This window comes from Microbacterium sp. SORGH_AS_0862 (assembly GCF_030818795.1).
Lineage (GTDB): Bacteria > Actinomycetota > Actinomycetes > Actinomycetales > Microbacteriaceae > Microbacterium.
This window is the reverse complement of sequence record NZ_JAUTAY010000001.1, coordinates 57,672-980,417: the sequence shown is the minus strand read 5'-3', so window position 1 is coordinate 980,417 and position 922,746 is coordinate 57,672. Positions and strand designations below refer to the sequence as shown.

The following is a 922,746-nucleotide window of genomic DNA, read 5'->3' as shown; positions in this document are numbered from 1 at the left end:
GCTTGCGGGCGCGCAGCACGGCGTGGCCGAGCCCGAGCGGATCTCCCTGGCGCACGAAGTGCACGTCGGCGAGCCGGCTGGCCTGCATGACCTTTTCCAGCTTGGCGGCGTCGCCCTTCCTCTCCAGCGTGTGCTCGAGCTCCGCGACGCGGTCGAAGTGGTTGGCGAGGGCGTTCTTGTTGCGCCCGACGATGACCAGCACGTCGTCACTACCCGCGGCCACCGCCTCCTCGACCACGTACTGGATCGCCGGCTTGTCGACGACCGGCAGCATCTCCTTCGGCATCGCCTTCGTCGCGGGCAGGAAGCGGGTGCCGAGTCCCGCGGCGGGGATGACGGCCTTGATCGGTGCGTGTGCCATGCGCCGAACATTAGGGATCCTTCATGAACACGGTGTTTCCGGTTGAGCAGTTCTTCGCGTCCACGAAGGGGGTGAATCACCGGGCGAAATCACACGATCCGCAGAGCGTGCACCCCGGCGGCGCCGTCATGATGGAGGCTGCAAGGTCCCCGCGAAGGCTCTTGCGCGGTGGGTCCCGGTCCCGAACATCCGGGGCCCGCCGCTCATCTCGGTTCGACATCGATCGCATCAGATCCGTGCGCGGACCGCGCCGGGGAGTAGTCTTCCCCTGTACACCTCATGTGTCACGTCTGATGGGCCACCCCGACCCCTTCTGAACGCGGCACGATCCGGGCCCTTCGTGCCCGGGTGCCGTAGCGGAAGAGGAAGCGTCATGGACCTGATCGTCTGGGCACGCGACAACCCCGTTCTCGTCGTCACCGCCGTCGCGATCGCTGCCCTCGTCGTGGTGGCGTTGCGGATGGCGCGTGTCCCCGACGCCGCCGAGGAACCGCATCCGACGGATGCGGAACGCCCCACGATCGAGCGGACGGCGCCCGCGCGCACGCCCTCGACGAGGCCTGCGCCCGCGCCGGCGCCGCGGTCGGCCGTTGTCGCCCCGCCCTTCGCGCATCCCGCGTCGCAGCCCTCCCCCGCCGGCTACGTGCCGCTCGAGGTCCCCGAACTCTGGGAGCCTCCGGCCCGGTACCTCGGCGACGCGGGCGCGCCGTCCTTCCTGCCGGCGGCGCCCGTGCGCGCCGCAGCCCCCGCCCCGTCCGTGCAGCCGGGTCATCCGGTGAGGTATCCGCGCCGCGCCGCGCCGTTCGTGCAGCCCGCTCCCCGCGCTCAGACGCCCCCTTCCGCACCGCCCGCCCCGAGCCGCACGCCGCGGTCGTTCGACGACCTCCGCCGCGGCGTGCTCGCGGGGCGTTCGTTCGAGTCGCTGCAGCAGTTCGCCGTCGCCGCGGTGGTCGAGGCGGGGCACCCCGTCGTGATCGTCGCCCGGATCTTCCGTGTGCCGACCTGGAAGCTCGAGAGCTGGGTTCGAGGAGGCCTTCCAGGCTGTCCCGGCCCCGACCCGCCGACCGTGGCGGGGCACGATGCCGCGGCCGGCGTGAGCTGGGTCGGGTGAATAGTCCTCGCGGAGGACGTGAAACATCCTCCCGACGGATGTGAGAGATGGGCTGGGTCGCCAGGCTTGAGCCATGACCACCGAGAACCTCCGCACCCTCGCCCTGCAGCCACGGCTTCGCGCTCGCGGTGAGGGCGGCATGGCGGTGGTGCTGGTGGTCCTGGGGTGGATCGGCGTCATGGGTCTCGTGGCGGTCTCCGTCGCCGCCCCCGTCGTTCTGGCCGGGGTCTGGCTGCTGACGCAGCTGATGGGGCGTTGACGCGTGCCACCTGTTCAGGTGAGTCCGAGTCGCCGGGCGGCAGCCTCCGCCTCCTTACGAGAGGCGACACCGAGTTTGCGGTACCCGCTGCTGAGCTGTGTTTTGACGGTGTTGGGGCTCACGAAGAGTCTGTCGGCGATCTGGGCCGTCGTGGCGCCCGTGGTCAGCTCGCGCAGCACCGCCCGCTCCCTGGCGGTGAGCGAGGGCGCCGATGCAGCCTCGGGGAAGCCGGCTGATGCGCGAATGTGTCGGACCAGCGCGTCGTCGGCCAGCCCCGCCGTCTCCACCAGCAGATCGAAGTCGCTGCGAGCCACGGTGGACATGCTGCCGGCGAGGTCGTACTCGCGTGCCAGACGAAGCGCGTGCCTCGTGGCCTCTCCTGCGTTGGTCGGCTCGCCCAGGCGCAGACTCGCGACGGCCGCGGTCATGAGAGCTTCCACCAGCAGGCGAGGCCGGGAGCTCGCCTCCTCGATGAGGGAAGTGAGAGTGGCGACGGCGCGGCGATGCTGACCGGCGGCGGACTCCACGCGCCCTCGCGCGAGCGTCAGATAGCCGGGTTCCACGGGCCAGAGGTCGAATCCGTCGAGGCGCGAGCTGCGAGAGATCGCTTCCTCGGCTTTCTCGAGTACCGCGGTCGCTCGCGTCAGCGCGCCCAGGCGCAGCAGCAGGTCGATGCGCGCGCCGGCCACGAGCTCGGCGATCAGGCCCGTCTCGCTCAGTGGTCCGGGGCGTGAGGCCGCGGCGATGTCGATCTCGGTGAGCAGCGCTGCCGCGTCAGCCGCCGAAGCGAATCTCGCCCTGGCATGCAGCACGTGGGCCCAGTGCTCGCCTAGCGCAGCGTGATCGATCGCCCTGAGAGCGCGCTCGGCATCCTCGTTGCGCAGCTGATCGCCGTGGTGCAGCGCCTCGGCCAGTCGAGCCGGCACGCCGTACTTCACGGCCGCGGTGCTCAGCAAGCAGGACTCGGCGATACGCAGCCAGTGGAGTGCGGCCGAACGGTGACCCGCGAGCGCGTGGATGCCGGCCAGGGAGGAGGATGCGGATGCGCGGATGAGAGGGTCTTCCATCAGGACGGCGAGGTCGTACGCGTCCTGGTACTCGGTCACGGCCTGGTCGACCTGACCGGCGAACTCGCGCACACGCGCCCACTGCGCGTGGAGGTGGGGCAGCGCCGACTGTGCCGTCTCGACCGCTTCGCTTGCGGCGGCCTCGAGTGCGTCGCGGCCGCGTTCGACGTGGACGAGGGCGGCCCTGACATGGCCGGCACTGCGCTCGGCGGCCGCGCGACTCGTGTGCTCGACGAGCACGTCCAGCAGTGCGTCGGGCCGTTCGAACGCCGAATGCCGGTAGCGATGGACGCTTCGCTCGCCGTGGGAGAGGTGGCGCAGGTACGTGCGTGCGGCGACGTAGCGGGGCTGTGCGGCGAGCGTCGACGGCGGCAGCCGCTCCAACGCCGCCAGGAGCGTCGGGGCGTCGTGAAGGATGAGCTCCGACCAGTGGTCGGCGATCACCCTGGTGACGCGCTCCCAGTCCTCCTCGTCGACGGCGGCGGTCAGGGGGCAGGGTGGTTCACGGGTGACGTCGCTCACGATCTGCGTGGCCTCTCGGGTCTGCGGTGACGCGGGGATCGCGTTTCCTGACAGGAGAGATGCGTCTCACGCGGTTTCGTGACGCGGTTTGCGAGATCTTCGGATCAGAACGGGAAGCAGAACCATCCCCACGGCCACGGGCATCCCGGTTCCGTCGGCTCCGTGGGCCCGCTCGGCGAGGGCGAGGGCGACGGCGATGCGGTGGGCGACGGTGACGCGGTGGGCGATGGCGACGCGGTGGGCGATGGCGACGCGGTGGGCGACGGTGACGCGGTGGGCGTCGGTGATGGCGACGCGGTGGGGGTCGGCGACGGTGAAGGCGAGGGCGACACGGTGGGGGTCGGCGACGGTGATGACGATGGCGAGGGCGAGCGTGTCGGCGAGGGAGAAGCCGCGGGCGTCGGGCTCGGTGAGGGCGTGACCGAAGGCGAAGGACGGGTGGCGGCGACCGAAGGAACCGCTGCGGGCGCCTCGGGTACGCGAGGGAGTGTCGCGCGCGGGGTGCGCGTGGTCTGCGGCGTCGGCTCCGGACTCGGCGCGCTCGTCGGGGTGGCGGAGGCATCCGGGGTGACATCGACCTCGGGAGTCGAGACCACCGGTGTCTCACTCGTCGTCGACGACTCGGCGGCCGTGTCCACCGGAGCGATCGCGGCGGGCGCGGGCGCGGCGAGCAAGCCGCCGAGACCGCCCGTCGCAGCCCACGCCACGCCGCCGGCCACGACGGCGACCGCGGAGACGGCGACGACGGTGGTGACCTGCCAGGAACTGCGTCCTGCGCCGCGCGGGCGGAGGAAGCCGAGCAGTCCGCCGCTCGTGTTCGAAGCGGCCTGTCCGCTGCCCGCAGCCATCGCGACGGCGGCGGCCTGCGCGCCGCCGGACTGCGCCCACGCGGCGTAGCTCGCCGTCGCCGAGACTCCCACCACGAGCGGGATGAGCACGAGGGCGAGTCGCGACGCGACATCGCGGGCCTCGCTCCATGCGAGCGCGCATCCGGTGCAGGTGGCGAGGTGGGCGTCGACGCGTCGGGCGTCGCGTCGCGAGAGGGCGCCGCGCGTGTGTGTGCCCAGCAGGGGGAGCGTCTCGTGGCAGTCCGGACCGCTCGGGTTGCGCAGCTGCGCGGTGACCCACGCGTCACGGAAGCCGCGGCGGGCGCGGATCACGAGGGCGGAGGCGGCATTGGGGGCCAGGCCCATCAGCGGCGCGAACTGCCGCGGCTTGAGGCCGTCGACCTCGCTGTACCAGAGCGCTTCCTGCCATCTCGTGGGCAGGCTGCGGAACACATTGGCGGTCGTGCCGCGCTCGAGGGCGGACAGTGCGGAGTGCTCCGCGTCCACCGATGCGGCAGTGGCCGCATCCTCCAGATCCATCGCGTCCGCTCTGACCTGGCGGGATCCCCATTCCGCGGCGACGTTGCGCACGGCGGTCAGGAGGTACGGGCGGAAGCCCATCACGGGGCCCTGACCGCGTCCGATCGCGGCGAGGATGCGGGTGAAGGCCTCGGCGACGACGTCGTCGGGGTCGAGGGAGGTGAACGCGCGCGCGACGGCGTGGGCGGCGGCGGAATGGCGCAGCCACAACTCGCCGTAGGCGCGGGAGTCGTTCGCGCGGACGCGCTCGACGAGATCGTCGTCAGACAGCTCGGGCATCGGTGTTCGGGTCTTCGGGCTTTGTGAGAAAGCTCTCATGTTCGGGTCTTCTCAGACTAGGGCCTCGGCGAGCGATGGGTGGAGCTCCCACGCATTCTGGGCAGAATCGCCGATGGACTCGAAGTTGCGCAGGTGACGCACGAGATCGGCGAACGCGTCGTCCGTGAACGCCCGGCAGTCCAGGACGCAGGGCGTGGTTCCCAGGACCGACACCAGGATGCAGTGCCGAAGACGCCGGCCCATCCCCGCATCGCCCGCACGCGGGACGCAGAAGCCCACGAGCCCTCGCCGCCAGATGGCGGTGTCCTGTCCGTGGTAGATGTGCACGAGCGGCCCGCGGATCACGATCCGATCGGGCATGATCCTCGCCGTGGAGCCTGTCGTTCGCCGCGGCATCCAGCGCCGCCATGCGCGACGGGGCGGAACGGTGAACTCGGTGTGCGCGGGGTGCATGTCTGAGAGATGCGGGAGCCGTCGGATCGTGACGCGATTGCACGGACTTGCTCAACCGACATGTTCCGCGCCGGATCTGCCGCCCGCGATCGGCGGATCCGGGCGGCCATGCCCGGTGCCGCGGCGTTCGTCAAGGGCCCCACGTGAGCACGAGCCGCAACGCAGACTGAAGACATGGTCGGAATCGCTGTTCTCTTGGTCATCATCGGAATCGTTCTGCTGCTGCTCGGCGTGTTCGTGGAAGCGGTGAAGTTCCTGCTCTGGGTCGGGCTGGTCATCCTCATCATCGGGATCATCGCCGCCCTCATGCGTTTCATCCGACGACAGGCATAGCTCGTCGGGATCCCTCACACCGCGGGGCAGAGGGCGATGCCGTCGGTGCGGTCGCCCTCGCGCGGTGCTCCGTTCAGTGCCGCGACGACGCGCACCGCGCGGTCCCAGAACCGCGCGTAATGCAGCGGGTCCGCGTTGACCTGCGTCTCGTGCGCGACCTGCGTGGGATCGAGTGCGGCCCGGTCCGGCACCCGCTCGGCCATCGCGCGGAAGAAGATCGTCGCGGCCGTGTACGGATCGAGGCGCTCCTCACGCGTGCCCCACGAATCCTGCTGCTGGAACAGGCCGATCGAGGTCGTCGGCGATCCGTCGGGATTGGTGACGCCGTTCGTCTCCCAGTCGCCGTAATCGAGGTTGCGCAGTGAGGACTCGCCCATCGCCGTCATGATCGCGATGGTCTGATCGCGCTCGTCGAAGCCGAGATCGCGGCCCGCCGCCAGGATCGTGCACGCGTTGGCGAGCTGGCCCGAACCGTAGCCCGCGATGCCCGGCTCGGCGATGCCGGGCGGCCGGGGCGCGTCGTCGACTCCGATGTCGATCCGGTCGTCGGCATCGAAGGCGCTGATCGCCGCGCTGCCGGCGGCGATCAGCGCCACGACAAGGACGAGAGGGGCCGCGACGAGAAGGACGACGGCGGCGACGAAACCGCCGCGCACACCCCGTCGTCGAACGGAACGGCCGTGCCGATGACGCGGGCGTCGCCGGGCTGGAGGGCGGCGCCTGGGGGCGGCCGAGGGGCGTCGGGACATCGCGGTCAGGGTAGAGGGCGCACCTGGAGTTTCCCCCGGGCTCGGCCGAGGGTCGCCGCCACGTCGTCCCACCACAGCGATGCCCGCGAGCGGTGCGCGTCGAACCGCTCGGCCGCGGCATCGCGCAAGGATGCGGCGCGAGAGACCAGGGCGGGCAGCAGAGCGGATGCGGCCGCGGCGTCGTCGATGTCGACCACGCTGTCCTGGCCCCAGGGCCCGAGCGCGCCGGTGAGTTTGATGCGCGTGTACTCGTCTGCCGCGAGGGCGAGCACGGGCACCCCGGACGGTGCGGCGAAGACGACGGGGTGATAGCGGGAGCTGATGAGCAGGCGCGCGGAGCGGGCGAGCGCGACGGCATGCGCGGTGTCCGCCGTCGTCTCCAGCCTGCTGGCGGTGCGCAGATGGGCGCGGACGCGTTCGTGCACCACGACGTCACCGCGTACGTCGCCGTCGGTGAGGGGACCGAAGTGCGCGTGGAACACGACGGGTGCGCCGGTGATCTCTGCGGCCGTGTCGATCATGCGGGCGAGGGCGGCGTCGACCGCATCCGACGGGCGGTGCGCGTACCAACCCGACAGGCTCACGAGCAGCGGGCCGGATCCGGGGAGGACCGCGGCGGCGTCGAGGAAGGAGGCGTCGTCGACCTGCCGCCGAGGGTCGAGCCCCCACGAGCGCACGAGCGCCTCGCTGGTGCCCTCGCGCACGCCGACGAGGGCGGCGGTGGCGAGCGCTGCCCGCAGCCGGATCTCGTCGCCGGCGGCCAGGTCGGGTCCGAAGGTCTGGCCGCTGAAGGCGACCGGCAGCCCGCGTGCGGCCGCCATCCGCGTGAGCGCCGTGCGCTCGTAGATGTGCACCGGCCACCGGGAGGCGAGATTGCCGCCGCCGGTGTGCAGCACGCCGGTGACCGTGCCGAGCGCGTCGAGGACGCCCTGGGCCACATCGTCGGCGGCGAGCTGGATGCTTCCCGTCGCCGCATCCACCAACTGCCCGGCCCGACGGGCGGCTGCCTCGCGATCCAGTCCCGCGAATCCCAGTCGGTCGACGGCGTCGATCCCGTACCTCTCGCGCGTTTCCGCGGGCGCCGAGGAGACCCCGATGGTCGCAAGACCGCGACGACGCAGTTCGATCACGGCGGCGTCGAACATCGCCTCGTCGCCGACATGGAACAGATCGTCGACGACGCCGACGTCGCCGATGGCAAGAACGCTCACGCGGGCTCCGGGATCGTAGCGGGGGAAGGGGTGCGGCTCAACGCTAGCCTGCCGTACAGACGTGTTCTCTACGATCGATTCGCTCGTGGCCGTCCGGCGACGGTGAAGGGAAGTGGGACGTGGGGATTCAGACGTCCATGGATGCGGTGCAGAGCGCTCCGACGATCGTCGATGCGCTGCGCCGGGCCGAGGAACTGGCGTTCGAGGCGGGCCGGGAGCCGGGCGTGCGGTCGCTGCGCCATCTGGCCGCGGCGCTCGCGAGCGAAGACGATGTCCGCGCCCTCGCGGCGGTGCATGCGCTGGGGGCGATGACCGACGAGGAAGCCGGACGGATGCTGGCGGCGCTGCTGTCGGATCGTCGCGCGTACGTGCGCGAGCATGCGGCGTGGGCGTTGTCGCAGGGGCTGCCGCGACTCGACGCGGTCGGGCGCCTGATCGCGATGGTCGCCGCCGGTGGATTCTCGGCCATGCTCGCGCAGCGCACCCTCGAGGGGTGGTCGGTCGCCTCGGGCGAGGTGCTCGCCGTCGCCCTGGAGGCGGCACTCGTGTCCACCGACGACCCCTCCGCCCGGGCGCGTCTCGTCGAGACCCTCGGGCTCGTGCGCGCGCCGCTCGCGACGAGGCCGCTCGTGGCGATCGCCCGCGACGAGGCGGAGGACGACGCGGTGCGCGAGGCCGCCATCGCCGCGCTCGGTCAGCGGCCGGGGCAGCCCGGTGTCGAGAACACGCTCGACGCGCTCATGGCGACCACGGGCCGGCTGGCGTCCGTGGCGCGGCTGGCGCTGCTGGATCTCGTCCCGCCGCGGCCGGATGCTGCCGACGCGCCCCGCACGATCGCGCAGTTGTTCCTGCACGCCGACATGGACGCGCAGCTGGCGACGGCGGGCGCCGGCGACAACGGCGGGATCGCGACCCTGCTCGTGCGGCTCGGCGACGCGCTGGTCGCGGACGGCTCCGGGCTCGTGGAGCGCGTGATCACCCTCGGGCGCGGCAGCATCGATCAGGCCGCGAGCGATCTTCTCGACGTCGCGGGCACCCGCGGCGGGCACCGCTTCGGGCGTGTGCCCATGGCGCCCTCGCCGGTTCCCTCCGCTGCGGCGTGGGGGCTGCGCGTGCAGGCGCGTCGCGGCATCCGCCGGGTGCTGCGCGCGGCGGGTCGCGTGGACGTGCTCCACCTGCGTATGGCGGATGTGGGGAGTCTCGCGGCGGCGGATGTCGCGCGCGAGCTCGGCATCCCCACGGTGTTCACGCTGGCTCCCGACCCGCATTCCGTGATCACGTCTCTCGAGGAGTCGGGCCAGCTCACGCGCGAGGGGTTCGGCGAGGCCGACCTCCGCGAGCACTACTGGTTCCGTGCCCGCCTCGTGCAGTCGCTGGCGGCGGGCGCCGAGCACACGGTCCTCTTCCCCCGGCCGACGCTCGCCGACGACATGAAGCGGCTCGTGGGAGTGGACATCACCACGCACGCCGAGCGGCACACGGTCGTCGCCGAGGGCGTCGACCTCGCCGTCGTCGACGACGCCGTCTCCCGTGTCGCCGCCTCTGGTGCCGAGGGCGAGGTGCCTGCGGGCCTGGCCGAGCTCGAGCGCCTGCTGGCTGAGCTGCCACCCGAGCGCCGCGGCCTGCCCCTGCTGGTCAGCGTGGGGCGCCTGCACCGCGTGAAGGGCATGGCCTCGCTCGTCGAGGCGTGGCGCACCTCTGCGCTCGCCGAGCGCACGAATCTGCTGATCATCGGGGGCGACCTCGCGCATCCGTCGGTCGACGAGCGGGAGCAGCTCGAGCGCATCGACGCCATCGTCCCGGTCGCCGAACGCGCCGCGCGGGGCCTGCTGCTTCCCGGACATCGGCCGAACGGCGTCACGGCGTTGTGGCTGGCCGCCGCCCGCCTCGGACTGCCCGGTCTCGCCGCGCCCGCGGGCGTCTACGTCTGCGCGAGCATCAAGGAGGAGTTCGGCATCGCCCTGCTGGAGGCGATGGCGACGGGGCTGGTCGTCGTGGCGCCGGATGCCGGCGGCCCCGCCACCTACGTCGAGCCCGGCCGCACCGGATTCCTCGCCCCGACCTGGGACCGGGAGCGTTTCGTCGCCGCGATCACCGACGCGCTCGCGCACGCGAAGCTCGACCCGGATGCGGTCGCCGAGCGTTCGCACGCGATGGTCGCCGAACGGTTCACGATCCAGGCCATGGCGGCGACGCTCGCCCCGTTGTACCAGGCCGTGGCCTCGCAGGACGCGGACCTCGCCCGGCTGGCGGTGCTGCCCTCGTGAGGCTGCTCGTCATCAGCCCGGACTACGCCTCGCACCTTCTGCCGCTCGCGACCCTCGCGACGGCCTGGCAGGACCGCGGGCACGAGGTCACCGTGGCGACGGGTCCCGCGACGGCGCCCATCGTCGCGGACGCCGGTTTCGCGCACGTCGAGCTGTCGCTCGGACGGGGCGCGAACGCCGGTGTCATGCGCACCGCGCAGCAGCAGGCGGACGAGGCGTCCTCGCTCGAGGGGTTCTTCTCCGCGACGCGCCGGGGGATGGTCGAGACGCTCACCTACCAGGCGCGGGAACGGCTGACGGATCTGATGTGGGACCCGGTCGGTCGCGGCCGGCAGACGCTGGAGATCGTCGAGCGGGTTCGGCCCGACCGCATCCTCGTCGACCACCTCGCGTTCAGCGCGCGGATGGCCATGCAGGCTGCCGGCGTCGCGTACGGGGACGTCGTGCTGGGGCACCCGACCGCCCTGCCGGTGCCGGGGGAGCTCTACGGAGTGCCGCCGTTCTGGCCCCGGGTGTTCGACCCGGATGCCGAGAGCCTGGGCGCGTTGCGCCTGCTGGCGGCGGAGGTGTCGGAGCGATTCACCGCGCAGTGGAACGACGCCGCATCCGAGATCGATCCCGCGGCCCCCTCCGTGGCCGACGCCTTCGCGTCGCACGGCGCCACCGTGCTCTACAACTACCCCGAGCAGCTCGCCGCCGGCGACGGCCGGGCGATGCACCCCGGGACCTTCCTCGGCTCCACGCTGCGCGAGGAGGCCGTCGATCCGTCGATCTCGCGCTGGATAGACCAGGGTGAGCCGTACGTGTACGTGAGCTTCGGCAGCTTCCTCTCGGTGCGCGACGACGTGCTGGCCCGGGTGGTCGAGGCGCTGCGATCGCTCGGCGTGCGAGCCGCGGTCGCGACCGGCGCCGCTGACACCGCGGCGTGGGGCGAGATCCCCGCCGACTGGCTCGTGCGCGAGTACCTGCCGCAGGTGCGTCTATTGGGCTCCGCGGCGGCCGCGATCACCCACGGCGGCAACAACTCCGTCACGGAGGCGTGCGCGCAGGGTGTGCCGCTGGTGGTGCTGCCGTTCTCGACGGACCAGTTCGCGGGCGCTGGGGCGCTGGAGCGCACCGGGGTGGGTGTCGCGTGCGATCCCAATCGCGCGACCGCGGCCGAGCTGGCAGAAGCCGTCGCCCGCCAGCTGCGACCGGATGCGGCTGCCCCGGCACTGCGCGACCGGATGCGGCGCGACGGCCGCGAACGCCCGGGGCCGCTCCGGGCCTTCGACGCGCTGGCCTGAACCAGCTCCGGGTCAGGAGATGCCGACGAGGCGCGCGATGGCGCCGGGGTCGGAGGCCGCGGCGCGGTAGAGCCCCATACGGGCCTCGTTGGCCTCGTAACCGGCGCCGACGCGCTGCTCGGCCGCGTGATGCAGCGCGTAGACGCGTCCCTCGTGGCGGCGCGGCGGTTCGCCGAGCACGGCCTGGTGGGTGAGGTACCAGGCGGCGTCTTCGAAGCCCCATCCGCGGAACGCCTCGTCCTGACCGCCGTGCGCGAACCACGTCTGCGGGGTCGCGACGTACACGCCGGAACAGGCCCCCTCGACGTACTGCTCGACCGTGCAGTCGATGAGCGGCGTACCTGCTGCGTACTCGGCCGAACCGTTCGCGCCGAGCCAGCGGTACTGGTCGTAGGGCAGGTGCACGCGTCCGCTCGTGCGGGCCGCGGCGATCGCGGCGCGCAGCGGCTCCGCCTCGGGGAGGGTATCGGCGTCGCCGATCACGACGACCGCATCCGGATGCGCGGTGCGCATCGCGAGGTTGCGGCAGGCGGCGAGGACGAACACGTCGTCGTCGGTGTCGATCGTGCGCACCGACGCCTCGGGCAGATGGGTCTCGTACCAGCGGCGGACGAGAGCGAACGGTGCGCGGCGAGTCGGCGCGTCCCGCCAGGGGATCACGACCTCGACGGGGGGAACGAGAGCTGTGGACATCGCGCTCAGCATAAGTCCCCGCCGAGCCCCCGCCGACCCCTTGCACGCGCCCGTCTCCCGCATCCCGGGCACCTCCCGCATCCCGTGCGCTTCGCGCATCCCGGGCGCTTCCCGCATCCCGGGCGCTTCCCGCATCCCGGGCGCTTCCCGCATCCCGGGCGCTTCCCGCATCCCGGCGGTCGGAGAATTGCGCGAACGTCGGAGGATGTGGCCTGAAACCTCCGACGCGGGGCGTTTTCTCCGACGTTCGGGTGTGCTCAGGATGCCGGTGCCCGGGTAGTGTGCAGCTGGCGGCCGTGGGGGCTGCATGCAAACTCTGGGGGAGAGATGGCACGCGTGCCCGTGCGCAAGCGATTCAGTCTGGGAACGATCGTCGGTTGAGCGCTCTGCGCTCTGCTGCTGGTCATCAGTCTGTTCAGCTCTGGAATCGGCGGATTCCTGATGATGGCGGGACTCGTCGCCCTCGTCACGGGCGTGTACGTGGCTGTTACGCGTCGTCCGAGCTGGGTCGGGCTCCCCGCGCCGCGACGGGTCGGTGCCGCCGTCGCGGCGGGCGGCTTTGTGGTGCTTCTCGCGGGATCGGCCGCGTACGGAGCCATGAATCCGCGCGAGCTCGATCCGGCGACCCCGGTCGCGACAGCGAGCCCCGGGACGCAGGAAGTCACGCGGCCGACTTCCCCGCGCACGTGCCGCCCGTGGTCAGCGCCGAGTCCCTCGAGCACGCGCTCGTCGTCCGTCCCGCCTGAGGGGCAGAGATCGCCGGCATCCGTCGCATCCGACGAGGCGAGCGGGCTGGAAATCCCGGCCGGGTCAGCGGCGATAGCGGGCCGCGGGGTGCCAGTCGGGGAGGCGCGGGCCGTCGGCGTCGGTGAGCATCTCGCGGAGCGTGCCCGTGCGGGGCGTCTCGGGCAGCAGGCCTCTGCGGCGCAGTTCCGGCATGAGCTGGTCGGTGAACTCCGTGTAGCCCTCGATGCCGCCGTACCAGTTCTCGACGAGGAAGCCGTCGACGTCTGTCTCGGCCACGAACGCCTCGACCTGGTCGGCGACCGAGGTGACGGTGCCGGTGAACTTCATGCCGCCGAAGGTGGCGGGCAGCGAATCGAGGATCTCGCCGATGGTCGGGCTCGTGCCGTCGGGGTTTCGCCACATGGCGAGCATCGTGTGGCCGACCTCCGTCGAGACGTCGTCGAGCGTCGCCTCGGGGTCGAGCTGGGCGAGGTCCACACCCGACCACCCCAGGAAGAGCGCTGCCGTGGCCTCGCGGGTGGCCGTCGTGTTGAGCTCGGCGCGCAGGCGCTGCGCTTCTTCCTCGGTGTCGGCGATGATGAACGACGCACCGTTGACGACCTTGATCGAGGAGGCGGGGCGGCCCGCATCCACCGCCTTCTGACGCAGGCGGGCGATGCCCGCCGCGAGGCGCGCGGCGTTGCGGTCCTGCGTGAACACGCATTCGGCGTACTGCGCGGCGAACGTCGTGCCGGCCTCCGAGGTGCCCGCCTGGAACAGCGTGGGCGTGCGTTGCGGGGAAGGGGTCGCGGGGAAGTAGCCGTCGAAGGTGAAGTACGTGCCGTCGCGACGGATGCGGTGCACCTTGCTCGGGTCGGCGAAGACCTTGTTCTTCTTGTCGGCACGGACGGCGTCGTCTTCCCACGCGCCCTCCCAGAGCTCGAGGTCGAGGTCGACGAATTCGGTCGCGGCGGCGTAACGCTCGTCGTGCGGGGTGACCTGCGTGCGGCCCAGCAGCCGCACGAGCGCCTGCTGGTTGTCGCTCGTGACGATGTTCCAGCCGATGCGTCCGCCGGTCAGGTGGTCGAGCGTCGTGAAGGTGCGCGCGTTCAGCAGGGGCTGCTGCGCGGTGGTGGATGCGGTCGCCACGAAGCCGATGCGAGGAGTCGCCGCCGCCAGCGCCGACATGATCGTGAGCGGATCGTGCACGGGGAACTGCACGGCCTCGCGGATGACGGCCTCCGGCACCTCGCCGGCGTCGTTCATGGGGTAACCGATGGCCTCGGCCATGAAGAAGAAGTCGAAGCCCGCCGCATCCAGCTTCTTGACCATGTCGGTCCAGAACTCGAGCGTGGCGAAGGCGGCGGTGTCGCCGCGCTCGTGGTGCCAGCTGTTGCCGATGAAGTTGGGTGTGAACTCCTCGAAGGCGCCGAGGACGAGCTGTTTGGTGGGCATGCGGCCACGCTAGGAACCGCGTGTTTCGCGGGTGTGACCGCCGCTCGCCGTCAATGTAACGATTCGTGTGAGTTATCGCTCGGTGCTGGCGTCAGTACTGGTGCCGTGGCGGTGCGTCGCGCCCGCGGCGGTGATGAGCAGGAGCTCGGTCATGCCGAGCTGCGCGGCGGGCACCATCCAGGAGTGCGCGCTGCGCGCGTCGACCCAGAGGGTGTCGCCGGGGTGAAGCTCGACGTCGTCGTGGTCCGCGTAGCGGTACACGAGGGAGCCGGAGAGCACGTGCACGATGTCTTCGCCGTCGTGCGCGTAGGTCACATCCTCGTATCCGGCCGTGAGCTCGAACCGGTAGGCCCCGAGCTGACGCCCGCGCGCCCCGGCGATCAGCTGCGTGTAGGTCTCCCGGTCGCTGCTCTTGTCGCCGTCGCTGTCGCGCATCGGGATGCGGGAGCCGCCGCCGGCGCGGACGACCTCCAGGCGGATGGGCTGCTCGGGCAGCAGCGCCGCGGCCGAGACGCCGAGGGCGCCGGCGAGGCTGTAAAGGGAGGCGATGCTCGGCATCACGCGGCCGTTCTCGACGTTCGTCAGGAACGGCTGCGAGACCCCGGCGGCGGCCGCGAGCGCGCGCGTCGAGAGTTGACGGCGCGTGCGCTCCTCACGCACGGCGCGGCCGATGGCGGCGGCGGTGGGTGAGGGCTGCTCGCTCATGCGCCCAGCCTAGGTGAGGCGGGGCGTGCGATTCGTCGCCGCTATCGGTTCAGTGCACGGCGTAGAGCACGACATCGTCCAGATAGCGCCAGACGGTGCCCGTCTCGCGAAACCCTGCGCTGCGCAGAGCCGCGATGTGGAACTCGAGCGATACCGTCGGCGGTGCGACGTGCAGTTCGTCGCCCCAGACCCGCTTTCGCGCCGCGAACGCGTCGCGGTAGCGCTCGACGGATGCGGCCGCCGCCCACCAGGCGTCCCACGTGTCCACTTTCGACTCCGCGGGGTCGCCGGTGAAGGATGCGTGCTGCATCGCGGCGTCGTCTTTGGCCGCGATCTCGCGCAGCGTCGGCTCGGTGGCCGCGTCGTACGAGAGGTGATCGCCGTTGAGGACGATGCCGCCGGGGCGCACCAGTTCGGCCAGCTCGCGATACACCCGCACGAGCGTCTCGGGCTGCAACCAGTGCAGTGCTGTCGAACTGACGACGGCGTCGAACGGTGCTGCTGCGACGGCGGGAGCCTGCGTCCATGCCGCATCGGCCAGATCGACCGCGACCACCTCGGTGTGCGTGTCGCCCGCGAAGATGTCCGCGGCGATCTGCAGCAGGACGGGGTCCTTGTCGACCACGACGAGGTGACCAGCGGGTACCTCGGCGCGCACGGCACGGGCGAGGGATCCGGGCCCTGCGGCGAGGTCCAGGATGCGTGGTGCGGACGCGCCGTCGACGACGGCCGCCACGACGCGCGCGATGGTCTGGAAGCGCTCGGCGCGGTGGCGGATGTACCCGGTCTGTTGCGCGTCCCAGCGGGCGAGCAACGTGCGGGCCTCGGCCAGTTCGGCGGGGGATGCGGAGACGGTGGCGAGAGTCATGCGGGCTCCTTTTCGTGGAGGGAGTGGGCTGTGGGCGAATGTCTGCGGAACGCGAGGGCGGTGTCGCCCTCGCCGGTCGGGAGCTCGAGGGTGCGGACGCGATAGAGGGGATCGATGACGGCGGCGGTGAGCACGTCTGCCGCGGAACCGGATGCCGCCACTCGCCCTTCGTCGAGTACGAGGACGTCGTCGCACACGTGCGCGGCGAGTTCGAGGTCGTGGAGGACGACGACGACCGTGTCGGCCACGCGCCGCAGGAGCGCGCCGATCTCGAGACGGTGGTGGATGTCGAGATGGTTGGTCGGCTCGTCGAGCACGGCGTGCGATGCGCCGTGGGCGATTGCGCGGGCCAGACCCACGCGCTGCAGCTCGCCGCCGGACAGCTCGGCGACGCGTCGTCGTGCGTGCGAAAGAAGTCCGACCGCGTCGAGGGCGTTCACCACCCGGCGGTCCGTCTCGGCTGCACCGCGCACGCGTGCCGACAGCGCACCGAGTGCGACCTCGTCGCTGACGCGCATCGAGGGATCGGGGTCGACGTGCTGACCGACGAAGGCGATCCGCTCTGCGGCCCACCGGCGTGATCGGCGACGCAGCCCGGTGCCGTCCAGCGCGACGGCGCCGCTGCGCGGAATGTGGGCGCCGACCAGGCAGCGAACGAGGGTCGACTTGCCGCTGCCGTTCGGCCCGACGATGCCGGTGACCCGGCCGGTGCGAGCGGCCAGGTCGACGCCGCGCAGCACGGTGTGCCCGCCCAGCTCGACGACCAGGCCGCTCGCGGAGATCACGGCAGTTCCGCGAGGAGCTTGCTGAGCTCGGCCGGCCCGCGCGTCGAGAGCACCGACGGCGGGTCAGTGTAGGGGAACGCGAGGGCGACGACGCGGCTGTCCTTCACAGCGGAGAGGCCCGAGACGCCGGGTGCGGAACGGAACGCATCGATTGTGGCCTGCGGGTCGCCGCCGGAGTAGAGCAGCACGATGGTGTGCGGGTCGCGCGAGAGGAGGTCTTCGAGGCTCGCGTCGAACACACGCTCCGGAGTGTCGGTGTAGACGTTGTGCAGCCCGGCTGCCGCGAACACGGGGGTGACCATGCTGGGCCCGCCGTAGGGCGAGAGCGTCGTACCGCCCGACGACACGTACAGTGCTGCCGCGGTGCCCTTATCGGCGACGTCGGTGCTGCCCAGGTCCGCCTGTGCGTCGGCGATGGCGGACGCGGCGAGCTCGGGCACGCCGAGCATGGCGCCGAACGTCGTCAGCTCGTCCCAGACGCGCTGGAAGGTCGCTGTCTGCGTGTACGCGGGCGGCGGGTTCTGGCAGTACGCGCTGGGGCTGTAGACCGGAATGCCCGCCGCGGTGAGGGCGCCCCGGTCGACAGCGCTCTCCGGGGCGATGACGAGGTCCGGTTGTGCCCCCAGGATGCTCTCCTGGGAGACGATCGAGCCGCCGGTTGCGTTCTTTTGCGTCGAGAGCACGGAGAGCTTGTCGATCATCGCGACCGTGGCGGGTTGGTACAGCTCTGCCTGCGGGGTGGCAGTGACGGCGACGACGCGGTCGACCGCATCCAGTGCCTCGAGCGTGGCGAGCGCATCGTTGTTGACCATGACGATGCGCTGCGGTGCGTGCGTGAGTGTCACGTCGGATCCGCAGTTGTCGATCGTCAGCGGGTACTGCGCGTCCGCCGTGGGGGAAGCGAGGGCATTCGATGCCGTGGATGCGCTCGTGCACGCGGTGAGCGATGCGGCCGCCACGACGACGGCGATCAATCCCGCGATACGGGGAGGGTGGGCTTTCATGGGGTCCTTTCGGGTGGGGACGGGACGGGCTCAGCTGTGGCTGCGGCGGAGCAGGAGGAGGAGGACGGGGGCGCCGAGGGCGCCCGTGATGACACCGACGGGGATCTCCTGCGGAGCGAAGGCGGTGCGCGCGACGGTGTCGGCTGAGACCAGGAGTGCGGCGCCCAGGGCTGCGGCGGCGGGTAGCGCGAAGCGGTGCCGCGCTCCCACGAGCGCGCGGGCGGCGTGGGGGACGATGAGCCCGATGAAGCCGACGCCGCCGACGCCAGAGACGACGACCCCCACCATCGCCGATGTTCCGGCCATGAAGGTGAACCGTGAGCGTTCAGGATCGAGGCCCACGGCTCGGGCCGAGTCGTCGCCGGAGGCGAGTGCGTCCAGACGCCCGGACAGCAGGGAGAGCAGCAGAAGGCCCACGAGGGTGGCGATCGCTGCGGCGGTCAGAACCGTGGGCTGCACACTCGTGAGCGAACCCAGAAGCCAGAACAGCACGGATCGCGCCGCCTCGGGGGAGTCGGTCCAGAACAGCAGGAAACTCGTGACGGCTGTCAGCGCGTAGCCGACGGCGAGCCCTGACAGCACGAGCCGGGAGGGTCCGCGCATGGCGGCGCCCCCGGCGATCGCGAGCACGAGGACGGTCGCCAGGACCGCGCCGGCGAGAGCCGCTCCCGAGAGTGCGAGGCCTGTGGCCGCGCCCGCCACGAGCACGACGAGTGCGACACCGGCGGATGCGCCCCCGTTGATGCCGAGCAGGTATGGATCGGCGAGCCCGTTGCGGGTGAGGGACTGCAGCACGATGCCCGCGACGGCCAGCGCTGCCCCGGCCACGACGGCCATCGCGATGCGGGGCGTCCGCGTCATCCAGACGATCTGGTCGGCCATGGGCGGGATGTCGGCGGGCAGCGCCGATCCGGTGACGTGTGCGGCGATGATGCGCACGATCATGGCGGGGTCGACGGGCACCGGCCCGATGCCGAGCGCCGCGATGGCGACGATCAAGGCGGTGAGCCACAGCACGCCCACGGTCGAAAGGGCATGCCGGCGCGATGCTGCCAAGGCGACGAGGACGCGGGTCCGCGTGGGAGGCGCCGCTGTTGCGGTGGCGTCGAGCACGGAGATTCACCTGTCTTATTGAGAACCATTCTCAACTATACGGGATGTGGGGCAACGGTCCTGACCGTGCCGCATCCGTACACTCGACCCGTGACCGATCCGCCCGCCGCCGACGACGCGTTGCGAGCGCAGGAGTCGCGGATGCGGATGCGGCACAGGACGCAGCTGCTGTGGACGCTGGTGGGGGTGTGCGTCGTGGCGAGCGCACTCATCTGGGCGCTGTGGGTGGTGCCGGTGTCGCAGTCGGTCGCGGCGGCGCAGCCGGTGCCGCTGGGGCAGAGGGTGGAGCTTCCCACGGAGGGGGTGACGGGGGTGTGGGCGTCGGGCGCCGCGCCGCTGCTGGGGCTCGTCGAGTGTCGGGCCGAGACCGCCGACGGGAGTTCCCTCGGCACTTGGTCGGTGCCGTCGCCGGGATGGGACGACACGCTGTGGTGGATGACCCACGGCGGCGGCTTCTCGCCCGTGCTGAGTATCGCGGATGCGGGCGGCGCCGCCGCATCCGTCACGTGTACGTCGCGGATCGACACGTACGACGGGGAGTTCCTGCTCGCAGGCGACGTGACCGCCGGCGGTGGTGGCGTCGGCCTCGGGCGGATGGGCAACGTCGACTATCGCACCGGGACGCTTCTCGCGCTCGGGGCCGTGGGGCTGCCGCTGTTCGCGTTGCTCATGACGATCGTGCTGCTCGTGCAAGGCGTGCGGTCCCGCCGCGCGGCCCGATAGCCTCGATTGGTATGAGCGCCGTCACCTACTCCTGTGTCGAGCCGGACTGCGGATGGCGTCAGGCTGTGCCTTCGCGCCGCGCGCGTTCGGCGGATGCGGTGCGCGAGCGCACCGAGCACGGTGGTGTCCACGGGCATGACGTGACCTTCACAGTGCGGGAGCGCTGGGCGTGGCTGTGGCCCCTGTTCGCCCTCAACCTCGTGTGGCTGGCCGTGAGCGTGTACGCGGCGGTGAGCGGTGACTTCGCCGTGAGCGTCTTCGCCCCTCAGGTGGCGATGCTCCAAGCCTGGTGGATCGCGGCGATCGAGGTCGTGCTCATCGCTGTCGGCACCTTCTCCTACGCGTCGACCGTGCCCGCCGGTGCGTCCTTCTGGCGTCGCGCGTTCGCGGGACTCACGATGTCCGCCTTCCTCGTGATGATCGGCAACGCCGTGGCGGCCTTCGCGCTTCTGTTCTTCATCGGCTCGTTGTTCGCGTCCTCACCGTGACAGCCGAGTCCGCACCCGTCGTCGACGTGCGCCGCGTCGCCTGCGGCACGGCCTATACGCGCGTGTCCTCCATCCGGGCGGAGGGGGAGCGCTCCTTCGTGCTCGTCGCGGGAATCGGCGTCGCGGCGACCTACTTCGAGCGCCTCGCTCCGCAGCTGAACGAGTTCGGCGCGGTGCACGCGCTCGACCTGCCCGGGTTCGGCGGCGTGCCGCATCCGGAGTCCGCCATGTCGATCGCGCAGTACGCGGATGCGGTGGAGGCCGTGCTCGACGAGCTCGCCCTCGAGGATCCCGTGCTTGTCGGGCACTCGATGGGCACGCAGATCGTGAGCGAGGTCGCGCGGCGGCGTCCGCAGATCTCGACGCTCGTGCTCATCGGCCCGGTCGTCGACCCCGAAGCGCGACGGCTTCCGCGGCTCGCGCTGCGGTTCCTGCGATCGACGTGGCATGAACCGCTCAAGATCAAGGTGCTGGCGGTGGGCGCCTATCTGCTGTGCGGCCCGCGATGGTTCCTGCGGGTGCTGCCGGAGATGATGCGGTTTCCGATCGAGGAGCTCTTCGCCGACATCCGCGCCCACACGCTCGTCATCCGCGGCGAGCACGACGACGTGGTGCCGCGCGCGTGGGTCGAGCGCGCGGCGCGCGAGATCCCGTTCGCGTCGACGTGGGAGATCGGAGGTGCGGCGCATTCCGTCATGCACGGGCACGCGGAGGGCGTCGCGCGGCTGTGCGTCGCGTTCGCGCGGACGCCCCGAGACACCGACGGCGAACTCAACCGCATGCCGGATGCGGAGGCCGAGACGCCCGAGCCGCGCGCGGCCGGCGTGGCGGCCGCCTTCCGCGCGTTCGCGGCGCGGTTCGTCGAGTTCATCGGCGTGCTGCGCCGCGACGATCGCGAGGTCGCGCGCGGGAAGACCGCGCACGCGCGCGTCATGAAGAAGGAACAGGACTGAGGTCGGCGACGACCTCGGCTTTGAAGCCCGCAGAGTTCTCCAGCCAGCCCGCGTAGTGATCGGCGCCGCCGGCGTGCGGATAGCGGTCGTGGTACAGCGGACGCCAGCCGTGCGCCTCCGCATCCGCCATGATCGCATCGACCTCGGCGGTGCTGTCGACGGCGAAGGCGAGGTGGTTCACCCCTGCGCGCCGGCGGTCGTGCGCGGCGTCGCTGAGCGAGGGTGAGGTGGTCAGCGTCAAATAGCTCCCGCCGAACGACCAGGACTGCCCGTTCGCCCACTCGCTCTGCGGTGCGGAGCCGAGACGTGTGAGCAGCCACGCCCACTCCGTCAGCGCCTCCCGCAGATCGGCGACCCAGATCTCGATGTGATGGATGCGTGCCACCCGACCATTCTCGCCGGGCCACCGACGATACTGGTCGGATGTCAGTCTTCGACGGTTCGCCCGAGCGGGCCCGGCGGACGCCGGAGGCCGTGACGCAGCTCGCCGACGACGAGGTGTTCGTGTTCGGCAGCAACGCGAGCGGTCACCACGGTGCGGGGGCGGCGCGCGCCGCCTTCGAGGAGTTCGGTGCCGAGTGGGGCGTGGGCGTCGGGCCGACCGGGCGCTCCTACGCGGTCGACACGATGAGCGGCTTCGACACGATGATCGAGCACATCGCCGACTTCCTCGACTACGCCCGCGCGCATCCCGGCACGACCTTCCTCGTGACCCCCGTCGGCACGGGCATCGCCGGCCATCGCGTCGCCGACGTCGCGCCGCTGTTCGCTGCGGCGCCCGCCAATGTCGTTCTTCCGCAGGCGTTCGCCGAGGAGCTCGGTGCACCGTGAACGTGCGTTTCTTCCACGACCTCGGTGCCGGTCGCAGCCTCGCCCTCCGCACGTGAACGCCCGACCTCCCCGCCGCCGGTTCCGGCCGCCGCCCCTCGTGCTGTGGCGGCTGTTCGCGATGCAGATGTGCGGCGTCATCCTGATCGTGGTGGGCACGGTGATGCGTGTGCACCTCGCGGTCGTGTTCATGGCCGCCTTCCTCGTCGTCGTGAGTCTGCTGCGCGTGTGGTGGGAGCCGTTGCCGATGACCCGTTGGATGGCGTGGATCTCGCCGCTGTTGCTGGTCGCGGCCGTCATCGTCTGGCTCGTCGCGACCTGAGCGCGGACCGGCCGCATCCGTCGCCTGGGGAGGCGCGCGGTTGTCGGAGACGCGGACCGGCTAACGTCGGTATGCATGGCCGTCATCGCGTACGCATGCACCGCAGCGGGATGCGGATGGGTGCAGGAGAGCCCGGCGAAAGAGGCCGGAACCGAGGCCGTCGTCGACGAGCGCGTCGCGCACAACGCGCAGACGCATGCGGGCGAGGCGGGGTTCACCGTGCGAGAGACCTGGCCCTGGCTGGTGCCGCTGTTCATCGTGAATCTGATCTGGCTGACGGTCAGTGTGATCGCGCGCCTCGGCGTCTGGAGCGTCGCTGCGGTGTTCGCTCCGCAGGTCGCGATGTTTCCAACGGCACCGTGGTTCGGGCTCATCGAGATCCTGGCCATCGGGCTGATCACCCTGTCTTACGCGAAGAAGGGTCCCGAGGGTGCATCCGTGGCTCGGCGTGCCTTCGCCGGGCTCACGATGTCGGCGTTTCTCGTGATGCTCGGCAACGTGGTGCTCGTCTTCGTGCTCTTCGCCTTCGTCGCCTTCGCGTTCAGCGGCTGACGCCGAGGGTGCACGTCGCGCGGGCTGCCCGCATCCGTCGGTCGGAGGTTTGCGCGTTCGTCGGAGGATCCGCGCGCAATCCTCCGACATCGCGCGCTTTCTCCGACGAACAGGAGGGGGGAGTCCGTGCGCGACCGTTGCGCTCGGCTGCTCACTGCGGCACGTTGGATGCATGCCGATCCTCGCGCTGCTCATCTTCGCCGTCATGGTGGTCGCGCTCATCGACGCCATCACGCGCCGCGACGATCAGATTCGGTTTCTGCCGAAGGTCGCGTGGATCTTCTTCATCGTGCTGCTGCCGCTCGTCGGCTCCATCCTCTGGTTCACGCTCGGTCGCGAGTGGAGCGGCGAGCGCGAGGCCATGAGCTTCGGCGACCCGCGTCGCTGGTCGAAGGACGAAGCAGCGCCTGCTCCCGCGCCGCGTCCGCGCGACACGCGCACGACCGAGCAGCAGCTCGCCGACCTCGAGCGCGAGGAGCGTGCGGCTGCGCTGGAGGCGGAGATCCGGCGCCGTCGGGCGGCGAAGGACAGCGGCGCCGCGGGCGCGTGAGCGGTACAGGGGTCTTCTTCCGCACGCGCTGAGGCGTGCCGAACTCCTGGAGAGTCCGGCGCTCGCCCGGTTTCGTCATCAGGTTCGGCCGGATCTGCAGGAGTTCGGGCCGGCGGCGGCCCGACTCGATGGGCTGGCGAGGCGTGGCTCAGTCCTGGCTGACGGTGTAGGGGTGCTGGGGAACGTCGAGCGTGAACGTGGTGTGTGCGCCGTGAACGCTGTCGATGTGGATGTGGCCGCCGTGCGCCGCCACGATCGCGCGCACGTTGGTGAGGCCGAGCCCGAATCCCTGAATCGCCTGGGCGCGCGCAAACGGTGCGCGGTAGAAGCGATCGAATACGCGGCGCTGTTCAGCCGGCGTGATGCCGTGCCCGGGGTTGGTGACGGCGATCGTGACGCGGTGCCCGACGAGGCCGTAGCGGATGGCGACGACGGCGCTCTCGTCGCCGAACTTGATCGCGTTCGTGAGCAGTTCGGTGATCGCGATCGTCAGCTGCTCGCCGTCTGCGAAGACCGGCAGGCTGTCGGGCCCGGTGACCTGCACGATGACGTCATTGCGGTCGGCGAGACTGCGCGCCCGCTCTACGGCCTCACCGACGAGCGACGCGGTGTCGTTGTTGGTCCAGTTCGGCGACTTGGCTCCGTCGTTGGCGGCGAGCAGGTCCCGTACGCGGTCGAGCAGGTCGTTGGTCTTGCGGGTGACGATGTCGATGTAGCCGTGAACCTTCGTGTCGGCGGGGTCGACGGCGTCGTCGATGAGGTCGAGGAAGCCGGTGATGCTCGTGATGGGGTTGCGCAACTCATGGGAGACCGTGCGCAGAAACTGCTCCCGCACCTCGATCGCATCCGCCAGCTCTGTCACGTCGTAGGCCACGACGACGGTTCCGAGCAGCACGCCGTCCTCACGGTGCACGCGTCCCGAAGAGGCGATGATCGCGACCTGTGAGTCGGGTGGCCCGATCCACTCCAAGTGGTCCTCGATCGTCTCTCCGCGCAACGCTCGCGGGATGATCTGCTCGTCGTCCGGGATGCGGGTGATGCGGTCCGCGGTAAACGCGTTCTCGCCGCTGTAGGGCGGGGTGTCGAGTCGGAAGCCCGCGATCTCGGTCATCCGGCGGGCTATGGTGTTCGCCACGTTCAGCCGGCCGTCGGCGTCGTAGAAGGCCACCCCCGCCGTGACGGTGTTCAGGATGCCGAGGGCGATCGCTTCGGCATCCTTTGCGTCGCGGAGCGATTCGGCCTGCGCGCGCGCAGCATCGGCCAATCTTCTGCTGTTGCGGCGCAACTGGTTCGCGGCGATGTACACGATGACGGCGACCCCGAGGATGAGCACGGGAAAGGTGACGACGTTCGCCCACTCGACAGGGCTCGACGGCCACCGCGAGATGTACACGAACTGGAATGACGTGATGAATGCCGCACCGATGACGGCGACGGCCATGCCGTACCAGCGGAATCCGTAGGCCAGCCACAGCAGAGGGAAGAACGACAGGATCGTGACCGCGGGTACCGACGGTGCGAGTTCTGCGCGCAGGAGCGCGACGGTGACGAGATCGAGCACGGCGATCGAGATCATGGCCGACGGATGCAGCCGCTCCCAGGGGACGGCGACGGCCGCGCACGTGGCGACGGCGGTGAGTGCGAAGCCCGTGATCATCGGCCAGCGCTCCAGCAGGGAGAGATCGACGAGTGCTGCGACGACGGCGATGAGAACCGCGCCGAGGGCGAAGGGCAGCTGAGTGCGCCCGAAGACGCGGAGGCGGCCCTTCGGGCTCGCCTCCATCTCGAACAACGGCATTGCTGCTCCTCGGGTGACGCCTTCTAAGATGACCTTGCCATTGTGAGGGCTTCGAGCGCCACAGTCGTCCTGCCGCCCGAGTCCGCGCTAGGGGTGCTTCGGCTTCGGGTAGGCGGCGCGGAGGTAGTCAGACTGCAGGTAGTCGGAGACGCCGATCAGAAGGATGGCGAACACGATCTGCTCGCTGATGACCCACCAGGGGTAGAGCCCCGGGATCGCCGCGAGCACGAGCGCGACGATCGGGAAGATGCGGCTGAACAGTTGCAGGCGACGGACCGCCCAGTACCAGCCGGCGCGCGCCCGCCACAGGAAGTAGAAGAGGGTCGTGGTGATGCCGAGGACGACGAGGCACCGCATCCAGACGGCGAAGCCGACGTCCTCGCCGGATGCGGTCAGCCAGGCCGACGTGGCGACGGTGGCGATGCCGAGAAGGAAGCACGCGACGAGCAGGATCGTGATCGCCCGGAAGGCGCGGCTCACACGGGGGTCGTCGGGGCTGTCGACACGGTAGCCCGCCATGCGGCCGCCGGCCAGGCGGTCGATCCGGAGGAGGAAGGTCTCCATACCATCAACCTTACGCCTTGCTGAAGGTGCGCGCCCCGCCCACCGAAGCGGAGCGGGGCGCGCGGTGATGGCCGTGTCGGTGCTCAGCCCGCGAGGTCGGGGAAGAGCGTCGTCGGCCGGCGGTGCTGTGTCTGCTGCTCGTACGCGTAGGCGAAGCCCAGCAGCTTCGACTCGGAGTACGGCTCGGCGAGGAACTCCAGCCCCATCGGGAATCCGCTGTAGCTCGTCTCGTCGAGTGTCGAGTCGGCGAAGCCCATCGGCACCGAGATCGCGGGGTAGCCGCTGAACGCGCTGATGCGGTTGTTGCTGGCCGGGGAGCCGACGGTCCCGCCCGTGCTCGGGTAGATGACCGCGTCCAGGTCGTACTGCGTCATGAGCTGATCGACGCGATCACGCATCGCCTGCTGGGTGCGGCTGAAGTTCGGGTAGGCCGCATCCCGGGTGGCGTCGCTCGTCGAGGCCCAGCCGCGCACGGTGGCCGCCGACCAGGTGGAGAGGGTCGGGCCGCCGCTGTTCGCCGCATCGGTGACCCGCTGGGCGAGGTCGGCGAACGTGTAGCCGGGCCGGTAGTAGGCGTTCAGGTACTCGTTCATGTCGTGGGTGAACGAGGAGCTGCCCGGCAGGCTCCCGAGCCCGTATCCGTTGACGCTGCCGAAGCTCCCGACGTCGATCACGGTGGCGCCGGCGGCCTCCAGGTCGGTGAACGCGCCCCGGACGAGGCGGAATCCGACGGCGTTCTGGTTGCCGGAGACGAGCCCCGAGATGTATCCGATGCGCTTGCCCTCCAGCGCCTTCGGGTCGAGGGCCTGTGCGTACGACGGCGGCTTGACGCCGTCTGCGCCGGCGGTGACCGCATCCATCGGATCGGTGCCGGCCAGGGCGTCGAGGGCGAGTGCCGCGTCCGAGACGGAGCGGGCCATCGGGCCGACGGTGTCGCGGTAGAGATCCAGCGGGATGACGCCCTCGCGGCTCACGAGTCCGATCGTGGGGCGGATGCCGACGAGCGCGTTGAAGGAGGACGGGACGCGCACGGAGCCGCCGGTGTCGGTTCCGAGTCCGAAGACGCCGAGGTTGGCGGACACGGATGCGCCGGTGCCGCCGCTCGAGCCGCCCGGGTCGCGTCCCAGCCCGTAGGCGTTGCGGGTCGTGCCGTACTTGCTGATCGAGGACGCCGTGGACTGGGCGAACTCGGACAGGTTGGCCTTGGCGATGACGATGGCACCCATCGCCTTCAGCCGCTCCACGGTCTCCGCGTCGGTGGAGGTGCGGTTGTCCGCGAGGCAGGCGCAGCCGGCGGTCGTGGCCATGTCGACCGTGTTGATGTTGTCCTTCACCAGCACCGGGATGCCGTGCAGGATGCTGCGCGGACCGGTGGCGGCCCGTTCGGCGTCGAGTGCCTTCGCCTCCGCCATCGCGTTCGGGTTGGTGGCGACGATCGCTTCCAGCATCTCGGCCGGGGCGGCGGGGTCGATGCCGGCGACCCGGTCGTAGGCGGCGATGCGGGAGAGGTACTCGGCGGTCAGCTGCTCGGAGGTCAGGACTCCGGCGGTCATCGCCTTCTGGACGGCGACGACATCGGTCTCCAGGATCTCGAACGGGTCGTCGTCGTAGAGATAGGCCTTGGAGAGCGCGGCGACGTCGAGGACGGTGATCACGCCGTCGCCGTCGGCGTCGGCTGCGGCCACGGTCTCCCAGTCCGCGTCGTCGGACGTCATGCCGACGGCGGTCATCAGGATGGCGAGGTCGTCGGTGTCGACCTTGTCGTCGCCGGTGAGCTCGCCGGCCTGGTACTCCGGTGCCAGGTAGCTGACCGAGTCATCGGCGGCGTAGGCGGGTGCCGCGCCGGCGACGAGGATGCCGACGGTGGCGAGGCCGATCCCGGCGAGCAGCGTCGCGCGGCGTACGGGGGCGATGGATGCGTGCGTCATTCGCTCTTCTCCTTGCTGCGGTTGCGGGACATCACGAGGGCGATGACGGCCGCGATGAGGACGACGACCAGTGCGACGACGATCCAGATCCACCAGGCCATGCCGCCGGAGGAGTCGGCGGACGATGCCGCATCCGTGTCGACCTCGGGGGCGGCGGTGGCGGATGCGGTCGGGCTCGCCGTCGGCGCCGGGGATGCGGTCGCCTCCGCGATCGTGATGGGCAGGGTCGCCACCACGGCGTCGTCGGCCAGGACGACGATCTCGTGCTCGCCGGTGGGGGCGGTCTCCGGGATCGTGGCCGTGAAGGTGAACGAGCCCGCCGCGTCGCTGACCGCGGTGCCGAGCACGATCGGGTCGGAGTGAAGCTCGATGCGGTGCGCCGTGTTCGCGGCGAGGCCGGTGACCGTCAGCTCGACGGTGGCGCCCGGCGCGGGCTTCGCGGTCGACGCAGCGATCTGCGCCGTCTGGTTGGTGGGCGCGGCGCTCGATTGCGGTGCCGCGACGACCGAGCCCGAGGAGGGCTTCGCGACCGTCGTGCCGTAGCCGCTGGCCGCGATGACCGTCGGGCTGTTCGGGGTCGCGGGCGCGTTCGGTGCGGTGGGTGCGGCGGGTGTCGTCGGCTTCGTCGGCGTCGAGGGCTCCGCGGGTTCGGTCGGCGCCGTCGTCGGCTCGGTCGGGGCAGTGGTGGGTTCGGTGGGGGGAGTGGTGGGCTCCGTCGGCGGAGTCGTGGGCTCCGGGGGTGCGGGAACGCGGAACGTGAGGGTGGTTCCGGGCTTCTGCTCGATCCGGCCGAGCTCGCTGTCGACGAGGGTCACGGCGTCGATCGTGATGGCGGCGTCGCCCCAGGCGGTCGAGGTGAAGCCGAGCTCTCCGAGCGAGAATTCGCCGACCGCTCCGCTCGAGGTGCCGAGTCGCGTGAGGGTGAAGTCGAGGTGTCCTTCGTCGCCGGCGATCTCGCCCACGACGCTGTACATGCCGGGGAAGTCGCTGGTGAGGGCGTCCTCGTCGAAGGTGAGGCGGGACGCGTCGAAGCTCAGGCTCACGGCGGCGGCGTAGACGTCGTCGGCATCGGTCGTGTCGAGCGTCAGGGTGAGGGCGTCGCCCACGACGCCGTCGGTGGCCGACAGTGTGGCGATCGCGGTGGCCTTGGCGTTGGCCGAGACCGCTGTGGCGACGGCGGTGGCGGTGAGGGGGGCGATCACCAGACCGACGAGCGCGGCGATGATCACTGGTCGTCGGAGGCGGGGGCCGCTGCGGGCGCGGCGGGCGCGGGAATCGGGCATGGGTGTACAGACCTTTGCTGCCGGGGCGTTCGGGTGACGGTGTCGGTGGAGCGGCCTCACGGTGCCATCGCTATGTGTCCCTTGTGTTTCCGCTGGGAGTGGCGAGGTTTCGATCGGCGCCTCGCGTGACGCGGTGGGTACGAGTGTGTGACGCGGAATACAGTTCCCACCGGGACTTCCAGCGGCCACGACGCTCGTTCCGGCGCGGTGCGTCGCGGAACGCGTCACGGCGCGGATCGATCCTGCGCGCGCTCCCGGAACTGAGCAGTTCTACGTGATCGCGATGCCCGGGCATGCCGCCGACCGGCGGGATCTCATCGGGCACGACGTGCACCGAATCACGAGGGACAGGCTCCCCGCATCCCTCAGAACAGGTCGAGGATCATCGACACGAGCCCGAGCGCGATGAACGCCGCCGGCACGATCGTCGAGGCGACCGCTCCCCACGAAGGACGGGCACGCAGGCGGCGGCCGGGGATCGCGATGGCGGTTTCCGCATCCGCGTGCTCGTCGCGATACAGCTCGGTGCGGGTGCGCATCTTGCGTCCGACGAGGTCGACGAGCGAGATGAGTCGCGTGAAGCCGCGCGGGGTCGAGAGTCGCCAGGGGCGCCCGCTGTAGAGCACGAGCCAGCCGTCGAGCAGCTCGGCTTCGCAGTCGGATGCGAGATCGATCATGAGCGCCATGAGGTCGGGCGTGAAGATGTAGAGCGCGCCGGTGGTGCGCAGCACGCGGGCGCGACGGTTCTCGAGCACGATGTGGGGCGTCTGCCGGTCGAGGGAGATGGCGGTGAAGCGGGGGAGGCCGTTGTCCGGAGCTCCGCCGCTCAGCACGTCGGTCGTGACGACGAACGCGTCGGTGCTCGCCATGACGGAGCCGGGCAGTCGCAGGCCGACCGCTCCGCGGTCGCTGTAGGCGAGCTGGTTCGCGCGGGCGGTGCGGAAGATGCGCGCGGGGCGCGCGGCGTTGCGCCAGATGATGGCGCCGAGCACCAGCGCGTATATCCCCGTGAAGACGAGGAAGCCGCCGTACACCGCTGTCACGCCCGCACAGATGCGGCCGAGGCGCCTCGTGTGTGCGAGCGTGACAGCGTCGGTCACGCCTTCGCGAGCTGGGCGGAAGGGAGCATCGTCGCGAGATCCAGGTTCAACACCAGGGCGAGCGAGACGAGCGTGTGCAGTCGCGGATTCGCCGGGCTGCCCGGGTTGGACTCGCCCTTCTCGAGCTTCTGGTACGTGAAGGTCGCCAGGCCCGCCGCGCGAGCGACCTGCTCCTGACTCAGGCCGAGCGCCGCGCGCGCCGTCGAGAGGTTCTCTCCCAGCATCCGGCAGTACGTGGTCCACTGCTCGCTGACGGTCATGGTCATGGATCAACTCTGAACCATTTGCCCACATGAGGAAACTGCGGGAAGCGGCTGGGATCGACCGGGGTGTGTCCCCGTGGCCCGTCCGCGAAGGATGTGCTGGCTCCCCTCTGCGATGCGAGGGGGTGAAAGCGTGCAGAGGGGAGCCAGGCGTTGCGCCCCACGGAGACCGCAACGCGCCTCTGGATTCCCATGCCCAGAGACCCTCGCTGTGCCGCCGCTCGGGAGGGTGACACCATGTTTACATGGTACATCGCTGCGATTGTGGTGATCGCGCGGTCCTGTGACTAGTCTTGCGCGGGTTGCGTCCCGCCGCGTTCACGCCCGGTGCGAGCGAGGCGCAGGATGTCGCTCAGTGCGTTCTGCAAGCGATGGGCGCTCTCGGCGCTCAGGGCGAGGCCGCGTCTCGCGTCGTCTTCGGGGCCGATCCACACCCAGAGCTCTCCGGAAGACTTTTCGAGCCCGACGATCAGGTTCGCCGTTGTTGCGCGAGGGGTGCCGCGCGCGGGGTCGTCGACGCACTCCACGGCGGGTACGGATATCGCTTCGCTGCGGTGTGCCAGTCGGAGGTCGTCCGAAAGCTCGTGATCCCCGGTGCACCATGTCGGGCAGAGTGCGTCGTCGCCAGCGAAGTAATCGCGCATGTGGCAGTCATCCTCCTCCGGGTCGGGGCCGGGTGACGGGTTCACCCGGTGGGGTGGGAAGTCGCGGTGTTGCTGCGGCGGTCGGGTGCGTTTGTCGTCGTGCTTCACACCATGTATACATGGTGTCGTAATGCAATTCTCGTGCGAGCTCGGACGGAGTCGCCATGGCCGGTGTGTTTCACAGGGTCGACGGGGCGAGGGTGCTTGACGAATATGTTGGCATGGCCTGGCGCCCGGTCGATGAACGGGTGCGCTTATCTCACGACGTCGCGCTGGCTATGCGTGCGCGCGGGGTGACGATGGTGCGCGTACGCGTGGGCTGGAACCACGTGCGGGAGGTCTCGCTTCGTTGGTACCTCGACGCCGCGATCGTGCGGGTGCGCGGCGAAGGAGGCTGACACGTGCTCGTGGGGCCCCTCCCGCGAGGTGCGGAAGGGGCCCACGATGCCGGCTCAGCGGCGCCGAGCTCGACGCACCGCGCCCACGCCGAAGGCGAGTGCGCCGAGTCCTGCCCCGATGAGCAGCACCAGGGATGCGGCTTCGATCCCGGTGATCGGCAGTGCCCCCGATGCCCCCGGACCCGCGGCGACCGGGGCCGTCGGGTCGGGGACGGGCACGGGGTCCGTGCCGATGACGGGTGCGCTGATGAGCACGTTGCTCCAGCCGAGGATCGTGCCGTCCGCGGTGTAGACCGCGAGCCGGTGCACCCCGAGCGGAAGGGATGCGGGGGTCACGAGGCGCAGGGAGCCGCCGGTGACCGTCGACACTCCGAGGCCGGTCGGCTGGGAGAAGAGGAAGGCCGAGAGCTCCTCGCCCTCGTGTCCTTCCGGCACGCGCACGCTGATGGCCTGGCCCGGCACGAAGTTCTCGGGCGTCACGGTGATGAGGCCCTCGAGGCTGTCGGTCAGATCGCTCTCGACGGGACTCCAGGCGGTGTTCTCACCGATCGTCAGGGTCGCCTCGAAGGGCTTGCCGGAGCGGGTGCCGATCGCCTGGGTGAACGCGAAGGTGTGGGCGCCGGAGCCCGCGACGGGTGCGTCGAGAGTCGCCTCCCAGCTGCCGTCCTGCGCGACGACGGCCTCGCCGAGGCGAGCCTGTCCCGCCGTGACGGTGATCTTCGCGCCCGGGAAGCCGGTTCCGGTGAACTCGGTGATCTTCGCGTCGTGTGCGAGGACCGTGCCGGTGTCGGTCGTGAGCGCGAAGTTCGCGCCCGTGCCGTCGATGTCGACGCGCTCGGTGAGGAACTCGCTCTGCGAGAGGGCGTGATCCACGATGCGGGTCTCGCCGACGCATCCGTTCCAGCCGTGGTCGGGCTCGGTGTCCCACGTCGACGTGCCGATGATCCAGGGCATGAAGTCCGCAGCCATCATCCCGCCGACGTTCGACGCGTTGCGCAGCACGGGCACGCCGTCGACGTACATGATCACGGTGCGGGCGTCGGGGTCGTTGACGATCGCCACGTGGTGCCACGAGCCGGGCATGATCTCGCCCGACCAGTTCGTGTACGAGTTTCCGGTCGTTGTGTCGCCGGCGGAGTACTGGTACTCGCGCAGGCTCGAGATGCCGAGCCACGCGGCGCCGGCACCGGGATCTGCGGAATCGTGGATGCCGGTCCACTCGCGCGAGCCGCCGCGGGTGATCGCCGCGCCCCATCGGTTGGCGGTCTCGGTCCAGCCCTCGTCGAGCTGCAGGAAGCTCTCCAGCGTGTAGCCGGTCGAGGCGGTCAGGTCGGCGAAGGTCGCCGGTGCGCCGTACTCGGTCGACAGGAACGACAGGTTGTCGGGGCCGGAGGCGTTGCGGTAGACGTTGCTGAAGCAGACCGCGCCGAAGTCGGACGAGTAGTAGGCGTGGTTCTCATGCGAGACCTTCACGTCGTCGAGGGCCTCGTTCGCGTCGGTCTGATCGATCGCGTTGCGGTACATCGGGCTGTCGCCGGCGACGTCGGGGATCACCGAGTTCTCGTCGACGACTCCCTCGGGCACGCCGCCGAATCGCCAGTGCGCGACCGTGCCGTCGACCTGGATGTAGTCGTTGGAAGCGCCGGCGACGGCGCGAGCGGTGCCGCCGTTCGACCCGTTCCAGCCCTTCGACACGATCGCCTTCGCGCGCGCCGAGAGGTCGACGTCGTCCTCTTGGGACGGGTCGATCGTCCACCCGAAGCGCGAGCGGAAGTCGAGCGGCATCGTGAGGCTCTGCCCGGAGCCGGTCAGCACCGGAGCGTCGGTGGAGGCGACGGAGTTCGCGTGCTTCTTGGGCACCCACGGCGAGATGGTCGACAGGGTGATGTCGCCGCCCGAGAGGTTGAACTCGAACAGGCTCATGATGCCGTTCCCGCCGTCGGCGGCCATCTGGTAGTCGGTGAGCACCTGGTACACCGGGTGGCCGGCGTCGTTCGTACGCGTCTGCGACGTGGAGCCGTGGAAGTGACCGTTGACGGTGAGGATGATCTCGTCGTTGCTCTTGATGAGGCGATTCCACAGCTCCTCGCCCCACCACCAGGATGCCGGCGACACCTGGTCCTCGGCGATGCCGATGATGGCGTGCGAGGAGAGGATGACGGGGACGCCGGGGTGCGCGTCGAGCACGCCCTGCGCCCACGCGAAGGTGTCGTCGGAGGCGTTCCACGCGATCGCGAGCGACATCCACGTGTGGCCCTCGGCCTGAAACAGGTAGGCCGAGGAGAGCCCGTTCTGGAAGGTGCCGATCAGGCCGTCGCCCGCTTGGGCGCGCAGCTGGGACTCTCCGAAGCGGGCGAGGTAGTTGCCCGAGATGCCGACGGAGGAGCGGGCGTTCATGTCGCTCACGTCGTGGTTGCCGGGGAGCACCGAGTACTCCATGCCGCCGTCGGTGAGGATCTTCATGGCCTTGGCGGCCGCATCCCACTCGCCGCTCTGACCCTGCTGGTCGACGACGTCGCCCACGTGCACCGTGAAGGGCATGTTGAGCTCGTGCTGGTTGTCGACGATCCACTGCGTCTGCACCTCGAAGGGGTTCGTACCGTACTGGGGCACGAACTGCGATGCGCTGTAGCGGGAGTAGAACTGCGTGTCGGGCAGCACGGGCACGACGAAGCTGGAGCGGTCGCCGACGGAGTCGGAGCCGGCGGTGCCCGGTGCGGGGGCGGTGGTCGTGGTGCTCGGTGCGGCGGTGCTCTGCGTCGCGGCGGATGCGGCGGTGCCGCCCAGCAGCGCCGAGCCGGCGATGGCGGTGATGGTCGCGACCGTGACGGCGCGGCGGGTCGTTCGTGACATGAACGAGGTCTCCTTGGTGGATGCGGCGGCGAGGGGCGCAGCGGAGCGGATCATCGTGCGTCTCCCGCCGTGAGACCCGAGACCTCGATCTCGGAGAGGGTCATCCACGTGCTCGCGGACTTGTTGGTGATGATGACGCGCACGCCGGTGGCGATGACCGGTTCGTTCGTGACCTCGAGGCTGAGATCGGCGGTGGGGTTGGTGACCGGCCAGGCGGTGCCGGGCAGGTTCGCCCAGCCGCCGGTGAGCGTGCGGTACTGCACCGTGACGGTGCCGACGTTCCGCTTTCCGGCGATGTCGAACACCGCCGCGCCGGTGACCTGCTGGGGTTCGTCGAGGAAGAAGGTGATCGTGTTCGGGTTGACGCGGTTGGATGCGCCGCCCGATCGCCAGTCGGAGAAGCCCGAGACGTTACGCACCCCGTCGGTGAGCTGGAAGTTCGAGCCGTCCATGTGGGTGACGGTGTGGTGCACGCCGGCGCCGCGCAGGATGTTGGCGGCTGCGGCAGGGGTCACCGTGATGACGAGGTTGGCCGTGAACCCGCTCTTCGCAGCGGCGGGCACGGTCACGGTGCCGGGGGCGGCGAAGTCGGCGTCGGTGACGCGCGACCAGTCCCAGGTGACGGGTGCGTCGACGGTGGCCTCGGAGCCCGAGACACCGCGGACGACGGTGCGGGGTGCGCGCATCTGGAGCTCTTTGATGAGCACGCCGGCGAAGGTCGTGTACGTGGCGTCGGCGCCGTCGGAGAGCGAGCCCACGAGGTAGCGAGCCTCGACGGGAACCTGCTCGCCGAAGTAGCCGATGCCGGTGCCGGTCACGGTGACGTTGCCGTCGGTGGTCCACACGTTCTCATCGGGCAGGTTCCAGGTGAGGGTCGTCATCTCGAACCGGGTGCCCCAGCCGTAGGCGGCGCGCAGCAGGGTCGGCAGCTGGGGTGCGGCGCCGGGCTGGATGATGACCGTGTCGGATGCGACGGCGGCGGTGAGGGGGTGGATCTTCCACTTCTGCACGGCGGCGCCGCTGAAGGTGTAGGTCTGCACCTCGGAGGCGTCGGCGGTCTTCCAGTTGTAGAGGTCGAGGGCCGCGATGGCGCCGCCCGCATCCCGCTGCACGTTCTGCAGCGAGACCTCGCCGTTTCCGGCGTCGACGGCGGTCCACTGCGCGTAGGGGTCGGCGGCGGCGTCGTCGATCGTGCGCTCGGTGAGCTGCAGGTAGCGGAAGTCGCTCGCGGCGTTGTCGCGGCGCGAGAGCACGCGGCCGTCCTGGGTGGAGATGACATAGGTGTCGGCCCGCGCGGTGACGGGGGAGAACACGACGGCCTGCTTCTGCGTGAGGGCGGCGACGCCGGAGATCGTGAACACGGCGGCAGCGGCGGGGGAGGTCGCACCCGTCGGGCCGGTGGGCTGGGCGGCGGGGTTGCCGAGCTCGATGACCTTGCCGGGCGCGTAGGACGACTCGATGAGGCGCAGCCGGCCTTCGCCGACGAGGGCGGATGCGGGTGCGACGCGTGCGGCGGTCGCTGTCGGGGTTGCGGCGACGACGAGGCCGCTGGTGACGGCCGTGACGATCGAGTCCGCGGGGGCGGCGACCGTGATCAGGCCGGTGGCGGGAACGGGCGTCGCCGGCGTGGCGACGAGCTCGCCTGCGGCGCTGGTGGTGTGCACGGTGGTGGCCGCGGCGGTGTGATCGGCGAAGGAGCGCACGTCGATCTCGAGGGTCGCCTGGGTGCTGGAGGTGTTGGCGAAGACGACCGTCGCGGTGTCGCCGGCGAGGGCGATGAGCGTGGTGTCGTCGGGGGACGCGAGCAGCGGGGTTCCGGCGGCGATGAAGTCGGCGAAGTGCGCACGGACCGTGTTCGCGGCGGCGGGGAGGGTGTCGCCCGCGAGGACCTGCGCGCCCGTGCGGGCGGTGGCGATGACGGATGCGGCGAGCTCGCTGGCCCGGCCGGAGCCGGTCGCGGTCGGGTCGATCGCTGCGGGATCGATCGAGGGCCACGCGGGAGCGGCGACGGAGGCGGCTGCGGGGGTCGATGACGACCGTGCGCGAGGGTGTCTCGGCGACGGACGGCGCGGCCGCGGCTGCGGAGATCAGCGCGAGTGCGGCGGCCACGGCGGCCGCGCTCCACGCGCGTCGGGTCGGGTGCTTCATGAGCTGTGAAGATCCTTTCGGCGGCCTCGGGACGGGCCGAGAAAAGATCTATCCGGGTGAGGGTCGTCGACGGTGTGCACCCGGTGAACCGGCTATGAACGCGGGCGCGCCGGGTCGAGAACACGGCGGGCGGTCCGGCCGTCGGCTGCCGGCGCACGACCCTCGGCGCACGGGCGACCGGGCTACGGGCATCTCCGCAAAGGCGCGCGGTTGACGGCCGGGGACTCTCTCAGGCTGGGGACGATGCGCGAGCGGTCGTACGGCGCACGCGCAGTTCGACGGGGATGAGCTCCGGAGGGATGTCGGAGCGTGCCTCGGCGGTCTCAGCGCTGTCGATCAGTTCGATGAGCAGCTCGCAGGCGCGCACGCCCATCTCGATTGCGGGCTGGTGCACGGTGGTGAGCCCGAGTGCGTCGGCGACGATGCCGTCGTCGAACCCGGTCACCGACATCTCGTGCGGCACGTCGATGCCGGCTTCGCGGAGTCGGCGCAGAACGCCCAGTGCTTGGTCGTCGTTACCCGTGGCGACGCATGTGAAGGTGAGCCCGCTGGCGAGCGCTTCGCCGACCAGGCGGTAACCGGACTCAGCCGTGAAGTCGCCGCGCAGCACGAGCGCCGTCGGAAAGCTCTCGCGGATGCCCACCACGCGAAGAGAGGACGAACCGAGAGATTCGGGGCCCGCGATGATGAGCGCCTGCCGATGGCCGAGCTCGGCGAGATGTTCGCCGAGCAGACGTCCGCCGCGGAGATTGTCGGCCGTCACGGTGGGAATGCTGGTCGCGGTGGCGAGGGCCTCGTCGGCTATGACGACGGGGTAGTCCGCCGACAGAGCGACGATCTCGCGGTCGATCTGTGGATCGTGCGAGAGATGGACGATGCCGTCGACGGTGCCGTCGCGAACGAGGTCCAGGTGTCGACGGGGTGCGTTCGTCGACACGCTGCAGACGATCACGCCCAGCCCTGCGGCATCTGCAGCCCGCTCCACGCCCTTGGCCACGTGGGCGAAGTACGACACGGTGAGATCGGGGACGACGAGCGCGATGAGCCCGCCGCGACCGTTCTTCAGCCTGCGGGCAGCCGAGACGGGCACGTAGTCGTACTGCTGGATGACCGCGTGAACTCGTTCGGCCGTCCTCGGGCTCACGGGGCGATTTCCCGAGAGCACGTGCGACACGGTTGTGACGCTGACCCCGGCGATGCGCGCGATCTGCTGCATCGTTGGCCGGCGCTTACGTTGCGCGTCCAAATCTCATCCCCCGCATTGGTTGGAGTGTGCAATCCGTTTGCGGGACCAGTCTATGCGCGGCCCGGAGCAAGCGAGGGGAAGGGGTGGTGTTTCGTGCCGATTTCTCCGCTCTGAAGATACTGTTTCGTGGTTCTTCGGGGCTCGAGCGCCTCCATATGATCATCGCGTGATGTTCTTGTCGACGAATGCAAATCGATTGGCATTTTCCGGAGTGCAACGATGAAGGACCTGGATCTCGCCCGCGCTGCGCAGCGGATCTCCGTACCCGTGATCGCGGTGATCGTCGCGCTCGTCATCGGTGCGGTGCTCATCGCCGCGGGCGGTGCGTCACCCGGCGAGGCGATCGGAGCCATCGGCCAGGCCGCCTTCACCTGTGCGCCGCAGTTCTGCAACTTCGCGACGGTGCTGACGACGGCCGCGCCGCTGATCATGACGGGGCTCGGCGCGGTGATGGTTCTGCGGGCCGGCCTGTTCAGCATCGGGCAGGAAGGCCAGTACGCCATGGGCGGTCTGGCCGCGGTCGTGATCGGGTACATGGTGCCGCTGCCCGGCGGGCTCCATCCGGTCATCGCGCTGCTGGGCGGCGCTGTCGCCGGCGCACTCGTGGGTATCGTGCCCGCATTGTTTCGCGTCTACCTCGGTGCGAACGAGTTGATCGTCAGCATCATCGTCAACTCGATGGTCGCGCTGCTGCTGTCGTATCTGGTCAACTACCCCCTGCGCGAAGCGGGAGGGAGCGCATCCTTCACCCCCCAGATCGACGAGACGGCGCGGCTCGCGGTCTTCGACCCGGCGACGAAGCTCGGCATGAACATCGTGATCGCGCTCGTCTTCGTCGTGGTGACCTACATCTACATGAGCCGCACGACCTGGGGCTACGAGCAGCGCATGGCCGGCGAGGCGCCGGTGTTCGCCCGCTACTCGGGGATGCGCACACGCAACGCGGTGATCCGCGCAGCAGCGTTGGGCGGCGCGCTCGCAGGGATCGGCGGAGGCATCCAGGTTCTCGGCATGAACTACCGCGTGATCGACGGATTCATGGACGGAACCGGATTCAACGGTCTGACCGCGGCGATCCTGGGAGGCACGACCGTGATCGGCGCGAGCATCGCCGCGGTCGTGTTCGCGTCGATCTCCATCGGAGCCATCAACGGTCTGCAGATCCTCATGGGCATCCCGCGTGAGATCGGCTCGGTCATCCTCTCGCTGATGATCGTGCTCGTCGCGATCCAGACGCCGCTCGCCCACCGTCTCGAGCTGTGGCTCAGCAAGCGGCGCGGCGCGAAGGAGATCGAACAGCGCGCCGCACAGGCACCGCCGCCCGATGAACCGGAACCGGTGTCGGTGAGCGGTTCGACCACGACCACGGAGGAAGAGCGCTGATGGACTTCCTGTCCTCCTTCTTCACGCCGGAGATGTTCTCGAACGGCGTCAGACTGACGACGCCGATCCTCTTCGGCGCCATCGCATCGGCGCTCAGCTCGCGTGCGGGCGTGCTGAATCTCGCGATCGAGGCGAAGATGCTGGTCGGGGCGTTCGTGGGACTTCTCGCCCTCTCGATGTCGGGATCGTCGATCGTCGCGGTGATCGCCGCCGCGCTCGCCGGGGCTCTCACCGGCGCGATGATGGCCGTCGCGCACCGGATCGGAGTCGACCTGATCATCTTCGCGATCGGGCTGAACATGCTCTTCCTCGAGCTGTCGGTGTACCTCATGCGGGTGCTGTTCGGGGGGACAGGAGTCTGGCGGCCCGACGTGACGATCCTGCCCGATCTGCAGATCCCCCTCGTTTCTGACGTGCCCGTTCTCGGCACGATGCTCAGCGGCTACAACGCCCTGGTCTACCTGGCTCTCGTGCTCGCGATCGGCTACGGCCTGCTCTTCAAGTTCCGCTCCGGGCGGCACCTCTTGGCGGTCGGCGAGTCGCCCGTGGCGGCGCTCAGCGCGGGCCTGTCCGTCTCGAAGGTGCAGACCTGGAGTCTTGTGGGCGCGGGGGCGGTGGCCGCACTCGGCGGCGCTTTCCTCACGGTGGGCGAACTGGGGCTCTTCGCCCGCGACATGACCGAAGGCGCCGGCTGGATCGCGATCACCGCGGCGCTGCTCGCCATGAATCGCCCCCTCTTCCTGGTTCCCGCGGCGCTGCTGTTCGGATTCTCGGACGCCTTCGCCATCCGCCTCCAGAGCACCACCGACCTTCCCAACGCCATCGTCCAGGGTCTGCCGATGATCGCCACTCTCGCGGTGCTCGGAATCGTCGGGTACCGCGGCACGCGTCGCGCGCGCACCTACCGGCCCTCGCGGCGTCGCCGCCGCGTGCCCGCTGCGGCCGTGTGATCCGGCGACGTCTCGACCAGCTCTCCCACCCGCGCAACACCCAACCCGAAGGAATCACCATGACGCACAGCAGAAAGATCGTCGCCGTCGCCGCGGGAGCCGTCGCGCTCTCGCTCTCCCTCGCCGCCTGCAGCGGCTCGTCGTCGGGCGGCACTGCCTCCCCGGGCGGATCGAGCGACTACCGGGCCACTCTCGTCGGGGGCGTGGCGGGCGACCTCTCGTACACCGACTCGGCGATCGCCGGCTTGACCTCGGCCGCCGACGAGTTGGGAGTGACGACGAACCACATCGAGGCGCCGGATCCGGCGCAAGGCGAGACCTTGCTGCGTTCAGCGATCCAGACGTCGCCCGATCTGCTCCTGAGCATCACGCTGCCTCTCGACACCGTCATCTCCATCGCCGAGCAGTATCCCGATCAGCTGATCGGCATGCCGGATCAGTCGAGCGAGGACAAGGATCTTCCCGACAACCTCGAGCTCTACACCATCAACACGCACGAGGGGAGCTTCTTGGCGGGCCTCGTGGCTGGCACGATGAGCACCTCGAAGAAGGTCGGTCAGGTCGTGGGCGGCGATTCTCCCGCACTCAACCAGTTCGCCTACGCCTACGAGCAGGGCGTGAAGACCGCGTGCGCCGACTGCACGGTGCAGACGAGCTATCTCAACTTCGTCTTCGACGACCCGGCGCTCGGCAAGGCGACTGCGCTCGACATGATCAGCGACGGCGTCGATGTGATCTACCAGGTCGCCGGTGGCACCGGGACCGGTGTGATCGAGGCCGCCAAAGAGCAGGGCGTGTACGCGATCGGCGTCGACTCCAACCAGGACGACGTCGCGCCCGGTACCGTCATCACCTCGATGATGAAGCACGTCGACGCGAGCGTTCTTGAGATGATCTCCCAGGCCAAGGACGGCAACTTCACCTCGGGCGTCAAGCTGGTGGGGCTGGCCGAGGGAGCGACGGGCCTGTCGTGGGATGAGGGATCGACCACGTTCGTGAATGCTCACCCCGAGCTCGCTGACACGGTCGCGGCGGCGCAGGCTGCCGTCGAGAAGTATCGGGCGTCGATCCTCGACGGCTCGTTCGAGGTCTGTGACGCGCTGAACGCGCCCGACTCAGAGGCTTGCGCCTCGCTCGGTTGACATCGTGCGGGGCGGTCGCGTCGTGCGGCCGTCCCGCACAGCCGCACAGCCGCACATCATTCAGAGGAGATGACGCAATGAGTGAGTTCCTGAGACTCGAGGGATTGCGGAAGTACTTCGCGTCGTCGGGCGTGCTGGCCGTCGCCGACGTCTCGCTCTCGGTGGCTGCCGGCGAGGTCGTCGCGCTGGTCGGTGAGAACGGCACCGGCAAGACGACGCTCATGAACCTGCTGTTCGGAGCGTTCCCGATGGATGAGGGCCGCGTCTTCATCGACGGTGAAGAGGTGCAGATCCGTGGGGCGGAGGATGCGATCTCGCGCGGTATCGGCATGGTGCAGCAGCACTTCGCGCTGGTGCCGAGCTTCACCGTCGCACAGAACGTCATGCTCGGGCGCGAGCGCACGAGGGGCGGGCGCGTCGACGACAGGGCCGCCGAGGAGTACGTGCGCGAGCTCGGGCTTCGGCTGGGGTTCCCTCTCGATCCGACGGATGTCGTTGCGACGCTTCCCATCGGGCTGCAGCAGCGCGTGGAGATCCTCAAGGCGCTCGCCGGGGATACGCGACTGCTGATCCTCGATGAGCCGACCGCCGTGCTCACCCCCGCGGAGGCGCAGGAGCTCATCGTCGCCGTGCGCCAGCTCGCCCGATCGGGCACGGCCGTCGTGTTCATCAGTCACAAGCTTCCCGAGGTCATGGCGGTCGCCGACCGCATCGTCGTGATGCGCCGCGGACACGTGGTCGGCGAAATGCCGGTGGGCGACGCCAGCCCGGCGAGGATCGCGCGGCTCATGGTGGGTCGCGAGGTACTGTTGCGGGCCGAGATCGCCGATCGTGAGCCCGGCGAGCCGATGCTCGTGGTCCGCGACCTCGTCGCCCACCAGGTGAGTGCGGGCGATTCCGGTCTGGCCGGTGTCGACCTGGAGGTGCGCGGCGGTGAGATCGTCGGTATCGCGGGGGTGAGCGGCAACGGGCAGGGCAACCTCATCGACGCCATCGCCGGCCTACGCAAGGTCGACTCCGGCGAGGTATCGATCGCCGGTCGGATCGTGACCAACAGGGGCCCTCGGGTGGCCCGGTCGGTGGGGCTCGCCCACATCGCCGAAGATCGTATGCACGTGGGGCTGAACCGCGAGGCGACGCTGGCCGAGAACGCGGTCTCCGTCGCCTACCGCCAGAGCCGCTTCTCGAGGTGGGGGTTCTTGAAGGGCCGCTCGATCTATGAGTTCGCCCGTGAGGTCATCGAGGACTACGTCGTGCGAGGCGGAGCCCCGCGCCGCGTGATCGGCAACCTGTCCGGCGGCAACCTGCAGAAGATCGTCATCGGCCGCGAGCTCGACGGAGACCCCGCGGTGATCATCGCCAACCAACCCACCCGGGGTCTCGACGTCGGCAGCATCGAGTTCGTGCATCGCGCCTTGCTCGATGCACGTCTGCGCGGCGCGGGGGTGCTGCTCGTATCGGCCGAGCTCGAGGAGATCATGACGCTCGCCGACCGCATCTTCGTAATCTACGACGGCGCGGTCACGGGGCCGTACGCCCGCGGCGAGCTCAGCAATGTCGAGATCGGTGCTCTCATGGCGGGGCGGAGCGCGCACGATGTCCGCGGCGCGGAGGATGCCCGCGGTGTCGAGAGCGCGGCGATCGGATGAGCGCGCTCTCGATCGTCGCCGATCATGTGGTGGTCGGAGGGGCGACGCCCGAGGTGATCGAGCCCGGCGTCGTCATCGTGGAAGACGGGCTGATCGTCTCGGTCGGTCCGGTGCGCGGCGCGCGGCCGCGCGGGCGAGATGTGGTCGACCTGGGGGCCAGCGTGCTGATGCCCGGACTCGTGAACGCCCACGCGCACGCCCCGATGATGCTGTTGCGCGGTGTGTCGGAGGGGCACTCGCTGCTCACCTGGGAGGGATGGCTGGGCTCCATCCGCTCCAAGGAGCTGCACCTCACGCCCGACCTCCTCGCCGCATCGACCCTCGTCGGCTGCGCCGAGATGATCGGATCGGGCACCACCTCCTTCGCAGACCAGTACCTGTTCGCCGACGCCTACGTCGACGCCGTCGCGTCCACGGGGGTCAGAGCCAGCGTCGCCTACGGCATCGTCGATCTGGGCGACGACGATCGCCGCGATGCATCGCTCATCGCGGCCGAGGCGTTCGTGTCCGCATCCGACGACGGTCTCGTGGATCGATGGATCGGCCCGCACGCGTTCTTCGTCGACAACCGCATCGACACGGTGCGGGCGGAGTTCGCCCTCGCCCGCCGCTACGGTGCGGGACTGCACGCCCACTACGCGACCTCTACGGAGGAGGACGACGTCTGCGAGGAGCAGTTCGACCGATCGGCCCTGGCGATGCTGAGCGAACTCGGCATCGCAGATGTGCCGGTGCTGCTCGCGCACGCGAACGATGTGCGCGTGCAGGATCTGGACTTGCTCGCTGCGACGCGGGCGAGCCTCGCCGTCGCCGCGAGCGTCGCGATGATCAGCGGAGCCCACGCGGCGCCGGTGCGTGCCGCTCTCGACGCCGGGGTCAACGTCGTGATCGGCACCGACAACGTCTGCGGCAACAACAACGCCGACATGTTCGAGGAGCTCCGCACGCTCGGCAAGCTCGTGGCCTTCGCCGAACAGCGGCCGCACGCCATCACGCCGGTAGAGCTGCTCGGCATGGCGACCTGGCGGGCCCGCGACGCCATGGGCGGAGCCGCCGGTGACGGTGTGCTGACCGAAGGCGCCATCGCGGATCTCATCGCGCTCCCCGTCGCCGCCCTGCATCGCGGCCCCGTCGGGGCGCAGTCGGTGCACTCCGCCCTGGTCTACGGCGCTTCCGGTTTCGACACGACGCACGTCATGACGGCGGGACGCTGGCTCAAGCGCGAGGGCGAGCTGACCACGATCGATCTGCCCGCGGCGCTCGCTCGCCGTCAGGCCGACTTCGACACGCTGATGGCACGCATCTCCGCAGCCTGAGCGCCGCGGGATCTTCCCCATCCTCTGCCCGACAGCCCCTCTCCGAAGAAAGAAGAGCACGCCATGCCCGTTCCGCACACCCAGGATCCGTGGACGCGGGTCGTCTCGCAGCGCGGCTACGCCGCCGACGAGCTCATCTCCACCCTGCAGAAGTCGATTCGCCGCGGCGACCTCCGCCTGGCGCTGCTCGTGGGTCGCGAGCTGTATGAGACGAGCGCCGAGCTCGAGGCGGTGATGTGGTCACGCCTCAGCGTCATCTCGGCCGAAGACGTGGGCGACGGCAGCTTCCAGGAACCCGTCGTGATCAACGCTCTGTTCCAGATGCATGAGCGCATGGAGCGTTCAGCCGGCGATCGGTGGTTGTTCGCCGTGCACGCGATCCGCTTCCTGGCAGAGCGGGTCAAAGACCGCACCTCCGACGAGTGGGCGAATCTGGTGCTGCATCTCATGGCTGCCGAGGAGCGCCCCTTCGAGATCCCCGACTACGCCCTCGACGTGCACACCCGCCGCGGTCAGGAGGCCGGACGCGACGTCGACGGGTTCTGGACCGATGGATCGAAACTCGAGAACGAACGCCCCGGACGCGACACGCAGGTGCGCGAGGAGATTCTGCGCATCCGCGCGGAGGGGGCCTGGCGGGGCTGAGCCTGCCCTGATCAGCCCCAGCCGGGGAGGACCAGTTCGGCGCGGATGCGCTCGAGCGCCTCGGCGGGGCCGAAGGCGGCGTCGAGCGCGTCGAGCGTCGAGCGTCGCAGCTGCGCGTGCGACCACCCGAACGCGCGCACGACCGCGCGCATCTCACCCGTGACGCTCGTCTCGCTCAGCATCCGGTTGTCGGGATGCAGCGTCACGCGGATGCCGGCGGCGGCCAGCAACGCGACCGGGTGCTGCGCGATGCTCGCGACGACGACACCCTCGGAGTTGGAGGTGGGGCACACCTCCAGCACGATCCCCCTGTCGAGGATCTGCGTGGCGATCGGCCCCGGCAGGAGCGAGGAGGCCAGCGAGCCCGCCGCTTCCCAGGCACCGACGGCACTGTGCACGTCGTGCGATTCGCCCGAGATGGAGATGTCTTCGACCAGGCGCGCGCCGTGGCCGATGCGCTGTGCGGCGCACGTCTCGACGGCGTCGGCGACGCTTGCGGCGCCGGCGGCCTCGCCGGCGTGCACGGTGCGCCGGATCCCTTGCGCTGCGGCGCGTTGGAAGGTCGCCGCATGCTCGTGAGCGGGGCGGCCCTCCTCGTGTCCGGCCAGGTCGATGCCGACCACGCCGATGTCTGCGGCGCGCAGGGCGGTGTCGAGCACCTGCTGCCCGGCTGAGCCGGTGCGCATGACGGAGAGGACCTGGCGCACCTCGACGCGGTGGCCGAGCTCGAAGACGTCGGCAACGCCGCGGGCGAGTCCCTCGGCGACGGCTTCGACCGCCTCGTCCATCGTCAGCCCGCCCGCGAGATGCTTCTCGGGCGCCCACCGGCTCTCGGCGTACACCACGCCGTCGGCGGCCAGCGTATGCACATACTCGCGGGCGACGCGTCGCAGCTGATCTCGGGACTGCATCACCGAGGTGCTGAGCCCGAACAGGTCTTCCCAGTCGCGGCCGGGTTCGAGCTCGGCGAAGTTGCGCAGCCAGTGCTGCAGGGCGGCCGGTGTCGTGCGGGGGAGGGCGATGCCGGCCGCTGTTGCCAGCTCGATGAGCGTCTCGGGGCGAAGCGAGCCGTCGAGATGGTCGTGCAGGGCGATTTTGGGCAGCCGCGCGAGCGGGTCGGTCGCGTCGATCCACGTCGTCGCCGTGCTCATCTGTTCTCCGATCGGGGATGGCCGCGATGGCGGTTGCGGCCGCGTCGGGCGTGGGCGGCGAGGTCTGCGGCGACCGCGTCGAGCGAGGTGCCCGCGACAGCGGGCAGCAGGTGTCCGCGCACCGCGTCGAGCTCGGACCAGTGCTCCGGTGCAGCACCCCCGCCCAGCGCGCCGCAGAATGCGCCGACGAACGCCGGGAGCGAGTCGGCCTTTCGTGCGATCGCGAGGCTCAGAGGGATCGCGCGCGACGCCTGGGCCTCGGCGAGCATCGTCACGGCCAGGGCGAGCGGCAGCGTCTCGGCCACGGTGCCCGCGTGGGAGTACATCCGCGGGCTCAGCTCTCGAATGAGGGCGGGGAGGGCGTCGCGGGCGGCGTTGCGCTCGGCGCTGCGGGCGGCGACCCCCAGCCAGGCGTCGCGGTCGGCGTGGATGGCCAGCCAGCGCGCGAAGAGGCCCGCATCCGTGCCTGCGTCGGCTGCGAGCAGGCAGATCGCGGCGGCCACCGCCTCCTCGGTGTCGTCGGTGGCTGAGATGCCCCGCGCATCATCGAGGGTGGGGGCGAAGGGCAGCAGCGGGCGACTGACGCGTTCGGCGTCGAGCTCTGCGCTGCCCGCCCAGAGTCGCCCGCGCACCCACGGCGTGCGGACGCTACGGTGCACGTCGGCCGGGGCGCCCAGGGCATCGCCGATCGCGAGGCCGAGCAAGACCGCCCGGGCGCGCGCCAGAAGAGCCGAGTCATCGAGCATGGGCGGCCTCCGCGAGTCGATCGGCCAGTTGCATCAGGTCGACGCCGCGCGTGGCGGTGATGCACACCCCCGCCACGCGACGCACGCGATCGGCCCAGCCCGGTGGCACCGCCGCCATTCCGTGCACGGCGCCGCAGATCGCGCCGGCCATCGCGGCGATGGTGTCGGAATCACGCCCCATGTTCACGCCCGCGAGCACCGCCCGTTGCAGGTGCCCCCGGTGTGCGGCGATCAGTCCGAACGTGAAGGCGACCGCCTCCGGAGCCGCATCCGCCCACGGATAGTGACGGAGGGGGAGGGCGTCGGAGAGCATCCTCTCGGCGTGTTCGGCATCGGGCGCGGCATCGACCAGCTCGAGTGCATGTGTGATGCCGCGCGCCGTCCACGAGTCGGTGGGGATGGCGGCGAGACCGGCTGCCAGCGCCGCCTCCCACCCCGCGCCGCCCGCACCGGACGCGATCGCCGCCGCGACCGTCTGTGCGGCGAGAACACCGTCGTCGCTGTGGCTGACCACGGCGTCGATCGCGGCCAGTCGTGCCGCTTCGGTCGGGTCGCCGGGACACAGGAGTCCGAGCGGTGCGACGCGCATGGCAGCCCCGTCGCTCCAGCGTTCGTAGCTGCGTCTTCCGCTGTGAGGCGGGCGCAGCCCGCTCGCGAGCCCCGCGAGGGCGACCATCTCGGAGAAGCCCGCGCCGGAGAAGCCGCCATCTTGCATCGCGAGGGCGCGCAGCCACAGATCGGCGACGTCGTCGGAGGTCAGCGCCGAGCCGTGCGCGAGCGCCGCCTGAGCCGTGAGAACCGCGTACTCGGTGTCGTCGGTGCCTGCGGCATCGGCGGTGAGGAACGTCTCCACGCGCCCGAATGCCGCCGCGATGCCCTCGCGCGTCATGCCCTCGGTCGGAGCGCCCAGCGCGTCGCCCGCGGCGAGGGCGATCAGGCATCCGCGGGTGCGGTCGGCGTAGGTCATGAGGAGGCTCCGAGGTCATCGGGCGGTGTGGTAGCGCGAGCCTACGGTAAATCGTTTTGCATCGCACATAATGAACCATGCCGATTCGCTCCGTTCTCTTCGACACCGACCTCGGGACCGACGTCGACGACGCTCTCGCGCTCGCCGTTCTGCTCGGCGCGCCGGAGGTCGAGATCCGCGCCGTGACCACCGTGTACGGCGACACTCTGCTGCGCGCCAGGCTCGCCTCGCGCTACGCGGGCCTGGCGCGGCGTCGGGTGCGGGCCGTCGCAGGAACGGGTCCGACGCGCTCCGGGCGCGAGGTGTGGTGGGCTGGGCACGAGGGAACTCTGCACGAGCGGCTGGAAGACGAACCGGTCGACTCGGAAGATGCGGTCGACGTCATGGTCGACGCGGTGCTCGCCGAGCCCGGCGCGATCGACATCGTCGCCGTCGGCCCCCTCACCAACGTCGCCGCCGCGATCGACCGCGATGGCGCGTTCGCCCGCTCGGTACGCCGGCTCTGGCTCATGGGCGGCTCGTTCGAGAGCGACGAGCCCGAGCACAACGTGCGCAGCGACGTCGACGCCGCCGCGCGCGTCTTCGAGTCGGGCATCCCGACGACCATCGCCACGCTGGAGGCGACGCGTCGCGTGCGGCTCGAAGCCGAGCAGATCGAGGTGATCGCGCGCAGCGGCCCTCTGGGTGCTGCGCTCGAGCGCGACATCCATCAGTGGTGGGCGTTCTGGAATGAGACGTGGAACGTGCCGCACGATCCGGTGACGGTGCTGGCGCTCACGCAGCCCGGTCTGTTCACGCTCTCCGAGCCGGGTCGCGTCGAGGTGTCGCCGGTCGGGGTGACGCGTTTCGTTCCGGATGCGACGGGCTGGGTGCAGTGGGTTGTCGGGCTCGACGAGGCCGCCGTCGCCTCGGCGATCGTCGAGGGCGTGTTGGCTGCGCAGCTCTGAGGGCTGGGGGAGCTCAGCCGGCCGGCGACGGGCTGTCTATCGCGTCGATCACCGCGCTCGGGGTGGGCGGGGTCAGCGCCATGATCCCTTTGAGGTAGGCGAAGAAGCGCTCTCCGTCGATGCTCGTGGGTGCGGTGGCGTTCGGTGTGGTGGAGCGCCAGCCGAAGACCGTCGCGCCGAGCGTCGCGGGGCCCGAGGTCTCGACTGTGACCTCGAAGGGGGCGGCGTCGATCATGAGGTCCTCGTCGAGCGAGAGGGCGACGGACAGCGAGTCGGGATGCGTCGATCCGTCGATACCCGCGCGCAGGTCGAAGTCGAAGGTCGCCTGGTTGGCGCGCACGAAGAAGCGGGCGAGTGGAGTGTCGAGCGCTGCGATCTCGGCGACCCGCGCCCGATCGAAGACGGCGTCGTTCAGTGTCACCGGATCCCACGTCACGAAGCGCAGATCGGCGAAGCCCGCGCCCAGCGTGATCGCGGCGGCTTCGGGGTCGACGTAGATGTTGAACTCGGCGGCGGGGGTGATGTTGCCGCGGCCGTTGATCGAGCCGCCCATGATCGTGAGTCGGTCGATGCGCGCGGCGAACCCGGGATCCAGCCGCACGGCGAGTGCGATGTTCGTCAGGGGGCCGATGGCGACGATGCGCAACCGCCCCTCGTGCTCGCGCGAGAGTCGGATCAGCGCGAGCGCCGCGTGCTCGTCGGCGGGGGCCTGGCCGTCGTCGGGGCGGGTGATCCCTCCGACGCCGTCGCCGTGGACGTCGACCGCGTCGACCCAGGGGCGCAGCAGAGGACGGTCGGCTCCGAGGTATACCGGCACCTCTCCGGCTCGGCCGGCGAGGGCGATCGTGAGTAGGGCGTTGTGCACCTGCTGTGTGAAGCCGACGTTGCCCGCCACCATGGTGACGGCGCGAAGGTCGGCGCGAGGGTCGAGCAGGGCGACGAGCAGGGCGAAGCAGTCGTCGGCGGCGGTGTCGGTGTCGACAACGAGAGGGATCATCGGGCGACCCTATCCGTGCGTCCGACGCGTCGGCGCGGTCGGCCACGCCGGCGCGGCGCAGAATTCACGAACTCGTAACGGGAGGCGCGAACAAGCGGAAAGCAAATGCATTTGCATGGTGTCTATGACGCGCATCCTGCTGGTCGGAGAGTCGTGGTTCGTGCACTCGATCCACCAGAAAGGCTTCGACACCTTCACCACCTCGGAGTACGAGACAGGAGGAGTCGAGTTCGTCGCTGCGTTGCGGGAGCGAGGGCACGTCGTGATCCATGTGCCTGCGCACCGCGTCCCCTTCGATCTGCCGACATCCGCATCCGGTTTTGCCGAGGTCGCGGACGTCGTCGTGGTGTCGGATGTGGGTGCGAACACCTTTCAGCTGCCGCCCGCCGTCTTCTCGTCGTCGCTCCCGGTGGCGGACTCGATCGCAGCGCTGGTCGAGTTCGCGGCGAACGGCGGTGGCCTCCTCATGGTGGGCGGCTACATGAGCTTCTCCGGGATCGACGCGAAGGCGCGATGGGGGCGAACCGCGCTCGCCGACGCGCTGCCTGTTCGGATGCTCGACCGCGACGACAGGGTGGAGCTGCCGTCGGGCGTCGAACCGTGCGTGGCGGCGCCGCATCCGATCGTCGCGGCGTTGGATGCCCGGTGGCCGGCACTTCTCGGGCTCAACGAGGTGAGCGCAAAGCCGGATGCCGCGGTGATCGCGGCGGCGGGGGAGCACCCGCTGCTGGTCGTGGGGGCCCACGGGGCGGGCCGTACGGCCGCCTTCACGTCGGATCTCGCACCGCACTGGGCGACTCCGGCTTTTCTCGCGTGGGACGGCTATGGAGTGCTGTTCGATCGTCTGGTTCGCTGGTTGTCAGGAGAGGAACTCACATGAGCACACCGCACATCGCCGCGTCCCCGGAGCAGATCGCGTCTCGCGTGATCATGCCCGGAGACCCGTATCGCGCACGCCGTATCGCCCAGACTCACCTGCAGGAGGCGGTGCTCGTCACCGAGGTGCGCGGCATCCTGGGTTACACGGGCATATACGAGGGCGAGCCACTCACGGTCATGGCGTCGGGGATGGGGGCGCCGTCGATGACGATCTACGCGACAGAGCTTGCGCGCTTCTACGGCGTGCGTCAGATCGTGCGTGTGGGCACCGCGGGCGGCATTCACCCCGATGTGGCTGTGCGCGACGTGGTGATCGCGACGGCGGCGCACACGGATTCGGCCATGAGCGCCGCGCGCGTGCCGGGCGTGATGTTCAGCCATGTGCCCGACTTCTCGCTCGCGCGCGCGGCGGCCGCGGCGGCGGACGGGGCGGGCGCACGGGTGCACGCCGGGGCGGTGTTCAGCTCGGACCACTTCTACGGCACGCCCGAGGGGCTGTTCGACCGGCTCGCCGCTCATGGTGCGCTGGCCGTCGAGATGGAGGCGGCCGGGCTGTATGCGGTGGGCGCGGCGGAGCGGGTGCAGACTCTCGCGGTGCTGACGGTCACGGACGTGCCGGCGACGGGTGAGTCGCTGTCTTCGCACGAGCGGGAGATCTCGTTCGACGCTGCGCTCGCCGTGGCGCTCGCCGCTCTCGGCTGACCTCGCCCGGCGCTGCGCCGACGAGGCGCGTGGCGCCGCGCGGCGGGCGGTGACGGTGCTGCGTGCAGAGGTGGTGCGTGTGCAGAGGGGTGCGCGAGTCGGATCTCCCTCCGTCCGCCGGCGGGATGGAGCCGGTGGGCAGGGGGATCGGTGGGCAGGGGGATCGGTCGGTGGGGGAGAGGCAACTCGCGATCGACGACGACGACGACGGCGACGGGTTCGACGGGATGGATCGCGGCAGACGGCACGAGCGGTCGCGACGGACGGTCGTGTCAGATCGGCGGATCATCCGGATGCTGCGGCGTCGGTCCTGGCGGCGGAGCCGCGGGTCGGGGCGGCCGGCGGGCAGAGTCCTCCCAGGGCGGTGGGTCGTCGGGTTCGCTCGAGAACGCGGTATCGCGGATCGGATGCAGATGGATGGGCGCGCCGGGGGAGGCTGTGCCGGCGAGCGGCTCGTCGCTGAAGAAGACGATCGGGGGCGAGGCGTGATCGGTGTACGTCTGTCCGAGTGGGGAGGTCCACGAGATCACACCGTGATCGAGCAGCGAGACTCTCCAGGCCGTGAACTGCTTCATCGAGTGGTGACGCTGGCAGAGCGCCTGCAGATTGTCGACGGCGGTCGGGCCGCCGCGCGCCCACTCGACGACGTGGTCGATCTCGCAGCGGATCGCCGGGGTGGTGCAGCCGGGGAAACGGCAGTGCTGGTCTCGCGCCTGCACCCACTGGCGGAGATCCTGCGGGGCGAGGCGCCGATCGCTGGCGAGCACCCGACCGTCGATCGGGTCTGTGAGGATGCGGCGCCACTCGGCGTTGCCGCCGGCCAGGCGTCTGGCGGTGTCGGCGTCGATCGGCGACCGCCCGGCGAGGTCGGCAGCGTGGTCGTCGGCGCCGATGAGCGACAGTGCGGGCACGACGACCTGGATCTGGGCGCGGATCGCGCCCAGTGTGCCCGCGCCGTCTCCGGGGAGGGCCGCATCCGCTCCGGGGTTGCCGGTGAGAAGGAGGTCGGCCATGAGATCGGCGCGCAGCTGGTCGGTGGTGCGTGTGTCGGAGGCGAGGGTGAGGTCGGCGGGGTCTGGTTCGCGTCCCGAGGCGCGCGCGTCGCGCACCCGCGCTGCTGCTTGCGCGCGGAGGTCGAGCAGCGCGCGGGCCATGCGGGTGGCGCGATCGTAGGCGCCGTCGACGAGCACGGTGGGGGCATCGATGCCGAGGTGGCTCATGCCCCCGCCGAGAGGGGTGATCGACACCCCGCGTCTCGCCCGCGCCTCGAGGTGACGCTCGGTGAAGGGGCGGGGATGCAGGCGCTGGGCGAGCATCTCGATGGCACGCTTCGCCCGCCCGGGAGTCTGCGCTTCGCAGTGGGGGAGCGCGTGGGTCTCGAAGACCGCGCGGGTCTCGGCGGGGAGGATGCGGCCCGCATCCGTGATGATGCGGGCGTGACCCATGTGGATGCGGCCCGACTCGAGTGCGGCGAGAGTGCGGGGGTAGTCGGAGGCGAGCTCGGCCGCCGCATCCATGCGCCGCTGGACGGCGCGGTCGGAGAGGCGCAGAGCGGCGGCCATCTCGGACGAGACGGCGCGCTCGGCCATGTCGCGGGCGCGCACCTGTGCGGGTGAGGATGCCGCGACCTCGCGTGCCAGTTCTCGCGCGTCGGCGAGTGCCCGCATCATGCGGGCTTGGGCCGCGGCGAGGGCCGCATCCGCTGCTTCGACGGCGTGCACGACCTCGGCGAACCGCGCATTCTGCGCGTCGCTGAAGCCGATCACCTCGTCGCGTGCCATGAGTGCCACCCCTGGTTCGGACGCGCTCGCGCGCGACCTGTGATGCCGGGGCACTCGGCGGGAACAACAGTCGAAGACCAGGTGATCTTCGACCTGTAAAGAGTCTGCCACCGACCTCAGACATCGAGCCGGGGGCGTCTTCTCCGGCCGGAAGCTGCGGCTTCCGACGTGAGATGAGCATCGCATGCACCTCGGACATCGACTGCGGTGCCGGGAGGCGGCGGACGGCAGGGTGTCCGGTGTCGGTGTGAAGCTCGTGGATAAGGTGGGTCGGTGTGAGGCGACGGCGCGGTGCGGCAACGACGAGTGGACGGTTGTCCGCCGTCGCGGCGGCGCTCGCGCTCACCGTCGCGCTGGTGTCGGGTTGCACGGGAGGACGGCGAGGCGGGAGCGTTCGCGACGGAGTTCGGTGACGATCCGGCGGTGGCCTCGGTGGAGCTCACCAGTCATGAGAATCAGCCGTTCACCGGGGGTGTGAGCGGGCAGGTCGTGGCGCGTGACGGGCTCGCCGATCGTGAGGTTTCCGCGCTCGCCGACCGGCTGAGCTCGTACACGCGGGAGAACGGGGAGCGGATGCGGGGACTGGTGTCGCTGCTCGCGGACGATGTCGAGCTGATCGTCACCGGACATCTCGAGACGGATGCGGCCGCCGTGGGAACGGCGCTCGCTCTCCGCGCCGATGAGCGCGTGGTGTCGGCGGAGATCGCGGAGTCGTTCATCGCCCTCGTCGGTGCCGACGTGGGCGATGCGGTCGAGCTGATCCGTGGCCTGCCGGAGCTGGCGGCGACGGCTCCGCCCGAGGCGCGCTCGGAACTGTTCGTCCGCACCGAGGATCGCGTCGTGGATGTCGGGGATGCGCCACCGCGGGTCGCGGGCGCGCTCGCCGCCTGGGACGCCCTCGTCGCCGAGGTGCCGCTGACGGGGATGAGGCTGCGCGACGATGCGCTCGTGATGACGCTGGCGCAGGAGGCCGACTACGCGCGAGCTGCAGAGCGCGCCCGCATCCTGCTGCCCGAGGCCGAGCCTCGGCTGGCGTTCGCGGGCGAGCTCATTCGGCTCGGCGAGGCGGACGGGGCCCGTGCCCGCGACCTCGTCGGGCGGCTCGATGCCTCCGAGCTGGAGCGCATCGCGTACGTATGGGAGTCGGGTTCGCGCCTACAGATCGCAGTGACGTCGAAGCATCACCTGGATGAGGTCGCCCGTTCGGTCACCGCGGCGCTGCCCGAGGGAACAACTGAGGCGTGGGTCGTGGTCGACGGCGACGCCGAGTCGCGGGTCGACCTCGTCGTGCCGTAGGGGGCTTGCCCTGATCGGTCGCGCCTGGGCGGCAATCTAAGAGGCTACGTGAAGCGCATTCGGCAGAGGAGGCGTGGACGAGGCGAGGTCGAAGAACCATCCCGTTGAACCTGCAACAGCGAGTGCAGCAACGAGCGCGAACGCGAGCGCGTAGCCCCATTGGCTGGCGCCGAAACGCGCTGCGCGTCTCACGATGAACGCCCGAGGGACGACCCCCTGTGCGAGGCGAATGTAGGAGAGCCAATCGAACACGGCCGCTGCCGTGAGGATGAGGAGGGTGTTGGATGCTAGGACGGCGAGTACAAGGAAGGCGATGAAGTAAGCGCCTTCCATGCCATAGACCTCGACCATGGTGCTCGCTTGTTGCGGAAGCGTCATGAGGGATCTCACCCACAGAGGCTCGGGCCCGTCCGGAGCGGGTTGAGTCGTCGCGGCGTTGATGGCCGTCAGCGACATGTTGCCGCGGCTGGAGGTGTAGACGCCGATCCAGACGGCGACCGTGACGATGGTGCTAGCTACGGTCTCGATGGCTGTGACAACCGCCGGTGCGGGCCAGCGACCGAGGAGTTGCGTGGTGCGAAACGACGCGTAGATCGCGCCCGCGAGCAGTGCCGCCGCGATGCCAATCGACAGAGCGAAGAGGTACGGGTGCAGGTGCAGAAAGAGCGCGGCGGACACGACAATGGTGACCAAGGCCCCCACGATCACAGCGCCGGGGCCGGCCGGCTCACCGGAGCGAACGCGCGAGGTCGGCGGCAGCTGCGTGACAGATTGAGCGATGTTGATCTGAACCTGTGTAGTCGAGACAGTGTGCCCGATGTGCATGCCGGCGGCGTTCGCCGGACCCTTCGTGCGGTCGATGAAGGCCTGCGCGAGAAGAACGATGAGCCCTGAAGCTACACCGACACTGACCTGGCCGATCCATGACGTGGTGTCCATTGCCTCCCCTTCTGTTGGGGCTGCAGCTTAGGGAGCAGCTCAGACGTTGACGTCGGCGCACATGGACCGCGCGCCCTCGAGCGCGGGCGCGCGGTCACCCGTCGTCGCTCGCGCAGGGCGTCGCAATCGCCTTTACGAAGGCACCCGTCTGATAGGCGAACTGATGAACCCAGTCCTCGAAGCGAAGGTGCTCGTCGACGGGGATGACCTGCACATCGATATCGGGGGAGCACCTGGCGAAGATGTAGCGCGTACGCGCAACGTGCGGCGTGACGGTCAAGACGACGACCTTGTGTACCTCGTGCGTCTTCGCATACTCGTTGAGCAGGAGCGCCTCGCCCTTCGTGGTGGAAGGGATCGGGTGCTCACAGATGACGTGAGGCTCTGAACAGGCCGGCATCTGCGCGGCAGCGAGCTTGGTGGTGTTGCCAGCGGAGACTGAGATGAGGAGGTCTTCGCGCCCCGTGGAGTGGATGATCGACTGTGCCACGTCCATGCGCGTGCCGGTGGCCGGTCCGATGACATACACGAGGTCGGCGTCCGTCGGGTCTCCCGACGGCGGGAAGCAGTAGACGACCACCATTCCACCGACGGCGACGGCGAGAGCCGTGCCGACGACCAGGACCGCCCGTCGAAGCCGGACAGGCCATGATCGGCGGCTTCGGCGTCTCGTCTCAGACGGTTGCGTGGCCGACGCCGCGTTCATGCGGTCACCTTACGAGGCCATCGTGAACGTCGCGTTTCGTCCATGCGCGCTCGTCGGCGGAGGTAGGGCGAGCACCCGGGCGAGAAGTCGACACGGCGCGCTCGAGAGGCGCTCGCTACGGCCGTCCCATCCCCAGGTAGGTCCACCCCGCCGCGCGCCACGCTGCCGCGTCGAGCCCATTGCGGCCGTCCACAACGACCCGCCCCGCGGCGAGCGTCGACGCGTGCTCGGGATCGAGCTCACGGCGGTACTCGTCCCACTCGGTCACCATGATGACCGCATCGGCACCGCGCAGTGCTTCGTCGCGGTCCTCGACGTAGTTCAGCTGCGGGTGCACGCGACGGGCGTTCTCGATCGCCGCCGGATCGGTCACCGTCACCCAGGCGCCGAGTCCGTGCAGGCGCACGGCGACGTCGAGGGCGGGCGAGTCGCGGATGTCGTCGGAGTGCGGCTTGAACGCCGCGCCGAGCACGGTGACGTTCTTCTTGAAGACCGACCCGCCGAGCCCCTCGACCACCAACTGCACAGCACGCTCACGGCGGCGGAGGTTGATCTCGTCGACCTGGCGGAGGAACGCCACCGATTCGCCGCGGCCGAGCTCCTCGGCACGGGCGCTGAACGCGCGAATGTCCTTCGGGAGGCAGCCGCCACCGAAGCCGATGCCGGCACCGAGGAATCGCCGCCCGATGCGGGCGTCATGTCCGATGGCGTCGGCCAGTTGCGTCACGTCAGCGCCTGTGACCTCGGCGATCTCGGCCATCGCGTTGATGAAGCTGATCTTGGTCGCGAGGAACGCGTTCGCTGAAACCTTCACCAGCTCAGCCGTCGCGTAGTCGGTGACGATGAAGGGCGTGCCCTTCGCGACGGAGGGGTGGTAGATCTCGCGCAGCACGGATGCCGCGCGCTCGCCTTCATCCCCGGCGGGCACACCCGCGACGAGGCGGTCGGGGTCGACGGTGTCCTGCACGGCGAAGCCCTCGCGGAGGAACTCGGGGTTCCACACCAGCGTCGCGCCCGTGGCAGTGACCCGCGGTGCGAGCCCCGCGGCAGTGCCCACAGGGACGGTGGACTTGCCCGCCACGATGTCGCCCTCGGAGAGGTAGGGGAGCAGGCCATCAACCGCCGCATTCACGTAGGTGAGGTCGGCGGCGTAGCCGTCTTTCTGCTGCGGGGTGCCGACGCCGACGAAGTGGACCTTCGCCCCCTGCGCGGCGGCCATATCGGTTGTGAAGCTGAGATTGCCGGACGCGATCCCTTCGGTGAGGATCTCCTGGAGGCCGGGCTCGAAGAACGGCGCCTCGCCCTTCGACAACGCGTCGATCTTGCGCTGGTCGACGTCGATACCGACCACTTCGTGCCCGATCGATGCCATCGCCGCCGCGTGAACGGCCCCGAGGTAGCCGCAACCGATGACCGAAAGCTTCATGAATCTCCCCGTAGATTGAGCTTGCTGTGTGTCGAACCGAACGACGAGCCCGTGGTTATCCAGCTAATCAGTTCCTACCAGACGCGTGTTTCCGATCGGAGACGTGGAGAGGGGTATGACGTTGAGCTACCTGCCCGCAGACCTCTACCTGCAGATCGAGCAGTCCATGCCGATCGCCTGTGTGGATTTCGTCCTCGTGCGGACGACGGATGCAGGTGTTCGCGAGGTCGGCCTGATCTTGCGCGAGTCGCCTCACGGGCAGGTGTGGTGCCATCTCGGCGGCCGTATCCAGCACGGCGAGACCATCGCCGATGCGATTCGGCGGCACGCGCGCGAAACCATCGGGATCGAGCCGGCGCTGCAGCTCAACCCGCAGCCGGACTACGTCTACGAGTGGTTTCCGCCCGCGGTCGCACCGGTCGATGGCACGGTCTTCGGGGATGACCCGCGAAAGCATGCCATTGGCTTGTCGTTCGTCATCGGTATCGATGACGACATCGAGGCGATGAATGAGGCGCTCCGATTTGAGTACTTTCCCGTGAGCTCGCTGCCGTCGCCGCTTTGGCCGGGTTGCGCCGAGCTCCTGCAGCGCCTGGGAATCAGCACCGCTCAGGCGATGTAGTCGCCGTTCCACCAATCGGCGATGCGCGACAGCTGCTCCGCCACGTGCACGTGTTCGGGGTGGATGCGAAAGCCGTCGAATGCGTGGCGATCCGCGAACGTCGCATCTTCTACGATCACCCGCCCTTTGCGCGCATCGAGCGATACCTCAACGCGCCAATGCGTGACACCCGGCAAGACCGAGAGTGACCGAAGCGCGTCGATCGCTTCGGTCACTCGCTCGTTTGCGACGTCCTCATAGACGCGGAACAGCACGATGTGTCGGAACACCCGCTACTCCCGGATGGAGTCCACGTGGTCGCGGTACCAGGCGACGGTACGCTCCATGCCCTCCTCGAGCCCGATCTTCGCGGTCCACCCTGCTTCTGCGAGCTTCGACACATCAAGGAGCTTCTGCGGCGTGCCGTCCGGCTTCGTCGTGTCCCATTCAGTCTCACCCGAGAACCCGGTGACCGTCGCGATGGTTTCAGCGATCTCGCGAATCGTGACGTCGGAGCCGGTGCCGACGTTGACCTGGTCGGGTCCGTCGTAGTGCTCCATCAGGTGCAGGACCGCGTCTGCCATGTCGTCGGCGTGCAGGAACTCGCGCCGGGGTGTCCCCGTTCCCCAGTTCGTCACGGAGGACGCCCCCGCCTTCGCCGCCTCGTCATACCGGCGGATCAGGGCGGGCAGCACGTGCGAACCCTTCGGGGAGAAGTTGTCGTTCGGTCCGTAGAGGTTGGTCGGCATCGCGCTGATCCACGGCAGGCCGTACTGGCGACGGACAGCTTGGGTCTGGAGGATGCCGGCGATCTTCGCGATCGCGTACGCATCGTTCGTGGGCTCGAGGTGACCCGTGAGCAGCGAGTCCTCCCGGATCGGCTGCTCAGCGAACTTCGGGTAGATGCAGGAGGATCCGAGGAACAGGACCCGCTCGACGTCGTTCGCGAGCGCCGCATCCAGGACGTTCACCTGGATTCGCATGTTGTCGCTCAGGAAGTCGACGGGATAGGTCGAGTTGGCCATGATGCCGCCGACCTTCGCCGCCGCCAGGACGACGTACTTCGGCTTCGTCTCGCCCATGTACTCGAAGACGGCGTCGCGGTTCTTCAGATCGAGTTCAGCCGACGTCTGACCCACGATGTTCTCGAAGCCCGATGCTTCCAGCTTGCGCCAGATCGCCGAACCCACGAGCCCTCGGTGGCCTGCAACGTAGAACGTCGCGTCACGGTCGAGTTCCGCGGGCGTGTACTGCACTCCGTCGACGGCAGTGGTCACTTCGTGCCCCACGAAGCCAGCTTCACGGTGTCGATCCAATCTGAGCCGTGCTCCAGTTCTTCCACGTCGGCATCAACCATGAGCTTGGCGAGTTCCTTCCCATCGATCGTGGGAACCCATCCGAGCTTGTCTGCCGCCTTGGCCGGGTCGCCGATCAGCGCGTCGACCTCGGTCGGGCGCAGGTACCGCTCGTCGAACTTCACGAACTCCTGCCAATCCAGCCCGACATGACCGAACGCGGTCTCCAGGAAGTCCTTGATCGTGTAGCCGACACCGGTCGCGAGCACGAAATCTTCAGGCTCGTCGGCCTGCAGGATGCGCCACATGCCCTCGACGTACTCGGCGGCGTAACCCCAGTCGCGGATCGAGTCGAGGTTGCCGAGGTAGATGTCCTTCTGCACACCCGCCTTGATACGGGCGACCGCACGAGTGATCTTGCGCGTGACGAACGTCTCACCGCGACGAGGAGACTCGTGGTTGAAGAGGATCCCGTTCACGGCGAACATGTCGTACGCCTCACGGTAGTTCTTCGTGATCCAGTACGAGTACAGCTTCGCGGCCGCGTACGGCGAACGCGGATAGAACGGCGTCGTCTCCGACTGAGGAGGCGGAGTCGCGCCGTACAACTCCGACGTCGACGCCTGATAGAACCGCGTAGAAATACCCGACAGACGCACCGCCTCCAGCAGACGAATCGTCCCAGTACCGGTCGTGTCAGCAGTGTGCTCAGGCTCATCAAACGACACCCGAACATGCGACTGCGCGGCCAAGTTGTACACCTCGTCCGGGTTGATCTCACTCAACAGCGTCACCATACGAGCACCGTCAGAAAGGTCGCCGTAGTGAAGGAACAGCTTCGTGTCCGGGTTGTGCGGATCGGTATACAGGTGATCGATCCGATGCGTGTTGAAGGTGGAGGCGCGGCGGATGATGCCGTGAACCTCGTACCCCTTCGAGAGCAACAGCTCGGCGAGATACGAACCATCCTGGCCAGTGATACCAGTGATGAGAGCGCGCTTGGTCAAGGTAGAGCTCCATTCAGGGGGCTAAGCAAGGTCTGCTCGTGGCGCCGCTCAACGTCCCCCGTTGGTGAGCAGCGTGAGTAGGTTAGCGAATCGATCGATCGCGAATGTTTCGTCGAGCACCGTCTCTCGGTAACGCTTTCCGCTCGCTCCGAGGTCGGCCGACGCTGTCGGATCGCTGCCGAGTTGCACCGCGCCGTCGAGGAGCGCTTCGGGAGATCCTGCCGCGACCACGACTCCGGCGCCCGCCGTTCGAACTTCCTCCGCGGTGATTCCGCTCTCGTCCGTGGCCGCTAGGACAGGTCGGCCGGTCGAGAAGTAGGAGGTGAGCTTGCTGGGGACCGCCATCTCGGCGACGCCCGGAAGCTCGTTCACCAGGAGCACATCGGCCGCCGCGAGGGCCTGCGCGAACTCGGCATCCGGGAGCGGGTCGATGAACTCCATACGACGGATACCCGCTGCCGACGCGCGCAGTCGATCGCGTTCGCCGCCGTTGCCGAGCAGAACGAACCGGACGTTCTCCTCGCGTTCGTCGGCCAAGCGGGCCGCCTCCACGACGTTGTCCAGCCCCTGTTTGACTCCCATGTTGCCTGCGTGGAGCACGACGGTCTCATCGCCCCAGCCTCGTGCTCGCCGCGCCTCGGTGCGGTCGCCGTCAGGGGCGGGCGGGAGGTGGGTCCAGTTACGGACGACCTCGATCCGGTCAGGCCGGACCGCGAAGTCCTCCGCGACACGTCGGGCGAACCGGTCGTGGATCACGACGACTCTGTCGGCTCGGCGCAGCAACCAACCCTCGGCGCGCTGCATGATCTTTCCGACGAGGCCTGAGCCCTGGCCCGTTTCGGAGAGGCCGAGGCTGTAGAGGTCCTGAACCCAGACGATCGTCGGGCGGCGACGGTGGAAACTACGTGCTTTCAGCATTGCGATGCACGAGGAGAAGAGCGCGGGAGAAACGAAGACCACGGCGTCGGGTGAACCCCATCGGGCTGCGGACGCCCTCAGCCCGAATGTGATCTCCGAGACCAATCGCCGGATGCCGGTGGGCGGTTTGGGAACGTAGTGGAGCACCCGATGCACATGGACCCCTGCCAGAAGTTCCTTGCGCGACCACTGCCCGTAACCTGCCGAAACTTGCCACTCCGGATAATGAGGATGCGCTGTGATGGCTCGGACGCGGACTCCGCGTTCAGCCAGACCTCGGGCCATCGCTCCTGTGTAGGGGGAGATACCCGTGGGCTCGGGGGGGAAGTTGAGCCCGACTACAGTGACAGCGGGGGCAGGGGTTGACATGCACCCGACCATATAGCGGACATGGTTACCCGCTCGTTTCGAAAGGTGGACGGTGTCTGACATCCCGGTGATCGACCTGTCGAAGGCCCCCGGCGAGCGGGCGGCGTGGGATCGGCCTGCGTGGAAGGTCTACCTCTGGGCAATCTGCGAGCTTCTGTTCGTCACGAACGCCTGGCAGATCAGTTCCGGCCTTCGAATCCGAGTGCTCCGCATGTTCGGAGCTGAAATCGGGCAGGGAGTCGTGTTCCGCCCGCGCACCCGCGTGAAGTTCCCATGGAAGCTTCACATCGGAGACCGCAGCTGGATCGGTGAGGGTGTGTGGTTTCATAACCAGGATCACATCTACATCGGGCGTGATGTCGTGATCTCCCAAGAGACGTTCCTGACGACAGGCAGCCACGCGATGCGGCGGGACATGGCGCTAGTTACTCGCCCTATTGCCATTAGTGACGGTGCTTGGGTCACCAGTCGCTGCATGGTCGTTGGTGGGGCCGAGGTTGGTCGATCAGCTGTCGTGAGACCCATGACTGTCGTTCGTGGAGCTGTTCCGCCAAACGCAGTATGGGGACCCGATGGATACCTTGGGGATCGGTTCTCATGAGAATTCTGCACGTCGTCACATACATATCCTCGGATGGAGCATTCGGTGGGCCCGTTCGCGTGGCTCGCTCCCAGGCTGCCGAGCTCGCACGCAGAGGGCATCAGGTGACTGTCGTTTCGGCAGCGCCGCCCGCCGAAACCACAGACATCATGGTCGACGGGTACCGGCTTCGCACATTTCCTGGTGCTTTGATCTCCCAACGGTTTGGTTTCGCCGGCATGCGGTCGGCTGCCTTGAATCGCTTTCTGCAAGCGGAGATAGGCCGTTCGGACCTGGTGCATATTCACCTTGCCCGAGACCTGATTACGCTACCTGCCGCGCTGGCGGCCAAGAGAGCATCCGTACCGTATGTGCTTCAACCCCACGGGATGGTCGATGCTTCGGACCGGCTACTGGCGGGCCCCGTGGACCTTGTCGCGACGAGGCCAGCACTACGTCATGCGGCGATGGTGCTGGCGCTCACATCGGAAGAAGCGACAGATCTGAAGTCGGTCTGCGCGGCCGCACAGGTGCATCAGATCAAGAACGGCCTCTCGAGAGGAGAGGCCGTCGATGCTGTTTCGGGGTCGCCCAGCGACACGAAGAGTATGGCGGGCCGCGTCCTGTTCCTCGCGCGATTGCATTCTCGGAAGCGGCCTGTTGCGTTCGTCCAGATGGCTACGCTTCTCCACGCCAGAGGCAGGGACTACGAGTACATAATCGCGGGCCCAGATGAAGGTGAGGGCGAGACGGTAGCGTTGGCGATATCGCGGTCGCCCGCGCGAATCAGGTGGATAGGGCCCGTCGACCCGAATGGTACGGACGAACTCATGAAGAGCGCTGAGGTGTACGTGCTTCCGTCCGTGGGGGAAGTCTTTCCGATGTCGATCTTGGAGGCGTTCCGTGCACGGACGCCCGTCGTTGCAACCACGTCTTTGGGTATCGCGGAGAAGTGCGCGGAGTACCGTGCCGCAGCTCTCACCGACGGGTCGCCACAAGAACTAGCTGACGCGGTCGATCTCATCATTCAGGATTCGAATCACCGAGATGAGCTTCGAGCTGGAGCGCAAGCCTACTTTGAAGCAGAATTAGGTATCGAGGCAGTGGTTGACGAACTAGTGGAACACTACTCCCGTGCGGTGACGGCCGAACCTAACAGGAGCTGAGAACGTGCCTCGACTTACAGTTATGATGCCGGCATATAATGCGGCAGGGCATATAACAACAGCAATCCGCAGCACTTTGCGGGCGATGCCCCGTGATAGCGAACTTCTCGTCCTCGACGATTGCAGCACCGATGACACCATCAAGATCGTTGCGAGGTTTGGTGACTCTCGGGTTCGCCTAATTACATCGGATGAGAACGGCGGTGGGGGGGCCGCGCGTATCCGCATGCTCCTTGAGACGGACAGCGAGTTCGTTGCCAGCATGGATGCGGACGATGTCGCTTTCCCGTGGAGATTTCGGATGCAGCTTGATGCTCTCAAGAGGCATGACGTGGTTTTTGGTTCTGCCATTCGATTTGGTGGAGGTCCGGGTCGGGTCAGACCTTCGTCAGTCGTGCCGCTTAATTCCGACGAGTCGCCAAGCGCTCTGCTCTTTCACAACCCCTACTTTCACCCAACTATGGCGGCGCGAAGAGACTGCCTGCTCGCTGTCGGAGGATATCGACCGCTGCGGGTTGCTCAGGATTACGAGCTGTGGTTGAGGCTTGCTACAGCGGGCTTCCGGCTGCGCCGAATCTCCGTGCCGCTAATTGGATACAGGGAGAGCCCGTCCCAAGTTACGCGGGGCCAGGACTACCTCGATCGGGTGAGGCACAGTCCTGAGCTACGAGAGACATATGTTGCGCACGCCCGATCTCGAGGCCATCTGGACGTCACGGCGGAAACTCCGCGGAGTAACCTATCCCGTCTACTAAGATCGGAGTGCTCCCACATGACTGTCGGGAACCGATGGCGTTATCGCAGACTAGCTGATCGCCCCGACCTGCCGGTGCCGCTCCCGTGAGTGCGCTCGGCGTCGCCTGGCGGGGAGTCAGAGCTGACCAAGAACTCTTGGCTGAGATTGGTGGTTCTGCCTATCGAAGAAGATCGCGTTTGATCGCGATCCTCGCAGATGCGGGACTCGGGGCAGCCTTCTTGATGAGGCTCGCGACTGCGGCGAAATCGCGGGCGTCCTACGTTTTCATTCGGTCAGCTCTAGTTCGGCACTTTTCGTGTGACATAGCCGCAACCGCAGAGATCGCGGGCGCAATTTACCTCCCGCACCCGATCGGTATTGTCGTCGGAGCCGGGGTGAAGGTCGGGAACGGCGCCCGAATCTACCAGGGTGTCACTATTGGCATGGGCCGAGGAGGCTACCCCACGCTCGGAGAAGGCGTCACCGTTCTGCCCAACTCAGTCGTGGTCGGCGGCATCTCTCTGGGGGATCGATCGCGGGTTGCGGCCGGAGCCTTTGTGGACGCTGATGTGCCGCCCGGGGCGACTGTAGGGCGAGTACAGGGTGGCAGGGGACTTGCGTAGCGCTTGGGCGGCGATTGAGCGGGTGGTCCCTCGTGGCTTACTTGCGCTAACGAGTCTGATCGTCGCTGCGGTCACTTCCCCGCAGCAGGTGGGGATCTATGCCTGGGCGATGCTCGGGCTGACCTTTCTGCAGTCGTTGACGGACCAGCCTGTGCGGCAGATTGCAGTGAATCTGGTCTCGTCGCGGAACGGGCGTCGGTTCATTCGACGCTACGTGCTCTGGAGCAGCGTGGGTGGCGCACTCTTCATGCTCTGCGTGGTTGGAGTGCTCAGCTTGACCCTCAGCTTCGACGATTGGGTATGGACATCCACAGCTCTGCTGCCACTGGCTGCTGTCCCATGTTTTACCTGTCTATCAACGGCCGACATGGCACGGCTCCAACTGGCTGGGCATTGGCGATACGTCTCTGGTGCTCGCGCGGTCGCGGCAGTCGTTGCTCTTGTGGGCGGTGTCCCAGTTGCGGTGTTGAGCAGATCGGTTCTTGGTGCGAGCGTCACTCTGCTCGTGGCGGAGACCGCGTTCTGGTTGCTTGTGCGACGGTCTGTGCAGACCCGGAGGGACGTCGTCACAACGGTCCGGGGGCAAGAAGCGCGGTCTGCCTTTAAGAGCATGCAGGCCTACAGCCTTCTCGCCTGGATTCAGGGCCAAGCAGACCGAGTCTTGATAGGAGGCTTCGCGGGAACTGTCGCGCTCGGTTTGTACTCGGTCGCCGGATCGATAGGACGAAGCGCGGGGGATTCAATCGCAGCCGCTCAAGCCAGTGTGCTCAGGGTCGATCTAACGAACGTCGGTCGTGACCAAAGTAAGATCCGAAGTGTCGTAGGTCGGCATGTGCGATCTGGAATGCTGCTCAACGCGGCGGCAGCTGCACCCGTCCTTGGGGTGAGCTTTATCGTTCTCGCACCGATCCTCGGGCCCAGCTGGGCAGAGGCCCTCCAGATTGTCCCGGTTATCGTGATTGCGTCGATCCCGTCCGCGTTGTCTTGGTGCGCTGCCCCAGTGCACATTCATCTTGACCGGAGTCGTCGAGCGCTTTGGGCGCCTATCGCCGGACTGATGGTTGCTCCGCTTATCGCACTCGCGGCATTCAGTTCGCTTCAACTCGCGGCGTGGGCAGTGCTGGGGCGCGAGATTGTTGTCGCCCTGACGCAGCTGCTGCTCATGCAGAAAGCGGCACCGTGGAGAGAAGCGGCGATAATGGGTGCCTTGATTGTCGTGTCCAGTGCGTGTTGCGTTGCGCTGGGTGTGTGAGAAGGAGGAAACGTGTTCCATAGGCTCTTGCCCGCAGCGTCGTTAATTGACCGGTTTAGTCAAGAACGCTATCGAAAGTTGAGTTCCTACTTGCTATCGCGGTCTGGTGTTGATATTGAAGGGCTCCCATTGTGGGTTAGTCCTCGCGCCTACTTCGACATTTCATTTCGAGGCGCAATTCACATCGGCGATCGAACAGTTCTCAGCCACTATGTGAAGGTGCTAACGCACGACTTCAGCCTCGATCGCGCTGTCGAAGATCTGGGCCTGGCAGCTGCGCCGGATAGCGAGTATGTTAAGCGCTCAGCCGTTTGGATCGGTAGTCGAGTTTTCGTCGGAATGGACGTGATGATTCTCCCCGGTGTGACAATCGGCGACGGCGCGATCGTCGGCTCGGGCTCGGTAGTTACGCGCGACATTCCCGCGCGCGCTGTTGCTGCCGGGAACCCAGCGAAGGTGATTGGTGATACGGAAGCATATGTCGCCAAACGCATCACGGACTTCGAAGTCAGTCGTCGGCGTCGCTGAGTTTGTTTTCGGAGTGTGCGAATGAATGCCGACAGATCCACGCGTATGCGTGTCCTGAGCCGCGCTGCGCATGATGAGATGTTCTGCCGCAGGGACTTCGCCCTGGAACTTCATGAAAGAATCGGACTCGGTGGCAGTGGCTCGATGGGTGTGTGCGCCCCCGCCGACCCGAACAGCGCAGAGCGGGGTGCTGATCGAGCGTCAGGTAAGGACTCGTACAGCAGATCTTTGTCGGAGGTGTCTACCCGAAGTTACAGTTATGTTGTGCTGTTCGTGAGGGCAGCTAGTTGTAAGTTCGCGGCTTTCGTCACGAAGCCGCGGGCATGGAAGCCAGAGGGCGTGTTCTGCTTGTTTCTAGCTGGTGCCAACATCGCGTCGGGAGTCGAGCCTTCGCGATGGGCGACCAGGGCGACTCTGATCGCCAAGCGGCGCTGCCGCGTGAACGTAGCCGGATCTTTCGTAGATAGTGAGGCACGCGGCGCATGCGTTTAATAGCTTGGCTCCTCGGAGTCATTGGCCTGTCTCTTTTTGTCGCTTTCGTTCTTGGCGGCGCCGAACTTGCGCCAGCTTCACTGCTGATGGCGCTCCCATTCGTATCCTGGTTTCTCGTGCGGAGGCGACTTAATCCTGCATACGCGTCGCCGGTGTCGATTGTTCTCTTCGTGTTCGCTTCAATTGCCGCGCTGGGTTACTCTCTCCGGCACGAACTGGCCAAGGAGACCGCGGGCGTCAGCATCATAATTGACTTGCCGGAAGATGTGGCTTGGCGCACTCTGATTCTCATCAGCGTGAGTGCTTCAATTATGGTTCTCAGTGCCGGCGTGTGCCTTAGCTTGTTCCGAGGTGGTAGGGCCAGGCCAACGGCGATCACCTGGCAGGCGCGGCCCGCGAACATCTGGGTGCTTTTGGCTTCAGCGGTACCGTTGGCGATGTTCCTTTCTGATGTGCCTCTTGCCGACTTCTTTGAACGTTCCTACTACCTGGTTGGAGCGCGCGGAGGGATCGTGGCGAGTCTCGGCGCGCAGTTGGCGGTTGTAGCGGTGGTTGTGTTGGGATACGTCGCTGCGACGGGCTCTCTCGGGCTCAAGCTGGGTTCGTACCCGTTACTTGCTTGCTACGTAATGCTCATGCTGTCGTTCGGTTCCCGGCGCTTCGCGCTCTTGCCTGTGTTGTTCGCGTTGGGGTTTTTTCTCGCACGCAATACAGCCGGTACGCGTCGGGGGCTCTTGCTGGGTGGAGTTCTTTCTCTCCTCCTGTTGCCGTTGCCGCTTGAGTTCAGGTCCAACTCCATGCACGGGATTATCCCCTACGTCGCAACGCTCTCGCATCTTGACTGGGAGGATATTGACTGGTTCGGCGCGGTAAACAACGTTCTAGTTTCGTTTCCAATCATCGGCGAGTCTGCCTACGGTGGCCATCCTGTCTACCTGTCTGATCTTCTGGTGGCGCTCAATCCGCTCCCCGGGGATGCCGCGGGTTTCTACGACTCGTATCAGCGATTGCGCTTGAATTTCTTTACGCCGATGGCTGGAATCGGCGAGCTTGGCGCAATTGGCTGGACGGCGGTCGCCCCGTTCTTTGCCGGCCTGGGGGCGGCTCTTGCCTGGATCGAGTTGTCGGTACGGCGGCAGCTTGTAGGGGGAAGTCTCATCTACGGTGGGCTGCTGATCGCGTTGACCGCGCTTTTCTCATTGCAGATGGTCCAGTACAATCTGAGATCCGCTGTCCGGCTGCTGTTCTACGCGATCGTGATTGAGATCGTCCGCAGGATGCTCGCGGTTGTCGTACGCAAGCGTCAGGGTTCCGCGGTGCCGCGAGGTGGTCGCGTGCGGCCGGTCGCGGACCGGGCGTGAGGAGCAGATCGGTGACTGCTTAAGAGCAGGGGGCGAACGACTCCACTAGCTTCGCCTTGCAGTTGACGGGTGCCAGTCGCTGGAGGGATCGCCGGCCCGTCGGCTGCGCTGTTTCGGTTTGTCCCAAGAGCGCAACCATCAGCCGCGCTTCTTTCGGTGGCTCACGGTTAAGCAAGGAAGTTCGTCGGCAGCAGTGACCAGAGCAGGTCTACAGTCCCGCTGCCCGCGGCCGTGTCGATGTAGTTCATCGACTCGAGCTCGTCGTGCTTGCCTGAGTTCGCAGGCCACGGCTCAGCCTCGGAGCTGGTCTACCTCTGTCAGCACACATGATGCTTGCAGCCCTCGGTCGATAGGTTGATTGGCTTGCAAGTCGATCGAAGCGGACGGACTCTGATCGGCTCAACAGCAGGAGTTCGACCTCTCCAGTGCGTTATCCGTGATGTCCGCAAGCCTGAACCGGTTTAACGCTTCGGGCGCGACTCGACCCGCGCGGTCGTTGAATGCAGGTGATGCCGCAATCTCACCCTCAGCCTGCCCGTGGTTCTGTGTTGGTGCCTGACACAGATTGCCAGGACTAGCGCGTTGCGCTCCTTCTCCCACTAGGCCTCTCGACTCACGGAGTTGCGTTCTGCGACGCCTCCGTCAGTCGTTGCCGCGCCTCTGTGCGAAGTAGTTGGCGTGCCACTCAACGAACGCGCGCACGCCTTCGCCCACAGATGTCGATGGAACGGTGCCGATCAACTGGCGCAGCAAGGTCGGGTCCGATGAGGTGGCTACGACGTCGCCCGGTTGCATCGGGAGCAGGACCTTCTCAGCTGTCGTCCCGAGGGCTCTCTCCACTGCTTCGATGAAGTCCATCAGCGCGACAGGCTGGCCGCCGCCGAGATTGACCACTCGGTGGGGAGCTACGGGACTCAAGGTGTCTACGGGAGAGACGGTCGAACCCGCATAGGGGATGGTGGTGCTGAGCGCGACGATAGCGGCTACAAGATCGTCGACGTACGTGAAGTCCCGAGCCATCTTTCCATGGCCGTAAACATCGATGGGACGCCCGGCCTCGATGGCGCTCACAAACTTGAAGAGCGCCATGTCCGGTCGGCCCCACGGGCCGTACACAGTGAAGAAGCGAAACACCGTCGTCGGAATGGACCATAGGTGCGAGAAGGAGTGCGAGAGTGCTTCAGTCGCGAGCTTCGTCGCCGCATAGAGGGACATTGGTGATCGAGTGGAGTCCAACTCAGAGAACGGCATCGACGTGTTGCCCCCGTAGACCGAAGATGTGGACGCGATCATCAGGTGCTTGGGTTTTAGGTCGCGCGCCAACTCGAGTAGCCGCAGCGTGCCCTCCACATTCGAGGAGATGTAGGCGTCCGGATTCTCCAGGCTGTATCTGACACCTGCCTGCGCGGCTAGATGGATAACCACCTCCGGGGCAAACTCCTCAACGTCGGGTCGAGCATCCGCAAGGTTCTCAAGCATGACGGTGGTGTGGGTAAAGCCGCCGAGTGCCTCCAGAACGGCCAGTCTGTCGCGCTTCAACTGCGGATCGTAGTAATCGGTCATTCCGTCGAGGCCGAGGACCTCATGACCCTGGTTGACAAGCAATCTGGAAAGGTGAAAGCCGATGAAGCCAGCGTCGCCTGTGATGAGATACCGAGTCAAGATCTACCAATCCTCAAGGTGCTGCAGGGGCGTTCAGTGGGCCGTCTCGCCGGGGGCGAGCGCGGCTTTGGCGGTCTTGGTGAGGATGACAAAGTCGCCGAGCATTGACCAGTTCTCGACGTAGGAGAGGTCGAGACGTACGGTCTCTTCCCACGAGAGGCTGGAGCGGCCGCTCACCTGCCAGAGGCCGGTGATGCCGGGCTTCACGAGGAAGCGGCGGTGCACGTGCGTGGCGTACTGCTCGACCTCGTTCGGCAGCGGCGGGCGCGGCCCGACCAGCGACATCGAGCCGCCGATCACGTTGAATAGCTGCGGCAGCTCATCGAGGCTGAACTTGCGCATGACGCGCCCGATGGGCGTGACGCGCGGGTCGTTCTTCATCTTGAACAGCACTTCGTTGCCCGAATCGATGCCCTCTTCGCGCCGCTGGCGCTGCAGATTCTCGAGCAGCTCCTCGGCGTTGGTGACCATCGAGCGGAACTTGAGCATCGTGAACTCGCGACCGCCGCGTCCGATGCGCGTCTGCCGGAAGAGCACGGGGCCCTCCGACGACAGACGGATGCTCATGGCGAGGAAGGCGAGAACAGGACTGAGCAGGACCACGCCGATCGTGCTCGCGAGGATATCGACGGTGCGCTTCAGGAAGAGCTGGCCCTTGCTGAAGCGCGGCGTCTCGACGTGGATCAGGGGGAGTCCGGCGACGGGGCGGGTGTGCAGGCGCGGGCCTGCGATATCGACGATGCTCGGCGCGAGCACCAGGTGCTGGCGGCCGGCTTGCAGCCCCCAGGAGATCTCTTTCACTTTCGTGGGCGGCAGCTCGTCGGTGCTGGTGACCGCGACGGTGTCGGCGCCGGCGCGCTCCATGGCGCGGTCCACCGCGTTCACGCTTCCCATCATCGGGATGTCGGTTCCCGGCACGAGCGCGCCGACCTTGCCCGTGGGAGTGCACGCGCCGACCACCTTGTAGCCGGCGCTCGGCGTGCGGGCGAGCTCACGAGCGATGTTTGCCACCGACTCGACCGAGCCGACCAGCAGCACCCGGGCCGCGTACTCGCCCACAGACCGCTGCGCGATCAGCCACTGCCGCCAGAGCCAGCGCACGACGAGGAGGACGAGGATGCCGAGCGGCAGGCTGATGAGCAGGAATCCTCGGGCCAGGTCGATCTGTAAGAGGAAGGCCACGATCGCGACTGCGCCGAACAGGCGCAGGCTCGAATCCGCGACGCGCACATACTCGGAAGAGCCGGTGCCGAACACGCGGGGGCTGCGGGAGTCGCTCCACGACAGGGCGCCCATCCAGGTGATCACGAGGATGGCGGAGAACACCCAGTAAGAGAGGTCGGTCCAGCGAGAGTCGTGGGCGATGACGAGCTGGGCGTTGCCGAGGCCGAACCAGGCGATCTGGGTGCCGAAGACCACCCAGACGACCGCAAGTAGGTCGCTGACCCACAGGCGGCGCTGATAGCCGCGGCGCCAGTTCTTCGGCACCCGATCGGGTGTCGGGATCGGGCCGGTCGTGAGAGCTTGGCGGGCCGCATCCGAGATGACGGGCTGCTGAGCCGTTGCCGGAGTCTTGGGGAGCAGGAAATGGTCGGGAAGAGACGGTGACGCGTTCTTCGCTATCCGCGACTCCGTCGTCGCGTCGACCTCGAAATCGGTCGACACATCCTCCCCCTTCATCAGTCGTACCTTGCTGACGGGCCGCACGTTATCAGGTGAATGTGACGGTGATGTGTCGGGTGATTCATCTGGATTCATGGGGCGCGTCTCTGCGTGCGATGTTACGGTGATCGGTTCGTTGGACACAGTCCACCGAATGGGGGACAAGCACATACTGTCCTGATCCCGCGCGGAATGGGGACGTATTGCGGTTTGGGCGTGGGTGAGTAGTTCTGCGTGGTGGGGGCGTTTCGTCTCGCTGCGCTCGCTCAACGAACGGGAGGGTGTGGGGCGTTTCGTCTCGCTGCGCTCGCTCAACGACCGGAGGGGTTTCCGGCGGGCGGGAGGGAGTTGGCGAGGTGAGTGAGCTGGGTGGCGACCCAGGTGCCGTACTGCTCGTCGGACCATCCGCGCGCGTGCGTGAAGTGGAGATAGGTCGCCGGGCCCGTCAGGTGCCCCAGCACGTCCGCCGCCACATCCACCGCCGCCTCCGGGATGCGACCACGCGAGGCGAACCACACCGCGCTCAGTCGCATGTCGCGCTGGCGCCGTTCCTCGAGCTCGAGGTAGGCCGCGCGAGCCGCGGCGTCCGCATCCGCCGCCGCCATCATCGCCTGCACTATCGCCGCCGAACGCCGGTTCGCCTCGGTGAGGAACGCGACATAGCGATCGAGCGCGGTCTCGAACTCCGGCTCGGCCATGATCTCGGCGATGAGAGGACGCTCGGTGAGCGAGTGCGTCCCCTCGTCGCCGGCGAACGACGTCTCGAACGCGGCGATGAGAAGCGCGTGCTTCGGACCGTGCAGCTGCACCGTCTGCGCCGAGACACCCGCCTCCGCGGCGATCGCCTTCATCGACGTCGCCGCGTAGCCATCTCGGATGAACAGCCTCGCCGCCGCCGCCACGATGCCCGCCCTCGTGGCCGCCGCCTCGGCCTCGCGGCGGGGGGAGTGGTACGCGCGGGGCATCCTCAGACCGTACCGCCGCTCGCGGCCGGACGCGCAGCCAGGAACACCACACCGACGACGATCTGCGCCACGCACGACGAAACGAGTGCGATCGTGACGGTCGCCACGTCATCGCTCGCCGAGGCGATACCGCCGGTGACGGCGACGACCGCGGCCAGCGCCAGCAGTGCCCACCGCGCCGCGCCGGTCGCGATTCCGGCACGCACGGCCCCCACGGCGCCGACGATCAGCAGCACGAGCTGCACGATCCCGAGGGTGAGCGGCAGCCATCCGAGCGCCGCGTCCGCGCCGCCCGGCGTGCCGTAGGTCATCACGTAGTAGACGAGCTGATTCGCGAGGAACACGGCCCCGAAGCCGAGCAGCGCGAAGGTTCCCCGCACCCGGCTCCCCGTGATCCCGTTCGCCGCCATCGTGCCCAACGCGAGGGGCAGCATCGCCGCGGCGAGGATCGCCGCGCTCGCCAGGAACAGCACGGCGAACAGCGGCAGGGCCGGCCCGGTCGGTTCGGTGCGGAGTGCGACCTCGACCACGGTCGCCGCGAGCAGAAGTGCGCCGCCCGCCGCGATCAGGCCGCCGCCCCATCGCGCCCATGCCCTCGCGTCCGTCTCGGCGAAGGCGGGATGCTTGGTGGTCGCCGGCGTGGTTACTGTGCTCATGATCGGTCCTCCCGGATCTGTTGGTGTGCCTCAATATCCATTAGTGTGGCGAACATGTCAATTACGAATCGGTCCGCGCTGCTCTGCGCGATGCCCGCCGTGGGCCACGTCGACCCGATGCTCGTCGTCGGGCGGGGAGCTGCTGCGCCGCGGGTGGCGGGTGCGGATGCTGACGGGCTCGCGCTACGCGGAGCGCGTGCGGGCTGCGGGCGTCGACTTCGTCGCCCTCCCGGCCGAGGCGGACACCCTCGACTCCGTGGGCGCCACCGGACGCAACCGTGGGATCGCGACCATCAACGCCGGCGTGGAGGAGGCCTTCGTGCGCCCGGCGCTGCCCGCCGCGCAGAAGCTCGACGCCCTCCTCGCGGAAGAGCCCGTCGACGTCGTGTTCCACGACATGACGTTCCTCGGCGTGCAGGGGCTGCTCGCGCGCCCCGCATCCGAACGGCCGCTCGTCGTCATGTGCGGCGTCGGCCCCGCCGGGTTCTCCAGCCGCGACTGCCCGCCCTACGGGCTCGGTATCGTGCCGGCGCGCTGGCGCGGCATCGGACGGATGCGGGATGCGGTGCTCAACCGCTCAGCCCGCTGGGTATTGTCGGGCGCCCATCGCGCGCTCGACGACCTGCTCGCCCGGCTCGACGCCCCGGGGCTCGACGGTGCCTTCTTCATGGACGTTCTCGCGCGCAGCGACCTGCTCGCGCAGTTCACCGTCGCCGAGTTCGAGTACCCGCGCAGCGACGCGCCCGCACACCTCCGCTTCTACGGCCCGATGGCGGCGCCCGCCGCATCCAGCGGATCCGCGGGGGAGCTCATCGACCGGCTCGACCCGGACGTGCCCGTCGTGCACGTGACGCAGGGGACCGTCGCGAACACCGACTTCTCCGAGCTCATCGGTCCGTCGCTGCAGGCCCTCGCTGACCGCCCGGTGCAAGTGGTGCTCACGGCCGGCGGCAGGGCCGCATCCGATCTGCCCCCGTTGCCGCGCAACGCGTTCGCCGCGGACTACCTGCCCTACGACCGCCTGCTGCCGCGCACGAGCGTCTTCGTCACGAACGGCGGCTACGGCGGCCTGCACCAGGCCATGCGTCACGGGGTGCCGATCGTCGTGGCCGGCGACAGCGAGGACAAGGTGGAGACGTCGGCGCGCGTGCAGTTCTCCGGCGCCGGTCTCAGTCTCGGCACCGGCCGGCCGTCGCCGTCGCAGATCGCCCGCGCCGTCGACCGTGTGCTGGCCGATCCGCGGTACGCCGCCGCATCCCGTCGGATCGGCGAGCGGATCGCGATGGCGGGCGGTGCGCCGGCGCTCGTGGACGACGTGGAGGCGATGCTCTGGGCATGAAGCCCGGCGTTTCGTCTCGCCTGCGGCTCGCTCAACGACCGGTGGGCGTTTCGTCTCGCCTGCGGCTCGCTCAACGACCGGGGAGGGTGGGGGTGTTTCGTCTCGCCTGCGGCTCGCTCAACGACCGGGGAGGGTGGGGGTGTTTCGTCTCGCCTGCGGCTCGCTCAACGACCGGAGAGGGCGGGGGCGTCTCCTCTCGCGGTCGGCTCGCTCAATGACCGAGTCGTTCCGCGATCCAGGCGGCCGCGCGGGAAGGCGCGAACCGCGCGTGCATCGTGCCGGAGTGGTGCGTCGGCCACCAGTGCGAGGTGATATCGACGCCCGCCCGCCGGTACCGGCGCAGGAGCGCGCCGGTGAGGGGAGCAGGCGCCACCTCGTCGAAGGCCGCCGCATCCACCCGCACCGGCGCGCGAAAGCCACGCAATGCGGCAACGTCGTTGTCGCGGAAAGACGCGAGCAAGCGTGAGCGGAGTTCTCCTCCCGAGGTTCCGAGAATCGCCGCGGGCGCGATGCCGCCCCACGAGGAGCGGCGCGCGAGCTCGGTGAGCGAGAGACTGCCGAGGCCCGGCCACAGCGCCCGGGCACGCGCACTCAGCCCGTCGCCCGCACACAAGTGCGCAAGGTCGGCGTCGACCGTGGCTGCGCCGCGCACCATGAGCCCGATCAATGCGGAGATAACGCCGCTGCCGGGTGCCGTGATCGGCACTCGCAGCGCTGCGCCGATGCTGAGATCCATCCGGGTGACCGGCGCGAAAGCGCACGTTCCGACCAGACGAGAACGCTCGTCGGGCTCGGGGGAGACCGACGCCCACAACGCGCCGACGGCGCCCTCCGAATGCCCCGCCGCGAGCCACGTGTCACCGAGGGGAGCCGCGAAGAGCGTGCGGGCGCGCGCCATCGCGATCATGGACTCGGCCAGCGACGGGCCTATCAGATACGGGTGGATGCCGGGACCGCCGATCCCCTCGTAGTCCGGGCGGAGCACCGCGATCCCCCGCGCGAGCAGCGCGTCGCACAGGACATCGCCCTGCGACATCCGGCGCCACTCCGGATGCGTCGGATCCGCCGTGCTCGGCGCGGAACGGGGACCGCCGCCGGTCGTCATATGGCCGTAGACCGCGATCGGGAAGCCGGTCGCCGGAGCCGGCAGGTGCGGAACATGCACGAGACCCGTCTGCTGCTGCAGCGACCCGTCGATGCCGGTGGCGGGGAAGGCGACGCGGCAGGTCGTGCCGTGGCGCATCACCAGCGCCCGCGGGGCAGGAGCAGCCGCAGGCGACGCGGAAGGAATCCGAGCAGACCGCCTCGGCGGGCGTCCGCGTCGTCGATGACGCGCGCGAAGAACCGCGCGACCGGCACCAGCTGCGTGCGGTCGATGCGTTCGATCGTGTCGGCGTCGTCGTAGAGGTATAGCGGCCCTGAGATCAGGCTCACCGTCGGAACTCCGCTGACCAGGGTGAACGACGCGTCCGTAGGGATGCCGTTCGCGAAGAACTCGAGCGCCGTCGCGTCCAACAGGGTCGTGCTGTGCATTCCGTTCTCGCGCACCGCGCGTGCGATCCGCAGGGCGAAGGCCGGGTTCACGTTCAGGAAGATCCCGCGCGGCTCGGTCTCCCCGGTGTCGGCGAACCCGCCATCCGCGCCCGCCACGGCGCGTAGGCCGATGTGCTCGATGGTCGTGTTCAGGACGATTCGCCACGGCGCGCCGCGCGAGAGCACGAAACGTCGTGCGAACTCCTGATGCGCCTGATACCCGGTGAAATGCGTGTCGAACGTCACGAAGATCAGCGTCTTCTGCCGCGTCGCGGGGTCGCGCGCGGCGAAGTGCTCGGCCAACGCGATCACCTCCGCCGTGCCCGAGGCATCCTCCACCGCCCCCGGACCGACGGAGTCGTGATGAGACTGCACCATCACCGCATCCGTCGTACGCCCGGGCAACACGCCGATCACGCTGCGCGAGGTCACCCTGCGACGCTCGACGGTGAGCGTCAGGGCTGCCTCGGACGGGGACGAACCGAGCAGACGCCGCAGCCGTCGCCCCTCCGCGCGCGTCACCCACGCGCCGGGCAGCGAGAACAACGTGCGGCGGTAGTACTCGTTGTGGTACCTGAGCGAGTCGGGGTAATCGCGCAGAACTCCGATGAGGCCGACCGCGCCCGCGGCCGCCGCATCACGCATCACCCGCGCGAGGGACGTCACGTAGGGGTTGCGGCCGGCGAGCACGTCGCGGCGCAGCATCCGCCGGTTCGGATCGTGGATGTAGCGCGCGAGAGGCAGAGTGTGCGCCAGCGTCATGTCGAACGTGAGATCGAACAGCACGATCGCCCCGCGCACGTCGTGTGCCGCCACCCGACCGGATCCGATGTCGACGATGGGGGCGACGAGGCGGTGGGAGGCACTTCCGGTCCACTCGTGCGACACGAGCCCGGAATGCAGGATGGGTGCGCACGCGATCGTCTCAGTCCCGAGATCGAGTCGGCACTCGTTCGCCTCCCATCGGAAGGAAGGAACCCGCAGCTCCTGGGTCGCGAGGCCTGCGCGCTCGAATCGGCCCCGGACATAGTCCGCAGCCGCGTCGCCTCCCGGGGTTCCCGTTGCGCGAGGGGCGAGGGCGACCAGACTCCGAATCGTCTCCATCATCGCCGATTCCGTCATCGTCATGCGGAACACGCTACGTAGAGTCCATCGCCCGAGGCTGTGACGCCATCTATTCGTCACAGGGGTCCTCATTCGTGAGAATATTCGTCGCATGTCCGACTCGCTCAGCGAACTCGATCTTGCGATCGTCCACGCGCTGCAGATCGACGCCCGGGCGCCGTGGGCGCGAATCGCCGCAGCCGTCGGAGCAGACACCGGGACCGTGACCCGCCACTGGCAGGCGCTGCGCGCAGGCGGGCTCGCCTGGGCCACGATCTGGCCGACGCCTGAACGGTGGGCACGAACGACCGACGTGGCGCTCGTGTTGATGGACGCGGATGCGGCGGTGCGCGACGCGATCACGCTGATGCCCTGGGTGATCGCGCTCGACGAGACGTCTGCGGGCGTTCTGGCGGTCGTCGCCGAATCGGGCGGACTCGAGGCGATCGGCGCGCGCGTGCGCGCGATCGCGGGGCTGGGCGCCGGCATCCGGCGCACCGACGTCGCCGCATCCATCGTGCAGGAGGACTCGACGTGGCGGCTGCAGGCCCTCTCGCGCGCACAGCAGCGTGTGCTGGTTGCGCCCGCAGGTGCGCGTCGCGACGTGCGGCCGCCGTCGCCCGAGGCCACCGCGGAGATCGCGGCGGCGCTCGCCGACGATCCTCGACTCGCGGTGCTGACTCTGGCGAGACGGTTGGGTGTGTCGGAACCGACGATGCGCCGAACCCTCGATCGGTCGATCGCCGCCGGGGTTCTGCGCTTCGGTTGCGACCTCTCCATGGCGGCGGCGGGTCTCGGGCGCGCGGCGGTCCTGTGGGCGCGCGCACGGGACGTCGACGCCGCAGCGGATCGCGCGGGTCTGCTCGCCGAGACGCACCGGGCGGGTATCGTCGTCGGCCCCTCACCCGTGTTCGCGAGTGTGCGGATGCGGACCCTCACCGCTCTGCCGTCGATCGAGCATCGTTGGCAGGATGCCGCCGCCGTCGAGGTCGCCGACCGGTGGACCGTGCTGCGCACGTGGAAACGCAACGGTCATCTCCTGGACGGTGAGGGGCGTTCGATCAGGCGGATCCCGGTGGAGTGGTGACCGCTTCTCGCCGCAGCCGGGCATCCAGCGTGTAGCGCGAGAGCGGCAGCAGACTCACGGCGCACAGGAATGCAGGTATGAGGGAGATGCCGATGATGATCGCCGCTTTGGCTGCATCCGTCTGCGGGAGATCGATCTGCGTGGAGGCGACGTAGCCGCCGATGCTCATCGTCACCCCGAGCAGCGCCGGGCCCAGGGCGTAGCCGAGCAGTTCGAATCCCGACCACACGCCGGCGAGCATCCCGATCCGGTTCAGACCGGAACGCTTCGCGTCATCGGCGGCGATATCCGGAAGCATGGCGAGAGGAAAGAGCTGGCCGCCCGCGTAGCCGACGCCGACGACGGCAGCGGCGGCGAGCAGCATCCCTTGCCCCATTCCCGCAGCCACGAACAGCCCGATGAAGCCCGCAATCTGGACCACAGTGGCGACCGCGAACCCGTTGCGCTTTCCGTTGCGCCGCCCGAGCGCCGCCCACACCGGAGTCAGCAGAATGGCCGGGGCCACGAAGCAGACGAAGCAGGTCGTCGCCAGGGATGCGTCGTCGAACACATGCCGTGCGACGTAGATCACGCCGCTGAGCACCATGCCCATGGCGATCGCCTGCAAGACGAAAGGGATGACGAGAAGGCGGGCATCCGGGTTGCCCAGCACGGCCGCCAGCTGCGTGCGCAGTCGCCCGCCGGCGGGCTCGCTGCGCACGCGAGCGGCGCCTCGGGTTCCCCACCACACGCCGACGGTGCCGACGAGGATCAGCGCCGACATCGCCCCCGCCATGATCCGATAGCCGGCGAGCCCGCCCGCCGCTTCGACCAGTGCGGGAGCCGCGGCGCCGGAGACAAGGATCGCCAGAGTGAAGACGATCACGCGCCAGGTGACGAGGCGTGTGCGCTCGCCGTAGTCGTCGGTGATCTCTGCCGACAGAGCGAGGTAGGGCACCTGGAAGAACGCGTACGCCGTCGCCGAGGCGACGAAGAGCGCGAGCACCCAGAGCGCGCCGGCGACGGGGGGTGCGCTCGGGCCGAAGAACATGGCGGCGAAGGTGAGCGCCAGGATCACGCCGGCTCGCAACAGGAAGGGGCGGCGCCGGTCCGGACGCCGGGAGCGGTCCGACACGCGGCCGGCGATCGGGTTGAGGAAGAAGTCCCACGCCTTGGGGATGAACACGATGAGCCCGGCGACCGCCGCCTCCACCCCGAGAAGATCCGTGAGGTACGGCATGAGGATGAGTCCCGGCACAGTGCCGTATGTGCCGGAGGCGATACCGCCCAGCGCATACCCGAATCGCGTCGTCGCCCGCATCCTGATCATCCCCGGATGCTAAGCGGTTCCCTCGCTTCGGTCGGGACTCAGCGGCGCTATTCGTCGTGGCGGCGCTGCGGCATCCGCGTATTCGTCACGAGTGCGGCGCTTCGTCTCGCCTTCGGCTCGCGGGGCGGCCGGGGGCGGGCGCTCGCGGGGCGGCGCCGGAAAAGGGTCACGCCCGCAGGGCCCCGGGAAGGGCGCCTGCGGGCGTGAAGGAGGGTGGGTCAGTGACCGCTTCGGGTGCGGCGACGCCACCCGGCCAGGATGACGATTCCTGCGCCCAGCAGGAGCATCACCGCGGCCACGCCGCCGGCCGCCCACGGCACCTCGCTACCCGTGATCGCCAGCGGGGGCGCGGGAGTGCGAGCGTGGAACGGGTCGTCGTCGGTGAAGACGATCGGCGAGCCGGAGCCGTCCTTCGCGATCACCGGGCTGCCGGAGTCGTCGAGCAGCGGCTCGGTGGTCGGCAGGCCCGTCGTCGGGTCGGGCTTGGGGACGACGAGCGTTCCCGTCACCGTGACCGTGTCGGCGTGCGTGTCGTTACCCGGCAGCTTCAGCGTGCCCTCCGCGAAGAAGGACGCTCCCGGCGGGAAGAGTCCGGCCCACGCCCCGTCCTTCACGAAGGAGTAGTCGGACGGGCCGCCGAAGGCCGAGAGGTCCGCCGTCCAGTCGCTGCCGATGGCGGGAGCGTCGGAGGTGACGTCGACCAGCGTCAGGTTCGTCAGCCACGTCTTGCCCGTGTTGGTGACGACCCAGCGCACCTTCTGCGCCGTGTCGACCGGGTACGCGACCGCGGTCTGCGGCGTGTTCGCGTCCTGCGCCTCGTTCACCAGCGGCTTCGTCGGAGCGATCCAGCCGCCGGGACCGCCCACGAGCGGGTCGGGCTTCTGACCGTCGTACTTGATCACCTGGATGCCGCCCGTGAAGGAGTTGTACGGGTTGTCGTCGCCGACCGTCTTGCCCGAGAACGCGCCCTTCGCCGACACCGACGCGATGTCCTGGTGCGGATCGTCCGAGCCGTTCATGGTCAGCGTCGCGGTACCCACGATGACGTCGCCCACGGCCCAGGTCGTCGTGCCCGGTTCGAAGGTGGCGCCCCACGCCGCGCTCCAGGTTCCGGATGCGGCGTCCCACACCGCATCCGTCGACGAGAGGTCGGGGAAGCTCCACCGCAGCGACGTGATCGCGCCGCCCGCCGTCGTGAGATCGCTCAGGTCGACCTCGCGCAGCGGCTCGGGGCCCGTGTTCGTCACGCGGATCACGATCGATCGGGTCTCGCCCGGACGGTACGCCTCACCGGTGTCGACCGAGTCGGCCTCGTGCACGATCGTGGCCGAACCCGCATCACCGTCGCCCTTGGTGAGCTTCACGCTCGGGGTGACGTCGGTGGGGTTGTCCACGACCACCGCGACGGTGCTGTCGGCACCGATCGTGAGGGTCGCGCCGTTGGGGGCGTCGGCCCCGTCGATCTCGAGCGAGGGCGTGCCCCAGCTCGCGCCGTCCGGCAGGCCGCCGGTGGGAGCGCCCTCGGTCACGGTCACGACCGTGCCCGTCGGGAGTGCGGGGGAGGACCACGGGGTGCCGTTGGTGAGGTTCACCGTCTGGGCTCCGCCGGGCTGACCGGGGTAGCTGAAGGTGACCGGGAACACCGTTCCCGCAGCCAGCAGCGGCTCGCCCGGACCCGTGACGTCCTTCAGCAGCGAGAACTGTCCGTTGCTCGGCTCGGTCGGGTTCTCGAGCAGCACGTGCACCTCGCCCGCCGTACCGATCGTGAGCGTCGCCGGCTGACCGGGCGTCACGCCGGTGCCGCTGAACACCGGCGTCTGCCAGGTGACGTCCGCGGGACCGGTGGGAGCGAGCTCGCGCACCTGCACGACCGTGCCGACGCGCAGGTTCTGCGGGCCGTCCACCGTCTGGCCGTCGGTCAGCTGCAGCGGCGCCCACGTGGTGCCGCCGTCGACGCTGTACTCGAGCGTGAAGGTGAAGTCGTCCGGCACCCGATCGGCGCCGGAGCCGGTGACGTCCTTCAGCACGTCGAACCCGCCGGTCAGCACCGTGATGTCGTTCGTCAGGGTGAGGGCGGTGTTCGCTCCTTCGCCCACGACGATCTCGGCCGTGCCGTCGCCGTCCGCGTCGCCGGTGCTCCACGACGGCGTGCCCCAGTCGGCCCACACCGGGGAGCCGGTCTCGCCGGTCTCGGTGAGTGTGATGCGCGTGCCCACCGGGTAGGCGCCGGAGGAGTACGCGAAGCCGTTCGCCGACGACAGCTGCACCGTGCCGGCCGCGGTCCCGTTGACGCCCACGGCGACCGTGAACGTCGTGGCGCCCAGCTCGCTCAGCGACACCGACGGGTCATCGAGCGCCTTCGCGATCGAGAACGTGCCGGGCTGGCGGAGCGTGTTGGTCACCTCGATCGGCATCGGAGTCGACCCCGTGCCGACCACGAGTGCGAACCCATCCGCATCCGGGGTCTGGGTACCGTAGGTCGCGACGTAGGAGGCGATCGAGTCGTCGCCCGACTCGCTCACCCGCACCTTCGTGCCGATCGGAACCGTGATCGAGGGCGAGCTGGCATCGGCCGCGAGGTTGACGGACGCGGGTGCGACCGCGTAGTCGAGACCGCGGAAGTCACGCCCGACCACATCGATCATGAACGTCTGCCCCGCCAGCGGCGCCGGGCTGCCCGCGGCGATGCGCTTGGTGACGGTGAACGTGACGTCGGCCACGAGGCCGGCATCGATCGTGTGATCGTTCTGACCGGGTCCGCCCACGGCGACCGTGGCGACACCAGAGGAGTTCACGTTCGAGTCGATCGCGGGGTTCGATCCCTGCGCCTGGTCGCTGAACGAGAACGCCGTCCACGGCACCTCACCGAACGTCGACCCGCCGTCCCACGTACCCGTGGTCGGTGTCGCGAAGGTCACCGTGTACGTGCGGTTCGGCACCAGATTGCTGAAGAAGTACTCGCCGGCGGGACCCGTCACAACCGGTGCCACCGGGTTCCCGTCGGCGTCGGTGACCGGGTTGCCCGACGCATCCGTCAACGACACCGTCACGCCCGCGACGGCGGGCTCGTCCGCATCCTGAATGCCGTCCTGGTCGGCGTCGAACCACACGCGGTTGCCGACCTCGACCGGAGCAAGCCGCGCCAGCACCGCGACGCCGCCGAGGCCGCCCGCCTTGGCGAAGCCGACACCCTCCACGACGTTGGCCTGCCTCATGCTGCCGTCGGAGGCGCGCGACCACCCGAGGCCGGACGTGCCGTCCTGCAACTCGTACGGCGGGTTGCCGGAGAGGTTCGGTACGTCGACGACCGTGCGCATCGTGAGACCCAGACCGGGAACGGCCGCCGTGGCCCCCGACATGATCTCCTGCTGCGCATCGGTGGCGCCTGCGCCGTGACCCATCGCGTAGTCCTGCACGAACTCGCCACCGCCCGGACCCTGACCGTTGCCGGCACCGGCCGAAACGGGGCCTGCCCAGGCGGCCGTGCGCCCGCCGACGGTGCCGTCGGACTCGAGGACGAACGCACCCGTGCCGTCGGGGGCGGCCACGAGAGCGTCACCCGCCGAGTAGGTGCGGTAGGTGGCAGGGTCGGACTCGGCCGGGTCGGGACGGTAGTTGTTCTGACCGTTCTGCGCGCCGAACCGGTCGCTGAAACCCAGCTCCATCTCGCCGTAGGCGTTGAAGCTCATCGACGCGAAGATCGGCTGCGGGAAGGTGATCGCGTCACCGCTGGTCGCGATGAGGCTCGCATCCCACCCGTCCTGCCACACGTTCCAGTGCGTGGCGTTGGGGCCGCCGTTGCCGTCGCCGAACGCAGAGCCACGCGCGTAATCGAGCGGTACCGAGAGCACCGGCGTCCAGGTTCCCGCCGAGGCGGCGGGCGAGGTGTAGGCCAGCGCGCTCAGGCCGGAGCGGTCCGTGCCCGCATCCGGGCTCGTGACGCCGCCGACATAGACGAGCCCACGGTGCACGCTGACCGCCCAGGGATGCCAGCTGGATCCCGCGGCCGCGGGCGAGGGCAAGGGGGTCGTCGTGACATCGGACGCCGTGGGGGCGCCGCCGCCGGCCGGAAGCGCGATCGACAGGAGCGTGTTCTCGTGCACGTTCACGACGAACAGGCGGCCCAGCTCCGCCGAGTACGCGATGCCGCCGATGCCCGTCTTGCCGACAAGGCCGTAGACCTCGTGGTCGTACGTGGCGACGTCGGGGTCGGAGACAAGGCCCCTCGCGGCGTTCTGATCCGCCGCATCCGCCGTCGGCGCCAACCCGAGGGCCGCGCTGAGGTCGGCGGCGCCGACGTCGATGCCGAGCTGCTCGAGGTCTGCCAGGAGGGTGGTCTGTCCGGTCGCGCGATCCGTCGCGTACACCCCGCCGAGCCCGCCCTCGCCCAGGCCGGCGAACCGGCGCAGCACGGCGGACGAGTAGACGACGTCCTTCTTCGCGTCGTAGGCGAGGCCCCAGATCGCACCGGTGCCGGTCCCGGCGACGGTCGTGTCATCGATCTTGGCGAGCGAGGAGGAAGAGCTCGCCCACCAGTCGACGCTCACGATGCCGTTGTAGTCGGTGCTGCCGCGGCCGGACGGGTCGCCACCGATCTGTGCCGCCACGGCGACCTGCGGTGCGGGCTGGATGTAGTCCTCCGGCACGAGGGCCGCGAAGTCCACATCCGTCGCTCCCAGCTGCACGAACTGCACGCTGGTGCCGCTGTCGGCGCCGTGCGCGCCGGGGAAGTATCCCTCCGACAGCTGCGCCGCGGAGAGGGCGAACTCGACGCGGACGCTGTCCGTCGCTGCTCCCGAGACCGCCAGTGTGTAGGCGCCCGACGCGTCGGTGGTGGCGGTGGCCACGACGGTGCCGTCGCGGTCGACCGCGGTGACGCCGACGCCGGCAAGCGGCAGATCGTTGGCCAGGCCGCTGCCGGCCGAGTTGCCGGTGTCGTACACGCCGTCGGCGGCGAAGTCGCGGAACGCGAGGCCGCTGACCGTGCCAGAGGTCGAGCCGGCCGCGGACGCGGCGCTCGCGCCGGCCAACGTGCACAGCGCAGCCACGACGGCGACCGCGGTGGTGCCCGCGGTGAGCCGCACGGCGGCGGGACGGGGGGGAGGGTGATCGCATCGCGAGCCTTTCACAAGGGACGGAATCCGGGGCCGCGCGTTCCGGGAACGCGTGGATGCCGGGCAGACGCGCGCCTCGTACACGCCGTCCGGCACGCAGTCTGCCGGGGCGCCGGCCGCATCCATCGGGTCGCTCGGCAAGATCACCCCGCCCGTCACCTGACCTATCCGCGATGCGTCGATCGCGGCGTCGATCGGGTGAGGGTAGGTGAGGGAGGCGGCGGATGCGGCCCGCCGGACTCACCCGAGGGTTAACCCGGGCAGGCCGGCTGGGCGCGCCCGAACTCCTGCAAAGCCGGGTTGCGGGGCCCGGGCGGGCGGCCACCGGCCGATCCTGCAGGAGTTCGGGCGCGCAACGCCGCCGATGGCGCGGCCGGGGTGTGGCCGGGTCGGCCTCGGGTGTGCTGCGGCAGAGCGGTGTCGGATGCGGTGTCGGATGCGGAGGCGGCGTCAGCGGGCGTCGAAGGGGACGTCGTAGAAGCCGACGGACTCCAGCATCCGCACCGCGCCGCGGCGCTCGTGGGCGCCGACCTTGGCATAGAGCGTCTTCAGCTGGGTCTTCAGCGTGTTGACCGACAGGTGCAGGGATGCTGCGAGCTCCGCGTTCGTCGCGTGGCTGCTCGTACGCAGGGCGTAGGCGACCTCGCGCTCGCGGCGGGTGAGCAGCAGGGGCGGCGTCGCCGTGCGCACGGGTGCGCGCGTGCCGGTGTCTGCCCGGGCCAGGATCTGCGCGAAGCGCTCCTGGAGCGCGGGCCTGCGCACGAGCGTCGCCGCGACCGGGGCCACCTCCCGTAGCGGAAGGAGGGGCGAGACGAAGGCCTCCCGGGTGTCGGTCCACACGTTCAGTGCGTCTTCGAGCGACGCTGCTGCCGCGTCGCGTCTTCCGAGCCGCTCGAACACCAGCGCGCGCGTGAGCAGCACCCGGCCGAGGGTCCGGTGCGAGTGGCGTGCGGCGCCGCGCATGCACGGTGCCGTCGCGCGCAGCGCCGCCGAGAGATCGCCCAAGTGGAGGTAGGCGCCCGCGCGCAGTCCATCGAGGCAGACGCAGTGATCCATCGTCGAGGACTCGCCGTCGAGCATCGCGAGCGCCCGCGAGGGTTCTCCGCGCAGCACGAGGGCATCGGCGTGGGCGCCGAGCGCGAAGCCGCGCAGCGCGGGCGGTGCGCTGCCCGCGGCGACGGTCGAGGTCACCTGACGCGAGTGCGCGATGGCGGCGGCGCTGTCGCCCTCGAGCAGCGCCGCGACCGCCGACACCGCCCACGACGAGAGCAGCCAGCGCACATCCGACGCCGAGCCCCGCATCTCTTCGGCCACGGCCCGCAGGTCCGCCGCATCCCCCCGCGCCTCCGCGCGCAGGGCGCGTGCGAGCAACAGGTGGTAGGCGGTCTCCGAGGTCGGCCAGCCGTAGCGATCGGCGAGGCCGGAGGCGCCGGCGATCACATCGGCCGCCGCCGCGTGCTCGCCGCTCATGGCCAGGGCGAGCGCGACGATCCCCTGCGCGCGGTAGGCCGACGCGTCGCGGCCGTGCTCGTGCGCCATGTGCGCCGCCGCGTCCGCGTATCGGTGCGCGCGCCGGGTCTCGCCGACCGCCAGCAGACCGTCGCCGATCGCGCTGTACACGTCCGGCAGCAGCGAGGGCGCCGTGTGCGCCCGCAACTCGTCCGCCTCGGCGGCGAGTTTGGCGGCGGTCTCCGCGGCGCGGGAATGGCGTCCGCTGCCGAGAAGGGCGACGATCGTGCCGGCGGAGACGACGAATCGCGCCCCGGGGATGCCGGGCGGCAGGGAGGACGCGGCGAAGAGTGCCTCGCGATCGGATGCCGCCAGGATCGGCTCGCCCGGCAGCGGTGACAGCAGGGCCCGCACCGCAGCTTCGTACGCGGAGACAGGCTGCGCCCGGGTCGCCGTTTCCGGTGTCATGGCTGTCTCGAATCGTCTGGCCGCCGGAGAAGGAGGGGTCGACGAGTCCAGTGGGGTGAGGCGTCGCTGCCCCACCCCACTGCCCCCAGTCCGGAGCGAATTCTGGGCCGGTGCGTCGGGTGCGTCCGGCGACGTGAACGTAACCCGGCTTCGCGCCACCGGATGCGGGAGTCGCCGCCTTTTCACCCGCCGATTCGCCCACCTCCTCGTCGTCCGCCCCGTCGGTGCCGCGACATGTGCACGGCGGGTGGGGCGTGTGGGGGCACATGAGGCTCGTGAGGTGCCCGGCGGGCGACCGGTCGTGCAGACGTCGCGGGGCGGGGTGTGGATGGAGGTCGAGAGTGGGCGGCAAGGTTGGTTAGGCTGTGCTTACCTGCTCGTCGCGGCGCGACGGCGGGGTCCCGAACGCATCACCCGAAAGGCGGCCGCATGCCCGCTCGTCCCCGTTCCCTTGCAGCCCTCGCGCTGGCCGCGGTCGCGGCTCTCGGCCTGGCCGGCTGCTCGGCCGCATCCGCCGAGCCCGCCGCGTCCACTCCGGCCGCCGCCTCCACGCACGAGGTGACGCACGCGCGCGGCACGACCGAGGTGCCCGCCGACCCGCAGCGGGTCGTGACCCTCGAGCCGCTCGAACTGGACACGGCCGTCGCCCTCGGCATCACCCCGGTGGGAGCGGCCGTCGCGAGCAACGTGTCGGGCATCCCCGCCTACCTCGACGCCTCCGGCGTCGAGCCGGTCGGCACCGTGCCGGAGCCCGACCTCGAGGCGATCGCGGCCCTCAAGCCCGACCTCATCCTCGGCACCGAGGCGCGCCACTCGAAGCTGTACGACCAGCTCAGCGCCATCGCGCCGACCGTGTTCATCGCGACCCAGGCCGACCCCTGGCGCGACAACGCCCTGCTGATCGGCGACGCGCTCGGACACAAGGACGAGGTCCAGACGCTCCTCGGCGACGTCGACGCGCGGTGCGACGAGATCGGCGAGGAACACGCCGTCGGCGGCCAGACCGCGCAGCTGATCCGTCCCCGCGACGAGACGACGCTGAGCCTGTACGGTCCCACCTCCTTCGCGGGCAGCCTGCTCGAGTGCGTCGGCTTCACCATTCCCGACCAGGACTGGGCCGACGGCATCCAGGCCGACATCTCGCCGGAGAACATCCTGCAGGCGAAGGCCGACCACGTGTTCGTGACCGCGACCGACGTCGCCGACACCTCGCTGATCCCCGCCGCCATCGCGCAGAACTCCGCGGAGTTCCCTGACGTCACTCTGGTCGACACCAGCTACTGGGTCTCCGGCGTCGGTCCCAAGGGTGCGATGAAGGTGCTCGACGACATCGAGAAGTACCTCTCGAACGCTCGGTGACCCTCACTCTCGCGGCCCGCTCACGGCGGCGCGCACGGCCTCGAAGCCTGCGCGTCGCCGTGAGCGCGTTCGCGCTCGTAGGCGCCCTCGTCGCCGCGATCCTGCTGTCACTGGCGCTCGGGGCGAACCCCCTGTCGCCCCGCGTCGTCCTCGACACGCTCGCTGGCGGCGGCACCCCCGAATCGCAGTACATCGTGTGGCAACTGCGGGTGCCGCGCACGCTCGCCGGCATCGCCGCGGGTGCGGCCCTCGGCGTCGCCGGGGCCCTCATCCAGGCCTTCACGCGCAACCCGCTCGCCGATCCCGGCATCCTCGGGGTCAATGCGGGCGCGGCGTTCGCCGTCGCCCTCGGCGTCGCGTTCCTCGGGATGCGGGATCCCGCATCCTTCGTCTGGCTCGCCTTCGCCGGGGCTCTCGTCGTGACGCTCGGCGTGTACGTCATCGGGTCGTCGGGGCGCGGCGGCGCCGACCCGATCCGCCTCACCCTCGCCGGCGTCGCGCTCGGTGCCGTGTTCTCGGGGCTCGTCACCGGGATGACGCTGAGCAACCCCGACGCCTTCGACGCCATGCGCAGCTGGCACGCCGGGAGCCTGCTGGGCGCCGGAGTCGACGCGCTCGTCGCGATCGTCCCCTTCATCGCCGTGGGCCTGATCATCGCGTTCGCCGTCGCGCCGGGACTCAACGCGCTGGCCCTCGGGGACGACGTGGCCCGGTCCCACGGAGCGAACGTGCGCCGCATCCGCGTCTTCGTCGTCATCGCCGTCACCCTGCTCGCGGGCGCGGCCACGGCGCTCGTCGGCCCGATCGCGTTCGTCGGGCTCATGGTGCCGCACGTCGCACGGTGGGTGTTCGGCGTCGACCAGCGCGTCATCCTGGGCGTCTCGGTGGTGCTCGCCCCGGTCGTCGTGCTCGCCGCCGACGTCCTCGGCCGCGTGCTCATCGCCCCCGCCGAGATGCCCGCCGGCATCGTCACCGCCTTCGTCGGCGCCCCCGTGCTCATCGCCCTGGCGATGCGCCGTCGCGTGAGCGGGCTCGGATGAGTGCGCTCGCGGATGCCGGCTACCGCCGGCTCGAGGTCGGATACCGGGGCTTTCGCATCCGCCTGCGCGCGCGGAGCGTGGTCGTGGGGATCGCGCTCGCCGCGGCCGTGAGCACGCTCGCCGTCGTCTCGCTCGGTCTCGGCTCGTACGCGCTCGATCCGGGGCAGGTGCTCACCGCGTTCGCCGGGGGCGGGACGGACCTCGATCGCACCGTCGTGCTCGAGTGGCGGCTGCCCCGCACGCTGGCGGCCGTCGCGCTGGGAGCGCTGCTCGCCGTCAGCGGTGCGCTCTTCCAGACCGTCACGCGCAACCCGCTCGCGAGCCCCGACATCCTGGGGCTGTCCAACGGAGCCTTCGCCGGCATGCTGCTGACCCTCACCCTCGTCTCGAACAGCTGGCCCGCTCTGACGATCGGTGCCGTCGTCGGCGGCGTGAGCGTCGCGCTCGTGATCGGTGCCCTCGCCCGACGCGGCGGCGTTCAGGGCTTCCGGCTCATCGTGATCGGCATCGGCATCTCCGCCATGCTCGCCTCGCTCAACACGTGGATGCTCCTGCAGGTCGAACTCGAGACCGCGATGTTCGCTTCCGCCTGGGGCGCCGGCTCGCTCAACGGCATCACCGCCGCTCCACTCGGCGGCGCGCTCGCCTGCGCCGTGCCGCTGCTGATCGCCGCCGCGGTGCTCGTGCCGCGCCTGCGCCAGCTCGACCTCGGCGACGACGTGGCCGCCGCGACCGGGGCACGCCCCGCCCTCGTGCGCAGCGCGGCACTGCTGCTGGGAGTCAGCCTCGTCTCGATCGCCACCGCCGTCGTCGGCCCCATCGCCTTCGTCGCGCTCGCGGCGCCGCAGATCGCGCGGCGTCTCGCACGCACGCCGTACCTCTCTCTGACGCTCGCCGCCCTCGTCGGCGCGCTGCTGTTGCTCGCCTCCGACGTGATCGCGCAGCATCTGCTTCCCGTCGTGCTGCCCGCCGGTGTCGTCACCGTCACCCTCGGTGGCATCTACCTCGTCGTCACGATCATCCAGGAGATCCGTCGCCGTGCCTGAGTCCCCGCATCCGTCCGCCCCGCGCCTTGCAGCCGACAGGGTGAGCCTCGCGTACGACCGCCGGACGGTGGTGTCCGATCTCACCGTTAGCGTTCCCGACGGCTCGTTCACGGTGATCATCGGCCCCAACGCGTGCGGCAAGTCGACGCTGCTGCGGGGGCTCTCGCGCCTGCTCGCGGCGCAGTCCGGAAGCGTCGTGCTCGACGGGCGGGCGATCTCCGCCTACCCCGCGAAAGAGGTCGCGCGGCGGCTCGGGCTCCTGCCGCAGACCGCGATCGCCCCGGAGGGGATCACGGTCGCCGACCTCGTCGCCCGCGGTCGCTATCCCCACCAGGGACTCATCCGCCGCTGGTCGGATGCGGACGAGCGCGCGGTCGACGACGCACTCGACGCGACGGGCACCCGCGAGCTCGCATCGCGCCCGGTCGACGAGCTCTCGGGCGGGCAGCGCCAGCGCGTGTGGGTCGCGATGGTGCTTGCGCAGCAGACCGACCTGCTGCTGCTCGACGAGCCCACCACCTTCCTCGACATCGCGCATCAGGTGGAGCTCATGGAGCTCTTCGGGCGGCTGAACCGCGCGGGGCGCACCATCGTCGCCGTGCTGCACGACCTGAACCACGCCGCCCGCTACGCCAGCCACATCGTGGCGATGCGCGACGGCGCTATCGTCGCCGAGGGGACACCCGCCGAGGTCGTGACCAGCGAACGGGTGGAGCAGGTCTTCGGCCTGCCCAACATGGTGATCGCCGACCCGGTGACCGGCGGACCCCTCGTCGTGCCGCTCGGGGGTGCATGATGCGGCCCTGGGAGTACAGCGCCTTCGCCGTGACCGTGGCGGATGCGCGCGCCATCGCGCCGGGATGGCGGCGGCTCACGCTCCGAGCACCCGAACTCCGCGACTTCGCTCCGTGGGGTCTGGATCAGCGGATCAAGCTCGTGCTTCCCCTGCCGGACGGGGGCCTCGCCGATTTCGGGCTCATGGCGCAGCCCACCCCGCATCCGTCCCAGTGGTACGCGCGCTGGAAGGCGCTGCCCGAGACCGAGCGCAACGTGCTGCGCACGTACACGCCGTCGGCGATCCGCCCCGAACAGGGTGAGATCGACGTGGATGTGCTGCTGCACGATCCGCCCGGTCCCGCATCCGCGTGGGCTGCGGGAGTGACGCCGGGGGAGCGCCTGTGGATCACCGGACCCGACCGGCGCAACGGCTGGACCGGCTACGGCCTGCACTGGCAGCCGCCTGTGGATGCGGTGCGGTGGCTGCTGGTGGGCGACGAAACCGCCTTCCCGGCGATCGCCAACATCCTGCGCACCCTGCCCGAAGGCGGCCGTGCGGAGGTGCTGCTGGAGGCGGGGGACGCGCGTGACGACATCGTCAGCCCCGCGGCGCCCGCCGGCGCACGCGTGCGGCTCGTGGCGCGCGCGGCCGTCGCCGGCGAGGCGCTCGAGGCGGCCGTGCGCGAGGCGCGCGTGGCGGATGCCGAATACGTGTGGCTGGCGGGCGAGGCGGGGGCTGTCGCCCGCATCCGCCGCCACCTGACCGCCGAGCGGGGGCTGCCGAAGGACCGCGTCTCGTTCCTCGGGTACTGGAAGCTCGGCGGCCCGCTCGTCGGGTAGGTGCTGTCGCGGGGTGCCCTGTTCGGATGCCCGAGTTGCGTCGCAGGTGCGCAGATGCGACACCTTTGCGCAGGTGCGCCAGGCAATGACTGTGGCGGATGCGGAGAAGTGTGGCCCGTCGGGTCCGGGCAGGGTTCCGTCGGGCCCGGGCGGGTTTCCGTCGGGCCCGTGCGGGGTTCCGTCGGGCTGCCATACGGCGACGTCTGCACGATCGGTGGTGCGGGTGATGCCGCGTGTGGACGCTGAGGTGTGCTGTGGGCGATCGGTCGTGCAGACGTCGGGGATAGGACGGCACGGTGAAGCACAGGTGGACAGCGGGTGGACTGAGCAGTTCTACGCGGCGCCTCGCCGCCGGTGACGGATGCGGAGCAACTCGCTCGTAGTGTCGGAACACCCCGCGCGCACTTCTGTTCCTACGCGCGCGCCCGGGATCGAGAGGCTCCAATGACTGATACACCCCTTCTCGGCGTGCTCGCGCGCGCCCCTCGCCGCCGCGCATGGCGGCGCGTCGCGGCCGGCGTCACGACGGCGGCTCTGGCCGCATCCGCCGCGCTCGCGGCGACGCCGGCGTACGCCGCGGGGCTCGCCCCCGAGGTGACGGCCACCATCGCCGTCGGCTCGACGCCGACCGCGCTCACCATCTCGGCCGACGGGTCGCGCGTCTACACCGCGAGCTACGCGTCGCAGGGCGTGTCGATCGTCGACACGGCTGAGCAGAAGCTGCAGACCACCATCGCCGGCGGCTCGGCGATGATGGGGATCGTCGTCACTCCGGATCGCACTCGCGCCTACACCGCCGACTGGAGTGGGGGCGCCGTCAAGGTCTTCGACCTCGTCGACAACACGCTGATCGGCAACGTCACCGGCTACACGGGCTACAGCCCCCATGGCATCGCCATCTCGCCCGACGGTTCACGGGTGTACTCGGCCAACGGCGGCTCGGTCTCGGTCATCGACACCGCGACGAACGCGCAGATCGGCACGGTTCCGACGCTCACCGGCTCCCTCCCCTGGGGCGTCACCGTCTCTCCCGACGGCAAGCGTCTGTACGTGGTGAACTACGGGTCCGAGGACCTCGCCGTCGTCGACCTGGCCTCGCAGCAGCAGATCGCGCGGATCCCCGTCGGCGACGGCCCCCGCCGCGTGGCGATCTCGCCCGACAACACCCGCGCCTACGTCACCAACGGCGACACCGACACCGTGAGCGTCATCGACACCGTCGCGTTGACCAAGATCACCGACCTCACGGTGGGGAGTCTGCCCTACGGCGTCGCGGTGACGCCCGATGGATCGCACGTCCTCGTCGCCAACTCCCGCGATTCCAGTGTGACGGTCATCGACACCGCCGACACCGACACGCGAGCCACCGTCTTCGTCGGCTCCGGCCCCTACGAGCTCGCCGTGTCGCCCGACAGCACGACCGCGTACGTCGGCAGCCTGAACACCAGTACCGTGTCCGTCATCTCGCTCGTCGCACGGCCTGAGATCTCGCCCGCGACCCAGACGCTGAACGCTACCGTCGGCAGGGCGATGCCCGCATCCTCCGCGTTGACGGCGGAGAACTTCGACGGCACGGTGACGTACACGATCGCCCCGGCCGTACCCCAGGGACTGACCTTCAACGGCTCCACAGGCGTTCTGAGCGGCACGCCGACGACGGCGCAGGCGGCGACGGAATACACGATCACGGGAACGGATGGCGACGCCACGGCGACGGCGACGATCTCGCTGGCCATCAAGCCCGCCCTCGCCCTGGCCACGGCCATCGTCCAGGCGACGCGCGGAACGGCCATCGATGCGACGCCGGCCCCCACCGCATCCGGCTTCCCGGGCTCCGTCGCCTACTCGGTCGAGCCGGCACTGCCGAACGGCCTGACGCTGGACGCCGCCACCGGCGTGATCTCCGGAACACCGCGTGAGGCGATCGAGCGCACCGTGTTCACGCTCATCGCGAGCGACGGCACGTTCACGGCGTCGCAGCAGTTCGGGATCGTGGTGGCGGGACTCTCTCCGTCCGATCAGCCGCTCGCCGTCGTGCACGGGCAGGCCATCGAGCCGACCTCGGCGCTGACGGCGACAGGCTTCTCGGGGTCGGTCACCTACGCCGTGAGCCCCACGCTGCCCGCCGGACTGTCGCTCGACGCGAGCACCGGCGTGATCAGCGGAACCCCGACGGGCGACGCGATCGACAAGACGACCTTCACCATCACCGCCACCGGTGCCGAGGCGGGCACCGCGACGTCGACGGTCAAGATCCGCATCGACGCCGTCGCGCCCACGGCCCCCGAAACCGTGAACGCGGTGCCGGGCGCCTTCCAGGCTTTCGTCTCGTGGCCGGCATCCGAGGACGACGGCGGCGCGGGACCCGTCAGCTACACCGTCACCGCGGTGCCCAGCGGGCAGACCTGCACGACCACCGAGACCTCGTGCGTGATCACGGGGCTGCCGGCCGGAGCGATGACCTTCTCGGTCGTGGCGTCCACGTCGGTCGGAGCAGCCGAGCCGGCGGTGTCTGCATCCGCATCCGTGCTCTCCAACGCCGCGCCCGAGACGGTGCCGGCTGCGACCCAAGGCACGAGCGTGCGCTTCGTGGGCGCGTCGGGCAATCCCGTGAGCTCGGTCACGCCGGGGCAGAAGGTCACCGTGGAGGCTTCCGGCTTCCTCGGGGGATCGAACGTGCAGGCCTTCGCGTACTCCACGCCCACCCTGCTGGGTGCGGCGGTGACGGATGCCGACGGTGCCGCGTCGTTCGAGGTCACGGTCCCCACGGATCTCACCCCCGGTGAGCACACCCTGGTGGCCATCGGCTTCGGCGCGGGCGGCTCCACCGCCGTCGCGACGTCGGCGCTCGTCGTCGCCGCGCCCGGTGTGCCGGTGGCGCCGGGTGCGCCGGTGGCCGCGTCGCTGCCCGCGACGGGTGTGAACCCGCTGCCCTGGGCTGTGCTGGCGGCGGGCCTGCTCGCTGTGGGGGCTCTCGGGCTGCTGATGTCGCGGATGCGCCGCCGGGCCTGAACCGAGCCGAAGAAGCGGGGTGGGTCCTTCGGGGCCCGCCCCGCTTCGACGTACCCGGGGCCGGGGCGCCCGAGTTGCGTCGCATGTGCGCAGATGCCGCAGGTTTCCGCATCCGCGCCCGTCCACGTCTGTGGCGGGTGCGCAGAAGTGTGGCGCGTGCGCGCCGGAGCGAGCGGATGCGGGTGCCGGTCACCGGGGGAGGGTGCCGCGCGGGCAGGGTGCCGGGGGCGCCCGAACTCCTGCAGATCCGGCGCGGGCGGTGCCGGCGGGTGGTGTGCGGGCTCGATGTGCAGGAGTTCGGGCACGGCCCGACCGCAGCCGGCGGCGCCACACCCCACCCGAAGCCCCCTCGGCGCCACCCGAAAGCCCCCCTCGGCACCACCGAACCTCCCGGCGCGCCCGAACTCCTGCAGATCCGGCGCGGGCGGTGCCGGCGGGTGGTGTGCGGGTTCGATGTGCAGGAGTTCGGGCACGGCCCGACCGCAGCCGGCGGCCCAACGCCCCCCGCCCGAATCTCCAACGCCCCGCCCCAATCCCCAACGCCCCAATCCCCAACGCCCCGCCCCAATCCCCAACGCCCCGCCCCAATCCCCACTCCCCGCCCCAATCCCCAACGCCCCGCCCCAATCCCCAACGCCAACGCCCCAATCCCCAACGCCCAAATCCCCAACGCCCCGCCCCAATCCCCACCGGTACCACCCGAATCCTCACCGCCATCGCCCGAAGCCCGCGCCACCACCCGAATCCTCATCGGCGCGGATGCGGCCGGCGCCGATGCGCGTGGCTAGCCTGTGGGGATGACCTTCGAGCATCGCCCGGCCGGCCTCATCGACGTGGCTGCACGTGCCGGGGTGAGCGTGTCGACGGTGTCGCGGGTGATCTCGGGGCGTACGCCCGTGAGCGCGCGGCTGCGCGAGAAGGTGATGGCCGCCGTCCGGGAGCTGGACTATCGGCCGAACGCCGCGGCGCAGGCGCTGGTCAGCGGCAAGCGGTCCACTGTGGCCGTGCTGGCGCGCAACACGATCCGGTTCGGATACGCGGCGACGCTGCAGGGCATCGAGGAGGCCGCACGGGCGGCGGACTACGTCATCCTCATCGCGGTCGTGGAGAGCGACGACGAGTCTGCGATCCAGCGGGCGATCGCATCGACGCTGTCGCAACCGCTCGCGGGAGCGATCGTCATCGAGTTCGACGAGGTCGGTGTCGCGACCCTCGACGCCATGCCTGAGAACCTGCCGGTCGTGGCTGCCGCGGGTGCGAGGCGGGCTCGGGGCGACCGACCGCACGCATTCCTCGACGACGAGGCGGGCGGCTACGAGGCGACGCGCTACCTCCTCTCGCTCGGGCATCGGAGCGTGCATCACCTCGCGATTCCCGCGACGCGCGACGGCACCGGACGCGAGTGGGGGTGGCGACGTGCACTCGAGGAGGCCGGCGCGCCCGTTCCCGATGTCGTCCGCGCCGCGTACTCGCCGATGTCTGGTTACGAGGCCGCGCTGACGATCGCCGATGATCCCGCCGTGACGGCGCTCCTGTGCGGCAATGACGAGCTCGCCATCGGCGCGGCGCGGGCGCTGCAGGAGCGGGGACGAAGGGTGCCCGAGGACGTGAGCGTCGTCGGCTTCGACGATCAGCCCTTCGCGCAGATGTGGGTGCCCGCCCTGACGACCGTGGCGCAGGATTTCACCGATCTCGGACGGCGCACCTTCGCCCTGCTGGAGGAGTGGATGCTCAGCGGGCACGCGCCGGAGGACTCCGCGGTGCTCCCGCGCCTCGTCGTGCGTGAGAGCGCCGCAACCGTCCGCTGAGCGCCGCCCCCGCGCATCTCGACGCCGTTCGGGCGCTGCGGGGTCGCCGTGGACACAATTCTGACCAACGTTTGCAGACGCTCGCCGCTGCATGCTACGTTCTGACCAACGTTTGCAGACCAATGGTGGGAAGAGGCGAAGACGCTGTGACGATGCAGGTAACCGACGAGGGCGACGCCGCTCCGATCTCGATGAGCGAAGACGTCAGGTTCGTCGCAGGGGGCGTCGGGCTCGTGGTTTCCCTTCCCTCCGGATCCCTGCCGCGCATCGTGCACTGGGGCTCGGACGCGTTCGACGATGCGGATGCGGACGAGCTCGCCCGCCATGCCGTGCCGCCGCGGGCGACGAACGGCGCCGATGTGCCGGTGCGGGTGTCGCTCATCCCGGAGAACTCGGCGGGGTGGACCGGAACGCCGGGTGTGTCCGGTCATCGCGCCGGCCGCGCGTGGTCGCCCTCGTTCGTCCCGGTGTCGACGGAGGTCGAGCACCGCCCGGCGGGCGGCCGCATCCTGGTCGTCGCGCGCGACGAGCTCGTCGGTCTCGAACTGCGGCTCACGATCGAGCTGCTCCCGAGCGGACTGGTGCGCCTCGCATCCGAACTGAAGAACGTCGGCGCCGACGTGTACACCCTCGACGGCCTGACCTCCGCGATGCCGGTGCCCACCCGTGCCGATCTGCTGTTCGATCTCGCCGGACGGTGGGCGAAGGAGCGGGTTCCCCAGACGCGTGCGTTCACGGTCGGCACTCACCTGCGCGAGGGCCGTCACGGTCGCACGGGAGCGGATGCGGCACTCGTGCTGATGGCGGGAACGCCCGACCTCGACTTCGACCGCGGCGAGGCATGGGGGCTGCATGTCGCGTTCAGCGGCAACCACCGCACGCTCGCCGAACGCGCGTTCTCCGGCGAGCGACTGCTGCTCGGCGGCGAGCTGCTGCTGCCCGGGGAGATCGAGCTCGCGCCGGGCGAGTCCTACAGCGCGCCCGCAGTGTACGCGGCCTACGGCGCGGGCCTGGATGCGGTCGCCGCACGCTTCCACACCCATCTGCGCTCCCGGCCGCATCACCCGCGCTCAGCGCGCCCGGTCGTCATGAACGTCTGGGAGGCCGTGTACTTCGACCACGATCTCGACCGTCTGCTCGAGCTCGCGGATCTCGCGCAGAGCGTCGGAGTGGAGCGGTTCGTGCTCGACGACGGCTGGTTCGGCAGCCGTCGAGACGACACCTCCGGCCTCGGTGACTGGGTGCTGGGGGAGCAGGTCTGGGGAGACGGCCGGTTCCGGCGCCTCGTCGACGGCGTCCGCGCTCGCGGGATGGAGTTCGGACTCTGGTTCGAGCCCGAGATGGTGAACCCGGACTCGGATCTCGCGCGCGCGCATCCGGAGTGGATGCTGCAGGTGCCGGGAAGGCTGCCCATCTCGTTCCGGCATCAGCAGGTGCTCGACCTGACGCATCCCGGTGCGTTCGCCCACGTGCGCGACCACGTCGTGGCGCTCGTGCAGGAGTACGGCATCTCTTACATCAAGTGGGACCACAACCGCGACCTCATCGACGCCGGCTCCACGCGCACGGGTCGTGCCGGGGTGCACGCGCAGACCCACGCCGCGTATCGGCTGTTGGATGAGATCCGTCGGGCTGTGCCGGATCTCGAGATCGAGTCGTGCTCGTCAGGCGGCGCGCGCGTGGACCTCGAGATCCTCGAGCACACCGACCGGGTGTGGGCCTCGGACTGCATCGATGCGCGCGAGCGTCAGCAGATCCAGCGGTGGACGGCGCAGCTGCTGCCGCCGGAGCTCGTCGGCAGCCACATCGGCGCCGACCGCGCGCACACGACGCGTCGACGCCTGGACCTCTCCTTCCGCGCGGCGACGTCGCTCTTCGGGCACTTCGGCATCGAATGGGACCTCAGTGCCGCGACGCCCGAAGAACGGGACGAGCTGGCGGAATGGGTCGCGTACTACAAGCGGATGCGTCCGCTCATCCACGGCGGAACCACCGTGCGCCGGGCGCTCGAAGACGGTGACCTCTGGCTGCACGGTGCGGTCGCCGTCGACCTCAGCGAGGCGCTCTACCTCGTGACGTTGCGGGAGCGTCACATCACCTGGCCCGTGGGGCGGGTCCGTCTGCCCGGCCTGGATCCCAGACGGCGCTACCGGCTGCGGGCCTCCGGGCCCGCGCTCGAACCGTACGACGAGCGCATCCATCCCTCCTGGTGGATCGACGGCACGGTTCTGACGGGCGCGGCGCTCGCCGAGGTCGGGGTGCACGTCCCCGCTCTGGATCCCGACCAGGTCGCTCTGCTGTACGTGGAGGCACTGTCATGAGTCGGAGCATCACGACCCGCGCACTCGACACCCGCGCGATCATCGCGCCCGGGTCGCGCCGCCGGCATCGTGGCGACTTCCGCGTCGCCATGCTGTTCATCGCGCCCGCCGCCATCGGCTTCCTGGCCTTCTACCTGATCCCCTCGCTGCGCGGCGTGTGGTTCAGCTTCACCGATCAGAACCTCATCGGCGCGGGCGAGTTCATCGGCACGGAGAACTACGAGCGGATGTTCCAAGACCCGCTGTTCTGGAACGCCCTCGGGGTGACGGCGGAGTACGTCGTCATCAACATCGGCGTGCAGACGGTGCTGGCGGTGGGCATCGCCGTGCTCATGCACCGCCTGACCCGCTCCGCGGTCATCCGCGGCATCATCCTGCTGCCGTACCTGGTCGCGAACGTCGTCGTCGCCCTCGTCTGGTTCTGGATGATGGACTACTCCACCGGCATCATCAACGTCGTCTTCGACTGGCTCGGGACGGATCGCGTCGCGTTCTTCGGCAGCGAGCAGTTGGCCATCCCCACGATCGCCCTGATCAACGTGTGGCGCTACGTCGGCTACACGGCGCTGCTCATCTTCGCGGGGCTGCAGACCATCCCCACCCAGCTGTACGAGGCGGCGGCACTCGACGGCGCATCGGAGACGCGGATGTTCCGTTCGATCACGCTGCCGTTGCTGCGCCCCGTGCTCGCTCTCGTGCTGGTGATCACGGTGGTCGGCTCGTTCCAGATCTTCGACACCGTCGCCGTCACCACGCAGGGCGGCCCGGTCAACGCGACGCGCGTCATCTACTACTACATCTACCAACAGGCCTTCGAACGCTTCGACCTGGGATACGCGTCGGCGATGTCGGTCTTCCTGCTCGTCGTCCTCGCCGCCGTGGCGTGGGCGCAGCTGAAGATCATGCGATCCAACCAGTCGGACCTCGCCTAAGGAGCCGCCATGACCGCTGTGATGACGCCGCGCCCGGCGGCGACCGAAGCCGCATCCCCCGTCCGACGCCGACCACGGAAGCCGCTGCCCGTGGGTCGCATCCTCGCGTGGGCGGCCCTGGGGGTCCTTCTCGTCGTGACGCTCTTCCCGTTCTATTGGATGCTGCGCACGGCATTGTCCACGAACACCGCGCTGTACACGAACGCGGGCAGCCTGCTGCCGGTGGAGTTCAGCTGGGGCGGCTTCGCACGTGTGCTGGGGCTTGCGACACCCGAGCAGGCGGCGGCAGAGGGGGGAACCACCGGTTCGATCGATTTCTGGCTGTACCTGCGCAACACCGTCATCGTCGCCACCGTGATCACGCTCGGGCAGGTGCTGTTCTCGTCCATGGCTGCCTACGCCTTCGCGCGGCTGCACTGGCGGGGGAGGGAAGCGGTCTTCTTCCTCTTCCTCACGGCGCTGATGATCCCGCCGATCTTCGTGCAGCTCCCCAACTTCATCCTGATCCGCGACCTGGGGCTGCTCAACACGCTCGCCGGCATCATCCTGCCGTTCTTCTTCATGACGCCGTTCGCGATCTTCTTCATGCGGCAGTTCTTCCTCGGCATCAGCCGCGAGGTCGAGGAGTCGGCGAAGATCGACGGCGCCGGCCACTTCCGGATCTTCTTCCGCATCGTGCTGCCGATGTCGTCGACGCCGATCTTCACGCTCGCGCTGCTGACCTACATCACGGCCTGGGGCGAGTACTTCTGGCCGTTGCTGGTCGGCCGCGCCGACGAATCCCGTGTGCTCACCGTCGCCCTCGGCATCTTCCGCTCGCAGACGCCGCAGACCGGGCCCGACTGGGCGGGACTCATGGCGGGAACCCTCGTCGCGGCGCTGCCCATCTTCGTGCTGTTCGTCCTCTTCGGACGAAAGCTCGTCGACAACCTGGGCTACTCGGGCATCAAGTAGCCGCTGTACGCCTGACCGACGGCGCCGTCGCTCGGTCGACCCGAAGAAACACCCTCACGAAAGGCATGTCATGCGTCATTCTCCTCGTGTGCGCCGCACCGTTGCGGTCACCGCGGTCGCCGTCGCCGTCCCTCTCGCCCTCGCCGGATGCGCCGGGGGCGGTGACGCGGCAGGCTCCGACGACTCCATCACGTACTGGCTGTGGGACAGCAACCAGCAGGCCGCCTACCAGCAGTGCGCGACCGACTTCGAGCAGACCAGCGGCATCAGCGTCAAGATCGAGCAGTTCGGCTGGGCAGACTACTGGCAGGGCTTGACCACGGGCTTCGCCTCGGGGACCGCGCCGGACGTCTTCACCGACCACCTCTCCTACTTCCCTCAGTTCGTCTCCCAGGGTCAGCTGCTCGACATCAGCGACAGGGTCGAAGCCGACTCGATCGACCTCGACATCTATCAGGACGGGCTCGCCGAGCTCTGGACCGACCAGGAGGGCGGTCGCTATGGCCTGCCGAAGGACTTCGACACCGTCGCCACCTTCTACAACCAGCAGATGGCGACGGATGCGGGCCTGACCGCCGAGCAACTGGGATCGCTGGAGTGGAACCCCGCCGACGGCGGCAGCTTCGAGGCCGCGCTCGCGCGACTGACGGTCGACGCGAACGGCGTCCACGGAGATGAGCCCGGCTTCGACAAGTCGAAGGTGGCGGTCTACGGTCTCGCGCTGAGCGGCAACGGGCTGAACGCGAGTGGTCAGCAGACCTGGGCCCCCTACGCGCTCGGCAACGACTGGTACTTCGGTGACAAGACACCCTGGACCACCAGCTGGAACTTCGACGACCCGTCGTTCGTCGAGACGATGACCTGGTACAAGAGCCTCGCCGACAAGGGCTACATGCCCAGCGTCGACATCGCGCTGTCCGAGCAGGACCCGCTCAACGGCTACCTCGCGGGTCGCTACGCCATGGTCACGGACGGCAGCTGGATGACGGCCTCGTACCTCGGGCAGACGGACACGCCCACTCTGGTCGTGCCGACGCCCATCGGCCCCGACGGGGAACGCGCCAGCGTCTTCAACGGGCTCTCGGACGGCATCTGGGCGGGAACGAGCAAGCCGGATGCGGCATGGCAGTGGGTCAGCTACCTCGGCTCCAGCGCATGCCAGGACGTCGTGGCTGACGCCGCCGTCGTGTTCCCGGCGATCCAGAGCTCCACCGAGAAGGCGGAGACCGCGTTCGCCGAAAAGGGCTGGGACGTCAGCGGCTTCACCGTCCAGGTGACCGACGGCACCACCAAGCTCCTTCCGATCGCCGACCACTGGTCGGACGTCAACGACACCATGACCGCGACGATCGAGTCGTTCCTGAAGGGCGGCGCGGACGCGGGCGCCTTCACCAGCGCGAACGACCAGATCAACGCACTGTTCCGATGACACCCCGGTGGGCGCCGCGGCACGCGGCGCCCACCCCCTTTCCGCATCCCCTCACGACAAGGACGTCACGATGACACTCGCCTCACCACGCCTGCGCAGCCGCGCCGGGCGCTCCCTCCGCCGGGCGGTCGCGACCGCCGCCTGCGCCGCCCTGGCCCTCACGGGCGCGGCCGTGGCCACACCGGCTGCCGCCGCATCCGCGGACACGGTTCAGATCGACTTCAGCGAGCGCACGGGCCCGTTCCGCGGTGGCGCCTCCGGCATGCTCTACGGCCTCGGCGACGAGGGCGTGCCCACCGACGCGATCATCGCGGGTGCGCGTCCCTCGAACGTCACGCAGAAGGCCCCGCGCGGTGCGCAGCACCCGAACGGAGACCCGCTGGAGGTGGAGGGCTCCTTCTTCCGCAACGGCGGCGACTACCTGATGGTCAACATCCAGGACTACTACCCGGACTGGCCCTACAACGGTGGGAAGCGCCCCGAGGACTTCGAGTCGTACCTCGACATCGTGCGCACCGTCGTCACCGACATCCGCGACAACTCCGCCTATCCGGAGCGCTACGTCTTCACCCCGTTCAACGAGCCCGACGGCATCAACTGGTACGGCCAGTGGGACCAGATGAAGGATCACTTCTTCTCCGACTGGGACGCCGCCTATCGCACGATCAAGGAGATCATGCCGGAGGCGCGCATCGCAGGTCCGGGCGACGCCTGGTGGCACGGCGGGAGCACGCGGGAGATCCTGCAGTCGGCGAAGGCCTCGGGCACCCTGCCGGACATCTGGACCTGGCACGAGCTCGGCGTCGAGAACCTCAGTACCTTCCGCGGTCATCTGGCCGAGTTCCGACAGATCGAGCAGGAGGTCGGGGTGGGGCCGCTCCCGGTCAACATCACCGAGTACGCGATGCGTCGGGACATGTCCGTTCCGGGCCAGATCGTGCAGTGGCTCGCGATGTTCGAGGACGCCAAGGTGGACGCGCAGACCGCGTACTGGACGTTCGCGGGGAACCTCAACGACAACATGGCCAAGGGCGGTGCCGCGAACGGCGCCTGGTGGCTTCTCAAGTGGTACGGGGATCTCTCGGGCGACACCGTTCAGCTGACCCCGCCGCAGCTCAACGCGGTGGACACGGTGCAGGGGATCGCGACGATCGACGACGAGCGCCGGCAGGCGACCGTGCTGGTCGGCGGCGGCTCCTCCGACATCCAGCTCGATCTCGCGGGACTGGACCCCGATGTGTTCGGATCGACCGTCGACGTGCAGGTGCGAGAGAGTACTTGGACGGGCCAGGAGGGCGAGGCCCAGGCGCCGCGAGTCGTCGCGGCGGAGCGGGTCACGCTCGGCGACGCGCTGGCGGTGACCGTGCCGAACGATGACAGGCAGTCCGCGTATCAGGTGGTGATCACCCCCGCGCTCGGCGAGGAGCCGGTCGTCGACGACACCTGGCGAACCGAGATCGAGGCGGAGGACGCGGAGCTGCGCTCGCTGCAGGTGAACGACCGCCCCGCCAACGACGCCTGGGTGTTCGCCGCATCCGGTCAGAAGGACGTCACCGGGTTCACCCGCGCCGACGCGTCGGTGAGCTGGGACGTGGAGGTGCCCGAAGACGGCGACTACCGCTTCGCCGTGATCGTCGGCGTCGGCGGTCCGGGGAGCCACGCGGTCTTCGTCGACGACGAACCGGCGGCAACCCTCGCATACGAGCCCGGCTTCAACACCACCTACCGCGGTCGTGCGGAGGCGACGCTGACGCTGGATGCCGGCGCGCACACCATCTCGGTGCGCGCGAGCAGCGACGGCTCCTCGGTGCTGCCGGGCGCCGATGTGTCGCTCGACAGACTGGAGCTCGAGCGGGTTGACGGCGCGGAGACGCACGACTACCCCGCCGTCCTCGCGCGCACGGATGCGGCGCCCGCCGCATCCGGAACCGTTGCGCTGTCGCCCGACGCGGGGGCCACGTTCTTCTTCTCCGCGCGGGAGAGCGGCTACCACGACGTCGAGGTGCGGTACGAGACCGACGGGCCCGCATCCGTGCAGGTCTCGCTCAACGGGCGTGCGATCGAGGGCGCGGCCGCCGAGTACGCCGGGCGCTGGACCTCGACCCTGCGGGTGCATCTGCGGGAGGGGATCAACCAGATCTCGGTCGCGGCGGATGCGGCGCAGCTCGCGGGTATCCGCACGACCCGTGTCGCCGAAGCGGATGAGGCCGTGACGCGGATCGAGGTCGAGGACGCGGAGCGGGTGACGCTCGCGGGCGGTGTCCGACGCGAGAACGTCTCCGCACCCACGAATGTCAGCGGTCAGCAGATCGGCTGGCTCGGCGGGGGTGCCGCCAACACGGCGACCATCGCGCGCGGCGACGCGCTGCCGGCGGGCGACTACGACTTGCAGGTGCGCTACTCCAACGCTGAGAAGAACACCGGTCACGCCTACAACGCCGACATCATCACGCGGTTCCTCGACGTCAGCGAGGTGGGCGGCGAGACGGCGCGGGGATCCTTCCGCCACAACTACTCCTGGAAGGGGTTCTGGACGCACAGCATGCCCGTCACGCTCTCGACGGAGAGCGGAGACATCGTGCTCGGCAACGCCACGTCCTACGCTCCGAACCTCGACTGGGTCGCGCTCGCGCCGCTCTCGCTCGCGGTGACGAACGTGCCGGCACCGCCGTCGGAGTCCGCCACCCTGGAAGTGGTCTCCCCGCCGGTCAAGACGCGGTACGTCATCGGCGAGGTCTTCGCCGCGGAGGGGCTCGCGGTGGCGGTGCGAGACGGCGAGCGGATCATCCCGCTGGCGGACGACGCCTATTCTCTGCAGGGCTTCGAGTCGACGACCGCGGGGCAGAAGACGATCACCGTCGCCGCCGAGATCGCCGGTCGCTCGTTCACCACGACCTTCACCGTCGAGGTGGTGGAGCCGGAGCCGGGGGTCGACCCCGCGATGTCGCTGTCGTCGCCGACGGTGGCGCAGGGAGGGACGATCACCGTCACCGGCAGCGGGCTGCCTGCATCCGCCGCCGCCGAGGTGTGGCTGCACTCCGACCCCGTGCTGCTCGCGACGATGACGACGGACGCCGACGGCGCGCTGTCTGCCACGGTCGCCATCCCGGCGGGCACCTCCGTGGGCTCGCACGAGATCGTCGTGCGGGTCGGGGCAGTGGAGCTACGTGCCGCCCTCACGGTCACCGCCACCGGAGGCGGCGCCGGAGCGGGATCGGATCCTGCGGCCGCGGGAGGCGACCCGCTCGGTCTCGCGAACACCGGCGGACAGATCATGTGGGGCGCGGGCGCGCTCGGCGCGCTGCTGCTGGCCGCAGGCGGCATCCTGATCGCTCGACGTCGCCGGAGTGTCATCGAGCACTGAGCGGAAGCGGAGGTGGAGGGCGAGATCGGTGCGCCCTCCACCTCCGTGGCGACCCGAACTCCTGCAGATGTGCGCCTGGGGTGATTCGGGGGGCGGTGAGCGGCGGGTATTGCAGGAGTTCGGTCCCACCTCGCCGGGACCGGATGCGGCTGGGTCAGGGAAGCGCGCGGACGGTGTCGCCGGCCCAGAGCCACAGGGTGTCGGCAGACGTCGCGAGGGCGGCGGGGGCGGCGGGGGCGTCCGCGAGGCAGGTATCGCCGACGATCAGGCCGGCGCAGGAGGGGTCCGTGCGCGCGACGCGCGCACCGTCGGTCGTCCAGACGGCGGCGACAGCGCGTTCCGCCACGGCCTGCCAGGCGCTGCCGTCCCACTGCTGAGCGATGCCGTCGCACACGATCGTGAGCGCGCCGGCGTCGCCCTGCGCGCCCCAGGGTGCTGCGCACGGCGCCTCGATGCGGCCGGACGGGGTCACGATCACGGTGGACGCCGCAGGGTCGACATAGGTCGCCGCGGCGAGGGTCGCCGCATCCTGTTCCCAGAAGCGTCCCTGTGTGAAGGTGCGCAGCCCCTGCGTCTCGCAGGCGGCACCCATGCGCGCGACGATGCGCGCTTCCGTTCCGACGAACGCCTCGACGTGCAGGATCTCGCCGATGCCGAGATAGCGCGGCGTGACGTCGCTCCAGGTCTGGCCGCCGTCGATGGATCGCTCCAGCAGGGGTGCGGTCGTTCCGCAGTCGCCGGCGGACGCCCGCCACATCGCCTGCTCACCCACGGCGAGGAACCGCTCCGCGGCGCCGGGCGCCGCAACCGGCGCGAGCGGTGCAGACGAGGCCGACGCGGCGGGGGACGGCGAGGTCGACGGCGAAGCGGACGGCGTGACGGACGGTGTCGTCGTGCGAAGCGGGCGCGTCTCGGGCGGCGTACGCGGCGTCAGCGCGAACACCGCGAGTGCGATCGTGGCGACCGCCAGGACAGAAACGAGAACCCCCGTCAGCGCGCGGCTGACGGGGGTGGAGCGATGAATCGGGCGACGACGTGAGGACATCGCACGAACGCCTCTCTGCTCAGGAGCCCTTCACGAGCTCGTCGAGGCCGGCGTCGTCCTCCGGCGCCCGCTTGCGTGAGTTCTTCGCCTTCGCCGGTGCCGGCTCCGGAGCCGTGCCGTACGTCCCGTAGCCGCCGTATCCATATCCGTATCCGTACCCGTACGCATCCGGTCCGCGGGTGGGGACCATGCTCATGACGATGCCGCCGACCTTCGCGTCGACCGTCTCGAGAGCCGTCAGTGCCGCGGTGAGCTGACCGGTCGTCGTGCGACCCGCCGCGACGACGAGGATCGCCGCCGTCGTCTCACGCGACAGGATCGCCGCATCCGTCACCGGCAGCAGCGGGGGAGCATCCAGAAGCACCACGTCGAAGTCACGGCTGATCGCCTCGAGCAGCTGCGCCATCTGACGCGAACCGAGCAGCTCGCTCGGGTTCGGGGGCACCTTGCCCGCCGGCAGCACGAACAGCGGGCGCTTGCCCCAGGGCAGCATCACGTCGCCGACCTTCGCGCGACCGATCAGTACATCCGTCAGACCCGCTCCGCCCTCGATGCCGAGGTACTCGGCGACCTTGGGCTTGCGCAGGTCCGTGTCGATGAGAGCGACGCGCTTTCCGGCATCCGCGAGTGCGATCGCCAGGTTCACGGTCGTGGTGGACTTGCCCTCGCTCGGGATGGAGGAGGTGATCACGAAGGAGTGACCGCCGTCCATCTCGATGAACTGCAGGTTGGTGCGCAGGGCCCGGAAGGACTCCGAGCGCGTGTTGTACGGATCGGCCTGGATGATGATGGGCCGCTCCGCCGCCTTCGCGTCGAAGGGGATCGCACCGAGGATCGGGCGATCGGTGATCTGGTTGACATCGCGGATGGTGCGGATACGGGTGTCGAGGACGGTCCGCAGCACCGCGATGCCGATGCCGACCGCCAAACCGATAAGCGCCCCGAGCGCGAGGTTCAGGGGGACGTTCGGGCTGACCGGCACGTTCGTGGGGATCGCCGTGCGCGCCGTCGTGAGGCGCACCGGGCTCTCGCCGCCGGTGGACGGCTCGATCTCCTCGACCGCGAGCGGGAGCTGGCTCGCCACGGCGTTGGCGATGTCGGCGGCCTGGACGGGGTCGGCATCGGTCACGGCGATCGTGATGAAGGTCGTGTTGAGGGTGCTGCTGACGTTCACGCTCTTGGCCAGAGCGCCGGCGGTGACGTCGAGTCCGAGATCGCGGATCACCGGATCGAGAACGAGCGGGGTGGTGGCGACGTTGACGTAGGTCGCCACACGCTGCTGGGTGAACGTCGAGCCCTGCGAGATTTCCTGCACGCTGCCGCTGGACTGCGTCGAGACGACCACCGAGGCCTGCGACTCATAGAGGGGCGTGCGGGTCAGCGAATATCCGGCGGCCGCCCCCAGCCCGACGAGAGTTGCGACGACGATGATCAGCCAGTTCTTCCGCAGAACCCGGATGTAGTCGCTGAGTTCCATGGTGCCTCTCAGATCGGGAGTATCGCGCACCATCCTGCCACAGGCCTTATTTCGGGCCGGTGAACGATAACGCTCATCGGACTTCCCGGATGTCGGCGGCGCCGGGGGAAACTACTCAGCCGCACACTCCCGCCGGCCGCGTCGAGGCTAGGTTCGTCACGGCGGTCTCCTGGGGGAGTCGCCTGTCTGGGGAAGGACGTGCGATGTCTCTCGCTAATGCTGCCGCATGGGCGGCCACGGCGACACAAGGTCTGCCGTGGGTCTGGGCGGCGCTGGGCCTGGTCGGATTCGCCACGCTGGTGACCATCGTCGTGCGCGGGCGTCGCGAACGAGAGTGATCGCGCCCACCTCCGACAGATGGATCCGCCGTGCCCGCCGCGTCGGATCGGTGACCGTCTCCCCGGCGGCAGGGGCGGCCGCATCCGAGGAGCGCGCGCTCTCGCGCATCATGGTCGGCGCGACCGCGCTCGTGGCGGGCCTGGGTGCGGTGCTCGCCAGCGTGCAGGCGGTGCTCGTGCTCGGGGTCGTCTCGGACGACATGCGCCACCTCGCTCCGGACCCGTTCTCCGAGATCGCGCTGCGCTGGGCGTACAACTTCACCGCCGTCGCGATCGTGGTCGGCGGAGCGTTCCTGCTGCATCCGGAACGGCGCGGCACGCGCGCGCGGCTCGTCATCGTGCTCTCGCTCGCCGTCACAGCCGCTGTCATCCGGTCCGTCTTGCAGGTGGTCAGCGGGGTGGTGGATCCGGGGTCGGCGAGTGCGGTGCGCGTGGTCGGTCTGGAGACGGCGATGACCCTCCTCCTGGCACTGCTCGCGCTAGGCAGCGGACTCCAGTTCGCGGATGTCTGGCGCCGCGCCAGAGAGGCGGATCTGACCCGCATCGAGGCGCAGGAACGGGCGCTGACCCTTATGGACGATGTCCGTGCCGAGGAGTTGCGGGTGCGCAAGGACGTCGCCGCCACGATCCACGGCTCGGTGCAGGGAACGTTCGTCGTGCTCGAGGCAGAGCTGCGCGACATCGCCGCGGGGAGCCCATCGCCCGAGCGCATCACCGAGGTGGCAGACACGCTCGCCCGCCTGCGCGAGCACGAACTGCGCGCTCTGAGCGAGCGGCTGTACCCCGTCGATCTCGACCGGGGCCTGGCGCCCGCGGTGCGTGCGCTCGCCGCCCGCACTCCTGCGCACGTCGAGATCGTCGACGACGCGTCGCCGATGCTCGCCGTGCTCGACGCCCGCATCGACAAACGGATGCGGATCGTCGTGGTACGGGTGTTGGAGGAGGGGCAGACGAACGCGCTGCGCCATGGCGGCGCGCGCCGCATCCGACTCGCCGCGCGTGTGAGCTGCGGCGTGCTGCTGCTCGAGGTCGTCAGCGACGGTGCCTCGCCCTCCTGCGACGCCCGGATGTCGGGACTGGCTCGGCTGCGCCAGCAGCTCGATGTCGTCGGGGGGAGCCTCGAACTCGCCGCGGGCGCGACAGGCGGTGCGGTTCTGCGCGCGCGACTGCCGCTGATCTGAGCGGCGCGACACCCTACCCGATCGGATGGGACGGATGCGCGGCGTCTTCCCAGATGGGAAGACGTTATGTGATCCCTAAGCTGAGCATGTGCGTCGTCGCATCGGCGCCGGTGATCCTATGGGGGAATCATGGTTCGTTCACGCCTGCTCGCCATCGCGCCTCTCGCCGTTGTCGCGGCGCTCGCTCTCACGGCATGCTCGGCCGCGGACGGAGACAAGGGCGATGACCGCCCGGAGTCCCCGCTGTCGGCCTATCTGTCCTCGGTCTGGGGCGGCGATCTGTCCACCGAGGAGCAGGAGGCGCGCTTCACCGAGCAGCAGAAGAAGTCCGAGGAGCTCGTGGCGCAGTGCATGTCGGAGGAAGGCTTCGACTACACGCCCAACATCCAGTCGGTGTCGTTCAGCAGCAGCAGCGACGTCGAGTGGAAGCCGGACGACCGTGACTGGGTGACCCAGTACGGCTACGGCATGATCAACTTCCCCGGCCGCGACGAGGCGCCCACGGACCAGGAGGAGTACGTCGACCCGAACCAGGATTACGTCTCGAGCCTGTCGGAGTCGGAGCAGACGGCGTTCTACGAGGCCCTGTACGGTCCCTCTCCCAGCGAGGAGGAGCTGAACGAGGACGGCTCCTACGAGTACGACTGGACGAAGGCGGGCTGCCAGGGCTGGGCGCAGCACGAGTCCGGCGCCAACCCGATGATGGACGAAGAGTTCCAGTCCATCAACGACGCCATCAACGATTTCTACACGAAGATGGCCGACGACCCGGGCTTCGTGAAGATCGACGCCGAGTGGGCCTCGTGCATGGCGGATGCGGGCCACTCCGGCTTCGCAAAGCAAGGCGATGCGCAGACGAGCATGTCCGACAAGCTGAACGAGTACTACAGTTCACAGACGGACTACGTCGAGGACGACCCGAAGCTCAAGGAGCTGGGTGAAGAGGAGATCGCGCTGGCGATCGCCGACCTGGATTGCCGCGAGGCGACGAACTACCGCGACGCGTACGAGAAGGTGCAGTTCGCGCTCGAGGAGCAGTTCATCGCCGACAACAAGGCCGACCTCGACGCCCTCAAGGCGGCCGCCGAGCAGGCGAGCTGACCGAGGTGGCACGGAAGGAAGTCGAGCCCGTCCCCGACGACGCCCCGGACGATTCCGCGCTCACGCGCGAGCTGCTGGGCGAGGATGCGGCTGATGCCGCGACCGAGGCGGAGGATGCGGGAGCTCCCCGCGACCGCTTCGCCGCCCTGCGCGGGTGGGGGCGCGTGTTCCGCGGCAACCGTCCGCTGTGGATCACGTCCGCCGTCGCGGTGGCGAGTCTCGTGATCGGACTGCTCGTGGGAACGTTCGTCGTCTCGCCGGTGGAGGCCGCATCCCGCGCCGACGCACCGGAGCCCGGACTCATCACGGTTCCGGTAGAGTTCGGCGAGCTCAGCAACGATGTGACGATCCGCGCCGACGTCGGCTACGCGGATGCGGTGGAGGTGACCATCGACACGGCCACCCTGTCGGGACCTGCCGTCGTCACCGGACAGGTGCCCGAGGTCGGCGCCGAGCTGAACTCCCTGTCGATCGCTCTGGAGGTCGCCGGACGCCCCGTGATCGTGTTGCCGGGCGACCTGCCCGCCTACCGGAGCCTGCGCTTCGGCGTCTCGGGGCCCGATGTCGTACAGCTCAAGAACGCGCTGCGCAGCGTCGGAATCGACGGCGGCGACCCCGCCTCCAACGTGTTCGACGCCCAGACAGCCGCGGGCATCACGGCGCTCTACGCGGCCGTCGGCTACCCCGCCCCCTCCGGCGATGAGGGCGCCGCCCAGGCCGTGAGCGCCGCCGAGGCGGGCGTGCGCTCGGCTCAGCAGGCCGTCGCCGCAGCCCGGGCCGATCTGGACAAGGCGCGATCGGGGGCCGACGTCGTCACCGTCAAGAGCGCCGACAACGCGGTCGCGGCGGCCCAGCGTGCCGTCGACGACGCGATCGCGGCGAACCGACCCGCATCCGAGATCGCCGATCTGCAGGACACGCTCGCGCTGCGCCGGCTCGAGCGTCAGCAGCTCGATGCGCCCGCCGACACCTCTGCCCAGCGCGCGGCCGTCGACGCCGCGAACGCCCAGGTGGAGCAGGCGCAGCAGGACCTGCAGCGTGCCCGCGAGGGGTCCATGGCGTTCCTGCCCTCGTCCGAGGTGCTGTACCTGACGGGCCTGCCGCGCCGTGTCGACACCGTCAACGTCGCCCGCGGTGCGGTTCTGCAGGGCGCGGCGATGACGGTCTCCGGCGCCACCGTGCGCCTCACCGGATCGGCGGGCGAAGCGGATGCGGCCCTGTTGCAGGTGGGAGGCGAGGCCAGCTTCGATCTGCCCGATGGAACCCCCCACCGCGCCGTCATCACCGCTCTCGCTCCCAGCACGAGCAAGGACTCGACGGGGCGCTGGTCGATCGAGCTGGAGCCCGACCCGCTGACGCCCGAGCAGATCCAGCAGATGCAGGGATCCAACGTGCGCGTCGCCATCCCCGTGGGTGCGACCGAGGGCGAGGTCCTCTCCGTCCCCGTTGCCGCCCTGACAGCAGGACCCGGCGGCGAGGCGCGGGTCGAGGTCGTCGAGGGCGACCCCCGCGACCCCGACGCGAAGACCCGCCTGGTCACGGTGAAGACGGGCCTGGCCGCCAGCGGAGCAGTGGAGATCACCCCGCTCGAAGGCGTGGTGGGCGAGGGCGACCTGGTCGTGGTCGGGCGATGACCCGCACCGCGGCCGCCACGGATGCGGCCGGGATCGACGCGGGGCCGGAGGCGCCCCTCGTGCAGCTGCGCGACGTCACCCGGTCCTTCCCCGGCCCTCCGGAGGTGCAGGCGCTCAAGGGGATCAACCTCACGGTCGAGCGGGGCGACTACGTCTCGATCGTCGGTCCCAGCGGCTCCGGCAAGTCCACGATGCTGAGCATCCTGGGTCTGCTCGACAGGCCGAGCGTGGGGGAGTACCACCTTGACGGCGTGCTCACCTCATCCCTGGACGAGGACAGCAGGGCCGCCGTGCGGGCGCGCCGGATCGGGTTCGTGTTCCAGGCCTTCCACCTCATGTCACGGCGCACGGTGCTCGACAACGTGCTGATGCCGATGCTCTACAGCGGCGTGCCGCGCGGTGAACGCGAGGACCGAGCTCGTGCGGCGCTCGAACGCGTCGGGCTGGGCGGGCGCACCGGCTTCCTGCCGGGGCTGCTCTCCGGCGGTGAGCGCCAGCGCGTCGCCGTGGCGCGCGCGGTCGTCAGCCGTCCGAGCCTGCTGCTCGCCGACGAGCCCACCGGAAACCTCGACCGGCGCACCTCCGACGAGGTCATGGACCTCTTCGACGAGCTGCGCGCCGACGGTCTCACCCTCATCGTCATCACGCACGACGACGCCGTCGCCGCGCGGGCGAGCCGCCGCGTACGGATCGCCGATGGCCGCCTGAGCGAGGTGGCATGAGACGCCGTCGCACCGCCGCCGCCCGCGAGCGCGTGGACCTCAGCGCTCTGGTGCCGCCCACGCCCCGTGCCGACCGGTTCACGTCGCAGGACCTCGTCGCCGAGGCGACCGCAGACATCGGATCGCGCCCCGCGCGGCTCATCATGACCATCGCCGGCACCGTGCTCGGCATCGGCGCCCTCGTGGCGACCCTCGGGTTCGCGCAGACCGCCGCGGGCCAGATCGCCCGCCAGTTCGATCAGGCGGCGGCCACGCGTGTGGAGATCACCCCGGCCGAGGCGCGCACGCAGTCCGGCGCCTCCGTCGCCACGGCGCGCCTGCCCTGGGACGGCGCCGAGCGTGTCGAACGGCTCGCGGGCGTGGTCGCCGCGGCGACCCTCGCCGAGGTGGCGCTCCCCTCCGGCTCCGCGATCACGGCGGTGCCCGTGTACGACCCGTCGGCCGCATCCGCAGCTCCCGCTCCGGTCGTCGCCTCATCCTCGGGTCTGCTCGAATCGCTGGGCGGACGGGTCACCGCGGGGCGCATGTTCGACGCGGGACATGATGTGCGCGGCGATCGCGTCGCCGTGCTCGGCGCCCGCGAGGCCGATCGGCTCGCCATCAATCGCGTCGACAGCCAGCCCTCGATCTTCATCGACGGTCTCGCGTACGCCGTCATCGGCATCGTCGACTCCTTCGAGCGGCGCGCGGACCTGCAGGACGCGGTCATCATCCCGATCGGCACCGCGCGCGCCGACTTCTCGCTGGCCGCTCCCGGCAGCATCCAGGCGCGCGTCGACGTCGGCGCGGGGCCGCAGATCGGCGAGCAGGCACCCCTCGCCCTGGCCCCTGACGCGCCAGACCAGATCAAGGTGGCCGCTCCCAGCGGACGCAGCGATCTGAGCCAGAACGTGCAGGCCGACGTGAACGTCGTCTTCATCGCGCTCGGCGTCATCGTGCTGCTGGCGGGCGGACTCGGCATCGCCAACGTCACCCTGCTCTCGGTGATGGAGCGCACACCCGAGATCGGACTGCGCCGGGCGCTGGGGGCGACCCCGCGCCAGATCGCGGGGCAGTTCATCGCGGAGTCCGCGATCATCGGGATGCTCGGCGGGATCATGGGCTCGGCGGTGGCCGTTCTCTCCGTCGTCCTGGTATCGGTGATCGCGGGGTGGAGTCCGGTGATCAACCCTCTGGTCGCCGTCGGTGGAGCCTTCCTCGGCGCCGTCGTGGGACTTGCCGCCGGCTGGCTGCCCGCCCGCCGCGCCGCCCGCATCGAACCCATCGCGGCTCTCAGGGGATGACACGCGCGTCCCGGACGTGGCGCGCGGTGAGCGTCGTGGCGGCCGTGCTCGTGGTCGGGGTCGCGGTCTCGGCGGTCCTGCTGGTTCTGGCCGACGGCATCGCCGCGACCTTCGCGGGCTCATACGGCGCCCCCACGGTCGTCGGATCGGCACGGAGGGCGCAGCGGAGCGCCCAGACCCTGCAGACGGCGGTGCTCGTCCTGGGTCTCGCGCTCGTCGGCGTGCTCGTGCTGTTCGCGATCGTGCGCCGGCGTTCTCGCCGGCGGCGGCTGACGTCGATCATCTGCGGCGTGCTGCTCTCGCTCGCCCTCGTCGCCGAACTCGCGGGGATACCGGCGACGATCGGGCAGGCGGCGGACGAAGCCGCCCGCCTCGCGCAGGCACTGCCCGTGCCCACCGCCGACCCGGCGCCGACGCCGGCCGCTCCCGCAGCACCGTCGGCACCGCGCGCCGACGCGGTACGCGCCGAGATGCGGTCCCTCATCGAACGCAGTGTCGCCGCGGCGGGCGGCACGGCACTGGGCGCGGACGGCGCGGAGCTGGCCGCATCCGATATCCCGTTCGACGCCGCGCCCTGCGGCGAGACCGGCACGCGGCTGAGCGCCCAGTTCTCGATCCGCGCCGCTGACCCCGACGAGGCCGTCGCGCGGCTGCTGCGGATCTGGGAGGACGCGGGGTACGCCCCCGACCGGGGGATGCAGCAGGACGCCCGCTACAGCGAGACCCTCCTGGTGGAACGCATGAGCGTGCGCGCCGCGAGTCCGATCCGCGTGTCGGTGGAGGGCGCTTGCGCTGTCCCCTGACCGAGTGGGGCAGCGGCCGTGCCCGAACTCCTGCAGATCGGGCGGTTCGGGGTGGGATGTGGCCGCGGGTGGCGGGTTTTGCAGGAGTTTGGACTGCGGGGCGGGCAGCAGCCGGCGGCACGCGGCTGTCCGGTCCGGCCGGGGTTCGGTGCGGTGTGCTGCACCGGGGGTGGGGCAGCGGCCGTGCCCGAACTCCTGCAGATCGGGCGGTTCGGGGTGGGATGTGGCCGCGGGTGGCGGTTTTGCAGGAGTTCGGACTGCGGGGCGGGCGGCAGTCGGGGCCATGCCCGCCCGGCCCGGCCGCGGGTGGGCACGAAACCGGGGCGACACACGCGCGGCGTAGCCTCCGGACATGCCCGCAGACACCTATCTCGCTCAGGTCGGCAGCCAGCAGATCACGCTGCCGATCATCCCTGTCTCCGACGACCTGTCCATCGCGTTGATGATGGTGATCGATCACGGGGTGCGCTTCGCCGAGACCGCCGGGCGCGAGCTGGCCGAACACTTCGCGGATGCGGGCGTCGACGTCGTCGTGGCCCCGGCGACCCTCGGGATCCCGGTCGCGATCGAGGTCACTCGCGCGCTCGGCCTCGACGACTACGTGATCCTGCAGAAGACCCGCAAGGTGCACCTCGGCGACGCGCTGGAAGAACCCGTGCACGCCATCACCAGCACGACGGGGGCGGCCCTGCTGCTGGATCGGGCGCGCCTGTCGGCGGTCGCGGGCAAGCGGGTGCTGTTCGTCGACGACGTGATCTCCAGCGGCTCCTCGTCGGGTGCCGCATTGCGCCTGCTCGAGAGGGCCGGTGCCGAGATCGTCGGGATCGGCGCGTTGCTGGCCGAGGGGGAGGGCTGGCCGGCGGCGCTCGTGCCGTACGTGGATCGGATCGCGGTGCTCGGCCGCATCCCCGTGTTCCCGCGCGCGTGAGCGCCGTCGACACGGTCATCGACGACGCCGTCGTCGTCACGATGGATGCGGCCCGGCGCGTCGTCCGGGGATGGGTCGCGATCCGTGACGGTGTCGTCGACGCCGTGGGCGAGGGGCCCGCGCCGGCGGCGAGCGAGCGGATCGATGCGCGCGGCGGCATCGTCCACCCGGGATTCGTCAGCGCACACACGCACTCCATGGATGCGGCCGCGGCCGGCTCGCTGGATGCATCCGTGCCGTTCTTCGAGTGGCTGTTCGCCACGTACTACCGCACCGTCCTCGCGCTCACCCCGGCGGATGCGGCGCACGCCGTGCGCAGCCTCGGGGCGGATGCGGCGCGTGCCGGCATCACGACGGTGCTCGACTGCTGGGGAGTCGGCGACGTCGGCACGCGTCGCGCGGACGAGGCCTTCGCCGCGAGCGCGACGGCCGCCCGGGCGTCCGGGATCCGTTGGATCCTGGCGCCGATGGTCTCGGATCGCCTGCCCGCGCCGTGGAGCCCGTGGCTCGATGCGGCGGAAGGTGCGGGCGGCTTCCGACGCGACGCGCTGGTCGCCCCCACCGAGACGGCGCTGCGTTTCGCCGCGTCCGCGCTGGACGTCGCGGCGGGGCGGGTATCCGTGTTCGCCTGCACGGAGCTGCCCGAGATGGCCTCCGACGCGCTGCTGGTGGGGCTGGGAGCTCTCGACGCCCCGGGCATCACGACCCACTTGTGCGCGTCGGATGCGGGGGCCGCCGGCATTCCCGACCCCGAGGGAAGGCCCGAGCGGGCGGTCGCCCGCCTGCGGCGGCTGGGGGTGCTGGGTCCGCGCCTGGTGGGAGCGCATCTGAGCGCGACCGACCCGGACGACAGGGCGCGGCTGGCGTCCGACGGATGCGGCGGCGTGCACTGCGCGGCGTCCTCCATGTACTCCGGTTCGCGCCGCAGCGCGCTGGGTGAGCTGCGGGAGTCCGGCATCGTCATGGGTCTCGGCCTCGACAATCGCAGCCTCAATACGCCCCCGGACATGGTCGCCGAGATGAGGCATGCCCTGGCCTTCGACCGGACCGCCGGAACGGGGGATCGGCGGGTGACCGCATCCGATCTGCTGGCTCACGCCACGATCGACGCGGCCAGGGTCCTGGGCATGGGCGAGGTCATCGGCTCTCTCGAGCCGGGCAAGCGCGCCGATTTGGTCGTTCGCGCCGCGTCCGACGGCCCGCCGATGTCGCCGGAGGCACGGATCGTCTTGGCGTCTCGTCCGGAGGACGTGCAGCTGGTGCTCGTGGACGGCGAGGCGTTGTTCGCGCGGTGACACGATCGCGCCCGGACCTTCGAGGGCCCGGGCGCGACGGGTCAGAGTTCGACGGCCTCGTTCTCACCCTCGACGCGGTGGCCGGTGAGGGCGGCGACGGCGCGGACGATCTTGCCGCCGGGCGCCGTCCAGTACTCCGCGCTGTCGGCGCGGAAGCGCAGCAGACCCGCGGCCGGGTCCTCCGGGCCGCCCTCGAACCAGGCGTCGACGGCGGGACTCCACAGCTCGGCGAGCTTCGCCCTGTCGTCGACCATCTGGGCCGTTCCCGACAGTGACACCCACGTGTCGTCGCTGCTGAGCGACACGTTCACGCGGGGCTCGCGCGCGACGTTGACCGCGGCGGAGGTCCCCGTGCCGACGATGAACCACAGGTCGCCGTCGAACTCCGCCTCCTGCACGGTGAGCGGGTGTGCGACGAGCTTGCCGTCGGCCTCGGCGGTGGTGACCATGGCGAACCGGAACTTCTTGATCAGTCCGGCGAGTTCCTCGTGTGCGTTCTCGGACATGTCCGTCTCCTCCTCTGCGGATGCGTGTCGCCATCGTCATGCGCGCCGATCCGCTCGGTCGAGGCCCCTCCTCCGCGAGAGCGGATGTGATAAACGCGCGCCGTGGGGTGCTGTCAAGCCGGCCGCCGGCGGCGAGACGCCGATGCAACATTGACCACATGAGCAAGCGGCTGAGCGTGGGCGACCGAGTGAGTTGGAACACGTCCCAGGGGCGCACCCGCGGGCGGATCGTCGACGCGCGTACTCGTGACTTCACCTTCGACGGACAGCGCTTCACCGCCTCCGCCGAAGAACCCGCGTACATCGTCGCCTCGGAGAAGACCGGTGCCGAGGCGGCTCACAAAGGCGCGGCGCTGCGCAGACTCGCGTCGTGAGCCGTTGAGTGGATGCGGCGGGGGCGCGTTTGGGGCAGAATCCAGATGACGCGTACCCGACGCCTCGAACCGACGAGCGATGAACTGATCGACGTCCCGATGGGAGCCGATATCTCCGAGTCCGAATCCTCCGCAGCGCCGTCGTTCGACGAGGCGCCCGCCGCCGCCGCGCCCGCATCCGGTGTCGGCCTGCCCGTTCCCGTCGCCGCCGTCCCCGCGGACGCCGCGACGGGTGCGCTCGTGCAGGACTGGACCGCGCAGGTCACCTCCGTGGCCATCGTGCACCTCGACGTCGAGGCTCGGGTGGTGGGGTGGAACCCCGGCGCCGAGAAGTTGAAGGGGTACGCGCCCGAGGAGATCCTCGGCTCCTCCTCCACGCGCTTCTATCGCGAGGAGGACCGCCTGCGCGGTGTGCCGCTGCGCCTGCTCGCGATCGCTGCGACGCGGGGATCGGTCGAAGACAACGGCTGGCGGGTGCGTGCCGACGGCTCGCTGTTCTGGGCGCACGTCATCATCACGGCGCTGCGCGACGACGCGGGAGAGGTCGCAGGCTTCGTGAAGATCGTCTCCGACCTCACCGCCGCCAAACAGCGCGAGGATGCGGAGCTCGACTTCCTGCGTGCCTTCGCGCACGACTTCCTCTCGCCGATCACCGCCCTGCGCGGCTACGTGGACCTGATGGCCGAGCCCGGCGGCAACACGACCGCCGCCATCGAGCGGATCTCCGCCGTCACCGACCATCTCGCCACGATGATCCAGGACCTCTCGGCGCGGCTCGTGCCCACCCGCCCGCGCCAGGCACGGAACCGTGCGGATGCGTCCGTCACGGTGCGGGAGGCCGCCGAGCTCGTGCTCCCCGGCGACGCGTACGGACGCATCCGCTATCGCTCGCCGCGTTCGGTCGCGGTGCAGGCGGATCCGGTGGCTCTGCGGCGCGCGATCGCGAATCTCGTCGACAACGCGGCGAAGTACAGCGAGGGCCCCATCGAGATCTCGGTCGAGATCGACGGTTCCCAGGTGCGCATCGCGATCTCGGATCGCGGGCGCGGCATCGCCCCGGAGGACCTGGAGCGCATCTTCGACCCCCTCGAACGCGGGCGGCTGTCGAACCCGGATGACGGCGGGACGGGCATCGGGCTGGCGAGCACGAAGGCGCTCATCGAACGGCAGGGCGGCGAGGTGCTGCTGTGCAGCACGGTGGGCCAGGGCACGACGGCCACGATCACGCTTCCCGTCGACGACGACGGCGGGCGCGCCCCGGGTGACGCGTCGGGCGCGGCTGTGCGCGACATCCGCGCCGCCGGCGACCGGCGCGCCACCGACGGCGGCGGCTCGGTGCGTGAACGCGTGGCGCGTCCCGCCGCGTGACGATAGCTCTCGGTAATCGGTTGATCGCCGTCAGGCATCTTCACTCCCGCGTAAAGCCCGCGTAACACCGGCTTCGTAGCGTGGCTGTGCACCCGCGGACTGCGCTGGACGGGTGCGAAGGAGAGCCGCAATGACCTGGAACCACCCGTGGGCGCAGATCGTCCCCGGACCCGACGGGATCGCCCGTACCGTCCTGCCCGCCGCCCCCAAGGACGCGGATGCGGTACGCGACATGTTCGCGCAGCATCCCACCGGGATCGCGGCGATCTGCGCGCTCACCTCGGAGGGGCCGCAGGCGATGGTGGCGACCTCGTTCGCCCTCGGCATCTCGTTCGACCCGCCGCTCGTGCTCTTCTCCGCGCAACAGTCCTCTCGCACCTGGCCGCTGATCGCCGGCGCGGCACGTATCGGTGTCTCGGTGCTCGGTGAGGAGAACGCGGCAGCGGTGCGCACGCTCGCGTCGCGGTCGGGGGACCGGTTCGCCGGCCTCGTCACCGCGCAGACCGACGGCGGCGCCATTCTCATCGACGGCGCGCGGATGTGGCTCGAGTGCCGCGTGCACAGCGACGAGCCCCTGGGCGATCATCGACTCGTCGTGCTGGAGGTGCTCGGCGGATCGAGTCATCGCGGCACGGCGCCGCTCGTCTACCACGACGGAGGCGTGGGGAGCCTGGCCGCATCCTGACGCCGTCCGCGGGCCGGTCGTCTCGCGGTGAGGGGGCGATCGGCATCCCGAGCCCCGCCCGCCCCACCGCGACACGACCGGCTCGACATCGAACCACTCGGACCGCTGCGGCGGCGTCGAGACGCGACGCAGCGGTCCGAGTGCGGGTGCAGAGCGTGACCGGACCCGACGTCTGCGCTTGTGCGGGTACCGACGAACACGTCACGACACGGAAGCTGTGTCGGGGGGAGAGACCGCCAACCCACCGCAGGGGTCTGTCTCCACCGGCACCCGTGTCGCACTCTCTGCGTCCACGTGCCCTACTCAACTCCCTTTCGCCGCGGGGAATCCGCGTCGCAGACCGTGAATAAAGAACGCTGGATGCGAGGGCCGTCGGCAGGGCACGAGAAACGACGAGGGGCCGCATCCGAAAGGATGCGGCCCCTCGCGTTGCGGGGTCTCAGTAGCTGTTCATGTTCACCGCGGCGACGCCGGCGGCGATGGCGACGATCCAGAGGATGACGCCCAGGCCGAAGAGCACGGCCCCGATGATGATCCCGACGAGGGCGGGGGTGTTCTTGTAGCCGGCCTTCTTCGACTGGTTGAAGGCGATGGCGGAGATGATGAGGCCGATGACGTTGAAGAAGATCGCGACGACCAGGCCGACGACCCCGAGAGTCTTGCCCGGGTAGTCGACGCCGGGAGCGGGCTGCTGAGTCATGAGGAGTCCTTTTGCTCGAGACGGGTTGACCGCACCACTCTGGCAGAACTCTGGGAGTTGGCGCAGAGCACTTGACGCAATCGGTTGAAAACTCTAATGAGGCGTCATGGACGCACGGCGACCGCGAGAAGCCGTACCGTCTCGCCCAGCGCAGGCATCAGTTCGGACGCCATCTGCTCGTACACCTCCCACTCCCGCCGGTACGGATCGACGACGTCGTCGAGCGAGGGATCGGCCGGAGTGTCGATCTCGCCGCGCACCGAAACGAGGTGTCCGAGCAACGCATCCAGCCGGGCGCGCGGATCGGAGCCCGCCGCGCCGGCCACCGAGCGGGCATCGTCGTCCGACACGTGCGCGGCCAGGCGAGCGAGCTCGCGCACGGTGAAGGTGCGCCGGGTCGCCGCGGGAGCGAGCTCCACCGCCGCTCTGCGGTGCTCCCGCGTCATCGCCAGCACGAGTGCGGGGGTGCGCAGATGGCTCTCGTTCAGCCAGCGCGCGCGATGCGCACCGATCAGATCCTGCGGAACGCCGTACGCCTGCGCGAGCGCCGCCGCCTCGGGCGTCATGGGCTGGTCGACGAGTGCCTTCACTCCGGCGCTCGCGGCCGTGACGCCCACCCGGCCCAGTTCGTCGCGGAGGATCACCTCGGCGAACGGCGAGCGGCAGATGTTGCCGGTGCACACCGTCAGAACCTCGAGCATCGCGGGTGTCTCCTGTCCGCCGGGCCCTGCCCGGTAACCTGGCTCCTGTGAGCGATCCTACCGAGCCCGACCGCGGCGAGTCCGGCGCCTATCGTTCCTCGCGCTTCGAGCGCGCCTCGGACGGAGCCTGGACCGCTCACCGCCGGGATGCGGCGGAGGGCGTGGGGCGATTCGGGAACCTCGGTCTCGTCGAGGCGGAGATCGACGAGCAGCCGGAACCCGAGCGTCGTCCCCGCCGGCGGCGTCCACGCGCACCGCGTGTCTGGCTGCAGGGCGGCAGCACGACACAGCGGTGGAGCTGGCTGCTGGTGGGCGGCGCGCTCATGGGGCTCGGCGCCGGTCTACTGATCGCGACGGCGGCGTCGACGCTGATCGGCGGAACGCTGGGCGGGTGGGTCGGCAGCATCGTGCTCTGGGCCTCGATGATCGTGCCCGTCGTGATCGCGTACTCCCGCTCGGTGCCGCGGGGTCTCCTGCGCTTCCGCGCGACGGACCTGCTCTTCGGGCTGATCCTCGGACTCGGCCTGCGCGTCATCAGCGGCTGGTTCGAGCAGGCGGAGCGCGGCACCGCGCTCTGGCCTGCGCTGTCCACGACCAACGGCGGTCTCTCGGGTGTGGACTGGCTCGTCGACGCCGTCGTGCCCGTCGTCATCTCGCCCGTCGTGGAGGAGTTCTTCTTCCGCGGGTTCTTGCTGGTCGCGCTGTACACCGTGTTCCGTCGCCTCACGCGCTCGCCGTCGGTCGCCGGCGCGGGGGCGGCCCTGATCAGCACGGGGATCTTCCTGCTGCTCCACCAGTTCACCGGATCGCTGTCCGACGGCGCGGCCGGCGCCGCATCCATCGCGCTGTTCGGACTCGCAACGTCCGTGCTGGTGCTGGTGACCGGCAGATTCTGGGCGGCGCTCGTCGCCCACATCGTCTTCAACGGCTCGTTCGTCGCGCTCGCCGTCGTCGGCACCCTCGCGGGTCTGAACGGGGGGATCGTCGCGGCCTGAACGGGCCGGCGTGAAGCCACGGGTGAAACCCGGCGTCGGGGTGTTCGCGGCACCGTGCGCCGAGGTGAGCGTCTGTTCACCCGATCCCGTCTGTCGGACATCGACGCTCGGCCGTCGGTCTCCGATAGCGCCGCACCCTCACCGCCCGGAGGCCCCCATGCCCCGCTCCTCCCGCGCCGCTGTGCGCCTGGCCATGCTCGGTCTGACCCTCCCTCGTCCTCGCGGCGAGCGTCCTGCTCTGCGCGATCGCCGTCATGCGCGGCACCCTTCCGCTCTGACGCTCAGCGACCCAGGCCCGGACTCTCAGCGACCGAGGCTCGCGCCGAGGGCGCCGTCCGTCCGCCCCGGAACGATGAGGAACGACGCGGATGCGGTCGGCGTGGCGAACGTCATCAGGTCGTCCGTCTCGTCGAGGCGATGCTGAGTGCGCACGAAGTCGTCGAGCTCCCGCTGGAAGCACATGAACAGCAGGCCGTCGTCGGGCTCCTGTCCGGGGCCTGCGGCATTGCTGTACGCGTACCCGCGCCGGAGCATGAGCCGGCTGCCCGTGAACGAGGGGTGGGCCGCGCGCACGTGCGAGCGCGACGGCACGAGATAGCTGCCGTCCGGGCTCTTCGCCGTCAGGTCCGCCTCGGCCGTGGGGCCACCGCCGGACAGGGGATCGCCCGTGGCGCGCACGCGGCCGACGACCGCATCCTGCCGCTCGCCCGGCAGTGCGCCGAACCCGGCGGTGTCGAGTCGGAGGCGCCGGATGACCGCGATCGTCCCTCCGGCTGCCGGGCCGTCGGCGATCCAGACGTTCTCGTCGAGCTCGTCGCCTGTGTGCGGCACGATGATCCCGTCGTGGTACCCGAGCGGATTGCGCACGATGGTGCCCTCGCCGGCGCCTCGGACGCAAGGCTGCGTCCACCGGCGGACGGCGCCACCTGCGGCGGCGAGGACATCGGCGATGCTCGCGTGCAGCGCACCCGCATCCGACGCATAGGCCGAGATCAGCAGGTCCCCGCCGCGCATGTCATCGGACAGTGACGCGTCGCTCGCGAAGCGCGGGAGCGTCGCCGCTCCCGGGAGCGACGTGTCGATCGCGGCGACCAGTCGAGGACCGATGCCGACCGTGATCGTCAGGTCGCCGGGGCCGTCCGGCAGCACGACGCGCTCGGTGGCTGCGGGATCGGTGAGAGCGTCGATGCGGTCGCCGAGCGATGCCAGCATCGCGAGCACTCCGTCCGCCGTGGTGATCTCGGGGGTGTCGGCGACGACCACCAGTCCGTTGCGCTGCGGCGTGGCCGGACGAGCGATGCCCGCCTGCGTGCGCCCCCGCGAGGGAACGGTCGCGGTTCCGGCCGTCGGAGCAGCATCGGGAACGGGCGCCGCGCTCTGCGCGAGCGCCCACCCACCCGCGGCGCCGAGTGCCGCGCCGCCGATTCCGATGCCGCCGCCCAGCAGCAGTGCGCGCCGGCTGATCCCGGATGCGGGTGTCTCGCTCACGGCGTCGTTCCCGCCGCCGCGGTGAACACGTCGGGGAGCGAGACGCCGTCGGCATCCGCGAACGTGACGGTCGTCCACTCCGTGGCTCCACCGAGGCGCACATCGAGCCGGCGCAGGAGTGACGTGCTGTCGAGCCAGTAGCGGACGGTGGCTGCGGCGGGGTCGGCGGCGGGTGTCGCGGCGACCTGATCGCTCTCGGGTCCCGCGTAGACCGTCAGCGTCTCACCGTCGACCTCTCGCGTGCCGAGCCAGAGCGCTCCGCCCTGCTGCAGCAGCAGCGGGTTGTCCGGGCGATCGGCGCCGAGCTGCGCGATGACCGACAGGAGGGCGTCGCGGCGGGAACCGCTGGGATCCAGTGCCCCTCCCGCCCACGCCGTGTCGAGTTGATCGGCGTCGGGGATGGGCAGCGGCGCGGGGCCGTCGTCGCCGGACGGCGTCGCGGCCGAAACCGGATGCGTGCCCGCGACCTGCGTGTTCCACACCAGCAGTTGCGGATCGGCGCTCTGCCACCGGCCGTAGCCGATCGCCGTCGCGTAGTCGTACCAGCCGTCGAAGCGCGCCTCGCTGCCCTTCTCGGTGAGCGAGAACGAGATCGCGCGAGCGCCGGTGTCCTGGTTGCGCAGCCGCATCGTCGCGAGATCCTGCGCCTCCTCGCTCGTGAGGGGACGTGCATCGCCGGCGGCGAACTCCTCGGACGACGCGGCGGCGCACCCGGTCAGGGTCGCGATCGCGACGGCGGCGACCGCGAGCGCGGCCGCGAGGCGGCGTCTCATCCGCGAGCCCCGGCGGCGAGCAGATCGGCCGCCGGAAGCGCGTAGCGGCTGAGGTCGGGAGCGCCGACGGAGGCGGGGAGCGAGCGTGCGGGCGCCTCGGGGTCGGGAAGCTGCGGCTGCGGTGGCGGCGGCGGCACCGCGCGGAAGCTGACGCCCGGCGGTGCGACGGATGCGGGCAGCTCAGCCGAGGTGGCGGCGGGCTGGTCCACCCCGCTCGCGCAGTCCGCGGCGAGGGTGTCCGGCAGCACCGTGGTGGCGTCCGGGTCGACGCAGTTGCCCTGTGCGGGCGCCCGCGGGCCCGAGACGTTGGCGGTGTCGACGCCGTTGCCCTCGAAGGCGTTGCCGGTGAAGACATTGCCCTGCGCCCGCAGGTCCTCGGTGCCCGCCAGGAGGACCCCGGCCCGGGCGTTGCCGACGATGCGGTTGTCGCGGATGTCGTTGTTCGTGCCGCCGCTGATGCCGATCCCGATCCCGAACCCGCCGTCGGCCTGCACGGGGGACGTGGGTTCGACGTTGTCCGAGACGAGGTTGCCGACGACCGTGTTGCCCGACTGCGGGACGAAGGCTTCCTGGTAATTGGAGATCAGTGTCAGGCCGACACGGTTGCGGCTGAAGCGGTTGCCGACGATGTACACGCTGTCGGAGGCGTTCGCGTTCTCGAAGCCGACGGCGTTGTTCTCGGCGATGTTGTCTCTGACGGTGATGTCGCAGTCGCGGCACTGTCCGACGTAGATCCCGCTGTCGGCGGAGCCGGACGCGTAAGAGTTCGAGATGACGCCGTGCTGGGCGTCGAAGGCGTACAGACCGTACAGGCCGTTGTTGTAGGCCGTGACGTGATCGATCGAGAAGCGCTGCACCGGGGGGAACTTCTCCGGGTCCAGGTGCGTGTATCCGCCGCCGCCGTGCGCCGTGGGCCCGTTCTCGTCGTGGAGTCCCGTGACGAGCACGCCGTAGAAGGTCGCTCCCGTCACCGTCAGGTTCTCGACGCTGATGCCGTCGGCGATCGCGACGATCCCGTAGGGGCGCTGCCCCTCGCCGTCGACGACGGTCTCGTTGCGATCGAGGCCGCGCACGGTCACGCCCGGCTTGTCGACGAGCACCTGTTCGGGATAGACGCCCGGCGAGACGAGGATGAGCCCGCCTTCGGCGACCCGCGCCACGGCATCGGAGATCGTGGGGGCATCCGCCGGCACGGCGACCGTCTCGAGTGTCGCGGGTTCGGCGGCGCAGGCGGCGAGGGCGGATGCGGCCAGGGCGAGGGCAGCGAGAGCGGCCGCGAGACGGCCCCTCGAGGAAGCAGGCATGACCGGATACTAACCGTGCAGAGCGCCGGTGCCCGTGTTGGCATCGGATACGGGTGAAAGGGCGGGTGAAATACCCGACTCACCCGGCCGCGCGCTCGGTCGGAACGAGAGCCTGAAGATGCTCCCCTGCCCGAGGGGGACTTCCCCTGTTCTCGCACGCTCGCCCGAGACTCCGCCGGAGGACTGTCATGCTCACTGCACTTGCCCGCCCTAGACACGCTCGCCGGCGTCTGCTCGGCGCAGCGATGGCGTGGACGCTCGCCCTCACCGGCGCAGGCCTCGCCGCCGCGGCACCCGCTTCGGCCGCGCCTCAGGACGAGGTGCGCGGGACCGTCTTCCGTGACTTCAACGGCAACGGCTTCTTCGACACCGGCAACGCCGCGGGAACCGGGCAGGCGAACGACCGCGGGCTCGCGGGCGTCACGGTCAGGGTCGTCGACGGCGCCGGCACGCTGCTGGGCACGACGACCTCCGCGGCGGACGGCACCTACGCGATCGACGCCTCGGATGCGTTGAGCTCCGACGTGCGCGTCGAGTTCTCCGGCTGGCCCACCGCGTACGAGCCGAGCGGCACGAGCGCCGCGGGCACCAACGGCACGAGCGTGCAGTTCGCCGAGGTCGGCCAGTCCGGCGTGGACTTCGCCCTCAACCAGCCCGGCGACTACTCCCAGGCCAAGGCGCCGATCGTCACCTCCATCCAGCGGGCGGGCGCCCCGACGGCGGCGCAGGGCGGCTCGCCGGCAGCCATCAACGGAGCGGCGATCACGGCATTGCCGTACGAGGCGAGCTACTCGGGCGCGCAGCCGGCCGGATTCGCGAACCTCACGACCCTCGCGACCTTCGGCGAGGTCGGTGCGGTCTCGAGCGTCGTCTATCAGCCGCAGTCCAACAGCGTGTTCGCCTTCGCGACCTACAAGCGCCAGAGCGGGCTCGGATCGCTCGGCATCGGCGGCCTCTACCGGGTCAGCGACGTGCTCGGCGCCGACGGCAAGCCCTCGGCCGCCGGCTCTGTCACGCCGTGGCTGGATCTGACGGACCTGGGGATCGATCTCGGCACGGCCGCGACGAACGCCTCCCGCGGGCTCACCTCCGCGACGACGGCGAGCCACGACGTGGATGGTTTCGAGAAGGCCGGCAAGATCGGCGTGGGCGGCGTCGCCCTCTCCGCCGACGGCTCGACCCTGTTCTTCATCAACCTCCACGACAAGAAGCTGTACTCGATCGACGTCTCCGACCCCTCCGTCACGCCGACCGGTTACACGTCCTGGGATCTGGGGCTCGGCGACGGCCAGCGTCCCTGGGCCGTCACGGTGCACAACGGCACGATCTACGTCGGCTACGTCGACTCCGGCGAGACCGCGTCCGGTCCGCGGCCCGGGCTCTCCGCCGCCGCGGCAGGCATGTCGCTGCACGTGCTCTCCACGCCCGCAGGCGCGCCGGGAACGTGGACCGAGGTGCTCTCCTCTTCGCTCGGTTACGCCAAGGGCGACGTCGCGCTCGGCGCGCTCAGCACCCAGGCCAAGCGCTGGAACAGCTGGACCGACACCTGGACGTGGTCGGGCGGCTCGGTCAGCGAGACCAACGGCGGCTGGCACATCTACCCCCAGCCCATCCTGTCGAGCCTGTACTTCGACGACGAGGGCTACCTCAACCTCGGGCTGCTCGACCGTACGGCGGTCCAGGGCGGTAACCGCAACTGGGGCACCGTCAGCACCGGCTCCTACGAGACCGCATCCGGCGGCGACCTGCTGATCGCCGCGCCCAACGGCGCGGGCTTCGTCATGGAGAACAACGGTGTCGTGGGCACCCGCACCGCCGCCGTGGGTGCGACGCCCGAAGGGCCCGGCGGGCGCGAGTTCTACGACGACCGCCAGAACCTCGGCAGCGGAACCTATCACCGGGAGAACACCCTCGGTTCGGTCATCGGCATGCGGGGCACGGGTGAGGTCGTCGCGACGACCTACGACCCGCTCAGCGGCATCCGTTTGGGCGGTCTGCAGTGGTTCAACCAGAACAACGGCCGCTCGCTCTCCGGTTACGAGCAGACCGCCGACGGCGGCGGCTCGCCCTCGGCCGACGGGACGTTCCAGAAGGGCGGCGGCCTCGGTGCCGTCGCGCTGGTCGCACGGGAGGCGCCGGTCGAGATCGGCAACCGCGTGTGGTTCGACGCCGACCAGGACGGCATCCAGGATGCCGACGAGCCTTCGATCGCGGGTGTGACGGTCGAACTGCGCGACAGCACCGGAACCGTGGTCGCCACCAAGGTGACCGCCGAGAACGGCGAGTACTACTTCCGCTCCGACGCCGACGGCTTCGCGACCTCCGGCTCCTACACGGTGACGTTCGTGAAGCCCGCCTCGGGCACCATGGACCTGCGCGGGCCGAACGCGACGAGCTTCGGTGCCGTGCGCTGGCAGGACGCGTCGTTCACGAAGACCGTCCAGGGCGGTGACCGGGCGATCGACTCCGACGCCGACGCATCCGGCCAAGCCTCGGTCACGATCGCCGGAGCCGGATTCAACGACCACACGATCGACGCCGGTTTCATCGCGAACGTTCCGTTCACGGTCGAGAAGGACATCGACGCCTCGGGCGGCGCCGCCACCGACGGTCAGCAGTTCACGATCGATCTCGCCGCACGCGACTTCCGCGGCGGATCCCTCTCGCCGCCGCTGACCCAGAACAGCGTGACGCTCGAAGCAGGTGAGGTCTCCGGCACGTTCACCGTGCCCGTCGGAACCCGCATCAAGCTCTCCGAGAGCGACCCCAAGGTGAAGTCCTACGCCGTGTCCGGCGCAGGTGCAGCGGATGCCGACGGCTACCACGCGCTGACCGGGACGGGCACGACGCTCGCCCTCGTCGTGACGAACACCCTGTTCGCGCCGGGAACGATCACGGTGACCAAGCAGGTCACCGGCGACTTCACGCTGGCCTCGGACCAGCTCGAGGACGCCGTCTTCACGGTCGCGTACTCCTCGGCCGCCGGCAGTGGGACGCTGGAGCTGAAGAGTGCAGCGTGGAAGGCGACGAGCCTTCCGCTGCCCTACGGCACGGTGGTGACCCTCAGCGAGCCCACCATCACAGGCGCCGATCCGAGCGTCGCCTTCGCGACTCCCACGTGGAGCGCCGGTGACAACGGCGACGGCACGGCCACGGTGACCGTCGGCGACGGCACCGACACCGCGCTCACGCTCACCAACCCCTCGACGCTGCTGACCGGGAGCTTCTCGATCACCAAGGACGTCACCGGGCCCGGCGCGTCCCGGGTGCCCGCGGCGACGGCCTTCGTCGCCGAGTACTCCACCGACGGCGGCACGACGTGGACCGACCTCGCCGAGGTCGCCGACGGCGAGACCGTCACCGGACCCGCGGCGCTGCCCACCGGGTCGACGGTCCTGGTGCGGGAGAAGACACCGCCGACCCTGCCCGACGTGGCCTGGGGTGCGGTCGCCTTCTCCGGAACGGGCGTCGTGGACAACGGCGACGGCACGGCGACGGTCACCATCGGCGACGGCACGACCGTGCAGGTGACCATGCAGAACCCGACCACCCCGCTGAACGGCCAGTTCTCGGTGACGAAGGACGTGACGGGACCGGGCACGACGCTCCTCGACCCCGACACCACGTTCGACATCGACTACACGTGGTCGGGCGGTGACGGCACCCTCACGGTGCGCAACGGCGAGACGGCGACCTCGCCGGCCCTGCCGACCGGGACCGTCGTGACCGTGACCGAGGTCGCGCCGACGACGGGACTGCCTGCGGGCGCCGCCTGGGGCACGCCCACGCTCACGATCGGCGGCACCCCCGCTGCGAACGGGGCCACCCTCACGATCGGCGACGCCACGACCATCGCCGTCGTCGTCACCAACCCCACCACCGTCACGCCCTCGGTCGAGATCCACAAGGGCGATGGCAACGGGGCTACGGGCGCCATCGTCCACGAGGCCGACAGCGTCACGGACGGTCAGGTGTATGGCCCCGACGAGTCGCGCAGCGTCGTGTTCCGCGTCGTCAACACCGGCCCCGAGCCGCTGCGCAAGGTGGCGCTCACCGACGCCACGGTCGCCGGAGGCGCCGTGACCCAGCTGAGCTTCGCCTTCCCCGACGGCTCGACGACATCGGCGGACTACGACGCCGCCACGGGAGTGTGGACGGCCGAGTGGGCCAACACCTTCGCCCCGGGCGCGACCGAGTGGGCCGTCGGCGACGTGATCGTCGGTACCGCCGTGCTGACCCCTGGCGTCGGTGACGGCGCGCACCAGGACGTCGCCACGGTCACCGCCGAGGGCGCGCTCTCCGGCCAGCCGGTCGACGACGAGAACGGCTACAACGCCTTCACGGGGGCGATCCAGGTGATCAAGTACGACGGCAACCTGCCCGACCCGGCGGTGACGGACACGGCCGGCGACTGGATCGTGCCGGCCAAGCCGCTCCTCTCGCCGGCGCAGGACGCGAACACCGAGGCCACTGCGGTGACCTACCCGGTGCTCACGCCGCAGAAGGTGCGGTGGGTCGTCACCAACACGGGTGACACCTGGCTGACCGATCTCTCCCTGGTCGACCTCACCCAGGACGGTCCCGCCGTTGGCGACGACTGGACAGCGGACCTGTCCGGCGTCGGCGGCCCCGCGGACTACTCGTTCACGAGGGACGGCAACTGGCAGGGGCTTCTCGCCCCCGGCGCCTCGTTCTTCGCCGAGGGCACGCTGACGCTGCCGGCTTCGACCACTCACGCCGACCAGGTGACCGTGGTGGGCACGGTCGTCGTCCCCGAAGCGGATGCGGACGGCAAGCCGACCGATCAGCCCGCCACCTCCGGCGGCACGCCGGTCACGGCGAAGCGCGACGACGGCACCCCCTTCACCGTGACCGACGAGGACCCGTTCCACGCCAAGACCGGGGTCGGCCCCATCGTCGACATCCAGAAGGGTGACGGATCGGGGACGACCATCGCCCACGAGGCCGACACGATGGCCGACGGCGAGGCGTACACGCCGGGCGAGACGCGCACGATCGTGTTCCGCTCCACCAACACCGGCGACGAGCCCCTCGTCTCGGTCGAGCTCGGCGACGTCACGATCGCCGGCGGCGCCGTGGTCTCGATGAGCTGGACCCTGCCCGACGGCACACCGCTGCCGGCGACGCAGGACCCCGCCACCGGTGCCTGGTCGGCGTCGTGGGCAGGCCCCTGGCAGCCCGGCGACGTGATCACCGGCACGGCATCGCTGACCCTGGGCACCGCCTCCGAGGCCCATGTGGACCGTGCGAGCGTCGACGCCGTCGGTCAGCTCTCCGGCATCCCGGTGTCGGACTCGAACGACTACAACGCGTTCACGGGTGCGATCCAGGTGATCAAGTACGACGGCAACAAGCCCGACCCGGCCATCACCGACGACGCGGGAGCGTGGGTCACGCCCGCCAAACCCCTCGCGGATGCCGCGCAGGATGCGAATGACGCCGATCACGCCGTCGAGTACCCGATCGGTGTGGCCGAGCCGGTGCGCTGGGTGGTCACGAACGCCGGAACGACGTGGATGACCGACATCACGCTGACCGACACGACGGATGCGGGTCCCGCCATCGGTGCCGACTGGACGGCCGACCTGTCGGCCTTCGGCGGACCGACGGACTACTCGTTCGCCGAGAGCGGTCCGTGGCGCGGCCTGCTGCCGCCCGGGGCCTCGTTCTTCGCGCAGGGAACTCTCACCCTGCCCGCGGAGCAGTCGCACGCCGACACGGTCGACGTCGCCGGTACCGTCGTGGTGCCCGCGGTCGGGACCGACGGGGTGACCCCGAACGGCCAGCCGTTGATCGTGGACGGGGACGCCGTCCGCGCCACCGTGCCCGACCCGTCCGACCCGACCCGGCGCGTGCCGTTCGTGCTGACCGACGACGACCCCTTCCACGCCCGCACGGGCGTCGGCCCCTACGTCGACATCGAGAAGGGCGACGGTGAGGGCACGACGATCGCGAACGACGCGGACACGATGGCCGATGGCCAGAACTACGAGAACGGCGAGACCCGCACGGTCGTGCTGACCGTCACCAACACGGGCGATGAGGATCTGCACCGTGTGGTGCTGAGCGACGAGCACCTCTCGGGCGCCCGGATCCAGTCTCTGGTGTGGACGCTGCCCGACGGCTCGACGCTGGCGGCCACGCAGCAGGACTCCGGCTGGAGCGCTCGGTGGGAGCAGACGTTCTCGGGCGATGCGGTCTGGCGCCCGGGTGAGGTCATCACGGGCTCCGCGACCCTCACGCTCGACGGGGGAGAGCCCCACGTCGACCGTGCGGTGGTCGAGGGCGAGGGCGTCGCCAGCGGCATCCCGGTCACGGATCGTGACGACTACAACGCGTTCACGTCCGGCATCCAGGTCATCAAGTACGACGGCGACAAGGTCGATCCCGCGGTGAAGGACGCCTCGGGCGGCTGGGTCGTGCCCACGAAGCCCCTCGTCGACGACGCTCAGGATGCGAACGACCGCGCTCACGCCGTGAAGTACAAGGCGGGCAGCGAGCACAAGGTTCGCTGGGTGGTCACGAACACCGGTTCGACGTGGCTGACCGCGATCGACCTGACCGACGCCACCGCGACCGGTCCCGACGTGGAGCGCTGGACCGCCGACCTGTCGGCGTTCGGCGGGCCGGCGGCGTACGACTTCGTCGCGAGCGGAACCTGGCACGGGTTGATCCCGCCCGGTGCGTCCTTCTTCGCCGAGGGAACGCTGCGCCTCGGCGAGGGCGTCACCCACGCGGACACGGTCAGCGTCGGCGGTACTCCCGTCGTGCCGGCCACCGACGGCAACGGCGTGCCGACCGGGCAGCCGCAGGTCGACGGATCGGGCACGCCGGTCCCCGTGACCGATGCTTCGGGAGCGCCCGTGCGCCTGACCGACAGCGATCCCTTCCACGCGTACGCGCCGGAATCGCTCGCGGTGACCGGAATGACCCTGTCGATCACGGGCGCAGTGCTCGCGGCACTGCTGCTCATGACGATCGGCCTCATGGTCGTGCTGGTCGGGCGAGGGCGGCGTCGGGCCCGCGCCTGATCGCCGCGTGGCCATCCCGTCCCGTGCGGGGTGGCCACGCGGAGCCGATGCATGCCGTACCCGGTGAGCACACGCCCGCCCCTGTCCGCTGATGCGGACGGGGGCATCGGCGTGCCGCCGTCCGCCGTATCGGTCCGACGTCCGTGCGGCGCCGTAGGGTGGAGTCGGCGGCGGGGTTCGGGTCACCCGGGCACGTCGCCGGAGACCACCCGATGAGCCTGTCCGCTGTGCCGCGTGCCGGCGTCGGCGTCCTCGCGCGGCCCCGTCTGGTGGCCGCGCTCGATGATGCGGCGCCGCTGGTCGTCCTGCACGCCCCGATGGGGTATGGCAAGACGGTCGCGATGGCGCAGTGGACGCGCAGCACCGCGTACCGCGGCGTCTGGATGCGGGTGCGCGACGGCGGCGGTGAACCGCGCCCCTTCGTCCAGCAGCTCGCCGCGCAGCTCGCGGATGCGGGACTCCTCGACGACGGCAATCCGCTCCGCACGGCCGCGGAGACGCTCGCCGTCGACGACGACCCCTGGGGTCTGCTCGCCCGCGGGCTCCGGCGCCGGACCGGCCCGCTCGCGGTCGCCCTCGACGACGGTGACCGGCTCTCAGAGGCGACCGTGCGAGGGCTCGTCGACCTCCTCGCGGACGTCCCCGAGCCGTCCTGCGCGTCGCCGTCCGCCGCGCGTCCCTCGTGACCGAGCCGAGTCTCGCGGTCGTGGCCGACGCGGTCATCGTGGGCAGAGCGGAACTGGCCCTCACCGCATCCGAGGCGCTCGCGCTCGCCGGCGACGCCGCGACCGCTGACAGGATCGTCGCCGCCGCAGGCGTCCCGGCCCTCGCCCGCATGCTCGCTCTCGGCGATGTGGGCGCCTCCGAGGCGAACGTCGAACGGGCTGCCCGGTCGCTGCTGCGGTTGCGCGGCGGGCACTGGGACGACGCGTTCGTGGGGTTCCTCGAGACGGTGGCCGTCGCCGACGCGCTCGACGTCCGTCTGGCCGAGGCGATCACCGGCCGATCCGACGCGCTGCGATTCCTCGAGACGGCGGAGGCGGAGGGGCTCGGTTCCTGGGAGACGCCCGGCCCGCGTGACGCGTCCGCCGTGTTCGTCTTCTCGCCGTTCCTGCGTCTGGCCGCGGAGGAGAGCCTGCGTCGCGAGCGTTCGCGACCCGAGGTGCGCGAGATCAGCCGACGGGTCGCGCGCTGGGAGCTCGAGCGGGGTCTGGCGTTCTCGGCATTGCGGCGCGCGGCCGAGATCGACGATGCATCGCTCGTCGACGAGGTCCTGCGTCGCCATTGGAACGAACTGCTCTCCTACCGGGGCCGTCTGACCGAGCTGTTCGCCCACGTGCCGTTGTTGTCGCTGCGCACGCGACCGCTCGTGGCGATGGTGCTGGCGATCGTCGCCAATGCGAGCGGCACCCAGCGTCTGCGGGCGCTCGAGTACTTCGGTCTGGCCATCTACGGCGCCAGGATGCAGCGGGCCACCGCGCCGCCCGCCGATCGCGTGCTGCTGCGCGCGATCGAGACCACCTCCTACCGTGTCTCGGGTCGCTCCGGAGCGCTCGTCGCCGCCCGCGACGGGTACCGTGCGCTGCAGGAGATGGACGCGGCTGAGCGGGATCGGCTGGGGCGCAACGAGCCCACCGTGTACAACCAGATCGGCACCTCGCTGTTCTACGGCGGCCTCACCGCCCAGGCGCTCGACTGCTTCCGCCGCTCGACGGCCGTCAGCGACGCGAAGGGACTGTTCGCGGGGCTCCAGGGGCTCGCGCTGACCGCGGGGACGCTCGCTGTGACGGGCGAGGTCGACGAGTCGCGGGAGGTGATCGATGAAGCGCTCTCACGCGTCTGGCCCGAACGCTGGATCGAGGGGTATCCGGGCAGCTTCCTTCAGCTGGCGCGCGGCTTCGCCGCCCTCGAAGACGGCGACCCGGATGCGGCGGACACCGCCATCCGCATCCTCGATCCCCACCGCGCGACGATCGAGCACTGGCCGCTGCTGACCCACCTCGACGTCCTGATCGCCCTGGCGCGCGGGCAGGCGGGTGCGGCGCACGCTGTGCTCGCGAACGCCCTGCGCACCCAGCAGGCGCGTCACGCGACGTCCGAGTTGACGCTGAGCAGACTGCGGCACACGCGCGCTCTCGTGCTGCTCGCGGCGGGCGACGCCGCCGGGGCGGAGCGCGTCGTGGCCAAGGACAAGGACCCCGCGCGGCGCGGGGTGAGCCTCGGACGCATCGCGCTGGCCGCCGGCGACGTGGAAGGCGCCGTGCGTCTGCTGCAGGCATCGGCGGGCATGGCCGCCTCCGCTCGCATCGACGCCGAGCACCTCGCGCTCACCGTGGGCGCGCTCGCTCTGGGCGGTGCCGACCGGGACGGGGCGCGGCGGATGCTGGGCCGTCTCGCGGCTGAGCTCGGACAGCGCGGTCTGCTGGTTCCGCTGGCGATGGTGCCGACCCATGCGCTCGAGGCCATGGCCGAGATCGCGGTGGATCCCCACGAGCAGGAGCTGATCGCGCGCGCCGGGCGGATCGGCATGGTCCCGGCCACCCGCCGTCGCGTGCAGCTGACCCCTCGCGAGATCGCGGTGGCCGACGAGCTGACGCGCAGCGAGACGGTCGCCGAGATCGCGGCTGCCCTGGTCGTCTCGCCGAACACCGTGAAGTCGCAGCTGCGCAGTCTCTACCGCAAGCTCGGCGTCAGCTCGCGTGCCGACGCTCTTCGCGCCCTCGCAGCGCTGGATCTTCGGGGGCCGGAGCGCTGACGGGTCGGCGGGCGTAGGGAGCGACGAAGCGCAGCAGCACCAGTGCGAGCAGCGCCACCGCCGCCGCGGTCACGTACAGCGCGACGTAGTCGCCGCCGCGCCCACCGAGCGGGTCGCTCCCCGTGGCGAGCAGCGCCGCGGCCGCCAGGGGCCCGACGACCTGCGGAATGGTCTCGGTCGCGTTGAGGACCCCGAGGTAGGCGCCCGTGCGTTCGGCGGGGATCGTGCGCAGCGCGAGGGCGAAGTCGACGGCGAAGAAGGCGCCCATGGCGAGCCCGCCCACGAGCGCACTCGTCCACAGCTGCACGTGCTCCATGGCGAACGCGCGCAGGAGGGCGGCCGCGATGAGACCGACGATGGCGGCCGCCAGGAACGGCCGGTAGTCGCCGCGGCGACCGGCGAGCAGACCCATCGTGACGGCGGCGATGACGATGGCACCGCCGCCGAGCACCGTGGACAGGGACGTGACGCTCGTGGCGGAGGCCTGGTCGCGCAGCATGCGGTCCATCACGAAGTACAGGGTGAAGGCGGTGGTCAGCGAGAACGCCGACTGCAGCAGAAGTCGTTGGACCCACACGAGGGTGAAGCCGGGGGCCGGGGCGAAGCGACGACCACCCGGGGACCGGGAGGGCAGGTCGATGTCCGCGACGGTGGCATCCGGCACGAACAGGACGCACAGGACGACCGCGATCACCGCAGCGGCGGGCATGATCGCCGAGGCGAGCACCAACTGGGTGGGGAGGGCCGCCGCGATCACGAGCGGGGGGAGGGTGCCGAGGAAGGCGGCCGCCGCGAAGATCCCCGACGCCCCCGCGCGCCATCTCTCCTCGACGGTGTCGGCGAGCTGGGCGGCGGCGGTGGACAGCACCGCGTTGTAGCAGACCTGCATCCCGACCCACGCGAGCACCAGGGTGAACAGGTCGGTCGCGCTCAGGAGCCACCAGGCCGCCAGCGGCCCGGCGACCGCGCCGGCCAGCATCCACGGGCGGCGCCTGCCCCACCCGGCACGCGTGCGGTCCGAGAGGAATCCGACGAGCGGGTTCGCCACGATCGCGGCGAGTGCGCCGGCGGCGATGATCACCGCGAGCGTGCCTGCGCGATCGGCGGCGGGGACGAGGTCCGCCACCCGCACCGGGAGCCCGACGACCGCGGGCGCGGTCAACGCTCCGAGAGCGGCGAGGTTGACGGCGGCGAGGAAGGGGACGCTGCGCAACGCGCGGACGGGGGCGACGGCGTCGGGCATCACAGCCGTACGTTACGGAATGCCCGCGCACCCGGCCGCGTCGGCGGGCGATCTGTGGGCGGGCAGTCCACGGGTGTCACGTCCGGGCAGCGGCGTGCTCGGCCCGCCACGCCGGGAGGTAGCAGAGCGCGCCGAACACGCTGAAGGCTCCCGCGGCGGCGAAGGCGATGCCCGTACCGGTGTGCTCCGCCAGCACGGTCAGGGCGAGCAGGCCCGCGCTGTAGACGCCGCCGGAGACCATCGCGTTGGCGGAGAGCACGCTGGCGCGCGTGCCGCTGTCCGCCTGGCGGTGGAGCAGCGTGTTGTGCATGGGGCTGGCGGCTCCGTGCGAGAGGTACGCGGCGCCGTACGCGGCGAGCAGGCCCACGGGCCCGGCGACGACGCCCATGACGACCACGAACGCGCCGTTCAGGATGCGGGCCAGCGCCGCGGTGACGGCCACGCCCCATCGCCGTGCCGCGCGCCCCGCCAGAAGCGAGCCGAGAGCGAAGAGCCCCCAGGCGGCGGCGGATGCGGGGCCGAACAGTGCACCCGCCGCGTTCTCGCCGCCGGCGAGTTCCGCCAGCCGCACAGGTGTGAGCGTCTCGAACGCGACCATCGCGACGGCCCAGAAGACCTCCACCGCCAGCAGCGCACGCAGGACCGGGGAACGGCGGACCAGCCGCAGTGCCGCGAGCAGTCCCGAAGAGTCTGTGGCCGCACCGTGCTTCCGTCGGCGCGGGCGTGCCGGCTCGACCACGAGGATCGCTGTGACGACGACGCTCGCGGCGGACAGCGCGAGGCTCACGAGGAACGGCAGCACGAGCGCGGACGCGCCGGGAAGCGGTCCCCATGCCACGAGCAGTCCGCCGCCGAGCGCTCCCGCCGCGATCGAGACGCCGAGCACCGTGGCGGCGCGGGCGAGCCCCTGCTCCACGGCGGCGTCGGGATCGGCGGCGTGCGTCGTGTCGACGTACCAGGCCTCCAGCGGGCCGGAGTCGAGCGTGCGGAACACGCCCTGCAGGAGCATCGCTATCGCGAAGGCCGCGACGTCCTGCGCGAGCACGAACAGCACGGTGGACGCGAGGCCGATCACAGCCGCGATCAACAGCACCGGCCGGCGACCCAGGGTGTCGGCGAGCCCGCCGGTCGGCAGCTCCAGCACGAGCGCGACGATCCCTTGCAGCGACAGGATCGCGCCGACCTCGACGAGACTGAGACCGCGCTCCAGCGGAAGGAGCGCGGTGAGTCCGAAGGTGACCCCGACCGGCAGCCAGCGCAGCGCCGTCAGCCACAGCAAACGGCGCTGGGCGCCCGCGGCGTCGATCACGCGTCGTCCAGGTCGAGGGGTCTCGCGAACGAGCTGACGTGGATGCGGCGCGCCCGCGGATCGGCCGTGCCCGCATCGCGGTAGCGCGCCATGAGCTGCGCCAGCTCGGCGGAGAAGGCGGCGGTCTGCTCGGGCGTCACGGTCAGGAAGCCGTCGGACAGGCCCAGCACGTCGACCCATTCCGTGGGCCAGTGCTCGGCCGCATCCAGCCATCGCTCGGCGCCCACCGCGAACTGACGCACGTAGTCGCGGCTCAGCCATGCCAGTGCGGTCCGGGCGTCCTCATCGCCGGCGAAGTCGGAATCGACCCATGAGTGACGCTCGCTCGCCGCGCGCCACTCGCGGCGGCGTCCCTCGCCCTCTCCGGTGTCGGTCACCAGCCCCACCTCACCGAGAGCACGCAGGTGGTAGCTCGTCGCGCCCGTATTGGTGCCGAGGGCGGCTGCGAGCTCGGTCGCAGTGGCGGGGCCGCGAGTGCGCAGGCGACTCAGGATGCGCGAGCGCAACGGATGGGCGAGCGCGCGCACGGCGCGGCTGTCGAGGCGGATGGTGCTGTCGCGGCGAGGCTCGTCCATGCTCCGACCCTAGCCATGCACAGATCCTTTGCACAACTTCTGTGCATCGAGATGGTGATCTCGCAGAGAGGTGGATGCCGGGCGGGGGACTCCGACGTGCTAAGCTTCTCGTTTGGTGCCGCATCCCTGCTGGTCGGCACCACGAACGTGAGCCCTCCACTGGCGTCTTCCTGCGGGAAGCACCCCGGAGCGGGATTCACGAACCTCTCCGTTCGATCAAGAAAGCAGCACTAACGTGACGCGCACTTTCACCCCCAAGGCTGGCGAGATCCAGCGCGAGTGGCTGGTCATCGACGCGACCGACGTCGTCCTCGGGCGCCTCGCCTCGCACGCGGCCACCCTTCTCCGCGGCAAGCACAAGCCCACCTTCGCCAACCACGTCGACACCGGTGACTTCGTCATCGTCATCAACGCCGACAAGGTGGCCCTCACCGGGCAGAAGCTCGAGCAGAAGAAGGCGTACCGCCACTCCGGTTACCCGGGCGGCCTCAAGTCCGTCACCTACTCGGAGCTGCTCGAGAAGAACCCCGTCCGCGCCGTGGAGAAGGCCGTTCGCGGCATGCTCCCCAAGAACAGCCTGGGTCGCCAGCAGCTCTCGAAGCTGAAGGTCTACCGCGGTGCGGAGCACCCGCACGCCGCGCAGCAGCCCACGGCTTACGCCTTCGACCAGGTCGCCCAGTAAGCGCCGCTCAGACTAAGGACACTCTCGTGGCGAACATCGAAGAAACCACCAACTACTCGACCGAGACCCCGGCCGACCTCGAGGCTGCGGCCGTCGAGCGTCCCGTGCTCTCCGTCCCCGGCGCCGCCGTCGGTCGTCGCAAGCAGGCCATCGCCCGCGTGCGCATCGTCCCCGGCACCGGCAAGATCACGATCAACGGCCGCACGTTCGAGGACTACTTCCCGAACAAGCTGCACCAGCAGCTCGTGACCGACCCCTTCACGATCCTCAACCTCACCGACGCGTACGACGTGATCGCCCGCATCCACGGTGGTGGCCCTTCGGGTCAGGCCGGTGCGCTGCGTCTGGGCATCGCCCGCTCGCTCAACGGCATCGACGAGGAGAACAACCGCCCGACGCTCAAGAAGGCCGGCTTCCTCTCGCGCGACGCTCGTGTGAAGGAGCGCAAGAAGGCTGGTCTCAAGAAGGCCCGCAAGGCTCCTCAGTACTCGAAGCGCTGACACGCCGAATGGCGTTGTTCGGTACGGACGGCGTGCGGGGGCTGGCGAACGGCCCCCTCACTGCCGATCTGGCGCTTTCCCTGGCCCAGGCGACCGCTGTCGTCCTGGGCCAGGGCCGTTCTGCGGAGGCCCGGCGTGCGGCGGGCAAGCGGCCCACCGCGGTCGTCGCGCGGGATCCACGGATCTCGGGAGAGTTCCTCGCCGCGGCCGTGGCCGCCGGCCTCGCATCCTCGGGAGTCGACGTCCTGGACGCCGGTGTGCTGCCCACGCCTGCGGCCGCCTTCCTCATCGGCGACATCGACGCCGATTTCGGAGTGATGGTCTCGGCGTCGCACAACCCCGCTCCCGACAACGGGATCAAGATCTTCGCGCGCGGCGGCGTGAAGCTGCCCGATGCCGTCGAGCAGCGCATCGAGTTCGCGCTCGCGGGCCCGAAGCTCCAGCCCACGGGTGCCGAGGTCGGCCGCATCCGTCGCTTCGCCGACGCGGAGGACCGCTACGTCGTCCATCTGCTGCAGTCGCTGCCGCACCGCCTGGACGGCCTGCACGTGGTGCTCGACTGCGCCCACGGCGCGGCCGCCGGCGTCTCTCCCGAGACGTTCCGGGATGCGGGCGCGCGCGTCACCGTGATCGGTGCCGATCCCGACGGGCTCAACATCAACGACGGCGTCGGCTCGACGCACCTCGATCATCTGGCCGCAGAGGTGCTGCGGGTCGGTGCCGACCTCGGCATCGCGCACGACGGCGACGCCGACCGTTGCCTCGCCGTGGATGCGGCGGGTCGCGTGATCGACGGCGACCAGATCATGGCGATCCTGGCCGTCTCGATGCGTGATCGCGGCGTCCTGCGTGACGACACCCTCGTCGCCACCGTGATGAGCAACCTCGGACTCCACCGCGCGATGGCCGCCAACGGCATCCGCGTGCTGCAGACGGCCGTCGGAGACCGCTACGTGCTGGAGGAGATGAACTCCGGTGGGTACGCGCTGGGCGGCGAGCAGTCGGGTCACGTGATCATGAGCGATTTCGCGACCACCGGCGACGGACTGCTGACAGGGCTGCACCTGATGTCCGAGATGGCGCGCCAGGGGCGTTCTCTGGCGGAGCTCGCCTCGGTGATGACCGTCTTCCCGCAGGTGCTCATCAACGTCAAGGATGTCGACCGTACCCGCGTCGCCGATCCGGGCGTCGCCGAGGCCGTCGCTGCCGCCGAAGCCGAGCTCGGATCGAGCGGACGCGTGCTCCTGCGCGCGTCGGGGACGGAACAGCTCGTGCGCGTCATGGTCGAGGCGGAGGACGCCGAGCAGGCCCAGCAGATCGCCGAGCGACTGGCAGCCGTCGTGCGCGAGCGTCTCGCGCTCTGAGGCGTCTCAGCCGCGCGGCACTCGGGCGACGAGTTCGGCTCCGGGGTCCGTCGCCGTCAGCGCGAGGCCTCCTCCCAGGCCCTCCAGCCGGTCGGTCAGACGGCGCAGCCCGCTCAGCGTCGCGGTCGGGTCCACTCCGACGCCGTCATCGCGCACGCTGAGCGTCAGCTCGTCGAGGCCGACGTGCAGCACGATGTCTATCCGGGCGGCGAGCCCGTGACGCAGCGCGTTCGAGACCCCCTCCTCGGCGACCCGCGCGAGCGCGAGACGGCGGCCGAGGTCGAGTTCGGGCTCGGCTCCGGTGGGGACGACCACGAAGGACACGTCGATCGCGGCGGGGACGCGGGAGACGAGTGCCCTGAGGGCGGCGACCACTCCGCGATCGATGCCTTCGGGGTAGAGCGTGGCGCTCACGGTCCGCAGCTCGTTCTCGCGCAAGGCGTCCAGCTCCTCGCGGATCCGGTCGATCCGGTCACGGGGGAGGCCGTCGAGCCCGGAGGCCACATCGCGCAGGTCGGCCTGCAGCATGACGACGCGACCCTGGAGCGTGCCGTGGAGAGTGTCCGCGATCTCCCGTCGGACGTGGAGTTCCTCGTCCTGAAGTGCGGCCAGCGCCGCCGTCGCCTGGGCGGCCTGCGCGAGCCGGGCACGCTCCGCCTCGCGCGCTCGGCGGCGCGAACCGACGCTCTGCAGGGCGAACACGAACGTTCCCGACAGGAGCAGCGTCGCGATGCCCGCATCCGCGAGCGCGAGCATGGCGGAGGGATAGATCCCGACGAGGATCTGTGCGGCGGCGCGGCACGCGGCCGCCGCGCCCGCGCACCCGAGCAGCACCGCGATGCGGATGATCCCGGTACGGAAGATGAGGCCGGCACGGGTCGCGAGCAGCGTCGCGATCGCGACGCCACAGAGGTTGATCGCGACCCGGATGACGAGATCGACGAACGGCGATGCGTCGGTGCCGCGCAGAGACACGGAGTTGATTCCGAGCAGGAGCACGGCCTGAGCGCTGATGGCCAGCGAGAGAGTGCCGCCCAGAGCCAGCGCGACGAAGGAGAACTGCCGCTGGTCCGCGGCCCGATCCACAAGAGCGAACTCGCTCGGGGGATCTGCGCTCACGCGCTCTCCTCGAGGAAGATGCGTACAGCGCTCACGCGCGGGTTGCGCTCGGCGTCCCCGCCGAGTCCCAGTGCACTGTAGACGGCGTTGACGTGGTTGTCGACAGAGCGGTCGGCGAGATTGAGCCGGCGGGCGATGGCGGTGTTCGTCAGTCCCTCTGCCAGGAGAGTCAGCACCTCGAACTGACGTGTGCTGAGGGCGGCCAGGCGGCCCCGCGGGCGGGCGCGGCGACGCTCGACGAGCTCGCGATCGAGCACGCTGCGTCCCCCCGCGCTGGCGCGGAGGGCGGAGACCAGCGAAGGCGCCGACAGCGCGGAGGTCTTGGAGAGGTAGCTCCATCGGCGACGCTGCTCCTCCGGTACATCGAGGAGAGTGTTGAGGCGGTCGACGGCCGACAGCAGCACGATCGACAGGGAACTCTGACGCTCCTGGAGCCGACGGCCCACCTCGATCCCGTCGCCGTCGGGGAGGGTGATGTCCAGCAGTGCGACATCGAGATCGCGGGGGAAGCCCGCGGTCTCGGCGGCAGAACCGGCGGCGACGACGAGGTCGAAATCGGGGACGGCGCGCAGGAGGCCGACGAGCATGTCGCGATAGAGCGGCTGGTCCTCGACGAGTGCGATGCGCAGTCTCGCCACAGATCTTCCTTCGCAGACAGGATGGATGTTGCGCGCTGAGGGTGGGGGATGGGCGCCCCCGTATCTTATCGGCTCGCCCGGACGCGCTCAGGCCGTATGACGGGGTTCTCCCACCGTGCGGGTCAGGCCCATCAGCAGCGACCAGAACGCCAGCGCCGGCAGCTCCCACGGAACCTCCTCGCCGTCGATGCCTTCGCGCAGCACCACGTCGTCGATGCCCTCGATGCCGACGAGGCGCTTGCTGGCCATGCCCTCGATGAGCGATGCCCCCGCCGCGGCGATCTGGAGCCACGTGACTCCGGGGACCGGCTCCCGCTCGACACGGGCGAGGACCCGCTGGTAGATGTCCGCGATCTCCGCCAGGAACCGGGTCTCACTCGCCGCGAGCGCACGGCGCACCTCCGTCTGCTGTTCGACGGGGAGCGAGCCCACCGAGACGGAGAGCGCCATGTAGTTCTTCCACTCGGTGGAGGCCATCGTGTCGAGCACGTTCTGTCCGATGGCTCGGCGCACGGACTCCTGCAGGACCCTCTCGGCGCCGACGGGGTCGGGCGCGCCGTCCGCGTCGACCAGGTGGTCCGCGTACTGCTCGAAGACCGCCGTCGCGATCTGAATCGTGGCGGCGGAGTAACCGATCGGATGCGGTCCGCGCGGCTCCAGCAGGCGCAGCATGAGCGCGGAGAGCAGTTGGTCCTTGCCGCCGAACGCCGCGAACGCCGAGCTTCGCGGCACACCGACGCGTCGGATGAGCTCCTCCATGTTGAGCTGGTGCAGTCCCACGCTGACGGCGCCGTCAGCGAGCAGATCGGCCGCCGCATCCAGGACGCGCCGGCGCAGCTCGTCGCGCGGGATGCGCCGCGCGCGGCCCGTCTGCGACGAATCGTTATGGACTCTGCGTCCAGAGTCTTGTTGTTCGTCCTGAGTTGGCATATTTTCGTTCCTACCGACGGAAGGTCCTGCTCTCGAGTTGACGGCGGCCGCCAATGGGGGGACGTCGGTACCGTGATCCGCGGGACGGGTGCAGATGACCCCCCCCGCGGATCACGGCGGTCAGTCTATGGTCGCCCCGCCGCTGGGGGCTACGGGCCGTCAGCCCCAGGCCATCGCCTCGATGTACCGCAGCAGCACGCCCTCCCGCAGCGCCCATGGGCTCACCTCGAGCTCGTCGATGTCGAGCGTGCGCATCGCCGTGTGCAGCACGACCGCGCCCGCCACGATCTGGAACGTGCGGTCGGGGGTGATCCCGGGCAGCTCCTGACGTGCGCTGGCGGGCAGGCGCGCCAGGCGCGGGATCCAGGAACCCAGTGCCTGACGCGGCAGCAGGAGTCGTTCGCTCCCGGACCATCCCGGCACCGGGTACCCCGCGAGTCGTGCGAGCGAGCGGATGGCCTTCGACGAGCCGGCCACGTGGTCTGGGCGCTGCAGCGCCTGGAACCCGGCGGCCACGGGAGCGAGCACCTCCGCGGCGTGCGCGCGCAGGCGCTCGACCGCATCCTCTCCCGGAGGATCCTCCGGGAGATACCCCACCGTCATCCGGCCGGCGCCGAGGGGAACGGATGCGGCGCGCTCGGGGAGCTCGTCGGAACCCGCCGCGATCTCCAGCGAGCCGCCGCCGATGTCGAAGAGCAGGATCTGGCCCGCCGACCAGCCGAGCCAGCGCCGGACCGCGAGGAACGTGAAGCGGGCCTCGTCCTCCCCGCCGAGGACCTGGAGAGGCTGGCCGAGGGCCTCCTCGATCCGGGCGATGACGAGCTCGCCGTTGGTGGCATCGCGCACCGCGGAGGTCGCGGTCGCGAGCAGCTCCGCGACGCCCTCGCGCCGCGCGGTCTCGCGCGCCTCGGCGACCGCATCCTCGAGCGCGCGCACACCCTCCTCGCTGATCGCACCCGCGGGGGTGAGGTAGCGCATGAGGCGCAGGACGGTGCGGTGACTCGTCGTCGCGAGCGGCCTTCCGCCGGGGTGTGCATCCGCCACGAGCAGATGCACGGTGTTGGAACCGATGTCGAGAACTCCGAGCCGCACCCGACGAGAGTAGCGGCGTCCGGCTTTGCCCGCGCTGCGAGGGGAACGCCGCGCCGGCGCGTCGCCACTACGATGGGCGGGTGCCAGAGGAGACCACCCTGCCGGCGGCGTCAGCCGAATCCCTGTACCGCGAGATCGACCGCTCCGACTGGGCGCGATTGGCCCGCGGCATGGACCAGCCGCTGACCGAGGCTGAGGTCGTGCAGCTGCGGGGCCTGGGCGACATGCTCGACGTTACCGAGGTGCGCGAGGTGTACGTTCCGCTCAGTCGGCTGCTGTCGCTGCGGGCATCCGCCACCAAGCGCCTCGGCGCCGAGGAGAGCACCTTTCTGGGCGAGCCCGATGAGACGACGCCGTTCGTGATCGGCGTCGCGGGCTCCGTCGCGGTCGGGAAGTCCACGATCGCCCGGCTGCTGCGCGAGCTCCTGAGCCGGTGGCCGGGCACCCCCCGCGTCGAGCTGGTGACCACCGACGGCTTCCTCTATCCGAACGCGGAGCTGGAGCGCCGCGGACTGATGGACCGCAAGGGCTTCCCCGAGTCCTACGACCGCCGCGCGCTGATCGCGTTCCTCACGGCGGTGAAGTCGGGCGCCGCCGAGGTGCACGCCCCGTACTACTCGCACATGCGTTACGACATCGTCCCCGATGCGCATACGAGCGTGCACCGACCGGACGTCGTCATCGTGGAGGGTCTCAACGTGCTGCAGCCGCCGCCCGTGCCGCACGACGTGGCGGTGAGCGACCTGTTCGACTTCTCGATCTACGTGGACGCCGACCCCGAGCACATCCAGCGCTGGTACACCGATCGTTTCCTCGCGCTGCGCGATGCCGCGTTCAGTAACCCGAACTCGTTCTTCCGGGTGCTCGCGGACATCTCCGACGAGGAGGCGCGTGAGCGCGCCGCGTACTACTGGAACAGCATCAACCTGCCGAATCTCATCGAGAACGTGCTGCCCACGCGGCACCGCGCCTCGCTCGTGCTGCGCAAGGGCGCCTCCCACGCCGTCGAGACGGTGCTCCTGCGCAAGCTCTGACGCCCGCCGCCCTGTCGGGTTCCCCGTGCCCGAGTTGCGTCGCAGGTGCGCAGATGCCACACCCTTCCGCATCCGCCACAGTCATTCACTGGCGCGGATGCGGAGAACTGTCGCCCTTGCGAGCGGCGCGCCTGCCCCGAGCGGCGCGCACTTGCCCCCGCGGCGCCTGGGCGCTCCGATTGCACGGCTCGGCGCCGGGCGGGTTCACGGCTGGGCCCATCTACGATGGAAACCATGTGTGGCATCGTCGGATATGTCGGCCCTCGGCCGAGCCAGGACATCCTGATCTCGGGTCTGGCCCGTCTCGAGTACCGCGGATACGACTCGGCCGGCATCGCGGTGATCGGTGCCGACGGCGACCTCGGGATGCGCAAGCGCGCCGGCAAGCTCAGCGTGCTGCGCGACGACCTCGCACGCGTGCCCCTCGCTGACGGCACCACGGGCATCGGCCACACGCGCTGGGCGACCCACGGCGGTCCGACGGATGCGAACGCGCACCCGCACCTGGCCGACGACGACAAGCTCGCCGTCATCCACAACGGCATCATCGAGAACTTCGCGGCCCTCAAGGCCGAGCTCGTCAGCGAGGGCTTCACCTTCCGCAGCGAGACCGACACCGAGGTCGCCGCGGTCCTGATCGGCCGCGAGTACGCGGCATCCGGAGACCTCATCGCCGCCTTCCGCGCGACCGTCGGCCGCTTCGAGGGCGCCTACACGCTGCTCGCGATGCACAAGGACCACCCGGGTCTCGTGGTCGCCGCACGCCGCAACTCGCCGCTCGTGATCGGCCTCGGCGAGGGCGAGAACTTCCTCGGCTCCGACGTGGCCGCCTTCGTCGAGCACACCCGCAACGCGCTCGCGATCGGCCAGGACGAGATCGTCGCCATCACCCCCGATGGCGTCGAGGTCACGGACTTCGCCGGCAACGTCGTGGAGCCCGAGCCGTTCGAAGTGACCTGGGATGCCGCCGCCGCCGAGAAGGGCGGATGGTCCTCGTTCATGGCGAAGGAGGTCTCTGAGGAGCCCGAAGCCGTCGCCAACACCATCCGCGGCCGCATCCGCGACGGCGTCGTCGTCGTCCCCGAACTCGACGGTCTGGACGAGCTCTTCGCCGACATCGATCGCGTGGTCATCATCGCCGCGGGCACGGCGGCGTACGCCGGGCAGACCGGCAAGTACGCGCTGGAGCTGTGGACCCGCATCCCGGTCGACGTCGAGCTCGCGCACGAGTTCCGCTACCGCGACCCGGTGATCGGTCCCCGCACGCTCGTCGTGTCGATCAGCCAGTCGGGCGAGACCATGGACACCCTGATGGCGGTCAAGTACGCCCGCGAGCGCGGCGCACGCACGCTCTCCATCTGCAACACGCAGGGCGCCACCATCCCGCGCGAGTCGGACGCGATCGTCTACACGCACGCCGGCCCCGAGGTGGCCGTGGCCTCGACGAAGGCCTTCGTCGCGCAGATCACCGCGATCTACCTGCTCGCGCTGCACATCGCTCACGTGCGCGGATCGCTGACGGCCGCCGAGATCGCCGACCACGTGCGCGAGCTCGAGTCGGTGCCCGGCAAGATCAGCACCATCCTCGAGACGCAGCAGGAGCGCATCACCCAGCTCGCGCACTGGATGGCCGACACGCGCTCGGTGCTGTTCCTCGGTCGCCACGTCGGCTACCCGATCGCGCTCGAGGGTGCCCTCAAGCTCAAGGAGATCTCCTACATCCACGCGGAGGGCTTCGCCGCCGGCGAGCTGAAGCACGGGCCCATCGCGCTGATCGAGCCCGGTCAGCCGGTGTTCGTGATCGTGCCGTCGCCGCGGGAGTCCTCGGTGCTGCACGACAAGGTGGTCTCCAACCATCCAGGAGATCCGGGCTCGCGGTGCCCGCGTCATCGTGATCGCGGAGGAGGGCGACGCGAGCGTCCTGCCGTTCTCCGACGAGGTGCTGCACATCCCGCTCGCCGGGCCCCTGTTCGAGGCGCTGCTGGCGGTCGTCCCGCTGCACATCTTCGCGATGGGCCTCGCGACGGCGAAGGGTCTGGATGTGGACCAGCCGCGCAACCTGGCCAAGTCCGTCACGGTCGAGTAAGGGCCACACTTCTGCGCAAGCGCGCCTGTGATGAACAGGCGCGCTTGCGCATTTCTGAGGCAGTCGCGCAACGGCGACGCATCTCGGGCATCCGGGGCGCGGATAGGGTGGCGGATGCGGCGAGCCGCCGCATCCGGGAGGGCACATGATCGTCGGAATCGGCGTCGACATGGTCGACGTGCCGCGGTTCGAGCGCACGCTCGCGCGCACCCCTGGCCTGCTCACCCGCCTCTTCTCGCCGGCGGAGCGCGTGCTGAAGCCGCGGTCTCTCGCCGCGCGGTACGCCGCGAAGGAGGCGCTGATCAAGGCGCTGGGTGGGTCGGACGGCGTGCACTGGGTCGAGATCGAGGTGGCGTCGGAACCCTCGGGCCGGCCGATCTTCACGCTGACGGGATCGACGGCCGAGATCGTCTCGGCACGCGGCATCGTGGCGCTGCACCTGTCGATGAGCCACGACGCCGGACTCGCAACGGCGTACGTCGTCGCCGAGGCGGCGCCGGCATGATCGCGCGCGTCGCCGTCTACACCGGCTCCGCCCTCGGCGCCTCGCCGGCCTACGCCGAAGCCGCCGCCGCGGTGGGGGAGGCGCTCGCCGCATCCGGCGTCGGACTCGTGTACGGCGGTGGGCGTGCCGGACTCATGGGGGTCGTCGCGGATGCGGCCCTCGCCGCAGGCGGGGAGGTGCACGGGGTGATCCCGCAGGCTCTGGTGGATGCGGAACTCGCCCACCCCGGCCTCACCCGGCTCGAGATCGTCACCGACATGCACGAGCGCAAGACGCGGATGGCGCAGCTCGCCGACGCATTCGTCGCCCTCCCCGGCGGGGCGGGCACGCTCGAGGAGCTCTTCGAAGCCTGGACCTGGCTGCAATTGGGTCTGCACCGCAAACCAATCGCGCTCTACGACGTCGACGGCTACTGGGCGCCCCTGGGGGCGATGCTGGACGCCATGGTCGAGGCCGGCTTCCTGACCCCGGCCTTCCGCGACACGCTCGGGATCGCCGTGGACCCGGCGGCGCTGCTCGCGGGGTTCGCCGCATGGCAGCCTCCCGTGCCCAAGTGGCGGCGCTGAGCGTCCCGCGTCACCCGGTACCTTGGATGCGGCGACGGGAGGTCCCATGAGTACGCTGCCGGCCGGGGTCATGCGAGAAGCGGTGATCGATGTCGAGGCGATCGCCGACAACGTGCGTCATCTGCGGCGACTGACGGGTGTCGAGGTCATCGCCGTCGTCAAGGCCGACGGGTACGGGCACGGAGCCGCGCGCTCCGCCGCGGCGGCGCTCGCCGGCGGCGCGACGCGCATCGGTGTCGCCGACGTCGCCGAGGCGCTGGCGCTGCGGCGCGCCGGGATCGACGCCCCCATCCTGGCCTGGTTGCACGCCCCTGGCGCCTCCTTCGGCGAAGCGGTCGAGCGCGGCATCGAGCTGGGGATCTCGAACCTCGATCAGCTGAACGCGGCGGCCGCCGCTGGAAGCGGCGAGCGACCCGCCGTGCTGCACCTCAAGCTCGAGACCGGACTGGGGCGCAACGGCGCCTCGCCCGCCGACTACGCCGCGTTGTTCGCGGAGGCCGCCCGGTGGGAGCGGCTGGGTCGGGTGCGCGTGATCGGCATCTTCAGCCACCTCTCCAACGCCTCCGCCGAGGACGACCTGGCGGCGCTCGCGCGCTTCGAGGATGCGGTCGCCGCTGCATCCGCCGCGGGACTGACTCCGCGCCTGCGTCACATCGCCGCCACCCACGCCGCGCTCGCCCTGCCGCAGACCCGCCTGAACTGCGTGCGCATCGGGATCGGCATCTACGGCCTGTCGCCTTTCGACGATCGCTCCTCGGCCGATCTGGGCCTGCGCCCGGCCATGACGCTGCGCGCGGCCGTCGCGGCCGTCAGGCGCGTCCGGGCGGGGCAGGGCGTCTCGTACGGGTACGACTACCGCACCGACGGCGACACGACGCTCGCGCTCGTGCCGCTGGGGTATGCCGACGGGGTACCGCGCCAGGCTTCCGGCGCGGGGCCGGTGCGCATCGCGGGCGAGCGTCATCGTGTCGCCGGACGCATCGCGATGGATCAGTTCGTCGTCGACGTCGGCGACGCCGACGTGCACGTGGGCGATGAGGTCGTGCTCTTCGGCGATCCGACCCTCGGCGTACCCTCCGCGACCGACTGGGCGATCGCCGCAGGCACCATCAACTACGAGATCGTCACGCGCATCGGTGCACGTGTGCCGCGGCACCAGCTCGAGCGATGAGCGGGCATGAATCCGGCACCGCCGGTGTTCCACACGGCATGACGAACAAGGTCGGTGAGCCGGCGATGGACGAGTTGCTCGGCGAACGGGAGATCGTCTCACCGCACGATATGGAGCAGCTGGGCCGGCAGATCGGGGAACGTCTGCACGCGGGCGACGTCGTCGTGCTGACGGGGGCGCTGGGGGCCGGCAAGACCACCCTGACCCGCGGGATCGCCGCGGGTCTCGGCGTGCGCGGTCCGATTCAGAGCCCCACGTTCGTGATCGCCCGCACGCATCCTTCCCTCACCGGCGGGGCGCCCCTGGTTCACGTGGACGCCTACCGGTTGGGTTCGGCGGCGGAGCTCGACGACCTCGACATCGACCTGCCGGGCTCGGTCGTGGTCGTGGAATGGGGCCACGGCCTCATCGAGGCGATCGCGGACTCGTGGTGGGAGGTCGAGCTCGACCGCGAGTGGGACGGCCGCGGCGTGGACAGCGCCTGCGGCACGTATCAGCGCCACAACGACGACCTGGATGCCGAGACGCCGCGTCTGGTGACCATCACGCACCACACGGTCTGAGCACCGCGACGCTGCCGCATTACCCTGGAGGGGTGTTCCTCGGCATCGACACCTCGCTCGGAACGGCGCTCGCCGTCATCGATCCCGACGGCGTCGTGCGCGCCGAGGTCTCCAGCGACAACCCGCTCGGCCACGCCGAGGTCATCGGCGACCTGCTGCTCACGGTGACGGAGGCCGCGCGCACCACGGCAGCGCACGGCTCGGGGCTCGGCGCGGCCGATGATGCGCGCATCACGCATGTCGTCGCCGGTATGGGCCCGGGCCCCTTCACGGGCCTGCGGATCGGCATCGCCGCCGCACGCGCGTTCGCGCTCGCCCGCGGGGTGCCGGTGGTGCCCGTCGCCAGCCACGACGCCGTCGCTCTGGGAGTGCTCCTCGCGGCGGCGATGGAGGATGCCGACGCCGGCACGTTCGCCGTCGTCACCGACGCACGGCGTCGGGAGTACGCGTACACGATCTACCGCGGCCTCGACGACGACGGCCTGCCCGCGCGGGTCACCGGTCCCGCCCTCAGTCCGCGTGACGAGCTGGACGACCGGCTCACGGCGCTCGGGGCTGCGCGCATCGACGCGACGGCGATCCCCGCCACGGTGCTGGCCCTGTGCGGCGCGCGGGCCGTCGCCGCCGGCCGCACGATCGCCGCGGACGAGCCGCTGTATCTGCGTTCTCCGGACGTCACGAGCCCGCACGCGCCGAAGCGGGTGGGGTCGTGATCCGTCCGGCGACACCCGCCGACCTCGACGCGATCATGCGGCTGGAGCGGGCGAGCTTTCCCACGGACGCGTGGAGCGAGGCCATGATGCGCGAGGAGCTCGCCTCCCCGCACGGGCACTACGTCGCACTGGAGCACGGCGGCCGGCTCGTCGGCTACGCGGGATTGCGCGCGCCTGAGGGAGCGCGCGACGGCGACATCCAGACGATCGCTCTGGACGCGTCGTCCCGCGGACGGGGCTTCGGACGGGCCCTGTTGCGCACGCTCCTGTCGAAGGCCCACGAACGACGCGTACGCGAGGTGTTCCTCGAGGTGCGCGACGACAACCCCGTCGCCCGGGGGTTGTACGCCTCGGAGGGCTTCGTCGAGGCGGGCCGGCGTCCGCGCTACTACCAGCCCGACGATGTCGACGCGATCGTCATGCGCGTGGACGTGCCGGCGTGGGCGGCGGCGCGCGGCGAGGATGCGGTCGCATCCGGTGTGAACGGAGGATGGTGCTCGTGAGCGGACCTCTCGTGCTCGGCATCGAGACAAGTTGCGACGAGACCGGCATCGGCATCGTCCGCGGCCGCGAGCTGCTGACGAACACGATCGCCAGCTCCATGGACGAGCATGCCCGCTACGGCGGCGTCGTCCCCGAGGTCGCCGCGCGCGCGCACCTCGAGGCGCTGCAGCCCGCGATCCGCGCAGCGCTCGCCGAGGCCGGCGTCGGCCTTCACGACCTGGATGCCGTCGCCGTCACGTCGGGTCCGGGGCCTCGCCGGCGCACTCATGGTCGGCGTCGGGGCGGCGAAGGCGCTCGCGGTGGGGCTCGGCAAGCCGCTCTACGCGGTCAACCACCTCGTGGGCCACATCGCGGCCGACATCCTCGATGCGGATGCGGCGCCCCTGGAGTACCCGACGGTGGCGCTTCTCGTCAGCGGCGGCCACACCTCCCTGCTGCTCGTGCGCGACCTCACCAGCGATGTGGAGCTGCTCGGCGAGACGGTGGACGACGCCGCAGGAGAGGCGTTCGACAAGGTCGCGCGGATCCTGGGCCTGCCCTACCCGGGAGGCCCGCAGATCGACCGCGCCGCCGCCGACGGCGATCCGACCGCGATCCGTTTCCCCCGTGGGCTCTCCCGCGCCTCCGATATGGCCGAGCATCGCTACGACTTCTCCTTCTCGGGACTGAAGACGGCGGTGGCGCGTTACCTCGAGCAGACGCCGGATGCGTCCGTGCCCGACGTCGCCGCATCCTTCCGCGAGGCTGTCGTCGACGTGCTCGTGACGAAGGCGCTGGATGCGTGCGCGCGCCACGACGTGCCGCGCCTGCTGCTGGGCGGCGGTGTGATCGCCAATCGCCGGCTGCGCGACGTGGCTCTGGAGCGCGGCGCCGCGGCCGGCGCCGCGGCCGGCGTCGCGGTCCGCATCCCGCCGCTGAGCCTGTGCACCGACAACGGCGCGATGATCGCGGTGCTGGCCGCCGAGCTCATCGCCGCAGGGCGCGCGCCGTCGACGCTCCGCTTCGGCGCGGACTCGACGCTGCCGGTCACCGAGATCCAGGTGGCGGAGCAGCGGTGAACCGCGAACGGGGGGAGGGCGCGCCGGACGAGCCGGAGGCGTTCTCGTTGTCGTTCCCGCCGGACGAGGCGGCCGCGCAGCCGCTGCTGGCCGCTGCTGCGGCTCTGGATCCCTCGCCGCAGCCACCCACCGCCGAGCCGTGGCCGGTCGCCGCGCGTGTCGAGTCGCCGTCGGACGACGTCGTCGTCCCGACGCAGGCCGCCGACCTCCCGGGCACGCACCGCGGCGGCTTCACCCGCCCGCCGACGGCGCCCGTCGACGTGCAGGAGCAGGTCGCCCAGCATGAGGAGCTCCCGGCGACGACCGCAACCCTGCCGACGACGGATGCGGCGTCGCCCGCGAACTTCGCGACGCTGTCCCTCGGTTTCGCGGTGGTCGCTCTCATCGTCGCCATCGTGGTCGGCTGGGGCTTCCCGATCGGCGTGGGAGCCGTCGTGCTCGGGCTCATGTCGTTGCGCGGGTGCGTGGAGAGTCGCCCGATCGCGGCGTGGGGTGTCTCGCTCGGTGCGCTCTCGTTGATCTACAGCGCGGGATGGCTCATGTACGCCGGCATCCAATCGGGGTGGATCGGCTGATTCTCCCGATGGGAGACGCGCACTCGGCCCCGGCGGGCTTGATATGTTCGCAGACATGGGGATCGAGTGGGGACGAATCAACCCTGTGGTCGTGGTCACGGCCGGGGTTCTGGCCTGCATGCTGGTGCCGAGCGCGGTGTTCATCGCTGTGTCGGCGTTTCTCGCGGGCGATGCGCTCTGGGGGGCGGTGGCGGTCGTCGCGGCGGGTGCGATCGTGATCGCGGCCGCCGTCGCGTTCGTGTACGCCGCGGCGATGTTCCGACGACGCAGGGTCGTCGGCGAGGGCTGATCAGACGCGATCCGCCAGGATCGCCGTCCGCTTGTCGCCGATCCGCGTCAGCAGCAGCGTCGCCGACGCGTCGCCCGTGAGCTTGAGTCGGGTGCGCAGCTTCGCCGGGTCTACATCGACGCCGCGTTTCTTGATCTCGAGCGTCCCGACACCGCGCTCGCGGAGGGCGCGGGCGAGCTTCTTCTCATCGGCGGGGAGTTGTTCGCGCACGCGGAAGCTCTGCACGAACGGGCTCGTCACCGGCTGGTCCGAGGTGAGGTACGCGATGCGTTCGTCGAGCGTGCCCGCATCCAGTGAGCGGGCGACGTCGCCGATCAGGCGGGAGCCGGATCACGGCGCCGTCGGGCTCATGCAGGAAGGCGCCGAGCGGGCGGGGGTCGACGTCCTCGGCGTCGTGGGCGGATGTGAGCTCGTGCACCTGGTCGCCGCGGACGACGAGCGCTGCGCGCCGTACGCCGTCGCGGGCCAGCTCCCGGGAGAAGAGCACGAGCTCGATCGTCGAGCCGTCCACACTGATCCACTGCGCCTCGACATCCCGGGGGATGCTGTCGCGGTCGAAGCCGGGACCCAGCTTGATGCCGGTCGGGATCCGCTCGGCGATCTCGAACGCCCAGTTGAGCGCGGGGCTGTACTCGTCTGCGCGCAGCCGATCGCTGTGGGACCCGCCGACCGGGCGGCGTGCAGGGTCGAGCCACACCGCATCCCTGTCCGCGAGATCGACATCCTCTGCGCGTGCGTGCGAGACCGTGACGGTGTCGGCGAAGGGCGCCAGGTTGTAGGCGGCGACGGCCGCGGTCAGCTCGTCGGCGTCGACGGCGGTGACCTCGAGCCCGAGGGCTGCGAACCCCAGGGCGTCGCCGCCGATGCCGCATCCGAGATCAGCGATCCGGCGGCGTCCCGCATCCCGGAAGCGTCCAGCGTGGCGGGCCGCCACGCTCAGGCGCGTGGCCTGCTCGAGGCCGGCGGGAGTGAAGAGCATCCGCCCGGCGAAGGGCCCGAACTTCGCCGCGGCACGGGAGCGGAGTCGCGCCTGACTGACCACGGCCGAGACGAGGTCGGGACCGTGTCCCGCGGCGCGGAGCCTGCTCACGGCCGCGGCGACCGCGGCCGTCGACTCGATCGGCCCCGTCTCATCCAGCAGGCGCAGGCCTTCGGGGGTGAGAAGGGCGCGCAGCTCGCTCATCTCCATCGCTCCAGCCTAGGCGTGACGTCGTGTTGGCACTCGCGTTGCACGAGTGCCAGGACGCCTCTAGACTTGCCATTAGCACTCTCGGTGTGAGGGTGCTAACTGAGTCTTCCGTTTCACGAAGCGAGAAAGAAGAGGTAGACCGTGTCGGTTTCCATCAAGCCGCTCGAGGACCGCATCGTCATCCAGCAGGTCGAGGCCGAGCAGACCACCGCTAGTGGCCTGGTCATCCCCGACACCGCCAAGGAGAAGCCCCAGGAGGGCGAGGTCGTGGCCGTGGGCCCCGGCCGCATCGACGACAACGGCAACCGTGTTCCGCTCGACGTCGCCGTCGGCGACCGCGTGATCTACAGCAAGTACGGCGGCACCGAGGTCAAGTTCGGCGCCGACGAGTACCTCGTGCTCTCCGCGCGCGACGTGCTCGCGGTCGTCGTCCGCTGACATCGCCTGCTCGAAGCCCCCGGCCGTTCGGTCGGGGGCTTCGTTCGTTGCGGGCGCGCGCCACTGCGTGCCCGCGGTTCTAGGCTGGATCGGTGAACCCGCGCACTCCCACCGAGCAGAGCCTCGCCGGCGGCCTGTATGCCTTCTCCGCATACCTGCTGTGGGGCGTGCTGCCGCTGTACTTCCTGCTGCTGGCGCCCGTGGGCGCGTTCGAGATCGTGGCGTGGCGCATCCTGTTGTCGCTGGTGTTCTGTGCGCTCCTGATCGCGGTGACGCGCTCGTGGCGGCGCCTCGGTGCGATCCTGCGCCAAGGCCGGCCCGTCGCCCTCACGGTGCTCGCCGGCATCCTGATCTACGTCAACTGGCAGACGTATCTCATCGGCACCCTGAGCGGCCACGTCATCGAGACGAGCCTCGGGTACTTCATCAACCCGATTGTGACGGTGTTGCTGGGCGTGCTCGTGCTGCGCGAGCGGCTGCGTCCGACGCAGTGGGTCGCGATCGGTCTCGCCACCGCCGCGGTCGTGGTGATCGTGGTCGGCTACGGCGCCATGCCCTGGATCGCCCTCATCCTCGCGTTCTCGTTCGGTTTCTACGGGCTCGTGAAGAAGAAGATCGGCCCATCCGTGGATGCGGTCAGCGGGCTCACGCTGGAATCGCTCTGGCTCACCCCTCTCGCCCTCGTGCAGCTCGTCGTGGTGGGCCTGACGACGGGACTGGGCTTCGCTTCCGCCGGCGTGGGCACCACCGTGGCCCTTGCGCTGGCAGGCGTCGTGACGGCCGTTCCGCTGCTGCTGTTCGCCGCGGGTGCGCGCCGGGCGCCTCTGACGCTGCTCGGCATCGTCCAGTTCGTCGCGCCCGTGCTGCAGTTCCTCATCGGGTGGTGGGTGCTGGGCGAGCCGATGACGGCCGGACGGTGGGCGGGCTTCGCGCTCGTGTGGGCGGCGCTCATCCTGCTGAGCGCGGATTCGATCGTCGCCTCGCGCCGTGCGCGCAAGAGCGCAGGATTGCAGAACGCTCCGTCCGACGTGGCCGAATTGACGTAATGCGTCGAAAAGCGGCGCGATTCATAACGATTTCGTCGCGAAAGGGTGCGGAGACTGTGCGCGACGCGCGCCTACAACACACTCGTAACAATGCGCGGCTAGCTTCTGGCGCAACGCGGCGTCCAGGTCGCGCATTGAAGAGTGAAAGGACGGAACCAGATGGTTCACTCCAAGAAGGCGTGGTTTGCCGCGACCGCCCTCGCGGGCGTCTCGGCGCTTGCGCTCGTCGGGTGTGCCGGCGGGGGCGAAGCAGCGCCCTCCGGCAGCTCAGACGCAGGTGGCGACTACACGGCGCAGAACTGTGCCGACGGCACCACGAGCGCTGACATCCTGAAGGTCGGCACCCTGCTGCCCACCACGGGAACCCTGGCGTTCCTCGGCCCGCCCGAGATCGCCGGTGTCGGCCTGGCTGTCGATGACATCGTCGCCGCTGGCGACAAGGCATGTACGTTCTGGACCGACTCCGGTGACAGCAACGACATGACCGTCTCGTCCGCCTCGGCCGACGAGCTCATCAACGCAGACGTCTCGATCGTGATCGGCGCCGCATCCTCCTCGGTGTCGCTGAACGTCGTCGACAAGCTCACCAAGAGCGCGAGCCCGATCGTGCAGATCTCGCCCGCGAACACGGCGGCCTCCCTCTCGGGCTACTCCGACTTCTACTTCCGCACCGCTCCGCCGGACACGGTGCAGGGTTCCGCGCTGGGTCAGCTCATCACGAGCGACGGCAACGCGAACATCGCGTTCCTCGTCTTCAACGACGCTTACGGCACGGGCCTGCGCGACGTGATCGAGGAGACGGTCACCGGCGCGGGCGGCTCGGTCACCTACGGCGCCAAGGGCGCGGGCCAGGAGTTCCCTCCCGGTCAGACCACCTTCTCGTCCGAGGTGACGGCGGCGCTGGCCACCAACCCCGACGCGATCGTGATCATCGCGTTCGATGAGACCAAGGCGATCATCCCCGAGCTCGTGTCGCAGGGCTGGGACATGTCCCGCACCTACTACACGGACGGCAACACGTCGGACTTCTCGTCGGACTTCGAGCCCGGAACGCTCGAGGGCGCGCAGGGCACGATCCCCGGTGCGAACCCCGCCGAGGACTTCAAGGAGCGGGCCTCGGCCTGGCACGAGGCGGTCGAAGGCTCGGCGCTCGACGACTACTCGTACTCCGCTGAGTCCTACGACGCGGTCATCCTCTCGGCCCTCGCGGCCCTGAAGGGCGGCGCGACCGACCCGGCCACCATCCAGGCGAACCTGGCCGCGGTGTCGGGTGCGACCGGTGGCGAAGAGTGCTCCACGTACGCCGACTGCAAGGCTCTCATCGCCGACGGCAAGGACATCCACTACACGGGTGTCGCCGGCACGGGGCCGTTCAACGACAAGAACGACCCCTCGAGCGCCTTCATCGGCATCTACAAGTTCGACGGTGACAACAAGCCCGTCTGGCAGAGCGCTGTCGAGGGCAAGTCTTGATCTGACTGCTCACGCACACGAACGCCCCCGGGTCCGCCCGGGGGCGTTCATGTGTCCGCGGGCGGTGCGCGTGCGAGCGTCTCGCCTCGGCCCGTCCGCCCACCGTCCGCCCCCCGGACGCTCGTTCCCCGCCTGTGCTCGTTCCACCCCCCTGCTCGCCTGTCACAAATCGCGGCTATCGGCGCGATTTGTGACAGGCGAGCAGGCGGTCCACGGGCCGGGGCGCCGTGCGGGCCGGGGCGCCGTGCGGGCAGGGCGGAGGGCGGGGACAAGGAGGGGGGGCGGATGCGGGTGCATCCGCCCCCTTCGGAGCGCTCAGGCGGCGTGTGGCGCCGCGCGGGTTTCAGGCCTTGCCGGCGTCGGGCTCCGCACCGGGGTCCGACATGGGCTCGGCTGCCGGCGGGAGGTCTTCCGCCGCGCTCGAGCCGGCCGTCACGGACGTCGGAACCTGCTCGTCCGGGGCCACCGTGCCGGCGGGAGCCGGTTCGGCCGTGGCGGGTGCTGCGGCGGATGCGGCGGACTTGTCGGCATCCACGTCGGCTGCGAGCGTGCCGAGGTAGAGCTGGATGACCTTCGGGTCGTTCGCGAGCTCGCGTCCCGTGCCCGTGTAGGCGTCGCGTCCCTGGTCGAGCACGTACGCGCGGTCGCAGATCTGCAGGCAGCGTCGCGCGTTCTGCTCGAGGCCATGATCACGCTCACGCCCGCCTTGTTGATGCGGCGGGTGCGGATGAAGGTCTCGTCCTGACGGACCGGTGACAAGCCCGCCGAGGGCTCGTCGAGCAGCAGCACGGACGGGTCCATCATGAGGGCGCGCGCCATCGCGACGGACTGGCGCTCACCGCCCGACAGCGAGCCTGCCCGCTGATCGCGACGGTCGGCGAGCACCGGGAAGATCTCGAAGATCTTGTCGAGCTGCTCCCGGAACTTGCGCGGCTTCTGGTAGATGCCCATCTGCAGGTTCTCCTCGATCGTGAGCGAGGGGAACACGTTGTTCGTCTGGGGCACGAAGCCCACTCCGGTCGAAACCAGCTTGTTGGGCTTCCATCCGGTGATGTCGGTCCCCTTGAGTGTGACGGAGCCGCCGCGGATCGAGACCTGGCCGAACACCGCCTTCAGGAACGTGGACTTGCCCGCGCCGTTGGGGCCGATGATGCCGATGAGCTCGCCCGGGTGGGCGACGATGTTCACGCCGTTGAGGATGTTGACCCCCGGCAGGTAGCCGGCGTGCAGGTCCTTCGCGACGAGGACCGGTTCGGTCGCGTTCGTCATGAACGGTTCTCCTTTCCGAGCGCCTCGTCGATCTGCCGCTCGGCGGCCGCATCCGCAGCCTCCGCCTCGGCCTCGAGCTGTTGGATGACCGACGTGTCGAGCAGCGAGTCGTCACCGAGGTCGGTGTCGTGGTGCGCGCCGAGGTAGGCATCCACGACCGCCTGCTGGCTCATGACCTCGCCCGCGGGGCCTTCGGCGACGATGGCGCCCTGTGCCATCACCACGACCCAGTCGGAGATGTGACGCACCATGTGCATGTCGTGCTCGACGAACAGCACGGTGGTGCCGTCGTCGCGGAGCGCCTGGATGTGGCCGAGAAGCGACTGCGTGAGGGCCGGGTTCACGCCGGCCATCGGCTCGTCGAGCATGATCATCTTCGGGTCGCTCATGAGCGCCCGCGCCATCTCCAGCAGCTTCTTCTGCCCGCCCGAGAGGGAGCCCGCGAGGTCTTCTCGCTTCTCGTACAGCTTGAAGCGCTGCAGGAGATCCATCGCCTTCTCGGTGATCTCCTTCTCCCGCTTGCGCCAGAGCGCGGGGATGAGGGCGACAGCCATGTTCTCGCCGGGCTGGTCGCGCGCGCCGAGCAGCATGTTGTCGAGCACCGTCATGCGCGAGAGCGCCTTCGTGAGCTGGAAGGTGCGCACCATGCCGCTGCGGGCGACCTTGGATGCGGCCGTGCTGCCCAGCGTCCGGCCGTCGAACGACCACCTGGCTGCCTTGTCGGCCGGCGGGCCGCCGAAGGCGCGCTTCGCGCTCGTCGGCTTGTCGAAGCCGGTGATGAGGTTGAAGAAGGTCGTCTTGCCGGCGCCGTTGGGCCCGATGAGGGCCGTGATGGCGCCGCGCTGGACCTCGAGGTGGTCGACGTCGACGGCGGTCATGCCGCCGAAGCGGCGGATGATGTTGTCGACGACGAGGATCGGGTCGGGCTTGGGGGCACCGGGCGTCTGTGCGACGTGCGACGAGCTCTCCTGCGCGGCCGCCTGGGCCGCCGTGATCGGCTCAGACATTGAAGCTCAGCTCCTTCTTGCTGCCGAGGATGCCCTGTGGTCGGAAGATGACCAGGAGCATCAGCGCGATACCGATCACGATCCACGAGAACTGATCGGTCTGCTGGGTCGACATGATCGAGTCGGGCACGACCATGTCGGTGATGCCCTGGATGAAGATGCGCACCGCGAAGAACAGGATCGATCCCAGCACGGGTCCGAAGATGGTCGCGGCGCCGCCCAGCAGGAGCGCGGTCCAGATGAAGAACGTCGTCGAGCGTCCCAGTGCGTCCGGCTGGACGGAGGACGGGAGGACGTAGATGATGCCGGCGAAGGCGCCGAGCACGCCGCCGAGCACCAGCGCCTGCATCTTGTAGGAGTAGGCGCTCTTCCCGAGGCTGCGCACCGCATCCTCGTCCTCACGGATGCCCTTGAGCACACGGCCCCACGGGCTGCGCATGAGCAGCCACACCAGCACGAGGAATACTGCGACGAGCGCCCAGGCCACGATGCGGATCCACCATCCGCTCACGCCGTTGTTCTCGTACGTGAACCAGAGGATGGTGGTGGAGCCGTCCGGCAGGAACGACAGCTCGTTGAACGGGTCGCGGTAGGTCGCGCCGGGAAGACCGTTCGAGCCGCCCGTGATGGGACCCATGATGGACGAGCGTCCGACCATGCGCACGATCTCGGCGGCCGAGATCGTGACGATGGCGAGGTAGTCGCCGCGCAGCTTCAGCGTGGGGATGCCCAGGATGAGGCTGAAGATGACGACCGCGATGATCGCGATCAGCAGCGAGGGCCAGAATCCCAGGCCTGCGCCGATCGACACGGCGAAGCCGTAGGCACCGAGCAGCATGAAGCCCGCCTGGCCCATGTTGAGCAGGCCCGTGTAGCCGAAGTGGATGTTCAGGCCGATCGCGGCGATGGCGAAGGCGGCCGTGGCGGGCGAGATGGCGCTGGCCGCCATCTGCGTGAGCAGGTTCAGGAATTCCATGTGTCAGCCCACCCGTTCCTTGCGACCGAACAGACCCTGAGGTCGCACCAGCAGCAGCAGGATCAGCAGCAGCAGGGCGGTCGCGTACTTGAAGTCGCCCGGCAGCCAGATGTTCGTCAGCTCGACCGTCATGCCGATGATGAGGGCGCCGAAGAGGGCGCCGAAGGCGGTTCCCAGACCGCCGAGGGTCACCGCGGAGAAGAGCAGCAGCAGCAGCTGCATGCCCGTCATCCAGTTGATGCCGTTGAGAACGAGACCGAGCAGGATGCCGGCGAGGCCCGCCAGCGCCGCGGATGCGGTCCAGATCAGGCGGATCACCCCGTCGACGTTGATGCCGGATGCGGCGGCCAGCGCCGGGTTGTCGCTCACGGCGCGGGTCGCGCGTCCCACGCGGGTCTTGACCAGGAAGAGGCCGACCGCGACGAGGACGACGACGGCGATGCCCATGGCGATCAGCGAGTCCTGGCTGAGCGAGACGGGCCCGATCTGCACGGGCTTCGGGTTGGCCATGACGATGCGCACGGTCGATGCGCCGATGAAGAACTGGAACACGTACTGCAGCGCCAGCGACATTCCGATCGTGACGATCATGAGCTGCGTCAGCGAGAGCCTCTTCTTGCGCAGTGGCTTCCAGATCGCGAGATCCTGCGTGTAGCCGAACGCGGCGCACAACACGATCACGATGAGGCCGGCGAGCCAGATGTTGAGCCCCAACAGGTTCGCGAACACGAAGGCGAGGAGGCCGCCGAGGGTCACGAGCTCGCCGTGGGCGAAGTTGGAGATGCCGGTCGTTCCGTAGATGAGGGAGAGCCCCACGGCGGCGAGTGCCAGGAGCAGTCCGAGCCGCAGGCCCGATGCCGCTTGCTGAGCGAGGCGGTCCCAGTTGAAGCCGGAGTCGGCCGTCGTGGTGCCGCCGCCCGTGGACCCGCCGCCGCCGTCGCCCGCCGATTCGAGCGAGAACAGCGCGGCGGTGTTCGCACCGAGCGTCACCGTCCGCACCTGCGGTTCGTCGCTTCTCAGGGTGACACCGTCGGGCAGCGTGTCGGCGTCGACCGTCACCGAGTACTCGCCGGGCTGCTCGACGCTCAGCGACCAGCGGCCGTCGTCGTCGGTCTCGGTGGAGACGGTGCCGCCGGGACCGGTGGCCGAGACCACGACTCCCTCTCCGGCGTCGCGCAGCGTGCCGGAGAGGCAGCCGACGGTGGCGCTGGGTGCGCAGACCTCGGTCTGCTTGGCGCTCTCATCGGTCGTCTCGGCGTGAGCCGCGGTGGGGGTAAAGGTCAGCAGCGCGACGATGAGCGCGGCGAAGAGGAGAAGAATCCCGGGTAGGGATCGTCTCTCGGTCGCAGTGGTGGAAACCACGGAGCCTCCAGTCGGGGACACGCACCCAGGATGCGGTCGGCATCGGCAATGACGACGACGCTACGAGCGTATTGTGTCCGCCGTGTTTCAGCGAGGACACGCCCCGGCCACGATCGCCTTATCGACGGATTCCGTCACCGGGTGCCGTCTGAGCCTACGTAATCCGCAATCGGCCATCCTGCGTCGTTCGTCCCTGTGGAGACGCGGGAGCTCGCGGCCGGGCGCGCGCGATAGCGGATGCGGGAACAATCCGCATCCGTGGCCGCTTACAATCGACAGACGACGGGAAACCCTCACTCTGGCCGTGATCGGCCGGTGTTCGAGGCCTGCTCCCGCGTCTGACGTCTAGGGCGACCCGCCGCATCCGCGAGTGCCGGCGGGGGAGGAGAGCGCGATGGAAAACCACGACCCGTTCGGCTTCGTCGGACTGACCTACGACGACATCCTGCTGCTTCCCGGGCACACGGATGTCATCCCGAGCGAGGCCGACACGTCGTCGCGCGTGACCCGCCGCATCACGGTGGCGACGCCCCTGATCTCGGCCGCGATGGACACGGTGACCGAGGCGCGCATGGCGATCGCGATCGCCCGCGAGGGGGGCCTCGGCATCCTGCACCGCAACGCCTCGATCGCGGATCAGGCCGCGATGGTCGATCGCGTCAAGCGCAGCGAGTCGGGCATGATCTCCGACCCTGTTACCACCACCCCTGACGCCACGGTCGAAGAGGTCGACGCCCTGTGCGCGCAGTACCGCATCTCGGGTCTGCCCGTCGTCGACGAGGAGGGGCACCTCGTCGGCATCATCACGAACCGCGACATGCGCTTCGTCTCCGGCTTCGAGCGTCGCACGACCTACGTCCGCGACGTGATGACGAGCGAGAACCTCATCACCGCTCCGGTCGGCGTCAGCGCCGGCGACGTGATCGCGGCGTTCGCCAAGCACCGGGTCGAGAAGCTGCCCCTCATCGACGAGGAGGGCAAGCTCGCCGGTCTCATCACGATCAAGGACTTCGACAAGAGCGAGAAGTATCCGCTCGCCACGAAGGACGACCAGGGGCGCCTGCGCGTCGGCGCCGCCATCGGCTTCTTCGGCGACGCGTGGGAGCGCGCCGAGGCGCTGCGCGACGCCGGCGTCGACGTGCTCGTCGTCGACACCGCCAACGGGCAGTCGGCAGGCGTCATCGACATGGTGCGTCGCATCAAGGCAGACCCCTCCTTCGCCGACATCGACGTGATCGGCGGCAACGTCGCGACGCGCGAGGGCGCGCAGGCGCTCATCGACGCCGGCGTGGATGCGGTCAAGGTCGGCGTCGGCCCCGGTTCGATCTGCACGACCCGCATCGTCGCGGGTGTCGGTGTGCCGCAGGTGACGGCGATCTGGGAGGCGTTCCAGGCCGCCCGCGAGGCCGGTGTGCCGGTCATCGCCGACGGCGGCCTGCAGTACTCGGGCGACATCGCCAAGGCCCTCGTCGCCGGCGCCGACACCGTGATGCTGGGGTCGCTGCTCGCCGGCACCGACGAGTCGCCGGGTGAGATCGTGTTCCAGGGCGGCAAGCAGTTCAAGCTGTACCGCGGCATGGGCTCGTTGGGCGCGCTGCAGACGCGCGGCAAGAAGACCTCCTATTCCAAGGACCGCTACTTCCAGGCCGATGTCCCGAACGACGACAAGCTGATCCCCGAGGGGATCGAAGGCCAGGTCGCCTACCGTGGTCCGCTGTCAGCTGTGGCCTACCAGCTGGTGGGCGGCCTGCGGCAGTCGATGTTCTACGTCGGTGCGCGCACCGTCGAGGAGCTCAAGGCCAAGGGTCGCTTCGTGCGGATCACGCCGGCCGGGCTCAAGGAGTCGCACCCGCACGACGTGCAGATCGTGGTCGAGGCGCCCAACTACAAGCGCTGATCGAGCGCGCTCGAAACGCCGCATCCCGTCGGGGTGCGGCGTTTCGCGTCCCGGGGCTACGCTGACGCACGTGATCCGGCGACGTCAGCATCCCGAGGCCACCGTCTCCACCAGGCGGCTCGAGGCGTACACCGACGGCGTGTTCGCGATCGCGGCGACGCTGCTGGTGCTGGATCTGACCGCCCGCACCTTCGCGGGGGTGCGCACCGACGCCGATCTGTGGGCGGCGCTGGTCGGCATGGCGCAGCCGTTCTTCACGTTCTTCATCAGCTTCCTGATTCTGAGCCTGATGTGGCGGGCGCACGTCGAGCAGTTCGAGCACATCTCCCGCATCGACACCCTCGGCACGTGGATCAACTCGGCGCGGCTCTTCTTCATCGTGCTCGTGCCCTTCACCTCGACGATCAACAACGAGTTCACCGACCTGGTGCTCGGACGTATGCTCCTGCCGCTCAACTTCCTGCTGGCGATCGGATGCAGCTGGGCACAGTGGGCGTGGGCGATGCGCACCCACGACCGGTCGATGCCCGATCTCCCTCTGGCCGAAGCCCGCGCGCAGGGCGGCGGAGCGCTGAGCGCTCTCATCATCTCGGCGGGTGTCGTGGCCCTCAGTCCGCTGGCCGGCTCGCTCGCCTTCCTGCTGTTCCTCGTCGACGGGCCGCTGACCCGCCCTGTTGTCGCGCCCGCGCGCCGCGGAAGAGGGCGGCGCGCCGGCGCCGGACGACGTCTCCGCCGCGTGACGGCGCGACCGAACTCCTGCAGCCGCGCCTGATTCCCCGGGGTTGATACCGCAAGGGCGCAGTCTGCAGGAGTTCGGGCCGCGCTCAGGCGCCGACGCCGACGCCGATCTCCTCGCGAGCGGACGCCGATGTGGATGCGGAGTCAGTCGCGGTGCCTGCGTGCGCGGAGCGCCCCGCCGGCAGCCAGAGTGCCGCGACGGCGGCGACCACCAGCACGGCGGCTCCGACGTAGACGGCGGGCCTGGCCGCATCCACGTACGCGTCGGGCAGGAGCTGACCGCCCGCGCCCACAAAGATCGCCGTCATGACGGCGGTTCCGAGCGCAACGCCGATCTCGCGAAGGGTCGAGTTCACGCCGGACGCCTTCGCGTGGTCGACGAGTCCGAGCGTGGCCAGCAGCGCCGTCGCGGACGGGGCGAAGACGAGTCCCATACCGATCCCTGCGAGCAGGAACGGTGCGATGAGCGAGGGGTAGTCGAGCGTGGTCGAGAGCATCGCGGCGATCCACGCGAGAGCCACGGCCTGGAACGCGAGCCCGGCGACCATGAGCGCCCGCGTGCCGATACGTCCCGAGAACACTCCCGCGAGCGGAGCGACGAACATCGGGGCGATGGTCCAGGGTGTCGTCTGCAGCGCGGCCTCGAGCGGGGTGGATCCTTGCACGACCTGCATGTACTGGATGAGGAGGAAGACCGCGCCGAAGGTGCCGAAGCTGAACGCGAAGCCCACGACGTTCGTCAGCGCGAACGAGCGGTCTCGATAGAGCCGGAGGGGCATGAGGGGAGCCTTCGCGCGCCACTGCCACACGAGGAAGAACGCGATGAGAGCAGCCGCCACGGCGATCTCGCCGACAACGGATGTGGAACCCCATCCGTCGTCGTTGCCGCGGACGATCGCGTGCACGAGGGTGAGTACGCCGACGCCCGACACGAGCGTGCCGATCACGTCGATGCGGGCGCGCTGGCCGCGGTCGTTGCCGAGTGCGAAGAGGGCGAGGGGGATCGCGACGATGGCCACCGGCACGTTCAGCCAGAAGATGGCCTGCCAGTTCCAGCCCTCCATGACGGCGCCGCCCACGAGCGGGCCTACCGCGACGCCGAGCCCGGAGACGCCGCCCCAGATGCCGACGGCGAGCGGGCGGCGCTGCGGGGGTACTCCGCCCGAGAGCAGCGCGAGGGAGAGGGGAAGGACGCCGGCGCCGCCGAAGCCCTGGACGGCTCTGGCGATGATGAGCTGCGTCGGGTCCGTGCTGAGAGCGGCGAGCACCGACCCGATACCGAAGACAGCGATGCCGACGAGGAAGACCGATCGTCGGCCGAGCCGGTCGCCGAGCGCGGCGGCGAGCAGGATCGTCGAGGCGAAGGCGAGGGTGTAGGCGTTGACGAACCACTGCAGCTGCTCGACGCTCGCGCCGAGTTCGGTGTGGAGGACAGGGAGGGCGTTGGTCATGACCAGGTTGTCGAGGGTCGCCATGAACATCGGGAGCGATGTCGCGGCGACGACGAGGGCGAAGGGGCGTGGGGGAGCAGACACGAGAAGTCGTCCTTTCGTTTTGTAATCGAATGATTACTAAGCTCAGGCGACTTTAGTTATCGACTGATAACATGTCAACATGGCTTCCGAAACAACGTCGTCCAAGAAGCGGTTGAGCTCCGACGAGCGCCGGGCGCTGATCCTCACGGCGGCAATCGCCGTGTTCGGCGCCAAGGGGTACGTCGGCACGACGACGGATGACATCGCTCGCGCGGCCGGCGTGTCCCAGCCCTACGTCGTGCGACTGTTCGGCACGAAGGAACAGCTCTTCCTCGCCGCGCTGGACGAGACGCTCCGGCTGCTGTTCGAGGCCTTCGCGCGCGCAGCCGATGCAGGAGTCGACGACGAGATCGAGGCGAGGATGGGCCACGAGTACGTCGGCCTGCTGAACGTGCGCGGGCTCCACCAGAGCCTCTCGCACGCGTTCCTCCTCGGCGCGCATCCTGTTATCGGGCCCCGCGCACGCGACGGATTCGCCCGTGTCTGGGAGTACCTGCGCGAGCTGGGCTTTTCGGCCGATCGTGCGCAGGGGTTCCTGGCGCAGGGCATGATGATCAACACGATGATCGGCCTGCGACTCGCCGACGACTCCGACGCCGATCCGCGCATCACCGACCTGTTCGCGGCGTGCTTCCCGACAGAGAAGGCGACCGTGCTCGCCCTCGCCCCGCGGGTGGACGAGCCGTGGTGAGGTCCGAAGTGGCGGCTAGGCTGGTGGGGTGAGCATGGACATCGAGATCGGCCGCGCCAAGCGGGCCCGGCGCGCATACACCTTCGACGACATCGCCGTGGTCCCCTCGCGTCGTACGCGCAACCCCGAGGACGTCTCGACCTCGTGGACGATCGACGCCTTCTCGTTCGACATCCCCGTGCTCGGCGCTCCCATGGACTCGGTCGTGAGCCCCCGCACTGCGATCATGCTCGGTCAGCTCGGCGGGCTGGGCGTGCTGGATCTCGAGGGTCTGTGGACGCGCTACGACGACCCGGAGCCGCTGCTGGCCGAGATCGCGACGCTCTCCGCCGTCGACGCGACGCGCCGGATGCAGGAGCTGTACGCCGAGCCGATCAAGCCCGAGCTCGTGCGCGACCGCCTCGCGGAGATCCGCGCCGCGGGCGTGACGGTGGCGGGCTCGCTGACACCGCAGCGCACGCAGGACCTCTACGAGACCGTCGTCGCCGCGGGCGTCGACCTCTTCGTCATCCGCGGCACGACCGTTTCGGCCGAGCACGTCTCGTCCGTGGACCAGCCGCTGAACCTCAAGAAGTTCATCTACGACCTCGACGTGCCTGTCATCGTCGGCGGGGCGGCCACGTACACCGCCGCGCTGCACCTCATGCGCACGGGGGCGGCGGGGGTGCTGGTCGGCTTCGGTGGGGGAGCGGCGTCGACCACGCGCGCGACGCTCGGCATCCACGCTCCGATGGCCACCGCGGTCTCCGACGTCGCCGGCGCGCGCCGCGACTACCTGGACGAGTCCGGCGGCCGCTACGTCCACGTGATCGCCGACGGCGGCGTGGGCACGTCGGGAGACATCGTCAAGGCGCTCGCGATGGGTGCCGACGCCGTCATGCTCGGCGTCGCTCTCGCCCGGGCGACGGATGCGCCGGGCCAGGGCTTCCACTGGGGCCCCGAGGCGCACCACCCCAAGCTGCCGCGCGGCAACCGCGTCAAGGTCGACCAGGTCGCCTCGCTCGAAGAGGTGCTCTACGGGCCCGCGCCGGTCGCCGACGGTACCGCGAACCTCATCGGGGCGCTGCGCAAGTCGATGGCCACCACGGGATACTCCGACCTCAAGGAGTTCCAGCGGGTCGAGGTCGTCGTCGCCCCGTACGGACGCTGAGGCCGGCCGTCCCATCGTGAGTGCCCCCGCATCCGACGATCTTCCCGAGGTCTTCCCGCCGACCCTGCGCGAGGTCATGCTGCGCGGCCGGTGGATCGCGATGCTGGTGCTGTGTCTCGCCGTCGCGGCGGTGTTCGCGTGGCTCGGGCAGTGGCAGCTCGCCCGGGCGATCGATACGGCTCCGCGGGAGGAGGGCGCGACCGAGCAGGTCATGCCGATCAAGGACGTCGCCGTTCCCGGCGAGTACCTGACCGATCCGCTCATCGGCCAGCGCGTCGAGGTCAGCGGCACCCTCGTGCCCAGCGACTTCGTCGTCGTCGCCTCGCGATACAACGGCGGCGTGGAGGGGTACTGGGTCACCGCGCACCTGCGCGCCGTCGATCCGGATGCGGCGCTGGCGGTCGCTGTGGGCTGGGCCGCCTCGCAGGACGACGCGGATGCGGTCGCAGACGCGCTGGCGAAGAGCACCGACCCGAACGAGGTCGTCACGCTCACGGGGCGGATCGTCGCCGACGAGGGCCCTGTGCCGCCGCCCAAGAGCGATCCGTGGGAGATCACGCGGATGTCTCCCGCCGCGTTGCTGAGTCGCTGGCAGGAGATCGGCGACACCGACGTGTACCGGCAGTTCGTCGTGGCGGACGACCCGATGGGCGGCCTCGCCGACATCGATTCGCCGGCGCCGGATGCGGGATCCTCCGTCAACTGGCTCAACATCTTCTACGCCGCCGAATGGGTGATCTTCGCCGGCTTCGCGTTCTACCTCTGGTACCGCCTCGCGAAGGATGCGTGGGAGAAGGAGCTCGAAGAGCTCGCTGACGCCCAGACCGTCGACGCCTGAGCCCCCGGATGCGGCCATTCGCGTGAACAGCGGGTGGCCGTGGCATTGCCGTGCGGCGGGCTGCATGTCACGCAGCGGTGCTTGCTGAGCACAAACACTCAGCCGTATGTGAACGGCCTGAGAATGCTCTTCGACATCGCCGATCCCGCGCGTCTCGTCCCAGAAGAATCAGCGAGGGCCCGCACCCTCCGCGGGTCTGCGCTTCGTGCGCGCACCAATGCCGGCACCCGAACCGGCTCGTCGAGAGGTGACACACCCGTGCCACGAATTCCCCGACCCGTCCTGCTCACGGCCGGCTGCCTCGCCGTCGCCGTGGGCCTCAGTTCCTTCGGCGGCGGCGTCGCCGTCGCCGCCGGAGGCGGACTGGCACCGCCCGCGGTCGATCCCGCATCCGTGCATCGTCCCTCCGCGATGCCGGACCGGATCGTGCTGACTCCGACGGCGACCCCCGCGACGAGTCAGTCGGTGACCTGGCGCACCGGGACCGAGGTGACCGAGCCGCAGGTGCAGTGGGCGCCGAGCGGGCCGAGCCTGGTCTCGGGCGCTCAGTCGCTCGCCGCCTCGACACGCACCGAGTTCGACACCAAGCTGGGCTACTCCGTCGTGTTCCACTCCGCGACCATCGAGGGGCTCACCGCAGACACCTCGTACGTCTACCGCGTGGGCGACGGCGAGACCTGGAGCGAGTGGTTCGAGTTCCGCACGGCGGACGACGCCGTCGGCGACTTCAGCTTCATCGTGCAGGGCGACGCGCAGAACGACAACAAGGCGTACACCTCGCGCGCCTTCCGCGCGGCCTTCGAGGCCCGTCCCTACGCGCAACTCGCCGTTCACCTGGGCGATCTCGTCGACACCGAGACCAGTGACGCCGAATGGGGGGAGTGGAATGAGGCCGGGGAGCTGGTCAACCAATACACGAACCTCATCGCCACGACCGGCAACCACGAGTACTACCCGGGGCCCGATCTCTCGCAGTACTGGCCCGCGCAGTTCTCGTTCCCCGAGAACGGTCCCGAGGTGGGAGCCCACCCCGAGACCGTCTACTACGTGGACTACCAGGGCGTGCGCTTCATTTCGCTCAACAGCAACCTGCAGGATGCGGACGCCATGCGCACGCAGTCCGCGTGGCTCGACGCGGTGCTGACCGAGAATTCGCAGCCCTGGACGGTCGTGAGCTTCCACCACCCCGTGTTCTCGGCCAGCGGAGACCGTGACAATGCGCTCATCCGCGACGCGTGGCTGCCCATCCTCGAGAAGCACGACGTCGATCTCGTGCTGCAGGGGCACGATCACACGTACGCGCGTGGCAACCTCGTCTCCAACGAGCAGAACCTGCCCGCTGGCGCGGACCCCGCCACGGATAACGCGGGCCCCGTGTACCTGGTGACCGTCGCCGGCCCCAAGGATTACGGGCTCTCGCCCGACGGCAACAACAACTGGACGCAGAACGGCGCTCACCGTCGGATCGCGGCCACCAACCAGCAGATGTACCAGACCGTCGATGTGACCTCTGACGGGCGCATGCACGTCGAGGCACGCACTGTCGACGGTGCGTTGTTCGACGCGTTCACGATCGACAAGGAGCCCGACGGCGCGAAGCTCGTCACGACCGACGGCGCGTGGCCCGGTGGTCCCGGTTCGAGCCGCGACGGCGTCAAGGCGCCCGTCGGGCCCAGCCCGGAGCCCAGCCCCGAGCCTTCGGTGTCGACGGAGCCCAGCCCGGACCCCTCGTCCACAGTCTCACCCGAGCCCTCGCCCTCAACGTCGATACCCGAAACGGGGGGCTCTCCCGCCGTGACGATCGGCGCCTCGCGAGCGATGCCGGGCGATTCCTTCACGGTCGCCGGTAGCGGCTTCATGCCCGGCGAAGAGGTGGTTGTCGAACTGCACTCGGCGCCGGTCGTGCTCGCTCGTACGACGGCCGATGCCAACGGAGCTGTGGCCGTGACGGTCACGATCCCGGCGAGCACCCCTGCGGGCGCGCACGAGATCGTTCTCGTTGGCACCGGGTCCGGCCGTACCGCCCGCACACCGTTGACCGTCGGCGCCTCCGCGGCGCAAGCCGGCGCCCTGGCCGCCACGGGAGCGCCGTTGCCGGTCTCGCTGATGATCTTCGGCGGTGCGCTCACCCTCGGCGGTGGTGCGATCGTCGCACGCACCGTTCTTCGCAACCGAAAGGCCTCCTGACCATGGCTCGCCTCCGTACTGCCGGGCGCGTCCTCGCCGCCGGTCTCGCGTTCGGTGTGATCGCGACCGGCGGAGTGGTGGCTGCGGCCGCCCCCGCCACAGCGGCCACCGTGTCCGCCGCGGCGCACTACGCCCCCTCGCGGGTGCCCGATCGCATCACGCTGGTTCCGGGTGCCGACCCCACCACGCAGCAGGTCGTGTCGTGGCGGTCCTCGACCGCCGTGACACAGGGCGTCGTCGAGTACCGCAACCTCATCCCGACCCCGTATCCGAGCGGCGTCACGGTGCTCAACGCGCAACAGCGAGTCGAACAGGCAGCCGACCTCGGATACACGAACGTCGTGCACACCGCCACGATCTCGGGGCTGCAGCCCAGCGTCGCGTACCAGTACCGGGTCGGCGACGGCACGAACTTCAGCGAGTGGCAGGACTTCCAGACCGCATCCGCGGGTGCCGACCGCTTCTCGTTCGTCTACCTCGGTGACGTGCAGAACGGCATCCGCGCGGACGCCTCGCGCGTCATCCGCAATGCCTTCCGCGACCGGCCCAACGCCGACCTCGTGGTGCAGGTCGGCGATCTCGTCAACGACGCCGCGTCCGATGAGCAATGGGGCGAGCTGTACGACGCGTTCTCGTACGGCCTGGGAACGCAGCAGCTGCTGACGACGCCCGGCAACCACGAGTACGAGGGTGGGCTGTCGCCGCAGTGGGACACGATGCTCACCTACCCGGACAACGGTCCGGAGGGCGAGGGTGCGCTGTACGACCAACTCGACGGTACGGTCTACTACACCGACCATCAGGGTGTGCGCTTCATCTCGCTCAACAGCAATGTCGCGGACACCGAGGGGCTCCGGGTACAGGGCGAGTGGCTCGAGGGTGTGCTCAGCGAGAACCCGAACCAGTGGACCGTGGTCTACTTCCATCACCCCGTGTACTCGCTCGATGAGGGACGCAACAACCTCGGTATCCGTCAGTCGTGGGGTCCGATCCTCGAGTCCCACAACGTGGATCTCGTCCTGACCGGGCATGACCACGCTTACGGCAGGGGAAATCTGCTCGTCAACGAGCAGAATCTGCCGGCCGGAGCCGATGCGACGATGAGTTCGACCGGGCCGGTGTACGTCACGTCGAGCGTCGGGTCGAAGTTCTACGACGCAGGCCCTCGCCACTGGAACGAGAACGCCGGGCATCTGCGTCGACTGGAGTCGGGCATGCAGACCTACCAGCTCATCGATGTGAGCAGTGGCACGCTCCGCTTCGAGTCCCGCACCGCCGACGGCGAGTTCTTCGACGGGTTCACGATCACCAAGAGCGGAGGTGCGAAGCTCGTCGTCGATGGTGTGGCCCCGCAGGAGATCGATCCCGGCACTCCTGCTCCGTGCCTCGGCTGCAACCCGAACCCCGATCCCGGTCCCGGTGAGCCGACGGAGCCCACGGATCCGGTGGGGACCTTCGACTACGAGCAGACTGCTCTGCTGGACGCTGTCATGCCAAACAGTGTGGGAGGGGCGCATACGGCGGCTCTGCCCGCCGGTGTCGTGTTCGACCAGTCGCGGGATGTGCTCTATCTGGGGGATCAGAACAGTCGGAAGATCTTCGAGATCGATCCCGACACGGATGCGGTGCTGCGTGAGTTCACGGTTCCGGAGAACGTGCGCGATCTGGGCATCGACGAGCAGAACCAGTTGCTGTATGTGGGCCAGCAGAACCGGAACTGGGTGGTCGTGTCGATCGCGAACGCCGACTTCGGGCAGGTCAAGCGCGGCCCGTATCCGATCATCGAGTCGAACCGTTCGATCGACATCGACCCGGTGAACGACTACGTCTATGCGGCTGTTCCCGCTCGAGGTGTCGAGGTCTTCCGCGCATCGACCGGTGTGTCGCTCGGTGTGGTCAACGGGACCGCGGACGCGTACTACGTCGCGGCGGACCCGGGCTCCGGCTGGCTCGTCACGACGTCCTTCACCGATGTCGCGGGGCAGAAGGGCATCCAGGCGTTCGATGCGACCGACGGCTTCGTCAAGAAGTGGGAGCAGGAGGTGCGCCCCAACGCCCGCCAGCTCGATATCGACAGCGCGCATGGGCTGCTCTACATCGGCTACACGGGCACGGCCGCCGATCGTGGCGGGTTCTCCGTGCACAGCCTGGCGACGGGCGCGCTGCTCGTCGACAAGCAGGGGCCTGCGCACGGAAAGGACGGATACGGGATCGCGGTGGATGAGAAGAAGGAGCGGGTGTTCGTGAGCAACCGTGACTTTCGTCTGAACCCGCCGGGCGAGGAACTCGAGCCGAAGGCCGTGACGGTCAGCATCCGGATGCCGGATGAGTCGACCGAGCCGACGGAACCGACCGAGCCGACGGAACCGACCGAGCCGACCGAGCCGACCGAGCCGAGCCAGCCGGTGGTCGAGCCCTACACCGCGAAGGCGCTGGGAGCGATCGCCGCTGAGGCCAGTGACCCTGAGATCCGCCCGGTCGGCTCCGCGATCGATCCCGCGACCGGCTACGTGTTCGTCGCCGATGAGATGCGCCCGGCGCGGGTGCACGTCATCGATCCGGCCAACGACACCGTCGTGCGTGTGCTCACGGTGCCGACGGCCGCTCCCGCCGAGGACGGCATGCGCGACCTCGCATACGACATCGCGAACGGCAGGCTTACGGTGGCCTACGGCAGCAACTGGCTCGTCATGGACGCGCAGTCCGGGGCGTTGGTCGCAGGGCCCTTCGCCTTCGGCGGCGGCGTCCGCGGCATCGATATCGACCCCGCGGGCGGCCGGGTCTTCGGCGCGCTGCGTGGGACCGGATTCGAGGTGCGTGACGCGTCGACCGGAGCGCTCGTCCGCACGGTCGACGGGCCCACCGACGGGGGAGCGTGGCGTAGCCACGGCATCGCCTACGATGCCGCCGCCGGTCGGATCTACCTCAGCAACAGCGATGCGTCGGGTTCGACGGAGGGCATCCGGGTGTACAGCGGTGCCGACTACGAGCTGGTCGCCCGTCTCGCGGTGAGCGCGGCGGACTACCGGTCGATCGCCGTCTCGGACGGAGTGGTGATCGTCGGGCATCAGACCGATCTCTTCGAGAAGTCGGGCGTGACGGTATATGCGGCGCCGGATCTCTCACTGATCACCCGTCTGTCGGCGCATCGGTTCGGGAACAAGGTCTACGGTGTCTCGATCGATCCGCAGCGCGATCTGCTGTATGTGTCCGCACGTGAGCGCTTCCCCGCGGGCCTTGTGCAGGTGACTCTCCCGAAGAACTGAACCGCCCCTCGACGCCGCCCTCTCCGTCCGGGAGGGCGGCGTCGAGGGGCTCGGGCGAGCGCTCTGCGGCGCGACTAGACTGGAGCCATGCCCGCCCCGAAACTCGCCACCTTCCCGGCGATCCGCAAGGCGCTGCGGTTCTACCAGATCTGCTCCGTGATCACCGGCATCGGACTGCTTCTGCTGGTCACCGAGATGATCCTGAAGTACACGCCGTCGCTCGCGGTCGAGCTCTTCCTCGGCGGATCGGGCGGATTCCTGTGGTTCGCACCCGTCGTGCCGGGTCCCGAGGGCGACCTGATCTCCACCGGCGACGGCGTCAATCTGTCGCTGGGCATCCTCATCGTGCACGGCTGGTTCTACGTCGTCTACCTCATCGCCTGCTTCCGCGTGTGGAGCCTCATGCGCTGGCCGCTGTGGCGTCTGCTGCTGCTCGCCGCGGGTGGTGTCGTGCCCTTCCTCTCCTTCGTCATGGAGGCGATCGTCGCCCGTGACGTCAAGCGCTACCTCGCGGTCCGTGAAGCCGCCGAGGCCCGTCCCGCATCCGCCGACGCGACAGAGAGCAGCCGTTGACCGAGCAGACCGATACCTCCCAGCGTCCCGTCCTGGTCGTCGATTTCGGCGCCCAGTACGCGCAGTTGATCGCCCGCCGCGTGCGCGAAGCCGGCGTCTACAGCGAGATCGTCCCGCACACCGCATCCGCCGCAGACATCGCGGCGAAAAACCCGGTCGGCATCATCCTCTCCGGCGGGCCCTCGTCGGTGTATGAGGACGGCGCGCCGGCACTGGACACGGAGGTCTTCGATCTGGGCGTGCCCACGCTCGGCATCTGCTACGGCTTCCAGGTCATGGCGCAGGCACTCGGCGGCGAGGTCGCGAACACGGGGCTGCGCGAGTACGGCGCGACCGACGCGACGATCGTCACGGAGGGGACGCTGCTCGACGGCACCCCTGCCGAGCAGAACGTCTGGATGAGCCACGGCGACCAGGTCTCCCGCGCCCCCGAGGGCTTCGACGTGCTCGCGCGCACCGCGGCGACGCCGGTCGCCGCCTTCGCGAACGACACGCGTCGTTTCTACGGTGTGCAGTGGCACCCCGAGGTCAAGCACTCCGACTACGGCCAGACCGTGCTCGAGAACTTCCTCCACAAGGCCGCGGGTCTGGGCGCCGACTGGAACAGCGGCAACGTCATCGCCGAGCAGGTCGAGAAGATCCGTGCGCAGGTCGGCGAGGGCCGGGTCATCTCGGCGCTGTCCGGCGGTGTCGACTCAGCGGTGTCGACGGCGCTCGTGCACAAGGCCGTGGGCGACAAGCTCACGGCGATCTTCGTCGATCACGGACTGCTGCGAAAGGGTGAGCGGGAGCAGGTCGAGAACGACTACGTCGCCTCGACCGGTGTGCGCCTGATCACGATCGATGCCCGCGAGCAGTTCCTCTCCGCCCTCGAGGGCGTGAGCGACCCCGAGCAGAAGCGGAAGATCATCGGGCGCGAGTTCATCCGCGCCTTCGAGACGGCCGAGCGCGACCTCGTCGCCGAGGCGGCCGCCGACGGCGAGCCGATCCGCTTCCTCGTGCAGGGCACGCTCTACCCCGACGTCGTCGAGTCGGGCGGCGGTACGGGCACGGCCAACATCAAGAGCCACCACAACGTGGGCGGCCTGCCGGAAGACCTGCAGTTCGAGCTCATCGAGCCGCTGCGCACCCTGTTCAAGGACGAGGTGCGCCAGATCGGCCGTGACCTCGGACTTCCCGAGGCGATCGTGGCGCGCCAGCCCTTTCCGGGCCCCGGCCTCGGCATCCGCATCGTGGGCGAGGTCACCGCTGACCGCCTCGAGATTCTGCGGGACGCCGACGCCATCGCGCGTGCAGAGCTGACCAAGGCGGGCCTCGACGGCGAGATCTGGCAGTGTCCGGTCGTGCTGCTGGCCGACGTGCGTTCGGTCGGCGTCCAGGGCGACGGACGCACCTACGGGCATCCGATCGTGCTGCGCCCCGTCTCCAGCGAGGACGCCATGACGGCGGACTGGACGCGTCTGCCGTACGACGTCCTGTCGAAGATCTCGAACCGCATCACGAACGAGGTGCGCGACGTGAACCGCGTGGTTCTCGATGTCACGTCCAAGCCCCCGGGGACCATCGAGTGGGAGTGAGCTCGGGGGCGCTCTCTCCCTCGAGGTATCGAGAGAAGTGATCGCCTCGTGAGCGAGACGCTCGAGGGCGTGACCGCGCTCGTGCTCACCTCGCGGCTCATTCCCGGGCTCGACGGTGGCTACACGGTCGCGACGCTCCAGCGCGCGCGGCTCCTCGCCGACGCGGGAGCCCAGGTCCACCTGCTCAGCGTCGACCCCGGAACGGCGACCGACCACGCGGCTCACCGCGAGGCGTTCGTCGCCGTCGGCGCCGCCGCATCCGTCGATGCGTTCCGCAACCTCTTCGACGACGCGGCCACCGATCCCGGCTGGCTGATCGCCGCCGCGATACCCGGCACGGCCACGGCGGGAGTCGAGTACCGCGAGGTCCCGGATGCGGCGGGCCGACCGCTCCTCGCGCTGCCGGTGATCCACGGAGATCCGGACTGGCACCTCACGAACGCGGCGGTCGTCGTCCACGCGCCCGACGGCGACCGCATCCTGCCCGGCTTCGGCGGCCTGTACCGTGCGTGGCTCGCCCATGTCGTCGCCTCTCTCGCGGAGCCGGTCGTCCTCTTCTGCGAGTCGCGTCAGCTCGGTGAGCTTCTCGCGGAGGATGTCCCGCAGGGTGTGAAGATCGTGCACACGATCCATACGACGCACCTCTCCCCGCCCTATGGTCCGGATGCGCCGGTCAACGACCTCTGGCGCCGGTGGTTCGCCGTCGCGGGGCGCTTCGACGCCGTCCTGTGGCCGACCGAGCAGCAGCGCGCCGACGCCGAAGCGCGGTTCGGCGCGCATCCGGGGGCGACCGTGCTGCCGAACGCGGCGCCTTCCGCCGTCGACGAGCCGGCACCGACCGACCCGCACCGCGTCGTCCTGCTCGGGCGTCTCGCCCCGGGCAAGCGCATCGATCACGCGATCCGGGCATGGCGGCGCGTGGTCGCCGCCGTCCCGGATGCCCGGCTCGAGATCTGGGGCGACGGGGCGCTCCGCGACGATCTGCAGCGCCTGATCGATGAGCGCGGGCTGGCCGCATCCGTCACGCTCGAGGGGCGCAGCGATGCGGGTCCGGCGCTGTTCGACGGCGCGGCGCTCATGGTGCAGACGACGGCGTTCGAGGGGCAGGGACTCGCCGCGCTCGAGGCCATGAGCCGCGGCGTCCCGGTGGTGTCATACGACGTGCGGTACGGCCCGCGCGACCAGCTCGGCACCGGCGGCGGCGTGCTCGTGCCGGACGGCGACGAGAACGCGTTCGCGGATGCGGTCGTCGAGCTGCTGCAGGACCCGGTCGCACGCGAGCGCGCGGCGCGGATCGCCCTCGAGCGTGCCGGCGACTTCGCCCCGTCCCGCATCCGCGACGCCCTGGCCGGCCTCGTCCGCCGCATCCTCGCGCCGCGCTGACCTGCCCGGCCGTCGCGGCGCCCTCCGCCACCCCGCTTCGCCTGTCACAGATCGACGCGGATGGCGCGATCTGAGACAGGTGAGCTTCGTTCGTCCCACTTCGCCTGTCACAGATAGACGCGGGCGGCGCGATCTGTGACAGGCGAACAGAGCCTCCAACGACGAAGGGCCGCCCCGAGGGGCGGCCCTTCGATGCGCGGAAGCGCTAGTTGTTGCCTCGGAGGATCGCGATCATGCGAAGGATCTCCAGGTACAGCCAGACGACCGTCACCATGATGCCGAATCCGCCCATCCAGGCGAACTGGCGGGGGGCGCCGTTGCGAACGCCCTGCTGGATCGAGTCGAAGTCGAGCACCAGCGAGTAGGCGGCGAGGATCACGACGAACACACCCAGGATCAGTCCGAGCGGGACGCCGAAGATCAGCTGGCTGCGCAGGCCGAACATCTGGCCGGCGGGGAAGACGCCGAAGAGCATCAGCACGACGTTCAGCAGGCTGAACACGAGGTAGCCGACCATCGCGATGAGGAAGATCTTCGTCGCGCGCTTGGATGCGCGGATCTTGCCGCTCGCGAAGAGGGCCAGGGTCACACCGACGACGGCGACGGTCGCGAGGGTGGCCTGGATGACGATGCCGGGCCACTGCACCTCGAAGAACGCGGAGATGGCGCCGACGAAGATCCCCTCGAACGCGGCGTACGCGAAGATGAGCGCCGGGCGCACCTTCTTGCGCGACGTGAAGATGATCACGAGCGAGAGCACGAAGCCGACGAGCGCACCGAGAATCATCGGCGCCACCACGAGGGTCGTGGCCTCACGCGGCAGCAGCGTGCCGCCGAGGGTCACGAACCAGCCGGCCACAGCGCCGATCAGGAGCACGGCGAACAGCGCCGCCGTCTTGTGGACGGTGTCCTCGACCGTCATGCGGCCGGTGTCGGCGGCGCCGGCCGGCGGGGCCGCGAACGCACCCTCGAGGCCGGCCTGCTGACCGGGCGTCACCGTCGATGCGGGGGGCGGCGTCAGACCGATCCCCGCCGCGTTGGAGCCACCGGGGTAGCTCTTGACGGCACGCGGGTCCTGGAATGCAGGGTTGTTGAACGCGGGGTTGGACGAAGCCATCGGCAGGGTCACACTCCAGTGTCAGGTGGCGGCACGGTGCCGCAGGACCCACGATATCCCAGTGTTTCCGCGGGTGGGGAGGGTATCGCTGTGAGTGAACTTTGAGCCGGACACGAGCACGTCGCTGTCGGCGTCCGAGGCGAGCGGATGCGGTTAGCCTGGGCGCGATGTCTCCTCTCGTGATCGGCCACCGCGGTGCACCCGGCTATCTGCCCGAGCACACCCGTTCGTCCTACGAACTCGCCATCGCCCAGGGGGTCGATGCGCTGGAGCCGGATGTGGTCGCCACGCGGGACGGCGTGCTGGTGATCCGCCACGAGAACGAGATCTCCGACACCACGGACGTCGCGGACCGTGCCGAGTTCGCCCATCTGAAGCGCACGAAGCAGTTCGCCGGTCACTCGATGACCGGTTGGTTCACCGAGGACTTCACGTGGGACGAACTGTCGACCCTGCGCTGTCGTGAGCGACTGCCTCTCATCCGAGCGCAGAGCGCAGCGCACGACGGCTCGGAGCCGATCCTGCGATTGGTCGATCTGCTCGGGATCATCGGCGCGGCATCGCGACCGATCGGCCTCGTCCTCGAGATCAAGCACGCCGCCTACTTCCAGGCGATCGGGCTCGATCTCGTCCCGCTCCTCGAACACGACCTGAAACAGGCGGGCTGGCTGGATGCGGGCGCACCCCTGACCTTCGAGTCCTTCGAGCCGACCGTGCTCACCACGCTCCGCGAGCGGGGCGTTCCCGGCACCTACATCCACCTGATCGAGGCCCAGGGCTCGCCCGTCGACCTGCTCGTCTCCCGCGGGCTCGACGCGCCGACCTACCGCGACATCGTCTCAGCGCGAGGACTCGACGCCCTCGTCGGCAGGTTCGACGGCATCAGTCTCGACAAGAAGCTGATCCTCGTACCCAACGCCCTGGGACGCATCACCCGGCCCGCGCCGGTAGTGGCGGAGGCGCAGCAGCGCGGTCTGCGGGTGTTCACCTGGACGGCCCGACCGGAGAACCGTTTCCTCGCGCGGCAGTTCCGCGTCGGCAGCGAACCGGCGCGTTTCGGCGACTACGAGGGCGAGTGGGAGCTGTTGCGCCAGGCGGGTCTCGACGGCGTCTTCGTTGATCACGCCGATCTCGGTGTCGCCTTCTTCCGCTGACACGCGTGCGGGCGGGTTCGACCGCCCCGTAGTGTCGGAGCATGACCTCGACCGGCATCGTCGCGAGTGACGTCACCCGTTCCTTCGGCCAGGTCCAGGCGGTGAGGGGCGCCACGTTCGTCGCCGAGCCGGGGCGCGTGACCGGGCTCGTCGGCCCGAACGGAGCCGGCAAGACCACGCTGCTGCTCATGCTCGCGTCGCTGTTGCGTCCCGATTCCGGCACGATCAGCATCCACGGCGTCGATCCCGTCGAGGATCCCGCGGCCGCGAGGAGCATCCTCGGCTGGATGCCGGACGCGCTTGGCGCGTGGGGTGCGCTGACGGCGCGGGAGACGCTCGTCATGACCGGGCGGCTCTACGGGATGACGAAGGCGGATGCGGGCGCGCGCGCCGACGCCCTCCTCGACCACGTCGGTCTGGGGCCGCTTGCGGGCGCACCGGCCCGGGTGCTCTCGCGCGGACAGAAGCAGCGCCTCGGTCTCGCCCGGGCCCTGGTGCACGACCCGCAGGTGCTCCTTCTGGACGAGCCGGCTTCCGGACTGGATCCGCAGGCGCGCATCGATCTGCGCCGGCTGCTGCGCGGTTTCGCCGCTGCGGGGCGCACCGTGCTCGTGTCGAGTCACGTCCTGGCCGAGCTCGAGGAACTCGTCGACGACGCCGTCTTCCTGCGCGACGGCACCTCCGTCGCCGCGCCGAGCGCGTCGGCGGCGGTGCGTCCGTGGCGGCTGCGCGTGTGGGGGGAGCCGCCGACACCCGTCGCGTTCGCCGCGGCGCTCGGGCGCCGCCCGCAGGACATCGGCCGGGACCGCGACGCCTTCGTCGTCGGGTTCGCCGGAGAGGCGGACGCCGCCCACGGGCTCCGGGCGATCCTGGATGCCGGCATCGCGGTCACCGAGTTCGCTCCGGCCGTCGGGCGTCTCGAACAGGCGTTCATGGACCTCCGACCCGGCGAGTGGTCGCCCCCGCATCCGAGGAGGAGGGCGCGTGAACGCGTCGAGACTGTGGACGATCACCGTCCTGGAGCTGACCCAGCGAGTGCGGTCGGTGGCCTGGTACGTGCTGCTGGGCGTGTTCGCCGTCATCCTGCTCGGCGTGACCGTCCTCTCCTTCGTGGCCTTCGGGATGTGGTCGGGCACCGACGGGCCTGGAGGCGCGATCTACTCGGTCATCGTCTACATGGTGCTGCTGCTGGTGCTGCTGGTGGCGCCGACGGTCGCGGGCAACGCCGTGAACGGCGACCGGGAGTCGGCGACCCTCGCGGCCGTCCAGGTGACGCGGGCCACCACGGCCGAGATCGTCTTCGGAAAGCTCCTCGCCGCCTGGGTCACCGGGCTCGCGTTCCTCGCCGTCGCCGTGCCGTTCCTCATCGCCGCGACGATCGCCGGCGGCGTCGCGCCCGCATCCCTCGCCGTGTCGCTGCTGGTGCTGATCCTGGAGATCGGCATCTTCGCCGCGATCGGAGTGGGACTCAGTGCCCTGCTGGCGCGTCCCCTGTTCTCCGTCGCATCGACCTATCTCGTCATGGCCGCGTTCGTGGTCGGGACCCTCATCGTTTTCGGCCTCGGCGGCATCTCCACCCGCACCGAGGTGACGACCTCATCCCGATGGGGCATGGAGTACGACATGAGCGGCGGGGTCCTCTCGTGCAGCCCGTGGGAGACGTACACGACCGAGGTGCCGCGCTTCGACCGGGTGTGGTGGGTTTTCGCCGCCAACCCGTTCGTCGTGATCGCCGACGCGACCCCGACGGTCTACGACCGCAACGGGTACACGCAGGACCTCTTCGGCCAGATCGCCTCGGGCGTGCGGCTCGCGCAGATCCCGCCGGAGACCGAGGTGCGCAACGACGGCTGCGAGAACCCGGAGCAGCCCTACCCGAGCACCCAGGAGCAGACGGCGGGGCTCGCGCCCAGCTGGTTCGTGGGCCTCGGCGTCCAGCTGGTGGTTGCGGGTCTGCTCTTCTGGGGCGGTTATCGCCGGACACGGACGCCGGCGCGGTCGCTGCCGCCGGGCACGCGCGTGGCCTGAGCGACGCGGGCGCCGGGGCAAGTGGACACCCCGTGTTCACCGGCCCGTCGCCGACCGTGCCCTCTGGCGCCATCTGCTCTCGATGACCTGGGGTGACCCGCACCCTGCCCCAGGAGAGCCATGTCCCGCCTGTCCCCACTCCTCGCTGCGGCCGCGGCCGGCGCGCTCGCCGCGACCGTCCTGATCGCCGCGCCGTCCGCCGCCGTCGCCGCCGAAGCAAGCATCCGTATCAATGAGGTCGAGTCCGACGGCGGAACGCCGGGCGACTGGATCGAGTTCTTCAACGCCGGTTCGACGGCCGTCGAGCTCGACGGCTGGAGCGTCAAGGACAACAAGGACGAGAACGTCTGGGTGATCCCGACGGGAACGAGCCTGGCGCCCGGAGCATTCCTCGTCATCGACGAGCTCAAGGGCGGCGCCGGCCAGTTCGACTTCGGACTCGGGAAGGACGACGCGGTGCGTCTGTTCGACGCGACGGGAGCCCTCGTCGACGAACGGGCGTGGAGCAGCCATGCCCCCACGACATACGGGGTCCTCTCGTCGGGGTGGGGCGTCACGGCGCAGCCGACCAGGGGTGCCGCCAACGACGTCGTGGTACCGGCGATCCCCGGCTCGGTTCGGCTGAGCGAGGTGGACTCGTCTCCGGCCGACTGGGTGGAACTCACCAACGCGGGCGAGAGAGACCTCGACATCTCGGGCTATGAGTTGCGCGACAACTCCGACGATCACAGCTGGCGTTTCACGCCCGGAACCGTGATCGCGGCCGGACAGTTCGCCGTGGTGGACGCGGGCACCGTCGGTGTGGTCGGCGGGGCCGCCGCGGCCTTCGGCACAGCGATCGGGATCGGCAGCACCGACGAGATCCGTCTGTTCGACCCCGCCGGGTCACTCGTCGATCGCACCGGGGCATGGCAGGGCCACGCAGCGCTGAACGGCTCGGAGGCGGATGCGACCCTGGCCCGCTGCGCCGGTGGCGATGCAGATTTCGTGCTCGCACACCCGACTCCGGGCGCGACCAATTCCTGCGTCATGCCGGATGTGGCGATCAACGAGATCGAGTCGAACGGCGATGCGACCGACTGGGTCGAGATCATCAACCATGCGGCGTCGCCGGTCGACATCTCGGGCTGGAGTGTCATGGACAACGACCCGGTCGGCCACGCCGGCGAGGCGACGCCGCTGCCGGTGGGCACGGTGCTGGCGGCAGGCGCACGGTTCGTCTTCGACGGTGGCCGCGACTTCGTCTTCGGGCTCGGCAACGGCGACACGGTCACGCTGCGGGATGCCTCCGGGCTCACGGTCGACGAGCACGTGTACGCCGCGCACGCCGACGGTGTGCTCGCTCGCTGCCCCGAGGGCACAGGGGACTTGGTCGACGTCTCCACTTCGACCAAGGGGTCGCCCAACGCATGCGGCAACCCGGTGCGCATCAACGAGGTGGAGTCGGACGGCGGCGCCCCGGATGACTGGATCGAGCTCGTCAACCCGACCGATGCACCGCTCGACGTGAGCGGGATCGTCGTGAAGGATGACGACGATGCCCACGCTTATGCGCTGCCTGCAGGACGCTCGATCGCCGCGGGGGGCTATCTCGTGATCGACCGCGAGCAGCTCGGCTTCGGTCTGGGCGGCGGCGACCGGGTGCGCCTGTTCGACGGCGCCGCACTCATCGACGAGACGAGCTGGGGAGCTGGGCACGCGGCGACCACCTGGGGACGCTGCCCCGATGCGACGGGCGCCTTCGCCACCACATCCGAGCCCACGAAGGGGGCGTCGAACCTGTGCCCCGGTGCGCTTCCTGTCGGAGCGTGGCCCGGCTCCGCGGAGGTCCGCGTGCTGGATCCTGCCCCGACCTTCCTCGAGGACAGCTCTGGCCTCGACGTCCAGGACACTGCCGACGGGGCCTTCCTCTGGGCCGTCGACAACGGCACCGGCACGTTCTGGAAGCTCGCGATCGCGGCCGACGGCACCACGTCGTTCGCGCCCGGCTGGGATCAGGGCAAGCGGGCGCGATTCATCGCGGATGCCGGCTCGCCCGAGAAGGCGGGCCCCGATGCCGAGGGCATCACGGTCGACGGATCGGGACGGGTCTTCCTCGCTTCCGAGCGCGACAACGCGGCCAAGGGCGTCAACCGAAACACGATCCTGCAGGTCGATCCCGCAGCACCCGGGCCGGATGTGGTCGCGAGCGCGCAGTGGGAGCTCAACGACGTGGTCCCGGGCCTGGGCGCCGTGGCCGCGAACGTCGGGCTCGAGGCCGTGGAGTGGGTGTCGGACGATGACCTCGCGGGCGCCCTCGTCAGCACGACAGGTGTCGCCTACGATCCCGCGCTGTACCCCGGGCACGGCGACGGGTTGTTCTTCGTCGCCGTCGAGGACACCGGGCTCGTGCACGCCCTCGCGCTGCTGCCCGGAGGTGAGGCCCACCTCGTGGCGACGCTCGACCCGGGCCTGCCGGGCGTCATGGCGCTCGACTACGACACCGTGCTCGGCGTGCTGTGGGCCGTCTGCGACAACGGCTGCGGCGGCACCGCGGCGCAGATCACGCTCAACGGGACGGCTTCGCCGTCGGTGGCGCACGTGGCCCGCCCGGCGGGCATGCCCGACCTGAACAACGAGGGTTTCGCGACCGCCCCGGCATCCCTCTCCCTCGGCGGCATGCGGCCGGCGTACTGGTTCGCCGACGGGTTCGCCGTCGAGGCGTTGTGTATGGGCTCGCTCCCGGGCGGTCCGGAACCGACCGAGCCGGGCAATCCCGGGACCGAGCCAGGTGGCCCGGGCGCGCAGCCGGGTCTTCCGGGAACGGGTGGCGGCTCGCCGGGTGTCGGCGTCACGCCTCTCCCCGGTGACGCGCTTTCGCCCGAAAACCGTGGCGGCGTGAGCGCCCCGGAGCGCGTCGAGCGCGGCGCGATGGTGACGGTGTCGGTGGGCGTCCGGCATGCGGGCGCCGCCGTCGAGGTGTGGCTGTACTCCACGCCGCAGCGGATCGCCGCGGGCACGGTGGATGCGGCGGGCGCCGTCCGCGCGCGCATCCCCGCCGACGCGCCACTCGGCGAGCACCGCCTTGTCGTCTACGCGGCGGACGGCACTCTGATCGGCTGGGCTCCGGTGCGCATCGTGGCAGCGGGCACGCTCGCGGCGACCGGAACCGAAGCGCCGTACGGCGGCCTCGGTGCCGCCGTCGCGCTCACGCTGCTGGGGGCGGCTGCGCTCGTCTTGCGCTCGCGCCGGCGCGCAAGCTGAGCCTCGCGGCGGCCGGCCGCTCGGTCGCTGATCGAGGGCGTTCGTCCGCGCGGATGCGGCAGGCTGGTCTCGTGCGCGGATGGGGTGAGTGGGCGGAGCGCCATCAGGTCGTCCTCTATCTGGCCGCCATCGCGCTCGGCGTCGTCGTCGGTCTGACCGCGCCCGCGAGCGCGCCGGCACTCGAAGCGACCATCACACCCACCCTGGGCGCGCTGCTGTACGCCACGTTCCTCGCGGTGCCCTTCGCTCGCATCGGGCAGGCGCTGCGCGACGGGCGCTTCCTGGCGGCGGTGCTCGTCCTGAACTTCGTGCTCGTGCCGATCGTCGTCTTCGCCCTGTCGCGCGTCGTGGCCCACGATGCGGCTCTGCTCGCGGGCGTGCTGCTCGTGCTGCTGACGCCCTGCGTGGACTACGTGATCGTGTTCGCCCACCTGGCCGGCGGTGCGCGGGAGCGCCTGCTCGCGGCGACACCGTTGCTCATGCTCGCCCAACTCGTGCTCCTGCCCGGTTATCTCTGGATCATGGCGGGTCCCGAGCTGGTCGGCGGGATCGAGCCGGGTCCGTTCGTCGAGGCGTTCGGGCTGCTCATCGTCCTGCCGCTCGCGCTCGCCGCCGTCACCCAGCTGCTCGCGCGCCGTCTGCGCGCCGTCCGCGCCCTCGAGGCCGGGGTGCTCCGCGCGATGGTGCCGCTGATGATGCTCGTGCTCGCGGTCGTCGTGGGCTCGCAGGTGCATGCGGTGGGGGAGCGCCTCGCCGATCTCGCCGCCGTCGTCCCCCTGTTCACCGCGTTCGCCGTCATCGCGGCCGTTCTGGGCGTGCTCGTGGCGAAGGTCGTCCGGATGCGGCGCCCCGAACGGATCGCGACGGTGTTCAGCGGGGTGACCCGCAACTCGCTCGTGGTCCTCCCGCTCGCCTTGGCGCTGCCCGCGTTCCTGTCGCTCGCGCCGCTCGTCGTCGTGACGCAGACGCTCGTCGAGCTCGTCGCGATGGTCGTCCTCGTGGCGATGTTCCGGCCGCGTGCGGTCCGCGCGCACTGACCGCGACGGATTTCGCACGGTCGTCGTGCTGGTGCGGATGGGGGTCGGCATGCTCGGATGAGAGCAGCGGCACGCCGCGCCCCCACCGCCCCGCCCCGCACGAGGAGTCGCTCCATGACCCGCATCGGCATCGTCTCGGAGGGTGACGGTGAGAACCGCGTCGCCGCCACGCCGCAGACCGTCGGCAAGCTGATCGCCCTCGGCTACGAGGTCGTCGTCGAAGCGGATGCCGGCGCGCGGGCGGCGTTCCCCGACACGTCCTACCTCGACGCAGGGGCGGCGATCGGAGACGCGCCCGACGCCTGGGGTGCGGACATCGTGCTCGGCGTCGACGCGCCGCGCGAGGACGAGATCGCCCGACTGCGTGCGGGTGCGGTACTCATCACCCAGCTCGCCCCCGCGCTGAATCCCGACCTCGTCGACCGGCTGGCGGCGCGGGGCGTGACGGCGCTCGCGATGGACGCGATCCCGCGGATCTCGCGGGCCCAGTCGATGGACGTGCTCAGCTCCATGGCCAACATCGCCGGCTACCGGGCGGTGGTCGAGGCGGCGAACGAGTTCGGTCGCTTCTTCACCGGTCAGGTGACCGCCGCGGGCAAGGTGCCGCCGGCCAAAGTCCTCGTCGCCGGCGCGGGTGTCGCCGGCCTCGCGGCGATCGGAACCGCATCCAGCCTCGGCGCCATCGTGCGCGCGACCGACCCGCGCCCCGAGGTCGCCGATCAGGTGCGCTCCATCGGCGGCGAGTACCTTCCCGTGACGGTGGTCGCCCAGACCGTCTCGAGTGACGGCTATGCGCGCGCGACGAGCGAAGAGTACGACCGCGCCGCAGCCCAGCTCTACAGCGCGCAGACGGCCGAAGTCGACATCGTCATCACCACCGCGCTCATCCCGGGGCGCGCCGCGCCGCGGCTGATCACGGCGGAGGATGTCGCACGGATGCGGCCCGGCAGCGTGATCGTCGACATGGCGGCAGGGCACGGCGGGAACGTCGAGGGATCGGTCGCCGACCGACGGGTCGTGACCGAGAACGGCGTCGTGATCCTCGGTTACACCGACCTCGCGGGACGTCTGCCCGCGCAGTCGTCCCAGTTGTACGGGACGAACGTGCTCAACCTGCTGCGCCTGCTCACGCCCGGCAAGGACGGCGTTCTCGTGCTGGACCTCGACGACGTCGTGCAGCGTTCCGTGACGGTCGCGACGGGAGGCGAGGTGCTCTGGCCGCCGCCTCCCGTCGCCGTGTCCGCGGCGCCCGTCGCGGCGCCGACGCCGGCCGCATCCGTCGCCGAGCCGCCGCCGCCGAGACGTGGGCGGAAGCTCCTGCTGCTCGTGCTGGCCGCCCTCGCGCTGTTCGCGGTCGTGACCTTCGCGCCGGCGCCGCTGCCGCAACACATGACCGTGCTCGCGCTGTCGATCGTCGTGGGCTACTACGTGATCGGCAAGGTGCACCACGCCCTGCACACCCCGCTCATGAGCGTGACCAACGCCATCTCCGGGATCATCGTGGTCGGTGCCCTCACACAGCTCACGGTCCCCGAGCCGGTCGTGCAGATCCTCGCCGCTGCCGCCGTGCTGCTGGCCAGCATCAACGTCTTCGGAGGCTTCGCTGTCACCCGTCGCATGCTCGCGATGTTCTCGAAGGGGACGAACCGATGACCGTTGCCGCCGTCGCGAACGCCGCCTATCTGGTCGCGGCGATCCTCTTCATCCTGAGCCTGGCGGGCCTCAGCCGCCACGAGACCGCACGTGCCGGCGCCGTGTCGGGCATCGCCGGCATGGCCATCGCCCTGGCGGCGACGGTCGTCGCCACCGTCACGGGCGCGTTCGCGTCCGGCGCCGCGGCCCTCGGGTTGCCACTGCTGGTCGCCGCGGTCGCGGTAGGAGCCGCAATCGGACTCTGGCGCGCCCGCTCGGTCGAGATGACCGGGATGCCCGAGCTCATCGCACTGCTGCACAGCTTCGTCGGCCTCGCCGCCGTGCTCGTGGGCTGGAACGGGCACCTGCACGACGGCGGACTCACGGGCGCGCTCCGCGACATCCACCACGGCGAGGTCTTCGTCGGGGTGTTCATCGGCGGGGTGACCTTCACCGGGTCGCTGGTCGCGTACCTCAAGCTCTCGGGCCGGATGCCGTCGAGGCCGCTCATGCTGCCGGGGCGCAACGTGCTCAACCTCGGCGCGCTGCTCGTCTTCGCCGCGCTCACGGTCTGGTACATCGTCACCCCGACGCTGGCGCTGCTGATCGCGGTGACAGCGCTCGCCCTGGCGCTCGGCTGGCACCTCGTCGCCTCGATCGGCGGCGGCGACATGCCCGTCGTCGTCTCTATGCTCAACAGCTACTCCGGTTGGGCGGCGGCCGCCGCGGGATTCCTCCTCGACAACGACCTGCTGATCATCACCGGTGCTCTCGTGGGATCCTCCGGCGCGTACCTCTCGTTTCTCATGTGCAAGGCGATGAACCGCTCGCTGCTGGCCGTCATCGCGGGCGGCTTCGGTGCGCCGGCCGCATCCGGAGCGTCGGTCGCGGCCGGCGAGCATCGCGAGACGGATGCGGAGGCGGTGGCGGAGATGCTCGCCGACGCCGACAGCGTCGTGATCGTGCCGGGTTACGGAATGGCCGTCGCGCAGGCACAGTACCCGGTCGCCGAGCTCGTCGAGCGGCTGCGGGCGAGAGAGGTCGAGGTGCGATTCGGCATCCACCCCGTCGCCGGCCGTCTGCCCGGGCACATGAACGTCCTCCTCGCGGAGGCGAAGGTGCCGTACGACATCGTGCTGGAGATGGACGAGATCAACGACGACATGGCGCACACCTCGGTCGTGCTCGTGATCGGCGCCAACGACACCGTGAACCCCTCGGCGGCCGAAGACCCCTCGAGCCCCATCGCGGGGATGCCGGTGATCCGGGCCTGGGAGGCACGCCAGGTCGTCGTCTTCAAGCGGTCGATGGCGTCCGGTTACGCGGGCGTCGAGAACCCGCTGTTCATCCGAGAGAACACGCAGATGCTGTTCGGCGACGCGAAGCAGCGCGTGGAGGACATCCTGCGCGCGCTCTGATCAGGCTTCGACGGGCCAGGCCGGCAGCGGGTCGGTGAACCGCTCCCAAGCCTCGGGGCCGGCATCCATCTCCGCATCCGTCAGGGCGGCGTCATCGAGGGCCCGAGCCACCGCGCCGGCGTTCAAGTCGAGTCCGGTGACGGCGATCTCCTGCCCGATGCAGCTGTAGGCATCGCGGGCGTGGAGGGGGTCGAGCCACATGGCGGATCCGACCTGCTCCCAGCGCGCGAGCATGCCCTGGCGGGTCGCCAGGCGGCAGAAGCCGACCGAGCGCAGCACGAGTCCCCAGCGCCGCGCGTCGATCTCGTCGTCGAGCGCGCGCACGAGGCGCTCCGGGTGGAAGGGGCGCAGCTGCTCGTACCGGAAGGTCGTCACGCGGCGATCCGTCATGTGCGGGTCGTGCTCGTCGTTCAGCATCCGCACCCATCCGGCGCGCTCGCCGACGGGGGTCGACGTGTCCGTGGCGAGTGCTGCGCGCACGTCCTCGTGAGGATTACGCGTGAGACGGATGCGGGCCAGGGGATTCAGATGCGAGGCGAGCGCCATGAGCATCGCGAGCCTCGCCGTCTCGACGCCCTCCCAGTTGACGAACGCGATGACGTGCGCGCTCTCGATGAACGCCGCCGCCTGCCGTGCGCGGGCACCGTGATCGCCGCGGTCGTCGCCGGGAGGAGCGTCCGCGCGCAGTGCAGAGCCGTCGCGCAGGTCCTGGACCATGTGCGGAGCGTCGATGACGCACACCAGCGCGGGCGGGGTGTCGAAGGCGCCGCTGAAGTGCAGCGGATCGAGGTCGGTCGCGCAGTCGAAGAGGGCGAGCTGATCGCTCCCGCCGGCCCAGAATCCCTGCGGGCGGTGCGATGTCGTGTGTCGCGGGCCGCCGTAGGCCCAGACCAGACGGCGGCCGAGAGCCGCGGCGGCGCGCTCGGCGAAAAGATGGCGTTCGGGGGCGCACACCCCGGTGATGGCGACAGGGATCGATTCCATGCCGGTCCTCTCCAGTTGCTCGGGCGGAGCACTCAGCATAACCTGTTGTTGAGAACCGTTATCAATAAGGAGTCGCTGTGAAAGTTCGTGCCTCGCTCAAGTCCCTGAAGAACCAGCCCGGCGCCCAGGTCGTGCGTCGGCGTGGCAAGGTCTTCGTCATCAACAAGCTCAACCCCCGCTTCAAGGGCAGGCAGGGCTGAGGCGGGAGCGTCAGTATCCAACGGCCGCTAGGCCGGCGTTTGCCTGCTCTGGCGTGAACCCCTCGCCATACTCGCTCGTGAGCTGGTCGTAGAGGCCATCTCTGCTGAAGGCCATCATGTCCAGATAGGACTGCGCTGCCTCAGCGGCCTCGGCGTTCCAGTCGACCTTGCCGGCCTGCTCGAGGGCCGCGATCGCGAACTCCGCATCCTCCGCGGGGTAGCCCTCGCCGTACTCGCTCGTCAACTGCTCCAGAAGGCCCGCACGGCTGAAGTGCATGAATCCGAGGTATTGCGTCGCCGAGCGCAGCGCATTCTGTTGTCCGAGCGAGAGCGCGGGTTTCTCCTCAAGCGTGAGCCGGACGGTCGCACCTGCCGCCGCTTGGCTGCCGCCCGCAATGTCCTGCGTGACGACCGGCATCGTGGGGTCTCCGCCGCCGAGATCGACGGTGAAGCCGGCGGCTGACAGTGCCGAGGTCGCTTCGGCGCCGGATATCCCGACCACGTTGGGAACGGTGACAAGCGGCTCGGGTGTCTCGGTGAGCTTCTCCGCACCGGCCTCGGAGGCGAGGGGTTGTGACGCGACCGGCGTGATGTCCGATCGGCGTGAAGAGCCCAAGGCGACCGACAGTGATGAGATGACCACCACGCTGGCGGCGACCGCCACAGGAATGATGATCGCCTTTCGCGCGTACCAGCGGCGCGGAGCCGCTGCCGGTTCACCGGCCGCTCTGGGGGTGTCGGCGGTCTCATCGACGTGCGTGGGAGCTGCTCCGCCGGCCTCTGTTGGCCTTGTGTGTTGCGTCCACGCGGCGCCGTCGAACCACCTTTCGAAGCCCGGCGCCGTGGTATCCGGATACCACCCGGGTGCATAAACGGGTCGTGCGTCGTCCATCTTTCCCCCAGTCGCCGGAAGCTCGGGCGGCCTCCGTGCTCCACGCGCCCGTTCCCCAACTGATAGCGCGTGTGCTCACGCTAGCGATCGGAGGTGGCCTGCGCTAGTGCCGGATGGGGGAGGGGTCAGGCCAGCGGTGCTAACCGAGCGGGCTCAAGGGTGAAGCTTTCGAGCGCTTGTGCCGCCGACCTCAACGTTGGTGGCGGCCCTGGCCCACGACGTACTTGGAGCTTCGATACGCCTGCGCGTTGCTGTCGCCGCGGGAGGCGACAAAAGCGGACCCACTTGAGGTCAGCGCGCTCAAGCGAGCACCGCCAAATCCCTGTGACGATGCGCTTGAGTTGCGGCTACCACTTGACTCAGTCATGCTGCCCTGCCCCGTTGTTCTCTCGTTGCACCCATCGCGTGACGAATCCGATCATACTCTGGACCTTCGACATGAGGCGTGGCAGAAGTAGGAAGCCGGCCGCCGCCGCGTTCAGTAACAGTAGGGCTGCCCATAGCCAGTCGAGATACGGCTGATGCAACTGACCGACGATGCTCGTCGCAACTAGCAGCAACGACAGCATCGAAAGCAACAGCAATGAGCGAAGAAAGTTGAGCGCGCTCAGAACCAGAGAGTGCTCTCTTCCCGCAGCCAGGTAACCCACCAGTAGCGCCGCGGCGGCGATCAAGAGCGCTGACGCCGAGTCAGGCGAGTTGACCCAGGTCTCCTTCGCGTAGGGAAGAAACCGCATCAACCCAACCAACACCGCGGTCAATCCGGTGATGAGAAGGGCGGTTAGCCACATGCCGCGCGCGGGGACCGACAGATGAACCTCCGCCGGGCCCGCCGGGGCGGATGTGTACGACAGGAATGCATGGGCGACAGGTTGCGCGGCCGTATCAACGTATCCGTGGACGTCTGGCGCGGACTCTGGCGGCGGCAGAAGAACCTTCGTGCACCGTAGTTCTCTCGGGACTACAAGTTCCAAATGGTACGACGCTGCGGCATCGGCCATATGGGGAACGACCTCGAGGATTCGCGGCCCCCAACCGGCGGCAACAAGCGGGGCTGTCAGACGACTCTTCCAAGAATTCTCGACATACCAAGCGTGCGAGTACTTAATGAGTTGCCGAGTACCTACATAGCGAGCGTCGATGAGCGCAATGAGTAGGAACCTCTGGGCCGTGGTCTGGATCGCGGCCGAAGTCAACTGGCTGGGTGGTCTCGAGCCCGCCCAGGCGACAGTTCCCCGCCAGCGGCCGGTGGCGAGGAACTGAAGCACCTCGGTCCGGTCTGCAGAAGAGGTCGCTGGGCCGGCGATCTCGCGAAGCGCAGGCAGCGTGTGACTCGTGAAAGTGACTCCGTCGACGCGCAGCATTCTTTCCATCATCGCCACAACGATTGGGATTGACTCCGACATCCCCAGGACGGGCAACGAGCCACCCTCGCCTGTGCGCGCGTCGAATCGACGCAACGGGCCTTTTTCGATGTACGCGAGAGGTAGCATCACGCGGCCGTTGACCTTCGTGATCTTCTTATGGCGACGTTCCCCTGGCTCGTATGCGAGCCGAGGGTCTGGGGGAGGTGTGCAATCGACCGAGTACCTGCGGTGACCGCGCTCGTCATCCAATGGTTCGATGCTGTCAACTCGACGGAAGCACCACGCATCCCAGTTCAACGTGGCGTCCAACATGGCCTCGGCCGCGGCTGCAACGTGCTTCGGTGTATGTGAACTCACAGTTCCCCCCCCCCCGTTCTCCCCACCTCATCGTGCGCGATATCGGGTGCGCGTTGCTAATGATGCCGGGAAGCTGGCTATGCATGCGAGGTCGGAGGCTGGGTGTGCATCCCCCTGAATCGCGCCCCGGGATCCGGCTGGCCGGGCTCCGCTGAGCCGGCGGGCCGCATCCGTGATCGGAGCGAGGTAGACGCGACGGCGGGAGTCGAACCCGCAACGCTTCCGGGTATGAACCGGAGCCCGGGACCACCCGGATCGCCGCGATGCCTCGACGCTAACCCGGGGTTCCGACTCGCGCCAGTGCATGTCGCAAGATGACTCTGTGCGTCACCGCGTCACGAGATGGCGGGCTGCCGCACGGCCCGTGCGCCGCAGCATCCGCTGCGACATCTGCACGATCGGTGGGGCTGGTGTGGTCGCATGGGGCGGATGTGGCGACCCGCCCGCGATCGGCCGTGCAGATGTCGCGGTTCCGACGCGAGTGACGAATGCCGAAAGGGCAGGCGCGACCGCTGACCCGGGCGGGTGTCGGCGGTCGCGCCTAGACTTGAGGGGACATGACCGACGCCTCCACGCCCCTCATCATCGGCGGTGACGGCGCTCGCCCCGCCGGCGATTCCGCACGTCCCGACGCCGACCTCCTCGCCGGCCTCAACGGTCCGCAGCGGGAGGCCGTCATCTACCGCGGGCCGGCGCTGCTCATCGTCGCCGGCGCCGGCTCCGGCAAGACCCGGGTGCTCACCCACCGCATCGCCTCGCTGCTGCGCTCGCGCGAGGCGTGGCCGAGCCAGATCCTCGCCATCACGTTCACGAACAAGGCGGCGGGGGAGATGCGCGAGCGCGTCGAGCAGCTCGTGGGCGACAGCGCGCGCGGCATGTGGATCTCGACCTTCCACTCCGCCTGCGTCCGCATCCTCCGCCGTGAGGCGCAGCAGTTCGGGTTCACCAGCTCCTTCACGATCTACGACTCCGGTGACTCGCGGGCGCTCATCAAGCGGCTCGTCAAGGAGCACGAGGCCGACGCGTTCGGTCTCACCCCCGCCGCCGTCCAGAGCCGTATCTCCAAGCTCAAGAACGAGCTGCAGGATGCGGAGGGCTACGCGCGTCAGGCGAACATGAGCGACCCCGCCGAACGGGTGTTCGTGGAGGTCTTCGGCGACTACCAGCGCGCGCTCCGCCGGGCCAACGCGTTCGACTTCGACGATCTCATCGCGCAGACCGTCTTCCTCTTCCGCGCATTCCCGCAGGTGGCCGACACGTACCGTCGCCGGTTCCGCCACATCCTCGTCGACGAGTACCAGGACACGAACCACGCTCAGTATTCGCTCATCCGCGAGCTGACCCGCCCGGTCTCGGGCGAGGGGGAGTCGTATTCCGCGGGCGGCATGATGATCTTCGAGCCCGACAAGGCGCCCGAGGTGGAGGCCGCATCCCTCACCGTGGTGGGCGACTCCGACCAGTCGATCTACGCCTTCCGCGGCGCCGACATCCGCAACATCAGCGAGTTCGAGCGCGACTTCCCCGGCGCGAAGGTCGTCCTGCTCGAGCAGAACTACCGCTCGACCCAGAACATCCTGTCGGCGGCCAACGCGGTCATCCGCAACAACTTCGACCGGCAGGACAAGAAGCTCTGGACCGATGTCGGCGCGGGCGAGCTCATCGTCGGCTTCACCGGCTACTCGCAGCACGACGAGGCCCAGTTCGTCGCCGACGAGATCGAGAAGATCCACCGGGCCGGCACCGCGTACTCCGACATCGCCGTCTTCTACCGCACCAACTCGCAGTCCCGTGCGCTGGAAGAGATCTTCATCCGCTCCGCTCTGCCGTACAAGATCATGGGCGGCACGAAGTTCTACGAGCGCGCGGAGATCAAGGACGCACTGGCCTACCTGATCGCCGTCGCCAATCCCGCCGACGAGATGGCGGTGCGCCGCATCCTGAACAAGCCGCGTCGCGGCATCGGCGATGTGACGGAGACGGCCATCGCGCGCTTCGCGGAGGACAACCAGATCACGTTCCGCGAGGCGCTCGCCTCGCCGGAGGCGCTGGGCGTCGGGCCCAAGATCCAGGCGGCGATCGCGCAGCTCGACCGTGTGCTCACGGAGGCGACGGCGCTGCTGCTGCCCGAGGGGCAGGATGCGCCGCCCACCGCGGTCGCCGAGGCGCTGTCGCTGCTGCTGAGCAAGAGCGGCTACTCCGATGCGCTGCGTGCCAGCCGCGACCCGCAGGACGAGGCCCGCCTCGAGAACCTCGACGAGTTCGTCGCCGTAGCGCGCGAGTTCGCCCGCAACAACCCGCAGGGCACGATCAGCGACTTCCTCACCGAGGTCGCGCTGGTCGCCGACGCGGACGACCTCGACGACGCGTCCGGTTCCGTCTCCCTCATGACGTTGCACACCGCGAAGGGCCTCGAGTTCGACGCCGTCTTCCTCACGGGAGTCGAAGAAGACCTCATTCCGCACCGCATATCGGCGAACGAGCCCGGCGGCCCCGCCGAGGAGCGTCGCCTGTTCTACGTGGGCGTCACCCGGGCGCGCAAGCTCCTGCACCTGACGCTCGCGATGACCCGCGCACAGTTCGGCGAGGTGACGGTCGCGATGCCGAGCCGGTTCCTGCAGGAGATCCCGACCGAGCTCATCGACTGGCGCCAGTCTCCCGGCGACGTCAACTCGCGCGGCGGCTCGCAGTCGCGCGCCCTCAACGCCCGCCGTCCCGGCGGGTGGGGCTCGCGCCGCGACGACAACCCGCCGCTGCTGCCCAAGTCGACCTCGCTCGAGCGCTTCGCGAACAAGATCCCCGCGAAGGTGCGTGACAACAGCGAGCTCGAGCTGGCAGCGGGGGACCGCATCCGGCACGAGGACTTCGGCGAGGGACGCATCGACGCGGTGACGGGCGAGGGGGCCAAGCGCATCGCGCACGTGCGCTTCGACAGCGCCGGCGCCAAGAAGCTGCTGATCAAGATCGCACCGATCGAGAAGATCTGAGTCACACCCCGGCGCGCGCGGCGCCGCGCGATTAGGCTGGCCCGATGGCACTCTTCTCGCGCCGACCCAAGCCCTCCGAAGAACCCGAACGGGATGCGGACGCGTCCGCTGTGCCCGAGGCGACCCCGGAGGCGCCGGCCGAGAACGTGCCGCACGTGCCGATCTCGGTCAGCACCTTCGGTGAGAACCGCACACCGGATGCCGCGCCGGCGATGCCCGACGGTGTCTCGGCCATGGCAGCCGCCAGACCGCCGCACCTCGCCTCGCCCGCCGCCGAGGCGTCGAAAGACCTCGAGGCCGTGCCGGGCCTGCGCGACAACGTCCTGCTGCGCGATGCCCTCGCGGCCCTCCCCGAGAAGGCGCAGCCGGTCGAGCTCATGAACGTCGCGCGCCAGCTGCTGCAGGGCCACGTCTACATCCGCGTGCAGGGCGATGCCCGCGAACTCCTCGCCAAGGGCGACAACCTGCCGACCTCGGTTATCACGTACCAGGAGCAGAAGTACATGCTGGTGTACTCCAGCGGCCGCGCGCTGCAGGATGCGGTGCGTGCCGACGGCGACGCGTCCACCTCTGCGCTGGCCCAGCCCGTCATCAGCCTGCTGCGTCAGATCGTCGCGGGCGAGTTCGGTGGCATCGCCGTCGACCACGCGTCGCGCCCCGGCTCCGCCATCCTGCCGAAGCCGCTGATCGAGAAGGCCCTCGCCGACCTCGACCCGCACCTGGCAGTGAAGACCTTGCTTGCCGCCGACCGTACCGACGAGACGGCCGGCGATATCGCCGACGCGCTGACCTACGCGCCCGTGTGGGTTGCCGCCCGCCGCGGCGAGGGCGACCGCATCGGCATCGCCGAACTCCGCACGACCGAGGGCGAGCGCATCCTCGAGCTCTTCTCCCACCCGCTGGAGCTCGTCGCTCTCGGCCGCGGAGACCAGCCGGCGAAGGTCACACCCGAACAGCTCGCCCGCGCGCTGCGCTCCGACGACGGGATCTCGGGCGTCATCGTGAACCCCGCCGGACCCTGGATCCGTCTCAGCCGGGCGCAGCTCGCGCCGGTGCTGGCCCTCGGCGCCTGACGCCCGCATCCGCACCTGCCCGGGACTGCCCCAAACACCGGCTGGGGCGCGCGCCGACCCCGCGCGCAAGGGGATGCGGGGCGCGAGCCTGCGCCCCTAGGGTCGGGGTCATGGCGAGCGAACGCACCACCGTGATCGTCCCCGGGCCCGACGGCGACCGGGAGGTCTCCGTCTCGAGTCCGTCCCGCGAGGTGTGGCCGGCCGCGGGGATCACCAAGCGCGAGCTCGTCGACTACATCCTGGCCGTGTCCGAGCCGTTCCTGCGCGCGAACGGGCACCGTCCGGTGTCGCTCGAGCGCTTCCGTGACGGCATCGACGGTGAGGCGTTCTTCTCGAAGAACCCGCCCAAGGGCACCCCGGACTACGTCGATGCGGTCACGGTCACCTACAACAGCGGGCGCAGCCATCCGCAGGTCGTGCTCACCGAGCCTGCAGCGCTCGTGTGGGCCGTGCAGATGAACACGGTCGTCTTCCACCCGTGGGCCTCGCTGGCCGCCGACCCCGACCGCCCCGTCGAGCTGCGGATCGATCTCGACCCCCAGCCGGGCACGGACTTCTCGGATGCGGCGGCCGTCGCGCCCCTCATGCGCGAGGTGCTGGCGGAAGCCGGCCTCGACTCCTGGATCAAGACGAGCGGGAACCGCGGCATCCACCTCTTCTGCCCGATCGAGCCCATGCACGAGTTCCTCGACGTGCGCCACGCCGCGATCGCCGCGGGCCGGGAGCTCGCCCGTCGCGCACCGGATCGGGTGACGATGAACTGGTGGAAGGAGGAGCGCGGGCAGCGCATCTTCGTGGACTTCAACCAGACCAACCGCGACCGGACGATGGCCGGCGCGTACAGCCCCCGCGCGCTTCCCGACGCGACGGTGGCGACCCCCATCACCTGGGACGAGCTGCCCACCGTCGACCCCCACACCTTCACCGTGCGCACGGTGCCGCGCCGCCTCGCGGAGATCGGCGACCCGTGGGAGCACATCGCCCGCAACCCCGGACGTATCGACACCCTGCTCGAATGGTGGCAGCGGGACCTCGACGACGGCCTCGGGGAGCTGCCCTTCCCGCCCGAGTTCCCGAAGATGCCCGGAGAGCCGCCGCGCGTGCAGCCGAGCCGTGCGCGTTCGGAGGAGTGATCCGTCAGTCCAGCACGTCGCCGAGATCGTAGGCCGACACCTGCTCGAGCTGCGAGAAAGTGCAGGATGACGCCTCGCGGTCGGGACGCCAGCGCTCGAACTGCACGGTGTGGCGGAACCGCATCCCCTCGAGCTGGTCGTAGCGCACCTCGAGCACCCGCTCCGGGCGCAGCCGCACGAACGACACGTCCTTGGACGCGGCGAATCGCGACCGCTCGGTCTCGCCCGTCACCGCCTGGCCCTTCTCGTCGCGCTCGACCAGCGGCGCCAGCTCGTCGACGAGCTCCCGCCGCCGCGCGTCCGTGAACGCCGACACGCCGCCCACATTGCGCAGGCGTCCCTCGTGGTCGTAGAGCCCCACCAGCAGCGAGCCCACCCCGACGCCGCTCTTGTGGACGCGGTAGCCGAGCGCGACGACGTCGGCGGTGCGGGCGTGCTTGATCTTCAGCATCGTGCGCTTGTTCGGCTGGTAGGCGTCGTCGAGTCGCTTGGCGACGACGCCGTCCAGACCGGCGCCTTCGAACTCTGCGAGCCAGCGTTGCGCGGTCGCGGGATCGGCGGTCGTGCGGGTCAGGTGAACGGGAGGCTCGACACCCGCCAACAGGTCCTCGAGCTCGGCGCAACGCTCGGCGAAGGGGGCGTCGCGCAGATCACGGTCGCCGCGAGCCAGCAGGTCGAAGGCGATGAGCAAGGCGGGCGTCTCGTCCGCCAACTTCGTGACGCGGGAGGCCGCGGGGTGGATGCGCTGACTCAGCGCCTCCCAATCCAGCCGCTGCGCGCCCGGGGGTCCGGTCGGGATGACGATCTCGCCGTCGATGAGGCATGGCTCGGGCAGCACTCGCGGCAGTGCCTCGACCAGCTCGGGGAAGTACCGGGTGAGTGGCTTCGCGCCCCGCGAGCCCAACTCCACGCTCTCCCCGTCCCACGCGGCGAGCACTCGGAAGCCGTCCCACTTGGGCTCGAAGCTCCACCCGGCCGCATCCGGGACGTCCTTGACCGCTTTGGCGAGCATGGGAGCGGGGATCTCGTACCGCACGGGGTCCTCCTCAGGCTGTCGCGTCGCCCGCCGTGACGCGCTGCTCGCGCTTCTTGGGCCTCGCCCACTTCGCCGGGGTGTCGGGGCCGTCCCACACCTGGATGATGCCCCAGACGACCGCGGTCAGCGGCACGGCCAGCAGTGTGCCGAGGATGCCGCCGATCGCGGTGCCGCCGGCGAGCACGACCAGCACGACGAACGAATGCAGCTTCATCGACCTGCCCATGAGCACCGGCTGCAGGAAGTTGCCCTCGAGCTGGTTGACGGCGACCACGACTCCCACGACGATCAGGGCGACGACCGGCCCGTTGGCCACGAGCGCCACCAACGCCGCCAACGCACCAGCGGTCACGGCGCCGACGATCGGGATGAAGGCGAGCAGGAAGACCAGGACCGCCAGCGGGATGGCGAGCGGGACCTGCAGGATGAGCAGTCCGATCAGGATGCCGACGGCATCGACGAAGGCGACCGCCGCCGTGCCGCGCACGTAGGAACCGAGAACCTGCACCGACTTGTCGCCGATCCGCCGCGCGCGCACGTACGACGTGCCGTGGAACGGGCGCAGCAGGAACTCCCACATCCGCGGGCCGTCCTTCAGGAAGAAGAAGAGGATCACGACCATCAGGACCAGGCCGGTGACGAAGCTCGCGACGGCGCTCACGCCCGCGAGGGCGCCGCTGCCGAACTGCGCACTCGTCACGAAGTCGCCGAGCTGCCCCATCCACTCATCGATCTGCGCCGACGTCGGGGCGAACGGCAGCGTGTTGACCCAGTCGAGCAGCTGCTGGAAGCCGCCTTGCGCCTGCGACGAGAGGTCGTCCCACTGGTCGCGGACCGCCCACACGATGATCCACCCGAGTCCGGTGAGCAGCACGACGACGGTGAGCAGCGTCAGAAGCGTAGCCAGGATCGAGGGCACGCCCTTGCGTCGCATCCACGTCATGACCGGTGCGAAGGCCGAGGCGAAGATGAGCGCGAGGATGAGCGGGATGACGACGACCGTGACTTGGCGGATGCCCCAGATGGCTCCGGCCAGGATGGCGACGATCACGATGATCTGCAGCCCGCGGATCGCGAGGCGTCCGAACGCATCGCCCCAGAGGCTCCACGGAGCCCGGTGTGCGGTGAGCTCGACCTCGCGGGAGGTGAGCGTCACCTCCTGCGGTGCGCGGCGGAACAGTCCCATGCGACGACCGTATCGGCCGCATCCGTCCGGCGTCTGCGTCTTGACGCGCGGATGTCGGAGCGGCAGCAGGCTCAGACGAATGCGCCGGTGCCCGTGATGTCGCGGCCGATGAGCAGGGCCTGCACGCTTTCGGTGCCCTCGTAGGTGTGAATGGCCTCGATGTCGGCCATGTGCTGGATCACGCGGTTCTCCAGCAGGATGCCGTTGCCGCCCATGAGATCGCGTGCCGTCTGGGCGATGCGGCGTGCGGCGCGGGTGTTGTGGTACTTCGCCAGGGAGGCCTGTGTCGGTCGCAGGGCTCCCGCGGTCTCGAGGTCCGCCATGCGCCGGCAGTAGAGCTGCATCGCCGTGAGCTCGTCGAGCATCTGTGTGAGCCGCTCCTGCACCATCTGGAACTTCACGAGGGGCTTGCCGAACTGCACCCTCTGCTGCGCGTACGAGAGCGCGGCCTCGTAGCAAGCCGTGGCATGCCCGAGTGCCGACCAGGCCACGCCGGAGCGGGTGGAGTACAGCACCGTCGACGCGTCTTTGAAGCTGCGGGTGCCGGGGAGCACCGCATCCGCCGGCAGGCGCACGTCGTCGAGGGCGATGTGCGCCTGGTGGATGCCGCGCAGCGACGCCTTGCCCGCGATGACCGTGCCTGCGTAGCCCGGAGTGTCCTGCGGGACCAGGAAGCAGCGGACCGCACCGTGCTCGTCGGCGGCCGCATCGTCCACGCGTGCCCAGACGAACGTGATGCCGCCGGACGCTCCGTTGCCGATCCACTTCTTCGCGCCGCGCAGGACCCATTCGTCGCCGTCACGGCGGGCGACGGTCTCGAGGGAGACGGAGTCCGACCCGTGGTCGGGCTCCGTCAGGGCGAAGGAGCCCAGCACCTCGCCCCGCGCGAGCGGCTCGAGCCACCGTTCCTGCTGCGCGGGGGAGCCGAACAGGGCGAGGGTGCGCAGGGCGAGACCGCCCTGCACCGCGATCACCGTGCCGAGCGATCCGTCGCCTCGCGACACCTCCATGTTGACCAGGCCCGCGGCGAGCGGCGAGAAATGCGTGAGCGAGGGGTGCTCGATGCCGTCGCTGAACAGATCGAGCTCGCCCAGACGGGCGACGAGGTCCAGGGGGTAGGAGCTGTCGTCCCAGGCGGCGACCATGCGATCGCCGACCTCGTCGACGTAGCCCTTCGCGCGGTCCCAGACGGCGCGGTCGGCGGCGGGGATGTCGGCGAACACGGCGTAGTAGTCGGTGTCCAGCCGTCCGGTCACGTCGTAGGCGGCGGCGGTGTCGCCCGGCAGAGAGGTCATGCGCACACGATAGTCGCGTGGGACGCTGTGTCGCCAATCCTGGGACTCAGTTTCACGCGCTCGGATGAGGGGCTGCCGCGCGTTAGCCTGAGCGGGTGCCGGCCCTCAGCGACCATCTGCGATCCGTTCCTCCCAGCGGCATCCGTCGCATCTTCGAGATCGCGCTCACGCTCGACGACGTCACCATGCTCGCGGTCGGCGAACCCGACGTCCCCGTGGCGGCGCACATCATCGCTGCGGCCACGCGCGCCTGGGAGGCGGACGAGACCGACTACGTGGCCAATGCCGGCATCCCCGCGCTGCGCCAGGCGTTCGCCGAGCGCTTCAGCGCGAACCACGGCGCGGCCCTGTCGCCGGAGCGGGTCTGGGTCACCGTGGGCGGCACGCAGGCGCTGCACCAGGCGATGGGCCTGGTTCTCGGGCCGGGCGACGAGGTGCTCGTGCCCGACCCCGGATACACGACGTTCTCGATGAGTCCGCGGATGCTGAGCGCCGTGCCTGTGCCGTACCCGTTGCGTCCGGAGGTCGGCTTCCTGCCCGAGCTCGACCGCATCGAGGCGCTCATCACGCCGCGGACGCGGGCGATCGTGGTGAACTCGCCGTCGAACCCGCTCGGCACGGTCATCGACGGTGGGCTCGCGCGGGGGATCCTGGAACTCGCGCGCCGCCGTGACCTCTGGATCATCAGCGACGAGGTGTACGCGGAGCTGACGTGGGGAGATCCGCACGTGAGCCTGACCGCGCTCGACGCGCTGAGCGACGAGCCGAGGGTGCTGGGCGTTTTCTCCCTCTCGAAGTCGTACGCCATGACGGGGGTGAGGGTCGGATTCCTCATCACCCCGCTCGGCATGGATCAGATCCTCCGCACGGTGCAGGAGGCCATGATCGCGTGCGTGGCCGTGCCCGATCAGCGCGCGGGCGTGGCGGCGCTCACCGGTGACCAGAGCAACATCACCCTCGCCCGTGCCCACTATCGTCGGAACCTGGATGCGGCGACCGCGCTGCTCGACGAGCGGGGCATCGCCTATCGGGTGCCCGACGGCGCTTTCTACCTGTGGATCGACCTGCGTCACGCGACCGGCGGGGACGTCGGGGCGTGGGCGGAGGAGTTCCTGCGCACGGAGCGCGTCGCTCTCGCGCCCGGCTCCGCCTTCGGTGCTTCGGGCGAGGGGTGGGTGCGAGTGTGCGCGGCCGCCTCGCGCGGCGACCTGCTCCACGGGCTGTCACTGCTGCCCGCCCCCTGAGTGCCGCCCTTCCGGCGCCCTGTGTCCCGCGCCGGATACCGCGACGTGTGCACGGCGGATGCGGGGTGGACCGCCGCATCCGTCACGTCACGCCACTCCCGCACCACGGATCGTGCAGATGTCGCGCCGCGCGGCGCGGCTCAGTGCAGGTCGTCGCGGAGGCGGCGCGCGACCTCCGCGGCCGGCATGCGCCGGGGGAAGACGGCCACCACGACGTCGTCGGCTGCGGCTGCGGTCCGCTCGCCGACCCCGAACTTGTCGAGGCAGTCGTCGAGGGCTCGGCGCAGCGCCGAGGCGGGAACCTTCTTGGGGCCGCGCAGGAGCCGACGCAGCACGTGGTTGTGCACGGCGGTGACGAGGGCTGCGAAGCTCACCGCGTCGAGGGGGTCGAGCCCGGGAAGCGCCGTGCGCAGGTACTCGTCGAAGAGCCGCTCGTAACGGAAGACGGTCACGATCTCGCGGTCGCGCAGCGCCGGCACATCGCGCACGACCGTGTAACGGCGCCGGGCGAGCTCGGGGTCCGCCGCGAAGTGACGGTAGACCTGCATCGATGCCTCGCAGACCGCTTCCCACGGATTCTCGTGCGGCCGGGCGAGGTAGGTGCGCAGCCTCTCGAGCAGGAGCTCGTGATCGGCGAAGACGACATCGTCCTTGCCGCCGAACTGGCGGAAGAACGTGGAACGCGAGATACCGGCGGCCTGAGCGATCTGGTCGACCGAGGTCGCCTCGAAACCCTGCCGCGCGAACAGGTCGAGGGCCGCGGCGACGACCTCGTCACGCGCGGCTGAGGGGGAAGCTGTCTCACTCATCTGCGCAGCCAGCCTAGACCTGCTCCGGTGCCGTCCCGTCGACGTCGCCGCCGTGTCAAGCCCCGCGGACATCGACCGCCGGACGCGTTGACTGCGCCGCATGGATCCCCTCTGGAAGCAGCACGCTCGCACGGTCCCCACGACCCCGTTCGTCCCCGGTGCGCACGAGATCGTCGTGGTGGGCGCGGGCATCACGGGTCTCGCGACGGCGGTGCTGCTCGCCGAGTCCGGGCACGAGGTCGTGGTGCTCGAGGCGCGCGAGGTCGCCGGACTCGCGACGGGCGCGAACACGGGCAAGGTCTCGCTGCTGCAGGGGACGCAGCTGTCCACGCTGCGCGCCCACCACTCGCCGTCCCTCGTGCGCGCCTACGCGCAGGCGAACCTGGACGGGCAGCTCTGGCTGCGATCGTTCGCCGATCGCGTGGGACTGCCGTACGTGGCGCGCACCGCCTTCACGTACGCACAGCACGACGCCGGGCGCTCCCGTGTGCGTGAGGAGTTCGAGGCAGCTCGAGAGGCCGGCCTGCCGGTGCGGTGGGCCGCGGCGGAGGAGCTCGAGCTGCCGTTTCCCGCCCGCTCCGCCGTCGCGCTGGACGGTCAGTTGGGGGTGGACCCGGATGCGGCGGCGCACGCCCTTGCGCTCGCCTTCCTCGCTGCGGGCGGCACGCTGCACACCGGCGTGCGGGCCACGGGGGTCTCCACCTCCCACCGACCGACGGTGCACACAGCCCGCGGCGACGTGACGGCCGAGAGCATCGTGCTGGCGACGGGCGCGGCGGTGCTCGACCGCGGGCTGTACTTCGCCAAGGTCTCCGCGATGCGCTCCTATGCGGTGGCCTTCGCCGTGCCGGACGAGGTGGGCCTCCCGGAGGGCATGTTCCTCTCCGCGGACGCCCCGAGCAGATCGGTGCGCACCGTGTCCGAGCGCGATGGGCGGTGGGAGCAGACGCGGTTGATCGTCGGGGGCGGCGGACACCCGGTCGGGCGCGCCGCATCCGAACGCGCGCGCGTCGCGGAGCTGATCGCCTGGACCCGGCGCCACATGCCGGAGGCGGTGCCGACCCACCGTTGGTCGGCACAGGACTACACCTCCCACAACCTCATCCCCTTCGCCGGAGTCATGCCCCGCACCGGCGGCCGGGTGCGCTTCGCGACGGGCTACGCGAAGTGGGGCCTCACCAACGGGCCCGCGGCCGCTCTGCGGATCGCCGCGGAGATCGAGGGTGTCGGCGAGAACGAGCGTGCCGACTGGATGCGCCGGCTCGGCACCCGCATCACCGTGCCGGCCGACCTCGCCAAGGGTGCGGCGGAGAACGCCAAGGTCGGCGGACAGGCTGTCCAGGGCTGGGCCGACGCGCTCCGGCATCCGACCCGCGTCCCCTCCGAGGGCAAGGGTGTCGTCGGTGCGGATGCGGGACGCCCCGTCGGTGTCTCGAGGGTCGACGGCGAGGTCCGCGCCGTCTCCGCGGTCTGCCCGCATCTGGGAGGCGTACTCAACTGGAACGACGCCGAGTGCACGTGGGACTGCCCGCTGCACGCCTCGCGCTTCGCGCCCGACGGGCGTCGGATCGAGGGTCCCGCACTGTCGGATCTGCGGCGTGTGAGGCCGCCGTCGTCTGCACAGGCGTGAACGGAGCACTCGCGCACGGGGAGTAGGCTGGGGGACTGGTCGATATCTCGACGTCGAGACGTTTTGCGTCACCCTCCCTCGGACCAGCGAAGGAAGCCCAGTGGATCTGTACGAGTACCAGGCACGAGACCTTTTCGAGAAGTACGAGGTGCCGGTGCTCGCCGGCATCGTCGCGGACACCTCCGAGGAGGTGAAGGCGGCAGCCGAGAAGCTCGGCGGCGTCGTGGTGGTCAAGGCGCAGGTCAAGACGGGCGGCCGCGGCAAGGCGGGCGGCGTCAAGGTCGCGAAGACCCCCGACGAGGCGTACGAGGCGGCCAAGGCCATTCTCGGCCTCGACATCAAGGGTCACGTCGTCAAGCGCGTCATGGTCGCCGCGGGCGCATCCATCGAGAAGGAGTTCTACTTCTCGGTGCTGCTCGACCGCTCCAACCGTTCCTACCTGTCGCTGGCCAGCGTCGAGGGCGGCATGGAGATCGAGCAGCTCGCGGTCGAGAAGCCCGAGGCTCTCGCACGCATCGAGGTGAACGCGCTCACCGGCATCGACAAGACCAAGGCCGTCGAGATCGCCCGCGCGGCGAACTTCCCCGAGGAGCTCGTCGAGAAGGTCGCCGACGTCTTCGTGAAGCTCTACGCCGTCTACACCGGCGAGGGAGCGACGCTCGTCGAGGTGAACCCGCTGATCCTCGACGGAAGCGGCAACATCATCGCCCTCGACGGCAAGGTCACCCTCGACGACAACGCGACCGAGGTGCGCCACCCCGAGCACGAAGAGCTCGAGGACAAGGATGCGGCCGACCCGCTCGAGGCGAAGGCCAAGGCTGCGGGCCTCAACTACGTCAAGCTCGACGGCCAGGTGGGCATCATCGGCAACGGAGCGGGTCTCGTCATGTCGACGCTGGACGTCGTCGCCTACGCGGGGCGAGAACCACGGCGGTGTGAAGCCCGCGAACTTCCTCGACATCGGCGGCGGCGCCTCTGCCACCGTCATGGCGGCGGGCCTGGACGTCATCCTCGGCGACCCGCAGGTCAAGAGCGTCTTCGTCAATGTCTTCGGCGGCATCACCTCGTGCGTGGCCGTGGCGGAGGGCATCGTCAAGGCGCTCGAGATCCTCGGCGACACCGCGACCAAGCCGCTCGTCGTGCGCCTGGACGGCAACCAGGTCGAAGAGGGCCGCGCGATCCTCGCCGCGGCGAACAACCCGCTCGTGACCCTCGCCGCAGGCATGGACGAGGGCGCCGACAAGGCCGCCGAGCTGGCCGCCGCCTGATCGCCCGCATCGGATAAGGACACAGACATGTCGATCTACCTCAACAAGGACTCCAAGGTCATCGTCCAGGGCATCACCGGCGGCGAGGGCACCAAGCACACCGCTCTGATGCTGAAGGCGGGCACCCAGGTCGTCGGCGGCGTCAACGCACGCAAGGCCGGCACGACCGTTTCGCACACCGACAAGGACGGCAACCCCGTCGAGCTGCCGGTCTTCGCGAGCGTCGCCGAAGCCATCGAGGCCACGGGCGCCGACGTCTCCATCGCCTTCGTGCCGCCGGCGTTCACGAAGGACGCCATGATCGAAGCCATCGACAGTGAGATCCCGCTGCTCGTGGTCATCACCGAGGGCGTGCCCGTCGGCGACTCCGCCGAGGCGTGGGCCTACGCGATCGAGAAGGGCAACAAGACCCGCATCATCGGCCCGAACTGCCCCGGCATCATCACCCCCGGTGAGTCGCTTGTGGGCATCACGCCCGCCAACATCACCGGCAAGGGTCCCATCGGTCTCGTGTCGAAGTCGGGAACGCTGACCTATCAGATGATGTTCGAGCTGCGCGACCTGGGCTTCTCGACCGCCATCGGCATCGGTGGCGACCCGATCATCGGCACGACCCACATCGACGCGCTCGAGGCGTTCGAAGCCGATCCCGAGACCAAGGCGATCGTGATGATCGGCGAGATCGGCGGCGACGCCGAGGAGCGCGCCGCCGACTACATCCGCGCCAACGTCACGAAGCCCGTCGTCGGCTACGTCGCCGGTTTCACCGCGCCCGAGGGCAAGACGATGGGCCACGCCGGCGCGATCGTCTCGGGCTCCGCGGGCACCGCGCAGGCCAAGAAGGAAGCGCTCGAGGCAGCGGGCGTGAAGGTCGGCAAGACGCCGTCCGAGACCGCCGCCCTCATGCGCGAGATCATCCAGGGTCTGTAAGACCGCTCACGAAGGGCGGATGCGGGCGGCCGAGGCCCCCGCATCCGCCCTTCGTCGTATCGCGCCGCAGTAGCCTGGACGCATGCCGCTGACAGGGGAGTACAAGCCGAGCACGTCCGAGTGGGCCCGGTCGCAAGCCGAGCTCTACGAAGCCACCAACGGTGCCGAGGGCGGTGAGCTGCGCGGTGTTCCGATCATCGTGCTGACCACTGTCGGCGCCAAGAGCGGTGGCCTGCGCAAGACCGCGCTCATGCGCGTCGAGCATGACGGGGACTACCTCGTCGTGGCCTCCAAGGGCGGGGCACCCGACGAGCCCGCCTGGGGCAACAACATCCGCAAGCACCCGCACGTCGAGCTGCAGGACGGCGCCGTCAAGCGCGACTACACCGCGCGCGAGCTCGAGGGCGACGAACGCCAGCTGTGGTGGGACCGCGCGGTGGCCGTGTGGCCCGACTACGCCGTCTACCAGACCAAGACCGACCGCCAGATCGCGATCTTTGTGCTGGAGCCGCGCGAGGCCTGAGCGCCCGCACACACGCGAACGAGCATCCGTTCGCCGAGTGAGCACCCCATCGAGTGCTCACCGGACGAACGGATGCTCGCTCGGCGTCGAGGTGGTGGCTCAGCCGCCGAGGGTCGCCTCGATCGGTCCGCGTACGAAGAACACGACGAAGCCGGCGGCGACGATCCACAGCAGCGGGCTGATGCGGCGGGCGTGTCCCGACAGCGAGCGGATGACGACCCAGCTGACGAAGCCCGCGCCGATGCCGTTGGCGATCGAGTACGTCAGCGGCATGACCGTGATGGTCAGGAACACCGGGATCAGCACCGAGACGTCGGTGAGATCGACGTGACGGATCTGGCTCATCATGAGTGCGCCGACCGCGACGAGGGCCGCCGAGGCGACCTCGCTCGGCACGATGGTGGTCAGAGGCGTCACGAACATCGCGAGGAGGAAGAGCGCACCGGTGACGAGGTTCGCGAGGCCCGTGCGGGCGCCCTCACCGATGCCGGTGCCGGACTCGATGAACACCGTGTTGGAGGACGACGAGGTCAGTCCGCCCGCGACGGCGCCGATGCCCTCGACCACGAGTGCGGAGCGCAGGCGTGGGAAGTTGCCCCGCTCATCGGCGAGGTTCGCCTCGCGCGAGAGTCCCGTCATGGTGCCCATCGCGTCGAAGAAGTTCGTGAACAGCAGGGTGAACACGAGCATCGCGGCTGCGAGCACCCCGATGCGATCGAAGGCGCCGAAGCTGACCTGACCCACGAGGCTCAGATCGGGCAGGCTGAAGATCGATGCCGGGATCTCGGGCACGCTGAGTCCCCAGCCGCCGGCGTTGCCGTCGGCGCGCGCACCGAGGTGCCAGATCGCCTCGACGATGACCGCGACGACGGTGCCGCCCGCGAGACCGATGAGGATGGCGCCCTTGACCTTGCGGGCGAGAAGGATCGCGATGGTCACGAGCGTCAGCACGAACAGGAGCGTCGGGACGGTGGCGATCGAGCCGTTCACGCCGAGACCGACGGGAGGCGACGCGAGGCCCGTGCTCTGCACGAGTCCGCCGTCGACGAAGCCGATGAAGGCGATGAACAGACCGATGCCGACCGTGATGGCGGTCTTCAGCGCCATCGGAACGGCGTCGAAGATGAGCCGGCGCAGGCCGGTCACGGCCAGGAGCACGATGAGCAGGCCGTTGATGAGCACCAGACCCATGGCCTCGGGCCAGGTGACCTCGCCCACCACGCTGACGGCGAGGAACGAGTTGATGCCGAGGCCCGCCGCGAACGCGAAGGGCAACCGGGCGACGAGGCCGAAGAGGATCGTCATCGCGCCGGCGGTGAGCGCTGTGGTCGCCGCGACCTGGGCGAAGCCGAGGGCATTGCCGGCCACATCCGTTCCGCCGGACAGGATGATCGGGTTCAGCAGGACGATGTAGGCCATCGCCACGAAGGTGACGATGCCGCCGCGGATCTCGCCGCCGACGGTGGCGCCGCGCGCCGTGATGCCGAAGAAGCGGTCGAGGCGGCCGGGGGAGGACGGTGAAACGCTGGTGGTACGGGGGTGGTGCACCCGACGAGAGTAGTCGGACGCGGCCCGCTGCGCGACGCGGGAGAGCCGTGGCAGATGCGGGCGGCGTGGGGGACGGCCACGCCAAGGTCCGCTGGGTAGGGTCAGGGGGCCATGCAACGCGTCCTCGTCCTTCTCCTCTCCGCCCTCGACGCCGTCGTGGCGGCGGCCGTCGGTCTCGCCGTCGCAGGCGCGCCGCTGATGGTCTTCTGGTTCGTCGCGTTCGGTTCAGGAGATCTTTCCGCCGTCTGGCAGAGCGCTGCGACCATCTGGCAGTTCGGGCACTCGGTTCCGGTCGCGATCACACTTCCCGACGTCTACGTCGCCGAGCTGGGCGTCGATCCCACCCTCGCGAGCTTCACGCTCTCGCTCGCCCCGCTGGCCTTCGCCGCGTTCACCCTGCTCTTCGGCGGGCGCTCGGGAGCCCGGGCCGGTCGTGCCGGGGCGCCGTGGAGCGGCGCACTCACGGGAACACTCGTGTTCGCCGCGCTCGCCTCCGGCATCGCCGTCACGTCGCAGGCACCGTTGGCAGGCACCGACCTGTGGCGCGCCATCTGTTACCCCACCGCCTACTACGCCGCCGGGGTGCTCGCGGGCGCCCTGCATCGTGCGTGGATCGACGGCGACGACGGGCCCGTCGACGCCCTCCGCGCCCGGCTCGACCGCGCCCGGGGTGCCTGGCCCGAGGTTCCCGAACTCGCCGTGCGGGGCACGGCGATCGCCGTGACGGGTCTGGTCGCGGTGGGCGCGGCCGTCCTCGCGCTCGGGCTCATCGTGCGCGCTCCGAACATCGTCGCGCTCTCCCAGGCCGGCAACCTGGATGCGGGTGGCGCGGCCGTCCTCGCGCTCGCCCAGCTGCTCTATCTGCCGACGCTGCTGGTCTGGGCGCTGTCCTTCGTCGCGGGGCCCGGCGTCGGGCTCGGCGCGGGGAGCGTCGTCTCGCCGGCGGGCACGCAGCTCGGCGTGCTGCCGGGCGTGCCGATCCTGGGCGTGCTGCCGGAGGGGGCGAGCAGCTGGTATCTGCTGCTGGCACTCCTTCCCATCGCGGTCGGAGCCGTCACGGGCTGGGCGACACGATCCCGCCTCAGCCCGCGCGGCTCGACGGCGGATGCGGAGAGCACCGGCATCCTCGTGACACTCACGCTGTCCATCGCCGCCCTGGCCGCCCTGGCCACGGCACTGATGGCGCTGCTGGCGAGCGGAAGCATGGGGCCAGGGCGGCTGTCGGCCGTAGGCCCTGACGCTCTCGCGGTGGGCGTGGCCGTCGGCGTCGAGGTGGGTCTGGGCGCGGCGATCCTGTTGCTCTCGCCGCGTCGGCGCAGCGACGAGGTCGCCGCGACCGGATCGGGTCCGGGGGTGTTCGCGCGCCTGTCGGGCGGGCGCGGGGACGCGGGCGACACCCCCGAGCGGACGGATGCGGCGCGCGACTAGACTGTGCGGGTGCTCACGGTCGCCGTCCTCATCTCCGGCACCGGCTCGAATCTGCGAGCCCTGCTCGAGGCCGCGGCGGAAGCCGATTTCCCGGCCCGTGTCATCGTGGTGGGCGCCGACCGCGAAGCCTCCGGTCTCGCACACGCCGAGGAGTTCGGCATCCCCAGCTTCGTCATCCCCTGGCAGGGCGCCGACCAGCGCGAGGCGTGGGGTGAGGAGCTCGATCGGCAGCTGCGTGTCTGGCGGCCCGACCTCGTCGTGCTCTCGGGGCTCATGCGTCTGCTCCCGCCGTCGGTCGTCGCCGCGTGGAGTCCGCACCTGATCAACACGCACCCCGCCTACCTGCCGGAGTTCCCCGGCGCCCACGCCGTGCGCGACGCGATCGCGGCGGGCGCCGCCGAGACCGGGGCGAGCGTGATCGTCGTCGACGACGGCGTCGACACCGGTCCGATCCTCGCCCAGGAGCGCGTCGAGGTGCACCCGGGCGACGACGAGAACGCGCTCCACGAACGCATCAAGCCCGTCGAACGACGTCTGCTCATCGACGTCGTGCGCCGTATCGCCACCGGCGAGCTCGACCTCGCCGCATCCGCCGTCTGACCCACCGCAACCGCCCCACCCCGAGGAGTCCCATGGCCGGGCCCAGCCACGATCCGTCCCTCTACCGCGACCGCGATGTCGTCCCCGTCCGCCGCGCGCTCGTCTCGGTCAGCGACAAGACCGACCTGCTGCGTCTGGCCGAAGCGCTGGTCGCTGCCGGCGTCGAGATCGTCTCGACCGGCTCCACCGCGCAGACCATCCGCGACGCCGGGTACGACGTCGTCGACGTCTCGAGCGTGACCGGGTTCCCCGAGTCGCTCGACGGGCGCGTGAAGACCCTGCATCCGGGGGTCCACGCGGGCCTGCTCGCCGACCTCCGCCTCGCACACCACGAGGAGCAGCTGACCGATCTCGGCATCTCGCCCTTCGAGCTCGTGGTCGTGAACCTCTACCCCTTCGTCGAGACCGTGGCATCCGGCGCATCCGGCGACGCCGTGGTCGAGCAGATCGACATCGGCGGGCCCGCGATGGTGCGCGCGTCGGCGAAGAACTACGCCAACGTCGCGATCGTCGTCTCGCCCGAGTCGTACCCCGCGATCATCGACGCGATCGCCGCCGGCGGCACCTCGCTCGCCCAGCGTAAGGAACTCGCGGCGCGCGCCTTCGCCCACACGGCGAACTACGACCGCGCGGTGGCGACCTGGTTCGCGGACGAGACCCTCGCCGAGGGCGAGCAGCTGCCCGCGCACCTGACGATCAAGGCCGAGCGGCTCGCGACGCTGCGCTACGGCGAGAACTCCCACCAGCGCGCGGCGATCTACACCCGCACCGGCGGGCACGGCATCGCCCAGGCTCTGCAGCTGCAGGGCAAGGAGATGTCGTACAACAACTACGTCGATGCGGATGCGGCACTGCGCGCCGCCTTCGACATGGTCAAGCCCGCGGTGGCGATCATCAAGCACGCCAACCCCTGCGGCATCGCCGTGTCGGCACCCAACGCGCTCGACGAGATCGCGAGCGCGCACCTGCGGGCCCACGAATGCGACCCCGTCTCGGCGTTCGGCGGTGTGATCGCCGCGAACCGCACGGTCACGCTGAAGATGGCGGAGAACCTGCGCGACATCTTCACCGAGGTGATCGTCGCCCCGGCCTTCGAGCCGGAGGCGCTCGAACTGTTCCGTCTGAAGAAGAACCTGCGCGTGCTGCAGCTGCCGGCCGACTGGCAGCAGGAGCGTATGGACGTGCGTCTCGTCTCGGGCGGTCTGCTGCTGCAGGACGCCGACCGATTCCCGGACGACATCGAGTCCGTCGCGACCGACTGGGAGCTCGTCGCGGGCGAGCGCCCGGTCGGCGAGGAGATGACGAACCTCATCTTCGCGTGGAAGGCGTGCCGCGCCGTCAAGTCCAACGCGATCGTGCTGGCGAAGAACTCCGCGACCGTCGGCATCGGGATGGGGCAGGTCAACCGCGTCGACTCGTGCCGACTCGCCGTCGAGCGTGCCGGAGATCGCGCGGTCGGCTCCGTCGCCGCATCCGATGCCTTCTTCCCGTTCTCGGACGGACCGCAGGTTCTGCTGGATGCGGGAGTCTCCGCCATCGTGCAGCCGGGCGGCTCCGTGCGCGACGACGAGACGATCGCCCTCGCCCGCGAACGCGGCGTGACGATGTTCTTCACGGGAGAGCGCCACTTCTACCACTGAGTCCCGGCGCTTCCGCTGGACAGCGCCGCCCCGCAGGACGATTCCTTCCGGATCGTCCTGCGGGGCGGTTGTTCTCCTGCGGGAGGAGGCTCAGGCGCTCGGGCGGCCGTACGCCTCGAGCAGCCGCAGCCACACCTCGCTGAGCGTGGGGTAAGACGGCACGGCGTGCCAGAGGCGGGTGATCGGCACCTGGCCGACGACGGCGATCGTCGCCGAGTGGAGGAGTTCGGCCACATCCTCGCCGACGAACGTGGCGCCGATGATCGTGCCCGCATCCTCATCGACGATGGCGCGCGCCTGACCCCGGTAGTCATCGGCGCGGGTGGCGGCGCCGGCGATCCAGGAGAGGTCGTAGTCGAGGACCCGGATGCGGCGGCCCGCGGCTTTCGCGGAGGCCTCGGTGAACCCGATGGACGCCACCTCAGGATCGGTGAAGGTCACCTGCGGAACGGCCTCGTGGTCGGCGGTTGCGACGTGCGCGCCCCAGGGGGCGTCGTCGACCGCGCCGCCGGTCGCACGCGCGGCGATGACGTCGCCCGCGGCACGCGCCTGGTACTTGCCCTGGTGTGTGAGCAGGGCCCGGTGGTTGACGTCGCCGACCCCGTACAGCCAGTCGGTGCCGGACACGAGCATCGTGTCGTCGACGGAGAGCCACTCGCCCGGGACCAAGCCCACCGCACCCAGGCCGAGATCCTCGGTGCGGGGGGCCCGTCCGGTCGCCACGAGCACCTCGGCCGCGCGGATGCGGGACCCGTCCGACAGCTCCAGCTCCTTCTCGTCGCCGACACGCTGTGCCGACACGACGTTCGTGTGGCGGAGGATGCGCACGCCCCGCTCCTCGAGGGCGCGACCGACGAGCTCACCGGCGAAGGGCTCGTTCGCGGCCAGCAGTGCGCCCCGGACGACGAGAGTGACCTCGGCGCCGAGGTCCGCGTACGCGGTCGCCATCTCCGCGGCGACAACTCCGCCGCCGACGATGGCGAGGGATGCGGGGATCTCCTGCGCGCTGGTCGCCTCGCGGCTCGTCCACGGCGCGATGTCGGCGAGACCGGGGGTGTCGGGGAGGAGGGCCGCGGTGCCCGTGCAGACGGCCACGGCGTGCCGGGCGGTCAGTCGGGTGACGGCGCCGTCCGCATCCGTCACCTCGACCTGCTTGACGCCGACGAGGCGGCCGTGGCCGCGCACGAGGTCGATGCCCGCGCCCGTGAGCCACTCCACCTGCGAGGAGTCGTTCCAGTCGTGCGTGAGCGTGTCGCGACGGCGGAGGACGCCGGCGACGTCGAGGGAGCCCGACACGGCCTGCTTGGCACCGTCGACGTCGCGCGCCTCCCGCAGCACAGCGCCCGCGCGCAGGAGCCCCTTCGACGGCATGCACGCCCAGTAGGAGCATTCACCCCCGACGAGTTCGCTCTCGACGATGACGGCGGTGAGTCCGCCCTGCACGGCGCGGTCGGCGACGTTCTCGCCCACCGGGCCGGCGCCGATGACGATGAGGTCGTAGGTCTGCTCGCTCATGCTGCGACGCTACTCCGTCACGTCCTCCCCGGGGCCGCCGCTTGCTCCCCGGCGCCGCCGCTTGCGCTCCCGGCCTCGCCCTGGTCCGTGTGCCTGCCGCCGCACCGGCGCGGCCTATTGCCCCGTTGCCCGTTGCCCGTTGCCCGAGTTGCGTCGCATGTGCGCAGACGCGCCACCTTTACGCAGATGCGCCAGAGAATGACTGGCGCATCTGCGCAAAGGTGTGGCACCACCGGCCGCTGCGGGAGGTTCACTCGCTCCGGGTGCCTGCGCCGCATCCCTTCTGGGGGCGAACGGGAAGCCCCGCATCCGCCACCATGCCGGTCACCTGGGCGGGCCCGGCTCCCAGCATCCGCTAGGTGTACCCGGTCATGAGGTTGGTGACACCCGGCTGATTGGGGGTTGGCCGCCGCAGGCGGTGTGTGCTCGAGCGTAGTTGTAGTGCTCGAGCCAGGGCGCGAGCGCTTCGGAGCGGTGCTGGTTGGAGACGTAGGGGGCCCGGTAGGCCCAGTGTTCCTGCATGGTCCGGTTGAATCGTTCGGCTTTGCCGTTCTGCCAGGGGCAGTGCGGCTTGGTGGTGATGTGCCTCGCGTTGAGGAGGGACAGCTGGCCTTGGAACGCGGCCGAGACGGTGTAGTTCTTGGCGTTGTCGGTCATGACCTCACGGATGTGGATCCCGTGACGGGTGAAGAACTCGGTCGCGGCGGCGAGGAACGCTGCGCAGGTGGTGCCCTTCTCGTCCGGCAGGATCTGCGCGAACGCGAGGCGGGAGTGGTCGTCGACGGCGACATGGACGTAGTCAAAGCCAAGCCTGACCTTCCGGTCCCGACCGCTGTGATGGTCGATCGTGGCGGGGCCTTGGACGCGCCAGCCGCCGCCTTCGGGGATGCGGCCGAGCTTCTTCACATCGATGTGGATCAGATCCCCTGGGGCGTCACGCTCGTAGCGGACCTGGGTGCGCCGTGACGCGCGCAACGCGATGCCGGTGACCGGATCCAGCTCGTGCAGCGCCGGCAGCCCCGCCTTCGCGATCAGCCGGGAAACGGTGCGCGGGCTGGCCCCGCAAGCGCGGGCGATGTCGTCGCGCCCGAGCCGCTCACGCGAGCGCAGCTCAACGACGGCGGCTGCTGTCGCGGCGGCAGTCGCCGTCGGAGACGACACCGGACGCGAAGACCGATCGGACAGCCCTGCTTCGCCCGCAGCGCGGTAGCGGGCCAGCCAGCGATGAGCGCACTGACGCGAGACGCCCATCTCCTTGGCAACGTGCGAGACGGGACGTCCGCCGAGAACCCGGCGCACGAGAATCAGACGACCCGCGACAGTGAGCCGCGCATTACGGTGGACCAAGAGAAGGCCTCCACTTCGGTGACGTTAGACACCACCAATCGTGGAGGCCTTCTCCCTATCCGAATGTCACCAACCTCATGACCGGGTACAGCTAGGCGGGCCCGCCCAGCTGCCTCGGATCCGCCGCACCTTTGCGCGGATGCGACAGTGAACGTCTGTCGCGGATGCGGAAGCCTGTCGCACTTGCGCACATGCGACGCAACTCGGGCAGGAAGAGACAGCACCCCGCGCGGCACGGGGCGCGCCGCCTCGGGCACAGCGGTACGGGCCCTGCTGCGGCGTCCGAAAACCGCGAGCCCGTGTCGTGGAGGCGTGACAGGCTGGGGACGTGCCCATCTCCGCGATGACCTTCGACGAGCGCTACCGTGCGATCGACGCGCGGGACGCGCGCTTCGACGGCCAGTTCGTCACCGCGGTGCACACCACCGGCATCTACTGCCGCCCCAGTTGCCCCGCGCGCACACCCCGCGCCGAGAACGTCACGTTCTATCCCACGAGCGCCGCCGCGCACGAGGCGGGCTACCGCGCCTGCAAGCGCTGTCTGCCCGAGGCTGCGCCCGGCTCGCCGGAGTGGGACCTCCGCGGCGACGTCGCCGGGCGCGCCATGCGTCTCATCGCCGACGGCGTGGTCGAGCGCGAGGGCGTGCCGGGGCTCGCCCGCCGGCTCGGCTACTCGTCGCGGCAGCTCGGCCGCATCCTCACCGCCGAGCTCGGCGCGTCACCGCTCGCACTCGCGCGGGCCCACCGCGCCCACACGGCGCGGATGCTCCTCGTCGGCACGGACCTCCCTGCCGCAGACGTCGCCTTCTCCGCGGGCTTCGCGAGTGTGCGGCAGTTCAACGACACCGTCCGCGAGGTGTTCGGGATGACGCCGCTCGCGCTGCGCGCGCGGCGGAGATCCGAGAACCGTGCGACTCCCGGTGAGATCGATCTGCTCCTCGCGCACCGGCGTCCGATCGACGACGACGGCATCTTCGCGTGGATGACGGCCCGCGCGCTGCCGGGCGTGGAGACCGTCACGACGACGACCTTCGCGCGCACCCTGCGCCTGGCCGGCGGCTCCGCGTGGTTCGAGGTGCGCCGCGACGGCGACGCGCTCCGCTTGCGCGCCCGCCTGTCGCAGCTCGCAGATCTGCCGCAGCTGGTCACGCGGGTGCGTCGGCTGTTCGATCTGGATGCGGATCCGCTCGCCGTCGATCAGGCGCTCGCAGCCCACCCGGAGCTTGCCGAGCGTGTCGCCGCGCTTCCCGGCATCCGCGTCCCCGGCGCCGCGGACCCGCACGAGATGCTCATCCGTGCGATGGTGGGCCAGCAGATCACCGTCGCCGCGGCGCGCACGGCCCTCGCCGCTCTCGCGCAGCACCTGGGGGAGCGGGTGCCCGCCCACGAAGGCACCGACCTGCTCTTCCCGACCATGGCGGCGATCGCCGAGCGCGGCGCAGAGGTGCTGCGCGGCCCCGCCGCCCGCACCCGCGCCATCGTCGGTGCCGCCGCGGCGCTCGCCGACGGCTCGCTGGTGCTCGACGCCGGCGGCGACGCCCACGATCAGCGCGCGGCCCTGCTCGCGATGCCCGGGATCGGACCGTGGACCGCGGACTACGTGCGGATGCGGGTCACGGGCGATCCCGACGTGTTCCTTCCCGGTGACGTCGCCGTGCGCACCGGCGCCGCCCGGCTCGGGCTCCCCGCGGAGCCCCGTGCCCTGACCGCGTGGTCCGTCCGCGCCGCACCCTGGCGCAGCTACCTCACCGCGCACCTTTGGGCCGCCGTCGCCGGCGTGCCCGCGCAGATCCCCCGTCCCGCCCGCCTCCCGAACGAGAGCCGCATCGCATGACCGCGCACATCGCCACCATCGCCACCCCTGACGGAGCCTTCACCGCGCTCGTCGACGATCGGCAGCGCGTCCTCGCCTCCGGCTGGAGCGCCGACCACGAGGTCATCATCGCCCGCGTGCGTGCGGCGGATCGACCCGCCGAGATCGTCGAGGGCGCGGTCGACGCCCTGGATGCGGTCGCCGCCTACTACGGCGGCGACGTGCGAGCCATCGACGAGGTCGAGGTGCACCAGACGGGCACCGCCGGACAGCTCGCGGGCTGGCGGATGCTGCGCCGCATCGAGCCGGGCCAGCCCCTCACGTACGCGGAGTTCGCCGCAGCGTTGGGAAGTCCTCGCGCGGTGCGCGCCGCCGCATCCGTCTGCGCGCGCAACGCACCGGCCCTTTTCGTGCCGTGCCACCGCGTGCTCCGCACCGGCGGCGCGATGGGCGGCTTCGCGTGGGGCGTCGAGGTCAAGCGCAGCCTGCTCGCCCGCGAAGCCTCTTGACCCCACGCGCGGGAATGCCCGCGCGGAACTGATCGTTGCACTCAGCGAACACACAGCATAGTCTGGAGGGCTGTCGCGCGCACTCGCCGCGGCATCCGTGCACTCGAGGAGGACGATATGACTCAGGCATTCGCCATTGCGGAAATCCCCGCCGTCCTCGCGGTGCCCGCGCGCTCCGCGTAGCCACCGCTCCGCCGCTTCCACGCGGCCCTCTCCCTCTCCGAGCCGCCGCACCTCTGCGTGCGAGTTCACCCTTCAGCGGCGTCGCCGCCGCACGCTCTCCTCGAGGATCATGAGTTCCACACCTTCTCGTTCGTCCACCGAACCGTCCACGCTTCGCGCCCTCGCGCGGCTCCTGCCGTTCGTGCGCCCTGTGCTGCGTCCGCTCGTGCTCGGCGCCGTCAGCGCGCTCGCCGCCAGCGTCGTCGCCCTGATGATCCCGCTCGTGCTCGAGGGCGTCGTCGCGGGGCCGATCGCCTCCGCCGATCCGACGCAGATCCTCTGGGGCACGCTCGCCGTCATCGGGCTCGGGCTCGCCGAGGCCGCTCTCGTCTGGGGTCGGCGCTGGTTCGTGCTCGCGCCTTCGACCAGGGTCGAGTACGCCTTGCGCACCGGCTTCGCCGCGCGCCTGCAACGACTCCCCGTCGCGTTCCACGACCGGTGGCAGTCCGGTCAGCTGCTCAGCCGCATGATGCAGGACATCAGCCTCATCCGACGCTGGCTCGCCTTCGGCGTCATCCTGCTCGTCGTCAACGTGCTGACGATCGCGCTGGGGTCGGTGCTGCTGTTCCAGTGGCACTGGGTGCTCGGCACGATCTTCCTGCTGTGTTCGGCTCCCCTCTGGTACGCCGGGTATCGCTTCGAGAAGCAATACGGGGTGCTCGCCCGCCAGAGCCAGGACCAGGCGGGCGATCTCGCGACCGCCGTCGAGGAGAGCGTGCACGGCATCCGCGTCCTGAAGGCGTTCGGGCGCGGATCCCACGCTCTCGCGAAGTTCGCGCGCCAGGCCGAGACGCTGCGCCAGACGGAGCTGCGCAAGGCCACGGCCATCGGCCTGATCTGGTTCTGGCTGGTCCTGCTGCCCGAGATCGCCTTCGCGCTGTGTCTGGCGGCGGGGATTGTGCTCGCTCAGCTCGGCCAGCTCTCGGTCGCCCAGTTGTTCGCCTTCTTCGCGATGGCGACGGTGCTGCGCTGGCCCATGGAGTCGATCGGCTTCCTCTTCTCGTTCCTCCTGGATGCGCGCACCGCCACCGACCGCGTGTTCGAGGTGTTCGACGAGCAGGTCACGATCGACGATCCGGACGACCCGGTCTCGATCGAGAACCCCCGGGGCCGGCTCGTGTTCGAGAACGTGCACTTCCGCTACCAGGACGCGCCGGACGCGCAGCGCGATCTGCTGGACGGGATCGATCTCGCCCTGGAGCCGGGGGAGACGATGGCGCTCGTGGGCCTCACCGGTTCGGGCAAGACGACGCTGACGACCCTGCCCACCCGCCTGTACGACGTGACCGGCGGGCGCGTCACGCTGGACGGCGTCGATGTGAGGGATCTCACCCTGGCCGAGCTGCGCACGCACATCTCGATGGCGTTCGAGGAGGCGACGCTCTTCTCCTCCTCGGTGCGCGAGAACGTGCTGCTCGGACGCGACGACCTGGATGCGGCCTCGCCGGAGGGCGAGCGCGTGCTGCGCGAAGCGCTGGACGTCGCCCAGGCCGAGTTCGTCGAGCGGCTGCCCGCCGGCGTCGACACCGTCATCGGGGAGGAAGGACTGAGTCTCTCCGGAGGCCAACGCCAGCGTCTCGCCCTGGCCCGCGCGGTCGCCGCGCGGCCGTCGGTGCTCGTGCTCGACGACCCGCTGTCGGCTCTCGACGTCGACACGGAGGCGCGGGTGGAGGAGGGGCTGCGTGGGGTGCTGGCCGACACGACCGCCCTCATCGTCGCGCATCGGCCGTCGACCGTGGCCCTCGCGGATCGCGTCGCTCTCCTGGAAGACGGGCGCGTCACCGCGGTGGGAACGCACAGCGAGCTGATGCGTTCCTCGGCGCACTACCGGCACGTGATCTCGAGTCTGGACGAGAAGGAGGAGGTGCGATGAGTACCGTCACGGGAACCAGCGGCGAAGACCGCTCCGACTACACCCGCGCCGAGAGCCGGGAGATCCGGCGCCGCTCGATGCGACTGCTCGGTTCACTCATCGCTCCGCTGCGCGGCAAGCTCATCCTCGCCGCCGTCGTGCTCGTCGTCTCGACGGCGCTGAGGGTGGTCGGTCCGGCGCTGATCGCATTCGGTATCGACAACGCGCTGCCGGCGGTGCTGAACGAGCTGGACTGGCTGCCCACGATCGGCGTGGTGGCCGTCTATCTCGCATCCGGGCTGCTGGGTGCCGCCCTCATCGGGTGGTACGCGGTGGTCGCGGCACGCCTCACGCAGGCGGTCATGCTCGACCTGCGCACCCGGATCTTCCGCCACACCCAGCGGCTGAGCCTCGAGTTCCACGAGTCGTACACCTCGGGACGCATCATCTCCCGCCAGACGAGCGACCTCGACACGATCCGGGAGCTCCTCGACGGCGGCCTCAACGAGCTCGTCTCGGGCGTGCTGTTCGGTGCCTTCACGCTCATCGCCCTGCTGCTGCTGGACTGGCAGAGCGGGGTCGTGCTCATCGTCATGGGCATCCCGCTCGGCCTGCTCATGCGCTGGTTCTACCGCCGCTCGCAGATGGTCTACCGAGAGTCGCGCGTGATCAGCGCGAAGGTCATCGTGCATTTCGTGGAGACGATGACCGGCATCCGCGCGGTCAAGGCGTTCCGCAAGGAGAAGCGCGGCGACGTCGAGTTCGGCGAGCTGAGCGAGCAGTACCGCGACGTGAACATGCGCTCCATCCGGCTGTTCGGCACGTTCGAGCCCGGGCTGATGGCGATCTCGACACTGAGTCTCGGTGCGGTGCTGCTCCTGGGCGGCATCCGTGTCGCCGGCGGAGCGCTGGAGATCGGGGTGCTGCTGGCCGCCGTGCTGTACGTGCGCAACTTCTTCTCGCCGCTGCAGGAGGTGGCGATGTTCCTGAACTCCTACCAGTCGGCCGCAGCGGCACTGGAGAAGGTGTCGGGCGTGCTGGAGGAGGAGCCCACGGTTCCCGAGCCCGCGCATCCCGTGGCACTGGAGCGCCCGCGCGGCGCCATCCGTTTCGACGACGTGGCGTTCGGTTACGGCGACGGGCGCGTCGTGTTGCCCGACTTCTCGCTGGACGTTCCGGCGGGTCAGACGATCGCCCTGGTCGGCACGACGGGGGCGGGCAAGTCGACGCTGGCCAAACTCGTCTCCCGCTTCTACGACCCGACCCGCGGATCCGTGACGCTCGACGGCGTGGACCTGCGGACGCTCGGTTCGGCCGATCTGCGCCGCGCGATCGTCATGGTGACGCAGGAGGCGTACCTGTTCAGCGGAACGGTCGCCGACAACATCGCGCTGGGGAAGCCGGACGCGACCCTCGACGAGGTGCGGGATGCGGCGATGGCCGTCGGTGCACACGCGTTCATCGAGGCACTCCCCGACGGTTACGACACGGACGTGAACAAGCGCGGCGGCCGTGTGTCGGCGGGACAGCGCCAGTTGATCTCGTTCGCGCGCGCCTTCCTGGCGAACCCGGCGGTGCTGATCCTCGACGAGGCGACCGCCTCGCTCGACATCCCGAGCGAGCGTCAGATCCAGTCGGCTCTCGGGACGCTGCTCGCGGATCGCACGGCCATCATCATCGCCCACCGCCTCTCGACGGTCGCGATCGCGGATCGCGTGCTCGTCATGGAGCACGGGCGCATCGTCGAGGACGACGCGCCCGAGGCGCTCATCGGCGGCACCGGCACGTTCGCGCGCCTGCACGCCGCCTGGCGCGACTCGCTCGTGTGACGGTTCGGGATGCGGCGCTCCGCCGCATCCCGAACTCACACGCGTGCGGCGAGGAACTCCGCCTGGGCGAACCACTGGTACATGAGACCGCCCTCGTGCTGGTTGTGGGGATAGACCTCGATGTCCGCCTCGCCCGCGTAGTGGTTGCGGGCGGCGAAGACCGTCGAGGGCGGGCACGTCTGATCGTGCAGCGCTGTCGAGAACAGGGCGGGAGCCTCCGAGCGGCGCGCCATGTTGACGCCGTCGAAGTAGGACAGCGTGGTGAACACGCGCTCCTCGGTGTGGCGGTGCACCGCGAGGTAGCGCACGATCTCCTGGTAGGGATCCGCGTCCGTGAGCCCGACCGCCCGTTCGAAGTGGCACAGGAACGGCACGTCGGGCATGACCGCGACAAGTCCCTCCGACAAGGCGCCCGCGGCCAGCGCGATCCCGCCGCCCTGGCTGCCTCCGCACACCGCGACGCGGTCGGCGTCGACGATGTCGAGCGTGCGCGCCGCATCCACCAGGCGCACCGCATCCGTGAACACGCGACGGTAGTAGTACTGCGCCGGATCCTCGATGCCGCGTGTCATGAAGCCGCTGACCGACGGACCGGTGCCGTGAGGGTCGGGGGTGTCGCCGCCGGTTCCCCACATCGAGCCCTGACCGCGGGTGTCCATCAACAGGTGCGCGTAGCCGGCGTTGGCCCAGCCGAGGCGCTCACCCGCGAGCCCCCGTCCGCCGCCGTAGCCGTTGTACTCGACGACCGCCGGCAGCGGCTCGTCGGCGCCGGCCGGTGCGGTCAGCCAGGCGCGCACCGGTTCGCCCGCGTAGCCGCTGAAGGTGACGTCGTAGACGTCGACCAGGGTGAACGGCGACGCGACGCGCTGATAGCGCACCTCCTCGCCCGCGGCGCGGGAGGAGGCGATCGTCTCGGCCCAGAAGGCGTCGAAGTCGGCGGGCTCGCGCACCTCGGGCCGGTACTCGCGGAGGGCGTGAGGATCCATGTCGAAGCGCGGCATGAGCATCACGATAGGGGTATCGGGGTCCTCGCCGCGGCACCTCGGCCGGAGAATCAGGTGCTCATCGGCGAGAGCGGTGCTGCGGCCGCATCCCGCCCCGTCGCTATGATCGCGATCGGGGAGGTGCGCCATGAGCGACACGCAGAGACCGGTGGACGCGCGGCCCGAGGCAGCAGCGTGGTGGGCGATGGATGCCGACCGCGTGGCGGCCGAGCTCGGTGGGGATGCTGCCGAGGGGCTGTCCGACGAGGAGGCGGCCGGACGACTGGCCGCCGACGGCCCGAATGCGATCGCCGCGCCACCCTCGCCGAGGGCGGTGACCATCGCGCTGCGTCAGCTCGCCGACCCGATGAACCTCATGCTCATCGGCGTCGTGGTGGTCAGCATCCTCATCGCGCAGCCGTCCGTGGCCGTCGTGGTGGCATTGCTCGTGGGGCTGAACGTGGTGCTCGGCACGCGTCAGGAGCTCGCGGCGCGTCGCAGCGTCGATGCCCTCGCCCAGCTGCAGATCCCCCAGGTGCGGGTGCTCCGCCAGGGCACGCTGCGCCAGATCGACGCGACGGATGTCGTCGTCGGGGACGTCGTCCAGCTGGAGGCGGGAGACCTCGTCCCGGCCGACGGCCGCATCCTGCGCAGCGCGACCTGCGAGACGCAGGAATCGGCTCTGACGGGGGAGAGCGCCCCGGTGCCGAAGGATGCGGAAACGCTCGCCGACGACGATGTCGCCCTAGGCGACCGCGAGAACATGCTCTTCCAGAACACGAGCCTCACGCGGGGCACCGCCGCGATGGTGGTGACCGAGACCGGGATGCAGACCCAGATGGGCCGCATCGCGGGGATGCTCACGGCGGTCGTCGGCACGCGGAGCCCTCTGCAGCGGGAGCTGGACGGGCTCACGAAGGTCTTGGGACTCATCGCGTGGGGCGCCGTCGCGATCATGATCGTGCTGGGATTCGCCCGCGGCGAGTCGATCCAGACGGTCCTGCTCGTGGGGATCGCCATGGCGGTCTCCGCCATTCCTTCCGGTCTGCCTACCTTCGTGCAGGTCATGCTCTCGTACGGCGCCAAGCAGCTCGCCGAGCACCGGGCGGTCGTCAAGAACCTGAGCGACGTGGAGACCCTCGGTGCCACCTCCGCGATCAACTCGGACAAGACCGGCACACTGACGCTCAACCAGATGACCGCTCGCCGCCTCTACGCCCGCGGCCAGTGGTTCTCGGTCGAGGGCGAGGGATATCGCAAGTCAGGAGCGCTGCGTCATGCCGCCGGCCTCGAGGTGCCCGACTTCACGGCGCTCGCGTACGGGCTTTGCCTCAACAGCGACGCGACGGTCTCGGATGCGGGCACGGTGGTGGGGGATCCGACCGAGGCGGCCCTGGTGGTGCTCGCGGCCAAGCTCGGCGCAGATGCGGAGGAGACGCGGCGACTGTATCCGCGCGTCGCCGAGGTGCCCTTCGACTCGGCGTACAAGTTCATGGTGACCTGCCACGACGTGCCGTGGGACGGCGACAGCGCGTTCGTCGCGACCATCAAGGGCGGACCGGATGTGGTCCTCGATCGCTGCACGCACGCGCTGACCGCGGAGGGCGTGGTGCCCATCGCCCGGGCACACGACGACATCCTCGCGGCCAACGCCCGACTCTCGGGCGAGGGACTGCGCGTGCTGGCGTTCGGCTACCGCATCCTCGACGACGAGCGGGAGGCGGCGATCGTCGATCCGATGGCCTTCTCGGAGGCCTTCGTGTTCGTGGCCCTCGTCGGCATCGTCGATCCTCTGCGGCCCGAGGCGATCGAGGCGGTGCGGATCGCTGCGGGCGCCGGCATCGAGGTGCGCATGATCACGGGGGATCACGCCGTCACGGCGGCCGCGATCGGCGACGAGCTGGGGCTCGGACCCGGGGCCATCAGCGGCTCCGAGCTGCGCGAGCTGAGCGATGCGGAGCTGTCGGCCCGCCTGCCTGAGCTGCACGTGTTCGGTCGCGTCACCCCGGAGGACAAGCTGCGGGTGGCGCGTCTCCTGCAGGAACGCGGCGACATCGTCGCGATGACCGGCGACGCGGTCAACGATGCCGCCGCCCTCAAACAGGCCGACATCGGGGTGGCCATGGGCTCCGGGAGCGAGGTCACGAAGCAGGCGGCGCGCATGATCCTGACGGACGACGACTTCGGGACGCTCGTCGAAGCCATCCGGCTGGGACGCGGCATCTACGAGAAGATCGTCGGCTACGTGCGGTACCAGATGTCGACGCTGTTCTCCCTCGTTCTGCTCTTCCTCGCCGCCAGCGTCTTCGACATCAACAACGGTGTGCCCCTCACGCCGCTCATGGTTATCTTCCTCAGCACCTTCATCACGTTCTTCCCCGTTCTGACCATCACGTTCGGGCCCGACCCCGACGGCATCATGTCCCGACCGCCTCGCGACGTCCGCCAGACCCTCGCGAACCGCGGCTCCATCACGCAGTGGCTCGTGTACGGCGGCACCATCTTCGCCACCGCGCTGGCCGCGCTCCTACTGGCCCCCGGCGAAGCGCGCACCACCGAGGCCTCGGTGCCGGTCACGATGGCCTTCGTCGTCATCAGCCTGGGATCCGTGCTGGCGGGCATGGCGATGCGGCGGGACCCCGCATCCGGATTCACGGCGCCGTGGGCGGACGCCCTCAAGTGGATGTGGATCCCCGTCGCCCTGACCGTCGTCTGCGTGGAGGTCGGGTTCGCCCAGAACCTGCTGATGACCACGAGCCTCAGCGGCGGCGAGTGGCTGCTGGCGCTCGCGCTGTCGGTGATCCCCGCCGTCGTGGTGGAGGCGGACAAGGCCTTGCGTCGCGCCCACGCTCGCCGCTCCTGACTCGCGTGGTTCCCATGCACCTTTCTCGGAGATCGGCGCGTTTCTCGGAGGATGCGGCTGTAAACCTCCGAGACTCGCGCGCATTTCCGAGATCAGGATGCTGTCAACGGGCGAGGTGGAGGCCGGCGGCGATGGCGCGCGCGATCGTGCGCTCGACGCTCGGCCAGTCGTACACGACCTGCGCATAGTCGAAGCGCAGCACGGTGAACCCGCGCAGGCGCAGTTCGGCATCGTGGGCGATGTCCTTGCCCCGCTGTGCGGACGTACGGTGATGGGTGTAGCCGTCGATCTGCACGACCAGGCGCTCGCCGATCAGGATGTCGACGCGGCGGCCCGCCACGACCGCCTGCTGCGTCATGGGTACGCCCCAAGGACTCAGCCGCACGATGACCTGCGTTTCGAGGCCGGAGTCGGAAAGGCCGCGGACCTCGAGCGCGAGCGCGACGGCCTCGGGGGAACGCCAGCGCACCCGTCGCAGCGTGTCCAGGGAGATCCCTTCCGTGCGGACCGCCGACTCCCATACGACCCGCGCGGCCTCGGGGGACAGGCAGCGTGCGATATGGCGCAGCGCGTCCTCGGTCGACTCGAGCAGACTATGCGCCGCCGGTGGGGCGAGTGGAATGCTCCAGTGGGCGACCGCATCCGCGGGCACGCCGTCGGATGCGGCGTGGGGCCGTAGATGCAGGTGGGGCCGATCGACGAGCAGGGGCGGCAGCCACCAGCCGCGATGCCGAGCGACCGAGACGCACGCCAGTCGTGCTCCCGCCTGCGCTGCAGCCAGCAGGTCCGGCGGTGCGGACGATGTGGCGATCCAGGACCTCCGGACGATGCGGATGCGGCCGGCGGCAGCCTCGGCGCGGACGGCGCGCACGCCGAATCCGGCCTCGGCGGCGACCGCGCGATGGGCGAGCCCGCCCTGTGCGGCGAGCCAGGGAGTGAGGGACATCCCGCCATGCTGCGTCGACGTCCGCATCCCTGCTGTGCCGTGGAGCGACGTCTGTGGCAGACCCGCCGCGCTGCTCGGGCGGGGGAGGAGGTGCCACTGTCTCGGAGATCGGCGCCGAACTCGGAGGCTTCGGACCGAAACCTCCGAGAAGTGCGCGGAGCTCCGAGAACCGCGCGACGAGCAGGCAGCTCAGACGAGCAGAGAGCTCAAGCCGCCCCGACGCGCGCCGTGCGCGTCAGAGCGAGATGCGGGCGACGACCTCGCCGAACTCGGTCTCGCCGACAGGCTCGAAGCCGACCCGGCGGAAGAACGCCTCGGGACCGCCCTCGCCCGCCTCGTAGATGACGTCGACATGGTCCATGCCGCGCTCGCGCGCCTCGTTCATGAGACCTTCGATCGCGAAGCGGCCGATGCCCTGGCCCTGGTCGTCGGCGTCGACGTTGATGCGCCACAGGACGGAGCGGAACCACTCCTGCGTCTCGTGCTCGTCGAAGTTCGCGCTGACGAACCCGACGACGTCGTCGCCGGCGAGCACGACGCGCTGCCAGCTGGTGCGCGGGTCGATCACGGTCGCCGCGACCCCGTAGCTCACCGGGGCGAGGAACTGTTCCTGCCCGGGTTTGAGCGACATGTTGTTCACGGCGACGATCGTCGCGGCCGACAGCTCTTCGAGGCGCAGTTCGGTCATGGTCACAGGCTAACGCCTGCCGCCCGCCCGCGGGGAGGGATGCGCGCCGTGTGAACTCTCGGGCCCGGATGCCGGACGAACCCGGCCGTCGGGTGGGGGAGATATCTCGACATCGAGATAACCGGACCGGGTGCGATAGGCTGGCGGCTGACCCTCGACGCCTCTATGGAGAGACAAATCCGTGCCTGATTCCACGATCATCTACACGCACACCGACGAGGCTCCGGCGCTCGCCACCGCATCCTTCCTTCCCATCGTCCGCGCCGTCGCCGGCCAGGCGGGGGTGGAGATCGCGACGCGCGACATCTCGCTCGCCGGTCGCATCCTCGCAGCCTTCCCGCAGCGGCTCACCCCCGAGCAGCTCGTCGGCGACGCGCTCGCTGAACTCGGCGCGCTCGCGACGCTGCCGGAGGCGAACATCATCAAGCTGCCGAACATCTCGGCATCGATCCCGCAGCTGAAGGCCGCCATCGCCGAGCTGCAGGCGCAGGGCTACGACATCCCGAACTACCCCGACGAGCCGAACGGCGTCGAAGAGGAGAGCGTCCGCGCACGCTACGACAAGATCAAGGGCTCGGCGGTCAACCCGGTGCTCCGCGAGGGCAACAGCGATCGCCGCGCCCCGGGTGCGGTGAAGAGCTACGCGCGCAAGCACCCGCACCGCAACAAGGCGTTCACCGAGGGGTCGAAGACCCGCGTCGCGACCCTGGGCCACGACGACTTCCGCTCGAACGAGATCTCCTGGGTCTCGCCCGACGACGACACCCTCACCATCCGCCACGTGGATGCGGACGGCACCGAGACCGTGCTGAAGTCCGGCCTCAAGGTGCTCCCGGGCGAGATCGTGGACGCCACGTTCCTGTCGGCGGCCGCGCTGGACGCCTTCCTCGCCGAGACGCTGGCGACGGCCAAGGCCGACGATGTGCTGTACTCCGTGCACCTCAAGGCGACGATGATGAAGGTCAGCGACCCGATCATCTTCGGCCACGTCGTGAAGGCGTTCTTCGCCGATGTGTTCGCCCGCTACGGCGACGAGCTCGCCGCGGCGGGGCTCACCGCCAACGACGGCCTCGGCGCGATCCTCTCCGGGCTCGCCGGCCTCGAGAAGGGCGGCGAGATCGCCGCCGCGTTCGAGCAGGCGATCTCCTCGGGGCCGCGCCTGTCCTACGTCAACTCCGACAAGGGCATCACGAACCTGCACGTGCCCTCCGACGTGATCGTCGACGCGTCCATGCCGGCGCTGATCCGCAACGGCGGCAAGCTGTGGGGCGTCGACGGCGGCGAGGACGACACGCTCGCGGTCATCCCCGATTCCTCCTATGCCGGCGTCTACCAGGCCGTGATCGAGGACGTCATCGCGCACGGCCCGCTCGACCCCGCCACGATCGGCACCGTCCCGAACGTGGGACTCATGGCGCAGGCGGCCGAGGAGTACGGCAGCCACGACAAGACGTTCGAGATCGCCGCCGCGGGCGTCGTTCAGGTCGTCACCTCCGAAGGTGAGGTCGTGCTCGAGAGCGCGGTCTCGTCCGGCGACATCTGGCGGGCCACCCAGACCAAGGACATCGCCGTGCGCGACTGGGTGAAGCTCGCCGTCACCCGCGCTCGCGCCACCGGCGTGCCCGCCGTCTTCTGGCTCGATGAGGGCCGCGCGCACGACGCGCAGCTCATCGCCAAGGTGCGCACCTACCTCGCCGAGTACGACACCGAGGGCCTGCAGATCGAGATCCTCGCGCCGACGGACGCGACGCTGTTCTCGCTCGAGCGCCTGCGCGCAGGGCAGGACACCATCTCGGTGACCGGCAACGTCCTGCGCGACTACCTGACGGATCTGTTCCCGATCCTCGAGGTCGGCACGAGCGCCAAGATGCTCTCGATCGTCCCGCTGCTCGCCGGCGGCGGACTGTTCGAGACGGGCGCCGGCGGCTCCGCGCCCAAGCATGTGCAGCAGCTGCTCGCCGAGGACTACCTCCGCTGGGACTCGCTGGGCGAGTTCTTCGCGCTCGCCGCATCCTTCGAGCACTTCGCGACCTTCACCGGCAACGTCCGCGCGCAGGTTCTCGCGGACACGCTGGACGCCGCCACCGGCACCTTCCTCGAGAACGACAAGTCGCCCGGCCGCGCCCTCGGCACGATCGACAACCGCGGCAGCCACTTCTACCTCGCGCTCTACTGGGTGCAGGAGCTCGCCGCGCAGTCGGCGGATGCGGAGCTGGCCCGCGCGTTCGCGCCGATCGCTCAGGAGCTCGCCGCAGCCGAGGAGACGATCGTCGCCGAGCTGCTCGCGGTGCAGGGCAAGCCCGTCGACATCGGCGGCTACTACCACCCGAGCCCGCGTCTGGTCGAAGAGGTCATGCGTCCGTCCGCGACGCTGAACCGCATCATCGACGCGATCTGACATCGCACGAAGAAGGGGTCGGATGCGGATGCATCCGGCCCCTTCTTCGTGCGTGCGGCTCAGTAGTGGACTGAGACCTCGGACCCCTTGGAGAGGAACTCGTAGGCCCAGGCCGCCTGATCGATCGGCATGTTGATGCAGCCGTGGCTCATCGGGTGGCCGAAGTTGTTGTGCCAGTAGGTGCCGTGGAAGCCGATGTCGGGGGCGAAGTACGTGACCCACGGGACGTCCTTCGTGCAGTACGTCGACGTGGGCGTGCAGCCCATGTCCTGCATGCGCACGTGGGCGAAGACGGTGAACTCGCCCGTCGGCGTGGCGTTCGCGCCGAGACCCGAGGAGATCGGCCAGCTGTTCACGACCTGACCGTTCTCGTAGAAGGTGGCCCGCTGCGTGCTGAGGTTGACGTCGGAGTAGCGGTGGAGGGCGGTCGTCGTGAACGGCGCTTCGGTCACGGGCAGCTGGTACGCCGCGTCGCCGGCGGCGAGCTGAGCGGCGAAGTCGTCGGCCACCTGGGAGGTGTCGCCGAGCGTGCGCCCCACCGCGCCCGGCGTGAGGTCGCGAAGTACCTCGCCCGCGGCGTTCGTGACGACGGTGGCGTCGACGGGCGCGCGGTCGACGAGCGGACCCAGCGTGTCGACGGTCTTCTGGATCGCGTCGGCATCGGCCGAGAGGGTGAGCTTTCCGTCTTCGGTTCCGAGCTTCAGCCAGGATGCGGCCAGTGCGCGGTCCACGGGGACGGTGCGCTCGTCGCCGACGTAGAAGCCGATCGTGTCGAGGATGCCGTTCAGCCGCGCGACCGACGTCTCGGCATCCGCTGTCGTCACGGCGGCGTCCACCGGCACGATGGACGCGTCGATCGTGATGCGATCCCCGCCCGATGAGAAGGCCTCGGCGAGGGCGGTGCGCACCTGCTCGAGGTCGATGCCTTCTCCGGCCGCTGCGGGGGTGGAGACGTAGGAGGCGCTGGCCGCATCGAACGTGACCGTCGCGTCGGTGGGGTCGGTGTAGGCGCCGGGAGCCGCCTCGCGAAGCGCCTCGGTGGCGATCGCAGGATCGAGCGTCACGTCGGCGACGAGCGGCTCGGAGTTCCACTGGGTCACGTTCCAGAGGGGGTGGGCGTCGAAGGCCTGCTCGGCGATCGTGCGCGCGTCGATCGATGCGCCGAGCTCGGCGCCGGTGACGGTGACGTCGCCGTCGGGGGTGTTCAGCACGACGGTGGCGCCGGCGAGGCGGGAGGTCAGTGCGTCGGCGGCGCCGCCGACGGTCATGCCGCCGATGGGAACGCCGGCGACGGCGGTCCCGGGGGCGATGAGCACGAGCGACGCCGTGACGGCGGCCACCGCGAGGACGCCGGAGGGGATGCCGATCCAGAGGCCGAGGTGGCGCTTGCGCGGCTTGGGCTCTTCGGGGGCCCACGCGTAGACGGGCGTCGTGCCGTCGCCGGACCCGGCGTCGGTCTCGTCCGCCGCCGTGTCGTTCTGTGCGTGCGGTCCGGTTACCAGATCCGTCACACCATCACCCCCGTGCATCGTGTGCTGTGTCTCCCCAGGGTACGCGAGCAAGTCTGATAAAGGCGTGGTCAGAGTCCGATCTCCGACAACGTTCCGATCACGGCGCCGTGTAACAGTCGTGTGACGAGCGCGCCGAATGCTTGCGTCATGTTTGTTCGTAAGGTGTACTAACAAACATGACTGCATCGGAAGTGCAGCGCGGCGCTTCTCTCTCGGAGCCCGCGCACACCCACACGACCTCTCGTGTCGGCGCCTTCGCCCCCGGCCGCGCGCTGCGCGCCGGAGTGAAGGTCCTGCCCGAGCACGCGCGCGGACACAACCGCTCGCTCGTGCTGCAGACGCTCTTCCACCGGGGAGCGATGAGCCGCGCCGACCTGTCGCGGGAGACCGGGCTCACCCGTGTCACGATCTCGGACCTCGTGGCCGAGCTGATCGGTGATGGATTCGTGGTCGAGAAGGGGATGCGCGAGGGCAGCCGCCCCGGCAAGCCGGCCATGCTCGTCGACGTCGACCGCGCCGGTCACCGCATCGTCGGGCTGGACCTCTCCGGCAGCGATGTCTTCATCGGTGCGGTGCTCACGCTCGACGGCGACATCGTCGCGCGCGCCGAGACCCCGCATCCCGCCGCCGCATCCGAGGTTCTGGCGGCCGTCATCTCGCTCGCCGAGCGGCTGGTGGCGGACGCGAAGGCGCCCGTGCTCGGCGTCGGGGTCGGTACTCCCGGCGTGATCGACGATCGCGGCACCGTGCTCACGGCGCCCAACATGGGGTGGGCCGGATTCGATCTCGAGGGCGTGCTGAGCGAGGCGCTCGGGCTCGAGGTGCTCGTCGCCAACGACGCGAACGCCGCCGTGCTGGCGGAGTACACCTTCGGCGGCTCCGGCGACGACGTACTCCTGGTGAAGGTCGGCAGCGGTGTCGGATCGGGCCTGCTCGCGGGCGGCCAGCCGATGCGCGGCAGCCGCTTCGCCGCGGGTGAGATCGGTCACGTGACCGTCGGCACCGACGGCGGTCCGCTCTGCGCGTGCGGCAAGGTGGGCTGCCTCGAAGCGTGGCTCTCCGTCCCGGCCCTGACGGCCAGAGCGGATGCGGCCGCCCCGAGCGAGCGCGACACGGTCCTTCGGGACGCCGGAGAGCGCCTCGGTATCGCGCTCGCCCCCGTCGTGGGTGCGCTCGACCTGTCGGAGATCGTTCTCTCCGGCCCCCCTGAACTCCTCGGCGGTGTGCTTGCGCAGGCCACCGCCGAGGCCCTCCGCACGCGGACACTCGCCCCCTTCCACGAGGGCGTCCGGGTGCGGATGACGGAGCAGGGCCAGGACATCGTCCTGCGCGGTGCGGCCGTCATGGTGCTGTCGGCGACGCTCGGCGTCTCCTGACAGCGCCTCCCCGTCAGCGCCGCCGGCGCTCACGGTCTCATCATCAAGAACAGAGGACAGCACATGAAGAAGTTCCTCCCAGCCGTCGCCCTGATGGGCGCATCGGCGATTGCGCTTGCCGGATGCGCGGGGACAGGAGGCGGCTCGTCGAGCGGCGGCAGCGCGGAGATCCGTGTCTGGCTCGTCGGAACCGACACCCCTCAGGATGCCCGCGACTATCTCGTGAAGACGTTCGAGGACCAGAATCCGGGTTCCACGCTGGTCATCGAGGAGCAGCAGTGGACCGGACTCGTCGACAAGCTCACCACGAGCCTGTCGTCCAACGACAGCCCCGACGTGGTCGAGATGGGCAACACCCAGGCTCCGGCGTTCACCTCGAGCGGAGCACTGCTGAGCCTGGCCGACATCGAGGACGAACTCGGCGGCTCGGACCTGCTGCCCGGATTCGTCGAAGCGGGCAGCTGGGACGGTGACCTGTACGCCGCGCCCTACTACTCGGGCTCCCGGGTCGTCTTCTACAACACGGCGCAGTACGCGCAGGCCGGTGTCTCGGTGCCCACGACCCTCGACGAGTACGTGTCGAACGGCGTGACCCTCGCGGCGGCCCTCCCCGGTGTCTCGGGCGTCTACTTCCCCGGTAAGGACTGGTATAACGGCCTGCCCTTCATCTGGGAGAACGGCGGCGAGATCGCCGTGCAGGCGAGCGACGGCAGCTGGGACGCCCAGTTGTCCAGCCCGGAGTCGATCGCCGGCCTCGAACAGGTGCAGGAGCTGATGACGAAGGCGTCTCTGGCGCCGAAGGACGGCGACGAGACCGAGGGATGGGTGCCTTTCCGCACCCAGCAGTCCGCGACATACTCCGCGCCCAGCTGGGCGTATTGGTCGATCGTCGCCGATGAGGACAAGCAGGCGACGGCGGTCGCCGAGACGACCGGCGAGTTCGCCCTCCCCGGTGCCAAGGGTGGGGCGGCGCAGGTCTTCGCCGGCGGCTCCAACGTCGGCATCGCGGCCAAGTCGAAGAACCCCGAGCTGGCGAAGTCGGCGCTGGAGATCATGCTGAGCGACGAGTACCAGACGATCCTGGCCGAGGCGGGTCTCGTCCCCGCGAAGACCTCGCTGGGTGACAAGGTCGCCGCCGCCACGCCGGAGCTCGCCTCGGTGATCGCGTCGGCTGCGGCCAACGCCAAGCTCACGCCGGCATCGCCGAACTGGGCGGATGTGGAGGCGAAGGGCATCATGCAGGACCTGTTCGTCAACATCGCCGGCGGGGGCGACATCGCCTCGCTCGCGGCTGCCGCCGATGAGCAGATCGAGTCCATCCTCAACGGCTGATCCACCCTCAGCGACGAGTCGAGACTCGCCTGTCGTCTCGGCTCGTCGCTGCGTTCTCCGTGGGGTGCCCGCCACCGGGCGCCCCACGGAGAAGCGCCCCTATCCGTTCTAAGGAGTCACCGTGGCCGTCGCCACCGAGCTGCCCGTCGGCACCGTCGCCGTGTCCGGGCCTCCCCCCGCCCCGCGGCGCCGCCGTCGCCGCGCGCTCACCCCGCTTCTGCTCCTGTCGCCCGCTCTCGTCATGCTCGCCGTGTTCATCGGCTGGCCGCTCGTGCAGATGGTCGTCATGTCGTTCCAGGAGTTCGGCCGGGCGCAGATCTTCGGTGCCCCGCCGTCCTTCGTCGGGCTCGACAACTACATCGCGGTCCTGACGGATTCGGGATTCTGGCAGGTGCTCGCGCGCAGCGTGGCGCTCTGCGTGGTCTGCGTCGCGGCGACCATGGTGCTGGGCGTCCTCGTCGCGCTGCTCATGACGAAGCTCGGGCGCGTCATGCGCACCGCCGTCTCGGTCGCACTCCTGCTCGCCTGGGCGATGCCCGCGCTGACCGCCACGATCGTCTGGGGCTGGATCTTCGACACCCAGTACGGCCTCGTCAACTACGCACTCACCCAGCTGACCGGTACCGACTGGACCGGACACAGCTGGCTCATCGATCCGATCAGCTTCTTCGCCGTGGCGGCCATCATCATCACATGGGGCGCGATCCCCTTCGTCGCCTTCTCGGTGTACGCCGGACTCGGGCAGGTGCCCGACGAGGTCCTCGAAGCCGCCCAGCTGGACGGAGCGGGTGCCTTCTCGCGCTTCCGTCTCATCGTCTTCCCCTACCTGCGCTCGATCCTCATCGTGCTGTTGATCCTCCAGGTCATCTGGGACCTGCGCGTGTTCGCGCAGATCTACGCCCTGCAGACGATCGGAGGCGTCCGCGCGGACACCAACACCATCGGCGTGTACATCTACAGCGTCTCGATGGCCTCCGGCGACCTCGGCTCCGGCGGCGCGATCTCGGTCATCCTCGTGGTGATCATGCTCGTGATCTCGGGCTACTACATCCGCTCGATGCTCCGTCAGGAGGAGGCATGACCACGCGAGCACGCACCCGTACCGGTCGGGTCCTGCTGAACCTCTGCGCCCTGGTGGTGATCGTGTGCGCGGTGTTCCCCGTGTACTGGATGATCAACACCTCGCTGCTGCCCGCATCCGCCGTGCGCGGCGCGACGCCGCACTTCTGGCCCGACCAGTTCACGCTGCGCAACTACGCCACGGCGCTGGGTGAGGGCGGCTTCCTCGGCGCGCTCGGCACCTCGGTGACCGTGACGGGCATCACCCTCGTCGCAGCTCTGCTGTTCGCGTTCCTCGCGGCCGTCGCGCTCTCGCGCTTCCGGTTCCGCAGCCGCAAGAGCATCGTCGTCGCGATCCTCGTCGTGCAGATGATCCCCGCGGAAGCCATGATCATCTCCACGTTCCGCGTGCTGGACGGCTGGGCCCTGGTCAACACGATCGCCGGCCTCAGCCTCGTCTACATCGCGATCGTGCTTCCGTTCACGATCTGGACGCTCCGCGGATTCGTGGCGGGAGTGCCCGCGGAGCTGGAGGAGGCGGCGATGATCGACGGCTGCAGCCGCACGGGCGCGTTCTGGCGGGTCACGTTCCCGCTGCTCGCCCCTGGCCTCGTCGCCACCGGTGTGTTCGCGTTCATCCAGGCCTGGAACGAGTTCGTGTTCGCGCTCGTCATCCTCACCCGTCCCGACCCGCAGACCCTGCCCATCTGGCTGCGTGCGTTCGTGCAGGTGACGAAGGCGACCGATTGGTCCGTCGTCATGGCCGCATCCACCCTGATGGCCTTGCCGGTCGTCGCGTTCTTCCTGATCGTGCAGCATCGCATGACCGGGGGACTGGTCTCGGGCGCGGTGAAGGGATGAGGGTCGGACTCGACGTCGGCGGCACGAAGACGGATGCGGTGGTCGTCGACGCCCGGGATCGGGTGCTCGCCTCCGTGCGGCTCGCGACCCTGTGGGGTCCGGTGGGCGTGGTGGAGACCGTCGCCGATGCCGTCGCCGCCCTCGGTGCCATGGCGGGCATCGACGCCGCGCAGTTCTCGTCGGTCGGAATCGGAATGCCGGGACAGGTGCGTCCGGGGTCGGGTCGTGTGACGCACGCACTCAACCTCGGCGTCGCGGATCTCGATGTCGCCGCCGCCGTGGCGCCTCGATTGGGGCTGCCCGTGCACGTCGAGAACGACGTGAAGGCGGCAGCCCTCGGAGCCGCGGCGCTGGATCGGCCCGGAGCGAGCCTGGCGTTCTTGAACCTCGGCACCGGCGTCGCAGCCGGCATCGTTCTGGGCGGGCGGCTCTGGCGCGGCGCCGGCGGGTCCGCCGGCGAGGTCGGCCACATCAGCATCGATCCCGCCGGACCGCTGTGCCGTTGCGGAGGTCGTGGATGCATCGAGGCGCTCGCCGGGGGAGCGGCGATCGCCGACCGCTGGGGACGCCCCGCAGCCCTCCCGGTGCGTGACGTCTTCGACGCCGCGGACGCGGGTGATGCCCTCGCGACGGTCATCCGTCGCGATCTGGCCCGCGCGGTCGCAGCGGCCGTGCGCATCCTCGTGCTGACGGCCGACGTGGAACGGGTCGTCATCGGGGGAGGACTCACCGCGCTCGCCGACCGGATGGTGCCGGAGGTGCGCGTCGAACTGGAGCGCAGCGCCGCCGCATCCCCGTTCCTGCGCTCGCTCCGGCTCCCGGACCGGATGCAGGTGCTGCCGGCGGGGTCGCCGGTCGCGGCGATCGGTGCGGCGATCGGGGGAGGAACCACAATCGAGCAGGAGGTGAGCGCACGTGGCTGAAGTGGTCATCGTCGCATCGGAGCAGGAGGGCGGCGCGATCGTCGCCGACGAGATCGTTCGGCTGATCCGGAATCGGGAGGACACCGTTCTGGGACTCGCCACGGGCTCGACGCCGCTCCCCGTGTACGAGGCGTTGCGGGAGCGCGTCGGAGACCTCGACGTGTCGCGGGTGTGCGGGTTCGCGCTCGACGAGTACGTCGGGCTGGATCCGTCGCACCCCGAGAGCTACCGCTCGGTGATCGCCCGTGAGGTGGTCGAGCCGCTGGGCCTGGACCCCGCCCGCATCCACGTGCCCGACGGCCGCGAGGCGGGCAGCGCCACGGCGGGCGAGGAGTACGAGCGCGCGATCCGGGAGGCGGGCGGTGTGGATCTGCAGATCCTGGGGATCGGCACCGACGGGCACATCGGCTTCAACGAACCCGGGTCGTCGTTCGCGTCGCGCACGCGCGTCAAGACCCTGACCGCGCAGACCCGCGAGGACAACGCCCGCTTCTTCGCCGATGCCTCCGAGGTGCCCCGTCACTGCATCACGCAGGGGCTCGGCACGATCCTCGAGGCACGGCACCTCGTGCTCCTCGCCTTCGGACAGGAGAAGGCGGATGCCGTCGCCGGGGCTCTGGAGGGCCCGGTCACCGCGATGCTCCCCGGCTCCGCGGTGCAGCTGCACCCCCATGTAACCGTCGTCGTGGACGAGGCCGCCGCATCCCGTCTGCGCCTGACGGACTACTACCGCGCCAGCTGGGAGGGCAAGCCCGCCTGGCAGGGGCTCTGACCACTCCATGTCCCAGGTGCCGCAGAGCATGTCCCACTTGCCGCAAGAAACCGGCGTCGAAGTTGCGGCAAGTGGGACATGCCCGTGTCAGTCGGCGAAGACGACGCCGGGATTGAGGATGCCGGTGGGATCGAAGACGCGCTTGATGTCGCGCTGCAGCTGCCACTGGCGTGCGCCGAGCTCGTCGCGCAGCCACCGGCGCTTGAGCACGCCGATGCCGTGCTCGCCGGTCAGCGTGCCGCCGAGGCGCAGTGCGGAACGGAACAGGTCGTCGGCCGCGCGCCAGACGACGTCCGGCACCTCGGGGCCGGCGAAGACGAAGTTCGGGTGGAGGTTCCCGTCTCCCGCGTGGGCCACCGTCGGGATCGTGAGTCCGTAGTCGCGCTCGATCCGCACGATCTCGTCGAACATCGCAGGCAGTGCCGATCGCGGCACCGAGACGTCCTCGATCAGCGTCGTGCCGAGTCGCTCCATGGCCGGATGCAGCGACCGCCGCATCTGCAGCAGCGCCTCACCCTCCGCGTCGTCCGCGGCGACGCGGACCCGGCCGCCCGCATGCTCGAGCACCTGCGCGATGCGGGCGGCGTCGTCGGCGGCCGTGGGGCCGTCGGTCTGCACGGTCAGCAGGCTCGATCCACCGGTCGGTGCGGGCAGGGAGAGGAGCGCGTGGACGGCGGAGAGGCTCGCCGCATCCATGAGCTCCATGATCGCCGGTTGCACGCCGGACGCGGTGACGGCGGCGGCGCCCGCAGCGGCGGCGCGCACGTCGCTGAAGGATGCGGTGAGTGTGCGCGTCTGCCCGTCGACGAGGCGCCGCAGCTTGAGGGTGGCGCCCACGACGACCCCGAGCGTGCCTTCGGACCCGATCATGAGCGACGTCAGATCGAGCCCGGTCACGCCCTTCACGCTGCGATGCCCGAGACGGACCAACTCACCGTCGGCGAGGACGACGTCGACGCCGAGGACCGCGTCGCGCACGACGCCGTACTTCGCGCACAGCAGCCCGCCCGCACCGGTGGCGATGTTGCCGCCGACGGTCGAGATGGCGCGGCTCGCGGGGTCGGGCGCCCACCACACCCCGTGGCGGGCGAGCTCGGCGTTCAGCTCGGCGTTGATGACGCCGGGCTCCACGACGGCGAGCAGATCGTCGGGGCGGATCTCGAGGATGCGCCTCATCCGCGCGAGCGAGAGCGCGATCCTGCCGGTGCCGACGTTCGCGCCTCCCGCGAGCCCGGTGCCCGCGCCCCGCGGCACCACCGGCGTGCCGGTGGCATGTGCGATGCGCAGCGCGACCCGCACGTCATCGACGCTCTCGGCGTGCACGACGGCCAGGGCGCGGCCGTCGGCGGCATGTCCGGACTTGTCGGCGCGGAAGGTCTCGAGGGTCGCCTCGGTCGTGTCGATCCGGTCGCCGAGCGCCTCACGCAACTGGTCGACGACCGACGCGGTCATGCGAAGCGGCGGCGTCCGACGACCAGGCCCACCGTGACCGCGACCACGGCGTAGGCGATGCCGATCCAGGTGAGACCGAGGGACCACAGGGCGGCGGTCGCGGCGGCGTAGACCAGGAGCTCAGCGATGGCACGCACGAAGGGGTGCACCGCGAAGACGGCGCGCGGTGAGACGAACAGCGCCCACAGCACGATCGCGGCGGCGGGGGTCAGGATGCCGACGACGAGGTTCCACGGGAACGGCCACGTCGCGAAGCCCCAGATCGCCAGGGCGACCATGCCGCCGATCTCGCACAGGAACGCCACCACGTCGAGGGCGGACAGTGCGGGGCGCGTGCCGGCGGGCAGGGGCGCGGACGAAGGGGTGCTCACTCAGCCATTCTACGCGGGCACCCGGCGCCTCCTCGCGGAGAAGCAGCCCGGCGGGGTCAGGCCGGTTCGCCGTCCCGCCACACCCCGGCGACGCGCAGGTCCGGAGTCAGCAGCACCGCGTCGGCGAGGCGCCCCGGCTCGAGGGCTCCGAGGTCCTCCCGTCCGAGCACGCGCGCGGGGGTCTCGGTGAGCGCCCGCACGGCCACCGCCAGAGGAACCCCCGCCCCGACAGCGACGCGCAGCGCTGCATCCTGCGTCAGGGTGGACCCGGCGATCGTGTCGGTGCCGGCCACGTGCGCGATGCCGCCCGCGACCTCGACATCGAGCGCGCCCAGGCGGTACGTGCCGTCGGCGGGGCCCCGGCGGCGGCCATCGCGTCCGTCACGAGGGCGAAGCGATCTGCGGCGGCGGATGCGGCTATGCGCACGACATCGGGATGCAGGTGCACGCCGTCGGCGATGATCTCCAGCACGATACGGTCGTCGGCGAGTGCCGCCCCCACCGGCCCGGGGGAGCGGTGGTGGAGACCCGGCATCGCGTTGAACGCGTGCGTCACCACGCGCGCTCCCGCGTCGAAGGCCGCGGCTGCGAGGGAGGCGTCGGCGGAGGTGTGTCCGACGGCCGCGACCGCGCCCGCCTCCACGACGCGGCGGACGGCGTCGAGGCCGCCCGGGAGCTCCGGGGCCAGCGTCACCTGGCGCACGGTGCCGCCGCCGGCTGCCAGCAGGGTGTCGAGGGTGTCCGGGTCGGGCTCGCGAAGGAGATCTCCGGCGTGCGCTCCCCGGTGACTCGGTGCGAGGAAGGGGCCTTCGAGATGCGAGCCGAGGATGTCGGGATCGGTGCGGGTGAGGGCCGCGATCATCGTTAGTCGGTCGACGAGATCGTCGAGCGTCGCCGTCGCGAGCGACAGGACGGCACGTGTGGTGCCGTGCGCGAGGTGCAGTGCGCGGGCGGCGCGCACCGCATCCGGTCCGTCTTCATACGAGTGGCCGCCGCCGCCGTGCCCGTGCAGGTCGATGAATCCCGCCGTGAGCGCGGCGTCGCCGCCGGCGTGCGCGCGCGCATCGACGATCGTGTCGCCCTCGTGCGCGCGCCAGCCTTCCCCCGTGCCACGGTGCGTGATGCGGCCCACATCCCAGCGCACCCAGCCGTCCGGCGTCTCGCGGCCGCCGTCGACGATACGCGCGGAGTGGACGATCACGCTCATGGTCGCCGCCACGGAACGTCGTCGATCCGGCGATAGGCGAGTCCGTCGGCATCCCACCGCGTCGCGAGATCCGCGAGGCGTTCGCGGAAGCTCTCCCACGATCGGGATGTGCTCGCCGACCACGCCACCTCGGCCGCCGCGGCGAGGCGTGGGAACACCATCTGCTGGATGTCGTCCTCGGTGCGGATCGTCTCGGTCCACAGCGCCGCTTCGATACCCAGGATCTGCTCCTCGCGGATGCCGGAGACGACGTCGGCGGGCTCCCAGGCGTACGCGCGGCGCAGCGGCGTCGGCCCGTTCGCCCAGGTGAGGCCCAATGGGCAGTCGGCGTTGTCCTTCATGTCGAGGTACACCGCGTCGGCGGGGGAGAGGATGAGGCGTCCGCCGCCCTCGACGAAGCCGCGCGCCTTCTCATCGGCGCCGTCCACGGGGTGCACGAAGCCCCAGTACTGGCCGATCGTGCCGGCCGCGAGGTTCGTCGCGGTACCGGCCTCGTGCCAGGCGACGGGGGTTTTCCCCAACGAGGTTACGAGCGCGGTCACCTCCGCGATCGCGGCGTCGTAGTCGTCGCGTGAGGTGCCGAGCGCTTCGTCGCCGCCGATGTGCACATAGGGTCCCGGCGTCAGAGCGGCCAGTTCGGTGAACACGTCTCGCAGGAAGGCGCTCGTCTCGCGCTCGCCGATGCGCAACGAGGAGAACCCCACGCCGAAGCCGGTGTAGGCCTGACCTGCGACGGGAAGGTCGCCGCCGAACTCCGCGGCCGTCTGCTCGAGCTCGGCCGAGATGACGGGAGGCCGGACGATCTCCGGGTACGCGAGCCCGACGGCATGCGTGTGGCCAGGCACGTCGAACTCCGGGATCACCGTGATGTGACGCGAGGCCGCCGCATCCAGGATTCGTCGCCAGTCGGCGCGCGAGTAGCAACCGCCCGCATCGCCCAGGGCCGCCGAGCCCGAGGCGGTCTTGGCCAGGCGGGGCCGCGAATCCAGGGCGAGTCGCCAGCCCTGATCGTCGCTGAGGTGCAGGTGCAGCACGTTGAGCTTGAGCTCCGCCATCCGCTCGAGAAGACGTTCGACGACGTCGACGGCGAAGAAGTGACGGGCGACGTCGAGCATCAGCCCGCGGTGGGCGAAGCGCGGGGAGTCATCGATCGTGACGGCGGGCCACACCCACCCCTGCCGCGTGGGGGCCACGAGCTGCAGCAGCGTGTGCACGCCGTGCTGGAGGCCTGCGGCATCGGATGCGGTGAGTTCGACCCTGCGAGCGTCGACCGCGAGTCGGTACGACTCCGCGGCGCCCTCGCCGTCGATGCGCAGGCGGATCGCGGCGCTCGGGGTCGCGGGGAGCGAGAGGCCCGTGCGCCGGTGCAGCCGCGCGATCAGGAGCGCGACCGCTTCCGCCTCGCCGGTGATCGAGACCGCATCCGTCAGCGCGAAGGCGCCGTCGCCGAGGGCCACGGACGACGGTCGCGGGATGAGGCCGGTTGACATGTAAGGAACCTTAACAAACCCGTTCCCGGCGCACCATGCGTTCGTCCGAGCGGCACCGTGCGTTCAGATGTCCCCGGTGTCCGCTTCCGGTATGCTCGATGCCGTCGCGACTGGCGTTGAGGTGGATGACCACCGGGGAGCGACCGACACGGTATTCGGCCGTACGCCTGGGCCGATACGGAACCCATCTGTCCGAAACCGTCGTCAGGGAGAGTCATGACCGACCCGTACTTCAACGCCCCCCTCGCAGAGGTCGACCCCGAGATCGCCCAGGTTCTCGAGCGTGAACTCGAGCGTCAGCGCGGGTATCTCGAGATGATCGCGTCCGAGAACTTCGTGCCCGTCTCGGTGCTGCAGTCGCAGGGCTCCGTGCTCACGAACAAGTACGCCGAGGGCTACCCCGGTCGCCGCTACTACGGCGGCTGCGAAGAGGTGGACGTCGCCGAGGAGCTCGCGATCGCCCGCGCGAAGTCGCTGTTCGGCGCCGGCTTCGCCAACGTCCAGCCGCACTCCGGTGCCTCTGCCAACGCCGCGGTGCTGCACGCGATCGCCCGCCCCGGCGACACGCTGCTCGGCCTCTCGCTCGACCAGGGCGGCCACCTGACGCACGGCATGAAGATCAACTTCTCCGGCCGGCTCTACAACATCGTCGCGTACGGCGTCGACCCGGAGACGAGCGTCATCGACATGGAAGAGGTGCACCGCCTCGCCGTCGAGCACAAGCCGAAGGTCATCATCGCCGGCTGGTCCGCATACCCCCGCCAGCTCGACTTCGCGCGCTTCCGCGAGATCGCCGACGAGGTCGGCGCGTACCTCTGGGTCGACATGGCGCACTTCGCAGGCCTCGTCGCCGCGGGTGTGCACCCGAACCCGGTCCCGCACGCGCACGTCGTCTCCTCGACCGTGCACAAGACGATCGGCGGCCCCCGCTCGGGCTTCATCCTCACGAACGACGAGGAGCTCGCGAAGAAGATCAACACCGCGGTCTTCCCCGGCCAGCAGGGTGGTCCGCTCATGCACGTGATCGCCGCCAAGGCGACCGCGTTCAAGCTCGCCGCGACTCCCGAGTTCAAGGAGCGCCAGGAGCGCACGGTGCGCGGCGCGGCGATCCTCGCCGACCGTCTTGCGCAGCAGGACGTGAAGGATGCGGGCATCGCGGTGCGCTCGGGCGGCACCGACGTGCATCTCGTGCTCGTCGATCTCCGCGAGGCGGCCATCGACGGCAAGCAGGCCGAGGACCTCCTCCACGACATCCACATCACGGTCAACCGCAACGCGGTGCCCAACGACCCGCGTCCGCCGATGGTCACCTCGGGTCTGCGCATCGGCACGCCGGCGCTCGCCACCCGCGGGTTCGGCGACGCGGAGTTCACCGAGGTCGCCGACATCATCGCGCTCGCGCTGCTGCCCGGCGCCGACGTCGAGGCGCTGCGTACCCGCGTCGCGGCCCTGACCGCGGCCTTCCCGCTGTACCCCGACCTCCAGCAGTGATCGGAACGGATGCGGCAACACCGGGTGTTGCCGCATCCGTATCCCTACGTGCATAGTGATTGAGTACCCTCGGTCGCGACCCTGCGCTCATCGCGCAGATCGGCGCGTGCTCGGGGCGGGCTCGAAGAGGAGACGACAATGACCGCGATCACACTCGACGGCGTCCGCACCGCGGCCGCGATCAAGGAAGAACTCACCGCGCGCGTGGCGGCACTGGCCGAACGCGGCGTGGTCCCCGGCATCGCCACGGTGCTCGTGGGGGCCGACCCTGCCTCGCAGCTGTACGTGGGCATGAAGCACAAGCAGTCCGTCGCGATCGGGATGAACTCGATCCAGCGGGAGCTGCCGGCGGACGCCACGCAGGAGGACGTCGAGGCATTGATCGACGAGCTCAACGCCGACCCGACCTGTCACGGGTACATCGTGCAGCTGCCGCTGCCGAAGCATCTCGACACGGATCGCATCCTCGAGCGGATCGACCCCGACAAGGACGCCGACGGACTGCACCCCACCAACCTCGGCCGTCTCGTGCTGAACGTGAACACCCCGATCACCTCGCCGCTGCCGTGCACGCCGCGCGGTGTCATCGAGCTGCTGCAGCGCAACGGCTACGACCTGGCCGGCAAGCACGTCGTGGTCGTCGGCCGCGGCGTCACGATCGGCCGCTCGATCGGACTCCTGCTGACGCGCCGCGACATCAACGCCACGGTGACCCTGACCCACACCGGTACGGCGGACCTCCCGTTCCACCTCGCCCAGGCGGACGTCGTGGTCGCGGCCGCCGGCGTCAAGCACCTCGTTCGGGCCGAGCACCTGCGCGCGGGCGTCGCCGTGCTGGATGTCGGCGTCACGCGTGAGACGCATCCGGAGACGGGCAAGAGCATCGTCTACGGCGACGTGCACCCCGACGTCGTGGAGGTCGCCGGTTACGTGTCGCCGAACCCCGGCGGCGTGGGGCCCATGACCGTGGCCCTGCTGCTCACGAACGTCGTCGAGGCCGCGGAGCGCGCCGCGGGTCTCTGACCGGCCAGTGCCCGGCACAGCTCAGGCGGATCGGGTGCCGCCCGCATCCGTCGTGCGCAGATGCGAGATTCCGCCTGAGCCGTGCAGTCTGTGCCCTCACGCCGTATGGGCGGTGTTCTCCTGCGGGTCGAAGCGGTAGGCCCAATCCTCGATCGCGCGCAGCGCCGTCCCATCCACACGATGCAGATGCCGGTGGGACTGTTTGCTCATCACGATCAGGTCAGCGGCGCGGAGAACGCCGAGATGGTGCGACGCGGCGAATCGGCTGATGCCGCTCGCCTCGGCGAGTTCGAGCACGCCCGCCTGTCCACGGCGCGCGCACCGCAGATGCTCGAGCATGGCGAGTCGATCTTCATGAGCGAGTGCACGGAACACGTCCGCCATCCCGGTGGCCATGGCGCTCAGGCTGCCTTGAGTCCGACGTCCCGATGGAGCCGGCGGGCGTTCTCGATGAGCTCAACGCCATCGGGCCCCCAGAGCAGGCGCATGATGCGTGCCTCGTTGGCAGCGTTCTGGATGTCACGGATATCGTGCTCTCTGCGTCGGAGCACGTCGTCGGACTTGGCCACCTGCTCGGCGGTAAGGCCTGCGGCCCGCTGCAGCCGCTCAGGCAGGGCGGCGTTCATGACGTCGTGCCACTGCTCGTACACCTCGGTCAGTGCATCTGTGGCGAGCGCATGGCTGGGATGCCAGTTCCGCTGGCCCACCAGCTTGTACTGCTGGATCATGTGGATGCCCGTCTCGCGGTCGCGGAAGACGCTCTCTCGCATCCCGAAGTACGGACTGTAGGTGTCGTAGAGTGCGTCAAGATCGGCCATGTTGCGGGGGATCTCCGACTCCTCCGCCCCGACGAGGCGCAGGTACGCGCTCATCTCGCGCACGTACTGGTCGCGCTGGGTCTCCGTGAGCGCGTGCGGGGGCTCGTCGCCGTGCCAGGCGAGCTTCTCGTAGACGAAGAGCATCGCGTGCATCTCGGTGATGGCGGCCCACATCGCATCCCGCGGTTCGGCCGCGGCGTAGCCGCCCAGCGAAGGATCTTCAGGGTCGATGACATCGCCGTGAACGTGGCCGTGGATGCGATGGAGGTGCGCCGCCATCTTCGTCGCCGTGGTCGTGTCGCCGAGCCACATGGGTGCGTGCATGCCGGAGTTGCGCTGGAACCGCTCGAAGAACTCGAACATCGTGAATCGTCCGGATCGCGCCCGACGCGAGATCGGATCAGCGTCGCGGATCCCCGCGGTGATCGGCTTGTACATGAACTGCACGGTGCCCTGGGCGGCGGTCTCGAAGACGATGGTCGCCGGGTGCAAGATCACCTCCCACGCGATCGAGCCGGGGCCGAAGAGACCGTAGTCGGGGGATCCGTCCGGCTTCTGCGAGTGGCCGGCCGGGACGACCTCACCGAACCGGCGCCACCGGGCGGCATCCCCGAGTAGCAGCTCTTCGGTGAGGACCAGCCCTGCCGATCCCGAATCGACCGGCGCAGCAGTCGTGTCCATGTGAGACTCCTTTGTCGCAATTACGTACGTGAACCGTACGAAACGGAGATTAGCGTCGGCGCGATGCATGCGCAAGAGTCGGATGCGACCTCCGTGGCCGCTTCGACCGGGCGCACTTGTCGGTATCGTGAGGGTCGAGCCGAGACCGGGGGAGGGTGTGAGCGCAGGAGTGGATCGTCAGAGCGGGCGCCCCCGCGACCCCGAGATCGGCGCGAAAGTGCTCCTCGCCGCGCAGCGCGTGTACATCCGCGCGGGAAGAGCAGGCTTCACCTTCGAGGCCATCGCGCGCGAGGCCGGCGTGGGCAAGCCCGCGATCTACCGCCGTTGGTCGTCCGCGGAAGAACTGATGCGCGACGTCCTCGGCTCGCACGTCTTGGTGCCCGCCCATAGATCCGACTCCGGTATCCGCGAGCAGTTGTTCGAGATCGCGCTCGCGACGCTTCGGCTCGTGCAATCCGAGCAGGGGACATTCATCCTGCGCGTGAGTGCCGAGCGCCAGACGCAGCCCGAGCTGTTCGACCGGTACTTCGATCGCCTGCGCGAGGTCATCCACACGCAGAACCGCGATCTCGTCGAGCAGGCTGTCAGGCGGGGCGAACTGGCAGGGGATTGTGACCCGGACGCTCTGCTGCTCTCGATCACCGGCGCCATGCTGGTGGGGGCGCTCATGGGTTTCGCGCCCGATCCCGCCGTCGCCCCCGCTGCCGCGGCGCAGTTCTGCCGGGCGGCGGTCGATCAGACCCTCGCAGGGGTGCTCTCCGACGCTCCGTCGAGCCACAACGGCTGATCGGCGACGAGGGGCCCGAGCGTCCACCGCCGGCGCACAACTCAGTCGAGCGGGCTGCTTCCGGCCGGATCCGATTCGACGGATGCGGCTTCTGACTGAGTTGTGGCTGCGCCCGCCGCCACGCGACTCAGTCGGTCCTCGCGGTGAGGAAATCGCTGGCCACGCGCCGATCGATGTCGTCGGGCACGCCGTGCACGCCGTCGGCGGCGAGACCCTGCGCGACCGCTGCGAGGGAGCGCGCCTGCAGGGTGAGGCCGAGATCCATCGCCTCGATCGGGTTGCCGAGTCCGGCGACGAGATTCACCATCCGGTTGTCGGCGACGACGTGGATCGTCCGACCGTCCGCTGTCGTGTAACTCGCGTGGTACGCCTCCGACGCCACGGGTGAGCCGAGGGCTGCAAGCTCCATCTCCCAGGCGTGGTGGCCGACGCCCGCGATGCACACTCCGTCGGGCAAGTGCGCGATCTCGGCGGCGCCCACCACTCCGGGAGCGCCCGTGGCGAGAAAGAGCAGCTGCGCGTTGGACAGCGCGCGAGTCATGTCGGCGACGATGAAACCCTCGAGCGACGCCTCCAGCGCTCGGTAGGGGTCGGTGTCCACGACTGTCACGAGCGCGCCGAGCTGGCGCAGCGTCTGGGCGGTGCCCCGGCCGCACGGCCCGTAGCCGAGCACGGTGGCTCTCGCCCCGGGGACCATGAGGTTCGTGGCGTTCATGAAGCCCTGAACGACGGACTGGCCCACCCCGAAGCGATTCTCGACGAGCAGCTTGAGCGGGCTGTCGTTGATGACGATGACCGGATGGCGCACAGCGTCGGCGCGACGGCGCAGCAGGATGCCGCCCGTCGTGGTCTCCTCGGTGCCGCCGATGAGGCTCGGTGCGGGGTACCCGTCGAGGACGGCGAGGAAGAGGTCCCCGCCGTTGTCGAGGATCAGATGGGGGTCGTGCGCAAGGACATCGGCGACACGGGGAGCCGCGTCATCCCGCGCCGCGTGCACGGTGACGCCCGCGCGGCGGAGGTCCTCCACCGTGTCGTCGCGCGTCGTCCCGGGGGAGCCGGTGAGGGAGATGTCTGCGCCGGCGGCGGCAAGCAGCCGGACGAGGACGGCGGTCTTGGGTTCGACGTGCAGGCACATCGAGATGCGGAGCCCGCCGAACACGCGAGCGAGCTCGTGCACGGCGGTGCGGGTCAGGGGCATGTGCGTCTCGGCCCAGTCGAGGCCGGGCGCGGGCAGGGTCGGGTAGCGAGAGGAAGACATGGGGATTCCGATCGATCGAGTGAGAAGAGGGCGTGCGGCGTCGACCGCACGCGTCACTGATACAGATCGGCTCGGTACGAGTGATCGCCGAAGAGCACCGCGCCGCGCGGGTCGTCGGAGACCGGGATCGTCATGGCGGCAGCCTAGGGCATCGCCCGCGGTAACGTGCCGGTGATCTGCGACTGAGACGATCGCGTCATGCTCACCCTGCGCGGCGCGCGCCGCATCCTCGTCGACCGTCGCACGGAGCGCGACGGCAACCTCGTTCTCGACGGCGCCGTGGTGTCGGCGGCGGCCGAGGCACCGGGCGAGCAGCTCGACGTGTCCGGCTGCGTCGTGACACCGGGGCTCATCAATGCGCACCACCACCTCCTGCAGACCGGCTTCCGCACGCTGCCCGGAACCCGCGGCGTGCCCATGCGGGACTGGCTGCCGGCGATGGCCGCGGCATATGCGGGCGCCGGCATCGACGCCTCCCTGACCGGCGCCACGGCCGCCGCAGGCATCGCCGAGTCGCTGCTGAGCGGGGTGACGACGGTGGCCGATCACCAGCTCAACTGGCCGGATCCGTCGCGCTCACCGCATCCCGTCGACGACACGGTCGCGATCGCCCGGTCCATAGCGGATGCGGCCGCGGAGCTCGGCGCCAGGCTCGTCTTCGTCCGTGGCTCGGCCCGGGACGCCCCCGAAGCGGCCGAAGCGAGCGCGCGTGCCATCGCCGCCCACTTCCTCACGCCGGATGCGGGCGGGGTGAGCTCAGACGGGATGCTGCAGCTCGCGGTGGGGCCGGCGGGCGTGCACTCCGACGGGGAGGAGACCTTCCGTGCGCTCGGTGCCGTCGCGCACGAGTACGGCCTCCGCCGTCGCACGCAGGCGAACGAGCAGGTCGACACGCAGATCGCGTTGGATCGCTACGGCCGGCGACCCCTGGACCTGCTGGAGGAGTGGGGCTGGCTCGCGCCCGATGTCACGATCGCCCACCTGTGCGATGTGACCGACACCGAGATCGACCGCCTGGCCGCGGCGGGGGTCGCAGCGACGCATGCCCCCGGTTGCGACGTGCCGATGGGATGGGGAATCGCCCCCGTCGCACGGATGCGGGAAACAGGCATCGAGGTGGGGCTCGGCACGTCCGGCGGTGGCTCCAACGACGCCGGGCACCTGCTGGCCGACGCGCGGCTGGCCCTGCAGGTCTCGGCGCTCGTGGGTCCGCAGCTCGACGCGCGTGACGTGCTGGAGATGGCGACCGCGGGCTCGGCGGCAGGGCTCGGTCGGCCCGAACTCGGTCATCTGAGGCCCGGAGCCGCCGCAGATGTGTGCGTGTGGGACGTGGACTCGGTGGCGGATGCGGGCGTCGCGGACCCCGTGGCGGGGCTGCTCTGGACCGCCCCCGGGCGCCGGCCACGCCACGTGATCGTCGCTGGCCGTGTGGTCGTGAGCGACTACCGTCTCGTGAGCGGCGACGAGCGCGACATCGTCGAACGGCTACGCACACGGGTCGGTCGGTGACGGGCGTGGCGCACTCAGAGATCGAGCACGATCCGTTCGCACGCCGCGCGCGAGACGCAGACCATCATGACGGTCGAATCGCGCTGCTCGATCGGAGTGAGCACCGAGTCCCGGTGCTCGATGTCGCCCTCGAGTACCGGGACCTCGCACGTGCCGCAGGTGCCACGGCGGCAGCTCGACAGCACGAGGGTGTCGGGCGACTGCTCGCGGATCGCGTCGAGCACCGACTGCTCGGGCGAGACCACGACGACGTCGCCGCTCATCGCCAGCTCCACCTCGAACGGGCCCGGCCACACCGGCTCCCCGAACTCCTTCGCCTCGAAGCGCTCCACGTGCAGCGCGCGCTCGTCCACGCCCGCATCCAGGGCGTCCAGCATCCGCTTCGGGCCGCACGCGAACACCGCTGTGCGGTCGTCGAGGGACGCCGTCAGCGCGTCGATGTCGAGGCGAGCGCCCTCGTCGGCGGCATGGATGCGAACGCGGTCGCCGAAGGCGTCGGCGAGCTCCGTCGCGAAGGCCATACCGGACCGCGTGCGCCCGGCGTAGTCCAGCTCCCACCGGGCACCGGCGGCCTCCGCCGCGACGGCCATCGCTCGGATCGCCGTGATGCCGATCCCACCCGCCACGAACCGGTAGCTCGTGCCGGGGGTGACCTCGAACGGGAAGTGGTTGCGGGGACCGCGGACGCGTACGCGTGCGCCGACCGCGAGCTCGTCGTGCACGCGCACCGATCCGCCGCGCCCACCGGTCTCGCGCAGCACGGCGATGCGCCACCGGCCACGCTCTGCGGTGTCGCCGCACAGCGAGTACTGGCGTTCCACCGGGCCGGTGCCGTCGGCATCCGGGAGGATCACATCGAGGTGGGAGCCGGGGGTCCAGGCGGGCAGATCACGCCCGTTCGGAGACGCCAGATCGAAGGCGAAGATGTCGCCGGTGAGCGCGGTGCGCTCCACCACGACGAGATCGCGTTCGACGTCGCTGAAGTAACTCACAGCGCGCCACGCTAATCGGCCCGTGTGACGAGCAGATGACGACGGGTGCGTTACCGGCGGGAAATGCGCGACGGATACGGTCGGCGCTGGCGCCGGACAGCGCCGGAGAGAGAGCACCATGACCGAGTCGCCGCAGATCACGATGATCGATCGGATCGCGGGTGCCACGCTCGCGGACGGCTCCCGCGTCGACGTCACGATCGCCGACGGCCGGATCGCCGCCGTGACGCCCGCGACCGCCGTCCCCGCGACCGGCGCGCACGATCTGTCCGGCTACATGCTGCTGGGCGCGGCGGCCGAGCCTCACGCGCACCTCGACAAGGCGCTCAGCTGGGACGCCATCCGCTCGCCCATGGGCGATCTCCGCGCGGCCATCGCCGCCTGGCGCGTGTACGCCGAGACGATGACCGTCGCCGACGTCACCGAACGGGCTCGCACGCAGGTGCTCCGGATGCTGCGCAACGGCACCACCGCCATCCGCACGCACGTCGACGTGCTGCTGGGCGACGCGCCCCTTCGCGGCGTCGAAGCTCTCGTCTCGATCCGGGAAGAGCTGGCCGCTCTCGTGGACATCGAGATCGTCGCCCTCGCCGGTCCCGACGTCCCGACCGCGCACCTGGAGGCGGCGTTGGATGCGGGTGCCGACGCCGTCGGCGGAGCCTCCCACCTCGCCGACGACCCGATCGCCGATCTCCACCGGCTGCTCGATGTCGCCGAGCGCCGCGGCGTGCCCGTCGATCTGCACACGGATGAGGGGCTTGCGGCAGCCGTGACCCTCGACGCCTACGCGCGCCGCACCCGTGGCTGGTCGCAGAACCGTTCCGCGGGTCACTGTGTGCGGCTCGGCACCCTCGATGAGCCGGTGCGCGACGAGGTGATCGCGGAGGTCGTCGCGTCGGGGGTGGGCATCATCGCCAACCCGATCACGAACCTGTCGCTGCAGGGGTGGGGCGTCCCCGTCGCGACCCCGCGCGGCATCGCGCCTGCCCGGACGCTCCTGGGGGCGGGCGCGCGGTTCGCCGCCGGTGCGGACAACGTACGCGACCCGTTCAATCCGCTCGGCCGCGGTGACGCGCTCGAGACTGCGATGCTCCTCGTCGTGGCCGCGCACCTGACGGCGGACGAGGCGTACACCGCGGTCTCCGCCGGGGCGCGCGAGGTCATGGGGCTGCCGGAAGCGGGAGTCCTCGTCGGTGCGCGCGCCGACCTGCTCGCCGTGCGGGCGGACTCGCTCGTGCAGGCGATCGCGGAGGCGCCGGCCGACCGTCTGGTGATCCGCGGTGGGCGGGTCGTGGCGGCCACGACGACCGAGGGCTGGGTCGCCGCCCCCTGATCGCAAACCGCGTGTTGCGTGCGCGAAACATGAACGGCGCATGATGATCGCGGGCCACGGCCTCTGCGCGGCGAGTGACTCATCACCCGGCTCGTCGCGCTCCTTCGTCGGGAGATGCACGCGAAGGAGGATTCCCATGACCGCACCCGACTACGCCGCCCTCGAGGGGGAACTGCGCGAGCTGCTGGGGCCCCGCGGCGTCTCCAGCGACATGCGCCAGCGCGAGAAGGCATCCGTCGACGGTGCGCGGATGTCGCCGATCATCGCCGAGATGCTGCCGCTGGGGATCGCCGACCTCGTCGCATTCCCCACGACCGCGCAGGAGATCGCGCAGGTCGTCGGCCTCGCCGCGCGTCGTGGCGTGGCCATCACGCCACGAGGCAAGGGGACCGGCAACTACGGGCAGGCGATCCCCATGCCGGGCGGACTCGTGCTCGACACCTCGCGCGCCCGCACGATCGTGGAGGTGGGTGACGGCTGGATCACGGCGGATGCGGGTGCGCCGATGAACGCCCTCGAGGCCGCCGCCCGCGCGGCCGGTCAGCAGCTGTGGATGTACCCGTCGACCGTGCACACCACGATCGGCGGGTTCCTGGCGGGCGGATCCGGCGGAACGGGAACGATCGCGCACGGCTCGAACGACGCCGGCTTCGTGGTCGCGCTGGAGGTGGCGACGCCCGCATCCGAGGGCGCTCTGCGGCATGTGGAGGGCGACGAAGCGCAGGGCTACGTGCACAACTACGGCACCGCGGGCATCATCGCCCGGGCCACCGTTCGTCTCGAACCGCTGCAGGACTGGCGCGGCCTCTACGCGTCGTTCCCCGACTTCTCCGGAGCCCTGTCCGTGTTGCGAACCCTCGGCCGGATGACGCCCGCGCCGCGGCTCGTGTCGGCCGACACCCCGCACATCACCGCGCAGCTGCCGCCGGACGAGGCTTTCCCGGAGGGGCGCAGCTCACTGCGCATGATCGCCGACGCCCGCATCCTCGACGAGGCGGTCGCCGTCATCGAGCAGGCCGGCGGGAGGGTCGAGGACGTGCGGGAGGGGCCGGGCGTCAGCGCCGCCATCTCCGTGCTCAGCTACAACCACCCGATCGAGTGGCTGCAGAAGTCCGAGCCGGGCGTGTACTTCCACGTCGAGGTCTCCGGTGACGCTCTGGTGGAGCGCATCGACGAGGTCCACGCCGTCTACCCCGGTGGTCAGCTGCACATCGAGGCGGGCCACACTGTCCCGATCGGGATGCTGGCGGGTGTCTACGAGAGCCCGGAGGCCGTCTACGCCGGCATCGAGCGGCTCGGCGAGCTGGGCGTCGGCGTGCACAACCCCCACCAGTGGAACGTCGACTTCCGCCTCGGCGAGACGGTGGAGCTGGCGCGGCGCACCGACCCGCAGGGACTGCTGAATCCGGGCAAGCTCAACCCCGACTACGCCGGCCCGACCAAGGGGGCGATCCGATGACGGCGACCACGAGGCGATGGGACGACCTCTCGGGGCCCGCGCTGGTCGCGGCCACGAGCGACCGGTCGATCGCCGTCGTGCCGATCGGAGCGATCGAGCATCACGGTCCGCACCTGCCGCTGCGCACCGACACGCTGATCGCGGAGGCGGTCGCCACCGCTGCCGTCGAGCGCGTCGCGGCGCAGGGAGTGGATGCGTGGCTTCTCCCGACGCTCGCGTACGCCAAGTCCGATGAGCACTACTGGGCTCCGGGAACGCTCTGGATGGAGGGGACGACCCTGCTTCAGCAGCTCATCGAGATCGGCCGCGCCATCGCGCAGACACCCGTCCGCACGGTCGCCTTCGTCAACAGCCACGGCGGCAACGTCATGCTTCTCGGCTGCGTCAACCGGGAGCTCCGGCGCCGATTCGGGCTCCGCTCGTTCTCGATGGGCTCGGGTGCGGGCGTCGCGGGCGACGGAGGCGACGGTCGTCCGGACGAACTCGGACAGGGCATCCACGCCGGATGGGGCGAGACCTCGGTCGTCATGCACCTGGCGCCGCACCTGGTGGCGAAGGAGCTGCCGCCGCGCAACGTGCCCGAGCGCATCGCGGGGCTGACGCACATCGGCTTCAATGCGAAGCCCGTGATGTTCGGCTGGACGAGCGACGACTTCGGTCCCGACGGCGTGATCGGGGATCCCACCGGTGCGAACGCGGAGGACGGGCGGCGGATCTTCGAGGCCGGCGTCGACTTCGTGGCGGAGGCCCTCACCGAGATCGACGGATTCGAGTTCGCATGACCGGTCCTCCCGCATCCGACGTCGTCGCCCTCAGGGTGCCGCGCATCGACGTGGCCACCGACCCGGTGCACGCCGACGACCCGCCACGCGATCCCCTCGCCCTCGCGGCGTCGTGGCTGCCCGGGGAGGGCGAGGAGCGCGCCCTCATGACGCTGTCCACGGTCGACGAGGACGGCTTCCCTCGCGCCCGCACGGTCATGCTGACCGAGTTCGACGGGGAGCGCTTCTTCTTCCACACGGATGCGGCGAGCCGGAAGGTGCGCGAACTCAGCCTCAATCCGCGGGTCGCGCTGACCGTGCTGTGGCCCGGATTCACGCACCAGCTCGTCGTGCAGGGGACTGCGGCCGTGGCGGAGGAGGACGAGATCGCCCGCGCCTACGCGGACCGTTCCGACTACCTGCGCCAGCTCGCCTGGCTGAACACCGCCGAGTACGCCCGCCAGCCGCGTGCGCGCCGGGAACGGCAGTGGGCCGCGTTCGCCGCCGCGAACCCGCATCCGGCGCAGCCCGACGGCTGGATCGGCTACGCGGTGCGCCCGCGACGCATGCTGTTCTGGACCTCGCATCCCGCAGCCGCGAGCCGCCGCCTCGAATACGTCCGCGAGGACGGTGGCGGCTGGATCTGTCGGCACCTGCCCGGCTGAGTCAGCGGCCCATGCCGGCGCCTGCGGGTGCGCCGGTCGGAGAATGTACGCGATGTCGGAGGATCCGCGCCGTATCCTCCGACATTCGCGTGAATCTCCGACCGAGAGAGTGCCCGGGCCGGTCAGACGCCGGCGCCTGCTCCGGCTCCGGCTCCGGCTCCGGCTCCGGCCCCCGCGCCCGCGGGCATGCGGCGCCGGTGCAGGCGCCCCGCGTCCTTCGCGCCCAGGCGGGCCGCCTCGGCGATCCACGCCCGCCGTCTCTCGTCGCTGCGGTGGCGGACCTGATCGAAGCGGGTCACGCCGATCGTGCGCACGCCGCAGTAGCCGAGCACGGCATTGCGCAGACTCGTCTCCGCCGCGTGGCGGTACACGACCGCGTTCCACACGCGCGGCGAGTCCATCGTCATGACGATGCGGGCGGTGCGGCCGGTGAGGAGCTTGTCCCACAGGGGCCCGCTGGGGCGGTAGCGGAACGCGAACCCCGAGAGGAAGACACGGTCGATGAAGACTTTGAGGGCGCCGGGATAGGTGCCCCACCATTGCGGGAAGAAGAACACGAGATGCTCGGCCCACGCGATGTCCTCGATCGCTCGCGCGGCGACCGCATCCAGGGGTGCGTCGTCGGGCGTGCGGGGCATCCGCACCTCGCCCGCCGTACGCGGATGAGCGGGGGCGTCTTCGGCGGCGAGGTCGATCACGCGGACGTCCGCCCCCGAGGCGCGGGCCGCATCCGCATACGACGCGGCGAGGGCGTGGGTGAGGGTGTCGGGCAGCGGAGTGCCGACGATGACGACGATCCTGGTGCTCACGGTGTCTCCTTCTCTCGGACGAGCTCCGTCAGCACCTCCAGCTGACGGGCGAGCACAGCGCGATCGACTCCGGTGTCGATCAGGCGCGGATCGTCGAAGAGACTCATGAACTCGGCGTCGAGCTCGCCGCCGGCGCGCTCGACGAGGCTCGCGCCCGCATCCGTCAGCCCGACGAGGATGCGGCGCCCCGGACCGTTCGAGGTTCGCACCCACCCGGCCTCGGCGAGGTGCGGCATCCGCTTGCTGACGGCGGCCTTCGTGACCATGAGGCACCGCGCCAGCGAGGTCAGATCGAGCGGTTGCCGATCGGCGATCGTGGCGAGGTAGATGAAGTCGCCGATCGAGATCCCGTAGCCGCCGCGCAGACGTGCATCCGCGAACGCGTCGACGGTCGCGACGAGTTCGTGCAGGGTGAAGGAGATCCGCTCGGCCACACTCCGAGTCAACCAGTTGACACACTTCGAGTCAACCAGTTGACATGTCTCGGGCGTGCGACGTCGGAGAATCCGCGTGCCGTCGGGGGATGCGCGGCGAATCCTCCGACGGGCGCGTGAATCTCCGACCGACGGCGCGGCGACAGCCGAGGCTGCAGCGGAACCCCTCGCTGTACGCGACGGCGAAGCGGGATGCGGGGGCGCGCCGCGCGGGCGAATGCTCGGGGCTTCGCGGCGGATGAGAATGGGCAGGTCCCGACGGCGGGACGACCTGACCGAGGAGAGCCGAGATGACCGCACTCACCGAGACCGACCTGCTCGCCCGCGTCCGCCCGCAGCTGTTCATCGGCGGCGAGTGGCGCGACGCATCCGACGCCCAGACACTCGACGTGCGCGACCCCGCCACCAACGCGGTCGTGAAGACGATCGCGAGCGCGACGGTCGCCGACGGTGCGGCGGCGCTGGATGCCGCGGTCGACGCGTTCGAGTCGTGGTCGCGGACCCCGGCGCGTGAGCGGGCGGAGCTGCTGCGCCGTGCGTTCGATCTGCTGCAGGAGCGCAAGGAGGAGTTCGCGCTGCTCATGACGATCGAGATGGGCAAACCGCTCGCGGAGGCCCGTGGTGAGGTCGTCTATGGCGGCGAGTTCCTGCGGTGGTTCAGCGAGGAAGCCGCCCACGTGCAGGGGCGGTACGGCGCCAACCCCGAGGGCACCGGCCGCATGATCGTCTCGCAACATCCCGTCGGGCCGTGCTACCTCATCACCCCCTGGAACTTCCCGCTCGCGATGGCCACGCGCAAGATCGCCCCGGCGCTCGCCGCGGGCTGCACGGTGGTCATCAAGCCGGCGGAGCTCACGCCGCTGACGACGCTGTACTTCGCCCAGCTGCTGCAGGATGCGGGTCTGCCCGACGGTGTGGTCAACGTGATCACCACCTCGCAGTCGGGCGCCGTGTCGGAGCCGATCATCCGCGACCCGCGCCTGCGCAAGCTGTCGTTCACGGGCTCCACCCCGGTCGGTGTGAAGCTGCTCGAGCAGGCAGCGGGCGGGGTGCTCCGCACCTCGATGGAGCTGGGCGGCAACGCGCCCTTCCTCGTCTTCGACGACGCCGACCTCGACAAAGCGGTGGAGGGAGCGATGCTGGCGAAGTTCCGCAACATCGGTCAGGCGTGCACCGCCGCCAACCGCTTCCTCGTCCATCGCGGCGTCGCGGAGGAGTTCGCGCGTCGCGTCACCGAGCGGGTGCAGACGATGCGCGTCGGTCGCGGCACCGAGGACGGCGTGGCGATCGGTCCGCTCATCGATGACCGCGCCGTCGCGAAGGCGGAGGCTCTGGTCTCGGATGCGGTCGCGCGTGGCGCGAGCGTGCGCACGGGCGGCGCGGCGATCCCGGGGGAGGGCACGTTCTTCGAGCCGACGGTCGTCTCCGACGTCGCGGCGGGAAGCGACATCCTCCGCGAGGAGATCTTCGGCCCGGTGCTGGCGATCGCTCCCTTCGACACCGAGGACGAGGCCGTCGCCCTCGCCAACGCCACCGAGTACGGACTGGTGTCCTACGTGTTCACCGAGAACCTCGCACGCGGCCAGCGCATGATCGAGCGCCTCGAGACCGGGATGATGGGACTCAACGTGGGTGTGGTCTCCAACGCGGCCGGCCCGTTCGGAGGGTGGAAGTCGTCCGGGCTGGGGCGAGAGGGCGGCGCCGAAGGCATCCACGAGTACCTGCAGACCAAGTACACGCTCACCCCGAACCCCTTCGCCTGAGCCGCGGAGGACCGGCTCTCAGCGCACCGCGCCCGAGGTGAGCCCTCCCACGAGCCACCGCTGCAGGAACACGGCGGCCGCGAACACGGGGATCACCCCGATGACGGATGCGGCAGCGATCTTGCCGAAGTGCGGGGTGCGCTCGCCGTAGAACAGCGAGAGCACGACCGGCAGAGTCTGCGCGTCGGGGGACTGTGTGAGGAAGGTGGCGAGCAGGAACTCGTTGTAGTTCAGGACGCCCGCGATGATGCCCACCGCGACGAGGGCCGGGGCGACCAGCGGGGCCACGATGGACACCAGCACCCGTACGGAGCCGGCGCCGTCGATCCTCGCCGCCTCCTCGATCTCGATCGGGAGTTTCCGCAGGAACCCTTCCAGCAGCCAGATCGCGACCGGCACGTTGACCAGGGCATAGACCAGCGTCAGCCCCCACAGCGTGTTGTTCGCGCCGAGCAGGCGCAGCAGAGTGAACAGCGGCACGACGGCGACGATCGGCGGCAGCAGCCAGGGGCTCATGATGGTGCCCGCGAGGGTCGCCCCGCCGGTGCGGAAGCGCACCATCGCCCAGGCGCCCGGCAGTGCGATCAGGAGCGAGACGACGGCGCCGCCGATCGCCGCGATGAGGGAGTTGGCGACGCCTCGGAGCAGATCGGACTGCGTGAGCACATCGACCCAGTTGGAGAACTGCGGCACCGCGGGCACCAGCACGCCCTGACCGGTCTCGTTGCGGCCCATCAGCGACACCGAGACCAGGTAGAGCAGCGGCACCACGAAGAACAGGACGAGGACGGCGAGGACGACGGTGGCCAGGATGCTGCGCCGGGGTGCACGCGGACGCCGGGGCGCGAGGAGCTCACTCATGATTCGCCTGCAATCTGCGCGCCGCGAGCGCGAAGGGGAGGGTGACGGCCGTGACGAGCACGGCCAGGAGCAGGGTGATGACGGCGGCCTTGCCGAGGTCGAACTCACGCAGCGCCGCCTGGTAGATCAGGTAGGAGGTCGTGGTCGTCGCCTGCCCCGGACCGCCCGAGGTCATCATGAAGACGAGATCGAACACCTTGAACGCCAGCACGAGACGGATGAAGAACGCCGCCGCGACCACGCCGGAGATCGCCGGCAGGGTGATGTGCCGGAAGAGACCGAACCCGTGCGCGCCGTCCAGGCGCGCCGCCTCGAGAGTCTGCGCGTCTTGCGCGAGCAGCGCCGTGAACACCAGCAGGGCGACCAGGGGCGTCCACTCCCACACATCCGCGAGTGCGATCCCGGGCAGCGCCCAGGCGGTGGAGGAGAGCGGAGCGATCGCGTCGCGGGGGGCGCCGAAGAATCCGAGCACCGTCGCGAGCAGCCCGCCGCCGGGGTTGTACACGAGCTTCCACAGCGTTCCGACGATGACCGGCGGTGTGATGAGGGGGAGCAGCAGGAGCGTGCGCACGACGGAGCCGCTGCGAACGGCTCCGTGCAGCGCGAGCGCGGCGACGACGCCGAGCACGAGGCTCGCCGCCGACACCCCGAGCGCGTAGACGAGGGTGCGGCCGAGGGTGGCGACCGCATCCGCATCCCCGAGCACCTTCTCGATGGTCGCGGTGCCCACCCACTCCTGGAAGGGGCGACCCAGCGAGGACTCGGTGAACGCCGCCCCCACGATGAACAGCAGCGGATACACGCCCAGCACGACGAGGGCTAGTACGCTCGGTGCGACGAACGCGCGGTGCGCCCACGCCGGTCCCCGAGGGGCACGGCGCGGGCGCACGCGCGCGAGGGCGTCAGCCAAGGAGCTCTTCCCACTCCGCCTGCGTGGCGTCGAGGGCCTCCTTCGCCGTGACCTCGCCGGCGACAAGCTTCGCCAGCTCGTCCGTGAGCACCTCGGCCGCCTGGGTGGCGTTCTTGCCCGTGGGCCAGGCCAGTGCGCCGTCGAGCGTCGCACGGTTCACACGCTGCAGATCGGGGTACGCCGTGCCGTAGGCCTCGCTCTCCAGCGAGGAGATCCGGTTGGGGTCGATCCCGGTCTGCGGGTCGGCGACGAGCAGCTCCTCGTTCACCTCGCTCGAGGACGCCCAGGCGATGAAGTCGCGCGCGAGATCGGTCTTCGCGGTGTTGGCTGCGACGACCCAGGTGAAGCCCGCGACGAGGGAGGCTCGTGAGGTGGTGTTCTCGCCGCCGACCGGCAGCAGTGTCACGCCCCACTTGTCCTTGACCGTCGAGTCGGGATTGGTCTGCGAGCCCACGCCGAGGTCGGTCCAGTTCTCGATGAAGGCCGCGTTGCCGGCATACCAGGCAGAGTTGCCCTCGCCGAAGGCGGTCTCTGCGGGCGTCGGGTAGGCGGAGGCCAGGGAGTCGGCGAGCGACTGCGCGGCCTCGATCGCCTCGGGTGAGTTGATGACCGGCTTGCCGTCGGCGTCGACGAACTCGCCGCCGAAGCCGGCGAGACGGTTCGCGAAGCTCGCGCCGAGGATGAGCGGCGACTTCTGACCGAAGATCACGTTGCCGTAGACCCCGTTCGCGCTCTCGTTCGCGGTGATCGTGCGGGACTGCTCGACGTACTCGTCCCACGTGGCGGGCGGCTGGGTGAAGCCGTTCCGCGCCAGGATCTCCTTGTTGTAGAACAGCACGTGCGTGTCGCCGTCGAACGGCAGGCCGTAGCGGCGTCCGTCGACCAGGCTGTACGGATCGTAGATCGAGGGGATGAAATCGTCGGTCTTCAGGTCGGCGTCGCTGTCGATCCAGTCGGTGAGGTCCTGGATCGCGCCGGCATCGGCGAGGTCGCCGATCGACACGTACCAGGGCGCGGCGACATCGATCGTGTTCGCGCCCGACTGCTGATCGAGCGCGAGGGTGTTGCCGATCTCGTCGTAGGGAACGATGACGGGGTTGATCTTTACCCCCGTCTCGGCCTCGTAGCGCTCGGCGAGCAGCTTCGACGCGCCTTCGTGGGACGAGATCAGCAGGACGGTGAGCTCCTGGTCGTCGCCATCCGCGGAAGCGGAGCCGCTCGCGCAGGAGGCGAGGGCGAGGGCGGTGACGGCGAGCGTGGCGGGGACGGCGAGCCGGCGCAGGATGCGACGGGAGGAAGCGGACATGGCGGGCCTCTCGGGTGGGGGAGAGTGCGGGCTGTGGACCGCACGGTCCGTCATCCTGCACGGGGATCGGAGGCTCGCGCACCGCGGGTCGTAAGGAAACGTCATCCGCCGCGGCTGCATGAACGCGTGTGTCGGATGGGTGTGGGCGGCCCCGCTCCGCGCTGCTAGCTTTCCGCCCGTACGGCGCCCGCCGGCAGGAAGGACGGACGATGAGCAAGCCCCTCATCCTCAACGCGTTCGAGATGAGCTGCGTCACGCACCAGGCCCCGGGGCTCTGGCGTCACCCGGACAACCGAGCCGACGAGTACAACCGGCTCGAGTACTGGATCGAGCTCGCTCGGCTTCTCGAGCGCGGCGGTTTCCACGCGATCTTCCTGGCCGATGTGCTCGGCGTCTACGACGTCTACCGCGATTCGGCCGCCCCCGCGCTGCGCGACGCCGCGCAGATACCGGTGGGAGACCCCCTGCTGCAGATCCCCGCGATGGCTGCCGTCACCGAGCGGCTGGGGTTCGGCGTCACGATCGCCTCGACCTACGAGCAGCCGTACGCCCTCGCGCGCACGCTGACGACCCTCGACCACTTCACGGGAGGGCGGGTCGGCTGGAACGTCGTGACCTCGTACCTCAACAGCGCCGCGCGAAACCTCGGGCTCGGCGACCAGATCGCCCACGACGACCGGTACGGCATCGCCGACGAGTTCCTCGATGTCGCCTACAAGCTGTGGGAGGGGTCGTGGGAGGACGGCGCCGCCGTGCGCGACCGCGCGGCCGGAGTCTTCACCGACCCCGAGAAGGTGCACCCCATCCGCCACCACGGCCCCCACTTCGACGTCCCCGGCATCCACCTCGGCGAGCCTTCGCCCCAGCGCACGCCCGTGATCTTCCAGGCGGGCGCGTCACCGCGCGGACAGGAGTTCGCCGCCCGGCACGGCGAGGCCATCTTCATCAACGGCCTTACGCCCGAGCTGACCCGGCGCACGACCGACAGCATCCGCGACAAGGCTGCGGCGATCGGACGCCCTCGCGACTCGGTGAAGATCCTCACCCTCGCCACCGTGGTCGTCGCCGAGACCGACGAGCTCGCCCAGCAGAAGTACGCCGACTACCGCTCCTATGTCTCGCTCGAAGGAGCACTCGCCCTCTACGGCGGCTGGTCGGGTATCGACCTGTCGACGCTGGACCCGGACGAGCCGCTCACGTACATCGACACGGATGCGGCGCGCTCCGCTCTGTCGATCTTCACGAAAGCGGACCCCACCCGTGCGTGGACGCCGCGCGACATCGCCGAGTACGTCGGCATCGGAGGCATCGGCGCCGTGATCGTCGGCAGCCCCGCCACCGTCGCCGACGAGCTGGAGCGATGGATCGAGGTGGGTGGTGTCGACGGGTTCAACCTCGCGTACGTCGTGACGCCGGGCACCTTCGAGGACATCGTCGAACTGCTCGTCCCGGAGCTGCGCCGGCGCGGACGTCTCGACGACGGCGGCCGGGTCGGCGGGACACTCCGCGAGCGGCTCACGGGCGACGCCGTCATCGCGCCGTGGCACCCCGCCCACGCGTACCGCGGCGCATACGTCGGCGCGCCGAGCGCCGCCGACAGCCCCGCATCCCTCGTCTCCACTCCCGTCTGAACAGGAACAGCCATGACGACACAGACTCTGACCCCTGCCCGCACCCATTTCCACGGCACCGCGGATGCGGCGGAGCTCGCCCACTGGGATGCGGTCGCCGCATCCGTCGCCGAGCGACTCGCCCTCGACGCGCTCGCCCGCGACCGAGCGAACGCCCAGCCGTTCGCCGAAGCGCGGCTTCTCAAGGACGCGGGCCTGACGACCCTGCTCGACCCCGCGGAATACGGGGGCGGCGGAGCGCACTGGGAGAGCGCATTCCGCGCGGTGCGCATCCTCGCGCGCGCCGATGCCTCCATCGCGCAGGTGCTCGGATACCACTACGTGAACGAGGCCAACATCGCCCTCGTCGCGCCCGCGGCCGAGCGTGAGCGATGGTTCCGCGCCACGATCGCCGGACGCTGGGTCTGGGGCGACTCGGTGAACCCCGTCGACCCGAATCTCACTCTGACGGTCGACGGCGACGGCTATCGACTCAACGGCTTCAAGCGGTACTCGACCGGATCCGGTGTCGGAGAGGCGCTCCTGATCAATGCCGTCGTCGAGGACGGCCCGGATGCGGGTGCTTTCGCCTTCCTCGTGCTGCCCTACGGGCACCCCGGTGTCGAGCTGGTCGACGACTGGGACAACCTCGGCCAGCGACTGTCGGCGAGCAACACCGTCACCTACCGCGACGTCCGGGTGGAGCCCGAGCACCTGCTCGGCTTCGGCACGGAGGAACCGATCCAGAGCTTCGTGACACCCGCCATCCAGCTCGTGTTCGGCAACCTCTACCTCGGGATCGCGCAGGGGGCTCTGGCGCAGGCGCGCGAGCTGACCAACGCCAGGCCCAACTCCTGGTTCCTCTCGGGGGTTCCCACCTACAGCGACGACCCGTTCGTGCGGCGGCTGTACGGCGAGCTCGTGTCGCGCACCGCGGCGGTCGAGGCGTTGGCCGACCGTGTGAACCGTCGCTTCGACGAGGTCATCTCCCGGGGCTCCGACGTCACGGCCGAGGGCCGCGCGGAGATCGCGATCGAGATCGCGCAGCTGAAGGTCGTCGCCAGCGACACCGCGACCGATGTCGCCCACCGCGTCTTCGAGGCCACGGGGACGAGCTCGACGGCCAACCGCGTCGGCCTCGACCTGCACTGGCGCAACATCCGCACCCACTCCCTCCACGACCCGGTCGACTACAAGAAGCTCGAGGTGGGGGCGCACTTCCTCTCCGGCGCCGTCCAGCCGATCTCCCTCTACACATGAGCACCGCATCCGTGGCGGCCGAGGTCCGCACCCACATCGACGACCAACTCTGGGCGCGGTTGCCCGTCGAGATCGAGGCGCGGTTCCGTCCGATCGTGGACGTCGTGGCGGAGGGGGCGGGGGAGCGGGACCTCACGCGTGAGCTTCCCCGTGACGCCGTCGCCTGGCTCCGCGAGGCGGGGCTCGGACGCGCCCGCCTGGCCCTCGCCGACGGCGGGCTGGGGCTGGACTGTCCCACGTTCACGCGCCTACTCGTGGCGATCGCAGCAGCCGACGCGAACATCCCGCAGATCCTGCGCGGTCATGTCGCGCTTGTGGAGCAGGCGCTGACCACGACGGATGCGGCATTCGCGCGGCGCTGGATCGACCGCATCGCCGCGGGCGAGATCAGCGGCAACTCGTGGAGCGAGGCCACCGGCTCGACGACGTCACGAGCCGGTGCAGAGCTCTCGACGGATGCCGACGGCATCCTGCGTCTGAACGGCCGCAAGTTCTACACGACGGGCAGCATCTTCGCCGAGTGGACCGACACCGTCGCCCACCGCCTCTCCGACGGCGTGGACGTCGCGGCGCTCGTGCGACTCGACCAGCCGGGGGTCACCGTGATCGACGATTGGGACGGCTTCGGTCAGCGCCTCACCGGAACGGGGACCATCGTCTTCGAAGACGCCGTCGTTGATCCCGCGGACGTCCTGCCGGTCGCCGAACGGTTCGCCTACCAGACAGGCCTGTACCAGCTGGTGCTGCTGGCCGTGCTGGCCGGGATCGCGCACGCATCCGTCGCCGACGCGGCCGCCGCGGTGCGCGCACGGTCCCGCGTCTACAGCCACGGCACCGCCGCCAGGGTGCAGGACGACGCACAGATCCAGGCCCTGCTGGGGGAGCTGGCCGCATCCGCCTTCGCCGTCGATGCGAGCGTCGCAGCCGTGGCGGAGGCGGTCGAGGACGCCTACGGGGCCGCGCTCGCCGCGCGCGATCGGCCCGACGACGAGGCGGCCATCGACCGTGCGCGCCGGCTCGCCGGGCTCGCGGAGATCCGAGCCGCGCAGGCGCAGTCCTTCGCGACCGGCGCGGTACAGCAGCTCACGTCACGCCTGTTCGACACCCTCGGCGCCTCGGCCACGGCGCGCGGTGCGCACCTCGACCGGCACTGGCGAAACGCCCGCACCGTGTCCAGTCACAACCCGGTGCTGTACAAGAACCGCTGGGTGGGCGAGTGGGTGCTGCACGACCGGTTGCCGCAGGCGCTCTGGGCGGTCGGCACGCCTTCCCCTGCCAAGTGATGCTCGCTCGCGCGGCGGATCAGGCGTGCCGGTCGAGGAAGTCGTAGACCTCGCTGTCGTCGACGCCGGGGAAGGCGCCGCGGGGCAGCGGCGTGAACATCTGCATGTGCACGCGTGCGCTCGGCCAGGCGCGCCCTTGCCAGCGTTCGGCGGCCTGGCTCGAGGGTCGGCGGCAGCACGACTCGTCGGGGCACTGCGAACTCGCCCGTTTCGCCGTCTCGCGGCCGCGGAACCACTTCGCGTCGTCGAACGGCACGCCCACCGTGATCGAGAACTCGCCGTCGTGGGTCGTGCCGGTCTGCGTGGAGCACCAGAAGGTCCCGGAGGGGGTGTCGGTGTACTGGTAGTGCTCCGTCGTGCGGTTCTGCTCCGCGAAGGCTGCACGGGCGGCGAACTTGCGGCACACGATCTGTCCTTCGACCGCGCCCGTCACATCCATCGGCAGCGGCAGGTCGTCGTTCTCGTAGACGCGTGAGATCGCGCCGTCGCCGGCGACCCGCAGGAAGTGCAGGCGGATGCCGATGTGCTCGGTCAGCAGGTTGGTCATCCGCATCCCGGCGGCCTCGTGCGTCACCCCGAACGCATCGCGGAAGTCCTCGACGGCGAGGTTGCGGTCCTTCTTCGCCTGCTGGAGGAACGCGACCGCCGGCGCCGGCGGCATGAGGCACGCCGCGGCGTAGTAGTTGATCTCCAGTCGCTGCTGCAGGAACTCGGCGTAGTCCTTGGGTGGCTGGTGCCCCAGGAGCCGGTGCGCCATCGCCTGCAGCGCCATCGACCGCAGTCCATGGCCGCCCGGGATGGACGCCGGCGGCAGGTAGATCCGCCCGTTCTCGAGGTCGGTGATCGACCGGGTGGATGCGGGCAGATCGCCCGCGTAGATGAGCTCGAAGCCCAGCTGCTCGGCCATGATGCTCACCGTGCGGTGCGTGAGAGCGCCGGAGGTGTGACCCGCCGACTTGAGCTGCTTCTCGGCGAGCTTCTCGATGTCGGGGAGGTGATTGTTCATCTCCCTCATCCGAAGCCGCATGTCCGTGTTGGCGCGGCGGGCCTCTTCCGGGGTCGCAATGGCCTCGCGTTCGCGGCGCTGCAACTCGCGATGCAGGCCGAGCACGGTCTCGATCGTCTCGTCGCTCAACGCCTTCGTGACCCGGATCGGAGGCAGCCCCAGCTGCCGGAACGCGTGCGAGGTCTGTGCGCGCTCGAGCTCGATCTCCAATGCCGCGCGCCGGTTCGGGGGTTCGGTGGACAGCAGCTCGGCCAGCTGGGTGCCGGTGGCCGCCGCGATCTCCTGCAGCAGCGACAGCTTGGGCTCGCGCTTGCCGTTCTCGATGAGGCTGAGGTGGCTGCCGGCCACCCCCACGGCAGCCCCGAGCTCGTCGAGGGTGAGCCCTGCCGCCGTGCGGAAGTGACGGATGCGGTGGCCGAGCGTGGCCAGCTCGATGGTCGTCGAAGGCATGTTTTGAGAATAGCGAAAGAAGCGACACTCTTTCGAGATGCGATCCGTGAAAAGGGTGGTCGAGGAGCGTCATTCTTGCAGGGAACCCACGTTCTGAACGCCGCCGATGCCGACTGGAGTGATCATGGCCCTTGCTGAGAGCTACACCTCGAGCGCCCCCGCGCGCTCCACCGCCGCACGCGCGGCGACGTCCTACGGAGCTCGCCCGACCGCATCCGGACCCGGTATGGCCGCGCTGACCCGGTGGGTCGACGAGATCGCCGCCCTCACGCAGCCAGACCGCATCCACTGGGTCGACGGATCGCAGGCCGAGAACGACATGCTGCTGCGATCGATGGTGGACGCGGGCTCTCTCATCAAGCTCAACCCCGAGTGGCGTCCGGGGTCGTACCTCGCGCGCTCCCACCCGAGCGACGTCGCCCGCACCGAGGGCCGGACGTTCATCGCCTCCGAGAAGGAGGAGGATGCCGGTCCCACCAACAACTGGGCGGAGCCCGACGCGATGCGCACCAAGCTGGATGCGCTGTTCGCGGGCTCCATGCGCGGCCGGACGATGTACGTGGTGCCGTTCTCGATGGGCACCGTCGGCGGTCCTCTCTCGCACATCGGCGTGCAGGTGACGGATTCACCGTACGCCGTCGTGTCGATCAACATCATGACGCGCGTCGGATCCGCCGTCCTGCAGCAGATCGCGGACGGCGCCGACTGGGTGCGCACCGTGCATTCCGTGGGGGCTCCGCTGGCGCCGGGAGAGGCCGACGTCGCGTGGCCTTGCAACGACGACAAGTACATCGTCCACTTCCCGGACACGCTCGAGGTCTACTCATACGGGTCGGGCTACGGCGGCAACGCGATCCTTGCGAAAAAGTGCTTCGCGCTGCGCATCGCCTCGGTCATCGGGCGCAACGAGGGCTGGCTCGCCGAGCACATGCTGCTCATCCGGGTCATCAGCCCCGAGGGCAAGCGCTACCACGTCGCCGCGGCGTTCCCGTCGGCGTGCGGCAAGACGAACCTCGCGATGCTGCGCCCCACCATCCCGGGATGGCGCGTCGAGACCCTCGGGGACGACATCGCGTGGCTGCGGCCGGGCGAAGACGGACGCCTGTGGGCGATCAATCCGGAGGCGGGCTTCTTCGGCGTCGCGCCGGGCACGGGCATCTCGACCAACGCCACGGCGGTGGAGACGCTGTGGGGCAACACGATCTTCACGAACGTGGCGCTGCGCCCCGACGGCGACGTGTGGTGGGAGGGCCTGACCGACGAGGCCCCCGCCGAGCTCATCGACTGGGAGGGAAACCACTGGACCCCCGCGTCGGGCCGACCCGCCGCGCACCCGAACTCGCGCTTCACCGTCGCCGCCGCACAGTGCCCCCAGGTCGCGGATGACTGGGAGACGCCGGAGGGCGTGCCGCTGGACGCCATCCTGTTCGGCGGTCGCCGCGCCACCAACGTGCCGCTCGTCGTCGAGGCCACGGACTGGGCGCACGGCGTGTTCCTCGGAGCGACGATCTCGTCCGAGCGGACGGCCGCCGCCGAGGGGACCGTCGGCGAGCTGCGCCGCGACCCGTTCGCGATGCTCCCGTTCTGCGGTTACAACATGGCCGACTACTTCGCCCACTGGATCAAGGTCGGCGGATCGCTGCGCTTCGACCGCGCGCCGCGCGTCTTCCAGGTGAACTGGTTCCGCCGCGGCGCCGACGGCCGGTTCCTCTGGCCGGGCTTCGGTGACAATGTGCGCGTGCTGGAGTGGATCGTGCGTCGTCTCGAGTCCGAGGTGCCGGCCGAGCCCAGCCCGATCGGCCGGCTGCCCCGCCCCGAGGACCTCAACCTCGAGGGGACCGACGTCACGGATGCGGATCTGGCGGAGCTGTTCGCGATCGACGCCGAGTCGTGGCTGGCGGAGGCGGAGCTGACCGAGGAGTTCTTCGACACCTTCGGCGACCGCATCCCTTCGGCTCTGCGCGCCGAGCTCGCCTCCCTGCGGTACCGCCTCGCGCGCGCCTGACCGCCGCCCGGCCGCGGGCGTCAGACCAGGAGCTGGTGCTTGGCGAGGTCGCGGTACAGCGGTACGTCGGTCACGAGCTCGGAATGCGTGCCCGCGCCGACGACCCGGCCGTGGTCCATCACCACGATCAGGTCGCTGTCGACGACGGTCGACAGCCGGTGCGCGATCACGATGAGGGTGCGCCCCTCGGCGACGGCGTCGATCGCCTCCCGCATCCGCTGCTCGTTCAATCCGTCGAGCGACGAGGTCGATTCGTCGAGCAGAAGGATGGGGGGAGCAGCCAGCAGTGCGCGGGCGATCGCCAGGCGCTGACGCTCACCGCCGGAGAGCATGACGCCGCCCTCGCCGACGGGCGCGGCGAGGCCCTCGGGTGAGCGGTCCAGCACCTCGCCGAGGTTCACGGCGCGCAGGACGGCCTCGCACGCCTCGTCGCTCGCGTCGGGCGAGGCCAGACGCAGGTTGTCGCCGAGCGTGCCCGCGAGCGTCGGGGCGTCCTGCTCCACGTAGCCCAGCTGCGCGCGCAGTTCCCCGCGGTCGAGGGTCCGGATGTCGCGACCCCCGAGCAGGATGGCGCCCGCGGTCGGGTCGTAGAACCGCTCGATGAGGGCGAGGGTCGTGCTCTTGCCCGCGCCCGACGGGCCCACCAGTGCGACCCGCGAGCCCCGTGGCACGCGCAGCGAGACGCCGCGCAGCACGTCGCCGGCGTCATCTGCGACCGCCTCCAGTGCCGACGTGTCCACGCGGGCCACTTCGAGGAGCGCACGCGCCTCCGCCTCGGTCTTGGCGCGCGCTGCGGCGACGGCCGCCGGGTAACGGAAGTGCACGTCGCGGAACTCCACCGCGATGTCGGCGGCGTCCACATCCGTCGCCGGGATGGCGTGGGCCGCGATCCGGGCGTCATCCTGCGTCTCGGTCGGCAGATCCAGGACCTCCTGGATGCGGCCGAGCGCGCCCAGCGCCTGGCTCACGGAGGTGATCGCGCCGAAGAACGAGCCGAGCGGCTGCACGAGGAAGAAGAGGAACATCACGAAGGTGACGAGGCTCGCGATCGTGATCGCGCCCGACGCCACGCGGAAACCGCCGACGCCCAGGACGACGAGAAGCGAGAGCTGGAGCGCGACGCCGGCGACCGGCACCACGAGCGCCGAGGCCTTCGCGACACGCACGCCGCTGCCGTACGCGCGCTTCGCGACCCCTTCCAAGCTCGCCTGCTCGCGGTCGCCGGCGCCGGCTGCGCGCACCGTGCGGATCGATCCGACCGCGCGCTCCACGCCCGAGGCGAGCTCGCCGACCGTCTCCTGCTGCTCACGGGTCGCGCGGCGGATGCGTCCGCTGAGGACGCCGACGACGGCGATCGAGGCGCCGATGACGACGAGGATGAGCAGGAGAAGCAGGGGATCGATCAGGAGCATCGCGATGACCGCGCCGACGAAGATCAGTACGTTGCCGACCGAGTCGGCGAGTCCCTGCGTGAGCACCGCGTAGAGCAGCGTGGTGTCGGTTCCGACCCGCGAGACGAGGTCGCCGGTGCGCCGGGCGTCGAACTCACGGATCGGAAGGTGAAGGATGCGGGCGATGAGTCGGCGGCGGCTCGAGAACACGACGGCCGTGCCGGTGCGCTGCAGCAGGTAATGCTGATAGCCGGACACCAGCGACGATCCGATGACCAACGCGACCAGCCCCCACACCAGCAGCCCGAGTCCCTCGTTCGCCTGCACGCGGGCGATCAGCTCGCCCACCAGCAGCGGCTGACCGAGCGTCGTGACCGCGGCCACGATGCTGAGCACGGTGACCACCACGAGCACCCGTTTGTGCTCGAAGAGGAACGGGAGCAGCTGGCGCAGGCTGGCGCGCGGTCCGTCATCCTTCTTCGGGCGCGCGAACGGACTGCGACGGGCGGGAGCGGGGCTGGACATGGGCGACCTCGATCGGCGGGATTTCCTCCCTCGACCGTACCTCCGCTCGCACGCCGCGGTCGCCGCCTCGGTGTACACACCGCGAGACTGCATTTCGAGCACGAGATCACGGGTAAACCCCGTGATCTCGTGCTGAAAGTGCAGTCTCGCGGAGGAGGAGAGGGATGCGGCGGCTACAGCGAAGCGGTCTCGCCGAGGCCGAGGTTCTCGTCGTAGTCGATGTCGCGGGTCTCCTTGGACAGGATCAGGGCGATCAGTGTCAGCACCGCCGACCCCGACAGATACAGGCCCACGAGCCACGGCTGACCACCGGCGGCGGTCCACAGCCCGAGCGCGATCGACGGCGCGACGGCCGCACCGAGGATCGAGGCGACGTTGTACGAGATCGCGGAGCCGGTGTAGCGCACGTTCGTCGGGAACAGCTCCGGCAGCAGTGCCCCCATCGGCCCGAACGTGGCGCCCATGAGCATGAAGCCGAACACCAGGAAGGCCTGTGTGAGCGCGCCCGTGAACTTCGGGTCGGTCATGGGCAGGAGGAACAGGTTGAACGTGAGCCCGAACACGATGATGGCGGCCGTGATCCAGATGAGGAGCTTGCGGCGTCCGATGGCATCGGCGACAGGTCCCGACAGGAGCGTGAAGATCCCGAAGAACACGACGCCGATGATCTGCATGATCACGAAGTCGATGTACCCGAAGCCCTGACCCGCGACGTACACCCCCGCGTCGAACGCCGTGCCGGATGCCTGTGCCGCCGCTTCCGCGCCCGCGAGGGTGGGCTTGGTGCCGTAGGTCAGGGTGAAGTTCGTCATCAGATAGAACAGCACGTACGTCGCGAGCATGATGAACGTGCCCAGGATGAGGGCACGCCAGTGCCCGCGGATGACCTCGCCCAGAGGGAACCTGCGCAGCGCGCCCTTCTTCTCCGCCTTCTGGAAGGTGTCGGATTCGACCAGGCGCAGACGCACCCAGAGGCCGATGATCACCATGACGGCCGAGAACAGGAACGGCACGCGCCATCCCCAGGCCAGGAACGCCTCGGAGCGCTGCGCGGTGCCGTCGGGATGCGGGAGCGCGAAGTTGATCGCCAGGAAGATGGTGTTGGCGATGATGAAGCCGATCGGGGCGCCGAGCTGAGGGAAGGTGCCGTACCAGGCGCGCTTGCCCTTCGGTGCGTTCTCCGTCGCGACCAGCGCCGCGCCCGACCACTCGCCGCCGAGTGCGAAGCCCTGCGCCAGGCGCAGCACGAGCAGCAGAAGCGCCGCCCACCATCCGACCACCTGGTAGGTGGGCAGGCATCCGATGAGGAAGGTCGCCACCCCCATCGTGAGCAGCGAGGCGACGAGCGTCGCCTTGCGGCCGAAGCGGTCGCCGAAGTGGCCGAAGACGAAAGCCCCGATCGGACGCGCGATCATCGCCGCGCCGAAGACGCCGAACGAGGCGAGCAGGGAGGTGGTGTCGTCTCCGGTCGGGAAGAAGAGGATCGGGAAGACGAGGACGGCCGCGGTCGCGTAAGCGTAGAAGTCGTAGAACTCGATGGTGGTTCCCACGAGGCTCGCGGTGATGACGCGGGCGCGGGAGTTCGCGGGAGCCGTTGCAGTGGCAGAAGACATGGGGGGAGGACAGACCTGTCGGAAGAGCGAGAGGCGTCCTCGTGGGAACGCGCCGGCGGCGAGTGCTCGGGCGGGGGTGGTGCACCGGGCGTCACATCGCTGGGTCACCGGGGCGTCGGCGGTGTGGCCGGCGCACGAACACTCAGTTTACGCCCAGGTTCGCGTCCCGGCGCCGTGGCGGGCCGGGACGCGAACCTCTCAGCGCCAGAGGACCGCGATGGCGGCGTTGGCGAGGGTGAGGACGCCGATCGGCCAGAAGATCGCCGCGGGCAGCGAGTCGGTGCGACGCTGACGGGCCGAGCCGATCCCCAGAAGCGCGGCGATGACCAGCAGCACGACGAGCTTGACGCCGATCTTGACGTAGTTCATGTCGTGATCGGTGCCCCACGGTGCGGCGAGGGCGAGGCCGGCGACCGCGGCGATGGTCATGCCCAGGCTCATGAGTCGGGTGATGCGGATGCGGCGGCTCGCGGCCTCCACGACCCATGCTCCGAAGAGGATGGCGAAGCCGACGAGGTGCACGAGGACGACGATGTGACGCAGGATCTCCATGCCCGCCACCATACCTTATGTATTACTGAAGGTTGGTGCCCCGGTGCCGTTCAGCCGCGGAGTTCGCGCACCGTGAGGGCCGTGCGCAGCGCCGCATCCGCCGCCTCCGCACCCTTGTCCTCCTTCGAGCCGGCGAGCCCCGCGCGATCGAGTCCCTGTTTCTCGTCGTCGAGCGTCAGCACCCCGAAGCCGACCGGCTTGCCGGTGTCGAGGGCGACGCGGGTCAGGCCGTCGGTCGCCGCGGACGAGACGAACTCGAAGTGGGGCGTGCCGCCGCGGATGATCACACCGAGGGCGACGACCGCGTCGGCGCCGGATTCCAGCGCCGCCTTGGCGACGACGGGGAGCTCGAAGGACCCCGCGACGCGCACGAGCGAGTAGTCGGCGCCGGATGCGGTGAGCACCCGCTCCGCGCCGGCGATGAGTCCGTCGCTGATCGTCTCGTGCCAGGTGCCGGCGACGATGACGACGCGAAGGCCGCGGGCGTCGATCTCGGTCTGCTGGGGGGCGCCGTGGCCGCTCATCGGTTCTCCTTCATCTGCGCGAGCGCTTCGGTGAGGTCCTCGTCCGCGATGATGTGTCCCATCCGGTCGCGCTTGGTTGCGAGGTACTGGTGGTTGTTGGGGCCGACGCCCACGAGCAGCGGAACCTGCTCGACGACGTCGAGGCCGAGGGCGCGCAGCTGCGTGACCTTGTCGGTGTTGTTGGTCAGAAGGCGCACCCGCTCGACGCCGAGGTCGGCGAGGATGCCTGCGGCGGCGGCGTAGTCACGCGCATCGGCGGGAAGGCCGAGCGCCAGGTTCGCGTCGACCGTGTCCAGACCCCGCTCCTGCAGGTTGTAGGCGCGCAGCTTGTTGATGAGACCGATGCCGCGGCCCTCGTGGCCGCGCATGTACACCACGACGCCGCCGTCTTTCTCGATGCGGTCGAGCGCCGCATCCAGCTGCGGCCCGCACTCGCACTTCAGCGACCCGAAAGCCTCGCCGGTCAGGCATTCCGAGTGCACGCGCACGAGCGGCGCATCCTCGAGCTCGCCCTTGACGACGGCCAGGTGATCCGTGCCCGTCACGCGGTCCTTGTACGCGAGGAAGCGGAACTCGCCGTGCGAGGTGGGCACCGTCGCCTCGGCGCGCAGGCTCACCCGCCGGCGGTGGAACGCAGCGGCCGAGGGCTCCTCGCGCGGGTCTACGTCGTCCAGGTAGCCGACGAGCTGCTCGATCGTGATGACGGGGATGCCGTCGCGCTCGCCGAGTGCCATGAGACCGGGAAGGCGCATCATGCTGCCGTCCTCGTCGACGATCTCGGCGATCGCGCCGACGGGCTCGAGTCCCGCAAGACGCATGAGGTCGACAGCCGCCTCGGTGTGGCCGCCGCGCTCGCGCACGCCGCCGTCGACCGCGCGCAGCGGCAGGATGTGGCCCGGACGGTTCACCGCGGACGGCGCGGATGCGGGATCCGCCAGCACGTTCAGCGTGTGCGCGCGGTCGGCGGCGCTGATGCCCGTCGAGACACCGGATGCGGCATCGACGCTCACCGTGTACGCGGTGCCGCGCGCATCCTGGTTCACCTCGACCATGGGAGGAAGATCCAGGCGGTCCGCCCACTCCGCGGGCATGGGCGCGCAGATGAAGCCGCTCGACCAGCGCACCGTCCACGCGATCCACTCGGGGGTCGCGAGCTGTGCCGAGAGGATCACGTCGCCCTCGTTCTCACGGTTCTCGTCGTCGGCGACGATCACCGGGCGACCGGCGGCGAGGGCCTCGAGGGCCTCGGGAATGGAACTCAGACTCATCGCGAGCCACCTTCCGTTGCGGGGGCGAAGGCCAGCAGCCGCTGCACGTGGCGCGCCAGGATGTCGGTCTCCAGATTGACGACGTCGCCCGCGACGCGCTCGCCGAGCGTGGTGGCGGCGAGCGTCTCGGGGATCAGCGACACCTCGAACCAGGCCTCTTCGACCGACGGGTCGCTGGCGGCGCTCACCGTGAGGGAGACGCCGTCGAGGGCGATCGATCCCTTGTCGACCACGAGAGGGGCCAGGTCTCGGGGCAGCGAGACGCGGATGACCCGCCACTCGGTGCCGGGGCGCACCTCGAGCACGCGGCCCCGTGCCGTCGACGTGACCCTGCACGATGTGGCCGCCCAGGCGTCCGCCGGCGGCCGTCGCGCGCTCGATGTTGACGGGCGTCCCCGCAGCGACACCGCCGATCGCGGTGACGTCGAGCGTCTGGCGCATGACGTCGGCCGTGAACCAGTCCTCGCCCTGATCGACGACCGTGAGGCACACGCCCGACACGGAGATCGAGTCGCCGTGCGCCGCATCCGATACCGCTCGAGGGGCGGTGACCGTCAGGCGTACGCCGTCGCCCGAGGGCTCCGTGTGCGTGACGGTGCCGATCTCTTCCACGATCCCGGTGAACATCAGTGGGCTCCTTCTCGATCGGAGGCGGATTCGTCTGCGGATGCGGCGGGCCGCGAGATGAGCAGCAGATCGTCGCCGAGTCGGCGGGTCTCGATCAGCTGCAGACGACGCGCCTGGGAGATGTCGGCGACGCCGAGGTCGTCGAGGGCGACGCGGTCGCCGCCGAGCAGCACGGGAGCGACGTAGGTCAACAGTTCGTCCACGAGGCCCTCGCGCAGCAGAGCGCTCTGCAGGTGCGGGCCGCCCTCCACGAACACCCGTTGGATGCCACGCTCGTGCAGGGTGGCCAGGACCTCGTGCAGATCGCGCGTGCGCAGATGCCAGGGCTTCTTCGGGTGGCGGTGCACGGCCGCGTCGGCGGGGATGTCGCGTTCGCCGACCACGACGGGTCGCGGCTGGGTCGGCCGTAGCTCGCCGTCGGGTGTGCGCGCTGTCAGCGCCGGGTCGTCCGCGAGGACGGTGCCGGTGCCCGCCATGATCGCGTCGGCGCCCGCGCGCCTGCGGTGCACGTCCTCGCGAGCCTCGGAGCCGGTGATCCACTGGCTGGAGCCATCGGCCGCCGCGGCGCGGCCGTCGAGACTCTGCGCCCACTTCAGGGTGACGTGCGGGCGTCCCAGTTGCTGCGCTTGTGCCCACGAGGCCAGCAGTTCCTGCGCCTCGTCCGCGAGCACGCCGGACTCGGTCTCGACGCCGGCCGCGCGCAGGCGCTCGGCACCGCCGGATGCGGTCGGGGTGGGATCGCTCATCGCGTAGACGACCCGGGCGACGCCCGCCTCGATGAGCGCGAGTGCGCACGGTCCGGTGCGGCCGGTGTGGTTGCACGGCTCGAGGGTGACCACGGCGGTCGCGCCGCGCACCGCATCCGGATCCGCCTGCGACAGCGCGTCGACCTCGGCGTGGGCCGTTCCGGCGCCGTGGTGCCAGCCCTCGGCGATGACGTCCCCGTCGGGGGAGAGGAGCACGGCGCCCACCTGCGGGTTCACGCCGATGGGGCCTCGCCGGGCAAGCTCCAGCGCTCGCGCCATGGCGCGTTCTTCGGTCTCGCTCACCGGCATGTCTCGGGCCTCCTGATCGGCGGGCTCCGGGTAGCCGTCGCGGCGCTCGCGGACACGCCGCTGAGCGCTCGTGCGCCTCCCATCCGGACTCGCGACCTTCGTCGCATCACCGTCGGTCCCGGAATTCCACCGGATCGGCGATCCCCTCCTCGCGGAGGATCACGCTCGCGGACTGTCACCGCCGGTTCGGATTCTCACCGACCCCGGAGCACGTTCTGCACTGAGTCTAGTCAACGCCGGATGGTCCGTTTCATTCCCGGACATGCACCGACACGTCCCTCACTTCAACAGCCGCGACAGGCGCCGATCCGCCAGCACCTTGCCGCCGGTCTGGCACGTGGCGCAGTACTCGAGCGAGTTGTCGGCGAAGAACACCGACCGCACGACGTCGCCGCACACCGGGCACGCCTCGCCATGCCGGCCATGCACCCGCATCCCACGGCGCTTGGCGTCTTTGAGCTCGGCCGGCGGTTTTCCGGATGCGGCCTCGACCGCATCGCGCAGGGTCTCGATCGTCGCGGTGTACAGGGTGTCGATCTCGGCATCGCCGAGCGTGGCAGCCAGCGCGTACGGCGAGAGCCGCGCGACATGGAGGATCTCGTCGGAGTACGCGTTGCCGATCCCGGCGATGATCGATTGATCCCGCAGCACCCCCTTGATCTGCGTGCGGCGTCCCGCGAGAAGCGCCGCCAGCGCGTCACGCGTGAAGGCGGGGTCCAGCGGATCAGGGCCGAGTCGGGCGATGCCGGGAACATCGGCGGGGTCGCGCACCACCGACACGGCGAGCGACTTCTTCGTGCCGGCCTCGGTCAGATCGAACCCCGAGCCGTCGGCGAAGCCCACTCGCAGTGCGATGGGGGAGCGGCCCGGTTTGATCACGGTCGTCGGCAGGGTGTCGTGCCAGCGCAGCCAGCCCGCCTTCGCCAGGTGGAAGACGAGGTGCACTCCCGCATCCGTCGCGATGTCGACGAACTTGCCGTGGCGGGCGACCGATTCGACGTGGGCGCCGACGATGACGTCGATCGGCGGGTCGTAGGTCTTCAGCGCGGAGATCGCACTGACCCGGGCCTGGGCGATCGAAAGGCCCGTCAGGCGCGCGCCGAGGAAGTCGACGAGTCCCTGGACCTCCGGCATCTCGGGCATGGCGACATCCTGCCATGCACCGCCGACGGCGTCAGAGGGCTATCGGCCACTCCTGCCGCGTGCGATCATCCGTCGCCAGCAGACTCGCGATCCACCCGTCGCTGCGCTCTCCGTGGCCGTTGCGCAGTGCCTGGCGCAGAGTCCCCTCGAACCGGAAGCCCAGCGCCTGGGCAGCCCGAGCGGACGCCGTGTTCCCCACGGCGGCGCGCCACTCCAGGCGCACGAGCGCGAGCGCGTCGGTCGAGAAGCCCCAGTCGATGACGGCCTCCGACGCCTCCCGCACGATGCCGTGACCGCGCGCCTCGGCCGTCACCCAGAAGCCGAGCTCCGCAGATCCCGTCTCGTGCAGATGGTGCAGGCCGATCATCCCCGACAGCGCGCCATCGAGGCGGATCGCCCACGTGGCGTGCGAGAGGTCGTCCCAGCGTTCAGCGGTCTGCGCCACGAATTCGTCGGCGTACGCGCGCAGGTACGGCGAGGGCACGGTCGTGAAATGCCCGATGGCTGGATCCTGGCACGCGTCGTAGATGGCCTGGGCGTCGGATGCGGTCGGCACCGAGAGCTCGAGGCGTGCGGTGCGGAGGACGACGGGCTGCATCCCGTCACGCTACCGTGCGCGTCAGACCCGCACGTCGCTCGCGGCGCGCGGTGTGAGGCGCTGCAACTGGGTCACGTGAGCCGGTGTCAGCTCGGCGAGCTCGCTCACCTGGAGCAGCTTCATGGTGCGCTCGACCTGCTCTGCGAGGATGGCGATCGCCCGGTCGACACCGGCCCGACCGCCCGCCATGAGCCCGTAGAGGTACGCCCGCCCGATGAGGGTGAACTTCGCCCCCATCGCGATCGAGGCGACGATGTCGGCGCCGTCCATGATCCCCGTGTCGATCGCGATCTCGGTGTCGCGGCCGACCTCGCGCACCACCTCGGGCAGCAGATGGAACGGGATCGGAGCCCGGTCGAGCTGGCGGCCGCCGTGGTTCGACAGGACGAGGCCGTCGACGCCGAGATCGACGAGCCGCCGCGCATCCGGAACGTTCTGCACGCCCTTGATCACGATCTTCCCCGGCCACAGTGAGCGGATGACGTCGAGGTCCTCGAAGGAGATCGACGGGTCCATCGCGTTGTCGAGCAGTTCGCCGACGGTGCCGCCGGTGGTGGTCAGTGACGCGAACTCCAGCTTCGGCGTGGTGAGGAAGTCGAACCACCACCAGGGACGGGGGATCGCGTTGACGATCGTGCCGACGCTCAGCTGCGGCGGGATGGAGAATCCGTTGCGCTTGTCGCGCAGGCGCGCACCGGCGACGGGGGTGTCGACGGTGAAGAACAGGGTGTCGAAGCCCGCCTTGGCGGCCCGCTCGACGAGGCCGTAGGAGATGTCGCGGTCGCGCATGACGTACAGCTGGAACCAGTTGCGGCCGTTCGGGTTGGTCGCCTTCACGTTCTCGATCGATGTCGTCCCGAGCGTCGAGAGGGTGAAGGGGATGCCGGCGGCACCGGCGGCGGCGGCGCCCGCGTACTCGCCCTCCGTCTGCATGAGCCGCGTGAAGCCGGTCGGCGCGATGCCGAAGGGGAGGGCGGAGGCGCCGCCGAAGATCGTCGTGCTGGTGTCGACCCGTGACACGTCGCGCAGGATCGAGGGGTGGAACTCGATGTCGCGGAACGCCTGGCGGGCCCGCTGCAGCGAGATCTCACCATCCGCCGCGCCGTCGGTGTAATCGAAGGCGGCCTTCGGGGTGCGGCGCTTCGCGATCTGCCGGAGATCGTCGATCGTGAGGGCCGCGGCGAGACGGCGACGCTTGGAGTTCAGATCCGGCTTCTTGAACTGCATGAGTTCGAGCAGTTCGCGCGGATCGGGGAGCTGTCGGCTGACGGGGCTCATCATCGTCCTTCGAGGTGGATTACGCGGCGCAGAGGGCGTATCGATTGGTCTGACCTCTGCGGTACAGTAGACCCCGGCCTCGGCGACGTCAACCCGCCGGTTGCGTTCGGCTCGAAGGCGAGAGGATACCCCGGTGACAGATCAGCGCACCCCGGAATGGACACCCGTTCAGCGCAGTCGCGCGCACGAACTCGTCATCCAGGCGATCGAGGACCAGATCATGTCGGGGTCTCTCCAGGTCGACGACCCGCTCCCCTCGGAGCGCGAGCTCGCCGCACGTCTGGGGGTGAGCCGCGCGGGCGTCCGCGAGGCCGTGCGCGTGCTCGAGGGGCAGGGCGTGCTGCGCGCCCAGGTCGGTGCGGGCGCCGACGCGGGGACGTTCGTCGCCGCGCTGCCGGACGCCGCGCTCACCCGCTTCCTGCGGCTGCACGCCGCTCTCGCGAACTACCCCTACCCCGACGTCATCGAGGCACGCATCGTGCTCGAACGATCGAGCGCCGAACTCGCCGCGCGGAACGCGGATGCCGAGGCGATCGCAGCGATCCGCACGGCGCTCGACGCGGGCGCCGTCGCCGGGCTCGGTCCTGCGGAGTACAACGACACCGACACCGCCTTTCACGTCGCGATCGCACAGGCCGGCGGCAACCGTCTCGTCGCCTCGATGACCGTGGCAATCCGGGAGTCGCTGAGCAGCCGCATCCTCAACGCCCTCCGCGACTACCGGGACTGGGAGGGGCTGGCCGCGATCCTGCACGCGCAGCACGTGGAGCTGCTCGACGCCATCGAGCGACACGACGGTGCGACCGCCGCCGACCTCGCCGAGCGCCACATCCGCTTCGCCGTCGACGCCCTCGCCGGCGGCTGACCCCCGCCTGCTGCTGACCCCGCCACGTCTACCGGCCCGGGCGGGCACGCATCGCGCACGGCGCCGCATCACGACCCGAACTCCTGCACATCCGGCGTCGGCGGCTCCCGCCGGCCTCGCCCGGCGGGTTTTGCAGGAGTTCGGGCCGAGCCGGCTCCCTCAGGCGCGCGTTGGGTGCCGCCGTCCCCTCCGCCCGCTGCTCCGTACCGGACTCCTGCACATCGGGCGTCGGCGGCTCCCGCCGGCCTGGCGCGGCGGGTTTTGCAGAAGTTCGGGCCGAGCCGGCTCCCTCGGGCGCGCGTTGGGTGCCGCCGTGCCCTGCGCCCGCTGCTCCGTACCGGACTCCTGCACATCGGGCGTCGGCGGCTCTCGCCGGCCTGGCGCGGCGGGTTTTGCAGGAGTTCGGGCCGAGCGGGCTCTGCCATCGAGACCGTTCTGCGCTCGGAGAGTCCTCCACGGGCCGTGCCTTACGGCGAGTTCCTCGCACCACGGGCTCTCGTCGACGAATGGTCGGCGCGTGCGGTGAGGCTGTCGACATGCTGCTGTCGTCGCCCACATACCTGCGCACCGCCGAGCTGCGGCTGCGTGGCTACACCCGTGCGATGATTCGGCGCGCGGTCGACTGTGGCGACCTCATCCGGGTACGACGCGGTCGGTACGTCTGGGGCGGCATCGATGAGCGACACCTGGTCGCTGCCCGCGCGGGTGGACGTCTCGACTGCTTGTCGCTGCTCGGTGCGCTCGGCGTCTTCGTCCTGTCGGACGGCGAGACCCATCTGCAGTTCGATCGTGCGGACTCGCGCTTGCCGCGCCGTCACCGCGACATACGTGCGCACTGGCGTGAGTCCGCGTGCGCGCGGGCGGATCTCCACGCCGATCTGGTGGAGGCGCTCGCCCAGGCGTGCTGCTGTCAGTCGCCCAGAGTCGCCGTCGCGAGCCTCGACAGTGCGCTGCATCTCGGGCTGATCGGTGCTGACGAGCTCGACGCGATCTTCGACCGGCTTCCGCGGCGCTACCGGGCTCTGCGCGCGCTCGTCGATGCTCGGGCCGAGGCGGGCACGGAGACGCTCGTGCGGCTGATGCTGCGGAGCCTGGGATACCGCCCCGCGCTGCAGGTCCGGCTTCGGGGAGTGGGGAGGGTGGACCTGCTCGTCGATGAATGGCTCATCGTGGAGTGTGACAGTCGCGCGTTCCACGGTGACGTCTCACAGCAGATCCGCGATCGGCGCCGAGACCTCGCCGCGGCCGAGTTGGGCTATGTGACGATCCGAATCCTTGCAGAGGACGTCTTCCACCGCCCGGATGCGGTGCGCGCCGCTCTCCGCGCGGTACTCGCTCGTCAGCGGCGCGGGGGTCGCAGCAGAGGGAACGACTGAACGACGCCATTCGTGATGCGGCGAGGCGGACGCAGGCTCGCAGGTGACTGTGTCGTCGCCCGCATCCGCCGCGCGAGGCGTGAGGTGCCCGAACTCCTGCAATCCGTCGCTTTCGCCGGTCCAGCCGGGCCGGCGGCGCGGTTCTGCAGGAGTTCGGACCGGATGCGGCCATCGCCGCGCTGCGCATGCGACGACCGAGCCGGTGCCCGTTCCGGTTACTCGGGGCTCGCCGCCGTGTGCCCGAACTCCTGCAATCCGTCGCTTTCGCCGGTCTAGTCGGGCCGGCGGCGCGGTTCTGCAGGAGTTCGGGTCGTCAGGCAATCCCGCATACCGCCGCCCGCGGCCGTGCGCGGGCGGCGGGGGTCAGCTGCGGCGGAGCAGGCCGATGCGGTCGTAGACGTCGCCGAGGGTCTGCTCAGCCACGGCCGAGGCCTTCTGAGCGTTGACGGCCAGGGCGCGGTCGAGTTCGGCCGGATCGTCGAGCATGGCCAGGGCGCGCTCGCGCACCGGGCCGAACTCCGACACGACGACCTCCGCCAGCGCCTTCTTGAAGTCGCCGTAACCGCGGCCCGCGAACTCGTCCTCGATGGAGGGGATCTGCCGGCCCGTGAGAGCGGCGAAGATCACGAGCAGGTTCGACACACCCGGCTTGGTCTCGCGGTCGTAGCGCACCACACCCTCGGAGTCGGTCACCGCGCGCATGATCTTCTTCGCGCTGACCGCCGGATCGTCCAGCAGCCACAGCACACCCGCATCGGACTCCGCCGACTTCGACATCTTCGACGTCGGGTTCTGCAGATCGTAGATGCGAGCCGTGTCCTGCTGGATGACGGGCGTCGGCACCGTGAACGTCTTGCCGTAGCGCGCGTTGAAACGCTCGGCCAGGTCGCGGGTCAGCTCGACGTGCTGCTTCTGGTCGTCTCCCACGGGGACCACGTTGGTCTGGTACAGCAGGATGTCGGCCGCCATGAGCACCGGGTAGGTGAACAGGCCCACATTGGTCGCGTCGCTGCCGTAGCGCTGCGACTTGTCCTTGAACTGCGTCATCCGCCCGGCCTCGCCGAAGCCGGTGATCGTCGACAGGACCCACGCCAGCTCGGCGTGCGCGGGAACGTGCGACTGCACGTACAGCGCCGACTTCGACGGCTCGATTCCGGCGGCGATGTACTGAGCGGCCGTGCGCCGGGTCTTCGCGCGGAGCTCTGCCGGGTCGTTCGGCTGGGTGAGCGCATGCAGGTCGACGACGGAGAAGAACGCGTCGTACGACTCCTGCAGGTCGCGCCACTGCAGCAGGGCCCCGATGTAGTTGCCGATCTGGAGAGAGTCGGCCGAGGGCTGCATTCCGGAGTACAGGCGCGCTTTGCTCACCCGTCGATTCTACGGACCCGGATGCGGTGCGCCGTCGCCCCTCAGTCGCCCAGGCGGTAGTCGGCCACCACGGGAGCGTGGTCGCTCCACCGTTCGGCGTACGACGCGGCACGCGCGACCCGGTAATCGGCCACACGCGTCGCGAGGGCGGGAGTGGCCATGTGGTAGTCGATCCGCCACCCCGTGTCGTTGTCGAACGCCTGGCCGCGGTTGGACCACCAGGTGTAGGGGCCGTCGACCTCGCCGGCGAACCGGCGCCCCACATCGACCCAGCCGAGACCGACGCCCTCGACCCCGTCGACGCCGGTCACCAGAGAGCCGGCATCGCCGAAGAAACGGTCGAAGTACGAGCGCTCGCGGGGGAGGAATCCCGCCTTCTTCTGATTGCCGCGCCAGTTCTTGATGTCGAGCGGGCGGTGCCCGACGTTCAGGTCTCCGGTGACGAGCGCGAGCGCGTCGTCCTGCGCCAGCTCCGCGAGGCGGACGCTCATCGCGTCGAGGAATCCGTACTTCGCGTCCTGGCGGGGAGTACCGTCTTCGCCGGAGTGCACATAGGCGCTGACCACCGTGAGCTGCTCGCCGTCGACCTCGACGTCGGCCTCGATCCAGCGGCCGCGCGAGTCGACGTCCTCGTCGCCCAGCTCGATGCGGGATGCGGTGATCGGGATGCGGCTGGCCACCGCCACTCCGGAGCGCCCCTTGCTCAGCGACTCGTCGTGCACGAGCTCCCACCCCGGCAGCGCGCTCTCGAGGTGGGTGAGCTCGGCGCGTACCTCCTGCAGGGTCAGGATGTCGACTCCCGCGGTGTCGAGCCAGCCGGCCATGCCGTTTCTCACCGCGGCGCGGATTCCGTTGACGTTGACAGAGGCGATGCGGAGGGTTCGTGACACGTCTTTCAGCGTATCCGGAGCCACCGACACGGATGCTCAGTCGAGGAGGTGCCGCAACCCCGGCCGCGTGGTGAGCGCCGCGACGGCGGCGGCGGCCGCATCCCGTTCCTGCGCTGCTCGCTGGACCCGGCGTCGGGCGGCGGGGCGTTGCCACCACGACGCGTGACGGGCGCGCTCGCGCGCCTCGCGCAGGCGCACCTGCGCGGCGACCGACAGCGCGTGCACTTCGAGTGCTTCGCGCTCGGCGTCGCTCAACTCGACCAGCGGCAGGTCGCGGTCGGAGGTGGACACCGCGATCCATGCCGCCGCCACGAGGATCACGATGCCGGTGATGCGGAACCACAGAAGGAAGCCGATGAAGATGGCGAAGGTCGCAATGAGCGGATTGCTCGGCGTGTAGCGCAGCAGGAGGCCCGCGCCCACCTGCAGCAGGGCGAGAGCAGCGCCGCCGAGGATCGATCCCGGCCAGATGCGACGCCAGCGCAGCGACGTACCGGTGAGGAAACGGAAGAGAAGGGCGAGTGCGACGGCGTTGACCAGGAACGCGACTACCAGGCTGAGTGCGCGCGCGAGGATGGTCGACCACGTGGAGTCCGGCTGCCACTGCAGGATGCCGGCCAACAGGTCCAGTGCCCACGTGGTGATCTGCACGAGCACCCAGCCGGCGAGCAGCGCGATGCCGAACAGTGCGGCCGCCAGGAGGTCCCGAGCCTTCAGCATGAGGTAGCTGCGGGAGTCGAAGGGGAGGCCGAACGTGTCCCGCACCGCGCGGCGGGTATAGGTGATGAAGCCGATGGCCGTCCAGATGACCACCACGAGAGCAATGGCCCCGGTCACCGGCAGCAGCCCCCCGCTGCTCTGCGAGGCGACGGCCTCGACCTGGCTCGGTTTGATGAGCCCGTTCTCGCTGATGAGGGCGGGGATGTAGCTGTTGACGATGTCGATCAGCTGGTGCACGGCTGCGTCGTCGCCGCCGAGCCAGAGCCCGACGGCGGCCGCTGCGAGATAGATGCCGGCGAAGATCGCGAACAGGGACTGGTAGCTGACGCCCGCCGCCAACAGGAAGCCGTTGTGCTGGAGGAAGTGCCGCCAGACCCGGATGGGGAACCAGGCGAGGGTGCGACGGGTGAGTTCCGTCGCCTTCTCGATCGGCTCATCGAGACGTTCGCGCAGGTTCGCCTGCGCCGAGTCCCACCGCTCCCGCAGGGAGCTCTCGTCTTGGGGCAGCACAAATCGCGCGTCGGCGTCGTTCTCCGCAGCTCGCCTCACGCCCTCACCCTAGCGAGATCGGGCGGTGAGGCCCCGCATCCGGTCAGCCGCGAAGGACCGCCTGCTTGACCTCGGCGATCGCCTTGGTCACCTGGATGCCGCGGGGGCACGCCTCGGTGCAGTTGAAGGTGGTGCGGCAGCGCCACACCCCCTCCTTGTCGTTGAGGATGTCCAGGCGCACGTCGCCCGCGTCGTCGCGCGAGTCGAAGATGAAGCGGTGCGCGTTCACGATGGCGGCGGGGCCGAAGTATTGGCCGTCGGTCCAGAACACGGGGCACGACGAGGTGCACGCGGCGCAGAGGATGCACTTCGTGGTGTCGTCGAAGCGCTCGCGGTCGACGATCGACTGCACGCGCTCCTTGCCCTTCTCGGGCGTGGAGTTCGCGATGAGGAACGGCTGCACCTCGCGGTAGGACGCGAAGAAGGGCTCCATGTCGACGATGAGGTCCTTCTCCAGCGGCAGGCCCTTGATCGCCTCGACGTAGATCGGCTTCGAGATGTCGAGGTCCTTGATCAGCGTCTTGCAGGCGAGGCGGTTGCGACCGTTGATGCGCATGGCATCCGAGCCGCAGATGCCGTGTGCGCACGACCGGCGGAAGGCGAGCGAACCGTCGACCTCCCACTTGATCTTGTGCAGGGCGTCGAGCACGCGGTCGGTGGAGTACACCTCGACGTCGTAGTCGACCCAGCGCGGCTCCTCGTCCAGCTCCGGGTTGAACCGGCGCACGATGAAGGTGACCAGGAACGCCTGGATGCCGGAGTCGTTGGTCTCCTGCACCTGGGAGGCTTCGGTGGTGGTCTCGGCGATGGCGGTGGCGGCCATGCTCAGTACTTCCTCTCCAGCGGCGGGTAGCGCAGTTCCCCGGCCTCGTTCTTGGTGAAGACGACCGGCTTCCAGTCGAGGCGGATGTGGTCCTCCGGGTGGGAGGAGTGCGCATCGCCCGACAGGTAGGACATCGTGTGCTTCATGTAGTTCTCGTCGTCGCGCGTCGGGTAGTCGTCACGCATGTGACCGCCGCGGCTCTCCTTGCGGTTGCGCGCGGCGACGGCGACGACCTCGGCGATGTCGAGCAGGAAGCCGAGCTCGACCGCTTCGAGCAGATCGGTGTTGTACCGCTTGCCCTTGTCGTCCACGTGGATGTTCTTGTAGCGCTCGCGCAGCTCGGCGATCACGAGCATGACCTCGCCGAGGGACTGGTCGGTGCGGAACACCTGGGCCTTGCGGTCCATCTCGTCCTGGAGCGTCTTGCGCAGCACCGCGATGCGCTCCGTGCCGGGGTTGTTGCGCAGACCCTCGATCATCTCGCGCACCTCGCGGGCGGGGTCCTCGGGCAGCGGCACGAACTCCGCGCCGCTCTGCACGTACGTCACCGCGTTGCGCCCGGCACGCTTGCCGAACACGTTGATGTCGAGCAGGGAGTTGGTGCCGAGACGGTTGGAGCCGTGCACCGAGACGCACGCGCACTCACCCGCGGCGTAGAGACCGGGAACGACGGTGTCGTTGTCGCTCAGGACCTCGGCCTCGATGTTGGTCGGGATGCCGCCCATCGCATAGTGCGCCGTCGGCATGACCGGCACGGGCTCGACGACCGGGTCGACGCCGAGGTAGGTGCGGGCGAACTCGGTGATGTCGGGGAGCTTGGTCTCGAGCACCTCTGCACCCAGGTGCGTGCAGTCCAGGAGCACGTAGTCCTTGTGGGGGCCGGCGCCGCGTCCTTCCTCGACCTCCTGCACCATGCAGCGGCTGACGATGTCGCGTGGGGCGAGGTCCTTGATGGTCGGTGCGTAGCGCTCCATGAAACGCTCGCCGGAGGCGTTGCGCAGGATGGCACCTTCACCGCGCGCTCCCTCGGTCAGCAGGATGCCGAGACCGGCGAGGCCGGTCGGGTGGAACTGGAAGAACTCCATGTCCTCCAGCGGGAGTCCCTTGCGCCAGACGATGCCGACACCGTCACCGGTGAGGGTGTGGGCGTTGGAGGTGGTCTTGAAGATCTTGCCGAAGCCGCCGGTGGCGAAGACGACGGCCTTCGACTGGAAGACGTGCAGATCGCCGGTGGCCAGCTCGTACGCGACGACGCCGGCGACCTTGGTGGTGCCGCCGTCTTCGACCGTGACGAGATCGAGCACGTAGAACTCGTTGAAGAAGTTGATGCCGAGCTTGACGCAGTTCTGGAACAGCGTCTGCAGGATCATGTGCCCGGTGCGGTCGGCGGCGTAACAAGCGCGGCGGACCGGGCTCTTGCCGTGGTCCGCGGTGTGGCCGCCGAAGCGACGCTGGTCGATCTTGCCGTCGGGGGTGCGGTTGAACGGCAGGCCCATGTTCTCGAGGTCGATGACGGCGTCGATGGCCTCCTTGGCGAGGATCTCCGCCGCATCCTGGTCGACGAGATAGTCGCCGCCCTTGATCGTGTCGAAGGTGTGCCACTCCCACGAGTCCTCTTCGACGTTCGCCAGGGCCGCGGCCATACCGCCCTGCGCGGCACCCGTGTGCGAGCGGGTCGGGTAGAGCTTGGAGATGACGGCGGTCTTCGCGCCGGGGCCGGCCTCGATCGCCGCACGCATCCCGGCGCCGCCGGCGCCGACGATCACGATGTCGAACTGGTGGTAGTAGACACCGTCCTTGACGACGGTGTCCGCGGTGGAGTGAGTGCTCACAGGTGGGATTCCTCTTGTCTGTTCTGATCCGTGGGATGCGGCGTGCCTACTGGCACACCTCCCACATCACGCTGTCGCTGGTCACGCCGAGGCAGGGGTCGAAGGTGAAGACGACGAGCGTGCCGAGCAGGATCAGGAAGGCCGACACGATCCAGATGGCCCAGACCAGCACGCGCCGGGTGGTGGCGTGCGTGACGTAGTCGTTGACGATCGTGCGCATGCCGTTGCCGCCGTGGATGAGGGCGAGCCAGAGCATCGCGACATCCCACCACTGCCAGAACGGCGAGGAGAGCTTGCCGGCGACGAAGGCGAAGTCGATCTGGTGGATCCCGTCGCCCGTCATGAGGTTGACGAAGAGGTGTCCGAAGATCAGCACCACGAGCACCAGGCCCGAGGCGCGCATGTACACCCAGCCCCACTTCTCGAGGTTCGGGCCCCGGCGCCGCGGGGCGGAGAAGGGACTGCGGGGATCTGCGATCGTCGCGCTCATCAGTGACCGCCTCCCGTCGCGGCGAAGACGTTCATGAGGTGGCGGGGGGCGAAGCCCAGCATCGTGACGGCCCACAAGCCCAGCACGACCCACCAGAGCTGACGCTGGTAGCGCGCGCCCTTCGACCAGAAGTCGACGACGATGATGCGCAGACCGTTGTAGGCGTGGTAGGCGATCGCGGCCACGAGCACGACCTCGCCGATGCCCATCACGGGGTTCTTGTAGGTGCCGATGACCGCGTCGTACGCCTCGGGGGAGACGCGGATGAGGGCGGTGTCGAGCACGTGCACGAGAAGGAAGAAGAAGATCGACACACCTGTGATTCGGTGCAGGACCCAGGACCACATGCCCTCGTTGCCGCGGTACAACGTTCCGCGCGGCGTCTTGGACGTCGTCTGAGCGAGCGATGGTGTGACGCGTGCCGGTGCAGCCACGGTCGTCCTCCCTGATCGAACACGGTGGGGCAGGCGTTGCCCTTCGGGGTTTTTGCTGGTCCCCTGCGTCACGCGGGCGCTGCCGACAGTGTATTCGCCGCAGCACGACGGCGCCCTTAAGGCGAACCTAACAATCTCGACGTCGAGATAAATCGGCGCGTGGCCCTCCTCGGTGCCGCGTCGCCGCGGCGACATTCGCCCGACACAACCGGCGGATAGGGTGTCCGGTATGGGGAATGAGATCGAGGGTTTCTACGCCGTCATCCCGGCAGGCGGCATCGGCAGCAGGCTCTGGCCGCTCTCACGGGCCGACGCGCCGAAGTTCCTGCACGATCTGACCGGCTCCGGACAGACGTTGCTGCGCGACACCTGGGACCGTCTGGAGCCGCTGGCCGGCCACGACCGGATCGCGGTCGTCACCGGGCGTGCGCACCGCGCTGCCGTCGAGAAGCAACTGCCCGGCATCCCCGACAAGAACGTGTTCCTCGAATCCGAGCCACGCGATTCCACCGCGGCGATCGGCCTCGCCGCGGCCATCCTGGTGCGGCGCGAGCCCGACGTCGTGATCGGCTCGTTCGCCGCGGACCACGTGATCCAAGGCTCTCGGGTCTTCGACTTCGCGGTGCGCCAGGCGGTCGCGGTGGCTCGGGCCGGATACATCTGCACGATCGGCATCCAGCCGTCGGAGCCCTCCACCGGGTTCGGCTACATCAAGAAGGCCGACGAACTCATCATCGACGGCGCCCCGGAAGCGGCTCTCGTCGAGCGCTTCGTCGAGAAGCCCGATCTCCCGACGGCCCGGGAGTACTTCACCGACCGCGCCTATTCGTGGAACGCCGGCATGTTCATCTCGCGCGCGGATGTGTTGCTGGCCGAGATCGAGGCGAACGAGCCCGGGCTGCACGCGGGTCTCATCGAGCTCGCCGAGGCCTGGGACGATCGCGAACGCCGCGGCCCCGCCGTCGATCGCATCTGGCCGAGCCTGAAGAAGATCGCGATCGACTACACGGTCGCCGAGCCCGCGGCCGCCAAGGGCAAGCTCGCCGTCATCCCCGGCCACTTCGACTGGGACGACGTGGGCGACTTCGCGAGCCTCACCAAGCTCGTCTCGAACGGCAGGAAGAACGACCTGGCCGTGCTCGGCGAGCACGCCCGCATCCTCTCCGACGCGTCCAGCGGCATCGTGGTGACGCAGACGCAGCGCGTGATCAGCCTCATCGGCGTGCAGGACATCGTCGTCGTCGACACCCCCGATGCCCTGCTGGTCACCACGACCGAGCACGCGCAGCGGGTCAAGCAGGTCGTCGACGCGCTGAAACTCACCGGCCGAGGCGACGTGCTCTGAGAGCGGATGCGGCGGCGCGCCGCACCCGAGCGAGACCCGCGTCACGGGCCGTTTGTAACCATTGCGTTGCGGCCTGCCGATCGGCCCGTCGTGCGCGCGTCACATTAGGTAACGTTGCCGCATCCGTCCCCGGAACAGCCGGGGCATTCCCACGTCTCTTGATGGAGGACTCGTGAAGAAGACGACGACCAAGGCGCTGCTCAGCGGCCTGGCGATCGCGGCCACCGCGGCGCTGCTGGCCGGCTGTGGCTCCGCCCCCACGACCGAAACGACGAGCGGCTCCGCATCCGACGTCGTCGACGGCTTCAAGCCGTGTCTGGTCTCCGACGCGGGCGGCTGGGACGACAAGTCGTTCAACGAGTCGGCCAAGAACGGCATGGACAAGGCGGCCAAGGAGCTCGGCGTCACCCCGCTCGAGTTCGAGTCGACCAACGACAACGACTACACGCCGAACATGCAGACCGCCATCTCTGAGGGCTGCACCCTCGTGATCGCCGTCGGCTACAAGCTCGCCGCCGCGACCGTCGAGGCCGCCAACGCGAACCCGGATCTCGACTTCGCGATCATCGACGACTACGCCGACACGGACTTCGACGGCAAGACCGACGCGCCCAACATCAAGCCGCTGGTCTTCAACACGGCTGAGGCTGCGTACCTCGGTGGCTACGCCGCAGCTGCGTGGTCCGCGAAGGACGGCGTCAACAAGGTCGGCACCTTCGGCGGCATGCAGATCCCCTCGGTCGCCGTCTTCATGGACGGTTACGCGATGGGCGTCGAGAAGTACAACGAGGACAAGGGCGCGAACGTCCAGCTCTTCGGTTGGAACGTCGACACGCAGGAGGGCTCGTTCACGGGTGGCTTCGACGCCAACGACACCGCGAAGCAGACCGCTCAGGGCGTGCTCGACCAGGGCGTCGACGTGATCCTGCCCGTGGGCGGCCCGATCTACAAGAGCGCCGCCGCGGCCATCTCCGACAGCGGGAAGAACACGCTCATGCTCGGTGTCGACAGCGACCTCGCCGTCGCCGACGACAGCGTCGCCGACATCACGCTGGTCTCGATCATGAAGGCGATCGACGTCGCCGTCTACGACGCGACCGTCGCCGCGTCCAAGGGCGAGTTCGACCCGACCCCGTACGTCGGCACGCTGAAGAACGAGGGCGTCAAGCTCTCGAGCTTCCACGACTTCGAGTCGCAGCTGCCGGAGGGCCTGACCGACGAGCTGACCAAGCTCCAGGACGACATCATCGCGGGAACCATCACGGTGACCTCGAAGAACTCTCCCGCCGGTTCTTGATCTGAACCGCACCACCTCGGGGCGAGCGGCTTTCCAGCCGCTCGCCCCGAGTCCCGTTCCGACGCCTTTCGACAGGCATTTTCTCCCCAGGTAGGGTGCATCTATGAAGCTCGAGCTCCGCGGGATCACCAAGAGATTCGGCAGCCTCGTCGCCAACGACCACATCGATCTGGTGGTCAGGCCCGGCGAGATCCATGCGTTGCTGGGGGAGAACGGCGCAGGCAAATCGACCCTCATGAACGTGCTGTACGGCCTGTATCGCGCCGACGAGGGCGAGATCCTTCTGGACGACGTCGTCCAGAACTTCCGCGGCCCCGGCGACGCCATGGCCGCGGGCATCGGCATGGTGCACCAGCACTTCATGCTCATCCCCGTCTTCACCGTCGCCGAGAACGTCATGCTCGGGCACGAGAGCACCAAGGCGCTCGGACGCCTCGACCTGAACGCCGCCCGCGCGCACGTGCGCGAGGTCGCGCAGCGATTCGGGTTCGAGATCGACCCCGACGCCCTCGTGGGGGATCTTCCCGTCGGCGTGCAGCAGCGCGTGGAGATCATCAAGGCGCTCTCGCGCGACGCGAAGGTCCTCGTCTTCGACGAGCCCACTGCGGTGCTGACGCCGCAGGAGACCGACGAGCTCATGGCGATCATGCGCCAGCTGCGCGACGAGGGCACCTCCATCGTCTTCATCACACACAAGCTGCGTGAGGTCCGCGAGGTCGCGGACCGCATCACCGTCATCCGGCTCGGGAAGGTCGTCGGCGAAGCGTCGCCGACCGCCACCAACACCGAGCTCGCCTCTCTCATGGTGGGGCGTGCCGTCGAGCTCACCGTCCAGAAGGAGCCGCCGACGCTCGGGGAGGGGGGCCTGAAGGTCAGCGGGCTGCGAGTTCTCACCTCCACCGGTGCGATCGTCGTCGACGGCGTCGACTTCGACGTGCGCCCCGGCGAAGTGCTCGCGGTCGCCGGCGTGCAGGGCAACGGCCAGACCGAGCTCGTCGAGGCGATCGTCGGCCTCGCGGCGCGCGTCGAGGGCTCGATCAGCCTCGATGGCACCGAACTGGTCGGCAAGAGCGTGCGAGCGATCCTCGACGAGGGTGTCGGGTTCGTGCCGGAGGACCGGAAGGGAAGACGGCCTGGTCGGCGGTTTCTCGGTCGCCGAGAACCTCGTGCTCGATCGTTCCTCCGATCCCGCCTTCGCCCGCGGCGGCACGCTGCGCCGCCGCGCGCTGGATGCGTTCGCGCGCGACCGCATCCAGGAGTACGACATCCGCACCCGCGGCCCGGAGACTCCCGCGGGCACGTTGTCGGGTGGAAACCAGCAGAAGGTGGTCATCGCGCGCGAGATGAGCCGCGACCTGCGCCTGCTGGTCGTCGCACAGCCCACCCGCGGCGTCGACGTCGGCTCCATCGAGTTCATCCACAAGCGCATCATCGAGACGAGGGATGCGGGTATCCCGATCGTCGTGGTCTCCACCGAGCTCGACGAGGTCAGCGCCCTCGCCGACCGCATCGCCGTCATGTACCGCGGCACCATCGTCGGCATCGTGCCCGGCGACACGTCCCGTGACACGCTCGGCCTCATGATGGCCGGCGCAACCGACCCGGAGGTGGCCGCATGAGCGGTTCGACGCCCACGAGCGACGGAGCCGCCCGCAAGAGCGACGGCGACGCCGAGCTCCCCCGCGCAACGGGGCCGCTGACCGGCGAGGAGATCCCGCCGACACGGTCCGGCATCTTCCTGCGCGAGCTGATGCGCGGAAGCGCCGTGACGACGCTGCTCGCGATCGTGCTCGCGATGATCGTGGGCGGCATCCTGATCGCCGTCACCAACGAGAACGTGCAGGCCGCATCCGGGTACTTCTTCGCGCGCCCAGGCGACACCTTCGTGGCCATCTGGCAGGCCGTCTACAACGGCTATGAGGCGCTTTTCCGCGGAGCGATCTTCAATGCGCGCGGTGCGGACTTCGCCGCGCAGATCCGACCGCTCACGAACGCACTCGGCTTCGCGACCCCGCTCATCGCCGCCGGCCTCGGCGTCGCGCTCGCCTTCCGCGCGGGACTGTTCAACATCGGTGCCCGTGGTCAGATGCTCATCGCGGCCATGTTCGCCGGGCTCTTCGCCTTCAACCTCGACCTGCCGCTGTGGCTGCACCTGCCGATCACGCTGGTCGCCGGCATCGTGGGCGGTGCTCTGTGGGGCGGCCTGGTGGGTCTGCTGAAGGCGCGCACGGGTGCGCACGAGGTGATCCTCACGATCATGCTCAACTACGTGGCGTACTACCTGCTGCTGTGGATGCTGCGCACACCGGGGCTGCTCCAGATGGAGGGCACCAACCAGCCCATCACGAAGCCCACGCCGGAGTCGGCGCAGTTCCCCGACCTGCTGGGGCCGCAGTTCCCGCAGCTCAACTGGGGCTTCGTCGTCGTGATCGCCGCGACCGTGTTCGTGTGGTGGCTCATCGAGCGCTCCAGCCTGGGCCTGCGTCTGCGCGCAGTGGGAGAGAACCCTCACGCTGCGCGCGCTGCGGGCATGAGCGTCGACCGCCTCTACATCTACGCGATGCTGTTCGCCGGTGGCCTTGCGGGGCTCGCGGCGATGAACCAGATCCAGGGCACCGTGACGACGGGATTCGGCGCCACGATCGACGCCGGCATCGGCTTCGACGCGATCACGGTCGCCCTGCTCGGGCGCAGCCGCGCGTGGGGGACGTTCGCCGCGGGCATCCTGTTCGGTGCGCTCAAGGCGGGGTCCTTCTCCATGCAGGCGCAGGGCATCCCGGTCGACATCGTTCTCGTCGTGCAGTCGCTCATCGTGCTCTTCATCGCGGCGCCGCCGCTGCTGCGCGCGGTGTTCTTCCTGCCCAAGTCCGATGCCGAGAAGGCCGCCAAGGCGCGAGCCAAGGCCGCGAAGAAGGCGGTGGCCGCGTGAGCGCTCCGATCCACGACAACGCCACCGCGCAGCTCGAGCAGAGCGACGGCACCATCCATCTGGCGGTCGTCAAGCAACGCCATTTCAAGGCCCCCGTCGTGCTGGCCGCGGTCGTCGCCCTCTTGGCCGCGCTGTTCGGTCTCTCCCCGCGTGACGGTACGTCCTCGTTCCGCCTCGGCGACCCCTCCCAGGCTCTCGCGCTGGCGGATGTGGGCGTGCCCACGGCGATGACCTCGTGGCTGGTGTGGGCCGTGCTGGTGGTACTGACCCTCGTCGCCTTCTGGCTCGCGTGGTCGTATCGTCGTCAGCCGCTCTGGCTCACCATCGCGTTCAGTGTCCTCGGGGTCTTCGCGTTCCTCGTCTGGGCCGGCGCCGACGGACTCGTGCCCGTTCCCAGCCTGCTCTTCGGCGCCGTGTCACTGTCGGTACCGCTGGTCTTCGGTGCCCTCGGCGGCGTGATCGGCGAGCGTGTCGGTGTCGTCAACGTCGCCATCGAGGGCCAGCTGCTGCTCGGAGCGTTCTCCGCGGCGCTCCTGTCGAGCATCACCGGCAACCCGTTCATCGGGCTCGTCGGAGCGATGATCGGCGGCGTCCTGGTCTCGTTCGTGCTCGCCGCATTCGCGATCAAGTACCTCGTGGACCAGGTGATCGTCGGTGTCGTGCTCAACGTGCTCGTCACGGGCCTGACGGGATTCCTCTACGGGGCCCTGCTGGCGCCGAACGAGGACCAGCTGAACCGCCCCGAGCGCTTCACCCGCCTGCAGATCCCCGGCCTCAGCGAGATCCCCGTGATCGGACCGGTGCTGTTCAACCAGACGTTCATCGTGTACCTGATGTTCATCACGGTCGCCCTCGTCGCCTGGGGTCTGTACCGCACCCGCTGGGGTCTGCGGTTGCGTGCCGTCGGGGAGCACCCGCAGGCGGCCGACACCGTGGGCATCAAGGTCAACGCCTCACGCTTCTGGAACGTCTCTCTCGCGGGTGCCATCGCCGGCATCGGCGGCGCGTACTTCACGCTCGTCTCCGTGCCGCAGTTCGGCAAGGACATGACCGCGGGCCTCGGCTTCATCGCCCTCGCCGCCGTGATCTTCGGCCGGTGGGATCCGATCCGCGCCACGCTCGCGGCGTTGCTGTTCGGGTTCGCGACGAACCTTCAGAACCTGCTGACGGTGCTCAAGACGCCGATCCCCAGCGAGTTCATGCTCATGCTGCCCTACGTCGTGACGATTCTCGCCGTCGCAGGGTTCGCCGGGCAGATCCGGGGCCCCGCCGCCGCCGGCAAACCGTACATCAAGGGCTGACGCCCGCATCCGCTTCTTCGAGAGGACACCGTGACCGACATCGACTGGGACGAGCTGCGCACCGCCGCGACCGAGGCCATGCAGCGCGCCTACGCGCCCTACTCCCGTTACAAGGTGGGAGCCGCCGCCCTCGTCACCGACGGGCGGATCGTCTCGGGGTGCAACGTCGAGAACGCCTCCTACGGGGTCGGGCTGTGCGCGGAATGCGGCCTGGTCTCGGAGCTGAACATGACCGGCGGCGGCCAGCTCGTGGCGTTCGTGTGCGTGAACGGCGACGGACAGACCATCATGCCGTGCGGGCGCTGCCGCCAGCTGCTGAACGAGTTCGCTCTGCCCGGGATGCTGCTGGAGACGGTGTCGGGCATCCGCACGATCGACGAGGTGCTGCCGGACGCGTTCGGCCCCCGCGATCTCGAGGAGTACCGCCGATGAGCGCGGTCGAGCCGTTCGACGCCGTCGATGTGATCCGCGCCAAGCGCGACGGCCGCCCCGTCGATGAGCCCGCGCTGCGGTGGATGATCGATGCGTACACGCGCGAGTACGTGACCGATGCGCAGATGTCGGCGTTCGCGATGGCCGTGCTGCTGAACGGCATGAGCCGTGACGAGATCCGCGTGATGACCGACGCCATGATCGCCTCGGGCGAGCGGATGAGCTTCACGGCGCTGTCGAAGACCACGGTCGACAAGCACTCCACCGGCGGCGTGGGGGACAAGATCACCCTTCCGCTGGCACCGCTGGTGGCGGCCTTCGGCGTCGCCGTGCCCCAGCTCTCCGGACGCGGCCTCGGCCACACGGGCGGCACGCTCGACAAGCTCGAGTCGATCCCCGGATGGCGGGCTGCTCTGTCCAACGACGAGATGTTCGCTCAGCTGGACGATGTCGGCGCGGTGATCTGCGCCGCGGGCTCGGGGCTCGCCCCGGCGGACAAACGTCTGTACGCGCTGCGCGATGTGACCGGGACGGTCGAAGCCATCCCGTTGATCGCGTCGAGCATCATGTCCAAGAAGATCGCCGAGGGGACCGCATCCCTCGTTCTCGACGTGAAGTTCGGGTCGGGCGCCTTCATGCAGGACATCGACAAGGCTCGAGAGCTGGCGCGCACGATGGTGGCGCTCGGCAACGACTCGGGCGTCGCGACGACCGCACTGCTCACCGACATGAACAGTCCGCTGGGTCGGGCGATCGGCAACGCGAACGAGGTGCGCGAGTCCGTCGAGGTGCTCGCAGGCGGCGGCCCCGCCGACGTCGTGGAGCTGACGGTCGCTCTCGCCCGCGAGATGCTGGCGCTGGCCGGTCAGCCCGACGCCGATGTCGAAGCGGCGCTCAAAGACGGGCGAGCCATGGACGTGTGGCGCCGCATGATCGTGGCGCAGGACGGCGACCCGGATGCGGCGCTGCCGGCGGCCCGGGAGGCGCACACGGTGCTGGCGCCGAGCTCGGGCGTCGTGACGCGGCTGGAGGCGCTGCCGTTCGGCATCGCCGCGTGGCGGCTGGGCGCCGGACGCGCGCGTCCGCAGGACGCCGTCGTGCACGCGGCGGGCATCGACCTGCACGCGCAGCTCGGGGAACGCGTGGAGGCTGGTCACCCGCTGTTCACCCTGTCGGCGGAGGATGCTGCCCGCTTCCCGCGCGCCCTGGAGGCGCTCGAGGGGGCATGGGAGATCGGTGATGCGGCACCGACCGCATCCGCCCGCGTCGCCGAACGCATCACCGCCTGAGTCCACCGCGATCCGCGAGGAGCACCCCTTATGCCCATCGACCAGCACGGCGACGCCACCCTCGACGGAGTGTCGCTGCGGAGCCTGCCGAAAATCTCCCTGCACGACCACCTCGACGGTGCCGTGCGCCCCGACACGATCGTCGAGCTCGCCGACGCCGCGGGACTTCCCGTGCCGGAGAGCGACGGCGACGACCTCGCCGACTGGTTCGCCGAGTCGAGCGACTCGGGCTCGCTCGTCGAGTACCTGAAGACCTTCGATCTCACGACGTCGGTGATGCAGACGCGGGAGAACCTGACGCGGATCTCGCGGGAGTTCGTCGAGGACCTGGCTGCCGACGGCGTCATCTACGGCGAGGTGCGTTGGGCGCCGGAGCAGCACCTGTCCGGCGGGCTCTCCCTCGAAGAGGTCGTGGAAGCGGTGCAGGAGGGTATCGAGGAGGGCGAGGACGCAGCAGCGGACGCCGGACACGACATCCGCGTCGGTCAGCTCGTCACCGCGATGCGCCACACCGACCGTTCGCTGGAGATCGCCAAGCTCGCCGTCGCCTTCCGCGATCGCGGGGCGGTCGGCTTCGACATCGCGGGCCCCGAGGATGGTTTCCTGCCCTCGCGTCACCGCGCCGCTTTCGACTACCTCGCCGCGCAGTTCTTCCCGGTCACCGTCCACGCCGGCGAGGCGGCAGGTCTCGACTCGATCCGGTCGGCACTGCTCGACGGCCGTGCGCTTCGTCTCGGCCACGGCGTGCGCATCGCTCAGGACCTCGAGGTCGTCTCGCGCGAGGGCGATGTCGTCGAGGTCGTCTTCGGCGATCTCGCGCGCTGGGTGCGCGACCGCGAAATCCCGCTCGAGCTCTCGCCGAGCTCCAACCTGCAGACCGGCGCGATCGCGGCGTGGGGCAACGAGATGGCGGATCACCCCTTCGACCTCCTGTACCAGCTGGGCTTCGCGGTGACCGTGAACGTCGACAACCGCACGCAGAGCCGCACGTCGCTCACGCGCGAGCTGGCGCTTCTCGCCGAGGCCTTCGACTACGGCCTCGACGACCTCGAGACGTTCCAGATCAACGCCGCCGCGGGCGTCTTCCTGCCGGTCGAGGAGCGCGAGGAGCTGATCGACCTCATCAGCGACGGCTTCGATCGCTGAGCCTCGGCGCCGAGGCCGCCGGTAGGGTGCTCGTCGGCCGAACGCTCGTCCACTCCGCGTCTCAGTGGTTCACGTTTTGGGGGCGTCGGGCGTGAACGTGTGAGACGCGGATGCGGGTGTCGGCGGCGCGTGTCTCGATTGTTCACCGTTTCGGGGCGTTGGGCGTGAACGTGTGAGACACGGGTGCGGGTGCGTGTGCTGCGTGTCTCACTGATTCACCTTCAGCGCCTCTCGATCGTGAACGAGTGAGACACGGCGTGTGGCCGGCGGCAAGATGCCCCCTCCCCAACTCCGGCTGACCGGCGGGTCGCCGACGATGCGAGTGAGCGAGCAGAGACGCGGCGCCTTCCCGTGATGGCATCTGTGGGATGACCGACGCGGCGTTCCCGGCATCCGCCTTCTCGTATCGATCCGCACGTGAGGCGGGGATCGGGCGCGGTGTTCTCCGCGGGAAACGCTTCATCGCCCCGTTCCACGGGATACGGGCGGAGCCGCCGGACCCGCATCGGGAGATGGACGAGCTGATGCGCCTGTGCCACTGGTACCTGCCCCGACTGCGCGAGGGTCAGTTCTTCAGCCATTCCACCGCGCTGGCGCTGTACGGGGCCGCGGTGCCGCCGCAAGATGCGCTGGCTGTGCACGTCTCGGTGCACCGGCCGTCCTCTCCGCCACGCACACGCGGGGTGTCCGGCCACCGACTGCAGCAGCGCGATCCCGACGTTCACCTGCTCGGCGAGCTCCCTGTGGAGGCGCCGGAGAGAGCGTGGGTGCAGGCATCCCGAACCTGGATGACGGACGACCTCGTCGTCGCCGCGGAGCACCTCGTGCGCCGTGACCGTCCCCTCACCACCATCCACGCGCTGACGACCGAAGCGCTGCGGATGCGGGGCGACGTCCTCGGTGAGCCGCTGTCGCTCATCCGGGAGGGCTCCGAGTCGGCGCGCGAGACGCTGTTGCGTCTGGTGCTGGTGCGCGCGGGACTACCCGAGCCCGAGCTCAACGTGCCGCTTCGGGACGCGCAGGGACGCGCCATCGCACGCCTGGATGAGTCGTTCCCCGCGTACCGCGTGGCGGTGGAGTACGACGGGCGTCAGCATGCCTTCAGCGTTGCCCAATTCCGCCGCGATGCCGATCGATGGGATGCCATTCGGGATGCCGGATGGCACCTCGTCCGCATCCTCGATCACCACCTCTCGCCGGATCCGGCGGTTGCTGTCGCCAAGGTGCGTGCCGCCCTCATCGCGCGGGGCTGGAAAGACCCTGGGGCGCGCTCCGCGCTCTGACCCCGACGTTTGCGGCGCGTGTCTCAGGTACGCACATCGTCGTGGCGCGGAGCGTGAAGGAGTGAGACACGGTGGCAGTTGGGTGCGCTGCGTGTCTCAACCGTGTACGGCTTCGAGGCGTTCCAGGTGAACCGCTGAGACACGAAGGTGGCGGGGTGCCCTGCGTGTCTCAGGAGTTCACGCACTCGGGGTCCGGAGCGTGAAGCAGTGAGACACGGAGGCGACGGGATGACCTGCGTGTCTCAGGAGTTCACGCACTCTTAGCACGGGACGCGGGACGGGGTGCGCGGCGGGGCGGGGCGGGGTGCGCCGCCCGACGCACTGCCGCCACCGCGCTCGGAGGTCAGCGAGGGAGGGATGTGGCGAAGTCGGCCACGATCTCCGTCAGGCGCGCCGTCATCTCAGCCTCGTCGATCGATGGCGTGCCGTCTCCCGCCTGCGGTCCGTAGGCGCCGAAGGACGCATGGGACGCGCCGTCGATCTCGACGAACTCCGCGTCGGACGGAAGGAGGTGTGCGGCATCCCGGATCTTCGCCGGGGTCGAGAGGCCGTCCTCGCTGCCGCCGATGCTGAGCACGGGCAGTCCCGTCGCCGACACGTCGTTCGCGCAGTAGGAGGCGAAGAGAACGAGCGCGTCGGCGTCCGTCGCGAGCTGGCAGGCGCGGACTCCGCCGAGCGAGTGGCCGCCCAGCATCCACGTCCGGACACCGGGCGCGAGGGAGGTGAACGCATCCAGCGGGCGCGGGTCGAGGAAGGCGAGGTTGTACCAGGGGCGGGTGATCACGACGGTGATGCCGTCGTCCACGAGACCTGAGAGCGTGGCCGCATACGCGATCGGTTCGACCTTGGCGCCCGGGATGAAGACGAGCCCCACATCGGACGAGCCGGATGCGGGTGAGAGGACGATCGCGCCGGCCTGTTCGTCGACCGTGACGGCGGTGTCGGCCCGGACCGCCGCAAGCGGCTCGGGCTCGGCTGCCATGACCCCCACCTGACCCCAGACGAGCACGCCCAGAACGGCGGCCACGACGAGTGCGCCCAGGCTGCCGAACGACCATGCGAGAATCCGTCGGATGCGGCGAGGGCGAGAAGGCGCGGGGTCGGTCACCCGTCCAGGCTAGAGCGCGCCGACCGTGAGAATGCAGCGAGCCCCACACCCGTCATGGCCGACGGAGGCGGGGCTCGCGAGCAAGGCTGCTCAGGCCGACTGGTGCGCCGCGACGACGTCACGCACGGCGGCGAACAGCGGATGCTGCGGATCGAGCCCCGTCACCTCCGTCGTGAACGCGGCGGCGCTCTTCGTGCCGAGCAGACGCTGCAGCTCAACCGCTTCCGGATCCTCGGCGGAGGAGAAGGACAGTGCGGCGCCCATCGTGGCGACCAGCGCCTCGGTGGAGAGGCCGCGCTCAGCCGCCTCCGCGGCGGGGCCGACGAAGCGCTCGTGCCGGGAGAGCTTGCGCAGTGGCTGCCGGCCGACGCGCCATACGGTGTCGGGGAGCGCCGGGTTGCGGAAGCGGGAGAGGATCGTCTCCCGGTAGCGAGCGAGCTCATCGGGGGCGAACTCGTGCTTCGCGATGAGCACGGCCGATGTCTCGGCGAGTGTCGCCGAGACATCGGCCGCGATCTCCGGTTCGGCCAGCGCATCCGAGATCCGCTCGATGCCGGCGCGCGCGCCGTAGTAGGCGGTCGCGGCGTGGCCGGTGTTCACCGTGAAGAGCTTCCGCTCGATGTACGGCGCCAGGTCGTCCACGAAATGCGCACCCGGGATGCGGGGCAACTCACCGCCGAAGGGCGCCTGCTCGATCGCCCACTCGTAGAAGGGCTCGACGACGACGTCGACGCCCGCCTCCGCCGGCTGACCCGGCACGATGCGGTCGACGGCGGTGTTGGCGAACACGGCACGCGCGGACAGCGCCGCCCAGTCATCACCGGCCTGCTCTTCGATGTGCGCGCGCAGCTGATCGGTCGCGCCGATCGCGTTCTCGCAGGCCATGACCTGCAGGGGTGCGAGGGTCTCGTCCCGCTGGGCGAGCCCGGCCCGGATGAGGGGTGCCACGAACTTCAGGATCGTGGGGCCGACCGCGGTCGTGACCACATCCGCCGACGCGATCTCGTCGACGACCGCCTGCGGGTCCTCGGCGCTGTTGAGCGCGCGGAACCCGGTGACCACGACGTCCGTGCCGCCGTCGCCGACCTCGTGAACCGTGTAGCTGTCGACCGCGTTGATCGCATCGACGAGCCCGGCCGACACATCGGAGAACACCACTTCGTATCCGCCCTCGTGAAGGAGGAGGCCGACGAAGCCGCGTCCGATGTTGCCGGCGCCGAAGTGGACGGCCTTCATGCGTTCACCGATGCGAGCAGTTCGTAGAGCTCCTCGGGCGTCGATGCGGCCTTGAGGCGCGCGACGTCGTCCTCGTCGGAGAAGAGCAACGCGATCTGCGACAGGATGTCGAGGTGCTCGTCGCCCTTGCCGGCGATGCCGATCACGAACGAGACGGGGTTGCCGTCCCAGTCGACGCCGCCGTCGTAGCGGACCACCGAGAGGCCGGAGGCGAGGATCTCGTCCTTCGTCTCGTTGGTGCCGTGCGGGATCGCGAGCTCGTTGCCCATGTAGGTCGACACCGCCTGCTCACGCTGCTGCATGGCGTCGAAGTATCTTCCGGTGACGGCGCCGGCGGACTCCAGGATGCCGGCCGCTTCGCGCATGGCCTCATCGCGGGTCGCGCCGCCCGAGTGGATGCGGACCTGTCCGATACCGAGAACTGCCATGATTCTTCCTTTCCGTTCCTGCCGCGTGCTGCCTGCTCGCGGCGCTGCGGGCACCTCGTGCCCGCCGGACACGGATGCGGGCCGCACGGTGTGTGCGACCCGCATCCTGTGGGGTCAGCCCTGATGACCATCCTTCTGCTGATCGACGACCAGGTCCACGACCTCTTCGTACTTCGGAGAGTTCATGAAGTTGTCGACCGAGACGTGCATCGCGCCGGGCGTCTGCTTGCGCGCGCGGTCGGTGAGCTGGTTCTGCGTGATGACCAGGTCCTCGCTGCCGTCCAGGTTCGCGATCGCCTTGTTGGTGACCGTGACGCCTTCGACGCCCGCCTTCTTGATCTTGTTGCGCAGCACGCTCGCGCCCATGGCGGAGGAGCCCATTCCGGCGTCGCACGCGAAGACGATGTTGGTGACCTTCGTGGTGGTCAGCAGCCCGCCGTCGGCCCGGCCGCCGGTCTCCGGCTCGGTCTCGAGCTTGTCGAGTGCCTCGTTCGCGTCGCGCGCGGCAGCGTCATCCGAGGAGCTCGAGGCGCGCAGGGCGTCCATCGCGGCGGAGGACTTGCCCTTGTTCGCCTCGGTCTGGGCGATCGCGGCGCCGAAGGTGTCGGCCTCGGCGGCGAGGTCCCGCTTGCGCGAGGCGCGGAGGATGATCGCCGTCAGGATGAAGGTGACCGCCGCGGCGATGAGCACCGAGAGGAACACGATCAGGAGGTTGCCGATGCCCGGGCCGATCGCCGCAGCTCCCACGGCGATGATGCTGCCCGGAGCCGCCGGGAAGGCAAGACCTCCGCCGAGCACCATGTTGGTGGTGACGCCGGCCGCACCACCCGCGATGAGCGCGAGGATGGTGATCGGCTTGCTCAGCGCATACGGGAAGTAGATCTCGTGGATACCGCCGAAGAACTGGATGATCGCCGCACCCGGGGCGGACGCCTTCGCGGCGCCGACACCGAAGAACGTGAAGGCCAGCAGCAGGCCGATACCGGGGCCGGGGTTCGCCTCGATGAGGAACAGGATCGACTTGCCCGCGTCGGTGGCCTGCTCGATGCCCAGCGGCGTGAAGACGCCGTGGTTGATCGCGTTGTTCAGGAACAGCACCTTGGCGGGCTCCACGATGATCGACACGAGCGGCAGCAGGTTCAGCGAAACCAGCCAGTTCACCGCTTCGCCGAGGCCGTCGCTGATGGCCAGGAAGACCGGGCCGAAGGCGAAGAAACCGATGATCGCGAGGATCATGCCCAGGATGCCGGCGGAGAAGTTGTTGACCAGCATCTCGAAGCCGGGCTTGATCTTGCCGTCCCAGATCTTGTCCATCTGCTTGGTGATCCAGGCCGCGATCGGGCCCATGATCATCGCGCCGAGGAACATGGGGATGTTGGTGCCGAGGATGACACCCATCGTGGCGATGGTGGCCACCACGCCGCCGCGCTCGCCGTAGACCATGCGGCCTCCGGTGTTGGCGATCAGCAGCGGGAGCAGGTAGGTGACCATGGCGCCCACGAGGCCCGCGTAGGCCTGGAAGGTGCCGCCGTCGCCCTGGGCGAGCGCGGTCATGGCGCCGTTCCAGCCGATGATGGCGGAGTCGCCGCCGCCGCCGATGATCTCGGAGACGGGGTACCAGTGCCAGCCGAAGGGGCTGTCCGCGCCGAAGAAGCCGGCGGGGATGAACAGCATCGTGATGAAGCCCCACGCGATGAAGGCCGCGATGTTGGGCATGATCATGCCGGAGAGGAACGTGCCGAATCGCTGGACCGCGATCCGTGCTCCTCCCGGCTGCTTGACGGGAGCTGACGTCGTCGTCATGAGGCTGTCTCTTTCTACTCTTTGTGGGACGGGTGTTACAGGGCGGGGGTTGCCGCTGCGCGTGCGGCGTCGCGTGCGGATGCGGCGTCGTCGGCGGCCAGGGCGGCCTCGGCGATGCGGCGGGCATCCTCGAGGCTGTACTTCAGGAGGGTGGCGCGCACGTCGGCCAGGGCGGTCGGGGCCATCGAGAGGCTCGTCGCGCCGAGGCCGACCAGAACCACGGCCAGCAGCGGATCGGCCGCCGCCTCGCCGCAGATTCCGACGGGCTTTCCGAGCTCGCGTCCCGCCCGACCCGTGGTGCCGATGAGCCCCAGGACCGCGGGGTGCCACGGGTCCTGGAAACCGGCGACGGAGCCGAGCAGACGGTCGGCGGCGAGCGTGTACTGGGTCAGGTCGTTCGTGCCGATGGACGCGAAGTCGGCGTGCTTCAGCACCCGGTCGGCGAGAAGCGCGGACGAGGGGACCTCGACCATGACGCCGGCGGTCTTGATGCCGAACTCGCGGGCGAGCTCCACGAAGTAGGTCGTCTCCTCGACGGTGGCGACCATCGGCGCCATGACCCAGAGGTCGGCGGGCTCACCGGATGCGGCGACCGCAGCGTCCGCTTCGCTCAGCGCCGTCAGCTGCTCGCGCAGGATGTCCTCGTTCGCGCGGAGGGCGCGCAGGCCCGCGGAGTCCGAGCGCCGGGTTCTCCTCGTGCGCGTCGTTGAGGAACGCGAGCGGCTTGTCCGCGCCCGCGTCCAGTGCGCGGACGACGACCTTCTTGCCGCGGAACGCCGAGAGCAGGCGCGTATACGACTCCTTCTGCTGCGCGACCGTGGGCGCGTTGGCGGAGCTGAGGAAGAGGAACTCGGTGCGGAACAGGCCCACGCCCTCGGCGCCGAGCGCGACGGCCTCGGCGGCGCCCTCGGGGTTGCCGAGGTTGGCCAGAAGCGGCACCGCGGTGCCATCGGAGAGGGCGCCGGGCGTGATCGGTGCGGACGCGGCTGCGGCGCGCGCATCGGCGCGGTTCTGCGCGCGGCGCAGCTCCTCCTCGGACGGTTCCGCGGTCACGACGCCCGCAGCGGCGTCCACGATGACGACCTGATCGTCGACGAGGTCTGCGGCGCCGGCAGCGCCCACGATCGCCACGATGCCCTTCTCGCGGGCCAGGATCGCGGTGTGCGAGGTGGGACCGCCTTCGCTCGTGACGAGCGCGAGCACCTGGTCGAGATCAAGCAGCGCGGTGTCGGCGGGTGCGAGGTCGGTGGCCACCAGCACATAGGGATGACCGGGCTCGGGGAGGCCGGGAGCCGCGACACCCCGCAGGCGGGCGATCACGCGCTGGGCGACGTCGTCGAGGTCCGCGGCGCGCTCGCCGAGGTAGCCGCCGACGGCGACGAGGGTGTCGCGGAAGCTCGCGAAGGCGTCGTACACGGCGCGCTCGGCGGTGGCGCCGGCGGCGAGACGCGTGTCGACCTCGGACTCCAGAGCCGGGTCCTCGGCCATCATCGCCTGGGCCTCCAGGACGTCCTGTGCGGCGCCGCCCGCGGTGGCGCCGCGCTGCTCGAGTTCACGCGCGACGGCCGCGACGGCCTCGCGCACGCGCGCGGTCTCGGCGGCGACATCGAGCGTCGAGGGCTCGTCGGCGGGGGCGGGAAGCGGTGCAGCCATGCGGGCGACGGGGCCCTGCGCGACGCCGAGTCCGATACCGACTCCGGGAACGGTGGTGCTCATGGTGATTCTCCTCAGGCGGCGTCGTGGTCGGTGGTCAGCAGGTCGGCGAGACGGTCGAGGATGGCCTCGGCGTCGCCGCCGTCCACGGTCAGGGTCACGTAGTCGCCGTAGTCCAGACCGAGCGAGATGACGCCGAGGATGCTGGCGGCGTTCGTCGCCGCGCCCGAGTCCTTCGCGATCGTGACCGGGACTCCCGCATCCTTGGCCGCCTGGGCGAAGAGCTTCGCGGGGCGGGCGTGCAGGCCGTGCGACGAGCCGATGCGCACAGTACGGGTTGCGAGGGACATGTGGGTGCCTTTCCTTCTCAGGCCGTGGGGCCGGGCAGCGACGCGGTCGCGTTCGTGATCAGGTCGAGCGTTCGCCGACCGTCTCGGTCCGTGAAGATGTCCTCGGGCAGGACGATCACGGAGACTCCGTGGCGCGCCGCATCCTCTCGGATGCCGTCGACCACCTGGGTCAGATGCGGTCCGATGAGAACGAGCTCCGCCTCGCCGATCCGCGCCGCCAACGCGACGTGCGCTACGGCTTCGGCCTGGAGATCGAGCCCGGCGGACACCGCCGCTCGCTGCAGCCGCTGTGCCACGAATGTGCTCGACGCACCGGCGCCGCACACCACCAGGATCCTCATCGACCCGCCTCCTTCCTCTCCATCCTGTGAACCTCCCGAGAGCGCGGCAACCAGAGGTTCTTCCGCCCCGAGCGGAAATCGCCGCGGCAGGGTGGGCCGGCCCCGCCGCCCGCATGGTGGAATGGAGTGCCGGTGCCAGCCGGGATCTCGGAGGGTGACGTGACGCGAGCGCGACAGGACAGGGTGCTGGGCATCCTGGTCCGCGAGCGCGATTGGATCACCGCAGGCACGCTCGCCGACCTGCTCGGGGTGACGCCGCGCAGCATCCGCAGCTATGTCACCGCGTTGAACGCGCGGGCGTCCGGGGCCGTCGAGTCAGGGCCGCTGGGCTACCGCGCCGGCGCCGAGGCGGCCACCACGTTGCGCGCGCACACGACGGATGCGGGAACCCCCCGCGATCGGCTCCACACGATCGTGCGGGCGCTGCTCGCCGGCGATGAGGGCATCGACGTCTTCGAGACGGCCGACCGGCTGTTCGTCAGCGCTGCCACCCTCGAGTCCGACCTGGCCCGGGTGCGCGGCCTCCTGGGGGGCACGGATCTGGTCCTCGAGCGTTCCGCGTCCAGAGCGCGTCTCATCGGTTCCGAGGCCGCACAACGCCGGCTCCTCAGCCGCCTCGTTCACGACGAGATGGATGAGGGGGCTTTCGACCTTTCGGCGCTCCGGCGCACGCTGGGGGAGGAGTCCGTGGCGCCCCGCGCGTTCGGCGAGTTCAAGGCGCAGCTCGTCGCGCAGTTGAGCGAGCTGGGCTACTACGTGAACGAGTTCGGCATCGCCGACGTGCTGATGCACATCGCGATCTCGGCCGACCGGGTCTCGCTCGGTCCGCGCGCTGGACGAGGCAGCGACGACGCCGACCGATGCGCAGGCCGCGATCGCCCGGGTCATCGACGAGCTCGCGCAGGAGCATCTGGGCGTGCGCCTCGGCACGGGAGACACGATCCACCTCGCGACCATCGTGCTGACCCGCATCGTCGCCCCCGGCGCCGCCGACTCGGCGCGGACGCCCCTGGACGCCGAGGTGGAGCAGGTGGTGAGCGAGGTGGTGGCGGAGGCCGCATCCGAGTTCCTCGTCGACATCCTCGCGCCCGAGTTCGTGCAGCGCTTGAGTCTGCACGTGCAGAACCTGCGGCTTCGCGCTCGGGAGAAGGCGTGGTCGCGCAACCCGCTGACGCGCTCGCTGAAATCGACGTACCCGATGATCTTCGACGTCGCCGTCTACATCGCGAGCCGCTTGCAGGAACGCCTCGACATCCCGCTGCTCGACGACGAGATCGCCTACATCGCGATGCACGTCGGCGGGCAGCTCGAGCGCAGCCGCCGCTCCGACAATCTCTTGACGGCCACCATCGTGTGTCCCGGATACTACGAGCTGCACGAACTGCTCCGCTCGAGCGTCGACCGCTCGCTCGGCCAGGCGATCGAGGTGGTGGACGTCGAGACGCGGGTCGACCCCGACTGGGCCGCGATCGACACCGACCTCGTCCTGACCACCATCGATGCGCCCGTGGCGGGGGAGCGCTTCGTGCGGATCCAGCCGTTTCTGACCCCCAGCGACATCGAGCGCGTGCAGGCCGTGGCCGGCCGCATCCGCCGTGGACGTCGCCTCGCGCGCCTGCGCGCCGAACTGGAGCGCTACTTCGACGCGTCGTCGTTCGTGCGCGGGCTCGATGCGTCCCAGGGCGAGGAGGGCGTCATCCGTCAGCTCGGCGGTCTGCTGGTTCAGCGCGGCGTCATCGACGCGGACTACGTCGAGCGCGCCATCGAGCGCGAGCATCTGTCGTCGACGGCGTTCACCGACGCGCTCGCCGTGCCGCACGCGATCGGGATGACCGCGGTGCGCACGGCCATCGCCATCGGCATCGCCGATCCTCCGATGCCGTGGGGCGACTCGCGGGTGCAGGTCGTCGCGCTCGCGGCGTTCTCCGAGACCGACCGTGAGGCGTTCCAGACGGTGTTCGAGCAGTTCGTGGAGGTGTTCAGCGAGCGCGATTCCGTGCAGCGCATCGTGCGCCGCGGTGCCGACTTCTCCGCCTTCCTCGACGAGCTCGTCGCCGTCATCGACGGCTGACTCCGGCTTCCCGGGTACGCGCCCACCGGGGGTATTCCTCCTGCGTGTCTCACTTGTTCACGTTTCGGAGCCCGCGCGCGTGAACGTTCGAGACACGGACGGGCGCGGGGGTGGTGCGTGTCTCAAGGGTGCACGTTATTGTGCGCCGCGGCGTGAACAATCGAGACACGGGCGGGGTGCGGCTGGCGCGCGGATGCCCGCGGTGGGTTCGTGTCTCACTCGTGCAGGGTACGGGCGCGATCCGCGTGAACGAGTGAGACACGGAGATGCCGCCCCCGGAGAGATGCCGCCCCCGCAGGGACGCCGCGGCCGGACGGATGCGGCGCGTGAGCGGATGCGGGCGGTCAGCGGTGGCGGAGACGGGCGGTCAGCGCCGCGCGGACCGTGGGCCACTCGCCGTCGATGATCGAGAAGACGACGGTGTCGCGCATCGTGCCGTCCGACCAGACCGTGTGGTTGCGCAGCACACCGTCCTGTTTGGCGCCGAGCCGGGCGATCGCGGCGCGCGACTGATGATTGTGCCAGTGGGTTCGGAACTCGACCGCCCCGCACCCGAGCTGGTCGAACGCGCGCTCCAGCAGCAGCAGTTTCGCGGCCGGGTTGATGCCGACGCCCTGCGCGGCGCGCCCCATCCAGGTCGAGCCGATCTCGAGCCGGCGGTTGGTCTCGTCGAGGTTGAGGTAGGTCGTCATGCCGACGGCGCGGCCGTCGCGCACCGACACGATCGCCCAGGGGGCGACGAGGCCGGCCCGCTGTCGTTCGAGTCGACTCTCGATCTCGTCCCGCATGCCGTCCGGCGACGGGATGCGGGTGTACCAGGTGCGCCAGAGCTCGTCGACCGCGACGGCCGCCGCGAGGTCGTCGGCGTGCTCGGGCCCCAGCTGCTCGAGACGCACGTGGGCGTTCTCGAGCAGCGGGGCGTCGGACCAACCGCTCACGAACGGGCGTCCAGCAGGGCGCGCACTCCGTCGCTGAGAGCCGCGATGCGCTCAGCCGCATCCGTCGCCGAATCCCCTCGGACATCCAGGTACGCCTTGAGCTTGGGCTCGGTGCCCGAGGGGCGCACGATGACGCGCGAGCCGCCCTTCAGGGTGTAGCGCAGCACGTCGCTCGCCGGGAGCGTCTCCGACCCCTGGCTGAGGTCCTCGACCGCCTTCACCTTCACGTCGCCGATGCGCGCCGGGGGATCCGCCCGCAGGCTCGTCATGATCGTGCCGATGATGGAAAGGTCCTGCACCCGCACCGAGATCTGGTCGCTCGCGAAGAAGCCGAACGTCCGGTCGAACTCATCGAGCAGATCCTGCAGGCTCTTCCCGGCGCCACGCGCCTCGCTCGCCAGCTCGAGCGCCGCGACAGCCGCAGAGATGCCGTCCTTGTCGCGCACGGTCTCGGGGTTCACGAGGTAGCCGAGGGCCTCCTCGAAACCGAAGATCAGCTCGGGCGCGCGCGAGATCCACTTGAAGCCGGTGAGGGTCGCGGTGAAGCCCAGGCCGTAGTGCTCGGCGACGGTCTGCAACCCGGGCGAGGAGACGAGCGAACAGGCGAGCGTCCCGGATGCGCCGGCCTCGGCCGTCTTGCGCGCCGCGCGCCAGCCGAGCAGCAGCCCGATCTGATTGCCGGTCAGGCGACGCCAGCCGCCCTCCGCATCCGCATCGGGCACGGCGACGGCGAGGCGGTCGGCGTCGGGGTCGTTGGCGATGATGAGCTCCGCATCCGCCTCCCGTGCCGTCTGGAAGGCGAGGTCCATCGCGCCGGGCTCTTCAGGATTCGGGAAGGCGACCGTCGGGAAACGCCCATCGGGCTCGGCCTGCGCGGCCACCTGAACGGGTTCGGGGTACCCGGCCGCGGCGACGATGCGCCCCAGCGTCTCGCCGCCCACGCCGTGCATGGCGGTGTAGACCCAGCGCAGTCCCTCGGCACCCGCAGGAGCGGGCCCGACGGCGGCGGTCGCGGAGACGTACGCCTCGACTACTTCCTCGGATGCGGTGCGGTATCCCAGCGAGCGGGGGATCTCGCTCGCCGAGACCTCTGTCGCGATGCGCGAGATCTCCGCCGCGATCTCACCGTCGGCGGGAGGAACGATCTGCGATCCGTCGTCGGCTCCGCCGAGGTACACCTTGTAGCCGTTGTCGTTGGGCGGGTTGTGGCTGGCGGTGACCATCACGCCCGCATCCGCATCCAGATGCCGGACGGCGAAGGCGAGGACCGGAGTGGGCAGGAGCCTCGGCAGCAGAACGGCGTCCAGCCCGGCACCCGCGAAGATCTCCGCCGAGTCGCGCGCGAAGACGTCCGAGTTGCGGCGTCCGTCGTAGCCCACCACGACGCGAGGCGTGTGGCCCTCGGCGGCGTTCGCCGCGAGGTAGGCGGCGAGCCCTGCGGCGGCCTGCGCGACGAGGACCCGGTTCATCCGATTGCTGCCCGCACCGAGCTCGCCACGCAGTCCCGCCGTGCCGAAGGCGAGGCGGGCGCCGAAACGATTCTCCAGCTCGGAGAGAGCGGATGCGTCGCCCGCATCCGCCGCGGTGAGCAGGTCGGTGAGCTCGTCGCGCGTCTCGGGATCGGGGTCCTGCGCGAGCCACGCGCGGGCGGCCTCCACGACGTCGCTCACAGCTGGCCGATCACACGGGCGAGAAGGTCGGAGATCACGGGCTCCGCCTCGCGGCCGGCCTCGATCACCTCGGCGTGGCTGAGCGGGGTGGGGGAGATGCCCGCGGCGAGGTTGGTGATGAGCGAGAAGCCCAGCACCTCCATCCCGGCCTGGCGCGCGGCGATCGCCTCGAGCGCGGTCGACATGCCGACGATGTGTCCGCCGATGATCTTGGCCATCTGCACCTCGGCGGGCGTCTCGTACTGCGGTCCGCGGAACTGGCAGTAGACGCCCTCGTCCAGGCCCGGATCGACCGTGCGTGCGAGATCCCGCAGGCGCGAGGAGTAGAGGTCGGTGAGGTCGATGAACGTCGCGCCCTCGAGCGGCGAGTCCGCCGTGAGGTTGATGTGGTCGCTGATCAGGACGGGCGTCCCGGGCTTCCAGTGGTCCTTGATCCCGCCGGCACCGTTGGTGAGCACCATGGTGCGTGCACCGGTCGCGGCGGCCGTGCGCACGCTGTGCACGACGCGGCGGGTGCCGTGGCCCTCGTAATAGTGCGTTCGCGCGCCGATCACTAGCACGTGCGTGCCGGAGGGTGTGCGGACGCTGCGAAGCGTGCCGACGTGACCTTCCAGCGCCGGCTTGCTGAAGCCGGTGACCTCCGGCGCTTCGATCGTCGCGACGGTCTCACCGATGAGGTCCGCGGCCTTGCCCCAGCCGCTGCCGAGCGTGAGGGCGATGTCGTGCTGGGCGACGCCGGTGAGGCGCGCGATGTCGTCGGCGGCGCGGCGGGCGATCTCGAACGGGTCGGCCGCCGGGTCGTCGAGCGGGTTGAGGGGGGTCGTTGCCATGTCCCCACCTTATGAACCCGACGCCCCGCGGGCCACATCGACGCTCTCCGCGCCCGCCGATTCGTCGGCGCGCGCCGTCGGGGGAGAGAATGAGCACCATGTCTGCGAGCTTCGAGAGCGCCCAGCGCGTCGCGATCATCGGTGGTGGCCCGGGCGGCTACGAAGCGGCGCTGGCGGCGGCCCAGCTGGGAGCCGAGGTGACGCTCGTCGAACGCGCCGGTGTCGGCGGGTCGGCGGTGATCACGGACGTCGTTCCCTCGAAGTCCCTCATCGCCACGGCGGATGCGGCTGTCGCCATCGCCGGAGCCAGCGATCTGGGCGTCCAGCTCTTCGCGAAGGACGGCACCGGCAAGCCCCTGCAGCCGCAGGTGGCGATCAACCTCGCGGCCGTGAACAAGCGGCTCCTCTCCCTCGCCCGTCAGCAGTCCGACGACATGCGCGCGTCGCTCGTGACGGCGGGCGTGCGCATCATCTCGGGCCATGGTCGCCTCGACGGGCCCGGCGCGGTGGTCGCCTCCACCGGTCCCGGCGGCACGGACTTCGACCGGGTGGAGGCTGACACGCTCGTCGTCTCCGTCGGCGCCTCCCCGCGGCAGCTCGCCACCGCAAAGCCCGACGGCGAACGCATCCTCACGTGGACCCAGCTGTACGACATGAAGACCATCCCCGAGCACCTCATCGTGGTGGGCTCGGGGGTGACGGGCGCGGAGTTCGCCTCCGCCTACATGAACCTCGGCGCGAAGGTGACGCTCGTCTCCAGCCGTGACCAGGTGCTTCCGGGTGAGGATGCGGATGCCGCGGCCGTGCTCGAGAAGGTGTTCGCGCGCGGCGGCATGACGCTGCTGGCCAAGGCGCGCGCAGAGCGCGCCGAGAACACCGGCGACGGCGTCCGTGTGACCCTCGCGGACGGCCGCACCATCGAGGGCAGCCACTGCCTCATGGCCGTGGGCTCCATCCCGAACACGGCGGGCATCGGCCTCGAGGAGGCCGGCGTCGAGACGACGGAGTCCGGCCATATCCGGGTGAACCGCGTCGCGCGCACCTCCGTGCCCAACATCTACGCGGCGGGGGACTGCACGACCTTCGTCCCGCTCGCCTCCGTCGCCGCGATGCAGGGGCGAACCGGGATCTTCCACGCCCTCGGCGACGTCGTCATCCCGCTCGAGCAGCGACGCATCGCGGCCAACATCTTCACCGCCCCCGAGATCGCGACGGTCGGCTGGCAGGAGAAGGACATCCGCGACGGCGCGATCAACGGCGTCGTGTGCAAGATGCCGCTTGCGGCCAACCCGCGGGCAAAGATGATGGGCATCAAGGACGGCTTCGTCAAGATCATCGCGCGCGAGGGAAGCGGAACCGTCATCGGCGGCACGATCGTCGGCCCGCGTGCATCCGATCTCATCTACCCGATCGCCATCGCCGTGGAGCGCCGTCTGACCGTCGACCAGGTGTCGCGCGTGTTCACCGTGTACCCGTCGCTGTCGGGCTCTGTGACTGACGCGATGCGAGCCATGCACGTGATCGAGCCGGCCACCGAAGACGAGGACTGATCCGGATGCGGCGACGCGCCGCATCCGGAGACGTCACCGCGCCGCGCTCTCGCGTCGTTGCCGCCACACTTCTGCGCGCCCGCCACAGGGAATGACTGTCGCATGTGCGCAGAAGTGGCGCAGCTGCGCACATGCGACGCAACTCGGGCATCCGGGCGGGCGGCCCGGGCGGGTCAGTTGATGGTCAGGAGCTGGTGCCCCGCGGAGACCGTGGTGCCCGCGGCGGCGTTGATCGCGCCGACCACGCCGTCCTTGTGCGCCTGGATCGGCTGCTCCATCTTCATCGCCTCGAGGACGACGACGAGGTCGCCCTTGACGACCTGCTGACCCTCCGAGACGGCGACCTTCACGATCGTCGCCTGCATCGGCGCCTTGACGGCATCGCCGGAGGCGCCCGCGTTGGCGGTCGTCTGGTGCGAACGGCGCGAGGGGGGCACGGCCGCAGGGCGACCTGTCTGCGCCGGGGCCGCGGCGATCCGGTCGGGCAGGCTCACCTCGAGACGCTTCCCACCGACCTCGACGACGACTGTGTGCCGCTGCTCGGGCTGCGCGATGTCGCCGAGCTCGCCGTCCCACGCCGGGATCTCGTTGACGTACTCGGTCTCGATCCAGCGCGTGTAGACGCCGAAGACGCCGTCTTCGGCGGTGAACGCCGGCTGACGCACGACATCGCGGTGGAACGGGATGACGGTGGGCAGGCCCGCGACCTCGAACTCGTCGAGGGCGCGACGGGCCCGCGCGAGCGCCTCCGCGCGGTCGCGCCCGGTCACGATCAGCTTCGCCAGCAGCGAGTCGAACGCGCCCGAGACGACATCGCCCGCGGTGACGCCCGAATCGAGACGGATGCCGGGGCCGCCGAAGGTCTTGAAGACCTTCACGGGGCCGGGCTGGGGCAGGAATCCGCGTCCCGGGTCTTCACCGTTGATGCGGAACTCGATCGAGTGGCCCACGGGAGCCGGGTCGTCGTAGCCGATCAGCTCGCCCTCGGCGATGCGGAACTGCTCGCGGACGAGGTCGATGCCGGTGACCTCCTCGGAGACGGTGTGCTCCACCTGGAGGCGGGTGTTGACCTCGAGGAAGGAGATCGTCCCGTCCGCGCCGATGAGGAACTCGCAGGTGCCCGCGCCGAGGTAGCCCACCTCGCGCAGGATGGCCTTGGAGGACTCGTACAGGATGCGGTTCTGCTCCTCGGTGAGGAACGGCGCCGGAGCCTCTTCGACGAGCTTCTGGTGGCGGCGCTGCAGCGAGCAGTCGCGCGTGGAGATCACGACGACGTTGCCTGCCGCATCCGCCAGGCACTGCGTCTCGACGTGGCGGGGCTTATCGAGGTACTTCTCGACGAAGCACTCGCCGCGTCCGAACGAGGTGATCGCCTCGCGGGTCGCGGACTCGAAGAGCTCCGCGACCTCGTCGAGCTCGCGCGCGACCTTGAGGCCTCGGCCGCCTCCGCCGTAGGCGGCCTTGATGGCGATGGGCAGTCCGTACTGCTCGGCGAAGGCGATGACCTCGTCCGCGCCGGAGACGGGACCGGGGGTCCCCGGGGCGAGCGGTGCGCCGACCTTCTCGGCGACGTGGCGCGCGGTGACCTTGTCGCCGAGCGCCTCGATGGCGTCGGGCGAGGGGCCGATCCAGGTGGCGCCTGCGCCGATCACCGCGCGGGCGAAGTCCGCGTTCTCGGCGAGGAATCCGTAGCCGGGGTGCACCGCGTCCGCACCGGCGCGCCGCAGGACCGACAGGATCTTCTCGATCGACAGGTAGGTCTCAGCGCTCGTGGTGCCCTCGAGGGCGTACGCCTCGTCGGCGAGACGCACGTGCAGCGCATCCCGGTCCTGGTCGGAGTAGACCGCGACGGAAGCGATCCCGGCGTCACGGGCGGCGCGGATGATGCGTACGGCGATCTCGCCGCGGTTCGCGATGAGGACCTTGGCGATGCGAGGCATGAGTGCCAGCCTAGCGAGAGGTTGCCGTGTCTTTTTGACCGAACTCCACAAGAACAAATAAATCTGTTCGGGAGAACCTACAACAGTCCCGACGTGGGTTCAGTCGGTGGAGGGTCCCCACAGATCCGTCCACACCACGCCGAGCTCGCGGCACAGCGCTCGCAGCGTGGAGAGCGACATTCCCACCACGGTCGACGGGTCGCCCTCGACGCGCGTGATGAAGGGCGCGCCGAGGCTGTCGACCGTGAACGCGCCGGCGACGAGCAGCGGCTCGCCCGTTGCCACATAGGCGGAGATCTCCGCATCCGTGACATCCGCGGCGAAGCTCACGGATGCCGCCGCGACGGCGTGCGCCTCGATCGGCGCGGCGCCGGGGGCGAGGCGGATCACGCTGTGCCCGGAATGCAGCACACCTGTGCGGCCGCGCATGTCGCGCCACCTGGCCGTGGCGGCCTCCGGCGTGTAGGGCTTGCCCAAGATCTCGCCGTCGAGCTCGAACATCGAGTCGCCGCCGATGACGACGCCGTCGAAGTCCTCGCCGTCCTCCTCGAGCGCGGCGACGACGGCCGCCGCCTTGCGCCGCGCGAGCAGCAGCACGTGCTCCGTGGGGGTGAGTGTGCGCCCCTCCGCGGCCTCGACGGCGGCGATCACCGCCTCCTCGTCGACGTCGGGAGCAGTGGTGCGCGGTTCGATCCCGGCCTGGCGAAGCAGCATGAGCCGGGCGGGCGATGTCGAGGCGAGGAGCACGCGCATCCCTCCACGGTAGCCCGTCGTCCGTGCGCGCCCGCCGGAGCGGGGGTCGCCGCCGGGCGCCGGGGAGCGGGCGTGTGCGAAGCTCGAAGGATGGATGCCGGAACGCACCTCGACCTGGAGATCACCGACGTCGCCCACGGCGGCGTGTTCGTCGCGCGGCACGGCGACGAGCGACGCGTCGTCTTCGTGCCGGACACGGTGCCGGGCGAACGGGTGCGGGTGCGCCTCACCGACACGTCCAAGAAGTCCTTCTGGCGGGCGGAGGTCGTCGAGGTCCTCGACGCATCGCCGCACCGGCAGCCGCATGTCTGGTCTCAGGCAGATCTTTCGGTGCCCGCCGAGAACCGCCCCGGCGGTGCGGACTTCGGTCACATCGTCCTGCCGGAGCAGCGGGCGCTCAAGCTCCGCGTGCTCGAGGACGCCCTGGCCCGCATCGGACGGCTGTCGATTCCGGCGACGATGGAGGCGGCGCACACGAATGCGAGCGGTGAGACCGAGAGTGCGGACGGCACCGGCTGGCGCACGCGGGTGAGCCTGCACGTCGACGCGGAGGGGAACATCGGTCCCTTCGGCGCACGCAGCCATCGGGTCGTGCCGGTTCGCGAGCTGCCGCTGGCGACCGCGGCCATCGGGGATGCGGCGGAGGCGCTCTCCGGAGCGCAACCGGGACGCGTGGAACTGGTCCAGCCCGCCGACGGCCGCGTGCGGGTGATCGCGCGGCCCGACGCACGTGAGCGTGCCGCGCGGCCCGAGGTCGTCACCGAGCGGGTCGGCGAGCGAGCGTTCCGTGTGGATGCGGGCGGATTCTGGCAGGTGCACCGACTGGCGGCCGGCACCCTGACGACACTCGTCGGCGACGCGCTCCACGAGGTCGGCGCGGATCCGGAGGGGTGGCATCTCGACCTGTACGGAGGCGTCGGGCTGCTCGCGGCGGCGATCGGGGACGCCGCAGGGCCCTCGGCCCGCATCACGAGCGTGGAGTCCAACGCCCGCGCCACCGAGCACGCGGGGCACAACCTGGCGCAGTGGGTGGGTGCACGGGCCGAGACGGCGCGCGTGGAGCGTTGGGTGGCCGACCTCGCGAACAACGCGAGCGGCGATCAGCGAGCGAGACTCGCCCGTGGCGTGGTCGTGCTCGATCCGCCCCGTTCGGGGGCCGGTAAGGACACGGCGCGCGCGATCGCCGGCCTGGAGCCGGATGCCATCGTCTACGTCGCGTGCGACCCCGTGGCGCTCGCGCGCGACCTCGCGGAGTTCCGCCTGCACGGCTACGAGGCCGAGGCGGTGCGCGGGGTCGATCTGTTCCCGCACTCCCACCACGTCGAGGCGGTCGCCACTCTGCGGCGGGCGGGCGCACGGCTAGCATGAGCGCATGACGCGCGTCGCCTTCATCGACGACCACGAGTCGGTGCGGCTCGGGGTGGAGGCCGCCTGCGCGCGCACCGGCACGACCGATGTCGTGTACTCCGGAGCATCCGTCACCTCCTACCTCGCGTGGCGCGCGGGGGGAGGCGAGCAGGCCGACGTCGTGGTGCTGGATCTCACGCTCGGCGACGGCACCACGGTCACCGAGAACGTCACCCGGCTGACGGGCGACGGGTCGGCGGTGATCATCTACAGCGTGGCCGACCGGCCCGCATCCGTGCGCGAAGCCCTGCTCGCCGGAGCGGCCGGCGTCATCAGCAAGGCCTCCCCGATCTCGGACGTCGTCGGAGCGATCGCGACCGTCGCCAGAGGGGACGTGCTGAACACCGTCGAGTGGGCCAGCGCGATCGAAGGGGACCGCGCCTTCGCCGACGCGCAGCTGTCGACGCGTGAACGCGAGGTGCTGAAGCTCTACGCCGCGGGACTCCCGCTGAAGATCGTGGCGGATCGCCTGGGCATCGCCTTCTCGACGGCGAAGGAGAACATCACGCGCATCCGCGTGAAGTACGTCGAGGTGGGCAGACCCGCTCCCACCAAGGTCGACCTGCTGCGGCGCGCGCTGGAGGACGGACTGCTCACGGAGCAGTCGGTGGGCGCCCATGACCGATAGCCGACCGTTACGGGTCCTCCGCGAAGAACTCGAGAGCACCGGCATCCCCGGCATCGCCTCGTTCACACGGGAGCGCGTGGAGCGAGTCATGGCGGTGTCGGTCGCCCTCGCCTTCGGCGCACTCGGTGCGCAGGCCTTCTTCGCCGCCCTCGGCGCGCAGGACGTGCGGGAGGGGTGGGAGCTCGCTCTCATGCTCGTGGTCTTCGTGCCGTTCGTGGTCATGGAGGTCACGTTCTTCAGCGGGCGGTTCACGCTCTTCGGCGGGCGCTTCTTCGTCGTTGCCTACACCGCATCGCTCGCCGTCTGGCCATGGGCCACGGCCGGGTCGGAGACGGCGATCACGTATCAGCCGTGGATCTACTTCCTGGTGACCGTCGCCACCGTGGCGAGCGTCATCGTCTTCCCGCGGCCCGTCCACGTCGCGATCACCGTGCTGCTCCCGTTCGCCTACGGACTCGTCCGGATGATCGAGCTGCGCTTCGTGGCCGATGCGTGGATCGCGGTGTCCTTGGACACCTCGTTCTCCCTCATTCTGGGCAGCGTCCTGATGATGCTGGCGTGGACGTTCCGCACCGCGTCCTCGACGATCGACGAGCGGCGCCTGCGCGCCGTGAGTTCGTACGCCCAAGCCGCCGCCGTGAACGCCACCGAGCGTGAACGCGTCGCGGTGGCGGCGCTCATGCACGACAGCGTGCTCGCGGCGCTGCTGGCCGCCGAACGCGCGGAGACGCCCCGTGAGCGCGATCTGGCGGTGTCCATGGCCCGCGAGGCGCTGACCCGATTGGCCAACACCGACCGCGATGTCGGCGAAGGCAGCGACGCCCCCGTGTCGGCGGAGGCGATCGTCGCCGACATCCGGCGGACGATCGATGACGCACGGTGCCCCGCCGAGCTCGTCGTCGACCTCGACCCCGACACCCCGGAGGTGCCCGGCCGGGTGGCGCGGGCGCTGGCTCTCGCAGCAGCCCAAGCCATCTCCAATGCGGTGGAGCACGCCGCGGGAGCCGGACTGATAGTGCGGGTGAGCGGCAGCGCCGAGCCCGGCCGCGTGGTCATCGTCGTCGCCGACAGCGGGCCCGGTTTCGACATCGACGAGGTGCCCGCGGATCGGCTCGGGATCCGCGCCTCCATCCTGGCCCGCGTGAGCGCGTTCGGCGGGAGCGCAGAGGTGGTCTCCTCCAAGGACGGAACCCGGGTCACGATGACGTGGCGGGCGGTGCGCCCGTGATCAGCATCCGCTTCGTCGTCATGATGCTCGGCCTCGCCTTCACGGGCTTCCTCGTCGCGCGCGCCTCCTGGATCACCGGCCCCGTCAGCGAGCCGCCGCTGCTGTGGACGGCGCTCATCCTCTTCCTCGTCGTCGCGTGGTTCTGCATCTTCTGGGGGATGACCTCCGGACTGCGCACGCGCAGCCAGGAGATCACCGTCGCGCGCGGCAGCAACCGGCTTCCCATGTGGCTGTGCGTGGCGGCGCTGCTGGTCTCCATGGTGCTCCCGCCGCTCATCTCCGCGGCGATCCCCCTCGAAGCCCGCACCGAGCAGTACGCCACGTGGTACATCGGAGGCCTGGGTGCGCTGATGACGATCCTCGTCATCCGCCGCAGGCCCTGGGCGGCGTGGAGCGGCACCGCGGTGCTCACCGGATGGTCGATGGTGCTCCTGGGCCCGATCCCCGCGCTCGGTCTCGGGTTGGTCGGTTCGGTGGTCTGGGTCACCGGAGCCCACTTCTTCACGTTCGCCCTGGACCGCGCGGCGCGCGACACCGAACGGCTCGGCGAACTGCAGCGCACCGCATCCGCCGTGCAAGCGGCGCAGGGGTCCCAACAACGGGAGCGTCGCATCCAGGTGCAGCGCGCACTCGCTGTCGCCGGTCCCGTGCTGGCGCGCACGATCGCGACGGGCGGGCGCCTGTCGGAGGACGAGCGCACCGATGCCCGCATCGCCGAGGGGCGGCTGCGCGATGAACTGCGCGGACCGCGCCTGCTGGACGCCGACGTCCGCGAAGCGCTGGATGCGGCGCGCCGGCGCGGTGCCATGGTCACCATGTTCGACGAGGGCGGGCTCGACGGGCTGGCCGAGGAACAGCTTCACGTCATCCGTGCCGAACTCGCCCAGACACTGCGCTCAGCGCGATCGGAACGCCTCTACATCAGGACATCGCCCGATGAGCGGGTCGCCGTCACCGTCGTCGGGCGCGCCTCGTCGACGCTCGGCCTGTCCGACGAGGACAGCGTCGACCTGTGGCGCGAGATCGAGCATCCGGCGGGCTGAGACCCGTGCTCCTGCACCCGGGCGCACGCGCACCGGGAAAAGGAAAGGAGACGAGGGGCGGCGAGTCGCTCGCCCCTCGTCTCCGGGCGAGTGGTTACCCGAAAACCACCCGCAAGATCGAACCCGGTTGGTGCACCCTGACGGTCAACGGGCCGATCGAACGCGAAGATGCGTTCCAGCTCCTCCAGTATGCGAAGGGGGTGCTGAGGTGTCTGTAGGTACTTTGGGGGACACCTTCGTGGGCGCTCCTTTGGGGGCGGCTCAGCCGCTGTATCCGCCCCATCCGGCCTCACGCCGCAGGGGCTGCCGGAGTCCGCGCTGAGACAGCGACCACGCGGAGCGGCGGATCGGATCCGCGGCCACCGCGCCCTGCTCCTCCTGCCGGTAGGCGGCGGCGACGACCGCGATCGCCGCGGCGAGTTCCACGTCGTCCGGGTTTCCCCGGCGCACGTCGATCCGCAGCGCCTCGCCGGAATCCTCGAGGGTCATAGCGGGATGTTCCCATGCTTCTTCGGCGGCAGGCTGGCGCGCTTGCCGCGCAGGGAGCGCAGCGCCTTCGCGATCGCGACGCGCGTCTGAGCGGGCTCGATGATCCCGTCCAACTCGCCGCGTTCGGCGGCGAGGAAGGGCGATGCCACGTTGTAGGTGTACTCGCTCGCCAGCCGGGCGCGCACGGCGGCGACGTCCTCGCCGGCCTCCTCGGCGCGCTTGATCTCGCCGCGGTAGAGGATGTTGACGGCTCCCTGCCCGCCCATGACGGCGATCTCCGCGGTCGGCCAGGCCAGGTTGATGTCCGCCCCCAACTGCTTGGAGCCCATCACGATGTAGGCGCCGCCGTAGGCCTTGCGCAGGATCACGGTGACGAGCGGGACCGTCGCCTCGGCGTAGGCGTAGAGCAGCTTGGCGCCGCGGCGGATGACACCCGTCCACTCCTGGTCGGTGCCGGGCAGGTAGCCCGGCACGTCCACGAGCGTCACGATCGGGATCGAGAACGCGTCACAGAACCGGACGAAGCGGCTGGCCTTCTCTCCCGCGTCGATGTTGAGCGTGCCCGCCATCTGCGACGGCTGATTCGCGATGACGCCGACCGTGCGGCCCTCGACGCGGCCGAAGCCGATCACGATGTTCGGGGCGAAGAGAGGCTGGACCTCGAGGAACTCCCCGTCGTCCACCACGTGCTCGATGACCTGATGGATGTCGTAGGGCTGATTCGGCGAGTCGGGGATCACCGTGTTGAGCGCGCGGTCCGCATCCGTCGTCTCGAACTCGAAGGCGCCCTCGTAGCCCGGGACCTCCGACATGTTGTTGTCGGGGAGGAAACCGATCAGGGTGCGGGCGTAGTCGATCGCGTCGTCCTCGTCCTCTGCGAGGTAGTGCGCGACGCCGGAGCGGGTGTTGTGCGTGAGGGCCCCGCCCAGCTCCTCCATGCCGACATCCTCGCCCGTGACGGTCTTGATGACGTCGGGTCCGGTCACGAACATCTGGCTCGTCTTGTCGACCATGATCACGAAGTCGGTGAGGGCGGGGGAGTACACGGCACCACCCGCGGCGGGGCCCATGATGAGCGAGATCTGGGGGATCACGCCGGACGCCGCGGTGTTCAGGCGGAAGATCTCGCCGTACTTGCCGAGGGCCACCACGCCCTCCTGGATGCGGGCGCCGCCCGAGTCCAGGATGCCGATGCAGGGGCAGCCCGCGCGCAGCGCGAACTCCATGATCTTGATGATCTTGTCGCCCGCCACTTCGCCGAGCGAGCCTCCGAAGGTGGAGAAGTCCTGCGCGTACACGGCGACGGTGCGGCCGTGGATGGTGCCGGTGCCGATCACGACGGAGTCGCCGTAGGGGCGCGAGCGCTCCATCCCGAAGGCCGTCGTGCGGTGACGCACGTACTCGTCCATCTCCACGAAACTGCCGTGATCGACCAGCAGCTCGATGCGCTCGCGCGCCGTGAGCTTGTCCTTCGCGTGCTGTTTCGTCTGCGCGTTCTTCTCGGCGTTGACGACCGCTTCCTGGTAGCGCTGGCGCAGGTCGGCGATCTTGCCTGCGGTGGTCGAGAGGTCGGGGCTGTCCGTCACGCGTTCCACCCTATCGGCGCCGTCTCCCCTGGCGTTGGAGGGTGTCGACAGGGGTGTGCCGCATCCGCTGTCGTCTGTCTCCGATGCCGTCGCCGTGAGGGGAGAGCCCCGGCTGTCAACGGGGGAGTCCGATCCGGGGCCGCGAGTAGGGTGTGGGCCATGCCGATCCCCGCCGATGGATACCCGCTCGCCGCCGCCGTCAGCCCCCGGGTGCAGGTCGTCGAGACGACCGACTCGACGAACGCGGATGCGGTCGCCGCCGTCCTGGCGGACGATGCCGGATGGCCGCACCTGTCCGTTCTGGTCACGACCGACCAGCGCCGAGGCCGCGGCCGGCTGGATCGCACCTGGGTCACGCCCGCCCGCACGGCGCTCGCCGTCTCCGTGGTGGTGCGCGTGGGCGCTCTGCCCGTTCATGCTCGGGGGTGGATCCCGTTGATCGCGGGCGTCGCGATGACGCGCGCGATCGCCGCGCAACTGCATGGCATCCCCCAGGCGGTGGGGCTCAAGTGGCCGAACGATGTGCTCGTGGAGGGGCAGAAGATCTGCGGCATCCTGGCAGAGGCGGTGCCCGGCGAGTTCGACGCGGTCGTGGTCGGCGCGGGGGTCAACACGCGGATGCCGCGCGTCGATCTGCCCGTGGCGACGGCGATCTCCTTCGCCGCTCTCGGACAGGAGGCCGATGAGGACAGGCTGCTCGCCGACTATCTGAGCGGTCTCGACCGTCTGCTCACGGATCTCATCGACGCCGAGGGCGACGCGGTCGCGGCGGGCGTGCTGTCCGCCGTCGAGAGCGTCTGCACGACGCTGGGCGGCGACGTCGTGGTGTCGCTGCCGGACGGCACGACGCTCGAAGGTCGCGCCGAGCGCATCGATGCGCAGGGGCGATTGGTCGTCGCCGCGGGCGGTGCGGAGATCCCGGTGGCCGCAGGAGATGTCACGCACGTCCGATAGACGGCGCACCCGTCGCGGGGTGGCGGGCGTGTGAGCCGCGTGCGCGCGGCGCTGCAGGGCACAATGGGAACGTGACGCAGCCGACCGGATTCGGGGTCCGCCCGCCGACACCCGCTCCCGGTGTCGCGGCGCCGGAGCGTCGTATCGTGCGCACCCGCAGGCATGCCCGGCGGCTCCTGTGGTGCGCCCTCGTGCTCATCGGCGTCTCCGGAGCCGTCGGCTACCTCCTGGGGAATCTCCCGGCGCCGTTCGAGGACTGGATGCTGGTGCTCGCCGCGGCGCTCGTCGTCGTCGTGCTCGTGGTCGTCCCCTTTCTCGCCTGGCTCTCGCACACCTACACGGTCACGACGCGTCGCGTCATCGAGCGCTCGGGCGCCTTCGGGCGCCGCTCCCGCGAGCTCAGCCACGTCCGCGGGTACCGCATCACGGTGCGCAGAGGGCCGCTGCAGCGGCTGTGGCGCACCGGGACCTTGATCCTCGATGACGGCGTGGAGGAGCCGCTCGTCATCCGCCGCATCCCGCAGGTGCAGTTGCTGCACGAGGTGCTCGTCGACCAGGTCGAGGTCAACCAGATCCTCGCCCACCGCGACGCCCAGCCGCTTCCCGCGCCGCCCGGCGCCCCCGCCTGATCCGCCGACGCGCGTGCAGCGCCCGCCCCGGTCGCCCGCGTGAGGAAGAATGGTCAGCGTCCGGAAGGGGAATCATGGCGGTGCGTGTGGGAGTCGTGGGCGGCGGACAGCTTGCCCGGATGATGATCGCCCCGGCAGCGGAGCTCGGTCTCGAGATCCGCGTGCTGGCCGAGTCCGAGGGGATGAGCGCGGCGCTCGCCGCGACGGCGGTGGGCGATTACCGCGACCTCGAGACGGTGCGCGCCTTCGCCCGCGACGTGGATGTGCTGACCTTCGACCACGAGCACGTGCCGCAGGACGTGCTGCGCGCTCTCGTCGCCGACGGCATCGCCGTGCATCCTGGCCCCGACGCGCTCCGGTTCGCGCAGGACAAGCTCGAGATGCGAGAGCGACTGGCGGAGCTCGGCATGCCCCAGCCCGACTGGGCGCGCGTGGAGAACACCGACCAGTTGCAGGAGTTCCTCGATGACCACGGCCATCGCGCGGTCGTGAAGACGCCGCGCGGCGGCTACGACGGCAAGGGTGTGCGCGTCGTGTCCGCGGCGACCGAAGCGCAGGACTGGTTCACGGCGCTCGCCGAGGATGCCCGCGGCGGAGCTCTCCTGGTCGAGGAGCTCGTCGACTTCCGCCGCGAGCTGGCGCAGCAGGTCGCGCGGCGGCCCTCCGGCGACATCGTCGCGTACCCCGTCGTCGAGACGGTCCAGCGCGACGGCGTCTGCGCCGAGGTCGTGGCTCCCGCGCCCCGTGCGCAGGGCCGCCTGGCCGCGGAGGCCGAGCGCATCGGCGTCGCGATCGCGGACGGCCTCGGAGTCACCGGGATGCTGGCGGTGGAGCTGTTCGAGACCACCGACGAGCGGCTGCTCGTCAACGAGCTGGCGATGCGTCCGCACAACAGCGGCCACTGGAGCCAGGACGGCGCGGTCACGAGCCAGTTCGAGCAGCATCTGCGCGCCGTGCTCGATCTCCCGCTGGGCTCGGCAGACGCGCGCGCGCCGTGGTCGGTCATGATCAACATCTTGGGCGGGCCCGCCGACGGGACGCTCGAGGACCGCTTCGATGCGGCGATGTCCGCGCATCCGGCGGCGAAGGTGCACACCTACGGCAAGGCGCCGCGCCCCGGTCGCAAGGTGGGGCACGTGAACGTCGCCGGCGACGACCTCGACGACGTCGTCTACGAGGCGAGGGCGGCCGCCGCGCACTTCCTGGACTGACGGCTCCGACCTCGCGCGCCGTTGCGGTGATCTTCCAGTGATGCCGCCTAGCCTTGACGGGTGACCCGGCCGCTGCATTCCTCCGAGGCGCCTCTGGTCGGCGTCGTCATGGGCTCCGATTCCGACTGGCGTGTGATGAACGAGGCTTCGGCCGCTCTCACCGAGTTCGGTATCCCGCACGAGGTGGAGGTCGTCTCGGCGCACCGCACACCCGAGAAGCTGCATCGTTACGGCGTCGAGGCGCGATCGCGCGGCCTGCGGGTCATCATCGCCGGCGCGGGCGGAGCCGCGCACCTGCCCGGAATGCTCGCATCCGTGACACCGCTGCCCGTCGTCGGAGTCCCCGTCCCGCTCGCGACGCTGGACGGGTTGGATTCGTTGCTGAGCATCGTGCAGATGCCGGCCGGGATCCCGGTCGCGACCGTCTCGATCGGTGGGGCGCGCAACGCCGGAATCCTCGCGGCGCGGATCCTCGGTGCATCGGATCCCGGCATCGCCGATCGCCTCGAGTCGTACGCGCGCGAGCTCGAGCAGGTCGTCGAGCAGAAGAACCAGCGGCTGAAGGACTCGTTGTGAGCGCGGTGAGCCCGCCCCGCCCCGGGCGGCGCCAGGCCGCCGCACCGGTGGTGAACCCCTATCCGCTCCGATATCCGGACAGCTCGTCACGTGCCGTGATGACGCGACGCGCATGGTGGCTCGTCGTGCTCAACTTCCTGGTTCCGGGCTCCGCTCAGGCACTGGCGGGCAACCGGAGGCTCGGACGGTTCGGCCTCGGCGCGACGTTGCTGCTCTGGGCACTCACGCTCGTGTGCGCGGTGATCGCGCTGGTCGATGTCGGGACCTTCGTCGACCTCGCGACGGGGGCCTGGGTGCCGGGATGGCTGGTACTGCTCCGGCCGGTGCCCATGCTCGTCGTGCAGGGGATCCTGTTCCTCTACGCCGGGCTGTGGATCGTCCTGACGATCGACACCCTGCGTCTCGTCCGGCTCGTGAAGATCCAGCCCTGGGCGCGGCTGGCCACCTCGATCGTCGCCATCGCCGCACTGGTGCTCTCCAGCGCGGGGGCGGTCTGGGCATCGAACTCGGTCGGCGCTGCGCGCGACGCGCTCGGCTCGGTCTTCACCCAGACCGGGCCCGCTGTGGAGCCGGTCGACGGCTACTACAACATCCTCCTGCTCGGCGCCGACAGCGGCGAAGGCCGCGACTCCATGCGCTTCGACAGCATCTCGGTGGTCTCGATCAACGCCGACACGGGCGCGACGACGATCTTCGGAATCCCGCGGGACATGCCGAACTTCCCGTTCGCCCCGGGGCCGATGCAGGACAAGTACCCGAACGGCCACGAGTCCCACCCCAGCTCCACGTGCGGGTGGGGCAGCGGCATCAACCAGCTGCGCACCGAGGTCGAGGTCTGCCAGGACGGCAATTCGATCTATCCGGATGCGGTCGCCAACGGCTCCGAGCCCGGGGTCGAGGCGACGAAGGACGCGGCGGAGGGGATCCTCGGCATCCAGATCCCGTTCTACGCGTTCATCGATATGGACGGTTTCGCCGCCCTGATCGACGCCCTGGGTGGTGTCGACATCAACGTGACCGAGCGTCTGCCGAAGGGCGGCGGTCCCGCTTACGAGGGACAGAGCGCCGAGGAGTGGGCGATCGGGTGGATCGAACCCGGCGAGCAGCACATGGATGGCGACACCGCCCAGTGGTACGCCCGATCGCGCTACACCACGAACGACTGGGACCGCATGCTGCGTCAGCGTCAGCTGCAGGAGGCGATCCTCGCCCAGTTCACCCCGGGCAACGTCCTCAGCAGGTTCCAGGATGTTGCGGCGGCCGGCACGCACCTCGTCAAGACGGATGTCCCGCAGACCATGCTCGGGTACTTCGTGGAGCTCGCGATCAAGGCGAAGGAGCAGCAGGTCACCTCGATCGAGCTGACCCCTGAGGGCGGTATCGATGATCGCCATCCCGACTACGACAAGGTGCACCAGATCGTTCAGCAGGCGCTGTACCCGCCCACGCCGTCCCCGGCTCCGCAGGGCTGAGAGCCTACCGGCGCGGCGAGCTCCCAGAAGCGGGCGTGAACGGATGGGTAGTCTCGAAGGATGACCGTCACGCTCCGCCTCGTGCTCGATCAGCTGATCGATGTGGTCGATCCGGACGCCGCCGAAGCCGCGCGGGAGATCGCCGCAGCTCTCGTGAGGACCGCGCCACGCGGATGCGCCGTGGGTGCGATCGTGCCGGCGGGGGCGGAGAACGCCGCGGCTGAGATCGCGGGACTGGCAGACGTCTGGCGCGCCCCCCTGGCGCGACCCGCTTTGGCTGCGTCCTGGCAGCTCGGGATCGCACCCGGGATCGGCGGAGGACTCATCCATGCGCCGGGGCCGCTCGCGCCGCTGGTGCGTCACGATCGCGTCAACGACAACGATCAGACCGTCGTGACGCTGTGGGAGCTGTGCGCGTGGGAGATCCCTGGCGATCTTCCGCGCGGCGCAGTCGCCGCCCAGCGGGCCCTCATGAGACGCACCGAGAAGTTCGCCGACGCCGTGGTCGTCCCCACCCACGCGCTCGCGGCGAAGCTCGGCGAGGTCGCCCCGCGACTGGCCGGTCGTGTGCGCGTCATCCCCGGAGCCGCGCCCCAGGGCTTCACGGTTCCGTCGGACGCGGTCGGGCGGCGTCGCGAGCTCGGCGTCGCGGAGGACGTCATCGTCGTGGCAGGTTCCCGGTGCGACGACGCCGCCTTCGCGGCGGCCTTCTCGGCGATCGGCTCCCGCGGATGCGATCGCGGTGTCGTGGTGATGGACGCCGCGGCGGAGGAGAAGGGCCGCGTCCGGGATCTCGCGTCGGCGGCCGGGCTCGCCCCCGAGCGGGTCAGCGTGCACGCCCATCTCAGCGCCGGGGGACCGGGCGTCCGTGCTGGATACGGCGAGCGCACTCGTCTCCCCGTCCGCGCTCAGCGCATTCCCGTGGCGGGCCGTCGAGGCGCTGGCCCTGGGCGTGCCCATCGTGGCGATGGCGTCGGCGGTCCACGAAGAGGTGCTCCTCGACGGCGCGCTCATCGCCCCCGTCGAGTCGCTTTCGGATGCCCTCGGGCAGGTCCTCGCCTCAGAGGAGAGCCGGAAGCGGTACGCGGTCCGCGCCGCTGATCGCGGCCGCGCATTCTCCTGGCGCGATCACGCAGAGCGGGTCTGGGCGCTGCACTCCGAGCTGTAACGGCGGGGCGCGGCAGCAGGGGACGACGCGCGTGTGAGAGTAGTCCGGGGCGTGCTGCGCCCCGGCGCTCCGCGCCCCCCGCACAACCTTGGTGAACATGCGTAACTTGCGTCACACTCGTCACATGCGTCCCGTCGGCCTCGAGCCCAGTCGTAGCCGCTGGGTTGCGATCCCAGCCTTGATCGCGCTCGCTGTGGGGCTGCTCCTTCCCGCGACGTCGACGACGGTCGCCGCGGCGGCGGAGCCCGCGGCATCGAGCGCGAGGGCGGCGGGTGTGGCGCAGGAGGCGGTGGCGGCGGGGATCGTGAAGGCCGCGGATCTCAGCCAGTTCGATCCGACCAACATCATCTCCGACCGGTTGTTCTTCGACGGCAACGCCATGACGTCCGCCGAGATTCAGACGTTCCTCGACCAGCGCATCGGCACGTGCTCCAACGGCAAGTGCCTGAACGTTTCGACAGCCAGCATCTCGTCCCGCGACGCGCGGGTGTCATCTTCCACCGGAAACCTCATCTGCAGTGCGATCCAGGGCGGCACCATGCGGGTGTCGGAGCTGATCTACCGCGTGCAGATCGCCTGCGGCATCTCCGCCAAGGTCATCCTCGTCACGCTCCAGAAGGAGCAGGGGCTGACCACCAGTCGCGCTCCGAGCGACTGGAACCTCAACGCGGCAATGGGACAGGCCTGCCCCGACACCGCGCCGTGCGACCCGGCGTTCAAGGGCCTCGGACCCCAGATCGTCGGCGGCGTCACTCAGCTCAAGACTTACTCGGCTGCCCGCTTCGGCAAGCAACCGGGGTCGAACTACATCCAGTACAACCCGAACGCGGGCTGCGGTGGAACGACGATCAACATTCAGAACTGGGCCACGGCGTCGCTGTACACCTATACGCCGTACCAGCCGAACGCCGCCGCGCTGCGCGCGGGGTACGGGCTCGGCGATGGCTGCTCGAGCTACGGCAATCGCAACTTCTACCAGTACTACGTCGACTGGTTCGGCTCCACGCGCGGCGGCTACGCCAGTCTGTTGCGCGACCCGGCCAACGGCGACATGTATCTCGTCTCGGGAACCACCAAGTACCGGTTCTCCACGGCCGAACGCGCGGGGCAGTTCCAGTGGATCGCAGGATCGCGCAACGCGGCCTCGGGAGAGCTCGCGACGTTCACGGACGGCGGGATCGCGCCCCGTGCCGTCCGCACGGACAACGGAGAGCTGTATCTGCTCGATAGCGGACGCAGGCTCCGTATCGCCTCGTGCGGGGTCGCCAGCGAGTACGGATGGGACTGCGCCTCCTTGCCGCTGGTGCTCCAGGCGCAGGTGGAGAACTATCCGAACGGCGGATTCCTGGAGCGCGCCGCCGTCACGCTGGGCGGAACCTGGCTCATCCAGGGCTCCACGCGGCGTCAGATGACAGACCTCGGGATCCTGCCGCGATACGGCATCCCTGCGGTCGCCACCGCCGTTTCCGACACGATGGGCGCCGAGTACGCAGTCGGAGATCCCGTCCTCGACCCTGGGATCTACACGGATCCGAGCGGCAAGATGGTCGCCGTCACGCGTGGCGGAAACTACTCCGTCCCCGCTTCATCTCGCGTCGCGGGTTTCACTGCGGCCGCGAAGCCTCTCGCCGCTGAATCCCTCTCCAGGATCGGTGTGGGAGCCGACCTTCCCGCCCGCACAACGGTCGACGGCGCGCAGTATCTCCTCGTTGCCGAAGGCTGGCTACAGGTCGACGCCTACGGATCGCTCGTCACCTTCAGCCCCCTGGCGTCGGGATCGGCCGACGGCATCCCGCGTGCGGGAGCCGCGACCGGACCGCATTTCGTGCGAGAGCAGTCCGACCCCACGGTCTATCTGATCTCCGCGGGGACCCGCCAAGCGGTCAGCGCTGCGGAGCAGAACTGGATCGTCGCCGCATACGGGGTGAACTCGCGCGTCTGGGTGACACTGGACGGTTCGCTGGGGCTGCCGCCCGTCGCGATCACTGACGCCATTGTGAAGAACGCGGCAGGAGCCGTGTTCCTCATCGATGGAGGCCGTCGTTATCAGTTCCTCGACTGCGCCCAGGTGGCCGACTGGGGCGCGCAGTGCAGCACGGCTCCCGTGAAGACCGCCGCGCAGCTGCAGGCGATCCCCCTGCAGGGTGCGCTGGAACGACTCGTTCGCAAACCCGATGGCAGCACCTGGCTCATCCAGTCCGGAGGGCGCCGGGAGGTTCCGGATGCACGCGTGCTCGCCCCCTACGGCATCGGATCCGCGTCGAGCGCCGTCACTGGTGCCACGATCGACGCCTTGTCGATCGGCACCCCCGTCATCGGTTCCGGCGCGTTCTCCGACGGCAACGGTCAGTACGCGCTGGCGACGCCAGGCGGCGCCTACCGGCTGACGGACGCGACCCGCCTCAGCGTCGTGACCGCGGGCATGCGCACGTTGACGAAGGGGAGTTTCGCGCTCCTCGGCGCGCAGCGTGATCTTCCGGTTCGGATGCTGAGCGACCGCCGGGCCTTCATCCTCACCGAGCTCGGATGGCTCGAAGTCGATCCGGCTCAGTACGGCGGTATGCAGCTGTTCACCGAAGTCGGAAGCGCGGGGTGGCTCGGGGTGCGACTGTACTCGTACGAATCCCGTCCGCACTTCATCCGGGAACGCAACTCGGGGCAGGAGTATCTGATCTCCGGCGGTTACGCGCAGTCTGTCGCCGACGCGGCCACCCACGCGTGGATCGTGGCGCGTTACGGGGTGCCCTCGTACACCTGGACCCTTGCCGCGGGCGGTGCGAGCGGGCTCCGGCTGCCGGTCGGTTCGCTCGTGAAGGATCCGAGCGGTGCTGTGGCGCTGGTCGACGAGGGTGCCTTCTACCGCCTCACCAGTTGTTCGGTCGCCGTTGACCTCGGCCGCGATTGTGCGGCTGCGACGACGATGAGTTTCGCGCAGACCGGTCTGAACGACCGCGGAACGCTGCAATCGCTCATCGTCTCCGGCTCGGGCAACAAGTGGCTCCTTCAGGGAGGGGTGCGCCGAGAGGTTCCTGACCCGGCGGTCCTCGCGCCCTACGGAATCGGTGCCAACGCGACCGCGGTGAGCAACACGCTCCTGCAGTCCTTCGCCGTCGGCGCCCCCGTCGTCGGCGCGGGGGTCTTCACCGATTCGGCCGATATGCGCATCATCACGGGCACGGGACGTGTCGTCGATGTACCGAGCGCGGCTCGGGTCGATGCAATCCGGGCGCGGGCGGTGGCGTTGAGCAGCGCGTCCCTCGCCAAGCTGCCGGCCAGCGCAACGCTTCCCTCTCGGGCCTCGTCCAACGGCGCAACCCTCGTGCTCGCGACGAACGGGTGGCTCCGCGTCAACGCGACGGACTATGGCTCGCTGGCGTTCTCCGCCACCCCTGCCGACGTGGTCGCGGCAGTCACCACCTCCGGAGCGGCGACCGGCCCGCATTTCGTGCGTGAAGCATCCGCCTCGCAGGTCTATCTCGCCTCGGGAGGATTGTCTCCCATGGATGAGCAGCAGCGCGCCTGGGTTACCGCCACCTATGGAGTTTCACCGACCGTTCAGATCGTGGCGGACGGCGCGCTTCGCTGACATCCGCGCCAGACGACAACAAGAACGCGGCGCACCACCCGGGAGGGCAGGTGCGCCGCGCTCTCGTTGCGAATCAGACGCCGAATCGCATCGGCACGACGTCGACGAGTCGAGGATGCGACCGATCCTTGTCGGACAGCTCGGCGTCCCCCAGCGGAATGGGCCAGGGGATCTGAACAGTCTCGTCGGCCAGATTCAGGAAGGTGTACTCCGCCTGCGCGGACCAGTGCTCGTTCACGAGATACGAGTATGCGGTGGCCGGCTCGAGCGTCTGGAACGCGTTTCCCACGCCCCGGGGGACGAAGACAGCGACCGAAGGGGAGATGACCGTCGTGTAAACCGAACCGAAGCCCGGACCTTCGCGCAGATCGACCCACGCGCCGAACACACTGCCCGTTGCGACGGAGATAAACTTGTCCCAGGGCTCAGCGTGAATGCCTCGCGTCGTTCCTGCGGCCGTGTTGAAGGAGATGTTGTTCTGGACAGGGCCCAGATCGGGCAGACCCAGACCCACCATCTTCTCCCGCTGCCAGTTCTCTTTGAACCATCCGCGGTTGTCGCCGTGCACCGGTACGTCCCAGCGCTGCAGTCCGGCGATGGTCGTCTCGTGGCGAGCGAGGGGCAATCCGAAGCGGAGAGCGTCGCTCACTGACCGACCTCCGCGTACTTGCGCTCGGTCTCCGCCTTCTGCGGGCGCCACCACTGCTCGTTCGCCACATACCAGTCGATCGTCGCGCCGATGCCCGACGCGAAGTCGGCGAACTGCGGCTGCCACCCCAGCTCATCGCGCAGCTTGGACCAATCGATCGCGTACCGCTTGTCGTGGCCGGGGCGGTCGGTAACCAGATCGTACGCGTCAGCGTCGCGGCCCATCCCCACCAGGATCATCTCGACGACCTGGCGGTTCGTCTTCTCCCCGTCGGCGCCGATGAGGTAGGTCTCGCCGATCCGGCCTGCATCGAGGATGCGAAGCACAGCCGAAGAGTGGTCATCCGCGTGGATCCAGTCGCGCACGTTGAGGCCATCCCCGTACAGCCGCGGGCGGACGCCGTCGATGATGTTCGTGATCTGGCGGGGGATGAACTTCTCCACGTGCTGACGGGGACCGTAGTTGTTGGAGCAGTTGCTGATGGTGGCCTGCACGCCGAACGAGCGCACCCACGCGCGAACGAGAAGATCGGAACCCGCCTTCGTGGACGAATAGGGGCTCGACGGGTTGTACGGCGTGCTCTCCGTGAACCGTTCGGGATCGTCAAACTCCAGGTCGCCGTACACCTCGTCCGTGGAGATGTGGTGGAAGCGTACGCCGGTGCGGCGCGCCGCTTCGAGCAGCGTGAACGTGCCGACGAGATTCGTCTGCACGAACGGGGCGGGGCCGGAGAGCGAGTTGTCGTTGTGCGACTCCGCGGCGTAGTGCACCACGGCGTCGTGCGCGTCGAAGAGCGACCCCACGAGATCCGCGTCGCAGATGTCGCCGTGCACGAGCCGGACGCGCTCGCGCGGGAGTCCGTCCAGGGAGCGACGGTCCCCGGCGTAGGTGAGCTTGTCGAGGACGGTCACCTGGTCATCGGTGTGCTCGAGAACGTAGTGGACGAAATTCGAGCCGATGAAACCGGCGCCGCCCGTCACAAGGAGTCTGCGCATGTATCCACGATAGTGCGTGACCGGTTTGGACCCCGCAGCAAGGTGAGCGAGACTAGAACCCATGCGTGGCATCATCCTGGCCGGTGGAACCGGTTCGCGCCTTCACCCCATCACGATGGGCGTATCGAAGCAACTGGTCCCGGTGTACGACAAGCCGATGATCTACTACCCGCTCACGACGCTCATGCTGGCCGGGATTACCGACATCCTGGTGATCACGACGCCGCACGACGCCGACCAGTTCCAGCGTCTGCTGGGTGACGGCTCGAGGTTCGGTGTCTCGTTGACGTACGCGCAGCAGCCGTCCCCCGACGGGCTCGCTCAGGCGTTCACGCTCGGTGCCGAGCACATCGGGAACGAACCGGCCGCGCTCGTGCTGGGCGACAACATCTTCTACGGCCCGGGAATGGGCACCCGTCTTCGCCGCTACACGCAGCTGACCGGTGCTGCCGTGTTCGGGTATTGGGTGGCGGACCCGACCGCGTACGGCGTTGTGGAGTTCGACGAGGCCGGCAGAGCGCTCTCGATCGAGGAGAAGCCCGAGGTCCCGAAGAGTCACTACGCGATCCCGGGGCTGTACTTCTACGACAACGACGTGGTGGAGATCGCCCGCGAGCTCAAGCCGTCCGCACGCGGAGAACTCGAGATCACCGATCTGAATCGTGTGTATCTCGAGCGCGGGGAGCTTCGCGTGGAGATCCTTCCGCGCGGCACAGCGTGGCTGGACACAGGCACCTTCGACTCCCTGAGCGAGGCCACGGAATTCATCCGCACGGTTCAGAAGCGGCAGGGGCTGTCGATCGGCTGCCCCGAAGAGGTCGCCTGGCGCATGGGCTGGCTCACCGATGACGAGTTGCGCGAACGTGCGGAGCCGCTGCTGAAGAGCGGCTACGGTCGCTATCTGCTCGAAGTGTTGCAACAGGGGCCCGTCCGCTAGAGACGTTTACAATCGTGGAGGCGCCGCGTACGCGTCGCCGCCACGGGCGGCCTGGGCGTCCCCGACGAGGAGTGAGATTGCAGACCGAGCAACGTGTCGAAGAGTTGTCGGCGCCCACGTTCCCCACAGACGGCAGGCGAGTCGTCTTCTACCTCCTCTACGACAAGCGGGGTGAGGTGGACGATTACATCGTCTACAAGCTGGAGCGATTGAAGGAGCACGCGGACCACCTGTTCGTCGTCTTCAACGGAATGCTCGGGGACGAGGGACGTTCGCGGCTCGAGTCCGTCGCCGACACGGTGTGGGAACGACCGAACGTGGGCTTCGACGTCTGGGGCTACAAAGAGGCGCTCGCTCACTTCGGTGAGGAGAGCCTCGCCGAGTACGACGAGCTCATCCTGATGAACTACACGTGGTTCGGACCGGTCCGCCCGTTCGCGCCCCTGTTCACGCGCATGGAGTCAACGCCGGCGCATTTCTGGGGGATGACCGATTACCCCGAGCAGGAGCCGAACCCGTACACCAAGAAGGGCATCCTGTACCGTCATCTGCAATCGCACTGGATCGCGGTCCGGCGCGAGATGTTCACGGGCGATGCCTGGCGTGCCTACTGGCGGGACATGCCGCAGATCACCACCTACGAGGACTCGATCCTCTCGCATGAGTCGCGTTTCACGCATCATTTCGAGGAGCTCGGGTACACGTCCGCGGTCGCGTTCTCGCACGAGGACTACCCGTCCGAGCATCCGGCGCTCCTCAACGCGGACCTGCTGATGGACGACGGTTGCCCCGTCCTCAAGCGACGAGCGTTCTTCCACTTCCCGCCCTACCTCGACCAGCACGCGGTCATCGGTCGTTGGACGATCAAGCGGGCCGAGCATCACGGGTACCCCGTGCGCCTGCTCTTCCAGAACCTGGCACGCAACTCCAAGCCCCGGGACCTGCACGCGGACGCGTCGATGCTCGAGATCCTGCCCGACGTCGACGTGTCGTTCGACCGAGACAACCCACCTCGCATCGCCGCCGCGGTGCACATCTTCTACGAGGAGATGACCGATGAACTGATGGATCGGTTGGTCATGCTTCCAGTGCCGTTCGATCTGTTCATCACCACGACCGACGACGCAAAAGCCGACCGGATCCGCGAGGTGCTCGATCGGCGGGGCGATGAGAAGGTCTCCTCCAAGGAAGTCCGGGTGCTTCCCTCCAACCGGGGTCGGGATCTCAGCGCCTTCTTCATCGGTTCGAAGGATGTGCTCGAACCGGGTCGCTACGACCTCGTGGTGAAGATCCACTCTAAGCAGACGGTCCAGAGCTCCTTCAACGCGGGTCGGTATTTCAAGCTTCAGCAACTGGATAACGTGCTGAACTCTGCCGGATTCGCCGCGAACGCCGTAGCGCTCTTCCAGAAGGAGCCCGGGCTCGGGATCGTGTTCCCTCCCATGATCCACATCGGCTTTCCCACCATGGGACGAGGCTGGTACGCGAATCGCGCACCGGCCGAGAAGCTCGCAGCGGAGCTGGGAATCAGGGTGCCTTTTGACGACGTGTCGCCCTTGGCCCCGTACGGATGCATGTGGATCGGTCGGCCGGAGGCTCTGCGTCTGCTCGTCGAGCATCCGTGGAAGTACACCGACTATGCTCCTGCGAAGAAGCACTTCGACGGCAGTCTCGCCCACGTCCAGGAGCGCCTCATCGCATACGCGGCGGCCGAGCTGGGCTACCACACCCGTACGGTGGCCAGCACCGAACAGGCCTCGATCAGCCACACCGCCCTCGACTACAAGCTCGATCAGATGGGCGCGACCATGCCCGGCTACTCGATCGATCAGATCCAGTTCCTGCATCGGGCGGGGTGGCTGGGCCATGGCGGCATCGTCGCCCTCACCCGGGTGTACCTGAAGCTCAACCATCCGCGTCTCGCGAAGCTGCTGAGCCCGTTGGAGCGTCCGGCGCGCACCGTGCACCACTGGTTGTGGCGCCTGCGCCACTGGGAGGAATGGAAGCGTTACCGGGAGGAGGCCGAGGATGACGTCATTGAAGGAGAGCTTCGATCCGAGAAATAACGCCATCGGGTTCCTGCGCTGGTTGCTGGCCTTCGCGGTCATCTTCTCCCACGCCGGCCCGCTCGCGGGTTTCTACGGAGGCCACGACCTGGGGACGCAGTTCAGCGACGAGCAGTCGCTCGGCGGCGTCGCCGTCGCGGGGTTCTTCTTCCTCTCGGGATTCCTGATCACGAAGAGTCGGCAGGGGCGAGCGTCGACGGGGCGGTACTTCTGGCGACGCATCATGCGAATCTTCCCCGGCTGGTTCCTCGTTCTGCTGGTGACGGCGTACGCGCTCGCACCCCTCGCCTGGATCCGAGAGCGCGGCTCGATCGACGGCTTCTGGACGGCCACCACCGACTCGCCCTTCACCTACTTCTCGAACAACATGTGGCTGCCCCTTGTGCAGCACAACATCGCCGGTATGGGCACCAGCCTGCCGTTCTACCAACTGCATGGCGGGTACGAATGGAACGGCTCCGCCTGGACGCTCGGATTCGAGTTCGCCGCATACATCATCGTCGGCGTCCTCGGTATCGCCGGTGGGCTGGTGCATCGCGCGATCGGCGGCGCCGTGGCGGCCGGGATCATCGGGCTCGCCATGATGCAGTGGTTCGGTTTCGGCAACGTGACCCAGGTCACGCCCGCATTCGGCGACTATCGGTTCCTGCTGCTGCTCGCCCCGTTCGCCTTCGGCATGATCTTCGCCCTCTTCGGCGAGAAGATCCCGATCGACAACAGGCTGGCCGTGGTGTGCATCGCGGTCGCAGGATGGACGTACGCCAAGGGCGGCTGGCTCGTCGTCGGACAGTATGCCTTCTGCTACGCGATCATCTGGTTCGCGATCAAGGCGAAGAAGCTGAACAACTGGGACAAGCACGGGGACTTCTCCTACGGGATCTACATCATCGCGTGGCCGCTGATGCAGTTCGCGGCGTTCTTCGGCCTCCAGAGCGCGGGTTGGCTGGTCTACCACCTCGTCATCGTCGCCGGCTGCCATGCTTACGCGTACCTGAGCTGGCATCTGGTCGAACGTCCCGCACTGCAGCTCAAGGACTGGACGCCGAAGTGGCTGGCCGTCGCGCTCGACCGAACGCAACCGCTGCGTCTCCGGGTGCTCGGGCGATTCGATCCCACCTACCCGGGCCGCGTGGCAGCGCGAACGCGGGCATTGTCGCTCAAGACGGGAGGTGCCGCGTGAGTGCGACGGGTGGTGCGGACGTCGTCCATGGTGCGCGGGTGCCGACGCCGAGATGGTGGCGTCCGTACCGCGATGTCCCTCTCGTGATCGTCGGCATCGCATCGCTCGTCGCTGCGATCGTCGGGTGGACGGTGCAGGCGCGTCTCGACGCCGATGCGGCCGTGATCGCACCGGTCACGAGTGACGACGCAGCGACGCTGGGCGGAGCCGCCTGCCGTCCCGCGTCGGAAGCCCCGGCCACGGAGCCATGGATCAGCGATCCGTCTGCCGCGAACGATGTCTGGCGACAGAACGCCGATGCGCTGGCGGGACCCGTCGTGAGCGGATTGGACGGATGGGCGTTCTACAACGACCAGGTCGAGTCGAATTTCTCGCAGGCCGTCGGACGCCGACTGCTGACCGTGACCGAGGTCGCGGCGTGGCGCAACTACTTCGCATCCATCGCGAAGGCCCTGGACGCGCGCGGTATCGAACTCAGCATCCAGGTGACGCCCTCGGCGTCGAGCGTGTACCCGGAAAAGCTGCCGGAATGGGCGCAGGGAGTGCGCGGCTCGACTCCGCTCGATCAGCTTCTCGCTGCATCGCCAGACCTGCCCATGGTCGACTTCCGACCCGAACTGCGTGACGCAGCGCGTGACGACGCCGTTTTCACACCCGTGAACAGCCACTGGACCGATTGGGGCGGATACGTCGGCTGGCAGACATATGCGCGTTGTCATGCTGCCCTGTATCCCGCAGCGCCCGCCGTGACCGTGCCTGAGACGGTCGGTGTGGAGTCCACCGGCATCTTCAACGAGTACGCCTCGTACGGGATCCCGGATGCCGGACCTGCGTGGACCGCACCCCGGTACGCGACGGAGCCGACTCCGATCGACGTGACGGACGGCGTCGGTGCGACGACGAGCGTCACCGGCGCCACTCCGATCGATCTGCTTCGGCTACCCGCGACGACGCGCGCCGAGAACCCGGCGTCGGCCCAGACCGCCCTGGTGTTGCGGGACTCGATGGGCAATGCCCTCTCGAGCCTCTGGGCCCATCAGTATGCCCAGACGTGGCAGATTCAGCATCGCTACGACGACTGGTCGAATCCGCCGAACTTCGCGACCCTGGTCGATCAGTACAAGCCAAACGTCGTCATCATCCAGCTCGCCGAGCGGCATCTCGTGAACGCGCCGCCCACCGGCAGCGGGTTCTGACCAGACCGGTCAGCCGCGCGACATCACTTCGCGGATGACGGTGGCGTCGCCCCAGACTCCGGGCGAATCGTAAGGGCGGTCAGGGAAAGCGCCGTACTCGAGCTTCAGGGCCAGAGAGTTCTCGGCGATGAACTCCTCGACCTTCGCGGCCAAGCTGACCGGAACACCCGTCGAGCAGTTGAGGGTGCCGACGACGTCTACGGCGTCGGTGAGCGCGGCCAGTTGCCGGCCGAGCTCTTCGACCCGGATGAAGTCGTACTCGTTGCGGCCCGATGTGAAGGGGAAGGTGCTGCGTCCCTCGTCGGCGGCTTCCAACAGCTTCGTGAAGATCGACTTGTTGCGGCGATCGTCGCCATAGATGTAGTACGCGCGAGCCCACGCCAGGCTGGTCCGCGGCGCGACGTCCACCTCGAGGGCTCGACGCAGAGCGTCCTTGGCGATGCCGTACAGCGACTTCGGGGCCGTCGGAGTGTCCGCCTCGATCGCGCCCTCCCAGTAGCCGATCTCGTGCATCGTGCCCAGCGCGACGATGCGGGCCACATCGGCGTCGGCCAGGGAACTGAGCAGCCGGTAGTGGGCGGAGAGCTGCTCCATGTGCGCGCGCGAGTTGTGGGTGAAGCCGTCCTTCCACGCGAGGTGAACGACCGCATCCGAGCGACCCCATGAGGGGATGTCGAACTCCGGGGCGAGGATGTCAGCCTCGAAACGGGTTGCGCGTGCATCGAGCAGGGTGGTCGAACCGGGTCGCACGACGGCAACGACCTCATGCCCGCGGTCGGCGAGTGCGCTGACCACGTGCGGCCCGAGATAACCGCCTGCGCCGGTGACGATGGTGCGTGGGGTGGGTCCGGTCACGATGCCTGTTCCTGTCGTTTGCGATACCAGTCGGCGTAGTCGCGGAGGCCGTCCTCCCAGTCGACGCGCGCCCGCCAGCCGAGATGCTCGGACGCCTCGTCCACGGTGCACCAGGCGTGACGGATGTCTCCCTCGCGGAACTCCCCGGTGATCACCGGGGACGGAGCACCGAAGCTCGCGGCGAGTGCGGAGGCCATCTCCAGCACCGTCGCCGGCCGGCCCGTGCCGATGTCGAGCGTTCGGACGCCGGGTTCGGTATACCCGTCTCCGACGACAGTGGCGAACGCGCGTGCCACGTCGTCGATGTGGACGAAGTCGCGGAGCATCTGACCGTCCTCGTAGACGCCGATAGGTATTCCCGCGGCCGACTGGCGCACGAACAGCGCCAGGATGCCGGTGTAGGGGTTGATCAGCGACTGGCCCGGGCCGTAGACATTCTGCAGTCGCAGGATAGTCAAGGCGACGTCGTACGCTCCGCACCACGAGCTGAGCAGCCCTTCTTGAGCCAGCTTCGTGACGCCGTACACATTCGTGGGGTGCTCGCGGGTGACACCCGCGCGCGTGACGACCGGCGACGCGTCGGGGAAATCCCATTGGCCTTGCTGCAGCTGCTGTCGACTGCGCTGGGGACGTGGCCCCGCTGCTCCGGTGCGTCGGTCGGTCCAGGTTCCTTCGCCGTAGACGGCGCGCGAGGACGCGACCACGATGCGGCGGGGACGAGCGTCGTGGCGGTCGAGTGCTTCGAGCAGTTGTGCCGTGCCGTCCACGTTGGTGCGGGTGAATCGTGTCGGGGAGGTCAGCGACAGCCCCGTATCCGTCTCTGCTGCGAGGTGGACGACGGTGTCGGGGTGCCAATCGTCCAGGACCTCGTCCCAGGCGCGCTCATCGACGATGTCGCCGACGACCAGTTCGGCGGCAGGGTCGAGGGCGGGCGGGCGTCCGGGAGTCTCGTGGATGCGGCGATTGAGCGAGTCGAGCGCGACCCAGCGCGCGGCGCTGGGTGCGGCGAGTCGTGACAACGCACTGCCGATGAAGCCTGCTCCGCCGGTGACGAGCACGCCGCCGGTTCGACGAGAGGGCATAGATCTCCTGGTTCGGATGAGCAGGGCGTTCGGCGAACCAGCCTAGCGGACGCGGTGTCCGGCTACGGTGCGGGCTCAGTTATAGTGGCTTGGTTGGCCTTGACGATAGTGGAGCACGTGGACACGACGGCCCGATTTTCCCGACTCGCGGCATCGCCCTTCACCCGGACGGATGCGTCCGGACTTGCACTGCCGGTCAAGGGCGGCAAGATCAGGGAGATCTTCGAACGTCGCGAGCTGCTCGCGCTGCTGGTACGACGAGACCTCCAGTCGCGCTACCGCGACAGCGTCCTGGGTTTCCTCTGGACACTCATCCGCCCGATCATCGTCTTCGTCATGTACTTCGTGGTGCTCGGCAAGTTCCTCCGAGCCGCGGAGGGCGTCCCGGACTTCGCCGTCTATCTGTTCTCGGGTCTGACCCTTTATGCCTTCTTCTCGGAGATGGTGGTCGGTGCGACGAGCTCGATTCTGGCCAACTCCGGCCTGGTGAAGAAGATCTACCTCCCGCGTGAGATCTTCCCGCTCGCGAGTGTCGGCGGCGCGGGGTTCATGTTCCTCGTCCAGTGCCTGGTACTGCTGGTCGCGGCCGTCGCGCTGCAGGCGCTGCCGGCCCCCGTCGACATGCTCTGGTTCTTCCCGTCGGTGGCGCTGATGCTCGTCTACGGAATCGCAGTGGGTCTGCTGCTCTCGGCGCTGAACGTGTATCTCCGCGACATCCAATACCTGACCGACCTGCTCGTGATGCTCGCCATGTGGGGCTCTCCCATCGTCTACACCTGGACCATGGCGTCGTCGGCGTTTCAGTCGATGCGCGTTCCGGGCTGGGTGTTCGAGATCTACATCAACAACCCGATCACGCTGGGAGTGCTGGGCTTCCACCGCGCCTTCTGGGGCGGCGGAACGGCGGCCGACTACCCGCCGGAACTCGGACTGCGGATGCTGATCGCCGGCCTCATCGGTCTCGTTCTCGTGTTCTTTGCACACCGGGTTTTCACCCGGTTGCAGGGCAATTTCGCGCAGGAGCTGTGATGGTCGTCTCCACCGAACCCGGTCCCGACGTCGTCCGCGTCGAGGGCGTATCCAAGACGTTCACCGTCCGCAAGGACAACACCCTCAAGGATCGCCTCTTCCACCTCGGCAAGCTGGGGCGCGAGCACAAGCAGCTCTACACAGCTGTGGATGATGTGTCGCTCACCATTCAGGCCGGCACCACCGTCGGGCTGCTCGGCCCCAACGGGTCGGGCAAGAGCACGCTGCTCAAGCTCATCGGCGGCATCGTCTCGCCGAGTTCCGGGCGCGTACTGACTCGTGGTCGGATGGCGGCGCTGCTCGAGCTCGGTGCGGGATTCCATCCGGACCTGAGTGGGCGTGAGAACGTCTACCTCAACGCTTCGATCATGGGGCTCAGTCGCGAGGAGACCGAACGGCAGTTCGATGCCATTCACGAGTTCAGTGGCATCGGCGATTTCATCGACACCCAGGTGAAGTTCTATTCATCCGGCATGTTCGTGCGTCTGGCCTTCGCCGTCGCGGTGCACACCGATCCCGACGTGCTGCTCGTCGACGAAGTGCTCGCGGTCGGTGACGAGGCGTTCCAACGCAAGTGCATGGAGCGCATCGCGAAGTTCCGCACGGAAGGGCGGACCATCATCCTGGTCTCGCATTCCGCAGCACAGGTCGCAGAGCTGTGCGATCGCGGCATCGTCCTCAAAGACGGCGATCTCGTCTTCGACGGCACGGCGAACGACGCCATCGCGGCCTTGCGCGATGTCCTCGAAGGTCGCCGCGTGGGGGAGAAGCCTCCGCCAGAGCCGGAGAAACCCATCGAGGTGAAACGTATCCAGGTACTGGACGCACAGGGCGCCCCGGTCAAGATCATCCGGCCCGGAGAACCGATCACGGTGCGCCTGCACGTGCGTGCGCGTGGGCCTATGCCGCGCTGGGCAACAGGCTTCAGCATCGACACCCCCACGGGGCAGATGGTGCTCGCCTCGAATACCGAACGACTCGGCATCGATCTCCCTCCGCTGGAGTCCCGCACCGGATACATGGACTTCGCCATCGAGAGTGCCAACTTCGGCCCGGGGCAGTACTTCGTCAATGCGAATGCGTCGGAAGTCATAGACATCGACTCGCACGTCCTGTGGCAGGGTGCGCGTTTCACCGTGAAGGACGACAGCGCCAATCTCGGAACCGTCGCGGCGCGGATCACCGCGAGTTAGCGCCGCACGCGCTCTCGCATAGGGTGGAAGACGTGTCTGCCTCCGTTGCTTCCGCCGTGCCCGCTCAGCGATCGTCGACGCGCCGAACCATCTGGATCACGTGGATCCTTGCCTTCGTCTTTCTGGGCTCGTGGTCGTTCGCGAGCCCGCACATGGCTTCTCCCGATGAGCCGGCCCACGCTGCCAAGGCGGCTGCGACCGTGCGAGGCGACTTCGTCGCCGATGAGTCGGACTACAACCCCGGCCGCGGGACCTTCGCGTTGCCGGATCTGTTCCAGCAGGCGTGGGCCCAGGCCTGCTACGCATTCCAGCCGGATACGCCCGCCAGTTGCGCCGCGCCCATCGCCGGCGATCTGAACGAGACGGTGGAAGTGGCCTCGCACGTCGCTCGTTACAATCCCCTGTACTACGCGATCATCGGTATCCCCTCGCTCTTCCCCCTCTCGGAGTGGACCTTCACCGCCATGCGGCTGATGAGTGCTGCTCTCAACGCCGGACTCGTCGCGCTCACCTTCGGCGTGCTGAGCACTCTGCGCCGCCGAGCACTGCCCACGGTGGGCGTGTTGGCAGCGATGACGCCAATGACCTTCTTCATCGGCGGGTCGATGACGCCGCAGGGGCCCGAGATCTTCGGTGCGATCCTCGTCGCCGTCAGCCTCTTGAGCATCGTCTTCGAGCCGCATCCCGGCCTGCTCCGAGTGCGTTCGTGGAGCCTCGTGGCCGGCGCCGCCTTCTTCGTGCTCGCGCGCGGGCTCAGCCCGCTCTACGTCGCCCTGATCGTCGCGCTGGTCATGCTGGCTGCGCCTCGGTTCCGCGTCATCGCCGATGTCGTCCGAGACAGAAAGTTCTGGCTCCCCTTGGCTGCGTGCGTCGTCCTCGGGGTCACAGCGCTCGTCTACACGCTCGCCTCCGGAAGCCTGGCCCTCGGCATCGTCTACCCTGATCCCACCCTGACCGCGCGGGATGTCGTGTCGCAGATGGTGCACAACACCGACTACTACCTCGAGCAGATCCTCGGCACCTTCGGGTGGGGAGACGTGCACCTTCCGGTGTGGCTGCTGGTGCTGATCGGCGGAGTGAGTGTGACCATAGCGATTCTCGGGCTGTCGTTCGCCGGTTGGCGCGGACGTCTGGCCGTGGCCCTCGTCCTCCTGCTGTCGTTCGCGCTTCCGATCGTGGTGCAGCTGGGGAGCTTCCACCAGTCGGGCATGGTGTGGCAGGGCAAGTATGTGCTGCCTCTGGCCGTTCTGGCGCCGCTGCTCTCAGGATTCCTCGCCGCCCGGACTTCGGTGCTGGATAGGGCATCGGGGGCCATCTTGCGAGTGGTCGTCGTCCTCGTCGGCGCCTACCAGATCGTGGCTCTGGCCTTCAACCTGCACCGCTACGTGAACGGCGCCAACGGTCCGTGGGTCAGCCTCATCGCAGACCCCTGGCTCCCGTTGATCCCGATCGCGCTCATCCTCGCGGCAGCGCTGGCCAGTTGGATCATCACCGCCGTGCTGCTCACAAGAACCTCTCGCCGAGACGCCGTCGACGCCCCGCAGCCGCTGTCCGCGACCTGAGGCCTCGTCAGTCTTCGCCGAGCACGGCGGCGTGAGTGAGGTAGTTCAAGCGGCTGAACTCGCGACGCGCCTTGAGCACGCCGTCGAGGATCAGTCCGATCGTCCAGGACAGAAAGGCCAGGATCGCGATGCCGACGCTGAGGAGGGCGGAAGGAAGCCGGGGGACGAGACCTGTCTGGAAGTACTCCGCTACGACAGGTGCGCCGATCAGCAGAGCGACCAGCGCAAGCAACACGCCCACGATTCCATAGAAGAGGAACGGGCGCTCGTGACGGATGAGGCCGATGATGAGCGAGAGGATTCGGAACCCGTCGTGGTAGGTTCTGAGCTTGCTCTCGCTGCCTGCGGGGCGATCCTTGAATCCGACGGGAACCTCGACCTGCGGAACACGCAGGCTCATGGCGTGCACCGTGAGCTCGGTCTCGATCTCGAACTCGCGCGACAGCGCCGGGAAACTCTTGACGAAGCGGCGGGAGAAGACGCGGTAGCCGCTGAGCATGTCTTCCACGCGCGACTTGAAGACGCGGCTCACGAACCAGTTAAAGCCCTTGTTGCCCAGCTCGTGCCCCGGCCGGTAGGCACCGGCCGTCTCTTGGCGACGCACGCCGAGAACATGGTCGAACGGGCCGGAACGGAGTGCATCGATCATGCGGGGCAGGTCGCGCGTCGCGTACGTGTCGTCGCCGTCGATGAGGACGTAGATGTCGGCCTCCACGTCGGCGAAGGCACGACGTACCACGTTGCCTTTGCCCTTGGTGGACTCGTGCCGCACGATCGCGCCCGCCTCGCGGGCCACGCGCGCCGTCTCATCCGAACTGTTGTTGTCATAGACGTAGATGGCCATCTCGGGCACGGCTTCGCGCAGATCAGCGACGACCTTGCCGATCGCGAGTTCTTCGTTGTAGCACGGCACGATGGCGGCAATAGACGGCGTGTGGGACGGGGGCATTTCCGCTCCTCCAGGTGCTTTCGGCGGACCCCGGCTCCGGGTTCACAACGCCATCCAAGTTATCATGATGGCGGCCCGGCAAACGGGGGGAAGAGGCGCACGTGACGGAACCGGGCAGACTGGGAGCACTTGCGCGCCGTGGCGGCGCGTTCCTGGTGGTCGGCGGTGCGGCGTTCCTGGTTGACGCCGCCGTCTTCAACCTCCTGGCCTTCGGGCTGACCGGAGTGGGCCCGCTCTACGACGTCCCCTTGATCGCCAAGATCGTCGCGATCACCGTTGCAACGGTCGCGACGTACGTCGGCAACCGCTACTGGACATTCGGGTCTCGCCACATCGAGCGCCGCTTCAACCGGTACGTGATCTTCGTCATCCTCAATCTGGTGGCGATGGGGCTGCAGCTCGGATGTCTCGCTTTTTCGCGGTACGTGCTGCATCTGGAGGGGCCGCTGCCGGACAACATCTCCGGCACGCTCGTTGGACAGGCGCTCGCCACGATCTTCCGTTTCTTCACTTACGACCGATGGGTCTTCCCTGACGCTCGCCCGAAGGCTGCCGCCGGCACGGAGGGCGCTGGCGTCTAGCTGTACCCGGTCATGAGGTTGGTGACATTCGGATAGGGAGAAGGCCTCCACGATTGGTGGTGTCTAACGTCACCGAAGTGGAGGCCTTCTCTTGGTCCACCGTAATGCGCGGCTCACTGTCGCGGGTCGTCTGATTCTCGTGCGCCGGGTTCTCGGCGGACGTCCCGTCTCGCACGTTGCCAAGGAGATGGGCGTCTCGCGTCAGTGCGCTCATCGCTGGCTGGCCCGCTACCGCGCTGCGGGCGAAGCAGGGCTGTCCGATCGGTCTTCGCGTCCGGTGTCGTCTCCGACGGCGACTGCCGCCGCGACAGCAGCCGCCGTCGTTGAGCTGCGCTCGCGTGAGCGGCTCGGGCGCGACGACATCGCCCGCGCTTGCGGGGCCAGCCCGCGCACCGTTTCCCGGCTGATCGCGAAGGCGGGGCTGCCGGCGCTGCACGAGCTGGATCCGGTCACCGGCATCGCGTTGCGCGCGTCACGGCGCACCCAGGTCCGCTACGAGCGTGACGCCCCAGGGGATCTGATCCACATCGATGTGAAGAAGCTCGGCCGCATCCCCGAAGGCGGCGGCTGGCGCGTCCAAGGCCCCGCCACGATCGACCATCACAGCGGTCGGGACCGGAAGGTCAGGCTTGGCTTTGACTACGTCCATGTCGCCGTCGACGACCACTCCCGCCTCGCGTTCGCGCAGATCCTGCCGGACGAGAAGGGCACCACCTGCGCAGCGTTCCTCGCCGCCGCGACCGAGTTCTTCACCCGTCACGGGATCCACATCCGTGAGGTCATGACCGACAACGCCAAGAACTACACCGTCTCGGCCGCGTTCCAAGGCCAGCTGTCCCTCCTCAACGCGAGGCACATCACCACCAAGCCGCACTGCCCCTGGCAGAACGGCAAAGCCGAACGATTCAACCGGACCATGCAGGAACACTGGGCCTACCGGGCCCCCTACGTCTCCAACCAGCACCGCTCCGAAGCGCTCGCGCCCTGGCTCGAGCACTACAACTACGCTCGAGCACACACCGCCTGCGGCGGCCAACCCCCAATCAGCCGGGTGTCACCAACCTCATGACCGGGTACACCTAGCCGCGCGGGACGTGTCCTCAGCGACGCCGGTGCACCGTGCGGTTGTAGACGACGACCTCGAGGCGTCTGATGGCAAGCAGGAGAGCGCACCAAGCGCGCGCGCGGAGACTGAGTGACCGATGGAGGCCGCGCACGAGCGCATGGTCTCGCTCGTACTGCTCGCGTTCTTGCGGGGTGCGCGCGCTGCGCTTCTCGTAGGAGAGCGCCGTCAACCCGTAATAGGCGCGCGCCGGTGTTATGCCGGCCCGCTGCGCAACGCGGAATGAGGCCGCGTGGGCGGTCACGATGTCGTGGTAGTAACCCGCTGACCGCAGGGAGTGCGACACGCTGTCGCCGCGCTGCAGCCAGTAGTACAGCTCATCCTCGCAGGACGCCACGGTGTGCATCGAGGTGTAGAGATCCATCGCGACGGCGACATCCTGCGCATAGCGGCCTTCGGGGAACCGGACGCCGTCGAAGAGGGAGCTCCGGTAGAGCTTGCCCCAGTTCGCTTCGCTGAAGTACTTCAGTTCCTGGCCGGTCGCACGACGCAACGCAAGGCTGAAGACCGACTGGTAGCTGCGCGCCGGGTCGTCGAATACGATCCAGCGCCCGGGTGGATCGTCACGGTGCGCCTCGAGTTCGCGCTCCGCCACGCTCGCCCCGACATTGCGCCAGCGGCAGCAGCTCATATCCGCACCGGATTCCATCATGATCGCGACGAGTCGCGTAATGAGGTGGGGGCTCATGAGATCGTCGTTGTCGCAGAAAGTGATCAGCTCACCGGCTGCCGCATCCAGTCCCGCGTTCTGCGCGGCGCCGATCCCGCCGTTGCGCTGGTGGATGGCGAGGACGCGGGCATCTTCGCGTGCCAGATCGTCGCAGAGCTGCGCCGACCCGTCGGTGGATCCGTCGTCCACGAGGATGAGCTGCAGGTTCCGGTGCGTCTGCCGCAGGATCGACTCTGCGCAGGCGCGCACAAAGGCCACGGAGTTGTATACGGGCACGATGACCGATACCAGTGGGGCGGGGGCGGGGGCGGTGTCCGTCACCGACTCATGGTAATCGGTCGCCCTCTCGGTCCGCGCGGCGCCAGGAGCGTGACTTAAGTTGGAGAGTATGGATCTCCTCATCGTCGGCTCTGGCCTGTTCGGTCTGACGGTCGCCGAGCGTGCGGCCGCGGCCGGTCGGAAGGTGACCGTTCTCGAGCGGCGGCATCACATCGGCGGGAATGCTTACTCTGAGGTGGATCCCGCCACGGGGATCGAGGTCCATACCTACGGTGCCCACCTCTTCCATACTTCGAACGCCACGGTCTGGCAGTACGTGAACCGCTTCACCGCGTTCACCGACTACGTGCATCGCGTCTACACAACACACCGGGGCATCGTCTACCCGCTGCCGATAAACCTCGGCACCATCAATCAGTTCTTCCAGTCCGCCTACACCCCCGGCGAGGCGCGGGCGCTGATCCAAGAGCTGGCGCGCGAGTTCGATCCGAAGCGGGCGCAGAACCTCGAGGAGCGCGCCATCGGGCTGATCGGGCGTCCGTTGTACGAGGCATTCATCCGGGACTACACCGCGAAGCAGTGGCAGACCGACCCTCATGAGCTGCCCCCTGAGATCATCTCGCGACTGCCCGTGCGCTATACCTACGACAATCGCTACTTCAACGACACGTGGGAGGGCCTGCCCGTCGACGGCTACACGGCATGGCTCGAACGGATGGTGGAGCACCCGAACATCGAGGTGCGCCTCGACAGCGACTTCTTCGACACGTCGCAGCCGATCAACAAACGCGACGTCGTGGGTCAGGTACCCGTGGTCTACACGGGGCCGATCGACCGCTACTTCGATGACGCGGAGGGCGCACTATCGTGGCGCACTCTCGATTTCGATCGGGAAGTGCTGGACATCGCGGACTTCCAGGGAACGAGCGTCATGAACTATGCGGACGCCGATGTGCCCTTTACCCGCATCCATGAGTTCAAGCACTTCCACCCCGAGCGGGTCGACCGTTACCCGAAGGATCGCACCGTCATCGTCCGAGAGTTCTCTCGTTTCGCGACGCGCGAGGACGAGCCGTACTATCCCGTGAACACCCCACAGGACCGTGCGGGGCTTCTGGCATACCGAGAGCTGGCGAAAGGGGAACGCGACGTGCACTTCGGCGGACGGCTCGGGACCTACCAGTACCTCGACATGCACATGGCGATCGGTTCCGCGCTGTCGATGTGGCACAACACCCTCGCCTGATACGTGCCCCTAGACTCGACGACGATGAGCTCAGCCGCTGTCGGTGCCCCCGGATCCCGGCGGCGCTACCTCCACTCGCTGTGGCTCCTGTCGGCCCGCGACCTGAAGGTCCGATACGCGACCAGTGCACTCGGCTATCTGTGGTCCGTGCTCGATCCACTCGTGATGAGCGCCATCTACTGGTTCGTCTTCACGCAGGTCTTCGGGCGGGATGTGGGCGAGAAGCCCTACATCGTCTTCCTCATCACAGCGCTGCTGCCCTGGGTCTGGTTCAACGCGGCGGTCACCGACTTCACCCGCGCGTTCAACAAGGACGCCCGACTCGTGAGGTCCACGGCCATCCCGCGGTCGATCTGGATCAATCGCATCGTGCTGAGCAAAGGCGTCGAGTTCCTGTGCTCGATGCCCGTGCTCGTGCTCTTCGCGGTGTTCGCAGGAGCGACGGTCGGATGGGGCCTGTTCCTGTTCCCGGTCGCGGTGTTGCTGCAGGTCGCCTTGCTGGTCGGGCTGGGACTCATCGTCGCACCGCTGTGCGTGCTCTGGGGAGACCTGGAGCGTACGACCCGACTCATCCTGCGGGCTCTCTTCTATGCCTCGCCGATCATCTACGGGGTCTCGGACCTGCCCGCGGGCTTTCGCGAGGTCGCGGCGTTCAACCCGCTCGCGGGCATCTTCACGCTGTACCGCGCGGGGTTCTTCCCGGACCAGTGGGATACCCTCTCCGTGGTCACCGGCGCGGTCGTGAGCCTGGCGATCCTCGGGCTGGGCGTGCTCGTGTTCCGACGCCTCGAGCGACCCGTGCTGAAGGAGCTGTGATGGCCGCGGACGTCGCGATCGATGTGCAGGAGCTTGGCGTCCGGTTCCGGCGCAACCGGCGGGGGCGGCGCAGCCTCAAGGACCTGTTCGGCGGCGCATCCCGGCGCGCCCGCCCGGGCGAGTTCTGGCCGCTGCGGGACGTCACCTTCACCGTCGCCCCGGGAGAATCGATCGGTGTCGTGGGACGCAACGGGCAGGGCAAGTCCACGCTCCTCAAGCTCGTCGCCGGCGTCCTCCTGCCCGACGAGGGCTCCGTTCGCGTCCTCGGTGGCGTGGCCCCGCTCATCGAGATCACCGGCGGCTTCGTCGGCGACCTCACGGTGCGCGAGAACGTCCGTCTGACCTCCGGGCTGCACGGCATGAGTCGCGCCGAGATCTCGCGGCGCTTCGACTCGATCATCGATTTCGCCGAGCTCCACGATTTCGTCGACACGCCGTACAAGCACCTGTCGAACGGGATGAAGGTGCGGCTCGCCTTCGCCGTCGTCTCCCAGCTGGAGGAGCCGATCCTGCTCGTCGACGAGGTGCTCGCCGTGGGCGACAAGGCCTTCCGGGAGAAGTGCTATCGCCGTATCGACGAACTGCTCGCCGACGGACGGACGCTCTTCTTCGTGAGCCACAATGAGAAGGATCTGCGCCGTTTCTGCACGCGCGGCCTCTATCTCGACAGGGGTGCGCTGAAGATGGACCGCGCCGATCGGCGAGGTCCTCGAGCGCTACAACGCCGACTACGCGGCGGGCTGAGGCTGCTGCGTGAGCGGCGGCATCGGCTTCCACGACCGGTCGCGCGCGATCTTGCGACCGTCGCGAAGGCCGCGGAACAGGTTGCTCGTGCCGCGCACCTTGCGTTCGACGACCACCAGTCGGATGAGCTCCTTGGCGAAGGTCATCGCGGTGCCGAGGCCGAACAGGAACGGGTTGTACACGCCCAGCTCGCGGTAGTAACGCTTGATGTAGGCGCGGTTGCGCATGATGTAGTAGCGGTACGCGTCGCTCGAGGCGTTCATGTGGCGGATGCCCATGTCCCACTGCTTGATCTCGCGCGTTCGGCGAAGCACGAATTCGTCGACGATGACCGAGGTCGTGACGCGTGAGGCCAGCCAGCCGTAGAGCTGGTCGTCCCAGTAGATGAAGAACCGGGGATCGGGGAGCCCGATCCGCGACACGATGTCGCGATGGATGAACATCCCCTCGAAACAGCCGGAGTTCATCTCCTTGAACCCGGAGGCGTCGAAGCCGGCGGGGGCGAAGGGGATCGGGATGCCCATGCGGTCGGCCACGCGGTACTGCCAGTAGAACTCGCTGCCGTCGTAGTCGTAGCGCCTGCCCTGGATGCTCTTGAAGCGCGGGGCCCACTTCCCCATGCGTGCCAGGCCGTCGGGAAGCACCTCGACGTCGTCGTCCATGAGCCAGATCCACGCGGAGCCGAGCTCGTAGGCGGTGCGCATCCCCTCGCTGAACCCGCCGGAGCCGCCGGTGTTCGTCTCGAGACGGCGATACACGACCTGCGTGTTCAGGCGCGGGCGGAACTGCTCGATGACCTCGGCGGTCTCGTCGGTCGAGGCGTTGTCGATCACGACGAGGTGGCCGGGAGCGGGATCCATCGCCGCCACGCTGGTCAGCAGCCGCGTCAGCAGAGCGGAACGGTTGTAGGTGACGACCACGATCGTGGCGGATGCGGGATCAAAGGGGGTGTGGGAGGGCACGTCGGGACTCTCGGATGCGGCGGCCATAGCGACCCGATACTACCCCGCGCGTCTCGGAACCGACTGGACGCATCAGCGGGCAGGCGCCTCCGGCAGGACGGGCGCGACCTGATCACCGCCGTCGAGGCGATCCCGCCACGAGCGGGACTGCCCGGCGCGGCTGGCGCACACCACCAGAAGCAGCCATCCGTATCCGAACAGGGTGAAGCTCTCGAACACCGAATCGACGAGCAGCGCGGTGAGGATGAGGGGGGTCCAGGTGTATACGACCGCTCGCCGGTTGCTGGCCTCGAGCCACGACCGCACGAGCGCGATGGCACAGAACCCGGCGAACAGCAGCAGGCCGAACCATCCCACCTGCAGGAGGATGTCGAAATAGGCGTTGAGCGCCGAAGCGTGCCGCTCGCCGAGGTTCACGTTGATGGAGAGGAAAGGGAACTCGGTCGTCGACCAGGTGCCGTACCACCCCCATCCCTGTACCGGGTGGTACCGGACGTAGTCCAGGATCGTGTTCCACAGATCCGCGCGGGTCGAGAAGTCGCTGCCGGCGCCGAGCATGGCGATGATCGGGCCGCGGGCGGCGTAGGCCACCGCCAAGGCGACCACCACGATCCCGGCAAGCGTCGCCTGCAGCATGGGCCTCGACTCGGCTCGGGTGTGGCGCACCACCATGAGTGTCAGGGTGGCCAGGCCCACGATGAGGGCGATCACGATCACGGTGGGGGAGTCGCTGAGGACGGCCATCCCGCCCGCGAGCAGCACGGAGACGACGGCGAGCCCGGGGCGCACGGACTGGGTGCGCCACTCGACCAGGAAGGTGATGAGCGCGAGCAGCGCCACGAAGCCGAGCGCGTTACGGGTGCCGAAGATCCCCTGTACGGGGCCGAGCTCGGCGATGAGACCCTGCACTCCCAACAGCGGGAACGGCATGTCGATGAGGATGCCGAAGAGGATCTCGACGCCCAGGGAGACCGCGAGCAGCCACCGCATGACGTCCCCCAGCGCCCGGGCGGTCTGCAGGGTGTCGCGCACGTGGGCGATCGTGACGCCCAGCAGCGACAGCGCCGCCAGTGCCACCCAGCCGATGAGGGATTTGGGCTGATCGGTCGACCAGAAGACGCTCACCAACGTCCACCCGAGGAAGAGGGCGAGCGTCGCCGAGGCCAGTCGCAGCGGCGACAGCTCCCCGCGGCGCGCGACGAGCATGGCGACGGCGAGGGCGCACAGTCCCGCGACCATCGTCACGTAGGTCACCCGGCCCATGAGGCGTTCGATGGCGAAGGCGCCGAAAGTCGTGCCGAAGACGACGAGGGTGAATGCGCGCGCCATCCGGGCCGAGCGCAGCAGTTCGCCCGCACTGGAGGCGGAGGCGGCGATCATCCCTGTTCCGACACGGGGTCGCCGCGTTCGATACGCCACGACGTCTCCGCCGGGCCGACGCCGAGCAGCGGCGACTGCCGCACCTTGAGTCCGAGCAGCACGATGAGCATCCAGCCCCACACCACCAGCGGGCCGGACTCGGCGAGACCCTGCACGAGCAGGACGGTGGCGACGAGCGTGGGCAGCAGCGTCAACGGCGAGTACGGTCGGTCATCGCGCAGATCCCATCGGGGGCGGTCGATCGCGAAGAACCAGGCGCGCCAGATGAAGGTCGCGTAGGCGCCCGCCATCAGGAACACGCCGATCACGCCGAGCTGCAGGAAGACGTCGATCCACATGTTGTGCGCCTGCATGACCGTCTCGCCGTGGTCGACGATCCAGCCGTCGAAGTGGCTGTCCCACGGCAGCCACGGCGAGGCGAAGCCCCATCCGATCACGGGGTGCTCGACGGCTCTCGCCAGCACCTGCTCCCAGATGCCCTCTCGGCCGGTCAGATCCGCCGACCGGCCGAGAGCCGCGAAGAGCGTGTCGCGCGCGAAGAAGAGGACGGCGGCACCGGCGAGAGCCACGCCGGCGTAAGCCGCGTAGTACACCGTGCGTCCACCCGGCTTCGTGACGGTCCGCATGAGGAGCACCGTCACGAGCACGACGAGGACGGCCGCCGCGGAGAGGTAGGCGGTCGCGGAGCCGGCATGGACGAACAGCAGCGCTGCGATCGCGATCCACACGATCGCGGACGCCCGCCGCTCGGCGTGCGCCGCCCAGCGGACGGAGAAGACGATCAGCCCGAGCAGCGCGATGACCGCGAGGAGGTTGGCGTTGCCCTGGATGCCCTGGATGCGCCCGTCGAGATCGAAGAGGTTGTTGCGCGACCAGTAGACGATCGGGTCGTACTTCACGCCGCGTTCCGGAAGCACCCAGCCGGGAAGGAGGGGGCGTCGGACCAGCAGCGACACGACGAGCTCGAAGGCGAGCGACAGTCCGAGCGCCCACTTCAGCGCCGCCGAGACGGCGGCGACGATCTCGCGCCAGGTGAGCATCGCCGCCACGAACAGGCCCTGGCCCGTCGTGATCAGCCACAGTGCCAGCGTGGTGCCCGTCGTCGCCGGCCACGCCGACCAGATGAGCGAGGCGGTCGCCCAGATGCCGTACGCGAGGACGAACCACGGCAGGCGGCGCATGTCGACCGGCGGTCGGACGAGGAGCCACACGACGAGGGAGACGACCGCGGTGGCGACGACGATCACGGTCGATACGGTCACGCCGAAAGCCAACGTCCACGCGGTGCCCGCGATCGCCTGGAAGACGACGAAGACGCACCACGCGCGCAGCAACAGGTGTCCCGTGCGCTCACGCAGCGGCGGTGCGGGCGCGGGACCTGCCGGATGTTGGGTTCGGACGGCCATGATGCCCCCAGATTATCCCGGGACCCTTCTAGGCTGGGGGTGTGCTGGCGCAGCTGACCAACGTCCCCCGTGACTACTCGTGGGGCTCTTCCCATCTCATCGCAGAACTGCAGGGCCGCGAGCCCTCCGGTGCCCCTGAAGCGGAGGTGTGGTTCGGCGACCATCCCGGATCACCCGCCCAGCTCCCTTCCCTCGGGATGACCCTGGACGCCTGGTTCGACGCGCAGGACGCGGATGCGGGCCGGGCCACACGACTGCCTTACCTGCTCAAGCTGCTGGCCGCGGGCTCGCCCCTGTCGATCCAGGTGCACCCCTCGCGAGCGCAGGCCGTCGAGGGCTTCGCGCGGGAGGAGACGGCCGGTGTCGCTCGGGATGCGGCGCACCGCACCTATAAAGACGACAACCACAAGCCCGAGGTGATCGTCGCTGTCAGCGACCGTTTCGAGGCGCTCGCGGGGCTCCGGCCTCTGACGGCGACGCGGGACATCCTCGCCGTTCTTCCGTCGAATGACGGCGTGACGGCGCTCGGCAAGGCACTCGAGGGGGCAGACGAAGCCTCGACGCTGCGCGACGTCCTGGGCTGGCTGCTCTCCGGCCGGGCGCAGAGTGTCGTCGACGAGGTGATCTCCGCGGTGCGGGAGGCGGCCGAGGCGACGCCCACCGACCACTTCGCCGCGCTGGCCAGGATCGCCGACGCCTACCCGTCGGATCCCGGCGTCGTGGTGGCGCTGCTCATGAACCACGTCGTGCTGGCGCGAGGCGAGGCGATCTTCGTACCGGCCGGCGTGCTGCACGCCTATCTCGCTGGCCTCGGCGTCGAGATCATGGCGGCCAGCGACAACGTGCTGCGCGGGGGGCTGACCCCCAAGCACATCGACGTCGACGAGCTGTTGCGCATCCTCGACACGACGCCCGGAGACGCGCCGAGGCTGCCCGCGATCGTGGGGGAGCCGGGCGTCGACGTCTTCGCTCCCGGCATCCCCGACTTCGAGCTGCTGCGTGTGACGGTCGATGAGGGCGAGGTGCGTCGTGTCCGTCTTCGCGGACCCGCCATCGCCGTGGCGACCGCCGGCGCGCCGATCGTGTCGGCCGCGGATGCGCGGGTGCAGCTCACGCCCGGTGCCGCGGCGTTCGCCACGCCCGACGAGCAGCACCTCGAGGTCACCGGTGCGGGGGAGTTGTTCCTCGCGATGCCGGGGACGTTGAATCGCCGCGTCGTAACGAATCCGCTCCATCGACACGCCGTCGGCGCGTCGTGAAGATTAAAGCGTGGGTTGAGGGTTTACGATCTGCGACTTGCTTTCCTCGAATCACACCTGTGTAATTTAGGCACCCGCCCACCGCGGGACGTGATTTCGAGATCGTGGGGAGAGCACATGGCGAGCGCACCGTACCGCTCAGGCGTTCCCGACAACTGGCACGTCGACCCGGTCTTCCTCGGGGTCCCCGGCGTCCGTCGCGAAGCTCCGGCGGAGGACGACAATCCGCTGTCCTGGCAGACGGATGCCCTGTGCGCACAGACCGATCCGGAGGCGTTCTTCCCCGAGAAGGGCGGCTCGACCCGCGATGCGAAGCGCATCTGCACGACCTGCGACGTCCGCGACGAATGCCTGGAGTACGCGCTGCGCAACGACGAGCGGTTCGGGATCTGGGGCGGGCTCAGCGAGCGCGAGCGTCGCAAACTCAAGCGTCGTGTGAGCTGAACGCCCTGTCGAGATCATCGATTGCGGCGCGTGCACCTCGCGCGTCGCGAACCCGTGCTTAGGCTGGCTCAGTCATGTCGGCCCGTGTCCACGCTCTCCTCGTCGTGCGCCCTGAAGGGCGTACGGCCGCCGCGGCGCATCTCGAGCGCACGCTGTCCGCCCTCGCCGCCCAGACCCGCCAGGTCGACGCGCTCACGATCGTGCTCTGCGGCGGGGACTCCGCCCTCACGCAGTTGGTCACCGCATCCGGCGCCGAGGGCGTGATCACCGCCGGCGCCTCGACGTCGTTCGCCGACGCGGTGCGGCTCGCGTCGGTGCGCATCAGCGGCGAGTTCGTGTGGCTTCTCGCCCAGGACACCGCACCCGAACCGGACGCCCTGCAACGCCTGCTCGCCGGGCTCGAGCGCGCACCCTCGGTCGCCGTCGTCGCGCCCAAGCTGGTGGAGTGGGACGACCCGGACCGCATCGTCTCGCTCGGCGTGACGATGACATCGTTCGGCCGGGCCGTCGAGATGGTGCAGGACGAACTCGACCAGGGCCAGCACGACGGTGAGGAGGACGTCCTCGGAGCCGATGTGCGCGGCGTGCTCGTGCGCGCCGACCTGTGGCGCACTCTCCGCGGTGTCGATCCCGCACTCGGCGGCGCCGACGAGGGCCTCGATCTCGGCGTACGCGCCCGCCTCGCGGGGCACCGGGTGAGTCTCGTGCCCACCGCGCGGGTGGCTGTCGCCGGCGACGGCGTGGCCGGCCTGCCCGCGGCCGCGACCGGGCGGGCCCGGCGCCGTCGCGCCTATGCGCGCCGACTCGCCCAGATCCACCGCCGTCTGGCTTACGCACCGGCTGCGGCCGTCCCGCTGCACCTGCTCTCACTCATCCCGCTGGCCCTCTGGCGCGCGGCCGCGCTGCTGGTGGCGAAGCAGCCCTCGCGGGTGCTGCCCGAGTGGGGCGCATCGATCGTCGCCTTCTTCCGGTGGGGCGCGATCGCCGCATCCCGCGGTGTCATCCGTCGCTCACGAACGGCCTCGTGGTCCCAGCTCTCCCTGTTGCGCATCACCAGATCGGCGCTCCGGCAGCGCTTCGATGCGGATGCGGACGCCGACGCGATGAACCGGCCGGTGCGCGGCGAGCTCCACTTCTTCACGGGCGGCGGCGCGTGGCTCGTGCTGGCGGGGCTGGTCGTCTCAGCCGCCGCATTCCCCGCCCTCCTGGCGTGGCCGGCTCTCGGCGGCGGCGCACTCGAGCCGCTGCGGGCGACGCTCGGGCAGCTCTGGGCCGACGCCGCGTTCGGCGCCCGGGCGACCGGGCTCGATGCGGCGGGGCCGGCCGATCCGTTCGCCGCCGTCGTGGCGTTGCTCGGCTCGCTCTGGCCCGCGGATCCGTCGCGGATCCTCATCGTGCTGTGGCTCTCCGCGCTGCCGCTGGCGGTACTGGGCGGCTGGTTCGCCGCGACACGCCTCACGTCCCGGTCGCTGCTGCGCAACACCGCCGCGATCGCTTGGGCGCTCGCGCCCACCTTCTGGACGGCTCTCGTCGACGGCAGGCCCACGGGCGTGATCGTGCACCTGTTGCTGCCGTGGCTGTTCTACGCCGGAGCCGTCGCGCATCGGTCGTGGGCTGCGGCGGGGGCGGCGTCCCTGTTGCTGGCGGGCGTGCTCGCGTGTGCCCCGTCGCTCGCACCCGCTCTGATCATCGTCTGGATGCTGGCGATGATGCTCGTCGTGGTGGCACGCGGCGGACGAGGGGCGGGACAGATCGTCTGGACCGGTGTCCCCGCCTTGGCGCTGTTCGCCCCTCTCATCTGGGCTCAGCTGCACGGCGGCACGGTGTGGGGCCTGCTCGCCGACCCCGGCCCCGTATGGGCGGGCGCGCAGGCGGGTGCCGACGCGGCCGGGCGGTTCGCGTTGGCGGCGGGGTTCCCGACGACGGACTTCGCCGGGTGGGCCGGTCTTCTCGGTTCCACGACGATCGGACCGTTCGTCACCGCGGTGGTCGTCCTGGTCGCGCCGCTCGCGGTGCTCGCCCTGCTGTCGCTGCTGACCCCGCGCTGGATGGTCGCCGGCGTGCTGCTCGTGATCGCGCTCCTCGGCATCGCCACGGCGTTCGCCGCCGTCGGCTTCGCCGTCTCGGTCGACACGCGGGGTACGCCTGTCGCCCTCTGGCCGGGCGCGGCTCTCAGCCTTGCCTGGCTGGGGATCGTCGCGGCCGCGACGGTGACGCTCGATTCCGGTGTTCCGGCACGCGCCGGCGGACTGCGCGTGTTCGGCGCCGTCGCCGTCATGGGCACCCTCGTGCTCCTCGCCGTTCCCTCCGTCACCGCGATGGGACGGGGACAGAGCGGGCTGCAGAGCGGTTCGCCGTCCACGCTGCCGGCCTATGTCGCGGCGCAGGGGCGCGATGACTCGAGCGTCGGCACGATCGTGCTCTCACCTCTGGCCGACGGCTCCGTCGCGGCCCAGGTCGTATGGGGCGGCAGCGAGACGCTGTCGGGCGTCTCCACGCTGGACGCGACCCGCACCGTCGCCTCGAGCTCCGACCAGGAGGTCGCCGAGCTCACCGCGGACCTCGTCACGTCGACCTCGGAGGACGTCGTCGCACGCGTCGCGGCGGCGGGGATCCGCTTCATCGTGGTCGCTCCCGAGACCTCGGACGAGAGCGACGCGGCGCGCGCCTTGCGGCTCTCGGCCCAGACGGCTCTCGATCAGCGCGACGACCTCGACGTCGTCGGCGCGACGCCGAAGGGCACGCTCTGGCGGGTGACGACGGATGTGGCGGAGCGGCCACTGCCGAGCACGGAGATCGTGCGCCAAGGGTGGATCGTCACGGCCGTCCAGCTCGTGGTCGTCGCGATCGCCCTGTTGCTCTCGTTCCCGACCGCCGCATCGCGCCGCGAGGCCCGCCGCACCCCGCGCACCGTCGGTCCGCGTTCGCGGGAGGAGCAGGCATGAGTAGGCAGCGGATGTGGCGCTGGGCCGCCACGAGTACGCGGCTCGTCGTGGGCGCGGCCCTCGCGGTCGGCATCGTCGGATCGGTGGGCGTCGGTGTGGCCGCGAACTGGCCCACCCATACGCACGATCCGCTCGCCGTAGGCGTGACCCCCACGCCTGCGGACACGGTGCTCGCCTGCGCCGGCGGGCTGCTCGCCCTCGGCCGCGACGCCACGCAAGCCGACCAGATCGCCAGCGCTGCGCCGACGGTGACCGTGTCGGGGTCGGACGGCGCGACGCTGACCCAGACGACGGAGCCGACCGCCCCCGATGTCGTCGGCTCCGACGGGCACCCCGTCTTCGTCGCGCCTCCGGTCGACGAGAAGCGATCGGATGCCGCCGCGGCCGCGAGCGGCGCGGTCGCCGCCGAGGACCTGCGCGGCTTCGCCGCCTCCGCGTGCCAGCCGCCGCTCATCGAGTCGTGGCTCGTCGCGGGCGCGACCACCACGGGCTCGGCCGACGTCATCCTCCTCTCGAATCCCTCGGATGTGGCCGCGACCGTCGATCTCACCCTGTACAGCGCGACGGGTGCCTCGACCCCGCCCTCGGGGAGCGGTCTCCGCGTCGACGCCCACACCCAGCGCCTCGTGCCGCTGGCCGCGCTGGCGGTCGGCGAAGGAGCCCCGGTGGTGCGCGTCACCGCTTCCGGGGCGCCGATCGCCGCCGCTTTGCAGTCCAGTCTCTCGCGGACCCTGCTGACCGGCGGCGTCGAGCAGAGCGGGGCGATCGTCGGTTCCGCGACCCAGCAGGTGATGCCGGGAGTACGCGTTCCGCAGACCGCGGTGGATGCGGCTTCCGCCGGCGCGACGACCCTCCTGCGGCTGCTCTCACCGGGTGCCGACGCGACGGCCGCCGTCACCGTGCAGGACGACACGGGGCGTATCGCGCTGACGCAGGAGGTTCCGCTCGGTGCGGACCTCCCCACCGAACTCGACCTCGCCGGTCTCTCGGCCGGTACGTACACCGTGCGGGTCGACGCGACATCGGCCGTCGTCAGCGCCGTGTGGCAGACGACGAACTTCAACGACGGAGCGGACTTCGCCTGGTACACGGCGACCGAGCCCATCGTCGGCCCGAGCGTGATCGCGGTACCCGACGGGCCGTCGCCTCTGCTGGTGGTCGCGGGGTCGGCGGCCGGGTCCGCCGATGTCGTGCTGACGCCGCTGAGCGGGGCCACCGAGACGGAGCGATTCCGCGTGGCGGCCGGTGACACCGCATCCGTGCCGGTCGAGCCGGGCGCCGTGTACCGCATCGAGACGTCCAACCCGGTGCGGGCTTCGGTGAGTTATCTCGGAGACGGCGCGATCAGCGCGTTCCCGGTGTGGCCGGCGGATGCCGCCGCGGCGGAGCTCATCGTCCGCCCCTGAGTCCGCTCAGAGGAATCGGAAGCGATCCGGTCCCAGGTCCCACGGGTCGCGCCCGAGGAACTCTGCTGCCGCTCGGAAGACGCAGCTCTCGATCATCATGCGCCGATGGGCGTCGTCGTTGCGGTGCAGGTGAGCGAGACGTTCGATGGGCAGCCGGTAGAGCACGATGCGCTTCTCGTCGGGGAGCACGCTCCAGCGGGGGATGCCGTCGGCGTCCGCGGCCGGGGGCATGTCGGCCATCTCGAAGCGCACCTCGCGCAACTCCGGCCAGGCTCCGCGGAGGAACTCCGCGACCGAGCCGACGGCCAGATCGAACCGGTCGACGCGCGTCTCCAGGGGCGGCAGCGGCGGGCGCACCACCGCGCTCCGGCCCTGTTTGCCGTGGCGCCCGTGGCGTTCAGGACGCGGGGCTGCGGGTGCGGGGCGCGACCGGCGGCGGATCATCTGACCATCCTAGGCGCGGCGCACGAACGGTGTCCGCGGGGCGCGTTAGGGTCGCACCGTGCAGGAACGTCAGTGCTCCAAGGTCGCGTGCGCGCGTGAGGCGGTGGCGACGCTCACCTACGACTACGCCGACCAGATGGCAGCGGTCGGCCCGCTGGGTCGGGCCGGGGACCCCCACGCCCACGACCTGTGCCAGGTGCACACCGAGCGGCTGTCCGTCCCGAAGGGCTGGCTGGTCGTGCGTCACGAGACGCTTCGCGCCTCCTAGCCCCGGCGCGTCACGGCGTTGGGCAGCAGTGCCGCGGCCCGTGCATCGCGCGCCCGGACGGCCGTCAACTCCCGCTGAAAGCGCAGCGCCGCCACAGCCCGGACGAACAGCTCCGGATCTGCGGGCGGGACGGGGGAGACAGAGGCGGCCGCCTCGGCGGCCAGCTGCGCTGCGAGCATCCGTCGCGCCTGCGGCTGGAGCTGCTCCGCCTGCCTGACGAATCTCGCGAGACGTCGCGCGACCGGCGCCGGCAGCGGCGCCACATCGGCGATGCGGGCCCACTCGACGAGGGGCGCGGGCGCCTGCGGCTCGAACGAGGCGAGACGCCCGGTGCGCGTGCGTTGGCTGAACGTGCCCGCCATCAGGTCGCCCAATCGCTGTGCGCGCGGCGTGAACATCCCGGTCAGCGCCGCGACGGCGCCGAGGGTGAACCAGACCTCCAGGACTCCGACGAGAGCCCGGATCAGCGCCTGTCGGAAGCCCGCCGCCCCGCCGTCGGCGCGGACGATGCGGGCGCCGACGATCAGCTTGCCGAGGCTGCGTCCGCGCGTGGCGGTCTCGATCGTCGTGGGCGCGACGACCAGCAGGACGACCGCCAGCAGGATCGAGACGATCGTGCCGAGCCCCGAATCCGCGGAGAACGCTCCGGTCAGCCCGAGCGCCAGCATCACCACGAGGGCTGCGGCCACCGTCACAATCATGTCGATCGCGGCCCCCGCCAGTCGAAGGAAGAATCCCGCCGGTTGCACGTCGAGCGCGACGGCTTCGCCGGTGAGGATCTCATCCTGGCCGATCTCGACCAGCGTCACGGCGGAGGGCATGGCTACAGTGAAACACATGGACCTCGACGCGCTCACGGCCGCTCACGGGTCCGAATGGGAACGTCTGGACGAGCTGGCCGGCCGACGGCGGCTGAGCGTTCCGGAGGCGGACGAGCTCGTGATGCGCTACCGGGCGGCGTCCGCCGATCTTGCCGAGCTGAAGACGGCGGCGGGGCGCAGCCTGCAAGCCGATCACCTCTCGCTCGTGCTCGCCCGCGCCCGCCTGCGGCTCACCGCGGGCGACGGCAACCTGCTGCGCCGGATCCCCCAGTTCTTCCTCGATCAGCTGCCGGCGGCGCTGTACCGGGTGCGCTGGACGACCCTGGCCGTCGCGGGCGCCTTCTTCCTGGCCGCGGCGCTGGTGGCGCTGTGGATCTCGTCCGATCCCGCACTCGTGGCGACCCTCGGCCCCGAGGCACAGCTCTCCTCGTACGCGAACGAGGAGTTCGTCGCCTATTACTCGGACAACCCGGCGGCTGTGTTCGCCGGCACCGTGTGGACGAACAATGCCTGGATCGCGGCCCAGTGCGTGCTGTTCGGCATCACCGGCATCTGGCCCGTCTCCGTCGTCATCCAGAACGCGATCGGCCTCGGGACGGCGGCCGCGGTCATGGGTTCCTTCGGCCGGCTCGACGTGTTCTTCGCGTACATCCTGCCCCACGGTCTGCTCGAGCTGACGAGCGTCTTCGTCGCGGCGGCGGCAGGGCTCCACGTCTTCTGGGCATGGGTCGCGCCCGGACCGCGCTCCCGTGGCGAGTCGCTCGCCGCAGCGGGTCGCTCACTCGCGACCGTCGCGGTCGGTCTGGTTTTCGCCCTCGCCCTGTCGGGGGTCGTCGAGGCCTATGTCACCCCGCAGCCGTGGCCCTGGCCCGCGAAGATCGTGCTCGGCGCCCTCGCCCTCGGTGTCTTCCTCTTCTACATGCTCGTGGTCGGGCGCCGGGCCGTACGCCGCGGTCAGACGGGGGATCTGGACGAAGACGACATCGGCCAGACCGAGCTCGTCGCGGGCTGACACCGGACGGGTTCAGCGATCGTTCATCCGCGCGTGGGCGTGTCGTATTTTTGAATAGATCAAAACAATGACAGGATGCGGGAGTGGCCCCCGCATCCGTCGAGACAGAGATCGCCCTGCGTCACGCGGGCCTTCGCGTCACCGAGACGCGGCGCGGGGTCTACGACGCGCTGCACGCGCTCCCGCACGCGCGGGCGGACGAAGTCTTCGCCCGGGTGCGCGAGCGTCTGCCGGCAACGAGCATGCAGTCGGTCTACAACGCCCTCGGCGATTTCGTCGACGCGGGGCTCGCCCGACGCATCGAGCCCGCGGGGCATCCCGGGCTGTTCGAGCTGCGCGTCGCCGACAACCACCACCACCTCGTCTGCCGCGGCTGCGGACGTGTCGAGGATGTGGACTGCGTCGCGGGAGCGGCGCCGTGCATGCATCCCCAGCAGGCGCATGGCTTCTCGGTCGAGGCTGCCGAGGTGACCTTCTGGGGCATGTGTCCGGCATGTGCCGCCCAGAGTGAATGACCCCCACGAAAGGAAACAGATGTCCGACATCACGACGGGTTGCCCTGTACCCCACGACGGTGCCGACGAGACGCGGTTGCCCGTCGGGCCATCGCCGGTCGACGCCGAGCCCGACGGTGTGCTGCCGCATCCCACCGCCGGATCCGCGAACCGCGTGTGGTGGCCGAAGAAGCTGAACCTGCGCCTGCTGGCGAAGAACCCGGTCGTGGGCAATCCTCTCGGCGAGGACTTCGATTACAAGGCCGCCTTCGAAGCGCTCGATCTCGCGGCCGTCAAGAAGGACGTCCTCGAGGTCCTGACGACCTCGCAGGACTGGTGGCCGGCCGACTTCGGTCACTACGGGCCGCTGATGATCCGCATGGCCTGGCACAGTGCGGGCACGTACCGCGTCACGGACGGGCGCGGCGGCGGCGGGCAGGGGCAGCAGCGTTTCGCGCCGCTGAACAGCTGGCCGGACAACGTCAATCTCGACAAGGCGCGTCGCCTGCTGTGGCCGGTCAAGAAGAAGTACGGCCAGTCGATCTCCTGGGCGGATCTCATGATCCTCGCCGGCAACGTGGCGTTGGAGTCGATGGGCTTCAAGACCTTCGGATTCGCCGGTGGACGTGCCGACGTCTGGGAAGCCGACGACGACGTGTACTGGGGCCCCGAGACCACGTGGCTCGGCGACGAGCGCTACTCGGGCGACCGTGAGCTGGAGAAGCCGCTCGCGGCCGTCCAGATGGGGCTCATCTACGTCAACCCCGAGGGCCCGAACGGCGAGCCCGACCCGCTGCGCTCGGCGCGCGACATCCGCGAGACGTTCGCCCGCATGGCGATGAACGACGAGGAGACGGTCGCGCTCATCGCCGGTGGTCACACCTTCGGCAAGACGCACGGCGCGGCATCCGATGAGAACGTGGCCGAGGACCCCGAAGCCGCGGGCATCGAGGACCAGGGGCTCGGCTGGAAGAACGCACACGGCACCGGCAAGGGCGACGACACCATCACGAGCGGGCTCGAGGTGACCTGGACCTATCACCCGACGCGCTGGGACAACGAGTTCCTGCACATCCTCTACGCGTACGAGTGGGAGCTGTTCAAGAGCCCGGCCGGCGCATGGCAGTGGCGTCCCGCGAACGGTGCGGGCAGCGACATGGTGCCGCTGGCACACTCGGACGGTCGCCGTGAGCCCCGCATGCTCACGAGCGACATCGCCCTGCGCGTCGACCCGGAGTACGGCAAGATCACCAAGCGGTTCCTCGAGAACCCCGACGAGTTCCAGGACGCCTTCGCCCGCGCGTGGTTCAAGCTGACCCACCGCGACATGGGGCCGAAGGTCCGCTACCTCGGCCCCGAGGTGCCGGCGGAGGACCTCATCTGGCAGGATCCGGTGCCCCCGGTCGATCACGAGCTGATCGACGCGGCGGATGCGGTCGCGCTGAAGTCCCGCATCCTCGACTCCGGGCTGAGCGTGTCCGAGCTGGTCTCGACGACGTGGGCGGCCGCATCCACCTTCCGCGGCAGTGACAAGCGCGGCGGCGTGAACGGCGCCCGCATCCGTCTGGCGCCGCAGAAGGACTGGGAGGTCAACAACCCCGCTCAGCTGCAGAAGGTGCTCGCTGTCCTCGAAGAGGTCAAGGCCGAGTTCGAGGCGGCGGGTCGTCGGGTCTCGCTCGCGGACCTGATCGTCCTCGCCGGCAACGCCGGTGTCGAGCGCGCTGCGGCCGACGCGGGTGTGATCGTGGAGGTTCCGTTCCGGCCGGGACGCACCGATGCGACGGCGGAGCAGACGGAGGAGCACTCCTTCGCGTTCCTCGAGCCGGGTGCCGACGGCTTCCGCAACTACCTCAAGGGACGCCCGTCGCTGCCCGCCGAGTACCTGCTCGTCGATAAGGCCAACCTGCTCACCCTGAGCGCACCGGAGATGACGGTGCTCGTGGGCGGTCTGCGCGTGCTCGGCGCGAACTGGGACGGATCGCGCTACGGCGTGCTGACCGACCGCGTGGGTGTGCTCACGAACGACTTCTTCGTGAACCTCCTCGAGCTCGGCAACACGTGGAAGCCCCTCGACCCCGGATCCCACGCGTTCCAGGGCACGAAGGACGCCACCGGCGAGCTGGTCGGCATCGGCACGCGCGCGGACCTGGTGTTCGCCTCGAACTCCGAACTGCGCGCGCTCGCGGAGGTCTACGCCTCGGATGACGCGACGGAGAAGTTCGTCGCGGACTTCGTCGCGGCGTGGACGAAGGTCACGGAGCTCGACCGCTTCGACCTGGCCTGACCCGAACGAGGAACGCCCCTCCGCCGCGTGCGGAGGGGCGTTCCTCGTTCGCGGTGCGGCGCGCCGGCGCGGACTTTTCCCCTGTCACAGATCGCGCCTTCCGCGTCGATCTGCGGCAGGCGAGTGAGGGTACGGACCGTTCCCCTGTCACAGATCGCGCGTTCCGCGTCGATCTGTGACAGGGGAAGGGGGAGCGCGCACTCGGCCGGCAGCGGCCCGGGGGCGATCTGCGTGCGCGAGGGTCAGAGCAGGCCGCGCAGCTTGAGCGCGAGGTAGTGGTCGGCGACGCGCGGCGGGAGGGATGCGGCATCCGCCGTGACGGCGACGGCGCCCGCGCGTCCGATCGCCGCGCCGACGCGCTCGCCGCCCTGACGCGCATGCTCCGCCGCCGCCCAGGTGTAGGCGGCGTCCGCATCCGTCATCGCGGTCTCGTCGTCGGTGTCGCCGACGGTGGATGCGGAAGCCACGAGCACCCGCGATCGTGCCGTCAGCGTGGGCAGCGCGGCGAGGAAGCCACGCGCCGCGGCGGGGTCGTCCTGCGCCGTCAGCAGCACCACGAGCGCCGGGCGCGCGGTCAGCCGGCGCACCAGGGACGCGACCTCGCTCCAGTCCGTGTCGATCAGCTGCGCCTCCACCGGCGCCATGGCGTCCACCAGCGCGGGGACGAGTGCCGCGCCGTCGACGCCGCTCACCCGGGCCCGCACGAGGCGGTCCATCATCACGAGGTGCACGTGGTCGCCGGCACGGGCGGCCAGCGCGCCCAGCAGCAGCGTGGCCTCCATGGCGGCGTCGAGCCTCACCCCGTCGTCGACGCGGGTCGCGGCGGTGCGCCCGGTGTCGATCACCACGACGATGTGCCGGTCGCGCTCCGGCCGCCAGGTACGAAGCATCGTCGTGGCTGAGCGCGCCGTGGCGCGCCAGTCGATCGCACGGACGTCGTCGCCGCGGACGTACTCGCGCAGGCTGTCGAACTCCGTGCCCCGGCCGCGCACCTGGACGCTGGTCTCGCCGTCGAGCTCCCGCAGGCGTGCCAGGCGGGAGGGCAGATGGCGGCGCGAAGAGAACGGCGGCAGGACACGCAGCACCCCGCGGGCGTCGATGCGCTGCTGGCGTCCGGCGAGGCCGAGCGGGCCGAGCGCGCGCACGACGACGAAGTCGGTCGTGAGCTCACCGCGTCGGCGCGGCATGAGCGACGCGCGGAGCGTGATCGTCTGCCCGGACGGGACATCGATGCGTGCGCGAGCCGCGGGAGCCCCTGCGGTCGGTTGCCAGGCGTCCCTGACCCATCCGCGCATCCGGCGGCGGGCGGTGTTCGTCAGGCGCAGCTCGCTCAGCGCGACCTTGCCGCGCCGGGCGCGCGCGGGCAGGGTCCGCGCGACGCGCAGGTCGGCGGGGCGCGGCGCGAGCGCGGTGTCGACCGCGACCGCCGCGATGACGAGGAGGAGCCAGGCGCCGAACACCGCCCACGCCGGTATCCCCGCCGCGGACAGCAGCACCAACGGGATGAGACCGCCGGCGACGACGATCGGAAGACGGCCGGTGACGAACACGTCAGATCGGAACCCTCGTCTGAGCGAGGACCGAGGCGAGCATGCCGTCCACCGTGACGCCCTCGAACTCCGCCTCGGGGTTCAGGCGGAGCCGGTGGCGCCAGGTCGGAGTGAGCATCGTCTGGACGTGATCCGGCGTGATGGCCGGGTAGCCGCCCAGCCAGGCCCATGCCTTCGCGGTGGCCAGCAGCGCGGTCGCGGCTCTGGGGCTCGCACCCAGCTGCACCGAGGGAGCGTCGCGGGTCGCCCGCGCGAGGTCGACGATGTAGCCGAGCAGGTCGTCGGAGGCCTCGACGGATGCGGCGGCCCGCTGCGCGGAGGCGATGCCTGCCGCGTCGGTGGCCGGCATCACGGCCTCGAGCGCGCGCGGGTCGAACCCGTCGGCGTGGCGGCGCAGCACCTGGACCTCGGCCTCCCGCTCGGGCACATCGACGCGCAGCTTGAGCAGGAACCGGTCGAGCTGCGCCTCGGGCAATTCGTACGTGCCCTCGTGCTCCACGGGGTTCTGCGTGGCGGCCACGAGGAACGGGACCGGCAGCGGGCGGGTCACGCCGTCGGCGGACACCTGCCGCTCCTCCATCGCCTCCAGCAGCGCCGACTGCGTCTTGGGCGGCGTGCGGTTGATCTCGTCCGCGAGCAGCACCTGCGTGAACACCGGACCCTCACGGAACTCGAACTCGCCGGAGCGCGCGTCGTAGATGAGCGAGCCGGTGACATCGCCCGGCATCAGGTCGGGGGTGAACTGCACGCGGTGCGTGTCGAGTCCGAGCGCGCGGCTGAACGCGCGCACGAGCAGCGTCTTGGCGACGCCGGGCACTCCCTCCAGCAGGACGTGGCCGCGGGCCAGGAGCGCGACCAGAAGCCCGGTGACGACGCCGTCCTGGCCCACCACTGCCTTGCCGATCTCGGTGCGCACGCCGTGCATCGCCATCCGCAGAGCGTCGTCGGAGCTGTCGGTCATTGCGATTCCTTTCGCGGGCGGGAGGGGGTCACTCGCGCCTCGAGGGCGCGGAGATCTGCGGCCAGGCGGGCGAGCGCGCGGTCGTCGGGGACGGGGCCGTCGCCGAGCAGAGCGCGGCTGCGAGCCGGGGGGATGCCGGTGGCGGCGGCGACGGCATCCGCGATGGCCGTGATGTCGGCGCTGCGGGGCACGGACAGCGCGGTGGCGGCGCGCTCGCGGGCGCGCTCGCGCAGGAGCGCCGCGGCATGATCGCGCGCGCCGGCACGAGCATAGAGCCGGCCGAGCCCGCGCGTGGTCTCGCCGGCGCGCACCGTGACCGGGAGTCGCTCGCGGACGAGGGGGCCGAACCGCCGGCCGCGCCAGATCGCGGCCGCCAGAGCCGTCGCGCCGAGCAGGACGATCGCCGGCGTCACCCACGGCGGGGTCAGCTCGCCCAGCGTCGCGCCCGTCGTGCCGGAACCGGCCGCGAGCGCGGGCACGAGCCACACCAGGCGATCGTGCGCGCCCAGCAGGCCCAGCGCCAGAGCCGCATTCCCATCGGAGGCGAGGTGCTCGTTCGTGAAGACGACCGATCCGTCCACGGCGGCGCGCGTCGCGTCCCCTCGCTGCTGCCAGAGCAGCCCGAACGCGTCGTCGACCGGGTAGCAGCCGACCGCATCCGGAGCCGTGAAGGTCGCGCCGACGCTGACGTCTCCCGCGCGCTGCGCCACCGGCAGGTCGCAGTCAGGTGCGACGGGGGCGGCGGTGCCGTATCCCTGGATCCGGCCGTCGAAGAGCAGCCGGATCGAGCGCGCACGCGGGTCGGACACGACCACCGCGTCCGCGCGTTGCGCCAGTGCGGTCAGCTGCGCATCCGACAGCAGGGGCGAGTCGGGCAGGACGAGCGTGTTCTCTCCCTCGCCGAGAGCAGCCTCCGCGGAGGCGACGTCCCGCGTCACGATGACATCGATGCCCTGATCGGAGAGGATGCGGGCGAGGGCGCGCATCCCGTCGGGACCGGGGTCGTCCGGGTCGAATCTGTCGTATGCGCTGAAGCGCATGTTCGCGGAGATCACCGCGCCGATGATGCCGACGACCACGATGACCGCGCCGATCACGGCCCACGTGCGCGCGCGGGCGAGGCGAGGGCGCCCGCTCATCGGTGCGTCACCGGCGCGCGGGACAGCCGATCGTCCAGGTCGCGGACACGTTCGTAGGCTTCGCGGCTTCCCGGTCGGCGGAGGTAGCGGACGTCATCGAAGTCGTGCGCCGCCTCGATGAGCGAGGAGGCTTCGTCGGGGAACACCGCGCCCGCGGACCGTGCGAAGGAGGTCACCGTGGCACCGGGAGCCACCGTGACGTGCTGCCGCTCCTCGAGCCCGCGCGCCAGGGCACGCACGGCGGCCACGGTCGCCGCCTCCCAGTCGCCTCGATCGGCGAAAGCCGCTGCGGTGCGCCGCAACTCGCCGGACCCGGCGCCCACGTCGTCGCCGAAGAGCTCGCCGCGGACTGAGCGGACGAGGCCTCGGGAGCGCGGGCGGCCCCAGATGAGAACGGCCAGCACCACGAGGAGCACGACCAGCAGCAGCGCGCCGACGGCGGCCAAGGGGGCCCACGCCGCATCCACGTCGCCGGTGAACAGCTTGGCGATGCCGTCACCGATCGCTCGCGCGATGCGGTCGAAGGGGGTCGGCTCCGCCGCTCGATAGCTCGGATCCGCGAGCTCCCTCTCGGCGAGACGTCTGGCCTCGTCGCCGTCGGGAATCAACGGCGCGGCCGCGGCGAGGATCACCGCCGTTCCGGACCCGCCTGCGGCGGAGCCCAGTCGGTCGCCGGAGGCGTCGTCGGCTCGTCCGCAGGTCGATCCGCGGCGGGCTGCGTCGAGCCGGTCGGCGGTGCGGATGCGTCGGGCTCGGGCGGCGTGTATGCGGGCGACGTGTACGCGGGCGGCGCGCCATAGCCGGATGCCTCGGGAGCCGGGTAGGCGCCCGGCCACGGGGCGGGCTGCGGCGGCCAGGAGGCGGGCTGCGGTGCCGCGGTCCGGCCGATGTGCCAACGGTAGGGATCGGCGACGCCCGCGCCCATCTGGCGCTGATCGACGTAGGACTGCAGATCGAGATCGAGGCCCTCGGTGCGCATTCGGGCGTCGACGTACACGAGACACGCCGCTGTGGCGTTCACCACGAGCGCGATCGACTGCACCAGCAGAGTCAGTATCTGGATGACGAGGCCGAGGAGGAAGATGCCGATGAAACCGGCGACGTCGGGGTCGCCCGTGGGGGAGAGGACGCCGATGAACATGCCGCTGAAGAGGTTCAGCGGCACGCCGATGATCTGCGTGATGACGTAGAAGCCGACCATGATGACGAGCCACGTCGCGAGGGTGCGCCAGAATCGGCCCCGGGTGAGGCGCCAGGACCGGGCGATGGCCGCGAAGACACCGGAACCCTCGAGGACCAGGATCGGCGTCACGAGGAACAGTCGCGTCGTCAGCCAGAGAGAAAGCGGGATGGCGGCGAGGAAGAACAGGACCGCGGCGACGATTCCCGCGGCCAGGGCGAGCAGGCCGAGCGCGAAGGCGGCGGCGGCCAGGACCGCCACGGCGACGAGCACGGCGCCCGAAGACAGCAGGGTGTAGCCGAACAGGCGCCAGAACGCGGGCCGGATCCGCCGCCACAGGGCGCCGACCGTCAGCTTCTCCGCGACGACGCCGTGTGCCACGTCCGCCACGACCACACCCTGGACGATGACCGTCAGCGCGGAGCTCGCGATGCCGAGCACGAGGCTGGAGATCACGGTGATCGCCGTCGCCCCCGCGAACAGGTCGAGATAGTCGGGGCTCGACACCGGCACGGTCGCCAGGCGCGAGAAACTGGCGAAAGCGATGCCTCCGACGGCGACCAGCAGCACGAGATACGTCGCCATCTGCATGCCCAGCGCGAACCCCAGCAGCACGCGAGGGTTCTGCCGCAGGGCGACGAACGAGCGCCCCAGCACGGTTCCGAACGTGAGCGGATGCAGCGGAACGATTCCCGCGCGTGGAGCGGGCGTCCATCCGGGTTGCGCCGTCGTCATGATCTCCTCGCGGTCGTCATCGTCTTCATCGTGACACACCTGGGCGGCCGCTCGTGGGCCCCGGCCGCCGTGTGGACTACTCTGAAGGGGCGCACGGGGGCATCGGTGGAACCCGGCCGCCGAGCGGACGCAAAGGAAGAACGCGTTTCATGACATCACGCATTCTCGTGGTCGACGACGACACGGCCCTGGCCGAGATGATCGGGATCGTGCTGGACACCGAGGGCTTCGAGACGGTGTTCTGCGCCGACGGCGCGCAGGCGGTCGAGGCCTTCCGTGCCGAGCGGCCCGACCTGGTGCTGCTCGATCTGATGCTGCCGGGCATGGACGGCATCGAGATCTGCACGCGCCTGCGTGCGGAGTCCGGCGTCCCGATCATCATGCTGACAGCGCGTACCGACACCGCAGACGTCGTCGCGGGACTGGAATCGGGTGCCGACGACTACATCGTCAAGCCCTTCAATCCCAAGGAGCTGGTCGCCCGCATCCGCACGCGCCTGCGTCCGGCCGCGACGGATGCGGGGGAGAGCCTGCGCATCGGCGACCTGACAGTGGACGTGGCTGCCCACGAGGTGCGCCGAGGATCGACGCCCATCCCGCTGACGCCGCTGGAGTTCGAGCTGCTCGTCGCGCTCGCCTCGAAGCCGCAGCAGGTCTTCTCGCGCGAGATGCTCCTGGAGCAGGTGTGGGGCTACCACTACAAGGCGGACACGCGCCTCGTGAACGTGCACGTCCAGCGGTTGCGTGCGAAGGTCGAGCTCGACCCGGACAACCCCAAGATCGTCACGACGGTGCGCGGCGTCGGATACCGCGCCGGCGCCGCGAGCTGAGGATGTCCGCCGCGACCGCCCCCCGGCCGGCAGTCCGCCTGCGGCGCGAGCTGCGCGCCTGGCGCACATGGCCGTCGCGGGTGCTGGGGTCGTGGCAGCGCTCACTGCGCTTCCGCACGCTCGTGCTCACGATCGCGCTGTCGACGCTGGCGATCCTCGTGGCGTGCGTCTGGATGGCGCTGGCGATCCAGAACGACCTGTTCCAGTCGCGCCGCGATCAGGTCCTGGGTGATGCACGCCGCGCCACGACCGCGGCGCAGGCCACCCTGGACTCGGCGCTGCAGGGCGACAGCGCCCAGGTGCGCAACGTCGTCGACAGCGTCATGGCCAGCCTCGGGCGTCAATCCGACTCCGATCTGGTCGCGATGTTCCGCGTCGACCAGACCCCCTCGGCCACCGCGCCGCAGGACTTCGCGCTCGGCGGCGGCAACTGGGACGGCCAGATCACGGACGCGTTGCGCGACAAGGTGCGCTCGGACGCCGACGTGCAGTGGTGGCAGTCGATCGCCCTCACCGACGCGTCGGGGCGCGTGGTGCCCGGGATCGCGGTGGGACAGCAGCTGAACGTCGCGGGCGTCGGCGCGTACGAGCTCTACATCGCCTACGATCTGGCCGCGGCCGATCAGACGCTCGGCTTCGTGCAGGGGACCCTCTGGCTCGTGGGGCTGGCCCTCATCGCGATCATCGCGGGGATCTCGTGGTTCGTCCTGCGGTCGGTGACGGTGCCGATCGGCGAGGCGGCGCACACGTCGGCGGAGCTCGCGGCGGGTCGACTCGACGTGAGACTGGACGTGCACGGCGAGGACGAGATCGCCACGCTCGGTCGTTCCTTCAACGCGATGGCCGACAGCATCCAGGCGCAGATCAAGGAGCTCGCGGAGCTCTCGCTCGTGCAACAGCGCTTCGTCTCGGACGTCTCCCATGAGCTGCGCACGCCGTTGACCACCATCCGTCTCGCCGCCGACGTGCTCAACGACCATCGGGAGGCCTTCGATCCGGTGAGCACGCGGGCCGCCGAACTGCTGCACGCGCAGGTGCAGCGATTCGAGACGCTGCTCACCGACCTGCTGGAGATCAGCCGCTACGACGCCGGATCGGTGCAGCTCGAACTCGAGCCCACGAGCCTCGCGCATCTCGCCGAGGACGTCGTCGCCCAGATGCATCAGCTCGCCGAACAGCACGGCAGCGACGTGCGCCTCGTGGCGCCGGGCGGTTACTCGCCCGTCGAGATGGACCCTCGCCGGGTGCGAAGGATCGTGCGCAACCTCCTGGGCAACGCGATCGAGCACGGTGAGGGCCGGCCCATCGTCGTGACCGTGGACTCGGATCAGGATGCGGTCGCGGTGGGTGTGCGCGACTACGGGATGGGCATGCGGCCCGAAGACCAGGAGCGCGTCTTCGACCGTTTCTGGCGCGCCGACCCGTCGCGCAAGCGCACGATCGGGGGAACGGGACTCGGTCTGGCCATCGCGCTGGGCGACACCCGCCTGCACGGCGGAACGCTCGGCGTCTGGTCGTCGCTCGGACTCGGCACCAACTTCGTGCTGACCCTGCCGCGCCGCGCCGGCGCAGAGCCGGCCTCTTCGCCCCTGTCGCTCGCGCCGGAGGGCGACGGCCTCGACGACCTCGGGCTCACGCAACCGATCGACGTCGACAGCGCGCTGCGAGGCAAGGAGTCCACATGAGACGGATCCTCATCGCTCTGCTGGCGGCTCTCGCGCTCGTGCTGACGGCGTGCGCCGGCCTGCCGACGACCGGAACGGTGCAGCCGGGGCCTCAGCTGGGATCGGACTCCGCCGCGCCCGACGTGATCTACCGTCCGGACGGTCCGCAACCCGGCGCGACGGCCAGGCAGATCGTGGACGGGTTCGTGCGTGCCGCATCCGGACCGCAGGACAACTGGCAGGTGGCCCGGCAGTTCCTGTCGGAGGGCTACCGCGATCAGTGGAAGCCGGAGGCGGGCGTGATCGTGGACGTGCTCGCGGACCGCAGCTACGCCGAGATCGATGACGAGATCGTGCTCGATGTCACCCCGCAGGCGACGATCGACGAAGCCGGCACGTACACGCTGTCGGATGAGGGAGCGAGCGTCCCCCTGCCGTTCGCACTCGCCCAGGGCGCCGACGGCGAGTGGCGCATCACGCACGCTCCCGACGGCATCGTGCTGGACGAGGACCTGTTCCGCAACGTGTTCCGCTCGTACGACGTCATGTACTTCGATCCGACGTGGCGCTACCTGGTTCCGGACGTCCGCTGGTTCCCCACCACGAATGCGCTGACGCGGATCGCTGCGGCCGTCGTCAACGGCGAGCCCTCGCCCTGGCTCGCCGCATCCGTCGTCTCCGCTTTCCCCGACAACGTCACGCTCGTCCCCTCCGTCCCGTTGTCCAACGGCGTCGCGCAGGCGCAGCTGAGCGAGCAGGCGCTCGGGTTGGATCAGGTCACCCTGGACCGGATGCAGACGCAGCTCTCCGCGAGCCTGGTCACCGCCCAGGTCACCGCGGTCGAGATGCAGGTCGACGGCGCCCGGGTGAATGCCTCGAAGATCCCGACGCGTTCGACTCTCGTCGACTCCCGGGCGCTGGTGCGCGACGCGGACGGCTTCGGGTATCTCCTCTCGGGCGAGCTCACGCCGCTGCCCGGCCTCTCGCCCGCTCTCCTCGAGGTAGACCCGAGAACCGTGCAGCTCGGGGTCGGTCGTGCCGTCGCGGCCGTCCTGCTTCCGGACGGTTCGGCGGCGGAGGTCGCCGACGACGGCACCAGTCGCGTCGTCGACGAGCGCGCGGGCGTCCTCGCCCCCACGATCGACCCGTTCGGCATGATCTGGACCGTCCCCGCCACCGATCCTTCCCGCGTGCGTGCGACCGGGGCGGACGGCACCGTGCTCGAGGTGCCGTCCGCGTGGGGGGCGAGTCGCATCGACGCGATGCAGATCTCCCGCGACGGCAGTCGGATGGCTGCCGTGCTCACCGCGGGCGGTCGCTCGATGCTGGTGGTGGCCGGCGTCGAGCGGGACTCGGCCGGCGTTCCCAGCGCCCTGGGCCCTGCGGTGTCGCTCACGACGCTCGATGGGCCCACGCGCGGGTTGGCGTGGCTCGACACGACCACGATCGGTGTCGTGTCGGGGGATGCGGCGGCACCGGCCTTCGTGCAGCAGGTCGTGGGCGGTGCGGCGACCGTCGTCGACGCACCCGTGGATGCGGTCGCCATCTCCGGCGCCAATTCGCCGGCGGCGGTGCGCATCCTCGCGGCCGACGGAACGCTGTATGTCCGGCGCCAGTCGAACTGGGTGCAGACCGCGACCGGGGTCCAGGTGCTCGCCACTCAGCAGGGCGACGCCGACTGAGTCGTCCTCCTCAGGGGGCCGACGCGGGCGCGTCGCGTCCACCGGCCCCAGTGCCGACCCCGCGCCGGGCCGTGCGAGCAGCAGAGTGGCCGGGTGTTCGCCGTGCTCTCCGATGCCCTCGCCCTCATCCTGCCCGTCGACTGCGCGGGATGCGGCGCCCCGGACAGCGCTCTGTGCGAGACATGCGCCGACCTGCTCGCCGCGCCGCGGCCGCTGCGCCATGTGCTGGCTTCCGGGCTCGTCGTCCACGCGGCCTTCGACTTCGCCGATCGACCGGCCCGCGCGCTGCGCGCCCTCAAGGAGGAGGGGCGCACCTCACTCGTGAAACCGTTCGCCGCAGCGCTGGCCGCCGCGGCGCGGGCAGGCTTCCCGGATGCGGGGACGCTGTTCGTTCCGATGCCCACCTCTGCGGCGGCCTTCCGCCGGCGGGGACATCGTGTGGTGGAGGCGATCCTCGATCGCAGCGGCCTGCCGACTCTGACGGTGCTGCGCCGCATCCGGAGCACACGCGATCAGCGGGAACTCGGCCGTGTCGAGCGGACGCGGAACGTCGCCGGAAGCCTTCTCGCCCGTCGGCGACTGGACGGCCGACGGGTCGTCGTCGTCGATGACGTCGTCACGACGGGGGCGAGCGTGAGCGAAGCCGCGCGGGCGTTGCGCGAGGCGGGCGCCGAGGTCATGGGAGTCGCATGCGTCGCTCATACACGCCGCTCCGGATTGATCCGTGACACGGACCTGAACCCCGGCTAGCGTGGGGGTGACAAGGCGACGAAGGTCCGCCCTTGACCGGGTGGACCGGAACAAGGAGGTCAAGGATGGAAACCAACATCGTCGGCGTGGGCGTCGGCATCTCGGACCGTTTCCGCTCTGTCGTGGACGAGAAGTCCAGCCGCATAGAGAACATCGCGCCGCGGGCCGCCGGGCTTGAGGTCAAGGTCACCCATCGGGCGTACCGCAACGGTGCTCACGAGGACTCCACCGTCGAATTGACCCTCACCGGCAAGGGGCCGGTCATCCGCGCGGAAGCGGTCGACGGCGACAAGTTCACCGCCCTCGATCTCGCCGTCGACAAGCTGTGCGAGCAGGTGCGCCGCGCCAAGGAGAAGCGCGTCGACGCCCGTAACCATCCGCGCGGAGCCCACTACGAGAAGGGCACGGGCGAGATCGCCGGAATCGATGTGCAGCCCGCATCCGTCGACGTGCTCAAGGCCGTCGCCACGGGCGAGGTGCCGGTGCTCACCGGCGCCGAGGACGAGCAGGACTACACGCCGGTCGTCATCCGCACCAAGCAGTTCGACGCCGAGTGGATGAGCGTCGAGGACGCCGTCGACCGGATGGAACTGGTCGGGCACGACTTCTTCCTCTTCATCGATGCGCGCAGTGACCAGCCGAGCGTCGTCTACCGCCGGAAGGGATGGGACTACGGCGTGATCGCGCTGGACACCCTCGCACAACCGGCGCGCGTCGCCTCCTGACGACGAACGGGAAGGGGTCGCCTCCGAGAGGCGGCCCCTTCCCCCGTCGCGCGGGCGTCAGTCGAACATGTCTCCCAGGAGGCCGCCGATGACCAGACCCCCCAGGATGCCGCCCATGGCGTCTCCCATCCCGCCGCCGCGGCCGCCGCGGCCGTAGCCGCCCCAGTCGTCGTTGCGCGGGCGGGAGGAGTCGATGTCGCGCTGGGCGAGCTGCAGAGCCTCGCTGGCGAGCTGTCCGCTGCGGCGCGCGAGCTGCAGGGCGCTCTCGCGGGATTCCTCTTCGTCGGGGAGATCGGCGATCTCCAGCCGCACGCGCTCCGCCTCGGCGAGACGCGTGCGCGCGTCGGCGCCGATCCACCCGCTGTGACCGTTGATGAGGCTGCGGGTGATCGCGATCTGACGGTCGGCGTCATCGACGGCGTGGCTGACCTGCGCGGGGCTGGGCAGGGGGTGCTCGGCACGGCGTCGCGCCTTGGCGACCGCCTCATCCAGTGCCGTGTTGGCGCTGCGCAGTTGCGAGAGCTGTGTGAAGGGGTCGGCGGGGCTGCCGGCCGGCGGGAGGGCGGCGAGCGCTCTCTCGAGGTCCGTCATCGCCTGCTGGATCTCGGGGTTCGTCGGCAGTGAACGGGCGCGGATGATGTCGTCCCGCGAGTCCGCGATGACCTCGGCGAGCGTGGACTCCGCGCGCAGCGCCTCGATCTCGAAGTCCTCCACGCTGTCCAGGAGCGACTCGGCCCGCCGCACGGCCTCCGTCGCGGCCTCGAGGGCCATGTTCGCCTCCTCGGCGCGATTCGCCTCGCGGCGGCGTACCGACACCTCCGCGCTGTGCGTGGCGAAGGTCAGCACCTGCTCCGCCTCGGCGGGGGCGTTCTCGACCTGGCTGAGGGCTGCGGGGGAGTAGCGCCGGTGCAGGCGCTCGACGACCTCGCGCGCGCCGGGCACGCGTTCGCGCAGCCTCTCGGCATCCGCGCGGACACCTGCGAGCACCTGTGGCGCCTGTCGGATGCGGGCGACCGCCCCCGCCAACGCGGAGGTGCGGTCGTCGAGGAGGTCCTCGGCCCACTCGCAGAGCTGCACGATGCGCGCATTCCGGGTGCGCAACTCCTCCGGGGTGTCGGGGATCTCGTCGTGATTGAGCTGGTGCAGTTGGAAGGCCTCGCCGAGGTGGGTGCGCACGGCCTGCAGCGCCTCGCGCAGCTCCTTCGTCGAGCGCTCGCCGAGTTCCGCCTCGGCGAAGGCGAGCTCTTCCGTCGTCGCGCGGATGCGCTCGTCCGCGGCGACGAGACTCTGCTGCGCGCGTCGGGCGAGATCGGCGTCCTGCGCGTCGATCTCGGCCTGCTGTTCACGCTTTCGCTTACCCCAGAAACCGGCCATGGCTCGATCCTAGGCGCGGTGGATGTGCCCGTTCCCAGCCGGAACGGATCGGACGCTCACGCGATCCGCGCGGGGCGTCCCCGGCGCGGGCGGAATTGCGAGAGCGGCTGGACACGGGACGCCTCGGGGGTCTCCGCCAGCCTCTCGAGGACGCGGTCCAGCCACCGCACCTGCGCCTCCGCGCCCGCCACGTGCGCCTCGTGGGCGATCGACCGCGCGAGATCGTGCTCCTCGGTCGCGGCTGCGCGCGCCTGTGCGAGCCGGTCGGCGGCGGCATCCCGTTCGGCGCGGGTCGCCGCTTCCGCATCCACGCCGGGCAGCGTCGCCGCCAGAGCGATCTTGGTAGCGACCTCGTCTCGCGAACCTCTCGCGGTGGGAAGAGGCCGGAGGAGCCACCCCGACACGGACGCGACGCCCGCCTCGGTCGCGGCGTAATAGACGTGGCCCTGCGCGTCGACGGCGCCCTTGACCACCAGACCGTCACGCTCGAGCCGATCGAGCGTGTTGTAGATCTGGCCGACGTTCACGCTCCAGTCCGATCCGCTGCGTCGCTCGAGTTCGGAGCGCAGCTGATAGCCGTAGCACGCGCCCTGCGCGAGGATGGCGAGCAGCGACTGCCTGACCGACATGGGGCTCCTTCCGAGGCGGCGGGGGACGCATATATGCATACCGGGAAAGGTTCCGGGCATCCTCGCGGCGCGCCGCGGGGCCGCGGCTGGGTGGGCAATGGCTTTGAACCCGTCGTTCGTCGTGCTCTGAGAGGTCACAGACGGATAACATGGGGGCGGTGTGCCCGGGTTCCGGGTGCGACTGGGCAGAAGCACGCCCACCCGACAGATGGAGATGCCACGTGGCCAACCCTCTCGAGAAACTCCTCCGTGCCGGCGAAGGCCGCGTCATCCGCCGCCTGCAGCAGGTCGTGAAAGCCGTCGGTGCGCTCGAAGAGGAGTACACGCAGCTCACGGACGAGGAGCTCCGCGGCGAGACGGCGGAACTGCGCGCGCGCTATCAGGCGGGGGAGACGCTCGACGAGCTCATGCCCGAAGCCTTCGCCGCCATCCGCGAGGCCGCCAAGCGCACGCTCGGCCAGCGCCCCTACGACGTCCAGATCATGGGTGGTGCGGCGCTCCACCTCGGCAACATCGCCGAGATGAAGACCGGTGAGGGAAAGACGCTGACCGCGACCTTCGCGGCCTACCTCAACGCCATCGCGGGTGAGGGCGTCCACGTCATCACGGTCAACGACTTCCTCGCCAGCTATCAGGCCGAGCTGATGGGACGTGTGTATCGCGCGCTGGGGATGACCACGGGCACGATCGTCTCCGGCCAGACGCCCGAGGTGCGCCGGGAGCAGTACAACGCCGACATCACCTACGGGACGAACAACGAGTTCGGCTTCGACTACCTCCGCGACAACATGGCGTGGCGCAAGGAGGACCTCGTCCAGCGCGGCCACTTCTTCGCGATCGTCGACGAGGTCGACTCGATCCTCATCGACGAGGCCCGCACACCGCTCATCATCTCCGGGCCCTCCTCGGGAGAGGCCAACCGCTGGTTCGCGGAGTTCGCCAAGATCGCGCGCACGCTCGAGGCCGGCGTCGACTACGAGGTGGACGAGAAGAAGCGCACGATCGGTGTGCTCGAGCCCGGGATCGAGAAGGTCGAGGACTACCTCGGCATCGACAACCTCTACGAGTCGGCCAACACGCCCCTCATCTCGTTCCTGAACAACTCGATCAAGGCCCTCGCGCTCTTCAAACGCGACACCGACTACGTCGTCATGAACGACGAGGTCATGATCGTCGACGAGCACACGGGCCGCATCCTCGTCGGACGCCGCTACAACGAGGGCATCCACCAGGCGATCGAGGCGAAGGAGGGCGTTCCGGTCAAGGCCGAGAACCAGACGCTCGCCACGGTGACGTTGCAGAACTACTTCCGTCTGTACGACAAGCTCTCCGGCATGACCGGTACCGCCGAGACCGAGGCGGCCGAGTTCATGTCGACCTACAAGCTCGGCGTCGTCCCGATCCCGACGAACAAGCCGATGATCCGCAAGGACCAGCCCGATCTCGTCTACAAGAACGAGCAGGCCAAGTTCGCCCAGGTGGTCGAGGACATCGCTGCGCGCCATGAGAAGGGGCAGCCCGTGCTCGTGGGCACGGTGAGCGTCGAGAAGAGCGAGTACCTCTCACGCCTGCTCGCCAAGAAGGGCGTCAAGCACGAGGTCCTCAACGCCAAGAACCACGCCCGCGAGGCGGAGATCGTCGCCCGCGCCGGACGCCTGGGTGCGGTCACGGTCGCCACCAACATGGCCGGCCGAGGCACCGACGTCATGCTCGGCGGCAACGCGGAGTTCCTCGCGGTGCAGGAGATGAAGAGCAAGGGCCTGGACCCGGTCGAGACTCCCGAGGAGTACGAGGCCGCGTGGGACGAGGTCTACCAGCAGGTGCGCGACACCGTCGCGGCGGAGGCCACGAAGGTCGTCGAAGCCGGCGGCCTGTACGTGCTCGGCACCGAGCGCCACGAATCGCGACGCATCGACAACCAGCTGCGCGGTCGTTCGGGCCGTCAGGGCGACCCCGGCGAGAGCCGCTTCTACCTGTCGCTGACCGACGACCTCATGCGACTGTTCCAGTCGGGCGCGGCGGAGGCGATCCTCGCGCGCACCAACTTCCCCGACGACGTCGCGATCGAGTCCGGAATGGTCTCACGCGCGATCAAGAGCGCGCAGGCGCAGGTCGAGGCTCGCAACGCCGAGATGCGCAAGAACGTCCTGAAGTACGACGACGTCCTGAACCGTCAGCGTGAGGCGATCTACACGGACCGCCGCCAGATCCTGCACGGCGATGACATCCAGGAGCGCGTCACGAAGTTCATCGAGGACGCGATCGACGCGATCGTCGACGACCACACCGGCAGCGGGCACACCGAGAGCTGGGACTTCGATGCGCTGTGGACCGAGCTCAAGACGGTCTACCCCGTGGGCGTGACGATCGATGAGGTCGTCGCCGAAGCGGGCGAGAAGGGTCGCGTGACCCCCGGCGGCCTCAAGCGTGAGCTGCGCAGCGACGCATCCATCGCGTACGCCGCGCGCGAGGAGCAGCTGGGCGAGCAGGCGATGCGCGAGCTCGAGCGTCGCGTCGTGCTGCAGGTGCTCGACCGCCGCTGGCGCGATCACCTGTACGAGATGGACTACCTGAAGGACGGCATCGGACTCCGGGCGATGGCTCAGCGCGATCCGCTCATCGAGTACCAGCGCGAGGGCTACGAGATGTTCCAGGCGATGATGGGGCAGATCAAGGAGGAGTCCGTCGGGTTCCTCTTCAATCTCGAGGTCGAGGTGCGTCGTCCGGACGGCGAGCACACCGAGGTCGAGGCCAAGGGCCTCGTCGCCCCTTCGGTCGAAGGTCAGCGGCTCGAGTACAGCGCCCCCACCGAGGACGGCGACGTCGAGGTGCGCAACGACCGCGGCCAGGTGCAGAAGGCGGCCACGGGCCGTGCGCGCCAGGCCGCCGCTCCCGCCGCCGCAGCGCCGCCGGCCGCCGAGGCCCCGCGCGGTGCGTTCGGTCAGCGAACCGAGGCCCCCCAGCCCGAGGCGCAGAACCGCGCACAGCGCAGAGCGAAGAAGAAGTGAGATCGGCGAGCGCCCCGTAGGATGCGGGGCGCTCGCTCGTTCAGGGGGTGCCCCAGTCGAAGGACTGCTTGCGCACCTCGAGGTAGACGAACGTCTCCGAGGAGATGACGCCGGGGATCGTGCGGATGCGGGCGTTCAGCAGTTCGGCGAGGTCCTGATCGGATGCGCAGACCACCTCGATGAGGATGTCGAAGCTCCCCGCGGTGAGCACGAGGTAGTCGACGGCCGAGATCTGCTCGAGCTCGGCGGCCACGGCACGGCTGTCGCCACTGACGCGCAGGCCCACGAGCGCCTGGCGGTGGAAGCCGAGGCGCATGGGATCGGTGACGGCGACGACCTGCATGATCCCCGAATCCGTCAACCGCTGCACCCGCTGGCGTACGGCAGCCTCGCTGAGCCCGACGGCTTTGCCGATCTCGGCGTAGGACCGGCGCCCGTTCTCCTGAAGCTGTTCGATGATGCGTTTGGAAGTGTCGTCGAGGCGATCGCGCGCGGCCATGGAAGTCCTTCGGGTAAGGGGTGTTACCCCTTCACCGTATCGGCGGCGATTGTGTGAGAACCGCCGAATGACGTGCGCGAACCGCCAGTCGTGCCAGCGGATGCGGATTGGCCCGGCCGAGGCCGGACTATCCTGATCGGATGAGCTCGCTGCGCCCCCTCGACCAGTCCCGGAAGCTGAAGGATGTCCTCTACGAGATCCGCGGCGAGGCCCTGGTCGAGGCCGACAGGCTCGAGGCCGAGGGGCACACGATCCTGAAGCTCAACACGGGAAACCCCGCGGTCTTCGGCTTCGACGCGCCCTTCCAGATCGTGCGCGACATGATCGATGCGATTCCCTCCGCGCACGGCTACAGCGAGAGCAAGGGCATCATGTCCGCGCGCCGCGCCGTCGTGTACCGGTACGAGCAGGAGCCGGGATTCCCGCCTTTCACCCCCGATGACGTGTACCTCGGCAACGGCGTCTCCGAGCTGATCACGATGACGATGCAGGCGCTGCTGGACGAGGGTGATGAGGTCCTCATCCCCGCACCGGACTACCCGCTGTGGACGGCCATGACGAGTCTGGGCGGCGGTACGCCGGTGCATTACGTCTGCGATGAGCAGAACGGCTGGCAGCCCGACATCGAGGACATCCGTTCCAAGATCACCGATCGCACCAAGGCGATCGTCGTCATCAACCCGAACAACCCCACCGGTGCCGTCTACACGCGCGAGGTGCTGACCCAGATCGTGGAACTCGCGCGCGAGCACTCGCTCCTCCTGCTGGCCGACGAGATCTACGACCGCATCCTCTTCGACGACGCCCGCCACATCCCGCTGGCCACGCTCGCGCCCGATCTGCTCTGTCTCACCTTCAACGGCTTGTCCAAGACCTACCGCGTGGCCGGCTACCGCAGCGGCTGGATGGTCATCACCGGACCCCGCCACCATGCGAGAGGCTTCCTCGAGGGCATCAACCTGCTCGCGTCGACACGGTTGTGCCCGAACGTCCCCGCGCAGCACGCGGTCCAGGCGGCGTTGTCGGGCGTTCAGTCGATCGATGCGTTGATCGCTCCGACCGGTCGCCTGCACGAGCAGCGGGATGCGGCTTGGGAGGGCCTCGAGGCGATTCCGGGTGTGTCCTGCGTCAAGCCTGCCGGCGCGCTGTACGCTTTCCCGCGGCTGGATCCCGAGGTGCACGAGATCCGTGATGACGCGAAGCTCGTACACGATCTCCTCGTTGCCGAGCACATCCTCCTCGTGCCCGGAACGGGGTTCAACTGGCCGACCCCGGACCACCTGCGGATCGTGACGCTTCCCGAGGCCCGCGTGATCGCGGAGGCCATCGAGCGCCTCGGGAACTTCCTGTCGTCCTACCGCCAGTAGGCCGGTCGGCGGTCAGGGGCGGGCGGTCAGCGGACCGCGGGCGATGAGAGCATTCTCACAGGAGGGCGAGCGAGGTCGCCCGCCAACGGCGGTCCATACCCTCCAGGCGGATGGCGACAGCGCGCGTGCGCGCGGGACCGGCGACGACCACGACGGCCTCGACGACGCCGTCGGCGGGCTCCGAGTGGTGCACGCTGAGGATCGAGTGCACGGGGCGGGCCGCGGCGACGCCGCGCGCGCTGCGGGCGCGGGTGGCGAGGTTCACACGCGTGAGAAGGGCACGGTAGGTGTCCTCGGTCATCCACCGTGCCAGCTGATCGATGTCACGGACCCCGGCAAGGGCCTCGAGCACGCCGTTGGTGAGGTTGCGCACGAGCGGCACCGGATCCGGCAGCTCGGACGAGGGCGTCGGCTGCGGCGCGAAGAAGTCTGCGGACAAGCGCATGAAGCTGCGTTCGGGGCGCGTCGCGCCGGTGGCGATCTGAACCATCTGGGCCTCACATGAACGGGGATCCTGAGCGGGATCAGTAGAGCAGTTCGGCCAGGTCGGAAACGGTTTGTGGAAAACTTCTCATGATTGCGGGGGCATCGGTCTAATCTCGCGGCGTGCGCTGGGAACGCTTCTTCGAAGACCTGCAGGGGCAGTTCGATGCCGAGTGGGAAGCGGAGCGCGCGGTCTTGGACACGGAGGCCGAGCGGCTGCGATTGTCACGCGTGACGCTGCGGGAGAGGCTTCTGGTCCTCGCTCGCACGGATGAGACGCAACGCCTCGACCTCACCGTCGATCTGCTCGCTGCGGATGCCCTGATCGGCGTTCTGACCGCTGTCGGCGCCGATTGGATGGGACTCGAGATGCAGCGGCGCAGTGTGCTCGTCCCGGTCGCGTCGGTGTCCTCCGTGGGCATGGGGGAGAGCGACCTCCTGCGCACGGCGCGACCGCATCCTTCGCCGCGCGTGGGAGTGTCGGAGCGCATGGGGATGGGCTTCGTCCTTCGCGACCTCGCACGTCGACGCGTTCCCGTGACCATGCAGGTGGGAACGCGCGCCGTCGCAGGGACGATCGATCGAGCCGGGGCCGACCACCTGGATCTCGCGTTGCACGACATCGATGAGCCGCGTCGCGCCGCGAGCATCCGCGGTTACCGTCTGGTTCCGTTCACCGCAGTGTCCTGGGTGCGGTGGGAGGGCGTCGACGTGCTCTGAGCCGTTCAGTCGGGATTGCGCACCCGGCCATGACCCCAGAGCTCCGGGAAACTGGCGGCGTTGGACTGCCGCCAGAGCGCCATCCGGCGGGCGTCCTCGGCTTCGTCGTCGAGGTAGTCCGACACACTGGCCTCTTCGATGCGCCACTGGCGGCTCTCGCCGACGCGGACGCCGCGCAGTCGCCCTTCCATGACCAAGGCGATGACCTCGTCGACCGACACCGACAGCGCCTCGGCAACGGATGCCGGGGGGAGGAGGCGGCCCTCGGGCGGGGTCGTGTCGGGCATGCCCTCAATTATGCGGTGCCGTTCCGACACCTCGGCGCGGTGGCACGCCATGTGGATAAGAGCGCTGTGGATAAGATCCGACGGCCCGACACCGCCTCGGTCAGCATGTACGCCATGACAGCTCAGGTCGCGCCCCGCCAGCGCCCCCGCGCACTGTGGGCGGACGCGCGCTTCGTGATCGGCGTCGTGCTCGTCCTCGTCTCCATCGCCGGCGTCTGGTTCGTCGTCGCATCCTCGCGGCAGACCGTCCCGGTGTACGCCGCGACGCGAACTCTGCTGCCCGGCGAGAGCATCTCGCCCTCGGAGCTGCGCGTCGTCGACGTCGCGCTCGGGTCGCTCGAGGGCGCCTACGCGTCGGGCGACACGCTCCCGCCGGACGCCGTGGTGACAAGAACGATCCCCGCCGGCGAACTCATCCCCGCGGCCGCCGTGGGTGCCGCGTCCGAAGTGCGCACCACTGCGATCGTCGTCCCCAGCAGCACCGCTATCCCCGCCTCCGTCGAGGTCGGGACGCCCGTGGAGGTCTGGGCCGCGCCGCTCGACGGCGAGGGCGTCCGGCAGGCTCCCCGCATCCTCGTCGCCGATGCGGCGGTCGCGGCTCTTCCAAGCAGCGACTCTGTGATGGCGGCCGCGGCACCATCCATCGAACTCGTCGTGCCGCGCGAGTCCGTGGCGGACGTGCTGTCGGCGCTCGCGGGGGAGGCGACGCTGTCGGTGGTCCCGGCGCAGGGGGTGTCGTGATCGCGCGCGTGGTGCTCGTCCTCCCGAGGCCGTTCGCTCTCGGACTGCGGGAGCAGCTCCTCCTCGAGGGCGCCGCCGAGGTCGCGATCTATCCTCCCGACAGGTTCGCGGCCACGGTCGCGTTCGGTCATGGGCCGGATGCGGAACTGGAAGCACTCCTCGGCGCGGCCGACGCTCTGGTGCTCGCCGCGCGCGTCGAGCAGCTGACCGCTCACACCGTCGCCCTCGCGGACGCCCGTGGTGTGCGCATCCTCCCGCTCGGCGATGATGCGGGCGCCGCTCGTCTCGCCGCCGCCTTCGGGCTCTCCTCTCCCGTTCCGGTGACCGGCTCGGCCCGGGATGCGGCGGCCGCCCTCGCCACGGCGTCCGCATCGCCCGTGAGCATCCGACCCGCTGTCCCCGGCCCGCGCCTGGTCGCCGTCTGGGGGCCGCACGGTGCTCCCGGGCGATCCACCATCGCGGTGGGCCTCGCCGCCGAGCTCGCCCGCGGCGGGCGTCACGTGGCTCTGGTGGATGCGGACGCCCACGCGCCCTCCCTGGCCATGGCCCTCGGCCTGCCCGACGAGGGGCCCGGATTCGCGGTCGCCTGTCGCCAGGCCGAGCTGGATGCATTGGACGACGTCGAGCTCCAGCGCATCGCGGTGGCTCTCGGCGGCGCCGATGTCGACGTGCTGACCGGTCTCAACCGCCCGTCGAGGTGGCCGGAGCTCAGCGAGAAGCGCGTGCGTGCCGCGCTCGCCGCCTGCGCCGGATGGGCCGAGCACACCGTGGTGGACGTCGCCGCATCGCTGGAGCGGGACGAAGAGATCGTGAGCGATGTGGTCTCCGGGCCCCGCCGGAACGCGGCGACACTGGCCGCGCTCGAGAGCGCCGATCACATCGTGGCGGTCCTCGCCGCCGATCCGGTCTCCGTCGCGCGATTCCTGCGGTCGGTGGGGGAGCTGCGGGCGATCGTGGGATCCACGCCGCTGACGGTCGTCGTGAACCGGCTCCGCCGCGGCGGTGTCGGCATCGATGCCCGCGGACAGCTCCGTCGCACGCTGGAGCGCTACGCCGACATCCGCGAGATGTGGTTCGTGCCGGAGGACCGCAGGGCGGCGGATGCAGCGATGCTCGCCGCACGGCCGGCCGCCGAGGTCGCCGGTCGGTCGGCGATGGTCTCCGCCATCCGCCGGATCGTCGGGGAGGCGCTGCTGCCTCCGACGCCCGTCGCGACCACCCGACGCGAACGCCGCAGCGGTCGAAGCCCGCACGAACGGTGGGCCGCCTCCGCATAGGGTGGAGTGGTGTCGACCCTCAGCGATCTCGTCTACGCGCACGGCTTCTCCGATCCCGCAGATGTGGAGTGGCTGCACCGGCTCGCCGGAGACGGACAGCTCCTGGCGGATCTCGCCTTCGCGGACATCGTGCTGTGGGTGCCCACGGAGGACGACTCCTTCATCGCCGTCGCGCACACGCGTCCCTCCGGCGCGGCGACGCTCTTCTACCGCGACATCGTGGGCGACCGTGTGCGACCCCAGTGGCGCGCCCAGGTGCGCGAGGCCTTCACCACCGGTCGCATCGTGGATTCCGCGTCGCCGGACTGGTTCGAGGAGACCCCCACGCGCGTGCGCGCCGTGCCCGTCGTCCGCGCCCGCTCGGGGGCGGATTCGCACGCCCGCGTCCTCGGCGTCCTCACGCGTCACACGAACCTCGGAGAGGCCCGCACGCCGTCGCGTCAGCAGATCACCTTCAACGACTGCGCCGACGACCTGTTCGGAATGGTGGCGACGGGCGAGTTCCCCGACGTCGCCGCACCCGCGTCACCGCGCCGAGGTGCGCCCCGTGCGTCCGACGGCCTCATCCGGATCGACGTGGACGGACTCACGACGTTCGCGAGCCCGAATGCGCTCTCCGCGTTCTACCGGATGGGATTCGAGGACGAGCTCGAGGGCGAGCCGCTCGTGGAGGTCATCACGCAGATCCTCCCCGAGAAGCGGCAGTTCGACGAGTCGCTGCCCGTCGTCGCCACCGGCCGCGCGCCGTGGCGCGTGGACATCGAGGCCAGGGGGGTCACGGTGGCGCTGCGCGCCATTCCGTTGCGCGATCACGGCAACCGCATCGGTGCGATCGTGCTGTGCCGCGACGTGACCGAGCTGCGTCACCGCGACCAGGAGCTGATCACCAAGGACGCGACGATCCGTGAGATCCACCACCGGGTCAAGAACAACCTGCAGACCGTCGCCTCGCTGCTGCGCATCCAAGCCCGTCGCACACACTCGGACGAGGCCCGCGACGCCCTCACGCACGCCACGCGGCGCGTGTCGGCGATCGCCGTGGTGCACGACACTCTGTCGGAGGGCCTCACGCAGAACGTCGACTTCGACGAGGTCTTCTCACGCGTGCTGAAGCTCGTGGCCGAGGTGGCGGCCGCGCCCACGACGCGGGCCCGCACCCGCAAGACCGGTTCGTTCGGAACCCTGCCCAGCGAGTACGCGACGCCGCTGGCGCTCGCCCTGACCGAACTCGTCACCAACGCGGTCGAGCACGGCCTGGCGGGGCAGGAGGGCGAGGTGGAGATCGCTGCGGAGAGGTCCGAGGACAACCTCGAGGTCCGGGTCCGCGACACCGGCGTCGGCCTTCCCGAAGGTCAGGTGGGCCGCGGGCTGGGCACGCAGATCGTGCGCACCCTGATCCAGGGCGAGCTGGGCGGCACGATCGACTGGCACACGATCATGGGTCGCGGCACCGAGGTCACGATCGACATCCCGTTGCGCTACATCGACCGCGGCGAGGTGTGAGAACGACGCATCCGCCGCACCTGGCGCCCGTGGGCGCCGGAACGGCGGATGCGGAGTTGAAATGCGATTCCGTGCGCTCAGGAAGCGCGACGGGCGCGCGCGGCGCGACGCTTGAGGGCGCGGCGCTCATCCTCGGAGAGGCCTCCCCAGACGCCCGAGTCCTGGCCGGTCTCGAGGGCGTACTGCAGGCAGATCTCCGTGACGGTGCAACGCGCGCACACGGATTTGGCCTTCTCGATCTGGTCGACTGCCGGACCGGTGTTGCCGACCGGGAAGAACAGCTCCGGGTCTACGGTCAGGCAGGCTGATTTGTCGCGCCAATCCATGTGATGTTGCTCCTCAGGCGTCGGAAAAAGGTCAGAACGGGTGGGTTGTGAAAGAGCCCGGATCGGGGTCCGGTACCCTGTGTGATGTGCGAGCTTCAGCTCGCCCCACGCCGCTGTGGGAGCACACGACGTCGTCAATCGTTCCATAGTCACCAGGGTGAATCAAGGGTTCACCGGTTGTTTTGTGTCCCGTCACCAAACGCATGCGCCCGAATACTGTCCGATCCCACAACTCCGGAGATGTCATGCGAAACGACCTGCTGAGCCTGGTGGCGGGTGGACTCGTGGTCCTGGAAGGCGTCTCGCTCGCGGGGCTCGCGGTCTGGCAGCTGATCGCACTCGCGCAAGGCGACACCGCATCCACGGCGACGGCGATCGCACTGATCGTGCTGACGCTTCTCGGTGCCGCGCTGGTCGTCGCATTCGGCGTCGCGGCGGCGCGCGGCCGATCGATCGGTCGCTCGGGGGGCATCGTGGTCCAGCTGCTGGTGCTCGCTGTCGCGATCGGAGCCGTGACGGGGACGTACGGACACCCGCTCAACGGGCTCCAGCTGGGCGTTCCCGCGTTGATCGTGCTCGTGCTTCTGATCTCGGCGGCGCGCCGGGCGGCGCAGAACGCCCGGCGCGAGGACTGATCCTCAGCCGTCGATACCGAGGAGCTTGCGGAGTCGGGCGACGTGGCCGGTGGCCTTGACGTTGTAGAGCGCCTGCTCGATGCGTCCGTCGGCGTCGAGCACGAACGTCGAGCGGAGCACTCCCTCGACGGTCTTGCCGTAGTTCGTCTTCTCGCCCCACGCGCCGTAGGCGTCGTGCACGGCGTGATCGGGGTCGGACAGCAGCGGGAAGGTGAGGCCGTCGCGCTCACGGAACGCCCGGAGCTTCTCGGACGAGTCCCGTGAGACGCCGAGCACGGTGTACCCGGCTGCGGTGAGCGACGAGAGGTTGTCGCGGAAGTCGCACGCCTCGGTCGTGCACCCCGGGGTCATCGCCGCGGGATAGAAGTAGAGGATGACGGGTCGGCCGCGGAACTCCTCGAGCGAGACGGCGTCGCCGTCCTGGTCGTGGAGGGTGAAGTCGGGGGCGAGGTCGCCGGGCTGCAGCTGAGTCATGATTCCAGCGTAGGCGCTCAGCGGCCCCCGAACGTGGTCAGCAGTCGCTGCAAGGAGTCCAAGCGGGCGGGACCGCTCGGGCCCAGCTTCCCCTCGGCGACCGCAGCGATGATGGCGCAGTCCGGGGCGTCGGGCAGGTGGGTGCACCCCCGGGGGCAGTCCTCGGCGACAGCGGCCAGGTCGGTGAAGGCGCGCAGGATGTTCGCGGGATCCACATGGCCGAGGCCGAAGGAGCGGACGCCCGGTGTGTCGATGACCCAGCCGGATCCCCCGTCGCCCCGATAGCGCAGCGACACCGTCGAGCTCGAGGTGTGACGCCCGCGTCCGGTGACCTCGTTGACGTGGCCGGTCGCCCGCCCCGCGCCCGGCACGAGCGCGTTCACGAGCGTCGATTTGCCGACGCCGGAATGGCCGACGAACACGGTCGAGTGTCCGATCAGGGCTGCGCCGATGCGCTCGACCGGCATCTCGCCGCGGGCGCTCGTGAAGACTTCGAAGTCGATGCCGTCGAAGTGCGACAGGAACGGGGCCGGGTCTGCGAGGTCGGTCTTGGTCACCACGAGAAGCGGCCGGATCCCCGCGTCGAGCGCGGCGATCAGATAGCGGTCGACCAGGCGCGCTCGCGGCTCGGGGTCCGCGGCAGCCACCACGACGAGCATCTGGTCGGCGTTGGCGACCACGACGCGCTCCACCTGGTCGGTGTCGTCGGCGCTGCGTCGGAGGAGGGTGGTGCGGTCCTCGATGCCCACGATCCGTGAGAGCGTGCCCTCCGTCCCGCTCACGTCCCCGACCACGCGGGCACGGTCTCCCGTGACGATGGGGGTGCGTCGCAGCTCCCGTGCGCGAGTGGCCACGATCTCGCGTTCGGTGGACTCGTCCTCGTCCACGAGCACCTGGTAGCGCCCGCGGTCCACGCCGAGCACTCGCGCGATGCGTGCGTCGGCGTGAGCCGGTCTGCGCTTGGTGCGCGGCCTGTTCGCTTTGGGGTTCGGCCGTGCGCGGAAGGCGGACTCGTCGTAGGCGAGGTCGTCCTCGTCGTCGTCCGGGGGAAGCCAGCTCACCCGGCGGACTCCGTGCCCGCGAGCATGCGCTCCCACAGCTCCGGGAACTCGGGCATGGTCTTGGCCGTCGTGCCGATGTCGTCGACGACGACTCCCGGTACAGCGAGCCCCACCAATGCACCGGTGGTGGCCATGCGGTGATCGTGGAACGCGCGCCAGAGTCCGCCGGAGAGAGGCCGGGGGGCGACGCGGATGCCGTCTTCGAGCTCTTCGGCATCGCCACCGAGGGCGCGGACGTTGTGCACGAGCGCCGCGAGGCGATCGGTCTCGTGGCCGCGCAGGTGGCCGATGCCCACGAAGGTGGAGGGTGCATCGGCCAGCAGGGCCAGTCCCACCAGAGTCGGCGCGAGCTCTCCCACTGCCGAGAGATCGAGATCGACACCGGTGATGGCGTCGCCGCCGGTGACCGTCAGGTCTCCGTGGCGGCGGCTGCTTCGCGCTCCGAATGCGCCCAGCAGCTCCGGCAGCTGAGCGCCCGGCTGCGTCGAGTGCGCGGGCCATCCGCCGACGGTGACCTCGCCGCCGGTGATCAGTGCGGCCGCGAGGAACGGAGCCGCGTTGGAGAGGTCGGGTTCGATCGCGATGTCCTTCGCGCGAATCGATCCGGGCGGGACGATCCACTCGCCCGGTGCCGGGCGCTCCACGTGCACGCCGCGATGCGCGAGCGACTCCACGGTCATATCGATGTGGGGGATCGAGGGCAGACGCGCGCCCTCGTGGCGCAAGTGGAGTCCCACGTCGAAGCGCGCCGCCGACAGCAGGAGGCCGGACACGAACTGGCTCGACGCGCTCGCGTCGATCGTCACCTCGCCGCCGCGCACGTGCCCGCGCCCTCGGACGAGGAAGGGCAGGGACCATGTGCCTGCGTCGTCGATGTCGACACCGACCTCGCGGAGCGTTCGGATCATCTCGCCCATCGGACGGTGCAGCGCGCTCTCGTGAGCCGTGACGGTCACGTCGCCCCGTGCGAAGCCGGCCATCGGGGTGACGAAGCGCATGACGGTGCCGGCCTGGCCGCAGTCCACGACGACGTCGGCGGGAGCGGTGGTCGCGGGCGTGATCCTGAGGTCGTCGCCGAAGGGACCCGACCCTTCGATCCGTTCGATACCCACACCGAGGGCCGCGAGGGCGTCGAGCATCCGCGCCGAGTCGTCGGAGTGCAACGGTGCGCGCAGGATGCCGGGGCCGTCGGCCAGGGCTGCGAGGACCAGTTCGCGGTTGGTCAGCGACTTGGAGCCGGGCACGTGGACGATCGCCCGCATCGCCGCGGGCGCGCTCGGTGCGGCCCAGCCGGCGAGATCGGGGGAATAGCGCTCGTCGCTCATCGGTTCCACCCTACTGAACCGTTCCGATCGACGGTGAAGGAAGGACGCGTATGAATGCCGTGCTCGAGCGCCCGAAGGCCGCTCGTGGGCAACGCGTAGGATTGCCCACGATGGATGACACCAGCTCTGCCGTGGACACCCGCTCTCAGTTCGAGGAGCAGGCGCTGCCGTTCATGGACCAGCTGTACGCGGCTGCGATGCGCATGACGCGCAACCCCTCGGATGCAGCGGATCTCGTGCAGGAGACCTTCGTCAAGGCGTTCTCCTCATGGGCGACGTTCACGCAGGGAACGAATCTGAAGGCCTGGCTGTACCGCATCCTGACGAACACGTACATCAACGTGTATCGCAAGAAGCAGCGCGAGCCCTATCAGGGCGCCATCGACGACCTCGAGGACTGGCAGCTCGGGGGCGCAGAGTCGACCACCGCCACCAGCACCCGTTCCGCCGAGGCGGAGGCGATCGATCACATGCCGGCGTCGATCGTGAAAGAAGCGCTGCAATCGATTCCCGAGGACTTCCGGTTGGCGGTGTACCTCGCCGACGTCGAAGGTTTCGCCTACCAGGAGATCGCCGACATCATGAAGACCCCCATCGGCACGGTCATGAGCCGCCTGCACCGAGGCCGGCGCATGCTTCGTGACCTGCTCGCCGACTACGCGAAGGAACGGGGCATCGCCTCGTCTGCACCCAGGAGCAAGAAATGACCGACTGCGGCTGCGAGAAGGCCCGGCGCGACCTCGAGGAGTATCTCCGCAACGAGATGTGCCACGTCGAGCACAGCGACATCCGCGAGCACCTCGAGACATGCGCGGAGTGCCGCGATGAGGCGCTCGTCGCGACCACGCTCACCGAGGTCGTCGCGCGCGCGTGCAAGGAGACGGCGCCCGACAAGCTCCGCGACCAGGTTCTCGAGCGGCTCCGCGCCGCACAGGCGACTCATCACTGACGCACAGCGTTCCGCGCCTGCGCACGGTCCCCGATCGATAGGGTAACGGCGGCACTCTGAGTTCGTGGGAGGTCGCGTGTCACAGGCGGACCCGTCGCGCACCAGGCGCCACGTGCTCACGGCAGCACAATGGCGCCGGTACGCCATGCGGCATCCGGTCGCACTGGGCCTTGCCGTCGTCGTCGTGGGCGCCTCGATCGCCACCGGCTCGCTCTGGGGCGCGGATGCGACGGCCTGGGGCAGCGGTGCGGCCGCGCTGGCGGACGGCCGATGGTGGTCGGTCGCCACGGCACTGGTGGTGCCCGACTCGACGGTCGAGGTCTTGCTCAGCGTTCTTCTCGCGCTGACCGCGTTCGCATACGCGGAGTCGTTGCTGGGCCACCTCCGCTCCGCGGTCGTCTTCGTGTGCGGCGGTGTCGTGTCGATCCTTCTCGGCGCGCTCGCGCACACCGTCCTGTGGGGATTCGACGATCTTCGCCCCCTGGAGTCCAACGATCCCGTGCTCGATCCTTCGATGGGGATCTTCGCGGCGGTGCTGGCCGCATCCGCTCTCTCCTCCGCGCTCTGGCGACGCCGGATCAGGCTCGTCGCGCTCGCCACCGTCGTCATGTTCGCGTTGTATGCGGGCGACGCCGACTCCTGGTACCGGCTGATCGCGGCCCTGCTGGGCCTGGGGGCGGGATCGCTCATGGCGAGGCGCGCGCCTCGGTCGGACTGGCATCGATCCTCCTCGCGCGAGGTGCGCGCGCTGATGGCGGTGCTGGTCGCGATCACCGGTCTCGGGCCCCTCGCCGCGGTGATCGCCGGCGGGGGTCGGGGGCCGTTCTCCGTGGTGGCCTCATCCTTCCTCGCTTTCGACGAGCACCTCGTCGATCGGTGCGAGGTGAGCTATCGGCCCGTATGCGATCACGAGTTCGCGCTCGTGCTCACGCGCGGGGTCGGTCCGGTGCTCCTCGCCCTCGTGCCGCTCGCGCTGCTGATCGTGGCCGCACTGGGTCTTCGACGTGGACGCCATGCCGGCCTCGTGCTGGCCGTCTGCGTACAGGGTGTGCTGGCCGTCCTCGCCCTGTACGCGGTGCTCAGCGGAGAGCTCGCCATCGAACCGTGGGCGGACGGGTCGGGACTCGAGTACGTGCTCTGGGGTGTCGCCTCGATCGGTGTGCCCGTCGCGAGCGCCTCGGCGCTGATCGTCGTGCGTCGGCGGTTCCCTGTCCGCGCCACGCGTCAGGCGGCCCGAACCTTCGCGGCGACGGTGCTGATCGCTTTCCTCGCCTGCGGTGCTGTCTTCGTGGCGAGCGAGACCCTGCTGCGGCAATCGTTCGATGTGACTCCGACGCTCACCGACATCGTCGTCGAGTCGTGGCGCCGGTTCGTGCCTCCTGCCTTCCTGCAGGGCATCGGCCAGCCGCCGTTCCCGCGTCACGGTGCAGCCCTCTGGATCTACCAGTGGGTCGGCGTCGTCTTCTGGGCGATCGTCGTCTTCGCCCTCGTACGCCTCTACCGCAGCGTCCGTCGCCCCGAGGATGCGGATGCCCGCCTGTACCGGGATCTGCTGCGCCGCGGCGGCGGAACCCTCTCGTTCCTGGGGACGTGGCGCGGGACGAGCTACTGGTACAGCGCCGACCGCGCCTGCGCCGTGGCGTACCGTCTCGTGGGAGACGTCGCTCTCGCGGTCGGCGACCCGCTCGCGCCGAGCGGAGAGCAGGAGCGTGCGATCAGGGGCTTCGTCGACTTCTGCGGCGAGTCGGGGTGGACGGCGGCCTTCTACAGCATCCACGACGACGCTCTTCCGGTCTTCGACGAGATGGGATGGAAGTACCTCTCCGTGGGGGAGGAGACCGTGCTCGCCGCCTCCGAGGTCACCCTCGAAGGCAAACAGTGGCAGAAGGTGCGCCAGCCGGTGATGCGCGCAGAACGCGAAGGCATGACGGCGGTCTGGACGCGGTGGGCGGATCTCAGCGCCGCGGAGCGTTCGCAGATCCGCGAGATCGACGAGCAGTGGGTCGCCGACAAGGCCCTGCCCGAGATGGGGTTCACCCTGGGCACGCTGGAGGAGATCACGGATCCGGAAGTGGCGCTGCTGCTCGCGGTCGACGACGCCGGACGCATCCAGGTCGTGACGAGCTGGATGCCGTCCTGGCGCGGTGGCGTTCGCAGCGGATGGACGCTCGATTTCATGCGCCGTCGGGCCGATGGGCCCAACGGGCTCATGGAGTTCGCGATCGCGCGCGCGGCGCAGCAGGCTGCCGCAGACGGGGTGGCGGAACTCAGCCTCTCCGGGGCTCCGATGGCGGTGAAGCCCGACGTCGAGGCGGCCGGCGACACGACGATCCTCTCGAGCGTGCTGGGCTGGTTGGCTCAGACCCTCGAGCCGGCGTACGGCTTCGACTCGCTCTTCCGTTTCAAGCGGAAGTTCCACCCCCGCTATCGCACGATCTGGCTGGCGTACGGTGACGCGGTCGACCTCCCGCGGATCGGTACCGCCATCGGTCGGGCCTACCTGCCTGACGCTACTGTGCGTGATGTGCTGACGCTGCTGCGCAGCGCTCGAGGAGGAGACAAATGATCCAGTGGCTGCTGACGCTCGAACTCATCAACAGCCCGCTGCGATGGGTGGTCTGGTCGGTCGCTGTCGTGTTTGCCGTCGTCGTGCTGGTCGTGCCGCCGCGCCGCATCCGTCGTCTGCTGATCATCGCCGCGGCGGGCGCCGTGATCGGCTACGCCGGCGCCCACCTCCTGGAGGCGTGGGACGTCTTCCAAGGACCCCTTCCGGTGCACGCCGCCGTCTGGATCGCCGCGGGCGTCGCCGCCGTCGCCATGGGAGCGGCGGGAGTGTTCGTCCGTCCGTGGTGGCGTCGCGTGGTGGCCGCGTCGCTGATCGTCGCCGGCGCGATCGGAATGGGCGTGAGCGTCAACGCCGCCTACGGTCTCACCGGCAACCTCGCGGCGATCCTCGGCATACAGGCGTTGGACAGCGCCCCGCTGCCGGGGACCTCGGCCGCTTCGGGCGACGCGGCGACCCTGTACCAGACGTGGTCACCGCCGGCGGGCATGCCGTCGAAAGGCCGCGTGAGCGCGTTGTCGGGCGATCAGAAGATCCCGGCCACAGGGTTCCAGGCGCGCGATGCGGCGCTGTACCTGCCGCCGGCGGCCCTCGTGCCCGACCCGCCGCGCCTCCCGCTGCTGGTGTTCATGATGGGCCAGCCCGGCACCCCCGATCCGACGGTGCTGGCCAAGAGCCTCGACGCCTTCGCGGCCGCCCACAACGGCCTCGCCCCGATCGCGATCGTCGCCGACCAGCTCGGCTCGGTCGACGTCGACCCGGCGTGCGCGGATTCCGCGAAGTACGGCAAGGTCTCCACCTACCTCAACGTCGATGTCCCGGCCTACGCGCGCGCGCACCTGAACATCGTCGACGACCCCGACTACTGGGTGATCGGCGGCTACTCGAACGGGGGAGCCTGCGCCTTCACCTACGGCGCCCAGTTCCCCCAGACCTGGGGCAACATCATGGACATCTCCGGCAACGAGTACCCCGGCTCCGAACACGTCGATCAGACGGTCAAAGAGGTCTTCGACGGGAACCGTGCGGCCTTCGACGCGGCGAGCCCGGCTGCTCTGCTCGCCGCGCATCCCGGGCAGTACGCGGGGCATGAGGCCGTCTTCACCCACGGTGAGCAGGACGCACAGTTCGGCCCGGGACAGGTGGCGAATGCCTCGCGTGCGCACGCGGCCGGATTCGCGGTCCTCACGCAGACCATTCCGGGGGAGGGGCACACGGGACCTGTCCTCCAGAAGGGGCTGGACTACGCGATCGGCGCACTCGCGGCCCGTCTCGGCCTGGCGGCTCCCGCCACGGGCTGAGGCCGGGGACGTGTGAGGGCGGGCTCCGGCATCCCGGAGCCCGCCCTCACACGTGACGTCTCAGAACGTGAGCGCGCGGCGCAGCAGCTCCGCCTGCTCGATCTGGTGCATCTTCGCGGAACCGGCCGCGGGGGAGGCGGATGCGGCCCGCGAGACGACGCGGATCGTGCGGTCGTGCAGGTGCTTGACGACCTCGAGGGCGATGAACGGCCAGGCGCCCTGGTTCTCGGGCTCTTCCTGGACCCACACGAGCTCCGCGTTCGGATAGCCGTCGATGACGGCGTTGAGCTCGTCGATCGGCGCGGGGTAGTACTGCTCGAGACGCACCAGAGCCACACGGTCGTCGGGGTTCTTGTCGAGCTCCGAGCGCAGGTCCCAGTGGATCTTGCCGGCGTGCAGCAGCACTCTCGTGACGGCGTTCTTGTCGCCGCCGCGCTCGTCGTCCAGCACCGGCTCGAACTTGCCCTGCGTGAACGCCTCGACGGGGCTGACGGCGTCACGCAGACGCAGCATGGCCTTCGGGGTGAACACGACGAGCGGACGGCGCGGCTGGGCGTAGGCCTGGCGGCGCAGCAGGTGGAAGTAGGAGGCCGGCGTCGAGGGGCGCGCGACCGTCATGTTCTCCTGCGCGCACATCTGCAGGAAACGCTCGATGCGAGCGGAGGAGTGGTCGGGGCCGGCGCCCTCGTATCCGTGCGGCAGCAGCAGCACGACACTCGACTGCTGACCCCACTTCTGGTCGGCCGACGACAGATACGTGTCGATCACGGTCTGGGCGCCGTTGGCGAAGTCGCCGAACTGCGCCTCCCACAGCACCAGCGCGTCAGGGCGCTCCACCGAGTAGCCGTACTCGAACGCGACGGCCGCGTACTCGCTCAGCAGCGAGTCGTAGACGAAGAAGCGTCCCTGGCCCTCGCTGAGATTCGTCAGCGGCAGCCATTCCTGACCGTTGTCGCGATCGTGGAAGACGGCGTGGCGCTGCACGAACGTGCCGCGACGGGAGTCCTGGCCCGCCAGGCGCACCGGCGTTCCCTCGACGAGCAGCGAGCCGAACGCGAGCAGCTCGCCGAAGGCCCAGTCGATTCCGCCCGAGCGGCTCATGGTGTGCCGCTTGTCGAGCAGCTGCTGCAGCTTGGCGTGCACCGTGAAGCCGTCGGGCTTGTTCACGAAGGCGTCGCCGATCAGCTGCACGACATCGGTCGACACTCCTGTCGTCTCCGGCTCGCCGACGGCCCGCTCGACCTCGACGCTCTCGGCGACGACGGGATGCGTGCCGGTCTCGGCCTCGTGCGTCTCGGCGAACGCCACCTCCAGGCGATCCTGGAAGTCGCGCTTGGCCTGCTCGTACTCCTCCTCGGTGATGTCGCCTCGGCCGACGAGCGACTCCGTGTAGAGCCGGCGGACCGAGCGCTTCGCCTCGACGAGGTTCGTCATGAGGGGCTGCGTCATCGACGGGTCGTCGCCCTCGTTGTGACCGCGGCGGCGGTAGCTGACCAGGTCGATGACGATGTCGCGGTGGAACTCCTGGCGGTACCGGAAGGCGAGCTCGGCGGCGCGCACGACGGCCTCGGGGTCATCGCCGTTCACGTGCAGGATGGGGGCCTGGATCGTCTTGGCCACATCCGTCGCGTACACGGAGGTGCGTCCGTCGACGGGCAGCGTCGTGAAGCCGAGCTGGTTGTTGATGACGACGTGCACGGTGCCGCCGGTGCGATAGCCGCGCAGCTGCGACATCTGCAGCGTCTCCACGACCACGCCCTGGCCGGCGAAGGCCGCGTCGCCGTGGACGAGGATGGGCAGCCATGCGAAGGTGCCGATCGGCTTGCGGTCCTGCTTGGCGCGCACGATGCCCTCGAGCACGCCGTCGACGGTCTCGAGGTGCGACGGGTTGGCGGCGAGGATCACCGGGAGCTCCGTGCCCGCATCCGATTGGAACGTGCCCTCGGTGCCCAGGTGGTACTTCACGTCGCCCGAGCCGCGCTTGTTGCCGGGAAGGCTGGTGCCCTCGAACTCACGGAAGACCTGGCCGTAGGTCTTGCCGGCGACGTTGGTCAGCACGTTCAGGCGCCCGCGGTGCGCCATGCCGATGGCTGCGCCGTCGAGGCCCGCCGAGGCCGCACCCTGCAGGATCTCGTCGAGCAGGGGGATGACCGATTCGCTGCCCTCGAGGCTGAAGCGCTTCTGGCCGACGTACTTGGTCTGCAGGAACGTCTCGAAGGCCTCGGCCTGGTTGAGCTTGGAGAGGATGCGCAGCTGCTCGTCGTGGCCGGGCTTCTGGTACTTCACCTCGACGTTGTCCTGGAACCACTTGCGCTGCATCGGGTCCTGGATGTGCATGTACTCGATGCCGAGGGTGCGGCAGTAGGAGTCGCGCAGCACGCCCAGGATGTCGCGGAGCTTCATCTGGCGCTTGCCGCCGAAACCGCCGACGATGAACTCGCGGTCGAGGTCCCAGAAGGTGAGCCCGTGGCTCTCGATCTCGAGATCGGGATGCGTGCGCTGCACGTACTCGAGCGGATCGATGTCCGCCATCAGGTGCCCGCGGACGCGGAAGGAGTTGATGAGCTCCTGGACGCGGGCACCCTTGTCGATGCGCTCCGCGAGGTCGACGTTGATGTCGCTGCCCCAGCGGATGGGGGCGTAGGGGATGCGCAGCGCCGCGAAGATGCCCTCGTAGAAGTCGCGCTGCCCGATGAGCAGCTCGTGGACCTTCTTGAGGAACTCGCCGGAGCCGGCGCCCTGGATCACGCGGTGGTCATAGGTGCTCGTCAGCGTGATCGTCTTGCCGATGCCGAGCTCGACGAGCGTCTTCTCGCTCGAGCCCTGGAACTCGGCGGGGTACTCGAGGGCGCCCGCGCCGATGATGCAGCCCTGACCCTTCATGAGACGGGGCACCGAGTGCACGGTGCCGATGCCGCCCGGGTTGGTGAGCGAGAGCGTGGTTCCCTGGAAGTCGGCCGCCGTCAGCTTGTTGGTGCGGGCGCGCTTGACGAGGTCTTCGTAGGAGGCGAGGAACTCGTTGAACGTGAGCGACTCCGCCCGCTTGATGCTCGGCACCATGAGCGCGCGCGTGCCGTCGGGCTTGGGGAGATCGATCGCGATGCCCAGGTTGATGTGGGCGGGAGCGACGACCGAGGGCTTGCCGTCGACCTCGGCGTAGAAGACGTTCTGGCTCGGGAACTCCTTGAGCGCCTGGATGAGCGCCCACCCGATCAGGTGCGTGAAGCTCACCTTGCCGCCACGGGTTCGCGCCATGTGGTTGTTGATGACGATGCGGTTGTCGATCATCAGCTTCGCCGGCACGGTGCGAACGCTCGTCGCGGTGGGAACGGTCAGCGACTCGTCCATGTTGGCGGCGAGGGTCTTCGTCATCCCCTTGAGGGTCGTGACGACGTCCTCCCGCACCTCGCCCGCGGGGTCGGACGGCTGTGCCTTGGGGGCCTGCGCCGGGATCGGCTGCGGCTTGGCCGGCTTGCCGGTCGTCCGTGCCACCGGCTGCGAGCCGATCACGGGGATCGGCGCCGTCACCGGGTGGGGCTCGGATGCGGCGGCCGCCGCCTTGGGAGCGCCGCCCGATCCGGCCTGGGAGTGGTAGGCCTCCAGGACCGGCCACCAGGACTTGTCGACCGAGTTACGGTCGACAAGGAACTGTTCGTAGAGTTCCTCGACGAGCCACTCGTTGGCTCCGAACTCTCCTTCGTTCGATACTCCGACGCCCGTCACCTGGCTCGACACTCTCGATCGCCCGCTTTCGTGAGATTTATTCGCAATGCGGGGCCGTCGTGGGCCCACACGCACGACACGCAAGCCTAGTCGAGTATTCCGGCGTTCGCTCCCGGCGCGTCGCGGTTGACAGGCCCGGCGGAGTATGGGCGGCGTACGCTCTGCAGACATGGAGTTCTACGGCGCGCAACCCGAGACCGACCTCACCTACTCCGACGTGTTCCTGGTGCCTCGACGTTCCGGGATCACGAGTCGTCTGGATGTGGACCTGTCGCCGCGCGACGGCACGGCGATGCGCATTCCGCTGGTCTCCGCCAACATGAACTCCGTCACCGGCGCGCGACTCGCGGCGACTCTCGCTCGACGCGGCGGCCTGGGCGTGCTCCCGCAGGACATGCCGCTGCAGGAGCTCGATGCCGCCATCCGGTGGGTCAAGCGTCAGCCGGTGCGTTGGGACACCCCGATCGTGCTGCCTCCGACGGCGACCGCGTCGGACGCCGCCAAGCTCCTGCCCGCGACAGAGGGGTACGGCATCGTCGTGGCGGATCCCTCGGCCGCATCCCTCGACCTGGCCGATGTCGTCGGGGTCGTGCCGGCCACGCGCCTCGCGACCGCGCTGCCGGACGCGACCCTCGGGGACCTCGTGCGCGCCCGGCCGCTCGCGATCGATGCCGACGACGTGACGGATGCCCGTCACGGGTTCGACCTGCTCGTCGCGGCGGATGCGGAGACGGTGTGCGTCGTCGAACGCGGTCACCTCGTCGGTACGCTCTCCCGGCGCAGCGCGCTGCGTTCGACGCTGTACAGCCCGGCGGTGGACGCCGACGGGCGCCTGATCGTCGCCGCGGCCATCGGCATCAACGGTGACGTCGCGGCCAAGGCACGCGCCTTGGCCGCCGCCGGTGTCGATGTGCTCGTGCTCGACACCGCCCACGGGCACCAGGAGGGCATGCTGCGCGCCCTGCGCGTCGTGGCGGACCTGGGCCTCGGGCTGCCGCTCGTGGCGGGCAACATCGTGACCTCGGACGGTGTTCACGACCTCGTCACCGCGGGCGCTTCCATCCTGAAGGTCGGGGTGGGGCCCGGTGCCATGTGCACCACGCGCATGATGACCGCCGTGGGGCGGCCGCAGTTCTCGGCCGTGCTGGAGACTGCCTCGGCGGCACGCGAGCTGGGCGCGCACGTGTGGGCGGACGGCGGCGTCCGCTATCCGCGTGATGTGGCGCTCGCGCTGGCGGCGGGTGCCGCATCCGTCATGGTCGGTTCGTGGTTCGCCGGGACGATCGAGGCGCCCGGCGAGCTGTTCGCGGATGAGCAGGGACGGGTCTACAAGGAGTCCTGGGGCATGGCCTCGACGAAGGCGGTGCACGCGCGGTTCGGCGGGCTCGACGCCTACGAGCTCGCCCGCAAGGAGCTGTTCGCCGAGGGGATCTCGTCGTCGAGGATCTACCTCGACCCGCTGCGGCCGGGGCTCGAGGACCTGCTCGACATGATCACCTCGGGCGTGCGGTCCTCGTTCACCTACGCGGGGGCGGCGACCGTGCCCGAGTTCCACGAGCGAGCACTCGTGGGCCTGCAGTCGGCGGCCGGCTACGAGGAGGGCAAGGCCCTTCCCGTCAGCTGGTGACGCCGTCCCGGTCCTCCCTCCCTGTGCCCGAGTTGCGTCGCATCTGCGCAGATGCGCCACTCTTCCGCATCCGCCACAGAGATTGACAGGCGCAAGTGCGCAAAAGTGTGGCGGGAGGGGGCTAGCTGTACCCGGTCATGAGGTTGGTGACATTCGGATAGGGAGAAGGCCTCCACGATTGGTGGTGTCTAACGTCACCGAAGTGGAGGCCTTCTCTTGGTCCACCGTAATGCGCGGCTCACTGTCGCGGGTCGTCTGATTCTCGTGCGCCGGGTTCTCGGCGGACGTCCCGTCTCGCACGTTGCCAAGGAGATGGGCGTCTCGCGTCAGTGCGCTCATCGCTGGCTGGCCCGCTACCGCGCTGCGGGCGAAGCAGGGCTGTCCGATCGGTCTTCGCGTCCGGTGTCGTCTCCGACGGCGACTGCCGCCGCGACAGCAGCCGCCGTCGTTGAGCTGCGCTCGCGTGAGCGGCTCGGGCGCGACGACATCGCCCGCGCTTGCGGGGCCAGCCCGCGCACCGTTTCCCGGCTGATCGCGAAGGCGGGGCTGCCGGCGCTGCACGAGCTGGATCCGGTCACCGGCATCGCGTTGCGCGCGTCACGGCGCACCCAGGTCCGCTACGAGCGTGACGCCCCAGGGGATCTGATCCACATCGATGTGAAGAAGCTCGGCCGCATCCCCGAAGGCGGCGGCTGGCGCGTCCAAGGCCCCGCCACGATCGACCATCACAGCGGTCGGGACCGGAAGGTCAAGCTTGGCTTTGACTACGTCCATGTCGCCGTCGACGACCACTCCCGCCTCGCGTTCGCGCAGATCCTGCCGGACGAGAAGGGCACCACCTGCGCAGCGTTCCTCGCCGCCGCGACCGAGTTCTTCACCCGTCACGGGATCCACATCCGTGAGGTCATGACCGACAACGCCAAGAACTACACCGTCTCGGCCGCGTTCCAAGGCCAGCTGTCCCTCCTCAACGCGAGGCACATCACCACCAAGCCGCACTGCCCCTGGCAGAACGGCAAAGCCGAACGATTCAACCGGACCATGCAGGAACACTGGGCCTACCGGGCCCCCTACGTCTCCAACCAGCACCGCTCCGAAGCGCTCGCGCCCTGGCTCGAGCACTACAACTACGCTCGAGCACACACCGCCTGCGGCGGCCAACCCCCAATCAGCCGGGTGTCACCAACCTCATGACCGGGTACAGCTAGCCCAGCGGACGCGGGCGGGACGTCGGGAGTCCGGCACCGCGGAGGATGTCGTACAGACGCCGCGGGTCGTCGAGATCGCCGGTGCGCCACCGCGAGAACCCGCCAACCAGACGCCGGAGCGCATCCTCCCGATCCTTCTCCGCGGCGAGAGCCTGGACGGGCGTGAGCCCGGTCTCACGGGCGAAGGCGAAGTACTTGCCGAGGCCGTCGAACTCGCCGATATGGTCGTGACGCGGCCAGAAGAAGTCGGCGACGTACAACGCGCCGTCGGCGAGGCGGATGCGGTGCTGGATCTCCGGCTCCGGGAACCCGAGTTCCACGATCAGCACTCTGCTTTGACTCTCCCTCACGTTGGCCGCCCCGACGCGCGCGAACGCGAGAGCACGGTGGATGCGGGCGAGCCCCCGCCGCCGGCGCGCGGCCGCACGTTCGCGCAGCTGCGGGACGGTGGCGAGCGCCCCACCGGGACGTCCGCCCCAGATCGCTTGGTCGACGGCGGCGACTCCCTCCACGAACGGAAGGGATGCGGCGAGATCGACCGCGGTCTGCGCCGGGCTGGTGACGAAGCAGTCGCCCCACGGCAGGAGCTCCGCCTCCGCCATCGCGCGCGTGTGCCGACGCATCAGCCCGGTTGAGCGCCCTCCCGCACCCGCCTCGACGGAGACGTCCAGCCGCGCGGGCCAGTCGCCGAGCGTGTCGATGCCGTGCAGCGCGGCCGCGGCGTGGTGGCTGAAGACCGTACCCGGGGTGACGCGGAGCGAGGCTTCCCAGACACGTTGCGCGTGGCGAGCCATCGGCGGCAGCCGGCGCCAGTGGGCGCCGTCGACGAAGACCCCGGGCGCGGCGCGCACGACGGTCCCGGCCTCGATCTCGCGTCGCAGCCGGCGCTCATCGGGCCGATCGAAGGGCTCGTCACGTCGTCGGCGGAGGCCGGTGAGCGGGGGAGCGTCGCGCCACGTCATGCGGCCATCGTGCGGCGCTCCGGGCGAGCGGATGGGGCCGCATCCGTCCCCGTGGGAGGACGCGCCGCATCCGTCGCCCCGGGGAGGAGGGAGCACACGTGCCGCCGCACGGCAGGTGGGCCGCGGGTGGGGTGACAGATGTGCGCAACTGCGACAGTGATGATCTGTCGCAGTTGCACAGAACTGTCGCGGCTGCGCACATGCGACGCAACTCGGGCAAGGGCAACCGGAGGGGGGAGCGGTGGGCGCCGGGTGGGCGGCGCCCACGGAGTGCACAGGAACGGGACGCAGGAGCCGGGGCTCCCGTAGACTGTCCGGCACGATGGACGACCCTCCCAGTTGCAGACGATGGCCCCACCGACCCGCCTCCCTCGAGGGAGGTGACGTGTGATGGATTACGTCATGCTGGGCGTGGGGCTCTTGCTCACGATCGGAACCGGTCTGTTTGTCGCCAGCGAGTTCGCGCTGGTGAACCTGGACCGCGCGGACCTCGAAGCGCGCAGGGATGCGGGCGAGTCGCGACTCGCGATGACCATCAGCGCGCTGCGCATCACCTCGACGCACCTGTCGAGCGCGCAGCTGGGCATCACGCTGACGACCCTGCTCACCGGCTACACGATGGAGCCGGCGATCTCCAACCTCCTGCGCCCCGTGCTCGCGGGCTGGGGTGTGCCGGAGGCGATCGTGGTGGGGCTCGCGGCCACGATCGGCATCGCGATCGCCACCGTCTTCTCGATGATCCTGGGCGAGCTCGTCCCCAAGAACTTCGCGCTCGCGATCCCGCGGCAGACGGCCAAGCTCGTCATGCCGTTCCAGGTCGCGTTCACGACCGTGTTCCGTCCGGCCGTCTCCGTGCTCAACGGCAGTGCCAACGGCATCCTGCGCTCCATCGGCATCGAGCCGAAGGAAGAGCTCTCCGGCGCCCGCACCGCCGAGGAGCTCTCCAGCCTCGTGCGCCGATCCGCGAGCGCCGGCGTGCTGGAGGAGGACACGGCGTCACTGCTGGATCGCAGCCTCACGTTCGCGCGTCTGACAGCCGACGACGTGATGACGCCGCGTCCGCGCGTGCACGCGGTCGCCGCGTCCGACTCCGCCGACGACGTCATCCAGCTCGCCCGGAAGACCGGTCACAGCCGCTTCCCCGTGTTCGGCGATTCCATGGACGACATCGTCGGCATCGTGCACCTGAAGGCCGCCATCGGTGTGCCGCGCGAGCGGCGCACCGATGTGCCCGCCGCCGCCCTCGCGACCGAGCCGCTCCGGGTGCCGGAGACCGTGCACCTCGATCAGCTCGTCGCGGAGCTCCGCGCCCGTGGCTACCAGATGGCCGTCGTGCTCGACGAGTACGGCGGAACGGCCGGCGTGGTGACGCTCGAGGACCTCGTCGAGGAGATCGTGGGCGAGGTGCTCGACGAGCACGACCGTCGCCGTGCCGAGATCGTGCGCGGGGCGGACTCGCTCACCGTGTCGGCGGCTCTGCGCCCGGACGAGGTGCTCGATCGCACCGGCATCCGCGTTCCCGAGGGCGAGGTCTACGACACGCTCGGCGGCTTCCTCATGGCCGAGCTCGGCCGCATCCCGGCCGTCGGCGACGAGGTCGAGATCGAAGACGGCACGCTCGCCGTCGTGCGCATGGACGGCCGCCGCGTCGACCGGGTGCGCTTCACCCCCAGACCGGTCCCGGAGGATGCGGACATCGACGAGCAGGAGCGGACCCGATGAGCGACTGGGCGGGAATCCTCTGGCTGGTCGTGCTGCTGGTGTTCAACGCGTTCTTCGTCGGTGCGGAGTTCGCCGTGATCTCCGCGCGGCGCTCGCAGATCGAGCCGCTCGCGGAGAAGGGCTCGCGCTCCGCCAAGACCGCGTTGTGGGCCATGGAGCACGCGACGCTCATGCTCGCGACGTGTCAGCTCGGAATCACGATCTGCTCGCTGCTGATCCTGAACGTCTCGGAGCCGGCGATCCACCACCTGCTGGCCGTGCCGCTCGAGCTGACCGGCTGGGGCGAGGCCGCGGTTGATGTCATCGCGTTCATCGTCGCGCTCGTGCTGGTGTCCTACCTGCACGTGGTGTTCGGCGAGATGGTGCCGAAGAACCTGGCCTTCTCCGTACCCGACCGTGCGGTGCTCATGCTTGCGCCGCCGCTGGTCGGGGTGTCGCGGGTGTTCCACCCCGTCATCGTCACGCTCAACTGGATCGCCAACCACGTCGTGCGGCTGTTCCGCGTCGAGCCCAAGGACGAGGCCGCCTCGACCTTCACGCTCGAAGAGGTGGCGACGATCGTCAACCAGTCGCGTATCGAGGGCGTCCTGGAGGATGCGGCCGGGACGGTGTCCGCGGTCGTCGAGTTCACGGACAAGGACGCCGGCGACGTCGCCGTCCCGCTCGAGGATCTGGTGACGCTGCCGCAGCTGACCACCCCGGACGAGATCGAGCGCGCGGTCGCCCGACACGGCTTCTCGCGATACGTGATCGTGGACGACGAGGGGATGCCGGTCGGCTACGTGCACCTGAAGGATGTGCTGCGCGTGGCGGAGGACGGCGTGGACCCCTCTGTCGACCGTCCGATCCCGACCAAGCGGATCCACCACATGGTGCAGGTGCAGGAGACGACCGACCTGGAGGACGCGCTGGCGGCCATGCGCCGGGCGGGGCGTCACCTGGCTCAGGTGCGCGACGCCCAGGGCAACACGACCGCCGTCCTGTTCCTGGAGGACGTCATCGAGGAGCTGATCGGCGAAGTGCAGGACGCGACGCGCCGCGGCCGCTGAGTCGCGGGACTCAGCGGTGGCGCGCGGCGCGCTCGTACTGCGGCGGCCAGGGGCCGACGACGCCGAGCTCATCGGCGGCGCGGAGGGCGAAGTGCGGATCGCGGAGCCATTCGCGTGCTGCCATGATCGCGTCCGCGTCGCCGTCCTGCAGCACCTGCTCGGCCTGCGTGCCGGTCTCGATGAGCCCGACGGCGCTGACGGCGAGCCCCTCGTCGCGCACACGGCGGGCGAGCGGCACCTGGTACCCGGGGCCGACGGTGATGTCCTGGTGGGCGACGAGTCCGCCGGAGGAGATGTCGAAGAAGTCGGCGCCGGCCTCTGCCGCCCAGACGGCGACCTGCGCGGTCTCCTCGATGTCCCAGCCGCCTTGCGCCCAGTCGGTACCGGAGAAGCGGACGAATACGGGAAGCTCGCCGGCGGCCTCACGCACCGCGGCGACCACCCGCAGCAGGAGGCGCGCGCGGTTCACCAGCGGACCGCCGAACTCGTCGGTGCGGTGGTTGGACAGCGGCGAGAGGAACTCGTGCAGCAGGTAGCCGTGTGCGGCGTGCACCTCGAGGACGTCGAAGCCCGCCTCGACGGCGCGGCGGGCGGCGGAGGCGAAGGAGGCGACGAGCGCGTCGATCTCGTCGAGGGTGAGCTCGCGGGGGGTGGCATACCCCTCGAAGGCGATCGAGGAGGGGGCGACGGTCTCCCACCCGCCGGCCTCAGCCGGCACGGTGCCCCGGTGCCCGGAGAAGGGCGAGTAGGTCGACGCCTTGCGCCCGGCGTGGGCGAGCTGGATGCCGGCGGCCGCACCGCGGGCATGGATCGCCGTGACGATGGGTGCCCACGCGTCGCGCTGCTCGTCGGAGTAGATCCCCGTGTCCTCGGGCGAGATGCGCCCCTCGGGCGAGACCGCGGTCGCCTCGCTGATGACGAGACCGGCTCCGCCGGACGCGAACTGGGCGAGGTGCACGTGGTGCCACTCGCCGGGGAAGCCGTCCCTCGCGCTGTACTGGCACATGGGTGCCACCCACAGCCGATTGCGGAACTCGACGCCTCGGATCGTGTAGGGGCTGAACAGCGCGGTCACGGTACTCCTTCGCGGATAGGGTGGCGCCATGACGGCGATCGAACAGGATGCGGCGCGCACCGCGCGCATCCTTCGCATGCCAACGGCGGACGATGACAAGTATTCCCGTGGGGTGGTGGGCCTGCGCACCGGCTCGGCGGACTATCCGGGCGCGGCGGTGCTGGGAGTGAGTGCCGCGTGGCACGCCGGATGCGGCATGGTTCGCTACATCGGACCTGCACGGGCGGCCGACATGGTGCTGGCACACCGTCCCGAGACCGTCACCGCGCCCGGACGCGTCCAAGCCTGGGTGATCGGCTCGGGAACGGATGCCGCGTCTCGCGACCCGTCCGAGACCGAGGCGCTGCGCGACGTGCTCGCCGCTGGAGATCCTGTCGTCGTGGACGCCGGTGCTCTCGATCTGGCGCCCGAGGCGACGGCCCCGATGATCCTCACCCCTCACGCCCGGGAGTTCGCGCGGCTTCGTGAGGCCCTCGGGCTCGCGCCGATGGGCGAGAGGGAGGCAGAGGCCCTCCAGACCTCTCGTGAGACGGGGGCCGTCGTGCTGCTGAAAGGCGCCGTGACGCTCGTCGCGGATCCCGGCGGCGGGCTTCGCCGGATCCGCTCCGGTGTGCCCTGGCTCGCCACCGCCGGGACCGGGGACGTGCTCGCCGGTGCGCTCGGCGCGGTCGTGGCGGGTGCGGTTGCCGCGGGCGATCCCTCGCCGGAACATCTCGCGGATGCGGCGGCCGCTGCTGCGTGGCTGCACGGACGTGCCGGCGCGCTGGCCGCCGCACGGTGGGGGAGTCGGGGCGGTCCGATCACCGCGTCGGATGTCGCAGACCACCTGCCGCGGGCGGTCGGGGAGACCCTCGCGGCCCGCCGCTGATCAGGAAGCTCCGTGGCGCGCCACGTAGGATGAGGCCCGTGTCGAGACGGGCTCTGTTGTGGATCGCTTTCCTCGTCGTCCATATCGGGGTCTCCGTTCTCGGATGGGTCATGCCCAACGAACCCATGGGCGACGTCTATCGGGTGTACGAGCCGTGGTCGGGCGCATACCTCAACGGCGGCTGGTGGCCGCAGACCGACACGGCCACGGGTCAGGAGGTCAGCGCCTACTACGGCTTCGTCGGACTGACCGACGCATGGGTCTATCCGCAGCTCGCGATGCTTCCGATGCTCGCCACCTGGCTGTTCGCCTGGGCGGTGTCGTACACGCCGGCGTGGGCGATCATGGTGGGCCTCGTCGATGCTGCCGCGTTCGCCGTCCTCGTGGGCCGCGGACGCTCGCGCGGACGCGTCACGGCGGCTTGGTTCTGGCTCGCGTTCATCGCGCTGATGGGCCCGGTCGCGCTGTACCGGCTGGATGCCGTGACGGTGCCGCTGGGCATCATGGGAGCGCTGTGGCTGGTGGGCCGTCCGTGGCTCGGTGCCGGTCTTCTCGCCGTGGCGACGTGGATCAAGGTGTGGCCGGCGGCCCTCCTGGCGGCCGCGGTCATCGCCGTCCGTCGCCGTCTCGCCGTGATCGGCGCCGCCGCCGCCGTCAGCGGCGTGACACTCGGCGCGGTCCTCCTGATGGGCGGCGCGGCCTACGCCTTCGGGTTCGTCAGCGACCAGACCGGTCGCGGACTGCAGGTCGAATCGCCCGTCAGCACCTTCTATCTGTGGGACGCGATGCTCGGCGGTCCCTCGCAGATCTTCTACGACCCCGACCTGCTGACGTTCGAGGTGTCGGGCCCCCGCCGTCAACCCGGTGATCGCCGTGATGACGCCTCTGCTCGCCGTCGGCGTGCTGGGCATCGCGGCGCTGGGTGCGTACAAGATGTGGCGCGGCGCCCACTTCAGCGCCGTCTTCCCCACCCTCTCGCTCGCGCTCGTCGCCGCCTTCATTGCGCTGAACAAGGTCGGCTCGCCCCAGTACATGGTGTGGCTGAGCGTGCCGCTCGTGATCGCGCTGGTCCTGGACCGCAAGCGCTGGTTCGGACCCGCCGTTCTCGTGCTCGCGATCGCGGGCGCGACGCAGATCATCTATCCGATGGTCTACTTCGACCTGCTGGTGGCGCTGCCGTTCCCCGTCGTGGTCATCACGGTCCGCAACATCCTGCTCGTCGTGATCGCCGTGTGGACGGTCGTCAAGCTCGCTCGGGTGCGCACGCGCTCGAGCTTCACCCGCACGCCCCACGTGCTCACCGCCTGACGAAAGGACCGCGATGCTCGTCGCTTTCTCCGTCGCCCCCAGCGGCACCGGCCGCGCGGACGGCTCCGTGCACGACGCGGTCGCAGCGGCCGTGAAGGTCGTGCGTGAATCGGGGCTCCCGCACCGTACGAGTTCGATGTTCACCGAGATCGAGGGGGAGTGGGACGAGGTGTTCGCCGTCGTGAAGGCGGCCACCGACGCGGTGCTGCCGTTCGGCTCGCGTGTCTCGCTGGTGCTGAAGGCCGACATCCGCCCCGGCTACACGGGCGAGCTGGACGGCAAGATCGAGCGCCTCGAGCGGGCGATCGAGGATGCCGCCTCTGCCGACGCCGCATCGGCGTGACGATCCGGCGGGCGAAACGATTCGGCGGCCGCGGCCCGCGTGACTAACATGGCCCGGTGACCTCTTCGACCCAGACGAAGGGGGCGGCGATGTGGGCGCTCCTCTCTCTCGCCATCGGCAGCTTCGGCATCGGGATGACCGAGTTCACGGTCATGGGGTTGCTGCCGGACATCGCGGGCGCGCTCCTGCCGAACCAGTCGGCGGCGGACCCGGATGCGGCCATCGCCCAAGCGGGTTGGCTCATCAGCCTCTACGCACTCGGCGTCGTCGTCGGCGCGCCGACGATCGCGGGGCTCGTCGCGCGGTTCCCGCGCCACCGCGTCATGGTGGTCCTCGCCCTGGCGCTGACCGTCTTCAACGCCCTCACCGTGATCGCGCCGAACTTCGAGCTGGTCGCGGTCTCGCGCTTCCTGGCGGGGCTGCCGCATGGCGCGTATTTCGGGATCGGGGCGCTCGTGGCGGCGGACGTGCTCGGGCCGGGGCGGCGTGCCCAGGGTGTCGCCTTCGTGCTGACCGGCCTCACCGTCGCGAATGTGGTCGGCGTCCCCGCTGGGACCTACCTCGGGCAGCAGTTCGGGTGGCGCGTCGCGTTCGGCGTGGTCGCCGCCATCTTCGCACTCGCCACGATCTGCATCGCCGTGTTCGTGCCACGCGCTCCTGGGCGGCCGGGACGCACGCTTCGCGCGGAGCTGGGCGTGTTCCGCATCCCGCAGGTGTGGTTCACGCTGGGGATCGGATCGATCGGGTTCGGCGGCTTCTTCGCGGTCTACAGCTACGTGGCGCCGCTGGTGACGGAGGTCGCCGGTGCGCCGCAGGCGGTCGTGCCGCTCGTGCTCGTGGGCATGGGGCTCGGGATGACGGTCGGGAATCTGCTGGGCGGACACCTCTCCGACGTCAACCTGCGCCGCACGCTGCTGCTCGGTCTCGCGGTGCTGGCGGTGTCGCTGGCCGTTCTCGCCGTGACGGCCGTCTGGATCTGGGCGCTCGCGATCATGGTGTTCGTCGTGGGCGCGGTCTCGTCGGCGCTGAGCCCCGCGATCCAGACGCGGCTCATGGATGTGGCGGGCGACAACCAGTCGATCGCCGCGGCGCTCAATCACTCCGCTCTCAACATCGGCAACAGCCTCGGCGCCGCCCTCGGCGGTGCGGTGATCGCCGCGGGGTGGGGCTTCGTCGCGCCGCCCTGGGTCGGCGCCGCCCTCGCCGCGGCGGGGCTCGCGATCGCGTTCACCGCGTACGGGGTCGAACGCCGCCGGGGCGTCCCGATCGTCTACGCGCACTCCTCGACCTCCGCCGAGTGACGACGGCTCCTACGCGTCGAGCAGTCGGCCCAGGTGGTGGGCGACCGCATCCGTCTCGATGAGGAAGCCGTCGTGGCCGTAGTCGCTCGTGATGACGGCTGCCTGGTCGCCGTCGAGCGTGTCGCGGATGCCGTGGGCGATGCGGTGCTGCCCCTCGACCGGGAAGAGGCGGTCGCTGTCGATGCCGAGCACGAGCGTGCGTGCGGTGATGCGTCCCAGAGCGTCCTCGACGCCGCCCCGCTCGCGTCCCACGTCGTGCGAGTTCATCGCCTCCACGAGGGTGAGGTAGCTGTTCGCATCGAAGCGGCGCGTGAACTTGTTGCCGTGGAAGTCGAGGTAGGACTCCACCGCGAACCGGCCGCCGCGCCCGAGCGGGCTCACCCCGGACTGCCAGGAGCGCTGGAAACGCAGGTTCAGCTCCGTCGGGCTCCGATAGTTCAAGAGCGCCATCCGCCTGGCCAGGGCGAGTCCGCGGTGGGGGCCCTCGCCGGCTGGTGCGTCGTAGTAGTCGCCGCCCGCGTAGCCCGGGTCGATGCGGATGGCCTCGAGCTGCACCGAGTTCAGGGCGATCTGATCGGCCGTGGTCAGCGGGGGAGCCGCCAGAACCGCCAGACGCTCCACGCGACCGGGGTAGGTCGCCCCCCACTCGAGCGCGTGCATGCCGCCCATCGAGCCGCCGATGACAGCGCGCCAGCTGCCGATGCCGAGCTCGTCCGCCAACAGGGCCTGGGCCGCGATCTGGTCGCGGATCGTCAGGTACGGGAAGCGCGCGCCCCATTCGGTGCCGTCGGGGGCGATGGTCGCGGGACCGGTCGAGCCCTGGCAGCCGCCGAGCATGTTGGGCGCGACGACGAACCAGCGATCCGTGTCGATCGCGGCCCCGGGCCCGACGATCTCGTCCCACCATCCGTCGGTGGGGTGGGCCAGGCCGGCCTCCCCGCGTACGTGACTGTCGCCTGTCAGCGCGTGCAGGATGAGGACCGCGTTGTCGCCGGCGGGCGACAACTCGCCCCAGCTCTCGTAGGCGAGACGCGCGGCGGGCAGGACGGCGCCGTTCTCGGTGCGGAAGCCGCGGAAGGCCGCGAACCGGCGATCGCCGGCCGGGTCGCCGTCGCGCCACGCGCCGCTTGCGGGCGGACGGCCACGGGCGAGCCGGGCGTCGGCCTCCGTGACCGGAGCGCTCGGCACCGTGTCCTCGGAGGTCTGCCAGTCCATCGCTCCATTCTCCCGGCGTCCTCGCCTCCTCGCGCCCGTGTTACGTCACAGCGGCCGCGCCGAACGCACGAACGCCCCGGATGCGGCATCCGGGGCGTTCGTGCGTTGCGGCTCAGGCGCGTGCGGCCTCCGAGGCCTGTCGCGCAGCCGACAGCGCGTTCTCGAGGTCGGCCTTGAGGTCGGCGACGTTCTCGAGGCCGACCGACAGGCGCACGAGGCCCGGCGTGACACCGGCCGTGAGCTGCTGCTCGGGGGTCAGCTGCGAGTGCGTCGTGGATGCGGGGTGGATCACGAGCGAACGCACGTCACCGATGTTGGCGAGGTGGCTGAACAGGGTGAGGTTGTCGACGAAGGCGCGTCCGGCTCCCACGCCGCCCTTGAGCTCGAACGAGAGCACCGCGCCGACGCCCTTCGGGGCGTACTGGTTGGCGGCGGCGTACCAGGGCGAGGTCGGAAGACCCGAGTAGTTCACCGAGGCGACGTCGTCCTGGTTCTCGAGCCACTCCGCGATCTCCTGCGCATTCTGCACGTGGCGCTCGACGCGCAGCGAGAGGGTCTCGATGCCCTGCAGCAGCAACCACGCGCTGATCGGAGCGATCGCGGCGCCCAGGTCCCGCAGCAGCTGCACGCGGGCCTTGGTGACGTAGGCGACGCCGTCACCGAGCGCACCGGTGTAGCTGAGGCCGTGGTACGAGGGGTCGGGCTCGGTGAGCTCCGGGAAGCGGTCGACGTGCTGCGACCACGGGAAGCGGCCGCCGTCGACGATGACGCCGCCGATCGTCGTGCCGTGTCCGCCGAGGAACTTCGTCGCAGAGTGCACGACGATGTCGGCGCCGAACTCGAAGGGGCGGATGAGGTACGGGGTCGCGATCGTGTTGTCGACGATCAGGGGCACACCTGCCTCGTGCGCGATGTCGGAGACGGTGCGGATGTCGAGGACGTTGATCTTGGGGTTTCCGACCGTCTCGGCGAAGAAGAGCTTGGTGTTCGGGCGGACCGCGCGACGCCACTCCTCCGGGTCGTCCTGGTTCTCGACGAACGTCGTCGTGATGCCGAGCTTGGCGAGCGTGTACTTGAACAGGTTGTACGTGCCGCCGTAGATCGAGCTCGAGGAGACGATGTGGTCGCCCGCCCCGGCGATGTTGAGCACCGCGAACGTCTCGGCCGCCTGACCCGAGGCGACCAGCAGCGCCGCTGTGCCTCCCTCGAGCGCGGCGATGCGCTCCTCGACCACGCTCTGCGTGGGGTTGATGATGCGGGTGTAGACGTTGCCGGGCTCGGCGAGCGAGAAGAGGTTGGCCGCGTGGTCGGCGTTGTCGAACACGTACGACGTGGTCTGGTAGATCGGCGTCGCGCGCGCCTTGGTGGTGGGATCCGGTGCGGCGCCGGAGTGGATCTGCTTGGTCTCGAAGAGCCAGTTCTCGGGTGCGGACATCACGTGCTCCTAAGTCTGCGGGTGCCGCGGCGGCTGTCGCGAACATGACGAGGCTAGAGGGGCGCGCTGCGGGCGACAACGTCCGAGAAACGCGGGGTAACAAGGGCGCGGGGCGGGTGTGTAACACCGGGTTCACGGCGAAGCCCTAGCGTGGGTGCATGGCGAACAGACGAGCAGTGGTGACGGGTGCGAGCACGGGGATCGGTGAGGCGACCGCACGGCGCCTGCGCGCCGACGGCTGGGAGGTCGTCGCGGTCGCGCGTCGTGCCGAGAGGCTGGCCGCGCTGGAGGCCGAGACCGGTGCCGTGGCGTACGCCGCCGATCTGACGGTCGAGGCCGATGTGCAGGCGCTCGCCGACTGGCTCGCCTCATCCGGTCCCGTCCACGCTCTCGTGCAGGTCGCGGGCGGCGCGCGCGGCGTCGACGACGTCGCCGACGGCGACCCGGACGACTGGCGATGGATGTACGAGGCCAACGTGCTGTCGACCCAGCGCCTGGTCGCGCTGCTGCTGCCGCAGCTGCGGCGGGCCGCCGCATCCGACGGCCACGCCGACACGCTCTTCGTGACCTCCACCGCCGCCCAGGTCGCCTACCAGGGCGGCGGCGGGTACAACGCCGCGAAGGCCGCGGAGAGCATGCTGGTCAAGGCGCTGCGGCTCGAGCTGAACGGCGAGCCCATCCGCGTGAGCGAGGTGGCTCCGGGGATGGTCTACACGGAGGAGTTCTCGCTGAACCGGCTCGGCGGCGACCAGGATGCCGCGGAGGCCGTCTACCGCGGCGTCGAGAACCCTCTCACTCCCGACGACGTCGCCGACGTCATCGCGTACGCGCTGAACGCCCCCGGTCACGTGAACCTCGACCTCGTGACGGTGCGACCCGTCGCACAGTCCGCGCAGCACCTCGTCGCTCGCGAGCCCCTGCGCGTGCGCGAAGGCTGAGCGCGTGAGCGAGGCGAGCGCACCGACGCTCGTCGTCGACGCGCTGACCGCGCGGCCCGGCGGGCGCGAGCTCCGTCGGTTCTGGCGAGCCTTCGCGACAGCGAACCCGCAGGTGGTCTCGCCCGGCGAGCGGGTCCGTCGGATCGTTCTCGCGATCGGTGCGGCAGTCAGCTGGCTCGGGCTGCTGGCGATGATCATGGGAACGGTGTCGAACCTCACCCGTGGTCGCGCCGTGGAACCCGATGACGCGGTCGGCATGATCGTGATGACGGTGCTCTTCGCGATAGCGTTCCCCGTTCTGGTGTGGGCCGCCGTGCGCACCGGGCGACGGAGGATGCGGCCACGGCAGCATTGGGCGCTCGCGCGCTTCGCCGCCGACAACGGCTTCGTCTACCTGCCGGGACCGGCTCGAGGAGATCTCCCTTCGTGGAGCTATCGCGGCTCTCTCACCAAGGCGCGTGCGATCCGGGCCCGCACGGCGCAGGGGCGCCCCATCGAGTGGTGCGACTACGAGAATCGGTACGGCAACAGCGCGTCGCAGCACACGCAGTTCGGCGGGTGGATCCGCGTCGGCCTACGGCGCCCGCTCCCGCACATCGTCTTGCGTGCCGCGCAGCGCGGCGCGCGGGCTCTCTCGACGTCGTCCGTGCCCGATGCCTCGCAGCGTCTGTCGCTCGAGGGCGACTTCGACCGCCACTTCACGCTGTACTGCCCGAGCGGCTACGAGCGGGACGCCCTCTACCTGTTCACCCCGGATGTCATGGCACGCGCAGTCGATGATGCCGGCGGGTGGGACATCGAGATCGTCGACGACGTTCTGCTCATGACCCGCTCGCGCGACGTCGTCACGACCGATCCCTCGGAGTGGTCCGAGATCATCCGCACGACTGTCGCGTTCGCCGGCAAGATCGAGCAGTGGGAACGGTGGCGCGACGACCGTGCCGAGGCGGAGCCGGCCGGTGCGACGGGCCTGCCCGTCGCGGGCGTCGGGGTGGCGGCCGGAGGGCGACGGTTGCGCACGGCGTGGAGCAGGGCGACGTGGGTGTGGATCGGCCTCGGCGCGGCGCTGATCGCGACGGTCGTCATCGCGAACCTGCTCTGAGCCTCAGCGCGCGGTCGTGCCGCCGGAGGCAGCGGCGTGCGCCGTGGCCTCCGCGTCGGTGTCGGCGAACGCCACCTTGGGCACCACGACGAGCACCGCCGCCGCCGCGAACCCGCCTGCGGCGCACACGATCCACACCGTGATGTAGCCGCCGAGGGACGCCGCCGTCGAACTCGCTACCGCCCCCACGCCGACCGCGAGCACGACGCCGAACACGGCGGAGGCGAAGGTGCCGCCGATCGTCTTGGTCGTGTTGGTGAGCGCGGAGGCGATGCCGGTCTGGCCGCGCGGGGCGGCGGCTGCGGCGGCTGCGGGCAAGGCGGCCACGAGGGCGCCCGACCCGAGACCCGCGATCGACAGGTTCATGAGAACCTGCCACAGCTCGCGATGCAGCGGCAGGAACAGCAGGTAGCCGACGCCCACGAGCAGAGCCGCCCCGATGAGCACGATGCGGGGGCTCGCCCGCCGCGAAGTGATCGAGAAGATGACCGCGCCGACGATCAGGGAGACGAGGTACACGCCGATCACGTTGGAGCGGCCGGTCGCGTCCAGACCCAGTCCGTAGCCGAGCGAGGAGTCGGTGCCGGCGTAGGTCGACAGGGGGCCCTGCGCGCCGAGCAGGCTGATGCCCACCAGGGCCGCCGTGGCCTGCACGGGCCACATCTCGGGCCTTCGCAGGACGCGGATGTCGACGGCGGGGTCCTCCTGGCGGAGCTCGAAACGCACGAACCACACGAAGGCGGCGAGACCGGCCACCAGCAGCAACCACGTCCACACGAATCCGGGTCCGTTGATGCGGAGGAAGGTGAGGGCGCCGGTGACGAGCAGGAGCGCGACCGCGAGGATGACGAAGCCGCCCGCATCCAGTCGTCGTCCCGCAACGGGCTCGGACTCTGGTACGCCCAGCCAGATGACGATGCCGATGAGGGTCACGGCGACCGCCGGCAGCATGAGGGTCAACGGAAGGTTCTCTGCGGTCGCGGCGAACAGCCGACCGGCCGCCAGCGCACCCACGATGGCACCCGCCTGGAGACCGACCACGAGAAGACCGGCCGCGCGGCGGGTGGCGGAGACCCCGCGGCCCTGTCTGCGCCCGCGCTCGAAGATGAGCGCGATCTCGAGCGGCAGCCACACGACGTAGAAGCCCTGCAGCGCCCACGCGATCAGGAAGCTCCAGAACGAGCCCGCGAACGCGATCCACCAGGTGGCTCCCGCCGTGAGGATGGTGGCGATCAGCAGGATGCGCTTGTGTCCGTACATGTCGCCGAGCTTGGCCATCACCGGTACGACGAGGGCCGACAGCAGCAGCTGCGCCGCCTCGAACCAGTTCACGTCCGCGTCGTGGACGCCCAGGTGCACCACGATGTCGCTGAACAGGGGCACGTAATAGCCCTGCAGGATGCCGCTGACGATCTCGACGAGGATGAACCAGCCGATCAGGCCGGCCGTGATGCCGAGCGCCGATCGACCGGGCGCGCGGGTGCCGGTCATGGCGAAACGCTACACCGCGCCGCGCCCTAGGCTGGGACGGTGACGAACGAGGAGAGCGCCGTGGCGCCCGAACGCGAAACTCTGACCTGGGACCTCTTCGGTCAAGCGAGCCGTGACATCGCCCGCGACGTGATCGCCGCCGACTTCGTGCCCGAGGTGGTCGTCGCGATCGCCCGCGGCGGGCTGCTGCCCGCCGGAGCGATCGCGTACGGACTCGGGGTGAAGAACTGCGGCGCGATCAACGTCGAGTTCTATACCGGCATCGGCACGGTGCTCGATGCTCCGGAGCTGCTTCCTCCCGAGCTCGACATGACGTACCTGAACGGGCGTCGCGTGCTTCTCGTCGACGACGTCGCCGACAGCGGTCGCACGCTCGATCTCGCCGTGCGCCTGCTCATCGAGCGCGGGGCGGACGTGCGCTCGGCCGTGATCTACACGAAGCCGACGACGATCATCCAGCCGGACTTCAGTTGGAAGAACACCGATCTGTGGATCGACTTCCCCTGGTCATGGCAGGGCTCGGTCCTCGAAGAGGACCAGGGTCTTCCCGGCTCCGCCTGACGTATGGCCAAGACGTTGCCCGAGCTCGCCGCCGCGGGCCTGATGGATGCGGGGTGGGCCGAGGCTCTCGCCCCGGTCGCCGACGACATCGCCGCGCTGGGGGAGCGCCTGCGCCGGGAGACAGCCGCGGGGCGTGCCTACCTGCCCGCCGGCGACCGGGTCCTGCGCGCCTTCCAGCGGCCGCTCGCCGACGTCAAGGTGCTCATCGTGGGCCAGGACCCCTATCCGACGCCCGGCCACCCCATCGGTCTCTCGTTCGCCGTCGACGCGCACGTGCGCCCGATCCCGCGCAGCCTCGCGAACATCTATCGCGAGCTGAAAGACGACCTGGGCATCACGCCGGCCGTCCACGGCGATCTCTCCGCGTGGAGCGAGCAGGGTGTGATGCTACTGAACCGGGTCCTGACCGTCGCGCCGGGGTCCCCCGCATCCCACCGCGGATGGGGATGGGAGAAGGTCACCGAGCACGCGATCCGCGTCCTCGCCGAGCGTGGCGGCCCTCTCGTCGCGGTGCTGTGGGGGCGGGATGCGGCAGGCCTCACGCCGATTCTCGGCGAGGTGCCGAGCATCCAGTCGCCGCATCCGTCGCCGCTGTCGGCCAGCAGGGGATTCTTCGGTTCCCGACCGTTCTCCCGCGTCAACGATCTGTTGACGGCGCAGGGCGGCACGGGCATCGATTGGCGGCTTCCCGCGTAGGCTGGGCGCCATGCTCGAAGAGGAATACCAGCGCCGTCGGCGGCTTCCGCGACACCTGCGTCGCCAGGCCCCGCCCGAGCGCGGCTTCGAGTTCCACATCCGCGAGGCGACGACGGCGGACATCCCCGACATCCGCGAGATCTACAACTACTACGTGACCAACTCCGTCGTGACCTTCGACGAGAAGAAGTGGTCGCTGACGAAGTGGCGGGAGAAGTTCGATCACCTGCGCAAGCTCGAGCTGCCGTTCCTGGTGGCGGAGAGTCCGTCGGGGCAGATCCTCGGATACGCGCTCGTGCAGCCCTGGGCGGGCAAGTCCGCCTACCGCTACACGGTCGAGGACTCGATCTACCTCGGACAGGCGGCCTCGGGCAAGGGCCTGGGAACGGCTCTGCTGGCGGCGCTGATCGAGGCCTGCGAGGACAAGGGCATCCGGGAGCTCGTCGCGGTCATCAGTGACAAGGGCGCCGAGGGCTCGATCCGTCTCCACGAGAAGCTCGGCTTCACCGAGGTCGGGCGCATGGGTCGCGTCGGTTTCAAGTTCGGGCGTTGGCTCGGCACGGTGTACCTGCAGAAGTCGCTCAAGCCCAAGAAGAAGCGCGGTCTGTTCTCGCGCTGAAGCCCCCTCAGGCCCCGGGGAGCGTGGGGACGGCGGCGAGCAGCCGCTGCGTGTACGCGGCACTCGGGTGGCGCAGCACACGCGAGGTCGGTCCCTCCTCGACCGTGCGGCCGTCCTTCAGGACGATCACGCGGTCGCAGAGCGCCTGTACGACGCCGATATCGTGCGAGACCATCAGGAGGCTGAGTCCGTCGCGGCTGCGCAGCCGGTCGATCAGACCGATGATCTGAGCGCGCACCGTCACATCGAGCGCCGACAGCGGTTCGTCGCCGACCAGCAGGCGCGGGCGGTGCACGAGGGCACGGGCGAGAGCGATCCGTTGGCGCTGTCCGCCCGAGAACTCGTGCGGATAGCGTCCGGCGGCGTCGGCGGGAAGGTCCACGTCGGCGAGCACCTCGGCGACGCGCGCCTCGCGGTCGCCGGGGATGCCGAGCGCCCACAGCGGCTCGGCGACGATACGGCCGACCCGCATCCGCGGATCGAGCGACGCGTACGGGTCCTGGAAGACGATGCCGGTCTGACGCCTGAGCCAGTGCAGCCGACGCGCGGAAGCGGCCGGATCGACCTGACGACCCTCGAAGCTGACGGTGCCGGCGGTGGGGACGTCGAGTGCGAGAAGGAGGCGGATGAGCGTCGACTTGCCCGAACCCGACTCGCCGATGATGCCCAGCGACTCGCCCTCGTGCACATCGATGTCGACCCCGTCGAGCGCGTGCGTCAGCGCCCGCGGCGCGAGATGGGCGGTGCGCGGTGCTCGGTACGTGCGCGAGAGACCGCGGCCGGAGAGCAACGCCGTCATCGCTCCTCCTTCTCATCGGGACGCCACAGCGTCGCGCGTGCGTCCCGGAGGAGCCCCTGAGTCGCCGGCGAACGCGGAGCGGTGAGCAGCGTCGCCACCGGGCCCTGCTCGACGATGCGGCCGCTCTCCATCACGACGGCGTGCGTCGCGATCTGCGCGAGCACCGCCAAGTCGTGCGTGATGAACACGAGCGACATCCCCGCATCCGTGACGAGTGCGCGCAGCAGGTCGAGGATCTCCGCCTGGATCGTCACATCGAGCGCGGTCGTCGGCTCGTCGGCGATGAGCAACCCCGGATCCAGGGCGAGGGCCATCGCGATCGCGACGCGCTGACGCTGGCCGCCCGACAGCTGATGCGGATAACGGTCGATGATGCGCTCCGGCTCGGGAAGCCCCACACGCCGGGCGCCGGCGACGGCGACCTCGCGCCGCGCGGCTCGGCCCAAGCCTCGGTGGATGCGCGGCGACTCCGCGATCTGGCGGCCGACCGTGCGGATCGGGTTCAGGGCCGTCTGCGGCTCCTGGAACACGATGCCCACCTCGTCGCCGCGGATGCGGGCGAGCTCGCGCTCCGTGGCGCCGATCACTTCGCGGTCGTTCAGCCGGATGCTGCCGCTCGCCGCCGCGCCTTCGGGGAGCAGGCCCAGGATGGCGAGCGCCGTGAGCGATTTTCCCGACCCGGACTCGCCGATGATCCCGAGCCGCTCGCCGTCGGCCACCCGGAAGCTGAGCCCGTCGACGACGCGCACCCCGTCGATCTCGATGACGAGGTCGGTTACCTCGAGGCTCATGCGACGACCTCCGGCAGGTGGGTGCGGGCCCGGCGGGCCGAACCGCCCCGCGTGCGCAGCGTCGGGTCCGTGGCATCGCGGAGCCCATCGCCCAGCAGGTTGAACCCGAGCACGGTTGCCGTGATGGCGAGACCGGGCCACAGCACCGACAGCGGGTAGACGGTGAGGTATTGCTGGAGCTGGGACAGCAGCACCCCCCAGGACGGATCCGTCACGGGGGCCCCGAAGCCCAGGTAGCTGAGCCCCGCCTCGGCGAGCACCGCGACGGCCATCGACCAGGACAGCTGCACGATGAACACGGGAGCCACGTTGGGCAGCAGGTGCCGCGTGAGGTTCTGCCATCCGGAGAGCCCGGAGGCGCGCGCCGCCACGACGAAGTCGCTGTGCAGCACCCGACGCAGCTCCGGCCGGCTCACCCTGGCGATGTTGACGCCGAAGCCGATGCCCACCGACCACACGACGACCGCGAGCGATCCGCCCCACACCGCCGAGATCATCATGGCGATCAGCAGCACGGGGAAGGCGACGAGCATGTCGATCAGGACCGCGACGGACTCCCGCACCCAGCGGTGGGTGAGAGCGCCCAGAGCGGCCAGGGAGAGGCCCACGGTGGTCGCGATGACACCCGCGCCGGCGGCCACCGCGACCGTCGTGCGCGCGCCCGCCATGAGGATGCTCAGGATGTCGCGGCCGGTGGCGTCCGTTCCCAGCAGATGCGCGGGGCCGGGCCCGGCCCAGCGGCCCGCCACATCCGCGGTCTGGGGATCGTAGGGAGTCCAGAACGTCGCGAGCGCGGCGACCGTCAGCAGCGCGAGCACGATGACCACGCCGGTGAGACCGGCGGGGTCCGACAGCAGTCGGCGCCACCACGGGACGCGCGCCCCGCTCATGCCGCCGACTCCCTCTGGCGCGGATCGATCAGGCGGTGCACCAGATCGACGACGAAGCCGACCAGCAGGACGAAGGCGGTGAGAGCGAGAAGTTCGCCCTGCACCATGGGCAGGTCGCGCGCCGACACGTCGCGCACCAGCATCCGTCCGATCCCGGGCAGCGAGAACAGCTGTTCGATCACCACGGCGCCCACGATGATGCCGGCCACCTGCAGCCCCAGCACCGTCACCACCGACAGGCCCACGTTGGGCAGCCCGTGCCGGATGAGCGCCCGGGTGCGGGTGAGCCCCTGCGAGGCGGCGGTGCGCACGTAATCCTGTCCCATGGCCTGCAGCGTGGCGCTGCGCACGAACCTCAACAGCATCGCGCCCTCCACGACGCCGATCGTCAACGCCGGCAGCACGAGCGAACGAAGCGCCGCCCCCGGATCGCTCCAACCGTCACGGGGAAAGCCCTGCGCCGGAAGCACGCCCCACCAGACGGCGAACACGACCACGAGCATCATGCCGGCCCAGACGACGGGAACCGCCGCGAGCGTCTGCGCGCCCACACCGATGACGGTGCCCCCCAGCCGGGAACGGCGGAGCGCGGAGACCACGCCGAGGGGGCCGGCGAACAGCAGAGCGATGGTGAGCGAGAGCGCGCCGAGCGGAAGGGTGATCTGCGCCTTCTGCGCGAGCTCTGCGGCGACCGGGGTCCCGGTCAGCAGCGACGCGCCGAGATCGCCGCGAAGCACCCCGCCGACCCATTCGAGGTACTGAGCCGCGAGGGGAGCATCCAGATGCAACCGGTCACGGATCGCGGCGATCTGCTCGGGGGTGGAATTCGTGCCGCCGATCAGCTGCGCCACGTCGCCCGGAAGGATGCGGAGGGTGAAGAAGATGATCACGCTGGCGACGACCAGCCCCGCGGCCAGCAGGGCCAGTCGCATCAGCGTGTATCGGATCACCCGTCGCTCTTGCCGAGCTCGGTCACGTTGAGCCGCTCGTTGACGTTCACCGAGGGGAATCCGGACACGTTCGTGCCGACCGCGACGACGCTGGCTCCGTTGTACAGCCAGTCCGCGGCCGCGTCGTCCGAGACGATACGGGCGGCCTGGGCGAGGAGCTTCGCGGCCTCCTCGTCGGAGGTGGCCGCGCGCGCCTGCGTGTACAGCTGGGTCACCTGCGGGTTGTCGTAGGTGAAGTAGTACTCCGGGTTCGCCCAGTTGATGAAGTCGCGCGCCTCGGTGTGCAACACGAAGCTCAGCTCATAGTCGTGGTTCGTGTAGACGTTCGTGAGCCAGGTCGGGAAGTCCACTGAGTCGACCTGGAGGGTGATCCCGACGTCGTTCAGGTCCGAGACGAGCAGCTGCGAGATCGTCGGCGGGTAGAAGGAGGGAATGGTCAGCGTCAGCGTGGTGTCCGCGGCCCCGGCATCCGCGAGGAGCTTCTTGGCGGCGTCGGGATCGTACGGGGCGACTTCCGAGAGGTCCTCGTAGCCCGGGTCGAGGGACGGGATCGGGCCGTACATGGTCTTGCCCGCACCCAGCGCCTCCACGAAGGCGTCGTGATCGATCGCCTGGCGGATGGCCTGACGCACGCGCTTGTCCGCGAGCGGTCCCGAGGTCTGGTTGAAGGCGAGGGTGCCCTTGTCGGTGGAGTCGCCGACGACGAGCGAGAAGTCGCCGTTCGCCTCGATCTGCGTCTTCAGGTTCGCGTCGAAGCCCGTCACCACGTCGACCTCGCCCGCCAGAGCGGCGTTGAGCGCGGCCTGGTTGTCGGGGATGTAGTCGAAGACGACCTCCGCCGCCTTCGCGGGCGTGCCCCAGTAAGCGGGGTTGCGGGCGAACGTGATGTTGTCGCCGCGTGTCCAGCGTTCGAGCGTGAAGGGGCCGGTGCCGTTGGCTGCCGTCTGGTAGTCGACGCCGTCGCCCTCCTTCAGGATGATGCCCGCCCGTCCGCTGAGGTTCCACAGCAGCTGCGAGTCGGGCTCGGAGAGGGTGAGGGTGATCGTCTGGCCGTCGGCCGTCACTCCTGTGACGTTCGCGAGGGTTCCGGCGTCGACCCATCCGGCGTTGTCGCGGTGCTGCGTGAGCGAGAAGACGACGTCCTCGGGGGTCAGCGGCTGACCGTCGTGGAAGGTGACGCCCTCTCGCAACGTGAAGGTGTAGGTCAGCCGATCGTCGGAGACGGTCCAGTCGCTCGCCAGCGCCGGCACGATCTCCTGCTCCGGCGTGCGGGCGACGAGGCCCTGGTACACGTTATCGATGAGGATCTGATCCAGTGCGGAGCCCGAGGTCTGACGGATGTCGAGGTTCGTGGGCTCGAGTGCGAGCCGGACGACGACGGAGGAGTCCGCATCCGGGGAGCCCGACGGCGTCGGCGACGTCGAGGGCGCGCAGGCAGAGAGGGAGAGAACGGCGGCGGCCACGAGCGCTGCGAGGGCGAGGGGCGTTCGGCGGTGCATGGGGAGTCCTTTCCGCGGACGCGGGGCATGGAGGGAGGACAGGGGTCGGTGCGGTGTACCAGCCTAGATCGCCGTCGCGGCTGCGGGAGTCCGCGTCACGTCACAATTCGACTGCGTCATGCGGCTTCGACGATCCGACCCAGCAGGGCCGCGAGACGATCCGGGATCTGCTCGTGCACATTGTGGTGGGCCGGCACGACGACCACGTCGGCATCGGGCCGGCGCCGGCGGAACTCGTCCGCATCCGCTTCGGTCACGTACCCCGCGTCGCCGCGCACGAGCGTGACCGGCGTGTGCACGGCGGCGAGGTCGTCCCAGCCGCTCGCGGCGAGGAGCTCTCGCATGGCGTCGGGCGCCGAGGCTCCGGCGTCGGATGCGGCGGCCGCCGCGGCGAGATGGGCGAAATGGTGCTTCCACTCCACGCGCCCGTCGGGACGCACCCGCGAGTTCAGGTACACGCCCCGGGTGGCTGCCTGGCGCGAACCGCCCAACCCGAACGACAGCGCCCGTTCCACGAGTTCCTCCCGGTCGGCCCAGTCGGTGGGGCCGGCGAAGAACGCGCGCATCTGCGCCGGGCCCGCGGTGGGATCCACTCCGGGAGTGAGGTCGATGAGCACGAGGCTTCGTACGAGGTCGCCGCGTGCCGCTGCCACGGCGGTCGCGGTGAGCGCCCCGAGGGAATGCCCGACGAGCACCTGAGGGGCCTCGGTCCACGCCTCGAGGGCGGGCCCCACATCCTCGGCGAGCGTGCGTGCGACGTAGCGCGCGTCATCGCGCCAGGAGGAGTCGCCGTGCCCGGCGAGGTCTATCGCCAGCGCGGGCCGTCCGAGGGCGAGGATCGTCGTGTCCCAGGTGTGTGCGTTGAGCCCCGCGCCGTGGAGGAACGTCACGACCGGGGGCTCGTCGCCGTAGCGGAGGGCGGAGAGGGTCCTGCCGTCCGCGAGGGTCAGGCTGTGCCGCTCGGTCGGGGGCAACGGGGTCGTGAGTCCGAGGCTCTCGGCCTGGGCGGGCAGGAAGGAGAACTCGTCGAAAGCGTCGTCGGTCACCCCCGAATGCTACGGCGGGAGAGCGGCTCCTGGTCTCCGACGCGTCTCATTGCGCAACCGCCCCGCGCCGTCCCGAGCGTGGGTAGGGTGGGCCGCATGGGTGAGGAGCGGCGTGTGCACCTGTCGAAGGCGGCACCGGAGGTCTATCAGGCGATCGATGCGATGGCCAAGCAGGTGGGATCTCTCGCCGCGGATGCCGGCGTCGAGCCGCGGCTGAAGGAGCTCGTGCAGCTGCACGCGTCGCAGCTCAACGGCTGCGCCTACTGCGTGCGTGTGCACCTCGACCGCGGGATGAAGGCGGGGCTCGACGTCGACACGGTCGCCCAGTTGCCGACGTGGCGCGAGTCGGGCGTCTTCACGGAGCGCGAGCGTGCGGCGCTGGAGCTCACCGAGTCGCTCACCTTCATCCACGAGGAGGGCGTCTCCGACGAGGTCTACGACCGGGTCGGCTCCGTCCTCTCCGAGGCCGAATACGTCGCGGTGAGCTGGATCGTGATCTCGATCAACGCGTTCAACCGTGTGGCTATCGCCGGGCGGTACCCGGTGCCGCCGCGCACCGCGCCGACACCGTGAGCGAGCCCGGCGGTCTCGTCGCCGGAGCCGTGAACTTCCGCGACATCGGCGGGCTGCCCGCCGGCGAGCGGGTGACCCGCAGCGGCGTGCTGTTCCGCTCGGGCAACCTCGCCCGCCTGGACGAGAGCACCCGCCGCCGCATCGCCGAGCTCGGCCTGCGGCGCATCGTGGATCTCCGCGACGACGACGAGGTGCGCACCGATCCCAGCTTCCTCGGGCCGGATGCACCGGCGACCGTGCGCGTGCCGCTGTTCCTCGGATCCGTCGCGTCCTTCTTCGCCGAGGACGTGAGCCTCTCCGAGATGTACGACCGGCTCGTCGACGACGCCGCGCCGGCGCTCGCCGCCGTCGCTCGAGCGGTGGTGGAGGAGCAACCGGTCCTCGTGCACTGCACGGTGGGCAAAGACCGCACCGGCGTCTCGATCGCGCTGATCCTCGCGGCGGCGGGTGTCGACGAGGACGCCGTGGTCGCCGATTACGCCCGCACCGCCGCATCCTTGCCCGCCGAGAGGAACCGTCAGGTGGTGGCGTGGCTCCGCGCGGCCCACCCGGAGGCCCGCCACGCCGTGGAACTCGCCACGGCGTCACCTGCGCCGGTCATGCGGGCTTTGCTCGGCCGACTGCGTGCACAGTACGGGTCGGTCGGCGACTACCTCTCCGCCGCAGGGGTCGGCGACGCCGAGCTGGTCGAGCTGCGCCGTATCCTCATCGCGTAGCGAACCTGGCAAGGTGAGGCATACCTTCCTTGGTCGGCGTATACTCACCTCATCATGCCCGAGAACGACGTCCACAACGCGAATGCGTGCCGTGCGTCCAAGCACGCCCGCGCGCAGCACCTGGTGACCGCCGACGAGTCGTCGCTCGACGACCTGGAGATGCTGCTCGCCACGCTGCCGATGTGTTCGACCGGTCGGGTGTTCGTCGAGGTCCCCGATGCGGCCCACATCGCCGAGATCCGTGTCCCGGCCCGCATGACGATCACGTGGTTGACCCGCGACAGCCGCTCCGGGGCGCCCGGAACCGGACGCTCGTGCGCGCCCGGCGAGGCGCTCAGTCGGGCGGTCGTGGCCTGGGCCGACGAGATGCTGTGCGACGACGGCGGATGCGATACGTCGGTCACCCTGCTCGGGGGCTATCTCGGCACCGCCGACATCTTCGACCACCTGGTCGAGCGCCGTGGCATCGATGCGGCCCGCCTCCACACGCCCGCGCGCTTCGGGCTCGCGACCGCCTGAGCGCCCGACGCCCCTGGTCGCTGAGCGAGCGGTCGAAACGGGTGACGGCTTCCGGTCGTTGAGCGAGCGGAGCGAGTCGAAGCGTGAGTCAGCGGGGGATGTAGTTGCCGTCGGCGAGGCCGGCCTCGATCTCGAAGCGGTTCTGCAGCGGATCGCGCCCGGCGAGGCTGTAGAGGATCGGCATCAGCATCCCGAACCGGCGCCACTGGCGCTCGTGCACGGACTCGTGCGCGAGCAGCCGGTCGTCGATGCGGCCGTCGCCGGTGAGGAAGCAGTGGCCCACGCACACCCCGCCACGCGGGAACGCCCACGACGGCATCCCGCGGAACACGTAGAGACGCCCGCGCCGCTCGATGCGCCCGCGGCTGAGGAGTGTTCCCCAGATCCAGCCGACCGTGCATCCGTAGGCGTAGCCCAGCGCGCTGATCGGCGAGTCGACCAGGAAGGAAGGGATCCAGCGTTCCACGGCACGTGATCGCGCCACGGCGCGGTCCGCGCGCTTCTGCCAGCCGGCGGGCGGTCTCGCAGGACTCACGCGAGGGCTCCGACCAGTCGCAGGAGAGTGCCCATGTCATCGCTCGCAGCGGCGGGGGATGCGGGAGCGAACCCCGCGAGCGAGGAGCCGGCCAGCGGCACCGCCTCCCGCAGTGCCTTCAGAGCCGTGACCAGCTCGGCCAGCGAGGCGCCGAACGGCTCGGAGTCCTTCACGCCCGGCATCTCGGCGGGATCGAGTGCGTCGACATCGATGTGGACGTGGACCGCGTCGACGCCGAGCCCCTGAACCGTCTGCGCGAGCAGACCGGGATCCGAGAGTGCCGCCGCACCGATCACGGTGACGTCGTGCGCATCGATGTACTCCTGTTCGGCTTCGTCGATGGCACGCGCGGCGACCAGCACGACGTCGGCCGGGGCGACGGTGCCGGCTGGCAGGGCGAGATCGGGAGCACCGTCGCCGAGAACGGCGCGCAGCGCCATCCCGCCGAACGCGTGCGAGGGGGAGGATTCCGGCGTGTGAAGATCCGGATGCGCGTCGACCCAGACGACCGCGATGCGTCCGGCCCGTGCTGAACGCTCCACAGCGGCGACGCCGACGGTGCAGTCGCCGCCGACGGTGAGCGGTCGCTCGTCGGATGCGGCGAGAGCCTCACGCAGGTCGTGCTGCACCTGGCGCAGTGAACTGTAGCGGTGCACGCCGGTGTCGAGGGCTTCGCCCGCTCCGAGCGGAACCGCCACGCTCGTGCACGCCGCGCGCGGCAGGTCGCCCGCGATGGCCTCCGCGCCGTCCACGAGCTGCATCGCGCGCGCGGAGGGCGAGCCCTGCCACACGGGCGTGATGAGGAACCGTGTCATCTCGACTCCCGGATGGGGGAGGGGCCGCGTCGAACGCGGCCCCTCCGTCGTCTCACTGCTGGTGCTGCTGCGGCAGCTGCTGCTGCTGGCCGAGCTCGTCGCCCGCGGCGCCGGCGCCGAGGGCACCCTGCGTGGACCCGCCCGCCTTCAGCGCGGCCAGGCGCGCCTCGACCTCGGTCAGCTCCCCGACGTCCTCGAGGCTCTCGAACTGCGCATCGAGGCTGGATGCGGCGAGCTCCGCCTTGCCGGCGGCCAGCGCCTCCTGGCGACGGATCTTGTCCTCGAAGCGGCCCAGTTCGCTCGTGGGGTCGAGCACGTTGACGCTCTTGATGGCGTCGTGCACCTTGTTCTGCGCCTCGGCGACCTTTGCGCGGGCGAGGAGCTCGCTGCGCTTGGAGCGAAGCTGCTCGAGCTTCTGCTTCATCCCGTTGAGGCCGTCTTTGAGCTTGTCGACGACCTCGGTCTGCGCCGCGATCTGCGGAGCGGACGCCTTCGCCTCGTTCTCCTCGGAGATCTGGCGCTGTAGGGCGATCTTGGCGAGGTTGTCGAACTTGTCGGCGTCGGTCGTGTTGCCGGCGCGGCGCATCTCGTCGGCGCGGCGGCTGGCGGCGAGTGCCTTGCTGCCCCACTCGGCGGCCGCCTGGACGTCCTCCTGGTGGTCGCGCTCGAGGAGGCGCAGGTTGCCGATCGTCTCGGCGATCGCCGCTTCCGCGTCGGCGATGTTGTTCGTGTAGTCGCGGACGAGCTGGTCGAGCATCTTCTGCGGGTCCTCGGCCTGGTCGATCATCGCGTTGATGTTCGCCCGGACGAGGGTGGAGATGCGTCCGAAGATGGACTGCTTTGCCATCGTGTTTCCTTTCGTCGTGGTTCGTGAAGTCCGTCAGAATCTGCCGCCGCTGCCGCCGCGGGAGCCCCCGCCGCCGAAGCCACCGCCGCTGCCGCCCCGGAAGCCGCCACAGCCGAAGCCGCCGCCGCCGAAGCCGCCGCCGCCGAAGCCGCCGCCGCCGAAGCCGCCGCTGCGCCGGCGACCGCCGCCGAGCGCGGAGCCGATGAGGATACCGCCGAGCATTGCGCCGAGATCGCCCCCGCCGCCGGCTCCACCGGAGAAGCCCGAGACGTCCGATTGCGCGGCGGAGATCGCGTCGGCCGCGAGACGTGCGGCGCGTGAGGCCGCATCCAGTGCCTGCTCGGGGGCTGCCTGGGCCTGCTGCTGGGCCAGGCCGAACGATGCGCGGGCGTCTGCCAAGCGGGTGCGGGCAGTAGCTCCCACCGCCCCGCGCCGAGAGGAGATGAAGTCCTCCGCGGCTCCGATCTGGGCCTGCGCGTGTGCGAGCGTGGGCGGCAGAACCTGCCGCGCGTGCTCGGCGCGTGCGGCCGCGTCGCGAGCCGAGCTCAGCAGCGCGTCGAGTTCGTCGTCGACCCGCTGCAGTGCCGAGAGGGCCGCCGCCGGGTCCTCGTCTGCCGCGTCCAGTTGCGCGCGGGCGGCCGCGGATGCGGCGGAGAGCCGGCCGTCGGGGTCCGGCAGCTGCTCAGCCGCGGCGATGTCTCGCACGAGTTCGGCACGTAGCGCGGGGATCTCCGCCTTGGCGGCGGCGAGGCGATCGCCGTGCGCGCCCACCGCATCGGCAAGCTGGCGTGCCTGTGCCAGGGCCTGCTCGGCGGTGTGCAGCGCGACGGCGGCTTTGCCCGTGTCGCCGGCGTCGGCCGCGGCGTCGGCCGCGGCGAGCTGGGCATCGGCGAGAGCGAGCCGGTCGGTGGCCTGCGCGGCGTTGTCGACGATCGTGCTCAGCGCGGCGGCAGGGTACAGGGCGGCCAACTGGGTGAAGCGCTCCTGGGCGCTCTGTTGGGCGGCGGCCGCCTCGGCCCGTGACGAGCGGAGTCGTTCCTGTGTGGCGGGCAGGTCCTGCTCGATCCGCCGGAGGTCGGCGAAGGCGTCCAGCTGTGCCTGCACCCGCGCAGCGGCGGCGGAAGCGAGCTGCAGCGTCTGCTCGTGCCAGGCGCGCGCCTGCTCATCGGTGTCGGGGATCTCATCGTCCAGCTGCTGGCGCAGCGTGAAGGCCTGATCCAGCTCCGCACGCGCCGTCGTCAGCGCCTCACGCAGACCTCTCGTCGCCTCCTCGCCGAACTGCGCGGCGGCGAAGCCGTGCTCCTGCTCCGCCTCGCGCAGGGCGTCGTCGGCGGCGACGAGGGCCGCAGCCGCGCGCTTGCCGAGATCCTCTGTGCTCTCCGCGGGGCGGGATGCCGCGCGCCGCCGAGCCGCGCGGATGACGAAGTACGCGGCGACGGCCGCCAGCGCCAGAACGGACACGACGATGATGACGATGCCCACCGCGCCGCCGGAGCCGGAACCGGAGGAGCCCACGCCGGGCGCGCCACCGCCACCGCCGGAGTCCGCACCGCCGTCTGCGCCGCTACGGGCGGCGGACATCCCGTCGGCGGCGGCGATCGCGGCACCCGCCCAGTCGCCCTCGCGGAGAGCCGGATACACCCAGTCCTGATCGACGGCGGTGATCTGGTTCTCACTGAGCGGGCCAGAGGTATCGCTGGAGATCCAGTACTGACGCGCGTCGACGGCGATGGCCAGCAGGTACTGATTGGGGCCCAGGCCGCCCTGCTCGGCGGTCTGGGTCGCCCAGTCCTTCGCGTCCGACGGGCTGCTGAAGCGATCGACGTAGACGACCCACAGGTTCAGGTTGTCTGTCTCGGCGAGCCGCTCGAGGCGGTCTTCGACCTGAGCGCGCTCCGCGTCGCCGAGGACGCCCGCCTCGTCGCTCACGTACGACGCGCCGAGTTGCACCGGCGGTGTCGCAGCGGCCGGTCCTGCGACCAGGAAGACCGCGGCAAGCGCGGCCACCAGTGCATATGCCCAGCGCGGTCGCATCGATGGCCTCCCTCGGGGGCGGACTCCGCCCTCGTCCGAGTCTATTGAGGGCGAGTCTGTGTACGCCATGGATGCGGGTCGCTCCCGGATATGTGCGTGCGCGCTGGTTACGCTGCTCGGCGTTATGGATGACCGGTACCCCACGGATGTGCTCGCCGCCGGCTGGCGGGAGCGGAATGCGAAGGCCCTCGCGGAGGTCCCCGCCCAGCGCGACACGGTGGTCGAGGTCGCCGAGGACGGGTTCTGCGGCGCGGTGACGTCGGTCGAGGGCGGACTCGTCGAACTCGAGGATCGCACCGGTCGGCGACGCATGTTCTCGCTCGGCCCCGGCTTCCTCATCGACGGCGAGGCCGTCCGCCTCGTGGCGCCGTCGGCGGTGCCCGCCGCCGTCGGGCGCGCCCGCACCGCATCCGGGTCGTTCGCGGTCGCAGATCAGCGTGCCCGTATCGCCCGGCCGAGCCGCATCCTCGTCGAGGGCAAGCACGACGCCGAGCTCGTCGAGAAGGTGTGGGGCGACGACCTGCGCGTGGAGGGCGTGGTCGTGGAGTATCTCGAGGGCATCGACCTGCTTTCCGACCTGCTCGAGGCGGAGCCGCCGACGGCCGAGCGTCGATACGGCGTTCTCGTCGACCACCTCGTCGCGGGGTCGAAGGAGTCGAGGATCGCGGCGGAGGTCGCGCGCGGCCGACACGGCGACCACGTGCGCATCGTCGGTCATCCGTTCGTCGACGTGTGGCAATGCGTCACGCCGCGCGCGGTCGGGATCCCGGGGTGGCCGGAGGTGCCGCGGGGCATCGACTGGAAGACGGGCGTGTGTCGCGGGCTGGGCTGGCCGGCGCGCGACAAAGCCGACCTCGCGCGTGCGTGGCAGCGCATCCTCGCGAGCGTCCACAGCTACCGCGACCTGGAGCCTGCGCTGTTGGGGCGCGTCGAGGAACTCATCGACTTCGTCACGGCCTGAGGCGCTTCGTATCCTGGGGGGATGACCGATCCCGCATCCGGCGTCTTCCGCGATCGCCCCGTCTCGTTCGTGCGCCGCAGCGGGAGGATGTCGGAGGCGCAGGAGCGCGCCTGGGCCGAGCTCGGCCCGCACCTGCTGCTGCCGGTGACGCGTGAGAACGCCGCCACCTCGGTCGCTGCCGACGCGCAGATCGATGTGTCGACGGTGTGGGGCCGGCAGGCTCCGCTGATCGTCGAGATCGGCTCCGGGCAAGGCCACGCCATCGTGCACGCGGCGACCACGCGACCCGACATCGACTTCCTCGCGGTGGAGGTCTTCCGCGCGGGACTCGCGCGGACCATGCTCGACGCCGACCGCGCCGGCGCGTTCGCAACCTGCGCCTCGTCGAGGCGAACGCCCCCGAGGTGCTGGAACATCTCCTGCCGGCGGGTTCGGCCGATGAGGTCTGGATCTTCTTCCCCGACCCGTGGCACAAGAAGAAGCACACGAAGCGGCGGCTGGTGAAGCCGGACGTCGTGCCGACGCTCGCGCGCGCGCTCCGCCCCGGTGGGATGCTGCGCCTGGCCACCGACTGGGAGGACTACGCGCTGCAGATGCGCTCCGTCCTCGATGAGGCGACGGCGTTCGACCGGGCTTTCGAAGGCGAATGGGCGCCGCGCTTCGAGGGGCGTGTCGTCACGGCGTTCGAGCGCAAGGGCGAAAGGGTAGGGCGCGCGATCCGCGACCTCGCCTATCGGCGATCGGGCGGCTGAGGTGCCCGCCGCGCAAACGACCAGCCGTATCCCGCTGCGGATGCGGCCGCTCGCGGCCTCCCTGCTGGTCGCGCTCGCCGCACCGGCGTTCTTCGTGCTCCTCACTCCCTGGCTGGGGTGGAGCATGCTCGCGGCGGGGCTCGTCACGGCATGGTGGGCGGATCGCGGCCAGCCGGGCGACACATCGCTGCTTCGCGATCTGTCACTGATCTCCGCCGGGATGCTGATCGTCAGCGCCATCCCGCTCGCGGCAGAGCTCGACAATGCCGCGATGGTGCGATTCACCATCGCGCTGGGCGCGGCCGTCGCCGTTCCCTATGTCGTGTCGAGGTTCGTCTATCGCGACCGCGCCATCCGCTTCCCGTGGCGCGGGGGCGGCCGATGGAGCCGGTTCCAGTGGATGTGGCTGGTGGCGGTGCTCGTGCTCGGGTGGCTCATCCTGCCGTTCTACTTCATCAGCTCGGGCGTCTATCAGAACTGGCCCGTGGTGGACACCCCCGATCTCATCGCCCGCCTGTTCATCGGCGTCGGAGCCGTCGGGATCTGGGACGAGCTGTTCTTCATCTGCACCGTCTTCGCGCTGCTGCGTCGGCACCTGCCCGATCTGACCGCGAATCTCGTCCAGGCGATCGTCTTCGTCTCGTTCCTGTGGGAACTCGGCTACCGCGCCTGGGGGCCCGTTCTGACCGTTCCGTTCGCGCTGTTGCAGGGGTACATCTTCTTGCGCACCCGCTCGCTCGCCTACGTCGTCACGGTGCATCTGCTGTTCGACGCGGTCGTGTTCGGGGTGCTCGTCCACGCTCACAACCCGGGTCTCGTCGACGGCTTGTTCCTCCTCTGAGCTGCTGTTCGGCCACGTCCGATAGGGTCGTGCCGGGTCCCGACCGGACCCCCGGACGACGGATCAGTACCCGGAGAGCGACAAGACTGGCCGAAAGGCACGTCATGTCGTGGGTCGTCCTGATCGTCTCCGGAGTGCTCGAAGCCGTCTGGGCCAGCGCTTTGGGCCGGTCCGAGGGGCTGTCGAAACCCCTGCCGAGCATCGTCTTCGCGGTGGCGCTCGTGCTGAGCATGGGCGGTCTTGCGCTCGCCATGCGCGAGATCCCGACCGGCACCGCCTACGCGATCTGGGTCGGGATCGGAGCCGCACTGACGGTGATCTGGGCGATGGTCACCGGCGCCGAGCCGTTCACGATCGTGAGGCTGCTGCTGATCGCCGGGCTCGTGGGCTGCGTGATCGGGCTGAAGCTTACGGGTGACGCTTCCTGAGCGCACAGGCTTTTGCTCGGCGCTCGAAGATGGGAGCATCCTGTGGGGGCCGGCATAGCCGCTTCGCCTAGGATCGCTCGCGCCACGCGGGGAGAGGAAAGTCGTGACGGTGACCGGTTCGCAACTGCATGCCGATTCTGAGAACACGCGCACGCCGCGATGGCGGCGCGTGGCGACGGCCATACACGGCTGGGTCGACGACGCATCCCGACCTGATCCCCGCGTACGCGCGGTTCGGCGGATCGAACTCGCCCAGGTGCTGGGCTATTGGGCCATCGCCCGCGGTGTGAACCTCGCGTTCCTGCTCTTCTGGTACCTGGTCTCGACGGGCGCGGGATGGGGCTTCGGCGCGCAGGACCGACCCGTCGGCACCTTCGCCGCCTTCCTGACGGGGTGGGACGCCGACCGTTACGGTCGCATCTCGCTGATCGGCTACCCGCCCGTCATCCCGATCGGTCCCAACGGCAACGTGCTCGAGAACGACTGGGCCTTTCTGCCGATCTATCCGTGGCTGGAGCGCCTGGTCGGAGACCTCGTGGGCTCCGACTGGCGTGCAGCCGGGATCGGACTCAGCATCTTCTTCAGCGCCACGGCGACCGTGCTGCTGTTCCTGCTGCTGCGCGCGGTCACCTCGCCGCGCCAGGCCAAGTGGGCCGTGATCTTCTTCTCCTTCGCGCCGCTGTCGTTCGTGTTCGTCATCGCCTACGCGGAATCGCTCGTGCTCACGCTGACCTTCGCCGCGCTGCTGCTGGCCGTCAAGCGCAAATACGTGTGGATCACCCCGATCGCGCTGATCGCGGCGTTCACTCGACCCGGCGCCCTCGCTCTCGCTCTGGCTCTGGGCATCGTCTTCCTCGTGCGCTGGCGGCGTCGGGCGGTCGACCCGTTCCCGCGCCGCGAGGTGGTGGGGCTGCTCGTGGCCGGCGGTGTCACCGCGCTGGCCGGGCTCGCCTGGTCGTGGATCGCGGATGCGTGGACCGGAACCCCGCACGCCTACCTCCTCACGGAGACGGCCTGGTGGCGTCCGTTCGTCGGCAACGGCGAGTTCATGCCCCTCACGCCGTGGTTCCGTTTCATGGGCGAGTACCTGAGCGTGTTCGGCTGGCTGCTCGTGATTGCGCTCATGGTGGGCTTCGCCCTGTTGATCTGGTCACGGCCGGTGCGCAAGCTCGGCATCGTGGTCGCGGCGTACGGGCTCAGCTACGGGCTCTACATCTTCGGCGTCTTCCTGCCGCAGGCCAGCACGTTCCGCCTGCTGATGCCGATGTCTCCGCTTCTCGCGCACGAGAAGCTGTCCGCCTCCAAGCGCGCACGCAACGGCATCCTGATCGGCCTCGTCGTGCTGCAGTTCTTCGCCGTCTACGGCCTCTGGACCCGCGGATACCCCTGACCCGTCGTCACGGGGCCGGAGCGGGCGGTGATAGTCTCGATCGGTACGCCTCCGTAGCTCAGGGGATAGAGCGCCGGTTTCCGGTACCGTAGGTCGGGGGTTCGAATCCCTCCGGGGGCACGGCGTACAAGAGGCCTCGATCCTTCCGCGGATCGGGGCCTTCTTGATGCCCGGTGTTCGAGCTCAAGGCACCCCCGCCGAGCCTCGGCGGGCTCAACGGCGGCGCAAGGCCTGGCACGCCCTCTTTTGTCGCGCTAGCTCCCTTGCAGCGCCTGAGTAGCCATGTACTCTTCGGCAGCGGGGTCGAGCTTGAAATCTAGAAGCTCGACGGACTGCGCCTTCAGCACCTCACGCACTTCTGTGGGCGTTGCACGGAAGTATTCGCGGCGCAGGTTGACTTTGTTGATGCGGCGATCCGCGAAGTGCTGGTGCAGCATGGCTTCGATGCCGACGGCGTCGTCGGCGAAAAAGAGGGCGTGGACGTCGAAGCGGAAGGGCACCGATGCGTCGCCGAGTTCATTGACGCGGTCCATCGGCTCGAGTCGACGGGTAAGCCCGATCTTGACGACGTCCGGACCGAACGAACCGACATTACTGATGACGTACACGTAGCCCGCTCGGATGTTGGCTGCTCGGTAGTCGACATTCTCAATGGCATGCTCGACGTCCGCGAGGCGCGCTCGCATACGTTCAGCGCCTTCGTGGTCACCATTGGCTTCTAGGGCCGCGATCGTATTCGCATAGTGTCCGCGTTCCTTCTCCAGTTGAGCTTTCTCCGCGGCGAGTTCTCTCTCAGCCTTTCGCTGTTCTCGGAGCTCCTCGCGGTGCGCGCGGTCCGCTTCCTTCTCCGCTTGGACGGCCTGGAGGTGCCGGTTGGCAAGTTCCAGTTCGCGCAGACGCAGCTCATGGAAGTACGCGGTGATGCTCAGATCGATCATGGTCCCGAGTCGGGCAATCTGTTCCATGGCTGTTGTTAGCCGCTTTTGAGCGGTGTGCAGGTTCCCGGCACGAACAGCCTTGACGCAGTTCTCTGCTTCTGCGTTGTAGGAGCGGAGCATAAGCTTGGACATGTCACGGACGAACTTCGCTCCTTTGGCTGTGCTGTTGTTGAAGGTGAAGTTGCTCTTCGCGTCCGTAGCGCGCCCCATACGGACAGCCGACTTGATATCCGCACGTAGCGCTTCGAGTTGCGTGCCGAGGGCGACGGAGTCTTCGGCGGGATGCTCATAGTCATACAGGCCGAGTTCTTGCACTTCGACAGCGCCTCGAAGATCGAGCAGAGTCGCTTCTGCCGTCGCAATCTCAGCCTGTCGCGAACGCAACTCGGTCGCCGCAACCGAAACCTGCGCCCGGGCGCCCTCAACCTCCCGCGCGAGATGATGCTTCATGTCATCCAGGGCTGCGACTTCCGGGAGCCCGTATTGATCAATGAGTCCCTGCAGCCGCGCCACCTCTGAACGGAGCTTTTCGGCGTGTTTGCGCACGCGGACGAGCGGGATCTTCTCAAGAGCCAGCTGGTTGTCATCACTTCTTGCTGGAGGTGCCGGTTCCGTGGATTGTGTGTTCCCGGTCGTGTTCTCCGGCTGACTGACGTCCTGCGCGGGTCGGGAAGCTAGGGCACGAGCCTCCGCGCGGCTGCGGGCGATCGGTGCGACAGATTGGAGGCCCCCAGCGAACACATGTTCCGTCCAGTTGGAGCCGTCCCAATACCGCTGCTCAAAGTGGCCCGACGGATCTGGATGCCATCCCGCCTGCATAGAATCGCTGGTCATTTGCACAAACTAGCGCACGGGACAAGGCTCATCGATACGTGCCCACTCGATTCAAAGCGGAGCGACTTCGCCTAATCCTGTCGCTGACCTTTGCCTTCGCCTCACAGCTTCGATTGCAGTTGAGTTGGCCTTGCCTTGTGCCGCGGGCCCCTGCGCTTGAGCCGCTAGTCCGGTATCGGGGCCTGCTTCATGCCCGATCGTCGAACTCACGACATCCCCACCGACCTTCGCAGGTTCAGCGGCGGCGGAGGACCCGCCGCGCGACCCAGAAGACGCCGAGCCCTCCGGCGAGCCACGGTCCGGCGACCAGCAAGGGGTCGATCCAGGCGTGGCGCATGTCGACGCGCCCCGTGCGGGATGCCACCGGTGCGTGCCGGAACTCGGCGGCGATGCCGGTCTGGGTGACGGGGTTGTCCGGTCGCGCGGTGACGAGAGAATGCACGTGCGCTCCGGCGGCCTCCACGCGGTCGGCGCCGATCAGGAGGAGCCAGTGCGCGGCGCGCGCCTCGCTGAAGCGGGCGTAGGCGTAACGCCTGATGGCTCCGGAGAGACCGTGCAGCGGCTGCGCGGTGCCGAAGACGGCGGGAAGGCGTTCGTGCTCGATCGAGCGCTCCCGTGGCGCGTTCTCCTTCTGGCGTTCCGGCTCGTCCCACCAAGCCCCGGTCTCGGCGAGGGCGTCGATCTCCTGGGGGACGGACGGGCGATCGGCGTGGTCGAGGTCGGCACCCCATCCCGGGATGCGGTCGCGGAGCTCATCGGAGGAGGGGACGGGCGGGTGGGCGGCGGTGTAGGGCATCAGTCGTCCTTTCACGACGTGGGCGGCAGGATGACGGCCTTCACGAGACCGTCGAGCTTCGCCGAGACCATGTGGTAACCCTCGGCGATGTGCTCGAGGGGGATGCGGTGAGTGATCATGTCGCGCGGCGAGATCCGTCCCGCCCGGATGTGTTCGATCAGACGCGGCCACTGACGCTTCACGGGTGCTTGGTTCGTGCGGATCGTCACGCCCTTGTTCATCGCGTCGCCGAACTTCACCGCGCTGAACATCGGACCGTAGGCGCCCATGACGGAGATGCGCCCGCCCTTCCTGACGCTGTCGATGGCCCAGTTCAACGCGATGGGGGAGCCGCCCTGCAACTTGAGTTTGGCGGAGCTCACATGCTGCACGAGATGCCCGTCCGCCCTCCGCTCCGACGGCATCGATGACCACGTCGGCCCCGAGGCCGTCTGTGAGCTTCTTGAGGGCGACGACGACGTCCCTGTGCTCGCGGAAGTCCACGGTCTCGGAGAAGGCGAACTCCTTCGCCTTCTCGAGTCGGAACGGAACGTGGTCGACGACGATGACCCGCGCCGCACCCATGAGCCATGCCGAGCGCGCCGCCGCGAGACCGATGGGACCTGCTCCGAAGACGACGACGGCATCGCCTTCGGAGATGTCGCCGAGCTGGGCGCCGAAGTAGCCGGTGGAGAATGCGTCCGTGAGCAGGAGTGCATCCTCGTCGTGGAGTCCCTCGGGGATGACCGACGGGCCCACATCGGCGAAGGGGACGCGCACGAGCTCCGCCTGGCCGCCGTCGAAACCTCCCGCGGTGTGCGAGTAGCCGTAGATCCCGCCGACGGCCGTCGCGTTCGCGTTCACATTGTGGCAATTGGAGAAGAGGCCGCGAGCACAGAAGAAGCAGGTGCCGCAGAAGATGTTGAAAGGCACCATCACACGGTCACCGACCGAGATGTTGCGCACCGAGGGGCCCACCTCTTCGACGCGTCCGATGAACTCGTGTCCGAACGTGTGCCCGATGCGCGTGTCGGGGAGCATGCCGTGGAACAGGTGGAGATCCGACCCGCAGATCGCGGCGCGTTCCACCCGTACGATCGCATCATCGGGGTGCTCGATCCGCGGATCGGGCTTCTCTTCGACGCGGACCTTGTAGGGGCCTCGGTAAGTCATCGCTCGCATGCGCCCCACCCTGCGACCGGTCATGATCGAGGCCGACGGGGTTGTCGCAGCGCGCGGGGCCTGGTAGCGCGTACCCGGGCGCGTGCGAAGGTGCGCGCGCCGCACCGTCAAGGCCCGTCCGAGGATCGCGGTGCCTGCTTACGGTCGGGGGATGTCTCGCCCCGCGCTCGCCGTGCGCCGCCGGTTGTCCGAGTTGGTGGAACCGCCGCGTCTCCTTCTCGCGGCGAAGGTGGCCGGTGCCGCCGCCATCGCCTGGACGCTGGCACCCTTCGTGCCGTTCACCGACAGCGAGTACTCGTACTACGCCCCGTTGGGTGTGCTCATCAGCATGTACTCCACGCTGGCGGGCTCGATGCGCGCAGGTCTCGAGACGCTGGCAGGACTCGCCGTGGGGATCGCGTGGGGCTTCGTGGGTATCGCTCTGCTCGTCGCCGGAGCGCCGAGTCTGGTGGCGGTCGCGCTCGTGACGGGAGCGGGCACGATCTGCGCCGGTCTCACGCTGCTCGGCACCGGCCGGGACTGGATACCCATCGCCGCGCTGTTCGTCCTGCTCGTCGGAAACGCGGACGCCCAGAGCTACTCGTCGTCGTACTTGATCACCACCGCCTTCGGCGTGCTCGTCGGTCTCGTGGTGAATGTGCTGGTCGTGCCTCCGCTCTACATCCGGCGGGCCACGGCGCGTTTGAACGCGTTGCGTGACGAGATCGGCGAGGTGCTGCACGATGCGGCTCACGCTTTGGGTGAGCGCACGGTCGACACCGAGCGTCTGCGGCACCGGATCGCCGAGCTCACCGCGACGGCCGACGCCGTGGCGGGCGAGGTGGCGGAGGCGGTCAGATCGCAACGCGGGAATCCCCGGGCGCGCCACGCGCGCGCAGATGTGGAGACCGGTCGGAGGCGTCTCGAGGCGTTGCGTGCCGTCGCGGCGGCTACGGGTCAACTGGCCGAGGCCCTCACCCGCCTGACGCTCGATGCCGAACTCGGGCGTGCGCAACGTCGTGCGCTGGCCGACGCCGTCGCGGCGTGCGCCGAGCACACCGCGACGCCGATCGACGATTCCGCGTTCGCGGCCCGTCTGAGCGCAGCGGATGCGGCGCTCGCCGCCTATCGCCGCCGCATCCGGCATGCGTCGGGATCGAGCGCGCTCGATCGGTGGGAGGCAGCGGTGTCGCTGCGGCGCATCATCGACGCCTCGCGTCCGTTCGCGCGGGCCGACTGACGTGGGTGATGGCCAGGGCCACGCGAAGAAGCCGTGCATCCCACCTCGACGAGCCCACCCCTGCGACATCCATGCCGTCCGAATCCGCGAGCGAGCTCGCCCACACCCAGGAGGGAGCATGCTGTGGGGCAGGACGGCGGGATGACGTCGCAAGGTGGCATTCCTGCGCCGTCAGGGCTTCTTGCCGTTCCCGTTCCCGTTCCCGTTGTTGTTGCCGGGGCCGCGATTCGAGCCGTTGTCCGATGCCGGCCCCGGTTGCGGGTCCGTGACCGGCTCCGGCTGCGGCTCGGTGGACGGCTCCGGCTGGGGGGCGTCGGTGCCGGTGTCGGCCGGCTCCACGGTCTGGTCGTCGGACTCGACCGTCTCAGCGGGGGTCTGTTCGGATCCGTCGTCTGCCGGGACGGTGTTCAGCTGCACGGGAACGACGGACTCCTCGGTCACCGGCGCCGGCGCGAGGACGGTCGTGATGCCCACGGCGACGGCGGCGACGATGAGAACGGCGGCCGCTGCGGTCATGGCGACGATCCCGTGGCGTCGCCGGCGAGACGACGGAGCCGCGATCGGGGCATCGATCGGTTCGGTGACCTGCGGTGACGCAGCGGAGACGGCGATCGGCGACGTCGTGACGAGCAGTGCGTCATCCAGAGGGACGGTGGCGGCCGTCGTCGTGGCGGAGGGGACCGCCCGGACCCGATCGAGGACCTCGCTCGCGCTCGGGCGGGAAGCGGGATCGTGCACCGTCATCGCGGTGAGCAGGGAACGCCACGCGTAGCCGATGCCGGCGGGCACGTCGGGCTGACGGGTGAGCCGGACCAACAGCATGCTCGCCGCCGGCGCATCCGCGAAGGGATGTCGGCCCGTGATGGCCTCGATCAGGAGCAGTCCGAGGGAGTAGACGTCGGACGCGGGAACCGGCGCATGACCGCGCACCTGCTCCGGCGCGATGTAGGCGGCCGTGCCGATGACATCACCGGGCGTGGTCAGCCTCGTGGAATCGAGGAGATGCGCCACACCGAAGTCGGCGAGCACAGCCTGATAGCCGAAGCCGGCTCCGCGACCGCGGGCACGGAGCATGACGTTGGAGGGTTTCACGTCCCGGTGCACGATGCCCGCGGCGTGGACGGCCTCCAGCGCCGCGGCGAGGTCGTTCGCCATGACGGCGGCCTCATCGAGCCCCAGGGGTCCCTCCACGAGACGCTGACGCAGGGTCGGACCCGCGATGTACTCCATGACCAGGTAGCTCGGAGCCTCGGTCCCCATGCACGCGTCGAACAGGGTGACCAGGCACGGATGCGAGAGCGAGGCGAGCATCGTCGCCTCGCCGACCTTGCGACGGTCCTCGACGCCGTCCGCCTGCTCGGAGTGGAAGAGCTTGACCGCGACATCACGGCCGAGCAGTTCGTCCCGAGCGCGGTAGACCGTGCCCATGCCGCCGCGGCCGACGCGCTCGATCAGGCGGTAGCGGCCGGCGAGGAGGGAGCCGGTCCCGGCGGGAACGGCGTCGAGAATGTCGGACACGTACTCAGGCGAGAGGTTCGCCGTTGTCCGTGGTGCGACGCGTCGTGACACGCTCGCCGCTGGCGGGGTCGACCGCGGTGCGCGAGGTGGAGACGCTCGAACGACGACGCATGACGAGGATGAGGCTGATCAGGAAGACGAGGACCCCCGCGCCCATCAGGATGTACCCGATGAGACTCAGGTTGACGTAACCGCCGAGGTCGACGTTCACGGCGAACGCCAAGATCGCTCCGATCACGAACAGCGCGATTCCGCTTCCAATACCCATGTTCACGACTCCTGCCCGGGACCAGCCCGATAGGTGGGTTCCCGGACGGTGACGGTGGGGCCGGCGCTCGGGCACGGGCGCGGCGGGTCGCCGTGCCCCCGGCGTTCACGTTAGCCAGCAGAGGGGCCGGGGCGGCTCCGGTGGTTCTGCTCGCCGAAAGGGTGCATAATGCCCGCCTGCACCGGAGCTCAGTCGGAGCGCAGGCCCTCGAGCGCAGCGGTGAGCCGCTCTGCGAGGTAGGCGTGGCCTTCGGTGGTGGGGTGATGCCGCCCGACCGGTCCGCTGTCGATGATCCACGCGTAGTTCTCCGGCGTGATCCACCGTTGACCCACAGGGGAGATGTATGGCCAGCCGCGCACCGCTGCCGCCCGGCTCAGCCGTTCGTCGATCTCGGCGGTCGCCGCCTCGACGGGAAGGATCTGGGGAGCGGGTCCGAGGATGACGACCTGCGCCTCCGGGTACAGTGCGGCGAGCGCGTCCCAGGCCCCGCGTACGGCTTCGTCGTAGCCGTCGAGAGGAACCTTCCGATCGTTGATCGAGCCCTGTACGACGATCAGATCGGGATGGTCGGACGCATCCAGCTCGGCGACGCGCTCGCCGAATGTCCCGCCGTCGATGCCGGGAACGAGGTAGCCGCTGCCCCGTGAGCCGTTCACGTTCGTCTCGCCGCCCATGAGCGGACCGAGGAGGTAGGCGTAGCCCAGCGTGGGTGCGGAGGCGGCGGAACCGTAGGTCCAGGAGTCGCCGAGAACGAGGATGCGGGGGTGATCGGGCAGCGAGATGGACGCCACCGGAGCGGGCGCCGCGCCTCCCGCATCCGCTCGGCTGACCGGTAGTGCTCCTGTCGCCCAGGGGCGCGTCAGCGCGAGTGCGCAGATGCACGCGATCGCCGCCGCCAGCGTCGCCAGGACGGCGATCGCGCGGCGCGGCGAAAGCCGGGCGGATCGGGTCATGGCTCGAGCGTACGGTGTGGCGGGCCGGAGCGGGTTCGCGAGAGGGATGCGGCGGGCCTCGGCCCTCGATCCGCATGCGAGGATGGGCCGGTGCAGCGCCAAGTGAGAGCCGAACTCGACCTCGAATTGGGCTCCTCCGTCGACCTCATCCTGCAGATCGCGGTGGCGCGATCTGCGGGGGTCGTGAGCGAGCGGTTGAGCCTGGTGCAGGACGGCCGCGAGGTGCTGCCGAGGGAGCTCGTGGATGCGGCCGGCAACCGCCTGCACCGCCTGACGGGTGAGGCCGGGCTCCTCCAGGTGCGCTACGAGGCGGTCGTGGGCGCGGGGGTCGAGTCTGCGACGACGGAGATCGACACGATCGCGGCTCTGCGTCCGAGCCGGTACGCCCAGTCCGACGAGGTCTTCGCCACCGCGCGCCGACTCTTCCGGGGGTTGAGCGGTCGGGCACTCGTGGAGGCCGTCTCCGAGTTCGTGGCCACGAGCGTCACCTACACCCCGGGGATGAGCCTCGGCACCGACAGCGCGGTCACGACCCTCGCCAGCGGGCAAGGCGTCTGTCGCGACTACGCCCATCTCGTCATCGCGCTGCTGCGTGCCATGGACATACCCGCGCGGTATGTCGCCTGCTACGCGCCCCAGCTCGATCCCATGGACTTCCACGCCGTCGCCGAGGTGCTCGTCGAGGGCGAATGGAGCGTCATCGATGCCACCCGGCTCGCGCCGCGCTCCTCGCTCGTGCGTATCGCCACCGGCAGGGATGCGGCGGACTGCGCATTCCTGAGCTACCACGGCGGATACGTGGGACTGGACCGGCTCGAGGTGGACGCGACGGTGCAGGACGCGCCGGGTCCCGCCGACGATCATGCGGCGCTCGTTCCGATGGCCTGACGCCCCGACAGGCGGGCCGGGCCGTCGCGGCGGACGAACGTAGAATGGGACGCCTATGGATCCCGAACAGCTCTCCGCCGCCCTGCACGCCGTCGTCGCACCGATCGTCGAGGCGCGACGCCCCGGTGTCGAGGTCGCGGTGTCGGACGTCGTCCTCGAGCGTCCGAAGAATCGCGACCACGGCGACTGGGCGTCCAACATCGCTCTGAAGCTCGCCAAGCAGGTGGGCGCGAATCCGCGGGAGCTCGCCGCGGAGATCGCGGGCCCCCTCGGTGAGGTTCCCGGTGTCGCCTCCGTCGAGATCGCCGGTCCCGGGTTCATCAACATCCGTCTGGATGCTGCGGCCGCCGGTGCCCTCGCGCGCGTGATCGTCGAGGCGGGGGCGGCATTCGGCTCCAACACCACCCAGCGCGGCAACTCGATCAATCTCGAGTTCGTCAGCGCGAACCCGACCGGTCCGCTCCACATCGGCCACACCCGGTGGGCGGCGCTCGGCGATGCCATCGCCCGTCTGCTCCTGGCCAGCGGTGCCACGCTCGTGCGCGAGTTCTACATCAATGACGCGGGAGCCCAGATGGAGCGCTTCGGACGCTCCGTACTCGCCGCGGTGAAGGGCGAACCGGCTCCGGAGGGCGGCTACGTCGGCGCCTACATCCAGGACCTCGCCGAGCGCGTGCGGGCCGCGGACTTCCACGGCGAGCCCGGCGGCGTGCTGTTCGCCTCGCCTGAGGAACAGCTGGCGTTCACCACCGAGCTCGCCTACGCCCTGCAGCTGGGTGAGATCCAGGCCTCTCTCGAACAGTTCAACGTGCACTTCGACGTCTGGTACTCCGAGCGCGTACTGCATGACGGATCCCCGAGTCTCGTCGATGAGGCGGTCGAGCGTCTGCGGGAGCAGGGTCATGTCTTCGAACAGGACGACGCCGTCTGGGTGCGTACGACCGACTTCGGTGACGACAAGGATCGTGTCATCCGCCGCTCGAACGGCGAGTACACCTATTTCGCGGCGGATGCGGCCTACTACCTCAACAAGGGCGACCGCGGTTTCGCGCACAAGATCTACCTGCTCGGCGCCGACCACCACGGCTACGTCCACCGGCTCAAGGCGCTCGCCGGTGCGGCCGGCGACGACCCCGAGAAGGACATCGAGGTGCTGATCGGCCAGCTGGTCTCGGTCAACGGTGCCCGCCTCTCCAAGCGCGCGGGCAACATCATCGAGCTCGACGACCTGCGCGCCTGGCTCGGCACCGACGCCCTGCGGTATTCGCTGGCGCGTTATCCCGCCGACTCGCCGCTCACGCTGGACCCCGAGGTCCTGCAGAAGCGCACGAACGACAACCCCGTCTTCTACGTGCAGTACGCCCACGCGCGCACACACAATGTGGCGCGCAACGCCGCCGCATCCGGGGTGGAGCGCACCGCATTCGCCCCCGAACTGCTCACCCACGAGACCGAGTCGGCGCTGCTCGGCGCGCTGCAGGAGTTCCCGCGCCTGGTCGCCTTCGCCGCCGACCTGCGCGAGCCGCATCGCATCGCCCGGTATCTGGAGGAACTCGCGGGGCTCTATCACCGCTGGTACGACAACTGTCGCGTGATCCCGCTCGGCGACGACGAGGTGACCGACCTTCACCGCACGCGTCTGTGGCTCAACGACGCGACCGGCCAGGTCCTGCGCAACGGCCTGGACCTGCTGGGCGTCGGCGCACCCGAGCGGATGTGACATGAGCGAGGTGATGGGGCTGTTCGAGGACCACGACGACGCGCCCCGCACCGTGCGCCGACGCCGCCGGTGGCCGTGGCTCGTCGCGGTGCTGGTGGTTCTGGTTCTCATCGTCGCCGCGTTCTTCGCGGGGGAGTGGGTGGCGCGCGACCTCGTGACGAAGGCCGTGAAGCAGCAGCTCGTCTCGCGGCTCGATCTCGCCACTGATCAGCAGATCGATGTGGACATCGCCGATCCTTCGCTGCTGCTGGATCTCGTGCTGGGCGAGGTGGGTCAGGTGCGCATCTCGGCCGACGACGTGACGATCGGGGACTTCACCGGCGACGTGTCGGTGACCCTCCGCGATCTCGGCATCCGCGCACCTTTCACGCTGGGCTCCGGCGAGGCGACGGTATCGCTGGATGCCGAGCAGCTCCGCCCGCTGCTGGCCGAGGCGGCGCCGGTGTCCGTCGACGGCCTCACGATCGCGCAGCCCGATGTGAGCGCGTCGACACAGCTGTCGGTGTTCGGCCTCGCGGTGCCGGTGGACGTCGCGCTCACCCCGTCTTCCGCGGACGGGCAGCTCGTGCTCACCCCGGTGTCGCTGAGCGTCGCCGGCGCGGAGGTGACCGCGGACGGCCTGCGCGCGCAGTTCGGCTCCGTCGCCGACCCTCTCCTCGCCGGGTATCGGGTGCGCGTCGCGCAGTACCTGCCCCGCGGGCTCACCCTGAGCCGGGTCGCGGTGCAGGGTGATCGGCTCGCCGCCGACTTCGACATCGCGGGTGAGCTGCTCACCGATGCCGGTGCGCGGGAGAAGGGCAGCTGCGCCTGACGCATGGCGGGAGCGGCATAGGCGGTGCCCTAGACTTCAAGGGACTCGCGTCGGGGTGTCGTGACGGCTCCGCCGCCGCTGAGAATCCCGCCGCCCTTCACCACCGATTGGGTCTCGTAGTGTCCTCCTCGCACGACCGCGCTGCCGCCGAAGAGTGGCTCCCCGTGCCGGACGACGCGAACGATCTCGCGCCGGTCGTGTGGCCCGGATCCGCGTCGCGTCGCGACGGCCGTCTGCAGATCGGTGGAGTGGATGCGGGCGAGCTCGCCGCACGCTTCGGCACTCCGCTCTATGTCCTCGACGAGGACGAGGTGCGGGGCCGCGCCCGTCGAATCCTCGCCGCTTTCCGGCAGGCGGCGGCCCGGTACGGTGCCGAAGCGCGCGTCTACTACGCGGGCAAGGCGTTCCTCTCCGCGGCCGTGGCCCGGTGGGTGCTCGAGGAGGGGCTGCGCATCGACGTCGCGAGCCCCGGCGAGCTCGCTGTGGCGTCGGCCGCGGGCGCTGATCCGGCGCTGCTCGGCCTGCACGGCAACAACAAGTCCGCGAGAGAGCTGGCGCGGGCCGTCGAGATCGGGGTCGGGACGATCGTCGTGGACAGCGTCGACGAGATCGTGCGCCTCGCGTCGGTGACCGATGGTGCCTCCCGTCGGCAGCCCGTGCTGATCCGCGTCAACACCGGGATCCACGCCGAGACCCACGACTTCCTCGCCACGGCGCATGAAGACCAGAAGTTCGGCTTCTCCCTCGGCGGTGCGCGCGAGGCGGCGGCCCTCCTGCGCGCCATCCCCGGCGTCGAGCTGGTCGGATTGCACTGCCACATCGGATCCCAGATCTTCGGGTCGGAGGGCTTCGCCGCATCCGCTGAGCGTCTTGTCGCCCTCCACGCGGAGCTGGGCGGTCTGGACGTGCTCAACCTCGGCGGCGGTTTCGGCATCGCCTACACGCGCGACCAGCAGCCCGCAGTGATCGAGGAGCTCGCCGACGCCATCGTGGACGCGGTCGCCGCCACCTGCGCGCGCCTGGACGTGCCCGTGCCGACCCTCGTGTTCGAGCCGGGACGAGCGATCGTCGGAACGGCCGGTGTCACGCTGTACGAGATCGGCACGGTCAAGCCCGTCGCCCTCGGCGACGGTCTCGTGCGCACCTACGTCAGTGTCGACGGCGGGATGAGCGACAACGCCCGTCCGGCGCTCTACGGCGCCGACTACTCCGCGCGTATCGCCTCCCGAGTGAGCGATGCGGCACCCGCCCTCGTGCGGGTGGTCGGCTCGCACTGCGAGTCGGGCGACATCGTCGTCAACGCCGAGTATCTCCCCGCCGACGTCGCCCCGGGCGACCTGCTCGCGGTGCCGGCCACCGGCGCGTACTGCTTCTCGCTGTCGAGCAACTACAACTACATGCCGCGTCCCCCGGTGGTCGCGGTACGTGACGCCGAGGCGCGTGTCATCGTGCGCGGCGAGACGGTCGACGACCTCCTCGCCCGCGACGCCGTCCTCGCGCAGAAAGGTGATTCATGATCGACCATCGCCACCTCCGGGTCGCTCTGCTGGGAGCCGGCGCCGTCGGGTCGCAGGTCGCAGCTCTCCTGCTCAAGCACGGTGACGAGCTCGCGGACCGCGCGGGAGCCAGCCTCCAGCTCGCCGGCATCGCCGTGCGCGACGTCGACGCCCCGCGCGATGTGGATCTTCCGCAGGAGCTCTTCACGACAGACGCCGAGTCGCTGATCGTCGGCGCCGACATCGTGATCGAGCTCATCGGCGGCATCGAGCCGGCGAGGACCCATCTGCTGCAGGCGATCAATTCCGGCGCGGACGTCGTGACGGCGAACAAGGCCCTGCTGGCGACCTACGGCTCCGAGATCTTCGACGCCGCCGACCAGGTCGGGGCGCAGGTCTACTACGAGGCGGCCGCGGCCGGCGCCATCCCGATCATCCGCCCGCTGCGCGACTCGCTCGCCGGCGACCGTGTGCAGCGCATCATGGGCATCGTCAACGGGACGACGAACTACATCCTCGACCGGATGGACACCGAGGGTGCGGAGTTCGCGGATGTCCTGGCGCAGGCGCAGGCGCTCGGCTACGCAGAGGCCGACCCGACGGCCGACGTGGAAGGCTACGACGCGGCGCAGAAGGCCGCCATCCTCGCCTCGCTCGCCTTCCACACGGCCGTTCCGCTCGAGTCCGTCCACCGCGAGGGCATCACGGAGATCACGACGCAGATGATGGATGCGGCGCGTCACGCCGGCTACGTCATCAAGCTGCTCGCTGTCTGCGAGCGGCTGACCGGACAGGACTCGCCCACCGGCGAGGCGATCTCGGTGCGGGTGTACCCGGCGCTGGTGCCTCGCTCGCACCCCCTCGCCAGCGTCCACGGCGCCAACAACGCCGTCTTCGTCGAGGCGGAGGCGGCCGGTTCGCTCATGTTCTACGGTGCCGGCGCGGGCGGCGTGCAGACCGCATCCGCCGTGCTGGGCGACGTCGTCTCGGCGGCACGTCGCCACATCGCGGGCGGCGTGGGTGTGGGGGAGTCCACGCGCGCGAACCTGCCCGTCCTGCCGATCGGCCACGCGCAGACGCGCTACCAGATCACGCTCGAGGTCAGCGACCAGGCGGGCGTGCTCGCCCACATCGCCGGGACCCTGAGCGACGGGCACGTCTCGATCGCGACGGTCGAGCAGACGGTCATCGCCGACAACGGCGCAGACTCGGGCCGGGCGCGCCTGGTCATCGGAACGCACAAAGCACGCGAGCAGGATCTCAGCGACACGGTCGATCGACTCGCGGACAGCGACGTCGTCGAGCGGGTCGTCTCGGTCCTGCGGGTAGAAGGAGACTGACATGGCACACCTCTGGCGCGGAGTCCTCCGCGAGTACGCCGACCGCCTCGGCGTGACCGACGCCTCCACGGTGGTCACCCTCGGCGAGGGCGGCACCCCGCTCATCCCGGCACCGGCTCTGTCGCACCGCACCGGTGCCGAGGTCTGGGTCAAGTTCGAGGGCATGAACCCGACCGGCTCGTTCAAGGACCGCGGCATGACGGTGGCGCTCTCGCGCGCCGTCGAGCACGGGGCCAAGGCCGTGATCTGCGCGTCGACGGGCAACACCTCGGCGTCGGCCGCCGCCTACGCCGCGCACGCCGGCATCACCGCCGCCGTGCTCGTGCCCGAGGGCAAGATCGCGATGGGCAAGCTCAGCCAGGCCGTTGCGCATGGCGGCAAGCTCATCCAGATCCGCGGCAACTTCGACGACTGCCTCGAGATCGCCCGCGAGCTCGCCGCGAACTACCCGGTGCACCTCGTGAACTCGGTCAACCCGGACCGCATCGACGGTCAGAAGACCGCCGCCTATGGTCCGCCGCCTATGAGGTCGTCTCCCAGCTGGGCGACGCCCCCGACTTCCACATCGTGCCCGTCGGCAACGCGGGCAACTACACCGCCTACACGCGCGGCTACACCGAGGAGGCCGAACGCGGCGCCTCCACCAAGGTTCCGCGGATGTTCGGACTCCAGGCCGCGGGCTCCGCCCCGCTCGTGCGCGGCGAGGTCGTCAAAAACCCCGAGACGGTGGCCAGTGCCATCCGCATCGGGAACCCCGCGTCCTGGCAGTTCGCCCTCGAGGCGCGCGACGCCACGGACGGTTGGTTCGGCGCCATCGAGGACGACCGCATCCTCGCCGCGCAGAAGCTGCTGAGCGAGACGGTCGGCGTCTTCGTCGAGCCGGCCTCCGCGATCTCCGTCGCGGGTCTCCTCGACCGCGCGGAAGCCGGAGTCATCCCGGCGGGTGCCCGCGTGGTGCTCACCGTCACCGGTCACGGTCTCAAGGATCCGCAGTGGGCCTTGCGCGACGCATCCGGCGGCGAGGTCGCTCCCACCGTCGTCGACAACTCCGTCTCGGAGGTCGCCTCGGTGCTGGAGCTCGCCCCGCAGGGCTCTCAATGACGATCGCCGTGGGCCGCGCGGTGACGGTGCGCGTGCCCGCCACGAGTGCCAACCTCGGTCCCGGCTTCGACACGCTCGGGCTGGCGCTGAGCGTCTACGACGAGCTCGAGGTCGAGGCCCTCGAACCGGGCCTGCTGGAGATCGAGGTCGACGGCGCCGGCGCCGACCAGGTCCCGCGCGACGCGTCGCATCTCGTGGTGCGTGCCATCGCCTACGCCTTCGCGGATGCGGGTCTGCCCATGCCGGGCCTGCGCCTGCGCGCACGCAACGTCATTCCGCACGGACGGGGGATGGGCTCCTCCGGCGCCGCCGTCGTCTCCGGGCTCTTGGCCGCCAAGGGACTGCTCGAGGGTGAGGCGGATCTCGACGCCGACACGCTGCTGCGGCTCGCCACGGAGCTCGAGGGCCACCCCGACAACGTCGCGCCCGCCCTCTTCGGGGGTCTCACGATCGCGTGGGTCGACGAGAACGGTCCGCAGCACAAGAAGCTGCTCGTGCACCGCGGTGTGTCCCCGATCGTCTTCGTGCCCGAGTTCACGATGTCGACCTCGGTCGCGCGCGGTCTCCAGCCCGATCAGTTCTCGCGCGCGGACGCGGTGTTCAACGTCTCGCGCTCGGCGCTGCTGATCGCGGCGCTGACGCAGAGCCCCGAGCTGCTCATGGCCGCCACCGAGGACAAGCTGCACCAGAGCTATCGTGCGGCAGCGATGCCGGAGACGGACCGCCTCGTGCAGGCGCTGCGTCGGGAGGGATTCGCGGCGGTCGTCTCCGGGGCGGGGCCCTCCGTCCTCGTGCTCGCCGACGGTCCCGGACGTCGTCTGGAAGCCGCTCAGCTGGTGGCCTCGCACGCGGACACTCCGTGGGAGGCGCTCATGCTCGCGGTCGACTTCAAGGGTGGTACAGTGAGGGACAACGCGGAGGGTGCCACGTCACTGACGTGAATCTGGCCTCCGTCGCAATCTGCGAACCGGCCGCGTGACCCCTGCACTCATACCCGCGCCACATCCCCGCGATGTGGTCGCGCGTATCCCGAGCATGCGCTGGGTGTAGACGGATGCCTGTCTGTTGGGCCTTCTGTGCGGTCACGCGCTGACACACGTTTCATCAAGGGAGTACTCGTGGAGTCCATCTCCGAGATCCAGTCCACCGACGCCAACGTCGACGCCAACGTCGCCGAGGCCGTCCCCGCAGCCGAGGCTCCGGCATCCGACGCGCCTGCAGCCGAGGCTGCGGCATCCGAGGCTCCGGCGAAGGCGCCGCGCAAGCGCGCGCCCCGTCGAGCCAAGAGCGCAGAGGCCCCCGCCGCGGACGCCGCTGCCGCTGGTGAGGTCGCCGAGGAGGCACCTGCCGCCGCCGAGGCTCCGGCCGCCGAGGCACCCGCCGACGCCGCCCCCGCCGCGGATGACGCGGCAGCCGCCGAAGAGGCGCCCGTCACGAAGGCTCCGGCCAAGAAGGCCCCGCGTCGGGCTCGCAAGTCTGCAGCAGCTCCGGAAGAGGCACCGGCCGAGACGGCGGAGGCCGCTGCCGAGCCGCCGGCGGCGGAAGCCGCTGCCACCGATGTCGCGTCGACGGATGCGACATCGACCGAGACCGAGACCGCGCTCGTGCCTGCCGAGGCAGCCGACACGGCGCCCGTCGCCGAAACCTCCGGCGAGAAGGCCTCCGATGCCTCCGGCGAGGAGAACGCCGAGGGTGAGCAGAGCGGCCGCAGCCGTAGCCGTAGCCGTAGCCGCAACCGCAACCGTCGCGAGAACGCTCAGGGTGCAGCCGGCCAGAACGGCCAGCAGAACCAGGGCCAGACCGCCGCTCCCGCCGCGGAGGACGACGAGCAGCAGTCCGGTCGCGGCCGCCAGCGCAACAAGCGCCGTGGCCAGGGCCAGGGCGACGAGTTCGAGACCGAGATCGGCGAGGACGACGTCCTCATCCCGATCGCCGGTGTGCTCGACGTGCTCGACAACTACGCGTTCGTCCGCACGACCGGCTACCTGCCGGGTGCGAGCGATGTGTACGTCTCGCTCGGCCAGGTCAAGAAGTACAACCTCCGCAAGGGCGACGCGGTCGTCGGCGCGATCAAGCAGCCCCGCGAGGGCGAGCAGTCGGGCCGTCAGAAGTACAACGCGCTCGTCAAGGTCGACGCGATCAACGGCCTCTCGGTCGAGGATGCGGCCGAGCGCGTCGAGTTCGGCAAGCTCACCCCGCTCTACCCGCAGGAGCGTCTGCGCCTGGAGACCGCGCCCGAGAAGCTGACGCAGCGCATCATCGATCTCGTCGCTCCCATCGGCAAGGGCCAGCGCGGCCTCATCGTCGCGCCGCCGAAGGCCGGAAAGACGATCGTGCTGCAGCAGATCGCCAACGCGATCGCGCACAACAACCCCGAGGTCCACCTCATGGTCGTGCTCGTGGACGAGCGCCCCGAAGAGGTCACCGACATGCAGCGCACGGTGAAGGGCGAGGTCATCGCTTCGACCTTCGACCGTCCGGCAGAAGATCACACCACGGTCGCCGAGCTCGCCATCGAGCGCGCCAAGCGCCTCGTGGAGCTCGGTCGCGACGTCGTCGTCCTGCTCGACTCGATCACCCGCCTGGGTCGCGCGTACAACGTGTCGGCGCCCACGAGCGGGCGCGTGCTCTCCGGCGGTGTCGACGCCGCGGCCCTCTACCCGCCCAAGCGCTTCTTCGGCGCCGCGCGCAACATCGAGAACGGCGGCTCGCTCACGATCCTCGCGACCGCGCTGGTAGAGACGGGCTCCAAGATGGACGACGTCATCTTCGAGGAGTTCAAGGGCACCGGCAACAGCGAGCTGCGGTTGAGCCGTCAGCTCGCCGACAAGCGCATCTTCCCCGCGGTCGACGTGAACGCGTCCAGCACGCGTCGCGAAGAGATGCTGCTGTCGGCGGACGAGGTCAAGATCACCTGGAAGCTGCGGCGTGCGCTGGCGGGCCTCGACCCGCAGCAGGCCCTCGAGGTCGTGCTCGGCAAGCTCAAGGAGACCTCCTCGAACGTCGAGTTCCTCGTGCAGATGCAGAAGTCCATCCCGGCTCCGGCCTCGGGCGGGCACTCGCACGGCCACGAGAACAACATCCGCTGATCCTGTCGGCCGTGTCCGATTCCGGCATGTTCGAGTCCGTCCGCGGGCTCCTCGACGAGCACAGAGCGGTCCAGGAGGAGCTCTCCGACCCCGCCGTGCACGCCGACGCCGCGCGCGCGAAGCGGGTGAACCGGCGCTACGCCGAACTCTCCCGCATCGTGCACGCGTACGAGGCGTGGCAGGGGGCCGTGGACGACCTCGCGGCCGCCCGTGAGCTCGCGGGCGAGGACGCGGCGTTCGCCGATGAGGTCCCCGCGCTCGAGGAGCAGCGCGACGCCGCCCAGGAGCGGCTGCGGCGCCTGCTCATCCCGCGCGACCCCGACGACGCACGTGACGTGATCATGGAGATCAAGGCCGGCGAAGGCGGCGCCGAGAGCGCGCTGTTCGCGGCAGACCTGTTGCGCATGTACGTGCAGTATGCGGCATCGCAGGGGTGGAAGACCGAACTGCTCGAGCGCAACGAATCGGACCTGGGCGGCTACAAGGACGTCCAGGTGGCGATCAAGGGCGCCAGTACCGACCCCGCGGCCGGTGTCTGGGCTCACCTCAAGTACGAGGGCGGCGTGCACCGCGTGCAGCGAGTGCCCGCGACCGAGTCGCAGGGCCGCATCCACACGTCGACGACGGGTGTCCTCGTCTTCCCGGAGGTCGACGAGCCGGAGGAGATCCAGATCGATCAGAACGATCTGAAGATCGACGTCTTCCGCTCGTCCGGCCCCGGCGGTCAGTCGGTCAACACCACGGACTCGGCCGTGCGCATCACCCACGTGCCCACCGGCATCGTCGTCTCGATGCAGAACGAGAAGAGCCAGCTGCAGAACCGCGAGGCGGCGATGCGTGTGCTGCGCGCCCGCCTGCTCGCCAAGCAGCAGGAGGAGCGGGACGCCGCCGCATCGGACGCCCGCCGCTCGCAGATCCGGGGCATGGACCGCTCCGAGCGCATCCGCACGTACAACTTCCCCGAGAACCGCATCGCCGACCACCGCACCGGCTACAAGGCCTACAACCTCGACCAGGTCATGGACGGTGCGCTGGGGCCCATCATCGACTCCGCCATCGCGGCGGACGAAGAGGCACGACTGGCGGCGCTCGCGGGGGAGTGAGCGCCCTTCGTCACCAGGCGGGCGGATGCGCCGGCGTGCCGCGGTGCTCTTCGAGCTGCGTCGCCAGCGACAGGATCGCGGCCTCGCCACCGGGCCGTCCGACCAGCTGTACCGACACCGGGTGCCCCGACGCGGCGACCCCCACGGGCAGTGTCACCGCCGGCAGCCCGGCGACGTTGACGAAGCTCGAGTACGGCGCGTACTCCACCTGCAGGGCGAAGGTTCGGAGCGGGTCGTGCCCGTCGTACCAGCCGATCGGACGCGGCGTCTGTGCGAGGGCGGGCATCAGGACGGCGTCGTAGGGCGCGAAGGCGGCGACGGTCTGACGTTCGAACGCCCGGGCGGCGCTCAGCGTCTCCAGCGCCTCGATGCCCGAAAGTGCACGCCCCTCCTGCACGAGCCACGCGGTCAGCGGTTCGACGAGATCGCGGTCGGCGTCCGAGAGCGGGATGCGCGCGGCGCTGACCCGCCACAGTCGGCGGAACATGTCCGGGTATCCGCGCGGGCGCCACAGGGCGTCCTCGACGTGATGCCCGTCGCCGGCGAGCCAGGATGCGGCGCGCTCGAGAGCCTCGCGTGCGTCGGGATCCAGGCGGATGTCCTCATCGCCGTCCCACGGGGAGACCGTGGTGACGCCGATCCGGGCCGGCTGCGGCATCCGTCGCACGGCGTCGAGGAGGCTGCCCGTTCCGGGGGCTGTGGTCGCGTACGGGTACGGCGCGAGTCCCGCCAGGACGTCGAACAGGTAGGCGGCATCGGCGACCGTGCGCGCCAGGGGACCGGTGACGGCCAGCTGATCGGGGGAGTCCAGACCCGATCCGATGGGCAGGCGGCCGCGCGACGGCTTGAGTCCGACGACGCCCACGGTCGCCGCAGGGATGCGGATCGAGCCGCCGCCGTCGGAGCCCACGGCGGCCGGCAGCAGACCCGCGGCGACGGCGACGGCCGCGCCGCCGCTCGAGCCGCCCGCGCCGTTGGCCGTGTCCCAGGGATCGCGCGCCGGGGAGCCGGTCCGCGGCTCCGTGTAGCCCGTCAGACCGAACTCGCTCGTCGCCGTCTTGCCGACGTTCACGACGCCCGCGGCGTCGAGGGCGAGCGCCAGCGGGTCGGACACTGCCGGGGTGTGATCCGCGCGGGCGCGGGAGCCGTAGCGCGTGGGGACGCCCGCCCGCGCCACGAGGTCCTTGTCCGCGTGGGGGATCCCGTAAAGGGGGCCGCGCGCCGTGGTGCGGGAGAGTCGTTCCGCACGCTCGAGCGCAGCCTCGCCGGTGACCTCCGCGAACGCACCCAGCTCCGCGTGCGCCGCGATGCGCGACAGGTAGTGTCTGGTGACCTCGAGCGGGTCCAGATCACCGCCGCGCAGCATCCGCGCCAGCTCGACGAGGGACAGCTCGTGCAGCTCGCTCATCCTCCGAGCGTACGGTGCCGCGACGTGTGCACGACCAGTGGTGCGGGAGTGCCCTGGTGGGGCGGATGCGGCGCCGAAGCCCGAGCTTTTCGTGCAGACGTCGCGGGCTAGATCGAGTACTCGGGTGCGGTCAGCAGCGCGCGGGTGTCCTCGTTGCGCCCACGGGGGCGAGCCTTCGCGGGCACGCCGACCAGCACGCTGTCGGCGGGGGCGTCGCGCGTGACCACCGCGTTGGCCCCGACGACGCTGTGCGCGCCGATGTGCACGGGCCCCAGGATCTTGGCGCCCGCGCCGACCGCGACACCGTTGCCGAGCGTCGGGTGCCGCTTGCCGCCTTCGCGCTGGCGGCCGCCGAGGGTGACGCCGTGGTAGAGCATGACGTCGTCGCCGACCTCCGCCGTCTCACCGATGACGACGCCCATGCCGTGATCGATGAAGAAGCGGCGCCCGATGCGCGCGCCGGGATGGATCTCGATGCCGGTGAGCCATCGCGTCACCTGCGAACCCGCCCGCGCGATGAAACGCACGCGCCGACGCCACAGCGCGTGCCAGACGCGATGTGCCCAGATCGCGTGGAGACCCGGGTACAGCAGGGCGATCTCCACCCCGCCGCGCGCAGCGGGGTCCCGCATCCGTGCGGCGGCGATGTCCTCCCGGATGCGGCGAATCACGGCGACCGGCATCAGTCCTCGCGGAGGTCTTCGAACAGAGCGGTCGTGAGGTAGCGCTCGCCCGCCGACGGGATGATGACGACGATGTTCTTGCCCGCTGCCTCGGGGCGCGCGGCGATCTGGAGAGCCGCCCAGATCGCGGCGCCGCTGGACATGCCCACGAGCACGCCGTCCTTGGCGGCGGTCTCCCGAGCGACGCGGATCGCGTCGTCGAACTCGACGTCGATGACCTCGTCGATGATGTCGCGGTTCAGGATGGCGGGGACGAAGTTCGGCCCGATGCCCTGGATCTTGTGCGGTCCCGGGTGTCCCTTGGTGAGGATGGGGGAGTCGGCGGGCTCGACGGCGACGATCTTCACGTCCGGCACGCGCTCCTTCAGCACCTCGCCGACACCCGTGATCGTGCCGCCCGTGCCGATGCCCGCGACGAAGTAGTCGACCTTGCCGTCGGTGTCGCGCAGGATCTCCTCGGCGGTGGTGCGACGGTGGATGGCGGGATTCGCCTCGTTCTCGAACTGACGGGCCCAGACGGCGCCGGGCGTCTCGGCGACGATGCGCTTGGCCTCGTCGACCGCGAACGACATGCCCTTCGTCGGGTCGGTGAGCACGAGCTCGGCGCCGAAGGCCTTCAGCAGGATGCGGCGCTCCTTCGACATCGATGCGGGCATGGTGAGGATGACGCGGTACCCGCGGGCGGCTCCCACCATTGCGAGGGCGATGCCGGTGTTGCCGCTCGTGGACTCCACGATCGTGCCGCCCGGCTTGAGCTCGCCGGACGCCTCCGCGGCGTCGACGATCGCGATCCCGAGACGGTCCTTCACGCTGGAGGCGGGGTTGTAGAACTCGAGCTTGGCCAGGACGACGCCGTCGACGCCCTCCGTCACGCGGTTCAGACGCACGAGAGGCGTCTCGCCGAACGCGGAGGTGATGTCGGAGTGGATGCCGGGCATGACGCGACCTTTCGAGTCGGGGACGAGGTGCGCCCAGCCTAGGGGAGCAATCCCGCCGGAGGCCGAGTATGACGCAGCGGGTAGGCTGGGCGGGCCCATGTGCCCTTCCACGCCTTCCGACCAGGATGTCCACGCGTCCGCGACATCGCGGATCGACGTCGTCCTCGGCGACGTCTCGGCGCGCTTCGCCCGTGCCGGCATCGTCGACCCGCGCGTCGATGCCGAGCTGCTCCTGGCACACGTGCTGGGGATCGGTCGCGGGGAGGTGCAAGCTGCGGCCATTCGCGCAGCCGAGCTCGACACCGCCGCGCGCGAGCGCCTCACGCGTCTCGTGGAGCGCCGTGCGGCACGCGAGCCGCTGCAGCATCTGACGGGCGTGGCGCCGTTCCGGCATCTGGAGCTCTCCGTCGGTCGGGGCGTCTTCGTGCCGCGCCCCGAGACCGAGATGGTCGCCCAGCTGGCCATCGACGCCCTGCGTGCCAGTGCATCGCCCGAGCCGGTCGCGGTCGATCTCGGGACCGGTTCCGGCGCGATCGCGCTGTCGATGGCGACCGAGGTGCCGCATGCGCGGGTGCACGCCGCGGAGAACTCCGTCGACGCCTACATCTGGGCCAAGGAGAACTTCGCGCGAGTGAACGCGCCGAACGCTCGGCTCGTCTTCGCCGACCTGTCGGACGCGTTCGGCGATCTCGACCAGAGCGTCTCGGTCCTGGTGTCCAACCCGCCGTATGTCCCCGCTGAGGCGATTCCGCGCGACCCGGAGGTCCGCCTCTACGATCCGCCGCAGGCGCTGTACGGCGGCGAGGACGGCCTCGACGTCGTGCGTGTGCTCGCCCAGGTCGGCCTGCGGCTGCTGCACCCGGGGGGCACGATCGTCATCGAGCACGCCGAGGTGCAGGGAGCGTCGGTCCGCGAGGTCTTGACCACGGCGGGGTGGCGATCGGCCGCCACGCACCCCGACCTCACGCTGCGTGACCGCGCCACCACCGCGATCCGACCCTGATCCCGTGACGTGAGCGCCGCCGCACTCCCCGGCAGGCGGCCGCCTCGCACGTAGAATGGAGCCGACATGTCCCCTCTCTACGACTGCCGCGACGAGTCGCAGCTCCTGGCCGGTATGCGCGCAGCCCGCCAGGCGATCGCACGCGGCGAGCTCGTCGTCCTGCCCACCGACACCGTCTACGGCGTCGCCGCTGACGCGTTCAGCCCCTCCGCGGTCGCTGCGTTGCTCGCGGCGAAGGGCCGGGGACGCCAGCAGCCTCCGCCCGTGCTCGTCGCAGGCCTGTCGACCGTGCGTGCGCTCGTGAGCGACCTGCCCGAGCCCATCGAACGCCTGGTCGAGGCGCATTGGCCGGGCGGGCTCACTGTCGTGCTGCCCGCTCAGCCCTCGCTGTCCTGGGACCTGGGGGAGACCCGCGGCACGGTGGCCGTTCGGATGCCGGCGCACCGGCTCGCCCTGGAGCTGCTCGAGGAGACCGGTCCGCTGGCCGTCTCGAGCGCGAACCTCACCGGCAAGCCCGCCGCGATCGACGCGCACGGCGCGTTCGAGATGCTCGGTGACAGCGTGTCGGTGTACCTCGACGACGGTGCGAGTGATCGCGGCGTGCCTTCGACCATCATCGATGCGACGCCGCTCGCGTTCGGCGGCATGGGACACGCCCGCATCCTCCGCTACGGAGCCGTCGACCGCTCCGAGATCCTGGCGGTGCTGGGCGACCGGCTCGAGCCGGAGCCGGAGCCGGATGAGGGCGCGGGCGACTCCGCGTGACGCAGTACCTGCTGATCGCCGTCGTCACGGCGCTCATCACGGCGGCGCTGTCGTGGACGGTCTGGCGTGTCGCCATCCGGTACAAGCTCCACCCGGCGATCCGCGAACGCGATGTCCACACCCGCCCGACGCCGCGCCTGGGCGGGATCGCGATGTTCCTCGGGGTGCTTGCGGCCTTCGCCATCTCCTCCACGAACCCGTTCTTCTCGATCTTCTGGATCGACCCGTGGCCGATCCTCTCGATCCTTGCCGCGACGCTGTTGATCGTGCTCGTCGGCATCGCGGACGACCTCTGGGACCTCGACTGGATGATCAAGCTCGGTGCCCAGTTCGTCGCGGCGGGCATCATCGCCTGGTTCGGGCACATCCAGATCTACGCCTTGCCGATCGGCGGGGTCACCGTGGGCTCGAGCTGGATGAGCATCGTGCTCACGGTGTTCTCGATCGTCATCGTGATGAACGCGGTCAACTTCATCGACGGACTGGACGGTCTCGTGGCGGGGGTGTGTCTGATCGCCAACGGCATCTTCTTCGTCTACGCGTACGTCCTCACCCGCGATGTCGGTGCCAGCACCTACTTCAATCTGTCTTCCTTCATCGCCGTCGTCCTCATCGGCGCGTGCGCGGGTTTCCTGCCGTTCAACTGGCACCGCGCGAAGATGTTCATGGGCGACTCGGGCGCCCTGATGCTCGGACTGCTCATGGCGACCTCCGCTGTCTCGATCACCGGCAACCTGCCTCCGGCCGCGTTGGATCCCGACCAGCTGGGTCGATCGCAGCTGCTGGGTGCCTTCATCCCGATCCTGCTGCCCATCGCCGTCGTCATCCTGCCGCTGCTGGACTTCGGGTCCGCCGTGTTCCGCCGGATGCGGGCGGGCAAGTCACCGTTCTCACCCGATCGCAAGCACCTGCACCATCGGATGCTCGACATGGGCCATTCCGACCGCGATGCCGTGCTCATCTTCTACGCGTGGACGGCGATCATCGGGATCACTTTCCTGCTGATGTACATCGCCACCCGTGAGGACTGGTTCGGCCAGTACTGGATCGGAGTGGCCTTCGGCGTGGTCGGCGTCGCCGCCTGCCTCGTCGTCACCTTCCTGCCCGCCCGCCGTTCGAGATCCACCACAGCCCCCGACGAGATCGCCGAGGAAACTCCATGAATGCCCCCACCCCCGTCTCCAGTACGCCCTTCCTGCGCACCGCCCTGCTGTGGTTCGCGGCGGTGATCGGCGTCCTGCTGGTCGCCGGAGCCGTCGGGGGACTGCTCGTCGCCGGCGTCGAGGGACTGATCAGCGCGCTGGTCGGCGTGCTGATCTCCGCCGTCTTCCTCGGGATCACCGCCGGCAGCATCCTCATCGCCAACCGCTGGTTCGGCGACCCGCTGTACGTGCCGATCTTCTTCGGCATCGTCCTGGGCGGGTGGATCCTCAAGCTGGTCGTGTTCGTGCTGGTCATGCTCACGCTGCGCGGGGCGGCCTGGATCGTGCCGGGCGTCTTCTTCGTGGCTCTGGTGGTGAGCGTCATCGCCTCGCTCGTGGTCGATGTCGTCGTGCTCATGCGCCGCCGGCTGCCGCACGTCTCGGACACCACACTGCCCACCGACCCGGAAGAGGGGGATCGCACCGATGACGCCCGCCCGTCGGGGTCGATGTGACTGGCGACCCTGGGAGTTTGATAGGCTGTTCCGGCACCCGACCACGAGCGCCAGAGTGCCCGAGCGCGGTGTACATCATCCATCGTCGCAACGGTTTAGACCGGTGCCCCGAAGTTGGAGCAAGCGCTGTTTAGTCAAGCTGCGACCCTGATCGTTTCCGCCGAGGAATCCGGCCCCGAGTTCCATGCGCCCTCCATCTGGGAATTCTTCCCGGATGCGATCCTCTTCGAGGGATCGCCCTTCGCGATCACGCGGATCAACCTGATCCAGATCCTGGCCACCGTCGTGCTCGTCGTGCTGTTCCTGGTCGGTACGCGACGGATGCGTCTGATCCCCACCCGCTTCCAGAGCGTCGTGGAGATGGGGCTCGATTTCGTCCGCGTCAACATCGCGCACGACCTGCTGGGCCGCAAGGACGGCAACCGCTTCCTGCCGATTCTCACGACCATCTTCTTCATGGTCCTGTTCATGAACATCACGGGCATCATCCCGGGTCTGAACATCGCCGGTACGAGCGTCATCGCGGTTCCGCTGCTGCTCGCCGTCGTGGCGTATGTCACCTTCATCTACGCAGGTGTCAAGAAGAGCCCCGGCAAGTTCTTCAAGAACTCTCTGATGCCTTCGGGCGTGCCGTGGCCGCTGTACATCATCATCATCCCGCTCGAGTTCCTGTCGACCTTCATCATCCGGCCGGTGACGCTCACCCTGCGTCTGCTGATGAACATGATCGTCGGACACCTCATGCTCGTGCTGTTCTTCGCCGCGACGCAGTTCTTCGTCTTCGGGCTCAGCGGATTCTGGACGCTGCTCGGCGCCGGAACACTCGCCTTCGGCTTCGCCTTCACCCTCTTCGAGATCCTGGTGGCCTTCCTCCAGGCATACGTCTTCACCATCCTGACCGCGGTCTACATCCAGCTCGCTGTCGCTGAAGAGCACTGATCGGGACGGCACCCGCCGCCCACAACGAAAGGAAACATCCGTGGACGCAACTACGGTTCTCGCCCAGGTGACCGGATCTGTCGCGACGATCGGCTACGGCCTCGCCGCCATCGGCCCCGCTATCGGCGTGGGCATCGTCGTCGGCAAGACGATCGAGGGCGTCGCTCGCCAGCCCGAGCTCGCCGGCCGCCTGCAGGTCCTCATGTTCATCGGTATCGCCTTCACCGAGGCGCTCGCCTTCATCGGTATCGCGACCGGCTTCATCTTCGGCGCCTGAGCCCCATCGACCAAAGTAAGGAGACAGGATGCTGAACGCTCTTGTCGCCCGCGCCGCCGAGGAAGGTGGCGCGGCAGCCCCGAGCCCCCTCATCCCGGCGGTGTACGACATCGTCTGGTCGGCGGTGTGCTTCGTCGTCATCCTGTTCGTCTTCTGGCGCGTCGTGCTTCCTCGGATGCAGGAGCTCCTCGACAAGCGGGCCGCCGCGATCGAGGGCAACATCGCCAAGGCCGACGAGGCACAGCGTCAGGCCGAGGCCGCGCTGGAGGAGTACACCGCTCAGCTCGCCGAGGCGCGCAAGGAAGCCGGTGAGATCCGTGAGGTCGCCCGCGAGGACGGCAAGAAGATCGTCGCCCAGGCACGTGAGGCCGCGTCGACCGAGGCTGCCCGTGTGAGCGCCCAGGCGCGCGCCCAGATCGAGGCCGAGCGCCAGACCGCCCTGGTCACGCTGCGCGCCGAGGTCGGCACGCTCGCTCTCGATCTCGCCGGCGGCGTGATCGGCGAGAAGCTGAGCGACGACAAGGCCGCTCAGGGCGTCGTCGACCGCTTCCTCGAAGAGCTCGAGGCCTCTGAGAAGGCGGCCAACTAATGGGAAGCGCCACCACGCACGCCCTCGCGGTGACCACCACCGCTCTGGGTGAGGCATCCGGTGTGGATCTCGAGGTCGCGGGCGAGCTGTTCCAGGCCGCCCGCGTCCTCGGGTCCTCGTCCGCGCTCGCGGGTGCGGTGTCCGATTCCGCCGCGGCCGGCGACGCCCGCCGCAAGGTCATCGCGGACGTGTTCGGCCCGAGGTTCTCCTCGGTCGCCGTGCAGCTGCTGGAGACCGTGGTGGTGCAGCGCTGGTCTTCCGCCGACGAGCTCGTCGACGGCGTCGAGGAGCTCGCGGTGCGGGCCGCGTCCGTCGCGGCGTCCGACGCGGACCTCGAGGGTGAGCTCTTCGCCTTCTCCCGCACGGTCGCCGAGAACCCCGAGCTCGAGCTCGCCTTCGGCTCGCGCATGGGCGACAACACCGCCAAGGGCGCGCTCGTGGAGAAGCTCCTCGAGGGGCGTGCGAGCGCGGCGACGGTCCTGGTGGTGTCCGGTCTCGTGCAGCAGCCGCGCGAGCGTCGGGTCCGCCAGGCGCTCACGCGTGCCCTGTCATTGGTCGCGGCGCAGCGTGGCCGAGTCGTGGCCACCGTCACGGTGGCGACACCGCTCAGCGATGCGCAGAGCGAGCGTCTCCGCTCCACCCTGTCGGCACGGTACGGCGCCGACGTGGCGTTGAACACGGTCATCGACCCGTCGATCGTCGGTGGACTGCGTGTGCAGATCGCCGACGACGTCATCGACGCGAGCGTCTCCGCGCGTCTCGCCGATCTCCGTCAGCGGCTCGCCGGCTGACAAGACTTCCCGCCGCAACGGCGGAGACTTCGGGGCCGAGGCCCCATGAACCGAAGGAAGACAATGGCAGACATCTCCATCAGCCCCGACGTCATCCGTGACGCCCTGAAGGACTTCGTCGCAGCATACGAGCCGACCGGCGCCGCGACGGCAGAGGTCGGGTCCGTCATCGACGCCGGTGACGGCATCGCGCACGTCGAAGGCCTCCCCGGCCTCATGGCGAACGAGCTCGTCGTGTTCGAGGATGGCACCCAGGGCCTCGCGCTGAACCTCGACGAGAAGGAAGCCGGTGTCGTCGTCCTCGGCGACTTCGCCGGCATCGAGGCCGGCCAGCCGGTCACGCGCACCGGTGAGGTCCTCTCCGCGCCCGTCGGCGACGGCTTCCTCGGCCGCGTCGTCGACCCGCTCGGAAACCCCATCGACGGCCTCGGCGCCATCGAGGCCGAGGGTCGTCGTGCTCTCGAGCTCCAGGCGCCCGGCGTCATGCAGCGCAAGAGCGTGCACGAGCCCCTGCAGACCGGCATCAAGGCCATCGACGCCATGATCCCCGTCGGCCGCGGCCAGCGCCAGCTCATCATCGGCGACCGCCAGACCGGCAAGACGGCCATCGCGATCGACACGATCATCAACCAGAAGGCCAACTGGGAGTCGGGCGACGTCAACAAGCAGGTTCGCTGCATCTACGTCGCCATCGGCCAGAAGGGTTCCACGATCGCCTCCGTGAAGGGTGCGCTCGAGGACGCCGGAGCGATGGAGTACACGACGATCGTCGCCGCTCCCGCCTCCGACCCCGCCGGCTTCAAGTACCTCGCCCCCTACACGGGCTCTGCCATCGGCCAGCACTGGATGTACGGCGGCAAGCACGTCCTGATCATCTTCGACGACCTGTCGAAGCAGGCCGAGGCCTATCGTGCCGTCTCCCTGCTGCTGCGCCGCCCGCCGGGCCGCGAGGCCTACCCGGGCGACGTCTTCTACCTGCACTCGCGTCTGCTCGAGCGCTGCGCGAAGCTGAGTGACGAGCTGGGCGCCGGGTCGATGACGGGTCTGCCCATCATCGAGACGAAGGCCAACGACGTGTCGGCCTACATCCCGACCAACGTGATCTCCATCACCGACGGCCAGATCTTCCTGCAGTCCGACCTGTTCAACGCCAACCAGCGTCCCGCGGTCGACGTGGGTATCTCGGTCTCGCGTGTCGGTGGTGACGCCCAGGTCAAGTCCATCAAGAAGGTCTCGGGCACGCTGAAGCTGGAGCTCGCGCAGTACCGCTCCCTCGAGGCGTTCGCGATGTTCGCGTCCGACCTGGATGCGGCCTCGCGTCGCCAGCTCGAGCGCGGTGCGCGCCTGACCGAGCTGCTGAAGCAGCCGCAGTACTCGCCGTACCCGGTGGAGGAGCAGGTCGTGTCGATCTGGGCCGGCACCAACGGCAAGCTCGACGCGATCGCGGTCGAGGACGTGCTGAAGTTCGAGCGCGAGCTGCTGGACCACCTGCGTCGCAACACGCAGATCCTCGACACCCTCCGCGACACCAACGTGCTCGACGACGCGACCGTCGCCGAACTCGAGAAGGTCACTGACGAGTTCATCCTGGAGTTCACCTCCGGTGGCGCCAAGGCCATCGGCGCCCCCGGCAACGAGCAGTTCGCTGCCGCCGAGGTCGAGGACATCAACCAGGAGAAGATCGTCAAGGGCCGTCGCGGCTGACGTACGGAACCGTAAATCATGGGCGCTCAACTCAGGGTCTACAAGCAGAAGATCGCTTCTGCTCAGACGACCAAGAAGATCACGAAGGCGATGGAGCTCATCGCGGCTTCGCGCATTCAGAAGGCGATGACGCGCGTGCGCGCATCCTCGCCCTTCGCGCAGGCCGTGACGCGGGCCGTGTCGGCCGTCGCGACGTACTCGAACGTCGACCACCCGCTCACGCGTGAGCCCGAGGTGATCCGCCGCTCCGCCGTCGTGATCTTCTCGTCCGACCGCGGATTGGCGGGGGCGTTCAACTCGCAGATCATCCGCGCGGGCCTGGAACAGGGCGAGCTTCTGCGCAGCGAGGGCCGCGAGCCGGTGTTCTACCTCGTCGGCCGCAAGGCGGTCGGGTTCTTCCAGTTCCGCAAGCTCGAAGCGGCCGGGGAGTGGACGGGTGACACCGACACACCGCACTTCTCGACCGCCGAGGAGATCGCGGACACGCTGCTCGAGGCCTTCCGCCGCGGCGGCGGAGCGGGCGGGGTGGACGAGATCCACCTCGTGTACAACCGCTTCGTGAGCATGATGACCCAGAGTCCGGAGACGGTGCGTCTCCTCCCGCTCGAGGTCGTCGAGGCGGCCGAAGAGGCGTCGTCGTCCGCGGCGGCGGTCTACCCGCTCTACGAGTTCGAGCCGGATGCCGAGGCCGTTCTGGACTCCCTGCTCCCGGTGTACATCCAGAGCCGCGTCTTCAACGCCCTCCTGCAGTCCTCGGCGGCCAAGCACGCCGCCACGCAGAAGGCGATGAAGTCGGCTAGCGACAACGCCGACAAGCTCATCACCGACTACACCCGCCTGCGCAACAACGCGCGTCAGGCCGAGATCACGCAGCAGATCGCCGAGATCGTCGGCGGCGCCGACGCCCTGGCGTCCGGCAAGTAGAAAACGAGGAAGACACCATGACCACCACCGCAACGGCCGATCAGGCGTCCGTCGCCGTCGTCGGGCGCGTCGCGCGCGTGACCGGCCCCGTCGTCGACATCGAGTTCCCGCACGACGCGATCCCCGACATCTACAACGCGCTCAAGACCACGATCACCATCGGCGAGGAGTCGACGGAGATCACGCTCGAGGTCGCCCAGCACCTGGGTGATGACCTCGTGCGCGCCATCGCCCTGAAGCCCACGGACGGCATCGTCCGCGGCCAGGAGGTGCGCAACACCGGCGGCCCGATCACGGTTCCCGTCGGCGACGTCACCAAGGGCAAGGTCTTCAACGTGACCGGCGACGTCCTCAACGCCGCGCCCGGCGAGCAGGTCGAGATCACCGAGCGCTGGGGCATCCACCGCCAGGCGCCGAGCTTCGACCAGCTCGAGTCGAAGACGGAGATGTTCGAGACCGGCATCAAGAGCATCGACCTGCTCACCCCGTACGTGCAGGGCGGCAAGATCGGCCTGTTCGGCGGTGCCGGTGTCGGCAAGACCGTCCTCATCCAGGAGATGATCCAGCGCGTCGCGCAGGACCACGGTGGTGTGTCGGTGTTCGCCGGTGTCGGTGAGCGCACCCGTGAGGGCAACGACCTCATCGGTGAGATGGAGGAGGCAGGCGTCTTCGACAAGACCGCCCTCGTCTTCGGCCAGATGGACGAGCCGCCGGGGACGCGTCTTCGTGTCGCGCTGTCGGCTCTGACGATGGCGGAGTACTTCCGCGACGTGCAGAAGCAGGACGTGCTGCTGTTCATCGACAACATCTTCCGCTTCACGCAGGCCGGTTCCGAGGTCTCCACGCTGCTGGGTCGTATGCCCTCCGCCGTGGGTTACCAGCCGAACCTCGCCGACGAGATGGGTGTGCTCCAGGAGCGCATCACGTCGACCCGCGGACACTCGATCACCTCGCTGCAGGCGATCTACGTTCCCGCCGACGACTACACCGACCCGGCTCCGGCGACGACGTTCGCGCACCTCGACGCGACCACCGAGCTGTCGCGCGAGATCGCGTCGAAGGGCCTGTACCCCGCGATCGACCCGCTGACCTCGACCAGCCGCATCCTGGACCCGCGCTACATCGGTGAGGACCACTACCGTGTGGCCACCTCGGTGAAGCAGATCCTCCAGAAGAACAAGGAACTGCAGGAGATCATCGCCATCCTCGGTGTCGACGAGCTCTCCGAAGAGGACAAGATCGTCGTGTCGCGTGCACGCCGTATCCAGCAGTTCCTCTCGCAGAACACCTACATGGCGAAGAAGTTCACCGGCGTCGAGGGCTCCACGGTCCCGATCAAGGAGACCATCGAGTCGTTCGACGCGATCGTCAAGGGCGAGTTCGACCACGTGGCCGAGCAGGCCTTCTTCAACGTCGGCGGTATCTCCGACGTCGAGGCCAAGTGGGCGCAGATCCAGAAGGAGAACGGCTGATCATGCCGCTCAAGGTGAGTCTGGTCTCCGCGGATGCCGAGGTCTGGTCCGGTGAGGCCGACCTGGTCATCGCGAAGACCATCGAGGGCGAGATCGGTTTCATGACCGGTCACGAGCCGGTGCTGGCGATCCTCGCCGAGGGGCAGGTGCGCATCACCGAGCCCGGTGGGAACAAGATCGTCGCGAATGCGCACGACGGCTTCATCTCCGTCGAGCACGACCAGGTCACGATCGTGGCCGGCAACGCGGCACTCGTCTCCTGACCCGCATCCCGTACACACGCCGTCCGCTCTCGCGGGCGGCGTGTGTCGTTCTCCTGGAGTGACCATGCTCGTGCTGCTGCCACCGTCCGAGACCAAGCGCGCCGGTGGTGCGGGCGCACCGTGGAGCTCGGCGGCCCTGCGGTTGCCGCAGCTCACGCCGCAACGCGAGGCGGTCGTGTCGGCGCTCGTGGAACTCTCTCGCGACGAGGATGCGGCCGCGAAGGTCCTCAAGCTGAGCGCGCGCCAGCGGGGGGAGGTGGCGGTCAACGCCGCGCTGCGGTCATCTCCCACGATGCCGGCGGTCGACCGTTACACGGGCGGTCCTGTTCGACGCCCTCGACGCCTCATCTCTCGATGCGCGGGCGCGACGGTGGCTCGGAGAGCATGTGCTGATCCACTCCGCCCCCTTCGGGCCGGTCGGCGCTCTCGATCCGCTCCCGGCCTATCGGCTCGGGGCCGGCGCGTCCGTGCCGGGCCTCGCTCCGTTGCGCCGCCATTGGGCCGCGCCGGTGACCTCCGCTCTGGGCCAGGCCGATGCGCGCTTCATCCTGGACCTGCGATCCGAGGCGTACGTCGCACTCGGTCCGGTTCCCCACGACGGCGCGTCCGCCTACGTCCGCGTCGTCACCAGGGGTGAGGGCGGCGAGGTACGGGCACTCAACCACTTCAACAAGCACGCCAAGGGAGACCTTGCCCGTCGGCTCGCCCAGGAGCGCCCGCGCATCGCATCCCGCGGTGCCTTCCTGCGTTGGGCGGAGGGGGCAGGATTCGCGGTCGCCGACGCCGAGAACGGTGAACTCCGCCTCACGGTATGAGGGTTCATCCCCAACTTCACGCAAGCCCCTGTCAGGCAACACTCAGGCTCGCTACGATGTGAGCCGCGGGACGGGTGGTTCCGCGAGGCCACCATGCCTCTGACCCGAGAGGATTCCCCGTGAACCCTTATGCGTACGACTATGACTACGGCTATTCCGGCGCTGCGGCGTTCGGGATCTTCTTCGCCTTCCTCGGCGTCTTCCTTCTGATCGGCGCCGCCGCCTACGTCGTCTCCTCGATCTTCTACAACAAGCTCTTCGAGAAGGCGGGCGTCGAGGGCAAGTGGCGCGGCTGGGTTCCCGTCTACCGCGAGATGATCTTCGTGAAGCTCGGCGACCTCAACCCGTGGTGGCTGCTCGTTCTGTTCGGCGCCGCCTTCGTGCTGAACCTCATCCCGTACATCGGCCCGCTCCTCGGATGGATCCCCTCCATCGCGGCCGCCGTCTACAGCGTCCTCGCCGCGTACCGCGTCGGGCAGAAGCTGCAGAAGGAAGGCGCGTGGGTCGTTCTCTACTTCTTCCTCAGCATCGTCTGGCTCGGCATCATGGCCTACGACAAGTCGCGGTGGAACCCGCAGATCCCGCCGGCGCCGTGGAGCCGCAGCTTCCTCGCGGACAACGTCGTGTGGTCCGGCATCCCGGTACAGCCGGGAGCTCCCGCTCCGCAGGGTGCCTACGGCGCTCCCGGCGCCTACCCGCCGCCCGCCGGCTACACGCAGCCCGGCGGCTACCCGCAGCAGCCCGGCGCGTACCCCCCGCCGGCGCAGCAGGGCGGCTACGCGGCCCCCGGTGCCTACCCGCCGCCGGCTGCCCCGCAGCCGGGCGCGTACCCGCCCGCAGCGGCCCCGCAGCCGGGCGCGTACCCGCCCGCAGCGGCGCCGCAGCCGGGCGCGTACCCGCCCGCAGCGGCGCCGCAGCCCGCTGCGTACCCGCCGCCGGCGTACACCCCTCCTCCCGCCGACGGCGCTCCGGCGCCGAGCGACCCGGCGGCCCCGCCGGCACCGCCCACGGCTCCGCCGGCGCCGCCGGCGACGCCCGGATCCGATGAGGCCGAGCCCCCGCGCGGCTGAGCGATTCCCTCGGCGAGCCTCCGTTCCCGTGAACGGAGGCTCGCCGCATCCGGCCCGCCGCATCCGATCCGCCGGGCGCAGTCGTTAGGATGTGAGGACCGCGTCGACATCGGCGTGCCCGTATCCCCCCCGATGGAAGGACACCGCGTGCCCGAGGCTGCGACCCGGCGGCGCACTGTGCCGCTGCCGCAGGGATCGATCGAGCTCGCCTGGGCGGCTCTGACGGATGTCGGACGCCGTCGTGAGGTCAATCAGGACGCTGTGTTCGCCGAGTATCCGCTGTTCGTCGTCGCGGACGGTATGGGCGGCCACATCGGGGGAGAGATCGCCAGCTCCAGCACCGTGAACCGCCTCGAGGCCGTCGTCGGCTCCGGTTCCGTCACGCCCAAGACCATCGAGAAGGCCCTCGCGAAGGCCGTCAAGGACATCGCGTCGCACCCCGAGGCCACCGATGACGGCACGGGCACGACCGTGACGGGCGTCTTCCTGGAGCTCACCGGGAACGAGCCGCACTGGGTCAGCCTGAACATCGGCGACTCGCGGGTGTATCTGCTGCGCGACGACACCCTCGTGCAGATCACGACGGATCACTCCGTCGTCCAGGAACTGGTCGCAGCCGGCCGACTGAGCCCCGAGGAAGCCGAGCATCACCCCTATGGAAACGTGATCACGCGTGCTGTGGGGCCCAGTGACAGCGTGCGTCCGGACTACATCCGGCTCGACGTGCTCGACGGCGATCGTTTCGTCGTCTGCTCGGACGGCCTGACCAAGGAGCTGACGGACTACGGCATCCAGCACTTCCTGCGCGAGCACGAGGATCCGGCCGAGGCAGCGGCTGCCATGATGGATGCCGCGCTCGAGAACGGTGGGCGCGACAACGTCACCGTGATCGTCCTGAACGTCACCCGCACCGACTGATTCTCCACAGGCGCGCCTCTGGCGTTCTGGATGCCCCCACGGCGCCGGGCCCGGCCCGCCGCGCCCGGCGCGGTTCCACACTGGGGTGGTGTTCACCCCTCAGCCCGGCGCCGGTCCTGCCGCTACGCCGCCGGCGCACCTGACCCTCCCGCCGCCCGATTCGCCCCGCCGCCGCCCGCCGATCCCGTGGCTGGCCTCGCTGGCCCCCGTCCTGGGGGCGGTCGTGCTCTGGCAGGTGACCGGCTATGCGGGGGTCCTGTGGTTCGCGCTGCTCGGGCCCGTGATCGCGGTCGCCGGTGTGATGGATGCCTCGCGGGGCGCCCGCCGCGACGCGAGAGAGCAGGAGCGGAGCCGGAATGCGCTCGCGCTACGCATCCGCGACGAGATCGACGAGCGGCACATCCGGGAGCGCTCGGAGGCGTTGCGCGCAACGCCCACGCTCGACGGATACCTCGACGGACCGGGGGAGCTGTGGCGGCCGCATCCGTCGCGCAGCGGGATACTCGTCGTCGGGCGCGGCGATGTCGTCAGCGACGTGAGGATCAGTGCGGCGGACGACGAACTCTCCCGCGAGCTGATCGCGCACGCCGGGACACTCGCGGACGCGCCCGTGACGGTTCCCCTCAACGCGGGGATCGCCGTGCGCGGTCCGAGGGTCATCGCGGGCGCAGTGGTCCGGGCACTCGTGCTGCAGCTGTGCTGCGCCCATCCGCCCGGTTCCCTCCGGGTCGTGGCGGAGGCAGCGGACCCGTGGATCGCCGCACTGCCCCATCACGTGGACTCCGGCGTGCGGTGTCACCTGGACGTCGACGCGGCGCAGGCGCGGGGGCCGGAGGATGCGGCGGTGCTCGTCGTCGAACCGCACCAGCCGGTTCCGACACGTTGCGCGGCTGTTCTGACGCTCGACGACGTCGCCCGTGGCCGCCTCGAGTACGCCGGGCGTGCCGTCGATGTCTGCCTCGACGTGTTGTCGGCCGCTCAGGCCGCGCGGCTCGCGTCGGCGCTCGGCGAGCGGCACCGCGCTCTGCCGGGCAGGCGTGAGCTGCCGCCGATCGTCATGGCGAGCGAGCTCGCGCATCCGCCGGCGGGGCGTGGTCTCGCGGTGACGATCGGCGCTGACGGGAGCGGACCGGCGGTCCTCGACCTCGTCGCCGACGGTCCGCACGCCGTCGTGACCGGGATGACCGGCTCCGGCAAGAGCGAGCTCCTGGTCACGTGGGTGGCGCAGCTGGCCGCGACCCGCAGCACGCGCGAGGTCACGTTCCTGCTGGCGGATTTCAAGGGCGGAACCGCGTTCGACGCGCTCGCGGCGCTGCCGCACGTCGCGGGCGTACTGACCGACCTCGACCGGCATGCGACGCAGCGCGCGCTGGAGAGCCTCAGGGCGGAGATCCGGCACCGCGAACGTACTCTCGCCACCGCGGGCGCGCGCGATATCGCCGACGCCGGCGTCGAGCTGGCGCGTCTCGTGGTCGTGGTCGACGAGTTCGCAGCCCTCCTGGACGCCCACCGCGAACTCGGAACGCTGTTCGCCGACCTGGCCGCGCGTGGGCGGGCGCTCGGCATCCATCTGATCCTCGGCACCCAACGTGCCGCGGGCGTCGTCCGGGACTCCCTGCTGGCGAACTGCCCGCTGCGCGTGAGCCTGCGGGTCGTCGACGAGGCGGACAGTCGCTTCGTCATCGGCACCCACGCCGCGGCCGAGATCCCGGGCGACCCCGCATCCCGCGGCACCGCCTTCGTCCGGCGCGCCGGAGACGCCCAGCCGCACGCCCTGCGGGTGGCGCGGACCACTCCGGCCGATGTGGCGACCATCTGCGACCGCCGTCGCGCGGAGCCCGCGCCGCGTCGTCCCTGGCAGCCTCCGCTTCCGCAACGCTGGCCGCTGTCCGAGGCGCCGGTGAGCGCTGAGCGCCCCGTCGTCGGGCTCGTGGACGAGCCGGACAACCAGCGTCAGCGCGCTGCGCGGCTGGAACCGGACGATGCCGGCGTGCTCGTCCTCGGCGGTCCTGGAAGCGGGCGCACCACGGCCCTCGCGGCCCTCGCCGCGCAGACCCCTGCTCGGTGGCTTCCCGGCGACCCCGAGGGACTCTGGGATGCGCTGTGCGAGCTCGATGAGGCTGACGGCGCCCTCGTGGTGCTGGACGATCTGGATGCGGTGTTGGCCGGTCTCCCACCCGACTACGCGGCAGCGGCCCTGGCCATGATCGAGCGCGCCTGTCGGTCCGCGCGCGCCCGCGGGCGGCGCTTCGCGATCTCCAGCGGACGGGCCATCGGTCCGCTCGCACGCGTCGCCGATCTCCTTCCGAGGCGGGTGCTGCTGCGGATGCCGAGCAAGATCGACCATCTCGGTGCGGGCGGGGCGCCCGAGCTCTTCGATGCGCAGGCGCCGGCCGGCCGAGGAGCTCTCGACGGCCGTCTGATCCAGCTCCCGTGGGTCGAGCCGCCTCAGCGGACGGCCACCGCGGAACCTCCTCCCTACTCCGGCGGTACGGGCTCGGTTGGCGTGGTCATTCGCGACGGGATGCAGGCGCGCCGGGTCGCGGCGGCTCTCGCCGCCCGGGGGTGCGACATCGTCGCCATGGCGGATGCCGACCGCGCGGGCGCGGGCGCCGCGCGTGCGATCGTCGCGGATCCTGAACTGTGGCAGCGGTCCTGGCCCGTGCTGCAGACGGTACGGGCGCGCGGCGACCTGCTCGTGGACGCGGATTGCGCCGCGGAGTACCGGATGCTCACCGGCGACCGCGCGTTGCCGCCCTTCTGCGCCCCCGGACGGGGCCGAGCGTGGCTGGTGCGGGAGGGGTCCCTGCCCGTGCGTGTGCAGCTGCCGGGCATAGATCCGGTCCGTGCGCGGCGGATTGCTTGACCGTCGATGGATCCGACCCCTAACGTCTGGGCATGACAACCACCCCCATCCACCTGCAGCGCCCCGACGGGAAGGGGCTCGCGGCGGGAACGCTGGGGCTCTGGGGTTCGACCGTCATCGGGCTCGCGTCCACGGCTCCGGTGTACTCGCTCGTGGCCACCCTCGGTTTCGTCGTCCTCGCCGTGGGCGCCCAAGCGCCCATCGCCTTCATCATCGCCTTCATCCCGATGCTGTTCATCGCCTTCGCCTACCGCGAGCTGAACCGCGCGGTGCCCGACTGCGGGACGACCTTCACCTGGGGCACCAAGGCGTTCGGTCCCTGGGTGGGCTGGATGGGCGGATGGGGAGTCGCGGTCGCCGGGATGGTGGTGCTGGCCAACCTCGCCCAGATCGCCTCGATCTACTTCTGGGCGCTGTTCGGACTCGAGTTCGAGAACAACGACTGGCGCATCCTTCTGGTCGCGGTGGCGTTCATCGCCGCGATGACCTGGGTGAGCTGGCGCGGCGTCGAGATCGGCGAACGCATCCAGAACATCCTGCTCGCGGTCCAGTACCTCGCGCTCGCGATCTTCGTGGTGGCGGCTCTCTGGCAGTTCTTCGCAGGCTCAGCCCCGAACCCGACGCCGTTCGACATCTCGTGGCTCAACCCCTTCGGCTTCGCCGACTGGAGCGGATTCACCGAAGCGGTGCTGCTGGCCCTGTTCATCTACTGGGGGTGGGACACCTGTCTCGCCCTGAACGAGGAGACCAAGGACCCCAAGCGGACGCCCGGCCGCGCCGCGCTGTTGACCACCGTCATCCTGCTCGTGACCTATGTCTCGGTCACGATCGCGGCCATGATGTACGCGGGCCTCGGTGAGGACGGTGTGGGGCTGGGAAACGAGAGCAACGCCGACGACTTCTTCCTCGCCATCAAGGACGGACTGCTCGGGCCCTTCGGATGGGTGCTCGTCGTCGCCGTCCTCATCTCCTCCGTGTCCTCGACCCAGACCACCATCCTGCCGACCGCGCGCGGCACCCTCGCGATGGGGGTCTACCGTGCGCTTCCCGCACGGTTCAAGGACGTGCACCCGGTCTATCGCACGCCGTCGTTCTCGACGCTCGTCATGGGGGTGGTCGCGGTCGTGTACTACGTGGGGATGTCGCTCATCAGCGACAACATCCTGCAGGACTCCATCCTGTCGCTCGGCCTCGCGATCGCGTTCTACTACGCCATCACCGGATACGCCTGCGTCTGGTACTTCCGGCGGGAGCTCTTCCGCTCGACGGGTGCGTTCGTGGTCAAGGGGCTCCTTCCGCTGCTGGGCGCCCTCATGCTGACCTACGCGTTCATCCAGTCGGCGATCGACATGTGGGATGTGGACTACGGCTACACGGTGCTGCTGGGGATCGGCGGCACCTTCGTCATCGGGATCGGCGCGCTCGCCGTCGGCGTCGTGCTGATGTTCGTGTGGTTCCTCTTCCCGCGTTCGAAGAGGTTCTTCCGGGGCGAGAGCCTCAACCGCGACACCGAGGTCCTCGTCCCGGATGAAGGCGACTACGGGCGCTCGGTCGACGGCGGCCTGATCTGAGACAGGAGAACAGCATGCGCATCCTCATCATCGGCGCCGGCGGCGTCGGTTCCGCGGCGGCCCGGATCGCCGTCCGTCGCGGACTTCTTCGACGCGGTGGTCATCGCCGACTACGACCCGGCCAGGCCCGAGGCGCTCGTCGCCGAACTCGCCGATCCCCGCTTCAGCGCCGCCCAGGTGGATGCGTCGGATGCGGCGTCCGTCGCGACGCTCGTCCGCGACAGTGGTGCCACGCACGTGCTGAACGCGGTGGACCCCCGCTTCGTGATGCCGATCTTCACCGGCGTCTTCGATGCCGGTGCCACCTACCTCGACATGGCGATGAGCCTGTCGAAGCCGCATCCGGAGAAGCCGTACGAGCTGCCGGGGGTCAAGCTCGGCGACGATCAGTTCGCCGCCGCCGAGAAGTGGCGCGAGGCGGGGCGACTGGCGCTCGTGGGCATCGGTGTCGAACCCGGGCTGTCGGACGTGTTCGCTCGCTACGCGCAGGACGAACTGTTCGACGAGATCGACGAACTCGGCGTGCGCGATGGCGCGAACCTCGTCGTCGAGGGGTACGACTTCGCACCCTCGTTCTCCATCTGGACCACGATCGAGGAGTGCCTGAACCCGCCCGTGATCTACGAGAAGGACCGAGGGTGGTACACGACCGCTCCGTTCTCGGAGCCGGAGGTCTTCGACTTCCCCGAGGGGATCGGGCCCGTGGAATGTGTGAACGTGGAGCACGAGGAAGTCCTCCTCATGCCGCGCTGGACGAAGGCGAAGCGCGTCACATTCAAGTACGGCCTGGGGGACGAGTTCATCCAGGTTCTGCAGGTGCTGCACAAGACGGGCCTCGATCGCACCGATCCGGTGAAGGTGAAGGGCGTCGAGGTGTCTCCGCGCGACGTCGTGGCGGCGGCGCTTCCCGACCCCGCGACGCTCGGCGACCGCATGACCGGCAAGACCTGCGCGGGCGTGTGGGTGCGCGGCACAGGCAAGGACGGCACGCCGCGATCGACGTACCTGTACCACGTGGCGGACAACGAGCAGACGATGCGCCAGGACAATTCGCAGGCCGTCGTCTGGCAGACCGCGATCAATCCCGTGATCGCCCTCGAGCTCCTGGCGCGGGGGGATTGGACGGGGGAAGGGGTGCTCGGCCCGGAGGCTTTCGACGCGAGGCCGTTCCTCGACCTGCTCGCCGAGCCTGCGCCCGCGGGTTACGGCTCGCCGTGGGGGATGGTGGAGAAGGAGATCACACCGTCGGACGGATGACGCCGACGATCGCGTCGCCGCCGTGGACGGCGAGCGAGAGGTCGCGCCGCGCCGCATCCGCCTCGGACGTCGCGAGCGCACCTGCGCGCTCGAGCAGACGCAGACCCACCGTGGCCGTGGCGCGCGAGGAGCCGTCGAGCATCTTGACGGCTGCCGTGGTGCCGTCCGGGGCCACCATCACGACGAGCCCTTCGGCGCCCGTCTTCGTGAACACGCCGGTGCGCTCGATGATGACGGTGTCCGGGCGGCCCGGGCCGTCGATCGTCCACGGGTTCTCCCGCACGGCGGCCATGAGCGTCGCGGCGCTGCGGTGCAGGGCGAAGGGGGAACGCTCCGATGACGTCCCCATACGGTGCAGGGCGCGCGCCAGGCCCGTGAGCGTCAACGCCGGCACGGGAGCACCGCATCCGTCGACCGCCACGGCGACCGGACGCTCGCCGGTGAGACGCTCCACGACCTCGCGGATGTGCTGCTGAAGCGGGTGCGCGGGATCCAGATAGCCGTCGGTGTCCCAGCCGGTCGCGCGGCAGGCGAGCAGCATCGCCGCGTGCTTGCCGGAGCAGTTCATCCGGATGCGGGACCGCGTCGCGTGGTCGCGCACCATCTCGTCCCGTGTGGTCGTGTCGGCGGGCCAGGCCGGCGGGCAGCCGAGGTCGTCCTCGGTGCAGCCGGCGTCCTCGAGGATGGAGCGGACCACGGCGACGTGCCGCTCGGTGCCGGCGTGGCTGGCGGTGGCGAGGCCCAGCCTCTCGCCTTCCAGCGCAGCCCCGGCGGTCACGCAGGCCAGGGCCTGGAGCGGCTTGAGGGTGGAGCGAGGGAGCACGGCGGATGCGGGATCGCCGTGCGCGGCGAGCACGGTGCCGTCGGGCGCGAGAACCACGGCGGAGCCGGTATGGCGGGACTCGACGAACCCGCTGCGTTCGACGACGGCGAGCTCGACGGCGGCGGTGGCGGAGAACGTCTCGGGCATCCTCTCAGCGTAGTCGGCGCCCGCATCCGCCATGACAGACTGTGCCCATGCCTGGCACCCACCACTACCGTCTGAACGCCCTCTGGACCGGCAACCGCGGCACCGGGACGAGCGGCTACCGCGACTACGACCGCGACGTCACCCTGACGGTCGACGGCAAGCCGGAGCTGCGAGGGTCCGCCGACAAGCCGTTCCGGGGGGACCCCGAGCGGTGGAACCCGGAGGACATGCTCCTCGCCGCGCTCAGCCAGTGCCACCTGCTGTCGTACCTCCACGCGTGCGTCGTGGCGGGAGTGGTCGTCGTCTCCTACGAGGACGCCGCCGAGGGGACGATGACCGACGACGGATCGGGGGCGGGCCGCTTCACCGATGTGCTTCTGACACCCCGCGTGGTCGTGGCGGACGCGTCGATGATCCCCGCCGCCGAGGCCGCGCACGCGACCGCCCACGAATGGTGCTTCATCGCGAACTCGGTCAACTTCCCGGTGCGGCACGAGGCGCTGGTCACCGCAGCCGGCTGAGAGTCGTCACGGACGACGAGATGCCCCGCGGGCCGGAACCCGCGGGGCATCTCGTCGTTCAGAGGATCAACGCACGTCGTCGTCGACCCAGTCCATGGACTTGCTGACGGCCTTCTTCCACAGCCGCAGTTGACGGTCGCGCTCCTCGGGATCCATGTTCGGCTCCCAGCGCTTGTCCTCCTGCCAGTTGGCGCGCAGGTCGTCGAGGTTGTCCCAGAAGCCGACGGCCAGGCCTGCAGCGTACGCAGCGCCCAGAGCCGTGGTCTCGGCGACGACCGGTCGCACGACCGGGACGCCCAGGATGTCGGCCTGGAACTGCATCAGGGCGTCGTTCGCGGTCATGCCGCCGTCGACCTTGAGCTCGGTGAGGTCGACACCGGAGTCGGCGTTGACCGCGTCGAGCACCTCGCGCGACTGGAAGGCCGTCGCCTCGAGGGCGGCCCGGGCGATGTGGCCCTTGTTCACGTATCGGGTCATGCCGACGATCGCGCCACGGGCATCCGGGCGCCAGTACGGAGCGAACAGGCCCGAGAAGGCCGGCACGAAGTACACGCCGCCGTTGTCCTCGACGCTCTCGGCGAGCTTCTCGACCTCGGGTGCGGAAGAGATGATGCCGAGCTGGTCGCGCAGCCACTGGATGAGGGAACCGGTGACGGCGATCGAACCCTCGAGCGCGTAGTGCGCCGGGCCGTCGCCGAGCTTGTAGCCGAGGGTCGTCAGCAGCCCGTTCTTGGAGCGGACGATCTCCTCACCGGTCTGGAAGATCAGGAAGTTGCCGGTGCCGTACGTGTTCTTGCTCTCACCCGGGTCGTATGCCGCCTGACCGAAGGTGGCGGCCTGCTGGTCGCCCAGGATGCCGGCGACCGGGGTCTCACGCAGCAGCGAGGAGGACTCGGCGGTGCCATAGACCTCGGAGGAGGAGCGGATCTCCGGCATCATCGAGCGCGGCACGCCGAAGTCGGCGAGGATGTCGTCGCGCCACTGCAGCGTCTCGAGGTCCATGAACAGCGTCCGGCTGGCGTTGGTGACGTCGGTCGCGTGCACGCCGCCCTCGGTACCGCCGGTGAGGTTCCAGAGCACCCACGTGTCGGTCGTGCCGAAGATCAGGTCGCCGGCCTCCGCCTTCTCGCGCGCACCCTCGACGTTCTCGAGGATCCACACGATCTTGGTTCCGGAGAAGTACGTGGCCAGCGGCAGGCCCACGATGTCCTTGTAGCGGTCGGTGTCGCCGTCGGCGAGACGGTCGACGATCGACTGCGTGCGGGTGTCCTGCCAGACGATCGCGTTGTAGACGGGCTTTCCGGTGTTCTTGTCCCAGACCACCGCGGTCTCACGCTGGTTGGTGATGCCGATCGCGGCGATGTCGTGGCGGGTGATGTCGGCGCGGCTCAGCGCGAGGCCGATGACCTCCTGGGTGTTGCGCCAGATCTCGGCGGGGTCGTGCTCGACCCAGCCCGCCTTCGGGAAGATCTGCTCGTGCTCCTTCTGCCCGACGGAGATCACGCTTCCCTTGCGGTCGAAGATCATCGCGCGCGTCGAGGTGGTTCCCTGGTCGATGGCGAGGACGTAGTCAGCCATTGGATGGACTTCCTTGTCTGTTGGTTCGGATGGTGGGGAGGGTGGGGGCGCACGGATGCGCCGCCCACCCGGGAGTGGGACGGATCAGGCCGCGACGAAGCCCAGCAGGAGCGGTGCGAGCAGGCCGGCGAGCGTGCCGCCGATGAGCGGGCCGACGACCGGCACCCACGAGTACGACCAGTCGCTGGAGCCCTTGCCCTTGATGGGCAGGATGGCGTGAGCGATGCGCGGGCCGAGGTCGCGCGCAGGGTTGATCGCGTATCCGGTCGGGCCACCGAGCGAGGCGCCGATGCCGACCACGAGCAGGGCCACCGGCACGGCGGCGAGGCCGCCGAGGCCACCGGGAACGCCGATGTCGGCGACACCGTAGTCACGGAATCCGAAGATGACGAACACGAGCACGAAGGTCGCGATGATCTCCGTCATGAGGTTCCAGCCGTACGAGCGGATCGCCGGGCCCGTCGAGAAGACCCCGAGCTTGTTCGCAGGGTCGGGCTCGTCGTCGAAGTGCTGCTTGTAGGCGACCCAGCACAGGACGGCACCGATGATCGCACCCAGCATCTGGGCGAGCACCGCGATCGCGAACTGCACACCGCTGATGTCGCCGTGCACGAGAAGACCGATGGACACGGCCGGGTTCAGCTGTGCACCGGAGTACGCTGAGGCGATGACGCCGGCGAAGACCGCGAGGCCCCAGCCCCAGTTGACGAGGAGGAATCCGCCGCCGTTGCCCTTCGTCTTCGCCAGAGCGACGTTCGCCACCACACCGCAACCGAGCAACAGCAGCATCGCCGTTCCCACGGTTTCGGAGAGGAAGTACAAACCGAGATTGACTTCGTTCATGTCTTCATTGACCTTTCAGTGATGCCCGCCTGTCGCCCTTCGTGCGGCGGGATATCGGGTTGCTCTGAAACTAGAGCGGGTGTGCGGGCGCGCACCAGAGGGCGCGCCCGCACGTTCTCTCAGGAAGCCAGTCGTCCGCCCTCAGCGAGGTCGATACGGTGGTCCTCCCGAAGAACCTGGGTGGCGTGAGCGACCTCTTCGCTCACGCGGGCCTCGTCCCACCCGAGCGGCTCGGCGATCGCCTCGGCGGCCTCCTGGAGGGTGGCCGAGCTCACCCCGCCCACGAACGCGATGTCGGTGCGGCGCAGCAGCAGGTCGATGAGGTGGACGACCTGCTCGGTGCGCGCGAGGTAGGCGAGTTCCTCGCGGAAGTAGCCGTGCGCGTGCTCGAGCTCAGTCGGCTGCGCCGGGAGGTCCGCGAGGACGGCCTCGGCGCGCGTGCCGTAGCGGTCCAGCAGACTGAGCACGAGGGATGCCGAGTGACGTCCGCTACGCTCGGCGACCCACGCGCGGCGGGCCTCCGGGGTCATCGGGTAGCCCTTGCCGCCGCCGATCGCCAGGCCCTGCGTGCTCACACGGTGCGTACGGCCGAGCTTCTCGAGTGCACGGGTGCTGAGGTGCTCCGCCAGGGCGCGGAAGGTGGTCCACTTGCCGCCGACCAGGCTCAGGGTCGGGGTCGTGCCCAGCGTGCCGTCGACGATCCGGTAATCACGGGAGACGAAACCGGGAGCCGTGTCGTCGTGACGCGGCAGCGGGCGGATGCCGGAGAAGGTGTAGACGATCTGAGACCGGTTGACCTCGATCGTCGGGAAGACGTGGCGCACGAGATCGAAGAAGTACTGGATCTCGTCGTCGGTGCAGGTGACCTTTTTGGAGGGGTCTGCGTCGATGTCGGTGGTGCCGACGAGCACGCGGCCCTTGAGGGGGTAGATCAGCACGATGCGCCCGTCCGAGTGCTCGAAGAAGATCTCCCGACCGCGCGTGGCCGCAAGCAGCTCCGGGTTGTCGAGGACGATGTGCGAGCCCTTGGTCCCACCCATGTAGCGGGTCGGGGTGCCGAGGGCGGCGTTGGTGAGGTCCGTCCACGGTCCCGACGTGTTGAGCACGACCTTGGCCGCCACGGTGAACTCGGTGCCGGTGACCTCGTCGCGCAGCAGGACGCCGCTCTCGTCCGCGCCGATCGCCGTCACGTAGTTCGCGGCCATCGCGGAGCCGTCCTCGAGCCCGTCCGAGAGCACATCCAGCGCGAGGCGCTCGGGATCGTGCATGGAGGCGTCGTAGTAGGTGGCCGTGTAGGCGAGCCCCTCGTTCATCTTGGGGAAGTCGGCGAGCGACTTCTTCTTGCCCACGAACCGGTGCCGCGGGACGGAGCCGCCGTCTCGCGAGAAGGTGTCGTAGATCACGAGGCCGATCTTGATCAGCAGCGCACCGCGCTCGTTGGGCTTGCCGCGTCCGTGTGTGACCAGCAGTCGGAAGGGCGCGGACAGGATCCCCGAGAACGTCTTGAAGATCGGGATCGTCGTCGGCAGCGGCCGGACGTAGTGCGGGGCCGTCTTCAGGAGCGCGTTGCGTTCGGTGACCGCCTCCTTCACAAGGCGGAACTCGCCGTTCTCAAGGTAGCGCACGCCGCCGTGCACCATGTGGCTGGATGCGCTCGACGCGCCGGAGACGAAGTCCCCGCGCTCGACCAGGGCAGCCTTGACGCCCTGGAGCGAGAGGTCGCGGAGCGTGGCGATGCCGTTGATCCCGCCGCCCACGATGAGAACGTCGAGATCCTGAGCGTCGCGGATCTGTGCGACCTGAGGCCGCAGCGAGGGAGAGAGCGACATGTCGTCGTCGACCTTTCGTATCGATGGAACCTTGGCAGGTTGCATGGAAATGGGAACTCGTCGCAAGTTCTCTGCACAAACGTGCAGAATGGGGTGACGGGCGAAGGGGTGATCATGGCGGAGGCCGGGTCGATGAAGGTGCGCGACGCGCTGCGCGCAGCACAGCTGTACTACCTGCAGGACCTCACGATGGAGGCGATCGCGCGGGAGATGCACACCTCGCGCTCCTCGGTCTCCAGGTTGATCTCCCACGCGCGCGACACAGGCCTGGTGTCGATCTCGGTGCACTCCCCGCTCGCGGCGCGCAGCCAGATCGAGGAGCGGCTGGCGGAGAGGTTCGGTATCACGGTGCACATCGTGCCGACCACGAGTCACATCGGCGAGGCCGAGCGTCTCGATCGCACCGCGCTGTCGGCCGCGCGCATCCTGAGCGAGCACGTCGACTCCTCGATGACCGTCGGCATCGCGTGGGGATCGACGCTCTCGGCCATCGCCCGCCACCTCCCGACCAAACGCACCCACGACACGCATGTCGTGCAGATGAACGGGGCTGCAAACGGACACACGTTCGGTGTGCCGTACGCCGGCGAGATCCTCTCGCGATTCGGCGCCGCGTGGTCGGCTTCCGTGCACCATTTCCCGGTGCCCGCGCTCTTCGATGAGGCGGCGACGAAGGAGGCGATGTGGCGGGAGAGGTCGGTGCGTGCCGTCCTGCAGATGCAGCGTCGCGTCGGCCTGTTCGTATTCGGGCTCGGATCGCCCCGCGCGGCCGTCCCCTCCCACGTCTACTCCGGCGACTACTTCGATCAACGCGATCTGGCGTTGATCGAGCAGGAGGGCGTCGTCGGGGACTGCGCGACCATGTTCTACCGCATCGATGGATCCTCCGACATCCCGTCGCTGAATCTGCGCTCCAGCGGCCCGGACCTCGACGATGTCCGCCGCATCCCCCGGCGCTTCTGCGTCATGTCGGGTCTGTCGAAGATCGACGCGCTGCAGGGCGCCCTGGCCGCGGGGCTCATCACCGACCTGGTGCTCGAGGAGACCGTCGCCCGCCGACTGATGAGCCTCTCGCGCACCAGCCCTCGGGCGGTTCAGGCCTCGCCGAAGCCGTCTTCGACGAGGGCGCGCAGCGCGTCGATCGCCGGCTGAGCCTCGCGCCCGCGAGCACGTACCCGGACGCGGGCCCCGCGTCCGATGCCCAGCGCGATGAGCGCGAGCAGGCTCGCCGCGGACACCGGCCCCGACCCTGCATCGACGTTCTCGATCTCCACGAGGGCGTCGAACCGCGCCGCCGTCTTCACGAACGTCGCGGCGGGCCGCGCGTGCAGCCCCGAGGGGTTGATGACGACCGCCTCGAAGGACGCCTCGTCGTCGGCGGGAGCGCGTTCGGGCGCAGACGGTGTCGGTGCCGACTCGTCGGATCCGACTTCCAGGTGGTGCGCCTTCTGCGCGTATGCGCCGCCGAGCTCGGCCCGGATGCTCGTCCAGTCGGCCCCCGTCGCGGCGAGCACGACGGCCGCCACGAGCCCCTCGACGAACGGAGCAGGACTCAGATGCACGCGATCCGGCCGCTCGACGAACTCGAGCGCCATCTCGGCGCTCAACACGGCGGAGCCGAGATCCATCAACACGACGACGTCTTCGGACGCGTCGAGCCGGTCGATGGATGCGGCGATGGCTGCCGCATCGGTGCCGAATCCGCCGTCCGCGGAGCCCGCGGCGATCTCGATCGGGGGCGGGCACTCCGCCACCATCTGGGTGGCGAGGGCCACAGCGGCCTCCGCGAGCGGGCGGCTGTGGGAGACGACGACGAAGCCGATCATGCGGCCGTCACCGCGTCCCGGAGCGTCATGAACAGCAGCGCCGTGGAGGTCGCCCCCGGATCCTGATGGTCCGCGCTCCGTTCGCCGAGATAGCTCGCGCGACCCTTGCGCGCCACGAGCGGGATCGTGGCGTCACGGCCGGCCTCGGCCGCATCGGCCGCCGCGGAGGCCGCGGCCGCGAGATCCGATCCCGCTGCCACCGCCGTCTCCCAGGCGTCGACGGCGGGAAGCATCGCATCCAGCATCGTCTTGTCGCCGGGCTCGGCCTTGCCGCGCGTGCGAACACCCTCGGCGCCGGCGCGCAGCGCCGCACCGAGGGTGGCGGCGTCCAGGTCGGAGGTGGCGCCCGCGGCGCCCCCGAGGCGGAGGAAGAACGTGCCGTACAGCGGCCCGCTCGCCCCGCCGACGGTCGAGACCAGCGTCATCCCGACGGTCTTGAACAGCGCCGCCGCATCCGTCGGCGGCGTGGCCTTCACCGCCGCCACGACCGCCTCCATGCCGCGCGCCATGTTGGAGCCGTGATCGGCGTCGCCGATGACGGAGTCGAGTTCGGTGAGCTCTGCCTGGTGTTGGACGATCTGATCGCGGAAGCCGGAGATCCACGCGGTCAGGGTCTCGAGGTTGGCTGCGGTCATCGCGCGCTCACGCTCCCCAGCGCAAGCCGGGCGTGACCACCGGAGCATCCCACAGGCGCACGAACTCGTCATCGGCACGCACGACGGTCAGCGAGGCACCGGCCATGTCGAGGCTCGTGATGTAGTCGCCGACCAGCACGCGGCGTACGTCGAAGCCCGCCGCCGCAAGCAGGGGCGCGATCTCGCCGTACAGGAGGTACTGCTCGATCAGCGGAGTGGCGCCGAGGCCGGACAGCAGCACGATGGCATCGCCGCGCGCGTCGCCGAAATCGTGCACGATGGGGTCGACGAGCATGCGGGCGATCTCGTGGGCGCTGGCGAGGGGCACGCGCGAACGTCCCGGTTCGCCGTGGATACCGACGCCCACCTCCATCTCGTCGTCCGGGAGGTCGAAGGTCGGCTTGCCCGCCGCCGGCACGGTGCAGCTGGTCAGCGCGACGCCCATGGAGCGCCCGCTCTCGCTGACGCGGGTGGCGAGAGCGGCGAGGGCGTCGAGGTCCATGCCCTCCTCGGCAGCGGCGCCCACGATCTTCTCGAGCACGACCGTCGTGCCCACGCCCCGTCGCCCCGCCGTCCACGTGGAGTCCTGCACCGCGACGTCGTCGGCGACCACCACGGACGCGACGCGCACACCCTCTGCCGTGGCGAGTTCGGCCGCCATCTCGAAGTTGAGGACGTCGCCGGTGTAGTTCTTCACGATGTGCAGGACGCCGGCCCCGGAATCGGCCCCGACGGTGGCGGCGAGGATCTGGTCGGGAGTGGGGGAGGTGAACACCTCGCCCGCACACGCGGCGTCGAGCATCCCCGTTCCCACGAACCCGCCGTGCATGGGTTCGTGGCCGGAGCCGCCGCCGGAGACGAGTGCGACCTTGCCGGGGCGCGTCGCCTCGGCGCGGAAGATGACGCGGTTGGCGGAGTCGACTCGCAGTTCGGGATGGGCGAGTCGGATGCCGGCCAGAGCATCGGAGAGTACCTGGGTCGGGTCGTTGATGAACTTCTTCACGGATGCCTCCTCATTGTGGCTTCGCAGACGCTCCGAATCTCCACCCGGTGCGGCCGAGCGTCAAGTGCCGGAAGCCGTGAATGAGAAAGTGTGCCGTCAGAGGCGCTCGTGAGGCAGGACCCGCTTGATGCGTTCGATGGCGCCGTGCGCGGGCACCTCGTTGTACGTGCCGGCCAGCTCCTGCCCCGAGAGGGCGTGGATCGCCGCCATGAGCTCGTCGGTCGCCGCGCGACGCGCACGCCCGGAGCTGGCTGGCCCGTGCGCCGAGAGATCGAGCGGCTCCCCGAAACGGATCGTGACGCGCGGCTTCGTGCGGGGGAACTTCGCCCCCACGGGCATGGCCTCGTTCGTGCCGATGAGACCGACAGGCACCACGGGCGCGCCGGTCTGGAGAGCGAGGAAGGCGACGCCGGTGCGTCCCTTGTAGAGCCTGCCGTCGAGTGAACGCGTGCCCTCGGGATACAGCGCGATGGCTTTCCCGGCCTCCAGCATCCGCTTCTGCTGGTCGAGTGCGTCCAGCGCCGCCTGTCCCGCGCCCCTCTCCACGGGGTTCGCCCCGAGCCCGAGGAAGATCTGCCGCGAGAGCCAGCCCTTGAGCCCCGGTCCGTCGAAGTAGCTCGACTTCGCGAGGAACTGGACCGGTCGGGGGGCTGCCATGGGGATGGCGAAGGAGTCGATGAACGAGAGGTGGTTCGCAGCGAAGATGACCGGCCCGGTGCGCGGCACATTCTGGCGCCCCTCGATGCGCGGCCGGTATGCCACGCGTGCCAGAGGGGCCAGCACGCGGCGCCCGAGGAAGTACGCGAAGCCGACATCCGTCACGGGCTTGGATTCGGATGCGCGCGGATCGGGGACGTTCTCCGCGTCGCGGCTCTGCGCATCTGTCACCGTAAGAGGCTACTGCGGATTCCATTCCCTCCGGCGCATGAGGGCTCGCCCGGGGCCTCTCAGCGAGGGCATGGGCGGATGCGGGATGATGGGTCAGCCCCGCACCGATTCTGGAGGTTCCCGTGCGCCGTCCGCTCTACATCCTGTCCGCACTCGCGGTCAGCGCCCTCGCGCTCGCCGGATGCTCCGCCGCATCCTCGCCGGACGCGACCTCTGCCCCCTCCGCGACCGCGGCAGCAGATCTGTGCGCCGACGTCGCCTCCTCGGGTGCCGCCTCCGACGCGGTCAGCGTGTCGGGCGAGTTCGGCCAGCAGCCGACCGCGACCTTCACCGCTCCGTTGGACATCTCCGACGTGGAGCGCACCGTGGTCACGGAGGGCACCGGCACGCCCATCGCCGCGGGCGATTACGTCACCTACGCGCTCTCCGCCTTCGACGCGGCCACCGGGCAGCTGCAGGGATCCGTCGGTCACGACGGCACGCCCGTGCAGCCGCAGCCGGTCGCGGCCGAGAGCGTGCTCGGCAAGGTCCTCGGCTGCGCCACCCCCGGAACCCGCGTCGTCGCGACCCTGCCCGCGAGCAGCAACAGTGCCGCGCAGGTGTTCGTCGTGGACCTCCTCTCCTCGACGCCCGAGGCCCAGTGGTGCCAGGCGGAGCCGTTCGCGGGCGAGGCGCCCACCGTGACCTTCGCCGACGACAAGCCCACGATCACGATTCCCGCGTCGGCCCCCGAGGACGGCGTTCGTGTGGAGGTGCTCAAGGAGGGCGACGGCGACACCGTGGGCGCCGGCGACACGGTCGAGGTCAACTACGCGGGTGTGAAGTGGTCGGACGGCTCCACGTTCGATTCGAGCTACGACCGCGGCCAGACCGCGAGCTTCTCCACCGACGGCGTCGTGGTCGGCTTCAAGCGGGCGCTGGAAGGACAGAAGGCCGGTTCGCAGGTCCTGGTGTCGATGTCGCCCTCGTGCGGCTACGGCGAGGCCGGATCGTCGCAGCAGCAGCTGGCAGGGGAGACGCTCGTCTTCGTCATCGACATCGTCTCCACGAAGCCGACCGAGGGCTGACCCCGTGCGGCGCGTCGTCGTCCTCGGCTCCACCGGGTCGATCGGCACCCAGGCGCTGGAGGTGATCCGGAACAATCCGGACCGCTTCCGCGTCGTCGGTCTGGCCGCGGGCACCGACCGCGCGGGTCTCGAGGCGCAGGCGGCGGAGTTCGGCGTCGCCGACACGGCGCTCGGAGCCGCCGAGGCGGAGTCGCTCGTCCGAGGCGTGGACGCCGATGTCGTCCTCAACGGCATCACGGGCTCTGTCGGGCTCGGTCCCACCCTGGCCGCCCTCGAGGAGGGGCGCACGCTGGCGCTCGCGAACAAGGAGTCGCTCATCGTCGGCGGCGAGCTGGTGACCGCGCTGGCTGCGCCGGGACAGATCGTCCCCGTGGATTCCGAGCACTCGGCGATCGCGCAGGCCCTGCGGTCGGGAAGGCCCTCCGAGGTGCGCCGGCTCGTGCTCACCGCATCCGGCGGACCGTTCCGTGGACGTACCCGTGAGCAGCTCGCCGCGGCCACGCCGGCCGAGGCTCTCGCCCACCCGACGTGGGACATGGGGCGCGTGGTGACCACCAACTCGGCGAGCCTCGTGAACAAGGGACTCGAGGTCATCGAGGCCCATCTGCTGTTCGGGGTCCCCTACGCGCAGATCGACGTGGTCGTGCATCCGCAGTCGATCGTGCACTCAATGGTCGAGTTCGTGGACGGATCCACGATCGCGCAGGCGTCGCCCCCGGACATGCGCCTGCCCATCTCGCTGGGGCTCGACTGGCCGCACCGCGTGAGCGGGGTCGGGGCGCCCCTCGACTTCACCCGTGCGTCGACCTGGACGTTCGAGCCGCTCGACGAGGCGGCGTTCCCGGCAGTCGCCCTCGCCAAGAGCGTGGGCGAGGCGGGACGCACGTATCCCGCCGTGTTCAACGCGGCCAACGAGCAGGCGGTCGATGCGTTCCACGAGGGACGGATCGGATTCCTGGACATCCTCGACATCGTCCGCCGCGTCGTCGACGCGCACGAGGCCCCCGCAACGCTGAGTCGCGAGGGCCTGGCCGATGCGGAGAGCTGGGCGCGCCGTACGGCGGATGCGGCTGTGGCGGCGTCCGGTCAGTAGACCGTCAGCCCTTCCGCCGCGAACTGTCCGCGCACGCGTTCGATGAGCTCCTTCTCGGGCGCGGGAGTGTCTTCCAGGGGATAGGTACGTCCCAGCTCGTGCCACTTGTCGCGACCCATCTGGTGGAAGGGCAGCACCTCGACACGGGTCACGGTGCCGGGGCGGATCTCGTTCAGAGATGCGGCGTAGCGGGCGACCGCGGCGACGTTGTCGACGTCGTCGGTCAGACCGGGGACGAGGACAAAGCGGACCCACACCTCGACGTCGCCGCGGCGCGCCAGGCGCTCGCCGAACTCGAGGGTCGGCTCGAGCTCGCGGCCTGTGACACGGCGGTACGTGTCGGGGTCGCCGGACTTCACGTCCAGCAGGACCAGGTCGGTGTCGGCGAGAAGCTCGTCGGTGGCGTGCGCCCCCAGGTAGCCGGACGTGTCGAGCGCTGTGTGGATACCCATCGCCTTGGCGCCGCGGACCAACCGGGCCGCGAAGGCGGGCTGCATGAGCACCTCGCCTCCGGAGATCGTGAGACCCCCACCGGTGGCGCGGAAGACGCCGAGATAACGGCGGAGGCGCTCCAGAACCGCATCCGCCGTCACCGGGACGCCGTCCTTCATGGCGAACGTGTCCGGGTTCTGGCAGTACAGGCACCGCAGTGGACAGCCGTTGAGGAAGAGGGTCAGGCGCGTTCCGGGGCCGTCGACCGCCGTGACGAGCTCCCACGAGTGCACGGAGCCGAGCTCGCCGGTGCGCATCGCGGCGAGGCGTCCGGCGCGGTCGATATCGGCGACGTCGAGGCCGTGGAGGCCGGCACCACCGCGACGGGTGGTGCCGGCCTCCTCGACCGGAGCGTCGAGCTGCACCGCATCCCGGGGGAGCGGCGTGCCCAGCAGCACGGTCATGGCACTCTCACATCCCCCCGTGGAACGTGCGGGACAGCACGTCGAGCTGCTGCTCGCGCGTCAGTCGCACGAAGTTCACGGCGTAGCCGGACACCCGGATCGTCAGCTGCGGGTACGCCTCGGGGTTCTCCATGGCGTCGAGCAGCGTCTCGCGGTTCAGCACGTTGACGTTCATGTGGTACCCGTTGGAGCTGAAGTACGCGTCCAGCAGGCCCGCCAGGTTGCGCGAACGCTCATCGGCTGTGCGGCCGAGGCCGGCCGGCACGATCGTGTTGGTGAGCGAGATCCCGTCCTGTGCCTCCGTGTACGGCACCTTCGCGACCGAGAGGGCCGAGGCCAGCATCCCGTGCGTGTCGCGTCCGTTCATCGGGTTGGCGCCCGGTGCGAACGGCTCGCCGGCCCGGCGTCCGTCGGGGGTGTTCCCCGTGGCCTTGCCGTAGACGACGTTCGAGGTGATCGTCAGCACGGACTGCGTCGGCAGCGCGTTGCGGTACATCGGGTGACGGCGAAGCTTCGCCATGAACCGTTCGACGAGCTCGACGGCGATCGCGTCCGCCCGGTCGTCGTCGTTGCCGTAGGCGGGGAAGACGCCCTCGGTGCGGTAGTCGACGACGATGCCGCGCTCGTCGCGGATCGGAGTGACGGTGGCGTACTTGATGGCGGAGAGGGAGTCCGCGGCGACCGAGAGCCCGGCGATGCCGAAGGCCATCGTGCGCAGCACGTCCTTGTCGTGAAGCGCCATCTCGAGACGCTCGTACGCGTACTTGTCGTGCGACCAGTGGATGCAGTTCAGTGCCTCCACGTAGGTCGCGGCGAGCCAGTCCATCATCCTGTCGAAGCGTGCGTCCACATCGGCGTAGTCGAGGGGGCCGTCGCCGACGGGCGTCTCCTCGGGAGCGATCTGCTCGCCCGTGACCTCGTCGCGTCCGCCGTTGATGGCGTACAGGAGCGTCTTGGCGAGGTTCACGCGGGCGCCGAAGAACTGCATCTGCTTGCCCACCCGCATCGGGGACACGCAGCACGCGATGGCCGCGTCGTCGCCCCACTGGGCGCGGATGAGGTCATCCGACTCGTACTGGACGGCCGAGGTGTCGATCGAGACCTGCGCGCAGAAGTTCTTGAAGCCCTCCGGCAGCTGCTCGCTCCAGAACACGGTCATGTTCGGCTCGGGTGCGGGACCCAGGTTGTAGAGCGTCTGCAGGTAGCGGAACGAGGTGCGCGTCACCAGCGGACGACCGTCCTCGCCGACGCCGCCGATCGTCTCGGTCACCCAGGTCGGGTCGCCGGAGAACAGCTGGTCGTACTCGGGAGTGCGAAGGAACCGCACGATCCGCAGCTTGATGACGAAGTCGTCGACGATCTCCTGTGCTTCGCTCTCGGTGAGCAGCCCCCGCTCGAGGTCGCGCTGGACGAACACGTCGAGGAACGTCGAGGTGCGACCGAGCGACATCGCCGCGCCGTTCTGCTCCTTTACCGAACCGAGGTAGGCGAAGTAGAGCCACTGGACGGCCTCGCGGGCGGTCGTGGCGGGCCCGGAGATGTCATAGCCGTAGGAGGCTGCCATCTGCTTCAACTCGCCCAGGGCGCGGATCTGTTCGGCGTGCTCTTCGCGGGCGCGCACGACGTCCTCCGTGAACGGTGTCGTGTCCAGGCCGAGCTTGTCGATCTTCTTCGCGGCGATGAGCGCGTCGACACCGTAGAGCGCCACGCGGCGGTAGTCGCCGATGATACGGCCGCGGCCGTAGGCGTCGGGCAGGCCCGTGATGATGTGCGACCGGCGAGCGGCGCGCACCGAGGGGGAGTACACGTCGAAGACGCCCTCGTTGTGGGTCTTGCGGTACTGCGTGTAGATCGCCTTGAGGGTCTCGTCGACCTCGTAGCCGTAGGTCTTGAGGGCGCCCTCGACCATCCGCCATCCGCCGTTCGGCATGATGGCGCGCTTGAGAGGCGCATCGGTCTGCAGCCCGACGATCAGCTCGTCGTCCTTCGCGATGTAGCCGGGCTGGTGGGCGGTGATCGCGGCGGGCGTGTAGGGGTCGATGTCGTAGACGCCACGCTCGCGCTCCTCGGGGAACATGGCGGCCAGCGTGTTCCACACCCGCGTCGTCCGCTCGGTGGGACCGGCGAGGAAGGAGCCGTCGCCGGTGTACGGGGTGTAATTGCGCTGGATGAAGTCGCGCACGTCCACGCCGTCCTGCCACGGGCCGGCCGTGAAGCCGTCCCAGGCCTGCGGTTGGGCGTCCTGTGCGTCGCGGGATACTCCTGCGGGGGTGACGATGCTCATGATGTCGCTTCCTTGTCCTCGTGGGGCCGGTCGCGTCGGGGTGGTGCTCGTCGTCGGGCGCCCGCCCGGCGGGCCTGTTGTCACGCTAGACCCGGGCTGCGGCGGTGTTCGGAGCGTGCACGCCGTGAATAATCAGAGAGGTCAGACCACTGACTTCCTTGTGTGGGAACAACAAGGTTTCGGGCGCGCCAGGGACCAAGGTCCCGCGCTCGGCAGGAGTCGCCGCGGAGCGGACGGATGCGGGTTCAGTCCCCGTAGGGAACGGGCCAGCGCGGCTCGGGAACCGGCCACCCGGCGTCCCGCAGCGCACGGCGGGCGAGCTCGCGGGCGGAGTACGGCGTGCGCTGCCCGCGGATGTCGCGGTAATCCTGGTGACCGGGTCCGGCCCAGAGGATCGCGTCACCCTCGCCGACCAGAGCGACGGCCTCGACGATGGCGCGCTCGGGCGGTGAGAACTCGTGGATCTCGGCATCCGGACGCGCGCGGCGAGCCCCCTCGATGAGGGTCGCCCGGATCGAGGTCGGTTCCTCGAAGCGCGGATGATGGTCGGTGATGACGAGGATGTCGCTGCCCTCGACGCCGGTGCGCCCCATGTCGTGGCGCTTCGTGGTGTCGCGGTCACCGTCGGCGCCGAACAGCATCAGCACGCGGCCGGGGGTGACGCGACGGACGGCGGCGAGGGTCTTCTCGAAGGCGTCGGGCGAATGCCCGAAGTCCACGTAGACGGCGGGGCCGGCATCACCCGAAACCCGCTCGGTGCGACCCGGCAGGTAGGCGTCGATGCGTGAGCCGTCCAACGTGTCCACGAGACGCTGCCACGGATAGCCGCCCTCGTGCATCATGACGATCGCGAGTGCCGCGTTGGCCGCCATGTGGCGACCGATGACGGGCACCACCGTCTCGAGGCGCTCGCCGGCAGGGCCGTGCAGCGCGAACCGCGTGCCTTCCTGGCGCTCGTCGATGATCTCGACGCGCCACTGAGCTGTCTCGGCGAGCTCGGCGTCCGCGGCGATGTCGGGCGTCGCGATGGTCGTGAAGGGGATCTCGCACCGTGCCACGACCTCGGACGCCGCGGCCGAGTCGAGCGAGATGACGGCGCGACGGGCGCGGTCGGGGCGGAACAGCGGGAGCTTCGCCTCGAGGTACTCCTGCATGTCGGCGTAGTCGTCGAGGTGGTCGTGGGTGAGGTTCGTGAAGGCTGCGACGTCGAAGACGATCCCGTCCACGCGGTGGCGGCTGAGCGCCTGCGCGCTCACCTCGACCGCGACCGCCTCGACGCCCCGCTCGCGCATGAGCGCGAGGAGCGCGTGGAACTCCGACGCCTCGGGTGTCGTCAGGCGCGAGACGATCACCTGGCCCGCGATGTGGCGCTCGGCGGTGGAGGACAGTCCGGTGACGACACCGAGCTGCGACAGCATGCCTTCGAGGAGGTGGGAGACGCTCGTCTTGCCGTTGGTGCCCGTGGTGGCGAACAGGAGCGGGAGGTCGTCGTCGACGCCCGTGCCGTAGACCCACGCGGACAGCTCGCCCATCCGCGCCCGCGGGTTGTCGAGGACGAGCACAGGGACGGCGGGTGTGCCGATGAGATCGGCGCCCGCCGCATCCGTGATGATCGCGACCGCGCCGCGTTCGATCGCCTGGGCCGCGAACTCCGCGCCGTGGCGGTTCACGCCACGGAGGGCGACGAACGCCTCGCCCGGGCGGAGGTCGGCGGTTGCGAGCGTGATCCCGTGCAGCGAGACGCCCCGCGCATCGCCGCGGACCTCTGCTCCGAAGCGGTTCGCGAGGTCGCCCAGGGCCCGCGTCGGAGGGTTCTCTGGGCGCAGGACCGGGGGGAGATTCGCGGGCGATGACATGGCCCTCCATTCAATCAGACACGATCCGCACTCGTGGCTCGTCGGGGCCGTGCACGGCTCGTTCAAAGCCGTCGCCGCTACGGTGGTGCGGTGACGATCCTCGCCTTCGTGATCGGTGTCGTGGTGCTCATCGTCGGCCTCGCCGTCTCGATCGCCCTCCACGAAATCGGTCATCTCGTACCCGCCAAGGCATTCGGTGTGCGCGTCGGTCAGTACATGATCGGCTTCGGCCCGACGCTGTTCTCGCGCCGCCGCGGCGAGACGGAGTACGGCGTCAAGCTGCTGCCGCTGGGCGGCTACATCTCCATGGCCGGTATGTATCCGCCCGCGCCCGCCGTGGACGAGGATGCGACGGACGCCGGGGCGGCTCCCGGTCGCGCGGCTCGGAGACGGGTCTCGTCCCGCTTCTTCCGCACGCTCGTGCAGGATGCGCGCGAGGCCAACGCAGAGACGCTGATCGGCGCCGAGGAGCGCACCTTCCACCGGCTCCCCGTCTACAAGCGGGTCATCATCATGCTGGGCGGGCCCTTCATGAACCTGCTGCTGGCGATCGTGCTCTTCACGATCCTCTTCAGCGGATTCGGCGTACAGACGGCGACGACGACCGTGTCCTCGCTCAGCGAGTGCGTGCCGGCGTCCTCCACGTCCCAGGAGTGCGCATCCTCAACGGCGCCGGCCGCCCAGGCCGGCCTCGAACCGGGAGACACCATCGTCTCGATCGACGGTCAGACGGTGGCCGACTTCGCCGAAGCGACCGCGCTCATCCAGGCTTCGCCGGGCCGGGCGATGAACTTCGTCATCGACCGGGACGGCACGCAGCGCACCGTGACGATCACGCCCGCAGCCGTCCCCAAGACGGACGACCCGAACTCGGAGATCGGCTTCATCGGTGTGCGACCCACCGGCGCGTTGGTCGCACAGCCGCTGTGGGCGGGACCCCAGGCGGCGATCGAGAACGTGGGCGCGGTCGCCGGCATAATCGTCAAGCTGCCGGTGATGGTGGCCGAGACGGCATCGACGCTCGTCACGGGCGCGGAGCGCGATCCGAACGGCCCGCTGAGCGTCGTGGGTGCGGGGGTGATCGCCGGGGAGATGGCGTCGTCATCCTCTCCGATCGTCAATCGCGTCGCGGGGATCGTCGGGCTGCTGGGTTCGCTCAACATCGCGCTGTTCGTCTTCAACCTCGTGCCCTTGCTGCCGCTCGATGGCGGTCACGTCGTCGTCGCCCTCTGGGACGGCATCAAGAGGTGGTGGGCGCGCATCGCGCGCCGCCCCGCACCCCGACCCGTGGACGCGACCAAGCTCGTCCCGCTGACGTTCGTCGTCGTGGCGGCGCTCGCGGTCATGGGCGGCGTGCTGATCCTCGCCGATCTGATCAACCCGCTGTCGCTGATCTGAGACTCAGGCGACCGGCGCTCCCAGCGCGGCGGAGATGAGGCGCTCCAGGGTCCGCATCCCGTCACGGGACAGGATGGACTCGAGGTGTCCCTGCACCGAGGCGAAACCCGCGCCGCGGAGCGCATAGACGTCGCCGGACACGAGGTCGGCCGACACCTCGACCTCGCCGACGACCGAGGTGCCCGGCGTGACGCGTGCGGTGAAGGTGTTGTAGAAGCCGATGGATGCGGGCTCCCCGAAGACGTCCACCTCGAGCTGCAGACCCTGGTGCGGCCGCGCCAGCGGTGCGAGCGCGATGCCGAGGCGATCCGCGAGGATCTGGTGGCTCAGGCACACGGCGAGCAGTGGCCGCCCGGCATCCACGCGGGCGCCGACGATCTCGCGCATCCGACGGATGCGGTCACTGTCGTCGTCTCGGGGGTCGCCGGGGCCGGGGCCCGCGATCACGAGGTCGGCCGCATCGAGCGCGGCGGTCTCCGCGACGCTCCAGTCGACGATCGTCGTCTCGAGCCCGAGGTGTCGCAGCTGGTGCGCGAGCATCGTCGTGAAGCGGTCTTCCGCGTCCACGACGACCGCCGTGCGACCCGCGAACGGGCCGTCGGAGGAGCCGCTCTGCGGATTCAACCAGAACGCCGCGAGGCGGGCGTTGCGCGACGCGAGGAGTGCGGAGATCCCCGGGTCGTCCGCGAGCGGGCGAGCGGCGGCGGGTGCGTCGGGGTCTGCGACCCGCGTGCGGGGGACGGCGCCGATCGCGCCCAGCACGCCCGCGGCCTTTCCATGGGTTTCGCCGACCTCGCCGTCCGGGTCCGAGTGGCGTACGAGGGTGGCGCCCACCGGTACCCGCAGGCGACCGTCGACGAGGTAGGCGGTGCGGATGAGAATCGGTGCGTCGAGGTCGTGGCCGGTGCCCGCCGCATCCGTCGTCGGGGTGAACAGTGCCGCGACACCGGAGTAGTAGCCGCGCGGCTCGGTCTCGTGCCGCGCGATCACGGTGCAGGCGTTCTGCATCGGCGAGCCGGTCACCGTCGGCGCGAACATCGTCTCGCGCAGGATCGTCCGAGGGTCCAGTCGCGACGAGCCGCGCAGCATGTACTCGGTGTGGGTGAGCCGCGACATCTCCTTGAGGTGCGGACCCGTGATGCGTCCGCCGTCCGAGCAGACGGCGCTCATCATCTTGAGCTCCTCGTCGACGACCATGAAGAGCTCTTCGGTCTCCTTGGTGGACTCGAGGAACTCGGCCAGCGTTTCGACCGTCGCTCCGGTGTCGGGATGCCGGAAGGTGCCGGAGATGGGGTTCATCGTGACGATGCCGCCCTGGGCGCTCACGTGGGCCTCGGGGCTCGCGCCGACCGCGACGTGACCGTCGGTGACCACCGCGAACGTCCAGTACGCGCCGCGCTCGTGCTCGAGCAGTGCCCGGAACCAGGTGAGCGCGGTGACGCGCGGATCGGCCGCCACCGACGCGGTGAAGTCCCGCCGGATGACGAAGTTGGCGCCCTCGCCGCGACCGATCTCATCGGCGATGACGGTGCGGACGATGTCCGCGTACGTCTCGTCCGACATGTCGAAGCCCGCGTCCTCCAGGGGGATCGGGGCCGTGGGAAGGGCCGCGAGCACCTCGTCGCGAGGGAGCGAGCGGTGGTCGGTGACGACGAGACAGCGCAACGGCGCGCCGTCGTCGTGGCAGACGAATCCGCGCTCGCGCACCTGCCGGTACGGCACCAGCGCCAGCACCTCGCGGGGAGTGCCGTCGGCGTCGTGCAGCGGAATGTCGGCGAGCAGCTCGACATCCACGACGTCGCCGGTGAGCACCTCGACGGTGTGCGCATCGCGCGCGATGAGCGCGAACGGCGCAGTGGATGCGGTCAGGTCGCTGAGCAGGGAGGCGGCGTTGTCCATCTTGGTCGTTCCTTCGTCCAGAAAGCGGCCGCCTCATGAAGAAGGACCGCCCGGGGGCGGTCCGTGTCGCACACGCACACCGCCTACGCGGTGTGCCACCAGGTGCGGTTCGTGTGCATGGCGAGAAAGTACCACATCCGCCCATGGCCCCTCGGCGATGGCGGGCCGACGCGGGCGCAAGCCTCGGTCCCCACACAGCAGCGGGCGCGTAGGCTGATCGGGTGCCAGCCGTGAACCTCGGGATGCCGCGCGTCCCGGAAATCCTCGCCCCGCGCCGCAAGAGCCGCCAGATCCGCGTCGGCAAGGTGCTCGTCGGTGGGGATGCGCCCATCAGCGTGCAGTCGATGACGACGACCAAGACCACCGACATCAACGCGACGCTGCAGCAGATCGCTGAGTTGACCGCATCCGGGTGTGAGATCGTGCGTGTGGCCGTTCCCAGCCAGGATGACGCCGATGTGCTGCACATCATCGCCAAGAAGAGCCAGATCCCCGTCATCGCAGACATCCACTTCCAGCCGAAGTACGTGTTTCAGGCGATCGATGCCGGCTGCGCCGCGGTCCGGGTGAACCCGGGCAACATCCGCCAGTTCGACGACAAGGTGGGCGAGATCGCCAAGGCCGCATCGGCCGCGGGCGTGTCTCTGCGCATCGGCGTCAACGCGGGCTCGCTCGATAAGCGTCTGCTGGAGAAGTACGGCAAGGCGACTCCCGAGGCGCTCATGGAGAGCGCGGTCTGGGAGGCGTCGCTGTTCGAGGAGCACGACTTCCACGACTTCAAGATCTCGGTCAAGCACAACGACCCGGTGGTGATGGTGAAGGCGTACCGTCTGCTCGCCGAGCGGGGCGACTGGCCCCTGCACCTGGGCGTCACCGAGGCGGGTCCTGCCTTCCAGGGGACGATCAAGTCGGCGACAGCGTTCGGCATCCTGCTCTCCGAGGGCATCGGCGACACCATCCGGGTTTCGCTCTCCGCGCCGCCGGCCGAGGAGGTCAAGGTCGGCCACCAGATCCTGCAGTCGCTGAACCTCCGCGAGCGCAAGCTCGAGATCGTGTCGTGCCCGTCGTGCGGGCGCGCCCAGGTCGACGTCTACACCCTCGCCGACGACGTCACCGAGGGGCTGAAGGACATGACGGTGCCGTTGCGCGTCGCCGTCATGGGCTGCGTCGTCAACGGACCCGGCGAGGCGCGCGACGCCGACCTCGGTGTCGCGAGCGGCAACGGCAAGGGACAGATCTTCGTCAAGGGCGAGGTCGTGAAGACCGTGCCCGAGAGCGAGATCGTCGCGACGCTGATCGCGGAGGCCAACCGCATCGCCGCCGAGATGGGCCCCGACGCGCCGCTCGGCACCGCCCAGGTCGTCACCGCCTGATCCGCCCTCATCCGCTCGCCGCGTTCTGCGGTGATCGCGGCGTTCGATTGCCCGAGTTGCGTCGCATGTGCGCAGATGCCACAGGTTTGCGCAGATGCGCCTGTCAATGACTGGCGCGGTTGCGCAACTGCGACGCAACTCGGGCAAGGATGGTGGTGCTCGCCGCGCCGCGCCGCGTCAGCTCCAGAGGGAGTGGTAGGCGTTGATCGCCGGCTGTCCGCCGAGGTGCGCGTAGAGCACCGTGGAGTCCTTGGGGATGTCGCCGGATCCGACGAGATCGATGAGACCCGCCAGCGACTTGCCCTCGTAGACGGGGTCGGTGATCATCGCCTCGAGCTGAGCGCCGAGGGCGATCGCCTCCATGGTCGAGTCGACGGGGATGCCGTACAGCTCACCCGCCCAGCCTTCGAGCACCTGGATCTCGTCGTCGCGTAGGTCGCGCCCGAGTTCGATGAGTTCGGCCGTCGCACGTGCGATGCGCCCGACCTGGTCGCGCGTCTTGGTGAGCGTCGCGGATGCGTCGATGCCGAGCACCCGGCGCTTGACACCCGCGAGGTCCTCGAGCGCCGCGAAGCCCGCGATCATCCCTGCGTGCGTGGAGCCGGTCACCGTGCACACGACGATCGTGTCGAAGAACACGCCGAGCTGCTTCTCCTGCTCTGCGACCTCGAACGCCCAGTTGGCGAAGCCGAGACCGCCCAACGGGTGCTCCGATGCGCCCGCGGGGATCGGATACGGCGTGCCGCCGGCATCCTCCACCTCCGCGAGAGCCTGCCGCCACGAATCGCGGATGCCGATGTCGAAACCGGCGTCGTCCAGCCGCGAGTCGGCCCCCATCATGCGTGAGAGCAGGATGTTGCCGACCTTGTCATTGGTGGGGTCGTCCCAGGGGACCCACTTCTCCTGCACCAGGCGCGCCTTCAGACCGAGGTGCGCGGCGACCGCGGCGACCGCTCGGGTGTGATTCGACTGGTAGCCGCCGATCGACACGAGGGTGTCCGCTCCCGATGCGAGCACGTCCGGGACGATGTACTCGAGCTTGCGCACCTTGTTGCCGCCGAAGGCGAGTCCGCTCGACACGTCTTCGCGTTTCGCCCATACCTGGGCACCGCCGAGGTGCTGGCTCAGGCGCTTCAGGTGCTGCAGCGGGCTGGGCCCGAAAGTGAGCGGATGGCGGGGGAACTGGTCGAGCTTCATGCGGAGGGCTCCTCGGGTGTGGCGGTGTCGGGGTTCGGGAACGGCTGGTCGATGGTGAGGCTCTGCCAGGTCTGCTCCGCGAGGGCGGCGGCGCCCGCGACGTCGCCGGCAGCGCACAGCTCGATGAGTCGCGCGTGGCGTGCAGTCGAGGCGTGTCCCTCGGTCGAGCCGAAACGGAGGCGCTCTGCGCGTTGGAGGACGGGCTCGTACTGCCCGAGAACGGTCCGCACCGCGGCATTTCCGGATGCGGCGATCGCGACGTCGTGGAACGCATGATCGGCGGCGAGGGCCGCCTCGACGTCACCGACGGACTGCGCGGCGGCGAAAGCGGCGTTCGCCTCCCGCATCCTCTCGATGTCGTCCGCGGTCAGGCGCGGAATAGCGGTCTCGATCGCCAGTCGGTGCATGGCGGCGACGACCGCCTGCGCGTCGCGGACGCTCTGCGGGTCGATAGGCGCGACGACGGTGGAGCGACCCGGGAGCGCGCGAACGAGCCCGGATCGACCGAGCTCGAGCAGCGCTTCTCGCACAGGGGTCCGGCTCACTCCGAGCCAGGCGGCGATCTCCGTGTCGCGCAGCTGCTCGTCGGGCGCGAGGGTGCCGTCGACGATCGCATCGCGCAGACGCACGTAGACCTCGTCGCGCAACAAGGACCGAGGTGGAAGAGTCTGCGGGGGGATCGGCATGCAATATATTGCGCACGGTAGACGCCGTTAGGTCAAATCGGCGCGCCGTCCCGCGACACCTGCACGACCAGTGGTGCAGATGTGAACACGAGGGGCCCGTGGGGCATGCATGAGTGGCTTCGTCGTGCAGACGTCAGGGGATGCGGATGAATCTGTTCGGTTCGGGAACCGAACGCGTGATGCCGGACACTTCAGAGTGTGAGAGATGCTGAAGCCGCGTTGTGGCAACGGGTGCGTGGCGGCGATGAATCGGCGTTGGGGGATGTGTTCGATCTGCATCAGGAACGTGTGTTCCGGCATGCGTTCCGGTTGCTCCGCGATCATGCGGATGCGAAGGATGCGGTGGCGGTGGGCTTCTTCGAGCTGTGGCGCAGACGCGCCGCCGTGCGGGTCGTGGACGGATCGGTGCTGCCCTGGCTGCTGGTGGCGGTGGCGAATGCGGCGCGGAACCTCGAACGTTCGACGCGCCGATACCGCCCGTTGCTGGCGCCCGTGCCGGCGAGCCACGGCGACGCCGAGCCGTCAGGTTCGAATGCCGGCGCGGTCCTGGAGGCTCTGGGGAAGCTGCCGGCGAGCGAGAGGGCTGTCGTGGTTCTGGCGGTACTCGAGGGGTTCTCGGAGCGCGATGTCGCTTACGCGCTCGACGTGCCGCCGGGAACGGTGAGGTCGAGGTTGGCGCGGGCGAGAGCAAGGCTGCGCGACGAGATGGTCGAGATGGAGGCGTCATGGGAGTGAACGACGACCGGCTCTCCGCCGGCGAACAGAACGAGCTGCGCGCGTTGGTGACTGCGGGAGCGGGCCGGATGCGTGCCGCGAAGCGGCGTCGGATGCAGGCGATCACCGGCGGTGCCGCGGTGCTGCTGGTCGCAGCGGTGGTGGGCGCGGTCGCACTGACGGCGCTCGGCAGCCCGGACCGCGTTGCGGCACCGGTCGAGACCACCGTGACGACAAACACCCCCACGCCTCAACCCACTGAACAGACCGAGGATCCGGCTGCGGTCGTGCGAGGTGTCGCACCCTTCGGCGGAGAATGCGCGAATGCGCTCACCACAGGAGCGGTCGGCGACTTCTACGGCGTCCAGATGACGCTGATGGCGGATGCCTGGTCAGACGGCTCCGTCGCCTTGCAAGGGGGATTGAGCTGCACGTGGAGCAATGACCCCGGATACGGCGAGCAGAAGCTCACCTTGTGGGCATACCCCCTGAGTGTCGTCGAGCCCTTCCTCGCCGGGCTCGAGGAAGCGCCGGGCTGCGGTGCGGCGGCCTCCTACTGCGCTCGGAGCGAAGCCCGCGACGGGCTGTGGGTTTACGTCCGCGCGTCGGCGGTGGGGAGCTCGCCGGACCCGACTGACGTGATGAACGCGGCTTTCGAGAACGCGGCGCAGTGGCCGGGTGCTGCACCCGCCGCCCCCACGGCTCAGTGGTGGCCGCCGGTCACCTGTGATGACCTCACCGCGTCAGTCGATATCGCGGGTGCTCTCGGGATGCCGGTGAGTGTGGCTGAGGTGTCGCCGCCTCAGGGACAGTCTCCGACGGAGATCTCACCCGGCCAGATCCCGGGCAAGCGTGGAGCTGCGGGTGGTTGTGCCTTCGTCGCGAGTCCTATCCACGACGTGTCTGTGAAGACGGTCTCCGGCGGGGCGGCCTACGCGACGTGGTTTGCTGCCGTCGACGGTGCATCGCCGTTCACCGTGCGCGGCGGCTACGCGGCGTGGACGCTGCCCGACTACGACCCATGGGAAGGACACAACAGGTACGTCGTCGTGTCCGACGGAGTCAATCTCGTTCGCGTCGGTACGAGCCTCGTCGACGGCTCGCCGAGCGACGATGCGCTGGGGGAGCTGGGTGTGCGGGTCATCGAGGCGCTGAACGGAACGGTGGGTTGAGAGAGATGGGTGAGGCCGACGTGACGGATGCGGCGCAGGGCCGAGAGAGTGCTGCCTGGCAACGGGTGCGTGCCGGCGATGAGTCGGCGTTGGGGGATGTGTTCGATCTGCACCAGGGGCGGGTGTTCCGGCACGCGTTCCGACTGTTGGGGGATCACGAGGACGCGAAGGACGCGGTGGCGGTGGCGTTCTTCGAGTTGTGGCGCAGGCGGGGCTCGGTCCACGTGGTGGACGGGTCCGTGTTGCCGTGGCTGCTGGTGGCCGTGGCGAATGCGGCGCGGAATCTGGAGCGGTCGGCGCGGCGCTATCGGGCGTTGCTGGCGAAGACTCCCGCGGAGCGCCATGTCGATGCGCCGTCGGCGTCGGATGAGAGCGGGGTGCTCGCCGCGCTGAGGAAGCTGCCGGAGCGCGAGCGCGCCGTGGTGGTGCTGGCGGTGCTGGAGGGGTTCTCCGAGCGGGAGGTCGCCGAGGCGCTCGGCATCGCACCGGGGACGGTCAAGTCGAGGTTGTCGCGGGCGAAGGCGAAGCTGCGCGACGAGATGGTCGAGGTGGAGGCGTCATGGGCGTGAACGATGACCGGCTCTCCGCCGGCGAACAGAACGAACTCCGCGCTCTGGTGACGGCGGGTGCGGGGCGGATGCGTGCCGCGAGGCGGCGTCGGATGCAGGCCATCACGGGTGGGGCGGCCGTGCTGTTGGTCGCGGCGGTCGTCGGAGCGGTCGCGCTGACCGCGATGGGGAGTCCCGACCGGGTCGCCACCCCCATCGAAACCACTACGAGCCCATCGCCCACGCCGGACCCAACGGCCACAACCGACGCGCCGGCCGCTGCGGTCGCGGCGTTTGACGGATCGTGCGCCAACGTGGTGGCCAGCAGTTGGCTGACCGAGCGCGTCGGTAGGCAGATGGAGGAGTTGCCTCTCGCTTGGCCGGTCCCGCAGATCGAGTTCTCCGGTGCGCTCAGCTGCTGGTGGCACGCGCCGGGGGCGTACGCGGTTCCTCGAGTCGAGATCGATGTCTCGCCTGCCGACGCGATCGACGGCTCGCCGCTGGCGACGAACGAGCTCTCCTGCACCGAACGTGACGCCATGTGTGGGCGGTATCGATCGCGGCGAACGGCGCCTGGATACAGATTCGCGCATACGGTGAAAACTCGAACGAATGGGTGGCGCAACTCGCGGAGGACGTCGCCGAGCGCGCATTCCAGTTCGCCCCGCCTCAGCGGGCCGGACGGGACGGGCCCGACGCCGGCTGGTGGGCCCTGCGTGACTGCGACTGGGTCGAGACCATTGCCGTCCCGGACGGGGTGACAACGCCGCCCGAGCCTAGCGGGGCCGACTCCGAACTCGTCGGCCTCTACGCCGAGGTCAGGCGCGGGCGAGCAGGGTTCTCCACGGATTGCACGTGGCACGTTCTGGTGGGGTCGGAGCTAGGCAGCGTCGCGGGTGATGTGGGCGTGAGCATCGTTCCCGGGGGTGCTCAGTTCTTCGATCGAATCGCTGCGAGCGACGGCGCGCAGCTCATCTCCGTCGACGGCGCAGATCGGGCAGCCACCGTTCGTGGGCTCGAACGTCTGGAAGGCTATGACACACGCCTGGTCGTCGCCTCGGGGGAGAACCTGCTCATGATCTCCGGCGACAACGGCGTTCCGCCGGAATCCCTGGCGTACCTCGTGGAGCCATACCTCACGGCCCTCAACGCGACGCTCGGCTGAGCCCGGGCCGCCGTGGGTGATCGCGCTCACGGCGGCCCGCCGCATCCGTAGACTGGGAATCGTGGTCACACGTCTGTCAACGTTCTTTCTCCGCACGCTCCGCGAGGACCCCTCCGACGCCGAGGTCGCCAGCCACAAGCTGCTGATCCGCGCCGGTTACATCCGACCGCAGGCGGCCGGCATCTTCGCGTGGCTCCCGCTGGGGCTGCGCGTGAAGGCGAAGATCGAGACGGTCGTCCGTGAGGAGATGGCCGCCGCCGGTGCGCAGGAGGTGCACTTCCCGGCGCTCATGCCCCGCGGCGCCTACGAGGCCACGGGTCGCTGGGACGAGTACGGCGACCTGCTGTTCCGGCTTCAGGACCGGAAGGGCGGCGACTACCTGCTCGCTCCGACGCACGAAGAGGCCTTCACATTGCTCGTGAAGGACCTCTATTCGTCCTACAAGGATCTTCCCCTGACGATCTACCAGATCCAGGACAAATACCGCGATGAGGCCCGCCCGCGCGCGGGTCTGCTGCGCGGCCGCGAGTTCACGATGAAGGACGCCTATTCGTTCGATGCGACGGATGCGGGACTCGACGCCTCCTACCAGGCGCAGCGCGACGCCTACGAGCGCATCTTCCAGCGGCTCGGTCTCGAGTACGTCATCGTGCAGGCGGATGCGGGGGCCATGGGCGGATCGCGCTCCGAGGAGTTCCTGCACCCGACTCCCGTCGGCGAGGACACGTTCGTGCGCTCGGCGGGAGGGTACGCGGCCAACGTCGAGGCGTACACGACGGCGGTGCCCGAGGCGCGTCCGATCGACGGTCTGCCGGAGCCGGTCGTCTTCGACTCGCCGAACACCCCGACGATCGCCGCTCTCGTCGACCACATGAACGCGGTGCTCGAGGGGGAGTACACCGCTGCCGACACGCTCAAGAACGTCGTGCTCGCGCTCACGCACCTCGACGGTTCGCGCGAGCTCGTGGTCATCGGACTCCCCGGCGACCGCGAGGTCGACGACAAGCGCGTGGAGGTCGCCTTCGCGCCGGCCGAGGTCGCGCCCGCCACCGAGGCGGACTTCGCCGCCCACCCGCTGCTGGTCAAGGGCTACATCGGCCCCTGGTCGCCGGAGGGTGCCGTGCTCGGCGAAGAGTCCGCCACCGGCATCCGCTACCTGCTCGACCCCCGGGTCGTCGACGGCACGAGCTGGGTGACCGGCGCCAACATCGACCAGAAGCACGTGCACTCGCTCGTCGCGGGCCGCGACTTCTTCGCCGACGGCACCGTCGACGTCGCGAATGTGCGCGAGGGCGACCCCGCACCCGACGGCTCGGGCCCTGTCACGCTCGCGCGCGGCATGGAGATCGGGCACGTGTTCCAGCTCGGCCGCAAGTACGCCGAGGCGTTGGGTCTCAAGGTGCTCGACGAGAACGGCAAGCTCGTCACCGTCACGATGGGCTCCTACGGCATCGGCGTGACCCGCATCCTCGCGATCATCGCCGAGCTGAACAACGACGAGAAGGGCCTCATCTGGCCTGCTTCCGTCGCGCCGTTCGACGTACATGTCGTGGCCGCGGGTCGTGATGCCGTGGCATTCGAGCTCGCAGAGCAGATCAGCGCAGAGCTCGAGTCCCGAGGATTCGACGTGCTGTACGACGACCGGGCCAAGGTGTCGCCCGGTGTGAAGTTCGGCGACGCCGAGCTGGTCGGCGTCCCGCGCGTGGTCGTCGTCGGCCGTGATGCTGCCGAGGGACTCGTCGAGGTGTGGGACCGTCGCACGGGCTCGCGCGAGAAGGTCGCTCTCGACGCGGCGTACCGGCTGCTGCAGGAGAGCTGAGTCTCAGCTCTCGGATGCGGGCTCGCCCCGCAGCCACGGGCGTCCGAGGGGCAGCACCCGGCGGTGCATCGTGCGCCACAGGAACTTCTCGACGAGCATGTAGAGCGCCAGTGCGGATGCGGCCAGCAACAGCACCGATCCGACCGACCCCAGAGCCGGCTCTCCGGTGAAGGCTCCGGCGGACTGCAGGCCGAGCCCGCCGGCGACGCAGACCAGGGTGATGGGGAGGACCCTGTTGTGCAGCGCTCCCGGCACCGCGAAGAGGAGCGCCAGCACCGCGAAGATCAGCGAGAAGAGTCCGCGCGCCTGCGCGGTCACCTCGAAGAAGCCGAGCTCCTCGCCCAGGAGGAAGCCGGGCACGACGATCCAGTACCAGCCGAAGGCGTTGTAGACGATGAAGTGGAAGTCGTCGCCGATGAAGTAGGAGAGCATTCCGGCCGTCACCTGCACGACGCCGCCGAACGCGGCCCCGATCCAGAACACAGGGTTCTCATCCTGCAGTCCGAGATGCGCGAGCTGCGCGGTCAGCGTCGCGATGACGAAACCGAGCAGCCCGATGAGTCCGGGATCTGCGGGCTGGAACGGGTAGCCGCGGAAGGCGGGGGAGGACGACATCTCGCTCCTTGGTCGACGGGTATCGTGCCAGCTTGCCGTCCCCGCGCGGACATCGGCAACACCGCGGTCCGACCGGGGGCGCCTCAGAGGCGCGCGTACCGTGCGCGGAACAAGCAGAACAGCCCGTAGGCGATCAGCCCGCCGCCCACCGCGATCGCGATCAGCGGGCCGGCGGGCAGTTCGAGCAGAGACCGCACCGCGCCGTCCAGGCCGCCCGCCTCCTGCGGATCGACGCGGATCGCAGCCACTCCCAGCAGGATGCCCACCGTCGCGAGCGAGATGCCCTTCGCCACATAGCCGACCACGCCGAGCGTCACCACCAAGGTCCCCATGGCCCCGGCCGGCACCGACAGCTTCTTCCGGAAGCTCCGCCTGCCGCCGATGACGCCGAAGACGATGCCCGCCACGAGGACTCCGGCCCCCACCGCGCCGAGGATGAACGGGCCGCCCGGGATCGAAAGGACTCCGCTGCTCGTCTCCTTGACGCTCTCGTCTCCATCCGATCGGCCGCCGACGGCCACGACGATCGCGATGACGCCGAGTGCGGCGAATGCCACGGCCTGACCTGCCTCGGACAGGCGTCGAGACCACGGGCTTTTCTCGCCGGTACCGGCGAGCGCGGCCACCGCGTGCCAGAGTGCGAGAGCGAACAGTGCGAGGGCCACCGCCCAGAGCGCGACGAGCCCCGCGGGCGAGGCCGCCAGTGCCCGGAACGCCCCCGACTGGTCGGCGTCGCCGTCTCCGCCGAACGCGACGCCGAGCACGATGCCGCCCAGCAAGACGTGGACGAGGCCGGTCGCCGCGTAGCCCGTCTTCGCGAGCGCACGCAGACGCGGGTCGCTCTCGAGACGCCGGGCGGTCTTCTTCGGGGTGCTCATCGACGCAGAATACGATCTCCCGCCGCAACAGCCGAGGGGTTGCGGAGCGTGCCCGCCCCCGGGTGCCTCGCGCCTACAATGTCCCGGTGCCCGAACACGTTCCGCTGCGCCGCCGACTGCGGGTCAGCGCTCTGCCGGGTCTGCTGGATGCGGCTCCCGCACGTGTCGTGCTGCTCATCGGGGTCGTCGTGGTCGTGCTCGGCCTGCTCATCGTCATCCGCCCGCTCGCCTCGCTCGTGCTGCTCGGACTGTACGTCGGGCTGAGCGTCATCGTCTCCGGCGTGCTCGAACTGGTGTCCCGCCGCGCGGGCCCCAGATGGTGGACACGTCTGATCGCGCTGTTGTGGATCACGGGCGGGATCGTCATCCTCGTCTGGCTCGGCCGCAGCATCGAGTTGCTGCCGCCGACTCTCGCGGTGCTGCTCGTCGTCGGCGGTCTGGCGTCCATCGGTGACGCGCTCGCCCGGGGCGTGGTCAGCGTTCGCGTGCTCTCGGCCGTCTGGGGCGGCGCACAGGTCGCGTTCGGCGTCCTCTCGCTGACCTGGCCCGACGTCACGCTGCTCGTCGTCGCGGTCGTCTTCGGTGTGCGAACGATCGTCTTCGGCATCGGACTCATCGCCCGCGGAGTCCGCACCCGGAAGGGCCGCACGCAGGCCGATGATCGGGTGCGGCCGGCTCCTTCACGCCGACGCCGGATCCTCCGTGCGGCCGGCCGCTACGCGTTGTCGTTCGTACTGGTGGCAACCACGGTGGGCGGGTTCGGTCTGAACGACTGGCTCCGTGAGGGTGCGCCCGTCGTGGACGCCTTCTACGATCCTCCTGCGCACGTGCCCGAGGGCCACGGACAGCTGATCCGGGTGGGCGAGTACGGCGGCCGTGAGCCCAGTCGCGGCGAGGTGCAGCGCATCCTCTACACGACGCGCTCGTCGACGGGAGCACCCGCAATCGGCAGCGGAATGGTGATCATCCCCGATGACCCGCCGCCCGGCCCGCGTCCGGTGCTGCTGTGGAACCACGGCACGACGGGCGTGGCGCGCGGCTGCGCCCCGAGCCTCGCCGACGGCACGGCGACGAAGTGGGCGATCCCCGCCCTCGAGCGCATGCTGGCCCGCGGCTGGGTCGTCGTCGCACCCGACTACAGCGGTCAGGGCGCGCCCGGTGAGTTCCCCTACCTGATCGGTAAAGGCGAAGCGCGTTCGGCTCTGGATGCGGTGCTGGCGGCAGGCGAGATCGAGGATCTCGTCCTGTCGCCCGAGACGGTCGTGTGGGGGCATTCGCAGGGTGGTCATGCGGCGCTGTGGACGACCATGCTCGCGCCGGAATACACGCCGGGTGTGGACGTGCTCGGGACGGCCGCGTTCGCTCCCGCCGCCGACCCCGTCGCTCTCGCAAGCGAGCTGACAGGCGGCGACGCCGGCGCGATGCTGACAGTGCTCGTGTCCTGGGTCATCGTGCCGTACGCCGACACGTACTCGGACGTCCGGCTCGAGGACTACGTGACGACGGGGGCGCGTTCCTTCATCCGAGAGATGACGCAGCGGTGCCTGAGCGAGCCGGGTGTGATGGTCTCGGCGCTGACCGCGCTGGGGCTGAGCGAGGACACCCCGTTCGACACCGCCGAGCTCACACGCGGCGCGCTCGGACGCCGTCTGGCGGAGAACGTCCCGACCGGGCCCTGGGGTACGCCCCTGTTCATCGCGTGGGGCACGAACGACGAAGTCCTGCCGACGAAGACGCAACGCGAGCTGGTGTCGAGGCTGTGCGACGCGGGGGAGCGCGTACGGGCCGTCCCGGTGGCGGGGCGTGGGCATCAGGACATCCTGCAGCCGCGTTCCGGAATGCTGACCTCGCTGGTGCGCTGGACGAACTCGCTGCGCGCCGATGTGGTGCCGGAGAGCGTCTTCGACGACTGCGGCGGATGAGGTCGGATCGGGTAACGTAGGGGGGATGCGGCGGCGTCGCCCGCCGCGAAGAGCTGAATATAGGAGGTCACCGTGGATATCGATCTCGGACTGCTGCGTACCGTCGAGCGCGAGAGGGAGATCCCCTTCGACGAACTCGTCGCCATCATCGAGCAGGCGATCCTGACCGCCTACGCGAAGCACACCTCGCCGACCGGCGAGCTGCCCGAGGGTGCTCGCTCTCACCTCGACCGCAAGACCGGCCACGTCGGGGTGTTCGTCCCCGTGCGCGACGAAGAGGGCGCCGTCGTCGGCGAAGAGGAGAGCACGCCGGAGGACTTCGGCCGCATCGCCGCGTTCGCCGCGAAGCAGGTCATCAATCAGCGCCTGCGCGACATCGCCGACGATGCCGTGCTGGGAGAGTTCCGCGGCAAGGAGGGCGACATCGTCGCCGGCGTCATCCAGCAGGGCCCGAACCCTCGCATGGTCCACGTCGACCTCGGCGCCGTCGAGGCGATCCTGCCGCCCGAGGAGCAGGTGCCGGGCGAGGAGTACCGTCACGGTTCCCGCATCCGCGTCTACGTGACCTCCGTCGCCAAGGGCACGAAGGGGCCGGCGATCACCGTCTCGCGCACGCACCCGGGCCTCGTGCGCAAGCTCTTCGCACTCGAGGTGCCCGAGATCGCCGCCGGGGTGGTCGAGATCGTGGCGCTCGCGCGCGAGGCGGGACACCGCACCAAGATGGCCGTGCGCACCGACGATCCGTCGATCAACGCGAAGGGCGCCTGCATCGGCGAGCTCGGCCGTCGTGTGCGCGCCGTCACAGAGGAGCTGAACGGCGAGAAGATCGACATCGTCGACTACCACGCCGATCTCGCGACCTTCGTGGCCAACGCGCTCTCGCCGGCCAAGGTGACGTCCGCATTCATCCTGGATCAGAGCACCAAGGCCGTCCGCGCGCTCGTTCCGGACTACCAGCTCTCGCTGGCGATCGGCAAAGAGGGACAGAACGCCCGGCTCGCCGCGAAGCTCACCGGCGCGAAGATCGACATCCAGCCCGACAGCATCCTGGAGAGCTGACGCGTCCCTGACCCCCTCGGTCGACAGGTGTAAGATGGAACCCGTACGAACGTGCGTCGGATGTCGCACGCGTGCTCCCCGGAAAGACCTTCCTGCGGGTGGTCTGCGTGGATTCCGCGCTCGTCATCGACGAGCGCGGGGCACTGCCGGGCAGAGGCGCGTGGGTCCACGAGACGCCCGAATGCATGGATGCCGCCCTGAGGCGCCGTGCGTTCGTGCGGGCATTGCGTGTGTCAGGCCCGCTTGACACGCAGACCATCGAGAAACGGCTGAACGGCTATGGACACAAAGTGAACGGCTCGAAATGAGACCCGTCCGCGACTAACGGTCTGCCCTGTCCTGGGTAGGCCCCCAAGACAGGAGAATTGTGGCAAAACCACGCGTGCACGAGATCGCTTCCGAGCTCGGCGTCGACAGCAAGGTCGCGCTTGCGAAGCTGAAGGAGCTCGGCGAGTTCGTCAAGAGCCCCTCATCCACCATCGAGCCCCCGGTGGCTCGTAAGCTCCGTGCTGCCCTCGAGGCAGACGGGGTCGCGGCGCCCGCCGCCGCACCCAAGCCCACGAGCGGTGCCCGTCCGGGCCCGGCTCGTCCCGCGGCACCGCGCCCGCAGGCTCCGGCACCCGCGGCTCCGGCTGCTCCGGCCGCCGAGAAGCCCGCCCCGGCACCGGCGGAGTCCGCGGCACCCGCCGCATCCGCACCGGCTGCTCCGGCGGCTCCCGCCGCACCCGCTTCGGGTGCGACGCCCGCTGCAGCGACCCCGGGCGCCCCCAAGCCCGGCGCTGCTCCCAAGCCCGGCGGTGCAACCCCGCCGCGTCCGGGCGGTGCGCCGCGCCCCGGCAACAACCCGTTCGCGAGCGCGCAGGGCATGGGACAGCGCCCCGCGGGCCCGCGCCCCGGCAACAATCCGTTCGCGAGCGCGCAGGGCATGGGCCAGCGCCCCTCGCCCGGCAACATCCCGCGTCCGCAGGCACCGCGCCCCGGCGCCCCCCGTCCCGGCGCGCCGCGTCCGGGCGGTGCCGGTCGTCCCGGCGGCGGCGGTCGTCCCGGCGCTCCGTTCCAGCAGCGTCCGGGCGGTCCCGGTCGTCCCGGCGGTGCCGGTGGCTTCCAGCGCCCCGGTGCTCCCGCGGGCGGCGGTTTCGCCGGTCGTCCCGGTGGCGGCGGTGGCCGCGGCCGTGGTCCCGGTGGCGGCACCGCAGGTGCCTTCGGCAAGGGCGGCGGCAAGTCGCGTCAGCGCAAGTCGCGTCGGGCGAAGCGGCAAGAATTCGAGATGCGGTCGGCGCCGGTCGTCGGCGGCGTCAACGTCCAGAAGGGCAACGGCGAGATCATCCGCCTCCGTCGCGGTGCCTCCATCGCCGACTTCGCGGACAAGCTCGAGGCGCTGCGCGGGTACACCGTGCAGCCCGGCACGCTCGTGACGATCCTGTTCAACCTGGGTGAGATGGCGACCGCGACCGAGTCGCTAGACGAGGCCACCTTCGAGGTGCTCGGCGAGGAGCTCGGCTACAAGATCCAGATGGTCTCGCCCGAGGACGAGGACAAGGAGCTCCTGGAGGGCTTCGGTCTCGACCTCGAGGCCGAGTTGGAGGCGGAGAGCGAGGACGACCTCGAGATCCGTCCTCCGGTGGTGACCGTCATGGGTCACGTCGATCACGGTAAGACGCGACTGCTCGACGCGATCCGCCAGACGAACGTCGTGGCGGGCGAGGCCGGCGGCATCACCCAGCACATCGGTGCGTACCAGGTCTGGACCGAGCACGAGGGCATCGAGCGCGCGATCACCTTCATCGACACCCCGGGTCACGAGGCGTTCACGGCCATGCGTGCCCGCGGTGCGCAGGTGACCGACATCGCGATCCTCGTGGTCGCCGCCGACGACGGCATCATGCCGCAGACGGTGGAGGCCCTCAACCACGCGCAGGCCGCTCAGGTGCCGATCGTCGTGGCCGTCAACAAGGTCGACAAGCCCGACGCCAACCCGGCCAAGGTGCGTCAGCAGCTCACCGAGTACGGGCTCGTCGCCGAGGAGTACGGCGGCGACGTCATGTTCGTCGACGTCTCGGCTCGCCAGGGGACCAACATCCAGGAGCTGTTGGACGCCGTCCTGCTGACCGCGGATGCCGGCCTCGACCTCACGGCGAACCCGAACAAGGCCGCGCGCGGTGTCGCGATCGAAGCGAAGCTCGACAAGGGCCGCGGCTCGGTGGCGACCGTTCTCATCCAGTCCGGAACGCTCCGTGTGGGCGATGCGATCGTCGCGGGCACGGCCTACGGCCGCGTGCGCGCCATGATCGACGAGAACGGCGACCCGGTGGAGGAGGCCTGGCCGTCCCGTCCGGTGCAGGTGCAGGGTCTGAACTCCGTCCCGCGCGCCGGCGATGTCTTCATCGTCACCGACGAAGACCGTCTGGCCCGTCAGATCGCCGAGAAGCGCGAGGCCGCCGAGCGCAACGCCCAGCTGGCCAAGGCCCGCAAGCGCATCTCGCTCGAGGACTTCACCCGCGCGCTCGAAGAGGGCAAGGTCGAGTCGCTCAACCTCATCATCAAGGGCGACGTGTCCGGTGCCGTCGAGGCGCTGGAGGAGTCGCTGCTCAAGATCGAGGTCGACGACTCCGTGCAGCTGCGGATCATCCACCGCGGTGTGGGTGCGATCACCGAGTCGGACATCAACCTGGCGACGATCGACAACGCGATCGTCATCGGCTTCAACGTCCGTCCCGACACGAAGGCCCGGGAGCGCGCCGCTCGCGAGGGTGTCGACGTCCGCTTCTACTCCGTCATCTACAACGCGATCGATGACGTCGAACAGTCCCTCAAGGGCCTGCTCAAGCCGGAGTACGAAGAGGTCCAGTCGGGTGTCGCGGAGATCCGCGAGGTGTTCCGTTCCTCGAAGTTCGGCAACATCGCCGGTGTCATCGTGCGCTCGGGAACCATCACCCGCAACGCGAAGGCCCGCGTCATCCGCGACGGCGTCGTCATCGCCGACGGTCTCGCGATCGAGTCGCTGCGCCGCTTCAAGGACGACGTCACCGAGGTGCGCACGGACTACGAAGCCGGTATCGGCCTCGGCAAGTACAACGACATCCAGATCGGCGACGAGATCGAGACGACCGAGATGGTGGAGAAGCCGCGCGGCTGATCCGTCGGTTGCTACGGACTCGGATGTCCGTCCTCGGCAAGAACGGGGCCCCTACCCCGATTGCCTCGGACGGATATCCGAGTCCTCCGCAGTCTCCGAGTCCACGCCGGTGGGTTGAGAGAGGGAGAAGAAGGACATGGCCAGTGAACGGCAGGCGAGGCTCGCCGACCGCATCCGCGTGCTCATCGCCGAGCGGCTCGAGAAGGGGCTGCGCGACCCGCGCCTCGGCTTCGTGACGATCACAGACGTGCGTGTGACGGGGGACCTGCAGCACGCGTCGGTGTTCTACACGGTGCTGGGCAGCGAGCAGGAGCGTCTCGACTCGGCTGCGGCTCTGACCGCTGCGACAGGCATGCTGCGCAGCGAGGTGGGCCGCAAGCTCGGCGTGCGGTTGACGCCCACGCTGGAATTCATCCCCGACGGCGTCCCCGAGAACGCCGGTCACATCGAGGACCTGCTGCGCGAGGCGCGCGAGCGCGACAGCGCCGTGGCAGGGCTGGCGGCATCGGCGCAGTACGCCGGTGACGCCGACCCCTACGTGTCCCGCGAGGACGACGAGGACTGATTTCTCACTGGGGCGCGGTCAACGCACGTCCCCACGCGAAGGCCCGTTCGAGCTCTCCCTGCTCGAGCGGGCCTTCGCGCGATGTCACCACGAAGTCGGCGGTCTCGGAGACCACGAGCGCATGATGCTTGGCCGCGCGCGCGATCGACTTCGCCGCCGAACCGACGAGGAACGAGCGACCTTGACGCGTGTCGAAGGCCGCGACTCGAGGCGGAGGGACCGCGACGGTGATCGTCGCGAGCCACTCGCGGATCCCCGGTACGTGCGAGATCGCGGCGCCATGGGAGCGCGCCTCCGCGCGGCTCGACGGGGTCGGCAGCGTGAACGCGTGGGTCGGTGCGCCGATGATGAGCAGCCCCAGCGACGCGGCGAGCGATGACGGCGCGTCCGCGACCGCGCACAGCGTGAGAGAGTCGGAGTGCTCCTGCGCACCGCGGGCGATCTCCTCCGCCACCTGGCGGGTGTTGCCCCAGAGTGATTCGTAGACGATCAGGGTCTCCACGTCCCGCACCGTACGCCCGCGCGATGCGGAGCGCCCGCTCGCCGGGCCGGGATTAACAGGGTGGACCCTGTCAGCGCGGGAGGCGGAGCTCGCCGTCGACGGCCTCGGCGAGCCCGTCCGCAATCAGCGAATCGATGGCACGATCGCGCTGCAGGGCGTCGGGCCAGTCCGCCACCACCTTCTCGACGGCTACCGAGTGATCGGAGGCCTCGCGCAGCTGCTTGAGCACCGCGCCGCGCGCCTGACGGTCGCTGCCCTCATATCGCGCCTGTCGACGGCGGGTGTCGCCCGTGTCGGGGTAGCCCGCCGCGCGCCACGCGCACATCGTGCGGAGCGGACACTCGGTGCACCGCGGGCTGCGTGCCGTGCACACGAGTGCGCCGAGTTCCATGGCGGCAGCGTTCACCACCGCCGACGTGGCCGCATCCGCGGGGAGCAGCGCGTCCATCGCCGCCAGGTCGCGCCGCGAGGGCTGGCCCGGCTGGGCCTGGCCGTCGATCGCACGAGCGAGGACGCGTCGCGTGTTGGTGTCGACGACGGGGTGGTGATCGCCGTATGCGAAGACGGCGACCGCGCGCGCCGTGTAGTCGCCGATGCCGGTGAGAGCGAGGAGCTGGTCGACCTCGCGGGGCACGACGCCGTCATGCCGATCCCGGATCTCGACGGCCGCACGGTGCAGCCACAGCGCTCGGCGGGGGTACCCCAGATTCGCCCACTGCCGGACGGCGTCGGCTGGCGCCGCCTTGGCGAGTGCCGCGGGCGTCGGCCACAGGGCGAGCCAGGCATTCAGGTGGGGGATCACTCGGTTCACGGGGGTCTGCTGCAGCATGAACTCGCTGACGAGCACGCCCCACGCGCCGAATCCGGGCGCGCGCCAGGGAAGATCGCGCGCGTTGTCGCGATACCAGGCGACGAGCGCTGGGGCGAGATCCGGCATCCCTCCAGCCTAGGCTGGAGACATGCGCCCACCGATCTCGCAAGAACAGGAAGCGCTGCTCGGCGAGCTGCGTGCGGAGCTGCGCCAGCACCACCGTCGGGGTCGGCTGCTGGTCGCGGTGGACGGTCGGGACGGTGCGGGAAAGACCCTCTTCGCCGACGCGCTGGCGGATGTCCTGCGCGAAGACGGCTCGACGGTCTTCCGTGCATCCGCGGACGACTTCCACCGCCCGCGTGCCGAGCGCCACGCCCGGGGTCGGACGTCCGCGGAAGGCCACTACCGCGACTCCTACGACACCGACGCGCTGCTCGCGCGGCTCCTGCGGCCGTTTCGGGCGGGCGCACCCTTCGTGACGGCCACGCACGACCTCGATGAGGATCGTGCCGTCGATCTCGCGGCCGAGTCGGCACCCGCCGACGCGATCCTCGTGGTCGACGGCCTCTTCCTCCTGCGCCCGGAGCTGCGTGACGTCTGGAACTGGTCGGTATGGCTGGATGTGCCCCTCGACGTGGCGTTCCGGCGCATGGCGGAACGCGACGGCAGCGATCCCGACCCTCTCGGGGCCTCGAATGCGCGCTACCGCGAAGGCTTCGACCTGTACCTCCAGGACGGCGACCCGCGTGGTCGCGCGAGCGTGATCCTCGACAACACCGACCCGCGGCACCCGGTCCGCGTCTTCCGGGACTTCTGCTGATGGCCCGCGAGGAAGCGCCCACCGGCGTACTCCTGGTCGACAAGCCCGGTGGGCTGACGAGTCATGACGTGGTCTCGCGCACGCGTCGCGCGTTGAACACGCGCAAGGTGGGCCATGCGGGCACACTCGATCCGATGGCCACCGGACTCCTCGTCCTGGGTGTCGGTGCCGCGACGCGACTGCTCACCTACGTCGTCGGACTGGACAAGACGTACGAGACCACCATCCTGCTCGGAGCGAGCACGGACACCGACGACGCCGATGGCTCGGTCGTGAGTCGTGCGGACGCGACGACGCTCGCCGCCGTGACGGACGAGGAGATCCGTGCGGGCATCGCCGATCTGACGGGAGACATCGAGCAGGTTCCGAGCACGGTGTCGGCCATCAAGGTCGCGGGAAGGCGCGCCTACGACCTCGCGCGGGCGGGCGAGGAAGTCGTGCTGGCCTCGCGTGCCGTGACCGTCTCGCGTTTCGACGTGCTCGCGATCCGCCGCACCGAGGCGTCGATCGAGCTGGATGCGGTGGTCGACTGCTCCAGCGGCACCTACATCCGTGCGCTGGCGCGGGATCTGGGAACCGCGCTGACCGTCGGCGGGCACCTGACAGCACTGCGGCGAACCCGCATCGGCTCGTTCGATGTCGCAGCCGCCGTCGACCTCGAGCACATCGAGCCGACCGCGCTGCTGCAGCCCGCGGCCGCTGCGGCTCTCGCGCTGCCCACTCTCTCCGTCAGCGACGATGAGGCGCGCGATCTGCGCCACGGCAAGCGCCTCAGCGGAGCCGCTCCGCGAGTGGCGGCCACCCCGGCGGCGGCGATCGGTCCGGATGGCGCCCTGATCGGCGTGCTGGAGCGTCGGGGCGCGGATCTCAAGAGCGCCATGAACATGCCGGAGGACCACGGATGATCCTCTGGTTCGCGCTGGTGCAGGTCGCCGTCGCCGCCGTCGCCGCACTCGTGTGCGTAATCCTGGGACTGGCCGGTCGGCGACCGAGCGACGTCAGCGTCGGCGCGCTCGCGCTCGTGGAGCTCCTGCTGATCGCGCAGATCGTCGTGGCGATCGTGGCGCCGTTCGCGGGCAACCCCATTACCGGCAGCACGCTCGAGTTCTGGGTGTACCTCGTTTCGGCGGCGTTGCTTCCACCGGCGGGCGTCTTCTGGGCGCTTCTGGAGCGCAGCCGCTGGAGCACGGTCGTGATGGGCGTGGCCGCGGGGTCCGTGGCGGTCATGGTCTGGCGGATGCAGGTGATCTGGAGCGGGATCGGCGCCTGAGTCGGGCGCCCCGCGCCTCGATCTAGGATTGTGAGGTCATGGCACCCGCGAACCGCCCCCGCATCACCGGCCTCGGCCGCGTGCTGGTCGCGGTGTACGCGGTGCTCGCCCTCGCAGCCACGGGCCGATCGCTCGTGCAGATCGTGGAGCGCTTCGATGCGGCGCCGCTGGCGTTCACGCTGTCGGCGATCTCCGCGGGGGTCTACATCCTCGCGACCGCGGCGCTCGTCTTCTCGCACTCGCGCTTCTGGTACGCGGTCGCGTGGGTCGCGATCGTCTTCGAGATGATCGGGGTGCTGGTCGTCGGCTCCGTCAGCCTGTTCCGGCACGATCTGTTCCCGGAGGAGACGGTCTGGAGCTGGTTCGGCTCGGGCTACGTCTTCGTACCGCTGATCCTTCCCTTCGTCGGTGTCTGGTGGCTGTACACCCACCGGCCCGGTCACGAGGCGACCGCGCCCGCTCCCGCCCGCGTCGAGAGGTCCGTCTGGTGATCGTCTTCCACGGACCGCATGAGGTTCCTGCAGGCTTCGGCCCGTCCGTCGTCGCGATCGGCAAGTTCGACGGCGTGCACGCGGGGCACCGCGTGCTCCTCGAACGCGCGAAGGTGGAGGCGGCGGCGCGCGGCGCGAAGGTCGTCGCCGTCACCTTCGACCGCAATCCGCTCGCCCTGCTGCGCCCGGATCGCTGTCCGGAGAACCTGGTCGGCGTGACGCAGAAGCTCCGGCTGCTCGCCGAGACCGGTATCGACGCGGCGATGGTGCTCACCTTCGACGCTGCGCTGGCTGAGCTGGAGCCGCGAGAGTTCGTCCGGGGCATCCTCGTGGCGCCGCTCGACACGTGCGCCGTCCTCGTCGGCAACGACTTCCGGTTCGGCCGCGGGGGAGCAGGAGACCCCGCGATGCTCGAACGGCTCGGCGAGGAGTTCGGTTTCAGCGTGGGCGTCGTCGACGACGTCAGCGCGATCGACGGCGGTCGCCGGGTGTCGTCCACGTGGGTGCGGGAGCTGCTCGCCGTGGGTGATGTGGAGGGGGCCGCGAAGCTGCTTGGTCGTCCCGCATCCGTGCGCGGCGAGGTCGTTCACGGCCTGAAGAGGGGACGCGAGCTGGGTTTCCCGACCGCGAACCTGAGCCCGTCGTTGGAGGGATTCGTGCCCGCCGACGGCGTCTATGCCGGATGGCTCGTCGATGAGGCGACGGGGCTGCGTTCGGGGACGCGCTATCCCGCCGCGATCTCCGTGGGGACGAACCCGACTTTCGACGACGTGCCGACGCGCCAGGTGGAGGCGCACGTGCTCGACGAGCACGGGATCGACCTCTACGGCCACGAGGTCGACGTACAGTTCGTGCAGCGCGTGCGAGGGATGGTGGCGTTCGAGGGGATCGATGCGCTGATCGCCCAGATGAACGACGACGTCACGCAGGTGCGTCGGATGCTCGGCGCGTAGCCGAGTCCGTGCCGCCGCGGATCCCGAGCCCGGACGCGACGGCGCCCACGCCCATGAGCACGGCGACGAAGACCATCGCGGTGTGAAGACCCGCCAGATCCAGCGCGTCGCCGACCACCACTCCGATGGCCGCAACGGCGAGGAGGCCCGCCACGCGTGCGACGGCGTTGTTGACCGCGGAAGCGATGCCCGAGCGCTCGGAGGTGACGGAGCCCAGCACTGCGGCGGTGAGCGGCGCGACGGTCAGCGTCAGGCCGATCCCGAACAGCAGCATGCCCGGCAGCACCTGTGTCAGGTAGTCGAAAGGCTGACCGACGCTCAGCAGGAGGAGTGATCCCGCCGCCATGACGGCCGGCCCGACCGTCATGAACCACCGTGGCCCGAGCTTGCCCGTCCAGGCTCCTGCCCGTGAGCTGAACGCGATCATCAGGAGCGTCGGAGGCAGGGAGGCGAGTCCCGCGACGGTCGCCGAGAGGCCGGCCGTCTGCTGGAGGTAGATGGTGAGCACGAGCCCGTTGAGCGAGAGACCCGCGTAGACGAAGAACGTCGTGAGGTTGCCCGCCCAGAAGTTGCGCGCGCGGAACAACGACAGCGGCATGACAGGGGAGGGGGCGACGCGCTGTCGCCAGATGAATCCGGCCAGCAGGAGCAGTCCGCCGATGGCCCCCGCCCAGACCCATGGGGATTCTGCTCCCAGCCGCGGCTGCTCGATGAGCGCGAACACCAGGGCTCCCAGACCCGCCGTGCTGAGCGCGGCACCCAGCACGTCGATTCGCGCGCCGGGCGTGCGCAGCTCGGGGATGCGGGTGAGCAGCAGGAGGGTGGGCAGAACAGGCAGAACGGTCACCGCGAACACCCAGCGCCAGGTGAGGAGATCGACGAGGAGCCCGCCGGCGAGGGGGCCGATGAGGGTGGCGACCGTGGTCGCACCCGTCCAGATCCCGATCGCGCGAGAGCGCTCTGCGCCCTCGAAGCGCGCGGTCAGCAGCGCGAGCGAGCTGGGAACGAGGAGCGCACCGCCGACGCCCTGGACCGCTCTGAGCGCGATGAGCCAGCCCGCGCTGGGTACAAAGGCCAGAGCAAGCGACGATGCGCCGAAGATCAGCAGCCCGATGCGCAGGATCCGCACTCGACCGAAGGCGTCGCTCAGGGAGCCGGCAACGAGGATGAACGCCCCCAACGTCACCAGGTATGCATCCACCACCCACTGTTGCGTGGCCAGGCCGCCCCCGAGTTCGCGTGCGATGGCCGGCAGCGCGACGTTGACGATGGTGCCGTCGAGGAAGGACACGAACGAGGCGAGAACCGCCACGCCGATGACCACGGCGGCGCTCGCCGGGCTGTTCGGACGGGTCACCATACCGCACACGCTACGCCCTCCCGCAGACGCCGGGCCGATCTCGCGGAATACCCTAGGGGGGTATATCGTTGCGGAGGGCGAGGAGGATGGCATCATGCGCGACAACGACGGAACCACCCGGGAGGCGGTCCTGGATATCGACGGCATGACCTGCGCCAGCTGCGTCGCGCGGGTCGAGAAGCGGCTGGGGGCCGTTGCGGGCGTCGCCGCCTCGGTCAACCTCGCCACCGAGTCCGCTCGCGTCACCTACCCCGCCGATCTTCCGGAGGAGAGGCTGGTGCAGGCGGTCGCGCAGGCCGGTTACACCGCCCGCATCCGACCCCTGTACACGCACGGCGACCACGAAGCGGGCCACGTGCACGAGGTGGAGGACGCACCCGGTGCCACCCCGCTTCGCACGCGCCTGATCGTCGGCACCGTGCTCGCGATCCCGGTGGTCGCGCTCGGAATGGTGCCGGCGTGGCAGTTCCCGGGATGGCAGTGGCTGTCGCTCGTCCTGACGGCTCCCGTGGTTCTGTGGGGCGGATGGCCTTTCCACCGCGCGACGTTCGCGAACCTCCGCCACGGAGCCCTGACCATGGACACGCTCATCACGATGGGCACTTTTGCCGCTTTCGGATGGAGCCTGTGGGCCCTGCTGTTCGGATCCGCCGGACGGTGGGGCATCCGGCACGAGGTCGTCCTGATCGGTCCGGTGCACGACGCCACCTCGCTCGTGTACTTCGAAGTGGCCGCCGCCGTGACGGTCTTCCTGCTGCTCGGCCGCTACATCGAGCAGCGGTCGCGCCGCGCGGCCGGAGCGGCGCTGCGCGCGCTCGGCGAGCTGAGCGTTCCCGAGGTGGAACTCGCCGACGGGCGCACGGTGCCGCTCGAGGCGCTGCAGCCGGGGGATGTGTTCGTGACGCGTCCCGGCGCGACGCTGGCCACCGACGGCACGGTCGTCGACGGCCGCGCGGATGTGGACGAGAGCATGCTCACCGGCGAGGCGGTTCCGGTGCCGGTCGTGCCGGGCTCCGCCGTCACCGGAGGCACGATCGTGCACGGCGGTGCGCTGAGGGTGCGTGCGGATGCGGTCGGCGCAGACACGCGTCTGGCGCGCATCGCCCAGCTCGTCGAGAACGCGCAGATGGGCAAGAGTCGCGTCCAGCGGCTGGCGGACCGGATCTCCGCGGTGTTCGTGCCGATCGTCATCGGGCTCGCGGCGCTCACCCTCGTCGGATGGCTGCTTTCGGGCGGATCGGTCGCCGAGGGATTCGTCGCGGCGGTCGCCGTGCTGATCATCGCCTGCCCGTGCGCCCTCGGGCTCGCCACTCCCGTCGCGATCCTCGTCGGCACCGGTCGCGGTGCGCAGCTCGGCATCCTCGTGACCGGCCCCGACGCCCTCGAGAACGCGCAGCGCATCGACACCGTCGTGCTCGACAAGACCGGCACGGTCACCACGGGGCAGATGCGCGTGCGCCGACTGGTCGTCGCGGCCGGCATCGAGGAGGCGAGGGCGCGTCGCGTCGCGGGCGCCCTAGAGGCCGGCTCGGAACACCCTGTCGCCCGCGCGCTCGCGGTAGCCGACGCCCCCGCCGTCGCCGACTTCGCGGCCGTCCCGGGACGCGGCGTGGTCGGCGACGTGGAGGGAGTCCGTGCATTCGCCGGGAACGCCGCGCTCGCCGCGGATGTGGGAGTGCCTCTCCCGACCGAACTCGCCGCCGCGCTCGAGGACAGCATCGGAACCGCCGTCATCGTGGGCTGGGCCGACGGTGATGGACGCATGCACGCCGCTGCCGTGTTCGAGCTCGAAGACGCCGTGCGCGAGGATGCGGCCGAGGCCGTCGCCGAGCTGTTCGAGCGGGGAATGCGTGTCGTCCTGCTCACCGGCGACGCCGAGCCCGTGGCCCGTCGGGTCGCGGCGGAGGTGGGCATCCGCGAGGTGCGGGCGCACGTCAGCCCCGAGGGCAAGCTCGCCGCCGTCACGCAGCTGCGTGCGGAGGGGCGCCGGGTCGCCATGGTCGGTGACGGTGTGAACGACGCAGCGGCGCTCGCCGCATCCGATCTGGGGATCGCGATGGGCGCCGGAACGGATGCCGCCCGGCATGCCGGCGACATCACGCTGACAGGGTCCCGGCTCACCCAGGTCGGAACGGCTCTCGCGCTCAGTCGTCGAGTGATGTCGGTCATTCGCGGCAACCTGTTCTGGGCCTTCGCGTACAACGTCGCCGCCCTGCCGCTGGCGGCATCAGGGCTCCTGAATCCGATGATCGCCGGTGCCGCGATGGCCTTCTCCAGCCTGTTCGTCGTGCTCAACAGCCTTCGGCTGCGCCGGGCCGGCTGACGACGGCGCGGCTGCGGGGGAGGCCGCGACGCTGCGTCTAGGGTCGAAGCTGTCTCACTCCCGGAGGTTGTCGTGATCCGCACATCCCGTTCTCTCAGCGCCGCCCTCGGCTTGTGCGCCGTCGCCCTGGCATTGACTGCGTGTGTACCCGAGCCGGCGGCGATGACGTCGCCATCTGGCTCATCGGCGCCCTCCGAATCATCCACCCCCGGCTCACCATCGTCGTCGGCCTCGCCCTCCTCGTCGCCCCGCCCCCAGGCGCAGGAGATCGAGCTTCCGGCCTCGTGTGACGCGCTCTACTCCGCGTCGATGCGCAGCCGACTCGACGCGGAGCTGCCGCCTCTGAACGACGGCAGCGTCGATCTGGCCGCCACGCGGGTCGAGTCCCTGCGGGGCCTGATCGACTCGGGTGTGCCGACCTTGCGCTGCACGTGGGGTGCTGCTGCGGGCTCCTCCCTCGCGACGAGCGTGACGGTCGTAGATCCGGCCGATGCGCCGCGCATCCAGGACATGTTGGCCACGGCCGGCTTCGTCTGCGCCGACAGCTCCGGCGGTATCCTGTGCACGAGCGGCAACGAAACAGACTTCCTGCGCGGCAACGGTTGGGTTGCGACCTCATGGACTGCGAGCGCGCCGGAGGGGTACACGGAGGACGTCGCCGCCACACTCTGGGGCTGAGACTGCGCCGCACCCCGCGATGCTCTAAACTGTCACCGTCGGCCCGGATCCCTGCATCCACGTCAGGCCCGGTCGACTCTCTCGCGTACGAGCCGGCACCGAGCCGCCCGTGAGACTCGAAACACCGGTCGACGGTCCATTGCGGACCCGACGCTCAGGAGGAGCATGCCGACCACGGCACCGGCGGCGCAACGCCGTAGAAAGTCCTCGTCCGCCAAGCGCGACGACGAGGCCCCCGTCATCCCGATCCTCGCGCGCAAGGTGCGCGAGGTCGAGGCGAAGGCCCAGCGCGGCAAGCTGGGCCCCACCAACCGCGTCAAGTTCCAGGTCATCGCCTTCCTGGTGCGCGAGGAACGCGCCCGCGTGAAGTCCGACACGACGCTGAGCGACGCGTCGCGCGCCGAGCTGCTCAAGCGACTCGACGGCGTGGCGACGATCCTCGCCAAGACCGCCGCGCGAGACACCTCCCTCATCCAGTTGCTCGAAGTGGACCAAGCGACCTCGCCGGTCGCGAAGCGGATGCGGCGGGACTGGCTGCTGGAGTCCGGTGCCGAACTCGCCCCCGACGAGCTGATCATCACGGATGCCGCACCTGCCACGCCCGTCGCGGTGATCCCCGCGGCGGCCGCATCCCGGCAGGTCGTACCGCCGCAGGTCGAGGCGCGCCAGATGGCGAACCCGTTCCTGGCGCCCGATCTGACCCCGCGCTCCACCGGCAGCACGCCGCGTCGTCGTCTGGATGACTGGGAGCTCATGGGTCCGCTGTACAAGGCTTTCGAGACCGGAGCCGGCGGGGGAGCGGCATCCATGGACCTGCCGCCCGTCCCGGAGTTCGACCGCCTCTCGCCCAAGGGGCTCGAGGTCATGGCGCACCAGTCGCGCTTCCTCGAGGCGGTCCGCGAGGGGCACCGGAGCTTTCTGCTCGCCGACGAGCCCGGTCTCGGCAAGACGGCCCAGTCGGTGCTCGCCGCATCCGTCGCGAACGCCTATCCGCTGCTGGTCGTCGTGCCCAACGTCGTCAAGATGAACTGGGCGCGCGAGGTGCACCGGTGGACGCCGCAGCGGCGCGCCACCGTCATCCAGGGCGACGGCGAGAACATCGACGCGTTCGCCGACGTGTTCATCGTCAACTACGAGGTGCTCGACCGCCACCTGTCGTGGCTCAGCACCATCGGTCTCGGCGGCATGGTCGTCGACGAGGCGCACTTCATCAAGAACCTCACCTCGCAGCGCTCCCGCAACGTGCTGGCACTGGCCGGCCGCATCCGCGAGGCGCGACGGGACCCGCTCATGCTGGCGCTGACGGGCACGCCGCTGATCAACGACGTCGAGGACTTCGACGCGATCTGGCGCTTCCTGGGCTGGACGAACGGCGAGAAGCCCGGGCCCGAACTCATGGCGAAGCTCGATGAGACCGGACTGACCCCCGCCGACAAGGCCTTCTACCCGCAGGCGCGCAGCGCCGTCATCTCCATGGGCATCGTCCGTCGGCGCAAGACGGACGTCGCGGCGGATCTTCCGGACAAGCTCGTCGCGGATCTGCCTGTCGAGCTGGACGACGAGTACGGCCGCTCGATCCGCCACGCCGAGCGCGAGCTGGGCGAGCGTCTGGCGGCGCGGTATCGCCGCATCATCGAAGCCCGTGGCGAGCGCGCCCTGTCGGTCGGCGAGATCGACGAGGACATCGTCCGTCTGGTCGCGCAGCACGAGCTCGACGAGTCCAAGGCCGCTGCATCCGGCAGCGAGAACGTCTTCACGATGGTGCGCCGCATCGGCCAGGCCAAGGCCCTGCTCGCTGCCGATTACACCGTGCAGCTGCAGCGCTCCGTCGGCAAGGTGGTCTTCTTCGCGAAGCACATCGACGTCATGGATGCGGCCGAGGCGCACTTCGCCGCGGCCGGCCTCAAGACGGTCTCGCTGCGCGGCGACCAGACGGCCATCGCGCGCCAGGCCGCCATCGACGCGTTCAACTCCGACCCCGAAGTCGCCGTCGCGGTCTGCTCCCTGACCGCCGCGGGTGTCGGCGTGAACCTCCAGGCGGCCTCCAACGTCGTGCTGGCGGAGCTGAGTTGGACCGCGGCCGAGCAGACGCAGGCGATCGACCGCGTGCACCGCATCGGACAGGACGAGCCGGTCACGGCGTGGCGCATCATCGCCGCGCACACGATCGACACGAAGATCGCCGAGCTCATCGACGCCAAGCAGGGCCTGTCCCTCCGCGCGCTCGACGGCCACGCGGTCGAGCCCGGTTCGAGCGACTCGGTGCAGCTGTCCGCGCTCATGCATCTGACGCGGTCCGCGCTCGGCGGCTGACCCGCATCCATATGCACGGCCCCGGGTGTGCGCCCGGGGGCTCCGGGGCGATAGTGTCGGTGAGGCAGCGTCGCCCCATTCCCCGGAGCACCATCACCCGGAAAGCAGGGACTCCAGCATGAAGATCGGTATTCTCACCAGCGGCGGCGATTGCCCCGGACTGAACGCGGTCATCCGCGGCGTCGTGCTCAAGGGCACCACGACCTACGACCTCGAGTTCGTCGGCATCCGTGACGGATGGCGCGGTGTGGTCGACGGGGACTTCTTCCCGTTGACGCGGCACGAGGTCAAGGGTCTGTCGAAGGTGGGCGGCACGATCCTCGGCACCAGCCGTACGAACCCCTACGAGGGTCCTCGCGGCGGCGCCGAGAACATCGCGAAGACGCTGTACGGGCACCGCATCGACGGCATCATCGCGATCGGCGGTGAGGGCACGCTGGCGGCCGCCAACCGCCTCGCGAACGACGGCATCAACGTGCTCGGCGTCCCCAAGACGATCGACAACGACCTGCGGGCGACCGACTACTCGTTCGGCTTCGACACGGCCGTCAACATCGCCACCGACGCCATGGACCGGCTGCGCACCACCGGTGACTCGCACCAGCGCTGCATGGTCGCCGAGGTCATGGGCCGCCACGTGGGCTGGATCGCACTGCACGCGGGAATCGCCGCGGGCGCGCACGTGATCTGCATCCCCGAGGTCCCGATGTCGATCGACGAGATCGTCGACCAGGTCAGCCGCGCACACGACCGCGGCCGCGCGCCGCTCGTCGTCGTCTCGGAGGGCTTCAAGCTCACGGGCATGGACGAGGCCTTCAGCGACAAGGGCCTCGACGCCTTCAACCGACCGCGTCTCGGCGGCATCAGCGAGGTCCTCGCGCCGGAGATCGAGCGCATCACCGGCATCGAGACCCGCGCGACGGTGCTCGGCCACATCCAGCGCGGTGGCTCTCCCTCCGCCTTCGACCGCGTGCTCGCCACCCGCCTGGGCTTGCACGCCGCCGACGCGATCGTCGACGGCGCATGGGGTCAGATGGTCGCCATGCGGGGCACCGACATCGTGCGCGTGCCGTTCGCGGAAGCGCTCGGCGAGCTGAACACGGTTCCCCAGTACCGCTACGAAGAGGCCGCTGCGCTCTTCGGCTGAGCCGCCGCACACCCCTTCGCCAGGAGATCTCCGTCCCACAGGACGATCCGCGTCGGATCATCCTGACGGGCGGGGATCTCCTGCGTTACGGCGTCGTCTCCTCACGCCGGAGGTCCCGGCGTGTCCCACTTGCCGCAGATCATGTCCCACTTGCCGCAGTTTCGGCAGCCGAATCCTGCGGCAATTGGGACATGGATGGCGGGTCATTGCCGCCAGCCGGCGCGCGCGAGGGCCTGCCGGACCTTGTCGACCGCCACACGGCCGTCGCCACGCATGTGGTGATTCAGGATGCGGACGAGCTCCCAGCCCTCGGCGCGGATCGCGTCCCAGCGGTCCGCGTCCTTTGCGAACTGGCGCGCATCCTCCGCGTGCACACGCCCGTCGTACTCGACGCCGACACGCCAACGCCGGTATGCGAGGTCGAGTTCGGCGATATGCCGGCCGCGTGGGTCGTAGAGCGTCCAGTTGATGTCGGGCTCGGGGAGACCGCCTCGCTGGAGCAGCAGACGCAGCCGCGTCTCTCGGGGCGAGCGGGCGCCGGAGCGCACATCTCGTAGGGCGGCGGAGAGGCGGCCTCGCACGTCGCCCATCGCTTCGATCTCGTCCCTCAACTCAGCCGCGCTCGAGAGCGGCCGCGATCCCGATATGAGAAACTCCGCCGCGCAGATGAGGTCGTCGATCCGCCACGTGGTGGCGGCCTGGCGCCATGCACGTGCCGGGTGCTCGACCGGGAGTCCCGCGTGCTCGCGCGTCGCCGGTTCGCGGTGCTGAAGACGGTGACCGGTGACGCCGGCGATGCGCGGCTCTCTCGCAGGCCGGTGGGCGCAGACGTGTATGCCCGTGGCATGGGGCCATTCGGGGACAGGTGCCCCGTAGAGCGCGAGCGCCGTCTCTCCTCCGAAGAACTGCCACGGCCGCATCCGCGGCGCGTACTCCTCGCACCGCCCATGGATGTCGTCTCTCGCAGCCGCATCCGCAACAGAACGCACGCCGCGATAGGGGACGCGCAACGCTGACCGGCGAAGCCGGTGAGGCGAGTGCCCGAGCGCCACCGCGTCGGCGACGGCGAAGTGAGGCGGAAGGTCCGGGGGAAGGGGATCGGCCGGCGACATACTCCGAGCATCCGGCGCGCGGACCGTCGGGCAGGGGCTGCGCACAGCGTTCGCGGCTCTCACCCAGCCTGTGGAGGAGCCTTCCGGCAAGCATGTCCCACTTGCCGCAACTTTCGGTGCCGAGAGGTGCGGGAAGTGGGACATGCCCTGCGGGAAGGGGGACACGCTGGGGGCCAGGCCCCGGGACAGGGCAGGGCGTCGCCGGTCGGCGGCCGGACGGGTCAGGCGAGGCCGAGGACGTCCAGCATCCAGGCTTGTTCGTACGCGCGCTCGCGCCAGGCGTTGTACCGCCCGCTCACGCCGCCGTGCCCTGCGACCATCTCGCACTTGAGCAGCGCATCCGCGCCGACCTCCCGCAGCCGCGCCACCCACTTCGCGGGCTCCACGTACAGCACGCGGGTGTCGTTGAACGAGGTGACGGCCAGGATGCGGGGATACGCCACGCCCTCGCGCACGTTCTCGTACGGCGAGTAGGACTTCATGTAGGCGTAGACCTCGGGATCATGCAGGGGGTCGCCCCACTCGTCCCACTCGATGACCGTCAGCGGGAGCGAGGGGTCGAGGATCGTCGTCAGGGCGTCCACGAACGGCACGTCGGCGAGGATGCCGGCGAACAGCTCCGGCGCGAGGTTCGCGACGGCGCCCATCAGCAGTCCGCCGGCCGAACCGCCCTCCGCGACGAGGAGATCGGGCGACGTGTAGCCGTGACCGATCAGGTGCAGGGCGCAGTCGACGAAGTCGGTGAAGGTGTTGCGCTTGGCCAGCAGCTTCCCGTTCTCGTACCACTCCCGGCCCATCTCGCCGCCGCCGCGCACGTGGGCGACCGCGAAGATCACGCCGCGATCGAGCTCCGACAGGCGCGCCACCGAGAACGCGGGCTCTATGGAGTGCTCGTACGAGCCGTAACCGTACAGATGCACCGGACGAGGCGCAGCCCCCGCATCCCCGAACGACCTCTTCCACACCAGCGACACGGGGACCTCGGTGCCGTCCTGCGCGGTGGCCCAGACACGGGCCTGGGCGTAGTCGGCGCTGTCGTAGCCGCCCAGCACCGGCTGCTGCTTGCGCACGAGGCGCTCGCCGGTGGCAGGGTCGTAGTCGAAGACCGTCGACGGCGTCACGAACGAGCCGTAGCCCAGACGGATGAGGGGAGGCGCCCACTCGGGGTTTCCGGCCGTCCCGACGGAATAGAGCGGTTCGTCGAACTCGACCTCGGCCACTGTGCCGTCGGCGTAGTCCAGCATGCCGAGTCGGGCCAGTCCCTCGCGCCGGTACGCGAGCACGGCCCAGTCGCGGAAAGTCGACAGCCCCAGCAGGCGGCGGCCGCCCCGGTGCGGCACGACGACGTCGCGCGCACCCTGCGGATCGGATGCGGACACCCGAACGAGCTCGAAGTCCACCGCCTGGTCGTTGTGCAGGATGTAGAGCACATCCTCGCCGTCGACCACCGCGTGGTCGCTGTCGTACTCGACGCCCTCCCGGCGCGGCCAGATCACGCGCGGCTCGCCGCGCAGATCGTCGGCCGGAAGCAGCCACTCCTCGGAGGTGATGGAGGAGCCGACGCCGATCACGAGGAAGCGGTCGCTGCGGGTGAATCCGGCGCCGACCCAGAAGCGGTCGTCGCTCTCGTGGAACAGCAGGGCGTCGTCGGCGACCGGGGTGCCCAGTTCGTGAAGCCAGACCTTGTCGGGGCGCCACGCGTCGTCGACGGTCGAGTAGACGATGAAGCGCCCGTCGGGCGACAGCGAGGCGCCCGCGAATGTGCCCTCGATGACGTCCGGCAGCGTCGTGCTCGTCTCGAGGTCGCGCACGCGCAGCGTGTACCGCTCGTCTCCTGACGTGTCGACGCCGTACAGCAGCAGCCGACCGTCTGTGGAGACCTCGAAGGTGCCGAGGGAGAAGAACTCCTCCCCGTCGGCCTCCGCGTTGCCGTCGAGCAGCACCTCTTCGCCGTCGAGAGAGCCCTCGGGGACGGGGGGTGTCCAGTCGTCGGGCGAGGCGAGCGGTGCGCGACAGTGGATGCCGTACTGCTTGCCCTCCTCGGTGCGGGAGAAGTACCACCACTGGCCGCGGCGCGTCGGCACGGAGAGGTCCGTCTCGAGCGTGCGCCCCTTGATCTCCTGGAAGATCTGCTCGCGCAGGCCCGCGAGGTGCGCGGTGCGCGCATCGGTGTAGGCGTTCTCGGCCTCGATATGCGCCACGACGCTCGCATCGTCCTTGTCGCGAAGCCACTCGTACGGGTCGTCGAACACGTCGCCGTGGTGCGAGCGGGAGCGGACCTTTCGGGCGGCGTGCGGGGGTGCGGGGATGGCGGAGTCGGTCACCGTTCCACGCTAGTCGGATGCGGGCGGCTCGTGCCCCGACGAGCGGGTCAGCCCTCGAGCTTGCGTGCGATCGCGCGCGCCGCGCGCACCGCCGTGACGGTGCCGGCCGCCGTGATGTTGGCTGCGACCGCCCCCGGCAGGACTCCGTTGCCCGCGACGAAGAGACCCTCGGTGCCCCACACGGCACCGTCGCGGTCCACGACGCCGGTGCCGTCATCGGCCTCACTCATGCGCACCGTGCCCGAGTAGTGCAGCGATGAGCCGGGCGGCAGCAGGAGCGTGTTGCCGACGGCGTCCGGTCCCGCGACCGCCTCGAACGCCACCCGCTGCTCGCGGGTCGCGCGTTCGATGAGGGCCAGGTCGGTGTCGCTGTAGTCGTAGTGGATGCGGGCGCGCGGCATGCCGAGCGCGTCCGTCTCGGTGTCGGAGAACTCGATGCGCGATGTCTCCCTGACCTCGGTGGGGACGTAGACGCTGATGCCGACCGCCATCGCCACCGCCTCCTGGAGGTCTTCGGAGAAGAGCGGTCCGACGCTGATCTGCCAGTGGAAGGGCTGCGCGTCGTCGCTGTGCGGCAGCCAGAGCGAGTCCGTCATCCACTCGCCCTCGCCGAGCGGCGGCACCTCGTCGATGCCGAGGTGGTGCGGCTCTGCGAAGACCCTTCCGGTGATGAACGCGTGTTCATTGAGATAGCGACCGAGTGCGCGGGGTCGCACCCCGGAGGCGAACAGGAGCTGCGGGCTGCGCAGGGCGTCCGCGGCGACGACGACGTGGTCCGCGCGGAGTTCGCGGCGCTCGCCCGTGCGCAGATCTTCGGCCTCGACTCCCACGGTGCGCTGTCCGTCGAGAAGAACGCGCCGCACGAGCGTGCCGGAGAGCAGAGTGACGGTCTCCGACGATCCGTCGAGCTCCGGGAGGATCACCCCGGGGTCGGTGCGTCGACGTTCGACCCCGTCGGCGCGGAAGACGCCCATGGGCATGATCTGCGGCCCGCGTCCGGGGGCGCTGACGTCGCCGAACGCCCGCGCGAGTGCTTCGAGGACGGCGGTGCCGGCGGGCGTCGGGCCGAATCGGTCGGACCCGATCCGCAGGATGCTGCGCACGCGCGCGTAGTCGGCATCCCACTCGGATGCGAACGCCGCCGGGATCTCGCGACCCCACGGCGTGGGGCACGCGGCGGTCCAGTGGGAGCCCATCCCGCCGACGTTCCACGCGCTCGCGGCTGCGGGCATCTCGGTCGCGTCGTGTCCGAGTGCGGCGAAGTCATACAGCCCGAACGCCGATGCGCTGCGGGCATCGAAGGCACCCGCCGTCGCGGCGCCGACGTACATGGACTGCACGCCCGCCGCGACGTGGGCGTGATAGGCGTCTCGTGTTCCCGCATCCGCCGAGTCGTGGAGATGACGTGCGGGGGTGCCCTCTCCCGCCGGGCCGGCCTCGACGATCGTGATGCGCGTCCCGGGGCGCAGGCGGCCCACCTCGGCCGCCACGGCGGCACCCATGATGCCGCTGCCCACGATGAGTACGTCCGCGTCCACGGCTCCTCCAGATATGTCGATGATCGATATAAGATGACTATTGCGAAACAAAAGACGCCTGATGCGTGGGGAAAGTTTCGCGCTCGTAACGAATTCTTGTTCGTTGTGACGCCGATGTTAATTCTGTCAACATCGGCCGGAACGGCTTGCGACGTGCCCATAGCCTGGCCGCGGCTCGGCATCTGCCGCCGGCGCCCCACCCGCTCCACGGGCGCACCCACCCGCATCCCGAAAGGCCGTACCACCATGTCTGCACTGCCTTCACGTCCACTCCGGCGCACGCTCCTCGTCTCAGGAGTCGCCCTCACTGCTGCAATCGTCCTCGCCGGATGCGGTCGGGCGTCCGGCGATTCCGAGGCGGCGTCCGACACCGTCGTCGGCGACGACGCCGCGACCGGAACCATCGAGTTCTGGGCGGCCGGCGCGGAGGGGGAGGCGCTGCCGGCCTTCTTCGAGGAGTTCGAGAAGGAGAACCCCGATGTCACCGTCAACGTGACCTCGATCCCTGAGTCCGAGTTCGCCACGAAGGTCTCGGCGGCGGTCGCGGCGGGCAACGTCCCCGATGCGACGTTCCTGCTGTCACAGTCGCAGGCGAGCATGCTCGCCACCGACGCGTTCGCCACCGTTCCCGACGGTCTCGTCGACGGCGATGCCTTCTTCGACAACATGTGGGACGCCGCCCAGTACGACGGCGCCGCACACGCCGTGCCCTGGTACACCTACGCTCAGGCGTTCTACTACCGCAAGGACCTGGCGGATGCTGCCGGCGTCGAGCCGCCCGCGACGTGGGACGATTACGCGGCGTTCGCCAAGGCCATGCAGGCGCAGGGAGTGAAGTTCCCCATCGGCCTCTCGGTGGAGTGGAACGAGTACACCGCGCAGCAGTTCAACGACTTCAGCATCCAGGCCGGCGGTTCACTCATCTCCGATGACCACACCGAGTGGACGATCGACACCCCGGAGAACCTCGCGGCGCTGGAGACCTTCACGAACCTGATCCTCGACGGGTACGCATCGCCGGACGGCCCGACGTTCCTGGACACGGTGCCGTGGTTCACGTCGGGGCAGATCGGCGCCTACGTCAACGGGCCGTGGTTCCCGGCGTGGCTCGACGAGGCCAATGGCGAAGGCTGGTCGAGCGAGAACCTGGGTGTCGCGCTCAACGCCGCCGGTCCCGGCGGCAGCACCTCGGCGATCGGTGGCGGAAGCCTCGCCGTCTTCGAGGACGCCAAGAACGCGGATGCGGCGTGGAAGCTGGTGCGCTGGATGTCGCAGCCCGAGACCCAGGTCGCCTGGTACGAGCGCTTCGGCAACCTGCCCGCCGTCGAGGCGGCATGGGACGAGCCGGTCATCGCCGACGACCCGTTCCTGACCGTCATCAAGGAAGCCATCCCGATGGCGAGCGCGGTGCCCGCTGTCCCGGGCTGGCTCGAGGTCTCCGCAATGCTGGGTTCCGAGATGGAACGCGCCGCACGCGGCCAGGCCACGCCCGCCGAGGTGCTCGCCGCCGCACAGGCCAAGGCCGACGCGATCGGCACCGGCGTCGAGTGAGCGCCGGACGACGATGACGAGTTCCACACTCACCCGCGGGGAGACGCGCACGAGCCGTCTCCCCGCGGGGGGCGCCCGGTCGCACGGCCGTCGCGGCGCGCGGCCGCGTCAGAGCCTCGTCGCCTGGATCTTCCTGGTGCCGACGCTCATCGTCGTCGGCCTGTTCACGGTCGTTCCGGGGCTGTTCGCGCTGGCGTTCAGCTTCACCGACATCGGACTGCGCGACATCCGCGACCCCCTCCAGGTCGAGGTCGTGGGCACCGAGAACTTCACCGCGCTGCTGGCCAACCCGGACTTCCTGCGCTCGATCGGCAACACGGTCCTCTTCGTCGTGATCGGCGTCCCGCTCACGATCGGCATCGGGCTGGCCCTCGCGATCCTGCTGGGCAGCGGCATCCGGCGTCTGCGCCCGGTCTTCCGAGCGGCCATCTACCTCCCGGTCATCGCGAACATCGTCGCCGCATCCGTGATCTGGAAATACGCCCTCACCTACGAGGGGCCGGTCAACGAGGCGCTCGCCGCGATCGGCATCGCGGGACCCAACTGGCTCGGGGACCCGGCGTGGGGTGTCACCTCGGTGATCCTGCTCACCGTCTGGCGCAACGTCGGGACGGCGATGGTGCTGTTCCTCGCGGGACTCCAGGCAGTGCCGGAGGAGGTTTACGAGGCGGCTGCCATCGACGGCGCAGGACCCTGGCGGCGGATCGTGCACATGACCCTGCCGCTGCTGCGTCCGACGACGCTGCTGGTGACGGTGCTCATCACCGTCATGTACATGAACATCTTCGAGGAGCCCTACCTGCTCACCGGCGGCGGCCCCTTGGACTCGACGAGATCGATCTCCCTCTGGGTCTATCAGCAGTTCGGCTACGGGAACATCGCCGCCTCCATGGCGGGCTCCTTCGTGCTGATCCTGTTGGTGGCCGTGGTGAGTGTCGTGCAGTTCCGGATGCTGAGGCCCAAACACTGATGCGTACCTCCCGACTGGGCAGCGCGCTGCTCTACCTGCTGATCACCGTCGTGTGCGTCGCGATGCTGATCCCGTTCGTCCTGGTGTTCTTCGGCGCGTTCAAGACGCAGGGGGAGTTCACCGCCAACCCCGGCGCGTGGCTCCCGGAATCCTTCGGCAACCTCGCCAACTTCGCCACCCTCTTCGAGCGCGGCTTCGGCCAGTACTTCCTGAACGGTGTCATCGTGTCCGCGCTCGTCGTCGCAGGCAACCTCGTGTTCAGCTCGCTCGCCGGATACACGCTCACGAAGCTGCACTTCCGCGGTCGTGGGTTCGTCTTCGCGCTGGTGCTGGCCACCATGATGGTTCCGATCGTCGCGATCTTCGTGCCGCAGTTCATGGTCGCCGTCCAGCTCGGGCTCGTCGACACCCTGTTCGGAATCGCGCTTCCCATGCTCGTCCTGCCGATCGCCGTGTTCGTGGTCCGCCAGTTCGCCCACTCGATCCCGGAGGACCTCATGGAGGCGGCCCGGCTCGACGGGGCGGGTGAGCTGCGCATCTTCGGGCAGATCTTCCTCCCGCTGCTCGCACCGGCGCTCGCGACGGTGAGCGTGCTCACGTTCCTCGCCTCGTGGAACGCCTTCATCTGGCCCCTGGTCATGGCGCAGTCGCAGAGCGCCTACACCCTGCCCGTCGGGCTCGCCGTCGCCGCCCAGGCCAATCGGACGACCGAGTTCGGCGTGCTCCTGGCGGGTGCGGTCGTGGTGCTGCTTCCCGTCCTGATCCTGTTCCTGTTCCTGCAGAAGTACTTCGTGCAGGGCATCGCCGCCACCGGTCTCAAATGAGTCCGCGCTCCCCGCTTCGAAAGGTCCTCGCATGACGATCCGTCGCTCACAGGTCGCCCTCAACCCCATCCAGTGGACCAACCTGCCGCCCGATCCCGCCGTCCCCGGAAGCACGGGGCGATGGCGATACGGAGAGCCGTCGTTCGTGGCCGACTACCCCGAGGTGCTCGCCGCCGTGGCGGAATCCGGGTTCGACGCCACGATGATGGAGGTCCTGGACACCCAGACCCTCCAGAGCTATGCGGCGATGATCGAACGCGCGGGCCTGCGTGTCGCGCCGGGTTACGCCTCCATCGGGCTGCCCGAGGACGAGGGGCTGGAGATCGCTCCCGGCAGCGCCGAGTGGGCGCGCTGGTTCAATCCGGTGCGGCGCAAGGCGGAGGAATCGCTCTACTTCGGCCTGGACACGGTCTTCCTCGCCCCGATGGTCGACTACCGGCTGCCGCGCTGGTCCGAGCGCGCGGCTGTCGGATACCTCGCCGACCGCGACCGGCTGCTGCGGCAGGCCGACATGCTCGCCGAGGCGGGCCGCATCCTGCGCGCGGAGGGTGTCCGGGCGGGGCTGCACAACCACGTGGGCACCTGGGTCGAGACCGAGGAGGAGATCGAGACCGTGCTCGCCGAGGTCGACCCGCAGGTGCTCGGTGCATCGTTCGATCTGGGGCACCTGGCGTGGGCGGGCATCGATCCGGTGGCGATGGTCGCGCGTCACCGTGACCGCGTGATCGACCTGCACATCAAGGACCACTCCACAGCCCTCCTCGCCGAGAGTCGAGCGAACCCGGGCCCGTACGAACGCGTGGCCTCGCAGCCGTTCTTCCTCGAGCCCGGCAGTGGCGACATCGACATCGCCGGGGTGCTGGCGCAGCTGCGGGACGACTTCGACGGCTGGCTGGTCATCGAGGTCGACCAGTTGCACGGCGATCCGGATGCGAGCGCTCGTCGCAGTCGCGGGTGGGTCGAGCAGACCTTCGCCGCGTGAGCGCACTGCGCGTCGCGATCATCGGGACCGGCATGATCGCGGAGGTCCATGCGCGCGCGGTCCGCACGGTCGGGGGGCGGCTCACGGGTGTGCTCGGCTCCCGCCCGGAGCGGGGCGCGCAGGCCGCGGAGCAATGGGGCGGTCGAGGCTATCCCGATCTCGAGGAGCTGCTGGCCGACAGCCCGGACATCGTGCACGTGTGCACCCCCAACGCGACCCATGCGCCCTACGTGCGGGCGCTTCTGGCGGCCGGCGTCGCGGTGGTGTGCGAGAAGCCGTTGGGGCTCGACGGCGCCGAAGCGCATGAGTTGGCAGAACTCGCCCGACGGGCGGGGGTCGTCGCGACGGTTCCCTTCGTGTACCGCTACCACCCGCTCGTGCGCGAGATCCGCTCCCGTGTGGCGCAGGGCGCGTTGGGACGAGTCCTGCTGATGCACGGCACCTATCTGCAGGACTGGATGCTCGACGCGCGCACAGCGAACTGGCGCGTCGACCCCGCGCTCGGCGGCAGCTCGCGCGCCTTCGCGGACATCGGTTCGCACTGGTGCGATCTGGTCGAGTTCGTCAGCGGGGAACGCTTCGACGCCGCGTCCGCCCAGTTCGCGCTCGCGCACCCCGAGCGTCCCGTCGGCAGCGATCACGCCTTCGGTGGCGCGGGGACGGCCGAACGGCCGAACGCCCCGGTCGAGACCGAGGACGCGGCGATCGTCGCGTTGCGCACGCGCTCGGGTGTTCCCGCCAGCGTGGTGGTGTCGCAGGTGTCCGCGGGACGCAAGAACCGGCTGTGGTTCGAGATCGACGGCACCTCTGCCAGCGCCGTGTTCGACCAGGAGACGCCCGAGACGGTGTGGTTCGGCACGACGAACGGGGCGAGCATCCTGCGGCGCGCCGAGGCACAGCCCTCGCCGGCACAGGCCCGTCTGAACGCGTTTCCCGCAGGGCACGCGCAGGGATGGGGCGATGCTTTCGCGACGTTCGTCGCAGACACCCACGCCGCCGTGCGGGGGGAGGCTCCGGACGGCCTTCCCACGTTCGACGACGGCGCACGTGCCGCCGACATCGTCGACGCGGTGCGCGCGTCGGCGCTCTCCGCCTCATGGGAGGCCGTCGCCACGCCCTGAGGGTGCGCCCACGACGATCGGGCGGAACGCATCGGCGCGGGTGAACGGTTACGCCCGGCGCACTGAGTTGACCGAGAGGGCGGGCGATGTAAGGATTCCGTGTGGTCGGGTTAACGAATGCCGACTTCACGGTGAACTGTTCGTTCGCGCCGCCGTTCGCTCGGCTCTCCCTCCTTCTCCCTCTCCCCGAAAGCGAACGGTGGAAACCGCAGCACTGATCGTCGTCCTGATCATCGGACTCGCGCTCTTCTTCGACTTCACCAACGGATTCCACGACACCGCCAACGCGATGGCCACGCCCATCGCGACGGGTGCCCTGAAGCCGAAGGTCGCCGTGCTGCTCGCGGCGGGACTCAACCTCGTCGGTGCGTTCCTGTCGACCGAGGTCTCCAAGACCATCTCGCACGGCATCGTGCGAGAGGATCAGATCTCACCCGGAGCCTTCCTCCCGCTGATCTTCGCCGGGCTCATCGGAGCCATCACCTGGAACATGCTGACGTGGTTGCTGGGTCTTCCCTCGAGCTCGTCGCACGCGCTGTTCGGCGGTCTCATCGGTGCGACCCTCGTGGGTATCGGCGCCTATGCGATCGACTTCGGCGTCGTGCTCAGCAAGGTCATCCTCCCGGCCCTGATCGCCCCGGTGACCGCGGGTGTGATCGCCTTCGCCGCGACCAAGCTCGCCTACGCCGTGACCCGTCGCTACGACGGCAAGCCGGACGGCCGCGACGGCTTCCGCTGGGGGCAGATCTTCTCCTCCTCCCTCGTCGCCCTCGCCCACGGCACCAACGACGCGCAGAAGACGATGGGTGTCATCACCCTGGCGCTGATCATGGCCGGCTGGCAGGACTCGGCCCACGCCGATCCCCAGCTCTGGGTCATCTTCGCCTGCGCCTTCACGATCGCCCTCGGCACGTACATGGGCGGCTGGCGCATCATCCGCACGCTCGGCAAGGGGCTCACCGACGTGAAGCCGGCCCAGGGATTCTCCGCGGAGAGCTCCACCGCCGCCACGATCCTCGCCTCCAGCGCCCTCGGCTTCGCCCTGTCGACCACTCAGGTGGCGTCCGGCTCGGTCATCGGGTCGGGGCTCGGTCGCCGCGGCGCGAAGGTGCGCTGGCGGACGGTCGGTCGGATCACGATCGGATGGCTGCTCACGCTTCCGGCCGCCGGCATCGTCGGCGCGGCAGCGGCCCTCATCGTCGCCTGGCTCGGTCCGTGGGGCATCGCGATCGACGCGGTCCTCGCCGTGATCATCGTGCTCCTGCTCTTCCTGCGTTCGCGCCGCGACGAGGTCACCGCCGCCAACGCCATGAGCGAGGTCGCCGACTCCGGTCGCGCCGTCAAGGTCAAGCGCAACCCGCCGCCCACGCGTCGTCAGCGTCGCCTGGAGCGAGAGCGGGCCCGTCAGGAGAAGGGACAGCGCTGATGGACGTCCAGATCGATTGGCTCGCCTTCGTGCAGGTCTTCTTCGCCGCCCTCATCGCGGCCGTCGCCGTGGTGGGAAGCTACGCGCTCGGACTCCGGATGCTGGTGCGTGCCGGACGTGCACCGGTGGTGGCGCCGGCGGAGTTCACCGACGCGATCACCGTCATGACAGACAAGCAGCGCGCCAAGGCCGAGAAGGCCGCGGCGAAGGCGGCCAAGCGCTCGCCGCTGACCGACGCGCAGAAGCGGCTGGCTTTCGCCGTCGCGTGCGCCGCCTTCGGTTTCTGCGCGCTGGCGGTGCTGTCGGGACTTCTGCTCATCGTCATCGGCCACTGATCGCTGCGTCGGCGGCCGGCCGTAGGGTGGCGGTATGAGTGCCGCACCCGCCGCCGTGCAGTTCGGGCAGCATCCGCCTGCTCTGCGTACGATCGTCCACCTGAGCGACACGCACTTCCTCGCCGGCAACGCGGCGCTGGGCGGGCGCTACGACACGCTGGCCAACCTTCGGCGAACCGTCGCCGCGATCGATCGCACCCGCATCCGCCCCGACGCGGTCGTCTGCACGGGCGATCTCACGGACCTGGGCGAGCCCGAGGCCTACCGTGCGCTGCGCGAGGTGCTCGAACCCGCGGCCGGACGGTGGGGTGCGCCGCTGGTCTGGGTCGCGGGCAACCACGACGAACGCGCGCCGCTGCGCACCGAACTGCTGGGCGGTGCGGCGAGCGACGAGCCCATCACCGCCGTCCACGACCTCGACGGCCTGCGTCTGATCGTGCTCGATTCCACCGTGCCGGGCTGGCACCACGGCGAGATCGACGATGCGCAGTTGGCCTGGCTGGCCGAGGTGCTGGCAACGCCCGCGCCGCTGGGGACGCTGCTGGCTCTGCATCACCCGCCGCTGCCCAGCCACATCCCGTTCTTCGACATCCTCGAGCTGCGTGAGCAGCACCGGCTGGCCGACGTCGTCCGCGACAGCGATGTGCGCGGCATCCTCGCCGGGCACCTCCACCACTCGACCTCCGGGACCTTCGCCGGGGTACCCGTGAGCGTGGCCGCTGCGACGTGCTACACGATGGATCTCGCCCGCCCCGCGGACGAGGTCAACGGAATGGATGCGGGGCAGTCGTTCCACCTCGTGCACGTCTACGACGACACCGTCACGCACGCCGTCGTCCCGGTGGTCGACGCCGAGACGGCGGACTTCTTCACGCCGGAGTGGGTCGCGGAGATGGCCGCTCTCACGCCCTCGGAGAGGCTGGACGCCTTCTCGCGCAAGCGTCCCCGCTGACGCTCGCCGCCCGGGAGGGTACCGGGTCCGGGGTGTACGCCGTGTCCGGTGGCACGCGGGAGCACGGCGATTAGGCTCGGTCACGCAACCGGCCGACGACCCACAAGGACAACGCATGCCAGAGCACGCAACGACGCGTACCCGCACCGAGACCGACTCCCTCGGGAGCCTCGAGATCCCCGCCGATGCCTACTGGGGCATCCACACGGCCCGGGCCCTCGAGAACTTCGACATCTCCAAACGCCCGATCTCCGTCTACCCCGACCTCGTGGTGGCGCTCGCGATGGTCAAGCAGGCCTCTGCCCGAGCGAACCGGGAGATCGGGGTGCTCGACGCGGAACGCGCGTCGCTCATCGATCGAGCCGCGCAGGAGGTCATCTCGGGCCGGCACCACGACCAGTTCGTGGTCGGTGTCATCCAGGGCGGCGCCGGCACCTCGACCAACATGAATGCGAACGAGGTCATCACCAACGTGGCGCTCGAGCTCGCGGGTCGACAGAAGGGCGACTACGCGTTCCTCTCGCCGATCGATCACACGAACCGCAGCCAGTCGACGAACGACGTGTACCCGACCGCCATCAAGGTCGGACTCTCGCTCACCCTGCAGAGCCTCCTCGTCGAGCTCGACCTGCTGCGCGAGGCGTTCCTCGACAAGGCGCGTGAGTTCCACGACGTGCTCAAGGTCGGCCGCACGCAGTTGCAGGATGCGGTGCCGATGACACTCGGGCAGGAGTTCCACGGCTTTGCCACGACGCTGGGGGAGGACCTGCACCGGTTGCGGGAGAACGCCTGGCTGCTGCACGAGGTCAACATGGGTGCCACCGCCATCGGCACGGGCATCACGACGCATCCGGACTACGCCCCCGCCGTGCTCCGCCACCTGCGCGAGATCACCGGACTGGACCTTGCGACGGCCGACGACCTCGTCGAGTCCACGAGCGACACAGGCTCGTTCATGTCGTTCTCGTCCTCGCTCAAGCGCAACGCGATCAAGCTCTCCAAGATCTGCAACGACCTGCGGCTGCTCTCCAGCGGTCCGCAGGCGGGCCTGGGTGAGATCAACCTGCCCGCACGTCAGGCGGGCTCCAGCATCATGCCCGGCAAGGTCAACCCCGTCATCCCCGAGGTCGTGAACCAGGTGGCGTTCGCCGTCGTCGGAGCGGACATGACGGTCACGATGGCGGTCGAGGGCGGCCAGCTGCAGCTGAACGCCTTCGAGCCGGTGATCGCGCACTCGATCTTCCAGTCGATCACCTGGATGCGGCAGGCGATGTGGACGCTGCGGGTGAACTGCGTCGAGGGCATCACCGCCAATCACGACCGCCTGGGCGCCATGGTCGGCTCCTCGGTGGGTGCGATCACCGCTCTGACGCCCTTCATCGGATACGCGGCCGCGGCGGCGCTCGCGAAGACGGCGCTGCTCACCGGCCGCAACGTCGCCGATCTCGTGGTCGAGGCCGGCCTCATGCCGCGCGACGAGGTGCTCAAGCAGCTGTCACCCGCTCGACTGTCGGGGCTCGAGGCCATCACGGCCGCCATCCCTATCATCGATACGAGCCTCACTCCGACCCAGGACTGAGTGTCGTCCGTGCGGCCGCGTGACGCAGCCGATAACGTCGGAGCGCGCACCGTGCCCGCGCCGAATCAGGAGGAATCATGACCGACCCGACCGGATCGCCCGAGAACACCCCGCCGGTCCCGCCGGCCTACCCCGCCGCGCCGCCGGCGTATCCGACGGCGCCCCCGGCCTACGAGGCGGCGCCGCCCGCCGCCGGTCCCGTGCCCGGCCAGGTTCCCGGCCAGCCGACCCCCGGCGCACCGGTGCCGGGCAAGACGCTCGGCATCGTGGCGCTCATCGTGGCGTTCTTCGCGCAGCTGATCGGCCTCATCCTCGGCATCGTCGCGCTCGTGCAGAGCCGCAAGGCCGGCGTGCGCAACCTTCCCGCGGTCTGGGCCATCATCGTCAGCTCCGTGCTCATGGTGATCGGGATCATCGTGGGGATCATCCTCATCGTGAGCTTCGTGAGCGTCTTCGACCAGGCGATGCGGTACTGCTTGGAGAATCCCAACGGCTCGTACCAGATCAACGGGGTGACGCAGTCCTGCCCCTCCCGCTGAGTCGATGTGCGACGACGATGGCCCCCACCTGCCGGTGGGGGCCATCGTCGTTCAGTCGAGGATGCGGCAGTGCGTCGTGAGTGCGCCGATGCCGTCGATGCCGACCGTCACCGTCGAGCGGTCGCGCAGGAAGATCTGCGGATCGCGGGAGTAGCCGGCGCCGCCCGGGCTGCCCGTCGAGATGAGTGTGCCCGGCAACAGCGTCACCGACTGGGAGAGGTGGGACACGAGAGCCGACACGGGGCGGATCATCTGCCCGGTCGAGGCATCCTGCACGGTGTGGCCGTCGACGACCGTCCAGATGTGGAGGTCCTGAGGGTCGGGCACCTCGTCGGCCGTGACCACGAAAGGACCGGTCGGGGTGAAGCCGTCGAACGACTTGCAGCGCGACCACTGCGCCTCGGAGAACTGGATGTCGCGCGCCGTGACGTCGTTGACGACCGTGTAGCCCCACACATGCTCCAGCGCGGTCTCCGGGGGGACGTCCTTCGCGGGGCGGCCGATGATCACACCGAGCTCCGCCTCGTAGTCGACGGATTCGCTGAGGCTGCGCGGCCAGCTCGTGGTCTGCTCGTGTCCCGTGAGCGAGTTCGGCCACAGCACGAAGACCGTCGGGGTCTGGTCGGTCTTCAGACCCAGCTCGCCCGAGTGTGCGGCGTAGTTGAGGCCGACCGCGAGGATGACCGGCGGGGCGAGGACGGCCGACGCGAACTCCGTTCCCGCGAACCCGAAGCGCTCCACCGCAGGCGACGCCGCGGCATCCCGCACGCGGGCCAGCAGGTCGTCTCCGCCGAGGATGAGCTGCTCGAGCGTTCTCGGGGCGTCGGGGAAGAGGGCGTCGACGAAGGCGGCGGAGTCCTCGTCGACGACGACGAGTCTCGGCTCCGGATTCGCAGCGGTGCGGAGGTGGGCGAAGCGCATACCCTCCACGCTACCGGCGGCGACCGTAGGCTGAGGGAATGACGACCCCCGACGGCCGCCCGACTCTCACCCCGCCGGCCTTCGACTCCGCGCTGGCGCAGCCGGTGCACGCGGTTCCCGCCCCGATTGCGGCTCCCGCGACCTCGCAGCCGCCCGTCGGCGCACCGGTCCGGCGCGCGTGGGGGCTCTACATCTGGGTCGGCGCGCTGCTGGTCGTCCTCCTGGTTGTGCTGGTCGGGTACTTCCTGGAGGCGATCGGTCCGGTCGCCTCGCTGCTGGGGGCGATTCTCGCACTGCTGCCGCTGGCGGGCGTGCTGTGGGCTCTGCGCATCGTGGACCGCTGGGAGCCGGAGCCGAAGGGTCTCGTCATCCTCGCGCTCGGCTGGGGAGCCATCGCCGCGGTGGCGCTGGCCCTCGGTGTCGATCTCGTGCTGCTGCTGACGTTCGGTCGCGGTGACTCGCAGCTCGCGCTCCTGCTGCAGTCGGTCGTGCAGGCACCGATCGTCGAAGAGATCGGCAAGGGCCTCGGTGTGCTCCTGATCTTCGCGGCGGCGCGACGGTTCTTCGACGGGCCGGTGGACGGCATCGTGTACGGCGGGCTGATCGGCGCGGGATTCGCCTTCACCGAGAACATCCAGTACTTCGCGAGCGCCTTCATCGAGGGCGGGTTCACGCAGGCCTCCGCCACGTTCTTCGTCCGCGGGATCCTCTCGCCCTTCGCCCACGTCATGTTCACCGCGGTCACCGGGTTCGCGCTGGGTCTCGCCGCACGCCGAGGCGTCCGACTCGGCGGCGCACTCGGGCCCTGGCTCGTGGGGCTCGCGGGTGCCATCGCCCTGCACGCGCTGTGGAACGGGTCCGCCCTCCTGGGTGACTTCTTCGCCCTCTACGCCGCGCTCCAGATTCCCCTCTTCGTGATCTTCGTCGTCGCGATTGTCCTCCTGCGGCGCGAGGAGGCGCGCCTGACGCGGGCGCGTCTGGGCGAGTACGCCGCCGTCGGCTGGTTCACCCCGCAGGAGGTCGACATGCTCGCGACCGCTGCCGGGCGCCGCACCGCTCTCGCCTGGGCGCGCACGCTCACCGGCAACCGTGTGCCGATCATGCGCACCTTCATCGCCGATGCGACCGCATTGGCGATGGCGCGACAGCGCGCGATCAGCGGGCGAGACCCGCGAGCGAGCGCGGAGGAGAGCGCGCTGCTGCAACGCACGGTCGCCGCCCGCGCCGCCCTGTTCGCGCTCTGACCTCCGGCGTCATCTGAGCGAAACACCGCGTCGCTATCGTGAACCGACCAGTTCACTCGACGTCAGGAGCGTCCATGGCCGACTCGGCCCTTCGCGATCTCGCCGCCCTCCCCAAGGGGCATCTCCACGTCCATCTCGAAGCGGCCATGAGGCCCGCGACGCTCGCCGAGCTCGCCGAGGAGATGTCGGTCGAGATCCCGCCGGTCACCGGCTTCTCCGGCTTCACGGCGTTCGCCGACATGTACCAGGGGCTGCTCGCGGTCCTCGCGCGCCCCGAAAACCTCGTGCGGTTGATCGACGAGGCCGTGGCGGATGCGGCATCCGACGGCGCGGTGTACGTCGAGTTCGGCGTGAGCCCCCAGTTCTATCTCGCGGCCTTCGGAACCGTCGAAGCGGCGCTGGACGCGCATCTCGACGCCGTTCGCATCGCCGGCGAGCGTCACGGCGTCGAGGTGGGCCTCATGGTCACGGTCGATCGCACCGAACCCCTCGCCGAGGCGATCGCGCTCGCGAACGCGGCAGCGGCGCGCGCGGGTCGTGGCGTCGTCTCCCTCGGGCTCGCGAACGAGGAGCGGGGCTATCCCGCCGCCGACTTCGCTCCCGCGTTCGACATCGCCCGCGCCGCAGGCCTGCAGTCCGCGCCTCACGCGGGCGAGCTGGTGGGCCCGGAATCGGTGTGGCAGGCCATCGACGACCTCGGCGCCGCGCGCGTGCTGCACGGCGTGCGGGCGATCGAGGATCCGGCGCTCGTGGCGGAGCTGGCCCGCAGGGGAATCTGCCTCGACACCTGCCCCACCTCCAATCTGCTGCTGGACGTCGTCGACGACCTCGCCCGCCATCCGCTCCCGCAGCTGCTGGACGCCGGGGTGCGGTGCTCCATCAACGCGGACGATCCGATCCTGTTCGGTCCCGGCATCCTCGACGAGTACGTCGTCGCGCGCGAGCAGATCGGCCTGACGGACCGGCAGCTCGCCGCGTGCGCGTGGAGCTCGATCGAGACCACGCTGGCGGGCGACGCGCTCAAGGCGCGCGCGAAGGCGGACATCGAGGCATGGCTGGGGGAGTCGCTGTGACCGATCTCCACTTCGGCGTCTTCGAGGTCTACGCCCCGCAGGTCGGGGGTACCTACAGCTGGGCGCACCCGCTCTGCGACGCCGCGGACTACCTCGACCCCGAGCGCTGGGTGCGCATGGCGAAGATCATGGACCGCACCGGCTACGACTTCCTCTTCTTCGCCGACGGCTTCGGCTACCCGATGCAGAACGGCGACATCAGTGCGGCCTGCCTGTCCGCGGCCATCAACTTCTCCGGTCTCGATCCGTCGACCATCATCCCGATCCTCGCCCGAGAGACGGAGCAGCTGGGATTCGTCGTGACGGCGACGACAGGAATGGACCACCCCCTGCCTCTGGCGCGCCGGTTCAGCACCCTCGACCACCTCACCCGAGGGCGCATCGGCTGGAACGTGGTCACCGGTGCCTCGCAGAACGCCGTCGCGGAGCTCTTCGGGCACCCGGAGATGGTGGCGCACGACACCCGATACGAGATGGCGGAGGAGTACGTGTCCCTCGCGCGCAGCTACTGGGAGCAGTCCTGGGACGACGACGCGCTCGTGGCGGATGCGGCCTTCGGCGTCTACATCGACCCGTCCCGCATCCATCGCACCCAGTTCGAGGGTGCGCACTACCGCTCGCGCGGTTACTTCGGCGCCCCGCCGTCGCCGCAGCGCACCCCGGTGATCTTCCAGGCCGGGACCTCTCCGAAGGGTCGCGCGCTCGCGGCCTCCCACGCCGAGGGCGTGTTCGTGCAGGCCACGACGCCCGAGCACACGGCGGCGGCGGTCGCCGACATCCGCCGCCGTGCCGCCGAGGCGGGGCGCGATCCCGAAGACATCCGCATCATGGCCGGTCTCACCGCTATCGTGGACGAGACGCAGGCCGGTGCCGAGCAGCTCTGGCGCGAGTTCCACGGCATGCAGTCCGACGAGGTCGTGGCGGCGCTGTACGCGGGGAACACCGGCATCGATCTGCTCACGCTCGATCCCGACAAGACCCTCGCGGAGGTGGTGGCCGCCGGCGGCGTCGTCGGTCAGATGGGCACGAGCAACATCGAGCGCTTCCTCGGTCGCGACGGCTCGCCGGCGCCGACCGTCCGCCAGATCCTCGACGATCTGCGTGGCAAGGGCACGAGGGGCTTCCGGATCGTGGGGGATGCCGAGCACGTCGCCGACCGCGTCGAGGAGCTCGCCGATCAGACGGGCCTCGACGGGTTCCTGTTCGAGCCGGTCTTCGGAACGCGCGATGTCGAGGCGTTCGGGGAGCTGGTGCTCCCGCGCCTTCGCGAACGAGGCCGACTCGGCACACCTGCCGGTCCGACGCTGCGCGAGCGGATGCGGGAGCGCCCCGGCGCTCGTCTGGGCTGACGGAAAAGACTCAGCGCCCGGTGCCGCGGCGATGCCTGCGTGACTCCCGAGCGCTGAGTTGTTCTGCTGTCAGGATCCACCCCTCGCCGGGCGCTGTCAAGAGGGCCGGCCGCGCCTCGCAGGCGGCGGTGACGTGCTTGGATGGAGACATGACTGACAACCGCACGAAGCCTGAGTTCGACGCTCCCGCAGGACCCGCTCCCACCGAGCTCGTCATCCGCGACCTCATCGTCGGAGACGGCGAAGAGGCGAAGCCGGGCGACAACGTCACGGTGCACTACGCCGGCGTCGAGTACGAGTCCGGCGAAGAGTTCGACTCCTCCTGGGGACGTGGCGAGAGCATCCAGTTCCCGCTGCGCGGCCTCATCCAGGGCTGGCAGGACGGCATCCCCGGCATGAAGGTCGGCGGTCGCCGCGAGCTCGTGATCCCGCCCCACCTGGCGTACGGTCCCGCCGGCGGTCACTTCCTCGGTGGCAAGACCCTCATCTTCATCATCGACCTGCTGAAGGTCGGCTGACACGACCTCGCGAAGGGCCCCGGACACCCGGGGCCCTTCCTCATCGGTCCACCGGAAGTTCTTAAGACTCTCGTCAGAATTTTGCATGCAAGGGAATACGTTTCCGTGGGATGCGGTTGACTGGACTCGATGCCGCGAAACGCGCGGCCCTGGTTTTGGAGCGAACATGACCGACACGAACGCAATCGAGATCCCCGGATACAAGGCCGGCACCTGGACGCTGGACGCCTCGCACAGCGAGGTCACCTTCGCGGTGCGCCACATGATGATCTCGAAGGTGCGCGGCACCTTCGGTGTGAAGAGCGCCACGATCATCGCGCCGGAGAACCCGCTCGAGGCGAAGGTCGAGGCCACGGTGGACGTCGCCTCCATCGACACCAAGGACGAGGGCCGTGACGGTCACCTGCGTTCGGCCGACTTCTTCGACGTCGAGAACTACCCCACGATGACCTTCGTCTCGACGGGTGTGCGTTACGAGAAGGGCGACTTCCTCGTCGACGGCGACCTGACCATCAAGGACGTCACCAAGCCCGTCACGTTCGAGCTCGAGTTCGGCGGCTTCGGCACCGACCCGTGGGGCAACTACAAGGCCGGCGCCACGGCCAAGACGGTCATCAACCGCGAGGAGTTCGGTCTGACCTGGAACGCCGCGCTCGAGACCGGCGGCGTGCTCGTCGGCAAGGACGTCACGATCGAGCTCGACCTGCAGGGCACGGTCGCGGCCTGATCGCACGCGAAGGGGACGGATGCGGCCGCATCCGTCCCCTTCGTCATGTCCGGGCTCGGCGCCGCAGCCGGTCCTGCGCGAGGAGAATCCCCAAGAAGACGACGAGGGCGCCGGCGGGCTCGTTCCACGAGACCGTCTCGCCGAGCACGATGGCACCGAGCACGACGCCCACGACGGGCGTGATGTACGTGACGGTCGAAGCGCGCGTGGGCCCCCAGGCGCGGAGGACGTTCTGGTTCCAGATGTAGGCGACGCCGGTTCCGAGGCAGCCGAGGAGCACGAGGCAGCTGACGATCGCCGCATCCAGCCGTACGGGCGTCAGCGCGATCAGCGGTGTCAGAGCGAGCATGATCACCGCCGCGATCCCGATGTTCAGGAATGAGAAGACCAGGGGGCTCATGCCGCTGTCGGATGTGAACCGGCGCATGTAGGCGAGGCTGAAGCCGTAGCAGGCCGTGGCGCCGAGGATGGCGAACTGGGCGATGAGGCTCTGATCGGGGGCGAGGCCCTGCCAGGGCGCGATGATGACCATCACCCCGAGGATGCCGATGAGGATCCCCGCGATCTGGATGAGGCGCAGCTTCTCGACGCGGAAGACGGCCCAGGCCATCACAGCCGTCATGATCGGGGTCGTCGCGTTGTAGATGCTCGCAAGGCCCGAGGTGACGTGCTGCTGGGCCCATGAGAACAGCAGGAACGGCACGACGCAGAACGAGAGTGCCAGCACGAACATGTGCGCCCACACCACGAGTCGCTCGGGCAGTGTCTCGCGGCGCACCGCCACGAAGATCCCCAGCGTCACCGCTCCGAGCACAAGCCGTGACCATGCGACTTGGGCGGGGGAGAGGCCGCCGAGCGCGACCTTCATGAACAGGAAGCTCGAGCCCCAGATGATGCCGGTGAGCACGAACTGCACGGCGATGACCGCCTGGCGAGGGGGAGCGAGCGGGCGGGCGACGGTGAGCACGCACCGACTCTAGTGACGGCCGCGGACGTGGCGGCCCGGCTGCGGATGCGGTGTCCGAAAGCCGTCGCAGAACGGCAGCGAGCCGCCGCTCAGGGAGTGGGGTTCAGCGCGTCGTACGCGCGGAAGCCGGGGCTGAGGCGCACGAGGACTCCGACGAGCGCGATGATCACGATCCCGCCGATGAGGGGCGGGAACCACAGGGCCGTGAGAGTCGCGAGTCCGCCGGCATACAGCGCGCCGACCCGTGGTCCGCCAGCGACCACCACGATGAAGATCCCCTGCAATCGGCCGCGCATCGTGTCGGGCACAGCGGACTGCATCATCGTCGCGCGGAAGATCGCGCTCACGTTGTCGGCAGCCCCGGAGACGGCCAGGACGACACAGGCGGCGGCGATCAGGACGACGTTGACGTCTCCGTCATCGAACCAGCCGAGGGCGGCGGCCACCAGGACGAGCCCGAACAGCGCGATCGCGCCGCCGTACACCTGGATCGCGCGCTCGATCCCCACGCCGTGCCGACGCACGCGTCCGATGGGGCCCGAGAACAGGCTCGACAGGAAGGCGCCCGCCGCCACTGCGGCGGTGAGGATGCCGGTCGTGACCGGGCCTCCTCCCAGCAGCACGGCGCCGATACCGGGGAACAGGGCGAGCGGCTGCCCGAAGGTCATCGCGATGATGTCGAGGACGTACTGCATCCGGATGTTGCGCGCGCGCCGGAGGAAGGCCCAGCCGTCACGAAGCGACGCGAGCCCCGGCCGCACGATCTCGCCTTCCGGGCGAAGCCTCGGCAGGGTCCACAGGCCCAGGAACAGCGACGTCATCAGCACCACGTCGATCGAGTACGTCCAGGCATAGCCCGCGGTCGCCACGAGCACCCCGGCGAGTGCGGGCCCGGCCATCACCATGATCCCGATCGTGACGCCGTTCAGGGCGGCTGCCGCGGGCAGCAGCTCCCGCGGCAGCAGGCGCGGCGTGATGGCCGACTTCGTGGCCATCACGACGGAGTTGGCGGCGGAGTTGACGATGCTGAGCGCGTAGAGCCACCAGACCGTCTCGTCGCCGAACCACGCGAGAGCAGCCAGCAGAGCCGTCGAGGCGAAGGTGATGCAGGCGGCGACGAGGGCAACGACCCTTCGGTCGAACGCGTCGGCGAGCATCCCGCCGTACAGACCCGCCAGCACCATGGGGATCAGGCCTGCGACGGCGACCATCGCCACGGCGAAGTCGGAGCCGGTGAGGGCGTAGACGTGCAGCATCACCGCGACGATCGTCAGCTGACCCCCGAGGCCGGCGAGCGTGGACCCGATCCACATCCGCGCGTACGGCGCGCTGGTCGTGAGGGGGCGCACGTCGATCAGGTGGCGCGCGATCCGCATCCGACTCACTCCGCGACCTCGATGCGCTTGATGCGGGCGGCGTGCCCGGTGCGGATCGTGATGTCCGCGCGGCGGACCCCGAGGTGCGCCGCAAGCGCCGCGATGACCCCGGCGTTCGCTGCGCCGTCGGCCGCCCGCTCACGCACGTGCACAGTCAGGGAGCCGTCCGCATCCGACTCGACGAGGGGGCCGCGTCGACTGCCGGGCTTGACGCGGACGGTGAACTGCACGGGTGCGAGCGTACCGCGGTGGGAGCGGTTGGGGTCGGCGCCGAACGCTGGTAGACTTTTGAGGTTGCCGTTCGATCGGCCGCGGATAAAGAGAGCCCCCGGATCAGCCGGAGGGCGCCGCGCAACGAGGAGAAAGGGGATCCCATCTATGGCACTCGAGAACGACGTCAAGAAGGCGATCATCGAAGAGTACGCGACGCACCCCGGTGACACTGGATCCCCCGAGGTGCAGGTCGCGATGCTGACGCAGCGCATCAAGGACCTCACCGAGCACCTCAAGGAGCACAAGCACGACCACCACTCGCGTCGTGGCCTGTTCCTCATGGTCGGTCAGCGTCGTCGCCTGCTGGGCTACCTGCAGGACATCGACATCAACCGCTACCGTTCGCTCATCGAGCGTCTCGGTCTGCGCCGCTGATCGCAGCGCGATCGCGTATATCGCTTTCTTCGAAGGCCGCCCCACGGTGTGGGGCGGCCTTCGCTTTTGTGTGCCGGCCGCATCCTGAACCCACCTCGCTCCCCGATGACCGCGAGACCGCACTTCCGGCACGAGATCACGGGTAAACACAGTGATCTCGTGCGAAAGATGCAGTCTCGCGGCTAAGGGGTAGGGGAGGGGCGGATGCGGCGCATGCGGGCACCCCGCGAACGGCGGATCAGGCGCGGGCGGCCAGGAGGTCCGCGTGGTGGATCGCCGCCACATCCGGGTGCGCGCGCAGCCGCGACTTCAACGCGTTCTCGCCGTAGCGGGCGTAGATCGGGTTCGTGGGGTCCTCGGTCACACCCCGCGAACGTGCCGCGAGCTCCGGCGGAAGCTGGATGAGGGGCAGCTGGGCATCCAGCGCCGGGTTGAAGAAGAAGGGCACCGAGATGCGGTCCTCGGGGTAGCGGGGCGAGACGACGCGGTGGTTGGTGGCGATGAGATACCCCTGGGTCGCGTACTCGAGCAGCTCGCCGATGTTGACGACGAACGCACCGTCGACCGGCGGCGCGTCCACCCAGCCGCCGTCGCGCTCGACCTGCAGCCCGCCCTTGCCCGGCTCGACCCAGAGGAGCGTCAGGACGCCGGAGTCCTTGTGCGCGCCGACGCCCTGCTGCGGCTCGGGCTCACGGCTGCCGGGGTAGCGGACGATCTTGATGAGCGTGCCCGGGTCCGCGAAGTACGGGTCGAAGAAGTCCTCCGCCGCGCCCAGCGCCAGCGCCCACTGGCGCAGCAGCGTGATCGCGACCTCGCTCAGCCGGTCGTGCCACTCCTGCACGACCTCTCGCAGTTCAGGAAGAGCCTCGGGCCAGAGGTTGGGGCCGGTGAGGCGGTCGAAGTCGGGAGCGTCGGGGTCGGTCACGGCCTCGCGCTCGGGGCCGATGTCGATCTGCTCGCGCCAGTCGACCTGGCCCTGCGTGCGCTCGCCGCCGATGCGCGTGTACCCGCGGAAGTGCGGGCTGTTGACGTTCTCGATCGCCAGTTTGTCGGCGTCGGGCAGCGCGAAGAAGGCGCGGGCGACCTTCTCGAGGCGCAGCGCCAGGTCGTCGACGCCGGTGCCGGTGAGGTAGAAGAAGCCCACCTCATGGGTCGCGCGGCGCAAGTCGTCGCGGAACGCGGCGGCCGCATCCGGGCCGCCGGACAGGCGGGAGAAGTCGAGGACGGGAAGGGATGGCGTGCTCATGCACCGAAGGTACGTCCCGGCGTCGCCGGGCGGAGAAATATTGCTGAGCGTTACCGCACGGCATGGAATTTGCCTCCGGTCGTAACAGGAGTAATCTCGCTCCGGGCTTAGGTAAGCCTTACCAGAAAGAAGGATGCCCGGTGCTGTCGAGTCTGCTGATCGGCCTGCGTGAAGGCCTCGAGGCCGCCATCGTCGTCGGCATCCTCGCCGCCTATCTCTCCCGACTCGGCCGGCGCGACGTGCTGCCCCGGCTGTGGATCGGCGTCGGGCTTGCCGTTCTCCTCTCGCTCGTGGTCGGAGCCGTCCTCACGTTCGGCGCCTACGAGCTGACCTTCCAGGCCCAGGAGATCCTCGGCGGCGGTCTCTCGCTCGTCGCCGTCGCGCTGGTCACCTGGATGATCTTCTGGATGCAGCGGGCCGGCCGTGGGCTCAAGCGGGCGCTCGAGGGCGACATCGACCGAGCCCTCGCGACCGGCGCGCTGTGGGGAATCGTCGTCATCGGCTTCATCTCCGTCGCCCGCGAGGGACTCGAGACGACCCTGCTCCTGTGGTCGATGGTGCAGTCCTTCGGCAACGCGCCCGCCGCACTCGGCGGCGCCGTCCTGGGCCTCGCGCTGGCGGTCGTGCTCGGCGCGCTCATCTCGCGCGGCATGATCCGTCTCGACCTGCGGGTCTTCTTCACCTGGACCGGCGCGCTCCTGATCGTCGTGGCCGCCGGCGTCCTCGCGTACGGCGTGCACGACCTTCAGGAGGCGGGGGTGCTGCCGGGGCCGTTCTCCGACGCCGCCACGATCGATGCGGTGACCGGAGTCGTGGGGGTGGGGCTCGCCGGCTTCCCGTTCGGGTGGGCCTTCGACGTGTCGTCGGCCATCGCCCCCGGGGGACCCGTCGCCGTGCTGCTGCAGGCCACCGTCGGGTTCATGCCGCAGATGACATGGCTGCAGATCATCGCATGGGTCGTCTACATCGCCGTGGTCGGCATCCTCTTCTTCCGCGGTGCGCGTCCGCACCCGCGGTCCCACCGAGCGCAAGAAGCCGTCGCTCCCGCACATCAAGGAACCCCATGACAGCTCCCCGTCTGATCGGCGGCGCCGCAGCGCTCGTCATCACCTCGCTCGCGCTCGCCGGATGCGTCGCCAAGGCCGACGTGGCCGCATCCGACGCCCTCACCGTCACGGCGAGCGACTCCGCATGCGATCTGCCCACGGCGACCGCCACGAGCGGCACCCTGGCCTTCGACGTCACGAACACGGGCTCGGAGGTCAGCGAGTTCTACCTGCTCGCCGAGGACGGCCTCCGTATCGTCGGCGAGGTCGAGAACATCGCTCCGGGCGCCTCGCGCACCCTGACGGTGGTCGCGCAGCCCGGCAACTACTTCACGCTCTGCAAGCCCGGCATGGTCGGTGACGGCGTCGGGCGGGCGGGCTTCACGGTCACCGGCGAGACGATCGCCGCGTCCGGTGACGACGCGGAGCAGAAGCAGCAGGCGGTCTCCCTGTACGCCGCGTTCGTGAAGGACCAGGTCGAGCAGCTCGTCCCCGCGGTCGCCGCCTTCACCGCCGCCTACGCCGCCGGCGACGACGAGACCGCCCGCACCTCCTTCCCGCAGGTGCGCTCCTATTACGAGCGCATCGAGCCGGTCGCCGAGTCCCTGGGCGATCTCGACCCCAAGATCGACTACCGCGAGGTGGATGCGGTCGCGGAGGGTCTCGACTGGACGGGATTCCACCGCATCGAGAAGGACCTCTGGGTCCCCGCTCAGGACGCGCTCAACGCCGATGGCGCGACCCCTGCCTGGCAGGACTGGACGCCGTCCACGCCCGAGCAGCGTACGGAGCACGCCGACCAGCTCGTCGCGGATGTGGCGCAGCTCAACGACTACGTCCACTCCGACGAGTTCGTGAGCGCGCTGGACGCGCAGGGCATCGCGGGCATCTCGAACGGTGCCATCGCGCTGCTCGACGAGGTCGCCAACGGCAAGATCTCCGGCGAAGAGGACTGGTGGAGCGGCACCGACCTCTACGACTTCGCCGCCAACGTCGAGGGCTCCAAGATGGCCTACTCGCTCGTCCGCGACTTCGCCGAGAGCAAGGGCGCGGACGGGCAGAAGCTCGTGACCGCCATTGACAAGGGATACGCCGATCTCGAGGCTCAGCTGGCCACGTACGGCAGCGCGGACACGTCGTTCGTCGCGTACTCGACGCTGACCGAGGCCGACAAGCGCACCCTGACCGATCTGATCAACGCGCTCGCAGAGCCGCTGTCGCGTCTGACGGTGACCGTCCTCTCGTGAGCGAGCAGCAGTCCGCCGCCCAGCCGGCTGAGCCCGCCGAAGTGCCGTCCGGGCTCAGTCGGCGGGGTCTGCTCGGCCTGCTCGGCGCCGGTGCCGCCGGCCTCGCCATCGGCGGGGCCGGCGGCACCGCGGTCGCCACAACGGTCGCGGGCGCCGCATCCGCCGCTGACGCCGACGGCGTCCACGCGTTCTTCGGCGAACATCAGGCGGGGATCACCACTGAAGTGCAGGATCACCTGCACTTCGCCGCCTTCGATCTCGACGACGATCTGACACGCGACGACCTCGTCTCGCTCCTGCAGGACTGGTCGTATGCCGCCTCGCGCATGACGCAGGGGCTCGATGTCAGCGCGTCGGGGGCGGTGGGCGGTTCGCCTCAGGCGCCGCCGGACGACACGGGAGAGGCGCTCGGTCTGCCCGCGAGCTCGCTCACCATCACGTTCGGATTCGGGCCCGGGCTGTTCGAGCGCGACGGCGTCGATCGCTTCGGGATCGCCGATCGTCGCCCCGATCTGCTGACGGTGCTGCCGCGCTTCGTCGGCGACGACCTCGACCCGCTGAACTCCGACGGCGACCTGTGCATCCAGGCCTGTGCCGACGATCCGCAAGTGGCCGTCCACGCCATCCGGAACCTCAGCCGCATCGCGTTCGGTCGCGCCCGCATCCGCTGGGCGCAGCTCGGCTTCGGCCGCACGTCGAAGACGAGCGCGGCGCAGACCACGCCTCGCAACCTGTTCGGCTTCAAGGACGGCACGGCCAACATCCTCGCCACCGACACCGCGGCGCTCGCGGAGCACGTGTGGGTCGGGGATGAGGGCCCCGCCTGGCTCGCCGGAGGCAGCTATCTGGTCGCACGCCGCATCCGGCAGACGATCGAGACCTGGGACCGGCTTCGGCTCATGGAGCAGGAGCGCACGATCGGGCGCGACAAGCGCGAGGGTGCCCCGCTGTCGGGAGGGGACGAGTTCACCGCGCCGGACTTCTCCGCGACGGATGCGTCCGGCACCGCCCGCATCGACCGTGCCTCGCATGTCAGCCTGGCCCACCCCGACAACAACGGCGGCGTGCGCATCCTGCGTCGCGGCTACAACTTCGTCGACGGCAACGACGGGCGCGGCGCGCTGGAGGCGGGTCTGTTCTTCCTCTCCTACCAGCGCTCGCCCGAGCAGTTCATCACGCTGCAGAAGGCGCTCGCGCGGGATCTCCTCACGGAGTACCTGCGCCACGTCGGCTCGGGCATCTGGGCTGTGCCCGGGGGTGTCCGAGAGGGATCGTTCGTAGGAGCCGAGCTCTTCGCCTGAGCGGGTTCAGCGGCGCTCGGGAGCGCGGCGCGAGCCGGTCGGGTCGCTGCGGTGCCCCTCGCGGCGTGCGAGGGTGCGGTCGGCGAACAGCCACGACCACCGCGGCTCGACGAGGGGGCGGAACACCCGGCGCACCGGCGCCGTCGCGAGTCCCAACGCGATGAGCACGGATGCGGCGCAGACCACCGGCAGCCAGAACCAGGTCGGGTCGAGTCCGCGCAGCACGCCCGACTCCCGGAACGGGTAGAGCACGAAGGAGTGCAGCAGGTACACGTACATCGTGTACTGCCCGAACGGCGTCCACCAGGCGGCCCGCCTCGGAACGAGAGTGAGGAAGGCGGCGGTCAGCACCAGGGCGATCGCCATGAGCGCGAGCCGGATGCCGCCGGCCCACCACTGCTCGCCGCCCAGGTCGGAGTAGGCGTCCTCGTAGAAGAGCCACGTGCGCAGATCGATCGCCCGCCAGACGTCGATGAAGATCCACGCGACCGCGCCGGCGATCACCAGCACCGCCGCGGCGGCGACGCGGCTCCACCACGGCCGGGCCAGCAGCGAGAAGCGCTCGACGATGTCGTGCTCGCGCAGCCACCAGCCGAGGGTGAAGAAGAACAGCAGCCCCATCGTGCGCGACAGTGACAGCGTGGAGTCGATGTTCGGCAGATAGCCCACGCCGATCGACACCAGCAACGTCCACAGCAGCGGCCAGCGCAGGAGGGCGAGGTAGGGCAGGACGACGCGGAACATCCCGAGCGCGAGCAGGAACCAGAGCGTCCACGAGGGCTGCGTCGGGTTCGGATTGGCGGGCGCCCTCCACGAGGAACTTGGTGAACGTCCAGAGGGTCTCGAAGATGAGGTAGGGCAGCAGGATGTCGGTGATGACGCGGGCCATCTGACGCTTGCCCGGAACGCCCGCCTTCGAGAAGTAACCCGAGATGACCGCGAAGGCCGGCATGTGGAACGCATAGACGACGAGGTAGAGCGCGAGGGCCGCATCCGAGTCGTAGATGAGTCGCTGCGTGGCGTGCCCGAGCACGACCAGGACGATCGACGCGAAGCGCGCATTGTCCCAGAACGGCACCCGGCGCTTCGGGCGCGCGGGCGCGGGGGTCGGCGGAAGGCTCATCGCGTGCGACCCTACCGGTGCGCGTGGTGCGCCCGTCGCCCGTTCGCGGAGGCAGTAGGGTGTGGCCACCGGTGAGGGGGTGTCGATGGTCGTGCGTGAGGATGCTGCCTGGCAGGACCGATCTCTCGGCGACGTGGACTGGCAGGTGTTCCCGCCGGATGCCGTGCGCGACGCCGTCGCCGCGCCGTCGGGGTCGTTGGCCCGCGTCTCGCTCGGCCCCGCGGACGGCCCCAGGGTGCTGCTCGTTCCCGGGGTGACCGGGTCGAAGGAGGACTTCGTGCTGGTCATGCCGCTGCTCGCCGCAGCCGGCTACCGCGTCGAGTCCTACGATCTGGCGGGTCAGTACGAATCCGCTGCGGCGGGGCCGGAGAATCTCGTGCCGCCCCGGCGGCACTACGACTACCCGCTGTTCGTGGACGACATGATCGCGGTGCTCGAGACCGGATCCGCCCCCGTGCACGTGCTGGGGTACAGCTTCGCCGGCCTCGTCGCCCAGCTTGCGCTCGTCGCGCGCCCCGACCTGTTCGCGACCCTCGCGCTCGTGACCTGCCCGCCGGCCACGGGACAGGTCTTCCGCGGCGTCAAGCGCATCGGACGCCTCTCGGACGCGGCGGGGCCGCGCGCGGGCGCCGGCCTGATGCTGTGGGGGATCCGCAACAACCTCAACCGCGTGCCGCCGGGACGACTCCGTTTCGTGCGCGAGCGGTTCGCATTGACCCGCCGCTCGAGCGTGACCGACATCGTGGGCCTCATGATGGCGATGCCGGATGTCACGGCCGCCGTCGCAAGCCTCGATCTGCCCAAGCTCGTCGCCACCGGCACGCACGACCTGTGGCCCGAGTCCGAGTACCGCGACTACGCGTCGCGGATCGGCGCGCGGGCCGTCGTCTACGACACCGGCCATTCTCCGAGCGAGACGGTGCCCCACCAACTGAGCAGGGATCTGCGTCATCTGTACGAATCGGCGTCCGGTCGCCGGGAATAACCTCGACCCCGACGCGTTATAGGGGATATATTCAATCGCATAGAAACGGATGCGGGCACGCATCCGGGAAGCGGAAGAGGAATCGTGAGCGAGAACACCACCTGGCCGGGAATGCAGTTCGGCATCTTCACGGTCTCGGACATCACCCAGGACCCGGTGTCGGGTCACACCCCGAGCGAAGCGGAGCGCATCCGCAACACCATCACGATCGCCAAGCACGCCGAGGAGGTGGGCCTGGACGTCTTCGCCCTCGGCGAGCACCACAACCCGCCCTTCTGGTCGTCGTCGCCCACCACGACGCTCGCCGCGATCGCCGCGCAGACCGAGCGACTGCTCGTGTCGACCGCCACGACGCTCATCACCACGAACGACCCGGTGAAGATCGCCGAGGACTTCGCGATGCTGCAGCACGTCTCGAACGGCCGCACCGACATCATGCTCGGCCGTGGCAACACCGGCCCCGTGTACCCCTGGTTCGGCAAGGACATCCGTCAGGGTCTGCCCATCGCGCTGGAGAACTACGCCCTGCTGCACAAGCTGTGGCGCGAGGACGTCGTGGACTGGGAGGGCAAGTTCCGCACCCCGCTGCAGGGCTTCACCGCCACGCCGCGCCCCCTCGACGGCGTGCCCCCCTTCGTGTGGCACGGCTCGATCCGCACGCCGGAGGTCGCCGAGCAAGCCGCGTACTACGGTGACGGCTTCTTCGCGAACAACATCTTCTGGCCGGCTGAGCACTACCAGCGCCTGATCGCGCTGTACCGCCAGCGTTACGCACACTACGGACACGGAACCCCCGAGCAGGCGATCGTCGGCCTCGGCGGGCAGGTGTTCATGCGCGCGAACTCGCAGGACGCCGTCAACGAGTTCCGTCCGTACTTCGACAACGCCCCCGTCTACGGACACGGCCCGTCGATGGAGGACTTCACGCAGATGACACCCCTCACCGTCGGCTCGCCCCAGCAGGTCATCGACCGCTACGCCGGTATGCGCGACCTGTTCGGCGACTACCAGCGCCAGCTGTTCCTCATGGACCACGCCGGCCTGCCCCTGAAGATCGTGCTCGAGCAGCTCGACATCCTGGGTGGCGAGGTCGTGCCCGTGCTTCGCAAGGAGCTCGCGAAGAACCGTCCCGCCGAGGTGCCGGACGCGCCCACCCACGAGAACCTGGTGCGCAAGATGTACGGCGACGCCGAGCCGCGTCAGGCGACCCCGCGCGCCAACCGCGGTGACAACCTGACCTCGGGTTCGCCCTACCAGGACACCCCGCAGCCCGTCGGTGCCGCCTTCGGTGCGGCCGCCACGCGGAGCGCCTGATGAGCACCCGTCGTATCGCCGTCGTCTCGGCGGGCCTGTCGAACCCGTCGTCGACGCGGATGCTGGCCGACCGCCTGCTCGCCGCCACGGCGCGCGAGCTGGCGGAGCGCGATATCGAGATCACCGCCGACGTGTTCGAGCTGCGCGACTACGCGCACGACATCACGAACAACCTGCTCACCGGATTCGCGCCCACGGCACTGGAGACGATGATCAACACGGTGGTGTCGGCTGACGCGCTCATCGTCGTGACGCCGATCTTCTCCACCAGCTACTCGGGACTCTTCAAGTCGTTCATCGACGTGCTCGACCCCGATGCGCTGCGCGGCAAGCCGGTACTCATCGGAGCGAACGCGGGCACCGCCCGCCACTCGCTGGCGATCGACTACGCGATCCGCCCGCTGTTCGCCTACCTCCACGCGGATGCGGTCTCCACCGGCGTGTTCGCGGCCTCGGCCGACTGGGGTGGCAGCGGAGACCAGGTCGCGACGCTTTCCAGCCGTGTGGACAAGGGGGCGTGCGAGCTGGCCGAGGCCATCGCCCGTCGCAGCCCCGTCGTCGACGCCGACCCGTTCGACCCGGCGAACTACCTCGGGGAGGGCCGTTCGTTCGGCCACCTGCTCGGAGGTCTCTCGGGGGAGTGACATCTCCTCATCGAGTGAGGGCGCCGCGTCACCGCGGCGCCCTCACTCGTCTCGCGGCGACCGCATCCACGGCGAAGCCCAGGCCCAACGCGAGCACGATGGAGACGATCACCGCGACGACGGGACCGCCGGGCACGATGGCGCCAACCGCCGCGCCGATCAGGCTCTGGTAGGCCGCCCAGCCCAGCGCCGCGAGTCCGCACGCGCCCAGGAACCTCGCCGGCCGCACGCGTGTGGCCCCCGCCGTGAGTGTGACGGCGACGCGCGCGAACGGGATGAAGCGCGCGGTGAACACGACCGTCGCGGCGCTGCGCTGCAGGCGCCCCCGCGCCCATGCGAACGCCGCCGCGACGCGGGGATGCCGCATCCAGCGCCAGCGCTCGATCCCGACCGTGCGCCCCAGCAGGTATCCCGCGGCGTCTCCCGCGAATGCTGCGGCGGCCGCGACGGCGACGACCGCGACGATCGGGGGCCGGCCGGTCGACACCGCCAGCGCGCCCATGGCCGTCACCGCGACCTCGCCCGGGATCACCACCAGGAGCGCGTCGGCGAACACGAGCAGGGCCATGAGCGGCAACGCCCACGGACTCGATGCGAGATCGGTCAGGAAAGGCTCCGCCACCGGTGAAGCATCCCAGCGGCGGGTGAACGGCGACCCAACGGGGCACGTCCGGTGACGAGCCGTGGTGCATCGGGTGAACTCTCGACGATCCACCCGGGTTCACGGCATTCGGGCGCGGCTCCGGGAGCACCCTGGTCTCGTGAGAGTCGCGCTGATCGCCGAGTCCTACCTTCCGCACATGAACGGGGTGACCGGCTCCGTCCTGCAGGTGCTCCGCCACCTCGCCGCCGACGGTCACGAGACGCTCGTGATCGCCCCTCGCTCCACCGAGTCCGTCGACGCGGTCGCCGCCTCCCGCACCGAGCTGCTCGCGTCGCTCCCGCTGCCGTCGTACCCGCAGGTGCGGGTCGTCTTCGCACGGGTCGCGCGCATCGCGGCGATCCTCCGCGAGTTCCGCCCCGACGTGGTCCACCTCGCGTCGCCCTTCGTGCTGGGGTGGCAGGGCGTGAACGCCGCCGAGTCGCTGCGCACCGCATCCGTCGCGATCTACCAGACCGATGTCGTCGCCTACGCGGAGCGCTACCGGATGCCGCAGGCTGCGGCGCTCGCCGCCGGGCACGTCGCACGGCTCCACCGCCGGGCGACCCTCACTTTGGCGCCCTCGACCCCGTCGGTCGCGCAGCTGGAGCGGATGGGAGTGGATCGCCTGCGGATGTGGGCGCGTGGCGTGGATGGCGAGCGATTCCGGCCGGAACGTCGGAGCGAGCAGTTCCGCCGACGCGTCGCACCGGGCGAGCACATCATCGGCTACGTCGGGCGCCTCGCCCCGGAGAAGCAGGTGGAGGATCTCGCGGTGCTGGCGGGGGTCGAAGGTGCGCGGCTGGTGATCGTCGGAGACGGTCCGTCCCGGGCCCAGCTCGAGCGACAGCTCCCCGGCGCGGTGTTCCTCGGGCATCTCGGGGGCGCCGAGCTCGCAGAGGCGATGGCGTCGTTCGACGTCTTCGTCCACCCCGGCGAGAGCGAGACCTTCGGCCAGACGATCCAGGAGGCCCACGCGAGCGGCGTCCCGGTCGTCGCCACGGGGACGGGCGGACCGGTGGACCTCGTGCGCTCGAGCATCGACGGATGGCTCTACCGCCCCGGCGACCTCGCCGACCTCCGCGCTCGCGTCGGTGACCTGCTGGGTGACGACGCGAAGCGTCAGGCCTTCTCGGTCGCCGCACGCGACGCGGTCGCCGAGCGCACCTGGGCGTCGCTGTACGGTCAGCTCCTCGGGCACTACGACGAAGCACGGGAACTGCGCCGGATCGACGATCGGCTCCTGGCCCGCGGCGAGACTCGTCCCGCTATGCCTGCGCTGCTTCCCGCGCCGCGCCGGTGGGCGAGGTTCGTCGCGCTCGGCGACTCGCTCACCGAGGGCCTGTGCGACACCTCACGCGCCCCTCACGGTCAGTATCGCGGCTGGGCCGATCGTCTGGCGCCGCTGCTGGCGCAGCAGCACCGCGGTCGCGAGCCCTTCCGCTACGCCAATCTCGCGGTCCGCTCGCGTCGCGTGCGCGATCTCACGACGACGCAGATCCCGCGGGCGCTCGAGCTGCGCCCCGACCTCGTCTCGATCCTCATGGGCGCGAACGACCTCGTCGGTCACGGCGCGGCCCCGCGCGCGCTCGCCGCCGAACTGGAGGAGGGCGTCGTGGCGCTGCGGGCGGCGGGCTGCGACGTTCTCCTGGTCACACCTTTCCTGCCCCACCGTCGGGCCGCGGGACTGTTCGCGCGCCGGTTCGCCCAGTACGCCTCGGAGCTTCGCCGCATCGCTCGTGTCCACGGCTGCATGCTCCTCGACCTGGACGCGCTGCCCGAGATCGGTGCGCTGGAGATGTGGGCCGACGACAAGGTCCACCTGCGTTCACGGGGTCACCGCTTCCTCGCGTATCGCGCCGCGGAGGTGTTGGGCATCCCGGATGCGGAGGCTCTGGGCGACCTGGACGCGGCCCTCCACGACGACGAGCCCGCTGCGGGCGGCTGGCTGCGTCGCGATGCGCTGCCCTGGCTGTGGCGTCGAATGCGGGGGCGCACCGCCGGTGACGGCCTGGATGCCAAGCACGACGACTTTGTCGAGATGCCCGGCGCCGGGCGCTCCCGCCGCGCGTCCTCGTCTGCCTGAGCGCGCAGAAGCGAGGCGCTCAGTACCAGCCGGTGGCCTGGGAATGGCCCCACGCTCCGCAGGGGGAGCCGTAGCGGTCCGAGATGTACGACAGGCCCCAATTGATCTGCGTGGCGGCGTTCGTGCGCCAGTCGGCCCCTGCGGTCGCCATCTTGCCGCCGGGCAGCGCCTGCGGAATGCCGTAGGCACCGCTCGAGGGGTTGAGTGCATCGGCGCGCCAGCCGGACTCGCGGTTCCACAGTGACACGAGACACTCGAACTGGTCCTGCCCCCAGCCGTAGGAGCCGATCGCGCCGCGCGCGTACTCCCTGGCCCCCGCGGGGTCGACGACGACGGCACCGCCCGCGGGAGGGGTGGGTACGGGCGGCGCGGGGGGCGCAGGAGAGCCGGGTGACGGGGATGTGGGTGCCGGATTCGCCGGTTGTGCCGCCACCTGACTCGCCAACCGGTACCGGCGCTCCAGATCGGCCGTCGTGCCTTTGAGTGTCGCCAACTGCGCGTAGAGAGTGTCGGCCTGCGTGGTGAGCTCCGTGACCGCCGCGGCCTCCGCGTCGGCGGCGGACTGCGCGTCGGCGGCGGCGCGCTCGGCCGCCGCGGCGGCGTCCTCGCGTGCGACATGTGCGGCGGTGGCCTGGTCGTCGAGCGCCGCCAAGACCTGCGCCGCGCCCTGCACCTGCGCCGCACGGCCGGCCCAGGCCGTTCCCATCGTCTCGAGAAGCCCGAGACGATCGAGCAGGTCGTCCGGGTCGGCGGCGGTCAGCAGTCGGGCGACGAGGGGACCGTCGGACTGCAGCCGGTACATGGAGGACGCGAGTGCGCCCGTGCGAGCGCGCTGCGCCTCGGCCTCCGTCCGGGCGGCGTCCACCTGCGCATCGAGTGCAGCGGAACGCTGCGCGGCGTCGTCCGCGCGTCGGCGGGCGTCCTCTGCGACGCGCGCCGCATCCAGCGCTGCGGTGGCGGAGGCTGCACTGCGGTCCTGCGCGGCGTCGAGCTCGGCCTCGATGCGGGCGACGAGCTCGGCGGCGGCGGCCCGGTTGTCGCGTGCGTTCTGCACGTCGTTCCACGAAGGGGTGTCGGCAGCCTGGGCGGGTGCGCCGGACCCGGCGAACAGCGCAACGATCGTGACGGCGACAGCGAGCGCGGCCGGGCGCAACGCCCGCGGGCGTTGCGTGCGCTCGACGGTCATGCGGAACACGCTATTGCGTCACAGGCATCACACCAACCCCACGAGTCACACGGACCAGCGGTACTCGCTCTCGGGGCGGCCCGGGCGACCGTGGCGCGCACGTCGCTCGGCGGCACCGATCTCCACGAGGTGCTCCAGGTAGCGGCGCGCCGAGACGCGCGACAGACCCAGCAGACGTGCCGTCTCGACGGCCGAGAGCGCGTCACCCTTGCGCAGCGCCCGGCCCACCGCGTCCAGCGTGTCCGGCGAGATGCCCTTGGGCGTGACCGGGATGGGAGCCGTGCGACCGGCCCCGAGCAGCGCATCGATCTCGGCCTGCGTCGCCGGTCCGCGCGGAGCCCGCAGCTCGCGGGCCTGTGCGTACTGCTCGAGCCGCTCCCGGAACACGCCGAAGGTGAAGGGTTTCACGAGGTATTGCACGACCCCGAGGCTGGCAGTGGCCCGCACGGTCTCGGCGTCGCGCACGCTGGTCACCGCGATCACGTCCACCGTGCTGCCCGCGGCGCGGATGCGGCGCAGCACATCCAGCCCGCTCCCGTCCGGCATGGTCATATCCAGCAGCACGAGGTCGACGACGGGCCTCGGCGCAGGCCCGATGAGCGCGCGCAGCGCGGCCGACGCTCCCGCGCACAGTCCGCTCACCTCGAAGCCGTCCAGGCGCCCGACGTACTGTCCGTGCAGCTCGAGGGTCAACGCGTCGTCGTCGACGACCAGGACCTGGATCATGCCCGCCCCTTCAGCAGCACCTCGAAGCGGCTCGGATCGGCGTCGTCGATGCGGATGCTGCCGCCCGCCGCCGTCACGATGTCCTGAACGAGGGCCAGGCCCACGCCGCGACCCTCCGCCCCCGCGGGCTTCGTGCTGAATCCCATCTCGAACACCCTCTCGCGCATCTCCGCGGGGACTCCGGCGCCCGAGTCGGTCACCGTGAGCATCAGGTCTCGCCCCGACCGCGTCATCGTGAAATCGACGGTGCGCGGCGGGGGGCCGGCGGCCGCCGCATCCACGGCGTTGTCGAGCAGGTTACCCACGACCGTGACGGCGTCGACGGCGGAGAGCACCGAGCGGGGTGCGTCGGGAGCGATCTGCGTGCGCAGGAGCACCCCGCGTTCGGCCGCCTGCGACACCTTGCCGAGTACCAGGGCGCCCACGGTGGCGTCGCCGTCGGTGCGCGCCGTGACCTGATCGACCAGCTCCTGCGAGGCCTGGGCGGAGTCGGTGAGCAGAGCGATCGCCTCTTCGCGCCGATCCATCTCGAGCAGGGCGACGGCGGTATGGATGCGGTTGCCGTGCTCGTGCGTCTGCGCTCGCAGCGCCTCGCCGAGGGTGCGCATCGACTCGGCGCTCGAGAGCGTGTCGCGGATCTCGGATGCGGCCAGATCGCCCGTCACGCGCCGCGCCTGGCCGCGCGCGAGCACGGCGCCGACCAGACCCGCGGCCAGCACGATGAGCGCGACCGCCAGCGCGAACGGCAGCCGGGCAGCGATCCCGTCGCCGATGCTGCCCAGCGTCACCCCCGCCGACACCCACCCCACGACCTCGTCGCCTTCGGTGACCGGGGCGATCGTACGAACGGATGGGCCCAGCGTCCCCGCACGTTCCTCGGTGAGAGATTCGGGGGCTGCGGGGATCGTCCCGATGTAGCGCTCGCCGATTCGGGCGGGATCCCGGTGGGTGAACCGCACGCCGTCGGGCGACATGATCGTCACGAAGTCGAGGTCGCTGGCGGCCATGACCGACTCCGCGAACGGCTGGAGGACGGCGGAGGGGTCCTCGGAGGTGACGCCGCTTCGAACGAACGGATCCTCGGCGAGGGTGCGCGCGACGATCTGCGTCACGCGCTCCGCCTCCGCACGCTCCGCGCGCTGCGCGTCCAGCACGAGCACCGCGCTGAGCGTCGCCGCCGCCGCGACAGCAGCGGCGGCGATCAGCAGGAACAGGCGCGTGGCCGCGCTCGTCGGGAACTTCGTCGGTCTCACCGCATCCTCCGTGATCAATACGACCACAACTCGACCCCGTCCGTCAGCGGGGACGAAGGTACGAGCGTGGCCACGACGAGGCGGCCCGATCGAGAAGGAGACGACGATGGCTCTGCGACTTCCCCGCACGACGACGGTGACCCTGCCGCGGCTGACAGGCCGCCCCGGTCGCAAGAAATGGGACAAGCACACCTGGCTGTACGTCTCGGTGATCATCGCGGTGGTCGCCGGCGCCGTGGTCGGGCTGGTCTTCCCCGAGTTCGCAGTAGGCCTGAAGCCGCTGGGGACCGCGTTCGTGTCGCTGATCACGATGATGATCGCCCCCATCATCTTCTGCACGATCGTGGTGGGCGTGGGCTCGATCGCCAAGGCGGCGACCGTCGGCAAGATCGGCGGGCTTGCCCTGGTCTACTTCCTCGGCATGTCGACCTTCGCACTGGCGATCGGCCTCGTGGTCGGCAACATCATCCACCCGGGCGAGGGACTGGACATGTCCGGCTCCACCTACCAGGCGACGGGCGAGGCGACCTCGACGGTCGACTTCCTGCTGCACATCGTGCCCGAGTCCTTCTTCGCGGCGTTCACCGGCGGCAGCGTGCTGCAGGTGCTCTTCATCGCGCTCCTCGTCGGCTTCGCGCTGCAGGGGCTGGGGGAGAAGGGCAAGCCGATCATGACGGCGGTCACCCACCTGCAGACGCTCGTGTTCCGCATCCTGGGCATGATCCTCTGGCTCGCTCCCGTCGGCGCATTCGGTGCCATCGCCGCCGTCGTCGGCTCGACCGGCGTCGCCGCGATCCTCGGGCTCGGTCTTCTGATGGTGGCCTTCTACATCACGTGCTTCGTCTTCATCGCCGGCGTGCTGGGCTCGCTGCTGTACGCGGTCGCACGGGTGAACATCTTCTCGCTCATGAAGTACCTCGGCCGTGAGTACCTGCTGATCGTGGGGACGTCGTCCTCGGAGTCCGCGCTGCCCCGGCTCATCGCGAAGATGGAGCACCTCGGCGTCTCGAAGCCCGTCGTGGGCATCACGGTTCCCACCGGCTACTCCTTCAACCTCGACGGCACGGCGATCTACCTCACGATGGCCTCGCTGTTCATCGCGACGGGCATGGGTGCTCCGATGTCCATCCCGGAGCAGATCGGCCTCCTCGTGTTCATGATCATCGCCTCGAAGGGCGCAGCGGGCGTCACGGGCGCGGGTCTCGCGACCCTCGCGGCGGGGCTCCAGACCTACCGCCCCGACCTGGTCGGCGGTGTGGGGGTCATCGTCGGCATCGACCGTTTCATGTCGGAGGGGCGTGCGGTCACCAACTTCACCGGCAACGCGGTGGCGACCGTGCTGATCGGCACCTGGACCCGGCAGATCGACAAGGCGCGGGTGCGCGAGGTGCTCTCCGGCGCCCGCCCGTTCGACGAGTCCACGCTGACCGGCGGACACGGTGCGGATGCGGGGGAGAAGGCGCCCGCCGCAGAGGGGGTGGATACGGCCCCGAAGCCGATGGCGACCACTGCCCACTGAGACACGCAGAGAGAGGGCCCCGGCACGCGATGCGTGCCGGGGCCCTCTCTTCCGTCTCAGCCCTCGATGCCCTGCTCGAACCCGTCGAAACGTATCTCGCGCTCGAGCTGCGCCTGCAACTGCGCCTCTTCGCGCGGGTCCGGCGTCTCCGGGGTGCCGTCGAGCAGACCGTCCTCGACCAGCTGCTCCTCGCCGGAGGCTGCGGGCTCGGTGCCCGGCTCGGCGTCGCGGTCGGAGCCGGGGGTGGTGTCGTAGGTCATGACCTGTCCTCTCGTCGGTTCCGCTGTCGCGGGTGTGCGTTCCACGATAGGCGGCGCCGACCGGCGTGAGAACGGGTTGCACTGGTAGGCTGAGGCGGATCGCTCTCTGCGATCGCCCAACTCCATACGAGTTCACGGAGCAGGCCGGCGGGAAGCTGGTCCCCTGTGGTGGGTTCCTCGTCGTGCGTCGCACGCCGGGTGGTCTTCTACTGGTGGCCAGCGCAGGCTCTCTGCAGTCATGCCGCGCGCCCATAACCGCAGCCCTGCTCCTTCGCATGTCCGCTCGTCGCCCACACGGGGTGGCGAGCCTAAACAAAGAAGGAGGGACCTCTTGGAAGGTCCGGAAATCACCGCCGCCGAAGCCGTTCTCGACAACGGCCGATTCGGCACCCGCACTGTCCGGTTCGAGACCGGGCGACTGGCGCAGCAGGCACAGGGTGCCGTTGCCGCCTACCTCGACGAGGAGACGATGCTCCTCTCGGCCACGAGCGCCGGGAAGCACCCTCGTGAGGGTTTCGACTTCTTCCCGCTGACCGTCGACGTCGAGGAGCGCTCGTACGCCGCCGGCAAGATCCCCGGTTCGTTCTTCCGCCGGGAGGGTCGCCCCTCGACCGAGGCGATCCTGGTCTGCCGTCTGATCGACCGTCCGCTGCGCCCGTCGTTCGTCGACGGCCTCCGCAACGAGGTCCAGATCGTCGTCACGGTGCTCTCGATCGCGCCGGGCGAGTTCTACGACGCTCTCGCCATCAACGCGGCGTCCCTGTCGACGCAGATCTCGGGTCTGCCGTTCTCCGGTCCCATCGCCGGTGTGCGCCTCGCGCTCATCCCCGGTCACGGCGAGCACGCCGACCAGTGGATCGCCTTCCCGAAGGCCGAGCAGCTGCAGGAGGCCGTCTTCGACCTGATCGTCGCCGGTCGCGTCCTGGAGGACGGCGAAGTCGCGATCATGATGGTCGAGGCCGAGGCCACCGAGCACAGCTGGGACCTCATCAAGGCCGGTGCCACCAAGCCCAGCGAGGAGATCGTCGCGCAGGGTCTCGAGGCCGCCAAGCCCTTCATCAAGGAGCTCGTCGCGGCGCAGAACGTCGTGGCGAACACCGCGGCGAAGGAGATCCAGCCCTACCCGGTCTTCCCGCCCTACAGCCAGGAGACGTACGACTTCGTCGCCGAGCGCGCCTACGACAAGCTCGTCCCGATCTACCAGATCGCCGACAAGCAGGAGCGTCAGAACGCGGACGACGCGGTGAAGGATGCCGTCAAGGCAGAGCTCGTCGCAGCCGTCGAGGCCGAGCAGCTGCCTGCCGCGGCGACGCTCGAGTTCTCCGCAGCGTACAAGTCGGTCACGAAGAAGATCGTGCGCGGTCGCATCCTCGCCGAGGGTGTCCGTATCGACGGACGCGGCCTGGCCGACATCCGTGCGCTCGACGCCGAGGTGCAGGTCATCCCGCGCGTGCACGGTTCGGCGATCTTCCAGCGCGGTGAGACCCAGATCCTGGGCGTCACCACGCTGAACATGCTCAAGATGGAGCAGCAGATCGACTCGCTGAGCCCCACCACGAGCAAGCGCTACATGCACCACTACAACTTCCCGCCCTACTCGACCGGTGAGACCGGCCGCGTGGGTAGCCCGAAGCGTCGCGAGATCGGTCACGGCTTCCTGGCCGAGCGCGCCCTCGTTCCGGTGCTGCCCAGCCGCGAGGAGTTCCCCTACGCGATCCGCCAGGTCTCCGAGGCTCTCGGCTCCAACGGTTCGACGTCCATGGGCTCCGTGTGCGCCTCGACCCTGTCGCTGCTCAACGCCGGTGTGCCGCTGCGCGCGCCTGTCGCGGGTATCGCGATGGGTCTCGTGTCGGATGAGGTCGATGGCCAGACGCGCTACGCCGCGCTGACCGACATCCTCGGTGCCGAGGACGCGCTGGGCGACATGGACTTCAAGGTCGCCGGTACGAGCGAGTTCGTCACGGCGATCCAGCTCGACACGAAGCTCGACGGCATCCCGTCGTCGGTGCTCGCCGCCGCGCTGACGCAGGCCAAGGACGCGCGTCTGACGATCCTCAACGTGCTCAACGCCGCGATCGATGCTCCCGACGAGATGGCGCCCACCGCGCCCCGCGTCATCAGCGTCCAGATCCCCGTCGACAAGATCGGTGAGCTGATCGGCCCGAAGGGCAAGACGATCAACGCGATCCAGGACGAGACCGGTGCGCAGATCTCCATCGAGGAGGACGGCACCGTCTACATCGGCGCGACCGACGGCCCTTCGGCTGAGGCGGCCCGTGCCCAGGTGAACGCGATCGCCAACCCGACCAACCCCGAGGTGGGCGAGCAGTTCCTCGGCACCGTCGTGAAGATCGCCACGTTCGGCGCCTTCATCTCGCTGCTGCCCGGCAAGGACGGCCTGCTGCACGTCAGCGAGGTCCGCAAGCTCGCCGGCGGCAAGCGCGTCGAGAACGTCGACGACGTGCTCAGCGTGGGTCAGAAGCTGCTGGTCAAGATCACGAAGATCGACGACCGCGGCAAGCTGTCGCTCGAGCCCGTGCTCGAAGAGGCTGCGGACCAGGAGGGTCGCGACGCGGCCAACCCCGGTCCGGAGGCTCCCGCAGAGGGCTGATCCCCCGACGCTGCAGAGGCCCCCGTCGCGATATCGCGACGGGGGCCTCTGCCGTTCGCGGGCAGGCCGTGACAAAAGAGTTATGCAATGTTTATCGATCTATCGCCGTGGCGGAATCCGGTGACCGCGCGCTCACTTACTGTCTAAGTACGCGTCGAGCCACGCGGGAGATCCACGGTTTCCGCGTTCCGCGACACGAGAATGCGGAAGGGGTGCGCGTGAGAATCTTCGGAATCGGCACGGCGACGCACCCGGTTGCGCCCACCGACGTGGCAGAGATGCACCCGTCTGCCCCCATCCCCGTGCAGGGCCCCGGCGTCGGCTCCGGTATCCGCATCGATCTCGGTGAGAGCGGCCAGCGCATCTTCCCCCTGATCCTGGGCGGCGCGGAGTTCGGCTGGAACGTCGACATCGACACGAGCCACACGATCCTCGACGCGTACGTGGAGCGCGGGGGGCAACGCCGTGCACACCGCGGACAGCTTTGCGGGCGGACGCAGCGAGCACATCATCGGCGAGTGGCTGCGCAAGCGCCGCGTGCGCGACGACCTCGTGCTCATGACCCGCGTCGGCGCTCATCCCGACCACCCGGGCCTCGGCCCCGTCAACCTGATCCGCTCGGTCGAGGCCTCGCTCGTCCGTCTCGGCACCGATCGCATCGATGTGCTCTACATCGACGGCACCGCAGGAGTGGGATCGCTCGAGAACACGCTCGCCACGCTGGAGTGGCTGATCGAGGCCGGCAAGGTACGGGCCATCGGCGCGTACGGCCTGCGCGCGGAGCAGCTGGTGGAGGCTCGCATCCTCTCGTCGGCCGGACTCCCGCGGTTCACGGTGCTCGACGTACCCTACAACGTGTTGCGTCGGAAGGACTTCGACGGCGACCTGCGACTCGTCGCCGGTGCGCAGGGGGTCGCGGTGACACCCTCGCATCCGCTGGAGCACGGGTTCCTCGCCGGCGCCCGGCGCACACGCGACAAGGCCGTCACCTCGGTCCGAGCGGCCCAGCTGGCTGGCAGCCTCACCAAGCGCGGCAGCCGCACGCTGAAGGCCCTGGACGCGGTGGCGGCGGAGTTCGGTGTGCCGGTGTCGGCGGTCGCGGTGGCGTGGCTGCTCGCCCAGCGGATCGTCGCCGCACCGATCGCGAACGCCTACGCGCCCGATCACGTCGAGGAGGTGCTGCAGGGAGTGGGGCTCCGTCTCACCCGCAGCCAGCTGTCGGAGATCGCGCGCGCGTCGGAGTAGCGGGTTAGGGTGGATGAGACGCCGATGAGGCGTTCGACCTACTCGACGGAGCGACAGGCGTGACTCACTATATCTATCTCGTCCGCCACGGCGAGCATCAGGATGCGGAGCACGGCATCGACGACGGACCGTTGTCGCCGCGTGGCCGCCGCCAGGCTGAGCTGCTGGCCGACCGACTCTCGGGCGTTCCGTTCGATGCCGTCTGGCACTCGCCGCTCGTGCGCGCCGCAGAGACGGCCCGCGCGGTGGCCGAGCGTATGCCGTCGATCACGCCGGAGGCCTCGTCACTGCTGTTCGACTGCGTTCCGACCGGGATGACGGAAGAGACCCCCGCGGTCTTCGAGCCGTTCTTCGGCGGTATCACGGAGGCCGCGGTGGATGCGGGGCGTGCGCAGATGGCCGACGCCCTCGCCGCCTTCCTCGTGCGCAAGCAGGGCGACGTGCACGAGCTGATCATCACGCATAACGCGGTGATCGGGTGGTTCGTGCGCGAGGTGCTGGGCGCGCCCGACTGGCGCTGGATGACGCTCAATCAGGCCAACGCGGGACTCACGGTCATCGCACAGCGCCACGGGCGTCCGTGGACGCTCGTCTCGCACAACGACCTCGCCCACCTGCCGTTCGAGCTGCGCACGGGCCTCCCCGAGGTCCCACCCGTCTGACGCGTCCGGGTCCAGGCCGGATCCTCGGGTCGCCAGGCGTCGACACGGCCCACGGCTGCCCGCCATCCCCAGACCTGGACACGTGAACCGATCCCGGTATCCCGGAAGTTGTTGGGCAGGGATGTGGGCGTGAACGGTGCGTTGGCGGTGACCTGAAGTCCGCCCTCACGGAAGAGCGCCGTGCCCACCAATGCCTGCTCCACGACGGCCAAGCCCGCGACATCCGGGGCCTTCGGGGTGTGGGCGCCGCGCCACGGCAGGACGCCCGCGATGAACGACACCCGGCTGGTCACGCCCGATCGGCGCAGGTCCACCACGTGCAGCGCACCCCAGAGGCCGTCTGTCCGGGGGATCGCGATGACGTCGCCCACCTCGAGGGACACGGTCGTCTTCGGAACGAACGGGAACTCCGAGGGTCGCGCCACGTCACAGCGCCTTGCCGTACCAGCGCGTGGCGTTCTGGTTGTCGTTGTACGGCTCGATGGCGGTGAAACCGCTGCGCGCATAGAGAGAGCCGGCTGCCTCGAGCGAGTGATGGGTGTCGAGCACAAGCTCTGCCGCCCCGAAGCCCCGGGCGCGCTCCTCGAGCTCGGTCACGAGCAGCCGTCCGCCGCCGCTGCCGCGCGCCTCGGGCCGGACGAACAGATGCTTGAGCTCGTAGCGGACGCCCGTGGGCCCGTCGGCGATGCGACGGATGCCGCCGCAACCGATCGCCTCGCCGGCGTCGTCGAAGAGAACGAGGAACACGCCGTTCGGCTCCTCGAAGGCTGCAGGGTCGGGGAACACCGTGCGGTATCCGCCGCCGGGGAACCCCTCCGCGCGGCGGGCGAAGTACAGGGTGAGCAGCTCGTGACTGACGGGGTCGTCTGCGGGAAGGGCACGCAGGGTGGGCATACCGCGAGCGTAGCCGGGGTACGCCTAGGGTGGAGACATGACGACGCGTGTGGCCATCGTGGGAGCAACCGGCAAGCTGGGAAGCATCATCCGCGGCGTGGTCGAGGGCGAAGAGGGCTTCGAGCTCGTCGCCGCTCTCTCGTCGCGAGACGACATCCAGGCCATCGACGATGCGGACCTCGTGATCGACGCCTCGATCCCCGCCATCTCCATCGACGTCGTCCGCGCGGCCATCGAACGCGGCAAGAACGTGCTGATCGGCACGAGCGGGTGGTCGGCGGAGCGCATCGCGCTCGTGCGCCCCCTGGCGGATGCGGCCGACGTGGGCGTCGTGTTCGTCCCGAACTTCTCGCTCGGCTCCGTGATGGGCTCGGCGCTGTCCGCTGCCGCGGCTCCCTTCTTCGATTCCATCGAGATCGTCGAGGCCCACCGGGAGACCAAGATCGACTCGCCCAGCGGAACCGCGGTGCGCACGGCCGAGATGATCGCGGCCGCCCGCCAGGGCACAGGCCCGGTCGAGGCGCCGCACGTCGACCAGCGGGCGCGCGGACAGCAGGTGGCCAGCGTCCCGATCCACTCGCTGCGTCGCCCCGGCGTCGTCGCGCGTCAGGAAGTCATCCTCTCGGGGGCGGGGGAGTCCCTCTCGATCGTCCACGACACGATCGAGCCGGCGTTGGCATACGCCCCCGGCATCCGCATCGCGCTCGCCGCCGCCCGCGACGCCCGTGGCGTGCACGTGGGACTCGACAGCTTCCTCGACATCGGAATCCGCCTGCCCGGAACACGCAGCACAGGCGCCGGGGTGACCGACGGCGCCGCTTCCGGCCAGATCGCTGCGACCACTCCGTGAGCGCGCGCATCGGCGTCGCCGTCATGGTGGCGGCCTTCGCGCTCTACGCCGTGTTCGTGGGCCAGCGCGCCTGGCTGCTCCTGACCAGCGGGATGCCGCTGGGCGTCGCCGCGGGTGTCGCACTGCTGGTCCTGCCGGTCATCGCCGTGTGGGCTGTCGGGCGGGAGCTGTGGTTCGGCGTGCGGGCGCAGGCGCTCGGCCGCCGGCTGGAGGCCGAAGACGCACTGCCCACCGAGGCGCTGGAGACCCGGCCGAGCGGGCGCGTGCTGCGCGATGAGGCGGATGCGGTGTTCCCCGCCTACCGCCACGACGTCGAGGAGGCGCCGGACGACTGGCGCGCCTGGTACCGACTCGGGCTCGCCTACGACGGATCGGGCGACCGGCGTCGCGCTCGCGCCGCGGTGCGCACCGCGATCCGGTTGGAGCGGCGCGACCGCGGCTGAGCGTCAGGCGGCGGGAACCGCCGCGGCGACCGCATCCTCCACCGTGGGATGCGTGAAGCGGTAGCCGGTGGAGGTCAGAACCCCCGGCACGAGGTCGACATCGTTGGTGAGCAGCGCCTCGGTGGCGTCCGCGCCGAGCGCCGCGCGAACCGCCCACTCCGGGGCGCGGAGAACGTAGGGCCGGTTCATGCGTCGCGCGAGCGCGAAGCCGAGATCGTTGGCGGTCGCGCGAGTCGGTCCCGTCAGGTTGACCGGCCCGGTGATCTGCTCGGCGAGGATGTGGCGGATGGCCCCCACCTCGTCGTCCAGCGAGATCCACGGCCACGCCTGGGTGCCGTGACCGATCGGGCCGGACAGTCCGAGCTTGGTGAGCAGCAGGAGAGGCTTGAGCACGCCCTGCTCGTGCACCACCGGGGCCGTGCGCAGGAGCGTCACGCGGGTCTCGTCGCCGGCTTCGCGCGCGGCCTGCTCCCAGTCGACGGTGAGCCGCGACAGGAAGCCGTCGCCCGGACCGGAGCTCTCGTCCTGGCGCACGCCCGGAGCCGATCCGTAGTAGCCCACGGCGGAGGCGGAGACGAACGCGGGAGCATCCGGTCCGAGCGCGCGCAGCGCCCGAGTGAGCGTCCGTGTCGGCGTGAGGCGGGACCACAGCAGCGTGCTCTTGTACGACCGTGTCCAGGGGAAGCGTCCGACGCTCGCGCCGCTCAGGGACACGACGGCGTCCGCCCCCGCGAGGACGGCCGGATCGAGCGGTCCTGCATCCTGCAGCCACGGCACCTCGTCGGCGCTCTGCGCCGGACGGCGCACGAGTGTGGTCACCCGCACGCCGTCCGCGCGCAGCGACGTCACGAGGGCGCTGCCGATGAGCCCGGACGCGCCGCTGACGACGACGTGGCGGGGCTCAGGCAAGCGTCGCCTCGAGCGTGATCTCGATGCCCGCCAGCGCCTGCGAGACCGGGCATCCCGTCTTCGCCTCGGCGGCGATACGGGCGAAGTCCTCGGACGACAGGCCGGGCACGCTCGCGTTGACGTTCAGATGGCTGCCGCTGATCCCGGTGCCCGGAACGAACGTGACGGATGCGGTCGTCTCGATGCTCTCGGGAGGGGTGCCGTTCTCGGTCAGTGCGTGCGAGAGCGCCATGCTGAAGCACGACGAGTGCGCCGCGGCCAGCAGTTCCTCGGGCGTCGTGACCGACGTCGAGCCCTCGCTGCGAGCCTTCCAGTTGACGGCCAGGGGGCCCTGGTTGGAGGACTCGAGGGCGACCTCGCCCGATCCCTCTGCGAGGCTTCCCTTCCAGCTGGTGCTGGCTTCGCTGGTGACACTCATGGTCGTCTCCCTCCGGCCGCGTTTCGGCCCTCGTCGCACAGCGTATCCAGCGGATCTTTGTGCGGGCTCTGGCCTTGACAGCCGTGCGGGCTCAGACCGGGCTGGCGGTTCGGATGATGCCCGCGCGGGCGAGCAGCAGGTACAGCTGGCAGCCGAGGCACAGGCCGAACACCGTGTTCAGAAAGGCGGCGATGAACGCGGCCGCTGCAGCGATCGGCAGCGCCCACGGCACGCCGATCAGGTGCAGCGCCACGCCGACGACCGTGACGAACAGGCCCACGCCCTGGGCGAACCGCGGCGGGCGCGGGTCCTCGAACTCCCTCGCCGGCTGCAGGCGCGGCTGCACAAGCTTTCGGTAGAGCACACCCCAGGGGGCGGTTCGTGGCGACACCACGCCCCACAGGAAGAGCGCCGCGATCACAGCCAGCAGGATGAAGCCGGGATCGGCCGCCCGGTATGCGAGGATCGCCCAGGGTCCCGGCGAGAAAGCCTCCTGGGGGGCGAGCGGTTGGTAGGCGAACCAGCCGTACGCGCCCCCCGGAGGGGTCCGCCGAGGCACCCGTGAGCCCCAGCAGCACCGCGATCAGCAGGAGCACAGCGGTGATGGACGCGGCGAAGCGGGGGCCGCGCACATCGATACGGGCAGGTGAGCGATCAGACACGGGTCGACTCCTCGGTCACTCGGGCGAGTTCCAGTTCCACCACGTCGCGGCGAGGTGTTCCGCCGAACCGCGTGCGCACGGTGCCCCGATGGTCGAGGATCAGCGTCGTGGGCGTCTGCAGCACACGGAAGTGCTGGGCGATGTCGGTGCGGTGCGTGAGATCGACGTCGAGGTGCACGACCCCTTCGCGGTCGGCGGCGATCTCGGAGAGCGTGCGGTGCACGCCGGGGCAGCGCGCGCAGAACTCGGTGCTGAACTGCAGCAGCGTCGCCACCTCGCCGAGCGCGGGAGCGCCGAGACGCGCCGGATCCACGACCTCGTCGGGATCCACTCGTCGCGGACGGTTCTGCCGCCAGCGAAGGGCGAGGCCGAGGCCGACGGTCGCCGCGAGCAGCGCGGCCAGCACGGCGACGGCGATCAGGGGGTCCACGACATCCCAGGCTAGACCTGCGTGCATGCGCGGGCATCGATTCTGCCGAAGATGACGCATGTACGTAACACAGCGCCGGGATACGCTGAGGGGGTGAGTGACGCGTCCAGTGCCGAGATCCAGTTCCGCAGCGACGTGACGGTCGAGCTCGTCCGTTCCAGTGCCTCCGACTCCGACGTGCTCTTCGCCGCACGTGTGTCGACGCAGGGGGAGCAGACGCTCGAGTCCGCCGCATCCGGTGACCAGGCGACCGCGCGCGATCGCGGACTCATCAACTACCTCATGCGCGACCGTCACGGCTCGCCGTTCGAGCACAACTCGATGACGTTCTACGTGCAGGCGCCGATCTTCGTCTTCCGCGAGTTCATGCGCCACCGGATGGCCTCGTACAACGAGGAATCGGGCCGCTACCGCGAGTTGCGTCCGGTGTTCTATGTGCCGGCCCGCGAGCGCAATCTCATCCAGGTGGGCAAGCCCGGCGCGTACGAGTTCCTCGCCGGCACCGACGAGCAGTTCGACCTCGTCGATGAGGCAACCCGCGCCGCCAGCATCCAGGCCTTCGAGGCGTACCAGCGGATGCTGGATGCCGGTGTCGCCCGCGAGGTCGCTCGGATCGTGCTGCCGCTGAACATCTACTCCTCGATGTACGTCACCATGAACGCCCGCGCGCTCATGAACTTCCTGTCGCTGCGCACCAAGGTGGAGGGCACACACTTCCCGTCGTTCCCCCAGCGCGAGATCGAGATGTGCGCCGAGAAGATGGAGGCGTTCTGGACCGAGCTCATGCCGCTCACCCACGCCGCCTTCAACGCGAACGGCCGCGTCGCGCCGTGATCAGTCCTCGTCGATGGTGACGAGGTACCCGACGAGATGGCGCCGGATGTCGCCATCGGCGGGATCCGCCTCGCGGGGCGCCGGCTCGGCGTCGTCGTCCTCGACGGCGCGGCTGACACCTTCGAGCGGCTCCGACTGCGCGGTGCCGATGAGTTGCTCCGAGGTCAGCACATACGGAGTAGGCCGCACCTCGATCGCCCATTCCGCGCCCGGCGACGAGAAGCGCGTGATGCCCGGCGCGGGTTGCCGCCGGGGAAGGCGCATCATCCGATGAGCCACGGTGAGCGCCGCCACAGAGCGCACGACGCCCGAGATGCGGAGCTCAGGTTCCCGCTCGTGGTGCGTTTCGACGAACACGGGATCCGCCGCAGGCGCACACAGCTCGCGCACCCCTTTCTCCGCGTCCACGACCCCGAACTCGACGCGGTCGCCCACGGCGAACGGCTCGCCGCAGCAGGCCCATTCCCATTCCCAGAGCAGAACGTCCACCATGGGTTCACGATAGGCGTCGGCGCGTAGGCTTCGCGCATGGCGAAGACGGCCCTCATCACCGGTGCCAGCTCCGGACTCGGCGCGGAGTATGCACGACAGCTGGCCGCGCGTGGTGCCGATGTCGTGCTGGTCGGGCGCGACTCCGAGGCGCTGGAGTCAGTCGCCCGCGGGGTGCGTGCTGCATCCGGTGGCGCGGCGGAGGTGCTGCCCGCGGACCTGCTGGATGCGGGGGAGAGGCAAGCGGTCGTCGACCGGCTGACGGATCCGCAGCGGTCGATCGAGATCCTCGTCAACAACGCCGGATTCGGTCTCCCGCTCGACTTCGAGCGCAACGACGTCGAGGACGAGGTACGTCATCTCGCCGTGCACGTCGAGGTGCCGATGCGGCTCATGCACGCAGCGCTCGGCCCGATGCTCGCGCGTGGCAGCGGCCGCATCCTGAACATCGCGTCCATCGCCGCTTTCATCCCGCGCTCCACGTACGGAGCATCGAAGCTGTGGCTCGTGTCGTTCAGCCGCTGGGCCGATGCGTCCTATGCGACGCGGGGTGTGACGGTCACGGCGGTGTGCCCGGGCTACACGCACACGAACTTCCACGAGCGGCTCGGTCTTGCGCCCGGTCAGGAGGGCATCGCCGGCTGGATGTGGTTGAACCCCGCCGACGTGGTCACGCCGTCGCTGCGCGATGCCGCACGCGGCAAGGCCGTCTCGGTGCCCACCCTTCGCTACCGCGCGCTCGCCGCGCTGGCGAGCATCGCCCCCGATCGACTCGCGTCGAAACTCGGTCGCCGGGGCCGCTGAGTCAGACGAAACGGCCGAGCCGGATGCCGGCGTACGCGATCGCTGCGACGGTCTCGCCATCGCTGATGCGTCCGTCCGCGACCATCGCGAGGGCCTCGGCGAAGGAGACGCGCACCACCTCGTCGATGCCCTCCTCATCCTGCGCGAGGGCGCTGTCGGGTGCGGGGGAGAGGCCGCGCGCGAGGAACACGTGCTCGGGCGCGACGGCGACGCCGTTCAGCGCGTTCATGGTGCCGAGGTGTTCCCAGTCCGCCGCGACCAGGCCCGTCTCCTCGGCGAGTTCACGCTGGGCGGCGAGGAGCGGATCCTCGCCGTCACTGCCTCCCGCCGGCACCTCCCACGAGGGGCCGGTGGTGTAACGCTGCATGGAAACGAGACAGACGTGGTCTTCGTCGTCCAGCGCCACGATGAACACCGCGGGATGCTGCATCTCGACGACGCCGTAGATCCCCTCGCCGTCGGGGCCGGTGACGTCGTCCTCTCTCACCCGGATCCAGCGGTTCTCGTAGACGACGCGGCTTGCGGACGTGTGCCAGACCATGCGCCCACCTTACGGCGGGTCCCACGGCGGCTCCCCGTCGCCGCAGGGCCGCGACGTCTGCACGGCGGATCGGTGAACGGTCGCACCACGCGCCCCATGGCCCGACGCCAGCACCACGGATCGTGCAGATGTCGCAGGATCGGCCAGGGTGCGTGACCAGCCGGCTCCGCCGTGCCATCGCGTACGTCGGCGCTCAGGTTCTCGTGCGCCCGCGAGCTGTCGCGCAGCGTCTCGGCGCGACATGTGCACGGTGGATCGCCGCTTGGGCGCCACACGGGTCGCACCAGCGCAAACCAGCACCACCGATCGTGCAGACGTCGCGCCGCGGCGCTCGAGAAGTCGGACCCGCGCCCGCCGAGCGGAGCCGTCCTCGTCCGCTGCCGGGGCCGGGGCCGGCCACCGCGAGGCGCGACATGTGCACGGCGGATCGGTGGACGGTCGCACCACGCGCCCTATGGCCCGACGCCAGCACCACGGATCGTGCAGATGTCGCAGGAACGGACGGAGGCGAGCTCGCGGTGTGCGCGCGACCGCACCTCCCCACGCGCTCGCGTCCCGTGAGTCATCCCGCGTCGGTGGGACGGGGCCCGACTCGCGCCACGTACCGCGGGAGGGTGGGCGCATGGACTCCGTGAAGATCGCCGACCGCCTCCGCGCACTGGGCGGTGTCGCGCGTGCCGGCCAGCTCGGCGCATCCCGCAGCGCCCTCGCGCGCGCCGCCGATCGCGGAGCCATCGAGCGCGTGCGGAAGGGCGTGTACGCGCTCGGTGCGCACCCCCGATGTCCGGGACGCTGCGGCCCACGGCGGTGAGCTCGCCTGCGCGGCGGCGCTTCGGGTCCATGGCGTGTGGGTGCTGGAGGCGCTCCCCACCCTGCACGTCTGGCTCGGACCCGACGGTCGATCGCATCCCCACCGGTCGTGCGCGTGCATCGTGCATCGGGATGCGGGTGCCTCCGCGTTCGGCGTCGTCTCGATCGTGCAGGCGCTCGTGCAGTTGCCGGCCTGTCTCGGCGCGGAGAGCTTCTTCGCGGCGTTCGAATCGGCCTGGCGCCTGGGCCTGATCGACCAGGCCGATCGGGCACACGTGCGAAGGCGCCTCCCGGCAAGGTTCCGCTGGCTCGTCGACCTCGCGCGTCCCGACGCCGACAGCGGTCTCGAGTCCCTGCTCAGGTTGCGGTTGCGTCTGCTCGGCATCTCCCTCGAGTGTCAGGTCCTCATCCGCGGGATCGGAGTCGTGGACTTCCTGGTCGACGGGCGGCTCATCATCGAGGTCGACGGCCGACTCAATCACGATGGGGTCAGCCTGCGCCACAAGGATCTGGTACGCGACGCGGAGGCCGCGGCGCAGGGGTACGAGACCCTGCGCTTCGACTATGCACTCGTCGTGCACGACTGGCCGCGCGTGCAGCGCGCGATCACGGCGACGTTGTCCCGGATGCGGATCGTCTCGCTTCAGTGACCGGACATCTGCACGACGGCTGACTCTTCCGGAGCCCCACGCGTCCCGCCAGGTCACACCAGCCCCAGCGGTCGTGCAGATGTCGCAGCATCCGTGCGCCGCGCGCGGAGGACGATCGGCGCTCATGCGGTGGGGCCGCGGCGGCCGGAACCGATAGCCTGGGGACATGACGCACACGGGCAACCCCTTCGGACAGGTGCTCGTCGCGCTGGTCACTCCCATGACCGCCGACGGCGAGGTGGACTGGCCCGCCGTCGAGAAGCACATCGACGACGTCATCACCGCCGGTGCGGACGGCATCGTGGTCACCGGGACGACGGGGGAGACCTCGACGCTGACCGACCCGGAGAAGCTCCGTCTCGTCGAGGTCGGAAAGAGTGTCGCGTCCGGTCGGGCGAAGATCATCACGGGCGGCGGCTCGAACGAGACCGCTCACGCGATCGAGCTGTACCGGGCGAGTGAGAAGGCCGGCGCGGACGGCATCATGATCGTCACGCCGTACTACAACAAGCCGACCCAGGCCGGCATCCTCACGCACTTCCGCCTCGTGGCAGACGCGACGGATCTGCCCGTCATCCTCTATGACATCCCGGGCCGTACCGGGGTGCCGATCAAGTACGAGACGATCCTGCGCCTCGCCAAGCACCCCAACATCCTGGCGATCAAGGATGCGAAGGGCGACTTCAGCGAGGTGAGCCGCGTGCTCAACCAGACCGACCTGATGTACTTCTCGGGCGACGACGCGAACGTGCTGCCGCACCTCGCGATCGGAGCCTCCGGGCTCATCGGCGTGACCGCCAACATCGCCGCCGCCCCCTACCGCACGATCGTGGATGCGGTGAACCGCGGCGACCTCGCCACGGCGACCGCCGAGCACAAGCGGCTCGAGCCGCTCGTCCGGGCCGTCATGACGCACGTGCCGGGCACCGTGAGCGCGAAGTACATCCTGCACGGCCTCGGCCGCATCTCCAGCCCCCGCGTCCGCCTGCCCCTCGTGGGGCCGGAGGAGTGGGAAGCCGCCCTCATCGAAGACGAGCTCGCCCTGGTGCGCGACGTCCCCGGTGCCGATTTCTCCAACTTCCGTCCCGACCGCAACGCCGCCGCCGGCGGCGCGCTGCCCAAGGTGCACGGAACCACACGCTGACAACCGCTCGCCACGAGGCGAGCCCCATAGCCCGCTCCTTCACATCGGCGGGCAGAACACGGATGCGGCGCAGGCCGCATCCGGAGAGGTACGTATGGCCAACACCGTCTACGATCCGCCCGCACTCGCTCAGGGGACGCTGCGCGTCACACCCCTGGGAGGACTGGGCGAGGTCGGTCGCAACATGACGATCTTCGAGTACGACGGGAAGATCCTCGTCGTCGACTGCGGCGTGCTCTTCCCCGAGGAGCACCAGCCGGGCGTAGACCTGATCCTCCCCGACTTCGCGCCCCTGCGGGACCGGCTGGACGACATCGTGGGCATCGTGCTGACGCACGGCCACGAGGACCACATCGGCGCCGTGCCGTACCTGTTGAAGCTCAAGAACGACATCCCCCTCATCGGATCGGGGCTGACGCTCGCCCTCGTGGAGGCCAAGCTCAAGGAGCACCGGGTCAAGTCGTACACGCTGACGGTCGCGGAAGGCCAGCGCGAGCAGGTCGGACCCTTCGATCTCGAGTTCGTGGCGGTGAACCACTCCATCCCCGATGCCCTGGCCGTCGCCATCCGCACGCCCGCCGGCATGGCGCTGGCCACGGGTGACTTCAAGATGGACCAGCTGCCGCTCGACGGCCGCCTCACCGACCTCCGCGCCTTCGCCCGCCTGGGCGAGGAGGGAATCGACCTCTTCCTCGTCGACTCCACCAACGCGGACGTCCCCGGGTTCACCCCCCTGGAGCGCTCCATCGGTCCCGTGCTCGACCAGGTCATCGGTCGTGCACCGCGCCGGGTGATCGTGGCGAGCTTCTCGAGTCACGTGCACCGCGTGCAGCAGGTCATCGACGCGGCGGCCGCCCACGGACGCCGCGTCGCCTTCCTCGGCCGCAGCATGGTGCGCAACATGACGATCGCGCAGGACCTCGGCTACCTCAAGGTGCCGGACGGCGTCCTCATCGACTACAAGAAGGCGCGCGATCTGCCCGACGACCGCATCGTCTACATGTCGACCGGTTCTCAGGGCGAGCCGATGGCGGTGCTCTCGCGGATGGCCAACCTCGACCACGAGATCGAGCCCGGCCCCGGCGACACCGTGATCCTCGCCTCCAGCCAGATCCCCGGCAACGAGAACGCGATCTACCGCGTGATCGACGGGCTGACCAAGCTCGGCGCCAACGTCGTCCACAAGGGCAACGCGAAGGTGCACGTCTCCGGTCACGCCGCCGCGGGCGAGCTGCTGTACTGCTACAACATCCTGCAGCCGCGCAACGTCCTGCCCGTGCACGGCGAGTACCGCCATCTGATGGCCAACGCGAAGCTCGCACAGGACACCGGCATCCCCGCCGAACGGACGATCCTCGCCGAGAACGGCACCGTCATCGACCTCAAGGACGGCGAGGCTCGCGTCGTCGGTCAGCGCGACATCGGGTTCGTCTACGTCGACGGTTCCACTGTGGGCGAGATCACGGACGCAGACCTCAAGGACCGCCGCATCCTCGGCGAAGAGGGCTTCATCTCGGTGATCGTCGTGGTGGACGCCTCCACGGGCCGGATCATCACCGGCCCGGAGATCCACGCGCGCGGTTTCGCCGAGGACGACTCGGTGTTCGAGGACGTCAAGCCGAAGATCGCCGCGGCGCTCGCGGAGGCCGCGGGCTCGGGCGTGCGCGACACGCACGCGCTGTCGCAGGTCGTCCGCCGCACGATCGGCCGATGGGTGAACCAGCGCCTGCGGCGGCGTCCGATGATCGTGCCGCTGGTGATCGAGGCCTGACCGCTTCATCGCTATGATCCGGGCATGCCCGCGAGCTTCCGGATCCGCCCCGCCGAGCAGGCGGACGGCGTGTTCCTGGCGGACATGGTGGTCGAGGCCGCGAACTGGCGTCCCGGTGCGGCACGTCCGCGGCATGAGATCCTCGCGACCCCGGAGCACGCCCGTTACATCTCGGGGTGGAAGCGCCCGGGTGACACGGGCTTCGTCGCCGTGAGTGCGGAGGGCGACGCGATCGGTGCCGCCTGGTACCGGATGCTGCCGCGCACCGAGCCGGGGTTCGGCTACATCGGCACGGGGGTGCCGGAACTCGTGATCGGCGTGCGTCCGCTCTGGCGCGCCCACGGCGTGGGACGCGCCCTGCTGCAGCAGTTGGTGGGGGCGGCGCGCGCCGAGGGCTACGCGCGCGTCTCAGTCTCAGCGTGGAGCGCGACAACTTCGCCGCGACCCTCTACCGCTCCGAGGGCTTCGCCGTCACGTCGCCCGCCCACGGGCGCGACACCATGGTGCGACGCCTGCGCTGAGGCCCTTCGCCGCGTGGCTACCGGCCGCTGTCGCGGGTCGGATCTAGCGTGGGAGTATGGCACGCAGTACCGCCTCGACGCGTCGCGCCCCCGCGAAGGGCGGTTCCTCGCGCGCGCGGAAACCCGAACCCGCCCCCAAGCGCTACGTGGGCGAGGACGATCGCCCCTCTGTCGCCGTCCGCGCGTGGATGGGGCTCGCGCACCTCACGGGCGGTCTGTTCCGCACGTTCGGTCCCGAGACGCTGGAGAAGGACCAGCGCCGCGACGGGTTCCCGTTCCTGCTCGTCCTTCTCGCCGTCGCCGGGGCCGTGATCGAGTGGTTCTTCATCGGCACCGAGGTCTCGGCGGCCATCAGCGCGTACTCGATCGGCGGACTCGTCGGCCGGGTCTCCTTCATCCTCCCGGTCTTTCTCGTGCTCCTGGCCGGTTGGCTGTTCCGCCACCCCGCGTCCGTGCATGACAACGGCCGCATCGGAATCGGCTTCGCGCTCTTCATTCTGACCATCGCCGGCTTCTGCCACGTTCTCGGGGGTCGCCCGCAGCCGTCGTCAGGCCTTCCGGCGCTCAGCACCGCGGGCGGTCTCTTCGGCTGGATGGCGGGGGAGCCCCTCGCGCTGCTGCTCCAGCCGGTCGGCGCGGGGATCGTGCTGACCCTGCTGGCAGTGCTCAGCGTGCTCATCCTCACCCGCACACCCCCGAACCGCATCGGTCGCCGCCTCGGCGACCTGTACGCGTGGATGTTCGGCGCCGAGCGGCAGGAGCCGGCCGAGCGCGCGAAGGACGCAGCGGGCTCTGTCGCCGGCGACGACGATGCGACGGAGGCGATGCCGTGGTGGCGTCGCAACAAGACCGGCCGTGAGCAGGACCCCGACGACGGCGCCGGCTCGCAGGATCTGACCGAGCTGCTGTTCACCGACGCGCCGGTCGCCGGCGGTTTCGAGAACGCGCTCGAGCCCGCGCGCCCCGCGCCGCCTCTGCCGGGCGCACCGGATGCGCTCACCGAGGTCATCGATCCCTCCGTGATCGCCGCTGCGGAACGCGCGGTCGCGGACAGCCGCGCCGCTGCGGGTCTGCAGGACGACGGGGACTCCGGCCCGCAGCCCACCCTCGACGGCATCGAGGGCTTCGGCGGCAGCGGCGATCGCGTTCCGCCGGCCGCCTCATACTCTCTGCCCTCGGTCGCGTCCCTCGCCGCGGGATCGGCGCCGAAGACCCGCTCCGAGGCCAACGACGCGGTCGTGCGCGCCATCATGGGCGTGTTCGAGCAGTTCAAGGTGGACGCGAAGGTCACCGGCTTCTCGCGCGGGCCGACCGTCACGCAGTACGAGGTCGAGGTCGGGCCCGGGGTGAAGGTGGAGCGCATTACCGCGCTGACCAACAACATCGCGTACGCCGTCGCCTCCAACGAGGTGCGCATCCTCGCGCCGATCCCCGGTAAGAGCGCCATCGGTGTCGAGATCCCCAACACCGACCGCGAGATCGTGACGCTGGGTGATGTGCTGCGATCGCAGAACGCGCTGCAGTCCACGCATCCCATGACGATCGGTGTGGGCAAGGACGTCGGCGGAGGCTTCGTCGTCGCCAATCTCGCGAAGATGCCTCACCTCCTGGTCGCCGGCTCCACCGGCTCCGGAAAGTCGAGCTTCGTCAACTCGATGATCACGAGCCTGCTCATGCGCTCGAAGCCGTCCGAGGTGCGGATGGTGCTCATCGACCCGAAGCGCGTCGAGCTCACCTCCTACGCCGGCGTCCCGCACCTCATCACGCCGATCATCACGAACCCCAAGAAGGCCGCAGAGGCGCTGCAGTGGGTCGTGAAGGAAATGGACATGCGCTACGACGACCTCGCGTCGTTCGGGTTCCGCCACATCGACGATTTCAACAAGGCGGTCGTGGCGGGGCAGATCCAGTTGCCCCCCGGCAGCGAGCGCGTGCTGAAGCCGTATCCCTACCTCCTCGTCGTCGTGGACGAGCTCGCCGACCTCATGATGGTCGCCCCGCGCGACGTCGAGGACTCCATCGTGCGCATCACCCAGTTGGCGCGTGCGAGCGGCATCCACCTGGTGCTGGCGACGCAGCGCCCGAGCGTCGACGTCGTCACGGGCCTCATCAAGGCCAACGTGCCCTCGCGCCTCGCCTTCGCCGTCACGAGCGTCACCGACTCCCGCGTCATCCTCGACCAGCCCGGCGCCGACCGGCTCATCGGGCAGGGAGACGGACTCTTCCTGCCGATGGGCGCGTCGAAGGCGATCCGTGTGCAGGGCGCCTGGGTCAGCGAACCCGAGATCGAGAAGGTCGTGCAGCACGTCACCGGCCAGGCCCGTCCCGAGTACCGGGCGGATGTGGCGGCCGTCACCGAGAAGAAGGAGATCGACGCCGACATCGGCGACGACCTCGAGCTCTTGCTCGCGGCGGCGGAGCTCGTCGTGGGAACGCAGTTCGGATCGACCTCGATGCTGCAGCGCAAGCTGCGCGTCGGCTTCGCCAAGGCGGGACGCCTCATGGACCTCATGGAGTCGCGCGAGATCGTGGGGCCGTCCGAGGGTTCGAAGGCTCGCGACGTGCTGGTGACGCCCGAGCAGCTGCCCGGTGTCCTCGCCCGTCTCCGCGGCGAGGACCCGCCCGCAGGCGGGGCCGTCGACGACCGCTACGGGCCGGATGCGGTGGACTCGCAGTTCGACGGACTCGAGGTGGTCGACGGCGACGAGGGCTCCGAGGACGCCTGGAGCCTCACCGGGCGCGACTGAACGCCTCCCGCTCGCTAGGCTCGCATCGTGGCGGTACCCCGACAGCTTCCCAACGCGATCACGATCGTGCGCATCCTGTGTGCGCCGGTCTTCCTCTGGCTGCTGCTGGCCGACGCCGGCGAGGGCGGTGCGATGCGATGGGCGGCGACCGTGCTGTTCGTCGTGGCCATCGCCACGGACGGCATCGACGGCTACCTCGCCCGGCGCTACGAGATCGTCACGGACCTCGGCAAGCTCCTGGATCCGATCGCGGACAAGGCGCTCACGGGGTGCGCCTTCGTGGGTCTGTCGATTCTCGGTGAGCTGCCATGGTGGGTGACCATCGTGGTGCTGGTTCGCGAGGTCGGCATCACCGTGTACCGGTTCGCGGTCGTCAGCGACCACGTACTCGCCGCGGCCTGGATGGGGAAGCTGAAGACGGTCGCTCAGGCCGTCGCGCTCTCTCTCGCGCTCGCGCCGTTGGCCCCGCTGGTCGGGGAGTGGATCCACGTCGTGAACACCGTCACGATGTGGATCGCCGTCATCCTCACGATCGCCAGCGGAATCGACTACGTCATCAGCGAGGTGAGGGGACGCCGGGCGCGCCGTCCGGGAGGCGAACATGTCGGATGAGCGCTTCATGGACGACAGCACGCTCGATGAGCAGACCTCGATCGTCGGGGGGCGACGCACGGACGCGGAGCACATCGTCCAGCGGCTCGGCGAACTCGGGTGGACCATCGGCATCGCCGAATCGCTGACCGGCGGCGAGGTGTGCAGCCAGCTGGTCGCGATCGCCGGCGCATCGAAGGTCGTGCGCGGCGGCATCGTCGCCTACGCCACCGGGCTCAAGCAGAGCCTGCTCGGCGTCGACCAGCTCGTGCTGGAGCTCGGGGGACCGGTGCAGGCGAAGGTGGCGCGTCAGATGGCCGAGGGGGTGCGGGAGGCGGTCGCCGTGGACGGCGTCGGCGCGGATGTCGGCGTCGCGACGACCGGGATCGCCGGACCCACGTCGTCCGACGGTCAGCCGGTCGGTACCGTGTTCGTGGCGGTGTCGACGCCACTGGGCACGAGAGTCGAGCTGCTGCAGCTCGACGGTGACAGGGAACAGATCCGTCAGCGTACTGCGCGGCGCGCGCTGCGCATGGTGCTCGAGGCGCTCTGAGGGAACAGAACGGGTTACCACTGGGTTACGTTGTGCGATTCTCATCCGTCACCCAGCGGCGCGGGATTAGATTGGCCGCACGCACTGTTGTAGCGTTATGCACCCGGTGCACGACGGATTCGGTAAAAGGAGGGCTCGAAATGATCCTGGTACGTCATGAGATCGGCGAAGTCCTTCGTGAGCTCCGCCAGCAGAAGGGCCGCACCCTTCGACAGGTCGCCAGCCGCGCGAGTGTCGCCCTGGGGTATCTGAGCGAGGTCGAGCGCGGGCAGAAGGAAGCCTCGAGCGAGATCCTCGGCGCCGTCGCCGAGGCGCTGGATGTTCCCATCTCCACGATCATGCGCGAGGTCTCTGACCGGCTCTCGGTGCTGGAGGGCATCAACTCCTTCCCGGACGTCGTTCCGGACGAGTTGGTCGCGATGGCCTCTCCCGAACTCTCGCTGCGCTGAATGCGCCGCAGCGAGTTCGATCGCGCCGTCCGAGACGAGTTCGGCCCACGCGGGGCGTATCTGGTCGATGACCTTGTGCTCGGCGGTGCGGGCGATCGCACCGCTGCGCAGGCGTTGGCCGCGGGAGAGCCGACGCGTGACGTGTGGCTCGCCCTCTGCGCGGAGATGGATGTCCCGCCGAACCGGCGGTACGGAGTGGGACGGCTCGAACCGCGTCGATGACGACGGCGTGTCGTCGAAGATCTGTTCGATTCGCGCGTAGTGTTCTGCACAGACGGAGTCCGAGGGATGTCTGTCCACGGATGCGGAGCATCTCGACGCGATGTCGGAGGGCCTGCCTACCGTGGGAGATGTCGCAACGACACGTACGCCTTGCCGCCGCAACCGGACCCTGTGCCGGGTGGAGCGGCAGCCTACAGGCGACCGACATCGAGCAGAAGGAACCCTCATGCCCTCACCCGCAGACCGCGAGAAAGCCCTCGAATCGGCACTCGCCCTGATCGACCGGCAGTTCGGAAAGGGCTCGGTGATGCGACTGGGCAGCGAAGACCGCGCCCCGGTCGAGATCATCCCGACCGGTTCCATCGCGCTGGATGTGGCACTCGGCGTCGGCGGCCTGCCGCGCGGACGCATCATCGAGATCTACGGACCGGAGTCGTCCGGTAAGACCACGCTGACCCTGCACGCGATCGCCAACGCGCAGCGCGCGGGCGGGATCGCCGCGTTCATCGACGCAGAGCACGCGCTCGATCCCGACTACGCCAAGAAGCTCGGTGTCGACATCGACCAGCTCCTGGTGTCGCAGCCCGACACGGGTGAGCAGGCGCTCGAGATCGCCGACATGCTGGTGCGCTCGGGTGCCATCGACCTCGTCGTCATCGACTCGGTCGCCGCCCTCGTGCCCAAGGCGGAGATCGAGGGCGAGATGGGTGACAGCCACGTCGGTCTGCAGGCGCGCCTCATGTCGCAGGCGCTGCGCAAGCTGACGGGTGGTCTGAACCAGACGAAGACCACCGCCATCTTCATCAACCAGCTCCGCGAGAAGATCGGTGTGTTCTTCGGATCGCCGGAGACGACCGCGGGTGGAAAGGCGCTCAAGTTCTACGCGTCGGTCCGCCTGGACATCCGTCGTATCGAGACGCTGAAGGATGGCACGGAGGCGGTCGGTAACCGCACCCGCGTCAAGGTCGTCAAGAACAAGATGGCGCCGCCCTTCAAACAGGCGGAGTTCGACATCCTGTTCGGCACCGGCATCTCCCGTGAGGGGAGCCTCATCGACTTCGGTGTCGACCAGGGCATCGTGAAGAAGTCCGGTTCCTGGTTCACCTACGACGGCGAGCAGTTGGGACAGGGCAAGGAGAACGCCCGCAACTTCCTGCGCAACAACGCCGACGTCGCCGCGGAGATCGAGCAGAAGATCAAGACCAAGCTCGGTATCGGTCCCGTCGTAGAGGCATCGGTCGAAGACGAGCTGGCTCAGCGACGCCCGGCATGACCCCCGAGGACGACCGGGGCGAGGCGGACGCCCTCGCCCCGGTGATCCCACTCTTCGGGGCACGCTCGGCTGACGCCGCGAGTACTCGCGGGGAGTCGGTCTCGCGGGGGCGCGGCCCGTTCTTCGCCCTCGACCCGGAAAGCGCGGGGGACGCCCCGGCGGCCGATGTCTCGCACGATGCCGACACCGATCCCGAGGTGGATGATGCGGCGCTCGCGCAGGCAGCGTCCGACGCGTTGCTGCGCAAGCTCCGGTCGCGCTCGCTCTCCGAGCGAGAAGCTCGCACCTTCCTCGCTCAGCGCGATCTGTCGCGCGACGCCGTCGAAGAGATCGTGGCGGACTTCCTCCGCCTGTCGTATCTCGACGATGCGGCCCTGGCTGAACAGCTGGTGCACGTCGGCGTCTCCCGGAAGGGCGAAGGGCGCGTTGCGATCGCGCAGGCGATGGCGCGCCGCGGCGTTCCGCGCGACGTCGCCGATGCCGCACTGGGCGCGGTGGGCGACGATGACGCCGAGCGCGCTCTGGAGTTCGCACGGCGTAAAGCGGCCTCGATCGGCGGTCGCGACGACGACGCCGCACTGCGCCGACTCGTCGGGCAGCTCGCTCGCCGCGGCTACCCGTCGTCGGTCGCGATGACCGCGGCGCGACAGGCGCTCGCGGAGGCGCGGCGTCCGGCGGCCCGCGGCCCGCGCTTCGACTGAACGGTTCAGGTCAGGCGGTCGGTGCCGCGCGCCACGGATCGTTCTGCGGTGACAGTCCGCGCGTGACGAAACGGCCGAGCTCGCGACGCGTGCGCGCGCCGACCTTCCTCCGTGCCTGGAAGATATGGGACTCGACCGTTCGCACCGACAGGAACAACCGGTTCGCGATGTCGCGATTGCTCATCCCCTCGTCGATCAGATGGGCGATCTCGCGCTCACGTCGGGTCAGGACGACGAGGGTCCTCTTCATGCTCGACGTGACCGGCGCCGTCGTCGCCCCGGCCCCCGGCGTCGAGCCTGCCCACGCGACCGTGCGTCGCAGGAGGTCGAGAGTGTCCGTCGCGGCCCCTTCGCCGGAGCTGCGGGCGAGCACGGCGAGACTCGCGACAATGGCGGCGTCCGACCCCGCCGCCGCAGCTGTGATCTCGCGTCGCATCCGGTCGGGCTCGATTCCCAGCACGATCGCGCGGTAGAGGTCTCTCACCCGCACGGGTGGAGCGTTGAACCGAGTGGAGAGGTCGAGAGCGCGTCGCGCAGCGTCGCGCGCGAGATCGGTCCGCCCCGCGGCGAGGGAGACCACGCTCTCGGTCGCCGCGAAGGATTGCTCGAGAACCGGAGAGCCTGTGCCCCACACCGCGCCTATCCGAGCGAGGATCTCCTCCGCCATGTCGACGCGACCGTGCAACGCCAGGAGATGCGCGATGCACAGCTTCAGGAAGGGAACCAGCGGATCCTGCGGAGCCGGGTGGAGCCGACGTCGCGCCATCCGTACTTCCGTCACTGCCGCGTCGGCGTCGGCATCGAGCGCCAGGGCCAGCGCGGTCGCGAGCCCGGTGAGCGCGGCGAGTCGCCGACAACCGGTGCGCACGGCCAGTCGTCTCAGTTCGGCGATATGCGGGCCCAGTGGTGTCGGGTCCTCGCCCACGATCTGTGCGGCCATGAGAGCGCTGCAGAGAAGCGAGGCGCGGGCGATACCGTCGACCGGCCCGTCGTGATCCGTGTCCAGGACCAGTCGGACGCGTTCCATCTCGCGCCGCGTCGCGCCGCCGTCGCCGCGCATGGCGGTGGCCAGGACGAGAGTCATCAGGGCGCGGACGCGGACCCCGACCTCTGCTGGAGCATCGACGATGACCGCCTCCGCTGCGCGGACCCCGTCCTCCCACCGCATCTCGGCGGTCGCTCGTTGCGCCTCGAGGAGTCGGTGCTCCAGGTACTCCGCTGCAGAGTTCTCTGCGCCGGTGGCCGTATCCGCGAGAGCTCGCTGGAGTTCATCCGCCGCCGTGTGCCGGCTGAGGGCCGCAAGGCGAGCCCGGAGCATCACCGCGCGGACGCGAGCCGTGCCCGACACCGCGCCGACCGAGCGCGGCGCGTTCACTGCGTCGGCGAGCATCGTCCGCGCACAGAAGTGCTCGACCCGCAAGCGTTCCGAGTCGCCGCCTTCCAGTCCCAGTGCGGCGTACGCCGCGGCGATTCCGTAGTCCTCGTGATCGTTGGCGCTGCGCGCCGCGCCGACGAGCACCTCCTCCCTGGTCTCCGAGGCGAGCGCGGCTGCCGCGTGCGGATGAAGGAACAGCTGAGACGCGACGGCATTGGCGAGTGCTTCGTCCACCGGCTCTCCCGCACGGGGCAGGAGATCAGCGACGCTGCGGTCGGCCAGAGCGATCGCGTATTCTCCGCCCAGTCGACGCGCTGCCGCGCGGGCGAGAGGCGTCACGGCGTGCAGACGACGCACGGCTGATCCGTCCTCGGTGAGGAACCCGCTGGCGAGGAGACCGTCGAGCGAGGCTCGTCCGACGCAGCGTACAGCGTCGCCGTAAGGGAGACCCGGCGCGCGATCGATGAGGACGAGCGTGCGCATTCGGTCCACGTCCAGCTCGCGTATGTGCGCGTCGGCCGCCGCGGAGAGTCCACCCTGCGCGGGGGCCGATCGGATCGCCTCCAGCGGGTCTACGTCGGATTCGACGGCGGCCACGGCCGTCCGGGTCAGCTCGCGCAGGAGGGTGCGGGAGCCGTTTCCCTGCCAGACGATCGCCTCCGTCGTGATCTGATCCAGCAGTCCGCGGGACAGGCGGTCCACGATGATGCGCGCCCGCCGCTCCGAGACGGGCTTGAGGTCGATGCGCTGCGCGAAGCCGCGCAGCCAGAGATCGAGGATGGTCGTCGTCGCCGCACCTGCACCCGCCCCATCGGCGACGCGCGGGACCGAGAGCGCGAACAGCACGACTGCTCGCCGTGCGTAGACAGCGCGGGACAGGGCCGTCACCGATGCCTCGTCCAGATCCTGCGCATCATCGACCAGCACGACGGTGCCCGCGGGCGTTGCACCGCGGCGGACGAGTTCGGCCCGCTCGTCGTTGGCCGCATCGAGCGCCTCAAAGGGAACGTCGGCGGGAAGAGGAGCGGGGTGAAGGAGCAGCGGCTGGCATCCTCGCTCGACCAGGCGTTCCCCCAGTCGACGCGTCAGCACGGTCTTCCCGGTGCCGAGCGGGCCGGCGACGACGACGCTGACCCCGGCCTCGATCGATTCCGCCGCCTCGTCCAGCTCCCGCCGATCCCCGGATTCCGTTCCGGATGCGGCGTCATCCGCTGTCTCGTCTCGCACGGCTCTCCCCCCAGGACACCGGATATGGCGGGCGCCGGGGATGCATCAACTCCGACGCTCGCCCTCCACGATACCGAGGCCGGCGGGCTCGGCAACCGAGGTGCCGCTGAGGCCACTACGCAATTGTCGTGCCGGCACTACGCAGAGCGGATCTGCGGGGCGGCAGCCGAGGCCTCTCCGATACCGGCGGACTGCGCAGCCCAGTACCGGCATCCACCCGCTCCGGGCGACAGCCCCGCAGGTCGCGTCTTAGCGTCCGGAGTGGATCTGCGGGTCTCCCGGACGCGACGACGCTTCCGGCGCACACACGAAGAGGTTGGGGTCGAAATGCAGACGCAAGACAAGCGCAGCCAGACGCGGCGCAAGGTGTTCGCGATCACGGCGGGAGCGGCAGCCCTCGGGCTCGGCGTCACCGCGACTGTCGCGGCTTGGACGGACACCGAGTGGGTGTTCGGCGGCGATGGCGCGGGCGGTCCGGGGGTGGGGACATCGACCTTCTCCGTCCAGCAGAACACCGTCGCCCCGTTCGGGGCGGGCACCTGGACGGATGAAGCGGACAACCCGGGCGGAGAGATCGTCTTCGAGAACACCGGCATCGACGCGACAGCGCTCACGCCCGGAGACAGCGTGTACGCGCAGGTGGCCTTGCGCACGTCCACGACATCCGTCGCCGGCGACGTCGACCTGCAGCCGGCCGTTCCGGCCGCAGGCATCGCCGCAGACGATCCCGCCGGCCTCCTGTTCGCCGCGCTGGACGTCCGCGTCGTGACCGACGACGCCGCCTTCACCTGTGATGCCTCCGCCTTCAGCGGCGCCCCCGGTGCGCCCGCTCTCATCGCCGACGGCCCGCTCGCCACCACCGGCGGTTCTGCCGCGCAGGCTCTCGCGGCGGCCGCGGGCTCCGTCCAGTACTACTGCTTCGAGGTCACCCTGCCCGACCCGGTCCCGCTGGCCGGTGGCGCGACGATCGACGACTACATGGGCCTGTCGATCGCGCCCGCCTGGGAGTTCCAGGCCGAGTCCTGAGCGAGCAGGACACGACCGCCATGACGACCGCACCCCGTCGCTCACGCGCGACGCTCATCGCCTCCGCCGGCGACGACGGGGCCGGGGCGGAGCCTGCGGGCTCCGCCCCGGAGCGGCCGCGCCGCTTCCGTGATGCCCTGCTCGCCGCTCTGGGCGTCCTCGGCGCTCTCACGCTGCTCTGGCTCGCGGTGTCCTCGATCCTGTCGCTGTCGGTCATCGTCTTCGTCACGGGGTCGATGAGTCCGACGATGCCTACAGGCGCTGCTGCGGTGGTGCAGCGGGTCGCCGCCGCCGAGCTGAAGGTCGGAGACGTCGTGACGGTCCTGAAGGAGGACGGCGTGACGCCGGTCACCCACCGCATCGTCGAGATCGACGACGTCGCGGGACGGCCGTCCGCGCGGGAGCTCACCCTCCGTGGAGACGCGAATTCGTTCGTGGACTCCGCGCGCTACATCGTCGAGGAGGCGCCGCGCGTCCTCGTCTCCACCCCGTACGCGGGGTGGGTCATCATCTGGGCCAAGTCGCCTCTCGTCAGCATCGCCCTGGCCATCGGTCTCGCCGCGGCGATCGCCTGGGCGCTGTGGCCCTCCGCATCCCGCCCGCCGCGCGGAGATCCGGATGCGGCCGTTGTTCGAGACTGAGGAGTTGTCCGTGTCACAGGTCTTCCCACCCGCGTGGCGACGATCGGTCGGCGTGCTCGTCGCCGTTCTGTCCGCTGCGCTCATGGTCGCCGGCGGGGTGCTGCTGGCCGCCAGGGCCAACGCCGCACTGATCGATGTTCCGCCCACTGGCGCTCCGGGACGCCTCGTCCTGTCGAGCGAGCCCTATCCCGCGGAGTTCCTCGACATCAGTCCCGGGGAAGCAGCGTTCTGGCAGGTGGGAGCACGTCTCGAGGATGCTTCGCGCGCGACCCTCGCCCTGGAACTGCGCAAGGAGGGTGAGCTGGTGGAGCACCCGCGCGGGCTGACGATGTCGGTCGCCGTCTGCGACGTGCCATGGAGTTCGCTCGATTCGGCGCCCGTCTGCGCGTCGGGCGAACGAGCCGTCGCCGTCGCCACCCCGGCGGACGACTTCACCGCCTCCTCTCCTGTCTTCGAGCTGCGCCCGCTCACGCCCACCTCTCCCGAGTACCTGCTCGTCACGTTGTCGGTCGACGACGACGCGGCAGCGCGCGCGGACACGACTCTCATGGGGCTCACGGGGCGCATGGGCGTCGGTCTGACCGCCGTGGCGGTGGACCGGCCCGCTGACCCCCCGGGCGCGGGAGGGCTGGCGACCACCGGCGCGGATGCGGGAATGCTGCTGGCCGTCGCCGCCATCGCGGCAGGGCTCTTGGGCTTCGGCGCGGCACTGCGGCTGAGCCGTCAGGAGGCGGGGGCATGAACACGCGGAGACTGGTGCCGTTGTCGGTCGCTGCGTCGACCGCTCTTCTGATTCCGTCGAGCATCACCGCGACGTCGGCGTCGTGGACGGACGCCGAGTGGGTCCACGCGGACGACGTCGGCACGTCGTCGCTGATCTGCGGCCAGGACAGCGGGTTCGAAGCGACCTCCTACGGACGCTTCCTGTCGGGAAGCCTTCTCGGAACGAGCCTCGATCCGGTGGCCGATCTCGAGCAGATGACACTGGCACTCGACGAGGACGGGGCGGATATCTCGCCCGCGGATGCGGTCGATCTCGGCTCCATGCCGCCCTCGAGCTATGTCTATGCCAATCCCTTCGACCTCTCGCTGCTGAGCATCGTCGGTGTGAATCTGACCGGATTCTCCGTCCCGCTCCCCGGGGCCGCGCTGGGTGCGGCGAACCAGTACTCCCGCGTCGACACCTTCGGCTCGGCCGCAGGGGCGTCCGGTCTCATCAACAACTCCGGGGCCGTGCAGGTGTCGGGCACGACGCCTCCCGCGGATCTGCCTTCGCCCGCGACAGTGCGCATCGGGCAGCTCCTCCCGTCGATCGCCGGCATCGCCGACGCCCAGCTGCAGGTGGGAGCGGTCGCTGCGAGTTCTGTCCTCGACGGATGCGCGGCGCTGCGCGAGCAGCTGTGGGGCATCGCGCCGGTGACGCCGGTCGCGACGCGCGCGTACGGCATCGCGGGACTGGGGCTGAGGCTGGACTCCCCGGCGGTCTCCGCGCTCGTGACGAACGTCAATTCCGGGGTCAGCTCGATACAGGCGGCGGTGGACTCGCTGACCGGTTCCTCAGGTGTGCTCTCGAACGCGCTCGGAGCAGGACTCGACCTGGCGCTTCCCGGTGTGCTCACGACCTCGGTCGGCGGGACGGTCACCGTCACAGGACTGAATCTCGCGAACTCGGTGAGCGGATTGCTCACGACGCCCCTCACCGATGGTGTCGTGACGGTCGACCTGCAGTCCGGCCGGATCGATGTCGATCTGGATGCGCTGCTGCCCTCGCTGAACAACGCGGCACCCAACACCGAGGTCGTGCTGAACAACACCGTCCTCAACCCCATCGTGACCAGAGTCGGCACTCTCCTGAACAACTGGAGTTCGCAGGTCGTCGCCGCCTTGACCGCCGCTGTGCGTGCCGCCACTCTGACCATCGATCTGGATGCCGTCGTCGCGGCGCCGGGCGTCACCGTCCCCTCGGTTCCGCCGCTGCCTCCCGTGGTGCTGCCCGGCCTGAACGTGCTCAACGTGGGCATCGACTTCACAGGCACGATCGGAGCCGTGCTGGACGGCACGGCGGCCTTCACGGTCTCCGCCGCTGCGGCGGGCGTGACGGGGCCGATCAACACCCTTCTCGCCGCATTGGGGCTGCCGACGGTGTCCTCGCTCATCTCCACCGTGACGGCGCTCGGGCCGACGTTGGTGACAGTGGCGGCCAATTCGATCACGACCACGGTGCTCGCCGCGATCACGACGCTGGGCACCACGCTCTCGACCGCGGTCAACGCCGTCCTCACCGCGGTGGGGAGCGTGGTCAACGCCCTGCCGTCCGTCCTTTCGATCATGGTCAACGTGCAACCCGACCAGGCGAACGCCCCTCCGGGCGTCGGCTACATCGCCGCGGGGCCCGATTCGACCGCGCAGTACCGCGTCTCGGCCCTGCGCCTCGGACTCGCGCCGTTCGCCACCCCCGCGAGCATCGCGACCGTCACTCTGGGCACGGCATCGGCGGGACCGGTGGCCGCTCCCTGAGCGCGGGGATGCGGGAGACGGCGCCACGTGTCCCGCATCCCTCCGGGCGGGAGCGCGAACGTAGAATGGCTCCCATCATGACGATCCCCTCGAGCGCTCCGACCCTCATCGCCGCCTCGCCCGCCGCGCTCGACGCCGACGGCCGCGCGCGGACCTACGAGGTGCGCACCTTCGGCTGCCAGATGAACGTGCACGACTCCGAGCGCCTCTCGGGATCGCTGGAGTCGGCGGGCTACGTTCCCGCGGAGCCGGGTACCGAGGCAGACGTGGTCGTGATCAACACGTGCGCCGTGCGCGACAACGCCGCAGGCAAGCTCTACGGCACCCTCGGGCACCTGAAGTCCCGCAAGAGCACACATGCGGGGATGCAGATCGCCGTCGGGGGCTGCCTGGCGCAGATGGACAAGCAGACGGTCGTCGAGAAGGCGCCGTGGGTCGACGTCGTCTTCGGAACCCACAACATGGGCTCGCTGCCGAAGCTCCTCGAGCGGGCGCGGCACAACGAGGAGGCCGAGCTCGAGATCCTCGAGTCCCTCGATGTCTTCCCGTCGACGCTGCCCACGAAGCGCGACAGCGTGTACAGCGGTTGGGTCTCCATCTCGGTGGGGTGCAACAACACCTGCACGTTCTGCATCGTGCCGAGCCTGCGCGGCAAGGAGAAGGACCGTCGCCCGGGCGACATCCTGAGCGAGATCCGCCTGCTCGTCGACGACGGCGCGATCGAGGTGACGCTGCTCGGACAGAACGTGAACTCGTACGGGGTCGAGTTCGGCGATCGCCAGGCGTTCGGCAAGCTTCTGCGCGCCGCGGGAGAGATCGAGGGACTCGAACGGATCCGCTTCACGAGCCCCCACCCCGCCGCGTTCACGGACGACGTCATCGACGCGATGGCCGAGACTCCCGCCGTCATGCCGCAGCTGCACATGCCGCTGCAGTCCGGGAGCGACCGCATCCTCAAGGCCATGCGCCGTTCCTACCGTTCGGAGCGCTTCCTCGGCATCCTCGATCGGGTGCGCGCGCGGATCCCGAACGCCGCCATCTCCACCGACATCATCGTCGGCTTCCCCGGTGAGACCGAGGAGGACTTCCAGGAGACCCTGCGGGTCGTCGAGCAGGCGCGGTTCGCGAGCGCCTTCACCTTCCAGTACTCGATCCGCGAGGGCACCCCCGCCGCAACGATGGCGGACCAGGTGCCGAAGGAGGTCGTGCAGGAGCGTTACGAGCGCCTCGTCGCCCTTCAGGAGCGCATCAGCCTCGAGGAGAACCAGAAGCAGGTGGGTCGCCGTCTCGACGTGCTCGTCTCGGCAGGTGAGGGCAAGAAGGATGCGGCCACGCGCCGTCTCACCGGACGCGCCGAGGACAACAGGCTCGTGCACTTCGAGGTGCCCGAGGCCTCGCCGGTGCCGCGCCCCGGTGACGTCGTCTCGGTCGTCGTGACCCACGCGGCTCCCTTCCACCTCCTGGCGGATTCGCCCGACGGTGCTCCGCTCGTGATCCGTCGCACCCGTTCGGGTGACGCGTGGGACCGCGCGGAGGCCGACTCCTGCGGTGTGCCCGCACCCGCGGGCTCCGGCCCGAAGGCGGTCTCCCTGGGGCTGCCGTCGCTTCGTCGGGAGCAGTGATGTCCGCGCCCCGGCTGTGGATCGTGGCCGGGGCCACCGGCACCGGAAAGACCGGGATCTCGCTCGCGCTGGCCGAGGAGCTCGGCGCACGGGGGCGTGCGGCGGAGATCGTCAACGCGGACGCCATGCAGCTGTATCGCGGCATGGACATCGGAACGGCGAAGCTCCCCGTCGCGGAGCGCCGAGGCATCCCGCACCATCTCTTCGACGTGCTCGAGGTGACCGAGGAAGCCGCCGTGGCGGAGTACCAGCTGCGCGCCCGGCAGGCGATCGAGTCGATCAACGCCCGTGGTGCCGACGCGATCCTCGTCGGAGGCTCGGGGCTGTACGTCTCCGCGGTCGCCTACGATTTCCGCTTTCCGCCGCGGGACGAAGCGCTGCGCCAGGCGTTGGAGGCGGAGTTGGACGAGCTCGGCCCCGGAGTGCTGTATGAGCGCCTCCGCGCTGTGGACCCGGTCACGGCCGAACGCGTCGATCCGCACAACGGGCGGCGGATCGTGCGGGCGCTCGAGATCCTGGCGCAGGGTGCCGCGACGCACGGTGCCGCGCTGCCCGAAGATCCACGCCTCTGGCACCCGCGCACGAACCTGCTGATCGCGCACGAGGAGCGCGACGTGCTCGTGCCGAGGCTGGACGCCCGCGTCGATCAGATGTGGCGCGACGGCCTCCTCGACGAGGTCGCAGCCCTGCGCGCACGGGGACTCGACGGCGGCGTCACGGCGCGGCGGGCCATCGGCTACGCGCAGGCTCTCGGGGAGCTCGACGGCCGGCTGAGCCGGGAGGAGGCGATCGCGCAGACACAGGCGCTCACCCGGCGATACGCGAGGCGCCAGGTGTCCTGGTTCCGCCGCTACACCGCCGCCCGCCGTGTCACCGCGGGTACGGCGGTCGCGGATATCGTCGAAGCGTGACGACGCTTCGTATCCGCCCCTTCGCCACCCGCCGACACGGAGTCCGTCGTCGCGCTCTGGCGCGAGGCGGGGCTGACCCGACCGTGGAACGACCCCTACCGCGACATCGAACGCAAGCTCACCGTGCAACCCGAGCTGTTTCTCGTCGCGGTGCGCGAGGAGCGCGTCCGCGGCTCGGTCATGGCGGGCTACGACGGTCACCGCGGCTGGCTGTACTACCTGGCTGTCGATCCTGCCGACAGGGGGACGGGAATCGGCCGTCGGCTCGTGCGAGAGGCAGAAGAGCGGCTGTCAGCCATGGGATGCCCGAAGGTCCAGCTCATGGTCCGGCCCGAGAATGCTCGCGCGCGCGGGTTCTACGCGGCCCTCGGGTACGAAGATGTCGACACCTGGGTCACCGGCAAGCGGCTGATCGCCGACGAACCGGCCCCGCCCCGCCCGTAGACTGGCGGCATGTCGCGCACGCTCTCGTTCACCAAGGGCCACGGAACCGGGAACGACTTCGTGATCCTGTCCGATCCGGACGGAGAACTCGATCTCAGCGACGACCAGATCGCTGTCCTCTGCGATCGTCGGTTCGGCATCGGTGCGGACGGACTCCTGCGCGTCGTGCGTTCAGCGCGGATCCCGGAGGGAGCCGATGCCGCGCGGGTCGGTGCCGAGTGGTTCATGGACTACCGCAACGCGGACGGCTCGAAGGCCGAGATGTGCGGCAACGGCACGCGCGTGTTCGCGCGCTTCCTCGAGGAGCAGAACCTCGCGTCGCTCGACGCGCCGCTGCGCATCGGCACCCGTGCCGGTGTCAAGACGCTCACGCGCAGCGAACGCGGCTTCGAAGTCGATCTGGGGGAGTGGATCGTCGACGAGTCCGACGTGCTCGTGCGTGCCCGCGGCCTGGATGTGGCGCGTCCGGGCCAGCCGGTGGATGTGGGCAATCCCCACGTCGTCGTGGCGCTGTCCTCCGAGGCCGAACTGGAAGCGCTCGACCTGACGGTGCAGCCCCTGCTCGACCCTCAGCCGCCCGCCGGTGCGAACATCGAGTTCGTCGTTCCGAGCGACCCCCTCGTCGTGGGTGGCGTGGGCGGCATCCGGATGCGGGTCTTCGAGCGGGGCGTCGGCGAGACGCTCAGCTGCGGCACCGGCGTGGCCGCCGCAGCGCTCGCGGTGCGCCACTGGGCAGGCCCGGCCGCGCCCGAGGCGTGGGTCGTGGACGTGCCCGGCGGTACGCTGGGCGTTCGCATGCATGACGGGCACGTGCTGCTGTCGGGGCCCGCGTCACTGGTCTTCCACGGCGAGGTGACGCTCGCCTAGCGGGATGCGGGGCGTGCTCCGCCCCTCGCGGACGCGGCGCCCACCACACCCATCACGAGCAGGACGAGCGTCGCCGTGACCACGGGCGCGAACCCCGCGGCGGCTCCCAGGTTCTGCGCGAGGAGCCCGGACAGTGCGGAGCCCGCGGCGATGCCGAGCACGATGCCGCTGGTGGTGAGGGTCAGCAGGATGCCGGCGCGCCCTTCGTCGGCGGCGTCGCCCACGACACGGAAGATCGTCAGCAGCAGGGGACCCTGGAACGCGCCGGCGACGAGTCCCGCGCCGATGATCCAGACGACGTCGTCGGCGACGAGCATGAGCGACGCGCCCAGGGTCATGCCGCAGGCGGCCACGCTCCATCGTGTCCAGGTGCCGATCCGCTCGGGGACCAGCACCATCGACAGCGTCGTGATCGCCGAGCCCACCGCCATGACGGCGTACAGGAGCGCACCCGCATCCGGGATGCCGATGCGTTCCGCGAAGGCGGTGAGACCCGTCTGGCTCGCGCCGAAGAACGTGCCCATCGCCAGCATTCCGACCAGCGCGGTGACCAGCAGGGTCCGGCGCCGGGCGGGGGCTGCTGCCCGCGGCGGCGCCTGTCGCCGCCGCGGCACGCTTCGGTGCGTGCGGTGCACGGCGAACTGCGTCGCGAAGGCGACCACGAGCGCGCCGGCGAGCAGCGTGGCCGCCTGCGGTGACACGAACGCGGCGGTGAGGCCCACGATGGCGGGTCCGAAGATGTAGGAGATCTCGTCGACGACGCCCTCGAAGGCGAACGCGGTCGGCAGATCGTCCGGCGCGAGCGAGAGCCACCGTGTGCGGGAGAACGCGCCGACCTGCGGAAGGCTCAGCCCGATCCCGGCGGCAAGAGCGACGGTCCCGGCGTCGGAGACGTGCCCTGCGCCCCACGTCAGGACGAGGAGCAGTGCGACGTGCACGACGACGCCGACGAGGAGCACCGGACGTTGCCCGATGCGGTCGGCGATCGCCCCGGAGGAGGGAGCGCCCACGGCCTCGCCGATCGCGGCTGCTGCGGCGGCGAAGCCGCCGACGGCGATCGACCCCGTGGCAGAGGTCACGAGCGTCAGGACGGCGAGCGGGACCATCGACAGGGGAAGGCGGCCCAGGCTCGTGGCGACGAGATAGTCCCAACCCGCGATGCGCGGCAGGGCGCGGTACGAGCGGATGCCGACGGAGGAGGAAGAGGGCATGGGGGAACTCCGATCGGCGCATCCCCCGCCCGAACTGCGCCCTCAGCCCGTCAGTCGTTGTGAGGCGAGCGTATCACCGTCAGGGCAACGTGATGGGAGCGGTCGCCTCGGCTCCGTGGCGACGGATTTTGAGCACGCGGAAACCGCGTGCCGTCGCTGTGCGGTGCACGCTGAAGCCGGCGGGAAAGGATGCGGCGAGCCAGCGCTGCAGCGAATCGGCGCCGAGGTTGCGGGCGACGACGAGCCACGCGTCCGAGCGCTCGTCCAGTCGGGGGATCCACCGTTCGAGCATGCCGTGCAGTTCGTTCTTGCCGACACGGATCGGGGGGTTCGAGCGGATGGTCCGGAAGGCGATGTCCTCGGGAACATCATCGGGGGTCACAGCGTTGACATTCGTGAGGCCGAGGTTCTGCGCGTTGCGGCGGACGAGATCGAGGGCGCGCTGGTTGACATCGACAGCCCACACCGTGGCGTGTGGCGACGAGAGTGCCAGCGAGATCGATATCGGTCCCCAGCCGCATCCGAGGTCGAGGAAGTGGCCGCCGGCGGGAGGCGGCGGCGTGTTGCCCAGCAGCACCGCGGTGCCCGCATCCAGTCGATCCGGGCTGAACACTCCGCCGGCCGTCGTCACGTCGATGTCGCGACCGGCCACGGTGACACGAATGGTGCGGAGGTTCTCGGGACTGGCGGGTGACGCGGTGAAGTAGTGGTCACTCCCCATACACGAAGCGTAGCGGTAAGTCTCCGAAGGCGGGAGGCTAGAGTGAGCGGGCGCGAGACGCCCCGAAAGGAAACGATGACAGAAACACCCCCGTCCACCGACGAGCAGCGGCTCGACGACGTCGACCGGGTGCTCTCGCGAGCGGATTCTCGCGCACGGATGCGCGGCCCTCTGGCCGGAGCGCAGGCGCTGCAGGATGCGGCGACCGTCGCGGACGGCTTCGGCGACGGTGAGCAGTTCGACCGCGAGGAGCGTCAGGCGCTGCGCCGCGTCGGCGGCCTGTCCACTGAGCTCGAGGACGTCACGGAGGTCGAGTACCGCCAGCTGCGGCTCGAGAACGTCGTCCTCGTGGGTGTCCACCCGCAGGGTGCGACCGAGGACGCCGAGAACTCGCTGCGTGAGCTCGCGGCCCTCGCCGAGACGGCAGGCGCCGTCGTGCTGGACGGCGTGCTTCAGCGCAGGCCGCATCCTGACCCCGCGACGTACATCGGCCGCGGCAAGGCGGAGGAGCTGCGCGACATCGTCGCCGCCGTCGGCGCCGACACCGTCATCGCCGACACCGAGCTCGCCGCGAGCCAGCGGCGTGCGCTCGAAGACGTCGTCAAGGTCAAGGTGATCGATCGCACGACGGTGATCCTCGACATCTTCAGCCAGCACGCGAAGAGCCGTGAGGGCAAGGCCCAGGTCGAGCTCGCGCAGCTCGAGTACCTCCTTCCGCGTCTGCGCGGTTGGGGAGAGTCGATGAGCCGGCAGGCCGGTGGCCAGGTCGGCGCCGGCGGCGCAGGCATGGGTTCCCGCGGCCCCGGTGAGACGAAGATCGAGCTCGATCGCCGCCGCATCCGCACCCGGATGGCGCAGCTGCGTCGTCAGATCCGCGACTTCGCTCCGGCCCGCGACGCCAAGCGCGCAGAGCGCAAGCGCAATACGATTCCCGCTGTCGCGATCGCCGGATACACGAACGCCGGCAAGTCGAGCCTCTTGAACCGCCTCACACGCGCCGGCGTCCTCGTCGAGAACGCGTTGTTCGCCACGCTGGATGCGACCGTCCGCCGCTCGGTGACCGAAGACGGGCGGATCTACACGCTGACCGACACCGTCGGCTTCGTCCGCAACCTCCCGCACCAGCTGGTCGAGGCGTTCCGTTCCACGCTGGAAGAGGTCGGGGACGCCGATGTCATCGTGCATGTCGTCGACGGCTCGCACCCCGATCCCGCGGCTCAACTCGCGACCGTCCACGACGTGATCGGCGATGTGGGGGCGCGTGACACGCGTGAGATCGTCGTGTTCAACAAGGCGGACCTCATCGACGACGACGCGCGGCTGCTGCTGCGGGGCCTCGTGCCGTCAGCCGTGTTCGTGTCGTCTCGCACGGGCGAGGGCATCGACGAGCTCCGGCAGGTCATCGAGGATGCGCTTCCCCTGCCGGAGGTCGAGTTGCGGGTGCTGCTGCCCTACGATCGCGGCGACCTCGTCTCGGCCGTGCACGAGCACGGGATGATCTACGAGGAGACGCACGAGGCGGAGGGCACGGCCCTCCACGCCCGCGTCGGCGCCGCGCTCGCCGGCAGGCTCGAGGCCTTCCTGGCCTGAGAGTGCGTCATTCCCCGTCGAGGGCGGGGAGCAGGACGAACAGGTCCGGATCGTCCGCCGTCGCCGTGAAGCCCGCCCCTCGCAGGGTCTCGGCCCAGCCAGAGGTGTGCGGGCGGGCGAAGAGCGGACGCAGGGGCTCGCGCGAGACGACCACGCGCAGGTCGCGCTCCGCGTGCACGGTGTCGCTCTCGGGGTCGATGCGCACCGTTCGCCCGTCCGGGCCGTCGGCGATGCGCAACGCGCCGATCGACAGCGGCAGCTCGGGTGCGTCCGTGGCGAAGCCGAACACCTCGCCGAGGAACGCGAGCTCAGACGTGAGCGCGTCGATCGTCGTCTCGCGGCGACGGAACCCGTGCCCCTCGCCGTCGTACAGGACGTACGCGTGGGGGACCCCCTGGTGGCGCAGAGCGTCCCGGATGGCCTCGGCCTGCGCGGGCGGGACGACGCGATCCTCCGTGCCTTGGAGGATCAGCAACGGCACACGGAAGCGGTCGGGGTGCGTCAGCGGCGAGCGTTCGATGTAGACGTCAGCCGTCTCCGGCAGGGGGCCGATGAGCCCGTCGAGATAGCGCGACTCGAAGTCGTGCGTATCCGCGACGAGGGCGCGCGCGTCGCCGACGCCGTACCGCGAGACGCCTGCGGCGAAGACGTCGCCGCGCGTGAGGGCCGAGAGCACCGTCCAGCCGCCCGCGGATCCGCCTTCGATCGCGAGCCGTTCCGGATCGGCGAGACCTGCCGCGGCGAGGTGTCGGGCCGCCGCGATCACGTCGTCCACGTCGGCGACGCCCCACTGGCCGCGCAACCGCTCACGGTAGGCGCGCCCGTAGCCGGTCGAGCCGGAGTAGTTGACATCGAGGACCCCGATGCCGCGGCTCGTGAAGTACGCGATCTTGCGGGACGCAGCGGGACCCACGTGCGCGGTCGGACCGCCGTGCACCCACACGAGGCAGGGGGCGAGCTCGTCGTCGGGCCCGCGGAGCTCCGGATGCGTCGGCGGGTAGAAGTAGGCGTGCACGGGACCGTGGACTCCGTCGGCGGTCATCGCGCGGGGTGCGGGCAACCACGCTTCGAGTGCGGAGAGGTCGTCGCCGGCCAGCCGTTCCGGCGGTGCTGCGCCGTCCGCATCCACGAGCCAGAGTCCGAGCGGGGCGGATGCGGAAGCCGTCGTGACGAGCAGGCGCGTACCGCGCGCATCCTCGAGGAATGTCTGGGAGGCACCGTCCACGCCGACGGAGCGGATCGTGCCGTCGGCAGGATCGATCACCACCACCGAGTCCTCGCCGTTCGTGCGCACAGCGACGATCCGTCCGTCCTCGAGCGGCGCGAACCACCGCATCCCGAGCGTCCACAGCGCGCCGCCCGTGTCGGCGTCGTCGTGGGTCAGGACGCTGCGCTCCCCGGTATCGGGTCGCACGCGCTGCACCTGCCAGCGGCCGGACGTGTCATCGAGGTAGAGCAGCTCGTCGGAGCCGGTCCACAACGGCTGGAGCGCCGAGGCGGCGCCGTCCGTGACGCTGATCTCATCGAAGACCACGCCGTCGCGCAGACGTGCGACGTGCAGACGGGTGCGGTCCCACGGCAGATCGGGGTGATTCCATCCGATCCATGCGAGACGGCGGCCGTCGGGAGACAGCGCCGGCTGGGCGACGAAGTCGTCACCGCGCGCGACGACCCGAGCACCGGCGCCGTCCAGCGAGATCTCGACGATCGCGCGCTCGCCGCCGGATGCGGCGGCGCGCTCGCGCACCGCGAGCAGTCGGCCGGACGCCCACACAAGGCCGCCGAACGCCGTGCCGACCTCCTCTGCCGTGAGCGGGGTCGGGGCGCCGTCCGTGCCGAGGAGGTAGACGCGCTGATCGCTTCCTTCCACGAAGAACAGTCGCCCGTCCTCAGCCGCGCACCACGCGCCGCCGCCGTACTCGTGCACCCGGGACCGGGCGCTCCAGGGAGCGGGAAGGACGTCCGCAGTCCGGCCGTCGCGCCGGCGGCGCACCGCCATGCGGCCGCCCTCCTCCGGCACCGACTGCGCCCACCAGATCTCCTCGCCGATGAACCGCGCACCGTCGAAGCGCGTGGAGGCGCTCGCGACATCGGCGGCGGAGACGGGCGAGGGCCAGGAACCGTAGGGGATGGGGGCGGTCATCCCCCCACGCTACGCGGCAGCCCGGGGCCCGCCCAGCCGAACGGGCGAGAGTCGGCGACTCAGACCGCGCGCATCAGAGCGACGACCTTGCCGAGGACGACGGCATCGTCGCCGAGGATCGGCTCGAAGGCCGTGTTGCGCGGCAGCAGCCATACGTGTCCGTCGCGGCGCCGGAACGTCTTCACGGTCGCCTCCCCGTCGAGCATCGCGGCGACGATGTCGCCGTTCTCCGCCGTCGGCTGCGAACGGACCACAACCCAGTCGCCGTCGCAGATCGCGGCGTCGATCATCGAGTCTCCCGACACCTTCAGCATGAACAGATCGCCCTTGCCCACGAGCTGGCGGGGCAGTGGGAAGATCTCTTCGACGTGCTGGTCGGCCGTGATCGGCACACCCGCCGCGATACGCCCCACGAGCGGAACCAGCGCGGCGTCGCCCACGGCGGGTGCGGCGTCGGCCGGGTTCTCGGCGGCGGTGCCCGGCAGATCGATCAGGACCTCCATCGCACGCGTCTTGCCGGGGTCGCGCCGGAGATAGCCGGAGAGCTCCAGCTGGTTGAGCTGGTGCGTGACGCTCGAGAGCGACTTCAGCCCGACCGCATCCCCGATCTCGCGCATGCTCGGCGGGTAGCCGTGGCGTGCGATCGAGTGCTGGATGACCTCGAGGATCGCGAGCTGCTTGTCGCTGAGGCTCTTGCGCCGGCGGGTCTGCGGCTTCTGGTTGGTGGCCATGCGGCACTCCCGTCGGGTCTGTTCCGTTCGAATGTCGGAGGTCGGTGATTCGGTCTCTTCAGCGAAACCGTAGCGGGGATCGGCGGGGATCCCGCCCTTCTGAAGGGCGTGTCGTCTTCGAAACTCGACCGGCTTCGCGATCGCTTGACAGTACCGTAAATCGAAGATAGCTTCGGAAGAGAAGTTCGTACCCGGCTGTCCCGGCCGGAGGGCCGGGTACGAATCTCTTCCCGTCCTGAAGGAGTCGTCATGAGCACGATCGAGTTCGCCGCCCCCGTCGCCACCCGCCTGCGCCTGACGGCGCGCGGTCGTCGGGTGCTCGCCTGGCTCGTCGCTCTGCCCGTCATCGCGGCGCTGGCCGTCGGAGTGATCAGCGGCGGATCCGCTCTGGCCTCCCACGAGCCCGGAGCGGCCGCCGGTTCGTTCGAGATGGTCACCGTGATGGCGGGGGAGTCGCTGTGGTCGATCGCGGAAGAGGTCGCCCCGCAAGACGACCCGCGCGATGTCGTCGACGCGATCATGCGGCTCAACACCCTGCCGGGCGCGCAGGTGAGCGCGGGCCAGCGTCTGGCCATCCCGGCGGAGTACACCTCGGGCGAGTGAGGTCCCGCTCGGTTCTACGATGGACCGCGTGACGATCAGCCTCGACGATTTGCCGATCCGCGACGACCTGCGCGGACTCAAGCCCTACGGTGCACCCCAAGCGCCGCTCCCGGTGGCGTTGAACGTCAACGAGAACACGCATCCGGTCCCGGCAGATGTCGCGTCCGACATCCTCGCGTCGATCGGCGCCGCTCTCGAACAGGTCAATCGCTACCCCGATCGCGAGTTCACCCGCTTGCGGGAGGCTTTCGCAGGCTATCTCGGCGGCGGTCTCGTGGCGGAGCAGATCTGGGCGGCGAACGGGTCCAACGAGGTCCTGCAGCACGTCCTGCAGGCTTTCGCAGGTCCTGGGCGCACCGCCTTCGGCTTCGCGCCGACGTACTCGATGTACCCGCTGCTCACCCGCGCGACGGGGGCGGACTGGGTCGCAGGCACCCGGGCCGCGGACTACAGCCTGAGCGCCGCGTCCGCCGCAGAGCAGGTGCGTCGGGCGGACCCGGATGTGATCTTCCTCTGCGCGCCGAACAATCCGACCGGCACGCCCATGACGCTCGACGTCATCGAGGCGGTGTACGCGGCCAGCCGCGGCATCGTGATCGTCGACGAGGCTTATCAGGAGTTCGCTCCGCGTGACACCGCGTCGGCGGTCTCGCTCCTGCCCGGACGCGAGCGGCTCGTCGTCTCCCGGACGATGAGCAAGGCGTTCGCCTTCGCGGGCGCGCGGGTCGGCTATCTGGCTGCCGACCCCGCCGTCGTCGACGCTCTTCGCCTGGTGCGGCTGCCGTACCACCTCAGCGCGCTGACCCAGGCGGCCGCGGAGGCCGCGCTGCGTCACGCCGACACGATGCTCGGCATGGTCGATGAGATCGTCGCCCAGCGCGATCGCATCAGCCGCGAGCTGGCCGCGATGGGGTACCGCCCGCACGAGTCATGGACCAATTTCGTCCTGTTCGGCGGTGTCGCCGACCCCGCGGCCGTGTGGCAGGCGCTGTACGAGCGCGGCGTCCTCATCCGCGACGTCGGCATCCCCGGCCACCTGCGCGTCACCGCGGGGACGGAGGCCGAGACGACGGCGTTCCTGGCGGCCATGGCGTCGATAGACTCGCAGGCATGACCGCGCAGCCCGTATCGCACCGCACCGCAGAGCTCAGCCGGGCCACGAGCGAGTCGCAGATCGAGCTCTCGCTCGACCTCGACGGCACCGGGAAGAGCTCGATCTCGACGAGCGTCCCCTTCTTCGACCACCTGCTGACGGCGTTCGCGAAGCACTCGCTCACCGATCTGACGGTGCGGGCCACGGGTGACACCCACATCGACGCCCACCACACCGTGGAAGACGTATCGATCGTGCTCGGTCAGGCGATCCGTGCCGCTCTGGGAGACAAGAGCGGCATCGCACGCTACGGCGACGCCCTCGTGCCGCTCGACGAGGCGCTCGCGCAGGCGGTGGTGGACATCAGCGGCCGTCCCTACCTCGTGCACGACGGCGAGCCCGACGGGTATGCCTTCCACCTGATCGGCGGTCACTTCACCGGGTCGCTCGTGCGCCACGCCTTCGAGGCGATCGCCTACAACGCCGCTCTGACGGTGCACGTGCGCGTACTGGGCGGCCGTGACCCGCACCACATCGCCGAGGCGGAGTTCAAGGCGTTCGCACGTGCGTTCCGTCAGGCCAAGGCTCTCGACCCCCTCGTCGACGGCATCCCGAGCACGAAGGGCGCCCTGTGAGCGACGCGCCGCTGGTCGCCGTCCTCGACTACGGGTCGGGAAACGTCCACTCCGCAGTGAAGGCTCTGGCCGCAGCCGGCGCCGACGCACGGCTCACCGCCGACCGCGGACTCATCCAGGATGCCGACGGACTGCTCGTGCCGGGCGTCGGAGCGTTCCGTGCGGTGGCGGAGTCGCTGCGCGCGAGCAAGGGCGACGAACTCATCGGGCGGCGGTTGGCGGGCGGACGAGCGGTGCTCGGCATCTGCGTCGGTATGCAGGTGCTCTTCGAGCACGGCGTCGAGCGCGGTGAAGCGACCGACGGGCTGGGGGAGTGGCCGGGCACGGTGACCGAGCTCGACGCGCCCGTTCTGCCGCACATGGGCTGGAACACGGTCTCGCCGGATGCGGGCTCGCGCCTGTTCGCGGGGCTCGAGGAGGAGCGTTTCTACTTCGTGCACTCCTTCGCTGCGCAGCAGTGGACGATGCCGCCCCAGGCACCGTTCGCCGAGCCGGTGCTCACATGGGCCACGCACGGCTCCCCGTTCCTGGCTGCGGTGGAGAACGGACCGCTCAGCGCCACGCAGTTCCACCCCGAGAAGTCGGGGGCTGCGGGCATCCGTCTCCTCGCCAATTGGATCAGCACGCTGCGACCCCAGTAGTCTCTTACCTCGTGCCGCACGCCGGAGATCCGCCGGGTGCGCGAGCGCACGAGGAGCCATGAACGATTTCGCGTCCACCCCTGAACTCATCCTTCTGCCGGCGGTCGATGTCGCCGACGGGAAGGCCGTCCGCCTCACCCAGGGGGAGGCCGGTAGCGAGACCAGCTACGGCGACCCGGTCGACGCTGCCGTCGAGTGGGCGCGGCAGGGCGCGCAGTGGATCCACCTCGTGGACCTCGACGCCGCGTTCGGCCGCGGCAGCAACGCCGCCGTGATGCGCCGGGTCATCAAGCAGGTGAAGGGCGTCCAGGTCGAGTTGTCGGGCGGGATCCGCGACGACGAGAGCCTCGACGCCGCGCTCGAGTCGGGAGCGACGCGCATCAACCTCGGCACGGCGGCGCTGGAGAACCCCGAGTGGGCGGCGGATGTCATCAGCCGTTACGGCGAGGCGGTCGCCGTCGGGCTGGACGTGCGTGGCACGACGCTCGCGGCACGCGGCTGGACGCGCGAGGGCGGCGACCTCTGGGCGGTGCTCGACCGCCTCGAGGACGCGGGCTGCAGCCGCTACGTCGTGACCGACGTCACCAAGGACGGCACGCTGCGGGGGCCCAACGTGGAACTGCTGCGCGAGGTCACGGCGCGCACTCCGAAGCCGGTCGTCGCCTCGGGCGGGATCTCGAGCCTCGACGACATCGCCGCGCTTCGCGAGCTGGTGCCGTTGGGCGTCGAAGGTGCCATCGTGGGCAAGGCCCTTTACGCCGGCGCGTTCACGTTGGCCGAGGCACTGGATGTCGCAGGACGCTGACGCGAGCTGCGGACACGACTCCGCGGGGGTCCCCTGGGAAGGGCGTCGCTTCCAGCCGAACACCCACGCGGGTGACGACGGCGCGGCGGATGCGGCACTGCTGGCCGCGCTGACGGCCTTCCGCGCGGGTGAGGGCGACGCTGTCGCCGTCGTCGACGCCTATCGCCGTGCGCGCCTGCTGATCCCCCTCATCGCCGAGAAGGGGGACGAGGGCACGGCCCCCAGCGGACTGCGCGTGGACAAGACGCAGGAGTTGTCGATCGTCACCGTCGCCGGACCCGACGGGCGCCGCGTCCTGCCGGTCTTCAGCTCCGTCGAGACCATGGCCCGGTGGGATCCCAGCGCGCGGCCGGTGCCTGCCGACGGCATCCGCACGGCGCTCGCTGCCGCGGGCGACGACACCGATCTGATCGTGATCGACCCGGGCTCGCCCACGGAGTTCGTGCTGCGCCGGCCTGCTGTCTGGGCCATCGGTCAAGGGCACGCCTGGGAGCCGAGCCCCGTGTCGCCCGAGGTGTTCGCGGGGCTGCAGGAGAGCATCGGCGGGGAACTCGCCGTGCTCGACCTCTCGGTCGCCGCCGGCGACCCCGACGCCCGCCTGCGGGGTCCGGAACTCATCGTCGAGCTGCACCTCATCGACGGACTCGACAAGGAGCAGCTCGATGCGGTCCTCGCACGTCTCGCCCGCCGCTGGTCGGTCGATGACCGCATCGCGGTCCTCGTCGACTCGCTGACGGTCAAGCTCCGCCGGTCGCGCTGAGGCGGCCGCATCCGCTCAGGTGACGGGGCCGGTCCACTTCTCGCCGGGCCCCTTGCCGATCGGGTCGGGGATGACGGATGCCTCGCGGAACGCGAGCTGCACCGAGCGCAGGCCGTCGCGCAGCGACCGCGCGTGCATGTCGCTGATCTCGGGGGCCCCCGCGGTGATGAGGCCCGCCAGGGCGTTGATGAGCTTGCGCGCCTCGTCGAGGTCGGTCTGGGTCTCGGGGTCGTCCGCGAGGCCGACCTTCACGGCGGCGGCGCTGAGCAGGTGCACGGCGGTCGTGGTGATGACCTCCACCGCGGGGACGTCTGCGATGTCGCGGGAAGCGGCATTGGCCGCCTCCTCCTGACGCTCCCAGCGCTCCTGGTTGGCGCGCGCCTGCGCGTCGATGTCGGCGGCCTGGTCGTACGGAGTCGAGTCCACGTTGCTCTTTCTGCTAAAGTGGGCGAGCACCGGAGCGTCTGCTCCGATCGAAAGAGGATCACATCCCACCCGCGCTTGCCGCTCCAGGCTACCGGGTCATTGCACTCCACCTCCTCGCGAGGGGGTCGTCAGGGTGCGAGAAAGCCGGCGCTTCGCGTCGTGCCGGGTGGCGTGGTCTTCTTCCGCCCGGGAATGTCGTCGACATCCCGGTGGCCCCATCCGCTACGTCAGAGGAGTTCCGCATCAGCGATCCCCGCACCAACGACCGCATCCGCGTTCCCGAGGTCCGCCTCGTCGGACCCGCGGGTGAGCAGGTCGGCGTCGTCCGCATCGAGGTGGCGCTGCGCCTGGCCCAGGAGGCCGACCTCGATCTCGTCGAGGTGGCCCCGAACTCGAAGCCCCCCGTGGTCAAGATCATGGACTACGGCAAGTTCAAGTACGAGGCTGCGCAGAAGGCCAAGGAAGCGCGTCGCAATCAGGCCAACACCGTCCTCAAAGAGGTGCGTTTCCGCCTGAAGATCGAAGCTCACGACTACATCACCAAGCTCAAGCGCGCCGAGGGCTTCCTGCAGGCCGGCGACAAGGTCAAGGCCATGATCCTGTTCCGTGGCCGCGAGCAGTCGCGTCCCGAGCAGGGCGTGCGTCTGCTGCGCAAGTTCGCCGAGGACGTCGCCGAGTTCGGCACCGTGGAGTCCAACCCCACGATCGACGGACGCAACATGGTCATGGTGGTCGCCCCGCACAAGAACAAGTCCGAGGCGAAGGCGGAGCAGAACGCTCAGCGCGCGGCGAACAAGGAAGCCGCCCGTCAGGCACGCACCGGGGACGCCCCGGAGCCTGCCACCGCAGACGCGGCCGAATAAGGCCACACACCTGGTCCCGCGCCACGCGGGAGTCACAACGAAGGAAGAGAAGATGCCGAAGCAGAAGACCCACTCGGGTGCCAAGAAGCGCTTCAAGCTCACCGGAAGCGGAAAGCTCATGAAGCAGCAGGCGAACATGCGCCACAACCTCGAGGGCAAGTCGAGCCGTCGCACCCGTCGCCTGAACCAGGAGCAGGTCCTGGCTCCCGGTGACGCCAAGCAGGCCAAGAAGCTCCTCGGTCTCTGATCGCAGACGCACGTAAGTAAGGGAAAGAAATGGCTAGAGTCAAGCGGGCAGTAAACGCCCACAAGAAGCGTCGCGTCATCCTCGAGCGCGCCTCCGGTTACCGCGGTCAGCGTTCGCGCCTGTACCGCAAGGCCAAGGAGCAGGTCACCCACTCGCTGGTCTACGCGTACCGTGACCGTCGCAAGCGCAAGGGCGACTTCCGCCGCCTCTGGATCCAGCGCATCAACGCCGCCGCTCGCCAGAACGGCATCACGTACAACCGCTTCATCCAGGGCCTCGGCCTCGCGGGTGTGCAGGTCGACCGCCGCATCCTGGCCGAGCTCGCCGTGAACGAGCCCGCCACGTTCGCGTCGCTCGTGGCGACGGCGAAGGCGGCTCTGCCGACCGACGTCAACGCCGCCAAGGCCTCGGCGTAATCAGAACACCACGAAGGGGCGTCCTCCTGACGGAGGGCGCCCCTTCGGCGTGCCCGCGTCACCCTAGACTGGGAACGTGCTGGAGAATCCCCGATCCCCACGCGTTCGCGCCGTCGCCAAGCTCGCCAAGCGGGCTGCCCGCGACGAGACGGGCCTGTTCCTCCTGGAGGGCCCGCAGGCCGTCCGTGAAGCCCTCGCCTTCCGGCCCGAGAGCATCGTCGAGCTGTTCGCGACCCCGACCGCTCTCGAGCGCCACCAGGATCTGCGCGATGCCGCGGCCGAGGTCGGGCTCGAGATCGAGTACACCGCCGAACCGGTGTTGGAAGCGATGGCCGACACCGTGACGCCGCAGGGGATCGTCGCCGTCGCCCGGCAGTTCCCCACCTCGCTGCGCGATGTGCTGGCCGCGGGCCCGCGCCTGCTGGCGATCTGCGAGGAGGTGCGCGATCCCGGGAACCTCGGCACCATCATCCGAGCGGCCGACGCGGCGGGCGCCGACGCGGTGATCCTGACCGGCCGCACGGTCGATCCCTACAACCCCAAGGTGGTCCGCGCGACCACCGGATCGCTCTTCCACATCGCACTGTCCCGTGCCGGTGAGCTCGCCGGTGCCGTGACCGCCATCCGTGGAGCGGGGCTGCGAGTCGTCGCCGCCGACGTCAAGGGCGACGACCTGCTCGAGGCGCGGGCGGCGGGTCTGCTCGGACAGCCGACGGCGTGGCTGTTCGGCAACGAGGCGCGAGGCCTCGAGGACACGGCGCTCGAGCTTGCGGATGCGGCGCTGCGCCTTCCGATCTACGGCAGTGCAGAGTCCCTCAACCTCGCGACGGCAGCGAGCGTCTGCCTGTACGAGTCGGCCTTCGCGCAGCGCAGCTGACGCCTCGCCCCGGCCGGGCGAACGTTAGAAGTCGGTGAGAGATCCGTCAAGAGTCCCCGACGTGCGCTGGGGCGATTCATAGTCTGTCCTGATGACGCCCTCGGATGCCGCGCCCCCGACTTCGAACATCACCGTGCGTCGCGGCGACCCGCTCGTCGTGCTCACCGACGTTCAGAAGCACTACGGCGATTTCCAAGCGCTGACCGACATCGACCTCACCGTCAACCGCGGCGAGGTCGTCGTGGTGATCGGGCCGTCCGGCTCCGGCAAGTCGACGCTTTGCCGGACGATCAATCGACTCGAAACGATCACCAGCGGGACGATCACGATCGACGGGGAGAAGCTCCCGAGCGAGGGGAAGCAGCTCGCGGCCCTCCGGGCGGATGTCGGCATGGTCTTCCAGTCGTTCAACCTCTTCTCGCATCTCACGATCCTCGAGAACGTCACCCTCGGCCCGATCAAGGTGAAGGGAATGAAGAAGGCGGACGCCGAGCGCGAGGCGAAGACGCTGCTCGAGCGCGTCGGCGTGGCGCATCAGGCGAACAAGCTCCCCGCCCAGCTCTCCGGCGGCCAGCAGCAGCGTGTCGCGATCGCGCGTGCCCTGGCGATGACGCCGAAGGTGATGCTCTTCGACGAGCCCACCAGTGCGCTGGACCCGGAGATGATCAACGAGGTCCTCGACGTCATGACCTCGCTCGCCGAGTCCGGCATGACCATGATCGTCGTGACGCACGAGATGGGCTTCGCGCGCAAAGCCGCCGACCGGGTCGTCTTCATGGCCGACGGACGCATCGTCGAAGAGGCCGCACCCGATGCCTTCTTCACCTCCCCGAAGAGCGAGAGAGCGAAGGACTTCCTCTCCAAGCTCATCACCCATTGACCTCCGCACGTTCTTCCCGCACCAATCCCCCCACAGCAAGGAGAGAGAAATGCGCACCACACGACTGACCGCCCTTCTGGGACTCGCGGCCGTCGCCGCCCTGGGCCTCACCGCGTGCAACAGCGGATCGCCGACTCCCGGCGGCGCCGGCGGCTCGGAGGGCACCGACGAGAGCTCGGTCTGGTTCGAGACCGCCACCGACGTCTCGCTCGAGGGCAGCCCGACCTTCGACCGCATCACCGAGCGCGGCGGCGTCATCGTCGGAGTGAAGGAGGATCAGCCGGGCCTCGGCTTCCTCGATGTGACCACCAACGAGCGCACCGGATTCGACATCGACATCGCCCGCTGGATCGCCGCATCCCTCGGCTACGGCGAGGAAGACATCACCTTCCAGCCGATCGCCTCAGCGAACCGCGAGCAGGCGATCGTGAACGGGGACATCGACTACTACGTCGGCACGTACTCGATCACCGACAAGCGCAAGGAGCAGATCGACTTCGCCGGACCGTACTTCATCACGGGTCAGGGCCTGCTCGTCGCCAGCGACAGCGACATCTCCAGCGAAGCGGATCTCGGCCCCGACACCAACGTGTGCTCGGCCACCGGGTCCACGCCGATCCAGAACATCAAGGCGAACTTCCCGGGTGTGCCCACGACGGAGTTCGACGTCTACTCCGCCTGCGTCGAGGCGCTGCTCAACGGCCAGGTGGATGCGGTCACCACCGACCAGGCGATCCTGATCGGCTACGCGGCCCTGTACCCCGACGAGCTCAAGGTCGTGGGCGAGCCCTTCAGCGAGGAGCGCTACGGCGTCGGCCTGGAGAAGGGTGACACCGTCCTCCTCGAGCACATCAACGAGATGTTCACCGACGGCGGAGACATCTGGCAGGCCATCTTCGACAAGAACCTCGGCGCGTCCGGGATCACCGTCGAGCAGCCGGCCGTCGACGCGGCCAGCTGACAGAACCTGAGGTGAGGGCGGTCTCCCCGGGGGGATCGCCCTCACCGGATCACGGTAAGGACCTCTGAGATGAACGTGATCGTCGACAACCTCGACATCTGGGGCATCGCGCTGCGCAACACGCTGCTGCTCTTCTTCGCGGGCGCTCTGATCGCGCTCGTGCTGGGCACGCTCGTGGGCGCCATGCGCGTCTCGCCGGTGCCGATCGCCCGGGCAGTCGGCACGGTGTACGTGAACATCGTGCGCAACACCCCCCTGACGGTCATCTTCTTCTTCTTCGCCTTCGGATACCCCGCGCTGGATCTGCCGAACCCCGGTTACACGGTGCTCGCGATGTGCGCGCTCGGGATCTACACCGCCACGTACGTCGCCGAGGTCCTGCGCTCGGGGATCAACACGGTGCCGGTCGGTCAGGCGGAGGCCGCCCGCGCGCTCGGGCTGACGTTCGGCCAGGTCATGACGCTCGTGATCATGCCGCAGGCGTTCCGCTCGGTGGTGCCGCCCATGATGAGCGTGCTCATCGCGCTGCTCAAGAACACGACCATCGCGGCGGGCTTCTCCGTCGCCGAGCTCGGCGTCATCCGCGCGAACCTCAGCGAGCGCGGCGAGAACGCGCTGGTGGTGCTGCTGTGGGTCGCAGTGATCTTCATCGTGATGGTCCTGGCGCTCTCGCTGATCCAGCGACGACTCGAGAACCGATGGAGGGTGGCGCGATGAGCTCCGTTCTGTACGACCTGCCGGGCCGTCGCGCGATCATCCGCAACCGGATCATCGGCGTCATCACCGTGCTCGTCATCCTCGGTCTCGGTGGATTCGTCGTCTACCGATTCATCGAGACCGGTCAGTTCTCCGCCGAGAAGTGGTACATCTTCACCTTCACGACCGTCTGGGAGCAGATCCTCGCGGCCACGGGACGCACGCTGGCCGCCTTCGCCGCCGCCGCCGTCGCATCCGTTCTCCTCGGGTTCGTCCTGGCGCTCGGTCGCATGTCCGATCACGCGTGGGTGCGCTGGCCCGTCACGTGCATCATCGAGCTGTTCCGCGCGGTGCCCGTGCTGATCCTCATGATGCTGCTCTACTACGGCCTGCCCGTCGTGGGTGTGAGGCTGGAGGCGTACTGGGCCGTCGTCATCGCGCTCGCCGTCTACAACGGTTCGGTGCTCGCCGAGGTCATCCGCGCCGGGGTCGAGTCGCTGCCGCGCGGTCAGAGCGAGGCCGGGTACGCACTGGGGTTGCGCAAGGCCGGCGTGATGCGCCTGATCCTGCTTCCGCAGGCAGTGCGGGCGATGCTGCCGGTGATCGTCGCCCAGCTGGTCGTGACGCTCAAGGACACCGCGCTCGGCTACATCATCACCTACAACGAACTGCTGTACTACGCCCGGCTGATCGGCACCCAGGCGCAGTACGACCGGCCGATCCTGCAGGCCGGGATGGTGGCGGCCGCGATCTACATCGCTCTGTGTCTCGTGCTCGCGGGCATCGCCAAGTGGGTCGAGGTCCGGATGCGCTCCTCGCAGCGCGCGGGCCGGGGCGCGCAGGCCACCCCGTCGGGTCGCGCGACGACCGACACGGAGGTCATCGCGGCCCAGCGCGGTGCCGGGAAGTTCGACTCCAGCGCCCTCTGAGCTCAGCGGACGCCGCGTGCGGTCAGGGCATCTCCGAGTTCGTCGGCGTGCTTGAGGGCGAGGATGAGGAAGGGCACGACGAAGGAGCGAATGCCGCGCCCCGCGCCGCGGGCACGCTGCGCCTCGCGCACCTGATGCGCCAACCTGACGAGAGTGGGGACCGCGCCGAACGCGACGACCAGCAGGAGCGCCGCCCGGCTCGGATCCCGTCCGAGGAGGCGCAGCGGCGAGAGTGCACGCTCGAAGACCTCCCACAGGGCCGTGACCGACGTCGTCAGGGCGAGAAGTGCTGCCAGCACGACGGCGGCCGTGATGCGCACCGTGCCGATGGTCGCCGCCTCGAGACCGAGGAAGATCACCTGCCCGACGAAGCTCATCGCGACGAGCAGCCGAAGGACCCAGATCTGGTGAGCCAGCCGCGTCCAGCCCGTCCCCGGTGCGGCGTAGCAGAGCAGGGTGAGACCCGCGGCGACGGCGCACGACAGCCAGGTGGCGGGCAGAAGCGATACCCCGAGCACGAGAGCGAGCAGCAGGAGCGTCTTGCGTCCGGCCGGCATCCGGTGCCAGGGCCCATCACCCGGTCGGTACAGGCTCAGCATCCGAGGCTCGCCGCGTACGAGCGCACGACGTCCCGCGCCTCTCCGACGGCGACCACGCGGCCCTCCGCCACGTGGACGGCCGCCTCGCAGCGTTCGGCAAGGGCGAGGTCGTGGGTCACCAGCAGCAGACGATGCCCGGTGTCCGCCAGGAGGTGGTCGGCCACGATCCGGGCGTTGCGGCCGTCGAGATAGGCCGTGGGTTCGTCGGCGACGACGAGTTCCGGTCCGCGCACGAACGCGCCGCACAACGCCAGCAGCTGCTTCTGCCCTCCCGACAGATCGTGCGCCGAACGGTCGCCGAGCTCGGCGAGCCCGAAACGGGTCAGCGCGTCCGCCACCCGTTCCGCCCGCTCGACACGACTCATCCTGTCCCCGCGCAGCGAGAAGGCGACGTCCTCCGCGACGGTCGGCATGACGATCTGGGCGTCGGGGTTGCTGAAGACGATCGCCACGCGGCGGCGGAGCTCGGAAGCGTCGCGGACCGGGTCGAGCCGCAGCACCCGGGCTGTTCCGGCGGACGGTGCGACCAGCCCGCCGACCACGCGCGCGAGCGTCGACTTGCCGGAGCCGTTGTCGCCCACGACGGCGACCGTGCGGGCATCGAGATCGAGATCGAGGTCGCGGAGCACCTCGGTGTCGCCGAGTCCTACTCCGAGCCGCTCGAGTCGGATCGCGCTCACCTCACCACCTCGACGACCATCGCGATACCCAGGCCGCCGCTCACGGAGGCCGCGGCGACACCGATGCTCCCGGACGGGCGCCCGGCGCGCACCAGGCGCGAGAACAGCCGCACGAGCGCGACGGCGCCGCTCGCGCCCCACGGATGTCCGAGCGCAAGAGCACCGCCGTCGGCGCACACCCGCGCGTCGTCGTCGGCGAGGCCGAGACGACCCAGCACCGCGAGTGACTGTGCCGCGAACGCCTCGACGATCTCGAAGGCGGCGACGGCCGCGACCTCTGTGCCGGACGCGGCCAGCGCCGCCTCGATGGCCGGTGCCGCACCGAGCCCGGGGTACGCGGGGTCGACGCCGACGACGGCGTGCGCACGGACGACGAGTCCCGGTGTCTGTGCGTGCCGCGCTGCGCTGACGAGGGAGACAGCGGCTGCCCCGTCGCCGATGCGCGTGGCCGTGCCCGCCGTCACGGTGCCGTTCTCGCGCAGGGGCGTGAGCCGGGGGAGCAGGGCCAGAGCCCCGCCGACGGCGTCATCGGCGCTCACCCCGTCGATCGGGACGATCTCCGCCGCGAAACGCCCCGACTCGCGGGCCGCGGCGGCGCGCCGATGGCTACGGGCGGCTGCGGCGTCCTGGCGGTCACGGTCGATGCCGTCGAGACGGGCGAGCGCGTCGGCGGCGTCGATCATGTCGGGGTCCGGCCAGCCGGCGGGGACGAAGGGTGCCCGCTCGAAGGAGACGCCCCGGATGCGTCGTTCCGGTGCCGTCGAGGCGCTCTCGACCCCGCCCGCCAGTCGGGGGCGTTCATCGCCGGCGGCGATCGCCCGTGCGGCGTCGATGATCGCGGCCAGCCCGCTGCCGCACTGCCGGTCCACCGTCGCACCGGGAGTGTGCGCGCCGAAGCCGGCGGCCAGTGCGGCGAGGCGGGCGGTGTTGCCGCCCGGGCCGCGACAATTGCCGAGGACGACATCCGCGACCTCGAACGGTGCGCCGGTGGCGCGCGCGGCGTCGTCGGCGGCGGCGCGCAGCACCGGCGCGGCGAGACGGTCGGCGCTCACCCCCGCCAGCGCACGGCCGCGCGTCGTGAGCGCGGAGCGGCGCGCCGACACGATCAGCACGTCAGACACGAGGCACCTCTCCCGACGCCAGTCGTCGCTCCACCTCGGCACGAGCGATCTTGCCGGACGAGGTGCGGGCAATCGTGCCGGCGAACCACAGACGCGGCCGGTGGGCCGGCGCGAACAGGTCCGCCGCCGCGGCGCGGAGCGTCGCCGCATCCAGACAGCCGGGTCGTACGGGCTCGATGAGGGCTGCCACGAGCCTGCCGACACCGGGCGCGGGCAGGCCCACCACGGCGGCGTCCGCGACGCCCTCCAGGGTGCGCAGGGTCCGTTCGATCTCCGACGGGACGACGGTGGCACCCGCCGTCTGGATCGCCTCGTCCGCACGGCCCGTCACCCGCAGCCGGTCGTCCCGGAGCTCGCCGCGGTCGCCGACGCTGACCCACGCGCCGTCGCGTCGGAGCGGACCGGGCGCGCCCAGATAGCCGAGAGAGATGTACGGGGAGCGGGCCCAGATGACGTCTCCACGCACCGCGATCTGGACGCCCGGGAACGCGCGCAGACCTGTCCCGTCATCGTCGAACGCCACGAACGACAGCTCTGCTGCGCCGTAGTACTCCACGACGCGGATGCCGCGGGCGAGGGCTTCGACGCGGATGTCGGCGGGGAGGGTCATCCCTCCGACGAGCGCGGCGCGCAGCCGCGGGGCGCCTCCGGAGGCGAGGACCGCGGCGAAATGAGTGGGAGTGCCGTGGAAGAGAGTGGCCCGGGAGCTTGTGGCGGCAAGTTCGGGTGCAGGACCGCGCTCCAGCGCGTGGGCCAAGGAGAAGAGCGTCAGCGATGAGCTCGGTGGTGCCGGCAGCAGCACGACGTCGTCGGGGAGCGTGCCGAGCAGCCGCTCGACGGCGGGGAACGACCGGGCCCAGGACGCATGCGTACGCACCACGACGCGGGGAGCGGCCGAGCTGCCGGAGGTGAGAGCCGCCCACTCCGCCCCGTCGGGCGCGGGCGTCTGCGCGAGGAGCGAGAGGATGTCGGCGCGTACCTGTGCGGGCCAGCGCTCATCGAGCACAAGGGGAACGCGCCCCGATCGCCTCAGGACGGCGAGACGCGCCGGCGCCTCACGCGCCTCGATCGGGACGACGAAGGCGCTCACGCGGCGGTGGTCGGGCGAGTGCGCCATTGACGCCGGAAGGCTCGCGGATACCCGCGCACGAGGGTGTCGACGATCAGCGTCGTCGCGACGACCTTGAGGAGATCGCCCGGGAGGAACACAAGGCTCGACAGGGCTGCCTCGCCGAGCCCGATCCGCAGCACGAGAGCCTGCACCGGGATACCGACGGCGTAGACCACCAGCACACCGCCCGCCAGGGTGCCCAGGAAGGTACGCCACCAGACGGGCCGGCGGCCGGCGGCGTGCACGATGAGACCGATGACCACGACCCCGAGGAGCCAGCCGAGCAGATAGCCGCCCGTGGGCCCGAAGAAGACCCCGATCCCACCGCGTCCGCCCGCGAGGAGCGGGAGGCCCGCGGCGACCAGTGCCAGCACCGCGGTGACCGAAAGCGCCCCGACGGCAGGGCCGAGGATGGCGCCCGCGAGCATGACGCCGAGCGTCTGGGCCGTGATGGGCACCGCACCGAAGATGGTGAACGCGCCGGGGAGGCCGAGCACGGCGATGACGGCGGCGAAGACGCCGGCTCTGGCGATGTCGGTGGCGTCGAGTCGGCGGTGCAACGAGGGGGCGAGCACGGTCATGGATCCTCCTGAACGGCGTTCATGTGAACACTGTTCAGGTACAGTACCCGCATGGCGGCCGACGGCTCAAACTCCCCCCGCGCGCCCCGGCGCTCGAAGACGGACGTCGTGGATGCGGCCCTCGCGCTGCTGGACCGCGTGGGGCTGCCGGATCTGTCGATGCGCCGGCTCGCGGACGAGCTCGGCGTCCAGCCCAGTGCGCTCTACTGGCACGTGGAGAACAAGCAGGAACTGCTCGCCGCCGTCAGCGCCCGCATCCTCGCCCCCGTGGCCGCCGGTGGCGCGCTCGGCGCGGCACTCCCGCTGGGCGAGGCCGCCCGGATGCTGGGGGAGCGCCTGCACGAGCGACTCCTCGCGCACCGGGACGGCGCCGAGGTCGTGTCCAGCTCTCTTGCGCTCGGACTGGTGCCATCGCCCCTTCACCTCGTGCTCGCCGAGGGCTATCAGGATGCCGGGCACGCGCCGCAGGTCGTGGCCGACGCCGTCACCCACTTCGTCGTCGGCTACACCTTCCATGAGCAGCAGCGCACCGCAGCAGACGCCCTCGGAGTCGCCGCCCGCGCGGCCGCGCTCACGCCGGACGACGTGACGAGCCGGAGCCCGGATCCCTTCGCCGCAGCGCTCGCGCTCATCACCGCGGCGGCGGATCTCCCGGCCGCTTCGAAGCCCTCAGCGCCCCGGTAGACTCGATCACCGTGTCCGACGCACCCCAGAACGAGATCACCCCCGATGCGGTGAGCGCCGCGGTAGACGAGGCCCTGGCCGCCATCTCCGCAGCCGCCGACTCCGCAGCCCTCAAGCTCGCGCGCAGTGCGCACGCCGGAGAGGGCTCGCCGCTCGCGCGCCTGAACGCCCGCCTCCGTGACGTCCCGAACGAGCGCAAGGCCGAGTTCGGAAAGCTCGTCGGTCAGGCGCGGGGCCAAGTGAACCAGGCGCTCGCCGCGCGCGACGCGGAGATCGAGACCGCCGAGACCGCGGCGCGTCTCGAGGCCGAGCGCGTCGACATCACGGCGATCCCGGTCCGCACGCGCGTCGGCGCGCGGCATCCGCTGACCCTCCTGCAGGAGCAGATCGGCGACATCTTCGTCGGAATGGGGTGGGAGATCGCGGAGGGACCGGAGCTCGAGCACGAGTGGTTCAACTTCGACGCTCTCAACTTCGACGTCGATCACCCCGCGCGCCAGATGCAGGACACGTTCTTCGTCGACCCCGTCGATCGCCACCTCGTCATGCGCACCCACACGAGTCCCGTGCAGGTGCGATCGATGCTCGAGCGCGAGCTCCCGATCTACGTCGCGTGCCCCGGGCGGGTGTACCGCACCGACGAGTTCGATGCGACGCACCTTCCGGTCTTCAGCCAGTTCGAAGGACTCGTCATCGACAAGGGGATCACGATGGCGCACCTGAAGGGCACGCTCGACCACGTCGCGCGCCAGCTGTTCGGACCGGAGGCCAAGACGCGCTTCCGCGCCAACTACTTCCCCTTCACCGAGCCCAGCGCCGAGCTCGACCTCTGGCACCCCACCTTCAAGGGCGGGGCCCGATGGATCGAGTGGGGCGGCTGCGGCATGGTCAACCCCAACGTGCTGCGCGCCGCGGGCATCGATCCGCAGGAGTACTCCGGCTTCGCCTTCGGCATGGGTATCGAGCGCACCCTGATGTTCCGCAGCGATGTCCAGGACATGAGGGACATGGCCGAGGGCGATGTGCGATTCAGCGAGCAGTTCGGGATGGTGGTGTGATGCGCGTTCCGCTGTCGTGGTTGCGTGAGTTCGTCGAGGTTCCTGCCCAGGCCTCTCCCGAGGACGTCCTGGCCGCCTTCGTGCGGGTCGGATTCGAGGAGGAGGACATCCACCGCTTCGAGCTGCAGGGACCGATCGTCGTGGGCGAGGTGCTCTCGTTCGAGGAGGAGCCGCAGTCCAACGGCAAGACGATCCGGTGGTGCCAGGTGCGCGTGGCGCCCGAGGGTGAGACGGCGGCCGACGGCGGGGCCGACGTCCACGGCATCGTCTGCGGTGCCCGCAACTTCTTCCCCGGTGACAAGGTCGTCGTGACCCTGCCCGGTTCGGTGCTTCCCGGGCCCTTCCCGATCGCTGCGCGCAAGACCTACGGCCACGTGTCCGACGGCATGATCGCCTCGGCGAAGGAGCTGGGGCTCGGCAGCGAGCACTCCGGCATCCTCCGCCTCGTCGAGCTCGGGATCGACGCACCCGTCGGCACCGACGCGATCTCCCTGCTGGGGCTCGACGACGTCGCCGTCGACATCAACGTGACCCCGGATCGCGGGTACGCGCTCTCGATCCGCGGTGCGGCCCGTGAGTACTCGCACGCGACCGGCGCCGCCTTCCACGACCCCGCCGAGCGCCCGCTCGACGAGCCCGGGACGGGGTTCCCGCTCGCCGTGTCCGATGAGAACCCGATCCGCGGCCGCGCGGGTGTCACGGAGTTCGTCGCCCGCGTCGTGCGCGGCGTCGACGCTTCCCGACCCACACCGCCGTGGATGATCACGCGTCTGACGCTCGCCGGCATCCGCTCGCTCGGCATCCTGGTCGACATCACCAACTACGTCATGCTCGAGCTCGGCAACCCGATCCACGGCTACGACCTCGACAAGCTGACCGGCGGGATCACCGTGCGCCGGGCTCGAGCGGGGGAGAAGCTCGAGACCCTCGACGGGACCGTCCGCACGCTCGACGCCGAGGACCTGCTGATCACGGACGACTCGGGGCCCATCGGCCTCGCCGGCGTCATGGGCGGCGCTGCCACCGAGATGAGCGACGCAACGACGAACGTGCTCATCGAGGCGGCGATCTTCGATCAGATCTCGATCGCCCGCACCGCGCGTCGCCACAAGCTGCCGTCGGAGGCGTCACGCCGCTTCGAGCGCGGGGTCGACCCGGCGGTCCCGTACGCGGCCGCCCAGCGCGTCGTCGAGCTGATGGTGCAGTACGCCGGCGGCACCGCCGACGCGACCGGCGCGGCGCTCGGGGCGGAGCTCGAGCGCGAGGCGATCGCGCTCGAGTACGACTTCGTGCCGGGCCTCATCGGCGTCGACTACACGCGTGAGCAGATCGTCGCCGCCCTCGAGCTCATCGGTGCGACGGTGCACGACACCGGCTCGGTGTGGTTCGTCGACGCGCCGACGTGGCGTCCCGACCTGACCGACGCGTGGACGCTCGCGGAGGAGGTCGCCCGCATCGAGGGATACGACCGCATCCCCTCGGTGCTGCCGGTCGCCCCCTCGGGACGCGGCCGGACGCCGGCGCAGCAGGGTCGGCGTCGCGTCTCGAATGCGCTCGCCGCCGCGGGATACGTCGAGACGCCGTCGTTCCCGTTCGTCGCGCGCGAGCAGAACGATCTCCACGGCAGTGCCGACGGGTCCTCGCTGCCGAGCATCAAACTCGCCAATGCGCTCGACTCGCAGGCGGCGTATCTCCGCCGCTCGCTCGTGCCCGGCCTGCTCCAGGTCGCCCACCGCAACGTCGCGCGCGGACTCGTGGATCTGAGCCTCTTCGAGACAGGGTCGGTGTTCCTCCCCGAGCCCGGCGTCACGTACGGCACGTCCTTCGTCCCGCCGCTCGCGGTGCGCCCGGATGCGGCGACGCTCGCTCAGCTGGACGGCTCCATCCCGCCGCAGCGACGCCACGTGGCCGTGCTCGTGGCGGGCGCTGTCGCGCCCAAGCAGCCGGGGCGCCCCGCCGAGGCCGCGGGACTCAGCGAGGTGCTGGACGCGGTGCGCGTGATCGCGGCCGCAGCGGGTGTCGAGGTGACGATCGCGCAGGGCCGGCGCGCGGCACTGCACCCGGGCCGCAGCGGCATCGTGTCGGTCGACGGCACCGATGTGGGTTACGTGGGAGAGCTGCTTCCCGCCGTCTCCGAGGCCGCCGACCTCCCGGGGCGTATCACGGTGGCCGAGCTGGACCTCGACCTCCTCATCGAGATCGCGGGTTCGCGTGTCGTCGCCGCTTCGCTGTCGGGCTATCCCGCGGCGACTCAGGACGTCTCGCTCGTGGTTCCCGCCGACGTCGCGGCCGCGGACGTCCGCGCCGCGCTCGTCGACGGAGCCGGAGACCTGCTCGAGTCCGCGCGGCTCGTGGACGACTACCGGGGTCAGGGCGTGGACCAGGGATCGAAGAGCCTGACGTTCGCGCTGCGCTTCCGTGCCGAGGACCGCACGCTGACCTCGGCGGAGGCGACCGACGCGAAGCTCGCGGGAGTCGCGGTAGCGGGCGAGCGGTTCGGAGCCGTCCTGCGCGACTGAGCGGAGCGCCTGAGCCCACGCGCTCCGCTCAGCGGCTTCCCCAGTTCCATGGGGGGACGTCGAGGAAGCCCTGCCCTTCGACGATCGTGCCGTCGGAACTGCGCGCCAGACGGTGGGCCAGGGCGCCCGCATCCGCCAGCCGGCGTGCGAGCTCGGCCGCATGGGTCACCACGATCACCTGGGTGCCCCGCGACGCGGACACGATGAGTTGCGCCAGCGGGGCGAGCAGACTCTCGTGCAGACTCGCCTCCGGCTCGTTGAGCACGATGAGCGGCCCCGGGGCCGCGGGCAGGAGCGCGGCGCACAGCAGCAGATAGCGCAGGATCCCGTCGCTGAGTTCGGCGACGTCGAGCGCGCGCAGCAGTCCGGGCTGGCGAAGTCGCAGCCGCAGTCGCCCGTCCTCCGCGTCGATCTGCACGCGCATGCCCGGGAATGCGCGATCGATCTCCGCGTCGAGGACGTCGCCCGCGCCCGCTTCGCGCACGCTCGCCCAGAGCGCCGCGATGTTCTGCCCGCCGTGCGCAAGGGCGCGCGTGCGCGTGCCCACCTGCGGGGAACGTGCGGGAGCATCCGCATCCACGCGGAAATGGTCGTAGAAGCGCCAGCTCGCCAGTGTCCGTCGCAGCGTCAGCAGCTCGGGACCGGTGTCGCCGTCGGCGAGGTCGAGGAGGATGCTCTCGAACGGTGCGAGCGACTGCCGAAGCGTGGTCCAGGACCCCTCGCGCACGCGCGTCGCCGGGCCCCGCCGATCGATGAGCAGCGTCGAGGGCTTGGCGACCGTGCCGGCGAAGACCTGCTCCCGCTTGATCTCCGGGTCGCGGGAGAACAGGCTCGCGCTGCCGATCTGCGGCAGACCGAGATCCACCAGATAGCCGAGCTCGTCGGAGGCGAAGCCCAGCCGCACGGCCACGGGGTCACGCCGCAGGGTGCCCTCGCCGCCGCCGTCCTCGGGGCCGGCCCACAGCAACGACGACAGGCCTCCCTCACGCGCGACCGCCTCGACCATGCCGCCGGTGGCGGCTCCCGCGAGCAGGCGCAGGGCGCGGTACAGGTTCGACTTGCCGGTCCCGTTCGCGCCGGTGACGACGGTGAGCCCGTCCAGCGGCACGACGACGTCGCGGAGCGACCGGTACCCGGAGACGGCGATGGTCTGCAGCATCGCTCCAGTCTGGCGGGAGTGTCCGACGCGCGCCGAGTTGCGGATGCGGCGTGCGCGCCGCTATCGTCGGCGCATGTCCTCGGCCCGGTTCCACAGCGCGCAGCGCGTGGTCGTGCGCCGACGTCTGGGAGACCGCCGAATCTAGGCGATGCGTGACGCACCGGTCCGGGTGCGCGGGCGTCGCCGATGCCGCCGGTGCGCGCGAGCGCACAGCTCCCAGACTCTAAGGTGGAACCCATGCCCTATTCGGTCGCCGTATCCGGCGCGTCCGGCTATGCGGGAGGCGAGATCCTCCGCATCCTCTCCGCGCACCCCGACGTCGAGATCCGCACGGTCACCGCGCATTCGAATGCCGGAACCCCGCTGATCTCGCAGCAGCCGCACCTGCGTTCGCTCGCGCACCTCGAGCTCCAGCCGACCACACCGGAGGTGCTCGCCGGTCACGACGTCGTCGTGCTCGCGTTGCCGCACGGACAGTCCGGTCAGTACACCGACGTCCTCGCCGACGTCCCGCTCGTCATCGACGCCGGGGCCGATCACCGGCTCACCTCGGCCGATGCGTGGGCGGCCTTCTACGGCGGCGACTTCCACGAACCGTGGACCTACGGCGTGCCGGAGCTGATCGTCGACGGCGCCAAGCAGCGCGAGCGGCTCGTCGGAGCCTCGCGCATCGCCGCTCCCGGCTGCAACGCGTCGACCGTCTCGTTGAGTCTCGCCCCGGGTGTCGCGGCCGGTGTCATCGATCCCGGCGACATCGTCAGCGTCCTCGCCGTGGGGCCCTCCGGTGCCGGGAAGAGCCTCAAGCCGAATCTGCTCGCGAGCGAGATCCTCGGGACGGCGAACCCCTACGCCGTCGGCGGCACCCATCGCCACATCCCCGAGATCCAGCAGGCGCTCGTCGCAGCCGGCGCCCCCGGCGACGTGCGCATCTCCTTCACGCCCGTCATCGTGCCGATGTCGCGCGGCATCCTCGCCACCTCGACCGCGCCGATCGCGCCCGGCGTCACCGACGCCGAGATCAGGGCGGCGTGGGAGACGGCCTACGGGGACGAGACGTTCGTGCAGCTGCTGCCGGAGGGGGCGTTCCCCCGCACGGCGGATGTGTTGGGTGCGAACACCGCGCTGCTCGGGCTCTCCATCGACCGCGCGGCGAACCGCGTCGTCGTCGTCGCCGCCGTCGACAATCTCGTCAAGGGCACGGCGGGTGCCGCCGTGCAGTCCATGAACATCGCGCTCGGTCTTCCCGAACACCGCGCGCTCACCGTGAACGGAGTCGCGCCGTGACCGTCACCGCACCCGCAGGATTCGAGGCCGCCGGTGTCGCCGTCGGCCTGAAGTCGACCGGCAAATCCGATGTTGCCGTCGTCGTCAACCGCGGACCGCTCAAGGTCGGCGCCGCGGTCTTCACCTCCAACCGGGCCAAGGCCAACCCCATCCTGTGGTCGGAGCAGGTGATCACCGACGGCATCGTCGAGGCCATCGTGCTCAACTCCGGCGGCGCGAACTGCTTCACGGGCTCCTTCGGGTTCCAGACGACCCACCAGACGGCAGAGAGGGCGGCCGAACTGCTCGGCGTCGCGCCCGGCGACATCCTGGTGTGCTCGACCGGTCTGATCGGAACCGGCGACGAGGCGTTCCGCGCGAAGGTCCTCCAGGGGGTCGAGGCGGGTGTCGCCGCACTGTCCGCCGACGGCGGTCTGGATGCCGCGCACGCGATCATGACCACCGACTCCGTCGCGAAGACGAGCGTGTACGCCGGCGACGGCTGGACGATCGGGGGCATCGCGAAGGGTGCGGGCATGCTCGCACCGGGTCTTGCCACGATGCTCGTCGTCATCACCTCGGATGCGGTGCTGACCGCATCCGAGGCCGACGCGCACCTTCGCGCCGCGACCCACGTGAGCTTCGACCGCCTCGACTCCGACGGCTGCATGTCGACGAACGACCAGGTGAGCCTGCTGGTCAGCGGCGCGAGCGGCATCGAGCCGGATGCCGCGGCGTTCCGTGCGGGGCTGGTCGCGCTGTGCGACGACCTGGCGCGGCAGCTGCAGGGCGACGCCGAGGGCGCGAGCCACGACATCACCATCAGAGTCGTGCACGCCGCATCCGAGGAGGACGCCGTCGAGGTGGGGCGCTCCATCGCCCGCAACAACCTGTTCAAGGCGGCGATCTTCGGCAACGACCCGAACTGGGGGAGGGTGCTGGCCGCGATCGGCACCACCCGGGCCGCCTTCGACCCCTACGACGTCGACGTCTGGATGAACGGCGTGCGGGTCTGCTCCGCCGGCGGCCCCGACGCCCCGCGGGAAGAGGTAGATCTGACTCCGCGCGCGACCGACCTCGTCGTGGACCTCAAGGTCGGCGACGTCGAGGCGACCATCCGCACCAACGACCTCACGCACGACTACGTCCACGAGAACAGCGCGTACTCCTCATGACAGGTATCGATCTGCAAGACACCGACCCCGCCGCCGCAAGCGCCAAGGCCGAGACTCTCATCGAGTCGCTGCCGTGGCTCAAGCGCTACCGCGAGCAGATCGTCGTCGTGAAGTACGGCGGCAACGCGATGGTCTCCGACGAGCTGCAGGATGCCTTCGCCGCGGACATCGCCTACCTCCGTTACGTCGGGGTGAAACCCGTCGTCGTGCACGGCGGTGGACCGCAGATCTCCAACATGCTCGACCGGCTGGCGATCCCGAGCGAGTTCAAGGGCGGCTACCGCGTCACCTCCACGGAGGCGATCACGGTCGTGCGCATGGTGCTCACCGGTCAGATCAACCCGCAGCTGGTCGCCAAGATCAACGCGCACGGACCCGTGGCCACCGGCCTCTCGGGCGAGGATGCGGGGCTGTTCGGTGGACGCCGCCGCGGCGTCGTCGTCGACGGTGTCGAGCACGACCTCGGTCGGGTCGGCGATGTCGTGTCGGTCGACCCGCAGCCGATCATCGACCAGCTCGAGGCGGGACGCATCCCCGTCGTGTCGTCGATCGCGCCTGATCTCGACCACACCGGCCACTCCCTCAACGTGAACGCGGATGCGGCCGCGGCGGCGCTCGCCGTGGCGCTGGGCGCCGTGAAGCTCGTCGTGCTGACCGACGTGCCCGGCCTCTACGCGGATTGGCCGAACCGCGATTCCCTCGTGTCGCATCTGACCTCCGCGGAGCTGGAGGAGATGCTCCCGCGTCTGGAGTCGGGGATGATCCCGAAGATGCAGGCGTGCCTCGACGCGGTCACGGGGGGCGTGCCCACCGCGGCGATCATCGACGGACGAGTGCCGCACTCCGTGCTCGTCGAACTCTTCACTCAGAAAGGCATCGGAACAGAGGTGGTGGCGTGATGGCCGAACAGACTGTGACCCCGTGGCAGGACGACGCCGGACGCGACCTCGTCCGCAACGTCGGCGACCGTATGGCGCTGTTCGTGCGCGGTGAGGGCGCCTACCTCTGGGACGACGAGGGTCGACGCTACCTCGACTTCCTCGCGGGCATCGCCGTCGACGCCCTCGGCCACGCCCACCCGGTGTTCGTCGACGCCGTCGCCTCGCAGGCGGCGCGTCTCGCACACGTGTCGAACTACTTCGCGACCCCGCCCCAGCTTGCGCTCGCGGCGCGGCTGAAGCGCTTGTCGGGTGCGGGCGAGACGGGACGGGTGTACTTCGGCAACTCCGGCGCCGAGGCCAACGAGGCGGCGTTCAAGCTCGCCCGCCTCCATGGCGGCACAGAGCGCCCCCGCATCCTGGCGCTCAACGGCGCGTTCCACGGCCGGACGATGGGAACCCTGGCGCTCACCGGGAAGCCCGCCATGCAGGAGCCCTTCCTGCCGATGGTGCCCGGCGTCGAGTTCCTCGACTCGACGATCGAGGCGCTCGAGGCGGCGATGGACGAGCGCGTGGCCGCCCTGTTCGTCGAGCCCATCAAGGGCGAGGCGGGCGTCCTGCCGCTGCCTGCGGGCTACCTCGAGGCGGCGCGGGAGATCACCGCGCGTCACGGCGCTCTGCTCATCATCGACGAGATCCAGACCGGTGCCGGCCGCACCGGTGCGTGGTTCGGATTCCAGCACGCGGGTATCACCCCCGACGCGATCACGGTCGCCAAGGGCATCGGCGGCGGGTTCCCGATCGGCGCGCTGATCACCTTCGGCGCGGCCGGCGACCTGTTCTATCCCGGAACGCACGGCTCGACCTTCGGGGGGAACGCCCTCGGCACCGCCGTGGCCGGCGCCGTGCTCGAGGAGATCGAGCGCGCGGGCCTGGTGGAGGCCGCAGCCCTGCGCGGCGCGCAGCTGCGGGAGGCGATCGCGGGGATCGAGTCCGACCTCATCGAGGGCGTGCGCGGGCAGGGGCTGCTCCTCGGCGTGGCGCTCACGCATCCCGTCGCCTCGGCGGTCGTCGCCGCGGCCCAGCAGCACGGCCTCGTCGTCAACGCGCCCAACGATCAGACGATCCGCATGGCACCGCCGCTCACGATCGGCGATGTCGAGATCGACGAGTTCATCCGGCTCTTCTCCGCCGCGCTGGCCACGGTGGCCGACGCGCTGCTGCTGGAGAGCGCATCGCCCGACACGGAGGCCCACGCATGACCCGTCACCTGCTGCGCGACGACGACCTGACCAGCGCCGAGCAGGCCGAGATCCTCGACCTGGCCCTGGAGCTGAAGGCTGACCGCTGGGCGGCGAAGCCGCTCGCCGGTCCGCAGACCGTGGCGGTCATCTTCGACAAGTCCTCCACGCGCACGCGGGTCTCGTTCGCGGTCGGCATCGCCGATCTCGGCGGCTCCCCGCTGATCATCTCGACAGCCAACAGCCAGCTCGGCGGCAAGGAGACGCCCTCCGACACGGCGCGCGTGCTCGAGCGCCAGGTGGCGGCGATCGTCTGGCGCACCTACGCGCAGGCGGGGCTCGAGGAGATGGCCCGCGGCACCCGCGTGCCCGTCGTGAACGCGCTGAGCGACGACTTCCACCCCTGCCAGCTGCTCGCCGATCTGCTGACGATCCGCGAGCACAAGGGCGAGCTCAAGGGGTTGACCCTCGCGTTCTTCGGCGACGGCCGCTCGAACATGGCCCACTCGTATGCGCTGGCGGGTGTCACCGCCGGGATGCACGTGCGCGTCGCGTCTCCTGAGTCCTACTCGCCCCGCGAGGACGTCGTGGCCGACGCCGACCGCCGCGCCGCCGAGACCGGGGGATCGCTCACCCTGCTCACCGACCCGCTGGAAGCCGCGGCCGGTGCCGACATCGTCGTCACCGACACGTGGGTGTCGATGGGCAAGGAGGAGGAGAAGCTCGCCCGCCTTCGCGACCTCGGCGCCTACAAGGTGACCGAGGAGACGATGGCCCTCGCCGATCCCGGCGCGATCTTCATCCACTGCCTTCCGGCCGATCGCGGCTACGAGGTGGACGCAGCCGTGATCGACGGACCGCAGAGCGTCGTGTGGGACGAAGCCGAGAACCGGTTGCACGCCCAGAAGGCGCTGCTGGTCTGGCTGCTGCGTCAGAGCTGATCGGACCCGCGGGATGAGGCGGGCGCTGGTGCGGCTGAACGGAGCCGACCGGCTCGGCGGGATCGATCTCGCCCGCGGTCTCGCGGTCATCGGGATGCTCGCCGCCCACCTGTTGACGATCGAGGAGCCCTTCGACCTGACGCGCCCGGAGACCTGGCTCGACATCGTGAACGGACGATCGTCGATCCTGTTCGCCGTCCTCGCGGGGGTGTCGATCGCCCTGACGACGGGCGGAACGTCCCCCGCCTCGGGCGAGCTGTTGCGCGTGGCACGCGGTCGCCTGCTCGTGCGGGCGGGTCTCATCTGGGTGCTCGGCATCCTGCTGATCCTCACGGGTGTGCCGGTCTACGTGATCCTGCCGGCCTACGCCGTCCTCTTCCTGATGGCTCTGCCCCTTCTGCGGCTCGACGCCGGGACCCTGTTCGCGGTCGCCGCGGGGCTGCTGGTCGTGATGCCTTTCGTTCAGGCGGCGCTCGGGCTGCTGCCGTTCTGGGACACCCCGGCGGGGGAGAGCGTCGCGCTCGTCATCGGCTGGGCCTACCCGTTTCCGTTGTGGATCGGATTCCTGGTGCTCGGCCTCGCGCTCGGGCGCGTGGATCTGCACGATGCACGCGTCGCGGCGATCCTTCTCGTGATGGGAGTCGGGACCGCGCTGTTCGCCTACGGTGCGGGCGGCCTCGCCGCGCACATGACCGTCGCGTCCGACTACTGGAGCGTCGCGCTGAGCACACACCCCCACTCGGGCGGCCTGCCCGAGGCCATCGGCGGTGCGGCCACCGCGATCGCGGTTCTGGGTGGATGCCTGATCATCGCTCGCACCCCGCTCACGTGGGTGCTTCTGCCGCTGCGCGCGACCGGGGCGATGCCGTTGACGGCGTATACGGCGCAGCTGCTCGTCTGGGCCATATGGGCTCTGGTCGCACTCGGTGACACCGGAGCGCTGTGGGAGTTCCGCGAGCTCCAGCCGTTCTGGCCCTTGACGATCGCGGTCGTCGCCGGCTGCACGGTGTGGGCGTTGACGATGGGTCGAGGGCCACTCGAGCGACTGTTCGCCTGGGTCGCGCGCCGCAGCGTGCGCACCACCGCCGAGCGTGCTCGGTAGGCTGGTCGGGTGAATGACGCGCCCCACGACGCCACCCACCGCGGTTCCCTGTGGGGAGGCCGTTTCGCTTCCGGCCCCTCGCCCGAGCTCGCAGCTCTCAGCCGGTCGACGCACTTCGACTGGATCCTCGCGCCGTACGACCTCGCCGGGTCGCACGCGCATGCCGCCGCCCTGGAGGCCGCAGGCTACCTCGACGCCGACGAGGCGCGACGCATGCACGAGGGGCTGGACGCCCTGGCCTCGGCCGTCGCCGAGGGTCGGCTGGTGCCGGCCGAGGGCGATGAGGACGTCCACGGCGCCCTCGAGCAGGCGCTGATCGCCGAGGTCGGCCCCGAGCTCGGCGGCAAGCTGCGTGCCGGTCGCAGCCGCAACGACCAGATCGCCACTCTCGTGCGTCTGTACCTGCTCGATCACGCAGCCGTCATCGCCCGCGATCTCGTCCGGCTCATCGACGCGATCGTCTCCCAGGCCGAGGCGCATGCGGATGCGGCCATGCCCGGACGCACGCACCTGCAGCACGCCCAGCCGGTGCTGCTCGCTCACCATCTCCAGGCGCACGCCTGGCCGCTCGTGCGCGATCTCGAGCGCCTCCGGGACTGGGGCGTCCGCGCGCGCGTGTCGCCGTACGGCGGAGGAGCGCTCGCCGGCTCGACGCTGGGCCTCGACCCGCAGCTGGTGGCGGAACACCTCGGGCTCGACCGGCCGGCGGAGAACTCGATCGACGGCACGAGCTCGCGCGACGTGGTGGCCGAGTTCGCCTTCATCACGGCGATGATCGGCGTGGACCTTTCCCGCTTCGCCGAGGAGATCATCGTCTGGAACACGCGCGAGTTCGGCTTCGTGCGGCTCGACGACGGCTTCTCGACGGGCTCGAGCATCATGCCGCAGAAGAAGAACCCCGACATCGCGGAGCTCGCGCGCGGCAAGTCCGGACGGCTCATCGGCAACCTGTCGGGTCTGCTCGCGACCCTCAAAGCACTGCCGCTGGCCTACAACCGCGACCTGCAGGAGGACAAAGAGCCGGTGTTCGACTCCGTCGCCACCCTCGAGCTCGTGCTGCCCGCCTTCGCCGGCATGGTGGCGACCGCGCGCTTCGACACGGAGCGGATGGCGGAGCTCGCACCTCAGGGATTCTCGCTCGCCACGGATGTGGCCGAATGGCTCGTCAAGCGCGGCGTACCGTTCCGCGAGGCGCACGAGATCTCGGGTGCGCTCGTGCAGGCGTGCGAGCAGCGCGGCATCGAACTGCATGACGCGGACGACGCGATGCTGGCCGCGGTCTCGCCTCGGCTGGAGCCCGGCGTGCGCGAGGTGCTGACCGTGCCGGGGTCGCTGGCCAGCCGCGACGGCGTCGGCGGAACATCGCCGCGACGCGTGGCCGAGCAGCGCGGCGAGCTCGTCTCCCGCACGCAGACGCTCGCGCGCGACCTCGGTCTCTGAGCGCGTAACCCCTTCACCGCCCGCTCGTCGTCCGCCGTTCATCCGGCGGATGCCGGACGTCGACCTCATCACGTCACGCTTCCCACGCGCTCTCGCCAGGAGAGCCCGTAGGAGACGACGATGCCCGCGCACTTCCTGTACGCACGATTCCCCGCGCGGTCCCACCGGTCCGCCGCCGACTGGATGCGCGCGGTCGACGACGCCGTGGCCATGCACGGGGACCGCTACCGCGTCGCGCGTTTCGAGGAGGGCGTCGGCGAGGCGGTCAGCGGCTGGCGGCTGCTGACCGAGAACCACCGAGAACTGGGGCGCGGGACGCGTTTCGCGGCATCCGAGGCGGTGATCCGTGAGGACATCCGCCGCATCGTCCGGGCTGCCGATCAGCTGATCGTCTCGGCGTCTGCGGAGACGGGACTGCGCACGACGGGATGGTTCGCGGTGCTGGAGGACGAGATCGTCATGATCGGTGCGCGACGGTACGAGAACCGTTCCGTCGCGCGAAATGCGGGAGCGCTCGCGGTGCGGCTGCTGCAGGGGATGCAGACGGCGGAGAAGGGGACGGTCGCGACGAGCGCGGCGGGCGAGTACGTGCCGTGACCGGACGGCTTGTGGCAGAGCGCTTCCGGCTGCGCGAGCTGCTGGGCAGCGGAGGCACGGCGGCCGTCTACCGTGCGTTCGACACGCGCCGTGGACACGAAGTGGCGCTCAAGCTGCTGCATCCGCATCTCGCCGCCGATGCGCCGATGCGGGCGGCGTTCTTCGAGGAGGTGCGCGCCGCGCAATCCGCGAACCACCCCGCGCTCGTCGAGATCCACGACTCGGGCGTCGCCGAACTGGATCCTCCCGTGGTGTGGATCGCGCTGGAGCTCGTCGCCGGCGTCACGCTGGCCGACTACGTGCGTGCGAATTCCGCCGTGCCGTCGGGGGCTGTCGCCGTGCTCGCCGACAGCCTGCTCCAGGCGCTCGACGCGCTGCACGCCGTCGGCGTCGTGCACCGGGACGTCTCGCCCCAGAACGTGATGTTCGATCCGGAGGCCATCGCAGACCGCGAAGCGCTGGCCGCGAGCGTGCGTCTGCTCGATTTCGGCCTTGCGGACGTCGCGGGTCGCACCACACGCGGGACGGATGCCCTCCTCAGCGGCTCCGGCATCGGTGACGGCGTCGTCGCCACCGTCGCCTACGCCGCCCCCGAGCAGCTGCTCGGCCGTCCCGTTGAGGTGGCGAGCGACATCTATCAGGCGGGCGCCACGCTCTTCGTGGCGCTCACGGGCACCGACCCGTTCTTCGGCGATGTCTCGGCGATCACACGCGCCCACGTGGCTGCGCCGCCGCCGGTGCCCTCCGCCCGGCGTCGCGGCATCCCGCGTGCCTGGGACCGGGTGATCACCACCGCGATGCTCAAGGATCCCGACGACCGCTTCCCCGATGCCGAGGCGATGAGGACGGCGCTCGCGGCGGCGCTCGGGCCCGTTGCGACGCGAGTCCGTCCCGAGGTCGAACCCGCACGCACCGCGGCGACGCGTCCGTATCGGCCCGTCCCGCCCGTCTCCCGTGCAGCCGATGCGGTGGCGGGGCCAGGCGCGCCGCCGCCGGTCCCGGAGCTTCGTGCTCGTGCATCGCCCTGGCCGGCGTGGATCGCCGCAGGCGTGGGTGTCGCGGCGATCGTCGGTGTGGTGGCGCTGTCGGCCGCAGCGGGATCGGCGCCCTCGGCGGTTCCGACCCGCGCCGCGACCACCGTTCCGGTCGCTGCGCCACCGGCGTCGCCGGCGTCGTCACCGTCGCCGAGCGCGGAGCCGGTCTGGCGCGAGGTGCCCCCGCTCGTCGGTCGCACACTGGCGGACGCGCGGACGGCCCTGGAGGCGGCGGGCCTCGTGACCGGAACGATCACGACCGAGAACGGGCCCCTGCCCGCCGATACGGTCCTGGGCTCGGATCCGCAGACGGGCACGGCTCGCGCGAATGGCGCGGCCGTCGCGCTGCGGATCGCCAGCGGCGTCAATGCGGTGCCGGATGTGAGGGGTCTGTCGCCCGCGGAGGCGACGGCGGCGCTGGTGGGCGCGGGATTCGCCGTTGCGACCAGGCAGGAGGATGCGGCATCCGCGTCGTTCGTGACCGCCACCTCCCCGTCGCCGAACCAGATCGCACTCGTCGGATCGATCGTCACGATGACGATCCCGTCCGCCGTGCCCGTCACACCGACGCCGAGTCCCGTGGCCACGCCCGCTCCGACCGAGACGGCGACCGGCGGGCCGACCGCACCCGGCACGCCGTGACCGGCGGCACGCGCGCAGCATCAGCTCGACACGTCTCGGACACTCCGGCTGCAGCCGTCGTTCACCGACCGCCGCGACGCTGTGGCTGAGCATCTGGGGTGCTCGCGCATGTCCAGAACCCGGAGGAATGCATGACCGACGCCGTGACGGAGATCATCCCGCCACGCGAGACGAAGACGTCCACCGCGCCTCGTCGATCCCTGCGATCGCTGCCGGTGTTCTCCGATCGCGTGTTCCGCGCCGTGTGCTTCGCCGCGGGCGGCGTCACCGTCGCCATCATGCTGGCCGTGGGCGTGTTCCTGTCCGCCCGCGGCGGCCAGGCTCTCGCATCGGCGGGGCCGTCCTTCCTCTGGGTGCAGGAGTGGAACCCGCGCGACGGCGTGCCCGATTCCTTCGGCATCGCCGCGGTCCTCTTCGGCACCGTCACGATCGCCGTCATCGCGCTGCTCCTCTCCTTCCCACTGGCGTTCGGCACGGCGCTGCTGATCAGTGAGATCCTCCCGAGCCCGGTGAAGCGCGCGATGGTCACGATCGTCGACCTCATGGCGGCGGTCCCCAGCGTCGTCTTCGGTCTGTGGGGCGTGCAGTACCTGCAGGAGAACGCCGTCCCGGTCGCGCAGTGGATCTCGTCCACGTTCGGATGGATCCCCGTCTTCGCCGTCACGGACTCCGATGGAGCATCACTGACCGAAGCGAGCGCCTTCACGTCATCGGCCTTCATCGCCGGCATGGTGGTGGCGCTGATGGTGCTGCCGACGCAGACGTCGATCATGCGAGAGGCGTTCTCGCAGGCCCCGATCGGGGAGCGCGAAGGTGCTCTCGCACTGGGGTCGACGCGGTGGGGGATGATCCGCACCGTCGTGCTCCCCTTCGGACGCGGCGGCATCATCGGCGGCACGATGCTGGGACTCGGCCGCGCTCTGGGCGAGACCATCGCCGTCTACATGATCATCTCGCCGATCTTCACGATCAACTGGCAGGTTCTCAAGACCGGGACGAACTCCGTGTCTGCGCTGATCGCACTGCGCTACGGAGAATCCAGCGAGTTCGGACTCTCCGCGCTCATGGCGGCGGGACTCGCGCTGTTCCTGATCACCCTGGTGATCAACTTCACGGCATCATCGATCGTCGCGCGCTCGCGCTCGGGGGCGGAGAGCAACGGATGAGCGTCGTCGACGCGCAGGAACGGCTTCGGGAGACGCCCACCGATGCGGTCTCCCGCGGAGGCGGACGCACCCGCATCCCGACGGCGCCCGCGGGACGGGCCCGCCCCGAGCGGCGCAGGCCCGGCGCGGCGGCGCTGGAGGACGGTTTCGATCTGGGTGGGGCGCTGCTCGCGGGCATCTGCGTCGCGACCCTGCTGTTCGGGTGGATCGCGCCGCTGTCAGGGATCATCGGATGGATCGTGGTGGCCTACATCGTCTTCGTGGCGGTGTACGCCGTGTTGGTCGGCCTGCGCGCGGATCGCCTCGCCGTGGCGAACCGTCTGGCCACCGTTCTCATGGCCACCGCCGGGATCGTGGTCCTGACCGCGCTCGTGTTCGTCGTGCTGTACACCGTCGGGCGGGGGATCCCCGCCCTGTCGCACTCGAACTTCTTCGTCGAGACCATGCGCTTCGCCGGACCGCTCGACCCCCTGGATGTGGGCGGAATCGCGCACGCGGTGGTGGGCACCCTCATCCAGATCGGCATCGCCCTGGCGATCACGGTGCCGCTGGGGATCGTCACCGCCGTCTTCCTCAACGAGATCGGCGGCCCGTTCGCACGTTTCGTGCGCACCGTCTCCGATGCCATGACGGCTCTGCCGTCGATCGTGGCGGGCCTGTTCGTCTACGCCGCCCTGATCACGCTCGTCACCAAGGAACGTTCGGGATTCGCCGCCGCGGTCGCGATCACGGTCATGATGCTGCCGATCGTCATCCGCTCCGCCGACGTGGTGCTGCGTCTCGTTCCCCATCACCTGCGTGAAGCCTCCTACGCTCTGGGGGCATCGCGCTGGCGAACGGTGTGGACGGTCGTGCTGCCGACCTCCCGGTCCGGGCTCGCCACCGCCGTCATCCTCGGCACGGCACGCGGGATCGGAGAGACCTCCCCGGTTCTGCTCACCTCCGGCGTGACGGCGGAGATGAACACGAATCCGTTCTCCGGGCCGATGATCTCCCTCCCCGCTGCAGGTGTTCACCTTCGTCCAATCGCCCGAGCCGCAGATGGTCGCCCGAGGTTTCGGCACCGCGGCGGTGCTGATCCTGCTGGTGCTGAGCCTGTTCGTCGTCGCCCGTCTCATCGGAGGGCGCGGCGCGGGGGTGCTCTCGGACGGCCAGCGCCGTCGCGCGACGCACCGCTCGCAGCACGACCTCATCCGCATCACCCACCGCACCCGTACGGACTCGCCGGCGATGCCCGGTGCGACGACACCCACGCAGGAGAACCCGTGATCGCCCGTTCCCGTCGCCCCCTCGCGGCCCTCGTCGCAGCCGTCGCCGTCGCGGCGTCGCTGATCGCGACCTCCGTCCCCGCCTCGGCGGCGACGTACGTGGTGGTCTCCGGGTCGGGCTCGACGTGGTCCTCGAACGCGCTCGACCAGTGGCGGCGCAACGTCGCCAACAACTACGGGATGACCGTCAACTTCTCGGGCACGGGTTCCTCCGCGGGACGAGCGGATTTCATCAAGGGAACGGTGGACTTCGCGGTGAGCGAGATCCCCTTCCAGGCGGCGCCCGAAGACGGGTCCGCCCCCGAGCGGTCGGATCGTCCCTATGCGTACCTGCCGATCGTCGCCGGGGGCACGGCCCTCATGTACAACCTGGTGATCAGCGGCAAGCGGGTCACCGATCTGAAGCTCTCGGGCGAAGTGGTCACGAAGATCTTCACCGGCCAGATCTCGCGATGGAACGACCCCGCCATCCAGGCGTTGAACGCGTCGCTCACACTGCCGGACATGAAGATCGTGCCGGTCGTCCGTTCGGACGGATCGGGCTCGACGGCGCAGTTCACCAAATGGATGTCGACGCAGTATCCCGGCATCTGGACCACGGGCATGACGTCGCAGTTCCCGGCGGACAAGCTGCCCGACGCGAAGCGCCAGAGCGGGTCGCTCGGCGTCTCCGGCTACGTGGGCAATGACAACGGGGTCGGCTCGATCACCTATGTCGAGTACTCGTACCCCAAGGGCATGGGCTTTCCCGTCGTCCAGGTGCAGAACGCGGCGGGGAACTTCGTGGGACCCACGGCGGAGAACGTGGAGATCGCACTGCGACTGGCGCGCATCAACGAGGACCAGTCCTCACCCGACTACCTGACCCAGATCCTCAACGACGTCTACAGCAACCCCGATCCGTCCGCGTACCCGATGTCCAGCTACTCCTACATGATCGTGCCGACGGCGGTCGGCGGCGTGTTCACGACGGAGAAGGGCTACACGCTGGGCGAGTTCGTCAAGTACGTGGTCTGCGACGGGCAGAAGCAGGCCGGGGCGTTGGGGTACTCGCCGCTGCCGATGAACCTCGTCAAAGCCGCCTTCCAGCAGATCACCCGCATCCCCGGCTCGGCGGTGGGGGAGTTCAACGCCGACTCGTGCAACAACAAGGGTGCCGCCGGTGAGGCGCAGGCGGGCGGCGGGGGCGGCTCCGCGGGCGGCGCAGCCGCGTCCGGGAGCGCCGCGGCTGCGACCGCCGGCGATGCCGCAGCGGCGGCGACGTCGACCGAGCCCGTGTACGACGCGAACGGCAACCTGGTCTCGGGCGCCGCCGGCGCGGGCGGGGCTGCCGCCGTGTCGAGTCCGTTCACGCTCGCCGCATCGGGCTTCGGGGCGTCCCAGGTGGGCATGCTGATCGCGACGATCCTGTTCGTCGTCGCGGTCCTGATCCCGCCCCTCCTCGTGCGCCGCGCACGCCGTCGCTGACCCGCGTCACCCGCCGTTCACCGGCCGCACCACGACTCGACCGCGGCGAGATCCTGCCGTTCCCAGCCGCGACAGAGCCGATTCGTCGCGACTTCCTAGCTTTAGCACTGCCGCCTTCGCGGCGAGATCCAAGGAGTATGACGTGGTCCGATTCGGGCGATGCGCCACGGCGGTGCGCGCAGCAGCGGCGGGTGTCGTCGTGTTCGCCGCCGTGCTCTCCCTCTCCGTGATCGGTGCAGCCGCCGCACGGGCGGAGACCGACTCCGTCGTGATCGTGTCGGCGCACGAGCAGGACGCCGACTATCAGAACGCGCCGTTCCCGGCGCTCGAGCTCCGCGTCTCGCAGACGAAGAACCTGGGGGCGCAGGCGGTGCGCGTCTCGTGGCGGGGCGCGGTCGCCTCGACGGTGCCCAACAGCCAGAACGGCGGAGAGAACTACCTGCAGCTCATGCAGTGCTGGGGCGACACGCTCGAGAACGGCGTGCTCGCACCGGATCGCACGACCTGCCAGTTCGGCGGCACGAATGCCGAGGGCGCCCGCCGTGACCGCAACGTCGACTCCGTCGACGCGATCGCCCCCGCCGATCAGCAGTACTCGGTCACCACCGGCGATGTGCCGTACACCGGCATCCCCTTCGTCTCCGCGATGAAGAACCCGGAGACCGGACGCAACGACACCGTGGCGCGCGTGGTCGACGGCAAGATCGTTCCCGGCGTCGACCTGAACACGAACAAGTACTTCACGCAGTACACGACCAACGAGGTCGCCTGGGCCGGCTCCTCCGCCGACGGAACCGGATCGGTCACCTTCGAGACGCAGACCGTCATGCAGTCCCCGGGGCTCGGATGCGGCTCGCCGCAGACCGCCGCCGACGGTTCCGTGACCGGCAGTTCGTGCTGGCTGGTGGCCGTGCCGCGCGGGCCGGGGTACAACCGGGACTCGCCGCTGTTCTGGGACGAGTGGAAGCACCGGTTGGCCGTGCGCCTGGACTTCCTCCCGGTCGGCAACCACTGTGCGATCGGTGTGGGCGAGCAGCAGCTCGCGGGCACGGAGCTCATCGCCGATGCCGTCTCGTCGTGGCAGCCGCAGCTGTGCGGCTCCGACGGCGGCGACATCTACACGCTGATCACGACGACGGACGCGGATGCGGCGGCGAGCGCCAACACCTCCGCCGATGCGCCCCTGGCGCTCACCTCGAACGCGCTCCGGCCTGCGGAGGGCCAGACGGACGGACTGATCTACGCACCGCTCGCCCTCACGTCCGTCGCGGTGACCTTCGCCGTGGACAGATATCCCTCCGACTCCGCGGGCCCCGAAGAACAGGCCATGGCGAGGCAGCCGTTCACCGAGATGAAGCTCACCCCCCGACTCCTCGCGAAGCTGCTCACCTCCTCCTACACCGATGCGCTGCCCACCAACTCCGACAAGCAGGGACTGGGCGCGAACCCGCAGAATCTCCTCTTCGATCCTGACTTCCGTGCGCTCAACCCGGAGTGGGCCGATCAGTCGATCGTGAGCCCCGCCGTCGCAGACGTGATGGTGCCGCTGGGACGTTCGGAGTACGCCCGGGCGGTCTGGGAGTACATCGTCGCCGACGCGGAGGCCCGGGACTTCCTCGCCGGCGTGCCCGACCCGTGGGGGATGCGGGTCAACGCGTGGGCGTCGACGAATCCCGAGATCCATCCCAACGGCGTGGGGATGACCGTTCCGCGCGACAACTTCCCGAAGGTCGACCCGGCCGAGGCGTACAGCGGCACGGACAAGGCGCTGAACACCGTGACCTGGCGTCCGTACACCAACGACCTCGCCGCCGGCGCCTACAACGCGTTGCGCGGGGACGGGCTGAACGTGGGGGAGTGGGACCCGATCAGCGTGCCGGCCAAATGGCAGCGCAAGACGCGCGATCTGACCGGTGAGCGCAAGGTGCTCGCCCTGACCGACGGTTCCTCGGCGGAGCGGTATCAGAGCGTCACGGCATCGCTGCGAAACGCGGCGGGCGAGTTCGTGCGTCCCACCTCGGAGGCGATGCTCGCCGCCGCCGCCGCCATGACGGCCTCGCCCAGCCAACCGCAGGTCTACGCGCTGGATGCGGCATCCGCTGCGGTCCGTGAGGCTCCTTCGGCCTACCCGCTCACCCTGCCGGTGTACGCCGCGACCAATCCGACGCTCCTCTCCAGCGCGGTCCGTCAGAGCTACGCGCAGTTCATCCAGTACGCCGCTCGCGACGGGCAGACACCCGGCGACGCGTTCGGTCAGCTGCCCGCGGGTTACGCGCCTCTTCCGGCGAGCTGGCGTGAGCGGGCGCTGGTCGCGGCCGCGGCGATCTCGGCGGCCGGCCAGAACGCGACTCCGCCCCCCGTCGCCGCTCCGGCGGCAGCAGCGCCTCCCGCCGGAGCGCCCGCAGCGAACACCGGCACCGTCGCTTCCGCGACGGCTCCTGCCGCTGCCGCACCCGCCGCCACCGGTGCCGTCGCCGCGGCGCTGTCCGCGGGCGCGACACCAGATGATCCGGACAACGGTCCCCTCGTGAGCGCCCTGCCGCTGAGCGCGCTCGCCGGCGCGCTCGCCGCAGGCGCCGTGCCCTTCGTCGGCCGACTCGGCCGGCGTCCTTGAGCTCCCCTCGCACCTTCCAACCCGAACAGAAAGAGCAATCCATGAAACTGAAGCGCCTTGCCGCGATCACCGCGGCGCTCGGCGTCGTGGTGGCCGGTGGCCTCGTGGCAAGCTCGGCGAACGCCGAGGTCGTCTCGAACAGCTACGTGCTCGTCGGCTCCGACACCCTGCAAGATGCGGCCAACGCGCTGGCGAACGGCACCAGCATCACCGGCACGCGCGTGCGTGTGACGGCGGGCGGCAACACGATCGGCTCGTTCGACGCGTTCCCCTCGACCGGCACGGGCAGCCAGATCCAGACCAAGCCCGGCGGCCCTTACTTCCAGCGCCCCTCCGGCTCGGGCAACGGCGTCTCCGCGCTGCGCGCCTCGATCACCGGCGGTGCGTGGAACGGCAAGACCATCACCGGGCAGGTCGACATCGCACGCTCGTCCTCCGGTCCGGGTGCCAACCAGAACCCGGACGGCAAGCTGGCCTACGTTCCGTTCGGCCGTGACGCCGTCTCCTACATCTACAAGGGCGGCACCGCCGCGTGGGCGAATCTCACCGCCTCCCAGCTCAAGCAGGTCTTCGAGGGCACGCTCACCTCGATCGACGGCGTCGCCGTCAACCCGCGTCTGCCGCAGTCCGGGTCCGGAACCCGCTCGTTCTTCCTCAGCGCCATCGGCAACCCCACGCTGAAGGCCGGGATCGACACCAACAACACCACGGCGGAGAACGACGCCACGGTGCTGAACGAGGGAGAGATCATCCCCTTCTCGGTCGCGAGCTGGACGGCCCAGGTCACAGGAGCCGCCGGCGTGAACACGGTCGCCGCCGCGTCCGGAGTCACCCTCGGCAGTGCGGTCGCCGGAGTCGCGGCGGTGTCCGGCTCGGGAGCCACCACCGTCCCGAACTCCACCTACTACGCCAACACGACGTTCGGACGCGACACCTATCTCGTGGTCGAGCGTGCGCGCATCACCGTCGGCGACGCGAAGTACGACCCGACGCTGGCGGGCCTCGTGAACCCCTCCGTCAGCTCCAGCCTCACCAACTTCACCTCCGGCGTCTCGGGTTCCCCCCGTCGCGTGAAGGAGAAGTTCGGGTTCCTCGCGCCGTCCCAGACGGCTCCCATCTACGCGTACGCGTCGCTCTGACCCGCACTCTCGAAAAGGACATCAACCTCATGAAGATCAACCTCACGCGCGCCGCGGCCGCCGGCCTCGCCGTCGCCATCGGGATCGGTGTCGTGGGTCTCGGCGCCACGTCGGCCACCGCGGCCGTGGGCGAATGGACCCCCAACGGCACCCCGGAGCCGTACTACATCTACGACTTCGACGGCGTTCTGCAGAACGGCACCACCGTTCTTCACTACGACGACGGATTCGTCGCCTCGCCTTCGCCCACGGATGTCGAGGCCCGCTTCGCAGCGGCGCCCGCCGACGCCGAAGGCGTCTGGGTCTTCATCGCCCCCAAGGGCAAGGAGACCTCTATCGCCGACTGGTCCTCGAAGATCGACTTCGGGCTGCTGGTGCCCGGTCCCGACAACCGGGTGCTCCAGCCCACGGCGAGCATGGCGCAGTTCCCCGCGACGACCTTCGGAGCCGTCAAGGCCGCGGGCGGCGACTACAGCCTCGGTTTCGCGTTCACCAAGAACAACGGCGTGACGTTCGTCGGAATGGGCGCGTACAACACCGTCCACGTCGTCGCGGGCACGGGTGACTACACCTACGACGTGCCGCAGCAGATCCCCGGTGGTGGCGGCAGCGACCCCGTGGGTGGCAGCGGAGAGATCGGCATCACGACCGCCGTCGCCGGGCCCGTCGACGGCGCGCTCTCGCTCGCCGTTCCCAGTGGCGCCACGGCGACGCTCGGCAACCCCACGCTCGACGCCGACGGCCGCTCGATCTCGACCGGGACCCTGCCGACCTTCTCGGTCACGGACGAGCGTTTCGTGAGCAAGCCGGGCTGGACGGTCAACACCACGGTCGCCGACTTCGCAAGCGGCTCGAACAGCGTCCCCGCGTCGGCGCTCGGGGTCGTTCCCTCCATCGGCGCATCGAGCACGTCGTCGGGGGTGAGCAAGGCGACGTTCCTGGCCGGGGCGCAGAACTCGTCGCTGTTCGCCGAAGCCGTCGCCGGTTCCGGCATCGGTCAGACCGACCTCTCTGCGGCGCTGACCTTCACGGCGCCGAAGGGCACGCCCGCCGGCACCTACACCTCGACGATGACGGTCACGCTCGTCTCGAAGTGAGTTCAGGCGGGCGATCAGCGCCCGCCCCGGGGTGCCGTGTCCGAGCAACGCTCGGGCACGGCACCACCGGTCCTTCCTCGTTCGTCTCGCGTTCAGCTCCGGTACGCGAGGCGGACAGCCCGATATGGAGTGAATTGTCCGTGCACGCAACCCGAACCCGAACGGGTCTTCCTCTCCCTCTGCGCGCGGGTATCGCCGTGCTCGTCGTCGCGGTCGCCGCAGTCCTCACGATCGCCGGCACCCCCGCATCCGCTCGCGCCGACGACACCGAGTCGATCGCCGGTGCGCCCTGCGCCGACGACGGCACCGTCGACGGTCGTTCTCGCTTCTCGTATGAGGCGGCTCCCGGTCAGCAGGTCTCGGACTGCTACTCGGTCGCCAACACCGGCTCGACGGTGCAGCGCGTCTCGGTCTACGCGACCGACGCCTTCAACACCGAGAGCGGGGACTTCGCTCTGCTGGACGCGGATGCAGCGCCCTCCGACGCGGGCTCATGGGTCGTGCTGGAGGACGGGTCCACCCGCATGCAGTTCGACCTGGCACCCGGGCAGTCGCGACCGGTGCGCTTCACGATGACCGTCCCCGCCGATGCGGGGCCCGGCGACCACGCGGGCGGCCTGCTGGTGTCGGCCCAGACGCCGTCGGACCAGATCCTGGTCGACCGCAGGGTCGGCACCAGGCTCTACGTGCGCGTGCCCGGCGAACTCCAGTCCTTGCTGAACATCACCGGGATGACCGCGACGTACAACCCCACGCTCAACCCGTTCGAAGGTTCGACCGCTGTCACGCTCACGGTCACCAACCAGGGCAATGTCGCGCTCGCCCCCGCACTGGTCCTGGTGGTCAAGAGCTTCTTCGGCACCGAGCTCACCGACCGCCGGCTGGAGAATCTCGACGAACTGCTCCCGGGCTCCAGTCGCACGGTGACGTACGACATCGGCCCCGTCGGGCAGTACGTCTTCGTCGAGGCGGCCGCCTCGCTGTATTCGCGGGGCGATGCCAGCGGCGCGAGCGACCAGGCGCCGCCGGCGCCGCAGATCGACCGTGCCGCCGGCGCATGGGCGCTGCCGTGGATCCTCATCGTCGCTCTGGCGCTCGCCGCGGCCGTCGTCGTGTTCGCACGCTGGCGCCGTCGGCGCGACGAAAAGCGTGCGGCGGAGTGGATCGCCTTCACGCAGGCCGAGGCGCAGCGCGCGGCCGCCGCTCGAGGCTCCGATGTCGGTGCGGGTGTCTGAGGTGTCGTCACGCCGCATGCATGCCGCGCGGATGTGGGCGGCGACGGGGCTCGCGATGCTCGTGCTCTCCTTGCTGGCCACGCCCGCTCAGGCGCAGGACACGGATGCGGACGGCATCGGCATCAGCGTGCCCGTCATCGGCCCGACCCCGGCGGCCGTCCCCGCGAACGCCGCTCCCAGCGGCACCGGCCGCGGTGGGATCACCCCTGCCGCGCCGGCGGCCGTCGCCGCGAACGCCGCGGCCCCCGAACCCGCCGCCGGCGACATGCTCATCGCCGGCGGGCTCTACGTGGGCGACATCAACGGCGGATCACGTCCGACGATGAACCCGTGGGGAGGTGTCGCGGACGCGTGGATCACACTGCGCAACCTCTCGTCCGAGACGATCGATCTCTCGGCCGACTTCAGTCTCGCGACCGTGACGGGTGCGCGTATCTCGGGCGACGAGGTCGATGTGCGCGCACTGAAGCCCGGCGAGACGCGCGTCGTCGGCACCTCTCTCGAGGGCACGGGGCAGTGGCCGTTCGTCGTGGCTCGGGTCACCGTCGTTCCTCCCGAGGTCATCGCCGGCTCGCAGACGGCGCCGGTGAGCAGGGCCGGGATCATCTACGTCTTCCCCTGGCTCGGAGCCATCGGGCTCGTCGTGATCGCCGTCGCCATGGTGCTTCTTCGTGTCGCTGTGCGACCCCGGGCGACGGCGACGATCGTCGCATGAGCGCCCCCGCAGCCACCCCCGCCTCGTCGCGCATGACGCCCCGGCCACCTCGGCCGCCGCGCCGCGCGCCGCGCGCCGCGCGTCCGCCGCTGACACTGCCGCAGGCGATCGCCCGCGGCATCCTGGTCATGGTCGCTTCTCTGATCGTGGCGTTCCTGACGACGCTCGTGCTCGTGGGCAACGTGAGCTACCACGCCGCCCAGCAGCAGCTGACCGACCGATTCCGCGGGGAGCTGGCCGGGGGCACGGCCCCGGTCAGCGAGGGCGACTATCTGGATGTCCTTCTTCCCGACGGTGCGCCGGTGGCGATCATCGACATCCCGCAGATCGGTCTGTACGACACGGTCGTGGAGGGAACGTCGTCCGGCGTCCTGATGAGCGGTCCCGGCCATCGCCGCGACAGCGTGCTTCCGGGGCAGCGGGGTGTGAGTGTCCTGATGGGGCGCGCCCTGGCGTACGGCGGCCCGTTCGGGGGGCTCTCTCGGCTCGCGCCCGGAGATCGGTTCTCGGTCACTACGGGGCAGGGCGCGCACACCTTCGAGGTCATGGGCACGCGGTACGCGGGGGATCCGGCGCCCTCGAATCCCCGACCGGGGGAGAGTCGGCTGATCCTGATGACGGCGCGGGGCGGTCCGCTGACCCCGGTCGGAGTGCAGTACCTGGATGCGGTGATGGTGGGGGAGTCCCAGCCCGCGGGAGTCCGGCAGACGACGCGCCTCACGCTGCCCGTCCAGGACGCTCCGCTCGCGACCGACACGCGCACCGTCTGGGCGCTCATCTTCTCGCTCCAGCTCCTCGTCGCCGGCGAGATCGGCGCCGTGTGGTCGCTGCGGCGCTTCGGCTGGCGCAAGTCCTGGGTGGTGTTCTTCCCCCTCTTGGTCCTGGCGAGCCTCCTGACCGCCACCCAGGTCGCCTTCCTCCTTCCCAACCTCATCTGAGCGGAGAGCCTCCATGTCGACACCCCCAGATTCCCCGGCTTCCGTGCCCGACGAGACGATCACCGAGGTCGTCGTCCCGACGCGGGGCACCGCCGATCAGGGCGACGCGACCGGCGGGTCGGCCGGGCCCGCCCGCCGGGCCGGGCGTGTCGTCGGCCCCCGCTTCCTCGGGCGCGCCGTCGGCGCCGCTCGGGATGCGACGACGACGATCGTTCCCGTGGCATCGCCCGCGGCCGCGGTGGGCGCCACGGCCCCTGATCCGGCGCCGGCCCCGGCCCAACTGGATGCGCGCCTGATCTCGGCGTGGTTCGGGGAGCATCAGGTGCTCCAGGACGTCTCCCTGACGATGCCGTCCGGGATGGTGACGGCGCTCATCGGACCGTCCGGATGCGGGAAGTCGACGTTCCTGCGCATCCTCAATCGCATGCACGAGCTCGTTCCGTCCGCGTCGCTCGCAGGCGAGGTGCTCCTGGACGGCGCCGACATCTACGAACCGACGTTGCCGGTCGTCGAAGCGCGCAAACGTATCGGGATGGTCTTCCAGAAGCCGAACCCATTCCCCGCGATGTCGATCTACGACAACGTGCTCGCCGGACTCACGCTCACCGGCGTGCGAGCGGATCGCGACCGCAAGGACCATCTGGTGGAGAGCTGCCTCACGAAGGCGGGGCTCTGGACGGAACTCAAGGACAGACTGCGGTCGCCGGGCGGGGGGTTGTCCGGCGGGCAGCAGCAGCGTCTGTGCATCGCCCGCTCTCTCGCCGTGCGGCCGCGCGTGCTGCTCATGGACGAACCCTGCTCGGCGCTGGATCCCACCTCCACGCGCGTGATCGAGGAGACGATGCTCGAGCTGGCGCAGGAGGTGACGATCGTGATCGTCACCCACAACATGCAGCAGGCGCAGCGGGTGTCCCAGCAGTGCGCGTTCTTCCTGGCGTCCCAGGGCCAGCCGGGGCACATCGTGGAGTATGGCGACACCGACGCCATGTTCGCCGAGCCCGTCGACCCGCGGACGTTCGACTACGTCAACGGACGTTTCGGGTAAATCAGCTTTTCGCTTATTTTGACGCCAGATTAGCTAAACGCTTATCATTTGGACATGATCAGCGTCGTGACCGCCGACATCGTCGGATCCCGAGACCTCGCCGACCGAGCCGACGCGCAGCGGGTCATCGAGGAGGTGCTCGCTCGCGTGCACACGGACCTCGGCGTCGCCGAGAGCGTGCTCGAGCCGACGGTGGGAGACGAGTTCCAAGGGCAGTTCCCCGATCTGTCCGCCGCGTTGCAGAGCATCCTGCTCATCACCCTCGCGCTGCCCGACGGACTCGCACTGCGCTTCGGCGTCGGGGTAGGACCCGTCTACACGATCCCCGCACGCGGTACCGAGCTGCCCGAGGGGCCCGGGTGGTGGGCGGCCCGTCAGGCCATCGACACCCTCCACGCGAAGCAGGTGCGCGCCATGCCGGCCGTGCGCACCTGGATCGCCGCCGCGGAGGACGAGGATGCGACGGTGCATGAGCACGTGCGTCTGGCGAACGCATACGTGTGGGCGCGCGACGAACTCGTGAACGCGATGGGGGAGCGGGCGCGCCGTCTGGTCTACGGACGATGCATGGGTCTGACCCAGCGGGAGCTGGCGTCGCGCGAGCAGATCACGCAGTCCGCGGTGTCGCAGCTGCTCACCGCATCCGGAGCCGCAGGCCTCGTCGAGGGCTTCGCGCAGTGGCGTCGGTGAGACGCCTCAGAAGATAGCGAGGCGCACGAGTGCGCCCACCACTCCCGCCCACAGGAGACTGGCGAGCGTGCCGACGATGAAGCGTTCGCGGGCGGCCGAGGTCGCGAGCTCGGAGAAGCGGCCGATGCCCTTGATCGCGACGACGACGGCGATCGCCTCCGGGAACCCGGCCAGCAGCGACAGCACGACCGCGAGCCGCTCGAGGTAGCCGATCGTGGTGCCGCCGCGCAGCACTTCCTCCAAGCCGGACTCCGTGCCCTCGCCGGTGCGCGATCGGAACACGAGGATGCCGCCCGCATCCCCTTCCCGGACCTGACCGTGCGTGGCGATGTCGAGGATGCGGCGGGTCACGGGGTCGCCGCCGGTCACCGCGAGGGCCGCGCCGAGCAGGGCGAGGGGGAGTCCGATGATCAGCGGGATCTGCACGGGGAGCACGACGACGCTCACGAGCCCCACGAGCACCAGCCCGGTGGCCACCGCGAGGGCGGCGTCGGCGGGACGGCGGCGCGCGACGAGAACCAGGATCAGCGCCACCGCCAGGGCGAGCAGCAGCGCGAGGCTCGTGACGCCGGCGACGAGCAGCTCGGGAGAGAGGGCGAACATGGAGTCAGTGTTCCAGTCGCCTCCGACTCGTGCCGACCTCCCGCGCCGTGAGACGGCGCACCCCCGGCCAGTTGCTACGCTGGCACGCGTGTCTACGCCCGTCGTGAGCGCGACCGCTCCCGCCAACGACCCCTCGTTCTCGAACGTGTGGGACGAACTGGTCTGGCGCGGCTCCGTGCATGTGTCCACCGATCCCGAGGCGCTGCGCGCCGTGCTGGGCGAGGGGCCGATCACGTATTACTGCGGCTTCGACCCCACGGCACCCAGCCTGCACCTCGGCAACCTCGTGCAGCTGATCGTGATGCGCCGGCTGCAGCTCGCGGGCCATCGCCCGCTCGGGCTGGTCGGAGGATCGACGGGCCTCGTCGGAGACCCGCGCCCTTCGGCCGAGCGCACGCTCAACACCCGCGAGACCGTCGAGGAATGGGTCCAGCGCCTGCGCGCGCAGGTCGAGCGCTTCCTCAGCTTCGACGGCGAGAACGCGGCGCGCATCGTCAACAACCTCGACTGGACCGCGCCGCTGTCGGCGATCGACTTCCTCCGCGAGGTCGGCAAGCACTTCCGCGTCGGCACGATGCTCAAGAAGGACGCTGTCAGCGCGCGCCTGAACTCCGAGGCGGGCATCAGCTACACGGAGTTCAGCTACCAGATCCTCCAGGGGCTCGACTACCTGGAGCTGTACCGCCAGTACGGCTGCGTCCTGCAGACGGGCGGATCCGACCAGTGGGGCAACCTCACCAGCGGAACCGACCTCATCCACCGTGTGGAGGGAGTCTCGGTCCACGCGATCGGAACGCCGCTGATCACCAACAGCGACGGCACGAAGTTCGGCAAGAGCGAGGGCAACGCGGTCTGGCTGGATGCCGAGATGTGCAGTCCCTACCGCATGTACCAGTTCTGGCTGAACACCGACGACGCCGACGTGATCGATCGCCTCAAGGTGTTCACGTTCCTCACCCGTGAGGAGATCGACCGGTACGCAGAGCAGGTGCAGGCCGAGCCCTTCCGCCGGGCGGCGCAGAAGCGCCTTGCGCTGGAGGTGACGGCGCTCGTGCACGGACTCGAGGCGGCGGAGGCGGTCGTCGCCGCATCCGAGGCGCTGTTCGGGCAGGGCGATCTCACCGCTCTGGATGCGGTGACGCTGCGCGCGGCGATCGACGAACTGCCCAACGCGGAGATCGAGCCGGAGATGACCGTGGCGCAGGCGCTGGTGGCCACGGGGCTCGTCGCCTCGCTGAGCGAGGCGCGCCGTGCGGTGGCGCAGGGCGGGGTCAGTCTCGACGGTGAGCGCGTCAACGACGAGTCGGCGACGATCCGCGCCGGCCTTCCGGGTGGCGTATCGATCATCCGCCGCGGCAAGAAGACACTCGCGGGACTCGTTCCGCGCGGCTGACCCATGCCGTTCACGCCGAGCCACGCGGTCGTGGCGTTGCCGTTCGTGCGAACGCCGCTCGTTCCCGCCGCGATCGCGGTGGGGGCGATGACGCCGGACCTGCCGTTGTTCGTGCGCGGGCTCCCCGTGACATACGGCCTCACGCACGACCTCCGATGGGTTCCGGTGACGGTGCTGCTGGCGCTCGCGCTCCTGCTGCTGTGGCGCGCTCTGCTGCGCCCGGCCGCTCGGGAACTCGCGCCCGGACCGTTGGCCGAGCGCCTGCCGGTGGCGTGGGATGCGCCCGTGCGCACGATCTGGCGGGAGACGTTCGGCGTATCCGCGGGCGCGGTGCTGCTCCTGGTGGCATCGCTGGCGATCGGGGTCGCGAGCCACATCGCCTGGGATGCGTTCACGCACGAGGGGCGACTGGGCTCGGAGATCTTCCCGGCGTTGGAGGAGCAGTGGGGCCCGCTCGCGGGTATCAAATGGCTCCAGCACGGCTCCAGTGCCATCGGGCTGGCGATCATCGCGGTATGGGCGCTGCTGTGGTTGCGTCGTCGCCCGCGTGTTCCGCATCCGTCGCGCACCCCGCGATGGGTGGGCGTCGTCTGGCTGGCGGCGCTTCCGGTCGTGCTGATCGCGGCGTGGGTGATCGGGCTGGCGGTCTACGGCCCGCTCACCTCCGAGTTCACGATCGCCCACCTGGCGTACCGCGTGCTGCCGCAGGCCTGCGCCGTGTGGGCCGCGGCCACGCTCGTGCTCTGCGCGGTCGTCGTCCGGCGTCGTTCTCGCGGCACGGCGACGCGATAAGGAGCAGAATCGAGGCGTGACCGCCGCGCTGCCCGCCCTGACCGAGATGCCCGACCCCCGCTATGTGATGGTGGGCGAAGGGCATCGCATCGCCACCTACTCCTGGGGGGAGCCGGACGCGCCGACAGCGGTCGTGGTGCACGGCTTCGCCTCGAGCACGCGCGACAACTGGGTCAGCACCGGATGGGTGCGCGACCTGCAGCGGGCGGGATTCCGCGTGGTCGGTCTGGACCAGCGCGGGCACGGCGCGAGCGACAAGCCGCACGAAGCGCGCGACTACGACCTCCGCGAGCTCGCCCGTGACGTCGAGGCCGTGATGGACACCTACCTGATCGACGACGCGGTGTACGTGGGGTACTCCCTCGGTGCGCGGGTGGGGTGGGAGGTCCTCCGCGATCTCCCCGAGCGCGTGCTGCGGGCAGTGCTGGGCGGCGTCCCCGACGGCGTCCCGCTCGCCCGTCTCGACCTGGACCAGGTGAGCGCCCTGATCGAGGACGGGACGCGCGGTCACGGATCGCGTCACCCAGAACTACATCGCCCTCACCGAGCGAGTGCCGGGAAACGACCTGCGCGCCCTGTGGGCGATCGCACAGGGGCTGCGGTCCTCGGGGACCGCCGACCCGGATCCTGCGGTGGCGCCGACGCAGCCCGTCCTGTTCGCCACGGGGACCCAGGACGCGATCATCGAGGGCTCACGGGCCCTGGCCGCTGCCGCCCCGCACGGCACGTTCCTGGAGATCCCGGACCGGCACCACTTCAACGCTCCCGGTTCACGCGTGTTCCGTGCGGCGGCGATCGAGTATCTGACAGGGGAGTGACCCCGCCCTCGGCCGCGGAAAGACGCGCGACACGCCCGGGAGGCGCGCTCGAGTTGGCAGATGGCCGGAACCCACGTAACTTATTACCTGTTCGCCCCACAGGGAAGAGCGGAGAGGCCGAGAGGCCCGGCGCCCCCTCAAGCGGAGAACCACCCCTCATCCTGAAGATCTCGACTTGAGATCTTGTCGCAGATGCGAGTAGGATGAGGATCCCGAACTCCACGAGTCAGATCTTGGGACCACTGCTCTGTCAAGAGCGAAGCGCCGATCCGACACCGAGTCGGGAGAAACGAATAGTTGCCCCATGGTGACGACCGAGAGGTCCGATGGTGGGAGCATCCGTTCCTTGAGAACTCAACAGCGTGCACTTGTCAAATGCCAAATAACCTCGTTCCAGCTTCGGCTGGGTGAGATTCCTTTGGATCAAGTCCAACCCTTTGGGGTTGGCGTTATGGATTGTCAGTGATGGCATCCTTTTGGTCAGTTCAAACTCGCTGCGCACTTCTTTTTCCGTTGTGTGTATGCATTTTTCTTTTACGGAGAGTTTGATCCTGGCTCAGGATGAACGCTGGCGGCGTGCTTAACACATGCAAGTCGAACGGTGAAGCAGAGCTTGCTCTGTGGATCAGTGGCGAACGGGTGAGTAACACGTGAGCAACCTGCCCTGGACTCTGGGATAAGCGCTGGAAACGGCGTCTAATACTGGATACGAGACGTGGCCGCATGGTCAACGTTTGGAAAGATTTTTTGGTTCAGGATGGGCTCGCGGCCTATCAGCTTGTTGGTGAGGTAATGGCTCACCAAGGCGTCGACGGGTAGCCGGCCTGAGAGGGTGACCGGCCACACTGGGACTGAGACACGGCCCAGACTCCTACGGGAGGCAGCAGTGGGGAATATTGCACAATGGGCGAAAGCCTGATGCAGCAACGCCGCGTGAGGGATGACGGCCTTCGGGTTGTAAACCTCTTTTAGCAAGGAAGAAGCGAAAGTGACGGTACTTGCAGAAAAAGCGCCGGCTAACTACGTGCCAGCAGCCGCGGTAATACGTAGGGCGCAAGCGTTATCCGGAATTATTGGGCGTAAAGAGCTCGTAGGCGGTTTGTCGCGTCTGCTGTGAAAACTGGAGGCTCAACCTCCAGCCTGCAGTGGGTACGGGCAGACTAGAGTGCGGTAGGGGAGATTGGAATTCCTGGTGTAGCGGTGGAATGCGCAGATATCAGGAGGAACACCGATGGCGAAGGCAGATCTCTGGGCCGTAACTGACGCTGAGGAGCGAAAGGGTGGGGAGCAAACAGGCTTAGATACCCTGGTAGTCCACCCCGTAAACGTTGGGAACTAGTTGTGGGGACCATTCCACGGTTTCCGTGACGCAGCTAACGCATTAAGTTCCCCGCCTGGGGAGTACGGCCGCAAGGCTAAAACTCAAAGGAATTGACGGGGACCCGCACAAGCGGCGGAGCATGCGGATTAATTCGATGCAACGCGAAGAACCTTACCAAGGCTTGACATATACGAGAACGCTGCAGAAATGTAGAACTCTTTGGACACTCGTATACAGGTGGTGCATGGTTGTCGTCAGCTCGTGTCGTGAGATGTTGGGTTAAGTCCCGCAACGAGCGCAACCCTCGTTCTATGTTGCCAGCACGTAATGGTGGGAACTCATGGGATACTGCCGGGGTCAACTCGGAGGAAGGTGGGGATGACGTCAAATCATCATGCCCCTTATGTCTTGGGCTTCACGCATGCTACAATGGCCGGTACAAAGGGCTGCAATACCGTGAGGTGGAGCGAATCCCAAAAAGCCGGTCCCAGTTCGGATTGAGGTCTGCAACTCGACCTCATGAAGTCGGAGTCGCTAGTAATCGCAGATCAGCAACGCTGCGGTGAATACGTTCCCGGGTCTTGTACACACCGCCCGTCAAGTCATGAAAGTCGGTAACACCTGAAGCCGGTGGCCTAACCCTTGTGGAGGGAGCCGTCGAAGGTGGGATCGGTAATTAGGACTAAGTCGTAACAAGGTAGCCGTACCGGAAGGTGCGGCTGGATCACCTCCTTTCTAAGGAGCATCTGAAGTCTTCGGACTTCCAGAACCCAGTTCGAAGGCACACGTTCTTCGCTGGGAGCTCATGGGTGGAACATTTGACGAGGCATCAGGGTCTGAGGGTTCTGCTGAGTACGCCGTTTGCGGTTGGAAAGGTGGGGTCGGAGGAGCTTGGTGCGTGCACGCTGTTGGGTCCTGAGGGACCGGGTGTGACTCCTTTGGGGGTTGCGGCTGTACCTCTGGGCCTTCTTCTGCTGCTTGTGCAGTGGGGGTTGGTACCGCCCGTACTTTGAGAACTACACAGTGGACGCGAGCATCTTAGAGATGAATCTTCGGATTCATTTCACAGGTGATCTTTTTTAGATCATTTACTCAATTTTCGAGTTGACGATTCAAACTCATGTGATTTCAAGTCTTTAAGAGCAAACGGTGGATGCCTTGGCATCTGGAGCCGAAGAAGGACGTAGCAATCTGCGATAAGCCTCGGGGAGTGGATAAGCACACTTTGATCCGAGGGTGTCCGAATGGGGAAACCCCGCTGGGCGGCGTGCCGACCTAGTGACTCCCGCCTGAATATATAGGGCGGGTAGAGGGAACGTGGGGAAGTGAAACATCTCAGTACCCACAGGAAGAGAAAACAACCGTGATTCCGTGAGTAGTGGCGAGCGAAATCGGAAGAGGCTAAACCTAGCGTGTGTGATAGCCGGCAGGCGTTGCACGTTGGGGGTTGTGGGACTTTCTTGATCATCCTGCCGGGTGATCGACGTGACAGAAGCGTATAGACGAATGGTCTTGAAAGGCCAGCCATAGTGGGTGCCAGCCCCGTAGTCGAAATGCGTGTTCTGGCGTGGAGAGTATCCCAAGTAGCACGGGGCCCGAGAAATCCCGTGTGAATCTGTCAGGACCACCTGATAAGCCTAAATACTCCCAGATGACCGATAGCGGACAAGTACCGTGAGGGAAAGGTGAAAAGTACCCCGGGAGGGGAGTGAAATAGTACCTGAAACCGTTTGCTTACAAACCGTTGGAGCCTCCTTAGTAGGGGTGACAGCGTGCCTTTTGAAGAATGAGCCTGCGAGTTAGCGATACGTGGCGAGGTTAACCCGTGTGGGGTAGCCGTAGCGAAAGCGAGTCTGAATAGGGCGATTCAGTCGCGTGTCCTAGACCCGAAGCGAAGTGATCTATCCATGGCCAGGTTGAAGCGACGGTAAGACGTCGTGGAGGACCGAACCCACTTAGGTTGAAAACTGAGGGGATGAGCTGTGGATAGGGGTGAAAGGCCAATCAAACTTCGTGATAGCTGGTTCTCTCCGAAATGCATTTAGGTGCAGCGTTGCGTGTTTCTTGCCGGAGGTAGAGCTACTGGATGGCCGATGGGCCCTACAAGGTTACTGACGTCAGCCAAACTCCGAATGCCGGTAAGTGAGAGCGCAGCAGTGAGACTGTGGGGGATAAGCTTCATAGTCGAGAGGGAAACAACCCAGACCACCAACTAAGGTCCCTAAGCGCGTGCTAAGTGGGAAAGGATGTGGAGTTGCTGTGACAACCAGGAGGTTGGCTTAGAAGCAGCCACCCTTGAAAGAGTGCGTAATAGCTCACTGGTCAAGTGATTCCGCGCCGACAATGTAACGGGGCTCAAGCACGCCACCGAAGTTGTGGCATTGACATTATTGGTAGGCCTTCGTGGTCCAGCCGTGTTGATGGGTAGGAGAGCGTCGTGTGGCCAGCGAAGCGGCGGTGTGAACCAGCCGTGGAGGCTACACGAGTGAGAATGCAGGCATGAGTAGCGAAAGACGTGTGAGAAACACGTCCTCCGAAAGACCAAGGGTTCCAGGGTCAAGCTAATCTTCCCTGGGTAAGTCGGGACCTAAGGCGAGGCCGACAGGCGTAGTCGATGGACAACGGGTTGATATTCCCGTACCGGCGAAGAACCGCCCAAGCTAATCCAGTGGTGCTAAGAGTCCTAGCCAGGAATGTGTGGATCCCTTCGGGGTGATGCCGTCTTGGTGAACGCTCGACCCCATGCTGGTGCGGTTAGCGTATTAACAGGTGTGACGCAGGAAGGTAGCCCAACCCGGGCGATGGTTGTCCCGGGGCAAGTGCGTAGGCTGAGTCGTAGGCAAATCCGCGACTCGTTCGGCTGAGACACGATGCGGATAAAAAGTGGGTGATCCTATGCTGCCGAGAAAAGCATCGACGCGAGGTTCTAGCTGCCCGTACCCCAAACCGACTCAGGTGGTCAGGTAGAGAATACCAAGGAGATCGAGAGAATCGTGGTTAAGGAACTCGGCAAAATGCCCCCGTAACTTCGGGAGAAGGGGGGCCATCCACTTATACGGACTTGCTCCGGAAAGGGTGTGGTGGCCGCAGAGACTAGTGGGTAGCGACTGTTTACTAAAAACACAGGTCCGTGCCAAGTCGCAAGACGATGTATACGGACTGACGCCTGCCCGGTGCTGGAAGGTTAAGAGGAGCGGTTAGCGTAAGCGAAGCTGCGAATTTAAGCCCCAGTAAACGGCGGTGGTAACTATAACCATCCTAAGGTAGCGAAATTCCTTGTCGGGTAAGTTCCGACCTGCACGAATGGCGTAACGACTTCCCAACTGTCTCAACCGCGAACTCGGCGAAATTGCATTACGAGTAAAGATGCTCGTTACGCGCAGCAGGACGGAAAGACCCCGTGACCTTTACTACAGCTTGGTATTGGTGTTCGGTGTGGCTTGTGTAGGATAGGTGGGAGACTGTGAAGCAGACACGCCAGTGTTTGTGGAGTCATTGTTGAAATACCACTCTGGTCACTCTGGATATCTAACTTCGAACCGTAATCCGGTTCAGGGACAGTGCCTGGTGGGTAGTTTAACTGGGGCGGTTGCCTCCCAAAAAGTAACGGAGGCGCCCAAAGGTTCCCTCAACCTGGTTGGCAATCAGGTGGCGAGTGTAAGTGCACAAGGGAGCTTGACTGTGAGACTGACAGGTCGAGCAGGGACGAAAGTCGGGACTAGTGATCCGGCAGTGGCTTGTGGAAGCGCTGTCGCTCAACGGATAAAAGGTACCTCGGGGATAACAGGCTGATCTTGCCCAAGAGTCCATATCGACGGCATGGTTTGGCACCTCGATGTCGGCTCGTCGCATCCTGGGGCTGGAGTAGGTCCCAAGGGTTGGGCTGTTCGCCCATTAAAGCGGTACGCGAGCTGGGTTTAGAACGTCGTGAGACAGTTCGGTCCCTATCCGCTGCGCGCGTAGGAAGTTTGAGAGGATCTGACCCTAGTACGAGAGGACCGGGTTGGACGAACCTCTGGTGTGTCAGTTGTTCCGCCAGGAGCACCGCTGATTAGCTACGTTCGGGATGGATAACCGCTGAAAGCATCTAAGCGGGAAGCCGGCCTCAAGATGAGACTTCCATACCTTCGGGTGAGAGGCTCCCAGCCAGACTACTGGGTTGATAGGCCAGATGTGGAAGCGCAGTAATGCGTGTAGCTGACTGGTACTAATAAGCCGATGACTTGATAACACTTCGTTTGAACTGAAGCTGTTCGCGTCCACTGAGTGGTTCTCGATGTACGGTCGAGAACCGCAGACAACATTCTTTTGTTGTGTGCATGACTTGAAACATCAATAGTGTTTCGGCGGCCATAGCGAGAGGGAAACGCCCGGTCCCATTCCGAACCCGGAAGCTAAGCCTCTCAGCGCCGATGGTACTGCAGGGGGGACCCTGTGGGAGAGTAGGACACCGCCGGACTCCTTTTAGAAATGGCCACCCAAAGCTGGGTGGCCATTTCTGTTTTTCCAGGGGTTTACGTCGCGAGGAGAGAGCGAATGACGAACAACGACGACAACGAGCAGCGTCGGGAGTCTTCGCGCGCCCGCGGCGGAGGCCGTCCGCATCAGAGCGGCGACCGTTCCTACCGTCCTCGTCAGGACGGCCAGGGGTCGGAGCGTCCCCGCCGCGACGGCGACCGTCCATATCGTCCGCGTCAGGACGGTGACCGCTCCTATCGTCCGCGGGATGGCGCGCAGGCTGACCGCCCGCGCCGTGACGGTGACCGCCCGTACCGTCCGCGTCAGGACGGTGACCGCTCCTATCGTCCGCGGGATGGCGCGCAGGCTGACCGCCCGCGCCGTGACGGTGACCGCCCGTTCCGTCCTCGCGAGGGCGGCGATCGTCCGTACCGTCCGCGTCAGGACGGTCAGGGTTCGGAGCGTCCTCGTCGTGACGGTGACCGCCCGTTGCGTCCTCGCGAGGGCGGCGATCGTCCGTACCGTCCGCGTCAGGATGGCGATCGTCCGTACCGTCCCCGTGACGGCGCGCAGGCCGACCGCCCGCGCCGCGACGGCGACCGCCCCTTCCGTCCGCGTGAGGGTGGCGACCGTCCGTACCGTCCGCGTGAGGGTGGTGACCGCCCGTACCGTCCTCGCGAGGGCGGCGATCGTCCGTACCGTCCGCGTCAGGACGGCGACCGTCCGTACCGTCCCCGTGAGGGTGGCGACCGTCCGTACCGTCCCCGCGAAGGCGGCGACCGGCCCTATCGTCCGCGTGAGGGTGGCGACCGTCCGTATCGCCCCCGCGAGGGTGGCGACCGTCCGTACCGTCCCCGCGAGGGTGGCGACCGCCCTTACCGCGGCGGCTACGACTCCGATCGTTCTTCGCGTCCCCCGCAGCGCGATGCTGTCCGCGCCGCCAAGGTCGCAGAGCCCGAGGTCCCCGAGGAGATCACGGCGCGCGATCTGCACCCCAGCGCACGGAACGAGCTCAAGACGCTCAGCAAGGAGAACGCCGAGGAGGTCGCCCGTCACCTGGTGATGGCCGGGCGCCTGATCGACGAGGACCCGCACCGCGCGCACGAGCACGCCCTCGCGGCATCCCGCCGTGCTGGTCGCATCGCCGTCGTGCGCGAAAGCGTCGCGATCACCGCCTACGCGACCGGCGATTACGCGCTCGCGCTGCGCGAGTTGCGCACCTACCGTCGCATTTCCGGCAACGAGGACCAGATCGCCCTCATGGTTGACAGCGAGCGCGGTGTCGGGCGTCCTGACCGTGCGATCGAGGTCGGTCGCGCCGTCGATCGGAACACGCTTCCGGTCGCGGTGCGCGTGTCCCTCGCGATCGCGCTGTCCGGTGCCCGTCTGGATCTCGGTGAGACCGAGCGCGCCCTCGCCGAACTGGACATCCCCGAACTCGACCCCGACCGCGCCTTCGAGTGGAGCCCCGCTCTGTTCGCAGCCCGCGCGGCGGTGCTCGAAGAGCTGGGTCGCGACGAGGAAGCTGCCGAGTGGACGCGGCGGGCGGACATCGCCGCCGAGGCGCTCGACGAGGCAGCGGGCAACGGATCCGACGAGGAGATCTACGTCGAGGAGATCTTCGACGAGGAGTTCGTCGAGGCCACCGACGCCGAGGGGTCGGACGCGGACGAGGATCCTCAGGCCGAAGCCGACCAGGACGGCGACGCCGACGAGGACGACTACTCGATCGCTGCGGAGGTGGAGGAACTCCTCGCCGCCGCGGATGCGGCGGCCGACGCGCAGAGTTCGACGACCGCAGACGATGACGAGGACCAGGAGCGCTGATGGCACTGTTCGGTCGCCCCGCTCCCACCCCGCTCGACGGTGTGGACACCGTGCTGGCCGACCTCGACGGCGTCGTGTACGCCGGCGCGGGAGCGCTGCCGTACGCGGTCGATGCGCTGAACACCGTCGCGGCGACGCGTCGACTCGGCTTCATCACCAACAACGCGTCTCGCACCGACGCCAGTGTCGCCGCGCACCTCACCGAGCTCGGTCTGACGGTAGCCGCCGACGATGTGGTCACCAGCCCGCAGGCCGCGGTGCGACTGCTGCGCACCCGCGTGCCCGCCGGGGCGACGATCCTCGTCGTCGGGGGAGAGGGCCTCGTCGTGGAGCTCGAGAAGGCGGGCTTCGTCGTCACGCGCTCGGCCGAGGACAACCCGGCCGCCGTCGTTCAGGGCTTCGCGCCGCACGTGGGATGGACGGATCTCGCCGAGGCCGCCTTCGCGCTCAAGACGCCGGAGGATGAGGGCGGGATCCCGTGGATCGCGACCAACACCGACTGGACCATCCCGCAGTCCCGGGGCATCGCGCCGGGAAACGGCACACTTGTCTCCGCGGTCCACACCGCCATCGGCCGACTCGCGGTGGTTGCGGGTAAGCCCGAGACGCCCATCTTCGAAGAGGCGCTCGCTCGGTTCGACGCGCGCCGCGCACTCTTCATCGGCGACCGGCTGGACACGGACATCGCGGGCGCACAGGCCGCCGGCATCCCCTCGGCACTCGTGCTCACCGGCATCGATCGCCCCAAGCACGTCCTCGCGGCGCCCTCGACCTCGCGTCCCGACTTCATCCTCGGCGACCTCCGCGAACTGCACGAGCCGTATCCGCAGACCAAGGTCAAGGGCGACGTGACGATCGTCGGCGACGCGCGCGTCGCGGTGGACGGAGCGGACCTCCGCATCCTGTCCGCGGGCTCGCGTCCGATCGACCTCGTGCGCGCGGGTGCTGCGGCGATCTGGTCCACAGGTCGAGCGATCTTCGGGTTCCGGGTGCCGGAGGAGCTGTACGCGGATCCGTTCCATCGGCCGTGACGCGCCGTCCGTGTGGAGGGTGAGCCGTATCCTGGGGTGATGCACGCAGAACCCACGGAGCCGGCCGATGATCTGCTGCCCGCACTCGAGGTGATCGAGCAGCAGCCCCTCGGCGATCGTGCCGCAGCCTATGCGGTCCTGCTCGACAACATCGCTCGCCGCCTCGACTCGGGACCGCACGCCGGATGACCGAGCGCCTCGACGCCGCGATCGCTGCGCGCGGGCTCGCGCGCTCACGCACGCACGCCGCGACGCTCATCGCGCAGGGTCTCGTCTCGGTCGACGGCACCGCCGTCGTCAAGCCCTCGCATCGCGTCCCCGACTCCGCCGAGATCGCCGTCGCCGCATCCGACCACTACGTGAGTCGCGCCGCCCACAAGCTGCTGGCCGCGCTCGACGCGTTCGGGATCGACGTCGCCGCACGCACCGCGCTGGACATGGGCGCCAGCACCGGGGGATTCACCCAGGTGCTCCGCGAGAGGGGCGCCGATCCGGTGCTGGCCGTCGACGTCGGGCACGATCAGCTCGCCGAGGGCGTGCGCCGGGATCCCGGCGTGATCGTCGTCGAGGGTTTCAACGTCCGCTTCATGGACCCCGCTTCCCTCGCCGCCGCCGCGGGGATGCCGTACACGCCCGAGGTCGTCACGGGAGATCTGTCCTTCATCTCCCTCTCCCACGTGCTCGGGCCCGTGCGCTCGGTCGTCACCGAGACGAGCGACATCGTGCTGCTCATCAAGCCGCAGTTCGAGGTGGGCCGCACGGCCGTGCGCGGCGGCCTCGTCACGGATCCCGCCCAGCGGGCGGAGTCGATCTCAACGGTCCTCTGGCAGGCGTGGGATGCGGGCCTGCAGACGGCGGGCCTGATCGCTTCTCCCGTGGTGGGAACCCACGGGAACCAGGAGTATCTCGTGCACCTCGGGCGCACCGGCGGGCGCATTCCGTCAGAATGGGAGAGCACTGTGACCGAGCTGACGGGAGTGCGATGACCGATCCGCGCCACATCCTCGTGGTGGCCCACGCGCGCCGCGCAGACACCGTCGAGGCGGCCGATCGGGTGATCTCGGCCCTGCGCGCCGCGGGAGCCACTCCCGTGCTGGCAGAAGACGATCGCGATGAGCTCGCTGAAGTGCTGCCGCGCTGCGCCGACCTGGCCGTGCTGGGCGTCGATGTGCCCCTGCACGAGATCGAGCTGGCGATCGTGCTCGGCGGCGACGGCACCATCCTGCGTGCGGCCGAGATGGTGCGCAGCGGCACCGCGCCCGTGCTCGGCATCAACATGGGCCACGTGGGCTTCCTCGCCGAGAGCGAGCGAGACGACATGGACGAGGCGGTGGCGCGGGTCATCGCCCGCGACTACCGCGTCGAAGAACGCCTCGCCCTGTCGGTGCGGGTCAAGGACGCCTCGGGGCAGGTCATCTACAGCACCTGGGCATTGAACGAGGCGACTGTCGAGAAGGCGAGCCGCGAGCGGATGCTCGAGGTCGTCATGGAGATCGACGGGCGGCCCCTGTCGAGCTTCGGATGCGACGGCGTCGTCATCGCGACCCCCACCGGCTCCACCGCCTACAACTTCTCCGCCGGCGGCCCGATCATCTGGCCGACCGTCGAAGCCATCTCGGTCGTCCCGCTGTCGGCGCACGCACTGTTCGCGAAGCCGCTCGTGGTCGGCCCGGAGGCCGCGGTCGCGATCGAGGTGCTGGCCCGGACGCACGGCACCGGCATCCTCTGGTGCGACGGCCGCCGCTCGCACGAACTGCCACCGGGAGCTCGGGTCGTCGCGCGCCGCTCCTCGGAGCCGGTGCGTCTCGCGCGCCTGCATCCGCCGGCATTCACCGAGCGTCTCGTGCAGAAGTTCCACCTGCCCGTCACCGGATGGCGGGGACCGGCGGGCGAGGTCACCGCGTGATCGAGGAGATGCGCCTGCGAGAGCTCGGTGTCATCGCCGATGCGACGCTGCCCATGGGGCCCGGCTTCACGGCCATCACGGGCGAGACCGGTGCGGGCAAGACGATGGTCGTCACCGGGCTCGGGCTGCTGCTGGGCGCGCGCGCCGACTCGGGGGTCGTGCGATCGGGTGCGGCCGCCGCGGTCGTCGAGGGCGTCTGGATCGTGGACGCCGACGGTGCCGCCGCCGAGCGCGTCCGCGAGGCGGGCGGGGACCTGGACCCGGTCGCAGGCGACCGCGCCGAGCTTCTGCTCGGTCGAACCCTGAGCGCCGAGGGACGCAGCCGCGCCACGGTGGGCGGCAGAACGGCACCGGTGGGCGTCTTGACCGACCTCGCCGCTCTCCTCGTGGCCGTGCACGGGCAGTCCGACCAGCTGCGCCTGCGCTCCGGCGCGGCCCAGCGCGACGCCCTTGATCGTTATGCGGGACAGAGCGTCGCCGGGTCGCTGGAGGAGTACCGACGCGCGTACGAGCGGACGCGTGAGCTGGACGCGGAACTCGCCGAGCTGGTCCAGCGCCGCGACGAGCGGCTGCGCGAGGCGGAGCAGTTGCGCGCCGATCTCGCCGCGATCGAGGCCGCATCACCCCAGCCGGGGGAGGACGCGCAGTTGGCGGCGCGCGCCGAACTCCTGGCCAACGTGGAAGAGCTTCGAGCCGCCGCCGCGCTCGCGCACGAGGCGCTCGCCAGCGAACACGACGCGCCCGATGCATCCACCCTCGTCGCCGAGGCCCGTCGCGCCCTGGAGCGCGTGTCCGATGCCGACCCCGCCGTCGCGGCGATAGCCGAACAGGCCGCCGAGATCTCGTACCGGATCGTCGATCTCGCCGGCACCGTCGCCGGCTATCTCGCCGATCTCGACGAAACGGGACCGGCCGAGCTCGCCGCCGTCGAGGAACGCCGCAGCGTGCTCGCCGGCCTCGTGCGCGCCCACGGCAGCCTGGAGGCCGCACTCACGCTCGCCGCGGACGGCGGCGACCGCTTGGCCGAGCTCGACGACGACGACTCGCGCGTCGAGCGGTTGAGTGCCGAGCGCGCGCAGCTCGTCGAACGCCTCGACGCCGCGGCCACCGCCCTGACCGCGGCGCGCCGCGAGGCGGCGGACCGGCTCGCGGCCGATGTCACGGAAGAACTCCACGCCCTCGCCCTGCCCGACGCCCGCGTCGAGGTGCAGGTGAGCGAGGCGCCCGCATCCGCCGCGGGACGCGACGAGGTCGCGATCCTCCTCGCCCCGCATCCTGGGGCTGCCCCGCGTCCCGTGTCCAAGGGGGCCTCGGGCGGCGAGCTCAGTCGCGTGATGCTCGCGATCGAGGTCGTGATCGCCGCGACCGATCCCGTGCCCACGTTCGTCTTCGACGAGGTGGATGCGGGAATCGGCGGCGCCGCCGCGATCGAGGTGGGGCGGCGCCTGGCCCGCCTCGCCGAGACCTCGCAGGTGATCGTCGTGACCCACCTCGCCCAGGTGGCGGCGTTCGCGACGAACCACCTCAGCGTCGTGAAGCAGAACGACGGCTCCGTCACCCAGTCCAGCGTCCGGCGTCTGACGGGGGCCGAACGGGAAGCGGAGATGGCGCGACTGCTGTCCGGTTTGGCAGACTCCGACGCAGCACTCACACACGCGCGGGAGTTGCTCGCCCTCGCCGGTCCGGCCCACTGATAGGATAGAAGCCCGTGACGAACTCTTCCGGCTCAGGCCTCTCCCACGGTACGAACAACGACGACACCACCAAGCACATCTTCGTGACGGGCGGTGTCGTCTCCTCATTGGGTAAGGGGCTGACCGCGGCCAGCCTGGGCAATCTGCTCACCGCTCGGGGCCTGCGCGTCGTCATGCAGAAGCTCGACCCGTACCTGAACGTCGACCCGGGAACGATGAATCCGTTCCAGCACGGCGAGGTCTTCGTCACCGACGACGGAGCCGAGACCGACCTCGACATCGGGCACTACGAGCGCTTCCTCGACATCGAGCTGAGCCAGGCCGCCAACGTCACGACCGGTCAGATCTACTCCCAGGTGATCGCCCGCGAGCGCCGCGGCGAGTACCTGGGCGACACCGTGCAGGTGATCCCGCACATCACCGACGAGATCAAGCGACGGATGCGGCTGCAGGCCAGCGAGTCGCCCAAGCCCGACGTGATCATCACCGAGGTGGGCGGCACGGTCGGCGACATCGAGTCCCAGCCGTTCCTCGAGGCGGCGCGTCAGCTGCGTCACGAGCTCGGCCGCGACACGGTGTTCTTCGTGCATGTCTCCCTCGTGCCCTTCATGGGCGCGTCGGGGGAGCAGAAGACCAAGCCCACGCAGCACTCCGTCGCCGCTCTCCGCTCGATCGGCATCCAGCCCGACGCCCTGGTGCTGCGCAGCGACCGTCCCGTCACCGACGCCAACAAGCGCAAGATCGCGCTCATGTGCGACGTCGACGTCGAGGGCGTCATCAACACCGTCGATCTGCCGAGCATCTACGACATCCCCTCCACCCTCAACGAGCAGGGCCTGGACGCGTACATCGCCCGCCGGCTCGGGCTCAGCGAGAAGGCGGCGGAGGTCGACTGGTCGCGCTGGCAGCAGGTTCTCAACGCCGTGCACAACCCCAAGCACGACGTCACGATCGGACTGGTCGGCAAGTACATCGACCTTCCCGACGCCTACCTGTCGGTGACGGAGGCGCTGAAGGCCGGCGGCTTCGCCCACGAGACCCACGTGAACATCCGGTGGATCCCCTCCGACACCTGCGAGACGCCCGAGGGCGCCGCGGCCGCGCTCGCGGACGTCGACGGCATCGTCGTGCCCGGCGGATTCGGCATCCGCGGCATCGAGGGCAAGCTCGGTGCTCTGCGCTTCGCGCGTGAGCAGGGCATCCCGACGCTCGGCATCTGCCTGGGCCTGCAGTGCATGGTCATCGAGTACGCCCGGACGATGGCGGGCCTGGAGGGCGCGTCCTCGAGCGAATTCGACCCCGACACCGTCCACCCGGTCGTCGCCACGATGGCCGAGCAGGTCGACATCCTCGACCACGGCGACCTGGGCGGCACGATGCGTCTCGGGCTGTACCCGGCCGACCTCGCCGAGGGCTCGATCGCGGCGGAGGTCTACGGGGCGAACCGCGCCTCCGAGCGGCACCGCCACCGCTACGAGGTCAACAACGCGTACCGGGAGCAGCTCGCAGAAGCGGGGCTCGTCTTCTCCGGCCTGAACCCCGACCTCGGTCTGGTCGAGTACGTCGAGCTGCCGCGTGACGTGCACCCGTACTACATCGCGACACAGGCACACCCCGAGCTGCGCTCGCGGCCGACCGCGCCGCATCCGCTGTTCCGCGGACTCGTCGGCGCAGCGCTGGACCGTCACCGCGCGAGCGAGCTGTTCGACGTCGAGAACGCGTGAGCGGGGCGCGGCCGTGATCGAGGACGAGCGGTTCGACGGCGAGGTCGTCGACACGAGCGTGGTCTTCCACGGCCGCGTCTGGGACGTGCGCTCGGATGTGGTGCGCTACGGCGACGGCGAGATCGTCCGCGACTATGTCGACCACACCGGGGCGGCCGCCGTCGTGGCCATCGACGACGAAGGGCGAGTCCTGCTCATCCAGCAGTACCGGCATCCGATCCGTCGCCGCGACTGGGAGATCCCGGCCGGGCTGCTCGATGTGGCGGGGGAGACGCCCGCCGAGACCGCTCGCCGGGAGCTCGCGGAGGAGGTGGATCTCGCTGCGGGCAGCCTCGAGCCTCTCGTGAGCCTGTTCACGAGCCCCGGCGGCAGCGACGAGATCGTCCACGTCTTCCTCGCGCGCGATCTCGTCCAGCTCAGCGCCCACGAGCGCACCGACGAAGAGGCGGACATCGTCGCGCAGTGGGTGCCGCTGCCCGAGGTCGTCGGAGCGATCCTCGCGGGCAGCCTCCGCAACGGGATCCTGATCTCGGGTGTGCTGGCCGCGGCCGAACGGCTCCGCCGGGACGACCTGGCCCGCTGAGATGCGCATCGGCCGCGCGGTCGAGGTGTACCTGCGTCATGTGACGATCGAACGCGGACTGGCCTCCCACACCGTCGACGCGTACCGCCGCGACCTGGCGACCTACGTGGCGTGGCTCGCGGAGCGCGGCGTCGACGGCGTCGACGAGGTGGATGCGGCGATGGTCGCCGCGTTCGCCGCGGAGAGGGCGGCGGCCGAACCGCGGCCCGCGGCATCCAGCCTCGCCCGACTGCAGTCCTCGGTCCGCGGGTTGCACCGGTTCCTCGTGCGCGAGGGGATCCGCGAGGACGATCCGGCGCAGGATCTCCGACCGCCCAAACTCGCGCAGCGGCTCCCCAAGGCGCTGACCATCGATCAGGTCGAGCGGCTCCTCGACGCGGCGGGTCCCGCGCCCGGGCGGGCCGATCAGGCCACTCCCGTCGAGCTCCGCGACCGGGCGCTCGTCGAGCTGCTGTACGCGACCGGCGCCCGCGTCTCGGAGGTCGTGCAGCTGGACGTCGACGATCTCGCGCACGGCGAGGTCCTTCGGGTGCGGGGAAAGGGATCGAAGGAGCGGATCGTGCCGGTCGGCTCCTACGCCCGCGCCGCGGTCGACGCCTACCTCACGCGTGCCCGCCCCGAACTCGCGCGCCGCGGCCGGGGCACGCCGCGCCTCTTCCTGGGGGTGCGGGGAGCGGCGCTGTCGCGGCAGAGCGCGTGGGCCGTTCTGCAGCAGGCGGCGGAAGCCGCGGGGCTCGAGGCGCACGTCTCGCCGCACACGCTGCGCCACTCGTTCGCGACGCACCTGCTGCAGGGAGGCGCCGACGTGCGCGTGGTGCAGGAGCTGCTCGGCCACTCCTCGGTGGCGACGACCCAGATCTACACGCACGTGAGTGTCGACGTCCTTCGTGACGTCTATGCGGCGGCTCATCCGCGGGCCCGCTGAGTCGGACACCCTCTCGATTCCCGCCTCACGGGCATAGTCACGGCTCCGCCGGACGCGGCGCGACGTGCGCCCGCGGATCATCGGAGGGGTGAGGAGACTGCGCCGCACCCCGGCGGGGGAGGATGCCGCGGATCGTCCCGGCTTCGCCTACCTGCCCGCCGACACCGTGTATCTGGATGCGGCCTGCCAGTCGATGCGGCCCGCGCCCGTGATCGAGGTGTTCGACCAGTACTTCCGCACCCGCAACGCGTGCGGCGGCCGCGCCTCGTACGAGAGCGCGCGCCAGGTGGATGCGGGCGTCGCCGACACGCGCGCCGCGGTGCTGCGCACGCTCGGGCTCACCTCCCGCACGCATGCGGTCTCGTTCACGTTGAACACCACGTACGGGCTGAACCTCCTGCTGGCGCAGATGCCCGCCGGCCGATTCCGCAGAGTCGTGACGACGGTCACCGAGCACAACGCGGTCTTTCTCAGCACCATCGCCGTCTCCCGCGCTCGCGGGATCGATCGCGTCGTGCTGGAGCGCGATGCCCTCGGCGCCCTGATGTACCGCGACGCCGACCTCACCGACGCCCTCGTGGTCGTCTCGGCGCAGAACAACGTGGACGGCGCCGTGACCGCCGATCTGCCGGGGCTCGTGGCCGACGCCCACCGTCTCGGCGGGACGGTCATCGTCGACGCCGCGCAGGCGATGGCCCACGCGCCCGAGGTCCTGCGCTCTCTCGCGGCCGACGCGATCTGCTTCTCGGCCCACAAGGCGTACGGGCCATCCCTGGGGGTCGTCGTCGCGACGCGGGAGCTTCTGATGTCTCTCGAGGTCGGGTTCGTCGGCGGCGGTCAGGTGGCGGAGGTCTCCGCGGACGACTTCGTGCTGCTCGACGAGCCGCACACCCGCCTCGAACCGGGTCTGCAGGCGTGGGGCGAGATCCTCGCCTTCGGCGCGGCGCTGCGGTGGCGCGAGGCGTACCCGCGCACCGTGGGGGAGTCCGTCGAGCAGCGTGAGCGACGCCTCACGCGTGCGCTTCGCGAGGGGTTGGCCGAGATACCGCACCTGACCGTCTTCGGTGATGCCGACGGCGCGCTCGTGCCGTTTCGCGCCCATCGCGTCGACAGCAACCGACTCGCGGTCTTCCTCTCGAAGGCGGGGATCTCCGCGCGCAGCGGATACTTCTGCGCGCACTACTGGCTGCGCGAACGCGAACGGGTCGAGCCGCTGCTGCGCTTCAGCGTCGGCGCGCACAACACCGAGCGGGACGTCGAGCGCTGCCTCGACGTGCTCGGCCGGATGCTGAGGGGTCTCTGAATGCTGTGCATCGCCGCGTTCCTCGTGCTGCTCGTCCTGGCGGCGGTCTCCGCCAAGTACCGGCGCCTGCTCGGCACGGCATGGCGATGCGTCACCCGACGCGTGACGTTCCGCCCCTGCGACACGTCGTTCCGCGAGGATGTGAAGAACAGCATGCTCGCGCCGCTCGCGGTCCGGGCGCCGAGACTCGTGAAGCCGGCGAGCATCGCGATCGAGGTGACCGCCTGGATCATGGTGCTCTCGCTCGTCGTGAGCCTCTACATCGTCGGCAAGAGCGGGCTCAACCTCTTCGTCTACGGCACGTGCAACCCGCAGGACACACAGGCCTGCAGCCTCTCCGCGGGCGCGTGCAGCATCGACGCCGGTGCGGACGACTTCGGCTCCGCGCTGGCCAAGGGGGATGTCGTCGGCGCGTTCGCGGCGGAGTTCCGCTCGCTCGGCAAGACCTTCGACGCGCTGCCGAGCCGGCTGAAGGACTGGGACGCGCGCGAGTACCTCCCCGAGGCGGCGAGCTACGCCGGCGGATACCGCGATGAGCTCCCGGTGGCGGTCGAAGTCATCGACCCGGGCTGCCGCTTCTGCGCCGAGCTCTTCCGCAACATCGAGAGCGCGGGCTTCGCCGACCGACAGAACCTCGCCTACATCCCGTATCCGATCGGCCCGGATGCCGCCCCGAAGTTCACGAACTCGCCGCTGATCACCGACTACCTCACCGCCATCCGCCTCACGGAGCAGGCCGATGTCCCCGCGCAGGGAGCAACGGACTGGCGGATCCTCGAGCACATCTTCACCGGGGAACGCGCCGACGGCGTCGCCTGGCAGATCTGGTTCAACGAGCAGGCCTCGACGGAGCAGGCCGAGACCCAGCTGCAGGAGTGGCTCGCTGAGGCGGGCTACGACGACGCCGACATCCAGGAGATCGCGCGGCTCGCCGCATCCGATCGGGTGCACGACATCGTCGCGGACGGCAAGCGGATCGTCGAGGAGGAGATCCGCACGGCGACCGTTCCCACGCTCATCGCGAACGGCGCCCTGCACCCCGGCGTCGTATCTGTCGACCAGCTCCAGGGGATGCGGTGAGCCGGACGTATTAGTCACGGCCGCCGCGCCCCGTGAGCCGGACTCCTCGCGCGCACACTGAGCGCATGAGCGTTCCCACCGCGCCCCCTGCACGCGCGCTCGCCGTGTTCTGGATCGTCGCCGGCGTGCTCGGCTGGGCGGTCTCGTTCCTGCTGTACCTGGAGTAAATCGGGCAGCTGCGGGGCGTCGACCCGCTCGTGTCATGCCAATTGAGCGTGATCGTGACGTGCGGGCCCAACCTGCTCTCGCCCGGCGGCAACCTCCTCGGCTTCAGCAACTCCCTCCTCGGCGTCGTGCTGTTCCTCGGGCCGATCTACGCCGGCGTGACGGCGCTGGCCGGTGCGAACGGCCTCAGGAGCTGGTACTGGCGCACCTACCTGGCCTTCATCGCCGCCGCCTTCGTGTTCGTGCACTTCCTGGCCTACCGGAGCGTCTTCGAGTACGGCTCGCTCTGCCCTTGGTGCATGGTCGTGTGGCTCGTCACCATCCCGCTGTTCTGGGTCACGCTCGGCTGGAGTGCGCGTGCGGGGCTGTGGGGCAGCCGGATGCGGCCGGTCGGTCGGTGGCTCGCGAGCTGGGCGCCGCTGGTCGCCATCCTCGACGTCGCGCTGATCGCCGTCATCGCCCAGCTCAGGCTGGACGTCCTGGGCTCGCTGTTCTGAGCCGACTCCGCGGGTGCTGTGTGCGCCTCCCGCGTCGCGTTACGAACCTGTGAATTGTCTAAGCGATCTTCGCCGAATCCGACTAGCGTCGGGCGCACCGGGGAAACGCGAGAGGACATCAGGTGAGGACATCACAGCCACGAGCCACCCGTATCGGAATCGGAATAGGCATCGGCGCGGCTCTGGCGGTGACCGCCGGCATCGCGCCGGCCGCTGCCGTCGACCCCGCCGATCTGGAGGAGCGGGTGACGGTGGACGCCGTCGTCGGCCACCTGCAGCAGCTGCAGGGCATCGCCGACGCGAACGGGGGCAACCGGGCGGCGGGCACCAGCGGCTATGAGGCCAGCGCGGCTTACATCGAGCAGGCGCTGACGGCCGCCGGGTACACGCCCGAGCGCCAGTACTTCGACGCGGACCTGCAGACGATCGACGCCTACACGTTGACCATCGACGGGTACAGCCCCGCCGACCCCTTCGGCATCCCGATGGAGTTCACGCCGGGCACGCCCGCGGGCGGGCTCACAGACCTGCCGTTGATCGCCCCGACCGTGCCGCTGGGATGCACCGCGGACGACTGGGCGGGCACCGATGCCGCAGGCGCCATCGCTCTCGTCTCGCGCGGCAGCTGTTCCTTCGCGGAGAAGTCGGCGGCGGCCGCTGCCGCCGGCGCGGAGGCCGTGATCATATACAACAACGAGGATGGCCCCCTCCAGGGCACCCTCGGCGCGCAGACGCCCGACCTCGCACCGACGGTCGGCATCCTGCAGAGCGAGGGTCAAGACCTCCTCGCCGCGCTCGCCGACGGACCGGTCCTGGCGGATCTCGATCTGCAGCAGCACGTCGACTCCGTCGAGACGTTCAACATCATCGCCGAGACGCCCACTGGTCGCGACGACAACGTCGTCATGCTCGGCGCGCACCTGGACTCCGTCGAGGACGGCCCCGGCATCAACGACAACGGCTCGGGCTCGGCGGCGATCCTGGAGGTCGCTCTCCAGCTGGCCGCATCCGGTGAGCTGGAGAACACGGTCCGCTTCGCCTGGTGGGGCGCGGAGGAGATCGGGCTCTTGGGATCGGCGCACTACGTGGAAGAACTGACCGAGGCCGATGCGGACGCGATCGCGACGTATCTCAACTTCGACATGGTCGCCTCTCCCAACTACGTGATCGCCGTGTACGACGCCGACCAGTCCACGTACGAAGCTCCGGTGGAGGTGCCTGAGGGCTCGATCGCGACGGAGGCGGCGTTCACGAGCTACTTCGATGCGATCGGCCAGCCCTGGATCGACACCGCCTTCGACGCCCGCAGCGATTACAACGCGTTCATCCTGGCGGGCATCCCCGCATCCGGGCTGTTCACCGGTGCCGACGACGTCAAGACGGCGGAGCAGGTCGCTCTGTTCGGCGGCACCGAGGGCATCATCATGGACCCGAACTATCACACGCCAGCCGATGACATGTCGAACATCAACACCGAGGCGCTCGGGATCATGCTCGGCGCGATGGCCAGCGTCACCGCGGCGCTGGCGAACGACACATCCGCCATCAACGGTGTCGCGCCCATCGTCGACCCGGTCGTTCGGCGCCCGAGGTGACCGAGGAGGGCGACCACCTGCTGGCCGCCTCCGGCTCGGAGATCTCCGGCGTATGGCTCGGCGGCGGCGTCCTGGCGCTCCTCGCGGGTGCCGTCGTGCTGGCCGCCGCCGCACGTCGCCGGCGCACCGTGTGAGCGCGGTTCGGGGAGGGGGCTCGGTGCGCCCTCCCCGAACCCGCCGCCTGCCGTCGCTAGAATCGATCGAACGACCAAGCAGAGCGGGAGTACGGTGGCGGAGCGCGCAGTGAAGCAGGCGGGTAGAGGCACGAAGGGCGATGTGCCCCTCGGCCCGACCGGTCGCCCCTATCAGGGGTTCGCGACACCGCCGGCGCTCGCTGCCCACGGCCCCGCGCGTATCATCGCCCTCTGCAACCAGAAGGGCGGGGTCGGCAAGACGACCACGACCATCAACCTAGCCGCATCCCTCGCGCACTACGGCCGCAAGGTGCTGGCGGTCGACTTCGATCCGCAGGGCGCGCTGTCCGCGGGCCTGGGCATCACCACGCACGATGTGCCCACGATCTACGACCTGCTGCTGGACACGAAGCGCGACCCGCGCGAGGTCATCGTGAAGACCTCCGTCGACGGTCTCGACGTGCTCCCGGCGAACATCGACCTCTCCGCCGCCGAGGTGCACCTGGTCAACGAGGTGGCGCGCGAGACGATCCTCGCGCGCGTGCTCCGCCACGTGGCGGGGGAGTACGACGTCATCCTCATCGACTGCCAACCCTCGCTGGGGCTGCTGACGGTCAACGCCCTCACGGCGAGTCACGGCGTGCTCATCCCGCTCGAGTGCGAGTTCTTCGCGCTGCGCGGGGTCGCCCTGCTGATCGAGACGATCGACAAGGTGCGCGACCGGCTGAATCCCTCGATCACCCTCGACGGGGTGCTCGCCACGATGTACGACCCGCGCACGCTCCATTCGCGCGAGGTGCTCGAACGCGTGGTCGAGGCGTTCGGCGACGACGTGCTGGAGACCGTGATCGGGCGCACCGTGAAGTTCCCCGACGCGTCGGTGTCGGGGATGCCCATCACCGAGTTCGCTCCCGAGCATGCCGCGGCGCAGGCCTACCTGCGTCTCGCGCGGGAGCTGGTCGCCCGTGGCGCCGTCGCCTGAGCCGCAGGACGCGGCCACCGACGGATTCCGGGTATCGCTGGGCGTCTTCGACGGCCCGTTCGACCTGCTGCTGACCCTCATCTCGCAGCACGAGCTCGACATCACGGATGTGGCGCTCAGCGTCGTGACCGACGAGTTCATCGCGTACCTCCGCCAGCTCGGGCCGGATGCGGAGCTCGACGAGGCATCCGAGTTCCTCGTCGTCGCCACCACCCTGCTCGACATGAAGGTGGCGGGGCTGCTCCCGCAGGGCGAGCTCGTGGATGCGGAGGCGGTGGCTCTGCTCGAAGCGCGCGACCTGCTGTTCGCCCGGCTGCTGCAGTACCGTGCCTTCAAGGAAGTGTCCGCCTGGTTCGCGCGCTCCCTGGAACGCGAAGAGAGGCGGCACGCGCGCAGCGTCCGCATCGACGAGCGGTACCGCCAGGCCGCGCCGGAGCTCGTCTGGACGCTCAGCACCGAGGACTTCGCCGCGCTCGCCATGCTGGCGATGGCGCCGAAGGAGATCCCGACAGTCGGGCTCGATCACCTGCATGCGCCGCTGGTCAGCATCCGCGAGCAGGCGGCGATCGTGGTGACGCTGCTGCGCCAGCGCGGCACGCTCACCTTCCGCGAACTGATCGCCGGAGTGGACGCCTCCGGCATCGTCGTCGCACGATTCCTCTCCATCCTCGAGCTGTACCGCCACGCGGCACTGTCGTTCGAGCAACTGGAGCCCCTCGGCGAGCTGACCCTGCGCTGGAGCGCGGAACGCTGGTCCGAGGAGAACCTCGCCACCCTGGGAGCCGACTATGACCGATGACATCCGCACCGAGGAATCGGAGACGACCGCCTGGCCGCAGGATGTGGGCTCGGTCGCGCGCCGGCTCGAGGCCGTGCTGCTGATCCTGGACGAGCCGCACAGCGTGGTCGCGCTCGCGGCCGCCGTCAGCGCGCCCGTCCCGGCGGTGCGCAAAGCGATCGCGGCGCTCGTCGCGGACTACGACGGCGAGGACGGCGGTCCGCGACGCGGCTTCGAGCTGCGCGAGGTGGGCGGCGGATGGCGCCTCTACGTGCGCGAGGAGTACGACCGCGTCATCACCGAGTTCCTCGGCACCCAGCAGCCGGCTCGCCTGTCGCAGGCGGCGCTGGAGACCCTCGCGGTCATCGCCTACAAGCAGCCCGTCACCCGTGGTCAGGTCGCGTCGATCCGCGCCGTCAACGTCGACTCGGTCGTGCGCACGCTCGTGGGTCGAGGCCTCATCACCGAGGTCGGACACGACGGGGAGACCGGCGCCATCCTGTACGGCACGACCGATGCACTGCTCGAGAAGCTCGGCATCAACGCGATCGACGAGCTTCCGCACATCTCACCGCTGCTCGATGACGGCAGCACCGGCTTCGAGGAGACCGCACGATGACCGACACCGAGGGCGTCCGCCTGCAGAAGGCGCTCGCGAACGCGGGCGTCGCCTCACGCCGCGTGGCGGAGCAGTACATCGTCGAAGGGCGGGTGCGCGTGAACGGCGCCGTCGTCACCGAGCTCGGCAGCCGGATCGATCCCGAGGTCGATCTCGTCGACGTGGACGGCGTCGCCGTCGAGTTCGACCAGTCGAAGCGATACGTGATGCTCAACAAGCCCACCGGTGTCGTCAGCTCGATGGGGGACGACCGCGGGCGCCGCGACCTCCGCGAGTTCACCCGCGACTTCGAGGAGCGCCTCTACAACGTCGGTCGCCTGGACGCCGACACGTCGGGCCTGCTCCTGCTGACGAACGACGGAGAGCTGGCCCACGTGCTCGCTCACCCCTCGTTCGGGGTCACGAAGGTCTACATCGCGAAGGTCGACGGCCGGGTGTCGGCGCAGACGATCTCAGCCCTCACGCGCGGTTTCGAGCTGGAGGACGGCTTCATCCGGGCGGACAAGGCCCGCCTTCTCGATGCCTCCGCCACGAGCAGCCTCGTGGAGCTCACGCTGCACTCCGGCCGCAACCGCATCGTGCGTCGCATGATGGCCTCGGTCGGCCATCCCGTTCTCGAACTCGTGCGCCGGCAGTTCGGGCCTCTCCACCTGGGAACACTCCCGGCGGGACGGATGCGGGAGTTGACTAAGATCGAGCGGGGTGCGCTTCTCACGCTCGCGCGCCGTGACCAGGTGTCCGACCCGCCCGGAGAGCAGGAGAACCAGTGAGCGAGTCGAACGGCACCAGCGCGCCCGCGCGGGTCGCCGCGCGCACCTCGGGTACCGTCCGCGTCGTCGGTGCGGGCCTGCTGGGCGCCAGCATCGGTCACGCCCTGCGTGCCCTGGACGTCGACGTCGTGCTCGACGACACCTCACCCGCCCAGCTCCGCCTCGCGATCGACTACGGCGCCGGACGCGCCGCGGCCCCCGACGACGCTCCCGGCCTCATCGTGGTGGCGGTGCCCCCCGACGTGATCGCCGACGTCGTCGAACGAGAGCTCGCCGCCTACCCGGGGGCGGTCGTGACGGACGTCGCGAGCGTCAAGGGACAGCCGCTGCGCGCGCTGCGCGCGCGCGGGGTGGACCTCACGCGGTACATCGGCTCGCATCCCATGGCGGGCCGCGAACGCGGCGGCGCCATCGCGGCACGCGCCGACCTGTTCATCGGCCGGCCGTGGGTGGTCTGCCGCGACGAGGAGACCACCGCCGCCGATCTGGCGCTCGTGGAGGGACTTGCGCTCGATCTGGGTGCGACGCCGATCGAGATGGCCCCCGAGGAGCACGACCGCTCGGTCGCCCTCGTCTCGCACGTGCCGCAGCTCGTGTCGAGCCTGCTCGCCGCGCGGCTCACGGCAGCGCCCGAGGACGCCCTGCGCCTGGCCGGGCAGGGCGTTCGCGACACGACCCGGCTCGCCGCGTCCGCACCCGAGCTCTGGGTGCAGATCCTCGGCGCCAACGCCGCTCCGGTCGTCGACGTGCTCGACGCCTTCGCCCAAGATCTCGCCGCCGTCGCCGACGCGCTGCGGGAGCCGGATGCGCCGGGCTCGCGTCGCGGTGTCGCCGACACGATCCTGCGCGGCAATCAGGGCGTCGAACGGCTGCCCGGCAAGCACGGTCAGAACCGTCGCTTCGAGACCATCGTCGTCATGGTGGACGACACTCCGGGCCAGCTCGGCCGTCTGTTCGGCGAGCTCGGCGAGCTCGGGGTGAACGTCGAGGACCTGCGCCTGGAGCATTCTCCCGGCGCCCAGTTCGGCCTGGCAGAGATCAGTGTCGTTCCCGCGATCGCCGCACCCGCCGTGGCGGGCCTCGAGGCGCGCGGGTGGAGGATTGCGAGCAGTGCCAATGAGTGATTCCGCCGTCACGATCGTCGCCGTCGACGGCCCCGCCGGCAGCGGCAAGTCCTCGGTCTCGAAGGAAGTCGCCCGACGCCTCGGCTACGGCTACCTCGACACGGGCGCGGTGTACCGCTCGCTCGCGTGGCACGCGCTCGACCGCTCCGTCGACACCTCCGACGCCACCGCGGTGCTCGAGGCGATGGGCGACTTCGACGGCAGCATCTCGCTGGATCCGGACGACTACTGGGTGCGGGTGGGCGACGCGGACGTCACCGAGGCGATTCGCGAGACGCGCGTGACCGAGGCGGTCAGCAGCGTCGCGCGGGTCCCCGTCGTGCGCCACACCGTGAACGCGCGTTTCCGTGCCCTGGTCGCCGAGTCCGGCCGGCCCGGTGTGGTCGTCGAGGGACGCGACATCACCACGGTCGTCGCTCCCGATGCGCCGGTGCGCATCCTGCTCACGGCGGCCCCAGAGGTGCGCGCCGCCCGGCGCAGCGCCGAGGTCAGCGGACAGGATGCGGCGTCGGTCGCCGATTCGCTGCGGCGCCGTGACGCATCAGATTCCACCGTCGTCGACTTCATGTCGGCGGCCGAAGGGGTCGAGGTCGTGGATTCCACGCACCTCGACTTCGATGAGACAGTGGCGGCCGTTCTCGCGGTCGCCGAGAAGATGCAGGAGGTGCGCGATGCGCGCTGAGGACGAGTACGAAGCCGGACCAGATCAGCTCGAGGAGACCCTCGCCGGGATCGACGACACACTCGCGGAGCAGCGTGCGATCGCGCTGCGGGCGTCGCTCGAGGACTACGACCTCGACGACGACGACGCCGAGGTGCTCGCGGGGCTCGTCGGCTCCGGGGACGGCATCGAGTACCTGCCGGCGCTGCCGGTGGTCGCGATCGTCGGTCGTCCGAACGTCGGCAAGTCCGCGCTCGTGAACCGCATCCTCGGACGCCGCGAAGCCGTCGTCGAGGACACCCCGGGTGTCACGCGCGACCGGGTGACGTACAAGGCGGAGTGGCTCGAGCGCCGCTTCTCGCTCGTCGACACCGGCGGCTGGGAACCCGACGCCAAGGGCATCGACCGCTCGGTCGCCGCGCAGGCCGAGGTGGCGATCGACCTCGCGGACGTGGTGCTGTTCGTGGTCGACGCGATGGTGGGCGCCACCTCGACCGACGAGCACGTCGTCAAGCTCCTGCGCCGCAGCGGCAAGCCCGTCATGCTCGTCGCCAACAAGATCGACGACGCGCGCCAGGAGCCCGAAGCGGCGGCGCTGTGGAACCTGGGCCTCGGCGAGCCGCATCCGGTCTCCGCCATTCACGGCCGCGGGGTCGCGGACCTGCTCGACGAGCTCGTGAAGGTGCTGCCGGACGTCTCAGCCGTCGCCAAGCACGAGATCGGCGGCCCGCGCCGCGTCGCGATCCTCGGGCGCCCCAACGTGGGCAAGTCGTCGCTGCTGAACAAGGCGGCCGGCGAGGAGCGCGTCGTCGTCAACGAGCTCGCCGGCACCACCCGCGACCCGGTCGACGAGATCGTCGACCTCGGCGGCAAGCTCTGGCGTCTGGTCGACACCGCCGGCATCCGCCGCCGCGTGCACCTGCAGCAGGGCGCGGACTTCTACGCGTCGCTGCGCACCTCGGCGGCGCTCGAGAAGGCCGAAGTCGCCGTCGTCGTGCTGGACGTGTCGGAGCCCCTGAGCGAGCAGGACGTGCGCATCATCGACATGGTGCTCGAGTCGGGCCGCGCGCTCGTGCTCGCCTTCAACAAGTGGGACCGCCTGAACGACGACGACATGGCGAACATCGACCGTCGCCGGTACCTCGAGCGCGAGATCGAGCAGGACCTCGCGCACGTCGCGTGGGCCCCGCGCGTCAACATCTCCGCGCGCACCGGTCGCCACCTCGAGAAGCTCGTCCCGGCGCTCGAGACGGCCCTCGAGTCGTGGGACCAGCGCATCTCGACGGGCAAGTTCAACGCCTTCCTCTCCGAGCTCGTCGCCGAGCACCCGCACCCCGTGCGCGGCGGCAAGCAGCCCCGCATCCTGTTCGGGACCCAGGCGGGTACGCGTCCGCCGACCTTCGTGCTGTTCACGACAGGCTTCCTGGACCCCGGCTACCGCCGGTTCATCCAGCGCCGCCTGCGTGAGCTGTACGGCTTCGAGGGCACGCCCATCGTCATCAACATGCGGGTGCGCGAGCGCCGCCAGCGCTGAGCTCAGCGCACCGCGAACCGCGCGAACCGCTCACCCGGCACCGTGTCGAGCGAGACCTCGTAGGAGGCCTCGCCGACACGGGGCAGGGGGATGCGGGTGCCTTCGCTGCGGAAGCGCTGCAGCGTCCAGCAGGTGACCCCGGCGTCGGCGAGTCGGTGTCCGAGCACGGCGAGCTCGGCCGCATCCGCCGCCTCCGGGTGAACCGTCGTGCGCACTTCGTAGTCGAGCGGGCGGTTCGTCTCCGCGCGCGCCGCCGACTCGGCCAGCACGACCGACAGCGAGCCCCAGGAGCGTTCGGCGCTGTTGGAGAAGCCGGTGACCTTCTCGTAGAGCCGCTTGCTCGTCTTGATGTCCAGGCCCACCCAGTCGACGTAGGGCAGGATGCGGGCGAGCGCCGCCGGATAGATCCCCGCCGTGTGCAGTCCGACCGCGAACCCGAGCTGACGCACCGCCGCGATCGCCGCCGGCAGCGCGGGCTGCATCGTGGGCTCGCCGCCCGAGAATACGACGCCGTCGAGCAGTCCCCGCCGCTTCTTCAGGAACGCCCGCAGCGTCTGCCAGCTCATCGCCGCGGGCGCGCGGGGAGCGCGCAGCGCAGGGTTGTGGCAGTAGAAGCAGTCCCAGGGGCACCCCTGCAGGAAGACGGTCGCGACGAGCCTGTCGGGCCAGTCGACCGTGGACAGACGCGTGAGACCGGCGATGCGCAGGGTGGCGGGATCGATCGCGGCGGGGATCACCTCACACCGCCGCGGCGGCGAGGGAGCGCGACTCGGCGAACGCGACGCGCTCGGCGGCCTCGCCCTTCTTGCCCACGTTGAACGACGACACGGGGCGGAAGTAGCCCATGACCCGCGTCCACACCTCGCAGTCGGCACCGCACTCGGGGCACACGGTGTGCTCGCCCGAGCGGTAGCCGTGGCGGGGGCAGATCGAGAAGGTCGGCGTGATGGTGATGTACGGCAGCCGGAACTTCTCGAGCGCGCGACGCACGAGCGTCCGGCAGGCAGCCGCCGAGGAGACGGCCTCGCCCATGTAGAGATGCAGCACCGTGCCGCCCGTGTACTTCTGCTGCAGGTCCTCCTGCAGCAGAAGGGCCTCGAACGCGTCATCGGTGTAGCCGACCGGCAGCTGCGACGAGTTCGTGTAGTACGGGTTGTCGTCGGTGCCCGCGTGGCGGATGCCCTCGTAGCGGGCGATGTCGCTCTTCGCGAAGCGGTACGTGGCGCCCTCGGCGGGCGTCGCCTCGAGGTTGTACATCGTGCCGGTCGCCTCCTGGAACTCCACCATCCGGTCGCGGATGTGATCCAGGATGCGGGCGACGAGGGCGTGTCCCGCCTCCGAGGTGATGTCGTCCGTGTCGCCGGTGAAGTTGCGCACGAGCTCGTTGAGCCCGTTGACGCCGATCGTGGAGAAGTGGTTGTCGAGCGTTCCGAGGTAGCGCTTCGTGTAGGGGAACAGGCCCCCGTCGATGTGGCGCTGGATCACGACGCGCTTGGCTTCGAGGCTGTCGCGGGCGATCTCGAGCAGCTCGTCGAGGCGGGCGATGAGACCCGCCTCGTCGCCCGGGTGCAGGTAACCGAGGCGTGCGCAGTTCACGGTGACGACGCCGAGGGATCCGGTCTGCTCCGCCGAGCCGAACAGGCCGTTGCCGCGGGCGAGCAGCTGGGTGAGGTCGAGCTGGAGGCGGCAGCACATCGACCGGATCATGTGCGGGTCGAGGTCGGAGTTCACGAAGTTCTGGAAGTAGGGCAGCCCGTACTTGGCGGTCATGGCGAACAGGGCATCGACGGCGGGGTCGTCCCAGTCGAAGTCCTTCGTGATGTTGTAGGTCGGGATGGGGAAGGTGAAGGCCCGTCCATCGGCGTCGCCGGCGGTCATGACGTCGATGAACGCCCGGTTGATCATCGCCATCTCGGGGGCGAGGTCGCCGTACGTGAAGTCGCACACCCGGCCGCCGATCATCGGTCGCTGGTCGGCGAGGTCGTCCGGGCACGTCCAATCGAGGGTGAGGTTGGTGAAGGGGGTCTGGGTGCCCCACCGGGAGGGGACGTTGAGGTTGAAGACGAACTCCTCGATCGCCTGCCGGACGGTCTCGGCGTCGAGGGCGTCGAGGCGCACGAACGGTGCGAGGTACGTGTCGAACGAGCTGAACGCCTGGGCGCCCGCCCACTCGTTCTGGAGCGTCCCGAGGAAGTTCACCATCTGTCCGAGCGCGCTCGAGAGGTGCCGGGGCGCGGCGGAGGAGACCTTGCCCGGCACCCCGTTGAACCCCTGCTCGAGCAGGGTGCGCAGCGACCAGCCGGCGCAGTATCCGGCGAACATGTCGAGGTCGTGGATGTGGAGGTCGCCGTCGCGGTGCGCGGCACCCGCCTCCGGCGCGTAGACCTGGTCGAGCCAGTAGTTCGCGATGACCTTGCCCGACGTGTTGAGCATCATGCCGCCGAGGGAGTATCCCTGGTTGGCGTTGGCGTTGACGCGCCAGTCTCCGCGGGAGAGGTACTCGTCGATCGTGGGGGCGACGGGGATCGAGCGGGCGGTGGTGGACGTGGACATGCAGGCTCCTTCTAGCCGTGGGGTGAAGGTGATCTGCGGTGGTGTGACCACTGTATGTAGGGCTGTGGCGCGGTGTCGAACCCATATGTTGTGGAATAACAGTCCTCACCGGATTTCCCTGCCACGGGCGTTGTGGGTGCCCACAGTCCCGCGCGTCGGTCCCTGCCCCAACCCTGGTGCGGGTGTATCCGGCGGGTCGGCTTTCCCGAATGTGTCGACGGGCGCGTCGGCATCCTCGCGGTGTGCGAGGCTGTCAGCGTGACGATCGAACCCCCCGCCCCCGGAGAGCCGCGCCGGCCGCTGGGGCCGCGGGATCCGGGGGATGCCTGGGTCGTCGCGCCCACGGGAGAGCGCTACTGGGGTCGCTTCGGAGCCGCGGGGCTGCTCGCGGTCGACCCGGTGCGCGGCGTGCTGCTGCAGCACCGGGTGTCCTGGAGTCACCACGGCGGCACGTGGGCGCTGCCCGGGGGTGCGCGCCACGAGGGCGAGTCGGCTCTCGACGGTGCCCTGCGCGAGGCGACCGAGGAAGCGGGCGTTCCCGAGGGCGCGGTACGACCGCGGCTCATGAGCGTGTTCGACCTCGGCTACTGGTCGTACGCGACGGTCGTCGCGGATGTCGTGGACGCCTTCGATCCGGTCATCAGCGACCCCGAGAGCGTGGAGCTGTCGTGGGTGCCGGTCGCGGACGTCGACGACTATCCGCTGCATCCCGGCTTCGCTGCATCCTGGCCGCGGCTGCGTGAGCTGCTGGCCGTGCGGCCGAAGATCGTGGTGGATGCGGCGAACGTCGTCGGCTCGGTGCCGGACGGCTGGTGGAAGGACCGCGCGGGCGCGGCTGAGCGGCTCGTCGAGCGGCTTCGCGGCCTGGCCGTGCGCGGCATCGCCGGCGATGCCCTGGGATTGGCGGAGGACCGCTGGTACCCGGAGATCAAGGTCGTGCTGGAGGGGAAGGCCCGCGAAGCCGCGCCGGGCGGGGAGGTTCTCTACGCCGCCTCCTACCGGACTCCGGACGTGCTGGTGATCCGCGCCGAGGCCGCGGGCGACGACGCGATCGTCTGGACGGCGCGCGAGGAAGCGGAGTGGGGTGCTCGGGTCACTGTCGTTTCGAGCGATCGCGAGCTCGCAGCGCGCTGCGAGGCCGTCGGTGCCTCTGTGCGGGGAACGCGCTGGCTGCTGGACCTCCTCGAGGACTGAGCGCCGGTGAGTGCTGCGCGGGATTCCGTCTCCGTCGCACACGTGGTTGCGGCCACCCGGGATGTCGTCTGGCGCGCACTCACCGTCGATCGGGCGACGTGGTGGCCGGATCTGCGTTTCGACGCGGTGATCGGCGCGCCGCTCGTCGAGACCTGGATCGAGGCGGGGCGGCAGCGGCAGGCTCATGGGGTCGTCACGCGCTGCGAGGAGCCGGAGCTGCTTGCGTTCCGTTGGCGGGAGGACGGGTGGTCGGCGCCGCTCGAGGTGACGTTCCGTCTGGAACCTCATGGTTCGGCGACCTCCGTGACGATCACGGAGAGGGGCTTTCGTCTCGCGGATGTGCCGCCGACGCTCGCCGATGAGCACGAGGAGGGGTGGAGCTACCACCTCGCGCGACTGGCGCGGACGTGCGGAGCGCACGGAGACGAGTGATTCACCACCTCGTGCGGCTGGCGCGGGCGTGAAGAACATCGGATGATCGAGGCGTACCGACCCCGGATCGAATGGACCCCATGAACGATCAGCCCTCTGCTCTGCTGCGCGCGGTTCGTGCCGCAGGCCTGCTCGCCGATCCCGTCGAGGAGGAGGGAGTCGTCCGCGGACCCGCGCGCCTTACCGCCGCCGGCTACGACGTGTCGATCAATCTCGGCCCCGAGCCAGAGTTCGATCCCCTCGACGACGAGGTGGGCACCGAGTCCGTCGACCCTGCCTCGCTTATCGCAGCGGCGGAGGCGTTCCTCACCATGAGTGCCCCACAGTGGAATCGCCTGCTCGACGAGATCCTTGAGGAGATCGAGGAGGGATTCGAGACCGTGGTCGGGCGTCGGGTGGGGCGCGACGACCTCGCGATCGAGTGGGTGGCGGTCGTTCCGGACGTGTACCTGGTGTCGTTCCCCGTGCCCCGCGAATCGCCCGAGGCCTTCATCCGCGCGCAGCTCGACGCCGACTTCCGGCTCGACGAGCTGTACGTCGACGACGGCCCGGATGATGACGACGACGCGGACGACGATGACGATGACGACGACGCGGTCGAGTTCGCCTCGCTCGAAGCGCTGCTCGATGAGCTCAACGGCAAAAACGGTGCCGACGGGAGGAAGGCCTGATCGCACGCCGCGACACGCTCTCCGTACCCGTACCCGTACCCGTGAGCGTGTCCGTGCGCGGGCGACCGTGAGTCTCGTCCTACGGCTTTCGGGCCCGTTGCGGGCTGGACCTCTCTTCATCATCAGGGCGCCACCGGGCTGACCTTCGCTAGAACGGCGGGTCGGCCGCATCCGTGAAGACGACGCGGGATGCGGGGGAGTCGCGGTGCTGTCGGCCCTGCGGGCTGGTCCACTCGAGAACGCCGTCGGGCCCGAGCCTGACGCGCCACGGTGTGGCGTGTTTGAGCGAGTGATGTCGGCGGCAGAGGTGCGCGAGATTGTCGACGTGCGTGGTTCCGCCGTGCGCCCAGTCGACCGTGTGGTCGATGTCGCAGCGGTGGGTGGGCATGCGGCACCCGGGGAAGCGGCACCGCTCGTCGCGCACCCGCAGCAGGCGCCGCTGGTCTTCGCTGGGCCGGTACCGGTCGACGCCCTCGACGTTGCCGGTGACCGGATGCGTGAGAACCCGCGTCCATGCGGCGGCACCCCCGGCGAGGCGGCGGGCGCTCTCAGCGTCGACGGGGCTGACCCCGACGAGCTCGGCGCCCGCATCCGTCGTGCCGAGGAGCGTGGTGGCGGGGATCGTGATGCGCACGTGCGCGTGCACGGCGTCGATACCCGGGTGTGGGGCGTCGGCGGTGTCGGCGGCGGTCGAGGTGAGCAGGAGATCGCTGAGGATGTCGGCGCGCAGCTGGTCGATCGTGCGCGGATCGGTTTCGGGGTCGTGGGCGTCGCGCACGAGGTGCGCCATCCGCGTGAGGCGATCGTGGGCGCCGTGAGCCTCGATGACGGGCAGGACGGCGGTGAGCTCGGCCATGCCGTCGGGGAGGTCGCGTACGAAGACGCCGCGCTGCATGCGGGCCTCGCGGTGGCGTTCGGTGAGCGGACGCTGCTGCGCCTGCTCGGCCAGCCGGCGGAGGATCGGGCGCAGACGGTTGACGGACATCTCGGAGGCGGCCGCGGCGGCACGATCGTCGTATGCCGTGAGCTCGCGTCCGTCGAGCCCGGCGGACGCCTCGTGGATCGCGCGCAGGTGCCGGCGCGAGATGCGACCCTCGGCCAGGGCGGCGAGGGAGCGCGGCAGCCGGCGGGCGATGTCGGCGGCGTCGTGCAGCTCGTTCTGCATGCCGCGGTCGTTCGCGTGCAGGGCGGTCGCGAACTCCGCGGCGATGTCGCGCAGCGGCATCTCGTGCGCTCGGGCCGACGGATCGGACAGACGAGAGGTGCGGTCGGCGGCGATCTGGCGGGCGGTCGCGAGCAGGTTCAGCTCGAGTGCTTCGAGCGCGGCGATGGATGCGCGGGTCTTCTCGAGACCGGCGAGCAGGCCCTCGAGCATCGCCGCTTCGGCGTCCTCGGGGCTCATCGCCGCTGCATCCTTCATGCCTGAAGTCTGGCACCGACCTCCGACATCGCCGGGGCGTGATCAGTCGTCGGCGGAACGCCCCCGCAGCCGGTCGATATCGCGCCGTTCGCGCTTGGTCGGACGCCCCGCGCCGCGGTCTCGGACCGGGACGAACGCGGTCAGCTCGCGCGGCGGAGGCGGGGGAGTCTTGTCTTCCGCGGCGAGGGCGGCGAGGGGTGCGCTGACGCGCTTCACGATGGTCTGACGCACGACGAGAATGCGGTCGAAACCGGCGATCCGCACGCGCACCTCGTCGCCGGGGCGCACGAGCTGCGCGGCCTTGGCGCGGTCGCCGCCGATGCGGACGTGGCCGGCGCGGCAGGCGGTCGTGGCGGCGGATCGCGTCTTGTAGACGCGGACGGCCCAGAGCCACGAGTCGACCCGAACGGGGGATGCCGCATCCGTCATCCCTCCATCCTGGCGGATGCGGGCTCAGCCGAGGTCGAGCGCGACGATCGGCCGGTCGGCGCGGGGTCGCGCGGTCTCGACGAATCCCGCCTCGAGGAATGTCGTCAGCGCACCGTGGAAGAGTTCATTCGACGAGGTCTTGGTCTCGGCGGTGTCGACCGGGTAGGCCTCGACGAGGCGCGCGCCGTTCTCGCGCGCGAAGGCGACGGCCGCGTCGAGGAGGCGACGGGTGAGGCCCTGCCCGCGGAACTCTTTTCGCACGGAGAAACAGCTGATGGCCCAGGTGCTGGCGTCGGTCCAGGGTTCGGGGGAGGTCTTGCCGTAGAGCTTCGTGCGCGCGAGCCGTTCGTGGTCGGGCCGGAGCCCCACGCGCACCCAGCCCGCGCCGACGCCGTCGACCGTGGCGACGAGCCCCGGCGGGGTGGATGCGGCCGTCTCCTCACGCAGGAGGTCGGTCTTCTCCTCGACGCTCAGCGCGCTGAAGCGGCTGCCCGGCATCATCCACCACTGGCATTGACACGCCCGGCCGTCGCCGCCGCCGGTGAGGGCGTTCTCGACCTCGTCGAAGCGTGCGCTCGTCGCGGGAAGCACCTGGATCTCGCTCATGCCGCGACCGTACTCCCGGCCGTGGACACACATCCAGCGCTTGCGCCGCCCGCCGCGTTCGCGGCACGCTCTCGGACCGGCTAAGATGGTTGAGTTGCCCGCGCGCGGGCGGCTCCGGGATGTGGCGCAGCTTGGTAGCGCACTTGACTGGGGGTCAAGTGCGGTAACGGCTGTTTCCGGCCGAAAAGTGAACAACGGGATGTGGCGCAGCTTGGTAGCGCACCTGACTGGGGGTCAGGGGGTCGCAGGTTCAAATCCTGTCATCCCGACGGAAAAGCCCTGATGAGAAGCCAATTCTCGTCGGGGCTTAGTCGTTCGTCTTGGAGGGTGTACGCGGACCGTGAGTGGCTGAGGCGCCCGCCGTCGTGATGCTCTCGAAGCGCCCTGTTACGAAGCGCCGGGACACCGCCGGGACACGGATGCCGTGTGGGTGCTTCGTGAAGTGGATCATCGGCCCAGTGCCGGACGCCCGACGCCTCGTGTCCGGGCAGGGCTTGGGTGCCGTTCTTGAGCGTCGAGGAAGGCGTTGGCTTGCGCGGCGGCGGAGGTGAGGTGCCGGGTGTCTGGGTGCAGGTAGCCGCGGGTGGTCTCGATGGATTTGTGCCCGACGATGCGTTGCGGCACGTGCAGGGGGATGCCTGCGTCGGCCCATCCAGGTCGCGCCGGCGCGCCGGAGCCCGCATCGAGTCAGTGAGGGCAGGCCGCGCTTGGCGGCGAGGTCGTCCCGCCTGGTTGCGTCCCGCACGCCCGCTGTGGTGAGGACGCCGACTCAGGGGCCGCGCAGCAGTCTTTCGTCGGGCCCGCGGTCCGTTGTCAGACGCTCCAGCACTGGCGAGTGAGCGCGTGAGCGCGTTCACTCGCTTCGAGCAGGATCGTGCGCGCCGTGAACGATGGTCTACGGACACCCTCAGTAGTGCGACACGATCTCCGTCGTGCTCGACACGAGGTGACCGGCGGGGAAGACCTGCTTGCGCAACCCATCCTCTTCGAAGACATGTGCGGCTCCTGGGAACGCCTCGAAGGGAAGGGGATTGAGTGCATTCGGATTGTGGAAGACGGTGAAGCCGTCGATCCAGTCTTCCTCGTAGCCGGGAGTCACCATCTGCGAGAAGGCTTCCTCAACACCCGTGTTGTCTTTCGAGAAGCGTCGCCCCTCGTGCTTCACCGCCACACTCGGATCGCCCATGCCCGCCGCGATGCCCATGCGGTTGAACTTGGTCAGTGTTCCAGCCGCATTGAATGCGACAGCGCTGACGTGCTCCGAGTCGGGCAACTTGAAGAAGCCCGAAGGGAACTCCTTCGTACCCCACTTAATCTGAACAACCGGCACTTCAACCCTTCGCATCTTGCCCTCGCTCTCCACGTCTTCGATGCGCACACCGTACAGGTACTCATAGAGGGCCGATTGGCTCCAAGTCATAGAGAGAGGATGGTGGAAATCTTGGATCGCGATGACGAACGGGAGGGTCAGATCCAAGCCCTCGCGGGTCCAGTACCCTTTGTCGTTCAGCTTCTCCCACAGCCGACCCGAGAACCGAGTCGGCAGGTAGTTGTGCACGTACTCGAAGATGTCCTCCTCGGTCACGGGGAGCGGGACTACCTGATTGGTAGGGGGCGGGTTCGAGGTGGTTGCCTCCACGTAGAAGTCGCCGATGATGCCTCGTGCCAAGAAGTCAGGCGCAGGCTTAGGCTGCTCTACCCGGTGGCCCGCCTCCCTCAGCACGGCCCACAAGTAGAGTTCCCAGACCCGCGCATCGAAGCCGGTCGTCTGAAACTGCTCGATGTAGGAGCCGTCCTGGTTCTCGTACCAGCGCATCGCGACCTCGATCAGCCGCTTCGCCGCAATGGCATTCCGGCTGTCACGAAGGTACTTGAAACGTTCGTGCAGCTTGCTCTCCTTCGCCACCTTCGCAAAGAAGTCCACCGAAGGCTTCTCATCGCCCTGTGCTCGCTCGTCGTCGTAGTCGTTGTGAACACGAGCCATGCTCGCCGCAGTCCGCTCTACGGCCTCACGGATGTCCGCGTGATCCTGAAGGATCTCCACGCCGCGGTACCTGCCAGCGAGGTCCGGAGCGATGACGGCGCTGTGTAGATCCTTGTCGGTGAGGTCCAGAAAGATCGTCCCGAAGACTCGCGCGGGTTCAATCTCCAGCCACTCAACCTCTTTGATCGGCGGCAACCCTCCAGGTCCGCGCGCCCAGACCACGTGAGCGTTGAACCGCTGCTCGGACACGGCTCGAATCTCGACGGGCTCTACTTCTTCGTTCCCCACCGGGCACCCCCTTGTTGGTCACCTTAGGCTGCGGCGGGTTGGGCCACCTGTCGGTGCCCGCACTTCGACCTGTGCCTGTTCCAAAACGATCGTTGTCGGCGGGCTTGATGAGAGCAACGCCCAGGTGCGCGACACGCCGAAGAGTAGTCCGCCGAAACCGCCTGCCGAAACCGAATCGCGCCGGAACACTGGCAATACCGTTTTTCGGCATGGCACATGGAGTCGGCTACGCGCGGGGCGAAGGTTCACATCTTGTCATCCCGACGGAGATGCCCCGAGGAGACGTTATTTCTGGTCGGGGCTGCGTCGTTCGTACCGGATGGTTGACGCGGACCTCAATGAACTGAGCTCCGTCGCCTCGCGACGTCGAGGCTGAGGCGCGTTGCCAAGCGCCGGACACCGCCGCCGGGACACCAGAGCGGAACTCGCGACCCGTGGAGTTGGTCAACGCTGCGGTGAGCGCCGTGTCTCGGGAGCGCGCTGCGCGGATACTGGCTGCTGTTCTTGAGCGTCGAGGAATGCATTGGCCTGCTTGGCGGCGGAGGCGAGGTGCCGGGTGTCGGGGTGGAGGTAGCCGCGGGTGGTTTCGATGGATTTGTGCCCGAGGATGCGTTGCAGCACGTGCAGCGGGATGCCCGCGTCGGCCATCCAGGTCGCTCCGGTGTGGCGGAGCCCGTGCCGGGTGAGTGAGGGCAGGCCCAAGCCGGTGACGAGGTCGTCCCATTTGGTCGCGTCGCGCACGCTCGCTGTGGTCAGGACCCCGCCGCGGGGGCCGCGCAACAGGCGTTCATCTGGCTCGCGATTCTCCGTGAGGCGTTCCAGGACCGGCTTGAGTGCGTTAAGGATGGGCACCGGGCGCCCGGCTCGTCCTTTCGTCTGCTTGGTGACCAGTCCGCCGGAGCCGGGGTAGGTTTGCCGCTCGATGGTGACGATGTTCGTGTCCCAGTTGACGTCGCCGACGCGGAGGCCGGCGATCTCCGACCCGCGGGAGGCGAGCAGCGCGCTGAGCATGACGAAGTCCGAGTAGCTCTGGTGCACGAGGCCGCACGCCTGGGCGAGCCGGTTGAGTGTTGCGAGATCCGGGAGCGCGTGCGCGCGGGGCGAGGTTTGTTCGGCGGGGACGATCAGCGCCGATTTGCCGAGGCTTCGTCGGGAGCGGTTGCGGGCGGGGTTGCTGGCGAGCACGTCGTCGCGCACGGCTTCGTCGAGGACTCGCACGAGCGGGGCGATGGTGTTCTTGATCGTGGAGGGGGAGTGCGTCTTCTCCCAGTCGTCGATGGTGCGGTCGATCATGCCCGCGGTGATCTGGGAGAGCGGCAGGTGCCCGAGCGCGGGGAGGACGCGCAGCCGCAGCCCGACCTTGTATCCGTCGGCCGTCGAGGTCGGGTCCAGACCGCGTGTCCATCGGTCGCCGATCGTGGCGAGGTAGTCGGTGAAGGTGATGCGCCGGTCGATGCCGATCTCCGAGGAGCGCCGCAGGTCGTTGAAGAATGCTTCGGCGGCGTCTTCGTCCGGCACGACGAGCGCGCGGACGACACGTCGCCTCGTCTGCGGGTCGATCCACCGTGCGCGGGCACGGATGCCGGAGGCCCGGTACTCAAGATCGGTGGTGACCTTCACCCCGAACGGCGGGACCGGCGGCGGTGCACTCTCAGCGCTGCTCATCGGCGAGCAGCGCTGAGAGCCACGCGTCGACGGCGTCGAGCCGGTACCGGATGACCCCACCGCCCAGGCGCAGGAACGGCGGGCCTTTCTGGTCGGTGCGCCATCGGGACAGGGTCGACTCCGAGACCTTCAGGTAGGCGGCGACCTCTCGGCTGTCGAGCAGAGGCGACACGAGCGCCGGCCCGGGGTCCGTGTCGTTCATGGTCGATCGCTCCAGTCCGTGTTCACGATCTCCTGGACCGTTGCGGCCTGCTCCTGCTGGCGGGCTTTCACCTGCTCCTCGACGAACGCGAGGAAGTCGTTGGTCCGCGCGGTGACGGGCGTCTCGGCCGTGACTTGCTCGGCCCAGTTTTCGGCTTCTCCGCCGGGCCAGGGGGTGATGCGGGTGGGACGGTCGCGGTCGAGTCTCGTCCCGGAGATGGTCACCCAGTCCCGCAGCCGCTCCCGGGTGGTGGCGAAGTCGTGGTGCCACGCGAGCGCCTGGTTGCCCTTGGCTTGCGGGTCGTAGCAGAAAAGCCAGTGCTGCCGGAGTGCGGAGAGCTCCCAGAGCAGCTCGGGGTGGCGGTGCCACATGGGCGGGATGATCTGGGCGGGCAGTCCGTACTCGTGGCGGAGCCAGTCGACCCAGGCGTTGATCTCGAGCAGTTCATGCTCGAGATCGTCGGGCGGCAGGGTGCGCCAGTTGATCGGTCGGGGCACTTCACCGAGGACGTCGTTGATGTGCTGGGCGTACTGCTGCTCGACGATCCGGCGCACCTGGTCGCCGGGATCGTCCGCAAGCGGCATCTCGGGGTCATTCTCGTCGGGCATGTCGATCCTTCACGTCGAGAGGGAAGCGGGAAGGGTGCCGCCGGCGGGTGGCTGCGGGGCCGCCGGCGGCACCCGGCTCATCGGGCGACCGCTGCGCGATCGACCTGGGCGGCACCACCGTTTCCGGCGGCGGCCTCGGTCTGGAGGGCCTGCTCGCGCTGTGCGAGCGCGACGGCAGCCGGGTCCCTTTCCCCGGCCGTCCGCTCCGGCGCCTCACGGTCCGCGCCGGTGCGCTCCTGGCGGGACCGGTCGACGGTGTAGGTGGTGCGGTTGTTGTCGTGGCCGATGCGGGAGGCGATGAACTGTTCGCGCTGCTCGCCCTGGTACTCGCGGGTGTTGCTGCGGCCCTCGGCGATGAAGTTGTCGCCCTTCTGGAACTTCTCCGCCGCACGCTGGGCGGCCCTGTCGAACATCACGAGGTCGGTGAACTGCGAGTCGAGTTGCGTGAACGAGCCGTCCTCGTTGCGCTGGAACTGCTCGATGCCGACGCGGGCGTAGAAGCGGTGCCCGCCGCCGGTGGTCTCGGTCAGCTGCGGATCGGTGGCGATGAACCCCGACAGGGCCTCGCGCGTGGGAATGGCCATGAACCCTCCTTCAAGGTCTTGATCGGTCGCCCGCTGATGCGGGGTCACCAGTCAGGTACGCCTCGCGACCGGCAGGTCACGCTCCTGCCCGAAGGAGCCGTTCCACCGCTGTGCGGTCCTGGTTCAGCTGCGCGGCGTCGGGTCGCCGCGGCCAGGGACGCAGGGTGGTGATGATCGGGCGGGCGGTGCGCAGCATGACCACGCCGGTACCGAACGGCAGGGTGCGCAACACGTCGGGCGGGAGGATCGGCACACGTCGCACCGACCGCTGCATGGAGTGCGCCCCGTACGCGTCGGTGGTCACGCTGTCGGTGGTCTCGTCCCGATCTCCGATGAGGGTGGACAGGTCTTGCAGATCGCGGGAGTTGGACGCGCCGCCGAGGATGACTTTGACGATGGACGCGTCCCAGATCGCGTTGGCGGCGTTCTCGCCCCATCCCTCCCGCGCCTGGGCGAGGGACTGGAGCACGGGGAGGGTCGTGATCCCGGTGCCGCCGCCTTCGGCCATCAGCGTGGGAAGGCACGGCAAGGGCGACAGGTTGCCGATCTCGTCCAGAGCGAGCAGCAGCGGCGGGTCCATCCGGGCGCCAGGCGAGCGTGCGGCGATCTTGCGGGCCGCCTCAACGAGGTCCTCGATGAACGCGGCCACCAGCGCCGCCGATGCTCCCGCACCGGCGCCGGTGGCGAGCAGGTAGAGGGTGCCGCCGGCGCGCAGGAAGGATTCCGGGTGGAACTCCTCGCCGACGGCTGGGGACACGGCGTCCAGCACGCGGGGGTCGGCGAGGGCGGCGAGGGCGAGAGAGACGCCTTGCCAGATCGAGTCGCGGGTGCGGGGATCGGCTTGCACCATCGCGTCGAGGGAGTCCGCCCACCCGTCGGCGGCGCCGGGATGCGTGGACAGGATGCGGACGGCATCTCCTGCCAACGTGGGGTTCAGTGCCCACTGGTAGAGCGTGCGGGCGTCACGGCCGTCGAGCGCGGCGGCGTGGAGCAGCGCCTGGATGGCGGAGGTGGTCTTGCCTTCCCAGAAGCCGGCGTCCTGGACCCCGCCGAACCCGGTCGAGGTCGCCAGTCCCTTGGCGCGGATCATCGCGGTGAGCGGGTCCTGGCAGCCGCGCACCGGCGACCATCGCATCCCCGCCGACAGGCCGGGCGCCAGTTGCTGCGGGTCGAACACCGCGACCGGACCGGTGCGCTCTCGTGCGCGCAGGGTCGCGGTGAGGTTGTCGGGGCGCGTGGAGGTCGTGATCACCGCGCCGGGCGCGTCGAGGATGCTGTTGATGACCACATGCAGGCCCTTCCCGGATCGGGGCGGGCCGATGAGCAGGATGCTGTCTTCCACGGTCGCCCACACCTGCCCGCCCTTGCTCGTCCCGAGCAGGTAGCCGACATCGCCCGGCTCTGGCTTGCCGGTCAGAGACGGGCGGAGCGTGTTGGCGCGCTCGACGAGGGCTCTCCCGGAGGCGACGCGGGCGACCTCGGCGCCGGTGGCGGTGCCGGCGAGGTGGTGCGGGTTGGTCGCGGCGCGGGCGCGGCTGATCGCGCGCCACGCGAACACGCCTGCCGCCGTCAGGATGCCCAGCAGCAGGAGCACGACGGCCCAGTACGCGAACGGGTTCAGGCCCGGCGTCCCGAGCGCGGTGCCAGGGTCCGCCGGGGTTGCGAGAACGCCGAGCCCGTCGGTGATCCCGGCGGTGGGTTGTGGCTGCCCGGTGAGGAATGCGGCGATGCTGCCGGAGAGGCCGAGCACACCGCCGAACGCGACGACGGCGAGCAGGCCGCCCAATGCGATGTTCACGAACGCGTCGTTGGCGGGACGAGGCTGGGCAGGAGGCATGGCTGGGTGTCCTTCCTGACCTCGCCGCGTGTCGGCGAGGTCAGGAGCCAGGTGCGGACGTTCAGTCGATGGGCCGCACCGCGGTGGTGCCGGAGATCCGTCCGAGCAGGACCAGCTCGCCGGTCACCGTGGCGTGTTCGGCGCGGTCCAGCAGCGCCCGGGCGGTGCCGTTGCCGGCCGCTGAGGTGTGGCGCAGCACGAGCGCGATGGCGACGTCCTCCCCGGGCACGAAGCCCTCCGCAGTGAACTCGACGAGCTCCGGGCGCGCCCGGTCGAGTGTCTCGTCGGGTATAGCCGGATCGTTCGGTTCGGGGGTGAGGATGTCGGCGTAGACGCTGCCGTCGAGCTCACGCACCTCCACTCGGGTCGGGCTGGCGAACCGGGCGACGAGCTCGGCGATCACCGCTCCCAGCCCGTCTCGGCGCGTAGGCGTCGCCGGGAGCCGCTTGCCGTTCACTGTCAGGAGGACATGCTCGGCGGAGACGACCTCGGCGATGATCTGCGGCAGCACCGGCGGGACCGGTCCCGCCGGCTTGGGCTGGCGTCGGCGCCCGATCACTGGTCCCTCCCTGCACCGCCATGGAGCGGTGCCCGGACCGGCCGGTCGTCGGTGGGATCGAGCATCCGGGACCGAGTGTCGAAGGCTTGCAGCTCAGCGGGATGCAGTTGATGCTGGACGACGAAGGAGGATTCCTTGATGCGCCACAGCCCCTGCCCGGTGCCCAGCGAGGGCAGCAGTTTCCGTTCTGTTCCGGTGAGCCCGAGTGCCTGCGCGGTCGCGCCGAGCTGGTCGGATTCCTGGCGGTAGATGATCCTGGTCTCGGCGTTCGCGAGCAGCGAGGACGCCAATGCGCGCATCGCCGAGCCTTGGTCGCCGACGTTTTCGAGGTCGCTGAGCTTGTGGAAGATGAGCAGGTTGGCCAGGCCGTAGTGCCTCGCGAGCCTCCAGTGGGCGTCCATGCGGCGCAGCAGCGACGGGTGGGACATGAGTCGCCACGCCTCGTCGTAGACGACCCACCGTTGCCCGCCGTTCGGGTCCAGCAGCGCGGACTCCATCCATGCGGACGAGCACGTCATCAGCACGCTGATCAGCGTGCTGTTCTCCACGACGCGGGACAGGTCCAGCGAGAGCATCGGCAGCGACGGGTCGAACCGGACGGTGGAGGGTCCGTCGAACAGGCCGGCGAGGTCACCGGCGACCAGGCGTCGCAGTGCGTGTCCGACCAGCCGTCCGTCCTCACCGAGGCGCCCGTCATCGTCGTCGGTCCGGTCGGGGGCGAGGATGCGGTCGACCACCATGGGCAGGATCGGTACCGAGCTCTGCGAGACGGTGGCGCGTAGGGCGACGTCGATCGCGGTGTGCTCCAGCGGCGTCAGCGACCGCTCCAGGACCGTCTCCGCGAGCGCGCCGATCAGATCCCTCCGGCGGGCGGCGACTGTCGTGGCCCACTCGTGGTCGGCGATCCCGGCTGGCCGGTAGCCCTCGTCGAGGGGGTTGAGGCGGGCGCCGAGTCCGTGGCCGAGGATGATCGCCTTCCCGCCGGCCGCTTGCGCCACGGGGGTGTGTTCGCCTTTCGGGTCGCCGGGGACGTACACGCGCCTGCCGAACGCGATCGACCGTGTATAGAGCGACTTCGCGAGGCTGGATTTGCCGCTGCCGACGATCCCGGCCAGCACGAGGTTGGGGGCGGTGATGATGCCGCGCTGGTAGAGCACCCACGGGTCGTAGACGAACGACCCGGAGCTGTAGAGATCCTGACCGACGAACACCCCGCTGGAGCCGAGACCGCCCTCGGCGAGGAACGGGTACGCGCCCTGCAGCGTGGCGGAGGTGTCCTGGTGCGCCGGGACACGGAACCGGCGCGGTGAGCGCAGCGCTGCCGGCCCTGACTCGCCGCTGCGCGGCAGGTAGGTGGTGGCGCGAGCTTCGGCCCGCTCGGTCTCGTACCGTGCTTTCGCTTCGGCGCGGGTGGTGGCCTGGTCCTGGGCGAGGACCTGACGGGCGGCGCGCTGCCGCTGCCGCCGCGCCTTCCGGTCGCCCTTGCCGGTCTCGACCAGCACGGTCGAGTACAGCTTCCTGCGGGTGTCGTCCGTGCCCATGCGTCCACCGTTCCTTTCGCTCCCTGTGATTGCGGGGGTCAGGTGCGGCTCACAGACCGCGGCCGAGCGGCAGCGCTGCGGCGACGAACGCCTGTGCTTGCTGGCCGACCAGCAGGCGGGTCTCGCAGGAGGCCTGGATCGCGGCCTGTTCGATCGCGGCGACCGCGGCGTCGAGCTCGTCCACGCTCGGTGCGGAGATCGCGATCAGCCCGGTGTAGCGCAGCACCCCGTGTCCGGCGGTGAGGTCCGCCTCCTGCTGCAGCACGTCGGCGTACTCCGCGGACTGCGAGGCGTCCTCGATCTGCCCGATCCGTTGCCGCTGGGCGGCATCGGAGACGTACTCGGTCTTCTTCTTGCGGATGTCCCGTGCGGCCTGGTCGGAGCGGACCGGGTCGTACAGCAGCGTCACCGCGCGGCGGATGCCGCTGGAGAGCAGGATCGGGGCAAGGAACCCCGGGTAGACCTGGGATCGGGGCCACTGCGACACCCACAGCACCGCGTGGTGGGCGGAGTCCGATCGCAGCCTGCTCCAGGTCTCCTCGACCGCGACAGGGCCGGCGGTGGCGAGGTCACGGCCGATCTCGGCGGCGCGGTCAAGGGTGGCGGCGACCTGCGGGTCGTAGGCGGTGCGAAGCATCACCGCGAGATCACCGGGCGTGTACCGGTCCGACGGTTTGAGGTCGGCGGCGCGCAGCGCGGTGGTCAGGGTGTGCATCTCCTGCCGCAGCACTTCGGCGGCGCCCTTGATGCCGCCCCCAGCGGCGCGGATCTGCCGTCCGGCGGCGCGCATGTCCAGGGCGAGCGAGAGGGTGGTGATGTGGCGTTCTCCGGCGGGACCGGCGCGTTCGATCAGCTCGGCGTAGGTCTGCGCGACCCAGGAACCGTCGTCGCGGCCGTGCTCGCTCCACCACTGCGACAGTCCGGAGCCGGAGTCGGGGACGGTGCGCTCGAGGACCTGCACGCGGGCGATCCGACCGGACCGGCACACCGTGGACAGCACCCGGCCCCAGCCGTGCACGCGCCGCTCCTGCTCGCGGGGGTCCATCAGGACGAACGCGGAGTGGGTGACCTCGAGGATCGCGGTGAGGGTCTGCGCGTGCGGGTCGTGCACCATCACGGCCCCGGACTCGGGATCCTCGTACTGCCGCAGGGGCGCCGCATCGCCGGGCAGAGCCAGGGTCCCCGCGGGGCGCGGTTTCACGATCCGGCGCCGGTATGCGGTCTGGCGTGCGGCTTTGCGCCAGACCCAGTGTGCGGTGATCGGCACCCACTCGATCAGCTTCCGCCCGCCCACGCCCACGACGGCCAGCACGGCTGCGGACAGCCAGACCGGTGCCGTGTACAGGGCAGCGGGGCCGCCGGTGTAGAGCGCGGCGATGAACACGACCGCGCCGGTGGCCAGGGCGATCACCTGCGGCAGGGATAGTCCCAGGATGATCCCGCGGGTGGTGAGACGGGAGAACTTCACCGGGCTCAGCTCGTAGTCGGTGGCGGCCATGACGCTCCTTCGGGCGACGGTGTGGTCGTCTGGCAGGTACGGACCACCTACGATCTCCGCGACATGTCTTCGTTCTTCGTCGCGGTTGGGCGGTCATGCGGTCCGAGGCAGCCTGCCGCAACGGAGGAGGAGAGGCAGGGGCTCCTCTCGCTACAGTGAGAGCGACGGTCCGCGTGCAGGCCTAACCCAGTGGGCGCTTTCGGAATCAGTACATCCGACGTTGTAGTCGGGACTCGTGGAGAGAAAATTGCTTGTCGTTGTCGACGCCAACGTGATCATCAAGGACCCGCTCTTGCGTGACCGCAAGTGGCAGGTAGCGCGTGATGCCATTAGCGCGGACCGTCTGCGGCTGGTGATGCCAGATGTTGCTCGACTGGAGGCAGTCGGAGGATACCGCCGTGACCGTCAGGAGAAGGTCCGACAGGTGAAAAGCATCATCCGGCAATCGACTGATCGAGCGAAAGCTGCGGCGGAAGGGCTCATCCAGGTCTATCTGGAAGAGAGCAACAACTACGAGTCGATCCTGGATGACCGCCTCCGCGAGGTCGGGTTCGAGATTCCAGGGCCCTCTGAACGCACCCACCTCGAGATCGCCGAACGCGCAGTGAACCGTCTGCCTCCGTTTGATGAGAGTGGGGGCGGATACCGCGACACGTTGCTCTGGCTCACTGCTCTTGAGCAGATCGCCGAGCCACCGTTTGACAATCTGATCCTCGTGTCCGATGACGGTGTATTCACGAAGCGAATGAGCGCCCTTGCCGAGGAGCTACAACGCGAGACCGCGGCCGAACTGACTGTGGTGCGCTCTATCGGTAACGTCGAGTTCCCTGGGGAGTATGAGACCGGCGACTTTGACCTGTCTAGCATCGACGTCGATACCTCAGAGATTGTCAAGATGATCAAGGATGGTCTCCCGGGTATGGACATCACGCGATGGAGCCCGCCGGGCCCCGACCACGCGGAAGTCCAGCAAGTTGATCGCGTAGATCTTCTGGCCGGAACCATCGACGTCAGGAAGCGCTACGGCTCCAGTGTTTACGAAGTCAGCGCCGATGCGATCGCAGACATCGACGCTCGAGTACTCGTCATCCATGACAGCTACGGCCAGGATGTGGATTTCTCAGAGATGTCGGCGCGATGGGATCTGCATGTGCGTTGGCGAGGTGAGACTGAGGGCGAACGGACGCGGCTTAGTGAGGAGAGCACCGTTGAGGTGATCGGACTGGACGAGCGCAGGAGCCCAGGGCGCTGATCGCACCGTGCTCCATGGATTTGTCATGTCGAAGCTCTGAACCTTTGGTGGCCGGCAATCGGATCTTCCGCTGCGGTCGCGATGCTCTCTGACCAATAACAACGGAGGCGGCGGCGCCCGGGCCGGGTCAGGTCGCTACAGCTGACCGGCAGGGTGCCGCCGCTTCCGGGCGGGCGAGCTCACCTCCTCTCAACGCGGCAGGTGGGGCGGTTACCGCTTACCCGGATCCGACGGGGGCGGCGCCGCTGGTGGTGGTGAGGTGCGTGACTCCGGCGGCGCCGGCGGCGGCGCGGCCGGCGGCTGCTGTGGCGGCGATGCGGGCGGGGACGTGCGCTGCGAAGCGCCCGGCCGCTGCGCCGGGGGCTGCGACTGCGCGGTCGCCGGAGGCTGGGCTCCGCGCGCGGCGTCCGCCGGTGGCGTCGCCTGCTGACCCGCAGCCGCTTGCTGGGGCGGAGCCGCCGCACGCGACGGGTCGGGCCGTTGCTGCTGGCCCGCCGGCGGCGGAGTCTGACCTTCCTGGGCCGCCGACGCGTGACCTTCCGCGCTGCGGCCGATCGCACCACCGAGCTTCGGTCCCGTTTCCGCGGCGCCCTTGGCGACCTTCGCGCCCGCGACAGCCGCGATGCCGATCGGTCCGGCAGCCGCACCAGCACCGGCACCAGTGCCTGCGGCCGCGCCGCCTCCCGCGGCGCCACTTCCTGCGCCTGCCGCTGCTCCGCCGGTGGATGCCGCTCCCGTAGACCCGGCACCTGCGGCTCCTGCCCGGGCGGATGCCGGTGAACCCGGTGCACCTCCGCCGCCTGGCGGCGGGGGCGGAGGTCCGCCAGGCCCGCCACCACTGTTGCCGCCGGGGCCCTGATCGCCGGCGCCGTCGAGGACCTGCTTCGGTGCCGGACCGTCGGGCTTTCCCGGCATGGGCAGCGGCCGGTTCATCGACTGCTTGGCCTCTTGCTCTGCGGACATGACGTGGTACGTGTCGAAGCCGACGAAGGAGATGAACTTGTAGACCATGTAGGGCGCGAAGGCCGCGACGAACATGAGCACGATGCCGGCGACGGGGTCGGCGATCGAGGCGAGGTCGAAGTCGATCGGGGCGTTGGTCTGGTTGATCGCCACCAGGAACACCACGGCGATGACGAGCTTGGAGAAGATCAGCGCGAGCACGAAGCTCGCCCACTTCCCGAACCACCCCCGGGTGGCATCCCATGCCCCGCCGGACAGAGCGATCGGGGCCAGGACGACGCCGACGAGGATCAGCGCCTTGCGGATCAGCAGGCTGAACCAGACGATCGCCGCCGCGGTGAGAGCGAGGAACGACAGGAAGATCGTGATGATCGCCCCCGCGCCCGGTGCGGTGAGGTTGATGGCGGTCAGCCCGGCGACCAGGAGCCCGATCTTGACCCCCATCTCCTCCAGCGTCGTGCCGGTGGCCTGGATGACCCCGATGGTGAGCTGGTCGACGACCTCCAGCAGCGTGGTGGTCAGGGTGAGCACTAGGAAGGATCCGAGGACGCTGCGGGCAAGCCCGAGGGCGGCGCGCGACAGGGCGGACGGGTCGCGGCGGATGAGCCCGGTGATCAGTTGCAGGCAGAAGAAGATCAGCATGATGAAGATCGCGATCCCGAACATCACGTTGTAGACGGTGATGTAGCCGGGTGCGGTCAGGTCGACCAGGGTGGTGGTGTCGAACAGCCACCACACGCCCTGGAACATCCAGGACGCGGCCTGCCCGATGGCCTGGGCGAGCCAGTCGAATGGGGCGCTGATCAGCGTCGCGGCGGTCTCGCCGGCGACGTCGCAGACGTTGCTGATGATGGGGACGTCACAGATTCCGTCCATACTGTTCCCCTCCTCTCATGAGTCGAAGGGGGTAGGTCAGGACACGGTCTGGCCGACGTTCCAGAAGAAGTTGATGAGCGTGACCGCAGCGCCGGTGATGATCGCGGCACCGCAGGAGATCAGCACGCCGAGCTTGCCCCGGCTGGCCAGGTGCGGGTTGGAGCTGTTGGCGCCGAAACCCCAGACCACGGCGCTGATGATCAGGGCGAGGACGGACAGGATCAGGCCGACCGTCATCACGGCCCCGACGATGGTGCGAAGCGCGGCGATGCCCGGCAGGCCGGAGTCGTTCGGGTTGATGTCGATCTGCGCCGGCAGCACCGCGGGTGCGAGGGCGAGCGTGTCGAGGATGAGGGTCATGCGGGGCTCCTTCACGATGTGCGAGCCCTGCCCGGTGCGGGGCTCATCGCGTCAGGTGCGGACCCGCCTTCGGTTACAGGCCCAGCCGCCGCGCTGCGGACGCCGTCCGCGACACGCCTGCCTCGTCGCTGCGCGCGGCGGTAGGGTCCGGGTCGAGCTGCGTCGCGCGTGCGGCGAGATGCTCGGTGAGCCGGGTCGCCCGGTGTGAGGCGTGCACGGCATCGCGAGCCAGCGCCCCGACCGCCGGTCCGCTGCGGGTAGTCGCGTGGTCGTCGGCGAGGTCGCGTTCGTTCTCGTCGTGGAACGCACCGATCACGGCACGCAGCTCGGTGATCGAGAGGACCTCGCTGAACGGTTCGACCTCGACCCAGGCCCGTTGCCGGGTCGACCAGACCTCCAGTTGCCAGGTGTACCCGTCGATGGAGCCCATGAAGTTCGCTTCGTCCCAGAAGGTCAGCCGCAGCCTGCCGGGGTACTCAAGCACGTTGCCGTACACGTCGTTGAGGTAGGAGCGCCAGTGGGCGTCCGGGTAGCCGGCGGTGATGCGTTCGGCCAGCTCTTCGGCCAGCGGATACGTGGTCAGCGGGAGGGGTTCGCCGGTGTTCTCTTCGTCGATGAACGTCGCGGCGACGCCGATCATCTCCTCTGGGGTGGCCGCCGACCCCGTGCCCCGGGGACGGGCCGGTAGGTCTCATCCCGCCCGTCCCACTCCTCGACGCCCCACACGTAGCCGGCGTCGCCTGCCGCGGTGGTGATGCGCAGCAGGATCCGTTCGGGGAACACGATGGCCGGGCTGGGCGACCAGTCCGGGTCGGCGTGATAGATCCACGCCCCGCCGGGACGGTGCTCTTCTTCGAGGACCTGGACGAGCTGGCGGCTCGTGGGCTGCGGCTGCGTGTCGTCGACCATGTCGCCTCAGAGGGTGGTTCCCACGCGCAGCAGGAAGTTCAGCCACGCGACCCCGGCTCCGGAGAGAGCCGCGGCGCCGACAGCCACGAAGACCCCGACGCGGCCGCGCGCGGCGGCCGCGGCGTTTCCGGTGGAGGACGAGACGGCCCACACGATGGCGCAGATGACCAGCATCAGCACCGCGACGATCAGTGTGATCGTCAGCAGGGCGCCGACGATGGCGATTAGGGTCGAGCGGCCACCGACGGCGTCGAAGTCCGGGTACACGTCCACAGCGGGTTCCTCTCCGTCACAGCAGGCTGGTCACCGCACAGGTGCGCACCCGGCCCGGGCGGTGCGGTCCTAGAAGGCGCAGCCCGGTCCGCCGCCGGTGGGTACGTCGAGGCCTTCCACGCCGTGCTCGGCCAGCCACGGGATTGCGTCCACCGGGGAGGCGCCGGCGCCGCCGGGGTGCAGCTGGAAGTGCAAGTGGGGGCCGGTGGAGCGGCCGCTGGATCCGACGTCGCCGATGTGCTGCCCGGCGATGACCCGGTCGCCGGCTTGGACGTGGATGCCGTGCGCCCACATGTGGATGTACACGCTGGCGATGCGTTCGCCGTCGATGGTGTGCTCGATCGTGATCTGCCCGGAGGTGCCCCCGACCATCCCGGCATAGGTGACCACTCCGTCGGCGAGCGCGAAGATCGGGGTGCCGTCGGCTGCTGCCCAGTCGGTGCCGGCGTGGAAGCTCCGCTCGCCGGTGAACGGGTCGCTGCGCCATCCGAAGTCGGAGGTGTGGGTGTAGGTGCCGTTGGGTAGCGGGAACACCAGTGCGGTGGTCTCCGGGATGTCCGCGTCGCCGGGCACTCCCGACCCCGTCCCGCCTCCGGCGGTCAGGGCCTGCAGGATCGTCCGGGCGGTGGGCTCGTAGTTGCGGTAGCGATCCGGATACGCGGACACCTCGACCGCCTGCGCGGCCTCGCCCTTGTCCATCTGCTGCCAGCCTGGGATGTCGAGCAGGCCGCGCGGCGAAGGGTGGTTCGGGCCGTCCGGCCCGCCGTAGAACGCCCGGGCCTGGTAGCTGGTGTCCATCAGCTCGGCGACGGTGCCCCACCCGGTGGCCGGGCGCATCTGGAATAGCCCGAGAGAGTCGTGATCGGAGCCGTTGCCGTCGTTGGGGAAGTCCCCGGATTCGGGGTACGCGCCGGTGTTGGCGAGCTGGCGCAGCGTGGACTCGGTCAGTGCGGCCATCAGCGCGATGGTGATCCCGTCGCGCCCGATCCCGGGTGTGCGGGCGCCGGTCTCGATGATCGTGGCGGCGTGGGTGAGCTGCTGCCGGTTCAGCGTGAACGTGGTCCCGTCCGCGGTCGTGACCTCCAGCTCGTCTGGGACGGGTCCGAGGATCACGCCGCTGGCGATGCACATCGCCTGGTTGGTCACCGCGGGGTTGATCAGCACCCCGACACCGATCACAGCGAGCATCGGGGCCAGCAGCATCCCGAGCAGCAGCGTGACAAGGGCCTTCTTCATCGCCTCGGCCCCCGTTCAGCGCAGCGGGTTGTCCAGCTGCGATAGGCGCAGCAGGACGCACCGGTCGGTGGCCGGCGGGCAGGACAGGAACATGGTGAAGGCGACCGGATGCTCCGAGGCGACCTGCTCGTCGAACCAGACCCCGGCGCGGTGCCGGGTGCCCTCGACCGTGTAGGCGACGAGCCCGTCGGCGAGCTGCCCGTCCGCGGCGGCGACGGCCTCGTACCACTGGTCCGGGACGTAGAGCCGGTCGATGTCGATCCACTGGGCGGTGCGGTACTCCTGCAGGTCCCGCCAGGTGGCGTCCGAGGGCAGATAGTTGGACAGGTCGCCGATCAGCCCGGGCGTCTCGGCGCCGGAGGGGTCCGCGGCCTCCAGCAGCATCGTCCGGTGATCGTCCGGGCTGAAGGCGGTGAACGTGTCCCAGACGAACAGGGCGTCCGCGACGGCCTCGGCGAACCGTTCCGGGCTCCTCGTCTTCGGCAGCGGCTCGAGCTGTGTCGTCCCGGGCGTCGGAGAGGTCGGTGAGGGGGTGGCCGGCGTCGACGGTCCCGTGGGTTCGCTGGGTTCCGGGCGCGGGCCGGTGACGAGCCCGTAGATGCCGATGCCGGTCAGCACGGCGAGGATGAGGCCGGCGGCGGCGAGGGAGATGATCAGCCGGAGCCGGCGGGTGCGGTCCGGGCCGGTTGTGGCGGGGTCGGTCATGACGGGGTGCCTCCTGTCCGAGTCGTCTGGCTCTTCTCAGGTGCGCACCCCGCACGGGTCACTCCAGCCGGCGTCCCCTGTCCTCGCGCGCCTGACCGGGCGCCGGAGCCCCGGCGTCCAGAGCCTCGGAGCGCTCCGCGAGTGCCTGATCGAGAGGGTTGGGGACGGGTTGCCAGGCGATCCGACCGTTCTCGCTCTGTGCGGTCATGACGAGCTGGACGACCTGGTCCAGCGATGCGGCGGCGATCGTCAGCCAGCCCGACGCCTTGGCCGCCTCCTCCTGCCCGGCCGCGTAGTCGCCGTCGTCGGTCGCCGCGAACGGGCTGTGCTGCTGGTGCCAGTGCGCCAGCTGCCGAAGCGACTGCTGCACGCTCGTGAGCGCGGAGTGCATCGAGCCCAGCACCCGGTAGGTGTCCTCGGGCACGGGGATGCGGCGCGTGGCGTATGCCAGGCCGCGGGCGGCCTCGCCGAGCTCGTCGGCGTCCTTGGCCGGATCGTCAAACGTCGGCATCCGTCGTCTCCTCTCGTGCGGTGCGGGCCTTCTGAAGGAACGCGTCGGACTGGGCGATGTAGGTCTCCACGAGCTCCCACTGGTCCGCCTCGGCGTGGCGTCCGAAGTCGGCCGGGTCGAACCGGTCCCACCATCCGTGCTCGCGGCGCAGCCGGTCGACGAGCTTGCGGATCTGGTGGCGCTCGCGCAGCAGCGGGTCGGTGTCCTTCCATCCGATTCGCTCGGTGGTTCCGGCGCTGTCACGCAGCTGCGTGAGGCGGGCCAACGCGAGCCCGGACTCCTTGACGATCTCGGCGGGCCGTTCCAGCCGCTCCAAGGTCTGCAGCTCCTGCGTCGCTGAAGCGCGCACCGGCTCCGGGGCGTCGGGGTCCTCGGCGGCGCGGCGGATCCCGGCGAGGTTTTGGACGGCCTTGACGTGCAGGTAGCGGCCGTTGACCTTTCCGTCGGCGTTCAGCTCGATCAGCGCCTCGGCTGCCTCCTGCCGCACGTAGGGGTCCTCGTCGTCGGCGGCGGCGATGCGGCGCAGTTCGTTGATCTGCTCAAGCATGGTCCGCGAGTCCCGGCCGGTGACGGCGCGGGCCGCCTGCGTCCGTGCTTTGACGAAGCCTGACGGGGGTGCCGATTCGGCACCCCCGTGCCGCAGGTCGGCTACCCGGGCGTCACGGTCAGGAGATCCGAACCTGGTGGCGGCGTCGCGGCGTTGCGCGTCCTCGGCGTAGAGGGTCTTCAGCTCCTCGTACAGTTCCGCCTGCTCCAACGGTTTGAGGGCCTTCTGTAGGGTTTGCTCGTCGCGGATCGCGAGGACGTAGGAGAGCGTGTCGGACACGTTTGGGACCACCCACACCGGGGTGACCCGCCAGCCGAGGCGTTCCATCGCCGCCAGGCGACGGTTCCCGGTGATCAGCACCCCGTCCTCGGTGATCGCCGGCGGGTTGAGGATCCCGACCCGCTCCAGCGATCCGCACAGCTCGTCGAGGTCCTCGTCCGGGTCGCGGCGGTACTGCGCGCCGCGGCGGATCTGGTCGATCGCCTGCTCGAGCACCAGATGCCCGCGCGCCATCGCTGCTCACCGCCGTTCCCGAACGTCAGGCGCGGGTGCCATCCGACGCACCACGTCAACCAGTGCCGTGTCGGAGAGCAGGTCGGCGACGTCGTCGCCGAGTAGCACCCGCGCGAGCAGCCCGTACCGGCCGGCGCGGCGTCGGCCGGCGGGGATCCCGACGAGCAGGCGCACGAGCTCGGCCCACTCCTCGCGCCGGTACCCGAACCGGACCGCGATGCTGAGGTCCTTGGAGACGATCTCCATCGCGGAGCCGCCCGAGGACAGGGACGCGACGCGGTGGGCGATGTAGTCCACGGCCTGCTCGACCTGTCGGGCAGGCCACCCGGCGACGACGAGGAACACGCACACCGTGCGGATCACCGGGTCGGCCGAGCCATCATCATCGCGCCCCGCGCCGCCGGCGAGCTCGGTGGCGTGCGGATGGACGTCGTAAAAGAACTCCTCGTAGTGTCCGGCGCGCACCGGCTCCTCGCGGGGACGTTTAGAGGGGCGGCGGGCCTTGTCCTGGCTGGTCATGTCGCGGTCGGCGTGCGCCTCGGCGGCGATGCCGAGCGCGACTGCGCGGGTCACGACAGCCCACGGGTCGTCGGCCTTGACGGTGGTGGACTGCCGCATGGCGATGAACGCCTCGTATGCGGCGTCGGCCGGGTCGCGGTGCCACGCGCGGGCCACGGGGGTGTACTTCTCGGTGGCGTAGACCATGAGCTCGGCGGCTACCGAGCTGCTCGCCCACGCGTTGTGGGTGTTCAGGTCGAGGAGGACCTGGCGCAGGCCCTCCGGTGTGGTGAAGTCCGGACTCGTCTGGTCCGGGACGGATTGATCGTGCATAGCGACTCCCTGGGCGGATCTGGGTGTAAGCGAGGTATGAACCCGCATCCGCGAAAGACCCGCCGCGCCCTGCCCGAGGGCTGTTCCTCTGGGCGGGCGCTGGTTTCAGGCGTCACTGAGCCGCGCCGCGACGCACAACGTGTGGTCGCGGTCAGCGGTGCCGTGCCGATCAGGCGGCGGCGAGGTGGTCGGTCAGGAGATGGATGCGGGGCCGGGCGTCGGGTTGCTGCCCGGGCAGGTAGAAGTCACCGGCTCACCCCCTGCCTGCCCAGTACGGGCTGGGCGGGGCTCGTGGACACGTCTGGGACGAGGTCCGCCTCACGGTGCGAGAGGGCACGGCGGATACGGGCGGCCCCGCCTCGTGAGGCCTGGCGGACGAGCTCGTGAACGTCCTGGTTTACGTCCGCGGTCTTCTCCAGGACCCGCGCGCCTGCGCGCGCGGCCACGTCCGTGGGACGCACCCAGTCGACATGGGTCTGGGCATGTCCTGCCGGCGGGCCCGGGCGGCTGACGCTGGGGTCGCCGTGGCGAGCGATGACATGCGCGCCGTCGGGGCGGGCCGGGCCGGGCGGGGCCGCGTCGCCGGCGGGCTCGGAGGATGTGGGGTCGGTCATGACGGGTCGCCTTCCTTGTCCTCGTCAGGTGTGGCAAGCCACCGGCCGATCGTGGTCGGGTGCTTGCCCAGCTGGGCTGCGATCTGCCGTTGCGAGACGCCGTCGGCCGCGAGTCGTGCCGCCTGCTCCTTGCTCGCTGGGTCGCCCCGAGGCCGCTTCCGCTGCGTGGTCGACGAGCGGGGATGGGACGGGAGCGTCACCGGCGGCTCGGCTAGTCGTGGAGGAAGGACCTCGTGGTGGGTGGGTGCCGCGTTGCGGGTGAGCTCGACCGTCAGGTGGGTCATCGCTAGCAGCACCAGCGGTGGCACCGAGGCGACCAGGGCGGCGACCACGGCAGGGACGCGGGCATCCGCGGCGACGATGGCGTGGGTGATGTTCGCCGCGACAGAGACCCCCGCGCCGGAGGCCAGCAGCAGCCAGGCGTAGCGGCGTGCTGCCGGGGCTTGGTTGCGTAAGGCGACGACGGAGATCGTGGCCTCGAGGATCACGCCGTCCACGATCAGCGGCCATACCCACGCCTGCCCGTCGGGGATCCCGGCCATGATCGCCAGGTCCTGCAGGGTCGTGAGTGACAGCCAGAACGCCCCAAGGGCGAGCACGAGGGTGCCGGTGACGCTGCTGGCGATCACCAGCCGCGGCACTCCGGTGCCGGCGCCGGCCACCCGCGCGTCCGCCAGTTCGGCGGTGCGGGGCGCGGCGGGCGTGCTCATCGCCTCACGCCTCCTCGCACCGGATTCGCCCCTCCGCTGCTGGTCCCCGCGGTGGGGGTGAGTTGCACGGTGCGCCAGGCGGATCGGATCGTCGCTTCGACCTCCGGGTCGCCCAGGCCGATCGCGGACGCGGGCCGGTCCAGCAGGTCGTGGATCGCCCGCTCGTCGATGCCGTGCTCGACCAACCGGCAGGCCGCCCAGAACAGGCTCGCGTTGCGGTTGCCCTCCACTGCACCGCCGAGCCAGCGGGCAAGCCCCCCGGCGTCCAGGCGCGCAGCGTCGCTTCGGGGTGTGGTGATGCGGGGACGGATCGGAGTGAGCAGCTCGCGGATACGGTCGCCGTCGACCGGGCGCGGGTCGGCGTTGAGCGTGAGGATCGTGTAGCCCGCGCTCCGGCTCGGACCGGTCACGGTCGATGGCGGGGCGAGGACGTACCCGCCGGTGCCGCGGAAGTCGACGTGCATCGTGCCGCGCGACCAGGTTCGCTGCGGACGATCCGGGTCGGACGGGAAGTACAGATGCGTGCCACCCGACGGGGTGCGCACTGCGGCGAGCGCACCGGGCACCAGGTCCGAACGGTGGAGACGTTCCAGGATGCGGTAGCCGTCTCCGGCGGCGTGGACATCGATATCGAGTACGTCCAGGCCGTGTCCGGTGGCGATGCCGATGTTCGCTTGGGGTTGCCATGCCCACCACCCGCGGATGCGTCGGGCGCCGGTGGTCGCGTCGCGGTAGCCCCGCTCGGTCAGCGGCTGCTTCCCGCCGGGGACGCAGGGGAACACGGCAAGGCCCGTAGCAGCGTAGGTCAAGGCGGCATCGCGGATCGTGCCGGTGTGTGCGCGGACCGCGCTGAGCGTCTCGTACAGGTCCGTAGTCATGCTCGCCCCCTCCCGCGGTCCAGGCGATGCACGCCCGAACCACGAAAGTCAGGTGTGCGTCACCAGCCGCTAACCTGAACTGAGACAGCCGTCGAGTTGCCTTCAAGACCTGGTTGCGGCGTCTACTGATCCGAACCCGAGAGTTAAATCGCTGTCTAGCGTTTCGGCTCAGGATGCGTGTTTGAGCAACGAATGCGCGCGTCCCGGTCACATCTCGTGCGGGTTCCGGCGGGTACCGTCCTCGGTCGCGACGAATGTGCCGACAGTCTCGGTCGGGCGAGCGTCCAGCACGCGCATCTCGGATAGCGGGTCGGAGGCCAGATAAATTATGCCGGATATTTCTGGCTGACGGAAGGCGCTCCTGCTCGTCAGCGTAGGAGGGTGTCCTCCTCCTCCGTCCCATCGTCGTGGGAGGAATACGCCAAAGCCCTCGGCATCGAACTGCAGCGTCGTCGGATCGCGTTGGATGTCACGCAGGAGAACCTCGCCCATCGAGCTGGACTCACGCGTACGCACTACCAGCAGCTCGAGCGAGGGTTCTGGAAGCCGGGGTCTCCCGCGAACCCCTCATTGAAGATCCTTGTGCGCTTGGCTCAGGCGTTGCAGCTCGAGGTCGGTGAGCTGCTGCCGTCCGGTCGCAGCGTCGAGTGGCCGGGGGAGTAGCCCAACGTTCCGCGCGGCGTCTCCGCTCTTCATCCGTCACCGCGGCGCATCGCGACGCGGTCGATGCGGGACGCGATCAGCGGGACGAAGCTCGCATCCTTCTCGATCGCGACCACCCGCATTCCCTCGTCCAACGCAGCCTCGACGGTGGCGCCTGAACCGGCAAACGGCTCCAACACGAGGCCACCGCGCGGAGTGAGCAGCCGTATGAGCCACCGCATCAGTGACAGCGGTTTTACCGTCGAGTGCGAGACGCCGAACGCACGAGGCCGCTCGGGTTCCGGAGCTTTGTTCTCGTACCGGAAGATCGGGAACCGTGCCGAGGTCGGAGCGCTGCGCCGTGACCCGGTCAGCAGGTCCAAGGTCTCAGCCTGAGCGGCGTCCAATGCGACGTTGGTGGGCCACCGCTCATCGCCGAAGCGTGCGGCATCGATGTTCAGCGCACCGGTGCCGTGGGTTAAGACGTTGTCGACCACAGTCCCCGGGATCGGCTTGCGGGCGATGATGATCGGCTCGAACGACGGGCGCAGACCAGTGCCCCATCCCGCCCACTCCTTGGCGTTATCGCTGACCGGTGCGCCGTGCTGCACTACCCGTCGCGTCGCGCCCAGCACTCCCTCGCGTTCGGACTCCTGCACCACCCGGTCCGGGCGCAGCACTCCGTTGCGCTTGTCCAGTGCGTGGGAGAGGTCCATGCTCTTGGGCATCCCCGACGAGTACAGCCACGCAATCTGATCGCGTACCTCGAAACCGGCGCTCTCGATCCCGCGCACCATCCGGTGCCAGGTGCGTGTGCCGCCGAACGCGGCGAGGTGCGCACCGGGCTTCAGCGCGTGCATGGCTCCGCGCGCCCATGCTGCGCACCATGTTTCGAATACCTCCGGTGGGGTCATCGTCGACACATCCAGGCACGGCAGGGACTCCGCGAACCCGGTGGTGCCGTCCCAGGCGTGCCCGTTGAACTCCAGACCGTATGGCGGGTCGGTGACCAGCGAGTCGGCGGTCCCGGCGGCGAGTCGGGGGAGGACCGCGACTGAGTCACCTCCCAGCACCAGGGCCCCGTCCCGGTCGAGTTCAACAGGGAGCTGACCGGAGCCGTAGGCGTGCGGGACATCGTGCGGCATGGGTACCTGCTCTCTGAGCATGTTCGCCGCCGTTGCCCGACGAAGCCCGATGCCAGCCAGGTACGGGCTCCCGGGCGCCGACCGAGAAGCAGAGCGACCGGCATCCGCTTGCGCGACTTCGGTCCTGCCCTCGCCGGCAGCCGGGCCCCGTTCGAAGTGCTCCACACGATCGGCAATCGACGGCGCGGCGCGCATTCCGACTGGCTCACCGTCCCGAGCTGCCGGGTGCTCGCGCGATCGAACACCCCCGGAGAGCGTCTATGTTCTGAGGGGGAGCTGCCGCGCGTGTCGCGCATAGGTAGCCGGACATACGGCGTAACGGCGCTTGAATGCCCGCGCGGCTGCTGTCCGACTCGACCACCCGGTTTGCTCGGCAGCTTCGCTGACAGTCATAGAATGGGCCGTCAGCAGATACGCCATCCTGTCTAGACGCGTCCTCCAGATTAGAGCTGAGGGTGTGATGCCAAGCGTCTTCTTCAGGATGCGGGTAAGTTGCGAAGTCGATAGCGAGGCGCTTCTAGCGAGCTGATGCACTGTCCAGGGGTGCTGGGGAGATGTCTCCAACTTATCTAATGCCTCGGCAACTTCCTGGGGGACGCTGGATCGCAATAGAGCGAGTGGTGGAGACCCGCGTACTCTTCGGCGAAGCTGGGGTGTCGACAGGTGATGCAACACGTGTGCCGCCAGCGATAGCATTTGGAGCTCATCCCCGTCGCCCCAGCTGCGACTGGAGAGCAGATATAATGGCGCGGCAAGGCGCTGCATAACGTGCCTTCCAACGTCGAACGCGTACGCAGGTGCGCTCGAAAGAAGCGCGCGCGCGAACGGAGTGGACATGGCGCTGAGGGCAAGCCAGCGAGCTTGTTCGTGAAGGAAAGTGGCGTCAAATCTAACGTTCGCCTTACGGACTTCGACGGCGGGCACTGTCTCGTACCAGGAATGTCCGGGAATGGCTACCGCGGTTCCTGTGGTCAGATTGAAAAGTTCAGAAGGCGTCCTCAATACGCCGACCCCGGACATCACCAATAGAAGGGTGGGATGGGTCACGTCGACCCGTATGGGCTCGCCCGTACGGCAGACGATTCGCGACGCGACAGGCGCGGCTGCTATCGACGCGGGTAGTCGGTTGTGGGGCGTCCAACGATCGGTCTCGCACCGAGGCGGCTGAGAGGCGCATCCACCCCGACTCGCGGTCCCGAGGCGTCCTCCAGCTCCACCGGCCGTCGAACGCGATGTCATGACGTGCCGCTGAAACGGTCGTCTCGCGCGGGCGGCTTAGCGACACACCATTCGCTCGGGCTAGTCACACGGAGGCAGCTTTTGAATCTCATCAACGAATGGTCCACGATCGAAGTTCTTCGATACAAGCTTTGGATTTGCCGATCTCTGGAGATGTGGTGGGCCGACCCAATACGAGCGATACAGCTAGGCGCCGGGGGCTTCACTTGAGCGGGACGGTTGTATCGAACTGTTTCGAGTTTGCAAGCTCGGACCATGACGAAAATTGTTCTGTATTACGTGGCGGCGGTGGCGTTCTTCATCGCTGCAGGAGCTAGCGCGCTCGGGGCCCAGTGGGTTCTTACGGGTTCCTTCGCAGCGATCGGGGCCGCCTTCTTGGTCATCGCGATCCGTTCGGGTCGAATGACGCCACCGACACAGTAAGCGGGCCCGCGCGCCGGTCGACTTCTCTGGTGAAGCCCGGGGCATTGCGTCGAAAAACTTCGACTCTCACACTGATCCTCGGCGGTTCCGCCTCAACGATGAGGAGTCGATCGAATGACCACAAGTGCCCGTTCTTCCCGCAAGGTTGCGCGGCGGCTCATAGCCGCCACAACTGCGTTGTCCGCATTCGTGACCGTGATTGTCTCATCGCCCGCCGCGGCACATGACGTGGTGTCCTCAAGGGCGGCAGAAACCGACGAGGGCTCGTCCGTCGGTTGGGATGCAAGCCTCTATATCCCCGGCGTCACGGCGGACGGGAACAGCTGCGTTCTCGCGGCCACATTGTCCGCGCCGGATGGCGTGGACGCTGCACATCCGGCGCCGACGGTGATTCTCGGCCACGGCTACGCGCAGGATCGCTCGTCGATGACACCAATGGCAGACCTCCTGCAGCAGCACGGGTACGTGACGCTGACATTCGACGCCCCCGGATTCGGGCAGTCCACATGCGGTGTGGGTCTCGCGGATCCGGCTGTCGATGGAATGCTGATGCGCTCTCTGGTCGATGTCCTGGGTGGAAAGCCTGGAACGGCATTTACCGATCCGGCTGCGCACACGCCGGCAGGAGCCGTCGACTTCGTCGTGCGAGATGATGACCTGGCCTCAGCCACGTACGACCCTCGTGTGGCGGTCCTGGGGGCCAGTTACGGCGGCGGCCTGGCATTCGCGGTGGCGTCGGTCGACCCACGGGTTGACACCATTATCCCCGCTGCGACGTTCAATGACCTTGAGTACTCGCTCTTTCCTCAAGCCGCCGGTCTCACCGAGGGGGTGCGAGCCCGTTCCGTGGGCGTCGCCAAGACAACCTGGGGGCTGGGGTTGGTGGCCGGCGGCCAGGTGATGTCCACGTTGCAGGGTCTCGGGATAGATCCAGGACGCGCGGTTCGATGCCATTTCGCCCGTGCAGAGACCTGCGGAGACATGATCGCGGCCGCTCTTCGCGGATTCCCGGATGAGGCGTTCCGCGCCTATCTCGATCAGATATCCCCACACGCGAGCATCCCGCGCATCACCGCCCCCGTGCTGCTGATCCAAGGCGAGTTCGACACCCTGTTCACCTTCAACGAGGCCTTGGCTAGCTACCGACAACTGCAGGCGCAGGGAAACACCGTTCGCCTCGTGTGGGGGTCGCTGGGGCACAACGGTGGGTCCTCGCTGGACTACGACGGTGCCTCGCCCTCGACGTCTCAGCCCATCGTCGCCCGGATCATCGGCTGGCTCGGCCACTGGCTAAAGGACGACGGATCGGACTTGGGTGAGCCGTTCACGTTCACCAAGACCTGGGAAGCGGCACCAGAGTCGGGCACCGCAGCGGACCCTGACGCTCTCGCGCGCATCACGATGCACCTGGGCGCAGCCGGGACCCTTGCCGACGCTCCTGCGACACCGACTGCGCCGAACAGAAAGCAGACGCTGCTGGCGAATGTTCTGGCGCTTCCGACGGGTGTCGGCCACGTCGATGCCGCGAGCATCGACCACGAGAACGGCGTATACGCCGACTACTCTCTTCCGGGTACCCAGGCGTATTGGCAGGGACAGGTGCTGGGTACTCCGGTCGACGTGGTGGGAGTGCCGAGGGCCACGCTCTCGGTGTCGACGCCGTCGGGGGCGTGGCGGGCGCAGCCGGGGAACATAGCTTCTCAGGTGACGCTGTATCTCAAAATCTATGACGTCGCTCCCGACGGCAGTCGCAGCGTGGTCGGTGCGGTGTCGACCCCGGTTCGGGTGGACGATACGCGGAAACGGGTCGACGTTGAGCTGCAGGGCATCGTGCATCGCTTCGCCGCAGGTCACAGGATCGGGTTCGCCGTCGCGGGGGGTGACCTCAACTTCCGTGGCGGCATCACCCCGGCGCTGGTGACGATCGATGCCGGCGTCGACGGGCAAACTCTCATCCTGCCCGTCGCGGAGTGACCTCACCGATGTCGCGGGCCGCTGTCGTGCTCCGGTTGACGATGAGACGAGGGGCGAGAGTCAGGACCGACAGGGATGAGTGTTCGCCTTCGAGGACCTGCATCAGCAGGCCGAAAGCGGCACGACCCGATTCTTCGAACGGCTGCCATACGGTGGTGAGGCCCAATGCCGCCGCCAGGGCGCTCCCGTCGTAGCCGGTGAGGGGGAGGGGGGCATCCTGTTGGGCCGGGGTTGCGGCGATGGCTGCGGCGAGGGCATCGTGGTTGGCTGCTATCGCCGTGATCGATGAATCTCTGTGAATGTCCGCGACGACGGATGGGAGGTCGTCGGCGGGCTTCACAGGAATGCTGACACATTCCAGGTGCGTCGCGATTCCGCGGGCGCGCAGCATGCCTGCGGAAAGGTAGTCGGGGGATCGTTGTTCTTCGTGGAGGAACGCGACGCGGGTATGACCCAGACTGGCGAGGTGTTCGCCGAGCAGCGCCCCGCCGCGGTGGTCGTCGATGAGGACTGTCGGGATGTCGGGATGACGTTGCGTGTTGTCGGGGACGTCCACCAAGACCACGGGGGGGCCGGGGAGAGCGGGCGATTCGGTGGCGTGCGGGGACAGGGGTGCTCCCATGACGATGATCCCGTCGAGATCGGCTTTCACCGGCAACGTGTCCAGAACCGGGGCATCCTCGGCCGCCGTGGAGGGCAGGTCGTGGACGATGATGTGCGCGCCGACGGACGCGTTCGCCGCGAGGATGCCGGTGAGCCGGGTGTAGTAGGACGGGTAGCTGGAAAAGGGCGCGGCGACCGCGATTCTTTGCCCGGTTGCGACCTGTGCGCCCCGGTAGCCCATTTCGACCGCGACGGCGATGATCGCCCGGCGGGTGACCTCGTTCACGCGGTGAGGGTGGTTGATGGCCAGGGACACCGTGGACACGCTCACCCCGGCCTGCTTTGCAACCTGGGTGATCGTCGCCCGCCCGCCCATTGCCGCTCCCATCGGTGATGAATCAAATCTTGTATCGAAATATTTCGATTGCGCACACTGTAGTCGAGAGGACGGTGAAACTGTGTGGGAGAGAACGAAGACCGATCCGTTCGTCGTGGAACTCGATCGTCGCCTCGGGGCCGGCGGGGGAAGGATGCCGACGGATCCGGTTGCTCGCCGCGAGCACGTTCGCGAAGCGGATGCTCGTGCGACAGCGCTCATGCAGATCGACGCGCCGGACGTGGCGAGCGAGGACCACGCCGTTCCGGTAGAGGGTCATCCCGCGGTGCGGGTGCGTGTGTTCTGGCCGTGGCCTGCGGTGAACCGGGACGAGGCGGTGGAGCCGCTCCCCGTCTTGGTGTACTTCTTTGGCGGATCGTTCACGATGGGCGGCATCGATTGGGCCGGATGGGACGCGGTCTACCGTGCTCGTGCCGCGGACGCACGTGTGATCGTGGTGGCGGGGGAGTACGCGCTCGCTCCGGAGCATCGGTTTCCGACGCAGCCCGAGCAGTGCTGGGCGGTCTTCGAATGGGTCCACGCCCACGCCGCAGGGCTTGGCGGTGACGCCGACAAGATCGCTATTGGGGGTGCGTCCGCGGGAGCGAATCTCGCCGCCGCGGTCGCCCTGATGAACAGGAACCGCAACAACCGCCCGGTCCGGCTTCAAATGCTGGAGGTGCCGGTGCTCGATCTGACGCTGCGCCACGTAGATCCTCGGGCGATCTCCCCGTTCCTTCCGCAAGTGGCCGTCCGCCACAGTGCCCGACAGATCATCCGCGACTATCTCGGACCAGACCCGGCCACTCGTTATGATCCGTACGCGTCGCCCCTGCTGGCCCCCGAACTCGAGGGTCTTCCGCAGACCGTCATCTACACCGCCGAGAAGGACCCGCTTCGCGGCGATGGGGAAGCCTACGCGCGCGCACTGCTCGCCGCCGGAGTGCCCACGACATGCGTGCGTTATCTGGGGCAGACCCATGGCTCCGGGGGATACCGACGGAACACGGCCGCCGCCGACCATCTGCATCGAGACATCGTGGCTTCACTGCGCGCGATGAGAGAACCCGCCCCGACCTACCCGCGCGCACCATCCATCACATGGGCCGTTCGCTCATGACGACGCCCACAAGGCTCGACGTGGCGATCGTACGGTGGGCGGGACGCATCGAAGAGCTCGCCGCCGACCTCCCGGACCTGGCCAGCACAGACTTCTCCGCTCGCCGCGTGGCTGAGAAGACTCTCTCCGATGAAGTGGCCCGAGAGTTCACCGCTCCGGCAGCGCCCGAGGTGACAGTGTCGGCCGTCGAAATCCCCGTCGCGAGAACTGCCCCGATTCGGGCCCGACTCTATCGACCCGAGCACCTCCTCGGCAGCGCGCCGACGCAGGTGTTCCTTCACGGTGGAGGCTTCGTATCCGGGACCGTCGATGAGCTGATCAATGACCGACTCCTCACCTTCCGTGCCCGAGCCGCCGACATCCAGATCCTTTCCATCGAGTACCGCCTTGCTCCCGAGCATCCGTACCCGGCGGCGGTCGACGACGTCCTCGCCGTGCTCACCGCCCTTCGCGACAACCCGGGGTTCCTGTCCGTTGATGCGACCCGCGTGGGTGTCGGCGGTGCATCGGCGGGTGCGAGCATCGCCGCCAGCGTCGCGCTGCGCGTGCGTGCGGACGGCGGGTTCGCGCTCCTCCATCAAGCCCTGGAGGTGCCCGCCCTCGCCCTGCGCCCGATGGGGGAGTCAGCGGCCCTGTACGCGCGCGGATACGGGCTGGACGGGTACGAGCAACTGGGGGCGCTCTATCTCCCCGATCCGAGCCCGCCGGACGCCTATGCAGAGCCCGCTCTGCTGACGGATCCGATGGATCTGCGGGGACTGCCCGAGACCTGGATCCAGGTAGCCGAACACGATCCGCTGCGAGACGCGGCACTGACCTTCGCGGAGAGTCTGCGACGCGCCAATGTACCCGTCACCGTCGAGGTCGGCGAGGGTCATGTTCACGGATCGCCGGGGTTGACCGCCGTGTTCGAACCCGCCCGCAGGTGGCAGCGCCACCTCGCCGCTACCCTCCGCCGCGCCTATCACCCCACTACCTGACCAAACCAGCCACAACTCTTGGAGACGATGATGTTTTCCGCCACACCCGCACCGACGCCCGCGCCTCGAGCAGCCACCGACACCTCCTCTCCGTTGCCGGAGGACGCGCCTGGCGTCCGGCAACCACGTCTGTTCCTGCCGCTGTTCATCTTGGCGTGGTTCGGCGTCACCTTCGCCCTGGGCACGATCAGCGGAGCGTCGATACCCAAAGCCCTTGCCTACCTCGACGACGCCGGCAAGGCCACGAACCTGTCCGTGATCGCCGCGATCGGTGGGGTCGTAATCATCGTGACGACGCCGCTGTTCGGACGGCTCTCCGACCGGACGATCTCGCGAGCCGGAATGCGTAAGCCCTGGTTGGTCGGCGGCACCCTCGTGGCGGTCGTCGGGGTCGTCATCCTCTCCACCACACAGGGGGTGGCGTGGACGATCATCGGGTGGGTGACGGTGCAGACCGGATTCAGCGCCACCAACATGGTTATCCACGCCCTCCTCGCCGATCAGATTTCGGCCCGCATCCGTGCGCGCGTCGCCGCTGCCGCGGGGGTGGCCACCGGGCTCGGGCTGATCATCGGCGCGCAGGTCATGGCGATGCTGCCGAACGACGCCCAATGGACGTGGTTCGCGATCCCCGGGCTTGTCGGCGCGTTGCTCAGTCTGATGATGATCTTCAGCTTCCGCGATATCGTCCGCACCGAGCGCGCTCCCCGCATGCGGTGGGCGGACGTGGTCTCCACGTACTGGCTGAACCCGCTGCGGTATCGCGACTTCTTCTGGGCGTGGGCATGCCGGTTCCTGGTAACAATGTCCATCACCGCCATCTCCACCTACCTGCTCTTCCTCATCCTCGACCGCCTGGACATCCCCATTGAGGACGCCTCCGGTGTGCAGGCGATGGCACTTCTCATTTTCAGCGTTGGCAACATCGTCACCGCGATCCTGTTCGGCTGGATCTCCGACCGCACCGGCCGACGCAAGATGATCGTCCTCGCCTCGAGTCTGTTGAGTGCAGCGGGGCTGGCGATCGCAATGATCGCCCCTGACGTCGGCGTTTTTCTCCTTGGCATCGGGATCGTCGGAGCCGCTCAGGGTGCCTACGTCTCGGTCGATGTCGCCCTGATGACCGAGGTGCTGCCCAGTTTCGCCGAGGCAGGCAAAGACCTCGGAATCGTCGCCCTGTCCTACCAGATCCCGCAACTCCTGATCCCCATTCTGGCTCTACCTCTCCTCGCTGCAGCGGGGGGCAGTTACGACCTGTTCTTCATCGCCGCGATCGTCCTGGCGATCGCCGGCGGGCTCGCTGTCATCCCTATCCGATCCGTCCGCTGAGTCGGGTGTGCAGATAGCGCCTCAACTCAGGTAGCACTGCCGTCGATGAAAGGAAGAACACCATGACCATTCCTGCGACCGGTCGATTCCCAAGCGACTTTCTCTTCGGTGTAGCCACCGCCGCTTACCAGATCGAAGGTGCCGCCCACGAGGACGGCAGAATGGACTCCATTTGGGACACCTTCGCACGACTCCCCGGAGCTGTTCTCGAAGGAGCCACCGGAGACGTCGCCTGCGACCACTATCACCGCTACCGAGAGGACGTCGCGCTCATGGCCGACCTCGGAGTGAACGCGTACCGGTTCTCCACCTCCTGGGCCCGAGTGTGCCCCGACGGCACCACCCCCAACCCGCGAGGGATCGACTTCTACAAACGCCTCGTCGACGAACTCTCTGCCTCGAGGCATCACGCCGTGGGTCACCCTCTACCATTGGGATCTCCCGCAGACACTCCAAGACCGGGGCGGGTGGACCAGCCGCGACACCGTCGACGCGTTCACCGCCTATGCCTTGACGCTGCAAGACGCGCTCGGCGACAGAGTGGAGCACTGGACCACACTGAACGAACCCCAGTGTTCCGCCTTCGTCGGCCATGTCGCCGGCCAGCATGCTCCGGGCCATACCTCCGTCAGCGAGGGCCTCCTCGCCGCTCACCACCTTCTCCTCGCCCACGGGCGCACCGTCCGAGCGCTTCGAGACCGGGACGACACCCTGCGGCTGGGCATCACCCTCAATCTGACGGTGGCCGACCCGGTCGACCCCGACAGCACGGCCGACCTCGCCGCCACCAGACGATTCGAAGGCCAGTTCAACCGCTGGTTCCTCGATCCGCTCTTCCGGCGCCGTTATCCGAGTGACATCTGGAACGACATCGCCGCCGCGGCTCCCACCGCCATCGACGAGCTCACCGCGGCGATCCACAACACCGATCTGGAAGAGATCGCCGCGCCTCTCGACGTGCTGGGCGTCAATTACTACCAGGGAGCTTTCGTCAGCGGTCACCCCGCGTCCTCGCCGCCGCCTAGCGGAGACGCTCCCACGACGCGGCCCACAGCCTCCGCCTGGCCGGCAGGCGACGGAATCTACCTCCACGATCGCGGACTCCCGCGCACCGGAATGAACTGGGAGGTGAACCCCTCGCTGCTCACCCGCCTACTGAGCGACCTCCACACCAACTACACCGCTGCGCCCGGCACCCGGCTCGTCGTCACAGAGAACGGGGCGGCTTACCCCGACACTCTTACCCGCGACCATGGTGACGTCCGCGTCCTCGATCACGACCGGGCTCGCTTCCTCCGCGGGCACGTCGATGCCACGGCCGCCGCGATCGCGGCCGGCGTCGACGTCGCCGGTTACTTCGCATGGACCCTGCTGGACAACTTCGAATGGGCCTGGGGGTACACCCAACGATTCGGACTCATCCACGTCGACCACGACACCCAGCAACGAACCCTCAAAGACAGCGCCCGTGTCTACCGCGGCATTGTCGCCGACGAACGCCGGCGGGCGACGCGGAACACCGGGGGAGCCGTCGGACAGCATCGATAGGTCTGGTCCAGACGGCCCAGCCCCACCAGAGAGCAGTAGATGGAGGGGGTGAGGTCCCGCCGGATGCACGCCGGGAGCGGGGCGGACAGGCCCGCAACGAGGACCCGGCCCACCTCGCCGCGGATGCGTCGCAGATCGATCCAACGTATGTGAGGTGTGGCTCGGGATGCCATGGACCCCGACACGTCGGGCGCGTCGGGGGCCATGGGTGGGGGCCGCCTTGGTAGCTTCCGCTCTAGGCAGGCCGCGTCGTCCTCACGCGATGGCGGTGAGCAGGACCTTACCGCGGACGCCGCTCGCCGACATCCGCTCCATAGCCGTCTGAGCGTCGGTGAGCGGCCAGCGGCTGTCGATGTCGAGCTGAAGCGTGCCCTGCTCGACCAGCCGAAGCAGGACGCCGAGATCGTCGGCATCCTGCAAGGGGTCCTGCACGTAGGAGAAGTAGGTCGAGATCGAAACTCCTTCGTGGCCGACGAAGTCGTAGATGGACAGGGCAGTCGGCTCTGCGCTGCCCGATCCGAACCACACCACTTTGCCCCCGGGGCGGAGGGACCCGACGACGGCACGGAGCGTGTCGCCCCCGATGGCATCCAGCGCCGCATCGAATGCGCCACCGTCGCCGAGGTCGCTGACGAAGCCGCTTTCAGACTCTCCCGAACCCGGCGCGCGAACGAGCCCGGTGACATCGGCGCCGCCGAGGCGGGCGAGCTGCACCTGCAGAGATCCGACCCCGCCGCGAGGCCCCGTGACGAGAACCTTCGCGCCCAGAATGCTTCCCAGGCTTCGGACGGTTCGCAACGCCGTCAGACCGGCCATCGGCAATGCCGCGGCTGTCTCCAACTCCACGTTCACGGGGACTTCGGCCAAGCGAGATGCACGCACGGCGACGCGCTCGGACCACGCCCCCTGTTCGGCGAGCCCGACGACTCGGGTGCCTCTCGCCGGCCCCGATCCGTCCTGCGCGGCCGCGGCGACGACACCCGCCACGTCCTGCCCGGGGCGCCACCCCTCTCCGCGCATCGCGATGAGGGCGAGCTCGCCCCTGTTGACGCTGCTCGCCAGCACCTCGACCACCGCCTCATCGGGCGCGGGTACGGGCTCGGGCACCTCGCGTGCGGTGAGACGACGATCGGCTGCGACCTGAACACTGAGCATGTTTCCTCCTTCTGTGGGAACGGGACTCATGCCAGCGTGCGCCTTGCGCATTCATCTCGAAAGTAGGTACCAAAAAGTGCGTTAGATGCCAAAATGGCAGCATGACGACCCGTACCGCCGCCCAACGCCGCGACGAAGCTCGTGCGGAGTTCGAGAGCTTCCTCGCGGAATGCCCCTCGCGCGAGATCCTGCAGACGATCGCCAGCAAGTGGACCTGTCTCGTGCTGGCCTCGCTCGCGGACGGGAGCATGAGGTACAACGCGCTCGCGCGCCGCATCGCGGGCATCAGCCCGAGGATGCTGACTCAAACCCTTCGTACCCTCGAGCGAGACGGCCTCATCTCCCGTGACGTCACGCTGGCGGTGCCCATCGAGGTGAGGTACTCGCTCACCGAACTCGGCACCGGACTGCTCGGAGTCGTGCTGCAACTCAAGACATGGGCGGAAACGCACGTCGCGGCCGTGCGCGCCGCTCGAGTCAGCTATCGGGAGTGAGCACTCCCGAGGCGTGATCCGCCGGCCGCTCGTGGGTTCGCACGCCCGCGGATGCGTGGCGTGATCCGTGACGCGGACGATCGGCGGTCACGGTGCGTCCAGCACGGCCTGCAGAGCGAGGGCGAGTCGATGCTCCACTGCGTCGTCGTCGGCATCGACGAGAGGCGGCAGCTGAACGACGTAGCGGCTGAACGCGAAGCCGATGATCAGCGAGCTGACCATGCCCGCCCGCAGCGCGGCATCCTGTCCGCCGGGGGGAAGGAAGGGACGCACCTGGCTCTCGAAGATCGAGCGCACGCGGGCCGCGGCCTGAGGATCGTGTGCGGACGCGCGCAGCAGGATGCGCAGTGCCCGGCCCGGGTTCTCGCTGCCCCACAGCTCGATGGCGTGACGAGCGAGGGCTGCCCCGAGATCGCGCGCCTCGACGGCTTCGGCGTGGGGGATGTCGATCGTCGGCGTGGTCGCTTCGACGAACAGGCGTTCCTTGCTGGCGAAGTAGCGCACCACCATCGCGGGATCGATCCCGGCGTCGGTGGCGATCGCGCGGATGGTGGTGCGTTCGAAGCCATCGGCTTCGAAGCGGCCGGCGGCTGCGCGGAGGATCGCGTCGCGTGAGCGTCGGCCTTTGGCGGTGAGCGCGGGTCTGTCGTCGGTGGGCACGACCCCAATTTAGCAACAAGCGTTGACTTTCGCGGGGGCGTCTGGGATTGTCAACGCATGGTGACTTCTACTCCTCCCCAGGTCGACGTTCTGATCGTCGGCGCAGGTGCCGTCGGTTTGACCGCGGCCGTCGCTCTCCGTCGACGCGGTGTCCGCGTCCGAATCGTCGACGCCGCACTCGCGGGGGCCACGACGTCGCGGGCTGCGGTGATCCATGCCCGGACCCTGGAGGTCCTCGACGAGATCGGGGTCGCCGCGCGGATCCTCGACGAGGGCGTGGTCGTGCCGGACTTCACCGTCCGCGAGCGCGCGCGGACGCTGGCGCACATCGATTTCCGCGGCCTCCGCACGCCGTACCCGTTCACCCTGATGCTGTCCCAGGCACGTACCGAGGAGATCCTCGACGCCGCGCTCATCGGCCACGGCTGCCGAGTGGAGAGAGATGTCGAGTTCGTCTCGTTCGCCGCCCCGGGGCCGGGGGAGCGCGCGCTGCTTCGTCATCGCGACGGAACCCTCGAGACGGTCGCCGCTCGATTCGTGATCGGTGCGGACGGGCTGAGAAGCCGCGTCCGCCAGGAGCGGGCCATCGCCTTCGACGGGGACGAGTACGAGGCATCCTTCGTCTTGGCGGATGTCTCGCTGAGCTGGCCGCTTCCGGCTGCGGAGGTTCAACTGTTCTTCGGGGAGCGCGGCCTCGTCGTCATCGCCCCCCTCCCGGGTGGGCGGCACCGCATCGTCGCCACGATGGACGACGCCCCGGCGCAGCCGACCGTCGCCGACGTGCAGCGCATCCTCGACGACCGCGGACCGGGTGAAGCCGTCGTCCACTCGGTCGTCTGGAGCTCACGTTTCCGTGTGGCGCACCGGCTCGCGGCGAGGTTTCGGGACGGGAACGTCTTCCTCGCCGGTGATGCCGCCCATGTGCACAGCCCGGCGGGCGGTCAGGGGATGAATCTCGGGATTCAGGATGCCGTGGCTCTTGCCGCGTTGCTCGCCGATGTTCTGGTGGGCAGCCGCGCCGACGAAGACCTCGCCGAGTACGAGCGCACGCGACGAGCCGCGGCGCGGCGCGTGATCGCACTGACCGACCGGATGACGAGGCTCGCAACTCTCCGCAGCCCGATCCTCCGATCGGTTCGCAACGCCGTGATCGGCGTACTTCTGCGCTCGCCCCGCCGTCAGACCGCCCTCGCGCGACGGATCGCCCAGCTCGATGGGCCCGTCGAGGCCGCCCCACCTCGACGGGGGTGAACGTCCCGGGCCGTCGCGTTCACGAGAGCGCACTCGAGAGCGCCGGGAGGCCGAGGCCGATCACATCGAATGCCCAGTGCCCGAGGATGAGCGCACCGAGCGTGACGCCGCGGGTTCGCATGATGCCCAGGGCGAGGCCCGCCACTCCCGTGGCGATCACCCGGACGACGGCCTCGCCCGGGCTGGTCGCCGACAGTGGCGCGTGCTGGAGGCCGAACGCCACGGCGCAGACCACGACGGCCACCCCGGGATGCCATGCGGCGGTCAACCGCTCGGGTGCCCAGCCGCGGTAGAGCAACTCCTCGGCGAGGGCGACCGTCACCGGCATTACCAGCAGAGACCACAACCCGAGCCACAACGGCACATCAACACCGGAAGGTGACGCGGGCGGAGGGCCGGCGAAGACGAGCGCATTCCCGACCAGCGTCCCGAGGCCGAGGCTCACGAAGAGCACGAACATCGTCACCCCGGCGAGAGGGATGTCTCGCCGCGCGACGAAGCGTCCGACGAAGCGGCGCACACTCCCGTGACTCTTGCGGATCAACCGCCCTGTCACGACGATAGTCGCGATGTCGACACCGACGATGACGACGTTCAGGAAGATACCGGCCCCCGCGGGAATCAGCAGCACCGCCGCCACGGACAGGACGGCACCCCGGGCGAGAAGGAGAAGGAGAACACCGGCGATCGCGCGGTTGCTCATCGTGGCTTCCTTTCCATCGAGGACGAAGACGAGGGGGGGAGCCCGGTGAGTAGAAACCGCGTCGCGGTGGCTCCCCTCCTTCCACTGTGCGCAATCGAAATCTTTCGATACAACGGTCGCGGCGAGGACGCGTCGAACGCGCGTCGGTCACCTCGGCTCTCGAGCTCCGAGCCCGCGAAGCGCGACGGAGCCCCGCGACGTCTGACGCGCGATCAGTAGATCATCCCCATCGCGGTTCGCACCTGCACGAGCGTCGCGGCGGCGATGTCTCGTGCCCGTTCGGCACCTTCACGCAGGACCTCCTTCGCATCCTCCGTCGTCAGCGTCGTCAGACGCCCACGATGCTCGGCGAGGAACTCGTTGACGGCCTCCGTGGTGAGGTGCTTCAGCGCGCCGGCGCCGGACGCTCCCAGGTCGTCGGCGATGCTCTGCGGGGTTCGTCCGAGAACGGCCGCGGCCGTTGCCAGCAGGCCGGACACGCCCGGCCGATTCTCCGGGTCGTAGGTGATGGCGCGCTCGGAGTCGGTGCGGGCGCGCTTGATGATCGCGGCGGTCTCATCGGCCGTCATGCTCAAAGCGATGGAGTTGCCGTAGCTCTTCGACATCTTCCGCCCGTCGAGACCCAGGAGCTCGGGGGCGTCCGTGAGGAGCGCGGCCGGCTCGGGAAACACGTGTCCGTATCGTTCGTTGAATCGACGCGCAATGACGCGGGCGACTTCGACGTGCGGCAGATTGTCCTTTCCTACCGGAACGAGGTTGCCCTTGCAGAACAGGATGTCGGCGGCTTGGTGCACGGGGTAGGTGAGAAGGAGCCCGCTCAGTGCGCGACCGGAAGCGGCCAGCTCCGCTTTGACGGTGGGATTCCGATGCAGTTCGGCCTCGGTCACCATGCTGAGGAACGGCAGCAAGAGCTGATGGAGGGCCGGTACCGCGGAGTGCGCGAAGATCGTCGTAGTTCTCGGGTCCAGGCCTGCAGCGAGATAGTCGAGGACGGCCCCGTAGACGTTCTCCCGGACGTTGCCTGCCGCGTCTCGGTCGGTGATCACCTGGTAGTCGGCCAGGACCACGAAGGTCTCGACCCCCGACCGCCTGCAGCCGGACGCGCTCCTGGACGGTTCCGAAGTAGTGGCCGAGGTGGAGCCGTCCCGTGGGTCGCTCCCCGGTCAGAACGCGAAAACGCTCGGGGTGCTCGGCGATCTTGATCCGAAGCTCCGGCATACGGGCTGCGGTCGTGGTGAATGAGTCCATCTCTGCTCCTCAATCGGGGGAGCTGCACCGACCGTCGAGGCGCGGGGACTCGCGGGCTGTCGTGCAGCCCGCGCGTGAATACGTTACGGCTGCTCGTGCAGCCACCACCAGGACGAAACGGCGAAACGCATACGACAGAGCTTACAGAGGCACCGGACACGCGCGGACCTCGCGATTGATCCTTCGGATCTGCCATCGGCGCGTGCAAATCATGGGGAGTCACGTACCTGATCTGTGTGACGGTCTCCATCCGTGTGATGACAGCGGGTCAGGGCTACCGCTACTTACTGAGGTCTGTTGTCACAGGGGATCATCACAGTGATGCCGCGGCGGCGATCTCGCGCTACTACGCAGAACCCGGGACGCCGCCAGGCATATGGATCGGAAGGGGCCTGATCGGACTGAACACGTTGAGGCAAGGTGACGAGGTGTCCGAGCAGCAACTGCGACGGATGATCGGTCACGGTCAGCATCCGGACACGGGAGAGGTGCTCGGGCGCCCATACCGACGGTTCGCGACCCCCGCGCAACGAATTGAACGACGCGTGGAGCTGCTGCCGAAGCACATCGCTGAGGCTGAGCGTGCCGCACAGGTCGCAGCGATTACCGCGGAAGAAGCCCGCAAGCCCACCGTTTCCCCCGTAGCGGGCTTCGATCTCACCTTCTCCGCGCCCAAGTCCGTCTCCACGCTTTGGGCCCTCAGCGACGCGGGCACCCAGGCACTCATCGCTGAGGCTCACCATCAGGCGATGACCGACGTTCTCGACATTGTCGAACGCGACGTGGCGATGACGAGGATCGGGACGGAGGGCCTACGCGGCGCGGTCGCGCAGGTCGAGGTCCGTGGCGTGGTTGCCGCGGCCTACGACCACTACGACTCGCGAGCGTCGGATCCGCAGCTGCACACCCATGTCGTCATCGCCAACCGGGTCCAGGGCGTCCATGACGGCAAATGGCGCACCCTCGACTCCCGGGCGCTGCACGCCGCGGTCACGGGGTTGTCAGAGCACTACAACGCCGTGCTCTCCGACCATCTGACCCGCCTTCTCGCCGTGTCCTGGGAGGAGCGCGAGCGCGAGACCGGACGGATGGCCCGGTGGGAAGTCGCGGGCGTGCCGCAGACGCTGATGGATGTGTTCTCCTCGCGCACGAAGGACATCGAACAGGTCAAGCAGCGACTGGTGGACGAGTACGCGGCAAAGCACGGGCGTCAACCGTCCCGGACGCAGCTGTGGCAGATCCGCCAGCAGGCGACATTGGAGACACGGCCGCCGAAAGAGCTGCGTTCACTCCACGACCTGACCCGGCAGTGGCGGGACCAGGCCACCCAAGTGCTGGGCACGGACGCGGTGGCATGGGCGCGAGACCTTGTGGAGACCGGGGCGAGCGAGCCGCTGCTGCGCGCGGACGACATCTCGCTTGACTGTGTCGACGAGCTAGCTGCTGAGGTCGTCGCGCAAGTCGCGCAGCGTCGGGCGACGTGGCGTCGGTGGAACCTCCACGCTGAGGCCGTGCGCCAGACGATGCCGTATCGGCTCGCGTCCCCGGCGGACCGCGATGCGCTCGTCTCGCTGATCGTCGATGCTGCGGAGGCGGCGTCGCTGCGCTTGACACCGCCCGAGCTGGCCACCAGCCCGCGCGAGTTCCAGCGCGCCGACGGGTCGAGCGTGTTCCGCCCGAAGGCGTCTACTGTGTACTCGTCCGAGACCGTTCTCGCCGCCGAAGACCGCCTCCGAGAGGCCGCGGCGCGACGAGAGGCGCCCACCGTCGACCTGGACCTGATAGCCCGGGCCGCACGTCCGCGCATGCCCGGTCAGCGCGCACTCGGTGCCGATCAGCAGGACGCGATCGGGAAGGTCGCGGTGTCGGGGCGTGTCCTCGACGTGCTGGTGGGCCCGGCCGGCACGGGCAAGACCACAACGCTGCGAGCGCTGCGCCGAGCATGGGAGTCCCGGCATGGCGACGGGTCTGTTGTTGGGCTTGCTCCGTCCGCTGCCGCCGCCGCGGTGCTTGGTGAAGAGCTCGACGTGCAGACCGAGAACACCGCCAAATGGCTGCACGAGCACACCCGGGGGCGGTGGGATCTGCGGGCCGGGCAGCTGGTCATGATCGACGAGGCATCCCTGGTCGGCACGTTCGCGCTGGACCGCATCACCGCGCACGCCAGCCAGATCGGAGCGAAGGTGCTGCTCGTCGGCGACCACGCCCAGCTGCAGGGCGTAGACGCCGGCGGCGCATTCGGCATGCTGGTGCGCGACCGGGACGACGCCCCGGAACTGTCCGACGTGCGCCGCTTCCGCAACGACTGGGAGAAGCACGCCTCCCTGCAGCTCCGGCTAGGGAACGCCGACGCCATCGACGCGTACTTTGACCACGACCGGGTCGCCGGCGGTGAACACGACGAGATGCTCGACACCGCCTACCAGGCGTGGTCGAGAGACTTGCGCGCGGGAAGAACGTCGGTGCTGATCGCGGAGACGACCGAGACAGTCACAGATCTCAACGAGCGAGCGCACTCGGACCGCATCCTCGCCGGGCACGTCGCGGACGGCGGAGTGCGACTGCACGACGGGACCCGCGCGGCGACCGGTGACGTCGTCGTCACAAGGCGGAACGATCGTCGCCTCGCACTCGGGCGCGGATGGGTCAAGAACAACGACCGGTGGATCGTCACCGACACCCACGATGACGGTTCACTCACGGTCCGCCGGGAAAGGTCGAGGTGGCGCAGCACGATCACCCTTCCCGCCGGCTACGCCGCCGAGCACGTCGACCTCGGATACGCGATCACCGCTCACCGCGCCCAAGGCGCCACCGTCGACACCGCACACGCGCTGGTCGCCAGCCCTCAGATGACACGCGAGGCTCTCTACGTCGCCCTCACCCGCGGGCGAGATGCGAACAGCGCCTACGTCGTCACCGACCAGCACCACCTCGAGCAGCACCAGCACCGCGACGACCTGCAGAAAACGGCCCGGTCCATCCTCTACGGCATCCTCCAGCACACCGGCGCCGAGCTCTCCGCCTATGAGACCATCACCGCCGAGCAGGACGAGTGGGCATCGATCCGCCAACTCGCCGCCGAATACGAGACCATCGCGCAATCCGCCCAGCACGACCGGTGGCTCGGCCTCCTGCGCACAGGCGGCCTCGACGACACCGCGATCGATGAGCTCGTCAGCTCCGAGGCATACGGTGTCCTCAGCACCGAACTGCGCCGCCTCAACGCCGAAGGACACGACGTCGACACCCTGCTGCCACAGGTCGTCCAGGCGGGCAACCTCGACGACGTCGACGATCTCGGCTCGCTCCTGCGATACCGGATGCAGAAAGTCACGAGCCGGTTCACACCATCCACTCGGCGGCGGCAGCTCATCGCCGGCATTATCCCCAAAGCCAGCGGGCACATGGATCCCGAGATGGCACGAGCGCTCACCGAACGCGAGAAACTCATCACCGAACGTGCCGTCGCACTCGCCCATCAAGCCGCGGGGGAGGGGAACTCATGGGCGACCCGCGCGCTCCCGCCCGGAGCCGACGCGATCTCCGGAGACTTCCTCGAGCGGTTAACGGTGGTTGCGGCCTACCGCGACCGGTACGGGGTCACCGGCCCGGACCCTCTCGGCGCCGTCCCGGATGCCGACGCTCAACGCGTGGACTACGAACGCGCCCGCGCCGCGCTCATTGCGCTCCGTGACGCGCACGACGCGCCACCCGACTCCGCAGCCCCATCCCGCCGGGGTCCCGTGCGGGACGCGCGCTGACAGCCCGCGCCCTTCCGGTCGTCAGCAGACCGGCGTAGCCTGGGGGCAGCGGCAGGACAATCGTTGGCCGACCCCGTTCCGGCGGGCGACTCAGACCCCTTGGGGACCTCAAAGCTCAGGACCACGCCGCACCAACCGTGTTGGCCTGAAAGCGAGGACCCCTGATGCTCATCCGCACCCTCTGGACACTTAGCGTCCGTACGCGCACCTTCCTGCGCCGATGGATGCCCACCAACATCCTGCTAGACCGACTCCGTACTAGACGTGGTCTCAAGTGGGGCGTTCCCGCTATGGGGCTCGGCATCGTCTACTTCTTCGGCGCCGCGGTGAGCATCGCGCTCATCAACGGAGGCTGGTCGCCGTGGCTCTACGTCGTCTTCGCCATGTGTTTGTGGAATGCGCTGAAGTTCGTTCTCTTCGGCCCGATCAGCCTGCTGCTCCTGGCGAGGGCGCGTGTCCATGAACACCAAGCGAGACGTAACCTCCGACGACCGTCCTCGGAGACAGCGGAAGCGTAGCTCGCGCCCGGCGATCGAGCGCGTGGGCCGCGATCGACGATGATCGGCAGACTGGAGGGATGCCTTCTCCACACCGCATCCGCCGTCACCGCGTCGTAGCTTCGCCGAACCGGACTCACGTTCACGCGAAGACGGGGGAGCGCTCGCTTCGTGGCTAGACCTCGCACCCCGATCGGCACCTACGGCACCATCTCCATCCGACGTCAGCCCAGCGGGCGATACGCGGCGCGCACCCGCTACCGCGACTGGGACGGCAAGAGCCGAGAGGTCCAATCCACCGCCACTACGAGGCCCGCCGCGGAACGCGCGCTGAAGAAGAAGCTCGCCGATCGCTCGCTATTCCACCCCGGTTTCACCGGGATGAGCGCCGACAGCGCGTTCACCGCGCTGGTCGGATACTGGCTGGAGGACATGGAACTCGAAGACCGCCTCTCCCGCACGACACGGCAACTCTACGAGCGGAACATGCGTACCCTCGTGCTGCCGTTCTTCCGGGACGTCACCCTCCGCGAGATCGGCGTGGCCCGCTGCGACTACTTCCTCAAGCAACTCGCGAAGCAGAGCTACAACCGCGCACGCCAAGCCCGCGTCGTTCTCCGTCTCGCCCTCGGACTTGCCGTCCGCCACGAGATCCTCCCGCGCAATCCCATGGACCACGTCTCGCGTCTGCGGAGACCCACGCGCAGTCCCGACGTGTTCACCTGGGACGAGATCACCGCCATCCGCGCCGCGATCCGCGACTGGGAGAACCGGCCCATCCTCGCCGGTCCCCGCCCCGACGGACAGCTCGGTCAGATCGTCGAGGTCATGCTCGGTACGTCCGCCCGTATCGGCGAGGTCCTCGCGATCCGCGTCGCTGACCTCGACCTCGACGCACCCGTTCCGATGGTCCGCCTAGCCGGGACGATCGTCAGCCGCAAAGGTGAGCCCACACATCGGCAGGATCATCCGAAGACCGCACGTTCGGTCCGCCGCGTCGCTCTCCCCGGGTTCGCACTTCGCGCGGTCCGCGCTCGGGTCCGCGGCCTGCGCTTCGCCCGCCCGGAGACGCTGTTGTTCGCTACACGCGTCGGAACACCGCACACGACGAACAACGTCCGCCGCCAGCTCCGCGACGTCATGGACCAAGCCGGCATCGAGGACGTCACCCCACATCGGTTTCGCCGCACCGCCGCCACCGCGATCAACGACATCGGAGGGCTCCAGCTCGCCTCAGAGCTCCTCGGCCACAGCGACCCCGCGATCACCCGCGAGCACTACATCCGCCGCAACGAGACCGTGAACCCCGCCACCGCCGATTTCCTCGAGCAAGCCTTCGGGAGAGCGGGCTGACTAGAACGCCTTCCGCGAGTCGACATGGTTTGGCCTCCCCGGCCAAGCCATGCGTCTCCGCGGCCCATGACCGTGTGATGGGGGATGCCGTCGCTACGATGACGCGTATGGCCCCAGCGACCCAACGCTCGTTCGAGATCACTGTTCTAGGTAGGACCCTCGAGCATCTCGGCACTCAGATGTACAAGCGTCGCGATGTCGCAATTGCTGAGTTGGTCGCCAACGCGTGGGACGCGGGAGCCACGGAAGTACAGATCCAAGTTCCCCAGGCGTCCGTGTACAACCTCGAGACGAGCGTCATTTCCGTCACCGACAACGGTATGGGAATGTCTGCCGACCAGGTCGATGAGGACTACCTCGTCATCGGACGCAACAGGCGGGCAGATGGCCAAGAAGCGCCCGCAGGCCGATCCATCATGGGGCGTAAGGGAGTCGGCAAGCTCGCGGGCTTCGGACTAGGTCGCACTATGAGCATTCTCACTTGGCGCGACGGTGTCGCGACTTCGGTCGACCTGGACGGCAAGAAGCTGAAAGCTGAGGGAGGTCAGAGCAAGAAACTCGAACTCTTGGGAACAGTCGGCGACGTACCATCGGACCTGCCGTATAGCAGCGGTACGCGGATTTCGATGAAGGCACTGAAGCACAAGACTCCTCCTGATGTCGCAGGCCTCCATCAAGCGCTCGCTCGTAGATTCAGCAGAACCGTTGTCGGCAAGATGCGTATCGCGATCAACGGCGAAGATCTCCGCCAGCCCACTTTGAGCCTCACCCTTCGCGAGCCCATCAGCGGCGAGCAGGAGGTCACCCTCGACGACGGCAATAAGGTCACCTGGTGGGCCGGGTTTTCGTCCACGGTTCTGGCCACTGAGCTTCAAGGCTTCACGGTTCTCGTGAACGGCAAGACCGCACAGGCTCCGCCATACTTCTTCGGGGTCGAGGGCACCGCAAGCGGACAGCACGGTACGAAGTACCTCACCGGAGTCATCGAAGCCGACTTCCTCGACGAGGGAGTGGACGACGACTCGGATCGCATCTCCACGGATCGTCAAGAAATCGACTGGGATGACGAGAGCACGCTCGCCTTCAAGGCATGGGGAGAAGCACTCACACGTCGACTCCTCCGCGAGCGAACCAAAGCCCGAGGGGAGCAAGCTGAGAAAGCGGTGCTGAGCGACGAGACACTCGCCCTCCGCCTGAACCAACTCGATAAGCCGTCGCGGGACAAGGCGAAGAAGTTCATACACTCCCTCGGAAGCTCCGATACGCCTCCGGAGAAGATCCTTCCCCTCGCCGACACGATCATCCAAGCGTTCGAGTACCGCCAGTTCCACGACTACATTTCTGAGCTCGATGACGCTTCGGAAGACCCCGAACAGTTCGCAAAAGCCGTCTCGTACATTCATGGGTGGCGCATGCTTGAAAGTCGCGCCCTCCTCGAGGTGATCAAGGGGCGAATCGAAATCGTTCAGAAGTTCTTCGGGATGATCGTGAACAACGCCGCAGAGACGGCGCATATCACCGGTCAAGACAACATGCATGACCTCGTAGCGCGATACCCATGGCTTCTCAATCCAGACTGGCAGGTCCTGTCGGAGGAGACAACGATCAGCAAGCAGCTCCGCGAGTGGGGAGCTGAGGATTCGCCCGCGCGGGATGACACAAGGTACGACTTCCTCGCTCTCTCGGGAGACGGTCAAACCGTGGTGATCGAAATCAAGCGAAGCGAACACCCCGCAACACTCGAGGACCTTCAGCAACTCGAGCGCTACGTCAACAAGCTCGGACAAGCTCGCTCCGATGTTCGGGGAGCCTTCATCACGGGCAAGCACTACGCCATGACACCGACCACGCTCGAAACCTGGCAACGGCGCACCGACATCGAGCTGCTCACTTGGGGCGATGTCCACGCTCGCACCGCGAAGCACTACGAGAACTACCAGGCCATCCTCGAGGGTGATCTTTCTGCCGACTCGTTCTCAAGACGTGCTCGCGAGGTCGCGATGACTCGGGAAGTCCTTCAGCAGGGCACCTCCTACCGTCAGCGCTCAGAACGCCGAGAAGGGATAGGACCGCAGGACAACGACTTCGGAGCTGATTATTGACTCATAAAACACAGTCAGATTCCCGCTGCAGCCGACACGGTCCTCGAGGAAGACACTCAGAGCGCGCGCGCAAGAACGTCAGCTACGGCGGCTCCCAGCGCAATGGGAACGGCGTTACCGATTTGGCGGGCGATGGCTGTGCGTGAGCCGACAAAGCGGTGATCAGCGGGGAAGCCCTGCAACAGAGCCGCCTCGTAGTGGGTGATCGCCCGGTCCTCCGTCGGATGGAGGTACCGCCCCTTCTCGGGCTTGAAGAACTCGGTCCTGATCGTCACGGAGGGTCGCTCCCAACGCAGCCGTCCCATGACGTCCGCCGATCCCGTCTTATGGTTTACCCAGCACGGTGCCAATAGGTCTTCTGGCAGGTTGAAGCGGTTCCCGCCCTCGGGGATCGCGGCGAACCGCCGGCGGGAGATATCGGCGTAGTTGCGGCTCCAATGCAACTGTCGCGGATGGAACGAGCCGGCGAAAGTCTTGCCCGAGAATGTCGTCCTGTACGTGTCGAACTCATCGTCCCGGTCCGGCACGAGGGGAACGCCTGCCAGGGCATCGGCGACGGTTCGGTACGGGAGCTTGCCGTCCGTCTCCGGTGAGGCACTGTGGCTGGGCGTGGGGAATCCGGGAAAGCCCAGGTCGCGTCTGTAGCCGATCAAGACGGCGCGTTTGCGCGCTTGTGGGGCGCCGAAGTCTGCGGAGTTGAAGATGGCGTGGCGGAAGCTGTAGTCGCGCAGTTTCCCCTGGCCGTATGTTGCCCGCTTGAATCGCTGGAACTGTGGTGACCGTGCGAATTCGGCGACGTTCTCAACGATGAAGTACTTGGGCTGCGTGCGAACGATCGTAGTGGCGTACTCGCGCCACAAGTGGTTGCGTTCGTCCTCGATCTCGCGTTTGCCCAGTGTGGAGAACCCTTGGCACGGAGGGCCGCCGACGATCACATCGATCTCCGGTGACTCGCCTGTCGCGAGCCAGTCCTGGATCGAGCCCGCATACACGATGCCTTCGCCGAATGTGGCCTCGTACGAGGCTGCGGCAGCGAGGTCCCACTCGACCGCTCGAACCGAACGGAACCGTTTGGACGCCTGATGGAACCCAGCCGTGAGCCCTCCCGCGCCGGCGAACAGATCGAGCACGCGGATCGCGCCTTCGCTCGGGGCGTTCTCGGGCACGGTGGTGTCGCCATTCGAAACGGCGGCATCATACGCCAGAGGGGTGCTCATTCTAGTGAGTTTAGCCGGCTCGACCCGAGCCTCAGACATCATGATCTCCATCCGGCGTGGCGCGGCGTAGACGCCGGATCAGAGACCGTTTGACGAGGACGGGTCGGCTCGGGTGGTCGAGGAGCTGCCAGGCCACAGCGAGCGGTGTTCTGCCCGTGTCCTGAGCGATCCGCGCGATCGGGGTTCCTGACCGGTACGCGGCGACTATCCGTTCCCGTTCCCCGGGCGTGTAGACCAAACCGTGCCGAGGAGACAGGGATTCGTCATCCAGCGGCTCGTCCAGACCGAGTACATGCAGACACAGGACACGGGCGACCGCGCGGCCATCCACGGCGAGCTGCTGCGCTGTCTCAGCGATCGTCGCACCCTTGCTGTAGAGCTCCGTGATGACCGAAGGGTCAGCTCTCGTGACTTCGGGAGAGCTCTCCGTTGTCTCGTCGACTTGTTCCGGCGGGACCGCCGGTACGGCGTAATCGGCTGGCTCTGCCGAGTCGGGGACGCCATCCGATGCGGCGGGGGTGAGATGCCCGACTTTGTCGAGTCCGCGAAGCGGTGACGGCGAGGCATCGTCATCCACTGATGGGGTGCTTCTGTAGCCGTCCGCACCGATCTGCTCGAGCAGAGCGTCCATCAGGACGGACTGCCAGGCTTCGATCTCCTCCTTCGTGCCTCTTCTCACATGCTTGCTGGCGAAGCGGTCCTGGAGCAGGAGGTAGGTCAACGTCTTCAGCAGCGGCGCGTCACCGGTGACACCGCCGATCGCGGTCCGGTAGCCGTCGTTCAGCCAGATCGTGCGGGCGTCCGGGTCGAAGAGGAACACCCGTCCCTCTTCGAGCTGACGCCATCGCATCGCGATGGGCTGGACGTCTTCGCGCTCGCCGATGCGCTCTCGAACCTTCTCCGTCAGGCTCTCGGAGAGTCCTTCGCTCATCGGGATGAGGGGCTTGATGCCGGTCCTTCGCTTGTTCGCGCGTTGGAACGTGTCTCGCGCATCCTCGAGGAACCGTTCGAAGCCGATCCCGTTGGTCGATCGTGCTCGTTGGAGGGCGAGTCCGAATCCCTCGAGAGGCCTTACGCCGTGCTTCTCGTGGTTGATGCGGAGGTGGGTCTCGAGGGCGGGGGTGAGGTCGATTGCTACGCGCGCGAGTTGGAGTCGGCGATCGGAGTGGGCCTGCTCCAACCATCCCGCGGCGTGGAGGAGACGATCGTTCCGGTAGATGTAGAAGCCCTGCCATTCCCGCCGAGGACGCCCGAGCAACTCGGCCGAGGCCGACTTCGAGTTCGGCGGAAGTATGTTCAGGGCCGCTATGAGCTCACATCCGTCGTCCGTCACCCCGGTCACAGAGACCGGGTAGTCGGCGTGGCCCGAGGTCTGGAAGCCGAACGGATCGACCGGTTCCACATTCCGTCGCACGCCGACGAGTGCGACGGCGTCGTCGAACACCTCCACACCGATCCGCAGACGACCACAGGACAAGAGCCGGTGGAACGTGAGCCCGAGTTCGGTGCGCAGCGAACCCACGAGCCGTTCGAGCCACATCTGCCGTTCGGTCGGACTCGACGCCCGGGACACGTTCTCCACGCCGCTCCACTCGACGACCGTTCCGGTGCTGTCGAGCGATCCGGGGTCGTCCTCGAACCCGTTCCATGCCGCCTGGTCCGTCAGCACCTCGCCGTGGAAGCCTTGCCGTCCGATGCGTATCGCGCGCGGTACGTCACCTTCGCCCAATGTGAACACGGTCAGTGTTCGCGATTGACTGAGGGAAGCGGCCTTCAAACCCATCCCGAAATGACCGTGGTCGGTGGTGGCGTACTCTCTGCGTTCACCGAGACGCATCGCGAGCTGAAGCTCATCGCCGGACATCCCGTCGCCGTTGTCCCGCACTCGAACGGTGTGCAGTAGCGAGTCGGTCGTCACCATACGGATCGTGACCGTGTCCGCATGGGCGTCGATGCTGTTGTCGATGAGATCCGCGAGCGCCGTGGTGAGGGTGTGATCGCGGCCGATCGCTGTCAGCACGCCCTTCTCAGGGGGCAGCTCGACCACGCGCGACACGTCGTCTGCGCGGGTCGTGCTTCGTTCCCCCAGCATGCTTCGTCATGGTACCGCCCACCGGCGACATGCCCTGTCCGCCCCGCTCCACACGTGTGCCAGCCCTCTACTCTGGATGGTGTGGGCGACGGCGCCCGCGCCTTACCTCCCGGGTCGCCCCGACTGCAGCCCTCGGCGGGGTCAGAGTGCGATAGAGACCGCGACGAACGAGGTGGAGCAGATGATCGGTGGAGACGAGGTCGGCCACCTCACCGCCGATGACATCGAGAAGTACTTCCACCAACCCCTTCCGGCGGTTCGCAGGCTGTCCGCACAGCCACCCACCTACCTGCTGATCGACCCCGCCACTGAACGGATCCGACTCAGAGTCCCGCCGGAGTCCGGAGCTCCCGACGTAACTGCTTTCGATCGGATCACGTTCGACGTCGTCCAGGAGCTCGGTGAGGACGATGAATGGTTTGAGCTCACCATCGACGCCACGGAGAATCATCACGAGGCGTACCTGGTGATCGCCGCGATCGTCGATCTCGTCGTCAACGGGACCTCATTCACCGACGCCGTCGCTGACGGTCTCCGTTCGTTCCAGGAACTGTTGCTCCGCAAGCGACGGCTGACGGACGAACAACAGATTGGCCTCTTCGGCGAACTGCTCTTCCTCGAGCAGGCCATCACGCACGTCACCGCGCCCAATGTCGTCAACGCATGGGCCGGCGCCGACCGGGAAGAACACGACTTCCTGTTCGACGGGTTCAGCGTCGAAGTGAAGTGCACCCGAAGCGAGAGCAGAATCCACCTCATCGCATCGGCGTCACAGCTGCAGCCCTCGCCGGACCGTCCCCTGTACCTCGTTTCCGTCCAGGTCACCGCCGCAGGTGCCGCATCGCAAGGGAGAGCGCTAGGCGACGTCGTCGCCAGCATCCGAGACGATCTCTCCGAGGAGAGCAGGCAACTTTTCGACAAGAAGCTCAAGGACGTCGGCTGGCGCCATGACGACACCGAGCTGTACCAACGACGCTGGTCCCTGCGTTCGGTCCCGCGCACGTTCCTCGTCGACGACGATTTCCCCGCGCTCACCCCGAAGCGCATCGCCGACATCGTGCCTCAACCATCCCATGTCGTCGGTGTGCAATACCGTCTGGACCTCACCCAGTTTGAAGCCGCGACCGCAGTCCCCGAACTCCTCGACGAGTTCTGCAAGGAGCCACAACCATGAGCGACGAAGCACTCAGACCCGCGATCGAGGGCGCGCTCGCCGGCATGGCACCGCTCGGCCCGCGGGCACTCCTGGCGGACGTGAACCGCAACCTGGAGCCCTTCCAGACCGCGCTCGACGAAGACGCTCTGCTCGAACGGATCCTGGCGGAAGGGGCACCAGAGTCCACCACCTTCCACCTGCAGCTACTCCAATGGGACGCGGCCGAGGCCACGATCTGGACCGGCGAGACCGCCAAGGACACCGTCGAGCGCCGCTCGCTGATCTTCGATCGCCTCGGTCTGAGCCAGACCGCACGAACACATATCGATGAGACCTTCCCCGTGCGAGGACTCGGCGCCGTGCTGATCGCCAGCCCGGAATGGCAACCCTGGTACACAACCGAACGAGCCACCCGTCACCAGTTCTACTGGAACGCGTACAAGAGCACGTTGACCATCCCCGCTGAGTCGATCAAGGAACTCGATGCCGCGACAACGGCCGTCGTGGCACGACTCAACGACCCAACGTCCGCGTCCCCCTACCAGAGCAAAGGGCTCGTCGTCGGGCACGTCCAGAGCGGAAAGACCGCGAACTTCACCGGTGTGATCGCCAAAGCCATCGACGCCGGCTACCGGCTCATCATCGTCCTCACCGGCACCTACGACATCCTCCGCAACCAGACCCAGCGACGACTCGACAAGGAACTCATCGGCCGGGAGAACATCCTCGGCGGCGTCGACGAGAAGGACACCGCCGCCATCATCAAGGTCGACTACGCGAACACCGAAGACCGCGACTGGCTCGAAGACAAGTTCCTCCGACACGGCGTCCGCCCCATCGACGTGCCCGACGTGCCATCCATCCGCCGGCTGACGACCTCCTCCGGCGACTACAAGGCGCTCGCCGCGGGCCTGCCAGCCCTCGACTTCCAGCAAGGGCATGAGATCCAGCACCGCGCGAAGCCGCTATGGCATGCCGACAACCTCTTCGGCACCGACGTGCGATTGGCCGTGGTCAAGAAGAACAAGGGCGTCCTAGAGAAGCTCGTCTCGGACCTGACCAAGCTTCATATCAATCTGGGTGACATCCCCACGCTGATCATCGACGACGAGGCCGATCTCGCGTCCGTCAACACCACGATGCCCGGCAAGATCGACGCGGAGGGCCGACAGGCTCGTACCGCGATCAACAAGAAGCTCTCCGAGCTGCTCGCGCTGCTCAAGAGAGCGCAGTACGTCGGCTATACCGCGACCCCGTTCGCCAACGTGTTCGTGGACCCCACCGACGCCGAAGACATCTTCCCCCGAGACTTCATCCTCTCTCTCCAGCCGCCGCCGCAGTACATGGGTGGCGTGTCCTTCCACGACCTCCGCGCCCTACCGGAGGGCAGCGAGGACGATCCCGCCATTTCGAACCGTGCCGCGTTCGTGCGGGACCTCGACGACAGGGAGGAGGACGAAGAACTCGCGGAAGCACTGGACGCGTTCGTCGTCACGGGCGCCATCAAGCTCTGGCGCGAAGCCAACGGACAGGGCACCTTCTATCACCACACGATGCTCGTCCACGAGTCGGTGCGAACCGAGGAACATAGGGAACTCCGGGAGCGCATCGACGCACTCTGGCTCAGAAACTCATACAGCTCTCCGATGACGAAGGAGCGGCTACGTGAGCTGTACGAGAACGACTTCTACACGGTCTGGGCGAGCCGCGACACGGCCGAATGGGGCGCCACGCTCCCGGACGACTTCGACGCCATCTGGACGTACGTCGGACAGGCAGTCGACCGGATGACCGTGAAGCGCTCTCCCGTGGTCGTCGTCAACGGAGACAAGAACGCCGACTATGAGCAGCTGGACTTCCAAGGTGAGCGGGTGTGGCGCATCCTCGTGGGCGGTGCCAAGCTCAGCCGAGGGTTCACCGTCGAAGAACTCACCATCACCTACTACCGTCGGCGCGCTCTCGCCGCCGACAGCCTCATGCAGATGGGCCGATGGTTTGGTTACCGCAAGGGATACCGCGATCTGGTGCGTCTCTACATCGCCCGCAGGGCAACCGACAACCGCGGACGAGAGTACGACCTCTACGGCGCGTTCGAGAGCATACTCCGCGATGAGGAGGACTTCCGGGCTCAGCTACGGACGTTCGCCCAGATGACCAACGACGGGCACCCCGTGATCCGCCCCATCGACGTCCCGCCCCTGGTGTTTCAGGAACTCCCGTGGCTCAAGCCGACAGCACGAAACAAGATGTACAACGCGGAGCTCGACGTGCAGGGGCAGGGCGGAATCGTCCAGGATTTCCCTCGTCAACCCGACAGGGACGCGAACGCCAACCCTGCGCACTTCAACCTTGTCCGAGACTGGGTGGAACGGCTCTCGGAGCCCGTGCAGTTCACCTACAGGGAGTTGTCCAACGGGCTCGAAGCGTCCGACAACGATCACCTCGACGACGCGAACTCCACCGAGCGCTCCTTCTTCGCACGGTACGCTCTCGTCCCAGCGGCCGAAGTCCGCGAGCGTCTAGCCGGCTTCCAATGGACGCTCGGTTTCAACTTCGAGCCCCACCTCCGATTCATGGACCAGGCGATCGAAGCCGGAACCTTGACCGACTGGGCTGTACTCATCCCCGAACTGTCTGGAAATCAACACCGGAATGTTGACGGTGTCTCGGTCGCCATGGTGAACCGCACCCGGCGTGGAGATCGCGCCGGATTCTCCGGAAGCTCCTTCCGGCAACGTCACGCGCTGCAACACATCGCGGGACACCCTCGATTCCGACACGGCGGGCCCGTTGCCGACGAACTCTCCAAGCCCGGAACGCGTGGAGCCGTCCTACTCACTTTCGCCGCCGACCCGATCCAACCGGCCGGGCTCACCCCCGGGGAGAAGAGAGAACGCGCCGATCACAGGAAGTGGCCAGAGGACGTGGCGTCCGCTGATGTCGCAACGCTGTTCTCGATGGTGCTGCCATACGCGTCGGCGCCCGAAGGCAGACTCGGCTTCCGCGTTCGACAGGAAGGCAACATCCCGATCGTTGACGTCCCGAAGAAGAAGTGAGGCGGGCCGCCATGGTCGAGACCTCATGGGCCTCATCCGAAGGCGTACGGCGCTCAATGGTCGCCAACCGCGGACGAGACACCGGCCCCGAACTCGCAGTCCGACGGATCCTCCATGCGGAAGGCCTGCGCTACCGCGTCGACTTCGCGCCGCTCGGAGGGCGGAGACGAGCCGACATCGTCTTCACACGTCAGCGCATCGCCATCTTCATAGACGGATGCTTCTGGCACGGCTGCCCGGACCACTACACGGCCCCAGTTCGCAACGGCGAGTTCTGGGCGGACAAAGTGCGGTCCAACATGACGCGAGATGCTGAGACGACGGCAACCATCAGCGCAGCGGGGTGGGTGGTGCTTCGGTTCTGGGAACACGAGAGTGCACCGGACATCTGCGATCGCATCGTCGAGAGTATGGAACGTCATCCGCCAGCCCGGAGGCCCTCATGACGCTGCCGCCACATGCTATCGAGAGACTCCTGTCGCCGGTACGTAGCGTGTCGGCTCTGCCTCGCTCCGCCCGTGATCATCACACCGTACCCGTTGATGAAGCGCCCTGGCGGTGGCATGCGGATGTGCTCGCGGACGTCATCAGATCGCTGAGCCAGGACCTTGTCTCTCCTGGCGATGGTTTCAAGAAACTGCAGGGCTGGATCGATCAGCTGTTGCGACAACGCGACCGTGCTGTCAGCCTCCTCTTCTCGCTCGAACCGTTCGAGCCATACGATCCGCGCCAGGCGGATGAGCTGTTGGACCTCCTAGACGAACTCCCGGCGCATATCATCAGGGCGGTCGAAGCCGACACCTCGGTCAGCACAGATGTCGGAAGAGCGCTTGCCGACGCAGCCGACTGGTGGTCTACGCGCAGCTCCGCGAGTGACGGTCAAGGCTTGTCACGAGCGTTCGGCATGGATATCCCGCCACGCGGAACTCAGGGCTTCTTTCGAGCAGAATGGGTCCTGCAGCACTATGCGTATCGAGGCTCAGACCTGCTCGCTCTGCTGATCCCGCACCTCGTCTCGCTAGGAATACCGCATGTGACGGACGTGCTCGCCGGCGTCTACGCTGTCGGTCAAGTAATCGACTGTGACGACCCAGTCGCCGCGTATATCGCGACAAACACGCTGACCAATCGATACTTCGCGGCCGAGCCAACGATTGCTGATCAGTTCCGAGACCATCTGAGGGCGGTCGAACCCGCGCTGCGTCGCGCTCGTTCGGCCGCGACCCGCGCTTACGAGGCCGTGCTCACGCAGACGGACGACTCGGAAGCTCGAGCTCTCGCGCTTGCCGACGCGTACAAGAGGACGATTGAGGGCCCCTTTCGTCAGTACAGCTGGGCAACGCACTGCCTCCGAGCAGGGGAATAGAGCACGCCTCCAATGCTCACGAACTTGCGAGAGCGGCTAGTCCGTGAAGGTGGAGCGCTCGCAGCAGTCGTGAGTGGCGTCGTGCTCCCCGACATGCGCAATAGCGAGACCCACGAGACCCTCGTCTGGGATGGATTCACTGACCAGTTCGTCACTGAAAGCGGCCGCGTAGACGTGGTGCACGTCGCGGCGGCGTTGAGCCTAGCTACCTCGTTCGTGCAGGGTTCGGAAGCCGGGCTCGCAGCCATCCGAGCTCTCCACGTCAGAGCTGACGCCGGGATGCTGCCGTCTGCGGAAGAGGAAGGCAGGATGCCGACCTGGGATCGTGTGCGTGCGTTCTTCGGCACCAACCGAATCCTCCTCGTCGAGGCGCGGCTCAACACGCCGCATGCCCATTTCCGCGTCCAGCGGATTGAACACCGCGATGTCAATCCCTGTTTCCAGGCGCTTGTGCTCGCTCGGCGGCTCCTTCCCCAAACCGAGAGATTCGAAGTCAGCGCGGTCGAGAGCAGCGGGTCACTGATCGTGGTGGACGCAAGTGCGCTCGACGCAACGATGTCGTCCTGGGATTTCGCCGTGTCCCACCTCGATCAGATGCCGCTCTCGACTTTCCTGCCCGCGAACCTCGACGCACGTATGAGGCTGGAGCCGGAACCTCTCGCGTTGCGGTCGGTCGCATGGATCGCAGTCGACAACGCGGTCGGAGTAATCGACGGTAGCCCCGAGCGCTGGGATGACGACGCCAGACAACTGATCGACACTTGCCTTCAGGTCGTCGAGATCGCCGTCGCGTCCACACGGGAACGGATCGGTGCGTCGAACACGAGACTCGAAAGCGTTGAGAAATCGGTGGCCGAACTCCGTACCTGGATCTCGAACGAATCTCCACTCCAAGCCGCGTTAGCCGATGGTCAGCCGTCCATGTCCCGACTCCGTACACAGTGGAATCAATGGGGCCCTGTACCGCGCCACCCATTGATACTGGAGGTGCCGCCGACCGGTGAGTGCCAAGCGCCGCCCGCGCTCCGATCGGCACCGGATTCGATGCACTATCGCACGTTGTGATTGGCCCTCATAGTGAACAGAGCCCGTCAATGTACGCCACTCGTAAACCCCACGTAAACCTTCACCGAAGGTGCGAACGGCTAAGAATATCCGGGACCTGTCCGGGACCTGATGCATGCAATCCATGCAAGTCCTGACGTGAAGTGGTGTCGTCTGAGGGGCACCGATGCCCGAAAAATCAAGGAACTGGGCTGGACCGTCTACCTGGGGGTCAAGGGGTTTACCCCTTCCGGTCGGCCCGAAATAACTGGAGATCGATGCCACGGGATGTGGCGCAGCTTGGTAGCGCACCTGACTGGGGGTCAGGGGGTCGCAGGTTCAAATCCTGTCATCCCGACCGGAACGAGAAAGGGTCCGCCTTATGGCGGGCCGTTTCTCGTTGCCGCGAGCGGATTATTCAGGCGGGCCCCTGCCGCCGAGGCTCCGCGCGGCGCGCAGCGCCGGGTGGAGAAGCGGTAGGGCGCATCCCGACCGGAAGTTCCCTTATGAGAATCAAGTTCTAGTCGGGGCTTCGACGTTGGTCTCGCAGGAAGTCGGCCGAGACGCGCCCAAGAGCGTCCGCGAGGAACCGCAACATCAGCACCGCGCAGGCATCACGGCCCCACCTTCTTCACACGAAACTGAACACTGCGCGGTCCATCCTGTACGGGCCCCTTCAGCACGCCGGCGCGCTGCGAACGTTCCGCCTGCGACAAGATCGCCGGCGAGCAGACCACCATCGACGGGCTCGTGGCCGCCGACGCGTACGGCATCCTTCTCGGGCACCTTGCCTTCGGTCAGACGCTCGAGGGTCGGCGTAACCGGTTCAGGCTGCGTTTGGCACGGTTGCGACGTGAATGACAAGGAGAACGTGAGGAACGAAATCGTGACAGGTTCGCTTGGAGCGGATGGGGATATGTCTAGTAGCCGATGGCGCGCCGGATCTCTGCTTCGGTCTGCGAGAGTCGCCTGAATTCCGTGGCACTCATCGTCCAGCCGAGCGCCGCTGCGTTGCTGGTGACCTGCGATGGGCTCTTTGCGCCGGGGATGGGGATGACGAGCGGGTCGCTGGCGATCAGCCAGTTGAGGGCCACCTGGGCGATGGTTCCTTCGTGCGCACGTGCGATCGCGTCCATGACATCGAACAGGGGCTCGAGTTCTTCGCGGTGCATCTCGTAGGGCTTGGACCTCATGGCCTTGAAGAAAGACTCGCCTGGTTCGAAGAGGCTGGCGCCGCGGAACAGCGTTGCGGCTTGGCTGCCGTACTCCTGGCCGCCGGCACGGTATTTTCCGGTGAGCACTCCTTCAGCGAGCGGGAGGATTGGGAGGATCGTCACCCCGAGTTCGCGGCAAGCGTCGAGCATGCCGTTGGTCTCCGGGTGGCGGTGCAGCAAGTTGAACCCGACTTGACTCGACGCCAGCCTGACGCCGTGAACGGACCACAGGTAGCTGTAGGAATATCGCAGGTAGTCGGTGCTGAAATTGCTGACGCCAACAGCCTTCGCTTTGCCGCTCTTGACGGTATCGGCCATGGCATCGAGATACCTGTCGAGTGCACGTCGTGCAGGCGGGTAGTGGACCTGGTAGAGATCGACAGTGTCCACCTGAAGCCGCTTCAGGCTGCTTTCCAGGACGGTCTTCACCGCTCTAACAGAGAGATTGCGGTTGGGATCGTAAAGTTTGGCTTGGGTGAACTTGGTCGCGATCGTTACCGGGCGGCCGTCCTTGCGGTGGAACTCGCCGAGGAGCTCCTCGGCGAGTCCTTTGCCATAGGTGTCGGAGGTATCGAAGAAGTTCAGTCCTGCGTCCAGGCACATCTTGTAGATGGCGTAAAGGTTGTCGCGGGTGTAAGAGGTACCGTAGCCGAAGCGCTTGTCGCCCCAGGCCTGAGTGCCGTTGCCCATGGCCGGGACGAATATTCCAGACGCGCCGATCTGCTTCATGGTCCGGTCTTCCGGGGTCTTGCTCGACGTGTCGTCGCTGGTCATGGATTCAGGCCTCCGGCTGATCGAGATCGGACATGTCGAGTACGAACCGGTAGCGGACGTCGCCATCCTCCAGGCGGTTGAGCGCCTCGATCACTCTTGACGAGGGAAGCACTTCGACATCGGCGGCGATTCCGCGTTCCGCGCAGAACGCCAGCATCTCGGCCGTTCCTTTCGTCCCGCCCGTGCCGGAGGAGGTGAGCTTCTTGCGACCGGCCGCGAGCTCCAGAATCCGGGGCGCCGCCATCAGTGGATTGCCGACGACCGAGAGCGTTCCATCGAGATCGAGCATGCGCAGCAGCGAGGAGAGCTCGTGCTCTGCTGAAATCGTGTCGAGAATGAGGTCAAATCGACCACGAGCCTGCTGCATCTGTTCCGCATCAGTCGTCACAAGAAGGTCTGAAGCCCCGAGGGCGTGAGCATCGCCCGTCTTGTCGGCTGTGCGGCTCAGCACAGTCACTTCTGCCCCCAGGGCGGCCGCCAACTTCACGCCCAGGTGACCGAGACCGCCGAGACCGGCGACGGCGACGCGACTGCCGGCGCCGACGCGGGCTGCACGCAGCGGCTCCCACATGGTGATGCCCGCGCACATCAGTGGCGCGGCCGCGGCCGGGTCGAGCCCCGCGGGCAGATGGTAGGCGAACCTCTCGCGTACCACGTACTCTCGGCTGTACCCGCCTTTCGTGGACGTCCCGTCTATGCGATCCTTCCCGCCATAGGTGCTGACGGGGCCGAGGTAACAGAAGTTCTCCTGCCCCATCAGGCACATTGCGCACTCCGCACATGAGTCGACGAGCGTGCCGACGGCCACCACGTCACCCACCGCGAAGCCGGTCACGGCCGAGCCGACGGCCATCACAGTGCCCGTGAACTCATGTCCGGCAACGAGTCCGCTCCCATCGGACATATGCGGTGTCACGCCGTGTATCGCATGCAGGTCGCTGTGACAGACGCCACAGAAGCTGACCCGCACGGCGAGGTCATCCGCGCGGAGCGCCCTGCGATCGATCAACACCTTCCGCAATTCGACGCTGTTGCCCGTGCTCTGCCACGCGGCGGTGGTGCTCATCATGCCTCCAAAAAGAAAAACTAGTTGTTCTTTGACAGTAGTACCGCGTCACGCTCGAAAGCAACTAACTAGTCTTTCTGCTAGGATCGACCCATGGCCGATTCCTCCCTACCAACCACAGCGCGGGGGATCGCGACTCGTCGCAGGATCCTCGATGCCGCAGCGACCGAGTTCGCGCAGGTCGGCTTTGCCGGTGCCCGGATGGATCGCATCACCGCCGCGGCGGACGCGAACAAGGCGCAGTTGTACGCGTACTTCGGCAGTAAGGACGGTCTGTTTGACGCGGTTATCGTCGACCGCGTTGATGCCAGCACCGACGACGTCCCTTTCGACGCCGACGACCTGCCTGGCTGGGCGGTAAGGCTCTACGACCAGAACCTTCGACACCCCGAGCTCGCCCGCCTCATCGCCTGGACCAGGCTCGAGCGACGTCCCACCGGGCGATGGTTCGATGGCGCCCAGCACGAGCCAAAGCTGGCTGCCGTCGCAGACGCGCAGGCTGCAGGCCGTCTCAGATCGGGCGAGCCCGTCGATCTCCTGGTGCTCGTCATGGGTGCAGCCTCCGCGTGGTCGCCGACAAGTAACGTCTACACCGCGACGATTGACGAGCCCGATGGGGAGCACGACCGTCGCCGCGCGCTGCTTCGCGAATCCATCGCCCGAATCGTGGCCCCCTGACGCTCCCTGCCACAGACGCGAGTCGTCATTAGGAGTGGAGGAATCGATCCTGGCGCCTGGTGGACTCCACGACGGTATGTGGATGGGGTGCGTACGAGTGTGATCGCTTTCGTACCTACTGAACTCAGCGTGAACTGCGGCGTTAATGGTCAGGCGGTCTGATGGGGCAGGGGTAAGGCGCGGTTCCAGATCATCGTGACGACCTCTGCGGCGGCATCCAGATCGGAGTTCGAGCGGATGGCTTCGTAGAACACCCGCTCCGTCATGGCTACCAAAGCCGACACGACAGAAGCCCGCTCCGACGCCGAAGCCTCAATTGCGGCCGACTCGGTGATCTCCGTGAGGCTGCGGATGGTCTCAGCCCGAGCGGATGACCACAGGTGGTCGATGAAGGGAACCGATGGAGAAAGTTCGATGGCCGTGCGCATAACGGCACCGTGCCTGGACCACAGGTCGCGAGTCAGGTCGATGGCGCTGAGCAGACCTCCGTGAGCAGAAGTCGGCGACGCCGCCCGCCGCGTGGCAATGGCGCTCGTCAGCTCGACAGTGATCCGCTGGACGAGCGCGGCGATGACGTCGTTCTTAGACCGGAAGTAGAAGTACAGGGCTCCACGGGTGAGGCCTGCGGCCGTGGCGATCGACTCTACCGTCATGGCTTCGTGGCCGATGTCGATGAGCTGCTTCTCGGCCTCGTCGAGGATCTGTTTCTCGCGGAGCTCGCCTTTCGACGGCGCGACGATGCGGCGACCGTTCTCGTCGTAGGCGTAGGGCGACATGAAACAAGGGTAGCGAGTTGATCAAAATCAACGCGGTGTTGACTTTGATCAACTTAACGTTGAGTATGTGGGACATGACGAAGAACTTCTTGATTACAGGGGTCAGCTCGGGCTTCGGCAGGGCATTCGCGCAGGCGGCGCTGGTTGCCGGCCATGTCGTCGTTGGGACGGTGCGGAGCGAGCGCGACGCGGCAGCCTTCGGAGCTTTGACGGAAGACGGCCGCGCCCGCGCCGTTCTGCTCGATGTGACCGACGATGAAGCGGTTTCGACGGTCGTCGCCGCGGTCGAAAAGGCGCTGGGCCGCATCGACGTGTTGATCGCCAACGCGGGCTACGGCCACGAGGGCGTGCTCGAGGAGTCGCCCATGGCTGACCTGCGCCGCCAGTTCGACGTCAATGTGTTCGGCGCCGTCGCGATCATCAAAGCCGTGCTTCCGGGGATGCGGTCGCGTCGGGCGGGCCACATCCTCGGGGTCACGTCGATGGGTGGGCTGATGACGGTTCCCGGTCTCGCCTACTACTGCGGTAGCAAGTTCGCGCTCGAGGCGATACTCGAGACGCTGGGTAAGGAGGTCGCGTCGTTTGGCGTGCACGTCACCGCGATCGCTCCGGGATCGTTCCGCACCGATTGGGCTGGCCGATCAATGGTGCGCACAGAGCGATCCATTGCGGACTACGACGAGCTGATGGACCCGATCCGAGCAAATCGAGAGGCCGCGAACGGGAACCAGCTTGGCGACCCGGCCAAGGCCGCCGCGGCCGTCCTCACCGTGATCGAGAGTACGAACCCGCCGGCGCATCTGCTCCTTGGATCGGACGCGCTCCGTCTCGTGTCGGCCGGACGTGAAGCAGTCGCGGCAGAGATCGATGCCTGGTCGGAACTCACACGATCGACCGATCTGCCCGACGGAGCTCAAATCCGCTGACGCGGACGACGACCCGTTCCTTCCTGCGGGGCGGTGGAATACGTTGACCTTATAGGCGACGGGGCTGCAGCTCGTCGCGAGTGGACAATCCAGGCGGGTCCCTAGCTGCGATGCTCCGCGCGGCCCCAGCAGACGGCTGCGGCGTCGTGTTCGATTCCTCGGTGCGTCCCGCCCCAAACGCCCCTCGACCGCAAGGCTGCTGATGCAGCCTCGCTGTCGGGGACGAACGTCAGAACGCGCCGGTCGTGATTCCCGCCGAGCCGTACGGTGGCGTGTTCAGGACGTTGTTGCCGCCGGGTTCCCAGGCATCCGCGGTGTTCGGATTGCCGGCTTCCTGACGCTTGATGCACTTCCACTCGATCGCGCTCGACGGCGGGAGGTCGCCGATCACGCCCGTCCAGGTCGGATACGCGCTCGGGGTGAGCTTGATCGCGCTCGCGGGCGACCAGTTGCCCAGCTGCGGGATGTTGCCCACGACGTAGACCGACTGGCCGAAGGTCGTCGTCGCGAACTCGCACGCGAACGTCGCCCACACGGCCTCCTCGCCGAGCGTGAACGCGAACGTCTTGTCCGATGTGACCGAACTGCTCGCCGCCTTCGCGATCACCGTGCTGCCGCCCGCGTTGTACCAGCCGCTGCTGGCGGCGTCGAATGCGGCCTTGTTCGCGTACTCGGTGAGCGTGCTGCCGCCCAGCGTGACGGATGCGGCCTGGGTGCCGTCCGTGACGAGCTTGACGACCGTCGGGCGCGACGACGGCGCGCCCGCGTAGGTTCCCGATGCGGCGCCCACCGTGACTGTGGCGACGCCGCCGGACATCGACTGGCTGATCGGTGTCGTGCGCACGGCGCCGCTCTCGTACGCGGTGCTCGCGCCGTCGTCCTCGTACAGCGTGAAGGTCGATGCCGCGTCGCTCGCGTACACCGTGGTGATCTGCTCGTCGTGGACGACAGTGTCAGCGCGCAGACCCGTGATGTCCTTCGTCTCCGCGTCGACGAACGCCTGCGGGATGATGGCGCCCGCACGGGCGTAGGCGGGGAGCGTGAAGACCCCGTTGCGCCACAGGGGCACGTCGGCGATCCACTGGCCCGTGCTGACGATCCGCTCGTTCGTGTGGATGTCGATCCACTCGCCCGCCGGGAGGTACACGTCGCGCTCGCGCTCGTCCGAGCCCGCCACGATTGCGACCATCAGATCACGCCCGAGCATCTTCTGGTGGCCCATCTCACGGACGTTGTCGTCGTTCTGGTAGTAGTACACGAGCGGCGGGGCGACCGGTTCTCCGTAGAGGTTCGCGCGGTGCGCGAGCGAGTACGTGTACGGGGCGTTCTCGTAGCGGCGCACCAGGTTGGCCCGGTTGCTGGCGACGTCGCCGATCGCGTCGGGGGTCGTCTCCAGGCAGTTGCAGAGGTTCTCGGTGTGCGGGCGCAACGGTGTGTCGAACCAGGCGCTGTCGGCGAACCACTGCGTGTACAGCTCGTCGGCGTTCGCATCGAGCATCTCGCGGCGGAAGCCGCCCACATCCGACCCGTAGTAGTCGATGCCCGACATCGACATGTGCATCTGCGTGTTCTGCTGCGAGGCGAGCGCCTTCATCGTCGAGCCGATGTCGGCCGACCACATCGCCGTGCCGAAGCGCTGGATGCCGCCGGCCGCCGCGCGCGAGAGCAGGAACGGACGTGCCGTCTCATCGTTGCGCTCGTACCCGTCGGCGATGCTCTGCGCCCAGAGCAGGTTGTAGGCGTTGTGGTAGTCGGCGTGCGCGTGCTTGCCGGGGAGGACCCCCGCGGTCCAGTCGTTCGCGTCGTACATCTCGGGTTCGCCGAGGTCGAGCCAGTGGCCCATGACGCCTTCGTCGACGAGGTGCTGGCGCTGCTCGTCGTGCCACGCGGCGCCGGCCGCAGGCTGCGTCCAGTCGATCATGCCGCCCTTGCCCCACCACGGGTTGCCGGTGAGGTAGGCCGGGGCGCACGTGGAGCATCCGGCCCGGACGAGGTAGCCGTCCGCCGCCATGTCGGCGTGCTCGGGGAGATTCTTGCCCACATAGGACTCCTCGATCGGGATGATCCCGACGCCGTCGGCCTTGAGCGAGGCGATCTTGGCCGCGGGGTTCGGGAACTTCGAGGTGTCCCAATCCAGCGTGCCCATGCGGGTGTCATCGGAGTCGGCCGTCACACCGCCGAACCACTGCACGTCGAGCATCGCCCCGTCGACGGGGAAGTCCGCGGCGCGGAGCCCCGCGAGAGTGCTGTCCAGCTCCGACCAGTCGTCGTATCCGAACTCGGACACCCACAGGCCGAACGCCTTCTTGGGCGGCACGGGCGGGGTGCCGGTCAGCTCCATGTAGTCCTGGCGCAGGTCGGGCAGGTCGGGGCCCGACATGAGGTACCAGCGCACCTGGTCGCCCCACGTGCGCATCGTCCACGGGTCGCCGGTGAGGTTCCACTCCTGCTTGTAGAGCTGGTCGACGAACAGGCCGTAATTGGCGTTGTCGTCGCCGACCGCGAACAGCACCGGGATCTGCGTGTTGCCGACGGGCCCGTTCTCGGCGTCGTAGACCATCGCGTTGCCGTACGTGCCGCCGGGGGAGCGGACGCGCCCCACCCAGTCGCCGTCGGCGCTCGCGCCGGTGAAGAACTGCTGGCCGAGCCCGTACGCGTTCTCCATCGACGACTTGGTGATGTTCAGGCCCTTCCAGGCTTGTGTGAGATCGACCGGACACGTGGTCTGCAGCACCAGGTCGGGCGTGCGCGTGATGTCCGTCGAGGTGACGCACAGCGTCGAGGTGTCGACCTCGAGCCGCAGTCCCGCAGTCTGGATCGTCCCGCCGCTGCGCGAGTAGGTGTTCGGACCCGCGTAGTCGGTCTTCGCGACCTGTGGCGTGGTGAACAGCGGATTCGTCGTTCCGGGCGCGGTGCCGGCCCCGGCGAGCTCGAAATGCACCAGATCGTCGTCCAGCACCTCGACGACGAGATAGCTCGAGCCCGAGGTGAACTGGGCGCGTTGCACGCCCAGCGGCGCGGCGGCGGCGGGCTCGGCATCCGCCCAGCCGCTGATGGCGGTGAGCGATGCCGCGGCGACCGCCGCGATCGCGACGCTCGCGACGCGTCGTCGCAGGGTCAGGGTCTTCATGCGTGTCCTCCGTGGGATCCGGCTCAGCGTGCGAGCACGAGGTTGTCGAGGTTGATGCCGCCCGCGCCGCCGCTCGCGTACTCGATGCGCACGGTGTGCCGGCCGGGAGTCAGGGGCGCGCCGATCGACGCGGTGCCCCAGGTGTCCCACGATCCGGTCGAAGGCAGGGTGAGGGTGCCGACGGACGTGCCGTCGACGCGGATGGTGCGCACGGCCGACGTCGTCACGCCGTTGCCGTAGCGGAAGCGCAGCTGGTGCGTCCCGTTCGCCTCGGCCCACACGTCGAACTCCACGGCGTCGCCGCTGTCCGAGAAGCCGTCCACGAAGCCGACGCCGGTGTAGCCGGGGTGATCGGTGTTGGTGCTGACGGCGGTGTGCGCTGCGAACTCAGCCTCATAGGCGGCCTTGTCGACGCCGCTCAGGACGATCGCGCGGGTCGAGGTGCTCGCGCCCACCTTGACGTAGGTCAGCTGCTGCACCGAATCCCAGAACCACCCGGTGCTCGCCGACGCGAGCGCCGAAACCGAGGCGACCTCGGAGACCGCGGAGCCGGCCACGGTGACGCCGGAGGGCTTCGTCCCCGACACCTGGTACGTCGCCGCGGTGGTCAGCGGCGGCGCCGAGACCGACACGGTGCGTGCCACACGGTCGGCGGTGACCGAGATGGCGCGGTGGGCGTCAGCCGAATCCTCGAAGTAGTCGTAGGTGCTCGACTCTGCCGGGTAGATGCGGAAGGTGAGGTTGTCGTAGGTGTCGACGTCGTTGCCGATGGTCCCACCCAGCTGGTACGCGTCGTTGAGGTTGAGCGGCACGACCGCCCCCGCCTTGGCGTACACCGGGATGCTGTCCGTGCCGGCGTAGTACTGCTTCACGCCGTCGCCGATCGCGCGTCCGCCGTTCCAGAAGTCGTACCACTCGCCCGCGGGCAGGTAGACGTCCTTCGTGGTCTGGCCCTGCGTCGTGATGGGAGCCACGAGCAGCTGCGAACCGAAGAGGTACTGCTGGTCGTAGGCGGCGGCCGCGGCGTCACCGGGGAACGCGAGGCTCATCGCTCGCATCATCGGTACCCCGGTCGTGGCGCTGTCGTCCGCCTCCGTGTAGAGGTACGGCACGAGGTTCATCCGCACGTTCGCGAACTTCGCGAACGTGGACACCACGCTCGTGTCGCCCGTGCGCGCCTGCACGTTCCACGGCGTGCGCGCCTCGGACGGGCTGGGGTCGGCCTTCTCGGAGTGGTACTGCATGATCGGCGAGAACGCCGCCTGCGACGTCGAGCGGAGGTACAGCTCGGAACTCGGGAACGACCCGGTGAAGCCCGCGAGGTCCCACGCCCAGAAGGGCACGCCCGACTGTCCCGCGCTCTGGCCCGCGCGGACCGCCTCCTGGAAGGCGCCGAACGTCGAGGCCTGGTCGCCGGCCCAGAAGATGGACTGGCTCTGGCCGCCGGACGTACCCGCGCGGCTGAAGATCGTGCCGTCGCCGTTAGTCTTCGCCTGGACGTAGTCGTTGTAGGCGCGCGTGTACTCGTTGGGGTACGCGTTGTGCATCTCGTCGCCGCGACGTCCGTCGGCCACCTGCAGGTCGCGTCCGAAGAGCGCTTCGCTGCCGTCGGTCTTGAAGCCGTCGACGCCGAGGTCGTCGAGCAGGTACTGGCGTTTGCTCATCCACCAGCTCGTCGCCGCGGTGCTCGTGAAGTCCGGCACGGTGCTGTCGCCGAACCACTGACCGGTCGGGATCCGGTAGGGCTCGCCGGCACCGTCCTTCACGAGGAAGTTCTGCGCCTCGGCGTACGACTTGTCATTGAGATGCTGCTGCGGGGCGGTCGACGGGTTCGAGGAGAAGTTCTCCTTGAGCACCGGGATCTGCCACAGGATCACCTTGACGTTCTGGTCGTGCGCGTCCTGGATCATCTGCTTCGGATCACTCCACGCGCCTCCGGCGGGGAAGGTCAGATCGGCATAGTCGAGCGAGCTGCTCCCCGCCGTCGGCGTGTACTGCGCGTCCTTCCACAGGTAGAAGGTCGCCTCGTCGCTCCACTGCTCGAGGACGAGCACGCTGTGCGGGATGCCGGAGGTGTCGACCTGGTCGAGCCACGCGTCGACCTCGGCCTGCGTGTTCCATTCGTTGGCCGATGCCCAGAGGCCGAACGCCCACTTCGGGGGCAGCAGCGGACGCCCGGTCACGGCGGTGTAGTCGTCGAGGATCGCCGCCTGATCGCCCGCGAAGAACTGGTACGTGAGCGTGGAGTCCAGTGCGCCGCCGGTGTCGACGGTGAACCCGGCCATGTCGGAACGGTGGGTGGCGAGGTTGAAGATCGCGTAGCGGGTGCTCGGGATGTGCACGCCGTAGCCGGCGGAGTTCGCGAAGAAGGGCACCGAGTAGTACGTGCGCCGGGTCGCACCCTGGTCCTGGTACTGGTTGTAGACGTAGTTGTGCACGTCGGTGCCGCGGTGATCGAGCCGGTCGTAACGCTCGCCGAAGCCCTCGAACCGCTCGCCGGCGGGCGTCAGGTAATGGTCTTCGATCTTCGTCACGGTCGAGCTGCCGTCACTGGCCCAGCCGATGTTGCGGAACTGCGCCGGGTCGTACTGGCGGGTGATGAGCGTCGTGCCATCGCCCTTGTACACCGAGAGCCGGTAGGGGCTCTTGTCGATCTTGAGCACCAGTTCGCTCGTGGCGATCGTCACCTGCGAGGCGCCGTCGGTGAGCGTGTATCCGGTAGGTCCGCTGAGACTCAGCCCCGAGCCGGTCGGGGCGATCTGCACGTCGTAGCCGTCGGGACGGGGGAAGGCGAAGCGCACCTTGGGGGTGAAATCTCCCGCGCTGTCGCCCGTGACGATGTCCACCGACGTGCCGTTGTCGATCACGTCGGTCACGTCGGTCACGGTGCTCCACGAGGTGGTCGCGAACGTGAAGGGGCCGATGTCGCGCTGCCCGCCGCCGTTCACGTCGGCGTGGACGGTGTACTGCACGTCGTCGCCGCGCGAGAAGGATCCGAGATCGACCTTCCAGTAGGTGTTGTTGCCGGAGTTGTAGTCGTAGCTCGCGCCGCGCGGGGTCTGCGCGACGCCGTTGACGGTCCACGTGACCCAGACCGACTGGCCCGAGGCGATCGGCCAGGTCGTCGCCCGGACGGTGACGTTCTCACCCGCCATCGGATCGCGTGGGGAGCGCTCGGTCGGCTGCGAGGCGTACAGCTCATCGTCGCCGTACGGGTCATGCCACACACCGTTGAGCGTGTTGGCGTGCGCCGGAGCGGCCGTGAGCAGGGCGACGACGAGGGCAGCCACGAGCCCGGCGGCGAGCACGATCGCGCGGCGCGGTGCCGCATGCAGCACGGTGCGGGCAGTCGCGAGCAGCCGCATCGTGCGGGCAGCGTCAGACATAGGAACCCCTTTGTTCAGGCCTGTATTTAGTGGAAAATATGGACCACCTATGCCCCCGAGGTCAAGAGCATGTATGCATCGGCGTGGCCAACACTGTCGGCGGAAGCTGCCGCAAGGAATCGAGTTGACGGCGCATGCACATCCGCTCTAGAGTTCGTTCAGACCTGAACAAAGGGGTTCTCTTGCCGTCATCCTCTGCCCGCGCCGACGTCACCCGCTCGGCTGTGCTCGCCTTCATCGGCGGCAGCGGTCCCACCTCCCGCGCCGATCTCGCGCGAGAACTCGGGGTCTCGCCCGCGCTCATCACCCAGCACACACGTCAGCTGATCGCCGACGGATTGCTCGTCGAACTCGACCACAGTCCGTCCAGCGGCGGACGCCCCGCCCGCCTGCTCGGCCTGGTGGCGGACGCGGGACGCGCGATCGGTGTGAAGGTCGTCGCGGACCACATCACGGTCGTGGAGGTCGGGATCGACGGCACCGTGGTGCGCTCGGCCACCGAGCCGTTCGATGCGGCGTCCGGGACGGCGATCACGCGCCTGGGCGAGAAGCTCCGCGCGTTCATCGGTGGCGGCGACGGCGCGCCGCTGCTCGGCATCGGCGTCGGCGTGCCCGGCAACGTCGACGAGCAGGCCGTGGGGACGGTGGACTCCACGCAGCTCGGATGGCAGCGCGTCCCGCTCGGCGAGGCGCTGCGCCGCGAGCTCGATCTGCCGGTCCTGGTGGAGAACAACGTCAACGCGCTCGCGATCGCCGAGGCGCTGCACGGCCAGGCGCGCGGGCACGAGAACGTCCTCGTCCTCACGATCGGCACCGGCGTCGGTGCGGGACTCGTCACCGACGGTCGGGTGCTGCGCGGGCGCAGCGGGGGAGCCGGGGAGATCGGCCACGTCCCGGTCGAGGAAGACGGCCCGCTCTGCCAGTGCGGTGGACACGGATGTCTGGAAGCCCTCGTGGGCCAGGCGGCGCTCGTGCGTCGCGCGCGCGACGAGGCGCTCATCGGTCCGGATGCCGGCATCGCCGCGCTGCGCTCGCTCGCGGACGCGGGCGACTCCGGGGCTCAGAAGCTCTTCTCCCACGCCGGGCATCTGCTCGGACGCGTGCTGGCCGGCGTGGTGAACGTCGTCGACCCCGAGATCGTGATCCTGCTGGGCGAAGGCGTGGAGTCGTGGCGGCACTGGTCGTTCGGATTCGAGCCGGCGTTCCGTGCCGGCCTGATCCCGCGCAACCGTGCCGTGCCCGTGGCCGTCGAGACCTGGCAGGACGACCGCTGGGCCCAGGGGGCGGCGTCTCTCGTGCTCTCCACGCCGTTCGACGACCAGGGCCGCTCCGGTGAGCAGGGCCGGCTCGTTCGAGAGCGTCTCGCGGTCGCCCGGGCGACCGAGCCGGGCGAGAGCGGTCAGCCGACATGACCCCGACCTTCCGGCCGCTCCCCGTCGAGGAGGGGCGCGAGGCGGTCGAGACTCCGCCCGTGCGCCGCCGCCGGGGGCGCGTGCGCTACGCACTCGTCGTCCTCGCGTTCCTGCTGCCCAGCGCCGTCCCACTCGCGATGTTCACGATCTATCCGATGTTCGGGGCGTTGTGGACGAGCCTGCACGAGTGGAACCTGCTCGCCCCGATGAAGTGGGTCGGGTTCGACAACTACGTGCACCTCGCCCAGGATCCGGCCACACAGCGCGCGTTCTTCAACACGCTCTACTACCTCGTCGGCTACCTGCCGCTGGTCTACGTCGGGGGACTGGCACTCGCGCTGGCACTCAACGTGCGTCTGCGCGGTCGGAACATCCTGCGCGGCGTGTACTTCCTCCCCGTCGTGACGAGCTGGATCGTCGTCGCGCTCGTATGGCGCTGGCTGCTCAACCCCTCGGTCGGCATCGTCAACGCCGCGCTCGCGGTGTTCGGCATCGACGGCCCCGGGTGGTGGACGGATCCGGCGTGGTCGATGCCGTCGATCATCCTCGCGTCGGCGTGGAAGGACCTCGGCTTCGTGATGATCATCCTGCTCGCCGGTCTCCAGGCCATCCCGACCGAGATGTATGAGGCGGCCAAGGTGGACGGCGCAGGCCCGTGGCGGCGCCTGTTCAACGTGACGCTGCCGCTGCTGTCGCCCTCGACGTTCTTCGTCGTCGTGATCTCGCTCATCAACGGGTTCCAGGTGTTCGACCAGGTGTACGCGATGACCGGCGGCGGTCCTGCAGGATCCAGCACCGTCGTCGTGCAGCAGATCTACGACCTGACCTTCCGCTACGGGGCCGCGGGCGAAGCATCCGCGCTGTCGTGGATGCTGTTCATCCTCGTGCTCGGCGTCACCGTCGTGCAGATCGTCGGGCAGAAGAGGTGGGTGACCTATGCGTGAGAGAACCAAACGCGGTCTGCTCACCGCGGTGCTGATCCTCGGCGCCCTCGTGATGTTCTTCCCGTTCCTGTGGACGCTGTCCACGTCGCTCTCGCCGGGAGCGGGACTGGATGCGACCCCGAAGCTCATCCCCGACGAGCCGTCGTTCTCGGCGTACCAGACGCTGTTCGCCGAGCTGCCGTTCGCCCGGATCATCGCGAACTCGCTCGGACTCGCCGTCGTCACGGCCGTGCTGCAGCTGGTGACGAGCTCGCTCGCCGCCTATGCGTTCAGCCGCTTGCCGTTCCGCGGACGCGGCGTGGTGTTCGCGCTGTACCTGGCGACCATGATGATCCCTATCCAAGTGCTGATCGTGCCGCTGTTCGTTCAGATGCGCGATCTGGGGCTCGTCGACACCTACCTCGGCGTGCTGCTCCCCGGCGTCGCGAGCGCGTTCGGCGTCTTCCTCCTGCGTCAGGCGATGAACGGCGTGCCGCGCGAGCTCGACGAGGCCGCGACGCTGGACGGCGCGGGGCACTTCCGCATCTTCGGCACGGTGGTCCTGCCGCTCGTGGGGCCCACCCTCGCCACGCTTGCCGTGTTCTCGTTCATGAACAGCTGGAACAGCTTCCTGTGGCCGCTCATCATCCTGCGCTCGGCTGAGCTGAAGACCCTTCCGCTCGCGCTCGCCGGACTCCAGGGCCAATACACCACCCAATGGGACGTGATGATGGCCGGTTCGGTCGTCAGCATCCTCCCCATGCTCGCCATCTATCTGTTCGCCCAGCGCTACGTCATCCAGGGCGTCGCGTCGAGCGGCATCAAGTGACCCGCACCACTCCCACCCGCATCCATATCGAAGGAGATATCGCATGAACCGCACAGCGCCCCTCGCCGGAATCGGCGTCCTCGCCGTCGCCGGCCTCGCCCTGGCCGGATGCTCCGGCTCGACGACGCCGTCGAACGGCGGAGCCGTGACCATCACGTACACGAACTTCATCTCGTCCGGTGGCAACGAGGACAACCTGCAGAAGATCGTCGACGCCTTCGAGGCGGAGAACACCGACATCACTGTCGAGGTCACGACGCTGCCCTACGCCGACTACTTCACGGCGCTGCAGACCGACCTCGCGGGCGGTACGTCGTCGGACGTGTTCGACATCGAGTTCGCGAACTACGCCGCCTACCAGCAGAGCGGGGTCCTCGCGCCGCTCGAGGGCGTCGACACGAGCGCCTACCAGACCTCGCTCGCCGACGCGTACGCCACCGACGGCACGCAGTACGCACTGCCCAGCTCGTTCTCCAACGTCGTGCTGTTCTACAACACCGACCTCTTCGATGCGGCCGGCCTGGAATACCCGACGTCGGACTGGACGTGGGCGGATGAGAAGGCCGCGGCGGAGAAGCTCACCGACACCGCCGCCGGGGTGTGGGGCGACTACCAGCCCATCTCGTACCACGAGTTCTACAAGGCGGTCGCTCAGGCGGGCGGGGAGTTCCTGACCGCCGACGGCAAGCTCGGATTCAACGGCCCCGAGGGGATCGCCGCAGCCGAGTGGCTTGTCGGCAAGAGCGGAACGACGATGCCGACCGCCGAGCAGGGCGCAGGCACCCCCGACTTCGACAGCGGCCTGTTCGCCGGCGGCAAGCTGGCGATGTGGCACAGCGGCATCTGGATGTTCGGCACACTCGCCGACGCGTCGATCGGCTGGGACATCGCCGTCGAGCCCGGCGACACGCAGCACGCGAGCGCGCTGTTCTCCAACGCCGTCGCCGTCTCGGCCGGCACGAAGAACAAGGAAGCGGCGACGAAGTTCGCCGAGTTCCTGACGAGTTCGAAGACCACGGTCGACACGCGCCTGGAGGCCGGATGGGAGCTCCCGCCGATCGCCGACGAGACGTCCCTGTCGGCCTATCTCGACATCACGCCGCCGACCAACCGACAGGCCGTGTTCGACTCGCTCGAAGAGGTCGCCCTCGCGCCCTCGATCGGCGACGGCCAGGCGGAGATGCAGGACATCGTCACCGAGGAGCTGACCGAGGCGGCCGCAGGCCGCAAGACGGTCGAGCAGGCGCTCACCGACGCCGAGAGCCGCATCACGCCGCTGCTCGGCTGACACCCGCCCTCTGACCGGGGGCGCGACGAGCGCCCCCGGTCACCGCGACTTCCAGGGAACGGACCCATGACCACGACACCCCGCGTCGACCTCGGCGCGCTCCTCGACCGCTCTCGCGCCGTCATCACATCGCTCCAGGAGCCCAACGGCGCGTATCCCGCCTCACCGTCGTTCTCGGCGTACCGCGGGTACTGCTGGTTCCGCGACGGATCGTTCATCGCCGACGGCGCGTCGGCGGCGGGCGAGGTGGCTTCCGCATCCGCGTTCCACGACTGGTGCGCGATGGTCGTGAACCTGCACGCCGACCGCATCCGCGACATCGTGGAGGCGGCCGACGCCGGTACGCCGCTTCCGGACAAGCACATGCTGCCCGCGCGCTTCACGTTCGACGGTGAGTTCGGGGCGGACGACTGGTGGGATTTCCAGCTCGACGGCTACGGGACGTGGCTGTGGGCCGCCGCTGCGCACGCCGAGCGTCACGCGATCGACCCCGCGCGGTGGGCCGATGCGGCCGCGCTCACGGTCGAGTACCTTCTCAGCTCCTGGGAGCGCCCGTGCTACGACTGGTGGGAGGAGCACGACGAGGCTGTGCACGGCTCGACGCTCGGATGCATCGCGGCCGGTCTGCGCGCCGCCGCCGACGCGGGCCTGGTGACCGGCGAGCGCGCCGAGCGCGCCCGCGCGGGAGCCGAGGATGTGACCGCGCGCCTCGAACGAGACGCCGTGGTCGACGGGCACCTCGTCAAGTGGATCGGTTCGGATGCCGTCGACGCGAGCCTCAGCTCGCTCATCGCCCCGCTCGGGGTCGTCGATCCGTCCTCGCCGCTCGCGGCGGCCACACTGCGCGCGGTGTCGGATCAGCTCGAGGTCGACGGCGGCGTGTATCGCTTCCGCGCCGACACCTTCTTCGGCGGCGGCCGCTGGCCTCTGCTGTCGTGCTTCCTCGGCCTCGCGTACGCGGCGGTCGGAGATCGCACCGAGGCCCGGCGCCTGCTGGAGTGGGCCGCAAGCACCGCCGACGGCGCGGGAATGCTGCCCGAGCAGGTCGACGGGCACCTCCTCGCGCCCGAATACCGCCAGGAGTGGATCGACCGGTGGGGTCCGGTCGCGACGCCGCTGCTGTGGAGCCATGCGATGGTGCTGCGCCTCGCCGCAGAGCTCGGTCTGGACCGTGCGGAGCTCGCGGCATGATCCGCCACCGTCCGTCCGGCTCGGGGCATCCGTACTCCGACGACACAGAGCAGCGCAGTCCGGTGCAGCCGGTCGCGGGGGAGACCCTGCGGCTCGGTGTGCGCACGTCCGGCGACATCGAGGAGGTGGTCCTCGAGCTGCACGTCGACGGCGAGTACGCGCGCTCCCTGCCGCTCGCGCGCGTCGCGCGCTCGTCGCGAGGCCAGGCCGTGGACGGCGGACATCTCGCCTCGGCGCAGGCCCGGACGGCTCGCGCGGCCGGGGGCTGGCAGGTGGAGCTCGACGCCCCGGCTGCGCACACCAGGCTGCGCTACCGATTCACCGCCACCGGGGCGGACCGCCGCATCCAGCGCACGCGGTGGTTCGAGACGCGCGTCGCCGGATGGCGGCCCGCCCCCGTGGGTACGCTCGCGATCGAGGGGTCCGCGGTCGTGGTGCACGACGGGGTCGAGGTGCTCGACGACGGTGTACGCGTTCACCGGGTGCGCTTCGCGCTCCCGCTCGAGCCCGGCGAGCACGTCACCGGGTTCGGTGAGCGCTACGACGCGCTCGACCACCGCGGCACGCGCCTGGACTCGGTCGTGTTCGAGCAGTACAAGAGCCAGGGCGCCCATCGGCGCACGTACCTGCCGATGCCGTTCGCGCATGTCGTGGGTGGGCAGGGCTGGGGGTTCCACGTGCGCACGTCGCGTCGCGTGTGGTTCGACATCGGTGAAGCGTCACCGGAGCGGCTGACGGTCGAAGCCGAGGTGGATGCCGCCGCCACCGACCGCGACGTGCTGTCGCTCGCGCTGTATGCGGGCACACCCGCCGCGGTGCTCGATGCGTTCCTCGGCGAGACCGGGCGTCCGCGAGCTCTGCCCGACTGGGTATTTGGGCTTTGGGCGAGCGGCAACGAGTGGAACACGCAGGCCGAGGTCGAGCGGCAGATGGCGCTGCACCGCGAGCACGGCGTCCCGGTGCGCAACGTGGTGATCGAGGCGTGGAGCGACGAGAAGAGCTTCACGATCTTCCGCGACGCCGAATACCGGGTGCGCGAGGACGGCGGCCCGATGCGCCTGGCCGATTTCACCTTCCCCGCCGAGGGGGCATGGCCGGACCCCAAGGGCATGGTCGACGCGCTGCACGCGCACGACGTGCGTGTGCACCTGTGGCAGATCCCGCTGCTCAAGCTTCGCCCGCATCCGACCGGTCAGGCCGCTGCCGACGCGCGCGCCGCGCTCGCGCAGGACGTGCTGATCCGCGAGAGCGCCCCGGATGGGACGTTGCGTCCGTATCGCAATCGCGGGTGGTGGTTCCCGCTCTCCCTCATGCCCGACCTCACCGACGAGCGTGCCGCCGACTGGTGGACCGAGAAGCGCCGGTACCTGGTCGAAGAGGTGGGGATCGACGGCTTCAAGACCGACGGCGGCGAGCACGCGTGGGGTGAGGACCTCGTGTACCTCGACGGCTCGTCGGGCGACGCATCGAACAACCGCTTCCCCGTGGCGTACGCTGCGGCTTACGGCCGGCTCCTGGAATCGGCGGGCAAAGCGCCCGTGACGTTCAGCCGCGCCGGCTTCACCGGCTCTGCGGCGCACGGCGCCTTCTGGGCAGGCGACGAGAACTCCACGTGGGAGGCCTTCCGCTGGTCGATGCTCGCGGGGCTGTCGGCCGCGTCGTGCGGGATCATCTACTGGGGGTGGGACATCGCCGGGTTCTCCGGTCCGATCCCCGATGCCGAGCTCTACGTGCGGGCGATGGCGGCGAGCGTTTTCGTGCCGATCATGCAGTACCACTCGGAGTTCAACCACCACAAACTGCCGTCCAACGACCGCACGCCGTGGAACATCGCCGAGCGCACGGGTGACGTCGACGTGATCGCCGAGGTACGCGGGCTCGTGGAGCTGCGCGAGCGCCTGATCCCTTACCTGGCCGCCTCCGCAGCATCCACGATCGACACGTCGGTGCCGCTCATGCGCCCGCTGTACTTCGACCACCCCGCCGATCCGCGGGTGTGGGAGCATCCGCTGCAATGGATGCTGGGGCCCGACCTGCTCGTCGCCCCGGTGCTCGAGCCGGGCGCGTCCGCGTGGGACGTCTACCTTCCCGCGGGCGAATGGATCGAGGCCCGCACCGGCGCGTCGTCCACGGGAGGTCGAGTGGTCACGGTGGACGTGTCGTCGCGCTCCTCGGTCCCGCTCTTCGTCCGCGCCGCAGCCTGGCCCGCGCTGTCCGAGGTTCTCACGGGCCGGGACTGACCTGTGAGAGAGGGACGCCGGTGACCTCGGCCGCTCCGGCGGCGGAGTCGGGTGCTCACCTATCGGCCGCCGTCACGGCCGCAGCGATGCGACGAAGTCGAGCTTCTCCAGCACGGGGTCCGGCAGGAGGAACGGGTAGAGGTCGCCCTTGCCCATCGAGCGGTTGATCATGTTGAGCGCGGTGGACAGCGGCATCCAGACCTCCGTCACGACATCGCGGAACGTCGCGAATGCATCGACTCCCGCGAACATGGCCAGGCCGTACTGGTCGGCGGTCTCGAGCGTGTCGGTGATGTGCAGGAAGTGGGCCCACGTCTCGGCGAAGTCCTCGTAGGGGTGCATGGTCGCGTACGTCGAGATGTAGCGGGCCTGCCATCCTGCAGGCGGCCCCTCGGAGTAGTGGCGGTCGATCTCGGCCTGGTAGTCGGCTCGCTCGTCGCCGAACAGCGTGCGCGCCTCGGCGACGCGGTCCGTGTTCTCCACGAGCAGCCACTCGAAGTAGTGCCCGACCTCGTGACGGAAGTGACCGAGCATCGTGCGGTAGGGCTCGCCCAGTTGCTGCTGCACCTTGACCCGGTGCGCGTCGTCGCTCTCGGCCAGATCGATCGTGATGACACCCGCATCGTGGCCGATGACGACGTTCTCCTGCACGCTCGAGAGCAGATCGAAACACAGTCCCTTCTCGGGGTCCTCGGCCTTCCCGACCACCGCGAACCCGAGCCGGTCGAGCTCGAAGAGCAGCCATCTCTTGGCGCGCTCGGCGACGGGGTACTGCGAGAGCCCTTCGAGATCGGCATCGTTGGGGCGTACGCGGGTGAGGTCGCACGCAGAGCACTGGCCGCCCTCGGATGCGGCCAGCCACGTGCAGCCGGACAGGCCGAGGTTCCGGCACACGTGCCACATAGCACCTGACTCATCCACGTACCGGCCCGAGTCGTCGACCGGGACGATCTCGCCCTCCGCGCGGGAGAAGCCGAGCGGGGTGCCGCACGATGTGCACACGGAGTTCTCGAAGTACAGGGCGTTCCCGCACATGCGGCATCGGAATGCTCTCACCCCGCAAGCGTGACAGAACGGATCGATCGTCGGTGCGGGCTTGCGATCCATCCGGAAGCGATCCTCTTCGCACCGGTCGCCTAGACTCGTGCGCATGGGAACGTTGAACGCAGCGCCGATGACGGCGTTCGTCTACTCGATCCGCGACCGCCGCGCCTGACGGCGCGTCGCTGATCTTCGCGTGATCGCGCCGTCTTCCGGGATGTCCTCGCACCCCGGCAGCGCGTCCTTGTCGTACCCGCTCACCGGGGTGCTCCGAATCTTCCTTTGGAGCGCTCATGCGTACCCGTTCCGTTCACGGCGGCCGCCACGAACTCGGCCAGAACTTCCTCGTCCACACGCCCACCATCGACCGCATCGTCTCGCTCGTCGCAGCATCCGAGGGGACGATCCTCGAGATCGGGGCCGGCGGCGGCGCGCTCACCGCGGGTCTCGCCCGTCTCGGGCGGCCGCTCACCGCGATCGACATCGATGAGCGCCGCGTTGCCGCACTCCGCCAGTCCTATCCGTCGGTGCGCGTCGAGCACGCCGACGTCCTGCGCCATCCGCTCGACGCGCCCGTCGTCGTGGGCAACGTCCCGTTCCACCTCACGACGCCGATTCTTCGGAGAATGTTGCAGCGCCCTTCGTGGCAGCATGCTGTCCTGCTGACCCAGTGGGAAGTCGCCCGCAAGCGCGCCGGCGTCGGCGGCGGCACCCTCCTCACTGCGCAGTCGGCGCCATGGTTCACCTTCACCCTGCACGGGCGGGTGCCGGCGCGGGCGTTTCGACCCATGCCGTCCGTGGACGGCGGCATTCTGTCGATCACCCGCCGCCCTGCGCCGCTCGTCTCGGATGCGGACCGGCGTGCGTACGAGCGGTTCGTGGGCGATGTCTTCACCGCGCGGGGGCATGGCATGCCGGCGATCCTCGCGACGGTCGCGCGCATGTCGGCCCCGGCCGCGCGACGTCGACTGGATGCGGTGGGCATCGCCCACGGTGCGCTGCCCCGCGACCTGGGTGCGCAGCAGTGGGCGCGCCTGTGGCGAGAATGCGCAGGGGAATGAGGTGTCGACGAGTCCCGGTTCGACGCGCCGCGCGGGCAGGATGAGAAGGTGGAAGAGGAAAAGAGATGAGAGAACGGACCGTCGGGTTCATCGGACTCGGCATCATGGGGGTCCCCATGGCCTCGAACCTCGTCAAGGCGGGGTTCGACGTGGTCGTCTGGGCGCGTTCGGCCGCCCCTCGGGATGAGCTGGTCGCGCACGGCGCGCGGGCCGCCGGGAGCGTCGCGGGAGTCTTCGCCGCGGCCGAGACGATCGTTCTGATGCTGCGCGACGAGCCGGCCGTCGATGCCGTGCTCGCGCGCGGCGCGGACGACTTCGGCAGACTCGTGGCCGACAGGACCCTCGTGCAGATGGGGACGTTCACGACCGCGTTCTCCCGGGCCCTGGCGGACGAGGTCGCCGCCGCGGGCGGCCGGTACGTCGAGGCGCCCGTCTCGGGATCGCGGGGTCCGGCGATCGAGGGAACGCTCGTGGGCATGCTCGCGGGGGAGCCCGACGTGCTCGCCCACGTCGAGCCCGTGGTGGACGCGATGTGCGCCCAGACGTTCCGGTGCGGCGACATCCCGAAGGCGCTGACGATGAAGCTCGCGGTGAACACGTATCTCATCACGATGGTGACGGGTCTGGCGGAGACCTTCCATTTCGCCGAGCGCGCGGGCGCCGACATCGGTGTGCTCCGCGAGGTGCTGGCCGCAGGCCCCATGGCTTCGGCGGTGTCGCGCGGCAAGGCGCAGAAGCTCGCCGACGGCGACCTGTCCGCGCAGGCGGCGATCACCGACGTCCTCAAGAACGCCCGGCTTGCCGAAGATGCCGCGCGCGCGGTCGGCTCCGCGCATCCGTTGATCACCGCGAGCAGACGACTCTACGAGGAGGCTGCGGATGCGGGACTCGGCGAGCTCGACATGATCGGTGTGATCGACGCGCTTGCCGCCCGGGAGCCGGGAACCGGCGATGAGACGGGGGAGCGATCATGACGATCGTCATCCGCGCCGGCGCGGCATCCGATCATCCGCGACTCGTCGAGGTGTGGCGGGCCGCGGTCGAAGCGACGCACGACTTCCTGACCTCTGCCGAGGTCGACCTCTACGAGCGGCAGCTGCGCGTCTATCTTCCGCAGATGCCGGAGCTCTGGGTTGCGATCGAGGACGGTGCGATCATCGGCTTCCTCGGCTACAGCGACGGTGTCATCGAGATGCTCTTCGTCGACCCCGCCTGTCACGGACAGGGCGTCGGGCGGGCGCTCGTCGCCCGCGTCGCCGAAGGAGCGGCCCCGCTTCGCGTCGATGTGAACGAGGAGAACGCGGGCGCCCAGCGCTTCTATGCGGCGCTCGGGTTCATCGAGGTCGGACGCTCCGCGCTCGACGGCGAGGGTCAGCCGCATCCGATCCGCCATCTCGAGAGCCCGCTCCGCTAACCTGAATCCACACATACGACACGGGGTGCCCTGCGGGGCTGAGATCACACCCGTCGAACCTGATCTCGTCAGTACGAGCGGAGGGATGTCGCACATGACGCGCGCGCCAGAGAACCTGATCGAATCCACCATCCGGGCCTGGGAGGCGGTGCGGGAGCAAGGCCCGCTCGTGCAGTGCCTGACCAACGCGGTGGTCACGGGCTTCACCGCCAACGTCCTCCTCGCCCTCGGGGCGGCTCCGGCGATGGTCGACATCCCGGAGGAGGCGGGGCCGTTCGCGCGCATCGCCTCGGGGGTCCTGGTCAATCTCGGCACACCCGGCTCCGAGCAGCGCGAGGCGATGCGCGAGGCTGTGGCGGCCGCACAGGAGGCGGGCACTCCCTGGGTGCTCGACCCCGTGGCGATCGGCGTCCTGCCCGTGCGCACCGCGCTCGCAGCCGAGCTCGTCGCGGCGGGGCCGAGCATCGTGCGCGGCAACGCGTCCGAGATCATCGCGCTCGACGGCTCGGGCGCCGGAGGCCGCGGAGTCGACGCGACGGACGGTGTGGAGGATGCGGTCGCCGCCGCCCGACGCATCGCGCAGGCGACCGGTGCGATCGTCGCCGTCTCGGGCGCGGTGGACGTGGTCACCGACGGCGCGCGCGAGGTGCGGCTCGGTAACGGCGATGCGTTGCTGACACGCGTCACCGGTGGCGGATGCGCCCTCGGCGCCGTCATGGCGGCGTTCGCCGGCGTCGACGAGGACCGTCTCGCGGCGGTGGTCGCCGCGGTCACGGTCTACAACGTCGCCGCAGAGCTCGCCGCGGCGCGTGCCGCGGGACCGGGCAGCTTCGCCGTCGCGTTCCTCGACGCGCTCGCGCGTCTCGACGCGGACACACTGCGGAGCCGGGCGGTGATCGCGTGAACGCGGACCTTTCGCTGTATCTCGTGACGGATGCGGGCATCGCCGCAGCAGCGGGCCACGACATCGTCGACGTGGTGCGCCAGGCGACGGCGAGCGGTGTCACGGCAGTGCAGCTGCGCGAGAAGGACGCCTCCGCGCGCCAGTTCCTCGACACGGTGACGAGGGTGTCGGCCGTGCTACCTGACGGTGTCGCCCTACTCGTCAACGACCGCGTGGACGTCTTCCTCGCCGCCCGTCAGGCGGGCGCGCGCGTGTCGGGAGTTCACGTGGGGCAGAGCGATCTGCCGCCGGACACGGTGCGCGCTCTCATCGGCGACGACGCGATCATCGGCCTCAGCGCCGCCACGCCGGAGCAGCTGGCTGCTGCATCCGGCAGCGGTGTCGTCGACTACGTCGGTATCGGTGCGCTTCACGCGACAGCCACGAAGCGCGATGCGCCCCCGCCGCTGGGGCACGAGTCGCTCGCCCGGCTGGTCGCGGCGAGCGCGCTTCCCGCGGTGGCGATCGGCGGTGTCACCGCTGCCGACCTCGGTCCGCTGCGGCGCGCGGGTGCTGCGGGGGCGGCGGTCGTCTCGGCCGTCTGCGGTGCGGGCGATCCCGCAGTCGCCGTCCGTATGCTGCGCGCGGCATGGGACGCGGCATGAGTGCCGGGCGCGCGATCCCGCGGGTGCTGAGCATCGCCGGAACCGACCCGACGGGAGGCGCCGGCATCCAGGCGGATCTCAAGAGCATCGCCGCGAACGGCGGTTACGGCATGGCCGTCGTCACCGCCCTCGTCGCGCAGAACACGCACGGCGTGCGTTCGGTGCACGTGCCGCCCGTCGCGTTCCTCGCCGAGCAGCTCGACGCCGTCTCCGACGATGTGCGGATCGATGCGGTGAAGATCGGCATGCTCGCCACCGTCGAGGTGATCGAGACCGTCGCGGCCTGGCTCGGCCGCATCCGCCCTCCGGTCGTGGTGCTGGACCCGGTGATGGTCGCGACGAGCGGCGATCGCCTGCTGGACGCAGATGCGGAGGACGCCCTCCGGCGCCTGCTGCCGCACGTCGACCTCGTGACCCCCAACATCCCCGAGCTCGCGATCCTCGCGGGCGCGCCCGCGGCCACCGCCTGGACCGAGGTGCTCGCGCAGGCCAGCGTCGTGGCTCGTGAACACGGCGTGCGCGTGCTCGCCAAGGGCGGACATCTGTCGGGGGAGCGGCTGCCCGACGCACTCGTCGAGCTCGCCGACGACCAGGTCAGCGTCACCGAGTTCGAGGGCACCCGCATCCGCACCCGGAACACGCACGGCACGGGCTGCTCGCTCTCATCGGCGGTGGCGACCCGCGCGGCCGCCACAGGAGAGTGGGCGCAGGCGACGGCCGAGTCGAAGAGGTGGCTCACCGAGAGCATTCGCCACGGCGCCGAACTCGAGGTCGGTTCGGGCAACGGGCCGATCAGTCACTTCGCGGGGCTCTGGGAACGCGGCGGCCTCGACACCCGACCGACCGCGCGCGAGGTCGAGACCGGGTGGTGGGAGGACATCGCCGGCATCCGTGCGGAGATCGACGACCTGCCGTTCGTGCGGGGGCTGGGCGACGGCACGCTCGAGAGGAGCGCGTTCCTCGGCTACCTCGCCCAGGATGCGCTGTACCTCGGCGAGTACGCCCGCGTCCTCGCCGACGCCGCCCGCCTCGCGCCGGACTCCGCGGAGCGTGCGTTCTGGGCCGGAAGTGCCCAGAACGCGATCCTCGGCGAGCTGCAACTGCACGAGCACTGGCTCGCGGGCGAGTCCGGGCTCGGTCCGCACCCCGATGCGGTCACGACGGCCTACCTCGATCACCTGCTGGCGGCCGCAGCCCGCGGCGACTACCGCGTGCTCATCGCGGCGCTCCTGCCCTGTTACTGGATCTATCAGGACGTGGGGGAGCGACTGCAGGCGCACTCGCATCAAGAGCACGCGTATCGCTCCTGGCTGGAGACCTATGCCGACCCGGTCTTCGCTCAGTCCACCCGCCGCGCGATCGACATCGTCGCCGGAGCCGCGGCGACGGCGGATGCGGCGACCCGAGCCGCGATGCACGACGCGTTCCTGGCATCTGCTCGTCACGAGCTCGCCTTCTTCGCTGCGGAGCGATGACACCACGCGACCCGGTCAGAGCGAGAGTCGCGCGGGTCGACGGGGATCGACGGTGATGACGGCGGCCACCCACAGATCGGAGTCGGGTGGAAGCCGGGTGGAGATCATGCGCCCTCAGACGTCGCGCACGCGAAGTGTCGTCACGGCCGCCACCGTCATCCAGACGGTGAAGACCGCCATCACCGCCAGACCGAGAAGCGGCGGTACGCCGGAACCGACCACCGTGTAGGAGCCTTGGCCCGCGGTCGTCGGCCAGAAGGTCCCGGCGAACTGACCCACGATCCCCGGAAGGCCAGGGGCGAGGGCGGGTACCAGGAGGGGAGACGGTCACGACGATCGCCAGCGCGCCCGAGGAACTGCGCGTGAGGATGCCGAACGCGAGGCCGAGCACGGCCGACAGCACGAGGTACGCGACGGCGCAGATGAGGGCGCGCACGGTCTCGCCGTCGCTCATCATCGCCGTCGGCAGACCGGCGACGGCAAGCGCCGCCTGACCCGCGGCGAAGCTCGCCGCTGCCGTGGCGACCGCCACGACAGCGGCGACGGAGATGGTCACGAACGCCTTCGCGGCGAAGAGTCGAGCGCGCCGTGGCGCGAGGGCGAGAGTGCTGATGATCTGCCCCGAGGCGTACTCGCTGGTCACGGCTTGCGCCCCGAGCATCGCCATGAGCAACTGCCCGACGAGGATTCCCTTGAAACTGACGCCGACGGGGTCGAAGTCGCCCGGCAGCTCTGCCTGCCACTGCGCGCTCAGGCCGCTGATGCCCAGCAGACTCACGAGTGCGGTGACGACGATCGTCGCCGCGGCGAGGAGCCAGGTGCTTCGCACGCTCCGCGTCTTGATCCACTCCGACGCGAACAGGTTCATCTCAGGCCGCCTTCCGGTCGAGGGCGGTCATGCGCAGGAAGGCGTCTTCGAGGGAGTCGCGCACGAGCGTGAGCTCCGACACCTCGACGCCGGCCGTGGCGGCGAGGTGGTCGACCTGATCGGGGGACGTGTCCCGCACTCGGAGTGCCTCGGGCTGCCCGGGAGTCGGGGTCGTGGACAGGCCTGCTCTCGCGAGGACCCCGGAAAGACCTGCGACGTCGGGTGTGCGGACGCGGACCCAGGATGTGGTCCGGGAGGCGATGAACGCCGGCAGCGACTCGTCGGCGAGCAGTGTCCCGCGATGGATGACGATCAGGTGGTCTGCGGTCAGCTCCATCTCGCCCATGAGGTGGCTCGAGAAGAGCACGGTGCGTCCCTCGGCCGCGAGCTCGCGCATGAGCGCGCGTGCCCAGCGGATGCCCTCTGGATCGAGGCCGTTGAGCGGTTCGTCGAAGATCACGATCCCCGGGTCGCCGATCAAGGCGGTCGCGATCCCCAAGCGCTGCTTCATGCCCAGGGAGAACGCTCCGGCGGGCCGGCTGCCGACGTCGGCCAGTCCGACGGTCTCCAGCATCTCGTCGACGCGTGAGCGGCGGATGCCGGCGGCGCGCGCCGTCGCCCAGAGGTGGTCGCCCGCGGAGCGTCGCGGATGGACGGACCGTGCGTCGAGCATCGCTCCCACCACGCGGGCCGGGTTGGGCAGCTCGGCCGCGCGGAGACCGCCGATCGTCGCCGCTCCGGATGACGGTCGATCGAGTCCGAGGAACATGCGCAGGGTGGTGGACTTGCCGGCGCCGTTCGGGCCGAGGAAGCCGGTCACGACGCCCGGCCTGACCTCGAACGACAGGCCGTCGACGGCGGTGATCGCGCCGTGGCGCTTGGTGAGGGCGTGTGCCTGGAGCGAGAGCGGAGAACTGAGGACCATGCGTGGCACACTACACCGTGTGGTGTAGTCACTACACTCGTCGGTGTAGAGTTGACGGCGCAGTCACAGAAAAGGGGACGCCGATGCCCGACACGCAGGTCAAGCAGCTCCGGGAGGGCCAGGCCCACAAGCGCTCCGCGATCCTCACCGCCGCCCGCGAACTGTTCGTGCGCGACGGCGTCGAGCGCACCAGCATGGACGCGGTAGCGGCGCGCGCGGGCGTGTCCAAGCGCACCGTGTACGACTACTACGGAGACAAGCGCCGGCTCCTCCTGGGTGTCGTGGAGCAGGCGGGGGAGGCGGCCCTGATCACCCTCCGACAGCTGATCGAGCGTCACCTTCCGCCGGTCCTCGCCGATGCCGACCCCGCCGCGACAGAGCGCGCGCTCGTCGCCTTCGCCCTCGATCTCGGCCGCTCCCAGCTCGCCGCCTCCGACTACGCCGCCGCCGTGCGGCTGATCACCGAGAACGAGACGCTGCTTCCGGAGCTCGACGACCATCCGCTCGAGGCGGCGCACAACCGCGCGCTCGCCGAACGCCTCGACCTGCTGGCGCGAGCCGGCCTCCTCGACGCCCCCGATTCCGAGCTCGCCGCCGATCACTTCCATGCCCTGACGACCCTGCGCGTCCTGAACGAGCCCGGACGGCGACGCGCCCAGCTCGACCGTGTGGATCGGATCATGACGGACGGTGCGCGCGTCTTCCTGCGCGCGTACGCATCCGACGGGAGTCGGGCATGACCGAAGCGCGCGACGATGACGCTCAGACGCGGATCCGGCGCGCCGCGTCCCTCAAGGAACGGATCTATGTGGCCTTCACCGCCCTCGCGGTGATCATCGCACTGCGCGCTCACGATGAGCATCCGGATGCGGGACTCGCACTCGGAACGCTCGCGATCACCGTTGCTGCGACGGTCTGCGCGGTCTATGTCGCCGACCTCCTCAGCCACATGGTGGTGCACTCGCGCGTGCCGGGGCGTGTTGAGCACCGGCACATGGTGGCCAGCACCCTGGGCGCGGCGACCGTCGCGCTTCCGCCTCTCGCGTGCATCGGGCTCGCGGCGCTCGGGCTCTACGACGCTTCGACGGGTCTGCTGGCCGCGATGCTCATCACGACGGCGACCCTCGTCGCGATCGGTCTGCTCGCCGTGCGCCGGCTCGCCGTCCCCCGGCTGCAGCGCATCGTGATCCTCGTCGGGGAGGCCGTGCTCGCGATCGGGGTCATCGCGCTGGAGCTGCTCTCACACGGCTGAGCGCGACGCGCGCCAGGCGGCGTCGACCTGTCTCTTAGGATGGATCGGATGACCGGGTGGACGTGGCAGGCATGGTTCGGCCTCATCGGAGGCTCGTTCATCTTCTTCGCCGTCCTCGGCCCGATGCTGCTGATTCAGATCCGTCGCTACGGCCGGCTCTCGTTCCCCAGGCTCCTGGGTGCCGCGGCGACCAGCGTCTACGCGGTGGCACTCGTCGCCTACACGCTTCTGCCGCTGCCCGACGTCGCGGCGAACTGCGGGGTGAGCGGCGCCGGCATCGAGCTCATCCCCGGGCACTCCGTGGGCGACATCCTGCGAGAGACGCGGGGCCTCTCGTTCGTCTCGGCCTTGACGAGTCGCGCCACGCTTCAGGTCGCGTTGAACGTCGCCCTCTTCATTCCCTTCGGCATCATCGCGCGTCGCTACTGGAACCGCGGACCCGTGGTGTCGATCGTGCTCGGCGCCGCGCTGTCGCTGCTGATCGAGACCACGCAGTTGACCGGCATCTGGGGACTCTACGACTGCGCGTATCGCGTCGCCGACGTCGACGATCTGATAACGAACACCGCCGGCGCAGCGATCGGCGTGTTCCTCGCCCCACTCCTGCTGTCTTGGATGCCGAGTTCCGGCGCCCTGCGTCGGGACCGTTCTCTGCCGCGGCCCGTCACCGGCTGGCGACGGTGGTTCGGGATGGTCCTCGACGCTGTCGCGGTCAACGTCGTGAGCGGGTTGCTCTCGCTGACCCTCATCGCGCCGCAGTTGGCGCTCACCGGCGGACGGGAGCCGGCGGATGCGGTCGCGATCGCGAGTGTGGTCTTCGTCGGCGTCGGCACCGTCGCGCTCGTCGTGGTCCTGCCCGCGGTCATCGGCGCGGGAGCCTCCATCGGACAGCGGCTCGTGTGGTTGACGCCGACGTGGCCGCCGGATCGCTCCGGATGGTGGCGGCGACTTCATCGCGCATCGGTCGTGGCTCTGCCGTACACGATCGCCACCGTACTCGACCAGCTTCCGGGCGCCGACGCCGGAGTGCTGCAGACCGTGGTGGGCCTCGTGGGCATCAGCAGCGGGGTCATCGTGCTGGTCGCGGTGGCGTCGGTGCCGTTCAGTCGGGGACGTCGCGGTCTCTCGTTGATCGTCTCCGGAGGCGAGCTGCGCGACGCGAGAGCCTGACTCCGGGGCTCTCGGGCGCTGTCGTGAGAGTGGTCCCGCCGGATACGTTTGAGGAGTCCCTGAGATTTCGGGCATCCCGGAGGGGCGCCTCTCCCGTCGTGACAGGGCATCTCGTCATCGGCCCACCCGAAAAGCGGAGAACCGCATGACCGACTTCATCGTCGATCTCGTGGCCAGGTCGTTGCTGTGGCTGCAGGGCCTCGTGCTGGTCGGACTCATCGCCTGTCTCATCGTGTACGATGTCCAGTTCGGGCGAACACTACCTGTTGTGTTCTGGATCGTGATCGCGCTCCTGCTCGCGGCGGGCTGGCTCACGGCCGCGCTGGCGCGCCGGAAGCCGCGCACCTCGGTGGTCGCCGCGACGCGGATTTCCAACGTCGTCGTGTTCGTGGCGCTGCGGCAGGAACTCCTGCCGCAGACCTCGCTCACCGTCTTCGTGCTGGCCGTGCCGTTGTTGGGTATGGCGTTGCTACCTCGTCCCTGGCCGACGGTATCGGTCTTGTCGATGGTGCTTTTCGTCGTCGTCCCCTGCGCCATCACGGGGATGTGGCCGGCGACGCTCGCGGATGTGTTCTTCGACTACGGAACTTTCGTCGCACTGGTCCTCGTCATCGTCGTGGCCGCCTTCGGCGCCCGCGCCCTGCGCCGTCACGCCGCCCGGCTCTCGGCCGCGCACCGGGCACGCGAGCAGGCGCTGGCCCGTGTCACCGACGGCAAGGCGCTCGTCGACGCCGTCATCGGCGCAGTACCCACGGCGATCGCGGTCTACGATCCGGAGGGCACGCTGCTGCTCGCCAATCCGCGTGCCCACGAGGTCGCGCGGCACGAGGGGTACGAGCTGGAGAGTCCCACCGAGCCTGTCGCCTCCGGCGTGGTGTTCGCTGCTGATCGAACGACGCGCGTGCGTCGCGGGGACAGGCTGCTCCAGGCTGTGGTCGATGGTACGGAACTGCCTCCCACTCTCGCCTGGGTCGGTCCGCCGGGACACCAGCGCGCCTACATCCGTTCGTCGTCGAGGGTCGCCCGTCCCGACGGCTCTGCCCTCGGGACTCTCGTCGTCGCGGAGGACGTCACCGAGGTGCTGCATTCCGAGCAGATGCGGGACGACTTCCTGCACACCGTGTCGCACGAGCTGCGCACGCCCATGACGCCGCTCATCGGTCATCTGGACCTGCTGAGCGAGCGGGTCCAGACGACCGACCCCGGGGCCCAGGAGCGGATCGACATCATCATGCGCAGCGTCGATCGGATCATGACGCGCGTGTCGGAGCTGCTGACCGCCGCCGACATCCGCGTGGAGCTGCAGCTCAAGCCGACGGATGTCGCCGGTCTTATCGGCGAGTGCGTGCGCGCCGCACGTCCCGCTGCGGCGAAGCGCGAGCTCACGATCCGCGCCGACGTTGCCGACGCCGCGGTCGCTATGGCGGATGCGGCCCGCATCCGGCAAGCCGTTTCGGAACTGCTCGCGAACGCCGTGAAGTTCGCCGTCGAAGGCACCGAGGTGCTCGCGCAGTGGGATCGCGTCGACGACGAGATCCGGATCCGCGTCAGCGACGAGGGTCCCGGCATGAGCGATGTGGAACAGCACCGGGCGTTCGACCGCTTCTATCGCGCACCGATGGCGCATCGAGACGCCGTGCAGGGATTCGGTCTGGGGCTGTCCGTCGTGCACAACATCGTGACCGCGCACGCGGGGGCGGCCTCGCTCGCACGAAGCGCGGCCGGCGGAACAGAAGTCACGATCCGCATCCCGGCGCTCTGAGCGGCATCGCGCCCTCACGGACGCTAGCGTGAGAGGGCCCGTGCGTCTCGCGGATGCCGGTTGCTCCTCGCGAAAGGTCCGACGCCCGTGACATCGATGTCGCTCACCCCCGCCCAGCTCGCCGCCGTTCTCGCCCCCCTCGGCGAGGTGGCGCACAGTACGCCGCTGACCGGCGGGATGTTCGCCAGCACGACGGCGGTGACGCTGGCCGACGGTGTCCGCGTCATCGTGAAGGCATCACCGACGGATGCGCGCAAGCTGTGCCGCTACGAGTACGGGATCGCTGCATCCGAGGCGCTCGTCTACCGGATGCTCGCGGCGCACGCTCCCGTGCCGGAGGTGCTGCTGACCGACTTCAGCCGGGCGCTCGTCGACGCGGACATCGTCGTCACCCGACACCTGCCGGGGCGCGTGTGGAACGATCTCGAACTCGACCCCGCCGCCACCGCCCGCGCGCGACACGCCCTGGGGGCCCTGATGGCCGAGCTGCACCGCGTGCCCGCACCGGCGTTCGGCTACCCGGCGCCGGAGACGGGCATGCGGCGCGACGACTGGCGCTCGGCGGTCACCGCCATGTTCGACGGCATCATCCAGGATGCGGCCGAGTCCGGTACGACGCTTCCGTCGCAACGGGTGCGGGCCGTGCTCGCGCGCCACGGTCACGCGCTCGACGCGGTCACCGCTCCGGTCGTCGTGCACAACGACCTGTGGCCGGCGAACATCTTCCTCGACGACGACCTGCGTATCGTCGGTCTGATCGATACCGAACGCACCGTGTGGGGCGATCCGCTCTTCGATCTGGTCGGTGCGAATCAGATGGCCGAGGAGCACGCCGAGGAGCAGATCATCGAGGGCAACACGGATGCCGGGGGAGTCCTTGCCGCGGAGCTCGCCTCGCCGAACGGACGGATCCGCCTGGCCCTTTACCAGCTCTACTACCGGCTCATCCTCGCGACCGAGATGGATATCCGCGGGTTCGAGGGCGACTGGTTGCCGGAGTATCGGGCCCAGGTGGGCCGACTGCTCGAGGAGGCCCTGGAGCAGTTGGAGGCGGCGGAGCCCGTGCGCGGGTTATGAATCAGCGGCGCGGCGGTTCAATCGGGAATCTGCGGGGCGGTTCGTGAGTTCCCAGCTGACGACGATGGCGCGCTCGAACTTCTCGCGCCGCGCGGAAGCGTCGGCGGAGGCCGACCCTGATGAAACGGAAGATCAATGGCACGAATCACGGTTATCGGTGGGAGCGGCTACGCTGGCGCGGCGGTCGTCGCCGAAGCGCAGCGCCGCGGACACACGGTCACGTCGCTCAGTCGGACGTTGCCCACGGATCCCGTGAACGGCGTCGAATACGTGCGGGGCTCCGTCCTCGACGACGATGTGCGGGAGGGTGTGGTCGCCGACCGCGACGTCGTGGTCGTGGCGCTGTCTCCTCGCGGCGATATGGCAGGCAAGGTCGAGGGCGTGGTCGAGTCCCTCATCCAGCGCCTCGCAGACACCCCCACCCGCCTGGGCTACATCGGCGGCGCATCCTCGCTGCTCATCGAGGAAGGCGGTCCGCGCCTGTGGGACCTGACGCACGACCACATGCCGGCCGAGGTGAAGCCGGAGGTGCAGACCGGTCTCGACGCTCTCGAGCTGCTGACCTCGAGTCCTGAGGGACTCGATTGGTTCTACGTGAGCCCGCCGGAGGAGTTCGGGTCCTGGCTCGGTACGCCGTCGACGGGGCGCTACACGCTCGGTGGCGACGTGCTCCTGCGAGATGCAGATGGCACCTCGACGATCTCGGCCGCGGATCTCGCGCTGGCCATCCTCGACGAGATCGAGGTTCCCGCCCACCACCGGATGCGTTTCACGGCGATCGGCTGAACGAGCCGACCTGGCTCATCTGGCGTGCGGGAGACCGGTCTGATCGAGGGTCCGGAGGATCTCGGAGGCGATCAGATCGGGTTGGTCGAAGGGGACGTTGTGCCCCGAGCGGTGCGCCGGCACCAGACGGCCGCCGAGCAGCTGCGCCGTCGCCGAGTGCGCCCGGTTGATCTCCCGCCGCTGGGCTCGGTCCCGCAGACCGGTACGCGTGCCCGTGATCACGATCGTGCGTATCCCGGCGAGCGCATCGGCGTGAGCGGTGTCGTCGCGCAGGGCGCGCAGGGACGGCAGGAACTCGGCGAGTTCCGGGGGCATCGTCCGATCGAGAGCCGCGAGATCGCGACGCAGCTCCGCCCTCACTTCCGCCGGCTGCGCACGAACGGCCTGGCGTCGCAGGAGTGCGATGCCCGCGCGTGCGCTCAGAGAGGAGAACCGAGGCGGACGCGATGTCATCCGTTCGGCCAGCTCGGGGGCGAAGCAGGAGGCGATGTGCTCGTCGGTCTGATCGACGAGCACCAGAGCGTGCACGTCGAGGACGCGCCGCGCGGCGAGCGTGCGCACGATCGGGCCTCCCCAGCTGTGCCCGACCAGGATGAGCGGTGTCGGTACGCTCGTCAGCAGCGCCCCGAGGTCGTCGGCCAGCCGCTCGAGGGTGCGCGGAGCCGCATCGGCGCCGCTTGCTCCGATCCCGGCACGGTCGTAACAGATGGTCCTCGCGACGCGGGAGACGGCGGGAATCACGCGGCCCCACGCGGCGCTCGAGAATCCCATCCCGGATTCGAAGACCACGGTCGACGGGCCCGATCCCGCCCGACGGAGGCGGAGCGATCGGCCGTCGGGGAGGCGGCACGTGTCCTGCTGCCCGAGCGGATGCGCGTCGCTCATGCGTCTGACTCGGGGCGGCGGATGCGGGGGGCCGGGGGCGGCGGCACCGGCTTCGCGGCGACGATGTCGACACGGCGGATCCGCTCGACGCCGCGTTTGCCGTCGACCACGACCGTCTCCTCGTCGGCGCTGAGCAGCTCGCCGAGCGCGTCGGTCGCCTGCCCCGTCGGGAGCAGATAGCGCACGACGACGCGCGAACCGGGCTCGGGGAGTCTCACCATGCGCCGGGGGCGTAGTCCTTGAGGAACACGCCGAAGAGGTCTTCGCCGGCCTCGCCGCGCACGATCGGGTCGTACACGCGAGCCGCGCCGTCGACGAGATCCAGCGGGGCGTGGAACCCTTCCTCGGCCAGGCGCACCTTCGTGGGATGCGGTCGCTCGTCCGTGATCCACCCGGTGTCGACACTCGTCATGAGGATGCGGTCGCTCTCGAACATCTCCCGCGCGCTCGTGCGGGTCAGCATGTTGACGGCGGCTTTGGCCATGTTCGTATGCGGATGCCCGGGGCCCTTGTACCCGCGGTTGAACACGCCTTCCATGGCGCTCACGTTCACGATGTACGTGCGACGAGCGGTGCTGGCTGCCAGCGAGGGCCGCAGCTTCGAGATGAGCAGGAACGGCGCTGTCGTGTTCGCCAGCTGCACCTCGAGCATCTCGAGCGGATCGACGTCCTCCACCCGCTGCGTCCAGGAGTTGACGTGATCGAGGTCGGGGATGAGCCCGCCCGCGTCGATCGCCGTGCCCGCCGCCAGGCGCTCGAGGGAGCTGGAGCCGGCAGCCATGGCCTGTTCCGTCAGCTCCTCGGCACGGGCGGCGGCGGCCGCGAGGATCGGGTGCGCGCTGACCGAGCGTTCGAGAGCCTGCGGGTGCTGGTCGTTCGTGTGCCCGAAGGTGACGAGCTCGGGAAGCGGTCCATCGGGCAGCGGCGCCAGCTCCGCATCGACGAGCGGCTGGTAGGCGCCCGGCGAGCGCCGCACGGTCTGGGTCGCGTTGTTGATGAGGATGTCCAGCGTCCCCGCCGCCGCCACGTCCTCGGCGAGCCCGATCACCTGGGCGGGGTCTCGCAGGTCGATGCCCACGATCTTGAGCCGATCGATCCAGTCCGCCGCATCCGGCAGGCTGCTGAAGCGGCGCACCGCGTCGCGGGGGAAGCGCGTGGTGATCGTGGTGTGCGCGCCGTCGCGCAGCAGTCGCAGCGCGATGTACATCCCGATCTTCGCCCTGCCGCCGGTGAGCAGAGCCCGCTTGCCGGTGAGGTCGGTGCGCGCGTCGCGCTTCGCGTGGCTCATCGCGGCGCATTCGGGGCAGAGCTGGTGGTAGAACGCATCCACGAGCGTGTACGGCTTCTTGCAGATGTAGCAGCCGCGGGCCTTGAGAAGCGTCCCCGCAGTGGGCGTCGTGGTCGATGTGCTGATCGGGATGCCGCGCGTCTCGTCGTCGATGCGATCGGGCGCGCCCGTCGCCGTCGCGTGCACCACCGCGCGGTCGGCGGCGGCGATCGCATCGCGGATCTCGCGGCGCCGCACCTTCTTCGTGGCCTTGAACATCGCGGCCGTCGCACGCCTCACCGTGACGTAGTCCGGGTGGGTCTGGTCCACCTGCGCAAGCTCCTCCAGCACACGCAGCGTGGTGGCGAGATCGTCGGGATCGATGCCGCTGGGTTGCTGGTCGGCGTGGGCAGGAGTCGCGTCGGGCACACGAGATTCTACGTCGAGCGCCTGTCGGGGGCTGTTAGCGTGCCAGGGTGACCCTCGCCGAACCTCGCCGCATCCATGTCTCCGCCGCGGTGATCCGCGACGCCGACGGCAGGCTCCTGCTCGTTCGCAAGCGCGGAACGACCGCGTTCATGCAGCCCGGCGGCAAGCCGGAGCGCGGTGAGGACGCGGCCATGACGCTCGTCCGCGAGATCCGGGAAGAGCTGGGACTCCGGTTGGACGCCGCGGACCTCGAGCCGCTGGGATCGTTCGCGGCGGCTGCGGCCAACGAGCCGGGATTCGAGGTCGTCGCCGAGGTGTTCGCCGCCGACATCCGAGACCAGACGCCGGTCGCGTCGGCCGAGATCACCGAACTGCGGTGGGTCGGCTCCGACGAGATCGATCAGCTGGAGGTCGCGCCGCTCGCGCGCGAGTACTTCCTGAGCTGAGCACCGTCGGCCACCCGCCGCGTGCGGGTGACCGACGGGAGGACTCTCACGCCTGCGAGCTGTCGGCCTTCTGTCCGCCGGCTTCGAGCACATCGCCGGCGGGCAGCTCCTGGTGGCCGCCGAACTGGAGTCGCATCGCGGAGAGCACCTGGTTGGCGAAGTGATCCTCGCCGCGCGAGGCGAAGCGTTCGAACAGGGATGCGGCGAGCACCGGCGCGGGCACGCCGGTGTCGACGGCCGCCTTCACCGTCCAGCGTCCCTCACCGGAGTCGGACACCCGTCCGGCCAGGCCGTCGAGCGTCGGATTCGCCTCGAGCGCCGCCGCGGTCAGATCCAGCAGCCACGACGAGATGACCGATCCGCGGCGCCAGAGTTCGGACACCTTCGCGGTGTCGATGTCGAACTGGTAGAACTCGGGCTCCTCCAGCGGGGCGACCTCGGCGGAGTGGCTGGCCTCGCGCGTTCCCGCATCCGCGTTGTGGAGGATGTTGAGTCCTTCGGCGAGCGCGGCCATGATGCCGTACTCGATGCCGTTGTGCACCATCTTCACGAAGTGGCCGGCGCCGGAGGGGCCGCAGTGGAGATATCCGCGCTCCTCGGGGGCAAGCTCACCGGAGCGTCCGGGGGTGCGCTCGACGTCGCCGACGCCGGGCGCGATCGTCTTCAGGATCGGCTCGATGTGGCTGAATGCCTCATCGGGTCCGCCGACCATGAGGCAGTAGCCGCGCTCGAGGCCGAACACGCCGCCGCTCGTGCCCACGTCGACGTAGTGGATGCCGGTGTCCTTGAGAGCAGCGGCGCGGCGGACGTCGTCGCGGTAGTTCGAGTTGCCTCCGTCGATGATGATGTCGCCGGGCTCGAGCACCTCGGCGAGCTGGTCGACGACGCCGCCCGTGAGGCCCGCGGGGATCATGAGCCACACGGTGCGCGGGGTATGCAGCTGGGAGGCGAGTTCCGCGAGCGAACCCGCTCCCGTCGCGCCCTCGGACTCGAGGCCGGCGACCGCATCCTGGTTGACGTCGTAAACGACGCAGTCGTGGCCGTCCTTCATGAGTCGGCGCACGATGTTCGCGCCCATTCGACCCAGTCCGATCATCGCGAGCTGCATGGTGTTCCTCGTTCTCTTCCGGCGAGCGCGCCGGCGACGGCCGGCCCTATCGAGAGTCTAGGGACGCGGACGAGGGCGGGCGCCGATCGCGCGTCGAATGCGCGTCAGTCGTTCGCCGAATCGAGTGCCGCGTCGATGTCGCGCAGGATCTCGGCGCAGCGCGCGACGTCCTCGGGGGTTCCGGAGAGCTCGAACTCGAACAGGACGGGGCGCCCGCTGATCGCGGCGAGCTCCCGCGCCGCCGCCTGGTAGTGGGTGCCGAAGTTCCGATTGCCCGACCCGATGATGCCGACCAGCCGGCGGCGGTTGACCGCCGAGCGCAGGAAGGCACGCACGGGTGCGGGCAGGGTGACCTCGTCGGCGTTGCCCGCCTTGTAGGAGGGAGTCAGCAGTATCCAGCGCCCCGGGGCCTCGCTGCGCCGCACCTCGGGGTCGGCCAGGTCCCTCACGTCGCGGCCATCGTGAGCGGCCAACTGCTCGGCGAAGCGCCGGGTGAGGTTGGACACCGAGGAGTAGTAGTAGACCGGGATCTGGGCCATGTCCCCAGTGTCACCCCGGACGCGGATGCGGCTTTCTCACGGCGCCGGGAATACTCCGCCGGCCACCGGGATTGAGCACCATATGGTTGAGAATTCACACATCTCCGCGGTCCCGGTTCCCGCGGCGGAGATCAGGGTTCAGGTGCAGGTGCCCCTCCGCTTCTCCGACGGGTACGCGACCGACGCCGACGTGCTGACCTTCGACGGCCTCGTCGACGGCAAGGAGCACCTGCTGCTCGGTCTCGGCGACTGGCGGGGTGCGCTCGGGCGCAGTGCGGTCGGCGGTGACGCGCCACTCGTCCGCCCGCACAGCGAGTGCCTGACCGGCGACGTCTTCGGCTCGGAACGGTGCGACTGCGGTCCGCAGTTGCGCGAAGCGGTCGAGCGGATCGCGGCCGACGGCGGTTTCCTGCTCTATCTCCGTCAGGAGGGGCGGGGCATCGGCCTGTACGCGAAGCTCGACGCCTACGCCCTGCAGGATTCGGGCCTGGACACGTACGAGGCGAACCTGGCGCTCGGGCGGGGTGAGGACGAGCGCGACTACACCGCGACCGCGCAGATGCTCCGGGCCGTCGGAGCGGAGCGCATCCGACTGCTCAGCAACAACCCCGACAAGGCGGCGCAGCTCGAGGACCTGGGGATCGAAGTCACCGACCGCGTACGCACGGCTGTGCATCTGTCGGCATCGAACGCGCGCTACCTGGCTGCCAAGCGCGACCACACCGCGCACGCCATCGACCTGCCCGCCGCGTGATGGCGACGGCGGCCCGGTCCGACGCGGCGCGGCCGGCGCGGACGCTGACGGCGGACGAGATGACGACCTGGCTTCCGCTCATCCGGCTCGTGCAGCTCCTGCCGCAGGCACTCGATCGCCGATTGCGCGACGAGGGCGGCATCAACCACGCGCACTACGCGATCCTCGTGACCCTCGCCGGGAGTTTCGCGCAGCCGGCCACGATGACCGACCTCGCCCGCATCGCCGGTCTCAGTCGGTCGCGGCTCAGCCACGCCATCGACGCCCTCGAACGCCGCGGCTGGGTCGAGCGCACCACGTGCGGCAGCGACGGGCGCACCCAGTCCGCCCGGTTGACCGACGCCGGCTGGGACATCCTGCGCCAGGCGGCACCCGCCCACGTCGAGCAGATCCGCTCGTTGGTTCTCGACCGCCTCGACGATTCGGAGCGCACGGCCCTCGCCACGATCGCCGCGAAGCTCGTACCCGGCGTCGAGGACGCGCTCTAGCCGCGCCGGGCGGCCTCGACGCCGCAGCTCCACCCGGGCGCCGAGCAGTCGGACGGCGGATGCTCCTCGATGCCCGCTCGCGTCAGGAGCCAGGCGATCAGGGAGTTCGAGTTCCACATGTCGCCGATCCCGAAGACATCCCGACCCCAGACATGGCGGGGCGCGTTCGCCGCATCCATGATGATCGAGTCGGTCACGACCTCGCTCGTCTCGTGGATGCGGGGTGGTCTCGGGGCGAACGCGAGGTCCGGAACGGTGCCGTCGCGCCAGCAGCGGATCTCGTATCGGAAGCACACGCTCAGCCCCAGCGCCGGTAGCCCGACCGGCCCCGTTCCGACGACCCCGCGTGCCGTTCGTGGACCGCTCCACGCCGGTGCCATCTCGATGACGAACCGCCCCCGAAGACCGGTGATCTCGATGGCGGCGTGGAGGAGAGGCCGCGCCGCGCGGCCCTCGCGGGCCGCCGTCAACCGCTCCCACATCCCGCTCGCGCGCGGCACCAGCCATCCGCCCGCGCCGACCGGTATCCACCAGACGGCGAGGGTGCTCACGGCGTGCTCCGACACGATCTCGCCACCGCGAGCGAGACCGGGATGTGCCCGAGCGCGAGGGCGCCGCTCGCGGCGGCGAGCCAGGGAGCACAGAGCCATACGGCTGTCACGGCGAAGGCCAGCACGGGAATGACGGCCATGGGAACCGGGATCACACCCCACGGTGCGAACAGCTCCCGCTTGTCCGCGCCGCAGGTGACGAGCACCACCCATCGTCCGATGTAGAGCGAGACCAGGAGAGCCACGAGGACTGCCCACGGCCAGCTTCGCGTGCCGGAGCCCGGAGCGAGGACCGCCGCCGCGAGGCAGCCGACCTGCCCGAGCCGCTCGAGGACGGTCGACACGCGGAGAGCGAGGCGACGCGGCGGATCCGGGAGTGCGCCGGGCAGTCGCAGCAGGACGAGCGCCGCGATGACGGTTCCGGCCACCGACACACTCATGGGCCGCACCGTACCGGCGCTCCCGCACGCGATGTCGCGCCGGCGGCCGGGAATTGCGCCTGCCCCGGCGTACTCTGGAGGGATGCGTGAGCGGATGCGGGAGGTCGGCGCCCGGTTCGTGAAGGTGTCGCCGCATCAGGGCGAGCATCGTGTCGCTGTGAGGGTCGCCGTCTCCGTGGCGGTCCCGCTGCTGGTGCTCTGGGCGATCGGCCGGCTCGATCTGAGCGTCTACGCGAGTTTCGGCGCCTTCGCATCGCTCTACGGCCGGCTCGACGGCTATCGCGACCGCATCCTGATGCAGCTCGCTGCGGGCGGCGTCCAGGTGACGGCCATGGTCCTCGGAACGACCCTCTCGGTCATCGACGCACCGGATGCGGTGCGCGTGGTGGTCGTCGCGGCGCTCGCCGCCGGCGTCACGCTGATCGCGCACGCCTACCGGTGGCATCCACCGGGCGCGCTGTTCGCGGTGTTCGCCGCGGGGGCGTGCGCGACACTCCCGGCGAGCGGGCGCACGCTCGCCGAGGGCGCGGTGGTCGGTGCCGGCGGCGCCGCGTTCGCCGTGGCGGTGACGGTACTGATCGCGCTCTTCCGCCGCGGCCTCCCGTGGGCGTCCGCGACGAAGCCGGATGCCCGGCGAAGCGTCGCCGCCGAGATGGCGGTGACGGTCGGTGTGGGTTCGCTCCTCGCCGGGATCGTCGGGCTCGCGCTGGTGGGCACCCACTGGTACTGGGCGATGGTCGCCGCCGTCGCCGCGCTCGGGGGAGCGAGCACGACCGCCCGGATCGTGCGAGGCGCCCAGCGGTTGATCGGCACCTGTGTCGGCATCCTCCTGGCGGCGGCGCTTCTCATGCTGCCCCTGCCGCCGCTGGCGGTGCTCGCGGTCGCGATCGCCCTCCAGGTGTGCGCGGAGCTTTTCGTGGGACGCAACTACGGACTCGCGATGGTGTTCATCACCCCGCTCGCCCTGTTGATGATCGAACTCGCGGTGCCCGTCGATGCGGGTCCGCTCCTGCGCGACCGACTGCTGGACACGCTGCTCGGCGTGGCCGTGGGAACGGCGGTCGCTGTCGTGTCCGCGACGGTTCGCCGACGGCGGGCCGGGGCCTAGGCTGGGGCGCATGCAGCAGCGTCCGCTTGGCAACACCGGCAGGTCCGTCTCCGCACTGGGACTGGGTACGTGGCAACTGGGAGCCGACTGGGGTGAGGTCGACGAAGCCGACGCGCTGGCGGTGCTGGGCACGGCGGCGGACGCCGGCGTCACCCTCTTCGACACCGCCGACGTCTACGGCGATGGACGTTCCGAGCAGCTCATCGGCCGGTTCCTCCGCGAGCGCAGTGAGCATGGGATCACGGTCGCGACGAAGATGGGGCGGCGGCTGCCGCAGGAGAAGGCGAACTACTCGCCGGAGAACTTCCGTGCCTGGACCGACCGCTCCCGCCGCAACCTCGGCGTCGACACGCTCGATCTGGTGCAGCTGCACTGCCCGCCCTCCAGCGTGATCGACGACGCGTCGACCTACGACGAGTTGGAACGACTGGTCGATGACGGCGCCATCGCGGCCTACGGCGTCTCCGTCGAGACGAGCGCTCAGGCGCTCAGCGCGATCTCCCGACCCGGCGTCACGAACGTCCAGATCATCCTCAACCCCTTCCGGCTGAAGCCGCTCGACGAGGTGCTGCCCGCCGCCGCGGATGCGGGGGTCGCCGTCTTCGCGCGCGTGCCGCTGGCATCCGGTCTGCTCAGCGGCCGCTACACGAGCCAGACGCGATTCGCCGCCGACGATCACCGCAGCTACAACCGTCAGGGCGAAGCCTTCGACCGCGGCGAGACGTTCTCCGGCGTCGACTACGAGACCGGCCTCGTCGCTGCTCATGAGCTCGCCGCCGCGCTGGGGGAGGGCGTCTCGCTCCCCGCTGCGGTGCTCGCGTGGATCGCGGCGCTGCCCGGCGTCACGAGCGTCATCCCCGGCGCGCGCACGAGCGCGCAGGCGCAGTCCAACGCGGACGCCGCGACGCTCCTCGACGGCGGATTCGATCTGGACGCCTTCGACGCCGTCGTCCGCGATGTGTACGACCGACGCCTGCGGGCCGAGATCCACCCGCACTGGTGACCGCCGGTCGCCGACGTCTCGTGGCGGCCGCCGCCGCCCTGGCCACGATCGTGGCCGGGCTCGGCGTGCACCGGTTCGCACCGGACGGCGCGGCGGGTGACATCGCGGGAGACGTGCTGTACGCGCTGCTGGTGTACCTGCTCGCCGTCGTGATCGTCCCGCGGCGCGCCGTCTGGCTGCCGGCGGTCCTCGCCTGGGCCTGGTGCACGGCGGTCGAACTGTTCCAGCTCACCGGTCTGCCGCTCGCGTGGGGTGACGGGTTCTGGCCGATCATGCTCGTACTCGGCACGGTGTTTGATGCCCGCGATCTCGTCGTCTACACGGTGACGGTGCTCGCCGCAGCCACGGCCGACCGGCTTTCCGGCGCGGTGCCCGCACGAGCGCGGGCGGGGCGCGGAGCATGACGGCTATGGGGATGCGGATCGCTGTGGTCATCCCGTGCCGCGACGACGCCGAGATGCTCGCCGCGTGTCTCGGTGCACTCGCCCGACAGCAGCGCCCGGCCGACCGGATCATCGTCGTCGACAATGCGAGCAGCGACGACTCGGCGGCGGTCGCGCGTGCCGCGGGCGCCGAGGTCATCGTCGAGACCGTCGTCGGTATCTGGCCCGCCGCCGCCGCGGGGTACGACGCCGCCTCGACCGATGCCGACGTGATCGCGAGGCTGGATGCGGACTCGCGCCCCCATCCGGACTGGCTGCTGCGCATCGACCGCGCTTTCGCGGCCGATGCGGACATGGGTGTGCTCACGGGCGGCGCCGAGTTCTACGGGTCCACTCGCCTGGTGCACTACCTCGGCGAGCACTGGTACATCGGCGGTGGGCGCCTCTGGATCAACCTCTGGCTCGGCATCCCGCTGGTGTTCGGTTCCAACTTCGCGATGCGCACCGGCGTCTGGGCGCGCGTGCGCGACCAGGTCCGCCGTGACGATGCGCGCGTGCACGACGACCTGGACCTGACGATCCACCTCCGCCGCTCCGACGGCGTGCGTTGGGACCGGCAGCTGCGCATGCCCGTCTCGTCGCGTCCGCTCGTGCACCCGCGCGGGCTGGCAGAGCGTCTGGGTAAGGTCCTCACCACCTTCGCCGCGAGCTGGCCGCGTGGTCGGTTCCGCGCCGCGGTCCGCCCGCCGGTGCGTTCACGGCGCCTGGGGAAAGGCGCCGACTCGCCGGAGTCCGGTTCTACGCTGGGCTGATGCACTTCACGTTCCGGGCGCCGCTGTTCCGGTGGGAGGCGCGCCGGGATGCCGAGTGGTTCTTCGTCGCGCTGCCCGCGGACGCGAGCGAGATGATCCGCGAGGTGCCTCGGCCGCCGAGCGGCTTCGGGGCGGTGCGGGTGGCGGTCGAGGTCGCCGGCGTCTCGTGGCGCACGTCCGTCTTCCCGGATGCGGCCAGCGGAACCTTCCACCTGCCGGTCAAGCGCGCCGTACGCGAGGCCGCCGCAGCGGGCGAGGGCGACGAGATCGCGGTCCGATTGACGGTCCTGGACGCGTGAGATGGACTCCGCCGGGCTCGTGCTGCTGGTCGCCTACGGCGCTCTCGCAGTCCTGAGCGTCGTGCTCGCGGTGATCGATCTGCGCACGCACCGGCTGCCGAACGCCCTCGTACTGCCCGCGTATCCGTTCCTCCTCGCGGCTCTGGCTCTCGCCTCCTTCGCACGCGCAGACCTGGTCGCCTTCCTCCAGGCGGTCGCGGGCGGCGCGATCGCCTTCGTCTTCTACTTCCTGCTGCGCCTCGTGCAGCCTCGCGGAATGGGCGGCGGCGACGTCAAGCTGGCCGGCCTGCTCGGAATCGCGCTCGGGTATCTCGGCTGGGACGCGCTGCTGCTGGGACTGTTCGCCGGGTTCCTGCTCGGAGGTCTCTTCAGCGTGGGCCTGCTGCTTTCGCGTCGCGCCGGGCGTCGAACCCGCATCCCCTTCGGACCGTGGATGCTGCTCGGCGCCTGGGTCGTCATCGGCCTCAGCGCCCTGACCTGAGGATCGACAGGTCCCCTGTCAACCGAGCCGCGCAGACGAGCGCGGACGCTAGCCTGGCGCGATGAGCAGCACATCCGCCTCCCCGCAGCCGCTCCTCGCCCGCGCGACAGCCTGGGCGCTGCGCAGAACCCTGGTCCGTGCCTTCCTGCGCTACAGCGAGCGTCGCGGCCCCCAGCTCGCCGACAGCGTCACCTATCGCGCGTTGTTCAGCATCTTCGCCGCCGTGCTGCTCGGCTTCTCGATCGCCGCGATGTGGCTGGCGGGCAACCCCGCCGCTCTGAGCTCCCTCGCGGACGCGGTGAACTCCGCGGTTCCCGGGCTCGTCGGGACCGACGGAGAGGGACTGATCGATCTGTCTGCGATCGAGGCGCCCGCCGGTCTCACGATCGCGGGCGTGATCTCGCTCGTCGGTCTGGTCGGCGCGGCGATCGGTGCGATCGGCTCGCTGCGGATGGCTGTGCGCACGATCGCTGACACGTCGGGTGAGGACGTGTTCTTCCTCTGGGTGCTGCTGCGCAACCTCGGCCTCGCCGTCGCGATCGCCGTGCTGCTCGTCCTGTCAGCGGCGGCCACCTTCGTCGGGTCGCTGTCGGTGACGACGGTGCTGTCCTGGCTCGGCGTGGCGGACGATTCCGCTGCGGCGCAGATTGCTACCCGTGCCGTCGGCGTGCTGGTCGTCTTCGTGCTCGATGCGCTCGTGGTGCTCCTGATGTTCTGGACCATGGCGGGCGTCAAGGCGCCGCGTCGCGCGCTTCTGGCGGGGGCGGCCGTGGGCGGTGTGGGCCTGACCGTCCTGCAGGAGCTGTCGGGACTGTTCGTCGGCGGAGCGAGCTCGAACCCCCTGCTGGCATCGTTCGCGTCGATCGTGGCGCTGTTGCTGTGGGTGAACCTCTCCGCTCAGGTGATGCTGATCTCCGCTTCGGTCATCGTGACGATCACGCGCGAGGCGGACGACCGGATGCGGGAGCGTTTCGGAGCGTCCACCTTTGCCGAGCGCCGGCGCCAGCGAGCCGAGGATGCGGTGCGCATCGCCGCCGACGAGCTCCAGCGCGCCCAGACCGCCGTCCAGGCCGAGCAGGACAAGGCCCTCGAGAAGGCTCAGCGCGCGTAACGCTCGACGAACGTCCTCAGCATGCGCGACGGGTGCGTGACGGGGGCGCGCCGCACGGCGGCGAGCGTGGCGTCGAGCTCGCCGTCGGCGAAGTAGCCGTAGCCGGCGTAGGCGCGGATGCGGGTGGAGATTCCCGCCACGTCGAGCTCAGGGTGGAACTGCGTCGCGTAGACGTTGGCGCCGATGCGGAAAGCCTGCACCGGACACGTCGGCGAGGCGGCGAGCAGCGTCACGTGCTCGGGCAGCCGACGAACGGCCTCCTTGTGGCCGACGAACGCGTCGAAGGTGTCGGGCATCCCCGCGAAGAGCGGATCGGCGCGGCCCTGGGCGGTGAGGGAGACGGGGACGACGGAGATCGGCTCCGAGTGCGTGCGATCGATCGTGGCACCCTGGTGCACCCCGAGGGTCCCGACGCCGTAGCAGGCGCCCAGGAACGGCACGTCGCGGGCGACGACCTCATCGAGGAGGGCCGACATCTCGCGTTCCACCCGTACCTGCACGGACGACTTCCTCTCGGGCGGATCCGAGGCGTTGAAGGGACCTCCGCCGACGATGATGCCCGAGAGCTGGTCGAGGTCGAGGTGCGGCATCGGTTCCGCTTCGAGCCGCACCCGCCGAAGCTCGGCGGGAGTCAGGCCCGAGTGCCGGAGCATGAGCGCGTACTCCTCGTCGGCGGGGCCGTCCTCGGCCCGGGTCGCGAGCAGCACGAAGGGTTTCACGTCGGGATTCTAGGCCACCGTGCGCGCCGGGCGGGCGGCGTCATCCCGAGGTCTAGGCTGGGCGGCATGGCTATCGCACGACTGACCGGAGGCCCCCTCGACGGGCAGGTCATCCCTCTGGAAGAAGGCGTCGACGACGCGCTCATCGTTCCCTACGGCGAGGGGCAGCTGGTCTACCAGCGCCAGGCGGCCGACGCCGACGCCGACGGCCCGCAGCAGGAGGTCTTCGCCTTCGTCGAGACGACCGAACCGGTCAATCCCGACGAAGAAGACCGCAACGAGTGAGCGCGCCCCAGGAGCCGACCCGCTCGGTCGAGATCGAGCGCACCTACGACGCAGAGGCCGAAACGCCGCTGCCGGACTGGTCGTCCCTGCCCGACGTGGCGAGCGTCGACGCCGCCGAGCGGCGTGACCTCGACGCCAGATACTTCGACACTCCGGCCCTGGACCTCGCTCGTGCGAAGGTGGCGATCCGCCGCCGCACCGGCGGTCACGACGCCGGTTGGCACGTGAAGTCGAGCGCCCCCGAAGGTCGTCACGAATGGGGGTGGCCGATCGTCGATGACGAGCTGACGGTGCCGGATGCGGTCGCCGCCGCCGTCGCGAACTGGGCTTCCGGCCCGTTCGTGCAGATCGCCCGCATCCGCAACAGCCGCACCGCGTACCTCCTTCGCGACGCCCACGGCGGTGTCGTCGCGGAGGTCGTGGACGATCGCGTGCGGGCGAGTGAGGCCGCGACGGGCACCGAGAGGGCATGGCGCGAGTGGGAGGTGGAGCTGGGACCCGCCGCTCCTGCCGACTCCGCTTGGCGGGCGACGTTCTTCGCCGCAGCCGACGCGCTGGTCATCGCTGCCGGCGGCACGGTGTCCGTATCCGATTCCAAGCTCGGTCGCGCCCTCGGGCGCTGACCCCGACGACGCAGAAGGCGCCCTCCTCGCGGAGGGCGCCTTCTGCGTTCGATCCGGGGATCAGAAGTTGATCATGTGGCCAGCAAGGCCGTGGAAGGCCTCCTGCAGCGCCTCGGACAGCGTGGGGTGCGTGTGCACGTTGCGCGCCAGCTCGAGTGCGGTGAGGTCCCACTTCTGGGCCAGCGTCAGCTCGGGCAAAAGCTCCGACACGTCCGGTCCGATCATGTGGCCGCCGAGCAGCTCGAGGTGCTCCGCGTCGGCGATCAGCTTGACGAAGCCGACGGGCTCACCGAGTCCGTGTGCCTTGCCGTTGGCCATGAAGGGGAAGGTCGCGACCTTGATCTCGCGACCGGTCTCCCGCGCCTGCGCCTCGGTGAGGCCGAAGGAGGCGACCTGCGGCGAGCAGAACGTCGCGCGGGGCATCATCCGGTAGTCGCCGAGCGCCATGGTCTCCGCCTTGCCGATCGTCTCGGCCGCGACGACACCCTGCGCCTCGGCGACGTGGGCGAGCTGCAGCTTGGCGGTGACGTCGCCGATGGCGTAGATGTGCGGCACGTTCGTGCGCATGTAGTCGTCGATCGCGATGGCACCGCGGTCGGTGAGGGCGACCCCGGTCTTCTCGAGGCCGAAGCCCTCGACGCGCGGGGCGAAGCCGATCGACATGAGCACCTTGTCGGACTCGATCGAGCTCTGCGCACCGCTCTTGTTGTCGGTGTAGGTCACGGTGACCTTGTCGCCGGAGTCGACGACCGACTCGACCTTGGTGGAGGTCAGGATGTCGATGCCGTAGTTGCGGTACTGCTTCTGGATCTCCTTCGACACGTCGGCGTCCTCGTTGGGAAGCGCGCGGTCGAGGAACTCGATGATCGTGACCTTCACGCCGTAGTTCGACATGACGTAGGCGAACTCCATGCCGATCGCGCCGGCGCCGACGATGACGATCGAGGACGGGAGCTCGCGGGAGAGGATCTGCTCCTCGTAGGTGACGACGTTCTCGCTGAGGGTCACGCCCGGAAGCAGACGCACGGTGGAGCCCGTGGCGATGATGACGTTGTCGAAGGTGACGCGCTCGGTGGAGCCGTCGCTCTTCGCGACGTCGATGGAGTGGTCGTCCACGAAGGTCCCGCGGCCGTCGTACTCGGTGACCTTGTTCTTCTTCATCAGGTAGTGGATGCCCTTGACGCGACCCTCCGCCACGTCACGGCTGCGGTCGAACGCCACGCCGTAGTCGAAGCTCACCTCGCCGGTGATGCCGAACAGCTTTGCCTTGTGGGCGAAGGTGTGGGCGAGCTCCGCGTTCTTGAGAAGCGCCTTGGAGGGGATGCAGCCGACGTTGAGGCAGACACCGCCCCAGTACTTCTCTTCGATGACGGCGGTGGAGAGGCCGAGCTGTGCGCTGCGCACGGCCGCGACGTACCCGCCGGGGCCCGCGCCGAGGATGACGACGTCGTAATGAGGCATGCGTCAAGCCTATCGCTCGGTGGAGTTCGAACGGCCTGCCGTCCGCTCGTTCGCAGCCTGCTTCTGCTGGCGAGCCCTGGTGCCCAGGAGCCACACCACGAGGCCGATCGCGACAAGCACGACGACGGCTCCCACGATCCAGGGCCACACAGGGGCGGACTGGTCGGGACTCGAGGCCGGTTCGGTGAGAGTCGTCATCGTCGGCTCGGGGGTCGCAGCGGCATCTGGGGTCGCTTCGGGCGTCTCGGTCGGGGTCGGAGTCGTCGCCGGGGCAGCGTTCGAGGTGAACGCGAACTCGCCGGAGATCGGGTGGCCGTCGCTGGAGACGACACGCCACGCCACCGAGACGGTGCCGCCGGCCGAACCGGTCAGGGGCTGGGTGACGACGTTGGCGCTGACGGTCGGCGCCCCGTCGGTCAGAGACGCACCGGAGGCGTCCGTGACCTGCACGACGGTGGTGGACGCGTCGGAGAGCAGGTCCCCGCTGAAGGTGAGGGTGAGCGCCGCGGGCAGCGCGTCGACCGTCGAACCCGACGCGGGGTCGGAGGAGACGAGCTCATCGTGGGCGAACGCGGGCGCTGTGCCCAAGAGCACCCCGCCGGAAGCGATCAGAAGCGTGGCGAGAGCGGCGACGAGCGCGCGCACGGGACGGCGGCGAGAGGTCTGGGAGGTCACGGCGACGAGCCTAACGCCGCGTGCTTTCGACCGGCTGTGCGTGGTGGGACGCCCGATGGCGCCGATGCATGCCGTGCGCAGAATCCGCTTCCCCCGCCGATGTCGGGCAGAGGGTCCGATCGGTTAGGCTGGGTGAGAGGAGGACGACGTGGACGAGCAGTACAGGCCCCGCCCGGACAGCATCCGTCGCGAAAGCGACCGAGCCGTTCCGGCGCACGACACCACGCAGACCTTCGGGCACGACTCGGACCTGTCGTTCGTGCCGTTCGGCAGCGAGCTGAGTGAACCCGAGCTCGAGGCGATCGAGGCGCTCCCTTCGGGGGCCGCTCTGTTCATCGTTCGTTCCGGTCCGACGGCGGGAGCCCGCTACCTGCTCGACACCGACGTGACGACCGTCGGCCGGCATCCGGACGCCGACATCTTCTTCGACGACGTCACCGTCTCGCGCCGTCACGCCGAGATCACACGCGTCGGACGGGCCTTCGAGATCGTCGACCAGCGCTCGCTCAACGGAACCTACGTCAACGGCGAACGCGTCGACCGCGACACGCTCAGCAACGGCGCCGAGGTGCGCATCGGCAAGTTCCGTCTCAACTTCTTCGTCTCGCCCGCCGACCTTCCGGCAGTCGAAGGCTGATGGCGGCGGTCTCCGCCCGCGGCCGCAGTGAGGCCACGGGCCTGCTCAGCATCGGGCAGGTGCTTGCGCGGTTGACCCCCGAGTTCCCCGCGCTGACCTCTTCGAAGCTGCGCTTCCTCGAGGTGCAGGGCATCGTCACCCCGCGACGCACCGAGACCGGCTACCGCAAGTTCACGCCGAAAGACCTCGAGCGGTTGCGTCTGGCACTCACCCTGCAGCGCGATCACTATCTGCCTCTCGTGGTCATCCGCGAGTACCTCGACGACCTGGACGCGGGGCGCGATCCCGCGTCTCCTGCGGGCGGCGTGCCGCGATCGATCGTCCCCGCCGCTCGACGCTACCGCCGTGACGAGTTGCTCCGCACCGCGGGGGCGGGGACACAGCTGCTCAACGATGCGCTGAGCACGGGGCTCATCGTCGGCGGGGAGACCTACGACGAGCAGGCGCTGGCGATGCTGCGCGCGCTCGTCGCCCTCGACCGTCACGGCATCGAACCGCGCCACCTGCGTGCAGTGAAGCAGAGCGCCGATCGTGATGTGTCGCTCGTGGAGTCGGCCCTCGCGCCACTGCGTCGCCGCACGGACGCGGCCTCGCGCGGCCGCGCCGCGGAGACCGCTCCGGAGCTCGCCAGGCGCATCGCCGACGTTCGCGAGGCACTCGTGCGCGCCTCGCTCGAGCGGCTCGACGGATGATCGCGCGACACGCCGAATCTTCGAGGCGGATGTCATTGCCGGAGGGGGAGGCCTCCTCTAGCGTGGAAGCAACCCGCGACACGAAGGAGGCGCCCGCATGACCGCTGGCGAACCGCTCGGCGAGATCCCCCTCGCTGCCGACCTCCTCTTCACCGACGGTCTGCCGCAGATGGACGACGAGGTGGGGTATCGCGGCGCGGTCGCAGCGCGCGCGGCCGGCATCACCTACCGTCAGCTCGACTACTGGGCGCGGACCGAGCTCGTCGAGCCCACGGTCCGCGGTGCCTCCGGATCGGGATCGCAGCGCCTGTACGGCTTCCGCGACATCCTCGTGCTCAAGCTCGTCAAGCGCCTCCTCGACACCGGCATCTCGCTGCAGCAGATCCGCACCGCGGTCGAGCAGCTGCGCGTCGCCGGCATCCGCGACCTCACCGGTACCACCCTCATGAGCGACGGGGCGTCGGTCTACCTCTGCACCTCCAACGACGAGGTCATCGACCTCGTCAGCCGCGGCCAGGGCGTCTTCGGCATCGCGGTCGGCAAGGTCCTTCGCGAGGTCGAGTCCACGCTCGTCTCGTTCGATCCGCAGGTCCCGGACCCCTCCGACGAGCTCGCTGCCCGCCGCACGCGCCGCACGGCCTGACCGCGTCGCGCGCCTGCGCCCCGTCGGCCAGGGCGCTTCGCGTGCTCGGACGCACCAACGGAAGAGCCGCCGACCCTCAGGCCGGCGGCTCTCGCATCGGGCTCACTGCGCTGGCACGTCCTCGGGGGTCGCGATACGCCCCGTGCGCATGATCCGGTCCAGCAGCGCGTCGAAGTCGGCCGCAAGCTCCTGAGCGGAGTCGCCGGGCCAGATGTGCAGGGGCTTCGCCGCACCCTGTGCCTGCTGCAGCGAGGTGCGCTCGGGCAGCTGGGGGGAGAGCACGAGCGGGCCGAACATGTCCCGCAATTCCTTGATCCGGAACTGGTGTTCGATCGACTGGGGACGAACGCGGTTCACGACGATGCCCAGGGGCTGAAGGCGCGGGGAGAGACCGCGGCGGATCTCCTCGATCGCGCGGAGGGCGCGGTCGGCGGCGGCGACGGAGAACAGGCCAGGCTCCGTGATCACGACGACGCGGTCGCTGGCCGCCCAGGCTGTGCGGGTGAGCGCGTTCAAGGACGGGGCGCAGTCGATGAGGACGAGGTCGTAGTCCGCCTCCACCGTGGCCAGGGCCTCTTCGAGCTTCCACACATCGCGCACGCTGGGGTGAGGTCCGTCGAAGTTGATGGCGGACGGGCTGCCGATCATGACGTCGATCGTGCCCGGGTGCACCTTCGTCCAACCGCTGGAAGTGATCGCCTGCTTGACGACCTTGTCCTTGGGGTTGGCGAGGACGTCGGCCACGTTCAGACGGCCGGCGACCTGGATGTCCATGCCGGTGGAGACATCGGATTGCGGGTCGAGGTCCACGACGAGGGTCCGCACGCCGCGCGCGAAGGCCGCCGAGGCGAGACCGAGTGTCACGGTCGTCTTGCCGACGCCGCCTTTGAGGGAACTGACGGAAAGGACGTGCACGCTTCCCTACGTTACCGTCCCCTAGGCTGTGAGCACACTCAACGATGTGTGAGGCGGCGATCCCGGCCGCCGGACGCCCCCCGCCTCACGACGGATGCGAGGTCCTCATGTTCCGGAAGATCCTGGTCGCCAACCGCGGCGAGATCGCGATCCGCGCCTTCCGCGCGGCATTCGAAGTCGGGGCCCGCACGGTCGCCATCTATCCCTACGAGGACAGGTTCTCCCTGCACCGCCTGAAGGCGGACGAGGCGTACCAGATCGGCACCAAGGGAGCTCCGGTGCGGGCGTACCTCGACGTCGAAGAGATCATCCGCGTGGCCGTCGAGTCGGGTGCGGACGCCATCTATCCCGGCTACGGCTTCCTCTCCGAGAATCCGGAACTCGCCGCGCGCGCGGCCGAGGAGGGGATCGCGTTCATCGGTCCGCCGGCCCGCGTGCTCGCGATGGCCGGCAACAAGGTCACCGCCAAACAGCACGCGCGGGATGCGGGTGTGCCGGTGCTGCGATCGAGCGAGGCTTCCGACGACGTCGATGCGCTCCTGGCTGCGGCGGAGGAGATCGGCTTCCCGCTGTTCGCGAAGGCGGTCGCCGGCGGCGGCGGGCGCGGGATGCGGCGTGTCGAGACCGCCGCCGAGCTCGGCCCGGCACTGGCCGAGGCGATGCGGGAGGCGCAGAGCGCGTTCGGCGACCCACGGATGTTCCTCGAGCAGGCCGTGCAGCGCCCGCGGCACATCGAGGTCCAGGTGCTCGCCGACGGGGCGGGTGAGACCGTGCATCTCTACGAGCGCGACTGCTCGGTGCAGCGCCGCCACCAGAAGGTCATCGAGATCGCGCCGGCGCCCAACCTCGACGACAGCGTGCGCGCCGACCTGCACCGCTACGCCGTCGCCTTCGCCCGGTCCATCGCCTACGAGAACGCCGGCACGGTGGAGTTCCTCCTGGAGACGGCCGGCCCTCGCGCCGGCGAGGTCGTCTTCATCGAGATGAACCCCCGCATCCAGGTGGAGCACACCGTCACCGAGGAGGTCACGGACGTCGACCTCGTGCAGGCCCAGATGCGGATCGCCGCGGGAGCCACGCTGGCCGAGCTGGGCCTCACGCAGCCCGAGATCCCGCTGCGCGGCGCCGCGCTGCAGTGCCGGTTGACGACCGAGGATCCGACGCAGGGATTCCGTCCCGACACCGGCAAGATCACGACGTACCGCTCCCCGGGTGGAGCCGGCATCCGCCTCGACGGCGGGACGACGGCGGCGGGCTCGCAGATCAGTCCGCACTTCGACTCGATGCTGGCCAAACTGACCTGCCGCGGCCACGACTTCCCGGCGGCCGTCGCGAGGGCCCGCCGCGCGCTGGCGGAGTTCCGCATCCGCGGCGTCTCGACCAACATCCCTTTCCTGCAGGCCGTCCTGGACGACCCGGCGTTCGCGGCGGGGGACATCAGCACCTCCTTCATCGACGAGCGCCCCGAGCTGCTGCGCGGACGGGAGTCGAAGGACCGCGGCTCGAAGATCCTCAACTGGCTCGTCGACGTCACGGTCAACCAGCCGCACGGGGCGAGGCCGGTGACGGCGACGCCGACGGCGAAGCTTCCCCACCTCGACCTGCGCTCCCCGGCGCCGGCCGGCTCGCGCCAGCGCCTGCAGGAGTTGGGGCCGGCACGCTTCGCCGCCGATCTGCGCGCCCAGACGCGGCTCGCCGTCACCGACACGACGTTCCGCGACGCTCACCAGTCGCTGCTGGCCACGCGGGTGCGCACGAAGGATCTCGCGACCGTCGCCCCCTATGTCGCCCGGCTGACCCCGCAGCTGCTGTCCGTGGAGGCCTGGGGCGGCGCGACCTACGACGTCGCGTTGCGCTTCCTCGGCGAGGACCCCTGGGAGCGCCTCGACGCGTTGCGCCAGGGCCTGCCCAATATCGCGATCCAGATGCTGCTGCGCGGGCGCAACACCGTCGGCTACACGCCGTACCCGACGGCGGTGACCGACGCCTTCGTCGCGGAGGCGGCCGCATCCGGCGTCGACATCTTCCGCATCTTCGACGCCCTCAACGACGTGACACAGATGCGTCCGGCGATCGACGCCGTCCTTGCCACGGGAACGGCCGTCGCCGAAGCGGCGCTCTGCTACACGGGCGACATGCTCGATCCGGACGAGGATCTCTACACGCTCGACTACTACCTGCGCCTGGCGGACGAAATGGTCTCCGCCGGAGCGCACATCATCGGCATCAAGGACATGGCGGGCCTCCTGCGCCCCGCCGCCGGAGCTCGCCTCGTCAGTGCGCTGCGGGAGCGCTTCGACGTCCCCGTCCACGTGCACACCCACGACACGGCGGGCGGCCAGCTGGCGACGCTCCTGGCCGTCAGTGCCGCGGGGGCGGATGCGGTGGACGCCGCGGCCGCGCCGATGTCGGGCACCACGAGTCAGCCGTCGCTCTCGGCGCTCGTCGCCGCCCTCGCCCACACCGAGCGCGACACCGGCATCCCGCTCGCGGCGGTCGCCGATCTCGAGCCCTACTGGGAGGCGGTGCGTCACCTGTACCACCCGTTCGAGTCCGGACTGCCGGGCCCCACGGGGCGTGTGTACCGCCACGAGATTCCCGGCGGTCAGCTGTCGAACCTGCGTCAGCAGGCCATCGCCCTCGGGCTTGCGGAGGATTTCGAGCTGATCGAGGACATGTATGCGGCGGCGAACGACATCCTCGGACGCGTTCCGAAGGTGACCCCGTCGTCGAAGGTGGTCGGCGACCTCGCGCTGCACCTGGCTGCCGTCCGCGCCGATCCCGCCGACTTCGCGGAGAACCCCCAGAACTACGACATCCCGGACTCGGTCGTGTCGTTCATGGCGGGTCAGCTGGGCGATCTGCCGGGCGGATGGCCCGAGCCGTTCCGCACGAAGGTGCTCGCAGGCCGTACGGTCGCCGACACCGCGGGCGCCCTCGACGAGACGGATGAGGCGGCGTTGGCCGAGCCCGGCGCGAGCCGGCGCACGACCCTCAACCGGCTGCTGTTCCCGGGCCCCACCCGCACCTTCCATGAGGCGCGCGACACCTACGGCGATCTCGCTGTGCTCGACACAGCGGACTACCTTTACGGGTTGACGCCCGGCGGCGAGCACGTCGTCGAGATCGAACGGGGCGTGCAACTGTGGGTCGGCCTGGAGGCGATCGGCGAGCCTGACGACAAGGGCATGCGCACCGTCATGACGACGCTCAACGGTCAGCTGCGACCGGTCTTCGTTCAGGACCGTTCCATCGCGGTCGAGGCTGCGCCCGCGGAGAAGGCCGACACCTCCAAGGCCGGCCAGATCGCCGCGCCGTTCTCCGGAGTCGTCACGCTCAAGGTGGCTCCGGGGGCGCGGGTACGGGCGGGAGAGGCGGTCGCGTCCATCGAGGCCATGAAGATGGAGGCGGCCATCACGAGCCCCATCGACGGCGTCGTCGAGAGGCTCGCGATCGGGCCGACTCAGCAGGTCGAAGCGGGCGACCTTTTGGTCGTGGTCAAAGGGGCGCATTAGCCTGAGGTGGGCGCCGGCTCTCCGGCGGCCCGTTGGGAGTACCTAAGCCATGCCTGATCGTGACGATCAGATGACCGGCCACGACGACGACATCCTGGACCAACCGGTCCGCGTCGACGCGGCCGGCATCGACATTCTCGGAACCCAGACCGCGCAGGTCGCGGTGACTCTGCCGGTCGCCGATGACGACGACGGACTCGACGACGACGTCGTCGCCGACGAGACGGTCCTCGCGGCCGAGCCCGTCGTCATCGCCACCTTGGAGGACACGGGCGAGTTCTCGCCGGTGCGCACCTCCGACCTCGACGTCCACGACGCGGAGATCGAGCCTCCCGCGGCCGAGGAGCCTCCGGCCGCCGTGGTGCGCGCGCCCGCGACGGCCACGCCGACCCCGCCGAGCACGCGGGTGCGTGTTCCCGTGGCCACGACCGAGCCCGTGGCGCCGGCGGCTCCTGCCGCGCCTGCGACGGCCGCGCCCACGGGCGCGACGCGATCCGAGCCGACACCCGTCGCGGCTGATGCCACCCCCGCCCCCGTCACCCTTGCTGCGCGCCGCGTCGATCAGGAGGAGTCCAAGCGCGAGAGCGCGGACCTGCTGACGGCCGACCGGTTGCTGGAGACCGACCGTCTGCCCAAGCGCGAGCCCGAGGGTGCCTGGCCGAACCTGGTCTACACGCTCAGCGGCGGGCGGGTGCGCCTGGGTGACAGTCGTCGTTCCCGCGAGCGGCGCGCGCTCGACGAACGGATCGCCGCACCCCTCGACGGCGGCGCGCGCTTCGTGGCGGTCCTCTCGCGAAAGGGCGGCGTAGGCAAGACGACGGTGACCGCTCTGCTCGGAATGGCGCTGGCGGACGCCCGCGACGACCGGGTCATCGCGCTGGACGCGAATCCCGACCGCGGAACGCTCGCCGAGCGCGTGGGCCGCCCCAGCGGCAAGACGGTGCGCGATCTCGCCACCCATGCGGCACCGATCCACGGCTTCAACGAGATCTCGGCGATCGTCGCCCGCGACGACACCCGCCTGGATGTGCTCGCCTCCGACAGCGATCCTCACGTGTCCGAGGCGTTCGACGATGCGGACTACCGCGAGGTCGCCGCTCTCGCCGCGCATTACTACTCCATCGTGTTGACCGACACCGGCACGGGCATCGTGCACTCGGTGATGGACGCGACGCTGGAAGCCGCCGACGCGCTCGTCATCGTGTCGGGGCTCAGCGTCGACGAGGCACGACTTGCCTCCGAGACGCTCACCTGGCTGGAGACGAACGGCTACACGGCTCTGGCGCGCTCGGCTGTCGTCGTGCTGAACGCGTCACGTCCCGGGGCGCCGCTGGTGCGCCTGGACGAACTGGAGGAGCACTTCCGCTCGCGCGTGCGTCAGGTCGTGCGGGTGCCCTACGACGCGCGCATCGCCACGGGCAGCGCGATCTCCTTCCGCGACCTCCAGCCTGCGACACGTGCCGCGGCGCGTCAGCTCGCCGCCGTCGCCGTCGAAGGTCTGCGCGTGGCGGCCGCGTCATGACGGTTCGCGCCATTCGACTCTTCGGGGATCCCGTGCTGAAGAGCCGCGCGAGCGAGATCGTCGACATCGATGAGGGCATTCAGGCGCTCGTGCGCGATCTCGTCGAGACCGTCGAGCTGCCCGGCCGAGCAGGGGTCGCCGCTCCGCAGATCGGTGTGGGCCTGCGGGCGTTCAGTTACAACGTCGACGGCGAGATCGGATACATCCTGAACCCGGTCCTGGTGGAGGTCTCGGGTGAGCCGCAGCTGACGGGCGAGGGGTGCCTCTCGGTGCCGGGTCTGTGGCACGACGTCCTGCGGTACCCGTACGCGAAGGTCGTCGGGATCGATCTCGACGGGAACGAGCTCGTGCTGGAAGGCGAGGGCCTCATGGCGCAGGCGCTGCAGCACGAGACCGACCACCTCGACGGGATGCTGTACCTGGACCGGCTCGACAAGGAGCGCCGGCGGGTGGCCCTGCGCGAGGTGCGCGAGAGCGACTGGTTCTGAGTGACGAAGAAGGGGGCCCGCATCCGGCATCGGATGCGGGCCCCCTTCTCACTCGGTCAGGGGAGCGGCACGTTCTGCGTGGTCTCCTCGGGCGCCCGGTACAGCTGCTCGACGTCGTCCGCGAAGTCCGCGAGGATCACGTTGCGCTTGATCGACAGCTTCGGCGTGAGGTGGCCGCTGGCCTCCGTCCACTCGGTGGGCAGGATGACGAACTTGCGGATCGACTCCGCGCGGGAGACCCCGGCGTTCGCCTTGTCGATGGCCAGCTGCACCTCGGCGCGGACAGCGGGGTCATGAGCCGCCTGCGCGATGGTCAGATCCTTCGGACGGCCGTTGTTCTCCAGCCAGGTCGGCAGCATCTCGGGGTCGAGGGTGACCAGAGCCGAGATGAACGGCTTCTGATCGCCCACGACGACGACCTGTCCGATGATCGGGTTGGCCCGGATCGGGTCCTCGAGCGCGGCGGGTGCGACGTTCTTGCCGCCCGCGGTGACGATGATCTCCTTCTTGCGGCCGGTGATCGTCAGGTAGCCGTCGTCGTCGAGCGAACCGAGGTCTCCGGTCTTGAACCAATCGCCGTCGAACGCTGCGGCCGTCGCCTCCGGGTTCTGCCAGTACTCCTTGAACACGTTCACGCCGCGCACCTGGATCTCGCCGTCCTCCGCGAGCCGGATGCCGACACCGGGGATCGCGGGACCGACGGTGCCGATCTTGGACCGTGTTGCGAGGTTCACCGTGGCGGGTGCGGTGGTCTCGGTCAGGCCGTAGCCCTCGAGGATGTGCACGCCGAGGCTGTGGAAGAAGTGGCCGAGGCGCGGACCGAGGGGCGCGGAACCCGAGACGGCGTAGCGGACCTGGCCCCCCATCGCGTCGCGCAGCTTGCTGTAGACGAGCTTGTCGAACAGGGCGAACTTGATCTTCATCCCCAGGGGGATGCGCCGCCCGTCCTGCAGATAGGCGGAGTGATCGATCGCGACCTGCGCGGCCGCGCGGAAGATCTTGCCCTTGCCTCCGGCCTCCGCCTTCTGCTCCGCCGAGTTGTAGACCTTCTCGAACACGCGCGGGACGGCGAGCAGGAAGGTCGGTTTGAAGGAACCGAGAGCGGCCAGCAGCTGCTTCGTGTCGGGCTGGTGGCCCGTCTTCACACCCGCGTGGATGTTGAGGATCGAGATGAAACGCGCGAACACGTGCGCCGTCGTGATGAACAGGACGGTGGAGGCGCCGGGGGTGTTGACGACCTCCTTCAACGATGTCGCGGAGTTGCGTGCGAGCTCGACGAAGTTGCCGTGCGTCAGCACGCATCCCTTCGGCCGGCCTGTCGATCCCGATGTGTAGATGAGCGTGGCGATATCGGAGGATTCGGCGAGAGAGCGTCGGCGCTCGATCTCCTCGTCGGGCACGGCGGAGCCGGCCGTGATCATCGTGTCCAGGTCGCCCGCGAACATTTGCCACGAGGACCGCACGAGGGGGAGCTTGTCGCGCACCTCGGCAAGACGGGCCGCGTGCTCGGCCGTCTCGACGAGGCAGGCCACCGCGCCGGAGTCGGACAGGATCCACTCGATCTGGCTCGGTGAGCTCGTCTCGTAGATCGGCACCATGACCGCGCCCGCGTAGAAGAGCGCGAAGTCGACCAGGGTCCAGTCGTAGGTCGTGCGGGCGAGGAAGCCCACCTTGTCGCCGGGGGCCACACCCGCCGAGACGAAGCCCTTCGCGAGCGAGACGACCTGGCGCTCGAACTCCCGTGCCGTGATGTCGCGCCAACCGTCTCCGTCGGGGACGGCGAACAGCGGGCGGTCGGGGGTCGCTCGCACGCGCTCCACGAGCAGATCGCCCACGTTGGCGTGCGGGTCGGCGGGGACGATCGCGGGCACTTCGAACACTGTTGCGCTCATGTCGGCAGCTCCTTCGGTACCGGACGGGTTGCTATGAGACGCAAGTCTACGCATGCGTGGAACTGAGTCCCACCGTCCCGACCGTCAGGACGACTTGTTCCGGCCCCGCGGAAGGCGATCTGCCGTGCGACGACTAAGCTTCTGGAGGCCTTACCGGACGAAGGGACGACAGTGTTCGCAGTGGGAATCGACATCGGCGGAACGAAGATCGCCGGTGGCGTGGTCGACGAGCACGGCACCATCGTCCGCAGGGCGCGTGTCGCGACCCCCACGGATGTGACGGGCATCGAGGTCGCCGTGGCGCAGATGATCACGGAACTGTCGGCGGGCGAGCAGCTCGTGGCCGGCGTCGCAGCTGCCGGATTCATCGACCGGGAGCGTTCGACCGTCTACTTCGCTCCCAACATCGCCTGGCGCGACGAGCCGCTGCGCGAGCGCATCGAGCAGCGCACCGGCGCGCGGGTTCACATCGAGAACGACGCCAACGCGGCGGGCTGGGCGGAGTACCGCTTCGGGGCCGGCGAGGATCTACGGGATGTCGTCATGCTGACGCTCGGTACGGGCGTCGGCGGCGCTGTCGTGGTCGACGGCAATCTCCTCTCCGGCGGTCACGGCGTGGCCGCGGAGCTCGGGCACATGCGCCTCGTGCCCGAGGGTCGAACGTGCGGATGCGGTCAGCGCGGCTGTCTCGAGGTGTACGGCTCGGGTCGTGCTCTGCAACTCGAGGCGCGGGAGATCGCCGTCGACGCCGAGTTCGGCATCGGCGCGCGCCTCGCCGCCGCGTCCCGCGAGCAGGGCGGCCTCACCGGATCCGCCATCTCCCGGCTGGTCCAGGACGGCGACCCCGGCGCGCTCGAGGCGCTCCGCCGCATCGCGGTCGCCGTCGGCACGGCGTGCGGCGGGCTCGCCGCCATCCTCGACCCGGAGCGTTTCGTCATCGGCGGGGGAGTGTCGCAGCTCGGCGACGTGCTGCTGGAGCCGATGCGGGAGGCCTTCGCCGCCGCGATGCCCGCGTATGGTTATCGTCCGGTCGCCGATTTCCAGGTGGCCCGTCTCACGAACGATGCCGGCGTGATCGGTGTCGCGGATCTGGCTCGACGTCGGGCGGTCGCAGGGGGCTGACAATGTTCTACTGGCTGATGAAGTACATCGTGATCGGACCGATCGTGAAGGCGATCTTCCGGCCGTGGATCGTGGGCCGGCGCAACATCCCCGCAAACGGTGCGGCCATCCTCGCCAGCAACCACCTCTCCTTCGCGGACTCGATCTTCCTGCCGCTGATGATCGACCGGCCGATGACCTTCCTCGCCAAGAGCGATTACTTCACCGGCCGCGGCATCAAGGGCTGGGCGACGCGTGTCTTCTTCAAGGCGACAGGCCAGATCCCGATCGATCGCTCGGGCGGGAAAGCCTCGGAGGGTTCGCTCAACACGGGTCTGCAGGTGCTCGGCCGGGGAGACCTGCTGGGCATTTACCCGGAGGGCACGCGCAGCCCCGACGGACGCCTGTACCGCGGGCGCACGGGCATCGCGCGCATGGCGCTGGAGGCCCGCGTCCCCGTCATCCCGGTCGTGATGGTCGACACCGACGCGGTCATGCCGATCGGCCGGCGTCTTCCGCGCATCGGCCGCGTCGGCATCGTGATCGGCGAGCCGCTGGATTTCTCCCGGTTCGCCGGGATGGAGGGCGACCGCTACGTTCTCCGGTCGGTCACCGACGAGATCATGGTCGCTCTGCAGCGTCTGGGCGCGCAGCGTTACGACGACGTCTACGCCTCCACGGTCAAGGACCGGCTGGCGACGTCCTCGTCGCACGGGCTCGACACGCCCGCGGCGTCGCTAGACTGAGCGAATGCCCCACAGCTTGGACCCGCTCGATCACTGGCGCTCGCTGCCGATCAAGCAGCAGCCCTCCTGGCCCGACGCCGACGCTGTCGCGGCCGTCTCGGCCGAACTCGCCACCCTTCCGCCGCTCGTCTTCGCGGGCGAGGTCGACCGCCTTCGCGACCGCCTCGCAACCGCGGCCTCCGGGCGCGCGTTCCTCCTGCAGGGCGGCGACTGCGCCGAGACGTTCGCCGGTGCCACGGCCGAGCAGATCCGCAACCGCATCAAGACGCTGCTGCAGATGGCGGTGGTGCTGACGTACGGCGCGTCCATGCCGGTCGTGAAGATGGGGCGTATGGCGGGCCAGTTCGCCAAGCCGCGCTCGAGCGACAGCGAGACGCGCGGCGACGTCACCCTGCCGGCATACCGTGGCGACATCGTGAACGGCTACGACTTTACGGAGGGCTCGCGCACCGCCGACCCCCGACGGCTGGAGAAGGCCTACCACACGGCCGCGTCGACGCTGAACCTCATCCGCGCGTTCACACAGGGTGGTTTCGCCGATCTCCGCGAGGTCCACAGCTGGAACCGCGGCTTCGCCGAGAACCCCGCCAACCAACGCTACGAGGGACTGGCGGCGGAGATCGATCGCGCCATCAAGTTCATGGAGGCGGCCGGAGCCGACTTCGACGAGCTGCGCCACGTCGAGTTCTACACCGGCCATGAGGGCCTGCTCATGGACTACGAGCGGCCGCTGACCCGCATCGACTCCCGCACGGGCACGCCGTACAACACGTCGGCTCACTTCCTGTGGATCGGGGAGCGCACGCGCGATCTCGACGGTGCCCACGTCGACTACTTCTCGAAGATCCGCAACCCCATCGGGGTGAAGCTCGGTCCTTCGACGACCCCCGAGACCGCGCTGGCGCTCATCGACAAGCTCGACCCCGAACGGGAGCCGGGCCGTCTCACCTTCATCACCCGGATGGGCGCGGGCAAGATCCGCGACGCACTGCCGCCGCTGCTGGAGGCCGTGAAGGATGCGGGTGCCTCACCGCTGTGGGTCACCGACCCGATGCACGGCAACGGCATCACCACGCCCACCGGCTACAAGACGCGTCGCTTCGACGACGTGGTCGACGAGGTGCGCGGCTTCTTCGAGGCGCACCGGGCCACGGGCACCCACCCGGGCGGCATCCACGTCGAGCTCACCGGCGACGACGTGACCGAGTGCCTGGGCGGCTCCGAGATGATCGACGAGGCGACCCTCGCGACTCGCTACGAGAGCCTGTGCGATCCGCGCCTGAACCACATGCAGAGCCTGGAGCTCGCCTTCCTCGTGGCCGAGGAGCTCGAGAAGCGCTGAACCCGAGACGCAGAGAGCCGCCCCGCATCCGTGCGGGGCGGCTCTCTGCGTTCGGGGTGAGAAGCGGCGCGGTTCAGCCGGTCAGGCTGAGGACGAGGCTCACGTTCGCGTTCTTGCGGATTTTGTCCTCGTCGGTCGGGTCCTGCGAGACGACCTTCGCGACGTTCGGCGCGGCGTCCCAATAGCCCGCGTACTTCGCCTTGAATCCGGCCGCCTCGAGCGTCTTCTTCGCCTCGGTGAGCGTCATGCCGACGACGTTGGGCACAGGGAACAGGGGAGGGCCGTCCGAGATGATGAGCTGCACGGTGTCATTCGGACGCCAGTCGCCGCCGCCCTCACGAGCGGAGATCCCGATGACGCGACCCTCATCGATCGTCTCGCTCGTCTGAGACGCGCTGTCACCGGACACCGTCAGACCGACGGCCGACAGGGTCTTCGTCGCGTCCGACACGCTCATGCCGGCCACATCGGGAACCGGGCCGCGGGAGACGGTGAAGCTCGCACCGTCGCCTTCGTGCAGGGTGCAGCCGTTCGAACAGTCGATCGCGTCGCCTCCGGCGGCAGGGGTGACGGACGCGGCGACGACGGTGCCGTCGGCGGCGTCGGTGAACACGTACTGCGGGTCGCCGACGGTGACGCGCACCTGCTGCATCGCGGCGGTCGCCGCATCCAACGTCATCCCGGCCAACGCGCCGACGTCGTGCGGCTGCGGCCCCTGGGACATCACCACCCGCACGAGTGAGTCCTTCTCGACGCGTTCACCGCCGCCGGGCTCGGTGCGGATCACGGCGCCCGCGGCCACGTCGAAGCTGTACTCGTCCGCGCGTTCGACCCGGAGACCGCGGTCCTCGATCTCGGCTTGCGCGGCTTCGAAGCTCTGCCCCTCCAGCGCGGGCACGGCGACGAGCGAGCCGGGTCCGGAGCCGAACCACCAGCCGATGCCGCCCGCGAGCGCAGCGAGCAGCACGACCAGCGTCAGCAGCCACGCACCCTTGGCGGATCGTCGGCGTGCACGTCGGCGCAGCAGCGTGGCGTTGTCGACGTCCTCGGCGACGGCGGTGGGGCCGGTGGCTCCGAGTGGGAGCGCCTTGGTCAGCTCTCCGGAGTCCAGCCGGTCGTCACTCACGGCGGTCCCGACCGCGAGTGTGCGCGCGACCTGCGGCGCGATGCCGAGCTCGCGCTCGATCTCGCGCAGACGCTGCAGCATCTGATCCGCATCGAGTGGTCGGGCGTCGGGGGAGCGCTCGGTCGCCCACAGCACCAGCTCGTCGAGTTGCTCCGGCACCGCCGGATTCTTCACACTCGGGCGGGGAACCGAATCGGTGGCGTGCTGGTAGGCGATCTGCATGGGCTGCTCGCCCTTGTACGGCTGCTCGCCGGTGAGCATCTCGTAGAGGAGGATGCCGAGGGCGTAGATGTCGCTGCGGGCATCGGCACTGCCGCGCGTGACCAGCTCGGGCGCGAGATAGGCGATGGTTCCCAGCAGCATCTGCCCGCTCGCCGTGTTCGCCGTGGTGGCGCGGGCGAGTCCGAAGTCGCCGATCTTGATGCGACCGTCCTCGGCGAGGAGCACGTTCTCAGGTTTGACGTCTCGGTGCACGATGCCGGCGCGGTGCGCGGCGGCGAGACCCGACAGCACCGCGTCCATGATCGTGATGGTCTGCGGGACAGGGATCCGGCGCTGCTCCTTCATGAGCTCGCGCAGCGTGATGCCCGGCAGATACTCCATGACGAGATACGCCATGTCGCTGTCCTGACCCTGGTCGAACACGTTGACCACGTGCGGGTCGGCGAGGCGCGCGGCCGCACGGGCCTCCTGGATGAAGCGACTCTGGAAGACGGTGTCGTCGCTGAGGTGGCCGTGCATGACCTTCAGGGCCACGCGGCGTTCCAGGCGCAGATCGGTCGCGACGTACACGGTGGCCATGCCGCCGCGGGCGATGCGCGAGCGCACGCGGTATCGGCCGTCGACGAGACGGCCGATCAGCGGGTCGGTGCGCTGGCTCGTGCTCACGGTGAGAGTCTACGGAGCGGTCGCTGTGAGCCCGGCAGCGGCTCACCGCTGATCCCCGCCCTCGTGCGCTACCCGAGGGCGGCCAGCCAGGCGAGAGAAGGCTGCTCCCACCGGGCGTAACGATCCGGATACGCCGAGATCTGCACCGCCTGGGCGGCATCCGCGTAGCTCATCGACTCCCAGTCGGGGATGTCGAGGAGGCCGCGCGTGCGGCTGCCGTTGGGGTCGGTGGGTCCGCCGAAGAATGCGCGGATCGCGCGCTCCGGATCACGCACCTCCTCCACCGTGCCCCACCCGGTGGAGGGACGCTGCTGGAACAGACCCTGCGAATCGCGGTCGCCCCAGTCGAGGTTGCGCAGCCACGACTCCTGCATCGCCGTGCCCAGTGCGATGGCGATCCCGCGCTCGGGGACGCCCAACTCGCGGCCGACACGGATGATGGTGCGCGCGTTCTGGACCTGCTCGGCATCCAGTTCCAGGCTGACTGTGTCGACGGCGGCCGATGACGGTGCGGGAGCGGCTGCGGCGGCGCCCGGCACGGTGATCGTCTGACCCGGATAGATGATCGAGTCCCAGGTGAGACCGTTGGCGGCGAGGACCGCCCCCGCCGTCGAGCCCTGACGCGCGGCGATGCCGCTGATCGTGTCGCCGGCGACGACGGTGTACGAGGTGCCGGTGGCGGGTGGTGCGGATGCCGGCGCGGGCGCGGGTGCGACGGGCGCGACCAGGGAGAGCACCTGACCGGGACGGATGAGCGAGTTCTCCCACGACAGGCCGTTCCATGAGAGGACGTCGGCCGTGGCGAGACCGTAGTGCGCGGCGATGGCGGCGACGGATTCTCCTGCCGCGACGGTGTGCGTGGCCGGCGGCGGAGTCTGGGCGGGGCGGGGAACGCCCTGGCGTGACGGTTCCACCGTCGACGCGTGCGCGGGCGCGGCCATCAGGGTGAGCGCGACCGTGCTCACGAGGGCGGACGCGCCGATGACGGCGCGCGGGTGGGGGGAGACGTCCACGAGCATGGTCGGCCTCTCTTTCACATCCGGGGGTTCCGCCACCCTGACACGCGTGTGTACCGAGGTCAACGGAAGTGACTGGTGTGACAGATGAGATCTCTCCCATCTTTCGACGCGCGCTCGGCGCGGTGCGCGGTGCGCGGATGAGAACATGGACGGGTGAGTTCCGACACCCCTGTCCCCACCGAATGGCTTGCGCTGCCCGATCTGGTCGAGCTGACCGGTGAGTCGCTGAGCCGTGTCCGGCGTCTGCTCGACGAGGGCTATCTCATCGGCTCGCGTCGGGAGGGCTCCTTCCGTGTGCCCAGCGTCTTCCTCGTCGACGGTGCGCCGCTGTCGTCGCTGCGCGGCACGATCTTCGCGCTGCGGGATGCGGGACTGACGGATGACGAGGCCATCGACTGGCTCCTGGCCCCCGAGGACTCGATCGGGCAGGCGCCGATCACATCGCTGCTCCAGGGGCGCAAGAGCGAAGTGCGCCGCGTCGCGCGCGCCCTCGGCTGAGTTCGGTCGACGTCAGGAGCGCCGCTCTGTAGCAGCGCGGGCGAGATCCCGCAGTTCGCTGACCGTCGCGTTCGCCAGCGGAGCTGCCGACAGCGCGCGGTCCGCCTCGCGCACATAGGTGGTGATGAGTTCCTCGACACGGTCGACGGCGCCGCTGTCGATGATCGTGCGCTGCAGCGCTGCGATCTGTTGCTCATCGAGGCCAGGATCGCCCAAGAGCTCGTCGAGGGTGCGGCGCGGGCCGGGCCCGAGCGACTCGCGGGCGTAGGCGATGAGCACCGTGCGCTTGCCTTCGCGGAGATCGTCGCCGGACGGCTTGCCGGTCTCGGCAGCGTCGCCGAAGACTCCGAGCAGGTCGTCGCGCAGCTGGAACGCCATCCCGACCGGATGTCCGAACGCGCTCAGCGCGTCGAGCTGCGTGCGATCGGCGCCGGCCAGGGCCGCCCCGATCCGTAACGGCTGCTCCACGCTGTAGCGGGCGGACTTGAGCGAGGCCACTCGCAGCGCGCGATCGGCGTGCGTCGCGTCGTCGGCCACCGCGAAGGCCGACTCCTCGGCGATGTCGAGGTACTGCCCGATGGTGACGTCGCGCCGCATCCGGGCGTACTCCGCGCGCGCCGCGGACGCCTGGTCTGTATGGGCGAGCCCCTCCTCGAGGAGATCGTCGCTGAAGGCCACCAGGAGATCGCCGCCGAGGAGAGCCGCGGAGCGACCGAAACCGGCGGCGTCGCCCGCCCAGGACCGCGCGGAGTGCTGCGCTTGAAGGGCGCGGTGCATGGCGGGTCGTCCGCGGCGGGTGTCCGAGTTGTCGATCAGATCGTCGTGGACGAGGGCTGCCGCCTGGAAGATCTCCAACGCGGCAGCCGTCGCGACGACCGCGTCGGGCGGCGTCGCTTCGGGTGCGACGCGCTCGGCGACGGCCCGCCATCCCGTCACGCAGAACCGCGCGCGCAGTCGTTTGCCGCCGGCGACGGTGTCGCGCACATCCGCTACGAAGGCCAGAGCGTCGGGTCCCATCGCCCGCGCGGCCTGCTCCTGCGATCCGAAGAACGTATCCAGTCGCTGGGAAACCGCTTCGATCGCGTCTGTGGTCCTCGACACGGGCCTAGCCTAGTTCGACAGGCGGCGCGTAGAATCCAAGCATCGCCGTGACCCTAGGGGGACGAATGCCTCTCTCCGAACAAGAGCAGCGCCTGCTCGACGAGATGGAACGCCATCTCATGAGCAATGACGCCGATGTCGTCAGCGCGCCGCAGGGCGGCCGCGCGCTCAGCTACCGCAACATCGTGTACGGGACGATCCTCGTGCTCGTGGGGCTGGGCGGACTGATCGTCGGACTCTCCACGCAGTTGATCGTGGTGGGCGTCATCGGCTTCATCGTCATGCTCGGAGGCGTGATCTTCGCGCTCACCCCCTCGAAAACCGCCCGTCCGAGTGCCGCTCCTCGTGCCGGCGGCTCGCCCTCCCGGCCCTCCGCCGGATTCATGGACCGCATGAACGATCGATGGGACCGCCGCCAAGAAGGCCGCTGACCCACCGCTTCTCAAAAGCGCCGACCCTTCGGGGTCGGCGCTTTTTTTCGTGTCCGGGGAGCGTCTGCCCAGATCCGCGGCCGAATGTGTAGTGAAGTGGAGGGAAGTGGAGTAAAGTGGTGATCACCTCACACGTGGGCCGGACGAAGGAGGGGGGATGCGCGAATGCTGCTCGGCACGCACACCCCCAAGCTCGACGACAAAGGGCGGGTCATCCTCCCGGCCAAGTTCCGCGACGACCTGGGCGGTGGCGTCGTGATCACCCGGGGCCAGGACCGCTGTCTCTACGTCTTCGCGACCGAGGAGTTCGAGAAGGTGCACGAGCGCATCCGCGAGGCGCCCCTCACCAACAAGCAGGCGCGCGACTTCCTGCGCATGTTCCTCTCGGGCGCGAGCGCCGAGAAGCCGGACGGCCAGAACCGCATCACGATCCCGCCGGCGCTGCGCACGTACGCCGGTCTCGAGCGCGAGCTCGTCGTCACGGGCGTCGGTGCACACGCGGAGATCTGGGACGCTGAGGCGTGGAACTCCTACGCCGAGAGCAACGAAGAGACGTACTCGGAGATGGAGCAGGAGGTGATCCCGGGCCTGTTCTGAGCCCTCGACCCCGATTCCCAGCCGCTCGAGCCCTGACGCACTTCCCCGGTGTCAGGTCGGAGCGGATGGGGATCAGGATCGAGGGACCCGGCCCCGCATCATGGACTTCCGCGACATCCACACCCCGGTTCTGCTCGAGCGCTGCGTCGAGCTTCTGGCGCCCGCCCTCGATCGCGAGGGTGCCGTCTTCGTCGACGCGACCCTCGGCATGGGCGGTCACAGTGAGGCGTTCCTTGAGCGGTTCGATGGACTCCGGCTGATCGGCCTCGACCGCGACACCGACGCCCTGCGCATCGCGGGGGAGAGGCTGGCCCGGTTCGGGGACCGGACGACCCTCGTGCACACCGTCTACGACGGCATCCGAGCCGCCGTCGCGTCGGCGGGCGTCGACCGCATCGACGGCATCCTGTTCGACCTCGGAGTCTCGTCGCTGCAACTGGACGAGGCCGAGCGCGGTTTCGCCTACGCCAAGGACGCGCCGCTGGACATGCGCATGGACCAGTCAGCCGGCGTGACCGCCGCGGACGTGGTCGCCACCTACGGGGAGGGCGATCTTCGTCGGATCTTCGAGCGCTACGGCGAGGAGAAGCTCGCGGCACGCTACGCGCGCGCGATCATCGCCGCCCGCGAGGTGGAGCCCATCGTCCGCTCGGGCCGGCTCGTCGAGATCCTCGACGCCGCCACGCCCGCGGCGCTGCGCAACGCGGGGCATCCCGCCAAGCGGGTCTTCCAGGCGCTGCGCATCGAAGTCAACGCGGAACTCGCCGCCCTCGAGCAGGCGCTTCCCGCGGCCCTCGAGCTGCTTGCGGTCGGTGGTCGCATCGTCGTGCTCAGCTACCAGTCGCTCGAGGACCGCTTCGTCAAGCGCGAACTCGCCCGCGCGAGCAGCTCGACCGCCCCCGCGGGCCTGCCCGTCGAGCTGCCCGAGCACGCACCCCAGTTCCGCCTGCTGGTCAAGGGGGCCGAACTCGCCTCCGACGCCGAGCGCGAGTCGAACGCGCGCGCCACCCCGGTACGACTTCGTGCCGCCGAACGAGTCCGGGAGATCGTATGAGCACCACCACGAGCGCAGCCTGGGCCATCGAGCCTCTCGAGCAGCGACCCGACACCGGACGCCGGCAGGAGCGCGCACTGCGCCCCGTCGAGGCGCCCGCCCGCCGACGTCGCCCCCGCCTGGTGTACGGCATCATCGCCGTCGCCGGGGCGCTCGCCATCGCGGGCGCGCAGATGGTGCTGTCGGTCCTGTCGACGCAGAGCTCCTTCGAGCTCGCGAGTCTGACGCAGCAGCAGCGCGACCTGACGGTGCAGAAGCAGATCCTCTACGACCAGGTCGCCGGCCTCAGCTCGCCCCAATACCTCGCCGCGAACGCGGCAGCGCTGGGCATGGTCATCAACGAGTCGCCGAGCTACCTCCGCCTCAGTGACGGCGCGGTGCTCGGGGCGCAGCAGGCATCCGTCCTACACCTCGACGATCGACCCGCTGGGGCGCGGCGCCGTCTCGAATGCGCTCATCACCCAGACTCCGCTCGTCACCGCGCCGGATGCCACGATCAACGGCGTGCAGGCGCCGCCGGCGGCCGAGACCGAGACGGGCGCGGGGACCGATCCGGCGACACCCCCCGCACTGACCGACGGACTGCCCACCCCTGCCACACACTGAGACCATGACGACGAGAAGCACGCGAACCCCCCGTCGCCGCACCGTCATCGCCCTGGCCGTGGTGCTGGCCGTCCTCGTCGCCTTCGTGGTGCGCCTGGTCGACATCCAGGTCGTGAACGCCGGAGAGCACATCGACGACTCCCTGCGCATCGCCATGGGCGGAAAGACCACCCTGTACGGCACGCGCGGATCGATCGTCGACGAGAACGGCAACGTCCTCGCGGGAAGCATCCTCACCTACGACGCGGAACTGGACCCCAGCAACGTGGGGCCGATCGAGCGCAAGGATGCCGCGGGCGACGAGGTCGAGGTCGATTGGCCCACCGTCGCGGGCGAGATCGCCCAGATCACCGGTCAGAGCGCCGAGGACGTGCAGAAGATCGTCGCCGATGCTCTCGCCGTCAACCCGAAGTCGCAGTACGCATCGCTCAAGAACGGGCTCTCGACCGAGAAGTACCAGCAGCTGCTCGATCTGCGCATCCCCTACCTGACGATGCGACCGCATCCCGCCAGGACGTATCCCGACGGCGCCGTCGCCGGCAACCTCGTCGGCTTCGTGGGCTCCGACGGGAAGCCGCTCGAAGGTCTGGAATCCGCCCAGGACTCGTGCCTCGCACCGACGGAGGGCGAGCGCGTCTTCCAGCGGGGCAAGGACGGCGTGATCATCCCCGGCACAGAGCAGGTGACACCCGCCGTCGACGGTGGCACACTCACCCTCACGATCGACCGCGACCTGCAGTACTACCTTCAGCAGCTCATCGCGGAGCAGGCGACCAACCAGGGTGCTCAGCACGGGCAGATCATGGTCGTGGAGGCCAAGACGGGCAAGATCCGCGCGGCCGCGGAGTGGCCGACGGTCGACCCGAACAACGTCTCGGCGACCGCGCCGGAGGATCGCTCCAGCCGGATCTTCCGCGGCACGTTCGAACCGGGTTCGACGTTCAAGGCGCTGTCCGCGGCGACCGTGATCGACGCCGGGGCCGCGACGCCGACCTCGACGGTCACGGCCTCCGGTCGCGAGACCTTCCCCAACGGTGCACGCGTGCAGGATGCGATCCCGCACGGGGCGTTGAACTACACGCTCGCGGGTGTCCTCATCGACTCCTCGAACGTCGGCATCTCCAAGTTCGCCGAGATGGTCCCCGCTCAGACGCGTTACGACTACCTGCAGAAGTTCGGCATCGGTCAGGTCAGCGGCGTGGACTTCCCCGGCGAGGCGAAGGGGACGCTGCGTCCCGTCGACCAGTGGGACAACCAGACCTTCTACAACACCTCGTTCGGTCAGGGCGTCGCGACCACCCTGCCGCAGCTGATGGGCGCGTACCAGGCGATCGCGAACGACGGCACCAAGATCCCGCTCTCGCTCGTCGAATCGTGCACGACGGCGGACGGGACCGTCCAGGCCTCGGATGCCGGTGCGAGCACGCAGGTCGTGAGCGCGAGCACGGCGAGCCAGGTGCGCGAGCTGCTCGAGAACGTCGCGGTGCAGGGCGGCAACGCCAAGGCCACGGCGATCAGCGGCTACCGGGTGGGATTGAAGACCGGTACCGGTGAGATCTCCGACGGCTCGGGCTACAAGAGCGGCGTCTACTTCACGACCATGATCGGCATGGCGCCCGTGGACGACCCGCAGTACATCGTCGCCGTCACCCTCGATCAGCCCACTGCGGTACGCTCGTCTGCGGCCAACGCTGCGGCCTTCCAGAAGGCGATGACCCAGGTGCTGAAGACCTACCGGGTCCTGCCCTCCGACTCGCAGCCCGAGCTGCTGCCGAAGATCGGCTGAGCGGCGCCCTCCAGGACATGATCGCACTCACACTCTCCCGCATCGCCGAGATCCTCGGCGGCACTCTGCTCCCCGCCGGCTCGGACGATGCCGACACCGTCGTCTCCGGCGACGTCGACACCGACTCGCGTCAGATGCGCCCGGGCGGCATCTTCGTGGCGAAGCCCGGCGAAGCGACAGACGGCCATCTGTTCGTCGACGCGGCGGTCTCCCTCGGCGCCGTGCTCGCGATCGTCGAGCACCCGGTGGACGTGGCGGTGTCCCAGATCGTCGTGCCCGACGCCGTCGTCGCCCTCGCGGACCTCGCCCGCGCCGTCGTCGCCGAGGTGCGCGCCGGCGGACGCCTGCGGATCGTGGGGATCACCGGCTCCAACGGCAAGACGACCACCAAGAACCTGCTCGCACGCATCCTGGAGCCGGAGGGCGAGACCGTCGCTCCCCGCGCCTCGTTCAACAACGAGGTGGGCGCCCCGCTGACCATGCTGCGCGTCACCCACGACACGCGCTTCCTCGTGAGCGAGTTCGGAGCGAGCGCCCCCGGCGCGATCGCGCAGCTGGCAGGGCTCGTCGAACCGGACATGGGCGTCGTGCTGATGGTGGGCATGGCCCACGCCGGCGGCTTCGGCGGGATCGAGGCCACCTTCCACGCCAAGAGCGAGCTCGTGCGGGCGTTGCGTCCGGGCGGACTCGCCGTGCTCAACGTCGACGACACGCGCGTCCGGGCGATGGCCCCCATCGCGGCCGAACGGTCCGTCGACGTGCGCTGGTTCGGTCTCGGCGAGGATGCGGCCGTGCGCGGCAGCGAAGTCGAAGTCACCGCATCCGGCACCCGTTTCGTCCTCACGGTCGACGGTGAGAGCCGCCCCGTGGCGCTGCGCGTCCTCGGCGCCCACCACGTGATGAACGCGCTTGCCGCGGCAGCCGCCGCGAACACCCTGGGCGTGGCGATCGACGATGTCGTGACCCGCCTGGAGTCGGTGGAGCTCGCCGAGCGCTGGCGCATGCAACCTCTGGGCTCCGACCGCGTGCGTATCATCAACGACGCGTACAACGCGAGCCCCGACTCGATGGTCGCGGCGCTGCGGACGCTGGCGCAGATCACCGCGCCGGACGAGCGCATGGTGGCCGTCCTGGGTGCGATGAGCGAACTCGGCGAGTACGCGGGGGAGGAGCACGACCGCATCGGCGAGCTCGCCGTCCGCCTGCGCATCCCGCGCATCGTGATCATCGGACAGGCGGCGCGGCGCATGTACCTCGCCGCCGTGGCCGAGGGGTCGTGGAACGACGAGGCCGTGTTCTTCGACGACGCGGACGCGGCGTACGCGTACCTCATGGGGGAGCTGCGCGACGGCGACCGCGTGCTCGTGAAGTCGTCCAACTCCGCGGGGCTCCGCTTCCTCGGGGACCGTCTGGGAGAATCGTTCTCGTGAGATCACTCCTGACAGCCGCCGCGATCTCGCTCGCCTTCACCCTGTTCCTGACGCCGGTCTTCCTGCGGCTGTTCCGCGCGTGGGGGTGGGGCCAGGTGATCCGCACCCCGGAGAACGAGCACAACCCGAGCCACGGCGCCAAGCGCGGAACCGTCACGATGGGCGGCACGATCTTCATCGTGGGCAGCCTGGTCGGCTACTTCATCGGCACCTATGCGGGCGGCAACCCGCCCACCATCTCCGGTCTGCTCGTCATCTGGATGATGGTCGGCTTCGGTGTCGTCGGGTTCATCGACGACTTCATGAAGGTTCGTCGCCAGAACAGCCTCGGACTCTCCGGCTGGCGGAAGATCATCGGCCAGATCCTGGTCATCGTTCCGTTCGGCATCGTCGGGCTGAGCTTCCCGAACACCGACGGCCAGACGCCGGCGAGCCCCTTCGTGTCGTTGTTCCGCGACATCCCGGTGCTCTCCTTCATGGCGCTGGGCGCGGTCGTCGGGTGGGTGCTCTATCTGGCGTGGATCGCCTTCCTCGGTGTCGCCGCCTCGAACTCGGTCAACGTCGCCGACGGCCTCGACGGGCTCGCCGCCGGTTCCGGCATCTTCGTCACGAGCGCTCTCGCCCTCATCTCCTTCTGGCAGTTCAAGCAGCCGTGCGACCTCGACGCGATCAGTCGTGGACTGCAGGATGCCTGCTACCAGACACGCGATCCCTTCGATCTCGCGATCATCGCCGCATCCTTCATCGGTGCGCTCGTCGGTTTCCTCTGGTGGAACGCGCCCAAGGCGCGGGTGTTCATGGGGGATGTGGGATCCATGTCGATCGGCGGCGTGATCGTCGCCCTCGCGATCCTGACCCGCACGGAGATCCTGCTCGCCGTCATCGCCGGCGTCTATGTGATCGCGTCGGGCTCCGTCATCCTGCAGCGCTTCTACTTCAAGCTCACGCGCGGCAAGCGCCTGTTCCTCATGAGCCCGCTGCACCATCATCTCGAGATGCGTGGCTGGCCCGAGATTACGATCGTGGTGCGGATGTGGATCATCGCCGGTCTGCTCGCGCTCACGGGGGTCGGCCTCTTCTACGTGGAATGGCTCGTGCGATCGTGACGGACGCTCGTCTGGACGCGTTGAACAGCTGGCATGCCGACTGGAAAGGGCTGCGCGTCGTCGTGCTCGGCCTGTCGATGACCGGGTTCTCGGTCGCCGACACCCTGGCCGAGCTCGGTGCCGACGTGCTCGTGGTCAGCGAGAGCGCAGAAGAGGAGTACGCGCGGCTGTTGCCGGTCATCGGTGCAGGTCTCTGGACCGGCCCGCTGGACACGGTCCCGGAGGCGTTGACCGCGCACCGCCCCGACCTCGTCGTGGCCTCGCCCGGCTTTGCTCCGCATCACCCGGTGATCTCCTGGACACGGTCCGAGGGGATCGCGCTCTGGGGAGACCTGGAGCTGGCGTGGCGGGTGCGCGACAAGGTGCGACGGCCGGACGGCTCCCCGCACGAGTGGATCCTCGTCACGGGCACCAACGGCAAGACGACGACCACGCGACTCACGGCGACGATGCTGCAGACCGCGGGTTACCGCGTCGCCCCCGTCGGCAACATCGGGGTGCCGGTGCTGGATGCGGTCCGCGACCCTGCCGGTTTCGACGTACTCGTGGTCGAGGTGTCCAGCCATCAGCTCTGGTATCTCTCGCTGCAGACGGGACCCGAACCGGTGTCGCCCTGGGCCAGTGTGTGCCTCAACCTCGCCGACGACCACCTGCAGTGGCACGGCTCGTTCGCCGCCTACCGCGATGCGAAGGCCGTCGTCTACTCCCACACGCGCACCGCCTGCGTCTACAACAAGGCCGACGAGGCCACTCGGCTGATGGTCGAGGAGGCGGACGTCGTGGAAGGCGCGCGTGCCATCGGCTTCGACCTCGGGATGCCGGGCCCCAGCGACCTCGGCGTCGTGGAGGGCATTCTCGTCGATCGGGCCTTCCTCGACGATCGGCGCAACAGCGCCCTCGAGCTCACGACCCTCGACGAGCTCGCCCGACAGCAACTGGCCGCACCCCACATGGTCGCCAACGTCCTTGCAGCGGCTGCTCTCGCCCGTTCGGTGGGCGCGGAGCCCGCGGCGATCCGCGAGGCTCTCGCCCAGTTCCGTCTCGACCCCCATCGCATCGAGATCGTCGCCACCTCGGCGGGGGTGACCTGGGTCGATGACTCCAAGGCCACGAATCCGCACGCCGCCGCATCCTCGCTCGCGGCGTACCCGGGCGCCATCTGGATCGTCGGCGGCCAGCTGAAGGGCGTGGACGTCTCGGATCTCGTCGCCACGCGCGGCGTCCTGGCCAAAGCCGCCGTCGTCATCGGCGTCGACCGCACCGAGGTGCTGGCGGCGTTCGCGCGACACGCGCCCGTGGTTCCCGTCTTCGAGGTCGTTGACACCGAGACTGAAGACGTCATGGCGCAGGTCGTCGAACTGGCGACGGAGATCGCGCACGACGGGGACGTGGTTCTGCTCGCTCCCGCCGCCGCATCCTTCGATCAGTTCACGTCCTACGCGGACCGCGGGACGCGCTTCGCGGACGCCGTGCGCACGAGGATCGGAAGGGATGCGGGTGGTCGACACGACGAGGACCAGGCCCCTCCCGCAGGAGCCTGAGCCCGCGAAGCGGGGCCTGGCCGCCCGGGTGTCTCTCGGACGCGTCTTCGCGCCGGTGCCCAGCGAGTTCCTGCTCATCGCGTCGACGGCGCTGATCCTCACCGGCTTCGGGCTCGTGATGGTGCTCTCCGCCACGTCTGCGACGAGCGAGGATGCCGGCGGCGGCCCCTACGACGCCGTCATCAAGCAGGGCGTGTTCGCCGTGATCGGCATCCCGCTCATGTTCCTGGCCTCCCGGATGCCCCTGCGCTTCTGGAAGCGCATGGCCTGGCCTGCTCTGATCGGGGCGACCGTCTTCCAACTGCTCGTTTTCACGCCGCTGGGCATCACGAACGACGGAAACCAGAACTGGATCCGCATCGCCGGCATGCAGGCGCAGCCGTCGGAGTTCCTGAAGGTCACGCTGGCGATCTGGCTGGGATACATCCTCTATCGCAAGCGAACACTGCTGGCCGATTGGCGTCACGTCTTCATCCCCGCCGTTCCGGTGGGCATCGCCGTGATCGGCACCGTCATGGCGGGCCATGACCTGGGCACGGCGATCATCCTCGTGCTCATCATGCTCGCGGGCCTGTTCTTCTCGGGTGTCAAGCTGCGGGTCTTCCTGCTTCCGCTCCTGCTCTTCGCGGGGGGAGTTGCGTACTTCGCGATCTCGAGCCCCAACCGCATGCGTCGGTACATGAGCTTCCTGTCAAACGACTGCCTCGCCGACTACTACGGCGACTGCTACCAACCACTGCACGGCATCTGGGGTCTGGCCGGAGGTGGCGTGTTCGGGGTGGGTCTGGGCAACTCGAAAGAGAAGTACAGTTGGCTGCCCGCGGCGGCCAACGACTACATCTTCGCGATCGTCGGCGAGGAGCTGGGACTGATCGGGTGCATCGTCGTACTCATCCTCTTCGCGATCTTCGCGGTCGGCGCGTTCCACATCGTGCGTAAGACCGACGACCCGTTTGTGCGGATCGCCGCCGGCGCGATCACCGTCTGGATCATCGGCCAGGCGTTGCTCAACATCGGCGTCGTGCTGCGCCTGCTGCCTGTCTTCGGCGTCCCCCTACCGTTCCTGTCACAGGGCGGGACCTCGCTCATGTCCGTGCTCATAGCCTGCGGCGTGCTGCTGTCGTTCGCGCGCACCATCCCGCACAAGGCGCGCTCAGCGGCATCACTGTCGCCGCGTGGCACAATCGCCCGGTGACGACGTATCTTCTCGCCGGCGGTGGCACCGCCGGTCATGTGAACCCCCTGCTCGCGGTCGCCGACGGGCTGCGCGAGCGTGAGCCGGACGCGCAGATCCTCGTGCTGGGTACCCGTGAAGGATTGGAGTCACGGCTGGTCCCCGCCCGTGGCTACGAGTTGCTCATCGTCGACAAGGTGCCCTTCCCGCGTCGCCCGAACGGCGCGGCGTTGCGCTTCCCCGCCCGATGGCGGCGCGCTATGGCGCAGGTGCGCGGCTACATCCGCGAGCGAGGCGTCGACGTCGTCGTCGGATTCGGCGGGTACGCCGCGGCTCCGGCGTACGTCGCCGCCCGCCGCGCGGGTGTTCCCGTGGTCGTGCACGAGGCGAACGCGAAGCCGGGGCTGGCCAACGTCCTCGGCGCGCGTCGGGCCGGTGCCGTGGGGGTGGCGTTCGAGGGGACACCGCTGCGCCGCTCCGAGGTCGTCGGGATGCCGCTGCGCCGAGAGATCGTGTCGCTCGACACCGCGGCGCTGCGCCCCCAGGCCGCCGCCTCGTTCGGCCTCGACCCCGCTCGTCCGACGCTCCTCGTCTTCGGCGGCTCCCTCGGCGCGCAGCGGCTCAACGACGCTTTCGGCGCCGCCTACCAGGACGTGCTCGCCGCGGGCTGGCAGTTGCTGCACATCACCGGGGAGCGGTCCGAGCTTCCCGATCCCGCGGTGCGCGGGTACGTCGTGCGGCGCTACATCGACCGGATGGACTACGCATTCGCGGTGGCGGACGCCATCGTCTCCCGTTCGGGAGCGGCGACGGTCAGCGAGATCAGCGCGCTCGGGATCCCCGCCGTCTACGTGCCGTATGCGGTCGGCAACGGCGAGCAGAGCCTCAACGCCGCATCCGCCGTCGCCGCGGGAGCAGCGGTTGTGATCCCGGACGCCGAGCTGGACGCGGACCGCGTGCGCTCCGAGATCCTGCCGCTCATCTCGGATCGCTCCCGCATCGCACGGATGCGGGAGGCATCGGTCGGTGTCGGCACGCGCCACGGCACGGAGAACGTCATCGCGCTGATCGACCGCGCGCGGGCCTGAACCGGGCTCAGCGCATCGCGCGCAGCGCGTCGGCAACCAGCGTGAGCGCGTCGTCGTCGGTGATCGCGAGCGAACGCACCTGGGCGGCGTACTCCGTCGCCGCCCGCTGGGCCTGGCGGCGCAGCGGGTCCTCCGCGAACGACACGAACGTCCCCGCGCGGCCTCGCGTCTCGATCACGCCGTCCGCCTCGAGCTCCTTGTACGCGCGGGCCACCGTCCCGGGTGCGACGCCGAGCTGGTCCGCGAGCGCTCGAACGGTGGGCAGCTTCGTGCCGGGGACGAGCGAGCCCGCCGAGATCGCGCCGACGATCTGCGAGCGCAACTGCGCGTAGGGCGGTTCGGCGAGAGTCGGATCGACGTTCAGCGAGAGCATGCTCTCCTTCGTAGCGTCGGCGCAGAGCGTCGTCAATGCGGACCGACTCCGCCCGCGCGTGCCGGAGCCGTGCTCGGACGGGGCGAACGTAGACTTTGACGGTCATGATCAGACCCGACCTGAGCCTTCCCCTGCCCGCCGACATCACGGCGGCCCATTTCATCGGCATCGGCGGATCCGGGATGTCCGGACTCGCGAAGATGTTCCTCGAGCGCGGCATCCGCGTGTCCGGGTCGGACCGTTCCGACTCCCGTGCGCTGCGCGAGCTCGCCGCGGCCGGTGCCGAGGTGCACGTGGGCCACGACGCCGCCCATCTCGGGGATGCGGACACGGTGGTGCACACCGGCGCCATCTGGCCGGAGAACCCCGAGTTCGTGACGGCCAAGGAGCGCGGTCTGAGCGTCATCCACCGCTCGCAGGCGCTCCACTGGCTCATCGGGTCCCGCCCGCTGGTAGCGGTCGCGGGAGCGCACGGCAAGACGACCTCCACCGGGATGATCGTCACGGCGCTGCAATCGCTCGGTGCCGACCCGAACTTCGTCAACGGCGGTGTCATCGCGCAGCTCGGCACGTCCAGCGGCTCAGGTTCGGACGATCTCTTCGTCATCGAGGCGGATGAGTCCGACGGCACGTTCCTGCTCTACGACACTTCCATCGCGCTCATCACCAACGTCGACCCCGACCACCTCGATCACTGGGGGAGCCGCGAGGCGTTCTTCGACGGCTTCGTCCGCTTCGCCGACGACGCCTCCGAGGCGGTCGTGATCTCGTCCGACGATCCCGGTGCCCGTGAGGTGCGCGCTCGCATCCGGCACGAGAACGTGCTGACGTTCGGCACGGACGACAGCGCGGACGTGCGCGCCACCGACATCGACGCCGCCGCGGCGGTGTCGTTCACCGTGAGCTTCGAGGGGCGGTCTGAGCGCGTGGCGCTCTCCGTTCCGGGCGAGCACAACGCCATCAACGCTGCCGGCGCGATCGCCGTGCTCGTCGCGCTGGGGTACGCGTTCGCCTACGCGGTGCGGGCCGTCGCCGGATTCTCGGGCACGGTGCGCCGATTCGAGCTGCACGGTGTCGAGCGCGGTGTGAGCGTCTACGACGACTACGCGCATCACCCGACCGAGGTGCAGGCCGCGCTGAGCGCCGCACGCACGGTCGTGGGGTCGGGGCGGCTGATCGCGGTCCACCAGCCGCACACCTACTCGCGCACGCAGCTCATGTCGCGCGAGTTCGCCCGGGTGCTCGAAGAGCTCGCCGACCACACGGTCGTGCTCGACGTCTACGGAGCGCGAGAAGATCCGATCCCCGGCGTGACCGGAGAGCTCGTGAGCGACGCGTTCGTCGACGCCGCGCGCGTGCATTACGTGGCCGACTGGCAGGAGGCCGCCGACTACACCGCCGAGATCGCCCGTGAGGGCGACTTCGTCATCACGCTCGGCTGCGGCAACGTGTACCAGATCATCCCGCAGGTGCTCGGCGCGCTCTCCGCCACGGCGACGCACGAGGACTGAGGATGCGTCGACCCTCGCCGTTGCCGCCGCAAGGCGGGAAGCCCGCCGATGCACCGCTGCGCGCGCGTCCGGCGACGCCGCCGCGCGAGGACGCGCCGCGGCCGGCCGCGCACGAGGATCTGCAGGAGACGGCGCCGATCGCGCCGCTGTTCCCGGCCCCGGGCGCGTCTGCGACCCCGAAGACCGACACGGCTCCGGCCGGCGGCGGTGAGGATCTCGCGCGCCCCGACAGCGACACGGCACCCGTCGGATGGCGCGACGTCTGGCGCGCCGCCCGCTCCCGCCGCAAGGCGCTGCGAGCCGAGGTCCGGCGATTCACGGTCCGCCAGCGCCGCCGGCGCATCATCTGGTTGAGCACGGCCGCATCCCTCGTGCTCGTCACGATCGCCACCGTCGGCGCGGCCTACAGTCCGCTGTTCGCCGTGCAGCAGATCACCGTCGTGGGCACATCGCAGCTGGCCGCCGCCGACGTCGAGGCCGCCCTCGACGGTCAGCGCGGCACCCCGCTCGCCGCGATCGACGCGTCCTCGATCAAGGCGGCGCTCGTGGCCTTCCCGCTCGTGGAGAGCTACACGCTGGAAGCGCGTCCGCCGCATGAGCTCGTGGTGCGGATCGTGGAGCGGACGCCCATCGGAGTGATCTCCGGTGCGGCCGGATACACCCTGGTGGACGCGGCCGGCGTCGCGCTCTCGACCTCCCCGACACCGCAGGCGGGGTACCCGCTCGTCGATGCCGCCGGCGGTGAGGACGGAGTGGCGTTCGCCGCGATCGGCAGGACGATGCGCGCCCTGCCCGCCGACCTGCGTGCCCAGGTGACGCAGGTCGAGGCCAAGACCGCCGACGACGTGACGCTGACCCTGGGCGGGACCAACACCCGCGTCGTGTGGGGGAGTGCGGACGAGTCGGCTCTCAAGGCCCTCGTGCTGCAGAAGCTGACGGCGACGCGTCCGCCGGACGGTGTGGCCGTCTACGACGTCTCCTCGCCCGAGGTCCCCGTCATCCGCTGACGCCCGGCGACGAATCGCGCAGGACTTGGGCGACACGCCCGCGCGCCTGCGGGCGCCACGGCGTGCGGCGCATACCTTCGATTCAGGAATTGCATACCGGGCAATACTTTAACCCTTTACATGAGGTTTAAGGTTCAACGCTTCGGTAGGGACGTCGGTTCAACGAGACGAAAGGGCTGGGATGAGCCAGAACCAGAACTACCTCGCGGTCATCAAGGTCGTCGGGGTGGGTGGCGGTGGAGTCAACGCCGTCAATCGGATGATCGAGCTGGGTCTGCGCGGAGTGGAGTTCATCGCGGTGAACACCGACGCCCAGGCGCTGTTGATGAGCGACGCGGACGTCAAGCTCGACGTCGGTCGTGAACTCACGCGCGGTCTCGGAGCGGGAGCGGATCCCGAGGTCGGCCGACGTGCCGCCGAGGATCACGCCGAGGAGATCGAAGAGGCGCTGGCCGGTGCCGACATGGTCTTCGTGACGGCCGGCGAGGGCGGCGGGACCGGCACGGGCGGCGCGCCCGTGGTGGCGCGTATCGCCAAGTCGATCGGCGCCCTGACGATCGGTGTCGTCACCAAGCCGTTCTCCTTCGAGGGTCGCCGTCGCCAGAGCCAGGCTGAGGCGGGCGTCGCGAAGCTGAAGGAAGAGGTCGACACCCTCATCGTCGTCCCCAACGACCGTCTGCTGGAGATCAGCGACCGGGGCATCTCGATGATCGAGGCCTTCGCCACGGCGGATCAGGTGCTGCTCGCCGGTGTGCAGGGCATCACAGACCTCATCACGACCCCGGGTCTCATCAACCTCGACTTCGCCGACGTGAAGTCCGTCATGCAGGGGGCCGGCTCGGCCCTCATGGGCATCGGATCGTCTCGCGGTGCGGACCGCGCCATCAAGGCGGCCGAGCTGGCCGTCGAGTCGCCGCTGCTGGAGGCCTCGATCGAGGGCGCGCACGGTGTGCTGCTGTCCATCCAGGGCGGTTCGAACCTCGGCATCTTCGAGATCAACGATGCGGCGCAGCTCGTGAAGGAAGCGGCGCACCCGGAGGCGAACATCATCTTCGGTACGGTCATCGACGACACCCTCGGCGACGAGGTGCGCGTGACGGTCATCGCGGCGGGATTCGACGGCGGCGAGCCCAGCCCGCGCCTCGAGCCCGTCACGGCGACGCGACCCGCCGTGAATCCGCTCACGACGCCCGCTGCGCCGGCCGTCGCCGCGGAGGAAGCCGCATCGACCCCGGTCCCCGCCGCGGAGGAGCCGCCGGCAGTGCCGGTCACCGCGGGAGTGTCGGAGTCGTCCTCGTACGACTCCGCCTTCGGCGATGACGACCTCGACATCCCCGACTTCCTGAAGTAAGTCACGCGCAACGGGCGGGTCGCGGGTATCCGTGACCCGCCCGTGCCGATTCTCCTGGAGGACGAGTGGGCGACACCCTCGCATCCCGTCTGGCATCGATCGACGAGCGCATCGCGGATGCGGCGCGAGCCGCAGGCCGAGACGCGACCGACATCACCCGGATTGTGGTCACCAAGTTCCACCCCGCGTCGCTCGTGCGTGAGCTTCACGCGCTCGGCGTGCGCGAGGTGGGGGAGAACCGTCAGCAGGAGCTGTCGACCAAGCGCGAGGAGACATCCGACCTCGCGGATCTGGTGTGGCAGTTCATCGGTCAGGCCCAGACCAACAAGGCGCGCGCCATCCGAGATGCCGCATCCGCGGTCCATACGATCGATCGCGCGCGACTCGCCGATGCGCTGCAGCGCGCCGCCGGCGAGGGCGACGCCCCGCTCGACGTGCTGGTGCAGATCAACCTCACCGATGACCCGGGACGCGGGGGAGTCGCCCCGGACGGCCTGGAGGCGCTGGTCGAGCACGTTCTCGGCTGCGACACGCTGCGCCTGCGCGGGGTGATGGCGGTGGCGCCCCTGGACGAAGAACCCGCCGCGGCTTTCGCCCGTGTGGCCGAGTACGCTACGCGCGTGCGCCGACTCGAGCCCGCGGCGAGCTGGATCTCTGCCGGGATGACCGGTGATTTCGTCGAAGCGATCGCCGCGGGCGCGACACACCTGCGGATCGGGTCGGCAATCACGGGTCCGCGCCCGCTACACGGTTAGCCTCGAAGAGGACGAGCAAACGGAGGATGCGATGTCGAACCCGCTGAAGAAGACCATGGTCTACCTGGGCCTCGCTGACGAGGAAGAGGTCTACGAGGAGCAGCCCGCTCCGGTGCGCGAGCGCCGCAGCAAGCCCGAGCAGGTCGTCGAGAAAGCCGCGCCCGTGACCCCCATCCACCGCCCCGCGGTCGTCCGTCAGCCGTCCGTCGGCGCGGTGACGGAGATTCTCACCGTGCACCCCAAGCAGTACCGCGATGCCCAGATCATCGCAGAGAACTTCCGCGAGGGCGTGCCGGTCATCATCAACCTGTCGCAGATGAGCGACGCCGACGCGCGCCGTCTCATCGACTTCGCGAGCGGACTCTCGCTGGGCCTCTACGGGCGCATCGAGCGCGTGACGAGCAAGGTGTTCCTGCTCTCGCCGGAGAACGTCGCCGTCTCGGGCGACGGAGCCGTCGCGCAGGCCGACCCCGAAGCGACGCCGTTCGCTGCACAGCAGTAACGCGTCGTGGAGGTCGTCCGCCTCGTCGCCTCGATCGCGAACATCCTGCTGCTGATCTACCTGCTGGTGCTGTTCGCGCGGTTGGTGCTGGATTACATCCCCATCTTCAACCGCGAATGGCGCCCCAGCGGCGCGGGTCTCGTGGCCGCTGAGCTCGTCTACACGGTCACGGACCCGCCCATCAAGCTGTTCCGTCGTTTCATCCCCCCGCTGCGCGTCGGCCCGATCGCGATCGACTTCGCGTTCACGCTGACGATGCTGCTCTGTTTCATCCTGCTATCGGTCACCGGTTCCCTCGCAAGGTGATTCACGGCCGACTATGCTTGGCTGAAGCGGCCCGTCCGCGGGCATCATCCCCCTGAAATCGGCACGCCGCCACGCCCCGAAAGAGGAATCATCATGGCATTGACTCCGGATGACGTCGTCACCAAGCAGTTCCAGCACGTCCGGTTCAAGGAGGGCTTCGACCCGGACGAGGTCGACGACTTCCTCGACGAGATCGTCGTCGAATGGCGTAAGACCATCGCCGAGAACGATGAGCTGAAGGCGAAGGTCGCGGCCCTCGAGTCCGGCGCCCCCGCCGCTCCCGCTGCTGCGGAGACCGTCGTCGAGGAGCCCGTCGCCGAGACGCCCGCTCCGGCTCCCGTCCCCGCTCCGGCCCCGGCTCCCGCCGAGGGTGCCGCAGCCACCGCCGGCATCATCGAGCTCGCGCAGCGTCTGCACGACGAGCACGTCGCCGAGGGCAAGGCGCAGCGCGACCAGCTCATCGCCGACGCCCAGGCTCAGGCCGCGACCATCGTCGCCGAGGCCGAGGCCAAGGGGCGCGACGAGATCGCCCGCCAGGAGAAGGAGCGCAAGGCGCTCGAGGCCCGCATCACCGAGCTCCGCCAGTTCGAGCGCGACTACCGCGCCGAGCTGCGCAGCTTCATCGAGGGCAAGCTCCGCGACCTCGAGACCTCGCCCAGCGGTTCGTCCAACACTCCCGTCTCGGCCATCGGTCTCTGAGTAAGGCCTTGTCGGACCGACGACCCCTGCGTCAGGCGGCGGCCGGCATCATCATCGCGTCTCTCGCGGTGCTGGTGCTGGCCGCCGACCAGTTTGCGAAGCTCCTCGCGATCGCCCAGCTGCCTCCGGAGCAGCCGGTGCCCGTCATCGGCGATTTCCTGATCTTCTACCTCGTGAGAAACCCCGGGGCGGCGTTCTCGCTCGGCGAGGGCGTGACCTGGATCTTCACGATCGCGATGGCGGCTGTCGCTGTGGCCATCGTCGTCATCGCTCGCCGCATCCGCTCTCGCATCTGGGCGGTCGTGCTGGGCCTGCTGCTCGGCGGCGTCCTGGGCAACCTCACCGACCGCCTGTTCCGCGAACCCGGATTCGCGGTCGGCCACGTGATCGACTACATCTCGACGCCGTGGATGATGCCCGCGATCTACAACGTCGCCGACATCTTCATCGTGACGATGATGATCTCCGTCGCCCTGCTCGTCCTGGTCGGCCTCCGCTTCGACGGAACGCGTGAGCGTCGCTCGAACGCCGAATCGCGGGCGGAGGATGCGTCCGAGTCGGGCGAGGCGACGCCGGCCGGCACCGGCGAGATGCGCGATCCGCTGTTCCCCACGGCCGACCCCGACGCGGGCGCTCCGCCGGCGGCGGGTGACGGCCGCCGCGAGAGCTGATGGAATCACGCAGTATGCCCGTTCCCGACGGGCTCGACGGCGTCCGCGTCGACGCCGCGCTCGCGAAGATGCTCGGTTTCTCGCGAACGTTCGCGGCCGAGATCGCCGACGCGGACGGCGTGGAGCTCGACGGCCGGGTCGTCGGCCGCTCGGACCGCCTGCGCGCGGGCGGTTGGCTCTCGGTCAGTTGGGAGCCCAAGCGCGAGCCCGAGATCGTCCCTGTCGACGTGCCGGATCTCGGCATCGTCCATGACGACGACGACATCGTGGTGGTCGACAAGCCTTCCGGGGTGGCGGCACACCCGTCCCTCGGATGGGACGGCCCGACGGTGCTCGGCGCCCTCGCAGCCGGCGGCTACCGGATCGCGACGACCGGCGCCGCGGAGCGGCAGGGTGTCGTGCACCGGTTGGACGTCGGCACCAGCGGGCTGATGGTCGTCGCGAAGACCGAGAGCGCTTACACCGCGCTCAAGCGCGCGTTCAAGGAGCGCGAGGTCGAGAAGATCTATCACACCGTCGTGCAGGGGCATCCGGACCCTCTCGCGGGCACGATCGACGCACCGATCGGGCGGCATCCCTCGCACTCCTGGAAATTCGCGGTCCGCCCCGAGGGCAAGGATTCGGTGACCCATTACGAGACGCTGGAGGCCTTCCCCGGCGCATCCCTGCTGGAGGTGCACCTCGAGACCGGCCGCACGCACCAGATCCGCGTGCACATGGCCGCGCACCGGCATCCGTGCGTGGGCGACCCGCTCTACGGCGCCGATCCGACGATGTCGGCGCGTCTCGGCCTCACCCGCCAGTGGCTCCACGCTCGAGAGCTCTCGTTCACGCATCCGCTGACCGGAGAGTGGGTCACCTTCACGTCCGAGTACGCGCCGGATCTCGCCGCCGCTCTCGCAATCCTGCGCCAGGACTGACCCGCGGGCCACGCTCCTTCCCTCTATCCCGCGGGCACGGATGCTGCCCCGTTCTTCTCGCGAGACTGCATCCCCTTCACGAGATCACGGTGATCACCCGTGATCTCGTCGCGGAGATGCAGTCTCGCGGTGGAAGGGAGACGCCGAGGTAGCGAGGCGAGAGCGGTCAGGGTTCGCCGAGGCGGTCGGCCAGCGCGCGGGCGTCGGTGCGGGCGGCGAGCAGCGACGCGACCAGCGCACGGTACGAGGCCTCGAGGGCGGCGGGATCGCCGTGCGCCGCGGCGAGCTCGAGCCCGCCTCGGAGGTTCGTCGCGGCCGCGCCCAGGCCTGCGGCCGTGATATCTGCCGCGACGGCCAGATCCGACATGAGGTGGCGGTTGCCCACATCCGCCACCGTCCGAAGCTCCTGCGCCACGGTGAGGGCGAGCTCGCCGAGAGCGGCGGATGCGGCGCAGGCGTCGGCCGCGGCGGAGAACACGGCCGCGGAGCGGTCCGGAGAGTCGCTCAGCGCGAGCGCGGCGCCCAGCCTCTCCGAGGCCTCGGCATCGGCCGCGGCGGCAGCGACGAGTCGATCGCCCAGCAGACCCAGGGCGAGCGCGCGTTCCCGGGCGCGAGGCTCATCGGGCGTGTAGTTGCACACCATGGTCCCGAGCGCCGCGCCGATCGCTGCCACGATGCCGCCTGCGGCGCCGCCGCCCGGATTCCCGGTCGCCCGGCGAAGGCCCCGGAGGAACGCGTCGAGCGTGCGCTCGTGCCACGCTTCCGTCGCCATCACCGACCGCCGGCGAAGCGGGTCGGACCGTCCTCGAGAGCCGCGGCGACGCGCGCCTGCATCTCGTCATCCAGCCCCGAGAGGTCGTCGAGCGGGTACCACCCCACCTCGGTCATCTCGCCGTCGGCGGGGTAGGGGTCGCCGTCGAGCCATGCGCAGCGGAAGGTGAGGTCGAGGTAGTCCGTCTGGTCGCCGTTCGCGTAGACGACGCGCGGGATCTGATGCACCCAGGCGAGGCGATCCACGCGGATGCGGACGCCCGCCTCCTCTTCGGCCTCCCGGCGCGCGGCGTCGGCGGGCTCCTCGTGCGGATCGACGATCCCCGTGATCGGCGTGAGCGCGCCGTTGTCGCTGCGCCGCCCCAGCAGGATGCGCCCCTCGTGCACGATCACCGCCGTGACGCCCGTGAGGGTGAGCGGATGCGTGCCGACCATGCGGCGCAGTTCGAGGATGAACTCGGGGGTGGCCATGCCGCAACGCTAGTCGAAGGAGCCGATCGGGCGTCCGATGTCAGGGGCCTGCGCGTACCCTGGACAGGTGGCAGACTCCTTCGTTCACCTCCATGTGCACAGCGAGTACTCGATGCTCGACGGCGCCGCCAAGATCGGCGCGATGACGCAGGCGGCGTCCGAGTACGGGATGCCGGCGATCGCCGTCACCGACCACGGGAACACCTTCGCGGCATTCGAGTTCTACCGCGCCGCGCAGGCCGCGGGTGTGAAGCCGATCATCGGGCTCGAGGCCTACGTCACCCCCGGAACGCACCGCAGCGACAAGTCGCGCGTGGCCTGGGGCTCGCCCGACCAGAAGAGCGACGACGTCTCGGGCTCGGGTGCGTACACCCACATGACCATGTGGAGTCAGACCACCGAGGGCATGCACAACCTCTTCCGGCTGAGCTCGCTGTCGAGCATGGAGGGGTACTACTTCAAGCCGCGCATGGACCGCGAACTCCTCCAGACCTACGGCAAGGGGCTCATCGCGACGACGGGCTGCCCCTCGGGCGAGGTCCAGACGCGCCTGCGGCTGGGGCAGTACGACGCGGCGCGCGCGGCCGCAGCGGAGTTCCAGGACATCTTCGGCAAGGAGAACTACTTCGCCGAGATCATGGACCACGGGCTCTCCATCGAGCGGCGGGTCATGAGCGACCTGATCCGCTTGGCGAAGGATCTCGACATCCCCCTCGTCGCGACGAACGACTCGCACTACACCCACCAGCATGAGGCGGATGCGCACGAGGCCCTGCTCTGCGTGCAGTCGGGGTCCACCTTGGACGACCCCAACCGCTTCAAGTTCGACGGCGACGGCTACTACATCAAGACCGCGCAGGAGATGCGTCAGCTCTTCCGTGACCACCCGGAGGCGTGCGACAACACACTGCTGATCGCAGAGCGCTGCGAGGTGGAGTTCAACACCTCCGCCAACTACATGCCGCGCTTCCCCGTGCCCGACGGCGAGACCGAGGACAGCTGGCTCGTCAAGGAGGTCGAGAAGGGGCTGCACTACCGCTACCCGCAGGGCATCCCCGACAAGGTCCGCAAGCAGGCCGAGTACGAGACCGGCATCATCCTGCAGATGGGATTCCCCGGCTACTTCCTCGTGGTCGCCGACTTCATCAACTGGGCCAAGGACAACGGGATCCGCGTCGGTCCCGGTCGCGGCTCGGGCGCCGGGTCCATGGTCGCCTACGCGATGAAGATCACCGACCTCGACCCCCTCGAGCACGGGCTCATCTTCGAGCGCTTCCTCAACCCCGATCGCGTCTCCATGCCCGACTTCGACGTCGACTTCGACGACCGTCGCCGCGGCGAGGTGATCGAGTACGTCACCGAGAAGTACGGCTCGGAGCGCGTCGCGCAGATCGTCACGTACGGCACGATCAAGTCGAAGCAGGCGCTGAAGGATGCGGGCCGCGTGCTCGGCTTCCCGTTCTCCATGGGAGAGAAGCTCACCAAGGCCATGCCGCCGGCCGTCATGGGCAAGGACATGGAGCTCGGCGGCATGTTCAACAAGGAGCACCCGCGGTACAAGGAGGCCAGCGAGTTCCGCGCGCTCATCGACAGCGATCCCGAGGCGAAGACCGTCTTCGACCGCGCGCTGGGGCTCGAGGGCCTGAAGCGTCAGTGGGGCGTGCACGCGGCCGGCGTCATCATGTCGTCGGAGCCGCTGTTGGACATCATCCCGATCATGCGTCGCGAGCAGGACGGCCAGATCGTCACGCAGTTCGACTACCCGTCGTGCGAGACGCTCGGGCTGATCAAGATGGACTTCCTGGGGCTGCGCAACCTCACGATCATCTCCGACGCGCTCGACAACATCCGCAGCAACCGCGGCGAGGAACTCGATCTCGAGCATCTCGCCCTGGATGACCGCCCCGCCTACGACCTGCTGACCCGCGGTGACACGCTCGGGGTGTTCCAGCTCGACGGCGGCCCGATGCGCTCGCTTCTGCGGCTCATGAAGCCCGACAACTTCGAAGACATCTCGGCCGTCATCGCGCTGTACCGGCCGGGCCCCATGGGGGCGAACTCCCACACCAACTACGCCCTGCGAAAGAACGGGCTGCAGCCGATCACCCCGATCCATCCGGAGCTCGAGGAACCGCTGCGTGACATCCTCGACACGACCTACGGCCTGATCATCTATCAGGAGCAGGTCATGGCGATCGCGCAGAAGGTCGCCGGGTTCTCGCTCGGTCAAGCAGACATCCTGCGCCGCGCGATGGGCAAGAAGAAGAAGTCGGAGCTCGACAAGCAATACGAGGGCTTCTCGGGCGGAATGAAGGAGCGCGGGTTCGGCGACGCCGCGGTCAAGGCGCTGTGGGACATCCTGCTCCCCTTCTCCGACTACGCCTTCAACAAGGCGCACTCCGCGGCCTACGGGCTCGTGTCCTACTGGACGGCATATCTGAAGGCGCATTACCCCGCCGAGTACATGGCGGCGCTGCTGACGAGCGTCGGCGACTCCAAAGACAAGATGGCGATCTACTTGAACGAGTGCCGTCGCATGGGGATCCGGGTCCTGCCGCCGGATGTGGGGGAGTCGATCAACTTCTTCGCCGCCGTCGGCGACGACATCCGCTTCGGGCTCGGAGCGGTGCGCAACGTCGGATCGAACGTCGTCGACGGCATCGTCGCTTCCCGCGAGAAGGAGGGTTTCGCCTCCTTCCACGACTTCCTCGCCAAGGTGCCGATGCACGTCGCCAACAAGCGCACCGTCGAGTCGCTCATCAAGGCCGGCGCGTTCGACTCCATGGGCCACACCCGACGTGCGTTGCTGGAGATCCACGAGGACGCGACCGAGCAGGCCGTCCTCGACAAACGCCGCGAGGCCAACGGCGAGGTCGGGTTCGACTTCGACAGCCTGTGGGGCGACGACGAGCCGCAACAGGTCTCGAAGGTCCCGGAGAGGCCCGAGTGGACCAAGAAGGACAAGCTGGCCTTCGAGCGAGAGATGCTGGGGCTCTACGTGTCCGATCATCCGCTCGCCGGTCTCGAGATCCCGCTCGCGAAGCACGCCTCGACCTCGATCCACGATCTGCTCTCCTCGGAGAGCGTGCAGGACGGCGATCAGGTCACGGTGGCTGGTCTGGTCACGAGCGTCCAGCATCGTGTGGCCAAGCAGAGCGGCAATCCGTACGGCATGATCACCGTCGAGGATTTCAACGGCGAGGTCACCGTCATGTTCATGGGCCGCACCTACACGGAGTTCCAGTCGGTGCTGCAGGCGGATTCGATCCTGGTCGTGCGCGGGCGCGTGTCGCGCCGTGACGACGGACTGAACCTGCACGCCCAGAGCTGCTTCAGTCCTGACCTGGGAGCGGTGGATGCCACGTCCTCCCTCGTTCTGGTGGTCCCGGAGCAGAAGGCGACCCAGTCCGTGGTGGAGGAGTTGGCCGCCGTCCTGCACCGCCATCCCGGTGAGACCGAGGTGACTCTGAAGCTGCACCGGGCGGGCACCGCGAAGGTGTTCGAGGTGCCGCATCCGGTCACGATCAGCGCCGACCTGTTCGGTGACCTCAAAGGTCTGCTCGGTCCCAGCTGCCTGGGCTGAGTGTCCCGTGGAGGCTGTGACCTCTCATAGCCATCGCCGTTAGGATCGACTCGCTCTTTCCCCTGCCCGCGCCGAGAGGATGCGACATGACCGATGAGAACCCCGTCGTGACCGGTGACGACGAGTTCGTCGACGCCGTGGAGGACGACCAGTTCGAGGCGTACGAAGAAGAGGACGAGCAGGCGACGCCCCCGCAGTACGGCGTCTGGCCGTTCTCGATCCGTGAGGTGGTGCTCCTCGGGATCTGGGCCCTCGCATTCATCGTCTCCTTCTTCTCCCTGAGCTACTTCGCCCCCGTCTCGGTCTGGACGATGGGCATCGCCTGGGTGCTGACGATCGGCCTGCCCACCGTGGCCGTGTTCCTGATCGTGCTGCGCCGGCTCTCTCCCCAGGGCATCCGCCGCGTGGGCTCGCTCGGCATCGACCAGTTCGCCTCCGTCGCGTTCGCCGTCTCGGCGGTCGTGTGGGTGCAGATGATCTGGGAGTCCTTCGCGCTTCCGGGTCTCGGCAGCTGGGTGCACTGGGTCGAACTGGTGCTCATGGCCGGCGGGGTCGTGTTCACGGTGATCGCCCCCTTCATCCCCGGCCTCAAGGACGACTTCGAGTACCGCGCGGAGACCGTTTCCCACCGCGTCGCGCGGGGCGCCCGCCCCGTCGCGCAGCGTCCGGCACCCGAGCCCGTCACGCACGCTGCTGCGCCCGCCGCGACCTACCCTGCCGCGCACTCCGAGGCAGGGTGGGCGCAGCCCGCACAGACCGCCGAGCCCGCCCGCGACGAGGCGGCTGCGTTGTTCGCCACCACGGGCGACGTGTACGTCGACCCCCACGCGCAGACGGCCGCGTACGACCAGGGCGTCACATCCGCGGCGGAGGAGCCTGCCACCGAGCAGATCCCCGTGTCGCAGGCGTTCTGGGCCCTCGTGCCCGAGGAGCGCGAGGTGCTCGACGAGACGGGCGTGCCGATCTTCCGCGTGGACGCCACGGCGTGGGCGCTCGTCATCGAGGATCGCGGGGAGGTCTTCGTGGTGCGCCACGAGGACGGTCGCATCGGCTACCTGCACGACGTCTCCGGCGTCACACGCGGCTGACGCAGGCGCGGGCGGAACCGGATGCTCGAGACGGTAGCCTGAAGGGATGCTTCAGACGATCGACCTGCGCGCTCGCACGCTCTCCGCGAGCGAGCTCTTGGCCGCTGTCCCGCGAGCGGAGATGGCGCGCGAAGCGGCTCTGACGGCGGCGGCGCAGATCGTCCATGATGTCGCCGCGCGCGGCGAGCAGGCGCTGCGCGAGCAGGCGGAGCGCTTCGACGGCGTCACCGATCACGCGGTGCGGGTTCCGGCCTCCCACCTGGACGAGGCGCTGGCAGAGCTCGCCCCCGATGTGCGCGCGGCCCTCGATGAGGCGATCATCCGCGTACGGACCGCCTCCGCTGCCCAGGTCCCGCCGTCCACGACGACCGAGCTCGCCCCCGGCGCCCGGGTGGTCCAGCGGTGGCAGCCGGTTCGACGCGTCGGTGTGTACGTCCCCGGGGGCAAGGCCGTCTATCCCTCCAGCGTCGTCATGAACGTGGTGCCCGCACAGGTGGCGGGCGTATCGGTCGTCGCGCTCGCGTCGCCTCCGCAGCGTGAGTTCGGTGGCCGCATCCACCCCGTGATCCTCGCGGCCGCGCGGTTGCTGGGCGTCGACGAGGTCTACGCGATGGGCGGAGCGGGCGCGATCGGTGCCCTCGCCTACGGCGTGCCCTCGCTCGATCTCGACCCGGTCGATGTGGTCACCGGCCCCGGCAACAACTTCGTCGCTGCAGCCAAGCGCGCCGTGGCGGGGCTCGTCGGGACGGATGCGGAGGCCGGCGCGACCGAGATCCTCATCGTCGCCGACGATTCGGCGCAGCCCGCGCTCGTGGCCGCGGATCTCATCAGTCAGGCCGAGCACGACGAGCAGGCCTCGGCCGTGCTCGTCACCCCGTCGGCCGAACTCGCCGAGCGGGTGAGCGCAGAACTCACCATCCGTCAGCCGCGCACGCGCCACGCGGAGCGGGTCGCTGCGGCGTTGTCGGGCCCGCAGTCGGCGATCGTGCTCGTCGACGACATCGACCAGGCGATCGCCTTCAGCAACGCCTACGCGCCCGAGCACCTCGAGATCCACCTGTCCGACCCCCGCGTCGACGAGTTCGTCAACGCGGGTGCGGTCTTCGTGGGCGATCACGCGCCCGTCAGCCTCGGTGACTACCTCGCAGGCAGCAACCACGTCCTGCCCACCGGCGGTCAGGCACGATACGCGGCGGGATTGTCCGCATCGACGTTCCTCCGCCCGCAACAGGTCATCGAGTACGACCGCGCCGCCCTCGCCGACGTGCGTGACGCGATCGTCACCCTCGCCCGCGCCGAAGCGCTGCCTGCGCACGGCGAGGCCGTCGAGGCCCGTTTCGAGGACTAATCTGGCCTGGTCATGCATTGCCCGTTCTGCCGCCATCCCGATTCCCGCGTCATCGACTCACGCACGACCGATGACGGACTCAGCATCCGTCGCCGGCGGCAGTGCCCAGAGTGCGGCGGGCGTTTCTCGACCGTCGAGACGGCGAGCCTGAACGTCATCAAACGCTCGGGGGTCATCGAGCCCTTCAGCCGCGACAAGGTGGTCTCCGGGGTGCGCAAGGCGTGCCAGGGGCGGCCGGTCACCGACGGCGATCTGGCGCTGCTCGCCCAGCGCGTGGAGGAGATCCTGCGACGTACCGGCAGCTCGCAGATCGACACCAACGAGATCGGGCTTGCGATCCTCGATCCGCTGCGCGAACTCGACGAGGTCGCCTACCTGCGGTTCGCGAGCGTCTATCAGGCCTTCGAGTCGCTCGAGGACTTCGAGTCGTCGATCGCCCAGTTGCGCGCCGACCACGAGCTGCGTGCGGCTGCCGCGTCGGAGCCTGTGGCCGACTGACGGTGCGCGACGCCGGGCTCGGCAGCGATAGCCTGGCTGTCGATGTATGACCTGCTCTTTCGCCGCGTTCTGTCCCGCATGGATCCTGAGACGGCCCACCACGCCGCCATGCTCGTCATCCGGGCTCTGGGTGTCCGTCCGCTCACGCCCATCGCTCGCGCGTTGACGCGCCCGGCCCCGCAGACCAGGGTCCGTGCCCTCGGGCTGCAGTTCGACTCGCCCTTCGGCGTCGCGGCGGGGTTCGACAAGAATGCGGTCGCCGCCGCGGGTCTGTACGCGCTCGGTTTCGGACACGTCGAGGTGGGCACCGTGACGGCCGTGCCGCAGGACGGCAATCCCCGCCCGCGGCTGTTCCGCCTGATCCCCGACCGCGCCGTCATCAATCGCATGGGCTTCAACAACGCCGGGGCGGATGCGGCGGCCGCGCGACTGCGCCGGCTGCGCCGGCGGCGCAAGCGCCCCGTTCTGGGCGTCAACATCGGCAAGAGCCGCGTCGTCGATGTCGCCGACGCCGTCGACGACTACGTCCGCAGTGCCCGTCTGCTGGCACCGCTCGCCGACTACCTGGTCGTGAATGTGTCGTCGCCGAACACGCCGGGGTTGCGCGGCCTGCAGGAGATCGACACGCTCCGACCGCTGCTCCAGGCGGTGCGTGCCGCATCCGGAGCGACCCCGTTGCTGGTCAAGTTCGCTCCCGACCTCTCCGACGATGGCATCCGCGCCGTGGCGCGTCTCGCGGTGGAGCTGGAGCTCGACGGGGTCATCGCCACCAACACGACGATCTCCCGAGAGGGGCTGCGCACGGCGCCGGACATCGTCGAGGCCGCGGGCGCCGGCGGGCTGTCGGGCGCTCCACTGCGTGGGCGTGCGATCCAGGCGCTGCGGATCGTCCGCGAGGAGGTGCCGTCGGACTTCTGCGTCATCGCGGCCGGCGGCATCGAGACCGCGCAGGATGTCCAGGACCGACTGGATGCCGGCGCCACCCTGACGCAGGGCTACACCGGATTCCTGTACCGGGGACCCTTCTGGGCGCGCCAGATCAACAGAGGCCTCGCCGCCGCTCCGTCGCGCGTGCGCTGAGACGAGAAAGCGGCCGGTCCTCGAGGGGCCGGCCGCTTCGTCGATGCGATCAGGCGGGACGCTGTCCGCGCCTCACCTGGGGCTTCGGCAGGCGCATGAAGCGCATCTGGACCGTGCGCATGGCGCCGTAGAAGCCGAGGCCCTTCTCGATGCGGTCGTCGCCGAACTTCGCGCGGGCGGCGCGCTTGACACGGATCGAGGTGATCACCATGTCGAGCACGGCCACGATGATGAAGGCCCACAGGACCAGGTATGCGTAGACCTGGATCGCCGGGATGCCGACGAACATGAGCAGGAGCACGGCGACCATGATGGGCATCACGAGTTCTGCGACGTGCCAGGTGGAGTCGACCCAGTCACGAACGAAGCGCCGCTGCGGACCCTTGTCGCGTGCCTGCAGGTAGCGGTCGTCGCCGTTGGCCATGCCGATGCGCGCCTTCTCCTGTCGCTCTCGCAGCTCGGCGCGGGCGCGCGCCTTCGCCTCCTTCGTGTCGGCGACGAGGGGGCGCTTGCGCGCGGCCTCGCGCTCGGCACGGGTGGGCGTCGCACGCCCCTTGCCGGTCGTCGGAGTGCTCGGCGCGTCGTGCGCGGCGGAGTCGGCAGAGGTCTTGGCCACGATGGTCCTCAAAAGAACGGGGGAGGGGTGCGCCTTAAGATTACCCGCATGACCTCCGAGAATCCCAGGAACGGAGCCGTTCACGAAGCGGCCGCCGCCGGCATCCCCGTCGCCCTCGCCGATCTGGGTGCGCTCGTGCGCATCCCTTCGATCGCGTGGCCCGCCTTCGACCAGGACGCACTCGTGCGCAGCGCCGAGGCGATCGCCGCCCTCGCGAAGGGGATCGGCATCTTCGATTCGGTGGAGATCGCCCGCTCGGCCGTGCCGGGAACGGACGAGCTGGGGCAGCCCGCGATTCTCGCCACGCGCGCCGCACGGAACGGTGCGCCGACCGTGCTCCTCTACGCGCACCACGACGTGCAGCCGCCCGGAGACGACGCCCTCTGGGAGACGCCCCCCTTCGAGCCCACGGTGCGCGACGGGCGCCTGTACGGGCGCGGCGCCGCCGACGACAAGGCGGGCGTGATGGCGCACGTCGCCGCTTTGCGCGCGATCCACGAGGTGTACGGCGACGAGCTCGAGCTCGGCATCGCGCTCTTCATCGAAGGGGAGGAGGAGTACGGCTCCCGCTCCTTCGCACAGTTCCTCGCCGATCACCGCGACCAGCTGCGCTCCGATGTGATCGTCGTCGCGGACTCGGGCAACTGGGATGCGGTCACCCCGGCGCTCACGGTGTCGCTCCGCGGCAACGCCCGCTTCACGCTCACGGTGCGCACACTCGAGCACGCTTCGCACTCGGGAATGTTCGGTGGCGCCGTCCCTGACGCGACGATGGCAGCCGTCAAGCTGCTCGCGACGCTCTGGGACGACGACGGCGCCGTGGCCGTCGCGGGTCTCACGGAGCGCGACGCACCCACTCCGGAGTACACGGAGGAGACCCTGCGCTCGGAGGCGGGTCTTCCGGCCGGGGTCACGCCCATCGGACGCGGAACGATCCTGTCGCGCATCTGGAACAAGCCCTCGGTGACGGTGACGGGCATCGACGCGACGAGCGTCGCCGCCGCATCCAACACGTTGGCGCCGGAGATCTCCGTCGTGGTGAGCGCCCGTGTGGCTCCGGGACAATCGGCGAGCGAGGCGTATGCCGCGATCGAAGACCACCTGCGCCGTCACGCTCCGTTCGGCGCGGAGCTGACGTTCTCCGACGTCGACCTCGGCGACGGCTTCCTCGTCGACACCGAGGGCTGGGCCGTCGAGGTGGCCCGCACGAGTCTCGCCACCGGCTACGGGGTCGACCCGGTCGATGTCGGCGTGGGCGGGTCCATCCCGTTCATCGCGGATCTCGTGGAGCAGTTCCCCGGCGCGCAGATCCTGGTGACCGGAGTGGAGGATCCGCATTCGCGGGCCCACAGCCCGAACGAGTCCCTGCACCTCGAAACCTTCCAGCACGCCGTGCTGGCGGAGGCGGCGCTCCTGGAGTCGTTGAACGCACGTCGCTGAACCCGCCCTCCATGCGGATCGGCGGCGTAGAATCGGCGTGATCCGTCTCTGTGCGGGAGCACCGCCTCGCAGCAGATGACATCGGACCGTACCCCGCAGTACACGAGGAGAGTCATGACCGACACCGCCCTGTCGAACGAAGCGACGGCCCGCGCACACGGCGTGGCCCTCACCGACGACGCAGCCGCCAAGGTGAAGAACCTGCTCGAGCAGGAAGGCCGCGACGATCTGCGTCTGCGCGTGGCCGTCCAGCCCGGTGGATGCAGCGGACTGATCTACCAGCTCTACTTCGACGAGCGCCTGCTCGACGGCGACCAGACGGTCGACTTCGACGGCGTCGAGGTCGTCGTGGACGACATGAGCGTGCCGTACCTCGACGGCGCGAAGATCGACTTCAAGGACACCATCTCGGAGCAGGGGTTCACGATCGACAACCCCAACGCGGCGGGATCCTGCGCCTGCGGCGACAGCTTCCACTGACCCCGCGACACGCCGTGAATCGGCGCGGTCGGGCTCGCTTTCACGCGATCCGGCCGCGCCGATTCGTCGTTCCGGGCTGGACGGGTGGCCTGAATCAGGTGTGAGCTTGCTCTAGACTGAAGGAAGCTTTATTCGTGACCTGGAAAGGTGCACCGTGCCTTCGAAACGTCGAATCCGACTAGCCGTTCTTCCGCTGGGGATCGCGACGGCTGCCATCCTCGCCGGATGCAGCCCGACCCAGTTGCACGGCTTCCTTCCCGGATTCACCGAAGACGGCCAGGCTGCGACGAACCACACCGACATGGTCGCCGGTCTGTGGGTCAACTCCTGGATCGTTCTGCTCGCCGTCGGCGTGATCACGTGGGGTCTGATGCTGTGGGCGATGATCGCCTACCGTCGCCGCCGCGGCCAGACGGGCCTCCCGGTCCAGCTGCGCTACAACATGCCGATCGAGATCTTCTACACGATCGTTCCGCTGATCCTCGTGGTCGGTTTCTTCGCCTTCACCGCGCGCGACCAGGCAGCCCTCGAGACCCAGACCGACGACCCCGACGTGTCGATCGTCGCGATCGGCAAGCAGTGGGCGTGGGACTTCCAGTACAACGGCGAGGAAGCCTCCGGCGACGACGCCGTCTGGTCCATGGGCATCCAGGCGCAGACCGACGCCGCGGGCAACGTCGACCAGTCGCAGCTGCCGACGCTGTACCTGCCCGTCGACAAGAGCGTCAAGATCAAGCTCGAGTCCCGCGATGTCATCCATTCCTTCTGGATTATCGACTTCCTGTACAAGAAGGACATGTACATCGGCCGTGACAATTACTGGTCGTTCACCCCGACCCGTGAGGGTACGTACGCCGGCAAGTGCGCCGAGCTCTGCGGTGAGTACCACTCGATGATGCTCTTCAACGTCAAGGTCGTCAGCGACGCCGAGTACGAGCAGTACCTCGACAGCCTGCGCGACAAGGGTCAGACCGGCGACATCCAGGACGCCTACGACCGACTGGGCAACCTGCCGGGCACCGGCGCAACCGCCAAGGGAGACGAGTGATCATGGCGACGACAGTCCCGCTTCAGGAAGCGCCTTCCCGCCCCACGACCCTGCCGCCGCGTCAGGCGGCTCTGCTGAGCTCCTCGCGGATCGAGCAGAAGGGCAACATCATCGTCAAGTGGATCACCTCCACTGACCACAAGACCATCGGGTACATGTACCTGATCGCGTCTTTCCTCTTCTTCCTGCTGGGCGGCGTGATGGCACTGATCATCCGCGCAGAGCTGTTCGAGCCCGGGATGCAGATCATCCCCACGAAAGAGCAGTACAACCAGCTCTTCACGATGCACGGCACGATCATGCTGCTCATGTTCGCGACGCCGCTGTTCGCGGGCTTCGCGAACGCGATCCTGCCGCTGCAGATCGGTGCACCGGATGTGGCGTTCCCGCGACTGAACGCCTTCGCCTTCTGGCTGTTCCTGTTCGGCTCCACGATCGCCGTCGCCGGATTCCTCACGCCCGCGGGCGCCGCATCCTTCGGCTGGTTCGCGTATCAGCCGCTCGCGAGCGCATCCTTCACGCCAGGCGCCGGAGGAAACCTTTGGATGCTGGGTCTGGGCATCTCGGGCTTCGGAACGATCCTCGGTGCGGTGAACTTCATCACGACCATCGTCACGATGCGCGCCCCCGGTATGACCATGTGGCGCATGCCGATCTTCTCCTGGAACACGCTCGTCACGAGCATCCTGATCCTGCTCGCGTTCCCCGTCCTGGCTGCGGCGATCTTCGCTGCTGCCGCGGACCGCGTGCTCGGTGCCCACATCTACGATCCGCACAACGGCGGCGTCCTGCTGTGGCAGCACCTGTTCTGGTTCTTCGGTCACCCGGAGGTCTACATCATCGCGCTGCCGTTCTTCGGCATCGTCTCGGAGATCTTCCCGGTGTTCAGCCGCAAGCCGATCTTCGGCTACAAGACGCTGATCTACGCGACCATCGCCATCGCCGTGCTGTCGGTCGCCGTCTGGGCGCACCACATGTACGTGACGGGCGCGGTGCTGCTGCCGTTCTTCGCCTTCATGACGATGCTCATCGCGGTGCCGACCGGTGTGAAGATCTTCAACTGGATCGGCACGATGTGGCGAGGATCGGTGACGTTCGAGACGCCGATGGTGTTCTCCCTCGGCTTCCTGGTGTCGTTCGTCTTCGGTGGTCTGACCGGCGTCATCCTCGCCTCGCCGCCGCTCGACTTCGCACTGAGCGACTCCTACTTCGTCGTCGCCCACTTCCACTACGTCGTCTTCGGAACCGTCGTCTTCGCGATGTTCGCCGGCTTCTACTTCTGGTGGCCGAAGTGGACAGGCAAGATGCTCAACGAGCGTCTCGGCTACATCCACTTCTGGATCCTGTTCATCGGCTTCCACATGACCTTCCTCATCCAGCACTGGCTGGGCGTCGACGGCATGGTCCGCCGCTACGCGGACTACTCGTCGGCGGACGGTTGGACGTGGCAGAACCAGGTGTCGACGATCGGCTCGATGATCCTGGCCGCCTCGGTCGTCCCGTTCCTGCTGAACGTCTGGATCACCGCGCGCACGGCGCCCAAGGTCACCGTCAACGACCCGTGGGGCTACGGCGGATCGCTGGAGTGGGCCACGAGCTGCCCGCCGCCGCGCCACAACTTCACGTCCATCCCGCGCATCCGTTCCGAGCGTCCCGGCCTTCGATCTGAACCACCCCGAGGCCGCCGTGCCGGTGGGCGTGGGACCCGCGAAGGATGCCCCTGACGCCCCGGTCGTCGATGCGGCCGACGGAGAGGTCAAGTAAGTGCGCACCAATATCAACCTGTGGTGGATCCTGGTCGGGTTCTTCGTCTTCATCGACGTCGTCTACACCGGCTGGAACATCCTCGCCCACCCCGATCTCGCCTGGCACAATGCCATCGAGTGGGTCGGTTCGGTCGCTCTGCTGTTCGGTGCCTTCATGGCGCTCATGATCGGGTTCTACACGCACCGCGTCTACAAGGCGCAGCAGGGTGAGCTGCCCGAGGACACGCTGACAGCCGACATCGACGACGGTGACCCTGAGCTCGGCGAGTTCAGCCCGTGGTCGTGGTGGCCGCTCGTGCTCGCAGCCTCCGCAGCAGTCGCGGCGATCGGTCTCGCGGTCGGCACCTGGATGCTCCCGATCGGCCTCGGCATCTTCGCCGTGGCGATCGTCGGCTGGGTGTACGAGTACTACCGCGGGTACTTCGCGCACTGATCCGTGCCGATCAGGCTCGACGCGGCCGCCGTCTCAGACATCGGCCGGTATCGCACGTCCAACCAGGATGCGGCCTTCACCGCATCCTGGGGGGCCGCCGTCGCGGACGGTGTCGGGGGAGGACCCTCGGGGGACCTCGCTTCGGCAGCGTTCGTGCACCGGCTTGTGCCCTCGCCCCTGACGGCGACGGATGCGGAGCAGCTGCTGGTACAGATCCGGGAGGCGAACTGGGACCTGCGCGCCCACGTGCAGCGCGATCCTTCGCTGCAGGGCATGGCGACCACCTTCACGGGTGTGTTCGTCGCACCCGAGGATCGGCTGCTGCTCGCCCACACGGGGGACTCCCGGGCGTATCTCCTCCGTCACGCGCAACTGCGTCGTGAGACGCGTGACGACTCGTACGTGCAGGCGCTCGTCGACAGCGGCCTGCTGACGCCCGAGGCGGCCGCATCGCATCCGCGCCGGAACATCATCACGGCGTCGCTCGGCGGCGGTGAGGAAGACGTCGTGTCGATCGCCGAGCGCGACACGGTCATCGGCGACCGATGGCTGCTGTGCAGTGACGGGGTCAGCGATTACCTGGACGACGAGGAGATCGGCCTGACGCTGCTCCGCCACCGCGGCGTCGCGGATGCTGCGGCTGCTCTCGTGGCGCTCGCTCTCGACAGCGGCTCGCGCGACAACGTCACGGCCGTGGTCTGCGACGTCCTCGACGGCGATGCCGCCGCGGAGCCCGCCGCGTTCAGCGGCTCGGCCAGTGAGCTCTTCCAGGAGGAGCTGGACATCTCCGCCTGAGCGTGGGCGCTATTCAGACGCGACGATCGACACGAGCGGGTCACGGTACCGCGGGAGACGCCCAGAGGCGTCCTCGGCGGGATACCCCTCGCGCACCCAGTACTCGTACCCACCGATCATCTCTTTCACGTCGTAGCCGGCCTCGATGAAGGCGAGCGCCCCCTTCGTCCCCGCGTTGCATCCGGGGCTCCAGCAGTACACGACGACCGAGGAGCCGGCGGGGATCAGTTCCGAGGCACGCTCCGCGATGTCGCGGTACGGCAGGTGGATCGCGCCGGAGATGTGACCTTGATCCCAGGCGGCGGCGCTGCGCACATCGACGAGCACCAGATCCTCACCGGCACGCCGGGCGGCGTAGACGTCCGAGGCGTCCGTCTCATGGGCGAGCTTGGCGGAGAAGAAACTGCGTGCGTCCTGCATGGTTCGACTCTAGGGAGCGCGTGGCCCGACGACAGCGGTCGGACTGTCGCCGACCGGCAGGATCCTGCCTGTCAGGTCAGGAGGCCGCCGATCGTCACGGGACTGTCGACGATGTTGCCGACGATTCCACGGATGACGTTCTCACCGGTCTCCTGACGCAGCCCTGCGTACCAGGCGGCAGTGGTCTCGGGGTCGAAGCCATGGGTCTCGGCCGCCCGCTTGCGCGCCCGGAGCACGAGGTCGCCGGCGCGGGCCGTGCGGGCCGCCTCGTATCGCCGGAGCGCGTCGGCGACGCCGAGCGTCGTCGTGGCGAAGACCAGACCGAGCACGAAGCTGTCCTCGAGGGCCGAGCAGGCGCCCTGGCCGATATCGGGAGCGGTGTTGTGCGCGGAGTCGCCCAGGAGGACGACGCGACCGCGCGACCACGTGTGGAACGGATCGATGTCCCAGATCTCGACGCGGTTGAGGGACGCTGCGGGGTCGATCGCGTCGAGGAGGACCTGCACGCCATCGGTCCACCCGGCGAAGGCCTCCCTCAGGGGGGCCACGCCCTCGCTGCGGTCGTAGGGGATCCCCGAGGGCTGCGGCACATCGAAGAAGAAGTAGAAGCGGTCGCCGGCGACGGGCATGACCGAGACGCGCTTGCCCTCACCGACGTACGTCGTCCACTGGTCGGTGGGGGAGATGCGGGCATCGACCGGGACGAGACCGTTGAAGTTGGTGTAGCCCGAGTAGCGGCGCTCCGTCGGCGCGCCCAGCACGTACTCGCGCGTCAGCGAGCGTGCGCCGTCCGCACCGATCACGAGATCGGCTCGGGCGGTGCTGCCGTCTTCGAACGCCACGGTGACCTCGTCGTCCGCCTCCGAGAGCCCTGTCATCCGCATCCCAAGATGGATGCGGTCAGCACCGACCGTGTCCATGAGCAGCGCCTGCAGGTCGGCGCGGGCGACCGGGTAGGCGCGCTGGCCCGTCTGCTGAGTCACGGGATCGAGGCTGAAGCGGCACATCTCGTCTCCGGCGAGCCCGTCGACGTAGGCCATGTAGTCCATGCGGCCGCCCAGTGCGGCCACTTCGTCGCCGAGGCCGAGCCAGTTGAGGACCTTGACACCGTTCGGCCACAGCGAGAGCGCGGCGCCGACGGGGCGGTTCTCGCGGATCTGGTCGTAGACGTGAACGTCGTGGCCGAGGCGGGCGAGCGCGATTGCTGCGCTCGTTCCGCCGATGCCTGCTCCGATGATGATGACTCGCACATCGTCACGGTAGCGAGGCGCTGTCACGGGAATGTTACAGACACCAACATCGATGAGCACAGATGAAGAGAGGGCCCCGATCCGTGGATCGGGGCCCTCTCTTCATCTGGACGGGTTACTTCTTGTCGTCGTCCGTCTCGGGCTTCTCCGCGCCCTCGAGGAACTTCGGCGCAGGAATCTCGACCTCGGCCTTGTCGTGCAGGGCGACGGTCGGGCGACCCTCGGCGGCGGCGCGCTCCGCCGCGCCCTCGAGCTCGGCCGTCTCCTCGGCGTCGATGTGGTCGATCTCGTGGTGCTGGTGCGCGAGAGCGGCATCCACCTCGGCCTGCGTGACCGGGGTGAGGCGGTCCTCGAAGAACCAGCGCGAGAGCGACGCACGCATGTTCTGGTGCCACGGGATGCGACCCTGAGCGTTGGGACGCACGACGAGGGGCTCGTTGACCTCGAAGTCCACGAGCTTCCAGCGCTCGTACTCGTCGACGGGCTGGTGCACCTCGATGTACTCACCGCCGGGAAGGCGCACGATGCGCCCGGACTCGTAGCCGTGCAGTGCGATCTCGCGATCCTTCTTCTGGAGCGCGATGCACAGGCGCTTCGTCACGAAGTAGGCGATGATCGGGCCGACGATGAGCAGAGCCTGGAGCGTGTGGATCACGCCCTCCATCGTCAGGTGGAAGTGCGTCGCGATGATGTCCGACGAGGCGGCGGCCCAGAGCACGGCGTAGAACGTGACGCCGGCGGCGCCGATCGCCGTACGGGTGGGGGCATTGCGCGGACGCTGCGCGATGTGGTGCTCGCGCTTGTCGCCCGTGATCCATGCCTCGATGAACGGGTAGATCAGCACGAGGACGATGAACAGACCCAGGATGCCCAGCGGCAGGAGGATGTTCCACGACCAGGTGCGGTCGAGGAAGACGAACTCCAGGTGCGGCGGGACGAGACGGAGCGCACCGTCGGCGAAGCCGATGTACCAGTCGGGCTGCGTACCGGCCGAAACGGGGGAGGGGTCGTACGGACCGTAGTTCCAGATCGGGTTGATCGTGAACAGCGAGGCGATCAGGACGATCACACCGAAGGTCAGGAAGAAGAACCCGCCCATCTTGGAGGCGTACACCGGGACCATCGGGTAGCCCACCACATTGCTGTTCGTGCGGGCGGGCCCGGCGAACTGGGTGTGCTTGTTGATGATCATGAGCACGAGGTGCAGAGCCAGCAGCGCGATAAGGATCGCCGGCAGCAGCAGGATGTGCAGCGTGTAGAGGCGTCCGACGATGTCGGTTCCGGGGAACTCGCCGCCGAAGAGCAGGAAGGAGATCCACGTGCCGACGACCGGGATGCCCTTGACCATGCCGTCGATGATGCGCAGACCGTTGCCGGAGAGCAGATCGTCGGGGAGGGAGTAGCCGGTGAAGCCCTCCGCCATCGCGAGGATGAACAGGATGAAGCCGATCACCCAGTTCAGCTCGCGGGGCTTGCGGAACGCGCCGGTGAAGAAACACGCGCAGCATGTGGACACCGATACCGGCGACGAACACGAGCGCCGCCCAGTGGTGGATCTGACGCACGAGTAGACCGCCGCGCACATCGAACGAGATGTGGAGGGCAGACTCGAGGGCGGCGGACATCGCGATGCCGCGCATCGGCTCGTACGCACCGTAATAGTGCGTCTCGACCATGGACGCCTGGAAGAAGAACGTCAGGAACGTGCCGGACAGCAGTACGACGACGAAGCTCCACAGCGCGATCTCGCCGAGCATGAACGACCAGTGGTCGGGGAAGATCTTGCGACCGAGCTCCTTGACGAGTCCCGAGAGGCTGGTGCGCTCATCCAGATAGTTGGCGGCGGCACCGACGAAGCGACCGCCGAGAGGCTTGCTGCGCTCCGAGGAGCCTGCAGGCATCGCGGGTTCCGTCGTGACGTTCTCCGTGGGGTGGGTTGCGGTGCTCAATGGCGCTCCCAGAAGCTCGGACCGACGGGCTCGGTGAAGTCACTGCGGGCGACGAGGTAGCCCTCGTCGTCGACCGCGATGGGCAACTGCGGCAGCGGACGCGCGGCCGGGCCGAAGATGACCTTCGCGCCGTCGGAGACGTCGAACTGCGACTGGTGGCAGGGGCAGAGGAGGTGGTGCGTCTGCTGCTCGTAGAGGGCGACCGGGCATCCGACGTGGGTGCAGACCTTGGAGTAGGCGACGATGCCGTCGTACGACCAGTCCTTGCGGTCCTCCGCCTCGATGAGCACGTCCTGCGGCATGCGCATGAGCAGCACGATCGCCTTCGCCTTCTCCTCGAGATAGCCGTCGTGGTGGCTGAGGGAAGCGAGCTCCTCCGGGATCACGTGGAACGCGGAACCGAGGGTGACATCCGATGCCTTGATCGGGCCACCGCTGGGGTCGTGCGCGAGGCGCATGCCCTCCTTCCACATGGTGTGGCTGAGCAGGTGCACCGGGTCGCCGGCGTACGGGTTCTCCGGGCTCGACTCGGGAGCCAGGCCGCGGAACAGGACCACGCCGGGAACGACGGAGGCGACGAGGGCGGCGAACAGCGAGTTGCGGATCATCGCGCGGCGTCCGAACCCGGACTCCTCGTTGGCGACGGTGAGAGCCTCGACGACCGCCTCACGGGTGGTGTCACGGCCGCGCGTCGCGTGACGGGGCTCGATGAACTCCTTGTCGGACATGATCGCCTTCGACCAGTGGATCGCGCCCACGCCGATGGCCAGCAGCGCGAAGGCGATGCCGAGTCCGATGAAGAGGTTGTTGTCGCGGATGGCCGCGATGGAGCCGCTCTCGATGGGGAAGACCATGTAGGCCACCACGGCCCACACGGAAGCCGCCACCGACAGGTAGAACAGCGTGTACACGGTGCGGACGGCGCGCTTCATCGCGGCGGGGTCCTTGTCGGTCACGCGCTCGCGGTGGGGCGGCAGACCGGGGTTGTTCACCGGGTCGGACACCGTCACGGCGAGCCCGCTGGAGGGCTTCCAGGAAGCCCTCTCGTGCTCGAGCGCGTCGTCCTCGTGTGCCATGGTGCTCCTCGTACGTTCCGTCAGTTCGTCAAAAAGATCAGTTGGACTTCGCGGTGATCCACACCGTGATGGCGATCAGCGTGCCGATGCCGAAGATCCAGATGAACAGGCCCTCCGAGACGGGGCCGAGAGAGCCGAGCGAGAAGCCACCGGGGGACTCGGTCTTCTGCATGTACAGCAGCGCCGAGATGATGTCGCGCTTGTCCTCGGGGGTGAGGTTCATGTCGTTGAAGACGGGCATGTTCTGCGGCCCGGTGACCATGGCGGCGTACATGTTCAGTGCGCTGGTCGTGTGCAGATCGGGGGCGTACTTGCCCTCGGTGAGCGCTCCACCGGCACCGGCCACGTTGTGGCACATGGCGCAGTTGATGCGGAAGAGCTCGGCTCCGGCGGAGACATCACCCTCGCCGTCGAGGACCTCTGACGACGGGTAGGTCGGGCCGGGCGCGATCGACTGGACGAACTTGGCGATCGCCTCGGTCTGCTCGTCCGTGAACTGGACGGGCTTCTGCGGAGCCTGCGGTGCCTGCGCCTGCAGGGGCATACGACCGGTTGAGACCTGGAAGTGCACCGACAGCTCGCCGACGCCGTAGAGCGACGGGCCGTTCTCCGTGCCCTGGAGGTCCATGCCGTGACAGGTGGCGCAGTTCGCCTGGAACAGCTTCTTGCCGTCTTCCACGGTGAGCTGGGACGCGGCCGTCTGCGTCTCGGTCGTGGCCGCCATCGCGGCTGACGCGCCGGCGTAGATACCGCCGGTCATCAGGAGGCCGATGCCGATCAGGGCGGCGGCGGCCAGGGGGCTTCGACGACCGGAGGTGCGCCGCTTCTTCTCACGTGCCATGGTGCTGGACTCCGGCTTCTTATTTCAGGAAGTAGATGACGAGGAACAGGGCGATCCAGACCACGTCGACGAAGTGCCAGTAGTAGGACACGACGATCGAGGTGGTCATCTCCTTGCGCCCGAAGTTCTTGACCGCGTAGGCGCGGCCGATGACGAGGAGGAACGCGACGAGACCGCCGGTGACGTGCAGGGCGTGGAAGCCCGTCGTCAGGTAGAAGGCGGAGGCGTAGGCGTTCGCCGAGATCGGCATGCCCTCGGTGACGAGCTGTGCGTACTCCCACACCTGGCCGGACACGAAGACGGCGCCCATGAAGAAGGTGAGGAAGAACCACTCGACCATGCCCCAGCGGCGCAGGTTCCAGATCGAACCGGTGCGGTACGGCTGGAACCGCTCGGCCGCGAACACGCCGAACTGGCACGCGAAGCTCGACAGCACCAGGATCATGGTGTTGACGGCCGCGAACGGAACGTTCAGCAGCTCGGTCTCCTGGGCCCACAGGTCGGGGGAGGTGCTGCGGAGGGTGAAATAGATCGCGAACAGGCCCGCGAAGAACATGACCTCGCTGCCGAGCCAGACGATTGTCCCCACGGCGACCGGATCTGGCCGTTTGACCGAACGGAGGGCCTGGTTGTATGTCGCTGGCGTCGTCACGCTCACCATTATGACCGATATTCACGGCCGACTCTTGCACCTCGCGCCCTCGAACGGACCTTGCCGCAGCTTAGGGCGACCTAAGAGATTGGGGCGAGCCCGCCGTGAAGACGCCCGGGATCTGGTGATCGGCGCCGGTTGGTCCGTTTCCGTCGCGATCGAACGCGCTCGGTAGGATCGGGAACCATGTTCCCCGCGCGCACCTGGTCCGACATCCTCACGGAATTGCTCGGGGGTGCCGACCTCAGCGTGTCGGACGCGACGTGGGCGATGCAGCAGATCATGGCGGGCGAGGCGACGCCCTCTCAGCTGGCCGGATTCCTCATCGCGCTGCGCGCCAAGGGGGAGACCGTGGATGAAATCGTGGGCTTCCGCGACGCGATCCTCGCGGCTGCTCTCCCGCTTCCCGTGCCCGCCGACGTGCTCGACATCGTGGGCACCGGCGGAGACCGCTTCGGCACGGTGAACATCTCGTCGACGGCCGCGATCGTCGCGGCGTCCACCGGCGTTCCGGTGGTCAAGCACGGCAACAAGGCGGCAAGCTCCTCCTCGGGGTCCTCCGACGTGCTGCGCGAGCTCGGCATCGACCTCACTCTGAGCCCCGATGCGGTCGCGGCGACCCTGGAGCGCGCCGGCATCACGTTCGCGTTCGCCGCGGCGTTCCACCCGGGATTCCGTCACGCCGGTCCCACGCGGGCCGAGCTCGGTGTCCCGACGGTGTTCAACTTCCTGGGGCCGTTGTGCAACCCGGCGCGCGCGGAGGCGAACGCCGTGGGCGTCGCGCATCTCGACCGCGTGCCGCTCATCACGGGCGTGTTCCGCACCCGCGGCGCGACGGCGCTCGTGTTCCGCGGCGACGACGGGCTGGACGAGCTGACCACGACCGGACACAGCCGGATCTGGGAGATCTCCCGCGGGGACGTTCACGAGCACGACCTGGATCCGCGGGATCTCGACATCCCGCTCGCCGACATCTCGGAGCTCATCGGCGGTTCGCCCGCCCACAACGCCGACGTGGTGCGGCGCGTGCTGGGGGGCGAACCCGGTCCGGTGCGCGACATCGTGCTGCTCAACACGGCGGCCGGGCTCGTGTCATACCGTCTGTCGCAGGATGCGGCCGAGGTGCAACGGCCGATCCTCGAGCGTCTCGCCGAGGCGAAGGACCTGGCGGCGGCGGCGATCGACAGCGGAGCGGCCGATCGCACGCTCGCGACGTGGGCGGCGACGACCCAGGAGCTCGCGGCGGGCTGAGCCCGAGGTGCGGCCGATATTCACGGCGCCCTGCCTTTCGGCGGTTCACAGCGCACCCCTAGGTTCGGAGCACCACCGTTCGAACCCACCGAGGAGCAGAGATGTCCACCGCCACCACCGCCGACACCATCGAGGCGCCCGCCAAGAAGGTCGGCTTCGTCAAGATCGCCGCAGTCCTGGGAATCCTGGGCGGCATTGCCCTCATCGTCGTGGGCATCGCCGTCTGGGTCATGGTCTCGTCGCAGCTGCGTGCCGAGAACATCGTCGTCCCCGACGATGCGATGGCCTTCCAGGGGCAGGTCGTCGACGGCCCCTTCACCGCCTATGTCCAGGCCGATATCATCCAGCACCATGCCCTCGAGGCCTCGAACGGTGCCACTTACGCCGAACTCGACCGCGACGACCCGGTGCGCGCCACGATGATGAACGCCTCGTTCCTTCGCGCCTCACTGTTCACCTCGGTCGTCTCCTTCGGTGTCGCCGCGTTCGCGATGGGAATCGGCGTGCTGTCGATCCTGTTCGGCTCGGCCATCTACCGGCTCGCCGCGGTTCCGGTCGTCGTTCGTCGCTCGAGCGTCTCCGGCGCCTGATCCGGTCGCGGGTCGGCGCAACGCCCGATCCGACCCGCGTTCATAGACTGGACGGATGAGCCCGCCCGCCCCGCCCCATGCTGGGGGTGCGGGGCGGGCATTTCCGTTCCTGGTCGTCATCGGACTGCTCGTCGCGGCGTTGAGCCTGCGTGGCCCGATCGTCGCTCCGACGCCGGTGATCCGTCAGATCGAGGACGATCTGGGGATCGGGGCGGCATCCGCGGGACTGCTGACCACCGCGCCGGTGCTCATGTTCGCGCTGCTCACCCCGATCGCGGCTCTCGTGATCCGCCGGGCGGGCGCCGAGCTGGCGCTGTTGGTGACGTTGACCGGCGTCCTTGTCGGCACCGCGATCCGCGCGCTTCCCGGTTATCCCGCGCTGCTGACGGGGATGATCGTCATCGGTGCGGCGATCACGATCGGAAACGTCGTGATCCCGGTCGTCATCCGCCGCGACGTGCCGCCGGACCGCGTCGCGTTCGTCACGGCGTCCTACACCGCGACGCTCAACGCGGGTTCGCTGGTGACGTCGCTGCTGACCGCCCCGATCGCCGAGGTCGTCGGCTGGAACCTCGCACTCGTGGGCTGGTCCGTGTTGACGTTCGCCGGGGTCGCCGTGTGGAGCGTCCATCTCGCGCGGGAGCGTCGGCGCGGCGCCGTGTGGGGTGAACGCTTCTCCGGTGCGCCAACCACCGCATCCGCCGGCGTGCGTTCCGTCGATGACGTCGCCGCACTGACGGGGCCGCTGCCGGTCGTGTCCGCGAGGGGCGGCGTCTTCCGGCGGCCGGTGGTCTGGCTGCTGCTGGGCGCTTTCTCGCTCCAGGTCACCATCTACTACGCGCTCTCGACCTGGCTGCCCTCGATCGGCGCCGACGAGCTGGGCCTCGACCGATCCGGTGCGGGGGCGCTCGCCTCCGTCTTCCAGGGGGTCGCCATCGCAGGATCCTTCCTCGTGCCGGTCCTCGCCCGCTACACCCCGCGCATCGTGGTGCCGCTGACCATCAGCGCCTGCTGGCTGACGCTCACCGTGGGCATGCTGTGGGCGCCCGAGCTCATGTGGGTGTGGCTCTCCTTCGGAGCTCTCGCGCACGCGGGCGGGTTCGTCGCGATCTTCTCCGCCGTCGTCACCGTGGCCCGCACCGATGCGGAGGCCACCACGATCTCCGCCCTCGTGCAGGGCGGCGGTTACGGCATCGGGGCCTTCGGCGCTCCGATCGCGGGCGCCCTGCACGAGGCGACCGGCGGATGGCAGGGGCCGTTGGTGCTCATGCTGGCGGTCGCGGTGGGTTATGCCGTCGCGATCCTCGCCGCGATGGCCTTCGTGGCGCGCGCGAACGCGGTTCCCAGACCCCACTGATCGGCGAACGCCGCCGCGTCGAGGGAGACCTCTCGGAGGGTCGCGTCGAATGTCGGCAACTCGAGGTCCCGCACCACGCGGACGACCGTGGGGGCGACGGCCAGGTACTCGGCGCCCGCGGCGACCTTCGCGCGCACCCCCGCGCTCATTCCCTCTCCGGCCGCCGCCGCTGCGATGATGCCGGCGAGGTCACCGTGCGCGGCGAGGAGCGTCGCTGCGGTCTTCTCGCCGATGCCCGCGACTCCCGGAAGGCCGTCGGATGCGTCGCCGCGGAGCACGGCGAAGTCGGCGTACTGGTGCGGTGCGACTCCGTACTTCGTGCGCACCACCTCATCCGTCACGATCTCGAGGTTGCTCATGCCGCGGGCCGTGTACACCACGCGAATCGCCGCCGCGTCGTCGACGAGCTGGAAGAGGTCGCGGTCGCCGGTGACGATGTCGACCGGCATCCCCGCATCCGTTGCGAGAGTGCCGATGACGTCGTCGGCCTCGTGCGCGGCGGCGCCGACGATCGGGATGCCGAGCAGGTCGAGGGACTCGCGGATAAGCGGGATCTGCGCCTCGAGCGGGTCGGGGACCTCCTCGACATCGGGGCCTGTCTCCACCTCGGCGACCACGCGGTGGGTCTTGTAGCTCGGGATGAGCTGCACGCGCCAGTCGGGGCGCCAGTCGTCGTCCCAACACGCGACGAGGTGGGTCGGCTCGTAGGCGCTGACGAGCTTTGCGATGATGTCGAGCAGTCCGCGCGCGGCGTTGACCGGCTGCCCGTTGGGTGCCTTCACCGAGTCGGGGACGCCGTAGAAGGCGCGGAAGTACAACGACGCGGTGTCGAGGAGCATGAGGCGGGACACGCGCTCATCCTGCCACGCGCGACGGTTCTCGCGAGTGGCGCAGACGCGGATCGGGCGCAGGGGCAGACTGGGGCGATGGATCCCATCGACGCGCTCCGCGAGATCGCGACGTTGCTCGAGCGCGAGCGGGCGTCGCGCTACCGATCGCAGGCTTTTCGTGCGGCGGCCGAGGCGGTGGCCGCGCTGCCGGCGGCGGCGCGGTCCGATCCGGAGAAGCTGCGGCGCACGAAGGGGATCGGGAAGAGCTCGCTCGAGGTGATCCTGCAGGCCGCCTCGGGTGCCGTCCCCGACTATCTGGCGGAGCTGAGAGAGCGTGTCGCCCCCGAGGAGTCGAGCACGTTGTTCGCTCGGCTTCGCGGTGATCTCCACGCGCACTCGAACTGGTCCGACGGGCAGGCGCCCATCGCGGCGATGGCGGACGCGGCGCGCGCGATGGGGCGCGAGTACGTCGCCCTCACGGATCACTCGCCGCGGCTGCGGGTGGCGAACGGCCTGACGGCCGAACGGCTCGCCCAGCAGCTCGAGGAACTTCCGCAGTACTCCGGGGACGGATTCACGCTGCTCAGCGGCATCGAGGTCGACATCCTCGAAGACGGGTCACTCGATCAGACGCCGGAGATGCTTGCGCGGCTGGACGTCGTCGTGGCGAGCGTGCACTCGAAGCTGAGGATGGCGAGCGCCGAGATGACGGCGCGGATGCTGGGCGCGGTGCGCGACGAGCACACGGACGTTCTCGGCCACTGCACCGGACGCCTCGTGGAAGGCTCCCGGGGGACACGGCCGCCATCCGACTTCGACGCACAGCGCGTGTTTGCGGCCTGCGCCGAACGCGGCGTCGCCGTGGAGATCAACTCCCGACCCGAACGCCAGGATCCGCCGGACGAACTGATCGCGATCGCGTTGGATGCGGGATGCCTGTTCGCGATCGACAGCGACGCCCACGCCCCGGGGCAGCTGTCGCTCCTCGACCACGGCGCCGTACGCGCCGAGCGCGCGGGCGTCCCCGAGGAGCGGATCGTCACGACGTGGCCGCTCGACCGGCTCCGCTCCTGGCTGGCGCGCGAGCGCTGAGCGCAACCGGGGAGGGTCACGCCGCGGCCGCGGCCGCCATGACGAGAACGGACAGCCCCATGGCGGCGAACTGTGCCGATGCCAACCGCCTCACGGCGCGGCGCGCAGCGTGGGCGGACCAGGCCGCGTAGCCGAGGGCCGCCCCGGCCACGATCATGTTCAGGCCCGCGGCGGAGAGACCGTGGTGGGTGTGGGCGGTGGACGCATGCGTCGAGGACATCGTCACGAGCAGCACGGCCATCAGCACCATCCCCAACGCCGTGTGGACGACCATCGTCGGATGAGCGCCACCGGGCGCGGCCGTGACCGGGCGCCGGCGGTGTGCGGCCGCCATCCCCATTCCCGCCACGAGAAGGACCCCCGCCCAGAGGATCGGCGCGACGAACTGCGTCAGGCTCGCATCGACCATGGCGATGAGCATGAGGACGGAGGCGCCCACGTCCCGGGCTCGCGCCCGCCGTCGATCCGCTGCCACGCAGCAGGCGGAGACGAGTGCGGGCGCGAGCGCGCCGGCGTGCAGGAGGTCGACCACCTCAGTCGTGGCCGTGGTGGCCGTGACTGTGGTGATCGTGACCGTGGTGAGCGTCGTGAGAATCGTGGCCCGCGCCGGGTGCGCAGTGAGCGGTGGGGGCGGGGACGTCCAACACAGGGCTGCGATCGGTCTCTATGTGCTCGCAGCCCTCACCCAGGTCGCCGGCTTCGCCGTGACGGGCGGGGACCTCGCGGACAGCGCCTCGCCCATCAATGAGCTCGCCGCCGCTTTCGGCGTCGGCGGGTGGGGGATCGTCGCCGACTTCGGGATCGCCGCATCCTTCCTGGCCTGTGCCATCGGCTCGACCACGGCGTTGAGTCGCGTGCTGTTCGCCATGGGCCGCGACGGCGTGCTCCCCGAGCGGCTCGGTCACGTGCACCGGCGCTTCGGAACGCCGGTGGGGGCGCTCGCCGTCAGCCTGCCTGTGATCGGGTGTGCGCCACTGGCGCTCCTGGCACTGGGGACCGACATCAGAGATGCCATGCACCTCACCATCTCGCTCGGGGGAGCCGGCTACATCACGGCCTACGCCATCGTGTGCGTGGCGGCGCCGTTGTTCCTGCGCCGCATCGGTGAGCTGACGCCGGGGGTCGCGGTCATCGCGTTCGTCTGCGCAGGAGCCCTCGCCTGCGCTCTCGTCGCGTTCTTCGTCGTGGACGCCGCGTCGGGAAGTCCGGCCCTGTGGGTGATGCTGGCGCTCGCCGGCGCATTGCTCGCACTCGTGATCCTGCGGCTGCGTCGCGCCCGGCCCGCTCGCGTGGGAAGCTACGACGAACCGACGGCCGCCCATGTGCTCGGCGGTGTCGCTCGCGGCGCCGGAGAGTCGTCGTGACCCTGGACCCGGAGACTGCGGCGCCGTCGCTGACGGCTCGGCAACCACGAGCCGTTCACACCGCCCTCGCGGTGCTCGAGGCGGTCGCGGCGCGCGGAGCGGGTGTCACCGCGCGGGAGATCTCCGCCGCCCTCGCGCTCCCGCGCGCCACCACGTATCGGCTGCTCAACCTCCTAGTGGAGGACGAGTATCTGGTTCGCACACCGGATCTGAACGGATTCGCGCTGGGGGCGAAAGTCGCTCAGCTCGCCGCCGTCGTATCGCCCGCGCGGCTGCACACCGCGGCACGCGCCGTCGTGAGCGCGGCGAGATCGGCGCTGCGCGGTGGCGTGCACGTCGTGCTCTTCGACGCCGGTCGGCTGATGGTGGCGGACATGGACCCCGACTTCCCGTTGAGCGATGCCGTGCTGCTCGCGCGGGAGCCCACCAGGTTCGCCCTCGGACGCCTCGCCCTCTTGGATGCCGCTCCCGTCACTGCCGACGCGCGTCGAGCGGCGGAGGATCTGCAGCGCTACGGGGCGGTCCGGCAGATCGGCGAGGTCGCGATCGGGCGCGGCTGTCTCGCCGTTCCCATCCGCGCACCCGACGGGCACCTCGCCGCCGGCATCGGCTTCAGCGGATCGCGCCACCGCGTCGAGCACCCGGAGGACGTCGTGGGGATCCTGCGCTCGGCAGCGGCGGACCTGACGCCTCTGCTCACCTGAGGTGCCAGGCACGTAACAGCGCCGACATGTGCCACGGACAGGATGGCCTCATGTCTCTCGCTTCCTCGCTCTCCGCCTCCCTGCCCGCTTGGCTCCTCGACGAGCTCGATTCGCTCCCCGAGGTGCTTGCGACCGCGGAGGAGCGGATGGATCTCGTCAACGCCCTCGCCGACCGCAACTGGCGTGAGGGCAGCGGTGGGCCGTTCGCGGCGATCGTCGTCGAGGCCGCGACCGGACGTCTCGTCTCGGCGGGGGTGAACGTGGTTCTGGCCTCGGGCCTGACCTCGATGCACGCCGAGGTGACGACGCTGAGCCTCGCGCAGACCGCACTCGGACGCTGGGACCTGGGTGCGGACGGTGCTGAGCTCGAACTCGTGGTCAATTGGCGCCCGTGCGTCATGTGTTACGGCGCCACCATGTGGAGTGGCGTGCGTTCCCTCGTGGTCGCCGGAGAAGGCCCTCTTCTGGAGGAGCTCACGGGCTTCGACGAGGGACCCGTGGTGGACGACTGGGCCGCCCAGTTCGAGCGGCGCGGCATCCGCGTGACCATCGGCGTCCGCCATGACGAGGCCGTCGAGGTCTATCGGGCGTACGGGGCGAGCGACTCCGTCGTGTACAACGCTCGCGGCGCCGTCGACTGACCGTTGCGCGATCGTGACCGCCGACGGGTCGGCGCGCCACGATACTGACCACATGAAGTTCAGCAGACTCGTGCTCGGTGCGGCCGTCGTCACCGCGTCGCTTCTGATGGCGGGATGCGCGGCGGCAGCGTCGTCGTCGCCGACGGGGGATGCGACACCCATCGGCGGTGACATCGTCGCCCCCGTGACCATGTCGGCGGGGGACCTTCAGGGAGAGAGCATCGATCTGGTGGTGGGTCAGACGCTCAACATCGACACCGGTGACCTTGCGGTCGACAGCTACGACGGCACCGTCGCCGACAGGGCCGTCGCCGAGTTCATCGCGGGGAAAGACGACGGCAGCGCCACCTTCAACCCCGGCGTCCGGGCCCTGTCGGTGGGCACGACGAGTGTCACGATGACGAACAAGGACGGCGGAATCCAGCCCCTCGAATTCACAGTGGTCGTCACGGCACGATGAGGCTGTGAACGAAGAGATCGATCCCGCCGTCTTCACGGAGCTGCTGACGTCGGCGCGCCGCGAGGCATCGGCACGTCTGATCGCGCGCGGCGAGGCCATTCGAAGCGTCCAGGAGGCACGCGACGATCCGGCCGGCGCCGATGACGAACACGACCCCGAGGGTGCCACGCTCAGCGACGAGTGGTCGCGGCTGGAGGGACTGCGCCGTGCCGCGGGAACCGAGATCGATGAGATCGACGACGCGCTGCGCAGGTTGGAGGACGGCGCTTTCGGCGTCTGCGCATCGTGCGGTCGCGACATCCCGGTGGGGCGTCTGCTCGTGCGTCCGACGGCGACCCTGTGCGTATCCTGCGGCGAGCGCGGCCGCTGAGCGTTCCTAGGCGTCCTCGCGTTCTACGAGGCTGTGATGGATGCGGTGCAGGTCTTCCAGAAGTGAGCCGATCAGGACCCAGTGCGCGGAGGGCGGCCGCGGGATCTGGAGCGGTGTGGTCAGCGCGGGCGGCTCGGCCACCGGCACCGCTTCCGACGCGCGCGTGCGCTCCAGATCGTGCGCGGCGCGACGCATCTGCTCCGCGAGAGCCCGCACCTGCGGATCGGTGACGATCTCCGGCGCGTAATGGTCGTACACCGCGCGCGTCATGCCCGTGACCTGCGTGACGATCGGCGTGTACAGATCCAGACGGTCCTGCAGCTCGGCCAGCTCCGTGCGATGCCGCCGGCTGCGGGGATTGAGCGCGAGGGATTCCGCTCCGCCTCCGATGGCGCGCTCCGCCGCATCCCGCATGGGGCGCAGCAGCCGCGCCTCGACCATCAACGCCTCCAGCTCGCCCGGGGCGCGTTGTGTCTCGAGCGCGTCGGCGAGACGGTCCAGGGATGCGGCCAGTTCCGTCGACAGCCGATCGGTCGCCTCCCGGGCCGGGGCGATCGCGACCGGAGGGACGATCGCGATGTTGACGACGAAGCCGATGGCCGCACCCAGCAAGGTCTCCAGGATCCGATCGAGCGCGTAGTCGGGGGTGGCAGGTCCCAGCGACAGCACGAGGATCGCGCTGATCGCGATCTGGGTGGAGGCGGTGGGGGACAGACGCAGCGCCCAGGCGACGAGCAGCCCCGCCCCCGCGGCGAGCAGCACGACCCACGTGCTGTTGCCGAAGGCGAGCCCGAGCGCGGAGGCGAGCAGCACCCCTGCGATGACGCCGACGGAGCGCTCGATCGCCCGCGTGAACGACTGGTTCAGGCTCGGTTGCACGACGAGGACAGCGGCGATCGCCGCGAACACCGGCGGCGGGCCGGGGATCAGCCATTGCGAGAGGAGCCACGCCCCCACGGTCGCGACGGCGGACTTGACGACCAGCAGGAGCGGTGCGCGCTGGGTCGCGCGCACTGTGACGGGGAGCGAGAGGCGGGCCATCAGGATTGGAGCGCGCGCAGCGACCGGGCGGCATCCGCCGGCGGGCAACCGAGATCGTGCGCGGTGAAGGTCAGGTCGTAGCCGCCGCTGCGCTCCCGCTGCGCCCGAAGGCTCTCGCGCGTGTGGCTGTTGTGCGCGCCGGCGAGGAGCGCCTCGGTGCGGCGCATCCGGATGCCGAGCTCGCCCTTGGCCGTGGTCGCGATCCGATCGACATCGGCCCAGGGCGCCGCACCCATGCGCGCGACGCGGATGCCCTCGGCGTCCGCGCGCAGCACGGTCGCGTTGCGGAACTGACCGATAAGCGAGAATCCGCCGCCGAGCCCGAAGATGCCCACGACGGCGACGCCGAGCAACAGGCTGGGCGTGTTGTCGATGTTGAGGATCACGATGACCACACCCATGGCGGTGATCACAGCGCACAGCGCCGCGAGCACGAGCAGCCGGCCTCGTGGAGTGACGAAGCGGAGGGTTTCGGTGTCGGAGGCCACCCGTTCAGGGTACGGGGCTCCGCGCCGCATCACCGTGTCAGCAGTTCGTCCGTGCTCGTGCCGCCAATGGTCGCCGTCACCCGTGTGCCCCACGGGTCATGCGCCGTCACCGCGCGACCGTCGTCGTCGAAGGCGAGGTTCGAACTGCGCAGCCGCTCGGTCAAGGCGTCCAGCGCGGCACGGTCGGGCACGGCCAGCGCCAGCTCGCCCAGGCCGAGACTCGCCGCCCGGGGACCTGCTCCCGCGCTGTTCCACGTGTTCATGGCGACGTGATGGTGGTACCCGCCGGCCGACGCGAACAGCGCGGTGGGAATACCGGTGAAGGTGGGTGCGAAGCCGAGGGCATCGACGTAGAAGCGACGCGCCGGGGCGATGTCGCCCACCTGGAGATGGACGTGTCCGACTCGGCCGGGCTCGGTGGACACGCGATCGAACGCTTCCTGCGTGAGGTGGGCGCGAAGGTAGTCGTTGGGATCAAGAAAGACCGTGTCCATCTGCACCTCTCCGTCGACGTGACGCCAGAGATCGCGCGAGCGGTCGGTGTACAACTCGATTCCGTTGCCCTCGGGGTCCGTGAAGTAGAACGCCTCGCTGACGAGATGATCGCTCGATCCGGTGAACCGGGCGCGGCCGTCCTGAGCGGTTCGGTAGACGGTGGCGGCCAGGGTTGCGGCATCGTCGAAGAGGAACGCGGTGTGGAAGAGGCCGGCGGAGCCTGGCGCGGCGAGAGGGAGATCCGGCGTGTGCACGAGGCGCACCAGGGGAACTCCGCCGCGTCCGAGTACGCGATGCACCTCGCGTCCGCGCGCGCGTTCCTCGATGGGCTCCAGCGCGATGGCGGACCCGTAGAAGCCCGTCATCTTCTCGAGATCGCCGACGCGCAGGGTCACGGCGTCCATGGCGGTCTCATCGGGCAGAATCTCGCCAGCGGCGGCAGGGGTGTGGGGGCTGTTCATGATGCTCGTTCCTCGGGTGGTCGTCGCGTACAACACCGACTCGGCGGCGAGTATTGCGTCGCATGGGCGCGCGGGCGAGGATCGTCGGATGGAGAACCAGCCGTGCCCGTGTGGGAGCGGGAGTTCCTTCGGTGAATGCTGCGGTCCGGCCCTGGCGGGTACGCCCCCGCTGACGGCCGAGGCGCTCATGCGTTCCCGCTACACGGCGTTCGTCCGTGAGGACGCGGACTACCTCGTCGACACCTGGCATCCCGGCACGCGACCGACGGAGCTGTCCCTCGACCGTCACGTGCGCTGGCGCGGGCTGACGATCCTGGACACGGTCGGCGGGTCGGCCGCCGAGCGCAGGGGCACCGTGGAGTTCCGCGCCGCATGGCGCGATGGCTCGTCCTCGGGTGTGCTGCACGAGCGCAGTCGATTCGTGAAGCAGAGCGCCAGGTGGTGGTACCTCGACGGCGTCCTCGATCCGCCCGGCCCCTCGCCGGAGCCCGGTACGTAGGCTGGGGACACGCTCACGACGCGAAAGGACGGACCATGTCTCGCATCCTCATCATCGGCGGACACGGCAAGATCGCTCTCCTGCTGGCGCCCCTGCTCACGGCTCGGGGCGACGATGTCACGTCCGTCGTACGCAACCCGGACCACGTCGACGACGTCCGCGCGGCGGGGGCCACCGCGCTGGTTCTGGACGTCGCCGCAGCGGATACGAAGACGCTGTCCGATGCCCTTGCCGACTACGATGCCGTCGTGTGGTCGGCGGGTGCAGGCGGAGGCGACGCGGCTCGCACCTACGCCGTCGATCGCGACGCCGCCATCCGCGCCATGGATGCGGCCGAGGTGGCCGGCGCCTCGCGCTTCGTGATGGTGTCGTGGATCGGCTCCTCGCCGGATCACGGCATCGACCCCTCCGACTCCTTCTTCCCCTACGCCGACGCGAAGCTGGCGGCCGACGAGCACCTGCGGCGCAGTTCTCTCGAGTGGACGGTGCTCGGCCCCGGGACTCTGACCTCCGACGACGCGACCGGCCGCATCACCACCGAGCCGACAGGTCGAGGAGAGATCTCCCGGGCCGACGTCGCCCAGGTGATCGCCGCGACGCTCGGGAGCCCTGCCACGATCCGTCGCACGATCCGCTTCGGCGCCGGTGAGACGCCCATCGCCGAGGCGCTGAGCGCCTGAGGGCGGAATGTGCCGCGCTTCGCGGGCGTTGAGAAGGACATGACCGCATCCGATCCCGCCGTCGGCGTGCCCGTGGATGTCGTCGTGATCGGAGCCGGTCAGGCCGGCCTCTCCGCCGCCTACCATCTGCACCGTCGCGGATTCCGTCCGCTCGACGCGCAGAGTCCCGATCCGCGCACATTCGTGGTGCTCGACGCCGAATCGGCGCCCGGCGGAGCCTGGCAGCACCGATGGGAGTCGCTGAGGATGGCGACGGTCAACGGCATCCACGAGCTGCCCGGCTTCCCCGTGCCGCCGGCGGACCCCGCGGCGTCCAGCCGCGATGTCCTTCCGCCGTACTTCGCCGCCTATGAGGAGCGCTTCGATCTCCGGGTGCGCCGTCCCGTACGGGTCCGGGCGGTCTCCCGCGCCGGTGATCGGTTGCGGGTCGAGACGGATGCGGGCACGTTCGCGGCGAGATACGTGATCAATGCGACGGGGACGTGGACGAGGCCGCACTGGCCGGCGGTGCCCGGGCGTGAGACGTTCCGCGGGACGCAGCTGCACGTGCACGACTACGTCTCCGCCGAGCAGTTCGCCGGCAAGCGCGTGGTGATCGTCGGAGCGGGCGTGTCGGGGGTGCAGCTTCTCGAGGAGATCTCCCGGGTGACCGACACGTTCTGGGTGACTCGGCGCGAGCCGGAGTGGCGTGACGACGAGTTCGACATCCCGGCGCGGGTCGCCGCGATCGCCGGTGTCGAGGAGCGGGTGCGACAGGGGTTGCCGGCCGGCAGCGTCATCTCGGTCACGGGGATGCACTGGACCCCGTGGGCGCGCGAAGCAGATCGACGAGGTGTGCTGGTGCGGCATCCGATGTTCCGCGCGATCGAGCCGGACGGCGTACGAATGCCGGACGGCACCTTCGAGCGCGCCGATGTCATCCTCTGGGCGACGGGCTTCCGCCCCGCCCTCGACCACCTCGCGCCCCTCCGGCTGCGGACGTCTGCCGGCGGCATCCGGGTCGAGGATTCGCGTGCGCTGGATGAGCCGCGGCTCTTTCTCATCGGCTACGGCCCCTCTCAGTCGACGGTCGGCGCGAACCGAGCCGGTCGCTCCGCCGTGCGCCAGCTGTTGACGGACGGTGTGCTTCAGGCGCCAGAGGTGGCGATCGCCGGATGATGCATTGCGCTGTGTGTCGCCCCGTACCCTGCCCGAAACATGAAAGTCGTAGCGTCGACGTATGACCACTCCCGCACCCCTGTCGAACCCGCTCGGCGAGCACGGCGCCGAACGCGACCGTTTCGCCGGCACCTCGCTGTCGCCGGACGAGTTCAAGGCCCTGTTCCGCGGTCATCCCGGCGGAGTCGCGGTCATCACGGCCGAGGGGCCGGACGGCCCGGTCGCGCTGACCGCCACCTCGGTCTCGTCGGTGAGCGCGGAGCCGCCGCTGCTGATCTTCTCGGTCTCCGCCCTGTCGTCGGCGACCCCCGCGATCCTCGCGGCCGACACGGTCGTCGTCCACCTCCTCGACAGCGACGACCTCGGCGTCGCCAAGCTCGCGTCGACCAGCGGCATCGACCGCTTCGCCGATCCCGAGAGCTGGAGCCGCCTGGTCACCGGGGAGCCCGTCTACAACGGCGTCCGGGCCTGGGTGCGCTGCGCCATCATCGAGCGCATGAACGCGGGAGGATCCACGGTCATCGCCGCCCACGCCCTGCAGTCGGGCATCAACCGGGACGTGCAGCCCGGTGAGCACGGCGACGCGCTGGTCTACCACAATCGCTCGTGGCACCGGCTCGGCGACCACTCGCGGATCGACTGAGCCCGTCTCATGAGAAGACCCCCGCCTCCTCGGAGGACGGGGGTCTTCTCATGTGGTCCGCTTACTCGGCGAGGTGGGCCGAGAGGAACCAGCGGTCCTTCTCGAGACCGGCACGGATGCCGATGACGATGTCCTGGCTCGTGAGGTCGATCTCGTCCAAGCCGTCGATCGCCGTCTGGACGTCGACGATGATCGTGTCGATGTCGGCGACGATGTGGCGGATCATCTCGTCCCACTGCGTGAAGCCGGCGGGCACGGACGACGGAGCGACCTTCGCCGCGATCGTCGACAGGCGGGCGTCCACCGGCAAGCCCAGGGCGACGATGCGCTCGGCGGTCTCGTCCGCCCAGCCCTGTGCGTGCTCCACGACGGAGTCCAGGAGCTCGTGGATGGCGATGAAGTTCGCGCCGCGCACGTTCCAGTGCGCCTGCTTGCCGGTGACGGCGAGGGCCTGCAGGCCCAGCGTGACGGGGGTGAGGAACTGCGCGGCTCCGGCGGCGACGGTCGGGTCGGCAGCGCTGGCGGGGATGGTCTGGTTCTTCGTCATGACAAAGCCTTCCGTTTCGGGCAGTCGCATCTGCTGAATCAAACGCTAACCAGTCGGAGAAATTCCGCAAGCAAGATGAGGCTGGGCTCACCCGATCGGAGATCGTGCCGTAGACCGGATTCCGGGGAACGTGCGGCTAACGTCGGAGGGTGCCAGCCTCAGACCCCGCCCGGACTCCGCATAATCTGGACGAGCCGGCGCGCCTGCGCCGTCGTCAGCCGACCGGTGCGTCGCCCGAGCACGCGGAACCTTCGCGCTTCATCCCGCACGTGCAGGGCCTGCGCGCGATCGCTGTGCTGCTGGTCGTGCTCTACCACTTCTGGCCGGGGCGGATCCCCGGCGGCTATGTCGGCGTCGACGTCTTCTTCGTGATCTCGGGCTTCCTGATCACGGGGCATCTGATGCGCGAGCTGACGGCGACGGGGACGGTGCGCCTGGGGCAGTTCTGGGCTCGGCGTGCGCGCCGTCTGCTGCCGGCTTCCCTCCTCGTCCTGCTTTTCTGTGCGATCGTCGCCGCATCTCCGTACCTCATGCCCATCTCGGGGCTGCAACGAGAGGTCAGCGAGATCATCGCGTCGACCTTCTACGTCGAGAACTGGTACCTCGCCGTCGCCTCCGTCGACTACCTCGGCAACTCCGGGGAGGCGGCGATGGTGCAGCACTACTGGTCGCTCTCGCTAGAGGAGCAGTTCTATGTGCTGTGGCCGCTCATCATGCTTCTCGCGGCATGGATCGGCGTGCGGTTCTTCGCAGGACGTCGCCGACGCGCCGTCCTGATCGCACTGGGTGCGGTGAGCGCCGCATCCCTCGTGTTCTGCATCGTCCTGACCCTCAACGATCCGGCGCCGGCGTACTTCGTCACCTTCGGCCGGATGTGGGAGTTCGGACTCGGCGCCATGGTCGCGCTCGTGCCCGCGCTGCGGGTGCGCAACGCGGCGGCGAGCTTCGTGCTCGGCTGGGCGGGCATCGTCGCCCTCGTCTACACGGCCTTCCGTTTCGACTCCTCGACGCCGTTCCCCGGCTACGCCGCGCTGCTGCCGGCGGTCGGCGCCGCCGCGGTGATCGCAGCCTCGAACTCCACCCGATGGTGGTACCCGACCCGCGTCCTGTCGATCGCCCCGATGCGCTTCACCGGCGACATCTCGTACTCGCTGTATCTCTGGCACTGGCCGCTGATCATCATCGCGCCCTCCGTGCCCTTCTGGGGATTGAGCATCTACCACCGCGTCGCGCTGCTGGCCATCTGCTTCGTGCTCGCGTGGCTGACCAAGAGGTTCGTCGAGGATCCGGCGCGGTCCTGGCGTGTGCTCACCTCCCGGCGCCCTCGCGTGACGCTCTGGGCGTCGCTCGCAGCGATGGTGCTGGTGGCCGGTACCGCGGGCGGTGCATGGGCGCTCAACGCGCCCGCCTACCGAGACGGTGTCGCGCAGCTCGAGCAGCTGCGCAGTGACCCGCCGTCCTGCTTCGGCGCGCAGTCCGTCCTCGATCCGGACTGCCGGGACACGCCGGCATCCGACGCCATCCTCCCGGCGCCGGGGTTCGCCGGGGTCGACAAACCGGCCGACGAGCAGTGCTTCGTCCAGCTGAACGATGCGCGGCCCGTGAGCTGCACCTTCGGTTCCGATGCGCCGGATGCGCCCACGGTGGCGCTGATCGGCGACAGCCACGCGTTCCAACTGCTGTCGACCTTCGAGCGGATGGCGGACGAGAACGGATGGCGCCTCGTGACCTTCTTCAAGGGCGCGTGTCCGTGGAACGACACCCCGCTGTCGACGCCGGGAGCGTTCGGCGCGGCGTGCTCGGCGTGGCGTACCGCGGTGGATCAGGCGCTCGTGGATGCGCAGCCGGATGTGGTCTTCACCTCCGCCCTCGCGACGACGCCGTACGCGTCGGCCGGTCATGACTCCTCCTATGACGCCGCCGTCGCGGGCTACCGCTCGGCATGGTCGAAGCTGACGGATGCGGGCGTGCCCGTGATCACCGTCGTCGACAACCCGGTCTGGGAGACCGACCCCAACAAGTGCCTCCGCACCCGCGACGCGGCTGCCTGCGACGGCGCCCGATCGGACGTCCTGGTCGCCAAGGATCCGCTGCGCGAGGCAGCGGAGGGCACGCCGGGAGTGACGCTGCTTGACTTCACGGACGTGTACTGCGACGACTCGACCTGCTTCCCTGTCGTGGGCGGCGCGAACGTCTATCGGGATCAGGACCACCTCACGGTGACCTTCGTCGACTCGCTCATGCCGCAATACACCGAGGCGATCCGCTCCGCGCTGGAGCGTGCGGCCGGTTAGGGTCGGGGCATGACCGTCTCGGGATCCGCATCCGTGATCGCTCTCGGCGACACCGCCCCGGAAGTGCCCGCATCCGCATTCGTGGCCGCCGGTGCGCGCCTGATCGGCGCCGTGCGGTTGGGGGAGCATGCGAGCGTCTGGTACAACGCGGTGTTGCGCGCCGACGGCGACATGGTCACGGTCGGGGCGCGCAGCAATGTGCAGGACTCGGTGAGCGTGCATGTCGACGGCGGCCATCCGGTGACGATCGGCGAGGACGTGTCGATCGGGCACAACGCGGTCGTGCACGGCTGCACGATCGGCGACGGGAGTCTGATCGGCATGGGCGCGGTCGTGCTCAACGGTGCGCGGATCGGCGCCGGGTGCCTCATCGCCGGGGGAGCGGTGGTGCTCGAGGGGGCGGAGATCCCCGACGGCTCGCTCGTCGCCGGTGTGCCCGGAAAGGTGCGGCGCGCGCTGACGGACGAGGAGCGCGCGGGCCTGGTACGCAACGCTGAGGCTTACCTCGCGCACAGCGAGCGTCACGCCTCAGCCGACTGACGACCTGTCCACAGCCGAGCCGCGGAGGCGCGGCGGCGGCCTGTGCCTCCCTTAGCGTGGAACCCCCTGGTGTGCGCAAGGGTTCCGGCGGAGTTTCCTCTGCTCGGTTAGCGTGTGCGAGGTCCCCGCAGCATCTCGAGAATCAGGGCGTCATGGCAGAAACGACACCGGCCGGTTGGTACCCCGATCCCGCGGGCGGCGGTGGGCGACGTTACTGGGACGGCACGTCCTGGACGTCGCACGTGAGTCCTGACGCATCGACGCAGCCCGCCGCCGCTACGCCCGAGCCGGCCGCGCCCGCATCCGCGTCGGCGCACGCCGCACCCGCCCCGGCGCCGCGTCCGCCGCGGAAGCGCCGCAAGGGGCTCATCATCGGGCTCAGCGTGACCGGCGGTGTCGCGCTCATCGCCGTCGTGACGCTCGTTGTCGGGATGTTCACGTTCCTTCGTCCTATCGAGGGCGTGCCTGCGGCGCTGCACACCGATCTGTCGGAGCAGTACGACTACACCGACCCGATGCTGGATCTCGACCGCGATCACGAGTTCCACTTCGACGTGGACTACCTCCTCAGGGACGTCAACGCGGCGAACAGCCCGAAGACCGAACAATCGGGGTACGAGGAGGGTCGTGCGGCGCCGGACTGGGCTTTCCAGGTGTACTACGACGCGGCTCTCACGCACGAGGCAGGCGCGACGGTCGTTCAGCCGGCGAGCTCGACGTCCTACCCGTCCGATGATCGCCGCATCCGCGTCGTTCCCAACGACTCGACCTACGCGCGCGCAGGCGACGGCCAGCGGGACATCTCCGACTCGGCGATCTCGGAGTGGTCACTGCACGACGAGTACTACCTCGTTCAGCGCGCTGACAAGGAGGGCAACCCGCTCGCGAAGCCGATCGTCACGATGTTCACGGTGAAGCGCGAACTGGCGACCCCGGTCGCGAGCCTCGGCACGCCCACGGGCGACGGCAGCCTCGCACTCACCTGGCAGGCCGTCGACGGCGCGACCGAGTACCTGGTCGTCGCGTCGGAGGCTCAGGTGACCGGACCGCGCAGCTACACGCTGCTCGGCTCGACGTCCGACACGACATGGACCAGTGAGGCGGTCGTGAAGGAGAGCGGCCTCCAGAACGAGCCGTGGCCCGAGCGTCAGAACGACGCGCTGAGGGCCTACGAGGGATCGAGCGCGGACGAAGAGGGCGCCGGATACCTGCCCGGACCGAACTACGGCACGTCGGGGTGGGACTTCGGCGTCATCGCCACGGACGGGAAGCGCTTCTCGCCGTACCAGAGCTTCGACACGATCGGTCAGGGCGTCGGCGCGCTGCCCTACCAGATCGCGACCGCTACGCTGCGGGGCGAGATCGGCACGTCGGTGCCGAGCGTGGCGGCTCTTCCGAAGACCATTCCGTTCACGTCGCTGGACGGTGCCACGCGCGCCGCCATCACGTACGTGGACGCGTCCCAGGCTCGTCCCTACCGCGAGTGGTACATGGTGCCGATGTTCGCGCGGGGAACGCAGCTGGGCACGTGGACGTACGTGCCGCAGGCGGCGGTGACGGACCTCGCGGCGGAAGCGGACGCGTTCAACGCCGCCGCGCTTGCCGCAGCGCCGCCGACGGGAGCGGCGGGCTTCCAGCTGGTCTCGGCACCGGTCGATCCCGACATCGAAACGGTCGACACCTACCCCGACGTGGCGTATCCGGTGTTCGGCAGCACGGAGCTGACGCGGTTCATCGCGGCGCACTTGATCGCCGGGTCGAAGGCGGTGGACATCTCCGCGTTGACTTCCGCGCCGGGCGCCCCGCAGGGCGACGACGCGTTGGATGAGGCGCTGAAGCAGAACCCTTATGCGCTCGGCGTGAAGGGGGCTGCCGTGTACGACAACAAGACGCTGTACGTCACCTACGACGAAGACCGCTCCGCGATCCAGTCGCAGCAGGCCGAGATCAAGACGGCGGTGGATGCGGCCGTCGCCGCGGTCACGACACCGGAGATGCCGGCTCGGGACAAGGCGGTCGCGCTCAACGACTGGCTGACCGCTCACGCCGAGTACGACCACGCGGCGCTCGAGGCGAAGAACGCGACGGGGGTCGAAGTCATCCCGGACGGCTACGAGGACGCGTGGACCGCGGCGGGTGTGCTGATCAAGCAGACCGGTGTGTGCGCGAGCTACGCCGACGCGTATCAACTGCTGATGCAGGCGGCGGATGTGGAGTCGGTGGTGGTCACGGGCACGGTCTACTCCGGTGGACGTCATGCGTGGAACAAGGTGAACATCGACGGGGCATGGCTGGCCGTCGACTCCACGTGGAACGACTCGCCGGACGCCAACCGGTTCCTCCTCATCCCCGACTCCGGCTTCCAGGGCAGCGCGGCGCGCTCCGAGGATGCGAGCTGGATGGTGGATTCGCTCATCAGCTCGTACGCGACCACACCGCAGTGACCAGATCCTAGAAAGGTGGCGGATCGGACCCGTCGTCCTCGGAGCCATCGGGGGACTCGGTGAACTGCACGGGTGGCGGCGGGTCATCGATGTAGGTGGCGCCGAGCGGGGAGGTCCATGCGATCACGCCTCCGGGCAGCTGTCGGACCCGCCACGCCGTGAACTGCTTCATCGAGTGGTGCCGCTGGCACAGGCACTGCAGGTTGTCGAGGTGGGTCGGCCCACCTCGCGCCCAGTCGCGCACATGGTCGACCTCGCACCGGATGGCGGGCACGCGGCATCCCGGGAATCGGCAGTGCCGATCGCGTGCGTGGACGGTGCGACGCAGCGCAGGCGGGACGCTGCGCCTGTCGACCGCGACGACCTGACCTGAAACGGGGTCGGTGAGGATGCGGTCCCAGCCCGTGCAGGAGCCGCCGGCGAGGACCCGGGCGGTCTGGGCATCGAGCGGGCCGCTGCCGACGAGCTCGCTCACCTCGGCGTCACCGCCGGTGAGAGCGTCGACGGGGACCACGACCTGCACGTGGGCGCGAATCGCGCCGAGGGTGCCCGGGCCGTCGTCGTCGCGCGTCGGATCGGCACCGGGCTGTGTCGTGAGCAGCATGTCGGCGAGGAGGTCGGCGCGGATCTGGTCGGTGGTGCGCGTGTCGCCCGCGAGGAGGAGGTCGTCAGCATCCGGCTCGCCTCCGGCGCGACGGGCTGCGTTCGCGCGGTCAGCGGCCTGCTTGCGGAGATCGATCAGGCTCCGCGCCTGTCGCGTGAGGCGGTCGTCAATCGCATCGGCGATGATCGACGGCTGGACGGAGACGATCTCGCTCATGCCGTGGGGGAGCGGTGTCGTGAACACGCGTCGCCCTTCGCGCGCAGTGGCGTGGCGCTCGGTGAGCGTCGTCGGATGCTGCCGCTCGGCGAGGATCTCGACCCGTGCGCGAGCGCGACCGACGCTCTCGGTCTCGCAGATGGTGAGAGCGGACCGCTCGAACACTGCGCGCCGGTCCTGGGGAAGATTCGCGCCGGCGTCGACGATCACCCGCGCATGGCTCAGCTGAATGCAGCCTGCAGCAAGCGAGGCGTGCGTCTGCGGGTAGTCGTCGACGATCTGCGCGGCGGCGCTCATCTGGCGCTGCACGGTCCGGTTGGCGAGCCGGGTCGCCGCGCCGATCTCGGCCGCGACCGCGCGCTGCGCCATATCGTGCACGCGCACGTTCGCGCGCGCGTGCGAGGCGAGCCGCCGCGCGAGGTGCTCGGCGTCTGCCAGTGCCCTCATGCGCCGAGCCTGGGCAGCAGCGATAGCGGCGTCGGCGTTGCGCACCGTCTCGACGGCCTCGGCCAACGCCGCGGCATCCGCGTCGTTGAAGCCGATGATTCCGTCGTCTCGCATGTGCCCACATTTCGTCGAGGCGCGCTCTCGCGCGACCTGTTTCGCCGGGGCACTCGGCGGGTGAATCAGGTCGGAACCAGGTGATTTCGACCTGACATCAGTGTGGCACCGACCTCGGACATCGCCGGAGGCGGGGTGGTGTACTCGGACCGGCTCTGCGGAGGGGATGACGGTCCCCACCGCCCCTCCACCCGCGGCTGCGCCGCGCGCGGAACCTCTGGCGGCGGGGCACGATCGAAGACGCAGGCTTCGCCTGCTTTCGATTCCCGGCAGTACCGAGAAACGAAGAACGCGGTCCGGGCGAGCCGGACCGCGTTCTTCGTCGGAGGGGATGACGGGAATCGAACCCGCGTAATCAGTTTGGAAGACTGAGGCTCTACCATTGAGCTACATCCCCGGAGCGGCATCAGCCGCGACCTCAGCAAGCATAGCTGAGTTCTCAACGTCGATTCGACGCGCGGGCAGCGTCGGCTAGACTTCTCGGGGCCGAATCCGGTGCACGTTCGCGTGCCCGCCCGCCCGGGGCGTAGCTCAGCTTGGTAGAGCGCCCGCTTTGGGAGCGGGAGGCCGCAGGTTCAAATCCTGTCGCCCCGACACGGCCCCCAAGACCCCAGACCTTCAGCCACCGTGCGTTGGCGCGGAACAGAGGAGAACAACAGGCATGGTCACTAGCACCGTCGAGAAGCTGACCCCCACTCGGGTGAAGCTCGAGATCTCGGTCTCGCCCGAGGAGCTCAAGCCCTCGATCGCTCACGCGTACGAGCACATCGCTCAGGACGTCCAGATCCCCGGCTTCCGCAAGGGCAAGGTCCCGGCTCCGATCATCGACCAGCGCATCGGACGCGGCGCCGTGCTCGAGCACGCCGTCAACGAGGGCCTCGACGGGTTCTACCGCGCGGCTGTCGCCGAGCAGGGTCTGCGGGTCGTCGGCCGTCCCGAGGCCGACATCGTCGCCCTCCCCGAGGTCAGCGACTTCTCCGGTGACCTGAAGGTCACTGTCGAGGTCGACGTGCGTCCCGACTTCGACCTCCCCGCCTACGAGGGCCTCGAGATCACCGTCGATGCCGTCGCCACCGACGAGGCGGCCATCGACGCCGAGCTCGACAACCTCCGGGCCCGTTTCGGCACGCTCGTGACCGTCGAGCGTCCCGCTGCGAAGGGTGACTTCGTCGAGCTCGACCTGGTCGCCACCATCGACGGCAACGAGATCGACCGTGCCGAGGGCGTCTCCTACGAGGTCGGCTCCGGCGAGCTGCTCGAGGGCATCGACGAGGCCATCGAGTCCCTCACCGCCGGTGAGGACACCACGTTCCGCTCGAAGCTGGTCGGTGGCGACCACGCCGGCGAAGAGGCCGAGGTCTCCGTGAGCGTCAAGGCCGTCAAGGAGCGCGAGCTGCCCGACGCCGACGACGACTTCGCCCAGATGGCGAGCGAGTTCGACACGATCGACGAACTGCGCGCGAGCCTCTCCGAGCGCGTCGCCCAGCAGTCGAACTTCACTCAGGGTGCCGCAGCGCGCGACAAGCTCGTCGAGGTGCTGCTCGAGAAGGTCGACATCCCCGTGCCGCCGAAGCTGGTCGAGGACGAGGTCCACGCCCACCTCGAGGGTGAGGGTCGCCTGGAAGACGACGAGCACCGCGCCGAGGTCACCGAGGCCAGCGAGAAGCAGTTCCGCACGCAGGTCCTCCTCGACAAGATCGCCGAAGAAGCCGACGTGCAGGTCTCGCAGGACGAGCTGACTCAGTACCTGATCCAGTCGGCCGCGCAGTACGGCATGGCCCCGCAGGACTTCGTGAACGCGCTGCAGCAGGGCAACCAGCTGCCGGCCCTGATCGGTGAGGTCGCCCGCAACAAGGCCCTCGCGATCGCGCTCGGTCGCGTGAGCGTCGTCGACACCGACGGCAAGCCCGTCGACCTCACCGGCTTCATCGCCATCGAGGACGAGCCGGCTGCCGAGGCCGAGGTCGTCGAGGAGGCCGAGGAGATCGCCGACGCCGCCGCGGACGCCGAGGACGAGGCCGCCGCCGAGGAGGCCAAGCCCGCGAAGAAGGCTGCGGCCAAGAAGCCCGCCGCGAAGAAGGCCCCGGCCAAGAAGGCCGACGCAGAGTAAGACGCGCCAGCACGAAGGGCGGATGCGGAAGCATCCGCCCTTCGTCGTACCGGAGGGGAACGAGCATGACCGACTGGCAGACACGCGTCGACGCCGTATGGGACGACGAGTCGCTGAGCGACGAGGCCCGGATCGACGAGATCGAGCGCCTGGCGAGCGAGCGCGGGGCCGGGGACGCCGTCGCGCTGTTCGAGCGCGCGGGGGCCTACGACTCCGCGGGCCGCGAACAGGAGGCCGAGCCCCTGTACCGGGCGGCGCTCGAGGCGGGACTCGACACCGAGCGGCGCACGCGGGCCGTCATCCAGCTCGCGAGCACCATCCGCAACCTCGGCAAGCTCGACGAGAGCCTGTCACTGCTCGAGACGGAGTACCGCCAGGCGCGCCCGGGCGGGATGCGGGATGCGGCTGCGGCCTTCTACGCGCTCGCGCTGGCATCGTCGGACCGGGAACGCGAGGGCCTCGCGATCGTGCTCGAGGTGCTGGCCCCGCACCTCCCGCGCTACCAGCGATCTGTGCGCGGATACGCCGCCGAACTCGTTCATGCGCCGGAGCGTATGCCGACGGCGAACACGGGCGAGGGGCCCGAACCGCGCCGGTAGATTCGTTCTCACGATCACCGAACAGGAGTGAACATGGCCGACCCCCTTGTCGCGACAAGCGTCTTCGACAGGCTGCTGAAGGACCGCATCATCTGGCTCGGATCCGAGGTGCGGGATGAGAACGCCAACGAGATCTGCGCGAAGATCCTGCTGCTCGCCGCCGAGGACTCGCAGAAGGACATCTACCTTTACATCAACTCGCCCGGTGGCTCGATCACGGCCGGTATGGCCATCTACGACACCATGCAGTTCGTGCCCAACGACATCGTCACCGTCGGCATCGGCATGGCGGCCTCGATGGGTCAGCTTCTGCTGACCGCGGGTACCAAGGGCAAGCGCTACATCACGCCGAACGCCCGTGTGCTGCTGCACCAGCCGCACGGTGGATTCGGCGGTACCGCCAGCGACATCCAGACCCAGGCCCAGCTCATCGTGTCGATGAAGAACCGCCTGGCCGAGATCACCGCGGCGCAGACGGGCAAGTCCGTCGAGCAGATCAACGAGGACGGCGACCGTGACCGCTGGTTCACGGCCGACGAAGCGCTCGAGTACGGTTTCGTCGACCACATCCGCGAGTCCGCGACCGACGTCGTCGGCGGCGGCGGCACGGCGAACTGACGAGCGACGGCGAGAAGAGAGAACCGAATGAACATCCCCACTTTCGGCGCCGCGGCCCACACGCCGCAGGGACTGCAGATGCCGTCGAGCCGCTACGTGCTGCCCCAGTTCGAGGAGCGCACCGCCTACGGCTACAAGCGCCAGGACCCGTACAACAAGCTGTTCGAGGATCGCGTCATCTTCCTGGGTGTCCAGGTCGACGACGCCTCCGCGGATGACGTGATGGCGCAGCTGCTCGTGCTGGAGTCCCAGGACCCCGACCGCGACATCATCATGTACATCAACTCGCCCGGCGGCTCGTTCACGGCCATGACGGCGATCTACGACACGATGCAGTACGTGTCGCCCCAGATCCAGACGGTCGTGCTCGGTCAGGCCGCTTCGGCCGCTGCCGTGCTGCTCGCCGCAGGCGCGCCCGGCAAGCGTCTGGCACTGCCGAACGCGCGTATCCTCATCCACCAGCCCGCGATGGGTGAGGCCGGCCACGGTCAGGCCTCCGACATCGAGATCCAGGCCGCGGAGATCCTCCGCATGCGCACCTGGCTCGAGGAGACCCTCGCGAAGCACTCGCACCGCACCAAGGAGGAGGTCAACCGCGACATCGACCGCGACAAGATCCTCTCCGCCGAGACCGCCGTCGAGTACGGTCTCGTCGACCAGGTGCTGACCACGCGCAAGCGCTCGCCCGCCGCTCTCACGAGCTGACATCGTGCGACAGACGACGCCCCGGTCCGAGCGAGGACCGGGGCGTCGTGCCGTCTGCACACATCCTGACGCGCAATACGGCCGTTGTCCCCGACTCCGGTTAGGCTCGATGTACCGCGCAGCTATCCGGGGGGAAGAGAGGCATCATGGCACGAATCGGTGAGAGCGCCGACCTGTTCAAGTGCTCCTTCTGCGGCAAGAGCCAGAAGCAGGTGCAGCAGCTCATCGCGGGGCCTGGTGTGTACATCTGCGACGAATGCGTCGAGCTGTGCAACGAGATCATCGAAGAGCGCATGGCCGAGCAGACCTCCGGCGAGGTCGCCGAGTTCGATCTGCCCAAGCCGCGTGAGATCTTCTCCTTCCTGGAGGACTACGTCGTCGGACAGGAGCAGGCCAAGCGGGCGCTGTCCGTCGCGGTCTACAACCACTACAAGCGCGTGCGCGCGCGGAGCACCATCATCTCCGCCGATCAGCGTGCCGACGAGGTCGACATCGCCAAGAGCAACATCCTCATGCTCGGCCCCACCGGATGCGGCAAGACCTATCTCGCTCAGACGCTCGCCAAGCGTCTGAACGTGCCCTTCGCCGTCGCCGATGCCACCGCGCTCACCGAGGCGGGTTACGTCGGTGAAGACGTCGAGAACATCCTGCTCAAGCTTCTGCAGGCTGCCGACTTCGACACGAAGCGCGCAGAGACGGGCATCATCTACATCGACGAGGTCGACAAGATCGCCCGCAAGGCCGAGAACCCGTCGATCACGCGCGACGTGTCGGGCGAGGGTGTTCAGCAGGCGCTGCTGAAGATCCTGGAGGGCACGGTCGCGTCCGTGCCGCCGCAGGGCGGTCGCAAGCATCCGCACCAGGAGTTCATCCAGATCGACACGACGAATGTGCTGTTCATCGTGGCGGGTGCGTTCGCGGGTCTCGAAGAGATCATCTCCGCGCGCGTGGGCAAGCACGGAGTCGGCTTCGGCGCTCCGCTGCAGCGCAAGGACGACGCGCCCGACCTCTTCAGCGAGGTGCTGCCCGAAGACCTGCACAAGTTCGGCCTCATCCCCGAGTTCATCGGTCGGCTCCCGGTCGTGGCTGCCGTCTCGCCGCTCGACCGCGAGGCGCTCATGGAGATCCTCACGGAGCCGAAGAACGCCCTGGTGAAGCAGTACCAGCGCATGTTCGAGCTCGACGACGTGGAGCTCGATTTCGAGCGCGACGCGCTCGAGGCGATCGCGGAGCTGGCCGTCTCGCGTAAGACCGGCGCGCGCGGACTCCGCGCGATCCTCGAAGACGTGCTCGGTCCGATCATGTTCGAGATCCCCTCCAGCGAGGACGTCGCGAAGGTCGTCGTCACCCGTGCGGCCGTCGAAGAAGGCGCCGCGCCCACGTTGGTGCTGCGTCAGAAGCGCAAGACCGCCTGACCCGCGTGCGCGGTCTGGGTCGGCGGTGAACGGCGTCTCCGGTCACGGCCGGGACGCCCGGGTCGGCCCCCTGCGCTGGAATGGTGTGCCCGGTCGCGCCGCGCGGTTCCTGATAGAGACGGATGCCGCGTCCGCGCTCGAGGTGGCGCGGTGCGACCTCGTGGCGCAGGGCTTCGCCGCCGGAGACGGCGGGTTCGGGGAGCGTGTGGCGCAGTCCGGTTCCGAGTGGATCGCGCACGACCTGTACCTCGGGGATGTGGAGACCTCGCGGAAGCGCGGTGTGCTCACCTGGCTCTTGGCGGACACGGGACTCGAGTTGCTCGTTCCCTTCCGACGCCCCGCCACGCCCACGCTGGTCGTGGCATGCGCCCGGCCTCGCCGAGCGGGTGCGGAGCTCGTGATCGCTTCCCACGTATCCGTGCGGGGGGCGTCCGACAGCAACGACGCGGCGCCCCTGCTGCGTCGTGTGTGGGACGGACTCGAGGAACGCTTCCGTGCCGACGGCGTTCTCGTCTCGCGCGAGAAGTTCTGGCGGATCGAGAACGACGACTCGCCCGCATCCCAGAAGGTCGTGCGTGAGCTTCTGGACTGGCGCTGACGCCTCAGGCGTCGAGGCCGCGGCGTCGCAGCAGCGGCTCGATGGCCGCATCCCGGCCGCGGAAGTCGCGGTACGCCTCGAGCGGGTCCTTCGCGCCGCCGACCCCGAGCAACCGGCGGCGGAACCGCTCGCCTGCGGCCCGATCCAGGCCGCCGTTCTCGCCGAACCACTCGACGGTGTCGGCGTCGATCACCTCGCTCCAGATGTAGGAGTAATAGCCGGCGCTGTAACCGCCGGAGAAGATGTGGGCGAAGTAGGTCGTCGAGTAGCGCGGCGGTACCGCGGGCTCCGTGAGCCCGATGTCTTCGAGCGCGCGTCTCTCGAACTCCACGACGTCGATCTCGGCAGACGCGTCCTCGACGCTCATCGAGTGCCACGCGAGGTCGAGCCAGGCGGCGGCGAGGTATTCGCTGGTCGCGAACCCCTGATCGAACGTTCCGGATGCGTTCAGTCGTTCGATCACATCCGAGGGCAGCGGCTCGTCGGTTTCGATGTGGCGGGCGTAGTTCTCGACGACGCCAGGTGCGAGCATCCACATCTCGTTGACCTGGCTCGGGAACTCGACGAAGTCGCGGAAGACGGCCGTTCCTGCGAAGTGCGGGTATCGCGTGCGGGCGAACAGCCCGTGAAGCGCATGGCCGAACTCGTGGAAGAGCGTGGTCACCTCGTCGAGGGTCAGCAGGGTCGGCTGTCCCTCACCGGGGTCCGACACATTGAGGTTGTTCACCACGACGGGCGCTGACAGGCGCAGCTCGGACGGTGTCACGATGGAGTTCATCCACGCGCCGCCGCGCTTCGTATCGCGCGTGTAGAGATCGAGGATGTAGAGCCCCAGACCCGCGCCGTCCTCTTCGAAGACCTCGAACACGCGAGCGTCGGGATGGTAGGCCACGAGGTCGTGTCGCTCGGTGAAGGTGATGCCGTAGAGCGCGGTGGCGGCCGCGAAGACGCCGTCGCGCAGGACGCGCTCGGCCTCGAACCAGGGGCGCAGTCCTGCCGTATCGATATCCAGCTGCGTCGCGCGCACCTGCTCGGTGGCGTAGGCCCAATCGTGCGCCGCCACGTCCGTGATACTGGAGACCTGTGCGCGTTCCGCCTTCTTCCGCAGCGGCGTTGCGGGATGCGGGTTCTGCCAGGCGGCGCAACAGTGCGGCGACGGCTTCGGGAGAACCGGCGGTCTGATCGGCGGTGACCGCGGCCGCATGCGTCGGGAAGCCGAGAAGCGCCGCACGCTCCGCCCGCAGGCGCACGATCTCGCGCACCGTCGCACTGTTGTCGTTGTCGCCGCCGCGCCCACCCCGGGCGCGCGAGGCATTCATGATGCGCTCGCGCAGCGGGCGGTCGGCGAGCGACGCCAGCCACGGGTGGCCCGTGAACAGCGGGAGCGTGATCAACCAGCCGTCCAAACCGCGCTGCTCGGCCGCTCTGGCTGCGGCGGACCGTTCGCCTGCCGCGAGCCCATCCAGCTCCCGCTCGTCGCTCACGTGCACCGCGAGCTCGTTTGTGTCGGAGAGCAGGTGCTTCTCGAACGTGGTGGTCAGCGTCGACAGCCGCGTGTTGATCTCGACGAGACGCCGCTTGTCGTCGGGGGAGAGGCCGGCGCCGGCAAGGGTGAGCTCGCGGAAGGTGCGCGTCAGCAGCCGCAGCGACTCCGCATCCAGATCCAGGGAGTCACGCGCCTCGTGAAGTGCGCTCACCCGCGCGTAGAGCCGCTCGTCGAGTCGGATCGCGTCGCCATGAGCGGACAGGAGCGGCGCGAGCTCTTCCTCGATCGCCTGGACGGCCGGGGTGGCATCCGCCGACGACACGGTGAAGAAGGTCCGACTCACACGGTCGAGCATGTCTCCCGCACGCTCGAGGGCGACGAGCGTGTTCTCGAACGTCGGAGGCGCCGTCTCGGACGCGACCCGCTCGACCTCCGCACGATGCTGACGAAACGCCTCGTCGAACGCGGGCAGGTAGTGCTCGGGCTCGATCGCGGCGTAGTCCGGAAGCGCGTAGGGAAGAGTGGACGGGGAGAGCAGCGGATTGACGGACGCCATCCGCTCAGACTATCGGCGCCGGCGATCAGGGCCGAGGCGCGCTCAGGCGAACTCGTCGTCGACGTCGTGGCGGACGACCGCGGTACCGTCGGCATCGAGCGACACGATGACGCCCGTGTCGAGCTCCGCGACCGGCCGGCCCTCGAGCCAGGTCAGCGTCCAGCGCGGCGTCGGCTGCGACGACCACTGCGACTCGGTGATGGCGGACTCGACGGCGGCGATCTGCTCCCGGAGCGAGGCGGGAACCGAGGCCGGCGGCTCCGTCCTGGCGCTCCAACGTGTGCCGAGCTGCATGTCAGACCTCCTGCGGGGCGAACTCGATGTCGACGACCTGAACCGTCTCGGCCTCGACGATAGCGAGATCCGCGATCCGGCCCACGGCCTTGAGATCACCTTCGGCGCTCGCTAGGGCGGCGGCGATGGCCGATGGTGCCCCGAGGGTCAGACGCGCGATCGGGGTCTTCTGGGAAGCCTTCGCCTCGGTCTTGGCCCGTCGGATGGCGATGAGTGCGGAACTGGCCGCGGTGAGGACGGCACGGTCGCCGGCCTCGGCATCCCCGTCGTCCGCGGTGAGCGGCTCGGGCCACGGCGCGGTGTGCACGGAGCCCTCCTCGAACCACGACCAGGCTTCCTCCGTCGCGAAGGAGAGCACGGGGGCGAGGAGGCGCAGCAGCGTCGACAGAGCCGTGCGCAGCGCCAGCGCCGCCGATGCCTGACCCACGTCGCCCTGGTCGTAGGCGCGCTCCTTGACGAGTTCGAGGTAGTCGTCGCAGAAGGTCCAGAAGAACGACTCCGTGATTTCCAGAGCCCGCGCGTGGTCGTACGCCTCGAACGCCATCGTCGCGTCGCGCACGACACGGTCGAGCGTGGCGAGCATCGCCGCATCCAGCGCATGGGTGACCCGGGCGCCCTCGGGAACGGGGAACGACAGCACGAACTTCGCCGCGTTGAGCACCTTGATCGCCAGGCGCCGGCCGATCTTCACCTGGGTGGGGTTCTGCGGGTCGAACGCGGCGTCCGCGCCGAGCCGGCTCGACGCCGCCCAGTAGCGCACCGCGTCGGTGCCGTGCTGATCCAGGATGTCGGCAGGCGTGACGACGTTGCCCTTCGACTTCGACATCTTCTTGCGGTCGGGGTCGACGATGAAGCCGCTGATGGCCGCATCCGTCCACGGCGCGCGGTCGTCCTCGAGGGCGGAGCGCACCATCGTGGAGAACAGCCAGGTGCGGATGATGTCCTGGCCCTGCGGGCGCAGGTCGAACGGTGCGACGAGGTCCCACAGCTCTTCGTCGCGCTGCCAGCCACCGGCCAGCTGCGGGGTGAGCGAGGAGGTCGCCCACGTGTCGAAGATGTCCTTCTCGCCTTCGAAGCCGCCCGGGACGCCGCGCTGCGACTCGTCGTAACCGGGTGCGGTGTCGGTCGTCGGGTCGACGGGAAGTGCGGCGACGTCGGCCGTGATGACGCCGCCCTCGACCCGCTCGCCGTTCTCGTCCAGCGGATACCACACCGGGATCGGGACGCCGAAGAAGCGCTGGCGGCTGATGAGCCAGTCGCCGGTGAGCCCGTTGGTCCAGTTCTCGTAGCGCACGCGCATGAAGTCGGGATGCCACCGCATGCCCGCTCCGAGCGCGAGAAGCTTCTCGCGGAAGGCCTCGTCGCGCGCACCGTTGCGCAGGTACCACTGACGCGTCGAGACGATCTCGAGGGCGCGGTCGCCCTTCTCGTAGAACTTCACCGGGTGGTTGAAGGGCTTCGAGACCTCGAGGAGTTCGCCGGAGGCCTCCAGAAGCTCGACCATCTTCTTCTTGGCGCTGAAGACGGTGAGCCCCGCCAGCTCCGCGTACGCGGCCTTCGCCGCATCCGTGTCGAGGGCGGCAGGTGCGTCGGGGAGGATGCGGCCGTCCTTGCCGAGGATCGTGCGGTTGGGCAGATCCAGCTCCCGCCACCAGATGATGTCGGTGACGTCGCCGAAGGTGCAGACCATCGCGATGCCCGATCCCTTGTCCTGCTGCGCCAGCGGGTGGGCGAGCACGGGCACCTCGACGCCGAACACGGGCGTGCGCACCGTCTGGCCGAAGTACGGCTGGTACCGCTCGTCGTTGGGGTTGGCCACCAGGGCGACGCACGCCGCGAGCAGCTCGGGGCGGGTGGTCTCGATGTGGATGTCGCCCGAGCCGTCGGTCTTGTGGAAGGCGAGGCGATGATAGGACGCCTGCTGTTCGCGGTCCTCCAACTCGGCCTGCGCGATGGCGGAGCGGAAATCGATGTCCCACAGCGTGGGCGCGAGAGCCTGATACGCCTCGCCGCGCTCGAGGTTGCGGAGGAACGCCAGCTGGCTCGTGCGGATGGTCTCGTCCGAGATCGTGCGGTAGGTCTGGGTCCAGTCGACGGAGAGACCGAGCTGGCGGAACACGGCCTCGAAGGCCTTCTCGTCTTCGAGGGTCAGCTCGTCGCACAGGTCGATGAAGTTGCGGCGGCTGATCGGCACCTGATCGGCCGGCTTCAGGCTCTTCGCGTCACCGCGGAACGGCGGGGTGAAGTCGGGGTCGTACGCAAGGGGAGGTGTCGCAGCGCACGCCGTAGTAGTTCTGCACGCGCCGCTCGGTCGGCAGCCCGTTGTCGTCCCATCCCATGGGGTAGAAGACGGTCTTGCCGCGCATCCGCTCGAAGCGCACCTTCACGTCGGTGTGCGTGTAGCTGAACACGTGACCGATGTGCAGGGAGCCGGATGCGGTCGGCGGAGGCGTGTCCACCGAGAAGACGCCGCCGCGGCCGGAGGTCTTCGCGGCCTCCCTGTCGAAGAGATACGTGCCCTGGGTGGACCAGGCCTGGTCCCACTTGGCTTCGAGGCCCTCGAGTGCGGGCTTGTCGGGAATGGCCATGGGTGTCTCCTCGATATGTGCGGCACCGTGTGAGCGTGCCTGAGTGTGCGGTGGGGCAAGTCTACCGGGGTGCCGACGTGCCGCATCCGAGACGGGGACGCGGCACGTCGGCGGGGGAGCACCGCCTCAGGATGCCTGCCCGCTGAAAGCGAGCCGCCGCGGTGGCGCGGATCAGGCGCGATCGTGGAGGGTGATCCGGTATCCGTCCGGGTCGGCAAACGTGAAGGTCAGTCCGAACGGATCCTCGACGGGCGGCGAGACGATGGTGTGTCCTGCGGCGACCAGACTGTCGTGGATCTCCTGGACGCCGGTCGCGTGCAGCCAGACGGCCGTGCCGATGCCCGGCTGATCGACGCCGGAGAGGTCGGTCTCGGGAAGGAGGTCCCGGAGCGCAAACGCGATGGGGGTCGTCGCGAACACGACAGCATGCGGGGGGCCGGCGGGGGAGCGCACGAGTCCGAGGTGGGTTTCGTAGAAGGCCTGCGATGCATCGAGATCGCGTACCTGGAGGGAGATGAAGTCGGGGCCGGTGACGGGCATGGGGGCTCCTCGATAGATGTCAGATAACTGACATGCAATCTATGTCAGAATACTGACATGAGTCAACCCGGGGCGCAGATCGATCTCGACACGTCGCTCGGCTACCTCGTCAAGCAGGCGGCGAGCGCGCTGCGCGTCGCGATGGAGGATGTCCTCCGGCCGCTCGGCATGACGATCACGCACTATTCGTGCTTGGAGCTGCTCGCGCAGCGGCCCGGCTCGACCAACTCGGAGCTTGCCCGGGGCACGTTCGTGACGCGACAGTCCATGAACGTGCTGCTGCAGGCGCTCGAGCGCGACGGCGAGGTCGTCCGCCCCGCGGATGCCGCCGTCGGCAAAGCGCTTCCCACGCGGCTGACCCCGTTGGGGCGGCGACGCCTCGACGAGGCCAGCGCGGCGGTGCGTTCGATCGAGGCTCGGATGCTGTCGGGACTGACCGACACCGAACAGTCCGCCGCGTTCGTCGCCCTGACCAGCATGGTGCGCTCGTTGCAGGCGGCTCCCGGGAGGTCTGCCTAGGCGAGGCGACGCGCCTCGGCGCGATCGATCGAAAAGCCCAGGTGAGGCATGTCCACCCCTCGGTAGTGCGTGGTGAAGGCGCGGCGCACCCGCATCCCGAGCCGGATGGCGACGTTCATGGACGCGATGTTCGTGCTCCGGACCTTCGCCCACACGGCGTCGACCCCGAGCTCGTCGAACGCCCAGTCGCGGCAGGCGGATGCGGCTTCCACAGCGAAGCCTCGATGCCACTGGTCGCGGCGGAAGAGATAGCCCACCTCGTGGACCTCGTCGGCTTCGATCCGCTGCCGGGTGATGCCCGCCTGGCCGATCATTTCGCCGGCGTGCGTGACCGCCCAAAGGCCGAAGCCGTCCTCCACATAGCGGCGCAGCTGCCCGGTGAGCCACGCGCGGATCTCGTCCTCGTCGAAGGCGCCCTCATAAGCGGTCATGGCGATCTCATCGCTCAGGATCGCCCGCAGGGCAGGAAGATCATCCTCGGTCATCGGGCGCAGCGTCAGCCGGTCGGTCGCGATCCGCATGCATCCATCTTCGTCGACCTGTATCCGCCTCGCGGCGCGCTAGAATCGCAGGCACAAGCACGGATCCGGCCATCACCGGGGAGCTCTCGGAAGAACGGCGTTCGCGCCCAGTAGACCCGAGCGGGGCAGGCCCGTCATCGCCGCAGTGAAAGTGGTCGGGGTCGTTTCTCCGACAAGCAGGGTGGTACCGCGGCTACGGCCGTCCCGGCAGGAAGAGTTCTTCGACCCCTGCGAGATGACGATGACCTACCCCCGTTCCTCGGCCTTCGGGCCCGCTGCCGACGTCACGCCGAGCCCGCGCTTCCCCGAGATCGAGCGCGAGGTGCTCGATTTCTGGTCCGCCGACGACACCTTCCGTGCATCCATCGCTCAGCGCGAGGGCGCCGACGAGTGGGTCTTCTACGACGGCCCCCCGTTCGCCAACGGTCTGCCGCACTACGGTCACCTGCTCACGGGGTACGCCAAGGACCTCTTCCCGCGCTTCCAGACCATGCGGGGCAAGAAGGTCGATCGCGTCTTCGGCTGGGACACCCACGGACTCCCGGCGGAGCTGGAGGCGATGAAACAGCTCGGTATCACCGAGAAGGACGAGATCGAGCGGATGGGAGTCGCGACCTTCAACGCGAAGGCCCGCGAATCCGTGCTGGCGTACACGCACGAGTGGCAGGACTACGTCACCCGTCAGGCGCGATGGGTGGACTTCGAGCGCGGGTACAAGACGCTCGACACCGGATACATGGAGTCCGTCCTCTGGGCTTTCAAGAGCCTGTGGGACAAGGGTCTCGCGTACGAGGGGTACCGGGTGCTGCCGTACTGCTGGCGCGACGAGACGCCGCTGTCGAGCCACGAGCTGCGCATGGACGACGACGTCTACAAGATGCGCCAGGATCCCTCCGTCACGGTCACGTTCCCACTCGTCGGCGCGAAGGCCGAAGCCTTGGGGCTCACCGGTGTGCGCGCCCTCGCGTGGACGACGACGCCGTGGACGCTTCCCACCAACCTCGCGCTCGCGGTCGGTCCTGCCATCGAGTACGCCGTGCTGCCTGCCGGTCCCGCGGGCGCCGCCGACGTCCACCGGGCGCCCGACGGAACGCCCGACGACGCTCTCGAGACCAGCGCGCACCGCTATCTGCTCGCCGCGGACCTCGTCGGCGCCCACGCGAAGGATCTCGGCTACGACTCGCCGGATGCGGCGCGCGACGCCGTGGAGCGCCGGATCCTCGGCGCGGAGCTGTCGGGTGTGTCCTACGACCGCCTGTTCGACTACTACGCGGACGCCGGGACGTGGGGCACCCAGGATGCCTGGCGCATCCTGGTCGACGACTACGTCACGACCACCGACGGCACCGGCATCGTCCACCAGGCGCCGGCATACGGTGAGGACGACAAGCGCCTCGCGGATGCGGCAGGTCTGCCGACCATCGTCAGCCTCGACGACGGCGGACGGTTCCTGCCGCAGGTCGCCGACGTCGCCGGCGAACTGTGGCTCGACGCGAATCGTCCCCTCATCCGTCTGCTGCGCCAGGAGGGGCGTCTGCTGCGCGAGGCCAGCTACGAGCACTCCTACCCGCACTGCTGGCGTTGCCGGAACCCCCTGATCTACAAGGCCGTCTCCAGCTGGTTCGTGCGGGTCACCGACATCAAGGAGCGCCTGGTCGAGCTCAACGAGCAGATCACATGGGCACCCGAGAACGTGAAGCACGGCCAGTTCGGCAAGTGGGTCGAGGGTGCGCGCGACTGGTCGATCAGCCGCAACCGCTACTGGGGGTCGCCCATCCCGGTGTGGAAGAGCGACGACCCCGCCTACCCGCGCGTCGACGTGTACGGCTCGTTCGAGGAGCTCGAGCGCGACTTCGGCCGCCTGCCCCGCGACCCCGAGGGCAATGTCGACCTGCACCGCCCCTACATCGACGAGTTGACCCGGCCCAACCCGGACGACCCCACGGGTGTCTCGACCATGCGGCGGATCGAGGACGTCTTCGACGTCTGGTTCGATTCGGGCTCCATGCCCTACGCCCAGGTGCACTACCCGTTCGAGAACCGCGAGTGGTTCGACACCCACGCACCCGCCGACTTCATCGTCGAGTACATCGGGCAGACGCGCGGCTGGTTCTACGTCATGCACGTGCTCTCGGGCGCGCTCTTCGACCGACCGGCCTTCACCGGTGTCTCCTGCCACGGCATCGTCCTCGGCAGCGACGGGCAGAAGATGTCGAAGTCGCTGCGCAACTACCCGGACGTCAGCGAGGTCTTCGACCGCGACGGCTCCGACGCCATGCGGTGGTTCCTCATGTCGAGTTCGGTGCTGCGCGGCGGCAACCTCGTGGTGACCGAGGAGGGCATCCGAGCGGGAGTCCGCGAGTTCCTGCTGCCGCTGTGGAACACCTGGTACTTCTTCGCGACGTACGCCAATGCGGCTGGCGGGCCCGACGGTTCCGGGTACGAGGCGCGATGGCGGACGGACTCGACCGATGTCCTGGACCGCTACATCCTCGCCCTCACCGGCGACCTCGTGCGTGATGTGGCGGCGGATCTCGAGGTGCTCGACTCGACGACGGCGGCCGCGCGCCTGCGCGACTTCGCCGAGGTGCTCACGAACTGGTACATCCGTCGCTCTCGCGACCGCTTCTGGGTCGGTGTCGGCGACGACGCCCGCTCGACGGAGGCCTTCGACACGCTCTACACGGTGCTCGAGACGCTGACACGGGTCGCGGCACCGCTCATCCCGCTCGTGGCCGAGCGCGTCTGGCAGGGGCTCACAGGTGGTCGCAGCGTGCACCTGACCGACTGGCCGGACGCCTCCGCCTTCGCCGACGCCGCCGACATCCGCGAGGCGATGGATGCGGTGCGTGAGGTCTCCTCGGTCGCCAACGCCCTGCGCAAGCGCGAGGGCAAGCGCGTGCGGCTGCCGCTGCCGCTGCTGACCGTCGTCGTGCCGCACGCCGGCGCGCTCGGACAGTTCGACGACATCCTGCGCGACGAACTCAACGTGAAGGCGATCGAACTGGTCGATCTCGGCGAGCACACCGCGACGGAATACGGCATCACGCACCGCCTCACGGTGAACGCGCGCGCCGCGGGGCCTCGACTCGGAAAGCTCGTGCAGCAGGTCATCCGCTCCGCGAAGGACGGTGACTGGTCCGAGCGCGACGGCGTCGTGACGGCGGGCGGCATCGCGCTCGAGCCCGCGGAGTACGACCTCGTCTTCGAGACCAGCGGGCGCCCGGAGGGCGAGGCACTCGCCGTCCTCGGCGGCGGCGGCTTCGTGCTGCTCGCGACCGCGACGACCCCCGCACTCGAGGCCGAAGGTCTGGCGCGCGACGTCATCCGCGCCGTGCAGGACACGCGCAAGGCCGCCGGCTTCGAGGTCAGCGACCGCATCCGGCTCGTCCTCACGTTCGCGGATGCGGCCGATGCCGACGCCGTCGCGTCGGCTTTCGATGCGGCGGACGTGGCGGGGGAGACGCTGGCGCTTCAGGTGCTGGTGACGGGCGCAGACGGCGTGGAACGCGTCCGACGAGCGGTTGACGGCGATGGTGTCGAGCACACGGGGGAGTTCACCGCGGGGGCGTACGCGAACGCGGGTGCGTTCACGGTGGGCGTCGCACGAGTGGAGGTCGCACGATGAGCGGAACCGAGGGCGAGCGCAACCGCGCAGATGCGGTCTACGCGGCGCTGCTGGAGCGGCAGGGCGAGCAGTGGGTGCAGCCGCGCATCGAGCGCACGCGCCGCGTGCTCGAACTGCTGGACGATCCGCAGCGCACGTACCGTGTCGTCCACGTGACGGGCACGAACGGGAAGACGTCCACGAGTCGGCTGATCGAGAGCCTGCTGCGGACCATGGGTCTGCGTACCGGGCTGTTCACGAGCCCGCACCTGGAGCGTTTCACCGAGCGCATCATGGTCGACGGCGAACCGATCGCGGACGCCGCGGTCGTCGAAGCGTGGGAGGAGATCCTCCCCTTCATCGAGCTGGTGGACGCAGAGCTCGTCGCCGAGGGCGGTGCCCGGCTCACCTTCTTCGAGGTGCTGACGGTGCTGGCATTCGTGGCGTTCTCCGATGCGCCCGTCGACGTGGCCGTCATCGAGGTGGGCATGGGCGGCGAGTGGGACTCGACGAACACCGCCGACGGCGACGTCGCGGTCATCGCCCCCGTCGGGATGGACCACGCCGACCGCCTCGGTGACACGATCGAGAAGATCGCCCGCGTGAAGGCCGGGATCATCAAGCAGGATGCCGCGGTCGTCTCGGCCGCGCAGGAGCCGGAGGTCGACCGCGTACTGCGCGAGGCCGCCGCCGCTCGGGGAGCGACGATCGCGGTCGAAGGAACCGATTTCGCGCTGCGATCCTATCGCCTTGCCGTCGGGGGCCAGCTCCTGGACGTGCAGGGTCTGGCCGGCGAGTACGCGGAGCTGTATCTGCCGCTCTACGGAGAGCACCAGGGTCGCAACGCCGCCCTGGCGATCGCCGCCGTCGAATCCCTCGTCGGTGCGGGCTCCCAGCCGCTCGCCCCCGACGTCGTGACCGACGGCCTCGGCCAGGCGACCTCGCCCGGACGCCTCCAGCTGGTGGGCGCGCATCCGACGGTCGTCGTCGATGCGGCGCACAACCCGCACGGGGCCACGGCGCTCGTCGAGGCACTGCGCGGATCGTTCGACTTCGACGAGTGGGGCGTCGTGCTCGGTGTCCTCGGCGACAAGGACGCGGAGGGCATCGTCGCGGCCCTCGCCCCCGTCGCGGCGCACGTGTTCGCCACCGCGCCCGACTCCGAGCGGGCGAACGACGCCGACACGATCGCGGACCTCGTCGAGGCGCAGGGCCTGCGTGTGACCGTCCATGCCGACCTCGCGGATGCGGCCGAGGCCGCCCGGGAGTGGGCCGCCGCATCCGATCGACGTGCCGTGGTCATCGCCGGCTCCGTCGTGCTGGCGGGAGAGGCGCTCGCTCTCGCGGAGGCGGAGGCGTGGAAGGACGGGTGGTCGGCGTGAGCGGCAAGCGTCCGCCGCGGGTGCGGCGCCAGCGCGGTGCGCAGGAGTCCCTCGCGCAGGTCGTGCTCGGTTTCGAGACGATCGTCGTCTTTCTCGCGTGGCTCGTGATCTACGGCCTGAAGTCGACCCCGGACGGTGTCGAGCCGTGGTGGGCGATCGTCGTGGGCTCTGTCTTCGCCGTCGTGATGATCGCCGCGAGCGGCGTCGTGCGCTGGCGATGGGGGATCGCGCTGGGATGGGCGCTGCAGGTGCTCCTCGCCGCGTCGGCGATCCTCGAGCCCGCCATTCTGCTCGTCGCGTTCATTTTCGGTGGCATGTGGGCGTATGCGACGATCAAAGGAGCATCGCTGGACCGCCGCAACGCGCGTCTGGCCGCCGCATCCGCGACTGCGAACGGAGACTGACCCACCATGGCCATCGAAGAAACCCTCGTCCTCGTCAAGCCGGACGGTGTGGCCCGCGGGCTCACCGGCGCGATCCTCGCGCGTATCGAGGCGAAGGGCTACGCGCTCGTCGACCTGCGCCTGGTCGAGCCCGACCGGGAGCGCCTCGAGCAGCACTACGCCGAACACGAGGGCAAGCCGTTCTACGAGCCCCTCGTCGAGTTCATGATGTCCGGCCCGTCCGTGGCGATCCGCCTCGCCGGAGACCGAGTCATCGAGGGGTTCCGCTCCCTCGCCGGAACCACCGATCCCACGACCGCCGCTCCCGGTACGATCCGTGGCGACTTCGGCCGCGACTGGGGTCTCAAGGTGCAGCAGAACCTGGTGCACGGTAGCGACAGTCCCGAGTCCGCCGCGCGCGAGCTCGGTATCTGGTTCGGCTGACCATCACCTCCACGACGAAGCCCGCCCCTCGAGCGAGGGCGGGCTTCGTCGTGAGCAGGACTCAGCCGATGATGCTGTTCACCTTGTCCCAGTCCAGCACGATTCCCAGGGGGCCGTCGCTCGCGCTCACACGCGCCGGCGCCCCGAGGGACTGTGCGGGACCGTCCAGGTCCACGAAGGCACTGTCGTCCGCGTTGCGCAAGGAGAAGTCGAGCTTGTCCCCGCCGAGCGTGTTGTTGGCTCGGATGATCTCGAGCATCTCCCGCAGGTCGTCCGGCGACACATCGTCGCGCGAGGACGTCCCGCCGACATTGAGCACGACCGCGAAGCCGTCGGTGCTCCGACTCGCCCACACGTCGGAGAGGCCGAGGTCTGCGGACTCCAGCGCCGCCGGAATCTTCTGCTCGTACGAAGAATCGGGCGGCGGTGCCGCGAAGCATCCCGTGAGAGCCGCCGGAACAGCGACGACCGCGGCCATGGCCGCCGTCAGGCGGCGGAGAAACCTCGAGCGCATGGCGCCCCCCTCTCAGTGCCGTCCGACCGGACGGCGACGGTGAACAGGATCATCGACCCTCCGACGCGGTGAACATGCTGTGCTCGACCACCTCTCCCGTGAGCAGGTCGAGTCCCGGAGGCGCGGTGCCGTAGATCTCCCGGTACTGCGCCTCCCACGCGGCCACGGAGTTGGTGTAGTTGTCGTTGTTGTGCGCCTCGATCGGGTTGCTCATCGGGGGCAGGATCACGCGGTTCACGTTCGTCCCCGTCGCACCGGAGACGTTGCCGTCGAGCATCGGCACCGCGTCGTTGGCGTGCTGGAACGCGTAGACGGGGATGTTCGGCGGAATGTTGAACGTGTCGATCGGAGAACCGTTGGTCACGACGCCCACCGTGTTGTACGGGAAGGTCGGGTCCGAGGCGAGGTTGGCCGCCATGATGCCGCCCTGGCTGAATCCGGTGAGCACGACGTCGTCTCCGGGGGAGACGCCCGCGTCCTTCATCGCTTCCAGCACAGCTCGCTCGTAGACGGTCTTGAACGCCGGATTGTCCATCATCAGTGCGACATTCGAGTCGCGATCGTTGAGCGCGCCCGTGTCTCCCATCAGCTGCCAGTCCTGCGTGGAGGGCAATGAGACGACCCAGTGCTCCTTGCCGTCCGGGCCCACCACGCGCTTGATGTCGATGACGGATGCATCCTCGCCGCCCATGCGGTCGGTGGTCCCGTTTACCGACACGAGATCGGACAGGGAGTCCAGGCTCCTGACCCCCTGCGCCTCCTCCCAGGCTTTGCGCTGCTCCTCCGTCATGTTCGCCGGATCGAGCTCCTCGACGTCGGCGTCCTTCTGGAGGAAGTTCTCGCCGGCGCCGCCCAGAATCGAGCCGACCAGGCTGCCGGCGAGGGGACCGAGGGGGCCGAACGCCGTCCCCAGCACGGAGCCGATCGTGCCGCCGATGGCCGGCAGCATCTGCGCGATGATCTCCTGCAGTTCGGCGAGTGCCTCTGCGACGAGCGGCATCAGACGCTGAATGAGCGACGCCAGCGCGAAGAGTGCCTCGAGCAGGTCGTTGACCAGGCGGGATCCCGCCTGGACCAGTTCGTACGCCGACTCTGCGAAGTTCTTGATCCGGTCGGCCGCCTCGAAGGGGTTCAGCGTGAAGGAGAAGAGCTCGTCGGCGAAACGCGACAGGCGCACGAGAAGATCGCAGACGAAGGAGCGGGTGGCATCGACGATGCGGGCGGCGAGTCGGAGGGCGCCGGCCGTCGCCGAGGTCCACTCGGCCGCGTCGGTGGCGATGACGGAGAGATCCTCGTATCGCTCACGGAGCGCACGCACGGTCCGGCCGTCCAACTCGGCCAGCGCGTTCCGCGCGCTCGTGAACTGCGGGGCGAGCTGCGCGAGCTCGTTGGCGGAGTCCTCCCACGTCGCGGCGAAGCCGGCGACCTCGGCGGAATTGCCCAAGAGCTGGTCGAACAGCTCCCTCAGCGGCTGGACGTACTGCAGCAGGAGTCCCGCGAAGCCGGGGATCTGCGCGCACGCGTCGCCTCCGGGGCCGGATGCGGGAACGCCGCCCGCCCAGCTGCCGCTGCGGATCTCTCCCGCGATCGCTGCGGCGCCGCTCACGACTCGTCTCCCTTGTTGAATGCGTCGACGGCGTCCTCCTCGAGCGCTGAGAAGGCCTTCAGTGCCGTCTCAGCGCCGTCGGCCATCTTGTCGGTGAGTTCCCGAGCGCTGTTCAGCAGCTCGCGGGAACGGCCGGCGAGCGCCTGCACGGCGGGCACGAGGATGCCCTGGCTCAGCAGGCCGAACGCGTCGCCGGACAGCGGCGCGTCGACCGCGCCGGACACCGTGGAGAACGTGCTCGATGCCTCGCGAAGGGTGGTCACCTGCGACTTGAGGATCTCGCCGTCGAGGACGATGCGCTGGTTCGCCGCCCCGCTCACGATGTCGCTCCCAGCGCCCGCGCGCTCTCGAGGTCGATCTGCGAGTAGCCGTCTGCGAGCGCCGAGAGCGCGGCGCAGATCTTGCGCACCGCCTCCGTTCGGCTCTCGAGTGCGTCAGAGAAACGCAGGCGCGACGCGTCGAAGGCGATCTGCGCCTCGCCTGACCATTCGGCGCGAAGCGTCTTCGCCTCGTCATCGAGCCGTTCCAGGATGTCGTCGATCGCCTGGGCCGCGGTCCGGATGTTGGTGGCCGCGTCCGCGAGGCGGATGGGGGTGACGGTCAGCTGATCCAGCATCGTGTCACCGCAGATCCGTGCCGGCGCCGAACTGAGCCTGCACCTGCTCGCGCGTCTGTGCGAGGAGGGGGGAGTCCGCCCCCAGCGAGTCCGCCATGCGCGCCAGGGCGGCGTCGGCGGCGGCGCGCTGCGCCTCGCGTACGGTGTCGGTCACGAGTCGTGACAGCGTTCTGGCGTCCAGGTCGAACGCTGCGGCTGCGATGTCGATCTGTTCGACGGCCCCACCGGCGCGGGCCGTGACGGTGACCTCGCGCCCGACGGAGTTGATGCTCGCCCGCGCGTCACGGACGTCGTCGGCCATGCGGGCCGCATCGTGGGCCGCGGTGCGCGCCCTTTCAGTCTGTGCGATCACTCGCATCCGCGCCGCTTCGAGTGCGGCCAGGCTGTCTGCTTCCAGTGACATCGAGTTCCCTCCCCTGACTCGCCATCACCCTAGCGATCCGGAGAAGTTCGTCGGGAACCCTTGTGGACAGCGTTCCGATCAGACAAGCGTCGCGAGCACGTGCAACCGGGTTTCCGCCAGCACCGCGATGACCGCGAATGCGACGACCGCCATCAGCGGTACCCAGGCCGCGAGGGACCCGGCGACGTCACGAACCCGCGCGCTGACGGGGACGGAGCCGTTGCGCAGCACGTGCAGCGTCACCGCGAAGAAGGAGGGGATCGTCACGGACCAGGTGACCATGCACCACGGGCACAGGGTTCCGAGGGAGAAGATGCTCTGCGCGATCAGCCAGCACACGAAGGCGAAAGCGAAGGCCATGCCGGCCCAGAACGTCAGCCAGAACCAGCGGTTGAAGCGTGCGCCCGCGAGAAGGGCCGCGCCGACCACGACGGGCGCGACCCAGCCGGTCAGGCCCAGAATCGGGTTGGGGAATCCGAACACGCTGCCCTGCCACGACTGCAGGTTGGCTGTGCACTGGACGAGGACGCTGAAATCGCAGGATGCCGTGGCGTTCGGGTCGGCGAGAAGGTGGAAGCGCTCGATCGTGAGCGAGAACGCTGCGATCCAGCCGACGACTCCGGCGATGATGAGCCAGACGGCCAGAGCGATCGGGCGTGCGGGTGCCTGGGAGTCGGACATGTTCGGATTATGGCACCGCGTTCTCATGCACGCGCTGAGGGTGACGACGGGCCGGGCATCGCGCCTGACGCAGATCGGCGCCGGAAGTGCGATAATGGCTGTCGATGCTCTGCGCGGCCGCGCTGCGCGGGTCATCGACGCAGACTTCGGGCAATGACCGCCCGCGCAGCCCGTGCCGTGTGCCGGCTGCAGACCGAATGAGCCGACGGCACCGCTGGTGCGGCGCCGCACGAGATTTTGCCGGGCGACGCGCGGTGTCGCCCCGGTGAGGAGTACGCCGGTGAAGGCCGATGACGCAAACCAGTCCGATGATCGCAATGAGCAGGGCGACGAGCAGCTGACGTTCCCCGTGGACGAGTCCGCACCCGCGGCAGAGGAGCCCGCGCTCGGCGATGTCTCGCAGACAGCCGACGTGCCCGAAGACCCTACGCCGGTGCATGACGCCGACGCCGACGCTGTGGCCGAGCCCGTGGTCGAACAGGCCGCCGAGGTGCCGGAGACATCCGCTGACGAGGCCCCGTCCGCTGACGAGACGCCCGTCGAGTCGGCGACGGATGACCCGACTGCGGCGGAGCCCGCATCCGATGAGGTCGCCGCTGTCGAGGAGCCCGCCGCGATCGCCGAACAGAAGCCCGAGGAGCCCGAGCAGAAGCCCGGCCCCGTCACGGCGGTCTCGCTCGGACTCCTTCCCGAGGTCTTCGTGTCGGCCGTTTCCACCCAGCTGCATTTCTACGCTCCCGAGATCGTGGCACTGCCCGCCCTTCCCGAACCGGAGGACGAGGACGCACCGTCCTCATCGACCCGTCGTCGCGGTCGCCGACGTGGCTCCGAGCGCGACGGTGGCGACAGCGGGGAATCCGCCCGCGCACCGCGTCAGCGGGCCGTGGAGGTCATCACCGAGCCTCAGCGCATCAAGGGCTCGACCCGTCTCGAGGCCAAGAAGCAGCGCCGCCGCGACGGTCGTGATGCCGGACGCCGCCGCCCCGTGGTCACGGAGGCGGAGTTCCTCGCGCGCCGCGAGGCCGTCGACCGCGTGATGGTCGTCCGCTCGAAGAACGGCCGCATCCAGATCGCCGTGCTCGAGGACAACGTGCTCGTCGAGCACTACGTGGCCCGCAACCAGGACGCGTCGCTCATCGGCAACGTGTACCTCGGTCGCGTGCAGAACGTGCTTCCGAGCATGGAAGCCGCCTTCGTCGACATCGGTCGCGGGCGCAACGCCGTGCTCTACTCGGGCGAGGTCGACTGGGATGCGGTGGAGACCGGCAACCAGCCGCGACGCATCGAGCTGGCGCTCAAGAGCGGCGACAAGGTCCTCGTGCAGGTCACGAAGGACCCCGTCGGGCACAAGGGCGCTCGCCTCACGAGCCAGATCTCGCTTCCGGGCCGGTACCTCGTGTATGTCCCCGGAGGTGCGATGAACGGGATCTCCCGCAAGCTGCCCGACACCGAGCGCGCGCGCCTGAAGCGCATCCTCAAGGAAGTCCTGCCGGAGTCGGCCGGTGTCATCGTCCGCACCGCGGCCGAAGGAGCGACCGAAGAGCAGCTGACGCGCGACGTGCAGCGCCTCACCGCGCAGTGGGAGCACATCAGCCGTCAGAACGAGTCCGTGCAAGCGCCCGCGCTGCTGCACTCCGAGCCCGACCTGCTCGTGAAGATCGTCCGCGACGTGTTCAACGAGGACTTCACGAAGATGCTCATCCAGGGCGAGGAGGCGCAGCACACCATCGAGGGTTACCTCGAGGCCGTCGCCCCCGACCTCCTGGAGCGCGTCGAGCGGTACGAGGGCGGGGGAGACCCGTTCGACGACTTCCGCGTCACGGAGCAGATCGAGAAGGCGCTCGACCGCAAGGTCTGGCTGCCCTCGGGCGGTTCGCTCGTGATCGACCGCACCGAGGCCATGACGGTCGTCGACGTCAACACCGGTAAGTTCGTCGGCTCCGGCGGAAACCTCGAGGAGACAGTCACCAAGAACAACCTCGAGGCCGCGGAGGAGATCGTCCGCCAGCTGCGCTTGCGCGACATCGGCGGCATCATCGTCGTCGACTTCATCGACATGGTGCTGGAGTCCAACCGCGACCTCGTGCTGCGCCGTCTCATCGAGTGTCTGAGTCGCGACCGCACGAAGCACCAGGTCGCCGAGGTCACCTCTCTCGGGCTCGTGCAGATGACCCGCAAGAAGCTGGGTCTCGGTCTGCTCGAGACCTTCAGCGAGGCCTGCGAAGTCTGCGCCGGGCGCGGCGTCATCGTCCACCACGACCCCGTCGTGAAGCACCGCGGAGGTGCGGGCAACGGGAACGGGAACGGGAATGCCAACGGCGCCGGCAACAACGGCAACGGACGACGCTCGCGGCAGAACACGCCGCCGCAGGCCCCGGCGGGCCAGGCGCACGTCATCACCGCAGGCGTGAAGTCGGCGCTGGCTCAGATCGCCGCATCCACGATCCACCCCGGTTCCGAGGACGCGATCGTCTCGGACGTCGAGGTCTCGGTCGCAACGGTCGAGGTCGTCGAGCAGGTGGAGGAGCGTCCTCGCGCCAAGCGCAAGAAGCCGCGCCACGAGGCGAAGCCCAAGTCGGAGAAGGAGCTGCTGCTCGATTCCGTCCTGGACGCGCTACCCGAGCCGAAGGCCCCGGGACAGGGGCGCGGACGTCGTCGCGTGACGACGGCGGCGCTGACCGGCACGCCGGTCGTCCACGTTCCCGACGGGGAGTGAGCCCGGCGTCACCGTCCGCGTCGTTCGCGGACGGTGACGCGCAGCCCCGAGGCGATCAACGCTCGAACGAGCGTGTGCCCGTCGACGGCGTGCGCCCCCGCGGACACGAGGCGCTCATGCGCGTCGTCGGGCACGTCGTAATGGTCGAGGTCGAAGCCGCGCCGAGGGATGCCGTTGGCAGCGGCGAACGCGTGGAGCTCATCGAGGTCGGTGTCGCTGATCAGGTGCGACCACAGGCGACCGTGTGCGGGCCAACGAGGGTCGTCGATGAGGATCGCCATCCGATGATCGTAGGGTGCCGCAGAACACGTGCGGGCGCGCGCGACACGCGCTCCGGCTCCTTTTGCCACCTCGGCCCTCGATCGGGTAAACTCTTCCTTTGGTGCGTCGCCCTATCGCTGGGCACCCGGCTTGACGATGTGCGAGTCGATGCATCACCGGACTTCTCCGCCCCTGGCGGAGTCCCTCCAGACAATCGGAGCCGAGCGCTCCCAAGACGAAACAGGTGTGAAGTGGTTTACGCAGTTGTGCGCGCCGGCGGCCGGCAGGAAAAGGTCGAGGTCGGCACGATCGTCGTCCTCGACCGCCAGCAGGCGAAGATCGGCGAGACCCTCGAGCTGCCGGCCGTCCTGCTCGTCGACGGCGACGCGGTCACGACCGACGCGGCGAAGCTCGCCAAGGTGACGGTCACCGCCGAGGTCCTCGGTGAGGAGCGCGGCCCGAAGATCGTGATCCAGAAGTTCAAGAACAAGACCGGTTACAAGAAGCGCCAGGGCCACCGTCAGGACCTCACGCGCGTCAAGGTCACCGGCATCAAGTAAGTCCAGGAAGAGGCGAAGAAATGGCACACAAAAAGGGCGCGAGCTCGACTCGTAACGGTCGTGACTCGAACGCACAGCGCCTCGGCGTGAAGCGCTTCGGCGGCCAGGTCGTCAACGCGGGCGAGATCATCGTCCGCCAGCGCGGCACGCACTTCCACCCCGGCGCCAATGTCGGCCGCGGTGGCGACGACACGCTGTTCGCACTGTCGGCCGGCGCCGTGCAGTTCGGCACCAAGGGCGGCCGCAAGGTCGTCAACATCGTGGGCGCCGCGGAGTAATCCGCCGTCACACGCAGACGTCGGCGAGGGGCGGGCTTCGGCCCGCCCCTCGCTTCATATCCAGGAGGGCGCACACATGGTCACGTTCGTCGATCGAGTGACGCTTCACCTGCGCGCAGGCAAGGGCGGCAACGGCTGCGTGTCGGTGCGCCGTGAGAAGTTCAAGCCGCTCGCCGGCCCCGACGGCGGCAACGGGGGCAACGGGGGAGACATCATCCTCGTCGCGGACCCGCAGGTGACCACGCTCCTGTCGTATCACCACTCGCCGCACCGCACCGCCGAGAACGGCGGCTTCGGCATGGGCGACAACCGCTCCGGTGCGACGGGCGAGCCCATCGAGCTGCCCGTGCCGGTCGGCACCGTCGTGAAGGACGAGGACGGCACGGTCCTGGCCGACATGGTCGAGCCCGGGATCCGATTCGTCGTGGCGCCCGGCGGACGCGGGGGGCTCGGCAACGCGGCGCTCGCGACCACCAAGCGCAAGGCTCCCGGCTTCGCGTTGCTGGGCACCCCGGGGTGGGAAGGCGACGTCCGTCTCGAGCTGAAGACCGTCGCGGACGTCGCGCTGGTGGGCTACCCCTCTGCCGGCAAGTCGAGCCTGATCGCCGCGGTGTCCGCCGCGCGACCGAAGATCGCCGACTATCCGTTCACCACGCTGCATCCGAACCTCGGTGTCGTGCAGGCCGGCGACGTTCGCTTCACCGTCGCCGATGTGCCCGGGCTCATCGAGGGCGCGAGCGACGGTCGCGGGCTCGGACTCGAATTCCTGCGTCACGTCGAACGCTGCACCGCGCTGGTCCACGTGCTCGACTGCGCCACGCTGGAGCCCGGTCGCGACCCGCTGTCCGATCTCGACGTCATCCTCGCCGAGCTCGCCGCCTACGAGGTCCCCGAGGGTCAGGTTCCGCTGCTGGAGCGCCCGCAGGTCGTCGCGCTCAACAAGATCGACGTGCCCGAGGCGCGTGATCTCGCTGACCTCGTCCGCCCCGATCTCGAGGCTCGCGGCTACCGGGTGTTCGAGATCTCCACGGTGAGCCGTGCGGGGCTGCGCGAGCTGACCTTCGCGCTCGGCGAGATCGTCGAGAAGCACCGTGCCGAGGTTGCGGCTGAGCCCGCGCCCGAACGCATCATCATCCGGCCCAAGGGCTCCGAGAAGGAGTTCTCGGTGCGGGTCGAGGGCGGTACGTACGGCCCGGTGTATCGCGTTCTCGGCGAGAAGCCGGTGCGGTGGGTGCAGCAGACGGACTTCCAGAACGAGGAGGCCGTCGGCTTCCTCGCCGACCGCCTCGACAAGCTCGGGGTGGAAGACGAGCTGTTCCGTGCCGGAGCGACACCGGGCGCCACCGTCGTCATCGGCGAGGGCGACAGCGTCGTGTTCGACTGGCATCCGTCTCTGTCGTCGGCTGCGGAGCTCATGACGGCTCCTCGCGGCACCGATCCGCGCTTCAATCTCGACGGGCGCCGCACGACCAACCAGCGCCGCGAGCGGTACCACGAGCGTATGGACGCCAAGGCCGCGGCACGCGCCGAGCTGGAGGCGGAGCGCATCCGCGAGGGCGACGAGTGAGCGTGAGTTCGCGCGCCGATCTGCCCGCGGCAAGGCGCCTCGTCGTCAAGGTGGGCTCGTCATCGATCAGCGGTGAAAATGCGGCGAACATCCAGCCACTCGTGGAGGCTCTCGCCGCCGCTCACGGCCGCGGCACGGAGGTCGTCCTGGTCTCGTCGGGCGCGATCGCGACCGGTATGCCCTTCCTCGCTCTCGACGCCCGGCCGTCCGACCTCGCGACGCAGCAGGCCGCAGCAGCGGTGGGCCAGAACATCCTCGTCTATCGCTACCAGGAGGCTCTGCGCCCCTTCGCCGTGGTCGCGGGACAGGTGCTTCTGACAGCGGGCGACCTCGAGAATCCGACCCACCGCTCCAACGCCCGTCGGGCCATGGAGCGCCTTCTCGGACTGCGCATCCTGCCGATCGTGAACGAGAACGACACGGTCGCCACTCACGAGATCCGCTTCGGCGACAACGACCGCCTCGCCGCACTGGTCGCCCAGCTCATCAGCGCCGACGCACTCGTGCTGCTCAGCGACATCGCCTGCCTGTACACGCGGCCGCCGGACGAGCCCGGAGCGCGACCGATCGCCGAGGTGCCCTATGGCGACGATCTCGCGGGGTACGAGTTCGGCTCCGTCGTCGTCAACAGCGTCGGCACCGGGGGAGCGGCGACGAAGGTCTCGGCGGCGCGGCTCGCCGCGGCCGCGGGTGTGGCCGTTCTGGTGACGAGCATCGACCTCGTGGATTCCGCTCTCGGCGGCGACGAGGTGGGCACGTGGTTCGCACCGAACCCGCATCCGGTGGAGCATCCGTTGACCGGACCGGTCCTGACGCGTCGCTAAACTGAGCGGATGAGTCTGACGACCGTCACCGCAGGCGAGCGGATGCTGCTCGCGAAGACCGCCTCGCGCGAGATCGCACGGCTCTCGGACCCGCAGAAGAGCCGCCTCCTCGATCGCATCGCGGATGCGCTGGAGGCTGCGACGGTCGAGATCGTCACAGCCAACGGCGAGGACCTCGATCGCGGGCGCGAGCAGGGGCTCTCCGACGCGCTGTTGGACCGGCTGACCCTCGACGCCGCACGCGTGCACGCTCTGGGCGGAGGCGGTGCGCGAGGTCGCGCAGCTGCCGGACCCGGTGGGGCGCATGCTCGAGGAGAAGACCCTCGACAACGGGCTGAACCTTCAGAAGATCTCCGTGCCGTTCGGCGTGGTCGGCTCCATCTACGAAGCGCGCCCCAACGTCACCGTCGATATCGCTGCGCTCGCGCTGCGCTCCGGCAACGCCGTCGTGCTGCGCGGCGGGACCGCCGCCGAACTCAGCAATGCGGCGCTCGTGCAGGCGATGCGCGGCGCACTGGCGGACGAGGGTATCGATCCGGAGGCGATCCAGACGCTCGATGCCTTCGGCCGCGCCGGCGCCACCGAACTCATGCATGCCCGTGGAGTCGTCGATGTGCTCGTGCCCCGGGGCAGCGCGCAGCTCATCGAGACCGTCGTCACCGAGTCCACGGTGCCCGTCATCGAGACAGGTGCCGGCGTCGTGCACGTGTACCTCGACGAGACTGCGCCGCTGGAGCGGGCTGAATCGATCGTGGTGAACGCGAAGGCGCAGCGTCCCAGTGTCTGCAATGCGGCCGAGACGGTCCTGGTGCACCGCGCGGCCGCCGAGCGGGTCGTCGGTCCGGTGGTGGCCGCCCTGCAGGCGGCCGGCGTGACGGTGCACGGCGACGAGACGGTGGCGCAGCTCGCGACCGGCGTGGTCGCCGCCGACGAACAGGACTGGCGGGCGGAGTATCTGAGTCTCGACATCGCGATGCGCGTGGTCGACGATCTGGATGGCGCGCTCGACCACATCCGGCGCTACTCGACGCACCATACCGAGTCGATCATCACGGACGACGAGACCAGCGCCGAGCGCTTCCTCGCAGAAGTGGATTCCGCGGTGGTGATGGCGAACGCATCCACGCGCTTCACCGACGGCGGCGAATTCGGTTTCGGCGCGGAAGTGGGCATCTCCACCCAGAAGCTCCACGCCCGTGGACCCATGGGCCTGCGGGAGCTCACCAGCTCGAAGTGGGTCGTCCGCGGCTCCGGGCAGGTACGCGGCTGACAGACTAAGCTGGGAGCGCCCGTGCGCCCCACCGATCGATCGGAGAACCGATGAGCCTCGCCCCCTTCCTCACCCTTGTCGCCGAGGAGGCCGAGCACCACGGTAACGTCGCCGCGGAGACCGTCGGATACGGGATCCTCGCGCTCCTCGTCTTCACCGCTCTCGCGCTCGTGACCCTGTCGTATCGCAACGTCGCCAACCGTCACGCGCACAAGGCCGAGGCGTACGCCAAGAAGCACGCCGCCGATCTCGAGCCGCGCGGACACGGCCACTGACTCTCGGGCAGATGAGTGCAGGTCGAGCGCCGCGCATCGGGGTGATGGGCGGCACCTTCGACCCGGTTCATCACGGACACCTCGTCGCGGCGAGCGAAGTCGCCGCATCCTTCGACCTCGACGAGGTCATCTTCGTCCCTACGGGCGAGCCGTGGCAGAAGTCGCAGGTGACCGAGAGCGAGCATCGTTACCTGATGACGGTGATCGCGACGGCCTCGAACCCGGACTTCAGCGTCAGCAGGGTCGACATCGACCGATCCGGGCCGACGTACACGATCGACACCCTCCGAGACCTGCAGGCGCAGCGTCCCGATGCCGAGCTCTTCTTCATCACGGGAGCCGACGCCGTGGCGCAGATTCTCAGCTGGAGGGACCATGATGAGCTGTGGGACCTCGCCCATTTCGTGGCGGTCTCCCGGCCCGGGCACCCGCTATCGGCGGCTGGTCTGCCGAGCAAGAACGTGAGTCTGCTCGAGATCCCGGCCCTGGCCATCTCTTCGACGGACTGTCGGAACCGCGTGCACAACGGACAACCGGTGTGGTACCTCGTTCCGGACGGAGTCGTCCAGTACATTGCGAAGCACCACCTCTACCGGAGTAAGGCATGAGCAACCCTGACCAGCCCAGCACTCCGCCGCTGACCCGGCGCCAGATGCGCGACCTGCGCAACACCGGATCGACCCCGATCCAGACCACGCAGGACGCTCCCGCGAGCGAGCCCGAGCCGAAGCCGGAGCCGGCCGCCCCGCTTCCGCGCGCCGCCGAGCCGGCGGTCGTCCCGCCCGCCCCCCGCGCGGATGCGAGCGTCGACCTGGGCGTCTCGCCGCTCACCCGCCGCCAGGCGCGCGAGCAGGAGCGCATCCGCACCGCGTCGGTGCCGGTGATCACACCCGACACCGCCGCCCAGGCGCAGGCGCCGACGCCGACAGTGAAGCCCGCCGAAGAGGACTCGTCCTCGCCGGACACCGGTGGGATGACGGCGCTGTTCACGCCCGCTGCCGATGAGCGACCGGCCGACGAGATGCCGCTGGCTGCGGCCGAGGCGGCTCTCGCCGACGAGCCCGCACCTGTGGTGTCGCCCCAGCTCGGTTCCGCGCTGCTCGAAGGCGGCGTCCCCGAGGTCGCGCTCCCGCCGTCCTTCGACCACCTTCTGACGCGAGAGGGATCCACCGGCAGCGTCGCGACGCCGAACGCCCTGATCCTCTCGCAGACGCCGTCGGCGGACGCGTTCACCTCGCCGATCGCGGCGACCGGCGAGGTGCTCATCACCGGCACCTTCGCGTTGCCCGAGGGCCTCGGCTCGCGCGGCCACGCGCCCGGGACGACCGACGGTAAGGAGGCCGACGCGGTTCTCGTGGACGGTGAGCTGCCGCCCGCTTCTTCTCCCACCCCCATCGCGGCCAGCGCCGCGATCAGCACCATCAAGAGCGCGGACGAGATCATCCGTCCGCCGGCGCCCGAGAAGGGCAGCCGTCTCATGCTCGTGCTCGCCATCACCGCCGGGGCGCTCGCGCTCGCGCTGGTGGGCGTGCTGGTGTTCGCCGTATCGACAGGACTCTTCTCATGACTCTCACCGACGCATCCGTCGAGGTGCTGCAGATCGCCGCGCGCGCCGCCGACGCGAAGGGCGGCGAGGACCTCGTGGCCTTGGACGTCTCGGAGCCGCTGCCGCTCGTCGACATCTTCCTGCTCGTCACGGGGCGCAACGAGCGCAATGTGGCAGCCATCGCCGACGAGATCGAGGAGCAGCTGCTCGAGCACGGCGTCAAGCGTCTGCGCCGTGAGGGCCGCGAGGAGTCACGCTGGATCCTGCTGGACTTCGGCGACCTCGTCGTGCACGTCTTCCACGAGCAGGAGCGCGTCTTCTACGGCCTCGAGCGCCTCTGGAAGGACTGCCCGACCGTTCCCATCGACCTGCCGGTGCCGACGCGCCCGGAGTGACCGGGCTGATTTCGCTCACGACTCATCCGTGTTGTAAGCTGAATGAGTTGCCCGGACGGGTGACAGAGGGCCTGTGGCGCAGCTGGTAGCGCACCTGCATGGCATGCAGGGGGTCAGGGGTTCGAGTCCCCTCAGGTCCACCCTCACGATACGAAGGCCTCCGCGAAGCGGGGGCCTTCACTCGTTTTCCCGACCGATTCCACCTCGCTCATGGCCGCGCACGCACAGTTCGTGCGCCGAAAGCGACAGGTTGTGCGTGAGCGCGATTCGGGCTGTGCGGAGCGCGTGAAATGGGACCCGGCACCGGTGCGCTGACGCCCGGGCCGTCCTCCGATGACGGAGGTCTGCACACAGAGGAGAACACAGTGAGTTCAACGACGGCTCGGAAGCCGATGTCGAACAAGAGGTTCCTCGCGATCTGGATCCCGATCGTCGCCGTGGTGGCAATCATCGCCATCGGCGCGAACATCGCGATCGGGATGTATCGAGGAGCCATCGAGTCGTACATGGGCGCGGGAACCTACGCGATCAGCAATACGGCGGAAGGCGACAAGCTCGACACCGAGTACTACACGGCCGACTACGCGACGAACGAAGAGGCCAAGAGCGCGTCGTCCGAGCTCGTGGAGGAGATCGCCGGCGAAGGCATGACGCTCGTCAAGAACAACGGGACTCTCCCGTTGGCGACCGGCGCCGTCACGCTGCTGGGCCGCGGTGCAGCCGACCCCGTGTACGGCGGCTCCGGCTCCGGAACAGCAGACACCCGCACCGCCGTGAACATCAAGGCCGGCATCGAGAACGGCGGCTTCACGGTCAACGGGACGGTCTACGACCAGCTCGCGGCGTTCGCCGAGGCGAACCCGGCGGCGGAGGGCGGCCGGACGAACATCGTCATGGACAAGCCGGAGGAGTCGAACTACAACATCGGCGAGATGCCGGTCGCCGACTACTCGCAGGCCTCACTCGACAGCTTCGCCGAGTTCGCCGACGCCGCGATTGTCGTCATCGGTCGTGCCGGCGGCGAAGGTGGAGACCTCGCCACCAACATGGAGAAGTGGGACGAGCGCGCAGAGCCCGGTCAGCACCAGCTCGAGCTGAACGCCGATGAGAAGGACCTGCTCGAACTCGCAAAGAGCCAGTTCCAGAACGTCATCGTGGTCGTGAACGCATCGACGTCCATGGAGCTCGGTCCTCTCCAGGACGATGAGGGTATCGACGGCATCATCCTGGCAGGCTCTCCCGGCGTCAACGGATTCAACGCGCTGGGACCGATCCTGAGCGGCGACATCAACCCCTCGGGGCGCACGGCCGACGTGTTCTCGCGCGACTTCTCCGCTGACCCCACCTTCGTCAACTTCGGCGACTTCGCGTACACGAACGTCGATGACGCCTACTTCGTCGACTACGAAGAGGGGATCTACGTCGGTTACCGCTACTACGAGACGGCGGCGGTCGAAGGCTTCATCGACTACGACCAGGCTGTCGTCTATCCGTTCGGCTACGGGCTCAGCTACACGAGTTTCGACAAGGCGATCACCGGCCAGCGCCTCGGCGATGTGGACGGCGACATCTCCGTCGACGTGAGCGTCACGAACACCGGTGCGGTCGCCGGCAAGGATGTCGTGCAGCTCTACTACACGGCGCCCTACACCCCGGGCGGTGTCGAGAAGTCCTCCGTCGTGCTCGGAGCGTTCGCGAAGACGAGCCTGCTCGAGCCCGGCGCATCAGAGACGGTGACGCTCACGGTTCCCGTCGAGGAGATGGCGTCCTACGACAGCACCGGCGACGGGGCGTACGTGCTCGACGCCGGCGTTTACGAGATCAAAGTCCAGAACGACTCCCACACGATCGCGGCGGGCACCGCTCCGATCACGTACACGGTCGACGAGAAGGTCACCTACACCGAGGGGCGCGCGAGCGACGAGACGGCGGCGACCAACCACTTCGAGGATGTCACCGCGGCCTTCTCCGAGGGCAAGGTGACTGCGCTGTCCCGTGCCGACTTCGCCGGCACGTTCCCGAAGGCGCCCGAGGGAGCCGACTTCGAGGCGAGTGAGGCGACGATCGCCGACTTCGCTCCGTACGATGCCGCCGCGGCCGCAGCGGCTGACACGGATTCCGAGGCGCCCGTCTGGGGCGCGGACGGCGATGTCTCGCTCGTCGACATGCGCGGACTCGCGTACGACGACCCGAAGTGGGACGCTCTGCTGGACCAGCTCACGCTGGACGAGGTCGTCGACATGCTCACCTCGGGTGCGTACAACACGGCCGGTCTCCCGGGGATCGGCAAGATCCGCACCAACGACCTCGACGGCCCTGCCGGCTTCAGCTCGTTCATCAACCCTGATCTGTGGACCGGAACGGCCTTCCCGTCCGAGTACCTGCTCGGACAGACGTGGAACGTCGAACTCGCCAACGCGATGGGTGTCGCGATCGGCAACGAAGCGCTGACGATGGGTGCCAACGGGTGGTACGCACCTGCCGCGAACCTGCATCGCTCTCCGTTCGCCGGCCGCAACTTCGAGTATTACTCCGAGGACCCGGTGCTCTCCGGGGCCCTCGCCACGGCTGCCGTGGACGGCGCGCTCACGAAGGGCGTCTACTCGTTCACGAAGCACTTCGCGATGAACGACCAGGAGACGAACCGCGTCAACGGCAACGGCATCGCTACGTGGGCGACCGAGCAGACGATCCGTGAGATCTATCTGAAGCCTTTCGAGATGATCGTCAAGAACGCCAGCGGTGAGCTGTCGTACTACGACGCCGCCGGCACGAAGCAGACCGCCGAGATCGGTGCCACCGCCATGATGAGCTCGTTCAACCGCATCGGCGGCACGTGGGCCGGTGGCTCTGCGGCGCTCATGCACGACGTGCTGCGCGGTGAGTGGGGTTTCACGGGCTTCGTGATCACCGACTTCAACCTCTACCCCTACATGTACGTCGATGAGGCGTGGGCCGCTCGCGGCACGGATCACATGCTGACCTTCGCGGGGATGAAGACGGTCGAAGACACCGACAGTGCCTTCGCACAGTCCAACATCCGCTACGCCGCCCACAACCTGCTGTACACCGTTGCGAACTCCAACGCGGTGAACGGGATGGCTCCGGGAGCGACACTGACGTACCAGCCCGCAGCGTGGGAGATCTGGATCACGGTCGGCACCGTCGTGCTGGCGCTGCTGGTGGCCGCCGGAGTGGTGTGGATCATCGTCCGCGTCGGCCGTCACCGCAATCGCCCGGTGACGGTCAGCGACGAGCTCGCTTCGTCCTGACACGGCACGTTCGGGGCCGGGCCGCCGCGCTCGGCCCCGAACGGCGACTGTCCTTCCGCGCTCGACGCGCGACGTGAACGACCAAGAAAGACCCATTGTGAAAGACACCCCCTCGCTCGTGGCGAGTCTCTCGCTGCTCGAGAAAGCCGCCCTGCTCAGCGGTGCGAACACCTGGCAGACGCGCGCCATCGAGCGCATCTCCCTGCCCCCGGTGTGGATGGCGGACGGCCCTCACGGTGTGCGCAAGCAGGTCGGCTCCGCCGACCACCTCGGCATCAACGGTTCGGAGCCCGCCACGTGCTTCCCGACCTCCGCCACCGTCGCCGGCAGCTGGGACGACGAGCTGGCCGAGGAGATCGGCGCTGCTCTGGGCCGGGAGGCCTCCTCGCAGGGTGTCGGCGTCTTGCTCGGACCGGGCCTCAACATCAAGCGCAGTCCGCTCGGCGGCCGCAGCTTCGAGTACTTCTCCGAGGATCCGGAGCTCTCCGGCCGACTCGCGGCCGCCTACGTGCGCGGCATCCAGTCCGAGGGCGTCGCAGCGACTCCCAAGCATTTTGCGGTCAACAGCCAGGAGCTGCGCCGCATGGTCAGTGATTCCGTCGTCGACGAGCGCACCCTGCGCGAGATCTACCTGACCGCTTTCGAGATCGTCGTGCGCGAGGCCGCCCCTTGGGCGATCATGTCGTCCTACAACCTCGTCAACGGTGTGTACGCCCACGAGAACGCGCACCTGCTGACGGAGATCCTGCGCGACGAGTGGGGGTTCGACGGCGCGGTGATCTCGGACTGGGGCGGATCCAACGACGCGGTCGCCGCGGTCGCCGCCGGCGCGGCGCTCGAGATGCCGTCGCCCGGATTCGACTCCGCCCGGGAGATCGTCGCGGCGGTCGAGTCGGGGCAGCTCTCGGTGTCGGACCTGGATGCCCGGGTCGCCGAGGTCATCGACCTGGTGCGCCGCGTGACCGAACGTGCCGCGGCGGTCGTGGACCTTCCGGCGCACCACGCGCTCGCGCGGCGTGCCGCTGCGGAGTCGGCGGTGCTCCTTCGCAACGAGGAGGAGCTGCTGCCGCTCTCGCCCGGCACCCGGGTCGCGCTCATCGGAGCCTTCGCCACCGCACCGCGATACCAGGGAGCGGGATCCTCGCTCGTGAACCCGACGACGCTGCCGACACTCGCCGAGGTGCTGCCGTCCTCGACGCTCGAGGTCGTAGGCGTCGCGGAGGGGTTCCGCCGCGACGGCCGCCCCGACGATGCGTTGCGTGCGGAGGCACTGACACTCGCCGCTCGTGCCGAGGTCGTGGTGCTGAGCCTCGGACTCCCGGAGATCGCCGAGTCGGAGGGCATGGACCGTGCCACCCTCGATCTGCCCGCCGAGCAGGTGCGCCTGCTCCGCGACGTGCATCGGGTCAACCCCAAGACGGTGGTGCTGATCAGTGCCGGAGGCGTCGTCTCCACGCGCTGGGCGACGGATACGGCCGCGCTGCTGCACACATACCTCGGCGGACAGGCGGGGGCGGAGGCCATCGCCGACGTCCTCACCGGCACGGTCGACCCGGGTGGGCGGCTGGCAGAGTCCATGCCTCGCGCTCTCGAGGACACCCCCACGGCCAAGACCTTCCCGAGCGCGGCTCGTACCGCGGAGTACCGCGAAGGACCGTTCGTCGGCTACCGGTATTACGACACGGTCGGCGTGCCGGTCGCCTTCCCGTTCGGCTACGGCTTGAGCTACACGAGTTTCGCCTACTCGGATCTCGCGGTGGATGCCGACGGCGCAGAGGTCACGGTCACGAACACCGGCTCCCGGACGGGCAGCGATGTGGTCCAGATGTATGTCGGACGCGTCGGAGTCAGCGCGCTGGCGCGTCCGCGTCGCGAGCTGAAGGGCTACGCGAAGGTGCGGCTGGAGCCGGGGGAGTCGCGCCGCGTCGCGCTGCCGTTCGGCGAGCGCACCTTCCGGGTCTTCGACGCCGCGACCAACGCGTGGATCGTCGAGCGCGGTACGTACGAGATCGCGGTCGGCGCACACCTGGGCGCGTTGGATCTCACAGCGACCGTCGAGCGCGACGGTGTGGCGCTCACCGGTACCGCGCACGCGCGCCAGGCGGCGACCGATGCCGAGTTCGCGGCGCTCCTCGGGCGCTCCATCCCCGATCCGCAGTGGCCCGACGGGCCGCTCGGGGAGAACGACCCGATGGATCGGCTCGCCGAGTCGCGCAGCCCCCTCGGTCGACTCGGATTCCGCATCCTCGACGGCCGCCGTCGCAAGGCGGACGCGGCCGGGACCCCCGACCTGAACATGCTGTTCCTGTTGAACGGCCCGTTCCGGGTCATCTCGAAGATGAGCGGAGGGCTCGCCACCCGTCGACTCACCGGGGCAGTGCTGACGCTCGTGAACGGGCAGACGCTGCGCGGGCTCGGGGGCGTGATCGCCGCCTACTTCGGTGGTCGACGCGATGAGAAGGCGACGAAGAAGGCGTTCGACGCCGCCGCAGGGAACAGGAGTGCACGATGATCACCGCCATCTCGAACTGGTGGGGTCGATTCCAGACCTCACGTCCGGAGCTGTCGAAGTTCCTCATGTTCCTGCTGCTGTCCAACGGCGTGACCGTGCTGCAGCTGGCGCTCATGCCGATCTTCCGCTGGGGCTTTGCGAGCTTCACGGGTCTCACGGACGTCGGGTTCCAGGTGCTGCCCGTCGGGTCGAACGTCGACGGCAGCCAGTACTACATGTTCGACTACGCGGCGGGCGTGCTTCCCGCCGGCGGTGGCGGCTTGGCGTATTTCCTCGCGGTGCAGATCACGCTGCTGATCGCGCAGGTCATCAACTTCTTCCTGCAGCGCAACATCACGTTCAAGTCCAACACCTCTGTGTGGGTGGCGGCCGGCTGGTACACGGTGGCCTATGTGGCGATCACCTTCATCGCCGCGGCGGCGCAGGGCTTCTACAAGGCGCCGATCTACGACTTCTTCATGGTGACCCTCGGATGGGGCTCGAGCGGATCGGTCGTGGCGGACGTGCTGACCATGATCATCAACGCCGCGATCTCGTTCTGGGTGTTCTACCCGATCTTCAAGGTGATCTTCCGCCAGGCACCGACCGAGGTCGAGGTGGTGGCGGAGCCCGGCGACAAGGTCGAGCGATGACGAACGGCTCGCGGGTCGCGCCGGCGCTGTCGATCGTGGTTCCGGCGTTCAACGCCGAGGACTATCTGGGGCGCGCGCTGTCGGAGCTCGACGCGGTCGCCGACGTCGAGGTGATCGTCGTCGACGACGGCTCGACGGATGCGACCGGAGCACTCGCTGACGACTGGGCGGCGCGGCGCCCCGCATCCCGGCGGGTGATCCACCAGCCCAACCGCGGTCACGGTGGCGCCATCACCACGGGGCTGGCCGCCGCACGCGGCTCGTTCGTGAAGATCCTGGACGCGGACGACTGGCTCGACATCGCCTCGCTCGCCCTCCTGGTGCGCGAACTCGTCGCTCTCGAGGGCGCGGACGTGGATGCGGTGTTCACGGACTTCGTCCACGAACGCGTCGGCAAGTCGGCGCGTCCGGCACGCTTCGACTCGGTGTTCCCCTCGGACGGCGTCTTCGAGTGGGCCGACACGGAAAGGTTCGGGCGCCGTCAGGTGCTGATGATGCACGCGATCGTGTACCGGACGGAACTCGTGCGCGCGAGCGGGCTGCGCCTGCCCGAGCACACCTTCTACGTCGACAACCTCTACGTCGTGACGCCGTTGGCGCGGGTGCGCCGGATGCGGTATCTGCCGGTCCCGCTCTACCGCTACCACGTGGGCCGCCCCGGACAGTCCGTGGCGCCGGAGGTCATGGTACGGCGCGTGGAGCAGCAACTGCGGGTGAACAGGCTGGCACTCGCGGCGCTTCCCTCGCCGCACGCGGTGGCGCGCGGCGAGGTTCCGGCGCAGCTCTACCGTGCGCTTCTGCACCACGTCGAGGGGGTGTGCGCGGTCACGAGCGCGACGCTGGCCCGCGCCGGGACAGCGGGTCACCTCGTCGAACGCGACCGCTTCTGGCGGGAGGTGAGGGCCGAGAACCCCTGGCTGTACACCCGGATGCGTCGCAGTCTTCTCGGCGCCGTGAGCAACCTTCCCGGACAGGCGGGCCGCCGTGCGACGAGCCTCGCGTACGACTGGGCTCGCCGCGTCGTCGGGTTCAGCTGAGGAGAGCCGCGGGTTCCGCAGGTGAAGGGCGTCCCGTCTACGATCGAGGGTGAGACCGGTCGATCTCGCGCCCGGCTCGTCATCATCGCCCTGCGCGCCGCCGTCCGTCGCCGCGTGCGGCGCCGGACGGAGGGTGCCTCGGTGTCATCGCCCCTGCTGACGGTGGCCGTGCCCGCGTACAACTGCGCAGAGTTCCTCGGTCGAGCCCTCGCTGCGCTCTGCACGAGCGACGCGCGCGTCGAGGTCGTCATCGTGAACGACGGCTCGACGGACGCCACCGGGCTGCTCGCCGCATCCTATGCGCACACGTACCCCGACCGGATCCGTGTGGTGCACCAGGTCAACGGCGGGCACGGAGCGGCGATCGACACCGGTGTCGCCCACGCGCGCGGTCTCTACCTCAAGGTGCTCGACGCCGACGATTGGCTGTCGTCCGCCGCTCTCGCACGAGTGCTCGACGTCCTCGAGCGGGTGGAGGCGACCGGGGGAGTCGACGCGTTGTTCACCGACTTCGTACACGACCGCGTCGACAAGGAGCCGCGGCGGACGCGTTTCGACACGGTCTTTCCCGCCGACCGCGTCTTCGGCTGGGAGGACACGCAGCGCTTCGCGCGGCGGCAGTACCTCATGATGCACGCCGTCATCTACCGCACGTCCCTGCTGCGCGAGGTGGATCTGGACCTGCCGCGTCACACGTTCTACGTCGACAGCCTGTACGTCCTGCGTCCGCTCGCGCGCGTGCGGCGCATGTACTACCTGCCCGTCGCGTTGTACCACTACTACATCGGCCGTGCGGGACAGTCGGTCGCGCCGGAGGTCATGCTGGCGCGCGTCGATCAGCAGCTGCGCGTGAACCGACTCGCGCTCGAAACCCTGCCGAGCCTCGAGGACGTCCGGACCGGACATATCCCGACGCAGCTCTACGCCGCGCAGCTGCACTACATCCGCGCGCTCTGCGCCACCGTGAGCGCCACGCTCGCGCTGGGCGGCACCGCACAGCATCTCGCGGTGCGCCGAGCCTTCTGGCGCGAGGTCAAGCGCGACCGTCCCCGCATCCACGGTCATCTGCGGCGGAGCCTCGTCTGCGCAGGGAGCAATCTGCCGGGATATGCGGGGCGGCACGTGACGCGGGCCGCATACCACCTCGCCCGACGCTACGTCGGATTCAGCTGAGAACCGACCAGGAAGGAGACAGAGCATGATCCGCATCGGCGTCGTCGAAGATGATCCGGCCAGCATCGACCGCCTGCTGTCGCACCTGGATCGATTCCAGCGCGAGCACGGCGAACGCTTCCACGTCGGGGCGTTCCGCGACGGGCGCGACATCATCGAGGACTACCGTCCCGACTGGGACATCCTGTTGCTGGACATCCAGATGGCGCGTGTGGACGGCATGACGGCCGCACGACGCATCCGCGAGGTCGACAGCGAGGTGCTCATCGTCTTCGTGACCGCATCCCCGCAGTACGCGGTGAGCGGCTACGAGGTGGATGCCCTGAGCTACCTGCTCAAGCCCGTCTCCTACCCGGTCTTCGCGCAGGAACTCGGGCGCTGCCTCGTGCGGCTGCGCCGGCGCGAGCGCCGACACATGCTCTTCACCGCCGCCGATGGCGACCGGCACCGCCTCGACATCGCCGACGTCCTGTACCTGGAGAGCGCCAAGCACAATGTCCTGATCCACACGCTGGACAGCGACTACACGGTCGCGACGTCCCTGAAGGCGATGGAGGGGGAGCTGGAGGGCGAGGACTTCTTCCGTTGCAACAGCGGCTACCTCGTGAACCTCCGCCACGTGACGGGGGTGGAGGGCAACGACTGCCGCATCCGAGGCGGGGTGCGCCTGCAGATCAGCCGGCCGCGCAAGAAGGACTTCCTCGCCGCGCTGGCCGCGTACATCGGCACACGCGGGATCACGGCATGAACGAGCTGTACCTCGCCGACATCCCTCGCAGCTTCACCGCCATAGCCGAGTGGGGTGCCTGCTTCGTCTTCGTGCTGATCGTCGCCCGGCGGGCCGGCTGGTGGGTGACGGCCGCGGCCTCCGCCGTCGGGCTGCTCGCGCTGCTCGCCGTACAGGAAGCAGCCGGGCGCCTCTCGCTCGCGTTGTGGATCCCGGGGATGCTGGCCGCCGTGCTGGTGATGTTCGCCATGCTGTACACGACGCTGCGGGTCTCCCCGGTGACGGCGGGCTACCTCACCGCGCGGGCCTTCGTGCTGGCAGAGCTCACCGCATCCATCCACTGGCAGCTCGACCGGTTCTACCTGGATGCGCCGGCCGAGGTGAAGGCCACGATGATGGTCGTGATCTACGGCGGGATGCTGGGGCTCGCCTGGTTCGCCGAGCGGCGTCACCTGGTGCGGGGGGAGGTCTTCGAGGTGGGCTACGCCGATCTGGTCGCCGCGCTCTCGATCGCGACCGCCACGTTCGTCATCTCGAACCTCAGCTTCGTCACCACCGCGACCCCGTTCAGCGGTCGCATCGGGCATGAGATCCTCTACATCCGCACCCTCGTGGACCTCTGCGGCTACATCGCGCTCTACGTGCAGCACGAGGTGCGCCGTGGCTTCCAGGCGCGCCGGGAGGCCGACGCGATGGCGCGCCTGTTGACCAGCCAGCACCAGCAGTACGAGATGTCGCGGCGCACGATCGACGAGGTGAACCGCAAGTACCACGACATGAAGCACCACCTCGATGCGATCCGGGCCGAGCAGGACCCGCAGTCGAGACTGCGCATCCTCGACGACCTCGAGACGTCGATCCGCGACTATGCGACGCAGGTCCGCACGGGGAACGACGTGCTCGACGCGGTGCTCACGGCCAAACTCATGTACGCCAGGGAGCAGAGCATCCACGTCGCGACGGTGGCCGACGGGCGGTTGCTGGCGGGGTTGCGCCCGCTGGACATCACCGCGATCGCGGGGAATGCCCTCGACAACGCGTTCGAGGCGACGGCGCGTCTGCCCGAGTCGCAACGGATGGTGAAGTTCTCCCTGTTCGCGCACGACGATTTCGTGATGCTGCGGGTGGAGAACACCTTCGACGGGCACCTGCGCCGGCGAGACGGTCGCATCCTCACACGCAAAGCCGGTGAGGGGCACGGATACGGCCTGCGCAACATCGAGGCGGCAGCGGAGACCTACGGCGGGTCGGTGTCGGTCGACGGCGGTGCCGAGTGGTTCTCGCTCCGGGTGCTGCTCCCTCGAGACGTCGCCGCCGCCGCGCGCTGAATCGCCCGTTCAGGCGGCCAGCGCCCCGCGGACGTGCCCCAGCAGCTGCTCGCGCAGCGGCTCCGCCCGGAGGGTGAACGCCCGCTGTTCGGAGACGTACACGGCCTTGCCTTCCGCCGTCTCCACGGCGACGGGTTCGTAACCCCAGTCGCGCAGGTCATACGGCGAGGCACGCATGTCGAGCGCCCGGATGTCGCGGGCGAGCTCGAACGCGTCCAGCAGCGTGTCGCCGGGCACGAGCGGGCCGAGCTTGACCGCCCATTTGTAGAGGTCCATGCCCGCGTGCAGGCAGCCCGGCTGCTCGTGGGCGGACTGGGTCTCGCGCGCGAGCAGCGCACGGTTGCGGGGTGCTGCATCCTCGGTGAAGAAGCGGAAGGCGTCGAAGTGCGTGCACCGCAGCTCGTGCGACTCGACCACCG

Annotated in this window: 811 protein-coding genes, 7 tRNA genes, 3 rRNA genes, 28 pseudogenes and 4 riboswitches (2 of these 853 running past the window's edge); of the genes and pseudogenes, 525 read left to right on the top strand and 324 right to left on the bottom strand. The window is 69.6% G+C overall.

The window, feature by feature from the left end:
• Positions 1–361: the 5' end (the start) of a UTP--glucose-1-phosphate uridylyltransferase GalU gene (galU, locus tag QE377_RS04505; protein ID WP_307320000.1), read on the bottom strand. 530 nt of this gene lie to the left of the window's left edge; 361 of the gene's 891 nt are visible here — the first part of the coding sequence; the start codon lies at positions 359–361; the stop codon falls past the left edge of the window.
• Positions 362–734: 373 nt separating this feature from the next.
• Between galU and QE377_RS04500 the strand changes: the two genes are divergently transcribed.
• Entirely contained in the window at positions 735–1,472 is a 738-nt protein-coding gene (locus QE377_RS04500) for a hypothetical protein (protein ID WP_307319998.1), read from the top strand.
• Positions 1,473–1,545: 73 nt separating this feature from the next.
• A complete protein-coding gene (locus tag QE377_RS04495) occupies positions 1,546–1,731 on the top strand; it encodes a hypothetical protein (RefSeq protein WP_307319996.1) in 186 nt (61 codons plus the stop codon).
• A 14-nt stretch (positions 1,732–1,745) separates the two neighbouring features.
• On the opposite strand, the gene QE377_RS04490 is transcribed toward QE377_RS04495, so the two are convergent.
• From QE377_RS04490 to QE377_RS04480, 3 genes are all read right to left on the bottom strand, one after another.
• Positions 1,746–3,320, bottom strand: a complete 1,575-nt coding sequence (locus QE377_RS04490) for a LuxR C-terminal-related transcriptional regulator (RefSeq protein ID WP_307319994.1) — start codon at positions 3,318–3,320, stop codon at positions 1,746–1,748.
• A 104-nt stretch (positions 3,321–3,424) separates the two neighbouring features.
• Entirely contained in the window at positions 3,425–4,966 is a 1,542-nt protein-coding gene (locus QE377_RS04485; protein WP_307319992.1) for a sigma-70 family RNA polymerase sigma factor, read from the bottom strand.
• A 51-nt stretch (positions 4,967–5,017) separates the two neighbouring features.
• The gene (locus QE377_RS04480) at positions 5,018–5,326 is read right to left on the bottom strand and encodes a hypothetical protein (protein WP_307319990.1); all 309 of its coding nucleotides are present in this window, start codon (positions 5,324–5,326) and stop codon (positions 5,018–5,020) included.
• A 267-nt stretch (positions 5,327–5,593) separates the two neighbouring features.
• Here QE377_RS04480 and QE377_RS04475 point away from each other — a divergent pair, with 267 nt between their 5' ends.
• A complete protein-coding gene (locus QE377_RS04475) occupies positions 5,594–5,752 on the top strand; it encodes a hypothetical protein (protein ID WP_307319988.1) in 159 nt (52 codons plus the stop codon).
• Between the two features lie 14 nt (positions 5,753–5,766).
• On the opposite strand, the gene QE377_RS04470 is transcribed toward QE377_RS04475, so the two are convergent.
• On the bottom strand, positions 5,767–6,408 hold the full coding sequence (locus tag QE377_RS04470; RefSeq protein ID WP_307319986.1) for a peptidase M23: 642 nt from the start codon (positions 6,406–6,408) through the stop codon (positions 5,767–5,769).
• A 98-nt stretch (positions 6,409–6,506) separates the two neighbouring features.
• The gene (locus QE377_RS04465; RefSeq protein ID WP_307319984.1) at positions 6,507–7,712 is read right to left on the bottom strand and encodes a polysaccharide pyruvyl transferase family protein; all 1,206 of its coding nucleotides are present in this window, start codon (positions 7,710–7,712) and stop codon (positions 6,507–6,509) included.
• Between the two features lie 119 nt (positions 7,713–7,831).
• Here QE377_RS04465 and QE377_RS04460 point away from each other — a divergent pair, with 119 nt between their 5' ends.
• Positions 7,832–9,979: a glycosyltransferase gene (locus tag QE377_RS04460; protein WP_307319982.1), complete on the top strand. Its 2,148-nt coding sequence runs from the start codon at positions 7,832–7,834 to the stop codon at positions 9,977–9,979.
• Positions 9,976–11,265 (top strand): glycosyltransferase, encoded by a 1,290-nt coding sequence (locus QE377_RS04455; protein ID WP_307319981.1) that lies wholly within the window; start codon positions 9,976–9,978, stop codon positions 11,263–11,265. Before QE377_RS04460 ends, QE377_RS04455 begins: the two co-directional genes overlap by 4 nt.
• Before the next feature lie 12 nt (positions 11,266–11,277).
• Here QE377_RS04455 and QE377_RS04450 read toward each other — a convergent pair whose 3' ends face one another.
• The 7 genes from QE377_RS04450 to QE377_RS04420 all read right to left on the bottom strand — a co-directional run bounded on the left by QE377_RS04450 (position 11,278) and on the right by QE377_RS04420 (position 18,614).
• Positions 11,278–11,958 carry a hypothetical protein gene (locus QE377_RS04450; RefSeq protein WP_307319980.1) on the bottom strand — a complete coding sequence of 227 codons (681 nt, stop codon included), beginning with the start codon at positions 11,956–11,958 and terminating at the stop codon, positions 11,278–11,280.
• 810 nt (positions 11,959–12,768) lie between these two features.
• Entirely contained in the window at positions 12,769–14,139 is a 1,371-nt protein-coding gene (locus tag QE377_RS04445; RefSeq protein WP_307319978.1) for an NtaA/DmoA family FMN-dependent monooxygenase, read from the bottom strand.
• Between the two features lie 72 nt (positions 14,140–14,211).
• A complete protein-coding gene (locus QE377_RS04440; RefSeq protein ID WP_307319976.1) occupies positions 14,212–14,844 on the bottom strand; it encodes a helix-turn-helix domain-containing protein in 633 nt (210 codons plus the stop codon).
• A gap of 49 nt (positions 14,845–14,893) precedes the next feature.
• Positions 14,894–15,712 (bottom strand): trans-aconitate 2-methyltransferase, encoded by an 819-nt coding sequence (locus tag QE377_RS04435; RefSeq protein WP_307319975.1) that lies wholly within the window; start codon positions 15,710–15,712, stop codon positions 14,894–14,896.
• On the bottom strand, positions 15,709–16,497 hold the full coding sequence (locus QE377_RS04430; RefSeq protein WP_307319974.1) for an ABC transporter ATP-binding protein: 789 nt from the start codon (positions 16,495–16,497) through the stop codon (positions 15,709–15,711). Before QE377_RS04430 ends, QE377_RS04435 begins: the two co-directional genes overlap by 4 nt.
• Complete coding sequence (locus tag QE377_RS04425) at positions 16,494–17,501, bottom strand: ABC transporter substrate-binding protein (RefSeq protein WP_307319973.1); 1,008 nt, start codon at positions 17,499–17,501, stop codon at positions 16,494–16,496. The genes QE377_RS04430 and QE377_RS04425 overlap by 4 nt, the downstream gene beginning before the upstream one ends.
• A gap of 30 nt (positions 17,502–17,531) precedes the next feature.
• Positions 17,532–18,614 carry an iron ABC transporter permease gene (locus tag QE377_RS04420; RefSeq protein ID WP_307319972.1) on the bottom strand — a complete coding sequence of 361 codons (1,083 nt, stop codon included), beginning with the start codon at positions 18,612–18,614 and terminating at the stop codon, positions 17,532–17,534.
• 90 nt (positions 18,615–18,704) lie between these two features.
• Between QE377_RS04420 and QE377_RS04415 the strand changes: the two genes are divergently transcribed.
• From QE377_RS04415 to QE377_RS04405, 3 genes are read left to right on the top strand one after another with little or no spacing between them, the layout of a single operon-like run.
• Positions 18,705–19,337, top strand: a complete 633-nt coding sequence (locus tag QE377_RS04415) for a hypothetical protein (RefSeq protein ID WP_307319971.1) — start codon at positions 18,705–18,707, stop codon at positions 19,335–19,337.
• An 11-nt stretch (positions 19,338–19,348) separates the two neighbouring features.
• Positions 19,349–19,825: a hypothetical protein gene (locus QE377_RS04410; protein WP_307319969.1), complete on the top strand. Its 477-nt coding sequence runs from the start codon at positions 19,349–19,351 to the stop codon at positions 19,823–19,825.
• Positions 19,822–20,778 (top strand): alpha/beta fold hydrolase, encoded by a 957-nt coding sequence (locus QE377_RS04405; protein ID WP_307319967.1) that lies wholly within the window; start codon positions 19,822–19,824, stop codon positions 20,776–20,778. The genes QE377_RS04410 and QE377_RS04405 overlap by 4 nt, the downstream gene beginning before the upstream one ends.
• Here the strand turns inward: QE377_RS04405 and QE377_RS04400 are convergent.
• Positions 20,756–21,163 (bottom strand): VOC family protein, encoded by a 408-nt coding sequence (locus QE377_RS04400; protein WP_307319965.1) that lies wholly within the window; start codon positions 21,161–21,163, stop codon positions 20,756–20,758. The two genes, QE377_RS04405 and QE377_RS04400, sit on opposite strands and share 23 nt — an antisense overlap.
• Before the next feature lie 38 nt (positions 21,164–21,201).
• Between QE377_RS04400 and QE377_RS04395 the strand changes: the two genes are divergently transcribed.
• The 4 genes from QE377_RS04395 (at position 21,202) to QE377_RS04380 (ending at position 23,030) form a co-directional block, all read left to right on the top strand.
• A complete protein-coding gene (locus QE377_RS04395) occupies positions 21,202–21,609 on the top strand; it encodes a hypothetical protein (RefSeq protein ID WP_307319963.1) in 408 nt (135 codons plus the stop codon).
• Positions 21,610–21,661: 52 nt separating this feature from the next.
• Entirely contained in the window at positions 21,662–21,928 is a 267-nt protein-coding gene (locus tag QE377_RS04390) for a hypothetical protein (protein ID WP_307319961.1), read from the top strand.
• A 75-nt stretch (positions 21,929–22,003) separates the two neighbouring features.
• A complete protein-coding gene (locus QE377_RS04385; protein WP_307319960.1) occupies positions 22,004–22,480 on the top strand; it encodes a hypothetical protein in 477 nt (158 codons plus the stop codon).
• Positions 22,481–22,652: 172 nt separating this feature from the next.
• Complete coding sequence (locus QE377_RS04380; protein ID WP_307319959.1) at positions 22,653–23,030, top strand: PLD nuclease N-terminal domain-containing protein; 378 nt, start codon at positions 22,653–22,655, stop codon at positions 23,028–23,030.
• A gap of 148 nt (positions 23,031–23,178) precedes the next feature.
• On the opposite strand, the gene QE377_RS04375 is transcribed toward QE377_RS04380, so the two are convergent.
• The 7 genes from QE377_RS04375 to QE377_RS04345 all read right to left on the bottom strand — a co-directional run bounded on the left by QE377_RS04375 (position 23,179) and on the right by QE377_RS04345 (position 30,718).
• A complete protein-coding gene (locus QE377_RS04375) occupies positions 23,179–24,828 on the bottom strand; it encodes a cell wall metabolism sensor histidine kinase WalK (protein WP_307319958.1) in 1,650 nt (549 codons plus the stop codon).
• Between the two features lie 87 nt (positions 24,829–24,915).
• On the bottom strand, positions 24,916–25,392 hold the full coding sequence (locus QE377_RS04370) for a hypothetical protein (RefSeq protein ID WP_307319956.1): 477 nt from the start codon (positions 25,390–25,392) through the stop codon (positions 24,916–24,918).
• A gap of 83 nt (positions 25,393–25,475) precedes the next feature.
• Entirely contained in the window at positions 25,476–27,320 is a 1,845-nt protein-coding gene (locus QE377_RS04365) for an amidase family protein (RefSeq protein WP_307319954.1), read from the bottom strand.
• Positions 27,317–28,603, bottom strand: coding sequence for a hypothetical protein (locus QE377_RS04360; protein WP_307319952.1), 1,287 nt, complete (start codon positions 28,601–28,603; stop codon positions 27,317–27,319). The genes QE377_RS04365 and QE377_RS04360 overlap by 4 nt, the downstream gene beginning before the upstream one ends.
• Before the next feature lie 365 nt (positions 28,604–28,968).
• Positions 28,969–29,703, bottom strand: a complete 735-nt coding sequence (locus tag QE377_RS04355) for a hypothetical protein (RefSeq protein ID WP_307319950.1) — start codon at positions 29,701–29,703, stop codon at positions 28,969–28,971.
• Complete coding sequence (locus QE377_RS04350) at positions 29,700–29,969, bottom strand: helix-turn-helix domain-containing protein (protein WP_307319948.1); 270 nt, start codon at positions 29,967–29,969, stop codon at positions 29,700–29,702. Before QE377_RS04350 ends, QE377_RS04355 begins: the two co-directional genes overlap by 4 nt.
• Positions 29,970–30,253: 284 nt before the next feature.
• A complete protein-coding gene (locus QE377_RS04345) occupies positions 30,254–30,718 on the bottom strand; it encodes a hypothetical protein (RefSeq protein WP_307319946.1) in 465 nt (154 codons plus the stop codon).
• A 113-nt stretch (positions 30,719–30,831) separates the two neighbouring features.
• Between QE377_RS04345 and QE377_RS04340 the strand changes: the two genes are divergently transcribed.
• Positions 30,832–31,008, top strand: coding sequence for a hypothetical protein (locus tag QE377_RS04340; RefSeq protein WP_307319944.1), 177 nt, complete (start codon positions 30,832–30,834; stop codon positions 31,006–31,008).
• A 54-nt stretch (positions 31,009–31,062) separates the two neighbouring features.
• Here the strand turns inward: QE377_RS04340 and QE377_RS04335 are convergent, their stop codons facing one another.
• Positions 31,063–33,915 carry a LamG-like jellyroll fold domain-containing protein gene (locus QE377_RS04335; RefSeq protein ID WP_307319942.1) on the bottom strand — a complete coding sequence of 951 codons (2,853 nt, stop codon included), beginning with the start codon at positions 33,913–33,915 and terminating at the stop codon, positions 31,063–31,065.
• The gene (locus QE377_RS04330) at positions 33,912–35,564 is read right to left on the bottom strand and encodes an Ig-like domain-containing protein (protein ID WP_307319940.1); all 1,653 of its coding nucleotides are present in this window, start codon (positions 35,562–35,564) and stop codon (positions 33,912–33,914) included. Before QE377_RS04330 ends, QE377_RS04335 begins: the two co-directional genes overlap by 4 nt.
• Before the next feature lie 22 nt (positions 35,565–35,586).
• Between QE377_RS04330 and QE377_RS04325 the strand changes: the two genes are divergently transcribed.
• A complete protein-coding gene (locus QE377_RS04325; RefSeq protein WP_307319939.1) occupies positions 35,587–36,018 on the top strand; it encodes a hypothetical protein in 432 nt (143 codons plus the stop codon).
• A 220-nt stretch (positions 36,019–36,238) separates the two neighbouring features.
• On the opposite strand, the gene QE377_RS04320 is transcribed toward QE377_RS04325, so the two are convergent.
• The gene (locus QE377_RS04320; protein WP_307319937.1) at positions 36,239–37,225 is read right to left on the bottom strand and encodes a LacI family DNA-binding transcriptional regulator; all 987 of its coding nucleotides are present in this window, start codon (positions 37,223–37,225) and stop codon (positions 36,239–36,241) included.
• 249 nt (positions 37,226–37,474) lie between these two features.
• Between QE377_RS04320 and QE377_RS04315 the strand changes: the two genes are divergently transcribed.
• The 6 genes from QE377_RS04315 to QE377_RS04290 all read left to right on the top strand — a co-directional run bounded on the left by QE377_RS04315 (position 37,475) and on the right by QE377_RS04290 (position 44,340).
• The gene (locus QE377_RS04315; RefSeq protein ID WP_307319935.1) at positions 37,475–38,638 is read left to right on the top strand and encodes an ABC transporter permease; all 1,164 of its coding nucleotides are present in this window, start codon (positions 37,475–37,477) and stop codon (positions 38,636–38,638) included.
• Positions 38,638–39,588, top strand: coding sequence for an ABC transporter permease (locus QE377_RS04310; RefSeq protein WP_307319934.1), 951 nt, complete (start codon positions 38,638–38,640; stop codon positions 39,586–39,588). The genes QE377_RS04315 and QE377_RS04310 overlap by 1 nt, the downstream gene beginning before the upstream one ends.
• 59 nt (positions 39,589–39,647) lie before the next feature.
• Complete coding sequence (locus tag QE377_RS04305; RefSeq protein WP_307319933.1) at positions 39,648–40,730, top strand: BMP family ABC transporter substrate-binding protein; 1,083 nt, start codon at positions 39,648–39,650, stop codon at positions 40,728–40,730.
• Positions 40,731–40,807: 77 nt separating this feature from the next.
• On the top strand, positions 40,808–42,379 hold the full coding sequence (locus tag QE377_RS04300; RefSeq protein ID WP_307319931.1) for an ABC transporter ATP-binding protein: 1,572 nt from the start codon (positions 40,808–40,810) through the stop codon (positions 42,377–42,379).
• On the top strand, positions 42,376–43,695 hold the full coding sequence (locus QE377_RS04295) for an amidohydrolase family protein (protein WP_307319929.1): 1,320 nt from the start codon (positions 42,376–42,378) through the stop codon (positions 43,693–43,695). The genes QE377_RS04300 and QE377_RS04295 overlap by 4 nt, the downstream gene beginning before the upstream one ends.
• A gap of 63 nt (positions 43,696–43,758) precedes the next feature.
• The gene (locus tag QE377_RS04290) at positions 43,759–44,340 is read left to right on the top strand and encodes a hypothetical protein (RefSeq protein WP_307319928.1); all 582 of its coding nucleotides are present in this window, start codon (positions 43,759–43,761) and stop codon (positions 44,338–44,340) included.
• Positions 44,341–44,351: 11 nt separating this feature from the next.
• On the opposite strand, the gene QE377_RS04285 is transcribed toward QE377_RS04290, so the two are convergent.
• From QE377_RS04285 to QE377_RS04275, 3 genes are read right to left on the bottom strand one after another with little or no spacing between them, the layout of a single operon-like run.
• Entirely contained in the window at positions 44,352–45,491 is a 1,140-nt protein-coding gene (locus QE377_RS04285) for an adenosine deaminase family protein (RefSeq protein WP_307319926.1), read from the bottom strand.
• Positions 45,488–46,237: an ADP-ribosylglycohydrolase family protein gene (locus tag QE377_RS04280; protein ID WP_307319924.1), complete on the bottom strand. Its 750-nt coding sequence runs from the start codon at positions 46,235–46,237 to the stop codon at positions 45,488–45,490. Before QE377_RS04280 ends, QE377_RS04285 begins: the two co-directional genes overlap by 4 nt.
• Positions 46,227–47,204 carry an ADP-ribosylglycohydrolase family protein gene (locus tag QE377_RS04275; protein ID WP_307319922.1) on the bottom strand — a complete coding sequence of 326 codons (978 nt, stop codon included), beginning with the start codon at positions 47,202–47,204 and terminating at the stop codon, positions 46,227–46,229. The genes QE377_RS04280 and QE377_RS04275 overlap by 11 nt, the downstream gene beginning before the upstream one ends.
• Positions 47,205–47,281: 77 nt before the next feature.
• Here QE377_RS04275 and QE377_RS04270 point away from each other — a divergent pair, with 77 nt between their 5' ends.
• Positions 47,282–48,151: a nucleoside hydrolase gene (locus QE377_RS04270; RefSeq protein WP_307319921.1), complete on the top strand. Its 870-nt coding sequence runs from the start codon at positions 47,282–47,284 to the stop codon at positions 48,149–48,151.
• A gap of 13 nt (positions 48,152–48,164) precedes the next feature.
• Here the strand turns inward: QE377_RS04270 and QE377_RS04265 are convergent, their stop codons facing one another.
• Complete coding sequence (locus QE377_RS04265; RefSeq protein WP_307319920.1) at positions 48,165–49,148, bottom strand: nucleoside hydrolase; 984 nt, start codon at positions 49,146–49,148, stop codon at positions 48,165–48,167.
• A gap of 124 nt (positions 49,149–49,272) precedes the next feature.
• Between QE377_RS04265 and QE377_RS04260 the strand changes: the two genes are divergently transcribed.
• Positions 49,273–50,028: a glutamine amidotransferase gene (locus tag QE377_RS04260; protein WP_307319919.1), complete on the top strand. Its 756-nt coding sequence runs from the start codon at positions 49,273–49,275 to the stop codon at positions 50,026–50,028.
• Positions 50,025–50,729: a purine-nucleoside phosphorylase gene (gene deoD, locus QE377_RS04255; RefSeq protein WP_307319918.1), complete on the top strand. Its 705-nt coding sequence runs from the start codon at positions 50,025–50,027 to the stop codon at positions 50,727–50,729. The genes QE377_RS04260 and deoD overlap by 4 nt, the downstream gene beginning before the upstream one ends.
• Before the next feature lie 272 nt (positions 50,730–51,001).
• Here the strand turns inward: deoD and QE377_RS04250 are convergent, their stop codons facing one another.
• The gene (locus QE377_RS04250; protein WP_307319917.1) at positions 51,002–52,510 is read right to left on the bottom strand and encodes an HNH endonuclease signature motif containing protein; all 1,509 of its coding nucleotides are present in this window, start codon (positions 52,508–52,510) and stop codon (positions 51,002–51,004) included.
• Positions 52,511–52,933: 423 nt separating this feature from the next.
• Between QE377_RS04250 and QE377_RS04245 the strand changes: the two genes are divergently transcribed.
• On the top strand, positions 52,934–53,806 hold the full coding sequence (locus tag QE377_RS04245; RefSeq protein ID WP_307319915.1) for a hypothetical protein: 873 nt from the start codon (positions 52,934–52,936) through the stop codon (positions 53,804–53,806).
• Between the two features lie 36 nt (positions 53,807–53,842).
• Here QE377_RS04245 and QE377_RS04240 read toward each other — a convergent pair whose 3' ends face one another.
• The 3 genes from QE377_RS04240 to QE377_RS04230 form a co-directional block, all read right to left on the bottom strand.
• Entirely contained in the window at positions 53,843–54,745 is a 903-nt protein-coding gene (locus QE377_RS04240) for a hypothetical protein (protein ID WP_307319914.1), read from the bottom strand.
• A 94-nt stretch (positions 54,746–54,839) separates the two neighbouring features.
• Entirely contained in the window at positions 54,840–55,451 is a 612-nt protein-coding gene (locus tag QE377_RS04235) for a YdcF family protein (RefSeq protein WP_307319913.1), read from the bottom strand.
• A gap of 115 nt (positions 55,452–55,566) precedes the next feature.
• A complete protein-coding gene (locus QE377_RS04230) occupies positions 55,567–56,877 on the bottom strand; it encodes a UDP-glucose/GDP-mannose dehydrogenase family protein (RefSeq protein ID WP_307319911.1) in 1,311 nt (436 codons plus the stop codon).
• Positions 56,878–56,992: 115 nt separating this feature from the next.
• On the opposite strand from QE377_RS04230, the gene QE377_RS04225 reads away from it, so the two are divergent.
• On the top strand, positions 56,993–57,499 hold the full coding sequence (locus QE377_RS04225) for a DUF4916 domain-containing protein (protein WP_307319910.1): 507 nt from the start codon (positions 56,993–56,995) through the stop codon (positions 57,497–57,499).
• Here the strand turns inward: QE377_RS04225 and QE377_RS04220 are convergent.
• Genes QE377_RS04220 through QE377_RS04205 form a run of 4 tightly spaced genes read right to left on the bottom strand, consistent with a single transcriptional unit; the run spans position 57,487 to position 61,067 of the window.
• Entirely contained in the window at positions 57,487–57,768 is a 282-nt protein-coding gene (locus QE377_RS04220) for a Dabb family protein (protein WP_307319908.1), read from the bottom strand. The two genes, QE377_RS04225 and QE377_RS04220, sit on opposite strands and share 13 nt — an antisense overlap.
• A gap of 3 nt (positions 57,769–57,771) precedes the next feature.
• Positions 57,772–58,767, bottom strand: coding sequence for a GDP-L-fucose synthase (locus tag QE377_RS04215; RefSeq protein WP_307319906.1), 996 nt, complete (start codon positions 58,765–58,767; stop codon positions 57,772–57,774).
• Positions 58,752–59,780, bottom strand: a complete 1,029-nt coding sequence (gene gmd / locus QE377_RS04210; protein WP_307319903.1) for a GDP-mannose 4,6-dehydratase — start codon at positions 59,778–59,780, stop codon at positions 58,752–58,754. Before gmd ends, QE377_RS04215 begins: the two co-directional genes overlap by 16 nt.
• Before the next feature lie 48 nt (positions 59,781–59,828).
• Positions 59,829–61,067, bottom strand: a complete 1,239-nt coding sequence (locus QE377_RS04205) for a glycosyltransferase (protein ID WP_307319901.1) — start codon at positions 61,065–61,067, stop codon at positions 59,829–59,831.
• 52 nt (positions 61,068–61,119) lie between these two features.
• Here QE377_RS04205 and QE377_RS04200 point away from each other — a divergent pair, with 52 nt between their 5' ends.
• The 7 genes from QE377_RS04200 to QE377_RS04185 all read left to right on the top strand — a co-directional run bounded on the left by QE377_RS04200 (position 61,120) and on the right by QE377_RS04185 (position 67,805).
• Positions 61,120–61,668, top strand: a complete 549-nt coding sequence (locus tag QE377_RS04200) for an acetyltransferase (RefSeq protein ID WP_307319898.1) — start codon at positions 61,120–61,122, stop codon at positions 61,666–61,668.
• The gene (locus QE377_RS04195) at positions 61,629–62,813 is read left to right on the top strand and encodes a glycosyltransferase (protein WP_307319897.1); all 1,185 of its coding nucleotides are present in this window, start codon (positions 61,629–61,631) and stop codon (positions 62,811–62,813) included. Before QE377_RS04200 ends, QE377_RS04195 begins: the two co-directional genes overlap by 40 nt.
• Before the next feature lie 4 nt (positions 62,814–62,817).
• Positions 62,818–63,657, top strand: coding sequence for a glycosyltransferase family 2 protein (locus QE377_RS17305; RefSeq protein WP_373459512.1), 840 nt, complete (start codon positions 62,818–62,820; stop codon positions 63,655–63,657).
• A 134-nt stretch (positions 63,658–63,791) separates the two neighbouring features.
• Positions 63,792–64,172 carry a hypothetical protein gene (locus QE377_RS17300; RefSeq protein ID WP_373459553.1) on the top strand — a complete coding sequence of 127 codons (381 nt, stop codon included), beginning with the start codon at positions 63,792–63,794 and terminating at the stop codon, positions 64,170–64,172.
• Positions 64,153–65,424 carry a lipopolysaccharide biosynthesis protein gene (locus QE377_RS17295; protein ID WP_373459511.1) on the top strand — a complete coding sequence of 424 codons (1,272 nt, stop codon included), beginning with the start codon at positions 64,153–64,155 and terminating at the stop codon, positions 65,422–65,424. The genes QE377_RS17300 and QE377_RS17295 overlap by 20 nt, the downstream gene beginning before the upstream one ends.
• Positions 65,425–65,436: 12 nt before the next feature.
• Positions 65,437–65,952, top strand: a complete 516-nt coding sequence (locus tag QE377_RS04190; RefSeq protein ID WP_307319895.1) for a DapH/DapD/GlmU-related protein — start codon at positions 65,437–65,439, stop codon at positions 65,950–65,952.
• Positions 65,953–66,596: 644 nt separating this feature from the next.
• Positions 66,597–67,805 carry a hypothetical protein gene (locus QE377_RS04185; RefSeq protein WP_307319894.1) on the top strand — a complete coding sequence of 403 codons (1,209 nt, stop codon included), beginning with the start codon at positions 66,597–66,599 and terminating at the stop codon, positions 67,803–67,805.
• Between the two features lie 642 nt (positions 67,806–68,447).
• Here QE377_RS04185 and QE377_RS04180 read toward each other — a convergent pair.
• The 4 genes from QE377_RS04180 to QE377_RS04165 all read right to left on the bottom strand — a co-directional run bounded on the left by QE377_RS04180 (position 68,448) and on the right by QE377_RS04165 (position 72,750).
• Positions 68,448–69,467 carry an NAD-dependent epimerase/dehydratase family protein gene (locus QE377_RS04180; protein WP_307319892.1) on the bottom strand — a complete coding sequence of 340 codons (1,020 nt, stop codon included), beginning with the start codon at positions 69,465–69,467 and terminating at the stop codon, positions 68,448–68,450.
• Between the two features lie 33 nt (positions 69,468–69,500).
• Positions 69,501–71,147: a sugar transferase gene (locus QE377_RS04175; RefSeq protein WP_307319890.1), complete on the bottom strand. Its 1,647-nt coding sequence runs from the start codon at positions 71,145–71,147 to the stop codon at positions 69,501–69,503.
• Positions 71,148–71,440: 293 nt separating this feature from the next.
• Positions 71,441–72,094: a TetR/AcrR family transcriptional regulator gene (locus QE377_RS04170; protein WP_307319889.1), complete on the bottom strand. Its 654-nt coding sequence runs from the start codon at positions 72,092–72,094 to the stop codon at positions 71,441–71,443.
• 2 nt (positions 72,095–72,096) lie between these two features.
• Positions 72,097–72,750: a hypothetical protein gene (locus QE377_RS04165; RefSeq protein WP_307319888.1), complete on the bottom strand. Its 654-nt coding sequence runs from the start codon at positions 72,748–72,750 to the stop codon at positions 72,097–72,099.
• A 166-nt stretch (positions 72,751–72,916) separates the two neighbouring features.
• Here QE377_RS04165 and QE377_RS04160 point away from each other — a divergent pair, with 166 nt between their 5' ends.
• Positions 72,917–74,089 (top strand): glycosyltransferase, encoded by a 1,173-nt coding sequence (locus tag QE377_RS04160; protein ID WP_307325867.1) that lies wholly within the window; start codon positions 72,917–72,919, stop codon positions 74,087–74,089.
• A 211-nt stretch (positions 74,090–74,300) separates the two neighbouring features.
• On the opposite strand, the gene QE377_RS04155 is transcribed toward QE377_RS04160, so the two are convergent.
• Together QE377_RS04155 and QE377_RS04150 are read right to left on the bottom strand one after the other, a co-directional pair.
• The gene (locus tag QE377_RS04155; protein ID WP_307319886.1) at positions 74,301–75,332 is read right to left on the bottom strand and encodes a hypothetical protein; all 1,032 of its coding nucleotides are present in this window, start codon (positions 75,330–75,332) and stop codon (positions 74,301–74,303) included.
• On the bottom strand, positions 75,332–76,750 hold the full coding sequence (locus QE377_RS04150) for a M28 family metallopeptidase (protein ID WP_307319884.1): 1,419 nt from the start codon (positions 76,748–76,750) through the stop codon (positions 75,332–75,334). The genes QE377_RS04155 and QE377_RS04150 overlap by 1 nt, the downstream gene beginning before the upstream one ends.
• 88 nt (positions 76,751–76,838) lie before the next feature.
• Between QE377_RS04150 and QE377_RS04145 the strand changes: the two genes are divergently transcribed.
• Entirely contained in the window at positions 76,839–77,813 is a 975-nt protein-coding gene (locus tag QE377_RS04145) for an AsnC family protein (protein ID WP_307319881.1), read from the top strand.
• On the opposite strand, the gene QE377_RS04140 is transcribed toward QE377_RS04145, so the two are convergent.
• The 3 genes from QE377_RS04140 to QE377_RS04130 all read right to left on the bottom strand — a co-directional run bounded on the left by QE377_RS04140 (position 77,788) and on the right by QE377_RS04130 (position 86,099).
• On the bottom strand, positions 77,788–79,122 hold the full coding sequence (locus tag QE377_RS04140; protein WP_307319880.1) for an MFS transporter: 1,335 nt from the start codon (positions 79,120–79,122) through the stop codon (positions 77,788–77,790). The genes QE377_RS04145 and QE377_RS04140 overlap by 26 nt on opposite strands.
• 218 nt (positions 79,123–79,340) lie before the next feature.
• Positions 79,341–84,206: an SdrD B-like domain-containing protein gene (locus tag QE377_RS04135; protein WP_307319878.1), complete on the bottom strand. Its 4,866-nt coding sequence runs from the start codon at positions 84,204–84,206 to the stop codon at positions 79,341–79,343.
• A gap of 480 nt (positions 84,207–84,686) precedes the next feature.
• On the bottom strand, positions 84,687–86,099 hold the full coding sequence (locus QE377_RS04130) for a helix-turn-helix transcriptional regulator (protein ID WP_307319876.1): 1,413 nt from the start codon (positions 86,097–86,099) through the stop codon (positions 84,687–84,689).
• 483 nt (positions 86,100–86,582) lie between these two features.
• Between QE377_RS04130 and QE377_RS04125 the strand changes: the two genes are divergently transcribed.
• The 12 genes from QE377_RS04125 (at position 86,583) to QE377_RS04070 (ending at position 105,035) form a co-directional block, all read left to right on the top strand.
• Complete coding sequence (locus QE377_RS04125; protein ID WP_307319874.1) at positions 86,583–87,512, top strand: ABC transporter substrate-binding protein; 930 nt, start codon at positions 86,583–86,585, stop codon at positions 87,510–87,512.
• Positions 87,513–87,571: 59 nt separating this feature from the next.
• On the top strand, positions 87,572–88,552 hold the full coding sequence (locus QE377_RS04120) for an iron ABC transporter permease (protein WP_307319872.1): 981 nt from the start codon (positions 87,572–87,574) through the stop codon (positions 88,550–88,552).
• Complete coding sequence (locus QE377_RS04115; protein WP_307319870.1) at positions 88,549–89,598, top strand: iron chelate uptake ABC transporter family permease subunit; 1,050 nt, start codon at positions 88,549–88,551, stop codon at positions 89,596–89,598. Before QE377_RS04120 ends, QE377_RS04115 begins: the two co-directional genes overlap by 4 nt.
• Positions 89,591–90,394, top strand: coding sequence for an ABC transporter ATP-binding protein (locus tag QE377_RS04110; RefSeq protein ID WP_307319868.1), 804 nt, complete (start codon positions 89,591–89,593; stop codon positions 90,392–90,394). Before QE377_RS04115 ends, QE377_RS04110 begins: the two co-directional genes overlap by 8 nt.
• Positions 90,394–91,215: a siderophore-interacting protein gene (locus QE377_RS04105; RefSeq protein WP_307319866.1), complete on the top strand. Its 822-nt coding sequence runs from the start codon at positions 90,394–90,396 to the stop codon at positions 91,213–91,215. Before QE377_RS04110 ends, QE377_RS04105 begins: the two co-directional genes overlap by 1 nt.
• Positions 91,216–91,659: 444 nt before the next feature.
• Positions 91,660–94,227 carry a putative Ig domain-containing protein gene (locus QE377_RS04100; RefSeq protein WP_307319864.1) on the top strand — a complete coding sequence of 856 codons (2,568 nt, stop codon included), beginning with the start codon at positions 91,660–91,662 and terminating at the stop codon, positions 94,225–94,227.
• A 797-nt stretch (positions 94,228–95,024) separates the two neighbouring features.
• On the top strand, positions 95,025–96,035 hold the full coding sequence (locus QE377_RS04095) for a LacI family DNA-binding transcriptional regulator (RefSeq protein WP_307319862.1): 1,011 nt from the start codon (positions 95,025–95,027) through the stop codon (positions 96,033–96,035).
• A 152-nt stretch (positions 96,036–96,187) separates the two neighbouring features.
• On the top strand, positions 96,188–98,356 hold the full coding sequence (locus QE377_RS04090) for an alpha-galactosidase (RefSeq protein WP_307319860.1): 2,169 nt from the start codon (positions 96,188–96,190) through the stop codon (positions 98,354–98,356).
• Positions 98,353–99,288, top strand: coding sequence for a carbohydrate ABC transporter permease (locus QE377_RS04085; RefSeq protein ID WP_234073567.1), 936 nt, complete (start codon positions 98,353–98,355; stop codon positions 99,286–99,288). The genes QE377_RS04090 and QE377_RS04085 overlap by 4 nt, the downstream gene beginning before the upstream one ends.
• A gap of 9 nt (positions 99,289–99,297) precedes the next feature.
• Positions 99,298–100,242 carry a carbohydrate ABC transporter permease gene (locus tag QE377_RS04080; RefSeq protein WP_307319857.1) on the top strand — a complete coding sequence of 315 codons (945 nt, stop codon included), beginning with the start codon at positions 99,298–99,300 and terminating at the stop codon, positions 100,240–100,242.
• Positions 100,243–100,330: 88 nt separating this feature from the next.
• On the top strand, positions 100,331–101,671 hold the full coding sequence (locus QE377_RS04075) for a sugar ABC transporter substrate-binding protein (RefSeq protein WP_307319855.1): 1,341 nt from the start codon (positions 100,331–100,333) through the stop codon (positions 101,669–101,671).
• A gap of 70 nt (positions 101,672–101,741) precedes the next feature.
• Positions 101,742–105,035, top strand: a complete 3,294-nt coding sequence (locus tag QE377_RS04070; protein ID WP_307319853.1) for a bacterial Ig-like domain-containing protein — start codon at positions 101,742–101,744, stop codon at positions 105,033–105,035.
• A 154-nt stretch (positions 105,036–105,189) separates the two neighbouring features.
• Here the strand turns inward: QE377_RS04070 and QE377_RS04065 are convergent, their stop codons facing one another.
• Both QE377_RS04065 and QE377_RS04060 read right to left on the bottom strand, forming a co-directional pair.
• Entirely contained in the window at positions 105,190–106,080 is an 891-nt protein-coding gene (locus tag QE377_RS04065; RefSeq protein ID WP_307319852.1) for a hypothetical protein, read from the bottom strand.
• A 19-nt stretch (positions 106,081–106,099) separates the two neighbouring features.
• On the bottom strand, positions 106,100–107,557 hold the full coding sequence (locus QE377_RS04060) for a polysaccharide biosynthesis tyrosine autokinase (RefSeq protein ID WP_307319851.1): 1,458 nt from the start codon (positions 107,555–107,557) through the stop codon (positions 106,100–106,102).
• 203 nt (positions 107,558–107,760) lie between these two features.
• Between QE377_RS04060 and QE377_RS04055 the strand changes: the two genes are divergently transcribed.
• The 9 genes from QE377_RS04055 to QE377_RS04015 all read left to right on the top strand — a co-directional run bounded on the left by QE377_RS04055 (position 107,761) and on the right by QE377_RS04015 (position 116,842).
• Positions 107,761–107,895 (top strand): hypothetical protein, encoded by a 135-nt coding sequence (locus QE377_RS04055; protein ID WP_307319849.1) that lies wholly within the window; start codon positions 107,761–107,763, stop codon positions 107,893–107,895.
• Positions 107,896–107,945: 50 nt separating this feature from the next.
• Complete coding sequence (locus QE377_RS04050; protein ID WP_307319847.1) at positions 107,946–109,076, top strand: sensor histidine kinase; 1,131 nt, start codon at positions 107,946–107,948, stop codon at positions 109,074–109,076.
• A gap of 129 nt (positions 109,077–109,205) precedes the next feature.
• Positions 109,206–110,177, top strand: a complete 972-nt coding sequence (locus QE377_RS04045; RefSeq protein ID WP_307319846.1) for a hypothetical protein — start codon at positions 109,206–109,208, stop codon at positions 110,175–110,177.
• A gap of 5 nt (positions 110,178–110,182) precedes the next feature.
• Positions 110,183–111,811, top strand: coding sequence for a hypothetical protein (locus QE377_RS04040; protein ID WP_307319845.1), 1,629 nt, complete (start codon positions 110,183–110,185; stop codon positions 111,809–111,811).
• Complete coding sequence (locus tag QE377_RS04035) at positions 111,808–112,533, top strand: ABC transporter ATP-binding protein (protein WP_307319843.1); 726 nt, start codon at positions 111,808–111,810, stop codon at positions 112,531–112,533. The genes QE377_RS04040 and QE377_RS04035 overlap by 4 nt, the downstream gene beginning before the upstream one ends.
• On the top strand, positions 112,530–113,816 hold the full coding sequence (locus QE377_RS04030) for an ABC transporter permease (protein ID WP_307319841.1): 1,287 nt from the start codon (positions 112,530–112,532) through the stop codon (positions 113,814–113,816). The genes QE377_RS04035 and QE377_RS04030 overlap by 4 nt, the downstream gene beginning before the upstream one ends.
• The gene (locus tag QE377_RS04025) at positions 113,813–114,619 is read left to right on the top strand and encodes a hypothetical protein (protein ID WP_307319840.1); all 807 of its coding nucleotides are present in this window, start codon (positions 113,813–113,815) and stop codon (positions 114,617–114,619) included. The genes QE377_RS04030 and QE377_RS04025 overlap by 4 nt, the downstream gene beginning before the upstream one ends.
• Positions 114,620–114,971: 352 nt before the next feature.
• Complete coding sequence (locus tag QE377_RS04020; protein ID WP_307319839.1) at positions 114,972–115,547, top strand: phosphoribosyltransferase family protein; 576 nt, start codon at positions 114,972–114,974, stop codon at positions 115,545–115,547.
• Entirely contained in the window at positions 115,544–116,842 is a 1,299-nt protein-coding gene (locus QE377_RS04015) for an amidohydrolase family protein (protein ID WP_307319838.1), read from the top strand. Before QE377_RS04020 ends, QE377_RS04015 begins: the two co-directional genes overlap by 4 nt.
• A gap of 41 nt (positions 116,843–116,883) precedes the next feature.
• Here QE377_RS04015 and QE377_RS04010 read toward each other — a convergent pair whose 3' ends face one another.
• Complete coding sequence (locus QE377_RS04010) at positions 116,884–117,348, bottom strand: pyridoxamine 5'-phosphate oxidase family protein (RefSeq protein ID WP_307319837.1); 465 nt, start codon at positions 117,346–117,348, stop codon at positions 116,884–116,886.
• 158 nt (positions 117,349–117,506) lie between these two features.
• On the opposite strand from QE377_RS04010, the gene QE377_RS04005 reads away from it, so the two are divergent.
• The 3 genes from QE377_RS04005 to QE377_RS03995 all read left to right on the top strand — a co-directional run bounded on the left by QE377_RS04005 (position 117,507) and on the right by QE377_RS03995 (position 119,775).
• Positions 117,507–117,722 (top strand): DUF2945 domain-containing protein, encoded by a 216-nt coding sequence (locus QE377_RS04005; protein WP_307319836.1) that lies wholly within the window; start codon positions 117,507–117,509, stop codon positions 117,720–117,722.
• Positions 117,723–117,767: 45 nt separating this feature from the next.
• The gene (locus QE377_RS04000) at positions 117,768–119,090 is read left to right on the top strand and encodes a PAS domain-containing sensor histidine kinase (protein ID WP_307319835.1); all 1,323 of its coding nucleotides are present in this window, start codon (positions 117,768–117,770) and stop codon (positions 119,088–119,090) included.
• Between the two features lie 130 nt (positions 119,091–119,220).
• On the top strand, positions 119,221–119,775 hold the full coding sequence (locus QE377_RS03995; RefSeq protein WP_307319834.1) for a flavin reductase family protein: 555 nt from the start codon (positions 119,221–119,223) through the stop codon (positions 119,773–119,775).
• 439 nt (positions 119,776–120,214) lie between these two features.
• On the opposite strand, the gene QE377_RS03990 is transcribed toward QE377_RS03995, so the two are convergent.
• Positions 120,215–120,475, bottom strand: a complete 261-nt coding sequence (locus QE377_RS03990; protein WP_307319833.1) for a hypothetical protein — start codon at positions 120,473–120,475, stop codon at positions 120,215–120,217.
• Positions 120,476–120,579: 104 nt separating this feature from the next.
• The gene (locus QE377_RS03985) at positions 120,580–121,176 is read right to left on the bottom strand and encodes a low molecular weight phosphatase family protein (protein ID WP_307319832.1); all 597 of its coding nucleotides are present in this window, start codon (positions 121,174–121,176) and stop codon (positions 120,580–120,582) included.
• A 47-nt stretch (positions 121,177–121,223) separates the two neighbouring features.
• On the opposite strand from QE377_RS03985, the gene QE377_RS03980 reads away from it, so the two are divergent.
• Positions 121,224–122,171, top strand: coding sequence for a CPBP family intramembrane glutamic endopeptidase (locus QE377_RS03980; protein WP_307319831.1), 948 nt, complete (start codon positions 121,224–121,226; stop codon positions 122,169–122,171).
• A 303-nt stretch (positions 122,172–122,474) separates the two neighbouring features.
• Here QE377_RS03980 and QE377_RS03975 read toward each other — a convergent pair whose 3' ends face one another.
• Genes QE377_RS03975 through QE377_RS03965 form a run of 3 tightly spaced genes read right to left on the bottom strand, consistent with a single transcriptional unit; the run spans position 122,475 to position 125,736 of the window.
• A complete protein-coding gene (locus QE377_RS03975) occupies positions 122,475–123,659 on the bottom strand; it encodes a Dyp-type peroxidase (RefSeq protein ID WP_307319830.1) in 1,185 nt (394 codons plus the stop codon).
• Positions 123,656–124,432: a hypothetical protein gene (locus QE377_RS03970; RefSeq protein ID WP_307319829.1), complete on the bottom strand. Its 777-nt coding sequence runs from the start codon at positions 124,430–124,432 to the stop codon at positions 123,656–123,658. The genes QE377_RS03975 and QE377_RS03970 overlap by 4 nt, the downstream gene beginning before the upstream one ends.
• Positions 124,429–125,736, bottom strand: a complete 1,308-nt coding sequence (locus QE377_RS03965) for a nitrous oxide reductase family maturation protein NosD (protein WP_307319828.1) — start codon at positions 125,734–125,736, stop codon at positions 124,429–124,431. The genes QE377_RS03970 and QE377_RS03965 overlap by 4 nt, the downstream gene beginning before the upstream one ends.
• A 188-nt stretch (positions 125,737–125,924) precedes the next feature.
• On the opposite strand from QE377_RS03965, the gene QE377_RS03960 reads away from it, so the two are divergent.
• From QE377_RS03960 to QE377_RS03950, 3 genes are all read left to right on the top strand, one after another.
• Positions 125,925–132,788, top strand: coding sequence for an SdrD B-like domain-containing protein (locus tag QE377_RS03960; RefSeq protein ID WP_307319827.1), 6,864 nt, complete (start codon positions 125,925–125,927; stop codon positions 132,786–132,788).
• A gap of 212 nt (positions 132,789–133,000) precedes the next feature.
• Positions 133,001–133,474 (top strand): hypothetical protein, encoded by a 474-nt coding sequence (locus QE377_RS03955; RefSeq protein ID WP_307319826.1) that lies wholly within the window; start codon positions 133,001–133,003, stop codon positions 133,472–133,474.
• On the top strand, positions 133,471–135,543 hold the full coding sequence (locus QE377_RS03950) for a LuxR C-terminal-related transcriptional regulator (RefSeq protein WP_307319825.1): 2,073 nt from the start codon (positions 133,471–133,473) through the stop codon (positions 135,541–135,543). Before QE377_RS03955 ends, QE377_RS03950 begins: the two co-directional genes overlap by 4 nt.
• Here QE377_RS03950 and QE377_RS03945 read toward each other — a convergent pair.
• The 3 genes from QE377_RS03945 to QE377_RS03935 all read right to left on the bottom strand — a co-directional run bounded on the left by QE377_RS03945 (position 135,479) and on the right by QE377_RS03935 (position 138,670).
• The gene (locus QE377_RS03945) at positions 135,479–136,786 is read right to left on the bottom strand and encodes an MFS transporter (protein WP_307325865.1); all 1,308 of its coding nucleotides are present in this window, start codon (positions 136,784–136,786) and stop codon (positions 135,479–135,481) included. The genes QE377_RS03950 and QE377_RS03945 overlap by 65 nt on opposite strands.
• Positions 136,787–136,862: 76 nt before the next feature.
• The gene (locus tag QE377_RS03940) at positions 136,863–138,095 is read right to left on the bottom strand and encodes an MFS transporter (protein ID WP_307319824.1); all 1,233 of its coding nucleotides are present in this window, start codon (positions 138,093–138,095) and stop codon (positions 136,863–136,865) included.
• Positions 138,092–138,670, bottom strand: coding sequence for a helix-turn-helix transcriptional regulator (locus tag QE377_RS03935; RefSeq protein ID WP_307319823.1), 579 nt, complete (start codon positions 138,668–138,670; stop codon positions 138,092–138,094). The genes QE377_RS03940 and QE377_RS03935 overlap by 4 nt, the downstream gene beginning before the upstream one ends.
• A gap of 235 nt (positions 138,671–138,905) precedes the next feature.
• Between QE377_RS03935 and rplM the strand changes: the two genes are divergently transcribed.
• The 3 genes from rplM to glmM are packed head-to-tail and all read left to right on the top strand — an operon-like array spanning position 138,906 to position 141,216.
• Positions 138,906–139,352 (top strand): 50S ribosomal protein L13, encoded by a 447-nt coding sequence (gene rplM, locus QE377_RS03930; RefSeq protein WP_243226823.1) that lies wholly within the window; start codon positions 138,906–138,908, stop codon positions 139,350–139,352.
• A gap of 26 nt (positions 139,353–139,378) precedes the next feature.
• Positions 139,379–139,852, top strand: coding sequence for a 30S ribosomal protein S9 (rpsI, locus tag QE377_RS03925; RefSeq protein ID WP_307319820.1), 474 nt, complete (start codon positions 139,379–139,381; stop codon positions 139,850–139,852).
• Between the two features lie 8 nt (positions 139,853–139,860).
• A complete protein-coding gene (gene glmM, locus QE377_RS03920; protein WP_307319819.1) occupies positions 139,861–141,216 on the top strand; it encodes a phosphoglucosamine mutase in 1,356 nt (451 codons plus the stop codon).
• 6 nt (positions 141,217–141,222) lie between these two features.
• Here the strand turns inward: glmM and QE377_RS03915 are convergent, their stop codons facing one another.
• The 4 genes from QE377_RS03915 to QE377_RS03900 all read right to left on the bottom strand — a co-directional run bounded on the left by QE377_RS03915 (position 141,223) and on the right by QE377_RS03900 (position 144,995).
• A complete protein-coding gene (locus QE377_RS03915; RefSeq protein ID WP_307319818.1) occupies positions 141,223–142,335 on the bottom strand; it encodes a sensor histidine kinase in 1,113 nt (370 codons plus the stop codon).
• Positions 142,332–142,973, bottom strand: coding sequence for a LuxR C-terminal-related transcriptional regulator (locus QE377_RS03910; RefSeq protein WP_307319817.1), 642 nt, complete (start codon positions 142,971–142,973; stop codon positions 142,332–142,334). Before QE377_RS03910 ends, QE377_RS03915 begins: the two co-directional genes overlap by 4 nt.
• Positions 142,974–143,060: 87 nt before the next feature.
• A complete protein-coding gene (locus QE377_RS03905; RefSeq protein WP_307319816.1) occupies positions 143,061–143,903 on the bottom strand; it encodes a TetR family transcriptional regulator in 843 nt (280 codons plus the stop codon).
• 159 nt (positions 143,904–144,062) lie between these two features.
• Entirely contained in the window at positions 144,063–144,995 is a 933-nt protein-coding gene (locus QE377_RS03900; RefSeq protein ID WP_307319814.1) for a Ppx/GppA phosphatase family protein, read from the bottom strand.
• A gap of 80 nt (positions 144,996–145,075) precedes the next feature.
• On the opposite strand from QE377_RS03900, the gene coaA reads away from it, so the two are divergent.
• From coaA to QE377_RS03845, 11 genes and pseudogenes are all read left to right on the top strand, one after another.
• Positions 145,076–146,029, top strand: coding sequence for a type I pantothenate kinase (gene coaA / locus QE377_RS03895; protein ID WP_307319812.1), 954 nt, complete (start codon positions 145,076–145,078; stop codon positions 146,027–146,029).
• 234 nt (positions 146,030–146,263) lie between these two features.
• Positions 146,264–148,115: pseudogene (gene glmS, locus QE377_RS03890) on the top strand (glutamine--fructose-6-phosphate transaminase (isomerizing)).
• A 145-nt stretch (positions 148,116–148,260) separates the two neighbouring features.
• A complete protein-coding gene (locus QE377_RS03885; protein ID WP_307319810.1) occupies positions 148,261–148,620 on the top strand; it encodes a holo-ACP synthase in 360 nt (119 codons plus the stop codon).
• Positions 148,617–149,186: a TIGR00730 family Rossman fold protein gene (locus QE377_RS03880; protein ID WP_307319808.1), complete on the top strand. Its 570-nt coding sequence runs from the start codon at positions 148,617–148,619 to the stop codon at positions 149,184–149,186. Before QE377_RS03885 ends, QE377_RS03880 begins: the two co-directional genes overlap by 4 nt.
• 46 nt (positions 149,187–149,232) lie before the next feature.
• A complete protein-coding gene (alr, locus tag QE377_RS03875) occupies positions 149,233–150,357 on the top strand; it encodes an alanine racemase (RefSeq protein ID WP_307319807.1) in 1,125 nt (374 codons plus the stop codon).
• A 65-nt stretch (positions 150,358–150,422) separates the two neighbouring features.
• Positions 150,423–150,920 carry a tRNA (adenosine(37)-N6)-threonylcarbamoyltransferase complex ATPase subunit type 1 TsaE gene (gene tsaE, locus QE377_RS03870; protein WP_373459552.1) on the top strand — a complete coding sequence of 166 codons (498 nt, stop codon included), beginning with the start codon at positions 150,423–150,425 and terminating at the stop codon, positions 150,918–150,920.
• Positions 150,921–150,952: 32 nt separating this feature from the next.
• Positions 150,953–151,633: a tRNA (adenosine(37)-N6)-threonylcarbamoyltransferase complex dimerization subunit type 1 TsaB gene (tsaB, locus tag QE377_RS03865; protein WP_307319805.1), complete on the top strand. Its 681-nt coding sequence runs from the start codon at positions 150,953–150,955 to the stop codon at positions 151,631–151,633.
• A complete protein-coding gene (gene rimI, locus QE377_RS03860; RefSeq protein WP_307319804.1) occupies positions 151,630–152,136 on the top strand; it encodes a ribosomal protein S18-alanine N-acetyltransferase in 507 nt (168 codons plus the stop codon). The genes tsaB and rimI overlap by 4 nt, the downstream gene beginning before the upstream one ends.
• Positions 152,124–153,195, top strand: a pseudogene (gene tsaD / locus QE377_RS03855) (tRNA (adenosine(37)-N6)-threonylcarbamoyltransferase complex transferase subunit TsaD). Before rimI ends, tsaD begins: the two are co-directional and overlap by 13 nt.
• Positions 153,192–153,770 carry a hypothetical protein gene (locus QE377_RS03850; RefSeq protein ID WP_307319803.1) on the top strand — a complete coding sequence of 193 codons (579 nt, stop codon included), beginning with the start codon at positions 153,192–153,194 and terminating at the stop codon, positions 153,768–153,770. The pseudogene tsaD and the gene QE377_RS03850 overlap by 4 nt, the downstream one beginning before the upstream one ends.
• 55 nt (positions 153,771–153,825) lie before the next feature.
• The gene (locus QE377_RS03845) at positions 153,826–154,059 is read left to right on the top strand and encodes a hypothetical protein (RefSeq protein ID WP_307319802.1); all 234 of its coding nucleotides are present in this window, start codon (positions 153,826–153,828) and stop codon (positions 154,057–154,059) included.
• On the opposite strand, the pseudogene QE377_RS03840 reads toward QE377_RS03845, so the two are convergent.
• Positions 154,060–155,248 (bottom strand): annotated as a pseudogene (locus QE377_RS03840) (SAM-dependent methyltransferase).
• A 141-nt stretch (positions 155,249–155,389) separates the two neighbouring features.
• On the opposite strand from QE377_RS03840, the gene groES reads away from it, so the two are divergent.
• From groES to QE377_RS03825, 3 genes are all read left to right on the top strand, one after another.
• Entirely contained in the window at positions 155,390–155,686 is a 297-nt protein-coding gene (gene groES / locus QE377_RS03835; RefSeq protein ID WP_047543013.1) for a co-chaperone GroES, read from the top strand.
• Between the two features lie 92 nt (positions 155,687–155,778).
• The gene (rarD, locus tag QE377_RS03830; RefSeq protein ID WP_307319801.1) at positions 155,779–156,732 is read left to right on the top strand and encodes an EamA family transporter RarD; all 954 of its coding nucleotides are present in this window, start codon (positions 155,779–155,781) and stop codon (positions 156,730–156,732) included.
• A gap of 159 nt (positions 156,733–156,891) precedes the next feature.
• Positions 156,892–158,205 (top strand): ABC transporter substrate-binding protein, encoded by a 1,314-nt coding sequence (locus QE377_RS03825; protein WP_307319799.1) that lies wholly within the window; start codon positions 156,892–156,894, stop codon positions 158,203–158,205.
• A 526-nt stretch (positions 158,206–158,731) separates the two neighbouring features.
• Here QE377_RS03825 and QE377_RS03820 read toward each other — a convergent pair.
• From QE377_RS03820 to QE377_RS03805, 4 genes and pseudogenes are all read right to left on the bottom strand, one after another.
• Positions 158,732–159,474: pseudogene (locus QE377_RS03820) on the bottom strand (ABC transporter ATP-binding protein); the annotation flags it as partial.
• Positions 159,471–160,481, bottom strand: a complete 1,011-nt coding sequence (locus QE377_RS03815; protein WP_307319797.1) for an ABC transporter ATP-binding protein — start codon at positions 160,479–160,481, stop codon at positions 159,471–159,473. The gene QE377_RS03815 and the pseudogene QE377_RS03820, both read right to left, overlap by 4 nt.
• Positions 160,474–161,457 carry a branched-chain amino acid ABC transporter permease gene (locus tag QE377_RS03810; RefSeq protein WP_307319795.1) on the bottom strand — a complete coding sequence of 328 codons (984 nt, stop codon included), beginning with the start codon at positions 161,455–161,457 and terminating at the stop codon, positions 160,474–160,476. Before QE377_RS03810 ends, QE377_RS03815 begins: the two co-directional genes overlap by 8 nt.
• A gap of 3 nt (positions 161,458–161,460) precedes the next feature.
• Positions 161,461–162,819: a branched-chain amino acid ABC transporter permease gene (locus QE377_RS03805; protein WP_307319793.1), complete on the bottom strand. Its 1,359-nt coding sequence runs from the start codon at positions 162,817–162,819 to the stop codon at positions 161,461–161,463.
• A 394-nt stretch (positions 162,820–163,213) separates the two neighbouring features.
• Between QE377_RS03805 and guaB the strand changes: the two genes are divergently transcribed.
• Both guaB and QE377_RS03795 read left to right on the top strand, forming a co-directional pair.
• On the top strand, positions 163,214–164,716 hold the full coding sequence (gene guaB / locus QE377_RS03800) for an IMP dehydrogenase (protein ID WP_137416236.1): 1,503 nt from the start codon (positions 163,214–163,216) through the stop codon (positions 164,714–164,716).
• Between the two features lie 70 nt (positions 164,717–164,786).
• Positions 164,787–165,488, top strand: coding sequence for a TMEM175 family protein (locus QE377_RS03795; protein ID WP_307319791.1), 702 nt, complete (start codon positions 164,787–164,789; stop codon positions 165,486–165,488).
• A 52-nt stretch (positions 165,489–165,540) separates the two neighbouring features.
• Here QE377_RS03795 and QE377_RS03790 read toward each other — a convergent pair whose 3' ends face one another.
• Entirely contained in the window at positions 165,541–166,989 is a 1,449-nt protein-coding gene (locus tag QE377_RS03790) for a DHA2 family efflux MFS transporter permease subunit (protein WP_307319789.1), read from the bottom strand.
• A 79-nt stretch (positions 166,990–167,068) separates the two neighbouring features.
• On the opposite strand from QE377_RS03790, the gene QE377_RS03785 reads away from it, so the two are divergent.
• From QE377_RS03785 to QE377_RS03750, 8 genes are all read left to right on the top strand, one after another.
• Positions 167,069–167,680 carry a TetR/AcrR family transcriptional regulator gene (locus tag QE377_RS03785; RefSeq protein WP_307319788.1) on the top strand — a complete coding sequence of 204 codons (612 nt, stop codon included), beginning with the start codon at positions 167,069–167,071 and terminating at the stop codon, positions 167,678–167,680.
• Between the two features lie 34 nt (positions 167,681–167,714).
• Positions 167,715–168,830, top strand: a complete 1,116-nt coding sequence (locus QE377_RS03780; RefSeq protein ID WP_307325859.1) for a GuaB3 family IMP dehydrogenase-related protein — start codon at positions 167,715–167,717, stop codon at positions 168,828–168,830.
• A gap of 13 nt (positions 168,831–168,843) precedes the next feature.
• Positions 168,844–169,668, top strand: a complete 825-nt coding sequence (locus QE377_RS03775; RefSeq protein WP_307325857.1) for an SURF1 family protein — start codon at positions 168,844–168,846, stop codon at positions 169,666–169,668.
• Positions 169,669–169,926: 258 nt separating this feature from the next.
• Complete coding sequence (locus QE377_RS03770; RefSeq protein ID WP_307319786.1) at positions 169,927–171,855, top strand: metallophosphoesterase family protein; 1,929 nt, start codon at positions 169,927–169,929, stop codon at positions 171,853–171,855.
• 2 nt (positions 171,856–171,857) lie between these two features.
• Positions 171,858–175,121, top strand: a complete 3,264-nt coding sequence (locus QE377_RS03765; RefSeq protein ID WP_307319785.1) for a metallophosphoesterase — start codon at positions 171,858–171,860, stop codon at positions 175,119–175,121.
• An 87-nt stretch (positions 175,122–175,208) separates the two neighbouring features.
• Entirely contained in the window at positions 175,209–175,694 is a 486-nt protein-coding gene (locus QE377_RS03760; RefSeq protein ID WP_307319784.1) for a DUF3817 domain-containing protein, read from the top strand.
• A complete protein-coding gene (gene guaA / locus QE377_RS03755; protein WP_307319782.1) occupies positions 175,691–177,271 on the top strand; it encodes a glutamine-hydrolyzing GMP synthase in 1,581 nt (526 codons plus the stop codon). The genes QE377_RS03760 and guaA overlap by 4 nt, the downstream gene beginning before the upstream one ends.
• 48 nt (positions 177,272–177,319) lie before the next feature.
• Positions 177,320–178,654, top strand: coding sequence for a glycosyltransferase (locus QE377_RS03750; protein ID WP_307319781.1), 1,335 nt, complete (start codon positions 177,320–177,322; stop codon positions 178,652–178,654).
• Between the two features lie 205 nt (positions 178,655–178,859).
• Here QE377_RS03750 and QE377_RS03745 read toward each other — a convergent pair whose 3' ends face one another.
• Entirely contained in the window at positions 178,860–179,771 is a 912-nt protein-coding gene (locus QE377_RS03745; protein WP_307319780.1) for a Bax inhibitor-1/YccA family protein, read from the bottom strand.
• 167 nt (positions 179,772–179,938) lie between these two features.
• On the opposite strand from QE377_RS03745, the gene QE377_RS03740 reads away from it, so the two are divergent.
• From QE377_RS03740 to pntB, 7 genes and pseudogenes are all read left to right on the top strand, one after another.
• A complete protein-coding gene (locus tag QE377_RS03740; RefSeq protein ID WP_307319779.1) occupies positions 179,939–180,925 on the top strand; it encodes a glycerophosphodiester phosphodiesterase family protein in 987 nt (328 codons plus the stop codon).
• Positions 180,926–180,966: 41 nt separating this feature from the next.
• A pseudogene (locus tag QE377_RS03735) lies at positions 180,967–181,866 on the top strand (ABC transporter ATP-binding protein); the annotation flags it as partial.
• A 43-nt stretch (positions 181,867–181,909) separates the two neighbouring features.
• The gene (locus tag QE377_RS03730; protein WP_307319777.1) at positions 181,910–182,953 is read left to right on the top strand and encodes an ABC transporter permease; all 1,044 of its coding nucleotides are present in this window, start codon (positions 181,910–181,912) and stop codon (positions 182,951–182,953) included.
• Between the two features lie 120 nt (positions 182,954–183,073).
• A complete protein-coding gene (locus tag QE377_RS03725) occupies positions 183,074–186,196 on the top strand; it encodes a lamin tail domain-containing protein (RefSeq protein WP_307319775.1) in 3,123 nt (1,040 codons plus the stop codon).
• 53 nt (positions 186,197–186,249) lie between these two features.
• On the top strand, positions 186,250–187,233 hold the full coding sequence (locus tag QE377_RS03720) for an arsenic resistance protein (RefSeq protein ID WP_307319774.1): 984 nt from the start codon (positions 186,250–186,252) through the stop codon (positions 187,231–187,233).
• 114 nt (positions 187,234–187,347) lie between these two features.
• Positions 187,348–188,886, top strand: coding sequence for a Re/Si-specific NAD(P)(+) transhydrogenase subunit alpha (locus QE377_RS03715; RefSeq protein WP_307319772.1), 1,539 nt, complete (start codon positions 187,348–187,350; stop codon positions 188,884–188,886).
• The gene (gene pntB, locus QE377_RS03710) at positions 188,883–190,283 is read left to right on the top strand and encodes a Re/Si-specific NAD(P)(+) transhydrogenase subunit beta (RefSeq protein ID WP_307319770.1); all 1,401 of its coding nucleotides are present in this window, start codon (positions 188,883–188,885) and stop codon (positions 190,281–190,283) included. The genes QE377_RS03715 and pntB overlap by 4 nt, the downstream gene beginning before the upstream one ends.
• Here the strand turns inward: pntB and QE377_RS03705 are convergent, their stop codons facing one another.
• Positions 190,284–191,267 carry a GTP-binding protein gene (locus QE377_RS03705; RefSeq protein ID WP_307319769.1) on the bottom strand — a complete coding sequence of 328 codons (984 nt, stop codon included), beginning with the start codon at positions 191,265–191,267 and terminating at the stop codon, positions 190,284–190,286.
• A gap of 77 nt (positions 191,268–191,344) precedes the next feature.
• On the opposite strand from QE377_RS03705, the gene ykgO reads away from it, so the two are divergent.
• Positions 191,345–191,467 carry a type B 50S ribosomal protein L36 gene (gene ykgO / locus QE377_RS03700; RefSeq protein WP_137416250.1) on the top strand — a complete coding sequence of 41 codons (123 nt, stop codon included), beginning with the start codon at positions 191,345–191,347 and terminating at the stop codon, positions 191,465–191,467.
• Between the two features lie 10 nt (positions 191,468–191,477).
• On the opposite strand, the gene QE377_RS03695 is transcribed toward ykgO, so the two are convergent.
• From QE377_RS03695 to QE377_RS03685, 3 genes are all read right to left on the bottom strand, one after another.
• Entirely contained in the window at positions 191,478–192,359 is an 882-nt protein-coding gene (locus tag QE377_RS03695; RefSeq protein WP_307319768.1) for an Ltp family lipoprotein, read from the bottom strand.
• 359 nt (positions 192,360–192,718) lie between these two features.
• Positions 192,719–194,083 carry a hypothetical protein gene (locus tag QE377_RS03690; protein ID WP_307319766.1) on the bottom strand — a complete coding sequence of 455 codons (1,365 nt, stop codon included), beginning with the start codon at positions 194,081–194,083 and terminating at the stop codon, positions 192,719–192,721.
• A 190-nt stretch (positions 194,084–194,273) separates the two neighbouring features.
• Positions 194,274–194,346 (bottom strand) — tRNA-Met (locus QE377_RS03685).
• A 294-nt stretch (positions 194,347–194,640) separates the two neighbouring features.
• Between QE377_RS03685 and QE377_RS03680 the strand changes: the two genes are divergently transcribed.
• From QE377_RS03680 to ligD, 3 genes are all read left to right on the top strand, one after another.
• Positions 194,641–197,067, top strand: coding sequence for an ATP-dependent helicase (locus tag QE377_RS03680; protein ID WP_307319765.1), 2,427 nt, complete (start codon positions 194,641–194,643; stop codon positions 197,065–197,067).
• A 44-nt stretch (positions 197,068–197,111) separates the two neighbouring features.
• Positions 197,112–198,140, top strand: coding sequence for an SseB family protein (locus QE377_RS03675; RefSeq protein ID WP_307319763.1), 1,029 nt, complete (start codon positions 197,112–197,114; stop codon positions 198,138–198,140).
• Positions 198,141–198,250: 110 nt separating this feature from the next.
• A complete protein-coding gene (gene ligD / locus QE377_RS03670; protein ID WP_307319761.1) occupies positions 198,251–199,273 on the top strand; it encodes a non-homologous end-joining DNA ligase in 1,023 nt (340 codons plus the stop codon).
• 4 nt (positions 199,274–199,277) lie between these two features.
• Here the strand turns inward: ligD and QE377_RS03665 are convergent, their stop codons facing one another.
• The 3 genes from QE377_RS03665 to QE377_RS03655 form a co-directional block, all read right to left on the bottom strand.
• Positions 199,278–200,285 carry an ATP-dependent DNA ligase gene (locus tag QE377_RS03665; protein WP_373459551.1) on the bottom strand — a complete coding sequence of 336 codons (1,008 nt, stop codon included), beginning with the start codon at positions 200,283–200,285 and terminating at the stop codon, positions 199,278–199,280.
• A 34-nt stretch (positions 200,286–200,319) separates the two neighbouring features.
• The gene (locus tag QE377_RS03660; protein ID WP_307319757.1) at positions 200,320–201,495 is read right to left on the bottom strand and encodes an AI-2E family transporter; all 1,176 of its coding nucleotides are present in this window, start codon (positions 201,493–201,495) and stop codon (positions 200,320–200,322) included.
• Between the two features lie 71 nt (positions 201,496–201,566).
• Positions 201,567–202,790 (bottom strand): acyl-CoA dehydrogenase family protein, encoded by a 1,224-nt coding sequence (locus QE377_RS03655; RefSeq protein WP_307319755.1) that lies wholly within the window; start codon positions 202,788–202,790, stop codon positions 201,567–201,569.
• A 95-nt stretch (positions 202,791–202,885) separates the two neighbouring features.
• Here QE377_RS03655 and QE377_RS03650 point away from each other — a divergent pair, with 95 nt between their 5' ends.
• The gene (locus tag QE377_RS03650) at positions 202,886–204,034 is read left to right on the top strand and encodes a pyridoxal phosphate-dependent aminotransferase (protein WP_307319754.1); all 1,149 of its coding nucleotides are present in this window, start codon (positions 202,886–202,888) and stop codon (positions 204,032–204,034) included.
• Positions 204,035–204,174: 140 nt separating this feature from the next.
• On the opposite strand, the gene QE377_RS03645 is transcribed toward QE377_RS03650, so the two are convergent.
• Positions 204,175–204,843, bottom strand: coding sequence for a TetR/AcrR family transcriptional regulator (locus QE377_RS03645; protein WP_307319753.1), 669 nt, complete (start codon positions 204,841–204,843; stop codon positions 204,175–204,177).
• Positions 204,844–204,943: 100 nt separating this feature from the next.
• Here QE377_RS03645 and QE377_RS03640 point away from each other — a divergent pair, with 100 nt between their 5' ends.
• The 4 genes and pseudogenes from QE377_RS03640 to QE377_RS03625 all read left to right on the top strand — a co-directional run bounded on the left by QE377_RS03640 (position 204,944) and on the right by QE377_RS03625 (position 209,194).
• Positions 204,944–206,473 carry an FAD-dependent oxidoreductase gene (locus QE377_RS03640; RefSeq protein ID WP_307319752.1) on the top strand — a complete coding sequence of 510 codons (1,530 nt, stop codon included), beginning with the start codon at positions 204,944–204,946 and terminating at the stop codon, positions 206,471–206,473.
• A 100-nt stretch (positions 206,474–206,573) separates the two neighbouring features.
• A pseudogene (sucC, locus tag QE377_RS03635) lies at positions 206,574–207,741 on the top strand (ADP-forming succinate--CoA ligase subunit beta).
• A 27-nt stretch (positions 207,742–207,768) separates the two neighbouring features.
• Positions 207,769–208,671: a succinate--CoA ligase subunit alpha gene (sucD, locus tag QE377_RS03630; RefSeq protein WP_137416260.1), complete on the top strand. Its 903-nt coding sequence runs from the start codon at positions 207,769–207,771 to the stop codon at positions 208,669–208,671.
• An 82-nt stretch (positions 208,672–208,753) separates the two neighbouring features.
• Positions 208,754–209,194 (top strand): nitroreductase family deazaflavin-dependent oxidoreductase, encoded by a 441-nt coding sequence (locus QE377_RS03625; protein ID WP_307319751.1) that lies wholly within the window; start codon positions 208,754–208,756, stop codon positions 209,192–209,194.
• Between the two features lie 99 nt (positions 209,195–209,293).
• Here QE377_RS03625 and QE377_RS03620 read toward each other — a convergent pair whose 3' ends face one another.
• Entirely contained in the window at positions 209,294–210,742 is a 1,449-nt protein-coding gene (locus QE377_RS03620; RefSeq protein ID WP_307319748.1) for an NCS2 family permease, read from the bottom strand.
• Positions 210,743–210,853: 111 nt separating this feature from the next.
• On the opposite strand from QE377_RS03620, the gene QE377_RS03615 reads away from it, so the two are divergent.
• From QE377_RS03615 to purH, 3 genes are read left to right on the top strand one after another with little or no spacing between them, the layout of a single operon-like run.
• Positions 210,854–212,170, top strand: coding sequence for a DUF6350 family protein (locus QE377_RS03615; RefSeq protein WP_307319747.1), 1,317 nt, complete (start codon positions 210,854–210,856; stop codon positions 212,168–212,170).
• A 9-nt stretch (positions 212,171–212,179) separates the two neighbouring features.
• Positions 212,180–212,770, top strand: coding sequence for a phosphoribosylglycinamide formyltransferase (purN, locus tag QE377_RS03610; RefSeq protein ID WP_307319746.1), 591 nt, complete (start codon positions 212,180–212,182; stop codon positions 212,768–212,770).
• 32 nt (positions 212,771–212,802) lie between these two features.
• A complete protein-coding gene (gene purH / locus QE377_RS03605) occupies positions 212,803–214,410 on the top strand; it encodes a bifunctional phosphoribosylaminoimidazolecarboxamide formyltransferase/IMP cyclohydrolase (protein WP_307319743.1) in 1,608 nt (535 codons plus the stop codon).
• Positions 214,411–214,500: 90 nt separating this feature from the next.
• On the opposite strand, the gene QE377_RS03600 is transcribed toward purH, so the two are convergent.
• Complete coding sequence (locus QE377_RS03600; protein ID WP_307319742.1) at positions 214,501–215,925, bottom strand: NAD(P)/FAD-dependent oxidoreductase; 1,425 nt, start codon at positions 215,923–215,925, stop codon at positions 214,501–214,503.
• Positions 215,926–216,294: 369 nt separating this feature from the next.
• On the bottom strand, positions 216,295–217,272 hold the full coding sequence (locus tag QE377_RS03595) for an IS481 family transposase (RefSeq protein ID WP_307319603.1): 978 nt from the start codon (positions 217,270–217,272) through the stop codon (positions 216,295–216,297).
• A 343-nt stretch (positions 217,273–217,615) separates the two neighbouring features.
• On the opposite strand from QE377_RS03595, the gene QE377_RS03590 reads away from it, so the two are divergent.
• The 4 genes from QE377_RS03590 to QE377_RS03575 all read left to right on the top strand — a co-directional run bounded on the left by QE377_RS03590 (position 217,616) and on the right by QE377_RS03575 (position 223,497).
• Entirely contained in the window at positions 217,616–219,106 is a 1,491-nt protein-coding gene (locus QE377_RS03590; RefSeq protein WP_307325854.1) for an AlkA N-terminal domain-containing protein, read from the top strand.
• Entirely contained in the window at positions 219,103–219,594 is a 492-nt protein-coding gene (locus tag QE377_RS03585) for a methylated-DNA--[protein]-cysteine S-methyltransferase (RefSeq protein ID WP_307319741.1), read from the top strand. The genes QE377_RS03590 and QE377_RS03585 overlap by 4 nt, the downstream gene beginning before the upstream one ends.
• Before the next feature lie 292 nt (positions 219,595–219,886).
• Positions 219,887–221,689 carry an ABC transporter ATP-binding protein gene (locus QE377_RS03580; protein ID WP_307319740.1) on the top strand — a complete coding sequence of 601 codons (1,803 nt, stop codon included), beginning with the start codon at positions 219,887–219,889 and terminating at the stop codon, positions 221,687–221,689.
• The gene (locus QE377_RS03575) at positions 221,686–223,497 is read left to right on the top strand and encodes an ABC transporter ATP-binding protein (RefSeq protein WP_307319739.1); all 1,812 of its coding nucleotides are present in this window, start codon (positions 221,686–221,688) and stop codon (positions 223,495–223,497) included. Before QE377_RS03580 ends, QE377_RS03575 begins: the two co-directional genes overlap by 4 nt.
• A gap of 35 nt (positions 223,498–223,532) precedes the next feature.
• On the opposite strand, the gene QE377_RS03570 is transcribed toward QE377_RS03575, so the two are convergent.
• Entirely contained in the window at positions 223,533–224,498 is a 966-nt protein-coding gene (locus QE377_RS03570; protein WP_307319738.1) for an acetylxylan esterase, read from the bottom strand.
• 130 nt (positions 224,499–224,628) lie between these two features.
• On the opposite strand from QE377_RS03570, the gene QE377_RS03565 reads away from it, so the two are divergent.
• Positions 224,629–227,343: a cation-translocating P-type ATPase gene (locus tag QE377_RS03565; protein ID WP_307319737.1), complete on the top strand. Its 2,715-nt coding sequence runs from the start codon at positions 224,629–224,631 to the stop codon at positions 227,341–227,343.
• A 103-nt stretch (positions 227,344–227,446) separates the two neighbouring features.
• Here QE377_RS03565 and QE377_RS03560 read toward each other — a convergent pair whose 3' ends face one another.
• A complete protein-coding gene (locus QE377_RS03560) occupies positions 227,447–228,289 on the bottom strand; it encodes an endonuclease domain-containing protein (RefSeq protein ID WP_307319735.1) in 843 nt (280 codons plus the stop codon).
• 235 nt (positions 228,290–228,524) lie between these two features.
• A complete protein-coding gene (locus QE377_RS03555; protein WP_307319733.1) occupies positions 228,525–228,977 on the bottom strand; it encodes an N-acetyltransferase in 453 nt (150 codons plus the stop codon).
• Between the two features lie 181 nt (positions 228,978–229,158).
• Here QE377_RS03555 and QE377_RS03550 point away from each other — a divergent pair, with 181 nt between their 5' ends.
• Positions 229,159–231,375, top strand: a complete 2,217-nt coding sequence (locus tag QE377_RS03550; protein ID WP_307319732.1) for an NADP-dependent isocitrate dehydrogenase — start codon at positions 229,159–229,161, stop codon at positions 231,373–231,375.
• Between the two features lie 59 nt (positions 231,376–231,434).
• Here the strand turns inward: QE377_RS03550 and QE377_RS03545 are convergent, their stop codons facing one another.
• On the bottom strand, positions 231,435–232,886 hold the full coding sequence (locus QE377_RS03545; protein WP_307319731.1) for a L,D-transpeptidase family protein: 1,452 nt from the start codon (positions 232,884–232,886) through the stop codon (positions 231,435–231,437).
• Positions 232,887–233,062: 176 nt separating this feature from the next.
• Here QE377_RS03545 and QE377_RS03540 point away from each other — a divergent pair, with 176 nt between their 5' ends.
• The 6 genes from QE377_RS03540 to nagB all read left to right on the top strand — a co-directional run bounded on the left by QE377_RS03540 (position 233,063) and on the right by nagB (position 239,209).
• Positions 233,063–234,262, top strand: a complete 1,200-nt coding sequence (locus tag QE377_RS03540) for an ROK family transcriptional regulator (RefSeq protein WP_307319730.1) — start codon at positions 233,063–233,065, stop codon at positions 234,260–234,262.
• A 63-nt stretch (positions 234,263–234,325) separates the two neighbouring features.
• Positions 234,326–235,594, top strand: a complete 1,269-nt coding sequence (locus tag QE377_RS03535; RefSeq protein WP_307319729.1) for an extracellular solute-binding protein — start codon at positions 234,326–234,328, stop codon at positions 235,592–235,594.
• Positions 235,595–235,715: 121 nt separating this feature from the next.
• Positions 235,716–236,675, top strand: coding sequence for a carbohydrate ABC transporter permease (locus tag QE377_RS03530; protein WP_307319727.1), 960 nt, complete (start codon positions 235,716–235,718; stop codon positions 236,673–236,675).
• Positions 236,672–237,514, top strand: coding sequence for a carbohydrate ABC transporter permease (locus QE377_RS03525; RefSeq protein WP_137416277.1), 843 nt, complete (start codon positions 236,672–236,674; stop codon positions 237,512–237,514). The genes QE377_RS03530 and QE377_RS03525 overlap by 4 nt, the downstream gene beginning before the upstream one ends.
• Entirely contained in the window at positions 237,511–238,437 is a 927-nt protein-coding gene (locus QE377_RS03520) for an ROK family protein (RefSeq protein WP_307319725.1), read from the top strand. The genes QE377_RS03525 and QE377_RS03520 overlap by 4 nt, the downstream gene beginning before the upstream one ends.
• The gene (gene nagB / locus QE377_RS03515; RefSeq protein WP_307319724.1) at positions 238,430–239,209 is read left to right on the top strand and encodes a glucosamine-6-phosphate deaminase; all 780 of its coding nucleotides are present in this window, start codon (positions 238,430–238,432) and stop codon (positions 239,207–239,209) included. The genes QE377_RS03520 and nagB overlap by 8 nt, the downstream gene beginning before the upstream one ends.
• A gap of 87 nt (positions 239,210–239,296) precedes the next feature.
• On the opposite strand, the gene QE377_RS03510 is transcribed toward nagB, so the two are convergent.
• The 4 genes and pseudogenes from QE377_RS03510 to QE377_RS03490 form a co-directional block, all read right to left on the bottom strand.
• Positions 239,297–240,661 carry an FAD-binding oxidoreductase gene (locus QE377_RS03510; RefSeq protein WP_307319722.1) on the bottom strand — a complete coding sequence of 455 codons (1,365 nt, stop codon included), beginning with the start codon at positions 240,659–240,661 and terminating at the stop codon, positions 239,297–239,299.
• Positions 240,658–241,032 carry a YrdB family protein gene (locus QE377_RS03505; RefSeq protein WP_307319720.1) on the bottom strand — a complete coding sequence of 125 codons (375 nt, stop codon included), beginning with the start codon at positions 241,030–241,032 and terminating at the stop codon, positions 240,658–240,660. Before QE377_RS03505 ends, QE377_RS03510 begins: the two co-directional genes overlap by 4 nt.
• A gap of 56 nt (positions 241,033–241,088) precedes the next feature.
• Positions 241,089–242,239 (bottom strand): annotated as a pseudogene (gene nagA / locus QE377_RS03495) (N-acetylglucosamine-6-phosphate deacetylase).
• Entirely contained in the window at positions 242,236–243,729 is a 1,494-nt protein-coding gene (locus QE377_RS03490; protein WP_307319715.1) for a beta-N-acetylhexosaminidase, read from the bottom strand. Before QE377_RS03490 ends, nagA begins: the two are co-directional and overlap by 4 nt.
• A 96-nt stretch (positions 243,730–243,825) precedes the next feature.
• Positions 243,826–243,909: riboswitch (ZMP/ZTP riboswitch) on the top strand.
• A 36-nt stretch (positions 243,910–243,945) separates the two neighbouring features.
• Here QE377_RS03490 and glyA point away from each other — a divergent pair.
• Together glyA and QE377_RS03480 are read left to right on the top strand one after the other, a co-directional pair.
• Complete coding sequence (gene glyA, locus QE377_RS03485; protein WP_307319713.1) at positions 243,946–245,220, top strand: serine hydroxymethyltransferase; 1,275 nt, start codon at positions 243,946–243,948, stop codon at positions 245,218–245,220.
• A 138-nt stretch (positions 245,221–245,358) separates the two neighbouring features.
• The gene (locus QE377_RS03480) at positions 245,359–246,243 is read left to right on the top strand and encodes a bifunctional methylenetetrahydrofolate dehydrogenase/methenyltetrahydrofolate cyclohydrolase (protein ID WP_234073473.1); all 885 of its coding nucleotides are present in this window, start codon (positions 245,359–245,361) and stop codon (positions 246,241–246,243) included.
• A gap of 96 nt (positions 246,244–246,339) precedes the next feature.
• On the opposite strand, the gene QE377_RS03475 is transcribed toward QE377_RS03480, so the two are convergent.
• Both QE377_RS03475 and QE377_RS03470 read right to left on the bottom strand, forming a co-directional pair.
• The gene (locus QE377_RS03475; RefSeq protein ID WP_307319712.1) at positions 246,340–246,639 is read right to left on the bottom strand and encodes a helix-turn-helix transcriptional regulator; all 300 of its coding nucleotides are present in this window, start codon (positions 246,637–246,639) and stop codon (positions 246,340–246,342) included.
• Positions 246,640–246,644: 5 nt separating this feature from the next.
• Positions 246,645–247,742, bottom strand: coding sequence for an oxygenase MpaB family protein (locus tag QE377_RS03470; RefSeq protein WP_307319710.1), 1,098 nt, complete (start codon positions 247,740–247,742; stop codon positions 246,645–246,647).
• Between the two features lie 157 nt (positions 247,743–247,899).
• On the opposite strand from QE377_RS03470, the gene QE377_RS03465 reads away from it, so the two are divergent.
• Positions 247,900–248,529 carry a TetR/AcrR family transcriptional regulator gene (locus QE377_RS03465; RefSeq protein WP_307319708.1) on the top strand — a complete coding sequence of 210 codons (630 nt, stop codon included), beginning with the start codon at positions 247,900–247,902 and terminating at the stop codon, positions 248,527–248,529.
• A gap of 127 nt (positions 248,530–248,656) precedes the next feature.
• Here the strand turns inward: QE377_RS03465 and QE377_RS03460 are convergent, their stop codons facing one another.
• Entirely contained in the window at positions 248,657–249,787 is a 1,131-nt protein-coding gene (locus tag QE377_RS03460) for an adenosylhomocysteinase (RefSeq protein ID WP_307319707.1), read from the bottom strand.
• Between the two features lie 198 nt (positions 249,788–249,985).
• Here QE377_RS03460 and QE377_RS03455 point away from each other — a divergent pair, with 198 nt between their 5' ends.
• On the top strand, positions 249,986–251,296 hold the full coding sequence (locus QE377_RS03455) for an amidohydrolase family protein (protein ID WP_307319706.1): 1,311 nt from the start codon (positions 249,986–249,988) through the stop codon (positions 251,294–251,296).
• A gap of 14 nt (positions 251,297–251,310) precedes the next feature.
• Here QE377_RS03455 and QE377_RS03450 read toward each other — a convergent pair whose 3' ends face one another.
• Complete coding sequence (locus QE377_RS03450) at positions 251,311–252,288, bottom strand: PDR/VanB family oxidoreductase (protein WP_307319705.1); 978 nt, start codon at positions 252,286–252,288, stop codon at positions 251,311–251,313.
• 118 nt (positions 252,289–252,406) lie between these two features.
• Here QE377_RS03450 and QE377_RS03445 point away from each other — a divergent pair, with 118 nt between their 5' ends.
• From QE377_RS03445 to QE377_RS03430, 4 genes are all read left to right on the top strand, one after another.
• Positions 252,407–253,621, top strand: coding sequence for an amidohydrolase family protein (locus QE377_RS03445; RefSeq protein ID WP_307319704.1), 1,215 nt, complete (start codon positions 252,407–252,409; stop codon positions 253,619–253,621).
• 136 nt (positions 253,622–253,757) lie between these two features.
• On the top strand, positions 253,758–255,080 hold the full coding sequence (locus QE377_RS03440) for an FAD-binding oxidoreductase (RefSeq protein WP_307319703.1): 1,323 nt from the start codon (positions 253,758–253,760) through the stop codon (positions 255,078–255,080).
• Positions 255,077–255,862 (top strand): creatininase family protein, encoded by a 786-nt coding sequence (locus QE377_RS03435; RefSeq protein ID WP_307319702.1) that lies wholly within the window; start codon positions 255,077–255,079, stop codon positions 255,860–255,862. Before QE377_RS03440 ends, QE377_RS03435 begins: the two co-directional genes overlap by 4 nt.
• Positions 255,859–256,506, top strand: coding sequence for a pyridoxamine 5'-phosphate oxidase family protein (locus QE377_RS03430; RefSeq protein WP_307319701.1), 648 nt, complete (start codon positions 255,859–255,861; stop codon positions 256,504–256,506). The genes QE377_RS03435 and QE377_RS03430 overlap by 4 nt, the downstream gene beginning before the upstream one ends.
• Positions 256,507–256,628: 122 nt before the next feature.
• Here QE377_RS03430 and QE377_RS03425 read toward each other — a convergent pair whose 3' ends face one another.
• Positions 256,629–257,315 carry an NAD(P)H-dependent oxidoreductase gene (locus tag QE377_RS03425; RefSeq protein WP_307319700.1) on the bottom strand — a complete coding sequence of 229 codons (687 nt, stop codon included), beginning with the start codon at positions 257,313–257,315 and terminating at the stop codon, positions 256,629–256,631.
• A complete protein-coding gene (locus QE377_RS03420) occupies positions 257,312–257,749 on the bottom strand; it encodes a MarR family winged helix-turn-helix transcriptional regulator (protein WP_307319699.1) in 438 nt (145 codons plus the stop codon). Before QE377_RS03420 ends, QE377_RS03425 begins: the two co-directional genes overlap by 4 nt.
• 290 nt (positions 257,750–258,039) lie before the next feature.
• Here QE377_RS03420 and QE377_RS03415 point away from each other — a divergent pair, with 290 nt between their 5' ends.
• Positions 258,040–259,512 carry an NAD-dependent succinate-semialdehyde dehydrogenase gene (locus QE377_RS03415; RefSeq protein ID WP_307319698.1) on the top strand — a complete coding sequence of 491 codons (1,473 nt, stop codon included), beginning with the start codon at positions 258,040–258,042 and terminating at the stop codon, positions 259,510–259,512.
• Positions 259,513–259,530: 18 nt separating this feature from the next.
• On the opposite strand, the gene QE377_RS03410 is transcribed toward QE377_RS03415, so the two are convergent.
• Genes QE377_RS03410 through QE377_RS03400 form a run of 3 tightly spaced genes read right to left on the bottom strand, consistent with a single transcriptional unit; the run spans position 259,531 to position 262,589 of the window.
• Positions 259,531–260,373, bottom strand: a complete 843-nt coding sequence (locus QE377_RS03410; RefSeq protein WP_307319697.1) for a carbohydrate ABC transporter permease — start codon at positions 260,371–260,373, stop codon at positions 259,531–259,533.
• A complete protein-coding gene (locus tag QE377_RS03405) occupies positions 260,366–261,283 on the bottom strand; it encodes a carbohydrate ABC transporter permease (RefSeq protein WP_307319696.1) in 918 nt (305 codons plus the stop codon). Before QE377_RS03405 ends, QE377_RS03410 begins: the two co-directional genes overlap by 8 nt.
• Positions 261,276–262,589, bottom strand: a complete 1,314-nt coding sequence (locus QE377_RS03400) for a sugar ABC transporter substrate-binding protein (RefSeq protein WP_307319695.1) — start codon at positions 262,587–262,589, stop codon at positions 261,276–261,278. Before QE377_RS03400 ends, QE377_RS03405 begins: the two co-directional genes overlap by 8 nt.
• A gap of 209 nt (positions 262,590–262,798) precedes the next feature.
• On the opposite strand from QE377_RS03400, the gene QE377_RS03395 reads away from it, so the two are divergent.
• The 3 genes from QE377_RS03395 to QE377_RS03385 are packed head-to-tail and all read left to right on the top strand — an operon-like array spanning position 262,799 to position 266,742.
• Positions 262,799–264,220 (top strand): LLM class flavin-dependent oxidoreductase, encoded by a 1,422-nt coding sequence (locus tag QE377_RS03395; RefSeq protein ID WP_307319694.1) that lies wholly within the window; start codon positions 262,799–262,801, stop codon positions 264,218–264,220.
• Between the two features lie 12 nt (positions 264,221–264,232).
• Complete coding sequence (locus QE377_RS03390; protein ID WP_307319693.1) at positions 264,233–265,459, top strand: acyl-CoA dehydrogenase family protein; 1,227 nt, start codon at positions 264,233–264,235, stop codon at positions 265,457–265,459.
• Positions 265,456–266,742 (top strand): acyl-CoA dehydrogenase family protein, encoded by a 1,287-nt coding sequence (locus tag QE377_RS03385; RefSeq protein WP_307319692.1) that lies wholly within the window; start codon positions 265,456–265,458, stop codon positions 266,740–266,742. The genes QE377_RS03390 and QE377_RS03385 overlap by 4 nt, the downstream gene beginning before the upstream one ends.
• 19 nt (positions 266,743–266,761) lie before the next feature.
• Here the strand turns inward: QE377_RS03385 and QE377_RS03380 are convergent, their stop codons facing one another.
• Positions 266,762–268,198, bottom strand: coding sequence for a helix-turn-helix domain-containing protein (locus QE377_RS03380; RefSeq protein ID WP_307319690.1), 1,437 nt, complete (start codon positions 268,196–268,198; stop codon positions 266,762–266,764).
• Between the two features lie 124 nt (positions 268,199–268,322).
• Between QE377_RS03380 and QE377_RS03375 the strand changes: the two genes are divergently transcribed.
• Complete coding sequence (locus QE377_RS03375) at positions 268,323–270,203, top strand: phosphoenolpyruvate carboxykinase (GTP) (RefSeq protein ID WP_307319689.1); 1,881 nt, start codon at positions 268,323–268,325, stop codon at positions 270,201–270,203.
• 20 nt (positions 270,204–270,223) lie between these two features.
• Here the strand turns inward: QE377_RS03375 and QE377_RS03370 are convergent, their stop codons facing one another.
• The 10 genes and pseudogenes from QE377_RS03370 to QE377_RS03325 all read right to left on the bottom strand — a co-directional run bounded on the left by QE377_RS03370 (position 270,224) and on the right by QE377_RS03325 (position 280,777).
• Entirely contained in the window at positions 270,224–272,119 is a 1,896-nt protein-coding gene (locus QE377_RS03370; protein ID WP_307319688.1) for an ABC transporter ATP-binding protein, read from the bottom strand.
• 173 nt (positions 272,120–272,292) lie between these two features.
• Entirely contained in the window at positions 272,293–273,732 is a 1,440-nt protein-coding gene (locus QE377_RS03365; RefSeq protein ID WP_307319687.1) for an MFS transporter, read from the bottom strand.
• Positions 273,733–273,930: 198 nt separating this feature from the next.
• A complete protein-coding gene (locus tag QE377_RS03360) occupies positions 273,931–274,284 on the bottom strand; it encodes a Fe-S protein (protein WP_307319686.1) in 354 nt (117 codons plus the stop codon).
• A gap of 50 nt (positions 274,285–274,334) precedes the next feature.
• Positions 274,335–274,808: a 6,7-dimethyl-8-ribityllumazine synthase gene (gene ribH / locus QE377_RS03355; protein ID WP_307319684.1), complete on the bottom strand. Its 474-nt coding sequence runs from the start codon at positions 274,806–274,808 to the stop codon at positions 274,335–274,337.
• Positions 274,805–276,076, bottom strand: a complete 1,272-nt coding sequence (gene ribA / locus QE377_RS03350) for a GTP cyclohydrolase II (protein ID WP_307319683.1) — start codon at positions 276,074–276,076, stop codon at positions 274,805–274,807. Before ribA (QE377_RS03350) ends, ribH begins: the two co-directional genes overlap by 4 nt.
• Positions 276,073–276,703, bottom strand: a pseudogene (locus QE377_RS03345) (riboflavin synthase). The gene ribA (QE377_RS03350) and the pseudogene QE377_RS03345 overlap by 4 nt, the downstream one beginning before the upstream one ends.
• Positions 276,703–277,758: a bifunctional diaminohydroxyphosphoribosylaminopyrimidine deaminase/5-amino-6-(5-phosphoribosylamino)uracil reductase RibD gene (gene ribD, locus QE377_RS03340; protein WP_307319681.1), complete on the bottom strand. Its 1,056-nt coding sequence runs from the start codon at positions 277,756–277,758 to the stop codon at positions 276,703–276,705. Before ribD ends, QE377_RS03345 begins: the two are co-directional and overlap by 1 nt.
• Positions 277,759–277,825: 67 nt before the next feature.
• A riboswitch (FMN riboswitch) is annotated at positions 277,826–277,973 on the bottom strand.
• 64 nt (positions 277,974–278,037) lie between these two features.
• Complete coding sequence (locus QE377_RS03335; protein WP_307319680.1) at positions 278,038–278,901, bottom strand: Fpg/Nei family DNA glycosylase; 864 nt, start codon at positions 278,899–278,901, stop codon at positions 278,038–278,040.
• Positions 278,902–278,932: 31 nt separating this feature from the next.
• A complete protein-coding gene (locus QE377_RS03330) occupies positions 278,933–279,499 on the bottom strand; it encodes a GNAT family N-acetyltransferase (RefSeq protein ID WP_307319679.1) in 567 nt (188 codons plus the stop codon).
• A gap of 21 nt (positions 279,500–279,520) precedes the next feature.
• Entirely contained in the window at positions 279,521–280,777 is a 1,257-nt protein-coding gene (locus QE377_RS03325; RefSeq protein WP_307319678.1) for an alpha-hydroxy acid oxidase, read from the bottom strand.
• Positions 280,778–280,910: 133 nt separating this feature from the next.
• On the opposite strand from QE377_RS03325, the gene QE377_RS03320 reads away from it, so the two are divergent.
• Entirely contained in the window at positions 280,911–281,642 is a 732-nt protein-coding gene (locus QE377_RS03320) for a FadR/GntR family transcriptional regulator (RefSeq protein WP_307319676.1), read from the top strand.
• Positions 281,643–282,178: 536 nt separating this feature from the next.
• Positions 282,179–283,018 (top strand): type IV toxin-antitoxin system AbiEi family antitoxin domain-containing protein, encoded by an 840-nt coding sequence (locus tag QE377_RS03315; protein WP_307319675.1) that lies wholly within the window; start codon positions 282,179–282,181, stop codon positions 283,016–283,018.
• A 363-nt stretch (positions 283,019–283,381) separates the two neighbouring features.
• Here the strand turns inward: QE377_RS03315 and trpS (QE377_RS03310) are convergent, their stop codons facing one another.
• From trpS (QE377_RS03310) to sdhC, 7 genes are read right to left on the bottom strand one after another with little or no spacing between them, the layout of a single operon-like run.
• Positions 283,382–284,386, bottom strand: a complete 1,005-nt coding sequence (gene trpS, locus QE377_RS03310) for a tryptophan--tRNA ligase (RefSeq protein ID WP_307319673.1) — start codon at positions 284,384–284,386, stop codon at positions 283,382–283,384.
• A gap of 41 nt (positions 284,387–284,427) precedes the next feature.
• The gene (locus tag QE377_RS03305; protein WP_307319671.1) at positions 284,428–285,276 is read right to left on the bottom strand and encodes an exodeoxyribonuclease III; all 849 of its coding nucleotides are present in this window, start codon (positions 285,274–285,276) and stop codon (positions 284,428–284,430) included.
• A 36-nt stretch (positions 285,277–285,312) separates the two neighbouring features.
• On the bottom strand, positions 285,313–286,545 hold the full coding sequence (locus QE377_RS03300; protein ID WP_307319669.1) for a YihY/virulence factor BrkB family protein: 1,233 nt from the start codon (positions 286,543–286,545) through the stop codon (positions 285,313–285,315).
• Positions 286,546–286,588: 43 nt separating this feature from the next.
• Positions 286,589–287,368: a succinate dehydrogenase iron-sulfur subunit gene (locus QE377_RS03295; protein WP_307319667.1), complete on the bottom strand. Its 780-nt coding sequence runs from the start codon at positions 287,366–287,368 to the stop codon at positions 286,589–286,591.
• A 2-nt stretch (positions 287,369–287,370) separates the two neighbouring features.
• Complete coding sequence (gene sdhA / locus QE377_RS03290; RefSeq protein ID WP_307319666.1) at positions 287,371–289,200, bottom strand: succinate dehydrogenase flavoprotein subunit; 1,830 nt, start codon at positions 289,198–289,200, stop codon at positions 287,371–287,373.
• 46 nt (positions 289,201–289,246) lie between these two features.
• Positions 289,247–289,690, bottom strand: a complete 444-nt coding sequence (locus QE377_RS03285) for a succinate dehydrogenase hydrophobic membrane anchor subunit (protein WP_307319665.1) — start codon at positions 289,688–289,690, stop codon at positions 289,247–289,249.
• Positions 289,690–290,124, bottom strand: a complete 435-nt coding sequence (gene sdhC, locus QE377_RS03280) for a succinate dehydrogenase, cytochrome b556 subunit (RefSeq protein WP_137416319.1) — start codon at positions 290,122–290,124, stop codon at positions 289,690–289,692. The genes QE377_RS03285 and sdhC overlap by 1 nt, the downstream gene beginning before the upstream one ends.
• Before the next feature lie 229 nt (positions 290,125–290,353).
• Here sdhC and QE377_RS03275 point away from each other — a divergent pair, with 229 nt between their 5' ends.
• The 9 genes and pseudogenes from QE377_RS03275 (at position 290,354) to QE377_RS03235 (ending at position 301,146) form a co-directional block, all read left to right on the top strand.
• Positions 290,354–291,469, top strand: coding sequence for a mannose-1-phosphate guanylyltransferase (locus QE377_RS03275; protein WP_307319664.1), 1,116 nt, complete (start codon positions 290,354–290,356; stop codon positions 291,467–291,469).
• Between the two features lie 172 nt (positions 291,470–291,641).
• Entirely contained in the window at positions 291,642–292,766 is a 1,125-nt protein-coding gene (locus QE377_RS03270) for a BMP family protein (protein WP_373459510.1), read from the top strand.
• A 103-nt stretch (positions 292,767–292,869) separates the two neighbouring features.
• A pseudogene (locus tag QE377_RS03265) lies at positions 292,870–294,385 on the top strand (ABC transporter ATP-binding protein).
• Entirely contained in the window at positions 294,382–295,695 is a 1,314-nt protein-coding gene (locus QE377_RS03260) for an ABC transporter permease (RefSeq protein WP_307319662.1), read from the top strand. The pseudogene QE377_RS03265 and the gene QE377_RS03260 overlap by 4 nt, the downstream one beginning before the upstream one ends.
• Positions 295,692–296,996, top strand: a complete 1,305-nt coding sequence (locus QE377_RS03255; protein WP_307319661.1) for an ABC transporter permease — start codon at positions 295,692–295,694, stop codon at positions 296,994–296,996. The genes QE377_RS03260 and QE377_RS03255 overlap by 4 nt, the downstream gene beginning before the upstream one ends.
• 30 nt (positions 296,997–297,026) lie before the next feature.
• Positions 297,027–297,428: a cytidine deaminase gene (locus QE377_RS03250; RefSeq protein ID WP_137416324.1), complete on the top strand. Its 402-nt coding sequence runs from the start codon at positions 297,027–297,029 to the stop codon at positions 297,426–297,428.
• The gene (locus tag QE377_RS03245) at positions 297,425–298,717 is read left to right on the top strand and encodes a thymidine phosphorylase (protein WP_307319658.1); all 1,293 of its coding nucleotides are present in this window, start codon (positions 297,425–297,427) and stop codon (positions 298,715–298,717) included. The genes QE377_RS03250 and QE377_RS03245 overlap by 4 nt, the downstream gene beginning before the upstream one ends.
• 30 nt (positions 298,718–298,747) lie before the next feature.
• Positions 298,748–299,863 carry an adenosine deaminase gene (locus tag QE377_RS03240; protein ID WP_307319657.1) on the top strand — a complete coding sequence of 372 codons (1,116 nt, stop codon included), beginning with the start codon at positions 298,748–298,750 and terminating at the stop codon, positions 299,861–299,863.
• A gap of 368 nt (positions 299,864–300,231) precedes the next feature.
• Positions 300,232–301,146 (top strand): hypothetical protein, encoded by a 915-nt coding sequence (locus QE377_RS03235; RefSeq protein WP_307319656.1) that lies wholly within the window; start codon positions 300,232–300,234, stop codon positions 301,144–301,146.
• Positions 301,147–301,489: 343 nt separating this feature from the next.
• Here QE377_RS03235 and QE377_RS03230 read toward each other — a convergent pair whose 3' ends face one another.
• The 8 genes and pseudogenes from QE377_RS03230 to QE377_RS03195 form a co-directional block, all read right to left on the bottom strand.
• Positions 301,490–302,254, bottom strand: coding sequence for an alpha/beta hydrolase (locus QE377_RS03230; RefSeq protein WP_307319654.1), 765 nt, complete (start codon positions 302,252–302,254; stop codon positions 301,490–301,492).
• A gap of 90 nt (positions 302,255–302,344) precedes the next feature.
• Positions 302,345–303,490 carry a mannitol-1-phosphate 5-dehydrogenase gene (locus QE377_RS03225; protein ID WP_307319653.1) on the bottom strand — a complete coding sequence of 382 codons (1,146 nt, stop codon included), beginning with the start codon at positions 303,488–303,490 and terminating at the stop codon, positions 302,345–302,347.
• Positions 303,487–303,918 (bottom strand): PTS sugar transporter subunit IIA, encoded by a 432-nt coding sequence (locus tag QE377_RS03220; protein ID WP_307319651.1) that lies wholly within the window; start codon positions 303,916–303,918, stop codon positions 303,487–303,489. The genes QE377_RS03225 and QE377_RS03220 overlap by 4 nt, the downstream gene beginning before the upstream one ends.
• A gap of 114 nt (positions 303,919–304,032) precedes the next feature.
• Complete coding sequence (locus tag QE377_RS03215; RefSeq protein WP_307319650.1) at positions 304,033–305,721, bottom strand: PTS mannitol transporter subunit IICB; 1,689 nt, start codon at positions 305,719–305,721, stop codon at positions 304,033–304,035.
• A 35-nt stretch (positions 305,722–305,756) separates the two neighbouring features.
• Positions 305,757–307,374, bottom strand: a pseudogene (ptsP, locus tag QE377_RS03210) (phosphoenolpyruvate--protein phosphotransferase).
• 74 nt (positions 307,375–307,448) lie between these two features.
• A complete protein-coding gene (locus QE377_RS03205; RefSeq protein WP_137416332.1) occupies positions 307,449–307,724 on the bottom strand; it encodes an HPr family phosphocarrier protein in 276 nt (91 codons plus the stop codon).
• Between the two features lie 17 nt (positions 307,725–307,741).
• On the bottom strand, positions 307,742–308,065 hold the full coding sequence (locus QE377_RS03200) for a PTS sugar transporter subunit IIB (protein WP_307319649.1): 324 nt from the start codon (positions 308,063–308,065) through the stop codon (positions 307,742–307,744).
• Positions 308,066–308,380: 315 nt separating this feature from the next.
• Positions 308,381–308,953 (bottom strand): hypothetical protein, encoded by a 573-nt coding sequence (locus QE377_RS03195; RefSeq protein WP_307319648.1) that lies wholly within the window; start codon positions 308,951–308,953, stop codon positions 308,381–308,383.
• Between the two features lie 28 nt (positions 308,954–308,981).
• On the opposite strand from QE377_RS03195, the gene QE377_RS03190 reads away from it, so the two are divergent.
• The gene (locus QE377_RS03190) at positions 308,982–310,136 is read left to right on the top strand and encodes a transcription antiterminator (protein ID WP_307319647.1); all 1,155 of its coding nucleotides are present in this window, start codon (positions 308,982–308,984) and stop codon (positions 310,134–310,136) included.
• 344 nt (positions 310,137–310,480) lie between these two features.
• Here the strand turns inward: QE377_RS03190 and QE377_RS03185 are convergent, their stop codons facing one another.
• The 3 genes from QE377_RS03185 to QE377_RS03175 are packed head-to-tail and all read right to left on the bottom strand — an operon-like array spanning position 310,481 to position 313,574.
• Complete coding sequence (locus tag QE377_RS03185; RefSeq protein ID WP_307319645.1) at positions 310,481–311,074, bottom strand: GNAT family N-acetyltransferase; 594 nt, start codon at positions 311,072–311,074, stop codon at positions 310,481–310,483.
• Positions 311,071–312,744, bottom strand: a complete 1,674-nt coding sequence (locus tag QE377_RS03180) for a phospho-sugar mutase (protein WP_307319643.1) — start codon at positions 312,742–312,744, stop codon at positions 311,071–311,073. Before QE377_RS03180 ends, QE377_RS03185 begins: the two co-directional genes overlap by 4 nt.
• Positions 312,741–313,574: a purine-nucleoside phosphorylase gene (locus QE377_RS03175; protein ID WP_307319641.1), complete on the bottom strand. Its 834-nt coding sequence runs from the start codon at positions 313,572–313,574 to the stop codon at positions 312,741–312,743. Before QE377_RS03175 ends, QE377_RS03180 begins: the two co-directional genes overlap by 4 nt.
• Before the next feature lie 89 nt (positions 313,575–313,663).
• On the opposite strand from QE377_RS03175, the gene QE377_RS03170 reads away from it, so the two are divergent.
• Positions 313,664–315,124, top strand: coding sequence for an NAD(P)H-quinone dehydrogenase (locus QE377_RS03170; protein WP_373459509.1), 1,461 nt, complete (start codon positions 313,664–313,666; stop codon positions 315,122–315,124).
• A gap of 173 nt (positions 315,125–315,297) precedes the next feature.
• Here the strand turns inward: QE377_RS03170 and QE377_RS03165 are convergent, their stop codons facing one another.
• On the bottom strand, positions 315,298–317,064 hold the full coding sequence (locus tag QE377_RS03165; protein WP_307319638.1) for a biotin carboxylase N-terminal domain-containing protein: 1,767 nt from the start codon (positions 317,062–317,064) through the stop codon (positions 315,298–315,300).
• Positions 317,065–317,163: 99 nt separating this feature from the next.
• A complete protein-coding gene (locus QE377_RS03160) occupies positions 317,164–317,817 on the bottom strand; it encodes a nucleoside triphosphate pyrophosphatase (RefSeq protein WP_307319636.1) in 654 nt (217 codons plus the stop codon).
• Positions 317,818–317,907: 90 nt separating this feature from the next.
• Between QE377_RS03160 and QE377_RS03155 the strand changes: the two genes are divergently transcribed.
• From QE377_RS03155 to QE377_RS03140, 4 genes are read left to right on the top strand one after another with little or no spacing between them, the layout of a single operon-like run.
• On the top strand, positions 317,908–319,185 hold the full coding sequence (locus tag QE377_RS03155; protein WP_307319635.1) for a class I SAM-dependent RNA methyltransferase: 1,278 nt from the start codon (positions 317,908–317,910) through the stop codon (positions 319,183–319,185).
• Between the two features lie 4 nt (positions 319,186–319,189).
• The gene (locus QE377_RS03150) at positions 319,190–319,852 is read left to right on the top strand and encodes a response regulator transcription factor (RefSeq protein WP_307319633.1); all 663 of its coding nucleotides are present in this window, start codon (positions 319,190–319,192) and stop codon (positions 319,850–319,852) included.
• Positions 319,842–321,080: a sensor histidine kinase gene (locus tag QE377_RS03145; RefSeq protein WP_307319632.1), complete on the top strand. Its 1,239-nt coding sequence runs from the start codon at positions 319,842–319,844 to the stop codon at positions 321,078–321,080. The genes QE377_RS03150 and QE377_RS03145 overlap by 11 nt, the downstream gene beginning before the upstream one ends.
• The gene (locus QE377_RS03140; RefSeq protein WP_307319631.1) at positions 321,077–322,123 is read left to right on the top strand and encodes a hypothetical protein; all 1,047 of its coding nucleotides are present in this window, start codon (positions 321,077–321,079) and stop codon (positions 322,121–322,123) included. Before QE377_RS03145 ends, QE377_RS03140 begins: the two co-directional genes overlap by 4 nt.
• A 261-nt stretch (positions 322,124–322,384) precedes the next feature.
• On the opposite strand, the gene QE377_RS03135 is transcribed toward QE377_RS03140, so the two are convergent.
• Together QE377_RS03135 and QE377_RS03130 are read right to left on the bottom strand one after the other, a co-directional pair.
• Positions 322,385–322,612 (bottom strand): acyl-CoA carboxylase epsilon subunit, encoded by a 228-nt coding sequence (locus QE377_RS03135; RefSeq protein WP_307319629.1) that lies wholly within the window; start codon positions 322,610–322,612, stop codon positions 322,385–322,387.
• The gene (locus QE377_RS03130) at positions 322,609–324,198 is read right to left on the bottom strand and encodes an acyl-CoA carboxylase subunit beta (RefSeq protein ID WP_373459508.1); all 1,590 of its coding nucleotides are present in this window, start codon (positions 324,196–324,198) and stop codon (positions 322,609–322,611) included. Before QE377_RS03130 ends, QE377_RS03135 begins: the two co-directional genes overlap by 4 nt.
• 159 nt (positions 324,199–324,357) lie before the next feature.
• Here QE377_RS03130 and QE377_RS03125 point away from each other — a divergent pair, with 159 nt between their 5' ends.
• The 7 genes from QE377_RS03125 (at position 324,358) to QE377_RS03095 (ending at position 333,794) form a co-directional block, all read left to right on the top strand.
• Positions 324,358–325,152 carry a biotin--[acetyl-CoA-carboxylase] ligase gene (locus QE377_RS03125; RefSeq protein ID WP_307319625.1) on the top strand — a complete coding sequence of 265 codons (795 nt, stop codon included), beginning with the start codon at positions 324,358–324,360 and terminating at the stop codon, positions 325,150–325,152.
• 71 nt (positions 325,153–325,223) lie between these two features.
• Positions 325,224–325,781 (top strand): PH domain-containing protein, encoded by a 558-nt coding sequence (locus QE377_RS03120; protein WP_307319623.1) that lies wholly within the window; start codon positions 325,224–325,226, stop codon positions 325,779–325,781.
• 74 nt (positions 325,782–325,855) lie between these two features.
• Positions 325,856–326,992: a 5-(carboxyamino)imidazole ribonucleotide synthase gene (locus QE377_RS03115; protein WP_307319621.1), complete on the top strand. Its 1,137-nt coding sequence runs from the start codon at positions 325,856–325,858 to the stop codon at positions 326,990–326,992.
• A gap of 108 nt (positions 326,993–327,100) precedes the next feature.
• A complete protein-coding gene (purE, locus tag QE377_RS03110) occupies positions 327,101–327,568 on the top strand; it encodes a 5-(carboxyamino)imidazole ribonucleotide mutase (protein ID WP_307325849.1) in 468 nt (155 codons plus the stop codon).
• Positions 327,565–329,040, top strand: a complete 1,476-nt coding sequence (locus tag QE377_RS03105; protein ID WP_373459507.1) for an LCP family protein — start codon at positions 327,565–327,567, stop codon at positions 329,038–329,040. The genes purE and QE377_RS03105 overlap by 4 nt, the downstream gene beginning before the upstream one ends.
• Before the next feature lie 868 nt (positions 329,041–329,908).
• The gene (locus tag QE377_RS03100; RefSeq protein WP_307319619.1) at positions 329,909–330,208 is read left to right on the top strand and encodes a glycosyltransferase; all 300 of its coding nucleotides are present in this window, start codon (positions 329,909–329,911) and stop codon (positions 330,206–330,208) included.
• 124 nt (positions 330,209–330,332) lie between these two features.
• Positions 330,333–333,794: a hypothetical protein gene (locus QE377_RS03095; protein WP_307319618.1), complete on the top strand. Its 3,462-nt coding sequence runs from the start codon at positions 330,333–330,335 to the stop codon at positions 333,792–333,794.
• An 88-nt stretch (positions 333,795–333,882) separates the two neighbouring features.
• Here QE377_RS03095 and QE377_RS03090 read toward each other — a convergent pair.
• Both QE377_RS03090 and rfbB read right to left on the bottom strand, forming a co-directional pair.
• A pseudogene (locus tag QE377_RS03090) lies at positions 333,883–334,419 on the bottom strand (dTDP-4-dehydrorhamnose 3,5-epimerase family protein); the annotation flags it as partial.
• Between the two features lie 20 nt (positions 334,420–334,439).
• On the bottom strand, positions 334,440–335,438 hold the full coding sequence (gene rfbB / locus QE377_RS03085) for a dTDP-glucose 4,6-dehydratase (RefSeq protein ID WP_307319617.1): 999 nt from the start codon (positions 335,436–335,438) through the stop codon (positions 334,440–334,442).
• A gap of 61 nt (positions 335,439–335,499) precedes the next feature.
• On the opposite strand from rfbB, the gene rfbA reads away from it, so the two are divergent.
• From rfbA to QE377_RS03065, 4 genes are all read left to right on the top strand, one after another.
• A complete protein-coding gene (rfbA, locus tag QE377_RS03080) occupies positions 335,500–336,375 on the top strand; it encodes a glucose-1-phosphate thymidylyltransferase RfbA (protein WP_307319616.1) in 876 nt (291 codons plus the stop codon).
• Positions 336,376–336,452: 77 nt separating this feature from the next.
• Positions 336,453–338,441, top strand: a complete 1,989-nt coding sequence (locus QE377_RS03075) for a rhamnan synthesis F family protein (RefSeq protein WP_307319615.1) — start codon at positions 336,453–336,455, stop codon at positions 338,439–338,441.
• The gene (locus QE377_RS03070) at positions 338,404–339,621 is read left to right on the top strand and encodes an acyltransferase (protein ID WP_307319614.1); all 1,218 of its coding nucleotides are present in this window, start codon (positions 338,404–338,406) and stop codon (positions 339,619–339,621) included. Before QE377_RS03075 ends, QE377_RS03070 begins: the two co-directional genes overlap by 38 nt.
• Positions 339,618–340,817, top strand: coding sequence for a hypothetical protein (locus tag QE377_RS03065; RefSeq protein WP_307319613.1), 1,200 nt, complete (start codon positions 339,618–339,620; stop codon positions 340,815–340,817). The genes QE377_RS03070 and QE377_RS03065 overlap by 4 nt, the downstream gene beginning before the upstream one ends.
• A gap of 9 nt (positions 340,818–340,826) precedes the next feature.
• Here the strand turns inward: QE377_RS03065 and QE377_RS03060 are convergent, their stop codons facing one another.
• Positions 340,827–341,672 (bottom strand): NAD(P)-dependent oxidoreductase, encoded by an 846-nt coding sequence (locus tag QE377_RS03060; RefSeq protein ID WP_307319612.1) that lies wholly within the window; start codon positions 341,670–341,672, stop codon positions 340,827–340,829.
• Entirely contained in the window at positions 341,669–342,754 is a 1,086-nt protein-coding gene (locus tag QE377_RS03055) for an NAD(P)-dependent oxidoreductase (RefSeq protein WP_307319611.1), read from the bottom strand. The genes QE377_RS03060 and QE377_RS03055 overlap by 4 nt, the downstream gene beginning before the upstream one ends.
• A 117-nt stretch (positions 342,755–342,871) precedes the next feature.
• Between QE377_RS03055 and QE377_RS03050 the strand changes: the two genes are divergently transcribed.
• The 3 genes from QE377_RS03050 to QE377_RS03040 all read left to right on the top strand — a co-directional run bounded on the left by QE377_RS03050 (position 342,872) and on the right by QE377_RS03040 (position 346,538).
• On the top strand, positions 342,872–343,783 hold the full coding sequence (locus tag QE377_RS03050) for an ABC transporter permease (RefSeq protein WP_307319610.1): 912 nt from the start codon (positions 342,872–342,874) through the stop codon (positions 343,781–343,783).
• 146 nt (positions 343,784–343,929) lie between these two features.
• Positions 343,930–344,976: an ABC transporter ATP-binding protein gene (locus tag QE377_RS03045; RefSeq protein ID WP_307319609.1), complete on the top strand. Its 1,047-nt coding sequence runs from the start codon at positions 343,930–343,932 to the stop codon at positions 344,974–344,976.
• 32 nt (positions 344,977–345,008) lie between these two features.
• Entirely contained in the window at positions 345,009–346,538 is a 1,530-nt protein-coding gene (locus QE377_RS03040) for a DUF2142 domain-containing protein (protein WP_307319608.1), read from the top strand.
• A 7-nt stretch (positions 346,539–346,545) separates the two neighbouring features.
• Here QE377_RS03040 and QE377_RS03035 read toward each other — a convergent pair whose 3' ends face one another.
• Positions 346,546–347,487 (bottom strand): glycosyltransferase, encoded by a 942-nt coding sequence (locus tag QE377_RS03035; RefSeq protein WP_307319607.1) that lies wholly within the window; start codon positions 347,485–347,487, stop codon positions 346,546–346,548.
• Positions 347,488–347,588: 101 nt separating this feature from the next.
• On the opposite strand from QE377_RS03035, the gene QE377_RS03030 reads away from it, so the two are divergent.
• A complete protein-coding gene (locus QE377_RS03030) occupies positions 347,589–348,068 on the top strand; it encodes a GtrA family protein (protein ID WP_307319605.1) in 480 nt (159 codons plus the stop codon).
• A gap of 91 nt (positions 348,069–348,159) precedes the next feature.
• Positions 348,160–349,137 carry an IS481 family transposase gene (locus tag QE377_RS03025; RefSeq protein ID WP_307319603.1) on the top strand — a complete coding sequence of 326 codons (978 nt, stop codon included), beginning with the start codon at positions 348,160–348,162 and terminating at the stop codon, positions 349,135–349,137.
• 31 nt (positions 349,138–349,168) lie between these two features.
• On the opposite strand, the gene QE377_RS03020 is transcribed toward QE377_RS03025, so the two are convergent.
• On the bottom strand, positions 349,169–350,182 hold the full coding sequence (locus QE377_RS03020; RefSeq protein WP_307319602.1) for a glycosyltransferase: 1,014 nt from the start codon (positions 350,180–350,182) through the stop codon (positions 349,169–349,171).
• Between the two features lie 67 nt (positions 350,183–350,249).
• Here QE377_RS03020 and glf point away from each other — a divergent pair, with 67 nt between their 5' ends.
• The 3 genes and pseudogenes from glf (at position 350,250) to QE377_RS03005 (ending at position 352,946) form a co-directional block, all read left to right on the top strand.
• Positions 350,250–351,386, top strand: coding sequence for a UDP-galactopyranose mutase (gene glf, locus QE377_RS03015; RefSeq protein WP_307319601.1), 1,137 nt, complete (start codon positions 350,250–350,252; stop codon positions 351,384–351,386).
• A gap of 24 nt (positions 351,387–351,410) precedes the next feature.
• A complete protein-coding gene (locus tag QE377_RS03010; protein WP_307319599.1) occupies positions 351,411–352,202 on the top strand; it encodes an ABC transporter permease in 792 nt (263 codons plus the stop codon).
• Positions 352,202–352,946 (top strand): annotated as a pseudogene (locus QE377_RS03005) (ABC transporter ATP-binding protein). The gene QE377_RS03010 and the pseudogene QE377_RS03005 overlap by 1 nt, the downstream one beginning before the upstream one ends.
• Here the strand turns inward: QE377_RS03005 and QE377_RS03000 are convergent.
• Genes QE377_RS03000 through QE377_RS02990 form a run of 3 tightly spaced genes read right to left on the bottom strand, consistent with a single transcriptional unit; the run spans position 352,931 to position 356,694 of the window.
• The gene (locus QE377_RS03000; RefSeq protein WP_307319597.1) at positions 352,931–353,935 is read right to left on the bottom strand and encodes a glycosyltransferase family 2 protein; all 1,005 of its coding nucleotides are present in this window, start codon (positions 353,933–353,935) and stop codon (positions 352,931–352,933) included. The pseudogene QE377_RS03005 and the gene QE377_RS03000 overlap by 16 nt on opposite strands.
• Before the next feature lie 45 nt (positions 353,936–353,980).
• Positions 353,981–355,288, bottom strand: coding sequence for an O-antigen ligase (locus QE377_RS02995; protein WP_307319595.1), 1,308 nt, complete (start codon positions 355,286–355,288; stop codon positions 353,981–353,983).
• Positions 355,285–356,694, bottom strand: coding sequence for an O-antigen ligase (locus QE377_RS02990; protein WP_307319593.1), 1,410 nt, complete (start codon positions 356,692–356,694; stop codon positions 355,285–355,287). The genes QE377_RS02995 and QE377_RS02990 overlap by 4 nt, the downstream gene beginning before the upstream one ends.
• A gap of 41 nt (positions 356,695–356,735) precedes the next feature.
• Between QE377_RS02990 and manA the strand changes: the two genes are divergently transcribed.
• The 4 genes from manA (at position 356,736) to QE377_RS02970 (ending at position 362,748) form a co-directional block, all read left to right on the top strand.
• Positions 356,736–357,953, top strand: coding sequence for a mannose-6-phosphate isomerase, class I (gene manA / locus QE377_RS02985; RefSeq protein ID WP_307319591.1), 1,218 nt, complete (start codon positions 356,736–356,738; stop codon positions 357,951–357,953).
• A gap of 117 nt (positions 357,954–358,070) precedes the next feature.
• Positions 358,071–358,397, top strand: a complete 327-nt coding sequence (locus tag QE377_RS02980) for a WhiB family transcriptional regulator (protein ID WP_307319589.1) — start codon at positions 358,071–358,073, stop codon at positions 358,395–358,397.
• A 74-nt stretch (positions 358,398–358,471) separates the two neighbouring features.
• Entirely contained in the window at positions 358,472–361,342 is a 2,871-nt protein-coding gene (locus tag QE377_RS02975; RefSeq protein WP_307319588.1) for a glycosyltransferase, read from the top strand.
• On the top strand, positions 361,339–362,748 hold the full coding sequence (locus QE377_RS02970) for a DUF5719 family protein (protein ID WP_307319587.1): 1,410 nt from the start codon (positions 361,339–361,341) through the stop codon (positions 362,746–362,748). Before QE377_RS02975 ends, QE377_RS02970 begins: the two co-directional genes overlap by 4 nt.
• Positions 362,749–362,754: 6 nt before the next feature.
• On the opposite strand, the gene QE377_RS02965 is transcribed toward QE377_RS02970, so the two are convergent.
• Positions 362,755–363,192 carry a metallopeptidase family protein gene (locus QE377_RS02965; protein ID WP_307319585.1) on the bottom strand — a complete coding sequence of 146 codons (438 nt, stop codon included), beginning with the start codon at positions 363,190–363,192 and terminating at the stop codon, positions 362,755–362,757.
• 58 nt (positions 363,193–363,250) lie between these two features.
• On the opposite strand from QE377_RS02965, the gene QE377_RS02960 reads away from it, so the two are divergent.
• Positions 363,251–363,460 (top strand): DUF3499 family protein, encoded by a 210-nt coding sequence (locus QE377_RS02960; RefSeq protein ID WP_137416377.1) that lies wholly within the window; start codon positions 363,251–363,253, stop codon positions 363,458–363,460.
• Here the strand turns inward: QE377_RS02960 and QE377_RS02955 are convergent.
• Complete coding sequence (locus QE377_RS02955; RefSeq protein WP_307319583.1) at positions 363,457–364,281, bottom strand: RDD family protein; 825 nt, start codon at positions 364,279–364,281, stop codon at positions 363,457–363,459. The two genes, QE377_RS02960 and QE377_RS02955, sit on opposite strands and share 4 nt — an antisense overlap.
• A gap of 16 nt (positions 364,282–364,297) precedes the next feature.
• On the opposite strand from QE377_RS02955, the gene QE377_RS02950 reads away from it, so the two are divergent.
• From QE377_RS02950 to katG, 3 genes are all read left to right on the top strand, one after another.
• Positions 364,298–365,293 (top strand): stage II sporulation protein M, encoded by a 996-nt coding sequence (locus QE377_RS02950; protein WP_307319581.1) that lies wholly within the window; start codon positions 364,298–364,300, stop codon positions 365,291–365,293.
• 83 nt (positions 365,294–365,376) lie between these two features.
• Complete coding sequence (locus QE377_RS02945) at positions 365,377–365,808, top strand: Fur family transcriptional regulator (protein ID WP_307319580.1); 432 nt, start codon at positions 365,377–365,379, stop codon at positions 365,806–365,808.
• Between the two features lie 19 nt (positions 365,809–365,827).
• Positions 365,828–368,071, top strand: coding sequence for a catalase/peroxidase HPI (katG, locus tag QE377_RS02940; protein ID WP_307319579.1), 2,244 nt, complete (start codon positions 365,828–365,830; stop codon positions 368,069–368,071).
• Between the two features lie 242 nt (positions 368,072–368,313).
• Here katG and QE377_RS02935 read toward each other — a convergent pair whose 3' ends face one another.
• The 5 genes from QE377_RS02935 to QE377_RS02915 are packed head-to-tail and all read right to left on the bottom strand — an operon-like array spanning position 368,314 to position 373,636.
• A complete protein-coding gene (locus QE377_RS02935; protein ID WP_307319578.1) occupies positions 368,314–369,621 on the bottom strand; it encodes a DUF58 domain-containing protein in 1,308 nt (435 codons plus the stop codon).
• Between the two features lies 1 nt (position 369,622).
• Positions 369,623–370,582 (bottom strand): MoxR family ATPase, encoded by a 960-nt coding sequence (locus tag QE377_RS02930; protein ID WP_307319577.1) that lies wholly within the window; start codon positions 370,580–370,582, stop codon positions 369,623–369,625.
• Positions 370,579–371,721 (bottom strand): DUF4350 domain-containing protein, encoded by a 1,143-nt coding sequence (locus QE377_RS02925; protein WP_307319576.1) that lies wholly within the window; start codon positions 371,719–371,721, stop codon positions 370,579–370,581. The genes QE377_RS02930 and QE377_RS02925 overlap by 4 nt, the downstream gene beginning before the upstream one ends.
• A complete protein-coding gene (locus QE377_RS02920) occupies positions 371,718–372,353 on the bottom strand; it encodes a DUF4129 domain-containing protein (protein ID WP_307319575.1) in 636 nt (211 codons plus the stop codon). Before QE377_RS02920 ends, QE377_RS02925 begins: the two co-directional genes overlap by 4 nt.
• Positions 372,350–373,636 carry a glycerophosphoryl diester phosphodiesterase membrane domain-containing protein gene (locus QE377_RS02915; protein ID WP_307319573.1) on the bottom strand — a complete coding sequence of 429 codons (1,287 nt, stop codon included), beginning with the start codon at positions 373,634–373,636 and terminating at the stop codon, positions 372,350–372,352. The genes QE377_RS02920 and QE377_RS02915 overlap by 4 nt, the downstream gene beginning before the upstream one ends.
• A 149-nt stretch (positions 373,637–373,785) precedes the next feature.
• Here QE377_RS02915 and mtrA point away from each other — a divergent pair, with 149 nt between their 5' ends.
• The 5 genes from mtrA to hpf all read left to right on the top strand — a co-directional run bounded on the left by mtrA (position 373,786) and on the right by hpf (position 379,287).
• Positions 373,786–374,466: an MtrAB system response regulator MtrA gene (gene mtrA / locus QE377_RS02910; protein WP_307319572.1), complete on the top strand. Its 681-nt coding sequence runs from the start codon at positions 373,786–373,788 to the stop codon at positions 374,464–374,466.
• A 2-nt stretch (positions 374,467–374,468) separates the two neighbouring features.
• Entirely contained in the window at positions 374,469–376,151 is a 1,683-nt protein-coding gene (gene mtrB, locus QE377_RS02905; RefSeq protein ID WP_307319569.1) for an MtrAB system histidine kinase MtrB, read from the top strand.
• On the top strand, positions 376,148–377,812 hold the full coding sequence (locus QE377_RS02900; RefSeq protein ID WP_307319566.1) for an LpqB family beta-propeller domain-containing protein: 1,665 nt from the start codon (positions 376,148–376,150) through the stop codon (positions 377,810–377,812). Before mtrB ends, QE377_RS02900 begins: the two co-directional genes overlap by 4 nt.
• Before the next feature lie 93 nt (positions 377,813–377,905).
• Positions 377,906–378,562, top strand: coding sequence for a ComF family protein (locus QE377_RS02895; RefSeq protein ID WP_307319562.1), 657 nt, complete (start codon positions 377,906–377,908; stop codon positions 378,560–378,562).
• Positions 378,563–378,627: 65 nt separating this feature from the next.
• A complete protein-coding gene (gene hpf / locus QE377_RS02890; protein ID WP_307319560.1) occupies positions 378,628–379,287 on the top strand; it encodes a ribosome hibernation-promoting factor, HPF/YfiA family in 660 nt (219 codons plus the stop codon).
• A 57-nt stretch (positions 379,288–379,344) separates the two neighbouring features.
• Here the strand turns inward: hpf and QE377_RS02885 are convergent, their stop codons facing one another.
• Together QE377_RS02885 and QE377_RS02880 are read right to left on the bottom strand one after the other, a co-directional pair.
• Complete coding sequence (locus QE377_RS02885) at positions 379,345–380,661, bottom strand: hypothetical protein (RefSeq protein WP_307319558.1); 1,317 nt, start codon at positions 380,659–380,661, stop codon at positions 379,345–379,347.
• Positions 380,662–380,717: 56 nt separating this feature from the next.
• Complete coding sequence (locus tag QE377_RS02880) at positions 380,718–381,290, bottom strand: PadR family transcriptional regulator (RefSeq protein WP_307319556.1); 573 nt, start codon at positions 381,288–381,290, stop codon at positions 380,718–380,720.
• A 221-nt stretch (positions 381,291–381,511) separates the two neighbouring features.
• Between QE377_RS02880 and secA the strand changes: the two genes are divergently transcribed.
• Complete coding sequence (gene secA, locus QE377_RS02875) at positions 381,512–384,298, top strand: preprotein translocase subunit SecA (RefSeq protein WP_307319553.1); 2,787 nt, start codon at positions 381,512–381,514, stop codon at positions 384,296–384,298.
• 40 nt (positions 384,299–384,338) lie between these two features.
• On the opposite strand, the gene QE377_RS02870 is transcribed toward secA, so the two are convergent.
• Positions 384,339–384,797 (bottom strand): Lrp/AsnC family transcriptional regulator, encoded by a 459-nt coding sequence (locus QE377_RS02870; RefSeq protein WP_307319551.1) that lies wholly within the window; start codon positions 384,795–384,797, stop codon positions 384,339–384,341.
• 140 nt (positions 384,798–384,937) lie between these two features.
• Between QE377_RS02870 and QE377_RS02865 the strand changes: the two genes are divergently transcribed.
• The gene (locus QE377_RS02865; RefSeq protein ID WP_137416395.1) at positions 384,938–386,164 is read left to right on the top strand and encodes a pyridoxal phosphate-dependent aminotransferase; all 1,227 of its coding nucleotides are present in this window, start codon (positions 384,938–384,940) and stop codon (positions 386,162–386,164) included.
• Positions 386,165–386,219: 55 nt separating this feature from the next.
• Here QE377_RS02865 and QE377_RS02860 read toward each other — a convergent pair whose 3' ends face one another.
• Entirely contained in the window at positions 386,220–386,654 is a 435-nt protein-coding gene (locus tag QE377_RS02860) for an Rv3235 family protein (RefSeq protein WP_307319548.1), read from the bottom strand.
• Between the two features lie 116 nt (positions 386,655–386,770).
• Here QE377_RS02860 and QE377_RS02855 point away from each other — a divergent pair, with 116 nt between their 5' ends.
• Positions 386,771–387,367 (top strand): hypothetical protein, encoded by a 597-nt coding sequence (locus tag QE377_RS02855; protein WP_307319545.1) that lies wholly within the window; start codon positions 386,771–386,773, stop codon positions 387,365–387,367.
• A gap of 5 nt (positions 387,368–387,372) precedes the next feature.
• Here QE377_RS02855 and QE377_RS02850 read toward each other — a convergent pair whose 3' ends face one another.
• Positions 387,373–387,654, bottom strand: a complete 282-nt coding sequence (locus QE377_RS02850; protein ID WP_307319542.1) for a helix-turn-helix domain-containing protein — start codon at positions 387,652–387,654, stop codon at positions 387,373–387,375.
• Positions 387,655–387,768: 114 nt separating this feature from the next.
• Here QE377_RS02850 and QE377_RS02845 point away from each other — a divergent pair, with 114 nt between their 5' ends.
• The 3 genes from QE377_RS02845 to QE377_RS02835 are packed head-to-tail and all read left to right on the top strand — an operon-like array spanning position 387,769 to position 391,175.
• Positions 387,769–388,395, top strand: a complete 627-nt coding sequence (locus QE377_RS02845; RefSeq protein WP_307319539.1) for an SAF domain-containing protein — start codon at positions 387,769–387,771, stop codon at positions 388,393–388,395.
• Positions 388,392–389,672, top strand: a complete 1,281-nt coding sequence (locus tag QE377_RS02840; RefSeq protein ID WP_307319536.1) for a P-loop NTPase — start codon at positions 388,392–388,394, stop codon at positions 389,670–389,672. Before QE377_RS02845 ends, QE377_RS02840 begins: the two co-directional genes overlap by 4 nt.
• Positions 389,673–389,681: 9 nt before the next feature.
• Positions 389,682–391,175 carry a sensor histidine kinase gene (locus QE377_RS02835; RefSeq protein ID WP_307319534.1) on the top strand — a complete coding sequence of 498 codons (1,494 nt, stop codon included), beginning with the start codon at positions 389,682–389,684 and terminating at the stop codon, positions 391,173–391,175.
• Between the two features lie 77 nt (positions 391,176–391,252).
• Here QE377_RS02835 and QE377_RS02830 read toward each other — a convergent pair whose 3' ends face one another.
• Positions 391,253–391,501, bottom strand: a complete 249-nt coding sequence (locus QE377_RS02830; RefSeq protein ID WP_121060093.1) for a WhiB family transcriptional regulator — start codon at positions 391,499–391,501, stop codon at positions 391,253–391,255.
• 245 nt (positions 391,502–391,746) lie between these two features.
• Here QE377_RS02830 and QE377_RS02825 point away from each other — a divergent pair, with 245 nt between their 5' ends.
• Positions 391,747–392,136, top strand: a complete 390-nt coding sequence (locus tag QE377_RS02825; RefSeq protein ID WP_307319529.1) for a histidine kinase — start codon at positions 391,747–391,749, stop codon at positions 392,134–392,136.
• Between the two features lie 3 nt (positions 392,137–392,139).
• Here the strand turns inward: QE377_RS02825 and bcp are convergent, their stop codons facing one another.
• Genes bcp through aroA form a run of 3 tightly spaced genes read right to left on the bottom strand, consistent with a single transcriptional unit; the run spans position 392,140 to position 394,996 of the window.
• Positions 392,140–392,610 carry a thioredoxin-dependent thiol peroxidase gene (gene bcp, locus QE377_RS02820; protein WP_307319526.1) on the bottom strand — a complete coding sequence of 157 codons (471 nt, stop codon included), beginning with the start codon at positions 392,608–392,610 and terminating at the stop codon, positions 392,140–392,142.
• 17 nt (positions 392,611–392,627) lie between these two features.
• Positions 392,628–393,671 (bottom strand): ribosome small subunit-dependent GTPase A, encoded by a 1,044-nt coding sequence (gene rsgA, locus QE377_RS02815; RefSeq protein WP_307319523.1) that lies wholly within the window; start codon positions 393,669–393,671, stop codon positions 392,628–392,630.
• Positions 393,668–394,996, bottom strand: coding sequence for a 3-phosphoshikimate 1-carboxyvinyltransferase (gene aroA / locus QE377_RS02810; protein ID WP_373459506.1), 1,329 nt, complete (start codon positions 394,994–394,996; stop codon positions 393,668–393,670). The genes rsgA and aroA overlap by 4 nt, the downstream gene beginning before the upstream one ends.
• A 110-nt stretch (positions 394,997–395,106) precedes the next feature.
• Here aroA and QE377_RS02805 point away from each other — a divergent pair, with 110 nt between their 5' ends.
• The 4 genes from QE377_RS02805 (at position 395,107) to QE377_RS02790 (ending at position 399,809) form a co-directional block, all read left to right on the top strand.
• Entirely contained in the window at positions 395,107–395,703 is a 597-nt protein-coding gene (locus tag QE377_RS02805) for a sigma-70 family RNA polymerase sigma factor (RefSeq protein ID WP_307319520.1), read from the top strand.
• Complete coding sequence (locus tag QE377_RS02800) at positions 395,700–395,945, top strand: zf-HC2 domain-containing protein (protein WP_137416407.1); 246 nt, start codon at positions 395,700–395,702, stop codon at positions 395,943–395,945. Before QE377_RS02805 ends, QE377_RS02800 begins: the two co-directional genes overlap by 4 nt.
• A 76-nt stretch (positions 395,946–396,021) precedes the next feature.
• Complete coding sequence (locus QE377_RS02795; protein ID WP_307319518.1) at positions 396,022–398,511, top strand: bifunctional lysylphosphatidylglycerol flippase/synthetase MprF; 2,490 nt, start codon at positions 396,022–396,024, stop codon at positions 398,509–398,511.
• Positions 398,508–399,809, top strand: coding sequence for an esterase family protein (locus QE377_RS02790; RefSeq protein WP_307319515.1), 1,302 nt, complete (start codon positions 398,508–398,510; stop codon positions 399,807–399,809). Before QE377_RS02795 ends, QE377_RS02790 begins: the two co-directional genes overlap by 4 nt.
• A gap of 60 nt (positions 399,810–399,869) precedes the next feature.
• On the opposite strand, the gene QE377_RS02785 is transcribed toward QE377_RS02790, so the two are convergent.
• Positions 399,870–403,544 carry a multifunctional oxoglutarate decarboxylase/oxoglutarate dehydrogenase thiamine pyrophosphate-binding subunit/dihydrolipoyllysine-residue succinyltransferase subunit gene (locus QE377_RS02785; protein ID WP_307319513.1) on the bottom strand — a complete coding sequence of 1,225 codons (3,675 nt, stop codon included), beginning with the start codon at positions 403,542–403,544 and terminating at the stop codon, positions 399,870–399,872.
• 157 nt (positions 403,545–403,701) lie between these two features.
• Between QE377_RS02785 and QE377_RS02780 the strand changes: the two genes are divergently transcribed.
• Both QE377_RS02780 and QE377_RS02775 read left to right on the top strand, forming a co-directional pair.
• Positions 403,702–405,159: a GuaB1 family IMP dehydrogenase-related protein gene (locus QE377_RS02780; protein ID WP_307319511.1), complete on the top strand. Its 1,458-nt coding sequence runs from the start codon at positions 403,702–403,704 to the stop codon at positions 405,157–405,159.
• A 216-nt stretch (positions 405,160–405,375) separates the two neighbouring features.
• A complete protein-coding gene (locus QE377_RS02775) occupies positions 405,376–406,353 on the top strand; it encodes an IS481 family transposase (protein ID WP_307319508.1) in 978 nt (325 codons plus the stop codon).
• A gap of 10 nt (positions 406,354–406,363) precedes the next feature.
• On the opposite strand, the gene QE377_RS02770 is transcribed toward QE377_RS02775, so the two are convergent.
• Positions 406,364–407,329, bottom strand: a complete 966-nt coding sequence (locus QE377_RS02770; RefSeq protein WP_307319505.1) for a hypothetical protein — start codon at positions 407,327–407,329, stop codon at positions 406,364–406,366.
• Positions 407,330–407,719: 390 nt separating this feature from the next.
• Here QE377_RS02770 and QE377_RS02765 point away from each other — a divergent pair, with 390 nt between their 5' ends.
• Complete coding sequence (locus QE377_RS02765; RefSeq protein ID WP_307325844.1) at positions 407,720–409,051, top strand: hemolysin family protein; 1,332 nt, start codon at positions 407,720–407,722, stop codon at positions 409,049–409,051.
• Complete coding sequence (locus QE377_RS02760) at positions 409,048–410,100, top strand: hemolysin family protein (protein WP_307319503.1); 1,053 nt, start codon at positions 409,048–409,050, stop codon at positions 410,098–410,100. Before QE377_RS02765 ends, QE377_RS02760 begins: the two co-directional genes overlap by 4 nt.
• A 10-nt stretch (positions 410,101–410,110) precedes the next feature.
• Here QE377_RS02760 and QE377_RS02755 read toward each other — a convergent pair whose 3' ends face one another.
• Positions 410,111–411,175 (bottom strand): NADH:flavin oxidoreductase/NADH oxidase, encoded by a 1,065-nt coding sequence (locus QE377_RS02755; protein WP_307319501.1) that lies wholly within the window; start codon positions 411,173–411,175, stop codon positions 410,111–410,113.
• 28 nt (positions 411,176–411,203) lie between these two features.
• Here QE377_RS02755 and QE377_RS02750 point away from each other — a divergent pair, with 28 nt between their 5' ends.
• Positions 411,204–412,043 carry an NAD(P)H-hydrate dehydratase gene (locus QE377_RS02750; RefSeq protein WP_307319498.1) on the top strand — a complete coding sequence of 280 codons (840 nt, stop codon included), beginning with the start codon at positions 411,204–411,206 and terminating at the stop codon, positions 412,041–412,043.
• Between the two features lie 262 nt (positions 412,044–412,305).
• Here the strand turns inward: QE377_RS02750 and QE377_RS02745 are convergent, their stop codons facing one another.
• Positions 412,306–412,548: a hypothetical protein gene (locus tag QE377_RS02745; RefSeq protein ID WP_307319496.1), complete on the bottom strand. Its 243-nt coding sequence runs from the start codon at positions 412,546–412,548 to the stop codon at positions 412,306–412,308.
• 371 nt (positions 412,549–412,919) lie between these two features.
• Between QE377_RS02745 and QE377_RS02740 the strand changes: the two genes are divergently transcribed.
• From QE377_RS02740 to QE377_RS02730, 3 genes are all read left to right on the top strand, one after another.
• On the top strand, positions 412,920–413,351 hold the full coding sequence (locus tag QE377_RS02740; RefSeq protein ID WP_307319493.1) for a hypothetical protein: 432 nt from the start codon (positions 412,920–412,922) through the stop codon (positions 413,349–413,351).
• 13 nt (positions 413,352–413,364) lie between these two features.
• The gene (locus QE377_RS02735) at positions 413,365–413,694 is read left to right on the top strand and encodes a thiamine-binding protein (protein ID WP_307319490.1); all 330 of its coding nucleotides are present in this window, start codon (positions 413,365–413,367) and stop codon (positions 413,692–413,694) included.
• Between the two features lie 89 nt (positions 413,695–413,783).
• Positions 413,784–414,995: an MFS transporter gene (locus tag QE377_RS02730; RefSeq protein ID WP_307325841.1), complete on the top strand. Its 1,212-nt coding sequence runs from the start codon at positions 413,784–413,786 to the stop codon at positions 414,993–414,995.
• A gap of 9 nt (positions 414,996–415,004) precedes the next feature.
• Here QE377_RS02730 and QE377_RS02725 read toward each other — a convergent pair whose 3' ends face one another.
• Entirely contained in the window at positions 415,005–416,210 is a 1,206-nt protein-coding gene (locus tag QE377_RS02725) for a homoserine O-acetyltransferase (protein ID WP_307319488.1), read from the bottom strand.
• A 112-nt stretch (positions 416,211–416,322) separates the two neighbouring features.
• Positions 416,323–417,645, bottom strand: a complete 1,323-nt coding sequence (locus tag QE377_RS02720) for a bifunctional o-acetylhomoserine/o-acetylserine sulfhydrylase (RefSeq protein ID WP_307319486.1) — start codon at positions 417,643–417,645, stop codon at positions 416,323–416,325.
• A 158-nt stretch (positions 417,646–417,803) separates the two neighbouring features.
• On the opposite strand from QE377_RS02720, the gene QE377_RS02715 reads away from it, so the two are divergent.
• Positions 417,804–418,583: an SDR family oxidoreductase gene (locus QE377_RS02715; RefSeq protein ID WP_307319483.1), complete on the top strand. Its 780-nt coding sequence runs from the start codon at positions 417,804–417,806 to the stop codon at positions 418,581–418,583.
• A gap of 4 nt (positions 418,584–418,587) precedes the next feature.
• On the top strand, positions 418,588–419,685 hold the full coding sequence (locus tag QE377_RS02710; protein ID WP_307319480.1) for a hypothetical protein: 1,098 nt from the start codon (positions 418,588–418,590) through the stop codon (positions 419,683–419,685).
• A 3-nt stretch (positions 419,686–419,688) separates the two neighbouring features.
• On the opposite strand, the gene QE377_RS02705 is transcribed toward QE377_RS02710, so the two are convergent.
• Positions 419,689–421,176, bottom strand: a complete 1,488-nt coding sequence (locus tag QE377_RS02705; RefSeq protein ID WP_307319477.1) for an MFS transporter — start codon at positions 421,174–421,176, stop codon at positions 419,689–419,691.
• A gap of 60 nt (positions 421,177–421,236) precedes the next feature.
• Between QE377_RS02705 and QE377_RS02700 the strand changes: the two genes are divergently transcribed.
• Genes QE377_RS02700 through QE377_RS02690 form a run of 3 tightly spaced genes read left to right on the top strand, consistent with a single transcriptional unit; the run spans position 421,237 to position 423,052 of the window.
• Entirely contained in the window at positions 421,237–421,737 is a 501-nt protein-coding gene (locus QE377_RS02700; RefSeq protein WP_307325838.1) for a phosphoribosyltransferase, read from the top strand.
• 3 nt (positions 421,738–421,740) lie between these two features.
• Positions 421,741–422,433, top strand: a complete 693-nt coding sequence (locus tag QE377_RS02695) for a uracil-DNA glycosylase (RefSeq protein ID WP_307319475.1) — start codon at positions 421,741–421,743, stop codon at positions 422,431–422,433.
• Positions 422,434–422,443: 10 nt separating this feature from the next.
• Positions 422,444–423,052 (top strand): GNAT family N-acetyltransferase, encoded by a 609-nt coding sequence (locus tag QE377_RS02690; protein WP_307319473.1) that lies wholly within the window; start codon positions 422,444–422,446, stop codon positions 423,050–423,052.
• Between the two features lie 7 nt (positions 423,053–423,059).
• On the opposite strand, the gene QE377_RS02685 is transcribed toward QE377_RS02690, so the two are convergent.
• The 6 genes from QE377_RS02685 to QE377_RS02660 form a co-directional block, all read right to left on the bottom strand.
• The gene (locus tag QE377_RS02685) at positions 423,060–423,851 is read right to left on the bottom strand and encodes an ABC transporter ATP-binding protein (RefSeq protein WP_307319470.1); all 792 of its coding nucleotides are present in this window, start codon (positions 423,849–423,851) and stop codon (positions 423,060–423,062) included.
• The gene (locus QE377_RS02680) at positions 423,848–424,642 is read right to left on the bottom strand and encodes an ABC transporter ATP-binding protein (protein WP_307319467.1); all 795 of its coding nucleotides are present in this window, start codon (positions 424,640–424,642) and stop codon (positions 423,848–423,850) included. The genes QE377_RS02685 and QE377_RS02680 overlap by 4 nt, the downstream gene beginning before the upstream one ends.
• The gene (locus QE377_RS02675; protein ID WP_307319465.1) at positions 424,639–425,532 is read right to left on the bottom strand and encodes an ABC transporter permease; all 894 of its coding nucleotides are present in this window, start codon (positions 425,530–425,532) and stop codon (positions 424,639–424,641) included. Before QE377_RS02675 ends, QE377_RS02680 begins: the two co-directional genes overlap by 4 nt.
• Positions 425,529–426,482: an ABC transporter permease gene (locus QE377_RS02670; protein ID WP_307319462.1), complete on the bottom strand. Its 954-nt coding sequence runs from the start codon at positions 426,480–426,482 to the stop codon at positions 425,529–425,531. The genes QE377_RS02675 and QE377_RS02670 overlap by 4 nt, the downstream gene beginning before the upstream one ends.
• On the bottom strand, positions 426,479–427,981 hold the full coding sequence (locus QE377_RS02665) for an ABC transporter substrate-binding protein (RefSeq protein WP_307319460.1): 1,503 nt from the start codon (positions 427,979–427,981) through the stop codon (positions 426,479–426,481). The genes QE377_RS02670 and QE377_RS02665 overlap by 4 nt, the downstream gene beginning before the upstream one ends.
• A 116-nt stretch (positions 427,982–428,097) precedes the next feature.
• Positions 428,098–429,027: an alpha/beta fold hydrolase gene (locus QE377_RS02660; RefSeq protein WP_307319458.1), complete on the bottom strand. Its 930-nt coding sequence runs from the start codon at positions 429,025–429,027 to the stop codon at positions 428,098–428,100.
• A 96-nt stretch (positions 429,028–429,123) separates the two neighbouring features.
• Here QE377_RS02660 and QE377_RS02655 point away from each other — a divergent pair, with 96 nt between their 5' ends.
• Genes QE377_RS02655 through QE377_RS02645 form a run of 3 tightly spaced genes read left to right on the top strand, consistent with a single transcriptional unit; the run spans position 429,124 to position 430,835 of the window.
• Entirely contained in the window at positions 429,124–429,600 is a 477-nt protein-coding gene (locus QE377_RS02655; protein ID WP_307319455.1) for a carboxymuconolactone decarboxylase family protein, read from the top strand.
• Positions 429,597–430,316 carry a tyrosine-protein phosphatase gene (locus tag QE377_RS02650; protein ID WP_307319452.1) on the top strand — a complete coding sequence of 240 codons (720 nt, stop codon included), beginning with the start codon at positions 429,597–429,599 and terminating at the stop codon, positions 430,314–430,316. The genes QE377_RS02655 and QE377_RS02650 overlap by 4 nt, the downstream gene beginning before the upstream one ends.
• 54 nt (positions 430,317–430,370) lie before the next feature.
• The gene (locus QE377_RS02645) at positions 430,371–430,835 is read left to right on the top strand and encodes an SIP domain-containing protein (protein WP_307319449.1); all 465 of its coding nucleotides are present in this window, start codon (positions 430,371–430,373) and stop codon (positions 430,833–430,835) included.
• Positions 430,836–430,923: 88 nt separating this feature from the next.
• Here QE377_RS02645 and QE377_RS02640 read toward each other — a convergent pair whose 3' ends face one another.
• Genes QE377_RS02640 through QE377_RS02625 form a run of 4 tightly spaced genes read right to left on the bottom strand, consistent with a single transcriptional unit; the run spans position 430,924 to position 435,066 of the window.
• Positions 430,924–431,370 carry a Fe-S oxidoreductase gene (locus tag QE377_RS02640; protein WP_307319447.1) on the bottom strand — a complete coding sequence of 149 codons (447 nt, stop codon included), beginning with the start codon at positions 431,368–431,370 and terminating at the stop codon, positions 430,924–430,926.
• Positions 431,367–432,185 carry an arginase family protein gene (locus QE377_RS02635; protein WP_307319444.1) on the bottom strand — a complete coding sequence of 273 codons (819 nt, stop codon included), beginning with the start codon at positions 432,183–432,185 and terminating at the stop codon, positions 431,367–431,369. Before QE377_RS02635 ends, QE377_RS02640 begins: the two co-directional genes overlap by 4 nt.
• Positions 432,186–432,237: 52 nt before the next feature.
• Positions 432,238–433,032, bottom strand: a complete 795-nt coding sequence (locus QE377_RS02630; RefSeq protein WP_307319441.1) for a PspA/IM30 family protein — start codon at positions 433,030–433,032, stop codon at positions 432,238–432,240.
• A gap of 33 nt (positions 433,033–433,065) precedes the next feature.
• On the bottom strand, positions 433,066–435,066 hold the full coding sequence (locus tag QE377_RS02625) for a TPM domain-containing protein (RefSeq protein WP_307319438.1): 2,001 nt from the start codon (positions 435,064–435,066) through the stop codon (positions 433,066–433,068).
• Between the two features lie 124 nt (positions 435,067–435,190).
• Between QE377_RS02625 and QE377_RS02620 the strand changes: the two genes are divergently transcribed.
• The 6 genes and pseudogenes from QE377_RS02620 to QE377_RS02595 all read left to right on the top strand — a co-directional run bounded on the left by QE377_RS02620 (position 435,191) and on the right by QE377_RS02595 (position 439,558).
• On the top strand, positions 435,191–436,027 hold the full coding sequence (locus tag QE377_RS02620; protein ID WP_307319436.1) for a DUF3097 domain-containing protein: 837 nt from the start codon (positions 435,191–435,193) through the stop codon (positions 436,025–436,027).
• Between the two features lie 21 nt (positions 436,028–436,048).
• A pseudogene (gene trmB, locus QE377_RS02615) lies at positions 436,049–436,779 on the top strand (tRNA (guanosine(46)-N7)-methyltransferase TrmB).
• A gap of 40 nt (positions 436,780–436,819) precedes the next feature.
• Positions 436,820–437,620 (top strand): CPBP family intramembrane glutamic endopeptidase, encoded by an 801-nt coding sequence (locus QE377_RS02610; RefSeq protein WP_307325836.1) that lies wholly within the window; start codon positions 436,820–436,822, stop codon positions 437,618–437,620.
• A 31-nt stretch (positions 437,621–437,651) separates the two neighbouring features.
• A riboswitch (guanidine-III (ykkC-III) riboswitch) is annotated at positions 437,652–437,715 on the top strand.
• Between the two features lie 9 nt (positions 437,716–437,724).
• Positions 437,725–438,048: a multidrug efflux SMR transporter gene (locus QE377_RS02605; RefSeq protein WP_307319434.1), complete on the top strand. Its 324-nt coding sequence runs from the start codon at positions 437,725–437,727 to the stop codon at positions 438,046–438,048.
• A 109-nt stretch (positions 438,049–438,157) separates the two neighbouring features.
• Positions 438,158–439,438, top strand: a complete 1,281-nt coding sequence (locus QE377_RS02600; RefSeq protein WP_307319431.1) for a hypothetical protein — start codon at positions 438,158–438,160, stop codon at positions 439,436–439,438.
• A gap of 47 nt (positions 439,439–439,485) precedes the next feature.
• Positions 439,486–439,558 (top strand) — tRNA-Arg (locus QE377_RS02595).
• 134 nt (positions 439,559–439,692) lie between these two features.
• Here the strand turns inward: QE377_RS02595 and QE377_RS02590 are convergent.
• The 3 genes and pseudogenes from QE377_RS02590 to QE377_RS02580 all read right to left on the bottom strand — a co-directional run bounded on the left by QE377_RS02590 (position 439,693) and on the right by QE377_RS02580 (position 443,167).
• Positions 439,693–441,210, bottom strand: coding sequence for a DUF4041 domain-containing protein (locus QE377_RS02590; RefSeq protein ID WP_307319429.1), 1,518 nt, complete (start codon positions 441,208–441,210; stop codon positions 439,693–439,695).
• 235 nt (positions 441,211–441,445) lie between these two features.
• Entirely contained in the window at positions 441,446–442,006 is a 561-nt protein-coding gene (locus QE377_RS02585) for a hypothetical protein (protein ID WP_307319427.1), read from the bottom strand.
• Between the two features lie 11 nt (positions 442,007–442,017).
• Positions 442,018–443,167 (bottom strand): annotated as a pseudogene (locus tag QE377_RS02580) (zinc-dependent alcohol dehydrogenase).
• A gap of 151 nt (positions 443,168–443,318) precedes the next feature.
• Here QE377_RS02580 and QE377_RS02575 point away from each other — a divergent pair.
• Positions 443,319–444,386: an FUSC family protein gene (locus tag QE377_RS02575; protein WP_307319424.1), complete on the top strand. Its 1,068-nt coding sequence runs from the start codon at positions 443,319–443,321 to the stop codon at positions 444,384–444,386.
• A gap of 171 nt (positions 444,387–444,557) precedes the next feature.
• On the opposite strand, the gene QE377_RS02570 is transcribed toward QE377_RS02575, so the two are convergent.
• The 3 genes from QE377_RS02570 to QE377_RS02560 all read right to left on the bottom strand — a co-directional run bounded on the left by QE377_RS02570 (position 444,558) and on the right by QE377_RS02560 (position 447,125).
• Positions 444,558–445,904 carry a protein kinase gene (locus QE377_RS02570; protein ID WP_307319422.1) on the bottom strand — a complete coding sequence of 449 codons (1,347 nt, stop codon included), beginning with the start codon at positions 445,902–445,904 and terminating at the stop codon, positions 444,558–444,560.
• Between the two features lie 4 nt (positions 445,905–445,908).
• Entirely contained in the window at positions 445,909–446,172 is a 264-nt protein-coding gene (locus tag QE377_RS02565; RefSeq protein WP_137416451.1) for a DUF6458 family protein, read from the bottom strand.
• A 188-nt stretch (positions 446,173–446,360) separates the two neighbouring features.
• Positions 446,361–447,125 (bottom strand): SGNH/GDSL hydrolase family protein, encoded by a 765-nt coding sequence (locus QE377_RS02560; protein WP_307319418.1) that lies wholly within the window; start codon positions 447,123–447,125, stop codon positions 446,361–446,363.
• Positions 447,126–447,215: 90 nt separating this feature from the next.
• Between QE377_RS02560 and QE377_RS02555 the strand changes: the two genes are divergently transcribed.
• The 9 genes and pseudogenes from QE377_RS02555 (at position 447,216) to prfA (ending at position 458,673) form a co-directional block, all read left to right on the top strand.
• Positions 447,216–448,013, top strand: a complete 798-nt coding sequence (locus tag QE377_RS02555) for a transglutaminase family protein (RefSeq protein ID WP_307319415.1) — start codon at positions 447,216–447,218, stop codon at positions 448,011–448,013.
• 55 nt (positions 448,014–448,068) lie between these two features.
• Complete coding sequence (locus tag QE377_RS02550; RefSeq protein ID WP_307319413.1) at positions 448,069–449,733, top strand: arginine--tRNA ligase; 1,665 nt, start codon at positions 448,069–448,071, stop codon at positions 449,731–449,733.
• Position 449,734: 1 nt separating this feature from the next.
• Positions 449,735–450,544: a DUF2993 domain-containing protein gene (locus QE377_RS02545; protein ID WP_307319410.1), complete on the top strand. Its 810-nt coding sequence runs from the start codon at positions 449,735–449,737 to the stop codon at positions 450,542–450,544.
• Positions 450,545–450,663: 119 nt separating this feature from the next.
• Positions 450,664–452,061 (top strand): diaminopimelate decarboxylase, encoded by a 1,398-nt coding sequence (gene lysA, locus QE377_RS02540; RefSeq protein WP_307319407.1) that lies wholly within the window; start codon positions 450,664–450,666, stop codon positions 452,059–452,061.
• Complete coding sequence (locus QE377_RS02535; RefSeq protein ID WP_307319405.1) at positions 452,058–453,380, top strand: homoserine dehydrogenase; 1,323 nt, start codon at positions 452,058–452,060, stop codon at positions 453,378–453,380. The genes lysA and QE377_RS02535 overlap by 4 nt, the downstream gene beginning before the upstream one ends.
• 1 nt (position 453,381) lies before the next feature.
• Positions 453,382–454,481, top strand: a pseudogene (gene thrC / locus QE377_RS02530) (threonine synthase).
• The gene (gene thrB / locus QE377_RS02525; protein ID WP_307319401.1) at positions 454,478–455,422 is read left to right on the top strand and encodes a homoserine kinase; all 945 of its coding nucleotides are present in this window, start codon (positions 454,478–454,480) and stop codon (positions 455,420–455,422) included. Before thrC ends, thrB begins: the two are co-directional and overlap by 4 nt.
• A gap of 177 nt (positions 455,423–455,599) precedes the next feature.
• The gene (gene rho / locus QE377_RS02520) at positions 455,600–457,570 is read left to right on the top strand and encodes a transcription termination factor Rho (protein ID WP_373459505.1); all 1,971 of its coding nucleotides are present in this window, start codon (positions 455,600–455,602) and stop codon (positions 457,568–457,570) included.
• A gap of 26 nt (positions 457,571–457,596) precedes the next feature.
• Entirely contained in the window at positions 457,597–458,673 is a 1,077-nt protein-coding gene (gene prfA, locus QE377_RS02515; protein ID WP_307319397.1) for a peptide chain release factor 1, read from the top strand.
• 10 nt (positions 458,674–458,683) lie between these two features.
• Here prfA and QE377_RS02510 read toward each other — a convergent pair whose 3' ends face one another.
• The 3 genes from QE377_RS02510 to cysK form a co-directional block, all read right to left on the bottom strand.
• A complete protein-coding gene (locus QE377_RS02510; RefSeq protein ID WP_307319394.1) occupies positions 458,684–460,081 on the bottom strand; it encodes an amidase in 1,398 nt (465 codons plus the stop codon).
• Between the two features lie 107 nt (positions 460,082–460,188).
• Positions 460,189–460,764: a serine O-acetyltransferase EpsC gene (gene epsC / locus QE377_RS02505; protein WP_307319392.1), complete on the bottom strand. Its 576-nt coding sequence runs from the start codon at positions 460,762–460,764 to the stop codon at positions 460,189–460,191.
• Positions 460,764–461,702 carry a cysteine synthase A gene (gene cysK, locus QE377_RS02500; RefSeq protein ID WP_307319390.1) on the bottom strand — a complete coding sequence of 313 codons (939 nt, stop codon included), beginning with the start codon at positions 461,700–461,702 and terminating at the stop codon, positions 460,764–460,766. The genes epsC and cysK overlap by 1 nt, the downstream gene beginning before the upstream one ends.
• A 97-nt stretch (positions 461,703–461,799) precedes the next feature.
• Here cysK and prmC point away from each other — a divergent pair, with 97 nt between their 5' ends.
• The 18 genes and pseudogenes from prmC (at position 461,800) to QE377_RS02410 (ending at position 480,583) form a co-directional block, all read left to right on the top strand.
• Positions 461,800–462,705, top strand: coding sequence for a peptide chain release factor N(5)-glutamine methyltransferase (prmC, locus tag QE377_RS02495; protein ID WP_307319388.1), 906 nt, complete (start codon positions 461,800–461,802; stop codon positions 462,703–462,705).
• 66 nt (positions 462,706–462,771) lie between these two features.
• Positions 462,772–463,470, top strand: coding sequence for an L-threonylcarbamoyladenylate synthase (locus QE377_RS02490; protein ID WP_307319387.1), 699 nt, complete (start codon positions 462,772–462,774; stop codon positions 463,468–463,470).
• Complete coding sequence (locus QE377_RS02485) at positions 463,467–464,633, top strand: MraY family glycosyltransferase (RefSeq protein ID WP_307319385.1); 1,167 nt, start codon at positions 463,467–463,469, stop codon at positions 464,631–464,633. Before QE377_RS02490 ends, QE377_RS02485 begins: the two co-directional genes overlap by 4 nt.
• Positions 464,630–465,127 carry a hypothetical protein gene (locus QE377_RS02480; RefSeq protein ID WP_307319382.1) on the top strand — a complete coding sequence of 166 codons (498 nt, stop codon included), beginning with the start codon at positions 464,630–464,632 and terminating at the stop codon, positions 465,125–465,127. The genes QE377_RS02485 and QE377_RS02480 overlap by 4 nt, the downstream gene beginning before the upstream one ends.
• Before the next feature lie 114 nt (positions 465,128–465,241).
• Complete coding sequence (atpB, locus tag QE377_RS02475; protein WP_192900672.1) at positions 465,242–466,066, top strand: F0F1 ATP synthase subunit A; 825 nt, start codon at positions 465,242–465,244, stop codon at positions 466,064–466,066.
• Between the two features lie 40 nt (positions 466,067–466,106).
• Positions 466,107–466,343 (top strand): F0F1 ATP synthase subunit C, encoded by a 237-nt coding sequence (atpE, locus tag QE377_RS02470; RefSeq protein ID WP_137416467.1) that lies wholly within the window; start codon positions 466,107–466,109, stop codon positions 466,341–466,343.
• A 28-nt stretch (positions 466,344–466,371) separates the two neighbouring features.
• Positions 466,372–466,932 carry a F0F1 ATP synthase subunit B gene (locus tag QE377_RS02465; RefSeq protein ID WP_307319378.1) on the top strand — a complete coding sequence of 187 codons (561 nt, stop codon included), beginning with the start codon at positions 466,372–466,374 and terminating at the stop codon, positions 466,930–466,932.
• Complete coding sequence (locus QE377_RS02460) at positions 466,932–467,723, top strand: F0F1 ATP synthase subunit delta (protein ID WP_307319375.1); 792 nt, start codon at positions 466,932–466,934, stop codon at positions 467,721–467,723. The genes QE377_RS02465 and QE377_RS02460 overlap by 1 nt, the downstream gene beginning before the upstream one ends.
• Positions 467,724–467,786: 63 nt before the next feature.
• Complete coding sequence (gene atpA / locus QE377_RS02455) at positions 467,787–469,427, top strand: F0F1 ATP synthase subunit alpha (protein ID WP_307319372.1); 1,641 nt, start codon at positions 467,787–467,789, stop codon at positions 469,425–469,427.
• Between the two features lie 18 nt (positions 469,428–469,445).
• Positions 469,446–470,351, top strand: a complete 906-nt coding sequence (locus QE377_RS02450; RefSeq protein ID WP_307319369.1) for a F0F1 ATP synthase subunit gamma — start codon at positions 469,446–469,448, stop codon at positions 470,349–470,351.
• A gap of 17 nt (positions 470,352–470,368) precedes the next feature.
• The gene (gene atpD, locus QE377_RS02445) at positions 470,369–471,823 is read left to right on the top strand and encodes a F0F1 ATP synthase subunit beta (protein ID WP_234073313.1); all 1,455 of its coding nucleotides are present in this window, start codon (positions 470,369–470,371) and stop codon (positions 471,821–471,823) included.
• Positions 471,824–471,825: 2 nt separating this feature from the next.
• Complete coding sequence (locus QE377_RS02440; protein ID WP_137416473.1) at positions 471,826–472,086, top strand: F0F1 ATP synthase subunit epsilon; 261 nt, start codon at positions 471,826–471,828, stop codon at positions 472,084–472,086.
• 64 nt (positions 472,087–472,150) lie between these two features.
• Positions 472,151–472,901 (top strand): annotated as a pseudogene (locus QE377_RS02435) (YaaA family protein).
• Positions 472,902–473,020: 119 nt separating this feature from the next.
• Positions 473,021–473,971, top strand: coding sequence for a DUF5684 domain-containing protein (locus QE377_RS02430; RefSeq protein ID WP_307319364.1), 951 nt, complete (start codon positions 473,021–473,023; stop codon positions 473,969–473,971).
• A gap of 147 nt (positions 473,972–474,118) precedes the next feature.
• A complete protein-coding gene (locus QE377_RS02425; RefSeq protein WP_307319363.1) occupies positions 474,119–474,889 on the top strand; it encodes a PP2C family serine/threonine-protein phosphatase in 771 nt (256 codons plus the stop codon).
• A gap of 88 nt (positions 474,890–474,977) precedes the next feature.
• Entirely contained in the window at positions 474,978–477,755 is a 2,778-nt protein-coding gene (locus QE377_RS02420) for an FtsK/SpoIIIE domain-containing protein (protein ID WP_307319361.1), read from the top strand.
• 32 nt (positions 477,756–477,787) lie between these two features.
• The gene (locus QE377_RS02415; RefSeq protein WP_307319358.1) at positions 477,788–479,326 is read left to right on the top strand and encodes an APC family permease; all 1,539 of its coding nucleotides are present in this window, start codon (positions 477,788–477,790) and stop codon (positions 479,324–479,326) included.
• A gap of 14 nt (positions 479,327–479,340) precedes the next feature.
• Positions 479,341–480,583 (top strand): annotated as a pseudogene (locus QE377_RS02410) (saccharopine dehydrogenase family protein).
• Here the strand turns inward: QE377_RS02410 and QE377_RS02405 are convergent.
• Entirely contained in the window at positions 480,564–481,553 is a 990-nt protein-coding gene (locus QE377_RS02405; protein WP_307319356.1) for an asparaginase, read from the bottom strand. The pseudogene QE377_RS02410 and the gene QE377_RS02405 overlap by 20 nt on opposite strands.
• A 47-nt stretch (positions 481,554–481,600) precedes the next feature.
• On the opposite strand from QE377_RS02405, the gene QE377_RS02400 reads away from it, so the two are divergent.
• Positions 481,601–482,074 (top strand): OsmC family protein, encoded by a 474-nt coding sequence (locus QE377_RS02400; protein ID WP_307319354.1) that lies wholly within the window; start codon positions 481,601–481,603, stop codon positions 482,072–482,074.
• 66 nt (positions 482,075–482,140) lie between these two features.
• On the opposite strand, the gene glpK is transcribed toward QE377_RS02400, so the two are convergent.
• The 3 genes from glpK to QE377_RS02385 all read right to left on the bottom strand — a co-directional run bounded on the left by glpK (position 482,141) and on the right by QE377_RS02385 (position 486,324).
• Positions 482,141–483,652, bottom strand: a complete 1,512-nt coding sequence (gene glpK / locus QE377_RS02395) for a glycerol kinase GlpK (protein WP_307319352.1) — start codon at positions 483,650–483,652, stop codon at positions 482,141–482,143.
• An 84-nt stretch (positions 483,653–483,736) separates the two neighbouring features.
• Positions 483,737–484,495, bottom strand: a complete 759-nt coding sequence (locus QE377_RS02390; RefSeq protein ID WP_307319349.1) for an MIP/aquaporin family protein — start codon at positions 484,493–484,495, stop codon at positions 483,737–483,739.
• A gap of 119 nt (positions 484,496–484,614) precedes the next feature.
• Positions 484,615–486,324: a glycerol-3-phosphate dehydrogenase/oxidase gene (locus tag QE377_RS02385; protein WP_307319347.1), complete on the bottom strand. Its 1,710-nt coding sequence runs from the start codon at positions 486,322–486,324 to the stop codon at positions 484,615–484,617.
• Positions 486,325–486,438: 114 nt separating this feature from the next.
• Here QE377_RS02385 and QE377_RS02380 point away from each other — a divergent pair, with 114 nt between their 5' ends.
• On the top strand, positions 486,439–487,476 hold the full coding sequence (locus QE377_RS02380) for a sugar-binding transcriptional regulator (RefSeq protein ID WP_307319346.1): 1,038 nt from the start codon (positions 486,439–486,441) through the stop codon (positions 487,474–487,476).
• On the opposite strand, the gene dhaM is transcribed toward QE377_RS02380, so the two are convergent.
• The 4 genes from dhaM to QE377_RS02360 form a co-directional block, all read right to left on the bottom strand.
• Positions 487,419–488,150, bottom strand: a complete 732-nt coding sequence (gene dhaM / locus QE377_RS02375) for a dihydroxyacetone kinase phosphoryl donor subunit DhaM (RefSeq protein ID WP_307319344.1) — start codon at positions 488,148–488,150, stop codon at positions 487,419–487,421. The two genes, QE377_RS02380 and dhaM, sit on opposite strands and share 58 nt — an antisense overlap.
• Entirely contained in the window at positions 488,147–488,785 is a 639-nt protein-coding gene (dhaL, locus tag QE377_RS02370; RefSeq protein ID WP_307319342.1) for a dihydroxyacetone kinase subunit DhaL, read from the bottom strand. Before dhaL ends, dhaM begins: the two co-directional genes overlap by 4 nt.
• Positions 488,786–488,792: 7 nt before the next feature.
• On the bottom strand, positions 488,793–489,788 hold the full coding sequence (dhaK, locus tag QE377_RS02365; RefSeq protein ID WP_307319339.1) for a dihydroxyacetone kinase subunit DhaK: 996 nt from the start codon (positions 489,786–489,788) through the stop codon (positions 488,793–488,795).
• 96 nt (positions 489,789–489,884) lie between these two features.
• Positions 489,885–490,610, bottom strand: coding sequence for a 1-acyl-sn-glycerol-3-phosphate acyltransferase (locus tag QE377_RS02360; protein WP_307325830.1), 726 nt, complete (start codon positions 490,608–490,610; stop codon positions 489,885–489,887).
• Between the two features lie 188 nt (positions 490,611–490,798).
• Here QE377_RS02360 and QE377_RS02355 point away from each other — a divergent pair, with 188 nt between their 5' ends.
• Together QE377_RS02355 and dxr are read left to right on the top strand one after the other, a co-directional pair.
• On the top strand, positions 490,799–491,743 hold the full coding sequence (locus QE377_RS02355; RefSeq protein WP_307319336.1) for an FKBP-type peptidyl-prolyl cis-trans isomerase: 945 nt from the start codon (positions 490,799–490,801) through the stop codon (positions 491,741–491,743).
• A 4-nt stretch (positions 491,744–491,747) separates the two neighbouring features.
• Positions 491,748–492,836, top strand: coding sequence for a 1-deoxy-D-xylulose-5-phosphate reductoisomerase (dxr, locus tag QE377_RS02350; protein ID WP_307319334.1), 1,089 nt, complete (start codon positions 491,748–491,750; stop codon positions 492,834–492,836).
• Here dxr and pflA read toward each other — a convergent pair.
• The 3 genes from pflA to QE377_RS02335 form a co-directional block, all read right to left on the bottom strand.
• On the bottom strand, positions 492,830–493,732 hold the full coding sequence (gene pflA, locus QE377_RS02345; RefSeq protein ID WP_307319332.1) for a pyruvate formate-lyase-activating protein: 903 nt from the start codon (positions 493,730–493,732) through the stop codon (positions 492,830–492,832). The genes dxr and pflA overlap by 7 nt on opposite strands.
• Positions 493,733–493,739: 7 nt before the next feature.
• Positions 493,740–496,016, bottom strand: a complete 2,277-nt coding sequence (gene pflB / locus QE377_RS02340) for a formate C-acetyltransferase (protein ID WP_307319330.1) — start codon at positions 496,014–496,016, stop codon at positions 493,740–493,742.
• Positions 496,017–496,261: 245 nt separating this feature from the next.
• Positions 496,262–497,872 carry a Mur ligase family protein gene (locus tag QE377_RS02335; RefSeq protein ID WP_307319328.1) on the bottom strand — a complete coding sequence of 537 codons (1,611 nt, stop codon included), beginning with the start codon at positions 497,870–497,872 and terminating at the stop codon, positions 496,262–496,264.
• A gap of 90 nt (positions 497,873–497,962) precedes the next feature.
• Here QE377_RS02335 and QE377_RS02330 point away from each other — a divergent pair, with 90 nt between their 5' ends.
• The gene (locus QE377_RS02330) at positions 497,963–499,270 is read left to right on the top strand and encodes an RIP metalloprotease (protein ID WP_307319325.1); all 1,308 of its coding nucleotides are present in this window, start codon (positions 497,963–497,965) and stop codon (positions 499,268–499,270) included.
• Positions 499,271–499,273: 3 nt separating this feature from the next.
• Here QE377_RS02330 and QE377_RS02325 read toward each other — a convergent pair whose 3' ends face one another.
• Positions 499,274–501,169, bottom strand: a complete 1,896-nt coding sequence (locus QE377_RS02325) for a chorismate-binding protein (protein ID WP_307319323.1) — start codon at positions 501,167–501,169, stop codon at positions 499,274–499,276.
• Between the two features lie 242 nt (positions 501,170–501,411).
• On the opposite strand from QE377_RS02325, the gene ispG reads away from it, so the two are divergent.
• A complete protein-coding gene (gene ispG / locus QE377_RS02320; protein WP_234075467.1) occupies positions 501,412–502,542 on the top strand; it encodes a flavodoxin-dependent (E)-4-hydroxy-3-methylbut-2-enyl-diphosphate synthase in 1,131 nt (376 codons plus the stop codon).
• A gap of 177 nt (positions 502,543–502,719) precedes the next feature.
• On the opposite strand, the gene QE377_RS02315 is transcribed toward ispG, so the two are convergent.
• Together QE377_RS02315 and QE377_RS02310 are read right to left on the bottom strand one after the other, a co-directional pair.
• On the bottom strand, positions 502,720–503,739 hold the full coding sequence (locus QE377_RS02315; RefSeq protein ID WP_307319321.1) for a 1-aminocyclopropane-1-carboxylate deaminase: 1,020 nt from the start codon (positions 503,737–503,739) through the stop codon (positions 502,720–502,722).
• Positions 503,736–504,425 carry a GntR family transcriptional regulator gene (locus QE377_RS02310; protein ID WP_307319319.1) on the bottom strand — a complete coding sequence of 230 codons (690 nt, stop codon included), beginning with the start codon at positions 504,423–504,425 and terminating at the stop codon, positions 503,736–503,738. The genes QE377_RS02315 and QE377_RS02310 overlap by 4 nt, the downstream gene beginning before the upstream one ends.
• Before the next feature lie 198 nt (positions 504,426–504,623).
• Here QE377_RS02310 and QE377_RS02305 point away from each other — a divergent pair, with 198 nt between their 5' ends.
• The 5 genes from QE377_RS02305 (at position 504,624) to QE377_RS02285 (ending at position 509,843) form a co-directional block, all read left to right on the top strand.
• Positions 504,624–505,160: an RNA polymerase sigma factor gene (locus QE377_RS02305; RefSeq protein ID WP_307319316.1), complete on the top strand. Its 537-nt coding sequence runs from the start codon at positions 504,624–504,626 to the stop codon at positions 505,158–505,160.
• Complete coding sequence (locus tag QE377_RS02300; RefSeq protein WP_307319314.1) at positions 505,151–506,311, top strand: hypothetical protein; 1,161 nt, start codon at positions 505,151–505,153, stop codon at positions 506,309–506,311. The genes QE377_RS02305 and QE377_RS02300 overlap by 10 nt, the downstream gene beginning before the upstream one ends.
• A gap of 5 nt (positions 506,312–506,316) precedes the next feature.
• A complete protein-coding gene (locus QE377_RS02295; protein ID WP_307319311.1) occupies positions 506,317–506,880 on the top strand; it encodes an RNA polymerase sigma factor in 564 nt (187 codons plus the stop codon).
• Positions 506,881–507,766: 886 nt separating this feature from the next.
• Positions 507,767–508,024 (top strand): hypothetical protein, encoded by a 258-nt coding sequence (locus tag QE377_RS02290; protein ID WP_307319310.1) that lies wholly within the window; start codon positions 507,767–507,769, stop codon positions 508,022–508,024.
• Positions 508,025–508,085: 61 nt separating this feature from the next.
• The gene (locus QE377_RS02285) at positions 508,086–509,843 is read left to right on the top strand and encodes a proline--tRNA ligase (protein WP_307319308.1); all 1,758 of its coding nucleotides are present in this window, start codon (positions 508,086–508,088) and stop codon (positions 509,841–509,843) included.
• Between the two features lie 3 nt (positions 509,844–509,846).
• On the opposite strand, the gene QE377_RS02280 is transcribed toward QE377_RS02285, so the two are convergent.
• Together QE377_RS02280 and QE377_RS02275 are read right to left on the bottom strand one after the other, a co-directional pair.
• Entirely contained in the window at positions 509,847–510,458 is a 612-nt protein-coding gene (locus QE377_RS02280) for an acetate uptake transporter family protein (protein WP_307319304.1), read from the bottom strand.
• A gap of 83 nt (positions 510,459–510,541) precedes the next feature.
• Positions 510,542–511,336, bottom strand: coding sequence for a DUF1206 domain-containing protein (locus QE377_RS02275; RefSeq protein ID WP_307319302.1), 795 nt, complete (start codon positions 511,334–511,336; stop codon positions 510,542–510,544).
• Between the two features lie 86 nt (positions 511,337–511,422).
• Between QE377_RS02275 and QE377_RS02270 the strand changes: the two genes are divergently transcribed.
• The 5 genes from QE377_RS02270 (at position 511,423) to rbfA (ending at position 518,018) form a co-directional block, all read left to right on the top strand.
• The gene (locus tag QE377_RS02270; RefSeq protein WP_307319300.1) at positions 511,423–513,258 is read left to right on the top strand and encodes a lipase family protein; all 1,836 of its coding nucleotides are present in this window, start codon (positions 511,423–511,425) and stop codon (positions 513,256–513,258) included.
• 72 nt (positions 513,259–513,330) lie between these two features.
• On the top strand, positions 513,331–514,317 hold the full coding sequence (gene nusA / locus QE377_RS02265) for a transcription termination factor NusA (RefSeq protein ID WP_307319299.1): 987 nt from the start codon (positions 513,331–513,333) through the stop codon (positions 514,315–514,317).
• Between the two features lie 107 nt (positions 514,318–514,424).
• Positions 514,425–514,625 carry a YlxR family protein gene (locus tag QE377_RS02260; RefSeq protein ID WP_234073280.1) on the top strand — a complete coding sequence of 67 codons (201 nt, stop codon included), beginning with the start codon at positions 514,425–514,427 and terminating at the stop codon, positions 514,623–514,625.
• Positions 514,626–514,684: 59 nt separating this feature from the next.
• Positions 514,685–517,453, top strand: coding sequence for a translation initiation factor IF-2 (gene infB, locus QE377_RS02255; protein WP_307319297.1), 2,769 nt, complete (start codon positions 514,685–514,687; stop codon positions 517,451–517,453).
• A 136-nt stretch (positions 517,454–517,589) separates the two neighbouring features.
• The gene (gene rbfA / locus QE377_RS02250) at positions 517,590–518,018 is read left to right on the top strand and encodes a 30S ribosome-binding factor RbfA (RefSeq protein WP_243227146.1); all 429 of its coding nucleotides are present in this window, start codon (positions 517,590–517,592) and stop codon (positions 518,016–518,018) included.
• A gap of 4 nt (positions 518,019–518,022) precedes the next feature.
• On the opposite strand, the gene QE377_RS02245 is transcribed toward rbfA, so the two are convergent.
• Together QE377_RS02245 and QE377_RS02240 are read right to left on the bottom strand one after the other, a co-directional pair.
• Positions 518,023–518,520 (bottom strand): flavodoxin/nitric oxide synthase, encoded by a 498-nt coding sequence (locus QE377_RS02245; protein WP_307319296.1) that lies wholly within the window; start codon positions 518,518–518,520, stop codon positions 518,023–518,025.
• Positions 518,521–518,590: 70 nt separating this feature from the next.
• Entirely contained in the window at positions 518,591–519,457 is an 867-nt protein-coding gene (locus QE377_RS02240; protein WP_307319294.1) for an A/G-specific adenine glycosylase, read from the bottom strand.
• A gap of 22 nt (positions 519,458–519,479) precedes the next feature.
• On the opposite strand from QE377_RS02240, the gene QE377_RS02235 reads away from it, so the two are divergent.
• The 5 genes from QE377_RS02235 to QE377_RS02215 are packed head-to-tail and all read left to right on the top strand — an operon-like array spanning position 519,480 to position 522,865.
• Positions 519,480–520,151 (top strand): uridine kinase, encoded by a 672-nt coding sequence (locus QE377_RS02235; RefSeq protein ID WP_307319292.1) that lies wholly within the window; start codon positions 519,480–519,482, stop codon positions 520,149–520,151.
• Positions 520,151–521,056, top strand: coding sequence for a tRNA pseudouridine(55) synthase TruB (truB, locus tag QE377_RS02230; RefSeq protein ID WP_307319289.1), 906 nt, complete (start codon positions 520,151–520,153; stop codon positions 521,054–521,056). The genes QE377_RS02235 and truB overlap by 1 nt, the downstream gene beginning before the upstream one ends.
• Entirely contained in the window at positions 521,053–521,421 is a 369-nt protein-coding gene (locus QE377_RS02225) for a hypothetical protein (RefSeq protein ID WP_307319287.1), read from the top strand. The genes truB and QE377_RS02225 overlap by 4 nt, the downstream gene beginning before the upstream one ends.
• Positions 521,422–521,459: 38 nt before the next feature.
• Positions 521,460–521,912 (top strand): hypothetical protein, encoded by a 453-nt coding sequence (locus QE377_RS02220; protein ID WP_307319284.1) that lies wholly within the window; start codon positions 521,460–521,462, stop codon positions 521,910–521,912.
• The gene (locus QE377_RS02215) at positions 521,909–522,865 is read left to right on the top strand and encodes a bifunctional riboflavin kinase/FAD synthetase (RefSeq protein WP_307319282.1); all 957 of its coding nucleotides are present in this window, start codon (positions 521,909–521,911) and stop codon (positions 522,863–522,865) included. The genes QE377_RS02220 and QE377_RS02215 overlap by 4 nt, the downstream gene beginning before the upstream one ends.
• Here QE377_RS02215 and QE377_RS02210 read toward each other — a convergent pair.
• Complete coding sequence (locus tag QE377_RS02210; RefSeq protein ID WP_307319279.1) at positions 522,834–524,225, bottom strand: MFS transporter; 1,392 nt, start codon at positions 524,223–524,225, stop codon at positions 522,834–522,836. The two genes, QE377_RS02215 and QE377_RS02210, sit on opposite strands and share 32 nt — an antisense overlap.
• Positions 524,226–524,319: 94 nt before the next feature.
• Between QE377_RS02210 and QE377_RS02205 the strand changes: the two genes are divergently transcribed.
• The 4 genes from QE377_RS02205 (at position 524,320) to QE377_RS02190 (ending at position 530,686) form a co-directional block, all read left to right on the top strand.
• Positions 524,320–526,548 carry a cation-translocating P-type ATPase gene (locus QE377_RS02205; protein ID WP_307319276.1) on the top strand — a complete coding sequence of 743 codons (2,229 nt, stop codon included), beginning with the start codon at positions 524,320–524,322 and terminating at the stop codon, positions 526,546–526,548.
• A 309-nt stretch (positions 526,549–526,857) separates the two neighbouring features.
• Entirely contained in the window at positions 526,858–527,226 is a 369-nt protein-coding gene (locus QE377_RS02200) for a hypothetical protein (protein ID WP_307319275.1), read from the top strand.
• 165 nt (positions 527,227–527,391) lie between these two features.
• On the top strand, positions 527,392–529,539 hold the full coding sequence (locus QE377_RS02195; RefSeq protein WP_307319273.1) for a DEAD/DEAH box helicase: 2,148 nt from the start codon (positions 527,392–527,394) through the stop codon (positions 529,537–529,539).
• 118 nt (positions 529,540–529,657) lie between these two features.
• Complete coding sequence (locus QE377_RS02190; protein WP_137416521.1) at positions 529,658–530,686, top strand: 6-phosphofructokinase; 1,029 nt, start codon at positions 529,658–529,660, stop codon at positions 530,684–530,686.
• 203 nt (positions 530,687–530,889) lie between these two features.
• Here the strand turns inward: QE377_RS02190 and QE377_RS02185 are convergent, their stop codons facing one another.
• The 3 genes from QE377_RS02185 to QE377_RS02175 all read right to left on the bottom strand — a co-directional run bounded on the left by QE377_RS02185 (position 530,890) and on the right by QE377_RS02175 (position 535,660).
• Positions 530,890–531,675, bottom strand: coding sequence for a DUF559 domain-containing protein (locus tag QE377_RS02185; protein ID WP_307319272.1), 786 nt, complete (start codon positions 531,673–531,675; stop codon positions 530,890–530,892).
• Positions 531,676–532,019: 344 nt separating this feature from the next.
• A complete protein-coding gene (locus QE377_RS02180) occupies positions 532,020–534,122 on the bottom strand; it encodes a S9 family peptidase (RefSeq protein ID WP_307319269.1) in 2,103 nt (700 codons plus the stop codon).
• A 47-nt stretch (positions 534,123–534,169) separates the two neighbouring features.
• Positions 534,170–535,660, bottom strand: coding sequence for a GMC oxidoreductase (locus QE377_RS02175; protein ID WP_307319268.1), 1,491 nt, complete (start codon positions 535,658–535,660; stop codon positions 534,170–534,172).
• Between the two features lie 246 nt (positions 535,661–535,906).
• Between QE377_RS02175 and QE377_RS02170 the strand changes: the two genes are divergently transcribed.
• The 10 genes from QE377_RS02170 to QE377_RS02125 all read left to right on the top strand — a co-directional run bounded on the left by QE377_RS02170 (position 535,907) and on the right by QE377_RS02125 (position 545,939).
• Positions 535,907–537,211, top strand: a complete 1,305-nt coding sequence (locus QE377_RS02170) for an extracellular solute-binding protein (RefSeq protein WP_307319266.1) — start codon at positions 535,907–535,909, stop codon at positions 537,209–537,211.
• A gap of 13 nt (positions 537,212–537,224) precedes the next feature.
• A complete protein-coding gene (locus QE377_RS02165; protein ID WP_307319263.1) occupies positions 537,225–538,181 on the top strand; it encodes a carbohydrate ABC transporter permease in 957 nt (318 codons plus the stop codon).
• Positions 538,181–539,005: a carbohydrate ABC transporter permease gene (locus QE377_RS02160; protein ID WP_307319260.1), complete on the top strand. Its 825-nt coding sequence runs from the start codon at positions 538,181–538,183 to the stop codon at positions 539,003–539,005. The genes QE377_RS02165 and QE377_RS02160 overlap by 1 nt, the downstream gene beginning before the upstream one ends.
• Before the next feature lie 31 nt (positions 539,006–539,036).
• On the top strand, positions 539,037–539,987 hold the full coding sequence (locus tag QE377_RS02155; RefSeq protein ID WP_307319259.1) for a sugar phosphate isomerase/epimerase: 951 nt from the start codon (positions 539,037–539,039) through the stop codon (positions 539,985–539,987).
• Positions 539,984–541,108 carry a Gfo/Idh/MocA family protein gene (locus tag QE377_RS02150; protein ID WP_307319258.1) on the top strand — a complete coding sequence of 375 codons (1,125 nt, stop codon included), beginning with the start codon at positions 539,984–539,986 and terminating at the stop codon, positions 541,106–541,108. Before QE377_RS02155 ends, QE377_RS02150 begins: the two co-directional genes overlap by 4 nt.
• Before the next feature lie 199 nt (positions 541,109–541,307).
• On the top strand, positions 541,308–542,534 hold the full coding sequence (locus QE377_RS02145) for an inorganic phosphate transporter (protein ID WP_243227161.1): 1,227 nt from the start codon (positions 541,308–541,310) through the stop codon (positions 542,532–542,534).
• Entirely contained in the window at positions 542,534–542,869 is a 336-nt protein-coding gene (locus tag QE377_RS02140) for a peptidase (protein ID WP_307319255.1), read from the top strand. Before QE377_RS02145 ends, QE377_RS02140 begins: the two co-directional genes overlap by 1 nt.
• Positions 542,870–542,903: 34 nt before the next feature.
• Positions 542,904–543,821 carry a phosphodiesterase gene (locus QE377_RS02135; protein WP_307319254.1) on the top strand — a complete coding sequence of 306 codons (918 nt, stop codon included), beginning with the start codon at positions 542,904–542,906 and terminating at the stop codon, positions 543,819–543,821.
• Between the two features lie 115 nt (positions 543,822–543,936).
• Positions 543,937–545,400: an aspartate ammonia-lyase gene (locus tag QE377_RS02130; protein WP_307319251.1), complete on the top strand. Its 1,464-nt coding sequence runs from the start codon at positions 543,937–543,939 to the stop codon at positions 545,398–545,400.
• A 77-nt stretch (positions 545,401–545,477) separates the two neighbouring features.
• Positions 545,478–545,939: a DUF4190 domain-containing protein gene (locus tag QE377_RS02125; RefSeq protein WP_307319247.1), complete on the top strand. Its 462-nt coding sequence runs from the start codon at positions 545,478–545,480 to the stop codon at positions 545,937–545,939.
• 51 nt (positions 545,940–545,990) lie between these two features.
• On the opposite strand, the gene QE377_RS02120 is transcribed toward QE377_RS02125, so the two are convergent.
• The gene (locus QE377_RS02120; protein ID WP_307319246.1) at positions 545,991–546,860 is read right to left on the bottom strand and encodes a fumarylacetoacetate hydrolase family protein; all 870 of its coding nucleotides are present in this window, start codon (positions 546,858–546,860) and stop codon (positions 545,991–545,993) included.
• A 38-nt stretch (positions 546,861–546,898) separates the two neighbouring features.
• On the opposite strand from QE377_RS02120, the gene QE377_RS02115 reads away from it, so the two are divergent.
• The 5 genes from QE377_RS02115 (at position 546,899) to QE377_RS02095 (ending at position 551,771) form a co-directional block, all read left to right on the top strand.
• Positions 546,899–548,104, top strand: a complete 1,206-nt coding sequence (locus QE377_RS02115; RefSeq protein ID WP_307319244.1) for a PrsW family intramembrane metalloprotease — start codon at positions 546,899–546,901, stop codon at positions 548,102–548,104.
• Between the two features lie 74 nt (positions 548,105–548,178).
• On the top strand, positions 548,179–549,177 hold the full coding sequence (gene add / locus QE377_RS02110; protein ID WP_307319241.1) for an adenosine deaminase: 999 nt from the start codon (positions 548,179–548,181) through the stop codon (positions 549,175–549,177).
• The gene (locus QE377_RS02105) at positions 549,174–550,526 is read left to right on the top strand and encodes an NtaA/DmoA family FMN-dependent monooxygenase (protein WP_307319239.1); all 1,353 of its coding nucleotides are present in this window, start codon (positions 549,174–549,176) and stop codon (positions 550,524–550,526) included. The genes add and QE377_RS02105 overlap by 4 nt, the downstream gene beginning before the upstream one ends.
• Positions 550,527–550,675: 149 nt before the next feature.
• On the top strand, positions 550,676–551,044 hold the full coding sequence (locus tag QE377_RS02100) for an FKBP-type peptidyl-prolyl cis-trans isomerase (RefSeq protein WP_307319237.1): 369 nt from the start codon (positions 550,676–550,678) through the stop codon (positions 551,042–551,044).
• Positions 551,045–551,210: 166 nt separating this feature from the next.
• Positions 551,211–551,771 (top strand): YceI family protein, encoded by a 561-nt coding sequence (locus QE377_RS02095; RefSeq protein ID WP_243227171.1) that lies wholly within the window; start codon positions 551,211–551,213, stop codon positions 551,769–551,771.
• Positions 551,772–551,814: 43 nt separating this feature from the next.
• Here the strand turns inward: QE377_RS02095 and QE377_RS02090 are convergent, their stop codons facing one another.
• From QE377_RS02090 to QE377_RS02080, 3 genes are all read right to left on the bottom strand, one after another.
• Positions 551,815–552,738, bottom strand: coding sequence for a DMT family transporter (locus tag QE377_RS02090; RefSeq protein WP_307319233.1), 924 nt, complete (start codon positions 552,736–552,738; stop codon positions 551,815–551,817).
• A gap of 89 nt (positions 552,739–552,827) precedes the next feature.
• A complete protein-coding gene (locus QE377_RS02085) occupies positions 552,828–554,114 on the bottom strand; it encodes an MFS transporter (RefSeq protein WP_307319230.1) in 1,287 nt (428 codons plus the stop codon).
• 5 nt (positions 554,115–554,119) lie between these two features.
• Entirely contained in the window at positions 554,120–554,344 is a 225-nt protein-coding gene (locus QE377_RS02080; protein WP_307319228.1) for a DUF167 domain-containing protein, read from the bottom strand.
• A 148-nt stretch (positions 554,345–554,492) separates the two neighbouring features.
• On the opposite strand from QE377_RS02080, the gene rpsO reads away from it, so the two are divergent.
• Complete coding sequence (gene rpsO, locus QE377_RS02075) at positions 554,493–554,762, top strand: 30S ribosomal protein S15 (RefSeq protein WP_137416542.1); 270 nt, start codon at positions 554,493–554,495, stop codon at positions 554,760–554,762.
• Positions 554,763–555,000: 238 nt separating this feature from the next.
• Here the strand turns inward: rpsO and QE377_RS02070 are convergent, their stop codons facing one another.
• A complete protein-coding gene (locus QE377_RS02070; protein ID WP_307319226.1) occupies positions 555,001–556,008 on the bottom strand; it encodes an isopenicillin N synthase family oxygenase in 1,008 nt (335 codons plus the stop codon).
• Positions 556,009–556,148: 140 nt separating this feature from the next.
• On the opposite strand from QE377_RS02070, the gene efeU reads away from it, so the two are divergent.
• The 3 genes from efeU to efeB are packed head-to-tail and all read left to right on the top strand — an operon-like array spanning position 556,149 to position 559,602.
• Positions 556,149–557,075: an iron uptake transporter permease EfeU gene (gene efeU, locus QE377_RS02065; protein ID WP_307319223.1), complete on the top strand. Its 927-nt coding sequence runs from the start codon at positions 556,149–556,151 to the stop codon at positions 557,073–557,075.
• A complete protein-coding gene (gene efeO / locus QE377_RS02060) occupies positions 557,072–558,301 on the top strand; it encodes an iron uptake system protein EfeO (protein ID WP_307319221.1) in 1,230 nt (409 codons plus the stop codon). The genes efeU and efeO overlap by 4 nt, the downstream gene beginning before the upstream one ends.
• Positions 558,298–559,602, top strand: coding sequence for an iron uptake transporter deferrochelatase/peroxidase subunit (efeB, locus tag QE377_RS02055; RefSeq protein ID WP_307319220.1), 1,305 nt, complete (start codon positions 558,298–558,300; stop codon positions 559,600–559,602). Before efeO ends, efeB begins: the two co-directional genes overlap by 4 nt.
• 6 nt (positions 559,603–559,608) lie before the next feature.
• Here efeB and QE377_RS02050 read toward each other — a convergent pair.
• Positions 559,609–560,725 (bottom strand): annotated as a pseudogene (locus tag QE377_RS02050) (acyltransferase family protein).
• 85 nt (positions 560,726–560,810) lie between these two features.
• Between QE377_RS02050 and QE377_RS02045 the strand changes: the two are divergent.
• The 3 genes from QE377_RS02045 (at position 560,811) to QE377_RS02035 (ending at position 563,668) form a co-directional block, all read left to right on the top strand.
• Positions 560,811–561,710 (top strand): alpha/beta fold hydrolase, encoded by a 900-nt coding sequence (locus tag QE377_RS02045; RefSeq protein WP_307325827.1) that lies wholly within the window; start codon positions 560,811–560,813, stop codon positions 561,708–561,710.
• 111 nt (positions 561,711–561,821) lie between these two features.
• A complete protein-coding gene (locus QE377_RS02040; RefSeq protein WP_307325824.1) occupies positions 561,822–563,024 on the top strand; it encodes an LLM class flavin-dependent oxidoreductase in 1,203 nt (400 codons plus the stop codon).
• Positions 563,024–563,668: an FMN reductase gene (locus tag QE377_RS02035; protein WP_307319218.1), complete on the top strand. Its 645-nt coding sequence runs from the start codon at positions 563,024–563,026 to the stop codon at positions 563,666–563,668. Before QE377_RS02040 ends, QE377_RS02035 begins: the two co-directional genes overlap by 1 nt.
• Positions 563,669–563,696: 28 nt before the next feature.
• Here QE377_RS02035 and QE377_RS02030 read toward each other — a convergent pair whose 3' ends face one another.
• The gene (locus tag QE377_RS02030; protein ID WP_307319215.1) at positions 563,697–564,290 is read right to left on the bottom strand and encodes a DedA family protein; all 594 of its coding nucleotides are present in this window, start codon (positions 564,288–564,290) and stop codon (positions 563,697–563,699) included.
• Positions 564,291–564,429: 139 nt separating this feature from the next.
• Here QE377_RS02030 and QE377_RS02025 point away from each other — a divergent pair, with 139 nt between their 5' ends.
• Entirely contained in the window at positions 564,430–566,394 is a 1,965-nt protein-coding gene (locus tag QE377_RS02025; protein WP_307319213.1) for a GDSL-type esterase/lipase family protein, read from the top strand.
• A 19-nt stretch (positions 566,395–566,413) separates the two neighbouring features.
• Here QE377_RS02025 and QE377_RS02020 read toward each other — a convergent pair whose 3' ends face one another.
• From QE377_RS02020 to QE377_RS02010, 3 genes are read right to left on the bottom strand one after another with little or no spacing between them, the layout of a single operon-like run.
• Positions 566,414–567,580 (bottom strand): transglycosylase, encoded by a 1,167-nt coding sequence (locus QE377_RS02020; protein WP_307319210.1) that lies wholly within the window; start codon positions 567,578–567,580, stop codon positions 566,414–566,416.
• 45 nt (positions 567,581–567,625) lie between these two features.
• Complete coding sequence (locus QE377_RS02015) at positions 567,626–568,306, bottom strand: response regulator (protein ID WP_307319208.1); 681 nt, start codon at positions 568,304–568,306, stop codon at positions 567,626–567,628.
• Positions 568,303–569,559: an ATP-binding protein gene (locus tag QE377_RS02010; protein WP_307319205.1), complete on the bottom strand. Its 1,257-nt coding sequence runs from the start codon at positions 569,557–569,559 to the stop codon at positions 568,303–568,305. The genes QE377_RS02015 and QE377_RS02010 overlap by 4 nt, the downstream gene beginning before the upstream one ends.
• 106 nt (positions 569,560–569,665) lie before the next feature.
• On the opposite strand from QE377_RS02010, the gene QE377_RS02005 reads away from it, so the two are divergent.
• Positions 569,666–571,078 (top strand): cation:dicarboxylate symporter family transporter, encoded by a 1,413-nt coding sequence (locus tag QE377_RS02005; RefSeq protein ID WP_307319202.1) that lies wholly within the window; start codon positions 569,666–569,668, stop codon positions 571,076–571,078.
• A 56-nt stretch (positions 571,079–571,134) separates the two neighbouring features.
• On the opposite strand, the gene QE377_RS02000 is transcribed toward QE377_RS02005, so the two are convergent.
• Positions 571,135–571,338 carry a hypothetical protein gene (locus QE377_RS02000; RefSeq protein WP_307319201.1) on the bottom strand — a complete coding sequence of 68 codons (204 nt, stop codon included), beginning with the start codon at positions 571,336–571,338 and terminating at the stop codon, positions 571,135–571,137.
• A gap of 331 nt (positions 571,339–571,669) precedes the next feature.
• On the opposite strand from QE377_RS02000, the gene QE377_RS01995 reads away from it, so the two are divergent.
• From QE377_RS01995 to QE377_RS01985, 3 genes are all read left to right on the top strand, one after another.
• Complete coding sequence (locus QE377_RS01995) at positions 571,670–573,949, top strand: polyribonucleotide nucleotidyltransferase (RefSeq protein WP_307319199.1); 2,280 nt, start codon at positions 571,670–571,672, stop codon at positions 573,947–573,949.
• Between the two features lie 465 nt (positions 573,950–574,414).
• Positions 574,415–575,194, top strand: a complete 780-nt coding sequence (locus QE377_RS01990) for an aldo/keto reductase (RefSeq protein ID WP_307319197.1) — start codon at positions 574,415–574,417, stop codon at positions 575,192–575,194.
• A gap of 59 nt (positions 575,195–575,253) precedes the next feature.
• Positions 575,254–575,856, top strand: coding sequence for a histidine phosphatase family protein (locus QE377_RS01985; protein WP_137416556.1), 603 nt, complete (start codon positions 575,254–575,256; stop codon positions 575,854–575,856).
• Between the two features lie 426 nt (positions 575,857–576,282).
• Here the strand turns inward: QE377_RS01985 and QE377_RS01980 are convergent, their stop codons facing one another.
• Positions 576,283–576,750 carry a GNAT family N-acetyltransferase gene (locus QE377_RS01980; RefSeq protein ID WP_307319195.1) on the bottom strand — a complete coding sequence of 156 codons (468 nt, stop codon included), beginning with the start codon at positions 576,748–576,750 and terminating at the stop codon, positions 576,283–576,285.
• Positions 576,751–576,787: 37 nt separating this feature from the next.
• Here QE377_RS01980 and dapB point away from each other — a divergent pair, with 37 nt between their 5' ends.
• Together dapB and QE377_RS01970 are read left to right on the top strand one after the other, a co-directional pair.
• Positions 576,788–577,600 (top strand): 4-hydroxy-tetrahydrodipicolinate reductase, encoded by an 813-nt coding sequence (dapB, locus tag QE377_RS01975; RefSeq protein ID WP_307319193.1) that lies wholly within the window; start codon positions 576,788–576,790, stop codon positions 577,598–577,600.
• A complete protein-coding gene (locus QE377_RS01970) occupies positions 577,597–578,043 on the top strand; it encodes a hypothetical protein (RefSeq protein WP_307319191.1) in 447 nt (148 codons plus the stop codon). The genes dapB and QE377_RS01970 overlap by 4 nt, the downstream gene beginning before the upstream one ends.
• A gap of 3 nt (positions 578,044–578,046) precedes the next feature.
• Here the strand turns inward: QE377_RS01970 and QE377_RS01965 are convergent, their stop codons facing one another.
• The 4 genes from QE377_RS01965 to QE377_RS01950 all read right to left on the bottom strand — a co-directional run bounded on the left by QE377_RS01965 (position 578,047) and on the right by QE377_RS01950 (position 580,462).
• The gene (locus QE377_RS01965) at positions 578,047–578,952 is read right to left on the bottom strand and encodes a TIGR01777 family oxidoreductase (protein ID WP_307319188.1); all 906 of its coding nucleotides are present in this window, start codon (positions 578,950–578,952) and stop codon (positions 578,047–578,049) included.
• Positions 578,945–579,370: an OsmC family peroxiredoxin gene (locus QE377_RS01960; RefSeq protein WP_137416563.1), complete on the bottom strand. Its 426-nt coding sequence runs from the start codon at positions 579,368–579,370 to the stop codon at positions 578,945–578,947. Before QE377_RS01960 ends, QE377_RS01965 begins: the two co-directional genes overlap by 8 nt.
• A 91-nt stretch (positions 579,371–579,461) precedes the next feature.
• Positions 579,462–579,929: a DUF4395 domain-containing protein gene (locus tag QE377_RS01955; protein WP_307319185.1), complete on the bottom strand. Its 468-nt coding sequence runs from the start codon at positions 579,927–579,929 to the stop codon at positions 579,462–579,464.
• Between the two features lie 95 nt (positions 579,930–580,024).
• Complete coding sequence (locus QE377_RS01950; protein WP_307319182.1) at positions 580,025–580,462, bottom strand: thioredoxin family protein; 438 nt, start codon at positions 580,460–580,462, stop codon at positions 580,025–580,027.
• A 93-nt stretch (positions 580,463–580,555) separates the two neighbouring features.
• On the opposite strand from QE377_RS01950, the gene thyX reads away from it, so the two are divergent.
• Entirely contained in the window at positions 580,556–581,296 is a 741-nt protein-coding gene (gene thyX / locus QE377_RS01945; RefSeq protein ID WP_307319179.1) for an FAD-dependent thymidylate synthase, read from the top strand.
• Here the strand turns inward: thyX and QE377_RS01940 are convergent, their stop codons facing one another.
• The gene (locus QE377_RS01940) at positions 581,297–581,788 is read right to left on the bottom strand and encodes a DUF6578 domain-containing protein (RefSeq protein ID WP_307319176.1); all 492 of its coding nucleotides are present in this window, start codon (positions 581,786–581,788) and stop codon (positions 581,297–581,299) included.
• A gap of 36 nt (positions 581,789–581,824) precedes the next feature.
• Between QE377_RS01940 and QE377_RS01935 the strand changes: the two genes are divergently transcribed.
• Positions 581,825–582,589 (top strand): SDR family oxidoreductase, encoded by a 765-nt coding sequence (locus QE377_RS01935; protein WP_307319173.1) that lies wholly within the window; start codon positions 581,825–581,827, stop codon positions 582,587–582,589.
• Between the two features lies 1 nt (position 582,590).
• Here QE377_RS01935 and QE377_RS01930 read toward each other — a convergent pair whose 3' ends face one another.
• A complete protein-coding gene (locus QE377_RS01930) occupies positions 582,591–583,130 on the bottom strand; it encodes an NUDIX hydrolase (protein WP_307319171.1) in 540 nt (179 codons plus the stop codon).
• Between the two features lie 622 nt (positions 583,131–583,752).
• Between QE377_RS01930 and QE377_RS01925 the strand changes: the two genes are divergently transcribed.
• The 12 genes and pseudogenes from QE377_RS01925 (at position 583,753) to QE377_RS01870 (ending at position 594,562) form a co-directional block, all read left to right on the top strand.
• On the top strand, positions 583,753–583,941 hold the full coding sequence (locus QE377_RS01925; protein WP_307319168.1) for a type IV toxin-antitoxin system AbiEi family antitoxin domain-containing protein: 189 nt from the start codon (positions 583,753–583,755) through the stop codon (positions 583,939–583,941).
• Positions 583,898–584,590, top strand: a complete 693-nt coding sequence (locus tag QE377_RS01920) for an endonuclease domain-containing protein (protein WP_307319166.1) — start codon at positions 583,898–583,900, stop codon at positions 584,588–584,590. Before QE377_RS01925 ends, QE377_RS01920 begins: the two co-directional genes overlap by 44 nt.
• Positions 584,591–584,756: 166 nt before the next feature.
• Entirely contained in the window at positions 584,757–585,734 is a 978-nt protein-coding gene (gene dapA, locus QE377_RS01915) for a 4-hydroxy-tetrahydrodipicolinate synthase (RefSeq protein ID WP_307319163.1), read from the top strand.
• A 94-nt stretch (positions 585,735–585,828) separates the two neighbouring features.
• A complete protein-coding gene (locus QE377_RS01910) occupies positions 585,829–587,505 on the top strand; it encodes a ribonuclease J (protein ID WP_137419079.1) in 1,677 nt (558 codons plus the stop codon).
• Between the two features lie 24 nt (positions 587,506–587,529).
• Positions 587,530–588,026: pseudogene (locus tag QE377_RS01905) on the top strand (N-acetyltransferase family protein).
• Between the two features lie 56 nt (positions 588,027–588,082).
• Positions 588,083–590,773, top strand: a complete 2,691-nt coding sequence (locus QE377_RS01900; protein ID WP_307319158.1) for a DNA translocase FtsK — start codon at positions 588,083–588,085, stop codon at positions 590,771–590,773.
• Between the two features lie 27 nt (positions 590,774–590,800).
• The gene (gene pgsA, locus QE377_RS01895) at positions 590,801–591,385 is read left to right on the top strand and encodes a CDP-diacylglycerol--glycerol-3-phosphate 3-phosphatidyltransferase (protein ID WP_307319155.1); all 585 of its coding nucleotides are present in this window, start codon (positions 590,801–590,803) and stop codon (positions 591,383–591,385) included.
• A complete protein-coding gene (locus tag QE377_RS01890; protein ID WP_307319153.1) occupies positions 591,375–591,917 on the top strand; it encodes a CinA family protein in 543 nt (180 codons plus the stop codon). Before pgsA ends, QE377_RS01890 begins: the two co-directional genes overlap by 11 nt.
• Before the next feature lie 140 nt (positions 591,918–592,057).
• Entirely contained in the window at positions 592,058–592,366 is a 309-nt protein-coding gene (locus QE377_RS01885) for a helix-turn-helix domain-containing protein (RefSeq protein ID WP_137416575.1), read from the top strand.
• Entirely contained in the window at positions 592,367–592,588 is a 222-nt protein-coding gene (locus QE377_RS01880) for a DUF3046 domain-containing protein (protein WP_307319150.1), read from the top strand.
• A gap of 226 nt (positions 592,589–592,814) precedes the next feature.
• On the top strand, positions 592,815–593,861 hold the full coding sequence (gene recA, locus QE377_RS01875; protein WP_307319147.1) for a recombinase RecA: 1,047 nt from the start codon (positions 592,815–592,817) through the stop codon (positions 593,859–593,861).
• Positions 593,858–594,562 carry a regulatory protein RecX gene (locus tag QE377_RS01870; protein WP_307319144.1) on the top strand — a complete coding sequence of 235 codons (705 nt, stop codon included), beginning with the start codon at positions 593,858–593,860 and terminating at the stop codon, positions 594,560–594,562. Before recA ends, QE377_RS01870 begins: the two co-directional genes overlap by 4 nt.
• Positions 594,563–594,572: 10 nt before the next feature.
• Here QE377_RS01870 and QE377_RS01865 read toward each other — a convergent pair whose 3' ends face one another.
• On the bottom strand, positions 594,573–597,164 hold the full coding sequence (locus QE377_RS01865; protein ID WP_307319141.1) for a helix-turn-helix transcriptional regulator: 2,592 nt from the start codon (positions 597,162–597,164) through the stop codon (positions 594,573–594,575).
• Between the two features lie 327 nt (positions 597,165–597,491).
• Here QE377_RS01865 and QE377_RS01860 point away from each other — a divergent pair, with 327 nt between their 5' ends.
• The 8 genes from QE377_RS01860 (at position 597,492) to dapF (ending at position 605,192) form a co-directional block, all read left to right on the top strand.
• Entirely contained in the window at positions 597,492–598,190 is a 699-nt protein-coding gene (locus QE377_RS01860) for a SipW-dependent-type signal peptide-containing protein (RefSeq protein ID WP_307319140.1), read from the top strand.
• A 20-nt stretch (positions 598,191–598,210) separates the two neighbouring features.
• Complete coding sequence (locus QE377_RS01855) at positions 598,211–598,831, top strand: signal peptidase I (RefSeq protein WP_307319138.1); 621 nt, start codon at positions 598,211–598,213, stop codon at positions 598,829–598,831.
• A gap of 10 nt (positions 598,832–598,841) precedes the next feature.
• Complete coding sequence (locus tag QE377_RS01850; protein ID WP_307319137.1) at positions 598,842–599,573, top strand: hypothetical protein; 732 nt, start codon at positions 598,842–598,844, stop codon at positions 599,571–599,573.
• The gene (locus QE377_RS01845) at positions 599,570–601,348 is read left to right on the top strand and encodes a choice-of-anchor G family protein (RefSeq protein WP_307319136.1); all 1,779 of its coding nucleotides are present in this window, start codon (positions 599,570–599,572) and stop codon (positions 601,346–601,348) included. Before QE377_RS01850 ends, QE377_RS01845 begins: the two co-directional genes overlap by 4 nt.
• 77 nt (positions 601,349–601,425) lie before the next feature.
• Complete coding sequence (miaB, locus tag QE377_RS01840) at positions 601,426–602,970, top strand: tRNA (N6-isopentenyl adenosine(37)-C2)-methylthiotransferase MiaB (protein ID WP_307319135.1); 1,545 nt, start codon at positions 601,426–601,428, stop codon at positions 602,968–602,970.
• Positions 602,970–603,881: a tRNA (adenosine(37)-N6)-dimethylallyltransferase MiaA gene (gene miaA / locus QE377_RS01835; protein WP_307319133.1), complete on the top strand. Its 912-nt coding sequence runs from the start codon at positions 602,970–602,972 to the stop codon at positions 603,879–603,881. Before miaB ends, miaA begins: the two co-directional genes overlap by 1 nt.
• A gap of 72 nt (positions 603,882–603,953) precedes the next feature.
• The gene (locus QE377_RS01830; RefSeq protein ID WP_307325820.1) at positions 603,954–604,325 is read left to right on the top strand and encodes a GNAT family acetyltransferase; all 372 of its coding nucleotides are present in this window, start codon (positions 603,954–603,956) and stop codon (positions 604,323–604,325) included.
• A 9-nt stretch (positions 604,326–604,334) separates the two neighbouring features.
• Positions 604,335–605,192: a diaminopimelate epimerase gene (gene dapF / locus QE377_RS01825; protein ID WP_307319131.1), complete on the top strand. Its 858-nt coding sequence runs from the start codon at positions 604,335–604,337 to the stop codon at positions 605,190–605,192.
• Here the strand turns inward: dapF and QE377_RS01820 are convergent.
• On the bottom strand, positions 605,189–606,403 hold the full coding sequence (locus QE377_RS01820) for an MFS transporter (protein WP_307319130.1): 1,215 nt from the start codon (positions 606,401–606,403) through the stop codon (positions 605,189–605,191). The two genes, dapF and QE377_RS01820, sit on opposite strands and share 4 nt — an antisense overlap.
• A 79-nt stretch (positions 606,404–606,482) precedes the next feature.
• A complete protein-coding gene (locus QE377_RS01815; protein WP_307319129.1) occupies positions 606,483–607,124 on the bottom strand; it encodes a class I SAM-dependent methyltransferase in 642 nt (213 codons plus the stop codon).
• A 75-nt stretch (positions 607,125–607,199) separates the two neighbouring features.
• Here QE377_RS01815 and hflX point away from each other — a divergent pair, with 75 nt between their 5' ends.
• Complete coding sequence (gene hflX, locus QE377_RS01810) at positions 607,200–608,714, top strand: GTPase HflX (protein ID WP_307319127.1); 1,515 nt, start codon at positions 607,200–607,202, stop codon at positions 608,712–608,714.
• Between the two features lie 7 nt (positions 608,715–608,721).
• Here hflX and QE377_RS01805 read toward each other — a convergent pair whose 3' ends face one another.
• Together QE377_RS01805 and lexA are read right to left on the bottom strand one after the other, a co-directional pair.
• On the bottom strand, positions 608,722–610,857 hold the full coding sequence (locus QE377_RS01805; RefSeq protein ID WP_307319125.1) for a prolyl oligopeptidase family serine peptidase: 2,136 nt from the start codon (positions 610,855–610,857) through the stop codon (positions 608,722–608,724).
• Between the two features lie 59 nt (positions 610,858–610,916).
• A complete protein-coding gene (lexA, locus tag QE377_RS01800) occupies positions 610,917–611,588 on the bottom strand; it encodes a transcriptional repressor LexA (protein ID WP_274287769.1) in 672 nt (223 codons plus the stop codon).
• A gap of 249 nt (positions 611,589–611,837) precedes the next feature.
• Here lexA and QE377_RS01795 point away from each other — a divergent pair, with 249 nt between their 5' ends.
• From QE377_RS01795 to QE377_RS01770, 6 genes are read left to right on the top strand one after another with little or no spacing between them, the layout of a single operon-like run.
• The gene (locus tag QE377_RS01795; RefSeq protein WP_307319122.1) at positions 611,838–612,191 is read left to right on the top strand and encodes a LysM peptidoglycan-binding domain-containing protein; all 354 of its coding nucleotides are present in this window, start codon (positions 611,838–611,840) and stop codon (positions 612,189–612,191) included.
• 19 nt (positions 612,192–612,210) lie between these two features.
• Entirely contained in the window at positions 612,211–613,305 is a 1,095-nt protein-coding gene (locus QE377_RS01790; RefSeq protein ID WP_307319119.1) for a histidinol-phosphate transaminase, read from the top strand.
• Positions 613,302–613,919, top strand: a complete 618-nt coding sequence (hisB, locus tag QE377_RS01785; protein ID WP_307319116.1) for an imidazoleglycerol-phosphate dehydratase HisB — start codon at positions 613,302–613,304, stop codon at positions 613,917–613,919. Before QE377_RS01790 ends, hisB begins: the two co-directional genes overlap by 4 nt.
• Positions 613,916–614,560, top strand: a complete 645-nt coding sequence (gene hisH, locus QE377_RS01780; RefSeq protein ID WP_307319115.1) for an imidazole glycerol phosphate synthase subunit HisH — start codon at positions 613,916–613,918, stop codon at positions 614,558–614,560. Before hisB ends, hisH begins: the two co-directional genes overlap by 4 nt.
• Before the next feature lie 58 nt (positions 614,561–614,618).
• On the top strand, positions 614,619–615,365 hold the full coding sequence (gene priA, locus QE377_RS01775) for a bifunctional 1-(5-phosphoribosyl)-5-((5-phosphoribosylamino)methylideneamino)imidazole-4-carboxamide isomerase/phosphoribosylanthranilate isomerase PriA (protein WP_307319114.1): 747 nt from the start codon (positions 614,619–614,621) through the stop codon (positions 615,363–615,365).
• Positions 615,349–616,125, top strand: a complete 777-nt coding sequence (locus tag QE377_RS01770) for an SseB family protein (RefSeq protein ID WP_307319112.1) — start codon at positions 615,349–615,351, stop codon at positions 616,123–616,125. Before priA ends, QE377_RS01770 begins: the two co-directional genes overlap by 17 nt.
• Before the next feature lie 15 nt (positions 616,126–616,140).
• On the opposite strand, the gene QE377_RS01765 is transcribed toward QE377_RS01770, so the two are convergent.
• Positions 616,141–616,518, bottom strand: a complete 378-nt coding sequence (locus QE377_RS01765; protein ID WP_307325817.1) for a DUF1844 domain-containing protein — start codon at positions 616,516–616,518, stop codon at positions 616,141–616,143.
• Between the two features lie 242 nt (positions 616,519–616,760).
• Between QE377_RS01765 and infC the strand changes: the two genes are divergently transcribed.
• From infC to QE377_RS01725, 8 genes are all read left to right on the top strand, one after another.
• Positions 616,761–617,414, top strand: coding sequence for a translation initiation factor IF-3 (gene infC, locus QE377_RS01760; protein WP_243227224.1), 654 nt, complete (start codon positions 616,761–616,763; stop codon positions 617,412–617,414).
• A gap of 52 nt (positions 617,415–617,466) precedes the next feature.
• Positions 617,467–617,661 carry a 50S ribosomal protein L35 gene (gene rpmI, locus QE377_RS01755; RefSeq protein WP_243227225.1) on the top strand — a complete coding sequence of 65 codons (195 nt, stop codon included), beginning with the start codon at positions 617,467–617,469 and terminating at the stop codon, positions 617,659–617,661.
• Between the two features lie 29 nt (positions 617,662–617,690).
• A complete protein-coding gene (rplT, locus tag QE377_RS01750) occupies positions 617,691–618,077 on the top strand; it encodes a 50S ribosomal protein L20 (RefSeq protein ID WP_137416599.1) in 387 nt (128 codons plus the stop codon).
• A gap of 76 nt (positions 618,078–618,153) precedes the next feature.
• The gene (locus QE377_RS01745; RefSeq protein WP_307319107.1) at positions 618,154–618,954 is read left to right on the top strand and encodes an RNA methyltransferase; all 801 of its coding nucleotides are present in this window, start codon (positions 618,154–618,156) and stop codon (positions 618,952–618,954) included.
• Positions 618,955–619,045: 91 nt separating this feature from the next.
• Positions 619,046–619,834: an amino acid ABC transporter ATP-binding protein gene (locus tag QE377_RS01740; RefSeq protein WP_307319105.1), complete on the top strand. Its 789-nt coding sequence runs from the start codon at positions 619,046–619,048 to the stop codon at positions 619,832–619,834.
• 49 nt (positions 619,835–619,883) lie between these two features.
• Positions 619,884–620,795, top strand: a complete 912-nt coding sequence (locus QE377_RS01735; protein ID WP_307319102.1) for a glutamate ABC transporter substrate-binding protein — start codon at positions 619,884–619,886, stop codon at positions 620,793–620,795.
• 69 nt (positions 620,796–620,864) lie between these two features.
• On the top strand, positions 620,865–621,512 hold the full coding sequence (locus QE377_RS01730; protein WP_307319099.1) for an amino acid ABC transporter permease: 648 nt from the start codon (positions 620,865–620,867) through the stop codon (positions 621,510–621,512).
• Positions 621,509–622,420 carry an amino acid ABC transporter permease gene (locus tag QE377_RS01725; RefSeq protein WP_307319095.1) on the top strand — a complete coding sequence of 304 codons (912 nt, stop codon included), beginning with the start codon at positions 621,509–621,511 and terminating at the stop codon, positions 622,418–622,420. The genes QE377_RS01730 and QE377_RS01725 overlap by 4 nt, the downstream gene beginning before the upstream one ends.
• 2 nt (positions 622,421–622,422) lie before the next feature.
• On the opposite strand, the gene QE377_RS01720 is transcribed toward QE377_RS01725, so the two are convergent.
• From QE377_RS01720 to QE377_RS01700, 5 genes are read right to left on the bottom strand one after another with little or no spacing between them, the layout of a single operon-like run.
• A complete protein-coding gene (locus tag QE377_RS01720) occupies positions 622,423–623,019 on the bottom strand; it encodes a CbiQ family ECF transporter T component (RefSeq protein WP_307319092.1) in 597 nt (198 codons plus the stop codon).
• Positions 623,013–623,699: an energy-coupling factor ABC transporter ATP-binding protein gene (locus QE377_RS01715; RefSeq protein ID WP_307319090.1), complete on the bottom strand. Its 687-nt coding sequence runs from the start codon at positions 623,697–623,699 to the stop codon at positions 623,013–623,015. Before QE377_RS01715 ends, QE377_RS01720 begins: the two co-directional genes overlap by 7 nt.
• Positions 623,696–624,820 (bottom strand): acetyl-CoA C-acyltransferase, encoded by a 1,125-nt coding sequence (locus tag QE377_RS01710; protein ID WP_307319088.1) that lies wholly within the window; start codon positions 624,818–624,820, stop codon positions 623,696–623,698. Before QE377_RS01710 ends, QE377_RS01715 begins: the two co-directional genes overlap by 4 nt.
• A complete protein-coding gene (locus tag QE377_RS01705; RefSeq protein ID WP_307319087.1) occupies positions 624,813–625,910 on the bottom strand; it encodes an AMP-binding protein in 1,098 nt (365 codons plus the stop codon). The genes QE377_RS01710 and QE377_RS01705 overlap by 8 nt, the downstream gene beginning before the upstream one ends.
• Complete coding sequence (locus QE377_RS01700) at positions 625,907–626,512, bottom strand: biotin transporter BioY (protein ID WP_307319083.1); 606 nt, start codon at positions 626,510–626,512, stop codon at positions 625,907–625,909. Before QE377_RS01700 ends, QE377_RS01705 begins: the two co-directional genes overlap by 4 nt.
• A gap of 51 nt (positions 626,513–626,563) precedes the next feature.
• Between QE377_RS01700 and QE377_RS01695 the strand changes: the two genes are divergently transcribed.
• The 3 genes from QE377_RS01695 to pheT are packed head-to-tail and all read left to right on the top strand — an operon-like array spanning position 626,564 to position 630,773.
• Positions 626,564–627,196, top strand: coding sequence for a TetR family transcriptional regulator (locus QE377_RS01695; RefSeq protein WP_307319082.1), 633 nt, complete (start codon positions 626,564–626,566; stop codon positions 627,194–627,196).
• An 11-nt stretch (positions 627,197–627,207) separates the two neighbouring features.
• The gene (pheS, locus tag QE377_RS01690; protein WP_307319078.1) at positions 627,208–628,254 is read left to right on the top strand and encodes a phenylalanine--tRNA ligase subunit alpha; all 1,047 of its coding nucleotides are present in this window, start codon (positions 627,208–627,210) and stop codon (positions 628,252–628,254) included.
• The gene (pheT, locus tag QE377_RS01685; RefSeq protein WP_307319075.1) at positions 628,254–630,773 is read left to right on the top strand and encodes a phenylalanine--tRNA ligase subunit beta; all 2,520 of its coding nucleotides are present in this window, start codon (positions 628,254–628,256) and stop codon (positions 630,771–630,773) included. The genes pheS and pheT overlap by 1 nt, the downstream gene beginning before the upstream one ends.
• Positions 630,774–630,801: 28 nt before the next feature.
• Here the strand turns inward: pheT and QE377_RS01680 are convergent, their stop codons facing one another.
• Positions 630,802–631,932, bottom strand: a complete 1,131-nt coding sequence (locus QE377_RS01680; RefSeq protein WP_307319073.1) for an AAA family ATPase — start codon at positions 631,930–631,932, stop codon at positions 630,802–630,804.
• A gap of 237 nt (positions 631,933–632,169) precedes the next feature.
• Between QE377_RS01680 and argC the strand changes: the two genes are divergently transcribed.
• From argC to QE377_RS01585, 19 genes are all read left to right on the top strand, one after another.
• The gene (argC, locus tag QE377_RS01675) at positions 632,170–633,216 is read left to right on the top strand and encodes an N-acetyl-gamma-glutamyl-phosphate reductase (RefSeq protein WP_307319070.1); all 1,047 of its coding nucleotides are present in this window, start codon (positions 632,170–632,172) and stop codon (positions 633,214–633,216) included.
• Positions 633,213–634,370, top strand: coding sequence for a bifunctional glutamate N-acetyltransferase/amino-acid acetyltransferase ArgJ (gene argJ / locus QE377_RS01670; protein WP_307319068.1), 1,158 nt, complete (start codon positions 633,213–633,215; stop codon positions 634,368–634,370). The genes argC and argJ overlap by 4 nt, the downstream gene beginning before the upstream one ends.
• A complete protein-coding gene (argB, locus tag QE377_RS01665; RefSeq protein WP_234073195.1) occupies positions 634,367–635,269 on the top strand; it encodes an acetylglutamate kinase in 903 nt (300 codons plus the stop codon). The genes argJ and argB overlap by 4 nt, the downstream gene beginning before the upstream one ends.
• A complete protein-coding gene (locus QE377_RS01660) occupies positions 635,269–636,510 on the top strand; it encodes an acetylornithine transaminase (protein ID WP_307319064.1) in 1,242 nt (413 codons plus the stop codon). The genes argB and QE377_RS01660 overlap by 1 nt, the downstream gene beginning before the upstream one ends.
• Entirely contained in the window at positions 636,507–637,430 is a 924-nt protein-coding gene (gene argF, locus QE377_RS01655) for an ornithine carbamoyltransferase (protein ID WP_307319062.1), read from the top strand. Before QE377_RS01660 ends, argF begins: the two co-directional genes overlap by 4 nt.
• Before the next feature lie 28 nt (positions 637,431–637,458).
• Positions 637,459–638,532, top strand: coding sequence for a heparan-alpha-glucosaminide N-acetyltransferase domain-containing protein (locus QE377_RS01650; RefSeq protein WP_307319059.1), 1,074 nt, complete (start codon positions 637,459–637,461; stop codon positions 638,530–638,532).
• A 9-nt stretch (positions 638,533–638,541) separates the two neighbouring features.
• Positions 638,542–639,972 carry an argininosuccinate lyase gene (gene argH / locus QE377_RS01645; protein ID WP_307319058.1) on the top strand — a complete coding sequence of 477 codons (1,431 nt, stop codon included), beginning with the start codon at positions 638,542–638,544 and terminating at the stop codon, positions 639,970–639,972.
• 120 nt (positions 639,973–640,092) lie between these two features.
• Positions 640,093–640,569 (top strand): hypothetical protein, encoded by a 477-nt coding sequence (locus QE377_RS01640; protein WP_307319056.1) that lies wholly within the window; start codon positions 640,093–640,095, stop codon positions 640,567–640,569.
• The gene (locus QE377_RS01635; protein WP_307319053.1) at positions 640,566–642,245 is read left to right on the top strand and encodes a PASTA domain-containing protein; all 1,680 of its coding nucleotides are present in this window, start codon (positions 640,566–640,568) and stop codon (positions 642,243–642,245) included. The genes QE377_RS01640 and QE377_RS01635 overlap by 4 nt, the downstream gene beginning before the upstream one ends.
• Positions 642,246–642,376: 131 nt before the next feature.
• Positions 642,377–643,411, top strand: coding sequence for a phosphate ABC transporter permease subunit PstC (gene pstC / locus QE377_RS01630; protein ID WP_307319051.1), 1,035 nt, complete (start codon positions 642,377–642,379; stop codon positions 643,409–643,411).
• Positions 643,408–646,146 (top strand): phosphate ABC transporter substrate-binding protein PstS, encoded by a 2,739-nt coding sequence (gene pstS, locus QE377_RS01625; RefSeq protein ID WP_307319049.1) that lies wholly within the window; start codon positions 643,408–643,410, stop codon positions 646,144–646,146. The genes pstC and pstS overlap by 4 nt, the downstream gene beginning before the upstream one ends.
• A 142-nt stretch (positions 646,147–646,288) precedes the next feature.
• A complete protein-coding gene (locus tag QE377_RS01620; protein WP_307319047.1) occupies positions 646,289–648,760 on the top strand; it encodes a hypothetical protein in 2,472 nt (823 codons plus the stop codon).
• Positions 648,761–648,801: 41 nt separating this feature from the next.
• Positions 648,802–649,899 (top strand): hypothetical protein, encoded by a 1,098-nt coding sequence (locus QE377_RS01615; RefSeq protein ID WP_307319045.1) that lies wholly within the window; start codon positions 648,802–648,804, stop codon positions 649,897–649,899.
• Between the two features lie 29 nt (positions 649,900–649,928).
• Complete coding sequence (locus QE377_RS01610) at positions 649,929–650,996, top strand: hypothetical protein (RefSeq protein ID WP_307319043.1); 1,068 nt, start codon at positions 649,929–649,931, stop codon at positions 650,994–650,996.
• Positions 650,997–651,136: 140 nt separating this feature from the next.
• Entirely contained in the window at positions 651,137–652,231 is a 1,095-nt protein-coding gene (locus QE377_RS01605) for a hypothetical protein (protein ID WP_307319041.1), read from the top strand.
• A gap of 1 nt (position 652,232) precedes the next feature.
• Positions 652,233–652,946 (top strand): hypothetical protein, encoded by a 714-nt coding sequence (locus QE377_RS01600; RefSeq protein ID WP_307319040.1) that lies wholly within the window; start codon positions 652,233–652,235, stop codon positions 652,944–652,946.
• Positions 652,943–653,884, top strand: a complete 942-nt coding sequence (locus QE377_RS01595) for a sortase (RefSeq protein ID WP_307319037.1) — start codon at positions 652,943–652,945, stop codon at positions 653,882–653,884. The genes QE377_RS01600 and QE377_RS01595 overlap by 4 nt, the downstream gene beginning before the upstream one ends.
• Before the next feature lie 238 nt (positions 653,885–654,122).
• Positions 654,123–654,929, top strand: a complete 807-nt coding sequence (locus tag QE377_RS01590) for a phosphate ABC transporter ATP-binding protein (protein WP_307325814.1) — start codon at positions 654,123–654,125, stop codon at positions 654,927–654,929.
• A 54-nt stretch (positions 654,930–654,983) separates the two neighbouring features.
• Complete coding sequence (locus QE377_RS01585) at positions 654,984–655,619, top strand: SatD family protein (protein WP_307319034.1); 636 nt, start codon at positions 654,984–654,986, stop codon at positions 655,617–655,619.
• 6 nt (positions 655,620–655,625) lie between these two features.
• Here the strand turns inward: QE377_RS01585 and QE377_RS01580 are convergent, their stop codons facing one another.
• On the bottom strand, positions 655,626–656,222 hold the full coding sequence (locus tag QE377_RS01580; protein ID WP_307319030.1) for a hypothetical protein: 597 nt from the start codon (positions 656,220–656,222) through the stop codon (positions 655,626–655,628).
• Between the two features lie 103 nt (positions 656,223–656,325).
• On the opposite strand from QE377_RS01580, the gene tyrS reads away from it, so the two are divergent.
• From tyrS to rrf, 6 genes are all read left to right on the top strand, one after another.
• A complete protein-coding gene (gene tyrS, locus QE377_RS01575) occupies positions 656,326–657,615 on the top strand; it encodes a tyrosine--tRNA ligase (RefSeq protein WP_373459550.1) in 1,290 nt (429 codons plus the stop codon).
• Positions 657,616–657,618: 3 nt separating this feature from the next.
• Positions 657,619–658,407, top strand: a complete 789-nt coding sequence (locus QE377_RS01570; RefSeq protein ID WP_307319025.1) for a DUF4184 family protein — start codon at positions 657,619–657,621, stop codon at positions 658,405–658,407.
• Positions 658,408–658,453: 46 nt separating this feature from the next.
• Positions 658,454–659,404 carry an alpha/beta fold hydrolase gene (locus tag QE377_RS01565; protein WP_373459549.1) on the top strand — a complete coding sequence of 317 codons (951 nt, stop codon included), beginning with the start codon at positions 658,454–658,456 and terminating at the stop codon, positions 659,402–659,404.
• A gap of 354 nt (positions 659,405–659,758) precedes the next feature.
• Positions 659,759–661,281, top strand: a 16S ribosomal RNA gene (locus tag QE377_RS01560).
• A 391-nt stretch (positions 661,282–661,672) separates the two neighbouring features.
• Positions 661,673–664,777: ribosomal RNA gene (locus tag QE377_RS01555) — 23S ribosomal RNA — on the top strand.
• Between the two features lie 111 nt (positions 664,778–664,888).
• A 5S ribosomal RNA gene (rrf, locus tag QE377_RS01550) occupies positions 664,889–665,005 on the top strand.
• Together the 16S, 23S and 5S rRNA genes form the textbook arrangement of a ribosomal RNA operon.
• A gap of 5 nt (positions 665,006–665,010) precedes the next feature.
• Here the strand turns inward: rrf and QE377_RS01545 are convergent.
• Positions 665,011–666,060: a hypothetical protein gene (locus tag QE377_RS01545; protein ID WP_307319022.1), complete on the bottom strand. Its 1,050-nt coding sequence runs from the start codon at positions 666,058–666,060 to the stop codon at positions 665,011–665,013.
• Between the two features lie 6 nt (positions 666,061–666,066).
• Here QE377_RS01545 and QE377_RS01540 point away from each other — a divergent pair, with 6 nt between their 5' ends.
• From QE377_RS01540 to der, 21 genes are all read left to right on the top strand, one after another.
• A complete protein-coding gene (locus QE377_RS01540; RefSeq protein WP_307325812.1) occupies positions 666,067–666,831 on the top strand; it encodes a tetratricopeptide repeat protein in 765 nt (254 codons plus the stop codon).
• The gene (locus QE377_RS01535) at positions 666,831–667,862 is read left to right on the top strand and encodes an HAD-IIA family hydrolase (RefSeq protein WP_307319019.1); all 1,032 of its coding nucleotides are present in this window, start codon (positions 666,831–666,833) and stop codon (positions 667,860–667,862) included. Before QE377_RS01540 ends, QE377_RS01535 begins: the two co-directional genes overlap by 1 nt.
• A gap of 39 nt (positions 667,863–667,901) precedes the next feature.
• Positions 667,902–668,051 carry a hypothetical protein gene (locus QE377_RS01530; protein ID WP_307319018.1) on the top strand — a complete coding sequence of 50 codons (150 nt, stop codon included), beginning with the start codon at positions 667,902–667,904 and terminating at the stop codon, positions 668,049–668,051.
• Positions 668,048–668,848, top strand: coding sequence for a TlyA family RNA methyltransferase (locus tag QE377_RS01525; protein ID WP_307319016.1), 801 nt, complete (start codon positions 668,048–668,050; stop codon positions 668,846–668,848). Before QE377_RS01530 ends, QE377_RS01525 begins: the two co-directional genes overlap by 4 nt.
• Entirely contained in the window at positions 668,845–669,768 is a 924-nt protein-coding gene (locus tag QE377_RS01520) for an NAD kinase (RefSeq protein WP_137416637.1), read from the top strand. The genes QE377_RS01525 and QE377_RS01520 overlap by 4 nt, the downstream gene beginning before the upstream one ends.
• Positions 669,765–671,462, top strand: a complete 1,698-nt coding sequence (recN, locus tag QE377_RS01515) for a DNA repair protein RecN (protein ID WP_307319013.1) — start codon at positions 669,765–669,767, stop codon at positions 671,460–671,462. Before QE377_RS01520 ends, recN begins: the two co-directional genes overlap by 4 nt.
• Positions 671,463–671,476: 14 nt before the next feature.
• A complete protein-coding gene (locus QE377_RS01510) occupies positions 671,477–673,186 on the top strand; it encodes a CTP synthase (protein ID WP_307319010.1) in 1,710 nt (569 codons plus the stop codon).
• 13 nt (positions 673,187–673,199) lie between these two features.
• On the top strand, positions 673,200–673,769 hold the full coding sequence (locus tag QE377_RS01505) for an NUDIX hydrolase (protein WP_307319007.1): 570 nt from the start codon (positions 673,200–673,202) through the stop codon (positions 673,767–673,769).
• A 1-nt stretch (position 673,770) separates the two neighbouring features.
• A complete protein-coding gene (xerD, locus tag QE377_RS01500) occupies positions 673,771–674,694 on the top strand; it encodes a site-specific tyrosine recombinase XerD (protein ID WP_307319004.1) in 924 nt (307 codons plus the stop codon).
• An 88-nt stretch (positions 674,695–674,782) separates the two neighbouring features.
• Positions 674,783–675,997: an aminotransferase class V-fold PLP-dependent enzyme gene (locus QE377_RS01495; RefSeq protein ID WP_307319001.1), complete on the top strand. Its 1,215-nt coding sequence runs from the start codon at positions 674,783–674,785 to the stop codon at positions 675,995–675,997.
• Positions 675,998–677,077 carry a hypothetical protein gene (locus tag QE377_RS01490; protein ID WP_307318999.1) on the top strand — a complete coding sequence of 360 codons (1,080 nt, stop codon included), beginning with the start codon at positions 675,998–676,000 and terminating at the stop codon, positions 677,075–677,077. It abuts the gene before it with no gap.
• A gap of 197 nt (positions 677,078–677,274) precedes the next feature.
• On the top strand, positions 677,275–677,739 hold the full coding sequence (locus QE377_RS01485) for a vitamin K epoxide reductase family protein (protein WP_307318996.1): 465 nt from the start codon (positions 677,275–677,277) through the stop codon (positions 677,737–677,739).
• 188 nt (positions 677,740–677,927) lie between these two features.
• Positions 677,928–679,334 carry a M20/M25/M40 family metallo-hydrolase gene (locus QE377_RS01480; protein WP_307318993.1) on the top strand — a complete coding sequence of 469 codons (1,407 nt, stop codon included), beginning with the start codon at positions 677,928–677,930 and terminating at the stop codon, positions 679,332–679,334.
• Positions 679,331–679,468 (top strand): hypothetical protein, encoded by a 138-nt coding sequence (locus tag QE377_RS01475; RefSeq protein ID WP_307318989.1) that lies wholly within the window; start codon positions 679,331–679,333, stop codon positions 679,466–679,468. Before QE377_RS01480 ends, QE377_RS01475 begins: the two co-directional genes overlap by 4 nt.
• Before the next feature lie 109 nt (positions 679,469–679,577).
• Positions 679,578–680,450, top strand: coding sequence for a ParA family protein (locus QE377_RS01470; RefSeq protein WP_373459504.1), 873 nt, complete (start codon positions 679,578–679,580; stop codon positions 680,448–680,450).
• The gene (locus QE377_RS01465) at positions 680,434–681,249 is read left to right on the top strand and encodes a ScpA family protein (protein WP_307318984.1); all 816 of its coding nucleotides are present in this window, start codon (positions 680,434–680,436) and stop codon (positions 681,247–681,249) included. Before QE377_RS01470 ends, QE377_RS01465 begins: the two co-directional genes overlap by 17 nt.
• Positions 681,239–681,847 (top strand): SMC-Scp complex subunit ScpB, encoded by a 609-nt coding sequence (scpB, locus tag QE377_RS01460; RefSeq protein ID WP_307318981.1) that lies wholly within the window; start codon positions 681,239–681,241, stop codon positions 681,845–681,847. Before QE377_RS01465 ends, scpB begins: the two co-directional genes overlap by 11 nt.
• The gene (locus tag QE377_RS01455) at positions 681,844–682,617 is read left to right on the top strand and encodes a pseudouridine synthase (protein ID WP_307318979.1); all 774 of its coding nucleotides are present in this window, start codon (positions 681,844–681,846) and stop codon (positions 682,615–682,617) included. The genes scpB and QE377_RS01455 overlap by 4 nt, the downstream gene beginning before the upstream one ends.
• A complete protein-coding gene (locus QE377_RS01450) occupies positions 682,614–683,741 on the top strand; it encodes a prephenate dehydrogenase (RefSeq protein ID WP_307318976.1) in 1,128 nt (375 codons plus the stop codon). Before QE377_RS01455 ends, QE377_RS01450 begins: the two co-directional genes overlap by 4 nt.
• Positions 683,734–684,423, top strand: coding sequence for a (d)CMP kinase (gene cmk / locus QE377_RS01445; protein WP_307318973.1), 690 nt, complete (start codon positions 683,734–683,736; stop codon positions 684,421–684,423). The genes QE377_RS01450 and cmk overlap by 8 nt, the downstream gene beginning before the upstream one ends.
• The gene (gene der, locus QE377_RS01440) at positions 684,413–685,936 is read left to right on the top strand and encodes a ribosome biogenesis GTPase Der (RefSeq protein ID WP_274287822.1); all 1,524 of its coding nucleotides are present in this window, start codon (positions 684,413–684,415) and stop codon (positions 685,934–685,936) included. Before cmk ends, der begins: the two co-directional genes overlap by 11 nt.
• A 2-nt stretch (positions 685,937–685,938) precedes the next feature.
• Here der and QE377_RS01435 read toward each other — a convergent pair whose 3' ends face one another.
• Complete coding sequence (locus QE377_RS01435; protein ID WP_307318970.1) at positions 685,939–686,673, bottom strand: anaerobic ribonucleoside-triphosphate reductase activating protein; 735 nt, start codon at positions 686,671–686,673, stop codon at positions 685,939–685,941.
• Position 686,674: 1 nt separating this feature from the next.
• The gene (locus tag QE377_RS01430; RefSeq protein WP_307318966.1) at positions 686,675–688,489 is read right to left on the bottom strand and encodes a ribonucleoside triphosphate reductase; all 1,815 of its coding nucleotides are present in this window, start codon (positions 688,487–688,489) and stop codon (positions 686,675–686,677) included.
• Positions 688,490–688,747: 258 nt separating this feature from the next.
• On the opposite strand from QE377_RS01430, the gene QE377_RS01425 reads away from it, so the two are divergent.
• The 3 genes from QE377_RS01425 to QE377_RS01415 all read left to right on the top strand — a co-directional run bounded on the left by QE377_RS01425 (position 688,748) and on the right by QE377_RS01415 (position 690,786).
• A complete protein-coding gene (locus QE377_RS01425) occupies positions 688,748–689,683 on the top strand; it encodes an NUDIX domain-containing protein (protein WP_307318964.1) in 936 nt (311 codons plus the stop codon).
• A 6-nt stretch (positions 689,684–689,689) separates the two neighbouring features.
• Positions 689,690–690,115 carry an SRPBCC domain-containing protein gene (locus QE377_RS01420; protein ID WP_307318961.1) on the top strand — a complete coding sequence of 142 codons (426 nt, stop codon included), beginning with the start codon at positions 689,690–689,692 and terminating at the stop codon, positions 690,113–690,115.
• A gap of 80 nt (positions 690,116–690,195) precedes the next feature.
• The gene (locus QE377_RS01415; RefSeq protein ID WP_307318958.1) at positions 690,196–690,786 is read left to right on the top strand and encodes a hypothetical protein; all 591 of its coding nucleotides are present in this window, start codon (positions 690,196–690,198) and stop codon (positions 690,784–690,786) included.
• Between the two features lie 148 nt (positions 690,787–690,934).
• Here the strand turns inward: QE377_RS01415 and QE377_RS01410 are convergent, their stop codons facing one another.
• Genes QE377_RS01410 through QE377_RS01400 form a run of 3 tightly spaced genes read right to left on the bottom strand, consistent with a single transcriptional unit; the run spans position 690,935 to position 693,241 of the window.
• Positions 690,935–692,206: an HNH endonuclease signature motif containing protein gene (locus QE377_RS01410; protein ID WP_307318955.1), complete on the bottom strand. Its 1,272-nt coding sequence runs from the start codon at positions 692,204–692,206 to the stop codon at positions 690,935–690,937.
• Positions 692,207–692,248: 42 nt separating this feature from the next.
• The gene (locus tag QE377_RS01405) at positions 692,249–692,635 is read right to left on the bottom strand and encodes an RNA-binding S4 domain-containing protein (protein WP_234073156.1); all 387 of its coding nucleotides are present in this window, start codon (positions 692,633–692,635) and stop codon (positions 692,249–692,251) included.
• A gap of 24 nt (positions 692,636–692,659) precedes the next feature.
• Positions 692,660–693,241, bottom strand: coding sequence for a GNAT family N-acetyltransferase (locus QE377_RS01400; RefSeq protein ID WP_307318951.1), 582 nt, complete (start codon positions 693,239–693,241; stop codon positions 692,660–692,662).
• 195 nt (positions 693,242–693,436) lie between these two features.
• On the opposite strand from QE377_RS01400, the gene QE377_RS01395 reads away from it, so the two are divergent.
• A tRNA-Pro gene (locus QE377_RS01395) sits at positions 693,437–693,510 on the top strand.
• 638 nt (positions 693,511–694,148) lie between these two features.
• Here QE377_RS01395 and QE377_RS01390 read toward each other — a convergent pair.
• From QE377_RS01390 to QE377_RS01350, 9 genes are all read right to left on the bottom strand, one after another.
• Complete coding sequence (locus QE377_RS01390) at positions 694,149–695,513, bottom strand: hypothetical protein (RefSeq protein WP_307318948.1); 1,365 nt, start codon at positions 695,511–695,513, stop codon at positions 694,149–694,151.
• A 444-nt stretch (positions 695,514–695,957) separates the two neighbouring features.
• Positions 695,958–697,178, bottom strand: a complete 1,221-nt coding sequence (locus QE377_RS01385; protein WP_307318946.1) for a site-specific integrase — start codon at positions 697,176–697,178, stop codon at positions 695,958–695,960.
• Positions 697,165–697,380: an AlpA family transcriptional regulator gene (locus QE377_RS01380; RefSeq protein WP_307318944.1), complete on the bottom strand. Its 216-nt coding sequence runs from the start codon at positions 697,378–697,380 to the stop codon at positions 697,165–697,167. The genes QE377_RS01385 and QE377_RS01380 overlap by 14 nt, the downstream gene beginning before the upstream one ends.
• Complete coding sequence (locus QE377_RS01375) at positions 697,377–697,988, bottom strand: hypothetical protein (protein ID WP_307318941.1); 612 nt, start codon at positions 697,986–697,988, stop codon at positions 697,377–697,379. Before QE377_RS01375 ends, QE377_RS01380 begins: the two co-directional genes overlap by 4 nt.
• A gap of 77 nt (positions 697,989–698,065) precedes the next feature.
• Positions 698,066–698,572 carry a single-stranded DNA-binding protein gene (locus QE377_RS01370; RefSeq protein ID WP_307318938.1) on the bottom strand — a complete coding sequence of 169 codons (507 nt, stop codon included), beginning with the start codon at positions 698,570–698,572 and terminating at the stop codon, positions 698,066–698,068.
• A gap of 76 nt (positions 698,573–698,648) precedes the next feature.
• Positions 698,649–700,409 (bottom strand): type IV secretory system conjugative DNA transfer family protein, encoded by a 1,761-nt coding sequence (locus QE377_RS01365; RefSeq protein ID WP_307318936.1) that lies wholly within the window; start codon positions 700,407–700,409, stop codon positions 698,649–698,651.
• A 61-nt stretch (positions 700,410–700,470) separates the two neighbouring features.
• Positions 700,471–700,968, bottom strand: a complete 498-nt coding sequence (locus tag QE377_RS01360) for a hypothetical protein (protein WP_307318934.1) — start codon at positions 700,966–700,968, stop codon at positions 700,471–700,473.
• Positions 700,965–702,509, bottom strand: a complete 1,545-nt coding sequence (locus tag QE377_RS01355; RefSeq protein WP_307318931.1) for an ATP-binding protein — start codon at positions 702,507–702,509, stop codon at positions 700,965–700,967. Before QE377_RS01355 ends, QE377_RS01360 begins: the two co-directional genes overlap by 4 nt.
• 49 nt (positions 702,510–702,558) lie before the next feature.
• Positions 702,559–704,007, bottom strand: coding sequence for an SCO6880 family protein (locus QE377_RS01350; RefSeq protein WP_307318928.1), 1,449 nt, complete (start codon positions 704,005–704,007; stop codon positions 702,559–702,561).
• A 235-nt stretch (positions 704,008–704,242) separates the two neighbouring features.
• Here QE377_RS01350 and QE377_RS01345 point away from each other — a divergent pair, with 235 nt between their 5' ends.
• The gene (locus QE377_RS01345) at positions 704,243–705,259 is read left to right on the top strand and encodes a PIN domain-containing protein (protein WP_307318926.1); all 1,017 of its coding nucleotides are present in this window, start codon (positions 704,243–704,245) and stop codon (positions 705,257–705,259) included.
• Between the two features lie 210 nt (positions 705,260–705,469).
• Here the strand turns inward: QE377_RS01345 and QE377_RS01340 are convergent, their stop codons facing one another.
• The 13 genes from QE377_RS01340 to QE377_RS01280 form a co-directional block, all read right to left on the bottom strand.
• Entirely contained in the window at positions 705,470–707,098 is a 1,629-nt protein-coding gene (locus QE377_RS01340; protein ID WP_307318924.1) for a conjugal transfer protein TrbL, read from the bottom strand.
• A gap of 36 nt (positions 707,099–707,134) precedes the next feature.
• The gene (locus tag QE377_RS01335) at positions 707,135–707,458 is read right to left on the bottom strand and encodes a DUF6112 family protein (RefSeq protein ID WP_307318921.1); all 324 of its coding nucleotides are present in this window, start codon (positions 707,456–707,458) and stop codon (positions 707,135–707,137) included.
• Positions 707,459–707,531: 73 nt separating this feature from the next.
• A complete protein-coding gene (locus QE377_RS01330) occupies positions 707,532–708,098 on the bottom strand; it encodes a hypothetical protein (protein WP_307318919.1) in 567 nt (188 codons plus the stop codon).
• The gene (locus QE377_RS01325; RefSeq protein WP_307318917.1) at positions 708,095–708,367 is read right to left on the bottom strand and encodes a hypothetical protein; all 273 of its coding nucleotides are present in this window, start codon (positions 708,365–708,367) and stop codon (positions 708,095–708,097) included. Before QE377_RS01325 ends, QE377_RS01330 begins: the two co-directional genes overlap by 4 nt.
• Positions 708,368–708,373: 6 nt before the next feature.
• Positions 708,374–708,640, bottom strand: a complete 267-nt coding sequence (locus QE377_RS01320) for a DUF6112 family protein (protein ID WP_307318915.1) — start codon at positions 708,638–708,640, stop codon at positions 708,374–708,376.
• A 69-nt stretch (positions 708,641–708,709) separates the two neighbouring features.
• Positions 708,710–709,876, bottom strand: a complete 1,167-nt coding sequence (locus QE377_RS01315; RefSeq protein ID WP_307318913.1) for a M23 family metallopeptidase — start codon at positions 709,874–709,876, stop codon at positions 708,710–708,712.
• A 15-nt stretch (positions 709,877–709,891) separates the two neighbouring features.
• Positions 709,892–710,581, bottom strand: coding sequence for a hypothetical protein (locus QE377_RS01310; protein ID WP_307318911.1), 690 nt, complete (start codon positions 710,579–710,581; stop codon positions 709,892–709,894).
• A 58-nt stretch (positions 710,582–710,639) separates the two neighbouring features.
• On the bottom strand, positions 710,640–711,092 hold the full coding sequence (locus QE377_RS01305; protein WP_307318909.1) for a hypothetical protein: 453 nt from the start codon (positions 711,090–711,092) through the stop codon (positions 710,640–710,642).
• Complete coding sequence (locus tag QE377_RS01300; protein ID WP_307318906.1) at positions 711,079–712,152, bottom strand: ParB N-terminal domain-containing protein; 1,074 nt, start codon at positions 712,150–712,152, stop codon at positions 711,079–711,081. Before QE377_RS01300 ends, QE377_RS01305 begins: the two co-directional genes overlap by 14 nt.
• 6 nt (positions 712,153–712,158) lie before the next feature.
• Positions 712,159–712,983 (bottom strand): hypothetical protein, encoded by an 825-nt coding sequence (locus QE377_RS01295; protein ID WP_307318903.1) that lies wholly within the window; start codon positions 712,981–712,983, stop codon positions 712,159–712,161.
• Positions 712,984–713,228: 245 nt separating this feature from the next.
• Positions 713,229–713,597 (bottom strand): hypothetical protein, encoded by a 369-nt coding sequence (locus tag QE377_RS01290; RefSeq protein WP_307318901.1) that lies wholly within the window; start codon positions 713,595–713,597, stop codon positions 713,229–713,231.
• Positions 713,594–714,307 carry a DUF2637 domain-containing protein gene (locus QE377_RS01285; protein WP_307318898.1) on the bottom strand — a complete coding sequence of 238 codons (714 nt, stop codon included), beginning with the start codon at positions 714,305–714,307 and terminating at the stop codon, positions 713,594–713,596. The genes QE377_RS01290 and QE377_RS01285 overlap by 4 nt, the downstream gene beginning before the upstream one ends.
• Positions 714,304–715,185 (bottom strand): bifunctional DNA primase/polymerase, encoded by an 882-nt coding sequence (locus QE377_RS01280; RefSeq protein WP_307318894.1) that lies wholly within the window; start codon positions 715,183–715,185, stop codon positions 714,304–714,306. The genes QE377_RS01285 and QE377_RS01280 overlap by 4 nt, the downstream gene beginning before the upstream one ends.
• A gap of 381 nt (positions 715,186–715,566) precedes the next feature.
• Here QE377_RS01280 and QE377_RS01275 point away from each other — a divergent pair, with 381 nt between their 5' ends.
• Positions 715,567–715,848 carry a helix-turn-helix domain-containing protein gene (locus tag QE377_RS01275; protein ID WP_307318891.1) on the top strand — a complete coding sequence of 94 codons (282 nt, stop codon included), beginning with the start codon at positions 715,567–715,569 and terminating at the stop codon, positions 715,846–715,848.
• 29 nt (positions 715,849–715,877) lie between these two features.
• Here QE377_RS01275 and QE377_RS01270 read toward each other — a convergent pair whose 3' ends face one another.
• Together QE377_RS01270 and QE377_RS17290 are read right to left on the bottom strand one after the other, a co-directional pair.
• Positions 715,878–716,972 carry a site-specific DNA-methyltransferase gene (locus QE377_RS01270; RefSeq protein ID WP_307318889.1) on the bottom strand — a complete coding sequence of 365 codons (1,095 nt, stop codon included), beginning with the start codon at positions 716,970–716,972 and terminating at the stop codon, positions 715,878–715,880.
• A gap of 258 nt (positions 716,973–717,230) precedes the next feature.
• Positions 717,231–717,668, bottom strand: coding sequence for a helix-turn-helix transcriptional regulator (locus QE377_RS17290; protein WP_373459548.1), 438 nt, complete (start codon positions 717,666–717,668; stop codon positions 717,231–717,233).
• Positions 717,669–718,748: 1,080 nt separating this feature from the next.
• Between QE377_RS17290 and QE377_RS01265 the strand changes: the two genes are divergently transcribed.
• On the top strand, positions 718,749–720,608 hold the full coding sequence (locus tag QE377_RS01265; RefSeq protein WP_307318887.1) for an alpha/beta fold hydrolase: 1,860 nt from the start codon (positions 718,749–718,751) through the stop codon (positions 720,606–720,608).
• Here QE377_RS01265 and QE377_RS01260 read toward each other — a convergent pair.
• Complete coding sequence (locus tag QE377_RS01260; protein ID WP_307318885.1) at positions 720,586–721,587, bottom strand: LacI family DNA-binding transcriptional regulator; 1,002 nt, start codon at positions 721,585–721,587, stop codon at positions 720,586–720,588. The two genes, QE377_RS01265 and QE377_RS01260, sit on opposite strands and share 23 nt — an antisense overlap.
• Positions 721,588–721,669: 82 nt before the next feature.
• On the opposite strand from QE377_RS01260, the gene QE377_RS01255 reads away from it, so the two are divergent.
• The 4 genes and pseudogenes from QE377_RS01255 (at position 721,670) to QE377_RS01235 (ending at position 726,564) form a co-directional block, all read left to right on the top strand.
• The gene (locus QE377_RS01255) at positions 721,670–722,707 is read left to right on the top strand and encodes an alpha/beta hydrolase (RefSeq protein WP_307318882.1); all 1,038 of its coding nucleotides are present in this window, start codon (positions 721,670–721,672) and stop codon (positions 722,705–722,707) included.
• Positions 722,689–723,687, top strand: coding sequence for an alpha/beta hydrolase fold domain-containing protein (locus QE377_RS01250; protein ID WP_307318881.1), 999 nt, complete (start codon positions 722,689–722,691; stop codon positions 723,685–723,687). Before QE377_RS01255 ends, QE377_RS01250 begins: the two co-directional genes overlap by 19 nt.
• A 27-nt stretch (positions 723,688–723,714) precedes the next feature.
• Complete coding sequence (locus tag QE377_RS01245; RefSeq protein ID WP_307318879.1) at positions 723,715–725,016, top strand: MFS transporter; 1,302 nt, start codon at positions 723,715–723,717, stop codon at positions 725,014–725,016.
• Positions 725,017–725,078: 62 nt separating this feature from the next.
• Positions 725,079–726,564: pseudogene (locus QE377_RS01235) on the top strand (GH1 family beta-glucosidase).
• A gap of 255 nt (positions 726,565–726,819) precedes the next feature.
• On the opposite strand, the gene QE377_RS01230 reads toward QE377_RS01235, so the two are convergent.
• The gene (locus QE377_RS01230) at positions 726,820–727,719 is read right to left on the bottom strand and encodes a zinc-binding dehydrogenase (protein ID WP_307318877.1); all 900 of its coding nucleotides are present in this window, start codon (positions 727,717–727,719) and stop codon (positions 726,820–726,822) included.
• 101 nt (positions 727,720–727,820) lie between these two features.
• On the opposite strand from QE377_RS01230, the gene QE377_RS01225 reads away from it, so the two are divergent.
• Positions 727,821–728,213: a helix-turn-helix domain-containing protein gene (locus QE377_RS01225; protein ID WP_307318875.1), complete on the top strand. Its 393-nt coding sequence runs from the start codon at positions 727,821–727,823 to the stop codon at positions 728,211–728,213.
• Between the two features lie 87 nt (positions 728,214–728,300).
• Here the strand turns inward: QE377_RS01225 and QE377_RS01220 are convergent, their stop codons facing one another.
• Positions 728,301–728,873: a TetR/AcrR family transcriptional regulator gene (locus QE377_RS01220; RefSeq protein WP_307318873.1), complete on the bottom strand. Its 573-nt coding sequence runs from the start codon at positions 728,871–728,873 to the stop codon at positions 728,301–728,303.
• A gap of 57 nt (positions 728,874–728,930) precedes the next feature.
• On the opposite strand from QE377_RS01220, the gene QE377_RS01215 reads away from it, so the two are divergent.
• Complete coding sequence (locus QE377_RS01215; RefSeq protein WP_307318872.1) at positions 728,931–730,124, top strand: FAD-dependent oxidoreductase; 1,194 nt, start codon at positions 728,931–728,933, stop codon at positions 730,122–730,124.
• A gap of 19 nt (positions 730,125–730,143) precedes the next feature.
• Here QE377_RS01215 and QE377_RS01210 read toward each other — a convergent pair whose 3' ends face one another.
• Positions 730,144–730,827 carry a CPBP family intramembrane glutamic endopeptidase gene (locus QE377_RS01210; protein WP_307318870.1) on the bottom strand — a complete coding sequence of 228 codons (684 nt, stop codon included), beginning with the start codon at positions 730,825–730,827 and terminating at the stop codon, positions 730,144–730,146.
• A gap of 212 nt (positions 730,828–731,039) precedes the next feature.
• A pseudogene (trpS, locus tag QE377_RS01205) lies at positions 731,040–732,075 on the bottom strand (tryptophan--tRNA ligase).
• A 257-nt stretch (positions 732,076–732,332) separates the two neighbouring features.
• Between trpS (QE377_RS01205) and mobF the strand changes: the two are divergent.
• The 4 genes from mobF (at position 732,333) to QE377_RS01185 (ending at position 739,791) form a co-directional block, all read left to right on the top strand.
• The gene (gene mobF / locus QE377_RS01200) at positions 732,333–735,839 is read left to right on the top strand and encodes a MobF family relaxase (RefSeq protein ID WP_307325808.1); all 3,507 of its coding nucleotides are present in this window, start codon (positions 732,333–732,335) and stop codon (positions 735,837–735,839) included.
• 164 nt (positions 735,840–736,003) lie between these two features.
• Positions 736,004–736,357: a sulfate permease gene (locus QE377_RS01195; RefSeq protein WP_307318868.1), complete on the top strand. Its 354-nt coding sequence runs from the start codon at positions 736,004–736,006 to the stop codon at positions 736,355–736,357.
• Positions 736,358–736,507: 150 nt separating this feature from the next.
• Entirely contained in the window at positions 736,508–737,689 is a 1,182-nt protein-coding gene (locus QE377_RS01190) for a tyrosine-type recombinase/integrase (protein ID WP_307318866.1), read from the top strand.
• A gap of 107 nt (positions 737,690–737,796) precedes the next feature.
• Positions 737,797–739,791, top strand: coding sequence for an ATP-binding protein (locus QE377_RS01185; protein ID WP_307318864.1), 1,995 nt, complete (start codon positions 737,797–737,799; stop codon positions 739,789–739,791).
• A gap of 56 nt (positions 739,792–739,847) precedes the next feature.
• Here QE377_RS01185 and QE377_RS01180 read toward each other — a convergent pair whose 3' ends face one another.
• Positions 739,848–741,008 (bottom strand): DNA cytosine methyltransferase, encoded by a 1,161-nt coding sequence (locus tag QE377_RS01180; protein ID WP_307318862.1) that lies wholly within the window; start codon positions 741,006–741,008, stop codon positions 739,848–739,850.
• Between the two features lie 31 nt (positions 741,009–741,039).
• Entirely contained in the window at positions 741,040–743,100 is a 2,061-nt protein-coding gene (locus QE377_RS01175; RefSeq protein WP_307318860.1) for an ATP-binding protein, read from the bottom strand.
• 181 nt (positions 743,101–743,281) lie between these two features.
• On the opposite strand from QE377_RS01175, the gene QE377_RS01170 reads away from it, so the two are divergent.
• The 6 genes from QE377_RS01170 to QE377_RS01145 all read left to right on the top strand — a co-directional run bounded on the left by QE377_RS01170 (position 743,282) and on the right by QE377_RS01145 (position 750,080).
• Positions 743,282–744,274 (top strand): PD-(D/E)XK motif protein, encoded by a 993-nt coding sequence (locus QE377_RS01170; RefSeq protein WP_307325806.1) that lies wholly within the window; start codon positions 743,282–743,284, stop codon positions 744,272–744,274.
• Positions 744,271–747,312, top strand: a complete 3,042-nt coding sequence (locus tag QE377_RS01165; protein WP_307318857.1) for a Z1 domain-containing protein — start codon at positions 744,271–744,273, stop codon at positions 747,310–747,312. The genes QE377_RS01170 and QE377_RS01165 overlap by 4 nt, the downstream gene beginning before the upstream one ends.
• A gap of 11 nt (positions 747,313–747,323) precedes the next feature.
• The gene (locus QE377_RS01160) at positions 747,324–747,758 is read left to right on the top strand and encodes a very short patch repair endonuclease (protein ID WP_307318853.1); all 435 of its coding nucleotides are present in this window, start codon (positions 747,324–747,326) and stop codon (positions 747,756–747,758) included.
• A complete protein-coding gene (locus QE377_RS01155) occupies positions 747,755–748,678 on the top strand; it encodes a hypothetical protein (protein ID WP_307318852.1) in 924 nt (307 codons plus the stop codon). The genes QE377_RS01160 and QE377_RS01155 overlap by 4 nt, the downstream gene beginning before the upstream one ends.
• Before the next feature lie 81 nt (positions 748,679–748,759).
• Positions 748,760–749,743, top strand: coding sequence for a hypothetical protein (locus tag QE377_RS01150; protein WP_307318850.1), 984 nt, complete (start codon positions 748,760–748,762; stop codon positions 749,741–749,743).
• Positions 749,744–750,006: 263 nt separating this feature from the next.
• Positions 750,007–750,080: transfer RNA gene (locus QE377_RS01145), tRNA-Pro, on the top strand.
• A gap of 562 nt (positions 750,081–750,642) precedes the next feature.
• On the opposite strand, the gene QE377_RS01140 is transcribed toward QE377_RS01145, so the two are convergent.
• Both QE377_RS01140 and QE377_RS01135 read right to left on the bottom strand, forming a co-directional pair.
• Complete coding sequence (locus QE377_RS01140) at positions 750,643–751,710, bottom strand: aldo/keto reductase (RefSeq protein WP_307318847.1); 1,068 nt, start codon at positions 751,708–751,710, stop codon at positions 750,643–750,645.
• A gap of 4 nt (positions 751,711–751,714) precedes the next feature.
• Positions 751,715–752,776, bottom strand: coding sequence for an NAD(P)-dependent alcohol dehydrogenase (locus QE377_RS01135; protein WP_307318845.1), 1,062 nt, complete (start codon positions 752,774–752,776; stop codon positions 751,715–751,717).
• A gap of 93 nt (positions 752,777–752,869) precedes the next feature.
• Between QE377_RS01135 and QE377_RS01130 the strand changes: the two genes are divergently transcribed.
• Entirely contained in the window at positions 752,870–753,454 is a 585-nt protein-coding gene (locus tag QE377_RS01130) for a TetR/AcrR family transcriptional regulator (RefSeq protein ID WP_307318842.1), read from the top strand.
• 149 nt (positions 753,455–753,603) lie between these two features.
• Here QE377_RS01130 and QE377_RS01125 read toward each other — a convergent pair whose 3' ends face one another.
• The gene (locus tag QE377_RS01125) at positions 753,604–754,230 is read right to left on the bottom strand and encodes a TetR/AcrR family transcriptional regulator (RefSeq protein WP_307318840.1); all 627 of its coding nucleotides are present in this window, start codon (positions 754,228–754,230) and stop codon (positions 753,604–753,606) included.
• Between the two features lie 17 nt (positions 754,231–754,247).
• Between QE377_RS01125 and QE377_RS01120 the strand changes: the two genes are divergently transcribed.
• Positions 754,248–755,156: an oxidoreductase gene (locus tag QE377_RS01120; RefSeq protein WP_307318839.1), complete on the top strand. Its 909-nt coding sequence runs from the start codon at positions 754,248–754,250 to the stop codon at positions 755,154–755,156.
• 229 nt (positions 755,157–755,385) lie between these two features.
• On the opposite strand, the gene QE377_RS01115 is transcribed toward QE377_RS01120, so the two are convergent.
• Both QE377_RS01115 and QE377_RS01110 read right to left on the bottom strand, forming a co-directional pair.
• Positions 755,386–758,286, bottom strand: a complete 2,901-nt coding sequence (locus QE377_RS01115) for a TIM-barrel domain-containing protein (RefSeq protein ID WP_307318836.1) — start codon at positions 758,284–758,286, stop codon at positions 755,386–755,388.
• Between the two features lie 23 nt (positions 758,287–758,309).
• Entirely contained in the window at positions 758,310–761,672 is a 3,363-nt protein-coding gene (locus tag QE377_RS01110; RefSeq protein WP_307318833.1) for a TIM-barrel domain-containing protein, read from the bottom strand.
• 182 nt (positions 761,673–761,854) lie between these two features.
• Between QE377_RS01110 and QE377_RS01105 the strand changes: the two genes are divergently transcribed.
• From QE377_RS01105 to QE377_RS01080, 6 genes are all read left to right on the top strand, one after another.
• Complete coding sequence (locus tag QE377_RS01105; RefSeq protein WP_307318831.1) at positions 761,855–763,084, top strand: ROK family transcriptional regulator; 1,230 nt, start codon at positions 761,855–761,857, stop codon at positions 763,082–763,084.
• Complete coding sequence (locus QE377_RS01100; RefSeq protein WP_307318828.1) at positions 763,081–764,028, top strand: carbohydrate ABC transporter permease; 948 nt, start codon at positions 763,081–763,083, stop codon at positions 764,026–764,028. The genes QE377_RS01105 and QE377_RS01100 overlap by 4 nt, the downstream gene beginning before the upstream one ends.
• Positions 764,021–764,836 carry a carbohydrate ABC transporter permease gene (locus QE377_RS01095; protein ID WP_307318824.1) on the top strand — a complete coding sequence of 272 codons (816 nt, stop codon included), beginning with the start codon at positions 764,021–764,023 and terminating at the stop codon, positions 764,834–764,836. The genes QE377_RS01100 and QE377_RS01095 overlap by 8 nt, the downstream gene beginning before the upstream one ends.
• Before the next feature lie 43 nt (positions 764,837–764,879).
• On the top strand, positions 764,880–766,124 hold the full coding sequence (locus QE377_RS01090; protein WP_307318821.1) for a sugar ABC transporter substrate-binding protein: 1,245 nt from the start codon (positions 764,880–764,882) through the stop codon (positions 766,122–766,124).
• A 66-nt stretch (positions 766,125–766,190) separates the two neighbouring features.
• Positions 766,191–767,315, top strand: a complete 1,125-nt coding sequence (locus tag QE377_RS01085; protein ID WP_307318818.1) for a glycoside hydrolase family 15 protein — start codon at positions 766,191–766,193, stop codon at positions 767,313–767,315.
• Positions 767,312–769,555, top strand: coding sequence for a TIM-barrel domain-containing protein (locus QE377_RS01080; RefSeq protein ID WP_307318816.1), 2,244 nt, complete (start codon positions 767,312–767,314; stop codon positions 769,553–769,555). Before QE377_RS01085 ends, QE377_RS01080 begins: the two co-directional genes overlap by 4 nt.
• 72 nt (positions 769,556–769,627) lie before the next feature.
• Here QE377_RS01080 and QE377_RS01075 read toward each other — a convergent pair whose 3' ends face one another.
• Complete coding sequence (locus tag QE377_RS01075) at positions 769,628–770,611, bottom strand: putative zinc-binding metallopeptidase (protein WP_307318812.1); 984 nt, start codon at positions 770,609–770,611, stop codon at positions 769,628–769,630.
• A gap of 278 nt (positions 770,612–770,889) precedes the next feature.
• Between QE377_RS01075 and erm the strand changes: the two genes are divergently transcribed.
• From erm to QE377_RS01045, 6 genes are all read left to right on the top strand, one after another.
• The gene (gene erm / locus QE377_RS01070) at positions 770,890–771,657 is read left to right on the top strand and encodes a 23S ribosomal RNA methyltransferase Erm (protein WP_307318811.1); all 768 of its coding nucleotides are present in this window, start codon (positions 770,890–770,892) and stop codon (positions 771,655–771,657) included.
• Positions 771,658–771,722: 65 nt separating this feature from the next.
• The gene (locus tag QE377_RS01065; protein ID WP_307318810.1) at positions 771,723–772,631 is read left to right on the top strand and encodes an NAD(P)-dependent oxidoreductase; all 909 of its coding nucleotides are present in this window, start codon (positions 771,723–771,725) and stop codon (positions 772,629–772,631) included.
• On the top strand, positions 772,628–773,071 hold the full coding sequence (locus QE377_RS01060) for a GNAT family N-acetyltransferase (protein ID WP_307318809.1): 444 nt from the start codon (positions 772,628–772,630) through the stop codon (positions 773,069–773,071). Before QE377_RS01065 ends, QE377_RS01060 begins: the two co-directional genes overlap by 4 nt.
• Before the next feature lie 11 nt (positions 773,072–773,082).
• A riboswitch (TPP riboswitch) is annotated at positions 773,083–773,174 on the top strand.
• Positions 773,166–773,975 (top strand): hydroxyethylthiazole kinase, encoded by an 810-nt coding sequence (gene thiM / locus QE377_RS01055; RefSeq protein ID WP_307318806.1) that lies wholly within the window; start codon positions 773,166–773,168, stop codon positions 773,973–773,975. (Overlaps the previous riboswitch by 9 nt.)
• Entirely contained in the window at positions 773,972–774,619 is a 648-nt protein-coding gene (thiE, locus tag QE377_RS01050; protein WP_307318804.1) for a thiamine phosphate synthase, read from the top strand. The genes thiM and thiE overlap by 4 nt, the downstream gene beginning before the upstream one ends.
• Complete coding sequence (locus QE377_RS01045; protein WP_307318801.1) at positions 774,616–776,094, top strand: bifunctional hydroxymethylpyrimidine kinase/phosphomethylpyrimidine kinase; 1,479 nt, start codon at positions 774,616–774,618, stop codon at positions 776,092–776,094. The genes thiE and QE377_RS01045 overlap by 4 nt, the downstream gene beginning before the upstream one ends.
• Positions 776,095–776,208: 114 nt before the next feature.
• Here QE377_RS01045 and QE377_RS01040 read toward each other — a convergent pair whose 3' ends face one another.
• The 3 genes and pseudogenes from QE377_RS01040 to QE377_RS01035 all read right to left on the bottom strand — a co-directional run bounded on the left by QE377_RS01040 (position 776,209) and on the right by QE377_RS01035 (position 777,887).
• Positions 776,209–776,373 carry a hypothetical protein gene (locus QE377_RS01040; protein ID WP_307318799.1) on the bottom strand — a complete coding sequence of 55 codons (165 nt, stop codon included), beginning with the start codon at positions 776,371–776,373 and terminating at the stop codon, positions 776,209–776,211.
• Positions 776,374–776,434: 61 nt separating this feature from the next.
• A pseudogene (locus QE377_RS17285) lies at positions 776,435–776,962 on the bottom strand (ABC transporter permease); the annotation flags it as partial.
• Between the two features lies 1 nt (position 776,963).
• Positions 776,964–777,887 (bottom strand): ABC transporter ATP-binding protein, encoded by a 924-nt coding sequence (locus tag QE377_RS01035; protein WP_307318796.1) that lies wholly within the window; start codon positions 777,885–777,887, stop codon positions 776,964–776,966.
• Positions 777,888–777,970: 83 nt separating this feature from the next.
• Between QE377_RS01035 and QE377_RS01030 the strand changes: the two genes are divergently transcribed.
• From QE377_RS01030 to QE377_RS01005, 6 genes are all read left to right on the top strand, one after another.
• Positions 777,971–778,627 (top strand): TetR/AcrR family transcriptional regulator, encoded by a 657-nt coding sequence (locus tag QE377_RS01030; protein ID WP_307318793.1) that lies wholly within the window; start codon positions 777,971–777,973, stop codon positions 778,625–778,627.
• Positions 778,624–779,139: a hypothetical protein gene (locus QE377_RS01025; protein ID WP_307318791.1), complete on the top strand. Its 516-nt coding sequence runs from the start codon at positions 778,624–778,626 to the stop codon at positions 779,137–779,139. The genes QE377_RS01030 and QE377_RS01025 overlap by 4 nt, the downstream gene beginning before the upstream one ends.
• Positions 779,140–779,187: 48 nt before the next feature.
• Positions 779,188–780,309: a VanZ family protein gene (locus QE377_RS01020; RefSeq protein ID WP_307318787.1), complete on the top strand. Its 1,122-nt coding sequence runs from the start codon at positions 779,188–779,190 to the stop codon at positions 780,307–780,309.
• 145 nt (positions 780,310–780,454) lie between these two features.
• The gene (locus QE377_RS01015; RefSeq protein ID WP_307318786.1) at positions 780,455–782,071 is read left to right on the top strand and encodes a PAS domain-containing sensor histidine kinase; all 1,617 of its coding nucleotides are present in this window, start codon (positions 780,455–780,457) and stop codon (positions 782,069–782,071) included.
• A gap of 96 nt (positions 782,072–782,167) precedes the next feature.
• On the top strand, positions 782,168–783,148 hold the full coding sequence (locus QE377_RS01010) for a phosphotransferase family protein (protein ID WP_307325804.1): 981 nt from the start codon (positions 782,168–782,170) through the stop codon (positions 783,146–783,148).
• 135 nt (positions 783,149–783,283) lie between these two features.
• On the top strand, positions 783,284–783,934 hold the full coding sequence (locus QE377_RS01005) for an NAD(P)-dependent oxidoreductase (RefSeq protein WP_307318785.1): 651 nt from the start codon (positions 783,284–783,286) through the stop codon (positions 783,932–783,934).
• A gap of 15 nt (positions 783,935–783,949) precedes the next feature.
• Here the strand turns inward: QE377_RS01005 and QE377_RS01000 are convergent, their stop codons facing one another.
• From QE377_RS01000 to QE377_RS00990, 3 genes are read right to left on the bottom strand one after another with little or no spacing between them, the layout of a single operon-like run.
• The gene (locus QE377_RS01000) at positions 783,950–784,819 is read right to left on the bottom strand and encodes an alpha/beta fold hydrolase (protein WP_307318783.1); all 870 of its coding nucleotides are present in this window, start codon (positions 784,817–784,819) and stop codon (positions 783,950–783,952) included.
• Positions 784,816–785,040 carry a hypothetical protein gene (locus QE377_RS00995; protein WP_307318782.1) on the bottom strand — a complete coding sequence of 75 codons (225 nt, stop codon included), beginning with the start codon at positions 785,038–785,040 and terminating at the stop codon, positions 784,816–784,818. The genes QE377_RS01000 and QE377_RS00995 overlap by 4 nt, the downstream gene beginning before the upstream one ends.
• Positions 785,034–786,515 (bottom strand): SDR family oxidoreductase, encoded by a 1,482-nt coding sequence (locus QE377_RS00990; protein ID WP_307318779.1) that lies wholly within the window; start codon positions 786,513–786,515, stop codon positions 785,034–785,036. The genes QE377_RS00995 and QE377_RS00990 overlap by 7 nt, the downstream gene beginning before the upstream one ends.
• Before the next feature lie 47 nt (positions 786,516–786,562).
• Here QE377_RS00990 and QE377_RS00985 point away from each other — a divergent pair, with 47 nt between their 5' ends.
• Positions 786,563–786,961 (top strand): NUDIX domain-containing protein, encoded by a 399-nt coding sequence (locus QE377_RS00985; RefSeq protein ID WP_307318777.1) that lies wholly within the window; start codon positions 786,563–786,565, stop codon positions 786,959–786,961.
• A gap of 46 nt (positions 786,962–787,007) precedes the next feature.
• Here QE377_RS00985 and gnd read toward each other — a convergent pair whose 3' ends face one another.
• Positions 787,008–788,069, bottom strand: a complete 1,062-nt coding sequence (gene gnd / locus QE377_RS00980) for a phosphogluconate dehydrogenase (NAD(+)-dependent, decarboxylating) (protein ID WP_307318776.1) — start codon at positions 788,067–788,069, stop codon at positions 787,008–787,010.
• A gap of 104 nt (positions 788,070–788,173) precedes the next feature.
• Positions 788,174–788,608: a class Ib ribonucleoside-diphosphate reductase assembly flavoprotein NrdI gene (locus QE377_RS00975; protein WP_307318774.1), complete on the bottom strand. Its 435-nt coding sequence runs from the start codon at positions 788,606–788,608 to the stop codon at positions 788,174–788,176.
• Positions 788,609–788,690: 82 nt separating this feature from the next.
• Between QE377_RS00975 and ribA (QE377_RS00970) the strand changes: the two genes are divergently transcribed.
• Together ribA (QE377_RS00970) and QE377_RS00965 are read left to right on the top strand one after the other, a co-directional pair.
• Positions 788,691–789,362: a GTP cyclohydrolase II gene (ribA, locus tag QE377_RS00970; RefSeq protein ID WP_307318772.1), complete on the top strand. Its 672-nt coding sequence runs from the start codon at positions 788,691–788,693 to the stop codon at positions 789,360–789,362.
• Positions 789,363–789,421: 59 nt separating this feature from the next.
• Positions 789,422–789,850, top strand: coding sequence for a MarR family winged helix-turn-helix transcriptional regulator (locus QE377_RS00965; protein WP_307318769.1), 429 nt, complete (start codon positions 789,422–789,424; stop codon positions 789,848–789,850).
• Here the strand turns inward: QE377_RS00965 and QE377_RS00960 are convergent.
• Together QE377_RS00960 and QE377_RS00955 are read right to left on the bottom strand one after the other, a co-directional pair.
• The gene (locus QE377_RS00960) at positions 789,847–790,401 is read right to left on the bottom strand and encodes a hypothetical protein (protein ID WP_307318767.1); all 555 of its coding nucleotides are present in this window, start codon (positions 790,399–790,401) and stop codon (positions 789,847–789,849) included. The genes QE377_RS00965 and QE377_RS00960 overlap by 4 nt on opposite strands.
• On the bottom strand, positions 790,398–790,841 hold the full coding sequence (locus tag QE377_RS00955; protein WP_307318763.1) for a hypothetical protein: 444 nt from the start codon (positions 790,839–790,841) through the stop codon (positions 790,398–790,400). The genes QE377_RS00960 and QE377_RS00955 overlap by 4 nt, the downstream gene beginning before the upstream one ends.
• Positions 790,842–790,923: 82 nt before the next feature.
• Between QE377_RS00955 and QE377_RS00950 the strand changes: the two genes are divergently transcribed.
• From QE377_RS00950 to QE377_RS00920, 7 genes are all read left to right on the top strand, one after another.
• Positions 790,924–791,949 carry an FUSC family protein gene (locus QE377_RS00950; protein ID WP_307318761.1) on the top strand — a complete coding sequence of 342 codons (1,026 nt, stop codon included), beginning with the start codon at positions 790,924–790,926 and terminating at the stop codon, positions 791,947–791,949.
• A gap of 10 nt (positions 791,950–791,959) precedes the next feature.
• Positions 791,960–792,952, top strand: coding sequence for an aldo/keto reductase (locus QE377_RS00945; RefSeq protein ID WP_307318759.1), 993 nt, complete (start codon positions 791,960–791,962; stop codon positions 792,950–792,952).
• A complete protein-coding gene (locus QE377_RS00940) occupies positions 792,949–793,356 on the top strand; it encodes a DUF2809 domain-containing protein (protein WP_307318756.1) in 408 nt (135 codons plus the stop codon). Before QE377_RS00945 ends, QE377_RS00940 begins: the two co-directional genes overlap by 4 nt.
• An 11-nt stretch (positions 793,357–793,367) precedes the next feature.
• The gene (locus QE377_RS00935) at positions 793,368–794,147 is read left to right on the top strand and encodes a glycosyltransferase family A protein (protein WP_307318753.1); all 780 of its coding nucleotides are present in this window, start codon (positions 793,368–793,370) and stop codon (positions 794,145–794,147) included.
• Positions 794,147–794,446, top strand: coding sequence for a DUF1905 domain-containing protein (locus tag QE377_RS00930; RefSeq protein WP_307318751.1), 300 nt, complete (start codon positions 794,147–794,149; stop codon positions 794,444–794,446). Before QE377_RS00935 ends, QE377_RS00930 begins: the two co-directional genes overlap by 1 nt.
• Before the next feature lies 1 nt (position 794,447).
• A complete protein-coding gene (locus tag QE377_RS00925; protein WP_307318749.1) occupies positions 794,448–794,927 on the top strand; it encodes an A24 family peptidase in 480 nt (159 codons plus the stop codon).
• Positions 794,928–794,988: 61 nt separating this feature from the next.
• Positions 794,989–796,038, top strand: a complete 1,050-nt coding sequence (locus tag QE377_RS00920; protein WP_307318746.1) for a YihY/virulence factor BrkB family protein — start codon at positions 794,989–794,991, stop codon at positions 796,036–796,038.
• Here QE377_RS00920 and QE377_RS00915 read toward each other — a convergent pair.
• Positions 796,026–796,757, bottom strand: a complete 732-nt coding sequence (locus QE377_RS00915; RefSeq protein ID WP_307318744.1) for a glutamine amidotransferase — start codon at positions 796,755–796,757, stop codon at positions 796,026–796,028. The genes QE377_RS00920 and QE377_RS00915 overlap by 13 nt on opposite strands.
• Positions 796,758–796,823: 66 nt before the next feature.
• Here QE377_RS00915 and QE377_RS00910 point away from each other — a divergent pair, with 66 nt between their 5' ends.
• Together QE377_RS00910 and QE377_RS00905 are read left to right on the top strand one after the other, a co-directional pair.
• Positions 796,824–797,042 carry a response regulator gene (locus QE377_RS00910; RefSeq protein ID WP_137416704.1) on the top strand — a complete coding sequence of 73 codons (219 nt, stop codon included), beginning with the start codon at positions 796,824–796,826 and terminating at the stop codon, positions 797,040–797,042.
• Positions 797,039–797,665: a CYTH domain-containing protein gene (locus QE377_RS00905; RefSeq protein WP_307318742.1), complete on the top strand. Its 627-nt coding sequence runs from the start codon at positions 797,039–797,041 to the stop codon at positions 797,663–797,665. The genes QE377_RS00910 and QE377_RS00905 overlap by 4 nt, the downstream gene beginning before the upstream one ends.
• A 60-nt stretch (positions 797,666–797,725) precedes the next feature.
• Here QE377_RS00905 and lpdA read toward each other — a convergent pair whose 3' ends face one another.
• The gene (lpdA, locus tag QE377_RS00900; RefSeq protein ID WP_307318738.1) at positions 797,726–799,126 is read right to left on the bottom strand and encodes a dihydrolipoyl dehydrogenase; all 1,401 of its coding nucleotides are present in this window, start codon (positions 799,124–799,126) and stop codon (positions 797,726–797,728) included.
• A gap of 9 nt (positions 799,127–799,135) precedes the next feature.
• Positions 799,136–799,801, bottom strand: coding sequence for a copper resistance CopC family protein (locus tag QE377_RS00895; protein ID WP_307318737.1), 666 nt, complete (start codon positions 799,799–799,801; stop codon positions 799,136–799,138).
• A 148-nt stretch (positions 799,802–799,949) separates the two neighbouring features.
• On the opposite strand from QE377_RS00895, the gene QE377_RS00890 reads away from it, so the two are divergent.
• The 3 genes from QE377_RS00890 to QE377_RS00880 all read left to right on the top strand — a co-directional run bounded on the left by QE377_RS00890 (position 799,950) and on the right by QE377_RS00880 (position 801,773).
• Entirely contained in the window at positions 799,950–800,438 is a 489-nt protein-coding gene (locus tag QE377_RS00890) for an FHA domain-containing protein (protein WP_137416707.1), read from the top strand.
• Positions 800,438–801,130 (top strand): MerR family transcriptional regulator, encoded by a 693-nt coding sequence (locus tag QE377_RS00885; RefSeq protein ID WP_307318736.1) that lies wholly within the window; start codon positions 800,438–800,440, stop codon positions 801,128–801,130. The genes QE377_RS00890 and QE377_RS00885 overlap by 1 nt, the downstream gene beginning before the upstream one ends.
• 97 nt (positions 801,131–801,227) lie before the next feature.
• Entirely contained in the window at positions 801,228–801,773 is a 546-nt protein-coding gene (locus QE377_RS00880; protein ID WP_137416709.1) for a MerR family transcriptional regulator, read from the top strand.
• Positions 801,774–801,875: 102 nt separating this feature from the next.
• Here the strand turns inward: QE377_RS00880 and QE377_RS00875 are convergent, their stop codons facing one another.
• Positions 801,876–802,688: a ParA family protein gene (locus QE377_RS00875; RefSeq protein ID WP_307318734.1), complete on the bottom strand. Its 813-nt coding sequence runs from the start codon at positions 802,686–802,688 to the stop codon at positions 801,876–801,878.
• 107 nt (positions 802,689–802,795) lie between these two features.
• Between QE377_RS00875 and QE377_RS00870 the strand changes: the two genes are divergently transcribed.
• The 3 genes from QE377_RS00870 to def are packed head-to-tail and all read left to right on the top strand — an operon-like array spanning position 802,796 to position 808,213.
• The gene (locus QE377_RS00870; protein ID WP_307318732.1) at positions 802,796–806,203 is read left to right on the top strand and encodes a pyruvate carboxylase; all 3,408 of its coding nucleotides are present in this window, start codon (positions 802,796–802,798) and stop codon (positions 806,201–806,203) included.
• Positions 806,204–806,252: 49 nt separating this feature from the next.
• Positions 806,253–807,725, top strand: a complete 1,473-nt coding sequence (locus tag QE377_RS00865) for a MinD/ParA family protein (protein ID WP_307318731.1) — start codon at positions 806,253–806,255, stop codon at positions 807,723–807,725.
• Positions 807,722–808,213 (top strand): peptide deformylase, encoded by a 492-nt coding sequence (gene def / locus QE377_RS00860; protein WP_307318729.1) that lies wholly within the window; start codon positions 807,722–807,724, stop codon positions 808,211–808,213. Before QE377_RS00865 ends, def begins: the two co-directional genes overlap by 4 nt.
• Before the next feature lie 56 nt (positions 808,214–808,269).
• On the opposite strand, the gene QE377_RS00855 is transcribed toward def, so the two are convergent.
• Positions 808,270–810,105, bottom strand: coding sequence for a long-chain fatty acid--CoA ligase (locus QE377_RS00855; protein WP_307318728.1), 1,836 nt, complete (start codon positions 810,103–810,105; stop codon positions 808,270–808,272).
• Positions 810,106–810,276: 171 nt separating this feature from the next.
• Between QE377_RS00855 and QE377_RS00850 the strand changes: the two genes are divergently transcribed.
• Genes QE377_RS00850 through QE377_RS00840 form a run of 3 tightly spaced genes read left to right on the top strand, consistent with a single transcriptional unit; the run spans position 810,277 to position 813,294 of the window.
• Positions 810,277–811,227, top strand: coding sequence for an ROK family glucokinase (locus tag QE377_RS00850; protein ID WP_307318726.1), 951 nt, complete (start codon positions 810,277–810,279; stop codon positions 811,225–811,227).
• Positions 811,228–811,229: 2 nt separating this feature from the next.
• Positions 811,230–811,952 carry a 1-acyl-sn-glycerol-3-phosphate acyltransferase gene (locus tag QE377_RS00845; protein WP_307318724.1) on the top strand — a complete coding sequence of 241 codons (723 nt, stop codon included), beginning with the start codon at positions 811,230–811,232 and terminating at the stop codon, positions 811,950–811,952.
• Positions 811,953–811,956: 4 nt separating this feature from the next.
• Positions 811,957–813,294: a class II 3-deoxy-7-phosphoheptulonate synthase gene (locus QE377_RS00840; RefSeq protein ID WP_307318722.1), complete on the top strand. Its 1,338-nt coding sequence runs from the start codon at positions 811,957–811,959 to the stop codon at positions 813,292–813,294.
• Between the two features lie 73 nt (positions 813,295–813,367).
• Here the strand turns inward: QE377_RS00840 and pknB are convergent, their stop codons facing one another.
• Both pknB and QE377_RS00830 read right to left on the bottom strand, forming a co-directional pair.
• Positions 813,368–815,308, bottom strand: coding sequence for a Stk1 family PASTA domain-containing Ser/Thr kinase (gene pknB / locus QE377_RS00835; RefSeq protein WP_307318721.1), 1,941 nt, complete (start codon positions 815,306–815,308; stop codon positions 813,368–813,370).
• Positions 815,309–815,376: 68 nt separating this feature from the next.
• Positions 815,377–816,327 carry a LysM peptidoglycan-binding domain-containing protein gene (locus tag QE377_RS00830; protein ID WP_307318719.1) on the bottom strand — a complete coding sequence of 317 codons (951 nt, stop codon included), beginning with the start codon at positions 816,325–816,327 and terminating at the stop codon, positions 815,377–815,379.
• 153 nt (positions 816,328–816,480) lie between these two features.
• Between QE377_RS00830 and QE377_RS00825 the strand changes: the two genes are divergently transcribed.
• On the top strand, positions 816,481–816,825 hold the full coding sequence (locus QE377_RS00825; protein ID WP_307318718.1) for an Rv2175c family DNA-binding protein: 345 nt from the start codon (positions 816,481–816,483) through the stop codon (positions 816,823–816,825).
• Positions 816,826–816,837: 12 nt separating this feature from the next.
• Here the strand turns inward: QE377_RS00825 and QE377_RS00820 are convergent, their stop codons facing one another.
• The gene (locus tag QE377_RS00820; protein ID WP_307318716.1) at positions 816,838–817,926 is read right to left on the bottom strand and encodes a polyprenyl synthetase family protein; all 1,089 of its coding nucleotides are present in this window, start codon (positions 817,924–817,926) and stop codon (positions 816,838–816,840) included.
• Between the two features lie 65 nt (positions 817,927–817,991).
• On the opposite strand from QE377_RS00820, the gene QE377_RS00815 reads away from it, so the two are divergent.
• From QE377_RS00815 to QE377_RS00770, 10 genes are all read left to right on the top strand, one after another.
• Positions 817,992–818,357 carry a DUF3040 domain-containing protein gene (locus tag QE377_RS00815; RefSeq protein ID WP_307318713.1) on the top strand — a complete coding sequence of 122 codons (366 nt, stop codon included), beginning with the start codon at positions 817,992–817,994 and terminating at the stop codon, positions 818,355–818,357.
• Between the two features lie 165 nt (positions 818,358–818,522).
• Positions 818,523–818,954, top strand: coding sequence for a division/cell wall cluster transcriptional repressor MraZ (gene mraZ / locus QE377_RS00810; protein ID WP_234073091.1), 432 nt, complete (start codon positions 818,523–818,525; stop codon positions 818,952–818,954).
• Positions 818,955–819,054: 100 nt separating this feature from the next.
• Positions 819,055–820,008 (top strand): 16S rRNA (cytosine(1402)-N(4))-methyltransferase RsmH, encoded by a 954-nt coding sequence (gene rsmH, locus QE377_RS00805; RefSeq protein WP_307318711.1) that lies wholly within the window; start codon positions 819,055–819,057, stop codon positions 820,006–820,008.
• On the top strand, positions 820,005–820,622 hold the full coding sequence (locus QE377_RS00800) for a hypothetical protein (RefSeq protein WP_307318709.1): 618 nt from the start codon (positions 820,005–820,007) through the stop codon (positions 820,620–820,622). The genes rsmH and QE377_RS00800 overlap by 4 nt, the downstream gene beginning before the upstream one ends.
• Positions 820,619–822,400 carry a penicillin-binding protein 2 gene (locus tag QE377_RS00795; protein ID WP_307318707.1) on the top strand — a complete coding sequence of 594 codons (1,782 nt, stop codon included), beginning with the start codon at positions 820,619–820,621 and terminating at the stop codon, positions 822,398–822,400. Before QE377_RS00800 ends, QE377_RS00795 begins: the two co-directional genes overlap by 4 nt.
• 17 nt (positions 822,401–822,417) lie before the next feature.
• Complete coding sequence (murF, locus tag QE377_RS00790) at positions 822,418–823,830, top strand: UDP-N-acetylmuramoyl-tripeptide--D-alanyl-D-alanine ligase (protein WP_307318705.1); 1,413 nt, start codon at positions 822,418–822,420, stop codon at positions 823,828–823,830.
• Positions 823,827–824,936, top strand: a complete 1,110-nt coding sequence (gene mraY, locus QE377_RS00785; protein WP_307318702.1) for a phospho-N-acetylmuramoyl-pentapeptide-transferase — start codon at positions 823,827–823,829, stop codon at positions 824,934–824,936. Before murF ends, mraY begins: the two co-directional genes overlap by 4 nt.
• On the top strand, positions 824,918–826,477 hold the full coding sequence (gene murD / locus QE377_RS00780) for a UDP-N-acetylmuramoyl-L-alanine--D-glutamate ligase (protein WP_307318699.1): 1,560 nt from the start codon (positions 824,918–824,920) through the stop codon (positions 826,475–826,477). The genes mraY and murD overlap by 19 nt, the downstream gene beginning before the upstream one ends.
• Positions 826,428–827,672, top strand: coding sequence for a putative lipid II flippase FtsW (gene ftsW, locus QE377_RS00775; protein ID WP_307318696.1), 1,245 nt, complete (start codon positions 826,428–826,430; stop codon positions 827,670–827,672). Before murD ends, ftsW begins: the two co-directional genes overlap by 50 nt.
• Positions 827,669–828,739 carry a glycosyltransferase gene (locus tag QE377_RS00770; RefSeq protein ID WP_307318694.1) on the top strand — a complete coding sequence of 357 codons (1,071 nt, stop codon included), beginning with the start codon at positions 827,669–827,671 and terminating at the stop codon, positions 828,737–828,739. Before ftsW ends, QE377_RS00770 begins: the two co-directional genes overlap by 4 nt.
• A gap of 7 nt (positions 828,740–828,746) precedes the next feature.
• Here QE377_RS00770 and QE377_RS00765 read toward each other — a convergent pair whose 3' ends face one another.
• Positions 828,747–829,112: a GntR family transcriptional regulator gene (locus tag QE377_RS00765; RefSeq protein ID WP_307318693.1), complete on the bottom strand. Its 366-nt coding sequence runs from the start codon at positions 829,110–829,112 to the stop codon at positions 828,747–828,749.
• 104 nt (positions 829,113–829,216) lie between these two features.
• Here QE377_RS00765 and murC point away from each other — a divergent pair, with 104 nt between their 5' ends.
• The 9 genes from murC (at position 829,217) to QE377_RS00720 (ending at position 836,834) form a co-directional block, all read left to right on the top strand.
• Positions 829,217–830,623 (top strand): UDP-N-acetylmuramate--L-alanine ligase, encoded by a 1,407-nt coding sequence (gene murC, locus QE377_RS00760; RefSeq protein ID WP_307318691.1) that lies wholly within the window; start codon positions 829,217–829,219, stop codon positions 830,621–830,623.
• Between the two features lie 2 nt (positions 830,624–830,625).
• Positions 830,626–831,630 (top strand): FtsQ-type POTRA domain-containing protein, encoded by a 1,005-nt coding sequence (locus QE377_RS00755; protein ID WP_307318689.1) that lies wholly within the window; start codon positions 830,626–830,628, stop codon positions 831,628–831,630.
• 181 nt (positions 831,631–831,811) lie between these two features.
• On the top strand, positions 831,812–832,981 hold the full coding sequence (ftsZ, locus tag QE377_RS00750) for a cell division protein FtsZ (protein WP_307318686.1): 1,170 nt from the start codon (positions 831,812–831,814) through the stop codon (positions 832,979–832,981).
• A gap of 65 nt (positions 832,982–833,046) precedes the next feature.
• A complete protein-coding gene (locus QE377_RS00745) occupies positions 833,047–833,736 on the top strand; it encodes a YggS family pyridoxal phosphate-dependent enzyme (protein WP_307318684.1) in 690 nt (229 codons plus the stop codon).
• Between the two features lie 31 nt (positions 833,737–833,767).
• Entirely contained in the window at positions 833,768–834,238 is a 471-nt protein-coding gene (locus tag QE377_RS00740) for a cell division protein SepF (RefSeq protein ID WP_137416736.1), read from the top strand.
• Positions 834,239–834,244: 6 nt separating this feature from the next.
• Entirely contained in the window at positions 834,245–834,544 is a 300-nt protein-coding gene (locus QE377_RS00735; RefSeq protein ID WP_137416737.1) for a YggT family protein, read from the top strand.
• 93 nt (positions 834,545–834,637) lie between these two features.
• Entirely contained in the window at positions 834,638–835,243 is a 606-nt protein-coding gene (locus QE377_RS00730; protein ID WP_307318680.1) for a DivIVA domain-containing protein, read from the top strand.
• Positions 835,244–835,251: 8 nt separating this feature from the next.
• Positions 835,252–835,914, top strand: a complete 663-nt coding sequence (gene lspA / locus QE377_RS00725; protein WP_307318678.1) for a signal peptidase II — start codon at positions 835,252–835,254, stop codon at positions 835,912–835,914.
• Positions 835,914–836,834 carry an RluA family pseudouridine synthase gene (locus QE377_RS00720; protein WP_307318675.1) on the top strand — a complete coding sequence of 307 codons (921 nt, stop codon included), beginning with the start codon at positions 835,914–835,916 and terminating at the stop codon, positions 836,832–836,834. Before lspA ends, QE377_RS00720 begins: the two co-directional genes overlap by 1 nt.
• A 166-nt stretch (positions 836,835–837,000) precedes the next feature.
• On the opposite strand, the gene QE377_RS00715 is transcribed toward QE377_RS00720, so the two are convergent.
• Positions 837,001–837,606 carry a cyclodeaminase/cyclohydrolase family protein gene (locus QE377_RS00715; RefSeq protein ID WP_307318672.1) on the bottom strand — a complete coding sequence of 202 codons (606 nt, stop codon included), beginning with the start codon at positions 837,604–837,606 and terminating at the stop codon, positions 837,001–837,003.
• Positions 837,606–838,076: an NUDIX domain-containing protein gene (locus QE377_RS00710; RefSeq protein ID WP_307318669.1), complete on the bottom strand. Its 471-nt coding sequence runs from the start codon at positions 838,074–838,076 to the stop codon at positions 837,606–837,608. The genes QE377_RS00715 and QE377_RS00710 overlap by 1 nt, the downstream gene beginning before the upstream one ends.
• 112 nt (positions 838,077–838,188) lie before the next feature.
• Here QE377_RS00710 and dnaE point away from each other — a divergent pair, with 112 nt between their 5' ends.
• From dnaE to QE377_RS00685, 5 genes are all read left to right on the top strand, one after another.
• A complete protein-coding gene (gene dnaE, locus QE377_RS00705; protein WP_373459547.1) occupies positions 838,189–841,659 on the top strand; it encodes a DNA polymerase III subunit alpha in 3,471 nt (1,156 codons plus the stop codon).
• A gap of 86 nt (positions 841,660–841,745) precedes the next feature.
• Positions 841,746–842,747 carry a hypothetical protein gene (locus QE377_RS00700; RefSeq protein WP_307318664.1) on the top strand — a complete coding sequence of 334 codons (1,002 nt, stop codon included), beginning with the start codon at positions 841,746–841,748 and terminating at the stop codon, positions 842,745–842,747.
• A 46-nt stretch (positions 842,748–842,793) separates the two neighbouring features.
• On the top strand, positions 842,794–844,095 hold the full coding sequence (gene hisD / locus QE377_RS00695; RefSeq protein WP_307318662.1) for a histidinol dehydrogenase: 1,302 nt from the start codon (positions 842,794–842,796) through the stop codon (positions 844,093–844,095).
• 12 nt (positions 844,096–844,107) lie between these two features.
• Positions 844,108–844,593, top strand: a complete 486-nt coding sequence (nrdR, locus tag QE377_RS00690; protein ID WP_307318660.1) for a transcriptional regulator NrdR — start codon at positions 844,108–844,110, stop codon at positions 844,591–844,593.
• Between the two features lie 42 nt (positions 844,594–844,635).
• On the top strand, positions 844,636–845,673 hold the full coding sequence (locus QE377_RS00685; protein ID WP_307318658.1) for a quinone-dependent dihydroorotate dehydrogenase: 1,038 nt from the start codon (positions 844,636–844,638) through the stop codon (positions 845,671–845,673).
• Between the two features lie 49 nt (positions 845,674–845,722).
• Here QE377_RS00685 and QE377_RS00680 read toward each other — a convergent pair whose 3' ends face one another.
• The gene (locus QE377_RS00680; RefSeq protein ID WP_307318656.1) at positions 845,723–846,289 is read right to left on the bottom strand and encodes a DUF3043 domain-containing protein; all 567 of its coding nucleotides are present in this window, start codon (positions 846,287–846,289) and stop codon (positions 845,723–845,725) included.
• A 48-nt stretch (positions 846,290–846,337) separates the two neighbouring features.
• Here QE377_RS00680 and QE377_RS00675 point away from each other — a divergent pair, with 48 nt between their 5' ends.
• From QE377_RS00675 to QE377_RS00650, 6 genes and pseudogenes are all read left to right on the top strand, one after another.
• The gene (locus tag QE377_RS00675) at positions 846,338–847,729 is read left to right on the top strand and encodes a dipeptidase (protein WP_307318654.1); all 1,392 of its coding nucleotides are present in this window, start codon (positions 846,338–846,340) and stop codon (positions 847,727–847,729) included.
• Positions 847,730–847,843: 114 nt separating this feature from the next.
• Complete coding sequence (erpA, locus tag QE377_RS00670) at positions 847,844–848,209, top strand: iron-sulfur cluster insertion protein ErpA (protein ID WP_307318652.1); 366 nt, start codon at positions 847,844–847,846, stop codon at positions 848,207–848,209.
• A gap of 154 nt (positions 848,210–848,363) precedes the next feature.
• Positions 848,364–849,257: a cytochrome c oxidase subunit II gene (coxB, locus tag QE377_RS00665; protein WP_307318649.1), complete on the top strand. Its 894-nt coding sequence runs from the start codon at positions 848,364–848,366 to the stop codon at positions 849,255–849,257.
• 2 nt (positions 849,258–849,259) lie between these two features.
• Positions 849,260–851,021 (top strand): annotated as a pseudogene (gene ctaD / locus QE377_RS00660) (cytochrome c oxidase subunit I).
• Entirely contained in the window at positions 851,022–851,456 is a 435-nt protein-coding gene (locus tag QE377_RS00655; RefSeq protein WP_137416753.1) for a cytochrome c oxidase subunit 4, read from the top strand.
• A gap of 3 nt (positions 851,457–851,459) precedes the next feature.
• Positions 851,460–852,251 carry a PP2C family serine/threonine-protein phosphatase gene (locus QE377_RS00650; protein WP_307318645.1) on the top strand — a complete coding sequence of 264 codons (792 nt, stop codon included), beginning with the start codon at positions 851,460–851,462 and terminating at the stop codon, positions 852,249–852,251.
• Between the two features lie 9 nt (positions 852,252–852,260).
• Here the strand turns inward: QE377_RS00650 and QE377_RS00645 are convergent, their stop codons facing one another.
• From QE377_RS00645 to QE377_RS00620, 6 genes and pseudogenes are all read right to left on the bottom strand, one after another.
• Entirely contained in the window at positions 852,261–852,671 is a 411-nt protein-coding gene (locus tag QE377_RS00645; RefSeq protein ID WP_307318643.1) for a rhodanese-like domain-containing protein, read from the bottom strand.
• Positions 852,672–852,742: 71 nt separating this feature from the next.
• A complete protein-coding gene (gene hpxO / locus QE377_RS00640) occupies positions 852,743–853,921 on the bottom strand; it encodes an FAD-dependent urate hydroxylase HpxO (RefSeq protein WP_307318642.1) in 1,179 nt (392 codons plus the stop codon).
• Positions 853,922–854,036: 115 nt separating this feature from the next.
• Positions 854,037–855,822, bottom strand: a pseudogene (locus QE377_RS00635) (cytochrome bc complex cytochrome b subunit).
• A gap of 44 nt (positions 855,823–855,866) precedes the next feature.
• Positions 855,867–856,946 (bottom strand): ubiquinol-cytochrome c reductase iron-sulfur subunit, encoded by a 1,080-nt coding sequence (locus QE377_RS00630; protein ID WP_307318641.1) that lies wholly within the window; start codon positions 856,944–856,946, stop codon positions 855,867–855,869.
• A gap of 37 nt (positions 856,947–856,983) precedes the next feature.
• Positions 856,984–857,787, bottom strand: a complete 804-nt coding sequence (locus QE377_RS00625) for a c-type cytochrome (protein ID WP_307318639.1) — start codon at positions 857,785–857,787, stop codon at positions 856,984–856,986.
• Positions 857,788–857,806: 19 nt separating this feature from the next.
• Positions 857,807–858,448 (bottom strand): heme-copper oxidase subunit III, encoded by a 642-nt coding sequence (locus QE377_RS00620; RefSeq protein ID WP_137416759.1) that lies wholly within the window; start codon positions 858,446–858,448, stop codon positions 857,807–857,809.
• Positions 858,449–858,625: 177 nt separating this feature from the next.
• Here QE377_RS00620 and trpD point away from each other — a divergent pair, with 177 nt between their 5' ends.
• From trpD to QE377_RS00605, 3 genes are all read left to right on the top strand, one after another.
• The gene (gene trpD, locus QE377_RS00615; protein ID WP_307318636.1) at positions 858,626–859,690 is read left to right on the top strand and encodes an anthranilate phosphoribosyltransferase; all 1,065 of its coding nucleotides are present in this window, start codon (positions 858,626–858,628) and stop codon (positions 859,688–859,690) included.
• 101 nt (positions 859,691–859,791) lie between these two features.
• Positions 859,792–860,280: an aromatic ring-opening dioxygenase LigA gene (locus tag QE377_RS00610; RefSeq protein ID WP_307318634.1), complete on the top strand. Its 489-nt coding sequence runs from the start codon at positions 859,792–859,794 to the stop codon at positions 860,278–860,280.
• Positions 860,281–860,335: 55 nt separating this feature from the next.
• On the top strand, positions 860,336–861,637 hold the full coding sequence (locus QE377_RS00605; protein WP_307318633.1) for a CynX/NimT family MFS transporter: 1,302 nt from the start codon (positions 860,336–860,338) through the stop codon (positions 861,635–861,637).
• On the opposite strand, the gene QE377_RS00600 is transcribed toward QE377_RS00605, so the two are convergent.
• Complete coding sequence (locus QE377_RS00600) at positions 861,568–862,476, bottom strand: 5'-3' exonuclease (RefSeq protein ID WP_307325800.1); 909 nt, start codon at positions 862,474–862,476, stop codon at positions 861,568–861,570. The genes QE377_RS00605 and QE377_RS00600 overlap by 70 nt on opposite strands.
• 87 nt (positions 862,477–862,563) lie before the next feature.
• Here QE377_RS00600 and QE377_RS00595 point away from each other — a divergent pair, with 87 nt between their 5' ends.
• Entirely contained in the window at positions 862,564–863,559 is a 996-nt protein-coding gene (locus QE377_RS00595; protein WP_307318631.1) for a PHP domain-containing protein, read from the top strand.
• 16 nt (positions 863,560–863,575) lie between these two features.
• Here the strand turns inward: QE377_RS00595 and QE377_RS00590 are convergent, their stop codons facing one another.
• A complete protein-coding gene (locus tag QE377_RS00590; RefSeq protein ID WP_307318629.1) occupies positions 863,576–863,998 on the bottom strand; it encodes a hypothetical protein in 423 nt (140 codons plus the stop codon).
• Between the two features lie 229 nt (positions 863,999–864,227).
• Between QE377_RS00590 and QE377_RS00585 the strand changes: the two genes are divergently transcribed.
• Genes QE377_RS00585 through QE377_RS00565 form a run of 5 tightly spaced genes read left to right on the top strand, consistent with a single transcriptional unit; the run spans position 864,228 to position 867,098 of the window.
• Positions 864,228–864,923 (top strand): amino acid permease, encoded by a 696-nt coding sequence (locus QE377_RS00585; RefSeq protein ID WP_307318628.1) that lies wholly within the window; start codon positions 864,228–864,230, stop codon positions 864,921–864,923.
• Positions 864,920–865,627, top strand: coding sequence for a helix-turn-helix domain-containing protein (locus QE377_RS00580; RefSeq protein ID WP_307318627.1), 708 nt, complete (start codon positions 864,920–864,922; stop codon positions 865,625–865,627). Before QE377_RS00585 ends, QE377_RS00580 begins: the two co-directional genes overlap by 4 nt.
• A gap of 50 nt (positions 865,628–865,677) precedes the next feature.
• Positions 865,678–866,268 (top strand): nucleoside deaminase, encoded by a 591-nt coding sequence (locus QE377_RS00575; protein ID WP_307318626.1) that lies wholly within the window; start codon positions 865,678–865,680, stop codon positions 866,266–866,268.
• 52 nt (positions 866,269–866,320) lie between these two features.
• Positions 866,321–866,728 carry a hypothetical protein gene (locus QE377_RS00570; protein WP_307318625.1) on the top strand — a complete coding sequence of 136 codons (408 nt, stop codon included), beginning with the start codon at positions 866,321–866,323 and terminating at the stop codon, positions 866,726–866,728.
• 4 nt (positions 866,729–866,732) lie between these two features.
• Positions 866,733–867,098, top strand: coding sequence for a TraR/DksA C4-type zinc finger protein (locus QE377_RS00565; RefSeq protein WP_307318623.1), 366 nt, complete (start codon positions 866,733–866,735; stop codon positions 867,096–867,098).
• Between the two features lie 6 nt (positions 867,099–867,104).
• On the opposite strand, the gene QE377_RS00560 is transcribed toward QE377_RS00565, so the two are convergent.
• The 3 genes from QE377_RS00560 to QE377_RS00550 are packed head-to-tail and all read right to left on the bottom strand — an operon-like array spanning position 867,105 to position 869,583.
• Positions 867,105–868,139 carry an aromatic acid exporter family protein gene (locus QE377_RS00560; RefSeq protein ID WP_307318622.1) on the bottom strand — a complete coding sequence of 345 codons (1,035 nt, stop codon included), beginning with the start codon at positions 868,137–868,139 and terminating at the stop codon, positions 867,105–867,107.
• A complete protein-coding gene (locus QE377_RS00555) occupies positions 868,139–868,627 on the bottom strand; it encodes a hypothetical protein (RefSeq protein WP_307318621.1) in 489 nt (162 codons plus the stop codon). Before QE377_RS00555 ends, QE377_RS00560 begins: the two co-directional genes overlap by 1 nt.
• Positions 868,628–868,656: 29 nt before the next feature.
• Positions 868,657–869,583, bottom strand: coding sequence for a VOC family protein (locus QE377_RS00550; protein ID WP_307318620.1), 927 nt, complete (start codon positions 869,581–869,583; stop codon positions 868,657–868,659).
• Here QE377_RS00550 and QE377_RS17280 point away from each other — a divergent pair.
• The 5 genes and pseudogenes from QE377_RS17280 to QE377_RS00530 form a co-directional block, all read left to right on the top strand.
• Positions 869,525–869,707: pseudogene (locus QE377_RS17280) on the top strand (hypothetical protein); the annotation flags it as partial. The gene QE377_RS00550 and the pseudogene QE377_RS17280 sit on opposite strands and share 59 nt — an antisense overlap.
• Before the next feature lie 63 nt (positions 869,708–869,770).
• A complete protein-coding gene (locus QE377_RS17275; protein WP_373459546.1) occupies positions 869,771–870,082 on the top strand; it encodes a YchJ family protein in 312 nt (103 codons plus the stop codon).
• A gap of 35 nt (positions 870,083–870,117) precedes the next feature.
• Positions 870,118–870,762 carry an SDR family oxidoreductase gene (locus QE377_RS00540; protein ID WP_307318615.1) on the top strand — a complete coding sequence of 215 codons (645 nt, stop codon included), beginning with the start codon at positions 870,118–870,120 and terminating at the stop codon, positions 870,760–870,762.
• 39 nt (positions 870,763–870,801) lie between these two features.
• Entirely contained in the window at positions 870,802–871,920 is a 1,119-nt protein-coding gene (locus tag QE377_RS00535; RefSeq protein WP_307318614.1) for an NAD(P)-binding domain-containing protein, read from the top strand.
• Positions 871,921–871,981: 61 nt separating this feature from the next.
• Positions 871,982–872,563 carry a flavin reductase family protein gene (locus QE377_RS00530; RefSeq protein ID WP_307318613.1) on the top strand — a complete coding sequence of 194 codons (582 nt, stop codon included), beginning with the start codon at positions 871,982–871,984 and terminating at the stop codon, positions 872,561–872,563.
• A 61-nt stretch (positions 872,564–872,624) separates the two neighbouring features.
• Here the strand turns inward: QE377_RS00530 and QE377_RS00525 are convergent, their stop codons facing one another.
• Positions 872,625–873,110: a Dps family protein gene (locus QE377_RS00525; RefSeq protein ID WP_307318612.1), complete on the bottom strand. Its 486-nt coding sequence runs from the start codon at positions 873,108–873,110 to the stop codon at positions 872,625–872,627.
• 149 nt (positions 873,111–873,259) lie between these two features.
• Between QE377_RS00525 and QE377_RS00520 the strand changes: the two genes are divergently transcribed.
• From QE377_RS00520 to QE377_RS00510, 3 genes are all read left to right on the top strand, one after another.
• Positions 873,260–875,404 (top strand): acyltransferase family protein, encoded by a 2,145-nt coding sequence (locus tag QE377_RS00520; RefSeq protein ID WP_307318611.1) that lies wholly within the window; start codon positions 873,260–873,262, stop codon positions 875,402–875,404.
• Positions 875,405–875,413: 9 nt separating this feature from the next.
• Entirely contained in the window at positions 875,414–875,944 is a 531-nt protein-coding gene (locus tag QE377_RS00515) for a gamma carbonic anhydrase family protein (RefSeq protein WP_307318610.1), read from the top strand.
• Between the two features lie 152 nt (positions 875,945–876,096).
• Positions 876,097–878,388, top strand: coding sequence for a DUF2510 domain-containing protein (locus QE377_RS00510; RefSeq protein WP_307318608.1), 2,292 nt, complete (start codon positions 876,097–876,099; stop codon positions 878,386–878,388).
• 7 nt (positions 878,389–878,395) lie between these two features.
• Here QE377_RS00510 and QE377_RS00505 read toward each other — a convergent pair whose 3' ends face one another.
• Both QE377_RS00505 and QE377_RS00500 read right to left on the bottom strand, forming a co-directional pair.
• Positions 878,396–879,769: an HNH endonuclease signature motif containing protein gene (locus tag QE377_RS00505; RefSeq protein WP_307318604.1), complete on the bottom strand. Its 1,374-nt coding sequence runs from the start codon at positions 879,767–879,769 to the stop codon at positions 878,396–878,398.
• A 326-nt stretch (positions 879,770–880,095) separates the two neighbouring features.
• Positions 880,096–880,166, bottom strand: a tRNA-Gly gene (locus QE377_RS00500).
• Positions 880,167–880,289: 123 nt separating this feature from the next.
• On the opposite strand from QE377_RS00500, the gene QE377_RS00495 reads away from it, so the two are divergent.
• The 7 genes from QE377_RS00495 (at position 880,290) to QE377_RS00465 (ending at position 885,814) form a co-directional block, all read left to right on the top strand.
• Positions 880,290–880,363, top strand: a tRNA-Pro gene (locus tag QE377_RS00495).
• A 67-nt stretch (positions 880,364–880,430) separates the two neighbouring features.
• Positions 880,431–881,879 (top strand): trigger factor, encoded by a 1,449-nt coding sequence (tig, locus tag QE377_RS00490; RefSeq protein WP_307318603.1) that lies wholly within the window; start codon positions 880,431–880,433, stop codon positions 881,877–881,879.
• A gap of 65 nt (positions 881,880–881,944) precedes the next feature.
• On the top strand, positions 881,945–882,478 hold the full coding sequence (locus QE377_RS00485; protein WP_307318602.1) for a tetratricopeptide repeat protein: 534 nt from the start codon (positions 881,945–881,947) through the stop codon (positions 882,476–882,478).
• Between the two features lie 33 nt (positions 882,479–882,511).
• Positions 882,512–883,096 (top strand): ATP-dependent Clp protease proteolytic subunit, encoded by a 585-nt coding sequence (locus QE377_RS00480; protein ID WP_137416779.1) that lies wholly within the window; start codon positions 882,512–882,514, stop codon positions 883,094–883,096.
• A 27-nt stretch (positions 883,097–883,123) separates the two neighbouring features.
• A complete protein-coding gene (locus tag QE377_RS00475) occupies positions 883,124–883,801 on the top strand; it encodes an ATP-dependent Clp protease proteolytic subunit (RefSeq protein WP_307318599.1) in 678 nt (225 codons plus the stop codon).
• Between the two features lie 146 nt (positions 883,802–883,947).
• On the top strand, positions 883,948–885,216 hold the full coding sequence (gene clpX, locus QE377_RS00470; RefSeq protein ID WP_307318597.1) for an ATP-dependent Clp protease ATP-binding subunit ClpX: 1,269 nt from the start codon (positions 883,948–883,950) through the stop codon (positions 885,214–885,216).
• A 25-nt stretch (positions 885,217–885,241) separates the two neighbouring features.
• The gene (locus QE377_RS00465; RefSeq protein ID WP_307318595.1) at positions 885,242–885,814 is read left to right on the top strand and encodes a hypothetical protein; all 573 of its coding nucleotides are present in this window, start codon (positions 885,242–885,244) and stop codon (positions 885,812–885,814) included.
• Positions 885,815–885,818: 4 nt separating this feature from the next.
• Here QE377_RS00465 and QE377_RS00460 read toward each other — a convergent pair.
• The 4 genes and pseudogenes from QE377_RS00460 to QE377_RS00445 all read right to left on the bottom strand — a co-directional run bounded on the left by QE377_RS00460 (position 885,819) and on the right by QE377_RS00445 (position 891,278).
• Positions 885,819–887,856 (bottom strand): annotated as a pseudogene (locus tag QE377_RS00460) (M3 family metallopeptidase).
• A gap of 42 nt (positions 887,857–887,898) precedes the next feature.
• On the bottom strand, positions 887,899–888,150 hold the full coding sequence (locus tag QE377_RS00455) for a hypothetical protein (RefSeq protein ID WP_137416784.1): 252 nt from the start codon (positions 888,148–888,150) through the stop codon (positions 887,899–887,901).
• A 1-nt stretch (position 888,151) separates the two neighbouring features.
• Positions 888,152–890,738 (bottom strand): annotated as a pseudogene (gene valS / locus QE377_RS00450) (valine--tRNA ligase).
• Between the two features lie 171 nt (positions 890,739–890,909).
• Positions 890,910–891,278 (bottom strand): VOC family protein, encoded by a 369-nt coding sequence (locus QE377_RS00445; RefSeq protein ID WP_307318591.1) that lies wholly within the window; start codon positions 891,276–891,278, stop codon positions 890,910–890,912.
• A gap of 57 nt (positions 891,279–891,335) precedes the next feature.
• Here QE377_RS00445 and QE377_RS00440 point away from each other — a divergent pair, with 57 nt between their 5' ends.
• Positions 891,336–891,797, top strand: a complete 462-nt coding sequence (locus QE377_RS00440) for a MarR family winged helix-turn-helix transcriptional regulator (protein WP_307318587.1) — start codon at positions 891,336–891,338, stop codon at positions 891,795–891,797.
• On the opposite strand, the gene QE377_RS00435 is transcribed toward QE377_RS00440, so the two are convergent.
• Positions 891,794–892,318, bottom strand: coding sequence for a GNAT family N-acetyltransferase (locus tag QE377_RS00435; RefSeq protein WP_307318584.1), 525 nt, complete (start codon positions 892,316–892,318; stop codon positions 891,794–891,796). The genes QE377_RS00440 and QE377_RS00435 overlap by 4 nt on opposite strands.
• A gap of 241 nt (positions 892,319–892,559) precedes the next feature.
• Here QE377_RS00435 and ileS point away from each other — a divergent pair, with 241 nt between their 5' ends.
• From ileS to ndk, 4 genes are read left to right on the top strand one after another with little or no spacing between them, the layout of a single operon-like run.
• Positions 892,560–895,946, top strand: a complete 3,387-nt coding sequence (gene ileS, locus QE377_RS00430) for an isoleucine--tRNA ligase (protein WP_307325798.1) — start codon at positions 892,560–892,562, stop codon at positions 895,944–895,946.
• Positions 895,943–897,307, top strand: coding sequence for a folylpolyglutamate synthase/dihydrofolate synthase family protein (locus QE377_RS00425; protein WP_307318579.1), 1,365 nt, complete (start codon positions 895,943–895,945; stop codon positions 897,305–897,307). The genes ileS and QE377_RS00425 overlap by 4 nt, the downstream gene beginning before the upstream one ends.
• Positions 897,304–897,711, top strand: coding sequence for a DUF4233 domain-containing protein (locus QE377_RS00420; protein WP_137416790.1), 408 nt, complete (start codon positions 897,304–897,306; stop codon positions 897,709–897,711). Before QE377_RS00425 ends, QE377_RS00420 begins: the two co-directional genes overlap by 4 nt.
• A gap of 6 nt (positions 897,712–897,717) precedes the next feature.
• Entirely contained in the window at positions 897,718–898,134 is a 417-nt protein-coding gene (ndk, locus tag QE377_RS00415; RefSeq protein ID WP_137416791.1) for a nucleoside-diphosphate kinase, read from the top strand.
• Positions 898,135–898,195: 61 nt separating this feature from the next.
• Here ndk and QE377_RS00410 read toward each other — a convergent pair whose 3' ends face one another.
• The 6 genes from QE377_RS00410 to QE377_RS00385 form a co-directional block, all read right to left on the bottom strand.
• Entirely contained in the window at positions 898,196–898,648 is a 453-nt protein-coding gene (locus QE377_RS00410; protein WP_307318573.1) for a hypothetical protein, read from the bottom strand.
• A 49-nt stretch (positions 898,649–898,697) separates the two neighbouring features.
• Positions 898,698–900,254, bottom strand: a complete 1,557-nt coding sequence (locus tag QE377_RS00405; RefSeq protein ID WP_307318570.1) for a hypothetical protein — start codon at positions 900,252–900,254, stop codon at positions 898,698–898,700.
• Positions 900,251–900,574 carry a hypothetical protein gene (locus QE377_RS00400; protein WP_307318567.1) on the bottom strand — a complete coding sequence of 108 codons (324 nt, stop codon included), beginning with the start codon at positions 900,572–900,574 and terminating at the stop codon, positions 900,251–900,253. The genes QE377_RS00405 and QE377_RS00400 overlap by 4 nt, the downstream gene beginning before the upstream one ends.
• On the bottom strand, positions 900,571–900,870 hold the full coding sequence (locus tag QE377_RS00395) for a WXG100 family type VII secretion target (protein ID WP_307318564.1): 300 nt from the start codon (positions 900,868–900,870) through the stop codon (positions 900,571–900,573). Before QE377_RS00395 ends, QE377_RS00400 begins: the two co-directional genes overlap by 4 nt.
• 4 nt (positions 900,871–900,874) lie before the next feature.
• Positions 900,875–901,273, bottom strand: coding sequence for a YbaB/EbfC family nucleoid-associated protein (locus QE377_RS00390; protein WP_307318561.1), 399 nt, complete (start codon positions 901,271–901,273; stop codon positions 900,875–900,877).
• A gap of 78 nt (positions 901,274–901,351) precedes the next feature.
• Positions 901,352–901,954 (bottom strand): vitamin K epoxide reductase family protein, encoded by a 603-nt coding sequence (locus QE377_RS00385; RefSeq protein ID WP_307318558.1) that lies wholly within the window; start codon positions 901,952–901,954, stop codon positions 901,352–901,354.
• 280 nt (positions 901,955–902,234) lie between these two features.
• Between QE377_RS00385 and QE377_RS00380 the strand changes: the two genes are divergently transcribed.
• Positions 902,235–904,670: an Rne/Rng family ribonuclease gene (locus tag QE377_RS00380; protein ID WP_373459503.1), complete on the top strand. Its 2,436-nt coding sequence runs from the start codon at positions 902,235–902,237 to the stop codon at positions 904,668–904,670.
• Positions 904,671–904,678: 8 nt separating this feature from the next.
• Here QE377_RS00380 and QE377_RS00375 read toward each other — a convergent pair whose 3' ends face one another.
• The gene (locus QE377_RS00375; RefSeq protein ID WP_307318554.1) at positions 904,679–904,951 is read right to left on the bottom strand and encodes a DUF4031 domain-containing protein; all 273 of its coding nucleotides are present in this window, start codon (positions 904,949–904,951) and stop codon (positions 904,679–904,681) included.
• Positions 904,952–905,182: 231 nt separating this feature from the next.
• Between QE377_RS00375 and rplU the strand changes: the two genes are divergently transcribed.
• The 17 genes and pseudogenes from rplU to QE377_RS00290 all read left to right on the top strand — a co-directional run bounded on the left by rplU (position 905,183) and on the right by QE377_RS00290 (position 922,327).
• Positions 905,183–905,491, top strand: coding sequence for a 50S ribosomal protein L21 (gene rplU / locus QE377_RS00370; protein ID WP_137416799.1), 309 nt, complete (start codon positions 905,183–905,185; stop codon positions 905,489–905,491).
• 20 nt (positions 905,492–905,511) lie between these two features.
• Positions 905,512–905,769, top strand: a complete 258-nt coding sequence (gene rpmA / locus QE377_RS00365) for a 50S ribosomal protein L27 (protein WP_137416800.1) — start codon at positions 905,512–905,514, stop codon at positions 905,767–905,769.
• A gap of 76 nt (positions 905,770–905,845) precedes the next feature.
• Positions 905,846–907,336 (top strand): GTPase ObgE, encoded by a 1,491-nt coding sequence (gene obgE / locus QE377_RS00360; RefSeq protein WP_307318547.1) that lies wholly within the window; start codon positions 905,846–905,848, stop codon positions 907,334–907,336.
• A complete protein-coding gene (proB, locus tag QE377_RS00355; protein ID WP_307318545.1) occupies positions 907,333–908,160 on the top strand; it encodes a glutamate 5-kinase in 828 nt (275 codons plus the stop codon). The genes obgE and proB overlap by 4 nt, the downstream gene beginning before the upstream one ends.
• A 9-nt stretch (positions 908,161–908,169) precedes the next feature.
• Positions 908,170–909,430 (top strand): annotated as a pseudogene (locus QE377_RS00350) (glutamate-5-semialdehyde dehydrogenase).
• Positions 909,431–909,480: 50 nt separating this feature from the next.
• Entirely contained in the window at positions 909,481–909,705 is a 225-nt protein-coding gene (locus tag QE377_RS00345) for a hypothetical protein (protein WP_307318542.1), read from the top strand.
• A gap of 11 nt (positions 909,706–909,716) precedes the next feature.
• The gene (nadD, locus tag QE377_RS00340) at positions 909,717–910,313 is read left to right on the top strand and encodes a nicotinate-nucleotide adenylyltransferase (protein ID WP_234073027.1); all 597 of its coding nucleotides are present in this window, start codon (positions 909,717–909,719) and stop codon (positions 910,311–910,313) included.
• Positions 910,310–911,272: a hypothetical protein gene (locus tag QE377_RS00335; protein WP_307318537.1), complete on the top strand. Its 963-nt coding sequence runs from the start codon at positions 910,310–910,312 to the stop codon at positions 911,270–911,272. The genes nadD and QE377_RS00335 overlap by 4 nt, the downstream gene beginning before the upstream one ends.
• Positions 911,269–911,646 carry a ribosome silencing factor gene (gene rsfS, locus QE377_RS00330; protein WP_137416807.1) on the top strand — a complete coding sequence of 126 codons (378 nt, stop codon included), beginning with the start codon at positions 911,269–911,271 and terminating at the stop codon, positions 911,644–911,646. The genes QE377_RS00335 and rsfS overlap by 4 nt, the downstream gene beginning before the upstream one ends.
• Positions 911,647–911,713: 67 nt before the next feature.
• Positions 911,714–911,786 (top strand) — tRNA-Ala (locus QE377_RS00325).
• A 225-nt stretch (positions 911,787–912,011) separates the two neighbouring features.
• A complete protein-coding gene (locus QE377_RS00320) occupies positions 912,012–914,918 on the top strand; it encodes a glycoside hydrolase family 3 protein (RefSeq protein ID WP_307318532.1) in 2,907 nt (968 codons plus the stop codon).
• Positions 914,919–915,015: 97 nt separating this feature from the next.
• Positions 915,016–917,430, top strand: coding sequence for a glycoside hydrolase family 3 C-terminal domain-containing protein (locus QE377_RS00315; RefSeq protein WP_307318530.1), 2,415 nt, complete (start codon positions 915,016–915,018; stop codon positions 917,428–917,430).
• Entirely contained in the window at positions 917,427–918,062 is a 636-nt protein-coding gene (locus tag QE377_RS00310) for a hypothetical protein (protein WP_307318528.1), read from the top strand. The genes QE377_RS00315 and QE377_RS00310 overlap by 4 nt, the downstream gene beginning before the upstream one ends.
• Positions 918,059–919,099, top strand: a complete 1,041-nt coding sequence (locus QE377_RS00305) for a glycosyltransferase family 2 protein (protein WP_307318526.1) — start codon at positions 918,059–918,061, stop codon at positions 919,097–919,099. Before QE377_RS00310 ends, QE377_RS00305 begins: the two co-directional genes overlap by 4 nt.
• Positions 919,100–919,240: 141 nt before the next feature.
• Positions 919,241–920,272, top strand: a complete 1,032-nt coding sequence (locus QE377_RS00300; RefSeq protein WP_307318523.1) for a glycosyltransferase family A protein — start codon at positions 919,241–919,243, stop codon at positions 920,270–920,272.
• A 25-nt stretch (positions 920,273–920,297) separates the two neighbouring features.
• Complete coding sequence (locus QE377_RS00295) at positions 920,298–921,020, top strand: LytTR family DNA-binding domain-containing protein (protein WP_307318520.1); 723 nt, start codon at positions 920,298–920,300, stop codon at positions 921,018–921,020.
• Positions 921,017–922,327 (top strand): ATP-binding protein, encoded by a 1,311-nt coding sequence (locus QE377_RS00290; protein ID WP_307318518.1) that lies wholly within the window; start codon positions 921,017–921,019, stop codon positions 922,325–922,327. Before QE377_RS00295 ends, QE377_RS00290 begins: the two co-directional genes overlap by 4 nt.
• A gap of 9 nt (positions 922,328–922,336) precedes the next feature.
• Here the strand turns inward: QE377_RS00290 and QE377_RS00285 are convergent, their stop codons facing one another.
• Positions 922,337–922,746: the end of a 3-methyladenine DNA glycosylase gene (locus QE377_RS00285; protein ID WP_307318516.1), read on the bottom strand. 481 nt of this gene lie beyond the right edge of the window; only the last 410 of its 891 coding nucleotides appear in the window; its start codon lies beyond the right edge, outside the window; its stop codon occupies positions 922,337–922,339.

Coding starts and splice junctions, on each gene's coding strand:
- QE377_RS04500 (WP_307319998.1), top strand. CDS start 735: ATGGACCTGATCGTCTGGGCACGCGACAACCCCGTTCTCGTCGTCACC.
- QE377_RS04495 (WP_307319996.1), top strand. CDS start 1,546: ATGACCACCGAGAACCTCCGCACCCTCGCCCTGCAGCCACGGCTTCGC.
- QE377_RS04485 (WP_307319992.1), bottom strand. CDS start 4,966: ATGCCCGAGCTGTCTGACGACGATCTCGTCGAGCGCGTCCGCGCGAAC.
- QE377_RS04480 (WP_307319990.1), bottom strand. CDS start 5,326: ATGCCCGATCGGATCGTGATCCGCGGGCCGCTCGTGCACATCTACCAC.
- QE377_RS04475 (WP_307319988.1), top strand. CDS start 5,594: ATGGTCGGAATCGCTGTTCTCTTGGTCATCATCGGAATCGTTCTGCTG.
- QE377_RS04450 (WP_307319980.1), bottom strand. CDS start 11,958: ATGTCCACAGCTCTCGTTCCCCCCGTCGAGGTCGTGATCCCCTGGCGG.
- QE377_RS04445 (WP_307319978.1), bottom strand. CDS start 14,139: ATGCCCACCAAACAGCTCGTCCTCGGCGCCTTCGAGGAGTTCACACCC.
- QE377_RS04440 (WP_307319976.1), bottom strand. CDS start 14,844: ATGAGCGAGCAGCCCTCACCCACCGCCGCCGCCATCGGCCGCGCCGTG.
- QE377_RS04435 (WP_307319975.1), bottom strand. CDS start 15,712: ATGACTCTCGCCACCGTCTCCGCATCCCCCGCCGAACTGGCCGAGGCC.
- QE377_RS04425 (WP_307319973.1), bottom strand. CDS start 17,501: ATGAAAGCCCACCCTCCCCGTATCGCGGGATTGATCGCCGTCGTCGTG.
- QE377_RS04410 (WP_307319969.1), top strand. CDS start 19,349: ATGAGCGCCGTCACCTACTCCTGTGTCGAGCCGGACTGCGGATGGCGT.
- QE377_RS04395 (WP_307319963.1), top strand. CDS start 21,202: ATGTCAGTCTTCGACGGTTCGCCCGAGCGGGCCCGGCGGACGCCGGAG.
- QE377_RS04385 (WP_307319960.1), top strand. CDS start 22,004: ATGGCCGTCATCGCGTACGCATGCACCGCAGCGGGATGCGGATGGGTG.
- QE377_RS04380 (WP_307319959.1), top strand. CDS start 22,653: ATGCCGATCCTCGCGCTGCTCATCTTCGCCGTCATGGTGGTCGCGCTC.
- QE377_RS04375 (WP_307319958.1), bottom strand. CDS start 24,828: ATGCCGTTGTTCGAGATGGAGGCGAGCCCGAAGGGCCGCCTCCGCGTC.
- QE377_RS04370 (WP_307319956.1), bottom strand. CDS start 25,392: ATGGAGACCTTCCTCCTCCGGATCGACCGCCTGGCCGGCGGCCGCATG.
- QE377_RS04365 (WP_307319954.1), bottom strand. CDS start 27,320: ATGACGCACGCATCCATCGCCCCCGTACGCCGCGCGACGCTGCTCGCC.
- QE377_RS04360 (WP_307319952.1), bottom strand. CDS start 28,603: ATGCCCGATTCCCGCGCCCGCCGCGCCCGCAGCGGCCCCCGCCTCCGA.
- QE377_RS04350 (WP_307319948.1), bottom strand. CDS start 29,969: ATGACCATGACCGTCAGCGAGCAGTGGACCACGTACTGCCGGATGCTG.
- QE377_RS04340 (WP_307319944.1), top strand. CDS start 30,832: ATGGCCTGGCGCCCGGTCGATGAACGGGTGCGCTTATCTCACGACGTC.
- QE377_RS04335 (WP_307319942.1), bottom strand. CDS start 33,915: ATGATCCGCTCCGCTGCGCCCCTCGCCGCCGCATCCACCAAGGAGACC.
- QE377_RS04320 (WP_307319937.1), bottom strand. CDS start 37,225: ATGCAGCAGATCGCGCGCATCGCCGGGGTCAGCGTCACAACCGTGTCG.
- QE377_RS04315 (WP_307319935.1), top strand. CDS start 37,475: ATGAAGGACCTGGATCTCGCCCGCGCTGCGCAGCGGATCTCCGTACCC.
- QE377_RS04310 (WP_307319934.1), top strand. CDS start 38,638: ATGGACTTCCTGTCCTCCTTCTTCACGCCGGAGATGTTCTCGAACGGC.
- QE377_RS04305 (WP_307319933.1), top strand. CDS start 39,648: ATGACGCACAGCAGAAAGATCGTCGCCGTCGCCGCGGGAGCCGTCGCG.
- QE377_RS04300 (WP_307319931.1), top strand. CDS start 40,808: ATGAGTGAGTTCCTGAGACTCGAGGGATTGCGGAAGTACTTCGCGTCG.
- QE377_RS04295 (WP_307319929.1), top strand. CDS start 42,376: ATGAGCGCGCTCTCGATCGTCGCCGATCATGTGGTGGTCGGAGGGGCG.
- QE377_RS04290 (WP_307319928.1), top strand. CDS start 43,759: ATGCCCGTTCCGCACACCCAGGATCCGTGGACGCGGGTCGTCTCGCAG.
- QE377_RS04285 (WP_307319926.1), bottom strand. CDS start 45,491: ATGAGCACGGCGACGACGTGGATCGACGCGACCGACCCGCTCGCGCGG.
- QE377_RS04280 (WP_307319924.1), bottom strand. CDS start 46,237: ATGCTCGATGACTCGGCTCTTCTGGCGCGCGCCCGGGCGGTCTTGCTC.
- QE377_RS04275 (WP_307319922.1), bottom strand. CDS start 47,204: ATGACCTACGCCGACCGCACCCGCGGATGCCTGATCGCCCTCGCCGCG.
- QE377_RS04270 (WP_307319921.1), top strand. CDS start 47,282: ATGCCGATTCGCTCCGTTCTCTTCGACACCGACCTCGGGACCGACGTC.
- QE377_RS04265 (WP_307319920.1), bottom strand. CDS start 49,148: ATGATCCCTCTCGTTGTCGACACCGACACCGCCGCCGACGACTGCTTC.
- QE377_RS04260 (WP_307319919.1), top strand. CDS start 49,273: ATGACGCGCATCCTGCTGGTCGGAGAGTCGTGGTTCGTGCACTCGATC.
- deoD (WP_307319918.1), top strand. CDS start 50,025: ATGAGCACACCGCACATCGCCGCGTCCCCGGAGCAGATCGCGTCTCGC.
- QE377_RS04250 (WP_307319917.1), bottom strand. CDS start 52,510: ATGGCACGCGACGAGGTGATCGGCTTCAGCGACGCGCAGAATGCGCGG.
- QE377_RS04240 (WP_307319914.1), bottom strand. CDS start 54,745: ATGGACACCACGTCATGGATCGGCCAGGTCAGTGTCGGTGTAGCTTCA.
- QE377_RS04235 (WP_307319913.1), bottom strand. CDS start 55,451: ATGAACGCGGCGTCGGCCACGCAACCGTCTGAGACGAGACGCCGAAGC.
- QE377_RS04230 (WP_307319911.1), bottom strand. CDS start 56,877: ATGAAGCTTTCGGTCATCGGTTGCGGCTACCTCGGGGCCGTTCACGCG.
- QE377_RS04225 (WP_307319910.1), top strand. CDS start 56,993: ATGACGTTGAGCTACCTGCCCGCAGACCTCTACCTGCAGATCGAGCAG.
- QE377_RS04205 (WP_307319901.1), bottom strand. CDS start 61,067: ATGTCAACCCCTGCCCCCGCTGTCACTGTAGTCGGGCTCAACTTCCCC.
- QE377_RS04195 (WP_307319897.1), top strand. CDS start 61,629: ATGGGGACCCGATGGATACCTTGGGGATCGGTTCTCATGAGAATTCTG.
- QE377_RS17300 (WP_373459553.1), top strand. CDS start 63,792: ATGAGGCTCGCGACTGCGGCGAAATCGCGGGCGTCCTACGTTTTCATT.
- QE377_RS04175 (WP_307319890.1), bottom strand. CDS start 71,147: ATGAAGGGGGAGGATGTGTCGACCGATTTCGAGGTCGACGCGACGACG.
- QE377_RS04170 (WP_307319889.1), bottom strand. CDS start 72,094: ATGCCCCGCGCGTACCACTCCCCCCGCCGCGAGGCCGAGGCGGCGGCC.
- QE377_RS04165 (WP_307319888.1), bottom strand. CDS start 72,750: ATGAGCACAGTAACCACGCCGGCGACCACCAAGCATCCCGCCTTCGCC.
- QE377_RS04160 (WP_307325867.1), top strand. CDS start 72,917: ATGCTGACGGGCTCGCGCTACGCGGAGCGCGTGCGGGCTGCGGGCGTC.
- QE377_RS04155 (WP_307319886.1), bottom strand. CDS start 75,332: ATGCGCCACGGCACGACCTGCCGCGTCGCCTTCCCCGCCACCGGCATC.
- QE377_RS04150 (WP_307319884.1), bottom strand. CDS start 76,750: ATGACGATGACGGAATCGGCGATGATGGAGACGATTCGGAGTCTGGTC.
- QE377_RS04145 (WP_307319881.1), top strand. CDS start 76,839: ATGTCCGACTCGCTCAGCGAACTCGATCTTGCGATCGTCCACGCGCTG.
- QE377_RS04140 (WP_307319880.1), bottom strand. CDS start 79,122: ATGATCAGGATGCGGGCGACGACGCGATTCGGGTATGCGCTGGGCGGT.
- QE377_RS04125 (WP_307319874.1), top strand. CDS start 86,583: ATGCCCGCTCGTCCCCGTTCCCTTGCAGCCCTCGCGCTGGCCGCGGTC.
- QE377_RS04115 (WP_307319870.1), top strand. CDS start 88,549: ATGAGTGCGCTCGCGGATGCCGGCTACCGCCGGCTCGAGGTCGGATAC.
- QE377_RS04105 (WP_307319866.1), top strand. CDS start 90,394: ATGCGGCCCTGGGAGTACAGCGCCTTCGCCGTGACCGTGGCGGATGCG.
- QE377_RS04100 (WP_307319864.1), top strand. CDS start 91,660: ATGACTGATACACCCCTTCTCGGCGTGCTCGCGCGCGCCCCTCGCCGC.
- QE377_RS04095 (WP_307319862.1), top strand. CDS start 95,025: ATGACCTTCGAGCATCGCCCGGCCGGCCTCATCGACGTGGCTGCACGT.
- QE377_RS04090 (WP_307319860.1), top strand. CDS start 96,188: ATGCAGGTAACCGACGAGGGCGACGCCGCTCCGATCTCGATGAGCGAA.
- QE377_RS04085 (WP_234073567.1), top strand. CDS start 98,353: ATGAGTCGGAGCATCACGACCCGCGCACTCGACACCCGCGCGATCATC.
- QE377_RS04080 (WP_307319857.1), top strand. CDS start 99,298: ATGACCGCTGTGATGACGCCGCGCCCGGCGGCGACCGAAGCCGCATCC.
- QE377_RS04070 (WP_307319853.1), top strand. CDS start 101,742: ATGACACTCGCCTCACCACGCCTGCGCAGCCGCGCCGGGCGCTCCCTC.
- QE377_RS04065 (WP_307319852.1), bottom strand. CDS start 106,080: ATGTCCTCACGTCGTCGCCCGATTCATCGCTCCACCCCCGTCAGCCGC.
- QE377_RS04060 (WP_307319851.1), bottom strand. CDS start 107,557: ATGGAACTCAGCGACTACATCCGGGTTCTGCGGAAGAACTGGCTGATC.
- QE377_RS04055 (WP_307319849.1), top strand. CDS start 107,761: ATGTCTCTCGCTAATGCTGCCGCATGGGCGGCCACGGCGACACAAGGT.
- QE377_RS04045 (WP_307319846.1), top strand. CDS start 109,206: ATGGTTCGTTCACGCCTGCTCGCCATCGCGCCTCTCGCCGTTGTCGCG.
- QE377_RS04035 (WP_307319843.1), top strand. CDS start 111,808: ATGACCCGCACCGCGGCCGCCACGGATGCGGCCGGGATCGACGCGGGG.
- QE377_RS04030 (WP_307319841.1), top strand. CDS start 112,530: ATGAGACGCCGTCGCACCGCCGCCGCCCGCGAGCGCGTGGACCTCAGC.
- QE377_RS04025 (WP_307319840.1), top strand. CDS start 113,813: ATGACACGCGCGTCCCGGACGTGGCGCGCGGTGAGCGTCGTGGCGGCC.
- QE377_RS04020 (WP_307319839.1), top strand. CDS start 114,972: ATGCCCGCAGACACCTATCTCGCTCAGGTCGGCAGCCAGCAGATCACG.
- QE377_RS04010 (WP_307319837.1), bottom strand. CDS start 117,348: ATGTCCGAGAACGCACACGAGGAACTCGCCGGACTGATCAAGAAGTTC.
- QE377_RS04005 (WP_307319836.1), top strand. CDS start 117,507: ATGAGCAAGCGGCTGAGCGTGGGCGACCGAGTGAGTTGGAACACGTCC.
- QE377_RS04000 (WP_307319835.1), top strand. CDS start 117,768: ATGACGCGTACCCGACGCCTCGAACCGACGAGCGATGAACTGATCGAC.
- QE377_RS03995 (WP_307319834.1), top strand. CDS start 119,221: ATGACCTGGAACCACCCGTGGGCGCAGATCGTCCCCGGACCCGACGGG.
- QE377_RS03990 (WP_307319833.1), bottom strand. CDS start 120,475: ATGACTCAGCAGCCCGCTCCCGGCGTCGACTACCCGGGCAAGACTCTC.
- QE377_RS03985 (WP_307319832.1), bottom strand. CDS start 121,176: ATGCTCGAGGTTCTGACGGTGTGCACCGGCAACATCTGCCGCTCGCCG.
- QE377_RS03970 (WP_307319829.1), bottom strand. CDS start 124,432: ATGAGACGCCGCCTCGCGGCCGCGCTCGCGGTCGCCGCCGTCGCGATC.
- QE377_RS03965 (WP_307319828.1), bottom strand. CDS start 125,736: ATGCCTGCTTCCTCGAGGGGCCGTCTCGCGGCCGCTCTCGCTGCCCTC.
- QE377_RS03960 (WP_307319827.1), top strand. CDS start 125,925: ATGCTCACTGCACTTGCCCGCCCTAGACACGCTCGCCGGCGTCTGCTC.
- QE377_RS03955 (WP_307319826.1), top strand. CDS start 133,001: ATGAGCCTGTCCGCTGTGCCGCGTGCCGGCGTCGGCGTCCTCGCGCGG.
- QE377_RS03945 (WP_307325865.1), bottom strand. CDS start 136,786: ATGCCCGACGCCGTCGCCCCCGTCCGCGCGTTGCGCAGCGTCCCCTTC.
- QE377_RS03935 (WP_307319823.1), bottom strand. CDS start 138,670: ATGGACGAGCCTCGCCGCGACAGCACCATCCGCCTCGACAGCCGCGCC.
- glmM (WP_307319819.1), top strand. CDS start 139,861: ATGGCGTTGTTCGGTACGGACGGCGTGCGGGGGCTGGCGAACGGCCCC.
- QE377_RS03905 (WP_307319816.1), bottom strand. CDS start 143,903: ATGCCAACTCAGGACGAACAACAAGACTCTGGACGCAGAGTCCATAAC.
- QE377_RS03885 (WP_307319810.1), top strand. CDS start 148,261: ATGATCGTCGGAATCGGCGTCGACATGGTCGACGTGCCGCGGTTCGAG.
- QE377_RS03880 (WP_307319808.1), top strand. CDS start 148,617: ATGATCGCGCGCGTCGCCGTCTACACCGGCTCCGCCCTCGGCGCCTCG.
- alr (WP_307319807.1), top strand. CDS start 149,233: ATGAGTACGCTGCCGGCCGGGGTCATGCGAGAAGCGGTGATCGATGTC.
- tsaE (WP_373459552.1), top strand. CDS start 150,423: ATGGACGAGTTGCTCGGCGAACGGGAGATCGTCTCACCGCACGATATG.
- QE377_RS03845 (WP_307319802.1), top strand. CDS start 153,826: ATGGGGATCGAGTGGGGACGAATCAACCCTGTGGTCGTGGTCACGGCC.
- QE377_RS03825 (WP_307319799.1), top strand. CDS start 156,892: ATGGTTCACTCCAAGAAGGCGTGGTTTGCCGCGACCGCCCTCGCGGGC.
- QE377_RS03815 (WP_307319797.1), bottom strand. CDS start 160,481: ATGTCTGAGCCGATCACGGCGGCCCAGGCGGCCGCGCAGGAGAGCTCG.
- QE377_RS03810 (WP_307319795.1), bottom strand. CDS start 161,457: ATGGAATTCCTGAACCTGCTCACGCAGATGGCGGCCAGCGCCATCTCG.
- guaB (WP_137416236.1), top strand. CDS start 163,214: ATGGAAAACCACGACCCGTTCGGCTTCGTCGGACTGACCTACGACGAC.
- QE377_RS03785 (WP_307319788.1), top strand. CDS start 167,069: ATGGCTTCCGAAACAACGTCGTCCAAGAAGCGGTTGAGCTCCGACGAG.
- QE377_RS03780 (WP_307325859.1), top strand. CDS start 167,715: ATGGACATCGAGATCGGCCGCGCCAAGCGGGCCCGGCGCGCATACACC.
- QE377_RS03765 (WP_307319785.1), top strand. CDS start 171,858: ATGGCTCGCCTCCGTACTGCCGGGCGCGTCCTCGCCGCCGGTCTCGCG.
- QE377_RS03760 (WP_307319784.1), top strand. CDS start 175,209: ATGCCCGCCCCGAAACTCGCCACCTTCCCGGCGATCCGCAAGGCGCTG.
- QE377_RS03745 (WP_307319780.1), bottom strand. CDS start 179,771: ATGGCTTCGTCCAACCCCGCGTTCAACAACCCTGCATTCCAGGACCCG.
- QE377_RS03740 (WP_307319779.1), top strand. CDS start 179,939: ATGTCTCCTCTCGTGATCGGCCACCGCGGTGCACCCGGCTATCTGCCC.
- QE377_RS03725 (WP_307319775.1), top strand. CDS start 183,074: ATGTCCCGCCTGTCCCCACTCCTCGCTGCGGCCGCGGCCGGCGCGCTC.
- QE377_RS03720 (WP_307319774.1), top strand. CDS start 186,250: ATGCGGCAGGCTGGTCTCGTGCGCGGATGGGGTGAGTGGGCGGAGCGC.
- QE377_RS03715 (WP_307319772.1), top strand. CDS start 187,348: ATGACCCGCATCGGCATCGTCTCGGAGGGTGACGGTGAGAACCGCGTC.
- pntB (WP_307319770.1), top strand. CDS start 188,883: ATGACCGTTGCCGCCGTCGCGAACGCCGCCTATCTGGTCGCGGCGATC.
- QE377_RS03705 (WP_307319769.1), bottom strand. CDS start 191,267: ATGGAATCGATCCCTGTCGCCATCACCGGGGTGTGCGCCCCCGAACGC.
- QE377_RS03695 (WP_307319768.1), bottom strand. CDS start 192,359: ATGGACGACGCACGACCCGTTTATGCACCCGGGTGGTATCCGGATACC.
- QE377_RS03680 (WP_307319765.1), top strand. CDS start 194,641: ATGACCGACGCCTCCACGCCCCTCATCATCGGCGGTGACGGCGCTCGC.
- QE377_RS03675 (WP_307319763.1), top strand. CDS start 197,112: ATGGCACTCTTCTCGCGCCGACCCAAGCCCTCCGAAGAACCCGAACGG.
- ligD (WP_307319761.1), top strand. CDS start 198,251: ATGGCGAGCGAACGCACCACCGTGATCGTCCCCGGGCCCGACGGCGAC.
- QE377_RS03665 (WP_373459551.1), bottom strand. CDS start 200,285: ATGCTCGCCAAAGCGGTCAAGGACGTCCCGGATGCGGCCGGGTGGAGC.
- QE377_RS03660 (WP_307319757.1), bottom strand. CDS start 201,495: ATGGGACTGTTCCGCCGCGCACCGCAGGAGGTGACGCTCACCTCCCGC.
- QE377_RS03655 (WP_307319755.1), bottom strand. CDS start 202,790: ATGACCTCTCTGCCGGGCGACACCGCCGCCGCCTACGACGTGACCGGA.
- QE377_RS03645 (WP_307319753.1), bottom strand. CDS start 204,843: ATGAGTGAGACAGCTTCCCCCTCAGCCGCGCGTGACGAGGTCGTCGCC.
- QE377_RS03640 (WP_307319752.1), top strand. CDS start 204,944: ATGGATCCCCTCTGGAAGCAGCACGCTCGCACGGTCCCCACGACCCCG.
- sucD (WP_137416260.1), top strand. CDS start 207,769: ATGTCGATCTACCTCAACAAGGACTCCAAGGTCATCGTCCAGGGCATC.
- QE377_RS03625 (WP_307319751.1), top strand. CDS start 208,754: ATGCCGCTGACAGGGGAGTACAAGCCGAGCACGTCCGAGTGGGCCCGG.
- QE377_RS03615 (WP_307319747.1), top strand. CDS start 210,854: ATGCAACGCGTCCTCGTCCTTCTCCTCTCCGCCCTCGACGCCGTCGTG.
- purH (WP_307319743.1), top strand. CDS start 212,803: ATGGCCGGGCCCAGCCACGATCCGTCCCTCTACCGCGACCGCGATGTC.
- QE377_RS03600 (WP_307319742.1), bottom strand. CDS start 215,925: ATGAGCGAGCAGACCTACGACCTCATCGTCATCGGCGCCGGCCCGGTG.
- QE377_RS03590 (WP_307325854.1), top strand. CDS start 217,616: ATGACCTTCGACGAGCGCTACCGTGCGATCGACGCGCGGGACGCGCGC.
- QE377_RS03585 (WP_307319741.1), top strand. CDS start 219,103: ATGACCGCGCACATCGCCACCATCGCCACCCCTGACGGAGCCTTCACC.
- QE377_RS03580 (WP_307319740.1), top strand. CDS start 219,887: ATGAGTTCCACACCTTCTCGTTCGTCCACCGAACCGTCCACGCTTCGC.
- QE377_RS03575 (WP_307319739.1), top strand. CDS start 221,686: ATGAGTACCGTCACGGGAACCAGCGGCGAAGACCGCTCCGACTACACC.
- QE377_RS03570 (WP_307319738.1), bottom strand. CDS start 224,498: ATGCCGCGCTTCGACATGGATCCTCACGCCCTCCGCGAGTACCGGCCC.
- QE377_RS03565 (WP_307319737.1), top strand. CDS start 224,629: ATGAGCGACACGCAGAGACCGGTGGACGCGCGGCCCGAGGCAGCAGCG.
- QE377_RS03560 (WP_307319735.1), bottom strand. CDS start 228,289: ATGTCCCTCACTCCCTGGCTCGCCGCACAGGGCGGGCTCGCCCATCGC.
- QE377_RS03555 (WP_307319733.1), bottom strand. CDS start 228,977: ATGACCGAACTGCGCCTCGAAGAGCTGTCGGCCGCGACGATCGTCGCC.
- QE377_RS03540 (WP_307319730.1), top strand. CDS start 233,063: ATGACTGCATCGGAAGTGCAGCGCGGCGCTTCTCTCTCGGAGCCCGCG.
- QE377_RS03535 (WP_307319729.1), top strand. CDS start 234,326: ATGAAGAAGTTCCTCCCAGCCGTCGCCCTGATGGGCGCATCGGCGATT.
- QE377_RS03525 (WP_137416277.1), top strand. CDS start 236,672: ATGACCACGCGAGCACGCACCCGTACCGGTCGGGTCCTGCTGAACCTC.
- QE377_RS03520 (WP_307319725.1), top strand. CDS start 237,511: ATGAGGGTCGGACTCGACGTCGGCGGCACGAAGACGGATGCGGTGGTC.
- QE377_RS03510 (WP_307319722.1), bottom strand. CDS start 240,661: ATGACCGCGTCGGTCGTCGACCAGTTGCGTGAGGCGCTCGGCGACCGG.
- QE377_RS03490 (WP_307319715.1), bottom strand. CDS start 243,729: ATGTCAACCGGCCTCATCCCGCGACCGTCGTCCGTGGCCCTCGGCGAC.
- glyA (WP_307319713.1), top strand. CDS start 243,946: ATGACCGACCCGTACTTCAACGCCCCCCTCGCAGAGGTCGACCCCGAG.
- QE377_RS03480 (WP_234073473.1), top strand. CDS start 245,359: ATGACCGCGATCACACTCGACGGCGTCCGCACCGCGGCCGCGATCAAG.
- QE377_RS03475 (WP_307319712.1), bottom strand. CDS start 246,639: ATGGCCACCGGGATGGCGGACGTGTTCCGTGCACTCGCTCATGAAGAT.
- QE377_RS03470 (WP_307319710.1), bottom strand. CDS start 247,742: ATGGACACGACTGCTGCGCCGGTCGATTCGGGATCGGCAGGGCTGGTC.
- QE377_RS03460 (WP_307319707.1), bottom strand. CDS start 249,787: ATGTCTTCCTCTCGCTACCCGACCCTGCCCGCGCCCGGCCTCGACTGG.
- QE377_RS03455 (WP_307319706.1), top strand. CDS start 249,986: ATGCTCACCCTGCGCGGCGCGCGCCGCATCCTCGTCGACCGTCGCACG.
- QE377_RS03445 (WP_307319704.1), top strand. CDS start 252,407: ATGACCGAGTCGCCGCAGATCACGATGATCGATCGGATCGCGGGTGCC.
- QE377_RS03440 (WP_307319703.1), top strand. CDS start 253,758: ATGACCGCACCCGACTACGCCGCCCTCGAGGGGGAACTGCGCGAGCTG.
- QE377_RS03435 (WP_307319702.1), top strand. CDS start 255,077: ATGACGGCGACCACGAGGCGATGGGACGACCTCTCGGGGCCCGCGCTG.
- QE377_RS03430 (WP_307319701.1), top strand. CDS start 255,859: ATGACCGGTCCTCCCGCATCCGACGTCGTCGCCCTCAGGGTGCCGCGC.
- QE377_RS03415 (WP_307319698.1), top strand. CDS start 258,040: ATGACCGCACTCACCGAGACCGACCTGCTCGCCCGCGTCCGCCCGCAG.
- QE377_RS03410 (WP_307319697.1), bottom strand. CDS start 260,373: ATGAGTGAGCTCCTCGCGCCCCGGCGTCCGCGTGCACCCCGGCGCAGC.
- QE377_RS03400 (WP_307319695.1), bottom strand. CDS start 262,589: ATGTCCGCTTCCTCCCGTCGCATCCTGCGCCGGCTCGCCGTCCCCGCC.
- QE377_RS03395 (WP_307319694.1), top strand. CDS start 262,799: ATGAGCAAGCCCCTCATCCTCAACGCGTTCGAGATGAGCTGCGTCACG.
- QE377_RS03390 (WP_307319693.1), top strand. CDS start 264,233: ATGACGACACAGACTCTGACCCCTGCCCGCACCCATTTCCACGGCACC.
- QE377_RS03385 (WP_307319692.1), top strand. CDS start 265,456: ATGAGCACCGCATCCGTGGCGGCCGAGGTCCGCACCCACATCGACGAC.
- QE377_RS03380 (WP_307319690.1), bottom strand. CDS start 268,198: ATGCCTTCGACGACCATCGAGCTGGCCACGCTCGGCCACCGCATCCGT.
- QE377_RS03375 (WP_307319689.1), top strand. CDS start 268,323: ATGGCCCTTGCTGAGAGCTACACCTCGAGCGCCCCCGCGCGCTCCACC.
- QE377_RS03370 (WP_307319688.1), bottom strand. CDS start 272,119: ATGTCCAGCCCCGCTCCCGCCCGTCGCAGTCCGTTCGCGCGCCCGAAG.
- QE377_RS03365 (WP_307319687.1), bottom strand. CDS start 273,732: ATGTCTTCTGCCACTGCAACGGCTCCCGCGAACTCCCGCGCCCGCGTC.
- QE377_RS03360 (WP_307319686.1), bottom strand. CDS start 274,284: ATGGAGATCCTGCGTCACATCGTCGTCCTCGTGCACCTCGTCGGCTTC.
- ribH (WP_307319684.1), bottom strand. CDS start 274,808: ATGAGCGGCCACGGCGCCCCCCAGCAGACCGAGATCGACGCCCGCGGC.
- ribA (WP_307319683.1), bottom strand. CDS start 276,076: ATGAGTCTGAGTTCCATTCCCGAGGCCCTCGAGGCCCTCGCCGCCGGT.
- ribD (WP_307319681.1), bottom strand. CDS start 277,758: ATGCCGGTGAGCGAGACCGAAGAACGCGCCATGGCGCGAGCGCTGGAG.
- QE377_RS03335 (WP_307319680.1), bottom strand. CDS start 278,901: ATGCCCGAGATGCCGGAGGTCCAGGGACTCGTCGACTTCCTCGGCGCG.
- QE377_RS03330 (WP_307319679.1), bottom strand. CDS start 279,499: ATGCAGCCCGTCGTCCTCCGCACCGCACGCCTCGAGCTCTCGGTGCCG.
- QE377_RS03325 (WP_307319678.1), bottom strand. CDS start 280,777: ATGAGCCCCGTCAGCCGACAGCTCCCCGATCCGCGCGAACTGCTCGAA.
- QE377_RS03315 (WP_307319675.1), top strand. CDS start 282,179: ATGCTGCTGTCGTCGCCCACATACCTGCGCACCGCCGAGCTGCGGCTG.
- QE377_RS03295 (WP_307319667.1), bottom strand. CDS start 287,368: ATGGCCGCCACCGCCATCGCCGAGACCACCACCGAAGCCTCCCAGGTG.
- QE377_RS03285 (WP_307319665.1), bottom strand. CDS start 289,690: ATGAGCGCGACGATCGCAGATCCCCGCAGTCCCTTCTCCGCCCCGCGG.
- QE377_RS03275 (WP_307319664.1), top strand. CDS start 290,354: ATGGGGAATGAGATCGAGGGTTTCTACGCCGTCATCCCGGCAGGCGGC.
- QE377_RS03260 (WP_307319662.1), top strand. CDS start 294,382: ATGAGCGGTTCGACGCCCACGAGCGACGGAGCCGCCCGCAAGAGCGAC.
- QE377_RS03245 (WP_307319658.1), top strand. CDS start 297,425: ATGAGCGCGGTCGAGCCGTTCGACGCCGTCGATGTGATCCGCGCCAAG.
- QE377_RS03240 (WP_307319657.1), top strand. CDS start 298,748: ATGCCCATCGACCAGCACGGCGACGCCACCCTCGACGGAGTGTCGCTG.
- QE377_RS03235 (WP_307319656.1), top strand. CDS start 300,232: ATGACCGACGCGGCGTTCCCGGCATCCGCCTTCTCGTATCGATCCGCA.
- QE377_RS03225 (WP_307319653.1), bottom strand. CDS start 303,490: ATGAAGGCCGTCCACTTCGGCGCCGGCAACATCGGACGCGGCTTCGTC.
- QE377_RS03220 (WP_307319651.1), bottom strand. CDS start 303,918: ATGGCAGTTCTCGGTATCGGACAGGTCCGCATCCACTCGGGCGGCGCG.
- QE377_RS03215 (WP_307319650.1), bottom strand. CDS start 305,721: ATGACGACGACGTCAGCTCCCGTCAAGCAGCCGGGAGGAGCACGGATC.
- QE377_RS03205 (WP_137416332.1), bottom strand. CDS start 307,724: ATGTCCCTCGCAACCCGTACTGTGCGCATCGGCTCGTCGCACGGCCTG.
- QE377_RS03200 (WP_307319649.1), bottom strand. CDS start 308,065: ATGAGGATCCTGGTGGTGTGCGGCGCCGGTGCGTCGAGCACATTCGTG.
- QE377_RS03195 (WP_307319648.1), bottom strand. CDS start 308,953: ATGACCCGGGCGATCGCGGCCTGCGCATCGGTCGGCGTCGTCGCTGCC.
- QE377_RS03175 (WP_307319641.1), bottom strand. CDS start 313,574: ATGGCAACGACCCCCCTCAACCCGCTCGACGACCCGGCGGCCGACCCG.
- QE377_RS03170 (WP_373459509.1), top strand. CDS start 313,664: ATGAGCACCATGTCTGCGAGCTTCGAGAGCGCCCAGCGCGTCGCGATC.
- QE377_RS03165 (WP_307319638.1), bottom strand. CDS start 317,064: ATGCCTCGCATCGCCAAGGTCCTCATCGCGAACCGCGGCGAGATCGCC.
- QE377_RS03160 (WP_307319636.1), bottom strand. CDS start 317,817: ATGCGCGTGCTCCTCGCCTCGACATCGCCCGCCCGGCTCATGCTGCTT.
- QE377_RS03155 (WP_307319635.1), top strand. CDS start 317,908: ATGGATGCCGGAACGCACCTCGACCTGGAGATCACCGACGTCGCCCAC.
- QE377_RS03150 (WP_307319633.1), top strand. CDS start 319,190: ATGACGCGCGTCGCCTTCATCGACGACCACGAGTCGGTGCGGCTCGGG.
- QE377_RS03145 (WP_307319632.1), top strand. CDS start 319,842: ATGACCGATAGCCGACCGTTACGGGTCCTCCGCGAAGAACTCGAGAGC.
- QE377_RS03135 (WP_307319629.1), bottom strand. CDS start 322,612: ATGACCCTCGAGGATTCCGGCGAGGCGCTGCGGATCGACGTGCGCCGG.
- QE377_RS03125 (WP_307319625.1), top strand. CDS start 324,358: ATGCCGATCCCCGCCGATGGATACCCGCTCGCCGCCGCCGTCAGCCCC.
- QE377_RS03115 (WP_307319621.1), top strand. CDS start 325,856: ATGGCGGTGCGTGTGGGAGTCGTGGGCGGCGGACAGCTTGCCCGGATG.
- purE (WP_307325849.1), top strand. CDS start 327,101: ATGGGCTCCGATTCCGACTGGCGTGTGATGAACGAGGCTTCGGCCGCT.
- QE377_RS03095 (WP_307319618.1), top strand. CDS start 330,333: ATGCGTCCCGTCGGCCTCGAGCCCAGTCGTAGCCGCTGGGTTGCGATC.
- rfbB (WP_307319617.1), bottom strand. CDS start 335,438: ATGCGCAGACTCCTTGTGACGGGCGGCGCCGGTTTCATCGGCTCGAAT.
- rfbA (WP_307319616.1), top strand. CDS start 335,500: ATGCGTGGCATCATCCTGGCCGGTGGAACCGGTTCGCGCCTTCACCCC.
- QE377_RS03070 (WP_307319614.1), top strand. CDS start 338,404: ATGACGTCATTGAAGGAGAGCTTCGATCCGAGAAATAACGCCATCGGG.
- QE377_RS03055 (WP_307319611.1), bottom strand. CDS start 342,754: ATGCCCTCTCGTCGAACCGGCGGCGTGCTCGTCACCGGCGGAGCAGGC.
- QE377_RS03035 (WP_307319607.1), bottom strand. CDS start 347,487: ATGCCCCCGTCCCACACGCCGTCTATTGCCGCCATCGTGCCGTGCTAC.
- glf (WP_307319601.1), top strand. CDS start 350,250: ATGGATCTCCTCATCGTCGGCTCTGGCCTGTTCGGTCTGACGGTCGCC.
- QE377_RS03010 (WP_307319599.1), top strand. CDS start 351,411: ATGAGCTCAGCCGCTGTCGGTGCCCCCGGATCCCGGCGGCGCTACCTC.
- QE377_RS03000 (WP_307319597.1), bottom strand. CDS start 353,935: ATGGCCGCCGCATCCGAGAGTCCCGACGTGCCCTCCCACACCCCCTTT.
- QE377_RS02995 (WP_307319595.1), bottom strand. CDS start 355,288: ATGATCGCCGCCTCCGCCTCCAGTGCGGGCGAACTGCTGCGCTCGGCC.
- QE377_RS02990 (WP_307319593.1), bottom strand. CDS start 356,694: ATGGCCGTCCGAACCCAACATCCGGCAGGTCCCGCGCCCGCACCGCCG.
- QE377_RS02980 (WP_307319589.1), top strand. CDS start 358,071: ATGGCGAGCGCACCGTACCGCTCAGGCGTTCCCGACAACTGGCACGTC.
- QE377_RS02975 (WP_307319588.1), top strand. CDS start 358,472: ATGTCGGCCCGTGTCCACGCTCTCCTCGTCGTGCGCCCTGAAGGGCGT.
- QE377_RS02970 (WP_307319587.1), top strand. CDS start 361,339: ATGAGTAGGCAGCGGATGTGGCGCTGGGCCGCCACGAGTACGCGGCTC.
- QE377_RS02965 (WP_307319585.1), bottom strand. CDS start 363,192: ATGATCCGCCGCCGGTCGCGCCCCGCACCCGCAGCCCCGCGTCCTGAA.
- QE377_RS02955 (WP_307319583.1), bottom strand. CDS start 364,281: ATGCCCTCCGCCGTGACGCTGGTCGAGATCGGCCAGGATGAGATCCTC.
- QE377_RS02950 (WP_307319581.1), top strand. CDS start 364,298: ATGGACCTCGACGCGCTCACGGCCGCTCACGGGTCCGAATGGGAACGT.
- katG (WP_307319579.1), top strand. CDS start 365,828: ATGTCCGACATCACGACGGGTTGCCCTGTACCCCACGACGGTGCCGAC.
- QE377_RS02930 (WP_307319577.1), bottom strand. CDS start 370,582: ATGACCGACAGCTCCGACGACGCTCTGCGGATGGCGATGCACGGCGTG.
- QE377_RS02925 (WP_307319576.1), bottom strand. CDS start 371,721: ATGAGCGGGCGCCCTCGCCTCGCCCGCGCGCGCACGTGGGCCGTGATC.
- QE377_RS02915 (WP_307319573.1), bottom strand. CDS start 373,636: ATGACGACGGCGCAACCCGGATGGACGCCCGCTCCACGCGCGGGAATC.
- mtrA (WP_307319572.1), top strand. CDS start 373,786: ATGACATCACGCATTCTCGTGGTCGACGACGACACGGCCCTGGCCGAG.
- mtrB (WP_307319569.1), top strand. CDS start 374,469: ATGTCCGCCGCGACCGCCCCCCGGCCGGCAGTCCGCCTGCGGCGCGAG.
- QE377_RS02900 (WP_307319566.1), top strand. CDS start 376,148: ATGAGACGGATCCTCATCGCTCTGCTGGCGGCTCTCGCGCTCGTGCTG.
- hpf (WP_307319560.1), top strand. CDS start 378,628: ATGGAAACCAACATCGTCGGCGTGGGCGTCGGCATCTCGGACCGTTTC.
- QE377_RS02885 (WP_307319558.1), bottom strand. CDS start 380,661: ATGGCCGGTTTCTGGGGTAAGCGAAAGCGTGAACAGCAGGCCGAGATC.
- QE377_RS02880 (WP_307319556.1), bottom strand. CDS start 381,290: ATGTCGGTCAGGCAGTCGCTGCTCGCCATCCTCGCGCAGGGCGCGTGC.
- QE377_RS02870 (WP_307319551.1), bottom strand. CDS start 384,797: ATGGCCGCGCGCGATCGCCTCGACGACACTTCCAAACGCATCATCGAA.
- QE377_RS02865 (WP_137416395.1), top strand. CDS start 384,938: ATGAGCTCGCTGCGCCCCCTCGACCAGTCCCGGAAGCTGAAGGATGTC.
- QE377_RS02860 (WP_307319548.1), bottom strand. CDS start 386,654: ATGGTTCAGATCGCCACCGGCGCGACGCGCCCCGAACGCAGCTTCATG.
- QE377_RS02850 (WP_307319542.1), bottom strand. CDS start 387,654: ATGCCCGACACGACCCCGCCCGAGGGCCGCCTCCTCCCCCCGGCATCC.
- QE377_RS02845 (WP_307319539.1), top strand. CDS start 387,769: ATGACAGCTCAGGTCGCGCCCCGCCAGCGCCCCCGCGCACTGTGGGCG.
- QE377_RS02830 (WP_121060093.1), bottom strand. CDS start 391,501: ATGGATTGGCGCGACAAATCAGCCTGCCTGACCGTAGACCCGGAGCTG.
- QE377_RS02825 (WP_307319529.1), top strand. CDS start 391,747: ATGCGAAACGACCTGCTGAGCCTGGTGGCGGGTGGACTCGTGGTCCTG.
- bcp (WP_307319526.1), bottom strand. CDS start 392,610: ATGACTCAGCTGCAGCCCGGCGACCTCGCCCCCGACTTCACCCTCCAC.
- aroA (WP_373459506.1), bottom strand. CDS start 394,996: ATGAGCGACGAGCGCTATTCCCCCGATCTCGCCGGCTGGGCCGCACCG.
- QE377_RS02805 (WP_307319520.1), top strand. CDS start 395,107: ATGGATGACACCAGCTCTGCCGTGGACACCCGCTCTCAGTTCGAGGAG.
- QE377_RS02800 (WP_137416407.1), top strand. CDS start 395,700: ATGACCGACTGCGGCTGCGAGAAGGCCCGGCGCGACCTCGAGGAGTAT.
- QE377_RS02790 (WP_307319515.1), top strand. CDS start 398,508: ATGATCCAGTGGCTGCTGACGCTCGAACTCATCAACAGCCCGCTGCGA.
- QE377_RS02780 (WP_307319511.1), top strand. CDS start 403,702: ATGGAGTTCTACGGCGCGCAACCCGAGACCGACCTCACCTACTCCGAC.
- QE377_RS02770 (WP_307319505.1), bottom strand. CDS start 407,329: ATGACGTGGCGCGACGCTCCCCCGCTCACCGGCCTCCGCCGACGACGT.
- QE377_RS02765 (WP_307325844.1), top strand. CDS start 407,720: ATGGATTACGTCATGCTGGGCGTGGGGCTCTTGCTCACGATCGGAACC.
- QE377_RS02760 (WP_307319503.1), top strand. CDS start 409,048: ATGAGCGACTGGGCGGGAATCCTCTGGCTGGTCGTGCTGCTGGTGTTC.
- QE377_RS02750 (WP_307319498.1), top strand. CDS start 411,204: ATGACGGCGATCGAACAGGATGCGGCGCGCACCGCGCGCATCCTTCGC.
- QE377_RS02745 (WP_307319496.1), bottom strand. CDS start 412,548: ATGATGCCCAGCGGCACCGTCACGGCATCCAGCCGGTACAGCGCGACC.
- QE377_RS02740 (WP_307319493.1), top strand. CDS start 412,920: ATGACGCCTCTGCTCGCCGTCGGCGTGCTGGGCATCGCGGCGCTGGGT.
- QE377_RS02735 (WP_307319490.1), top strand. CDS start 413,365: ATGCTCGTCGCTTTCTCCGTCGCCCCCAGCGGCACCGGCCGCGCGGAC.
- QE377_RS02730 (WP_307325841.1), top strand. CDS start 413,784: ATGTGGGCGCTCCTCTCTCTCGCCATCGGCAGCTTCGGCATCGGGATG.
- QE377_RS02725 (WP_307319488.1), bottom strand. CDS start 416,210: ATGGACTGGCAGACCTCCGAGGACACGGTGCCGAGCGCTCCGGTCACG.
- QE377_RS02720 (WP_307319486.1), bottom strand. CDS start 417,645: ATGTCCGCACCCGAGAACTGGCTCTTCGAGACCAAGCAGATCCACTCC.
- QE377_RS02715 (WP_307319483.1), top strand. CDS start 417,804: ATGGCGAACAGACGAGCAGTGGTGACGGGTGCGAGCACGGGGATCGGT.
- QE377_RS02705 (WP_307319477.1), bottom strand. CDS start 421,176: ATGACCGGCACCCGCGCGCCCGGTCGATCGGCGCTCGGCATCACGGCC.
- QE377_RS02695 (WP_307319475.1), top strand. CDS start 421,741: ATGGCCAAGACGTTGCCCGAGCTCGCCGCCGCGGGCCTGATGGATGCG.
- QE377_RS02690 (WP_307319473.1), top strand. CDS start 422,444: ATGCTCGAAGAGGAATACCAGCGCCGTCGGCGGCTTCCGCGACACCTG.
- QE377_RS02685 (WP_307319470.1), bottom strand. CDS start 423,851: ATGACGGCGTTGCTCTCCGGCCGCGGTCTCTCGCGCACGTACCGAGCA.
- QE377_RS02680 (WP_307319467.1), bottom strand. CDS start 424,642: ATGAGCCTCGAGGTAACCGACCTCGTCATCGAGATCGACGGGGTGCGC.
- QE377_RS02675 (WP_307319465.1), bottom strand. CDS start 425,532: ATGAGCGGGGCGCGCGTCCCGTGGTGGCGCCGACTGCTGTCGGACCCC.
- QE377_RS02665 (WP_307319460.1), bottom strand. CDS start 427,981: ATGCACCGCCGAACGCCCCTCGCCCTCGCAGCGCTCGTGGCCGCCGCC.
- QE377_RS02655 (WP_307319455.1), top strand. CDS start 429,124: ATGGGTGAGGAGCGGCGTGTGCACCTGTCGAAGGCGGCACCGGAGGTC.
- QE377_RS02645 (WP_307319449.1), top strand. CDS start 430,371: ATGCCCGAGAACGACGTCCACAACGCGAATGCGTGCCGTGCGTCCAAG.
- QE377_RS02635 (WP_307319444.1), bottom strand. CDS start 432,185: ATGACACGGTTCCTCATCACGCCCGTGTGGCAGGGCTCGCCCTCCGCG.
- QE377_RS02630 (WP_307319441.1), bottom strand. CDS start 433,032: ATGGCAAAGCAGTCCATCTTCGGACGCATCTCCACCCTCGTCCGGGCG.
- QE377_RS02625 (WP_307319438.1), bottom strand. CDS start 435,066: ATGCGACCGCGCTGGGCATATGCACTGGTGGCCGCGCTTGCCGCGGTC.
- QE377_RS02620 (WP_307319436.1), top strand. CDS start 435,191: ATGGATGACCGGTACCCCACGGATGTGCTCGCCGCCGGCTGGCGGGAG.
- QE377_RS02610 (WP_307325836.1), top strand. CDS start 436,820: ATGCGGCCGCTCGCGGCCTCCCTGCTGGTCGCGCTCGCCGCACCGGCG.
- QE377_RS02605 (WP_307319434.1), top strand. CDS start 437,725: ATGTCGTGGGTCGTCCTGATCGTCTCCGGAGTGCTCGAAGCCGTCTGG.
- QE377_RS02590 (WP_307319429.1), bottom strand. CDS start 441,210: ATGACCAGCGATTCTATGCAGGCGGGATGGCATCCAGATCCGTCGGGC.
- QE377_RS02585 (WP_307319427.1), bottom strand. CDS start 442,006: ATGCCCTACACCGCCGCCCACCCGCCCGTCCCCTCCTCCGATGAGCTC.
- QE377_RS02575 (WP_307319424.1), top strand. CDS start 443,319: ATGTCTCGCCCCGCGCTCGCCGTGCGCCGCCGGTTGTCCGAGTTGGTG.
- QE377_RS02565 (WP_137416451.1), bottom strand. CDS start 446,172: ATGGGTATTGGAAGCGGAATCGCGCTGTTCGTGATCGGAGCGATCTTG.
- QE377_RS02560 (WP_307319418.1), bottom strand. CDS start 447,125: ATGACCCGATCCGCCCGGCTTTCGCCGCGCCGCGCGATCGCCGTCCTG.
- QE377_RS02550 (WP_307319413.1), top strand. CDS start 448,069: ATGGATCCCGAACAGCTCTCCGCCGCCCTGCACGCCGTCGTCGCACCG.
- QE377_RS02545 (WP_307319410.1), top strand. CDS start 449,735: ATGAGCGAGGTGATGGGGCTGTTCGAGGACCACGACGACGCGCCCCGC.
- QE377_RS02535 (WP_307319405.1), top strand. CDS start 452,058: ATGATCGACCATCGCCACCTCCGGGTCGCTCTGCTGGGAGCCGGCGCC.
- thrB (WP_307319401.1), top strand. CDS start 454,478: ATGACGATCGCCGTGGGCCGCGCGGTGACGGTGCGCGTGCCCGCCACG.
- prfA (WP_307319397.1), top strand. CDS start 457,597: ATGTTCGAGTCCGTCCGCGGGCTCCTCGACGAGCACAGAGCGGTCCAG.
- QE377_RS02510 (WP_307319394.1), bottom strand. CDS start 460,081: ATGAGCGAGCTGCACGAGCTGTCCCTCGTCGAGCTGGCGCGGATGCTG.
- epsC (WP_307319392.1), bottom strand. CDS start 460,764: ATGCCGGTCGCCGTGATTCGCCGCATCCGGGAGGACATCGCCGCCGCA.
- cysK (WP_307319390.1), bottom strand. CDS start 461,702: ATGCCCGGCATCCACTCCGACATCACCTCCGCGTTCGGCGAGACGCCT.
- prmC (WP_307319388.1), top strand. CDS start 461,800: ATGTGCCCTTCCACGCCTTCCGACCAGGATGTCCACGCGTCCGCGACA.
- QE377_RS02490 (WP_307319387.1), top strand. CDS start 462,772: ATGTCCCCTCTCTACGACTGCCGCGACGAGTCGCAGCTCCTGGCCGGT.
- QE377_RS02480 (WP_307319382.1), top strand. CDS start 464,630: ATGAATGCCCCCACCCCCGTCTCCAGTACGCCCTTCCTGCGCACCGCC.
- QE377_RS02465 (WP_307319378.1), top strand. CDS start 466,372: ATGCTGAACGCTCTTGTCGCCCGCGCCGCCGAGGAAGGTGGCGCGGCA.
- QE377_RS02460 (WP_307319375.1), top strand. CDS start 466,932: ATGGGAAGCGCCACCACGCACGCCCTCGCGGTGACCACCACCGCTCTG.
- atpA (WP_307319372.1), top strand. CDS start 467,787: ATGGCAGACATCTCCATCAGCCCCGACGTCATCCGTGACGCCCTGAAG.
- QE377_RS02450 (WP_307319369.1), top strand. CDS start 469,446: ATGGGCGCTCAACTCAGGGTCTACAAGCAGAAGATCGCTTCTGCTCAG.
- atpD (WP_234073313.1), top strand. CDS start 470,369: ATGACCACCACCGCAACGGCCGATCAGGCGTCCGTCGCCGTCGTCGGG.
- QE377_RS02440 (WP_137416473.1), top strand. CDS start 471,826: ATGCCGCTCAAGGTGAGTCTGGTCTCCGCGGATGCCGAGGTCTGGTCC.
- QE377_RS02415 (WP_307319358.1), top strand. CDS start 477,788: ATGACAACCACCCCCATCCACCTGCAGCGCCCCGACGGGAAGGGGCTC.
- QE377_RS02405 (WP_307319356.1), bottom strand. CDS start 481,553: ATGCCCGAGACGTTCTCCGCCACCGCCGCCGTCGAGCTCGCCGTCGTC.
- QE377_RS02400 (WP_307319354.1), top strand. CDS start 481,601: ATGCCTGGCACCCACCACTACCGTCTGAACGCCCTCTGGACCGGCAAC.
- glpK (WP_307319352.1), bottom strand. CDS start 483,652: ATGGCTGACTACGTCCTCGCCATCGACCAGGGAACCACCTCGACGCGC.
- QE377_RS02390 (WP_307319349.1), bottom strand. CDS start 484,495: ATGAACGAAGTCAATCTCGGTTTGTACTTCCTCTCCGAAACCGTGGGA.
- QE377_RS02385 (WP_307319347.1), bottom strand. CDS start 486,324: ATGTCGCTCTCTCCCTCGCTGCGGCCTCAGGTCGCACAGATCCGCGAC.
- QE377_RS02380 (WP_307319346.1), top strand. CDS start 486,439: ATGGCGGAGGCCGGGTCGATGAAGGTGCGCGACGCGCTGCGCGCAGCA.
- dhaM (WP_307319344.1), bottom strand. CDS start 488,150: ATGATCGGCTTCGTCGTCGTCTCCCACAGCCGCCCGCTCGCGGAGGCC.
- dhaL (WP_307319342.1), bottom strand. CDS start 488,785: ATGACCGCAGCCAACCTCGAGACCCTGACCGCGTGGATCTCCGGCTTC.
- pflA (WP_307319332.1), bottom strand. CDS start 493,732: ATGACCGTGCTGCTGGGCACGCCGCTCCCCCGGGATGCGGTGCAGCTC.
- pflB (WP_307319330.1), bottom strand. CDS start 496,016: ATGAGCATCGTCACCCCCGCAGGAGTATCCCGCGACGCACAGGACGCC.
- QE377_RS02335 (WP_307319328.1), bottom strand. CDS start 497,872: ATGTCATCGCCCGCGAATCTCCCCCCGGTCCTGCGCCCAGAGAACCCT.
- QE377_RS02325 (WP_307319323.1), bottom strand. CDS start 501,169: ATGGACAACGCCGCCTCCCTGCTCAGCGACCTGACCGCATCCACTGCG.
- ispG (WP_234075467.1), top strand. CDS start 501,412: ATGCCGCGCGTCCCGGAAATCCTCGCCCCGCGCCGCAAGAGCCGCCAG.
- QE377_RS02315 (WP_307319321.1), bottom strand. CDS start 503,739: ATGAAGCTCGACCAGTTCCCCCGCCATCCGCTCACTTTCGGGCCCAGC.
- QE377_RS02310 (WP_307319319.1), bottom strand. CDS start 504,425: ATGCCGATCCCCCCGCAGACTCTTCCACCTCGGTCCTTGTTGCGCGAC.
- QE377_RS02300 (WP_307319314.1), top strand. CDS start 505,151: ATGGGAGTGAACGACGACCGGCTCTCCGCCGGCGAACAGAACGAGCTG.
- QE377_RS02295 (WP_307319311.1), top strand. CDS start 506,317: ATGGGTGAGGCCGACGTGACGGATGCGGCGCAGGGCCGAGAGAGTGCT.
- QE377_RS02280 (WP_307319304.1), bottom strand. CDS start 510,458: ATGTCGTCCTCCCCCGCCTTCCGCGGCTACCCGTTCCAGCCCGCAGAT.
- QE377_RS02275 (WP_307319302.1), bottom strand. CDS start 511,336: ATGAGCACCCCGAAGAAGACCGCCCGGCGTCTCGAGAGCGACCCGCGT.
- rbfA (WP_243227146.1), top strand. CDS start 517,590: ATGGCCAGTGAACGGCAGGCGAGGCTCGCCGACCGCATCCGCGTGCTC.
- QE377_RS02240 (WP_307319294.1), bottom strand. CDS start 519,457: ATGCCGGATCTCGCCCCAGCGCTCGTCGCCTGGTATCGCGACAACGCG.
- QE377_RS02235 (WP_307319292.1), top strand. CDS start 519,480: ATGCGCCCACCGATCTCGCAAGAACAGGAAGCGCTGCTCGGCGAGCTG.
- truB (WP_307319289.1), top strand. CDS start 520,151: ATGGCCCGCGAGGAAGCGCCCACCGGCGTACTCCTGGTCGACAAGCCC.
- QE377_RS02225 (WP_307319287.1), top strand. CDS start 521,053: ATGATCCTCTGGTTCGCGCTGGTGCAGGTCGCCGTCGCCGCCGTCGCC.
- QE377_RS02220 (WP_307319284.1), top strand. CDS start 521,460: ATGGCACCCGCGAACCGCCCCCGCATCACCGGCCTCGGCCGCGTGCTG.
- QE377_RS02210 (WP_307319279.1), bottom strand. CDS start 524,225: ATGGTGACCCGTCCGAACAGCCCGGCGAGCGCCGCCGTGGTCATCGGC.
- QE377_RS02205 (WP_307319276.1), top strand. CDS start 524,320: ATGCGCGACAACGACGGAACCACCCGGGAGGCGGTCCTGGATATCGAC.
- QE377_RS02200 (WP_307319275.1), top strand. CDS start 526,858: ATGCGCAGCCGACTCGACGCGGAGCTGCCGCCTCTGAACGACGGCAGC.
- QE377_RS02195 (WP_307319273.1), top strand. CDS start 527,392: ATGCCGACCACGGCACCGGCGGCGCAACGCCGTAGAAAGTCCTCGTCC.
- QE377_RS02190 (WP_137416521.1), top strand. CDS start 529,658: ATGAAGATCGGTATTCTCACCAGCGGCGGCGATTGCCCCGGACTGAAC.
- QE377_RS02170 (WP_307319266.1), top strand. CDS start 535,907: ATGTCTGCACTGCCTTCACGTCCACTCCGGCGCACGCTCCTCGTCTCA.
- QE377_RS02165 (WP_307319263.1), top strand. CDS start 537,225: ATGACGAGTTCCACACTCACCCGCGGGGAGACGCGCACGAGCCGTCTC.
- QE377_RS02160 (WP_307319260.1), top strand. CDS start 538,181: ATGCGTACCTCCCGACTGGGCAGCGCGCTGCTCTACCTGCTGATCACC.
- QE377_RS02155 (WP_307319259.1), top strand. CDS start 539,037: ATGACGATCCGTCGCTCACAGGTCGCCCTCAACCCCATCCAGTGGACC.
- QE377_RS02140 (WP_307319255.1), top strand. CDS start 542,534: ATGGACGTCCAGATCGATTGGCTCGCCTTCGTGCAGGTCTTCTTCGCC.
- QE377_RS02135 (WP_307319254.1), top strand. CDS start 542,904: ATGAGTGCCGCACCCGCCGCCGTGCAGTTCGGGCAGCATCCGCCTGCT.
- QE377_RS02130 (WP_307319251.1), top strand. CDS start 543,937: ATGCCAGAGCACGCAACGACGCGTACCCGCACCGAGACCGACTCCCTC.
- QE377_RS02125 (WP_307319247.1), top strand. CDS start 545,478: ATGACCGACCCGACCGGATCGCCCGAGAACACCCCGCCGGTCCCGCCG.
- QE377_RS02120 (WP_307319246.1), bottom strand. CDS start 546,860: ATGCGCTTCGCCCACCTCCGCACCGCTGCGAATCCGGAGCCGAGACTC.
- QE377_RS02115 (WP_307319244.1), top strand. CDS start 546,899: ATGACGACCCCCGACGGCCGCCCGACTCTCACCCCGCCGGCCTTCGAC.
- add (WP_307319241.1), top strand. CDS start 548,179: ATGGCCGACTCGGCCCTTCGCGATCTCGCCGCCCTCCCCAAGGGGCAT.
- QE377_RS02100 (WP_307319237.1), top strand. CDS start 550,676: ATGACTGACAACCGCACGAAGCCTGAGTTCGACGCTCCCGCAGGACCC.
- QE377_RS02095 (WP_243227171.1), top strand. CDS start 551,211: ATGACCGACACGAACGCAATCGAGATCCCCGGATACAAGGCCGGCACC.
- QE377_RS02085 (WP_307319230.1), bottom strand. CDS start 554,114: ATGCGGATCGCGCGCCACCTGATCGACGTGCGCCCCCTCACGACCAGC.
- rpsO (WP_137416542.1), top strand. CDS start 554,493: ATGGCACTCGAGAACGACGTCAAGAAGGCGATCATCGAAGAGTACGCG.
- QE377_RS02070 (WP_307319226.1), bottom strand. CDS start 556,008: ATGAGCACGCCATCCCTTCCCGTCCTCGACTTCTCCCGCCTGTCCGGC.
- efeO (WP_307319221.1), top strand. CDS start 557,072: ATGACAGCTCCCCGTCTGATCGGCGGCGCCGCAGCGCTCGTCATCACC.
- QE377_RS02045 (WP_307325827.1), top strand. CDS start 560,811: ATGGTCGTGCGTGAGGATGCTGCCTGGCAGGACCGATCTCTCGGCGAC.
- QE377_RS02040 (WP_307325824.1), top strand. CDS start 561,822: ATGCAGTTCGGCATCTTCACGGTCTCGGACATCACCCAGGACCCGGTG.
- QE377_RS02035 (WP_307319218.1), top strand. CDS start 563,024: ATGAGCACCCGTCGTATCGCCGTCGTCTCGGCGGGCCTGTCGAACCCG.
- QE377_RS02020 (WP_307319210.1), bottom strand. CDS start 567,580: ATGACCGTCGAGCGCACGCAACGCCCGCGGGCGTTGCGCCCGGCCGCG.
- QE377_RS02015 (WP_307319208.1), bottom strand. CDS start 568,306: ATGATCCAGGTCCTGGTCGTCGACGACGACGCGTTGACCCTCGAGCTG.
- QE377_RS02005 (WP_307319202.1), top strand. CDS start 569,666: ATGGCTCTGCGACTTCCCCGCACGACGACGGTGACCCTGCCGCGGCTG.
- QE377_RS02000 (WP_307319201.1), bottom strand. CDS start 571,338: ATGACCTACGACACCACCCCCGGCTCCGACCGCGACGCCGAGCCGGGC.
- QE377_RS01980 (WP_307319195.1), bottom strand. CDS start 576,750: ATGCCCACCCTGCGTGCCCTTCCCGCAGACGACCCCGTCAGTCACGAG.
- dapB (WP_307319193.1), top strand. CDS start 576,788: ATGACGACGCGTGTGGCCATCGTGGGAGCAACCGGCAAGCTGGGAAGC.
- QE377_RS01960 (WP_137416563.1), bottom strand. CDS start 579,370: ATGAGTGTCACCAGCGAAGCCAGCACCAGCTGGAAGGGAAGCCTCGCA.
- QE377_RS01940 (WP_307319176.1), bottom strand. CDS start 581,788: ATGGTGGACGTTCTGCTCTGGGAATGGGAATGGGCCTGCTGCGGCGAG.
- QE377_RS01935 (WP_307319173.1), top strand. CDS start 581,825: ATGGCGAAGACGGCCCTCATCACCGGTGCCAGCTCCGGACTCGGCGCG.
- QE377_RS01930 (WP_307319171.1), bottom strand. CDS start 583,130: ATGGTCTGGCACACGTCCGCAAGCCGCGTCGTCTACGAGAACCGCTGG.
- QE377_RS01925 (WP_307319168.1), top strand. CDS start 583,753: ATGGACTCCGTGAAGATCGCCGACCGCCTCCGCGCACTGGGCGGTGTC.
- dapA (WP_307319163.1), top strand. CDS start 584,757: ATGACGCACACGGGCAACCCCTTCGGACAGGTGCTCGTCGCGCTGGTC.
- QE377_RS01910 (WP_137419079.1), top strand. CDS start 585,829: ATGGCCAACACCGTCTACGATCCGCCCGCACTCGCTCAGGGGACGCTG.
- QE377_RS01900 (WP_307319158.1), top strand. CDS start 588,083: ATGGCACGCAGTACCGCCTCGACGCGTCGCGCCCCCGCGAAGGGCGGT.
- QE377_RS01890 (WP_307319153.1), top strand. CDS start 591,375: ATGTCGGATGAGCGCTTCATGGACGACAGCACGCTCGATGAGCAGACC.
- QE377_RS01885 (WP_137416575.1), top strand. CDS start 592,058: ATGATCCTGGTACGTCATGAGATCGGCGAAGTCCTTCGTGAGCTCCGC.
- QE377_RS01880 (WP_307319150.1), top strand. CDS start 592,367: ATGCGCCGCAGCGAGTTCGATCGCGCCGTCCGAGACGAGTTCGGCCCA.
- recA (WP_307319147.1), top strand. CDS start 592,815: ATGCCCTCACCCGCAGACCGCGAGAAAGCCCTCGAATCGGCACTCGCC.
- QE377_RS01870 (WP_307319144.1), top strand. CDS start 593,858: ATGACCCCCGAGGACGACCGGGGCGAGGCGGACGCCCTCGCCCCGGTG.
- QE377_RS01860 (WP_307319140.1), top strand. CDS start 597,492: ATGCAGACGCAAGACAAGCGCAGCCAGACGCGGCGCAAGGTGTTCGCG.
- QE377_RS01855 (WP_307319138.1), top strand. CDS start 598,211: ATGACGACCGCACCCCGTCGCTCACGCGCGACGCTCATCGCCTCCGCC.
- QE377_RS01845 (WP_307319136.1), top strand. CDS start 599,570: ATGAACACGCGGAGACTGGTGCCGTTGTCGGTCGCTGCGTCGACCGCT.
- miaB (WP_307319135.1), top strand. CDS start 601,426: ATGACGATCCCCTCGAGCGCTCCGACCCTCATCGCCGCCTCGCCCGCC.
- miaA (WP_307319133.1), top strand. CDS start 602,970: ATGTCCGCGCCCCGGCTGTGGATCGTGGCCGGGGCCACCGGCACCGGA.
- dapF (WP_307319131.1), top strand. CDS start 604,335: ATGTCGCGCACGCTCTCGTTCACCAAGGGCCACGGAACCGGGAACGAC.
- QE377_RS01820 (WP_307319130.1), bottom strand. CDS start 606,403: ATGCCCTCTTCCTCCTCCGTCGGCATCCGCTCGTACCGCGCCCTGCCG.
- QE377_RS01815 (WP_307319129.1), bottom strand. CDS start 607,124: ATGGGGAGTGACCACTACTTCACCGCGTCACCCGCCAGTCCCGAGAAC.
- hflX (WP_307319127.1), top strand. CDS start 607,200: ATGACAGAAACACCCCCGTCCACCGACGAGCAGCGGCTCGACGACGTC.
- QE377_RS01805 (WP_307319125.1), bottom strand. CDS start 610,857: ATGACCGCCCCCATCCCCTACGGTTCCTGGCCCTCGCCCGTCTCCGCC.
- lexA (WP_274287769.1), bottom strand. CDS start 611,588: ATGGCCACCAACCAGAAGCCGCAGACCCGCCGGCGCAAGAGCCTCAGC.
- QE377_RS01795 (WP_307319122.1), top strand. CDS start 611,838: ATGAGCACGATCGAGTTCGCCGCCCCCGTCGCCACCCGCCTGCGCCTG.
- QE377_RS01790 (WP_307319119.1), top strand. CDS start 612,211: ATGGACCGCGTGACGATCAGCCTCGACGATTTGCCGATCCGCGACGAC.
- hisB (WP_307319116.1), top strand. CDS start 613,302: ATGACCGCGCAGCCCGTATCGCACCGCACCGCAGAGCTCAGCCGGGCC.
- priA (WP_307319114.1), top strand. CDS start 614,619: ATGAACGATTTCGCGTCCACCCCTGAACTCATCCTTCTGCCGGCGGTC.
- QE377_RS01770 (WP_307319112.1), top strand. CDS start 615,349: ATGTCGCAGGACGCTGACGCGAGCTGCGGACACGACTCCGCGGGGGTC.
- rpmI (WP_243227225.1), top strand. CDS start 617,467: ATGCCGAAGCAGAAGACCCACTCGGGTGCCAAGAAGCGCTTCAAGCTC.
- rplT (WP_137416599.1), top strand. CDS start 617,691: ATGGCTAGAGTCAAGCGGGCAGTAAACGCCCACAAGAAGCGTCGCGTC.
- QE377_RS01740 (WP_307319105.1), top strand. CDS start 619,046: ATGACGCCCTCGGATGCCGCGCCCCCGACTTCGAACATCACCGTGCGT.
- QE377_RS01735 (WP_307319102.1), top strand. CDS start 619,884: ATGCGCACCACACGACTGACCGCCCTTCTGGGACTCGCGGCCGTCGCC.
- QE377_RS01730 (WP_307319099.1), top strand. CDS start 620,865: ATGAACGTGATCGTCGACAACCTCGACATCTGGGGCATCGCGCTGCGC.
- QE377_RS01725 (WP_307319095.1), top strand. CDS start 621,509: ATGAGCTCCGTTCTGTACGACCTGCCGGGCCGTCGCGCGATCATCCGC.
- QE377_RS01720 (WP_307319092.1), bottom strand. CDS start 623,019: ATGCTGAGCCTGTACCGACCGGGTGATGGGCCCTGGCACCGGATGCCG.
- QE377_RS01700 (WP_307319083.1), bottom strand. CDS start 626,512: ATGACCGTGCTCGCCCCCTCGTTGCACCGCCGACTCGACGCCACCGAC.
- QE377_RS01695 (WP_307319082.1), top strand. CDS start 626,564: ATGGCGGCCGACGGCTCAAACTCCCCCCGCGCGCCCCGGCGCTCGAAG.
- pheT (WP_307319075.1), top strand. CDS start 628,254: ATGCGCGTTCCGCTGTCGTGGTTGCGTGAGTTCGTCGAGGTTCCTGCC.
- QE377_RS01680 (WP_307319073.1), bottom strand. CDS start 631,932: ATGCTGCAGACCATCGCCGTCTCCGGGTACCGGTCGCTCCGCGACGTC.
- argC (WP_307319070.1), top strand. CDS start 632,170: ATGCCCTATTCGGTCGCCGTATCCGGCGCGTCCGGCTATGCGGGAGGC.
- argB (WP_234073195.1), top strand. CDS start 634,367: ATGACAGGTATCGATCTGCAAGACACCGACCCCGCCGCCGCAAGCGCC.
- QE377_RS01660 (WP_307319064.1), top strand. CDS start 635,269: ATGGCCGAACAGACTGTGACCCCGTGGCAGGACGACGCCGGACGCGAC.
- argF (WP_307319062.1), top strand. CDS start 636,507: ATGACCCGTCACCTGCTGCGCGACGACGACCTGACCAGCGCCGAGCAG.
- QE377_RS01640 (WP_307319056.1), top strand. CDS start 640,093: ATGCCCGCGCACTTCCTGTACGCACGATTCCCCGCGCGGTCCCACCGG.
- pstC (WP_307319051.1), top strand. CDS start 642,377: ATGACCGACGCCGTGACGGAGATCATCCCGCCACGCGAGACGAAGACG.
- pstS (WP_307319049.1), top strand. CDS start 643,408: ATGAGCGTCGTCGACGCGCAGGAACGGCTTCGGGAGACGCCCACCGAT.
- QE377_RS01615 (WP_307319045.1), top strand. CDS start 648,802: ATGAAACTGAAGCGCCTTGCCGCGATCACCGCGGCGCTCGGCGTCGTG.
- QE377_RS01610 (WP_307319043.1), top strand. CDS start 649,929: ATGAAGATCAACCTCACGCGCGCCGCGGCCGCCGGCCTCGCCGTCGCC.
- QE377_RS01595 (WP_307319037.1), top strand. CDS start 652,943: ATGAGCGCCCCCGCAGCCACCCCCGCCTCGTCGCGCATGACGCCCCGG.
- QE377_RS01585 (WP_307319034.1), top strand. CDS start 654,984: ATGATCAGCGTCGTGACCGCCGACATCGTCGGATCCCGAGACCTCGCC.
- QE377_RS01580 (WP_307319030.1), bottom strand. CDS start 656,222: ATGTTCGCCCTCTCTCCCGAGCTGCTCGTCGCCGGCGTCACGAGCCTC.
- QE377_RS01570 (WP_307319025.1), top strand. CDS start 657,619: ATGCCGTTCACGCCGAGCCACGCGGTCGTGGCGTTGCCGTTCGTGCGA.
- QE377_RS01565 (WP_373459549.1), top strand. CDS start 658,454: ATGCCCGACCCCCGCTATGTGATGGTGGGCGAAGGGCATCGCATCGCC.
- QE377_RS01540 (WP_307325812.1), top strand. CDS start 666,067: ATGGCCGGGCGCCTGATCGACGAGGACCCGCACCGCGCGCACGAGCAC.
- QE377_RS01535 (WP_307319019.1), top strand. CDS start 666,831: ATGGCACTGTTCGGTCGCCCCGCTCCCACCCCGCTCGACGGTGTGGAC.
- QE377_RS01530 (WP_307319018.1), top strand. CDS start 667,902: ATGCACGCAGAACCCACGGAGCCGGCCGATGATCTGCTGCCCGCACTC.
- QE377_RS01525 (WP_307319016.1), top strand. CDS start 668,048: ATGACCGAGCGCCTCGACGCCGCGATCGCTGCGCGCGGGCTCGCGCGC.
- QE377_RS01520 (WP_137416637.1), top strand. CDS start 668,845: ATGACCGATCCGCGCCACATCCTCGTGGTGGCCCACGCGCGCCGCGCA.
- xerD (WP_307319004.1), top strand. CDS start 673,771: ATGCGCATCGGCCGCGCGGTCGAGGTGTACCTGCGTCATGTGACGATC.
- QE377_RS01490 (WP_307318999.1), top strand. CDS start 675,998: ATGCTGTGCATCGCCGCGTTCCTCGTGCTGCTCGTCCTGGCGGCGGTC.
- scpB (WP_307318981.1), top strand. CDS start 681,239: ATGACCGATGACATCCGCACCGAGGAATCGGAGACGACCGCCTGGCCG.
- QE377_RS01455 (WP_307318979.1), top strand. CDS start 681,844: ATGACCGACACCGAGGGCGTCCGCCTGCAGAAGGCGCTCGCGAACGCG.
- cmk (WP_307318973.1), top strand. CDS start 683,734: ATGAGTGATTCCGCCGTCACGATCGTCGCCGTCGACGGCCCCGCCGGC.
- der (WP_274287822.1), top strand. CDS start 684,413: ATGCGCGCTGAGGACGAGTACGAAGCCGGACCAGATCAGCTCGAGGAG.
- QE377_RS01430 (WP_307318966.1), bottom strand. CDS start 688,489: ATGTCCACGTCCACCACCGCCCGCTCGATCCCCGTCGCCCCCACGATC.
- QE377_RS01415 (WP_307318958.1), top strand. CDS start 690,196: ATGAACGATCAGCCCTCTGCTCTGCTGCGCGCGGTTCGTGCCGCAGGC.
- QE377_RS01410 (WP_307318955.1), bottom strand. CDS start 692,206: ATGAAGGATGCAGCGGCGATGAGCCCCGAGGACGCCGAAGCGGCGATG.
- QE377_RS01405 (WP_234073156.1), bottom strand. CDS start 692,635: ATGACGGATGCGGCATCCCCCGTTCGGGTCGACTCGTGGCTCTGGGCC.
- QE377_RS01400 (WP_307318951.1), bottom strand. CDS start 693,241: ATGAGCGAGATCCAGGTGCTTCCCGCGACGAGCGCACGCTTCGACGAG.
- QE377_RS01385 (WP_307318946.1), bottom strand. CDS start 697,178: ATGAGCAGCGCTGAGAGTGCACCGCCGCCGGTCCCGCCGTTCGGGGTG.
- QE377_RS01380 (WP_307318944.1), bottom strand. CDS start 697,380: ATGAACGACACGGACCCCGGGCCGGCGCTCGTGTCGCCTCTGCTCGAC.
- QE377_RS01375 (WP_307318941.1), bottom strand. CDS start 697,988: ATGCCCGACGAGAATGACCCCGAGATGCCGCTTGCGGACGATCCCGGC.
- QE377_RS01370 (WP_307318938.1), bottom strand. CDS start 698,572: ATGGCCATTCCCACGCGCGAGGCCCTGTCGGGGTTCATCGCCACCGAT.
- QE377_RS01365 (WP_307318936.1), bottom strand. CDS start 700,409: ATGCCTCCTGCCCAGCCTCGTCCCGCCAACGACGCGTTCGTGAACATC.
- QE377_RS01355 (WP_307318931.1), bottom strand. CDS start 702,509: ATGGGCACGGACGACACCCGCAGGAAGCTGTACTCGACCGTGCTGGTC.
- QE377_RS01350 (WP_307318928.1), bottom strand. CDS start 704,007: ATGGCCGCCACCGACTACGAGCTGAGCCCGGTGAAGTTCTCCCGTCTC.
- QE377_RS01340 (WP_307318924.1), bottom strand. CDS start 707,098: ATGGACGGAATCTGTGACGTCCCCATCATCAGCAACGTCTGCGACGTC.
- QE377_RS01335 (WP_307318921.1), bottom strand. CDS start 707,458: ATGACCCTCATCCTCGACACGCTCGCCCTCGCACCCGCGGTGCTGCCG.
- QE377_RS01330 (WP_307318919.1), bottom strand. CDS start 708,098: ATGATCGGCGTCGCCGCGACGTTCATCGACGAAGAGAACACCGGCGAA.
- QE377_RS01325 (WP_307318917.1), bottom strand. CDS start 708,367: ATGGTCGACGACACGCAGCCGCAGCCCACGAGCCGCCAGCTCGTCCAG.
- QE377_RS01315 (WP_307318913.1), bottom strand. CDS start 709,876: ATGAAGAAGGCCCTTGTCACGCTGCTGCTCGGGATGCTGCTGGCCCCG.
- QE377_RS01310 (WP_307318911.1), bottom strand. CDS start 710,581: ATGACCGACCCCGCCACAACCGGCCCGGACCGCACCCGCCGGCTCCGG.
- QE377_RS01305 (WP_307318909.1), bottom strand. CDS start 711,092: ATGCCGACGTTTGACGATCCGGCCAAGGACGCCGACGAGCTCGGCGAG.
- QE377_RS01300 (WP_307318906.1), bottom strand. CDS start 712,152: ATGGCGCGCGGGCATCTGGTGCTCGAGCAGGCGATCGACCAGATCCGC.
- QE377_RS01295 (WP_307318903.1), bottom strand. CDS start 712,983: ATGCACGATCAATCCGTCCCGGACCAGACGAGTCCGGACTTCACCACA.
- QE377_RS01290 (WP_307318901.1), bottom strand. CDS start 713,597: ATGACCGACCCCACATCCTCCGAGCCCGCCGGCGACGCGGCCCCGCCC.
- QE377_RS01285 (WP_307318898.1), bottom strand. CDS start 714,307: ATGAGCACGCCCGCCGCGCCCCGCACCGCCGAACTGGCGGACGCGCGG.
- QE377_RS01280 (WP_307318894.1), bottom strand. CDS start 715,185: ATGACTACGGACCTGTACGAGACGCTCAGCGCGGTCCGCGCACACACC.
- QE377_RS01270 (WP_307318889.1), bottom strand. CDS start 716,972: ATGCCGCACGATGTCCCGCACGCCTACGGCTCCGGTCAGCTCCCTGTT.
- QE377_RS17290 (WP_373459548.1), bottom strand. CDS start 717,668: ATGCTATCGCTGGCGGCACACGTGTTGCATCACCTGTCGACACCCCAG.
- QE377_RS01265 (WP_307318887.1), top strand. CDS start 718,749: ATGACCACAAGTGCCCGTTCTTCCCGCAAGGTTGCGCGGCGGCTCATA.
- QE377_RS01260 (WP_307318885.1), bottom strand. CDS start 721,587: ATGGGCGGGCGGGCGACGATCACCCAGGTTGCAAAGCAGGCCGGGGTG.
- QE377_RS01250 (WP_307318881.1), top strand. CDS start 722,689: ATGGGCCGTTCGCTCATGACGACGCCCACAAGGCTCGACGTGGCGATC.
- QE377_RS01245 (WP_307318879.1), top strand. CDS start 723,715: ATGATGTTTTCCGCCACACCCGCACCGACGCCCGCGCCTCGAGCAGCC.
- QE377_RS01230 (WP_307318877.1), bottom strand. CDS start 727,719: ATGCTCAGTGTTCAGGTCGCAGCCGATCGTCGTCTCACCGCACGCGAG.
- QE377_RS01225 (WP_307318875.1), top strand. CDS start 727,821: ATGACGACCCGTACCGCCGCCCAACGCCGCGACGAAGCTCGTGCGGAG.
- QE377_RS01215 (WP_307318872.1), top strand. CDS start 728,931: ATGGTGACTTCTACTCCTCCCCAGGTCGACGTTCTGATCGTCGGCGCA.
- QE377_RS01210 (WP_307318870.1), bottom strand. CDS start 730,827: ATGAGCAACCGCGCGATCGCCGGTGTTCTCCTTCTCCTTCTCGCCCGG.
- mobF (WP_307325808.1), top strand. CDS start 732,333: ATGACAGCGGGTCAGGGCTACCGCTACTTACTGAGGTCTGTTGTCACA.
- QE377_RS01195 (WP_307318868.1), top strand. CDS start 736,004: ATGCTCATCCGCACCCTCTGGACACTTAGCGTCCGTACGCGCACCTTC.
- QE377_RS01185 (WP_307318864.1), top strand. CDS start 737,797: ATGGCCCCAGCGACCCAACGCTCGTTCGAGATCACTGTTCTAGGTAGG.
- QE377_RS01180 (WP_307318862.1), bottom strand. CDS start 741,008: ATGAGCACCCCTCTGGCGTATGATGCCGCCGTTTCGAATGGCGACACC.
- QE377_RS01175 (WP_307318860.1), bottom strand. CDS start 743,100: ATGCTGGGGGAACGAAGCACGACCCGCGCAGACGACGTGTCGCGCGTG.
- QE377_RS01170 (WP_307325806.1), top strand. CDS start 743,282: ATGATCGGTGGAGACGAGGTCGGCCACCTCACCGCCGATGACATCGAG.
- QE377_RS01165 (WP_307318857.1), top strand. CDS start 744,271: ATGAGCGACGAAGCACTCAGACCCGCGATCGAGGGCGCGCTCGCCGGC.
- QE377_RS01160 (WP_307318853.1), top strand. CDS start 747,324: ATGGTCGAGACCTCATGGGCCTCATCCGAAGGCGTACGGCGCTCAATG.
- QE377_RS01155 (WP_307318852.1), top strand. CDS start 747,755: ATGACGCTGCCGCCACATGCTATCGAGAGACTCCTGTCGCCGGTACGT.
- QE377_RS01140 (WP_307318847.1), bottom strand. CDS start 751,710: ATGACCAGCGACGACACGTCGAGCAAGACCCCGGAAGACCGGACCATG.
- QE377_RS01135 (WP_307318845.1), bottom strand. CDS start 752,776: ATGAGCACCACCGCCGCGTGGCAGAGCACGGGCAACAGCGTCGAATTG.
- QE377_RS01130 (WP_307318842.1), top strand. CDS start 752,870: ATGGCCGATTCCTCCCTACCAACCACAGCGCGGGGGATCGCGACTCGT.
- QE377_RS01125 (WP_307318840.1), bottom strand. CDS start 754,230: ATGTCGCCCTACGCCTACGACGAGAACGGTCGCCGCATCGTCGCGCCG.
- QE377_RS01115 (WP_307318836.1), bottom strand. CDS start 758,286: ATGAAGACCCTGACCCTGCGACGACGCGTCGCGAGCGTCGCGATCGCG.
- QE377_RS01110 (WP_307318833.1), bottom strand. CDS start 761,672: ATGTCTGACGCTGCCCGCACGATGCGGCTGCTCGCGACTGCCCGCACC.
- QE377_RS01100 (WP_307318828.1), top strand. CDS start 763,081: ATGACCCCGACCTTCCGGCCGCTCCCCGTCGAGGAGGGGCGCGAGGCG.
- QE377_RS01095 (WP_307318824.1), top strand. CDS start 764,021: ATGCGTGAGAGAACCAAACGCGGTCTGCTCACCGCGGTGCTGATCCTC.
- QE377_RS01090 (WP_307318821.1), top strand. CDS start 764,880: ATGAACCGCACAGCGCCCCTCGCCGGAATCGGCGTCCTCGCCGTCGCC.
- QE377_RS01085 (WP_307318818.1), top strand. CDS start 766,191: ATGACCACGACACCCCGCGTCGACCTCGGCGCGCTCCTCGACCGCTCT.
- QE377_RS01080 (WP_307318816.1), top strand. CDS start 767,312: ATGATCCGCCACCGTCCGTCCGGCTCGGGGCATCCGTACTCCGACGAC.
- erm (WP_307318811.1), top strand. CDS start 770,890: ATGCGTACCCGTTCCGTTCACGGCGGCCGCCACGAACTCGGCCAGAAC.
- QE377_RS01065 (WP_307318810.1), top strand. CDS start 771,723: ATGAGAGAACGGACCGTCGGGTTCATCGGACTCGGCATCATGGGGGTC.
- QE377_RS01060 (WP_307318809.1), top strand. CDS start 772,628: ATGACGATCGTCATCCGCGCCGGCGCGGCATCCGATCATCCGCGACTC.
- thiM (WP_307318806.1), top strand. CDS start 773,166: ATGACGCGCGCGCCAGAGAACCTGATCGAATCCACCATCCGGGCCTGG.
- QE377_RS01045 (WP_307318801.1), top strand. CDS start 774,616: ATGAGTGCCGGGCGCGCGATCCCGCGGGTGCTGAGCATCGCCGGAACC.
- QE377_RS01035 (WP_307318796.1), bottom strand. CDS start 777,887: ATGGTCCTCAGTTCTCCGCTCTCGCTCCAGGCACACGCCCTCACCAAG.
- QE377_RS01030 (WP_307318793.1), top strand. CDS start 777,971: ATGCCCGACACGCAGGTCAAGCAGCTCCGGGAGGGCCAGGCCCACAAG.
- QE377_RS01025 (WP_307318791.1), top strand. CDS start 778,624: ATGACCGAAGCGCGCGACGATGACGCTCAGACGCGGATCCGGCGCGCC.
- QE377_RS01020 (WP_307318787.1), top strand. CDS start 779,188: ATGACCGGGTGGACGTGGCAGGCATGGTTCGGCCTCATCGGAGGCTCG.
- QE377_RS01015 (WP_307318786.1), top strand. CDS start 780,455: ATGACCGACTTCATCGTCGATCTCGTGGCCAGGTCGTTGCTGTGGCTG.
- QE377_RS01010 (WP_307325804.1), top strand. CDS start 782,168: ATGTCGCTCACCCCCGCCCAGCTCGCCGCCGTTCTCGCCCCCCTCGGC.
- QE377_RS01005 (WP_307318785.1), top strand. CDS start 783,284: ATGGCACGAATCACGGTTATCGGTGGGAGCGGCTACGCTGGCGCGGCG.
- QE377_RS01000 (WP_307318783.1), bottom strand. CDS start 784,819: ATGAGCGACGCGCATCCGCTCGGGCAGCAGGACACGTGCCGCCTCCCC.
- QE377_RS00995 (WP_307318782.1), bottom strand. CDS start 785,040: ATGGTGAGACTCCCCGAGCCCGGTTCGCGCGTCGTCGTGCGCTATCTG.
- gnd (WP_307318776.1), bottom strand. CDS start 788,069: ATGCAGCTCGCGATGATCGGACTGGGTCGAATGGGCGCGAACATCGTG.
- QE377_RS00975 (WP_307318774.1), bottom strand. CDS start 788,608: ATGGCCCAGATCCCGGTCTACTACTACTCCTCGGTGTCCAACCTCACC.
- ribA (WP_307318772.1), top strand. CDS start 788,691: ATGGTTGAGAATTCACACATCTCCGCGGTCCCGGTTCCCGCGGCGGAG.
- QE377_RS00965 (WP_307318769.1), top strand. CDS start 789,422: ATGACGACCTGGCTTCCGCTCATCCGGCTCGTGCAGCTCCTGCCGCAG.
- QE377_RS00955 (WP_307318763.1), bottom strand. CDS start 790,841: ATGAGTGTGTCGGTGGCCGGAACCGTCATCGCGGCGCTCGTCCTGCTG.
- QE377_RS00950 (WP_307318761.1), top strand. CDS start 790,924: ATGCGTGAGCGGATGCGGGAGGTCGGCGCCCGGTTCGTGAAGGTGTCG.
- QE377_RS00945 (WP_307318759.1), top strand. CDS start 791,960: ATGCAGCAGCGTCCGCTTGGCAACACCGGCAGGTCCGTCTCCGCACTG.
- QE377_RS00935 (WP_307318753.1), top strand. CDS start 793,368: ATGCGGATCGCTGTGGTCATCCCGTGCCGCGACGACGCCGAGATGCTC.
- QE377_RS00930 (WP_307318751.1), top strand. CDS start 794,147: ATGCACTTCACGTTCCGGGCGCCGCTGTTCCGGTGGGAGGCGCGCCGG.
- QE377_RS00925 (WP_307318749.1), top strand. CDS start 794,448: ATGGACTCCGCCGGGCTCGTGCTGCTGGTCGCCTACGGCGCTCTCGCA.
- QE377_RS00920 (WP_307318746.1), top strand. CDS start 794,989: ATGAGCAGCACATCCGCCTCCCCGCAGCCGCTCCTCGCCCGCGCGACA.
- QE377_RS00910 (WP_137416704.1), top strand. CDS start 796,824: ATGGCTATCGCACGACTGACCGGAGGCCCCCTCGACGGGCAGGTCATC.
- lpdA (WP_307318738.1), bottom strand. CDS start 799,126: ATGCCTCATTACGACGTCGTCATCCTCGGCGCGGGCCCCGGCGGGTAC.
- QE377_RS00885 (WP_307318736.1), top strand. CDS start 800,438: ATGGCGGCGGTCTCCGCCCGCGGCCGCAGTGAGGCCACGGGCCTGCTC.
- QE377_RS00880 (WP_137416709.1), top strand. CDS start 801,228: ATGACCGCTGGCGAACCGCTCGGCGAGATCCCCCTCGCTGCCGACCTC.
- QE377_RS00870 (WP_307318732.1), top strand. CDS start 802,796: ATGTTCCGGAAGATCCTGGTCGCCAACCGCGGCGAGATCGCGATCCGC.
- QE377_RS00865 (WP_307318731.1), top strand. CDS start 806,253: ATGCCTGATCGTGACGATCAGATGACCGGCCACGACGACGACATCCTG.
- def (WP_307318729.1), top strand. CDS start 807,722: ATGACGGTTCGCGCCATTCGACTCTTCGGGGATCCCGTGCTGAAGAGC.
- QE377_RS00855 (WP_307318728.1), bottom strand. CDS start 810,105: ATGAGCGCAACAGTGTTCGAAGTGCCCGCGATCGTCCCCGCCGACCCG.
- QE377_RS00845 (WP_307318724.1), top strand. CDS start 811,230: ATGTTCTACTGGCTGATGAAGTACATCGTGATCGGACCGATCGTGAAG.
- QE377_RS00840 (WP_307318722.1), top strand. CDS start 811,957: ATGCCCCACAGCTTGGACCCGCTCGATCACTGGCGCTCGCTGCCGATC.
- QE377_RS00830 (WP_307318719.1), bottom strand. CDS start 816,327: ATGCTCGTGGACGTCTCCCCCCACCCGCGCGCCGTCATCGGCGCGTCC.
- QE377_RS00815 (WP_307318713.1), top strand. CDS start 817,992: ATGCCTCTCTCCGAACAAGAGCAGCGCCTGCTCGACGAGATGGAACGC.
- mraZ (WP_234073091.1), top strand. CDS start 818,523: ATGCTGCTCGGCACGCACACCCCCAAGCTCGACGACAAAGGGCGGGTC.
- rsmH (WP_307318711.1), top strand. CDS start 819,055: ATGGACTTCCGCGACATCCACACCCCGGTTCTGCTCGAGCGCTGCGTC.
- QE377_RS00800 (WP_307318709.1), top strand. CDS start 820,005: ATGAGCACCACCACGAGCGCAGCCTGGGCCATCGAGCCTCTCGAGCAG.
- QE377_RS00795 (WP_307318707.1), top strand. CDS start 820,619: ATGACGACGAGAAGCACGCGAACCCCCCGTCGCCGCACCGTCATCGCC.
- murF (WP_307318705.1), top strand. CDS start 822,418: ATGATCGCACTCACACTCTCCCGCATCGCCGAGATCCTCGGCGGCACT.
- murD (WP_307318699.1), top strand. CDS start 824,918: ATGGCTCGTGCGATCGTGACGGACGCTCGTCTGGACGCGTTGAACAGC.
- ftsW (WP_307318696.1), top strand. CDS start 826,428: ATGCGGGTGGTCGACACGACGAGGACCAGGCCCCTCCCGCAGGAGCCT.
- QE377_RS00765 (WP_307318693.1), bottom strand. CDS start 829,112: ATGCTCTCGCTGAACGTCGATCCGACTCTCGCCGAACCGCCCTACGCG.
- murC (WP_307318691.1), top strand. CDS start 829,217: ATGATCAGACCCGACCTGAGCCTTCCCCTGCCCGCCGACATCACGGCG.
- QE377_RS00755 (WP_307318689.1), top strand. CDS start 830,626: ATGCGTCGACCCTCGCCGTTGCCGCCGCAAGGCGGGAAGCCCGCCGAT.
- ftsZ (WP_307318686.1), top strand. CDS start 831,812: ATGAGCCAGAACCAGAACTACCTCGCGGTCATCAAGGTCGTCGGGGTG.
- QE377_RS00740 (WP_137416736.1), top strand. CDS start 833,768: ATGTCGAACCCGCTGAAGAAGACCATGGTCTACCTGGGCCTCGCTGAC.
- QE377_RS00730 (WP_307318680.1), top strand. CDS start 834,638: ATGGCATTGACTCCGGATGACGTCGTCACCAAGCAGTTCCAGCACGTC.
- QE377_RS00720 (WP_307318675.1), top strand. CDS start 835,914: ATGGAATCACGCAGTATGCCCGTTCCCGACGGGCTCGACGGCGTCCGC.
- QE377_RS00715 (WP_307318672.1), bottom strand. CDS start 837,606: ATGGCGACGGAAGCGTGGCACGAGCGCACGCTCGACGCGTTCCTCCGG.
- QE377_RS00710 (WP_307318669.1), bottom strand. CDS start 838,076: ATGGCCACCCCCGAGTTCATCCTCGAACTGCGCCGCATGGTCGGCACG.
- dnaE (WP_373459547.1), top strand. CDS start 838,189: ATGCTCGACGGCGCCGCCAAGATCGGCGCGATGACGCAGGCGGCGTCC.
- QE377_RS00700 (WP_307318664.1), top strand. CDS start 841,746: ATGACCGATGAGAACCCCGTCGTGACCGGTGACGACGAGTTCGTCGAC.
- hisD (WP_307318662.1), top strand. CDS start 842,794: ATGCTTCAGACGATCGACCTGCGCGCTCGCACGCTCTCCGCGAGCGAG.
- nrdR (WP_307318660.1), top strand. CDS start 844,108: ATGCATTGCCCGTTCTGCCGCCATCCCGATTCCCGCGTCATCGACTCA.
- QE377_RS00685 (WP_307318658.1), top strand. CDS start 844,636: ATGTATGACCTGCTCTTTCGCCGCGTTCTGTCCCGCATGGATCCTGAG.
- QE377_RS00675 (WP_307318654.1), top strand. CDS start 846,338: ATGACCTCCGAGAATCCCAGGAACGGAGCCGTTCACGAAGCGGCCGCC.
- erpA (WP_307318652.1), top strand. CDS start 847,844: ATGACCGACACCGCCCTGTCGAACGAAGCGACGGCCCGCGCACACGGC.
- QE377_RS00645 (WP_307318643.1), bottom strand. CDS start 852,671: ATGCAGGACGCACGCAGTTTCTTCTCCGCCAAGCTCGCCCATGAGACG.
- QE377_RS00630 (WP_307318641.1), bottom strand. CDS start 856,946: ATGGCACACGAGGACGACGCGCTCGAGCACGAGAGGGCTTCCTGGAAG.
- QE377_RS00625 (WP_307318639.1), bottom strand. CDS start 857,787: ATGGCACGTGAGAAGAAGCGGCGCACCTCCGGTCGTCGAAGCCCCCTG.
- QE377_RS00620 (WP_137416759.1), bottom strand. CDS start 858,448: ATGGTGAGCGTGACGACGCCAGCGACATACAACCAGGCCCTCCGTTCG.
- trpD (WP_307318636.1), top strand. CDS start 858,626: ATGTTCCCCGCGCGCACCTGGTCCGACATCCTCACGGAATTGCTCGGG.
- QE377_RS00610 (WP_307318634.1), top strand. CDS start 859,792: ATGTCCACCGCCACCACCGCCGACACCATCGAGGCGCCCGCCAAGAAG.
- QE377_RS00605 (WP_307318633.1), top strand. CDS start 860,336: ATGAGCCCGCCCGCCCCGCCCCATGCTGGGGGTGCGGGGCGGGCATTT.
- QE377_RS00600 (WP_307325800.1), bottom strand. CDS start 862,476: ATGCTCCTCGACACCGCGTCGTTGTACTTCCGCGCCTTCTACGGCGTC.
- QE377_RS00595 (WP_307318631.1), top strand. CDS start 862,564: ATGGATCCCATCGACGCGCTCCGCGAGATCGCGACGTTGCTCGAGCGC.
- QE377_RS00575 (WP_307318626.1), top strand. CDS start 865,678: ATGTCTCTCGCTTCCTCGCTCTCCGCCTCCCTGCCCGCTTGGCTCCTC.
- QE377_RS00570 (WP_307318625.1), top strand. CDS start 866,321: ATGAAGTTCAGCAGACTCGTGCTCGGTGCGGCCGTCGTCACCGCGTCG.
- QE377_RS00560 (WP_307318622.1), bottom strand. CDS start 868,139: ATGGCCCGCCTCTCGCTCCCCGTCACAGTGCGCGCGACCCAGCGCGCA.
- QE377_RS00550 (WP_307318620.1), bottom strand. CDS start 869,583: ATGAACAGCCCCCACACCCCTGCCGCCGCTGGCGAGATTCTGCCCGAT.
- QE377_RS17275 (WP_373459546.1), top strand. CDS start 869,771: ATGCGTTCCCGCTACACGGCGTTCGTCCGTGAGGACGCGGACTACCTC.
- QE377_RS00540 (WP_307318615.1), top strand. CDS start 870,118: ATGTCTCGCATCCTCATCATCGGCGGACACGGCAAGATCGCTCTCCTG.
- QE377_RS00535 (WP_307318614.1), top strand. CDS start 870,802: ATGACCGCATCCGATCCCGCCGTCGGCGTGCCCGTGGATGTCGTCGTG.
- QE377_RS00530 (WP_307318613.1), top strand. CDS start 871,982: ATGACCACTCCCGCACCCCTGTCGAACCCGCTCGGCGAGCACGGCGCC.
- QE377_RS00525 (WP_307318612.1), bottom strand. CDS start 873,110: ATGACGAAGAACCAGACCATCCCCGCCAGCGCTGCCGACCCGACCGTC.
- QE377_RS00515 (WP_307318610.1), top strand. CDS start 875,414: ATGACCGTCTCGGGATCCGCATCCGTGATCGCTCTCGGCGACACCGCC.
- QE377_RS00510 (WP_307318608.1), top strand. CDS start 876,097: ATGGCAGAAACGACACCGGCCGGTTGGTACCCCGATCCCGCGGGCGGC.
- QE377_RS00505 (WP_307318604.1), bottom strand. CDS start 879,769: ATGCGAGACGACGGAATCATCGGCTTCAACGACGCGGATGCCGCGGCG.
- tig (WP_307318603.1), top strand. CDS start 880,431: ATGGTCACTAGCACCGTCGAGAAGCTGACCCCCACTCGGGTGAAGCTC.
- QE377_RS00485 (WP_307318602.1), top strand. CDS start 881,945: ATGACCGACTGGCAGACACGCGTCGACGCCGTATGGGACGACGAGTCG.
- QE377_RS00480 (WP_137416779.1), top strand. CDS start 882,512: ATGGCCGACCCCCTTGTCGCGACAAGCGTCTTCGACAGGCTGCTGAAG.
- QE377_RS00475 (WP_307318599.1), top strand. CDS start 883,124: ATGAACATCCCCACTTTCGGCGCCGCGGCCCACACGCCGCAGGGACTG.
- clpX (WP_307318597.1), top strand. CDS start 883,948: ATGGCACGAATCGGTGAGAGCGCCGACCTGTTCAAGTGCTCCTTCTGC.
- QE377_RS00455 (WP_137416784.1), bottom strand. CDS start 888,150: ATGCAGCTCGGCACACGTTGGAGCGCCAGGACGGAGCCGCCGGCCTCG.
- QE377_RS00445 (WP_307318591.1), bottom strand. CDS start 891,278: ATGCCCGTCACCGGCCCCGACTTCATCTCCCTCCAGGTACGCGATCTC.
- QE377_RS00440 (WP_307318587.1), top strand. CDS start 891,336: ATGAGTCAACCCGGGGCGCAGATCGATCTCGACACGTCGCTCGGCTAC.
- QE377_RS00435 (WP_307318584.1), bottom strand. CDS start 892,318: ATGCGGATCGCGACCGACCGGCTGACGCTGCGCCCGATGACCGAGGAT.
- ileS (WP_307325798.1), top strand. CDS start 892,560: ATGACCTACCCCCGTTCCTCGGCCTTCGGGCCCGCTGCCGACGTCACG.
- QE377_RS00425 (WP_307318579.1), top strand. CDS start 895,943: ATGAGCGGAACCGAGGGCGAGCGCAACCGCGCAGATGCGGTCTACGCG.
- ndk (WP_137416791.1), top strand. CDS start 897,718: ATGGCCATCGAAGAAACCCTCGTCCTCGTCAAGCCGGACGGTGTGGCC.
- QE377_RS00410 (WP_307318573.1), bottom strand. CDS start 898,648: ATGCGCTCGAGGTTTCTCCGCCGCCTGACGGCGGCCATGGCCGCGGTC.
- QE377_RS00395 (WP_307318564.1), bottom strand. CDS start 900,870: ATGCTGGATCAGCTGACCGTCACCCCCATCCGCCTCGCGGACGCGGCC.
- QE377_RS00390 (WP_307318561.1), bottom strand. CDS start 901,273: ATGTCACTGGAAGCAGACAGCCTGGCCGCACTCGAAGCGGCGCGGATG.
- QE377_RS00385 (WP_307318558.1), bottom strand. CDS start 901,954: ATGTCCGACTCCCAGGCACCCGCACGCCCGATCGCTCTGGCCGTCTGG.
- QE377_RS00375 (WP_307318554.1), bottom strand. CDS start 904,951: ATGGCGATCCTCATCGACGACCCTCGTTGGCCCGCACACGGTCGCCTG.
- rpmA (WP_137416800.1), top strand. CDS start 905,512: ATGGCACACAAAAAGGGCGCGAGCTCGACTCGTAACGGTCGTGACTCG.
- obgE (WP_307318547.1), top strand. CDS start 905,846: ATGGTCACGTTCGTCGATCGAGTGACGCTTCACCTGCGCGCAGGCAAG.
- QE377_RS00345 (WP_307318542.1), top strand. CDS start 909,481: ATGAGCCTCGCCCCCTTCCTCACCCTTGTCGCCGAGGAGGCCGAGCAC.
- nadD (WP_234073027.1), top strand. CDS start 909,717: ATGAGTGCAGGTCGAGCGCCGCGCATCGGGGTGATGGGCGGCACCTTC.
- QE377_RS00335 (WP_307318537.1), top strand. CDS start 910,310: ATGAGCAACCCTGACCAGCCCAGCACTCCGCCGCTGACCCGGCGCCAG.
- rsfS (WP_137416807.1), top strand. CDS start 911,269: ATGACTCTCACCGACGCATCCGTCGAGGTGCTGCAGATCGCCGCGCGC.
- QE377_RS00310 (WP_307318528.1), top strand. CDS start 917,427: ATGATCACCGCCATCTCGAACTGGTGGGGTCGATTCCAGACCTCACGT.
- QE377_RS00305 (WP_307318526.1), top strand. CDS start 918,059: ATGACGAACGGCTCGCGGGTCGCGCCGGCGCTGTCGATCGTGGTTCCG.
- QE377_RS00295 (WP_307318520.1), top strand. CDS start 920,298: ATGATCCGCATCGGCGTCGTCGAAGATGATCCGGCCAGCATCGACCGC.
- QE377_RS00290 (WP_307318518.1), top strand. CDS start 921,017: ATGAACGAGCTGTACCTCGCCGACATCCCTCGCAGCTTCACCGCCATA.